The sequence below is a fragment of the Alloactinosynnema sp. L-07 genome, from assembly GCF_900070365.1.
In the GTDB taxonomy this organism is placed as follows: domain Bacteria; phylum Actinomycetota; class Actinomycetes; order Mycobacteriales; family Pseudonocardiaceae; genus Actinokineospora.
The window spans coordinates 6,333,345-7,256,090 of the sequence record NZ_LN850107.1 but is presented as its reverse complement, the minus strand read 5'-3'; the positions used below and the strand labels follow the sequence as shown (position 1 = coordinate 7,256,090).

General features: G+C 69.7%; 852 protein-coding genes, 8 tRNA genes, 3 rRNA genes, 2 other RNA genes, 10 pseudogenes and 4 riboswitches (2 of these 879 running past the window's edge). Of the genes and pseudogenes, 349 read left to right on the top strand and 526 right to left on the bottom strand.

Annotation, left to right across the window (positions count from 1 at the left end; genetic code table 11):
- From BN1701_RS33110 to BN1701_RS33080, 8 genes are all read right to left on the bottom strand, one after another.
- Positions 1–659, bottom strand: partial view of an Ig-like domain-containing protein gene (locus BN1701_RS33110; protein ID WP_054055375.1) — the start only. The gene continues 892 nt to the left of window position 1, outside the view; 659 of the gene's 1,551 nt are visible here — the first part of the coding sequence; the start codon lies at positions 657–659; its stop codon lies off the left edge, out of view.
- Between the two features lie 84 nt (positions 660–743).
- The gene (locus BN1701_RS33105) at positions 744–1,727 is read right to left on the bottom strand and encodes a substrate-binding domain-containing protein (protein WP_231949790.1); all 984 of its coding nucleotides are present in this window, start codon (positions 1,725–1,727) and stop codon (positions 744–746) included.
- A gap of 427 nt (positions 1,728–2,154) precedes the next feature.
- Positions 2,155–4,617, bottom strand: coding sequence for a hypothetical protein (locus BN1701_RS33100; protein WP_231949789.1), 2,463 nt, complete (start codon positions 4,615–4,617; stop codon positions 2,155–2,157).
- 49 nt (positions 4,618–4,666) lie between these two features.
- The gene (locus BN1701_RS33095) at positions 4,667–6,310 is read right to left on the bottom strand and encodes a phosphate ABC transporter substrate-binding protein PstS (RefSeq protein WP_067521005.1); all 1,644 of its coding nucleotides are present in this window, start codon (positions 6,308–6,310) and stop codon (positions 4,667–4,669) included.
- Complete coding sequence (locus BN1701_RS33090) at positions 6,307–7,560, bottom strand: PstA family ABC transporter permease (protein ID WP_082860217.1); 1,254 nt, start codon at positions 7,558–7,560, stop codon at positions 6,307–6,309. The genes BN1701_RS33095 and BN1701_RS33090 overlap by 4 nt, the downstream gene beginning before the upstream one ends.
- A complete protein-coding gene (gene pstC, locus BN1701_RS33085; RefSeq protein WP_054055372.1) occupies positions 7,560–8,582 on the bottom strand; it encodes a phosphate ABC transporter permease subunit PstC in 1,023 nt (340 codons plus the stop codon). The genes BN1701_RS33090 and pstC overlap by 1 nt, the downstream gene beginning before the upstream one ends.
- Before the next feature lie 157 nt (positions 8,583–8,739).
- Positions 8,740–9,204: a hypothetical protein gene (locus tag BN1701_RS35070; RefSeq protein WP_231949788.1), complete on the bottom strand. Its 465-nt coding sequence runs from the start codon at positions 9,202–9,204 to the stop codon at positions 8,740–8,742.
- A gap of 122 nt (positions 9,205–9,326) precedes the next feature.
- On the bottom strand, positions 9,327–9,788 hold the full coding sequence (locus BN1701_RS33080; RefSeq protein WP_054055371.1) for a helix-turn-helix domain-containing protein: 462 nt from the start codon (positions 9,786–9,788) through the stop codon (positions 9,327–9,329).
- A 601-nt stretch (positions 9,789–10,389) separates the two neighbouring features.
- Here BN1701_RS33080 and BN1701_RS33075 point away from each other — a divergent pair.
- The gene (locus BN1701_RS33075; RefSeq protein ID WP_054055370.1) at positions 10,390–11,478 is read left to right on the top strand and encodes a S1 family peptidase; all 1,089 of its coding nucleotides are present in this window, start codon (positions 10,390–10,392) and stop codon (positions 11,476–11,478) included.
- Positions 11,479–11,530: 52 nt separating this feature from the next.
- Here the strand turns inward: BN1701_RS33075 and BN1701_RS33070 are convergent, their stop codons facing one another.
- Together BN1701_RS33070 and BN1701_RS33065 are read right to left on the bottom strand one after the other, a co-directional pair.
- Entirely contained in the window at positions 11,531–13,192 is a 1,662-nt protein-coding gene (locus tag BN1701_RS33070) for a hypothetical protein (protein ID WP_054055369.1), read from the bottom strand.
- On the bottom strand, positions 13,189–13,953 hold the full coding sequence (locus BN1701_RS33065; RefSeq protein WP_054055368.1) for a DUF4239 domain-containing protein: 765 nt from the start codon (positions 13,951–13,953) through the stop codon (positions 13,189–13,191). Before BN1701_RS33065 ends, BN1701_RS33070 begins: the two co-directional genes overlap by 4 nt.
- Positions 13,954–14,076: 123 nt before the next feature.
- Here BN1701_RS33065 and BN1701_RS33060 point away from each other — a divergent pair, with 123 nt between their 5' ends.
- Both BN1701_RS33060 and BN1701_RS33055 read left to right on the top strand, forming a co-directional pair.
- Positions 14,077–15,120, top strand: a complete 1,044-nt coding sequence (locus tag BN1701_RS33060; RefSeq protein ID WP_054055367.1) for a hypothetical protein — start codon at positions 14,077–14,079, stop codon at positions 15,118–15,120.
- Positions 15,121–15,489: 369 nt separating this feature from the next.
- Positions 15,490–15,957, top strand: coding sequence for a winged helix-turn-helix domain-containing protein (locus BN1701_RS33055; RefSeq protein WP_054055365.1), 468 nt, complete (start codon positions 15,490–15,492; stop codon positions 15,955–15,957).
- On the opposite strand, the gene BN1701_RS33050 is transcribed toward BN1701_RS33055, so the two are convergent.
- Entirely contained in the window at positions 15,954–16,964 is a 1,011-nt protein-coding gene (locus tag BN1701_RS33050; RefSeq protein WP_054055363.1) for a helix-turn-helix domain-containing protein, read from the bottom strand. The two genes, BN1701_RS33055 and BN1701_RS33050, sit on opposite strands and share 4 nt — an antisense overlap.
- A gap of 70 nt (positions 16,965–17,034) precedes the next feature.
- Between BN1701_RS33050 and BN1701_RS33045 the strand changes: the two genes are divergently transcribed.
- The 3 genes from BN1701_RS33045 to BN1701_RS33035 all read left to right on the top strand — a co-directional run bounded on the left by BN1701_RS33045 (position 17,035) and on the right by BN1701_RS33035 (position 18,696).
- Positions 17,035–17,532, top strand: a complete 498-nt coding sequence (locus BN1701_RS33045) for a rhodanese-like domain-containing protein (protein WP_054055361.1) — start codon at positions 17,035–17,037, stop codon at positions 17,530–17,532.
- 64 nt (positions 17,533–17,596) lie between these two features.
- Positions 17,597–18,142: a hypothetical protein gene (locus BN1701_RS33040; protein ID WP_054055359.1), complete on the top strand. Its 546-nt coding sequence runs from the start codon at positions 17,597–17,599 to the stop codon at positions 18,140–18,142.
- A 53-nt stretch (positions 18,143–18,195) separates the two neighbouring features.
- Entirely contained in the window at positions 18,196–18,696 is a 501-nt protein-coding gene (locus BN1701_RS33035; RefSeq protein WP_054055357.1) for a methylated-DNA--[protein]-cysteine S-methyltransferase, read from the top strand.
- On the opposite strand, the gene BN1701_RS33030 is transcribed toward BN1701_RS33035, so the two are convergent.
- Complete coding sequence (locus BN1701_RS33030) at positions 18,685–19,656, bottom strand: MBL fold metallo-hydrolase (protein WP_231949787.1); 972 nt, start codon at positions 19,654–19,656, stop codon at positions 18,685–18,687. The genes BN1701_RS33035 and BN1701_RS33030 overlap by 12 nt on opposite strands.
- Before the next feature lie 144 nt (positions 19,657–19,800).
- Positions 19,801–20,475 carry a DUF5753 domain-containing protein gene (locus BN1701_RS33025; protein WP_157368351.1) on the bottom strand — a complete coding sequence of 225 codons (675 nt, stop codon included), beginning with the start codon at positions 20,473–20,475 and terminating at the stop codon, positions 19,801–19,803.
- Between the two features lie 245 nt (positions 20,476–20,720).
- Between BN1701_RS33025 and BN1701_RS33020 the strand changes: the two genes are divergently transcribed.
- Complete coding sequence (locus tag BN1701_RS33020) at positions 20,721–22,016, top strand: HNH endonuclease signature motif containing protein (RefSeq protein ID WP_054055352.1); 1,296 nt, start codon at positions 20,721–20,723, stop codon at positions 22,014–22,016.
- On the opposite strand, the gene BN1701_RS35065 is transcribed toward BN1701_RS33020, so the two are convergent.
- On the bottom strand, positions 22,003–22,611 hold the full coding sequence (locus BN1701_RS35065) for a DUF3558 domain-containing protein (protein WP_172803374.1): 609 nt from the start codon (positions 22,609–22,611) through the stop codon (positions 22,003–22,005). The two genes, BN1701_RS33020 and BN1701_RS35065, sit on opposite strands and share 14 nt — an antisense overlap.
- A 14-nt stretch (positions 22,612–22,625) precedes the next feature.
- Positions 22,626–23,048: a hypothetical protein gene (locus BN1701_RS36665; RefSeq protein ID WP_054055350.1), complete on the bottom strand. Its 423-nt coding sequence runs from the start codon at positions 23,046–23,048 to the stop codon at positions 22,626–22,628.
- 222 nt (positions 23,049–23,270) lie between these two features.
- On the opposite strand from BN1701_RS36665, the gene BN1701_RS36235 reads away from it, so the two are divergent.
- The gene (locus BN1701_RS36235; RefSeq protein ID WP_054055347.1) at positions 23,271–24,200 is read left to right on the top strand and encodes a hypothetical protein; all 930 of its coding nucleotides are present in this window, start codon (positions 23,271–23,273) and stop codon (positions 24,198–24,200) included.
- A gap of 238 nt (positions 24,201–24,438) precedes the next feature.
- On the opposite strand, the gene BN1701_RS33005 is transcribed toward BN1701_RS36235, so the two are convergent.
- From BN1701_RS33005 to BN1701_RS32995, 3 genes are read right to left on the bottom strand one after another with little or no spacing between them, the layout of a single operon-like run.
- Positions 24,439–25,743, bottom strand: coding sequence for a hypothetical protein (locus BN1701_RS33005; protein WP_231949786.1), 1,305 nt, complete (start codon positions 25,741–25,743; stop codon positions 24,439–24,441).
- The gene (locus BN1701_RS33000; protein ID WP_054055343.1) at positions 25,740–26,939 is read right to left on the bottom strand and encodes an MFS transporter; all 1,200 of its coding nucleotides are present in this window, start codon (positions 26,937–26,939) and stop codon (positions 25,740–25,742) included. The genes BN1701_RS33005 and BN1701_RS33000 overlap by 4 nt, the downstream gene beginning before the upstream one ends.
- A 1-nt stretch (position 26,940) precedes the next feature.
- A complete protein-coding gene (locus BN1701_RS32995; RefSeq protein ID WP_054055341.1) occupies positions 26,941–29,082 on the bottom strand; it encodes a metallophosphoesterase in 2,142 nt (713 codons plus the stop codon).
- 326 nt (positions 29,083–29,408) lie between these two features.
- Between BN1701_RS32995 and BN1701_RS32990 the strand changes: the two genes are divergently transcribed.
- Positions 29,409–30,905, top strand: coding sequence for a YibE/F family protein (locus BN1701_RS32990; protein WP_054055338.1), 1,497 nt, complete (start codon positions 29,409–29,411; stop codon positions 30,903–30,905).
- Here the strand turns inward: BN1701_RS32990 and BN1701_RS35050 are convergent.
- The 10 genes from BN1701_RS35050 to BN1701_RS32945 all read right to left on the bottom strand — a co-directional run bounded on the left by BN1701_RS35050 (position 30,798) and on the right by BN1701_RS32945 (position 51,649).
- Positions 30,798–31,451: a 4'-phosphopantetheinyl transferase gene (locus BN1701_RS35050; RefSeq protein WP_082860212.1), complete on the bottom strand. Its 654-nt coding sequence runs from the start codon at positions 31,449–31,451 to the stop codon at positions 30,798–30,800. The two genes, BN1701_RS32990 and BN1701_RS35050, sit on opposite strands and share 108 nt — an antisense overlap.
- 351 nt (positions 31,452–31,802) lie before the next feature.
- Complete coding sequence (locus tag BN1701_RS32985) at positions 31,803–32,516, bottom strand: class I SAM-dependent methyltransferase (RefSeq protein WP_054055336.1); 714 nt, start codon at positions 32,514–32,516, stop codon at positions 31,803–31,805.
- Between the two features lie 170 nt (positions 32,517–32,686).
- Complete coding sequence (locus tag BN1701_RS36230; protein WP_157368350.1) at positions 32,687–44,641, bottom strand: SdrD B-like domain-containing protein; 11,955 nt, start codon at positions 44,639–44,641, stop codon at positions 32,687–32,689.
- Between the two features lie 189 nt (positions 44,642–44,830).
- Positions 44,831–45,511, bottom strand: a complete 681-nt coding sequence (locus BN1701_RS32975) for an SDR family NAD(P)-dependent oxidoreductase (protein WP_054055332.1) — start codon at positions 45,509–45,511, stop codon at positions 44,831–44,833.
- Between the two features lie 34 nt (positions 45,512–45,545).
- A complete protein-coding gene (locus BN1701_RS32970) occupies positions 45,546–46,592 on the bottom strand; it encodes a class E sortase (RefSeq protein ID WP_231949785.1) in 1,047 nt (348 codons plus the stop codon).
- A gap of 66 nt (positions 46,593–46,658) precedes the next feature.
- Positions 46,659–47,375 carry a FadR/GntR family transcriptional regulator gene (locus BN1701_RS32965; protein WP_054055330.1) on the bottom strand — a complete coding sequence of 239 codons (717 nt, stop codon included), beginning with the start codon at positions 47,373–47,375 and terminating at the stop codon, positions 46,659–46,661.
- Complete coding sequence (locus BN1701_RS32960) at positions 47,359–48,126, bottom strand: 3-oxoacyl-ACP reductase (RefSeq protein ID WP_054055328.1); 768 nt, start codon at positions 48,124–48,126, stop codon at positions 47,359–47,361. Before BN1701_RS32960 ends, BN1701_RS32965 begins: the two co-directional genes overlap by 17 nt.
- A 2-nt stretch (positions 48,127–48,128) precedes the next feature.
- Complete coding sequence (locus BN1701_RS32955; RefSeq protein ID WP_054055325.1) at positions 48,129–49,490, bottom strand: aldehyde dehydrogenase; 1,362 nt, start codon at positions 49,488–49,490, stop codon at positions 48,129–48,131.
- 85 nt (positions 49,491–49,575) lie between these two features.
- Positions 49,576–50,304: a gamma-glutamyl-gamma-aminobutyrate hydrolase family protein gene (locus tag BN1701_RS32950; protein ID WP_054055324.1), complete on the bottom strand. Its 729-nt coding sequence runs from the start codon at positions 50,302–50,304 to the stop codon at positions 49,576–49,578.
- Positions 50,285–51,649 carry a glutamine synthetase family protein gene (locus BN1701_RS32945; protein ID WP_054055322.1) on the bottom strand — a complete coding sequence of 455 codons (1,365 nt, stop codon included), beginning with the start codon at positions 51,647–51,649 and terminating at the stop codon, positions 50,285–50,287. The genes BN1701_RS32950 and BN1701_RS32945 overlap by 20 nt, the downstream gene beginning before the upstream one ends.
- 192 nt (positions 51,650–51,841) lie before the next feature.
- On the opposite strand from BN1701_RS32945, the gene BN1701_RS32940 reads away from it, so the two are divergent.
- From BN1701_RS32940 to BN1701_RS32925, 4 genes are all read left to right on the top strand, one after another.
- A complete protein-coding gene (locus BN1701_RS32940; protein ID WP_054055319.1) occupies positions 51,842–53,374 on the top strand; it encodes an amino acid permease in 1,533 nt (510 codons plus the stop codon).
- Between the two features lie 145 nt (positions 53,375–53,519).
- Positions 53,520–54,098, top strand: a complete 579-nt coding sequence (gene idi, locus BN1701_RS32935; RefSeq protein WP_054056331.1) for an isopentenyl-diphosphate Delta-isomerase — start codon at positions 53,520–53,522, stop codon at positions 54,096–54,098.
- 101 nt (positions 54,099–54,199) lie between these two features.
- Positions 54,200–54,643 (top strand): PaaI family thioesterase, encoded by a 444-nt coding sequence (locus BN1701_RS32930; RefSeq protein ID WP_054055317.1) that lies wholly within the window; start codon positions 54,200–54,202, stop codon positions 54,641–54,643.
- A gap of 53 nt (positions 54,644–54,696) precedes the next feature.
- On the top strand, positions 54,697–55,836 hold the full coding sequence (locus BN1701_RS32925; protein ID WP_054055315.1) for a glycosyltransferase: 1,140 nt from the start codon (positions 54,697–54,699) through the stop codon (positions 55,834–55,836).
- Positions 55,837–55,932: 96 nt separating this feature from the next.
- On the opposite strand, the gene BN1701_RS32920 is transcribed toward BN1701_RS32925, so the two are convergent.
- A complete protein-coding gene (locus BN1701_RS32920; protein ID WP_054055313.1) occupies positions 55,933–56,736 on the bottom strand; it encodes a class I SAM-dependent methyltransferase in 804 nt (267 codons plus the stop codon).
- Positions 56,737–56,906: 170 nt separating this feature from the next.
- Here BN1701_RS32920 and BN1701_RS32915 point away from each other — a divergent pair, with 170 nt between their 5' ends.
- Positions 56,907–59,117: a S8 family serine peptidase gene (locus tag BN1701_RS32915; RefSeq protein WP_054055311.1), complete on the top strand. Its 2,211-nt coding sequence runs from the start codon at positions 56,907–56,909 to the stop codon at positions 59,115–59,117.
- Positions 59,118–59,188: 71 nt separating this feature from the next.
- Here BN1701_RS32915 and BN1701_RS32910 read toward each other — a convergent pair whose 3' ends face one another.
- The gene (locus BN1701_RS32910; protein ID WP_054055309.1) at positions 59,189–59,938 is read right to left on the bottom strand and encodes an SDR family oxidoreductase; all 750 of its coding nucleotides are present in this window, start codon (positions 59,936–59,938) and stop codon (positions 59,189–59,191) included.
- A 120-nt stretch (positions 59,939–60,058) separates the two neighbouring features.
- On the opposite strand from BN1701_RS32910, the gene BN1701_RS32905 reads away from it, so the two are divergent.
- A complete protein-coding gene (locus tag BN1701_RS32905) occupies positions 60,059–60,904 on the top strand; it encodes a helix-turn-helix transcriptional regulator (RefSeq protein WP_054055307.1) in 846 nt (281 codons plus the stop codon).
- Between the two features lie 54 nt (positions 60,905–60,958).
- On the opposite strand, the gene BN1701_RS32900 is transcribed toward BN1701_RS32905, so the two are convergent.
- The 8 genes from BN1701_RS32900 to BN1701_RS32865 form a co-directional block, all read right to left on the bottom strand.
- Positions 60,959–61,618, bottom strand: coding sequence for a maleylpyruvate isomerase family mycothiol-dependent enzyme (locus BN1701_RS32900; RefSeq protein ID WP_082860210.1), 660 nt, complete (start codon positions 61,616–61,618; stop codon positions 60,959–60,961).
- Between the two features lie 29 nt (positions 61,619–61,647).
- Positions 61,648–61,989, bottom strand: coding sequence for a hypothetical protein (locus BN1701_RS32895; RefSeq protein WP_054055304.1), 342 nt, complete (start codon positions 61,987–61,989; stop codon positions 61,648–61,650).
- A gap of 66 nt (positions 61,990–62,055) precedes the next feature.
- The gene (locus BN1701_RS32890; protein WP_054055302.1) at positions 62,056–62,676 is read right to left on the bottom strand and encodes an L-threonylcarbamoyladenylate synthase; all 621 of its coding nucleotides are present in this window, start codon (positions 62,674–62,676) and stop codon (positions 62,056–62,058) included.
- Complete coding sequence (locus BN1701_RS32885; protein ID WP_054055300.1) at positions 62,597–64,351, bottom strand: CopD family protein; 1,755 nt, start codon at positions 64,349–64,351, stop codon at positions 62,597–62,599. Before BN1701_RS32885 ends, BN1701_RS32890 begins: the two co-directional genes overlap by 80 nt.
- A complete protein-coding gene (locus BN1701_RS36225) occupies positions 64,348–64,530 on the bottom strand; it encodes a hypothetical protein (protein WP_157368349.1) in 183 nt (60 codons plus the stop codon). The genes BN1701_RS32885 and BN1701_RS36225 overlap by 4 nt, the downstream gene beginning before the upstream one ends.
- A gap of 197 nt (positions 64,531–64,727) precedes the next feature.
- Entirely contained in the window at positions 64,728–64,970 is a 243-nt protein-coding gene (locus tag BN1701_RS32875; RefSeq protein WP_157368348.1) for a hypothetical protein, read from the bottom strand.
- Between the two features lie 149 nt (positions 64,971–65,119).
- Positions 65,120–65,533, bottom strand: a complete 414-nt coding sequence (locus tag BN1701_RS32870) for a hypothetical protein (protein ID WP_157368347.1) — start codon at positions 65,531–65,533, stop codon at positions 65,120–65,122.
- 5 nt (positions 65,534–65,538) lie between these two features.
- Positions 65,539–68,889, bottom strand: a complete 3,351-nt coding sequence (locus BN1701_RS32865; protein ID WP_157368346.1) for a galactose oxidase-like domain-containing protein — start codon at positions 68,887–68,889, stop codon at positions 65,539–65,541.
- Positions 68,890–68,977: 88 nt separating this feature from the next.
- Here BN1701_RS32865 and BN1701_RS36660 point away from each other — a divergent pair, with 88 nt between their 5' ends.
- Positions 68,978–69,133, top strand: a complete 156-nt coding sequence (locus tag BN1701_RS36660; RefSeq protein ID WP_172803373.1) for a hypothetical protein — start codon at positions 68,978–68,980, stop codon at positions 69,131–69,133.
- 163 nt (positions 69,134–69,296) lie between these two features.
- Here BN1701_RS36660 and BN1701_RS32860 read toward each other — a convergent pair whose 3' ends face one another.
- Together BN1701_RS32860 and BN1701_RS32855 are read right to left on the bottom strand one after the other, a co-directional pair.
- Positions 69,297–70,475 (bottom strand): winged helix DNA-binding domain-containing protein, encoded by a 1,179-nt coding sequence (locus BN1701_RS32860; protein ID WP_054055291.1) that lies wholly within the window; start codon positions 70,473–70,475, stop codon positions 69,297–69,299.
- Between the two features lie 219 nt (positions 70,476–70,694).
- Positions 70,695–71,156, bottom strand: coding sequence for a hypothetical protein (locus BN1701_RS32855; protein ID WP_231949784.1), 462 nt, complete (start codon positions 71,154–71,156; stop codon positions 70,695–70,697).
- A gap of 61 nt (positions 71,157–71,217) precedes the next feature.
- Between BN1701_RS32855 and BN1701_RS32850 the strand changes: the two genes are divergently transcribed.
- The 4 genes from BN1701_RS32850 to BN1701_RS32835 all read left to right on the top strand — a co-directional run bounded on the left by BN1701_RS32850 (position 71,218) and on the right by BN1701_RS32835 (position 75,513).
- Positions 71,218–72,204 carry a YafY family protein gene (locus BN1701_RS32850; protein ID WP_054055289.1) on the top strand — a complete coding sequence of 329 codons (987 nt, stop codon included), beginning with the start codon at positions 71,218–71,220 and terminating at the stop codon, positions 72,202–72,204.
- A 124-nt stretch (positions 72,205–72,328) separates the two neighbouring features.
- Positions 72,329–73,261, top strand: a complete 933-nt coding sequence (locus BN1701_RS32845; protein ID WP_054055287.1) for a triacylglycerol lipase — start codon at positions 72,329–72,331, stop codon at positions 73,259–73,261.
- Complete coding sequence (locus BN1701_RS32840) at positions 73,258–74,868, top strand: adenylate/guanylate cyclase domain-containing protein (protein WP_082860209.1); 1,611 nt, start codon at positions 73,258–73,260, stop codon at positions 74,866–74,868. The genes BN1701_RS32845 and BN1701_RS32840 overlap by 4 nt, the downstream gene beginning before the upstream one ends.
- A 69-nt stretch (positions 74,869–74,937) precedes the next feature.
- Positions 74,938–75,513 (top strand): dihydrofolate reductase family protein, encoded by a 576-nt coding sequence (locus BN1701_RS32835; protein ID WP_054055286.1) that lies wholly within the window; start codon positions 74,938–74,940, stop codon positions 75,511–75,513.
- 1 nt (position 75,514) lies between these two features.
- Here the strand turns inward: BN1701_RS32835 and BN1701_RS32830 are convergent, their stop codons facing one another.
- The 4 genes from BN1701_RS32830 to BN1701_RS32815 all read right to left on the bottom strand — a co-directional run bounded on the left by BN1701_RS32830 (position 75,515) and on the right by BN1701_RS32815 (position 88,772).
- Positions 75,515–76,945 (bottom strand): NAD(P)/FAD-dependent oxidoreductase, encoded by a 1,431-nt coding sequence (locus BN1701_RS32830; RefSeq protein ID WP_197672164.1) that lies wholly within the window; start codon positions 76,943–76,945, stop codon positions 75,515–75,517.
- Positions 76,946–76,975: 30 nt separating this feature from the next.
- On the bottom strand, positions 76,976–77,251 hold the full coding sequence (locus BN1701_RS32825; RefSeq protein ID WP_054055282.1) for a DUF397 domain-containing protein: 276 nt from the start codon (positions 77,249–77,251) through the stop codon (positions 76,976–76,978).
- A gap of 6 nt (positions 77,252–77,257) precedes the next feature.
- Positions 77,258–78,082, bottom strand: coding sequence for a helix-turn-helix transcriptional regulator (locus BN1701_RS32820; RefSeq protein WP_054055275.1), 825 nt, complete (start codon positions 78,080–78,082; stop codon positions 77,258–77,260).
- 148 nt (positions 78,083–78,230) lie between these two features.
- A complete protein-coding gene (locus BN1701_RS32815) occupies positions 78,231–88,772 on the bottom strand; it encodes a calcium-binding protein (RefSeq protein ID WP_067520996.1) in 10,542 nt (3,513 codons plus the stop codon).
- 205 nt (positions 88,773–88,977) lie between these two features.
- On the opposite strand from BN1701_RS32815, the gene BN1701_RS32810 reads away from it, so the two are divergent.
- Both BN1701_RS32810 and BN1701_RS32805 read left to right on the top strand, forming a co-directional pair.
- On the top strand, positions 88,978–91,092 hold the full coding sequence (locus BN1701_RS32810; RefSeq protein WP_054055272.1) for an MMPL family transporter: 2,115 nt from the start codon (positions 88,978–88,980) through the stop codon (positions 91,090–91,092).
- Between the two features lie 48 nt (positions 91,093–91,140).
- The gene (locus tag BN1701_RS32805; RefSeq protein WP_054055270.1) at positions 91,141–92,175 is read left to right on the top strand and encodes a questin oxidase family protein; all 1,035 of its coding nucleotides are present in this window, start codon (positions 91,141–91,143) and stop codon (positions 92,173–92,175) included.
- Positions 92,176–92,214: 39 nt separating this feature from the next.
- Here the strand turns inward: BN1701_RS32805 and BN1701_RS32800 are convergent, their stop codons facing one another.
- From BN1701_RS32800 to BN1701_RS32770, 7 genes are all read right to left on the bottom strand, one after another.
- Complete coding sequence (locus BN1701_RS32800; protein WP_082860208.1) at positions 92,215–93,420, bottom strand: MFS transporter; 1,206 nt, start codon at positions 93,418–93,420, stop codon at positions 92,215–92,217.
- The gene (locus tag BN1701_RS32795) at positions 93,417–94,724 is read right to left on the bottom strand and encodes an acetyl-CoA carboxylase biotin carboxylase subunit family protein (protein WP_054055268.1); all 1,308 of its coding nucleotides are present in this window, start codon (positions 94,722–94,724) and stop codon (positions 93,417–93,419) included. Before BN1701_RS32795 ends, BN1701_RS32800 begins: the two co-directional genes overlap by 4 nt.
- Positions 94,721–96,631 (bottom strand): FAD/NAD(P)-binding domain-containing protein, encoded by a 1,911-nt coding sequence (locus BN1701_RS32790; protein ID WP_231949783.1) that lies wholly within the window; start codon positions 96,629–96,631, stop codon positions 94,721–94,723. Before BN1701_RS32790 ends, BN1701_RS32795 begins: the two co-directional genes overlap by 4 nt.
- A gap of 81 nt (positions 96,632–96,712) precedes the next feature.
- Entirely contained in the window at positions 96,713–97,693 is a 981-nt protein-coding gene (locus BN1701_RS32785; RefSeq protein ID WP_054055263.1) for a TauD/TfdA family dioxygenase, read from the bottom strand.
- A 76-nt stretch (positions 97,694–97,769) separates the two neighbouring features.
- Entirely contained in the window at positions 97,770–99,341 is a 1,572-nt protein-coding gene (locus tag BN1701_RS32780) for a class I tRNA ligase family protein (protein ID WP_054055261.1), read from the bottom strand.
- Positions 99,342–99,344: 3 nt separating this feature from the next.
- Positions 99,345–99,707, bottom strand: coding sequence for a cupin domain-containing protein (locus tag BN1701_RS32775; protein WP_054055260.1), 363 nt, complete (start codon positions 99,705–99,707; stop codon positions 99,345–99,347).
- A gap of 13 nt (positions 99,708–99,720) precedes the next feature.
- On the bottom strand, positions 99,721–101,052 hold the full coding sequence (locus tag BN1701_RS32770; protein WP_054055258.1) for a lysine N(6)-hydroxylase/L-ornithine N(5)-oxygenase family protein: 1,332 nt from the start codon (positions 101,050–101,052) through the stop codon (positions 99,721–99,723).
- Between the two features lie 182 nt (positions 101,053–101,234).
- Between BN1701_RS32770 and BN1701_RS32765 the strand changes: the two genes are divergently transcribed.
- Complete coding sequence (locus BN1701_RS32765) at positions 101,235–101,828, top strand: DsbA family protein (protein ID WP_054055256.1); 594 nt, start codon at positions 101,235–101,237, stop codon at positions 101,826–101,828.
- A gap of 11 nt (positions 101,829–101,839) precedes the next feature.
- Positions 101,840–102,256: a thioesterase family protein gene (locus BN1701_RS32760; protein ID WP_054055254.1), complete on the top strand. Its 417-nt coding sequence runs from the start codon at positions 101,840–101,842 to the stop codon at positions 102,254–102,256.
- A gap of 68 nt (positions 102,257–102,324) precedes the next feature.
- Here the strand turns inward: BN1701_RS32760 and BN1701_RS32755 are convergent, their stop codons facing one another.
- Positions 102,325–103,701 (bottom strand): LVIVD repeat-containing protein, encoded by a 1,377-nt coding sequence (locus tag BN1701_RS32755; protein WP_054055252.1) that lies wholly within the window; start codon positions 103,699–103,701, stop codon positions 102,325–102,327.
- 206 nt (positions 103,702–103,907) lie between these two features.
- Between BN1701_RS32755 and BN1701_RS32750 the strand changes: the two genes are divergently transcribed.
- A complete protein-coding gene (locus tag BN1701_RS32750; protein ID WP_054055250.1) occupies positions 103,908–104,540 on the top strand; it encodes a peroxiredoxin in 633 nt (210 codons plus the stop codon).
- Between the two features lie 50 nt (positions 104,541–104,590).
- On the opposite strand, the gene BN1701_RS37965 is transcribed toward BN1701_RS32750, so the two are convergent.
- From BN1701_RS37965 to BN1701_RS32730, 5 genes are all read right to left on the bottom strand, one after another.
- Entirely contained in the window at positions 104,591–104,719 is a 129-nt protein-coding gene (locus BN1701_RS37965; RefSeq protein ID WP_255364669.1) for a hypothetical protein, read from the bottom strand.
- Positions 104,720–104,839: 120 nt separating this feature from the next.
- Positions 104,840–105,655 carry an ABC transporter permease gene (locus BN1701_RS32745; RefSeq protein ID WP_054055249.1) on the bottom strand — a complete coding sequence of 272 codons (816 nt, stop codon included), beginning with the start codon at positions 105,653–105,655 and terminating at the stop codon, positions 104,840–104,842.
- Positions 105,652–106,590: an ATP-binding cassette domain-containing protein gene (locus tag BN1701_RS32740; protein ID WP_054055247.1), complete on the bottom strand. Its 939-nt coding sequence runs from the start codon at positions 106,588–106,590 to the stop codon at positions 105,652–105,654. The genes BN1701_RS32745 and BN1701_RS32740 overlap by 4 nt, the downstream gene beginning before the upstream one ends.
- A 20-nt stretch (positions 106,591–106,610) precedes the next feature.
- Entirely contained in the window at positions 106,611–107,456 is an 846-nt protein-coding gene (locus BN1701_RS32735; RefSeq protein ID WP_054055245.1) for a DUF4097 family beta strand repeat-containing protein, read from the bottom strand.
- Between the two features lie 234 nt (positions 107,457–107,690).
- Positions 107,691–108,203, bottom strand: a complete 513-nt coding sequence (locus tag BN1701_RS32730) for a YlcI/YnfO family protein (RefSeq protein WP_054055244.1) — start codon at positions 108,201–108,203, stop codon at positions 107,691–107,693.
- 152 nt (positions 108,204–108,355) lie between these two features.
- Between BN1701_RS32730 and BN1701_RS32725 the strand changes: the two genes are divergently transcribed.
- The 3 genes from BN1701_RS32725 (at position 108,356) to BN1701_RS32715 (ending at position 110,034) form a co-directional block, all read left to right on the top strand.
- Entirely contained in the window at positions 108,356–108,994 is a 639-nt protein-coding gene (locus BN1701_RS32725; RefSeq protein ID WP_054055243.1) for a pyridoxamine 5'-phosphate oxidase family protein, read from the top strand.
- A 45-nt stretch (positions 108,995–109,039) separates the two neighbouring features.
- Positions 109,040–109,624: a TIGR03086 family metal-binding protein gene (locus BN1701_RS32720; protein WP_054055242.1), complete on the top strand. Its 585-nt coding sequence runs from the start codon at positions 109,040–109,042 to the stop codon at positions 109,622–109,624.
- An 83-nt stretch (positions 109,625–109,707) separates the two neighbouring features.
- Positions 109,708–110,034, top strand: coding sequence for a cupin domain-containing protein (locus tag BN1701_RS32715; protein ID WP_054055241.1), 327 nt, complete (start codon positions 109,708–109,710; stop codon positions 110,032–110,034).
- Positions 110,035–110,043: 9 nt separating this feature from the next.
- Here BN1701_RS32715 and BN1701_RS32710 read toward each other — a convergent pair whose 3' ends face one another.
- Positions 110,044–110,550, bottom strand: a complete 507-nt coding sequence (locus BN1701_RS32710; protein WP_172803372.1) for a cupin domain-containing protein — start codon at positions 110,548–110,550, stop codon at positions 110,044–110,046.
- Between the two features lie 113 nt (positions 110,551–110,663).
- On the opposite strand from BN1701_RS32710, the gene BN1701_RS32705 reads away from it, so the two are divergent.
- Complete coding sequence (locus BN1701_RS32705; RefSeq protein WP_172803371.1) at positions 110,664–111,797, top strand: helix-turn-helix transcriptional regulator; 1,134 nt, start codon at positions 110,664–110,666, stop codon at positions 111,795–111,797.
- 160 nt (positions 111,798–111,957) lie between these two features.
- Here the strand turns inward: BN1701_RS32705 and BN1701_RS32700 are convergent, their stop codons facing one another.
- Positions 111,958–112,629, bottom strand: a complete 672-nt coding sequence (locus tag BN1701_RS32700; RefSeq protein ID WP_054055240.1) for an NAD(P)-dependent oxidoreductase — start codon at positions 112,627–112,629, stop codon at positions 111,958–111,960.
- A gap of 79 nt (positions 112,630–112,708) precedes the next feature.
- Here BN1701_RS32700 and BN1701_RS32695 point away from each other — a divergent pair, with 79 nt between their 5' ends.
- Positions 112,709–113,245 (top strand): GNAT family N-acetyltransferase, encoded by a 537-nt coding sequence (locus BN1701_RS32695; RefSeq protein WP_054055239.1) that lies wholly within the window; start codon positions 112,709–112,711, stop codon positions 113,243–113,245.
- Positions 113,246–113,372: 127 nt separating this feature from the next.
- Here the strand turns inward: BN1701_RS32695 and BN1701_RS32690 are convergent, their stop codons facing one another.
- Together BN1701_RS32690 and BN1701_RS32685 are read right to left on the bottom strand one after the other, a co-directional pair.
- Positions 113,373–113,984: a GyrI-like domain-containing protein gene (locus tag BN1701_RS32690; protein ID WP_054055237.1), complete on the bottom strand. Its 612-nt coding sequence runs from the start codon at positions 113,982–113,984 to the stop codon at positions 113,373–113,375.
- A 116-nt stretch (positions 113,985–114,100) separates the two neighbouring features.
- Positions 114,101–115,576 (bottom strand): alpha/beta fold hydrolase, encoded by a 1,476-nt coding sequence (locus tag BN1701_RS32685; RefSeq protein WP_054055235.1) that lies wholly within the window; start codon positions 115,574–115,576, stop codon positions 114,101–114,103.
- Positions 115,577–115,850: 274 nt separating this feature from the next.
- Between BN1701_RS32685 and BN1701_RS32680 the strand changes: the two genes are divergently transcribed.
- From BN1701_RS32680 to BN1701_RS32670, 3 genes are all read left to right on the top strand, one after another.
- Positions 115,851–116,960, top strand: a complete 1,110-nt coding sequence (locus BN1701_RS32680) for a sensor histidine kinase (RefSeq protein ID WP_082860206.1) — start codon at positions 115,851–115,853, stop codon at positions 116,958–116,960.
- On the top strand, positions 116,957–117,610 hold the full coding sequence (locus BN1701_RS32675; protein WP_067520993.1) for a response regulator transcription factor: 654 nt from the start codon (positions 116,957–116,959) through the stop codon (positions 117,608–117,610). Before BN1701_RS32680 ends, BN1701_RS32675 begins: the two co-directional genes overlap by 4 nt.
- Positions 117,611–117,804: 194 nt before the next feature.
- Positions 117,805–118,926 carry a YncE family protein gene (locus tag BN1701_RS32670; protein ID WP_157368345.1) on the top strand — a complete coding sequence of 374 codons (1,122 nt, stop codon included), beginning with the start codon at positions 117,805–117,807 and terminating at the stop codon, positions 118,924–118,926.
- Positions 118,927–118,932: 6 nt separating this feature from the next.
- Here BN1701_RS32670 and BN1701_RS32665 read toward each other — a convergent pair whose 3' ends face one another.
- The 16 genes and pseudogenes from BN1701_RS32665 to BN1701_RS32590 form a co-directional block, all read right to left on the bottom strand.
- Positions 118,933–120,609, bottom strand: coding sequence for a CdaR family transcriptional regulator (locus BN1701_RS32665; RefSeq protein ID WP_054056324.1), 1,677 nt, complete (start codon positions 120,607–120,609; stop codon positions 118,933–118,935).
- 217 nt (positions 120,610–120,826) lie between these two features.
- The gene (menC, locus tag BN1701_RS32660; RefSeq protein WP_054055229.1) at positions 120,827–121,936 is read right to left on the bottom strand and encodes an o-succinylbenzoate synthase; all 1,110 of its coding nucleotides are present in this window, start codon (positions 121,934–121,936) and stop codon (positions 120,827–120,829) included.
- Positions 121,933–122,808 carry a GNAT family N-acetyltransferase gene (locus BN1701_RS32655; RefSeq protein ID WP_054056323.1) on the bottom strand — a complete coding sequence of 292 codons (876 nt, stop codon included), beginning with the start codon at positions 122,806–122,808 and terminating at the stop codon, positions 121,933–121,935. The genes menC and BN1701_RS32655 overlap by 4 nt, the downstream gene beginning before the upstream one ends.
- A gap of 32 nt (positions 122,809–122,840) precedes the next feature.
- Complete coding sequence (locus BN1701_RS32650) at positions 122,841–123,971, bottom strand: M20/M25/M40 family metallo-hydrolase (RefSeq protein ID WP_054055227.1); 1,131 nt, start codon at positions 123,969–123,971, stop codon at positions 122,841–122,843.
- Complete coding sequence (locus tag BN1701_RS32645; RefSeq protein WP_054055225.1) at positions 123,968–127,270, bottom strand: serine hydrolase; 3,303 nt, start codon at positions 127,268–127,270, stop codon at positions 123,968–123,970. Before BN1701_RS32645 ends, BN1701_RS32650 begins: the two co-directional genes overlap by 4 nt.
- A gap of 14 nt (positions 127,271–127,284) precedes the next feature.
- A pseudogene (locus BN1701_RS32640) lies at positions 127,285–128,013 on the bottom strand (ABC transporter ATP-binding protein); the annotation flags it as partial.
- Positions 128,014–128,173: 160 nt separating this feature from the next.
- Positions 128,174–130,093, bottom strand: coding sequence for a dipeptide/oligopeptide/nickel ABC transporter permease/ATP-binding protein (locus BN1701_RS32635; protein WP_054055223.1), 1,920 nt, complete (start codon positions 130,091–130,093; stop codon positions 128,174–128,176).
- Positions 130,094–130,096: 3 nt separating this feature from the next.
- Entirely contained in the window at positions 130,097–131,104 is a 1,008-nt protein-coding gene (locus tag BN1701_RS32630; RefSeq protein ID WP_082860205.1) for an ABC transporter permease, read from the bottom strand.
- Positions 131,105–131,122: 18 nt separating this feature from the next.
- Positions 131,123–132,718, bottom strand: coding sequence for an ABC transporter substrate-binding protein (locus tag BN1701_RS32625; RefSeq protein WP_054055222.1), 1,596 nt, complete (start codon positions 132,716–132,718; stop codon positions 131,123–131,125).
- 45 nt (positions 132,719–132,763) lie between these two features.
- Entirely contained in the window at positions 132,764–134,152 is a 1,389-nt protein-coding gene (locus BN1701_RS32620; RefSeq protein WP_054055221.1) for a serine hydrolase, read from the bottom strand.
- Between the two features lie 95 nt (positions 134,153–134,247).
- Positions 134,248–134,754, bottom strand: coding sequence for a hemerythrin domain-containing protein (locus tag BN1701_RS32615; protein ID WP_054055220.1), 507 nt, complete (start codon positions 134,752–134,754; stop codon positions 134,248–134,250).
- Between the two features lie 23 nt (positions 134,755–134,777).
- On the bottom strand, positions 134,778–135,368 hold the full coding sequence (locus BN1701_RS32610; protein WP_054055219.1) for a DUF3558 domain-containing protein: 591 nt from the start codon (positions 135,366–135,368) through the stop codon (positions 134,778–134,780).
- 17 nt (positions 135,369–135,385) lie between these two features.
- Entirely contained in the window at positions 135,386–136,831 is a 1,446-nt protein-coding gene (locus BN1701_RS32605) for a hypothetical protein (RefSeq protein WP_054055217.1), read from the bottom strand.
- Between the two features lie 28 nt (positions 136,832–136,859).
- Positions 136,860–137,327 (bottom strand): hypothetical protein, encoded by a 468-nt coding sequence (locus tag BN1701_RS32600; RefSeq protein WP_054055216.1) that lies wholly within the window; start codon positions 137,325–137,327, stop codon positions 136,860–136,862.
- A 23-nt stretch (positions 137,328–137,350) separates the two neighbouring features.
- Positions 137,351–138,076 carry an SGNH/GDSL hydrolase family protein gene (locus BN1701_RS32595; RefSeq protein ID WP_082860204.1) on the bottom strand — a complete coding sequence of 242 codons (726 nt, stop codon included), beginning with the start codon at positions 138,074–138,076 and terminating at the stop codon, positions 137,351–137,353.
- A gap of 12 nt (positions 138,077–138,088) precedes the next feature.
- The gene (locus BN1701_RS32590; protein WP_054055210.1) at positions 138,089–138,367 is read right to left on the bottom strand and encodes a hypothetical protein; all 279 of its coding nucleotides are present in this window, start codon (positions 138,365–138,367) and stop codon (positions 138,089–138,091) included.
- Between the two features lie 58 nt (positions 138,368–138,425).
- Here BN1701_RS32590 and BN1701_RS32585 point away from each other — a divergent pair, with 58 nt between their 5' ends.
- The gene (locus BN1701_RS32585) at positions 138,426–141,152 is read left to right on the top strand and encodes a BTAD domain-containing putative transcriptional regulator (protein WP_054055208.1); all 2,727 of its coding nucleotides are present in this window, start codon (positions 138,426–138,428) and stop codon (positions 141,150–141,152) included.
- A 101-nt stretch (positions 141,153–141,253) separates the two neighbouring features.
- Here BN1701_RS32585 and BN1701_RS32580 read toward each other — a convergent pair whose 3' ends face one another.
- From BN1701_RS32580 to BN1701_RS32530, 12 genes are all read right to left on the bottom strand, one after another.
- Positions 141,254–142,813, bottom strand: a complete 1,560-nt coding sequence (locus tag BN1701_RS32580) for a nickel/cobalt transporter (RefSeq protein WP_172803370.1) — start codon at positions 142,811–142,813, stop codon at positions 141,254–141,256.
- A gap of 37 nt (positions 142,814–142,850) precedes the next feature.
- Positions 142,851–144,065 carry a tetratricopeptide repeat protein gene (locus BN1701_RS32575; protein WP_172803369.1) on the bottom strand — a complete coding sequence of 405 codons (1,215 nt, stop codon included), beginning with the start codon at positions 144,063–144,065 and terminating at the stop codon, positions 142,851–142,853.
- An 89-nt stretch (positions 144,066–144,154) separates the two neighbouring features.
- Positions 144,155–144,478 carry a hypothetical protein gene (locus BN1701_RS34960; RefSeq protein ID WP_082860202.1) on the bottom strand — a complete coding sequence of 108 codons (324 nt, stop codon included), beginning with the start codon at positions 144,476–144,478 and terminating at the stop codon, positions 144,155–144,157.
- A gap of 60 nt (positions 144,479–144,538) precedes the next feature.
- Positions 144,539–145,942, bottom strand: a complete 1,404-nt coding sequence (locus BN1701_RS32570) for a DUF4331 domain-containing protein (protein ID WP_082860201.1) — start codon at positions 145,940–145,942, stop codon at positions 144,539–144,541.
- A gap of 129 nt (positions 145,943–146,071) precedes the next feature.
- A complete protein-coding gene (locus tag BN1701_RS32565; protein ID WP_054055204.1) occupies positions 146,072–146,317 on the bottom strand; it encodes an EF-hand domain-containing protein in 246 nt (81 codons plus the stop codon).
- Positions 146,318–146,710: 393 nt separating this feature from the next.
- Positions 146,711–147,748: a polyprenyl synthetase family protein gene (locus BN1701_RS32560; RefSeq protein WP_082860199.1), complete on the bottom strand. Its 1,038-nt coding sequence runs from the start codon at positions 147,746–147,748 to the stop codon at positions 146,711–146,713.
- Positions 147,711–149,708 carry a KedN5 family methylcobalamin-dependent radical SAM C-methyltransferase gene (locus tag BN1701_RS32555; RefSeq protein WP_067520988.1) on the bottom strand — a complete coding sequence of 666 codons (1,998 nt, stop codon included), beginning with the start codon at positions 149,706–149,708 and terminating at the stop codon, positions 147,711–147,713. Before BN1701_RS32555 ends, BN1701_RS32560 begins: the two co-directional genes overlap by 38 nt.
- A gap of 20 nt (positions 149,709–149,728) precedes the next feature.
- On the bottom strand, positions 149,729–150,871 hold the full coding sequence (locus BN1701_RS32550) for a cytochrome P450 (protein ID WP_054055200.1): 1,143 nt from the start codon (positions 150,869–150,871) through the stop codon (positions 149,729–149,731).
- 2 nt (positions 150,872–150,873) lie between these two features.
- Positions 150,874–151,680: an alpha/beta fold hydrolase gene (locus BN1701_RS32545; protein WP_054055198.1), complete on the bottom strand. Its 807-nt coding sequence runs from the start codon at positions 151,678–151,680 to the stop codon at positions 150,874–150,876.
- Positions 151,677–152,744, bottom strand: a complete 1,068-nt coding sequence (locus BN1701_RS32540; protein WP_054055196.1) for an acyl-CoA dehydrogenase family protein — start codon at positions 152,742–152,744, stop codon at positions 151,677–151,679. The genes BN1701_RS32545 and BN1701_RS32540 overlap by 4 nt, the downstream gene beginning before the upstream one ends.
- Positions 152,741–153,490 (bottom strand): methyltransferase, encoded by a 750-nt coding sequence (locus BN1701_RS32535; protein WP_054055194.1) that lies wholly within the window; start codon positions 153,488–153,490, stop codon positions 152,741–152,743. The genes BN1701_RS32540 and BN1701_RS32535 overlap by 4 nt, the downstream gene beginning before the upstream one ends.
- A gap of 72 nt (positions 153,491–153,562) precedes the next feature.
- Complete coding sequence (locus BN1701_RS32530; protein WP_054055192.1) at positions 153,563–154,723, bottom strand: FAD-dependent monooxygenase; 1,161 nt, start codon at positions 154,721–154,723, stop codon at positions 153,563–153,565.
- Positions 154,724–154,817: 94 nt separating this feature from the next.
- On the opposite strand from BN1701_RS32530, the gene BN1701_RS32525 reads away from it, so the two are divergent.
- Positions 154,818–155,783: a UbiA family prenyltransferase gene (locus BN1701_RS32525; protein WP_054055191.1), complete on the top strand. Its 966-nt coding sequence runs from the start codon at positions 154,818–154,820 to the stop codon at positions 155,781–155,783.
- Here the strand turns inward: BN1701_RS32525 and BN1701_RS32520 are convergent.
- The 9 genes from BN1701_RS32520 to BN1701_RS32480 are packed head-to-tail and all read right to left on the bottom strand — an operon-like array spanning position 155,762 to position 166,444.
- Positions 155,762–156,592 (bottom strand): phytanoyl-CoA dioxygenase family protein, encoded by an 831-nt coding sequence (locus BN1701_RS32520; RefSeq protein ID WP_054055189.1) that lies wholly within the window; start codon positions 156,590–156,592, stop codon positions 155,762–155,764. The two genes, BN1701_RS32525 and BN1701_RS32520, sit on opposite strands and share 22 nt — an antisense overlap.
- Positions 156,593–156,603: 11 nt before the next feature.
- The gene (locus tag BN1701_RS32515; protein ID WP_054055187.1) at positions 156,604–157,770 is read right to left on the bottom strand and encodes a cytochrome P450; all 1,167 of its coding nucleotides are present in this window, start codon (positions 157,768–157,770) and stop codon (positions 156,604–156,606) included.
- 11 nt (positions 157,771–157,781) lie between these two features.
- The gene (locus BN1701_RS32510) at positions 157,782–158,942 is read right to left on the bottom strand and encodes a nucleotide disphospho-sugar-binding domain-containing protein (protein ID WP_054055185.1); all 1,161 of its coding nucleotides are present in this window, start codon (positions 158,940–158,942) and stop codon (positions 157,782–157,784) included.
- Positions 158,939–160,147 carry a cytochrome P450 gene (locus BN1701_RS32505; RefSeq protein WP_054055183.1) on the bottom strand — a complete coding sequence of 403 codons (1,209 nt, stop codon included), beginning with the start codon at positions 160,145–160,147 and terminating at the stop codon, positions 158,939–158,941. Before BN1701_RS32505 ends, BN1701_RS32510 begins: the two co-directional genes overlap by 4 nt.
- Entirely contained in the window at positions 160,134–161,318 is a 1,185-nt protein-coding gene (locus tag BN1701_RS32500) for a cytochrome P450 (protein WP_054055181.1), read from the bottom strand. The genes BN1701_RS32505 and BN1701_RS32500 overlap by 14 nt, the downstream gene beginning before the upstream one ends.
- A gap of 3 nt (positions 161,319–161,321) precedes the next feature.
- A complete protein-coding gene (locus BN1701_RS32495) occupies positions 161,322–162,641 on the bottom strand; it encodes a cytochrome P450 (RefSeq protein ID WP_054055180.1) in 1,320 nt (439 codons plus the stop codon).
- On the bottom strand, positions 162,638–164,341 hold the full coding sequence (locus BN1701_RS32490) for a prenyltransferase/squalene oxidase repeat-containing protein (RefSeq protein ID WP_172803368.1): 1,704 nt from the start codon (positions 164,339–164,341) through the stop codon (positions 162,638–162,640). The genes BN1701_RS32495 and BN1701_RS32490 overlap by 4 nt, the downstream gene beginning before the upstream one ends.
- Before the next feature lie 13 nt (positions 164,342–164,354).
- A complete protein-coding gene (locus tag BN1701_RS32485) occupies positions 164,355–165,404 on the bottom strand; it encodes an NAD(P)-dependent oxidoreductase (RefSeq protein ID WP_054055177.1) in 1,050 nt (349 codons plus the stop codon).
- Entirely contained in the window at positions 165,377–166,444 is a 1,068-nt protein-coding gene (locus BN1701_RS32480) for a ParB/RepB/Spo0J family partition protein (protein WP_067520985.1), read from the bottom strand. The genes BN1701_RS32485 and BN1701_RS32480 overlap by 28 nt, the downstream gene beginning before the upstream one ends.
- An 84-nt stretch (positions 166,445–166,528) precedes the next feature.
- Between BN1701_RS32480 and BN1701_RS32475 the strand changes: the two genes are divergently transcribed.
- Positions 166,529–168,325, top strand: a complete 1,797-nt coding sequence (locus BN1701_RS32475; protein ID WP_054055175.1) for an AfsR/SARP family transcriptional regulator — start codon at positions 166,529–166,531, stop codon at positions 168,323–168,325.
- Positions 168,326–168,498: 173 nt separating this feature from the next.
- Entirely contained in the window at positions 168,499–169,692 is a 1,194-nt protein-coding gene (locus tag BN1701_RS32470) for a cytochrome P450 (RefSeq protein WP_054055173.1), read from the top strand.
- Positions 169,693–170,004: 312 nt separating this feature from the next.
- Here the strand turns inward: BN1701_RS32470 and BN1701_RS32465 are convergent, their stop codons facing one another.
- The gene (locus tag BN1701_RS32465; protein ID WP_054055171.1) at positions 170,005–170,538 is read right to left on the bottom strand and encodes an EF-hand domain-containing protein; all 534 of its coding nucleotides are present in this window, start codon (positions 170,536–170,538) and stop codon (positions 170,005–170,007) included.
- A gap of 346 nt (positions 170,539–170,884) precedes the next feature.
- Positions 170,885–171,850, bottom strand: a complete 966-nt coding sequence (locus BN1701_RS32460; RefSeq protein ID WP_054055168.1) for a helix-turn-helix domain-containing protein — start codon at positions 171,848–171,850, stop codon at positions 170,885–170,887.
- 77 nt (positions 171,851–171,927) lie between these two features.
- Here BN1701_RS32460 and BN1701_RS32455 point away from each other — a divergent pair, with 77 nt between their 5' ends.
- Positions 171,928–173,313: a S9 family peptidase gene (locus BN1701_RS32455; RefSeq protein ID WP_054055166.1), complete on the top strand. Its 1,386-nt coding sequence runs from the start codon at positions 171,928–171,930 to the stop codon at positions 173,311–173,313.
- Positions 173,314–173,694: 381 nt separating this feature from the next.
- On the opposite strand, the gene BN1701_RS32450 is transcribed toward BN1701_RS32455, so the two are convergent.
- Positions 173,695–174,273 (bottom strand): TetR/AcrR family transcriptional regulator, encoded by a 579-nt coding sequence (locus tag BN1701_RS32450; RefSeq protein WP_054055163.1) that lies wholly within the window; start codon positions 174,271–174,273, stop codon positions 173,695–173,697.
- Positions 174,274–174,364: 91 nt separating this feature from the next.
- On the opposite strand from BN1701_RS32450, the gene BN1701_RS32445 reads away from it, so the two are divergent.
- On the top strand, positions 174,365–174,811 hold the full coding sequence (locus BN1701_RS32445) for a DUF1772 domain-containing protein (protein WP_054055160.1): 447 nt from the start codon (positions 174,365–174,367) through the stop codon (positions 174,809–174,811).
- A gap of 502 nt (positions 174,812–175,313) precedes the next feature.
- Here the strand turns inward: BN1701_RS32445 and BN1701_RS36220 are convergent.
- The 7 genes from BN1701_RS36220 to BN1701_RS32415 all read right to left on the bottom strand — a co-directional run bounded on the left by BN1701_RS36220 (position 175,314) and on the right by BN1701_RS32415 (position 185,044).
- Positions 175,314–175,397 (bottom strand) — tRNA-Ala (locus BN1701_RS36220).
- Between the two features lie 180 nt (positions 175,398–175,577).
- On the bottom strand, positions 175,578–176,804 hold the full coding sequence (locus BN1701_RS32440) for a DUF6880 family protein (RefSeq protein ID WP_054055159.1): 1,227 nt from the start codon (positions 176,802–176,804) through the stop codon (positions 175,578–175,580).
- An 11-nt stretch (positions 176,805–176,815) separates the two neighbouring features.
- Positions 176,816–178,036 (bottom strand): hypothetical protein, encoded by a 1,221-nt coding sequence (locus tag BN1701_RS32435; protein WP_054055157.1) that lies wholly within the window; start codon positions 178,034–178,036, stop codon positions 176,816–176,818.
- A 159-nt stretch (positions 178,037–178,195) separates the two neighbouring features.
- Complete coding sequence (locus BN1701_RS32430) at positions 178,196–179,359, bottom strand: Wadjet anti-phage system protein JetD domain-containing protein (protein WP_157368341.1); 1,164 nt, start codon at positions 179,357–179,359, stop codon at positions 178,196–178,198.
- Positions 179,356–182,760: an ATP-binding protein gene (locus BN1701_RS32425; protein ID WP_054055154.1), complete on the bottom strand. Its 3,405-nt coding sequence runs from the start codon at positions 182,758–182,760 to the stop codon at positions 179,356–179,358. The genes BN1701_RS32430 and BN1701_RS32425 overlap by 4 nt, the downstream gene beginning before the upstream one ends.
- Positions 182,760–183,542, bottom strand: coding sequence for a DUF4194 domain-containing protein (locus BN1701_RS32420; protein ID WP_054055152.1), 783 nt, complete (start codon positions 183,540–183,542; stop codon positions 182,760–182,762). Before BN1701_RS32420 ends, BN1701_RS32425 begins: the two co-directional genes overlap by 1 nt.
- The gene (locus BN1701_RS32415; protein WP_054055150.1) at positions 183,539–185,044 is read right to left on the bottom strand and encodes a DUF3375 domain-containing protein; all 1,506 of its coding nucleotides are present in this window, start codon (positions 185,042–185,044) and stop codon (positions 183,539–183,541) included. Before BN1701_RS32415 ends, BN1701_RS32420 begins: the two co-directional genes overlap by 4 nt.
- Before the next feature lie 415 nt (positions 185,045–185,459).
- On the opposite strand from BN1701_RS32415, the gene BN1701_RS32410 reads away from it, so the two are divergent.
- On the top strand, positions 185,460–186,878 hold the full coding sequence (locus tag BN1701_RS32410) for a site-specific integrase (protein WP_082860196.1): 1,419 nt from the start codon (positions 185,460–185,462) through the stop codon (positions 186,876–186,878).
- Position 186,879: 1 nt separating this feature from the next.
- On the opposite strand, the gene BN1701_RS32405 is transcribed toward BN1701_RS32410, so the two are convergent.
- Positions 186,880–186,952: transfer RNA gene (locus BN1701_RS32405), tRNA-Ala, on the bottom strand.
- Between the two features lie 120 nt (positions 186,953–187,072).
- On the opposite strand from BN1701_RS32405, the gene BN1701_RS32400 reads away from it, so the two are divergent.
- Positions 187,073–188,395: a phenylacetate--CoA ligase family protein gene (locus tag BN1701_RS32400; protein ID WP_231949782.1), complete on the top strand. Its 1,323-nt coding sequence runs from the start codon at positions 187,073–187,075 to the stop codon at positions 188,393–188,395.
- Between the two features lie 406 nt (positions 188,396–188,801).
- Here BN1701_RS32400 and BN1701_RS32395 read toward each other — a convergent pair whose 3' ends face one another.
- Both BN1701_RS32395 and BN1701_RS32390 read right to left on the bottom strand, forming a co-directional pair.
- Positions 188,802–189,593 (bottom strand): thioredoxin domain-containing protein, encoded by a 792-nt coding sequence (locus BN1701_RS32395; protein ID WP_054055149.1) that lies wholly within the window; start codon positions 189,591–189,593, stop codon positions 188,802–188,804.
- 14 nt (positions 189,594–189,607) lie between these two features.
- Positions 189,608–190,051 (bottom strand): MauE/DoxX family redox-associated membrane protein, encoded by a 444-nt coding sequence (locus tag BN1701_RS32390; RefSeq protein WP_054056318.1) that lies wholly within the window; start codon positions 190,049–190,051, stop codon positions 189,608–189,610.
- Between the two features lie 77 nt (positions 190,052–190,128).
- Between BN1701_RS32390 and BN1701_RS32385 the strand changes: the two genes are divergently transcribed.
- The 5 genes from BN1701_RS32385 (at position 190,129) to BN1701_RS36215 (ending at position 194,334) form a co-directional block, all read left to right on the top strand.
- A complete protein-coding gene (locus tag BN1701_RS32385; RefSeq protein WP_054056317.1) occupies positions 190,129–193,119 on the top strand; it encodes an ATP-dependent RNA helicase in 2,991 nt (996 codons plus the stop codon).
- The gene (locus tag BN1701_RS32380; RefSeq protein ID WP_054055147.1) at positions 193,116–193,490 is read left to right on the top strand and encodes a hypothetical protein; all 375 of its coding nucleotides are present in this window, start codon (positions 193,116–193,118) and stop codon (positions 193,488–193,490) included. Before BN1701_RS32385 ends, BN1701_RS32380 begins: the two co-directional genes overlap by 4 nt.
- A complete protein-coding gene (locus BN1701_RS32375) occupies positions 193,490–193,780 on the top strand; it encodes an N-acetyltransferase (RefSeq protein ID WP_054055145.1) in 291 nt (96 codons plus the stop codon). Before BN1701_RS32380 ends, BN1701_RS32375 begins: the two co-directional genes overlap by 1 nt.
- Before the next feature lie 33 nt (positions 193,781–193,813).
- Complete coding sequence (locus BN1701_RS37960; RefSeq protein ID WP_255364668.1) at positions 193,814–193,948, top strand: hypothetical protein; 135 nt, start codon at positions 193,814–193,816, stop codon at positions 193,946–193,948.
- 212 nt (positions 193,949–194,160) lie between these two features.
- Positions 194,161–194,334, top strand: a complete 174-nt coding sequence (locus tag BN1701_RS36215; RefSeq protein WP_157368340.1) for a hypothetical protein — start codon at positions 194,161–194,163, stop codon at positions 194,332–194,334.
- Positions 194,335–194,366: 32 nt separating this feature from the next.
- Here BN1701_RS36215 and BN1701_RS32370 read toward each other — a convergent pair whose 3' ends face one another.
- The 4 genes from BN1701_RS32370 to BN1701_RS32355 all read right to left on the bottom strand — a co-directional run bounded on the left by BN1701_RS32370 (position 194,367) and on the right by BN1701_RS32355 (position 200,914).
- Positions 194,367–195,320 (bottom strand): sphingomyelin phosphodiesterase, encoded by a 954-nt coding sequence (locus tag BN1701_RS32370; protein ID WP_054055144.1) that lies wholly within the window; start codon positions 195,318–195,320, stop codon positions 194,367–194,369.
- Between the two features lie 13 nt (positions 195,321–195,333).
- On the bottom strand, positions 195,334–197,355 hold the full coding sequence (locus tag BN1701_RS32365; RefSeq protein WP_054055141.1) for a neutral/alkaline ceramidase: 2,022 nt from the start codon (positions 197,353–197,355) through the stop codon (positions 195,334–195,336).
- Between the two features lie 271 nt (positions 197,356–197,626).
- Positions 197,627–198,112, bottom strand: a complete 486-nt coding sequence (locus BN1701_RS34955) for a hypothetical protein (protein ID WP_054055139.1) — start codon at positions 198,110–198,112, stop codon at positions 197,627–197,629.
- A 78-nt stretch (positions 198,113–198,190) separates the two neighbouring features.
- Positions 198,191–200,914 carry an AAA family ATPase gene (locus tag BN1701_RS32355; protein WP_054055137.1) on the bottom strand — a complete coding sequence of 908 codons (2,724 nt, stop codon included), beginning with the start codon at positions 200,912–200,914 and terminating at the stop codon, positions 198,191–198,193.
- A gap of 196 nt (positions 200,915–201,110) precedes the next feature.
- Between BN1701_RS32355 and BN1701_RS32350 the strand changes: the two genes are divergently transcribed.
- Together BN1701_RS32350 and BN1701_RS32345 are read left to right on the top strand one after the other, a co-directional pair.
- Positions 201,111–203,345 carry a hypothetical protein gene (locus tag BN1701_RS32350; protein ID WP_197672163.1) on the top strand — a complete coding sequence of 745 codons (2,235 nt, stop codon included), beginning with the start codon at positions 201,111–201,113 and terminating at the stop codon, positions 203,343–203,345.
- A 145-nt stretch (positions 203,346–203,490) separates the two neighbouring features.
- On the top strand, positions 203,491–203,949 hold the full coding sequence (locus BN1701_RS32345) for a histidine phosphatase family protein (RefSeq protein WP_054055135.1): 459 nt from the start codon (positions 203,491–203,493) through the stop codon (positions 203,947–203,949).
- Between the two features lie 56 nt (positions 203,950–204,005).
- Here the strand turns inward: BN1701_RS32345 and BN1701_RS36210 are convergent, their stop codons facing one another.
- From BN1701_RS36210 to BN1701_RS32325, 5 genes and pseudogenes are all read right to left on the bottom strand, one after another.
- Positions 204,006–204,860, bottom strand: a complete 855-nt coding sequence (locus BN1701_RS36210; protein WP_054048734.1) for an IS3 family transposase — start codon at positions 204,858–204,860, stop codon at positions 204,006–204,008.
- The gene (locus BN1701_RS37715) at positions 204,857–205,228 is read right to left on the bottom strand and encodes a helix-turn-helix domain-containing protein (protein WP_231949588.1); all 372 of its coding nucleotides are present in this window, start codon (positions 205,226–205,228) and stop codon (positions 204,857–204,859) included. The genes BN1701_RS36210 and BN1701_RS37715 overlap by 4 nt, the downstream gene beginning before the upstream one ends.
- Positions 205,229–205,252: 24 nt before the next feature.
- Positions 205,253–205,351: pseudogene (locus BN1701_RS38395) on the bottom strand (hypothetical protein); the annotation flags it as partial.
- Positions 205,352–205,428: 77 nt separating this feature from the next.
- The gene (locus BN1701_RS32330; RefSeq protein ID WP_054055133.1) at positions 205,429–205,917 is read right to left on the bottom strand and encodes an SRPBCC family protein; all 489 of its coding nucleotides are present in this window, start codon (positions 205,915–205,917) and stop codon (positions 205,429–205,431) included.
- Positions 205,914–206,255 (bottom strand): helix-turn-helix transcriptional regulator, encoded by a 342-nt coding sequence (locus BN1701_RS32325; RefSeq protein WP_054055131.1) that lies wholly within the window; start codon positions 206,253–206,255, stop codon positions 205,914–205,916. Before BN1701_RS32325 ends, BN1701_RS32330 begins: the two co-directional genes overlap by 4 nt.
- A gap of 162 nt (positions 206,256–206,417) precedes the next feature.
- On the opposite strand from BN1701_RS32325, the gene BN1701_RS32320 reads away from it, so the two are divergent.
- Positions 206,418–207,431 (top strand): lytic transglycosylase domain-containing protein, encoded by a 1,014-nt coding sequence (locus BN1701_RS32320; protein WP_157368339.1) that lies wholly within the window; start codon positions 206,418–206,420, stop codon positions 207,429–207,431.
- A gap of 332 nt (positions 207,432–207,763) precedes the next feature.
- Positions 207,764–208,054, top strand: a complete 291-nt coding sequence (locus tag BN1701_RS34945) for a hypothetical protein (protein ID WP_197672162.1) — start codon at positions 207,764–207,766, stop codon at positions 208,052–208,054.
- Here the strand turns inward: BN1701_RS34945 and BN1701_RS32310 are convergent.
- On the bottom strand, positions 207,991–208,785 hold the full coding sequence (locus tag BN1701_RS32310) for a MerR family transcriptional regulator (RefSeq protein ID WP_082860474.1): 795 nt from the start codon (positions 208,783–208,785) through the stop codon (positions 207,991–207,993). The genes BN1701_RS34945 and BN1701_RS32310 overlap by 64 nt on opposite strands.
- A gap of 111 nt (positions 208,786–208,896) precedes the next feature.
- Here BN1701_RS32310 and BN1701_RS32305 point away from each other — a divergent pair, with 111 nt between their 5' ends.
- Positions 208,897–210,078 carry an erythromycin esterase family protein gene (locus tag BN1701_RS32305; RefSeq protein ID WP_054055125.1) on the top strand — a complete coding sequence of 394 codons (1,182 nt, stop codon included), beginning with the start codon at positions 208,897–208,899 and terminating at the stop codon, positions 210,076–210,078.
- A gap of 117 nt (positions 210,079–210,195) precedes the next feature.
- Here BN1701_RS32305 and BN1701_RS32300 read toward each other — a convergent pair whose 3' ends face one another.
- Positions 210,196–211,020: a DUF72 domain-containing protein gene (locus tag BN1701_RS32300; protein WP_054055123.1), complete on the bottom strand. Its 825-nt coding sequence runs from the start codon at positions 211,018–211,020 to the stop codon at positions 210,196–210,198.
- 435 nt (positions 211,021–211,455) lie between these two features.
- Between BN1701_RS32300 and BN1701_RS32295 the strand changes: the two genes are divergently transcribed.
- The 3 genes from BN1701_RS32295 to BN1701_RS32285 all read left to right on the top strand — a co-directional run bounded on the left by BN1701_RS32295 (position 211,456) and on the right by BN1701_RS32285 (position 212,857).
- Positions 211,456–211,731: a hypothetical protein gene (locus BN1701_RS32295; protein ID WP_054055121.1), complete on the top strand. Its 276-nt coding sequence runs from the start codon at positions 211,456–211,458 to the stop codon at positions 211,729–211,731.
- Between the two features lie 362 nt (positions 211,732–212,093).
- Complete coding sequence (locus BN1701_RS32290; protein ID WP_054055119.1) at positions 212,094–212,363, top strand: DUF1778 domain-containing protein; 270 nt, start codon at positions 212,094–212,096, stop codon at positions 212,361–212,363.
- Positions 212,360–212,857, top strand: a complete 498-nt coding sequence (locus BN1701_RS32285) for a GNAT family N-acetyltransferase (RefSeq protein ID WP_054055117.1) — start codon at positions 212,360–212,362, stop codon at positions 212,855–212,857. Before BN1701_RS32290 ends, BN1701_RS32285 begins: the two co-directional genes overlap by 4 nt.
- A gap of 134 nt (positions 212,858–212,991) precedes the next feature.
- On the opposite strand, the gene ssrA is transcribed toward BN1701_RS32285, so the two are convergent.
- Positions 212,992–213,367: a transfer-messenger RNA gene (ssrA, locus tag BN1701_RS32280) on the bottom strand.
- A gap of 147 nt (positions 213,368–213,514) precedes the next feature.
- Between ssrA and BN1701_RS32275 the strand changes: the two genes are divergently transcribed.
- The 3 genes from BN1701_RS32275 to BN1701_RS32265 are packed head-to-tail and all read left to right on the top strand — an operon-like array spanning position 213,515 to position 215,942.
- A complete protein-coding gene (locus tag BN1701_RS32275) occupies positions 213,515–214,186 on the top strand; it encodes a sensor domain-containing protein (protein WP_054055116.1) in 672 nt (223 codons plus the stop codon).
- A complete protein-coding gene (locus BN1701_RS32270; RefSeq protein WP_054055114.1) occupies positions 214,183–215,310 on the top strand; it encodes a sensor histidine kinase in 1,128 nt (375 codons plus the stop codon). The genes BN1701_RS32275 and BN1701_RS32270 overlap by 4 nt, the downstream gene beginning before the upstream one ends.
- Complete coding sequence (locus BN1701_RS32265; RefSeq protein WP_054055111.1) at positions 215,298–215,942, top strand: response regulator transcription factor; 645 nt, start codon at positions 215,298–215,300, stop codon at positions 215,940–215,942. Before BN1701_RS32270 ends, BN1701_RS32265 begins: the two co-directional genes overlap by 13 nt.
- On the opposite strand, the gene BN1701_RS36205 is transcribed toward BN1701_RS32265, so the two are convergent.
- The 12 genes from BN1701_RS36205 to BN1701_RS32210 form a co-directional block, all read right to left on the bottom strand.
- Positions 215,943–216,122, bottom strand: a complete 180-nt coding sequence (locus BN1701_RS36205) for a hypothetical protein (RefSeq protein WP_157368337.1) — start codon at positions 216,120–216,122, stop codon at positions 215,943–215,945.
- Between the two features lie 83 nt (positions 216,123–216,205).
- Complete coding sequence (locus BN1701_RS37710) at positions 216,206–218,947, bottom strand: S8 family peptidase (protein ID WP_067520979.1); 2,742 nt, start codon at positions 218,945–218,947, stop codon at positions 216,206–216,208.
- A 257-nt stretch (positions 218,948–219,204) separates the two neighbouring features.
- Positions 219,205–221,565 carry an endopeptidase La gene (lon, locus tag BN1701_RS32255; RefSeq protein ID WP_054055109.1) on the bottom strand — a complete coding sequence of 787 codons (2,361 nt, stop codon included), beginning with the start codon at positions 221,563–221,565 and terminating at the stop codon, positions 219,205–219,207.
- Positions 221,566–221,717: 152 nt separating this feature from the next.
- Complete coding sequence (locus BN1701_RS32250) at positions 221,718–222,599, bottom strand: methyltransferase domain-containing protein (RefSeq protein WP_054055107.1); 882 nt, start codon at positions 222,597–222,599, stop codon at positions 221,718–221,720.
- Positions 222,600–222,730: 131 nt separating this feature from the next.
- On the bottom strand, positions 222,731–223,207 hold the full coding sequence (gene smpB / locus BN1701_RS32245; RefSeq protein ID WP_054055105.1) for an SsrA-binding protein SmpB: 477 nt from the start codon (positions 223,205–223,207) through the stop codon (positions 222,731–222,733).
- A complete protein-coding gene (gene ftsX / locus BN1701_RS32240; RefSeq protein WP_054055103.1) occupies positions 223,207–224,109 on the bottom strand; it encodes a permease-like cell division protein FtsX in 903 nt (300 codons plus the stop codon). Before ftsX ends, smpB begins: the two co-directional genes overlap by 1 nt.
- Before the next feature lie 42 nt (positions 224,110–224,151).
- Positions 224,152–224,841 (bottom strand): cell division ATP-binding protein FtsE, encoded by a 690-nt coding sequence (ftsE, locus tag BN1701_RS32235; RefSeq protein ID WP_054055101.1) that lies wholly within the window; start codon positions 224,839–224,841, stop codon positions 224,152–224,154.
- A 90-nt stretch (positions 224,842–224,931) separates the two neighbouring features.
- Positions 224,932–226,032, bottom strand: coding sequence for a peptide chain release factor 2 (gene prfB / locus BN1701_RS32230; protein ID WP_054055099.1), 1,101 nt, complete (start codon positions 226,030–226,032; stop codon positions 224,932–224,934).
- A 43-nt stretch (positions 226,033–226,075) separates the two neighbouring features.
- Complete coding sequence (locus BN1701_RS32225; RefSeq protein WP_054055097.1) at positions 226,076–226,576, bottom strand: PadR family transcriptional regulator; 501 nt, start codon at positions 226,574–226,576, stop codon at positions 226,076–226,078.
- A 446-nt stretch (positions 226,577–227,022) separates the two neighbouring features.
- Positions 227,023–227,096, bottom strand: a tRNA-Met gene (locus BN1701_RS32220).
- Positions 227,097–227,721: 625 nt separating this feature from the next.
- Positions 227,722–227,795: transfer RNA gene (locus tag BN1701_RS32215), tRNA-Met, on the bottom strand.
- A gap of 68 nt (positions 227,796–227,863) precedes the next feature.
- Positions 227,864–230,863 (bottom strand): UPF0182 family protein, encoded by a 3,000-nt coding sequence (locus BN1701_RS32210; protein ID WP_054055095.1) that lies wholly within the window; start codon positions 230,861–230,863, stop codon positions 227,864–227,866.
- Between the two features lie 161 nt (positions 230,864–231,024).
- Between BN1701_RS32210 and BN1701_RS32205 the strand changes: the two genes are divergently transcribed.
- The gene (locus tag BN1701_RS32205) at positions 231,025–231,552 is read left to right on the top strand and encodes a PPA1309 family protein (RefSeq protein ID WP_054055093.1); all 528 of its coding nucleotides are present in this window, start codon (positions 231,025–231,027) and stop codon (positions 231,550–231,552) included.
- Between the two features lie 15 nt (positions 231,553–231,567).
- On the opposite strand, the gene BN1701_RS32200 is transcribed toward BN1701_RS32205, so the two are convergent.
- The gene (locus BN1701_RS32200) at positions 231,568–232,656 is read right to left on the bottom strand and encodes a PDZ domain-containing protein (protein WP_054055091.1); all 1,089 of its coding nucleotides are present in this window, start codon (positions 232,654–232,656) and stop codon (positions 231,568–231,570) included.
- A 79-nt stretch (positions 232,657–232,735) separates the two neighbouring features.
- On the opposite strand from BN1701_RS32200, the gene BN1701_RS32195 reads away from it, so the two are divergent.
- Positions 232,736–234,007, top strand: a complete 1,272-nt coding sequence (locus BN1701_RS32195) for a zinc-dependent metalloprotease (protein ID WP_054055089.1) — start codon at positions 232,736–232,738, stop codon at positions 234,005–234,007.
- Here the strand turns inward: BN1701_RS32195 and BN1701_RS32190 are convergent, their stop codons facing one another.
- Complete coding sequence (locus BN1701_RS32190; protein WP_054055087.1) at positions 234,008–234,538, bottom strand: M48 family metallopeptidase; 531 nt, start codon at positions 234,536–234,538, stop codon at positions 234,008–234,010.
- 110 nt (positions 234,539–234,648) lie between these two features.
- On the opposite strand from BN1701_RS32190, the gene BN1701_RS32185 reads away from it, so the two are divergent.
- Together BN1701_RS32185 and BN1701_RS32180 are read left to right on the top strand one after the other, a co-directional pair.
- Positions 234,649–235,707 carry a hypothetical protein gene (locus BN1701_RS32185; RefSeq protein WP_197672161.1) on the top strand — a complete coding sequence of 353 codons (1,059 nt, stop codon included), beginning with the start codon at positions 234,649–234,651 and terminating at the stop codon, positions 235,705–235,707.
- Between the two features lie 5 nt (positions 235,708–235,712).
- Entirely contained in the window at positions 235,713–237,017 is a 1,305-nt protein-coding gene (locus BN1701_RS32180; RefSeq protein ID WP_082860471.1) for an AarF/ABC1/UbiB kinase family protein, read from the top strand.
- Positions 237,018–237,494: 477 nt separating this feature from the next.
- Here BN1701_RS32180 and BN1701_RS32175 read toward each other — a convergent pair whose 3' ends face one another.
- From BN1701_RS32175 to BN1701_RS32150, 6 genes are all read right to left on the bottom strand, one after another.
- On the bottom strand, positions 237,495–238,364 hold the full coding sequence (locus tag BN1701_RS32175) for a class I SAM-dependent methyltransferase (protein ID WP_054055081.1): 870 nt from the start codon (positions 238,362–238,364) through the stop codon (positions 237,495–237,497).
- 11 nt (positions 238,365–238,375) lie between these two features.
- Positions 238,376–238,981 (bottom strand): DUF742 domain-containing protein, encoded by a 606-nt coding sequence (locus BN1701_RS32170; protein ID WP_054055079.1) that lies wholly within the window; start codon positions 238,979–238,981, stop codon positions 238,376–238,378.
- A 164-nt stretch (positions 238,982–239,145) separates the two neighbouring features.
- Complete coding sequence (locus BN1701_RS32165) at positions 239,146–239,361, bottom strand: hypothetical protein (RefSeq protein WP_067520977.1); 216 nt, start codon at positions 239,359–239,361, stop codon at positions 239,146–239,148.
- Positions 239,358–239,744: a WhiB family transcriptional regulator gene (locus tag BN1701_RS32160; RefSeq protein ID WP_054055075.1), complete on the bottom strand. Its 387-nt coding sequence runs from the start codon at positions 239,742–239,744 to the stop codon at positions 239,358–239,360. The genes BN1701_RS32165 and BN1701_RS32160 overlap by 4 nt, the downstream gene beginning before the upstream one ends.
- 114 nt (positions 239,745–239,858) lie before the next feature.
- The gene (locus tag BN1701_RS32155; RefSeq protein ID WP_157368336.1) at positions 239,859–240,059 is read right to left on the bottom strand and encodes a hypothetical protein; all 201 of its coding nucleotides are present in this window, start codon (positions 240,057–240,059) and stop codon (positions 239,859–239,861) included.
- 137 nt (positions 240,060–240,196) lie between these two features.
- The gene (locus BN1701_RS32150) at positions 240,197–242,269 is read right to left on the bottom strand and encodes an ATP-dependent DNA helicase UvrD2 (protein ID WP_054055071.1); all 2,073 of its coding nucleotides are present in this window, start codon (positions 242,267–242,269) and stop codon (positions 240,197–240,199) included.
- A gap of 61 nt (positions 242,270–242,330) precedes the next feature.
- Here BN1701_RS32150 and BN1701_RS32145 point away from each other — a divergent pair, with 61 nt between their 5' ends.
- Genes BN1701_RS32145 through BN1701_RS32135 form a run of 3 tightly spaced genes read left to right on the top strand, consistent with a single transcriptional unit; the run spans position 242,331 to position 244,275 of the window.
- Complete coding sequence (locus BN1701_RS32145; protein ID WP_054055070.1) at positions 242,331–243,071, top strand: DUF4191 domain-containing protein; 741 nt, start codon at positions 242,331–242,333, stop codon at positions 243,069–243,071.
- 35 nt (positions 243,072–243,106) lie between these two features.
- Positions 243,107–243,478 (top strand): Uma2 family endonuclease, encoded by a 372-nt coding sequence (locus BN1701_RS32140; protein ID WP_054055068.1) that lies wholly within the window; start codon positions 243,107–243,109, stop codon positions 243,476–243,478.
- A gap of 41 nt (positions 243,479–243,519) precedes the next feature.
- Positions 243,520–244,275, top strand: a complete 756-nt coding sequence (locus tag BN1701_RS32135; RefSeq protein WP_054055066.1) for a GNAT family N-acetyltransferase — start codon at positions 243,520–243,522, stop codon at positions 244,273–244,275.
- 92 nt (positions 244,276–244,367) lie between these two features.
- On the opposite strand, the gene BN1701_RS32130 is transcribed toward BN1701_RS32135, so the two are convergent.
- On the bottom strand, positions 244,368–244,850 hold the full coding sequence (locus tag BN1701_RS32130) for an RDD family protein (protein ID WP_054055064.1): 483 nt from the start codon (positions 244,848–244,850) through the stop codon (positions 244,368–244,370).
- Between the two features lie 238 nt (positions 244,851–245,088).
- Here BN1701_RS32130 and glnA point away from each other — a divergent pair, with 238 nt between their 5' ends.
- The 5 genes and pseudogenes from glnA (at position 245,089) to BN1701_RS32110 (ending at position 249,789) form a co-directional block, all read left to right on the top strand.
- Complete coding sequence (gene glnA, locus BN1701_RS32125; RefSeq protein WP_054055062.1) at positions 245,089–246,513, top strand: type I glutamate--ammonia ligase; 1,425 nt, start codon at positions 245,089–245,091, stop codon at positions 246,511–246,513.
- A 276-nt stretch (positions 246,514–246,789) separates the two neighbouring features.
- Positions 246,790–247,347, top strand: coding sequence for a hypothetical protein (locus tag BN1701_RS32120; protein WP_197672160.1), 558 nt, complete (start codon positions 246,790–246,792; stop codon positions 247,345–247,347).
- A 101-nt stretch (positions 247,348–247,448) separates the two neighbouring features.
- Positions 247,449–247,586 (top strand): annotated as a pseudogene (locus tag BN1701_RS38390) (nucleotidyl transferase AbiEii/AbiGii toxin family protein); the annotation flags it as partial.
- A gap of 152 nt (positions 247,587–247,738) precedes the next feature.
- On the top strand, positions 247,739–248,278 hold the full coding sequence (locus BN1701_RS38385; RefSeq protein WP_369800685.1) for a nucleotidyl transferase AbiEii/AbiGii toxin family protein: 540 nt from the start codon (positions 247,739–247,741) through the stop codon (positions 248,276–248,278).
- Between the two features lie 425 nt (positions 248,279–248,703).
- Entirely contained in the window at positions 248,704–249,789 is a 1,086-nt protein-coding gene (locus BN1701_RS32110; RefSeq protein WP_054055057.1) for a malic enzyme protein, read from the top strand.
- A 51-nt stretch (positions 249,790–249,840) separates the two neighbouring features.
- Here the strand turns inward: BN1701_RS32110 and ileS are convergent, their stop codons facing one another.
- Positions 249,841–252,951, bottom strand: coding sequence for an isoleucine--tRNA ligase (gene ileS, locus BN1701_RS32105; protein WP_157368501.1), 3,111 nt, complete (start codon positions 252,949–252,951; stop codon positions 249,841–249,843).
- Positions 252,952–253,351: 400 nt separating this feature from the next.
- On the opposite strand from ileS, the gene BN1701_RS32100 reads away from it, so the two are divergent.
- Both BN1701_RS32100 and BN1701_RS32095 read left to right on the top strand, forming a co-directional pair.
- Positions 253,352–255,154: a non-ribosomal peptide synthetase gene (locus BN1701_RS32100; protein WP_082860192.1), complete on the top strand. Its 1,803-nt coding sequence runs from the start codon at positions 253,352–253,354 to the stop codon at positions 255,152–255,154.
- Complete coding sequence (locus BN1701_RS32095; protein ID WP_054055052.1) at positions 255,151–256,998, top strand: hypothetical protein; 1,848 nt, start codon at positions 255,151–255,153, stop codon at positions 256,996–256,998. The genes BN1701_RS32100 and BN1701_RS32095 overlap by 4 nt, the downstream gene beginning before the upstream one ends.
- Positions 256,999–257,002: 4 nt before the next feature.
- Here the strand turns inward: BN1701_RS32095 and BN1701_RS32090 are convergent, their stop codons facing one another.
- The 7 genes from BN1701_RS32090 to BN1701_RS32060 all read right to left on the bottom strand — a co-directional run bounded on the left by BN1701_RS32090 (position 257,003) and on the right by BN1701_RS32060 (position 264,489).
- Entirely contained in the window at positions 257,003–258,481 is a 1,479-nt protein-coding gene (locus BN1701_RS32090) for a condensation domain-containing protein (RefSeq protein WP_054055050.1), read from the bottom strand.
- Entirely contained in the window at positions 258,474–259,922 is a 1,449-nt protein-coding gene (locus BN1701_RS32085; RefSeq protein WP_054055048.1) for an AMP-binding protein, read from the bottom strand. The genes BN1701_RS32090 and BN1701_RS32085 overlap by 8 nt, the downstream gene beginning before the upstream one ends.
- Positions 259,919–261,160 (bottom strand): MFS transporter, encoded by a 1,242-nt coding sequence (locus BN1701_RS32080; RefSeq protein ID WP_054055045.1) that lies wholly within the window; start codon positions 261,158–261,160, stop codon positions 259,919–259,921. The genes BN1701_RS32085 and BN1701_RS32080 overlap by 4 nt, the downstream gene beginning before the upstream one ends.
- Positions 261,161–261,162: 2 nt before the next feature.
- Positions 261,163–262,449: an acetyl-CoA carboxylase biotin carboxylase subunit family protein gene (locus tag BN1701_RS32075; RefSeq protein ID WP_054055043.1), complete on the bottom strand. Its 1,287-nt coding sequence runs from the start codon at positions 262,447–262,449 to the stop codon at positions 261,163–261,165.
- Positions 262,450–262,455: 6 nt separating this feature from the next.
- Positions 262,456–262,692 (bottom strand): phosphopantetheine-binding protein, encoded by a 237-nt coding sequence (locus BN1701_RS32070; protein ID WP_054055041.1) that lies wholly within the window; start codon positions 262,690–262,692, stop codon positions 262,456–262,458.
- A 31-nt stretch (positions 262,693–262,723) separates the two neighbouring features.
- Positions 262,724–263,731 (bottom strand): GNAT family N-acetyltransferase, encoded by a 1,008-nt coding sequence (locus BN1701_RS32065; protein ID WP_054055039.1) that lies wholly within the window; start codon positions 263,729–263,731, stop codon positions 262,724–262,726.
- 110 nt (positions 263,732–263,841) lie between these two features.
- Positions 263,842–264,489, bottom strand: a complete 648-nt coding sequence (locus BN1701_RS32060; RefSeq protein WP_067520974.1) for a Type 1 glutamine amidotransferase-like domain-containing protein — start codon at positions 264,487–264,489, stop codon at positions 263,842–263,844.
- Between the two features lie 238 nt (positions 264,490–264,727).
- On the opposite strand from BN1701_RS32060, the gene BN1701_RS32055 reads away from it, so the two are divergent.
- From BN1701_RS32055 to BN1701_RS32035, 5 genes are all read left to right on the top strand, one after another.
- A complete protein-coding gene (locus BN1701_RS32055) occupies positions 264,728–265,573 on the top strand; it encodes a TauD/TfdA family dioxygenase (protein WP_172803366.1) in 846 nt (281 codons plus the stop codon).
- Positions 265,574–265,694: 121 nt separating this feature from the next.
- Positions 265,695–267,257 (top strand): pyridoxal phosphate-dependent aminotransferase, encoded by a 1,563-nt coding sequence (locus tag BN1701_RS32050; protein ID WP_054055036.1) that lies wholly within the window; start codon positions 265,695–265,697, stop codon positions 267,255–267,257.
- Entirely contained in the window at positions 267,254–268,063 is an 810-nt protein-coding gene (locus BN1701_RS32045; protein WP_197672158.1) for a BtpA/SgcQ family protein, read from the top strand. The genes BN1701_RS32050 and BN1701_RS32045 overlap by 4 nt, the downstream gene beginning before the upstream one ends.
- Positions 268,060–269,121 (top strand): SIS domain-containing protein, encoded by a 1,062-nt coding sequence (locus BN1701_RS32040; RefSeq protein WP_054055034.1) that lies wholly within the window; start codon positions 268,060–268,062, stop codon positions 269,119–269,121. The genes BN1701_RS32045 and BN1701_RS32040 overlap by 4 nt, the downstream gene beginning before the upstream one ends.
- A 7-nt stretch (positions 269,122–269,128) precedes the next feature.
- The gene (locus tag BN1701_RS32035) at positions 269,129–270,694 is read left to right on the top strand and encodes a class I adenylate-forming enzyme family protein (RefSeq protein WP_231949779.1); all 1,566 of its coding nucleotides are present in this window, start codon (positions 269,129–269,131) and stop codon (positions 270,692–270,694) included.
- A gap of 7 nt (positions 270,695–270,701) precedes the next feature.
- On the opposite strand, the gene BN1701_RS32030 is transcribed toward BN1701_RS32035, so the two are convergent.
- Both BN1701_RS32030 and BN1701_RS32025 read right to left on the bottom strand, forming a co-directional pair.
- On the bottom strand, positions 270,702–271,208 hold the full coding sequence (locus BN1701_RS32030) for a hypothetical protein (RefSeq protein ID WP_157368335.1): 507 nt from the start codon (positions 271,206–271,208) through the stop codon (positions 270,702–270,704).
- Positions 271,209–271,625, bottom strand: coding sequence for a cupin domain-containing protein (locus BN1701_RS32025; RefSeq protein ID WP_054055032.1), 417 nt, complete (start codon positions 271,623–271,625; stop codon positions 271,209–271,211).
- A 130-nt stretch (positions 271,626–271,755) separates the two neighbouring features.
- Between BN1701_RS32025 and BN1701_RS32020 the strand changes: the two genes are divergently transcribed.
- Complete coding sequence (locus BN1701_RS32020) at positions 271,756–272,703, top strand: LLM class flavin-dependent oxidoreductase (RefSeq protein ID WP_054055030.1); 948 nt, start codon at positions 271,756–271,758, stop codon at positions 272,701–272,703.
- Between the two features lie 8 nt (positions 272,704–272,711).
- Positions 272,712–273,683 carry an aldose epimerase family protein gene (locus tag BN1701_RS32015; RefSeq protein ID WP_231949778.1) on the top strand — a complete coding sequence of 324 codons (972 nt, stop codon included), beginning with the start codon at positions 272,712–272,714 and terminating at the stop codon, positions 273,681–273,683.
- 62 nt (positions 273,684–273,745) lie between these two features.
- On the opposite strand, the gene BN1701_RS32010 is transcribed toward BN1701_RS32015, so the two are convergent.
- On the bottom strand, positions 273,746–275,080 hold the full coding sequence (locus BN1701_RS32010; protein WP_197672155.1) for an aldehyde dehydrogenase family protein: 1,335 nt from the start codon (positions 275,078–275,080) through the stop codon (positions 273,746–273,748).
- Positions 275,081–275,181: 101 nt separating this feature from the next.
- On the opposite strand from BN1701_RS32010, the gene BN1701_RS32005 reads away from it, so the two are divergent.
- From BN1701_RS32005 to BN1701_RS31995, 3 genes are read left to right on the top strand one after another with little or no spacing between them, the layout of a single operon-like run.
- Positions 275,182–276,396: a radical SAM protein gene (locus tag BN1701_RS32005; RefSeq protein ID WP_157368334.1), complete on the top strand. Its 1,215-nt coding sequence runs from the start codon at positions 275,182–275,184 to the stop codon at positions 276,394–276,396.
- 23 nt (positions 276,397–276,419) lie between these two features.
- The gene (locus BN1701_RS32000) at positions 276,420–277,736 is read left to right on the top strand and encodes a nucleotide disphospho-sugar-binding domain-containing protein (protein ID WP_157368333.1); all 1,317 of its coding nucleotides are present in this window, start codon (positions 276,420–276,422) and stop codon (positions 277,734–277,736) included.
- A gap of 11 nt (positions 277,737–277,747) precedes the next feature.
- Positions 277,748–277,987, top strand: a complete 240-nt coding sequence (locus BN1701_RS31995; protein WP_054055021.1) for a phosphopantetheine-binding protein — start codon at positions 277,748–277,750, stop codon at positions 277,985–277,987.
- A 94-nt stretch (positions 277,988–278,081) separates the two neighbouring features.
- Here the strand turns inward: BN1701_RS31995 and BN1701_RS31990 are convergent, their stop codons facing one another.
- The 9 genes from BN1701_RS31990 to BN1701_RS31950 all read right to left on the bottom strand — a co-directional run bounded on the left by BN1701_RS31990 (position 278,082) and on the right by BN1701_RS31950 (position 294,630).
- On the bottom strand, positions 278,082–281,081 hold the full coding sequence (locus BN1701_RS31990; RefSeq protein WP_054055019.1) for a bifunctional [glutamine synthetase] adenylyltransferase/[glutamine synthetase]-adenylyl-L-tyrosine phosphorylase: 3,000 nt from the start codon (positions 281,079–281,081) through the stop codon (positions 278,082–278,084).
- On the bottom strand, positions 281,081–281,827 hold the full coding sequence (locus BN1701_RS31985) for a type 1 glutamine amidotransferase (protein WP_054055018.1): 747 nt from the start codon (positions 281,825–281,827) through the stop codon (positions 281,081–281,083). Before BN1701_RS31985 ends, BN1701_RS31990 begins: the two co-directional genes overlap by 1 nt.
- Complete coding sequence (locus BN1701_RS31980; RefSeq protein WP_054055016.1) at positions 281,824–282,675, bottom strand: GNAT family N-acetyltransferase; 852 nt, start codon at positions 282,673–282,675, stop codon at positions 281,824–281,826. Before BN1701_RS31980 ends, BN1701_RS31985 begins: the two co-directional genes overlap by 4 nt.
- A gap of 121 nt (positions 282,676–282,796) precedes the next feature.
- Positions 282,797–282,913 (bottom strand): 5S ribosomal RNA (rrf, locus tag BN1701_RS31975).
- 105 nt (positions 282,914–283,018) lie between these two features.
- Positions 283,019–286,119 (bottom strand): 23S ribosomal RNA (locus tag BN1701_RS31970).
- A 373-nt stretch (positions 286,120–286,492) separates the two neighbouring features.
- Positions 286,493–288,010 (bottom strand): 16S ribosomal RNA (locus BN1701_RS31965).
- Together the 16S, 23S and 5S rRNA genes form the textbook arrangement of a ribosomal RNA operon.
- 460 nt (positions 288,011–288,470) lie before the next feature.
- On the bottom strand, positions 288,471–291,920 hold the full coding sequence (locus BN1701_RS31960; protein ID WP_157368332.1) for an FkbM family methyltransferase: 3,450 nt from the start codon (positions 291,918–291,920) through the stop codon (positions 288,471–288,473).
- 57 nt (positions 291,921–291,977) lie between these two features.
- Complete coding sequence (locus tag BN1701_RS31955) at positions 291,978–293,321, bottom strand: glutamine synthetase family protein (protein WP_054055012.1); 1,344 nt, start codon at positions 293,319–293,321, stop codon at positions 291,978–291,980.
- Positions 293,322–293,340: 19 nt separating this feature from the next.
- Positions 293,341–294,630, bottom strand: coding sequence for an MFS transporter (locus tag BN1701_RS31950; protein ID WP_054055010.1), 1,290 nt, complete (start codon positions 294,628–294,630; stop codon positions 293,341–293,343).
- A 46-nt stretch (positions 294,631–294,676) separates the two neighbouring features.
- Here BN1701_RS31950 and BN1701_RS31945 point away from each other — a divergent pair, with 46 nt between their 5' ends.
- From BN1701_RS31945 to BN1701_RS31930, 4 genes are all read left to right on the top strand, one after another.
- Positions 294,677–295,633: a GlxA family transcriptional regulator gene (locus BN1701_RS31945; RefSeq protein WP_054055008.1), complete on the top strand. Its 957-nt coding sequence runs from the start codon at positions 294,677–294,679 to the stop codon at positions 295,631–295,633.
- Between the two features lie 36 nt (positions 295,634–295,669).
- A complete protein-coding gene (locus BN1701_RS31940; protein WP_054055006.1) occupies positions 295,670–296,377 on the top strand; it encodes an LppX_LprAFG lipoprotein in 708 nt (235 codons plus the stop codon).
- A gap of 2 nt (positions 296,378–296,379) precedes the next feature.
- Positions 296,380–297,894 (top strand): MFS transporter, encoded by a 1,515-nt coding sequence (locus tag BN1701_RS31935; protein ID WP_054055003.1) that lies wholly within the window; start codon positions 296,380–296,382, stop codon positions 297,892–297,894.
- Between the two features lie 63 nt (positions 297,895–297,957).
- Positions 297,958–298,179, top strand: a complete 222-nt coding sequence (locus tag BN1701_RS31930) for an AbrB/MazE/SpoVT family DNA-binding domain-containing protein (protein ID WP_157368331.1) — start codon at positions 297,958–297,960, stop codon at positions 298,177–298,179.
- Between the two features lie 337 nt (positions 298,180–298,516).
- Here the strand turns inward: BN1701_RS31930 and BN1701_RS31925 are convergent, their stop codons facing one another.
- Positions 298,517–300,142, bottom strand: coding sequence for an alpha/beta hydrolase (locus BN1701_RS31925; RefSeq protein ID WP_172803364.1), 1,626 nt, complete (start codon positions 300,140–300,142; stop codon positions 298,517–298,519).
- Between the two features lie 148 nt (positions 300,143–300,290).
- Here BN1701_RS31925 and BN1701_RS31920 point away from each other — a divergent pair, with 148 nt between their 5' ends.
- Entirely contained in the window at positions 300,291–301,064 is a 774-nt protein-coding gene (locus BN1701_RS31920) for a GNAT family N-acetyltransferase (RefSeq protein WP_054054997.1), read from the top strand.
- 54 nt (positions 301,065–301,118) lie between these two features.
- Here BN1701_RS31920 and BN1701_RS31915 read toward each other — a convergent pair whose 3' ends face one another.
- Positions 301,119–302,588 (bottom strand): alpha/beta hydrolase, encoded by a 1,470-nt coding sequence (locus BN1701_RS31915; protein ID WP_231949777.1) that lies wholly within the window; start codon positions 302,586–302,588, stop codon positions 301,119–301,121.
- A 184-nt stretch (positions 302,589–302,772) separates the two neighbouring features.
- On the opposite strand from BN1701_RS31915, the gene secA2 reads away from it, so the two are divergent.
- The 4 genes from secA2 to pip all read left to right on the top strand — a co-directional run bounded on the left by secA2 (position 302,773) and on the right by pip (position 309,261).
- Positions 302,773–305,118 (top strand): accessory Sec system translocase SecA2, encoded by a 2,346-nt coding sequence (gene secA2 / locus BN1701_RS31910; protein ID WP_054054993.1) that lies wholly within the window; start codon positions 302,773–302,775, stop codon positions 305,116–305,118.
- Positions 305,119–305,174: 56 nt separating this feature from the next.
- The gene (locus BN1701_RS31905) at positions 305,175–306,899 is read left to right on the top strand and encodes an NAD+ synthase (protein WP_054054991.1); all 1,725 of its coding nucleotides are present in this window, start codon (positions 305,175–305,177) and stop codon (positions 306,897–306,899) included.
- A gap of 441 nt (positions 306,900–307,340) precedes the next feature.
- Entirely contained in the window at positions 307,341–308,207 is an 867-nt protein-coding gene (gene panB / locus BN1701_RS31900; protein WP_054054989.1) for a 3-methyl-2-oxobutanoate hydroxymethyltransferase, read from the top strand.
- A gap of 106 nt (positions 308,208–308,313) precedes the next feature.
- Positions 308,314–309,261 carry a prolyl aminopeptidase gene (pip, locus tag BN1701_RS31895; protein WP_054054987.1) on the top strand — a complete coding sequence of 316 codons (948 nt, stop codon included), beginning with the start codon at positions 308,314–308,316 and terminating at the stop codon, positions 309,259–309,261.
- Here pip and BN1701_RS31890 read toward each other — a convergent pair.
- The 14 genes from BN1701_RS31890 to rnpB form a co-directional block, all read right to left on the bottom strand.
- Positions 309,251–309,862 carry a TetR/AcrR family transcriptional regulator gene (locus BN1701_RS31890; RefSeq protein WP_054054985.1) on the bottom strand — a complete coding sequence of 204 codons (612 nt, stop codon included), beginning with the start codon at positions 309,860–309,862 and terminating at the stop codon, positions 309,251–309,253. The genes pip and BN1701_RS31890 overlap by 11 nt on opposite strands.
- The gene (locus tag BN1701_RS31885) at positions 309,859–310,452 is read right to left on the bottom strand and encodes a type 1 glutamine amidotransferase domain-containing protein (RefSeq protein WP_054054983.1); all 594 of its coding nucleotides are present in this window, start codon (positions 310,450–310,452) and stop codon (positions 309,859–309,861) included. The genes BN1701_RS31890 and BN1701_RS31885 overlap by 4 nt, the downstream gene beginning before the upstream one ends.
- Positions 310,453–310,492: 40 nt before the next feature.
- A complete protein-coding gene (locus BN1701_RS31880) occupies positions 310,493–311,248 on the bottom strand; it encodes a helical backbone metal receptor (protein WP_054054981.1) in 756 nt (251 codons plus the stop codon).
- A complete protein-coding gene (npdG, locus tag BN1701_RS31875) occupies positions 311,241–311,909 on the bottom strand; it encodes an NADPH-dependent F420 reductase (protein WP_054054980.1) in 669 nt (222 codons plus the stop codon). Before npdG ends, BN1701_RS31880 begins: the two co-directional genes overlap by 8 nt.
- Positions 311,906–313,318, bottom strand: a complete 1,413-nt coding sequence (locus tag BN1701_RS31870) for an RNB domain-containing ribonuclease (protein ID WP_054054978.1) — start codon at positions 313,316–313,318, stop codon at positions 311,906–311,908. The genes npdG and BN1701_RS31870 overlap by 4 nt, the downstream gene beginning before the upstream one ends.
- A gap of 40 nt (positions 313,319–313,358) precedes the next feature.
- Complete coding sequence (locus tag BN1701_RS31865) at positions 313,359–313,562, bottom strand: hypothetical protein (protein WP_054054976.1); 204 nt, start codon at positions 313,560–313,562, stop codon at positions 313,359–313,361.
- Between the two features lie 9 nt (positions 313,563–313,571).
- Positions 313,572–314,054 carry a hypothetical protein gene (locus BN1701_RS31860; RefSeq protein ID WP_369800660.1) on the bottom strand — a complete coding sequence of 161 codons (483 nt, stop codon included), beginning with the start codon at positions 314,052–314,054 and terminating at the stop codon, positions 313,572–313,574.
- Between the two features lie 12 nt (positions 314,055–314,066).
- A complete protein-coding gene (locus tag BN1701_RS31855; protein ID WP_054054974.1) occupies positions 314,067–315,068 on the bottom strand; it encodes a C40 family peptidase in 1,002 nt (333 codons plus the stop codon).
- Positions 315,069–315,071: 3 nt separating this feature from the next.
- The gene (locus tag BN1701_RS31850; protein WP_054054972.1) at positions 315,072–315,689 is read right to left on the bottom strand and encodes a hypothetical protein; all 618 of its coding nucleotides are present in this window, start codon (positions 315,687–315,689) and stop codon (positions 315,072–315,074) included.
- Between the two features lie 3 nt (positions 315,690–315,692).
- Positions 315,693–317,687 (bottom strand): hypothetical protein, encoded by a 1,995-nt coding sequence (locus BN1701_RS31845; protein WP_067520972.1) that lies wholly within the window; start codon positions 317,685–317,687, stop codon positions 315,693–315,695.
- 73 nt (positions 317,688–317,760) lie between these two features.
- Entirely contained in the window at positions 317,761–320,676 is a 2,916-nt protein-coding gene (locus BN1701_RS31840; protein ID WP_054054969.1) for an ATP-binding protein, read from the bottom strand.
- On the bottom strand, positions 320,660–321,085 hold the full coding sequence (locus BN1701_RS31835; protein WP_054054967.1) for a hypothetical protein: 426 nt from the start codon (positions 321,083–321,085) through the stop codon (positions 320,660–320,662). Before BN1701_RS31835 ends, BN1701_RS31840 begins: the two co-directional genes overlap by 17 nt.
- A 20-nt stretch (positions 321,086–321,105) precedes the next feature.
- The gene (locus BN1701_RS31830; protein WP_054056310.1) at positions 321,106–321,372 is read right to left on the bottom strand and encodes a hypothetical protein; all 267 of its coding nucleotides are present in this window, start codon (positions 321,370–321,372) and stop codon (positions 321,106–321,108) included.
- A 378-nt stretch (positions 321,373–321,750) separates the two neighbouring features.
- Positions 321,751–322,136: RNase P RNA component class A (rnpB, locus tag BN1701_RS31825), an RNA gene on the bottom strand.
- 173 nt (positions 322,137–322,309) lie between these two features.
- Between rnpB and ssuE the strand changes: the two genes are divergently transcribed.
- Positions 322,310–322,855 carry an NADPH-dependent FMN reductase gene (ssuE, locus tag BN1701_RS31820; protein WP_054054965.1) on the top strand — a complete coding sequence of 182 codons (546 nt, stop codon included), beginning with the start codon at positions 322,310–322,312 and terminating at the stop codon, positions 322,853–322,855.
- Positions 322,856–322,951: 96 nt separating this feature from the next.
- Here ssuE and BN1701_RS37695 read toward each other — a convergent pair whose 3' ends face one another.
- Genes BN1701_RS37695 through cobC form a run of 4 tightly spaced genes read right to left on the bottom strand, consistent with a single transcriptional unit; the run spans position 322,952 to position 326,668 of the window.
- Complete coding sequence (locus BN1701_RS37695; RefSeq protein WP_054054962.1) at positions 322,952–324,037, bottom strand: bifunctional RNase H/acid phosphatase; 1,086 nt, start codon at positions 324,035–324,037, stop codon at positions 322,952–322,954.
- Positions 324,034–324,771: a zinc ribbon domain-containing protein gene (locus tag BN1701_RS37690; RefSeq protein WP_054054960.1), complete on the bottom strand. Its 738-nt coding sequence runs from the start codon at positions 324,769–324,771 to the stop codon at positions 324,034–324,036. Before BN1701_RS37690 ends, BN1701_RS37695 begins: the two co-directional genes overlap by 4 nt.
- Positions 324,768–325,604, bottom strand: a complete 837-nt coding sequence (locus tag BN1701_RS31805) for a Nif3-like dinuclear metal center hexameric protein (RefSeq protein WP_054054958.1) — start codon at positions 325,602–325,604, stop codon at positions 324,768–324,770. The genes BN1701_RS37690 and BN1701_RS31805 overlap by 4 nt, the downstream gene beginning before the upstream one ends.
- On the bottom strand, positions 325,601–326,668 hold the full coding sequence (cobC, locus tag BN1701_RS31800; RefSeq protein WP_255364692.1) for an Rv2231c family pyridoxal phosphate-dependent protein CobC: 1,068 nt from the start codon (positions 326,666–326,668) through the stop codon (positions 325,601–325,603). Before cobC ends, BN1701_RS31805 begins: the two co-directional genes overlap by 4 nt.
- 83 nt (positions 326,669–326,751) lie before the next feature.
- On the opposite strand from cobC, the gene BN1701_RS36195 reads away from it, so the two are divergent.
- On the top strand, positions 326,752–327,186 hold the full coding sequence (locus tag BN1701_RS36195; protein ID WP_157368328.1) for a hypothetical protein: 435 nt from the start codon (positions 326,752–326,754) through the stop codon (positions 327,184–327,186).
- 165 nt (positions 327,187–327,351) lie between these two features.
- Here BN1701_RS36195 and BN1701_RS31795 read toward each other — a convergent pair whose 3' ends face one another.
- Positions 327,352–327,570: a hypothetical protein gene (locus BN1701_RS31795; protein WP_054054955.1), complete on the bottom strand. Its 219-nt coding sequence runs from the start codon at positions 327,568–327,570 to the stop codon at positions 327,352–327,354.
- 13 nt (positions 327,571–327,583) lie between these two features.
- Between BN1701_RS31795 and BN1701_RS31790 the strand changes: the two genes are divergently transcribed.
- Positions 327,584–328,033, top strand: a complete 450-nt coding sequence (locus BN1701_RS31790; RefSeq protein WP_054054953.1) for a low molecular weight protein-tyrosine-phosphatase — start codon at positions 327,584–327,586, stop codon at positions 328,031–328,033.
- Positions 328,034–328,068: 35 nt separating this feature from the next.
- Here BN1701_RS31790 and BN1701_RS31785 read toward each other — a convergent pair whose 3' ends face one another.
- Entirely contained in the window at positions 328,069–329,721 is a 1,653-nt protein-coding gene (locus BN1701_RS31785; protein ID WP_231949776.1) for a choice-of-anchor B family protein, read from the bottom strand.
- A 235-nt stretch (positions 329,722–329,956) separates the two neighbouring features.
- On the opposite strand from BN1701_RS31785, the gene BN1701_RS31780 reads away from it, so the two are divergent.
- On the top strand, positions 329,957–330,727 hold the full coding sequence (locus BN1701_RS31780) for an SURF1 family protein (protein ID WP_054054951.1): 771 nt from the start codon (positions 329,957–329,959) through the stop codon (positions 330,725–330,727).
- Between the two features lie 16 nt (positions 330,728–330,743).
- Here BN1701_RS31780 and BN1701_RS31775 read toward each other — a convergent pair whose 3' ends face one another.
- Positions 330,744–330,950, bottom strand: coding sequence for a hypothetical protein (locus tag BN1701_RS31775; protein WP_054054950.1), 207 nt, complete (start codon positions 330,948–330,950; stop codon positions 330,744–330,746).
- A gap of 23 nt (positions 330,951–330,973) precedes the next feature.
- Entirely contained in the window at positions 330,974–331,915 is a 942-nt protein-coding gene (locus BN1701_RS31770) for a cobalamin biosynthesis protein (RefSeq protein WP_054054949.1), read from the bottom strand.
- Between the two features lie 97 nt (positions 331,916–332,012).
- Here BN1701_RS31770 and BN1701_RS31765 point away from each other — a divergent pair, with 97 nt between their 5' ends.
- The 8 genes from BN1701_RS31765 to BN1701_RS31730 all read left to right on the top strand — a co-directional run bounded on the left by BN1701_RS31765 (position 332,013) and on the right by BN1701_RS31730 (position 345,004).
- Positions 332,013–333,569: a DUF2397 domain-containing protein gene (locus BN1701_RS31765; RefSeq protein WP_231949775.1), complete on the top strand. Its 1,557-nt coding sequence runs from the start codon at positions 332,013–332,015 to the stop codon at positions 333,567–333,569.
- Positions 333,559–334,770: a TIGR02678 family protein gene (locus BN1701_RS31760; protein WP_231949774.1), complete on the top strand. Its 1,212-nt coding sequence runs from the start codon at positions 333,559–333,561 to the stop codon at positions 334,768–334,770. Before BN1701_RS31765 ends, BN1701_RS31760 begins: the two co-directional genes overlap by 11 nt.
- On the top strand, positions 334,767–338,861 hold the full coding sequence (locus BN1701_RS31755; protein ID WP_231949773.1) for a TIGR02680 family protein: 4,095 nt from the start codon (positions 334,767–334,769) through the stop codon (positions 338,859–338,861). Before BN1701_RS31760 ends, BN1701_RS31755 begins: the two co-directional genes overlap by 4 nt.
- Positions 338,861–340,024 (top strand): TIGR02679 domain-containing protein, encoded by a 1,164-nt coding sequence (locus BN1701_RS31750; protein WP_054054947.1) that lies wholly within the window; start codon positions 338,861–338,863, stop codon positions 340,022–340,024. Before BN1701_RS31755 ends, BN1701_RS31750 begins: the two co-directional genes overlap by 1 nt.
- Positions 340,025–340,054: 30 nt before the next feature.
- Positions 340,055–340,669 carry a TetR/AcrR family transcriptional regulator gene (locus BN1701_RS36975; RefSeq protein ID WP_231949772.1) on the top strand — a complete coding sequence of 205 codons (615 nt, stop codon included), beginning with the start codon at positions 340,055–340,057 and terminating at the stop codon, positions 340,667–340,669.
- Positions 340,669–342,402 (top strand): ABC transporter ATP-binding protein, encoded by a 1,734-nt coding sequence (locus BN1701_RS31740; RefSeq protein ID WP_054054945.1) that lies wholly within the window; start codon positions 340,669–340,671, stop codon positions 342,400–342,402. The genes BN1701_RS36975 and BN1701_RS31740 overlap by 1 nt, the downstream gene beginning before the upstream one ends.
- Positions 342,403–342,476: 74 nt before the next feature.
- Entirely contained in the window at positions 342,477–344,363 is a 1,887-nt protein-coding gene (locus BN1701_RS31735) for an ABC transporter ATP-binding protein (protein ID WP_197672263.1), read from the top strand.
- 203 nt (positions 344,364–344,566) lie between these two features.
- Complete coding sequence (locus tag BN1701_RS31730; protein ID WP_054054942.1) at positions 344,567–345,004, top strand: VOC family protein; 438 nt, start codon at positions 344,567–344,569, stop codon at positions 345,002–345,004.
- A gap of 138 nt (positions 345,005–345,142) precedes the next feature.
- On the opposite strand, the gene BN1701_RS31725 is transcribed toward BN1701_RS31730, so the two are convergent.
- On the bottom strand, positions 345,143–345,766 hold the full coding sequence (locus tag BN1701_RS31725; protein WP_054054941.1) for a 2'-5' RNA ligase family protein: 624 nt from the start codon (positions 345,764–345,766) through the stop codon (positions 345,143–345,145).
- A 16-nt stretch (positions 345,767–345,782) separates the two neighbouring features.
- On the bottom strand, positions 345,783–347,102 hold the full coding sequence (locus BN1701_RS31720; protein WP_157368327.1) for a hypothetical protein: 1,320 nt from the start codon (positions 347,100–347,102) through the stop codon (positions 345,783–345,785).
- Positions 347,103–347,611: 509 nt separating this feature from the next.
- Between BN1701_RS31720 and BN1701_RS31715 the strand changes: the two genes are divergently transcribed.
- On the top strand, positions 347,612–347,821 hold the full coding sequence (locus tag BN1701_RS31715; RefSeq protein ID WP_054054940.1) for a hypothetical protein: 210 nt from the start codon (positions 347,612–347,614) through the stop codon (positions 347,819–347,821).
- 39 nt (positions 347,822–347,860) lie between these two features.
- Here the strand turns inward: BN1701_RS31715 and BN1701_RS31710 are convergent, their stop codons facing one another.
- From BN1701_RS31710 to BN1701_RS31685, 7 genes are all read right to left on the bottom strand, one after another.
- Entirely contained in the window at positions 347,861–350,611 is a 2,751-nt protein-coding gene (locus BN1701_RS31710; RefSeq protein ID WP_172803361.1) for a LuxR family transcriptional regulator, read from the bottom strand.
- A 74-nt stretch (positions 350,612–350,685) separates the two neighbouring features.
- Positions 350,686–351,657, bottom strand: a complete 972-nt coding sequence (gene nudC, locus BN1701_RS31705) for an NAD(+) diphosphatase (RefSeq protein ID WP_054054937.1) — start codon at positions 351,655–351,657, stop codon at positions 350,686–350,688.
- A gap of 113 nt (positions 351,658–351,770) precedes the next feature.
- Positions 351,771–353,126, bottom strand: coding sequence for a pitrilysin family protein (locus BN1701_RS31700; RefSeq protein ID WP_054054935.1), 1,356 nt, complete (start codon positions 353,124–353,126; stop codon positions 351,771–351,773).
- Positions 353,123–353,245: a hypothetical protein gene (locus BN1701_RS37955; RefSeq protein WP_255364667.1), complete on the bottom strand. Its 123-nt coding sequence runs from the start codon at positions 353,243–353,245 to the stop codon at positions 353,123–353,125. Before BN1701_RS37955 ends, BN1701_RS31700 begins: the two co-directional genes overlap by 4 nt.
- Positions 353,242–354,525, bottom strand: coding sequence for a pitrilysin family protein (locus tag BN1701_RS31695; RefSeq protein ID WP_054054933.1), 1,284 nt, complete (start codon positions 354,523–354,525; stop codon positions 353,242–353,244). Before BN1701_RS31695 ends, BN1701_RS37955 begins: the two co-directional genes overlap by 4 nt.
- Positions 354,526–354,622: 97 nt before the next feature.
- Positions 354,623–356,068 carry an LPXTG cell wall anchor domain-containing protein gene (locus tag BN1701_RS36970; RefSeq protein ID WP_054054931.1) on the bottom strand — a complete coding sequence of 482 codons (1,446 nt, stop codon included), beginning with the start codon at positions 356,066–356,068 and terminating at the stop codon, positions 354,623–354,625.
- Between the two features lie 148 nt (positions 356,069–356,216).
- The gene (locus BN1701_RS31685) at positions 356,217–357,947 is read right to left on the bottom strand and encodes a DUF2207 domain-containing protein (RefSeq protein WP_157368326.1); all 1,731 of its coding nucleotides are present in this window, start codon (positions 357,945–357,947) and stop codon (positions 356,217–356,219) included.
- 68 nt (positions 357,948–358,015) lie between these two features.
- Here BN1701_RS31685 and BN1701_RS31680 point away from each other — a divergent pair, with 68 nt between their 5' ends.
- On the top strand, positions 358,016–359,386 hold the full coding sequence (locus tag BN1701_RS31680; protein ID WP_157368325.1) for a neutral zinc metallopeptidase: 1,371 nt from the start codon (positions 358,016–358,018) through the stop codon (positions 359,384–359,386).
- On the opposite strand, the gene BN1701_RS31675 is transcribed toward BN1701_RS31680, so the two are convergent.
- The 5 genes from BN1701_RS31675 to BN1701_RS31655 all read right to left on the bottom strand — a co-directional run bounded on the left by BN1701_RS31675 (position 359,369) and on the right by BN1701_RS31655 (position 368,007).
- Positions 359,369–359,788 carry a hypothetical protein gene (locus BN1701_RS31675; RefSeq protein ID WP_054054926.1) on the bottom strand — a complete coding sequence of 140 codons (420 nt, stop codon included), beginning with the start codon at positions 359,786–359,788 and terminating at the stop codon, positions 359,369–359,371. The two genes, BN1701_RS31680 and BN1701_RS31675, sit on opposite strands and share 18 nt — an antisense overlap.
- Positions 359,789–359,836: 48 nt before the next feature.
- Entirely contained in the window at positions 359,837–360,898 is a 1,062-nt protein-coding gene (locus tag BN1701_RS31670) for a TrkA family potassium uptake protein (RefSeq protein ID WP_054054924.1), read from the bottom strand.
- A 77-nt stretch (positions 360,899–360,975) separates the two neighbouring features.
- Positions 360,976–364,266 carry an ATP-dependent DNA helicase gene (locus tag BN1701_RS31665; RefSeq protein ID WP_304439925.1) on the bottom strand — a complete coding sequence of 1,097 codons (3,291 nt, stop codon included), beginning with the start codon at positions 364,264–364,266 and terminating at the stop codon, positions 360,976–360,978.
- 13 nt (positions 364,267–364,279) lie between these two features.
- Positions 364,280–364,738: a Uma2 family endonuclease gene (locus BN1701_RS31660; RefSeq protein WP_082860185.1), complete on the bottom strand. Its 459-nt coding sequence runs from the start codon at positions 364,736–364,738 to the stop codon at positions 364,280–364,282.
- Between the two features lie 68 nt (positions 364,739–364,806).
- Positions 364,807–368,007 (bottom strand): ATP-dependent DNA helicase, encoded by a 3,201-nt coding sequence (locus BN1701_RS31655; RefSeq protein ID WP_054056304.1) that lies wholly within the window; start codon positions 368,005–368,007, stop codon positions 364,807–364,809.
- 54 nt (positions 368,008–368,061) lie between these two features.
- On the opposite strand from BN1701_RS31655, the gene BN1701_RS31650 reads away from it, so the two are divergent.
- Together BN1701_RS31650 and BN1701_RS31645 are read left to right on the top strand one after the other, a co-directional pair.
- Entirely contained in the window at positions 368,062–368,826 is a 765-nt protein-coding gene (locus tag BN1701_RS31650) for an alpha/beta fold hydrolase (protein ID WP_082860465.1), read from the top strand.
- Positions 368,823–369,131 carry an MGMT family protein gene (locus tag BN1701_RS31645; protein WP_054054915.1) on the top strand — a complete coding sequence of 103 codons (309 nt, stop codon included), beginning with the start codon at positions 368,823–368,825 and terminating at the stop codon, positions 369,129–369,131. The genes BN1701_RS31650 and BN1701_RS31645 overlap by 4 nt, the downstream gene beginning before the upstream one ends.
- A 2-nt stretch (positions 369,132–369,133) precedes the next feature.
- Here the strand turns inward: BN1701_RS31645 and BN1701_RS31640 are convergent, their stop codons facing one another.
- From BN1701_RS31640 to BN1701_RS31625, 4 genes are all read right to left on the bottom strand, one after another.
- Positions 369,134–369,325 carry a hypothetical protein gene (locus BN1701_RS31640; protein WP_054054912.1) on the bottom strand — a complete coding sequence of 64 codons (192 nt, stop codon included), beginning with the start codon at positions 369,323–369,325 and terminating at the stop codon, positions 369,134–369,136.
- A gap of 242 nt (positions 369,326–369,567) precedes the next feature.
- Positions 369,568–370,353 carry a S9 family peptidase gene (locus BN1701_RS31635; RefSeq protein ID WP_054054911.1) on the bottom strand — a complete coding sequence of 262 codons (786 nt, stop codon included), beginning with the start codon at positions 370,351–370,353 and terminating at the stop codon, positions 369,568–369,570.
- On the bottom strand, positions 370,350–370,571 hold the full coding sequence (locus tag BN1701_RS31630) for a DUF397 domain-containing protein (RefSeq protein ID WP_231949770.1): 222 nt from the start codon (positions 370,569–370,571) through the stop codon (positions 370,350–370,352). The genes BN1701_RS31635 and BN1701_RS31630 overlap by 4 nt, the downstream gene beginning before the upstream one ends.
- A 2-nt stretch (positions 370,572–370,573) precedes the next feature.
- The gene (locus tag BN1701_RS31625) at positions 370,574–371,401 is read right to left on the bottom strand and encodes a Scr1 family TA system antitoxin-like transcriptional regulator (RefSeq protein WP_082860184.1); all 828 of its coding nucleotides are present in this window, start codon (positions 371,399–371,401) and stop codon (positions 370,574–370,576) included.
- 132 nt (positions 371,402–371,533) lie between these two features.
- Here BN1701_RS31625 and BN1701_RS31620 point away from each other — a divergent pair, with 132 nt between their 5' ends.
- The gene (locus tag BN1701_RS31620) at positions 371,534–371,932 is read left to right on the top strand and encodes a hypothetical protein (RefSeq protein WP_157368324.1); all 399 of its coding nucleotides are present in this window, start codon (positions 371,534–371,536) and stop codon (positions 371,930–371,932) included.
- Here the strand turns inward: BN1701_RS31620 and BN1701_RS31615 are convergent.
- From BN1701_RS31615 to BN1701_RS31605, 3 genes are read right to left on the bottom strand one after another with little or no spacing between them, the layout of a single operon-like run.
- Complete coding sequence (locus BN1701_RS31615; protein ID WP_054054903.1) at positions 371,929–372,273, bottom strand: tetratricopeptide repeat protein; 345 nt, start codon at positions 372,271–372,273, stop codon at positions 371,929–371,931. The two genes, BN1701_RS31620 and BN1701_RS31615, sit on opposite strands and share 4 nt — an antisense overlap.
- Complete coding sequence (locus tag BN1701_RS31610) at positions 372,270–373,250, bottom strand: pirin family protein (RefSeq protein ID WP_054054901.1); 981 nt, start codon at positions 373,248–373,250, stop codon at positions 372,270–372,272. The genes BN1701_RS31615 and BN1701_RS31610 overlap by 4 nt, the downstream gene beginning before the upstream one ends.
- Before the next feature lie 49 nt (positions 373,251–373,299).
- Positions 373,300–374,544, bottom strand: a complete 1,245-nt coding sequence (locus BN1701_RS31605; RefSeq protein ID WP_157368323.1) for a BtrH N-terminal domain-containing protein — start codon at positions 374,542–374,544, stop codon at positions 373,300–373,302.
- A gap of 245 nt (positions 374,545–374,789) precedes the next feature.
- Here BN1701_RS31605 and BN1701_RS31600 point away from each other — a divergent pair, with 245 nt between their 5' ends.
- Both BN1701_RS31600 and BN1701_RS31595 read left to right on the top strand, forming a co-directional pair.
- Positions 374,790–375,077 (top strand): hypothetical protein, encoded by a 288-nt coding sequence (locus BN1701_RS31600; protein ID WP_157368322.1) that lies wholly within the window; start codon positions 374,790–374,792, stop codon positions 375,075–375,077.
- Positions 375,078–375,236: 159 nt separating this feature from the next.
- Positions 375,237–376,385 (top strand): esterase-like activity of phytase family protein, encoded by a 1,149-nt coding sequence (locus BN1701_RS31595; protein WP_067520969.1) that lies wholly within the window; start codon positions 375,237–375,239, stop codon positions 376,383–376,385.
- A 5-nt stretch (positions 376,386–376,390) separates the two neighbouring features.
- Here BN1701_RS31595 and BN1701_RS31590 read toward each other — a convergent pair whose 3' ends face one another.
- From BN1701_RS31590 to BN1701_RS31555, 8 genes are all read right to left on the bottom strand, one after another.
- The gene (locus BN1701_RS31590) at positions 376,391–376,903 is read right to left on the bottom strand and encodes a hypothetical protein (protein ID WP_054054894.1); all 513 of its coding nucleotides are present in this window, start codon (positions 376,901–376,903) and stop codon (positions 376,391–376,393) included.
- 31 nt (positions 376,904–376,934) lie between these two features.
- On the bottom strand, positions 376,935–377,618 hold the full coding sequence (locus BN1701_RS31585; RefSeq protein WP_054054892.1) for a sirohydrochlorin chelatase: 684 nt from the start codon (positions 377,616–377,618) through the stop codon (positions 376,935–376,937).
- Positions 377,615–378,772 (bottom strand): uroporphyrinogen-III synthase, encoded by a 1,158-nt coding sequence (locus tag BN1701_RS31580; RefSeq protein WP_231949769.1) that lies wholly within the window; start codon positions 378,770–378,772, stop codon positions 377,615–377,617. Before BN1701_RS31580 ends, BN1701_RS31585 begins: the two co-directional genes overlap by 4 nt.
- On the bottom strand, positions 378,769–379,122 hold the full coding sequence (nirD, locus tag BN1701_RS31575) for a nitrite reductase small subunit NirD (protein ID WP_054054890.1): 354 nt from the start codon (positions 379,120–379,122) through the stop codon (positions 378,769–378,771). Before nirD ends, BN1701_RS31580 begins: the two co-directional genes overlap by 4 nt.
- Complete coding sequence (nirB, locus tag BN1701_RS31570) at positions 379,119–381,650, bottom strand: nitrite reductase large subunit NirB (RefSeq protein ID WP_054054888.1); 2,532 nt, start codon at positions 381,648–381,650, stop codon at positions 379,119–379,121. The genes nirD and nirB overlap by 4 nt, the downstream gene beginning before the upstream one ends.
- Positions 381,651–381,841: 191 nt before the next feature.
- A complete protein-coding gene (locus BN1701_RS31565) occupies positions 381,842–383,389 on the bottom strand; it encodes an MFS transporter (protein ID WP_054054886.1) in 1,548 nt (515 codons plus the stop codon).
- A gap of 129 nt (positions 383,390–383,518) precedes the next feature.
- Positions 383,519–384,958 (bottom strand): FAD-dependent oxidoreductase, encoded by a 1,440-nt coding sequence (locus BN1701_RS31560; protein ID WP_157368498.1) that lies wholly within the window; start codon positions 384,956–384,958, stop codon positions 383,519–383,521.
- A 5-nt stretch (positions 384,959–384,963) separates the two neighbouring features.
- Complete coding sequence (locus BN1701_RS31555) at positions 384,964–387,027, bottom strand: molybdopterin oxidoreductase family protein (RefSeq protein ID WP_054054881.1); 2,064 nt, start codon at positions 387,025–387,027, stop codon at positions 384,964–384,966.
- 221 nt (positions 387,028–387,248) lie between these two features.
- On the opposite strand from BN1701_RS31555, the gene BN1701_RS31550 reads away from it, so the two are divergent.
- Positions 387,249–387,977 carry a triacylglycerol lipase gene (locus tag BN1701_RS31550; protein ID WP_082860183.1) on the top strand — a complete coding sequence of 243 codons (729 nt, stop codon included), beginning with the start codon at positions 387,249–387,251 and terminating at the stop codon, positions 387,975–387,977.
- A 208-nt stretch (positions 387,978–388,185) separates the two neighbouring features.
- Here the strand turns inward: BN1701_RS31550 and BN1701_RS31545 are convergent, their stop codons facing one another.
- The 5 genes from BN1701_RS31545 to BN1701_RS31525 all read right to left on the bottom strand — a co-directional run bounded on the left by BN1701_RS31545 (position 388,186) and on the right by BN1701_RS31525 (position 392,897).
- Positions 388,186–388,974 (bottom strand): TIGR02569 family protein, encoded by a 789-nt coding sequence (locus BN1701_RS31545; RefSeq protein ID WP_054054879.1) that lies wholly within the window; start codon positions 388,972–388,974, stop codon positions 388,186–388,188.
- Between the two features lie 61 nt (positions 388,975–389,035).
- Positions 389,036–390,214 carry an adenylyltransferase/sulfurtransferase MoeZ gene (gene moeZ / locus BN1701_RS31540; protein WP_054054877.1) on the bottom strand — a complete coding sequence of 393 codons (1,179 nt, stop codon included), beginning with the start codon at positions 390,212–390,214 and terminating at the stop codon, positions 389,036–389,038.
- 218 nt (positions 390,215–390,432) lie between these two features.
- A complete protein-coding gene (locus tag BN1701_RS31535) occupies positions 390,433–390,828 on the bottom strand; it encodes a hypothetical protein (RefSeq protein WP_054054875.1) in 396 nt (131 codons plus the stop codon).
- 62 nt (positions 390,829–390,890) lie between these two features.
- Positions 390,891–391,883, bottom strand: a complete 993-nt coding sequence (locus BN1701_RS31530) for a DUF3152 domain-containing protein (RefSeq protein WP_082860182.1) — start codon at positions 391,881–391,883, stop codon at positions 390,891–390,893.
- A 39-nt stretch (positions 391,884–391,922) separates the two neighbouring features.
- Positions 391,923–392,897, bottom strand: a complete 975-nt coding sequence (locus tag BN1701_RS31525; protein WP_054054872.1) for an alpha/beta fold hydrolase — start codon at positions 392,895–392,897, stop codon at positions 391,923–391,925.
- A 183-nt stretch (positions 392,898–393,080) separates the two neighbouring features.
- Here BN1701_RS31525 and BN1701_RS31520 point away from each other — a divergent pair, with 183 nt between their 5' ends.
- Complete coding sequence (locus BN1701_RS31520; protein ID WP_054054871.1) at positions 393,081–393,716, top strand: TetR/AcrR family transcriptional regulator; 636 nt, start codon at positions 393,081–393,083, stop codon at positions 393,714–393,716.
- Positions 393,717–393,719: 3 nt separating this feature from the next.
- Positions 393,720–394,406 (top strand): PP2C family serine/threonine-protein phosphatase, encoded by a 687-nt coding sequence (locus tag BN1701_RS31515; protein WP_054054869.1) that lies wholly within the window; start codon positions 393,720–393,722, stop codon positions 394,404–394,406.
- 176 nt (positions 394,407–394,582) lie between these two features.
- Here the strand turns inward: BN1701_RS31515 and BN1701_RS31510 are convergent, their stop codons facing one another.
- Genes BN1701_RS31510 through BN1701_RS31500 form a run of 3 tightly spaced genes read right to left on the bottom strand, consistent with a single transcriptional unit; the run spans position 394,583 to position 397,398 of the window.
- Positions 394,583–395,599 carry an alpha/beta fold hydrolase gene (locus BN1701_RS31510; protein WP_054054867.1) on the bottom strand — a complete coding sequence of 339 codons (1,017 nt, stop codon included), beginning with the start codon at positions 395,597–395,599 and terminating at the stop codon, positions 394,583–394,585.
- A 12-nt stretch (positions 395,600–395,611) separates the two neighbouring features.
- Entirely contained in the window at positions 395,612–396,487 is an 876-nt protein-coding gene (locus BN1701_RS31505; protein ID WP_067521443.1) for an alpha/beta fold hydrolase, read from the bottom strand.
- Positions 396,484–397,398 carry a diiron oxygenase gene (locus BN1701_RS31500; protein WP_054056300.1) on the bottom strand — a complete coding sequence of 305 codons (915 nt, stop codon included), beginning with the start codon at positions 397,396–397,398 and terminating at the stop codon, positions 396,484–396,486. Before BN1701_RS31500 ends, BN1701_RS31505 begins: the two co-directional genes overlap by 4 nt.
- 64 nt (positions 397,399–397,462) lie before the next feature.
- On the opposite strand from BN1701_RS31500, the gene BN1701_RS31495 reads away from it, so the two are divergent.
- Both BN1701_RS31495 and BN1701_RS31490 read left to right on the top strand, forming a co-directional pair.
- Complete coding sequence (locus BN1701_RS31495; protein WP_054054863.1) at positions 397,463–398,185, top strand: TetR/AcrR family transcriptional regulator; 723 nt, start codon at positions 397,463–397,465, stop codon at positions 398,183–398,185.
- Between the two features lie 10 nt (positions 398,186–398,195).
- Positions 398,196–398,531 (top strand): DUF4873 domain-containing protein, encoded by a 336-nt coding sequence (locus tag BN1701_RS31490; protein ID WP_054054861.1) that lies wholly within the window; start codon positions 398,196–398,198, stop codon positions 398,529–398,531.
- A gap of 64 nt (positions 398,532–398,595) precedes the next feature.
- Here the strand turns inward: BN1701_RS31490 and BN1701_RS31485 are convergent, their stop codons facing one another.
- Together BN1701_RS31485 and BN1701_RS31480 are read right to left on the bottom strand one after the other, a co-directional pair.
- On the bottom strand, positions 398,596–398,820 hold the full coding sequence (locus BN1701_RS31485; RefSeq protein WP_082860181.1) for a DUF3107 domain-containing protein: 225 nt from the start codon (positions 398,818–398,820) through the stop codon (positions 398,596–398,598).
- Positions 398,821–398,927: 107 nt separating this feature from the next.
- Positions 398,928–399,587 carry a ferritin-like fold-containing protein gene (locus tag BN1701_RS31480; protein WP_054054858.1) on the bottom strand — a complete coding sequence of 220 codons (660 nt, stop codon included), beginning with the start codon at positions 399,585–399,587 and terminating at the stop codon, positions 398,928–398,930.
- A gap of 272 nt (positions 399,588–399,859) precedes the next feature.
- On the opposite strand from BN1701_RS31480, the gene BN1701_RS31475 reads away from it, so the two are divergent.
- From BN1701_RS31475 to BN1701_RS31465, 3 genes are read left to right on the top strand one after another with little or no spacing between them, the layout of a single operon-like run.
- The gene (locus BN1701_RS31475) at positions 399,860–401,521 is read left to right on the top strand and encodes a DEAD/DEAH box helicase (RefSeq protein ID WP_369800657.1); all 1,662 of its coding nucleotides are present in this window, start codon (positions 399,860–399,862) and stop codon (positions 401,519–401,521) included.
- Between the two features lie 4 nt (positions 401,522–401,525).
- Positions 401,526–402,839 carry a hypothetical protein gene (locus tag BN1701_RS31470; protein WP_054054856.1) on the top strand — a complete coding sequence of 438 codons (1,314 nt, stop codon included), beginning with the start codon at positions 401,526–401,528 and terminating at the stop codon, positions 402,837–402,839.
- A gap of 33 nt (positions 402,840–402,872) precedes the next feature.
- Positions 402,873–403,730 carry an alpha/beta fold hydrolase gene (locus BN1701_RS31465; RefSeq protein ID WP_054054854.1) on the top strand — a complete coding sequence of 286 codons (858 nt, stop codon included), beginning with the start codon at positions 402,873–402,875 and terminating at the stop codon, positions 403,728–403,730.
- Here the strand turns inward: BN1701_RS31465 and BN1701_RS36180 are convergent.
- Both BN1701_RS36180 and BN1701_RS31450 read right to left on the bottom strand, forming a co-directional pair.
- Complete coding sequence (locus tag BN1701_RS36180) at positions 403,727–404,644, bottom strand: hypothetical protein (protein ID WP_157368321.1); 918 nt, start codon at positions 404,642–404,644, stop codon at positions 403,727–403,729. The two genes, BN1701_RS31465 and BN1701_RS36180, sit on opposite strands and share 4 nt — an antisense overlap.
- The gene (locus tag BN1701_RS31450) at positions 404,641–405,447 is read right to left on the bottom strand and encodes a PD-(D/E)XK nuclease family protein (RefSeq protein WP_054056297.1); all 807 of its coding nucleotides are present in this window, start codon (positions 405,445–405,447) and stop codon (positions 404,641–404,643) included. Before BN1701_RS31450 ends, BN1701_RS36180 begins: the two co-directional genes overlap by 4 nt.
- A gap of 83 nt (positions 405,448–405,530) precedes the next feature.
- Here BN1701_RS31450 and BN1701_RS31445 point away from each other — a divergent pair, with 83 nt between their 5' ends.
- Positions 405,531–405,881, top strand: coding sequence for an ArsC/Spx/MgsR family protein (locus BN1701_RS31445; RefSeq protein ID WP_054054847.1), 351 nt, complete (start codon positions 405,531–405,533; stop codon positions 405,879–405,881).
- Here the strand turns inward: BN1701_RS31445 and BN1701_RS31440 are convergent.
- The 4 genes from BN1701_RS31440 to BN1701_RS36645 are packed head-to-tail and all read right to left on the bottom strand — an operon-like array spanning position 405,862 to position 408,122.
- Positions 405,862–406,485: a MarC family protein gene (locus tag BN1701_RS31440; protein WP_054054845.1), complete on the bottom strand. Its 624-nt coding sequence runs from the start codon at positions 406,483–406,485 to the stop codon at positions 405,862–405,864. The genes BN1701_RS31445 and BN1701_RS31440 overlap by 20 nt on opposite strands.
- The gene (locus BN1701_RS31435) at positions 406,485–407,345 is read right to left on the bottom strand and encodes a PHP domain-containing protein (RefSeq protein WP_054054843.1); all 861 of its coding nucleotides are present in this window, start codon (positions 407,343–407,345) and stop codon (positions 406,485–406,487) included. The genes BN1701_RS31440 and BN1701_RS31435 overlap by 1 nt, the downstream gene beginning before the upstream one ends.
- Positions 407,346–407,372: 27 nt before the next feature.
- Positions 407,373–407,939, bottom strand: coding sequence for a PH domain-containing protein (locus BN1701_RS31430; protein WP_054054841.1), 567 nt, complete (start codon positions 407,937–407,939; stop codon positions 407,373–407,375).
- A gap of 18 nt (positions 407,940–407,957) precedes the next feature.
- Positions 407,958–408,122 carry a hypothetical protein gene (locus BN1701_RS36645; protein ID WP_172803359.1) on the bottom strand — a complete coding sequence of 55 codons (165 nt, stop codon included), beginning with the start codon at positions 408,120–408,122 and terminating at the stop codon, positions 407,958–407,960.
- A 144-nt stretch (positions 408,123–408,266) separates the two neighbouring features.
- On the opposite strand from BN1701_RS36645, the gene BN1701_RS31425 reads away from it, so the two are divergent.
- On the top strand, positions 408,267–408,689 hold the full coding sequence (locus tag BN1701_RS31425; RefSeq protein ID WP_054054839.1) for an NUDIX hydrolase: 423 nt from the start codon (positions 408,267–408,269) through the stop codon (positions 408,687–408,689).
- 6 nt (positions 408,690–408,695) lie between these two features.
- Here the strand turns inward: BN1701_RS31425 and BN1701_RS31420 are convergent, their stop codons facing one another.
- Together BN1701_RS31420 and BN1701_RS31415 are read right to left on the bottom strand one after the other, a co-directional pair.
- Positions 408,696–409,808: a DUF2332 domain-containing protein gene (locus tag BN1701_RS31420; protein ID WP_054054837.1), complete on the bottom strand. Its 1,113-nt coding sequence runs from the start codon at positions 409,806–409,808 to the stop codon at positions 408,696–408,698.
- A gap of 19 nt (positions 409,809–409,827) precedes the next feature.
- Positions 409,828–410,331 carry a MaoC family dehydratase gene (locus BN1701_RS31415; protein ID WP_054054835.1) on the bottom strand — a complete coding sequence of 168 codons (504 nt, stop codon included), beginning with the start codon at positions 410,329–410,331 and terminating at the stop codon, positions 409,828–409,830.
- A gap of 372 nt (positions 410,332–410,703) precedes the next feature.
- On the opposite strand from BN1701_RS31415, the gene corA reads away from it, so the two are divergent.
- On the top strand, positions 410,704–411,780 hold the full coding sequence (corA, locus tag BN1701_RS31410; RefSeq protein ID WP_054054833.1) for a magnesium/cobalt transporter CorA: 1,077 nt from the start codon (positions 410,704–410,706) through the stop codon (positions 411,778–411,780).
- A 175-nt stretch (positions 411,781–411,955) separates the two neighbouring features.
- On the opposite strand, the gene BN1701_RS31405 is transcribed toward corA, so the two are convergent.
- From BN1701_RS31405 to BN1701_RS31380, 6 genes are all read right to left on the bottom strand, one after another.
- Positions 411,956–412,774 carry an ESX secretion-associated protein EspG gene (locus tag BN1701_RS31405; protein ID WP_054054831.1) on the bottom strand — a complete coding sequence of 273 codons (819 nt, stop codon included), beginning with the start codon at positions 412,772–412,774 and terminating at the stop codon, positions 411,956–411,958.
- Positions 412,774–413,133 (bottom strand): hypothetical protein, encoded by a 360-nt coding sequence (locus BN1701_RS31400; protein ID WP_054054828.1) that lies wholly within the window; start codon positions 413,131–413,133, stop codon positions 412,774–412,776. The genes BN1701_RS31405 and BN1701_RS31400 overlap by 1 nt, the downstream gene beginning before the upstream one ends.
- Positions 413,134–413,143: 10 nt before the next feature.
- On the bottom strand, positions 413,144–414,415 hold the full coding sequence (locus BN1701_RS36965) for a WXG100 family type VII secretion target (RefSeq protein ID WP_054054826.1): 1,272 nt from the start codon (positions 414,413–414,415) through the stop codon (positions 413,144–413,146).
- A 79-nt stretch (positions 414,416–414,494) separates the two neighbouring features.
- Complete coding sequence (locus BN1701_RS36635) at positions 414,495–415,295, bottom strand: ESX secretion-associated protein EspG (protein ID WP_172803358.1); 801 nt, start codon at positions 415,293–415,295, stop codon at positions 414,495–414,497.
- A 1-nt stretch (position 415,296) separates the two neighbouring features.
- The gene (locus BN1701_RS36630; RefSeq protein ID WP_172803357.1) at positions 415,297–415,554 is read right to left on the bottom strand and encodes a hypothetical protein; all 258 of its coding nucleotides are present in this window, start codon (positions 415,552–415,554) and stop codon (positions 415,297–415,299) included.
- A gap of 1,047 nt (positions 415,555–416,601) precedes the next feature.
- The gene (locus BN1701_RS31380; protein WP_054054820.1) at positions 416,602–417,726 is read right to left on the bottom strand and encodes a hypothetical protein; all 1,125 of its coding nucleotides are present in this window, start codon (positions 417,724–417,726) and stop codon (positions 416,602–416,604) included.
- Between the two features lie 195 nt (positions 417,727–417,921).
- Here BN1701_RS31380 and BN1701_RS31375 point away from each other — a divergent pair.
- A pseudogene (locus BN1701_RS31375) lies at positions 417,922–418,374 on the top strand (metallophosphoesterase); the annotation flags it as partial.
- A 215-nt stretch (positions 418,375–418,589) separates the two neighbouring features.
- Positions 418,590–419,378 (top strand): chromosome partitioning protein ParB, encoded by a 789-nt coding sequence (locus tag BN1701_RS31370; RefSeq protein ID WP_054056296.1) that lies wholly within the window; start codon positions 418,590–418,592, stop codon positions 419,376–419,378.
- Positions 419,379–419,424: 46 nt separating this feature from the next.
- On the opposite strand, the gene BN1701_RS31365 is transcribed toward BN1701_RS31370, so the two are convergent.
- From BN1701_RS31365 to BN1701_RS31330, 8 genes are all read right to left on the bottom strand, one after another.
- On the bottom strand, positions 419,425–419,790 hold the full coding sequence (locus BN1701_RS31365; RefSeq protein WP_054054817.1) for a peptidase inhibitor family I36 protein: 366 nt from the start codon (positions 419,788–419,790) through the stop codon (positions 419,425–419,427).
- A 149-nt stretch (positions 419,791–419,939) separates the two neighbouring features.
- Positions 419,940–420,461, bottom strand: a complete 522-nt coding sequence (locus BN1701_RS31360) for a general stress protein (RefSeq protein ID WP_054054815.1) — start codon at positions 420,459–420,461, stop codon at positions 419,940–419,942.
- 206 nt (positions 420,462–420,667) lie between these two features.
- Complete coding sequence (locus tag BN1701_RS31355; protein WP_054054813.1) at positions 420,668–421,864, bottom strand: acyl-CoA dehydrogenase family protein; 1,197 nt, start codon at positions 421,862–421,864, stop codon at positions 420,668–420,670.
- Positions 421,865–421,953: 89 nt separating this feature from the next.
- Positions 421,954–422,142 (bottom strand): hypothetical protein, encoded by a 189-nt coding sequence (locus BN1701_RS31350; RefSeq protein WP_054054811.1) that lies wholly within the window; start codon positions 422,140–422,142, stop codon positions 421,954–421,956.
- Between the two features lie 63 nt (positions 422,143–422,205).
- Positions 422,206–423,042 carry a slipin family protein gene (locus BN1701_RS31345; RefSeq protein WP_054054810.1) on the bottom strand — a complete coding sequence of 279 codons (837 nt, stop codon included), beginning with the start codon at positions 423,040–423,042 and terminating at the stop codon, positions 422,206–422,208.
- A gap of 190 nt (positions 423,043–423,232) precedes the next feature.
- Positions 423,233–424,024, bottom strand: coding sequence for a hypothetical protein (locus BN1701_RS31340; RefSeq protein ID WP_054054808.1), 792 nt, complete (start codon positions 424,022–424,024; stop codon positions 423,233–423,235).
- 319 nt (positions 424,025–424,343) lie between these two features.
- Positions 424,344–425,240: a CoA ester lyase gene (locus tag BN1701_RS31335; RefSeq protein ID WP_255364666.1), complete on the bottom strand. Its 897-nt coding sequence runs from the start codon at positions 425,238–425,240 to the stop codon at positions 424,344–424,346.
- The gene (locus BN1701_RS31330; RefSeq protein ID WP_054054806.1) at positions 425,233–426,309 is read right to left on the bottom strand and encodes a CoA ester lyase; all 1,077 of its coding nucleotides are present in this window, start codon (positions 426,307–426,309) and stop codon (positions 425,233–425,235) included. The genes BN1701_RS31335 and BN1701_RS31330 overlap by 8 nt, the downstream gene beginning before the upstream one ends.
- Before the next feature lie 120 nt (positions 426,310–426,429).
- Here BN1701_RS31330 and BN1701_RS31325 point away from each other — a divergent pair, with 120 nt between their 5' ends.
- Positions 426,430–427,260 (top strand): aminoglycoside phosphotransferase family protein, encoded by an 831-nt coding sequence (locus BN1701_RS31325; protein WP_054054804.1) that lies wholly within the window; start codon positions 426,430–426,432, stop codon positions 427,258–427,260.
- 430 nt (positions 427,261–427,690) lie between these two features.
- On the opposite strand, the gene BN1701_RS31320 is transcribed toward BN1701_RS31325, so the two are convergent.
- The gene (locus BN1701_RS31320) at positions 427,691–427,858 is read right to left on the bottom strand and encodes a hypothetical protein (protein WP_157368318.1); all 168 of its coding nucleotides are present in this window, start codon (positions 427,856–427,858) and stop codon (positions 427,691–427,693) included.
- Positions 427,859–427,990: 132 nt separating this feature from the next.
- Between BN1701_RS31320 and BN1701_RS31315 the strand changes: the two genes are divergently transcribed.
- Positions 427,991–429,244, top strand: coding sequence for a magnesium transporter MgtE N-terminal domain-containing protein (locus BN1701_RS31315; RefSeq protein ID WP_369800684.1), 1,254 nt, complete (start codon positions 427,991–427,993; stop codon positions 429,242–429,244).
- Positions 429,237–429,773 (top strand): DUF1003 domain-containing protein, encoded by a 537-nt coding sequence (locus BN1701_RS31310; protein WP_054054797.1) that lies wholly within the window; start codon positions 429,237–429,239, stop codon positions 429,771–429,773. Before BN1701_RS31315 ends, BN1701_RS31310 begins: the two co-directional genes overlap by 8 nt.
- Here BN1701_RS31310 and BN1701_RS31305 read toward each other — a convergent pair.
- The gene (locus tag BN1701_RS31305) at positions 429,770–430,222 is read right to left on the bottom strand and encodes a MarR family winged helix-turn-helix transcriptional regulator (protein ID WP_054056294.1); all 453 of its coding nucleotides are present in this window, start codon (positions 430,220–430,222) and stop codon (positions 429,770–429,772) included. The two genes, BN1701_RS31310 and BN1701_RS31305, sit on opposite strands and share 4 nt — an antisense overlap.
- Before the next feature lie 125 nt (positions 430,223–430,347).
- On the opposite strand from BN1701_RS31305, the gene BN1701_RS31300 reads away from it, so the two are divergent.
- Positions 430,348–431,484: an Mrp/NBP35 family ATP-binding protein gene (locus BN1701_RS31300; RefSeq protein WP_369800656.1), complete on the top strand. Its 1,137-nt coding sequence runs from the start codon at positions 430,348–430,350 to the stop codon at positions 431,482–431,484.
- A gap of 3 nt (positions 431,485–431,487) precedes the next feature.
- On the opposite strand, the gene BN1701_RS31295 is transcribed toward BN1701_RS31300, so the two are convergent.
- Positions 431,488–431,946: a carboxymuconolactone decarboxylase family protein gene (locus BN1701_RS31295; RefSeq protein ID WP_369800655.1), complete on the bottom strand. Its 459-nt coding sequence runs from the start codon at positions 431,944–431,946 to the stop codon at positions 431,488–431,490.
- Between the two features lie 333 nt (positions 431,947–432,279).
- Between BN1701_RS31295 and BN1701_RS31290 the strand changes: the two genes are divergently transcribed.
- Positions 432,280–433,164, top strand: a complete 885-nt coding sequence (locus tag BN1701_RS31290) for a sigma-70 family RNA polymerase sigma factor (protein WP_054056293.1) — start codon at positions 432,280–432,282, stop codon at positions 433,162–433,164.
- A gap of 194 nt (positions 433,165–433,358) precedes the next feature.
- On the opposite strand, the gene tatB is transcribed toward BN1701_RS31290, so the two are convergent.
- The 4 genes from tatB to sigE form a co-directional block, all read right to left on the bottom strand.
- A complete protein-coding gene (gene tatB / locus BN1701_RS31285; RefSeq protein ID WP_054054791.1) occupies positions 433,359–433,742 on the bottom strand; it encodes a Sec-independent protein translocase protein TatB in 384 nt (127 codons plus the stop codon).
- A gap of 45 nt (positions 433,743–433,787) precedes the next feature.
- Positions 433,788–435,365 carry a trypsin-like peptidase domain-containing protein gene (locus BN1701_RS31280; RefSeq protein WP_082860463.1) on the bottom strand — a complete coding sequence of 526 codons (1,578 nt, stop codon included), beginning with the start codon at positions 435,363–435,365 and terminating at the stop codon, positions 433,788–433,790.
- A gap of 804 nt (positions 435,366–436,169) precedes the next feature.
- The gene (locus BN1701_RS31270) at positions 436,170–436,745 is read right to left on the bottom strand and encodes a zf-HC2 domain-containing protein (RefSeq protein ID WP_054054788.1); all 576 of its coding nucleotides are present in this window, start codon (positions 436,743–436,745) and stop codon (positions 436,170–436,172) included.
- 28 nt (positions 436,746–436,773) lie between these two features.
- Entirely contained in the window at positions 436,774–437,352 is a 579-nt protein-coding gene (gene sigE / locus BN1701_RS31265; protein WP_054054786.1) for an RNA polymerase sigma factor SigE, read from the bottom strand.
- A gap of 240 nt (positions 437,353–437,592) precedes the next feature.
- Between sigE and BN1701_RS31260 the strand changes: the two genes are divergently transcribed.
- Positions 437,593–438,222: an O-methyltransferase gene (locus BN1701_RS31260; protein ID WP_054054784.1), complete on the top strand. Its 630-nt coding sequence runs from the start codon at positions 437,593–437,595 to the stop codon at positions 438,220–438,222.
- Positions 438,223–438,571: 349 nt separating this feature from the next.
- Here the strand turns inward: BN1701_RS31260 and BN1701_RS31255 are convergent, their stop codons facing one another.
- The gene (locus tag BN1701_RS31255) at positions 438,572–438,826 is read right to left on the bottom strand and encodes a hypothetical protein (RefSeq protein ID WP_054054782.1); all 255 of its coding nucleotides are present in this window, start codon (positions 438,824–438,826) and stop codon (positions 438,572–438,574) included.
- Positions 438,827–438,851: 25 nt separating this feature from the next.
- On the bottom strand, positions 438,852–440,081 hold the full coding sequence (gene glgC, locus BN1701_RS31250; RefSeq protein ID WP_054054780.1) for a glucose-1-phosphate adenylyltransferase: 1,230 nt from the start codon (positions 440,079–440,081) through the stop codon (positions 438,852–438,854).
- A 155-nt stretch (positions 440,082–440,236) separates the two neighbouring features.
- Between glgC and glgA the strand changes: the two genes are divergently transcribed.
- Positions 440,237–441,409, top strand: coding sequence for a glycogen synthase (gene glgA, locus BN1701_RS31245; RefSeq protein WP_054056291.1), 1,173 nt, complete (start codon positions 440,237–440,239; stop codon positions 441,407–441,409).
- Between the two features lie 17 nt (positions 441,410–441,426).
- Positions 441,427–441,948: a GtrA family protein gene (locus BN1701_RS31240; protein ID WP_054054778.1), complete on the top strand. Its 522-nt coding sequence runs from the start codon at positions 441,427–441,429 to the stop codon at positions 441,946–441,948.
- On the opposite strand, the gene BN1701_RS31235 is transcribed toward BN1701_RS31240, so the two are convergent.
- Both BN1701_RS31235 and BN1701_RS34925 read right to left on the bottom strand, forming a co-directional pair.
- Positions 441,870–443,363, bottom strand: a complete 1,494-nt coding sequence (locus BN1701_RS31235; protein WP_157368317.1) for a leucyl aminopeptidase — start codon at positions 443,361–443,363, stop codon at positions 441,870–441,872. The two genes, BN1701_RS31240 and BN1701_RS31235, sit on opposite strands and share 79 nt — an antisense overlap.
- Before the next feature lie 61 nt (positions 443,364–443,424).
- Positions 443,425–443,592: a DUF3117 domain-containing protein gene (locus tag BN1701_RS34925; RefSeq protein WP_082860177.1), complete on the bottom strand. Its 168-nt coding sequence runs from the start codon at positions 443,590–443,592 to the stop codon at positions 443,425–443,427.
- Between the two features lie 169 nt (positions 443,593–443,761).
- Between BN1701_RS34925 and BN1701_RS31230 the strand changes: the two genes are divergently transcribed.
- Positions 443,762–444,556: a PaaX family transcriptional regulator C-terminal domain-containing protein gene (locus BN1701_RS31230; protein WP_054056289.1), complete on the top strand. Its 795-nt coding sequence runs from the start codon at positions 443,762–443,764 to the stop codon at positions 444,554–444,556.
- Positions 444,557–444,577: 21 nt separating this feature from the next.
- Positions 444,578–445,363 carry an enoyl-CoA hydratase-related protein gene (locus BN1701_RS31225; RefSeq protein WP_054054776.1) on the top strand — a complete coding sequence of 262 codons (786 nt, stop codon included), beginning with the start codon at positions 444,578–444,580 and terminating at the stop codon, positions 445,361–445,363.
- On the opposite strand, the gene BN1701_RS31220 is transcribed toward BN1701_RS31225, so the two are convergent.
- The 4 genes from BN1701_RS31220 to BN1701_RS31205 all read right to left on the bottom strand — a co-directional run bounded on the left by BN1701_RS31220 (position 445,350) and on the right by BN1701_RS31205 (position 447,681).
- The gene (locus BN1701_RS31220) at positions 445,350–445,904 is read right to left on the bottom strand and encodes a DNA-3-methyladenine glycosylase I (protein WP_054056288.1); all 555 of its coding nucleotides are present in this window, start codon (positions 445,902–445,904) and stop codon (positions 445,350–445,352) included. The genes BN1701_RS31225 and BN1701_RS31220 overlap by 14 nt on opposite strands.
- Positions 445,905–445,978: 74 nt before the next feature.
- On the bottom strand, positions 445,979–446,293 hold the full coding sequence (locus BN1701_RS31215; protein ID WP_054054774.1) for a DivIVA domain-containing protein: 315 nt from the start codon (positions 446,291–446,293) through the stop codon (positions 445,979–445,981).
- Positions 446,294–446,374: 81 nt separating this feature from the next.
- Complete coding sequence (locus BN1701_RS31210) at positions 446,375–446,680, bottom strand: DUF1905 domain-containing protein (RefSeq protein WP_054056287.1); 306 nt, start codon at positions 446,678–446,680, stop codon at positions 446,375–446,377.
- An 83-nt stretch (positions 446,681–446,763) separates the two neighbouring features.
- Positions 446,764–447,681, bottom strand: a complete 918-nt coding sequence (locus BN1701_RS31205) for an NBR1-Ig-like domain-containing protein (protein ID WP_157368316.1) — start codon at positions 447,679–447,681, stop codon at positions 446,764–446,766.
- Positions 447,682–447,870: 189 nt separating this feature from the next.
- On the opposite strand from BN1701_RS31205, the gene BN1701_RS31200 reads away from it, so the two are divergent.
- The 3 genes from BN1701_RS31200 (at position 447,871) to BN1701_RS31190 (ending at position 450,517) form a co-directional block, all read left to right on the top strand.
- Positions 447,871–448,746, top strand: coding sequence for a peptidase inhibitor family I36 protein (locus tag BN1701_RS31200; RefSeq protein WP_231949768.1), 876 nt, complete (start codon positions 447,871–447,873; stop codon positions 448,744–448,746).
- A 233-nt stretch (positions 448,747–448,979) separates the two neighbouring features.
- The gene (locus tag BN1701_RS31195) at positions 448,980–449,858 is read left to right on the top strand and encodes a hypothetical protein (RefSeq protein WP_157368315.1); all 879 of its coding nucleotides are present in this window, start codon (positions 448,980–448,982) and stop codon (positions 449,856–449,858) included.
- On the top strand, positions 449,858–450,517 hold the full coding sequence (locus BN1701_RS31190) for a hypothetical protein (RefSeq protein WP_054054766.1): 660 nt from the start codon (positions 449,858–449,860) through the stop codon (positions 450,515–450,517). Before BN1701_RS31195 ends, BN1701_RS31190 begins: the two co-directional genes overlap by 1 nt.
- 100 nt (positions 450,518–450,617) lie before the next feature.
- Here BN1701_RS31190 and BN1701_RS34920 read toward each other — a convergent pair whose 3' ends face one another.
- Both BN1701_RS34920 and BN1701_RS31185 read right to left on the bottom strand, forming a co-directional pair.
- Positions 450,618–450,863, bottom strand: a complete 246-nt coding sequence (locus BN1701_RS34920) for a DUF397 domain-containing protein (protein WP_231949767.1) — start codon at positions 450,861–450,863, stop codon at positions 450,618–450,620.
- Positions 450,860–451,669 carry a helix-turn-helix transcriptional regulator gene (locus tag BN1701_RS31185; protein WP_172803356.1) on the bottom strand — a complete coding sequence of 270 codons (810 nt, stop codon included), beginning with the start codon at positions 451,667–451,669 and terminating at the stop codon, positions 450,860–450,862. The genes BN1701_RS34920 and BN1701_RS31185 overlap by 4 nt, the downstream gene beginning before the upstream one ends.
- 193 nt (positions 451,670–451,862) lie before the next feature.
- Between BN1701_RS31185 and BN1701_RS31180 the strand changes: the two genes are divergently transcribed.
- From BN1701_RS31180 to BN1701_RS38380, 6 genes are all read left to right on the top strand, one after another.
- On the top strand, positions 451,863–452,120 hold the full coding sequence (locus BN1701_RS31180; protein ID WP_054054762.1) for a hypothetical protein: 258 nt from the start codon (positions 451,863–451,865) through the stop codon (positions 452,118–452,120).
- A gap of 202 nt (positions 452,121–452,322) precedes the next feature.
- The gene (locus tag BN1701_RS31175) at positions 452,323–452,562 is read left to right on the top strand and encodes a hypothetical protein (RefSeq protein ID WP_157368314.1); all 240 of its coding nucleotides are present in this window, start codon (positions 452,323–452,325) and stop codon (positions 452,560–452,562) included.
- A complete protein-coding gene (locus BN1701_RS31170) occupies positions 452,559–452,915 on the top strand; it encodes a hypothetical protein (protein ID WP_054054758.1) in 357 nt (118 codons plus the stop codon). Before BN1701_RS31175 ends, BN1701_RS31170 begins: the two co-directional genes overlap by 4 nt.
- A 67-nt stretch (positions 452,916–452,982) precedes the next feature.
- Positions 452,983–453,213, top strand: coding sequence for a hypothetical protein (locus tag BN1701_RS31165; RefSeq protein WP_054054756.1), 231 nt, complete (start codon positions 452,983–452,985; stop codon positions 453,211–453,213).
- Positions 453,214–453,239: 26 nt separating this feature from the next.
- Positions 453,240–453,677 (top strand): hypothetical protein, encoded by a 438-nt coding sequence (locus BN1701_RS36170; protein ID WP_157368313.1) that lies wholly within the window; start codon positions 453,240–453,242, stop codon positions 453,675–453,677.
- A 64-nt stretch (positions 453,678–453,741) separates the two neighbouring features.
- Positions 453,742–453,921: a MerR family DNA-binding protein gene (locus BN1701_RS38380; protein ID WP_082860461.1), complete on the top strand. Its 180-nt coding sequence runs from the start codon at positions 453,742–453,744 to the stop codon at positions 453,919–453,921.
- Positions 453,922–453,925: 4 nt separating this feature from the next.
- Here the strand turns inward: BN1701_RS38380 and BN1701_RS31155 are convergent, their stop codons facing one another.
- A complete protein-coding gene (locus BN1701_RS31155) occupies positions 453,926–454,528 on the bottom strand; it encodes a TetR/AcrR family transcriptional regulator (RefSeq protein WP_054054752.1) in 603 nt (200 codons plus the stop codon).
- Positions 454,529–454,612: 84 nt separating this feature from the next.
- Here BN1701_RS31155 and BN1701_RS31150 point away from each other — a divergent pair, with 84 nt between their 5' ends.
- Entirely contained in the window at positions 454,613–455,416 is an 804-nt protein-coding gene (locus BN1701_RS31150; protein WP_054054750.1) for an SDR family oxidoreductase, read from the top strand.
- 108 nt (positions 455,417–455,524) lie between these two features.
- Here the strand turns inward: BN1701_RS31150 and BN1701_RS31145 are convergent, their stop codons facing one another.
- Positions 455,525–456,430 (bottom strand): glucosyl-3-phosphoglycerate synthase, encoded by a 906-nt coding sequence (locus BN1701_RS31145; protein WP_054054748.1) that lies wholly within the window; start codon positions 456,428–456,430, stop codon positions 455,525–455,527.
- Entirely contained in the window at positions 456,427–457,296 is an 870-nt protein-coding gene (folP, locus tag BN1701_RS31140; protein ID WP_054054746.1) for a dihydropteroate synthase, read from the bottom strand. Before folP ends, BN1701_RS31145 begins: the two co-directional genes overlap by 4 nt.
- A gap of 79 nt (positions 457,297–457,375) precedes the next feature.
- Between folP and BN1701_RS31135 the strand changes: the two genes are divergently transcribed.
- Positions 457,376–458,044, top strand: a complete 669-nt coding sequence (locus tag BN1701_RS31135; protein WP_054054744.1) for a 1-acyl-sn-glycerol-3-phosphate acyltransferase — start codon at positions 457,376–457,378, stop codon at positions 458,042–458,044.
- A 149-nt stretch (positions 458,045–458,193) separates the two neighbouring features.
- Complete coding sequence (locus tag BN1701_RS31130) at positions 458,194–458,661, top strand: hypothetical protein (protein ID WP_054054742.1); 468 nt, start codon at positions 458,194–458,196, stop codon at positions 458,659–458,661.
- 62 nt (positions 458,662–458,723) lie between these two features.
- Here BN1701_RS31130 and BN1701_RS31125 read toward each other — a convergent pair whose 3' ends face one another.
- The 3 genes from BN1701_RS31125 to dapE are packed head-to-tail and all read right to left on the bottom strand — an operon-like array spanning position 458,724 to position 461,127.
- Positions 458,724–459,272: a TIGR00730 family Rossman fold protein gene (locus BN1701_RS31125; protein ID WP_054054739.1), complete on the bottom strand. Its 549-nt coding sequence runs from the start codon at positions 459,270–459,272 to the stop codon at positions 458,724–458,726.
- Positions 459,254–460,033, bottom strand: coding sequence for a TIGR00730 family Rossman fold protein (locus BN1701_RS31120; RefSeq protein ID WP_054056286.1), 780 nt, complete (start codon positions 460,031–460,033; stop codon positions 459,254–459,256). Before BN1701_RS31120 ends, BN1701_RS31125 begins: the two co-directional genes overlap by 19 nt.
- A 26-nt stretch (positions 460,034–460,059) precedes the next feature.
- On the bottom strand, positions 460,060–461,127 hold the full coding sequence (gene dapE / locus BN1701_RS31115; protein ID WP_054056285.1) for a succinyl-diaminopimelate desuccinylase: 1,068 nt from the start codon (positions 461,125–461,127) through the stop codon (positions 460,060–460,062).
- A gap of 39 nt (positions 461,128–461,166) precedes the next feature.
- Between dapE and BN1701_RS31110 the strand changes: the two genes are divergently transcribed.
- The 4 genes from BN1701_RS31110 to BN1701_RS31095 are packed head-to-tail and all read left to right on the top strand — an operon-like array spanning position 461,167 to position 463,792.
- Entirely contained in the window at positions 461,167–461,415 is a 249-nt protein-coding gene (locus BN1701_RS31110) for a DUF6364 family protein (protein WP_157368312.1), read from the top strand.
- On the top strand, positions 461,412–461,849 hold the full coding sequence (locus tag BN1701_RS31105; protein ID WP_054054736.1) for a PIN domain-containing protein: 438 nt from the start codon (positions 461,412–461,414) through the stop codon (positions 461,847–461,849). The genes BN1701_RS31110 and BN1701_RS31105 overlap by 4 nt, the downstream gene beginning before the upstream one ends.
- Positions 461,850–461,859: 10 nt before the next feature.
- Positions 461,860–462,843 (top strand): 2,3,4,5-tetrahydropyridine-2,6-dicarboxylate N-succinyltransferase, encoded by a 984-nt coding sequence (gene dapD, locus BN1701_RS31100; RefSeq protein ID WP_054054734.1) that lies wholly within the window; start codon positions 461,860–461,862, stop codon positions 462,841–462,843.
- A gap of 13 nt (positions 462,844–462,856) precedes the next feature.
- Entirely contained in the window at positions 462,857–463,792 is a 936-nt protein-coding gene (locus BN1701_RS31095; protein ID WP_054054732.1) for a CHAD domain-containing protein, read from the top strand.
- On the opposite strand, the gene dapC is transcribed toward BN1701_RS31095, so the two are convergent.
- Together dapC and fdxA are read right to left on the bottom strand one after the other, a co-directional pair.
- Complete coding sequence (gene dapC / locus BN1701_RS31090; protein WP_054056284.1) at positions 463,789–464,883, bottom strand: succinyldiaminopimelate transaminase; 1,095 nt, start codon at positions 464,881–464,883, stop codon at positions 463,789–463,791. The genes BN1701_RS31095 and dapC overlap by 4 nt on opposite strands.
- Positions 464,880–465,206 (bottom strand): ferredoxin, encoded by a 327-nt coding sequence (fdxA, locus tag BN1701_RS36165; protein WP_054056283.1) that lies wholly within the window; start codon positions 465,204–465,206, stop codon positions 464,880–464,882. The genes dapC and fdxA overlap by 4 nt, the downstream gene beginning before the upstream one ends.
- A gap of 193 nt (positions 465,207–465,399) precedes the next feature.
- On the opposite strand from fdxA, the gene BN1701_RS31080 reads away from it, so the two are divergent.
- Together BN1701_RS31080 and BN1701_RS31075 are read left to right on the top strand one after the other, a co-directional pair.
- A complete protein-coding gene (locus tag BN1701_RS31080; RefSeq protein ID WP_054054730.1) occupies positions 465,400–465,978 on the top strand; it encodes a TIGR03086 family metal-binding protein in 579 nt (192 codons plus the stop codon).
- Entirely contained in the window at positions 465,975–466,673 is a 699-nt protein-coding gene (locus BN1701_RS31075; RefSeq protein WP_231949766.1) for an N-acetyltransferase, read from the top strand. The genes BN1701_RS31080 and BN1701_RS31075 overlap by 4 nt, the downstream gene beginning before the upstream one ends.
- A gap of 14 nt (positions 466,674–466,687) precedes the next feature.
- Here the strand turns inward: BN1701_RS31075 and BN1701_RS31070 are convergent, their stop codons facing one another.
- The 10 genes from BN1701_RS31070 to BN1701_RS31025 all read right to left on the bottom strand — a co-directional run bounded on the left by BN1701_RS31070 (position 466,688) and on the right by BN1701_RS31025 (position 477,196).
- The gene (locus BN1701_RS31070) at positions 466,688–467,005 is read right to left on the bottom strand and encodes a DUF6247 family protein (protein ID WP_157368311.1); all 318 of its coding nucleotides are present in this window, start codon (positions 467,003–467,005) and stop codon (positions 466,688–466,690) included.
- On the bottom strand, positions 467,002–467,826 hold the full coding sequence (locus BN1701_RS31065) for a hypothetical protein (protein ID WP_054054724.1): 825 nt from the start codon (positions 467,824–467,826) through the stop codon (positions 467,002–467,004). Before BN1701_RS31065 ends, BN1701_RS31070 begins: the two co-directional genes overlap by 4 nt.
- The gene (locus tag BN1701_RS31060; RefSeq protein WP_054054722.1) at positions 467,819–468,229 is read right to left on the bottom strand and encodes a hypothetical protein; all 411 of its coding nucleotides are present in this window, start codon (positions 468,227–468,229) and stop codon (positions 467,819–467,821) included. Before BN1701_RS31060 ends, BN1701_RS31065 begins: the two co-directional genes overlap by 8 nt.
- Positions 468,226–469,098: an N-acetyl-1-D-myo-inositol-2-amino-2-deoxy-alpha-D-glucopyranoside deacetylase gene (gene mshB, locus BN1701_RS31055; protein WP_054054720.1), complete on the bottom strand. Its 873-nt coding sequence runs from the start codon at positions 469,096–469,098 to the stop codon at positions 468,226–468,228. Before mshB ends, BN1701_RS31060 begins: the two co-directional genes overlap by 4 nt.
- A 103-nt stretch (positions 469,099–469,201) precedes the next feature.
- The gene (locus BN1701_RS31050) at positions 469,202–470,230 is read right to left on the bottom strand and encodes an ABC transporter ATP-binding protein (RefSeq protein ID WP_054054718.1); all 1,029 of its coding nucleotides are present in this window, start codon (positions 470,228–470,230) and stop codon (positions 469,202–469,204) included.
- A complete protein-coding gene (locus tag BN1701_RS31045; RefSeq protein WP_054054716.1) occupies positions 470,227–471,378 on the bottom strand; it encodes an ABC transporter ATP-binding protein in 1,152 nt (383 codons plus the stop codon). The genes BN1701_RS31050 and BN1701_RS31045 overlap by 4 nt, the downstream gene beginning before the upstream one ends.
- Positions 471,379–471,419: 41 nt before the next feature.
- Positions 471,420–472,328 (bottom strand): ABC transporter permease, encoded by a 909-nt coding sequence (locus BN1701_RS31040; RefSeq protein WP_054054714.1) that lies wholly within the window; start codon positions 472,326–472,328, stop codon positions 471,420–471,422.
- Complete coding sequence (locus BN1701_RS31035; RefSeq protein ID WP_054054712.1) at positions 472,321–473,319, bottom strand: ABC transporter permease; 999 nt, start codon at positions 473,317–473,319, stop codon at positions 472,321–472,323. The genes BN1701_RS31040 and BN1701_RS31035 overlap by 8 nt, the downstream gene beginning before the upstream one ends.
- A 159-nt stretch (positions 473,320–473,478) precedes the next feature.
- On the bottom strand, positions 473,479–475,287 hold the full coding sequence (locus tag BN1701_RS31030) for an ABC transporter family substrate-binding protein (RefSeq protein WP_054054710.1): 1,809 nt from the start codon (positions 475,285–475,287) through the stop codon (positions 473,479–473,481).
- A gap of 235 nt (positions 475,288–475,522) precedes the next feature.
- A complete protein-coding gene (locus BN1701_RS31025) occupies positions 475,523–477,196 on the bottom strand; it encodes an ABC transporter family substrate-binding protein (RefSeq protein WP_369800653.1) in 1,674 nt (557 codons plus the stop codon).
- Between the two features lie 131 nt (positions 477,197–477,327).
- Here BN1701_RS31025 and BN1701_RS36160 point away from each other — a divergent pair, with 131 nt between their 5' ends.
- On the top strand, positions 477,328–477,495 hold the full coding sequence (locus BN1701_RS36160; RefSeq protein ID WP_157368310.1) for a hypothetical protein: 168 nt from the start codon (positions 477,328–477,330) through the stop codon (positions 477,493–477,495).
- Between the two features lie 56 nt (positions 477,496–477,551).
- Here BN1701_RS36160 and typA read toward each other — a convergent pair whose 3' ends face one another.
- Positions 477,552–479,471, bottom strand: coding sequence for a translational GTPase TypA (typA, locus tag BN1701_RS31020; RefSeq protein WP_054054709.1), 1,920 nt, complete (start codon positions 479,469–479,471; stop codon positions 477,552–477,554).
- A 370-nt stretch (positions 479,472–479,841) separates the two neighbouring features.
- Positions 479,842–480,147 (bottom strand): YciI family protein, encoded by a 306-nt coding sequence (locus tag BN1701_RS31015; RefSeq protein ID WP_054054708.1) that lies wholly within the window; start codon positions 480,145–480,147, stop codon positions 479,842–479,844.
- Between the two features lie 190 nt (positions 480,148–480,337).
- On the opposite strand from BN1701_RS31015, the gene trpS reads away from it, so the two are divergent.
- A complete protein-coding gene (gene trpS / locus BN1701_RS31010; RefSeq protein WP_054054706.1) occupies positions 480,338–481,312 on the top strand; it encodes a tryptophan--tRNA ligase in 975 nt (324 codons plus the stop codon).
- 42 nt (positions 481,313–481,354) lie between these two features.
- On the opposite strand, the gene BN1701_RS31005 is transcribed toward trpS, so the two are convergent.
- The 7 genes from BN1701_RS31005 to BN1701_RS30975 all read right to left on the bottom strand — a co-directional run bounded on the left by BN1701_RS31005 (position 481,355) and on the right by BN1701_RS30975 (position 487,356).
- On the bottom strand, positions 481,355–481,969 hold the full coding sequence (locus tag BN1701_RS31005; protein ID WP_157368309.1) for a DUF3558 family protein: 615 nt from the start codon (positions 481,967–481,969) through the stop codon (positions 481,355–481,357).
- Positions 481,970–481,987: 18 nt separating this feature from the next.
- Positions 481,988–482,599, bottom strand: a complete 612-nt coding sequence (locus BN1701_RS36625; protein ID WP_231949765.1) for a DUF3558 family protein — start codon at positions 482,597–482,599, stop codon at positions 481,988–481,990.
- Complete coding sequence (locus BN1701_RS36620; protein WP_172803354.1) at positions 482,592–483,455, bottom strand: hypothetical protein; 864 nt, start codon at positions 483,453–483,455, stop codon at positions 482,592–482,594. Before BN1701_RS36620 ends, BN1701_RS36625 begins: the two co-directional genes overlap by 8 nt.
- Before the next feature lie 144 nt (positions 483,456–483,599).
- Entirely contained in the window at positions 483,600–483,890 is a 291-nt protein-coding gene (locus BN1701_RS30990) for a hypothetical protein (protein ID WP_054054698.1), read from the bottom strand.
- A 90-nt stretch (positions 483,891–483,980) separates the two neighbouring features.
- Positions 483,981–484,991, bottom strand: a complete 1,011-nt coding sequence (locus BN1701_RS30985) for a polyprenyl synthetase family protein (RefSeq protein ID WP_157368308.1) — start codon at positions 484,989–484,991, stop codon at positions 483,981–483,983.
- On the bottom strand, positions 484,988–485,989 hold the full coding sequence (locus BN1701_RS30980; RefSeq protein ID WP_054054696.1) for a hypothetical protein: 1,002 nt from the start codon (positions 485,987–485,989) through the stop codon (positions 484,988–484,990). Before BN1701_RS30980 ends, BN1701_RS30985 begins: the two co-directional genes overlap by 4 nt.
- Positions 485,986–487,356: a cytochrome P450 gene (locus BN1701_RS30975; RefSeq protein ID WP_172803353.1), complete on the bottom strand. Its 1,371-nt coding sequence runs from the start codon at positions 487,354–487,356 to the stop codon at positions 485,986–485,988. Before BN1701_RS30975 ends, BN1701_RS30980 begins: the two co-directional genes overlap by 4 nt.
- Positions 487,357–487,627: 271 nt before the next feature.
- Between BN1701_RS30975 and BN1701_RS30970 the strand changes: the two genes are divergently transcribed.
- The 4 genes from BN1701_RS30970 to BN1701_RS30955 are packed head-to-tail and all read left to right on the top strand — an operon-like array spanning position 487,628 to position 491,958.
- Positions 487,628–488,065, top strand: a complete 438-nt coding sequence (locus BN1701_RS30970) for a nuclear transport factor 2 family protein (protein ID WP_054054693.1) — start codon at positions 487,628–487,630, stop codon at positions 488,063–488,065.
- 26 nt (positions 488,066–488,091) lie between these two features.
- Positions 488,092–488,922, top strand: coding sequence for a cyclopropane-fatty-acyl-phospholipid synthase family protein (locus BN1701_RS30965; protein WP_054054691.1), 831 nt, complete (start codon positions 488,092–488,094; stop codon positions 488,920–488,922).
- A 13-nt stretch (positions 488,923–488,935) separates the two neighbouring features.
- On the top strand, positions 488,936–490,699 hold the full coding sequence (locus BN1701_RS30960) for a 1-deoxy-D-xylulose-5-phosphate synthase (protein ID WP_054054689.1): 1,764 nt from the start codon (positions 488,936–488,938) through the stop codon (positions 490,697–490,699).
- On the top strand, positions 490,696–491,958 hold the full coding sequence (locus BN1701_RS30955; RefSeq protein WP_054054687.1) for a cytochrome P450: 1,263 nt from the start codon (positions 490,696–490,698) through the stop codon (positions 491,956–491,958). Before BN1701_RS30960 ends, BN1701_RS30955 begins: the two co-directional genes overlap by 4 nt.
- Here BN1701_RS30955 and BN1701_RS38375 read toward each other — a convergent pair.
- Genes BN1701_RS38375 through BN1701_RS30940 form a run of 3 tightly spaced genes read right to left on the bottom strand, consistent with a single transcriptional unit; the run spans position 491,951 to position 494,618 of the window.
- Positions 491,951–492,568 carry a (deoxy)nucleoside triphosphate pyrophosphohydrolase gene (locus BN1701_RS38375; RefSeq protein ID WP_082860169.1) on the bottom strand — a complete coding sequence of 206 codons (618 nt, stop codon included), beginning with the start codon at positions 492,566–492,568 and terminating at the stop codon, positions 491,951–491,953. The genes BN1701_RS30955 and BN1701_RS38375 overlap by 8 nt on opposite strands.
- Positions 492,565–493,896 carry a cell wall metabolism sensor histidine kinase WalK gene (locus tag BN1701_RS30945; RefSeq protein WP_231949764.1) on the bottom strand — a complete coding sequence of 444 codons (1,332 nt, stop codon included), beginning with the start codon at positions 493,894–493,896 and terminating at the stop codon, positions 492,565–492,567. The genes BN1701_RS38375 and BN1701_RS30945 overlap by 4 nt, the downstream gene beginning before the upstream one ends.
- Positions 493,893–494,618 (bottom strand): response regulator transcription factor, encoded by a 726-nt coding sequence (locus BN1701_RS30940; RefSeq protein ID WP_172803352.1) that lies wholly within the window; start codon positions 494,616–494,618, stop codon positions 493,893–493,895. Before BN1701_RS30940 ends, BN1701_RS30945 begins: the two co-directional genes overlap by 4 nt.
- 143 nt (positions 494,619–494,761) lie before the next feature.
- Here BN1701_RS30940 and BN1701_RS30935 point away from each other — a divergent pair, with 143 nt between their 5' ends.
- The 3 genes from BN1701_RS30935 to BN1701_RS30925 all read left to right on the top strand — a co-directional run bounded on the left by BN1701_RS30935 (position 494,762) and on the right by BN1701_RS30925 (position 498,073).
- A complete protein-coding gene (locus BN1701_RS30935; protein WP_054054683.1) occupies positions 494,762–495,838 on the top strand; it encodes a sigma-E factor regulatory protein RseB domain-containing protein in 1,077 nt (358 codons plus the stop codon).
- Positions 495,839–495,858: 20 nt separating this feature from the next.
- Positions 495,859–496,860 carry an ABC transporter ATP-binding protein gene (locus BN1701_RS30930; protein WP_054056278.1) on the top strand — a complete coding sequence of 334 codons (1,002 nt, stop codon included), beginning with the start codon at positions 495,859–495,861 and terminating at the stop codon, positions 496,858–496,860.
- Positions 496,861–497,197: 337 nt separating this feature from the next.
- Positions 497,198–498,073 (top strand): ABC transporter permease, encoded by an 876-nt coding sequence (locus tag BN1701_RS30925; RefSeq protein WP_082860168.1) that lies wholly within the window; start codon positions 497,198–497,200, stop codon positions 498,071–498,073.
- On the opposite strand, the gene BN1701_RS30920 is transcribed toward BN1701_RS30925, so the two are convergent.
- From BN1701_RS30920 to BN1701_RS30910, 3 genes are all read right to left on the bottom strand, one after another.
- Positions 498,057–499,064, bottom strand: coding sequence for an ABC transporter ATP-binding protein (locus BN1701_RS30920; RefSeq protein ID WP_054056276.1), 1,008 nt, complete (start codon positions 499,062–499,064; stop codon positions 498,057–498,059). The genes BN1701_RS30925 and BN1701_RS30920 overlap by 17 nt on opposite strands.
- Positions 499,061–500,674: an ABC transporter permease gene (locus BN1701_RS30915; RefSeq protein ID WP_369800683.1), complete on the bottom strand. Its 1,614-nt coding sequence runs from the start codon at positions 500,672–500,674 to the stop codon at positions 499,061–499,063. The genes BN1701_RS30920 and BN1701_RS30915 overlap by 4 nt, the downstream gene beginning before the upstream one ends.
- Positions 500,675–500,742: 68 nt before the next feature.
- Positions 500,743–501,774 (bottom strand): thiamine ABC transporter substrate binding subunit, encoded by a 1,032-nt coding sequence (locus BN1701_RS30910; protein ID WP_054054681.1) that lies wholly within the window; start codon positions 501,772–501,774, stop codon positions 500,743–500,745.
- Positions 501,775–501,797: 23 nt separating this feature from the next.
- Positions 501,798–501,906, bottom strand: a riboswitch (TPP riboswitch).
- 34 nt (positions 501,907–501,940) lie between these two features.
- Between BN1701_RS30910 and BN1701_RS30905 the strand changes: the two genes are divergently transcribed.
- Together BN1701_RS30905 and BN1701_RS30900 are read left to right on the top strand one after the other, a co-directional pair.
- Positions 501,941–502,249 carry a 4a-hydroxytetrahydrobiopterin dehydratase gene (locus tag BN1701_RS30905; protein WP_054054679.1) on the top strand — a complete coding sequence of 103 codons (309 nt, stop codon included), beginning with the start codon at positions 501,941–501,943 and terminating at the stop codon, positions 502,247–502,249.
- A gap of 79 nt (positions 502,250–502,328) precedes the next feature.
- Entirely contained in the window at positions 502,329–502,676 is a 348-nt protein-coding gene (locus BN1701_RS30900; RefSeq protein WP_054054676.1) for a tyrosinase family oxidase copper chaperone, read from the top strand.
- A gap of 49 nt (positions 502,677–502,725) precedes the next feature.
- Here the strand turns inward: BN1701_RS30900 and BN1701_RS30895 are convergent, their stop codons facing one another.
- The 4 genes from BN1701_RS30895 to BN1701_RS36155 form a co-directional block, all read right to left on the bottom strand.
- On the bottom strand, positions 502,726–503,886 hold the full coding sequence (locus BN1701_RS30895; protein WP_054054675.1) for an alkaline phosphatase PhoX: 1,161 nt from the start codon (positions 503,884–503,886) through the stop codon (positions 502,726–502,728).
- A 174-nt stretch (positions 503,887–504,060) separates the two neighbouring features.
- Positions 504,061–504,483, bottom strand: coding sequence for a type II toxin-antitoxin system death-on-curing family toxin (locus tag BN1701_RS30890; RefSeq protein WP_054056274.1), 423 nt, complete (start codon positions 504,481–504,483; stop codon positions 504,061–504,063).
- Complete coding sequence (locus BN1701_RS30885; RefSeq protein ID WP_054054673.1) at positions 504,483–504,686, bottom strand: CopG family transcriptional regulator; 204 nt, start codon at positions 504,684–504,686, stop codon at positions 504,483–504,485. Before BN1701_RS30885 ends, BN1701_RS30890 begins: the two co-directional genes overlap by 1 nt.
- 29 nt (positions 504,687–504,715) lie before the next feature.
- On the bottom strand, positions 504,716–504,853 hold the full coding sequence (locus BN1701_RS36155; protein ID WP_157368306.1) for a hypothetical protein: 138 nt from the start codon (positions 504,851–504,853) through the stop codon (positions 504,716–504,718).
- Between the two features lie 7 nt (positions 504,854–504,860).
- Here BN1701_RS36155 and BN1701_RS30880 point away from each other — a divergent pair, with 7 nt between their 5' ends.
- A complete protein-coding gene (locus BN1701_RS30880; RefSeq protein WP_054056273.1) occupies positions 504,861–505,940 on the top strand; it encodes a hypothetical protein in 1,080 nt (359 codons plus the stop codon).
- A gap of 147 nt (positions 505,941–506,087) precedes the next feature.
- On the top strand, positions 506,088–506,771 hold the full coding sequence (locus tag BN1701_RS30875; RefSeq protein WP_197672154.1) for a hypothetical protein: 684 nt from the start codon (positions 506,088–506,090) through the stop codon (positions 506,769–506,771).
- 20 nt (positions 506,772–506,791) lie between these two features.
- Here the strand turns inward: BN1701_RS30875 and ychF are convergent, their stop codons facing one another.
- Positions 506,792–507,871, bottom strand: a complete 1,080-nt coding sequence (gene ychF / locus BN1701_RS30870) for a redox-regulated ATPase YchF (protein ID WP_054054670.1) — start codon at positions 507,869–507,871, stop codon at positions 506,792–506,794.
- 339 nt (positions 507,872–508,210) lie between these two features.
- Between ychF and BN1701_RS30865 the strand changes: the two genes are divergently transcribed.
- From BN1701_RS30865 to BN1701_RS30855, 3 genes are all read left to right on the top strand, one after another.
- Positions 508,211–511,441, top strand: coding sequence for a S8 family serine peptidase (locus BN1701_RS30865; protein WP_054054667.1), 3,231 nt, complete (start codon positions 508,211–508,213; stop codon positions 511,439–511,441).
- Positions 511,442–511,556: 115 nt separating this feature from the next.
- The gene (locus BN1701_RS30860; RefSeq protein ID WP_054054665.1) at positions 511,557–513,029 is read left to right on the top strand and encodes an AlkA N-terminal domain-containing protein; all 1,473 of its coding nucleotides are present in this window, start codon (positions 511,557–511,559) and stop codon (positions 513,027–513,029) included.
- Positions 513,026–513,520, top strand: coding sequence for a methylated-DNA--[protein]-cysteine S-methyltransferase (locus tag BN1701_RS30855; protein ID WP_054054663.1), 495 nt, complete (start codon positions 513,026–513,028; stop codon positions 513,518–513,520). The genes BN1701_RS30860 and BN1701_RS30855 overlap by 4 nt, the downstream gene beginning before the upstream one ends.
- Here BN1701_RS30855 and BN1701_RS30850 read toward each other — a convergent pair whose 3' ends face one another.
- Positions 513,521–516,454: an AAA family ATPase gene (locus tag BN1701_RS30850; protein ID WP_054054661.1), complete on the bottom strand. Its 2,934-nt coding sequence runs from the start codon at positions 516,452–516,454 to the stop codon at positions 513,521–513,523. It lies immediately after the preceding gene.
- Complete coding sequence (locus BN1701_RS30845) at positions 516,451–517,593, bottom strand: exonuclease SbcCD subunit D (RefSeq protein ID WP_054054660.1); 1,143 nt, start codon at positions 517,591–517,593, stop codon at positions 516,451–516,453. Before BN1701_RS30845 ends, BN1701_RS30850 begins: the two co-directional genes overlap by 4 nt.
- 131 nt (positions 517,594–517,724) lie before the next feature.
- On the opposite strand from BN1701_RS30845, the gene rmuC reads away from it, so the two are divergent.
- Positions 517,725–518,672, top strand: a complete 948-nt coding sequence (gene rmuC, locus BN1701_RS30840) for a DNA recombination protein RmuC (RefSeq protein ID WP_054054658.1) — start codon at positions 517,725–517,727, stop codon at positions 518,670–518,672.
- 147 nt (positions 518,673–518,819) lie between these two features.
- Positions 518,820–519,722: a DUF6542 domain-containing protein gene (locus tag BN1701_RS36150; RefSeq protein ID WP_054054655.1), complete on the top strand. Its 903-nt coding sequence runs from the start codon at positions 518,820–518,822 to the stop codon at positions 519,720–519,722.
- A gap of 561 nt (positions 519,723–520,283) precedes the next feature.
- On the opposite strand, the gene BN1701_RS30830 is transcribed toward BN1701_RS36150, so the two are convergent.
- Entirely contained in the window at positions 520,284–521,246 is a 963-nt protein-coding gene (locus BN1701_RS30830; protein ID WP_054054653.1) for a 4-hydroxy-3-methylbut-2-enyl diphosphate reductase, read from the bottom strand.
- Between the two features lie 90 nt (positions 521,247–521,336).
- On the opposite strand from BN1701_RS30830, the gene BN1701_RS30825 reads away from it, so the two are divergent.
- Genes BN1701_RS30825 through BN1701_RS30810 form a run of 4 tightly spaced genes read left to right on the top strand, consistent with a single transcriptional unit; the run spans position 521,337 to position 523,757 of the window.
- On the top strand, positions 521,337–521,897 hold the full coding sequence (locus BN1701_RS30825) for a lipid droplet-associated protein (RefSeq protein ID WP_054054651.1): 561 nt from the start codon (positions 521,337–521,339) through the stop codon (positions 521,895–521,897).
- Positions 521,894–523,138, top strand: coding sequence for an exodeoxyribonuclease VII large subunit (gene xseA, locus BN1701_RS30820; protein WP_054054649.1), 1,245 nt, complete (start codon positions 521,894–521,896; stop codon positions 523,136–523,138). Before BN1701_RS30825 ends, xseA begins: the two co-directional genes overlap by 4 nt.
- A gap of 2 nt (positions 523,139–523,140) precedes the next feature.
- Positions 523,141–523,557 (top strand): hypothetical protein, encoded by a 417-nt coding sequence (locus BN1701_RS30815; RefSeq protein ID WP_054054646.1) that lies wholly within the window; start codon positions 523,141–523,143, stop codon positions 523,555–523,557.
- Positions 523,554–523,757, top strand: coding sequence for an exodeoxyribonuclease VII small subunit (locus tag BN1701_RS30810; protein WP_082860165.1), 204 nt, complete (start codon positions 523,554–523,556; stop codon positions 523,755–523,757). The genes BN1701_RS30815 and BN1701_RS30810 overlap by 4 nt, the downstream gene beginning before the upstream one ends.
- 231 nt (positions 523,758–523,988) lie before the next feature.
- Here the strand turns inward: BN1701_RS30810 and BN1701_RS34895 are convergent, their stop codons facing one another.
- Positions 523,989–524,615, bottom strand: coding sequence for a L,D-transpeptidase (locus tag BN1701_RS34895; protein ID WP_082860164.1), 627 nt, complete (start codon positions 524,613–524,615; stop codon positions 523,989–523,991).
- 128 nt (positions 524,616–524,743) lie between these two features.
- The gene (gene glpX, locus BN1701_RS30800) at positions 524,744–525,802 is read right to left on the bottom strand and encodes a class II fructose-bisphosphatase (RefSeq protein WP_054054644.1); all 1,059 of its coding nucleotides are present in this window, start codon (positions 525,800–525,802) and stop codon (positions 524,744–524,746) included.
- Positions 525,803–525,918: 116 nt separating this feature from the next.
- Here glpX and BN1701_RS30795 point away from each other — a divergent pair, with 116 nt between their 5' ends.
- The gene (locus tag BN1701_RS30795; RefSeq protein ID WP_157368305.1) at positions 525,919–526,491 is read left to right on the top strand and encodes a DUF4245 domain-containing protein; all 573 of its coding nucleotides are present in this window, start codon (positions 525,919–525,921) and stop codon (positions 526,489–526,491) included.
- Positions 526,492–526,494: 3 nt separating this feature from the next.
- Here the strand turns inward: BN1701_RS30795 and BN1701_RS30790 are convergent, their stop codons facing one another.
- Positions 526,495–527,472 carry an NAD(P)/FAD-dependent oxidoreductase gene (locus BN1701_RS30790; RefSeq protein WP_054054640.1) on the bottom strand — a complete coding sequence of 326 codons (978 nt, stop codon included), beginning with the start codon at positions 527,470–527,472 and terminating at the stop codon, positions 526,495–526,497.
- Positions 527,473–527,537: 65 nt separating this feature from the next.
- Here BN1701_RS30790 and BN1701_RS30785 point away from each other — a divergent pair, with 65 nt between their 5' ends.
- A complete protein-coding gene (locus tag BN1701_RS30785; RefSeq protein ID WP_054054638.1) occupies positions 527,538–528,929 on the top strand; it encodes a class II fumarate hydratase in 1,392 nt (463 codons plus the stop codon).
- On the opposite strand, the gene BN1701_RS30780 is transcribed toward BN1701_RS30785, so the two are convergent.
- Positions 528,926–529,786 carry a DMT family transporter gene (locus BN1701_RS30780; RefSeq protein WP_082860163.1) on the bottom strand — a complete coding sequence of 287 codons (861 nt, stop codon included), beginning with the start codon at positions 529,784–529,786 and terminating at the stop codon, positions 528,926–528,928. The two genes, BN1701_RS30785 and BN1701_RS30780, sit on opposite strands and share 4 nt — an antisense overlap.
- Before the next feature lie 133 nt (positions 529,787–529,919).
- Between BN1701_RS30780 and BN1701_RS30775 the strand changes: the two genes are divergently transcribed.
- The gene (locus tag BN1701_RS30775; RefSeq protein WP_054054636.1) at positions 529,920–531,338 is read left to right on the top strand and encodes a PLP-dependent aminotransferase family protein; all 1,419 of its coding nucleotides are present in this window, start codon (positions 529,920–529,922) and stop codon (positions 531,336–531,338) included.
- Here the strand turns inward: BN1701_RS30775 and BN1701_RS30770 are convergent.
- The gene (locus BN1701_RS30770) at positions 531,301–531,969 is read right to left on the bottom strand and encodes a hypothetical protein (RefSeq protein WP_157368304.1); all 669 of its coding nucleotides are present in this window, start codon (positions 531,967–531,969) and stop codon (positions 531,301–531,303) included. The two genes, BN1701_RS30775 and BN1701_RS30770, sit on opposite strands and share 38 nt — an antisense overlap.
- 107 nt (positions 531,970–532,076) lie before the next feature.
- Here BN1701_RS30770 and BN1701_RS30760 point away from each other — a divergent pair, with 107 nt between their 5' ends.
- Positions 532,077–533,603 (top strand): ATP-dependent DNA ligase, encoded by a 1,527-nt coding sequence (locus tag BN1701_RS30760; RefSeq protein WP_054056269.1) that lies wholly within the window; start codon positions 532,077–532,079, stop codon positions 533,601–533,603.
- Positions 533,604–533,783: 180 nt separating this feature from the next.
- Here BN1701_RS30760 and BN1701_RS30755 read toward each other — a convergent pair whose 3' ends face one another.
- Entirely contained in the window at positions 533,784–534,878 is a 1,095-nt protein-coding gene (locus BN1701_RS30755) for a hypothetical protein (RefSeq protein ID WP_054054630.1), read from the bottom strand.
- 78 nt (positions 534,879–534,956) lie between these two features.
- On the bottom strand, positions 534,957–535,229 hold the full coding sequence (locus BN1701_RS30750; protein WP_157368303.1) for a hypothetical protein: 273 nt from the start codon (positions 535,227–535,229) through the stop codon (positions 534,957–534,959).
- A 195-nt stretch (positions 535,230–535,424) separates the two neighbouring features.
- Here BN1701_RS30750 and BN1701_RS36145 point away from each other — a divergent pair, with 195 nt between their 5' ends.
- On the top strand, positions 535,425–535,583 hold the full coding sequence (locus BN1701_RS36145) for a hypothetical protein (RefSeq protein WP_157368302.1): 159 nt from the start codon (positions 535,425–535,427) through the stop codon (positions 535,581–535,583).
- A 53-nt stretch (positions 535,584–535,636) separates the two neighbouring features.
- On the opposite strand, the gene BN1701_RS30745 is transcribed toward BN1701_RS36145, so the two are convergent.
- Positions 535,637–536,383, bottom strand: coding sequence for a hypothetical protein (locus tag BN1701_RS30745; RefSeq protein WP_054054626.1), 747 nt, complete (start codon positions 536,381–536,383; stop codon positions 535,637–535,639).
- A gap of 5 nt (positions 536,384–536,388) precedes the next feature.
- Positions 536,389–536,958: a papain-like cysteine protease family protein gene (locus tag BN1701_RS30740; RefSeq protein ID WP_054054625.1), complete on the bottom strand. Its 570-nt coding sequence runs from the start codon at positions 536,956–536,958 to the stop codon at positions 536,389–536,391.
- Positions 536,959–537,151: 193 nt separating this feature from the next.
- Between BN1701_RS30740 and BN1701_RS30735 the strand changes: the two genes are divergently transcribed.
- The 3 genes from BN1701_RS30735 to BN1701_RS30725 are packed head-to-tail and all read left to right on the top strand — an operon-like array spanning position 537,152 to position 540,237.
- The gene (locus BN1701_RS30735; protein WP_054054623.1) at positions 537,152–538,069 is read left to right on the top strand and encodes a hypothetical protein; all 918 of its coding nucleotides are present in this window, start codon (positions 537,152–537,154) and stop codon (positions 538,067–538,069) included.
- Positions 538,070–538,079: 10 nt separating this feature from the next.
- Complete coding sequence (locus tag BN1701_RS30730) at positions 538,080–539,516, top strand: GuaB1 family IMP dehydrogenase-related protein (protein ID WP_054054621.1); 1,437 nt, start codon at positions 538,080–538,082, stop codon at positions 539,514–539,516.
- A gap of 28 nt (positions 539,517–539,544) precedes the next feature.
- A complete protein-coding gene (locus BN1701_RS30725) occupies positions 539,545–540,237 on the top strand; it encodes a DUF429 domain-containing protein (protein ID WP_054054620.1) in 693 nt (230 codons plus the stop codon).
- A gap of 45 nt (positions 540,238–540,282) precedes the next feature.
- On the opposite strand, the gene BN1701_RS30720 is transcribed toward BN1701_RS30725, so the two are convergent.
- Positions 540,283–541,671, bottom strand: coding sequence for a PhoH family protein (locus BN1701_RS30720; RefSeq protein ID WP_082860162.1), 1,389 nt, complete (start codon positions 541,669–541,671; stop codon positions 540,283–540,285).
- Positions 541,672–542,242: 571 nt separating this feature from the next.
- Here BN1701_RS30720 and BN1701_RS30715 point away from each other — a divergent pair.
- A complete protein-coding gene (locus tag BN1701_RS30715) occupies positions 542,243–542,485 on the top strand; it encodes a hypothetical protein (RefSeq protein WP_054054618.1) in 243 nt (80 codons plus the stop codon).
- Between the two features lie 54 nt (positions 542,486–542,539).
- Here the strand turns inward: BN1701_RS30715 and BN1701_RS30710 are convergent, their stop codons facing one another.
- Positions 542,540–543,322 carry an isoprenyl transferase gene (locus BN1701_RS30710; protein ID WP_172803351.1) on the bottom strand — a complete coding sequence of 261 codons (783 nt, stop codon included), beginning with the start codon at positions 543,320–543,322 and terminating at the stop codon, positions 542,540–542,542.
- A 43-nt stretch (positions 543,323–543,365) separates the two neighbouring features.
- Between BN1701_RS30710 and BN1701_RS30705 the strand changes: the two genes are divergently transcribed.
- Entirely contained in the window at positions 543,366–543,803 is a 438-nt protein-coding gene (locus BN1701_RS30705) for a CoA-binding protein (RefSeq protein ID WP_082860457.1), read from the top strand.
- Positions 543,804–543,876: 73 nt separating this feature from the next.
- Entirely contained in the window at positions 543,877–544,533 is a 657-nt protein-coding gene (locus BN1701_RS30700) for a hemolysin III family protein (RefSeq protein WP_054054616.1), read from the top strand.
- Here BN1701_RS30700 and BN1701_RS30695 read toward each other — a convergent pair.
- The 3 genes from BN1701_RS30695 to BN1701_RS30685 form a co-directional block, all read right to left on the bottom strand.
- Positions 544,522–545,049 carry a GNAT family N-acetyltransferase gene (locus BN1701_RS30695; RefSeq protein WP_054056265.1) on the bottom strand — a complete coding sequence of 176 codons (528 nt, stop codon included), beginning with the start codon at positions 545,047–545,049 and terminating at the stop codon, positions 544,522–544,524. The two genes, BN1701_RS30700 and BN1701_RS30695, sit on opposite strands and share 12 nt — an antisense overlap.
- 41 nt (positions 545,050–545,090) lie before the next feature.
- Positions 545,091–545,651, bottom strand: coding sequence for a hypothetical protein (locus tag BN1701_RS30690; RefSeq protein WP_054054614.1), 561 nt, complete (start codon positions 545,649–545,651; stop codon positions 545,091–545,093).
- Positions 545,652–545,728: 77 nt separating this feature from the next.
- Positions 545,729–547,729, bottom strand: a complete 2,001-nt coding sequence (locus BN1701_RS30685) for a thioredoxin domain-containing protein (protein ID WP_054054613.1) — start codon at positions 547,727–547,729, stop codon at positions 545,729–545,731.
- A gap of 56 nt (positions 547,730–547,785) precedes the next feature.
- On the opposite strand from BN1701_RS30685, the gene BN1701_RS30680 reads away from it, so the two are divergent.
- From BN1701_RS30680 to BN1701_RS30660, 5 genes are read left to right on the top strand one after another with little or no spacing between them, the layout of a single operon-like run.
- The gene (locus tag BN1701_RS30680; protein ID WP_054054611.1) at positions 547,786–549,174 is read left to right on the top strand and encodes a 3' terminal RNA ribose 2'-O-methyltransferase Hen1; all 1,389 of its coding nucleotides are present in this window, start codon (positions 547,786–547,788) and stop codon (positions 549,172–549,174) included.
- The gene (locus BN1701_RS30675) at positions 549,174–551,693 is read left to right on the top strand and encodes a polynucleotide kinase-phosphatase (RefSeq protein WP_054054609.1); all 2,520 of its coding nucleotides are present in this window, start codon (positions 549,174–549,176) and stop codon (positions 551,691–551,693) included. Before BN1701_RS30680 ends, BN1701_RS30675 begins: the two co-directional genes overlap by 1 nt.
- Entirely contained in the window at positions 551,690–552,343 is a 654-nt protein-coding gene (locus tag BN1701_RS30670) for a DNA polymerase beta superfamily protein (protein WP_197672153.1), read from the top strand. The genes BN1701_RS30675 and BN1701_RS30670 overlap by 4 nt, the downstream gene beginning before the upstream one ends.
- On the top strand, positions 552,324–553,118 hold the full coding sequence (locus BN1701_RS30665; RefSeq protein ID WP_054054608.1) for a DNA polymerase beta superfamily protein: 795 nt from the start codon (positions 552,324–552,326) through the stop codon (positions 553,116–553,118). Before BN1701_RS30670 ends, BN1701_RS30665 begins: the two co-directional genes overlap by 20 nt.
- On the top strand, positions 553,118–553,597 hold the full coding sequence (locus tag BN1701_RS30660) for a VOC family protein (protein ID WP_054054606.1): 480 nt from the start codon (positions 553,118–553,120) through the stop codon (positions 553,595–553,597). The genes BN1701_RS30665 and BN1701_RS30660 overlap by 1 nt, the downstream gene beginning before the upstream one ends.
- A 17-nt stretch (positions 553,598–553,614) precedes the next feature.
- On the opposite strand, the pseudogene BN1701_RS30655 reads toward BN1701_RS30660, so the two are convergent.
- Positions 553,615–553,827 (bottom strand): annotated as a pseudogene (locus BN1701_RS30655) (hypothetical protein); the annotation flags it as partial.
- Positions 553,827–554,708, bottom strand: coding sequence for a mycothiol conjugate amidase Mca (mca, locus tag BN1701_RS30650; RefSeq protein ID WP_054054604.1), 882 nt, complete (start codon positions 554,706–554,708; stop codon positions 553,827–553,829). The gene mca and the pseudogene BN1701_RS30655, both read right to left, overlap by 1 nt.
- Positions 554,709–554,835: 127 nt before the next feature.
- Between mca and BN1701_RS30645 the strand changes: the two genes are divergently transcribed.
- The 4 genes from BN1701_RS30645 (at position 554,836) to BN1701_RS30630 (ending at position 557,199) form a co-directional block, all read left to right on the top strand.
- Entirely contained in the window at positions 554,836–555,276 is a 441-nt protein-coding gene (locus tag BN1701_RS30645) for a DUF4307 domain-containing protein (RefSeq protein ID WP_054054602.1), read from the top strand.
- Positions 555,277–555,451: 175 nt separating this feature from the next.
- The gene (gene greA / locus BN1701_RS30640) at positions 555,452–555,943 is read left to right on the top strand and encodes a transcription elongation factor GreA (RefSeq protein ID WP_054054600.1); all 492 of its coding nucleotides are present in this window, start codon (positions 555,452–555,454) and stop codon (positions 555,941–555,943) included.
- 209 nt (positions 555,944–556,152) lie between these two features.
- On the top strand, positions 556,153–556,515 hold the full coding sequence (locus BN1701_RS30635) for an XRE family transcriptional regulator (RefSeq protein ID WP_054054597.1): 363 nt from the start codon (positions 556,153–556,155) through the stop codon (positions 556,513–556,515).
- A gap of 138 nt (positions 556,516–556,653) precedes the next feature.
- Entirely contained in the window at positions 556,654–557,199 is a 546-nt protein-coding gene (locus BN1701_RS30630; protein WP_054054595.1) for a hypothetical protein, read from the top strand.
- Between the two features lie 39 nt (positions 557,200–557,238).
- Here BN1701_RS30630 and BN1701_RS30625 read toward each other — a convergent pair whose 3' ends face one another.
- Both BN1701_RS30625 and BN1701_RS30620 read right to left on the bottom strand, forming a co-directional pair.
- Positions 557,239–557,643, bottom strand: coding sequence for a hypothetical protein (locus tag BN1701_RS30625; protein WP_054054593.1), 405 nt, complete (start codon positions 557,641–557,643; stop codon positions 557,239–557,241).
- Positions 557,644–557,738: 95 nt separating this feature from the next.
- Positions 557,739–558,221 carry an Lrp/AsnC family transcriptional regulator gene (locus tag BN1701_RS30620; RefSeq protein ID WP_054054590.1) on the bottom strand — a complete coding sequence of 161 codons (483 nt, stop codon included), beginning with the start codon at positions 558,219–558,221 and terminating at the stop codon, positions 557,739–557,741.
- Between the two features lie 151 nt (positions 558,222–558,372).
- Here BN1701_RS30620 and hppD point away from each other — a divergent pair, with 151 nt between their 5' ends.
- The gene (gene hppD, locus BN1701_RS30615; RefSeq protein ID WP_054054589.1) at positions 558,373–559,575 is read left to right on the top strand and encodes a 4-hydroxyphenylpyruvate dioxygenase; all 1,203 of its coding nucleotides are present in this window, start codon (positions 558,373–558,375) and stop codon (positions 559,573–559,575) included.
- 90 nt (positions 559,576–559,665) lie between these two features.
- On the opposite strand, the gene BN1701_RS30610 is transcribed toward hppD, so the two are convergent.
- Genes BN1701_RS30610 through BN1701_RS30600 form a run of 3 tightly spaced genes read right to left on the bottom strand, consistent with a single transcriptional unit; the run spans position 559,666 to position 560,431 of the window.
- The gene (locus tag BN1701_RS30610) at positions 559,666–559,896 is read right to left on the bottom strand and encodes a hypothetical protein (RefSeq protein ID WP_054054587.1); all 231 of its coding nucleotides are present in this window, start codon (positions 559,894–559,896) and stop codon (positions 559,666–559,668) included.
- Positions 559,897–560,151 (bottom strand): hypothetical protein, encoded by a 255-nt coding sequence (locus tag BN1701_RS30605; RefSeq protein WP_054054585.1) that lies wholly within the window; start codon positions 560,149–560,151, stop codon positions 559,897–559,899. It lies immediately after the preceding gene.
- The gene (locus BN1701_RS30600; protein ID WP_054054584.1) at positions 560,144–560,431 is read right to left on the bottom strand and encodes a hypothetical protein; all 288 of its coding nucleotides are present in this window, start codon (positions 560,429–560,431) and stop codon (positions 560,144–560,146) included. The genes BN1701_RS30605 and BN1701_RS30600 overlap by 8 nt, the downstream gene beginning before the upstream one ends.
- 100 nt (positions 560,432–560,531) lie before the next feature.
- Between BN1701_RS30600 and BN1701_RS30595 the strand changes: the two genes are divergently transcribed.
- The 3 genes from BN1701_RS30595 to BN1701_RS34885 all read left to right on the top strand — a co-directional run bounded on the left by BN1701_RS30595 (position 560,532) and on the right by BN1701_RS34885 (position 561,897).
- Positions 560,532–561,422 carry a helix-turn-helix transcriptional regulator gene (locus tag BN1701_RS30595; protein WP_054054582.1) on the top strand — a complete coding sequence of 297 codons (891 nt, stop codon included), beginning with the start codon at positions 560,532–560,534 and terminating at the stop codon, positions 561,420–561,422.
- Positions 561,382–561,576, top strand: coding sequence for a DUF397 domain-containing protein (locus BN1701_RS34890; protein WP_082860160.1), 195 nt, complete (start codon positions 561,382–561,384; stop codon positions 561,574–561,576). Before BN1701_RS30595 ends, BN1701_RS34890 begins: the two co-directional genes overlap by 41 nt.
- 66 nt (positions 561,577–561,642) lie before the next feature.
- Positions 561,643–561,897 carry a hypothetical protein gene (locus BN1701_RS34885; protein ID WP_197672152.1) on the top strand — a complete coding sequence of 85 codons (255 nt, stop codon included), beginning with the start codon at positions 561,643–561,645 and terminating at the stop codon, positions 561,895–561,897.
- Here the strand turns inward: BN1701_RS34885 and BN1701_RS30590 are convergent.
- The 4 genes from BN1701_RS30590 to BN1701_RS30575 form a co-directional block, all read right to left on the bottom strand.
- Positions 561,809–563,008: a glycosyltransferase 87 family protein gene (locus BN1701_RS30590; RefSeq protein ID WP_054054580.1), complete on the bottom strand. Its 1,200-nt coding sequence runs from the start codon at positions 563,006–563,008 to the stop codon at positions 561,809–561,811. The two genes, BN1701_RS34885 and BN1701_RS30590, sit on opposite strands and share 89 nt — an antisense overlap.
- A 21-nt stretch (positions 563,009–563,029) precedes the next feature.
- Positions 563,030–564,181, bottom strand: coding sequence for a cystathionine gamma-synthase (locus BN1701_RS30585; RefSeq protein WP_054054577.1), 1,152 nt, complete (start codon positions 564,179–564,181; stop codon positions 563,030–563,032).
- A gap of 134 nt (positions 564,182–564,315) precedes the next feature.
- Entirely contained in the window at positions 564,316–565,566 is a 1,251-nt protein-coding gene (locus tag BN1701_RS30580; RefSeq protein WP_054054575.1) for a hypothetical protein, read from the bottom strand.
- 106 nt (positions 565,567–565,672) lie between these two features.
- Entirely contained in the window at positions 565,673–567,052 is a 1,380-nt protein-coding gene (locus tag BN1701_RS30575; RefSeq protein WP_054054572.1) for a cystathionine beta-synthase, read from the bottom strand.
- A gap of 152 nt (positions 567,053–567,204) precedes the next feature.
- Here BN1701_RS30575 and BN1701_RS30570 point away from each other — a divergent pair, with 152 nt between their 5' ends.
- Both BN1701_RS30570 and BN1701_RS30565 read left to right on the top strand, forming a co-directional pair.
- Positions 567,205–568,023, top strand: coding sequence for an SGNH/GDSL hydrolase family protein (locus BN1701_RS30570; RefSeq protein ID WP_172803349.1), 819 nt, complete (start codon positions 567,205–567,207; stop codon positions 568,021–568,023).
- 95 nt (positions 568,024–568,118) lie between these two features.
- Positions 568,119–569,339 (top strand): acetyl-CoA C-acetyltransferase, encoded by a 1,221-nt coding sequence (locus BN1701_RS30565; protein WP_054056262.1) that lies wholly within the window; start codon positions 568,119–568,121, stop codon positions 569,337–569,339.
- 699 nt (positions 569,340–570,038) lie between these two features.
- Here the strand turns inward: BN1701_RS30565 and BN1701_RS36140 are convergent.
- From BN1701_RS36140 to BN1701_RS30550, 3 genes are all read right to left on the bottom strand, one after another.
- Positions 570,039–570,782 (bottom strand): hypothetical protein, encoded by a 744-nt coding sequence (locus BN1701_RS36140; protein ID WP_157368300.1) that lies wholly within the window; start codon positions 570,780–570,782, stop codon positions 570,039–570,041.
- Positions 570,783–570,896: 114 nt separating this feature from the next.
- Positions 570,897–571,340, bottom strand: coding sequence for a hypothetical protein (locus BN1701_RS30555; protein WP_054054568.1), 444 nt, complete (start codon positions 571,338–571,340; stop codon positions 570,897–570,899).
- Positions 571,341–571,731: 391 nt separating this feature from the next.
- On the bottom strand, positions 571,732–572,538 hold the full coding sequence (locus tag BN1701_RS30550; RefSeq protein ID WP_054056261.1) for a Bax inhibitor-1/YccA family protein: 807 nt from the start codon (positions 572,536–572,538) through the stop codon (positions 571,732–571,734).
- Between the two features lie 393 nt (positions 572,539–572,931).
- Between BN1701_RS30550 and BN1701_RS30545 the strand changes: the two genes are divergently transcribed.
- The 4 genes from BN1701_RS30545 (at position 572,932) to BN1701_RS30530 (ending at position 578,232) form a co-directional block, all read left to right on the top strand.
- On the top strand, positions 572,932–574,071 hold the full coding sequence (locus tag BN1701_RS30545) for a polysaccharide deacetylase (protein ID WP_054054567.1): 1,140 nt from the start codon (positions 572,932–572,934) through the stop codon (positions 574,069–574,071).
- 92 nt (positions 574,072–574,163) lie between these two features.
- Positions 574,164–575,126, top strand: coding sequence for an ATP-binding protein (locus tag BN1701_RS30540; protein WP_054054565.1), 963 nt, complete (start codon positions 574,164–574,166; stop codon positions 575,124–575,126).
- 113 nt (positions 575,127–575,239) lie between these two features.
- The gene (locus BN1701_RS30535) at positions 575,240–577,231 is read left to right on the top strand and encodes an SDR family oxidoreductase (protein WP_054054563.1); all 1,992 of its coding nucleotides are present in this window, start codon (positions 575,240–575,242) and stop codon (positions 577,229–577,231) included.
- 98 nt (positions 577,232–577,329) lie between these two features.
- Positions 577,330–578,232, top strand: coding sequence for a DivIVA domain-containing protein (locus BN1701_RS30530; RefSeq protein ID WP_054054562.1), 903 nt, complete (start codon positions 577,330–577,332; stop codon positions 578,230–578,232).
- 1 nt (position 578,233) lies between these two features.
- On the opposite strand, the gene BN1701_RS30525 is transcribed toward BN1701_RS30530, so the two are convergent.
- From BN1701_RS30525 to BN1701_RS38370, 14 genes are all read right to left on the bottom strand, one after another.
- On the bottom strand, positions 578,234–578,608 hold the full coding sequence (locus BN1701_RS30525; RefSeq protein WP_157368299.1) for a hypothetical protein: 375 nt from the start codon (positions 578,606–578,608) through the stop codon (positions 578,234–578,236).
- Positions 578,609–578,627: 19 nt separating this feature from the next.
- Positions 578,628–579,431: an alpha/beta fold hydrolase gene (locus tag BN1701_RS30520; RefSeq protein ID WP_054054558.1), complete on the bottom strand. Its 804-nt coding sequence runs from the start codon at positions 579,429–579,431 to the stop codon at positions 578,628–578,630.
- 11 nt (positions 579,432–579,442) lie between these two features.
- Positions 579,443–580,471 carry a PDR/VanB family oxidoreductase gene (locus BN1701_RS30515; protein WP_054054556.1) on the bottom strand — a complete coding sequence of 343 codons (1,029 nt, stop codon included), beginning with the start codon at positions 580,469–580,471 and terminating at the stop codon, positions 579,443–579,445.
- Positions 580,471–581,322, bottom strand: a complete 852-nt coding sequence (locus BN1701_RS30510) for a metal-dependent hydrolase (RefSeq protein ID WP_054054554.1) — start codon at positions 581,320–581,322, stop codon at positions 580,471–580,473. The genes BN1701_RS30515 and BN1701_RS30510 overlap by 1 nt, the downstream gene beginning before the upstream one ends.
- Entirely contained in the window at positions 581,322–583,097 is a 1,776-nt protein-coding gene (locus tag BN1701_RS30505) for an SDR family oxidoreductase (protein ID WP_054054552.1), read from the bottom strand. The genes BN1701_RS30510 and BN1701_RS30505 overlap by 1 nt, the downstream gene beginning before the upstream one ends.
- A 133-nt stretch (positions 583,098–583,230) precedes the next feature.
- On the bottom strand, positions 583,231–583,983 hold the full coding sequence (locus tag BN1701_RS30500) for a MerR family transcriptional regulator (protein WP_054054550.1): 753 nt from the start codon (positions 583,981–583,983) through the stop codon (positions 583,231–583,233).
- Between the two features lie 385 nt (positions 583,984–584,368).
- Positions 584,369–584,445 (bottom strand) — tRNA-Leu (locus BN1701_RS30495).
- A gap of 88 nt (positions 584,446–584,533) precedes the next feature.
- Entirely contained in the window at positions 584,534–585,856 is a 1,323-nt protein-coding gene (locus BN1701_RS30490; RefSeq protein ID WP_054054548.1) for an NAD(P)/FAD-dependent oxidoreductase, read from the bottom strand.
- A 103-nt stretch (positions 585,857–585,959) separates the two neighbouring features.
- Positions 585,960–586,460, bottom strand: a complete 501-nt coding sequence (locus BN1701_RS30485) for a hypothetical protein (RefSeq protein WP_054054546.1) — start codon at positions 586,458–586,460, stop codon at positions 585,960–585,962.
- Positions 586,461–587,029: 569 nt separating this feature from the next.
- Positions 587,030–588,370 (bottom strand): DUF58 domain-containing protein, encoded by a 1,341-nt coding sequence (locus BN1701_RS30480; protein WP_054054544.1) that lies wholly within the window; start codon positions 588,368–588,370, stop codon positions 587,030–587,032.
- A complete protein-coding gene (locus BN1701_RS30475) occupies positions 588,367–589,326 on the bottom strand; it encodes a MoxR family ATPase (protein ID WP_054054542.1) in 960 nt (319 codons plus the stop codon). Before BN1701_RS30475 ends, BN1701_RS30480 begins: the two co-directional genes overlap by 4 nt.
- Positions 589,323–589,784: a hypothetical protein gene (locus tag BN1701_RS30470; RefSeq protein WP_054054540.1), complete on the bottom strand. Its 462-nt coding sequence runs from the start codon at positions 589,782–589,784 to the stop codon at positions 589,323–589,325. Before BN1701_RS30470 ends, BN1701_RS30475 begins: the two co-directional genes overlap by 4 nt.
- Positions 589,781–590,443, bottom strand: a complete 663-nt coding sequence (locus tag BN1701_RS30465; RefSeq protein ID WP_054054537.1) for a DUF4129 domain-containing protein — start codon at positions 590,441–590,443, stop codon at positions 589,781–589,783. Before BN1701_RS30465 ends, BN1701_RS30470 begins: the two co-directional genes overlap by 4 nt.
- Before the next feature lie 76 nt (positions 590,444–590,519).
- A complete protein-coding gene (locus BN1701_RS38370) occupies positions 590,520–590,693 on the bottom strand; it encodes a DUF397 domain-containing protein (protein WP_082860159.1) in 174 nt (57 codons plus the stop codon).
- Positions 590,694–591,014: 321 nt separating this feature from the next.
- Here BN1701_RS38370 and BN1701_RS30460 point away from each other — a divergent pair, with 321 nt between their 5' ends.
- The 3 genes from BN1701_RS30460 (at position 591,015) to BN1701_RS30445 (ending at position 593,636) form a co-directional block, all read left to right on the top strand.
- Positions 591,015–591,899, top strand: a complete 885-nt coding sequence (locus BN1701_RS30460; protein WP_054054534.1) for a helix-turn-helix transcriptional regulator — start codon at positions 591,015–591,017, stop codon at positions 591,897–591,899.
- A 48-nt stretch (positions 591,900–591,947) separates the two neighbouring features.
- Positions 591,948–592,400 (top strand): hypothetical protein, encoded by a 453-nt coding sequence (locus tag BN1701_RS30455; RefSeq protein WP_054054532.1) that lies wholly within the window; start codon positions 591,948–591,950, stop codon positions 592,398–592,400.
- Between the two features lie 552 nt (positions 592,401–592,952).
- Positions 592,953–593,636 (top strand): alpha/beta fold hydrolase, encoded by a 684-nt coding sequence (locus BN1701_RS30445; protein ID WP_054054528.1) that lies wholly within the window; start codon positions 592,953–592,955, stop codon positions 593,634–593,636.
- A gap of 115 nt (positions 593,637–593,751) precedes the next feature.
- On the opposite strand, the gene BN1701_RS30440 is transcribed toward BN1701_RS30445, so the two are convergent.
- Positions 593,752–594,444: a uracil-DNA glycosylase gene (locus BN1701_RS30440; protein ID WP_054054526.1), complete on the bottom strand. Its 693-nt coding sequence runs from the start codon at positions 594,442–594,444 to the stop codon at positions 593,752–593,754.
- 44 nt (positions 594,445–594,488) lie between these two features.
- Between BN1701_RS30440 and BN1701_RS30435 the strand changes: the two genes are divergently transcribed.
- Positions 594,489–595,949, top strand: coding sequence for a S10 family peptidase (locus BN1701_RS30435; protein WP_054054524.1), 1,461 nt, complete (start codon positions 594,489–594,491; stop codon positions 595,947–595,949).
- 42 nt (positions 595,950–595,991) lie between these two features.
- Here the strand turns inward: BN1701_RS30435 and BN1701_RS30430 are convergent, their stop codons facing one another.
- The 8 genes from BN1701_RS30430 to BN1701_RS30395 form a co-directional block, all read right to left on the bottom strand.
- Positions 595,992–596,798, bottom strand: coding sequence for a siderophore-interacting protein (locus BN1701_RS30430; RefSeq protein ID WP_054054522.1), 807 nt, complete (start codon positions 596,796–596,798; stop codon positions 595,992–595,994).
- A gap of 88 nt (positions 596,799–596,886) precedes the next feature.
- Positions 596,887–598,641 carry a S8 family serine peptidase gene (locus tag BN1701_RS30425; RefSeq protein WP_054054519.1) on the bottom strand — a complete coding sequence of 585 codons (1,755 nt, stop codon included), beginning with the start codon at positions 598,639–598,641 and terminating at the stop codon, positions 596,887–596,889.
- A 22-nt stretch (positions 598,642–598,663) separates the two neighbouring features.
- Positions 598,664–599,662, bottom strand: a complete 999-nt coding sequence (locus tag BN1701_RS30420; RefSeq protein WP_054054517.1) for an ABC transporter ATP-binding protein — start codon at positions 599,660–599,662, stop codon at positions 598,664–598,666.
- Positions 599,655–600,689, bottom strand: a complete 1,035-nt coding sequence (locus BN1701_RS30415; protein WP_054054516.1) for an ABC transporter ATP-binding protein — start codon at positions 600,687–600,689, stop codon at positions 599,655–599,657. Before BN1701_RS30415 ends, BN1701_RS30420 begins: the two co-directional genes overlap by 8 nt.
- Before the next feature lie 6 nt (positions 600,690–600,695).
- Complete coding sequence (locus BN1701_RS30410) at positions 600,696–601,640, bottom strand: ABC transporter permease (RefSeq protein WP_054054514.1); 945 nt, start codon at positions 601,638–601,640, stop codon at positions 600,696–600,698.
- On the bottom strand, positions 601,633–602,559 hold the full coding sequence (locus tag BN1701_RS30405; protein ID WP_054054511.1) for an ABC transporter permease: 927 nt from the start codon (positions 602,557–602,559) through the stop codon (positions 601,633–601,635). Before BN1701_RS30405 ends, BN1701_RS30410 begins: the two co-directional genes overlap by 8 nt.
- A gap of 70 nt (positions 602,560–602,629) precedes the next feature.
- Positions 602,630–604,294 carry an ABC transporter substrate-binding protein gene (locus BN1701_RS30400; protein ID WP_157368297.1) on the bottom strand — a complete coding sequence of 555 codons (1,665 nt, stop codon included), beginning with the start codon at positions 604,292–604,294 and terminating at the stop codon, positions 602,630–602,632.
- A 264-nt stretch (positions 604,295–604,558) separates the two neighbouring features.
- Complete coding sequence (locus BN1701_RS30395) at positions 604,559–605,530, bottom strand: Ppx/GppA phosphatase family protein (protein ID WP_054054509.1); 972 nt, start codon at positions 605,528–605,530, stop codon at positions 604,559–604,561.
- Between the two features lie 34 nt (positions 605,531–605,564).
- On the opposite strand from BN1701_RS30395, the gene BN1701_RS30390 reads away from it, so the two are divergent.
- Positions 605,565–606,062: a peptidylprolyl isomerase gene (locus BN1701_RS30390; RefSeq protein WP_054056259.1), complete on the top strand. Its 498-nt coding sequence runs from the start codon at positions 605,565–605,567 to the stop codon at positions 606,060–606,062.
- A gap of 86 nt (positions 606,063–606,148) precedes the next feature.
- On the opposite strand, the gene BN1701_RS30385 is transcribed toward BN1701_RS30390, so the two are convergent.
- The 4 genes from BN1701_RS30385 to eno form a co-directional block, all read right to left on the bottom strand.
- Positions 606,149–607,393 carry a lytic transglycosylase domain-containing protein gene (locus BN1701_RS30385; RefSeq protein WP_067520959.1) on the bottom strand — a complete coding sequence of 415 codons (1,245 nt, stop codon included), beginning with the start codon at positions 607,391–607,393 and terminating at the stop codon, positions 606,149–606,151.
- Positions 607,394–607,662: 269 nt separating this feature from the next.
- Entirely contained in the window at positions 607,663–608,121 is a 459-nt protein-coding gene (locus BN1701_RS30380; protein WP_054056258.1) for a DUF501 domain-containing protein, read from the bottom strand.
- 32 nt (positions 608,122–608,153) lie between these two features.
- Positions 608,154–608,684: a septum formation initiator family protein gene (locus BN1701_RS30375; protein ID WP_054054508.1), complete on the bottom strand. Its 531-nt coding sequence runs from the start codon at positions 608,682–608,684 to the stop codon at positions 608,154–608,156.
- Positions 608,685–608,689: 5 nt separating this feature from the next.
- Entirely contained in the window at positions 608,690–609,976 is a 1,287-nt protein-coding gene (gene eno / locus BN1701_RS30370) for a phosphopyruvate hydratase (protein ID WP_054054506.1), read from the bottom strand.
- A gap of 139 nt (positions 609,977–610,115) precedes the next feature.
- Between eno and BN1701_RS30365 the strand changes: the two genes are divergently transcribed.
- Entirely contained in the window at positions 610,116–610,502 is a 387-nt protein-coding gene (locus tag BN1701_RS30365; RefSeq protein WP_054056257.1) for a tetratricopeptide repeat protein, read from the top strand.
- Between the two features lie 168 nt (positions 610,503–610,670).
- Here BN1701_RS30365 and BN1701_RS30360 read toward each other — a convergent pair whose 3' ends face one another.
- The 8 genes from BN1701_RS30360 to tnpB form a co-directional block, all read right to left on the bottom strand.
- The gene (locus tag BN1701_RS30360; RefSeq protein ID WP_054054504.1) at positions 610,671–611,492 is read right to left on the bottom strand and encodes a murein transglycosylase; all 822 of its coding nucleotides are present in this window, start codon (positions 611,490–611,492) and stop codon (positions 610,671–610,673) included.
- Between the two features lie 53 nt (positions 611,493–611,545).
- Complete coding sequence (locus BN1701_RS30355) at positions 611,546–612,376, bottom strand: bifunctional 2-polyprenyl-6-hydroxyphenol methylase/3-demethylubiquinol 3-O-methyltransferase UbiG (protein ID WP_054054502.1); 831 nt, start codon at positions 612,374–612,376, stop codon at positions 611,546–611,548.
- Between the two features lie 495 nt (positions 612,377–612,871).
- Positions 612,872–614,034, bottom strand: a protein-coding gene (locus tag BN1701_RS30350) for an IS3 family transposase (protein ID WP_157368246.1) whose coding sequence is annotated in 2 segments (ribosomal slippage) — positions 612,872–613,785 and positions 613,785–614,034 — 1,164 coding nt in all. Because the reading frame shifts where the segments join, the coding sequence is not laid out codon by codon here.
- Positions 614,035–614,432: 398 nt separating this feature from the next.
- Positions 614,433–617,630, bottom strand: a complete 3,198-nt coding sequence (locus BN1701_RS30340; RefSeq protein ID WP_054054500.1) for a S41 family peptidase — start codon at positions 617,628–617,630, stop codon at positions 614,433–614,435.
- A 52-nt stretch (positions 617,631–617,682) separates the two neighbouring features.
- Complete coding sequence (locus BN1701_RS30335) at positions 617,683–618,606, bottom strand: MazG family protein (protein ID WP_082860158.1); 924 nt, start codon at positions 618,604–618,606, stop codon at positions 617,683–617,685.
- Positions 618,603–619,607, bottom strand: coding sequence for a SurA N-terminal domain-containing protein (locus BN1701_RS30330; RefSeq protein ID WP_172803348.1), 1,005 nt, complete (start codon positions 619,605–619,607; stop codon positions 618,603–618,605). Before BN1701_RS30330 ends, BN1701_RS30335 begins: the two co-directional genes overlap by 4 nt.
- A 37-nt stretch (positions 619,608–619,644) precedes the next feature.
- Positions 619,645–623,190, bottom strand: a complete 3,546-nt coding sequence (mfd, locus tag BN1701_RS30325) for a transcription-repair coupling factor (RefSeq protein WP_054054496.1) — start codon at positions 623,188–623,190, stop codon at positions 619,645–619,647.
- Between the two features lie 34 nt (positions 623,191–623,224).
- Positions 623,225–624,616, bottom strand: a complete 1,392-nt coding sequence (gene tnpB, locus BN1701_RS30320; RefSeq protein ID WP_054054494.1) for an IS607 family element RNA-guided endonuclease TnpB — start codon at positions 624,614–624,616, stop codon at positions 623,225–623,227.
- 124 nt (positions 624,617–624,740) lie between these two features.
- On the opposite strand from tnpB, the gene BN1701_RS30315 reads away from it, so the two are divergent.
- A complete protein-coding gene (locus BN1701_RS30315; RefSeq protein ID WP_054054492.1) occupies positions 624,741–625,325 on the top strand; it encodes a metal-dependent phosphohydrolase in 585 nt (194 codons plus the stop codon).
- On the opposite strand, the gene BN1701_RS30310 is transcribed toward BN1701_RS30315, so the two are convergent.
- Positions 625,315–626,076 (bottom strand): enoyl-CoA hydratase/isomerase family protein, encoded by a 762-nt coding sequence (locus BN1701_RS30310; RefSeq protein WP_054054491.1) that lies wholly within the window; start codon positions 626,074–626,076, stop codon positions 625,315–625,317. The two genes, BN1701_RS30315 and BN1701_RS30310, sit on opposite strands and share 11 nt — an antisense overlap.
- Before the next feature lie 89 nt (positions 626,077–626,165).
- Between BN1701_RS30310 and BN1701_RS30305 the strand changes: the two genes are divergently transcribed.
- Entirely contained in the window at positions 626,166–627,332 is a 1,167-nt protein-coding gene (locus BN1701_RS30305) for a sorbosone dehydrogenase family protein (protein ID WP_054054489.1), read from the top strand.
- Here the strand turns inward: BN1701_RS30305 and BN1701_RS30300 are convergent.
- From BN1701_RS30300 to BN1701_RS30285, 4 genes are all read right to left on the bottom strand, one after another.
- Positions 627,329–627,637: a hypothetical protein gene (locus tag BN1701_RS30300; protein ID WP_054054487.1), complete on the bottom strand. Its 309-nt coding sequence runs from the start codon at positions 627,635–627,637 to the stop codon at positions 627,329–627,331. The genes BN1701_RS30305 and BN1701_RS30300 overlap by 4 nt on opposite strands.
- 211 nt (positions 627,638–627,848) lie before the next feature.
- Positions 627,849–628,316 (bottom strand): SUKH-3 domain-containing protein, encoded by a 468-nt coding sequence (locus tag BN1701_RS30295; protein WP_054054485.1) that lies wholly within the window; start codon positions 628,314–628,316, stop codon positions 627,849–627,851.
- A 310-nt stretch (positions 628,317–628,626) separates the two neighbouring features.
- On the bottom strand, positions 628,627–629,226 hold the full coding sequence (locus BN1701_RS30290; RefSeq protein WP_172803441.1) for a TetR/AcrR family transcriptional regulator: 600 nt from the start codon (positions 629,224–629,226) through the stop codon (positions 628,627–628,629).
- A 258-nt stretch (positions 629,227–629,484) separates the two neighbouring features.
- Positions 629,485–630,435 carry an acyl-CoA desaturase gene (locus tag BN1701_RS30285; RefSeq protein WP_054054483.1) on the bottom strand — a complete coding sequence of 317 codons (951 nt, stop codon included), beginning with the start codon at positions 630,433–630,435 and terminating at the stop codon, positions 629,485–629,487.
- A 301-nt stretch (positions 630,436–630,736) separates the two neighbouring features.
- On the opposite strand from BN1701_RS30285, the gene BN1701_RS30280 reads away from it, so the two are divergent.
- The 4 genes from BN1701_RS30280 (at position 630,737) to BN1701_RS30265 (ending at position 635,163) form a co-directional block, all read left to right on the top strand.
- Positions 630,737–630,807 (top strand) — tRNA-Gln (locus BN1701_RS30280).
- 64 nt (positions 630,808–630,871) lie between these two features.
- On the top strand, positions 630,872–632,614 hold the full coding sequence (locus BN1701_RS30275; protein ID WP_067520955.1) for a GGDEF domain-containing protein: 1,743 nt from the start codon (positions 630,872–630,874) through the stop codon (positions 632,612–632,614).
- 78 nt (positions 632,615–632,692) lie between these two features.
- On the top strand, positions 632,693–634,186 hold the full coding sequence (gene glmU, locus BN1701_RS30270; protein WP_054054481.1) for a bifunctional UDP-N-acetylglucosamine diphosphorylase/glucosamine-1-phosphate N-acetyltransferase GlmU: 1,494 nt from the start codon (positions 632,693–632,695) through the stop codon (positions 634,184–634,186).
- On the top strand, positions 634,183–635,163 hold the full coding sequence (locus tag BN1701_RS30265) for a ribose-phosphate diphosphokinase (RefSeq protein WP_054054479.1): 981 nt from the start codon (positions 634,183–634,185) through the stop codon (positions 635,161–635,163). Before glmU ends, BN1701_RS30265 begins: the two co-directional genes overlap by 4 nt.
- Positions 635,164–635,183: 20 nt before the next feature.
- Here the strand turns inward: BN1701_RS30265 and BN1701_RS34875 are convergent, their stop codons facing one another.
- Positions 635,184–635,360: a DUF397 domain-containing protein gene (locus BN1701_RS34875; RefSeq protein ID WP_082860156.1), complete on the bottom strand. Its 177-nt coding sequence runs from the start codon at positions 635,358–635,360 to the stop codon at positions 635,184–635,186.
- A 6-nt stretch (positions 635,361–635,366) separates the two neighbouring features.
- The gene (locus BN1701_RS30260) at positions 635,367–636,209 is read right to left on the bottom strand and encodes a helix-turn-helix transcriptional regulator (protein WP_157368294.1); all 843 of its coding nucleotides are present in this window, start codon (positions 636,207–636,209) and stop codon (positions 635,367–635,369) included.
- A 329-nt stretch (positions 636,210–636,538) separates the two neighbouring features.
- Between BN1701_RS30260 and BN1701_RS34870 the strand changes: the two genes are divergently transcribed.
- The 3 genes and pseudogenes from BN1701_RS34870 to BN1701_RS38360 all read left to right on the top strand — a co-directional run bounded on the left by BN1701_RS34870 (position 636,539) and on the right by BN1701_RS38360 (position 638,691).
- The gene (locus BN1701_RS34870; protein WP_082860155.1) at positions 636,539–636,922 is read left to right on the top strand and encodes a DddA-like double-stranded DNA deaminase toxin; all 384 of its coding nucleotides are present in this window, start codon (positions 636,539–636,541) and stop codon (positions 636,920–636,922) included.
- 494 nt (positions 636,923–637,416) lie between these two features.
- Positions 637,417–637,794, top strand: a pseudogene (locus BN1701_RS38365) (AAA family ATPase); the annotation flags it as partial.
- A 264-nt stretch (positions 637,795–638,058) separates the two neighbouring features.
- Positions 638,059–638,691 (top strand): DUF4143 domain-containing protein, encoded by a 633-nt coding sequence (locus BN1701_RS38360; protein WP_231949951.1) that lies wholly within the window; start codon positions 638,059–638,061, stop codon positions 638,689–638,691.
- A 24-nt stretch (positions 638,692–638,715) separates the two neighbouring features.
- Here BN1701_RS38360 and BN1701_RS30245 read toward each other — a convergent pair whose 3' ends face one another.
- Entirely contained in the window at positions 638,716–639,897 is a 1,182-nt protein-coding gene (locus BN1701_RS30245; protein ID WP_054054473.1) for an MFS transporter, read from the bottom strand.
- A gap of 86 nt (positions 639,898–639,983) precedes the next feature.
- Between BN1701_RS30245 and BN1701_RS30240 the strand changes: the two genes are divergently transcribed.
- The 4 genes from BN1701_RS30240 (at position 639,984) to BN1701_RS38050 (ending at position 642,465) form a co-directional block, all read left to right on the top strand.
- Positions 639,984–640,289, top strand: a complete 306-nt coding sequence (locus BN1701_RS30240; RefSeq protein ID WP_054054471.1) for a helix-turn-helix transcriptional regulator — start codon at positions 639,984–639,986, stop codon at positions 640,287–640,289.
- A 209-nt stretch (positions 640,290–640,498) separates the two neighbouring features.
- Positions 640,499–641,113, top strand: coding sequence for a 50S ribosomal protein L25/general stress protein Ctc (locus BN1701_RS30235; protein ID WP_054056253.1), 615 nt, complete (start codon positions 640,499–640,501; stop codon positions 641,111–641,113).
- Positions 641,114–641,189: 76 nt separating this feature from the next.
- Positions 641,190–641,765: an aminoacyl-tRNA hydrolase gene (gene pth / locus BN1701_RS30230; RefSeq protein ID WP_054054469.1), complete on the top strand. Its 576-nt coding sequence runs from the start codon at positions 641,190–641,192 to the stop codon at positions 641,763–641,765.
- Positions 641,766–641,775: 10 nt separating this feature from the next.
- The gene (locus BN1701_RS38050; RefSeq protein WP_067520953.1) at positions 641,776–642,465 is read left to right on the top strand and encodes a DivIVA domain-containing protein; all 690 of its coding nucleotides are present in this window, start codon (positions 641,776–641,778) and stop codon (positions 642,463–642,465) included.
- A 50-nt stretch (positions 642,466–642,515) separates the two neighbouring features.
- Here BN1701_RS38050 and BN1701_RS30220 read toward each other — a convergent pair whose 3' ends face one another.
- Positions 642,516–644,183, bottom strand: coding sequence for a fatty acyl-AMP ligase (locus tag BN1701_RS30220; protein WP_054054466.1), 1,668 nt, complete (start codon positions 644,181–644,183; stop codon positions 642,516–642,518).
- Between the two features lie 19 nt (positions 644,184–644,202).
- Positions 644,203–645,975, bottom strand: coding sequence for an ABC-F family ATP-binding cassette domain-containing protein (locus BN1701_RS30215; RefSeq protein ID WP_054054464.1), 1,773 nt, complete (start codon positions 645,973–645,975; stop codon positions 644,203–644,205).
- Positions 645,976–646,352: 377 nt separating this feature from the next.
- Between BN1701_RS30215 and BN1701_RS30210 the strand changes: the two genes are divergently transcribed.
- From BN1701_RS30210 to BN1701_RS30200, 3 genes are all read left to right on the top strand, one after another.
- Complete coding sequence (locus tag BN1701_RS30210; RefSeq protein WP_231949763.1) at positions 646,353–646,523, top strand: hypothetical protein; 171 nt, start codon at positions 646,353–646,355, stop codon at positions 646,521–646,523.
- A 75-nt stretch (positions 646,524–646,598) separates the two neighbouring features.
- A complete protein-coding gene (locus BN1701_RS30205; RefSeq protein ID WP_054054460.1) occupies positions 646,599–647,087 on the top strand; it encodes a hypothetical protein in 489 nt (162 codons plus the stop codon).
- A gap of 249 nt (positions 647,088–647,336) precedes the next feature.
- Entirely contained in the window at positions 647,337–647,861 is a 525-nt protein-coding gene (locus BN1701_RS30200; RefSeq protein ID WP_054054459.1) for a hypothetical protein, read from the top strand.
- Here BN1701_RS30200 and BN1701_RS30195 read toward each other — a convergent pair.
- From BN1701_RS30195 to metG, 6 genes are all read right to left on the bottom strand, one after another.
- Positions 647,858–648,850 (bottom strand): 4-(cytidine 5'-diphospho)-2-C-methyl-D-erythritol kinase, encoded by a 993-nt coding sequence (locus BN1701_RS30195; RefSeq protein WP_172803347.1) that lies wholly within the window; start codon positions 648,848–648,850, stop codon positions 647,858–647,860. The two genes, BN1701_RS30200 and BN1701_RS30195, sit on opposite strands and share 4 nt — an antisense overlap.
- A gap of 54 nt (positions 648,851–648,904) precedes the next feature.
- Positions 648,905–649,906, bottom strand: coding sequence for a methionine ABC transporter ATP-binding protein (locus BN1701_RS30190; RefSeq protein ID WP_054054455.1), 1,002 nt, complete (start codon positions 649,904–649,906; stop codon positions 648,905–648,907).
- 188 nt (positions 649,907–650,094) lie between these two features.
- Positions 650,095–650,185: riboswitch (SAM riboswitch) on the bottom strand.
- 99 nt (positions 650,186–650,284) lie between these two features.
- Positions 650,285–651,130, bottom strand: a complete 846-nt coding sequence (gene rsmA, locus BN1701_RS30180; RefSeq protein WP_157368292.1) for a 16S rRNA (adenine(1518)-N(6)/adenine(1519)-N(6))-dimethyltransferase RsmA — start codon at positions 651,128–651,130, stop codon at positions 650,285–650,287.
- 408 nt (positions 651,131–651,538) lie between these two features.
- On the bottom strand, positions 651,539–653,017 hold the full coding sequence (locus tag BN1701_RS30175; RefSeq protein ID WP_231949762.1) for a resuscitation-promoting factor: 1,479 nt from the start codon (positions 653,015–653,017) through the stop codon (positions 651,539–651,541).
- Positions 653,018–653,201: 184 nt separating this feature from the next.
- Entirely contained in the window at positions 653,202–654,062 is an 861-nt protein-coding gene (locus BN1701_RS30170; RefSeq protein ID WP_054054453.1) for a TatD family hydrolase, read from the bottom strand.
- Complete coding sequence (gene metG, locus BN1701_RS30165; RefSeq protein ID WP_054054452.1) at positions 654,059–655,849, bottom strand: methionine--tRNA ligase; 1,791 nt, start codon at positions 655,847–655,849, stop codon at positions 654,059–654,061. The genes BN1701_RS30170 and metG overlap by 4 nt, the downstream gene beginning before the upstream one ends.
- A 49-nt stretch (positions 655,850–655,898) precedes the next feature.
- On the opposite strand from metG, the gene BN1701_RS30160 reads away from it, so the two are divergent.
- The 3 genes from BN1701_RS30160 to BN1701_RS30150 are packed head-to-tail and all read left to right on the top strand — an operon-like array spanning position 655,899 to position 658,272.
- Complete coding sequence (locus BN1701_RS30160; protein WP_054054450.1) at positions 655,899–656,474, top strand: PadR family transcriptional regulator; 576 nt, start codon at positions 655,899–655,901, stop codon at positions 656,472–656,474.
- Positions 656,475–656,525: 51 nt separating this feature from the next.
- A complete protein-coding gene (locus tag BN1701_RS30155; protein WP_054054449.1) occupies positions 656,526–657,515 on the top strand; it encodes an ATP-binding cassette domain-containing protein in 990 nt (329 codons plus the stop codon).
- On the top strand, positions 657,505–658,272 hold the full coding sequence (locus tag BN1701_RS30150) for an ABC transporter permease (RefSeq protein ID WP_054054447.1): 768 nt from the start codon (positions 657,505–657,507) through the stop codon (positions 658,270–658,272). Before BN1701_RS30155 ends, BN1701_RS30150 begins: the two co-directional genes overlap by 11 nt.
- On the opposite strand, the gene rsmI is transcribed toward BN1701_RS30150, so the two are convergent.
- Both rsmI and BN1701_RS30140 read right to left on the bottom strand, forming a co-directional pair.
- The gene (gene rsmI, locus BN1701_RS30145) at positions 658,269–659,096 is read right to left on the bottom strand and encodes a 16S rRNA (cytidine(1402)-2'-O)-methyltransferase (protein WP_054054445.1); all 828 of its coding nucleotides are present in this window, start codon (positions 659,094–659,096) and stop codon (positions 658,269–658,271) included. The genes BN1701_RS30150 and rsmI overlap by 4 nt on opposite strands.
- Positions 659,093–659,578 carry a hypothetical protein gene (locus BN1701_RS30140; protein WP_157368291.1) on the bottom strand — a complete coding sequence of 162 codons (486 nt, stop codon included), beginning with the start codon at positions 659,576–659,578 and terminating at the stop codon, positions 659,093–659,095. The genes rsmI and BN1701_RS30140 overlap by 4 nt, the downstream gene beginning before the upstream one ends.
- 104 nt (positions 659,579–659,682) lie before the next feature.
- On the opposite strand from BN1701_RS30140, the gene BN1701_RS30135 reads away from it, so the two are divergent.
- Entirely contained in the window at positions 659,683–661,248 is a 1,566-nt protein-coding gene (locus tag BN1701_RS30135; RefSeq protein WP_054054441.1) for a phospholipid carrier-dependent glycosyltransferase, read from the top strand.
- On the opposite strand, the gene BN1701_RS30130 is transcribed toward BN1701_RS30135, so the two are convergent.
- Positions 661,199–661,429, bottom strand: coding sequence for a hypothetical protein (locus tag BN1701_RS30130; protein ID WP_054054438.1), 231 nt, complete (start codon positions 661,427–661,429; stop codon positions 661,199–661,201). The genes BN1701_RS30135 and BN1701_RS30130 overlap by 50 nt on opposite strands.
- Positions 661,430–661,515: 86 nt before the next feature.
- On the opposite strand from BN1701_RS30130, the gene BN1701_RS30125 reads away from it, so the two are divergent.
- The gene (locus BN1701_RS30125) at positions 661,516–662,472 is read left to right on the top strand and encodes a GlxA family transcriptional regulator (protein WP_054054436.1); all 957 of its coding nucleotides are present in this window, start codon (positions 661,516–661,518) and stop codon (positions 662,470–662,472) included.
- A gap of 3 nt (positions 662,473–662,475) precedes the next feature.
- On the opposite strand, the gene BN1701_RS30120 is transcribed toward BN1701_RS30125, so the two are convergent.
- On the bottom strand, positions 662,476–664,350 hold the full coding sequence (locus tag BN1701_RS30120; protein ID WP_054054434.1) for a serine/threonine-protein kinase: 1,875 nt from the start codon (positions 664,348–664,350) through the stop codon (positions 662,476–662,478).
- 232 nt (positions 664,351–664,582) lie between these two features.
- Here BN1701_RS30120 and BN1701_RS30115 point away from each other — a divergent pair, with 232 nt between their 5' ends.
- The 4 genes from BN1701_RS30115 to BN1701_RS30100 all read left to right on the top strand — a co-directional run bounded on the left by BN1701_RS30115 (position 664,583) and on the right by BN1701_RS30100 (position 668,606).
- The gene (locus BN1701_RS30115) at positions 664,583–664,801 is read left to right on the top strand and encodes a KTSC domain-containing protein (RefSeq protein ID WP_197672151.1); all 219 of its coding nucleotides are present in this window, start codon (positions 664,583–664,585) and stop codon (positions 664,799–664,801) included.
- Between the two features lie 700 nt (positions 664,802–665,501).
- Entirely contained in the window at positions 665,502–666,866 is a 1,365-nt protein-coding gene (locus tag BN1701_RS30110) for an NAD(P)/FAD-dependent oxidoreductase (protein ID WP_054054432.1), read from the top strand.
- Positions 666,867–666,984: 118 nt separating this feature from the next.
- Positions 666,985–667,713, top strand: a complete 729-nt coding sequence (locus BN1701_RS30105; RefSeq protein ID WP_054054430.1) for an LPXTG cell wall anchor domain-containing protein — start codon at positions 666,985–666,987, stop codon at positions 667,711–667,713.
- Between the two features lie 62 nt (positions 667,714–667,775).
- Positions 667,776–668,606 carry a putative RNA methyltransferase gene (locus tag BN1701_RS30100; RefSeq protein ID WP_054054429.1) on the top strand — a complete coding sequence of 277 codons (831 nt, stop codon included), beginning with the start codon at positions 667,776–667,778 and terminating at the stop codon, positions 668,604–668,606.
- Here BN1701_RS30100 and BN1701_RS30095 read toward each other — a convergent pair.
- Positions 668,595–669,155: a TIGR03086 family metal-binding protein gene (locus BN1701_RS30095; protein ID WP_054054426.1), complete on the bottom strand. Its 561-nt coding sequence runs from the start codon at positions 669,153–669,155 to the stop codon at positions 668,595–668,597. The two genes, BN1701_RS30100 and BN1701_RS30095, sit on opposite strands and share 12 nt — an antisense overlap.
- Positions 669,156–669,390: 235 nt before the next feature.
- On the opposite strand from BN1701_RS30095, the gene BN1701_RS30090 reads away from it, so the two are divergent.
- Entirely contained in the window at positions 669,391–669,996 is a 606-nt protein-coding gene (locus BN1701_RS30090) for a TetR/AcrR family transcriptional regulator (RefSeq protein ID WP_054054424.1), read from the top strand.
- Positions 669,997–670,041: 45 nt separating this feature from the next.
- On the top strand, positions 670,042–670,407 hold the full coding sequence (gene trxA, locus BN1701_RS30085) for a thioredoxin (RefSeq protein WP_054054422.1): 366 nt from the start codon (positions 670,042–670,044) through the stop codon (positions 670,405–670,407).
- Between the two features lie 48 nt (positions 670,408–670,455).
- Here the strand turns inward: trxA and BN1701_RS30080 are convergent, their stop codons facing one another.
- The 4 genes from BN1701_RS30080 to BN1701_RS30065 all read right to left on the bottom strand — a co-directional run bounded on the left by BN1701_RS30080 (position 670,456) and on the right by BN1701_RS30065 (position 674,095).
- Positions 670,456–671,877: a multicopper oxidase domain-containing protein gene (locus BN1701_RS30080; protein ID WP_067520947.1), complete on the bottom strand. Its 1,422-nt coding sequence runs from the start codon at positions 671,875–671,877 to the stop codon at positions 670,456–670,458.
- A 10-nt stretch (positions 671,878–671,887) separates the two neighbouring features.
- Complete coding sequence (locus BN1701_RS30075; protein ID WP_054054418.1) at positions 671,888–672,460, bottom strand: hypothetical protein; 573 nt, start codon at positions 672,458–672,460, stop codon at positions 671,888–671,890.
- A gap of 75 nt (positions 672,461–672,535) precedes the next feature.
- A complete protein-coding gene (locus BN1701_RS30070; RefSeq protein WP_054054415.1) occupies positions 672,536–673,414 on the bottom strand; it encodes a hypothetical protein in 879 nt (292 codons plus the stop codon).
- Between the two features lie 36 nt (positions 673,415–673,450).
- Entirely contained in the window at positions 673,451–674,095 is a 645-nt protein-coding gene (locus BN1701_RS30065; RefSeq protein WP_255364691.1) for an N-acyl homoserine lactonase family protein, read from the bottom strand.
- A gap of 243 nt (positions 674,096–674,338) precedes the next feature.
- Between BN1701_RS30065 and BN1701_RS30060 the strand changes: the two genes are divergently transcribed.
- Positions 674,339–675,901, top strand: coding sequence for a multicopper oxidase family protein (locus BN1701_RS30060; RefSeq protein ID WP_054054412.1), 1,563 nt, complete (start codon positions 674,339–674,341; stop codon positions 675,899–675,901).
- Between the two features lie 48 nt (positions 675,902–675,949).
- Here the strand turns inward: BN1701_RS30060 and BN1701_RS30055 are convergent, their stop codons facing one another.
- From BN1701_RS30055 to BN1701_RS30030, 6 genes are all read right to left on the bottom strand, one after another.
- Positions 675,950–677,500 carry an MFS transporter gene (locus tag BN1701_RS30055; protein ID WP_054054410.1) on the bottom strand — a complete coding sequence of 517 codons (1,551 nt, stop codon included), beginning with the start codon at positions 677,498–677,500 and terminating at the stop codon, positions 675,950–675,952.
- A 44-nt stretch (positions 677,501–677,544) separates the two neighbouring features.
- Positions 677,545–679,506, bottom strand: coding sequence for a multicopper oxidase family protein (locus BN1701_RS30050; RefSeq protein WP_172803346.1), 1,962 nt, complete (start codon positions 679,504–679,506; stop codon positions 677,545–677,547).
- A gap of 205 nt (positions 679,507–679,711) precedes the next feature.
- The gene (locus BN1701_RS30045) at positions 679,712–680,506 is read right to left on the bottom strand and encodes a putative hydro-lyase (RefSeq protein WP_067520944.1); all 795 of its coding nucleotides are present in this window, start codon (positions 680,504–680,506) and stop codon (positions 679,712–679,714) included.
- 9 nt (positions 680,507–680,515) lie between these two features.
- Entirely contained in the window at positions 680,516–681,721 is a 1,206-nt protein-coding gene (locus BN1701_RS30040; RefSeq protein WP_054054406.1) for a Xaa-Pro peptidase family protein, read from the bottom strand.
- A 13-nt stretch (positions 681,722–681,734) separates the two neighbouring features.
- Positions 681,735–682,784, bottom strand: a complete 1,050-nt coding sequence (locus BN1701_RS30035) for a PLP-dependent cysteine synthase family protein (RefSeq protein ID WP_054054403.1) — start codon at positions 682,782–682,784, stop codon at positions 681,735–681,737.
- Positions 682,785–682,826: 42 nt separating this feature from the next.
- Positions 682,827–684,656, bottom strand: coding sequence for an asparagine synthetase B (locus BN1701_RS30030; protein WP_054054402.1), 1,830 nt, complete (start codon positions 684,654–684,656; stop codon positions 682,827–682,829).
- A gap of 279 nt (positions 684,657–684,935) precedes the next feature.
- Here BN1701_RS30030 and BN1701_RS30025 point away from each other — a divergent pair, with 279 nt between their 5' ends.
- Positions 684,936–685,199 carry a hypothetical protein gene (locus BN1701_RS30025; RefSeq protein WP_054054400.1) on the top strand — a complete coding sequence of 88 codons (264 nt, stop codon included), beginning with the start codon at positions 684,936–684,938 and terminating at the stop codon, positions 685,197–685,199.
- A gap of 164 nt (positions 685,200–685,363) precedes the next feature.
- On the opposite strand, the gene BN1701_RS30020 is transcribed toward BN1701_RS30025, so the two are convergent.
- Positions 685,364–686,317, bottom strand: coding sequence for a choice-of-anchor P family protein (locus BN1701_RS30020; protein WP_054054398.1), 954 nt, complete (start codon positions 686,315–686,317; stop codon positions 685,364–685,366).
- Positions 686,318–686,547: 230 nt separating this feature from the next.
- On the opposite strand from BN1701_RS30020, the gene BN1701_RS30015 reads away from it, so the two are divergent.
- Complete coding sequence (locus BN1701_RS30015) at positions 686,548–687,855, top strand: lipase family protein (protein ID WP_054054395.1); 1,308 nt, start codon at positions 686,548–686,550, stop codon at positions 687,853–687,855.
- A gap of 12 nt (positions 687,856–687,867) precedes the next feature.
- Here the strand turns inward: BN1701_RS30015 and BN1701_RS30010 are convergent, their stop codons facing one another.
- Positions 687,868–688,713: an SDR family oxidoreductase gene (locus tag BN1701_RS30010; protein ID WP_054054394.1), complete on the bottom strand. Its 846-nt coding sequence runs from the start codon at positions 688,711–688,713 to the stop codon at positions 687,868–687,870.
- Between the two features lie 111 nt (positions 688,714–688,824).
- On the opposite strand from BN1701_RS30010, the gene BN1701_RS30005 reads away from it, so the two are divergent.
- A complete protein-coding gene (locus BN1701_RS30005) occupies positions 688,825–689,457 on the top strand; it encodes a TetR/AcrR family transcriptional regulator (RefSeq protein ID WP_054054392.1) in 633 nt (210 codons plus the stop codon).
- A 162-nt stretch (positions 689,458–689,619) separates the two neighbouring features.
- On the opposite strand, the gene BN1701_RS30000 is transcribed toward BN1701_RS30005, so the two are convergent.
- The 8 genes from BN1701_RS30000 to BN1701_RS29965 all read right to left on the bottom strand — a co-directional run bounded on the left by BN1701_RS30000 (position 689,620) and on the right by BN1701_RS29965 (position 695,977).
- Complete coding sequence (locus BN1701_RS30000) at positions 689,620–690,414, bottom strand: alpha/beta fold hydrolase (protein ID WP_054054391.1); 795 nt, start codon at positions 690,412–690,414, stop codon at positions 689,620–689,622.
- Between the two features lie 350 nt (positions 690,415–690,764).
- Positions 690,765–691,421, bottom strand: coding sequence for a mobile mystery protein B (locus BN1701_RS29995; RefSeq protein WP_054054390.1), 657 nt, complete (start codon positions 691,419–691,421; stop codon positions 690,765–690,767).
- Positions 691,422–691,499: 78 nt separating this feature from the next.
- Positions 691,500–692,030 carry a hypothetical protein gene (locus BN1701_RS29990; RefSeq protein ID WP_157368289.1) on the bottom strand — a complete coding sequence of 177 codons (531 nt, stop codon included), beginning with the start codon at positions 692,028–692,030 and terminating at the stop codon, positions 691,500–691,502.
- 113 nt (positions 692,031–692,143) lie between these two features.
- Positions 692,144–692,216 (bottom strand) — tRNA-Ala (locus BN1701_RS29985).
- Between the two features lie 54 nt (positions 692,217–692,270).
- Positions 692,271–693,014: a gephyrin-like molybdotransferase receptor GlpR gene (gene glpR, locus BN1701_RS29980; RefSeq protein ID WP_054054388.1), complete on the bottom strand. Its 744-nt coding sequence runs from the start codon at positions 693,012–693,014 to the stop codon at positions 692,271–692,273.
- A 169-nt stretch (positions 693,015–693,183) separates the two neighbouring features.
- Complete coding sequence (locus BN1701_RS29975; RefSeq protein ID WP_369800650.1) at positions 693,184–693,831, bottom strand: GNAT family N-acetyltransferase; 648 nt, start codon at positions 693,829–693,831, stop codon at positions 693,184–693,186.
- A complete protein-coding gene (gene glp, locus BN1701_RS29970; RefSeq protein WP_054054384.1) occupies positions 693,824–695,047 on the bottom strand; it encodes a gephyrin-like molybdotransferase Glp in 1,224 nt (407 codons plus the stop codon). Before glp (BN1701_RS29970) ends, BN1701_RS29975 begins: the two co-directional genes overlap by 8 nt.
- Positions 695,048–695,086: 39 nt before the next feature.
- A complete protein-coding gene (locus BN1701_RS29965; RefSeq protein WP_054054382.1) occupies positions 695,087–695,977 on the bottom strand; it encodes a UTP--glucose-1-phosphate uridylyltransferase in 891 nt (296 codons plus the stop codon).
- Positions 695,978–696,001: 24 nt separating this feature from the next.
- Here BN1701_RS29965 and BN1701_RS29960 point away from each other — a divergent pair, with 24 nt between their 5' ends.
- From BN1701_RS29960 to BN1701_RS36615, 5 genes are all read left to right on the top strand, one after another.
- Complete coding sequence (locus BN1701_RS29960; RefSeq protein WP_054054379.1) at positions 696,002–696,610, top strand: 5-formyltetrahydrofolate cyclo-ligase; 609 nt, start codon at positions 696,002–696,004, stop codon at positions 696,608–696,610.
- Between the two features lie 104 nt (positions 696,611–696,714).
- Entirely contained in the window at positions 696,715–697,029 is a 315-nt protein-coding gene (locus tag BN1701_RS29955; RefSeq protein ID WP_054054377.1) for an FmdB family zinc ribbon protein, read from the top strand.
- A 114-nt stretch (positions 697,030–697,143) separates the two neighbouring features.
- Entirely contained in the window at positions 697,144–697,716 is a 573-nt protein-coding gene (locus BN1701_RS29950) for an SAF domain-containing protein (protein ID WP_054054375.1), read from the top strand.
- A gap of 54 nt (positions 697,717–697,770) precedes the next feature.
- On the top strand, positions 697,771–698,172 hold the full coding sequence (mscL, locus tag BN1701_RS29945; RefSeq protein WP_054054372.1) for a large-conductance mechanosensitive channel protein MscL: 402 nt from the start codon (positions 697,771–697,773) through the stop codon (positions 698,170–698,172).
- A gap of 70 nt (positions 698,173–698,242) precedes the next feature.
- Positions 698,243–698,410: a hypothetical protein gene (locus BN1701_RS36615; RefSeq protein ID WP_172803345.1), complete on the top strand. Its 168-nt coding sequence runs from the start codon at positions 698,243–698,245 to the stop codon at positions 698,408–698,410.
- 530 nt (positions 698,411–698,940) lie between these two features.
- Here BN1701_RS36615 and BN1701_RS29940 read toward each other — a convergent pair.
- Positions 698,941–699,441 carry a molybdenum cofactor biosynthesis protein B gene (locus tag BN1701_RS29940; RefSeq protein ID WP_054054370.1) on the bottom strand — a complete coding sequence of 167 codons (501 nt, stop codon included), beginning with the start codon at positions 699,439–699,441 and terminating at the stop codon, positions 698,941–698,943.
- A 135-nt stretch (positions 699,442–699,576) separates the two neighbouring features.
- Here BN1701_RS29940 and BN1701_RS29935 point away from each other — a divergent pair, with 135 nt between their 5' ends.
- A complete protein-coding gene (locus tag BN1701_RS29935; protein ID WP_054054368.1) occupies positions 699,577–700,626 on the top strand; it encodes an NAD(P)-dependent oxidoreductase in 1,050 nt (349 codons plus the stop codon).
- Between the two features lie 14 nt (positions 700,627–700,640).
- Here BN1701_RS29935 and BN1701_RS29930 read toward each other — a convergent pair whose 3' ends face one another.
- The 3 genes from BN1701_RS29930 to BN1701_RS29920 are packed head-to-tail and all read right to left on the bottom strand — an operon-like array spanning position 700,641 to position 703,708.
- A complete protein-coding gene (locus BN1701_RS29930) occupies positions 700,641–701,681 on the bottom strand; it encodes a sensor histidine kinase KdpD (protein ID WP_054054365.1) in 1,041 nt (346 codons plus the stop codon).
- On the bottom strand, positions 701,681–702,373 hold the full coding sequence (locus BN1701_RS29925; RefSeq protein ID WP_054054363.1) for a response regulator transcription factor: 693 nt from the start codon (positions 702,371–702,373) through the stop codon (positions 701,681–701,683). The genes BN1701_RS29930 and BN1701_RS29925 overlap by 1 nt, the downstream gene beginning before the upstream one ends.
- Positions 702,374–702,385: 12 nt before the next feature.
- Positions 702,386–703,708 (bottom strand): hypothetical protein, encoded by a 1,323-nt coding sequence (locus BN1701_RS29920; RefSeq protein WP_054054361.1) that lies wholly within the window; start codon positions 703,706–703,708, stop codon positions 702,386–702,388.
- Positions 703,709–703,850: 142 nt separating this feature from the next.
- Here BN1701_RS29920 and BN1701_RS29915 point away from each other — a divergent pair, with 142 nt between their 5' ends.
- The 3 genes from BN1701_RS29915 to BN1701_RS29905 are packed head-to-tail and all read left to right on the top strand — an operon-like array spanning position 703,851 to position 705,747.
- A complete protein-coding gene (locus BN1701_RS29915) occupies positions 703,851–704,498 on the top strand; it encodes a glycosyltransferase family 2 protein (RefSeq protein WP_054054359.1) in 648 nt (215 codons plus the stop codon).
- On the top strand, positions 704,495–705,160 hold the full coding sequence (locus BN1701_RS29910; RefSeq protein ID WP_054054357.1) for a DUF2064 domain-containing protein: 666 nt from the start codon (positions 704,495–704,497) through the stop codon (positions 705,158–705,160). Before BN1701_RS29915 ends, BN1701_RS29910 begins: the two co-directional genes overlap by 4 nt.
- On the top strand, positions 705,157–705,747 hold the full coding sequence (locus tag BN1701_RS29905; RefSeq protein WP_054054355.1) for a class I SAM-dependent methyltransferase: 591 nt from the start codon (positions 705,157–705,159) through the stop codon (positions 705,745–705,747). Before BN1701_RS29910 ends, BN1701_RS29905 begins: the two co-directional genes overlap by 4 nt.
- Positions 705,748–706,134: 387 nt before the next feature.
- Here the strand turns inward: BN1701_RS29905 and BN1701_RS29900 are convergent, their stop codons facing one another.
- The gene (locus BN1701_RS29900; protein WP_054054353.1) at positions 706,135–707,079 is read right to left on the bottom strand and encodes a LysR family transcriptional regulator; all 945 of its coding nucleotides are present in this window, start codon (positions 707,077–707,079) and stop codon (positions 706,135–706,137) included.
- Positions 707,080–707,150: 71 nt separating this feature from the next.
- Here BN1701_RS29900 and BN1701_RS29895 point away from each other — a divergent pair, with 71 nt between their 5' ends.
- Positions 707,151–707,885 (top strand): SDR family oxidoreductase, encoded by a 735-nt coding sequence (locus BN1701_RS29895; protein WP_172803344.1) that lies wholly within the window; start codon positions 707,151–707,153, stop codon positions 707,883–707,885.
- Positions 707,886–708,117: 232 nt separating this feature from the next.
- Here BN1701_RS29895 and BN1701_RS38355 read toward each other — a convergent pair.
- The 11 genes and pseudogenes from BN1701_RS38355 to BN1701_RS29840 all read right to left on the bottom strand — a co-directional run.
- A pseudogene (locus tag BN1701_RS38355) lies at positions 708,118–708,531 on the bottom strand (recombinase family protein); the annotation flags it as partial.
- Positions 708,532–708,544: 13 nt separating this feature from the next.
- Positions 708,545–710,455, bottom strand: coding sequence for a trypsin-like peptidase domain-containing protein (locus tag BN1701_RS29885; protein ID WP_369800649.1), 1,911 nt, complete (start codon positions 710,453–710,455; stop codon positions 708,545–708,547).
- A gap of 20 nt (positions 710,456–710,475) precedes the next feature.
- A complete protein-coding gene (gene galT, locus BN1701_RS29880; RefSeq protein WP_054054349.1) occupies positions 710,476–711,579 on the bottom strand; it encodes a galactose-1-phosphate uridylyltransferase in 1,104 nt (367 codons plus the stop codon).
- Positions 711,576–712,379 carry a DeoR/GlpR family DNA-binding transcription regulator gene (locus tag BN1701_RS29875; protein WP_054054347.1) on the bottom strand — a complete coding sequence of 268 codons (804 nt, stop codon included), beginning with the start codon at positions 712,377–712,379 and terminating at the stop codon, positions 711,576–711,578. Before BN1701_RS29875 ends, galT begins: the two co-directional genes overlap by 4 nt.
- A 52-nt stretch (positions 712,380–712,431) precedes the next feature.
- Positions 712,432–713,835: a HAMP domain-containing sensor histidine kinase gene (locus BN1701_RS29870; protein WP_054054345.1), complete on the bottom strand. Its 1,404-nt coding sequence runs from the start codon at positions 713,833–713,835 to the stop codon at positions 712,432–712,434.
- Positions 713,835–714,542, bottom strand: a complete 708-nt coding sequence (locus BN1701_RS29865) for a response regulator transcription factor (RefSeq protein ID WP_054054344.1) — start codon at positions 714,540–714,542, stop codon at positions 713,835–713,837. Before BN1701_RS29865 ends, BN1701_RS29870 begins: the two co-directional genes overlap by 1 nt.
- Before the next feature lie 4 nt (positions 714,543–714,546).
- Positions 714,547–715,194 carry a trimeric intracellular cation channel family protein gene (locus BN1701_RS29860; RefSeq protein ID WP_054054342.1) on the bottom strand — a complete coding sequence of 216 codons (648 nt, stop codon included), beginning with the start codon at positions 715,192–715,194 and terminating at the stop codon, positions 714,547–714,549.
- A 59-nt stretch (positions 715,195–715,253) separates the two neighbouring features.
- Entirely contained in the window at positions 715,254–716,066 is an 813-nt protein-coding gene (locus BN1701_RS29855; protein WP_054054340.1) for a MerR family transcriptional regulator, read from the bottom strand.
- A gap of 33 nt (positions 716,067–716,099) precedes the next feature.
- The gene (eis, locus tag BN1701_RS29850) at positions 716,100–717,248 is read right to left on the bottom strand and encodes an enhanced intracellular survival protein Eis (RefSeq protein ID WP_054054339.1); all 1,149 of its coding nucleotides are present in this window, start codon (positions 717,246–717,248) and stop codon (positions 716,100–716,102) included.
- Positions 717,242–718,117, bottom strand: a complete 876-nt coding sequence (locus BN1701_RS29845) for a 3-hydroxyacyl-CoA dehydrogenase family protein (RefSeq protein ID WP_255364665.1) — start codon at positions 718,115–718,117, stop codon at positions 717,242–717,244. The genes eis and BN1701_RS29845 overlap by 7 nt, the downstream gene beginning before the upstream one ends.
- A complete protein-coding gene (locus tag BN1701_RS29840; protein WP_054054337.1) occupies positions 718,114–718,452 on the bottom strand; it encodes an EthD family reductase in 339 nt (112 codons plus the stop codon). The genes BN1701_RS29845 and BN1701_RS29840 overlap by 4 nt, the downstream gene beginning before the upstream one ends.
- 58 nt (positions 718,453–718,510) lie before the next feature.
- On the opposite strand from BN1701_RS29840, the gene BN1701_RS29835 reads away from it, so the two are divergent.
- Entirely contained in the window at positions 718,511–719,155 is a 645-nt protein-coding gene (locus BN1701_RS29835) for a histidine phosphatase family protein (RefSeq protein ID WP_054054334.1), read from the top strand.
- On the opposite strand, the gene BN1701_RS29830 is transcribed toward BN1701_RS29835, so the two are convergent.
- Positions 719,109–719,864 (bottom strand): GTP-binding protein, encoded by a 756-nt coding sequence (locus BN1701_RS29830; protein ID WP_054054333.1) that lies wholly within the window; start codon positions 719,862–719,864, stop codon positions 719,109–719,111. The two genes, BN1701_RS29835 and BN1701_RS29830, sit on opposite strands and share 47 nt — an antisense overlap.
- Positions 719,865–720,095: 231 nt before the next feature.
- Between BN1701_RS29830 and BN1701_RS29825 the strand changes: the two genes are divergently transcribed.
- Complete coding sequence (locus BN1701_RS29825; RefSeq protein ID WP_231949760.1) at positions 720,096–721,598, top strand: diguanylate cyclase; 1,503 nt, start codon at positions 720,096–720,098, stop codon at positions 721,596–721,598.
- Positions 721,599–721,636: 38 nt separating this feature from the next.
- Here the strand turns inward: BN1701_RS29825 and BN1701_RS29820 are convergent, their stop codons facing one another.
- The 3 genes from BN1701_RS29820 to BN1701_RS29810 are packed head-to-tail and all read right to left on the bottom strand — an operon-like array spanning position 721,637 to position 724,478.
- On the bottom strand, positions 721,637–722,284 hold the full coding sequence (locus BN1701_RS29820) for a response regulator transcription factor (protein ID WP_054054331.1): 648 nt from the start codon (positions 722,282–722,284) through the stop codon (positions 721,637–721,639).
- A gap of 59 nt (positions 722,285–722,343) precedes the next feature.
- Positions 722,344–723,543 (bottom strand): ABC transporter permease, encoded by a 1,200-nt coding sequence (locus tag BN1701_RS29815; protein WP_082860150.1) that lies wholly within the window; start codon positions 723,541–723,543, stop codon positions 722,344–722,346.
- On the bottom strand, positions 723,540–724,478 hold the full coding sequence (locus BN1701_RS29810) for an ATP-binding cassette domain-containing protein (protein WP_054054327.1): 939 nt from the start codon (positions 724,476–724,478) through the stop codon (positions 723,540–723,542). Before BN1701_RS29810 ends, BN1701_RS29815 begins: the two co-directional genes overlap by 4 nt.
- Positions 724,479–724,568: 90 nt before the next feature.
- Here BN1701_RS29810 and BN1701_RS29805 point away from each other — a divergent pair.
- A tRNA-Arg gene (locus tag BN1701_RS29805) sits at positions 724,569–724,644 on the top strand.
- A 435-nt stretch (positions 724,645–725,079) separates the two neighbouring features.
- Here the strand turns inward: BN1701_RS29805 and BN1701_RS29800 are convergent.
- Positions 725,080–728,358, bottom strand: coding sequence for a S8 family serine peptidase (locus BN1701_RS29800; protein ID WP_082860149.1), 3,279 nt, complete (start codon positions 728,356–728,358; stop codon positions 725,080–725,082).
- Between the two features lie 650 nt (positions 728,359–729,008).
- Positions 729,009–729,449, bottom strand: coding sequence for a winged helix-turn-helix transcriptional regulator (locus BN1701_RS29795; protein ID WP_369800646.1), 441 nt, complete (start codon positions 729,447–729,449; stop codon positions 729,009–729,011).
- Positions 729,450–729,537: 88 nt separating this feature from the next.
- Here BN1701_RS29795 and BN1701_RS29790 point away from each other — a divergent pair, with 88 nt between their 5' ends.
- Complete coding sequence (locus BN1701_RS29790) at positions 729,538–730,575, top strand: 4Fe-4S binding protein (RefSeq protein ID WP_231949758.1); 1,038 nt, start codon at positions 729,538–729,540, stop codon at positions 730,573–730,575.
- Here BN1701_RS29790 and BN1701_RS29785 read toward each other — a convergent pair.
- The 6 genes from BN1701_RS29785 to BN1701_RS29770 form a co-directional block, all read right to left on the bottom strand.
- Complete coding sequence (locus tag BN1701_RS29785; RefSeq protein WP_231949757.1) at positions 730,551–731,000, bottom strand: nuclear transport factor 2 family protein; 450 nt, start codon at positions 730,998–731,000, stop codon at positions 730,551–730,553. The genes BN1701_RS29790 and BN1701_RS29785 overlap by 25 nt on opposite strands.
- Positions 731,001–731,038: 38 nt before the next feature.
- Positions 731,039–731,257, bottom strand: coding sequence for a LuxR C-terminal-related transcriptional regulator (locus tag BN1701_RS37945; protein WP_082860148.1), 219 nt, complete (start codon positions 731,255–731,257; stop codon positions 731,039–731,041).
- A gap of 54 nt (positions 731,258–731,311) precedes the next feature.
- Positions 731,312–731,446, bottom strand: coding sequence for a hypothetical protein (locus BN1701_RS37940; protein WP_255364664.1), 135 nt, complete (start codon positions 731,444–731,446; stop codon positions 731,312–731,314).
- A gap of 62 nt (positions 731,447–731,508) precedes the next feature.
- Positions 731,509–733,518 (bottom strand): NADPH-dependent 2,4-dienoyl-CoA reductase, encoded by a 2,010-nt coding sequence (locus BN1701_RS29780; RefSeq protein WP_054054320.1) that lies wholly within the window; start codon positions 733,516–733,518, stop codon positions 731,509–731,511.
- Positions 733,518–734,066: a PadR family transcriptional regulator gene (locus tag BN1701_RS29775; RefSeq protein ID WP_054054318.1), complete on the bottom strand. Its 549-nt coding sequence runs from the start codon at positions 734,064–734,066 to the stop codon at positions 733,518–733,520. The genes BN1701_RS29780 and BN1701_RS29775 overlap by 1 nt, the downstream gene beginning before the upstream one ends.
- A gap of 50 nt (positions 734,067–734,116) precedes the next feature.
- Positions 734,117–734,335, bottom strand: coding sequence for a hypothetical protein (locus tag BN1701_RS29770; protein WP_054054316.1), 219 nt, complete (start codon positions 734,333–734,335; stop codon positions 734,117–734,119).
- Positions 734,336–734,709: 374 nt separating this feature from the next.
- Between BN1701_RS29770 and BN1701_RS29765 the strand changes: the two genes are divergently transcribed.
- Positions 734,710–735,957, top strand: a complete 1,248-nt coding sequence (locus BN1701_RS29765) for a hypothetical protein (protein ID WP_157368287.1) — start codon at positions 734,710–734,712, stop codon at positions 735,955–735,957.
- Positions 735,950–736,489, top strand: a complete 540-nt coding sequence (locus tag BN1701_RS29760) for an NUDIX domain-containing protein (protein WP_054054310.1) — start codon at positions 735,950–735,952, stop codon at positions 736,487–736,489. Before BN1701_RS29765 ends, BN1701_RS29760 begins: the two co-directional genes overlap by 8 nt.
- Before the next feature lie 30 nt (positions 736,490–736,519).
- Here the strand turns inward: BN1701_RS29760 and BN1701_RS29755 are convergent, their stop codons facing one another.
- The gene (locus BN1701_RS29755) at positions 736,520–737,539 is read right to left on the bottom strand and encodes a DNA cytosine methyltransferase (protein ID WP_082860147.1); all 1,020 of its coding nucleotides are present in this window, start codon (positions 737,537–737,539) and stop codon (positions 736,520–736,522) included.
- Between the two features lie 5 nt (positions 737,540–737,544).
- The gene (locus BN1701_RS29750; RefSeq protein WP_054056241.1) at positions 737,545–737,961 is read right to left on the bottom strand and encodes a DNA mismatch endonuclease Vsr; all 417 of its coding nucleotides are present in this window, start codon (positions 737,959–737,961) and stop codon (positions 737,545–737,547) included.
- Between the two features lie 184 nt (positions 737,962–738,145).
- On the opposite strand from BN1701_RS29750, the gene BN1701_RS29745 reads away from it, so the two are divergent.
- Both BN1701_RS29745 and BN1701_RS29740 read left to right on the top strand, forming a co-directional pair.
- Positions 738,146–740,632 (top strand): trypsin-like serine protease, encoded by a 2,487-nt coding sequence (locus BN1701_RS29745; RefSeq protein ID WP_231949756.1) that lies wholly within the window; start codon positions 738,146–738,148, stop codon positions 740,630–740,632.
- A gap of 150 nt (positions 740,633–740,782) precedes the next feature.
- Entirely contained in the window at positions 740,783–741,649 is an 867-nt protein-coding gene (locus BN1701_RS29740; RefSeq protein ID WP_054054308.1) for a hypothetical protein, read from the top strand.
- 77 nt (positions 741,650–741,726) lie between these two features.
- Here BN1701_RS29740 and BN1701_RS29735 read toward each other — a convergent pair whose 3' ends face one another.
- Positions 741,727–743,322, bottom strand: coding sequence for a S8 family peptidase (locus BN1701_RS29735; protein ID WP_054054306.1), 1,596 nt, complete (start codon positions 743,320–743,322; stop codon positions 741,727–741,729).
- Between the two features lie 303 nt (positions 743,323–743,625).
- Between BN1701_RS29735 and BN1701_RS29730 the strand changes: the two genes are divergently transcribed.
- Positions 743,626–746,520, top strand: coding sequence for an AAA family ATPase (locus BN1701_RS29730; protein ID WP_054054304.1), 2,895 nt, complete (start codon positions 743,626–743,628; stop codon positions 746,518–746,520).
- A 53-nt stretch (positions 746,521–746,573) separates the two neighbouring features.
- Here the strand turns inward: BN1701_RS29730 and BN1701_RS29725 are convergent, their stop codons facing one another.
- The gene (locus tag BN1701_RS29725) at positions 746,574–748,316 is read right to left on the bottom strand and encodes a S8 family serine peptidase (protein ID WP_231949755.1); all 1,743 of its coding nucleotides are present in this window, start codon (positions 748,314–748,316) and stop codon (positions 746,574–746,576) included.
- A gap of 751 nt (positions 748,317–749,067) precedes the next feature.
- On the opposite strand from BN1701_RS29725, the gene BN1701_RS29720 reads away from it, so the two are divergent.
- The 7 genes and pseudogenes from BN1701_RS29720 to BN1701_RS29700 all read left to right on the top strand — a co-directional run bounded on the left by BN1701_RS29720 (position 749,068) and on the right by BN1701_RS29700 (position 755,922).
- Positions 749,068–750,705: a M14 family metallopeptidase gene (locus BN1701_RS29720; protein ID WP_054054302.1), complete on the top strand. Its 1,638-nt coding sequence runs from the start codon at positions 749,068–749,070 to the stop codon at positions 750,703–750,705.
- 309 nt (positions 750,706–751,014) lie between these two features.
- Positions 751,015–752,229, top strand: a pseudogene (locus BN1701_RS29715) (M14 family metallopeptidase); the annotation flags it as partial.
- Positions 752,206–752,634 carry a proprotein convertase P-domain-containing protein gene (locus BN1701_RS37660; protein ID WP_231949945.1) on the top strand — a complete coding sequence of 143 codons (429 nt, stop codon included), beginning with the start codon at positions 752,206–752,208 and terminating at the stop codon, positions 752,632–752,634. The pseudogene BN1701_RS29715 and the gene BN1701_RS37660, both read left to right, overlap by 24 nt.
- Positions 752,635–752,821: 187 nt before the next feature.
- On the top strand, positions 752,822–754,003 hold the full coding sequence (locus BN1701_RS29710) for a trypsin-like serine protease (protein ID WP_054054299.1): 1,182 nt from the start codon (positions 752,822–752,824) through the stop codon (positions 754,001–754,003).
- A gap of 147 nt (positions 754,004–754,150) precedes the next feature.
- Positions 754,151–754,966, top strand: a pseudogene (locus BN1701_RS38045) (trypsin-like serine protease); the annotation flags it as partial.
- A complete protein-coding gene (locus BN1701_RS38350) occupies positions 754,943–755,347 on the top strand; it encodes a proprotein convertase P-domain-containing protein (protein ID WP_255364690.1) in 405 nt (134 codons plus the stop codon). The pseudogene BN1701_RS38045 and the gene BN1701_RS38350, both read left to right, overlap by 24 nt.
- Positions 755,348–755,724: 377 nt before the next feature.
- On the top strand, positions 755,725–755,922 hold the full coding sequence (locus BN1701_RS29700) for a DUF397 domain-containing protein (RefSeq protein ID WP_054056237.1): 198 nt from the start codon (positions 755,725–755,727) through the stop codon (positions 755,920–755,922).
- Between the two features lie 18 nt (positions 755,923–755,940).
- Here BN1701_RS29700 and BN1701_RS29695 read toward each other — a convergent pair whose 3' ends face one another.
- On the bottom strand, positions 755,941–756,318 hold the full coding sequence (locus BN1701_RS29695; RefSeq protein ID WP_054054298.1) for a DUF6578 domain-containing protein: 378 nt from the start codon (positions 756,316–756,318) through the stop codon (positions 755,941–755,943).
- 169 nt (positions 756,319–756,487) lie between these two features.
- Between BN1701_RS29695 and BN1701_RS29690 the strand changes: the two genes are divergently transcribed.
- Genes BN1701_RS29690 through BN1701_RS29680 form a run of 3 tightly spaced genes read left to right on the top strand, consistent with a single transcriptional unit; the run spans position 756,488 to position 761,929 of the window.
- Positions 756,488–758,287, top strand: a complete 1,800-nt coding sequence (locus BN1701_RS29690; RefSeq protein ID WP_054054296.1) for a long-chain fatty acid--CoA ligase — start codon at positions 756,488–756,490, stop codon at positions 758,285–758,287.
- A gap of 60 nt (positions 758,288–758,347) precedes the next feature.
- Entirely contained in the window at positions 758,348–760,045 is a 1,698-nt protein-coding gene (locus BN1701_RS29685; RefSeq protein WP_054054294.1) for a substrate-binding domain-containing protein, read from the top strand.
- A 57-nt stretch (positions 760,046–760,102) separates the two neighbouring features.
- Positions 760,103–761,929 carry a hypothetical protein gene (locus BN1701_RS29680; RefSeq protein WP_054054291.1) on the top strand — a complete coding sequence of 609 codons (1,827 nt, stop codon included), beginning with the start codon at positions 760,103–760,105 and terminating at the stop codon, positions 761,927–761,929.
- A gap of 99 nt (positions 761,930–762,028) precedes the next feature.
- Here BN1701_RS29680 and BN1701_RS29675 read toward each other — a convergent pair whose 3' ends face one another.
- Positions 762,029–762,670, bottom strand: a complete 642-nt coding sequence (locus BN1701_RS29675) for a hypothetical protein (RefSeq protein WP_054054289.1) — start codon at positions 762,668–762,670, stop codon at positions 762,029–762,031.
- A gap of 216 nt (positions 762,671–762,886) precedes the next feature.
- Here BN1701_RS29675 and BN1701_RS29670 point away from each other — a divergent pair, with 216 nt between their 5' ends.
- Genes BN1701_RS29670 through BN1701_RS29660 form a run of 3 tightly spaced genes read left to right on the top strand, consistent with a single transcriptional unit; the run spans position 762,887 to position 769,514 of the window.
- Positions 762,887–764,575: a substrate-binding and VWA domain-containing protein gene (locus BN1701_RS29670; protein WP_067520934.1), complete on the top strand. Its 1,689-nt coding sequence runs from the start codon at positions 762,887–762,889 to the stop codon at positions 764,573–764,575.
- Positions 764,576–764,586: 11 nt separating this feature from the next.
- Complete coding sequence (locus BN1701_RS29665) at positions 764,587–765,330, top strand: class I SAM-dependent methyltransferase (protein ID WP_082860144.1); 744 nt, start codon at positions 764,587–764,589, stop codon at positions 765,328–765,330.
- A 47-nt stretch (positions 765,331–765,377) separates the two neighbouring features.
- The gene (locus BN1701_RS29660) at positions 765,378–769,514 is read left to right on the top strand and encodes an alpha-(1->3)-arabinofuranosyltransferase (protein WP_082860143.1); all 4,137 of its coding nucleotides are present in this window, start codon (positions 765,378–765,380) and stop codon (positions 769,512–769,514) included.
- Here the strand turns inward: BN1701_RS29660 and BN1701_RS37650 are convergent.
- Positions 769,468–769,617 (bottom strand): hypothetical protein, encoded by a 150-nt coding sequence (locus tag BN1701_RS37650; RefSeq protein WP_231949754.1) that lies wholly within the window; start codon positions 769,615–769,617, stop codon positions 769,468–769,470. The two genes, BN1701_RS29660 and BN1701_RS37650, sit on opposite strands and share 47 nt — an antisense overlap.
- Positions 769,618–769,657: 40 nt before the next feature.
- Positions 769,658–770,833, bottom strand: a complete 1,176-nt coding sequence (locus BN1701_RS29655; RefSeq protein WP_054054284.1) for a polysaccharide biosynthesis protein — start codon at positions 770,831–770,833, stop codon at positions 769,658–769,660.
- Between the two features lie 113 nt (positions 770,834–770,946).
- On the opposite strand from BN1701_RS29655, the gene BN1701_RS29650 reads away from it, so the two are divergent.
- From BN1701_RS29650 to BN1701_RS29635, 4 genes are all read left to right on the top strand, one after another.
- Entirely contained in the window at positions 770,947–772,629 is a 1,683-nt protein-coding gene (locus tag BN1701_RS29650) for a hypothetical protein (protein WP_054054282.1), read from the top strand.
- Positions 772,630–772,633: 4 nt separating this feature from the next.
- Positions 772,634–772,813: a DUF2613 family protein gene (locus BN1701_RS29645; RefSeq protein ID WP_054054280.1), complete on the top strand. Its 180-nt coding sequence runs from the start codon at positions 772,634–772,636 to the stop codon at positions 772,811–772,813.
- A gap of 9 nt (positions 772,814–772,822) precedes the next feature.
- Positions 772,823–773,878, top strand: coding sequence for a hypothetical protein (locus tag BN1701_RS36135; protein ID WP_054054278.1), 1,056 nt, complete (start codon positions 772,823–772,825; stop codon positions 773,876–773,878).
- A gap of 82 nt (positions 773,879–773,960) precedes the next feature.
- Positions 773,961–774,701, top strand: a complete 741-nt coding sequence (locus BN1701_RS29635) for a bifunctional 2-polyprenyl-6-hydroxyphenol methylase/3-demethylubiquinol 3-O-methyltransferase UbiG (RefSeq protein WP_054054276.1) — start codon at positions 773,961–773,963, stop codon at positions 774,699–774,701.
- Positions 774,702–774,746: 45 nt separating this feature from the next.
- Here the strand turns inward: BN1701_RS29635 and BN1701_RS29630 are convergent, their stop codons facing one another.
- The 6 genes from BN1701_RS29630 to mihF all read right to left on the bottom strand — a co-directional run bounded on the left by BN1701_RS29630 (position 774,747) and on the right by mihF (position 781,270).
- Positions 774,747–775,781, bottom strand: coding sequence for a DUF3068 domain-containing protein (locus BN1701_RS29630; RefSeq protein WP_054054275.1), 1,035 nt, complete (start codon positions 775,779–775,781; stop codon positions 774,747–774,749).
- Between the two features lie 129 nt (positions 775,782–775,910).
- Positions 775,911–777,281 carry a glycosyltransferase family 4 protein gene (locus BN1701_RS29625; protein WP_067520928.1) on the bottom strand — a complete coding sequence of 457 codons (1,371 nt, stop codon included), beginning with the start codon at positions 777,279–777,281 and terminating at the stop codon, positions 775,911–775,913.
- The gene (locus BN1701_RS29620; protein ID WP_054054273.1) at positions 777,282–778,043 is read right to left on the bottom strand and encodes a glycosyltransferase; all 762 of its coding nucleotides are present in this window, start codon (positions 778,041–778,043) and stop codon (positions 777,282–777,284) included.
- A 318-nt stretch (positions 778,044–778,361) separates the two neighbouring features.
- Entirely contained in the window at positions 778,362–779,570 is a 1,209-nt protein-coding gene (locus BN1701_RS29615; protein WP_054054271.1) for a CdaR family transcriptional regulator, read from the bottom strand.
- Between the two features lie 124 nt (positions 779,571–779,694).
- The gene (locus tag BN1701_RS29610; protein WP_054054268.1) at positions 779,695–780,834 is read right to left on the bottom strand and encodes an isochorismate synthase; all 1,140 of its coding nucleotides are present in this window, start codon (positions 780,832–780,834) and stop codon (positions 779,695–779,697) included.
- A gap of 124 nt (positions 780,835–780,958) precedes the next feature.
- Positions 780,959–781,270 carry an integration host factor, actinobacterial type gene (gene mihF, locus BN1701_RS29605; RefSeq protein WP_172803343.1) on the bottom strand — a complete coding sequence of 104 codons (312 nt, stop codon included), beginning with the start codon at positions 781,268–781,270 and terminating at the stop codon, positions 780,959–780,961.
- A 358-nt stretch (positions 781,271–781,628) separates the two neighbouring features.
- On the opposite strand from mihF, the gene BN1701_RS29600 reads away from it, so the two are divergent.
- The 4 genes from BN1701_RS29600 (at position 781,629) to BN1701_RS29585 (ending at position 785,398) form a co-directional block, all read left to right on the top strand.
- Positions 781,629–783,266: a long-chain fatty acid--CoA ligase gene (locus tag BN1701_RS29600; RefSeq protein WP_054054265.1), complete on the top strand. Its 1,638-nt coding sequence runs from the start codon at positions 781,629–781,631 to the stop codon at positions 783,264–783,266.
- A gap of 174 nt (positions 783,267–783,440) precedes the next feature.
- Entirely contained in the window at positions 783,441–783,938 is a 498-nt protein-coding gene (locus tag BN1701_RS29595; RefSeq protein ID WP_067521405.1) for a helix-turn-helix transcriptional regulator, read from the top strand.
- Between the two features lie 10 nt (positions 783,939–783,948).
- Positions 783,949–784,956, top strand: coding sequence for a gamma-glutamylcyclotransferase (locus tag BN1701_RS29590; RefSeq protein ID WP_054054261.1), 1,008 nt, complete (start codon positions 783,949–783,951; stop codon positions 784,954–784,956).
- A 64-nt stretch (positions 784,957–785,020) separates the two neighbouring features.
- Entirely contained in the window at positions 785,021–785,398 is a 378-nt protein-coding gene (locus tag BN1701_RS29585) for a PRC-barrel domain-containing protein (RefSeq protein WP_157368286.1), read from the top strand.
- Positions 785,399–785,553: 155 nt separating this feature from the next.
- On the opposite strand, the gene BN1701_RS29580 is transcribed toward BN1701_RS29585, so the two are convergent.
- Positions 785,554–786,420: a transposase gene (locus BN1701_RS29580; RefSeq protein ID WP_054054256.1), complete on the bottom strand. Its 867-nt coding sequence runs from the start codon at positions 786,418–786,420 to the stop codon at positions 785,554–785,556.
- 251 nt (positions 786,421–786,671) lie between these two features.
- On the opposite strand from BN1701_RS29580, the gene BN1701_RS29575 reads away from it, so the two are divergent.
- The 3 genes from BN1701_RS29575 to BN1701_RS29565 all read left to right on the top strand — a co-directional run bounded on the left by BN1701_RS29575 (position 786,672) and on the right by BN1701_RS29565 (position 789,387).
- Positions 786,672–787,025 carry a hypothetical protein gene (locus BN1701_RS29575; protein ID WP_054054253.1) on the top strand — a complete coding sequence of 118 codons (354 nt, stop codon included), beginning with the start codon at positions 786,672–786,674 and terminating at the stop codon, positions 787,023–787,025.
- Between the two features lie 47 nt (positions 787,026–787,072).
- Positions 787,073–787,687, top strand: coding sequence for a TetR/AcrR family transcriptional regulator (locus BN1701_RS29570; RefSeq protein WP_054054251.1), 615 nt, complete (start codon positions 787,073–787,075; stop codon positions 787,685–787,687).
- Between the two features lie 143 nt (positions 787,688–787,830).
- Positions 787,831–789,387: a glycerol-3-phosphate dehydrogenase/oxidase gene (locus tag BN1701_RS29565; RefSeq protein ID WP_054054249.1), complete on the top strand. Its 1,557-nt coding sequence runs from the start codon at positions 787,831–787,833 to the stop codon at positions 789,385–789,387.
- Between the two features lie 375 nt (positions 789,388–789,762).
- Here BN1701_RS29565 and BN1701_RS29560 read toward each other — a convergent pair whose 3' ends face one another.
- From BN1701_RS29560 to BN1701_RS29550, 3 genes are read right to left on the bottom strand one after another with little or no spacing between them, the layout of a single operon-like run.
- Positions 789,763–791,304: a transglycosylase SLT domain-containing protein gene (locus BN1701_RS29560; RefSeq protein WP_054054247.1), complete on the bottom strand. Its 1,542-nt coding sequence runs from the start codon at positions 791,302–791,304 to the stop codon at positions 789,763–789,765.
- A 4-nt stretch (positions 791,305–791,308) separates the two neighbouring features.
- Positions 791,309–791,611 carry a type VII secretion target gene (locus BN1701_RS29555; protein ID WP_054054245.1) on the bottom strand — a complete coding sequence of 101 codons (303 nt, stop codon included), beginning with the start codon at positions 791,609–791,611 and terminating at the stop codon, positions 791,309–791,311.
- A 13-nt stretch (positions 791,612–791,624) separates the two neighbouring features.
- Positions 791,625–792,062, bottom strand: coding sequence for a YbaB/EbfC family nucleoid-associated protein (locus tag BN1701_RS29550; RefSeq protein WP_054054243.1), 438 nt, complete (start codon positions 792,060–792,062; stop codon positions 791,625–791,627).
- A 191-nt stretch (positions 792,063–792,253) separates the two neighbouring features.
- Here BN1701_RS29550 and BN1701_RS29545 point away from each other — a divergent pair, with 191 nt between their 5' ends.
- Both BN1701_RS29545 and BN1701_RS29540 read left to right on the top strand, forming a co-directional pair.
- Positions 792,254–793,147, top strand: a complete 894-nt coding sequence (locus tag BN1701_RS29545) for an ABC transporter ATP-binding protein (protein ID WP_054054241.1) — start codon at positions 792,254–792,256, stop codon at positions 793,145–793,147.
- Positions 793,144–794,382 (top strand): ABC transporter permease, encoded by a 1,239-nt coding sequence (locus tag BN1701_RS29540; RefSeq protein ID WP_231949753.1) that lies wholly within the window; start codon positions 793,144–793,146, stop codon positions 794,380–794,382. Before BN1701_RS29545 ends, BN1701_RS29540 begins: the two co-directional genes overlap by 4 nt.
- 211 nt (positions 794,383–794,593) lie before the next feature.
- On the opposite strand, the gene BN1701_RS29535 is transcribed toward BN1701_RS29540, so the two are convergent.
- Together BN1701_RS29535 and BN1701_RS29530 are read right to left on the bottom strand one after the other, a co-directional pair.
- A complete protein-coding gene (locus BN1701_RS29535; protein WP_054054240.1) occupies positions 794,594–795,910 on the bottom strand; it encodes a citrate synthase in 1,317 nt (438 codons plus the stop codon).
- A gap of 197 nt (positions 795,911–796,107) precedes the next feature.
- Positions 796,108–796,701 carry a TetR/AcrR family transcriptional regulator gene (locus BN1701_RS29530; RefSeq protein ID WP_054054238.1) on the bottom strand — a complete coding sequence of 198 codons (594 nt, stop codon included), beginning with the start codon at positions 796,699–796,701 and terminating at the stop codon, positions 796,108–796,110.
- A gap of 110 nt (positions 796,702–796,811) precedes the next feature.
- Between BN1701_RS29530 and BN1701_RS29525 the strand changes: the two genes are divergently transcribed.
- Complete coding sequence (locus BN1701_RS29525; protein ID WP_054054236.1) at positions 796,812–797,957, top strand: acyl-CoA dehydrogenase family protein; 1,146 nt, start codon at positions 796,812–796,814, stop codon at positions 797,955–797,957.
- Positions 797,958–798,054: 97 nt separating this feature from the next.
- Positions 798,055–798,660 carry a hypothetical protein gene (locus tag BN1701_RS29520; RefSeq protein WP_157368284.1) on the top strand — a complete coding sequence of 202 codons (606 nt, stop codon included), beginning with the start codon at positions 798,055–798,057 and terminating at the stop codon, positions 798,658–798,660.
- Here BN1701_RS29520 and BN1701_RS29515 read toward each other — a convergent pair.
- Complete coding sequence (locus tag BN1701_RS29515) at positions 798,657–799,874, bottom strand: amidohydrolase (protein WP_054054232.1); 1,218 nt, start codon at positions 799,872–799,874, stop codon at positions 798,657–798,659. The two genes, BN1701_RS29520 and BN1701_RS29515, sit on opposite strands and share 4 nt — an antisense overlap.
- Positions 799,871–800,755 carry an aldose 1-epimerase family protein gene (locus BN1701_RS29510; protein WP_054056233.1) on the bottom strand — a complete coding sequence of 295 codons (885 nt, stop codon included), beginning with the start codon at positions 800,753–800,755 and terminating at the stop codon, positions 799,871–799,873. The genes BN1701_RS29515 and BN1701_RS29510 overlap by 4 nt, the downstream gene beginning before the upstream one ends.
- Before the next feature lie 50 nt (positions 800,756–800,805).
- On the opposite strand from BN1701_RS29510, the gene BN1701_RS29505 reads away from it, so the two are divergent.
- Both BN1701_RS29505 and BN1701_RS29500 read left to right on the top strand, forming a co-directional pair.
- On the top strand, positions 800,806–801,363 hold the full coding sequence (locus BN1701_RS29505; RefSeq protein ID WP_054054230.1) for a TetR/AcrR family transcriptional regulator: 558 nt from the start codon (positions 800,806–800,808) through the stop codon (positions 801,361–801,363).
- 1 nt (position 801,364) lies between these two features.
- Positions 801,365–802,201: an MBL fold metallo-hydrolase gene (locus BN1701_RS29500; protein WP_054054228.1), complete on the top strand. Its 837-nt coding sequence runs from the start codon at positions 801,365–801,367 to the stop codon at positions 802,199–802,201.
- Between the two features lie 60 nt (positions 802,202–802,261).
- Here BN1701_RS29500 and BN1701_RS29495 read toward each other — a convergent pair whose 3' ends face one another.
- On the bottom strand, positions 802,262–803,410 hold the full coding sequence (locus BN1701_RS29495) for a citrate synthase 2 (RefSeq protein WP_054054226.1): 1,149 nt from the start codon (positions 803,408–803,410) through the stop codon (positions 802,262–802,264).
- 318 nt (positions 803,411–803,728) lie between these two features.
- On the opposite strand from BN1701_RS29495, the gene pdxH reads away from it, so the two are divergent.
- The 9 genes from pdxH to sepH all read left to right on the top strand — a co-directional run bounded on the left by pdxH (position 803,729) and on the right by sepH (position 813,581).
- On the top strand, positions 803,729–804,391 hold the full coding sequence (gene pdxH, locus BN1701_RS29490; protein WP_054054225.1) for a pyridoxamine 5'-phosphate oxidase: 663 nt from the start codon (positions 803,729–803,731) through the stop codon (positions 804,389–804,391).
- Between the two features lie 46 nt (positions 804,392–804,437).
- Entirely contained in the window at positions 804,438–805,730 is a 1,293-nt protein-coding gene (locus BN1701_RS29485) for an MFS transporter (protein ID WP_054054223.1), read from the top strand.
- Between the two features lie 175 nt (positions 805,731–805,905).
- Positions 805,906–806,736 (top strand): ABC transporter ATP-binding protein, encoded by an 831-nt coding sequence (locus tag BN1701_RS29480; protein ID WP_157368283.1) that lies wholly within the window; start codon positions 805,906–805,908, stop codon positions 806,734–806,736.
- A complete protein-coding gene (locus BN1701_RS29475; protein WP_054054222.1) occupies positions 806,733–807,545 on the top strand; it encodes an ABC transporter permease in 813 nt (270 codons plus the stop codon). Before BN1701_RS29480 ends, BN1701_RS29475 begins: the two co-directional genes overlap by 4 nt.
- Positions 807,509–808,699, top strand: coding sequence for a sensor histidine kinase (locus tag BN1701_RS29470; protein WP_172803342.1), 1,191 nt, complete (start codon positions 807,509–807,511; stop codon positions 808,697–808,699). The genes BN1701_RS29475 and BN1701_RS29470 overlap by 37 nt, the downstream gene beginning before the upstream one ends.
- Complete coding sequence (locus BN1701_RS29465; RefSeq protein ID WP_054054217.1) at positions 808,696–809,313, top strand: response regulator transcription factor; 618 nt, start codon at positions 808,696–808,698, stop codon at positions 809,311–809,313. Before BN1701_RS29470 ends, BN1701_RS29465 begins: the two co-directional genes overlap by 4 nt.
- Before the next feature lie 22 nt (positions 809,314–809,335).
- Complete coding sequence (locus BN1701_RS29460) at positions 809,336–810,697, top strand: serine hydrolase (RefSeq protein ID WP_054054215.1); 1,362 nt, start codon at positions 809,336–809,338, stop codon at positions 810,695–810,697.
- 531 nt (positions 810,698–811,228) lie between these two features.
- Positions 811,229–812,365 (top strand): phosphoserine transaminase, encoded by a 1,137-nt coding sequence (gene serC, locus BN1701_RS29455; protein ID WP_054054213.1) that lies wholly within the window; start codon positions 811,229–811,231, stop codon positions 812,363–812,365.
- 172 nt (positions 812,366–812,537) lie between these two features.
- Complete coding sequence (sepH, locus tag BN1701_RS29450; RefSeq protein WP_054054210.1) at positions 812,538–813,581, top strand: septation protein SepH; 1,044 nt, start codon at positions 812,538–812,540, stop codon at positions 813,579–813,581.
- A 50-nt stretch (positions 813,582–813,631) separates the two neighbouring features.
- Here sepH and BN1701_RS29445 read toward each other — a convergent pair whose 3' ends face one another.
- Entirely contained in the window at positions 813,632–813,874 is a 243-nt protein-coding gene (locus BN1701_RS29445; protein ID WP_231949752.1) for a hypothetical protein, read from the bottom strand.
- A 248-nt stretch (positions 813,875–814,122) separates the two neighbouring features.
- Here BN1701_RS29445 and BN1701_RS29440 point away from each other — a divergent pair, with 248 nt between their 5' ends.
- Together BN1701_RS29440 and BN1701_RS29435 are read left to right on the top strand one after the other, a co-directional pair.
- On the top strand, positions 814,123–815,886 hold the full coding sequence (locus BN1701_RS29440) for an ABC transporter ATP-binding protein (protein ID WP_082860138.1): 1,764 nt from the start codon (positions 814,123–814,125) through the stop codon (positions 815,884–815,886).
- A complete protein-coding gene (locus BN1701_RS29435) occupies positions 815,883–817,760 on the top strand; it encodes an ABC transporter ATP-binding protein (RefSeq protein ID WP_054054207.1) in 1,878 nt (625 codons plus the stop codon). The genes BN1701_RS29440 and BN1701_RS29435 overlap by 4 nt, the downstream gene beginning before the upstream one ends.
- Positions 817,761–817,990: 230 nt before the next feature.
- Here BN1701_RS29435 and BN1701_RS29430 read toward each other — a convergent pair whose 3' ends face one another.
- From BN1701_RS29430 to BN1701_RS29415, 4 genes are read right to left on the bottom strand one after another with little or no spacing between them, the layout of a single operon-like run.
- Positions 817,991–818,812: a class I SAM-dependent methyltransferase gene (locus BN1701_RS29430; protein ID WP_054054205.1), complete on the bottom strand. Its 822-nt coding sequence runs from the start codon at positions 818,810–818,812 to the stop codon at positions 817,991–817,993.
- Entirely contained in the window at positions 818,812–819,225 is a 414-nt protein-coding gene (locus BN1701_RS29425; protein WP_054054203.1) for a glyoxalase superfamily protein, read from the bottom strand. The genes BN1701_RS29430 and BN1701_RS29425 overlap by 1 nt, the downstream gene beginning before the upstream one ends.
- Before the next feature lie 9 nt (positions 819,226–819,234).
- A complete protein-coding gene (locus BN1701_RS29420) occupies positions 819,235–819,828 on the bottom strand; it encodes a DUF2537 domain-containing protein (RefSeq protein WP_054054201.1) in 594 nt (197 codons plus the stop codon).
- Positions 819,806–820,636 carry an RNA methyltransferase gene (locus tag BN1701_RS29415; protein ID WP_054056229.1) on the bottom strand — a complete coding sequence of 277 codons (831 nt, stop codon included), beginning with the start codon at positions 820,634–820,636 and terminating at the stop codon, positions 819,806–819,808. The genes BN1701_RS29420 and BN1701_RS29415 overlap by 23 nt, the downstream gene beginning before the upstream one ends.
- A 177-nt stretch (positions 820,637–820,813) precedes the next feature.
- Between BN1701_RS29415 and BN1701_RS29410 the strand changes: the two genes are divergently transcribed.
- Positions 820,814–822,310: a glutamate--cysteine ligase gene (locus BN1701_RS29410; RefSeq protein ID WP_054054199.1), complete on the top strand. Its 1,497-nt coding sequence runs from the start codon at positions 820,814–820,816 to the stop codon at positions 822,308–822,310.
- 89 nt (positions 822,311–822,399) lie between these two features.
- Complete coding sequence (locus BN1701_RS29405) at positions 822,400–823,029, top strand: superoxide dismutase (RefSeq protein WP_054054197.1); 630 nt, start codon at positions 822,400–822,402, stop codon at positions 823,027–823,029.
- A 148-nt stretch (positions 823,030–823,177) separates the two neighbouring features.
- Here BN1701_RS29405 and BN1701_RS29400 read toward each other — a convergent pair whose 3' ends face one another.
- Together BN1701_RS29400 and BN1701_RS29395 are read right to left on the bottom strand one after the other, a co-directional pair.
- Positions 823,178–824,449, bottom strand: coding sequence for an MFS transporter (locus tag BN1701_RS29400; RefSeq protein WP_054054195.1), 1,272 nt, complete (start codon positions 824,447–824,449; stop codon positions 823,178–823,180).
- Positions 824,450–824,568: 119 nt separating this feature from the next.
- Positions 824,569–825,015 carry a MarR family winged helix-turn-helix transcriptional regulator gene (locus BN1701_RS29395; protein WP_054054193.1) on the bottom strand — a complete coding sequence of 149 codons (447 nt, stop codon included), beginning with the start codon at positions 825,013–825,015 and terminating at the stop codon, positions 824,569–824,571.
- A gap of 110 nt (positions 825,016–825,125) precedes the next feature.
- Between BN1701_RS29395 and BN1701_RS29390 the strand changes: the two genes are divergently transcribed.
- The 3 genes from BN1701_RS29390 to BN1701_RS29380 are packed head-to-tail and all read left to right on the top strand — an operon-like array spanning position 825,126 to position 827,860.
- Positions 825,126–825,383, top strand: a complete 258-nt coding sequence (locus BN1701_RS29390) for a DUF2530 domain-containing protein (protein ID WP_231949751.1) — start codon at positions 825,126–825,128, stop codon at positions 825,381–825,383.
- Positions 825,384–825,439: 56 nt separating this feature from the next.
- Entirely contained in the window at positions 825,440–827,116 is a 1,677-nt protein-coding gene (locus BN1701_RS29385; protein ID WP_054054190.1) for an N-6 DNA methylase, read from the top strand.
- Positions 827,117–827,134: 18 nt separating this feature from the next.
- Positions 827,135–827,860: a PaeR7I family type II restriction endonuclease gene (locus BN1701_RS29380; protein WP_054054189.1), complete on the top strand. Its 726-nt coding sequence runs from the start codon at positions 827,135–827,137 to the stop codon at positions 827,858–827,860.
- Positions 827,861–827,879: 19 nt separating this feature from the next.
- Here the strand turns inward: BN1701_RS29380 and BN1701_RS29375 are convergent, their stop codons facing one another.
- Together BN1701_RS29375 and BN1701_RS29370 are read right to left on the bottom strand one after the other, a co-directional pair.
- A complete protein-coding gene (locus tag BN1701_RS29375) occupies positions 827,880–830,777 on the bottom strand; it encodes a sacsin N-terminal ATP-binding-like domain-containing protein (RefSeq protein ID WP_054054187.1) in 2,898 nt (965 codons plus the stop codon).
- Complete coding sequence (locus BN1701_RS29370) at positions 830,774–831,718, bottom strand: DUF3027 domain-containing protein (protein ID WP_054054185.1); 945 nt, start codon at positions 831,716–831,718, stop codon at positions 830,774–830,776. The genes BN1701_RS29375 and BN1701_RS29370 overlap by 4 nt, the downstream gene beginning before the upstream one ends.
- A gap of 58 nt (positions 831,719–831,776) precedes the next feature.
- Here BN1701_RS29370 and BN1701_RS29365 point away from each other — a divergent pair, with 58 nt between their 5' ends.
- The 3 genes from BN1701_RS29365 to BN1701_RS29355 are packed head-to-tail and all read left to right on the top strand — an operon-like array spanning position 831,777 to position 834,916.
- Positions 831,777–832,589, top strand: a complete 813-nt coding sequence (locus tag BN1701_RS29365; protein ID WP_231949750.1) for a glutaminyl-peptide cyclotransferase — start codon at positions 831,777–831,779, stop codon at positions 832,587–832,589.
- A 58-nt stretch (positions 832,590–832,647) separates the two neighbouring features.
- Complete coding sequence (locus tag BN1701_RS29360; RefSeq protein ID WP_082860137.1) at positions 832,648–834,450, top strand: MFS transporter; 1,803 nt, start codon at positions 832,648–832,650, stop codon at positions 834,448–834,450.
- Between the two features lie 10 nt (positions 834,451–834,460).
- Positions 834,461–834,916, top strand: a complete 456-nt coding sequence (locus BN1701_RS29355) for a DUF2771 family protein (protein WP_054054182.1) — start codon at positions 834,461–834,463, stop codon at positions 834,914–834,916.
- Between the two features lie 18 nt (positions 834,917–834,934).
- Here BN1701_RS29355 and BN1701_RS29350 read toward each other — a convergent pair whose 3' ends face one another.
- Positions 834,935–835,321, bottom strand: coding sequence for a cold-shock protein (locus tag BN1701_RS29350; RefSeq protein WP_054054180.1), 387 nt, complete (start codon positions 835,319–835,321; stop codon positions 834,935–834,937).
- A gap of 194 nt (positions 835,322–835,515) precedes the next feature.
- On the opposite strand from BN1701_RS29350, the gene BN1701_RS29345 reads away from it, so the two are divergent.
- The gene (locus BN1701_RS29345) at positions 835,516–835,713 is read left to right on the top strand and encodes a hypothetical protein (protein WP_054054178.1); all 198 of its coding nucleotides are present in this window, start codon (positions 835,516–835,518) and stop codon (positions 835,711–835,713) included.
- Here BN1701_RS29345 and BN1701_RS29340 read toward each other — a convergent pair.
- Positions 835,710–836,309, bottom strand: coding sequence for a TetR/AcrR family transcriptional regulator (locus tag BN1701_RS29340; protein ID WP_054054176.1), 600 nt, complete (start codon positions 836,307–836,309; stop codon positions 835,710–835,712). The genes BN1701_RS29345 and BN1701_RS29340 overlap by 4 nt on opposite strands.
- 147 nt (positions 836,310–836,456) lie before the next feature.
- Here BN1701_RS29340 and BN1701_RS29335 point away from each other — a divergent pair, with 147 nt between their 5' ends.
- On the top strand, positions 836,457–837,674 hold the full coding sequence (locus tag BN1701_RS29335; RefSeq protein WP_231949749.1) for an Nramp family divalent metal transporter: 1,218 nt from the start codon (positions 836,457–836,459) through the stop codon (positions 837,672–837,674).
- Here the strand turns inward: BN1701_RS29335 and BN1701_RS29330 are convergent.
- Positions 837,667–839,292, bottom strand: coding sequence for an AMP-binding protein (locus BN1701_RS29330; protein WP_054054170.1), 1,626 nt, complete (start codon positions 839,290–839,292; stop codon positions 837,667–837,669). The genes BN1701_RS29335 and BN1701_RS29330 overlap by 8 nt on opposite strands.
- Positions 839,293–839,375: 83 nt before the next feature.
- Between BN1701_RS29330 and BN1701_RS29325 the strand changes: the two genes are divergently transcribed.
- The 7 genes from BN1701_RS29325 (at position 839,376) to BN1701_RS29310 (ending at position 842,500) form a co-directional block, all read left to right on the top strand.
- Positions 839,376–839,750: a YccF domain-containing protein gene (locus BN1701_RS29325; protein WP_054056226.1), complete on the top strand. Its 375-nt coding sequence runs from the start codon at positions 839,376–839,378 to the stop codon at positions 839,748–839,750.
- Between the two features lie 93 nt (positions 839,751–839,843).
- Positions 839,844–840,743: a helix-turn-helix transcriptional regulator gene (locus BN1701_RS29320; protein ID WP_054054168.1), complete on the top strand. Its 900-nt coding sequence runs from the start codon at positions 839,844–839,846 to the stop codon at positions 840,741–840,743.
- Positions 840,640–840,897 (top strand): DUF397 domain-containing protein, encoded by a 258-nt coding sequence (locus BN1701_RS34845; protein ID WP_369800644.1) that lies wholly within the window; start codon positions 840,640–840,642, stop codon positions 840,895–840,897. The genes BN1701_RS29320 and BN1701_RS34845 overlap by 104 nt, the downstream gene beginning before the upstream one ends.
- Complete coding sequence (locus BN1701_RS34840; protein ID WP_082860134.1) at positions 840,894–841,073, top strand: DUF397 domain-containing protein; 180 nt, start codon at positions 840,894–840,896, stop codon at positions 841,071–841,073. The genes BN1701_RS34845 and BN1701_RS34840 overlap by 4 nt, the downstream gene beginning before the upstream one ends.
- Before the next feature lie 209 nt (positions 841,074–841,282).
- Positions 841,283–841,480: an Imm1 family immunity protein gene (locus BN1701_RS37930; protein ID WP_054054166.1), complete on the top strand. Its 198-nt coding sequence runs from the start codon at positions 841,283–841,285 to the stop codon at positions 841,478–841,480.
- Positions 841,477–841,683, top strand: a complete 207-nt coding sequence (locus BN1701_RS37925) for an Imm1 family immunity protein (protein ID WP_255364663.1) — start codon at positions 841,477–841,479, stop codon at positions 841,681–841,683. The genes BN1701_RS37930 and BN1701_RS37925 overlap by 4 nt, the downstream gene beginning before the upstream one ends.
- A 160-nt stretch (positions 841,684–841,843) precedes the next feature.
- Positions 841,844–842,500, top strand: coding sequence for an NADPH-dependent FMN reductase (locus BN1701_RS29310; protein ID WP_054056225.1), 657 nt, complete (start codon positions 841,844–841,846; stop codon positions 842,498–842,500).
- A 132-nt stretch (positions 842,501–842,632) separates the two neighbouring features.
- On the opposite strand, the gene BN1701_RS29305 is transcribed toward BN1701_RS29310, so the two are convergent.
- Positions 842,633–843,019, bottom strand: coding sequence for an Imm1 family immunity protein (locus BN1701_RS29305; RefSeq protein ID WP_054054164.1), 387 nt, complete (start codon positions 843,017–843,019; stop codon positions 842,633–842,635).
- The gene (locus BN1701_RS29300; RefSeq protein WP_054054161.1) at positions 843,016–843,228 is read right to left on the bottom strand and encodes a hypothetical protein; all 213 of its coding nucleotides are present in this window, start codon (positions 843,226–843,228) and stop codon (positions 843,016–843,018) included. Before BN1701_RS29300 ends, BN1701_RS29305 begins: the two co-directional genes overlap by 4 nt.
- On the opposite strand from BN1701_RS29300, the gene BN1701_RS36130 reads away from it, so the two are divergent.
- Complete coding sequence (locus BN1701_RS36130; protein ID WP_157368281.1) at positions 843,227–843,652, top strand: hypothetical protein; 426 nt, start codon at positions 843,227–843,229, stop codon at positions 843,650–843,652. The two genes, BN1701_RS29300 and BN1701_RS36130, sit on opposite strands and share 2 nt — an antisense overlap.
- 352 nt (positions 843,653–844,004) lie before the next feature.
- Here BN1701_RS36130 and BN1701_RS29290 read toward each other — a convergent pair whose 3' ends face one another.
- Together BN1701_RS29290 and BN1701_RS29285 are read right to left on the bottom strand one after the other, a co-directional pair.
- The gene (locus tag BN1701_RS29290) at positions 844,005–844,817 is read right to left on the bottom strand and encodes a metallophosphoesterase family protein (RefSeq protein ID WP_054056224.1); all 813 of its coding nucleotides are present in this window, start codon (positions 844,815–844,817) and stop codon (positions 844,005–844,007) included.
- 50 nt (positions 844,818–844,867) lie between these two features.
- Positions 844,868–845,650, bottom strand: a complete 783-nt coding sequence (locus tag BN1701_RS29285) for an HAD-IIA family hydrolase (RefSeq protein WP_054054157.1) — start codon at positions 845,648–845,650, stop codon at positions 844,868–844,870.
- 214 nt (positions 845,651–845,864) lie between these two features.
- On the opposite strand from BN1701_RS29285, the gene moaA reads away from it, so the two are divergent.
- The 3 genes from moaA to BN1701_RS29270 all read left to right on the top strand — a co-directional run bounded on the left by moaA (position 845,865) and on the right by BN1701_RS29270 (position 848,290).
- Complete coding sequence (moaA, locus tag BN1701_RS29280; RefSeq protein ID WP_054054155.1) at positions 845,865–846,920, top strand: GTP 3',8-cyclase MoaA; 1,056 nt, start codon at positions 845,865–845,867, stop codon at positions 846,918–846,920.
- Between the two features lie 2 nt (positions 846,921–846,922).
- The gene (locus BN1701_RS29275; RefSeq protein WP_054054153.1) at positions 846,923–847,180 is read left to right on the top strand and encodes a MoaD/ThiS family protein; all 258 of its coding nucleotides are present in this window, start codon (positions 846,923–846,925) and stop codon (positions 847,178–847,180) included.
- 441 nt (positions 847,181–847,621) lie between these two features.
- Complete coding sequence (locus tag BN1701_RS29270) at positions 847,622–848,290, top strand: transglycosylase family protein (RefSeq protein ID WP_054054151.1); 669 nt, start codon at positions 847,622–847,624, stop codon at positions 848,288–848,290.
- Positions 848,291–848,328: 38 nt separating this feature from the next.
- Here the strand turns inward: BN1701_RS29270 and BN1701_RS29265 are convergent, their stop codons facing one another.
- A complete protein-coding gene (locus BN1701_RS29265) occupies positions 848,329–848,760 on the bottom strand; it encodes a helix-turn-helix domain-containing protein (protein WP_054054149.1) in 432 nt (143 codons plus the stop codon).
- Between the two features lie 65 nt (positions 848,761–848,825).
- On the opposite strand from BN1701_RS29265, the gene BN1701_RS29260 reads away from it, so the two are divergent.
- Positions 848,826–849,632: a class I SAM-dependent methyltransferase gene (locus BN1701_RS29260; RefSeq protein ID WP_197672150.1), complete on the top strand. Its 807-nt coding sequence runs from the start codon at positions 848,826–848,828 to the stop codon at positions 849,630–849,632.
- Here the strand turns inward: BN1701_RS29260 and BN1701_RS29255 are convergent.
- The 4 genes from BN1701_RS29255 to BN1701_RS29240 all read right to left on the bottom strand — a co-directional run bounded on the left by BN1701_RS29255 (position 849,619) and on the right by BN1701_RS29240 (position 853,129).
- Entirely contained in the window at positions 849,619–850,530 is a 912-nt protein-coding gene (locus tag BN1701_RS29255; protein WP_054054147.1) for a molybdenum cofactor biosynthesis protein MoaE, read from the bottom strand. The two genes, BN1701_RS29260 and BN1701_RS29255, sit on opposite strands and share 14 nt — an antisense overlap.
- Positions 850,531–850,896: 366 nt before the next feature.
- Positions 850,897–851,379 (bottom strand): cyclic pyranopterin monophosphate synthase MoaC, encoded by a 483-nt coding sequence (moaC, locus tag BN1701_RS29250; RefSeq protein WP_197672149.1) that lies wholly within the window; start codon positions 851,377–851,379, stop codon positions 850,897–850,899.
- Between the two features lie 35 nt (positions 851,380–851,414).
- The gene (locus tag BN1701_RS29245; RefSeq protein WP_054054145.1) at positions 851,415–852,809 is read right to left on the bottom strand and encodes an NAD-dependent malic enzyme; all 1,395 of its coding nucleotides are present in this window, start codon (positions 852,807–852,809) and stop codon (positions 851,415–851,417) included.
- Between the two features lie 131 nt (positions 852,810–852,940).
- On the bottom strand, positions 852,941–853,129 hold the full coding sequence (locus BN1701_RS29240; RefSeq protein ID WP_054054143.1) for a hypothetical protein: 189 nt from the start codon (positions 853,127–853,129) through the stop codon (positions 852,941–852,943).
- 80 nt (positions 853,130–853,209) lie between these two features.
- Here BN1701_RS29240 and BN1701_RS29235 point away from each other — a divergent pair, with 80 nt between their 5' ends.
- Positions 853,210–855,420 (top strand): helicase-associated domain-containing protein, encoded by a 2,211-nt coding sequence (locus BN1701_RS29235; protein ID WP_054056221.1) that lies wholly within the window; start codon positions 853,210–853,212, stop codon positions 855,418–855,420.
- A gap of 283 nt (positions 855,421–855,703) precedes the next feature.
- On the opposite strand, the gene BN1701_RS29230 is transcribed toward BN1701_RS29235, so the two are convergent.
- The 4 genes from BN1701_RS29230 to BN1701_RS29215 are packed head-to-tail and all read right to left on the bottom strand — an operon-like array spanning position 855,704 to position 860,428.
- The gene (locus BN1701_RS29230; RefSeq protein WP_054054141.1) at positions 855,704–856,309 is read right to left on the bottom strand and encodes an ATP/GTP-binding protein; all 606 of its coding nucleotides are present in this window, start codon (positions 856,307–856,309) and stop codon (positions 855,704–855,706) included.
- Positions 856,290–856,994, bottom strand: a complete 705-nt coding sequence (locus BN1701_RS29225) for a DUF742 domain-containing protein (protein ID WP_054054138.1) — start codon at positions 856,992–856,994, stop codon at positions 856,290–856,292. The genes BN1701_RS29230 and BN1701_RS29225 overlap by 20 nt, the downstream gene beginning before the upstream one ends.
- A 24-nt stretch (positions 856,995–857,018) precedes the next feature.
- Positions 857,019–857,444, bottom strand: a complete 426-nt coding sequence (locus tag BN1701_RS29220) for a roadblock/LC7 domain-containing protein (RefSeq protein ID WP_054054137.1) — start codon at positions 857,442–857,444, stop codon at positions 857,019–857,021.
- Positions 857,441–860,428 (bottom strand): nitrate- and nitrite sensing domain-containing protein, encoded by a 2,988-nt coding sequence (locus BN1701_RS29215; RefSeq protein ID WP_054054135.1) that lies wholly within the window; start codon positions 860,426–860,428, stop codon positions 857,441–857,443. Before BN1701_RS29215 ends, BN1701_RS29220 begins: the two co-directional genes overlap by 4 nt.
- 582 nt (positions 860,429–861,010) lie before the next feature.
- On the opposite strand from BN1701_RS29215, the gene BN1701_RS29210 reads away from it, so the two are divergent.
- Genes BN1701_RS29210 through BN1701_RS29195 form a run of 4 tightly spaced genes read left to right on the top strand, consistent with a single transcriptional unit; the run spans position 861,011 to position 864,423 of the window.
- The gene (locus BN1701_RS29210; protein WP_231949748.1) at positions 861,011–862,027 is read left to right on the top strand and encodes an ABC transporter substrate-binding protein; all 1,017 of its coding nucleotides are present in this window, start codon (positions 861,011–861,013) and stop codon (positions 862,025–862,027) included.
- A 52-nt stretch (positions 862,028–862,079) separates the two neighbouring features.
- A complete protein-coding gene (locus tag BN1701_RS29205; RefSeq protein ID WP_231949747.1) occupies positions 862,080–862,856 on the top strand; it encodes an ABC transporter permease in 777 nt (258 codons plus the stop codon).
- Positions 862,853–863,635 carry an ABC transporter permease gene (locus tag BN1701_RS29200; protein WP_054054131.1) on the top strand — a complete coding sequence of 261 codons (783 nt, stop codon included), beginning with the start codon at positions 862,853–862,855 and terminating at the stop codon, positions 863,633–863,635. Before BN1701_RS29205 ends, BN1701_RS29200 begins: the two co-directional genes overlap by 4 nt.
- A gap of 5 nt (positions 863,636–863,640) precedes the next feature.
- Positions 863,641–864,423 (top strand): ABC transporter ATP-binding protein, encoded by a 783-nt coding sequence (locus BN1701_RS29195; protein ID WP_082860130.1) that lies wholly within the window; start codon positions 863,641–863,643, stop codon positions 864,421–864,423.
- On the opposite strand, the gene BN1701_RS29190 is transcribed toward BN1701_RS29195, so the two are convergent.
- The 3 genes from BN1701_RS29190 to BN1701_RS29180 form a co-directional block, all read right to left on the bottom strand.
- Entirely contained in the window at positions 864,401–864,913 is a 513-nt protein-coding gene (locus BN1701_RS29190) for a hypothetical protein (RefSeq protein WP_054054128.1), read from the bottom strand. The genes BN1701_RS29195 and BN1701_RS29190 overlap by 23 nt on opposite strands.
- A gap of 2 nt (positions 864,914–864,915) precedes the next feature.
- Entirely contained in the window at positions 864,916–865,740 is an 825-nt protein-coding gene (locus BN1701_RS29185; protein WP_054054126.1) for a hypothetical protein, read from the bottom strand.
- 153 nt (positions 865,741–865,893) lie between these two features.
- Positions 865,894–866,424, bottom strand: a complete 531-nt coding sequence (locus BN1701_RS29180; RefSeq protein ID WP_054054124.1) for a hypothetical protein — start codon at positions 866,422–866,424, stop codon at positions 865,894–865,896.
- A 120-nt stretch (positions 866,425–866,544) separates the two neighbouring features.
- Here BN1701_RS29180 and BN1701_RS29175 point away from each other — a divergent pair, with 120 nt between their 5' ends.
- Positions 866,545–868,206, top strand: a complete 1,662-nt coding sequence (locus BN1701_RS29175; RefSeq protein ID WP_054054122.1) for a DNA repair helicase XPB — start codon at positions 866,545–866,547, stop codon at positions 868,204–868,206.
- A 436-nt stretch (positions 868,207–868,642) separates the two neighbouring features.
- Here the strand turns inward: BN1701_RS29175 and BN1701_RS29170 are convergent, their stop codons facing one another.
- The 5 genes from BN1701_RS29170 to ligD all read right to left on the bottom strand — a co-directional run bounded on the left by BN1701_RS29170 (position 868,643) and on the right by ligD (position 872,075).
- The gene (locus tag BN1701_RS29170; protein WP_054056219.1) at positions 868,643–869,443 is read right to left on the bottom strand and encodes a serine hydrolase; all 801 of its coding nucleotides are present in this window, start codon (positions 869,441–869,443) and stop codon (positions 868,643–868,645) included.
- Between the two features lie 10 nt (positions 869,444–869,453).
- Complete coding sequence (locus BN1701_RS29165; RefSeq protein WP_054056218.1) at positions 869,454–870,152, bottom strand: DsbA family oxidoreductase; 699 nt, start codon at positions 870,150–870,152, stop codon at positions 869,454–869,456.
- 52 nt (positions 870,153–870,204) lie between these two features.
- Positions 870,205–870,633: a PPOX class F420-dependent oxidoreductase gene (locus tag BN1701_RS29160; protein WP_054054120.1), complete on the bottom strand. Its 429-nt coding sequence runs from the start codon at positions 870,631–870,633 to the stop codon at positions 870,205–870,207.
- 15 nt (positions 870,634–870,648) lie between these two features.
- Positions 870,649–871,026 (bottom strand): NADAR domain-containing protein, encoded by a 378-nt coding sequence (locus BN1701_RS34825; protein WP_231949746.1) that lies wholly within the window; start codon positions 871,024–871,026, stop codon positions 870,649–870,651.
- An 86-nt stretch (positions 871,027–871,112) separates the two neighbouring features.
- Positions 871,113–872,075 (bottom strand): non-homologous end-joining DNA ligase, encoded by a 963-nt coding sequence (ligD, locus tag BN1701_RS29155; protein ID WP_054054118.1) that lies wholly within the window; start codon positions 872,073–872,075, stop codon positions 871,113–871,115.
- Here ligD and BN1701_RS29150 point away from each other — a divergent pair.
- The gene (locus BN1701_RS29150; protein ID WP_054054116.1) at positions 872,074–873,045 is read left to right on the top strand and encodes an o-succinylbenzoate synthase; all 972 of its coding nucleotides are present in this window, start codon (positions 872,074–872,076) and stop codon (positions 873,043–873,045) included. The two genes, ligD and BN1701_RS29150, sit on opposite strands and share 2 nt — an antisense overlap.
- On the opposite strand, the gene BN1701_RS29145 is transcribed toward BN1701_RS29150, so the two are convergent.
- The 4 genes and pseudogenes from BN1701_RS29145 to BN1701_RS29130 form a co-directional block, all read right to left on the bottom strand.
- Positions 873,017–873,592: a Uma2 family endonuclease gene (locus BN1701_RS29145; protein ID WP_172803339.1), complete on the bottom strand. Its 576-nt coding sequence runs from the start codon at positions 873,590–873,592 to the stop codon at positions 873,017–873,019. The two genes, BN1701_RS29150 and BN1701_RS29145, sit on opposite strands and share 29 nt — an antisense overlap.
- 102 nt (positions 873,593–873,694) lie before the next feature.
- Complete coding sequence (gene groL, locus BN1701_RS29140) at positions 873,695–875,317, bottom strand: chaperonin GroEL (RefSeq protein WP_054054112.1); 1,623 nt, start codon at positions 875,315–875,317, stop codon at positions 873,695–873,697.
- A gap of 169 nt (positions 875,318–875,486) precedes the next feature.
- Positions 875,487–876,733: pseudogene (locus tag BN1701_RS29135) on the bottom strand (serine/threonine-protein kinase).
- Positions 876,734–876,787: 54 nt separating this feature from the next.
- Positions 876,788–877,417, bottom strand: coding sequence for an AIM24 family protein (locus BN1701_RS29130; protein WP_054054110.1), 630 nt, complete (start codon positions 877,415–877,417; stop codon positions 876,788–876,790).
- Between the two features lie 62 nt (positions 877,418–877,479).
- Here BN1701_RS29130 and glp (BN1701_RS29125) point away from each other — a divergent pair, with 62 nt between their 5' ends.
- From glp (BN1701_RS29125) to BN1701_RS29110, 4 genes are all read left to right on the top strand, one after another.
- Complete coding sequence (gene glp, locus BN1701_RS29125) at positions 877,480–878,709, top strand: gephyrin-like molybdotransferase Glp (protein ID WP_054054108.1); 1,230 nt, start codon at positions 877,480–877,482, stop codon at positions 878,707–878,709.
- Between the two features lie 284 nt (positions 878,710–878,993).
- Positions 878,994–879,713 carry a phosphatidylserine decarboxylase gene (locus BN1701_RS29120; RefSeq protein ID WP_054054106.1) on the top strand — a complete coding sequence of 240 codons (720 nt, stop codon included), beginning with the start codon at positions 878,994–878,996 and terminating at the stop codon, positions 879,711–879,713.
- Positions 879,713–880,684, top strand: coding sequence for a CDP-diacylglycerol--serine O-phosphatidyltransferase (gene pssA, locus BN1701_RS29115; RefSeq protein ID WP_054054104.1), 972 nt, complete (start codon positions 879,713–879,715; stop codon positions 880,682–880,684). The genes BN1701_RS29120 and pssA overlap by 1 nt, the downstream gene beginning before the upstream one ends.
- A gap of 179 nt (positions 880,685–880,863) precedes the next feature.
- Positions 880,864–883,134, top strand: coding sequence for an AAA family ATPase (locus tag BN1701_RS29110; RefSeq protein WP_054054103.1), 2,271 nt, complete (start codon positions 880,864–880,866; stop codon positions 883,132–883,134).
- 46 nt (positions 883,135–883,180) lie between these two features.
- Here BN1701_RS29110 and BN1701_RS29105 read toward each other — a convergent pair whose 3' ends face one another.
- From BN1701_RS29105 to BN1701_RS29095, 3 genes are all read right to left on the bottom strand, one after another.
- Entirely contained in the window at positions 883,181–883,570 is a 390-nt protein-coding gene (locus tag BN1701_RS29105) for an SSI family serine proteinase inhibitor (RefSeq protein WP_067520926.1), read from the bottom strand.
- Between the two features lie 318 nt (positions 883,571–883,888).
- Positions 883,889–884,503, bottom strand: a complete 615-nt coding sequence (locus BN1701_RS29100; protein ID WP_054054099.1) for a LytR C-terminal domain-containing protein — start codon at positions 884,501–884,503, stop codon at positions 883,889–883,891.
- A complete protein-coding gene (locus BN1701_RS29095) occupies positions 884,500–884,814 on the bottom strand; it encodes a DUF3263 domain-containing protein (protein ID WP_054054098.1) in 315 nt (104 codons plus the stop codon). Before BN1701_RS29095 ends, BN1701_RS29100 begins: the two co-directional genes overlap by 4 nt.
- A 155-nt stretch (positions 884,815–884,969) precedes the next feature.
- On the opposite strand from BN1701_RS29095, the gene BN1701_RS29090 reads away from it, so the two are divergent.
- Together BN1701_RS29090 and BN1701_RS29085 are read left to right on the top strand one after the other, a co-directional pair.
- A complete protein-coding gene (locus BN1701_RS29090) occupies positions 884,970–885,545 on the top strand; it encodes a peptide deformylase (protein WP_054054095.1) in 576 nt (191 codons plus the stop codon).
- Positions 885,546–885,763: 218 nt separating this feature from the next.
- Complete coding sequence (locus BN1701_RS29085) at positions 885,764–886,366, top strand: LysE family translocator (RefSeq protein WP_231949745.1); 603 nt, start codon at positions 885,764–885,766, stop codon at positions 886,364–886,366.
- Here BN1701_RS29085 and BN1701_RS29080 read toward each other — a convergent pair.
- Positions 886,363–887,004: a hypothetical protein gene (locus BN1701_RS29080; RefSeq protein ID WP_054054092.1), complete on the bottom strand. Its 642-nt coding sequence runs from the start codon at positions 887,002–887,004 to the stop codon at positions 886,363–886,365. The genes BN1701_RS29085 and BN1701_RS29080 overlap by 4 nt on opposite strands.
- 65 nt (positions 887,005–887,069) lie before the next feature.
- Positions 887,070–887,199: riboswitch (TPP riboswitch) on the top strand.
- Between BN1701_RS29080 and thiC the strand changes: the two genes are divergently transcribed.
- Positions 887,191–888,846, top strand: a complete 1,656-nt coding sequence (gene thiC / locus BN1701_RS29075; RefSeq protein WP_054054090.1) for a phosphomethylpyrimidine synthase ThiC — start codon at positions 887,191–887,193, stop codon at positions 888,844–888,846. Its footprint overlaps the riboswitch before it by 9 nt.
- Before the next feature lie 13 nt (positions 888,847–888,859).
- Positions 888,860–889,690 carry a bifunctional hydroxymethylpyrimidine kinase/phosphomethylpyrimidine kinase gene (thiD, locus tag BN1701_RS29070; protein ID WP_054054088.1) on the top strand — a complete coding sequence of 277 codons (831 nt, stop codon included), beginning with the start codon at positions 888,860–888,862 and terminating at the stop codon, positions 889,688–889,690.
- Positions 889,691–889,715: 25 nt separating this feature from the next.
- On the opposite strand, the gene BN1701_RS29065 is transcribed toward thiD, so the two are convergent.
- The 4 genes from BN1701_RS29065 to thiO all read right to left on the bottom strand — a co-directional run bounded on the left by BN1701_RS29065 (position 889,716) and on the right by thiO (position 892,425).
- Positions 889,716–890,165: a MarR family winged helix-turn-helix transcriptional regulator gene (locus BN1701_RS29065; protein WP_054054086.1), complete on the bottom strand. Its 450-nt coding sequence runs from the start codon at positions 890,163–890,165 to the stop codon at positions 889,716–889,718.
- Positions 890,166–890,194: 29 nt separating this feature from the next.
- Entirely contained in the window at positions 890,195–890,950 is a 756-nt protein-coding gene (locus BN1701_RS29060; protein ID WP_054054084.1) for a thiazole synthase, read from the bottom strand.
- A 1-nt stretch (position 890,951) separates the two neighbouring features.
- Positions 890,952–891,152 carry a sulfur carrier protein ThiS gene (thiS, locus tag BN1701_RS29055; protein ID WP_054054082.1) on the bottom strand — a complete coding sequence of 67 codons (201 nt, stop codon included), beginning with the start codon at positions 891,150–891,152 and terminating at the stop codon, positions 890,952–890,954.
- A gap of 175 nt (positions 891,153–891,327) precedes the next feature.
- Positions 891,328–892,425, bottom strand: coding sequence for a glycine oxidase ThiO (gene thiO / locus BN1701_RS29050; RefSeq protein WP_231949744.1), 1,098 nt, complete (start codon positions 892,423–892,425; stop codon positions 891,328–891,330).
- Positions 892,418–892,526, bottom strand: a riboswitch (TPP riboswitch). Its footprint overlaps the gene before it by 8 nt.
- Before the next feature lie 29 nt (positions 892,527–892,555).
- On the opposite strand from thiO, the gene thiE reads away from it, so the two are divergent.
- The 3 genes from thiE to BN1701_RS29040 all read left to right on the top strand — a co-directional run bounded on the left by thiE (position 892,556) and on the right by BN1701_RS29040 (position 895,402).
- Positions 892,556–893,194, top strand: a complete 639-nt coding sequence (thiE, locus tag BN1701_RS29045; protein WP_054054080.1) for a thiamine phosphate synthase — start codon at positions 892,556–892,558, stop codon at positions 893,192–893,194.
- Positions 893,195–893,676: 482 nt separating this feature from the next.
- Positions 893,677–894,066 (top strand): hypothetical protein, encoded by a 390-nt coding sequence (locus tag BN1701_RS36125; protein WP_157368279.1) that lies wholly within the window; start codon positions 893,677–893,679, stop codon positions 894,064–894,066.
- Between the two features lie 382 nt (positions 894,067–894,448).
- Complete coding sequence (locus BN1701_RS29040; RefSeq protein ID WP_054054078.1) at positions 894,449–895,402, top strand: threonine/serine dehydratase; 954 nt, start codon at positions 894,449–894,451, stop codon at positions 895,400–895,402.
- On the opposite strand, the gene BN1701_RS29035 is transcribed toward BN1701_RS29040, so the two are convergent.
- Entirely contained in the window at positions 895,392–896,795 is a 1,404-nt protein-coding gene (locus BN1701_RS29035) for an MFS transporter (protein ID WP_082860444.1), read from the bottom strand. The two genes, BN1701_RS29040 and BN1701_RS29035, sit on opposite strands and share 11 nt — an antisense overlap.
- A 68-nt stretch (positions 896,796–896,863) precedes the next feature.
- A complete protein-coding gene (locus tag BN1701_RS29030) occupies positions 896,864–897,616 on the bottom strand; it encodes a GntR family transcriptional regulator (RefSeq protein WP_054054077.1) in 753 nt (250 codons plus the stop codon).
- Between the two features lie 134 nt (positions 897,617–897,750).
- Here BN1701_RS29030 and BN1701_RS29025 point away from each other — a divergent pair, with 134 nt between their 5' ends.
- Entirely contained in the window at positions 897,751–898,782 is a 1,032-nt protein-coding gene (locus BN1701_RS29025; RefSeq protein WP_054054075.1) for an SIS domain-containing protein, read from the top strand.
- A 133-nt stretch (positions 898,783–898,915) separates the two neighbouring features.
- Entirely contained in the window at positions 898,916–899,830 is a 915-nt protein-coding gene (locus BN1701_RS29020; RefSeq protein WP_054054072.1) for an N-acetylglucosamine kinase, read from the top strand.
- Here BN1701_RS29020 and BN1701_RS29015 read toward each other — a convergent pair.
- Positions 899,810–900,442, bottom strand: coding sequence for a DUF3159 domain-containing protein (locus BN1701_RS29015; protein WP_054054070.1), 633 nt, complete (start codon positions 900,440–900,442; stop codon positions 899,810–899,812). The two genes, BN1701_RS29020 and BN1701_RS29015, sit on opposite strands and share 21 nt — an antisense overlap.
- A gap of 192 nt (positions 900,443–900,634) precedes the next feature.
- On the opposite strand from BN1701_RS29015, the gene BN1701_RS29010 reads away from it, so the two are divergent.
- Entirely contained in the window at positions 900,635–901,420 is a 786-nt protein-coding gene (locus tag BN1701_RS29010; RefSeq protein WP_082860126.1) for an SGNH/GDSL hydrolase family protein, read from the top strand.
- Between the two features lie 360 nt (positions 901,421–901,780).
- Here BN1701_RS29010 and BN1701_RS29005 read toward each other — a convergent pair whose 3' ends face one another.
- The 7 genes from BN1701_RS29005 to BN1701_RS28975 form a co-directional block, all read right to left on the bottom strand.
- On the bottom strand, positions 901,781–904,543 hold the full coding sequence (locus tag BN1701_RS29005; RefSeq protein ID WP_054054066.1) for an AfsR/SARP family transcriptional regulator: 2,763 nt from the start codon (positions 904,541–904,543) through the stop codon (positions 901,781–901,783).
- A 229-nt stretch (positions 904,544–904,772) separates the two neighbouring features.
- Entirely contained in the window at positions 904,773–906,050 is a 1,278-nt protein-coding gene (gene ectB / locus BN1701_RS29000) for a diaminobutyrate--2-oxoglutarate transaminase (RefSeq protein ID WP_054054064.1), read from the bottom strand.
- A 286-nt stretch (positions 906,051–906,336) separates the two neighbouring features.
- The gene (mgrA, locus tag BN1701_RS28995; protein WP_054054062.1) at positions 906,337–907,365 is read right to left on the bottom strand and encodes an L-glyceraldehyde 3-phosphate reductase; all 1,029 of its coding nucleotides are present in this window, start codon (positions 907,363–907,365) and stop codon (positions 906,337–906,339) included.
- A gap of 16 nt (positions 907,366–907,381) precedes the next feature.
- Entirely contained in the window at positions 907,382–908,617 is a 1,236-nt protein-coding gene (locus BN1701_RS28990; RefSeq protein ID WP_054054060.1) for a hypothetical protein, read from the bottom strand.
- Positions 908,614–909,375, bottom strand: a complete 762-nt coding sequence (locus BN1701_RS28985) for an Abi-alpha family protein (RefSeq protein WP_054054059.1) — start codon at positions 909,373–909,375, stop codon at positions 908,614–908,616. Before BN1701_RS28985 ends, BN1701_RS28990 begins: the two co-directional genes overlap by 4 nt.
- A 65-nt stretch (positions 909,376–909,440) precedes the next feature.
- Positions 909,441–910,229, bottom strand: a complete 789-nt coding sequence (locus tag BN1701_RS28980; protein WP_054054056.1) for a PIG-L family deacetylase — start codon at positions 910,227–910,229, stop codon at positions 909,441–909,443.
- Between the two features lie 187 nt (positions 910,230–910,416).
- The gene (locus BN1701_RS28975; protein WP_054054054.1) at positions 910,417–911,991 is read right to left on the bottom strand and encodes a TROVE domain-containing protein; all 1,575 of its coding nucleotides are present in this window, start codon (positions 911,989–911,991) and stop codon (positions 910,417–910,419) included.
- A gap of 386 nt (positions 911,992–912,377) precedes the next feature.
- Here BN1701_RS28975 and BN1701_RS36120 point away from each other — a divergent pair, with 386 nt between their 5' ends.
- Both BN1701_RS36120 and BN1701_RS28970 read left to right on the top strand, forming a co-directional pair.
- Complete coding sequence (locus tag BN1701_RS36120; RefSeq protein WP_157368278.1) at positions 912,378–912,572, top strand: hypothetical protein; 195 nt, start codon at positions 912,378–912,380, stop codon at positions 912,570–912,572.
- 42 nt (positions 912,573–912,614) lie between these two features.
- Entirely contained in the window at positions 912,615–912,803 is a 189-nt protein-coding gene (locus BN1701_RS28970; RefSeq protein WP_054054051.1) for a hypothetical protein, read from the top strand.
- Positions 912,804–912,856: 53 nt separating this feature from the next.
- On the opposite strand, the gene BN1701_RS28965 is transcribed toward BN1701_RS28970, so the two are convergent.
- From BN1701_RS28965 to BN1701_RS28950, 4 genes are all read right to left on the bottom strand, one after another.
- Entirely contained in the window at positions 912,857–914,311 is a 1,455-nt protein-coding gene (locus tag BN1701_RS28965; protein WP_054054049.1) for a M1 family metallopeptidase, read from the bottom strand.
- A 121-nt stretch (positions 914,312–914,432) separates the two neighbouring features.
- A complete protein-coding gene (locus BN1701_RS28960) occupies positions 914,433–914,813 on the bottom strand; it encodes a hypothetical protein (RefSeq protein ID WP_054054046.1) in 381 nt (126 codons plus the stop codon).
- Positions 914,810–917,242: an AAA family ATPase gene (locus tag BN1701_RS28955; protein ID WP_054054044.1), complete on the bottom strand. Its 2,433-nt coding sequence runs from the start codon at positions 917,240–917,242 to the stop codon at positions 914,810–914,812. Before BN1701_RS28955 ends, BN1701_RS28960 begins: the two co-directional genes overlap by 4 nt.
- A 3-nt stretch (positions 917,243–917,245) precedes the next feature.
- Positions 917,246–917,860, bottom strand: coding sequence for a DUF4190 domain-containing protein (locus BN1701_RS28950; protein ID WP_054054042.1), 615 nt, complete (start codon positions 917,858–917,860; stop codon positions 917,246–917,248).
- Between the two features lie 315 nt (positions 917,861–918,175).
- On the opposite strand from BN1701_RS28950, the gene BN1701_RS34820 reads away from it, so the two are divergent.
- Together BN1701_RS34820 and BN1701_RS28945 are read left to right on the top strand one after the other, a co-directional pair.
- On the top strand, positions 918,176–918,859 hold the full coding sequence (locus tag BN1701_RS34820) for a DddA-like double-stranded DNA deaminase toxin (RefSeq protein ID WP_082860123.1): 684 nt from the start codon (positions 918,176–918,178) through the stop codon (positions 918,857–918,859).
- 39 nt (positions 918,860–918,898) lie between these two features.
- On the top strand, positions 918,899–919,300 hold the full coding sequence (locus BN1701_RS28945) for an Imm1 family immunity protein (RefSeq protein ID WP_172803338.1): 402 nt from the start codon (positions 918,899–918,901) through the stop codon (positions 919,298–919,300).
- Between the two features lie 75 nt (positions 919,301–919,375).
- Here the strand turns inward: BN1701_RS28945 and BN1701_RS34815 are convergent, their stop codons facing one another.
- The 4 genes from BN1701_RS34815 to BN1701_RS28930 all read right to left on the bottom strand — a co-directional run bounded on the left by BN1701_RS34815 (position 919,376) and on the right by BN1701_RS28930 (position 921,648).
- The gene (locus BN1701_RS34815) at positions 919,376–919,789 is read right to left on the bottom strand and encodes an Imm1 family immunity protein (protein WP_172803337.1); all 414 of its coding nucleotides are present in this window, start codon (positions 919,787–919,789) and stop codon (positions 919,376–919,378) included.
- A gap of 68 nt (positions 919,790–919,857) precedes the next feature.
- On the bottom strand, positions 919,858–920,139 hold the full coding sequence (locus BN1701_RS28935) for a DddA-like double-stranded DNA deaminase toxin (RefSeq protein ID WP_157368277.1): 282 nt from the start codon (positions 920,137–920,139) through the stop codon (positions 919,858–919,860).
- Positions 920,140–920,617: 478 nt separating this feature from the next.
- Complete coding sequence (locus BN1701_RS34810; protein WP_082860121.1) at positions 920,618–920,797, bottom strand: DUF397 domain-containing protein; 180 nt, start codon at positions 920,795–920,797, stop codon at positions 920,618–920,620.
- Positions 920,794–921,648 carry a helix-turn-helix transcriptional regulator gene (locus tag BN1701_RS28930; RefSeq protein ID WP_082860120.1) on the bottom strand — a complete coding sequence of 285 codons (855 nt, stop codon included), beginning with the start codon at positions 921,646–921,648 and terminating at the stop codon, positions 920,794–920,796. The genes BN1701_RS34810 and BN1701_RS28930 overlap by 4 nt, the downstream gene beginning before the upstream one ends.
- A gap of 218 nt (positions 921,649–921,866) precedes the next feature.
- Between BN1701_RS28930 and BN1701_RS28925 the strand changes: the two genes are divergently transcribed.
- The 3 genes from BN1701_RS28925 to BN1701_RS28915 are packed head-to-tail and all read left to right on the top strand — an operon-like array spanning position 921,867 to position 922,572.
- Positions 921,867–922,136 (top strand): hypothetical protein, encoded by a 270-nt coding sequence (locus BN1701_RS28925; protein ID WP_054054034.1) that lies wholly within the window; start codon positions 921,867–921,869, stop codon positions 922,134–922,136.
- Entirely contained in the window at positions 922,121–922,336 is a 216-nt protein-coding gene (locus tag BN1701_RS28920; protein ID WP_054054032.1) for a hypothetical protein, read from the top strand. Before BN1701_RS28925 ends, BN1701_RS28920 begins: the two co-directional genes overlap by 16 nt.
- Entirely contained in the window at positions 922,333–922,572 is a 240-nt protein-coding gene (locus BN1701_RS28915; protein ID WP_054054031.1) for a hypothetical protein, read from the top strand. The genes BN1701_RS28920 and BN1701_RS28915 overlap by 4 nt, the downstream gene beginning before the upstream one ends.
- Before the next feature lie 12 nt (positions 922,573–922,584).
- Here the strand turns inward: BN1701_RS28915 and BN1701_RS28910 are convergent, their stop codons facing one another.
- Positions 922,585–922,746 carry the end of a type I restriction endonuclease subunit R gene (locus tag BN1701_RS28910; RefSeq protein ID WP_231949743.1) on the bottom strand. Its footprint extends 3,000 nt past the window's final position, so the window shows 162 of its 3,162 coding nt (coding positions 3,001–3,162); the start codon falls outside the window, past its right edge; its stop codon occupies positions 922,585–922,587.

Below are 922,746 nucleotides of genomic sequence, written 5' to 3'. Positions count from 1 at the left end.
CCCACGGCCAGAGCCGAGGTGGTGAGGGTGGCGACACCGTTGTTCACGGCGACCGGGGCGCCGAGGGCGTTGGCGCCGTCACGGAACTGGACCTGGCCGGTGGTCGACGGGGAGACCGTCGCGGTCAGGGTCACCGCGGAGCCCGCGGTCACCGGGGCGGCCGGGGCGGCCGACAGGGCGGTGGTGGTGTTGACCTTGTTCGCGACGACGGTCCACGCGGTGGCGGTGGTGAAGTTGAGGTCGACGGTGAACGACCCCTTCTCCGCGGCCGCGAGCTGGTCGAGGCAGTTGACCGCGACGGTGTAGAGACCCGGCACGATGGTGGTGCTGTTGTCGACCGCGACGTCCTTGAACGACAGCGTCTGCACCACGGAGAACGCGCTGGTGGTGGAGAAGTTGACGTCGGTCACGGTGGTGGCGACGAGCCCGGGGGTGAAGGCGCCGGGACCGTAGATACGGACCTCGTAGCCGTCGGAGTCGGTCGGGCAGCCGCCGCTGGTGGTGTAGCCGGGGGCTTCGATGTCGGAGCCCGACGCCTTGCTGGCGGTCAGGTTGCCGATCTTGACGGCGGGGGCGGCGGCAGCGATGCCCGCGGCGCCGATGGTGGCGGCGGCAGCGGCGGCGAACGCGACCGCGAAGCCGACAGCCCGGCGGGCCATGGTGTTTCCTCGCACGGTTGTGCAGACCTTTCGTGAAGGTGTGGAAGAGCTACTGGACGAGCTGCTCAAGCGAGCGGGGAAGAACTACGGGACGAGCGGCTGGCCACAGTTGGCGGCGACACCGAAGCCGTAGCGGGTGATGACGTCCTGACGGGCGCAGATGAGCGAGTTCGAGCCGACGAAGACGCTCGCGTACGGCTCTTCGGCGATCTTGTCGGCCGGGATCACGTTGTAGACGTCACGCTTCATCGTCGACGAGGTGTTCAGGTTGCTCGGCTGGATGTTGTCGAGCACGCCCAGCACGGCCTTGCCCTGCGCGGCAGGCGCCTGGCCGTAGATCTGCGAGTTGTAGACCGCGATCGAGTAGGGCAGCAGGTGCTTGACGTCGGTCAGGTAGGTGCCGACGTGCTCCTGGATGCCCTCGTTCGCGGCGTCCTTGTCGGTGACACACGGGTAGGTGCCGCCGGGGCCGAACAGCGTGGCCGAGTCGACGGTGCCCGCGGGCATGACCTGGCGGACGAAGAACTGACGCGTGCCAGAGCCGAACTGCGGGGCCAGCGGCTTGAAGGTGGTGCTCGCACAGGTGTAGATCGAGGTCAGCTGCGCCTTGGTCAGCTTCTTCGGCACCGTGCTGTCGCCGCGGACCGCGTAGGTCAGCGCGTCGACCGAGAACGGGATGTAGCGCAGGGTCGGGTTGGCCGTCGCGTTGTTCGACGACGAACGGGCGAACTGCACACAGCCGTCGCCCGAGGCCATGTTGGCCTTGAGCAGGTTGACACCGGGGGTCGAGCCCTCGGGGCGCGCCACGGTGCAGTTCGGGTTGGTCGCGGCGTCCTTGGTGGTGATCTGCACCGAACCACGGGCGTCGTACGAACCAAGAACCTTGACGCCGTTGATGGTGATGGCGTCGGCCAGGCCGTTCATGACGGTCTGGGTGGTGTCGGAGCCGGTGCCGACGAGCTCACGGTAGGTCGGGGCGCCGGTCGGGTCGGCCTGGGCCGAGCCAGACGCGAGAGCCAGCGCCGCGAGAGCGGCCGAAGCCGCGACGAGCATACGCTTCTTGCTCACTGCATGTATCCTTTTCTACGCAGTATGTGCTCTGGACTGTTGTCCGGGCACGTGTCCGATGTGGCGAGAGCAAGGTCCACACCGTGATGCGAATGACCTGGCTGGTTCGCGGCCGGAGCGGCAACTCCGTTCGCGGGCCAGTCGGGCGCATCACCCCCTCATCTGCGGTGTCCGTCCGAAGCTTCTGGTTCAGCGAAGAAATTTCGGCCGTACATTGAGAAGTATCGTTGCGAAGATTTCGTGATCGACAATGCGAAGTGACCAACCGGCGAACAGCCCGTTCGCAACGAACTGTCTAATTCAGACGGAGTCATTCGTGTACTGATTGTGGTGATGACGCCTGAATCTCGATGCCGCCGCAGATAGGCGGCGATGGAATAGGTCATCAGGTTGCCGTTGTCGGACGGCAGGTTCTTCGCGGGATGGATCAACGCCCGGACTCCGTTGCCCTGGCGCCCAAGCGCATCAGCAGCGGGCCGCCACCGGTCGCCAGGCCGCCCATGACGAGCAGAGCGGCGAGCAGGTAGCGCACCTGCCAGCTCACGGCCAACGACGGCGTGTCACGCGCGGCGGCGGCGGGCCTGGCCTCCACGGCGGCGGGGGCCGCCACCGCGGGCGGAGCGGGCGCGGGAACCGGGGCGCCGCCGGGCGCCGGAGCCTGGCCGCCGGGAGTGCCCGAGTTGCCCGAGCCGCCGGTGTTCCCGCCGTTGGAGGACGACTCGCCGGACTGCTCCGCGGGCGGCGTGGTGGTGGTCACGATCTTCTTGCCCGCGTCCCGCTCGATGGTCGCCGCCGCGTCGGTGGCCTGCGTGGTCATCGCCGGGGTGAGCGGCAGGTAGCCGATCGGGAGGGCGCCGATGCCGTCGCCGGGGGTCTGGCCGGGGCCGGTGGCGTAGCGCAGGAACGTCGCGTAGTCCTTGCCCGCCGCGGTGTCCATTGTGGCCGGTGCGGCGGCCGCGTAGGTCACCAGGGGCAGCGGGTAGGCGTTGGGCGTCTTGACCGCCGGGTTGGTCAGCAGGACGCCGTCCACCGCGGACTTGGTCATGCCGTCCACGCCCGCCTGCACGGCGCCCGCGTCCTTCGGGGACACGAAGTTTCCCGCCGCGTTGCGCAGCTTGGCGACCGGCAGGCCATAGCGGTCGGCCGTGGCGCTGTCGACGATCGCGATCAGCGCCCTGGCGCCGTTTCGGGTGCGCTCGTTCTTCTTGTAGAGCGGCTTGGTCGGGTCGAGCGGGTCGGGCTCTGCCTGTGGCTCCTTCTGCAGGCTGTCACCTCGACTGGCGGCGCGTCCGGCCTGGTGCAGGTCGGCGGCCATGCCCCGCGAGTTCAGCGTGCACTTGGGAACCTTGCGGCCGAGCAGGTCGAGGATGATGCACGAGGTGTCGGCGCGCGGGAAGTGGTCGACCGGCAACGCCAGGCCGCGGTAGTTCTTGTTGACCACCATGTTGTCCGGGTCGGGGGAGCCGTCGAGGAAGGCCCGCGCCTCCGCGTCCTGGTTGATCCACGCCCACATCGACTCGGTGGCGTCGGAGTCGACCGAGGTCAGCAGCGGCTCCACGGTGTGCATGGAGAACCCGTAGTCCTTGAACACCGGGTTCAGCGCGAGGAATTCCTTGTCCTCGACCAGCCTGCGCGGGTTCTTGCTCAGATAGTCCTCTTTGGTGTAAACCGCGCCGCCGTAGGACTGGGTGAGCAGTTTCGCCATGAGACGCGGAGTCAGGTTCAGCTCCGTGATGATCTGGCCGTTCTGCTTGAGGATGTCCGGCGGTGCCGAGATCGAGGCCTGGCGTTCCATGATGAACGCGACGGTGTAACTCGACACCGCGACCGGCGCGTAGACCATCTTGCGGTCGGCGGGCACCTGGGCCGGGTCCAGTGGCTTCGACGTGAACACCATGCCCGGCTCCGGCGAGACCATCTGGTCGCGCACAAGGCGGTCAGCCACCTGGGCGAAGCCGAACACCGGGCCGTTGCCCGCGCACAGCGCGGGCTGCCACCGGATGACGGCGTCGCTGATCAGCTCGTTGCCCGACAGCGCGCGCTCGGCCGAGCCGATCGGGCAGGAGTCGCCGACCGCGAGGAACTTCAGCGGCACGACAAGGGCCTCTTTGAAGTTCCTCTTGCTCAGCGGCGACGAGTCAAGGTAGTTGTGGATGTGCCCGCCGGGCACCCCGACCTGCTTGCCGGTCACCTCGATGTCGTCGCGCGGCACGATGACCAGCCAGCACGACCTCGGCTTGCCCGCCTCCGGTCCCTCGGTGCGCAGCTTTCCGCAGCCGAGTCCATGTGCCTCCAGCCCGGTCAGCACCTCGAAGTCGATCGACCCGCTGCCGTCCTCCTGGGTGGCGGCGACCGAGACCTCGTTGGTGTTCTGCGAGTCGAAGAACTGTTCGTAGTCAGGGACGGTGCTGCTGGTGATCTTGCCCGTCACCGACCGGAACGGCACGACCCCGAACGTCGCGCCGTTGGGCACGGTCTCATCGGGGTCCTTCACCTCCGGGTAGTAGGACAGCGTGCGGCTCTCGATCTGCTCGCCCGCGAAGTCGATGACCGGCGCGCCGTACTGGCACTGCTCCCGATCCGGGCCGCGGGCGTCGTCGCCCCAGCACTGCATGATCTGCAGGAAGTTCTTGCCGGGCGGGTTGTCGGTCGGCTTGCCGCCCTTCCATCTGATGTGGACGGTCTGGTTGATCAGATCCCTGGTCTGGTCGACCGACACCTCAAGGTCGGAGAATCGGTTCTTGCCCTTGACCGTCATCGCCGACGAGTCGGCCTTGGGCGTCGGCTCCGCCGTCGCCGTGGTCGACGTGGGCAACATGGTCAAGCCGACTCCGGTGACGACCATCAGCCCCGCGACTGTCAACCGTGCCAGCGAACGCACCCGTGTCATGCCCGACCCCCTAGCCGATTCAGCAACCGTGCCAGCGAACGCACCCGACTCATACCTGGCCCCCTCGCCGATTCAGCAGCCGCGCCACGAGCGGCGGGCCGACCACCAACGCCAGCAGCAACACGACCGCCACGACGATGAGCAGGAAGTTGTCGTCGGCGGGCAGGTCGACCGAGACCGGCACGGCGGACGCGCTCTGCCCAGCCCGGTTGACCACGTTGCCGTTCTCGTCCACGGTCTCCTCGGCGGCTGGACCGCCCTCGGCCGCGGGCCCCGCCGCGGCCCCTGGGGCCGCCGCCCCGGGTTGGGCCGCTCCCGCGCCCGCGTTGTTCGCCCCCGCGCCGGTGTTCGTACCCGCCTTGGCGCCACCGCCGGTGTTCTTGGTCGGCGTGGTCGCGCCACCGGTCGCGTCCTCACACTGGCCTGGCCCGCCCTTGCGGTCGCACTCCTTGGGCATGGGCGCGTTCTTGGCCAGCGTGTTGGTGCCGTCGGTGGAGAACGTCGGGTTGTTGCACTTCTTGATGTCGAGGTTGTTCACCTGCGCGCCGGGGATGCGGCGGACCTGTTCGAGTCCGGCCTGCACCAGGTTGATCGGCAGCGGCGAGAAACCGAGCCTGCCCGCCTGCTGCTGTCCCTCGCACAGGAAGTAGTACGAGAACGCGCCGAGCGTCTTGCCCTTTTCGGTGGTGAAACGCTGGTTGGTCTGCGTCGGCAGGATCATGTAGCTGTAGCTGGACAGCGGGTAGGTGCGCTTGTCGCCGTCGACGTAGACCTGGCCGAGTTCCTGGGTCAGGTCCTGGCGGATCTGCGCTTTGAGCAGGGCCACCGCGACCGCTTCCGGGGTGGGCGCGACGTAGTAGCCCGCCTCGTTGAGCAGCTTCGCCACCGGGAAGCCCGCGCCCTTGGCGTAGGAGTACTCGACGTAGGTGATGGCGCCCTCGGCCTGGTCCTGGCGAACGTAATTGGACACGCCGTAGGACTTGTCCTGCGGGATGACCGGGTCGACCACGGGGAAGTTCGAGGTGAAGCCACACGGGGTGGAGCGGCCCGCCTTGCGGCAGTAGTTGTCCCAGATGCCCGTGTGCCTGCTGGCCAGCCAGTTGGTGAACTGCGCGGTGGAGCCGGAGCCGTCGCCGCGGACCACCGGGATGACCTTGCGCGCGGGCAGGTTCAGGCCGGGGTTCTCGGCCTTGATGGCCGGGTCGCTCCAGTTGGTGATCACGCCGGTGAACAGCTTGGCCACCAGGTCGCCGGACAGCCGCAGGTTCGTGACGCGCTGGCCACCGATCTTGAGGTTGTACATCAGCGACGTGCCACCGGCCACGATCGGCATGTACGCGTACGAGCCCGCGGGCGGGCCGTAGTCGGTGACGCCCGCGTCGGTGAGACCGTAGGGGATCTCCGACACGGCGAAGTCGACCTGGCTGACCTTGAACTGGTTTCGGCCGGTGGTCGACCCGGTGTCCGAATAGGTCACCCGCATCCCGTACTGCAGGACGTTCTTGCGCCACTGGTCGATCGCGTTGAAACTCCACGACGAGCCGGAGCCGGTGATCGGCACATAGTCCTCGGCCGCCGTCGCCGTCGGCGCGAAGCCGACGACCACGGTGAACAGCACGGTCAGCACCGCCATCAACCCGGCCGCGCGGCCGGACCCGCGCCTGCGGTCGTTCAGATGGTCGCGGACGGTCATGACACTCCTCGTTGCGGTTCCGACCAAACGTTTTCGCGGTGCTTCGCCCGCGCGCGCGAACGATCCTTGAAGCGCTGACTGTCCCGTTCGGACGCTTTGGCCCGCCTGCGCAGCTGGCCCGCGGACAGGTTGCCCGCCTCGCGGCCACCGATGATCCTGGCGAGGGTGAACAGGACGACCACCAACGCGATGAGCACGACCGCCGCGCCGAAACCGCGCTGCTTCATCTCCGACTCGGGAGAGGTCACCATGCTGTAGGTGGCCAGCGGCAGCGACACCTGCGGACCGCTGAACGGGTCGAAGTTGAAGAACGGCGTCAGACCGGCGGTGATCAGCACCGGGGAGGTCTCGCCGACCCCGCGCGCGGTCGCGAGCAGGACGCTCGTGGTCAGACCGGAGCGCGCGGTGGGCAGCGTGACGAACAACGCCGTCCGCAGCTGACCAGAGCCCATCGCGTAGGCGGCTTCCTTCAGCGAACTCGGCACGAGCCGGACGACCACGTCCGCCGCCCGGATCATGATCGGCAGCATCATCACGCTGATCGCGCAGCCCGCGGCGAACCCGGACCGCTCGACGCCGACGACAAGGATCAGCGACGCGTAGATGAACAGGCCCGCGACGATGGACGGCAGCGCGGTCATCGCCTCGACGACGGTGCGCACGGTCCTGGTGAACACCCCGCGCGTCTCGTTGAGGAACACCGCGCAGGCCAGGCCGAGCGGCACCGTGATCAGCAGGGCGATGGTGATCTGGGTAAGCGTGCCCACCACCGCGTGCAGGACGCCGCCGAGTTCCAGCGGGTCGAGCGGACCGGCGTTGGCCATGTCCTCGGTGTAGAAGTTGCTCATGCCCAACACGTGCCACGCACTGAACACCGGATAGAAGATGATGCCCGCCAGGGCGCAGAGCACCAAGATCGCGACGCTCCACATCACCGCGGACGCGAGTTTGTCCCGGACCGCGAGCGAGTTGTTCTCCAGGGACACAAGCAGCGCGTAGAGCCCAAGGAAGAGCGGATAGGCGATGCAGATGAACCCGATGGCGCCGGAGAACGGGGCGATCTGGTCGAACAGCAGCGCGGTCATCGCGATCGACGACGCGGCGGCACCGATCCCCGACGCGATGTCGGTCCGGCCGATGGACCGGGTGTCGCGCCGCCGCTCCGGCCGCTCTGGTTTCGTGTCGGAGATCAGGACAGCAGAGTTCTCTCGCTGATCTCCGAGATCGTTGTCGATTTCCACAGTGGACATCAGTCGCTCCCCTGACCCGACCGGCTGCGCGCGATGATCGCGGACGCGCCGAAGTTGACCACCAGGGTCAGTGCGAACAGGGTCAGCCCGGCGGCCATGAGCGCCGAGAGACCGAACGGGCTCGCCGCGCCCCATTTCTGCGCGATCAGGGCGGAGACCGAGGAGCCGCCCTTCTCCAGGATGTGCGGCTGGATGCGGAAGATCACCGGGATGATCATCGCGACGGCGATCGTCTCGCCGAGCGCGCGGCCGAGGCCGAGCATGGTGCCGCCGATCGCGCCGCTGCGGCCGAACGGCAGCACGACGCTGCGGATCATGCCCCACTTCGTCGCGCCGAGGGCGAAGGCACCTTCGCGCTCGCCCGCGGGCGCCTGGGAGAACGCCTCCCGCATGACCGAGCAGATGAAGGGCATGACCATGAACCCGACGACCAGTCCCGCCCAGAAGGTCGACGTGGCGTAGACCGAGTCACTGGCCAGCGGGTTGTCCGGGTCGGCGCCGTCGACGCTGAGGAACGGGATCCAGCCGAACTGGATGGACAGCCACTTCGGGATATCCGCGCCCTCCCACTGCAGATAGTTGGCGCCGACCAGACCGAAGACCACGCTGGGCACCGCGGCCATACCGTCGATCATCGTCGTGGCGAACGCCTTGACCTTGCCCTTGGCGTACTCGGAGATGAACAGCGCCGTCGCCAGGGCCAGCGGGAACGCGACCGCGAGCGCGACCGCGGCGATCAGCAGCGTGCCGATGAGCACCGCGGCGATGCCGAAGTTGATCGAGTCCGGCTCCCACGCCTGGGTGGTGAAGAAGCTCCAGCCGCCCTTGGCGAACGCGTCGGCGCCGTTGGTGGCGAGGAACAGGCCCACCGTCGCCATGATCAGCAGAACCGACCCGCCCGCCAGGCGCAGCCCGATCCGGAATACCCGGTCGGCGCCGCCGGAGGGGCGAACCCGGCGGCGCGGTCCATCGCCGTGCGGCGGCACGCCGACGGCGTCTGGCGCGACGATCACTTGTGACATGCGGGGTTTCTCCACAAAGGTGGGCAAAGATGTGTCCGTAGCCAATCGCGCCGAGTTGACCGGATCCGGTGCCCTTCATGAACAACGAACGAACGGGCCAGATCGGGCGGACGCCGATAGGCCGAATGGATGCACCGGGAATACCCGGAATCGACCATCAGAAATGCACCAGACGTGGCAGTTCCGAGTTCGGCGCCTCGGCGACGAGTTCGAGGAAACTGCGGCAGGCATAACTGGCCTGAACGCGCCGGTGGTATCGCCTACTGGAAACCGCAAGATCCTGGTCGGCGATACGGATGCGCCATGCCCACAACTGTTTGGGGCCCTCTCGATTGATGATCACCGACGCCGAGCTGAGCCGTTCGCAGAGGTCACGAAGCGCTACGGCACAACTACTTGCGTCGTCGAACGTGTCCGCGGCCTGACCGATGCTGCGGTTGTTAGCGGAAAGAAATCGCCACGTGACCCCGGTGGAGGCCGATCTGTAGATCTGAAACCGGGCGACGGCCATATTGGGTTTCTCCCATCGTCTGGCGCACCCCGACCGTGCCCGCAAATACTCTTGTTCACGGGTGAACGGCAGCGAAATTGAAGACGTTCGGGAGGTTGCGATCACGCTCACACCGGACGACCTGCCGAGTAATTCTCACGCTGCGCGGGCGCCCGGATACGATTAGCATAGGAAACTAACGATCGAATTCATGGCGGAAAATAACCAGCCATCGACAGGACCGGGAGACCCGGTCACGCCACGGGTGCGACCTCGCGCAGCATCCGTATCAACTCGACAGTCGGCAGGCCGCACAGCGCCGCCAGCGATTCCAGGGCGGAGAGGTCGAGTTCACGGGCGGGCGCGGCGTGTCTGGCCACCTCGGCGTGCGCCCAGCCACGCGCGGGTGCCAACTGCGGACGGTCGACCTCGGCGAGCCGGATCAGGTCGACGCGCAGGGTGGCCGGGTAGAGGGTCTGGGCCACCTGGTCGTGCACCCGCTCCAGCAAGTCGTGCGGGGAGGCGTCCAGTGCGGCGCACAGTTCGACGAACCGCACCACGGTGCAGGACCGCGTGCCGGTCTCATACGAGGCGAGCGCCTGCGCGGAGAGCTCCCCGGGCAGCCGCTGCACCAGTTGCGCCCTGGTCCACTTGCGCCGGACCCGCAGCTGCTGCAGTTCGCGCCCGAGGACGCGTTGGTATGCGGCCCCGTCCATCTGTCTATGCCCCATCCGGCTGCCCGTGCCGTCCCCGACAGCAACTCCCGACCCGACGTTCGCGGATGGTGAAACGCTACGCACTATTCCGCCCCGGCAACCGGTCGCGCGCGGACTGCAAGCCGATCGAGTGAGGGGCGTCCATCCCGGACGCACGCTGCGTAGGCGCGTGATTCCCTCGTGATTCCCTCGTGATTACCGTCCAGTAATACTGGACCGAGCCAGGCCCGCGGCTCATACTCGCTGGGCACCAGGCTCGCGAACCGCATCGAGGCCCGCTGTCACCCCCGGCGGGGCGGATCTGTCGAGAGTGCGCGCCCCGGAGCACGGTCGTGCCGGACCAGCTCCGGGGCGCTCTCCCGCCCCTACACCACTCCGCGCTTGGTGAACACCAGCCGTACGCACGGTTGCGACACCGGTGGCGTCACCCGGTTGGAAAGTCACCCAATCGCATGAATCGGCGACGGATGGTTACTGATTGCGGGCCCTTCCTGCGCACGGATAGCCGGTACCGATCGTCGGGTGTCGGGCGTAGCGTCCTTCGACAGGTGTGCACCGTTCACAAGGCCGGCCCAGTCAACCCTGCCGATGGAGGCCGTTCGTGAGTCGACGTTCCCTGAGCACAACCCTGTCCCTGGCCTGCGCCGCGGTGAGTATCGCCGCGCTGGCCACCCCCGCCGCCGCCGCTCCGTCCGCACTGGACGCCGCCGCGGACCCGGCCAGGCTCGCCACCGCCGAGCAAACCCTGCGCGAGCAGCTCGGCGGCGCTTACGCAAACTCCTGGTTGGACGCCACGACGGGCAAGTTCGTCGTGGCGGTCACCGACGCCAACCGCGCGGGTGAGGTCCGCGCGGCGGGTGCGGTGGCCAAGGTCGTCCGGCACAGCGCCGCCACGCTGTCGGCGGTGCAGTCCACTCTGGACGCCCGAACCGCCTCGGTGCCCGACTCGGTCACCGGCTGGTACGTCGACGCCCCGACCAACCAGGTCGTGGTGTCGGTCCTGCGCGGCGACCCGGCCGGTCTGGCCTGGGCCAACGCGTCGGGCAACAAAGCAGTGCGGGTCGAGGCGGTGACCGACGCGCCGCGTCCGCTGTGGAACATCATCGGCGGCCAGGCGATCTACTTCGGCAGCGGCCGCTGCTCGGTTGGCTTCAACGCCCGCAACGCGTCGGGCACCCGGTACGTGATCACCGCGGGCCACTGCACCAACCTGGGCGGCACCGTGTCGGGCACGGGCGGGACGATCGGCCCGGTCGCGGGCTCCTCGTTCCCGACCAACGACTACGGGATCATCCGGGTCACCAGCTCGGCCGCGGTGTCCACCCCGCTCGTCGACCGCTACTCCAGCGGCTCGGACGTGACGGTCGCGGGCTCCACGGTCACCCCGGTCGGCGGCGCCGTCTGCCGGTCCGGCTCGACCACCGGCTGGCGCTGCGGCACCGTGCAGGCGTTCAACCAGACGGTGAACTACGGCGGCGGCCAGATCGTCGGCGGGCTCACCAGGACCAGCGCGTGCGCCCAGCCCGGTGACTCCGGCGGGTCGTTCGTCAGCGCCGTGGTCAGCGGCCGGGTCCAGGCCCAGGGCATGACCTCGGGCGGTTCCGGCAACTGCACCTCAGGCGGGACGACGTTCTTCCAGCCCGTCCGGGAGGCGATGTCCGCCTACGGCTTGACCCTCTACACCGGCTGATCACCACCCCGGGGCCGCGCTCCTCGCACGCGCGGCCCCGGGTCCCGTCCGGTCAGCGGTGCCGGTGGGCGGCCATCGCGGCACCCGCGCCGAGCACGAGCACCAGTACGGCCACGCTCCAGCGGCGTTTCTTGGCCGTCTTGTCGTCCGTGTCGTCGTCCAGCTGCGGTACCGCTTTCGGCGGCGGACCGAAGGGTTTGCGGGCCGCGGGTACCTGCGGCTGCGCCTGGACCGCCGGGTTCGTCGGATTCGTCGGATTCGTCGGACTAGTCGAACTCGTCGGGGCGGTGGCCGAGGTCGCGCGGACCGGACTCACCGGGGGCCGCTGCTGAGTCGCCGACCCACTCGGCGGCGCCTGCGCCGGGGGCGGCGGCCGGACGTGCGTGGCCGAGCCACCTACGGGCGGCTGCGGCGGCACGGCCACCGTCACCGACCCGCTGCCCCCCGGAAGCGGCGGAACCGGTGGCACGACCACGGCCAGCTCACCCCCCGCGGACAGCGGTGGCGGCGGAACCTGCGTCGCCGACCCGTGCACGGGCGGCGGCGGTGGCGGCTGGACCTGAGTGGCCGACCCGCTCGCCGGCGGGGCTGGCGGCACCGTCTGCGCCGCTGATCCACTCCCCGGAAGCAGCGGCACGGCCTGCGCGGCTGACCCACTGCCGAACAGTGGCGGCACAGTCTGCGCCACTGATCCACTGCCCGGCGGACCAGGTGGCTTGGTCTGTGTCACCGATCCACTGCCCGACGGTCCAGGTGGCCTGGTCTGCGTCGCCGACCCGTTGCCCAGCGACGGCGGTAACGGGTTCGGCCCGCTCGTCGCCGGTGTCGATCCTGGTGGTGTCGAACCTGGTGGTGTCGTCCCTGGTGGCGGCGTCGATCCCGTGACGCAGCCCGTGGCGTCCGCCGAGTCGACCGCGGGCCACACCGCGACCGGCTGAACCCGCGCATCCTCCCGCAGTTCCACCCGGAACAGCCTGCTGCGCCCCCACGTCCGATTCCCCGCCGCGTACAGCGCGCCGTCCGGGCCGATCAGGGCCGCGCCGTAGGCCCGGCCACCCGGCAGCCTCGGCCCCGGCACCCACGACACCGAGCCGGTCGTCGGGTCGATCTTCACCACCCGCCCGTGGAACGACACGTGTGTGGTCACGCCGTAGAGCATCCCGTCGCGGACACCGAAGTCGTCGACCGTGCGCGCCAGTTCGGCCGGTCGCAACTCCACTGTCCTAACGACATGAAGGAATGTCGGATTGCGCGGGTCGATGTCGATCGAATGCAGGCGCCGGGAGTCGCGCACGACCAGCGTGCCGCCGACGATCGCGCCCGCCTTCGCGTCGAGGAGCCGGTCCCACGGGACGGCGCCGCGGACCGGCCCGAGATCGCGCACAGCCCCGTTGGCGTCGAACGCGACCACGTGCGCGCCGTCGCGGAACCCGCCGACCAGCCCGCGCGACGCGAGCCCGTAGGACACCGAGGATCCGGGAACGTGCCCGATGGCGTCGATCCGGTAGCCCAAGGCGCCGACCCGGTCGATCATCCCGTCGGACAGCCGGACCCTGGTCAGCACTGAGAGCCCAGTGTCACCGACGTTGTGCACGCGCAGGAACTGACAGCCGCCAGGCCGCGGCGACGCCTCTCCCGGTCCACCCAGCATCGCCGCCGCCCCCACGACGCACAGCGCGCCGAGACTGATCGCGGACGCCAGCCTGCGTCTCACTGCAGCCGTGCCATCACGGACTCGAACGCCGCGGGCTCGATCTTGGCGCCGCCGCTGTACGGGTTCTGCAGCTGGTGGGTGGCGAACAGCAGCAGCGACAGCGTGCCCGCGAGGATGGACACGATCAGGATGTGGGTGCGCGGGCGCGGCCCGCCGAACAGCAGCGGCAGGGCGATCGACATGACGCTGCCCCCCACCAGCGCGAACCACACCACCGAGCTGACGCCGTCGCTGCCCGCGGCGTTGAGCCGTTCCTGCCGGGCCTGGTAAACCTCCCACAGCTTGGCCGCGGCCTCGGTCTTCTGGTCGTTCTGCCACTCGTCCTCGGCCGTCGCGGCGCTGACGGCGGTGCGCAGCTGGTCGAGCTGGCGCCAGCCGTCGTCGCCGGGATCGCCGTTGCCCTGGACCATCAGCGGCCATTCCTGGTCGGCGACCGTGCCCGCGTAGGAGATCGACAGGTCGCGGACCTCGCTGCGGGTCGGCTCGGCCAGCGCGTCGGCGGCCCAGGACGCGGCGACGAGGCTGTCGGCCTCGCGGTAGGAGCCTTCCTCGGCGGCGCTCACCGAGTCGAACAGGGAGATCAGCACGAAGGCCAACAGCACGGCGTGCAGCCCGCCGACGATGGTGAACACCTGCCCCGCGGCCTCGTTGTTCTCCACGATGCCGTCGGTCTCACCGATCCGACGGACGAGGTAGGCGACCACAGCGGCGACGGCGGCGGCGCCGAGGACCCAAAGGATGCCCGCGACGTAGATGTTCATCGGATCAAGGGTGCCGACCGATCCGGCCGCCCGCGCGCCCGAAATGATCTATGCACACGATTGGATGACATCCGGGACGCGCCCTGACGCCCACGCCCGCCCTGTCGCTCCTACACTCCACCCGTGGAATACCAGCTCACCGCCGACCTGTCCCCCGAGGCGGGCACCGCCGACCTCGACCCGCTGCAGCGCCACGGCGTGGCCGCCCTGCTCGACGAGCAACTCGATCTCCTGGCCGGGATCGAGGGCCCGGACGGGATCGAGGTCGAGCCGCTCGACCACCGCATCGCCGTGCACCCGACCGGCGCGGTGATCACCTGGCTGGTCGACTCCCCCGCGCTGGCCTTCGCCGAGGAAGCCGCCCGGCACGTGCTGACCGAGCTGATCGCGCAGACCGAGTTGCTCGAGGGTTGGACCGTCGGGCGCTGCGAGGTCATCGCCACCGACGACGACCTCGAGGCCGCGCTGGGCACCAAGCCCGCCGAGCCGGACGACGAGGACGAGGACGCCGAGCTGACGGAGGAGGAGATCGCCGCCCTGCGCGACGAGCTGCTGACCTCCGCGGCCACCCTGCGCGCCTTCGACGCCGCCGCCTTCGGCCACGACCCCGACGACCCGGACTGCCCGATCTCCGCCGAGGCCGCCCAACTCGTCGCGGGCGCGCTGGTGCAGGGCATGGAGATCCTCACCGACGAGCTCTTCGCCGACATCCAGGAACTCGACGACGCCGAGTCCGCCGCCGATGACGTCGAGGCGCTGAGCGTGATCAACCAGCTGCCCCTGCGCTACGCCGACCACTACAGCGCGCTGTTCGCCAAGCAGTTCCTGGTCACCGCGTCGATCCTGGGCTACCGCCTGGCCCAGCCCGACTGGACCGCGCCGCTGTGCACGGCCGAGGCCCTGGCGCTGCACGTGCTCAAGGGCGAGGCGGCCGTGCAGCTCGACCTCGCGGGCCTGCTCGACGAACTGCCGGTCAAGGAGATCTTCGCCGCCTTCGACGAGCACGCCTTCGCGGGCCTCGACCACGAGCGCCTGTTCGACCTGGAGGCGGGCGAGGACGACATCGACCTGCTCGGCACCCCCGGCCTGGACTTCGACGAGTGGTTCGTGCCCCGCACCGAGGGCCCGCTGCACCCGTACCTGGCGATCGAGCACTTCCCGGAGTAGGTCGGTGCAACGGCCCGATGGTGAAGATCCCAAGCTCCTCGGGCCGTCGGCAGAGTTCCCGTGACGGAGTTCTCTCGACAGCAGAGTTCCCGTGACGGAGTTCTCTCGACAGCAGAGTTCCCGTGACGGAGTTCTCTCGACAGCAGAGTTCCCGCGACAGAGTTCTCTCGACAGCAGAGTTCCCGCGACGGAGTTCTCTCGACAGCAGAGTTCCCGCGACTTGACGCCGTCCCAGGCTCCGGGACGGCGTTGACGGTGTGTGCTTGTTTTGGTCGACTCAGGGTGTGCGTCCCGTGACTCCCGCCGTGCGATGTCGACCATGACCGCAGCTCCCGCCACCTGTCACCGCACTCACCTTTGGGGACCTCCATGGCAACGCCACTGCTGCGCGCGCCCGAACCGACCACCCTCTCGCTGACCGTCCACCTCACCGCCACGCCCGACCGGATGCCGCAGCTCACCGCGGAACTGGTCGACGCCCTGAGCGCCCTCGGCACCGTCGAGGCGACTCCGGGCGTCGTGGTGCCTCTGCTCCGCGCCGCGCCGCTGCGCGTGGTCGCCCCGTCCCGCCAGGTGTTCTGGCGGGGTCGGGAGATCGCGCTCACCCGGCTGGAGTTCGACCTGCTGCTGTTCCTGGCCACCCGGACCGCGCGGGTGCACCGACGCCGCACCCTGATGAGCGAGGTCTGGCACACGACCTACGTCAGCGAGCGGACGGTCGACGTCCATGTGCGCAGGCTGCGCAGCAAGATCGACTCGGACGAGGCGCTGATCAGGACCGTGCGCGGGGTCGGGTACCAGTTCGCCGATCCGACCCTGGTTCACGTAGAGGACTAGCCGCGGAACGCCTTTCGATACGCCGACGGCGATGTCCGCAGCGATCTTGTGAAGTGATGCCGGTAGGTGACCGGGCTGTCGAAGCCGACCGCCGCGGCGATCTCGGCGACCGCGAGGTCCGAGGTCTCCAGCAGCGGCAGGCTCGCCTGCACGCGCTGCGCGATCAGCCAGCGGATCGGGCTGGTGCCGCTGCTGTCCTTGAATCGCCGCAGGTAGGACCGGGTGGACAGGTGTGCCCGGCTGGCCAGGCCCGCCACGGTGATCGGCTCGGTCAGGTTGGCCATGGCCCAGGCCATGCTGGCGGTCACGGCGTCGTCCTCCGGGGCGGCGACCGGTGACTCGATGAACTGCGCCTGCCCGCCCTCCCGGTGCGGCGGTACGACGAGCCTGCGCGCGATCGCGTTGGCCACGGCGGCGCCGAAGTCGCGGCGGACGATGTGGACGCACAGGTCCAGGCCCGCGGCGCTGCCCGCGCTGGTCAGGACTCGACCGACGACGGGACGCTCGCCAAGATCGCTGAAGGATTCCTGTCCAACCCGGTTGTCGAGGACTTCGTCGTCCTCATCGACGTAGAGCACGTCCGCGTCGACCATCACCTCGGGGAACCGGGCGGCCAGCAGCTCGGCGTAGCGCCAGTGCGTCGCGGCGCGGCGGCCGTCCAGCAGACCGGCCTCGGCCAGGGCGAACGCGCCGGAGCAGATCGACACGAGCCGAGCGCCGCGCTTGTGCGCCTGGCGAAGGGCGTCCAGCAGGCCGGGCGAGCAGTGGCCGCGGACGTCGGCGACGCCGGGAATGATCACGGTGTCGGCGGCGGCGAGGTCGTCCAGCCCGAAGGCCGAGTTCAGCACCGCGCCGCCGATCACCGGGACCGCGCCGCGCTCGGCGCAGACGGTCAGGCGGTACCAGTCGACGTCGAGTTCGGGCCTGGGCAGGCCGAAGACCTCGGTCACGATGCCGAGTTCGAACACGGACATGCCCGGGTAGGCCAGGACGCTCACGGTGGGCATGGCGAGATCTTAGCGAACAGCGGCGTTCACGCCACTCCCGTTCGCTCGGCGCAGGTCAGAGGATTGCCCCATGACAACCGAAGCCATCGCCCACTTCCGCGCCCGCCTCGCCTTCGAGACCGACGTCAGCGACGTGCACGCCGCGCTGACCGCTTCGGACGACTTTGCCGCGGGCAAGGTCGACAACGACAAACTCGCCGGCGCGCAGGTGCGTGTCAATCCGGATGCCATTGACTTTGTGCTGATCGACTCCCGCTCGACGGTCTCCTGGGACCAGGGCCACATCCCCGGCGCGCTGCACCTGCCGACCGCCGAGATCGCCACGCGGGCCCGTGACCTCGTCCCGGCGGGAACCCGCGTCGTCACCTACTGCTGGGGTCCAGGCTGCAACGGCGCGACCCGGGCCGCGCTCGCGTTCGCCGAACTGGGCTACCCGGTGCGGGAGATGCTCGGCGGTTTCGAGTACTGGGCCCGCGAGGGTTTCGCGGTCGAGACGGCGTCGGGCCGCACCCGCGGCGAGGTCGATCCGCTGACCGCGCCCGCGCACGCGGTGGCCTGCGGCTGCTGACCGGGGGTTTCGGACGCGTTCGGGCGGGTATCCGAACGCATCCGACCCTTCGGAAGGAGCACCAATGTCCACCGGCGCGATCATCGCCATCGTCGCCGCGATCATCGTGATCGTGGCAGGACTGTTGTTCTTGGCCAACGCCCGCCGCAAACGCGGCCACCTGCGCGAGCGGTTCGGCCCCGAGTACGACCGCGCGGTCAGCGAACAGCCGCGCCGCGAGGCCGAACGCGAACTGGGCGAACGCGAGCGCCGGGTCGACGGACTCGACATCCACCAGCTGTCGCCCGTCTCCCGCGAGCGCTACGCCCAGCAGTGGATCCTGGTCCAGGAGCACTTCGTCGACCGGCCCGGTACCGCCGTCGAGGAGGCCGACCACCTGGTCAACGCCCTGATGTCCGAGCGCGGCTACCCGACGGAGAGCTTCGAACAGCAGGCCGCGGACCTGTCGGTCGCCCACGCGTCGACCCTGGAGCACTACCGGGCCGCCCACGACATCCAGACCCAGAACGCCCGCACCCAGGTCTCGACCGAACGCCTACGGGAGGCCATGATCCGCTACCGCGCCCTGTTCGACGACCTGCTCGGGCCGGGTCCGCAACCGAGTCACTGAGTGTGTCGCCCCACGGCACCAGTTCTGTCGGTGCCGTGGGGCACACTGCGGGTATGACGGAATCTGGGTACGCCCAGTTCGACACGGAACTCGGCCAGTGCGGTGTCACGTGGGGACCGACCGGGATCACCGGCGTGCGGCTGCCGCCCGCCACGGGCACGCCCACCGGCACGCCACCGCCCGCGGTGTCGGCCGCCATCGACCGCATGACAGCGCTGATGAACGGCGATGCCGACGACCTGACCGATGTCGAACTCGACTTGTCCGGCCTGCCCGAGTTCAACCTCAAGGTCTACGCCGTGGCCCGCGCCATCCCACCGGGCCAGACGATGACCTACGGCGAAGTCGCCCGCGCCATCGGCTTACCCGGCTCGGCCCAGGCCGTCGGCCAGGCGCTGGGCCGCAACCCGTGCCCGATCATCGTGCCCTGCCACCGGGTTCTTGGTGCCGACGGCAAGATGGGCGGCTTCTCCGCGCCAGGAGGCTCGGTCACCAAACTGAAGATGCTCGCCATCGAGGGCGCCGCCCCTGGCGGCCAGCCGTCACTGTTCTAACGGGAGGTACTCCACCACACCGTCCACAGTGGACGACTTGAGTTCGCCCCGCACCACCAGGACATCCAGATGCGCGGCGGTCTCCCCGACGGCCAGGGTCCGGTTGAAGGTGTCAAGCTCGTCGAACCTGCGCCCCCGACTGGTCCAAGACAATTTGTGCGCGGCATCCCAGGCGGTCACCGCCCCATCGCGGACGGCTTCCAGCGTCGCCGCGAGCCGAACGTCATGGTGGACAAGCAACTCGTCGACGCGCGTGTGGACACTGTCGCTGACCGGCCCGTGCGCGGGCATCATGCGCATGTCCGGCATCGCCCGGACCAGCCGCAACGAGTCCAGGTAGTCGCCCAGCGGCAACTCGGCCCGCGCGGGCTCAAACCCAATGGACGGCGTGATGTGCGGCAACACGTGGTCGCCCGAGAACAGCAGCCCGGCTTCCGGGTCGGCGAAGACAAGGTGCCCCCGCGTATGCCCGGGCGTGGGGATGGCCCGCAACACTCGGTCGCCGATGACAATGTCCTGGGCTCCGGGAATCCACTCGTCGGGCAGTTCGTAGACCCGCTTGACCGCGTCATGGTCGGTCTTGGCGAACACCGGCCGCAACTTCTCGGCCAACTCGACCGCGCCCCAACTGATCATGTCGGCGAACTGCGCCTCGACCTGCCCTTCGATGATCGCCTCGAAGTTCGCCTGCTCCCCGATCCCCACCGCGATCCGCGTCCCGAACAACCGCCGAACCTCGACGGCGAGGGTGTAGTGGTCCCGATGGGAGTGGGTGATGAGGAAGCGGGTGATGTCCTCGAACCCGAAACCGATGCCGCCGAGGGCGGATTCGAGCAGGTCACGGGCCTCGGCCAACGCCCACCCGGAGTCGATCAGCACCAGACCTTCGGAGGTCGCGATGGCGTAGACGTTGACCGCGTGGAGGCCGTCGTTGGGCAGCGGCAACGGAATCCGATGCACACCGGGCGCCACCTCATAGGCGCCCGCATCACCCCAGCCCGCCACTTAGCCGCTCACCAAACGCTCAGGCACCCACGCGCCAGCGACCTCAACGCACTGGGCCTTCCCAGCATCGCGGAAGATCGACTTTCGCCCCACGCTGTTTCAGCCCCGCTCGTAGTCGGCCGCCATCCTGGTCATGAAGTTCACCGAATCGGCGGATCCCAGTGCGAACCTCATCAGCCTAGCAGCCGCATCTTGGAACAAGTCCGTGTCCGCGGACGCGTCCAGGAAGCCTGACAGTCCGCCGTGTTCCCAAAAGACAAGCGGCGGCATATCGGCGAACCCCAGCATCGAGAACGGCCCAGGACAGGCGTAACCACCGTGCCGGAAGGGAATCACGTGGATGCTGATGTTGGGCTGCTGCGCTCGACCAATCAGCCAGTCGATCTGCTGCACCATCACCTCCGCTCCGCCATAGCCCCGCCGAAAGACAGCCTCATCGATGATGGCGACGTACTGCGGACAAGCCACCTTGGTGAGCACGGTTTGCCGATCCATCCGCGTCTCAACCATCTCGTCCTGCTGTTCACCCGTGACACCGGCGACGGAATGCAACGCCCGTGCGTAAGCGGGCGTCTGGAGCAGCCCTGGCACAACACCGGCCGAGAAGTTGAGCAACGATCGGGCCCGCCCCTCGAAGGCCATCAACGCAGACCTCAGGCGTAGCACGTCCTCGTGCGGCTCCACCCAAGCCCGCGCGTCCAGGTTCTCCGCCATCTCAAGCAGGCGCTTGCGGTCTGCCCCTGTCACGCCGTAGAGCGCCAACAGCCCCGCCACATCCGCCACCTGCCATCGCCGTTTGGCGTTCTCAAAGCGACTGATGCCCGCCAGCGACGCCCCGACCCCCGGCCGCCGCCTCCCGACTGGTCTTCCCAGTCCGAGCCCGCGCAGCCGCCAACTCATTCCACACCCTGAAACACACAGCACCCCTCGCCACCTTCCTCCGCAGTCCGACTAACACGATCGAGTGGAAGGCTGTTTGCGCAGGTCATACGGCGCGACAAACCGGTAGAGTCGAACACATGTTCACCACCGATCTCGCCGAGTCCGACATCGCCACGATGGGCGACGTCGAGGTGCTCGATCTGCTCCGGCAGGTCGAGCGGCAGCGGGCGGCGTTGGACCCGGTGGCGGTCCGGGCACTGGCCAGGATGGCCGAACTGCGCCCGGACCGGGACGCAGGCGGACACCGCTTCGCAGGCGCCGAGGTCGGCGCGGCCCTGATGTGGACACCCGCCCAGGCCGCGACTCGGGTCGCGGTGGCGGCGCGGCTGGTGACGCGGTTCCCCGACACCGTGCGCGCGTTGGCTGCCGGCCGCATCGACCTGCCGAAAGCCGCCTTCCTGTCCGAGGTGACAGCCACTTTGGACGATCAGCAAGCCACCACCGTCGAGCAGTGGATCCTCGACCGCACCGAACACAAAACCATCGAACGCTGGCGACAGGCGCTACGAGCCAAGAAGGATCGGGTCGACCCCGACGGCGCCGACCGCCGCCGTGAGCAACGCCGAGCCGAGCGCAGGGTCGACTTCCACCCCGCCGACGACGGCATGGCCCACCTCGACATCTACGACACCGGCGAACGACTCCGCGCGATATTCCTGCTCACCGACCGGATGGCACGCACCGCACGAGCCCAAGGCGCCGCCCAACCGCTCAGCGCGCTACGCGCCGACGCCCTGTTCGACTTGGTGTTCGGCGTGGGGACTCAGAATCAGATCACCGTCGAGCTACAGGTCGCGGTCCCCTACTCGGTCCTACTGGGCGCCAACATCGGCGGCGTCCTGGACGGCTACGGGCCGGTGCCCAACATCGCCATCAAGGAACTGATCACCGACCACGGCGCAAGCTGGCGAAGGATCATCACCGACCCGGCAGGCAAAGTCCTCGAGGTCAGCAACCGCCGCCACCCCGGCACCGACCTGGCCCGCCATGTCCGCTTGCGCGACCGCACCTGCCGCTTCACCGGCTGCCACCGCCCCGCCGCGTCCTGCGAACTCGACCACACCATCCAACACAGCCATGGCGGCACCACCGACCACAACAACCTGGCCTGTCTCTGCCCCCTGCACCACAAACTCAAAGACCAACCCGGCTGGTCCCTCCACCAACCAAGCCCCGGACGACTCGTATGGACCACACCCACCGGCTGGCAACACACCGTCACCCAAGACCCACTAATCGACTTCGACGGTCCCCCACGACAGTCGAGAACACGAGCCGCGCCAGCAGCGCTCGACCCGCACCCTTCTGACCGCCACGCCATGAACCTTCAGCGTCGACCCGTTTCAGCCCGTGAAACGCCTAACCCGCCTTGATAGTCGTCAACGCCATCCCAGCCACCCGCGCCGTCACTTGACACGGATCCCCAGTCCCCACCTTGTCGGGTGACTGCTGGACGGTCATCGAGAAGACCAACTTGTCCGACATACCGACCAGAAGCACGCACGCACCCTTGGTACGCGCGTCATCGGGGCTCGCGAATACAGCGGGTTGTCCGCCGACCTCGGTGGGCTCGAAGTACTTGAGACGCCCGTCCTTGTTGGCAGCGTAGGTGCCGCTCAGCCCGTGCGGGTTGCCTTCCAGGAAGCTGAGGTGGGCACTGCCACCGCCATTGCTCCGCCAGTTGCACTCCTCGCCAAGGGGTGCTCGGCGCTGCTCGCCATCGGCAAGCCCGAGTTCTTTCCGCTGGGCTTCGGTGAACGCGAGGCAGGGCTTCTTGAGGAATCCGCCAGGATCGACCGAGGTGTCGACCTTTGGCGCACCGTTGGCAGGCAGATCTCCCGACGGCTTGGTGGTCGGCGCCGATGTCGAGGTTGGGGCATCCGTCGAAGTGGCAGGTGCGGTGGTCGGGGTTCCCGGCGCCTCCGAGGTGCAAGAGGCAAGAACCAACACAACGGCGACGAGCGGCAAACGCGTACGCAAGATCAGATCTCTCCAGATGTGGAGGGGGCGGAGTCCCCGGCGGTGGTGATGCGACGAACGCTGGACCTGTCCACACCTTTGTAGTCGCTGAGCGCATCCTGGAACTTCTGGGCCTGGGTGTAGCAGTACTCGGCCTTCTCAACCAGCGAATCAAAGTAGGCCTGTCCTGAGATTCGCGCGGTCGACGCGTGCGTCTGACTCGCGATCTCGTTGCCCGGGGCGCCTGTATTGATCATGCTCCGCGAGTCTCGCTGGGAGGTCTCATAGCCCGCAGCGAGTTCCAGCCAGTCCTTGACGATGGCCTCGATCTCAGCAGGCCGGAACGTGAACTTGCCGCCGCCGCCCTGGGCGGGCGGCGGAGCGCCCATCGGGCCGCTGGCGACGATGTCGCCGAGCGAGTGGCCGATGCTCCGGAACGCGTCCACCGATTTCCCCTTGTGGTCTGGCTGTCTCTCCCGGTGGGGACCTTACCGAACGTCACGGTCGGGTGGGTTTGTTTCGGGTATCTCGCGATCGCGGGGAGCAACCACCACCCGAAACGGGTGATCTGGCTGGCAGTGCCCACCTGGTGGGCGGGTGACCCGTTTCGGGTGGTGAAACCCCGGATCGTGCCCCTATCCTCCCCGCGAACGGCCGGAAGGACCGACATGCGCTCCCACCACCCCGAAGGCGACCGGCTGGCCGAGGCGCTGGCCAGTGGGCCGTTCAGCCTGGCGTTGCGGCTGGCGCTGAAGTCGAGTGGGTTGAGCCTGGACCGGATCCAGGTGCGGCTGCGCGAGCGCGACGCGGCGGTGAGCAAGACGGCGCTCAGTAACTGGCAGAGTGGGCGGACTCAGCCGGAGCGTGCCGACTCGCTGCGGGCACTGGCCGTTCTTGAGGACATAGTCGGGGTGCCGGACGGGGCCCTGTCCGCGCTGCTCGGGCCGCCCAGGCCGCGGGGGCGATGGCTGGCCCAGGCACCAGGGGACATGCGGGCCGACCAGGCATGGGCGCGGCCGGACGGACTGGCCAGGGCATTGCAGCGGATGGGCGCGAGCATCGACTCGGTGAGCAAGATGGCCAAGGTCGCCATCCACATCGTCGGCGTCGTCGACCACGATCAGCGCCTGCGCAGCCTCACCCACCACTTGACCCTGCGCGCCGAGTGCGACGGAGTCGACCGGCACACCATCGCCCACCGCAGTGACCTGCCCCGATCGGTGGACGTCACCGACACGGTGGGCTGCCGCCTCGGCAGGAAGCGAACCGACATGGAGACCGGGTTCACTACCTGCGAACTCCTCCTCGACCGCCCCCTGCGCGCGGGCGAACTGATGTCCGTCGCCTACACGATCCGCACCGACGCCAAGGAGCCCTACCACTCCCAACGCGTCGGGCGGGCCACCCGAGTGCTCGCGGTGCAGGTTCGGTTCACAGCGGGAACGCTGCCAGTCCGGGTCTACCGCACCTACCTACCCTCGATCGGCGACCCAAACGGCGAGCAGGTCGAAGTCCCCCTAGGCGCGAGCTACACCGCACAAGTCACCACCGCCGACCCAATCCCCGGCATCTACCGCCTGTGCTGGGACTGGGACTAGCCCAAAGACAAGGACAACACGCCAGGTCCTTGTTTGTGCAGTGGGGACCGAAGGTCCCTGCATTTCCCCCTGCACCCTCGTCCCGGCAATCCCTTGTCCGGAAACAGCGCTGTCAAGGGGCAGCTTGCTGCTCGCGCAGCGACGCCGCAGGCGCCCTTGACAGCGCTGTTTCCGGACAAGACGCTAAAAAACGAGGGAGCCGACCCCCGCCCGAAGTACGAACGAGCCCACAACACCCCTACAACGGCACAGGAGAACTCCCCCCAGCCTGCACCAAACGCGGCACCCCAGTCCCGTCCGCGGGCACCGCGAAGATCGCAGGCGACTCCCCCGGCTTCGGCGGCCGCGAGTAAGCCACCGTCCGATCGTCCAACCAAGCAGCCTGATCATCAAGATGACCAGGCTCGGCCAACGGGGTCTCCATCCCCGTCGCCAGGTCCAGCACAGCCAAGTTCCAGTGCTCTCCCGTCCGCTTCTTGTAGGCGACGCGCGTGCCGTCCGGAGACAGGGACGGACACTCGGCATTCCCCCGCACCGACACCAGAGTCCGCGTCACCAAATCGCCCTTCATCAGCCAGGTAAGACCCCCAGAAGCAAGCGTCGCATAGAAAGTCCGGTCGTCCGAGGCGAACGTGATGCCCCAGAAGTTGCGGTCCTTCGCCGGATGCTCCACCCCGTCCACAATGGACGTAAAATCCTCCATCGACCCATAAAGCGCCCCACTACGCTTGTCATAGATCCCAGCCGTCGTGGAGAAATGCCCCACAGGCAGATACGAGTCCCCCGACCGAAACACCGTCCACCCGACCAAGTTCCCCGAAGGCGACACCCGAGCCCGACTAGGCGTGCCGTCAAGCTTGATGGAGTGGTACTCAGCGAGGTCCGGCCCCAGCAGCACCGCCTCGAAACTGGGCGGCACCGCCACCGACCGCAGACACACCGTCGTCCCACCCGCCGAATACACCCTGGCACACGCACGGTCGCTCACGATCACCTCCGACCCCCTGACCTGCGCCAACCGCCCCTCAGACACATACAGCAGCGAATCCCGCGCGGACAGGTCCAGCGCGCCACTGGGGGTGGGCCTGGCGGCGGCCACGACATACACCGCGCCCGCCAGGATCACCGCCGCGATCGCCGCGACACCGATAATCGTGCGTTTCACCGGGACCTCCGACTCACCACCAGCAACACCCCGCACAACACCAACAACAACAGTGCGTTTCACCGGAACCTCCGACTCACCACCAGCAACACCCCGCACAACACCAACAACAACAGTGCGTTTCACCGGAACCTCCGACTCACCACCAGCAACACCCCGCACAACACCAACAACAACAGTGCGTTTCACCGGAACCTCCGACTCACCACCAGCAACACCCCGCACAACACCAACAACAACAGTGCGTTTCACCGGGACCTCCGACTCACCACCAGCAACACCCCGCACAACACCAACAACAACAGTGCGTTTCACCGGGACCCCCGACTCACCACCAGCAACACCCCGCACAACACCAACAACACCAGTGCGTTTCACTGGGACCTCCGACTCACGACAACCGCAACCAACAACACCCCGCCGAACACCAGGAACGACGGTCCGAGCCCCCATCCAGCCGCCGCGACGCCGAACAGCACCGCCGCCACCGTCCGCGCAAGCGCTTGCCCCGTCTGCAGGACCGCCAGGCCGGACGCCTTCACCTCGTCCGGCAGCAGCGGGCCCGCGCAGGCCATCAGCACGCCATCGGTCGCCGCGTAGAACAAGCCGTGCAGTCCTAAAGCGACAATCAGCAGCGGCCAGCCGTCGACACCGACGGCCAGCAGCGCGTACACCGCGAGCAGCAACCCGTGTCCGGCCAGGAAGACCCGCCACCGCCCGAACCGGTCGGCCAGCCGCCCCACCGGGATCGCCGCGCTCAGGAAGGTCAGCGCGATGCCCAGTGGCAGCAGCGGCAGCCAGCCCGGCGCGATCCCGGTCCGCTGCTGCACCGCCAAGAGAATGAACGCGTCGGACACGGTGGCGAAGCCCAGAAGTACCGCGTAGCAACAGATCCGGCGGAACCCGGGCTGGGTCAGCAGCCGCAGACCGTCGCGCACCCGCACCTTCCTGCGCGGCAGCGCGCCCACCGGCTCCCGCACCCACACCAGCAGGATGACCAGTCCGATCATGGCGAAGCAGAAGCTCACCACGAACACCGTGTCGGGCGCCGTCCACGCAACCAGCGCGAACGCCACGACCGGGCCCAGCAGCGCCCCGACCGTGTCCATCATCCGGTGCACGCCGAACGCCCGGCCCAGCGACGACGCCGGGCTGCTCAACGCGATCATCGCGTCCCGTGGGCCGGTGCGGATCCCCTTGCCCGCGCGGTCCACCGCGAGCAGTCCGCCGATGGCGCCGAGCGACCCGCCCGCGAGCGGGAAGCCCAGCTTGGTGACCGCCGACAGCCCGTATCCGGCCGCCGCCACGGCCTTCGGCCTGCCCGTCCGGTCGGCCGCATGCCCGCCGACCAGCCGCAGCAGCGCCGTGGCGCCGGTGTAGACGCCGTCGACGATGCCCAGCTGCAGATACCCCGCACCCAGCCCGTAGACCAAGTACATCGGCAGGAACGCGGTGACCATCTCGGCGGAGATGTCGGTGACCAGGCTGACCATGCCGAGCGCGAGCACGGTCGGCGGCACCTTCGCCGCCGACCGTGCCGCACCGCGCCGCAATGGCTCGGTGGAGATGTACACGTCAGGCCTTGGTGATCTTCACGTCGTCCACCTGGGCCTCGATCAGGCTTGAGGTGGACTCGTCAGCGGCCTTGACCAGGATCCGGACCGTCTGACCGGCGAACGCCGACAGGTCCGCGGTCAAGGTCCGCCAGGAGCCGTTGATGTGCGCCCCGGTGCCGCGCTGATCGAGCACGACCTTCGAGGTGGAGCCGACCACCGTGATCGTGAAGTAGTCGTCGCCGGTCGCGTTCGCGCCGAAGCCGACACTCCACCGCAGTGACAGGCTCAGCGGGCCCGCGGGCAGGCTGATGCCCGGCGAGACCATCGACGTGTACCCGCTGTCGACGTCATAGGAGCCCGCGCCGGACCCGGCCGAGCGGCCGGTCACCAGGTTGTTCACCCCGCTGGTCGTGGTGCCCAACTGCTTGGCGCCACTCTCGGTGGTGGACGACGGATCGCCCCGTTCCCAGAAGCCGGTGGTCGCGGTGTCGGCGCCGTCGGGATCGCTGACCCAGCCCTTGCTCGTCTCGAAGTCGTCGACGAACACGGTGCTCGGCGGCGTCGTCGTGCCGACGGTCAGGCTGAACGTGGCCGTCTTGCTCAGCGAGCCCGACGTGCCGGTGACCGTCACGGTGCTGGTCCCGGTCGCCGCGCTGCCCGACGCGGACACGGTGACCGTGGCCGACGCGGAGCCGTTGGCGGCCGGGGTCACCGAGGACGGCGACACCGACGCCGTGACGCCCGATGGCAGCCCGGACACCGTCAGGTTCGTCGCGGCACTGAAGCCGCCCGTGCTGGTCACCGTCGCCGTGGTGGTGGCGGAACCGCCCGGTGCGACCGACACCGAGGCCGGGTTGGCGGCCAGGGTGAAGCTCGGCGTGGGGGTGGTGCCCTTGGCCTTGCAGGTGCCGGAGAACCGGTCGGTGAACGTGCGGCCCGCTACCGGCACGAAGTCGGCGTTGTAGCCGGTCGACGAGAGCGCCAGCTTCAGCACGCCGTAGGTGTCGTCGTTGGCAGCCTCGATGTTGGGCCGGGTGGACGCGAAGTCGTAGAACGCCCGGCCGCCGGTGCCGACGACGAGCTGGCGGATGCCGTTGGTCGGGTCCGCGCCCGCGTTGGTGTTCTGCGGGGCGAACCGCTGGTAGTTGTGGTCGTGGCCGTTGACGATCAGGTCGGCTTTGTGGTCGATGAGCGCCTGCCACAACGGGTTGGTGTTGGTGTTGTTGCCGTGGCTGCCCTGGTTGTACCGGGGGTGGTGCCAGTAGGCGGCGGTGCATGGCTTGGTACTGGCGCGCAGGTCGTTGCGCAACCAGGTCTCCTGGGGATTGCCCGCGGACATGCTGATGTTGCTGTTCAGCGCGACGAAGTGCCAGTCGCCGATGTCCCAGCTGTAGTAGCCCTTGCCGCGTTCGCCTGCGGGGCCGTTGCTGACGCCGACCCCGTTGAAATAGTCGAAGTAACCGGAAGCGCCGCTGGTCTGGTACTCGTGGTTGCCTGCGGACGGGTGGGTGATGCTCTTGAACTTGCCCCACGCCGGGTCGTAGCGGGTGCGGTAGTCGTTGAGCGAGCCGTTCTCGTAGGCGTTGTCGCCCGCGAGGAACACCGCGGCCGGGTTGATGGCCGCGACAAGGTCGGCGGTCTGCGTGCAGTTGCTGCCGCAGATGTCGCCCGCGCCCGCGACGATGACGTCCGCCGCCGCGGTGCCGGACTGCAAGGAGTCCATCGCCACCTTGCTGTCCTTTGAGGACAGATTGGCGTCGATGGTGACGCAGGAGCCGGGGAACGACCGCGTGGACAGGGCGCGGTTGTCGCCGTGGTCGGCGGTCAGGGTCTGGCTGTCACCACCGGATCCGCGGACGGTGACGGTGTCGGCGCCCTTGAGGGTGAGGGCGGCGAAATGCGGACGAACCCAGGCGGCCCTGTCCTGGCAGAACTGGCGGGACTGGGTGCCAGGCCCCTCAACCAAGTGGCGCAGCGGCTGGTCGACCGTGTCCGCGACACCTATCTGCGGCACGGAGTTGGCCGCGACCGCGAGGGGCTGATGCTGCGCCAGGGGCGCGACGGGTTGAGCTAGGGCGATCGCGGTGGTGGCGCCTAGCAGGGTGGCGCCACCGATGGCGACACCGGCGATGCGCCAGTGTCGACCTCGTTTATCGTTCACCGTTTCCGGCCTTCCTCACTGGGTGGATGCGCAGGGGACTTCCGAGACAGCAACGTATTCAGCAATTCGCGCGGGACAATGGGCCTGGGTCACCCGGGGTATATTCCGTGAATGAACCCGATGCTGCGGCGCAGGTCACGCGCCTGATCCGGTTGTACAGAGCCGGTTTCGACGGACTGTTCCGAGTTTTCCGACTTGGGCGTTTGCCAAGATGGGCGCCGCTTGGCGTGTTATTGGTGTGGTCTCATTCGCGGCATGAGCGAGCTTGCGAGCGAATCATCGACACAGTGCTCGGGTGAACGCCACCGAGCGTGCGAGGTGGTCAAGTGAGCGCGCATGGCCACGGACATGGCGACACTTCCGCCCTCGATTCCGACGACTTGGTCGCCCGCCGCGTCCGGCGCGTGGTGGCCGGTGTCCTGCTGCCCTTGCTGACCGCGGCGACGATCGTGATGATCAGCCTGTGGCCGGGGGAAGGCCTGGTGCTGCAGTCGATCCAGCAGGTCCGCGCGTCCGGCACGGTGGTCGACCTGATCCAGTGCCCCATGGCGCCGACGGACTGCGACATCGCCACGGTCGCGGTCGACGAAGGCCCTGGCGCGGGAACCTCGGTGCCCGCACTGGTGTCGAAAGCGAGCGGAGTTCGGGTTTCCGTCGGCGATCCGGTGATGATGGTCCACCGACCGCAACGGGCCGTGGTCTACGAGCGTTACGACGTGGTCGACCGCGATCGCACCCTGCCGCTGCTTCTGCTCGGCGGCCTCTTCGCGGCGGCCGTCGTCGCGCTCTCCCGCTGGCGGGGCCTGGCCGCCCTCGGGGCGCTGGCGGTGTGCCTGGCGGGCCTGACGGAATTCGTCCTCCCCGCGATCATGCAAGGCTCGCCACCGCTGCTGGTCGCGGTGAGCGGCGGGACGATGATCATGGTGGTGGCACTGTTCCTGACCCACGGAATCAACGCCCGAACCGCGGTGTCGGTCGTCGGAACGGTCGCGAGCCTGGCCCTGACCGGGTTGATCGGGTGGGCTTCGCTGAATCTGGCCGGGCTGACCGGGCTGGGCAGCGACAACGTCGGCTTCCTGAGCGGGTATCTACAGGGCGTGGACCTGCAGGGCCTGCTACTGGCCGGCCTGGTCATCGGCGCCCTCGGCGTCCTGGACGACGTGACGGTCACCCAGGCCGCGGTGGTCTGGGAACTCTCGGCCGCGGACCCGACCGCCTCCCGCGGACGCCTGTTCGCCGCGGGCCTGCGCGTCGGCCGTGCGCACGTGGCGTCGACGGTGAACACACTGCTCCTGGCGTACGCGGGAGCGGCGCTGCCCCTGCTGATGCTGTTCGCGGCCAGGGGCGTCCCGACAGACCACGTAGTGTCGGCGACGCCGGTGGCCGAGGAGATCATCCGGGCCCTGGCGGGGAGCCTGGGAATCATCGCGGCGGTGCCGCTGACGACAGCCCTGGCCGCGATGGCGGTCGGCTCCCGCCGGTCAGACCAGGATCGTGATGGCGGTGACAGCGAGTCTGCGACAACAGCCCTGACCGCCATGGCGGCCAACTCCCGCCCGTCAGACCAGGACCGTGATGGCGGTGACAGCGAGTCTGCGACAACAGCCCTGACCGCCATGGCGGCCAACTCCCGCCCGTCAGACCAGGACCGTGATGGCGGTGACAGCGAGTCTGCGACAACAGCCCTGACCGCCATGGCGGCCAACTCCCGCCCGTCAGACCAGGACCGTGATGGCAGTGACAGCGAGCCCGCTGTCCACGAGCCACCGCCCGGAGAACCCACCTACCTCCGCGTCGCCGATGACCGGCCCGGGCACCAGTAGCTCGGCCTCGAAGGTCCCCGAGGGATCGAAGGTGATCCGCGCGTCCTCGAACCCCAGCCACTTGCGCATCAGCGGAAACCACGCCTTGTAGACGGATTCCTTGGCGGCGAACAAGAGTTTGTCCCAATGCACATCACCGTGACTCTCGGCGAGAGCGGCAAGATGCACCCGCTCATCGGCGGAGGTGGTCGCGTTCAGCACGCCATCGGGCAACGGAACATGCGGCTCCGCGTCAATACCGACCGTGACCACCTCGGCGACCCGCCCCACCACGGCGGCCCGGTAACCCTTGCAGTGCGTCATACTGCCGACCACCCCATCCGGCCAGCCCGGGGCGCCTTTGTCACCAGGCAGGATAGGCACGGGCGGAAACCCGAGCTTGCCCAACGCCTGCCGGGCGCAGTAGCGGACCGTGGTGAACTCCCGACGGCGTTTGTCCACAGCCTTGGCGATGACGGGTTCCTCCTCCGGGAGCAGGACCGCCTCCGGAGGATCATCGAAAGCCTCGGCCGCAACCACGGCGGCAGGCAGAATGCGCTCAATCATCACCCCCGACCCTATCGGCCACGAACCGAAAGAGCCCCGTCACGTGGCCTGGATCATGAGGTCTTACAAGGCCTAGACCCGTTGAAGGCGACAGGCCCAGCAGAACGGCCTGTTTGGGTGGTTCGCCTTGATTCGGGGTAAATGGGCCTAAACTCGCGGTGCGGGTGAGGCTCCTTGACCTCGCCTTTTGACCCGCACAGGCCCATTTTCGGGGTCCCCGAATCAAGGCGAACCACCCAAACAGGCGCCCACCGGCCAAGCGAGCCCACCGACCATGCGGGCACCCACCGGCCAAGCGGGCCCACCGACCAAGCTGGCACCCACCGGCCAAACAGGCACCCCAAGGCCAGGTCAGCGGTTACGAGCGACCACGTACGCCATGGGCAGATCCAAGACATCCCCACTAGGCAACGTATCCGTAGCGTGCAACGTGATCATCCCCGAATCCAGGATGTCGATCCCAGCACCATCAAGCAGGGACTCCAGCTTCCCCTCCTCCCAAGCCGCAGGCGTAAGCCCATGCCGGAAAACCCGCTGAAGCTTGGGAACAGAATCCGGCCCCTGCCCCAAAGCCGCCTTCATCGTCTGCGAAGCAGAAGCATGCAACTCGACCGCGAACAAGTGCCCACCCCCACCGAGCAGCGCCCGCAGCGAAGCCACCGCCCCCGCCCGAAGCTCGTCAGGCATCTGATGAAGAACCCCGCGCATGTAGATGTTGCAGTCGTCCAAGTAGGTATGCAGGTCAGCAGCGGCATCGGTATCGGACAGATCGAACTCGCGGAACTCCGCCCGGCTGTCGGCTTGGAGAGCCTGGGCGTGCTCGATCGCGGCCGGGGCGAAGTCCAGCCCGATCACGCGGGGGAAGTGGGCTGCCAGGGCAGCGGTCTGGGTCCCGTTGCCGCAGCCGATGTCGAGGACCGGCAGGCCCTCGGCGAAGTGCGACTCGAAGAGGGGCAACTGCGCGGTCGCGGTGACGGTGCCCGAGCTGTCCCAGATGGGCAGCCCCGGTTCTTGCGGAAGGTCACTCCAGTAGCTCTGCCAGTTGGTTCGCACCGACTGTTCCATGTGTCCTCCGTAACCCGGTGAGGTGTTTGGTTTACGGCTCAACCGGGTTCGGTGACAAGAGGTAGATCGACATTTGGGCTTTTCAGGTGAACTTGCGTAACGCCCACCTCGAATGGGCGCATAAACAGAGCGGGCCCCGAAGGACCCGCTCTGTCACTTGCGGACGGTGATCAGCGCCGCCTGCGTCGTTGTCCTGCCAACAGGAAGCCCGCGCCGACCAGCAACAGGGCCAGCGCGCCCACCAGCAGCGGTGCCACATCGGCGCCGGTCACAGCCAGTGGCGGGCGGGGGCCCGGCTGCGGCGGCACAGGTGTCGGCTGCGGCGGCCCTGGTGTCGGCTGGGGCGGCACGGGTGTCGCGGTCACGGCAACCGGGGTGGCGGCTCGGTCGTTGGCCGGGTTCCCGTCGGCGGTTCCGTCCATTTTGGACACCGTGGCGACCGAGTCGGTGGCGGGCATCGGCGTGGCCGCCTTCGTCACCACCGTGATCGGCGGCGCCGACTCTCCGGGCAACAGGACCCGGTCGGTGGTGCAGGTGACCGTGTTGCCCGACGTCGCGCAGGTCCAGCCGCTGCCGCTCACCGACTCGACGACCAGCCCCGGCGGGATCGTGATGACGGTCTTCGCGCCGGTGACCGGGATTGTGCCGATGTTGGTCACGGTGTCGGTGAAGACCACCTTGTCCCCCACCGCCGCCGTCGGCTTGTCCGTGGTGAGCGTGACCCCGAGGTCCAGCACGCTGGGCACCAGGCCCGCGTCCACATCGGTCCGCTGGGTGATCTCACCGTCGGTCACCGCGATCACGATCGGCCCGCTGCGGCCGGTGATCCAGTCGAGGTCGGAGTCGACGTCCTCGCCCGACTGGTTCGGCCGGGTCAGGACCTGGCCCGCGGGCGGTTCGACCGTCACCACGTACGTGCCTTCCGGCAGGTCGGTGAACCGGTAGGACCCGTCGGGACCGCTGGTGGTCCGGGTGACCTCGACCCCGTCGCCGTCCAACAGGATCACCACGACGTCCGGCACACCGGGTTCGCCTGCGTCCTGCACACCGTCTCGGTCGGTGTCCGACCAGACCCGGTCGCCGATCGAGCCCAGCCGCTCACCGAAGTCGACCACGGCGCCGCCGCCCGCGGGCACGGTGACCGGGACCGAGTTCGGCGTGGTCGAGCCGTAGCCCTTGGGCTGCTCCTCCTCGACGGTGTAGTCGCCCTGCGGCACGTTCGGGAACTCGTAGCTCCCGTCCGGCGCCGTCGTGGTCCGGGCGATCTCCGTCCCCGCCGAGTCGCGCAGGATGACGGTGACGCCGCCGAGCCTGCCGGTCTCGTCCACGTCGATCACGCCGTCGCCGTCGCGGTCGACGTAGACGGTGCCGGTGATGGCGCCGCCGCGTTCGCCGAACAGGTAGTCGGTGGCCACTTCCCCGCCGCCGAGGCTGATGGCGGCGATGGTGTCGGGCGGGGTGGCACTGCCACCCGCCGAGCCCGGCGTGTCGGTGCCGTCGGCATACCCGGCGGGCTGTGTCTCGGTGAGGATGTAGTCGCCGCCGACGAGCCCGGTGAACAGATACGCGCCGTCAGCACCGGTCTGGACGGTGGTTGTCGCGCCGCCGGGTCCGGTCAGGGTGACCGTGGCGCCGGGGATGCCCGGCTCGCCCGCGTCCCGCACCCCGTTGTCGTTGGCGTCGACGTAGACCACGCCTGCCAGCGAACCGCGCTGCTCGGCGAAGACGTAGTCGGTCGCGGCGGTGCCCGGGGTGAGCACGATGCCGCTGATCACGTCGTTCCCGGCGGTGCCGCCCGCGCTGCCCGCGGTGTCGGGGCCGTCACCGTAGGCGGTGGGCTGGGTCTCGGTCACGGTGTAAGTGCCGGGACGCAGGTTCGGGAAGGTGTAGGTCCCGTCGGCCCCGGTCTGGACGGCCGTGGTCGATCCGTCGGGGTTGGTCAGGGTGATGGTGACGCCCGCGATCGGGTTGCCGCCGTCGTCAACGACCTTCCCCGAAATCGACGCCGCGGGCAGCTCGCCGAACAGATAGTCCGTCGCGTCGACCCCACCCCCGAGCTCGATCGCGGTGATCGAGTCCGGCGGCGTCACGGTGCCGCCCGCGCTACCCGCCGCGTCCAGTCCGTCGAGGAACGCGGGCTGGGTCTCGTTGAGCGTGTAGGTGCCGCCCACGAGCCCCTCGAACAAATAGCCGCCGTCACCGCCGGTGGTGACCGTGACGTCGACCGCGTTGCCTTGCGCGTCGGTTCCGGTCAGCTGGACCGACACACCGCCGATGCCGGGCTCACCGGGGTCCTTGACGCCGTTGTCGTTGAGGTCTTGGTAGACGAACCCAGCGAGCGACCCACGATCCTCGGCGAAGTCGTAGCCGGTCGCGGCTGTCCCGGAGCCGAGCACAATTCCGGAGACCGCGTCATTGGTCGGCGTACCGCCCGCCGAGCCGAGCGTGTCCGGGCCGTCCGCGTAACCGTCAGGCTGGGTCTCGGCGATCGAGTACGTGCCCGGCTGCAGGTCGGTGAACGAATAAGTGCCATCTGGTCCGGTTTGGACAGTCGCGGTCGAGCCGTCCGGCTTGGTCAGTGTCATGGTGACATTCGGGATGGGGTTGCCTGAGTCGTCTACGACCTTGCCTGAGATCGAGGTCGTCTTGAACTCGCCGAACAGGTAACCCGTGGCGTCCGCGCCCGCCGTCAGTTCGATCGCGGTGATCGAGTCCGGTGGGCTGACGGTGCCACCGGAACTGCCCTCGGTGTCGATGCCGTCGGCATAGCCCGCGGGCTGGGTCTCGCTCACCTCGTACGTCCCGCCGAGCACGCCGTCGAACACGTAGGCGCCGTTGGTGTCGGTGGTGATGACCCGGTTGACCGGTGCTCCGACAGCGTCGGTGCCGGTCAACGTCACGATGGCACCGGGGATACCAGGCTCACCCGCATCCTGGATGCCGTTGTTGTTGACGTCCTCATAAACCACACCCGCCAACGACCCGCGATCCTCCGCGAAGTCATAACCGGTCGCGGCTGTCCCGGAGCCAAGCACGATCTCGGAGACCGTGTCATTGGTGGCTGTGCCGCCCGCCGAGCCGAGCGTGTCCGGGCCGTCCGCGTAACCGGCAGGCTGGGTCTCGGCGATCGAATACGTACCCGGCGGCAGATCATTGAACGCGTACGTTCCGTCCGGTCCAGTTTGGACAAGCGCGATCGAACCGTCCGGCCTGGTCAGCGTCATGGTGACATTCGGGATCGGGTTACCCGCGTCGTCCACGACCCTGCCCGAGATCGACGCCGTCTTGAACTCGCCAAACAGGTAACCGGTTGCGTCCGCGCCTGCCGGGAGCGCAACGGCGCTGATGGTGTCCGGCTGGCCCAAGGTGCCACCCGCCGTGCCCACCCGATCAGTACCGTCGGCGTAACCGTCAGGCTGAGTTTCAGTCACCGTGTACGTGCCGCCCAACAGATCCGCGAACACATACGCACCACTGCCGTCAGTGGTCGCCGTCCGGTCCACCGATGCTCCAGAAGCGTCCGTTCCGGTCAACGTGACTGTGGCACCTGGAATGCCAGGCTCGCCGGCGTCCTGGATGCCGTTGTTGTTGACATCCTCATAAACCACACCCGCCAACGACGCACGGTCCTCCGCGAAGTCATAGCCAGTCGCGGCCGTGCCGGAACCGAGCACAATGCCCGACACCGCGTCATTGGTCGGCGTACCGCCCGCAGAGCCGACCGTGTCCGGACCATCGGCGTAACCGGCGGGCTGCGTCTCAGCGATCGAGTATGTGCCCGGCAGCAGATCGGTGAACGAATAGGTACCGTCTGGTCCTGTTTGGACAGTTGCGGTGGAGCCATCCGGCTTGGTCAGTGTCATGGTGACGTTCGGGATCGGGTTACCCGCGTCGTCGACGACCTTGCCTGCGATCGACGCCGTCGTGAACTCGCCGAACAAGTAGCCCGTCGCGTCCACGCCCGCCGCCAGGTCGATCGCGGTGATCGAATCCGGCGGTGTCACGGTGCCCGCCGCAGTGCCCGGGGTGTCGATGCCGTCGGCATAGCCGTCGGGCTGCGTCTCGGTCACCGAGTACGTCCCGCCAAGCACACCGTCGAACACGTAGGCGCCGTTGGCATCGGTGGTCGCGGTCCGGTCCACCGGGGCACCCGTGGCGTCCGTACCAGTCAACGTCACCGTGGCACCTGGGATACCAGGCTCACCCGCATCCTGGATGCCGTTGTTGTTGACATCCTCATAGACCACACCCGCCAGCGACGCACGGTCCTCGGCGAAGTCATAGCCAGTCGCCGCTGTGCCGGAACCGAGCACGATCTCCGACACCATGTCATTGGTCGGTGTACCGCCCGCAGATCCGACCGTGTCCGGGCCGTCCGCGTAACCGGCAGGCTGCGTCTCGGCGATCGAATACGTACCCGGCGGCAGATCCGTGAACGAATACGTCCCGTCCGGTCCGGTCTGGACAATCGCCGTCGACCCATCCGGCCTGGTCAACGTTACCGTCACGTTCGGGATCGGGTTACCCGCGTCGTCCACGACCCTGCCCGAGATCGACGCCGTCTTGAACTCGCCGAACAGGTAACCAGTGGCGTCCACGCCCGCCGTCAGATCGATCGCGGTGATCGAATCCGGCGGGCTGAGGGTGCCACCCGAGCTGCCCTCAGTATCGATGCCATCGGCGTAGCCGTCGGGCTGCGTCTCGGTCACCGTGTACGTGCCGCCGAGCACGCCGTCGAACACGTAGGCGCCGTTGGCATCGGTGGTCGCGGTCCGGTCCACCGGGGCACCCGTGGCGTCCGTACCAGTCAACGTCACCGTGGCACCTGGGATACCAGGCTCACCCGCATCCTGGATGCCGTTGTTGTTGACATCCTCATAGACCACACCCGCCAGCGACGCACGGTCCTCGGCGAAGTCATAGCCAGTCGCCGCTGTGCCGGAACCGAGCACGATCTCCGACACCATGTCATTGGTCGGTGTACCGCCCGCAGATCCAAGCGTGTCCGGGCCGTCCGCGTAACCAACGGGCTGCGTCTCAGCGATCGAATACGTACCAGGCGGCAGATCATTGAACGCGTACGTTCCGTCCGGTCCGGTTTGGACCGTCGCCGTCGAACCGTCCGGCCTGGTCAACGTCATCGTTACGTTCGGGATCGGGTTACCCGCGTCGTCCACGACCCTGCCCGAGATCGACGCCGTCTTGAACTCGCCGAACAGGTAGCCCGTGGCGTCCACGCCCGCCGCCAGGTCAATCGCGGTGATCGAATCCGGCGGACTGACGGTGCCACCCGAGCTGCCCTCAGTATCGATGCCATCGGCGTAGCCGTCGGGCTGCGTCTCGGACACCGAGTACGTCCCGCCGAGCACGCCGTCGAACAGGTAAGCGCCGTTGGCGTCGGTGGTCGCGGTCCGGTCCACCGGGGCACCCGTGGCGTCCGTACCAGTCAACGTCACCGTGGCACCGGGGATACCAGGCTCACCCGCATCTTGGATGCCGTTGTTGTTGACATCCTCATAAACCACACCCGCCAACGACCCGCGATCCTCCGCGAAGTCATAGCCAGTCGCCGCTGTCCCGGAACCGAGCACAATCCCGGAGACCGCGTCATTGGTCTGCGTACCGCCCGCAGAGCCGACCGTGTCCGGACCATCGGCGTAACCGGCAGGCTGCGTCTCGACGATCGAATACGTACCCGGCGGCAGATCCGTGAACGAATACGTCCCGTCCGGTCCGGTCTGGACAATCGCCGTCGACCCATCCGGCCTGGTCAACGTTACCGTCACGTTCGGAATCGGGTTACCCGCGTCATCCACGACCCTGCCCGAGATCGACGCCGTCTTGAACTCGCCGAACAAGTAGCCCGTCGCGTCCGCGCCTGCCGGGAGCGCAACTGCGTTGATGGTGTCCGGCTGGCCCAAGGTGCCGCCCGCCGTGCCCACCCGATCAGTGCCATCGGTGTAACCGTCAGGCTGGGTTTCAGTCACCGTGTAGGTGCCGCCCAACAGACCCGGGAACACATACGCACCGTTGCCGTCGGAGGTGACAACCCGATTGACCGGCGCCCCGGTCGCGTCAGTGCCGGTCAATGTGACCGTGGTACCTGGAATGCCAGGCTCGCCGGCGTCTTGGATGCCGTTGTTGTTGACATCCTCATAGACCACACCCGCCAGCGACGCACGGTCCTCAGCGAAGTCGTAACCGGACGCCGTTGTCCCGGAGCCGAGCACAATGCCCGACACCGCGTCATTGGTCGGCGTACCGCCCGCAGAGCCGAGCGTGTCCGGACCATCGGCGTACCCGGCAGGCTGCGTCTCGACGATCGAATACGTACCCGGCGGCAGGTCGCTGAACGAGTAGGTGCCATCCGGTCCGGTCTGGACAGTCGCGGTAGAGCCGTCCGGCCTCGTCAGTGTCATCGTCACGTTCGGCATCGGGTTACCCGCGTCATCCACGACCCTGCCCGAGATCGACGCCGTCTTGAACTCGCCAAACAGATAGCCCGTCGCGTCCGCGCCTGCCGGGAGCGCAACGGCGCTGATGGTGTCCGGCTGCGCCAACGTGCCACCCGCCGTACCCACACGATCAGTACCGTCGGCGTAACCGTCAGGCTGAGTTTCAGTCACCGTGTACGTGCCGCCCAACAGATCCGCGAACACATACGCACCACTGCCATCGGTGGTGGCAACCAGGTCGACCGGTGCTCCGGCAGCGTCCGTTCCGGTCAACGTCACCGTGGCACCTGGAATGCCAGGCTCACCCGCGTCCTGGATGCCGTTGTTGTTGACATCCTCATAAACCACACCCGCCAACGACCCACGATCCTCCGCGAAGTCATAGCCGGTCGCGGCTGTCCCGGAACCGAGCACGATCGCGCTGATCACGTCGTTGGCCGAGTTCACTCCGCCCGCCGAGCCGGGAGTGTCGACGCCGTCGCCGTAGCCGTTGGGCTGGGTCTCGGCGACCGAGTACGTTCCCGGCAGCAGATCGGTGAACGAGTACGTTCCGTCTGGTCCGGTTTGGACCGTCGCGGTGGAGCCGTCCGGGTTGGTCAGCGTCATGGTGACGTTCGGGATCGGGTTGCCCGCGTCGTCCACGACCCTGCCCGAGATCGACGCCGCCTTGAACTCGCCGAACAGATATCCCGTCGCGTCCGCGCCCGCCGGGAGCGCAACGGCGCTGATGGTGTCCGGCTGGCCCAAGGTGCCACCCGCCGTGCCCACACGATCAATGCCGTCGGCGTAACCGTCAGGCTGGGTCTCGGTCACCGTGTAGGTGCCACCCAGCAGATCCGCGAACACGTACGCACCATTGCCGTCCGTAGTCGCCGTCCGACTCACTGGAGCACCTGTGGCATCCGTACCAGTCAACGTCACCGTGGCACCGGGGATGCCCGGCTCACCCGCATCCTGGATGCCGTTGTTGTTGACATCCTCGTAGACCACACCCGCCAGCGACGCACGGTCCTCCGCGAAGTCATAGCCGGTCGCCGCTGTGCCGGAACCGAGCACAATCCCCGACACCGCGTCATTGGTCGCCGTGCCACCCGCCGAGCCGAGCGTGTCCGGGCCGTCGGCGTAACCGGCAGGCTGCGTCTCGACGATCGAATACGTACCCGGCGGCAGATCATTGAACGCGTACGTTCCGTCCGGTCCAGTTTGGACAAGCGCGATCGAACCGTCCGGCCTGGTCAGCGTCATGGTGACATTCGGGATCGGGTTACCCGCGTCGTCCACGACCCTGCCCGAGATCGACGCCGCCTTGAACTCGCCAAACAGGTAACCGGTTGCGTCCGCGCCTGCCGGGAGCGCAACGGCGCTGATTGTGTCCGGCTGCGCCAACGTGCCACCCGCCGTACCCACACGATCAGTACCGTCGGCGTAACCGTCAGGCTGAGTCTCAGTCACCGTGTACGTGCCGCCCAACAGATCCGCGAACACATACGCACCACTGCCGTCGGTGGTGGCAACCCTGTCGACCGGTGCTCCGGCAGCGTCCGTTCCGGTCAATGTCACCGTGGCACCGGGAATGCCAGGCTCACCCGCGTCTTGGATGCCGTTGTTGTTGACATCCTCATAAACCACACCCGCCAACGACCCACGATCCTCGGCGAAGTCATAGCCGGTCGCGGCGATCCCGGAACCGAGCACAATGCCCGACACCGCGTCATTGGTCGGCGTGCCACCCGCAGAACCGAGCGTATCCGGGCCATCCGCATAGCCGGCGGGCTGCGTCTCAGCGATCGAGTACGTACCCGGCAGGAGATCCGTGAATGAATATGTCCCGTCCGGTCCAGTTTGGACAAGCGCGATCGAACCGTCCGGCCTGGTCAGCGTCATGGTGACGTTCGGGATCGGGTTACCCGCGTCGTCCACCACCTTGCCCGAGATCGACGCCGTCTTGAACTCGCCGAACAAGTAGCCCGTGGCGTCCACGCCCGCCGCCAGGTCGATCGCGGTGATCGAATCCGGCGGACTGACGGTGCCACCTGAACTGCCCTCAGTATCGATGCCATCGGCGTAGCCGTCGGGCTGTGTCTCGGTCACCGAGTACGTCCCGCCGAGCACGCCGTCGAACACGTAGGCGCCGTTGGCGTCGGTGGTGACGACCCGGTTGACCGGTGCTCCAGCAGCGTCGGTGCCGGTCAACGTCACCGTGGCACCTGGGATGCCAGGCTCACCCGCATCCTGGATGCCGTTGTTATTGACATCCTCATAAACCACACCCGCCAACGACCCGCGATCCTCCGCGAAGTCATAGCCGGTCGCGGCGATCCCGGAACCGAGCACAATCCCCGACACCGCATCATTGGCCGCCGTGCCACCCGCAGAACCAAGCGTGTCCGGACCATCGCCATAGCCGGCAGGCTGCGTCTCAGCGATCGAATAGGTGCCCGGCGGCAGACCATTGAACGAGTAGGTGCCGTCCGGTCCGGTTTGGACCGTCGCCGTCGAACCGTCCGGCCTGGTCAACGTCATCGTTACGTTCGGGATCGGGTTACCCGCGTCGTCCACGACCTTGCCCGAGATCGACGCCATCTTGAACTCGCCGAACAGGTAACCCGTCGCGTCCGCACCCGCCGTCAGGTCGATCGCGGTGATCGAATCCGGCTGGGCCAAGGTGCCGCCCGCCGTGCCCACCCGATCAGTGCCATCGGCGTAACCGTCAGGCTGTGTCTCGGTCACCGAGTACGTCCCGCCGAGCACGCCGTCGAACACATAGGCGCCGTTGCCGTCGGTGGTGAGAACCCGGTTGACCGGTGCTCCGGCAATGTCGGTGCCGGTCAACGTCACCGTGGCACCTGGGATACCAGGCTCACCCGCATCCTGGACACCGTTGTTATTGACATCCTCATAAACCACACCCGCCAACGACCCACGATCCTCCGCGAAGTCATAGCCAGTCGCGGCGATCCCGGACCCGAGCACAATCCCCGACACCGCATCATTGGCCGCCGTGCCACCCGCAGAACCAAGCGTGTCCGGACCATCGCCATAGCCGGCAGGCTGCGTCTCGACGATCGAATACGTGCCCGGCGGCAGATCATTGAACGCGTACGTTCCGTCCGGTCCGGTCTGGACCGTCGCCGTCGACCCATCCGGCCTGGTCAACGTCATCGTCACGTTCGGGATCGGGTTACCCGCGTCGTCCACGACCTTGCCCGAGATCGACGCCATCTTGAACTCGCCGAACAGATAGCCCGTCGCGTTCGTGCGGGCGGGCAAGGCGATCGCGGTGATCGAGTCGGGCGGGGTCACGGTGCCCGCCGCGGTGCCCGGGGTGTCGATGCCGTCGACGTAGGCCGCTGGCTGGGTCTCGGCGACCGCGTAAGTGCCCGCGCGCAGGGCGGGGAATGAGTACGTGCCGTCGGCGGCGGTTGTGGCGGTTCGGGAGACCGCGTTGCCCGCGTCGTCGGTGCCGGTCAGGGTGACCGTGGTGCCGCCGATGCCCGCCTCGCCTGCGTCGCGCAGGCCGTTGTTGTTGACGTCCTCGTAGACCGCGCCTGCGAGGCTCGACGTCGGCCGTTCGGCGAAGTTGTTGCCCGCGCTGACCTGCCCGGACGTCAGCACGACCGCGAACGCGTCGTTGCCCGCCGGGGTGGCCAGGGTGCCGGGGGTGTCGATGCCGTCGTCGAAGGCCGCGGGCTGGGTCTCGGTCAGGGTGTAGGAGCCGCCGGGCACGCCCGTGAAGCTGTATGTGCCGTCGGCGGCCGTGGTGGTGGTCGCGGTGAACGGCTGGCCCGCCGCGGTGGTGCCGGTGAGGGTGACCGTGACGCCGCCGATGCCGGTGTCCGTGCCGTTGAGCAGGCCGTCGTTGTCGCCGTCGCTGAACACCGTGCCCGAGACCGAGCCGACGGTCGGCGCGGGCGCGACGGCGGTGTCGGTGACGGGTCCGCCGAGCGGGTCGGTGCCGGTCACCGTGACGGTGTTCGAGTCGCCCTGGATGGGGGCGGTGGCGGTGCAGGTGTAGGTGAAGGAGTCGCCGACGCCAAGCAGTGGCCGGGTCGTGGCGCAGCTGGGCACGGTCGGGTCGGACACCACGAGATTGGTCAGGGCCGCGTCGCCGCTGTTGTGGACGACGATGGTGAAGGTGATCGTCTCGCCGGCGAGGTAGCTGGGCTTGTCGGCCTGCTTGGTGATGTCGACGTTCGGGTTGATCACCACGACTGGCACCGTCGCGGTGTCGGTCAGCGGGTCGCCGAACGGGTCGGTCGCGGTGACCGTGGCGGAGTTGACGTAGTCGTCGGCCTGGGCCGGGCCGGTGCACTGGTAGGTGACCGGGACGTTGGGCGCGAGGATGCCCAGGTTGCGCGCGCAGCCGGGCGCGATGGCGTCGGTCACCACGGCGTTGGTGACCCCGCTGGGCGAGACCACGGTGATCGAGTAGGTCACCACCTGACCTGGCCGGAAGGGGCCGGGGTTGACCAGTGACTTGGTGATCTCCACCGACGGGATCGGCACGGAGAACACCAGGTTCTGCGCGAGATAGGTGTCGCCGCTGGTGCTGAACGTCAGGTTCGCCGAGGTGGCGCCAACCGGGAGCAGCGCGGTGTTGAACTCCTTGGCGTCGGTGCTCATGTTGTTCGGCGGCGCCGGGTTGAGGTCGCGCACGGCGTTCGACACGAAGAAGTTGTTCGTCGTCGCGGGCGCCAGCGGCTCGCCGACGGGGGTTCCGTTGATGCTGAACTGGTCGCCCACGATGTTGAAGTCGCCCTCGTGTGCGGTCACGCCGACCCGCACCCCGGCCGCGCCGACCCGGAATCCGGAGATCGGGGTGGTGGTCGCCGGGTCCGTCGCGGACTGTCGCACGTGGCCGTCCCACATGAACACCTCGCGCTTGAACGGGGCGGCCGGGTTGGGCCCGTCGAAGGCGTAGACCAGCACGATCGACCAGCCCGCGACACAGCCGAAGCCCGTCGGCGTCCAGACGTTGCCGACCGTCACCGTCTGCGCGACCCCGGTGGGTGCGGCGGCGAACTGGGCGGTGACGTCGGCGTAGGCGGCGTAGAACTGGGGCTGGCTGGTGGGCACCGAGGCGAGCGAGTCGCGCGAGATCACCGCGGGTGCGACGGCGGCCGTGGCGCCCGCGCCGACGGTGAGCCTTACGGAGGTGGTCTCCGGGGTGCCCGCGGGCAGGATCGAGGTGCCCGCGCCCGCGAGGAACTGGCGCGTGTTGCAGCCGGGGAGCGTGGCGATGGTGCCGTTGTCGGCGCGGATGACGCCGGTGTCGCCCGCCCAGTTCAGTCGGGCGAACTCGACCCGCGCGCCCGCCGGGACGGTGACCGACCCGGTCGAGGAGTTGAAGGTGAGCGCGCTGGCGTCGACATCGGCGTGGCGCATGTAGAAGCTGTCGTTGATGTCGTTGCTTGTGGTCAGCGTCCTGGCCTGGGATTGGGCGCAGCGAGCGATCGGGTGGCCGAAGGGGTCGACCGGGTCCCCAGCGGTCGGGCACCGCATGTTGCCGTTGCCCATCATGATGAAGTCGCCGTAGATCTCGGCGTTGTAGTTGAGGGCGAACGGCCGGATCACCGCCGCCTGCGCCGCCGGGGTGAGCACGACTGTCGCCGCGCCCACCGCCACGAAAGACAACGCCGATGCCAGCATCTTGCGCATACCGAACGACATGCCCACTCCCGCGTCGGCGGAGAACAGCCCAACATACGGACTCTGACCGCACGGAAGTCGAACTGCTGGCCGGTCGAACAATGTTCACCGGGACGTGTGACAGCCGGTGACGAGAGTCGTCACCGAACGCGAATGGGAATCAGCCGGGGCGGTGCCGTACTTATTGCGCCTGTCGATCGGCCTGCACGATCAGCCGGTTCCCGCGACGGGAATGGCCGCGCCCGTGATCGGGGTCTGTCCACAGAGGAACAGGATGGCCTCGGCGATCTCCTGTGGACGCACCCAGCCCGAGCGGTCGGCGTCGGGATCGTCGGCGCGGTTACCCGGTGTATCGATGATCCCGGGCAGGACTGCGTTGACCCGCACCCCGTCGCGTCCGTACTCGGCGGCCATGGCCTTGACCAGCCCGACCACGGCGGTCTTAGCGGTCAGATACGCCGACGCGCCGGGGAAGGGCCGCTCGGTCGCCTTGGCCGACACGCAGACCACGGCGCCGCCGCCCGCCGCGATCAGCTTGGGCAGCGCGGCCTGGCAGACCAGGTACGTTGGCCGCAGGTTGAGGCGCAGCAGGCGGTCGAACTCGTCGATCGGGGTCTCGTGCAGCCGCGGCCCCATCGCGAAGCCGCCGACCAGGTTGACCACCGCGCCGAGCGGGGCGTCGGCGGTGGCGGCCCGCTCGACGCACGCGCCGACCTCGGCCGGGTCGAACAGGTCGGCCTTGACCAGGTCGAGCGCCGCGTGCTCGGGCAGGCGCCCCAGTTCCGACTCGGCGACCCACGGGACGACGACCCGCCAGCCCGCGTCGAGGAACGCCGTGGTGACGGCGGCACCCAGGCCGCCGGTGCCGCCGGTGATGAGTGCTGTGCGCATCTTTGGGGTCCTAACGTGACTCGGGTGCTGAGTCCTAATTCGACTCGGTCAGTTCGGGCGGGAGGGCGGTGGGGTTCGCGGGGTCCTTCGGCTGGGCCCTGACCAGGGTGCCGTGCAGGATCATCCGCTGCTTGTTGGAGAACTTGGGGTGGCACGTGGTGAGCGTGATCAGCTTGCGGCGCTGGTCGGCGGGGGTCTTGGCGGCCGGGTTGCCGGGCACCGGGGCCACCACACCCGAGTCGCGGGGGGTCACGATGTGCCGACCGACCGCCTTGGCGTATTCGCCGGTCATGGGCTCGACCTTGGTCGATCCCTGCCCGCCCGCACAGCGGGGGTCGCCCGCGCGGGCGGCCCAGTTCTTGGCGTCGGCGGTGGTGGGCAGCAGCCGGTAGACATACCAGTTGGCCCTGGTCTCCACGATGATCGCGTCGCAGGACTCCAGCAGGTCGAGGTCGTTGAACGGGGCGCCCTTGCCGACCCGGTGGCCCGCCACGGCGAAGTTGCCCGGCGCCCCGGGGGCGGCGGACTGCTTGTAGTGACCGGGGCCGACCTCGAGGTTGGCCTCCGAGGTGCCCTCCACGATCGTGAACTTGTAGTCCGATCCCAGGGCGGGCACGTAGAGCTTGGCGATGCCCTCGCCGTCGGCGAAGCTGAAGTGCTCGGTGCGCTCCGGGTCGGGCGCGGCCGGGTCCTTCCACTCGTCCTCAAGGGCGGTGGTGACGTCGGCCTGCTTCTCCGCCGAGAGAATGTCGGTGATCCACACCTCGTAGACCACGAACAGCAGCACGACCAGACCGGCGGTGATCAGCAGTTCGCCGACGGACCGGACGACGATCAGGCCAGGGCTGCTCCGTCGCCGCTTGGGCGGATCGCGGTAGTCCTGGTCGTAACCACCGTCGAAGTCGTCGTGCGGGTTGTAGTGGTCGTCATCGTCATAGCCGTCGTAGGCGTCGTCGCCGCGGTAGACCGGGATGAACTCGGTGGGCGGGTCCGGCGGCCGGACGGGGCGGATGATCTCGGTGGGCGCCTCGGCGGGATAGGGCCGCCGCGGTGGTGGCGGCTGCCGCCGGTCTCCGTACACGTGGTCCGCCTCCATCTCCCGGTTCCCCGACGGACACTAAGTCACGCCCCGTCGGGGTGGCGTGAATCAGGATAGGAAACCCCGCAGCAGCGACGCCGTGCCGTCCAGGTGTTGGGCCATCGACTCGCGTGCGCCCGCCGGGTCGCCGTGCAGGATCGCGTCGACGATGTCGTGGTGCTGGCGGTCGGAGTGGCCGATGTTGGCGGGGATCAGCGGGATGGCGTCGAGCAGGGCGTTGACGCGGGTCCGCACGTCGGCCACGGCCGAGGTGAGCGACGGCGCGGCGGTCGTCTCGGCGATGGCCAGGTGCAGCCGGGAGTCCCGGCGCCGGTACTCGGCGGGCCCGACGTCGGTGCATTCGTCCAGGTGGGCGCGCAGTCGGCGCCGGTCCTGCGGGGTCAGCGCCCGGCTCGCGGCGGCCTCGGCGGCACCGGTCTCCAGGACGTGCCGCAGCGTCAGGATGTCCTCAAGGTCGGCGGCGTGCGGCGGGTCGACCGGGCCGCGGGCGGGCAGCACGGCGCGGACGAACGTGCCGCCGTAGCGACCGCGGCGGCACTCGACGTAGCCTGCCTCCTGCAGTGCCCGCAGCGCCTCCCGCAGGGTGACGCGACTCACGCCCAGTCGGGCCGACAGGTCCCGCTCCGGCGGCAGCCGCCCGCCGGGCAGTACCACCCCGAGCCGGATCGCCTGCAACATCCGCTCCATCGTCTCCTCGAAGGCGTTGCCCGTGCGCACCGGCCGGAACAACGCCTCCGCGACGAGGTCCTCAGAGGGGAGTGACATACGCGCCGGAGATCCCGCCGTCGATCAGGAACTGCGCGGCGGTCATGAACGACGAGTCGTCGCTGGCCAGGAACGCCACCGCGGCGGCGATCTCCTCCGGCTCGGCGAAGCGGCCGAGCGGGATGTGCACCAGCCTGCGCGCGGCCCGCTCCGGGTCCTTGGCGAACAGCTCCCGCAGCAGCGGGGTGTTGACCGGTCCGGGGCACAGCGCGTTGACCCGGATGCCCTCGCGGGCGAACTGCACACCCAGTTCGCGGCTCATCGACAGCACGCCGCCCTTGGATGCGGTGTAGGAGATCTGCGAGGTCGCCGCGCCCATGACCGCCACGAACGACGCGGTGTTGATGATCGAGCCCTTGCCGCGAGCCTGCATGTGCGGGATGGCGTACTTGCAGCACAGGTAGACCGAGGTCAGGTTGACGTCCTGGACGCGCTTCCAGGCGTCGAGGCCGGTGGTGAGGATCGAGTCGTCGTCGGGCGGGGAGATGCCCGCGTTGTTGAACGCGATGTCGAGGCCGCCGTAGGTGTCGACGGCGGCCTGGAACATCGCCTTGACGTCGTCCTCGCTGGTCACGTCGGCCCGCACGAACAGCCCGTCCACCTCGTCGGCGGCGGCTTTGCCGGTGTCGGGGTCGACGTCGGCGACCACGACGTGGGCGCCTTCCGCGGCCAGCCGTCGGACGGAGGCCAAGCCGATGCCGCTCGCCCCGCCGGTGACGACCGCGACCCGGCCGTCCAGACGCATGCTCATAGTCATTCCTCTGTGCTCAGGAAAACGTTCTTGACCTCGGTGAAGGAAGCGAGCGCGTCCGGCCCGAGCTCCCGGCCGAAGCCGGACTGCTTGAACCCGCCGAACGGCGTCCAGTAGCGCACCGACGAGTGCGAGTTGACCGACAGGTTGCCCGCGTCGACCCCGCGCGCCACGCGCAGCGCCCGGCCGACGTCGCGGGTCCAGATCGAGCCGGACAGACCGTATTCGGTCTCGTTGGCCAGACTCAGGGCATCACTCTCGTCGTCGAACGGCAGGACCGCGACGACCGGGCCGAAAACCTCGTCGGTGACCGCGCGGTGGTCGGCGTCGATCGGGGCCAGCACGGTCGGCGGGTACCAGAACCCGGCGCCATCGGGCGCGGCGCCGCGGAAGGCCACCGGCGCATCATCCACATAGGACGCTACACGGTCGCGGTGGGCCGCCGAGATCAGCGGGCCCATCTCGGTGGCGGGGTCGTTCGGGTCGCCGACGACGACCCCGGCGACGGCCTTCTCGAACAGCTCCATGAACTTGTCGTAGACCGAGCGCTGCACCAGGATCCGCGAGCGCGCGCAGCAGTCTTGCCCCGCGTTGTCGAACACCGCGTAGGGCGCGGTCGCCGCCGCCTTGGCCAGATCGGCGTCGGCGAAGACGATGTTGGCGTTATTGCCGCCCAATTCCAGCGTCAGCCGCTTCACCTGATCGGCGCAGCCCGCCATGATCTGCTTGCCGACCTCGGTCGAGCCGGTGAACACGACCTTGCGCACCAGTGGATGAGTGACGAACCGGTGCCCGACAACCGATCCCTTGCCCGGCAGCACCTGGAACACGTCGGCCGGAATTCCGGCTTCCAAAGCCAGTTCGGCCAGCCGCAGCGCGGTCAGCGGGGTGAGTTCGGCGGGCTTGAGGACCACCGTGTTGCCCGCCGCGAGCGCCGGGGCGAATCCCCAACTGGCGATGGGCATCGGGAAGTTCCACGGCACGATCACGCCGACCACGCCCAGCGGCTCGGCGAAGGTGATGTCGAGCCCGCCCGCCACCGGGATCTGCCTGCCGAAAAGGCGTTCCGGCGCGGCGGAGTAGTAGTCGAGCACGTCGCGGACGTTGCCCGCCTCCCAGCGCGCGTTGCCAATGGTGTGCCCGGCGTTGGTCACCTCCAACTGGGCCAGGTTCTCCAGGTCGGCGTCGACGGCGGCGGCGAACCGGCGCAGCAGCCTGGCCCGGTCGCCGGGCGCCACGGCCCGCCACCCGGCGAAGGCGGCGTGCGCCCGGGCGATCGCGGCGTCGGCCTCGTCGACCGAGACTAGGGCGACGGTCGCCACCACGTCCTCCGTCGCGGGGTTGAGCACCTCGAAAGTCGTCACTGGTGTCCTCTCCTCTGACTAGCCGCGGCCACGAGCGCGGCGAACAGGCGGATGTCGACGACCGAGGCCGATCGGAAAGCCACCATCACCGGTCTCCTCTTCTCTGGCTGGCCGCGGCCACGAGCGCGGCGAACAGGCGGGTGTCGTCGGCGTTCTGCTCGGGGTGCGACTGCACGCCGAGGGCGAAGGGATGGCCTGCCAGCTCGACGGCCTCGACGGTGCCGTCCGACGCGGTGGCCACGACCGCGAGCCCGTCGCCGACGCGGTCGAGCGACTGGTGGTGGTGGCACTGGGCCATGACCGACTCGCCGAGGATCGCGGCCAGCGCGGTGCCCGGCCGGATGGCCAGCTCCGTCTTGCCGAACATCGCGACCTCGGGCTGGTGGTCGGTGGTGCCGACCTGCTCCGGGGTGTGCTGGTGCAGGGTGCCGCCGCGGGCGACGTTGAGGACCTGCATGCCTCGGCAGACCGCCAGGAACGGCAACTCCAGTTCACACGCGGCTTGCACCAGGGCGAACTCGGCGTCGTCGCGGGCGGGTTGCGGGGTGCCGGTGGTCGGGTGCGGGACCTGGCCGTAGCGCGCGGGATCGATGTCGGCGCCGCCGGAGAGGACCAAGCCGTCGAGCCAGTCGATGGTCTCCGCGCGCCAGTCGCCCAGCGGGGGCAACAGCACCGCGTTGCCGCCTGCGGCGCGCACGGACTCGACGTAGGCGCGGTGCAGGACGACGGCCTCGGTCTCCCAGATGCCGAACGCGGAGTGTTCGAGATAGGTGGTGATCCCGATGACCGGGGGTCTAGAGGCGTTCGAAGCCACGGACTCGTTCCCAGTCGGTCACGGCGGCGTCGTACGCGGCCTGTTCGACGTGCGCGGCGTTGAGGTAGTGCTCGACGACGTCGTGGCCGAAGGCCTGGCGGGCCACCGCGCTGTCGTCGAGCAGGTCCGCCGCCTCCCGAAGTGTCGCGGGGACCCGCGGTTTGCTTGAGGCGTAAGCGTTTCCGGTGGACGCCGGTTCCAGCGTCAGCTCGTTGTCGATGCCGTGCAGCCCGGCGGCGATCAGCGCGGCCACCGCGAGATACGGGTTGACGTCGCCGCCGGGGACCCGGTTCTCCATCCGCAGCGACTCGCCGTGGCCGACCGTCCGCAGCGCGCAGGTGCGGTTGTCGATGCCCCAGGCGACCGCGGTCGGGGCGAACGAGCCCGCGGCGAAGCGCTTGTAGGAGTTGATGTTCGGGGCGTAGAAGTAGGTGAGTTCGCGCAGGCAGGCGAGCTGACCGGCGATGAAGTGTTCCATCAGCGGGGAGAACCCGCCGGGCCGGTCGCCCGCCATGACCAGCTCGCCGTCGGCGGCGCGCAGGCTGATGTGCACGTGGCAGGAGTTGCCCTCGCGCTCGTTGTACTTGGCCATGAACGTCAGGCTCTTGCCGTGCCGCGCGGCGATCTCCTTGGCCCCGGTCTTGTAGATGCCGTGGTTGTCGCACGTCGTCAGCGCGTCGGCGTAGCGGAAGGCGATCTCGTGCTGGCCGGGGTTGCACTCGCCCTTGGCCGACTCGACGTACATGCCCGCGCCGGACATGCCGACGCGGATCTCGCGCAGCAGCGGCTCGATCCGGCCGGTGCCCAGCAGCGAGTAGTCGACGTTGTACTGGTTGGCGGGGGTCAGGCCGCGGTAGCCGCGGTCCCAGGCCTGTTCGTAGGTGTCGTCGAAGACCATGAACTCCAGCTCGGTGCCGACGAACGCGCCCAGCCCGAGGTCGGCCAGCCGGTCGAGCTGGCGGCGCAGGACCTGCCGGGGCGAGACGGTGACCGGCCCGCCTTCGACGAGCTCGATGTCGGCGAGCACCAGCGCGGTGCCGGGGTGCCATGGCAGCAGCCGCAGGGTGGCCATGTCGGGGCGCAGGACGAAGTCGCCGTAGCCGCGGTCCCAGGAGGAGAGCTGGTAGCCGCCGACGGTGTTCATCTCGACGTCGACCGCGAGCAGGTAGTTGCACGCCTCGGTCGCGTGGTCGAGGACTTCACTGAGGAAGTACCGCGCCGAGCAGCGCTTGCCCTGCAGCCTGCCCTGCATGTCGGTCATGGCGACCAGGACGGTGTCGACCTGGTCGCTCTCGACCAGTTCCCGCAGCCGGGCCACGGAAAGCAGCCCGTCGGTGTCACGCATCGCCCAGGTCCTCCACTCAATGGCATAGCTCAAGCCCATTGAAACTGCCGACTTCTGCATGCTGTCAGCGCTGGCCGGCGTCCGCAACCGCCGACCGGGCACGTTAAGCCAAACGGACCTTGACCCATTTTGTGAGCTACAACACACTTGATCGCCTGCAAAGGATCGGAATCAACCCTTTGAGGAGCGGCCATGGCTACCGAGAGCGATCAGGGAACGCGGGGTACGGGCGGGGACGAGGCCAGACTGCACGCGCTCGGGTACGCCCAGGAACTGCGGCGGTCGATGTCGGGGTTCAGCAACTTCGCGGTGTCGTTCACGATCATCTCGATCCTGTCCGGCTGCCTGACGCTCTACGGCTTCGGCATGAACACCGGCGGGCCGGTCGCGATGATCTGGGGCTGGCCGCTGGTCGGCTTCTTCGTGGTCATGGTCGGCCTTGGCATGGCCGAGGTGTGCTCCAGCTACCCGACCGCGGGCGGCCTGTACTACTGGGCGGCCAAGCTCGCCCCGCGCAACGGGCCCGCGTGGTCGTGGTTCACCGGGTGGTTCAACCTGATCGGCCAGGTCGCCGTCACGGCGGGGATCGACTTCGGCGCCGCGCTGTTCCTCAACGCGTTCCTCGACCTGCAGTTCGGCTTCGCCGCCACGGCAGGGAACACGATCATGCTGCTGGGGATCATCCTGGTGGTCCACGCCACGCTGAACACCTTCGGCGTGCGGGTGGTCGCGCTGCTCAACGACATCAGCGTGTGGTGGCACCTGGTCGGCGTCGCGGTGATCGTCGGCGTGCTGGTCATCGTCCCGGACCGCCACCAGGACGCGTCATTCGTCTTCGGCGAGTTCGTGAACAACACGGGCTGGTCGTCGCCGGTCTACGTGTTCCTGCTCGGCCTGCTGCTCGCCCAGTACACGCTGACCGGCTACGACGCCTCCGCGCACATGACCGAGGAGACCCGCGACGCCGCCGTCGCAGGCCCGCGCGGGATCGTCAACTCGATCCTGGTCTCGCTGGTCGCGGGCTGGGTGCTGCTCATCGGGCTCACCTTCGCCATCCAGGACTACGCGGGCGCGCTCGCCTCGGAGACCGGCGTGCCGCCCGCCCAGATCTTCATCGACGCGGTGGGCGTGACCACCGGCAAGTTCCTGCTGCTGATCTGCATCGGCGCGCAGCTGTTCTGCGGGATGGCGGCGGTGACCGGCAACTCACGGATGATCTACGCCTTCTCCCGTGACGGCGCCATCCCCGGCTCCCGGATCTGGCACAAGATCAATAAGCGCACCCGGACGCCCACGAACTCGGTCTGGCTGGCCGCGGTCGGCGCGTTCGTGCTCGCCGTGCCCTACCTGTGGAGCGCCACCGCCTACGCCGCGGTCACCTCGATCGCCGTCGTAGGGCTGTATGTCGCCTACGTGATCCCGGTGTTCCTCCGCGTCCGCCGCGGCGACGACTTCGAGCCCGGCCCCTGGCACCTGGGCCGCTGGGGCAAGCCGGTGGGGATCGTGGCCACGGTGTGGGTCGGGTTCATCTTCGTGCTGTTCATGCTGCCGCAGACCTACCCGGTGACCTGGGACAAGCTCAACTACACCCCGATCGCGTTCCTCGTGGTCCTCGGCGGCGCGGCCCTGTGGTGGGTGCTGTCGGCGCGCAAGTGGTTCACCGGACCGAAGGTTCAGGGCACGCCGGAGGAACTCGCGGCGGTGGAACGCGACCTGGAGATCTGATCCGAGCGCGACCTGAAGATCAACCCATCCGACCCGAGCACCCCAGAAGAACCCGGTGGTGGACCTGACCCAGTGCAGCACCGCGCTAGAGATCAAACCCATCCGGCGACTTGCCACCGGGCACCGGGTCGGCGATGTTTGGCGGGTGACTGAGGAACAGGTACTGCTGGTGGACGACGCGGGCCACGGCATCGGCACGGCGGCCAAGGCCGACGTGCACACCGACGCCACCCCGCTGCACCTGGCGTTCTCCAGCTACGTCTTCGACACCGAAGGCCGCTTCCTCGTCACCCGCCGGGCATTGACCAAGAAGACGTGGCCCGGCGTCTGGACGAACTCCTGCTGCGGCCACCCCGCGCCGGGGGAGCCCGTCGAGGACGCCGTCCGGCGCAGGCTGGCCGCCGAACTCGGCCTGGTCGCGGCGGAGTTGACCCTGGTACTCCCGGAGTTCCGCTATCGCGCGGTGATGCCGGACGGGATCGTCGAGAACGAACTGTGTCCGGTCTTCCGCGTCCGGGCCGATGTCGCGCCGGAGCCGAATCCCGCGGAGGTGGACTCGGTCGAGTGGGTCGAATGGGGTCCGTTCGTGGCCGACGTGCTGGCGGGGCGGCGGGAGATCTCGCCGTGGGCGGTGCTGCAGTTCGAGGAGCTGGACAAACTGGGCCCGGACCCGCTGACATGGCAGGCAGGCGACCCCGCGAGACTGCCCGCCGCCATAAGATGAATCGGTACTGCAGTTCGAGGAGCTGGACAAACTGGGCCCGGACCCGCTGACATGGCAGGCAGGCGACCCCGCGAGACTGCCCGCCGCCATAAGGTGAATCGGTGTCGCACACAGAGTTGTTCAACCAGGCCCTTGCCACGTTGATCCCGCAGGCCCACAGCATGGGCATCACCGCCGACGTCTTGGAGCCAGGTCGCGCCGAGTGCGTGGTGCCGATCGATGGCAACGGCAACCACCTCGGCACCATGTACGCCGGAGCGCTGTTCACCGTGGCCGAGGTGCTCGGCGGGGCGATCTGCCTGCCCAGTTTCGACCTCACCCGGTTCTACCCGGTGGTCAAGGACGTCAAGATCGACTTCCGCAAGCCCGCGCGCACCGACATCCGCTCGGTGGCCACCCTCGACCCCGACACCATCGCCCGGGTCGCCGCCGAGGCCGCGGCGCACGGCAAGTCGACCTTCGTCCTGGAGGCCGAACTCACCGACACCGACGGCGTGGTCGTCGCGACCACGACCGGCACCTACCAGCTGAGAGCGCAGGCGTAGCTCGTTACTGAGACACGAGCAATCGACGAGATCGGGCAAGTATTGTCGGATACGTGCATGTCCTGATCACCAGCCTCGCCAGCCACGGCCACACGTACCCGATCCTGCCGCTCGCCACCGCGACGCGGAGGGCGGGCCACCAGGTCACCTACGCGACCCATTCGTCCTTCCACCCGGTGCTGACCGGGCTCGGCTTCGCCGTCGAGGACGTCGGCATGACCATCTCCGAGGCGTTCGCCGAGGTGACCGCCGGTCAGCCGATAGACTTCGCCAACCGGGAGAAGATGGAAGGCCTGGTGGGCAAGGTCTTCGCCTCGGCGCTGCCCCGGCGGGTCGCCCGCGACCTTGGCCCGGTGCTGGAGCGGGTCAAACCCGATCTGGTGATCTACGAGGCCGCGACCATCGGCGCCGGGTTCGCCGCGCGGGCGGCCGGGATCCCGGTGCTGTGCCACGCGTTCGGCCGGGGCAACGTCCGCGAGCCGTTCAGCGATATGAAGCGCCTGCTCGCCGAGGTCGCCGCCGAGTTCGGGGTGCCGTTCGATCCGACGTCGGCCTCGCCCGACCCGTATCTCGACATCTTCCCGGAGTCCTTGCAGGACACGGAGTTCCTCGCCGTCGCCGCCGACCGCATCCCGATCCGACCGGTCCCGTTCGCCGAGCCGGGTGAGCTGCCCGCGTGGGTCGCCGAACACCGCGAGCCGCTGACCTATCTGACGCTGGGCACCGCGTTCGGCCAAGCGCACGTGCTGCGCACAGCCATCGACGGCCTCGCCGGGCTGCCCGGCCGGGTGCTGGTCGCGGCGGGGCCGACGGTCGACGTCGGCACGATCGGCGCGGTGCCCGACAACGTCACCGTCCTGCCGTGGGTGCCGCAGGCCGACCTGCTCCCCCACGTCGACCTGGTCGTCCACCACGGCGGCAGCGGCACCACCCTGGGCGCGCTGGCCGCCGGGATCCCGCAACTGTTCCTACCACAGGGCGCCGACCAGTTCGTCAACGCCGACGCGATAGCCGCGTCCGGTGCGGGCGCCCAACTCGTCGGCGACGAATTCACCGCTGAGGCGGTCACGGCCAAGAGCCGCGACCTGCTGGCCGACGAATCGGTGACCGCGCGGGCCCGCGAGGTCGCCGCCGAGATCGCCGCGATGCCCGCGCCGGAGGACATCGCCGCGCGCCTACCGGAATTCGCCTAACGGACGGTGACTCCGCGAATAGTGACTCCCGAGCCCGCCAGACCGAACACCCACCGGGATCCGACCGACCGACGGTAACCGCGCGAGTCCGAGCACCTACCGGGATGCGGCTGACGGGACCGTCGCCGAGATCAGGTAGTAGTCGATGAGCCCATCGCGGTAGCAGGTGAGCCAGCGGCGGGGCCACTCGTCGTCGGGGACGCCGAGTTGGACCAGCCACCGGTCCAGCCCGGCCCAGACGTGCTCGCCGATCGCGGTCACGTCGACCCCGGCGAACCCGGCCGCGGTCAGCGCGCTCACAACAGCAGGCACCGCGTGGTCCCGGTCGACCCCGGCGGCGAAGGTTTCCAGCCGGCGGGCGAGTTCGCCGGGGTGGTCGGCGTCGGGGGCGAAGAACGTGCACACGGCGAACCGGCCGCCGGGCCGCAGGACCCGCGACGCCTCGGCGGCGAAGCCCGCGATGTCGTCCATGTGCTGGGCCGCTTCCAGCGACAACGCCACGTCGAAGCCGTCGTCGGGGAACGGGATCGCCGTGGCGGCACCCTGGTGAAAGGCGAGCCGGTCGGTGGCGTGCGCGCTCGCCCGGCGCACCTGGTCGGGGCTCAGGTCGACCCCGTGCCACTCGCGCGGCCCGACCTCGGCGACCGCCCAGGCCGCGCCGACCCCGGTGCCGGAACCGATCTCCACCACGGCGTCCGCCGGTCCGACGCCGAGCTTGTCCATGACCAGCCGGTACAGGGCGAGCTGGCTGTCGACGCGCTGGTCGACGGTGATCTCGCCGTCGATCGGGATGTCGCGCCAATAGCCGAAGTTAATGAATCCTCCCGCGAACACGGGCAGTGAGCTGAGGTCGTCCTCGCCGTACATCTTGGCCCGCAAGGCCACCGCGTCATCGCTCATGTTTCACAGTTAACAGCAAGAGCGGAATCCCGTACTGAGAACCGATTCCTCTTCTCAAGAGGACATTTGCGTGGCAGTATGCCTGCCGCGACCAGTGTCCTGCCAGGACTCGAGAAGCCGACTCGGGCCCTTACTGCTCGCCTCCCCTGCAGAGTTAGGAATCGGCCTTGATGAAGCGCACCCTCTTGCGGAGCAAGGCGTCGCGAATCACCATTCTCGCGATCGCCGCCACAGCCGGAATCGCCGCTGTGTCAATCCCGGCCTACTCGGCCGAGACCGCGGATGTCTCGATCCAGAACGCCAACGCGCCGGGCACGGTGCCCGGCCGCTACATCGTCAAGTTCAAGGACGCCCAAGGCGTCGCCGCGGTCGGCACCGCCGCCGCGGACATGACCCGCAGGCACGGCGGCAAGCTGCGCCACCGGCTCGACGTGATCAACGGCTACTCGGCGACCATGTCCGAGGAAGAGGCCAAGGACGTCGCCAGGGACGCGAGCGTGGCCTCGGTCGAGCAGGCGCACTACATGGTCGCCCTCGACACCCAGCCCAACCCGCCGAACTGGGGTGACGACCGGATCGACCAGCGCGACTTGCCGCTGAACCAGTCGTACACCTACCCGGCGAACGCGGGCCAGGGCGCGCACGTCTACGTGCTCGACACCGGCATCAACGCCAGTCACCAGGACTTCACCGGCCGCATCGCCGCGGGCTACGACTTCGTCGACAACGACAGCACCCCGCAGGACTGCCAGGGCCACGGCACGCACGTCGCGGGCACGGCGGCGGGCACCAGCTACGGCGTGGCGAAGAAGGCGACGATCCACGCCGTGCGCGTGCTCAACTGCCAGGGCTCCGGCACGAACGACGACATCATGGCCGGCATCAACTGGGTCAAGAACAACGGCGTCAAGCCCGCCGTCATCAACTACAGCATCGGCTGCCAGCAGCGCTGCTCCAGCACCACGATGGACAACACGGTGAAGTCGCTGATCGCCAGCGGCATCCAGTTCGTCCAGGCGGCGGGCAACTCCAACGACGACGCCTGCTTCTACAGCCCGCAGCTCGTCCCCGAGGCCGTCACCGTCGGCAACAGCACCAGCTCCGACGCCAAGGCCAGCTCCAGCAGCCACGGCTCGTGCCTGGACATCTGGGCGCCCGGTTCGAGCATCGTCTCCGCGTCGCACAGCAGCAACACCGGCAGCGCGACGATGACCGGCACCTCGATGGCGTCCCCGCACGTCGCGGGCGCGGCGGCGCTCTACCTGGGCCAGAACCCGTCGGCCACCCCGGCGCAGGTCCGCGACGCGCTGGTCACCAACGCCTCGACCGGCAAGCTCAGCGGCATGACGACCGGGTCGCCGAACCGCCTGCTCTACACCGCGTTCATGAACGGCGGCGGCAGCACCACGGTGACCGTGGCCAACCCGGGCAACCAGACCACCACGGTCAACACCGCCGCGTCGCTGCCCAACAGCGCGTCGGGCGGCACCTCGCCGTACAGCTGGTCGGCCACCGGCCTGCCCGCAGGCCTGTCGATCAGCGCGTCGAACGGAACGATCTCCGGCACGCCGACGGCGACCGGCACGTCGAACGTCACCGTGACCGCGACCGACAGCTCCAGCCCCGCCAAGACCGGCTCGGCGTCGTTCACCTGGACGGTCAACCCGGCCGGGACCTGCTCGGTGGTCAGCAACGGCACCGACTTCTCGATCACCGACAACGCCACGGTCGAGTCGCCGGTCACCGTCTCCGGCTGCTCGGGCGCGGCGTCGGCGACGGCGAAGGTCGACGTCAACATCGTGCACACCTACATCGGTGACCTGACGGTGTCGCTGGTCGCGCCGGACGGCAGCGCGTACGTGCTGCACAACAAGACCGGCGCGGGCACCGACAACCTGGTGACGACCTACACGGTCAACCTGTCGTCGGAGACCGCCAACGGCACCTGGAAGCTGCGGGTCAACGACTCCGGCCCCGGTGACACCGGCAAGATCGACACGTGGTCGTTCAACCCGAGCGCCACCGGCGGCGGCACCTCCTGCGCCCCGGCCAGCAACGGCACGAACGTCAACATCGTCGACAACGCCACGGTGGAGAGCTCCATCGCGCTCTCGTGCACCGGCAACGCCTCGGCGACCAGCACGGTCGCGGTGGCCATCGTGCACACCTGGCGCGGTGACCTGGTGATCGACGTGGTCGCGCCCGACGGCACGGCCTACCGGCTGAAGAACGCCTCGGCGAACGACTCGGCCGACAACGTCAACGCGACGTACACGGTCAACCTGTCCAGCGAGGCGCGCAACGGCACGTGGAAGCTGCGGGTGCAGGACGTCGAGACCAACGACACCGGCTACATCGACAACTGGACCCTCACCACCTGATAGCGACAACCTGATAGGCAGCACTGAAGCGGGGCCCGGCGCGTGAACTCGCGCCGGGCCCCGCTGTTTGATCAGACCTGGTGAATCGGCAGCACGACGAGCTGCCGCAGGTTCACCTGCTTCGGCCTGCTGGTGGCGAAGCCGACCACGTCGCCGATGTCGGCCGGGTTCAGCGGCGGCACCTGCTCCCGCCACGCCTTCAGGTGCGCGTCGACCTCCGGGTTGTCCATGTGGTCGGCGAGTTCGCTGGTGACCAGGCCGGGCTCGATGTTGGTCACCCGTACGCCCAGTGGGCCGAGCTCGGTGCGCAGATTCGCCGACAGGTGCGTGACGGCGGCCTTGGTCGCGGTGTAGACGCCGTAGTTGGCGAAGGTCATGTGGGCGCCGACCGACGAGATGTTCACCAGGTCTGCCGTGCCGTCCGCACCCGCCTCGACCAGGTCTTTCGTGAACGCCTTAGTCACGTTGAGCAGGCCCTTGAGGTTGGTGTCGATCATCCGGTGCCACTCGTCGTCGCGGCCCTCGGTGACGGGGTTGGCGAGCATCACGCCCGCGTTGTTCACCACCAGGTCGACTCGCCCGAAGGCGGTGTGGACGGACTCCACGGCCTCGGCGAGGTCACCGGTCACGTCGGCGGCCACCGCGAGCGCCCGCCCGCCCTCAGCGGCGATCTTGTCGGCCAGTTCGGCGAGCCGGTCCGTGCGGCGGGCCAGCAGCGCGACGTTCGCCCCCGACCGGGCGAGGACGAGCGCGATCTCGGCGCCGATGCCGCTCGCGGCACCGGTGACAACGGCAGTGCGGTTGTTCAGGTCGTAGGTCATGGCAAGAACACTGGACCTGGTCATGGCGGGAACCAGAGGCCCTGCGCGACCTGTGGGGAGCTGTTCCCTAGGTCTCGCGGTACCCAGGTTGCGCGGGCCTCAGCCACCCATACTGGACAGGTGAACCACGACCTCGGCGAATTCCTCCGCAGCCGTCGGGCTCGCGTGCGCCCGGACGACGTGGGCCTGCCCGGTGGTGGCCGCCGCCGCGTGCCGGGCCTGCGCCGCGAGGAGTTGGCACTGCTGGCCGGCGTGAGCGTGGACTACTACATGCGCCTCGAACAGGGCCGGACTCCCGCGATCTCCGACTCCGTCCTCAACGCCGTCGCCCGCGTACTCCGCCTGGACGAGACCGAACGCGCCCACCTGCGCAACCTCGTCCGCCCGACCCCAGTGAAACGCCCCGCGCCGCAACGCGTCCGGCCGGGCTTGCTGCGGCTGCTCGCCATGGCCGACAACGTGCCCGCGTTCGTGATGGGCCGCCGAGCCGACATCCTGGCGTGGAACCCACTGGCCGACGCCCTCTACGGCTTCAGCGGCCAGGAACCGCAGGACCGCAACGCCGCCAGGCACACGTTCCTGCGCCCGGAAGGCCGCACGTTCTACCGCGACTGGCCCGCCGTCGCCGAGGACATGGTGGCGTTCCTCAGGCTGGACGCGGGCCGATACCCGGACGACGCCAGGCTCGCCGCACTGGTGGGGGAGCTGTCGGTGAAGGACGAGACGTTCCGCGGCCTGTGGGCGCAGCACAAGGTTCTGGAGAAGACCCACGGCACCAAGCTCATCCACCACCCGGTGGTGGGCGACCTGGACCTGGACTACGAGACCCTGCGACCCACCGGCGACCCGGACGTCGTCCTGGCCATGTACACCGCCCGCGCAGGCTCGCCGACCGAGGAACGCCTCAAGCTGCTGGCGAGCTGGACCGCGGAGCCTTCAGGAACGCACTCAGAGCAGCAGGCGTGAACGCGGTGAAGACGGGTCCGGCGCGTGAACTCGTGCCGGACCCCCTCTCTGGCTTCAGGAGAACATCCGCAGTTCCCGCACGGTGACCCCGGTCAGCTCGGCCACAGCCAGCTCCGGCCGCCGGTTCGCCACGATCCGGAAGAGCCCCTCGACGTCGGTCACCAACTCAGCGGCGTGCATCGCATCCGGGTCACCCAGCCTCAGCGAGCGCGTACCGGCCGACGACCCGTCGGGCGACGTTTCGCCGACGCCGGTCAGCCGGACGTCGGTCGGCGGGGCCTCCCGCCGAACGCTGCGCTCGACCAGGATGTCCAACGCGTCGTCGACCCCGTCCGACGCGTAGGCCCCCGGCTCGCCCAAGGCCTCGCGGATGTCGCCGCCGTGGATCCATTCGCCCAGCGCCACGCGATAGATCTCGGGGCTGGCCGCGCCGAGGTCGTAGGCCTTCTCCAGCTCCGCGAGCAATTCCGACACCGACAGCCCCCGCTTGGCCTCCACATCGGCCTGGTTGTCCTCGGGCGTGAACCCGTGGAGATTCCCCGTCGCCACCCGCGTCAGCGCGGCGACACAGTGCGCGATCACGTCGCGCACCGACCACAGGTCGCACACGGTGGGCAGGTCGAACGCCGCCTCCGGCGTCCGGCGCAGGATCGGCAGCAGGGCGTCCCGCTCGGTCAGCAGCAGCTTGCCGTACACCTCAGGCGCAAGAGTCATACCCGCGAGTTTGTCAGGTATGCCGGGCCTCACGGCTCGCGGTAGCGGCGCATGAACGCCATCCGCTCGACCACCTCCAATCCGCCCTGGCCGTGGACGAGAAAGTCCGACGGCGACACCTCACAGGTCTGCCCACCGGCCATCAGCACCCCGACCGGCAGCACGCCCGCGCCCAGCACCCCCGCAGGCACTGTGTTCGGCTCCCCTGGCACCTCGGTCGCGGCCCGTCGGACCGCGAACCGCACATCCGCGTCCACCAGGCCGCGCTCCCGTAACGCGTGGACCCATGCCTGCATCTCGGCGGGCGCGGCCGGTTCCGAGTAACACAGCGCCCGCACCGGGACCGGCCATGGGTGATAGACCTTGATCATCGTCAGCGCTCCCCCGCATCTGTTCCCCACCACAGATACTACCACGCCATTCGAACGCGTGTTCGATTACTCGAACCGGCTGACATCCCCCGCGCCGCGTCGGATGATCTCTGGTTCGCCCTCGGAGAAGTCGATGACCGAGGTCGGCACGGTGCCGCACTCGCCGGAGTCGATCACCGCGTCGACGACGTGGTCGAGTCGTTCCTTGATCTCCCAGCCCTGGGTCATCGGTTCGGGCTGGTCGGGCAGCAGCAGGGTGCTCGACAGCAGCGGCTCGCCCAGTTCGGCGAGGATGGCCTGGGTGACCACGTGGTCGGGGATGCGCGCGCCGACCGTCTTCTTCTTCGCGTGCAGCAGCCTGCGCGGGACTTCCTTGGTGGCCGGGAGGATGAACGTGTAGCTGCCCGGCGTCGACGCCTTGATCGCGCGGAACACCGTGTTGTCCACGTGCACGAACTGGCCCAGCTGCGAGAAGTCCTGACACACCAACGTGAAATGGTGCCGGTCGTCGAGTTGCCGGATCTCACGGATCCGATCGATGCCGTCCTTGTTCCCCAGCCTGCACCCGAGCGCGTAGCACGAGTCGGTCGGATAGGCGATCAGTCCGTCACCGCGCAACAGGTCGACGACCTGGAGGATCGATCGGCGCTGCGGGTTGTCCGGATGCACGTCGAAGTACTTCGCCACGGACTGAGCCTAGCGGTGATCGCCACTCGAACAGGGCCAACGCGACCGCCGCGCCGATCGCGACCCAGCCCGCGAGGCGCTGGTCTGCGATCAGGTCGCGGGTCCAGTCGACGTCCAATTTGCCGTAGAAGCCGCGCCCGAGCGCGGTTTCCCGCAGCAGCAAGACCCCGCCGGTCACCGCCCACGCGCCCGCCACGGCGTACACCGCACGACCCCGACAGCACAGCAGAGCGAACCCGGCGACCAGCGACCACGCGAGCGTGACCAGCCGCGCCCAGTGCTGCCCGGCGACCTCGTCGAAGGCGCCGACGACGTAGAGCAGGACCGGCAGACCGCCCGCGGCGAGCGCCGCGGGCACCGGGTTCGCGAGCGCGAGGGGGTAGCCGATGGCGAGCAGGGCCGGGACGACCAGGCCGACGATCACCTGGAGGCTCACGTGCGAGCTGAAGACGGCGGGCTCGAACTCGCCGAGGCCGGTGCAGGTGGCCAGGAGCAGCAGAGCGCACCCGGCCAGCCAGGACACCGTGCGTCCAGTCCCGGAGCGAACGCGCAGCAGATACCAGGCGGCGGCGACCACGGCGACGGTGGCGAAGACCAAGTCGAATCGCCAGCCGATCAGGCTGGGCGGGTCGGGCAGGTCGTAGCCGATCAGCACCTCGGTGGTCGACAGCCGCCGCCGCTCGCCGACCGGGCCCGCGGTGCGGCCGAGGCCGACGGCCAGGCCGACGGTCAGCAGCATGAGCAGCAGTTCCACCGCGCCGAGTCGAAGGAGCGACGCCGGTGCGCCCGCGTCGAGCCGGGCGAGAGTACGTCGCCGATGCGCGTAGCCGAACGCGCCGAGGACGAGTACCGCGGCGACCTTGGCGACCAGGAGCCAGCCGTAGCGGGTCGCCACGAGGTCTACAATGGACACACGAAGCAGGGCGTTGACGACACCGGTGACCACGATCGCCACCCAGCAACCCAGCGCGACAGCGGAGAACCGCCTCGCCAGCACCGGCCCCTCGGGACGTCGGGCCAACACCAGGAGCGCGGCGAGTCCGCCGACCCAGACCGACATCGCGAGCACGTGCAGCATCAGGCTGTCACTGGCAATGTCGTGGTCGCCACCCGCCGACGAGTGCCCGGTCAGCGCGACCGGGGCGACGCCGACGAGCGCGGCGGTCAACAGGGCGGCGGGTGGCAGGGTCAGCCGGACACCCAGCCAGACCAGCCCGGCCAGATGCGCCACCACCAGCCACGCGACGGCCACCGGCAGCCGTCCGATGGAGGGCACGAGGACGTCGAAAACCCCGCCGAGCGGCTGCCCGAGCGAGTCGGCCACCGTCAGGACGACCATCACCAACGCGAGCAGCCCCCACACCGCCGCGACCCGCCCGGCGATCCGCGCAGCGCCCGTGTCGGGCCGCAGGACGACGGCCGCCAGCAGCGCTCCGACAACGAGAACAGCGGCGATCTCGGTGACTGTCCGGACGACGGGAAGGCCTGCGCGCACCACCGCGCCGGGGTCGGGCAATCCCGGCACCGGCACCTTTCCCGGCGCCAGCGCCACGGCGAGCGCCCCCGCCGCGACAACTCCGACGCCGATCAGCGGCCGCAGCGGCCGAACGCCCGCGAGGATTCCCGGACTGGCCTCACCGTGGCCACCGTGGCCGTGGCCACCAACAAGGTTCACCGGATCAGCCGGACTGGCCCCATCGAGTTCACCCGAGCGGACCGCGCCTTGACCCCGGCGATCATCGTGGCCAGCCGCCAAACCGACCCCATCAGCGGGCCACGCCCCATCCGGGGCACCCGAACGGGCCACCACTCGACCGCGATGCTCATCGTCGCCAGCCACCAAACCAACCTCATTCGCCGAACTGACCCGATCGAAGTCACCCGAGCGGACCGCGCCTTGACCCCGGCGATCATGGTGACCGGCTGCCAAACCGACCTCAGCAGCGGAACTAACCCCATCCGGGATGCCCGAACGGGGCGCCACTCGACCCCGACGATCATCGTCGCCAGCCACCAAACCAACCTCATTCACCGGACTGTCCCGATCGAGGTCACCCGAGCGGGCCACCCCTTGACCCGGCGATCATCGTGGCCTGCTGCCGAACCAGCCTCAGCAGCGGAACTAGCTCCATCCGGGATGCCCGAACGGGGCGCCACTCGACCCCGACGATCATCGCGGCCAGCGGCCAGACCAGCCTGATCAGCCCCTTCCGCAGCGCCTGACCGCGGCGCCCCTCGACCCAGGCGTTCATGGTCGCCGGCGACCAGGCCGAACTCAGCAGCGGGAGACGCATCATCCGCACCCGAGCGGGCCTGTGCCTGCCCCCGAGGCTCCCGGCCACCTGCGGCCAAGCTCACGTCATCTCCAGCTACCGGGCCGGGCGTCACCTGGCCCTGGTCAGCCCCGGGACAGCCAGCCCCGGGACCAGCCGGGCGCTGGCGGTCAGCGCTGGCCATGGCCGCGGTCGGAGGAGACCACCTCGAACGACGCGATCTTCCACGCGCCCTCCACCGATACCAGGGTCACCGCGTCCACCAAGGTCAGGTTCGGGCGGACGAGGGTGACGAACACCTTCGCCCCCTCGTCCGTCAGCTCCGTGTCCCCGACCTGGAACGACACCATCGTGTCCGCCCGCGCGCGATCGCACAGCCGCTCAACACTGCCGTAACTCCCCCGGATCGGGTCGGCGAGCAGGTCGAACGCCTTCGGACAGTCCTCGTCGATCGCGGCCTGGAAGTAGCCGGTGACCGCGTCGGCGGGCTCGTCGCCCGCTCCGCTCAGGACGAAGACCTCGACGCCGATGGCGGCGGCGACCGCGAGTCCGATCGCCACCTTCGGCCAGGTTCGGGTCAGCACGGCGGTCATCCGTGTTTGAACACGACGGTCGCCATCAGCCACGGCGTGTTCGCCGCGGTGCCGACGGTGGCGTTCGGGGTGGCGCCGAGGCCCACGATCTGGTCCTCGACCACGAACTCCATGTCACCGGCGGGTGAGACGTTGACCCGCTGGGTGAACCCGGTTCCCGCCACCAGCGTGCGCCCGAAGCCGGAGTCGAGGTAGAACCCGACCGCCAGCTGGGTGCCGTCCGTGGTCGGCGCCGTCGGCCCGGAGCTGGCCGCCGCGGTGTTGCTGGCCCGCTTGACCGACTGGTCGACCGATCCCGCGCCCGGGGCCAGCGACAACCCGGAGTACTCGACCGCGGCGACGCCGATGTCAGCGGTACCCGACACCGTCGCCGTAATGGTCAGCGGCGTGCCGCCACCCGCGGTGATCGGGGCCGTCCAGACGCTCTGTTCGGTGTCGTCGGGGCCGACGTTGCTCAGCAGCTTGGTGTAGATGTTGCCCGCCGAGTCGGTCACCGCGGTCGCCCGCGCGTTCTCCGTGTTCCAGGTGCCGACCTGCACGACCATCCGGTCGCCGACCGCCACCGCCGCCGGGGTCACCACCTGTCTGGTCGTGCCGTGGCCGCGCCCGCCGACCTGCTGAACGAAGCCCGGCTGCGGGGTCGCCGACGGAGTGACCACATTGGACGGAGCCGACTGTGGGCTGGTGCCGATCCCGTTGGTGGCGGTCACCTTGAAGGTGTAGGCCGTGCCGTTGGTCAGGCCGGTGACCTGCACCGACGTGCCCGTGGCCGAGACCGGAGCCTGCGCCGTCGAACCGATGTACGGGGTGACCGTGTAGCTGGTGATCGGGCTGCCACCGTCGCCGGGAGCCGACCAGTTCACCGTCGCCACGCCGTTGCCCGCCACCGCGGTGACCGCCGACGGAGCCGACGGCGCGGTGATCGTCGGCAGGACGCGCACGATCTTGGCCACCGACGGCACGCCGTTACCGTTGACCACGAACAGCATGTAGTCACCGGGCGGCGCCATCGCCGCGGACGCCGGGATCTGCACGTTCAGCGAACCCGCGCCCGCGGTGAAGTTCAGCGGGACGAACCGCTGGTCCATGTCGCTCTGGTGGGTGTTCGCGCCCATCGACACCAGGTTGACCGCGCTGATCGAGCCCGCGTCCGGCGTGGCCACCGAGATGGTGTTGCCGTAGGCGGTCGACGCGGGCGCCGAGGTGATGGTCGGGCGGGCGCCGTTGAACAGGTACGGCGGCGAGTAGATCTCCGCCGACTCCTGACCGGGCACGGTCGCGCTGTTGTAGTGCCCGCCGCCCGCGACGAGCACGCGGCCGTCTGCCATCAGCAGTGCGGTGTGGTGGTACTGGCGCGGCACCGACATCGAGCCGACCGTCGTCCACACCTCGGTGGCCGGGTCCCACATTTCCGCGGCCAGGATGTTGGTGTTGAGCAGGCTCTGGTCGCTGGTCGGGGCGCCGCCCACGGCGAGCACCTTGCCGTCGGCCAGCGTCGTGAGGGTATGGAAGTCGCGCGCCTTGTTCATCGGCGCGGTCTGCCGCCAGGTCGGGGACGGCGCGGTCAGGTCGATCACGGCCGTGGTGGCCTGGGCGGGCGTGCCCTGCGAGATCGTGGCCGAACCGCCGCTGTAGAGGACCTTGCCCGGCAGGTACATAGTGGACGATCCGTTGACCACCCCGCTGGCACCCAGCGGCTGCAGCGTCTGGTTGGCCACGTCCATGAAGTAGTGCACGTCCTCCGACGGGCCCATGGTGAACACCTTGCCGTTGGGCGCGACGTAGGCGAACGGGTACTCCTCCTCGTGGATGGTGGAGGTGTTGATGCCGTTCAGCACGGTCCAGGTGTTGTTCGCCGGGTCGTACACCTCGGGGTGCTCGGCCCAGGTGTAGGCGTCGGAGGTGTTGCCGCTGATGGTGAGGTAGCGGCCGTCTGGCAGCTCGGTGAGGCTCGGGTACCAACGCGGGTAGTGCATGTCGGCCATGCGGGTCCACGTGTTGTTGGCCGGGTCGAAGATCGCGGTGTCCTTGATGCCCAGCTCGCCGGTCGACACCACGCCGTAGCCGCCGACGGTCAGCACGCGGCCGTCGGGCAGGTGGGCGTTGCCCGCGCAGAAGATGCTGTCGGGCGCCATGACCGTGGTGAAGGTGTTGGCGACCGGGTCCCACACGTAGGTCGGCTCTGGCTGGTGCCAGCCGTCGAACAGCAGGTACTTGCCGTTGTTGAGGGCGATCATGTGCACCGCGACGAACGGCCAGTTCATCGTCTGGCCCCACTGCCCCTGCGGCGAGCTGGTCGGAGTGACCGAAGTGGACGGTGCGGAGGCGGCGCCGGCGCCGATGAGGTTGGTCGCGGTGACCCTGAAGGTGTAGGCGGTGCCGTTGGTGAGGCCGTTGATCTGCGCGGTGGTCGTGGGGGGCGACCCGCTGATCACGGTGGTCTGCTGCGCGGCCGCGCCGATGTACGGCGTCACGGTGTAGGAGGTCACGGGGCTGCCGCCGTCGAACGGCGCGGTCCAGTTGACCGTGGCCGACGAGTTGCCCGCCTGGGCCGCCACACCGGTCGGCGCGTTGGGTGCGGTCGGGCCGCCGCCACCGCCCGAGGCGGCGCGGAAGACGACGGTCGCCATGAGCCACGGCACGTTCGCCCCGGTCCCGACCCCGGCGTTGGGCTGCTCGCCGACGCCGACGAGCTTGTCCTCCATGACGAATTCCATGGTCGAGTTCGGCGAAACGTTAGCCCGCGCGGTGAATCCGTTCGCCGCCGTCAGCGTCTTGCCGAACCCGGAGTCCACATAGAACCCAACAGCCAGACCCGCGGCCGTGGTGGCGGGCGTCGGGCCGGAGTTGACCACGCCGACACCCGAGGACATGCCGGTGGCCTGCGCCTGCGCGTCGACCGCGGCCAGGCCCGCCGCGGTGGACAGCCCGGAGTACTCGGCCACGGCGATACCGATGTCGGCCGCGCTGGTCGCGGTGACGGTGATCGCGGGCTTCGTGCCCCCGCCCTTGGTGATGGGCGCGGTCCAGACACTCATCTCGGTGTGCTCGGAGGCGGTGAACGCGAGGACCTTGGTGTAGGTGTTGCCCGCCGCGTCCTTGACCTGGGCGGCCGTGGACTGGGCCCCGCTCCACATCCCGACCTGCACGACGATGCGGTTGCCCGCGGTGATCGGCGTGGGCAACGTCACCGCCTTGCTGGTGGCGTACACGCGGGCGGTGATCTTCTGCACGAACGCGGGCCCACCGGGCTGAGCGTGCACGGGCAAGCCGAAGGTCACCACGACCAGCGACAGGATGGCGGCAAGCGACGCCAAAATCGCCCGGCGGGCGCGAAGCACTCTCATGACCGTCCTCGGGATCTCACGATGCAGGCGCCGTCCGCGATGGTGGCGTGCCGGTTAGATCGCGATCAGGCGACCAACGTTTCGCGTTGTGACCAAGGAGAATTCGTTGATTCAGAAACAAAGGACGGCGCTGGGCGGTGACTTTCCGCCCGCCTATTCGCCCTGTTCGGCCAACCGGGCCAACGCTTTGGGCGCAACGAGGGAGTACGAAGTGCGGCGGGATTTCGAGCGCACCCAGCCGTGACGACCCAAGCCGTAGCTCCGCTTTGGACAGTTTGACCGTCAGGCGCTGGGCCAAATGGTCGGCGAAGATGAAGTTCTTCCCCCGCACGTGGATCGTCGATGACCCGCATACGTGACGGGCCGAACCCACGTCCGGTTTGATGTGCCGCACCCGCAGTCGGCGGTCAGTGTGCAGCCAGGAGATCCTTCTCCAACGGCGTCGCGAAGCGGGACTTCACCCGGACATCGCCGATCAGGCCCGCCAGTCGTTCGGCCTCCGTCGCGACCTCCCGGGTGGCCTCGCCGCCGATGTCCTCCAGCAGGCGCACCGCTATCTCGCCTGACGGAAGGTGCGCCCAGCCGCCCACGATCCGGCCGCCCCAGAACACGGTCGGACCGATGTTCCCGGACCGGTCGAACAGCGCGACCCCATGATCGCCAAGGAACCACCCCCGACCAGTCCACCCCATCGGCGTCGGATCGAGCGCGGGCAGCAGCACCGCTCGCGGCGGCGCGGCGGACACGGGTTCCAGATCGTCGGCCAGGATCACCCCAGGCCCGCTGTCCAGGTCGACCCCGACCGCACCGACCTCGGCCAACGCCTTGCGGGTGTCGCCGAGGGTCCATCCGGCCCACCATTTGAGGTCCGCCACCGTCGCGGGCCCGAACACCGCCAGCCACCGCCGCGCCAGCGCGGCCCGCGCCTCGGCGGCGTCGAGGATCGGCAGTCCGTCGGGGAACCACGACGTCATCGGCGACCAGCGGTACTGCGTCGACGCCCACGAGCCCAGCGGCCTGCCCCGCACGATCTTGCCGTCGGCGGCGAGCAGGCCAAGGACCCGTGAGGTGATGTTCTGTTTGGCCGCGTACGGCTTCCCGGAAGATACGACCAGCGCGGTCCGCAGCCGCGGCTCGTCGGTGGCCAGTTCGGCCGCGGTCGCCTCGCCCCGCGCGACCAGCGCCGCGAAGGCGGACGCCTCGACATCGGCCAGCCACGGGCCTGGATTGGTGACCGGGGTGAGTTCGGCGAGGTGCTGGATGAGCCGACGCCGCTCGACCGCCGCGACCGCGACCGTGCAGGCGGCCTGCACGATCGGCGCGACCTCCCGCCCGACCACGAACACCGTGCGCCGCATCCCGAGAAGCCGCACGACAGACCGATCGTCGTACAGCGACGCGCTCACCGTCGCCGGTTCGACGGGCATCCGCGCGAGCACGGACAAGTACACCGTGCACGGATCGGTGGCGTGCAACGCGAGCATCGCGTCCGCGACGGCCGCCGGATCCCCAGACGGCAAAGACGCGGCCAGACCGTGTCGCAGGCTCAGCCGCGCCCGTCGCTCAGCATCAGTCACATGGCGCATGGCGCCGACTGTATGCCGCAAGTCCGACACCCAAGGGACCGTGAGGGCACGCGACCACGGTCGCCCACCATCCGCACCTTTACGACACCGGTGACCAAGCCCAGAAATTCGGGGAGGCGGTACAGTCCCCGGTGGTCGGGGGGCGTGCCACCGGGGACTGTCGCTAGCCCTATCGGCCTAACTCACTGCGACGTTAGCAGGAATCGGAAACTTTTTCGATCAGTTGTCGACCCGGGTGAACTCCATGATCCAGTTGGTCTCCCAGGTGCGTTCTCCGTCCACCGAGAACGCCTGCTCCCAGCGAGCGGTGTTCGAGGTGATCTCCGACCACTGGTAGCGCACGCGCACCGGATCGCCGTCGTGCTGGTCGTCGCCGTACATGGAGCCGACGCCGTCGGTGAAGACGCCGGAGACCGGGGGCTGGAGGTGGCCGGTGCGGCTGTTCACCCAGTAGATGAACCACTCCCCCGCCTCGTGGTCGAAGCTGCGCAGCGCGCTTCCCGAGAAGCCCTTGGTCGGGAAGTGGATCTCGTCGAAGCTGCCCGCGCCGTCGAAGAAGGTCCGCGCGGTGCAGGTGGCCGGGAACTCGTCCCATTCGTCGCCGCCCGTGAGGGGCTTGGTCAGCCGCCGGTTCACCACGGTCCAGGAGCCGACGAGGAAGTCGAAGTCGTTGATGGTCATGGCGGCAGCCTCGCCGGTATCACTGCCACCTTGTGTCAGTGATACGCGCTAGTTTTCCGCCATGCGCGCGAGCCGACTGCTGTCGATCCTCCTGCTCCTGCAAACCAGGGGCAGGCTGACCGCGCGCGAGCTGGCGCAGCGCCTTGAGGTATCCGTGCGCACTGTCTACCGCGACATCGACGCGCTGACCGCCGCCGGGGTGCCGCTCTACGCCGAGAGCGGCCCGGCAGGCGGCTATCAGATCCTCGACGGCTACCGGACCAAGCTCACCGGCCTCACCGCGACCGAGGCCGAGTCGCTGTTCCTGGCGGGCATCCCCGGCCCGGCCGCCGAGCTGGGCCTGGGCGCCGCGCTGGCCGCCACCGAACTCAAGCTGATGGCCGCCCTGCCCGCTGAGCTGCGGGAACGGGCCGCGCGCATCCGCGAACGCGTGCACGTCGACGTCCCCGGCTGGTTCAGCGACCCCGAGGACACCCCGCACCTGGCCGAGGTCGCCAAGGCCCTGTGGGACCAGCGCGAACTCGACGTCAGCTACCGCCGCTGGATGCCCACCCCGAAGGAGGTCCGGCGCACGCTGCGGCCGCTGGGCCTGGTGGTCAAGGCGGGCACCTGGTACCTCGTGGCCGACACCGACAACGGGAGGCGAACCTACCGGGTGGCCAGCATCCGCGCCGTCGAGTCGGTGGGCGAGCGGTTCGACCGCCCGGCCGACTTCGACCTGGCCGCGTCCTGGGCGGAGTCGTCGCGTCAATACGAGTCCACTGTGTACCAAGGCGAGGCTTTGATCCGTTTGTCCCCCAAGGGTTTCCAGATGCTCGGCGACGTCCTGGGTCCGGCCGCCACGCGCGCGGCCGACGAGACCGCCACCCCGCCCGACGCCGAGGGCTGGCGGACCGCCACGATCCCGATCGAGACCCTCGACCACGCGGTCGGCCAATTACTGCGGCTACGCGCCGAGGTCGAGGTGCTCGGGCCCGCCGACCTGCGGACCCGGATGGCCGACACCGCCGCCGCGATCGGGGCGCTTTACTCACAAACGCACAACTGAGCCCGTCCGATCCGTCCCCCGGTGCACGCTTTCCCGGCCTCGTTTTGTCTCCGCTCGACGGTGCTGACCTGCGTCGATACGCTCGCCCACTACCTCAGGCAGCAAGGTCAAGCGGAGGCCAACGATGTCCATCCCACGCCGACTCCTCCTGGGCGCGGCCGCCGTCGTCGCGCTCCTGCTGACGACAACCACGACGGCGGGCGCGGCCCAGGGCCCCGAGTTGCCCGGCTTCGCGGCGGCGCTGCTCTACTCGCAGGGCAACCCGGACGTCGACCCTCCGGGCGCCAACGACTGGACGTGCAAGCCTGCCGCGGCGCACCCGCGCGCCGTCGTGCTCGTCCACGGCACCTGGGAGAACCGCTACAACAACTTCGCGAAGATGTCGCCCGCCCTCAAGCGCGCCGGGTACTGCGTGTTCGCCCTCGACTACGGCGACACCGAGCTCAACGGCTTCGGTCTGCACCCCGCGGTCAAGGGCACCGGCGACATCCGCACGTCGGCCAAGGAGTTCAAGCGGTTCGTGGACAAGGTGCTGACCGCGACCGGAACGTCCCAAGTGGACGTCGTCGGGCACTCGCAGGGCGGCATGATGCCGCGCCAGTACCTCAAGTTCGAGGGCGGCGCGGGCAAGATCGGCAACCTGGTCACCCTCGGCGCCACCCACCACGGCACCACGCTGAGCGGCATCGCGACCCTGGCCGAGGCGCTGCGCCTGCTCGGGGCGAGCGGCCCGCTCATCGGGACCGCGGGCGTGCAGCAGGCCAAGGGCTCGGAGTTCCTGGCCGCGCTCAACGCGGGCGGCGACACCGTCCCCGGCGTCGCCTACACGGTGATCGCCACCAAGTTCGACGAGGTCACCACGCCGTACCAGTCGACGTTCCTCACCGCGGGCCCCGGCGCGACGGTCAAGAACATCACGCTGCAGGACACCTGCCTGCTCGACCTGTCCGACCACCTCGCGCTCCCCTACTCGGACCGGGTGATCGCCATCGTGAAGAACACCTTGGGCGGCACCACGAACCCGGTGCCGTGCGTGCCGGTCCTGCCGGTCGTGTGACCCGCTCCCGGACTGGAAGCACCGATACGCAAGATGATCGAGAGGCGAATCGGGCGTCGGGGGGCAGGAACCGCTCCCCGTTCGGGTCGTCGCTGCTGGGCCGGGCCGACCAGGACCAGCGGTCGCTGCGGATCCGGGTGCAGGGCCTGCTGACGGTCAGCCTCGTGCTGGCCAACGTCATCGGCGCGGCCGTGGTGGTCGTGCTGCAGACGGTGGTGATCCCCGGCCTCGGCTACGACGACCGCACGCGGGTCGTGGCCGCGGTCGGGATGCCCGCCTACGTCGTGGCGGCGGTGCTGGTCGGCTGGATCTGGGGCACCCGGCGCTCGCTGCGGGTGCTGCGGTGGTCGATCGACCGGCGCCCGCCCACCGCGGCGGACCGGCGGGCGACGATGCGCGTTGCGCTGCGGCTGACCTGGGTGCAGGCGTCGCTGTGGGGTCTGGCGACGGTGCTGTTCAGCGCGGTGTTCGCCGTCTTACAGCCCGCGCAGGTGGTGACGGTCGCCTTCACCGTCGGACTCGCCGGGATCGTGGTGTGCGCCATCGCCTACCTGCTCAGCGAGTTCTCCCTGCGCCCGGTGACTGCGCGCGCGATGGCCGACGAGCCGATCGAGCGGGTCCACGGCGCGGGTGTGCTCGGGCGGATGCTGCTGTTCTGGTCGCTGGGCACCGGGGTGCCGGTCGTGGGGGTGGTGACCGCCGCGGTGGTCGCGCTGGTGCGCAACAACGTTTCGACCAGCCAGCTGGCGGTGACGGTGATCGTGCTCGGCGGGATCGCGCTGGTCGTCGGCCTGCTCGTGATGGTGTTCAACGCCCGCGCCACCGTCGCCCCGATCCGCTCGGTCCGCGACGGCCTGTCCCGCGTCCGGCGCGGCAGGCTGGACGTGGAGATCCCGGTGTACGACGGCACCGAGCTGGGACTGCTGCAGGCGGGCTTCAACCGGATGGCCGCGGGCCTGCGTGAACGCGAACGCATCCGCGACCTCTTCGGCCGCCACGTCGGCCACGCCGTCGCCGACGACGCCGTTGTCCGCGGCGCCGACTTCGACGGAGAACTCCGCGACGTCGCGGTGATCTTCGTCGACCTGGTCGGGTCCACCACCCTGGCGGCCACCCGCCCGCCCGCCGAGGTGGTGGACTTGCTCAATCGCTTTTTCGCGGTCGTCGTGGACGAGATAGACGCCCACGGCGGCTTGGTCAACAAGTTCGTCGGGGACGCGGCATTGGCCGTCTTCGGTGCGCCGGTCCCCTTGTCGGACCACGCCGGCCGCGCCCTGGCCGCCGCGAGAGCCATCGCCACCCGCCTGCCGCTGGAGGTCCCAGAATGCGTGGCAGGCATAGGCGTAGCCGCGGGCCCTGCTGTGGCGGGCAATATCGGCGACCAACGACGCTTCGAGTACACGGTGATCGGTGATCCGGTGAACGAGGCGGCGAGGCTGACGGAGCTGGCGAAGTCGGTCCCCGGCCACCTTGTCGCATCAGCCCGCGCGGTCGATGCGGCCGACGCGGAGGAATCGGCGCGGTGGCGGGCGACTGAGTCGGTGGTGCTACGGGGTCGCACGGAGGCCACGACAGTGCTCGTCCCGGCCGGTCCCGGCCTGCCGTAGATCCACGCTGTCGATTCCGTTGGGAGCCGTTCGTCGTGTTGATACGACACCCCCTGCGGAAGGACTCCCATGCGGAAGCTCGCGCTCACGACTTTCCTCACCCTCGACGGCGTCATGCAAGCCCCGGGCAGCTCGGCAGAGGACCTGACCGGCGGTTTCGCCCACGGCGGCTGGTCCATGCCGTTCTGGGACGAGGGCATGGGCGAGATCATGGCCAAGGCCCTCGCCGCCCCCTTCGACCTCCTCCTCGGCCGCAAGACCTACCAGGCCTTCGCGGGCCACTGGCCCAACGCCGCCGGCCAACCGTGTGCCGACGAACTCAACGCGGCGCGCAAGTACGTTGCCTCGCGGACGTTGACGCGGGTCGACTGGAACAACTCCGTGCTGGTCAGCGGAGACGTCGCAGGCAAGATCACTGATCTGAAGCGGCAGCCGGGGCCGGAGATCCAGGTGCACGGCAGCGGCGACCTCGCGCAGACGCTGCTCCGCCGGGACCTGGTCGACGAGATCAGCGCGTGGATCTTTCCCATCGTGCTCGGCAAGGGCAAGCGGCTGTTCGGCGCCGGGACTATGCCGACCACGTTCACGTTGCGCGACGTGGTGCCGAGTTCGACGGGAGTGCTGATCGCCACCTACACACGGTGAATCACGGCAGCGGGTGCAGGGTCCGGGCGAGGTCGGTGCGCAGGGTGGTGGCGGCGTCGATGAAGTAGTTCTGGCGGACCCGCCATGGCGCGTGGTCGCCCTGGCGGGGGAACTCGCCGATGGAGCGCCGCACGTAGCCGGAGGCCAGGTCCAGCAGCGGACGCGGGCTCAGCGGGCGCTCGGGGCGAGGGACTACGGCGGTGTGGCCGTCGCGGTCCATCCAGGTCAGGACCTTGCAGACCAGCCGGGACGTCAGATCCGCGCGCAGGGTCCAGGAGGCGTTGGTGTAGCCGATGCAGACGGCGAAGTTCGGCAGGCCGGTGATCATCGCGCCGCGCCAGACGAACTGGTGGTGCAGTGGCACGGTCACGCCGTCGACGCTGGGGGCGATTCCGCCGAAGGGCAGCAGGCGCAGGCCGGTGGCGGTGACCACGACGTCGGCGGGCAGCACGGTCCCGCTCGCCAACCGGATGCCCTCGGGGACGAAGGTGTCGATGTGGTCGGTGACGACGCTCGCCTTGCCGCTGGTCAGGGCGCCGAACAGGTCGGCGTCGGGGACCGCGCAGAGGCGCTGGTCCCACGGGTCGTAGGTCGGGGTGAAGTGCTCGGCGACCAGCCGCTCGTCCTTCAGGGTGCGCTTGGCCAGGCCCGTGAGCAGCTTGCGCGCGAGCGCCGGGCGTCGCCTGCACAGCTGGTAGAAGCCGAGGGTGAAGGCGACGTTCTTGAGTCGCACGGCCCGGTGGGCGATCCCGGCGGGCAGGTACCGGCGGACCGTGTCGGCGATCTTGTCCCGGCTGGGGACAGGGCTGATCCAGGTCGGCGACCGCTGGAGCATGGTGACGTGGGCGGCGGTCTCGGCCATCGACGGGACCAAGGTGACGGCGGTGGCGCCGCTGCCGATGACCACCACGCGCTTGCCCGCGTAGTCGAGGTCCTCCGGCCAGAACTGCGGATGGACGACCTGGCCCGCGAAGCCGTCGACTCCGGTGAAGCCGGGGTCGTGGCCATGGTCGTAGTCGTAGTAGCCCGTGCAGCTGTAGAGGAATCCGCAGGTGATGGTGCTGCCGTTGTCGAGGGTCAGCGTCCACCTGGCGTCCTCGGTGGACCAGTCGGCGCTGACGACCTTGGTGTCGTAGCGGATGGCGCGGTCGATGCCGAACTCGGCGGCGGTCTCCTGGAGGTAGCTCAGGATCGATGGCCCGTCGGCGATGGCCTTGGGCGCGCGCCATGGCTTGAAAGGGTAGCCGAGGGTGAACATGTCCGAGTCGGAGCGCACGCCGGGGTAGCGAAACAGGTCCCACGTGCCGCCCAGCGCGGCGCGGGCCTCCAGGATCGCGTAGGACTTGCCGGGGCACTCGGTCCGCAGCCGGTACGCGGCCCCGATCCCGGAGAGCCCGGCGCCGACGATCACGACGTCCAGGTGCTCGGTCACACCCACCTGTCTACCCTACGAACCGGAGCCTCACCCAGTAGTCAGCAGGTCCACGAAGGGCCGCCAGGACGAGTGGGCCAAGGATATGACACCCCCGGCAGGGTGCTTGGAGTCGCGCACTCCCACCCTGCCGCGTGCGTGGGCGACCTCGACGCAGCCGTCCTGACCGCTACGGCTGGACTTGTGCCACGCAACCTCGACGCAGCCCTCCTGACCACTCCGGCTGGACTTGCGCCAAGCAACCTCGACGCAGCCGTCCTGGCTGCTCCGGCTGGACTTGCGCCACTCTCCGTAACCAAGATCCATAGCGTTTCACTCCCGGCCGATTTTGTCCTCAAGACGCCGCAGGAACTTCACCGATTCGGCTGAACTGAGCGCCGCCCTCCTCAGCATAGTCGTGACTTCCTGGAAGATCGCGACTTCTTGGTCGCCGTGGACAAACAACGACGACTGGGGATGTTCCAGGAAGACGACCGGGTTGGCGACATGGGATCCCAGGATCACGTAGCTGCCCGCCAGCCCCACATACTGGCCTGCCTCGAAAGGCACCACGCGAACGTCGATGTGTGGGAGATCCGCGAGGTCGCAGATCTGTTTGATCTGGGCAACCATCAACGCCGGACTCCCCGTCGGCCGCGCGAACACTGCCTCGTCGATGACGGCCAAGAAGTGAGGCGCCTTGACCTTGCGGTGAAGAACCTCCTGCCGAGCGAGTCGAAACTCAACGAGCATCTGCACAGTGTCGGCGGGAACCCCGTCCCGCAACAGGATCGTGCGGGTGTAGTCAGAGGTCTGAAGCAGCCCGGGGACGCGCAGCATGGCCGACTCAACGATCCAGTTGGCACCGGCTTCGCAGTCCTTGAGCGTGATCGCGTGCTGGTTGAAGTAGTCCGCTGGGGCTTCCCACCAGCAGGGCTGGCCGAGGTTGCGCACCAACTCCAGCACCCGCTCCCTTGCAGGGCCCTTGACTCCGTAGACGCCGAGGAGGATCGCGGCGTCCTCCACCGTGATGTCTCTGATGGCGTTCTCTATGCGGCTTATCTTCGCCATGGAGAACCCTGACAGTTGCTCAGCTTCACGAATCGTGAGGTTCACTTCGTCGCGGAAGTCCTTGAGTTGGGTTCCGATGCTGCGCATCCGCGTTGAATTCCTGTGCATGTCAAGAGTTTCCGGCCGGTACCCGGACTCGGCAACCGCATGATCGGCGTACGTGTTCCCGCCCCGGCAAGTCCACAAACGCAGAGCGGGCCCCCGGCGTCGCCGGGGGCCCGCACCACTTCGGGGATCAGTCCGAACAGGACACTGGGTCGTCGAAGTGGCCCGGTGTGGTCGGGTACGCCTTCCCCGTCCCGTGATCCTTGTTGTCACTCGGGTACACCAGCGCCAGTTCCCGGAACGCCGACGTGCCCGCCGTGGACGCGTCCGACACCGTTTGCCCCGCACCCGATCCCCAGGCGAAGCGCTGGAGGAAGGTCTGCATGCCGGGGCTGTGCTGGCGGATGTCGTTGAAGCCGCCGTAGGCCGCGTTGCAGTGGGTGTAGAGGTTGTAGGCGCCGTTCCAGTCGATCATCCGGTCGCCCGGGTTCGGACCGTTGGCCGCCACGTCGCCCTGCAGGACGTCGCGGTCCCAGCCGCCGTAGTGCCAGTCGGTTCCCTGGTGGTGCTGGTTGTCCGACTCATCGGCCGTGGTCTTCTCGGTCATCTCGAACCAGCGGCACGGGTCGATGGCGCCGGAGCCGAGCGTCTGCGGCCACGGGCCCGCCGCGCAGTTGCCCGGGTAGGTGCCCCGCGGGTTGAAGTCGATGACGTCGGAGCCCAGCGCGCCCTGCGTCGACGCGGCCGAGGTACCGCCGACGCCGCCGAAGACGTAGTCGACGAACCGGTCGTTCGTGCCCCGGGAGTCGGGGTTGAACGCGCCGCTGGTCAGGCAGTCCGGGGTGGCCGCGTTCACCACGGGGTCGCAGCCCTTGCCGCCCCACAGCACGTCCGCGCCGTCGCCGCCGAAGACCTTGTCGCCGCCGCTGTCGCCGTTGGCCAGGTCGTCGCCGAAGCCCGCGTGGATGTTGTCGTCACCCAAGCCACCCTTGATCCGGTCGTCGCCGCCTTCCGCGATGCCGTTGTGCGGCATGGTGGGAGCGCTCGGACCGCCGAGGAACTGGTCGCCGTCGACGTCGTGGAGCAGGTCGACACGCCGGTCGTAGGCCCCGGCCCGGAAGCCGGTGTAGGTCTCCTGCGGCACCGAGTTCAGCGTCGTGGTGAACCCGTCGGCGGCCACGTCGTCGGCGTTGAGGAACTCGTTGACCACGCCGCCGCGATCGCCGAGCATCGCGTCCTCGCCGTCGTTGCCGAACATCGTGTCGTCGCCGAGTTCGCCGTACATGTCGTCGTCGTCGTTGCCGCCGGTCATGGTGTCGTTGCCGTCCTGACCCCACATCCCGTCGTCGCCGTCATCGCCGAACATGACGTCGTTGCCGAAGGCGCCCACGACCTCACACGTGGCTTGCGCCGTAGTGCAGAAGCGGGTCGACGGACCCGGCAGGTCGGGGTCGTGCGTGCGCGACACCGTCGCACTCGCCGGGACCTGGCCGGTGGCGTACCGCTCGGCGTAGACCTTCTCCGACATCGCGCCGGGCTGGCCCTGCAGGGTCCGCACGAGCGAGCCGTTGTCGCCGAGTTGGACGTCGTCGGCGCCGTTGCCCTCGAAGGCGTCGCCGCCGTCGCGGAACCCGGCCGCCGAGCTGCCGCCGATCATGTCGTCCTGACCGGCTGACGGGTCGGTGCCCTCCAGCTCGGCCGGGCCACTGGCCGCACCGGGCCAGCCCGGGTCGGCGAGCGGGACCACGGTGGTCTCGCTGGACGGCTCGCCCAGCCCGAGGTCGCCGCGCAGCACGTCCGCGCCGCCGTTGCCCTCGATGTAGTCGGCCTGGCCGCCGCCGGAGACGAAGTCGCCGCCGTCCTGGCCCCACAGCACGTCCACCCCGGAGCCACCGGACATCCGGTCGTCGCCGAACCGGTCGGCGGGCGGGGCGTTGAGAATCCCGCCGTTGTCCAGGTCGTACTTCTGGACGATCCGGCCGGTGATGGGGTTGCCGCCAGACGTCGCGAGCCGCTGGGTGGCCCTGGTCGGGGTCTCCCCCGCGCCGGGCCGCAGCACGACGCCGTTGTCGCCGACGCCGATGTCGTCGCCCGGCCCGCCGAACATGGCGTCCGCGCCGTCCTGCTGACCCGAGGTCTGTGCGCCCGAGCCGGACAGCGGGGTGCTGCTGCCGCCGACGAGGTCGTCGTTGCCCGAGTCGCCCTCGATCCAGTCGACGCCCTGGTTGCCCTCGACGTAGTCGTCGTGGGCGTTGCCCTGCAAGCGGTCCGGTCCGCCTTGGCCGAGGAGCACGTCGGCCGCGTCGTCACCGAACACCTCGTCGCCACCGGAGGAGTCGGCGTGCGGGGTGAGTCCGAGGTCGAGCAGCACGATCGCCCGCCCGGTCATCCCGCGTTCCTGGGTCAGCCTGCTCGGCGGCCCGAAGCGAACCAGCGAGCCATTGTCACCCAAGACCAAGTCCTGTTCCGCGTTGCCGTGGATCAGGTCGCCGACATCCGGCTGACCCACTCCGGGCGCTTCCTCGGTCGAGCTGCCGCCGACCAGGTCGTCCTGGCCGCCGTTGCCCGAGATGGTGTCGCGCGCCGGTCCGCCTTCGGCGTAGTCGTCGGCGTCATCGCCCGCGATGGCGTCTTCGCCGCCCTGCCCGGAGATGACGTCCTGGTCGCCGCCGCCGCTGATCACGTCGCCGCCCGAGGTGCCCGCCGTCGGCGTGTAGCCGAGGTCGAGCAGCTCGATCTTGTGCGCCTTGGCGAAGCCGCGCCCGAGGGTGATCGGGGACGCCTGCGCGCCGTCCACAAGGGACAGAATCGCGTTGTCGCCCGTGATCAGGTCGGAACCCGCGTCACCGAACAGCTTGTCGCCGACGTCCGGCCTGCCCACCTTGTGGTTGTCCACAGTGGACGCCACTTCGGCGCTGCCGCCGACCACCCGGTCCTCGCCGCCGTCGCCGTGCACGACGTCGTCGGCGTTGTTGCCTTCCAGGTAGTCGTCGTTCGCCCCGCCGGACAGCTCGTCGTGCGCCAGGCCGCCGAAGCCCCGGTCGTCGGCGTCGCCGCCGAAGATGAAGTCCGGACCACCTGCGGTCAGGGTCAAGCCGTCGAGGTCGAACGGCCCGCCGGTGCCCGCGACCGCGTCGCCGCTGCCGTTGTCCCCGATGAGCAGGTCGCGGTCGGCGTCGCCGTAGAGGAAGTCGCCGCCGCTGTCGGGCTCGCCCGCCTTGCGCGTGCCGCCGACGACGACATCGGAGCCGCCGTTGCCGAAGGCGTGGTCGGCGCCGTTGTTGCCCTCGATGACGTCGTTCTCGCTGCCCCCGTAGAGGGTGTCGTCAGCGTCGTTGCCGTAGACGGAGTCCACGCCCGCGTCGCCGTAGGCGAGGTCCTTGCCGCCGCCGCCGTAGATGGTGTCGTTGTCGTTGCCGCCCGCGATCACGTCGTCGCCGAGTTGGCCACAGGCGCGGTCGTTGTTGGACCTGGTGTCGATGTTGTCCGCCGCGCCACCGGCCGCGACGATCTCGACGCCGGTTCCGCCGCTGATCAGGTCCCGCCCGTCCTGGGCGTCCAGCGGCTCGGCCGGGGGCTTGGACGCCGGGTCGGTGCTCGGCGGCACGCACGGGTTGGCGTGCTTGTCACCGAAGATGTCCGCCCCGCCGTCGCCGCCGATGACGTGGTCGTTGCCGTAGCCGCCGACGAGCAGCTTGGGCTGCGGCGCGGTGTTGGCGGGCAGCGTGCGGTTGCTGACCGCCCGCTCCGGGCCGAACACGCCGTTCGACGTCACGCCGCCGACATCCGACGGCTCCGCGATCACGTAGTCGTCGCCGGGACCGCCGTAGACCTTGTCCTTGCCGTATCCGCCGGTCAGGACGTCCTTGTTGCCGCCGCCGCGCAGGTCGTCGACCTGGCTCAGCGTCGAGTGCCCGGTGACGTTGTCCACGCCCTGGCTGCCGTACACGGTGTCGGAGCCTGTACCTGTGTCGACTGTGTTGGTCGCGTCCACGATGTTCCCGTCGACCGTGGTCTTGTCCGGGTTGCCCGGGTCGTCCACGCCGGTCTCGTCGTCCGGTCCGCCGAAGCGCGGGCCGGTGTAGATGACGTCGCCGCCCGAGCCACCGGAGATCCGGTCGCTGCCCTGGCCGCCGGTGATCGTGTTCTTCTGGGCCACGTACTCCGACTTGCCCGGGTTGCTCGCGGCCAGCGGGCTGTCGGAGGCGACACCGATGTTGTCGTCGCCATCGCCGCCGTCGACGGTGTTCTCACCAAGGCCCACCGCGATGCGGTCGTTGCCGCCGCCGCCGTTGACCGTGTCGCCCGCGCCGCCGACGGTGATCGAGTCGTCGTCTCCGTCGCCGTTGACCGTCGCCTTGCCCTTGCCGCCGAACGCGGAGTGCAGGTCGCCGGTGGTCAGCTGGTCCTTGCCGGGACCGCCGCTGACCTTGGCCGGGCCGATGCCGGTCTTGATCGAGTCGTCGCCCGACCCGCCAGTGATCTCGACCTCCTTGTCGAACGGCTTGGCCTCGGCCTTGGCGTCGTTCGCCGCGCCGCTCTTGTCGCCGTCACCCTGGAAGACGAACACCCGCTTGCCGGTGTCGCCCGCCGCGTTGCCGAACACCTTGGTCAGGTTGGCGTTGCGGTGCTCCTCACGGAACCCGAGCGCGCTCACGGCGAACCCGTCGAATCCGCCGCCCGGCTTGACCAGCTGGGTGATCGTCCACTTCTCCTCGTTGGCGCGCTCCGTCCACGCCGAGTGGCCGCGGCCGGGGGTGTCGTTGCCGACGTTGAGGATCAGCGTCCCGCCGCTCTCCTTCGCCAGGACCGGTGGTGGCGGTTCACAGTTCGGTTTGACGGAGAAGTCGAGCAGGGTGATGTCGGCCAGGGTGAAGTCGAACGACACGCTGAAGATCGAGAACCCGAGGGTGATGTAGACCTTGAGGAACAGGCTCAGCCGTCCGTCCATATTGAACAGACACATCGGGTTTTGCAGCGCGATCTTGGTGAACTCGAAGAACCGGAACTTGCCGTCGTTGTTCGGGTCGGCCCAGCTCAGGTTGATCGTCAGGGCGACGCCGCCCTTGATGCCCACCTCGATGAGCACGACGCTCACCGCCGCGCCCGCCGCCAGCTCGCCGCGGAAGGTCACCACCGGCAGCGGCTTGCCCGCGTCGTCGGTCGTCTCCAGGTAGATGGAGTCAAGGATTTCCGCGGCCTGCTTGGTCTCGATCGCCTTGCGGATGCCGAAGGTGTCGAAGCCGGCGCGGAACCGCGCCTCCACCGAAGCGCTGCCGGAGATGTTCACCAGCACCGGCGGCGGGGCGTAGACCGGGCCGAAGGACTGGCTGTAGGAGAACGCCAGGCGCAGCGGGCCGGAGTCGAACTTGATCAGGTCGACGTCCTGGCCCATGATCAGGCCGAACAGCTTGGCCGGGTCCTTGAGGATCGGGAAGCTGAAGCCCGCCGAGTTGCCCGCCTTGCCCTCGCCGACGAGTTCCTTGCCCGACTTCGAGTCCATTTCGGACCGGAGGTCGGGGTGGGTGAGGCTGGGGCTGGTAATGAGCGACTGGGCGTTGTCCGGCGAGTTCGTCGTCGTCTTCGCCAGCGGGCCGGACACCTGGAAGGAGCCGACGTCGATGGCGCCGCCGTTGTTCACGATCTGGCTGACCAGCTGGATCGTCTTGAGGATCTTGTCGACGAACTCCAGGTCCGGCCCACCCGCCAGCGTGCTGAATTCCTTGGCGATGGTGACCAGGTTGACGTCACCGCCGCCGACCGCCCGCGACAGGTCCGACAGCACCGGGATCGGCGCGTAGAGCTGGTCGAGGATCGGCTGGATCGGCTTGGTGAACAGCGCGACCTTCTCCACGATCGGTTTGAGCACCGAGCCGAGGAACTCGCCCGCGTTGAGCTGGATGTTGTTGAACGCGATCTCGGGATCGCCGTCGCCGGGCTTCTGCCCCAGCTCCCAGGCCCACTTGAGGTGGAACCAGCCCGAGATTCCTGGCAACGGGCCCGCGCTGACGTTGAAGTCCCAGTCGATCCCGACGGCCGCCTTGAGCGAGACGTCGGCGACCTGCCCGATGTCGGCGAGGTCGGCCAGCGAGATGCGCGCGTCGACGTCGACCGAGCAGTTCTGGAAGCAGGCGGCCTGGCCCTTCTTGTGCAGGTCGACGTAGAACGTGCCCGCGAACAGGTCGGTGGCGCCGCCCGCGTGCTGCTTGAGGTCGACTTCGAGGAAGGCCAGCTGTGCCTTCATGGCCGCGGGCAGCGTGAAGCCGAGCTTGAGACCCAGCTCCGGGACGGCCTTGTCCTGGGTGGCGATGAAGAAGCCGCTGCTCTTGTCCACACCCACCTTGACGTGGACGCGATAGGACAGCCCGGCGGTCACACCGGTGCGTTTGGCCGGGTCGGCGGCCTCCCGCAGCGAGAGGCCGGGGATGCCGATGTCGAGCGGCCGGTTGAGGCTCAGCGTGTCCTTCGCGCACGTGTCGCTCGGGTCGACCTTGCCGCTGCACAGGTCGAAGCTGAACGTGGCGCCGGTGATGTCCTGCAGCGCCGCGCCGTCCGGGCAGTCCGACAGCTTCGGGTTGGTCGTGGCCGGGACGTAGTCCGCGCCGAGCGGCGAGCCGATGTCGTCGGCCGTCGTGGCGTCCTTGCCCAGGTTGTCGACCACGACCTTCCAGGCGTTCCCGTTCGGGTCGACCTTGCGGATGATCTTGTACCCGGTCGCGTACTGCGACTTGGTCCAGGTCAGGTGGATCTTGTCGGTGCCGGACAGGGTCGCGTTGCCGTCGGTCACCTCGACCAGCGCGGGCGGTGCGTCCTTGCCTTGCGCGGTCGCCACGACGCCGTAGACGTACTTGGTCGTGCCCTTGGTGCCCTCCTGCGCCGCGGTCGGCGACGTGGCCGGTTGCAGCGTCGCGTCACAGGTGAAGCCGATGGTCACGGCCTCGCCCACCGCGGGCTTGAGGTGGCTGTTGACCCAGGTGGTCAGCTCGGTGGTGTTGCTGACGCGCCCGCCGCCCGGCAGGTGTGACATGGCCTCCTGGATCTTGGCGCGCAGCTTGCCGAACTCGTCGGCGCCCTGCTGCAGGTCGTCGCCGACCAGCGGCAGCTTGCCGTCGAACGCGGCCAGCTTCAGCGCCCGCTCGATCATCGCCAGGTACTTCTCCAGACCGTCGCCGAACTGGGAGAAGTCGAGCAGCGCGTCGAGGATCTTCTGGCCGATGTCGGTGGGCATCTCGAATCTCTTGACGCCGCCGGGCAGGTCCGGGGTGAACGCGAACGCGTCGGCCAGGTTGCCCGTGCGCGGCAGGCGCACGATGAACGAGTCGCCGGGACTGGCCAGCTTGTTCCAGCTGACGTTGTCGGCGCTGACGTAGACCGGCATGACCGCGCACAGCGCGAGGTCGGTGCCCGCCGCCGGGTCGCCCGCACAGGTCACGGGCTGGTTGTCGCCGTTGAGGGTCAGCGAGACGTTCTTGATGAAGTCCGACAGCGGGACCGGCGCGGTGCCGCCGGGACCGTAGCCGAGGTGGGCGTTGTAGTGCGCGTTCGCCACGGCCTTCTCCGGACCGGCCGGGTTGCCCAGCGCGATCGACAGTGGGCCGACCGACGCCTTGACCACACCGGAGACGCCGCCGTGCGCAGTCAAGTCCACTGTGGAATCAGGCAGGACCGACAGCGCGGTCGCGTCGGCCGGGCCGGAGCCCGCCGCGAGAGGCAGCACGAAGCCCAGCTTGGTCGACCCGGTCAGCGCCAGGTTGGCCGTGGCCTCGCCCTCGGCCCCGACCAGGGTGCGGCCGGTGCCCAGACTGTCGGTGAACGAGAAGCGGACCGGCTGCGAGGTCGCGACCTTGCGCTTCATGTCGACGGTCAACACGATCGACGGGGTGTTGTTGACCTCCTTGTAGGCGAACGCGATCCCGCTGCCCGCGGGCAGCGCCTTGTTGAGGACGCCGACGAGGTCCTGCAGGTAGTCCGGCGGCGCGGCGGTCAGCTTGTCGACCGCGTCCTCCAGCGGGCTGCGGAAGGCGTACGCGGTTCCCTTGGCGGGCGGGGTCGCCCAGGGCTGGGCCAGCAGCACCCGGTTGTTGGCGGGGTCGGCCTTGGCCACTACGGCGACGTTGGTGCCGACCAGGACGGCGCGGGCCTCGTGGTCACCGCTGAACGCGGTCTGGCCGGTGCGGGCGGAGTCCTTGATGAAGCCGGTGCTCACGCCGTTGATGTCGACGTTGCCGTACTCGACGGTCGGGCCGGCGCCGACGTCGGCGCTGCCCATCAGCTCCGACAGCGACTTGCCCACGACCGGCAGCGGCGTGGTCAGCGCGGTCTTGACCGCGCCGTCGCCGTCGACGGCCTTGAGCGAGCTGTTGAGGATCTGCAGGGCCTTGATGATCTGGCCGAACATCGCCCGCGGGTTGTTCGGGTCGAAGTCGAACGCCTTGGCCTTGTCCAGCGCGTCGAGCCCGGTGAACTGGACGTTCGTCGGGTCTGTGATGTCGGGCATGGTCACCCCGACGCTGACCGGGCCGCCGAAGAAGTCGGTGATGCCAGGGACGTCGAGGGAGACGTTCGCCGTGGCCTTGCCGCCGACCGCGATGGTGAGCAGGTTCTCCGGCTCCTTCGCGGGCGTGGTCAGGTCGTCGACGAGCTTGGGGAACAGCTGCGACAGCGGCAGGTCGCCGTCGGCGTCGCCGACCTTCTTCAGCGCGACGGTCAGCAGGTGCGTCGAGCCGTCCTTCTTGGCCAGGCTCAGCTGGCCGGACATGTGCACCTTGAGGTAGCCGACGCTGCCGTTGACGTCGACGGCGGTGTCGACCGGCGCGTCGGCGGTCAGCAGGTCGACGCCCGTGCGCAACAGGAAGCGGTCCGGCGTGCGGGGCAGGCTGGTGACCAGGGTCGTGGTGCCGTCGGGGTTCTTGTCGGCGAAGGGGCAGCCGGTGGCGGCGGCGTCCGGGTCGAGCGGCTTGCAGGCGTCACCCTTGATGGGCGTGCGCAGGTCGAGGACCAGGGTGGCCTTGGCCTCGTAGCTCGGCTTGACGGTCGCGGTCGCGGTGAGCGCGTTCGCGTCCCGCAGGCCCTTGGTCGCGAAGGTGTCGCCGAAGGTGACCTGGCCGGTCATCGGGTCCGGCGAGGTCACCTTGTAGGTGGCGCCGGGAGCGGGCTTGCCGCCGGTCCACGGGGATTCCAGGGTGATCGTGTCGGCGGAGTTCTCCTTCACCACGCCCTGCGAGGTGCCCGCCGAGACGATGCGGCCCTTGAAGCCGTCGACGATCCACGGTTTGGTCTTGTTGGCGTGCTTGAGCGTGGTGTCGGTGTAGGTGACGTCCGCGCCGGTCCCGGAGGTCTCGGTGGCGATGCGGTCGAGCGCCTGCGGGCTCGCCGGCGGGTCCTGCTTCATGGTCAGGGTGAACTCGAGCTTCTTGCTGGTGTCGTTGAAGTTCACCCCGGACACGGCGATGCTGCCGCCGGTCAGCGGGGTCGCGCCGTTGAGCTTGGTGAACAGGTCCTGGATGGAGGTGAACTTGGGCAGGCCCGCCTTGGCCTTGTCCTCGGTGTCCTTGAAGACGTTGTCATCGATGAACTTGGCGAGCACGGCACCGACCTTGACCGCGTCGGCCAGGCTGCCGCGCATGAACGGCAGGTTCACGTTGCCGATGGGCTTGGCCGCGTCACCCCACTGGGCACGCTGGATGGCCTCGACGGAGTTGACCAGGTGGCTCAGGCCCTCGACCAGGTCGCGCGGGCTCAGCGTGGTGAACCGGGTCAGCTGTTCGAGGTCGGGCCCGGTGACACCGACGACCGGCGAGCCGCTGGCGATGTCGGGCCACTGCACGGTGACGGTGCCGGTGAGGCCCGCGACGGACGCGCCCGCGAGGGGCTTCGCGGTGAACTTGAGGGCGGCGTCGACCTTGCCCGCCGGGGCGGCGAGTCCGATGTGGAACAGACCGGCCGCGGCGCCCGCGGTGGCCAGTTCGGTGGTGCCGGTGCCGGTGGCGGGCGGGGAGAGGGCGAGCTTGCCGTCCCCGTCGGGGTCGTCGGCGGTGGCGGAGATGTTGGCGTCGACGATGACGTGCGAGTTCGCCTTGTCGAGGTCGACGCCGAGGATGCCGAACCCGGCGGTGGGCACCACGCCAGGGTCGAGCTCGCCGTGTGCGCCGACGGTGAACTTGGGCGACGCGGCGTCCTTGACCAGGTAGAACCAGTCGCGGGCGGTGTCGTAGGCGAAGTGCAGGGTGGCGTCGAGGGTGAAGGTGACGTCGACCGCGCCGGACGTGGTGAACCCGACTTCGGGGTCGGCGCTGGCCACGGTGACCGGCTGCTGGTCGGCGACGGTGGTCAGGTGCAGGGTCGCGTCGACCCGCTTGACCCCGGCGGCCTCGCTGGTGGCGATGGTCAGGGTGCCGGGTCTGCCCCCGCCGAGCGGGTAGGTGCCCGCCAGCTCGGCGAAGGTGTTCTTCGCCTGGAGCGGCTCGCGGACGGTCTTGTCGATGAGGTCGTTGAAGCCGAGCGCCGCGCCGGGACTCACCCCGAGCACGGGCAGGGCCTCGCCGAGCTTGCCGACGGTGGCCAGCGCCTTGCTGAAGTCACCGAACGCGCCGATCCCCGCGAGGATCTTCTGCACGTCCTGGTCCTGTGCGGTGGCGGGCTGGGCTGTGGCGAACAACCCGAGCGCGGCCAGCGCCAAACTGGTCAGGGCAGCGGTGAACCGCCGCGCGCCTCGACGAGCCGATGTGGACATGCCAAGCCCCTCGCCCGACTCAAGGCCCCGACACCCCAGCCGTGTGTAGTCCGGTGTGGCGCAGCGCACAGCCACCATGGGGTAGTCGGCGGAGGTGAAATCTCCGTTACGGGAGAATCGGACAGTCAGGCGCTGTCACACAGAAGAGTGAATTGAGCGTGGTGTGATGGTTACCGTTCGCGACTGATCTGAGGGGGTCTCGACTGTGAGTGCCACGACCGACCCAACCCGCCCGAGCACGGCCCGCCGACGCTGGCTCCTGCCCGCGCTGCTGATCCTCGGCTGGCTGGTGGTCGGCGCGGTCGGCGGACCGTTCGCCGGGAAGCTCAGCGCGGTCGCCGAGCAGGACAGCGCCACGTTCCTGCCCCGGTCGGCGGAGGCCACCCAGGTCAACGAACTGCAGGCGAGGTTCGCCGACGGCAAGGTGCTGCCCGCCGTGGTGGTCGCGGAGCGGCTGAGCGGGGTCACGCCCGCGGACGACCGGTTCCTGGCCGATCGGCTGGCCAAGCTCGACACCATCGACGGTGTGGTCGCGGCGATCCGCACGACCGGCCAGCCCCCGGCCGCGGCGCGTCAGGCCGTGATCGCGGTCGACGGCGACCTCGATCCGGCCGAGGTGGTCACCGCCGTCCGGGCCGTGCTGGCCGAGGGCAGGCCCGACGGGCTCACGGTGCTGGTGACCGGGCCCGCCGCGCAGCTCGCGGACCTCAAGGAGGCGTTCGCGGGCATCGATGGCCTGCTGCTGCTGGTGGCCGGTGCGGTGGTGGTCGCGATCCTGATCGTCGTCTACCGCAGCCCGCTGCTGCCGCTGGTGGTGCTGCTGTCGGCGGTGTTCGCGCTCGGGCTGGCCAGCCTGACGGTGTATCTGCTGGCCGAGCGCGACATTCTCGACCTCAACGGCCAGAGCCAGGGCATCCTGTTCATCCTGGTCTTCGGCGCGGCCACCGACTACGCGCTGCTGCTCGTCTCGCGGTTCCGCGAGGAACTGCGCGACACCGACGACCGCTACCAAGCACTGCGCACGTCCTGGCTGGCCACCATCGAACCGATCGCCGCGTCGGCGGGCACGGTCGTGCTCGGTGTGCTGTGCCTGCTGTTCAGCGATCTCAACTCCAACCGCGGCCTGGGCCCGGTCGCGGCCATCGGCATCGCGGCGGCGCTGCTGGCGACCACCACGTTCCTGCCCGCCGTGCTCGCGCTGTTCGGCCGGGCCGTGTTCTGGCCGCTGCGTCCCACCCTGGGCTCGCCGCACCCGGAGACCAGCGGCGCCTGGCACCGGGTGGCGAGCTGGATCGGCCGCGCGCCCCGCGCGATCTGGATCGGCACGACGCTGGTGCTGCTGGTCGGTGTCGCGTTCCTGCCGCAGCTGAAGGCAGGCGGCACCGCTCAGTCCGAGGTGTTCCTGACCGAGGTCGACTCCGTGGCCGGACAGCAGGTCGTCTCCCGCCACTTCCCCGGCGGCACCGGGGCCCCGACCATCGTGATCGCCAAGGCCGAGCGGGCAACCGAGGTGCTCACCGCCACCCGCGTCGACGGCGTGTCCACCGCGACGGTGACCGCGGGCCGCGACGGCGCTCCCCGCGTCGTGGACGGCCTGGTGAAGATCGACGTCGTGCTGGCCGACGCCGCGGACTCGGCGCCCGCCGTCGACACGGTGAAGCGCATCCGGGAACGGGTCCACCAGATCCCCGGCGCCGAAGCGATGGTCGGCGGGCCCACCGCGATCCAGCTCGACACCCAGGAGACCTCGAAGCGCGACCGGACGGTGATCATCCCGATCGTCCTGCTGGTGATCTTCCTCGTGCTCGCGCTGCTGCTGCGCTCACTGCTGGCACCCGCGCTGCTCATCGGGACCGTCGTCCTGTCCTTCGCCGCGACCATGGGCGTGGCCGCGCTGGTGTTCAACCACATCCTCGGGTTCCCGGGCGCGGACCCGGTCGTGCCGCTGTTCGGCTTCGTGTTCCTGGTGGCGCTCGGGATCGACTACAACATCTTCCTGATGACCCGGGTCCGCGAGGAGTCCAAGACCCTCGGCACCAGGGCGGGCACCCTGCGGGGCCTGACCCTGACCGGCGGCGTGATCACCTCGGCGGGCGTCGTGCTCGCCGCGACCTTCGCCGCGCTGGCCGTCATCCCGATCCTGTTCCTCGCCCAGATCGCCTTCATCGTCGCCTTCGGTGTCCTGCTCGACACCCTGCTCGTGCGCTCCCTGCTGGTCCCCGCCCTGGCCGTCGACATCGGCCGCGCGATCTGGTGGCCCTCCCGGCTCGACCTCCCCCGCGCGCCCGACCGCGGGCGCCCTGTCGGCGGCGACCTGTAGCGTGCGGTGACAGAGGGGACCGCTGAAACGACAAGGAGAACCGGGATCGTGAACGAGATCCTGGACGAGGCCTACACCCGGCTGCACGACTCAGGCCCGGAGTGGGGCGACGAGCTCTCCAACCACGGCCCGATGGCCGCCGAGGTCCTGGTCCGGCGCGGTCACGGGGACCTGGTGCCGCGCTGGATCGACGCCTACCTGCGCAGACTCGACGACCTGCCCGCCCCGTCAGAGCGAATCACCGACACCACCTGGCACACCGCTTTGAGCGACTTCGGCCGCATCGCGGACTGGGTCGCCTATTTCACCGAGGAACTCCACACCCATCCGTGGCGTGACGTTCTTGCCGTGTGGTGGCCTCGGTTGCTGCCCGGCATCGCAGCGGGCGCGACCCACGGTGTCATCCGGGTCAGCCATGCGTTGCGAACACTGCTTGCGGGTGATGAGAGTGAGCCCGCGGTGGTGGAGTTGGCGCACGGGCTGGCTTGGTGGGCGGCCCGGTCCGTCGGTGTTCCCTTCGCGGTCCCGGCAGGCGGCTTGGACTCGGCCGCCGCGTTGGAGTCCGTGCCACGAATCCCCATCCAGCAAGGACTTCTCGCCACCCGCCTGGGCAGGCTCGGCACCGAGTTCACCACTGCCTTGGCCACCCTGCGGCCTGCCACGGATCCGGACGACGCTCAGCAGCGACTGACGGACCTGGTCGACGCGGCCACCCGGAAGTACCTGACCCACGGCCACGCCAGCCCGGTCCTGCTCGTCCACATCGCTACGGCGCCGAACGCCGTCCTGCACGCTTTGCCCGCCCTCCCAAGGGATCTCTGGGCACCCAGCCTCACCAGTGCCTGGGCGGCAAGCGCCGCACTGATCGCCATGTACGCACCCACAGAAGGCGCCCCCCGCGACACCCTGCCGAACGCCCCCACCGCAAACGACCCCATCGCCGAAGTCCTCGAACGCGCAGCGGAGAACGGTGACGAACACGTCATCAAGTTCACCGACACGGCGGTCGAGGTCTACGGCAGAAGAGAAGACCCGGATGTCCTGGCGGCAGCGGTCCGCATCCGGGGGTTGCTGGGCGGGTAGCTTTGTGTGTGCCTGTTTGGCCCGTGGCGTTTCTCCTTCTCAGACTGCTACCAATTCTGCTGTTCGTTGGCGGATCGCTGGGGCGATGGCCAACTGGACCACCGATGCCGCGATCGCCAGGACCGCCAGTGTCGACCAGAGGACCGCCGGGCCCAGGCTGAGCAGTCCGGTGCCGATGCCTGGTGACAGTAGGTTGCTCAGGGAGAAAGCGAATCCGTATACGCCCATGTACCTGCCCCGTAGGTGTGCTGGGGCCAGGTTCGTCGCGATCGCCGCGCTTACGCCGGTGACAACGATCTCGCCAAGAGACCAGACGACAACTGTTGCCGCGTAGCCGATCGTTGACGACACCAGCATGGTGAGCCCGAATCCGAGGCCCACCAAGGTCATCCCCACCGCAGCCACCCGACTGTGATCATGCTTTCCCAGCCAGTTCACCACCAACGGCTGGATCAACACCACCACCACACCATTCACCGCCAACGCGATGCCATACGCCGCAGGGGAAAGGCCGTCCCCCTTCATCGCCAACGGCAGAGTGATCATCGACTGGTGGTAGACCACCGCATAGGCCAGCGTGATCAGGGTGAAGATCACCATCACCCGGTCGTTCAGCACCTGCCGGAACGACCCCGTCCCCGACGTGTCGCGAGGCGCCTCCTGAGAGGCCGGGACCAGGAACCACACCAGCAAGCCGAACACCACGCACGAGACGGCGTCGATCCAGAACAGCCAGAGGATCGCCCCCTCAGCCAGCGCTCCACCGGTCAGGACGCCGCCGGTGAAGCCCAGGTTCACCGCCCAGAACAGCAGCGCGAACGCCCTGGTCCGGTCCTTCACCGGGATGATGTCGCCCACCAGCGCGCTCGACGCCGGGCGGTAGACCTCCATCGCGACGCCGAGGAGGAACATGCAGGCGATGATGACGGCCAGGTTCTGACTGTAGGCCAGCGTCAGCATGATCGCGGCGGTGGCGAGCATGCCGCCGGTGAGGGTGACCCGGCGGCCGTAGCGGTCGGCGAGCGCGCCGGAGAGCAGCTGGGAGAAGAAGGCGCCCGCGCCGAAGACTGTGAGCACCGCGCCGACGGCGGCGACGGACAGGCCTCGGCTTCCGGTCAGGTAGAAGGCGAAGAACGGCTGGACCATGGTGCCGAGCCGGTTGACGAAGGTGCCGCCCCACAGCACCCAGTACGACCGGGGCAGCCCGCCGAACCGGTCGTGCAGGGCGGCCTGGAGGCGACTCACGCCGCGCTCCGGGCGGCTTCGTCGACCTCGATGGTGACGGTCGCGGCGTACTTCTCCACCAGGGGCGCGGTCTCCTCACCCAGGGGCACGTCGAAGATCACCGACACCGAGCGGGCCTCCGAGTCCGTCTGCGGGCCCAGGACGTCACCGGCCACCATCGTCACCAGGACCGCGTGGTCCTGGGCGGGCGCCTGCGCGTCCTGCGGGGTGAAGGCGGGCCAGCTGTCGTCGCGGGTCACCCACGACACAGGGGTGCCCGTGCTGGTGACGTCGCGCAGTTCGCCGAACGGGTGCTCCAGGTAGACCTGGCAGGCGCGGCGGCGCGGGGCCGGGTACGAGGTGGGCACGCCCAGGGCGAGGTCGAGCATCACCGGCTCCAGCGGCTGCCCCGTGGCCAGTTCCCACAGGAAGGTGATCCCGTCGCCGGGCAGGCGGGTCGCGATCTCCATCATGACCGGGCCGCCCGCCGACAGGCGGAACTCGGCGTGGCTGATCCCGTCACGGAAGCCGAGGCGGCGCAGCACCTCCGTGTTCGCGTCGACCAGGGCCTGACGGTCCACATCGGACAGTTCGGCTGGCGACGTGTGGCCCATCTCGGTGAAGAAGATCCCGGTCGACTCGTTGGTGCGCTTGCCGGTCACCTCGGCCCACAGCACCTTCCCGTGCTGGGTCAGCGCCTCCACCGAGAACTCCGGGCCCACGACCCGGCTCTCCACCAGCACCGTCTCGTCCTCCGGGTAGGTGGCGAGGACGTCGGCGAGTTCGTCGGGCCGGTGCACCTGCCGCACACCGAGGCTGGAGAACCGGCCGACCGGCTTGACCACGACCGGGAACGTGACGTCGGCGGCGATGGGTCCGCCGCGCTCTGAGGGGGTGACGACCTGGAACGTCGGCGAGAGGTCCGGCAGCGCGGTGCGCTGGAGCATCTTGTTGCGGCTCATCCGGCTCGACGCCGACCCCGCGCCGGGCACACCGAGGCAGTCGGCCACGACACCGACCGGCTCGACGAAGAAGTCGCCGATGCACAGCACGGCCTTGACGTCGTAGCGGCGCAGCAGCGGCTGGATGCCGGGGACGACGAAGTCGACCTTGGCGTCCTCCACCTCGACCACGTCGGCCAGCTTCGACAGCGGGTGCTCCGGGTCGGCGCGCAGTTCGGCGAGCCGAGCGGGGTCGGTGTAGGGGGTCACGACGAGCAGCGGCGCGTAGCCCCGGTTGTGCGCCTCGGTGATGAGCCTGGTCTGCCGGGCGACGATCACCAGGTCGCCCATGAAGAGCACGGCGGGCTTGCGGGTGGTGTTCATGTGTCCGATCCTTTGACGCTAGATGGGTTCTCTGAGCCGGGGAGTCCGGCACCGATGACGCGCAGCGCGCCGCGGGCAAGGGCGTCGTTCTGCCGGAACGACACCGCGTTGGACCGGGGCGTGGCGAACGTGGCGAAGTGCCGGACATTGGTGAACGGGCCGATCGCGTACCGCCGCGGATGCGGGTTCCCGTCGCGGTCCAGCACCTTGAAGTCCGTTGTGGACACCAGCAGCAGCCCGGAGCTGTGCTCGAATCCGTCCTCATCGGACAGCACGTGGTCGGTGGCCTCGCCGCGGTCGTAGAGCGCGCGCAGCAGCGGATCGGTGGTGCGGCTCAGGTCGGCCCGCGGCAGCCGGGCCTCGACCAGGGCGGTCGCCTCGACGCTGTCCGCGGTGCTGGCGCTGCCCGCGACGAACACGCCGAGGTCGTCGTCGGTGGCCACCCACATGTTTGCGCCGAGGAACCGCAGCACGCCCGCCTCGGACAGGGCGAGCAGCTGCCTGCTGCGCTGGGCGGGCGGGCCGCTGGTGTAGTACTCGAAGAACCCCTGCCACCAGCCGTGCACGTCCTCCACCATCGACCGGGCGGAGAGCTTGTCGGCGGCACGCAGCTGCCGCAGCTGCCGGTTGACCGACAGCATCGCGTAGTAGGCGCCGAGGTCGGCGCTGTGGATGAACTCGTCGCGCCGCCGCAGGTCGGCCGCCACGTGCTTGCGCACATGGAGCTGCACGTCGGCCAGGCTGGTGAACCACAGCCCGTCCAGCGGCCGGTCGAGCGCGGGCAGGTCGAACCGGTCGGCGGGCTCGGGCACCGCGGCCTCCACCAGCTCCCGCAGTTCGGCGCTGTCGAACGCGCAGGCGGCGTAGGCGGCGGCGAACTCGGGCCAGTCGGACATGACGCGGTGCGGGTGGGCGGTGAACAACTCGTGGTAGTAGCCCCAGCCGATCTCCTTGGCCATCAGCGGCCACAGGTCGCTGTGGAAGTCGACCCGCTCGCGCCCGGCGAGCACCTCGTCGAGCGCCGCGGCCTCGAAGAACCGCGGCAGCGGCGCGGGCTGCCCGCACAGCCGGTAGGCGATCTTGGCGCGCTGCGGGACGCCGCGGCGGGACCCGACCCACAGCACCGGCTCCTGCCCGCACGGCACGTACCGCAGCCTGCCCTCCTCCACCACGTACTCGCCGCCGCGCCCCTGCGTCAGCAGGGCCATGACGTCGACGAACGCGGCGCCGAAGCCGCGCAGCACGACGTTCTCCCCCGGCTTGAACCCGGAGAGGTCGGCGTCGGCGGTGTACGCGCTGGACAGGTGGCGCAGGCCGTGGCGGGCGGCGAACCCGGCCACCCGCAGGTCCTCCTCGGTCGGCTCGGCCTCCTGGTGGCCCAGCGCGAGCACCACGGCGTCGGCGACCAGCGGCTCGTCGCGGCCCGCCAGCCACACCGTCTGCCGCTCGCCGTGCCCGCCGTCCAGCCGCGTCGCGGTGGTCTCGTGCACGGTGACGGTGACGCCGTCGGGCGTGTCGGCGACGATCCGGTCGAACACCCAGCTCAGGTACCGGCTCTGCACCTGTCTGCTGGCGAAGCTCATGCCCAGCACATCCCAGTGGGTGCCGTCGGCCGCCGCCCACTCGCTCAGCGACGGCCCCGGCCGGATCGGCCCGCCACACCGCACGGTCTCGTCGGTGAACATGGTGACGTTGCCCGCCATCGCGTTCATCCACATCAGCGACGACTGTTCCTCGCGCCACACCCGCCCGCCGCCGGGCGGGTACGGGTCGACCAGCTCGACGCGCAGCGGCCTGGGCAGCTCGGCCACGCCCGCGTTGGCCAGCAGGCGTTCGAGTATCCCGGTCCCCCGGGGCCCGGCCCCGATGATGACCACGACAAGCGGGTCGACTCCCGGTTCGTTCACCCGGCTCACCCGCCGCCCCGGCATAGCCCACGGCCCACGTCCGCGCGACTCGTCACGTACCTGTTCACGTCACACCCCTCGCTACCGGTCGAGCACTTGGCCGTCGTGCGGCCGGTGGTCGCGCGAGCGGCGCAGGTCGGTGGCGACGAACGTGCGCTGCAGCCAGCGGTCGGCCCCGTCGTAGCGGGGCCGGAACGCGGTGCGGCCGTGCGCGGCCACCCGGTTGTCCACAATGGCCAGATCGCCCGCGTCGAGCCGCACGGCGGTGGCCGCGCCGTCGAACACCTGGGCCAGCTCGGCCAGCGCCGCGCCCGCGCGCGGGGTCAGCGGGGTCGTCGCGGCCAGGTCGACGCGCATGTCCGGGTCCTCCGGCGAACCGTGGAACACCGCGTGCGGTGCCGTGCCGCCCCCGCCCGCGCCGAACGACGGCGGCGGGTCGGTGACGAACTCGGCGCTGAACAGCGTCTGCCTGGCCGCCGCGCTCAGCCGCGGCAGGGCCTCGCGGACGCAGACCGTGCGCAGGCCCGCCACCCGGTCGTGGTCCGGCCGCAGGCACAGCAGCATGACGAAGTCCGGGCGGTGCCGGTGGAAGGCGTTCTCGTTGTGGAACGACAGCAGCACCGACCCCGCGTTGCCCTGGAAGGTCTCCTTCCCCGGGACCGGCACGACATCTTGCACCAGCGCGCCGGACTTCTCCGCGCGGAACGCCGCCGGTTCGCCCAGTTCGCAGGCCGTCATCATCAGCACCGCCGCCGGGACGGTGACCAGCCGCTGCACCGAGCCGTCCACCGCCGGGGTCGGCGGCAGCACGTCGCCGTCGACCGGCAGGCCGCGTACCAGCAGCGTGCCGGTGGGGCCGGAGTGGCGCTTGAACCGGCGCAGCGCCTGCCGCAACGCCACCGGCAGCCCGGCCGACGCCTCGCGCACCGCGGTCACCCAGGCCGGGTCGTCGACCTGCTCGTCACCCCAGGAGCACAGGTCAAGGGCGATCCGGTTCACCTCGGCGGCGTCCGCGGCGTCGAGCGTCGCGGCGTGCGCTGACGTGATCGTGGGAATCGACATCACCGCACCGCCACATCTCGCGTCACGGCGTGCGCCGACGTGATCGTGGACATTGTGGACATTGTGGGAATCGACATCACCGCACCGCCGCGTCGAAGGCGGGGAGCGCGAAGGGCGTCACCGTAGCGGTGTCTTCGATCTCGAAGCGGTTCGCGCAGCCACACGCCCGCGCGAGGTCGATCAGGATCGGCGCGGCGCCGGTGAGCAGGGCCCGCACCTCGAAGAGCAGGTCGCCGAGGCGGTCGTCGGCGGCGATCCCCGCCGTGGCGGTCAGCCTGCTGAGCTGGTCGACGATCAGCGCCGCGGCCCTGGTCAGGCTGTAGGCGTCGAGTTCGTAGCAGGTGCGGAACCGGTCGAGCACCGCTCGCGCCCGCTGCCGCGCCGCAGCCGACACCGCGAGCGGCACCCCGTCGGCCCCGGCGTCCGCGACGGCCTTGGCCAGCAGCCCCGCCAGCTTGTTCCACGGCTCGACCAGCCGCTCGCCGGTGATCTTGGTCAGCGCGTCGCGGCCGAAGTTGGTCGTCTGGTGCTCCGGGGCGCTCAGCGCCAGATAGAACCGGATCAGGTCTCGCGGCAGCTCGGCGAGCAGGTCCTTGGTGTGCAGGACATGGCCGAGACTGGTGGAGAACTTCTCGTTCTCCAGCTCGTAGAACTCGTTGGAGATGATCGAGTCCGGCAGCACGTACCGGCCATCGTGGGCCATCAGCAGCGCCACGTGGGTCAGGCCCCAGAAGTAGACGTTGTCGAAGCCGATGAAGTAGATGACCTCGGCGTCACGCTCGCTGCGCCAGTGCTCGTCGTCGGTCGCGGCGCCCTCGCCGAGCTGCTCGGCGGCGAAGGCCGTGCAATACATGACCGCCGGGATGCCCTCGACCCACGCGTTGATCACCTGTCCGGGCGTCTCCTCGAACGGCGCCGGGATGCCCCACGAGACCGGGTAGGTGACCGGGAAGTCCGGTAGCGGCTTGGCGAGCACCTCGCGGAACAGCTGCACGGTGTGCGGGCGCATCCGCGACTCGCGGGCCAGGTAGAACTCGGTGAGCTGGTCGCGGTAGCGCTCCATGGGCAGCACCAGGATCTCCGCGGCCCGGTGCGTCACCTCGTCCTCGGCATCCATTGTGGACTGTGGCTCGACCAGCTCGTCGAAGTTGTTGGGGTGCCCGCAGCTCTCACACAGCCCACCCCGGCTGCGCACCAGGCAGATCGGGCAGTACCCGCAGACCAGTCCCTCGACCAGGAACTCGCCGGTCCGCTCGTTGTAGGGCAACTGGACCGTGCGGAGTTCGAACTTGCCCGCGGCGTACAGGTCGCCGACGAAGTCGAGCACGGAGGCGCGGTAGCGGTCGTCGTAGGGCGCGAAGCCGTCGAGCGAGATACCCATGTCGGCCAGGGTCTGGCGAATCGCGTGCCAGGACCGGCCGCTGAGCTCCTGCGGGGTGATCCCCTTGCGGCGGGCGCTGGCGAGCACATAGGTCTGGCTGTCGTCGGTGCCGGAAGAGAACACGACCTCGCGACCGGTGGAGCGCAGGTAGCGGGCGTGCACGTCGGCGGCGAGGAACGGGCCCGCGAGGTGCCCGACGTGCAGGTCGCCATTGGACGTCGGCGGGGTGTCGATGACCAGGGCGGGTCGGCTTAAGTGTTCCCCCATGGCTCAGCCCTCGCCTTCGTGGCGGGCGGCGAAGGACTTGGTCATCTCCACGTCCCACCACACGGTGTACATCTCGAAGTCCTCGGCGCCCTCGTTGATGACCTGGTGGTCGGTGAACGGCGGGAAGTGGACGACGTCGCCCGCGGTGAAGGTCGTGCGCTCCCCCTCGGACTCCAGCGCCGCGGTACCGGTCACCGCGATGAAGATCTCGTACTCGTGGTGGGCGTGGCGCTGCGACGACGCGCCGGGCTTGATCAGGCACCACGCGCCCTCGAACGGGGCGTTCAGCGCCGACCAGGGCAGCAGGCGCTGCGAGTGGTTGTTGTCGGGCCCCAGTCGGTCCCGGTCCAGGCTGCGGATCTCCACAGAAGTCTCCTTGTCAACTGGCGGGAACAACGGCGGGCACCAGGACTGGTCGTGGTCGAGCGGGCGCGGGTCCCAGCTCTCCGGCTTCGGCGCGGCGGGCCAGGATGTCGCCCGCGATGTCCGCGCCGCGCACGGCGAGCACGCTCAACAGCGAGTCGCTGATGCCGTGGGTCGCCTCGTTGACGCCCTGCAGGTAGCAGGCGCCGGTGGCGGGCGTGCCCAGGCGCAGCCGGTAGTCGCGGGTCACCTCGACCCGGCTCAGTCCCAGCGACTTGGCCAGGCCCCGCACCAGCGCGGGCTGCTGGCGGACGAAGCCGGTGCCCAGCAGGACCAGATCGCACCGCAACTCGTCCACGGCGCCGGTCCTGCGGTCGGTCAGTTCGAGCACGACGTCGTCGCCGTCCTCGAAGGCGGCGGTCACCTCGGTCATGGTGACGACGCGGAGCCTGCCCGCGCCGCTCATCCGGTCGAGGTAGAGGCCGCGGTACAGCTTCTCCAACAGGTCCGGCGCGAGTCCGGAGTAGTTGGTGATGTGCATCTCCCGCATGATCTGTTCGCGGGCGGGCGGGCGGGCGGTGAAGAAGTCGTCCACCGCGCCCGGGTAGTACAGCTCGTTGGTGAACTTGCTGTTCTCATAGGTCTTCAGCCCGACCGACCGCATCACCAGCGTCGGCGTGCAGTCGGGCAGGTCGGTCTGGACCGCGTCGAACATCTCCGCGGCGCTCTGCGCCCCGCCGATCACCACGACGCGCTGGGCGCCGTCCTTGGGCAGCCGGGCGATCCGGGGCAGATAGTCGGTGCTGTGGATGACGCGCTCGGCGGGCAGCGTCGCGAATTCGGTCGGGACAAAGGGATCGCGGCCCGCGCCGACGACCAGGTACCGGCTGCGGATGGTCGAGCCGTCGGCCAGCCGGGTCAGCCAGCCGGTGACGGTGCCCGACTCGTCGCGGCACGGTTCGATCCCCGCGCAGCGCCGCCGGTATTCCACCCGGACCTTGGCCAGTGAGTCGGCGGCCCAGCGGAAGTAGTCGGAGATCTCCTGCCGGTATGGCCAGAAGTCGCCAAGGTTGATGAAGTCGCTGAGTCTGCCGATGGAGTGCAGATAGTTGACGAACGAGAACCGGCTGCGCGGGTCGCGCAGGGTCACCAGGTCCTTGAGGAACGAGACCTGGCTCTGCGCGCCGTGCAGCAGCATCCCCCGCTGCCACGACACGGTGTCGGCTTGTTCGATCACCAGCGAGTTCGCCGCCAGGTCGTCGGGCGCGAGCTCGTCGAGGGCCACGGCCAGGGCCAGGTTCGCCGGTCCCGCGCCGATGGCGAGCAGTTCCACGTCGCGATGCGCCATATGCCACTCCCCCAACTACTTCTGAACTGCGGTCTGTGGCCATCCTGGTTGGACTGATCAACGAGTCGCATCTTCACCCGTGCTGTCCGATTCGAGTCCAGAAGTGCGCACTTTCGGATAATCCATAGTGGATCAAGCGCAGGTAGGGTCGCGATGAATTCAGGACTCGGAGGGAGGCGCAGATGAGTATCACCTTGTGGTTCGATCCCAGCTGCCCGTTCACCTGGCGCACGTCACGGTGGATCAAGGACGTCGCCGGACGTCGCGACGAGAAGGTCAGCTGGCGGTTCCTGAGCCTGGCGATCCTCAATGAGGGCAAGGAGATCCCGGAGAACTACCGCGCCGCCCACCTGCGCGCCCGCGCGGCCCTGCGCGTCCTCGCGGCCACCGACGAGCGGTACGGCCAGGACGCCGTCGACCGGCTCTACACCGCGATCGGCGAACGCGTGCACGGTCCCGCCGACCGTCAGCTCACCCTCGACGTGATCGTCGAGGCGCTGGCCGAGGCCGAGCTGCCCGCCGAGCTGATCGACGCCACCGAGGACGAGTCGCTCGACTCGATCGTCCGGGAGAGCCACGAGACCGGCCAGGCCAGAGTGGGCACCGAGACCGGCAGCCCGGTGACCGCCTTCGACGACGCCCCCGGATTCTTCGGCCCCGTCGTGTCCGCCGTCCCGGCCCCCGAGGACGGGGACCGCCTGCTCGACGGGCTGCGCCTGCTGTCCCCGGTGCGCGTCTTCAGTGAGATGAAGCGCGCCCGCGACCCGTTATCGTGACTGGGGATTCCATGGGGTACTACGAGTACAAGCACACCGTCGAGACCGGGGAGACCACACTGGTCGGCAATGTGCACTTCGTGGCGTATCTGCGCTGGCAGGGCCGCTGCAAGGAGAACTTCCTCAAGGAGCAGGCCCCGGCGCTGGTGGCCGACGGCCTGCGGCTGCACACCGTCAAAGCCGAGTGCGAGTACTTCTCCGAGATCCTCGCCGCCGACGAGCTGTCGGTCCGCATGCGCCTGGAGGAGCTGACCCGCACCCAGCTGCAGTTCACCTTCGACTACGTCCGCTTCCGCGCGGGCAGCGAGAAGCTGGCCGCGCGGGGCAGGCAACGGGTGGCGTGTGTGGTCGGTGCCGAGCCCAAGGTGTCGGAGGTCCCTGGCGGACTGCGCGACGCGCTGCTGCCCTACGCCGAGTCGCCCTGCTGAGAGAACTCTGCCGAACAGCGAAGTGCCCCCTCCGACCAGTCGGTCAGAGGGGGCACTTCTGGAGAGCGTTAGAAGGTGCCTTGGGTCTGGACGTTCAGCTCGGTGAACGTCACCGACTTCGCCGGGTCGGTGCGTGGGTCGGTGATGTCGACGACGTCGAGGCCCTTGACCAGGTCGGAGGAGTAGATCCGGCCGTTGTACCAGTACGCCGACCACGACCCGCCCGAGCCGTTGTTCGGCAGCGGCCCGCGCTCGAAGAAGCCGATCTCGACCGGGCGCGCGGAGTCGGTGAAGTCCCACACCTGCACGCCGCCCTGGTACCAGGCCTGCACCATGATGTCGCGGCCCGCGATCGGCAGCAGCGAACCGTTGTGCGCCACGCAGTTCTCACTGCTGGACTGGTACCGAGAGATCTTGAAGTAGCTACGGAACACCAGCGTGCGCGCGTCCCCGGTGCCGGTGATGTCGTAGACACCGTCCGCGCCGCGGTTCGGGCCGGTCTTCCTGTTGCAGGTCGCCGCGCCGCCGCCGCCGAGTTCGTCGGTGAAGACGACCTTCGTGCCCGCGTTGTTGAACGTCGCCGAGTGCCAGAACGCGAAGTTCGTGTTGTCCTGCACCTGGTGGATCACCCGGGGCGCCTCGCGGTCGGCGATGTCGAGCAGGACACCGTCACCCATGCACGCGCCCGCCGCGAGGTCCTTCGACGGGTACGCGGTGATGTCGTGGCAGCCGGTGGTCGCGGCGACCTTGCTGGAGCCGGGGTTGCCGCCGCCGGGGAACAGCACCGGGGTGGCGACGACCGAGGCCGAGGTCGGGCTGGCCAGCGGCACCTTCACGATCGAGATCTTGTCGTGCGGCGGCTGGCACTTCGACAGCGTTGACGACGGCGAGTACGACGAGACATAGAGGTAGACGGCCGCGCCGGTCTTGTCCGGAACCAGCGTGTGCGTGTGCGAGCCGCACGCGGTCTCCACGCTCTTGAGGTAGCGCGGGTTCCGCTTGTCGCTGATGTCGAAGATCTTGATGCCCTCCCAGTACTGCGTCCCGCTGCTGGTGGAGGTCGACGTGCACGAGTCGTTGGTGCGGCGGGAGTCGGTGGACAGGAACAGCAGGTTCCCGCTCACCGACAAGTCGTTCTGCGAACCGGGGCAGAGCACCTGGCTAGCGACGACGGGCCGGTCCTTGTCGGTGATGTCGTAGATCGTGAAGCCGTCGTAGTCACCCGCGATCGCGTAGTCGCCGGTGAACGCTAGGTCGGTACCCGTGTGGCCGGGACCGTTCAGCGGCGCGGTCGCCGGCACGTTCGCGACATGGCGGACATTGGCGCTGGTGACGACCTCGTCGACGGCGGGGAACCCGGGCGCCGCGTCGGCGGCGGGGGCAACCAGGACGGCGGCGGGGACGAGCAGGGCGGCGGACAGCAGACGTAACCGGGTGGCGGACATGCAAGATCCTTCCCCAGGCAAGCCGGGATATTTTCTCTTTCCGGGCAGTATCAACCGCCAGAGTTCCTGTTCCCAGAGTTCCCATTGAAGAACTTTCACCAGATTCCCAGTAGGCACCCGTTTCACCCTGCGGGACGGTCGACCGGTCCCGGCGGTTCTCCCTACACTGGCCGCGAAATGTCCGGACAATAGAAGGGGGCCAGCTCGTGGGCCTGCAACTCGGTGACATCGCACCCGACTTCACCGCCGACACGACCGCCGGTGAGATCGGGTTCCGGGAGTGGAAGAGCGGTTCCTGGGCGGTCCTGTTCAGCCACCCGGCCGACTTCACCCCCGTGTGCACCACCGAACTCGGCCGCGTGGCCCAGCTCAAGGCGGAATGGGCCGCACGCGGCGCCAAGCCGATCGCCCTGTCGGTCGACTCCGTCGCCGACCACAACAACTGGATCCCGGACATCGACGCGGTCAACGAGACCACCGTCGACTACCCGATCATCGCCGACCCGGACAAGAAGGTCGCCGAGCTCTACGGGATGATCCATCCCAACGAGGGCGACACCTCCTCGGTCCGGTCGGTCTTCATCATCGACCCGGCCGACAAGGTCCGTCTGACCCTCACCTACCCCAAGAGCGTCGGCCGCAACTTCGACGAGATCCTGCGCGCCCTCGACGCCCTGCAGCTCACCGACCGCGCCGCGGTCTCCACCCCGGTGGACTGGCGCAAGGGCGACCGCGTGATCGTCCCGCCCACGGTGTCCACCGAGGACGCCAAGGCCAAGTTCGGCGACGTCGACGAGGTCAAGCCCTACCTGCGCTTCGTGGCCGCGCCCGAAGCCTGATCCGGCAGGCGGTGGCCCCCTGATCACCCTGGGGGCCACCCCGCCCGGCCCTACGGCGTCTGCGCCGCGCAGATCAGCACGTACGCGACTTCCACCATGATCAGACTGGGCTGCGGCTCGCTGTCGATGTCGGCACGCCACGCCGCCAGAAGGCTCAGGACCTCATCGTCGCTGGTCACACGCACCTCCCGGGTCACAAGATGTCGCCGGAGGGCGAGCGTCCGTTACACCGGCAGAACAGAACGCGCCGCAGGCGGGCAGGCTTGTCGCCGACCCGCCTGCGTTTCGAGGGACGAGACCTACCGCGCGGATTCGCGGTTGAACAGCTTCTTCGACCAGAGGTAGCCGCCGAGGGCGATGACGACGCACCAGCCCACCGCGATCGCGGCGTTGTTCCCGATCGGAGTGCCCATCAGCAGACCGCGCAGGGTCTCGATGAGCGGGGTGAACGGCTGGTACTCGGCGAACCAGCGCAGCACCGTCGGCATCGAGTCGGTCGGGACGAACCCGCTGCCCAGGAACGGAAGCAGGACCAGCGGCATACCGACGTTGCTCGACGCCTCGACGCTCTTGCTGGCCAGGCCGAGCGCGACCGACAGCCAGACGAAGGCGAAGGTCATCATCACCAGGACACCGACGGTGGCGAACCAATCGCCGACGCTCGCCGACGGGCTGAAGCCGATGAGCAGCGCGACACCGAGGACGGCGGCGATGCTCATCATCGTCTGGATGACGCTGCCGACGACGTGTCCGGTGAGGACGGACACGCGGGCGATGGACATGGTTTTGAACCGGTCGACGATGCCCTCGGTCATGTCCATGGCGACCGAGATGGCGGTGCCCTGGACCGCCGAGGAGATCGTCATCAGGATGATCGCCGGGGTGACGTAGTTGACATATACGTCGCGCCCGCCGCCCGCGCCGCCGATCCCGGCGCCGAGCGTGCCGCCGAAGACGTAGACGAACAGCAGAAGGAAGACGATCGGCATCCCGATGAGCAACACCGTCATCGACGGGTAGCGCACCATGCGCCTGAGGTTGCGGCGAAGCATGGTCGCCGAGTCGGTCAGTGCGAGGGTCATCGGCTTCTTCGCCGGGCTCATCGTGTTGCTCATCGCGCAGCCACCTTCTGGGTTCCGGTGAGGGCAAGGAAGACGTCGTCGAGGTCGGGGGTGTGCACGCTGAGCGACTCGACCTCGACGGCGCTGCCGTCGACCCGGTCGAGCAGCGCCTTGAGGGATTTGAGGCTGCCGTCGTGCGCCACGCGCAGGGTGAGCGTGTCGTTGTCGCGGGACGACTCGCCCACGGCGCGCGCCGCGGTCTCGAGGTCGCGGGGGTCGGCGAAGCGCAGCTCGACGTGGCCGCCGGGGATGCGCCGCTTGAGTTCGTCCGGGGTGCCCTGGGCGACGATCTTCCCGTGGTCGAGCACCGCGATCCGGTCGGCGAGCTCGTCGGCCTCCTCCAGGTACTGCGTGGTGAGGAAGATGGTGACGCCGCCCGAGACCAGGTCCCGCACGATCTGCCACATGCCGCGTCGGCTGCGCGGGTCGAGGCCGGTGGTGGGCTCGTCGAGGAAGATCACCCGCGGCGACCCGACGAGGGTCATCGCGAGGTCGAGCCTGCGCCGCATCCCGCCGGAGTAGGTCGACACCGGCTTGCGGGCCGCCTCGACCAGGTCGAACTGGTCGAGCAGTTCGGCGGCCCTGCGCCTGCCCGCGGCCCGGCCCAGGTGGTGCAGGTCCGCCATCAGGATCAGGTTCTCGTGGCCGGTCAGCAGGTTGTCGACCGCGGAGAACTGGCCGGTGACACCGATCGCCGCGCGCACGGCGTCGGGCTCGGCGGCGACGTCGTGGCCCGCGACCGTCGCGGTGCCGCCGTCGCCCCTGATCAGTGTGGAGAGGATCTTCACGGTGGTGGTCTTGCCCGCGCCGTTGGCGCCGAGCAGCGAGAAGACGCTGCCCTTGGGGACATCGATGTCGATGCCGTCGAGTACGACGTGGTCGCCGAACGACTTGCGCAGTCCGGTCACCGTGATGGCCGAGATGGTCATGGGGATCCCTTTCAAGAGGTTCAGGAGCGGTGGATGTGGATGTCGCCGTAGCCGGTGTGCGCGCGGACCTCGACGGTCTCCTCCGACTTGTCCGGGCCCTGGCCCGCGTCGGCCAGCGCGTTGGTCACTCGCCCGTGCCCGGTGCTCAGGTCGAGCCAGGCGGCGGTGCCGTCGGCGATCCCGATCTCGAGGTCGCCCGCCGCGGTGTTCAGTGCCACCGAGCCGCGCGAGACCGCGCCGACGCGGATGCTTCCGTTGGCGGTCTTGGCCTCCACCTTGGCGTCGGCCCGGTCGACGGTGATGTCGCCGTTGGCCGAGCGCACCCGCAGCTCGCCGGTGACCGTGCCGATGTCGGTGCTGCCGTTGGAGTTCTTGACGACGGCGGTGCCGTCGACCTCGCCGATCCGCACCCGGCCGCTGCCGGTGGCGACCTGGGCGTCGCCAGCGACCCGCTCGATGGTGATGTGGCCCGTGGTGTCGGCGCGCAGCGGCCCGGTCTGGTCGATGCGGAAGTGCCCGACCGCGGTCTTGAACCGGCACTCCCCCAGCACGCCGGTGGTGCGGACCTCCGCGACCGACAGATCGGTGTGCACCCGCGAGCCGGTGGGGAGTTCGATCACCACGTCAACGGACCTCGTCTTCTTGGAGAAGTCGAGCACCCGGGACTTGGGCCCGCGGACGGTCAGCGCGCCGTCGGCGTACTCGACGCGGGTGCGCTGCGCGGCCTCCACATCGGACTCGTCGGCCGCGTCGCTCGGCCGCACCTCGACGAGGGTGTCGGTCCGGTCGCTCGCGACGAGCTGGACGTCGCCGACGGCGAGTTCGATGGTGACGGAGATCGGTTCTGGTGTGGCGAAAACAGGCATGGCTGTCCCCTCAAAAGGTGTTGGAAGAACATCCCCGCAGGTCCGGGGCTTGGGAGTGTGTGCGGCTGGGGTAGGGCGTGTCCTGTGGATCATGGTGGGCGGGATCGGTGATCCGCTTGGTTCCTGGGCGTGCCGCGGGGACGGTCGCGTACTGGTTGTCCGTGGCCGTTCCCGCGGTGCGCCCAGGGGCCAAGCGGGCGCCGATAGCGCCCGCCATGATCCGCAGGACACGCCCTAGCGCGCCCAGCCGGTGTAGCGCTGCGCGGCGGGCTTGCCGCGACGCTCGGTGCCATGGTGGTCGCGGTCCCCGGCCTGCAGCGCCGTCGAGGCCGCCCGGACCAGCCACGCGTTGAGCGACCGGCCTTCCTTGGCGGCGGCCTCCTCGGCCGCGGCCTTGAGCTGTTCGGGGAGCCGGACGTTGATCCGCACCGCGGGACCGCTGTCCTCCAGGCCGACCGCGGCGTCCTGGACCGGCTCCGGGGTCGTCTCCGGCGCGGGCTCGACCGGCCGGGACGTCACCACGAAGTTCGGGTCGCGACCGCGCAGGCGCACCTGGACCGAACCGGGCGCGAGGTCGCGGGTGATCTCGTCGGCGGCGGCGGAGAGGGCTTCGAGCAGCGTGAGCCGGATCGCCGACTCCATCGACACCGTCAGCCGCTCGATCAACGCACCAGGGTCGCCACCACCGGTCTCGGCGACGGTCAGCAGCTCGCGACCGAGGGAATCAACGTAAGGCGTCAGGTCCATGGCACCACTATGGCACGGCGTGGCACCACACGCAAGCCACATTGGCTCTTTTTGGCTCACGCTGGCATCAGCCTGGCTCAATCCTGCGCGACGGAGTGGCGGCGGAGCTATCGTCTCGTCAGGAGACCGCAATGCCGTCCGGGAGCGGGCCGATGGAAACCAATGGAACGACCGGGATCGATTACCACCCTGGCCAGCGGGAACTGCAAGATCAGTTCGACACCCGCCGCATCGCCGACCGGATCAGCCAACGCCTCGTCCACCATGTGATCACCGAGAACGACCGGGAGTTCGTCGAAGCGCGGGACATGGTCTTCCTGGCCACCGTAGGCCCAGACGGCCAGCCGACCTGCTCCTACAAGGGCGGCGATCCCGGCTTCGTCCGGGTCGTCGACGAGCACACGCTCGCGATGCCGAGCTACGACGGCAACGGCATGTTCCTCTCGCTCGGCAATATCGCCGCGGGCTCGCCGGTGGGCCTGCTCTTCATCGACTTCGAGAACGGCGGTCGCACTCGGGTCCAGGGCACAGCCACCATCGCCGCCGACGACAGCCTGCTCGAAACCTGGCCCGGCGCGCTGTTGGTCATGCGTGTCCAGGTCACCCACGTGTTCCCCAACTGCGGCCGCTACGTCCACCACTACGCGCTGGTCGAGCGATCCACGTTCGTGCCCCGACGCAGGCAGGTGACCCCGGTGCCGTCATGGAAACGCGCCGACTGGGCATGCGACGCGCTGCCCGCGAACGATCCGGCCAACGATCCCGGCGACCTGCCGGTGCGCTGGCGCTGACACTCCCGTGGCCGCCCTCGTGGCTGCACCGTCAAGGAGGAACACATGGATCTCGCCGAACTGCACCGGCGTGCCTGCGAACGCTTCGGCGACCACGTGCGAGCGGTCCGCCAAGACCAATGGGACGCCGCGACACCGTGCGCCGACTGGGATGTGCGCACACTGGTCAACCACGTCGTGTCTGAGGATCTCTGGACCGCCCCACTGATGGCGGGTGCCACGATCGCGGAGGTCGGCGACAAGTTCGACGGCGACGTCGTCGGCTCCGACCCGGCCGCGGCCTACGCCGGTGCCGCTGAGACGGCGGTCGCGGCCATCAGCGCGGACGGCGCGCTGGATCGCACCGTGCACCTGTCCTTTGGGGACGTGCCCGGCGAGGAATACGCGTGGCAGCTGTTCGCCGACCACCTCATCCACGGATGGGACCTGGCCCGCGCGATCGGCGCCGACGACCGTCTCGACCCCGACCTCGTCGCGGCCTGCGCGGTGTGGTTCGCCAAGAACGAGGACATCTACCGATCAGCGGGCGCCGTGGCGCCGCGGCCGGACCTGCCCGCTGACGCCGATCAGCAGACAGTCCTGCTGGCCGCTTTCGGGAGGCAGCAGCCACCGCGCCAGGCGGCGACGTAGAGGTGGCCCACCCAGCCGTAGTCGATCAGCCGCGTTGTGGTTGCCGTGCCTCCACTGTTCGTCAGGCTGGTTAACCTGGATCCATGCAGATCATCAAGGGGGCGGGAACCGCTGTCGCGCCCGGCTCGGTGCCCGGCGAGTACGTCGAGCACATTCGCAGCGATCAGCTGTCCGCGGGCACGTACTTGATCCCCGCGGGCGGTGTCGACGACCAGACACCCCACCGCGAGGACGAGATCTATCTGGTCACGGCGGGCAGGGCCCGGGTGATCACCGGCTCCGGCGAGGCCGACGTCGAGCCAGGGGACCTCATCTTCGTGCCCGCCCGCGAGCCGCACCGCTTCGTCGACGTCACCGAGGATCTGGCGCTCCTGGTGTTCTTCGCGCCCGCCTTCACCGGGCGTACCTGAGCTGGGAGGCTAGAACGCGAGCCCGTGCCGCTCCACCAGCGGCATGGTGGCGTCGAAGTCGAGGTCGCAGCCGTAGCGGCCCGCCAGCTCGAAGAGGTCCTCCGGGGACATGTCGCCCACGCGCGGGCCGAGTTCACGGAAGAGGTCCTCCAGGCCCGCGGGTGTGATGATCTCCAGGATTCGGGCCGGTTCGTCGCCCGCGTTCCAGAAGGTGTGCCACTGCCCGCGCGGCTTGAAGATCAGGTCACCTGGGCGGCCGATGATCTCCTGCCCACCCAGAATCGCGCCGACCTCACCTGCCAGCACGTAGCTGTACTCATCCTCGCGGCTGTGCCGGTGCATGGGCGCGGCCAGCGCTCGCGGCGCCAGGCCGTGCTCGACCAAGGCGAGGCGGCCGTCAGTCGCGCTGCCGTTGATCATGAACCGGTCGGTGACAGCGGCCGGGTCGCCGACGATCTCGCCCTCCCCCGGGCCGAGTACGTGGTGGACGGTGGTAAGCCTGCTGTCGGTTGTCATGGCGGCTCCTTCATCGATGAGTCTTTCCGCCGACGCTAGGAGCGATCGGACGCGTGGCCTATCCCAGATTTGTTGGATTTGACCCGTTCCGACCGGGTCGTACGCTGAGTCCCATGGGCGCCGACACCCTGCGCCTAGCGCAGGCCAAGATCGCACGGCTCGCGGGTCAGCAGCAGGACCTCGTGTCGTTCTGGCGGGGCGTGACCGCCGTCCTCGGTGGGGCGGTGCCGCACTTCCGGGCGCCGTGCTTCTTCACCATGGACCCGGCGTCGCTGCTGATCACCAGCCACTTCCAGGAAGGCCTGCCGGAGTTCCCGGCGAACTGGCTGACCCACGAGTACCTTGGCGACGACGTGCACCAGTTGGCCGACGTCGGCCGTTCGGATCGCGGGATCTCGACCCTGCACGAGGTGACCGGCGGCGACCCGGCAAGCAGCCCACGCTGGCACGCCAACATGGCCTACGGCGGCGACCAGGAGATGATCGCCGCCCTGCGCACCCGCACCGGCGACATCTGGGGCGCGCTGAGCCTTTACCGCGAACCGGGGCGGCCGCTGTTCGAACCCGTCGAACTGGCCTTCATCCAGGCGATCGCGCCCGCGCTGGCCGAGGGTGTGCGGCGCGCGCTGCTGTTCGGCGAGGCCACCGATCCGGACTTTCCGGACGCCCCCGGTCTGCTGATCCTGACCGGCTCGGGTGACGTGGAGTCGGTGACACCCGGCACCGAGCGCTGGCTGGCCGACCTGCCCGACGGTGACTGGGCGACGGGCAGGCTGCCGTCGTCAGTGCTGGCCGTCGCGGGCCAGGCGCTGCGGTCGGTGCAGCACCCCGGTGTGCCCGGCATGGTCGCGATGTCCCGGGTGCTGTCCCGGACCGGCACCTGGGTGGTGCTGCACGGCGCCTGCCTGGCCACGACCGGCCAGGAGCGGGTCGCGGTCATCGTCGAGCCCGCGCACCCGGGCCGCATCTCGCCGCTGCTGATGTCGGCCTACGGGCTGACCGAGCGCGAGCAGGAGCTGACCCGCCTGGTGCTGCAGGGCAACTCCACCGCCGAGATCGCCACCAAGCTGGTCCTGTCCGCGCACACCGTGCAGCAGCACCTGCAGAACGTCTTCGACAAGACCGGCGTTCGCAGCAGGCGTGACCTCGTCGGCAAGATCTTCTTCGCCCACTACGAGCCCCGCCTGCGCGACAACGAACAGCGCGCCCAACACGACAGGCCACTGCGCGGCGGGCCCTACCGCTAGTGCGCTGACCACGAACCTTCACCGGGTCTCGACCTGCCCACGACGCGCCTGGCTGCGTTGTCGGAAAGCCCAAGTACAACCCGGTACTACGGTCTTCCCTCCGCCTTGCCAGCCACGCCGTGGACAGGCCGATACCCGGCGAACGTTCGTGGTCAACGCACTAGCGCCGCGTCAGGTCAGGATCCGCGTGGGACTTCTGGGCTGTGCGCGGCGTGTGGAGCATGGGTGCTTCGTGGATCGACGCCCGCTCTTGGGCCAGCCGGTAGAGGTGGTCGGCGACGTCGCCGACGCGCACGGAGCTGATGGGACCGAGGCGGAAGGTACCGGCGGCGGCCCGCCCCGACGGCGGTCCATCGACCATGCGTGGGATGCGGACGAGCGTCCAGTCCAGGTCGCCGGTGCCACGCAGCAGCTCACCGAGCGCGGCGCCGCGCCCGAGCAGCGGTCGGCACCGGACCGCGAGGAACGCTTCGACCAGGTGTTTGCCCGGGTTGTTCGGGTCGCCGGGGAAGCCGATGTGGAAGCCCTGGAGGACCACGAGCCGACGGGGACCGGTCCGCCGCATGGCCCCGATGATGTTCATGGTGCCCTTGTCGATGCTGTCGGGCCCCCGGTATCCACCCAGCGTCGAGATGACGACGTCGGAGCCCGCCACGGTGGCGGCCACCGCCGCCGGATCGAGGGCGTCCCCGCGGACGATCTCCGCCCGGTCCAGCACGCCCGGCGGCTTGGTCGACCGAACGAGCGCGCGGACCTGATCGCCGCGATCGAGCGCGAGCTGGGCCACCGCGGCTCCGGCCAGTCCCGCGGCTCCGAATATCGCCAGCTTCATCGCTGCCTCCCGTTGTCGTCGCCCACGGTAGGTCGCCACGATCGCGGTGGTTATCCCAGAAATGTGTCATGTTGACCGTATGCGCGACATGGTCGAGCTCCGAGACGCGACACCGGCCGACGCCCACGCCATCGCCACCGTGCTGGTGCGGTCCTGGCGCGTCGCCTACCGCGGTCTGATCCCTGACGACGTTCTGGCGGGCCTGTCCATCCCCGACCGGGAACGGTTCTGGTCGGACGGCCTCACCGCCCGACCGCCGGGGACCAGCGCGGTTGTCGCATCGATCGAGGGCGCCATCGTCGGCTTCGCCGCGACCGGCCCGCCGCTCGTCCCCGCGGACAGCGCCGACCCCACCCTCGGCGACCTCTATGCCCTGTACCTAGCCCCCGAGGTCTGGCGCCGCGGCATCGGCACCCAGCTCCACACCGCTGCCCTGGACCGGCTCCGATCCTGCGGCTTCACCCACGCTGGCCTGTGGATTCTCGACACCAACGAACGCGCCCTGCGCTTCTACATTCGCCAAGGCTGGACCGACACCGGACGTTCCCAACTCGACGAGGGCCCCGGCGGCAACGAACTGCGCGAACGACGACTCCACCACGACCTGAGCGACTGAGCCAACGCCCGGCGGGTGTCCCCCACCCACCCTGGGGGGCTGCCCTGCTCCAGTCTATCGGCGCTGCAAGATCAAACGGGGTTGGTGACGGCGGGCTGTGAATAGCTCGGCCTATGTGGATAGCTCGCTACCCGGGTTTGACTGGCTGCCTCAGGATTGTCTTGAGCTTGGCGGGTGCGGTTCGACGTGCGTCGCTGAGATAGATCTCGTGATGGTCACCGTTGAAGTTAAGACCGTTCTCGGGCAGGTAGTGGTTGTGGAGGCGATCCAGGGTAGGGGTTTCGTCGTCGTAGGAGCCGATGTGCAGGATCTGGACGCAGGTCCCCTCGATGAGGGTGAGCAGCCGGACGTCGGCGAGAGCTGGGTTTGCCTTCTTCTTCGCGACGTTGTCGATGGCGGCTCGGACCATGTCCTCGGTGATCCAGTCCGGCTGGCTGATCATCATGGTCCACGCCCAAGCCTCCTTGCGCCGGGCGACGAACGCGGCGGGGTCGTCGGCTCGCCACAGTCCTTCCAGCGGGCCGACCACGAAGTCTCGGGTCGCCTTGCTCGCGAACTTCAGTGCGTACGCCACCCCGTACAAGGCTTCGACCGCGTTCGTGTACGCGGGGGCCGTGTTCGGGTCACCGCTGCCATCGACCGCGATATACCGGAACTCGGGCACGGTGACGACGGTGAAATCCTTCGACGGTGGGGAGTAGAGATCACGGTGGGCCTTCTTGACGTCGTACTTGTCCACCGCAGTCTCCTGTGTACGTGCGCTCAGCGCGGTTTCGGTCCAGTCGATGTCCACGTATGAGCATGCCCCGCCCGCCGAGCCGGAAGGTAACCGGCTGGCGGGCGGGGTCGGTCGAGTCAGTTCGTGCAGGTGGTGCCCGGGGCGGGCAGGGCGAGTTCGGTCAGGTAGCGGTTGGTGGCGTCCCGGACGCACTGCGAGAGCATGAACATGCTGTAGTCGTCGCCTTCACGGCTGAGGACCACGCTGCCGGGAAGCTGGCGGGCCATGGCGTCGCCCGCGGAATGCGGCGCGTAGGCCTGGTGGGTGGACTGCACGACCAGCGACGGCGGCGCACCCCACACCGGGGCACCAGCGTGCACCGGGTTGGGCCGGGTCGGCCAACCGATGCAACCGGCCAGCGCGGTGGCGGATGACACCGCGCCACCGAGGTGCGGTGACTTCTCGGCGAGCTGGCGCTGCACCCGGGAGAGCTGCTGGAACGAGTGGATCCGCCGGGGGGTGTCCGCACATGCCTGCGCCCGCTCCTGCACCGGATCGAGTGTCGTCCGGTCGCCCGCGGTGGCGAAGATGGTGGCGTCACCGGACTGGGCCTGGACGATCGCCTTGGCGAGTTTCGGCCAGCTGATCACGGCGATGGGCAGCAGGTATTGGGTGGCTTCCTGAATGTCGACTCCGGTCATCAGGCGGCCGTCGGCCGCCGGGATGGGCTCCCGGTTCGCGCGGGCGATGAGGGCGTCGTACTCGGCCGCCACGTCATGTCCTTTGAGGACACACCGGTCGGCGGTCGCGCACCAGGCGGTGAACCGGTTGAAGGATTCCTCCGCGGCCCCCGCCTCCTGCAGTGACCAGGCCACTGGCGACACCGTGTCGTCAATAGCGGTGTCGAGGACCATGGTGCGCAGCCTGCCGGGGAACAGCTGGGCGTACGTGCGGCCGAGCAGATCGCTGTACTGGATCCCGTACCAGTTGAGCTGCCGCTCGCCGAGTGCGGCGCGCACCGCGTCGAAGTCGCGGGCGGTGCTGGCCATGTCCATGTTCGCCACGAGGGAACCGTTGCGGCGCAAGCAGTCTTCCCCGAGCGTTCGGTTGTGGGCGACCAGCCGGTCATAGGCGGCGCGGTCCTTGGGGAAGTAGGTGACCCCGGCGGGCTTCAGTGGTTCCTCGCAGTGGACGGGGGTGCTGTGGCCGACGCCGCGGGGGTCGACGGCGATGAGGTCGAAGCGCTGGGGCATGGCTCCGCCGATGTGCGTCAGCCCCTTCAGCGCGAGGCGGAACTGCTCGATGGCCGAGCGGCCGATCCCGTTGTTGACCACCAGTGCGCCGATCCGGTTGGCCTGGTCGAGTGCGGGCTGGCGGACCATCGACAGCGTGAGCTTCGCCTCACGCGGACGTGACCAGTCCACCGGGACCTGCATCGTGCCGCACTGCAGCCCGGTGAAGACCGGATCGGTGCACGGCTGCCACGCGATCCGCGACGCCGGATCCGGCTGGGCGGCGGGTGCCCCGGTCGCGATCGCGGGCATGGTCACCGCCATGACCGCGCCCACCATCGTCGCGAGCGTCCATCGCAGCCGTGCGGAATGTCGTCTCATTTCACTTCTCCATCGGGACATGGTCAGCCAGGCGACAAATTCGCGCTTGAGGCGGACCTTGCTATTGGCCAGGAAATTCGCGTCATATCGGATCCGGTCGGCCGGACCCCGTGCCAATAAAGTTAGACATCGCCTGCGCTGATGTCCTCGGAGCCGAGTACCGCGAGTGGTGTTCCCTGGGCCGAGAAATCCGGCGGGCCCTCCTCCCACGGGAGGAGGCGCCCAAGTACCGCGGCAGGAACCGGCGGTGCCGGTGCGAACTTATAGTCGTGCTATGCCTTCTTTGCTCCGTGACCGCGACGAGTTCGTCATCGGGGCTGCCGTTCTTGGCAGCGCCTTGGGGGTGCTCAACCTCGCCTACGCGGTGGACTGGGGCTGGATCCTGGCGCTGCTGATGTTCCCCGCGCTGATCGTGCGGGTGTTCTGGCGGTCGATGCCGGGCTGGCTGTTGCTCTCCTGGGTCATGATTCCGACATTCATCGGCGATGCGGCGGTCGTCACCCAGAGCGCCTACCTCGTGGTTACTACCGCGCTGGCGGTGGTGGCGGCCAGCCGGTCGCACTGGCTCGACACCGCCGTGATGGCGCTGTGCCTGGCGTCGCCGTTCGTCATCCGGATACTGGGGAACAGCGAGTGGTACCGAGGGATCGGCGCCTGGCTCTGGTCCGGCGGGCTGCTGATCGGCTGGGCCTTCGGTCACGTGGTCGGCCAGCAGTGGGCGCTGATCGACGAGCTGGAACGGACCCGGATCAAGCTGGCCGAGATCGCCGTGACCGAGGACCGCCAGCGCATCGCGCGGGACCTGCACGACCTGGTGGGGCACAGCTTCAGCGTCGTCCTGCTCCACCTCTCCGGGGCGCGGATGATCCTCACCTCCTCGCCCGCGGAGGCCACCGAGGCGCTTCGGCAAGCCGAGGACGAGGGTCGGCGGGGCATGGAGGAACTGCGCCAAGCCCTGCGGCTCATGCACCGGGGCTCCCAGTCGCTCACCCCGTTCGAACCCGGCGCGCTCGACCGTCTGCTGGCCAGTTACCGCGACGCCGGTATGCGCATCGACCTCCACATCGCGGGTGACCTCGACGACTTGTCGGCGGCACCGCGTATCGTCCTGCACGACGTGCTGCGAGAGGCTCTCACCAACGTGGTCAAACACGCCCGCTCACCGGAGGCGACAATCCGCATCGCGGTCGACCGCGGCGGGGTCACCGTGCGGGTCCAGAGCGCGCTCGGCTCGACCACCCAGCAACCGGGCACCGGGATGGGACTGACCGGACTGGAGCACCGAGTGGCCGCCATCGACGGAACATTCCAAGCGTGGCCCGACCATGAGCACTGGGTGGTTCAGGCCCGTCTGCCCCGCCGCCTGGCCGGAGCGTCGGCGTGATCAGGGTGCTCCTGGTCGACGACCAGCCCATGGTGCGCGCCGGGCTCGGCCTGGTCCTGCGCAGCCAACCGGACATCCAGGTCGTGGGGGAACGCGACAACGGCGACGACATCGTGGCCGCGGTGTCCCAGTGCGCACCCGACATGGTGTGCATGGACGTGCGCATGCCCGGCACCGATGGAATCGAGGCGACCCGCCTGCTGCGGGACGCCGACGGACCACCGGTGTGCGTCCTCACCACGTTCGGCGACGAGGAAGTGCTCTGGTCCGCGGTCGACGCGGGCGCGGCGGGATTCGAACTCAAGTCGGCCACCCCGGAGAACCTCATCGAAGCGGTGCGCACGGTCGCCGCGGGCGGCACCTGGATCGACGGCACCCTGCTCGGCCCGATCCTCGACTCCTACCGGCAGTCGGCGCGGCCGCCGACCCGCCACGACATCCGACTCGACGCGCTGACCGACCGCGAGCTCGACGTCCTGCGCCTCATGGCCCGCGGCGCCTCCAACCGGGAGATCGCCAACCAGCTGTTCCTCGCCGAGACCACGATCAAGACCCACGTGGGCACCCTCTTCACCAAACTCGGCGCCCGCGACCGAGCCGCGGCGATCGTCTTCGCCTACGACGCGGGTCTCGTTCAGCCACGACGTTGAAGGAACGCGCACAACAGCAAGAAAGAAGGGTGCGGTCCGGCCTGCCGCATCCGCGTAGCGACTCGAAGTCCTGATGCCGCACAACGAAACCCGCCGAGGAATTCGGTCCGGCCTTCAACATCACGATCATTGTCGACGTATCCCTCTGTGGGTGTCCACGACGGGTGGGCACCACGGACAAGGAGACAGTCCACGTGACTCTCACCAAGCCGACCCGCCGGACGGCACTCGGCATGGCCGCCATCGCGGCGCTGGCCTTCACCGGCTCAGTGGCTTTCGCCGACCAGCAGTCGCCCGCGACCGCGACCCAGGAAGTCCCTCAGACGGTGCCCTACGGAGTAGGCGCCTACAACGGCTACCTGAACAACATTCCCGCGCCGTTCGCGTCGGGCATCAGCAACAACAGCATGGCCGTCAGCCCCGATCAGACCATCGCCGTGGTCACCAATTCCGAGACCCAGTACCTGCGGGTGCTCCGCCTGTCGGATGGCTTCGAGCTCCACAAGATCGGGGGCTACACCAGCCCGCGCAACATCCTGTTCCACCCCGACGGCCACAGCATCACCGTGACCGACGACACCCTCGGTGTCCTGGACGAGATCTCGATGAGCACATACAAGGTCATCAAGCGGCTGCCACTGGGCGCGGGCGTGATGGGCACCGCGCAGTCCCAGTCCGCTGACGGCATTACCTTGTGGGCCACCAACCACGCCGCGGGCACCGTCACCGTGATCGACCCCGTCTTGCAAAGGCCAACCGCCGTCATCACCGGATTCACCCAGCCACGCCAGGGGATCGCGGTCGCGCCCAAGCAAAACCAGGTGTATGTCACCGACATCGGGGCCAATCACATCACGCGTGTGGACATGGCGACCAACACGAAGGTTGACGACATCGGCAGCTTCGTCGCGGTGCGCGGGTTGTCCTTCAACAACGAAGGCACCAAGGCGTTCGTCGCCGACAGCGGCAAGGATGGGGTCGGCGACAGCGTCTCGATCATCGACACCACAACGACCCCGCCCACCCAGAAGAAGATCGAGCTCCAGGGCAAGCGGCCCTACGGCGCCGTGCTGTCCCATGATCAGAAGACCTTGCTCACCGGCAACCACGGCGACAACTCGCTGACCACGCTCGACCCCGAAACCGGCGCCGTGCTGGGCAACGTGGGCAACGACGATCGCCTCGTGGGTCCCCGCCAGGCGATCGTCTTCAGCGATGACGCACCATTGGCGTGGGTGCTCAACGCAGACCTGACCATCGCCGTGATCGACCTGAGCGACCCGAAGAACCCCAAGATCGTCAACCGTCTCGGCTAGCCGCCTTCAGGCGTCGGGTGCGGCGGCGATCGGGGACTCGGCGTGGAGAACCCGCATCTGCACCATGACGGCGAATCGCTGACCGGGGTCGCCGAGATCGCACCGCCCGATCTCGGCGACCCGCCGCAGCCGGTAGCGGAAGGTGTTCTGGTGGACCCTGACCGATTCCGCGGCGACCGCGACGTCGCCGAAGGCGTCCAGCCACGCTCGGAGTGTCTCGACCAGGTTGCCGCGGTGCAGGCGGTCGTAGTCGATCAGCCTCGCCAGCGTTCCCGTCGGTTTCTCACCGCGGGCCGCGGCGATGTCACGCATCTCCACGATCAACGCCGCGCCTTGCAACTCGTCGAAGCGTCCGATCCGCCGAGGGCCGGGCAGCTCGCGCAGCACCCGCAGCACTCTGTCCACACAGGACCTACTGTGGGCCACATCGGACAATTCGAACGCCACCGGACCCGCCGCGGTGAGCGGGGTCAGCCGCTCACCGATCCGGTCGACGAAGTCCTGGAGTATCCGGACCGCCCGGGTCTCGGCCTTGTCCGCGGACCCGGTCATCGGCAGCAACCCGTAGGTGACCGCGCCGATCGCCGCGGCCGTCGCCCGTGGGTGCGCGGCGGACAGGTGTAGCGCGAACGCGTCGGCGAGCCGCTGCCGATCATGGATGACGGCGGCGCTGGTGGAGTCGTCGCGACGCGGATCGCGTTCGTCCAGGGTGACGCCGAGAACCAGCAGCGGCTGGTGGGACAGACCCAGCCGGTCGAGCGCGTCGCCCGCGCCGACGCCGCCTTCCAGCGCGGCGCTCAGCAGATCGGCCCGGACCCGGTGTTGGACGTCGGCGTCGGCACGGATCCTGAGCAGGTGCAGGGCGACCAGCTTGGCCGACTCGCCCAGCGCTTCGAGGCGCTCGTCGCTGAGCCTGCCCGGCACCGCGGCCCAGATCGAGCCCAGCACCTCGTCGCCCGCGCGCACGGCGATGGCCACACGCGGCAGCGAGGAGCCGCCCAGCTGGTCGGGGATGGGGTCGATGTGGACCGGTGAGTCGCTGCGAAAGAGGTCACGGAAGACCCCGCGCTCGTTCAGGACTCGCGCGACCCGCTCCGGCACCTGCCTGCCCAGGATCGTTTCGACCCGCGACGGGTCGGCCTCGTCCTGGCGGCCCGAGAAGGCGAGCACCCGGGAGTTGCGGTCCTCGATGGTGACCGGGGCGTCGAGCAGTGCCGCTATCGCGTTGGCGACGGCGAACAGGTCACCGGCGGGCAGGCCGCCGAGCGACTCCGGGTCGCTGACCCCGGCCCCGCCCCCGGCGAACAGGGCGCGGAGCATCTCGCTGAGGTGGCCCCACGGGGCGCCGCGGTTGAGCCCGAGCACGGCCACCGCCGCCGCGTCGGCGGCGGCCCGCACCTCGTCGGTGAGCGGCACCGGCGCTCGGAGCACCAGTGCCGCGGCGCGCTGACGCCCCAGCGTGCGCAGCAGCGCCGCGACTTCGTCGGGAGTCTCCACACCGACGCCGAGCACCAGCGCGTGCGGCGGCAGCACCGGCTGATCGAGCGGGTCGTGGAAGACGACGCCGCCGATCTCCCCGGGTCGGTCGGCGTCGCCGTGCGCGAGGTCGAGCAGCGTTGCGCCCAGGTCGTCGAGGACCCGCCCCAGGCTTGCCTGGGGACGGGGGGCGCCTGGGTGCCGCACGCCTTTACGATAGCCGCGCGGCACCGCCGCCACCCGGCGCGATCCACCCGGATCGGCGTTCACCGTCGCATCCGGACAGTCACCAGTCGCGCGAAGGCCGGGTCGGCGGCCAGTGATCCGGCCGTTGCCGTCGAGAGGGTCACCGACTGGATACCCGACAAGGGTGGCGACCAGTGTGACAACACCGGCCTTTCGCGCGACGAATTCAACAGCCGAGTCACCCGGCGAGCCACTCGCTAGCGGTGGTGACCTCGGTGAGCCGATCCGGCACGGGTGCCACGCCGAGCCCGGGTCCGTCCGGCACGTCGAGATAGCCGTCCTTCAGCACGAAAGGCTCGGTGATGTCCGCGGCGTAGTACCGCCCCGACGCCGAGGTGTCGCCGGGCATCGTGAACCCGGGCAGGGCGGCGAGCGCCACGTTGGCGGCCCGGCCGAGCCCGGTTTCCAGCATTCCGCCACACCACACCGGCACCCCGTTCGCCACGCACACGTCGTGGGTCCGGCGCGCTTCGAGGTACCCGCCGAGCCGACCGGGCTTGATGTTCACCACCTGGCAGGCGCCCAGCCGGATCGCGGCCGCGGCGGCGCGGGCCGAGGTGATGGACTCGTCCAGGCAGATCGGCGTCTTGATCTGCCTGGCCAGGTCGGCGTGGCCCAGCACGTCCTCCTCGTCGAGGGGCTGCTCGATCAGCAGCAGGTCGAACGGGTCCAGCCGCGCCAGGTGCCGCGCGTCGGCCAGGGTGTAGGCCGTGTTCGCGTCCACCTGGAGCACCACGTCGTCGCCGAACCGCTCGCGGACCGCGCGCACGGGCTCGACGTCCCAGCCGGGCTCGATCTTGAGCTTGATGCGGACATAGCCCTCGTCCAGAAAGCCGCCGACCGCGTCGAGAAGTTCGGGGACGCTGTCCATGATGCCGACCGAGACACCGCACGGAACCTTCTCCCGCACCGCGCCGAGTTCATGGCCGAACGAACGGAGTTCGGAGCGAAGTTCAGCATCCAGGACCGCCATTTCCAGGGCGGCCTTGGCCATGCGGTGGCCCTGGAACGGTGCCAGGAGCCCGGCGACCGCGTGGGCCCGGACCGGCCCGGCGGCCAGCAGCGCGGGGACTAGGTACCGGCGCAGCACGTCCGCGGCGGCGTCGACGTACTCCGAGGAGTAGCGCGGGGCGGCCATCGCCACGCACTCGCCCCAGCCCTCGGTGCCGTCGTCGGTGACCACGCGGACAAGCAGGATCTCGCGGGACGTCGCGGTGCCGAACGAGGTCCGGAAGGGCGAGACCAGTGGCATCGCGATGCGACGCAGTTCAACCCCGTCGGCCATCATGACTCCCTCCGCACGACATACCAGCCTGCCCGGTCGAACCCGTCGATCCGGCCGCCACGGGCGGTCAGGCCCGTGAGCACCTCACGCACGGCGATCCGCCAGCGCCGCGCCGAAGCCGGGTCGGTCATCCTCAACTCCTCGATGTCACGCGGCACGGCGACCAGCGACACCGCGCCGTCGAGCGGGCCGGGGACCGGGCCGCCAGCGTCGGCGACGCCCAGCGCCACGACCGCGCCCTTGGCGATCTCATCCTCGGCCACCGCGCCGGTGCTTCCCCCGGAGCCCGCGGCGGCCACACAGCTGTCCCGAAGCGCCCACCGCACCAGGAGCCGGTCGGAGTCCTCGTCGCCGTTGATGGCGTCGGACAGCGGGCCGTAGAAGTTCGGCAGGTACTCGACCGGCCGAGCGGCCAGCTTCACGAGGTTGAAGTAGGCGTTGCGCGTGACGAGCGGGTCGAAGGTCCAGGCGATCTCCGAGACACCGCGCCCCAACGCCCAGGCCCGCTGGTGCAGCTTCAACGCGAAACCGACGCTGCGGCCCATCGCCGCCGGGGAGACACCGGCGATGTGGCTGTGCAGCGCGTCGCCCGCGGGCTCGTGGAAGAAGCCCACGCACCCGCCGACCATGCGGTCCCCGTCGAAGGCGCCGACGACGTAGTTGCCCGCTTTGGTGAAGGCGCGCAGCAGTTCGACGGTCACCGGCGGGTTCCCGGCGCGACCCCACACAGTGGCGAACAGGTCGACGACGCCCGCGAGCTCGGGGATCTCGGTGAGTTCGCGCACCGCGACGCCCGCCGCATTGGCCGCGGCCGCCGCGGCCCGCGTCGCGTGGTCCAGCACCGGCTCCACGGCCGTTGCTCTGATGTCGGTCACGAAGTTCCTGCTCCTCAGTTCGTCGGGGGTGGTCATGGCCGGGCGGCCGCACGGGTCGCTAACGGGTGCGGCGCGTCCGCGAGCAACTGTTCGACCACGGCGCGCAGCAGCGCGGTCCGCCCGGGAATCTCCTCGACCAGCACGTGCTCGGTGGCGGCGTGCGCACCGCCGCCGACCGCGCCGAGTCCGTCGAGGGTCGGCGTGCCGACGCCCGCGGTGAAGTTGCCATCGGACGCGCCGCCGACCGCCGCCCGAGTGGGCTCGGGCAGTCCCAGGTCCGCCGCGATCCGGCGGGTGAGCGCGAAGAGCCGGTCCGAGGCCGCCGCTTCGAGCGGCGGGCGGTTGGGCCCGCCGCTCACCACGACCCGTGCGCCGGGCACCGCGGGCCGCAGGTTCCGCATCGCCTCGTCGACCCGCTCCTGTTCGGCCACGGTCCGCGCGCGCACATCGACCGAGAACACACCGTCAGCGGGGACGGTGTTGGTCGTGGTGCCCGCGCGGGCGGTGGTCGCCGTGACGGTGGTGCCGACCCGCTGGTCGGCGAACGCGCTGACGGCCAGTACCTGGTGGGCGAGCTCCACGGTGGCGTTCACGCCGCGCTCTGGCTCCAGTCCGGCGTGAGCGGCCCGCCCGACCACCCGCACCTCGTACAGCGAGGCGCCTTTGCGTTCGGTCTTCAGTGCGCCGCCGTCGGCGGACGCCTCCAGGACCAGGGCGGCCACGGCCCCTCTCGCCTCCTGCTCGATCAGTTCCCGGGACGTGGGCGAGCCCAGTTCCTCGTCGCCGGTGACAAGCAGGGTGACGCCTTCGAGACCTGCGGCCGCGTGCAACGCCATGACCAGGCCCGCTTTCATGTCGAAGCAGCCAGGTCCGCGCAGGACGCGGTCCTCGACGGTGCACGGGTGCTCGGCCAGCGAGCCCAGCGGCCAGACCGTGTCGTGGTGGCCGACCAGCAGCACCCGGGACGGCCCCCGGCCCAGCCGCCAACGCAGGTGGGTCCGGCCGTCCAGCACGATCCGCTCTGGCTCGACACCGAGGCGGGCGGTGCCCACCCTGGCGACCACCTCGGCCGAGCGCGCGACGGCGGCCAGGTCGGTGGAGGGCGACTCGCACTCGATGAGGGTCCGCGCGTCGGCGAGCATGTCGCGAAGGTTGGTCCTCATCGGTCCGCCCGGGGGGTCGCGCGCGCTCCGAAGTGGACGAATCGGTCACCGGTCGGCAGTTCGTAGAAGGTGACCGGTGTCCACGTCCGCACCCCGGGCGGTCTGACCGCGAACAAAGCGGGAGCGACCGGGACCAACACGTGCTCCTCGACCGGCTCGGGCGTCAACTCGGCGAGCGGCCCGGTGACGGTGGTGCGCAGCAGCGGACCGTCCGGACCGTTCTCGACCTCCATCCGCACCCCCTCGCGTTCGTAGACGCCGACGTGGGGCTCGATGTCGACGGTCGTGGCTTCGGCGGGCGGCGCGAACGGCCGGGGCATGGTCACGCCCGCGACCTCGGCGAAGATCTCCCGGTACAGGTGGCCGTAGAGATCGCGGCCGTGGCCGCCGTTGGTGAGCAGCACGACGGCGAGCCCCTGCTCGGGCAGGACGCGCAGGTAGGCCGCTTGGCCGAACGTGCTGCCGTCGTGCCCGAACAGGCGGTGCCCGTCCCAGTCGAACCGGATCCAGCCCAGCCCCCAGGAATCGCCGAGGACGTACTTGTCCGGCAGGTCGGCCTGGTGCGCGGTCATCGCGGCGGCGCTGTCCGCGCTCAGCACCCGGGTGCCGTCGGCGGCGACCCCGCCGGTCAGGTGCAGCCGGGCGAAGGCCAGGACGTCGGCGACCGTCGAGGTGACCGCCCCGGCCGGACCCGCCGACCGCGGTATCGACCAGGCCGCGGCGGGAACGTGTTGTCCGCCTTGGGTTTCGTGCCCCATGGCGGCGGCGAACAGCAGTGCCTCCTCGGGCAGCGTGACCGAGTGCGCCAGCCCGAGCGGGTCAAGCAGCCGGTCGCGCAGCGCCTGGTCCCACGTCTGTCCGGTGACCTTCTCGATCACGCGGCCCAGCAGCGAGTACCCCGAGTTGCAGTAGGAGAACGTGGCGCCCAACGGGTGGATCTGCGCGGCTTCGCCGAGCACCTCGACGTAGGTCTCCAGGCAGGCGTCGCCACGGCCGGTGTCGGTGAACACGTCGCCGTCGATGCCGCTGGTGTGGTTGAGCAGGTGCCGCGGCGTGACCGACTTCGTGGCGTGGGGATCGTCGAGCCAGAGATCGGGCAGCACGTCGGCGATCGGGGCGTCGAGGTCCAGCAGTCCCTCGTCGACCAGTGACATGGCCACCGTCGCCGTCCAGACCTTGGTGATGGAGCCGATCTGGAACAGGGAGTCCGTGGTGACCGGGGTGCCGGTGCGGACGTTCAGCACACCGTGTGCGGCCCTCGCCACCTCGTCGGGCGATCCGCCCGCGCCCAGGCGCAGGATGCCGAGCTGCGCGCCGGGCACGTTGTACCGCTCGGCGAGCCGGGTCAGCCGCCGCTGCCAGTGGGCACCGTCGATCCGGGGCCGCCCGGCCCGGACCGTGTGCTGCTCGATCCAGTCCAGCACGCGGTGGTTGTAGTCGAGCCGCTGCGACGGCGGGCCGAGGAGGACGAACGCGTGGGAGGCATCCGGGTAGACGACCAGCCTGGTCGGCACGCCTTGCTCGCGCAGCGCCGTGTGCCACTGCTGGGCTTGGCCGAGCGGACAGGTCAGGTCGGCCGCGCCGTGGAGCAGCAGGGTCGGTGTGCGGACGTTGGCAACGTTGGTCAGCGGTGACATGGCGGCGTACTCGGCCGGCTTCTGCCAGGGGGCGCCGCCCAGTTCGTAGGCGCTGAGGAAGTGGCTGTCGTCGCTGGAGCCGCCGATGCTCACCATGTCGCTGACGGTGCCGCCCGCGACCGCCACCGCGAACCGGTCGTCGTGGCCGGTCAGCCAGCAGGTCATGAAGCCGCCGTAGCTGTAGCCCGTCACGGCCAGCCGCTCCGGGTCGGCGACGCCCTCGGCGACGAGCTGGTCGAGCGGTTCGAGGAAGTCGGCCGCGTCCGCGACGCCCCAACGGCCGCGGACGCCGTCGTAGAACGCCGACCCGTACCCGTCGCTGCCGCGCGGGTTGACCAGCAGCACCGCCCAGCCGCGACTGACCAGTTCTTGGTGGTAGAGATGGATCTCGTCGGCGGCGGCGTTCCAGGCGTTGTGCGGGCCGCCGTGCACGTCGAGCAACACGGGCAGCGGCCCGACACTGGCCGGATCGCGCATCAGCCACGCCTGCACCTCGGTGCCGTCGCCGATGGTGAACCACCGCTCCTCGCGGGTATACAGGTCCACAGTGGACAGAGTCGCGCCGTGGTCGGTGAGCACGGTCTCGGCGCCACTTTCCAGGTCCACGACCACGATCTCACCGAACGACGTCGGCGTGGCGAGCGCGACCGCGGCCCGGCCACCGGCGACCGACAGCGCCGAGACGACCCGACCGGCGCCCGCCACGACCGGGCGGGCACCGCTTCCGTCCGCCGCCGCGGACCACAGGTGGGTGCAGCCGAGGTCACGCAGGCAGAACCACACCCGGCCCGCGTGCTCGTGCGGCAGGCCGCCGGGATAGCCGGGCGCACCGGGCATCACGTTGCGGTCCAGTGCGTCCGACAGCTCGGTGACCTCGCCGCTCTCGGCTCCGACGCGGTAGAGGCGGGCATGGCCCACCGGGTCACCGGACCAGCCCACCACCAGCAGCGCGGCCCCGTCCGCGGCCCACCGCACGGCGGTGGCCACCCCGTCGGCGAAGGCGACCACGCGCGGGTCGGCGTGCGGCGCGTCGGTCTCCAGGATGTGAACCGGGGTGCGGTGGCACAGGTCGCTGTCGGCACCGGCCCGGCGAGTGAAGGCGAGGGCGGTTCCGTCCGGTGACCAGTCCGGGGTGCCCGCGCTGTGCGGTCCGTCGGTGAGCTGCCGAACCTCCCGGCTCTCCAGATCCACGACGTGCACCTGGCCGCGGACTGAGCCGTGCATGCCCAGACCGTCGGTCTGGTAGTCGAGCCCATCGGAGACCATCGGACCGCGAGCGCCACCGGTCGGGTCCACCATCGCGGTGAAGGCGATCCTGCGGCCGTCCGGGCTCCAGCGCGGGGCCCCGGCGCCGAGCGGCAGGTCGGTCACCCGCTCCAGCTCTCCCCCGGCGGCGTCGAGCACCATGACCTGGCCGTCGCGCAGGAACGCGAGCCGGTCGCCGTCCGGGGACCAGGCGGGCGCGGTGTCGTCCGGGCCCGCGGTGAGCCGACGCGGCACGCCGCCCTCGGTGGGCACGAGCCACAGCTGGTCGACGGCGCGGTCGCGCCTGGCGTCCAGGGTCCGGAGCACGTACGCGATCCGGCTGCCATCGGCTGACAGCGCCGGTTGCGACGGGACCGCCAGGTCGACCAGGTCGTCGATCCGCAGATGTCTGCTCATGGGTTGCTCCTTCGGGTCGATCGCCCGGGTACGGCGGCGAGCAGCTCGCGGGTGTACTCGTGGCCGGGGTCGGTGAGCACCTGCGCGGTCGGGCCCTGCTCCACGAGCTCGCCGCGCCGCATGACCGCGACGTGCGAGGCCACGAAGCGGACCACCGCGAGGTTGTGGGAGATGAACAGCATCGACAGGCCCAACTCGCGCTGGAGTTCACGGACGAGGTTGAGCACGGCTCCCTGGACCGAGACGTCCAGGGCGGAGGTGATCTCGTCCGCGACGATCACCCGCGGGCGGGCGGCCAGCGCCCGCGCGAGCGCGACCCGCTGGCGCTGTCCTCCGGAAAGCAGGGATGGAACGGTTTCGGCGTGCCGCTGGTCGAGGTGCACCAGCGCCAGGAGCCGCTCGACCTCGGCACGTCGTTCGGCCCGCGAGCTTCCCGGCGGCATCGCCTCGGCCACGCTCTCGCCGACGGTCATCCTGGGATCGAGCGAGGAATACGGGTCCTGGAACACCATCTGCACCGGACGTGTCCGCCCCCGGTGGGGCACCGGGGTGCCGTCGAGGGTGATCGCGCCGCCTGCCAGTGGGACGAGGCCGACCGCGGCTCGGGCGAGCGTGGACTTCCCCGATCCGGATTCACCGACAAGTCCGACCACCTCGCCGTCCGGCACGGCCAGGCTGACCCCGTCCACGACGAGCGTCCTGCCGAGCCGAACCGAGACATTCTCGAAAAACAGCCCAGTCATGACTGGTCCGCCTCCCCGGAATTAACCGTGGTAGTCACGTTCAGCCGGCACGATCCGGTTGGCGAGGTGTCGGTGGCTGAGCCGCGTCTCGTTCCCCTTGGGTGCGGCTGGCAGCCACGTGGCACTGCCCGGCGAGCGGAGGAGGTTGGCATTAGGGGTGTCATGTCGACTCCACCAGTTCGTCGGTGCTCTGATCCGCCCGCATCGGTTCGCTTGGGTGCCAGCACGCGACCCGATGGTCGCTCGGGTGCTCCGGGTCGGTCGCCAACGGCGGGTCCTCCACCCGGCACCGGGCGTCGGCCAGCGCGCAGCGGTCGGCGTAGGCGCACCCCGCCGGAACGTCGGCCGGGGCGACCGGGCGGCCCGGGATCGTCGCGAGCGGCCGCGCGAGATCGGTGGCCATGTCGGGGACGGCCTCGACCAGGGCTCGCGTGTAGGGATGCCGTGCGGCGGTGGCCAGGTGCCCGGCGGGCAGGTCCTCGACGATCCGGCCCGCGTACATCACCAGTACCCGGTCGCAGACTTCCCCGACCACGGTGATGTCGTGGCTGATGAGCAGCAGCGCGACGTCGTCGGCCGCGCGGATCGCGCCGAGCAGGTCGAGCACCTGCCGCTGGATCACGACGTCGAGCGCGGTGGTCGGCTCGTCGGCGACGATCAACGCGGGCGAACCCATGAGCCCCATGCCGATCATCGCGCGCTGACGCATCCCGCCGGAGAACTCGTGCGGGTGCTGCCGCACGCGCGTGTCCGCGTCGGCGATACCGACCGCGGTCAGCCGGTCGACGGCGCGGCCCATCGCCTCGCGGCGGCCCATGCCCTGGTGGTGGACGGCCACCTCGGCCAACTGGCCACCGATCCGGCGGGCCGGGTTCAACGCGGTGATCGGGTCCTGGAAGACCACCGACACCTCGGTGCCGAGCCGTCGCCGTCGCACCGCGGTGTCGGCGGACAGCAGGTCGTGGCCGAGCAACTCCAGCCGGGCGGCGTCGACCCGGCCGTGGTCGGCGACCAGCCGCGTGACGGCCAGCGCGGTCATGGACTTGCCGGAACCCGACTCCCCCACGATGCCGACGCCCTCGCCGCGGCGCACCTGGAAGGACACGGCACGAACCGGCCGCACCGGACCGGACTCGCCGGGGAAGGTGACCTCGAGATCGCGTACGTCCAGCACGACATCGGACGAGCTTGCCCGGGAGTCGTTGACCGGCGCCGCCTGCTTGGCGCGTGGCGTGTTCCGCACGCGCGGGCCGACACCGACGGACACACCGAGTGCCTTGGCGACCGACTCGCCGAACAGGTTGAACGCCAGGCCCGCCAGGACCACCGCGACCCCCGGGACCAACGCCGCCGCCGGATTGACGTAGATGGCGGCGGTGCCGTCATAGAGCAAACGGCCCCAGTCGTAAGCGGGCGACTGCACGCCGAGCCCGAGGAACGACAGCCCCGCGAACGACAGCAGTGCGTTGCCGGTGCCGATGGAGGCGTTGACGACCAGTGGTTCGGCGATGTTCGGCAGCACATGGCGCACCAGGACGCGCGCTTTGCCGATCCCCGCGGTCCGGGCGGCCGCGACGTAGTCCCGCGCCGCGACGCCCGCCACCAGCGTCGAGGTCAGCCGGGCGAACGCCGGGGCACCCGCGAGCCCGATGGCCAGGACCGCGCCGGTCGCGCCGACACCGAACACCACGGCGAAGAAAAGCGCGAGCAGTATCCCGGGAAAGGCGACGGCGATGTTGACCGCCGCCGTCACCAGCCGACCGGAAGTCCGGCCGAGCAGGAACGGCGCCGCCCCGAGCAGGACACCGACCGTCAGAGCGATCAGGCCTGCCAGCAGGGCGAGCACGATCGAAAGCCGGGAGGCGACCAGAACGCGGAGGAAGAGGTCGCGGCCGAGGTTGTCGGTCCCGGCCCAGTGCTCGCCAGACGGCGGGGCCAACATGTCGGCGGTGTCGACCGCCTCGGCGCCCTCGGCCCACAGGATCGGCCCGAGGAAGGCCAGCGCCAGGACCACACCCACGAGCACGGTCGCGGTGAGGCCGAGCGGAGTACGGACGACCCGTGACCAGTGTCGCTGCATTCGTCAGTCCTCCCTGATCTTCGAACGCGGGTCGAGCAGGGCGAGGGCGACGTCGACGACGAGGTTGGCGATCAGCACGCCAACGCCGTAGACGAGGACGATCGCCTGGACCACCGGATAGTCCTTGACGAGGATGGACCCGACGATCGTGCTGCCCAGGCCCGGCCAGGCGAAGACGTTCTCCACCAGGACGGTGCCCGCGACCAGCGCGCTGAGCAGGAGCCCGCCCACGGTCATGGCCGCGGTGAGGGCGTTCGGGAGCGCATGTCCGAAGTAGACGGTCCGGGCGGGCAGCCGCTTGGCCCGGGCGGTGCGGACGAAGTCCGCTTCGAGCACGCCGACCATCTCGACGCGGACGATGCGCGCGAGAATCGCCGCGGGACCGATCGCCAAGGAGATCACGGGCAGCAGGTAGGCGGCCGCGGTGTCGTTGCCCGCGACCGGGAGCCAGCCCAGCCGGATCCCGAAGACGTAGACGAGCGCGACCCCGATCAGGAAGTCCGGGATGGTCGCCACCACGACGCCGGTCGTGGTGAAGGCCAACTCGGTGCGCCGCCCGCGCCCCCTGCGGGTCAGCACGCCCATAACGGCGCCCAGCGGGATCGCCACCACCACGGCGGCCAGGAAGGCGAACACGGCCAGCGCCAGCGTGGCGGGCAGCCGCTGCGCGACGATGTCGGAGACGGGGAGCTGCGAGGCCAGCGATGTGCCGAGATCGCCGGTGAACAGCCCTTCCAGGTAGCGCGCGTACTGGGTGGTGATCGGATCATCCAGTCCCAGCAGCTGCCTTCGGGCCTCGACCAGTTCGGCCGGGGCCGTGGGGCCCATCGCCCCACGGACCGGATCGCCGGGAATCAGGTGGATCATGGCGAAGGACGCGGTCACCAGGACCCAGAGCGAGACCAGCAGCCTGCCCAGGCGCCGCAGGGCGAACCGCGCCCACGGACGGCGCCGGAACAGCGCCCGGACCGAGTCCGCCGCCGAACCAGCGGCGGTCGATGTCACCGACATGTCAGCTTCAGTCTTCCGCTACTTGGAAAGCATGCGAATGCTCGTCGGGACGAGCTGGCCCGGTGTCTGGAACTCCGCCGACCGGCCGAACATCCGCACGACCTTGCCCGCGAACGGCACGATGGTCGCGTTGGCGATCAGGCCGGACTCGGCGGCCAGCCAGTCGCGGCACCCGGCCACGCCTTGGCTCGCCATCGCGGTGGCCACCGCCTTGTCGTACTCGGGATCCGAGATCGCGGCGAAGTTGTTGCCATCGGGAGCCGCGGGTCCGGACAGGAACGGCACGAGCTGGTCCGGCGAGCTGAGGTTGAGCGAGACCCAAGCGACATCCCAGTCGCCCGCGCCGAACAGGGTGCTGGTCATCGACGTCTCGTTCTGGCTGCTCGCGGTGGCGTCCACGCCGACCGCCTTCCATTGCCGCACAGCGAGTTCGGCCGCCGCGTCGCCGCCACTGCCGTGGTTGTTCTGGTAGAGGAAGGTCAACGCCAACGGCTTGCCGTCCTTGCCGCGCTTGCCATCCGCGCCTGCCTTCCAACCCGCTTCGTCAAGCAAAGCGGCCGCGGCCTTGGGATCGGCGGCGGGCAGCGCGCTGGAGACGGAGTCACCGGGGCAGGCGACCGGCTGGTTGGCCGCCAGCGTCGTCACCTTGGTGCTCTGGCCGGAGGTGAGCACCTTCTGCAGCTGGCCGAGATCAAGCGCCTGGGTCAGCGCCTTGCGGACCTTCGGGTCGCCGGTCACCCGGCCCGCGCGGTGGTTGTACCACTGCTCTCCCACGATCGCCGGTGTCTGGGCGGCGAACAGCCCGGCCTTGTCGAGCCGGTCCGCGTCGGGGCCCGCGACCTGGGCGGCGTTCAGGCCGCCGGAGAGCAGCAGGTTCGCCGCGGTCGACTCGTTCTGGACCACCTTGACCACGACCGTCTTCGGGAGTCCCTTGGTGGCGGTCGTCGCGCCTGCGGGCCCCCAGGTGTAGCCCTCCCGGATCGAATAGGTGTAGTGGTCGCCCGGTGCGGCCTCGACGAGCTTGTACGGGCCGGTGCCCGCGGTCGCGGTCCGCAGCGTGCCGCGGTCGGCGAGACCGCTGGGACAGACGATCGGCAGACTGCTCAGTCCATTGAGGACGAACGGCGCCTGCTGGGCCAGGGTGATCGTCACCGTGCCCGCGGTGTTGTCACCCACCGAGGTCGCACCGACCGGGAGGAAGGTGCCAAGGAAGGGGCTCTGGTTCTTCGGGTCGGCGACGAAGTTGAGATTGTCGGCGACGATTGTAGGAGTCAGCTTGGCACCGTCGGAGCAGGTGATGTCGGGCGCCAGCGTGAGCGACACCGTGGTGCCCCGCACGTCCCAGCTCTTGGCCAGCCCGGACTTGATCTCGCCCGACGTTCCGTCGACGCTGACCAGCGCGTCGTAGGCGAACTGGGTGACGGTGAACAACCCGCTGCCCGCGCCCATCTGCGGATCGAGGTTGCCGGGATCGGAGGACAGGCCGAGGGTGAAGGTTCCGCCGTCGACGACCTGGGCCTTCCCGCTGCTGTTGGAGGCATCCGCGCAGCCGGTGAGCGCGACGGCGGCCAGACAGGTGCACAGGCCGTAGCGGCCCAAGGTGGTCAACTTCATGGCGGTTCCATTCCGAGCGTTCTGGGGAGTTTGTGGTGGGGGCGCTCAGGCGCCTGCGCGGCGCACGGCGCGCCCAAGGTGCAAGTAGAGAGCGCGCCCGGTGCCGTCATCGCCCAGGAACGCGTGCGGCATGTACATGCCCCGATCGGCCTCGACCGGGATCAGCATGTCCGGCCGGTAGGAGACGAGCTCGGACCGCGCGGCCTGCGCGCCCATCTCCACCATGGCGCCCTTGGGGACCTGCTCGATCCAGATCCGCTGGTCGTCGTCCTGGCTGACGGTGAGGTCGAAGACGCTGGCCGAGTAGGTGCCGACGTACCGCTCGGCATCGATCGGCTGGGGGTTCGCGGGCGGTGCGGGCAGGGCGGGCATGGCAACGCCGGTGAGCGCTTCGAGCACCGTGCCCATGACCTCGCGGTACAGCGAAACCACGTCGCCGCCATTGGTCAGCAGCGCGACGGCCAACCCGGCCTCGGGAATCATCCGCAGAAATGCGCCCTGCCCGATGGTGCTGCCATCGTGGCCGATGATCGCCCCGTCCGGGGTGTCGAACCGTTCGAAGCCGAGTCCCCACGACGTTCCCATGAGCCCGAGTTCGGGCAGGTCGACCTCGCGGGCGTGCATCATGGCGGCGGTCCCGGGAGCAAGCACCTGGCTGCCGTCGGCCGCCGCGCCGTCCTGGAAGTGCATCCGCGCGAAGGTGACCAGGTCCCGCGGCCGCATCGCGAGCATCGAGCCCGCCGGGGCGTTGGACCGCGCCATGGCCCAGATCGGAGCAGGCACGTAGCCGGTCCCCGGCTCCATCTCGATGTGCCCCATCGCGGCACGGAACTGGATCGCTTCGTAGGGGTCCGTCGCCGCGTGGGTGAGCCCCAACGGCGTGATCAGGTGCTCACGCAGACACCTGTCGTACGACTGCCCGCGAAGCACCTCGACGAGCCTGCCGAGAACGCAGTAGCCCGCGTTGTTGTACGAGAACTGGTCGCCGGGCGGGAACAGCTGCGGCACATCGTGCAGGGTCGCCACGTACTTCTCGATGCAGTCGTCACCCACCCCGGTGTCGGTGAAGATGTCACCCTCGAAGCCCGCGGTGTGGTTGAGCAACTGGCGCACGGTGATCTGCGCGGCCGCGGCCTCGTCCCCGATGCCGAACTCGGCCAGGTAGGTCCGGACCGGCTCGTCGAGGTCGATCTTGCCCTCGTCCACCAGCTGCATCACCAGCGTGCTGGTCCAGAGCTTGGTGATCGACCCGATCTGGAACACCGAGTCCGCCGTCGCGGTGACCCCGGTGGCCCTGTTGAGCACACCGGCCGCTCCGTCGATGATCCGGTCGCCCTGGAGCACGGCCCATGCCGCACCTGGTACGTCGTACTTCTCGAGCAACGAGGGGAGCCGTTCGGTAAGCCACTCGTTGGTGTCTTGGAGGTTGCCCATGCGTGAAAATGCTAGGAATCCGGCGAGCCGCTTAGTTCGTCGTAACCGACAATTCGAGGCCCAGGATTCAGTCGAACCCGACGAGTCGCCGAGGCTCAGTCGATCTGCAGGAAGGCAGGCGGACTCTCCCGCCACTGCGGCACATCCATCGAGTTGAGCACGGAGATCAGCTTCTTCTCCTCATAGATGAAGTGCGTTCGCATGACCGACGACACCGCCACCACCTCCTCGCGGACCTGGGCCCTGGTGGCGGGGTCCGGCTGCTCCGGCAGCGCGTCCAGCAGTTTCCGCAGGTTCCCCAGCAGCCAGTCCAACTGGTTGTGGTCCGAGCGAAGGTCGGAGAGCACCTTGCGCAGCTCGGGGAACTCCGCCGCGATCGCCGGAAAGGCGCCCTTGTCCTCACCGGTGTGGTGCTTGGTCAGCGCGGTGCAGAACGAGAGGCAGTGGGCACGCAGGTCCTTCGAGGGCAGACCCTTGCCGTCGAAGTAGTCCTCGATGCTGTCCTCAAGGTCCTCCAGCATCTCGCGCAGCCAGATGTGGACCTCCAGCAACTGCGTGCCGAAGGCGGTGAGGCGGTCACCCGCCCCGGAACGTGCGTTCACGCGCTTCCTTTGCTCCCAGACCGTCACTTCAGTTCCGTGCGTGGATAGACGAGCCGGAGAAGAGTGAGGTTGACGTCCATGTCGGCCTGACTGGAGACCTGGTGCACACGATAGTTGAAGGAGATCGCGGCGTCGCCGGAGATGATGTTGATGTAAGAGCCGTCGGTCGTCGCCACATCGCCGAAGCCCTCGACGTTCTCGCGTTCGCCGTTCTTGACGAGCGTGCGGAAATAGTCCGCCTGTGCTTGCGCGCTCGGGTCGCTGTCGTCCCAGACGATCGAGAAACTCGGTGCGCCATAGTCGACCGGGGTGAGGCGCCAAACGCAGGTCAGATCGCCGCGGTAGCCGGGGTTCAGCCCGTCGACCTGCCAGACCTTGTAACCCGTGAGTCGCTCGACCTCGGCGACGGTCGCGAGCAGGCAGACCTTGTTGCTCGCCGCGTTTCCGTGCTGCTCCGCAGGTTCCGCTGTGCTAGACGGCGGGGACGTCTCGACAGCCACGTCGGCAGGGACGGCGGTCTGCGCCGCACTTGGTACGCCTGCCGTGCCATTCGAGCATGCGGTCAGCGCCGCGAGGACGGCGACGGCGACGATGGACGTACTTGTCGTGCGCATGACTCTCCTCGTGTCGCCTATGGGATCCGGCATTGGGCTTGGTCCGGGTAGTAGCCCGTGAGCGCGGGCAGGTCCTTCATGATTTCGGAGGCGCGTTCGAATTTGATGTCACTTCCGATCACCTGTCTCAGGTAGCTCTCCGCCCCAGGCGTGACTTGGTAGCTCGCACCGCCGCCGACGACCAGCTTGAGGGTGCCCTGGGCGCAGACACCCCAGGGCGCTGTCGTGTCCGAACCCCGCAGGATCGACAGCGAGACGACGAACTTGGCGTACGGTCCACCGAACGCCGCTGGCACGCCCAGCCCGACCATCACGCGCAGCTCCCAAGCCAGGACCATCGCGCTGATGCCGACGGAGACACCGTCGATGTTCTTCACGAGGCCGGTCCCGGTCTGCTGTAGCGCCGGGGCGACGGCAGTGCCGTCCTTCAGGCCCAGCGGCCCGATCAGGTCGTATTCCGCATTGGTCGTCAAGGTCGAGTTCTTGGCGCTGAACGCCAGCTGGACAATGGTCTTCCACTTGATCTGCACCACCATGGGCGGCACACCGGGCTCGGGCGGCAGTGGCACGTTCAGCTCGACAGGCAGCTCGACCCGGTAACGTTGGGTGTCGTTGACGCCCGTGCCCAAGCCCAATCCGATGTCGACGGTCATGCCCGTGATGCCTTCGACAGCCGCCGTGAGGTTGCCGCCTGCTCGTCCGGAGACGATGTCGTAATCCGTGACCAGGCGCAGATTCTTCGTCTTGAACGCGATGTCGAAGCCGCCCTTGATTCCTGCCGAACGGTTCCCCGACTTCTCCGACTGGAACTTGTACAACGCGGTGATACCCAACGTGTTGTCGGTGACGTACGGCTCCCACTCCCAGTTGCCGACGGTCACTTTGAAGCTGTTCTTGCGTGCCGGAGGCAGCTCCGGCTGGGCGGCGACGAACGCCGCGGGCTTGACCATTGACTGCGGTATCAGCGGTTCCTCGTCGACATCGAGCCGCCCGGCGAGTTCGGGAACAGGTTGGAACACCAGGTCGCCTGGATCGATGGCCCGAGTGCCATGCAGGTGCAGCGTGCGGAAGACCTCCGTCAGCTGGACGGGTGCGAGCGCGACCTCGACTCCCGCGTCCGTCTCAGTGCGCCGGGCGACGCGGCCGACGGCGCGGCTGGTGACGAAGGCGACCTTCCCCTTGGTCAACTGGTCGACACCGGGCGCGGCCGGGTCGAGGGTCCAGATCAGGCCGTCCGCGCTCGCAGACCGGATCGCCTCCGGGCCCCCGCCCACCCGTACGACATCGGGCTGGTACTCGACCGCCGGGTCGTCCGTCGGGCCATAGCCGTAGGTCAACGACCGCTCGCTCGGCTCCCGCCCGTCCGGGTTGGACTGTTCGGCCTGCGAACAAGCGCATGCGACCACCGCGATCAAGGCGACCCAGATGGATGTGAACCGCGCTGTTTGCCGAATCCTCGCCATGTCCCCTCCAGTTGAGTTCCGCGAACCGCTAGCCCAGCCGCTCGACGGCGGCCCGGAGCAGCGCGGTCGCCATGTCCTCGGTCGCCCACTCCCCCGGGATGATCGCGGCGATCGCCCGATCGTCCAGCAGCGCCTCGGCCCGGTAGCCGTTGCCGAACGTGCCCTTCGCGACGTAGGCCTTCGCCCCGATCGAGGCCAGCTCGCGGTACCCGCCCGAGTCGGTGTGCGGCGACCATTCGCCCGGCGGGAAGAGCCGGACCCGAACCGCCTGCGGGGCTTTCCATTCGCACGCGCCGACTTCACCTTTGCCGTCCGACACCTTTCGCCCCGTGATCGAGGCGACGGTGTCGACGGGCACCGCGTCGCACACCGTGTTCGGGGTCAGCGCGGACACATCGACCGCGCTCCCCCGCTTCTCGCCAGGCGCCGTCGCCTGCACGCCCGGTTCCGCACCGCACGCCGCGAGCGGCCCGAGTGCGGCGAACAGGACCACCAACAGGGCACCGCGGCACGATCTCGTTACTTCTCGCATGGGTCAGCCACCGCCTTTACCAGCGCCGCGGCCCACTCGTCGTACGCCGCGGCGGTCGGGTGCAACTCGTCATCGAGCCACATCTGCTTCTCCGCCTGTTCCTCGAAGACCTGCCGGAGGTCGACATGCGTCGCACCCACGGCTCGCCCCTCCGCTATCAGGACGGCGTCGAACTCGGTCCGCTTCGCCGTGAGCTCCTCGCGGGTCCCGTAGCCCTCACCGACCGGTGTCCGGTCCCAGAACTGTTGACTGATGGTCACGACGGTTGCCCCCGCGTCGGTCAGCCCGCGCAAGATCGTGCGGACGTTGCCGCGGTACTCCTCGACTCCGACGCCGTTGGCGACGTCGTTCCCGCCGACCATGAGCGTGGCCAGCGTCGGCTTGAACGTCGCGGCCGCGGGCAGTTCATCGCTGACCACGTCGGCGCTCTTGTAGCCGGTGACGGCCACGTTGCTCAGCTCGACATCGCACCCGCTGTCCCGCCAGAGCGCGGCGAGTCGATGTGGGTAGCTTTGGTCGGCGAGCACACCCTCGCCGGACGTCACGGAGTCACCCAGCGCCAGGTAGCGCACGGAACCCGAGGCGTTCGGAGCGGCTGATGGACCCCTGGGTTTCGCCGACGGGCCGCCGATCTCCAGCGGCGTTGATGAGCAACCGACCAATAGCGCGGTGAGGACTACACCCACCGCGAGCGCTACGCGGAAATTTGCCACGTCCTCGTCACCTCACTCTTCATCCACGGAGTGCGAGCCGAACCGCCCCAGCACGGCGAACGGGGCGTCGAACTCGCGGATCGTGGCATTGGTGGTGTGCTCGTACCCAGAGTCGGCCGCCCCCAGTGCGCGGTCGGCCAGGGATGTCCAGACCTCGACCATCCGGACGCCTTCATCGGTCGGCCCGGCGGCGAAGATGATCAGCCCGGCAGGCGCGGACTCCGTCAGCGCGCGCGGCGGGACGTAGTCGGCCCAGGTGGCCGCTATGTCGATGATCCGCACGTATGTCATGGCGTGACACTGACCCGGGCCGGTATAGCCTTGGTAAACCGCCACGCCGGGAGCTGGCATGACCGTGGAGTTCCGCGTCCTCGGCCCGCTCGACGTGCTCGACTCGGGCGGGAGCCTTCACCTGTCCGCCCGCAAGCCTCGGACAGTGCTGCTCCGGTTGCTGGTCGAAGCGGGAAGCCCGGTGCCCGCCGACGCGCTCGCCGACGCCCTCTGGGGCGATCTGCCGCCTGCCAACGCCGCGAAGCTGGTGCAGATCTACGTCTCGCAGCTGCGCAAGGTGCTCGGGGCGGAGACGATCCGCACCGTGTCGGTCGGATACCTGCTCGACATCACGCCGGAGCAGCTGGACACGCACCGCTTCGCCCACCTGCTGGCCGACGGACGGCGGGTGGCGGCGGGGAACGCGACTCTGGCCGCGTCCCTGTTCCGGCAGGCGCTGGATCTTTGGCGGGGTGGCGCGTACGCCGATGTCGATGGCGAGTCGTTCGCGACGGCGGAGATCGGGCGGCTGGAGGAGCTGCGCGCGGAGTGCTTCGAGGAGAAAATCGCCGCCGAACTCGCCGCCGGGCAGGGCGCGGATGTGCCCAGCGAGGTGGCCGCGCTGATCAACCGCTATCCATTGCGGGAGACGCTGCGCGCCATCCAGATCCGGGCGCTGCTCCAAGCCGGGCGCCGCGCCGACGCGCTGGACGCCTACCAGGAGGCACGGCGGGTGTTGCGCGACGAGCTCGGCCTCGACCCGGGGTCACAGTTGCGCGCGGCGCACCAGCTCGCGCTGCGGACCGGCCCGGACGTCGCGTCCACCGCTCCGCCTGCGGCGATCCGGCGACTGCCAGAGCCACCGACACCGCTCGTCGGCCGGGAGCGTGAACTCGCCGAACTCCAGCGGCTGCTGTCCCGTCCGGACGTCCGGCTGCTGACGCTCACCGGAGCGGGCGGCAGCGGGAAGACCCGGCTCGCGCTCGCGCTCGCCCGGCTGGCCGGGCACCGCTATGCCAACGGGATCGCCCTCGTCGAACTCGCCCCGCTCAGGGATGCCGCGCTGGTGCCCTCGGCGATCGCGGAGGCGCTGGGCGTGCAGCAGTCGGCGGGCGGCGACTCCCTCATCGAGTGGCTCGCCGAGCGGGAGCTGCTACTCGTGATCGACAACGTGGAACACCTGCCCGAGGCGTTTCCCCGGCTCGCCGCACTGGTGGCGCGCGCTCCACGGCTCACGGTGGTGGTGACCGGCCGTCGGGTCATGCACGTGTCCGGCGAGCACGTGTACCCGGTCGCGCCGCTCGCCGACGACGCGGCGGCCGACCTCTTCGTCCAGCGGGCCCGAGCCGCCCATGCCGCGTTCGCGGCCGATCGCGGCGACTCGGACGTGGCGGCCATCTGCCGAAGGCTGGACGGGCTGCCGCTGGCCATCGAGCTGGCCGCCGCGCGAGTGGCGACCCTGCCGACCAAGGCCTTGTTGGAGCGGCTGAGCAGCAGGCTGACGGTGCTGACCGTGGGCCCACATGATCTCCCCGCGCGGCAGCAGACCTTGCGACAAACGCTGGAGTGGAGTGCGAACCTGCTCACGCCGACACAGCGAACGGTCCTCGCGCGACTGTCGGTCTTCCCGGCCGGGTGCACGCTCGAGTGCGCCGAACGGTTCGTCGGAGCCGATCTCGACACGCTTGGCGCGCTCGTCGACGACAACCTCCTGCGCACGGTCGACACCGGGTCCGGAGCGCGGTTCGTCATGCTCGAAACGATCCGCGAGTACGCCGACACCCAGCTCGGCCCCGACCGGGCCGCCGCGGAACAGGCGCTCGTTTCCTACTGCGTCGACCTGGTGTCACGCGTGCGTGAGCGAGGCCCGGAGCAGCCGCGCTGGCTCGCGCTCTTGGACGCCGAGCACGACAACATCCGGGTGGCACTGACCCTGGCGACCGACGCCGATGCCCGGCTGGCGATGGTCGGCGGAATGTGGCGCTACTGGTGGGTCCGGGGCCACCTGCACGAAGGCAAGACACACGTCCTCGCGGCCCTGGCCGGAGCCGACGGTTCCCACCAGGCCGACGGCCAGCTGCGCGCCAAAGCCTTGTACGGCGCCGCAGGCCTGTCCTGGGCGGCCGGTTCGCTGGGAGAAGCGCGCCGATTCGCCACCGCCGCCTCGGAGCGGGCGCGGGACTCCGGGAACACGTTCGTGCTGATGGCCGCCAACACCTGCCTCGGCGAGATAGCGATGAAGGAACGAGACTGGACAACGGCCCGGCGGCATCATGAGGAGGCGCTGACCATCGCGCGCGCGAACGAGTGGACGATCGACATCGCCACCAGCGAGCTGAACCTGGCCGCGGCGATCATGGAGACCGGCGATCTGGAGACAGCCTGGCGCATGCTCACCAAGGTGCTGACCTACCACCGCGACAACGGCATCGCCGAGGGCATCGGATTCGCGTCCCTCGCCCTGGGGGAGGTCGCGTACCGGATGGCGGACCATCCGGCGATGGCAGCGTCGTTCGCCGACGCCCTCGACGCCTTCGCCTCTATCGGCTTCGAGGCCAACGCGGCGTACGCCATGCAGGGTCTGGCCGCCGCGACCGTGCACACCGCCGATCCGGCCGAGGCAGCCCACCTGCTTGGCACCGCCGCCGCGATCGTCGAGCGAACGGGCGACCCGAACGGTGCCTTCGCACCGATCGCCGCGCACGCCGAGTCGGCCGCCCGTGCCGCACTCGGCGAGCGCCGCTTCCGCGAAGCGTTCGACGCGGGCAGAGACGGGCGCGTCCGCACGGCCCGACCTCGTCACTGACCGCCTACGCCAACGCCGACGTGGGTGGAAGACGGCGACGACTCCGCCGAGCCCGGACAAAAGCAGCGTAAGTCACGGCCGTGCCCAGGATCGGGTCCCGGCTATAGCCCGCCAGGGAAGGCTCGCAGGGTGAGGCCGAGGCCGACCACGACGACCAGCGTCGATGTGGCCACGGGGCCGATCCGCGAGAGTCGTTTCCACAGTGCCGCGTAGGCGGGGCGGGTGGTCGTTTCGATTCGGTCGCGCATCCTGATCAGGAAGAGACCAGCCAGGGTGAGGGTGGCCGCCATGCCCAGGCCGTAGCCGATGATCAAAAGTACGCCGAAGGCGGTGCGGCCCAGTGCGACGGCGCCGAGCAGGACCACCAACGCGGATGGGCTGGGCACGAGACCACCGGCGATACCCATCCCGATCAGTGTTCCGCGGGTCGTGGACGCAGGCTCGGCTTCAGAAGTGTGCGAAGCCGCGTGGTTGTGCGTCGTGGCGAGGCCGGCCGCGGTGTCGTGCCGGTCATGGCTGTGGCTGTGGCTGTGGGAATGGGTGCCGTCACGGTGGTGATGGTGGTCATGCGGATGGCGGTGGTGGTGGTGACGATGAATGGGGCGATTGAGCAGGGCGGCGTGCAGCAGCCGTAGGCCGATGACCGTGACCAGGAATCCGCTGGCCAGGCCTAGCCAGGTCAGGATGGCGTCGCCCGCGAAGGTAGTGACGATGGGCAGGACAAGCCCGAGGACGAGAACGCCCGCGGTATGGGTGAGGGTGACGGTCGCGCCGACAGTGAGCGCGTCGCGGGGTGTGCCGCGCTGTCCGGCGAGGTATGCGGCGATGATGGTCTTGCCGTGCCCTGGCATCGCGGCATGGGAAGCGCCCAGCGCTATAGCGAGCAGCAGGGCGAGGAGTCCGATAGGGACGGTGATCTCGCGTGCTCCGACGAGGCTGGTGAACGTGGCTGAGATCTTGTCGAGGATGGCGGCGATGAAGTTTGTGCTCGGAGGGCCGGCAGGCGCAAGCGTTTGTGCGCTGCTTTGGCCTGCTTGCACGCGCAGTGTGGCGGATCGCTGGTCGAGCGGCGCGGCGAGTGGGTCCTGCGGATAGTGGCGCAGTTCGTCGGTCGCGGATGTGGTGGCCACGGTGGAACTGGTGAGAGCGACCCCCTGTCCGCGCGCGGTGATCTCACGCCAGCCGATGCGTTGACTGTCGTAGGAGGTGCGCGCGGTGATGTCGGCGGGGAGTCTGAGGTTCACGTCGGCGGTGAGTGCGCAGTGCAGTCTGCTGGTGGTCATGCCCCCTTCGCCGGGGTGGTAGGTGAAGCTGACGGTGGAGATGGTCCAGCGGGTGCTGCTTGCCTCGGTGTCCACATGCAGGTTGTCCGCCAGCGAGGTGCAGCCCGCGTGGGCGTGGGCCGAGCGCTCGGCTTCGTCGGCGACGCCGTTGTCGTCCCGGTCGACGAGCGGGCGCTCTTGGGCGGTGGAGATCTCCGCACGGTCGACGATGGCGACGGCGTCGATGCGATGGGGGTGCACGGTCAGGCCGGTGTAGTGGTTGACCGTGAAATTGCCCAACGGATGCGCCCCAGCTGTCGGCGACATGCTGAACACCGTGGCGGACAGGGCCGCGGTGAGGGCGCTCAAGGTCAGGGCTCGGCGGAGGGTGCGGTTCATCGTTCTCCCTCGACTCGCCGCGGTGGGTGCGCCACGGTCATCCGATCGTGTTGAGGGCAGCCTTGGCCTGTGGGGCGTGCAGCGGGGAGAAGTGCGGATTGAGGCGCAGTGCCTGGCTGAGGTGTTCGCGGGCGGGTTCGGTCAGGTCCAGTGCCCGTTCGATTTCGCCGCGGTGGTACGCGTATTCAGCCCGGTGGCTGTCCCATTCGGACGCCTGCCGGGCGTAAGGCAGGGCTTGGGTGTGCTGCCCTGCCCGGTGCATCGCCCAGCCGAGCGCGTCGGCGGTCTCCGCGGTCTGGGCTTTGTCCCACTCAGCGCTCAGGAGGCGTACAGCGGTCGCCGGATCGCCGTGATCGCTTTCGTAGCGCCCGGACAGCAGGCCGTCGGACACCCCACCGGCGCGGAACAGTTTCTGCACTTCTTCGAAGAGGGCGAACTGCTGCTCGGCATGCTGTGTCCGGCCTAGCGACAGGGACAGCTCGCCAAGTTCGAGGAGTACGGCCGGATGCGGGGCACGTTCCACCGAGGCGGTGTAATCGCGCAGAGCCTCCTCGGACTGTCCGAGGGCGGCTCTGGCCCGGCCGCGGCCCGCCTGGGCCGCGGCATAGCGGGGATCCGCGGCCAGCGCCCGTTCGTAGGCGGCCAGTGCCAAGGACGGTTGGCCGGTGTGCCAGAGCAACTCGCCCATGCGCTCGTGGCAGAAGGCGAGCTCGTCGGGTGCGGCGGCCGAGACGGCAAGGTCCAGTGCCTCCGCGGCACGTTTCGGGTTGCCGGTGACGCTGAGGTAGTGCGCGGCTCGGGTGTAGGAGGCCACGCCTGGGCGCAAGTCCATCATCGTTTGCAGGGCTTCCTCCGCCGACGGGCGATCGCCGAGCAAGAGCCGGGCATCGGTCAGGACGCCGTAGATCATCCAGTGGCCGGGGTCGAGGCGCCGCGCCTGCTCGGCCCATCGCTCCGCTTCGCCGAACTCGTGCCGGGCGTTGGCGAGCGTGCCCATACCCGTCTGTGCGCGGGCTTGGTCCTCAGGTGCTTCGGGGCGCAGATCGAGCGCCTTGCGCAGCGCGCCTTCCGCTTTGGTGTAGTACGTGGGGTCAGCGGTGATCCGCGCCTGTTCGACGTAGGCGATGCCGAGTTCCGCCCAGACCCGGGCATCGTCCGGCTCGCGTTTCAACCGCGCACGGGCGAACTCGATCACGGCGGACGGGCCTTGCGGATAAGTCGACGAGTGCCTGCCTGCAAGCTCCCCGCTCACGTCCCCATCCGGGTGCTCTTGATCTGGGCCATAAACGATGAGTGCTCCGGCGCCGAGTACCGCCGCCAGGATCAGCCCCAGGGCTCGCCTCATCGAGATCCGCTCTGCGTGGTGGGACCGCTCTCGACGTGCTGGCGAATGGCGTCCGAGATCGTCTTCAACCCTGCCACCCCGGCGCTGGGGAAGAGTCCGACGTTCGGGAACGGCAGGGAGGGGACGCCTTTCCACGCGATGTCGGTGTCGAATAGGTGCATGCCGCTCTTGAACTGGGTCTCCCCCTTCTTGAGGCAACCCTTGGCCACGGAGTGCTGCTGCGGTTCCTGCCGCGTCACCGACCCGGCAAGCGCGGGCTGACCGGACCGGACGACCGCGGCGCAGATCCCCGCGACGGTGAGAACGGTGGCCGGGCGCATCGTGACATCTCCTGTTGGGTTTGGGGTCGAGCGTTGGTCCGCGGCGATACCGGTGGGCCGCTAGAAGTGCAGCGGAATGGCGAGGTACGGGAAGGTCTTGGTGTTCGGCTTGGTCGGCTTGCCGCCCATGACGTCCGGACCGATGCCGGGCATGCCCGGTGTGGTCAGCGCCCCCATCAGGATGCTCAGGACCGACGCGCTGATATCGTCGTCGAGCCGTCGGCCGTTGGGGAAGCCCTGCGGGTCGCCCGCGATGTACCCGAGGCGGTGCGCTCGTGGGGAGATCGGCGTGCTCATGTTGAGGCGCAACTCTTCGGCAGGCACCATCCCGGCGGCGTCGGCGTCCTGGTTCGTTCGGTGGGAGTTGAGCCCGTCACTGAGCCCATACAGCCAGGCGGACTCGAGATCACCGCGCGGCTCGGCGGGCGCCTTGAGGCCGGTGAGCGACTCGATCAGCTTCGCTTTGCTGGGACGCAGCACGCCCTCGTAGGTGTCGGCGGTGGCACGGTCATCGGCTGGTTTCGTCGCGTTGAAACGGTCATTCGCGGTGCATGGCACGACTGACGGGCAGCGTACGAACACCTCATTGAACGTCGGGTTTCCCACGCGGGAGACCTGGCGGTACGTGGCCGGTCCGCCGGACAGGTTCACGGCCTTGCGCGCCGCGGTGGCCCAAATCCCGACCACCGGGTTGCGTCCGGCGTCCCCGCGCAGCGCGACCTCCGATTTGGGCACCTGGAGCACCATCGCGCTGAGGTTCAGCGGGACGGGCGTCTCGACCGGCGGGGTCAGCGTGCCGAACCTGATCAGCGAGGTCGCCTTGAGGTTCGTGTAGAAGGGGTCCGCGGCCTGCCCGGCAAAGGTCTGCCCGCCACCGGGCAACTTCACGATCGCCTCACGGCGCAGCCTGTCGTAGTCCGGCATGAGCAGTTGGCCGAAATGGGTGGGAGCGGCGACGCCGTCCCGCAAGAGCGTCTGCGGAGGGCTGCCTGGACGCAGCCTCTCGAGGGTGTAGCGCTGCCCGATAGCGCTCCCGGCCAGGGAGTCCACCACCCCCGTGACCGACGCTCGCGACCCGCCCGTGTCGCGGAATGTCCACCGATAGGTGACTTCCGGCTCCCCGTCGCCCGTGCTATCGAAATTGATGTCGTAGTACGTGTTCGTCGCAAAGCGATAAGGCACCACCGCTCCAGGCGCCTGGAACGGGTAGTAGTTGACGACGACAGTAATCGTCTCAGGCGCTTCCGGGCTGGTGAACGCGTACAGGTCCGTCGCATCGATCTGCGGATCCAGGACCACCAGGGGAGCGTCCCAATGGCTTGAGGCCCGGGATGCCCCCATGCCTGGTCCGAATGCGATTCCCCCCGCGAGAACGGAGGCCGCCACACAAACGGCCGCCACCAGTGATCGCCGAGATCGTCTCTCGTTCATGCGTATCCCTCTCCAGACAATCAAAGGGGCCATCCGCCAAACTGAAGCCGCTCTCGATCGTAAGCACGATCACGGAACCGTTGCAGGACGGCGTATCAACGCCCACCCGAACGAGTGCGCGGGCCACCAGTGGCACGTCGAACCTATCGACCACGGCGGACATCACAAGCCGGCGAACACCCGTGCTCCTGTGGAATTCGGGTTGTCGCTGAGCAGGTAGCTCTCCCATGCGGCGACGTACTCTTCGCGGGAGACACGACCGTCTTGGTCGCGGTCGAGAGCGTCGAAGGCGGCGTCGATCTCGCCTCTCGGTCTGCCCAGCGCCGACTGCAGGCGGGCGAACTCGGTGCGGGTGATCACGCCGCCGTCGGCAGCGAACTCGACGGCGCACACACCGGTCCGTGCCATTTGCTCGAAGTCCTGCTTCGTAACGTGGCAGGCGTTTTCCGCGCCGCTCGAATCTGCTGCCATAGTCGCTCACTCCCTCGTCGTCGAACAATCCTTGATCCAAGTGGACCCGCGACTGGCGGGGACACGGGCGTGCTCTCTCGCTCCTATCAAGAAGCGCGGCACGACAGAAACAGAAGTCACCTGGTCGGGTGGCGGTTCGTAGTCCTCAGTGGTCGGCCGCTCCCAGGACGACTCCGCGAAGTCCTCGGATACCGGGTGAGCCAGATGGAGGAAGAATCGATGACCGCCGACGCGTCGGGGATGCGGGCCGCCATCTGGGCGCGCGGATTCGTCGAACGGCCGGTCGGGATCGGCCCGCGCGACCCACGGAGTTCCGAGCGTGTGGCGGCGTCAGTGGTTCCGGTCGACGGCGGCCTTCGCGTAACCGCGTAGCCGTTCGAGGCTCGCGGTGATCGGAAGCGGTTGCAGGGCAGTGAGTGCGAGCCGCAGGTAGCGGCGTGCCCAGCGGGTCGTCGCGGTGATGGCGCCGGTTCTGTGCAGCACGTCGAGCAGGTCGGCGCGTGCCGTGGCCGGGTCGTCGGTGCCGGACAGCGCAGCCTCGATCGCCGCGCGGTCGGCCGGGCTGCCTGCCTGGTGGGCGATGATCACCGGCAGGGTGAGCCTGCCGTTGCGCACGTCGCTGGTGTCCGGCTTGCCAGCCGAGCCCGTGTAGGGCAGCAGGTCGTCGCGGATCTGGAAGGCTACGCCGAGGTGCTGGGCGTAGTGGCCGAGGGCGAGGACGTGGCGGGGTTCGCCGCCACCGAGCAGCGCGCCGCCCTCGCAGGCCGCGCGGAACAGCGCGGCCGTCTTCAGCCGCACCATGTGCAGGTAGGTGTCGTGGTCGAACCGGCCGCTCGCGCAGAACTCGGCCTCAAGGCTCTGGCCCCGGCACAGGTCGATGCCGCAGCGCGACACGACCGCGAGCGCGGCGACGACCCGGTCGGCCGGTGCGCCCGCGGCATGGCACTCGGCGAGCCCGGCGAACAGGTCGAAGATCAGTGCGTCGCCCGCCACGATCGCGTCGCCGACGCCGAACGCGGCGTGCACGGCGGGCCTGCCGCGGCGGATGTCGTCGTCGTCGATGATGTCGTCGTGTACCAGGCTCGCGACATGGCCGGACTCCGCGCCCGCCGCGGCGGGCAGCACCCAGCGCGGATCGCCGCCGACCGCGAGCGCCGACTCCAGCAGCAGGATCGGCCGGAACAGCTTGCCTGCCGGGGTGAGCGCGTGCGTGCAGGTTCTGGCCAGCAGCGACTGGTCACCGTCCCAGCGCCCGGCGATCCGGGACCGCACCTCCCCAACGAGCGCGGTGAGTTCCTGGCTGTGCGCGAGCAGGCCGGCGAGCCGGGCCTCATCCGACGGGGCTCCCTCGGTCACCTGAACGGACATCGCTTCGGCTCCTCGCGTTGGGTATGGGACGGTCGGGCAGTTGACGGACCTGCTCGGGTTTGCCCATGTAGTAGACGACTTCCTCGTGGTTGGTCGACGGCAGGAAGCGGTCGGCGCCTGCCTTGTAGTAAAGGGTGGTGGTCACCGGCCGCACGGCGGGTTCATGCGGCTCGCCCCTGCGCAGTGCGCGCAGCACGGCAGGCACGTCGCACGCGAGCCGCACGTCGCGCAGCACGTGGTGCGGTTCGCCGTCGACGTCGACGAGGGGCAGGTGCTCGCCCGCGTACCGGCTCGACGGTGCGCGGCCGGGCGCGGTGTAGGCGGGCAGGGTGAGCAGGTCGTAGTCGACGGTCGCGTCGAGCACACCGCGGTGGCGGGGCGGGACGAGCGGCCGCAGCACGGTGCGCCACCACCGGCGCAGCAGGTCCTTGGCCTCGTCGGTGCCATAGATGTGGACGAGCACTGGGGCCAGCACGTCGGAGTCGGTGAACGAGTTGACCATGCCGGTGCGGAACGGTTCGCACGCCGGGTCGTCGTCCTGGGCGAACCAGTCCATGAGCGAGCGGATCGCGGCGGACTGGGTGATGCCGCCGAGCACCCGCAGTGGGGCCCATAGGTGCCGGAACACCGGGTTCTCCGCCACCAGTCGGGACACGAAGATGAACCGGTGCATGTAGCGGTTGTCGTCCGACGACATCGTTTCGTGCGAGATCAGGTACTCGAAGTCGTCGGTGTTGCCGCGCACCGTCACCAGGCCGAACCGCTTCCTGTCCTGGTGGTAGGTGGTGTTGGGCAGGATCAGCATCGGGTAGACGGCGATCCGGGAGACGTGCTGGGCGAGCCGGTCGTAGCCGTTCATGAACGACTCGACGGTCTCGCCGGGCGCACCCCAAATCAGCTCCGCGTAGCAGTCCATGCCCTCGAAACTGATCCAGGCGGCCAGTTCCTCCCAGTCGTTGACCTTCATGTTGCGCCTGCTCATGAGGTCGAGGGTGTGGTCGTCGAGGGTTTGCAGAGCCAGGGTGAACGAGCTGTGCAGCCCGACTTCCTTCATGGTCCGCACGATGTCGAAGAACACGGTGGACTTGTTCTTCGCCCAGGACGCCTCGATGCTGCGCGGGAAGCCGTACCGCTCGCGGATGGCGACGACGTCCGCGACGAAGTCCCGATCGGCGGGCAGCATCCCGAAGTTGGCGTCGCACAGCACGAGCGTGTGCACCCGGTGTCGGGCGAACAGCTCGACCTCCGCGCGCAGCCGCTCACGGGAGAACGAGCGGACCTTTTGTCCGACGGCGCCGCCCCAGTAGCAGAACGAGCACTTGTAGGGGCAGCCGCGGTTGGTCTCCATCAGCGCGACGTCGTAGGGGAAGCCGCCGTGCGCGTCGGTCATGGGGATGGCGCCGGTGAGGAACGGCGACGGGATCTCGTCGAGGTTCTCGACCCGTGGTCTATCCACTGTGGACACGATCTCGCCGGACCCACCGCGGAAGGCGATGCCTGCGATGTCGTGCAGCTCGCGCGGGTCCGCACCGGCGAGCCGGGCGCGCAGCAGCTCGCGGAAGGTGAACTCGCCCTCGCCGTTCACCACGACGTCGACACACGGGTTGGCGGTGAGTACCCGGTCGCCTTGGTCGGAGACGTGGTTCCCGCCGAACACCGCCCACCCGGCCGGGTTGAGCTGTTTGAACGTCTCGGCCAGGGCGGTGAACTCGCGGTAGTTCCAGCCGAGCACCGAGAACGCCAGCACATCGGGAGCGCCGTCGTGGAACAGCGCGTTGGCCATGCCGAACAGGGTGGCACCGCCGTCGAAGTTGTGGATGACGATCTCGGTGTCGGCCGCGACCACGGGGTCCGCTAGCGCGGCCGCCTTGAGGTATCCGGAGGCGAGGGGCATGGACTCCAACGACATCGCCCAGATTCCCTGCTGCACCAGCCAGACCCGCAGCGGCTGTCGGCCCATCACGTCTCCTCCGCTTCCGGTCACCACGTCACCGGCAACGCGACGGGGCCGTCGTCGAGCGGGGCGCCGGTCCATCGAACGTCCTCCGGTGCGCAGGCGAGAGCGAGGCCGGGTAGCCGGGTGGCGAGCGCGGTGATCACCGCGACGAGCTGCGTCCGGGCGATCGCGGCCCCGACGCAGTGGTGCGGGCCGTAGCCGAAGCGCAGGTGCCGGTTGGGAGTGCGGGTTCGGTCGAACCGGTCGGGGTCGGCGAAGCGGGCCGTGTCGCGGTTGGCCGCCTCAAGCCGGACGATCACCATGTCACCCGCGGTGATCCGATGCCCAGCGATGTCCACATCGGACAGTGCCCAGCGGGGGTAGGGTTCCCCGCTCACCCCTGCCTGGTGGCGCAGGATCTCTTCGACGACGGTGCAGGCGGCGGACTCGTCGGCCAGACCGCGCAGCCCGCCGGTGGTGAGCAGCTTGACGACACCGATGGACAGGGCGTTGGCGCTGGTGAGCTGGCCTCCGGCGAGCAGCGCGGCCCCGGCGAGCACGAGCTGCCGCTCGGTGAGCCCCTCCGCGGCGAGCGCGCTGAGCAGGTCGGGCCCGGGTGCGGCGCGGCGGGCGGCGACGAGCCCGCCGAGGAAGGCGAGCAAGTCGGTCCAGCCGTCGACCGCGGTGCCGTCGGGCTCGGCGACGACCGTGGAAATGGCCTGCGCCCAGGCGGCGAACCGGTCCCGGTCGGCGACATCGACGCTGAGCAGGTCGGCGATCACCGCGCGGGCCAACGGCAGGGCGAGCAGTGCCACCAGATCCGCGGGCGGCCCGGCGGCGGCGAGGTCGGCCACGTGCGCGTCGGCGAGTTCGCGGATGCGCGGCCGCAGCCGGTCGATGGCCCGCGCTCCGAATCCCCGGGAGATCAGCCCGCGCAGCCTGTCGTGCGCCGCGCCGTCGCACAGTAGCGAGTCGGTGTCGGCGTTCCCGCCCGGCTCGACGATCGCGAACCGGGCGTCGGTGAGCAGACGCTGGGCGAGGTCGGCGCCGAGGACCAGCCACACCGGGCGGCCCACCCCGTCGACGGTGCGGACCAGCGGGCACTGCTCGCGTAGGTCGGCGAACGCGGGCGGCGGGTGGTAGGGCGACGGCCGCTCGAAGGGCAGCGAGAACGAGTGGAGGTCCACGGCTACCCGACCCGCGCGGTGTCGAGGAAGCCCAGCACGGCCGCGGTGAAGATGTCCGGCCGTTCGAGGTTGAGCATGTGGCCCGCCCCCGGCACGCGGCGCGACTCGGCGTGCGGCACGGCGGCGACGACCCGCTCCGCCATCTCGTGGACGTCCGGGCAGTCCAGCTCGGCGGTGAGCAGCAGGAGCGGGACGGTGAGGCCGGGCAGCCGTTGCCACGAGTCGGCGGCGCGGCCGGGCAGGACGGGGTCGGGCCGGGAATGCCGGGCGGCGGTGGACATGGCCATGATCCGGCAGGACTCCCTGACCCCGGCGGGCACCTCGTCCGGCCGCCTTGTCGGCCCGTCGACCCACATGCGCAGGAACAGTTCGACGTACTCGACGGTGTCACGGCGCCGCGCCGCCTCGAACTGGCGGCGCAGCAGGTCGACGAGGAACGCGCCGCGCCAGTACTGCTGCGAGGTGCCGCAGCCACTGGCCACCACCCCGGTGACCCGGTCCGGGTGGTCGAGGGCGGTGTCCAGCGCGGTGGTGCCGCCCATCGATTGCCCGATGAGGAACGCGGCGGGCAGATCGAGATGATCGAGCAGGGCGATCACGTCGTCGGCCCGCTGGTAGGGCTGGGTCGGGGTGGCGGACTCGCCGTGCCCGCGCGCGTCGAGGACGAGCAGCCGGTAGCCGGGGAAGGCGGTGAGCTGCGGTCTCCACACTCGGCGGTCCAGGGTTCCGTCGTGCAGCAGCACCACCGGCGAGCCGCTGCCCAGGTCGTCGTAGGCGAGGTGCCCGTCGGCGATCTCGACCCGGTTCATCGCCTGCCGCCGACGGCTGCGAGGGCTGGAACACGCCCTAGGTCGGCCGGTCCGGCGAGTAGGTCGAGCAGCCTGGACCGCACTGCGGGGCGGCTCGCGACGACGAGCGTGAACAGCGCTTCCCTGGCCAGGCGCTGGGCTGGGTGGCCCGCGGACAGGGCCGCGCCGCCGCCCGCGACGACGAGGGCGGTGCAGGCGCGCTGGGTGAGTTCGGAGCAGGCGGCTCGCAGGGCGGGCAGCCGGTCCGGCTCGCCGAGGGCGGTGTCGAAGCGGTCGCGCAGGTCGTCCCGCTCGCTACGCAGCGCGTCGGCCGCCTTCGGCTCCGCTTCGGCCAGCAGGCGCACAGCCCGGTCGGTGAGGCCGAGGGCGAGCGCGCTGTCGACCCGCAGCCCGATGGCGAGGCCTGCCAGGAACGCGGCCCGGTCGGTGCGGGTGGTGACCTGCTCGTCGGGCAACACCAGGTCCCGCAGTTCCAGCGAGACGGTGTTGGTGCCCTGTCCGGCCACCAGCGTCAGCGGCTCGACGGCGGCGATCCCTGGGCCGGGGCAGGCGTTGACGAGGCCGCTCACCACCTCGCCGGTGGTCTCGTCGTGGGCGGAGACGTGCAGCAGGTCGACGATGCCCCAGCCGCTGACGAACGGTACCCGGCCGCTGACCGACCAGCCTCCGGGTCGGCGAACGGCGCGCACCCTGGGCGGGGTGTGCACGACCCCGGAGAACGCGCCGCCGCCGCGCACCTCGCCGCGCACGGCGGGGGCGAGCAACCGGGCCCGCAGTTCCGTGTTAGGCGTCATCAGCAGGGCCATCACGATCCCGTGGTGCTGTAGCCACACGAACGTGGTGGCAAGGCAGCCGCCCGCCAGGGTCTCGACGACCCGCAGCGCTTCGGTGAACGCCAATCCCGGCCCGCCCGCCTCGCGCGGGGCGAACAGCCCGTAGAAGCCCTCGGCGGCCAGCAACGCGAAGTGGCTGTCCGGGACGAGGCCGGTTCGGTCGACCTCGGCGGCGGCCGGGTACAGCACCTTGTCGGCGGCCGCGGCGGCCGCGGCGAGCATTCCGGTCATGCGGTGCTCCCGAGTTCCAGCAGGTGAAGGTGCCATTGCGCGTGCCGGTCGCCTCTGATGGCCTCGGCGGGCAGCGCGCGGGCGATGGCGGGGGGCACCTCGGCCATCGTCGTGCGGTGCAGCCCGCGCACGGCGAGGCCCGCCGAGGCGGCGAGGTCGTCGATCAGGGTCGGACTGCCCAGCGCCTCGCCGAACCACAGGTAGATCCGCCCGGTCGGGGTGAGCAGGCCCGCGCCATCGACGAGGAAGCGGCGCAGCTTGGCGAAGCCGGGGTCGAACATCGTCTCGTGCCACAGCGAGCCGTCGAGGTGCTCGGCGGGCGCGTCGAAGAACGGCGGGTTCCAGTAGATCCCGTCGAACCGCTCGCCCGCCGCGACGGCGGCGTAGAGGTCGCTCACCCTGGCCTCGACCCGGTCGGCGACGCCGTGCCTGCGGGCGTTGCGAAGGGTGTTGTCGACGGCGGCGGGGTTGAGGTCGAGCGCCAGGACCCGACGGCAGCCCGCCAGCGCGGCGAGCACGGACATGACCCCCGCGCCGCTGCCCATCTCGAGGAACGCGGCCATCGTGCCGAACGGGATCAGGTCGGCGTGCAGCTCGCCGCCGGGTGAGTAGGTGGGCGGCCACACGTCGTCGAGCAGATCCCACTGGCGGCCGAGCAGGTCGAACACGGCGGGGCGGTCGGTGTCGCCGCGGTAGCCATCGATGATCGTCTGACCTATGCGCAGCTCGAATTCCCTGATGTCCATTGGCGTCCCGTGGCATTGATCTGTCCGGTGTGGCTGGACCCTCAGCAAACGCCGCCGCCCGTCGCCTGGCAATCAGCCGGGTCGAACACCGGCCGGTTCGGGCGGTGACCAGCCGACCAGGGTGTCCAGCGACCGACGGGACACCACCTCGGGCAGCAGCCCGCCGAGCCACGTGCCCGCGTTGCGGGCGGCGACCGCGACCGGGTGCGAGCTCTCGACGACGCGGCCGGTCCAGCGGGAGATCCGGGCCAGCCGGTCGACGCGTGGGCGGCGCACCCGGTCGTAGTCGGCCAGTGCCGCACGCAGCGCCGCGAAGTCGGCGGTGTCGCCGATGCGGTGCGCCAGCTCGACGGCGTCCTCCAGGGCGACGTTGGCCAGGCCCACGTTGGGGGTCATGGGATGCGCCGCGTCGCCGACCAGCACGACCCGGCCCAGGTCGAGCGCGGGCAGCGGAGCGGCCAGCTCCTCGATGCGGTCCAAGTGCACCTCGGCCTCGGCGGCACGGGCCAGCAGGGTCGGGATGGGGTCGTGCCAGCGGCCGAACAGGGTGCCGAGGTCCGCGTTGGCGCGGGCGGCATCGGTTGCCAGCGCGGAGAAGTGGGCGCGGCCCGCGGGCAGGGGCAGGATTGACAGCCTCAGGCCCGCGCCCCAGGTCTCGGCGGGCGCCAGGGTGACGCCGTCCGCGGGCACGACGGCCCGCCAGCTCGCCGAGCCGCAGTCGCGCAGGCCCGGATGGTCCGGATACAGGGCACCGCGCAGCGCGGAACGTATCCCGTCCGCCGCGACGACCAGGTCACTCGGCACGACGTCGTCGCCCACGCGCAGCAGCGCGGGACCGTCCATGCCGCCGGGTGCGACCAGCGCCGCGGTGAGTCCGTAGTGGACGGTTCCGGGTGGGAGGGCCGCGGCCAGGACAGTGGTGAGGTCGCGGCGCAGCAGGGCCCGCACGTGCTCGCCGTAGCGGCGGGGCACGAACGCGAGATCGCTCCGGGCGAGCCAGCGGCCGCCCGGGGTGCGCACTCCGCCCTCGGTCTGCACCACCGAGCGCGCGCACACCTCCGGGCCGACGCCGAGGCGGTGCAGGGCGTGCATCCCGTTGGGGGTCAGACCGATTCCGCCGCCGTGCGCGCGCGGCGCCGAAGCCCGCTCGACGACCCGCACCGGCAAGCCCGCCGCGCGCAGCGCGAGCGCGCTCGCGAGCCCGGCGATCCCCGCGCCGACGACGTGGATCACGAAGGTTCACTGTGGACATACGACATGGTGCGATAATGCCTTGCCCGCAGCCGAACAGCGAGCCTGCAACCCGCGTCGGCCTACGGTGACGCACATGTCGAGATTGTGGACACGCATCCAGGCGCACGCCGAGGCGTGCCGACCGGACACCCTCTTCTACGCGGGCACCGTCGGGCTGTCCGGGGCCGTGCTGACCGATGTGGACGCCCCACCCCGGCTGCTCCTGTTGGCTTGGCTGGTGCCCACGCTCGCCTGGATCGCCTCGATCTACGGCGGTGACTACTTCGACCGCGACCTGGACCGGCTCACCAAGCCGCACCGGCCGATCCCGTCCGGCCGCGTCAGGGCCGAAACCGCCCGCGCGGTCATGGTCGGGGGCATCGGGGCGGGCGGACTGATCGCCGTGCTGGTCAACCCGTTGACCGCGGGACTGGCCGGGGTCGCGTGCGCCTTCGGCATCGCCTACGCCAGTGTCCTCAAAGGACGCGGACTGTGGGGCAACGTCGTGCGCGGGCTGCCGACGGCGCTGACCCTGCTGTGGGGCTCGATGGTCGTGCAGCCGCTCCCGGAGCCGCGGCTGCTGCCGCTCGCCGTGGTCTTCTGGCTGCACGACTCGGGTTCCAATCTTCTCGGCGCGCTCGGCGACCGGGACGGCGACCGGCGCGGCGGCTGCCGCACCTACCCGGTGCGGCAGGGCGACCAGGCCACCGTCCGCGGCCTGGTCAACTTCCTGGTGTCCTGGGTGGCGCTGGGCGCGCTGTGGCCGCTGGTGCTCGGCGGCGGGATCTCATTGCCGGTCTACTACGCGGGTCTGGCCGTCGTGGCGCTCGCGAACTGGATGTCGGTGGCGCTCGTGGCCCGGGCGCCGCGACCGATCCCCCGCGCGGTCTGCCTGCGGGCGCACGAGATCGTCGTCGCCGCGCGGATCGTGCTCGGCACGTTCCTGCTCGCCGCCGCGGGCAGGCCGGACGTCGCGCTGCTGGTCGGCGGCACCTCGCTCGTGGTGACCCTGGTCGCCCGCGCTCTGATGCGGCGGCGCTACGAGCCGGTGAGGGCGTGACGAGGGTGACCGCCCTTGTAGAGGCCGAGGACCAGTTCGTGTGAGTAGCCGAGGAGTTCGAGCAGCTCGGGATCGAGGCCCGCGGCTCGGCTGGGTGGCACGCTGAGCGTCCCGTTCTCCACCTGACGGAGCCAGGCGACCTGGAAGCCCATCGAGAAGATGTGCCGGGTGGTGTCGCTGGTGGCGTTGGCCCCGCCCGCGTGGAACGTGTCGGCCCGGAACAGCAGGGCATCGCCGCGGTCCAGCTCGACCTGCCCGGCCGTCGACCAGTCCGGCGCGGGTTCGTCGGCCGGTCCGCCGTGGCTGTCCGGCACGACCCAGGTCGCGCCGTTGGCCGCGGTGAACTCCGACATCGCGGCCATGACGGTGAGCGCGATCGGGTGCCTGCCGCCGGGGACGTGCCGCCAGGAGAACGTGTCGCGGTGCAGCTCCTGGCGGGGTGCGCCGGGCAGGCGGGCCATGTACTCGGCGACGGTGAGCAGGACCGTGTCCGACAGCGGACGCAGGACCCGCCGGGCGCAGGCCACGATGTCGCGCTGCATCACCAGTTCCGGCGCGCAGTCGACGACGCCGACGAGGGCGTGCAGGGTCGTGGTGGTGGCCCCCTGGAAGCCGCCGAGCACAGACTGGACGGCGTACTCGGACTCCTCGGGATGCGTCCGCAGGTAGTCGGCGACCTGGGCGAGGAACGTCGAGCACAGGTCGGGCGGATAGGCGCGGGCCAGGACGACGGCCCCGCGGTCGCGGACGGCGGCGTCCAGCTCATCGGGGTCGTAGGGCTGTTCGAGTCGCGGCACGGTCGGTCCCATGGGCATTCCTCTCACCAGGCCACGGGCAGGGTCTCGATGGCGACGTCCATGCCCTGCGCGCTCCACCGCACCTCGTCGAGCGGGACAGCAAGGTGCAGGCCGGGTAGCCCAGTGAGCAGCGTGTCGAGCGCGACGGCGAGTTCCATGCGGGCGAGGGCGGCGCCGAGGCAGTGGTGGATGCCGTGGCCGAACCCGAGGTGCGGCACGCGGTCCGCCGCCGGATCGAACTGGTCCGGCGCGTGGTAGATGGACGGGTCACGGTTCGCGCCGGACCGGGAGGCGATCACCGTCTCCCCGGCTTCGATCCGCACCCCGCACAGGTCCAGATCGGACCGAGCGACCCGGTTGACGCCGATCTCCTCGTCCTGCAGCCGCAGCAGCTCCTCGACGGCGCGTCCGGTGTGGACGGTGCCCGCACGCAGCGCGGCGAGAGCGCTGGGCGTGGTGAGCAGGCGCAGCATCCCGTGCGCGATGGCCGATGCCGTGGTTACGTAGCCAGCCATCAGGAGGCCGAGTGCCATTGCGGCGATTTCCAGCCGGTTCAGGCCGTCTGGCTCGCGGATCAAGTCGCTGAGCAGGTCGGGCCCGTCCGGTTTGGCGTCGACCAGGTCCACGATGAAGTGCTGCAGGTCGGTGAAGGCTGCGGCGCAGTCGCCTGCCGCGTCGGCCGGGCGCAGCACGATGTCGGCCCAGCCGCGGAACCGGGCCCGGTCCGGCTCCGGGATGCCGAGCAGCTCTGCGGTAATCGCGATCGGCAGCGGAAACGCGAACTCCGCCTGCAGGTCGAGCACCGGACCGTGCTCGCGCATCGTCGCGACCAGGTCGGCGGCGATCACCCTGGCCCGCTCCCCCAGTTCGGCGACCCGGCGGGCGGTGAACGCGCGGGCGACGCTGCGCCGCAGCCGGGTGTGCTCCGGCGGGTTGTGCAGGAACATGAAGCCGGTGGTGAGATCGTCCGCGCCCGTCGGCAACGCGCCGGGGTACCCGGTGCCGAACGCGGGAGAGGACAGCAGTTCGCGCACCTCGGTGTGCCGGGTCACCAGCCACGCCGCACCGGCCGCGGTGCGCACCCGGTGGATCGGCCCGGCTGCCCGCAGCCGCGCGAGTTCGGGCGACGGGTCCAGTGCGGACGTCCTTGCGAACGGGTAGGCCAGCAGCGTTTCCTGGTAAGTCGTCATCGCGCGCTCCTTCAGGCCAATGCGTGTTCGACGGCGTCGGCGAACTCCGCGCCGGGGCGACCGCCGGTGATCCGGGCCCGCAGCCCGGCGACCCGGTCGGCCAGCAGCGGGTCGGCCGCGACGGTCCGCAGCTGCTCCGCGACGGTCGCCGGGGTGAACGGTTCCCGCAGCCGCACGCCGACGCCGAGGGCCTCGACCTGGTCGGCCACGGCGCGCTGCTCGCCGATCTGCGGCGCGATGACCACCGGCACCCCGTGGGCCAGCGCTTCGACGGTGCTGGTCAGCCCGCCGTGGGAGACCAGCACCGCGGCGTTGCGCAGGGTGTCGATCATCGGCAGCCGCCCGCGCAGCATGACCTTGTCGGACACCGGCCCGATGTCCGACCGAGACAGGGTCGGCCCGACGGCGACCGCGGCACGCCAGCCGAGCTGGTCGACGCCTGCGACACAGGTGCGGAAGAACGCGGTGTTGCCGGTGAAGACGGTCCCCAGTGACACGGCGGCCAGCGGGCCGTCGCCCCGCAGCCAGGGCAGGTCGGCCGACTCCTCCGGCGGCCGGATGCACGGCCGGACGAAGGTGAACCGCTCGTCGAAGGTGTCCCCGCGCGGCTGAAGTTCGCGCGGATAGAGGGCGATGTTGTGGTCGGCCTCGTTGCTGAAGAACCGCTCCGGCGACACCGACGGCCGTGCCGACAGGCCGACATCGGCGATGAAGTCGGCGACGTCGGACAGGAACCCGGCGGTCGACTCGGCATCGTCGGTGCGCGACGCGTAGTCGGTGTGCAGGGAGAACTCGCTGTTGGACGCGAACACCGGCCACACCCGCACGAGCGGCAGCCCGGTGGCCTCGGCGAGCAGCCAGCCTGCCATCGACAGCACGTCCGCGACGATGACGTCGGGCCGCCGCACAGCGGCCAGCGCCGCATACGCGGCCCGCGCCTCGGCGAGCAGCAGCGGCAGAACCCGGCCCATGTCGGCAAGGTCGACGGGGTCGTCGGGCATGTCCATCGGCGAGTCGTATCCGACCGGTTCGGCGCAGCGGGCTATCTCCGCGGCGAAGCTCGCCGAGGCGAGCATTTGGACCCGGTGGCCACGCCCGCCCAGTTCGGCGAGCCCGGGCAGCACCGGGTAGGTGTGCCCCCACGCCGGGATCGACGCGTACAGCACGTTCATCCGGAGCCTCCTTCGATCGCGATGAGCAGCCGCTCGGGGAACCGGTCGCCGAGCATGTTCACCCGCCACGGCACGTCGTCCCAGTCCTCGATCATGCGGGCGCGCAGCCCCGATTCGACGATCGCGGCGACGGCGCAGCGCAGCTCCATCCGGGCGAGGTTGGCGCCGAGGCACCGGTGGATGCCGAACCCGAACGCGAGGTGCCTGCCGAGCCCGGTGCGGTACGGATCGAACGTGTCGGCGTCGGCGAACAGCTCCTCATCCCGGTTCGCCGCGACCAGGGGCGCCACCACCCGGTCGCCCTTGCCGATGACTGTCCCGCCGACCCGCACCTCGCACGTGGCGAAGCGGGGCATCGACTCGCCATTGTCGCCGGACTGGACCCGCAGCACCTCCTCGACGAACCGGTTCGCCAGCTCGGTGTCACCGGCGCGCAGGCGCGCGAGCCAGCCTTCTTCGAGCAGGTGCCGGAAAGCGACCGCGATGGCGTTGGCGGTACTGACGTACCCGGCGACCGGCAGCCCGAGCACCATCGTGACCAACTCGACGTCGGTGATCGATGAGTCGGCGGCCTGGGCGCGGATGAGGTGGGCGACGAGATCGTCCTCGGGCCCCGGCCGGGCACGCCGCGCGGCGACCAGCGCCAGCACGTAGTCGTTGAACCGGCGCCACCCGGCGCGTGCCACCGCGCCCTGCGCCTCGGACAGCGGCACGAGCAGCTGGTCGGACAGCTGTTGCGCCATCGGCCGGTCCGGTTCGGGGATGCCGACGATACCGGCGATCACGTTCATGGTGAGCGGCTTGGCGAACCCGGACATGACGTCCACCGGCTCGGTCGCCCGCATCATCGTGGCGAGCAAGCCGTCCGCCTTGGCGCGGATGGCAGGCGCGTACCTGCCGACCTGGCTGACGGCGAACGGCGCGGCGACGAGACCACGCAGCCGGGTGTGCTCGGGCGGGTCCTGGAAGATGGACTCGTTCGCCTCGGCCGTGCCGTGGCCGCGTTCGACGTCGAGGGGCGACACGCTGAACGCCGGGTTCGCCAGGACCGCTCGGACGTCGTCGTAGCGGGTCACGAGCCAGGTGCCGCCGCCATCCGGGGTCGCGGTCCGCGACACCGGGCAGCCAGCGCGCAGCGCGTGCCAGTCGCGGTCGAGGTCGGCAGGCCGGAACCGTTCGACCGGAGGTGGTTCACGTGACGTCACAGCGCCTCCCGGCTTCCAGTGGCAGGGTCACCGGACCCCGCACGAGCATCCCGGTCTTCCACCGCGGCTCCGGCGGGCCGAGCCGCATCTCGGGCAGGGCGGCGACGAGCACACCGAGGGCGACGCGCAGCTCCAGCCGGGCCAGCGGCGCACCGAGGCAGAAATGCGCACCGAAGCCGAACCCGAGGTGCGGGTTGGGGTCGCGGGCCAGGTCGAGCGCTTGCGGGTCGGCGAACACCCGGGGATCCCGGTTGGCCGCGACCGTCGCCGCGACCACCGCCGCGCCCGCCGGGATGCGGGTTCCGCTGAGCACGACGTCGACCTTGGTGTAGCGCGGCGACGCGCCGTTGGCCTCCAGCGGCGCGAACCGCAGCAGCTCCTCGACGGCGGTGTCGACCAGTTCCGGCTTGGCGACGAGTTCCTCCCACCGGTCCCGCCGGGACAGCAGCAGGTAGAGAAAGTTCGGCAGCTGCGTCGAGGTGGTCTCGTATCCCGCGACGAGCGCGGCCATCACGATGACCACGAGTTCCTCGTCCCGCACTCCGCGCTCGTCGGCGGCGAGCATGGCCGAGATCAGGTCGGCCGCGGGCTCCACTCGACGGCGTGCGATGAGGTCGGCGATGTACTCCCACATCCGCCCGGTCGCGTCGAGGCGCTCCGCCTCGGTGATGGCGGTCGTGGCGAGGCCTGCCTCCGCCCAGCCGCGGAACCGGTCGCTGTCGGCGTAGGGGACACCGAGCAGCTCGCAGATCATCCGCAGCGTATACGGGACCGCGAGGTCGGCGACGGCGTCGAAGGTCCCGCTCGCCGCCGCGGCGTCGACCAGCTCGACCGCGAGTGCGGTGGCGCGCTCGCGCAGCTGGGCGACCGTGCGGGCGGTGAACGCGTGCAGGCAGGTCGCGCGCAGCCGGGTGTGCTCGGGCGGGTCCATCGCGACGATGCCGCCCGCGAAGTTGACCTCGGTGACCCGGGGGACGTCGCGGCGCAGCGACTCGGCCCGGGAGAATCGCGGGTCGGCGAGGACGGTCCGCGCGTCGGCGTGCCGGGTGACGAGCCAGGCCGGTTCGCCGTAGGGGAACCGCACCAGGCAGACCGGCTCGTCGCGTTGCAGCCGGAGGTACTCCGGTTCGAGGTCCAGGCGCGGTGCCTGCGGGAACGGGAACGTGTGCACGGCTCAGCCACCCCCGTCGAGCAGGTGGTTCGCCACGACCCTGGCGGCCGCTCCGCGGTGCGGCAGCAGCATGGGGCCTTTGAGCCGGACCCGCTCCGCCGTGCGCCGGTCCGGAGCCAGTCGCACCGAGCGCAGCACGGCCGCGACCACGGTACGCATCTCGACCAGCGCGAGCGACGCGCCGAGACAGTGGTGCGCGCCCGCGCCGAACGGCAGGAAGTCGGGGCCGGGCACCGGTCGTCGGTCGAGGTCGTAGCGGTCCGGTTCGGGATGGACCCGCGGCGAGCGGTGCAGGAGCCCGATGGAGACGGCGAACAGCGTGCCCGCGGGCACCGTGTAGCCGTCGGCGTGCCACGGCCGCACCGCGACCCGGCCCACGTCCAATGTGGTCGGTCGCACGCGGACGGCCTCGTGCACGGCGGCGTCGAGCACGACCCGGTCGCCCCGGTGGGTTGCCTCGGTGACCGCGCCCAGCGCGTCCGGGCAGCGCAGCACCCGCTCGAAGAACCAGGCGAGCTGGGTGGCGGTGGTCTCCTGGCCGACGGCGAGCAGCGTGACGAGGTGGTCGCGGATCTCGGCGTCGGTCACCGGTTGGTCGCCTGCCAGCAGCGCCGACACGACGTCGGGACCGGGCCGGGGCGAAGCCCTGCGCTCGGCCAGTTCCGCGCGGATGATCCCGTCCACCTCGGTGATCAGCGCCTGTAGCCGCGACCACGGGCCGTGCCCACCGAATCGCCTGCGAGCGGCGGGCACGAGGAGCACCAGCGGGTTGATGTCGAGCAGCCGGGGCACGAGCACCCGCAGCCGGTCGAGCCTGCTGGAGTCGGTGATGCCGAAGACGGCCCGCATCATCACCTCCAGGGTGATCCGCTGGAAGCAGTCGAGCAGCCGCACAGTCGAGCCGACCCGCCAGCCGCGGACTTCGCGCGCCACGATCGACTCCATGAGTGCCACGTAGTGCGCCACGTTCGCGCCGTGCAACGGTCCCTTAAGGACCTTTCGGCGCGCGGTGTGTGTCGCACCGGTAGACAGCAGCAGCGAGTGCCTGCCGACGATGAATCCGATGGCGTCGTTGGCGCCTGCCGCGTCGAAGCGGTCCGCCTCGGTCCGCAGCACCCTGCGGACCGTGTCCGGTGCGCAGACGTGCACGACCGGCCCGAATCCGACGATGCGCGCGGTGAACAGCGGCCCGTACCGGCGCAGGCAGAACTGTCCGAACGCGACCGGCGCGAGCGCCCACAGGAGCGTTTGGACAGCGGCGGGCCACGGCGGACCCGGTGGCATGGTGCCTGAGTGCTCGTCGCGCAGCGGTGCCCGGGTCATCGGGCGCCGCTGCGGTCGGTGACCCGCAGGAAGCGGCCGAGGGCACGCAGGGCGAACGTGTGCGCGATGAGGTCGTCGGTGTAGCAGAGGTCGTCGAAATACAGGCCGACGTTGCTGGGCCGCCAGGTGCCGAGGTCGTCCTGCCGGTCGACCAGCCAGTCGACCGCGCGCAGGACGGCGGGGTCGGCGGGGTCGTGCCCGGCGTGCAGCAGGGCGAACAGAGCCCACGCGGTCTCCTCGGCCGTCGTGCCCTCCGGCGGCAGTTCGTGGTGGCGCGGCCAGCCGCCGTCGTCGGCCTGCTCGGCGACCAACCGGCGGTGGGCGGCGCGGGCGGCGGGGGAAGCGCCGTGCCGGGTGGCGGTGAACGCCTCAAGCAGCCGGGAGGTGCCGTGGGTGCTGTCCCTGAACCACACCGACGCGATCGAACCGTCTGCCTGCCGGTGGTTGTCCAGATAGGACAGTCCCCGGGCGATCGCGGAACCCGGTGCCCGGGACACCCCGAAGCGGTGCAGGGCGAGGATGGCGTGCGCGGTGACCCCGGCACACGGCCGGTCGTTCATGATCGCGCTGTTGCGCACCCACTCCGACCACGAGCCGTCCCGGTTCTGCATACGCAGCAGCCACCGGATGCCGAGTTCGACGGCTGGGTGGCCGCGCGGTACGCCGAGATCGGCGAGCACTCCAAGCACGACGGCGGTGTCCTCGGTCTCCGGCCAGCCCGACGGGTTCGCCCACGCCCAGCCGCCCGCGGGCAGGCCGAGCGGGGTGAACGGCCGGTTCCACTGGGCGTCCAGCAGCCAGTCGCGGGTACGGTGCAGCTGCGGTTCGGCGGCGACGTCACTGAACTCGGTGAGGGCCATGACCGCGTAGGCCGTCACCGAGATCTCCAGATCGCGGTCGATGGCCCACGACCCGTCGGTCCGCTGGGTGCTGAGCAGGTAGCGCGACGACGCCAGTTGCAGGTCGCGTCCGACGCCCGCGGCGTGCAGGCCCAGGTAGACGAACCCGGCGATCATCGGGCACTCCTCGATGCCGCCATTGGCGCCGGACACCTCGCGCAGCCAGTCCAGCGCCTTCGGTCGCGCGATCCGGCTGGTCAGCCTGCGCAACGGGCCACGCGGCAGCGTGCGGGCCTGCATGACGCCCAGGGCGAGGATCACCGGCAGCGCGATGGACACCTTGTTGCGCAGCCGGGACGGCAGCAGCACCGCCTCGACCGGCTGGTCGGGCTGTTCGCGCGGGTCTCGCAGTCCGACCAGACCCCAGATCGTGGGCAGCGCGGCGGGCCATGTCTTGGGTGCTTGGCCGCGCAGGCCGGGGATGACGTTCTCGGCGTCGTTGGCGTCGAGGAACGCCCAGCCGCGCTCCAGCGCGCCACGAGAGGCGTCCGGGTCGATCTCGTGCAGGGCGGCGATGGCGAACGCGCTCATGCCGGGGCTGCTCGGGGGCTCCGCGTCGGCCATGCTCCAGCCGCCGTCGGCCCGCTGGTTGGCGTTCAGCCATCCGACGGCGGCGGCGATCCGGTCACGGTGCCCGGCCGGGTCGGCGCGGTGCAGCGACAACGCGCCGAGCGCGGTGGCGACGGTCGAGGAGGACAGCCGGTCCACCCAGGACCCGTTCTCTCGCTGCCGGTCCCACAGGTGGGCGAGCCCCCGGCTTGCCGCCTTCTCAGCCCGGCTCCGCACTGCGATGAGATCCACGCATGCCTCCCGTTCAGGTGTGGACGGCCCGACCGTAGCCACGGGCCGCGCCGTTCGACGGTGCCGCGGCCAAGCCCCTGGCGAGCATCACCGCGGCGATCGTGCGGTCGAGCCCGACGCCGAGCGGGACGGCAGGCCGGAAGCCGAGCCGGGTGCGCAACAGGCCTGCGTCGCAGTGCTGCCGGTCCAGCGCCCTGGCAGGCGGGCCCGCGACGACGGTGTAGCCGTTGGCGGCGATCGCCGCCGCGCGGTCCGGGTCAGCGGGCAGGCAGGCCGCGCTGCTGCGCGCGACGATCTCCTCGACCAGCGCGCGGGTGGTGCGGTGCGCCGTCGCGGCCATGTTGAACACCTCGCCGTCGGCGCGGGCGTCGAACCCGACGGCGACCAGCGCGCGCACCACGTCATCGATGAACACGTAGTCGCGGCCGTGGCCGAGCGACCCCGCGTAGAGCAGCGGCGGCAGCGGCCCGCGGGGATCGAAGATCCGGTCGAGCGACCGGGGCACCACCCGGCTCGCCGTGTGCGGGTCACCGGGGCCGAAGACGTTGCACAGCCGCAGGATCGCCACCGGGAGGCCGAGTTCGGTGCGGTAGAGCTGGGTGATCGTGTCAGCCGACTGCTTGCCGACGTCGTAGACGCCGCGCGCGGCGAGGGGTGAGCTCTCGGTGTAGGCGTCGGTGCGCAGTTCGCCGTAGACCTTGTCGGTCGACGCGAGCACGAACCTGGCCCCGCCGCCCACCGACCGGGTCGCCTCCAACATGGCGACGGTGCCGCAGACGTTGGTGCGCAACGAGCCCAGCGGGTCGGCGAACGCGGCGTCGATCGTGGCCGCCGCGGCGAGGTGGTAGACGACGGCGGGCCGCACCGACCGCACGAGGTCGCGGCAGCCGTCGGCGTCGGTGACGTCCAGCGGCACCGCGCGCACCCTCGGACCGGCGCTGGTCCAGCCGACCCGGTCGGCGACGACCACCGGCAGCCCGCGCGCGGCGAGGTGGCCCGCGAGGTGTGTGCCGATGAACCCGCTGCCGCCGGTGATCAGGACCGGGTCGCCGCGCCGGGGCACGGCGTCTCCCCGACTGTGCCGACATCTCCGCCCGCGTCCGGGTGGGCGCGCGGCCTGGGCACCACCGGATCACCGGCCAGCCCGGCGAGCCGGTCGCCGAAGCGGCCCCAGAACTCCGCGTTGTGCCGGGCCAGGGCCGCGACAGTGCCCGCGCAGTGCGGCGGGAGGCCGCCGAGGACGGCGTTCGCGGCGCCCGCGTCCATGACGTGTGCGCCGAGCCAGCGCAGCAGGGCGCGGCCGCTCTCGGTGAACCGCAGCGCCGGGTCGTTGCGCAGCACGCCGAGTACCGCGACCGGGTCGATATCGCGCTCCGACGCACGGTCGGCGTCCGGCCGCCGCGTCGTCGTACGGCCTGCAGGCAACGGGTCGGAGCCCGCACGCAGCCGGTTGCGGACGTCGAGCGCGGTCGACGGGGAGATCCCGGCGGCGCCCGCGATCTCCCGCAGCGACCGGCCGGGGTCCGCGCGCATGATCTCGGCGGCGAGCAGTCGCCCGCCCGCGCTGTCGACCGGTCTGCTCCTGCCGTCCCTGCCGACCCTCCTGTTCGACTGTCCATGCTGGATGGTCGAACACCGGCGGATCTCGCCGACAGTGGTCGCGGCGAGCCCGGTGACGCCTGCGATCCAGCGGTCCGAACGGGTGTGGTGGGTGGTGAGGATGCGGGCCACCGCCGCCTTGCGGTCCGCTGTGGACAGCGGCAGGCCCGCGGCCGTGTTCGCGTCGACGGCCAGCACGAACGCGTCGTCGGGGTGGCCGTCGAACCAGCGCACCTCGACGTGGGTGCGGGCCAGCAGCGCCTGGGCCCGCAGCCGGTGCATGCCGTCGATCACTCGCATGGTCTGCCGGTGCACCACGATCGGGGGCAACGGCAGCTCGGACGCCGCCAGTGCGCGGACGTGGTCGAGGTTCTCGCCTGCCAACCGCGGTGACTCGCCCGCCCGCAGCGCGGTGGTCGGGACCAGCTCGACTGTGCCGGTGGCGTGCCGGAGTGGCGGCTCGCGGTAACTGTTGGGCCCGCGCGGCTCGTCGGTGAGCGACATGGTGCTCCTCGGTAGTCGTGTCCCGAGCAGTCTCACCGGAGCGGTGCATATGGAGACGCACACGCTCCGCATATAGTCGGTTACATGAAGCCACAGGTGGTGGAGTTCCGGGTGCTCGGACCGGTCGAGATGCGGGTGGCCGACAAGCCGGTGCCGTTGGGCGGCCCTCGCCAGCGCGCCGTGCTCGGCGCGCTGCTGCTGCACGCCAACGCCGCGGTGGGCGTCCGGACGCTGCTGCGTCTGGTGTGGACGGAAACCCCGAGCTCGGCCAGCTCGAACCTCCGCACCTACCTGGCCCGGCTGCGGCGTGCGTTGCACCTGCCAGGCGAACCGGAGTCCCGGCTGCGCACCGGCGCCGACGGCTACGCGTTGACCGTGCGGCCGGGCGAACTCGACCTCGCCGACTTCACCGCGCACGCGGCGGCGGGCGAGCGCGCCGACGATGCCGAGGTGGCAGGCACCCACCTCGCCCGCGCGCTCGCGGTGTGGCGTGGGCCCGCGCTCGCCGACGTCGCCATCGGCCCGCTGCTCGACGCCGAGGTCACCCGGCTCGAAGCGCGCCGGGAGTACGTCCGCGAGCGGCTACTGCGGGCTCGGCTCGAGCTCGGCGAGCACACCGAGCTGGTGCCCGAACTGCGGGCGCTGCTCGTGCACGACCCGCTCGCCGAGGACCGGGCGGCCCTGCTCATGCTCGCCCTGCACCGGTGCGGCAGGCGGGCCGAGGCACTGGAGGTCTATCGGAGCACGCGGGCCGCGCTGGTCGCCACGACCGGCATCGAGCCCGGCCCCGAGCTGCGTGAGCTGCACGTGCGGCTGCTGGCCGACGACCGGGTGGCCGCGACCGCGCCCGCCCCGCCGCCCGCCCAGCTGCCCGCCGACCCGGATCTGTTCGTCGGGCGGGCGACCGAACTCTCCGATCTCGCCGCGGATCACCGGGTCGTCGTGGTCGACGGCATGGCAGGGGTCGGCAAGACCACGCTGGTGGTGCGCGCGGCGCACCGGCTCGCGCCGGACCACCCGGACGGCCTGCTGTACCTCGACCTGCGCGGCTCGACCCCGGATACGCCCCCGCTGACGGCGGCCGACGCGCTGGCCCGGCTGCTGCGCTCACTCGACGTGCCCGCGGCGGCGATCCCGACGGACACTGAGTCGCGCGCCGCGCTATGGCGGTCGACGGTGGCGGGCAAGCGGGTGCTCGTCGTGCTCGACGACGCACACCGCGCCGACCAAGTCGAGCCGCTGCTGCCCGGGGTGGGCGCGAGCCGCGTGCTGATCACCTGCAGGCGCAGGCTTCCCCTGCTCGGGCACGCGTATCCGCTGTCGGTCGACGTGCCGCCCCGCCACGACGCCGCGACCCTCTTCGCCGCGGTGAGCGGGCGGCACGCCGAGCCTGACGCGCAGGTGGCCGCTGTCGTCGAGCTGTGCGGCAGGCTGCCGCTCGCGGTGCGGGCAGCGGCCGATCGGCTGCGCGACCGTCCCACCTGGCCGATCGGGTACCTGGTGGGCAGGCTCGCCGACGAGCGCAGGCTGATCGCCGAGCTGGACTCGTGTGCGCCGACGCTGGCCACCGCGCTGACGACGTCCCGGGCGGCGCTGCGCGACGATCAGCGCCGAATGCTCGACCTGCTGGGCCTGTACCTGGGCACCGACGTGCGGCCGCCTGCCGTGGCGGCGCTCGCCGAGACGAGCGTCCGGACGGCCGACCGGCTGCTTGAGGATCTCGTCGACGCCCGGCTGCTGCACCAGACCGCGCCGGGGCACTACCAGCTGCACGCCCTGGTCCGGGCCTACGTCAGAGGCAGGGCCCGCAGCCTGGACCGCGCGTCGCTGCGCCGTGCTCTGCACCGCCTGCTCGACCACTACCTCGCGCAGGCGGGCTGACCGCCCGCGTCGGCGCGAACCGTTCTCTTCGCCGAATCGGTCAGGCCCAAGATCAGCGGGATGGGCGCGCGCGGTCCCGGTCGCGACGTTATGGTCCAAAGCGGACCTTCATGGAAGCCTGCCGTAACGAGGAGTCGACTCAGCGTGAGCGGAATCGACGTCAGGAGTTACTCATGAGCGATGGCACGCCCGCCTACCCATTCCGCCTTCCTGATGCGCTCAGCCCGCCCTCGGAATGGGCGGATCTGCGGGCCAAGGAACCCGTGGCGCCGGTGCGGTTGCCCAGCGGGGACAGGGCGCTGCTGCTCACCCGGTACGACGACGTCCGGCGGGTGCTCTCCGACCCCCGGTTCACCCGGCACTCCGACGCCGACGACGCCGCGCGGGTCACCGCGAACGAGGCGGGCGGGGTCTTCGGCGAGAAGCTGACGGAGGACGCCCTGCACCAGCGCTGGCGGCAGGTCATCAGCAGGGCGTTCACGGCGAAACGTGTGCAGGCCATGCAGCCGCGCATCGAGGAGATGGCGGAGTCGCTGGTCACCGCGATGATCGAGCGTGGAGCACCGGCGGACCTGATGGCGGAACTGGGGTTTCCGTTGCCGAGATCAGTGATCTGCGACCAGCTCGGGGTGCCTGACCCCGACCGGGATCGGTTCGGGCACTGGTCGGACACCCTGCTCAGCATGACGCGGTTCACTCAGGCGGAGATCGATGCCGCGCAGGCGGAGTTCGGTGCCTACTTCGCCGCGCACATCGCCGCCAAACGTGCCAACCCGGGCGACGACCTGATCAGCGAGTTCATCCGGTTCACCGACGAGTTCGACGGGCAACTCTCCGAAGCGATCATCATCGGCACCAGCCAGGGCCTGCTGGTCGCCGGGTACGAGACGACGGCGAGCATGATCGGCAAGATGGTCGCGCTGCTGCTCGCCGAGCCGGACCGGTGGGCGCAGTTGCGTGCCGATCCCGGGCTGGTGCGCACCGCCGTCGAGGAGGTGCTGCGCTTCGACGCCAACCCGGGCTTCGGGATGCCACGCTACCTCTCCGCCGAGGTCGAGGTCGCCGATCGCGCGCTGCCCAGTGGCACGACAGTCGTGTGCAGCCTGGCCGCGGCCAACCGGGACGACCGCACGTTCGCCGACGGCGACCGCATGGACCTGGGCCGCACCCCGAATCCGCACCTTGCGTTCGGCGTCGGACCCCACGCTTGTGTCGGCCAGGCTCTCGCCCGCATAGAGCTTCAGACCGTGTTGCAGGTGCTGCTCCGCAGGCTTCCGACGCTCGAACTCGCCGAGCCGCCTGCGGCCTTGGCGACCCGGGACGGCCTGGTCGTCGGGGGGCTTGCGCGGGTGCTCGTGCGGTGGTGACGGCTACGGATTCGCGTAAATGGGACGGGGTGGCGTACCCAGTGCGGTCGACCACGTCGCGCGGCGCCCTTGGGTAGGTACATGGCCCAGACGTCGACACGTACGTCTCCCGTGGACGGGATGATTGGTGACGGAGACGTAGGTGTCGACGCGGGCGAAATGGTCTGGGCAGGCTCCACAATGGGTTGAATCAAGGTCGCCGACATATCCCTGAAATGGGCAGTACCCGCCACGCCGGCGTATTTCACCGGCACCTCGAACGTCCTTACCCAACCCTCCGAGCACCCACCCCAGACCTGCGCGTCACTCCGGCTAGCGGCGGGCAGCCGTCCGGCGCGACGTCTCGAGGTGTTCATTGATGCCACTGACGAATTCGCTCCTCGAAATCACCTGGTCCCCGTCGCGGTCGAGCACTTCAAGGCTGTAAGCCGCGTCGGACGGGTCGATTTGCCAGACGCCCCGGAGGTAGTTCGCCAGTTCGTCCTTGCTGATCTCGCCGTCACCGTTGGTGTCGATAAGGTCGAAGATCACGTGGCCGCCGACCTCAGCGACGTTGAGCCTGCTGCTATCGGTGGTGGCGAGACGGGTCGCGGCGACGAACTGGTTCCTCGACAGGCGATCCCCCTCGACGCCCGCGTATCGCAGCAGCTCCAGCCAGTGCAACTGGTAGAACGCCCGGAGTGCCCTGGCCCGACGGTCGTTCTCGCTGACGCGTGCCGTCTGCAGGTAGCGGCCGATGAGGGTCTCGTAGTCCGACCAGTCGAGGTGGTCGTCGTGGTTGAGGTCCAGTTTTTCGAACTCCGATTCGATCTTCCTGTCGACGGGATCCGCCGTTTTGCCAGCCATTTTCATAACCTCCGTGGGGTCGTCGCCGATAGATCGGCAAATAACAGGTTTACAAGTCTCCGAGAATTGGCACAATAGGAGTCATTCGTCAGCACACGACGTTCACTCGATGGTGTTCGCCTCTCGAAGCGCGTGGAGAGGCCCGCCAAAACAGTGGTTGGACGTGCTGTCACCGCATCTGGCTGGCGTGGTCGTCGAGGGGATCGAGCGGGCAGACTCGCGTTGGTCGGGCAAGCCATGACACGGGGCGACCACCGCGTCGTGATCTTTCATTCTGTTGATCACGGAAAAGTGGTTGGAACGACTCACCCATCCGAATCTGGACCAGTCCCCGTTGCCTGACGAGTCACTCGATCATCTGGACGGCGCCGCCTGCCAGTGTGTTGTGCCCAAGTGGCGTCAGCGTGTGCCGGACCGCGCGGCCCTGCCGCGACGTTGTGATCAGCCGGGCCCGGCGCAGCACCGACGCGTGCTCCGACGCCGAGGCCAGGCTGATGGCGAGCCGCTCGGACAGCTCGCTGGTCGTGGCTCCCCCGTTGATCGCGCGCAACGCCGCCGCCCGGGTTCGGCCCAGCAGGTCGGCCAGCGGATCACCGCACGCAGGCTCCGCCGAGCCGAGGCGAAGCGCGCCGCGCGCCGGGTAGGTGATGAAGCACGGCCCGTCCGGCTCGATCAGCACGTACGGCCGCCGCCACATGAACACCGACGGAACCAGCCGGACCTGACGGCCGCCGGGCGACGCCTCGCGGTCCGGTCCTCCGTCGATCTCCAGGACCGGGCTGCGCCAGCGCATCGCCGGATGCAGCGACTCCAGCAGGCCGCCGATGCCCTGCGCGGCCAGCACCGACGCGCGATAGGCCAGGTCGTCGGAGATCACCGCGCGCACCAACGGCAGCTCATCGGCGAACGCGTGGTGGTAGCGCCGCAGCGCGTCGCCGACCGTGGCCCGCGCCTCCCGGTCGCCGGAGGCCAGCAGCCGAGTGAACCGGGACGGGCGGACGCCCGCCTCGATCAGGTCGAAGGCGATCTCGGCGGCGGACAGCGCGGAAAGGTGCTCGACCACGTCGGCCGGATCGTCGGTGCGGACGGTCAGGAAGTCTGGCGCCGGGGAGGCGGGGGGCACCAGGTCGAGCAACGGCCGCATCCGGTCGTCCACCCGTGTCCGGAACCGGCGGCGCCACCCGTCGAACGCGAGCGGCGGGCGGGTGGTCAGCAGCGCGCCACTGCAGACGGCCTCGATCGTGGCCGCGACACCGGACGTCGAGAGCGTCGTGCGGGCCAGCTCGTCGAGGTCGAACCGCAGCCGGAGCATTGCGCGAGATCCTCGCAGGTTTCGCCAGTGCCCGAAAGGATGGCGGCGGTGCCGGGCAGCGCTCCAGACTCGCCGCCATGCGCCGGATCTTCCTGCTACTCGCCACCCTTCTCCTCGCCGTGGCCGGACTCGCCGGTCCCGCCTCCGCCGCCTCCTCCCGAAGGATCGAGGGCACGATCGGGACCACGCCGTTCGTGATCGAGGTGCCGTCGAGGTGGAACGGCACGGTGCTGCTCTGGAGCCACGGCTACCTCGCCACGCCCGGCGCCCCGAAACCCGCGCCGGAGGTCGACAACGACCACCCGGCATTACGGGCGTGGCTCCTCGACCGGGGGTACGCGATGGCAGGCACGCAGTTCGCCATGACGCCGTACACCAGCTCCACGATCGTGCGCGACCAGCTCGCGGTCCTGGACCGGTTCACGGCGGAAGTGGCGCGCCCGCGCCGTGTCATCGCGTGGGGCAAGTCGCTCGGCGGGCAGGTCACCACCGTGCTCGCCGAGCGGCACCCCTCCCGCATCTCCGGTGCGCTGCCGATGTGCGCGCCGATCGCCGGGTCGGTCTCGCACCACAATGGATTGCTCGACGTGGCGTTCGCGTTGAAGACCCTGCTCTGGGCCGACCAGCCGGTGAAGATCACCGGTAGCACCGACCCGGTGGCCAACCAGGACCTGGCGAACCCGCTGATCCGGGCGACCCTGAACACCCCGGCGAGCCAGGCCCGGCTCGCGCTGGCCGCGTCGTTCGGCGACCTCCCGGCATGGGTCGACTCGCTCGGGCCGCGGCCCGCGGGCGGCGCAGAATCCGCGACCCACCTCTACCTGCTCATGCGCTACCAGATCGGGGCCGCGATGTTCGGCCACGGCCGGACGCAGCTGGAGCACGAACTCGGCGGCAACCCGAGCTGGAACACCGGCGTCGATTACCGCGCCCAGCTCGCGAAGTCCAGCCAGCGCGCGCTGGTGGAGGAGCTGTACACCGCCGCCGGGCTGGACCTGGCCGCCGACCTGGCGACGCTGAACGCCGCGCCGAGGATCGCCGCCGACCCTCGCGCCGTGGCGAAGCTGACCGCCGAGTCGGCGACCACCGGGTTGGTGGCCGTCCCGACGCTGACCCTGCACTCCACTGGCGACGGCACCGACGTCGTCGAGGCGCAGCGGTGGTACGCCGACAACGCGGCCCGGTTCGGCCGGTCCGCGAACCTGCGCCAGGCCTACGTCGAGCGCGCCAACCACTGCTTCTTCACCGCCGCCGAGGAAATCGCCGCGCTCCTCGCGCTGGAACACCGGCTCGACACCGGCGTGTGGGGCGATACCAACGCCGCCCGGCTGACCGCCGTCGCGAACGGCTACGGCGACGAGTACCGCACCATGTGGAGCTACTACGCCGAAGGCACCGCCACCGTGCCCGCCGCGTTCGTCGACCTCCGCCCGGCGAAGCTGCCGCGCCCGTTCCCCTGGTGAAGTCGGTAGCGCGTCGACCATGCCGTCGCTCATCACCGGCGCGACCGCGGGCACCGGCCATGGCCCACGCCCGCGAACTCGCCGCCGAGAGGGTACGACCTGGTCATCGTCGTCGGCACCACGGAGCGGCTGAAGGAGGTCACATCGGAGCCAAACGCCGCGCGGCCAGGTCGTTCGCGACGATGTTGTGGAGACGCAGGATCAATACGACACGCTCCGGACGACCTCCTCGGCGATCGCGGCGACGCAGAGTCATCGCCACGACCCGTCATGCCCAGATCCGAGACCGACTTCATGGCGAAGTGAGCGGCGTCGCGCGATATCACCGGATCGAGCTGTCCCCCTGTGAATTCACCCGAGAACAGCGGCTCGGACGGTGTGTCAGACCACGGCGAGCCGGTCCACCAGCAGCTCCACCCTCCGCTCGGCGTCCCCCGGCGGCAGCCGTCCCGCTCGGGTCAGCGTGGCCAGCCCGTGCAGGGACGCCCAGAACACCTCGGTGAACAGTCCAGGGTGTACGCCGTCCCCAGCGACCTCGCCGAGGCTTTCCAGCAGGGCCGCGAAGGCGTCCTTCAGTGGCTCCGGGGTGTCCTCGTTCGCGAACGTCAGGCCGCCGTCGAGTTGGAACATGGCGTCGTAGACCGCCGGGTTGCGCTCGGCGAAGTCGAGGTAGGTGCGGGCGAGGGCAGTGACCCGGGTGTAAGGGCCGCCCATGGCTGAGGTCGCGGCCCGCAGCGCCGCGGCCATCTCGGCAGCACCCTCGATGGCGACGGCACCGATGATCTCGCGCTTGCCGCGGAAATGGCTGTAGAGGACGGGCTGGCTGTATTCGATGCGCTCGGCGAGCCTGCGGGTGGTGACCGCGTCCCAGCCCTGCTGCTCGGCGAGTTCGCGGGCCGTCGCCACAATGAGGCGCTCGCGATCCGCCTGTTCGCGCTGCTTGCGTTCTTGTACCGACACGACTCGAAGTCTAGCACCGCTAGACAAGCGAGCGGCAGTAGTACTAGCGTTGCCTTATCGGCTAGCAACACTAGATTCCGGGAAGGTCCTCATGCTCAGCGCACTCCAGGTCTGCACCATCGTGGTCGTCGGCCTGATGGTGGGGGTGGAATTCTCCGTCGCCTTCGTCATCAACCCGATCCTCAACGGACTTCCCGACGACAGCGGCCAGCGCGGCCGCGCCCATGGGGGCCGGATGCTCGGCGCCGTCATGCCGTTCTGGTACATCGGCTCGCTCGTCCTGAGCGCGGTCTGGGCCACCGCCGGATGGCATCACCCTGGCACCGGCCTCGTCGTCATCGCCGCCGCGCTGCTGATCGTGAGCGTGATCATGTCGCTCCTACTCCTCGTTCCGATCAACAACCGGGGCAAGACGTGGACCGCCGAGAACCGGCCCGAGGACTGGAAGGAGCAGATGAACCGCTGGGACCGCTACCACTACGTCCGCGTCTTCGTCATCATCGCCGCGTTCGCCCTGTTGGCCGCCGCCCTCGCCTGAGCCCGCGGGCCGAGACCGGGCAGGTGGTGCCACCGCGCAGTCCCTGCTCGACACTCAAGCTCCAGGAAGCGTCCAGCAACGGTGTTTCCGGCGTTGTTGATCAGTAGGTTTCGGCTCCCGGCCAGCGGTCACCGAACGTGATGGCGAACGCGTCCAGGACTGGCTTCCAGCGCATCGTCCATCGGGCGCGGCCTGTCCCTTTCGGGTCCAGGCCCATCCCCGACGCCTCGGTGTCCGCCCGCCGGTCAGGTCACCCGCTTACACAGAAGAAGATCAGGCTCTGGCGCAGAGTCGACCCGTATCGGAACCACCTCCGCGTCCGCCACACCCAGATGGTGTACGAATCCTGGAGCAAAGCACTGACCCTATTTTCGCGAAGATGATCACCGTGCTCCAGATTTGCTCCAGTTGCGCACTCACGGTCCACATAGGACAGAAATGCAAATCGCCCGCCGTGCCTGTTTCAGCAGGTCGGCGGGCGAAATTGAAAGCGATTCACTTGTGGAGCTGAGGGGACTCGAACCCCTGACCCTCACACTGCCAGTGTGACCCCGGCACGCCTCTCACCTGCGGCGATTAAGGATCCGCAGGTCATAGCGGTTCCGTTCACCGTCGTTGAGAGCAGTATAAACCCGTTCAGCCCATATGGACTCTCCAGATTTTCTCCAGCCAAACCGGTGTGAGAACCCGACTCCGGCCGGTCAAGAAATCCCGACCGGAGGTCCCCAAGGTCGACTCCGCGGGAAGAAGCGAAGCGACGGTGGCGTCACAGGTTGGCGCGATCGAGCTTGACGATGAACGAGGTCTTGCGCTTGTGCTGGTCTCGCAGACGGTCAAGGTACGCTCCGAAACCGATCTCATCACCTGCGGCTCGGTAGGCGTCACGGAGGTGCCTCAGCAGCTTGATGGCCTTGCCGTACCGGTACTTGTCGGTGCTGGCGTCCAGTCGCCGCTGGATGAGCCGTTGCCATGGGTCCAGCACGTCCCGCGGGTGGATGGGTTGGCGCAGCTCGATAAGCTGATGCCAACGTGAATCGAGCAGGTCATCGGTATGATCGACCGCCGCCTGCCATGCTTCGTCCAGTTCGCCCTCGCCGAGCAACACGCCGATGAGATGGTCGGCGAAGGCGGCCTGCCCAGTGGTGGCGTCGCGTAGCCGCCCGATCGCATTGTCCCGCAGCCCGGGCCAGGTCCCGGTGCGTTCGGCGGTGCGGCGCAGGTCGTTGCAGTGGGTCTGGGTGGGGTACTGGTCGAACAGCTGCCACCGCATCGCGAGCGCCTCGTCGGCGGCACCGCGTTCGAGCAGCAAGTCCACGTAGACATCACGAAGCCTGCCTTTGTCGATCGGATTGCCGATCCCCAGCCCGCGTTGCGCCCAGCGTTCGGCATCAGCCGCGCGGCCGACGTTCCGCAGCGCGTCGACGATCTTGAGATACTGGGACGCGGCGTGGAGATCTTCACCCAGCACAGCGATGTAGTGGTCGACGTCGCCGGAGATCTCGGCAAGCTGCTCGCGCAGCACGCGAATCCCAAATGGTGTCCTGCCGTGCAGGTCCGGCTCAGCTGTCTTGGCACGATCTTCCACTACCCGGGCCAGTTCGGCACGGCCCTTGTCCCCCAGTGCATCCGCATAGTCGCTCAGTTGGAAGTCCGGCCAGCCCGGCCCATCGAGCCGCAGCTTCACCAGCCACCCCGCCAGCCGCTTCGGATCGGAGGGCGCTGCGACACAGGCACGTGCGTGCACGGCCATCAGAGCTTGCACGATGCCGGACGGGCCATCCATGTACATCAGCGCCGTGGTCACGAGGTCGACCGCGCGTCGCGCGAGGGCCGGGGCAGCCGCAGGCTCACTCTCGATCAGCTCCTCACATGCGGCACCGACGTCGCTCGCCAGCTGGTAATACTCCGGTCGCCCGTGACGCGGGTGCGTCCGACGGTCGCGGTGCAGCCCGTCGATCAACCGACGTACCCGCTCCACTTCGACGCTCGCCATGAGCGCTCCACCTATCGCGTGGTGCGGAGAAGCTCGGCAAGGCGTTCGCCGATGATCGAGACACTGGGCATCGGTTCGCGGTCGAAGAAGGACTTCTTGTGGCGTTGAAGCAGTTTCTCGCCGTCGCGCGGACAGGAGAAGCCGGGTTTGCGCAGAAGCGTGCGGAAGACCGAGTCAGCACCGTCAGGGTGTCGCTGTACCAGGCGGCGGATCGCCAGCGGCGAGACCGAGTCGTCGTCGAGGTACTCGCGCAGTTGGGCAAGACGAGTACGGTCACGGGCCAGTGCGGGGTCGGCGAAGAGCGCGTCGAGGTGGTCGAGGTCGCGGTAGAAGCAGAGTCCTTCGACCTCGTCGTAGATCAGCGCGACGCTGTCGGCATCCAGCAGTTCGTCGGGCAACAGGCTCAGATCCTCGGGTGCCGGACTGGCGGTCGCGGCACGCTTGGCTGCCTTGCGGTCGAGACGTGCGACCGTGTTCTCCCGCAGGCGCCGGTAGTGCTCACACAACGTCTCCTGCGCCTCGTGCGGAGGCAGCACCACGAGATCGGAACCGACCTGAGCGATGAAGTCCGCACGATGCTCGGCCTGCACCTCCCAACCCCGCTGGAGCATGGCTGGGTTGCGGCGCAACAGTTCCGGGTGAGCGGTTACCTGCTGGGCAACTGTCTGGGCGATCTCGCGCCGCGCGGATTTCGGGAACGTGGCGAAATGCCCGCTGACCAGCCAGGCATCCGTTTCCGGATGGACCGGCACAATCCGGCCCATGACGAACATCCCCTCGCGGAGCGCGGCGAACACGCTGCGCCCCATGTTCGAGTAGACGCGGTAGACGAGATCATCAACGAGGTTGTGGAGTTCCACGGCATCACCATCGAAGCGACGAACCTCGAAACACCCCTCGACGACGCCGCGCCAGCCGAGCACCATCGCCCGCTCGTCATCCGACAACCGCGGCTGCCGCTGCGAGACGAACCGCTCAACGACCGTGCGCCCGCCGGAAAGACGGTATTGCAACGCGAAGTGGTCAACGGTGAGTACAGCCGTGGCCTCGTCCAGATGGCCGCGGCGATCGGCGGCATCGAACAGCAGCGCGTCCAGCCGCCTCGCGAATTGAGCGCTCTGGGCGAACGCCACCAGTTCGCCCTTGAGGTCTGCGGCGCGGACGATCAGATCCTCGACCGTGGTGTCGCCAAGTGCGGTGGGCTCGACGGCTGAAGTGGTATGCGTGGTCATCGCGGCAACCGTACCGGCCGCTCGACCTGACGAGACACGCCCCGTCCCTACGGTGTTGCGTGGCTGACGTAGACCGTTCGCCTGCCGCTACAACACCTCGCGAACGGCTGACACAATTGCTCGGCGACGCGGAGTCGACACTCAGCCACGTTGCGCGGTTCATTGCTGCGTGGACACATCGCGATTCACCTGTGCGAGCGCCTCGCTCAGCGGTATCCGCTCTTGCTCGATGCGACGATGGCGGGTCCAGTTCGGCGAGATGATCTGGTGATACAGGGCGCGCTCAGTCTCGGTCAAGTGCGGAACCGGTCGCGCCGTGCGTGGCCCGAGTGGCTTGCCGTGCCGGTCGAGGCTTGTGCCGAACTGTTCCCAGGATTCGTAGGTGTTCTGATCCATCAAGATCGACCTTGCGGGTACTCCAGCAGCCCGGAACCCGTCAAGAATCTCGAGTCCGTCGGCGTCCATGTCGCCCCAATAGAAGACGCGCGGAGCGCCAGTGATCCAGTCGAAGGCCGCAGCCGTTCCGCCACCGCGACCGACACCCTCGACCGATAGACCGCCAGCCAGTTCCGGGAAGTGGATGGCGGTGTCCTTGTTCTCGGAGATGATCACAATCTCTGGCTGATACGACAACGGGACGCGATCGCCGACCGTCGCAGAGTCGTATCTTCGACCGCCTGCGGACCGGTGGGCCGGATCAAGGTAGGTGAAATGGATGCGGGCGGGATGGGCTGGCGCCAGCCGCAGGTTCTCGACCCCGGCGAGGTCCATCACCAACGCCTGACGAGTGTTGAGCCACTTCGCGTGCATGCCTGCGATCGGCACTTGGCGGGGTGTCAATCCGGTTGCGTCGTTGACGGCGAACCAGTCCGCAGCTCGACACAGAAGGTCGAAGTCGACGTCGGACAGCCCGTCGACAGCGACCAGGACACGTGCGGGCTGAGTCAGGTGTGGATAGCGCCGAGCCAAAAGGGCAGCCCGCTGCCGACCCCGGGCGATGCGTGCTGGCCAGTCGGCGGCGCAGATGCGGGCTGCGGTCTCCAGATCGGGGACGTGGAGGTGAGTAGGCAACTCCTGGTCGGTGCCGGAGACACGGCGGGCGCGGAACTGAAGCGTGAGACCATGTCCCGCCGCCCATTCCCGCCAGGTAGCCACTAGCCGCGTGACTGCCAGGAACTGAACGGCGAGCTCGGTGGAACTCGGCTGTCCGATGGGCATCGCCAAGGGCCAGGCTGGCGCGCCGGGTCCGCCGATCAGGGTCGCGGACCACGTGTTCTTCATTCGTCGGGCGAGATCAACGACAATGTCCTCGGGAGTCTTCACGTACGCCCCAGATAGCCGTCGGGATCCTTGATGTGCGCAACGAACGAGTAGCCGGTCTCGGTGTCCTTTGTGATGGCGAGTAGCTCGTCCATGTGCGGCTCCAACGCGGTGACTTTGTCCAGGGGAGCACCGACGATCAGCTGGAACCCCAGACCCTTCCACACCTGCACAGCGCGGCCAGCGAACTCGGAGTCGGACTTGACGAAGCCTTCATCGAGGAACACCGGCGCGAATCGCGGGCGGGTCCGCAGCTCGTCGCCGAGGCGGAACCGCAACGCTGCCCCCACAATGAAGGCCACCAGCTCCTGGCTCTCGCCACCACTTTTGCCACCGAGTGCGGAGTGCACGCTGAGCAGGATGCCGCCGGGGCTGTACCGCTCGGCTGTGATCTCCACGTGGCGACGCACATCCAGCAGTCGGTCGCGGTCGGTGAGCTCCGCGTCGGCACGTGGGTCATCCCGGCGCCGAAGCTGGGCCATGAAACCCTGCAGCTCGGCGAACCGGCGCTGCATCTGGTTCTCTTCGAGTTCCTTCGTCGCTGTCGACGACAGCGCCCGCAATTCGCGGCGAAACTGTGTCACGTGGTCCGGGGTGAGTCGGCGCAGCTTGATCCGCAGCCGATCGCGGCCTGCGCCGAAGGGCAGTGCGGCGAGGATGTCGTTGATCGGCGCCAACCGGTCTTCGATGTCCCCGATGGCAGCATCCATCGCCCCTGAGAGCGGTACCAGGTCCTGGCCGCTCCACCGGGTTAGCCTGCGACGCCACTCGTCGCGTCGTTCGTGCAGACCGGTTGTGATGATGTTGTCGAGGATCCTGGCGTAGTCCGGATAGGACGCCTCACTGACGCCGAGATTGGGATCTTCCCAGAGCCGTTGGTATGCCTGGAATATCCGCTCGAGGTCGGTTTCGGTGCGTTCCACGTCAGCTCGCGCCCCCGCGACGGCACTGTTGAGCCGCTTGCGTAGCTGCCCCAAATTGGTGAAGAACTGGTCAAGGTCCTCCGGGTCACCAGGAGCCGCGGCCTCGGCGAACTCCTTGTCCAACCGGTTGGTCTGCTCGTTGTCGAGTATGACCTTCTGCTCGTTTTCGATTCTATTGAGCTCGCTGCTCACCTTGTCTTGTCGCTCGACCAGACTCTGATGACATTTGTCGAGCGCTTTACCGCGATCTTGCAAACCGAACCTGCGCTCGCGCGCCGCCTCCAGGCGGCTATTCACGTGCTTGATGTGTTCCTCGAGCGCGCGGAGGCTGTCGTTGGCATTGAGGATCGTGCTTCGGCGATCTTCCAGTTCGCTGATTCGCCGTTCAACGCTCGCGACGTCGATGTCACCCCAGGCAACCCGCTGCACCTCGTCGTAGGCCCGACTGGTCTGCACAAGCGCCGCCCGCTCTTCTTCAATTTCTATCCGTCGTGTGTCGAGCGCCTCGATCTCTACCTCGAGCCCCGCGAGTTGCTGGTCGATGTCGGCGATCGCCTCTGCGCTGGAGAATCCGATGACGTTGGATCTGTCGTTTCGGCCGTGGCTTCCGGCGGAGCCTCGCCGGGTCTGCCCGGCAAGGGTGACCCGGTAGCCGTCGCCGACCAGATCGTCCGCTCTCTCCACACAGAGTGCGTTCCGGACCGAGTTGGTCACGTGTCTAATCACCCACGCGCTGAACTGGTGATCCTTGAACAGCAGCTTGCCTGCAACGGTGCGCGGGTCGCACGCGACCTCGCGGTGCTCAGCGGATGGGACACCTTCGAATGTGAGTCGTCCCCGTAGATGCAACGGATCGATCTTGCGGGAGAAGTCGTCCAGCCGTTCCTGCGGCACGAGGAGGAGGCGGGCGCTGCCACCGAGAACGGTTTCGATCGCGTTACGCCAGCGCCCGTGCTCAGGACCGACGTCAATCAGTTCGCCGAGAAAGGGCAGATCCTCGGGCTCCATGCCCGCTGCGGCGGCGGCCTGCAGTCGCATGTCATCAAGAGCCTTCGGTACTCGCCCCGCCCGACCATCGAACGATGCGCGTTCGTCTTTCAGCTGCCGCTTGCGGTCCAGAACGGGAACCTGCTTCCGGAGCAGCCCGTCGCGCACCTGGCCCAGCTCGGCGTCAATTTCGTCGTAGGCGGCGAGGAACGCATCAGCGGCAGAGCGAAGCTTGTCGAAGTCGTCGCGGTTGTCCAAAGGTGCTTGCAGGACAATGGTGCGCTCCGCAAGGGCGCTGCGACGACCCAGCCTTTGATCGCGGAGGCGCTGTTCGGTCTCGATCGACGCCGCGAGATGCTCAAGATCGGCACCGCCATTGTTGCGATGCTCCTGTTGCGCTACCTGAAGATCGCGGGTCAACTCGCCCTCGTCAGCATGTGCCCGTGTCAGGTCCTCTGTGTTCGTGACAAGCGCATCCCGGTTGGTGTCGACGGCGCCAGCCAGCAGATCCGTCTCGGTGTGCATGGTCCAGAGGCTGATAGGGGTGTCTCCGTCGTGGGTGAGGCCAAGGGTGTCGATCGTCTCCACTTCGGCGCGAGCGGTGAGCAGCCGCGTGTGCAGATTGGTGATCGGTGCGAGCAAATCTGCCTTTTCCTGCTCGGTCTGCATCGCCCGGTAGGCGGCCTCGAGGTCGTCGAAGTGCTCGATGGCGCGGTCCGCGGCGGCAAAGGTGACTGGCCGCTCCAGGACCATCTCCTTGTACAGCTCGTCAACGGTGCGGATCTGGTGACCGGACTGGATGCGCACGAGCAGGCGCAGTGCCTTCGCACCGTCGCCGTTGGCACCGATGCCCAGCCGCGTGTGGAGAATGTTGGCGAAGGCGGCGTAGCTGTCCCACGTCTTCAGCCCCGGGAACGCGGCTTTGAGTGCCTTCGGAGCAAAGATCTGGTCGGTGTGTCCGGCCAGTTCGGCGAGGTCTAGAACGCCGTCGAAGGTAGCCATTCGCATCGTGAAGTCGCCGCTACGCCGGGCACGGGCGGGCACATAGTAGACTCGGAAGGCCGTGAAACGTCGTTTGCGGTCGTCGATGAATGTCATGCCGACCGCGCCCCACGTGGCGGTCCGATCACCGCGGAGCACCTTCGGCTTCTCCCTGCCGTCAGCGTCGGCGGTGGTGTCGGTCTGACCGCGCAGGTAGCTGAGCAAGTTGCGCTGCTCGGCGCTGCGGGCACGGCCACCGACCGCGTCGTTGGACGCTCCGTTGAACGACGTGTCCGACGGCATCATCAAAGCAATGTAAGCGTCGAGCAACGTGCTCTTGCCGGTTCCCGAAGCGCCGGAGATCAACGTCGAGCCCGGATGGAAGTCGAATCGGACTCTCCCCTCGAACCCGCCCCAGTTCACCAGTTGGAACGTCTCGGCCTTCCACTGTGAGGTCCCTTCCGTGGCCCCGTCGATGTGGAAGAGGGCATCGTGCTGGTCGCTCGTGGTCATCAATCAACCCTCGTTTCCGTCGACACCGGGAATACCGGAGTCTTCGTCGGTTCGGGGCCTTCCTCGGCGTTGTTCTGGCGGCGCAGCCAAGCAAGCAGTTCGGTCAGCTTCTCCATCGGCAGCAGCACCTCGATCGCGTTGCTGACCTCGAAGCGCTCAGCGGTGCTGGGACCGATAAGCAAACCGGCCTTGTACAGCGCCTCAATGGCTTTGAGAGAGCGCTTGGCGTCACCTGTCCGGTCGGTGGCATGCTCGGGCCGGTGCTGCTCGACGAACTCGAGCATGTCGTCACGGTCGACGAACACCCGGTCGGCGCCTGCGGCCTGCTCGCTGCGGAACCGGCTTCGCAGGAAGACGAGCACGATCGTGTCTTCGCGTCCCCATGGCACGTCGTAGAGGAGCGTAGGGAACGGCCTGCCGCCGCCTTCGGGTGTGACCTGCCGTTTGAAGGCCACTTCCCGTGCCACGTCCAGATGCAGCTGAAGAAACAAGTCGTTGAGGCGAGCACGGATGGGGCGCGGGTTACGGGTGAGTGCCCGCCACTCCTTCGGATGCGTCCGCCCGCTGATGAAACGCTGTTTGAGTAACGCGACGAGTGCCCGGCGCTGGTCGAGTTCCAGGCCGCCGTCGTCCCCTTCGAAAAGGGCAACCGACGAGGAGGTCTCCCGCTCAGGGTCGTCGGTTTGGAAGTCGTCAACCACCTCTGGCGGCTCCCACTCGGCTGGAACATTATCGGGGACGAAGTCGTCCGAATTGCCGCCGATCGGCTCAGGCGCAGTCATTCTTCCTCACCACTGGCGGTCGAGGTGCGGGCACCGGAGCTCCCGTGTGGCGACACGCGCGGCACGGTCAGCCCACGGGTGGATCCATCGGCGCGGATGGCGCGGTAGGGCTCGGTGTCGTCGTGTTGGTCCAACCCCGGCACATTGGTCGCCAAGTGCAGCAGTCCGAAGATCTCCACGGGGCGGCGCAGCGCCGGTTCGAGGCTGTCGAACAGCGCGCCCAGTGAACTCAGCGGCTCGGGGCCGGTCAGTGCCAGGTCCAGTTCGCGGCGCAACGAGTCTAGGGACGGACCACCTTGAGCGAGCAGACCGGCCAGCGACACCACGTCGGGACGGTGCCCACTTACGTCATTCAACGGTGGAGGGCCAGAGTCGACTTCGGTGTTGTGGAAGCGCTCTCGCAGGTGGGTGACTTCGATGCGGGGCGGGAGCAATTCGAGCGGCACTGCTGCGCGGGGCCCTGCGATCCGCATCCAGGTGGCCAGCTCGGCCTCGAGCGCGCGGAGGGCAGTGTCGAGCGCACGGTCACGGGTGATGTTGTGGCTCACGATGTACTCGCGCAGGGTCGCGGTGACGCGACTGCGCCGCGCCAGCACCCGCTCCGTACCGCTGCGAATCAGACCGACGGTGCCACGCAGCTCACGGCGGTCGACGTCGAGCAGGATCTCGTCGGCTAACGGATGCGCCAACAGATCGGAGAGATCTTGCCGCAACTGCAGCAGCAATTCGTCGTCACTGAGTAGAGTGAATGCGCCCTCAAACGCACGCCCTTCCGCAGTCGCAGTCATCAGCGAATCGGCGCGGGCGAGATAATCGTCGATCACCTCGCCCGCGGCACGCTGCTCGGCTCGGAAAGAAGCCAGGATGCCACCGCGCAGTCCGGTGAACGCCTCCTCCACTCGGGCGAAGTCGCTCGGGAGTGCCGCGACGAGCTGGATTAGTTCACCGAACCCTTCGAGCATGTAGTCGGCTGTCACCTGCGGCAGCTCTCCGCCGCTGAGAAGACGGTCGCGTTCAGCCGTCAAGCGCGTGATCTCGCTTTCGAGGATATCGACGCGGGCGGCACGATCGGGGTTGACCTCGGTGTTGAACCGACGAACAGCGCTGACGATTGTGGCGATACGGTGCTCGGAGAGGCTCGCGCGCTCCCTGGTGAGGCTGGTGACCAGCGCGAGGGCGTCCTGGGCGTGCGAGGTCAGGGAGTAGACCTCGGTGCCGTCTTCCTCGGTGCTACGCACGAGCCACCGGCCGCGCATCCACTTCATGCACAGGTCGCGTCCTGACCCGACCGGTAGGTCAGCGACGCCTGCGAGGCGTAGCTCATCGAGGTAGGTGTCAACCTGATCGTGCAGACGCGGTGCTGGGATACTCAGCACGTCGCGGCCAAACGAACTGCGGAAGACGGCGAGGATCACCGGCGCGAGCCGCTGGTGCAACAAGGTCAATGTGGGCTGCTCGTATGCACCGCGAACGCGGGCGAGCTCGCCGGAAATGTTGCTCACTGTCCTCCCCTCGCGCGGGTCAGGGTTGCCCCACGGATCCTCGAGGCGCATCCAGTCTCGGACTCCAGAGGCATCCAAGGTGGCACCGGCATTCGAAGCAGCTGGGTCCGCAAGCGAGTCGCACCGGCTGAGAAATGCATCTCGGTTCGCCAGCCAGGTCAAAGACGGCGGTCAAACTCTGTCACCCCCCAGCCCGTCGGAGTACCGGCCACGCACGTTAGTTGAGCCCCCCGACAGTTTGGGCAATTTCGACTGCATCCTGAAGGTATCTATCGAACCGATCGACCCAGACGTTACTCAGAGTGATAGGTCGCGCACCTGGACTGCGTCGAAATCCTGCTGATGTCTCGATCGCTGGTCACAAGGCCGCACCGGGCGGATAAAGGACATCTATCACTCACGGTGGGAGGTTGTGATGGCCTGGGTCGAGCAAACCGGAGCAGGAAAATGGCGGGTGCGCTACCGCGCCACCAGCGGCGGCAGCTACCGATCAGTGTCGGGATTCAGGACCCGCAAAGCCGCGAAGGCCTACGCCGAGGACATGGCCACCGACAAACGGCGAGGCACCTGGTTGGACCCAGCCGGGTGCGCCACGTCGGTCGAAGCGTGGGTGAAATGCTGGGTCGACACCCTGGATGTGGAGACTCGCACCGAGGAGAACTACCGCGGCGTGCTGCGCAACCACATCCTGCCCCACTGGGGCCAAACCGCCCTCAGCGACATCTCCACCCTCGCGGTCACCGCCTGGCTCAAACACCTCCGCAAGGACTACGCCGCCTCCACCGTGGCAACCATCCGCACCGTGTTCTCCATGCTGCTCGACGACGCCGTCGACGAACGGCTAATCCCCGCCAACCCCGTACGACGGCGCCGCCGACGCGGCCGACGCCGCGACCACGGACCCAACACGCGCGAACGCGTCTGGGCCATGCCCGACCACGTCGTACGCATCGCCGCCCAAGCCACCATGCTCGGCGGGCCATCCGCCGGGCTGCTGATCATCACCGCCGCCTGGACCGGATGCCGATGGGGCGAACTGACCGGACTGCAACGCGACCACGTCGACCTCGACCAAGGCACCATCACCATCGACCCCGACACCGGCACACTCCACGAATCAATCCACCAGCTCTACCTCGGCCCACCCAAGACACCAGCCTCCGCCCGCACCATCACCCTGCCCCGATTCCTCGTACACCTGCTCCGCGAGCACCTGGCCCACACCAGCGGGGCGTTCGTGTTCACCACCCGACGGGGCTGCCTCCTGCGGCGCAGCACCTTCGACCGCCGCGTGCTACGTCCCGCCGCCGACGGAGACCCACGCCGCGGTATCGACCCCATCCGGCCCGGGCTGACCTTCCACGGACTGCGCCACAGCCACAAAACCTGGCTCATCGCCGACCACGTCCCCGAAATCGCCCAAGCCAAACGGCTCGGCCACCACCTTCGCAACCGACTCGTCGAGGTCTACAGCCACGTCGCACCCGAAGTCGAAACTCACCTCCTACGCGCACTCGAACGCCGCTGGCAACGCACCGCCGCACTCCGACGCCCCACAGACACCCGACCGCACAACCGGGTCGGCCTGCGCGCACCCCACACGCATCCCGCGCGGTACACACCCCCACCATCCCGACGCCGACGGCCAACACCCCAGGTCAAAGACCTACCAGCACATCTCGGCATGGGACCAAGGCGAAAGATCAATGCGCCGGACAAGCGCCAAACAGGTGCATACCCACCCCAGCACCATCCACAATGGATGGACAAACAAGATCGGCCCCCGAGCCTGTTCACGCAGGTCGAAGGCCGTTCAAGCGATATTCAACAATGAGTGGAGCTGAGGGGACTCGAACCCCTGACCCTCACACTGCCAGTGTGATGCGCTACCAGCTGCGCCACAGCCCCGGGTCGGTCACGTTCGGGAGGGGGCTCCCTGGCGTGCTGCGCATACGTTACCCCACCGGTTTCCCCGGGTTGAAATCGGGGGTCTTCACAGGATGCCCGCGGACTGTTAGACCGGTGATCGTGACCGTACTGGACAGCGTCGTCCCGTTGGTGGACGTACAGGCCGAGGGCATGGATCCCGGGCAGCGTCGTGAGGTGCAGCAGCGCAGGCTGCGGGAGCTGGTCCAGCGGCTGTTGGCGGCAGGTGGGGTGCAGGCTCAACGGCTGCGGGACTGCGGCGTGCGAACACAGGCCGACGTGGGGCTGGACGATCTGCCCCGGCTGCCGACGGTGCGCAAGTACGACCTGTGGGAGCACTATCCGCACGGGCTGCGGGCCGCCGACGCTGAGGACATTGTTTGTGTGCATGGGTCGTCGGGGACCGGTGGGCGTCCGACGTTGGTGCCCTATACGGCCGCCGACCTGGACATCTGGGCCCAGGTGATGGCGCGGGCGCTGGGTGGGGCAGGGGCGACCAAGCACAGCGTGGTGCACAACGCCTATGGGTATGGGTTGTTCACCGGGGGGATCGGGGTGCACCACGGCGGGATCCGGCTGGGTGCGACGGTGGTGCCGATGTCCGGCGGGATGACCGAACGGCAGATCCGGCTGATCCAGGACCTGCGGCCCGACGTGCTCACCTGCACTCCCTCCTACGCCATCTACCTGGGCGAGGCGATGGCGGCGGCCGGGGTGGAGCCGACGAGCCTCAAAGTCGGGCTGCACGGCGCCGAGTCGTGGACACAGGAGATGCGGGGGCAGATCGAGCGGCTGCTCGGTATCCGCGCGCTCGACATCTATGGGTTGTCGGAGATCATCGGGCCTGGGGTGGCGTGTGAGTCGCTGGACTCCGGCGGGATGCTCAACGTCGCTGAAGACCACTTCTTCGTCGAGTGCCTGGACGACGAGGGCAACCAGGTGCCCGACGGCACGCCCGGCGAATTGGTGTTCACGACGCTGACCAAGACCGGCATGCCGCTGCTGCGCTACCGCTCTGGCGACGTGGCCACGCTGGCGGGCCCGGTGCCGGGCTCAGCCCGCACGCTGCGGCGCATGTCGAAGCTGCTCGGCCGGACCGACGACATGCTGGTCGTGCGCGGGGTGAACGTGTTCCCGACCGAGGTCGAGGCCGTGCTCCTGGCCGACGACCGGGTCAGCCCGCACTACCTGATCATCGAGGACCGCCGCGACGCCGCGCGGCCGGAGTTGCGGGTGGTGGTCGAGGCCGCGGGCGACCCGGCGCGGGTGACCGCGGAGCTCGGCGGGAGGCTGCGGGAACGGCTGGGCATTGGGTGTGACGTGCGGGTCGTGGCCGCGGGGACGGTGCCGCGCACGGAGGTCGGCAAGGCACGCCGCCTGGTCCGGTGGGCCGGGGGTGACGCGCCGCTGCCCGGGCTGGAGTAACCGGTCGGAGCCTTGCTTGGGGAGACCGGCACTGCCCGGGCTGGAGAGAGAGGCTGCCGCCTGGAGCAGTGCGGGCTGGCTGGACAGAGCCGTGCGGGCTGGGCTGGGCCGGCCGGGCTGATGATCTTTGGGCGAGATCCCCGCCGGTCCACTCAAATGCATCGACTCAGCGCACTGGAGTACCTGCGATTGTCGGATTGTTCAACAAGAGGAAGGTTGAACAATCCGACAATCAGCTGGTCCAGCCCAGATCGGGCCGATTTCGCTAGAACGGCAGGGTCGGCCGGGCCAGGCGTGCCAGGCACAAGCTGGCCAAGTCGGTCGGGCCAGGCACGTGGCTAGGTCAGCCGGATCAGCCGGATCAGCCGGATCGGCCAGGTCAACCAGGCAAGCCCGGTCCGCCGGGTCAGCCCGTCAGCTTGTCCAGCCAGTTCGGGTCGGACGTGTCGATCGCCTTGCCGCCGGTGGCCAGGGTCGGGGTGCCGAAGCCCTTCTGCCCGCCCCCGAAGTCCTGCTGCAGCCCCTCATCCGACCGAGCCTTCTGATACTCCTCACTCACCAGCGAGTCGTACTTGCCCGACCGAACCCCGTCCACGAACGCCGACGACGTCACTCCGGTGGCCTTGCCCAGCTCGATCAGCTGGTCCTTGGTCCACCCGCGCGCGCCCTCGGCAGGCTGGTCCTCGAAGAGGCTCTTGTGGAAGGACAAGAACTTGCCCTCGTCGGCTGCCAGCAGCGCGGCGTTGGCCGAGTCGGTGGAGTAGCCCGCCGGGTCCGACTTGTTGTTGAGCAGGTTGACCAGGTGGAACCGCACCTTCAGGGTACCGTCGGCGATCTTGCCCTCCAGCGCCGACGCGACCTGTCCCTCGAAGACCGCGCACGCCGGGCACAGGAAGTCCTCGTACACGTCCAGCGTCACCTTGGCCGTGTCCTTGCCGACCTCGACCACCCCGCCGTCGCGCTTGACCGGGGCGTCGACCGAGACGGTGACGACCTTGATGGCCTGGCCTTGGGTGGCGTTCTTCTGGCTGTTCGTATAGATCACGCCGCCGATGACCGCCGCGGCGATGAGCACGACCGCGACCACGCCAAGAATGATCTTCGACCGGTCCGGGCCGACCGCCCGAGCCGCGGCCACCGCCGACTTGGCCGGCGTGGTCTGCTTCCGCTTGCGAGCGCTGCGCTCCGCTCCACCCACCTGACTTACCCTTCCTAACTCGCGTTCAGGAACCGGCCGTCGACCGACAGCCAGGTTCGGGGCCGCAGTGTCAGCCACACCGCCATCACCAGGAAACCGATGTCGCGGGCCAACTCCTGCGGGTACTTCGTCTGTCCCTCGGTGACCGGGCCGCCGCCGCCGAAGCAGCCGCAGTCGATGCTCAGGCCGCGCGCCCATGACTGGGCCACGCCCGCGATGAACGCCAGCAGGACCAGGCCCGACACCACCGCGACCAGTCTGGTGCCCAGGCCCAGCAGCAGCAGCAGCCCGAGCGCGAGCTCGAGGAACGGCAGGCCCGCCGCCACCACGCTGACCAGCGGTCCGGGTAACACGTCGAAGGCCTGCACCGCGATGAAGGTCTGGTTGGGATCACTCACCTTGATCCACCCGGAGACCAGCCAGACGGCCGCGAGCCCGAGTCGGAGCAGGGTGCCGATGCCGTCCAGGACGGACGCCTTGGTCACAGCGCGGACGCTACCGGCTCACGCTGAGTGCAGCCTGAGAAGCTGTGAACATGGCAACCCTGCCCGACCTCCCGGTGCGCGCCGCGCTGGCCGAGATCGCCCGGACGGTGATCGACCACGGCACGGCGGTGCTCGTGGCGCCGCCGGGCACCGGCAAGACGACGCTGGTGCCGCCTGCGCTGGCGGAGTTCGGCAAAGTCGTGGTCGCCGAGCCGCGCAGGCTGGCCGCCCGCGCCGCCGCCGCGCGGATGGCCGCGCTGCTGGGTGAGCCTGTCGGCAAGACCGTCGGCTACGCGGTGCGCGGCGACCGGAAAGTGTCGAAGGACACCCGGATCGAGGTGGTCACCTCTGGGCTCCTGGTGCGCCGCCTGCAATCGGACCCCGAGCTGTCCGGTGTGGACACCGTGCTGCTCGACGAGTGCCACGAGCGCCACCTCGACGCCGACCTGCTGCTGGCCATGCTCCTCGACGCCCGCGACGGGCTGCGGCCGGACCTGCGGCTGCTGGCCACCTCCGCCACCGTCGCCGAGGCCCGGCTCGCCGCCCTGCTCGGTGACGCGCCGGTGATCCGGGTCGACGCACGCACCTTCCCGGTCGACACCCGTTATCTGCCGCCGCTGCGCGGGGAGCGGATCGAGGCGTGCGCGGCGCGGGCGACCAGGGCCGCACTGTCCGAAGGGGACGGTGACGTGCTGGTGTTCCTGCCCGGCGCGGCCGAGATCCGCCGGGTCGCGGCCGCGCTGTCCGACCTCGACGCCGACGTGCTTCCGTTGCACGGCAGGCTGGCCAACGCCGAGCAGGACGCCGCCCTGACCCCGGGCCCGCGCAGGCGGGTGGTGCTGTCCACGGCCGTCGCCGAGTCGAGCCTGACCGTGCCGGGCGTGCGCGCCGTGGTCGACGCCGGCCAGTCCCGAGTGTCGCGTGTGGACCATCGACGCGGGTTGGCAGGCCTGGTCACCGTCCGGGTGTCGGCGGCGGTGGCCGACCAGCGCGCGGGCCGCGCGGGGCGGGAGGCGCCGGGTCGGGTCTACCGCTGCTGGCCCGAGCACGAGCACGCCACCCTCCCCCGCTACCCCGAGCCGGAGATCCGCACCGCCGACCTGACCCGCCTGGCGCTGGAGCTGGCCTGCTGGGGCACCCCGGACGGCGGCGCCCTGCGCTGGTGGGACGCGCCGCCCGCGGGCCCGCTCGCCGCGGGCCAGCAGACCCTGCGCGCCCTCGGCGCCCTCGACGGCGACACAGTGACCGAGCGCGGCACCGCCATCGCCCGCCTCGGCCTGCACCCGCGCATCGCCCGCGCCCTGCTCGACGGCGCCGCCAAGGTGGGTCCGCGGGCCGCCGCCGAGGTCGTCGCGGTGCTGGACGACGACACGCTGGTCGACACCGCGGACCTGGACAGCGGCCTGCGGGCGCTGCGGTCTGGCACGCCGAAGTCCGCGCGGTGGCGCAGGGAGGTCGGCAGACTCGCCCGGCTGGTCGAGCCGACGACCCAGGCAGGCCGACGGCCGGACGCACCGAGCGCACGGCCTCCAGGACCCGAGGGACGAACGCGGGTGCAGGTTTCCGCGCTGAAGGACAAGGGCGGCGAACCGCGGGCGCGCACCGCCTCAGCACAGACCACAGCCTCCGCCGAACAAGACATGGCAGACAGCGACCATGGGGCACGCACCTCCTCCACACAAGCCGCCGCCGAGCAAGGCAAGGCAGACGGCGACCAGCAGACACGCACCACCGCCATACAAACCACAGCCACCGCCGAATACGGCCGAGCAGACGACGAACAGCAGGCACGCACCACGGCCACACAAACCACAGCCACCGCCGAATACGGCCGAGCAGACGACGAACAGCAGGCGCGCACCACCGCCACACAAACCACAGCCACCGCCGAATACGGCCGAGCAGACGACGAACAGCAGGCACGCACCACGGCCACACAAACCACAGCCACAGCCACCGCCAAACAAGTCCAGGGAGACAGCGAACAGCGGGCACGCACCGCGTCCCCCCAACCCGCCGCCTCCGTCGAACAAGAGCGGGCGGTCGGCGAATCGTCGGGCACCCAGAACTGGGGTCGGGCCGACCCTGCCCTGATCACCGCGCTGGCCCATCCAGAACGCCTCGCCCGCAGACGCGGCAAGGGCTCGCGGATCTACCTGCTCGCGGGCGGCACCGCCGTCGAGCTGCCGCCCGGCAGCGGCCTGGGCGATCCCGAGTGGCTGGCCGTCGCGGTCGCCGACCGGGCCCCGGGTCACGCCCACGGGCGGGTCCGGCTGGCCGCGCGCGCCGATGAGGAGTTGGCCGTCGCGGCGGCTCCGGCGTTGGTCAGCACGGTCGACGAGGTGGTGTGGGCCGATGGTGACGTGCGGGCCCGCCGGGTCCGCAGGCTGGGAGCGATCGGCCTGCACGAGCGTCCGCTGGCGAACCCGCCCGCCGACGCCGTCCGGCAGGCCCTGCGCGACGGCCTGCGCAAACACGGCCTGACCCTGGTCACCTTCAGCGACGGCGCCCGGTCGCTGCGGGCCCGTCTGGACCTGCTGCACCGCGTCCTGGGCGACCCGTGGCCCGCGGTGGACGACGACGCCCTCCTGGCCGCCGCCGACACCTGGCTCGGCACCGCCCGCTCCCGCGCCGACCTCGGCCGCCTCAACCTGACCGACGCGCTGCGCGCGCTGCTGCCGTGGCCCGCCGCGGCGCGGTTGGACGAGTTGGTCCCCGAGCGGATCGAAGTACCGTCCGGTTCACGCGTTCGGGTGGATTACACGGGCGACAGTCCCGCGCTGCCGGTGAAGGTGCAGGAGGTGTTCGGCTGGACCGAGAGCCCGACCGTCGTCGACGGCCGCGTGCCCGTTGTGCTGCACCTGCTGTCCCCCGCCGGGCGGCCGACCGCGGTCACCGGCGACCTCAAGAGCTTCTGGACCACCGGCTATCCCCAGGTCCGCGCCGACCTGCGCGGCCGCTACCCCCGGCACCGCTGGCCGGAGGACCCCACGACCGCCCTGCCCACCCGGCACACCATCCAGCGGAAGGACTCCCGATGATCCGTCCGGGCACCCCGGCCGACGCCGACACCTTGCTCGCCTTCTTCGACGACGCCGTCGCCTGGATGGTCACCCGCGGGCAGTCCGGCCAGTGGGGCAGCGAACCGTTGTCGACCGTGCCCGCGAAGGTCGACCGGGTGCGCGGGATGGCCGAGAGCCCCGGCCTGTGGATCAGCGAGGTGGACGGCCAGGGCGTGTCCTGTGGATCATGGTGGGTGGTATCCGTGATCCGCTTGGTTCCTGGGCGCGCCGCGGGGACGGTCGCGTACTGGTTGTCCGTGGCCGTTCCCGCGGCGCGGCCAGGGGCCAAGCGGGCGCGGATAGCGCCCGCCATGATCCGCAGGACATGCCCTAGCCTGCGGGCGCCTTGATGATCAGCCCGGCGCCGGAGTGGATCCCGCCGGTCGATGAGCAAGAGAACTACGTCCGCTTGCTCATCACGTCACGGACGTTCACCGGCCGCGGCGTCGGCGCGGCCCTGCTGGACTTCGCCAGGGAGCGGACCAGGGCCGCGGGCATCGGCCTGCTGCGGGTCGACTGCTGGGCGGGCGCCGAGGGCGAACTCGTCGCCTACTACGTCCGCAACGGCTTCACCCCGACCGACACCTTCGTGGTCGACGGCACCTGGCACGGACAGGTATTGGAACAACGCCTCACCTGATCGAATGTCTCGATCGGAGGCATGCCGGCAGGTGTGACGCGAACGCTGTTCCGCCTCGCGGTGCTGGTCAAGGCCCTCGATGGCGGCCTGCAGGTGCTGGGCGCGCCAGCGGCAGCGCGCGGCAACCCGTCCAGGTTCCTTAGGCCCGGCTTCGTTGTCGGTGAGTGACCGTCCCGGTACGATCTGCTGCACGTGCAAATGCACGTGCATCCACGGCTGACCGGCCTGGACCACAAAGGGCGGCCTCCTGCTGGAACAGGAGACCGCCTCGGGCGCGGAGCCGCACGACAGGTGGATACCAAGGAAGTGAGGTCGTCCGCAGACATGACGATAGAAGATTCCGTCGCGTCGCGTGCGCCACGGATCACCAGGGGATCGCGATGACGCCCGATCCCGACAGCTGGCCGGGCCTGGCCTGGCGCCTCCTCATGGGCGCGTGGCGCCCGCTGGTCAAGGCGCTTGTCGTCCTCGCGGTGCTGGCGCTGATCGGCGTCGCGGTCATCGTGGTGGTCGACGGCAAGCTCGTGCTCGGCCCGATCGAACTGGAGCGCTGAGAGGTCGGGCCGGACCCCGGCCCGACCTCGGCTCAGTACGCGACCGTCGCGAGGACCGGATAGTGGTCGGACGGCTCACCTTGGCCGAAGCCCAGCGTGCGGACCGCGCCGACCGACGCCAGGGGCCTGCCCTTCGACGCCGTCGCACCGATGTAGTCCAGGACGTCGCGGTAGATCGCGCCGCCGTTGGCGCGGGCGATCGAGTTGGTGACGCCGTCGTAGGTGTGGGCTTGCACCGGGCTGCCCACGATCGGCCCGCCCACCGCGGCGGCGGCCTGCTGGACCTGATCGCGGCCCGAACCGTCCAGCCGCGACCGCCCGGCCCAGTACTCGACGTTGAGGTCGCCGCCGACGATCACCGGTTCGCTCGCGGGCGCGTACTTGTCCACCAGCACCCGGAGTTCGCCAAGCTGACCCATCCGCACCTCGTGCGACCTGGCGATGGAGAACGGCGACTGGTCGGCCTGCAGGTGTGTGCCCGCGACCCACACCGCGCGGCCGTTCTTGACCACGCGGACCAAGGCGGCGCCCTTATTGGAGTAGTAGTCGGCGGTCGGCCAGAACGAGTTGCGGTAAACCAACTGGTGCTTGGCCGTGACCGCGTACTTGCTTAGTACCGTCACCCCGCCGTTGACGACGGCCACGCTGTTCGAGCAGTTGCCGTTGACCGTCGTCCAGCCGGGTGATGTCGAGCAGTGCTGCCCGACCAGCGGGGTCTGCGCGGGCCAGCGGTCGGCCAGCCTGCCGCGCAGCGACTCGGCCTCCGCGCTGAACGCCTCGGACAGGATCACCACGTCGGCGTCGGCCGCGCGGATGGCCGCCTCGGCGTCCCTGGCGCGCTTCTCCTTGGCCGCGACGTCGCCGTCGGCGACGCGCGGCAGCTGGTAGATGTTGAACGCCAGCACCGAAACCGTCGTCGCGGGAGCGGCGTGAGCAGGCGTCGCGGCGGCAAGCAGGGCCGCCGCGACAAGCAGAATTCGTTTCACGTTCGCTATCTCATCAGCCCACGGTGAACGTGTTGGAGGTTCCGGTGAACGGTGAGATGGCGCCGGTCCAACCACTCTTCCAGTCGCCGTGGTGGACGACCCGGTAGCTGCCGGGCGGCGTGTCCGCCGGGATGGCCCAGGTGATCGTGGCCTCGGAGTTGGCGACGCCGACCCGCTCCCACCGGTAGCGGGTGGACCAGTCGCCGTCGTCGGCGACGCGGACCCACTGGCCCGCGACCTGGCGGTAGATCTCCAGGAACGTGCCGTTGCGGCGCAGGTTGTTCTTCGGGTGCCCGGTGACGAACTTGACGGTCACGGTCTGGCCGCGCTGGTAGGCCGCCGAGGGCTGGGTGAGCACCTGACCGAACTTCTGGGTCAGCGCCTTGTCGTCGAACACCACCCCGGTCTGCAGATTCAGGTCGGTGAACGGCGGCTTGCCCGGCGTCGGTCCCGCCGCGAGCGGAGTGCCCGTGCGCAGCGACTGGGCGAGCTTGGCGAACTCCTGCTGGTAGGCCGGGAGCGTGTTGCGGCCGAAGAGCGTGGAGCCGCCCTCGTACTGCTGCTTGTCGTACTCCTCCGGCGTGGTCACGTACTGGCTGTAGTCGTTGGCGTAGGCCTGGATCAGCACGTTCTCGATCGGCACACCAAGCTCGGCGGCGACGGTCCGGCGGACCCGCAGACCCGAGACGATGGTGACCTCGGCGGGCATCGCGACCAGGTGCAACTGCCCGAGCTTGACGATCTGCAGCGGCAGGACGTCCGGCGTGGCCTGGATGAGCCCGGTCGGCACCAGCGACGCCTTCGGGTACTGGCAGTCCTTGACCCACTGCGGCACCTCGACGTCGAGCGGCTCAAGCAGCTTCGCGATCGGCGAGGTCATGCCCTCGGTGAAGCCGGGGAGGGCCGGACCGTCCTCGACGCTGCCCGCCATGGTCGAGGCGCCGACGACGCCGGGACAGGTGCGCTTCGCGGTGCCGTCGGTGGTGTAGCGGCCCTCGACGTCCACAGTGGACATGTCGACGAACCGCATCCGATAGTCGACACCGCCGGTGATCGGGGTCTGCGGTCCATTGTAGACCTGCTGCGCCTTGGCGTTCTGCCGCTCGCCGACGATCCGGGTGTTCTCGAACTCGTCCTCGGTCGGACCGGAACCGGGCCGCAGGTTGAGGTTGGGCGACATGTCGCCCGCGTTGGTGTTCGGGAACGCCGCGACGAAGCCGTTCGGGTTGCTGTCCAGGTAGCGCACGCCCTTGTGGTCGTGCTCCCACTGATAGGCCGCGTATCCCTTGTTGTCCGGGCTGATGAGCGTGTTCTTGTTGGTCACCGACGTGTTGTGGGTGGCGAACCACGAGATCGAGCCGACGTCGGCCGCCCCCTGCCTGAAGCGCAGCACGGTCATGGCCGGGTCGATCGCGTTGGGGAAGTGCGCCTTGTCCGCGGCCGGGTTGGCCTCGAAGCCGACCCTGGACCGGTTGACGCTGGCGTCGGTCAGTTCGCCACGCCCCAACGTGATCGTGCCCGGCTTGAGGTTGACGTGGGCCTTTTCGACGGACTCGACGATGCCGTCGACGATGGCGTTGAAGGTCTGCTCCTGAAAGCCCAGAATCGCCAGGTTGTAGGCCAGGTTGTGCGAGTAGCCGCCGGGGCCGGAGTGCGTGTGCGTGGCCGAGAGCAGCACGTTCTCCTTGGTGTAGAGGGCGCCGTAGCGGGACTTCAGCTTAGCCAGCACGCTTTCCTGGACCGCCCGGAAGATCATCGCGAGATCGGCGTTGACGTAGGCGACCCGCTTGCCGTTGGCCTGGTCCACGACGATGAACGCGCGGGAGCGCAGGCGCTGGTGGATGCCGCTCGTCTTCTGGTCGAAGGCCGAGTAGCCCATCATCCCGTTCTCCGCCGCGGGCCCCGTGACATCGGAGATCCCCCGGCCCACGAGGTAGGTCGTCTGCGCGGCATGGGCGGTGGGCAGGAAGGCGACGAACGCCCCCGCCAGCCCGGCCACCAGGGTGGCGACGATCGCACGGCGAGTGGCCCGCATCAGCTACTCCAGGGTACGTGAATGGATTTCGCTTTTCTGGAACATACGTGACGCGGGCCACCCTTGGGAAGACCTAGTGCAGCACCGCGTTGATCCTTCGGGGTATCGGCGGATCCAGGTTTCCGCTGGGCGTGCGGCCGGAAGGCGACTTGTACTGGGTGGCCGTGCGTCCAGCGGGAAGCTGGGCCGTCGAGACCCCGAAGGATTAGCGCGGTGCTGCACTAGTGCTGAGACCACCGCCGACGGAACGTCGCCCACACGATGAACAGGGTCATGACGCCACCGTCCGGAAGATCTCGATCCGGTCCGGCCCCGGCAGCAGCGCCGGGTCCTCGCCCGGCAGCAGCTCCATCGAGCCGATCTTGCGCTGCCCCTCCTCCAGCGACTCGACCGACTCGGCCATGGTCAGCACGACCGCGCTGCGGCGCTGGGGCTGCCAGAGCACGAGCACCCGCGCGAAGCCGGGGTGGTCGTGCATCGCGGGCGCGATGCGGTCCCGGTTGGCCCGGTCCGCCGCGGCCTTGACCTCGGCGCTGAGCGGGCCGTCGAAGTGCAGGAAGGCGGCCACGCCCGCGGTGGGGGCCGCGCCGGTGTCGTCGGACTCGACCTCGTACCACTCGGCGGTCGGGTCCGACGCGGCCGCGGCCTGGGTGTCGAACAACGACAGCGTCAGCTCGTCGTCGCCCGCCAGCCTGCGATAGGTGTGGGTCTCGATGGCGCCTTCTGGCGCCTTGGCTGTGTGGATTCGCGCGTACATCGCGCTCACCTCCTCCGGGTCGCCACCGACTCTCGCCTCGCGCGGGGCGACGGGGATCCGGGGAAGTACGGAGTTCGACTACGTGAACCCGTTCTCCGCGGCCCACGCGGCGGCCTGGGCGCGGTTGGCCACGCCGAGTTTGCCGAGCACGTTGCTCACGTGCGTCTCGACGGTCCGCTCCGAGAGCACCAGGTTCTCGGCGATGGCGCGGTTGGGCGCGCCGACCGCGAGCAGCCTGAGCACCTCGCGCTCGCGGACGGTCAGCGGGACGGCGTCGTGCCGGGCCTGCCGGACCCGCCGCAGCACCGCGTCGGCCGCGGCCACCGTCGGCGCCATGCCGAGCCTGCGGGCGGTGACCGCGGCCTGGCCCGCGAGTTTGGCCGCGCGGGCGACCTCCGGTGCGCGGCCGTCGACGAGCACCTCGGCCAGCGCGACCTCGGCCTTGGCCCGAAACGGCAGCGCGCCGATGCGGGTGTCCATGCTGACCGCGTCCTCGAAGTGCCGGATCGCGGCGTCCCGGTCGCCGAGGGACACCGCCACGCGGCCGAGTTGGCGCGAGATCGACCCGACGCAGACCACGGTGCCCGCGCCCGCGGCCAGGTAGTACCCGGCCATCGGCAGCAGCTCCGCGTAGAGAGCGGCGGCGGTCTCGGCGTCGTCAAAGGCGCCCGCGAGGATCGCCGACGCGGCGACCGTCGGCAGCCATCGGCCGTCGCGCGGCAGCGTGGGCAGGATCGGCCGCAGTCGCTCGAACATCGCTCGGGCGTTGTCGATGTCACCGACATCGAGGAGGAAACGGCCCACGGTGGCGGCCACGACCGGCATCGCGGCGTGCTTGCTCAGCTGGAACACCCGGTCCGCGAATTCCGGACCTCGGCCCTGAAGCCTGCGCAGCTCCGACCGGAACGCCACGTCAAGCAGGATGGCGCCGAAGTCGCCGAGTTGTTCGGCCACCGCCAGCGCGTGGTCGGCCTCCGCCTCGGCCAGGTCGAACGCGCCGAGCAGCACGGCGCGCACGCCCGACAGGCGGTGGTGGTGCCAGTGCGCGATGAGCCAGCCGAGCCGGTCGGCGTAGAGCCTGAGGTGGGCGAGTTCGTCGTCGAGCACCGCGATCGTGCCCAACTGCAGGGCCGCGTCGATCCGCCAGACCCTGGCCCACAGCTCACTGTCCGGCGGCGCGGCCGACCCCAGGTCGAGCAGGCGCCGCGCCAGGTCCAGCCGCTCGGCCACCCACCACGGCCCACCCAGGACCTGTTGGCGGGCGCGCAGCGCGTCGGCGATGGCCAGTGGATCCCCGGTCCGCTCAGCCAAGGCGAGCGCGGCGCGGCTGGGCTCCTCGGCCTGATCCGAGTGCACGACCTGGATCAGCGCCAGCGCGCGCTGGGCGAGCACCCTGGCCCGACCCGCGTCGTCCTCGACGACCGCCAAAGCCTTGTCGCACAACGGGATCAACCGATCGCTGACGGCATCGATCCCGCGTACGGTCAGCGCGGCCCGCACGAGTTGATCCGGCGACGGGTCGAGCGAGGCGGCCAACTCGCACCGCCGCAGCGCCTGCTCGGCCCGCCCGGCGCGGTAGTGCAGGTCGGCCGCCTCCAGCAGCAAGTCGACATCCGGCTCGCGCAGCACGCCATGGGCGGCGTCGATCACCTCGGCGGCGCGGTCGTAAGCCAAGCGGGACACCGCCTTCGCCGCCGCCGTCCGGCACGCGCGCACCGCGGCGGCCCGGCTCGCGCCGTCGGTGACCGACCGCAGGCGGTGGGTCACCGACTCGCCCGCCAGCACACCGGACTCGATCGCCTCGGCCAGTTCGCGGTGCAGGCGCACGCGGTCGGCGGCGGATACCCCGTCGTAGACCGCGTCGCGGACCAGCGCGTGCCCGAAGGTGACGCGGTCGCCGCAGCGCAGCAGGCCCGGCGCGGCCTCCGCCCGCCGCAGCACCGACTCCACCGGTGCGTCGACCAGGACCGCGACCTCGTCGGGCGCGCTGTCGACGCCGATCACGGAGCACGCCGTGACGAGCTCGCGCACCTCTGGCGGCAGGACGTCGAGTTGGGCGGCGACGATGCCGCGCAGGTGCTCGGGTACCCCGTGCGGCCACTCGCCGGACGCGGGCGCCGGGCTGGTGCCGTCGGCGGCGAGCAGAGCGGCCAGCAACTCGCCGACGAACAGCGGGATCCCGCCGGACACCCGGTGCAGGACCGGCACCCACGACGCGTCGACCCGCCCGGCCACGAACGCGGCGACCTCGGCGGGCGTCCACGGCCCCGGTGCGAGCACCTCGGTCGCCGGGTCGCGTCGCAGGTGGGCCACCGCGGTGCGCAGCGCCTGGGGCTGCTCGTCGTCGCGGTAGGTCGCGACCACCAGCAAGCCCGGCCTGCCGACGGCGAGCCGCAGCAGGGTCAGCGTCGACTCGTCGGCCCAGTGCAGGTCCTCCAGCACCACCGTGCCCGACAGCTCACGCAGCAGCAGGTCGTAAGCCCGCAGCCGGTGAGCCGCCGACAGCTGCGGGCTCACGTCGTCGGCGCCGTCAAGGTCCAGCCGCGCGGCCAGAGCGGGCCGGTCGCCCAGCGCCTGCCACCACGGCCACAGCGCGGGGGCACCCTCGTCGGGCACGCAGTTTCCCCGAGCCACCCGTAACCCGCACTCGGCCGACCGGGCGACCACGTGCTCGACCAAACGGGTCTTCCCGATCCCGGCTCGGCCCACGATGAGCAGCACCGCGCCACGCCCGGACGCGGCCGCGTCGACCGCCGCGTTCAGCCTGGTCAGCTCACCGTCGCGACCGATCAGCACCGACATGCCCGTGATTGTGGTCCTCACTTTCGGTCGCGCGAAAGGGCGGTGACGCTCCGGTGTGTCACCGAGGCAAAGACCTACCCAATCGGACGGTAACGGGTTAATTACCGTTGGCGACCCTTTAGGTGGGTCGACCCACCCACCTATCGGTGCGAAAGGAAGGGATTCGGTCACCATGCGTCATCGAAGACCCCATCGGGTGCTAGCCGCTCTCGCGAGTGCGGCGGTGGTCATCCCGCTCGTCGCGGTTCCCGCGGTCGCCGCCCCTGTCGCGGGCCTGAACGTCCTCTACACCACCGACGCCGACTTCGACCAGGGCGCGCTGCAGGACGTCAACCACGACGCCCCGAACAACAACCAGCTCCAGCTCAACCGGACCAGCACGTTCTTCCCGTACGTCAACGTCGCCGCCTCCGCGCGCGGCACGATGATCCGGATCGACGTCAACACCGGCCAGATCGTCGGCGAGTGGCTCTCCGCTCCCGACGGCCGCGGCCGCAACCCGTCGCGGACCACTGTGGACAAACTCGGCAACACCTGGTTCTCCAACCGCAACGAGTCCCAGGGCGGCAAGGGCTCGGTCACCCGGGTCGGCGTGATCGTCGGCGGCAGCCGGGTCGACGGCGCGGGCAACCCCGACGCGGGCGGCGACTACCTCGTCGGCCCGTTCGCCTACAACACCTGCCAGGACCGCGACAACGACGGCAGGTTCGCCACCACCCGCGGCCTCGGCGACATCCGGGCGTGGACCAACGCGGGCGGCGCGGACAACAACGGCGGCGTCACCACCGCCGCCGACGAATGCGTGATCAACTACACCCGCGTCACCGGGACCAACACCCGCACCGTCGCCGTCGACGCGATGAACAACCTGTGGACCGGCGGCGCCGACAACGACCACGAGAAGGTCGACGGCGGCACCGGCCAGCCCGTGGCGGGCACGCAGATCAACTTCGGCTGCGGCGGCTACGGCGGCCTCATCGACAAGGCTGGCACGCTCTGGTCGGCCCGGTACGGCGCCAACCTGCTGCGCTATGTGCCGTCGACCAACTCCGGCGCGTGCCTCAACACCAGCCACGGCGACTACGGCCTAGGCATGGACCCGGTGACCGGCGAGATCTGGCACACCCACGTCAGCGGCAACCGGGTGGTCAAGCTCGCGCCGGACGGCACCGTGCTCGGCTCGTTCCCGCACGGCAACGCCAACGCCCAGGGCGTCGCGGTCGACGCCGGCGGCAACGTGTGGGTCGCGCACGCGCTGTTCGGTGCCACCACGATCGGGCACCTGCGCACCGACGGCACCTACGTCGGCAACGTGACGCTGCCCGGCGGCAACGGCCCGACCGGCGTGGCCATCGACACCAACGGCAAGGTCTGGGTCGCCAACATCAACTCCAACAATGTCCAGCGGATCGACCCGGCCGCGGGCGGCATCGGCGGCGGCGGCTACCCGATCGGCGCGGTCGACCTGACCGTCGACCTCGGCGCGGGCGCCGGGCCGTACAACTACAGCGACATGACCGGGTCCGTGCTCGGCGAGATCACCGCGCCGGTCGGCACGTGGTCGGTCGTGCAGGACGGCGGCGTCCCGGGCCAGACGTGGGGCAAGGTCACCTGGAACACCGAGGCCCAGGGCTCGGTGCCCGCGGGGACCTCGATCACCGTCGAGGCCAGGACCTCCGACACCGAGGCGGGGCTGGCGGGCGAGGTGTTCGTCCCGGTCGGCAACGCCAGTACGTTCGCGCTGACCGGCCGCTACATCGAGGTCCGGGCGACCCTGCGGGCCAACGCGGCGGGCGACAGTCCGGTGCTGTCGGACCTGCGGATCCAGACCTCGCAGCGGACCGGCGTGTTCTCCTGCCGGGCGCGGGCGCTCGACGTCGCCGGGATCATCGTCGCCGAGGCCAACCCGCCGGACGTGCCGTGCGTCGACGACAGCGAGACCGTGGCCAACGTCAACCTGAACGCGGGCATCCTCAACGTCCGGGCCACCGCGGTGCACGGCAGCACCAACCTGACGCCGGACAACCAGCTCCAACCGCCGATGGTGAACGACACCGCGGCCGCCCACGCCAAGGTGGACTCGACGAAGATCGGCAGCCTGCTGGTCTCCATCGAGCTCGGCGTGATCACCTCCGACGCGGCGGTGACCTGCGTGGCCGGACCGTCCGGGCTCTATCCGCAGTTCAGCGGCTCGTCGCACATCGCCAGCCTGAAGATCAACGGGGTGTCGGTCACGGTGGGCAGCGCCCCGCTGACGATCCCGCTGGTGATCGGCTCGCTGAAGCTGAACAGCACGGTGGTCAGCGGCAACACGGTGACCCAGCGCGCGGTTGTGCTCGACACGGCCCTCGCCGACGTGGTCATCGCCGAGTCGAAGGCCAACTTCGAGGGCAAGCCGGAGAGTCCTGGCGGGAACCCCTGCCAGGTCTGAGGCCCTGAAAAGCCCTGACAGGAACCCCTGCCAGGTATGACCGAACGCCGATGGGCGCCCGCTTGACCAGCGGGCGCCCGTCGGACCACGCGTGGTTTGTCGCCGGACCTGGTTCGATGGGGTCCACCCGACAAGGAGGCCACCGATGCCGCGCCTGGTGATCCTGCGACACGCGAAGTCCGCCTGGCCGGATGGGGTGCCCGACTACCGTCGGCCGCTGGCCGATCGCGGACGCGGCGAGGCACCCGCGGTGGGCCGGTGGCTGGCCAAGCACGTGCCCGACATCGACGTCGCCCTGGTCTCCCCCGCCACCCGGACCCGGCAGACCTGGGAACTGGTAGCCGCCGAACTGCACCGAGCGCCGAAGGCACGGTTCGAGGAACAGCTCTACGGCGAGGGCGCCGACGCGATCCTGGCCCTGCTGCGGTCGCTGGACGCGGCGGAGACGGTGCTGGTCGTCGGGCACAACCCCGACCTCGAACTGCTCATCGCCGCCCTGACCGGCGAGCAGCCGATCCTCAAGACCTCGACCCTGTCGGTGCTCGACTGCGCCGCCGGGTTCAAGTCCGGGAAAGTCGTGCGGACGGAGAAGATCCGGCCATGAGAAAGGGCACCCCGCGGGTGAACCGCTCCCCGGAAGTTGGACTGCGTAAGTAAAGGTTAGGGCGCGAGGGCCTGGGCTCGGTATTCGACCGGGCTCAGGCCCTTCAGCGTGGTGGAGATGCGGGTGTTGTTGTACCAGTCGAGGTACTCGTCCAGGGCTGTGGTGAACTCCTCGACGGTGCCGAACGTGTCATGGTTGAACATTTCCTCCTTGAGGTGGCCGAAGAAGTTCTCGGCGAGTGAGTTGTCCAGGCAGTTGGCTCGCCGGGACATCGACTGCGGCAGACCCGCGTCGGCCAGCAGCGCGCGCCAGGAGGCGTGTTGGTACTGGAAGCCCTGGTCGGAGTGCACCAGCGGTGTGGCCCCGGCGTTCAGGGTGGCGATGGCCTCGCGCAGCGAGGAGTTCGTCAGTTCCAGCGACGGGGACGGGCCGTGGGTGTAGGCGATGACGGATCGGTCGAACAGGTCGATCACCGGTGACAGGTAGATCTTGCGGTCCGCGATGCGGAACTCGGTGACGTCGGTGACCCACTTCGTGTCGGGGGCCTGGGCGCTGAACTGGCGGTTCAGCACGTTCTCGGCGACCGTGCCTGCCTGCCCGAGCCAGGACCGATACCGCCGCGGCCGCCGCACCTTGCAGACCAGGCCCAGGGTGTTCATCAGCTTGAGCACGGTCTTCTTGGCCACCCGCCGGCCCTGGCGGGCCAGCACGAGGTGAATCCGCCGATGCCCGTATCGGCCACGAGCCTGCTCGAACGCCTCGGTGATCGCGGCCTTGAGACCCGCGTGCGGATCGGGGCGCGACAGCCGGGCCTGCTGGTAGAAGAACGTCGACCGGGCCACACCGGCGACCTCCAGCAGCACCGGCAGCGGATAGTCGGCCTTGAGAGTGGCGATGACCTGGGTTTTCACCCTCGCCCCTGCTCCCTCAAGGCCCGCAATTTTTTTAGGTAGGCCACCTCCGCGGACAGCCGCAGGTTCTCCCGCCGCAACCGCTCCAGCTCGCTTGGCGCCGGCGCGGGCGATCGCGTGTCACCGGCGGGCGGCCGCCCTTTCGGCTTGGGCCGCAACGCTTCGGCGCCCTCACGCCGATACAGCCGCACCCAGTTCTCGACCAGCTTGGGCGAGGACAGGTCATGCTCGCGCGCGAGCTCGATCGCGGTCGCCTCACCGCTGACGAACCGCCGCACCACATCGAGCTTGAACTCGAACGTGAACGACCGCTTGCCCGGCACCATCACCAGCGCCCCCGCGCCTCGCAGCCTCCAACGATCATGCAAGCGTCCCACCGCGTCCGGGGACACACCCAGCCGGGTCGCGACCGCGCCTCTGCCATACCCGGCCTCGAACAACGCGACAGCAGCCTCCCGCTGCCGCTCCGACAACGAACTACCTGGATACACCAAACCGCTCCCCGGAAGACGGAACTGGATTACCAGTCCAACTTCCGGGGAGCAGTTCAGGGTGCCCTTTTCCCAGCTCAGCTCTTGGCCAGCAGCGCGTCGAGCTTCTCGTAGCCCTCGTTGACGCCCACGTCCATGCCGCTGGCCAGCATGGCCTCGCGGGCCTCCATGGTGTCCACGACCGCCAGGGACGTGACGCGGGTGCGGCCGTCGCCGAGGTCGGTGAAGGTGATGGTCTCCAGGCTGACACCGTCGGGGAAGCCGACGTAGGTGAAGGTCTGCACGATCCGCTCGTTCTCCCGGGCCTCGTGGAACGACCCGTAGAAGGCGGCGACCTCCTCGCCGTCGCGCCACGCGGTGTAGCGGTAGCTGCCGCCGGTGCGGGCGTCCCACTCCTCGATCCGCACCTCGATGCTCTTCGGGCCGAGCCACTGGGTGACCAGCTCGGGGTCGGTGAAGGCTCGGTAGACCGGGTCGCGCGGGGCGTCGAACTCGCGGGTGATGGTGATCGTCGGCAGGTTCGGGTCGGCTTCGATGCGGGTCTCGTTCTTCGTGGTCGCGCTCATGATGCTGCTCCTTCGTCGTTCTCCATGGCCGCCAGCAGGGCGTCGAGGCGCTCGTAGCGCTCCTGCGCCTGGCGGCGGTAGCGGTCCACCCAAGAGGTCATCAGGTCGAACACCTCGGCTTCGAGGTGGCACGGCCTGCGCTGCGCGTCGCGGCTGCGGCTGACCAGCCCGGCGTCCTCCAGCACCTTGATGTGCTTGGACACCGCCTGCACCGACACCGCATACGGCTCGGCGAGCTGGCCGACGGTCGCGTCGCCGAGCGAGAGACGGGCCACGATGTCCCGGCGCGTCGGGTCCGCGAGGGCCGCGAACACCCGGGAGAGCCGGTCGTCGTCCACTTCTCACTCCTTCTTCAACCACTTGGTTGATAAAGACGCTACGCCCGGCCCCGAGCGTTGTCAACCATCTGGTTGAAGAAGCCTGGGTTTGTCACGCGGCAACAGGAACCGCGGCGGTTCGGCTCTGGATCAGCGGATTTTGGCCTCCCGCACAAGGGCCTGATGATTTTCTTTCCGCGATCAGGCACTGTCGTGCTGCCCAGCACGCACAGCGAGGTGATCATGGCCAGGCACCGCAAGCCCGTGCCGCCGAAACGGCGGCGTCCGCACCGGATCTCCGGCATCGCGACCGCGGCCACGCCGCTGGCCATCCTGCTCGCCATGGTCACCAGCGACGGCACCGGCAACCCCGGCGTCGGCCCATCCGGCGCGCTGACGCCCACCGGACCGTTCCCCGCCGACAACGAGATCGCCGTCAACGGCGCGCTCCCCGGTCCTCCGCTCACGGCGCCGGTCACACCGGTCGACCCGATCGCGGCCCTGCCGGCGGGCGGCGCGGGCATCCCGGAAATGGTGCTACGGGCCTACATCCGCGCCGAGACGCTGCTCGCGGGCACGCAGCCGGACTGCCACGTGACCTGGTCGCTGCTGGCGGGCATCGGACGTATCGAATCCGGCCACGCCCGCGACGGCGCGCTGCGCGAAGACGGCACCACGGTGTCGAGAATCATTGGGCCCGCACTGAACGGCGACGGTTTCGCGTCCATTAAGGACACTGACAACGGCAGGTACGACGGGGACACCACCTGGGACCGCGCCGTCGGCCCGATGCAGTTCATCCCCGCCACCTGGACCCGCTACGGCGCCGACGCAACCGACGACGGCACCGCGGACCCCCACAACATCTACGACGCCACCGCGTCGGCGGCCCGCTACCTGTGCGCGGGCGGCGGAGACCTACGGAATCCGCAGGACGCCGCTAGCGCGGTCTTCCGCTACAACCACTCGCAGAAGTACGTCTCCGATGTCCTCACCTGGGCCGCCACCTACGCCACGGGCGTCACCGCGATCCCGGTGGACCCGGCGAAGGTCGTGCCGGACTCGCCGGGGTCCGAGGTGCTCGCCCTGCCCGCGCCGGTCGCCCACACCCCGAACGCCGTGGCCCCGAACTCAGAGCACGCAGCCCCCACCCATCCCCGGGGGACGGCCCTTGGCCAGTCTATCCGGCCCCGGTGACAGATGATCTTGGTTTGGAGGTGCCTGTGGATAACTCTGGATACGAACCGCCGCTCCCGCAGCAGCCCGCTCCGGTGCCAGCGCCCGCGCCCGCTCCGGCCCCTGCTCCTGCTCCTGCTCCTGCTCCTGCTCCGCCGAAGCCGACCCCCACACCTTCACCCTCGCCTGCCCCTTCGCCCCCCTCTCCCGCTCCCGCGCCCGCGCCCGCGCCCGCGCCCGCACCCGCACCCGCTCCCGCACCGTTGCCCGGAACCGGTTGGTACGACTGGAGTGTGTGGCTTCCCCGTCGTCCATAAAGCGCGTCTCATGTGGGGAGTTTGAAGGCGACCGGGGTGGCCGCGAGCGTCCGCGACGTACTGCAGGGCCGCGAGGTCTGCGCGAAGTCGAGCAAGCAGGTCACCGCGACCCAGCCCGCGTCGGCGGCCACCAGCGAGTGGGCGCGGTGGATCGACAGCCAGTCGACCCAGGGTGCTGTCCAGGAGTCCATGCACCCCAACCACTTCGGCCAGCGCGCGCTCGGCCGCTGCCTGACCTTGATGTACGCCAAGGCATCCGGCGACTACACCTGCCGCAACACGCCGGGCGCGGGCACGACCGGGATGTACCTGACCGCGGTTCCCTGACCGCCCGCGGCAGGCGCGTGCTCCGAGTCGCGGCGGTGCGGGACGTTGTCGAGCATGGCGAGGTAGGTGTCGAGCCGCGCCGCGCCGGCGAGGAGGTTGCGACTGCGGCTGGTCAGCCGGTCCTGCCACGAGTCGAGAAAAGCGCTCAGTGCCTCCGCCCCGCCCGCCGCGCGCAGCGACTCGATGAATCGCGCGACCTGGGACAGCTGGTAGCCGCCCCGGCGCAGCTGCCGTGCGATCTCGGCGTCGCGCACGGAGTCCGGTCCGTATTCGCGATAACCCGTTGCCCGGTCACGTTCGGGCCGCAGGATGCCCTGGGTCTCCCAGGTGCGCAGCGTCGCCGGGTGCACGCCGAGCCTGCGCGCGAGATCGCCGACGGTCAACGGTGGACCGTCGACCGGGGCGGGGGTCGTGGACAGGCTGCCGAGGGCCGACGCGGACTCGGCGCGGGTGTCGCGTTCGGCGAGCAGCGCGGCGTGCGCGGCGTCGATGAGCCGGTAGGCGGAGTCGACGTCGCCCCGGTTGATCGCGCGCATGATCTCGACCGCTTGCTGGTGCCCGTGGCCGCCCCGCAACGCGAGGAACGTGCGCAGAGCCTGCGCGTGCAGCGGCGTGTAGCGCCGGTAGCCGGTGTCGCTGCGCTCAGTCGCCGGGAGGACTCCCGCGTCGTCGTAGTTGCGGACCGCCTGTGCCGACAATCCGTGTTCCCGGGCGAGATCGATCGGTCGCACCTTCACCTCCGATTGAGACTTTACTCTGTCGTACTCAGGTAGAAGCCGCAGAAGTCTCAATGGAATCTTCAACGATAGTGTCGAAGGCAGGTCAATCTGGAAGAGGTTCCCATGTCACTGCGTGCCATCGGCCGCCCGCTCGACGACCCGACGAACTTGGGCCGCGCCATCGACGAACTGCTGGCCGAACGGCCCGACCCGCCCACCCTGCTGGCCCTGGGCGAGCCGACGCACGGGATCGCGGCGTTCCCGTTGCTGCGTAACGAACTCCTCAGCCATCTCATCGAGCGCGGGTACCGATCGATCGCGCTGGAGACCGATCTCTTCGCCGCTTCCGTTGTCGACGACTACGTGACCGGGGCGGCCATGGAGATCGACACGGTCCTCGCGACCGGGTTCAGCCACGGATTCGGCGCCGTGCCAGGCAACCGCGAGCTGGTCGAATGGCTCCGCGCCCACAACGCCGCCCGCGCGCCGCGCGACCAGGTCCGCTTCCACGGCTTCGACGCGCCAGTGGAGTACTCCGGTGCACCCAGCCCGCGACGCGCACTGTCCTGGGCAGGCGACTACCTGCCCGCGGCGCTGCGGCCCGAGTCGCTCCGCGACCTCGACGCGCTGCTCGGCGACGAAGCCGACTGGACGAACCCGGCGGCCATGCGCGACCCGGCGGCGTCCATCGGCGCCTCCGACCGCGCCCGCGCCCTGCGCGTGGCCGCCGACGACCTCGCAAGCACCCTGCGGCGCGCGGCGCCCGGCCTTCGCCCCGCCGACCCGACCGGCTACGCCCACGCCGTCGCGCACGCGCGCACCGCCCAGGGCCTGCTGCGCTATCACGCGGCCATGGCGGGCCCCGCACCCGACCGCATCGCGACCCTGCTCAGCGTGCGTGCCGAGATGATGGCCGAGAACCTGCTCGCGATCGTCGCCCAGGAACAGCGACGAGGCCCAAGCCTGGTGTTCGCCCACAACGCGCACCTGCACCGCACGGCAGGCACGACATGGGGAAGCGCGGGCGCACTCGTCGCGCTCACCCTCGGCGAGCGCTATGTGTTCCTGGCAGCCGACGCCAACCCCCACAGCGCCCCAGACACCCTCCAGGGCGCGTTGGCCGAGGCGACCACCCGCCGCTCCCTGTTCCCAACTCGCCCACTGCGCGCCGCGCTCGCCCCGACGATCGGTGCGGGCGAACCGATCGTGCCCGGCCACCTTCCGCTGAACCCGTCAGAGCTGGACGGCGCCGACGCGGTCATCTTCATCGCCGACACTGACGGACAGAGGCATCAGTACTGGTAGCGATCAGGACCCGGCGATGAACTCACCGTCAGAGCAGACCCGTGGTGTTCGCGGGCGGCGTACGGTCCGATGGTGCCGGGCGGGTCCAGCGGTCACGATGTCTGGTGTCGGTATCGCTCAGAACAGGGTCGCGGGCTCGATGGGCTCGGGTTCGGGCAGTACATCGAGGTCTGGGACGAGTGTTCGCACGTCGTCGTGGAACCGGCGGGCGAGGGCGGGCGCGTCGTCGTTGTCGGGGGTGTGCAGGAACACCGTCGGCGATCGGCCCTCGCGCAGCCAGTCGGCGACCACCGCGGTCCACGGCCGCCACCCCTCGACCGTTTCCTCGACCGAGTCCCGGCCCAGGTAGCGGATGATCGGCCGGTCGGTCAGCGCCCGCGTCCGCCGCGGCAGCCGTGGTTTTCTAGCCCACGCTTCCTGTGCGGCCTCGCTGGTCGGGGGGCTCTGGAAGAAGACTGTGGTGTCGAACGGCACCCACTCGGCGTCCGCGTCGGCGAGTGCCCGCTCCAGCAGCGACATCGAGCCGGGGTCGGTGAAGAATTCAGGGTGACGCACTTCCACGGCGCGCTCGCGGTCGACGGGAAGCCTGCGCAGGAAGCGCCCGAGGGCGTCGACGTCCGAAGGGCCGAACGAGCCTGGCAGCTGGGTCCACAGCACCGCCCGTTCGCCGAGGGGCTCGACCGCGTCCAGGAACGCCCGCATGTCGGCCTCGACACCGGCCAACCGGCGCTCGTGCGTGACGACCTTGGGCAGCTTCACCAGGAACCGGAAACCGGGACCGGTCTGCCGCGCCCACGTCGCGACGGTGTCCCGCGCGGGGGTCGCGTAGAAGGTGGTGTTCCCCTCGACCGCGTTGCACCAACCGGCGTAGGCCCGCAGACGCTCCCCCGCCGCCAGTGAGCGCGGCACGAACCGCCCCGGCCAAGCCTTATGAGTCCACATCGCGCAACCGACATGAAGAGACGCCATCCCACCAGCTCCATTGATCGCGAGTGAACACAGCCCGCCGCCGACCCATCGGGACAGCGGCAGCCAACATCACAACCGGACCCACAACTTCCGGACCACGCTGGGTCGGAAGATCACGCACCACCCGCTACGGACACCGGGCACGGCTGATTCGTGAGGGTACGCACCGTGGCGGTCTGGGGGTCTCCCCCCTACAAGGCCGGAACGGCCCGGTCTGCGCTTTCCGCGGACACAGGCCGTCCACCGTGGACCTAATGTCCATCCATCCGAACGTCCTGCCACTGCCCCTTGCCGCAAACATCCGCTCCTGCCGGTGAGCGGACGAGTCGCTGCTGGTCGACCATGCTCCCGCACCAGAGCTAACACCGGTCTCCGGTGGTGCGACTCACACTGCGGAGGTGGTTGCTCGTGATCGCACGTATCGCGGTATGGGAGCCGATGCCCGATGACGACCGGCAGTGGGTGATTGACGCGGCGAAGACCGTTCCCGGGGTCCTCGACGCCTATCACCTGCTTGACCCGGCCACTGGCAACGGTCTGTCAATAGCCTTCTTCGAGGATGAGTCGGATCCGGCGGTGGTGAAGGCCGCAATCGCGCAACGAGCCGAGGAAATCGGCTGGAACAACGTGCCGCGTCCCGCGCCGAAGTCCGAGACGATCTATCGGGTGGTCCGCAAGGGCTAACCCAGGGCCACCACCGCCGACGTCCGCATCGGCCGCTGATCGGGCCGTGCGCGGTGGCGATGGCGACAAGCCCCGGCCGCTGGGGTGCGGTCGGGGCTTGTCGCGGTTCGAACGGATTCACATTCCGATCATGAACCCGCAGGTCAGAGACCTAGTGGACCTAACGTCAATCCATACGAACCGCCAGGTTCGGGCGACCGGCGCTGAGATCATCGTCCACCCAGTCACCCACCGCGCTAGGCGTGAACGCAGCTCCACAGCCAGCTGACCTGCGGATCCATGGTCAACGCTGTTCAGATCCGTACAAACACCGTACAGTGAAAGCAGACACCGCATCAACGAGAGACGGGGGAGGTAGTGACATGTCAACCAAGGAAGCACGCCTAGACTTCAGGCTGGACCCGGAGGTCAAGGCCCGCATCGAGCGAGCCGCCAAGCTGACCCGCGAGTCCGTTAGCACGTTCATCGTACAAGCGGCCGCCACGGCAGCCGACAACATCTTGGCGCGCGCCGACGTCACTGTCATGCCAGCCGAGCAGTTTGACATGCTGCTGGCGGCACTCGACACCGCCGACTCTTCGCCCGCCTTGACACGGCTCGGTCAGCGTGACCGGAGGTACATGCGCAAGTGACCGCGTGGACATCTGCATCACTGGACGAACAGCACGATCTCCACGAGTTCGACTGCGGCGTACCCGTGCTGAACGAGTGGCTGACGGGCCACGCCTTGAACGCTTTTAAGAGTGGGACAGCTCGAACCTATGTGTGGACTGATATCGAAAGTGATCGCGTGGTGGCCTACTACGCGATCACCCCCCACACGGTTAGGCGAGACGAGGTGTCCAGCAGTCTTGCGTCTGGCCTCACCGTCATACCTGGTTACTTGCTGGCCAAGCTCGCCCTAGATCAGACCCTGCATGGTCAGGGCCTAGGCGGCGACCTGCTCCACGATGCTCTGAGCAGGCTGATCGAGGCGGCCGAAGTTGCGTCTGGCCGTCTGATCGTGGTTGATGCGATCGATGACACGGCCGCGAAGTTCTACCAGAAGTACGACTTCCAGCCCGTGAAGGACAATCCGCGCAGGCTGGTGATCAAAGTCGCAACAGTGCGAGACGCGCTCGGTTAGAGAACACCGAGGTTCTCCCTCGGACCGTGGACCACGCTGGGTCGAGACGTGCGGCACCGTGGGCCTGGGGGCACCCCCAGGAGATAACGACGGCCGACGTGGCCTGCGCTTTCCGCAGACCACGTCGGCCGAGGTTGTGGAGGTGCCGGGAATCGAACCCGGGTCCTCTGTCGCCTCATCAGGGCTTCTCCGTGCGCAGTTCGCCTTGTCTCTACTTGGCCCCAACCGGTCACGCGAACAAGCCGGTGTGACGGGCCCAGTCACTGTTTGCTTCCCAACCGGCCCCCGTGACCGAGACCGGCGGTAGTCCTCCTAGCTGATGCCGGGACCCAGGGCGGAGGCATCCCTGAACCGACAGACCCGACCCGCTACTTAGGCAGCGAGTGCGAAGTCAGCGCGAACGTTAGTTTCGGCGCTTATTGGTTTGCGAGCGACGCTTACGGTGGCCATCTCGCCTGCACCGGCACGCTTCCCCTGAATCAACGTCCAGAGTCGAAACCGTTCACCCCCTGGTTGTGGGTTGTTACCCACCTAGCTTAGCCCGTCCGTCGAGTGAGTTTGGTGGGGCTAGCCCTACCCCGCACCCGGTGGTGGTCCCCATGGCTCCACAACGCCCCTACGAGCAGGCTGGTTCCATCAGCTCAGGAGGGGGAAGACATGACAACCACGATCCACGTCGACGGGACCCGGCCGCGGCCGCCGGTGGTCGGTTCGCTGGTGTATCTGGTGATGAACCTTGCGGTGGGGATCGGCGCGTTCGTCACTTTCGCGGTGCTGTTCAGCGTGGGGGTCGGGACGGCGATCGTGTGGGTGGGGCTGCCGCTGCTGGCGCTCGCGGTGATCCTTTGCCGCGTTGGCGGGCAGGTCGAGCGGGCCAGGGTCTATGCGCTGCTCGACACCTATATCGCGGTGCCGCATGAGCCGCTGCCCGAGACCAAGCGCTGGCAGGCCAGGGTGAAGGACCCGGCGACGTGGAAGTCGCTGACTTATTTCGTGCTGCTCCTGCCGATCGGGATCGCCGAGTTCTCGATCATGGTGGCGGCCTGGTCGACATCACTCGGGCTTTTCGCGCTGCCGGTCTATTTCCGGTTCCTGCCCGAGGGCGAGTACCGGATGTGGGACTGGAACCAACCGTGGATCGTCGTGGACTCCACTTTCGAGGCGCTGCCGTTCTCGCTGCTCGGGCTGGCACTGCTGGCCGGGACGCTGGTGTTGACCAGGGGTATGGGCGCGGCGCACGCTCGGTTCGCCCGGGCGCTGCTCGGCCCATCGCCGCGGTCGGTGGACGGGGTGCGGACTGGGACACTGGTGGCAGGGGGTGTGATGTGAGCGATCGGCAGTATCCGCATCCGGCGGCGGCGGTGGCCTACCTGCTGGGCGCGTTCCCGCTGAGCCTGGTCACCTTCATCACCACCGTCACCTTCATGTGCGTCGGCGTCGGCACCGTGGTGATCTGGGTCGGCGTGGCGCTGCTCGTCGCCGCGGCCGCGTTGACCAGGGTGTTCGGCAACGCCCATCGCTTCTGGGCGCGGACGCTGACCGGGGCCGACCTGCCGCCCAGGCCGGTGCTCTCCAACCCCGACGAGCCCGTGCTGCGGCAGTGGAAGACCCTGCTCACCGACCGGCGGACCTGGCGCGACTTCACGTACCTGATGCTGGAGTTCCCGCTGTCGATCATCGGCTTCGCCCTGGGCGTGGCCAGCATCCCGCTGGTCCCGCTGGCCCTGTGGGTGGCCCCCCGCTACGCCTGGCTGCACTCGCAGCTCGCCATCGCGATGCTCGGGCCGGACCGCACCGCCGACTTGACCGCCAAGGCCGAGCGCCTCCAAGCGTCCCGGGCCCGTGGGGTCGACGCGGCGGAGGCCGAGCGGCGGCGGATCGAGCGCGACCTGCACGACGGCGCGCAGCAGCGGCTGGTCGCGGTGGCGATGGGGCTGGGCCGGGCCAAGGGCAAGCTCGACGCCGACCCCGAGCTGGCGCGGACGCTGATCGACGAGGCGCACGCCGACGCGAAGCTGGCTGTGGCCGAGCTGCGTGACCTGGCCCGCGGCATCTACCCGGCCGTCCTGGGCGATCGCGGGCTCGACGCGGCGCTGTCTTCCCTCGCCGCGAAGTGCCCAGTGCCGGTCGAGGTGACCGTCACGGTCGAGCCCCGGCCGCCCGCGGCGGTGGAGAGCACGGCGTATTTCATCGTCGGCGAGTGCCTGACCAACATCGCGAAACACGCGCAGGCCGAATACGCCTCGGTGCGGGTCTGGCGGGAAACGCGGTCGATGGGCGACGAGGTCGTCGTGGAGATCACCGACAACGGCATCGGTGGGGCAGACGTGCGCCCCGGGGGTGGGCTGTCCGGCCTGGCCGACCGCGCTGCCACGATTGACGGTGTGATGACCGTGGTGAGCCCGCTCGGCGGGCCGACAGTGATCAGGGCCGATCTGCCGTGCGTGTGGTGATCGCCGAGGACTCCGTGCTTTTGCGGGTGGGTGTGACCCGCCTGCTCGCCGATGAGGGGATCGAGACCGTGGCGGCGGTCGAGGACGGCGACAGCCTCCTCACCGCCGTCACCGAGCACCGCCCGGACCTGGCGATCGTCGATGTGCGGATGCCGCCGAGCTTCACCGACGAGGGCCTGCGCGCGGCGTTGCGGGCGCGGGCCGAGCTGCCGGGACTGCCGGTGCTGGTGCTCTCGCAGTACGTCGAGGAGCGCTACGCGGTGGAGCTGCTGGCGGGCGGCGCGGGCGGGGTCGGCTACCTGCTCAAGGAGCGGGTGGCCGACGTCGCGGAGTTCGTCGACGCGGTGCGCCGGGTCGCCGGGGGCGGCACGTGCATCGACCAGGAGGTGATCGCTCAGCTCATGGCACGAGGGCGACGCAACCCCATCGACCTGCTGACGCCGCGCGAGCGCGAGGTGCTCGGCCTGATGGCCCAGGGACTGTCCAATGTGGCCATCGCCAAGTCGCTGACCGTCTCCGACGGCGCGGTGGAGAAGCACGTCGGCAACATCTTCTCCAAGCTGGGCCTGGAACCCAGCAGCGAGGAACACCGCCGCGTCCGCGCGGTGCTGACCTTCCTCGAACGGGCCTGACTAGGGCGTGTCCTGTGGATCATGGTGGGTGGGATCCGTGATCCGCTTGGTTCCTGGGCGTGCTGCGGGGACGGTCGCGTACTGGTTGTCCGTGGCCGTTCCCGCGGTGCGGTCAGGGGCCAAGCGGGCGCGGATAGCGCCCGCCATGATCCGCAGGACATGCCCGAGTGCGCTGACCACGAACCTTCACCGGGTCTCGACCTGGCGAACGTTCGTGGTCAACGCACTCGGGCGGCGGGCCGAAGACCCGCCGCCCCAAGCACTCAGCTGACGTCGAGCGTCACGTCGTCGACCACGAACGAGGTCTGCAGGTTGCTGTCCTCGTTGCTGGCGAACCGAAGCGACACCGACTTGCCCGCGAACTGCGCCAGGTCATAGGTGACCTGGCGGTATCCGCCCTTGTCGATGTTGGAGAAGGTGCCCAGCGTCGTGCCGCCCGCGGTGACGGTCAGCTTGTCGTAGGCGACATTCTCGTACTCGGCGGTGTCGATGCGCAGCCAGAACGAGAGCTTGTAGTTCGCGCAGCCGGTCGGAACCGCGACGGTCTGGCTCACGTACTCGTTGCTGACCCGACCCCAGCCACCCAGCCAGGCGCTGTAGGTCCCGCCGTGCGAGGGCTTGCCCGCGCTCGCGTGCTGGCCGATGACGTTCACCGAGGACGACCAGCCGGTCGCGCCGGACTCGAAGCCCGGGTTGGTCAGCTTCTGCCCCGGCGTGCAGGTGCCGCCGGTGATCGTCCAGGCGAAGCCGATCTTGGCCGCCTTGCCCGCCGAGTCGGTCACGGTGACGCTGGTCTGGAACGTTCCCGCCGCCGACGGCTTTCCGGAGATCAGGCCGTCGTTGCTGATCGACAGGCCGGTGGGCAGGGCGCCCGCCGACCAGGTGTACGGCGCGCTTCCGCCGCTCACCTCGAGCTGGAGTGCGACGTCGACGCCGACCTTGCCGGTCTGGTCACCCGGGTTGGTGATGGTCGGGTCACCGCCGCCGCCGCCCTCAATCGTCCAGGTGAACTTCACCGAACCGGTGGCGCCCTTGCTGTCCTTGACCGTCACGGTGACCTCGTTGGCCCCCGCCGCGGTCGGCGTGCCGGAGATCACCACGACGTCGGAGTCGCTTGGCTGCGCCGAGACACCCGCGGGCAGCCCGGTCGCCGACCACGTGTACGGCGCGGTGCCACCGGAGACCACGAGCTTCACACCGGTCTCGATGCCGACGTCGCCGGTCTGGTCACCGGGGTTGGGCAGGGTCAGGTCACCGCCACCGCCGCCCTCGATGGTCCAGGTGAACGTGGTGGATCCGGTCGCGCCCGCGCTGTCCTGGACGGTCACGGTGACCGAGTGGGAACCGCCTGCCGTCGGGACGCCCCCGATCAGAGCCACATCGGTGGTGCCAGGCTCCAGAGCGATGCCCGCGGGCAGCCCGGTCGCCGACCACGTGTACGGCGCGGTGCCACCGGAGACCACGAGCTTCAGACCGGTGTCGGTGCCCACGGTGCCGGTCTGGTCACCGGGGTTCGGCAGGGTCAGGTCGCCGCCCGCACCCTCGATCGTCCACTTGAAGGTGGCCGTCGCCGAGGTGCCCGCGCTGTCCTTGACCGTCACCGAGACCGACGCCGCGCCCGCGGTGGTCGGAGTGCCTTCCGCGACAACGGCGTTGGCCGTGCTCGACCCGAGCGTGATGCCCGCGGGCAGCCCGGACGCGGTCCAGGTGTACGGGCCGGTGCCGCCGGTCGCGGAGAGCTTGACGCTCGTCCCCACGCCGACCGTGCCGGTCTGGTCACCGGGGCTGGGCAGCTCGACCGGGGTCGTCTGGGTGCCCGGGTCGATGTAGAGCAGCCGGTTGGGCGAGCCCGTGCCGGGGTTGGTGACCTTGCTGGGCGTCGCCGCGGCGATCAGGCCAGCCTGGACCTGCGCCGGGGTGTCGCCGGGCTTGTTGGCCAGCCAGACCGCCGCCGCGCCCGCGACGTGCGGGGCGGCCATCGAGGTGCCGCTGATCGACTTCGTCGAGGTGTCGTCGGTCATCCAGGCCGACATGATCCCCACGCCGGGGGCGAAGATGTCGGTGCAGGTTCCCCAGTTGGAGAAGGTTGCCCTGGCGTCCTTGTTGTCCGACGCGTTGACCGTGATGCCCTCGGCGACCCGGGCGGGCGAGTAGTTGCAGCCGTCCTTGTTGTCGTTGGCCGACGCCAGTGAGTACGTGATGCCCTTGGCGATCGAATTGCGGACCGCGGTGTCGAGCGTGGTGGACGCGCCGCCGCCGAGGCTCATGTTGGCGACAGCGGGCTTGACCGCGTTCGCGCTGACCCAGTCGATGCCGCTGATCACGCCCGACGTGGTGCCGGAACCCTGGCAGTTCAGCACCTTGACGCCGACGATCTTGACGCCCTTGGCGATGCCGTATTCCTTGCCGCCGACCGTGCCCGCGACGTGCGTGCCGTGGCCGTTGCAGTCGGTGTTGTTGGTGTCGACCGTGTTGGTGCCCCAGGTCGCGCGGCCCTCGAACGTGGTGTGCGAGACGCGGACCCCGGTGTCGATGACGTACGCGGTCACGTTCGACGCGCGCGTGCCGAAGCTGTACTTGTTGTCCAGCGGCAGGTTGCGCTGGTCGACTCGGTCCAGGCCCCACGAGGGCGGGTTGAGCTGGTCCTCGGTCATCTTGACCTGGGCGTCCTGCTCGACGTAGGCGACCGCGGGGTCGGCGGCGAGCTTGCGTGCCTGGGCCGGGCTCATCCGGGCGGCGAACCCGTTGACCGAGTTCTGCCACGCGGTGGTCACGGTGCCGCCGTACTTGGCGGTCAGGGTCGAGGCGGTGCGCGCGGAGGCCGATCTCGGCGCCGCGCTGTCCTTGACCACCACGATGTAGCTGTCGGTCACCGCGTCGGCGCGGTCAGCGCCGAGCACGATGCCCTCCGCAGCGGTGGCGGGTATGGCTGTGACGCCCACCGCCACCGCTGTCGCTGCGAACAAGCCGAGCAGTGCCGCCCGGCTCGCGCGTAGTTGTGCCATCGAAGGTTCTCCCTCAGTGCAGGGGTCTCCGCCGGCCACGCAGGTGGGCGACCGGCAGAGATGCAGGGGTATTCGACGTTCGCGCGAACGTGTTTCGAAGAATAGTCACGGATACGTCGAATACCGCTACAGCTACCGGTGAGAAACGACCGTTCAGGCGATTTCAATAGACCGGCGGAACCACGACCACACGCTACCTTCCCATGGCATTGCCATATTAAGTATAAGCATAGCCTCTACCCATAGCTGCAGGTAGTTCACGCGACAAGCGTTTGTGCGGCGACCGGCTCCAATGCCAGGTCCAGCGCTTCCCTGACATCGCCGACCAAATGCACGGTGAGGGCCTCGCGCACCGATTCCGGCACGTCGTCGAGATCGGGTTCATTGCGCTTGGGCAGCACGACGGTAGTGATTCCGGCTCGGTGGGCGGCCAGCAGTTTCTGCTTGACTCCACCGATCGGCAGCACCCGCCCGGTCAGCGACACCTCGCCGGTCATCGCCACGTCCGCCCGCACCGGCCTGCCCGACAGCAGCGAGGCCAGGGCCGTGGTCATGGTGACACCCGCGCTCGGCCCGTCCTTGGGCACCGCGCCCGCGGGCACGTGCACGTGCACCCCGCGCTCGGCCAGTTCGGCGACCGGCAGACCCAGTTCGGGGCCGTGGGACCGCAGGTAGGACAGCGCGATCTGCGCCGACTCCTTCATCACGTCACCCAACTGCCCGGTAAGTGTGACCCCGGCCGACCCGGTGTCCTTGTCGGCCAGCGACGCCTCCACGAACAGCACGTCACCGCCCGCCCCGGTCACCGCGAGGCCGGTCGACACCCCGGGCACCGCTGTGCGCTCGGCCGACTCCGGCGTGTGCTTCGGGCTGCCCAGGTAGCCGCGCAGGTCCGCGGCGCCGACGCTGAGGGGAAGCACGGACTCGCCCAGCGCCAGCTTGGCGGTGACCTTGCGCAGGATGCGCGCGATCGATCGCTCGAGCTGCCGCACGCCCGCCTCACGGGTGTACTCCCCCGCCAGCGACCGCAGCGCCGACTCGTCGACCGCCACTTCCTCGGCGGTCAGCCCCGCCCGCTCCAACTGCCGTGGCAACAGGTGGTCGGCGGCGATGACGACCTTCTCGTCCTCGGTGTACCCGTCGAGCCGGACCAGCTCCATCCGGTCGAGCAGCGGCGCCGGGATGGACTCGATGACGTTCGCCGTCGCCAGGAAGACCACATCGGACAGATCGAGCTCGACCTCCAGGTAGTGGTCACGGAACGTGTGGTTCTGCGCCGGGTCGAGCACCTCCAGCAGCGCGGCCGTCGGGTCGCCCCGGTAGTCCGACCCGACCTTGTCGATCTCGTCGAGCAGCACGACCGGGTTCATCGACCCGGCCTCAGTGATCGCCCGAACGATCCGTCCCGGCAGCGCGCCGACGTAGGTCCGGCGGTGCCCGCGGATCTCCGCCTCGTCCCGGACACCACCGAGCGCGACCCGCACGAACTCGCGCCCCATGGCCCGCGCCACGGACTCGCCGAGCGAGGTCTTGCCCACCCCGGGCGGCCCCGCCAGCGCGAGCACGGCCCCACTGCGCCGCCCGCCGACGATGCCGAGCCCACGCTCGTCGCGCCGCTTGCGCACGGCAAGGTACTCGATGATCCGGTCCTTCACGTCGTCGAGCCCGGCGTGGTCGGCGTCGAGGATCGCCCGCGCCCCGGGGATGTCGTAGGCGTCCTCGGTCCGGCTGTTCCACGGCAGTTCCAGGACGGTGTCGAGCCACGTCCGGATCCAGCCCACCTCAGGGGACTGCTCGGACGTCCGCTCCAACTTGTCCACTTCGGACAGGGCGGCGGCGCGCACCTTCTCCGGCAGGTCGGCCTGCTCCACCCTGGCCCGGTAGTCCTGCTCCTCGGACGCGGGCTTGCCGTCGAGTTCGGCCAGTTCCTTGCGGATGGCGGACAACTGCTGCCGAAGCAGGAACTCCCGTTGCTGCTTCTCCATCCCCTCCTTGACGTCCTTGCGAATCGTCTCGGCGACGTCGAGTTCGGCCAGGTGTTCTTTGCCCCACGCCAAGAGCTTCGCGAGCCGGGCGGCCACGTCGGTGGTCTCCAGCAGCCAGACCTTGCGCTCGTCGGTCAGGTAGGGGGCGTATCCCGCCATGTCGGCCAGGATGGAGGGGTCGTCGATCTGGTTGACCGTGTCCACGACCTGCCACGCGCCGCGCTGCTGCAGGATGGTGGTGACCAGGCCCTTGTACTCACGGGCGAGTTCCCGCGCTTCATCGGTGACGGTCTCGTCGGCGGTCTCGACGTGCACCCAGAGCGCCGCGCCGGGCCCGGTTGTGCCCGCCCCGATGCGGACGCGGCCGGTGCCCCGGACCACAGCGGCGAGGTCCCCGCCGGGCAGCCTGCCGACCTGCTCCACGACGGCCAGGGTGCCGACCGAGGCATACTTGCCGTCGAGGCGAGGGACGAGAACGACCCGAGCGGGCTCGGTACCGGCCTGTGCGGCCTCGATGGCGGCCCGCGCCTCGGCGGCGTTGTCGGAGCCGGTCAGGTGGATGGGGACGACCATGCCGGGCAGCAGGACCGTGTCGTCCAGTGGCAGCACCGGCAGCGTCAGGGCCTCGGACATTTCCGATCACACTCCCAAAGTTGAGTCTGACTAGCTCAACCTCTTTGAGCGTGCCTTTGTTTCCGCGACGCGTTCGCCCTGAGCAAACCCCTGAAACGGCATCGGAGCCGTCCGACCGTGCGGTCGTACGGCTCCGATGACTCGCCAGGTCGTTAGGCGGGCTTGCGCAGCAGGAAGAGGTATGAGCCCAGGTGCTCGCGGAAGAACGAGCGCACCAGCGGGATCACGTAGTCCATCTCGGCGACGGCCTCGGCACCGTAGAGGTCGACGATCTCGGCACGCCGGTCGCCGTAGAGCAGGCCCATCAGCTCGCCGGTGAAGGCGGTGTTCTGGGTCATGTTCTCGACCTGGATCAGCTCGAAGCCCGCCGTGGCGGCCATCTCCATGATCTTCGCGGGCGTGATCGGGGGCATGCAGTGCCAGGTCTGCAGGTACGCGGTCAGCTGCTCCTCGGTGGGCTCGCCGCGCAGGGTGAAGTCGCTCACCAGGAAGTAGCCACCGGGCTTGAGCACCCGGGCCGCCTCGTGGAACGCCTTCTGCCGGTCGGACAGGTGGGCGAACACCTCGATCGAGAGCGCGGAGTCGAACGTCTCGTCCGGGAACTCAAGGGCCATCGCGTCGCCGTACTGGAAGTCGACGCGGTCGGTGACGCCCTCGGCCTCGGCGGTCTTGACGGCCTCGGCGAGCTGGCCGCGGCTGACGTTGATGCCGGTGGCCCGCACGCCGCTCGCCTTGACGAACTCGATCGCGGGCAGGCCCGCGCCGCAGCCGATGTCCAGCAGGTGCTCGCCCGCGTTCATCGCCAGGGTCTTGATGTGGTGCTCGGTCTGCTTGTCCTGCGTCCGGTTGGACAGGTCGAGCAGCGTGCGGGCGGGCTTGCGCTCACCGATCGGCGACCACGCCCCGATGTGCAGGCTGAACTCCGCGGCGATCAGCTTGTGGAGCCCCAAGTACTCGTCGTAGCCGACGCCGACTTCCTCGGGGGTCGGCGCGGTGAACTCGCCGACAGTTTCCTCGTTCACTGTTGCTGTCATTGCCCTGCAACCCCTTCCAGCGCGAATCCCTCTATTCGCGCCTCAGGCTAATGCTCGGCAGGGTGCGCGAACCGGTCCGCACTTTGGTGTCCAAGTGCGGACTCTCGCAGGTCGGAGGCCTGACGCGGCGGCTAGTGGCGGCCCTTCAGCGCGCGCCCCAGCTCCTTGGTCATCTCCCGGTTCGCGTCCCGTTTGGCGAGATCCTGGCGCTTGTCGTAGGACTTCTTGCCCTTCGCCAGCGCCAGTTCGACCTTGACCTTGCCGTCCTTGAAGTACATCGACAGCGGCACCAGGCTCAGGCCGCTCTCCTTGATCTTGCCGATGAGCCGCAGGATCTCGCCCTTGTGCAGCAGCAGTTTCCGGGTCCTGCGGGGTTCGTGGTTCGTCCACGTTCCCTGCGTGTACTCGGGAATGTGCAGGTTGCGCAGCCAGACCTCACCGTCGTCGACCGTGGCGAACGCGTCCACCAGCGACGCGCGGCCCTCACGGAGGCTCTTGACCTCGGTGCCGAGCAGGACCATGCCCGCCTCGTAGGTGTCCACGATCGCGTAGTCGTGCCGTGCCTTGCGGTTGGACACGATCACCTTGTGGCCGCGTTCCTTCGCCATTACGTCCGCACGTACAGGCGCAGGGTGACGTAGCCGGTGATGGCCGAGATCACGATGGCGATCAGCATCAGGATCGGGGACACGAACGCGATGTCGGCCGCGCCGATCGAGCTGACGACCCCGGCCTCGATCGGGTCGCGCAGGACGTCGTCGGCGAAGGAGACCTTGCCGACGATCAGCAGTCCGATCGCGACGACGGCGCCGACCAGGCCGGTGACCACCGCCTCCAGGAGGAACGGGAGCTGGGTGTACCACCGGGTCGCGCCGACCAGGCGCATGATGCCGACCTCGGTCTTGCGGGTGAAGGCCGACAGCTGCACGGTGTTGGAGATCAGCAGCAGGGCCGCGACCGCCATGATGCCCGCCACGAAGAACACACCGGTCCGCACGCCGTTGAGCGCGCTGAAGAAGCGTTCGAGGAACTCGTTCTGGTCGGCGATGGTGTCGATGCCCGCGCGGCCGCCGTAGGCCTGGGTGATCACCTCGGGGCGGTCGGGGTCCTTGAGCTTGACCCGGAACGACGCGGGCAGGGCCTCCGGCCGGGCCAGCTTCACCAGCTCCGGCTGCGCCTCGAAGATGCGCTTGAAGCGCTCGAAGGCCTCCTCGCGGTTCTCGAACTGCACCGACTCGACCGCGGGGTCGTTCTCCAGTGCCGTCCGCAGGCCCTTGCACGGGTCGGCCGCGCAGGCCTTGTCGGTCGCGGACACGTCGTTGGTCAGGTAGACGCTGACCTCGACCTTGTCCTGGTAGAGCTCCTGGGTGTTATCGATCATCCGCACGATCAGCAGGCCGCCGCCGAGCAGGAACAGCGAGATGGCGGTCGTGATGATCATGGCGATGGTCATCGTGATATTCCGGCGAAGACCGGTGAGGACCTCGCTGAACACGAAGCTGGCACGCATCGGGGGTGGTGTTCCTCGTCGTTGGGGGCAGGTGGCTCGGGATCAGCGGCCGACGCCGTAGACGCCGCGGGCGTCGTCGCGCAGGACGCGGCCGAGGTCGAGTTCGACGACGCGGCGGCGCATCGAGTCCACGATGGAGTGGTCGTGCGTGGCCATGAGGACCGTGGTGCCGGTGCGGTTGATGCGCTCCAGCAGAAGCATGATGTCCTGGCTCGTGTCCGGGTCCAGGTTTCCGGTCGGCTCGTCGGCCAGCAGCATCAACGGCCGGTTGACGAACGCCCGCGCGATCGCGACCCGCTGCTGCTCACCGCCGGACAGCTCCGAGGGCATGCGCTCGGCCTTGCCCTCCAGGCCGACCAGCTCCAATACCTCGGGCACGACCTTCTTGATGGTGTGCCGCGGCTTGCCGATGACCTCCAGCGCGAACGCGACGTTCTCCGCGACGGTCTTGTTCTGCAGCAGCCGGAAGTCCTGGAAGACACAGCCGATGGACTGCCGCAGCCGCGGCACCCGGCGCCGCGCCATCCGCGCGACGTCGAAGTTGGCGACGTAGACCCGGCCCTTGCTGGGCACCTCCTCGCGCAGCAACAGGCGCAGGAACGTCGACTTCCCCGACCCCGAGGGACCGATGAGGAAGACGAACTCGCCCTTGTCGATCTCGACCGACACGTTCTCCAGGGCGGGGCGCGTGGAGGTCTTGTAGACCTTGGAAACCTGTTCGAGGCGGATCACGGTGGGCGAGTCTACCCGCGCTTGTTATGCACCCGTTGTTTCGGCTCGCGTTAATGTTTTCCCAGGTGACCGTGCGTGCGCGAGCAGTTACTACTGGGTACGGCGCCAGCGGATCCCGGCCTCCAGGAAGCCGTCGATGTCGCCGTCGAGCACCCCGGACGGGTTGCCGACCTCGAACTCCGTGCGCAGGTCCTTGACCATCTGGTACGGGTGCAGCACATAGGACCGCATCTGGTTGCCCCACGACCCGCTGGAGGAGTCCTTGAGGGCGTCCATCTTGGCCTGGTCCTCCTGCCTGCGGCGTTCGAGCAGCTTGGCCTGCAGGACGACCATCGCCGAGGCCTTGTTCTGCAGCTGCGAGCGCTCGTTCTGGCAGGACACCACGATGCCGGTGGGGATGTGGGTCAGCCGGACCGCCGAGTCGGTGGTGTTGACGCCCTGTCCACCCGGACCGGACGCGCGGTACACGTCGACGCGCAGGTCCTTCTCCTCGATGTCGACGTGGTCGGTCGTCTCCACCTGGGGCACGACCTCGACCGCGGCGAACGAGGTCTGCCTGCGGCCCTGGTTGTCGAACGGCGAGATGCGCACCAGCCGGTGCGTGCCCTGCTCGACCGACAGCGTGCCGTAGGCGTAGGGCGCGGTGACCTTGAACGTCGTGGACTTGATGCCCGCCTCTTCGGCGTAGGACGTGTCGTAGACGTCGGTCGGGTAGCCGTGGCGCTCGGCCCAGCGCAGGTACATGCGCATCAGCATCTCGGCGAAGTCGGCGGCGTCGACGCCGCCTGCCTCGGACCGGATGGTGATGAGCGCGTCACGCTCGTCGTACTCACCGGACAGCAGCGTCCGGACCTCAAGGGACGAGATGTCCCCGCGCAGGCGGTCCCGCTCGGCGTCGGCCTCCGCGGTCGCGTCGGCGTCGCCGCCATCCTCTTCGGCCAGCTCGTACATGACGGGCAGGTCGTCGAGGCGGGAGCGCAGCTCCTCCACCTTGCGCAGTTCGGACTGCCGGTGGGAGAGCTGGCTGGTGACCTTCTGGGCGGACTCCGGGTCGTCCCAGAGGTCCGGTCGCGCGGCCTGTTCTTCCAGCTCAGCGATCTGCGCGCGCAGGCCGTCGAGGTCCATCACCGCCTCGACGCTGGTGAGCGTGGCGGAGAGGTCCTTCAGGTCAGCGGCGACGTCCAGGTTCACGTCGAAAGAGATTACGCGGACGCGAACGCCGCCGCTGCGCCGGTCAGGCCTTCGGGATCGAGTCCAGCAGCTTCAGCACAGCCTTGGCCCGCGCCACGCCGAACTCGGCGATCGCCTTCTCATACGGGTCCTCGGCCGTCTTGACGACCAGCTTGAGCGACTCGTGCTCGCCGTTGTAGACGACCTTGGCCGAGTCGATCAGCGCGACCCGTTGCTTGGCGGTGAGCGTGCTGGCGTGCACCAGGCGCAGGATCAGCGGACTGCGCAGGTGATCGGGACCGGGCTCACCACCCAGCCACCCCTTGAACGCCTTCTTGCCCGCGGCGGTGATCACGTACTGCTGGCTCGAGCGCGGCCCTTGCTTGCCAAGGCGGACAAGACCGCCGTCGGCGAGCGCTGGCAGCTCCCGATAGACCTGGCTGCGCGTGACACTGAAAAACGAGCCGAAGCGTTCGCGGGCGGCGGACACGAGCTGGCCACCGGTCTGCGGACCTTCGTGCAGCAGACCCAAGAGGGCAGCGGCGGTTGCATTCAATTCAGACACCCCACCACGGTCCCACGCCGACGGCCCGCTGTCCACAGTGGCCTGGTGGGTGAGTCCACAATGGCTGATCATTAAACTAAATCGCTGTCCACCATCGGACGCGACCGAACAGCCCAAGTCAGCGGCCCCGTCCGGCCCAAGCGGCGACAGTCTCAACAGGACTGACTCGATCCGCTCACCCAAATGAGTGGCAACGTTGTTAACGCGAATACCCATTCGGCGCAGCATCAGAACACAGCTGTAATCGGGGTTGTGCGACTAACTCGTCGCAAATGTGCCACAGATCACGTTTTGATGTCCTCAATACTGGGAAATTCGCCGCGTTCCGTTATCGAATTCCCTACGTAGGTAGGTATCGCGGGCGGGCGCGCTACCGGGATCATGCTGCGCGGTCCATTGTGGAGGATAAGCGAAGGGCCGGTCCCGTGGGACCGGCCCTTGCGTTGTAGCGGGGACAGGATTTGAACCTGCGACCTCTGGGTTATGAGCCCAGCGAGCTACCGAGCTGCTCCACCCCGCGTCGTTGTAATTGGAACTCTACACACCCTCTGGGACTGGGTTTCACTGGGGGTCCTCTGGGGTCTGCGGGGGCCTCAGGCTGCTTCGATGGGAGTGGGGTCGTTCGGGCTTCGACGGCTGGGTCGGCTCCCTCGTCAATCAGCGTCTTGTCCGGAAACAGCGCTGTCAAGGGCACCTGCGGCGTCGCTGCGCGATCAGCGAGCTGACCCTTGACAGCGCTGTTTCCGGACAAGGGATTGCCAGGACGAGGGTGCAGGGGGAAGTGCAGGGACCTTCGGTCCCCACAAGAACAAGGACCTCGCACGTGTCTCCTTGCAGGACTGGCGCCGACCCCCGACAGCACCAGACACGAGCCGCCAGCGACCAGCCACGAAACGCGAAGCACGACGGCGCGAAAGCGGCGAGGTTCTCGACTACGGATGCCGGGCACGGCTGGATCGTGAGAGTACGCACCGTGGGCGACTCGGCTATTGGTTACACACCCCGCCCACCACCAGCTACGGACAACGGGCACGGCTGGTTCGCGAGAGTACGCACCGTGGGGGTGTGGGGGGTCGCCCCCCACAAGCAACGCGAAAGAGGCCCTGCGAGCAAGCGAAGCTTGCGAGCAGGGCCTCTCGACTCTGTAGCGGGGACAGGATTTGAACCTGCGACCTCTGGGTTATGAGCCCAGCGAGCTACCGAGCTGCTCCACCCCGCGTCGGTAATTGGAACTCTACGCGGGGGCTACGAGCAGGTGCAAATCGGGTGGCTCTTAGGTGACTGGGCTCACCCGCCGCCGGTGGGCGGTGGGGTCGGGGACGGGGATGCGCCCGGGGTGGACGGGTTGCTGGTGGGTTGGCCTGCCTTGGCTTTCGCCTCGTCGTACTTCTTCGCGGCGGCGTCGAGTTCGGCGAGGGCCTTGCCCTGTTCGGTGAAGTCGCCGGACCGCTGGGCTTCGCGGAGGTGGGTGATGGCGGCGTTGAGGGCTTGGACCGCCTGGTCCATCTCCGGGGTGTTCGAGCCGCCGCCCGTCGTGGGCGCGGGTGCCGACGTAGTGGGCGCTGAGGTCGACGTGGGCGGGTTGGTGCCGTTCTCCCCTGGCTTGGTCGCCGTGTCGCCGGTGCCGGCGCCGAAGACCTCGTTGAGGGCCTCGTCGATGGTGGGGGCGAAGCCGACCTTGTTGCCGAAGGAGACCAGCACGCGGGCCAGCTGTGGGAAGGCGTTGGCGTCCTTGCGCTGGATGTAGATCGGTTCGACGAACAGCAGTCCGTCCGCTACGGGCAGTGTCAGCAGGTTGCCGAATCTGACGTTGACGGTCGGGTTCTGGATGAGTGTCCGGTTCTCGGCGACTTCCGGTGTTGTCAGGAACCGGTTCTGCACCTGGCCGGGGCCGTCGATCTGCACGCTGCCGGTTGTGGGCAACCGCAGGACTCTGATCTTCCCGTAGTCCTGCGGGTCGGACGAGACCGAAACCCACGACGCCAGGAACGCGCGGTTGAGCAGCGTAAGCGCGCTGGTGATCTGGAATGTCGCCTTGGTCTGTCCGGGTGCCTGCGCCAGCACGTAGTACGGCGGCTGGTTGGCGCCGTTGCCGGTGGTGTTGGAGCCGCCGTCCTCGGTGGGGTCGGCAGGCACGTTCCAGAATGTCTTCTGCGAGAAGAACTCGCCCGCGTCGGACACGTGGTACTTCGACAGCAGCTCACGCTGGACCTTGAACAGGTCCTCCGGGTAGCGGAAGTGTTCGCTGAGGCCCGAGGGGATCTCCGACTTGGCCTTCACCGTGCCGGGGAACACCTTCTGCCACGCCTTGAGTACCGGGTCCTGCTCGTCGATCGCGTACAGCGACACCGATCCGTCGTAGGCGTCCACTGTGGCCTTCACGGAGTTGCGGATGTAGCTGATCGTGCGGTTCTCCTGCCGCACGACGCCGCCGAGGGAGTCGGTGGTGGCCTCGCCGAGCGGGGTGCGCTGGGCGTAGGGGTAGTTCTCCAGGGTGGTGTAGCCGTCGACGATCCAGAGGATCTTGCCGTTGACCACGGCCGGGTACGGGTCGCCGTCGAGGGTCAGCCACGGCGCTACCTTGCTGACCCGGTCGCGCGGGTTGCGGTTGTACATGATCTTCGAGCCCTCGCCGATCTGCGACGAGAACAGGATGTTGCGCTCGGCGTGGTGCAGCGTGAAGAGGAGCTTGTTGAACACGTTGTCGATCGCCACGCCGCCGGTGCCCTGGTAGGACACGGTGCTGGCGGGGGTGTCGTACTCCATCGGCTTGTCGCCGTTCTTGCCGCCGACGATCGCGTAGTCGGTGGCCAGCTCGCCGTAGTAGATGCGCGGCTGGTCGACCTTGATCGGCCCCTGGGTGGCCAGGTCGCTGACCTTGAAGATCGGGAAGCCACCCTGGTCGCTTGAGTCCTGCAGCGCCGAGTTGACCGTGTTCGCGGGCGCGGCGACGAAGCCGTTGCCGTGGGTGAACACCATGTGCCGGTTGATCCAGCCGCCCTGGGTCTCGGTGAGCCCGGTCGTCTTGATCTCGCGCGCGGCGACGATGTAGTCCTGGGTCTTGCCGTCGATGGTGTAGCGGTCGATGTCGAGCTTCTCCGGGAAGCCGTAGAAGTTCTCGCGGCCCTCCCGCTGGGTGAACGTCGGCGCCAGGATGTTCGGGTCGAGGAGCCGGACGTTGGACAGCGTGTTGGTGCTGCTCTGGTCGGCGCGGATGGCGGCGCCGGTGGCGTCGGTGCGGCCGGGATAGTCCTGGATGGTGACCTTGTCGGTACTCACCCCGAACGCGGCGCGGGTGGCGTCGATGTTGCGCTGGATGGACAGCGCTTCCTTGGCGTTCTCGTTCGGGCGGACCGAGAACTGCTGGATGATCGCGGGCCAGCCGACGCCGACGAGCAGGCCGGACAGGATCAGCAGCGCGGTGGCGATGGCGGGCAGCTGCAGGTTGCGCAGGAACGCGCCCGCGAAAAAGGCGACCGCGCAGAACGCCGCGATGAACATCAGGATGAGCTTGGCGGGCAGCACCGCGTTGAGGTCGGTGTAGGTGGCGCCGCTGAACAGCGCGTTGCGCGTCGAGAACAGCAGCTCGTAGCGCTCGAAGAAGTAGTCGACGGCGTAGATCAGCACGAAGACGCCCGCGATGATCGACAGCTGCATGCGCGCGGGCGCGGCCAGCTGGCCGCCCTTCCCGGCCAGCCGGATGCCGCCGAAGATGTAGTGGATGATCAGCGCGCCGAAGAAGGCGAGGGCGACCGCGACGAACAGCCAGCTGATGAGCCAGGTGATGAACGGCAGCTGGAAGGCGTAGAACCCGAGGTCGATGTTGAACTGCGGGTCGGTGATGCCGAAGTCGGTGCCGTTGAACATCAACTGGACGATCTGCCAGTCGTTCTGCGCCGCCGAACCCGCGATCAGGCCGACGAGCACCGGGACGCCGATGCCGAACAGCCGCACCCGCTGCACGATGGTCGACCGGTAGCGGGCCAGCGGGTCGTCGGCACTGGACACGGGAACGAACACCGGCCGCGACCGGTAGGCGATCCAGAGGCTCAACGCCAGCAGGCCGCCCACCAGGGCGCCGACCCCGAAGAACAGGCTGATTCTGGTCCACAGGACAGTACTGAACACCGACCGGAAGCCGACCTCACCGAACCACAGCCAGTTCACATAGGTGCTGAGCAGCCGCGACCCGACGAGCATCAGCCCAAGGAAGATCGCGGCGAGAATGAGCAGGAACCGGCTTCGGCGAGACAGCTTCGGCAGGCCGATCGGGGGCCGAGTGGCCACTGGGCACGCTCCAGAGTCGCTTGCTGAGAACTTGCGGACGGACGACAGGGCCCGTCCTGATTGTTCAACTCTATTAGGGGCGCCTCAGGTTCCCGTGAAGGTGTCCGAATTGCGTGAATGCCACGCGGTGGGGTGCCGGATCGGGTGAACGGGATGCGACCATGTGCGGCGTGAGCACCCCCGCACCCGCCATCCTGTCCGCCATCACGCGCGAGGTCGAGGACTTCGTCGCCGCGGGCGGCTGGGACCAGCCGCCGCAGCTGTTCGCCCTGGTCCCGACGGCTCACCTGCTGCGCGAACAGCCCGACCTGGTCGGCCAGATCGACCCGGACGCGGCCCTCACGCCGATCGCTCAGGAAGCCCTCACCGAGTCCGACCTCGGCGTCGCGTTGGCCGGAATCATGTGGCCGGAAGCCGTGCACGGGTGTGCCCTGGCCCAGGAGATCGTCATGCTCCCGCCGGAGGCCGAGGCGGACCTGCCCTCCGACGACGTCGACCCGCTGGGCCGCATCGCCGCGTCCCACCCCCAGGCCCGTGAGGCCCGCCTGGTGGCCGCCGCCCTCCGCGACGGGACCGTCTCCTGCGTGATGCGCGTGCGCAGCGCGGACGGCCAGACCGACGAGATCATCGAGCACCCGGAGTTGGCCCCGAACCTGACCACGGCCCTGTTGGAGACCCTGCGCGACTGACAGTGTGGGGCGCGGTCAGCAGGTGGGCAGGTCCCGGTTGTCCTTGAGTCCTTCGAGCGCCTTGACCGCGCCCGCCAGGTTCTCCACCTTGATCAGCCGCAACCCGTCCGGGGCGTTCTCCTTGGCCTCGGCGCAGTTGTCGACGGGGACCAGGAACGTGGTCGCGCCCGCCTCCTTGGCCGACACCATCTTGAACGGGATTCCCCCGATCGGGTCGACCTCACCCTGCGCGGTGATCTCGCCCGTGCCCGCGACGATCTCCCCGCCGCCGAGGTCGCCGGGGGTCAGCCGGTCGATGATCGCCAGCGCGAACATCAGGCCCGCCGACGGCCCGCCGACGTCGGCCAGGCTGATGGTCGTCTTGAACGGCACGTCGGGGCGCTCGGCCGACTCCAGGCCCATGAAGCCCTCCGGCCGGTCCTCGGCCCCGAAGTCGGTGGCCTTGCCCAGCACGATCGTCCCGGACTTGTCCACGCCCTCCCGCTTGAACGTGATCGGGATCGACGCGCCCGGCGCGGTCCCGGCCAGCGCGGCCCGCACGTCCTCGGCGTTGGCGATCTTCTTGCCGTTCACCTCGACCAGCCGGTCGCCGGGCACCAGCACCTTGTCCGCGGGCGCGCCGGAGGTGATCCGCTGGGCGATGACCTTGACCGGGTACTTGAGTTCGCGCAGCGCGGCGATCTCGGCGTTGGTCTGGGAGTCCTGGAACAGCTTCGAGTTCTGCTCCTCGACCTCTTCCTCGGTGACCCCCGGCCGGAAGTACTCCTCGCGCGGTGCCAGCGCGTAGCGGCCGCTCACCCAGAGCGCGACCGCCTCGAACATGCTCACGTCGTCCTTGACCGAGACCGTGGTCATGCGCAGCTGGCCGGTGGTCGGATAGGTCTGGGCGCCCTCGATATGGATGATCGGGGTGTCGTCGACCGCGCCGAGGGTGTCGTAGGTCGGCCCCGGCCCGAGCGAGACATAGGGCACCGGGACGAAGAGCCCGATGACCATCAGAGCCGTGACCAGCAACGAACTGATCAGCACGGTCCACCCGCGCCTGCTCAGCTCCCACGGCGGGGCGGGCGACGGGGCGACGGGGGCGTCCGGTGACGTGCTCACGAAGCGACAGGGTACGTGCGTTCACCCAGGGCGGATCACTGGACGTCACACGGACGGCCTATCCGCGTACCGTAGACCCATGAGTGATTTCAAATTCGGGTTTGGCATGCCGGACCCGGATGACCGGGACAAGAAGAACGACTCCGAGGCCCAGGGCGGCCAGGAGAACCCGTTCGACCAGCTCGGTCAGATGCTCAGCCAACTCGGCGCGATGCTGAGTCAGACCGGTTCGTCGACCGGCCCGGTCAACTACGACCTGGCCAAGCAGATCGCCGTGCAGAAGCTCGGCGGCCAGGTCGGCTTCGGCGCGTCGGAGCCGTCGACCGCCGTCGACGACGCGGTCCACCTCGCCGAGATGTGGCTCGACCCGGCCACCACGCTGCCCGCGGGCGCGACGGTGACCAGGGCCTGGAGCACCCGCGAGTGGGTCGAGCACACCCTGCCCACCTGGCAGCGCCTGTGCGACCCGGTGGCCCGCCGGATGTCCGGCGCCTGGGTCGACGCCCTGCCAGAGGAAGCGCGGCAGCAGGCCGGGCCGCTGCTGGCCATGGTCGGCCAGATGGGCGGCATGGCCTTCGGTTCGCAGCTCGGCAACGCCTTGGCGCAGCTGGCCGCGGAGGTGTTGACCTCCACCGACATCGGCCTGCCGCTGGGCCCGCCGAGCACCGCGGCACTGGTGCCCGCCAACATCGACGAGTTCACCAAGGGCCTGGAGCGGCCCGCCAGCGAGGTCATGGTGTTCCTGGCCGCGCGCGAGGCCGCCCACCAGCGCCTGTTCTCGCACGTGCCGTGGCTGCGCCAGCGGCTGCTGGGCACGGTCGAGGAGTTCGCCAACGGCATCAAGGTCGACACCGCCGCGCTGCAGGAACTGGCCTCCCAGGTCGACCCGGCCAACCCGGAGTCCATCGAGAAGGCCATGCAGTCCGGCATGCTCGAACCGCAGGCCACCCCCGAGCAGAAGGCCGCGCTGAACCGCCTGGAGACCCTCCTTGCCCTGGTCGAGGGCTGGGTCGACGTCGTGGTCGGCGACGCGGTGGCCGAGCGCCTGCCCGGCGCCGAGGCCCTGCGCGAGACCCTGCGCAGGCGCCGCGCGTCCGGCGGACCGGCCGAGCAGACGTTCGCGACCCTCGTCGGCCTGGAACTGCGCCCGCGCAAACTCCGCGCCGCCGCTGCCCTCTGGCGCCTGGTCACCGACAAGCACGGCATCGACGTCCGCGACGGCCTGTGGGGTCACCCCGACCTGATGCCGACCGCCGAAGACCTCGACGACCCGATGGATTTCGCCGACCGCCTCGGCCGCAAGTCCGAGGTCGACGAGGCCATCGCCAAACTGGAGAACGACGCGGAGTAGTCAGTCCGCTGTGCTGATTCCCCAACCCGCCGCGGCGGACATGCCCTCCAGGAAGCCGATCGCGCGGTCGGTCTTGGGGTAGGCGCGGACCAGGTCCCAGAACTCGGGCCCGTGGTCGGCCTCAAGCAGGTGGGCCAGCTCGTGCACCAGTACGTAGTCCAAGACCCACGCGGGCACCTCACGCAGCCGCTCACTGACCCGGATCGTCCGGTCGACGGGGGTGCACGAGGCCCACCGGGTGCGCATGGGCGGCACCCACCGCACGCTCGCGGGTTCGCACCGCCCGTCGAAGTACAGGTCGGACAGTTCGCCGCACCGCTCCAGCAGCGCGGCGTCGGAACCGCGGGCTGGTGAGCGCCTGCGGGTCTCACTGCGCAACAGCCTGCGCTGCATCTCCGCCACCCAGTGCGCCTCCTCCTTCTTGGAGAGGCGGGCAGGGATCTGCACGATCAGCGTGTCACCTTCGCGGTACGCGGTGACGGTGCGGGTTCGACGTTTGCTCCGGCGCACCTCGACACGGGGTTCGGCCACGGCACCACCGTAATCGGCGGGACCGACATCTCGGGAGGACCAGGCGGGTGTGACGTTTCGCCTGTGGACAAACGGATCCACCATTCGGCGCAATCGGGCACCCTGGTCCCATGACCGATATGATCACCCGCCGCCGACCCGCCAAGACAGCGCCGCCGATCCCGCGGCGGCCCCGCCTGCGGCCCGGTGTGGTCGCCTTGCGCCGCCGCCCAGGGGAGATCCAATTCGGCCTCGAACCGGGTCGGGCGATCGTGGCCACCGACCTGCCCGAGCCACTCGCCGACATCGCCACGGGCCTCACCGGCGACCACACCGCGGCCGAGCTCCTCGACCGGGTCGGACCGGACCACCACACCGCCCTGCGGGCCCTGCTCCAACGCCTCGCCGACGGCGGCCTCCTCGACGACGCCACTGCCCCACCTCGGGCCGACCCGTCCGACCTGGCCCGCTCGATGGTCCAGGTCCGCGGCAACGGCCGCATCGCCGTGGCGGTGGCGCTGTTGCTCGCCGGAGCGGGCGTCGGCCACCTGCGGGTCGAGACCAGCGGCCTGGTCACCGCCGACGACCTCGGCACTGGCCTGACCCACCACGACCTGTTCGAACCTCGTCAGACCGCCATCCACCAAGCCCTGCGCCGCGCGAGCGAGTCCGTCCACCTCGCGCGCTTCACCCGCCGCGGACCCGACCTGGTGCTGCTCACCGACGCCCTGGTCCCCGATCCCGCGGTCGTCGGCCCGCTCATGGACGCCCGCGTGCCCCACCTCACGGTGCGCGTCCGCGCCGGTGTCGGACTGGTCGGTCCCCTGGTCGTCCCCGGCGCCACAGCCTGCCTGACCTGCGGCGACCACCACCGCGCCGACCGCGACCCCTGTTGGCCCGGCGTCGCCGCGCAACTGGTCGGCAGGCCACAGGCCGCCGACCTGTTCGCCGTCCAGACCACGGCCGCCCTCGCCGCGGCCCAAACAGTGGCCGCGCTGGCCTGGCTGCGGCGGCCAGGGCCGATCCTTCCGCCCACGTGGAACCGCACTTTGGAGATCGACCCGGCGGCGGGCACCCTCAACCACCGCCCCTGGTCACCCCACCCCTGGTGCGGCTGCGCCGCGAGTGGCAGGCCGCATACCGCAATCGGCTGCGCCGCGGCAGTGAGGCAAGGGAGAATCGTGACGTGACCGAGATGCCACGCAAGACCGTCGCGCGCACAGCACGACTGGCCAGCATTCCCCTGGGAGCGGCCGGACGAGCTGTCGGCGGCTGGGGGAAACGACTGGCGGGCCAGAGCGCCGACGAGGTCAGCGCCGAGTTGTCGGCCCGCACCGCCGAACAGGTCTTCGCGGTACTCGGCCAGCTCAAGGGCGGAGCCATGAAGTTCGGCCAGGCGCTCTCGGTGTTCGAGGCCGCCGTACCAGACGAACTAGCCGAGCCCTACCGCGAAGCCCTGACCAAACTCCAATCCGCGGCGCCGCCGATGACCACCCAGGCCATGCACCGCCAACTGGCCCTGCAACTGGGCCGCGGCTGGACGAGCCGGTTCACCGACTTCGACGACACCCCCGCCGCCGCCGCGAGCATCGGCCAGGTCCACAAAGCCATCTGGCACGACGGCCGCACCGTCGCGGTCAAGATCCAATACCCCGGCGCCGACGAGGCCCTGCTGTCCGACCTGCGCCAACTCCAGCGGTTCAGCAGGCTGTTCCAGCCGTTCGTCCCCGGCCTCGAAATCAAGCCGCTGCTGCGCGAACTGTCCGACCGAATGACCGAGGAACTCGACTACCGCGCCGAAGCCGACAACCAACGCGCCTTCGCCAAAGCCTTCCTCGACGACGCCCAGGTCCTGGTCCCCAAGGTCATCGCCAGCGCCCCCAAGGTCACCGTCACCGAATGGATCGACGGCATCCCCCTTGCCAAGATCATCCGAGCGGGCGAGAAACCCGAACGCGACCACGCCGGGCGGTTACTGTCGGAGTTCCACTTCTCCTCCCCCGCCCGGGCGGGCCTGCTGCACTCCGACCCCCACCCCGGCAACTTCATGATCACCCCAGACGACCGCCTAGGCGTAATAGACTTCGGCGCCGTGGCCCGCCTCCCCGAAGGCCTCCCCCGCCCCCTAGGGCAGATGACCCGCCTCTCCATAGACGGCCGCTCCGACGAACTCCTCCAACTCATGCGCGACGACGGTTTCGTCCGCCCCGGAATGAAGATCGAAGCCGAGGACGTCCTGGCCTACCTGGCCCCCTTCGCCGAACCCGCCGCCGTAGAGAAATTCCACTTCACCCGCAAATGGATGCAAAAGCAGGCGGAACGAGTCGGCGACCTACGCGGCCAAGACTTCAAAACCGGCCGCTCCCTCAACCTCCCACCCCAATACCTACTGATCCAACGAGTAACCGCGGGCGCCACCGGCATCCTCTGCCAACTAGACGCCGTAGTAGGCATGCGCGAGATCATCTCCCACTGGCAACCAGGCTTCGCCGACGCCTGACACAGCCACTACCAGCAGATACAGGGGTTACGCGCGTCCGGGCGCTCGAATGGTGACGCCTGAACCCTGACGCCCCGAAATGGTGACGGGCCGAGCTGAACGGCCTGTTTGGGTGGTTCGCCTTGATTTGGGGGAAATGGGCCTAAAATCGCGGTGCGGGTGAGGTTCCTTGAGCTCGCCTTTTGACCCGCACAGGCCCATTTCTAGGGGTCCCCAAATCAAGGCGAACCACCCAAACAGGCGCCCACCAGCTAACCAGGCTACCGGCTATGCAGGCACTAACCGGCTCACCGGCCAAAGACCGTCACCAATACTCAGCAGGCAACTTCCCCTCAATATCCCGAACATGCCGCCGAGCGCACTCATCACACAACCACCGACTCCCCCGCTCATCATTCTCAACCACCCAGGCTAACGCCGACAAAGCCGCCACCCCAGCACGAGAACGACCGCAGATCGAACAGGTCGGCTCCTCACTCATACCGCGACGCTACGCCGCCCAAGATGCACCGTCGTCGCACTCAGCAGGAACACGTCATCGCGGAGACCCACAAAGTCCGACCCCACCGGATCCAACAACCGCGACACAGCCTCCCGATCAAGCTCCGAAAGCTCCCCACGAGCCATCCAAGCCAACCAATCAGCCACCGAAGAACGCACAGCCTCAGAAGCAGGCGCAGGCAGATCAAGCAGGAAGCTAAACGCCCCCACCTCCAACAACCCCGCCTCAGTCAACGCAAGATTCCACCCATAAGGCATCCGAACCGACCCCTCAATCCCCGCCCGCATCCCCGCATACCAAGCCGTTTGCGCCGCCACGAGCCGATCCTGCAACCCCGGCTCCCCCACCCCGACATCCCACGGCAAACACCGAGTGCTCAACCCACCCTCAGCCAACGCCAACCAACCGCCAGGCCTCAACATCCGCACCAGACCCGAAACGCCAAGCCGCTCATCAGGCAGGTGATGCAACACCCGCGACGCCCAAACAAGATCCGCGGCGGGCACCAGGTCCGACAGCCCGGGGGAAGCGGCATCGGCCAAGACCGCGACCACCTCAACGTTGTCCCCCACCGCGTCACCCACCGCAGACCGAGCCGCGGAAAGCAGCTCCGGCACCGCGTCGACCAGCACGATCCGGCCACCACCGCGCACGCTCAGCGCCGTAGCGAAGGCCGCGCTCATGCCACCCGACCCGGAACCGACGTCGATGATCGTCGCGCCGTCCGGCAACGGGTCGACCAGCCGGTCGGCCACCCAGGAGTTGACCTCAGCCTCGACCGCGTCGGCGCGCCGCATCGGGGCGAGTCTGCTGGTCCAGTCGATTCCGTCGTGCGTGTGCGCCATAGCGCTCGACCCTAAAGCCTTTGTAAGCCGGCCAGCACGCGGTTGAGCATCATCAAGTCCGGCGCGACGCCGACGGTGCGGTCGACCACCAGCACGCCCTGCTGTGCCAAGTCACTGATCAGCACCCGCGCCACCCCGAGCGGCAGCGAAAGCAGCGCGGCGACCTCGGCGACCGACCGCGGCGACGCGCAGAGTTCGGCCAGCGGACGGTGCTCCCAGGCAGGTGCCAGCCCGGTGGACCGCACCAGCGCCTCGATCGCCAGCGGGGTCGCGGCCCTGGTCCGCCCACCAGTCCAGGCGTACGGCCGGACCATCGCGTGCGACTCGGGCCGCCGCGCCCACTCGGCCAGCTCGCGCTCATCGGGTTGGGGCGCCGGGAGCTGTGGCGGGAGCGGCGCGATCTCGTACTCGGCGTCGTCCTCCGGCCGGGCGTAGGCGCCACCGAAGCGCGCCCCGGTCACGCCGATCGCGGAGTTCTCGTCGGGTGCCTCGAACACCGGGTCGACCTCGACCGGGTCCGACTCGTCGCGCCACGCGCCCGAGGGCCCGAACCGGGCACCGGTCCGGCCGACCTCGGCGCGTCGTCGGCGCCGTCCTGCGGAAGTGTGCTGTGCCACGTCAGCCCCAAAGTCCCTCGCGAACAGGGAACTCGGAATCTAACCGCGCGCGGGTGCCATCCCGTGACCTTCATGTTTCCGCCGCGTTTCGGCGTAAACGGCGGATGCCCGCCACCGCGGTGCGGTGGCGGGCATCCCGTCCTTGGTTCGGTCGGTTGGTTCGGTCAGAGACAGGCGTTGGCGCGGTCGGCACGCCTGGTCGCCCATTTCGCGACCCGCTCCCATCGCTTGGCGGTGTGGAGCAGGCGGACCAGGCGATGCGCGTGCGCGACCTGTTCCGCCTCCCGCGTTCGAGAACGCGCGAGGTTTTCATAGATCAACATTTGCGTGGGGCCTTCCGGCTTGAAGGTGTACATAGGGTCTTTGAGCTGGGCGTTCATGCGGCGACCTCATCCCTGGCGTGGGCAGCGCGCTCGGCTGCCTCTCGTGCGACGTCCTCCTTGCGCGGGCGGCCGCGGGGCCGCTTGCGCGCGATGACGACACCGCGCTCGAAGATCTCCCCACCCCAGACGCCCCACGGCTCGTGGCGCGCTAGCGCGGAGGCCAGGCACGCCGCGCGAACCGGGCAGTCGCCGCAGAGGACCTTGGCGCGCTCGAGCTCGTTCGGGGTGTCGGCGAACCACAGGTCGGGGTTGGCCGCGGATCGGCAAGGAAGGTCCAGACCAGCGGAAGGAGCCGCGTCGAGCAGCTCGCTCACACCGGAACCGGGAGGTCCGAGTAGGTCGAATGCTCCGCCCGCGAGCGGAACAGTGGCGGTAGACATGGTGTGAAATCTCCTAGATTCGATCTTGTTCATCGTCATGAGGCAAACAAAAAGGCCGCGGATTCCGGTATCGGAGTCCGCGGCCTCGGGAGCCTGGAGTTACTTGACGTGGCGTCAAGTTATCCAGCCCGAGGGTGCGGACGGATTGGTCGGAACGTCGACATCGAGGGTGCGGGCGTGAGCCGTCCCCGCGCCGGTGGCGCCTGCGATACGCTCACGCTGCTCACGGACGGCCGCGGTGCAGCCGGCGATGGACATGGGAGTGCCCCAGGACAGCAGGTAGCCCGGGGTCGGGTTGCTCTTGACGATCACCATCGGGTCCACCTCCCTCATCGCTGTCGTGGGTGTAATTCTCGGGGCACTTCGTGCCCCGCCATTGCAGGTTATTGCGGTTGACGGAGCCCGTGCAACCGATTTTCCAGAAGTTCGTGTGACGGCGGTCACAGTTCGCTCTACTGGGTGGCTCCAGCCACCAGGGACAGCACCTCTTGGCCGTATCTGTCCAGCTTGGCGCCCCCGATGCCGGAGATTGCCACGAGCGCGGCCCGATCGGCCGGACGCTGTTCGGCGATCGCCAGCAGGGTCGCATCGGTGAAGATCACGTACGCGGGCACTTTGAGTGCCTTGGACCGCTCCTGGCGCCACTCGCGCAGCCGATCCAGCAGGCCCTCGTCGAGATCGGCAGGACACGTCTCGCAACGGCCCAGCTTGAACGCCATCGTCCCGGCCAACTCGTCGCCGCAGACGCGGCAGTGCCGGATGACCGCCATCGGCCGATGGTCGCTTCGGCGCGCGGCGCTCACCCTGGCGGCCGGGTGGTTGTCGGGGATCAGCCCATAGAGGAACCGGCTGCGCCTGCGGTAGCGCTTGCCGCCCTCGGCCCTGGCCAGCGCCCACGACAGCGACAGGTGCACCCGCGCGCGCGTCACCCCCACATAGAGCAGCCTGCGTTCTTCCTCGACGGCGGCGTCGTTGCCATCGGCGTGCTGGATGGGCAGGGTCCCGTCGACCATGCCGACCAGGAACACCGCGTCCCACTCCAGCCCCTTCGCCGCGTGCAGCGTCGCCAGGGTCACACCCTCGACCGTGGGCGGGTGCTGGGCCTGCAGCCGCAGGTCGAGCTCGTGCACGTAGCGGGGCAGGTCGGCGTCGGCGACGGTGGCGGTCAGTTCCTCGGCCAGCTCCACCAGCGCGAGCAGCGACTCCCAGCGCTCGCGCGCCGAGCCGCCCGCCGGGGGCTCGGCGGTCAGGCCGAGCGGGCCGAGCAGGGCCCGGACCAGCTCGGGCAACTCGCCCCGCGGGGCCTGGACCGCGGCCGTGCGCAGCGTCGCCATGGCCTGGCGCACCTCTTGGCGGGCGAAGAACCGCTCGCCGCCGCGCACCAGGTACGGGATGTCGAGCCCGGCCAGCGCCGCCTCGTAGACCTCCGACTGCGCGTTTATCCGGAACAGCACCGCGATCTCGCTGAGCGGCACCCCGGCGTCGATGAGGTCCTTGATCCGACCCGCGACGGCGGCGGCCTCGGCGGGCTCGTCGTCGAACTCGACGAACCGCGGCTCCGGGCCGGTCGGACGCTGGCCGATCAGCCGCAGCCGCGAGCCCGCAGGCCGGTCGCGCGCCGCCGAGATGACCCGGTTGGCCAGCGACACCACCTGCGGGGTCGACCGGTAGTCGCGTTCGAGCCGCACCACAGTGGCCTCGGGGAAGCGCCTGGTGAAGTCGAGCAGCGGGCGCGGCGAGGCGCCCGCGAACGAATAGATGGTCTGGTTGGCGTCGCCGACGACGGTGAGGTCGTCACGCCTGCCGAGCCAGGCGTCGAGGACGCGCTGCTGCAGCGGGGTGACGTCCTGGTACTCGTCGACGACGAAGCAGCGGTAGCGGTCGCGGAACTCCTCGGCCACCGCGGAGTGTTCCTCCAGCGCGGCGGCGGTGTGCAGCAGGAGATCGTCGAAGTCGAGCTGCTGGGCCCGGTTCTTCAGTTCCTCATAGCCCGCGTAGACCTTGGCTATCTGCTCGGCGGGCGCGGGCGTCTCACGGTGGGCGCGCGCGGCGGCGGCCGGGTAGTCCTCCGGCCCGACCAGCGACGCCTTGGCCCACTCGATCTCACCGGCCAGGTCGCGCAGGGTCTCGCGTTCGCTGCCCAGGCCGAGCCGGTGTGACGCATGGCCGACGAGGCGCAGCTTGCCGTCGAGCAGCTGCCACTGCTCGCCGCCGACCACCCGCGGCCAGAAGTACCGCAGCTGCCGCAGCGCCGCGGCGTGGAACGTGCGCGCCTGGGCGCCGTGGATGTCGAGAGCGCGCAACCGCGTCCGCATCTCCCCCGCCGCGCGCGCGGTGAACGTGACGGCCAGGACCTGGCTCGCGCTGATATGGCCCGCGTGGATGAGGTTGCCGATGCGGCTGACGATCGTCCTGGTCTTGCCCGTGCCCGCGCCCGCGAGGACGCAGACCGGGCCGCGTGGGGCCGTCACCGCGGCGAGCTGTTCCGGGTCCAGCCCGGCGAGCGGATCGTGTGCGCCGGCCATGCCGACATCTTGACAGAGCGCGCCCGCCTGCCGTGGGACCCGGCCCCGTATCCTGGTGGGTATGGCTGAGAAGCAGGACAAGGCGGCCGCCAAGGAAGCCAAGAAGGACGCCAAGAAGGCACGCAAGGCGGCCTCGAAGGCGAAGCGCGGGCAGCTCTTCCAGGCGTTCAACATGCAGCGCAAGGAAGACAAGGCACTCATCCCGTGGATGGTCGGCGCCCTGCTGGTGGTGACCGGCGTGGTGTTCGGCATCGGCTGGCTGATCGGCATCGAGTGGTTCGTCCTGCCGGTGGGCATCGCGCTGGGCCTGCTCGCCGCCGTGATCATCTTCGGCAGGCGGGTACAGAAGAACGTCTACTCCAAGGCCGACGGCCAGCCCGGCGCGGCGGCATGGGCCCTGGAGAACCTGCGCGGCCGCTGGCGCGTCACCCCGACCGTCGCGGGCACCACCCAGCTCGACGCGGTGCACCGGGTGATCGGCCGCCCCGGCATCATCCTCGTCGCCGAGGGCGCCCCGCACCGGGTGAAGACCCTGCTCGGCCAGGAGAAGAAGCGCATCGCCCGCATCGTCGGCGAGACCCCGATCTATGACGTCATCGTCGGCAACGAAGAGGGCCAGGTCCCCCTGCGCGGCCTGCAGAAGCACCTGATGAAGCTGCCCAACAACCTGCGCCCAGCCGACATCGACACCGTCGAGAAGCGCCTGGCCGCCATCGCAGGCCGCGGCGCCGCCCTCCCCAAGGGCCCCATGCCCCCCGGCGCCAAGATGCGCAGCGTCCAGCGCACGATCCGTCGGCGTTAGGCCATTTGTCGTACCCCTCTGGCACGGTGGCCCGCATGCTGCTGACGATCTCGGAGTATCTGACGCTCGGCGAAACCGAACTCGGGTACACGGAACTGCAAGATGGCCGCTTGCTGATGTGGCCGAACCCCGGTCGGCGGCACATGGACGCCACCGGGGAGCTTTGTTTTCAGCTGTCCAGCCAGCTGCCAGACGATCTCGGAGTCGTGCACTGCCTCGACATCGACCTTGAGCTCAACGGGCCCGACGAACCCGGGTACAGCAGACGCCCGGACTTGATCGTAGTGTCGCTGCGGTCTTGCGAGCTGACCAAGGGCGCTTCCTACCGCGATCGGGACGAGGTGACCGGGAAGTTCGTCACCGAGCTGCCGTTCCCGTTCATGATCGATCTCGACACGCTCGACTAATTCGGAGGCGATCCCAGACGCCCGCGGGCTACGGTCCGCGGGTGTCTCTCGCCGCGCGGATCGCGCTTGGGCAGCTCACCGGGCTGTCGAGGTCCAAGAAGGTTGTCCCCGCGGGCCCCTTCACCGGCCTGCTGACCGACGGCGGGCATCCGATGATGTCCTACGCCGTCGCCGCCAAGCCAGGGGAGCCGGTCACCGACCTGGGCGACAGCCTCGACGTCCTCCGCGCCGCCTTCCCGCCAGGGGCGCTCAGGTTCGAGCTGGTCGAGCAGGCGTGCCCCGGTGCCGCGCGGCTGCTCGAAGCCGCGGGCCTCAAAGTCACCGCCAGGATCCCGCTCATGGTCGTGGACCCCGCCACTGTCACCCTCCCCGCACCGCCCGAGGGCGTCGAGGTGGCCGCGGCCGTCACGGCGAACGACCAAGCCGCGGGCAACGCCGTCGCCCATCACGCGTTCGGGATGCCCGGTGAGCCGGGGCCCGCGGGAGAGCCCGGTCCGGCCGAGGACGGCGGCTCAGTCGTCGCGTGGGTCCAGGGACAAGCCGTCGCCATCGCGTCCTGGACGCAGGTCGCCGACGGGGTCACCGAGATCGCCGGGATCGCCACCGCCGCCGAACACCGGCGCAAGGGCCTCGCCACGCTCGTCACCGCGCACGCCGTCAAAGCCGCCGAGGCCGCCGGGGCGACCCTCACCTGGCTCACCCCCGGCGATGACGGCGCCGAGCAGGTCTATGCAAACGTCGGCTTCACCAAGGTCGCCGACGCCATCCACTTCGCCGAAGCCAGCACCGGCACCTAAGTAAGGGGACCGTGACGGCGGCCGACCACGGTTGCCCACACTCCGCACCCGTCACGACAAACGTGACCACACCTAGAATTCCGGGGAGGCGGCTACCGTGTGCGCAACACGATCGTGCCGAGCAGCCGGTCGTGCAGGCCGCGGCCGTTCTTGTCATTGACCGCCGCGGGCAGGATCACACCGGTCAGCAGCGTCCGCGGGATCCCGCGCAGCGGCCCCACCAGCGCCGTCCCGTCCATCCGCACCACCCGCATGCCCAGCAGGGCCTTGCCCACCGTGAACCCGGCCAGCGAGATCCCCACCGCCGTGATCGCGAACCACACGCCGACTGCGATCAAGTTGTACGTGCTCATCGACGCCGGGTCGGCGAAGTCCGGGCGCCGGAACAGCGACGTGACCAGCGAGGCGAGCACCAGGTCGATCAGGAAGCCCGCGAACCGCAGGCCGGGCGAGGCCACCGAGCCCGGCCCGCTCTCGGGCAGGCCCAGCCGCTCACCTCGGTAACGCGCGGGGCCGTCCATCGCCTCGATCGCCGCGCCGGGGCCGGACAACCACGAACCAGTCCATCTGCTCACCCCACCAGCGTAGGACGAAGTGCCATCCGTGCCCGCTGGTGGCATCCTTCAAGGCGAAATAGGCCGTCGTTAACACTGGCGAAACATCGGGGTGACGGTCGGGCAACACCACCCTCTTAGCGTCATCACGCAGAGCGGGCACGGCGCTGCGGCCGTGATCGCCGGCAGATTCGGCTGCCCGCTCGCGCGGTGTTTAGCCGGTCCAGAGCCGGCGGAGTAGACGAAGGAGTCAACGAGCGTGTTCAACTCTCCCGACGAGGTCCTGCGCTTCATCGCAGATGAAGACGTGAAGTTCGTCGATGTCCGGTTCTGCGATCTGCCGGGCGTCATGCAGCACTTCACCGTCCCGGCCGCGGCGTTCGACGAGGATGCCTTCACCGAGGGGCTGGCCTTCGACGGCTCGTCCGTGCGCGGCTTCCAGTCGATCCACGAGTCGGACATGCTCCTGCTGCCCGACCCCTACACCGCCCGCCTGGACCCGTTCCGCACCGAGAAGACGCTCATCCTGAACTTCTTCGTGCACGACCCGTTCACCAAGGAGGCGTACTCCCGCGACCCGCGCAACATCGCGCGCAAGGCGGAGCAGTACATCAGCGAGTCCGGCTTCGCCGACACCGCGTTCTTCGGTGCCGAGGCCGAGTTCTACATCTTCGACTCGATCCGCTTCGACTACACCGAGAACGGCTCGTTCCACGAGATCGACTCGGTCGAGGGCTGGTGGAACAGCGGCGCGGAAGAGGGCGGCAACAACAAGGGCTACAAGACCCGCTTCAAGGGCGGCTACTTCCCCGTGCCGCCGGTCGACCACTTCGCCGACCTGCGCGACAAGATGGTCCTGAACATGCAGGCCGGTGGCTTCACCGTCGAGCGCGCGCACCACGAGGTGGGCACCGCGGGCCAGTCCGAGATCAACTACCGGTTCAACACGCTGCTGCACGCCGCGGATGACCTGCAGTTGTTCAAGTACCTCATCAAGAACACCGCGTGGGAGGCCGACAAGTCGGCCACCTTCATGCCCAAGCCCCTCTTCGGCGACAACGGCTCGGGTATGCACACCCACCAGTCGCTGTGGAAGGACGGCGAGCCGCTGTTCCACGACGAGTCCGGCTACGCGGGCCTGTCCGACACCGCCCGCCACTACATCGGCGGCCTGCTCGCGCACGCCCCGTCGCTGCTGGCGTTCACCAACCCGACGGTGAACTCCTACCACCGCCTGGTGCCCGGCTACGAGGCCCCGGTCAGCCTGGTGTACTCGCAGCGCAACCGCTCGGCGTGCGTCCGCATCCCGATCACGGGCAACAACCCGAAGGCCAAGCGCGTCGAGTTCCGCTGCCCCGACTCCTCCGGCAACCCGTACCTGGCCTTCGCGGCGATGGTCATGGCAGGCCTGGACGGTGTGAAGAACAAGATCGAGCCCCCGGCCCCGATCGACAAGGACCTCTACGAGCTTCCCCCCGAGGAGGCCAAGCAGGTCCAGCAGGTGCCCGCGTCGCTCGACCAGGTGCTCGACGCCCTCGAGGCCGACCACGACTACCTGCTCGAAGGCGGCGTGTTCACCCCGGACGTGATCGAGACCTGGATCGCGTTCAAGCGCGAGCACGAGATCGACCCGCTGCGGCTGCGCCCGCACCCGTACGAGTTCGGCATGTACTACGACGTGTGATCCTGGGAACCATTGCAGTGTCCTGACCAGCGGAAACACTGTTCAGGCCACTCTCCTGGGCCGTCTACAGGCCGTCTGAGCGCAAGATCATGGCCCGCCAGCCTTCCACTGGCGGGCCATGATCGTTTTCTGGCAACTCTTGTCCCCGTAACTTCAGCAACCGCCAATACTCAACAATAACTTGATTTCCATCGACCACTCGCGTCCTGAAATACAGTTCTACTGTAGAATGGTCAGGTGCCCACTGACCGACGCGACCTTCGGCGGCGACTCTTCGTGCTCGCCACCGAACAGGGTGGTTACTTCACGGCCGCGCAGGTGAAGTCGCTCGGCTACTCCTACCAGGCGCAGGCCCATCACGTTGGAGCAGGCAACTGGTGGCGCGTTGATCGCGGCCTGTTCCGCCTCGTTGAATGGGTTCCGGGCACACACGATGAGCTCGCTCGCTGGACCCTGTGGTCACGAGGACGAGCGGTCGTGTCACACGAGTCGGCCATGGCTGTGCACGGCATCGGCGAGTTCGAATCAAGGCATGTCCAGCTGACCGTTCCACCCAGGTTCACCATGCGCAACGAGGCGGTGGCGCTCCACTACGCCGAGCTTCCCGCTGATGACATCTCCGAACGCTCCGGGTACCGCGTGACGACCCCGCTGCGAACGCTCATCGATATCGCCGCCAACGCTGCCGATGAGGACCAACTCGCCCGCGCCATCGACGACGCGCGCCGCGCCGGTCTCGTCACCATTCGCCGCCTCCGTTCCCGCGCCGAAACCCTTGATCCCCGCGCCGCGCTCTACATCGAACGCGCAATCCAACAAGCGGAGACACCGTGACCTACCACTCGGCACAGGCACTACGCACCGCATTGGAGCACCGGCTGCTGGCACGATCCGCCGAGACCGGAGTCAGCCTGGACCGGCTACGCAGGCGGGTGATGTTTGAACGCGTCATCGCCCGCATCCAAGCGGCCGAGCCGGGGCAGTGGGTCCTCAAAGGCGGCATGGCACTCGAGGTTCGGCTACGCGACGATGCCCGCCTGACCAAGGACGTCGACCTCGGCCTGCGTGATGACGTCAACAGCGCGCCAGACCTCCACGAGCGACTGATCGACATCCTCACCGTCGACCTCGACCATGACTACTTCAGCTTCACCGCAGGCCCGCCGGAACGGCACGCGATGAAAACGGCGGATTCCCCACCTGGCGCGCCAAAGTCGGCGCACAACTGGCTGACAAGCCTTTCGGACGCATCCAACTCGACGTGTCCCCCAGGACACATGAACTCCATGCCACCGACAAGCTCGCTATACCCAGCTCCTTGGCCTTCGCGGGCATCCCAGCCGTTGAAGTCGAAGCAGTCGACATCCACCGGCATGCGGCGGAGAAGTTCCACGGCATGCTCCGTGACTTCGGGGAACGTGAGAACTCGCGGGTCCGCGATCTCGTCGACCTCACCATCCTGCTCGAACATGGCCTGCTCGTACCAGAGCAAACGGCAGCCGCAGTCCGAATCCGTATGGCTGGAACGCAACGACACCGAGCCGCCAGACGACCTCCCGCAGCTTCCCGAGTCGTGGCCCGACCGCTACCAGCGACTTGCCGCCGGCCACAGCACAGAGATCCCGCCGTACCTCGAAGCCGTCGCCCACGTGACTCAGCTATGGCTCAACATGTTCCCCAGCAAGTAGTCAGAACGGCCTTCTTGATCCAAGAAGACCTGGACATCACGATGAGTAGCCGAGCCGCGGTGACAACGCGGCGCTGATCCAGGCCGTCCACAGGCCGTCACACGTCGAAGAATGACCACCGACAACGACCGGCAACAACCACAAACCACCTGGTCAAATGGGGTGGCGCACACAGGCCCAGGTAGCGACACGCCGGAGCAATCTACGACGTGTGACGCGTCCCTGAGCACGGGGCGGTGGTCGCGGGGAAATCCCCGGCCGCCGCCCCGTTTTCTTGTCCCCAGAGCCCCGCGTGCGGGGCTCTGGGACACGCTCTGTCCACCACCCGTTCGGGTGGAAGATTCTCGTTGAGCTGGGATGTCGTCCCGGTCACAGGAGTGTTTCCCCAATCGAGATCTAGTGCGGGATTCCCTTGCGCTCGGCCTAGGCCTTACGCTGCCGCGCAATAACGTCCGTTCGGCTCTCGACCGGGCGCACTCCACGCTATCGACGAGGAATCGCCATGTTCGCTCCCCTTGATCCCGCCCGCGTCGACCGCCTGAAGGCGGCCTACTCGGTGCGAAATCTCGATCGCGACGCGCCGCTTACCCTCGTCCATCACAGCGATCACCAGCCGAATCATGGTGATCTCGTGATAGCCGAGGTCACCAAGCTGGGTTACCACCAGTTGCTTGAGATGACCGATGGCCGCAAGGCACGGCTCTACGTCGGCGACGAGATCCTCGTCGCCTACGGAGCCCGCTACGCGCCCGATCACTTCGAAGCCGAACTCCCCGACGACCTGGGCGCCTGCGACCTGGTCGCGGCGGGCGGCGTGCTGGGCAAGGTCCGCAGCCGCAACGCCGCGGTGAGCGCGCCGACGACAGTTCGCCCCCTCGGCCTGGTCGCCGACGCCACCGGCCGCGTGCTGAATGTCTCCGACCTGGGCCTGGGCGCGCCACCGCTGACCGCGCTGCGCAAGCCGCCGACCTTCATCGTCGTGGGAACCTCGATGAACTCCGGCAAAACGACCACCGTCGCCTCCCTGGTGCACGGTTTGACCCGTTCGGGCCTGCGCGTGGGCGCCGCCAAGGTCACCGGCACCGCCGCGGGCGGCGACCCCTGGCTCTTCCGCGACTCGGGCGCCGTCGTGGCCCTGGACTTCACCGACGCGGGTATGGCCACCACGTTCCGCATCCCGATGGAACGCCTCGTGGCCAGTTCGCTGCTGCTCCACGGCCACCTGATGGCCCGCGGCGTGGACGCGATCGTCCTGGAGATCGCCGACGGCCTGCTCCAGCCCGAGACCGCGCAGCTGCTCGACCGCCCCGAGATCCGCCGCATCACCGACGGTGTCCTCTTCGCCGCCGCCGACTCCTCGGGTGCCCTCTACGGCGTCCAGCGCCTGCGCGCGGCCAACCACCCGGTGCTCGCCGTGAGCGGTCTGCTCACGATCTCGCCGCTGGCGGTCCGCGAAGCGCAGGCAGGCCTCGACGTCCCGGTCTACGGCTCCGACGACCTGCAGTCCCCCGCCCTGGCTGGCGAACTGCTCCGCCGGTCGGCGGCCGAGGCCGCGGTGGAACACGAGGTCGGCGAGGTAATGGCCTAGGACCAGCAACGGCAGCGGCCCACGGGATCTCCCGGGGGCCGCTGCCGTCTGCTACTTGGCGACGATCCGGATCACCTTGACCCGCAGGCCCAGGTTCTCGTCGTGGTACTCGTGGTACGAGTCGGAACTGGTGCCCTGCCCCAGCGACGTCGCCAGCACCGCGTCCTTGATCAGCTGCTCGTGCTCGCCGATCGCCTCGGCGATCTCCGCCTCGGCTTCCCAGATGACCTGAATGCGGTCGACGACGTCCAGGCCCGAGTTCTTCCGCGAGTCCTGGATGAACCGGATGACCTCGCGAGCCAGGCCCGCGCGGCGCAGTTCCGGGGTGATCTCGGTGTCGAGCGCGATGGTGACGTCGCCGTCGGACTGCACGACCCATCCGGTGCGCGGGACCTCGCTGACCAGGACCTCGTCCGCGGTGACGTCGATCAGCTCGCCTTCGAAGTCGACCTTGGCGGCACCGTCCTCGCGGATGCCGCGGACAAGCGTGTCCGGGTCGGCGGCGTTGATCGCGTCGGCGACCCGCTGGGTCTGCTTGCCGAACCGCTTGCCCAGCGCCCGGAAGTTGGGCTTGACGGTGACGTCGACGACCTCGCCCGCCGCGCCGAGCGACTCGAACGCGCGGATGTTGAGCTCGTCGGCGACCTCGGCGAGCAGGTCGTCGCCGAGGCCGATGGGCAGCCCGACGAGGGCGCGGCCCAGGGGCTGGCGGATGCGGATGTCGCTGGCCTTGCGGGCGGCGCGCCCGGCCTCGGTGAGGTGGCGGGCCACCTCCATCCGCTCGATCAAGTCGGTGTCGATCAGCGCCTGGTCGGCCTCCGGCCAGGTCGCCAGGTGCACCGACTCGGGGGCGTCGGCGCGGCCGCGCGCGATGACGTCGCCCCACACCTGCTCGGTGACGAACGGCGTGAACGGCGCCATGAGCCGGGTCACGATGTCGAGGCACTCGTGCAGCGTGACCAGCGCGTCGGTGTCGCCGTCCCAGAACCGGGCGCGGGAGCGGCGGACGTACCAGTTGGACAGGTCGTCGATGAAACCGGCGATGGCCCGGCCCGCGCCCGCGGTGTCGACGTTCTCCATCGCGGTGTCCACGGTGGCCGCGACCTGGTGGGCGCGCGCGAGCGCCCACCGGTCCATGACGGGGCGCTCGGCGGCGGGCTTGGCGTTCTCCGGCGTCCAGTCGGCGATGCTGGCGTACACGGTGAAGAAGGAGACCGTGTTCCAGTAGGTCAGCAGGACCTTCCGGATGATCTCTTCGAGCGGGGTGTCGCCGATCCGCCGCGGGGACCACGGCGAGCCCGAGCACAGCATGAACCAGCGCACGGCGTCGGCGCCGTGTTTGTCCATGAGCGGGATCGGCTGAAGGATGTTTCCAAGGTGCTTGCTCATCTTGCGGCCGTCTTCGGCCATGATGTGCCCGAGGCAGACGACGTTCTCGTATGAGGACTTGTCGAACACCAGGGTGCCCACGGCCATGAGCGTGTAGAACCAGCCGCGGGTCTGGTCGATGGCCTCGGCGATGTATTGCGCCGGGTAGCCGCGCTCGAACTCCTCGACGCTGCCCGGCAGGTGCGGGTAGCCGAGCTGGGCGAATGGCATCGACCCGGAGTCGAACCAGGCGTCGATGACCTCCGGGACGCGGGTCGCGGTCTCCCCGGTCTCCTGGTCGGTGAAGGTGATGTCATCGATGAACGGGCGGTGCGGGTCCATCTCGGACAGGTCGCGGCCGCACAGCTCACCGAGTTCCTTGCGGGAGCCGACCGCGATGATCTTTCCGCTCGGGGTGCGCCACAGCGGCAGCGGTGTGCCCCAGTACCGGGAGCGGGACAGCGCCCAGTCGATGTTGTTGTTGAGCCAGTCGCCATAGCGGCCGTGCTTGATGTGCTCGGGGTACCAGTTGGTGTTCTCGTTCTCCCGCAGCAGCGCGTCCCTGATCACGGTGGTGCGGATGTACCAGGACAGCTGCGCGTAGTACATCAGCGGCGTGTGGCAGCGCCAGCAGTGCGGGTACGGGTGCTCGTACTTGGCGTACTTGAACAGCAGCCCGCGCGCCTTGAGGTCGTCGACGAGGGCTTGGTCGGCGTCCTTGAAGAACACCCCGCCGACCATCGGCACCTCGTCGAGGAAGCGCCCGTTCGGGGCGACCGGGTTGACCACGGGCAGCCCGTTGGCCTTGCACACCGCGAGGTCGTCGGCACCGAACGCCGGGGCCTGGTGGACCAGGCCGGTGCCGTCGGTGGTGGTGACGTAGTCGCCGAGCACGACGAAGTGCGCGTCGGGGATGTCGACCAGGTCGAACGGACGCTGGTAGCGCACACCCGCCAGGTCCTTGCCCAGCAGGTCGGCGAGCACCTCGGAGTCCTCGCCGAGCACCGCGTGCCGCAGCGCGGCGGCGATGACGAACACGCCCTGCTCGCCGCGCACCACCTGGTAGTCGACGTCGGGATGGACGGCGACGGCGGTGTTGGACACCAGCGTCCACGGCGTCGTGGTCCAGATCAGCAGCTCGACGCCGCTGTGTCCGGCGACGTCACCGATGACCGGGAACCGGACGAACACCGACGGGTCGGACACGGTCTCGTAGCCCTGGGCGACCTCGTGGTCGGACAGGCCGGTGCCGCAGCGCGGGCAGTACGGGGCGACCCGGTAGTCCTCGGACAGCAGGTCCTTGTCGAAGATCGTCTTCAGCGCCCACCAGACGCTGTCGATGTACTCCGGGGTCATCGTCCGGTACGGGTGGGACATGTCCACCCAGTAGCCCATGCGCTCGGTCATCGCCTCGAACTCGCCGACATAGCGCTGCACGGACTCGCGGCAGCGGGCGTTGAACTCCGCGATGCCGATTTTCTCGATGTCGGGCTTGCCGCTGATGCCCAGTTCCTTCTCGACCGCGAGTTCGACCGGCAGGCCGTGGCAGTCCCAGCCCGCGCGCCGCAGTACCGAATAGCCCTTCATCGTCCGGTACCGGGGCAGCACGTCCTTGAACGCCCTGGCCTCGATGTGGTGGGTGCCCGGCGTGCCGTTAGCGGTCGGCGGCCCCTCGTAAAACGTCCAGCGCGGCCCGTCGGCGGTCTGGGCGAGGCTTCGGCCGAACATGTCCTTTTCGCGCCACCACTCGATAATCCGACGTTCCATCGCTGGAAGATCAACCTTCGCTGACACGACGTGGAACGGCGTCTTAGGGGACAACGTCTACTCCTACAGTGCGGTGGCCGTGCTCGATTGGCACATGGGGCCCGGCCGCGGACCCCGCGAACCACCAGGATATCTGGTGGCCCGTGGTGGCCCGCCGTCAGCCGGGACGGGCGACGGGCGGTCAGCCCACGGAGGAGGAAGGCGCAAGATACGCGAATTGGGTCCGCGGCGGCGGGCGGAGTAGTAAAATGCCATTCTTCGACTCCTTTCGGGAGTGCGAAAGGGTTGGGACGCGGGCTCCTTGACAGCACTCGGGAACCGCGGGTTCAATCGAGTTGTCGGGTATGGGGGAATTATCGAGGCTGCCGCTCATGCTGTAGCGGCGCGTGCCGCCCAATCATGGAGCGGTTGAGGGGAACAGGGTTTCATGTCGTCAATGATGTCGCGATCATTGCTGTCATCTTTTAGGTCAATCGTGGATCGGGCTCCCGATTCACCGGCGATGTGCCATCCCGCCGCCGATGTGACACTCACCTATGGCGAGGTCGCGGAGCGGGCACGCGCGCTTTCGGGCGCGCTGGCCGCGCGGGGGGCGGGCCGGGGGGCCATGGTGGGGGTGTGCCTGCCGCCGGGCGTGGACCGCGTCGTTGCGTTCCTCGCGGTCCTGTGGACGGGTGCGGCGTACGTCCCGCTCGACCCGCGTCACCCGGTGCGCAGGCGGCGTCTGCTGGTGGCCGAGGCGGGCGCGGAGACGGTGGTGACCGACCGGGCCATGGCCAACGACTTCCCCGGGGTCGACGCCGTGTTCCCCGACGCGGTCGGCGACGCCGAACCGGGTGAGCCGCCGCGCGCGGAGGACCCGGCGATCGTGTACTTCACATCGGGAACGACGGGCACCCCGAAAGGCGTGCTCGTGCCGCACCGGTCGATCCTGGCGATGCTCGATTCGATCGGCCACCTGTGCCCCGGCCCGGGGGACCGGATCGCCGCGGGCAGTTCGCCCGCGTTCGACGCCGCCACCTACGAGATCTGGGGTGCGCTCACCGGCGGGGCCTGCCTCGTCGTCGTGGAGTGGGACACCCTGATCGACCCAGCGGCCCTCGCCGCGACGCTGACCGGCCACGGCGTGACCCAGCTGTTCGTGACCACGGCCGTCTTCCACCAGACCGCCGCGTACGACCCGACGGTCTACAAGGGACTGCGCACGGTGTTGTTCGGGGGCGACGTCGCCGACCCGCGGCGCGTCCGCGAGGTACTGGCCGCCCCGCCGAAGCACCTGGTCCACCTCTACGGACCGACCGAGACGACCACGTTCGCCACCTCGCACGAGATCACCGCCCTGGCCGAGGACGCGACGAGCGTGCCGATCGGGCGGGGCCTGGCGGGTTCCCGGCTCCACGTGGTCGACGAGGACCTTGCTCCGGTGGCACCCGGTGAGGTCGGCGAGCTGTGCGTGGGCGGCCCCACCGTCACCCTCGGGTATCTGCGGCGGCCGGAGCTGACCGAGTCCCGGTTCGTGCCGGAGCCCGGCGTGCCGGGGTCTCGGATGTACCGCACCGGCGACCGGGTCCACGATCTCGGCGGCGGCGTCCTCGACTTCGTCGGCCGGGTCGACTCCCAGGTCAAGATCCGCGGTGTGCGCATCGAACTGGGCGAGGTCGACGCCGCGTTGGCCGCGCACCCCGACATCGCCGAGGCGGTCACGGTCGTGGTCGGCGACACCGCCGAGGACCGGACGCTGGCCGGGTTCGTCGTGGCGGCGGCGGACGCGGAGACCGAGGACCTCGCCGAGCGGGTACTGGCCTACGCGCGCAGGCAGCTGCCCGACGCCATGGTCCCCGGCAGGCTCACGCTGCTGGAGCGGATCCCGCTGGCCGCCAACGGCAAGATCGATCGTGCTGCCCTGACCACGGATGGTGTGGCGATCGAGCCCAGCGCGGCCGCCGCGGCCGACCAGCCACTGCTGGCACTGGTGTGCGCGCTGTGGGCCCAGCTGATCGATGTTCCGTCGGTCCGGCCGGACGACGATTTCTTCGCGGTGGGCGGGCATTCGCTGCTGCTGGGCAGGCTCAGCGCCCGCTACCAGGCGGTGCTCGGGGTGCGGATGCCACTGCGGGACATGCTCGGCGACAACACGCCCGCCTTCCACGAGAAATGGCTCGCCGACCACGAGCCTGCCCCCGGCCACTTCGCCGAAGCCATCGCCCGGCGCGAGGACGCGGCGTCATGACCGTCCAGCAGACCTCTCCGCTGCGTCCGTTCCAGTCCGAGGCGGACTACGTCGCCGCCGCCCACCAGTGGCACCTCGGACTGCCGTTCCCGGTGCTGCCGGGGGCCGAGCTCGACCGCTACCGCGCGCTGTTCGACGACGGCGAGCTGCCCGCGCCAACGGGCGAGCCCAGGCAGGGCAGGGTGGTGACGACGACCTCGGCGTTCAGCGCCGCCGCTGGTCGGCTGCTCGCGGCGGCCACCGGCAGGCCGTGCACCCACGTGCCCGCGGCGAACCTGCTCGCCGAGCTGCGCGGAATGGCGGGCGAGTTGGTCGCGGTGGTCGGGCTCGTCGAGGAGTTCGACGCCGCGGGCGGCTGGCCCGGCGAGTCGGGGGCGAAGGTCGGCGTGGTCACCGCCCGGTCCGCCGCCGCGCTGGCCTGCCTGGTCTACCGCTCGATCACGACCGCGCCGGACAGCGGCCGGATGTTCGTCGCCGCGCACGCCAGACTGCCGGACGCGGCCGCCGCGGACACGATCGACATCGGCGGCCTGACCGAGGAGGTCCGCGGCGCGCGGCACACCGTCATGATGCTGCGCGGGCTCGGGAAGGAGTGCTGCCTCGGGCTCGCCGACGGCATCGTGTGCGGCCGATCCGACGCGCTGGACAGTCCGCTGCCGATCTTCCCGGTGGAGCAGCGGCTCATGCCGTGCCTGCGCGGTGAGGGCTGCTTCCGCGAAGACGTCACCGAGGCCGAGCGCCTGCCGGGGCACGCGGTGAACGCGGCGCTGGTGGTCACCCACGGCTGCTCCAACGTGGCCGTGGGCACCAACGTCTACCCGCACCACATCGGACTGGGCCTCGGCCTGCTCGAAGGCACAGCGGTGGCGGTCATCGGGTCGATGGGCGTGCACATCATGCAGGCCAGCGCCCAGGAGAACCTGGTGGAGGCCCTGGCGGAGGGTGTGCCGGTGGGCGAGGTGACCCACCGGATGGCCGAACGCGCCCACCCGATCGACGGCTGGTTCAACCGGTTCGGCCTGCTCGGCGATCCCGGCCTAGTCCTGCGGCCCAAGGCGCTCCCCGCGCCCGTGCGCAGGCCACGGCCGGACGAGACGGTCATCGCCGACCTGTCGCACCTGGCCAGTGTGGTGCTGCCCCGGCTGGAACGGCTGCGCTGGATGGAGCTGCGACTCGACGCCGCCGACCTGCGGGCCCTGCGCAGGCAGCTCGACGCGGCGGTGAGCAGGCTCGACGACCCCGGTCTCGGCGAGGTGCGCGACTTCCTGTGCGAGGAGGTGGCCGACCTGCAGCTGCGGGCGGTGGAGGATCTCGTCGACCGGATCTACAGCACCGGGTGGGACTTCGGGGGTCCGGCGCTGGACGGGATGCGGCAGGTCGACCAGCGCACCGAGCGCTGCACCAACTGCCACCGCGAGTCCGCGGCGCTGGTCACCCTGCGCCACGCCATCGAGCAGGACCTGGTGATCCAGACACTGCAGTGCCGACGCTGCGGCGACCTGTGGTGGAGCACCGAGGCGGGCAGGCCCACGATCAGCATGGCGGGTCCGCTCGACGTCGACGCGGCTCGGGCGCACCCCACGATGCTCACCAGGACCGTGCGCAACGACGGCCCACACCCGGCGACGGGCGGCGCGGGCTTCGCGTTCAACCTGCGCAAGGCGTTCGGGCTGCCACCCGCGACCAGTTCGCCGTGCGCGGTGCCCGCGCACGGCACCGCCGAGTTCGCCGCGCACCTGGACCTGGTGCGCTACCAGCCGAAGCCCGATGTCCACACCGGAGTGTTCGTCGCGCTGGTGTCCGGGATCTACGTCGCGTCGGTGACGATGATGCGACTGTCCTGACGGCTCAGCCGCCGATGTCCACGATGGACTGGGCGACCGTGTCGGTGATCGCTGTCATCGCCGCGTCGCCCAGTCCGTCGGCCCGGCCGTACGTGTCGATCCGCCATCCGCCGTCCGGCTGGGGCGCGGCCTCGATGACGAGGTCCATGGCCGTGCGCGGCGGGTCGACGAGCACGGCCTCGATCCGCACGTCCGCGCCGAAGCTGTCGGACACCGGCGGGTCCTGCAGCGTCACGAACACCTGGACGAGCGCGGGGGCGCCGGGCCGCAACAGCCGCGTCACCTCGTCGAATGGTGTGCGCGCGTGCCGAAGGCTGCGCGTGACGTCCCGGCTCACCACCCGCAGCCAGTCGGCGCTGTCGCCGTCCGGCGCGGCCATGGAGATCATCAGCGGGTTGACGAAGCAGCCGACGACCCGGTCGAAGACCCGTTCGAACCGGCCGGAGGACATGGTGCCAACGACGATCCGGTCCGTGGAGAACTCCTGGGCGAGCGCGCGGGCCGCGCCGTGCAGCAGACCCGTCAAGGGGGCCGCGCCCGCGCCACGCACCGCCTTGGTGAACGCGGCGACGCGCTCGGCGGGCACTGTCCGCTCGCACCCGCGACGGGGCGCTTGGTCCAGGTCGGCAGGGGGCAGCAGGGGCGGCGGCGCGGCGGCCAGCACGTCGCGCCAGTACGGCAGATCCCGGTCGAGCCACGCCTGGCCCTGGGACCGCTCCCACCACACGAAGTCGCGGTAGGAGGCTGTCGGGGCCCAGTCGGGGGCGCGGCAGGCAACGCGGGCGGCGTACGCGGCGCCGAGGTCGGCGACGAACACCGACTCGGACCGGCCGTCGAAGGCGATGTGGTGCACGCGAACGCACAGCAGGTGCGTCGCCGCCGTCATCGGCACCAGCCGCGCGGCCAGCGGCGGTGCGGTCTCCAGATCGACGGGACTGTCCCACCAGTCGACGCAGGCCGCCACTGCGACCTCGGCCGGGCCTCCCTCGGTGGGCTCGACTACCTCCAGGCCGGGCCAGGCGACCGGGCGCTGCACCGGGCCGAGCTCGTCGTCCCAGGTGAACGTCGAGCGCAGCACGGCGTGCCGAGCGACCACGTCGTCCAGCGCCCGCCGCAGCGCGGCCGTGTCCAAGGGGCCGGTGAGCAGAAACGCGAGGACGACGTTGTTGTCGTCGAGCCCCGGGGTGAACTGCTCGGACAGCAGGAACCGGGCCTGGGTGTGCGACAGCGGTGTCGCCGCCCCCGGCCCGCGCCCGTGCTCGTCGGGCGCGGCGGCCACGCGCAGGGCGAAGTCGATCAGGCCCGCCACCGAGCCCGCCCGCGCGAGGTCGTCCACCCGCAGGTCGGTGCCGGTGCGGGCGCCGATGGTGACGGCGAGGTTGAGCGCGTCGGCGGCCGGGAACCCCGCGGGCGCGTCGTCCAGCCCCCCGAGCCGACGCCGGGCCAGCACCGCGCCGATGTCGCGGGCCAACGCCTCACGCATGGCAGGCCACCAGTGCCGCGTGGTCGAGTTTCCCGGTGGCCGTGCGGGGCAGGGAGTCCACTTTGGACCACCGGACTGGCACGGCGTAGTCGGGCAGCCGTGCACCCACGACGTCCTTGACCTCCGCCGCGGTGGCATCCCCGGTGTAGTGGGCGTGCAGCTGGGAGTCCACGACCGTCACGGCGGCCTCCAACACGGCGGGGTGCGCGCGCACCGCGGCCTCCACCTCGTCCAGCTCGACCCGGTAGCCGCGCAGCTTCACCTGCCGGTCGATCCTGCCCAGGTGCACCAGCACCCCGTGCTCCCGCCCGACCAGGTCGCCCGTGCGGTACCAGTCCGGCGCCTCGGGAACGCCGTCGACCAGCGTGAACGGGCCGTCTGACGCGCCGCGGAAGAAGCGTCGCGCGTTGTCGGCGGGGTCGACATACCCGTCGAAGCGCTGGACGCCGCGCACGCACAGTTCCCCACGGTCGGCGGGCAGACCGTCCTCGGCGACCAGCACCGCCTCCACCGTCGGATAGGCCGCGCCGATCGGGACCGTGCCGTTGCTCGTCTCGACCCAGTCCGCCGGGTCGGCGGGCAGCCAGTGGTCGGCGCACACGCCCGCAAGCTCAGACGGGCCGTAGTTGTTGGTGACGACGCTGTCCGGCGCGGCCGTCCGCCACGCCTCGGCGTCGGCGTAGGTGAGCCGTTCCCCGCTGAACATGCTCCACCGAAGGTCGGGCAGGCAGCCCGGGGTCAGCGCGCGGGTGCGCCGGGAGATGGTGATGACCGACGGCACCGTGTCCAGGTGCGTGATGCCCGCGTCGCGCAGGAACCGCGTCGGGGTGCGCCAAGCCCGGCCGACCGCGGGCACGAGGACCGCGCCCGCCGTCCAGGCGCCGAGGATCTCGAACACCGACGCGTCGAAGGTGAAGTCGGCGGCCTGCGCGACGCGGCTGCCGGGGCCGATCTCGTAGCGGTCCACGACATGGCTCAGGTACGCCGCGGTCGCCCGGTGGCTGTTGGGCACCCCCTTGGGGCGCCCGGTGGAGCCCGAGGTGAAGATGACGTACGCGTCCACACCCGGCACTACGTCCACTGTGGACGCTTCGGCGTCCGGGATGTCGTCCGGCACCTCGGCGGCGTCGGCGAGGACAAGGTCCACCCCGGCCCCGGCGACTACCGCGCCGACGCGCGCGTTGGGCCACCGCTCCCCCAGCGGCAGCACCGCGCAGCCCGCCCGCAGGACACCGAGGTAGTCGACGTACGCGCGCAGGCTCTTCGCGCGGCGCAGACCGACCCGTCCGGTGGCGCCACGGGCCAGCAAGGCCCGCGCGGTGCGACCGGCCGCGTCCCACAACCGCGCGTAGGTGAGCGTCTCGTCGGGCATCGCGACCGCGACCGCGTCCGGTCGTGCTCGCACCGATTTCTCGACCAGCGCGAGAACGTCCCCGGTCATGCGTTCTCCAGTTCTGCCTGTTCGACGGGCTCCGGCGGAAGCGCCGACATGGCGCGCACACTGGTGAACGACAGGCTGAGGATCCTTGTCAGCAGCACGAGAACCGCGCCCGCGATGAGGATCCCGGCCCCCGCGAACGCCGCCCCGACCGCGTAGCCCGCGGGGCGCAGGACGACCGAGCCGAACCAGTCGTATGAGGAGACCTTCGACAGCGACTCGTCGGGCACCCGCTGCTGCAGCGCGGTGTACCAAAGGGTGTCGGCCAGCGCCATGCCGACGCCCGCCACCGCGACCGCGGCGACTTGGACCAGCCCCGGCCAGCCCAGCGCGACCGCGAGCAGCGCGGGCACGAACAGCAGCTCGGCGCAGCGCGCGGCCACCAGCGGCCGCGCGGGCTTGAGCCGCAGCGCGATCACGTCGCCGACCAGCTCGCCCACGCTCATCGCCGCGATCAACGCCGCCCAGCCCAGCGCGTCGACCGCGCCGCCGTCGGCGACGATCAGCGGACCCGCGACGAGGAACGCCGCCAGGGCGACGTGCGTGGTGGCGAAACCGACGATGCTCGTCCAGATCCACGGCGTGCCGCGAACCACCTTGAACCCGTCGGCGAGGTCGCGCAGCACCCCGGAGCCGGGTCCGGGCCGAGACGGCTGGTCGAGCCGGATTCGCGACACCAGCCACGAGCTGAGCAGGAAGGACACGCCGTCGAACACGACACCCCAGCCGCCGCCGACGGTCGCGGTGAGCGTCCCCGCGATCAGCGGCCCCAGCACGCCGGACAGGCTGCGCACCCCGGACAGCAAAGCGTTGGCCTGCTGCAGGTCGGCCTTCGGCACGGTGGACGAGGTCAGCCCGGACGCCGCGGGCAAGTGGAACGCCTGCGCGGTGCCGTACACGACCTGGAGAACGATGAGAACCGCGAGGTTGATCTCGCCCGACAGCATCATCGCACCGACGCCGAGCTGGGTCAGGCCGCGCAGCGCGTCAGCGGCGACCATCACCCGGTCGCGGCGCATCCGGTCGGCGAGGACACCGCCGAAGAGCAGCAGCACCGCCAGCGGCACCGTGGACGCCGTCAGCGCGATACCCGCCACCGCCGCGTCGCCGGTGACCTGCAGCAGGCCCAGCGTCAGCGCGACCGGGGCGACCATGCTGCCGGTGACCGAGATCGCGAACCCGGCGAACTGGTACCGGAACGCCCGGTGGCGCAGCACGGCGCCCGCTTCCCGCATCCGCATCGCTACGCCCTTTCCGCCAGGACAGCGGCGAACAACCGCTCGACCGTCACGCCGTCCGCGGCGAACATCGCCGCGATCGCGCGCAGGACCCCGTCGATGCCCGCGTCGACGGCGGCGCGGTCCGCGCCCGCGACGGTGAGGTTCGCCAGCCGGTGGTCGCTGGCCGCGCGCGCGGCGCCCATGACCGCGAGGTCGTCGACGGCCGCGACCCCCGGCAGCGAACGCAGTGCGCGCCTGCTCGTGGCCGAGAGCACCGGCCCAGACCTCGTGGGGAACGCGGGGAACAACCCCGCCGCCGCGCCCGTGAGCGACACCGGCCCGGCGGGTGGCTGACCCAGCGCGGCGCGCAGCGCCAGCGCCACCAGGTCGGGGCCGCCAGCCAACCGGAACAGCCGCGCCGTGTGCCCGGCCAGCCGCCCGTTGACCTCCAGCACCTCTAGGCCGTCCGGTGTGATGCGCAGTTCGGTGTGGGTGATCCTGGACCCGACGCCGAGCGCGTCCAACGCCCGGTCGGTCAACGCGATCGCCCCGCGCAAGTCGTCATCGGGAAGCTTGCTGGGCAGGATGTCTCCCTGCACGCTCACCGAGTCCGTGCCGTGCGGTCCGTCGCCGCGCGCCACCGCGACCGGCAGCTTGTCGAGCACTCCCAGGTGGGTGCGCTCGCCGCCGACGGTGACCGTCTCCACGGAGAGCAGGTCGCCCAGCCACGGGTCACCGCTGGGGTGGCGGTGCGGGGCGATCGCGGTCTCCAGCAGCAGGCCCGACCACTTGGTGCGCCGCGCGAGCTGGGCCGCGACGTCGCTGTCGTCGTCGAGGAACGCGATCCCGTCGCCACCCGCGGCGCGGCGCGGCTTGAGCACGCACGGCCCATCCAGGTGGGCGAACCCGGCGAGCAGGTCGTCGGGCAAGTCGACCGCCACGGCGCGCACCCGGCCGATTCCCGCCGCGGCGAGCACCCGCCGCTGCACGAGCTTGTCCCACGGGTTGGCTGGCGCGGGCGCCCCGCGAACCACGGCGTCGAGCGCGTCGGCGACGTCGAGTTCCTCGTCGTGGAACGTGGTCACACCCTGCAAGTCCAGTGTGGACAGTGCGGCGGGGTCCGGCGCGTCCGCCACCTCGTGACACTCGAACAGCTTGCCCGCCAGCCCGACCAGGTCCGGGTGGCGCCGCGCGACGGACTCGCGCACGAGCAGCACGACCTCGCACACGTCGCGGGCGGCGACGTACAGCTCACGCAGGTTCGCCGCCGCGCCAGGGGCGTGGCAGACGCCGATCCGCGGTACGGCCACGGTCGGTCAGGCCGCCTTGGCCGCGCGCGCGCAGGCCACCAGCGCACCCAGCGTGCCGTCGGCGAAGAATTCATCGATGGGCAGCTCGACGTCGAGCCGCGACTCGATCCGCTCCAGCAGCGACACCGCGAGCAGCGAGTTGCCGCCCACCTCGAAGAAGTCGTCCGCCGCGGCGGGCTCGTCGATGTCGAGCACCTCGCTCCACTCGGCGACCACGATGTCGTCTACTTCGGTGGCTCCCATGGTGTTTCCCCGTCCCTCAGTCTTGTCCCGTTCAGGCCACTGCCCATACCGGGGCGACGGCGGCCCCGCGCCGGGTCTTCGGCGTCTCGGCGTCCAGGCCGAGGTCGATCTCGGTGAGCCCGGCGGCCAGCGCGTATCGCAGCGGCGCCTGCACAAGGCTCTCGATATACGCCTCGTGCTTGTGCTGCCCGACGTCGGCCATGCCCGTCTCGTAGATCTCCAGCCTGCCGCCGAGCGCGCAGGCGAAGGTCACCGCGAGCGGCTCGCCGTCGGCTTCGACGGCGAACGCGACCCGCTCGCCATCCGGTCTGCCCGCCCACTCGCCCAGCCGCATCTTGGCCAGGCGCGGGTGTTCGGTGACCCCGTGCCGCCGCTTGACGTCCATGATCAGCTCGACGGCCGCCGCGGCCGCCCCCCGGTCGGCCATCAGCTCGGCGGCGGGCGTGGTCGTGACCCGCAGGCCAAGCGCGGCGGTGTGCGCGCGGTCCTTGAGAACTGTGCGCCGCTGGTTGGAACTCAGCCCGGCCAGGAATTCCTCGTCGGTGCCGGGGACCGCGATGACGGACACGCCCGCCACCCGCGCGGCCGGACGCCGCCCGGCGGTGAACGCGGCGATCTCGGCGTCGCGCACGTACAGCGAGACCGGCGTCAGCCCGCTCTCCTCGGCGACCTGGCGCGCGCGAGCCACCAGCGCCGTCCGCACGGCATCGCGCTCAGCCGGGTCGAGGTCCACCGCGGTGGCGGTGCCCGCGACCAGGTCGATCACACCGCCCACGTAAAGGAAGTCAGCGGAATCCGGGAACAAGTCGGGCGCGACCAGCGTGGGGTCGACGATCTCCGCGACCGTGCCGCCGCGCGAGCGGTGCAGCATCGTCATGCCGACCACGTCGTCGCCGAGCCGCGCGAGCACCGCGCGGACGTGCCACGCCGCTGCCGCCTTCGCCGCCGAGCGCGGCAGCAGGGCCTCGGCCACCGTGTCCCACCGCGCGGTCAGCACCGCTGACGGTATGTCGGCGACGTCGACCACATCCGTGGTCACGGCGCGGACATCCCCACCACTGTCCCCCGTACGCACTATCCCCCCAGAAAACGCCGTGCCCTCCCCTTGCTCGTCACCCTACCACCCCAGTTGGGCACTCAGGGTGACACTCACTCAACCACTCGGGTGGATGAACCGTCCACAACGATCACCTGTCCATCGCGCAGCGCGATAAATGGCTGGTGATTCTCGACGTAGTACTCCACCGTTCGGCTGATTTCCTCGGTTTCCGGGTGATCAGACTTGTAGTGCGGCGCGATGCAGTACGGCAGCACCCCGAGGCAGTCCCAGATCGTCTCCACCGGCGGATATCCGTCCGGCACGAAGTCGGGCAGGTCGATGCGCCCATCGATGCCGAGCAGGGTCGGTCCGAGCACACACGGACCGGCGCTGTACCCGCCGTAGACCACCGCGTCCTTGGCCAGCAGCTCTGGGATCACCACGTCGGCGCCGCTGTGCGCGAACGCGCGGCGCAGCACGAAACCGCTGCCGCCGCGCACGTAGATCAGGTCGACGCCGGAGAGAACCTCACGCAGCCGCTCGGTCTGGCCGAAGAACTCGCGCAGGTCCACCTCGAACGGGTCGAGACCCGCCGACCGCAGCTCGGCGAACTCGCGTTCACCGGAAACCGCCCTGTCCTCGGCGCTCTTGTAGTCGTCGGCGTTGAGGATGAGCGCGGTGCGCTTTCCCCCGCGCAGCAGCTTGAGCAACTCGTCCGGCCGGTTCCCGATGCGGAATGAGGACAGGTACAGCCGCACGTGATCTCCCAGCGCAGTGGGGCGGTGGGCGACGAATTCGCCGACCTCGACGGCGCGGAGTCTACGACATCACGCGCACCGCCGCGGCCGAACGCGCTTTTCTCAGGTGGCACAAGGGAAAGCGCGAATAGCCTTCCAGAGCCGACCGATGCGATCTATAGTCACGACCGACTCGACCGCCGAGCGCAAGGGGTCGTGAGTCGGAAATGGGGGATTTTCCGTGCGCCGAGGTACTTTCGTGGAAGACGACGCCGATAGCCATGTCCTGGCACGGGCTTCGTTGTTGAATGGCGAAACAGTCTGGCCCGCGCCCGCGCACCCGGCCCGGTCCTGCCAGGCGGCCGATCTTCCCGACGGGATCGCCGAGACAGTGCTCGCCGACCTGGCCCGCGACGGCCTCGCGGTGCTCAGCCTCGACGAACCCGCGCCGGTGGACCGGTTCCGGGCGCTGGGCGAGCTGCTCGGCACGCCCATGCCCGAACTCGCGCCCGCGGTGCTGCCGTACGTGGAACAGGGCGTTGTGCTCAACCTGCTGGCCGACCAGGGGCACACGCCGGACGCCGACCTGGCGCCGTTCGCCAAGAACTTCCTTTCCCTGCACAGCGAGGGCAGCGGCCGCGCGGTGGGGCAGCAGCCCCGCCACATCGTGCTCATGTGCGTCGACCCCGGCGACGGCGCCGCCCAGGCGCAGACCGTTCTGGTGCCGATGGCGGCGGTCGCGCGGCGGCTGACCGCCGCCGAGATCGACCTGCTCACCCACACGTCCTACCGCCACCTCGCCGAGACCGGGCCGACCATCGCCAGACACGTCGACGGCAGAGTCGTGTTCTCCTTCCGGGACTTCATGGACGACAAGCTGGACTGGACGTGCTCGGCTCCCGGTCCGGACGACGGCGCCGACGTCACCGCGGCCCTGCGCTCGCTGCTCGCGGCGATGTACACCGCGGCGGACATGGCGGGCGTGCACTGGACCCGGGGCCAGATCGTCGTCATCGAGAACACTTTTTTCTTCCACGGCCGCACCGCGGGCTCGACCGCGACCGGCGAGCGCAACCGGCACCTGCGGCGCGTCCGCGTCGTCTGACCACCGGCACCTCTTGCTCGCCCGCCCGCTGACGGCGGCCGGGTCCGCGCGAACCGATCACCCTTCCGCACCGCAGACAGGCGGCCCACCCGGCTCGCCCTGACACCGAGGGAAACGCACCGTGCTCTCGCTCTTCGCCGACGAACCACAGCCGCGCGACCTGTCCCTGCCCGACGCCGCCATCGCCGCCGCGGGTCGGCCCCGCCGGGCCGGGGGCGTCCGTGACGTCTTCGAGTCGACGGTGGACGCCAGGATGCTGGAGGTCTACGACCGAGCGGCCGATCCCGCCGACCCGTTCGAGCTGCGCGACCTGTGGCTGGGCCGGGTCGAACACCAGTTGGGTCAGCACGGCGGCAGGCCGTGGCTGGCGGAGAAGTGGACGTCGAGCACGGTCCGCCGGTCGACCACCGCGCAGGAGGTGCTCTCCTCCCGTGCCACTGTGCGGTTCGTCAAAGAGCTGTTCAACTGGTACTTCCGCGACGACCTCTACGGCGAACTGCGTCCGACCGCCAAACACATCCTTTCCGGCGGGGCCGTCGACGAGGAGGCGTGGGGCCTGCCCGCCGCGCTGAAGCAGTGCGTCTCGTTCGCGCTCGGCCGCGACTGGTACGGCTACTCCGACTCGCGCGGACGGTGGCCTGCCCGAGCCGCCGTCGCCGAATACGAGAACAACCGGATCAACGGCGCCAAGTACGCGCCGGAGAACGTCGCACTGACCATGGGCGGCACGCTGGCCGTCAGCGCGCTGAGCGACTTCATCCTGCATGGCCGCCCCGCGGGCGGCAGCCCGGCGCTCTGCGCGGTGCCGAACTACCCGCCGCTGGTCGAAGCCGTCGCCCGGCGCGGCGAGGTGCGGTTGGTACCGCTGCCATCGGCGAACGGTGTCACGTCGCTGGAGCCGCTCATCGCCGCACTGCGTCCGGACACGCCGATGGTCATGATGCAGACCGCGGGCAACCCGACCGGCGCGCTGGTACGCGAGGAGGAACTGTCCCGGCTGATCACCGCGGCGGGGCCGAACACCACGATCCTGCTCGACGAGTGCCACGAGTGGCTCGGCCCGGTCACACCGGCCTCGCCGGAGCGGGCCGCGGCCAAGGTGGTGCGGGTGTCCAGCCTGTCGAAGAACTGGTCGGCACCTGGCCTGAAGGTCGGCTGGATGCTGGCCGACGAGCGGTTCGTCGCCGAGTACTACGAGTACGCCTCAACCAGCTTCGGCGGGCCGCCGTCGTTCTTCTACACCTTGGTTGAGGTCCTGGCGCGCATGGAGCGCTGGGTGATCACCGACGTGGTCGAGTTGGACGCCGCGCACCTGGCGGAGTTCGAGTCCACCTACGGCGTCACCCTCGGCGGGCTGCAGGCCGCGTACTCCAGCTACCGGCAGGAGCGGATGGCCCGCGACCGCGGCCTGACGCTGCTGCGCGACGCCACGACGGCACGCTTCTCCGAGTTGCCCGCCCTGGTGCTGCCGCCCCGGTTCTCGGTGAACATGGCCGTGGACTTCCCGGAGTGGGACGACTCCTACCTCTGCTTCCGTGACATGCTGCGCGAAACGGGCGTGTCGATGCTGCCGGGCATCCTCACGTTCTGCATGTCCGGGGCGGTCATGCGCGTGACGTCGGCGCAGAAGTGGGCCAACCTGGAGGCGGCGATGACCGGGATCGGCGAGCGGGTGGCGCGGTGATCGGGCTGGCGGCGGGCGGTGCCCGCAAGCTGGTGTTGGGCATGGTGCACCTGCCTCCGCTGCCGGGCACGCCGTTCCACGACGATGGCACCCTCGGCGAGATCGTCGACACCGCGGTCGCCTCGGCCGCGGCGCTGCGCGACGGCGGCGCGGACGGGTGCCTGGTGCAGACCGTCGACCGGGTGTACTCGGTCGACGACGACGCCGACCCGGCCAGGGTCGCGGCGATGAGCCTGGTCGTGCGCGCTGTCGCCGACGCGACCGGCGAAGGCTTCGCGGTGGGTGCGCACATGCTGCGCAACGCGGTGCGCGCGTCCCTCGCGGTGGCGAAGGTCGCGGGCGGCTCGTTCGTCCGCGTGGGGGCGATCATCGGGCAGACGATGACCGCGCAAGGTCTCGTCGCGCCCGACCCTATGCGGATCATGGCCTACCGCAACCAGATCGGCGCCCGCGACATCCGCGTGATCGCCGACATCGACTCGATGCACTTCCGCTGGCACGGCGCCGACCGTCCGGTCGGAGACATCGCGCGCAACGCCGTTGCCGTCGGCGCGGACGCGGTGTGCCTTGGCCACCCGGACGAGCGCCGCACCCTGGACACGATCGAGGCGGTCCGCGCGGCGACGCCCGCCACCCCGGTGATCCTGGCGGGCCACACCACGCACGAGAACGTCGCGCGGCTGCTGCCCCACGCCGACGGGGCCTTCGTCGGCTCCTGCCTGGAGAGCGGCGGCTGGGGTGGGCGGATCGACGGCGAGAAGGTGAAGCGGTTCGTCGACGCGGTGCGCGCGGTGGAGTCGCGGTGACCGCGCCGATCCGCCCCGAAGTGCTCGTCGGGCAGGCCGACGCGCTCGCGGGCGACCTGCGCGAGCTGACGCCCGGCTACCGGTCCGCGGTCGACGCCCTGCCCGACGCGGTCTGGCACGGGGTCCAGCGCGTGGTGCTCACCGGGTCCGGCGACTCGCACCACGCCGCGTGCGGTGCCGAACTGGCCTTCGAGGCCATCGCCGACGTCGACTGCGATCCCGCGCCGTCGCTGCGGTTCCTGGAGTACGGCGCCGAAAGTGTTCGCCGCCGCCGCACGCTGGTTGTCGCGGTGTCCGCGTCCGGCGGCACTGAGCAGGTCCTGCGGTCGGTGCGCAGGGCGACCGAACTCGGCGCGTCGACCATCGCGGTGACGGGGAGCGCGGACAGCCCGCTGGCCGAGGCGGCCGACCACGCCGTGATCGTCGGCCTGCCGCACCGCGAACCCTCACCGGGCATCCGCACCCACCAGGCCAGCCTGCTCGGGCTGCTGCTGATCGCCTTGCGCCTCGCCGAGTGCCGCGGTGCCGCCGTCGAGACCGCCCACGCCGAGCTGCTCGCCGCCGCGGACGCTGTCGCCGCGGCGGCGGAGGCAGCGCGTGGGTGCGACGACTTGGCCGACGCGGTCGAGGGCGTACCTGCCCTGGTGGTCGCGGGCAGCGGCCCGGCGTGGGGCGCCGCCCAGTACGCCGCGGCGAAACTGGTCGAGGGCGCGGGGATTCCCGCGTTCGGCCAGGACGTCGAGGAGTGGTGCCACGTCGAGCGGTTCACTCGCCCGGCGGACGCGCCGGTCATCGTGCTCGCCCCGGCGGGCCGCGCGCACTGGCGGGCGGTCGGGATGGCCGAGAAGGCAAAATCCATGGGCAGGACGGTGATCGCGGTCGCCGATCCGACCGACACCGAGATGAAAGCCCACGCTGACCTGCTGATCCCCCTGCCCACCGCGGTCCGGGAGGACTACGCCGCGCTGACCTGCGCGGCGTTCGCCCCATATCTGGCCGCCCGGCTCGCCACACGCCTTGGCCGCGCGCCGTTCCTGCGTACTCCTGAGAGCTCGTGAGGTGACCGTGTCCGACTACGCCGCCGCCCACACCTACCAGGGCGTCCCCTACGGCGAACCCATGACGCCCACCCGCACGGTGATCGAGTCACTGGCCCAACAGGTTCGCGTGCGCGGCGACCAGCCCGTGATCACCACCGCGTCGGCCGCGGGCGAGCAGCGCACCATGACTTTCGCCGACCTCGACCGGCTCAGCGCGCGGACGCTGGGCTGGCTGCGCGAGCGCGCGGGGGTCGAGCCGGGCGCGGTGGTCGCCATCGCACCGGCCAACGACGCCACGTCGGTGCTGACCGTCCTGGCGTTGCTGCGCGGGGGAAACCCGACGCTGCTGCTCAACCCGACCGACCCCGACGACCGCGTGCGCCGCCAGGTCGCCGCCGTCGGCGCGACAGCGGTGCTCCGATCGGCGGCGACGACCTTCAGCGACGGTGTCGACCTGGTCGACCCGGACGCCATCACCGACACCGCGGGCGCGGACGCGGCGCCGGACCCGCTCGGGGACGCGCTCTACATCGGCACGTCCGGGTCGACCGCCGCGTCGAAGATCGTCGCCCAGTCGTACTACAACGCCGCGGCGAACGCGGCGGGCCTGATCTCCCACCACGCGCTGCGCCCCGGCGACCGGGTGCTCGGCTGCCTGCCCATCCACCACGTTAACGGCCTGCACTTCACCGTGTTCGGAGCGATCATCGCCGGAGCGCACGTGCTGCTAGCCGACGCTTTCCGCCCGTTCGGCTACCCGCGGCTGCTCGACGCGTTCCGGCCGCGGATCGCCAGTGTGGTGCCGAGCATCCTGGAGGCGCTGCACCAGACCTGGCGCTCGCCAACGCCGCCGCCGGGCCTGGAGTACTTCGTCTCCGCCGCCGCACCGCTCACCTCCGGCACCGCGCGCGCCGTGCTCGACCGCGTCGGAGTTCCCGTGCTGCAGGGATATGGGCTCACCGAGACGACGAACTTCTCCGCGACCATGCCGCGCGGGCTCACCCCGGAGCGGTACCGCGCACTCATGGTCGACACCGACATCCCCTCGATCGGGGTGGCGTTCCCCGGCAACGAGGTCGCCGTGCTGGGGCCCGACGGGCACCCCGTGCCGTTCGGCGAGGTCGGGGAGCTGTGCATGCGCGGGCACAACGTCATGAACGGCTACCTGCACAACCCGGACGCCACCAGGGAAGCGTTCGCGCACGGCTGGTTCCACTCGCAGGACCTGGGCTACCAGGTGCGCGACGAGCACACCGGGCAGGTGTTCCACCGGATCACCGGACGCAGCAAGAACATCGCCAAGGTCGGCGGAACCGCGGTGTCGCTCGACGAGATGGACCGGTTCCTGCGCGACCGCGCGGGTATCCGGGACGCGGCCTGCGTGAGCGTGCCGCACCCCATGCTCGGCGAGGAGGTCGTCGTCGCCGTCGTGCTCGACCACGACACCGCGATCGGCGCCGTGCGGGACCTGCTGGGCACCGCGTTCGCCGCGGAAGTGCTGCCCACCAGGGTGGTCCCGCTCGCCGCGATCCCGCGCACCCCCACCGGGAAGGTACTGCGACCTCAACTGGCGGAGCTGCTGGCGACCTGAGTGGGCGTCAGGACAGGGGGCGATGCAGGTGGATCCAGCGCCTGCCGCCGCCGTCGTCATGTACGGGTCCACTGTGGACGAACCCGCTCGCCAGCAACACGGTCACGCTGCCCACGAGGTCGGGGTTGGCCTCGCAGCGCAGCACGTCCGCGCCCCGCTCGGTGGCCACCGTGACCGCCCTGCGCACGCACCGCACCCCCACCAAGCTGCCCTGCGCCAACAGGTCCGGCGCCACCACGAGACGCTGCAGGTACAGCGGAGCGTGGGCGGGCGGCAGCGCCGCCTCGGCGAGGTCGAAGGGCGCGAAGTCGGTGAGGGTGAACATCCCGGCGATCCGGTCGGCCGACCACGCCACCTGCACGTTGCCCGCGCGCACGTGGCGCTCGGTGCTTTCCGGACGCCTGGTGGGAACCGGGGTTCCGGTCGCCTCGGCGTGGAACTCGTCGCTCGCGCGGAGCAAGTCGTGCACCGCGCGGGAATCCGAGGCGACCTCCCACCGCCAGTCGTGGCCCATTCAGACCAGCGTCATGCGCTCGGTGGACTCCAGCGGCATGTGCGGCACGCCGAAAGCCAGGAACTCCAACGTCTCGTCGCTGTCGTCGATGGTGCGCACGCCGTGGGCGAAGTTCGCGGGCACGTACACCGTGTCGCCCTCGACCATCTCGTAGTTCACGCCATCGATGTGGATGTGGCCGCGCGACTTGAGCACGAAAAGGATGTGCGCGCCGGGGTGGGTGTGCAGCTCGAACCGGGCGCCCGGCTTCATCGTGATCCGGTCGGCGCCGACCTCCATGCCCGACTCCAGCCGCTCCACCGCGCCCACGACCCCAGAGATGCCGGGCAGCATGTTGCCGTTGTTGTCGAAGATGTCGACGGCGGCACCGGAGTAGATGTTCTGGATGTGCTTCGCCGGATCGAACGCGAGCGTCATGAAACTCCCCCAAGGACGTCTGGTCGTTGTCGCCGGACGGTCGCCGGATCCGGCGCCGACGGCTGCGGGCTAGCGTAGCGTGGCAGAACCCGCTCGTTGCAAGGATTCATTCGATTGCAGGAGAACGAACGTGCCCAACGGACCAGTCAGGTTCGGCTTGCATTCCGGCCAGCAGTACGCGTCCTTCGATGAGCTGCGGGAACTCTGGCGCCGCGCGGAGGAGCTCGGCTTCGACTGGGTCTCGCTGTTCGACCACTTCCGGCCGCCGCTGAGCGGGAAAACCGGGCCCTGCCTGGAAGGCACCACGGCGCTGAGCGCGTTGAGCGCGCTCACCAGCCGGGTCCGCTGCGCCATGCTGGTCTCCTCGGTGACCTGGCGCCACCCCGCTCAGCTCGCGCTGATCGCGGCCACGATCGACCACGTCAGCGGCGGTAGACTGGAACTCGGCCTCGGCGCGGGCGGGCCGGATCTGGCATACGCCGAATACGGCATCGACTTCCCCTCCGCGGCCGAGCGCGTTGAGCTGCTCGACGAGGCGTGTCACGTCCTGCGGTCGCTGTGGTCGAACACGTCGACGACGTTCGACGGCAAACACCTGCGGCTCTCCGACGCGCGGCTGGAACCCAAGCCGGTGCAGGCCAGGCTTCCGCTGGTGATCGGCGGCGCGGGACCGCGCCTGCTGCGCGTGGTCGCCGAGCACGCCGACACCTGGAACAGCCTGGCGGGCGACCTGCCCCGTTACCTGTCCACTGTGGACACACTGCGGGAGCGCTGCGCCGACATCGGCCGCGACCCCGCCGAGATCCGCCAGTCCGTCACGTTCCGCGTCGTACTGGGCGCCGACGACGCCGAGGTCGACAAGCGAGTGCGGGAGCGGATGGCCGTGCTGCCGGACGCCGACCTCAGCGAGTACGTCACGTTCGGCACCCCGGAGCAGTGCGTCGCCGACCTGCTGCCCTATGCCGAGGCGGGCGTGCGCGACTTCCTGCTCGGCGCCCGGCCGCCGGTGGACTGGCGCACCATCGAGTTGTTCAGCACCCAGGTCGCCCCGGTGCTGCGACACCACCTGGACGGCTGACCATGCGCGTGACAAAGCGAGCCGTGGCCGAGGCACACGCGCGACCGGTCGAGTGCTACCGGCTGGACAACGGGCGGGGCCTCGCCGTCGAGGTTCTCACCTATGGCGCGACCCTGGTCGCCGTGGAGGTCCCGGATCGCGACGGGGCTGTCGACAACGTGGTGCTGCGACTGCCGAACGCGGCGGACTACCAGGACCGGGCGAAGAACCCCTATGTCGGCTCCACCGTCGGCCGCTACTGCCGCTGCGTGGCGGGCGGAGCCTTCACCATCGACGGCGTCGAGCACCACCTCACCCGCAACGCGGGACTCCACCAGATCCACGGCGGCCCGGAGGGTTTCGACCGTGCACTGTGGACAGCCGAGACCGAGACGACGGCCGACTCGGTGGCGGTGCGACTGAGCCTGACCAGCCAGGACGGCGACCAAGGCTACCCCGGCACGCTCACCGCCGAGACGACTTATCGCCTCACCGCCGACGACTGCCTGGTCATGGCGTACCGCGCCACCACCACGGCGCCGACGGTCGTCGGCTTCACCAACCACGCGTTCTGGAACCTCGGCGGCGCGGGCACCATCGACGGGCACACCCTGGCGCTCAATGCCGCGCACTGGGTCGACGCCGACGAGGACTTCATCCCGCTGCCCGGCCCGCCGCGGCCGGTCGACGGCACGGACATGGACTACCGGGCCGCGACCCCGCTCGACGGGCGCGCGATCGACGCGTTCTTCGTGTTCGCGGACGACGAATGGGCCGCCGACCTGCGCGACCCCCGAACCGGCAGGCGCATGGTGGTCACCACGGACAGCCCGGGATTGGGCGTGTACACCGGCGATTTCCACCCGCGGCCGCGAACAGGCCTGTGCCTGGAGACCGGCGCGTTCCCGGACGCGCCGAACCGCCCGGACTTCCCCAGCACCCGCCTGAACCCGGGCGAGGTGTACGCGACACGCACCGTCCACCGGTTCGACATCGCCTGACCAGTGCTAACTGTGCGACACAGAACGTTGGCGGGTATCGGCCAACGTTCTGTGTCGTGCCGTTAGCTGATGTTGACCGTGATCGTCTTCGGCCGCTGGTACTCGGCGATCGCCAGCACGCTGAGGTCGGTGCCGGTGCCGGACTGCCGCCTGCCGCCATGGGGCAGTTCCGCGGTCTGTTCGAGGTGGCAGTTCACCCACACCTCACCGACGTCGATCCGCGCGGCCAGGCCGAGCACCGCCGAGGTGGCCGTGCCCCACACGCTCGCGGCCAGGGCGTGCGGCACGCCGTTCGCCATCGCCACGGCGGCGTCGACGTCGTCGACGGCTTGGACGGTGAGCACGGGCCCGAAGACCTCCTCGGCCACCGCGGGGTCGTCGGCGGCGACACCGGCGAGCACCATGCCCGGCCGCCAGTGCCCCTTCACCTCGTCCTCGGCCGTGGCGATCTCACCGACCTCCCGCACAGCCGCCCGGCTGCCGCCGACGATCGCGTCGAACCGGGCCGCCTGGTCCGCGCTGTTGAGCGGCCCGAAGTCCACGCCCGCGCGCCGTTCCCGCATCGCCGCGCCGAGTCGCCGCACGGTCTCCTCGTAGTTCTCCCGCAGTGCGATCACCCGCGCGGGCGCCGCGCAGCTCTGGCCCGCGTTGTACGTGCTGGCCAGCACCAAGCGCTCGTAGGTGAAGTCCGGGGCGTCGGGCAGCACGACGGCCGGGCAGTTGCCACCCAGTTCGAGGCTCACCTTGCGCAGCCCCGCGTTGGCCACCACGTCGAGCCCACCCGCCTGGCTGCCGGTGAACGCGATGGCGTCCACGTCGGCGCGCACCAGCAGCCTGCCGGTGTCCCGGTCACCCGGAAGGGCCACCAGCACCCCGGCACCGAGGGTCTCCGCCGCGTCCCTGGCCAGCAGCAGCGCCGACTCCGGCGTGGTGAACGCGGGCTTGAGCACCACCGAGTTGCCCGCGGCCAGCGCGGGGCCGAACCGCCAGGCCGCCATCATCGTCGGGTAGTTCCACGGAACGATCGCCGCGACCACTCCCAGGGGCTCCCAGCGCACCCAGCTTTCCCGTCCAGGCAAGCGGTGGCCGCCCGCGGGCGTGAGGTCGGTGCGCGCCGCCCCGGCGTAGAACCGCACGAGGTCGACGCACTGCTCCAACTCGCCGCGCGCCTCCGCCTCGGGCTTGCCGGTCCCCGCGCGTTCGGCGGCGACATACTCGTCGAGCGCGTCTTCGATCGCCTGGGCGAGGCGCAGCATCCGCCGGGCGCGTTCCCCCGTGGTCAATGCCGACCACACCGCCGCGCCCGCGCGAGCGGTGGCCACGGCGCGCGCGACGTCCTGCGGCCCTGCCGGGAGCGGAGCGGTTCGGGAGTGACCGGTGCGTGGATCAGTCAGCATGGCCATGATCCTAGGTGGCCGCGCTGCCCTGGACGCTCAAACGAAATAAGCTGTAGTGTCGGCTTCCAGTCATACTGTCGTGATGTAGGGGGAACATCGACATGACAGCACCAGATTCTGCCGCGCTCATCTCGCGGGTCAAGGCAACCGGCGCGCCCGTGGTGCTGTTCGGCGCGGGGGACGTCGGCAAGATCGCGTGGTGGGCGCTGACCAGCCAAGGCGTCGAGGTCACCTGCTTCAGCGACGGCCGGGCCGAGAAGCACGGGACATCGTGGTCCGGCGTCGAGATCCGGTCACCGGAACAGCTGGCCGCCCTCAGCCGCGACGCGCACGTGTTCATCTGCGCCAACTACCTGTTCTCCATGCCGAAGACGTTGGGGGACATGGGGTTCACCAACATCCACCACGCGGCGGACCTGCTCGATGGCGTGGACTTCACCGGCGCGGACATCGGCATGGACCCGGTGTTCATCGAGCGCAAGGTCGCGCTGCACGTGCGCGAGACCCACAAGGCACGGGAGGAGCGCGAGAACTCCCTGGTGCTGAAGTACCTCGACGTGGTGGTCACCGAGGCGTGCTCGATGAAGTGCCAGGACTGCTCGAACCTCATGCAGTACTACACCAAGCCCCGGCACAGCGACCTGGACCTGCTCGGCGACGCGGTCGACCGGATCGTCGACAGCATCGACCGGATCTACGAGTTCCGCGTCCTGGGCGGCGAGCCGTTCGTCAACCCCAAGGCGCACCGCGTGATCAACCAGCTCACCGCTTACCCGACGGTGGAGAAGGTCGTGATCTACACCAACGCGACGATCGTGCCCAAGGGGGAGATGCTCGAAGCGCTGCGGAACCCGAAGATCGTCGTCGACATCACCAATTACGGGCAGCACTCGCGCAAGCTGGAGCCGCTGCGGGAAGTGCTCACCGACAACGGCATCGACCACCTGGTGAAGATTCCTGAGTGGACGGACTCGGGCCGGATCAACTTCGTCGAGCGCGACGCGGCGGTGCTCGACGACATGTTCGCCAACTGCTGTGTCAACGACATCCTGACGCTGCTCAACGGCAAGCTGTACCGCTGCCCGTTCTCCGCCAACGGCACGAACCTCGGCGCCATGCCGATCACCGACGCCGAGGTCGTCGACCTGACCGGCCCGCTGAGCGGACTGGAACTGCGGGAACGCATCCGTGCCCTCTACAGCAGGCGCACGCACCTGACGGCCTGCGAGTACTGCAACGGCCGCGACTACCGCACCCCGAAGATCGATCCCGCGATCCAGACCCGCCGCCCGCTGCCCCTGGTCTCGGTGACCTGAGGCCGCTGGTGGAGCCCATCAGGGTGGCGGTGTTCCCGATCGACGCCGTCGGCCACGTCAACCCCATGCTCGCCGTGCTCGGCGAGTTGACCAGCACGGCGCGGGTGCGCACCTTCGGCTCGCCCGACCTGGCCTCAGTGTTCCACGCCGCGGGCGCCGAACACGTGGGCATCGACAGTGCCGACGGCACCCCGGACATCGACCTGACTCCCGACCCGCCGCCCGACTTGTCGGTGAAGACCCTCATCCGTCCACTCGCGACGATGCCGGAACTGGTCGCCCGAGCCGCCGAGTTCCAACCGGATGTGGTGCTGTACGACGTCTTCGGCGTCGCGGGCGCCGTGGTGGCCAACCACCTGGGACTGCCGTCGGCCTCGCTGGTGGCCTTGCCGGGCTACGGCGCGCTCACCGACGACTTCGTCGACCGGTATCGGGCGCCGCACCCGGCGCTCGCCGCCGCGGGCGAGCGCTACCGCGAGCGGTTCGGCTGGAACCCGCTCGGCAGCGGGCTTCCGGTCCTGTTCCCGTCCCCCGACCTGTCCTTGATCACCGCGGTCGAGGCGATGTCCCGGCCGGTCGACCCGGACACCATGCCGCGCCTGCACGCGCTACTCGGCGACACCACGCCCACCGCGCACCACGTCGGCCCCTGCTTCGGCGGGCTGTCGTACACGCCGGACACCGCCACGTCCGCCGAGTCCGCGGCCGCACACGACCGCGGTGCCGGGTTCCCGTTCGCCGTGCTCGACCGGGCCAAGGCGGCGGGCGACCGGGTCATCCTGTTCTCGCTCGGCACGGTCCTGGCTGATTTCCGATACCTGACCCCGGTGGGCGGCGCGGAGACCGGCCGCGACTACCTGTTGCGCCTGCTCGACCAGCTCATCGCCGCGTTCGGCGACCGCGACGGCTACACCGTGGTGGCGGGCGTCGGCGCCCGGCTGCCGTCGGCGGACGAACCGCGCTGGCCCGCCAACTTCGTCGTCCGCGACTACCTGCCGCAGGTGCGGCTGCTCGACGACTACGCCGACGTGTTCATCACCCACCACGGCATGAACTCGACGGTGGAGAGCATCCTCGCCGGGGTGCCGATGGTGTCGGTGCCGGGCGCGGGCGACCAGCTCACGAACGCCGCGCTGGCCGTGGCGCACGGTGCGGCGGTAGCCAGATGGCACCTCCACAACCCCTACGGCACTTGCACAGCGGCCACTCTCGATGACGCGGTGCACGCCGCGCTGGAGGACCCCCAGGCGCGAACGGCCTGCCACCGGCTGCGCGCGGCGATGACGGCCGCGGGCGGCGCCGCCGAGGCGGCCGACCTCGTGCGCGGCCTGGTCCGCTAAATTCGCCGACCATGGAGAAGCTGCTGAACCAGGTCGTCGAGATCGCGGGCCGCCACGTCACCGACCGCGACACCGTGACCGGCCCCGACGTGGAACTCCCCGAGCTGGGCATGGGCTCGCTGCGGATGGTCCAGTTCATGGTGGACCTGGAGTCCGCGTTCGGCGTGAGCTTCCCCGAGCCGCTGATCACCCCGGAAACCTTCCGCACGCCGCGAACCGCTGCCGAGGCGATCAGCCCGCTGGTGCAGTAGGTGCGCAGCGCCTCCTGACTCCCATACCCGCCCAACAGCCACATAGCCGACAGACCCAGCCCGTCAAGCTGCTAACTCAACCCCCCGGACTGGGTCAGTCATAGAAGACATGCTCCACCACAGCACGGGCCCGCCGGGTGGTCCGGCGGTACCCGTCGAGGAACTCGCCAGGGTCGTCGTCAATAGGGGTTCCCAGAGCACCCGCTACGGCGGCCAGTTCCCGGCCCATGGTCGGCACCTGGTCGGTCTGCTTGCCGCGCACCAGAGTCGCGGCGTTGCGGACCCGAGTGGCCAGCAGCCAGGCCTCGCGCAGCGCGGCGGCGTCGCCGGGGACGATCAGACCTGCCGCTGTCGCCGCCGCCAGTCCGTCCATTGTGGACGTCGTGCGCAGAGCCGGATGTTCGTACGCGTACCGCAGCTGCAACAGCTGCAGTGTCCACTCGACGTCGGCCAAGCCGCCGCGGCCCAGTTTCGTGTGGGTGGCGGGATCGGCACCGCGGGGTAGGCGTTCGGTGTCGACTCGGGCTTTGATGCGGCGGATTTCCCTGATCTGGGCGGTGTCCAATCCGCCCGCGGGATAGCGGATGGGGTCGATCATCTCGATGAAGCGGGCGCCCAGGTCCTCATCGCCCGCGACCGGGCGAGCGCGCAGGAGAGCCTGGGCTTCCCAGATTTCGCTCCACTGCGCGTAATACGCGCGGTAGGACTCCAGGGTGCGCACAATCGGCCCCTGCCTGCCCTCGGGACGCAGGTCGACGTCAACCTGCAGCGGGGGGTCCTGACTTGGGGAGCCCAGGAGTTTGCGCACGCTCTGCGCGACCCGGCTCGCGTACTTCACCGCGTCGCCATCGGGCACGCCCGGTGCGGGCTCGCAGACGAACATGACATCGGCGTCGGACCCGTAGCCGAGTTCGGCGCCGCCGAGGCGGCCCATGCCGATGACGGCGATGGTGGCCAGGTGGCCGCCCGCGGCGGCGGCCTCGGAGCGGTCGACGGCGGCCAACGTGGCTTGCAGGACCGCGCTCCACACGCTGGACAGGGCCTCGCAGACCGACAGCACGTCCATGAAGCCCAGCAAGTCCGCGCACGCGACGCGGAGGACTTCGTGACGACGGAGGGACCGGGCCGCGGTGACGGCGTTGCCCAGGTAGCTGTGTCGGTTGACGGCGTTGCGCAGCGACGTGGCGACCTCGGCCGGGTCGCGACCGCTGAGCGCCTTCGGGTCCGACAGCAGGCGCAGGACCTCGGGGGCGCGCACGATCAGGTCGGGGACCAGCTTGGACGTGCCCAACAGGTGGGCCAATCGCTCGGCGACCGCGCCCTCGTCGCGGAGGACGCGGAGGTACCACGGGGTGGCCGCGAGCGCCTCGGAAACCTTGCGGTAGGCCAGCAAACCGCCATCGGGGTCGGCGGTCGCGCCGAGCAGGTCGAGCAGTACCGGCAGCAGCGCGGTCTGGATCGCCGCGCGTCGGGACACGCCCGCGGTAAGGGTCCTGATGTGTTGCAGGGCGCCTTCCGGCGAGGTGTAGCCGAGCGCGGCGAGGCGGGCCTGGGCCTGCTTCTCGTTGAGCCGCAACGCGTCGGTCGGCACGCGGGACACCGCATCAAGCAGCGGGCGGTAGAACAGCTTCTCGTGCAAGCGGCGGATCTTGTTGGCCTGCCCGCGGAACTCGGCGACCAGCACCTTCGCCGCGGACCGGCCGCGGTCGGGTCCGATGCCCGCGGCACGAGCCAGCCAGCGCAGCTCGACGGTATCGGTGTCGGCCGGGAACAGATGGGTCCGGCGCAGCCGCTGCAACTGCAGCCGGTGCTCCAAAGTCCGCAGGAACCTATACGAGTCACCAAGTTCCATCGCGTCGGACCGGCCGACGTAGCCGCCCGCGCCCAGCGCCGCCAAAGCGTCCACAGTGGATCCGAGGCGAAGTTTCTCGTCGGTGCGCCCGTGCACCAGCTGCAGCAGCTGCACGGCGAACTCGACATCGCGCAGGCCGCCGCGGCCGAGTTTGAGTTCGCGCTCAGCCAGCTGCGACGGGACGTGGTCCTCGACGCGCCGTCGCATGGCCTGCACGTCGGCGACGAAGTTGTCGCGGTCGGCCGCGGTCCACACCATCGGCCCGACCACGTCGAGGTAGGCGCGGCCCAGGTCGGCGTCGCCCGCGATGGGCCGGGCCTTGAGCAGCGCCTGGAACTCCCAGGTGCGCGCCCAGCGCTTGTAGTACGACTCGTGGCCGTCGAGGGTCCGGACCAGCGCGCCCGCCTTGCCCTCGGGCCGCAGCGCCGCGTCGACCTCGAAGCACGCCTCGGTCGCGACCCGCGTCATCGCGCTGGCCACCTTGGTCGCCAGCGCGACGTCGTCCTCACCGACGAAGACGACGTCGACATCGCTGACGTAGTTCAGCTCGTGGCCGCCGCACTTGCCCATCGCGATCACCGCCAGCCGAGCCGACGCCCGCGCGTCCGTCCCGCCGTTCTGCGCCCACCCGACCGCGAGCGCGGCTCGCAGCGCGGCCTCAGCCAAGTCACTCAACCGGCCCGCGACGTCCTCGAACGACGGTTCGGCCAACCCCGGCTCGACCAGGTGCCCCAGGTCGTCGGCGGCGAGGTCGAGGATGAGACCCCGATAAGCGAACTTGAGCGCCCGCACCGCCTCCGAACCGGTCAGCGTCGCGATGGGCCCCTGCGGGTGGCCTGACTCCTGCGCCCCGACAGCCGCCAGCAGCGTGGCGGTGTAGCCGTCGGCGGCGGTGCCCGCGGCCCGCAAGCGCGACCACTCCCCCGGCCGCACGGCCAGGAAGTCCGACAGCGCGGTCGACGAGCCGAGGACCGCGAGCAGCCGACCGCGCAGCCGCCGGTCCTCGACCAGTGCCGACCGCAGATCCGGCCACCCGCGCGGGTCGTGCGTGCGCATCCGGTCCAGGCCGCGCAGCGCGAGATCCGGGTCGGGGCTGCGCGACAGCGCCGTGAGGATCACCTCGTGCTCGGTGACCGGACCGGCGTCGGTCCACAGCCCGGCCGCGCGCAGGTCTTCCTCCGCCCGGCTCTCGGTCAGGCCGAAGCGGGCCGCGGACGAGATCGACCTGGCGGGATCGGCCATCAGATCATCGGGAGCTGTGGGCGGGCGGGGTCGACCGGCGCCAGCTCGCCGCGCACCAGCCGGACGAACCGCTCGGTGAACGGCCGCCAGACCTCCTCGACGTCGGCGTGCAGCTCGTCGAGCCGCTCCCTGGTCAGCTCCCCCGGCCGGGCGTGCGCGGCACCATCGGTGTCGGACGCGGCCCAGGCGAACACGGTGTCGGTGGTGGTCTCGATGTGGAACTGCAGGCCGTAGCCGGTGCGGCCGACCCGGAACGCCTGGTTCGGGTAGCGGGTCGATGAGGCCAGCAGGTCCGCGCCGACCGGAAGCCGGACCACGGCGTCGTGGTGGAACTGGACGACGTCGGGCATCAGCGGGAGTCCGGCGAACAGTGGGTCGGTCCAGCCGACATCCCGCTTGGCGATCAGGCCAGGGCCGACTTCCGGCCCGGCGGCGCCGACCTCGACCTGCCCGCCGAGCGCGACCGCGAGCAGCTGCGCGCCGAGGCAGACGGCCAGCAGCGGGACCTGCTTGGTCACACAGGTCGCCAGGAGCTGCCGGACGTCGACCAGCCACGGATGCTCGATCACGTCGTTGGCGCCCATCGGGCCGCCGAGGCACACCACGCCCGCGTACCCGTCGACGCCGTCGATCGGGTCGCGGTACGGGTGGGCGATGTGCAGGTCGGCGCCCGCGTCGGTCAGCCATTCGGCCAGCCGTGCGGGCGGATCCATCTCGGCGAGCTGCAGGACGAGGATGCGCGTCACGGTTCGAGAGTATTCCGTTCCACGAACGTGTATTCCACGGCATCGGTCACCACGTGGAACCCGATTCCTTGGTAGACCGCGTTCGACACCGGGTTGTCGGTGTCGGCGAACAACAGCACGTGCTCGGCGCCCTTGTCCCTGGCGTGCTGTGCGACGTGCGCGGTGGCGGCTTTCGCGTAGCCGCGGCCGCGAGCCGCGGGCGGGGTGTAGACCGGCCCGATCCTCGACATCCCAGCGATGGCGGGCGACGCGACCGCCATCGCGACCGGTTCGTCGTTGTCGAACCAGAGCCCGATGGCGCGGTCGAAGTCGAGTGCCCGGCGGGCGTTCTCCTCGCCGCTGCCGCCGACCTCGAAGTGGTCGAGCTCGGCGGCGAACTCGTCCCACCAGCGGGCGGCGACGGGAAGGTCCTCGGTGGTGCCCAACCGGAAATAGCCGCTGACCTGGGGAAGGGTCAGCCCGCCGAGTTCGTAGAGGCGAGTCGGCACGGTGGCCGCGATCAGCTGGCGGGTCTTCCCAAGCAGCGCTTCGGTGAAGGCATCAGCGAGGTCCCTTGGTCCAGTCACTCCGGCGATCTCGCCGAGGACGTCGATCACCTGGTGATGGGTTTCCCTCGGCAAGGCCGCGACGATGAGCGGCCTGGGTGGGGTCTGGATCGCCGCTCCGACGAGAACGTCGTTGTCGTGGACGGTAAGCAGCAGCGGCGGTTCGTCACCGGCCGCGGGCCCGAGTTCGAGGAGCTGGCGAAGAACGGTGATCGCGATGGTGTTGCGGACCGGGTCCTGTTCGAGCCAGTCCCCCGCGGTCCGCCAGAAGTCGGCTGGGTCGTCGTACCGGATGACGGTCATACGTCATGGTGGCTCGGACCGGCCAGCCGTGCGACCGATTATCTCGACCGCGACCTACTCCGGAAATGCGAAATGCCCCCTCTGTCTTCCGAAGAAGACAGAGGGGGCATTCGCAGTTTTAGTCCGGCGGCGTCCTACTCTCCCACACCCTCACGAGTGCAGTACCATCGGCGCTGGCAGGCTTAGCTTCCGGGTTCGGGATGGGACCGGGCGTTTCCCTGCCGCTATGACCGCCGTAACACTATGAAACAGTAACCAGCAACCCCACGCTCAACCCGACAATATCGGGGTGTGTGGGGGTGGTTGGTGTCTCAGACACCGCACAGTGGATGCGTAGCATGTTTGTAGCAAGCCCTCGGCCTATTAGTACCGGTCAACTCCACCCATTACTGGGCTTCCATTTCCGGCCTATCAACCCAGTGGTCTGCTGGGGGCCTTAACCCCTCAAAGGGGGTGGGAGACCTCATCTTGGAACGAGCTTCCCGCTTAGATGCCTTCAGCGGTTATCCCTTCCGAACGTAGCCAACCAGCCGTGCCCCTGGCGGGACAACTGGCACACCAGAGGTTCGTCCGTCCCGGTCCTCTCGTACTAGGGACAGCCTTCCTCAAGTCTCCTGCGCGCGCGGCGGATAGGGACCGAACTGTCTCACGACGTTCTAAACCCAGCTCGCGTACCGCTTTAATGGGCGAACAGCCCAACCCTTGGGACCTACTCCAGCCCCAGGATGCGACGAGCCGACATCGAGGTGCCAAACCATGCCGTCGATATGGACTCTTGGGCAAGATCAGCCTGTTATCCCCGGGGTACCTTTTATCCGTTGAGCGACGCCGCTTCCACCAGCCAGCGCCGGATCACTAGTCCCGACTTTCGTCCCTGCTCGACATGTCTGTCTCACAGTCAAGCTCCCTTGTGCACTTGCACTCGACACCTGATTGCCAACCAGGCTGAGGGAACCTTTGGGCGCCTCCGTTACCCTTTGGGAGGCAACCGCCCCAGTTAAACTACCCACCAGGCACTGTCCCTGAACCGGATCACGGTCCGAAGTTAGACACTCAGTACGATCAGAGTGGTATTTCAAGATTGACTCCACCCACACTGGCGTGCGGACTTCACAGTCTCCCACCTATCCTACACAAACCGAACCAAGCACCAATACCAAGCTATAGTAAAGGTCCCGGGGTCTTTCCGTCCTGCCGCGCGTAACGAGCATCTTTACTCGTAGTGCAATTTCGCCGGGCCTATGGTTGAGACAGTCGAGAAGTCGTTACGCCATTCGTGCAGGTCGGAACTTACCCGACAAGGAATTTCGCTACCTTAGGATGGTTATAGTTACCACCGCCGTTTACTGGCGCTTAAATTCTCAGCTTCGCCCTTGCGGACTAACCGGTCCTCTTAACGTTCCAGCACCGGGCAGGCGTCAGTCCGTATACATCGTCTTGCGACTTCGCACGGACCTGTGTTTTTAGTAAACAGTCGCTTCTCGCTGGTCTCTGCGGCCACCTGACCCTAGCCCGCGAAGGGCTTCAAGTCCTGTGGCCCCCCTTCTCCCGAAGTTACGGGGGCATTTTGCCGAGTTCCTTAACCATAGTTCACCCGATCGCCTTGGTATTCTCTACCTGACCACCTGTGTCGGTTTGGGGTACGGGCCGCGTGGAAACTCACTAGAGGCTTTTCTCGGCAGCATGGGATCACTCTACTTCGCCTCATTCGGCTATGCATCACGTCTCAGCCTATGTGGTTGACGGATTTGCCTGTCAACCGGCCTACACGCTTACACCACACACCAACTGGTGGCGGAGCTACCCTCCTGCGTCACCCCATCGTTTGGCTACTACCGGATCAGGTCCCGCGCTCCACACTCCGCCCCCGAAGGGACTCATGCTTTGGGCGGTTAGTATCACCGAGCTCACCAGGGACGCGTCCACACGGGTACGGGAATATCAACCCGTTGTCCATCGACTACGCCTGTCGGCCTCGCCTTAGGTCCCGACTTACCCTGGGCGGATTAGCCTGGCCCAGGAACCCTTGGTCATCCGGCGGAAGAGTTTCTCACTCTTCTTTCGCTACTCATGCCTGCATTCTCACTCGCGCAGCCTCCACGACTGGATCACTCCGCCGCTTCGATGGCTGCACGACGCTCCCCTACCCATCCACACCACTGCCCACCCAAAAGGGCGGGGATGTATTGTGTGAATGACACAGCTTCGGCGGTGCGCTTAAGCCCCGCTACATTGTCGGCGCAGGACCACTTGACCAGTGAGCTATTACGCACTCTTTCAAGGGTGGCTGCTTCTAAGCCAACCTCCTGGTTGTCTGGGCGACCCCACATCCTTTCCCACTTAGCGCACACTTAGGGGCCTTAGCTGGTGTTCTGGGCTGTTTCCCTCTCGACTACGAACCTTATCGCCCGCAGTCTCACTGCCGCACTCTCACACACCGGTATTCGGAGTTTGGTTGATTTCGGTAAGCTTGTAGGCCCCCTAGACCATCCAGTGCTCTACCCCCGGCGTGAAACATGCGACGCTGCACCTAAATGCATTTCGGGGAGAACCAGCTATCACGGAGTTTGATTGGCCTTTCACCCCTACCCACAGCTCATCCCCCAGGTTTTCAACCCTGGTGGGTTCGGGCCTCCACGACGTCTTACCGTCGCTTCACCCTGGCCATGGGTAGATCACTCCGCTTCGGGTCTAGACCACGCGACTCAAGCGCCCTATTCAGACTCGCTTTCGCTACGGCTACCCCACACGGGTTAACCTCGCCACGCAGCACTAACTCGCAGGCTCATTCTTCAAAAGGCACGCCATCACCCCGAAAGGCTCTGACGGCTTGTAGGCACACGGTTTCAGGTACTCTTTCACTCCCCTCCCGGGGTACTTTTCATCTTTCCCTCACGGTACTAGTCCGCTATCGGTCACCAGGAAGTATTTAGGCTTAGCGGGTGGTCCCGCCAGATTCACAGCAAATTCCACGAGCTCGCTGCTACTTGGGAACACCATCGGGAGACACTGAGTTTTCGCGTACGGGACTCTCACCCACTACGGTCACGCTTTCCAGACATGTTCCGCTAACACAGTGTTTTCTCACTCCCCGACCAGCCGGCAGACTGACCAGATAGGTCCCACGACCCCGCATACGCAACCCCTGCCGGGTATCACACGTACACGGTTTAGCCTCATCCGCTTTCGCTCGCCACTACTCACGGAATCACGGTTGTTTTCTCTTCCTGCGGGTACTGAGATGTTTCACTTCCCCGCGTTCCCTCCACACACCCTATAGATTCAGGTGCGGGTGACACCACATGACTGATGCCGGGTTTCCCCATTCGGACATCCTCGGATCTCAGCTCGGTTGACAGCTCCCCGAGGCTTATCGCAGCCTCCTACGTCCTTCATCGGCTCCTGATGCCTAGACATCCACCGTATGCCCTTAATATCTTGCTACAAAGATGCTCGCATCCACTGTGCAGTTCTCAAACACCAACCAGAGGCACAACCGCATCCCTGAAAACACCAGCCCGAGTTCCACTCGGCGGTCTGTCTTCGCGGCCGGCCCTGAAGAGTGCAACACCCCAACGGGTGTTGTCTCAGGACCCAACAGTGTGCCGACACACATCCACTCCACAACCCCAATCACTGACGTTCCACGCTCGGGTCCGAAGACCGTCGCAGTACTTGCCGCATGACCGGCGCCGCGAGTCTCAGCTCGTCCAGTAGTTCCACAGCACATGAGCAACCACCCACCGGGCATTCGCCGGCGGCCTGGCCCTCCCACACAGTCCCTACAAGTAGGGGCTGCGGGTCAGATGCTCCTTAGAAAGGAGGTGATCCAGCCGCACCTTCCGGTACGGCTACCTTGTTACGACTTCGTCCCAATCGCCAGTCCCACCTTCGACCACTCCCTCCCTTACGGGTTGGGCCATGGGCTTCGGGTGTTACCGACTTTCGTGACGTGACGGGCGGTGTGTACAAGGCCCGGGAACGTATTCACCGCAGCGTTGCTGATCTGCGATTACTAGCGACTCCGACTTCACGGGGTCGAGTTGCAGACCCCGATCCGAACTGAGACCGGCTTTAAGGGATTCGCTCCACCTCACGGTCTCGCAGCCCTCTGTACCGGCCATTGTAGCATGTGTGAAGCCCTAGACATAAGGGGCATGATGACTTGACGTCATCCCCACCTTCCTCCGAGTTGACCCCGGCAGTCTCCTATGAGTCCCCGCCATCACGCGCTGGCAACATAGAACGAGGGTTGCGCTCGTTGCGGGACTTAACCCAACATCTCACGACACGAGCTGACGACAGCCATGCACCACCTGTGAACCAGCCACAAGGGGGCCTACATCTCTGCAGGTTTCCAGTCCATGTCAAGCCTAGGTAAGGTTCTTCGCGTTGCATCGAATTAATCCACATGCTCCGCCGCTTGTGCGGGCCCCCGTCAATTCCTTTGAGTTTTAGCCTTGCGGCCGTACTCCCCAGGCGGGGTGCTTAATGCGTTAGCTACGGCACGGAGAACGTGGAATGTTCCCCACACCTAGCACCCACCGTTTACGGCGTGGACTACCAGGGTATCTAATCCTGTTCGCTCCCCACGCTTTCGCTCCTCAGCGTCAGTATCGGCCCAGAGACCCGCCTTCGCCACCGGTGTTCCTCCTGATATCTGCGCATTTCACCGCTACACCAGGAATTCCAGTCTCCCCTACCGAACTCAAGTCTGCCCGTATCGATCGCAGGCCCAGGGTTAAGCCCCAGGTTTTCACGACCGACGCAACAAACCGCCTACGAGCTCTTTACGCCCAATAATTCCGGACAACGCTCGCACCCTACGTATTACCGCGGCTGCTGGCACGTAGTTAGCCGGTGCTTCTTCTGCAGGTACCGTCACTTGCGCTTCGTCCCTGCTGAAAGAGGTTTACAACCCGAAGGCCGTCATCCCTCACGCGGCGTCGCTGCATCAGGCTTTCGCCCATTGTGCAATATTCCCCACTGCTGCCTCCCGTAGGAGTCTGGGCCGTGTCTCAGTCCCAGTGTGGCCGGTCGCCCTCTCAGGCCGGCTACCCGTCGTCGCCTTGGTAGGCCACTACCCCACCAACAAGCTGATAGGCCGCGGGTTCATCCTGCACCGCCGGAACTTTCCACCACAACACATGCGTGAAGTGGTCATATCCGGTATTAGACCCAGTTTCCCGGGCTTATCCCAGAGTGCAGGGCAGATTACCCACGTGTTACTCACCCGTTCGCCGCTCATCCACCCCGAAGGGCTTCAGCGCTCGACTTGCATGTGTTAAGCACGCCGCCAGCGTTCGTCCTGAGCCAGGATCAAACTCTCCAATAATGTTTCAGAGTGTTCTCTGCCTGACAAAAAGACACCAAAACTGGCATCAATTCATCTCAAAGGAACCCACAAAGGGGTTCAATCATTTAAGCTCTACTGGCTTAAATCGGCACACTGTTGAGTTCTCAAACAACACACGCACATCCGAGTTAACCGCCTGATTGAGGCGACAGCGTCAGAGGCTGGTATTGCCTTACAAGTTTGTTGTGCTTGATCGGATCCGTGCGGGATCAGATGATCCTTGCTGGGATTCCGGTTCAGGCAACGCCGCAGAACTTTACCCGGTTCGATTCGCGGTGTCAACCCGCTCGACCCGGTGGAGGTCCGACCCCTGAAACCTTACCAGAGGTTTTGTCTCCCTGCTCCGTCCCCGCCAGGCTCTTGCGTCCTGTTCCGTCCGGCGCTCTGTGCGACATGGAGAAAGTTACTGGGGTGCGAATCCCAAAGTCAAATCGGCTGGTCAGCGGCTTGTGGAGGGTCGCAGCCACAGTGTGCGCACCCCTCCGGTGAGCACTTCGTCGACCACGTCGTCGACCGAGACGGCCTTCTCCTCGCCCAGGCGCACCAGGTCGTAGCCCCACGTGCGGAACTCCCGCAGGACGACACCGGGATCGTCGCCATAGTCCCTGGTCAGCGGCCCATCGATGGCGAAGATGACGTGCGGCCGATCCTTGCGCAGACGCCGTACGAGCCCGCCCAAAGCGCGGTGACCGCGGCCCGGAACGTCCACTTTCACCACCGACAGACGCTGCTCGCGGGTGTCCGCGAGCGCGTCCAGCTCCTTGTCCAGCCGGACGCCGGGAACCGCCACTTCACCCGATGTGGTGGTGATCACTTTCTGTGGATCATGGGCGGTGACCGACAGCCCACCCCCACCCGCGGGGGTGCCGACCATCGCGATCGGACTGTCCCACGCGGCGGCCTCCAGCACGACGAGCCGCTCGGCCACGGCCGCGCTGACGTTCTCGGATACGTTGTGGCGCAACAGTTTCGCGGCTTCGGCACCGGGTTCCACAACGGCGACCGTGCCACTGGTACCGAGCCTGCCGAGCACCCGGATCGCGTGGTAGCCGACGTACGCGCCGACGTCGAGGAAGACGCTGTCCGGCTCGATGAGCGAGTCGACAAGCTCGGCCACGTCGGGCTCCCACACCCCGTTGCTCGACAGCACGGCCGACATCACCGCGTCCTGCGCGGGCAGCCGCAGCAGGCCCGCGTCGCACAGGACCAAGGCGCTCGGCACATCGGCGAGATCGCCCGGAATCACTCGTTCGTGTTGACGCACCACGACTCGGCGCAGCGCGTCGGTCGCGCGCAGGGCCTGGTCGGCCGACCAGGTGCTGAGCGCGACCTTGCTGTCGCGTTCGGACAGGCGGCTGGTCAGCTTGGCTTCGAGGGCATCGATGCGGGCCTGGCTCGCCGCGAGCGCCTCGGTGACCGTGCGCAGCTGGTCGGACTCCACCGGCTCCGGCACCACGACGGGTCGGGCGGCCAGTTCCTTCACCGCGCGGCTCCCCGAGACGACCTCCCCGCGTAGCCGGAGCACTTCCTCGCCGGTCGACGAGACCTGTTTGGCCAGGTGCGAGCCGCGTTCCACGACCAGGTCGAGGTCGGCGCGCAGCAGGTCCAGGTCGTGGCCCGCGCCTGCCGTGGCCAGCTTCTCCTGCCGTTCGACCAGGTCGGCGGCCGTGCGTTCGATGCCGTCGATGAGCGAGTTGAGCACCGACGTCAGGTGCGAGTCGTAGTGGTTGAGCACGCGCAGCACCGCGCGGCGCAGTTGCGGGGCCATGGGGATGCGGTGGCCGACGTCGGCGTCCGGCCTGCGCAGCAGCGCGTGTCTGGCGGCCCGCAGCGCCCGCAGCGGATCGTCCTCGGTCGCCCCGGCCAGCGCTCGGCCCGCCCGCCAGCCGCGGTAGGCCAGCTCGACCCGTCTGCGCACCGCGGCGCCGGTGGTGGCGGGCGCCAGGCTCTCCAGCACGGACGTCCTGGCCGCCGAGCCGACCTTGTCGGCGGTCGCCCGGTCGTCGGCCAGGTCGCGGATCGCGCCCGCCACCATGGTGTCGGCGGCGAACTCGTCGGTGGGCAGCGCCACGCAGCCGTCGGTGCCGAGCAGGTCGGCGCCGATCCCGGACAGAACGGTGATCAGCGGGACGCCGCGCAAGGCGGCCCCGATGAGCCAGGCGTTGACCCTGGCGGTGTCCGCGCAGCCCGGCTCGTGCAGCGAGATCGCCCAGTCGGTGGCGTCGAGGGCGCGGTCGAAGTCGGTGTCGACCAGCCGAATCCGCTTGTCCGCCGCCGCGGCGGACCGCAGCCGTTCGACCGCCTCGGTGCGCGCGGTGTCGTCGGGGACGAGCAGCAGCAGTCGGACGTCCTCGCGCGCGGGGAAGGCGGCGGCGAAGGCGGCGATCAGGTCATCGGCCCGGTCGGCCATGGCCAGGAACACCGGCGCGGGGTCGAGGCCGAGGCGGGTGCGGGCGTCCTCGCGGGTGCCGTCGTCGCGGGGGCCAGGGTCGACGACCGGCAGCGGGACGGTGTGGGTGGCGACGCCGTCGGGGCCGGGCGCGGTCGCCGGCCACACCAGCCACCGCTCGTCGGCCGGGGGAACCGGGCCGAACTCCTCGCGGACGAAGATCACGTGCCGCTGTCTGGGCGGCGGCGCGCCGTCGCAGACCAGGACTACGGGATACACCGGCTGGTCGGAGGTGGGCAGGCCGGACGCGCCCGCGGCGAGGCGGACCCGGTCGGCCAGCGGGCCCTCGCCGAGGACCGACACGCCGATCTGGTCGATCAGGGCGACGTCGCTGTCGTGGTGGCCGGGCACCGCGCGGGGGTGGATCCGGGCCGCGAGGACGGCGTCGGTCGCGCACCAGTCGCGGTAGGCAGCGGCGTCGGAGCCGAAGGGGTCGGGGAAGCGTTCGCGCAGTTCAGGGTCGTCCTGCCAGAGCGCGGTCGCCCAGCGTTCTGGGGCGCAGGCCCAGCGCAGGAAGCCCGCCGGGTCGCTGCCCGCGGCGGGCGGGCGGTCCTTGGCGGTGCGGTAGGCCGCGCGCAGGGACGGCGGGAAGACGGTGCCGTCGGTGAGCTGTCCGAATCGGACGGTCGGGGCGGGCGGGTCGGCGAGTTCGCCTGCGTAGTCGGCACACAGGCGGTTGAGCAGCGGGTGTTCGGACAGCAGGATCCGCTGGTCGTCGGCGATGTCGGCGCTGAGCAGCCACGGGCGGGCCGGGTCGAAGCCCGCGAAGTCGACCGTGCGCAGTGGCGCGCCGCCGGAGGTGACCGAGCCGTCCGCGGCGCGGGCGAGCGGGCGTTGCGCGGCGTTCCACCGCGACAGTCCCAGGCCGGAGTCGCGGCGCACCCGGTGGTCCACCAGGGCGGGGGCGCCGTCGAGGAAGGCGCCCGCGGCCTGTGGGTCGCGGGTGGACACCTCGGCCCAGGAGTGCAGGAAGTGCTCGGCGCCGTGCGCGGCGGCGACGAAGCCGTCGTCGTAGACACCGGCGGCGCGCAGTTCGGCCGCGGTCGGCCGCAGGCCGTCGGCGGGCAGCGGGCGCAGCACCTTGGGGACCAGCAGCAGCGCGGCGTCGCCGAGGTCCAGGTCGAGCGAGGCGTAGACCTTGACCCACGGGTCGAGGTAGAGCACCACGCTCTCGTGGCGGCCGAGCAGCCACTCCATCAGCCGGGGCCGCAGCGCGGTCGCCGCCTCCCGGGCGCTGTGGCCGGTGGCGAGGGCAGCGAGTTCGTCGGCGCCGACGCCCAGGTCGGCGGGGACGATCACGTCCTCGGCGCGGTCACCGTCGACGAGGAGGATGACGAACTCGGCGCCGGGATGGTGGCGTCGGAACGATTCCGCGGTGAGCCGGGCGGCGGGAAGGTCCGCGCACCCGGCCACCGTGCAGCCGATCACTGGGGGAAGCACCGAGCCAACCTAACGGCTCACGCCCGGTGCGCGGACCACCCGGTAGAGCGAACTCGATCAGAGGACCGGTAGGAGGGTTCGCAACTCGTACGGCGTGACGCTGCGGCGGTAGGCGTCCCACTCGTTGCGCTTGTTGCGCAGGAAGAAGTCGAAGACGTGCTCGCCGAGGGTCTCGGCCAGCAGTTCGGAGTTCTCCATCTCGGTGAGGGCTTCGCCCAGGTTCTGCGGCAGGTTCGCGTAGCCCGCGGCCCGGCGTTCGGCGTCGGAGAGCGACCAGACGTCGTCCTCGGCGGCCGGTGGCAGCTCGTAGCCCTCGGCGACGCCCTTGAGGCCCGCGGCCAGGATCACCGAGTACGCCAGGTACGGGTTGCAGGCCGAGTCGAGCGAGCGGATCTCCACCCGACGGGATGACGCCTTGCTGGGTGAGTACATGGGCACACGCACGAGCGCGGAGCGGTTCGCGTGGCCCCAGCAGACCGCTGTCGGGGCCTCGCCGCCGACGATGAGGCGCTTGTAGGAGTTCACCCACTGGTTGGTGACCGCCGAGATCTCCCGCGCGTGCTTGAGCAGGCCCGCGACGAACGCCTTGCCGGTGCCGGAGAGCTGGTACGGGTCCTCGTTGTCGTAGAAGGCGTTGCGGTCGCCCTCGAACAGGCTGACGTGGGTGTGCATGCCGGAGCCGGGCTGGTCGGAGAACGGCTTGGGCATGAACGAGGCGAACACGCCCTGGGTGAGCGCGACCTCCTTGACCACGTACCGGAAGGTCATGACGTTGTCGGCCATGGTGAGCGCGTCGGCGTAGCGCAGGTCGATCTCCTGCTGGCCGGGGGCGCCCTCGTGGTGGCTGAACTCCACCGAGATGCCCATGGCCTCCAGGGTCTCGATCGCGTGCCGCCGGAAGTGGGTGGCGGTGGCGTGGCTGGCCTGGTCGAAGTAGCCGCCGTTGTCGGCGGGGACCGGCTCGCTGCCGTCCACGGGCAGGTTGTTGAGCAGGAAGAACTCGATCTCCGGGTGCACGTAGCAGGTGAACCCGGCCTCGCTGGCCTTCGACAGGGTGCGGCGCAGCACGTGGCGCGGGTCGGCCCAGGACGGCGAACCGTCTGGCATGGCGATGTCGCAGAACATGCGCGCCGAGTACGGCTCGCCGCCGGGGGTCTCCCACGGCAGGACCTGGAAGGTGGCCGGGTCGGGGCGGGCGACCATGTCCGACTCGTAGACCCGGGAGAAGCCCTCGATCGCCGAGCCGTCGAATCCGATGCCCTCGGCGAACGCGCCTTCCAATTCGGCGGGCGCCACGGCCACCGACTTCAGGAAGCCGAGGACGTCGGTGAACCACAGCCGGACGAACCGGATGTCGCGCTCCTCAAGGGTGCGCAGGACGAATTCTTGCTGGCGATCCATAGGCGCAGCGTAGAGGGGATCACCGTGCATCGGGCGAGTCGAGTCGGATACGGAGCGACATCACAGCCGCGACCGCGCACAGGCCGCCCGCGACGTACCAGGCCAGGTCGTAGCTGCCGTGGTGGTCGCGGGTCAGCCCGGCGCCGACGGCGGCGACGGCGGCGCCGATCTGGTGGGAGGCGAAGACCCAGCCGAAGACGATCGGGCCGTCCGCGCCGAAGGCACGCCTGCACAGGGCGACGGTCGGCGGGACGGTGGCGACCCAGTCCAGGCCGTAGAAGATGATGAACGCCCACATCGGCGGTTCGGTGGTGGCGGCGAACAGGTGCGGGAGCACGAGCAGGGACGCGCCGCGCAGGCTGTAGTAGACGCCGAGCAGGACTTTGGGGTCGACCTTGTCGGTCAGCCAGCCGGACACGATGGTGCCCGCGACGTCGAAGAGGCCGACCAGGGCGAGCAGGCCCGCGGCCGTGGTGGACGGCATGCCGTGGTCGTGCGCGGCGGGCACGAAATGGGTGCCGATCAGGCCGTTGGTGGAGGCGCCACAGATGGCGAACCCGGCGGCGAGCAGCCAGAACGTGCGGTCGTGGGCGGCCTGTTTGAGGACGGTGACGGCGCGCAGCGCGGTTCGGCCGCTGGTCGCCGAGACCGGCGGCGGGGCGTCGGGGTCGGCGCCGTAGGCCGTGGTGCCGACGTCGGCGGGGTTGTCGCGAAGGAGGAAGGCGACGAGCGGGACCACGGCGAGGGCGGCCAGGGAGACGACCAGGCTCGCGGTGCGCCAGCCGTGGTCGGCGGCGAGGTGGGCGATGAGTGGCAGGAAGACGAGCTGTCCGGCGGCGCTCGCGGCGGTGAGCACGCCGCTGACGAGGCCTTGGCGCTTGACGAACCAGCGGGAGGTGACGGTGGCGACGAACGTGAGTGCCATCGAGCCAGCGCCGACCCCGACGAAGACACCCCAGAGCAGGACCAGCTGCCAGCTCGCGGTCATGAACACCGTCAGGCCGCTGCCCAGCGAGATGAGCAGCAGGGCCCAGGTCACCACGCGGCGCATGCCGAGGCGCTCCATGAGTGCCGCGGCGAACGGCGAGATCAAGCCGAACAGGAGCAGGTTGACCGAGACCGCGGCCGAGATCGTCGCGGTCGACCAGCCGAACTCCTGGTGCAGCGGGTCGATCAGGACGCTGGGCGCGGCGCGGAAGCCCGCGGCGCCGACCAGGGCGACGAAGGCGACGGCGGCGACGATCCAGGCCCAGTGCAGGCGGGGGCGGGTGTCCACAAGAGTCACATGGGGAGCCTGGAGGTTCGGCATCGATCGAACAAGTGGCCAGACTGCCACTATGTGAAAGAATCTGGCCATGACTCATGTGGTGGCGGTGCTGGCCGTCGAACAGGCCGTCGGCTACGACATGTGCATCCCGCCCGGGGTGTTCGGCGCGGCGCTGGACGGCGACGGCCAACCGCTGTACGAGGTGTTGATCTGCGGGGTCGACGCGAAGCCGGTGCGGATGACGGCCGGGTTCGCCGCGGTGCTCGACCACGGCCCGGAGGCGCTCGCCCGCGCGGACACCGTGATCGTGCCCGGCACCCGGTCGGAGGGACCCCGCTACCTCGGCACCCTGTCCGACGACCTCGCCGCCGCGTTGTCGCTGATCAGGCCGGGCACGCGGGTGATGTCGATCTGCACGGGCGCGTTCGTCCTGGGCGCGGCGGGCTTGCTGGACGGGCGGCCCGCGACGACGCACTGGAAGTTCGCCGACGAGTTCCGCGCGCTGTATCCGGCGGTCGAGTTGGACCCGGACGTGCTGTTCGTCGATGACGGCGATGTGCTCACCTCGGCCGGGCTGAGTGCGGGTGTCGATCTCTGTCTGCACGTCGTGCGGTCCGACCACGGCAGCGAAGTGGCGAACCGGGCGGCTCGGTACTGCGTGGTGCCGCCGTGGCGCGACGGCGGGCAGTCGCAGTTCATCGACCGGCCGCTGCCGGTGGGCACGGGCGGGGTGTCGGCGACCCGCGCGTGGGCGCTGGACCGGCTGCACGAGCCGCTGGAGCTGGCGGCGCTGGCCGGGCACGCGCGGATGAGCGTGCGGACGTTCTCCCGGCACTTCCGCGCCGAGACCGGGATGTCGCCGGGGACGTGGCTGATCCAGCAGCGGGTCCGGCACGCGCTGCGGCTGCTGGAGACGACCGAGCTGCCGGTGGACCAGGTGGCCGACCGGTCCGGGTTGGGCAGCGCGGCGTCACTTCGCCAGCATGTGCGCGCGTCGATCGGAGTGTCCCCACTGGCCTACCGCAAGACCTTCCGCGCGGGTTGACCGACGGTCTCAGCTTGTTGGCCCTATCCTGCGCACATGGTCACGCGCCGGATCCTCCTCGGGGCCCTCGCCCTCGCCGCGGCACTCACGGCTGGTTGCACGTCGGACGACTCGGGCGGTGGCACCGGCGGGCTGCCCGACGGCGCCGCGCTGATGAAGGACGCCGCCGCGGCTACTCGCGACATTCGCAGCGCGCACTTCTCCCTCAAGGTCAACGGGTCGGTCTCGGCGATCCCGGTGCAGAACGCCGAGGGCGATCTGACCCGTGAGGGCGGCCCGTCGGGCGCGGCGAAGGGCACGGTCAAGCTGACCTTGCTCGGCCAGCTCATCGAGGGCGAGTTCGTGCTGGTCGATGACTCCCTCTACATCAAGGGCCCGACCGGCGGGTTCCAGAAGTACCCGGCGGCGCTGACGTCGAACCTGTACGACCCGTCGGCGATCCTCAACCCGGACAAGGGCATCGCGAACGTCCTGGCCAAGATCAAGGAGCCGCGGACCGAGGGCACGGAGGACATCGACGGCGTGGCGACCTACCGCGTCAAGGGCCTGGGCGAGAAGGACGTCGTCGCGGCGATCGTGCCGGGCGTCGGCTCCGATGTGGACGTGACGTTCTGGTTGCGCCAGGACAACAAGCAGCCGGTCAAGGCGTCGGTGACGCTGCCGAGCAGCGAGGGCAAGACCGCCTCGGTCGACCTGACGCTGACCGACCCTGGCAAGCAGGTCACGATCACCGCGCCCGTCTAGCGATGGTCACGACAGGAAGCCCGCGCCGCGGCCGCTCGGTCGCCATCGGCGCGGGCGGGCTCGCGGTGCTGCTCGGCGCGCTCGACACCTACGTGGTGGTCAGCGTCATCCGGCAGATCATCGATGACCTGCAGATCCCGGTGAACCGGCTGGAGCGGGTCACCCCGATCGTCACCGGCTACCTGCTCGGCTACATCGCGGCGATGCCGCTGCTCGGGCAGGCGTCGGACCGGTTCGGGCGCAAGCGGCTGCTTCAGCTGTGCCTGTTCGGGTTCCTGGCGGGCTCGGTGGTGACCGCGCTGTCCGGGGACCTGGAGACACTGGTGACCGGACGGGTCATCCAGGGCGTCGCCAGCGGGGCCCTGCTCCCGGTGACCATGGCACTGGCCGCCGACCTGTGGGACGAACGCCGCCGCTCCACCATCCTCGGCGCGGTCGGCGCGGCGCAGGAACTCGGCAGTGTGCTGGGCCCGCTGTATGGCGTGGCGCTGGCGAGCCTGCCACTGTGGGCCGACGTGTCGGGCTGGCGCGCGGTGTTCTGGGTGAACGTGCCGCTCGCGGTGATCGCGATGGTGGCCATCCAAATGACTGTGCCTGCCCACGAGAGGCCGACGACCCCGGTGCGGGTCGACGTCGTCGGCGGGTCGCTGCTGGCGGTGACGCTTGGCCTGGCCGTGATCGGCCTCTACAACCCGACGCCACGCGAGTCGGTGCTGCCGTCCTGGGGCCCGCCGCTGCTGGTCGGCGCGGTGGTGGCGCTGGTGTTGTTCCTACTGTGGGAACGCCGCGCCCGAACGAAGCTGATCGACCCGGCGGGCGTCGCGATGCGCCCCTTCCTCGCCGCCCTCGGCGTCTCCGCCGCCGCCGGGGCCGCACTGATGGTGACGCTGGTGAACGTCGACCTCTTCGCCCAGTCCCTACTCGGCGACGACGACCGGGGCGCCGTGTTCGTCCTGCTCCGCTTTCTGATCGCCCTGCCCATCGGCGCCCTGATCGGCGGCTACGCGGCGGCCCGCTACGGCGACCGCGTGGTGTCGATCATCGGCATGCTGATCGCGGCGGCCGGGTATTGGCTGATGTCGGGGTGGGCGGTCGACGTGCTCTCGATGACACACCCACTCGGCTTGCCACGACTGGACACCGACCTGGCAGTGGCGGGCTTCGGCCTCGGGCTGGTGATCGCCCCCCTCTCCGCGGCGGCACTGCGCGTCGTCCCATCCGAACGACACGGCGTCGCGTCGGCCGGGGTCGTGGTGGCCAGGATGACCGGAATGCTGGTGGGCGTGGCAGGTCTGTCGGCGTGGGGCCTGCACCGCTTCCACAGCCTGACCGCGAACCTGAACCCACCACTGCCGTTCGGGATGGACGAGGCCACGTTCCAACGGGAGATGGCGGCCTACTTGGTGAAGTTCAAGGAAGCCCTGGTCACCCAATACACCGACATCTTCCTGATCACCGCAATCGTCTGCGCCGCAGGCGCAGCACTGGCGGTCTTGATCAACGTCAGACAGCGCTGATTGGCATTGCGCATGTCCTCCTAGGTAGAGCGACAGGATGGTGAGCCGGTGTGGACGACAATGGTGAACAGTAAGAACCAGATCACGCTTCCGCTCGCCGCATTGGCCACCGCCAATGTCCGACCGGGCGACGTACTGCGTGTCGAAGTCAACGAGAACGGGGCGCTTCGCCTCATCCGCCATCGAGACGCATTCCTTGACGCCTTGGGCGAGTTGGCGGGTTCGGCCCCGGGACTCGCGGCGGCCACGGATCTGGAAGAGCTGAGGACCGAGTCGGAGCAGTAGCTGTCGGCGAGGCCAGGAGAACGGCGGCATCATCGACCGCTGATTGACACAGGTGAACCGCTTCCTCGGCACCCACCCAAGTCGCACCCGCCGCCCAAGCAGCATCGGGTGAAGGTGGGCGATCACGCTTTGTCCGGGGGGACGACGGCCCCTAAGCTGCCTGGCGTGTGGGGTGCCTTATCCGCCACCGCTTTTTCCCCACAGGGGCCGTCGTAGGGGCCCCGGGCAAAGCGTGATCGCCCACCTTCACCCGATGGTGCGGACCCCACCCGCGCACACCGAGCCCAAGGCACGGCGCCAGGCTGAGGTGGGGCCAGATCGACCCCACCTCAACCGCTCAGCTCGCGAGCGGGAACAACGGCGCATCCGGCTTGCAGACCGCCCCCTGAGCGGGCAACTTGCGATCAACGAGATACGTCTCATAAGACTTCGTGATGCAAGCGCTTTCGCCCAGGGCACCGTGACCCCAGCCATCCAGCGTGAGAAGGCGGGAATTGGTCATCAGGCCGTTGAGCGCCCGAGCACCGCTGATCGGAGTCGCCGGGTCATGCATGTTGCCGACAACCAACAGCGGAGTCGACGTACGCGCCGTCCACGGACCACGGAAGGCCGACTTAGATGACCCAGGCCAGTTGACACACGCCGACGTAGCCCAAGACCAGAGCTCACCGAACCCAGGCCCATTGGCCTCCGCATGGGCCGCGGAACGGACCGCCGCGTCGCGGTCGGTCGGATTGACACTGTCGGCACAGGCGACACCGTGGAACGTCGGGCTGACGACCTCCTCACCCGACGGACCCGTGGAGCCCCACGGACCGACCGAGTACGGATGGGCGGGCCGGTCGACGGCGCGCAAGGCGGTCCAAGCGTCTCCCGCGCGGTCAGCGGACGCGGTCCGCGCGGTGCCGAAGATCAGCTGGTGGACTGCCTCGACGAACTCCATGATCGCCGGGTAGTAGGTCGAGCCGTAGAGGGCGCCGAGGAGAGTGCCCATGGCCTCCTGGTAGTTCAGCTTGCCGGACGGGGTGTCGACGTCGCCCTGCTTGAGGCGTTCGCTGACCGCGTAGAACTTTCCGGCGGCCTTGCCCGCGGCGGGGCAGCGGCTGGGGCCGACGCGGTCGCACTCGGCGAAGGCGCTGTGGAGGGATTCCCAGGCGCCGAAGTCGCTGCCGAGGCGGGCGGACAGGAGGTACTGGCTGTCGGTGCCGCGGCCGTGGCTCCACGCGACCGGGTCGAGGACCGCGTCGACGATCAGGGCGCGGACCTTGTTCGGATACATCGCGGCGTAGGTGGCGCCGAGGATGGTGCCGTAGGAGACGCCGTAGTACGTGAGTTTGCGGTCGCCGACGGCTTGGCGCATGAGGTCCATGTCGCGGGCGGTGTCGGCGGTCGACATGTGGTCGAGGATCTCGTTGCCGCGCTGGTCGCACAGGCGGCGGAAGAAGTCGTCGAACTCCAGTTGGGTGGTCACCTCCGCCGCGGAACGCGGGAAGAACGCCGACGGGAACGGCGGGCCGGGCGGATCCTGCGGCGCGGCGGCGCAGACGACCGGTGCGCTGCCGCAGTCCTCGGTCAGGCAGTTGCGGTGGCCCGCGATGCCGCGCGGGTCGATGCCGACGATGTCGAAGCGCTCGCGGGTGCCGACGCCGAGCAGGTCGCCGATCCCGGGAACGAAGTCGGCGGCCGAGCCGCCCGGGCCGCCGTTGTTGATGAACACGGTGCCGAGCTTGCGGTTGGGTTTGTCCGCGACCCGCTTGACCAGCCGCAAGCTGATCTTCTTGCCCATCGGGTCGGCGTAGTCCAGCGGCACCGGAACCATGGCGCACTGGAGGTGTTTGTCGTCCGGACATTGCTGCCACTGGATTCTCGGCACCTTGGCGGTGTCCGCGTACGCGGCGGGCGCGACGGTCGCCGTCAGCGCGATCGCCACCCCCACCACGAGAATTCCTTTGCCACGCGGCATTTTCTTCCCCCTCCATGACGAATTCTTCGTCGTGACACCACTTTGGCGCGGGCGGGGTGTGGCCTGCCTCCTACTTTGGTCTGGTCTTGCTCGGGCCGGAGGTGGACTTTGGTCGTAAGACCTGGGGCTCTTGCGCGATGATGAACCGGTGGACATCATCGCGGCGCGGCGCCGGATCGCCGAGTTCGAGGGCCGGTTCGCCCGGGCCCAGGCCACCGAAGTGGTCGAACTGGGCTGGGGGCACGCACTCTTGCAGCGCGACTATCCGGCTTCTTGGCACCACAACCGGATCGTCGTGACCGACGACGTGGACCCGTCGGCCGTGGCTGAGGCGGCCGACCAGGTCCTCGGCGGCCACGGCCACGCCCACCGGCTCGTCCACTTCACCGACGACGGCCAGGGCGCCGCGGCGGAGGAAACGTTCGCGGCGGCGGGATACGGCGTGCACGAGCGGATCGTGACGATGATCCACTCCGGCGACCTGCCGCCCCGCGTGGACGGCGCCGAGGAGATCCCGTTCGACGTGTGGCGGCCGTCGCTGATCCACGATTGGCGCACGGAGTTCCCTAACGACAGCGAGGACGCCGTCGCCCAGCTCGCCGACCGGACCAAGCTCTACCCGCTCGGCGCCGATGTCACGCTGCTGGGCGTCAAAGACGGGGCGGACGTCGTGGCGCGCGGGGAGCTTTACACGCGCGACGGGGTGGCCCAGTTCGAGAACATCGTGACGCGGCTGGAACACCGGGGTAAGGGCTATGCGCGAGCGTTGGTGGCCGAGGCGCTGCATCGCTCCCACGCCGCGGGCTGCGATCTGTGGTTCCTGATCGCGGAGGCCACCGACTGGCCGCGCGGCTGGTACCACCGGATGGGCTACCGCGAGGTGGCCGAAGCGCACATCTACCAGCGAACCCCCGACCAGTAGGCCCGCCTCACCGCGGCAGCCGAGATGATCAACTCGGCTGAGCCTACCCGCGGCTCATCCCTTGCAGCGCAACCCATCCGCGGGAAGTTCGAGGTCGACGAGGTAGCGCGTGCCGAGCTTGTCGACGCAGGCGTCGCCCTGCATGAACACCGTGTGCTGGGTGGCCTCGTAGGTCAGCAGCCTGCCGCCCAACGCCTTGGCCAGGTTGACCCCGGCCTGGTACGGCGTGGCCGGGTCGCCGGTCGTGGAGATCACCAGGACCGGCGGGACCCCGGCGACCTCGGGCTGGTGCGGGCGGCTGGTGTTCGGGACCGGCCAGAACGCGCACGGGTCCAGCGCTGCCAGCGGCGGGTCGGTGGAGGCCATGAAGGAGTCCTTGGTGCCCTCGACGATCTTGCGGGTGGCCTCCTCCAACTGCGCGCGGTCGGTGATGCGGGGCTCGTCGACACAGCGGACAGCCACCAGCGCGGACATGGTGCCCGAGTACTTGCCGTCCTCGCTGCGGCCCAGATAGAGGTCGGCCAGCAGCATGAGCTGTTCGCCGTCGCCCTTGGCCAAGTCGTTCAGCGCGCCGGACAGGAAGGTCCACGTCTCGTCGCTGTAGAGGGCGGCGGCGACGCCCGTGGTGGCGTCGGAGGCGGAGAGTTGGCGCCCGCCGACGTCGATGGGCCGCTTCTCCAAGCCCTCCAGCAGGCCGCGGAGCGTGTTCTTGTCCTTGACCGTGCACGACCGCTTGTCCGCACACCACGCGAGGAAGTCGTCCAGCGCCTTGTCGAAGCCCTTGACCTGCTCGATCGACTGGCTGACCGGGTCCTCGTTCGGGTCGACCGCGCCGTCGAGGACCAGCGCGCGCACATTGGCCGGGAACGCCTCGGCGTAGGCGGTGCCGATCCGGGTGCCGTAGGAGTAGCCGACGTAGTTGAGCTTCTCGTCGCCAAGCACCGACCGCATGATGTCCATGTCGCGAACCACGTCCCGGGTGCCGACGTTGGCCAGCACGTCCGCGCCGCCGCTGCGCTCGGCGCATTTGGCGGCGAAGTCCTTGTTCTCCGCCTCCTCCTCGGCGACGGTGGTGTTCTCCGGCTCGATCCGCTCGGCGTCCATCTCCGGGTCGGTCAGGCAGGCGATCTTGGGCTCGCTGACGCCGATGCCGCGCGGGTCGAAGCCGACGAGGTCGAACTTCTCGGCCAGCTCGGTGCCCTTGATCTTGCCCGCGATCGACGCCGCCGCGCTCATCCCGGACACGCCGGGGCCGCCGGGGTTGATCAGCAGCGAGCCGACCTTGATGCCGGTGGCCTGCCTGCGCAGCAGCCCGATCGACGCGGTCTTGCCGGTGGGGTTGGCGTAGTCGAGCGGCACGGTGATCGTCGTGCAGCGCACGTCGCGGGTGCCGAAGGCCATGCGGCTCTCGTCGTCGTGGGCCAGCGCGCGGCAGTCGCGCCAGGTCAGGGCCTGGCCGTAGAACCGCTCCAGCCCGGCGGGCACGGTGCCCTTGGGGCCGAGGGTCTCGGTCTGCCCCGTCACCGGGGTTCCGCTGATTTGAACAGTGCAGCCGCTCACGACGGCCGCGAGAACAACGAACACCAACCAAGGACGAGGCACCCGACCAGTGTGTCAGCCGGGAACTCATCCGCCACACTCCGCCGTTAGGTGGCAGGGTCGACAATGCTGTCAACCGCGAGGACAGAACGAGAGGTGGCCGACGAGCGTGGCTGCGTTCCTGACACGGGTCAAGGGCCGGTTCCAGCGACTGCTGGAGCGGCCCTCGACGGTCGACCTCAAGAAGTACGCCGAAGTGCTGACCTCGATCGAGTGGCGCGAGGAGCGGGTCAAGAAGCTGACCGACGCCGAGCTCACCGAGGCGGCGGGCGAGTTGCGGGAGAAGGCGCTTGGCGGGCTCGACGCCCACGGCATGGTGGAACTGTGCGCGCTGGGCCGTGAAGCCGCCCGCCGCGGCCTGGACCAGCGGCCCTATGACATGCAGCTGGTCGGCGCCATGGAGCTGCTGCACGGCCGGGTAGTGGAGATGGGCACCGGTGAGGGCAAGACGCTCGCGGGCGCGCTCGCCGCGGCCGGGTACGCGCTGCAGGGCCGGTCGGTGCACGTCATGTCGGTCAACGACTACCTGGCCCGCCGCGACGCCGAGTGGATGGCACCGGTCTACGAGCTGCTGGGCGTGTCGGTCGGCTGGGTCGACCAGGAGGCCACCCCCGACCAGCGCCGTACAGCGTACGGGAAAGACGTCACCTATGGCGCGGTCAGCGAGATCGGCTTCGACGTGCTGCGCGACCGGCTGTGCACCGACGTCGACGACCTGGTCCACCGCGACCCGGACGTGGCGCTGATCGACGAGGCCGACTCGGTGCTGGTCGACGAGGCGCGGGTGCCGCTGGTCATGGCGGGCTCGACCGACGACGCGCAGGGCGACCCCGAGGTCGCCGCGGTCGTGCGCGCGCTGCGCCCCGGCCGCGACTACGAGCGCGACGAGGACAACCGAAACGCCTGGCTGACCGCGCGCGGCGCCAAGGCCGTGGAGAAGGCGCTCGGCGACATCGACCTGTACTCCGGCGACCACAGCGACCGCCTCGCCGCGGTCAACGCCGCCCTGCACGCCCACGCGCTGCTGCAGCGCGACGTCGACTACATCGTGCGCGACGGCAAGGTCCACCTGATCAACACCTCGCGCGGCCGGATCGCACTGCTGCAACGCTGGCCCGACGGCCTGCAGGCGGCGGTCGAGGCCAAGGAGCGGCTCGACCCGACCGAGAGCGGCGAGGTGCTCGACTCGGTCTCCGTGCAGGGCCTCATCGGCCGCTACCAGCGGGTTTGCGGGATGACCGGCACCGCGACGGCGGTCGCCGAGCAGCTGCGCGAGTTCTACGACCTCAAGGTGTCGGTGATCCCGCCGAACAAGCCGTGTGTGCGGGTCGACGAGTCCGACCGGATCTACGACAGCATCGACCGCAAGGAAGCCGCGCTGGTCGCCGAGATCGTCACACTGCACGAGACGGGCCGCCCGATCCTGGTCGGCACGCTCGACGTGGCCGAGTCGGAGCGGATCGCGGAGAAGCTGACCAAGGCGGGCGTGTCGTCGGTCGTGCTCAACGCCAAGAACGACGCCGAGGAGGCCGCCATCGTCGCCGACGCGGGCGCGCACGCGGCGGTCACGGTGTCCACGCAGATGGCGGGCCGCGGCACCGACATCAAGCTCGGCGGCGCGGGCGGCGACGATGACGACCACGACAAGGTCGCCGACCTTGGCGGACTGTATGTGATCGCCACCGGCCACTACGCCAGCAGCAGGCTCGACAACCAGCTGCGCGGGCGGTCGGGTCGGCAGGGCGACCCCGGCGCCTCGGTCGTGTACGCGAGCCTTGAGGACGAGCTGGTCACGCAGTACGCGCCGGACGCGGGCGCCAGTTCCGACCCCGACGACGACGGCAGGCTCGACGACGTCACCGCCCAGCGGTTCCTCGACCACGCCCAGCGCGTCGCCGAGGGCGTGCACCTCGACATCCACCGCAACACCTGGCGCTACACCCGCCTCATCGAGCACCAGCGCGGCCTCGTCCTGGCCTACCGCGACGACGTCCTGCGTACGGATCTGGCCTCTGAGCAGCTCAAAGAGCGGTGCGCGGACCGGTGGGAGAAGCTGGCCGAGGGCATCGATGAGGACGTGCTGAACACGGTCGCGCGGCAGGTCCTGCTGTTCCACCTCGACCGCCGCTGGGCCCACCACCTGGCGTTCCTGTCCGACGTGCGCGAGACGATCCACCTGCGCGCGCTGGCCAGGGAGACCCCGATCGACGAGTTCCACCGCGCCGCGATCGGCGAGTTCAAGGGCATCCTCAAGAAGATCGGCGACCTCGCGGGCGAGACGTTCGAGGAAGCCGAGATCACCGCCGACGGGATCGACCTGGCAGCGGCCGGGCTGCGCCGTCCGACATCGACGTGGACGTACCTCGTGCACGACAATCCGTTCGACTCCGACGCGGAGCAGGCGTTGCAGCGAGTCCGGGCGGCCTTCAAGAAAGTGAAGGTCGCGAAGGGCTAGTCTGACTCCCGTCACATTTTCGCCTCAGGGGCGAAAACATGGTGGAGGATGACGGTATGCCGCAGCTACGGATCGCATCAGCACAGGTCAACCCCACTGTGGGCGACCTGGCGGGCAACTCGGCCCTGGTCGTGGAGTGGACGCGCAAGGCCGTCGAGGCCGGGGCGCACCTGGTGGTGTTCCCCGAGATGGTCGTCACCGGCTACCCGGTCGAGGACCTGGCCATGCGCGAGTCGTTCGGCCACGCGTCGCGGGACGCGCTGGACGCGCTGGCCGTCGCGCTCGCGGAGGCAGGCTGCGGGGACGTGCCGGTGTGGGCGGGCTACCTGGACCGCGACGACGTGGGTCCGCGAAACGCGGCGGCCGTGCTGCACGGCGGCGCGGTCGTGGCCCGGCAGTTCAAGCACCACCTGCCCAACTACGGCGTGTTCGACGAGCGCCGGTACTTCAAGGCGGGGCACACGCTCGACATCGTCCGTGTGCGCGGGCTCGAGGTCGGCATGGTCATCTGCGAGGACATCTGGCAGGAGCGCGGCCCGATCGCCGGACTCGGCCGGGCCGGGGTCGACCTGGTCGTGTCCCCCAACGCATCGCCGTACGAGCGCAAGAAGGACGACGCGCGGCTGCCGCTGGTCGCCCGCCGGGCCCGCGAGGCCGGGGCGCCGCTGGTGTACGTCAACCAGGTCGGCGGCCAGGACGACCTGGTCTTCGACGGCGACTCGATGATCGTCGGGGTCGACGGGACCCTGCTGGCGCGGGCGCCCCAGTTCGTCGAACACCTGATGGTCGTCGACCTCGACCTGCCGGGCGGGGCCTCGCGCACCGACGTGACCGTCGCCGAAGACTTCACCGTCCGCCGCGTCACGGTGTCGGCCGACCCGGTGCCCGCCTACGAGCCGCAGCACTCCCCCGGCATCGCCGAGCCGCTGCCCGAGGAGGCCGAGGTGTGGTCGGCGCTGGTCACGGGCCTGCGGGACTACGCGCAGAAGAACGGCTTCCGCTCGGTGATCATGGGCCTGTCCGGCGGGATCGACTCGGCGGTCTGCGCGGCCCTGTCGGTCGACGCCCTCGGCGCCGACGCGGTCTACGGGGTGTCGATGCCGTCGGTGTACTCCTCGGACCACTCCAAGTCCGACGCCGCCGACATGGCCGAGCGGGTCGGGCTGCACTACTCGGAGCAGCCCATCGCGGGCATGGTCGCCCAGTTCGTCGACCAGCTCGGGCTCACCGGCCTGGCTGAGGAGAACGTCCAGGCCCGCTGCCGCGGCGTGACCCTGATGGGCCTGTCGAACCAACACGGCCACCTGGTCCTCGCCACCGGCAACAAGACCGAACTGGCGGTCGGCTACTCCACCATCTACGGCGACGCCGTCGGCGGCTTCGCCCCGATCAAGGACGTGCCGAAGACCCTGGTCTGGGACCTGGCGAAGTGGCGCAACGCCGAGGCGGAGAAGCTCGGCGAGGTCCCCCCGATCCCGGAGAACTCGATCGTCAAGCCCCCATCCGCCGAACTGCGCCCAGGCCAGATGGACAGCGACTCCCTCCCGGACTACGAGTTGCTCGACGATGTACTGGACGACTATGTCGAGGGCGACCGCGGCTACGACGACCTGATCGCGGCAGGCTTCGACCCAGAGTTGATCGACCGAGTCCTGCGCATGGTCGACCGCGCCGAATACAAGCGCCGCCAGTACCCACCGGGCACGAAGATCAGCTTCAAGGCCTTCGGCCGCGACCGCCGCCTCCCCATCACCAGCTCCTGGCGAGAAGGCGCCCGCTAAAGAACCCACGGGCACACGCCGGGCAACCATCGACAGAACGCACCGGGCCGAACCCAACGGCCTGATTGGGTGGTTCGCCTTGATTCGGGGTAAATGGGCCTAAACTCGCGGTGCGGGTGAGGCTCCTTGACCTCGCCTTTTGACCCGCACAGGCCCATTTTCGGGGTCCCCGAATCAAGGCGAACCACCCAATCAGGCGCCCACCGCACCAGCCAGGGCCACCCCAGCAGGCGCCCACCGCACCAGCCAGGCCACCCCAGCAGACGCCCACCGCACCAGCCAGGCCACCCCTGGCCAAGCGAGTCATGTCCATCTCATGTGAGGCACGTCGCATCGGGTCGCCGGGTGATCCGGCGGGTGTCACGCTTTGCGGGTAAGCCATCCGCACATACCCGGGGACCTGCGACGAAGCGGGCCTCGAGGGAAGGACGGTCGACAGCGATGTCCGACAACGCCGAAGTGTCTGCCCCCTACGGGACGGGTGCCACCGCACGGCAAGGCGGAAAGCCTGCCAAGCGGGTCCGGATCCACCACCTGCGGGAGATGAAGGAGCGCGGCGAGCCATGGCCGATGCTCACCGCGTACGACATGTACACCGCCGAACTGTTCGACGAGGCGGGGATTCCCGTTCTGCTCGTCGGTGACTCCGCTTCCAACAACGTCTACGGCTACGAGACCTCGCTGCCGGTGACGGTCGACCAGCTCATTCCGCTGGTCTCCGCGGTCACCCGGGCCGCCAAGCGCGCGCTCGTGGTGGCGGACCTGCCGTTCGGGTCCTACCAGCTCTCGCCCGAGCAGGCGCTGGCCACGTCCGTGCGCTTCATGAAGGAAGGGCTTGCGCACGCGGTGAAGCTGGAGGGCGGGCGGGCGTTCGCGCCGCACGTCCAGGCGATCACCAACGCGGGGATCCCGGTGATGGGCCACATCGGCTTCACCCCGCAGAGCGAGCACAACCTGGGCGGCTACCGGGTCCAGGGCCGCGGCGACGCCGGCGACGGGCTCGTCGCCGACGCGTTGGCGCTGCAGGAGGCCGGGGCGTTCGCGGTGGTCATGGAGATGGTGCCCGCCGAGGTAGCCAAGAAGATCACCCACGAGCTGCACGTCCCGACCGTCGGCATCGGCGCCGGGCCGGACTGCGACGCGCAGGTGTTGGTGTGGCAGGACATGGCGGGCATGCGGCGGGCGAAGGCGCCGCGGTTCGTCAAGCGGTACGCCGATGTTGCGGGTGTGCTGCTCACCGCGGCGGAGCAGTTCGCCGCCGACGTGCGCGGCCGGGACTTCCCCGGCGCGGAGCACGTCTTCCATTAGCCCGCAGACGGCGGCAGGCCACGGAGACCAGCTTTCCGCGGCCTGCCGCCAGACCGGAATCGAACTTTGATTCCGGGTAGGCGGACGAGTAGGGCAGCATGGGCGCATGGATGTCCTCTATCCCATGATCGAGCCGCACGACTCCGGCATGCTCGACGTCGGCGACGGGCATCTGGTTTATTGGGAAGTCAGCGGGAACCCGTCGGGCAAGCCCGCGGTGGTGGTGCACGGCGGGCCAGGCGCGGGCTGCAACGCGGTGCAGCGCAGGCACTTCGACCCGGCCGCCTACCGGATCGTGCTGTTCGACCAGCGTGGATCGGGCCGCAGCACGCCGCACGTCAGCGACCCGGCGACGGACCTGGCCACCAACACCACCTGGCATCTCGTGGCCGATATGGAACGGCTGCGCGAGCACCTCGAAATCGACCGCTGGCAACTGTTCGGCGGCTCCTGGGGCGCGACGCTGGCCGTGGCCTACGCGCAGACCCACCCGGAGCGGGTCTCGGAGGTCATCCTGCGCGGGGTGTTCCTGTTGCGGCCCAGCGAACTCGACTGGCTCTACCGGGGCGGCGCGGGCGCGCTGTTCCCGGAGGCGTGGGCCGATTTCACCGCACTGGTCCCCCGCGGCGCCGACCCGCTGGCCGCCTACCAGACCATGATCACCGACGCGGACCCCGCGGTGCGCGCGGAGGCGGCGCTGGCGTGGAGCAACTGGGAAGGCGCGGCGGTCTCGCTGGTGCCGAACCCGGCACTGGTGGCCCAGTACGCCTCACCCGGGTTCGCCGTGCCGTTCGCGCGGATAGCGCTGCACTACTTCACCAACGCGGGCTGGCTCGAGGACGACCAGTTGGTGCGCGACGCGGGCAAGCTGGCGGGCATCCCGGGGCGCATCATCCAGGGCCGCTACGACATCGTCTGCCCCCCGGTGACGGCGTGGGAGCTGCGCCAGGCCTGGCCGGACGCGCTGATCACGCTGCCGACCGCGGGCCACGCGGTGACCGACCCGGGAATCCTTGAGGCCCTGCGGGACGCGACCGACGAGTTCAGACCGTGAGCACCCGGTCGACATGCTCGCGGTACGCGTCGGCGAGTTCGTCCAAGCGGCCCTCCCCCAACGCCAACGGCACGCCGTAGAAGCCGGTGAGCAACGCGGTCACGGCCGCGGGCACGTCCAGCCCTGGCACCTGAGCCAGGTGGTTGGCGAAGAGATCGGCCTGCGGGGTGATCTCGACGTCGAGCGCGGCCGGATCGTCGAAGACCATGAGCCGTTCGGCGGCGCTGACCTCCTGCACCGCACACAGGCCGCCGCCACGGGCGATCTCTGCGGTGATCTCGAACCACAGCCGCGGTCCGTCCAGAATGGACTGTGCGGTGGCGGCGAAGAACCGCCGGACGAAGTCGCCGCCGGTGCCCGGCGACGCCAGCACACAGCCGATGCGCCACAAGCAGATGTGGTAGCCGAGCAAGTCGTTCTTGCTCGGGAAGTGAGTGAAGAACGTCGGCTCGGACACTTCGACGGCGGCGGCGAGTTCCTTGACCGAGATCTCGGCGAACGGGACCCGCTCGACCCGATCCCGCAGGTGCCGCCACAGGCCCACCCGCACGCGGGCGCGTTTGCGCTCACGCAGCGGGAGGGCCGCCAGCAGGTCGGTCATCGCAACTCCTTCACCACCAGGTCGGCCAATTCCGCCGAGGACTGCGGGTTCTGCCCGGTGAACAGCTTGCCGTCCCGGCGCACGGTCGAGGTGAACGGGTCACCAACCTCCACGATCGCGCCGAGTTGGGCCAGCCGCCGCTCCAGCGAGAACGGGATGATCGCGTCCGCGCCGACGATGGTCTCCTCGGCGTCGCTGAACGCGGTCAAGGTCCGGCCGCGGACCAGTCCGGGCACGTTGAGCAGTGCGGCGGAACCGTGGCACACGGCGGCGACGAGCGATACCTCGGTGAGGAGCCGGGCGAGGGCGGGGTTGTCCGGAAAGTCGGCCATGGTGCCGTGGCCGCCGACGAGGAACACCGCGTCGTACCCGGACGGGTCGACGTCGGCGACCGCAACGGTGTCAGTCGGGCCCGCCGAGCCGCTGGCGGGGTCGATCGGCGGGGTCCCACCGAGGATGGACGCGACGTCGACGGTGAAGCCCGCCTCGCCGAACACCTGGGCGGGGATGGCGAACTCCTCCAGCCAGGCACCGGTGGGGCGGCCGCCGAGGGACGCGGTGGAGGTCAACACAAGAAGCACGTTGGTCATAACCAAAGCGTACAAAGAAATTTAAGTAGACACAAGTTTCTTACCCAATCAACGCCTCGGTCAGCGACGCGCGCGCCTCGACCAGCGACGGCCCGTACCAGGTCAGGTACCGGCCGATGACCAGCACGGATCGCTTGCCCGGGAACGCTTCCGGACCATCGGTCGCGGTGAACTCGTAGGGCTCGTCCGGCAGCACGACCAGCTCAGCCGCCGTCGCGTTCAACTCGGCCAACGTGGGCCGGGGATACCGCTCAGCATGGTCTGCGTACACGTTCGCCACACCGAGCCGCCGCAGGACGTCGCCCGCGAACGTGTCGCGGCCGATCACCACCCACGGCTTGCGCCACACCGGGATGACCGCCGTCGCCCACACCGGCTCGACGTGGTGCCAGGCGGCCTCGGCGGCGGGCAGCCAGTCCGGTTCGCCCAGTCCCAAGCCCTGCGTCAGCAGCCGACGAGTCGAGGCCAAGCCCGCGGGCACGCTCTCCGGCGCCCTGGTCACCCAGACCGGGATCCCGTTGGCCCGCAGCCGTTCGACGTCCTCTGGCCGGTTCTCCTCGGAGTTGGCGATCACCAGGTCCGGCGCCAGCTCCAGCACCGAGTCGACCGTCGGGTACTTCGAGCCGCCCACCCGCGTGACGTCGAGGTCGGCGGGGTGGGTGCAGTAGTCCGTCGCGCCGACCAGCAGGCCGGGCGCGGTGGCCGCGACCGCCTCGGTCAGCGACGGCACCAGGCTCACCACCCGCCGGGGCGGTCCGGTCAGCGCGACGGGCTCGCCTAGATCGTCCTCATACATCGGTGACGCGGATGCCCGCGTGCGCCTTGTACCGCTTGTTGATCGCGATCAGGTTGGCGGTGAACGCCTCGACCTGGTGGGCGTTGCGCAGCCTGCCGCCATAGATGCCCCGGGTGCCGGGGATCGCGTCGGCCAGCGCGCGGACCACGTCGGTGGCCTCGCGGTCGTCGCCGAGCACCAGCACGTCGATGTCCATTTCGGACACTCCGAGGTCGGCGAGCAGCACCGCCGAGACGTGGTGGAACGCCGCGGTCACCCGTGACTCGGGCAGCACCCGCTCGGCCTGCTGGGCCGCGCTGCCCTCCTCGACCGGCAGGGCGAACGGGCCCTGCTTGTCGAAGCCCAGCGGGTTCACGCAGTCGATGACGATCTTGCCGGTCAGCTCGGCGCGCAGGGACTCCAGCAGCTCGCGGTGGCCGTCCCACGGCACGGCGACGAGCACGACGTCGGCCGCCCCGGCACAGCCCGCGTTGTCCAGCCCGATGATGGCCTCGACGCCCGCCAGCTCACGCAGTTCGGCGGCGGCGGTCTCGGCGCGGTCGGCGGCGCGGGAGCCGATGATCACCGTCAGCCCCGCCTTCGCCCAGCGCAGCGCCAGGCCGCGGCCCTGCGGACCGGTCCCGCCAAGCACACCGATCTTGAGCCCGCTGATGTCCGTCACGCCGTCTCCTCCACCCGCTCGAACTCCACCCGACGCTCGGTCGCGTCAGCGGCGGTCAACCGCACCCGGATCGTCTCGCCCTCGGGCAGGCCCTCGCCCGCGCACCGGCCCAGGACCGGCGGCTCGGCGATGAAGATCTCCGCCGACCCGCCCTCGGCGCGCAGCACCACCGCGTCGAACTCGTGGCCGACGCGGTCGGCGAGCACCCATGCCTCGACCTGGTCCAGGCACGCGCGGTCGACCTTGCTCGCCAGGCTGTCGGAGCCCTCCATCAGGTCCGGCAGCAGCGGCAGCGCCGCGCGCACCCACTCGGGCACCTCTTCGCCCGCGCACAGGGCAAGGCAGATCTCGGTGCCGAACCGGTCGACCAGCCTGCGCAGCGGGGCGGTGACATGGGCGTAGGAGGCCGCGATGCCCGCGTGCGTGCTCAGTTCCGGGGCACTGCCGTCGAAGACGGTGTAGCCCGCGCCGCGCAGCAGCCTGGTCGCGTCCATGAACAGGGCCAGCGCCTCCGGCCGCGACGCGTCGAGCCCGGCGAGCAGCTCGGCGACGGTGGCGTCCTTGGGCCACTCGATGCCCAGGACCTTGGCCGAGCGGCGCAGCCACGCCAGTGCGCCGTCGTCGGGATCGGGCAGCGTGCGCAGGACGCCGATGCCCGCGTCGAGCATGATCTTGGCCGCGGACATGCCGGTGAGCAGCGAGATCTCGGCGTTCCACGCGTCGACCTTGGTGCGCGGGCGCAGCACGAGCCGCCAGCCCTCGTCCGCGTCGGGCTCGACCTCCTGCTCGGGCAGCTGCAGCTCGACCGCGCCGCGCCGGATGGCGTGCTCGCGGCGCAGGTCGCCCAGTGCGGGCAGGGCGGCGATGGAGGGGTGCTGGCGGCCTTCGTCGACCGCGGCCTGCACGGTCTCGTAGTCGAACTGGGCGATCGAGCGGACCCACGCGCGGCGGACGGTGGCCGAGGTCGGCTCGCCGTCGGCGTCGAGGTCGATCGTCCACAGCGCCGCCGGGCTGGTCTGGTCGGGCAGCAGGCTGGCGATGCCCTCCGACAGCACGGTCGGGTGCAGCGGGACGTTGCCGTCGGGCAGGTAGATCGTCTGGCCGCGGCGGCGGACCTCGGTGTCGAGCGCGCCGTCCGGCACGACGAAGGCACCAAGGTCGGCGATGGCGTAGTGCACGCGGAAGCCGTCGCCGACGCGTTCGATGAACATCGCCTGGTCGAGATCTTTGGCGCCGGGCGGGTCGATGGTGATCAGGGGCAGGTCGGTGGCGTCGACGCGGTCGCCTTTGGGCCCCTCCGACACCGCTTTCTCGGCCTCGGCCAGCGCCGCGGCCGGAAACTGCTTGGACAGGCTGAAGTCCTCGCGCACCCGGCCGAAGTCGACTTCGGCCCCATCGGTCCCGATCACCCGTGAAGTCACGACCGAACCCTACCCAAGAGGGGGCGGATCAGTCGTCGTCGTCGCCAGACCAAGCCTTGTCGGCCTTGTCGGCGGCCTCGGTGCGTTCGCGGGCGATCTCGAGGGCGCGTTCGGCGGTCTCGCGGTCGGGGTAGGGACCTAGGCGGTCGATGGCGCGGCCGATCTCGCCGTGTTCGACCTGTCCGGTTCGGGTGTTGAAGTACCAGCCGGGATCAGGATTCGGATCACTCATGACATCCACCTAACCCCAGTGCGGAGCGTGCTGCACTGGGAAACCGCGCGGCGGGGTGTCCTGGTTGGCGTTGAGGTGCTGGCTGGGGATCGGGTCGAGGCAGGACACCAGGACCTCGTGCCGCTCCGGGTCCTCGATGCGCTTGCCGTTGCGCTCCCGGTAGACCAGTTCGCCGTCGATGTCGATCTCCACGATGCAGCCGACCTCGGCGAGCTGATCCTCGTCGAGGTCGACCAGCCGCTCGCGGCGCGAGGGCACGACGCGGTACTCCGGCCAGTTCAGGTGGGCGTAGACCTGGTGGAACTCGTGCAGCAGGTGGGCCATGGCCTGCTGCCACGGCAGCGGCATGCCCTCGGCGAGGCCGCGCGGCAGCACCGCGTAGCCCTCGCTGACGCCGGGTCGGGGACCGGCGCTGAGGAAGTCGCGGATGGGGGTGCTCGACGTGGGCGGGCCCACGTGCCGGGGCAACGGCTCCTGGGGGTACATGGACATGGGTGCTTCTCCTCAGACGCCCGGCCGGACGGCCTGGTTGACCAGTTCGCCTTCGGTCCACGACACCGACCTGATGTGGACCGGCACACCGCTCTGCTGTGCCTCGACGATCTTGCCGTCCCCGAGGTACATCGCGACATGGTGGATCGTGCGGGGATCGCGCTCGTCGTAGGCCCAGAACAGCAGGTCGCCCGGCTGGGCCTGCTCGACGGGCAGCAGCGCGCCCGCCCGGTACTGCTCGCGCGAGGTGCGCGGCAGGGTGACCCCGGCGCTGCGGTAGGCCTGCAACATCAGGCTGGAGCAGTCGTAGGAGTTCTGGTGCGTGGTCGGGGCGCCCCAGACGTAGGGCTTGCCCTGCTGGCCCAGCGCGAACTGGATGGCCGACCCCGCCATCGCGGACGGCGGCAGCAGCACGCCCATGCCCTGACCGCAGCCGGTGGCGTTGGTGACCTGGCCCAGCTCACCGATGAGATGGCTGGCCATGGCCTCCCAGCGGTGATAGCGGTCGGGGAAGGCCGACCGCTCGACGTCCTGGGCCGACTCGCCGGGCCGCTGGTTCTCCCAGTCGGGCACCTTGAGCAGCACGTCGTAGAACTTGTTGACCGCGTAGGTCGGGTTGGTGACCTCGGCGGGCGAGCCCCAGCCCATCGACGGCCGCATCTGGAAGATGCCCAGCGAGTCGCGGTCGCCGTAGTTGAGGCTCCGCAGCCCGGACTCGGTCATGCCCGCCTGGATCGCCACCTGCCAGGCGCGCGGCGCGAGGTCGCGCTGCTTGCCGATGGAGATGATCAGCGCGACCGTGCCGCGCTGCTCGTCGGTGAGCCTGCCCGCGTCACCCGCGCCGGAGCCCGCGGGCCCGGTCGTGGCCGGGCCCAGGGAGGCGTTGCACGACAGCGAGCGCGTCTGCAGCGCGTCCGCCGCCTGATCGCTGCTCACCACGGTGAGCACCCCGGTGCTGATCACCGTGACCAGACCGGCTGCCGCCAGGACGCCGATCACCACCGCCCCGCGCATGGATCAGTCCCCCCGCTCGTAGTTCGCGACCCGCCAGCCCTGGTCGGTGCGGATGACCGTGATCCGCAGGACTCCCCCGTCGGTCGGCACCTCCGCCTCGACCGATTTCTCGAACGACAGTTTGGCCACCGGCGGCCCCGTGACCTTGGTCGCGGGCACGTTCGCCGGGTCGACCTTGGCCATCACCGCCAGGTATTCCTCAGTGGTGTGCGGACGCAGCCGGTTGAGCCACTGCTCGACGCTGGTGCCCTCGGGGTGGTCGACCCACGCGTGCGCCCAGCGGGTCGCGGTGTCCAGCGCCTGCGGGGCGGCGGGCGCCGACGACGGCGGCGGGGGCGGCGAGGTCAGCCGGGTGGGCAGCGACGTCGGCGCCGCGGTGGGCGCGGGCGCCGCGCCCGGCGTGCTCAGCCTGGTCACCGGGGTGGGGCGGACATTGGACCTGGTCGACTCGGCGGCGGCCCGGTCGGCTTTGCCGGTCAGCTTGGGGATGACGATGCCCGCGGCGGTGATGAAGATCAGGGCGACGCACGCGCTGATGATCAGGTGCCGGGGCGAGCGCATGGGCCAGCCCCAGAGCTTTCGGTAGACCGCGGCGCGTCCGCGGTTGGTCCGGATCGGCACGGCTTACCTCACCACCGTGTCGGTCCCGCGCGGACCGTCGTTGAGCGGCATCCGGCGCGGGCTCTCGGCGACCTCGAGTCCCCGCGACGGCCGGTAGACCACGTGCACCGCCCGGCCCGCGACCATCTCGACGTCGGCGGGCCGGATCGCCGCGGCCTCGGGTTCGGCGGGGGTGTGGAACTGGGTGGGCACGCGCGACGGGATGACCACGGCGTCCTCGCCGCGGTCCCAGCTTCGGTCGGACACCGAGACCGCCTCGACCACCCGGCTGCCTGCCCGCACGATCGTGGCCGGTCCGCCGCGGTTGGGCGGCCGGGAACCGGGGATCACGACCTCGGGGTCCAGGCCGGGGCCGATGGCCGTCGATCCGCTGCCGATGGCCGCCCGAGGGGAGCCGATGGCCGCGCGCTGGGTGTCCATGCGCTGCGCGGTCGCGGTGACCGGGTTGCTGGCCTCGGGCCGGGGCCTGCGGCCGCCGCCCGCGCGCACGAGCGCGGTGCCGTCCTCGGACTCGCCTTCGCGGACGGTGTCCCAGAAGTTGTCCTGCGGGGTCGGGCCGTCGTGCTTGTTGCGCCGGAAGCGGGAGAAGATCCCCGCGCCCGCCGCGGGCATGCTCGCGCCCGCCGCGCCCATCGACATCTCCAGCATCTGCCACATCCGCCGCATCGGCCGCCCCACCAGGAAGAACACCAGGGTGACGATGGCCGCGAGCAGCATCTGGGTCAGCAGCGAGAGCTTGGCCTCCGGGGAGAAGATCAGTTCGAGGAACTTGAAGTGGATACCCGCGAGCATGGCCAGCACCAGCACGTTGAGCACCACGGCGCCGACCGCGCGGCCGACCTTGCGCAGGATGTCGTGGTGGACCAGGGCCACCAGGCCGATCACCGGGGCGGTCAGGGTCAGCAGGCGCAGCAGCAGTTGGGCCAGCAGGACCGACAGCTTGGCGAAGAGCTGGAACAGCGAGTAGACGATCGACTGGAACAGCGCGAGCAGGCCGGAGCCGGTGCGGCTGCCGTCGGTGCCCTTGAAGTAGCCGGTGGCAGGGCCGAGCTCGGTGGCGAGCTTCTGGTAATCCCGCTTCTTCTCCTGCTCGAGGTTGTTGTCCGCGTCGCTGCCGTCGATCAGGTTCTGGCGGGTCCAGGCCTGGTCGTTGAGCAGCCTGCGGGCGAACTCCTTGGCCTGGGGGGAGTCCGGGCTGCCGAACTCGCCGCGCTGCCAGTTCTCCCACACGACCTTGTTGTGCAGCTGCGTGGGCAGGATGTGCCGCACGACCCGGTCTTCCTCCGGGTCGACGAAGCCGCCTTGGATGCCGCTGGTGGTGCGCACGATCAGGTCGTCGACGCGGTCGTAGTTGGTGACCAGCACCAGCGACGAGGCCGCCAGCCACATGCCCGCGAAGGCGAACAGGGCGCGTTTGCTGACCGTGGCCAGGTCGCCCTTCCAGATCTGGCGGAACATCAGGATGGCCAGCACCAGCATGAAGACGCTGAACAGCTGGGTGTAGAGGTTGTTGAAGACCGAGTCGGCCGCCTTGCCGATCTGCTCGTTCAGCCCGCCGAGCACGCCGCCGTTGAGCAGCGTGTAGTGCAGCGAGTTGGTGGCCCCGACGATGTTCTTGGCCATGTTGAACAGCTCGTTGCCCGCCCACGTGTCGATCGTGGAGCCGGGGTCGCTGACACCGTTGGGCACCAGCCCGCCGCACGATTCGTCGTAGACGTGCCAGACCATGCCCGCGTAGCCGTAGATCTGGTACGGGCTGTCGGCCTCACCGTTGCCCTGCGGCGGGTCGAGCGCGCCGACCATGCCCGCGCCGGGGCGCTCGGGGTTGGGCACACAGCTGGTGTCCTGGGCCATGGCGGGACTGCCGATGACCGCTTGCAGGCCGATGATGCCGATGACGGCCAGCATGGTCAGTCGCTTGCGTGTCAGAGGTGATCTTTTCCGCCGCCGCGCCGCGATGAGCAGCGTGGCGGCGACCACCACCAGGAACGTGATCATGTGACGTCCACCAACCTCGCTGAGCTCGGGCTACCGGGCACTCGCTTGATCAACTTAGCCAACCTCGCGGCTTTCATGCCGCGTCCTCACGACCGCGTTTCTTGTCTTTCGGTTCCGGGTCCGGGCTGGGCTCGCCGAGGTAGTCGTCCTCGGTCAGGCCCAACTCGAACTCGGCGGCGCGTTCGAACTCCTCGTCGCTGGGCAGGGTCGAGCCGTCGACCGGCTCTGGTTCGGGCAGTCCCGGCTCGGGGGCGGCCACGTGGGCGGGCGGCAGCGCGGCCTGGCGGGCCTTGTCGCGCATGGCGTCCGGGGTGGTGTCCATGACCCCGCGCAGGTGGTCGAGGTGGGCGCCGGACAGGTCGATCCGGATGCGCTCCACGCCGCCCGCGCCGTCGCCGAAGATGAACTGGCGGGGCGCGGTGTCGCGCTCGACCAGGCCGCGCTGCACGCCGGGGCGGCGGCCGAGGCTGGCCACGACCTGCTCGTAGCCCGCGCCGACCGGCACCTTGAGCAGGCGCAAAGCGTCGGACTGGGCCTGGTCGTCGTCCAGGCGGCCGATGAAGACCGAGTCCAGCAAGGCCACGAAGCCTTGGATCTTGAGGAAGTCGGCCGGGATCTGCGAGGACAGCAGGACCCGGACGTTCCACTTTCGCGAGTCACGCGCGAAGCGGTTCATCAGCACGCGGCCGGTCGGGACCTCGGAGAGGAAGAACGCCTCGTCGATCCAGACGCCCTTGCGCATGTCCTTGGGCTTCTCGTAGATCGAGCGCTGGGTGAGCCAGGCGGCCAGGTTGAGCATCTCCACGCCAAGGGCCTCGGCGTCGGTCCAGTGCTCGCGGCCGACACCGTCCTTGGGCAGGGTCAGGCCCGCCATGGTCAGCACGGTCAGCCGGTCGTCGCGCTGCTCGTCGTACGGGTCGGCGCCGCGCTCGGGGATGAGCAGCGACATGCGCTCCTTCATCTCGTCGAGGAAGTCGGCGACCACGACGGCGTGCTCGTGGTGCTCGCTGGCGTCGCGGCGCAGCGCGTCGAACACCAGGCTCGGGTCGGCGTCGCCCCGGCCACCGACGGTGCGCACGGCCCGCAGCAGCACGATGCGGCTCTGCGGGAGGCGCGCGACCTCGTAGGGCAGCAGGCCCGACAGCACATCGAGCACGAGACGGCGGCGGGTCGCGGCGGCCAGCGCCTTTTCCCGGCGCCAGGCGCGTTCCGGGTCGTCCTCGTCCAGGAAATGTTCCAGTCGAGGCTCGGCGACCACGCGGTAAGGGTTGAGGATGCCCGCCTGGGCGTTGAGCAGGTTGATCGGCCGGGCGTAGGGCCGCAGTTCGGGCAGGTCGCAGAGCCGGGCCAGCGGGCCCGACGGGTCGAGGATCGTCCAGTGCGCGCCCGCGCGCAGCGTCTTGTAGACGATGCCGCCGCCGAGGAAGGACTTGCCGCCACCGAGCCCGGCGACCATGGCGGTCAGTCCGGACGAGTCGCGGATTTCCTGGGCCATCCACGGGTCCCACGCCACCGGGCGCCGGGTCGCGGTGCAGGTCTCGCCGAGCAGGATGCCGCGCCGGTCGCCGACCTCTGCCGTGGCGGTCGGCACGGCCGAGGCCGCCCAGACGACCGAGCCGCGGCGCAGGTAGGCCGCCGAGGCCAGCGGCTCGCCGGGGATGAACTCCCGCGCCATCGCGTACTGCGCCTCGGGGTGCTCGATGGCCACCTTCGGCTTGTAGAGGTCGAGCAACTGTTGGGCCAGGCGCAGCGCGTCGCGCTCGGTCGGGCCGGACACCGCCAGCCGCCACCAGGACCGGACCCGGGTGGCCAGGGCGGTGAAGCCCGAGGTCATCTCGTCGTCGATCTCCAGCACCCGGCTCGCCTGCCGGGCCAGCGACTGCGGCGGCTCCAGCTCGTGCTCGTCGGTGTAGTGCTTGACCTGCGAGCGGACCTTGTTCATCTGCCGCTGCAACTCGCCCTGGACCTCTTCTGGCCGACGCACGTAGATGCGCGCGGACCATTCCACCGAGGCGGGCAGCCGGTCGGCGCGCTGGACCCACGGGTCGTCGATCTCGGGGATCTGCAGGCCGTGCATCATGCCGACCGTCAGCACGGTGACGTGTCGGGAGACGCCCGCGTTGGAGCCGGTGCGGCCACGGACGGTGACCGTCGGCGAGTACGGGTCCTGGTGGAAGTCGGCGGCGTCGGTGAAGCTGGCCAGGTCCTCTGGCTCCCAGGCCGCGCCGGGCACCGCGGGCATGTTGCGCGGGGCGGGAAGGCCCAGCGAGCACGACCGATGCATCAGCCAGGAGATCTCCTCGGCGGTGACCGGGCGGCCCTCCAGGCCCGCGGAGCCGATCACCTGGTCGAGGTGCTCGACCTCGGACTCGATGGCCAGCAGTTCGGCGTCCACGGCGTCGGGGAAGACCTTGCGCAACAGCGGGGCGGCCCGCTCGACGGCGCGGTCCATGACGTTTCGGGTCTGCACCTGGACACCCAGGTAGACCTCTTTCTCCGCCATCGAGCGGCCCATCAGCTGCTGCTGCTCGCCGACGAGGTAGTCGTCGAAGGACAGCGCGCCGGGCACGTCGGGCAGCCGGTTGACCGCGTTGTGCACGTGCGCCTCGGCCCACATGCGGATCGGGTACGGCCGGGTGGTGACCCGCAGGTGCATCCAGCGGCCCGAGAGCTCGGCGTACTGACCCGCGATGGCGGCGATGAGGTCCTGGCGCTGCGAGTCGGAGCGGAACGACCAGCGCTGCGGGGTGAGCCGGTACCAGGCGTAGACGTCGGAGCCGGTGCGCAGCAGGTGGCCGTCGATGCTGCGGGCGGCGATCTCCGGGGTGTACGCGGGCAGGCTCTGCTCGCCCGGCAGACGCTTGCCGCGCTTGCGGGCGGCGGCCTGCTCGTACTTGGCGTGTTTGCCGTGGGCCCCGGCTCGGTCGTGCGGGTGTCCCGCCGGGTACGACGCGAGCGCTTCCGGCTCACGCTTACCGCGTCCGAACACCGGTGACCTCCCTGTATGTGGTCCTGTAGGAACTGGCACGCTGGCGGCGTCGGGGCAGTTCGGCGCGCACCCGCACCGTCGCGGCGCTGGCCGCGCCGCCGCGGCCGTCGATGATCTCGCGGGGGGCGGTGACCTCGCGGACCCACATGTTCAGCACCGCGCCCAGTGGGCGTTCGTGGCTGATGCGGGAGCAGATGAGCATGGTCAGGCCGATTGTGCCGACCATTCCCCACGCGAAGGACCAGAACAGTCCGATGCCCAGGTTGCGCAGCAGGGTGAGCACGAGCAGGAAGATCACGGTGCCGACGCCCCACGCCACATAGCGCGCGCGCCAGGGGAAGGTCGCCTTCGGCGGGCCGAGCCACACGGCGTCGACCCGGTACACCTCGTCGTCGGTGCGTATCCGCACGTCAGTTCACCCGGCCCAGGTCAGCCGGTGAACAGGCTGGCGATCCAACGCCCGATGCCCTCGCCCGCGTTGGTGACCGCCAGGCCGATGATGGCCAGTGCCACGATGACCCCGCCGAGCCTGCGCATGACGCCCGCGTTGTCACCCTTGCCGCCGCCGAGCCACAGCAGCAGCAGGGCGACCACGAGCAGGAGCAGCGGGATGACGTTGTCGAGGATCCAGTTCTGCACCCCGCCGGTGCCGACGTTGGTCGGTCCGGGTTGCGGCTGCTGCTGGGCGAGTTCCATGAGTGCGGACAGGGTCGGGGTGATCATTTCCTTCTCCCAAGTGCGCCGAGCTGGCCGGGGCGGCGCGGCAGGTCTGTGCGGGTGCCCCGAGGAGCATCGCATGGAGAGCACATGATTGTCATTACGAAGGGTAGCTGGCGTGCTGCGTTCCGTAGATCCACTCGGTCCACGTCCTCCGCCGTGGGTGTCTGCCGGGCACACCCATCATCGGGGGAAATGGGCTGGTCACACTCGATGACCACCCGAATTTCCTAGTCCTTGCCAAGTTTCACCCCCGTGTGCCCCAACCCTTCACTAAGGGTGTGACATTTCACAGGTGGATCCCTGGCGTGTCCCGGGCGAAGTTACTCCGATCGGTGTATGGAACGCGTTCAGGGGCGGGCGAGCCGGCCGTAAGCCGGATCCTGTCCCCGGGGCCCTGGGGCACCGGGTGGCGACCATCCATCTAGACCTGCCGTCGCCGGCAGGTTCGTGCGGCCTACCCGCAGACTCGGGCGGGCAGCCCTCGGACGTCTGCGCAGGAGCCCGGGGGCTCCCTCTTGGCCTTGCTCCGGGTGGGGTTTACCTAGCCGCCCCGGTCACCCGGGGCGCTGGTGGTCTCTTACACCACCGTTTCACCCTTACCTGGCGTGAACCAGGCGGTCTGTTCTCTGTGGCACTGTCCCGCGGGTCACCCCGGGTTGCCGTTAACAACCACCCTGCCCTGCGGAGTCCGGACTTTCCTCGGAGGTGGGTCGCACCCCCGCGGCCGCCCTGCCGACTCGCCCGCCCGTCAAGGATACGGAGCGGGGCGACCCGCGCCCCGCGCGCCCGCCGATCTTGCGCACACCGCGGCGGCCGGGCGCGTCCTCTGCCTTGGCGCTCCCAGGTAGTGGACGGTGTTTGAGCAGGTCGCGGGTCCCTGATCTACTCGGAAGGGAGATCGAGGAGGTGCGCGGTGGCGTCGGTAGTGATCATTTCCGGCAGCCCGTCGGCGGACGCGCGGGCGGGAATCCTGGTGCGGCACGTGTCCGAGGGGCTGCGCGGGGTCGGGCACGCGGTGCACACGATCTCGGTGCGGGACCTGCCGACGGTCGCGCTGCTGTCCGAGGATGTCGAACACCTGGCTATCCGGTCGGCGATCGAGGCGATCGGGCGGGCTGACGGGGTCGTGGTCGCGAGTCCGGTCTATCGGGCGGCCTACAGCGGGCTGGTGAAGTGTCTGCTCGATCTGCTGCCGAAGGGGCTGCTGGCCGGCCGGGTGGTGCTGCCGATCGCGACTGGTGGGACGCAGGGGCATGTGGTGGCGATCGACTTCGCGCTGCGGCCGTTGCTGGCCGCGATTGGTGCGACGGATGTGTTGCCGGGGCACTTTGTGCTTGATCGGTTGATCGCTGGGGTGGAGGAGGGCGGGTATTTGCGGGCGCTGGCTGCTGCTTCGTTGCAGGAGGCGTTGGGTGGGTTTACGCGCGCTCTGTCTTCGCCTATCGCTCTGACGGGCTGACGCTGGCTGGCGCTTGCTGACCTGGCCGGCTTGGGCTGGGGCGCCTGTTTGGCTTGGCCCGTAGCGTTTGTGCAGGTGGCGGGCCTTTTCTTGTCTTTAGTCGGCCAGGTGTGATGTGTCGTTGACCAGCCGTACTGAGGCGTTGCCGTCGGGGTAGAACTCGACGATCGACAGTGATGCCAGGTCGAGGTGCAAGCGGAACAGTAGTGAGGGGCCTACGTCCAGGCCCATGCGCAGCAGGGACTTGATCGGGGTTACGTGGCTGACAACCACGATCGTCTTGCCGCCGTGGCGGGCTATGAGGTCGTCGCGGGTTTTGCGGACCCTTCGGTGGACCTCGTCCATGCTCTCGCCGCCCGGGGCGGGGATCGAGGTGTCGGAGAGCCAGCGGGAGTGGAGCTGCGGGTCTTTGGCCGACGCCTCGGGGAAGGTCAGGCCCTCCCAGGTGCCGAAGTCGGTTTCGATGAGGCCCTGGTGGACGGTGACCTCGCCGCCGGTGGCGGCGGCTACGGCCTCGGCGGTGCGGAGGGTGCGGGTCAGGGGGCTCGCGACGATCGGGGTCTGTGGGTCTACCAGCTTGGCCAGGCGGGTGGCCGCTGCCTCGGCTTGGAGTTCGCCCGCGTCGGTGAGGGGGACGTCGCCCCGGCCGGAGTAGCGGCGGTCCACGGACATGGCGGTCTGGCCGTGGCGGAGCAGCAGCAGGCGGGTCGGCTCGCCCTGCGCGCCGGTCCAGGCGGGGACGACCTCCGGCGCCTTGGTCGCCGTCTTGGGTTCGATGCCCGCTTGGCGGTCCATGGCCGCGTTGGCCAGGCGGTCGGCGTGCTTGTTGCGGTCGCGCGGGATCCAGGTGAAGTCGACGTCGCGGAAGTCGCGGACCAATTCCTTCGCGCGGGCGGCCAGTGGCTGCATCGCCGGGTGTTTGACCTGCCAACGGCCCATCATCTGTTCGACGACGAGTTTGGAGTCCATGAGCACCTGGACCGAGGTGGCGCCGAGTTCCGCCGCCGCCTCCAGGCCCGCGATCAGGCCTCTGTATTCCGCGACGTTGTTGGTCGCGACGCCGATGCCTTCGCCGCGTTCGGCCAGCACGGCCCGGGTGTCGGCGTCGAAGACGACCGCGCCGTAGCCCGCCGGGCCCGGGTTGCCCCGGGACCCGCCGTCGGCCTCGACGATGACCTTCACAGGCCGGACTCCGGGGTACGGACCAGGATCGCCCCGCACTCCTCGCACTCGATGACGTCGTCGGCCGGGGCCTCCCTGATCCGGGAGATCTCCCGCGAGTCGAGCTCGATGCGGCACGCCCCGCAGCGGCGGGCGCGCAGCAGGGCGGCGCCGATGCCCTTCTGGGTGCGCCTGCGCTCGTAGACGGCGAGCAGGTCGGCGGGCATTCCGGACAGGACCTTGGTGCGGTCCTCGGCGCGGCGGGCCTCGATGGTGCCGATGTCGGTGAGGTTCTCGTCGCGGCGGCGGACCCCGTCGGCGAGCTTCTCCTCGGCCCTGGCGAGTTCGACGCCCGCGTGCTTGCCGTCCATCTCGACGGCCTCGCGGCGTTCCATCAGCTCCAGCAGGTCGTCCTCGAGGACGCCCTGCCGCCGCTCCAGGGTGGCCAGCTCGTGCTCCAGATCGGTGAGCTGCTTGGCGCCGACGGTGCCGCCCGCCAGCAGGGCGCGGTCGCGCTCCTCGCGGGCGCGTACGGCGTCGATCTCCTTCTCCTGCCTGGCCACCTCGCGGTCGAGGTCGTCGAGCTGGGTCTGGATCGCGACCTGGGCGTCGCGCCTGGTCTGGACGGCCTTCTCCGCTTCGGTGATCTCGGCCAGCTCCGGCATGGTCCGCCTGCGGTGCTGCGCGCGCGAGAGTTCGGCGTCCACCTCCGCGAGGTCGAGTAGACGGCGTTGGACAGCGGGATCGGCTTTCACCCGGTGAACCTCCCGGTTCGGGTCGGCGCGCCTGCGGCCTGGGCGGTCCAGGGATCGGTGCGGAGAACGGAGACTGTGACGTCGACATTAGCGCCGAGGGCGGCCCGCAGGACCCCCGCGGCCTGCTCGCACCACGGCCACTCGCTTGCCCAGTGCGCGAGGTCGACCAGTGCGGGTCCGCCCGCGGCCAGATGCTCGCTGGCGGGGTGGTGGCGCAGGTCGGCGGTGACGTAGGCGTCGACGCCCGCGGCCGTCGCCGCGGCCAGGTAGGAGTCGCCCGCGCCGCCGGAGACCGCGACGGTCTCGACCCGGCGGTTCGGGTCGCCCGCGGCCCGGACCCCGCCCGCGGTGGCGGGCAGCGCGCGGGCCACCCGCTCGACGAACACGGCGAAGGGCTCGGGCCGATCGAGGGTGCCGACGCGGCCGATGCCGGTGGTGCCGTCGGGATTGGGGTTGAGCGGGCCGGTGACCTTGACGCCGATGGCCTCGGCGAGCGCGTCGGACACCCCTGGGTCGGCGGCGTCGGCGTTGGTATGGGCGCAGAACAGGGCCACGCCCGCGCGGACCATGCGGTGCACCAGCGAGCCCTTGGGGGTGTCGGTGCCCACACCGTGGACGCCGCGCAGCAGCAGCGGGTGGTGGGCGACGATCAGCTGCGCGCCAGCGACGATCGCCTCGTCCACAGTGGACTCAACAGGGTCGACGCAGATGAGGACCTTGGTGAGCTCGTCGGCCGGGTCGCCGCAGACCAGGCCGACGGCGTCCCAGGACTCGGCGAGGGCGGGCGGATAGGCGGCGTCCAGCGCGGCGATCGCGGCGGCGACGGTGGTCACCTGGTCACCTCCACGGCGAGTTCGGCGGTCAGGGCGGCGAGGAGTTCGGCGGTGCGCTCGCGGACCGCGATCCGGAGGTGGTCGGGGCTCAGGCCGGGGAACGTGTCGCCCCGGCGGACGGCGATCCCCCGCGCGCGCAGCCCTTCGCGCACCCGCTCGCCGTCAGGCACGCGGACCAGCAGGAACGGCGCCGCCGCGGGCTCGTTCACCTCGACCCCCAGCGCCTTGAGCGCCGAGGTCAGTTCCAGCCGCTGCTCGGCGATCTCCAGTGCGTCACTCTCGGCATGGAGCACGGCGCGCGGTTCGGAGCAGGCCAGGACGGCTTCCAGCACGAGCGTGCCGACCGGCCACTGTGGACGGTCCGCGCCGAGTTTCGTGAGGAGTTCGGGCGCGGCGAGCGCGTATCCCGCGCGCAGGCCGGGGACGGCCCAGGTCTTGGTGAGGCTGCGGAAGACCAGCAGCCCAGGGCTGTCGGTGTCGTCGGCGAGCGACTCGGGCTCCCCGGGGAGGGCGTCCATGAACGCCTCGTCGACCAACAGGACCCGACCCGGCCGGGCCAGCGCCCGGATGACAGCACGCGGGTGCAGGGTCGAGGTGGGGTTGGTCGGGTTGCCCAGGACGACGAGGTCGGCCTCGTCGGGAACTCGCTCGGGATGCAGGGCATAGCCGTCGGCCGCGTCGAGCTGGACTCGGTCGATCGGCACCCCGGCGCCGCGCAGCGCGACCTCGGGCTCGGTGAACGACGGGTGCACCAGCGCGGCGAGCCGCGGCCGCAGGCGCGGCAGCAAGGCGAAGCCCTCGGCGGAACCGTTGAGGATCATGACCTGGTCGGGCGCCCGACCGTGCCTGCGGGCGACGGCTTCACGCGCGGCGAGGTCGTCGGCGGCGGAGGGATAGGTGCCGAGCCGGTCGACGGCGGCGACGAGCCGGTCGCGCAGCCAGTCCGGCGGACGGCTGCCGCGCACGTTGACCGCGAAGTCGAGAAGCCCCGGCTCGGCGTCCACGTCGCCGTGGTGCCGCAGGAGGGCGTACTCGTCGGATCCGCTGCTGGTCATCGCGGCGATCCTAGTCGGACAGCGGACTCAGTCAGCCAGGGCGCACAACCCAAGGCCGCCTCAGGAACCGCGTACCAGACCAGTCCGCCGACATGGCGGCCGGTTCATGTCTTGTCAAACGCCTGATTGAGGAGTTCTTCGGCCTGAGCCGCCAACCGGACGTCACCATGCAGGCGCAAACGGGAAACCGCCAACTCATAACACTCTTGATCGGTCCGCTTGGCGGTCACCCACACGACAACGACGGCATTGTCAGACCCACCCGATATCGTGCGAAATTCTCTGTCGCCGACAACAGCTTGCGGATGGTTATCAAATTGCCCGATTGGCGGACACCAAAGGGGCTCTCCACGCTTCTCGCGCTCGTCCTCGAGCTTGATCGCCTTCAGGACGACCTTACGCGAGGAGCCAACAAGGTCCCACAATCCTCAGGCGCATCAGAGGTCAGCCTGACCTCGGCCAAACCCGATCACTCCTCGTCGTCAAGGTCCACGCCGAATTCCGCGGCGATGTCTTCCAGGCTGTAGCGCTCCGCCGACCTCTTTGATCAGCTTGGAGATTCCTTGCGTGTTGGCCTCTGTCACGCTGATGACGTCGTTAGTGTCGATCTTCATAACGGCACTCCAGGTTGATCCGATCTAGCTTCACTGTCCAGGATTCCGCAGCCGATTCTGACTAGAATGCCGGCCAGATTACGGGCACTGTGTCACCGGGGCCGGTCCGTCGACCAGCGCGGCCAGCCCATTGGCCCGCAACCACCGCGCGGCCCGAAGCCGGGTCAGTTCGTCGGGAGCGGTACGCAGGGCGACGTGATGCTGGACGGCCTCGGCGATCTTGGTCATGGTGTGTTCGCGTTCCGGGGGCGGCAGGGTGGCCAGCCGCTCCGGGGACCACCATGGCTTGTCGTCCACTTACGCTCCCGTCGTGCACATTTGCTTTGTCTGTACCGGCAACATCTGCCGCTCCCCCATGGCCGCCATGGTCTTCGGCGAACAGCTGCGGCGGGCCGGGCTGGCCGACCGGGTGCGGGTGACCAGCGCGGGAACCGGGGCGTGGCACGTCGGTGAACCCGCCCATCCCCGCACTGTCCGGGTGCTGGCCCGCAACGGCTACCCGACCGCCCATCGCGCGGCCCAGGTCGACCATAGCCATCTCGACGCCGATTTGTTGATAGCGCTCGATGAAGGACACGCGAAAGCACTAAGACGGCTTGGCGCGACGGACGTGCGGCTGCTGCGCGAGTTCGACCCGGCCGCGGGCGACGATCTGGACGTGCCGGATCCCTACTACGGCACGCAAGAGGACTACGAGCAGGTCTACGCGATGGTGGAGGCCGCCTGCGCTGGTCTGCTCGACTGGGTCCGGACACACTGAAGGGCCCCTCCGGGGAGGGGCCCATCAGCGTCGAATCACACGAACGACAGCTTGAAGTTGTCGATGTAGCCGGTGTCGTAGCGGGCCACGTCCTGCACCTTGAGCTTCCACAGGCCGTCGGCTACCTCGGTGGAGGCGTTGACCGTATAGGTCGCGATCACGTTGTCCGCCGAGTCGTTGCCGCTGGAGTTCTTGAGCCGGTACGCCGACCCGTCGGGCGCGATCAGGTCGATGACCAGGTCACCCCGCCAGGTGTGCTTGATGTCGACGTCGACCTTCAGCGTCGACGGCGCGTTGCCCGGCACCCCGGAGACGGCGATGTTGCTGGTGACCGCGGCACCCGCGTCCGGGATGTTGACGTTGTTCGGGTTCTCGAAGACGCGCGGCGGGACCTCGGGGGTGAGGTTGGGCCGCACCACGAACAGGCCCTGCTCGATGCCGTTGACGATCACGTTGCCGCTCTTGAAGAACGGGTAGTTCGCCCACGTGCCGTTGAACCCGACACCATCGGACTGCTCGTAGATGTCGAAGAACGCGACCTCGGACAGCTGCGCGTTGGCGACGTTCTTCACGTCGAGGATGCGCAGGCCCGAGCGGTAGTTCGACTGGTAGGCGAAGTCGCCGACGATGAACATCTGGTGGTCGGTCGCCTCGACGGCAGAGTTGTAGATGCCGGTCATCCGGGGCGCGGTCAGGCTCGACATGTCCCAGATGTAGGTCTTGGCCCGCTTGTCGGTGCTGTTCTGCTCGTCCAGTTCGTCGTCGAGCAGGAAGTGGCGCTTGTCCTTGGTGAACCAGCCCTGGTGGACGTACTTGGCGCCGGTGTAGGTGGTGCGCGAGAGCTGGACCGGGCTGGACTTGGTGGTCACGTCAACGATCGTGAGGAAGTCCTCGTTGGAGTTGACGCAGATCTCGCGGCCCGAGTACCGGGTGTCCGGGCCGTCGTAGGTCACGCAGTGGTTGTCGTGGACGTAGCCGTCCTCGGACACGCAACCGGCGTTGACCGGGTTCTTCGGCGTGCGCACGTCGATCATGTGCGAGCCGCCGCTGCAGGTGTTGGAGCCGTTGGCGTAGACGTAGCCGGTCCGCGGGTTCGCGGTGATCGTGTGCGCGGGACCGAAACCGGTGTAGAGCTTGTCCGCGGTGAACGTCTGCGGCGAGGTCACGGTGCGCAGGCGGGTCAGGTCGAAGACCTGCATGCCGTGGCCGGTGACGAAGTCGGCGACGATGAAGGCGTGGTCGGCGTAGACGTCGATGTCGCGCCAGCTGCTCGTGCCGCCGTTGGAGGGCAGGTTGCCAAGGTAGACCGGGGCCGACGCGTTGGTCACGTCGACGAACGACGTGCCGTTGCTGCGCCCGACCAGCGCGTACTCCTTGTTGTTGGTCGGGTCGGTCCAACCCCAGATGTCGTTGCCGCTGCCGCCGCCGATGGTCGACATCGGCAGGTAGCTCATCAGGTCGACGTTCTTGCAGGGGTACTTGTCGGCCTTGCCGTTGACGCAGGCCACCCCGGCGGCCTGGCCGGTGATCGGCGCGCGCCGGTCCGGCGGCTGGATGTCGGCCATGAACTCGCTGATCGCGGCCTGGCCCTCCGGGGTGTTCGGATCGTGCGCGGCGGCGGGCGCGTTCGCCACGGCGAACACGGCCATGGCGGCGACCGCTATGAGTCCTATATCTCGAAAACGCACGGGTGCTCCTTCTGGAGTAACCGGGGCTCAGGGCCCGGGTGCAGGGATCCAGATTGTGGAAAACGTCGAATCGACGAGTGTTTTCCGGGCGGAACGGTAGTCAGCGGCATAAGTGCCGGTAACCCGCCGAAAGCGGGTTGGTTCCCGGCAGTCTTTCCCAAATAGCGCTTTCGAGATCTGTGAACCAGGTGGGGCCGCGCCCACCCGGCCGGGGCCGCCGGCTTACCGTGGTGGGGTGAAGGTGCTGCTGCGGCCGGGCTGGCTGGTGCTGGCGTTCGTCGTGGTCGGGTTCGCCACGACGTGCTTCCTGCTGCTCGCCCCCTGGCAGTTCACCCGCCACGACGAGCGTTCGGCCACCAACGCCGCCATCCAGTCGTCGTTCGAGGCCGCCCCGGTCCCGATCGAGTCGGCCACCGGCGAGTGGCGGAAGGTCACGCTGACGGGCTCGTACCTGCCGGAGGCCGAGGCCGTGGCCCGGCTGCGCACCGTCCAGGGCGCGGCCGCGTTCGAGGTGCTGACCCCGTTCCGGCTGAACAGCGGTGCGGTGGTGCTCGTAAACCGGGGGTTCGTGCGTCCGGTCGAGGGCGTGCGCGTGCCGTCGTTCGCGGCGGCCCCGTCGGGTGAGGTGTCGCTGGTCGCCCGGCTGCGGGTCGACGAACGCGACCCGCAGGGCAGGCCGACGTTCACCGAGGACGGACGCAAACACGTGTACGCGGTCGACTCCCGCGCGGTCGCGGCGGTGGCCGGAATCACCATCCAGCCGGGATACGCGCAGTTGGAGGAAGGGTCCCCGGGCGTTTTGGGCGCATTGCCGCTACCACAACTGGACGCGGGCCCGTACTTCTCCTACGCCCTGCAATGGATCGCATTCGGCGCGATGGCCCTACTCGGACTCATCTACTTCACCTGGCGCGAAATCAAACCCGGCGGCGCTTTGCGAACCGAGACCCCCCGACGCCGCACGGTCGCCCAAATCCTGGCCGACGACGAGGCCCACGCTCAGTAGGCTGGATCGTGGCCGCTTAGTGACTTCCTCGAAGATCATCGAGCCAGTCCAGGATCGATCGGCCGGTCGAGTTGGGCACAGGCTCCGGAAGCTCGGCCATATCGAACGAACGAGCCGCCGCCCGGATCACCCCTGCGGCGACGAGTCGGTCGTAGCGAGCGTTCGTGGCGGGGGCGATTCCGGTGATGGGCTTCCCTGGATCGGGGTCCGCTGCGGTCGTCATGCTCCACACGTTACGAGTGCAGGTCAGGCCCCTGACCGAGACTTCCGGCGCATGCCGAGAGCGAAGGCGATCACGGCGGCCACCGCCGCCGTCAGCGCGCCCACCACGCGTGAGAGTTCCACTGCCCGCGTCACGTGGCCTGCGTCCGGCATGCGGCCCGTGCCCAGGACGGGCCGGTCCTCCACCCCGTACGGATAAACCGTTCGCCCACCCAGCCGGACTTCCAGCGCCCCCGCGAACGCCGCCTCCACCCGCCCCGCGTTCGGGCTCGGGTGTGCCGAGGCATCCCGTTGCCAGGCGGTCCAGGCGCCTCGGCGGTCGCCGCCTACCACTGGGGCGGCGGCGACGGTGAGGGCGGCGGCGAGGCGGGCCGGGACGAGGTTGACCAGGTCGTCCAGTCTGGCCGACGCCCAGCCGAAGCGGTGGTAGCGCGGGGAGCGGTGGCCGACCATGGCGTCCATGGTGTTGATCGCGCGGTAGCCGAGCAGGCCGGGGACGCCCGCGACCGCGCCCCAGAACAGGGGGGCGACGACCGCGTCGGAGGTGTTCTCCGCCACGGATTCCACGGTGGCCCGGGCCATGGCGGGGCCGTCCAGGGTGCTCGGGTCGCGGCCGCACAGGTGCGGGATCCGGGTGCGGGCGTCCTCCAGCGCGCCTTCGTCAAGGTGACGTCCGATGAGCGCGCCCTCGGTGGCCAGGGAGCGGCCGCCCAGGACCGCCCAGGTCGCCAGGGCCGTCCCGAGGATCGGGCTGCGCCGCTCGACGGCCATGCCCAACGCCACGGCGCCGCCCGCGAGGACCGCCGTGTAGACAGCTCCGGGGACGCGGTGGTCGCGGTAGACGGCCTTCTCCAGCCGACCGGCCAGGGTGCCGAAGCCCGCGACCGGGTGGAAACGGCGCGGGTCGCCCACGATCGCGTCGGCGGCCACGCCCAGCAGCAGCCCGATAGCCCGGCCCGAGCCCACGCGACCTCCTCGACAATTCCCCCTGGAGAGGGAACGGTATCGCCCCGGCGTGGCCAGGCTGCGCGGGTGTCGGCCGCTTTGGCTATCGTGGCCCGCCGTGGACAACGGAACCGACGCTGAGACATCAGGTCTGCGCAGGCTCCAGCTCTACGCCTACCTACAGCCGCGCGAGCATCACCGCACGTATCTGGCGATCATGCGCCTGTTCACCTCGACGCTGTTGGCCGACCTGTCGGCGGGCGAGGTGTCCTCGGCGCTGGCCGCGGCCGAGCGCGACGGGCGCATCGACATCGGCGAGTCGCACATCGACGTGGTGATCCCCCGGCTGCGACAGCTGGTCGACTGGGGCAACCTGGTGCACGGCCGCCGGGAGACGATCGCGGCGAGCATCGCGGAGTTCCAGCAGGGCAGCATGCGCTATCAGGTCAGCAAGCTGGCCGTGCGCGTGCAGCGCGACGTCGACGAACTCCTCCGCGTCCCCGAAGGCGCCCGCGAGGTCTCCCGCGAGCTGCTGCCCGCCATCGAACGCGGCCTGATCCACCTCGGCGAGACCCTGGCCACCGCCTCCGCCAGGACCCAGCAGGACCCGGGCTCCCTGGCCGCCCGCCGCGCGCGGGTGTTGCTGGCCGAGCGGGTCACGACGCTGTTCCTGCAGCACGCGGAGCTGGCCGCCACGGTCCGTGACTTCTACGCCTACCTCGGCCAGATCCTCACCCGTCATCACCTGGCCCCCGAGGAGATCTCCGGGTTCCGCAACCTGCTGGTCGAGTACATCCAGGTCGTGGTCGAGGACGTGCTGCGGCACACCCCGACCATCGCGGCGACACTCGCCACCCTGACCGGCGCCCGCCGCGAGCTGGTCGAGCTGCTGCGGCCCGCCGAGCAGCTGGGCGCGGCCGTCGAGCGCACCCGGGGCCGCCGGGAGGCCGACTGGCAGGAGCTGACCGACTGGTTCGCCGACCGCCCCGGCAACCCCAGCCAGGTCACCGCCCTGCGCGAGGCCACCACCCGGGCCATCGGCGCGCTGCTGGCCACGGTCCGCCGCGCGACCACCGGCGGCGGCCTGCTGCCCAGCCGCCGCGCCGAGCTGATCCAGCTCGCGGGCTGGTTCGACGCGGCGACCGCCGACGAAGCGCACATGATCTACGCCGCCGCCTTCGGCCTGCATTCGGCCCGCAATCTGTTTCCGTCGCCGGAACACGACGGCGACGACGAGCACACCCGCTGGTCCGACGGCCCGGCGATCGACGTGTCGGTCAGCGTGCGCGGGCGCGGCGACCGTGGGGCACGCGGCCGGACGTCGCGGATCATGGACGACCCGATCACCGAGCAGGGGCTGCTCGCCCAGGCCCGCGCCGCCGACGAGCGCCGCGAGGCCGCCTCCGCCGAACTGGCCGCCGCGTCGGGCAACCTGGAGAACGTGACCCTGTCCGGCGCGGCCCTCGGCGCCCTGTGCGAGCTGCTCACCCTGGCCATGGCCCAGCGCGAGGGAGCCGCCGACCCTGGCGCGGCGACCGACCAGGTGCGCGGCTTGACCCTGACGCTGACCCCGGAAACCGGCCACACCACCCAGATCCGCAGCTCGGCGGGCACGCTGACGCTGCGTGACACGGTCCTGGGCATCGAGCGGGCGCAGGTGCGCGGTGCGCGCTGACACCCGCGACCCGCTGGCCGGGCTCTCCGACATCGACGCGGCCAACGTGGCCCGCTGCGCCAAGGTCCTGCTGCGCCACCCGCTGCTGCGCCCGGGTGGACCCGACGCCGATCTCCTCCCCCTGGTCTATCGCCACCGCACCGCGCTGCAGGAGATGTTCGCCGCCCTGCTCGGCTACCGGCTGGTGGTCGAGCGCCGCTTCGCCCGGCTCTACAAGTCCGGCCCCGGCGCCGACCCGACCCGCGGCGAGCCCGGCCTCACGCCCCGCGCGTACGCCTACATCTGCCTGACGATGGCCGCGCTGACCGGCGTCGGCAGGCAGGTCCTGCTCTCCCGCCTGGTCGCCGACGTCCGGGGCGCGGCGAGCGAGGCGGGCATCGGCGTGGTCGACGACATCGCCGACCGCCGCGCGCTGACCGCGGCATTGCGACACCTGATCGGCCTCGGCGTGATCACCGAGACCGACGGCTCGGTGGCCGGGCTGATCGGCGAGGCCCCGGCCGAGGCGCTCATCACCATCCACACCGACCTGCTGGGCCAGCTGCTCGCGGGCCCGCTCACCGAGTCCACCTCGGCGGACGATCTAGTCGCCCGTGCCGCTTCCCCCGGCAGGCTCGGCGTCGAGCACGCGGTGCGGCGCAGGCTGGTCGAGAACCCCGTGACCCTGCACGCCGACCTGCCGCCCGACGAGGCCGACTGGCTCTTGCGCAGGCAGCGCCGCGAGTCGGTGGTGCTGGAACGCTGCTTCGGCCTGATCACCGAGACCCGCGCCGAGGGCGTCGCGGTCACCGACCCCGAGGAGTACCTGACCGACCTGGTCTTCCCGGCCACCGGCACGGTCGCCCGCATCGGCCTGCTCGCCCTGCCCGAGCTGCTTGATCCCGACACGGAACGCGCGGACGGCCGCAGCCGGGTCTCGGCCGAACGCCTGCGGGAGGTGTGTGCGAACCTGGTCGAGGACTACCCGGCCGCGTGGTCGCGCCAAGCCACCGAGGACGTCGGCACGCTGGTGCGCGCGGTGGCCGATCTGCTGGTGCGGCTCAGCCTCGCGACCGCCGACGGCGACGGCTGGCTGATCAGCCCCGCCGCGCACCGCTGGCTGCCGCGGCCCGACGACACACCGGCCAGAGGCCAGGCCGAGCCCGTCACCACCGCCCCCGAGCCGGGGTGGTCGCTGTTCGACGAGGAAGGGGAACCGTGAGCGCGCCGGATGATCCACAGGTGGGCCGCTGGCGGCTGCACCGGGGCGGCATCGTCAACATCTGGCAGTACCGCGAGCAGACCTTCGACTTCTCCGGCGGGCGCGCGATCTTCCAGGGCACCAACGGCTCTGGCAAGTCCCGCACGCTGGAGCTGCTGCTGCCGCTGTGCCTCGACGGCGACCTGCGCTACCTCGGCTCCAAGGGCGCGGGCACGGTCTCGATCCGCCGCCTCATGCTCGACGACTACGACGGCGGCCCCAACCGCATCGGCTACGCGTGGATCGAGCTGCACCGGACAACCGACGCCAAAGACGAATACCTGACGTGCGGCATCGGCGTGAAGGCGTCGGCGACGTCGCAGCAGATCAGCGACTCGTGGCGGTTCGTGACGCCCTCGCGCGTCGGCACCCACTTCCAGCTCGCGTCCGCGGACCGGGTCCCACTCGGCCCGGCCGCGCTGCGCGACGTGCTCGGCGCCGACCGGATGTACGACGAGGCCGCGTTCCGCGCGAAGGTCGCCGAGACGGTCTACGGCGTCCCCGGCGGCCGCTACGGCGACCTGCTGCACCTGCAGCGCACCCTGCGCAACCCCGACATCGGCCTCAAGGTCCAGGACGGCCAGCTCGAACAGATCCTGTCCGACGCGCTGCCGCCGCTGGATGTCGGCGTGGTCGAGCAGCTGGCCACCTCGTTCGAGGACCTGGAGTCGATCCGGGAGAACATCGGCAGGCTCAGCGCCGCCGACGAGGCCATGTCGGCGTTCCTGTCCGGCTACTCGGGTTACGCGCTCAACGCCCTGCACGCCGCGGGCGGCCGAGCGGCGGGCGCCGGGTCCACTTTGGACAAGGCGCACGCGGAGATCCGCACGCTGCAAGGACGTCTGACCGCCGACGGCACCCGGCACGCCGAGGCCGAGGAGAAGGTGCGAACCCTGGAGGAGCGCGACGCCGAGCTGGAGAACAGCATCGACTCGCTCAAGTCGCTGCCCGCCTACCAGGGCCTGCGCGACCTGCAGGACCGCGAGCGGCTCGTCGAGCGCACCCGCGAGGCCGCCTCGACCGCGCTCGACAACGCCGCCACCCAGCGCAACACCGCCGACCGCGCCGTCGAGACCGTGCTGACCGTCCTGCGCAGGCTCGGCGGCGACCTGGAGGACGCGGGCGAACTCGCCCAGTCCACTGTGGACGGATTAGCCGCCGCGGGCCTGGACCCGGCGCTGTGCCCGGCGATCCCGGCCGCGCCCAAGCCGGTCCCCCGCACCATGGCCGACAAGGTCCGCGCCAAGCCGGACCCGGAGGCCGAGCCGCTGGAGATCCAGCGCCGGACGCCGCCCGAGATCGCCCCAGACGAACTGGAGTCCGCGCTCACCGCCGCCGCCGAGCGGATCACCGACATCGGTTCCGTGCTGGCGCAGCGCGGCGCGCTCGCGATGGCGCTGCACGAGCGCTCCCGCAAGCTCGACACCGACCGCGCCGACCTCGACCGGCTGCGCGCCTTGGCCCGCGAGGCGCAGATCGAGGCCACCGAGGCGGCCGGGCGCCGCAACGAGGCCAAGCAGCGCTTCGGCGTCGCGGCCGAGATCTGGTGTGAGCAAACGCTTGCGTGGACGCTGGCCGGGCCGTTCGCCGAGGACCACGCGCCCCGCCCGCCCGCGATCCCCGGCGCGATGGACGTCCAGCAGGCACTGGACGCGACCCGCCAGGCCCGCGACGCGGCCCGGCGGTGGGCGGCACCGCACCTGGCCGGGCTGCGCCAGCAGGTCGTCGGCGCGCGGCAGGCCGTGGACGACCTGGTGGACCGGATCAAGGACACCGAGACCCGGCTGATCGGCCTGCGCAAGGGCGTCGACGCCGCTCCCCCGTACGCGGGCGTCGAGCGCGATCCGGCTACCGGGGCGCCGTTCTACCGGCTCGTGGACTTCGTGGCGGGCAAGCCCGATGCGGGCCTGGAAGCGGCGTTGCAGGCGTGCGGGCTGCTCGACGCGTGGGTGGCCGCCGACGGCTCGGTCGATTCGGCGCTCGCCGAGGTCCTGGCCACCGGCGACGGCACGGCCGAGCGTCCGCTGTCGACCGTGCTCAAGCCCGCCGTCGAGGACAGCCCGGTGCCCGCGTCGGTCGTGGCCGACCTGCTGGCGGCGGTGTCCTACGAGGGCGACCACCCCGGGCTGACCGTGTGGTCGTCGGGCCGGTGGCGCGCGGGCGTGCTGCACGGCGCGATGTCCAAAGTGGACGCCGAGTATGTCGGCGCGGGCGCGCGGGAGGCGGCGCGGAAGCGGTCGATCGCCGAACTCGCCGCCACACTGGAGACCATGCACGCGCAGCTGGCCGACGCGGAAGTCGAGCTGCGGCAGCGGACCCAGGCCGTGCAGGTGTGGGACAGCCACCTCGACGCCTTCCCCGACGACCGCGAGCTGATCGCGACCAGGGTCAGCGCGACCGAGTCCGAACGCCAGGCCGCCGAGAGCGCCGCGAAGGCCGACACCCGCCGCGCCGAGCACCACGCCGCCGACGGCAGGCTCAAGGCGATGGCCACCGAACTCGCGCAGGACGCGGGCGCGGCAGGCCTGAGCCCCGACACCGAGGTCCTGCGGCAGGCCCAGCGCGCGGCCAACCAGGCCCACGCCACGGTGGCCGCCCTGCGCGACGCGCTGGCCAAGCGCGGTGTCGGCACGGTCCGCGACCTGGTCGAGGCGCTGCACGACCACAACGCCGCCGTCGACGACCGGACCACCGCCGAGGCCGTGGCCGACGAGAAGTGCGTGGCGTTCCACCGCGACGCCGCCGCGCTGGCCGAGCTGACCTCGGCGATCGGCGGCGAGGCCGAGGGCGTGGCCCGCCAGCTGACGGAGTTGGAGCGGCAGCGCAAGGCCGCGCGGGAGGAACTGCCCGCCGCGCGCCGGACCACGACCGAGCTGTCGAACCAGGTCGTCAAGACGCAGACGCTGCTGGACACCCGCGAGTCCGAGCTCGACGGCAAGCGCGCCGCCGCTACCTCGGCGGCCAACGCGTTCTCGGAGGCGCTGGCCGCGCCCGGTGTGTGGCCCGCCGCGATCGACGCCGACCGGCCCGGCGGTGACGACGAGGCGTACGCGCTGCTGGAAGCCGCGGTGGCGCAGGCCAAGCGGCTGCCCAGCGAGGAGAACGTCCTCACCAAGCTCCAGTCGCTTCAGGCATCCCTCGCGGGCACCCACAACGTGCTGCCCGAGCGGCACGCGGGAATCCTGACCGTGGTGGTGTCGGCGGAGGAGGGTCCGGCGCCGGTCGCGGTCGCGGCCCGCGATGTCGCCACCAGGCTCGCTGAGCGGCGCGGTTTCCTCACCGAGCAGTACCAGGGGATCTTCGCGCTGCACCTGGTGCGTGAGCTGGCCGAGCGGCTGTCGACCCAGATCGCGGTGGCCGAGGACCTGACCCGGCGGATGAACGAGGTGCTCGACTCGGCCCGCTCCAGCCAGGGCGTGCACGTCCAGCTCGACTGGGAGCCCGCCGCCTGGCTCGACGAGTCCACTGTGGAGGCTCTCAAGCTGCTGCGGCTGCCGTTCGCCCAGCGCACCGAGGAGCAGGACACCCGGCTCCAGCAGGTGTTCACCGAGCGCATCGAGTCCGAGCGCGACACCGCGTCCGGCGGCTACACCGAGATCCTGGCCCGCGCGCTGGACTACCGCTCGTGGTTCGCCTTCACGGTGCGGGTGCGCGACAACGGTCCGGACGGCAAGCCGCGCTCGCGCAGGCTGCGCCAGCTGTCCTCCGGCGAGACCCGCCTCATCTCCTACGTGACGCTCTTCGCCGCGGCGGCGGCGTTCTACGGCGCGATCAGCGCGGGCGTGGCGGCGGCCTCGCGGATGGCGCCGCTGCGGCTGGTGCTGCTCGACGAGGCGTTCGAGCGGCTCGACGACCCGACGATCGCCCGGATGCTGGGGCTGCTGGTCGACCTGGACATGGACTGGGTGATCACCTGGCCCAGCGGCTGGGGCGTGTCCGACAAGATCCCGCGCATGCACATCTACGACGTGCTGCGGCCCAAGTCCGGCCACGGCGTCGCGTGCACGCACACCACGTGGGACGGCGCAGGCCTGGACCGGGACGACCCGTGATGCGCGAGGTGTACGGCAGACCGGAGTTCGAGGTGCTCTGGCGGCAGGCGCGCACGGCCGTGGCGCGCGGGCAGGTCAAACTCGGCTACAAGGCACCGGACCTGGCCGCCGCGGCTGCGGTGTCGGCGCTGATCGGCCGCCCGATGACCGCGGGCGTTGGCACCACGATCGCGGTCGCCGACCTCGACGCGGCGCTGCGGGCCGGGGAGTTCCACTGCGGGCTCGACGAGGTGCTGGCCGCGGTGCACGGCGAACCCGCCGAGTTCAGCGAGGTCCAGTCGTCGGTTGACGCCTCCCGTCGCGAGTGGGTCACCGAGATCCTGACCGACGCGCTGTCCTCGGCGGGCCTGGCCGACCGGCCGTGGGCGTCGCTGTGGATCGACCACGTGCGCCGGTACGCCAAGATCCCGCCCGAGCGGCTGCAACGGCCCGCCCACCAGGCCGCCGCCATCCTGGCCACCCTCACCCTCGACCCCCGCACACCGCCCGCCGAGTGGGTCTCGCGCAGCACGCTGGCGGCCCGCCATGGCGCCGGGCGCCGGGGGCTCGACCGGGGTCAGAAGCTCGCGGGACTGGTCCTGCGCGCCGCCGCGCTGGCCCACGGACTCGACTATCCGCGCGGCGCGCACGAGGAACGGACGCTGTGGGAGCGGTGCGGCGTCGCGCCCGACAGTGTGTCGACCACCGTGCTGTGCCTGAACCTCCCCGAGGGCTTGCGGCACGTCACGCTCCGGGATCTGCCGCTAGATCGGGTGTCGGTGGTCTGGGTGTGCGAAAGCCCTCGGGTGATCGAAGCGGCGTTCGAGGCCGGGGTGCGTCAGCCGATGGTGTGCCTGTCGGGCTACCTGAACACCGTGGCCCGCCAACTGCTCGCGCACCTCGGTTCGGCTGTGCGAGTGCACGCCGACTTCGACCGGACGGGGCTGCTGCTCACCCGGCAGGTGCTGGAGCTGACCGGCGGGACGCCGTGGCGGATGTCCGGCGACGACTACCGATCCGCCCTGGAACAAGCGCGGGCGGAGGACATCGATCTGCCGCCGCTTGGCCCTGATCCGGGACCGGCGCCGTGGGACCCGTCGCTGGTCGACGCACTGCGCGCGGGCTGGGCGGTTGATGAGGAAATGACCCTTCCATCCCTTTTGGGCGACTTAATCCGGTTGTGAGTGAGTGCTCACTCACTTAGACTCGACCGGGTGACCCCCCAGCCGGGTCGGCGCCGCGCGGCGCCGATGAGTGCCGACGACCGCCGCAAGGCGATCGTCGGCGCGGTCGTGCCGCTGCTCATCGAGCACGGCGCGGCGGTCACCACCAAGCAGATCGCCGAGGCGGCGGGGATCGCCGAGGGCACGATCTTCCGCGTCTTCCCCGACAAGTGCGCCCTCATGATGGCCGTCGCGGCCGAGACCATCGACCCGGAGGACCGGGCGCGGTCCTTCGACGCGGCCATCGACGGCGTGGACGACCTGCCAGAGAAGGTCCGGCGGATCACCGCGCACCTGCTCGACCGGATCGAGCGGACCATGGCGGTCATGATCGCCGTCCGCGGCTTCCTCATGACCCAACCACGCGACGCGCCGCCCACCGACGGTCGGCCGCCGTTCATCCACGACGCGTACAAAGCGCTCGACGGGGCGCTCACCAGGATGTTCGACGCACACCGGGACGAACTGTCGGTGCCACCGGCCACCGCCGCCATCTCCTTGCGGTGTCTGGTCTTCGGGGCCCGCCATCCCGTCCTCGACGTCGCCGAGCTGTCGGCCGACGAGATCGCGGGTGTGCTGCTCAGGGGGATCTCTCAGGAGGGGTAATGCTCTTACGAGTGCTCAAGGAGTACCTGGCCCGCTACCGGGTGTGGCTCTGGTACGTCGTGGCGCTGCAACTGGTGGGGACCATGGCGTCGCTGTACCTGCCCAGCCTCAACGCCGACATCATCGACATCGGCGTCGCCCGCGGCGACACCGGCTTCATCGTGCGCACCGGCGGCTGGATGCTGCTGGTGTCGCTGATCCAGATCGCCTGCGCGGTCGTGGCGGTGTTCTTCGGCGCGAAGACCGCGATGGGCTTCGGCCGCGACCTGCGCGCCGGGGTGTTCCACCGGGTCGGGTCGTTCTCGTCGCGGGAGGTCTCGCGCTTCGGGGCGCCGTCGCTGATCACCCGGGTCACCAACGACGTGCAGCAGATCCAGCTGCTGGTGATGATGACGACCACGATGATGGTCGCCGCGCCGATCATGATGGTCGGCGGCGTGATCATGGCGCTGCGCGAGGACGTGGCGCTGTCGTGGCTGCTCGTGGTGTCCGTGCCGATCCTGTTCGTCGGACTCGGGTTCATCATCCGGCGGATGGTGCCGGGCTTCCAGCTGCTCCAGACCCGCATCGATGACGTCAACCGGGTGCTGCGCGAGCAGATCACCGGCATCCGGGTGGTCCGCGCGTTCGTCCGCGAGCCGTTCGAGACCGACCGGTTCGGCAAAGCCAACGCCGAACTGACCGAGGTTTCGACGCGGACCGGGCGCTATATGGCCGCGATGTTCCCGTTCATCCTGTTCGTGATGAACCTGTCGGTGATCGGCGTGCTGTGGTTCGGCGGGCACCGGGTGGACGACGGCCTGATGGAGGTCGGCGCGCTCACCGCGTACATGAACTACGTCATGCAGATCCTGATGGCGGTCATGATGGCCACCTTCATGCTGATGATGATCCCCCGCGCGGCGGTCTCGGCCGAGCGGATCCGGGAGGTGCTCGACACCGAGTCGTCCGTGGCGCCGCCGACCGACCCGGTGACGTCGGTGAGCGCGCGCGGCGAGGTGGACTTCGACAGAGTGTCCTTCGCCTACCCGGGCGCGGACGACCCGGTGCTGTGCGACGTGTCGTTCTCGGCGCGGCCGGGGCAGACCACGGCGATCATCGGGTCGACCGGCTCTGGCAAGACGACGCTGCTCAACCTGGTCCCCCGGCTGTTCGACGCCACCGGCGGCGCGGTCCGCGTGGACGGGGTGGACGTGCGGCGGCTCGACCAGGACCTGCTGTGGAGCAAGATCGGGATCGTGCCGCAGAAGACGTACCTGTTCACCGGCACCATCGCCTCGAACCTGCGCTACGGCAAGCCGGACGCCACCGACGAGGAACTGTGGGCCGCGCTGACCATCGCCCAGGCGCGGGACTTCGTCTCGGCGCTGGCCGACGGCCTGGACGCGCCGATCGCGCAGGGCGGGAGCAACCTGTCCGGCGGGCAGCGGCAGCGCATCGCCATCGCCCGCGCGCTGGTGCGCGAACCGGAGATCTACCTGTTCGACGACTCGTTCTCGGCGCTGGACGTGGCCACCGACGCCCGGCTGCGGGCGGCGCTGCGGCCGACCACCCGGGACGCGACCGTGATCATCGTGGCCCAGCGGGTGTCGACGGTGCTCGACGCCGACCAGGTCGTGGTGCTGGAGGACGGCCGGATCGTCGGCTTGGGCACCCACGCGGAGCTGTTGGAGACCTGCCCGACCTACCAGGAGATCGTCGCGTCCCAGCTGAGCGCGGAGGAGGCGGCGTGACCAGCACGATGAAGGTGACCGAGCGGGTCCAGGGTCAGGGTTTCGGCTCGGGCCGCGGCCCGTTCGGCGGTGGGATGGTCGGCCAGAAGTCGATGACCTTCGGGCCGTCGGCCAAGCGCCTGTTCGCCCGACTGCGACCGGAGCGCGGCAAGGTGTGGGCGGTGCTCGCCCTGGCCGTGGCCAGCGTCGCGCTGATGTCGGTCGCGCCGAAGATCCTCGGTGACGCCACCAACCTGATCTTCGAGGGCCTGTTCGGCAAGAACCTCTCCGGTGACGTCACCAAGGCCCAGGCCGTCGAAGAACTGCGCGCCGCGGGCAACCACCAGCTCGCCGACATGCTCACCGCGATGAACGTCATCCCCGGCCAGGGCGTCGACTTCGGCGCGGTCGGCACGGTGCTGCTGTGGGTGATGGGCCTCTATGTCGGCTCGGCGGTGCTCGGCCTGCTGCAGGGCCTGCTGCTCAACGGGGTCGTGCAGCGGACCATGCAGCGGATGCGCGCGGAGGTCGAGGACAAGATCCACCGCCTGCCGCTGTCCTACTTCGACCGCCAGCCGCGCGGCGAGCTGCTGAGCCGGGTCACCAACGACATCGACAACGTCGCCCAGGTGCTCCAGCAGACCATGAGCCAGCTGCTGTCGTCGCTGCTGACGGTGATCTTCGTCGTGGGCATGATGTTCTGGATCAGCCCGACCCTGGCGCTGATCGCGATCATCAGCATCCCGCTGACCATCATGGTCACCGGCGCGATCATGAAGCGCTCGCAGAAGCAGTTCATCGCCCAGTGGCGCGCGACGGGAACGTTGAACGCCCACGTCGAGGAGTCCTTCACCGGGCACGCGCTGACCAAGGTCTTCGGCCGTCAGCGCGAGGTCGAGAAGGCCTTCGAAACGCAGAACGAGGCCCTGTTCAAGGCGGGGTTCGGCGCGCAGTTCGCCAGCGGTCTGATCATGCCGACGATGATGTTCCTGGGAAACCTGACCTACGTCGTCATCGCCGTCCTCGGCGGCCTGCGCGTCGCCTCCGGCACCATGACCTTGGGCGACGTGCAGGCGTTCATCCAGTACTCCCGCCAGTTCACCCAGCCGCTGACCCAGGTCGCCTCGATGATGAACCTGCTCCAGAGCGGCGTGGCCTCGGCCGAACGCGTCTTCGAGCTGCTCGACGCGCCGGAGGAACCCGCCGAGGAGTCGACCGCCGCCGCCCCGGTGACCAGGGGCCGGGTCGAGTTCGCGGATGTGAGCTTCCGATACGAGCCGGACGTCCCGCTGATCACCGACCTGTCCCTGGTCGCCGAACCGGGCCAGACGGTGGCGATCGTGGGCCCGACCGGCGCGGGGAAGACGACGCTGGTCAACTTGGTCATGCGCTTCTACGACCTGGACGGCGGCCGGATCACGCTGGACGGGGTGGATGTCGCGTCGATGCCCCGGCACGCGCTGCGCGACCAGATCGGGATGGTCCTGCAGGACACGTGGCTGTTCCACGGAACCATCCGGGACAATATCGCCTACGGCCGCCCGACCGCGTCCTCGGAGGAAATCCTGGAGGCGGCGCGCGCGACGTTCGTGGACCGGTTCGTGCACTCGCTGCCGGACGGCTACGACACGGTCATCGACGAAGAGGGCTCCAACATCAGCGCGGGCGAGAAGCAGCTGATCACGATCGCCCGAGCTTTCCTGTCGGACCCGGCCCTGCTGATCCTGGACGAGGCGACGTCCTCTGTGGACACCCGGACGGAGCTGCTGGTCCAGCACGCCATGGCGGCCCTGCGCTCGGACCGCACGTCGTTCGTGATCGCGCACCGGCTCTCGACCATCCGCGACGCCGACCTGATCCTGGTGATGGACGCGGGCCGGATCGTGGAACAGGGCACGCACGCGGGGCTCCTGGCAGCGGGCGGTGCGTACGCGACGCTGTACCAGGCGCAGTTCGCGGGCGCGGTCGAGCCCGTGGCCTGACGGGTCGATCCCCCAATCCATCGGGATTGGGGGATTCACCCGACGCGACCGGCGCGGGCCCGGCGTGACCCTCGACGCATGACGAACACTCGCTGGTCACGCATCCTGAACGCGCTCGCCACCCCTGGGCCGGTCGCCCTGGCACTGTGGGCGCCTTTCCACCCGTGGCCGTGGTACATCCTTCGCAGCCGAGCGCAGCGGCGATGACTCCCCTCATCCTCGGGCTGTCGCATGTGTCGCTCAGCGTCGCCGACCGCCCGGCCGCACGACGTTTCTGGGGTGAGGTCATGGGTTTCGAGTGCCTCCACGAGGCGGCCTCGTACTGCTTCATGATCGAGCGCGGCGCCCGGATCGCGGTCATCCTGTCCGACCACGGCGGCACCGTGCGCGGACCGTTCGACGAACGACAGACCGGACTCGATCACCTGGCGCTCGCCGTGGCCGACCCAGCGGACCTGCTCACCTGGGACCAACGGCTGGCGGCACTCGGGGTGGAGCACTCGCCGATCGCGGAGACCGACGGCGGCTACCACCTCAACCTGCGCGCGCCCGACAACCTGGCCATCGAGTTGTTCGTGATGAAGCCGGAGTTCGCCGCCCAACTCGGGCTGATCGACGGCGCGGTCGCGGCCACCCACTAGATGCCCGTTGCGGGCGCCCCATATCGCCGCTCCTGCCTGACGCTGGCTACCACAGAGCTATGAACTGCGGCTCCTGCTGCGACTCAAACGGGTTCCACTCATGACCGCCGACTCCTGAATGCTCATTGCTCGCTCGATTTAGCCGAGTTCCACGGATTCCACGTCCGTCCACTCGTATGATTTGCGATCTCGGTTCAAGTCGATCAGAGAGACAGCGGACACGGTGACGTCGGCTTTCCGATCGCCGTACGCTGCCAGGGCAACCGCGATGGGGTCTGCGGGTCCGGCCGCGTTCGAGTACGCCAGGGTGACGTGCGCACGGAAACTGTCGGCCGCCTCGGGCACCTGGTCCGCGCCCCACACGTCGGCGATGGCGTCACGGATCGCGGCACGCACTCGAACCAGCGGTTCAGCCGGGCGGACCGGCATCTGGACCGTCTCGGGGTCGACGTGAGCAGGGCCGAGGGTGACGGTGAACGGCTCTAGCCGCGCGCAGCGTTCCCGCGTGGCCTCGATCATCCGGTCGAGGTCACCGCGGCCGACCTCGTCGGTGAAGCCGATGCCTTGCGTGGTGAGGTGCAGCCAGCGCAACGGCACAGCGTCGAGCATGGGCAGCTTCTCGAAAATGTGCGCGTAGTCGGCGACGAGTCGCTCGGCGGCGGGCTGATCGGCGAACGTGAAGTGCCACGTGAAGAACGACCGACTCGGCCGCCAGCCTGGCCGCCACCACCAGTGATCCCGCATCGGCTCCAGCTCGGTCACGCGATCTCCCTCTCGGTCAGGCGGTCAACTCGGCGACAACGGGATGGCGGATGAACTCGGCGACCTCGGACCCGATCCGCTGAGCAATGCGTTCTCCAGGGAACGCAGCGGAGGCAGCGCCGACCTCGGCGAGTCGGGCCATCAGCGGACGCACACGGTGCTCCGGCGCGGTCGCCATGACGGGGGCAAGAGCGTCGGCGGCACCGTCCAGCTCGCCGAGTGCAAGTCGGGCCTTCACCTGCTGTAGGCGGATCATGCGCTCGGAGCCAGGATTGCGGGCCTCGGCTGGCAGGGTGTGGAGCCTCGCCACCGCCGCGTCTGCGTGTTCAGCAGTGATCTCGGGCTGGCCGAGGGACAGGGCGACGTCGGACCAGAACCCGGCCGCGCGTTCGGCACGGCAGGTGAATGGCCCGGCCAGGTCGTCGCGTGTGGGGTCGCTCGCGTCTGCGGCCCGTTGGGCCACGACCAGCGCCTCTCGCGCATCGGCGGTTCGGCCGAGGCGGGCCGTGTCGAGCGCGTAGGCGCTGGCCAGGAACGTGCGGGCGCTGCCGGTGGCGTAGGCGAGGCCGTCGGCGGCATACCGCGCGGCCCGCTGGTGATCGTTCTGCCAGAACGCGGCTGTGTGTTGGGTGGCGCGGACCCAGGCGCGGAGCCCGTCGTGATCGGCGTTCTCGGCGCACGCCCATGCGGTGCGGCAGTGGGCTTCGGCGATGTCGGGGCGTCCCAAGTCTGTGGTCATCCACGCGAGCAGGGTCAGCGACCATCCGGCGGCGGCGTACAGGTCGCGGGTCTGGTCTGGCCTTTGGCGTCCGTCAAGGAGGCTAAACGCCCGATCGCGCACAGCGCGGGTGCGGGCGAACAGCGGCAATGTGTCGACCTGGAGGTAGCTCGCGGCGGTACGCCGCACATCGGAATGCAACTGCTCAACTGTCAGGTCGCCGACGTTGGTGGCCTCGGCACGGGCGAGAAGGTCGCTCGACTCGTCGGCGGTGGCCATGAGAATCCCTCCCAGGTCCGTGGAGGTCCGCAGGTCGGAGCCAACGGCAATCGCCGCTGTCCGCGTCGGACTCGGGCAGCGGAACCCAAGCGCCGCGTCGTCGGCCGCACCGAGCACGTGCCGCAAAGCCGCCCGGTAGTGCGCCCCAGGCCAGCGGACCGCGCCGCGCTCCCAGCGTGCGACGGCGCGCGCGTCGAGATCGAAGCGTTTGCCGGTGGTGTTCCACAGCCTGGCATTGACCGCCTCGGCCAGCTCCGCCCGCCCCATTGCCTCGCCGGGCACGCGCCGCGACGGCAGGCGTTCGCGGGCGGCGCGCAATGACTCGTTGGCCTCGGGCACCCGCTTAGGGTAGTCGAGCGAGCTCGGAGCGTCAGCGACGTGATCTGCCCCGCGATGCCCCCGAATGCCCCGTGGTCTGCGCTCCCGCGCACCGCCCCGCGCGCTGACGCTGATCATCGTGACCGTACTCGCGATCCTCGGTGCCGCCGCTGTCCTCGCCATCGCCGGAGTTGTGGCCGAAGCAGCCCGTGCCGCCCCATCCGACCGGGCACGTCCGCGACGGCCCCACCGGCATGCCGCCGTGCCCCTACCACGCGGACCACGGACCTCGGCCGGTGCGGCTGCCCCGCCGCGCCGGTCGAGCACCAGCACAACCGCAGCGGACTGGCGTTGAGCCGCCCGGATCTGGCCCGCCGGTGGGCGCGCACCCCGCCGCCACCTCCCGTCCCGGACCCGGTGCGGGCGCACGTGCTGTGCCCTGCGTGCCGCGCGATCTGCCTCGGTGTCAGCCCAGCCGACGCGGCGAATATCCTTGCTCGGCACCGGGTTTCGGTCCACGGCGGTCCGCAGTGATCGGGCTGGAGGAAACCGACGTGGCCAAGGTGCTCGCCGCACTCGGAGCGAAACTGCCGCACGTGGCGGCGGCCATAGTGCGCGAAGACCTGGACGTCGAACAGGTCGATGCGCTGCTCGTGATCCTGGACGGCACCACCCATCACGTGCGCGAGCTGCGATTCAGGTGGTTCGGCACGGTGGTTGGCGAGGATGACCAGACGTAGGTTGTAGATCAACCCAGGAACACGATTCGTGTGGATGACCTAGCCATCGGTGCTGGCTACGACGGTCACCCAGTCATCGGCGGCAACGGCATGCGCCAGCTCGGTGCGGGAGCGCAGGCCGCGCTTACGCAGGACCGCGCCCAGGTGGTGCTCGACTGTCTTGGGGCTGAGGAACAGCGCGGCGGCCACCTCACGGTTCGTCAGTCCCCGGGCCACCAGCAGCGCGACCCTGGTCTCCTGCGAGGACAGTGGCTGCCCGGTGCCGTCGCGGGCCTGGGTGCGCTCCCCGGTGCCCGCCAACTCGTGGGACGCCCGCTCGGCCCACAGCGCCAGGTCCATCTCGGCGAACGCCCGGCGCGCGGCTTCGAGCTGTGCGCGGGCGTCGATCCGCCTGCCGCCCCGCCGCAGTCGCATGCCGTACAGCAGGTGGGTGCGCGCCAGTTCGAGCCGGTCAGGCTGGTGCGCGTGCAGCGCGAGGGCTCGCTCGAACGCCGACGCCGCGTCGTCCAGGTTCGCCGCCACGAGGCCTTCGCATCGGCTGACCATCGCGGCCACGTGCCCGTTGGGTGCCTGCTGGGCGGCGGCGAATCTGCCTGCGAGGTCGCGGGCGTCGTCGTCGCGGCCGAGACCCAGATAGGCCTCGACCAGTTCCGGGGCCACGCCGAGCGGCTCCAGATTTGAGCCGACGCCGTTGAACCGGGCTATCTGGTCCTCCAGCACAGTGACGACCTCGGCCAGGTCCCCTCGGCACAGGGCACAGAAGGCGACCGTCCATGCCAGGTGTGGCGGCATCGGGTCGAACCCGTTGACCACGACGTTGCGGCGGGCCCGGTCGAGCAGCAGCCGGGCCTCGTCGTGCGTTCCACGGGCGGCGCACTCGGTCGCCGCCACCTCGCAGGCGCCACCCGGGTCCGCCGTGTAGCCGAGGGTGTCGAGCAGTTCGACCGCCTCACCCGCGTGCGCGTGGGCCCGGACGTGGTCGCCCATCCAAGCCAGGCCGCTGGAGTAGATGGACAAGCCCATCGCCAGGACGCCGAGTGCCCCTGCCTCGCGGGCACGGTTGACCCGCCGTTCCGCGTAGCCCAGCGCGACGGTCGGGTCCATCAGCCAGCGGGCGCACAGCAGTGAGACGAGCAGGTGCCGCGGATCGTCGCGAAGGACGGGATCGGACTCGAGCACTGCGATGGCCTCGTGGATCAGCGGCGCCCCGAGGTCCGGCCTGCCCTCCACGACCCGGGCCGCGCCCGCCAGGTACGCCGCCAGCATCGCCTGTTCCGGATCCGACCGGTCGGCGACGGCCTCGGCGCGGGCCGCTGTCGTGCTCATGCCGAGCACGTCGTCGAGGACGTGGCAGATGGTGCTGAGCTGGTTCAGTGTGCGGATCAGCAGCCGTCCAGTGGCCAGGTTCGCCGCCTGTTCAAAGAAGTCGCGAGCGCGGGCGAACGTGCCAAAACACTGTTCGAGCGTGCCCAGTGCGACCAGGACCCGGGCCCGCGGCTCCGCCTCCGCGGCGGAGTCGAGCACCTCGGCCGCCAGCCGCCGGACCCGGTCGGTGTCCCCCGCGACATGCGCGTCGTCCGTCGCCGTGGCGAGCCGGTCAGCGCGGAGGACGGGGTCAGAGGTGAGCCGGGCCGCCCGCTCCATGGCCGCCGAGGCCGCCGCGAACCCGCGGCGGGACCGATCCACCTCGGCGACGGCCGCGAGTTCGCCCGCCAGCGCCTCATCGTGACCCGGCGTCGCCTCGGCGCGGTGCCAGGCTCGCGCGGCCCGGTCCGACACCACGCCCGCGAGCGAACGGTGTGCTGTCGCGCGCTCGGGCGCGGCGGCCCGATCCCAGGTGGCCGACCGCAGCAGCGGGTGCCGGAACCCGAGGAGCCCACCGTGGGCGACCAGCACCTCGCCCGCCTCAGCCAGGCAGGTGGCCGGATCAAGTCCCTCGGTAGTCAAGGCTGCGAGCACCGGCGCCGCGTCCGACCCACTGGCCGCCGCGCACAGCACGGCCGCGCGCCACGCGCCTGCGGACAACCCGCCGAGTTCGTCGGCGTACAGGTCCCGCAGGCGCTCGGGAACGGGCAGCGCCCGCGGCAGTGGCGCGGCGCCCGCCCGCTGCGCCCGGCTCAGCGAACGTCGACATTCCGTCAGGGCAAGGGGATTGCCGCCCGTGTCGGCCACCAGCTTCGCCACGACATCGGCCGAGAAGCCAGGCCCGAGCAGCGCCCGCGCGGCGTCCGGTGGGAGGCCTTCAAGGGTGAGGACCTCGAAACCGTCCAACGGCACGGGAAGCGGCAGGCCTGCCCGATGCGTCACCACGACCGCGACCCGATCATGCCCAAGCCTGCGAGCGGCGAACGCCAACGCCTGCGCCGACTCGACATCGACCCACTGCACGTCGTCCACGGCGACCAGCATCGGCGCGCGTGACGCCGCCGTCGCGAGAAGGGACAGTGTCGCCGCCCCAACCAGAAACCGGTCGCCGGAACCGGTCGCGCGCTCCCACCCGATAGCGGCGGCGAGGGCCTCCGCCTGTGCGGTGGGAAGTGACTCCAGGTCTCCGCGCAACGGCCTGAGCGTGGTCAGAAGACCCGCGCCGGACAACGCCGCCTCGGACCCAATGCCCCGGACGGCCAGACAGGTCCACCCATCCGACCGAGCCTTCTCAGCCAACACCTCAAGGACGACTGTCTTGCCGCACCCCGCTTCGCCACGAATGACGGCGGTCGCGGGCATACCGGTCCCGGCACGGGCCAATACCCGCCCAAGCCACTCGACCTCTGTCTCGCGCCCAACCACCAGTCCGCCTCCGGATTCCAAGGCTGGTCTCCTCGGAGGTTAGGCGGTGATCGGTCAATGCGCGCTGCGCGCGGCTATGACTGGGACCAGGCTAAGAGCATGTGGTGGGCGATGCTCGTGGCGCCGGGGAGGATGAGGTCGGCGGAGTCGCCGGTGAAGGACTTTTGGACCTCGGCGCGGGTGAACCAGCGGGCGTCCTCGATTTCGCCCTCGGCGAGTTTGACGTCGGCGTCGCGGTCGGCTTGGGCGGCGAAGGCGATCATGATGGATCGGGGGAAGGGCCAGGGCTGGCTGCCGAGGTAGCGGATGTTGGTGACCTTGGCGCCGACTTCCTCGGCCATCTCGCGTTCGACGCAGGCCTCCAGGGACTCGCCTGCCTCGACGAACCCGGCGAGGACCGAGTAGCGGTCGGCGGGCCAGATGGGCTGGCGGGCCAGCAGGACGTACTCGTCCTCGGTGTCGTGGATGAGGCAGATGACCGCCGGGTCGGTGCGGGGGTACTCCTCGCGGCCGCAGCCCGTACAGGTGGTGGCCCAACCCGCGGCGGTGCGGGTGACCGGGGCGGCGCACTTGGCGCAGAAGCGGGCGCGGGCGTGCCAGTTGGCGAGGGCGACCGCGGCGGTGAGCAGGCCCGCGTCGGTGTCGTCGAGGAGGGCGCCGACGCCGCGCAGGTCGTGCCAGAGTTCGCCGGACTCCGAGAGCGCGCCGTGCCAGAGGCCCCAGGCGTTCGGGGGCAGGATCGGGTCGGGGCGCAGAGTCTCGTCGGCCGGGAGCGACCAGTAGGCGACGCCGTCCTGTTCGCCGAGGAGGGCGGCTTCGGGTGGGCGGGTATCGGCGATCGCGGACGCGTCGCGCAGGCGCAGGGCCCTGGCGTCGTCGCTGACCGGGGTGCGGCCGGTGCGGTCGAGAAGCACGACTTTGCCCTGCGGCCACAGCGCGTCGAGGCGGGCCGCGTCCTTGCGGACGGGCTCATCGCGGACCGTGGCGTAGCGGGAGAGGGCGGGTAAGCCTGCCAGTTGGAAAGGGGGGCGGAACTCGGTGTTCATGTCTGTTTCCTAAGTCATGTCTGACAAATCGCGTCGGCGAGAGTCGTGACACGACCTGAGTCGGGGTGCTTGCGGACCGGCGAGCCGTGAGTGGCCCGCCGGTCCGGACGCGATCAAGGGAGGTGAACTCCGCCGAGTGCGCTCAACGTGGACAGGGTGGCCGCGTCGCCGACGATGACGCCGGTGAAGCGGGTGGGGGCGAAGAACTCCAGGGCGGCTTCGGCCACCTGCTCGACGGTGACCGCTTTGAGGCGGTCGGGGTGACCGGTGAGCCAGTCGAGGCCGAGACCGAGGATGGCCAGCGCCGCCAGCTGCGAGGCCAGGCCGCCCTGCGAGGACGTCGAGGTGAGCAGCGAGCCGACGGCGTACTGCCTGACAGTGTCCACTTCGGACTCGGTGGGCGGGATCGCGGCCAGCTTGCCCAGTTCGTAGCGGATCTCCAGCAGGGCGCCCGCGGTGACGTCGCTGGCCACATCGGTCTCGACCAGCAGGGTGGCACCGCCGGGGGTGAACTCCAGCGACGACCGGGCGTTGTACGTGTAGCCCTTGTCCTCGCGGATGTTCTCCACCAGCCGCGACGAGAAGAACCCGCCGAAGGCCAGGTTCGCCAGTTGCAGCGCGGCGTAGCGGGGATCGGTGCGGGTGATGGCCTGCGCCGAGAACCGGAACTGGGACTGGACGGCGCCCGCGCGATCGACCACGAGCAGGTCCTGCGGGGTGATCTCCGGCAGCGGCGGCAGCACCGAGGCGGACTCATCAGACTGCCAACCCTCGAACGCGGCGGCGACGGCGGCGACCGCGCGGGCCGGGTCGACGTCGCCGACCAGCACCAACACCGAGCCGCGCGGCAGCACGTGGGCGCGGTGCAGGGCGCGCACCTCGTCGGGGACGACGGTGGCGACGTCGTCGGCCTCGGGCATCTCGCGGGTGAACGGGTGGTCGCCGTAGCGGTGCTTCTGCAGCGCCTGGCGGGCGATCACGCTGGGCTGCGAGCGGGCCACCGTGATCCGCTCGATGAGCCTGCCGCGCTCGCCCTCGACCTCCTCGTCGGGGTACGTCGCGCCGGTCAGGGCATCGGCGAGCACGTCGAGCAGGGTGTCGAAGCCTGCGGCCAGCGCGTTGCCGCCGATGGAGAGCATCTCCGGGTCGACCACGGCCGACAGCTCGCCGCCGACCAGGGCCAGGTCGGTGTCGACTGCGACGCGGTCGCGCTTCTCGGTGCCGGTGAGGATGGTCGCGGCGAGCACCTCGACCCGCGCGGCGTGCATCGGGTCTTCCCCGGCGAAGGGGATTCGCAGGCGCAGCTCCACCATCGGCACCGTCGGTTGGGCCACGGCGATGACCCGCAGCCCGTTGTCGATCACCTTGTCCACAGCGGACAGGCCGGTGGCCGCGCGCTGGTCGCCCAACGGGGGCAGCGGGCGCGGGCCACGCTCGGTACGGCCGATCTCCTCGGCGCTGCGGCTCACTGGACTCCTCCTGCGAAAACGATGGTGGCGGCGGCCCCGCCGAGCGGCACTGTGACGTCGGCGCGTGGGGACTCGGCCCGGCGGCCCAGCGGGCCGGGTCGGACGGCGGCGGTGATCATTCGGCGGCTCCGGCCGGGGACACCGTCAGCACGGCGCGCGAGTCCGGCCGCAGCGCCTTGGCGGCGGCGGAGACGGCGTCGGGGGTGATGGCGGCGATGCGGTCGGGCAGCGAGTAGACCAGCGACGGGTCGCCGTAGAGCAGTTCGAAGGCGCCCAGGGCCAGGGTGCGGCTGACCAGGCGGTCGTGTTCCTTGTGCAGGCTCGCGACCCAGCGGGCGGTGACCTTGGCCAGCTCGGCGGCGTCCGGCGGGGTGCTCGCCAGCTTGTCGATCTCCTCATCGATCGCCTTGAGGATCGTGTCGACCTCGACCTCCGGCGAGTGCATCGCGGTGATCGTGAACGTGTCCGGGTCGCGGGCCTCGAACGGGCCGAACAGCCCGCAGCCCGCGCCGACATCGGTGACCAGCTGGTCGCCGTAGACCAGGCGCTGCTGCAGGCGCGAGCCGTCGCCGTCGGCGAGCACGCCCGCCAGCACCAGGAACGAGATGTAGGCGTCGAGCTCGTTGATCGGGTCGGGGATCCGGTAGCCCAGCGCGACGGCGGGCAGCGGGGCCAGCCGGTCGGCGTGGTCGGACCGGACCTCGCCCGACGGCGGCGGCTCGGCGAAGGAGGGACGCTCGGGCCGGGGCCGCGCGGGCACGTCGCCGAAGTGCTTCTCGATCAGCTCGCGGGCGCCGTCGATGGTGAAGTCGCCCGCGACCGTCAGCACGGCGTTCGACGGGGCGTAGTAGGTGTCGAAGAACGCCGCGCAGTCGGCGACCGTGGCCTGCTCAAGATCCTCGAAGCCGCCGTAGCCGTTGTGCGCGTTGGGGAAGGTCTGGAACAGCACCGGCGGCAGCAGGATCCACGGGAACCCGCCGTACGGCCGGTTGAGCACGTTGAGCCGGATCTCCTCCTTCACCACATCGATCTGGTTGCGGAGGTTCTCCTCGGTGAGCTTCGGCGCGCGCATCCGGTCGGCTTCGAGGAACAGCGCCCGCTCCAGGGCCGCCGACGGCAGCACCTCGAAGTAGTCGGTGTAGTCCGGGTGCGTGGAGCCGTTGAAGGTGCCGCCCGAGGATTGCACGTGCCGGAAGTGGGCCAGCTTCTCCAGGCTCTCGCTGCCCTGGAACATCAGGTGCTCGAAGAGGTGCGCGAAGCCGGTCCGGCCCTCGGGCTCGGACCGGAATCCCACGTCGTAGTGCACGCTCACCCCGACGACCGGCGAGGTCGTGTCGGGGGCGAGCACCACGCGCAGGCCGTTGGACAGGGTGTACCTGTGCAGCTCGGAAACGGTCACCTGGCCGAGCCTACGGGAGCGGGCCGGGGTCGCGTCAGGGTCCGGCGTTCGCCTGTGGACAACTGGGGCCGGGCCTGCTCGGCCCGGCCCCAGTGACTCACTTGGCGGTGCGCCTGCGGCGAACGAGGACGAGCAGCCCGCCGCCCAGCGCGAGGGCAGCGGCACCCACGGCGACCATGGTGCCGACGGCCGCGCCGGTCACCGGAAGGTCCTCGGCGGGACCGGGGCTCGCCTGCGGCGGGACCGTGGTGGTCGTCGGCGCGGGCGGGGCCGTGGTGGTGGTCGTCGTCGGCGTTTCTGAGCAATTGAGGGTGAACTTCTCGACGGTGTTCAGACCCGCGCCGACCAACCGGGCGGTGTAGGTGCCGTCATCGAAGAAGCCGTTCCAGCGCTCCCACAGGTACCGCTCCTCGGTGAACTCGATCTCGTTGTCGTAGCGGCTGTTCCCGTCGACCTTGAATGACCGCTTACCCTGTCCAGCGGTGGGGAAGTACCGGAAGGTGACCTCAGATTTACCGTCGAGGCAGCGGGTGTAGATCTGCAGGCCGTCTTCGTCGATCTTGACCGTGGCGCAGTTGTCGACGCTGACGCCGGTACTGACGATCGTGCCATCGGACCCGTACACCCTAATGATGTGGTCGCCTACTCCGGTCGTGTCGAGTTCCACCATTCCTGTCGAGCCCCCGCCGACGGACAGGGTCTGGCTGGTGTTCACGACAATGGCCGGGATCGTGTATTTGACTGTCGAGCGGTTCGGGTTCTCGATCTCTACGACGATCGGGGCAGCGGTGTTGATGTCGTCCTTGCCGTCGCAATGCGCCGACGCCTTTACCTTGGGCGCGTTCTCCGCGGCGCACGCGACCGTGAACTCCTTGCGGATCGGCTCCTTGAGCTGCTCGCCGCTGAGGATCGCGGCGTAGTCGCCGTCGTCGAAGCCGTTCTCGGTGATGCGCAGGAACATGCCGTCGCCGAGTTCGATCTCGTACTGGGTGGCCAGGTCGCTGGTGGTCAGCGTGTACTGCTTGGTCTCGCCGCCGTCCGGGTTCGCCACGATGAAGGTCACGATCCCCCAGCCCGCCTTGCACTCGACCTCGACGTCGAGCTGGCCCTTCTCGGGCTCAATGTCCTTGCAGGGCTTGACGACGACGTCGATGCCGCCTGCGGCCTCGTCGCCCTCACCAGGCACGACCCGGTACTGCCCCGGCGGCACGTCGGCGAAGGTGGCCAGGTGGTCGAGGCTGTCGGTGAGCTTGGTGTCCTGGTGGCGGATGAACGGCGACCCGGCGCCGAGCAGCGTGACCCGGTACGGCTCGTCGCGGTCGTCCAGGACGTGCACGTCGACGGAAGAGACCGTGTCGGCGCAGACGGCGACGGCCGACAGCAGCGGTCGCGGCTGCTCGACCTCGCTGGGCTGCGCGGGCTGGTCGCCGACGGGCGGCTTGACCTGCTCCTGGGCCAGCGCGGGCGAAGCGGACAGTGCCAGCATGATGCCGACCGCGGCCGCCGTGACGACGCGGGCCGCGCGGGCGACGGTGGTGTGCAACGAGCCTCCCCAGACATTCCATTCGAGTGAATGGAAGAACCTCCAAAGTGGGCGAACCGTACCCCGCGTGGTCGATCTAGCGCCACCCACACCCGTCCGAGTTTTACCTGTTCAGAACGGCTAACGCTGGAGTGATCAGGTTCGATACTCAGTGCTTCGTGAAGATCCCGGTCAACGCATCCACGAGAGCGTGGAACCGCTCGGCGAACCGGGGCTGGTCGTAGGTCTCGTCCTGGGTCCCGTACCAATACAGTCCGGGCGTTCCGTCGGCGGCGACGTCGAGAGCCGCGAAGCGGGTCAGCCAGGCGTCGGACTCGCCGAGGGCGACCGCGTAGGGCAGCGAGCGGGAGAACACCAGCTCCCGGTCGGCCACGGGGATCGAGTCGGGGGCGACCGCGCGCAGGTAGCCCGACAGGCCGCGGACCTGCTGGACCAGCGCGGCGCCCCGCTGGGTGCGCACCGGCAGGAACCGGGCGCCCAGGAACACCGCGACACCGGCGATGGCCAGCGCCACCCCGGCGAGCGCGTGTCCGGCGGTGAGGGCGAGCACGACGGTCGTGGCGAGGCCGAGCACGGTGAGCAGCAGGCCGATCAGGCCCCACCGGCCCAGGCCGCCAGGGGCTCGCGACAGCCAGCCCCGGTCTACCGCGTCGGCGTAGGCGGCGGCACGGGCGGCGCTGACATCCGGCGCGGCGGCGCGCAGCGCGGACACCGTGACCGAGTCGGTGCCGTCGGGCAGGACCGCCGCGTAGACCGCGCGTTCGTAGGCGGTCAGCGCGTCGTCGGCGGGGTTGCGGCGGACGAGCTGCCAGTCGTCGGCGGCGACCTCGGTGATCCACAGGTAGTTGCGAACCGCGAGGTCGAGCACGGTCGCGGCCAGGTCGCGGCCGTCGACGACCTCGTCGACCACCGTCCCGGCCTGTCCGGGCAGCACGCCGTCCGGGGAGGCGAACACGACCCGGCCGTCCTCGGTGGCCAGCACGTCGACCGGCTCCACCGGCGCCGACACCGCCGTGGCCTCGCGACCGCGCGCCAGCCACAGGGCACCGAAGCCGCCGAGCAGGAGCAGGGCGAGGCCGCCGAGCGCGACGCCGCTGACCGGGGTCAAGGCGAACGGGCCCGCCTTGGCCTCCTCGAAGCGGGCGGTGGTTGGCACGAGTCCGGCGGGCAGGTTGAGGCTGAGGTCGATCCGGTGGCCCGCGTCCAGATCGGACTGGATGATCCGCAGGATGCCGCTGACGTCGATCAGCGCGGAGTCGCACTGGTCCTCGGAGCCCGACGCGCCCGCCAGGCAGACCGGGTCGTCACCGGGCTCCGGGGTCAGCAGCGAGGCGCGCAGGAAGACGATCGTGGTGCTCCAGCCGTTGGCGACCTGCCAGCGGACCTGCTGGTGGTCGCCGAGATCGGCCACCGCACCATCCACTGTGTACTGGACGGTGGACACGCCCTCGTTGAGCCTGATCACGAACTTCTCGCCGACCACGTCGGCGGTCCCGCTGCCGTCGACCTTGGCGTCGCGCACCGAGAACACCCGGTCGCCGATGCGCAGCGGGACCTCGCGGGTCATCGTGTCCTTGGCCTGCACGATCACCTGCTCGGTGACCGTCAGCCTGCCGTCGCGCTCGACCTTGAGCTGGATGTTGACGCTGCGCGGCAGCGGCGGATGCTCCACGGCGGGCCGTCCCGGCCTGCTCGCCGTGGGCGGCGACGGGTCGATCGACGGCACCGGAGCACCGGATCCCGGGACGGGACCGGGCAAGGGCGCCGGGAACGAGATCGTCGGCGCGTCCGTCGGTGGCGACGGAAACGTCGGCTGAGCGGCGAACAACGACATGCCTGCCACCGTGATCGCGGCGGCGGCCCCCCAATTCTTCAACACGCCCGCGAACGATAGCCGAGCGCCAATATGCTCACCCGCGATCTTGTGAATCTCGCTACGGGGGAATGATGACTCAGCCGCCCACGGGGCCTTGGCGTCCACAACGGCCGTACCCGCCGCCCAGGCCGGTGTCGCCGCCGCCGTTCGCCCGGCCGCTGCCTCCACAGCGGACCCAGCCGTACCCCCAGCAGCAGTACCCGCGGCAACAGCCACCGCAGCGCCCGCCGCAAATTCCACCCCACCCCGGCCCACCGCAGGGCGGCAGGCCCGGCAACCAGTTCGGCGCCCAGCCGCCACCGTTCGCCCAGACAAGGCCGCCTCAGTTCGGTCCCCCGCAGGCCGGTCCGCCTCAGTTCGGCCACCCGCCGCGGTTCGCGCCGCAGGCGCAGTGGCCGATGTATCCGCCGCCGAGGAAGAAGTCGAACGCGGGCCCGATCCTGGCGGTGGCCATGGTGGCCCTGCTGGTCGGCGCGGCCGTCGTCTTCGGGGTCGTCCAGCAGCGCAAGAACAACTCGCCCGCGCTCGGCGACTCCGATCCCGGCTACTCCGCGCCCGACTCGTCCACCCCGACGACCACCACGTCGCGGCGCACGTCCACCCGGTCCCAGACCTCGACGACGACCGTCACCACCACCGAGGCCACGACCACCACTGAGACGGCCGACAGCAGGCCGCCGCGGACCACGACCACGGCCCGCCCGGCCACCACGACCAACGCGCAGCCGCCGGAGCCGCAGCCGGTCTACCGGCTCGGCGACAACCCGATCTTCAGCACCGACAACGGCGTCAACGTCGTGACCTGCAACCTGCCCGCGTGGCGCAGCGACCCGCAGGCCGCGCAGGCGTACTTCACCGCCGCGCTGCCCTGCCTCGAACAGGGCTGGACGCCCGCGCTGAGCCGGGCGAACCTGCCCTACCAGCGCCCCGGCCTCAAGTTCCCGGCTGGCACGAGCTGGTCGAGCCCGTGCGGCTCGGTCAGTGGCGCGGACGCGGCGGCCTTCTACTGCTCGCGCGACAACACGCTGTACATGCCGTTCGCGGGCCTGCACACCGACCGGGTCGGCAACAAGCCCGGCAGCTACCTGTCGGTGTTCGCCCACGAGTTCGCCCACCACATCCAGGCGATGACCGGCATCATGCAGACCTACGGCCAGGCCCGCTACGAGGCGGGCGACCAGTCCCCCGCGGGCCTGGAACTGTCGCGCAGGCTGGAGCTGGAGGCCCAGTGCTTCAGCGGCATGTGGTTCGCCGGTGCCCAGCACGGCGGCGGCTCGATCACCGACTCGACGATCCGCGAGATGATCGCCGACGGCTACGCCCGCTCCTCGCCGTCGCACGGCACCGCCCAGCACTTCGGCGCGTGGCAGGAGCAGGGGTTCACCAAGAACCGGACCTACCAGTGCAACACGTGGGTGATCGCCTCAGAGCACGTCGCCTGACCGCCGCCACAGCTCGGCGAACCCGGCGCCCGCGATCCCCGCGAACACGCACAGGATGACGCCGATCGGCCGGGCGTCGGTCTGCGCGCCCGCCGTGGCCCGCGCGACGCTGACGGTGTCGCCCACGGCGATCTCGATCGTCTCGCCGCGCAGGTGGCCGCAGGCGTCGAGCCGGGCGCGCTCCTCGCGGCCGTCACGCTGATAGGTGACTTCCTCGGTCTGGCCGGGATCGCCGCACGGCACGCTGGTGACCACGATCGCCTGGGTGCGCCAGGTGTCGGCCGAGGTCGACCAGAGCCCGAGCGCGCCGGTCAGGGAGATCAAGACGGCCACGACGATGCTGAACAGCGCCGCTCCGGCCGCTTGGGCGGCGGGCAGTCGCAGTTCAGCGGGCAGACGCACCCACGGATAGTTGCAGACTAAGCGGCCTCCCCGGAATGACCGGTTAGGTCACTCGTCGGCGGGGGTGACTTTTCGGATGTAGAGGAGTCGGTCGCCCGCTTCGATGGCGTCGGCCTCTGAGGAGTCGACCCGGTAGAGCTTTCCGCCGCGGACCAGGCCCAGCACGATGTCGGGCAGGTGGCGCGGGGAGCCGCCGATCTCGGACTGCTCGATCTCGCGCTCGGAGATGGCCAGGCCCGCGTCCGGGGTGATCAGGTCCTCGACCATGTCGACCACGGTCGGGGTGTGGGTGGCCATGCCGAGCAGGCGGCCCGCGGTCTCGCTGGACACGACGACCTGGTTGGCGCCGGACTGGCGCAGCAGGTGGACGTTCTCGGTCTCCCGGACGGCGGCCACGATCTGCGCGTTGGGCGCCATCTCGCGCGCGGTCAGGGTGATCAGGACGGCCGAGTCGTCGCGGCTGGCGGCCACGACGACCGACTTGCACCGCGGCACCCCGGCCACGCGCAACACGTCCGAGCGGGTGCCGGAACCGTGCACCGTCACCAGCCCGAGCAGCGACGCGGCTTCGAGCATGGCCTGGTCGGTGTCGACCACGACGATGCGGCTCGGCTCGACCCCGTCGGAGAGCACCGCGCTGACCGCCGAGCGGCCCTTGGTGCCATAGCCGACGACCACCACGTGATCGCGCACCTTGGACCTCCACCTTTGGATCTTGAACGCCTGACGGGACCGCTCGGTCAGCACGGCCAGTGTCGTGCCGACCAGGACGATAAGGAACAGGATGCGCAGCGGGGTGATCACCAGGATGTTGATGAGCCGCGCGGAGTCGCTGGCGGGCGTGATGTCGCCGTAGCCGGTTGTCGAGAGAGAGACCGTCGCGTAGTAGACCGCGTCGAGGAACGAGATGCCGTCGTCGTTGACGTCGCGGTAGCCGTCACGGTCGATGTAGACGATCAGGACGGCGGCGAGCAGAGCGAGCAGCGCACCGACGATTCGGCGGACGATCGAAGCGACCGGGCTGACGCCGTTCTCCGGCATCCGCAGAATGCCGACGAGCTCGTACTCCTCGCGGTCGCTGAGCCCGGTGGCCCTGCGCTTGCTCTTCATTGGGTGCCGGACCCCCGCTTGTGACTCACGCGCCGAAGGTTAGCCGTCACACGGCAGCGCCGACTTGGTGGGCTGGATCACTCGGCCGTGGGGACCGAGCGCAGCAGGGAGCGCAGGCCGTCGGCGTCCAGCAGGTCCGCCGGGCGCAGGGTGGTGTCCGGGCGGACGTAGTGGAAGGCGGCGCGGACCTTGTCCAGCGGCGTGTGGGACAGGGCTGACCAGGCCAAACGATAGGCCGCGAGCTGGATGGTGAGCGCGGGCAGGCGGTCGTCGTCCGGCAGGTGGCCGGTCTTCCAGTCGACTACGGTCCAGCCGCCGTCGGCGTCGAGGAAGACCGCGTCCATCCGGCCGCGGATGGCCACGCCGTCGATCTCGGTGGAGAACGGCACCTCCACCTCGTGCGGCACCCGGTCGGCCCACGCGCTGCCGAGGAACGCCTCGCGCAGGGCCTCCAGGTCGTCGTCGGGGGCGGCGGTGTCGTCGGCCGCGCCGGGGAGTTCGTCGAGGTCCAGCAGCGCGCGCGAGCCGAACCGCTTCTCCAGCCAGGCGTGGAAGGCGGTACCGCGCCGCGCCACCGGATTGGGCGGGAACGGCAGCGGGCGGCGCAGCCTGCGGGCCAGCGCCTCGGGGTCGGCGGCGAGTTCAACCAGCTGACTCACCGACAGCTGGTCGGGCAGTGTGACCTGTTCGCGGCGGGCCGACGCGGCGGCGCGCTCGGCCAGCAGCACGTCGGTGTCTCGGACCCAGCCGTCGGCGTCGTCGGCCGGGTCGTCGAACACCTCGCCCTCGCGCAGCGCGGTGAGTTCGGCGCGGACGAGCGCGGCGCCGGTGCTGACGTCGGGGCGGCGGTCCCGCAGCGGGTCGGCGGGCCACTGGGCTGTCTTGACCGCGGTGGCCAGCGGGTTCTCCGCGCCTTCCTCGGGGGCCTGGGCCCAGACGTCGAGGATCTCGGCGGGCCAGTCCTGCTTGGTGACGTGGTCGGCCAGGTCGGTCAGGAACTCCGACGGGCCGCGCGGCTTGGCGCCCGTGCGGCCCCACCAGTGGCCCGACACCAGCAGCGACCGTTCCGACCTGGTCAGCGCGACGTAGAACAGCCGTCGTTCCTCGACCAGGCCGCGGTCGGCGAAGTCCTCTTTGTGGGCCTTGAGGGCCTGTTCGACCTCTTTGCGGTTCTCCGCGCTCTCCAGGTTCAGCTTCGGCAGGTCGACGGCGTCACCGCGCAGGTCGGCGGGCAACTCGGTGACCGTGCTGAGCCAGCTTCCGCCGCGCCTGCCGCTGGGGAAGACGTCGCGGACCAGGTGCGGCACGGCGACGACCTCCCACTCCAGGCCCTTGGCCGAGTGGACCGTGAGGATCTGCACGCGGTCCTCGGCGACCTCGACCTCACCGGGTTCGAGGCCGTCCTCGGCGGCCTCGGCGATGGCCAGGTAGTCGAGCAACGCGGCCAGGCTCGCCGACGGGCTGGCCCTGGCGTAGTCGGCCACGACGTCGGCGAACGCGTCGAGGTGGGCCCGGCCCGCGCCGCCGCGCCGGGCGGTGGCCTCGATGTCGAGCTGCATGGTGCGCTCGACGTCGGCGACCAACTCGGGCAGCGGCTGGTCGAGCCTGCGGCGCAGCATGGTCAGCTCCGAGCCGAGGGCGCGGACGCGCTGGTAGCCGAGTTCGGAGTAGGCCTCGCGGGGGCCGGGGTCGTCGATCGCGTCGACCAGGCCAGCCTGCTCGACGCCCTCCCCCGGGATCACGTCGCCGGGGCTCGCGTCGGCGGCGGGGCCGCCTGCGAACGTGTCGGCCAGCTTGCGCGCGCGCCCCCACAAAGCGGCCAGGTCGGTCGCGCCGATGCGCCAGCGGGAGCCGGTGAGCAGGCGCGCGGCGGCGGTGCCCGCGAGCGGGTCGATCAGCACGCGCAGGGCGCTGACCAGGTCGCGGATCTCGGGTTCGTCGAGCAGGCCGCCGAGGCCGACCACCTCGACCGGCAGCCCGCGTTCGCGCAGCGCGGTGGCGAGGTCGGCCATGTCGGCGCGGCGGCGGACCAGGACGGCGGCCGTGGGCGGTTTCTCGCGTTCCTCGACGGCGGCGTGCCAGCGGTCGGCGACCTGGTTGGCCACCCACTGCACCTCGGTGTCCACATCGGACAGCAGGGCGAACCGGATATCGCCGGACGGAGCCCCGTCACGGGCCCGCAGTTCGTCAACCTCCAAGCCGAGGGCGCGCAGTGGCGCGGACACCGCGTTCGCCAGGTCGAGGACCTCGGGTGGGTTGCGGAAGCTGGTCAGCAGGCCATAGCGGGTCGCCGGGGCGAGCTTTTCGTTGTGCGCACGGGGAAAGTCGGTGGTGAAGCGGGGCAGGTTGGCCGCGCTGGCGCCGCGCCAGCCGTAGATGGCCTGCGCCGGGTCGCCGACCGAGGTGACCGGCATCGGCGCGGAGTTCGGGTGTTCGATCGAGCTGCCGAACAGCGACCGCAGCAGCACCCGCTGGGAATGGCCGGTGTCCTGGTACTCGTCGAGCAGGACCGCGCCGAACCGCTCGCGCTCGCCGCGCACCACCTCGATGTGCAGGGCCGCGAGTCGCGCGGCCAGCGACATCTGGTCGCCGAAGTCGACCGCGCCCTCGCGCCGCTTGCGATCGGAGTACGCGGCCACCAGCGGGAGCAGCCCGACCCGGAAGCGTTGTGTGACAAGGACTTTCTGCAAGTCCTGCGACAGGTCGGCGCGCTGCCCCTTGGCCCGGGGCGCCGACTCGATGAGCGAGCACACGCGCTCGGCGTGCTGGTCGAGCACCGATGGGTCGACCAGGTGTTCCGACAGCTCCCCGGCCAGCGCCAGGAGATACTTGGTGATCGTCGCGGGCACCAGATCGGTTTCCAGGTCCTGCGCCCACGTCGCGACGACCCGGTGCGCGAGCTGCCAGGACGCCGTCTCGGTGAGCAGCCGCGCGCCCGGTTCGACGGGCAGCCGCAGCCCGTGTTCGGCGACGATCCGGCCCGCGTAGGCGTGGTACGTCAGGATTGTCGGCTCGCCGGCGAACACGGCGGCCCGGCGTTCACCGGACGGGTCGAGCTTGTCGAGCAGCTTCGCCCCGGCGAGCCTGCGCAGCCGCGACCGGACGCGGTCGGCGAGTTGGCGGGCGGCCTTGCGGGTGAACGTGAGGCCGAGGACGCGTTCTGGCGTCACCAAACCGTTGGCCACCAACCAGACCACGCGGCCCGCCATGGTCTCGGTCTTGCCCGCGCCCGCGCCCGCCACGACCAGCGCGGGCTCGGGCGGGGCGGCGATGACCTCGCACTGTTCGGGGGTGGGGGCGGGCAGGCCGAGTTCGTGGGCCAGCTCCCGGGGACTGACCAGCGCGAGCCCCGGCAGCGGCAGGCTCACCGTGGACTCTTCGTCATCGCGCCAGCGCTGCCAAGTCGATCCGCAGCGGAACCGGCTCCGACACGACGAAGATCCCCTCTCCGCGCTGGGATTCCTCGTAGTCGGTGTCCGCCAACGAGTACGCGGTGACGGTGACGGGCGGCACCGGGTCGACCAGCCAGAAGTACGGGATCCGGGCGTCGGCGTATTCGTACGGCTTGACGTCGGTGTCGACGCTCGCCGATTCCGGCGAGATGATCTCGATGGCCAGGGCGACGCGGGCCGCCTCGACCGACGGCGCCTCCCGATCGATGTCCGCGGCCACGATCACGAGGTCTGGAGTGCGCACCGTGGCGCCGTCGGTGATCACGCCGATTTTCGGGAACACCTGCCACGCGGGGGAAAGCTGCGCATCGATCTGCGCGAACAGCCGACCCAGCGCACACATGTGCATGGGTGGGTCATACTCGCGAATGGGCCGGATCGAGCTCATGCGGACCAATCTACCCCGCCGAACGGCGGAATCCACTTCGCGACACCTCGATCACCTGTTCGAGTGTGCTACTCGGTCACTTGCCTGCCGCTGGGATGCAGCGGACAGGTGAAACGCACCGGACACCGGGGACAGTCGGGGTTCTCGAAGGCGCTGTACTCCGGGCCGACCATCGACCCGGCCGCGTCCCGCACGATCGTCATCCAGTGGTCGATCATCTCGCCCTGCAACGGTTGCTGATCGCGTTCGGTCGCCTTCCCGCGACTCTTCTTCGCCACATAGAGCAGCCGCGCGCCACCCGGCTCGCGACCGAGGCCGTCCTCGGCGAACGCGCCATACGCTGTCGCCAACTGATAAACGGCCAGCTGCGGGTGGGCGTTCGCGTCGTCAACGCTGATCGGTTGCTTGCCGGTCTTGATGTCCACGATCACCGGGCGGCCCTCGTTGTCGGCCTCCAGCCGGTCGACCCGGCCGCGCACGGTGACACCGTCGGGCAAATCGACCGACACATCACGCTCGACGGCGACCTGGGTCAGTTCGCCGCGGGTGTCGCGGACCCAGGTCAGGAACGTGTCGACCATCGCGCGCACACGCTGCTGTTCCCGCCGAGAGAACCACGGCGCACCCGCGTCGACCTGGGACCACGCCTTGTCCAACTCGGACATCAGCTCCTCGCGCGTGGCGCCGGACGCGGCGGCTTGGGCCAAGGCGTGTACCAGGGTCCCGGTGACGGCGGCGAGTTCGACCGGGTCCTGTCCGCCGTGCCGCTCGACCACCCACCGCAGCGGGCACTTGGCCAGAATCTCCACTGTGGACGGTGACACCCGCACCGGCTCACCTTTGCCGCGCAACGGCATCAGGCTCGACAGCTCGGGCAGCCCGTACCAGTTGTCCGGGTTCGCGCCGGGCACGTTCGCCTCGGCGAGCCGGGCGAGCTGGCGCGCGGCCAGCGCCCGGCGTGCGCGGTCGGCGCCGTTGTCGCAGACGACCTGGCGCAGCTCGCCCACCAGGTCGGCCAGCACGAGCGCGCGTTCCTGCTCGGCGACCGGGATGAGCGACTCGGCCTCCGGGTCGGTGGCCTCGACGCCGGACAGCTCGGCGAGGAACCGCGACGGCTGTTCCTCCTCGCCGCGAACGGCGCTGACCATGAGCTTTCCGCGCGCGCGGGACGCGGCGACGAGCAGCAGCCTGCGTTCCTCCGCGAGCAAAGGGGCTGTCGCGGACAGGGTCTCGGAGTGGTCGACCCCGGCCAGCAGGTCGACCAGCCGTTCAACGCCGAGCAGTGAGCCGCGCAGGCGCAGGTCGGGCCAGGCACCCTCCTGGACACCGGGAACCGCCACGACTGTCCACTCGCGACCGGCCGCGGCGTGCGCGGTGAGCACCGACACGGCCTCGCCGTGCGGCGCCGAAGCGGCGAGCGTGTCGCCCGCGATGCGGTGGCCGATCAGGTGGTCGGCGAAGTTGGCGACACCGGAGCCGGGCAGCCGGTCGGCGTAGCGCTCGGCGGTGTGGAACAGCGCGACGATCGCGTCGAGGTCGCGGTCGGCCTGCGCGCCGACCGGCCCGCCGCGCGCCGCCGTGGCCACCCAGCGCGTCTCCAAGCCGCTGCCCTGCCACACGTCCCACAGAATCTGTTCGAGGCCGACGCCCTCGGCGATTCCCTTGCGGGCGGCGGAAAGCAGGGTCGACACCCGCCGCACCGGGCCGACCTCGGCGGGCTCCAGCGCGGTGAGCCGGTCGTCGTCGGTGAGGACCTCGACCAGCAGCTCGTCGCTGGACTTGTCGCCGCCCGCGGCCTGTTCGAGCCGACGCAGGCCGCGCCGCAGCCGCCGCAGGGCCAGCGGGTCGGCCCCGCCGAGCTGCGACGACAGCAGCATCGCCGCCATCGCCGGGTCGAGCAGCGCGGGAACGGCGGCGCAGCGCAGCAACGCGAGGAACGGCCGCACGGCGGGTTGCTGGGCCAGCGGAAGTTCGTCGCCCGGAGCCGCCACCGGCACTCCGGCCGCCGCCAGCGCGCGGTGCAGCACCGGCACCGAACGCGTCGCGGACCGGACCAGCACCGCCATCTCCGACCACGGGATCCCGTCGAGCAGGTGCGCGCGGCGCAGCTGGTCGGCGACCCAGCCCGCCTCCGCCGCCGAGGACGCGTGCAGCCGGACCAGGACGGTCCCGCCCTTGTCGCGGGACTTGTCGACCCGGCGCTGACCCGCGCCGGGGAGTCGGGCCGCGAGCTGGGAGACCGCGCGGCGGACGGCCGGGGCCATCCGGCGACCGGGGGTGAGCACGATCGTGCCGCCCTGGGGCTCGGCGTCGCGCAGCAGCCCGGGATCGGCGCCGCGGAAGGAGAAGATCGACTGGTCGGGGTCGCCCGCGACGACGAACTCCTTGGCCGCGCTGCCCAGCCGATGCAGCAGGCGGTATTGCAGCGGGTCGAGGTGTTGGGCGTCGTCGACCAGCAGATAACGCACGCGGGCGCGTTCGGCGGCGAGAAGCTCGTCGTCGGTCTCGAAGGCGAGCAGCGCGGAGGCGACGAGTTCGGCGGCGTCGAGCGCGGGGGCGGTGGTGTGCGCGATGGCGCTGTCGGAGGCGCCGTGCAGCAGCGTGACTTCCTCGTACTGGCGCCCGAACCGACCAGCGGCGACCCACTCGTCGCGGTCCTCGCGTTTGCCCAGGGTGATCAGGTCTTCCGGGCCGAGTCCGCGTTCGGCGGCGCGCAGCAGCAGGTCGCGCAGCTCCTCGGCGAACCCCGCGACGCCCAGCGCGGGCCGCAGCCGCTCCGGCCAGTACTTGCCGCCGAACTCGACGTCGCCTTCGAGCAGCTCGCGGATCACCGTGTCCTGTTCGGGCCCGGTGAGCAGGCGGGGGCCGGGTTCGTCGTGCAGCATCGCCTGGATGCGCAGCACGGCGAAGGCGTAGGAGTGCACGGTGCGGACCAGCGGCTCGCGGACCGTGCGGGACACCCCGCCGTCGGGGTCGGTGAGCAGTGCGGTGATCCGGGAGCGCAGGTCGGTCGCGGCGCGGCGGCTGCCCGTGAGCACGAGGAGCTGTTCCGGGTCGACCCCGCCGCGGAGAACTCGGTCGGCGGCGACCTCGGCCAGCAGGGTGGTCTTGCCGGTGCCGGGACCACCGAGAACGCGGACGAACCCGTCGGCGCCCGCGAGCACCCGCTGGGCATCCTCACCCCACTGCGCGGCCTGCCGCGCGGCGGCCGGTCGGCGGACCAGTCGCGGCGCTAGCGGAGTCTTCCCTGCGGCCACACCCGATTGCATCACGTCGGGGTGACAGCCTTCGACGCGGCACGCCCGGATGGCATGATCCGGCTCATGTCGGACGCTTTACACGTGCACTCGTACGGACCAGTCGACTCGCCCCCGCTGCTGATGCTGCACGGCGTCTGCGGGCACGGCGCGCGGTTCCGCAGGCTGGCCGAAACGCTGCTGCGCGGCTACCACGTGATCGCCCCTGACCTGCGCGGACACGGCCTGTCGGACCGGCTGCCGCCGTGGACGCTGGAACAGCACGCCGCGGATCTGCTGCGGGTGCTGGACTCGCGCGGCCTCGACAAGACCACCGTGGTGGGGCATTCCTACGGTGGGTTGGTGGCACTGCACCTGGCGCACCTGGCGCCGCGGCGGGTCGGCAGGCTGGTGCTGCTGGACCCGGCGGTGAACGTCAAGCCTGAACAGGCGCTGGAGTACGCGCAGACCGCGGAGGTCATCCGCGCCGACCGCGGCGAGGCGCTGGCGACCCAGCGGCACGACTGGCCGGGTGAGCCAGAGGAGCACATCGAGGAAGAGGTGGCCGCGAACTGGGTCGAGGTCGACGGGACCTGGCGGCCCCGCTACAGCCCGGCCGCGGTGATCACCGCGTGGAGCGAGATGTGCCGCGCGCCGGTCCTGCCGCTGCCCGGCCTGCCGACCCTGCTGGTGGAGGCGACACGGGAGGCGTTCGTGGGACCTGATTTCGTCAAGGCGTGCAAGTTCGCCCTGGGTGACGAGTTCCGGCACGTGGGGCTGGACCTCGGACACATGCTGTACCTGGAGGACCCGGCGGCCACGGCGGAACTGATCGACGGGTTCGCGCGATGACCGTTGACGAGGCCATGCACGAGCGCGTGCGCGAGGCGGTGCGATCGATCCCCGCAGGCCGCGTGGCCACCTACGGAGATATAGCCGACATCGCGCGGGCGCCATCACCGCGGCTGATCGGGCGGATCTTGTCCGAGGACGGGCACGACCTGCCCTGGCACCGGGTGTTGCGGGCCAACGGGACCCCGGCCCCGCACCTCGCCCGCGAGCAGTTGGAGCTGCTGCGCGGGGAGGGCGTCTTGGCCAACGGGGAGAAGGTCGATCTGAAGGAGTACCGCTGGGGGGCGGAATCCGGGTTGTTCTAGTGCTAGAACCCCTTCACGGTGGCGGGATCCAGGCCGAGCATTTCCAGCAGGCGCAGGCAGTCGGTGGCGTCGGCGGCGTGGTCGGCGACGGTGCGAGCGGCGCGGTGGCACTGCTCAGCGTTGTGCATCGACTCGATCTCGCGCGCGGCGGCGATCCGTCCCACCGTGGGGGCGGCCTCGTGGGCAAGCGTCATGAAGGCAACCTTCCTAAAGGCGGCCGCCGTTCGGAAGAGCATCGAGGTTGCTCACAGGGAATCCCACAGCGTGCCGGCCGGGAATAGCTCCCCTCACTCTTTCAGCCCAATCGGGCGGCGCGCAACCCCCCAGAAGAAGGCGACCCGGACTGTTACCAACTGGTCACAGCGGGTTTTCGCTGGTCAGTGCCGATCTTTACCGCGCAGAGCCCGACCCGGTCAAGTAGACCAATGCCGATCTTCTAGTCGATCTCGGGAGTGAACGACTCCGGCAGATAGGGATCGGCCCAGGCGGCGATCAGCTGCGCGACCCGCTTGGCCTGCACGGGCGAGGTGAGCAGGTGATCGGCCCCGTCGAGCGAGATGAACGACTTCGGATGACGCGCGGCGCCGTAGATCGCGGCGGCGTTGCCGATGTCGACGATCTCGTCGTCAGGAGAGTGCAGGACGAGCAAAGGCCGGTCCAGCCTGGCGATCCGTTCGGCTTGGCGCTGTTCACGGAGGTCTTCGAGGAACTCCCGGCGGATGCGGAACCAGCGGCCCGCGAGCTCGACCTCGGCCTCCCCGGTGGCCTCGATGTCGCCGACGGCGTGCTCGAAAAGATGGGAGACATGCGCCGGGTCACTGGGCGCCCCGATGGTCGCCACGGCTTTGATTTCGGGGATGTCGGCGGTCGCGGCGAGAACGGCGGCGCCACCGAGTGAGTGCCCGATGATCAGGTCAGGCGCGGCGAAGTGTTCGCGCAGGTGATCAGCGGCGCGGACGATGTCGGCGACGTTGGAGGTGAAGGTGGCGTGGGCGAAATCACCCCCGGAGTCGCCGATGCCGGTGAAGTCGAACCGGAGAACGGCGAGACCACGGTCGGTGAGCGCGCGAGAGACGCGGCGGGTGGCTTGGTAGTCCTTGCCACCGGTGAAGCAGTGGGCGAAGAGGGCGTAGGCCTCGGGCGCCTTGGGCGGGAGGTCGAGGACGCCGGAGAGGGTTTCGCCGCCGCTGCCGGTGAAGGTGACGGCCTGGTGGCGGCTCACAGGGTGGAAAGGAAGGAGCGCCACTCTGCGGTGGGGACGGAGAGCTGACCGCCATCGGGGTTCTTGGAGTCGCGCACGGCGGTGCCCGGAGGGATGGAAGCAACCTCGACACAGTTGTCGTTGTTGCCATTGCCGCTGCGGCTGCTCTTACGCCAGGCCACTTCGACACAGTTGCTGTTGCTGCCATTGCCGCTACGGCTGCTCTTACGCCAGATCACCGCTATCGCCTCGCTAGCTCGCTGATCAGCTCGATGGACTCAGCAGGCCCAAGCGCCTGGGCGCGAAGCTGGTCGAACACGAGTCTAGCCTTCCGCAGCTCATCAGCGTTCTCGATATGCAGCGAGCCGGTGATGTACTCGATGAACAGGAGTTGCGGATCATCGGACTGCGGGAATTCGAGCAGGGCGAAGCTCCCGTTCATCGCATCGTGAGGGCCGCTGTCAAGCGGCAACACCTGCAAGGTCACCGATGGAAGCTCTGCCACCAAAACCATGTGATCCAACTGGTCTCGCATGATCTTCGCTCCACCGATCTTTCGATGGAGCGCGGCTTCATCCACCACCACGCGCAGTCCCAGCGGGTCATCGTCGCTGGTAAGGCGCTTCTGCCGAATCCGGCGAACTGCGACGTCGTTGTCCAGTTCCTTGAGGGTTCGGCGGCGGCCAGTCTTGAGCAACGCACGCATGTACGGCTCTGTCTGCAGTAACCCGGGCAGATTCAAGCCAGCGAACTCGCACACGACGCTCGCCTCTGTCTCGACGTCCACATACCCGTGGTCCTCTACGCCGTAGGCGCGGAACCATCTCGGCTTCATCGCCTCCCGGACCTGCTCCAACAGATCGTCGTTCCAATCGTCGTACAGGTCCATGATCGACCGAGCCAGGTGGATGTCCACCCGACTCTCCCCACTCTCGATCCGGGACACCGCCGTCCGAGTCTTCTCCAGCCGAGCGGCAGCCTCCTCCATGGTCAGACCAGCGCGTTCCCGCATAGTCGCCAGCCTCCGCCCGAGGCGTCGCCGTAGAAACGGCGGCTTCTTCCGCGTCACCGGCCGATGATCGCACCGCACACCGACAACTCGCACAGTGCGCACTCGCACCGTGCGCGCACGTCGGCCCGGAAACGGAAACGGGTCGGCGACTCTGACTCCCGGAAACCGCTGGTCCACAAGGGAGTCCGTATGCACAAGTTCGCCAGTCGCTGGTGTGTCAAAGGAATGACGCCGGCCTACGGTCCTTGCACGACCGTGTTCGACCTTCTGGTCGACCTGGAGACCATCGCCGTCTATCCCGGTGCGACAGACGCTCACGCCGTGCTGCTCAACGCCGACAAGATCACCCGATTGAATGACCACCTGTCTGACGACATCGCGGTCGAGGTGAACGGATTGTCAGTGGGATCAACCCAACCACGGCTGGGGCTTCGGCCCGTGCAGCTGCCAACGGCACCGCGCGGGCCGATCGAGCTCTACGCCAAGCGTCCGCTCTCCAGCATTCAGGTGATCTACCACAAGAATTCCCTCGTGGCGCTGCGCGAGACCATCGCCGAACTGGCCCGCGTGCTCGCCCCGATCTGCTAGCGGCGACTTTCCGCCGCCGCCAGCAGGTCCGCCGAGTCCGGCGTGCCCAGCATCGCCTCGGCGAGTCGCAGGTACGGGACCGCCTCGGCGTGCTTGCTCTGCCTGGCCAGGGCGCGGCCGAGCAGGGTCAACGCGAAGGCGTCCGACGGGTCCAGGTCGACCAGGCGCCGGGCCGTCGCCTCGGCCTTGCCCAGCGACGCGGACTGGAAGTAGGCCAGGGCCAGTTCCGTGAGCACCGAGCGGGACTCCGGCTCCTGCTCCGCCGCCTCGGCGAGGTAGCGGGCGGCGACCGAGGGGTTGCCACTCTCGCGGTAAAGACGACCTTGCTCCAGCAGGGTCATGTCAGCTCCTCGTCCGAACTCGTGCGGTGGATGGCCGGGATGGTCCCGAGCCTGCCCGCCTGGTAGTCGTCGAACGCGTCCAGGATCTCCTGGCGCGTGTTCATCACGAACGGGCCGTAGCGCGCGACCGGCTCGTTGATCGGCTTGCCGCCCAGGACCAGGATCTCCCAACTCGGCGAGTTGCCCGGCTGGGTGTCGGCGGCCCGCATGGTCAGCGCCTCGCCGCGGCCGAAGACGGCCAGGTGGCCCTCCTCCAGCGGACGCCGCTCGGCGCCGACGGTGCCGCGGCCGGACAGCACGTAGACCATCGCGGTGAAGTCCGCGGGCCACGGCATCGCCAGCCGCGCGCCCGCGGTGAGCGTGGCGTGCAGGTACGTGATCGGCGTGTAGGTCGACCCCGGGCCCTTGTGCCCGTCAAGCTCGCCCGCGATGACGCGGACCAGCGCGCCGCCGTCGTCGCTGGAGAGCAGCTTGGCGTCGCGGGCCTCGATGTCCTGGTAGCGCGGCTGCGTCATCTTCATCGAGCGCGGCAGGTTGACCCACAGTTGCACGCCGTGGAACAGCCCGCCCTTGGCGATGAGTTCCGGCGGGGGCATCTCGTTGTGCAGGATGCCCGCGCCCGCCGTCATCCATTGGGTGGAGCCGTCGGTGATCAGCCCGCCGCCGCCGATGGAGTCGGTGTGCTGCATGGCGCCGTCGATCATGTAGGTGACGGTCTCGAACCCGCGGTGGGGATGCCACGGCGCCCCCTTGGCCTCGCCCGGCCCGTACTCGACCGCACCCATCTGGTCGAGCAGCAGGAACGGGTCGGCGTCGGGAAGGTCGACACCCGGGAACGGCCGACGGACCTGGAAGCCCTCGCCCTCGAAGAACTTCTGGCCCTTGACGACCTTGCCGACCCCGCGCCAGTCGGTGGCCGACTCGGGCAGTTCGGGCAGCCGCGGCAAGGTCAAGGTGTCGGCGGTGATCGCAGGCATCTCGGCCTCCTCTCACTCCTCGGCCGCCCGGGCGACGACCTACTGAACCCTACAACTTAGTTGCGCTCTCAAGTATTCCGACGGCCATCGTCTCGGCGGCGTGGATGTCGGCCAGCGCGCGTCCCATGTCCGCGAAAATGGCCTCCGCCTCGGTGAACGGCTCGTCTTGGCGCAGGTCCCACAGCTCTTGGGCTGCCGCGCGGCACTCGTCGCGGCCCGCGTCACCGTCGATGACAGCTGTAGACACTGTCGCAGTCAGCTCACGGATGCGGGCGACGGCGGGGATGTCGGCGGGGAAGGCGGCCTCGGCCAGCACGTGCCACTTCCCGGCGATCTCGCGCCACCGCTCGGCCTCGTCGCGCAGCGCAGGACGGTCAAGGATGCCCGCGGCCTGATCCAGGAAGTCGGCGAACAGGCCGCGCTGGTTGCCGCCGCACATCCCGACGGGCTCGATTCCCTCCCAGACCGACGCGAGCGCGCGCAGCAGCCCGGTGCCGTCGGCGAAGACCTGCGGCCATCCCTTCTTGTTGCGCTTGTCGGTCATCATCCGCGACCACTTGCGCCACGTCGGCAGGGAGAACGAGTCCGACGACTGGGTGAGCCGGGTGACGACGTCCTCGATGCCTTCCTGGACCGCCGAGCGGATGCGCGCGGGATCGACCTTCGGCTCAGGGATGGTCAGGGAGAGGTTTTTCCACGAGGTGACCCGCGCGCGGGCGCGTTCGACGTCTTCGATGGGGACGGTGAGCGTGGCGAGGGTGCGGTCGTCGAGGTGAACCTTCCCGTCGTCGATCGCGTAGGCGAGGACGACGTCGCCACCGTGCCCGTCGAGCAGGGCGGGCACGTTCCAGTAGCCGATGTGGAACCGGTCCGGCCAGATCATCACCGGACGGCCCGCGTCCAGGTTCTCCCGCAAAACGCGCGTGGCGGTCTTGGCGCCGCCGGTGTGCTCGACCACCTCGACCCCGAGGCTGCGCCCGGCCGCCCGGGTCGGCTCGGCGATGCGGTGCCACTGGCTGGTGAAGCCGATCGTGACCACGGGGCCGTGGCTGAACTCCCAGAGGATGTACCCGGCGCCGATCCCGCCGCTGATGCCGAAGACGAGGGCTTCGTCGAGGCCGAGCAGACCCGCCAGCGCGGCCGACTCGGGGTTGGCGCCGCCCCGCAGGGTCCAGCCGTGGTCGATCTTGGGACCGGTGTCGCCGAGGATGTGGGCGCGGGCGGTCGAGTACCGCTCGCCGGTCTTGGCCATGCGCGCCCGGATCCGGGCCTTGAGCTGCTTCTTGTCCGTCATCGCCACACCACTCCAGACCGCTGCACGGGCGCGACGAACTGCCCACGCTTCTCGTCTCGCCCCGCGGCCTTGGGTTCCCAGGCGGTTGCGGAGTACGTCCCGAGGCGCTTGTGTCCCCTTTGCCTCCGCGAAAAGCCCGACGGCGTGGGAGCCGGGTCAGGAGGTTCGGCGCGGAACTCGCCGAACCCAAGGATAGACCTCAACCGACACGGGGCACACCTTCGAGCGAACGTGCCAAGCCGCGCTTGGCATCGGAACATGCCAAGGATAGACAGGGCGCTGAAGCGGATCGGGCCGACGCGGAAGATCATCAGGGGGTCGTGGCGGGCATGAAGGCGTATCGCGTCGAGGTGTCTCGCGACGGCAGGTTCTGGCTCATCCGCGTTCCCGAGATCGACAGATCCACACAAGCACGCCGTTACGGGGACGTGCGCCCGATGGCGGCTGAACTCATCGAGATCATGACGGGAACCACCGATTTCGAGATGCAGGTGTCCGTCGCCCTGCCAAGCGCGGTCGAGGACCATCTTTAGTTCCCAAGGGTCAACCAGTTGGTCAACTCCTCAGCATCTGCCGCAACGGGCACCATCCACTCACAGTGGGTCAACCCCGAAAGATGATCACTCGGACGCGAGTCAGGACGACGCTGACGGCCTACTGTGCACGGCGCGTCCGCTGGACAGGGTTGGGACATGCGATCTTTCCTGTGCCGCACAGCGTCCGCCGTCGTGCTGGCCGCACTCCTGCCGACCGTTCTCACGTCCACGCCCGCCGTCGCGGAGGCGTCAGGCGGTGTGCGCCTGCTCGGCGAAACCATTGTCCCGCACAAGTTGGCCTACGCGGGGACCACGGTCGGCGGCCTGTCCGGGATCGACCGGGACCCGTGTTCCGGTGAGTACGTGCTGATCAGCGACGACCGTTCCTACCTCCAGCCCGCCCGCTTCTACACCGCCAAGATCCGCGTCGACGTCGCTGGCGTGCACGGTGTCGACTTCACCGGCACGCACGCCTTCCAGCAGCCCGACGGCTCCGCCTACCCCATCCCGACGCTCAACGACGGCAAGGCGGTCGACCCGGAGGAGATTCGGGTCGACCCGTGGACCTGCGAGTACCGGTGGGCGCAGGAGGGCAACCGGCCCAAGAGCGCGACCGCACCGGACCCGGTGATCCAGCCGTCCATCCAGACCGCGTCCCGCACCGGTGTCTACCGGGGCCAGCTGCCGCTGCCTGCCAACTACGCGATCACCATGGCCGAGCAGGGGCCGCGCCGGAACCAGTCGCTGGAGGCGATCACCTTCGGCGCGTTCGGGGGCGTGATCACCAGCGCGGTGGAGGGGCCGCTGATCCAGGACGGGCCGGTCCCGACGACCGAGCGCGGCGCGCTCATCCGGGTCACCCAGCAGAACCGCCGGGGGACCGTGCTCGGCCAGTACGCCTACCCGCTGGAGCCGATCTTCGCCGAGCCGACGCCGGGCAGCCCGTGGGAGCCCGACACCGGCGTGCCCGCGATCCTCGCCTACCCCGAGGACCCGTCCCGCTACCTGATCCTGGAACGCACCTACGTCGACGGATCCGGGTTCAAGGTGCGCCTGTTCGACACCACCACGCGCGGCGCGGCCGATGTGCGTGGGGTCCAGTCGCTGGCGACCACCCAGACCCAGCCGATGCGCAAGCGGCTCGTCGCCGACTTCGACGACATCGGGCTGTCCACCGTGGACAACGTGGAAGGCATGACCTGGGGTCCGCGGCTGCCCACCGGTGAGCGCACGCTGGTCCTGGTCAGCGACGACAACTTCCACCCGCTGGAGGTCACCCAGGTGTTCGCGCTCGCGCTGCGCTGAGGGCGTCAGCCGCCCTGGGGCCACATCGAGTAGATCAGCGAGTCGCCGTCCGTGCACACGACCTGCGGCAGCGCCGGTTCGGCGACCTGGCCGCAGGTGAAGCCCGCGACGTCAAGAGGCGGCAGGGCGGGGTCGGGAGTGGACCGCTCGGCGTAGTAGTCGAACAGGATGGCGCCCGCCTGGTCGCAGTTGACCCGGCCGGACGGCGTCTCCACCACCACCGCGTGCATGTCCTTGCCGAGGGCACCCTTGAAGCGCTGGTCGCAGTACTGGGCGGGGGCGCTCTCATCGATCGCCGGAATCCCGCGGGTGGTGGTCGCGGGCTTGGTCGCGGTCGCCTCGGTGGTGGTCTTGGGCGTGGTGGTCTTCGGCGTGGCCGTCTTGACGGGAGGCGGCTTGACGGTCGTGGTGGTCGGTTCCACCGTGGTCGTCTTGTCCGAACTGGACGCGGTACCGGTGACCGGGGTGGCGCAGCCCGCGGTGAGCAGGAGCAGCAGGCAGGCGGCGACGAGTTTCATGCTCACCGTCTCGGCGTTGACCCCGTCCGCGTTACGCCGCCGCCCGGTAGAAGAGACCTTCGGCATACCGGCGGACCACCAGGTCAGCGACCTTGGGGTGGTCCCCCAGCGGCTCGGCGACAACATCGGCAGGACATCCGGCGACCGCGCGCTGAAACAGACCTGGGGCCAGCAGCCAGGACGCCACCGCGACCCGGTCGGCCGACTGGCGGACCTCGGCCACGACCTCGGCGATGCCCGGCGCCGCCGTCGCGGCGTAGCCGATGCGGACCACGCTGCCCGTGCGCGCGCCCAGCAGCATCGCGGCGCGGCGGACGTCGGCCAGGGCGCGGGGATCAGACGAGCCCGCGGCGGCCATGACGACGGCGTCGCCCGGACGCCAGCCCGCCTCGGACAAACGCTCGTGCATGGCCGCGACCAGGCTCGGGGCCGGGCCGAGGGCTTGGGTGACCACGACGTCGCGTGGGCCCGCCGCCTCGACCTGGGCGGGAACGTCGACCCGCACGTGATAGCCCGAGGCGAGGAACGCCGGGACGACCACTGCGGGGCCGCGCACCGAGCGCAGGACCGTGGTGACGTCCGGGGCGCGCACGTCGGCGAAGGCGACCTTGACCGGGGTCTCGGGCAGCAGGTGCCGGACCTCGTCGGCCAGGGCGTGGGTGGTCCGCGCACCGGATGCCGCTCGGGTCCCGTGCGCTACGAGGATGAGTGTCACGTCAGCGCGACCGCCAGTCGGTAGCCGCGCTTCACCACGGTCTGGACCAGCGACGGCTCACCGAGCGCCGCGCGCAGCCTGCCGACCGCCGTCTCCACCGCGTGTTCGTCGACCCCGGTCTCGCGGCCGGAGTGCTTGCGCAACACACCGGCCAAGGCGGGCCGGGACAGGACTCGGCCGGGCGTCGCGGCCAGCGCCCGGAGCAGGGCCATCGGCGCGGGCGGGATGGGCCGCAGCTCCCCGTTGAACACCACGGCCTGGCCGCGCAGTTCCAGTTCGCGGCCCTCGATCGGCAGCCGGACGGCCCGCTCGGGCAGGGCGACAGCCAGTTCGCGGACCAGCGCGCCGATGCGGGCCCGGTCCGGGCACACCACCGGCACACCGGCCTGGATCAGCGGACCCGCGGTGATCGTGCCGACGCCCACCACCAGCACCCGGGTGCGCAGGGCTTCGAGCAGGGCGTCGAGCCTGCCCTGGCGATCGGCGGTATCCAGGACGCTGGCCGCCGCCGGGGCGCTGGTGAAGGTCAGCGCGTCGACCTGGCCCGCGAGGACCGCGTCGATCAGGCGTTCCAGCGGGGCGACGTCGGCTGGGCCGGTCCAGCGGTAGACCGGGATCTCGACGACCTCGGCGCCCGCCGAACGCAGCGCCTCGACGAACTCGCGCAGAGGTTCACCGTGCAGCTGGACGGCGATGCGCTTGCCCTCGACGCCCTCGGCCAGCAGGTAGTCGAGCAGTTCGGCGCTGGCCTCCGACTCCGGCGACCAGGTCTCGACCAGGCCCGCCGCGCGCACGGCGCCCTTGGCCTTGGGCCCGCGCGCGAGCACGGCCGACGTCTTGAGCACCGCGAGCAGCTGCGGACCGAGGCCCCAGCCGTCGGCGGCCTCGATCCAGCCGCGGAAGCCGATGCCGGTGGTGGCCACCGCCACGTCGACCGGGCCGTCGAGCAGGCTGGTGGTGGCGGCGAGCAGGTCGCTGTCGTCGGCCAGCGGGATGATCCGGATGGCGGCGCCGTGCAGCACGGTGGCGCCGCGTCGCTCCATCAGGGCGCCCAACTCGTCCGCGCGGCGCGCGGCGGTGACACCGATGGTGTAGCCCGCGAGCGGGGCTATCGGGGTGTCGATCACCTCGGGCACCTCCAGGAGCATGGTCATAGCCGCCCCAACAGGATGGTGGCATCCAGGACGCACACCGGGTATGTGGGGACTGACACGTCGGCGTCTTCCAGGCAGGCCCCGCTGCGCAGGTCGAAATGCTGCTTGTGCATCGGGGACGCCACGACGGGCACGCCGCCGAGGTCACCGACGATACCGCGCGAGAGCACCGCCGCGCCGCTGAACGGGTCCACGTTGGAGACCGCGTACAGCGCGTCGTCGTGGGTGCGGAACACCGCGACCTGGGTGCCGTCGGGCAGCAGGACCGCCACCCCCTGTTCGCGGCCGAGCACGTCGACGGCGCAGACCTCGACCCACGCCTCGGTGGTCAACACAGCTTCCGCGGTCATCGGACACTCACCTCCGGGATACCGAGTAGAACAGGGACCTTCTCGCCGGGAACCTTCTGACCACGTTCCTCGCGGAAGGTGATCGTCGGGTCCGGCGTGCCGGGCGCGTTGACGAACGAGCTGAACCGGGCCAGCTTCTCCGGGTCGGCGAGCACGCCCGCCCACTCGTCGGCGTATCCCTTGACGTGCTGGGCCATCTGCGCCTCCAGTTCGGCGCACAGCCCCAAGCTGTCGTCGACGACGACGTCGCGCAGGTGGTCGAGCCCGCCTTCGAGCCCGTCGAGCCAGGTGGAGGTGCGCTGCAGGCGGTCGGCCGTGCGGATGTAGAACATCAGGAACCGGTCAATGACCTTGAGTAGGGTCTCTTTGTCCACTTCGGACACCAGTAGGTCCGCGTGCCGGGGCATCATCCCGCCGTTGCCGCCGACGTAGAGGTTCCAGCCGTTCTCGGTGGCGATGACGCCGAAGTCCTTGCTCCGGGCCTCGGCGCACTCGCGGGCGCAGCCGGACACCGCGGACTTGAGCTTGTGCGGGGCGCGCAGCCCGCGGTAGCGCAGCTCCAGTTCGATGGCCAGGCCAACGGAGTCCTGCACGCCGTAGCGGCACCACGTGGAGCCCACACAGGACTTCACCGTGCGCAGCGCCTTTCCGTAGGCGTGGCCGGACTCGAACCCGGCGTCCACCAGCCGCTTCCAGATCTCCGGGAGCTGGTCGACGGTGGCGCCGAACAGGTCGATGCGCTGCCCGCCGGTGATCTTGGTGTAGAGCCCGTAGTCCTGGGCGACCTGGGCGATCACCATCAGCTTCTCCGGGGTGATCTCGCCGCCGGGGATGCGCGGCACCACCGAGTACGTGCCGTTGCGCTGCATGTTGGCCAGGTACTTGTCATTGGTGTCCTGCAACGTGACCTGCTCGCCCGCCAGGATGTGCGTGCTGCCCAGCGATGCCAGGATCGACGCGACGGCGGGCTTGCAGATGTCGCAGCCGCGGCCTGCGCCGTGCTTGGCGACCAGGTCGCTGAACGTGGCGATCCCGGTGATCCGGACGATCTCGAACAGCTCGGCCCGCGACTGGGCGAAGTGCTCACACAGCGCCTTGGACTGCTCGACACCGCAGGAGCCCAGCAGCTGCTTGAGCATCGGCACGCACGAGCCGCAGGACGTGCCCGCCTTGGTGCACGACTTGATCGACGGCACGTCCTGGCAGCCGCCCGCGAGGATGGCGTGCTTGATGTCGCCCTTGCTGACCGCGTTGCAGGAACACACCTGCGCCTCGTCGGGCAGCGCGTCGATACCCACGCCCCCACCGCCGCCCGAGGGCGCCAGGATCGAACCGGGGTCGCCGGGCAGAGCGCGGCCGACCATCGGCCGCAGCATGGCGTAGTCGCCCGCGTCGCCGACCAGGACGCCGCCGAGCAGGGTCTTCGCGTCGTCGGAGATGACAAGCTTCTTGTAGGAGCCCTTGACCGCGTCGTTGAACACGACCTCAAGAGCGCCTTCGGTGGCCGCGTGCGCGTCGCCGAAGCTCGCCACATCGACGCCCATGAGCTTGAGCTTGGTCGACATGTCGGCGCCAGGGAAGCTCGCCGTGCCACCAAGAATTCGATCGGCGACGATCTCGGCCATCGAGTATCCGGGGGCGACGAGGCCGTAGACCATGCCGTCGAGGTTGGCGCACTCGCCGATGGCGTAGATGTCAGGATCGGTGGTGCGGCACCCCGCGTCGACCATGATGCCGCCGCGCTCGCCGACCGCCAGGCCGGACTCGCGGGCGAGCTGGTCGCGCGGGCGGATACCGGCGGAGAACACGACGAGGTCGAGGTCCAGCTCGACTCCGTTGGACAGCTTGGCGAGCAGCCTGCCGCGGTCCTCCTCGATCGAGGAGGTCGACGCGCCCGCGTGCACGGTGACGTCCAGGCCCTCGATGAGCCGCTTGAGCAGCGCGCCGCCGCCCTCGTCGACCTGCAGCGGCATCAGGCGCGGGCCGAGTTCGACCACGTGCGGCGACAACCCCATGTCGCGCAGCGCCTTCGCGGCCTCCAGACCGAGCAGGCCGCCGCCGACGACCATCGCGGCGCCGCGGCCGATGCCCTTGCCCGCGCGCTCGGCGGAGGCCTTGATCGCGTCGAGGTCGTCGATGGTCCGGTAGACGTGGCAGCCGGGCAGGTCGCGGCCGGGAACGGGAGGGACGAACGGGGCCGAACCGGTCGCCAGGACCAGGGCGTCGTAGCCCTGGACGCGGCCGGAGGCGGTCGTCACCTTGCGGGCCGCGCGGTCGATGGTCAACACGGCGTCGCCCAGCACCAGTTCGACCGCGTCGTCGTCGGCGAACTCGGCGCCGTCGAGCTGCAGCGCCATCGGGTCCCAGCTGTCCACATAGGACGTCAGGGCGACCCGGTCGTAGGCCGGGCGGGCCTCCTCGGCCAGGACCACGACCCGCCAGCCGTTGTCCACGTCACGGTCGCGCAGCGCCTGGACCAGGCGGTGCCCCACCATTCCGTTGCCGACGACGACGAGTGTCCGCGCCATACTGGTGCCTCCCGTGGATTTGATGCTTCCGTAAGCGTGCGTTCTCACCGTGTCGACCCGACTTCTCCCTTGTTTCGCCCTGGTTACGTATCCCTCCCGCCGCAGGTCAGAACCAGGTGCGAGTGAGCACCGCCACAACGAAAAGGGGTGGCCCGCACGTTGTGCGGACCACCCCGAGGTGAGTGGGCTTACTAGACGCCCGCGTAAGCGAAGCTCGGGACGCGCGCGGCCTCAGTGGTCTTGCGCAGGTAGAAGAACCAGGTCATCACCGCGAACACCACGTAGGCACCGATGAAGATGCCCAGCGCCGAGGTCGACCAGTCGGCGTTGGCAGCGGCGGCGGCGGCCTTGGCCTCCACCGTCTTCGCACTGGTCACAGCGGCGCTCACCGGGACGCTGGCCAGCCGGAAGATCTGCTGGATCAGGAACCCGCCGAAGGCGCCGATGGCGCCCGCGATGCCGATGACGGCCGCGGCCTGGCGCTTGAAGCTCAGCAACGTCGCGGCCGAGTCCCCACCCTTCTCCGCGACCTCCTTGCGGCCAAGGGCGCCGAAGATGACCGGGATCATCCGGTAGGTGGAGCCGTTGCCCGCGCCGGAAAGGGCGAAGATCACCATGTAGGAGCCGAAGAACAGCGGGAAGCTGCGCTGGTTGACCCCGTACACGGCCAGCATCGTGAAGCCCGCCATGGCGATGAACACCCACAGGGTCACCCTCGCCCCGCCCATGCGGTCGGACAGCCAGCCGCCGAACGGGCGGGTGACCGAGCCGATCAGCGCGCCGAGAAAGCCGAGACCGGCCAGGTAGGTGCCGATGAAGGGGTTCTGGGCCAGGAACTCGGGGAAGGTGAGCTTGATGACCAGCGGCAGGGCGAACGAGAAGCCGATGAACGAGCCGAACGTGCCGATGTAGAGGATCGACATGACCCAGGTCTGGGACTGCTTGAGGCAGGTGGCGTAGGACTTGGTGTCGGCTTTGGCCATGCTCAGGCTGTCCATGAAGAACCACGCGCACACGACAGCGGCGATGATGAACGGCATCCACATCAGACCCGCGTAGGCCAGGTGCACCGGGTGGACCGGGTTCTTGGCGATGGCGAACGGGACACCGACGATGACGACCAGCGGGGTGAGCAGCTGCACGACCGCGACACCGAGGTTGCCGCCCGCGGCGTTGAGGCCCAGGGCGAGGCCCTTGCGCTTCTCCGGGTAGAAGAACGAGATGTTCGCCATCGACGAGGAGAAGTTGCCGCCGCCGACGCCCGCGAGCGCGGCGACGATCAGCATGATCGTGAACTGCGTGTCGTGCGACTGGTTGCGGACGAAGTCGAAGTGGACCATCGCGGCCAGCGCCGTGGTGGGGATCAGCAGCAGCGCCGCGCTGATGGCCGTCCACACGCGACCGCCGAACTTCGGCACGGCGAAGGTGTAAGGGATGCGCAGCGTGGCGCCGACGAGGTTGGGCAGGGCGGTCAGCCAGAACAGCTCACTCGGCGCGAACGGGGTGCCGCCGCCGAAGCCCGCGTTCGACAGGTTGAGCACGACAACCGACCACAGCACCCAGACCGAGAAGCCGAGGTGCTCGGCGAAGATGGAGAAAGTCAGGTTCCGGCGGGCGATCGGCTTGCCCGTCTTCTCCCAGAACTCCTCGTTCTCGGGCTCCCAGTCGTCGATCCAGCGGCCCTTGCGCGGCGCGGACTTCGACTCGGTCGTGGGCGGGGACTCGGCTGCCAGCGTCATGGGTTGTCCTCCTCGTACTGCTGTTGCGCAGACGCTACGAATCGGGGATTTCAGGCGCGTGCCCCGCGATGACACGGAAAGCACTTTGTCCGCACGCGAACGCGGACGAGGTTGTGAGGTGCTCAGGTCTCAGGCGCGGGCCAGCCAGTCGACGATGCCGCACACCGCGTCGGTGCAGCCGCCGCAGCCGGTGGTCGCCCTGGTCACAGCGGCCAGCTCCGGAACGGTCGCGGCCCCGGCCCGCCAGGCTTTCACCAACTGTCCCTTTGTGACTGTGTTGCACCGGCAAACCACGGACGCGGCCGGAAGATCAGCGGGCGAGTGCGCCACGGCGCCGCCCGACGACAGCGCGCGGCCCAGCAGCAAGCCGAGCCGGTCGGTCGGCGCGGGGGTCTTCGCGTCGTAGAGCTGGGTGATGGTGGCCGCCGCGTCGGGGGCGCCGAGCACGATGGCGCCGGTCACCCGGTCGTCGCGGATCACGAGCTTGGCGTATCGGCCGCGCACGGGGTCCTGCAGGCAGAGGACCTCCGCGTCGCCGTCGATGTCGGCGTGCACGTCGCCCAGCGCGGCGAGGTCGACGCCCTTGGCCTTGAGCCGGGTCACGACCGGGGTGCCCTTGTAGCGGGCGGCCGGGTCGACGCCGGTCAGCAGGTCGGCTAACACCTCGGCCTGCTCCCACGCGGGCTGCACGAGCCCGGACACGGTGCCGGGATGCGCGGCGCAGTCACCGATCGCGTGGATGCGGTGGTCGCTGGTGCGCAAAGAATCATCTACCACCACGCCCCGGTCGACGGTCAGGCCGATCGACTCGGCCAGCGCGGTGTCCGCGCGCACACCCGCGGAGACGACCACGAGGTCAGCGGGCACGTGGCTGCCATCGTCGAGCTTGAGGCCGTCACCGGGGACGTAGCGGGCGGCGAAGCGGCCGAGCCGGAACTCGATACCCAGCGCGCCAAGGGTCTTGGCGAGCACGCCGCCGCCCGCCGGGTCGAGCTGGCGTTCCATCAGGTGCCCGACCGGGTGCACGACGGTGACCAGGCTGCCGCGTCCGGCCAGGCCGCGCGCGGCCTCCAGCCCGAGCAGGCCGCCGCCGAGGACGACCACCGGGGCGCCGGGACGGGCGTGGCCGAGGATCGCGGCACAGTCGTCGAGGTCGCGGAAAGTGGCGACACCGGGTGCGAGGGAGCCGTCTTCCAGTTGCAGGCCTTCGGCCGGGGGGACCCAGGCCTTGCTGCCGGTGGCCAGCACCAGCGCGTCGTAGTCCACAGTGGACCCGTCGCTGAGGCTGATCGTCCGCGCCGCGCGGTCGATCGCGGTGACCGTGACGCCCAGCCGCAGGTCGATGCCGTTCTGACTCGCCCAGTCGGCGTCGTGCAGGCGAACCGACTCCGGCGTCATCGTCCCGGCGACCACCGCCGAGAGCAGGACCCGGTTGTAGGCGGGGTGCGGCTCGGCGCCGATGACGGTGACCGAGGCCCGCTCACCGGCGCGGTCGCGGCGCCGGATCTCCTCGGCCAGTCGCGAACCGGCCATTCCGTATCCGACGATCACGACTCGTCGCGCGGGCAGCTCGGTCATGAGACCTCCAGTCGAACGGCGCACACCTTGAACTCAGGCATTCGGCTAGTGGGATCGAGTGCGGGATTGGTGAGCAGGTTCGCGCGCTGATCGCCCGCGAAGTGGAACGGCAGGAACACCGTGTCCGTACGCATGGACGAGACGTGCCGCACGCGCGCGGTCATCTCCCCGCGCCGCGACACGACCCGGGCCATGCCGCCGTCGGTGAGGCCGGCGCGGTCCGCGGTGTCGGGGTGGACCTCCACGAACACCTCCGGCACGGCGGTCAGGAGCTCCTCGACCAGCCGGGTCTGCGCGCCGGACTGGTAGTGCTGCAGGACACGGCCGGTGGTGGCCAGCAGCGGGAAGTCGTCGTCGAGCGACTCGGCGGGCCCGGTGTGGTCGACCGCGGCGAAGCGGGCCCGGCCGTCAGGGTGGGCGAAGCGGTCGAGAAACACCCTGGGCGTGCCGGGGTGGTCCTCGGCGGGAACCGGCCAGTGCAGGGCCTCCCCCGCGCGAAGGCGGTCGTAGGTGACACCCGCGTAGTCGGCCACGCCACCCTTGGACGCCTGCCGCAGCTCGGTGAACACCGTCTCCGGGTCGACCGGGAAGCGGCCGTCCGGCTGCCCCAGCCGGACGGCCAGCCCGTGGAGGACCTCCAGGTCGCTGCGCACCCCGTCGGGCGCGTCGAGCGCCTTGGTGCGCAGCAAGACCCGGCCCTCGAGGTTGGTCATGGTGCCGTCTTCCTCGGCCCACTGGGTGACCGGGAGGACGACATCGGCCTGCGCGGCGGTCTCCGAGAGAACGAAGTCGGCGACCACCAGGAAGTCCAAATCGGACAGTCGCTCGGCGACCCGGCCCGCGCGCGGCGCGGAGACGATCACGTTGCTGCCGAACACCATCAGCGCGCGCGGACCGTTCTCGGTGCCGAGCGCGTCGAGCAGTTCATAGGCCGACCGGCCGGGACCTGGCAGCGAGTCCGGGTCGACACCCCACACGCCCGCGACGTACTCGCGCGCGGCCGGGTCGTCGATCTTGCGGTAGCCGGGGAGTTGGTCGGCCTTCTGACCGTGCTCGCGACCGCCCTGACCGTTGCCCTGGCCGGTGAGACAGCCGTAGCCGGAACCGGACTTGCCTGGCAGGCCGAGAGCCAACGCCAGGTTGATCCACGCGCCCACCATGTCGGTACCGCGCGCGTGCTGCTCGGTGCCGCGCGCGGTGAGGATGTAGGCCTTGTCGGCGGCCGCCAGAACGGCCGCTGCCTTACGCTGGTCGGCCGCGGCGACGCCGGTCACCCGCTCGACCCGCTCCGGCCACCACGCCGCGGCGATCCGCCACGCGGCGTCGAACCCGGTGGTGCGCGCGTTGATGTAGTCGGTGCGGGCGAGCCCGTCGGCCACCACGGCGTGCAGGATTCCCAGCGCCAAGGCCAGGTCGGTGCCGGGCCGGGGCTGCAGGTGCAGCGTGGCCTGCTCGGCGGTCGGCGTCCGGCGCGGGTCGACCACGATCAACCCGCCGGAGCGGCCCGCGTTGGTCAGGTGCTGCACGAACGGCGGCATGGTCTCGGCCGGGTTGGCCCCGATGAGCAGCACCGCGTCAGCGCTGGTCAGGTCGCTGACCGGGAACGGCATCCCCCGGTCCAGCCCGAACGCCCGGATCCCCGCGGCGGCGGCCGACGACATGCAGAACCGGCCGTTGTAGTCGATCTGCGAGGTGCCCAGGGCGACCCTGGCGAACTTGCCGAGCAGGTAGGACTTCTCGTTGGTCAGCCCGCCGCCGCCGAAGATCGCCACCGAGTCGGCCCCGTGCGACTTCCGCAGCGCGGTGAGCTTGGCGGCGATCAGGTCGAGCGCGACATCCCAGGGGGCGGGGCGCAGCTCACCATCGACGCGGACGAGCGGGGTGGTCAGGCGCGCGGGTGAGGTCAGCAGCGACCCGGCCGTCCAGCCCTTCTGACACAGGCCGCCCCGGTTGGTCGGGAACTCCCGAGGCTCGACGCGCACCCCGGTCAGCCGCATGCCGCACTGCAGGGCGCAGTACGGACAGTGCGTGTCGACGGCGGGCGCGGCGACCTGCGTCATCGGGTCCTCCGGATCGGCTTGGGGGCTCGACCCGACGGTAAGGACGCGGTGTTACCCGAAGACTCGCGAATGTTTCCGGCATGACAACTTGCCTGCGCACAAGCCCCATTTGGGGCGTGAGCAGCCTGATCACTTCGCTCTGTACGCGACCTTGACGCTTCAGTAATGTGAGCTGGGTTACACATCTACCGACGAGTAGTTCACTGGGCAAGGAGGCCTTTGTGATCCGTCGACTGTTGGCCGTGACCGCCGCCACCGTCCTGGCCGCCACCATCACCCCCACCGCGACCGCCGCCACCCCAAGCCCGGTCGTGATCGTCGCGGGCACCTTCGGGCCCGCCTTCTTCTACGAACCCCTCGCCGCCCGCTTGCGCGCCGATGGCAGGCAGGTCGCGATCTTCCAACTCACCAACCTCGGCCGCGCCGACATCCGAGTCTCGGCCCGCGACCTGAACACCTTCGCCGACGCGTTCCGCTCGCGAACGGGCGCGGCCAAGGTCGACATGGTCACCCACTCCCAAGGCGGCCTCGTCGCCCGCCGCTACATCAAGAACGAGGGCGGCGCCACCGAGGTCGGCAGCCTGGTGAACCTAGGCACACCCAACTACGGCACCGCGATCGCGAACCTGACTTCGTTCTTCACCGACGGCATCTGCGGCGTTTCGTGTTCACAGATGGAAGTCGGGTCGTCGTTCATCAACGACCTCAACGCGGGCGACGACACGGTGGGCGCCGTCCGCTACACCAACCTCTACACATTCCTGGACGAACTGGTGCGCCCGGTCGGGAACGCGGCGATGAAGGACGGCGCCACCAACGTCCTGATCCAGAGCCAATGCCCCTTCCGCGTCGTCGGCCACATCACGCTGGCCACCGACGGAACCGTCTACGACGGCGTCCGGGACGCGCTCAACCTGCAGACCGTCCGCCTGAACTGCTTCGCCCTCTAGCCGACCCCACCGATCCGGTGCGCGGCCCGTGCCAAGCCGCGCACCGATCGGGGAGTCGACGTCGCATGCAGGGACGTGCACCGCCAACCCGCAACAACGACGCGTGCAACAGCGCCCGGGGCCATTCGAGCAAGTGAGACACCGCCTGGCTGGCGTCGCCGACAGCCGAACACCTCCAGCGAGCGTCCACCACAAGAGGCATGACGAGCTAGACGATCTCGCCGATCTGGTGCGCGGCCCGCTCCAAACCGCGCATCGATCGAGGAGTCGACTTCGGATGCAGGGCGTGCACTGCCAACCGGAACAACAACGCGTGCAGCAGCGCCTGCGGCCATTCGGGCAGGTGGGCCCAACGCTTGGCGATGGCGTCGTCGGCGCCGCCCCAGGCCATCGCGTCGACGACGACCACAGCGGCGGCCCACTCGGCCGGGCGGTGGAAGGCGGTGAAGTCGATGATGCCGGGGGCGGCGTCGCCGACGAACAGGACGTTGCCGAAGAGGTCGCCGTGGACGACCTGCGATTTCAGGTCGACCTTGGCGCGGCGCGAGGCGAACTCGTCGAACAGCTTGCCGCCGAGATCGATGTCGAGCGGTGCCTTCTCCTCACCCCACGCGGCTCGGTCGGCCAGGGCGAAGACGTCGGCGCGCAAATTCAGAAAGCGTGGGCGAGGCAGGTCGACCGTGGCCTGGTGCAGGCGCAGCGACGCGGAGACGACCTCGTCGTACCTTGGCTCCGCGCGGCCCTCGATGAAACGGAAGCCGACCCAGCCGCCGACCACATAGCGGCCGTCGCTGGAGCGGACCGGGCGGGCGATGCGCAGGTCGGGAACGTGCAGGTCACCAAGGGTCTGAGCCACCCACGCCGCCTCGGCCGGGCTGCTCGCCGGGCGCAGCGCGACCTCGTCGCACCGCCACACGGGCCCGCGCTCGATCAGCACGGGCTCCGCGTTCTTGGCCCCGAAGGCGGCTCGGACGTGCTGGGGAGGCGGAGTGCTCACGGGCGGGCACGCTACCCGGACTCCGCCTCCCAAGCGCTGATCGACACTTGCGATTCAGAATTCAGTAGGTCGGCAGGCTCTTGTCGATTTCCCGCGCCCAGCCCAGCACCCCGCCGCCGACGTGGACCGCGTCGGCGAAGCCCGCCTTGTGCAGCGCGGCCAGCGCCTCCGCCGAGCGGACACCCGACTTGCAGTGCAGCACGATCGGCTTGTCCTGCGGCAGCTCGGCCAGCGCCTCGCCGGACAGGATGCGGTCCTTCGGGATGAGCACCGAGCCCTCGATCTTGACGATCTCGTACTCGTGCGGCTCGCGGACGTCGATCAGGACGAAGTCGTCGCCCCGGTCGAACTTGTCCTTCAGCTCGCGCGGGGTGATCGTGTTGCCCGCCGCGGCGCTCTGCGCGTCGTCGGAGACCACGCCGCAGAACGCCTCGTAGTCGATGAGGCCCTCGATCGGCTTGGTCTCGGGGTCCTTGCGGATCTTGATGGTCCGGTAGGACATCTCCAGCGCGTCGTAGACCATCAGGCGGCCCAGCAGCGGCTCGCCGATGCCGGTCAGCAGCTTGATCGCCTCGGTGACCATGATCGACCCGATGGACGCGCAGAGCACGCCCAGCACGCCGCCCTCGGCGCACGACGGGACCATGCCCGGCGGCGGCGGCTCGGGATAGAGGTCGCGGTAGTTGAGGCCCTGCCCGTTGGGCGCGTCCTCCCAGAACACGCTGACCTGGCCCTCGAACCGGAAGATCGAGCCCCACACGTACGGCTTGCCCAGCAGCACTGCGGCGTCGTTCACCAGGTAGCGGGTGGCGAAGTTGTCGGTGCCGTCGAGGATGAGGTCGTAGTCGGCGAAGATGTCCAGCGCGTTGGTGGAGTTCAGGTGCTCCTGGTGCAGGACCACGTTGATCAGCGGGTTGATCTCCGCGATCGACTCCTTGGCCGACTGCGCCTTGGGCTTGCCCACGTCCGACACACCGTGGATGACCTGGCGCTGCAGGTTGGACTCGTCGACGACGTCGAAGTCGACGATGCCGAGCGTGCCGACGCCGGCCGCGGCCAGGTACAGCAGCGCCGGGCTGCCCAGACCGCCCGCGCCGACCACCAGGACCTTGGCGTTCTTCAGGCGCTTCTGCCCGTCCACCCCGACATCCGGGATGATGAGGTGGCGGCTGTACCGCTCAACCTCTTCCTTGGTCAGCTCCTGCGCCGGCTCGACGAGCGGCGGCAAACTGCCTGGCATCGGCTCCTCCTAGTTGCGATCCTGACGGCCCCCGCGCCTGGCGCCGGGTCCACCCCCGATTGTCACCTCGTACAACGCCGGAATCCCACTCCACCCTTCCCCACTCCCACCATCCGGGATACTTGTCCGCCTCCCCGGATTTTCTCTCCGATTGGTCACCAATGCGGCAACAGGTGCCGACCGGCGGTAACCGTGGTCGGCCGCCGTCCCGGTACCCCTTAGGCGCCGGTCGGTCGTCGTGGCCGGGATGCACGTAGGCGCACGGCCAGGCCCGCGGCGAACAGCACGGCCAGCGCGCTGAGGAACGCCGGGTCACTGGGCCTGCCCCCGAGGTCGCGGTCGAGGATGTGCGACACCGCGTGCACGACCGCGCCCGCCGTCACGCCCGCGAGCGCCACGGACAGTGCGTCGCGCCACACCAGTGCGGCCAGCAAGGCGGCCCCGATGCCGATCTGGAACGCGCCCGCGTCGTGGAACAGGTGCAGGTTGTAGGGCGGGTAGGTGGCCACGACGTCGTAGAACGACCGCGGCGCCGCGAACGCCCAGACCCCCAAAGCCAGGAACACCGCCGCGCCGAACGCGGTGATCACCTTGACCAACCGTGTGCCGTCCATCAATCCCCTTCCGTCGGACTTTCACCGACTAGACGCAATGGGGACCCGGTTTGTGACAGCGACTATTTGGCCTGTGGATTGGGCCAGGCGTTCGGCTTGCAGGTCAAGCCGTCCTCCTTGACCGCGTCACGCTGGCCGACCGCGCGGTTGAGCTGGGCGACGTAGTTGTTGGCGACGCCGAAGCTCTGCTGCATCATCACCGGCGCGAGTGCGCCCTCCTGCGCGCAGCCGACGTGGCCTGCGCGGAAGGCGTGGCCGATCTCGTGGTTGATCGCGTACTGCCGATAGGTGATCATGTCGCCGCTGAAGGCCACCGCGCCGCGCACCCAGCGGGCCAGGTTGATCATCAGCCGCTTCTCGGTGCCCAGCCAGCAGGACGACTCGTACTTGATCGCGAAGCCGCACTTGTCCCCCCGGTGGGCGGTATCCGGGCTGGTCAGGCTGATCCGGATCGTCGGGTTCGGGAAGTCCGGCCGGACCCGCTGCACCGAGATCTGCCCGCCGCTGGTCCACCCGCGCGGGTCGGCCAGGGTCTGGTCGATCAGCTTGGCGAACGTCTCGTCGCCGCCGAAGGCCGACGCGTCGATCCCGTCCTCGACCTCGACGGTATAGGTGTAGAACTTCGCGCCGGTGCCGACCTTGGGGCCCTCGCCGGGCACACCGTGCCAGGTTCCGGCGCCGGTCTGGGTGTACGGGCCGCCGTTGGGCAGCTCCGCGGACGGGATGTTCACGTCGATCGGGGCCTGCGGTACCTCGCTGACGTCGGGGGGAACGGACGTGTCCGGAACGGTCTGGGTCGGGTTGTCCAGCCGGACACCGGAGGCGGCGTCGGCGGGCGGGGCGGGTGCCTCGCCCGCGGTCTGGACCACGACGAGCGCCGTCACCACCGTCAGCACGGGCAGCGCGTAGACCCGCCAGCCGTAGGTCGCCAACACTCCCCGCCAGCCCTTGCGCCTGGCCGGACGCTTGCCCGGCTCGGGCCGCCAAGACGCGGCGAGTGGTTCGGCGGGTGGGCGGCGACGGTCGGTGCGCTCCCGGTGCGTCGTCTCGCTCACGGGCCCAAGAGTGCCATATCGCCGGCGGAGGCATGGCGGTTACCAGTCATCGCCAGCTTCCCAGAGGCCGAGAACCGCGCGTGCCACCGTCGTGGGCCGCTCCATCTGCGCGACGTGGCCGACCCTGGGCAGCACCAGCAGCCGCCCGCGCGGGAGCAGCCGGGTCGTCCTGGGTGCCTTGCGCACGGTGACCAGCCGGTCCTCGGTGCCCCACACCACCAGCGTCGGCGTGCTCACCCGCGGCGCGATAGCCCACAGGCCGCGGGTCCGCGGCACCATCCACGCCCGGATCAGCCCGATCGTGCTGCGCGCCAGCGCAGGGGTCGCCCAGGCCAGCTTGGTGCGCTCGGCGAACTCCGCCGCGGCCTCGGCCATGCGCTCCTCGGTGACCTGCGACGGGTCGGCGAAGCACAGGTCGATGAGCTGCTGGGCGCGCTCACGCGCGGTCAGCCGGGCCAGCTGCCTGCGCACCGGCTTGCCGACGACCGGCAGGAACGCCAGCGCCATCCGCGGGTCGGACATGCGGTTCACGCTGGGCCGCAGGTCGGGCATGGCGGGCGAGACCAGCGTCAGCGTGCGCAGCAGTTCAGGGTGGCGGGCGGCCACGAGCATGGAGATCGCCCCGCCCATCGAGTTGCCCAGCAGGTGCACTTTGCCCGCGTCGAGCCCGCGCAGCCACGCGGCGAGCGTGTCGGCGTGCTCTTCGAGGGTGTAGGTGTAGTCGTCGCGCGGGATCGTGCGGCCGAAGCCCGGCAGGTCGACGGCCAGGCCCGCGGCGTGGCCGCTGAGCTGACCCGCCAGGTCGGTCCAGTTCATCGCCGAGCCGCCCAGTCCGTGCACGTAGACGGCGGTGACATCACCTTGGCCCGGGGTGCGCCGGACGTGCAGGGTCTGGCCGCCCGCCATGAGCTCCTCGCCCGGCCAGGCCGGGCTGGTCAGGTCGATCGGCGGCAGCTCGGCTCCCGACAGCGGCACTCTGGTGAGCGGCGCCCGGAATGTCGTGGCGAGGGACACCTGACCAGTGTGCCTGCTGACCAGCGACCTCGCTGGGGTGAGACGCAGGTCACAACCGATACTGGACGAGGCGTCTTTTGGTCTGGACACTGAACCCGAATGGGGTTACCGAGTAGTACGGTCGAACCACCCGTGGCGGGTTGGCGATCCCGACCTGACAAGCGCACAACGAGGGTGGAGACAATGTCTGAGACGATTCAGCAGAACGGGATCGGTCGGGGGGCCAGACTGCCGCGCACCGCGCGTCGGGCCCAGCTGTTGGCGGCCGCGCAAGACGTGTTCGCGGCCAACGGCTACCACGCGGCCGGGATGGACGAGATCGCCGAGCGGGCCGGGGTCAGCAAGCCGGTGCTCTACCAGCACTTCCCCGGCAAGCTGGAGCTCTACATGGCGCTGCTGGAGAAGCACGTCGACGAGCTGATCCGCCGGGTGCAGACCGCGATGGAGTCCACAACGGACAACAAGCTCCGCGTGCGCAACGCGGTCGGCGCGTACTTCGACTTCGTCGACGGCGAGAGCCAGGCCTTCCGCCTGGTCTTCGAGTCCGACCTGCGCGGCGAGCCCCTGGTCAAGGACGCCGTCGAGCGCGCCACCACGGCCAGCGTCGACGCCATCACCGCCACCATCACCGCCGACGCGGGCCTCGACGAGCACCGCGCCCGGCTGCTGGCCGTCGGCCTGGTCGGCGTCAGCCAGGTCTCGGCCCGCGCGTGGCTGGAGGACAGCCGCGCGATGCCGAAGGACGAGGCCATCGCCCTGATCTCCAACCTGGCGTGGCGCGGCATCGGCGGTGGCTTCCCGCTGCAGCCGCACGACTGAGCGATGCGCTTCCTCGCAGCGGGCTTGACCCACATCGGCGGCCGGGCGGGCAACGAGGACGCCTTCCACGCGGGCGGCCGCCTGATCGCCGTGGCCGACGGCGTCGGGGGCGCCCCCGCGGGTGAGGTCGCCTCCCGCCTGGCGGTGGACACGATCGCGTCCCTGATCGACGCCGACCCCTTGGACGCCGTCCGTCAGGCCAACGCGGCCGTCCGGAGCCACCCCGACCCGGACACGGCGGGCATGGCCAGCACCCTGGCGTTCGCCGCGCTGTGGCCGGGCCCCTCCGGCTGGGTCGTGCGCGGCGCCCACGTCGGCGACAGCATCACATTCGTCAACGGGGTCCGGACGACCCAGGGCCACACCCTGGCCGCCGAACTCGTCGCCGCGGGCCACCTGACCCCGGAGGAGGCCACCCGCCACCCCCACCGCGCCGCCCTGGTCCGCGCGGTCGGCCTGGACGGCGAGATCGAACCGGACCTGTGGACCCGCCCGGCCACCATCGGCGACCGCTACGTCCTCTCCAGCGACGGCCTCACCGACGCGCTGGGGGACACCGTGGAAGACCGCTTGGCCGAACTAGCGGCAGTGTCCCCCAAGGACTGCGCCGCCGCCCTGGTCCGCCTGGCCCTGGCTGCCGATGCCCGCGACAACGTGACCGTGGTGGTAGCGGACGTGATCGCGAACTGACGGCAAGAACACGCAACCGAACTTCGGCCCGCCCGGCACACGATTAGGCCCGCCCGACAAGCAATTGGGCGCGCGGCCCGCACGCGATGTCGCCGCCTCTGCGACCGTGATCTTCGCCGCCGCCGTACACAATGGACGGCCCCCACCCATCCTCGGGGGCACTGCCCTGGGCCAGTCTATCGGCGGGTGGGGCGGGCGGGGGTGGTTTCGTCGGGGATGTGGATGGGTTCGGGTGACTGTGGATAACTCGTGGGGGCCGACTTGACAGTCGCCGCCGCTCGCGTGATGTGAGCCGCGAGTTCGCGGACCCGCTCGTACGGCAGCATGTGCCCAGCGCCCGGGAACAGGACGAACTCCGCGTGTGGGGCCGCCTCGGCGATCGCGCGCGCGTGGGACAGCGGGGTCAGTCGGTCCAACTCCCCCACCAGTACCCGCACATCCGCGTGCTCGAAATTCGCCAGCGCGGTCGCCCGGTCGTGTTCGCCGATGTCCCGACCCAGCGCCGCCGCCGTCTTGGGGTGGACGGCCGCGGCGTGATCGGCGGTCGCACGAACGTCGACCATGCGGAAGCGGGTGCCGAACACGAGCCAACGGACCACCGCGAGGGATCCCACCCGGCGGACCGGAGGCGGCAGCTTGACCCGGACGCGCCGCTTGCGGCCGCCGGTCCGCACCGAACCGCCACCCGACGCCGCCGACGCACCCGATGCCGCCGACCCACCCGACGAGGAGCGCACAGAGCGGCGGGTGGCGAAGCGGACCAGTGGCCTGGGCAGGCCGAAGGTGACCTCCCGCATCCGGCCCGATGACGTCGACACGAACACCACAGCCGACGCCCGCTTGGCCACCTCAGGATGCCCCTCGGCCAACGCCATGAGGGTCATGCCGCCCATCGAGTGTCCGACCAGGACCAGTCCACCGGTCGGCACCCGCGCGGCGATCACCTCCGCCGCGTCCGCTGCCAGGCGGGCCAGGGTGGCCCCGCCCGCGGGGGCGGGCTCGGACGAGCCGTGGCCGCGGTGGTCGAAGCGCAGCGTGCGGACCCGTGGGCCGAGTGCCGCCACGACGTGGTCCCAGACGTCGAGGGCGCTGGTCCAGCCGTGCAGGAACAGCACGGTCACCGGGGCGTCGGCGGGTCCGGACTCGACCAGCCGCAGCCCGACGCCGTCCGATGTGCGGAACACGTCAGCCATCGCTCTAACCTACTAGCCAGTAGCCTTGAGGTCCAAGCCGACCATCAGACCCGAGAGATGGGCCACGACGTCGGCGGTGCGCTCGTAGGTCAACATGTGCCCGGCGCCGGGGAAGACCTCCAGCACCGCGTTGGGCAGTTCCGCGGCGATGGCCTCGGACTGCGGCACGGTGCACAGGCGGTCCCGGTCGCCCGCGAGCACGATGGCCGGGATGTCCCGGTACACGCACAGCGCGTGCAGGCGTTCGTGCCGCTTCAGCTCGCCCCGGAAGGCGACCAGGGCGGCCGGGTGACAGCTGCCGACCTGCGCCGACACCCGCGCGACGTGCCCGCGTGCCGGCTTGCGGCCGAACGCGAGGAACCGGACCAGCGGGATCGCCACCGGGCTGAGCCTGCCGAGCAGCCTGCGAACCGGCAGCCGGGCGATGATCGGGTTGGCCAGCGACTCGACGAACAGGATCAGCGCGGCCAGCCAGCGCGGCAGGCCGAAGGTCAGCTTCGACAGCCCGCCCGAGGTGGTGGCGACGAACGCGACCCCGGCGACGCGGTCGGCGACCAGTGCCGGGTGCCGGTCCGCCAGAGCCATGAGGGCCATCGCGCCCAGTGAGTGCGCGCCGAGCACGACGCGGCCCGCGATCCGGGTGTCGATCAGCTCGGCGATGTCGTCGGCGAGCCGGTCGATCGTGGCGGTGCCCGCCGGGGCCGGGTCGGACCCGCCGTGGCCGCGGAAGTCCATCCGCACCACCCGCACCCCGGGCAGCCCGGCGACCACCGCGTCCCACGAGCGGTGGTCCATCACCCAGCCGTGCAGCAGGACCAGCGTCAGCTCCGAGTCGCCGTCGCGCTCGACGACGTTGAGCCGCACGCCGTCCGACGTCTGGAAGATCATCGCTTCGGCAGCAGCATCGCCGCGCGCCACAGGACCTTCCCGGGGCCACCGATCAGGCCGACCTCGTCGAGGAAGCCCATGATCCGCTCGCCCCAGTAGGCCATGGTGGCCTGGAAGTGCGGGTTCGCCTTGGCCGCCTTGCGCGCGGCCCGCGGGTCGAGACCGACAGCCTTGTAGACCTCCGGGTTGACCATCGAGAGCGCCACGAAGTACGACACGACGGCGGTGACCAGCTGGTGGTATCGCCGGGCCAGCCTGCCCGCCTCGGCCATGCCCTGCGCGACCTCCTGGCGGGCGAAGGTGACGTGCCGCGCCTCCTCCAGCACGTGGATCCGGTTGACCATGCGCACCAGCGGCTGCAGCGTGTGGTCCGCGGTGGTCTCGCGCTGCATCCGGTCGAGCACCTCCTCGGCGACGAGGATCGCGGCATAGGCCGAGGGTCCGCGGCCGATCATCGGCAGGACCTTGGCCAACTGCTTGACCCACGGGCGCGGCCCGTAGGCGGGCACGTCGAAGCGCTTGCACGCCTTGCCGAACATCGTCGAGTGGCGGCACTCGTCGGCGATCTCGGTCAGCAGGTAGTGCACGTGGTCGGTCGTCGGGTCGTGGCGGTAGACCTGCTTGAGCAGTATCTGCATCAGCAGGACCTCGAAGAAGATGCCCGTGCTCGCGATGCTGGCGATCTCGTGTTTGCCCAGCTCGATGCGCTGTTCCGGGGTCATCCGCGCCCACAGGTCCGTGCCGTAGAGCGAGATCCGGTGCTCCGGGTGGAAGTGCAGTCCGGGCGGGATCGGGGCGTCCCAGTCGATGTCGACGTCCGGGTCGTAGAACTTGTCGGCGGAAGACTTGAGCAAACGGCCCGCGGTCTTCTCGCGGTCGGCTACCTTGGCGACGCGTAGAGCGCGGCTCATCATCGAGCTCCTCTTAAGTATGCGTGACTGCGGGTAACAGTTACTTCTGGTAGCATGCAGTCCCATGACGGATCGTGTCAAGGGACACAGGACAACGGATTCCGGCGACGCCCGGCGAGACCGGTGGAAGTCCCATCGAGCCGCGCGGCGGGAGGAGTTCGTCGAGGCCGCGCTGCGCGCGCTGGCCACCCACGGTCCGGACCTCGCGATGGAGCACGTCGCGCATGAGGCCGGGGTGACCAAGCCGGTGCTCTACCGGCACTTCACCGACAAGGCCGACCTGGTCGTGGCGCTGGGCCACCGCGGCACCGAGATCCTCTTCGAGCGACTCATCCCCGCGATGAACAGCGAGGAAGCCCCGGTCCCACGCATTCGCAAGAGCCTGCAGGCGTTCTTCTCGATCATCGAGGAGTACCCCAACCTCTACCGACTGCTGGTGCGCACGACCTTCGCCGACCGCGGTCTCGACGCCGACATAGTCGCCGAGGACAAGGAGGTCATCGCGAACGCGCTGGCGGGCCTGCTCGGCGACTACATGCGCGCGTTCGAGATCGATCCCGGCGGCGCGGAGGTCTGGGGCCACGGGATCGTCGGCATGGTGCAGAACGTGGGCGAATGGTGGCTCGAACGCCGCACCATGAGCCGCGACCAGGTCGTCGAGTACCTGACCCAGACGATCTGGGCGGCCATCGACGGAACCCTGCGCGGCTGGGGCGTCACCATCGACCCCGACCAGCCGCTGGAACTGAACAAGATCGTCAAACTGTCCCTCGGCGACGCGGGCTAGGAGCACAACAATGGACAAGCACCCCGAGGACGACGGCTACACCGGCCCGGCGACGCTGATCGTCGGCGAGCGCGAGTTCCACGTGCGGGTCGAGCTGCGCGGGCACTTCCAGCCAATCGACGGCTACTACCGCTGGTACGGCCGCGTCGACGCCGACCCAGCGGTGTCGGAGGCGGCGGGCGGACGCAAGACCAAGGCGACCCTGCGCACCCCGGGCGCCGAGGCCGACGGCGAGCTGTCCGACCCCGACCCGTGGGACCGCTACCGGATCATGGGCACCAGCAGGCCGCCGTTCGTCGTGCAGACCACTTTGGACATCGGCGGGACCGCGCGCGCCGACGTGTGACCAGCTCCAGAGACGCCGATGGCCACCTCCCGCGGGAGGTGGCCATCGGCGTTCAACGATCGAATCAGGGGGCGAAACCGACCTTGCGGGCGTCGGCGCCGCCGATCTCGACGTAGGCGATCCGCGCCGACGGGATGACGAAGCGCTTGCCCTTGTCGTCGAGCAGGACCAGCGTGCCGGTGCTGTCCTTGAGAGCGGCGGCGACCTGGGCCTCGACCTCATCCGGGGACTGGGCGCTCATCAGCACCAGCTCCCGCACGGTGTCCGCGACACCGACCTTGACCTCCACGCCAAACCTCCTGCGCCGGGAAAGACTTCTCACCGTAAGGCTAGTGGAGAGCAGGGCCCCGGACCCCCCAGGGGCGCCCGCGTTCACCACACGCGTAATCAACCGAGTCAGCCAAGCCCGAGGGTGGTCATCCGCTTGCCGTGCTGCTGCTGCAGCTTGCGGAACAGCGCGGCGATGCCCGCCAGGTCGCCGGTGCCGCCGACGATCAGCTCGGCCAGCCCGTCGCGTTCGGCCACCACGTACTGGGCCTGGGTCAGCGCCTCGCCGAGCAGTCGCCTGCCCCACAGCGCCAGCCGGTCGCGCACGGTGCGGTCGCGTTCGATGGCGGCCTGCACCTCGCGCTCGGCGAAGGCCGAGTGGCCGGTGTCGGCGAGCACCTCCAGCACCAGGACCTTGGTCTCCTCGTCGAGCCAGTTGGCCATCTCGCGGTAGAGGTCGGCGGCCAGACCGTCGCCGACATAGGCCTTGACCAGCGACTCCAGCCACGAACGGGGCGCGGTGGAGGCGTGCCAGGTGTCGATGTGGCCGATGAACGGCCGGATCGCGTCCTCGATGGCCACGCCGTGCCCGGCGAGGAACTTCTCGATCTTGGCGTAGTGCCCCATCTCGGCGGCGGCCATCTCCGAGAGGGCCGCGCGCCCCGCGACCGTCGGCGCCGACCGCGCGTCCTCCGACATGCGGTCGAAAGCCGACAGCTCGCCGTAGGCCAGCACGCCGAGCAGGTCCACGACTCCGGCCGACAGGTGCCCTGGGGCAGCGTTCTCCATGGTTGGAGCGTATCCGGACACCGTCGCGGGTAGACTCGGCAGGACGCCCGCGCCTCGCCGCCCCCATCGGGGCTGGTGACGACGGGCTCGGAGGACCTCGGGACACTCGTGGCGAAGCACGCCGCGGACCGAGTGAGAGGGTGCGCGCACACCTCGCCGGCCTCCCGCGCTCGGGTCTGGGAACCCCGGCGGCGCGGTCGAGAGCCGAGTCCAGGGCACGCGCGCTGGTACTAGAGAGGCTGATCACCCTGACGCACGACAACACCGACTCCGTGACGGAGCTGGACCCGGTAACCCTGGACCACAGCGTCGCGGGCGTCCCGGACACCGACACGTCCCATCCCCTGACCGCGGGCGCCCCGGTGCTGCCCGAGTCGCCCACCTTCGCCGAGCTGGGCGTGCATGAGGAGATCGTGCGCGCGCTGCGCGAAGCGGGCATCGAGCGCACGTTCGCCATCCAGGAACTCACCCTGCCGCTCGCGCTGGCGGGCGACGACCTGATCGGCCAGGCCCGCACGGGCACCGGCAAGACCCTCGGCTTCGGCGTGCCGCTGCTGCAGCGGGTCATCACCCCCGGCGACGGGACCCCGCAGGCCCTCGTCGTGGTGCCCACGCGCGAGCTGTGCCTGCAGGTCACCCACGACCTCAAGGACGCGGGCAAGCACCTTGGCGTGCGCGTGCTCGCCATCTACGGCGGCCGCCCGTACGAGCCCCAGATCGCCGCCCTGCGCAAGGGCGTCGACATCGTCGTGGGCACCCCCGGCCGCCTGCTCGACCTGGCCGAGCAGCAGCACTTGGTGCTGGGCAAGGTCCGCGGCCTGGTGCTCGACGAGGCCGACGAGATGCTCGACCTCGGCTTCCTGCCCGACATCGAGCGGATCCTGCGCATGGTCCCCGACGAGCGGCAGACCATGCTGTTCTCGGCGACGATGCCCGGCCCGATCATCACCCTGGCCCGCACGTTCCTGCGTCAGCCCACGCACATCCGGGCCGAGGAGAACGACGCGGGCGCCACCCACGAGCGCACCGAGCAGTTCGCCTACCGCGCGCACTCACTGGACAAGATCGAGGTCGTCGCCCGCTCCCTGCAGGCCGAGGGCCGAGGCCTGACGATGATCTTCACCAGGACCAAGCGCACCGCGCAGAAGGTCGCCGACGAACTGGTCGAGCGCGGGTTCGCCGCGGGCGCCGTGCACGGCGACCTCGGCCAGGGCGCGCGCGAGCAGGCGCTGCGGGCGTTCCGATCCGGCAAGGTCGACGTGCTGGTCTGCACCGACGTCGCCGCCCGCGGCATCGACGTGACCGATGTCACGCACGTGATCAACTACCAGTGCCCCGAGGACGAGAAGACCTACGTCCACCGCATCGGCCGCACCGGCCGCGCGGGCAAGACCGGCGTGGCGATCACCCTGGTCGACTGGGACGAGGAGCCCCGCTGGAAGTCGATCAGCGACGCGCTCGGCCTGGGCAAGCCCGAGCCGGTCGAGACCTACTCGACCTCCGACCACCTGTTCTCCGACCTGGGCATCCCCGCGGGCTCCACCGGCAGGCTCCCCATGGCCAAGCGCACCCGCGCGGGCCTGGACGCCGAGCCGGAGGAGGACTTCGGCGGCCGGAGCAAGCGCGGCCGCGGCGGCGCCGAGCGCACCACCCGGGTCCGCTCGCGTGGCGCGGGCGCCGGGACGGGATCGGCGGCCAAGTCCGGCGACGAGCCCGCGGAGAAGTCCGACCGGCCCCGGCGCAGGCGTCGGCGTGGCGGCGTGGACGCGCCCAACGGCGACGCTCCGGCCGAGTCGACCACCGAATCTGTCACTCCCAGCACAGACTCGGCCGACAAACCCGCACGGACGCGCAGGCGGCGCAGGCGCTCAGGGGCCGATGTCGGCTCGGACGTGGGGTCGAACGCCAACGAAACATCGGGGTCGGCAGACTGACCCCGTGACTTCGGCCGACAGCGTGGGCACCGAGGACGTCCTCCATGGGGACGTCCCACCGCCGCCCGCTCCACGCACCAGGTTCACCCGCAAGCGTGACTACGCGGTCCTCGGGCTCATCGTGGTCACCCTCGCGGTGACCGCGGTGGTCGTGTGGCGGACCAGCGAGTTCCGCTCGACGGCGTCGACCACCACCGACAAGCACTACGACGAGCCCGCCGAGCCGGAGTTCTTCCCGCCGTCGCTTGGCGAGGCGTGGCGGGCGGAGAGCCCGGCCACGGCCGAACCGGCGGTGGCGGGGCCCGCCGTGGTGACCGGCGAGGGCGGCGTGGTCAGCGGCCGCGACCCGCGGACCGGCGAGGTCCGCTGGACCTATCAGCGCGACCTGCCGCTGTGCACGGTCAGCACCGAGTGGAAGCTCGCGGTCGCGCTCTACAAGACCACCGAGAACATGCTGCACGAGAGCGACCCGCGCCACGTCGGCGGCTGCAGCGAGATGACCTCGCTCAAGCCGATGACCGGCGAACGCGACCGCCAGCGCAACAGCGACGCCGAACTCGGCACCCGGCTGGTCGGTGACGGCACCTACCTCACCGCCACCGGCGAGCGGCTGCTCAGCACGATCCGGTCGGACCTGGTGAAGACCAACGAGTACGGTGCGCTTCCGGCGCTGGTCAACCCGGCCAAGCAGCCGCGCACCGGCTGCGCCTACAAGTCGGTCAACACCACGACGCCGGGCCGCATCGGCGTCATCGAGCGGTGCCCAGACGACGCCGCTGCCCGGCTGACCGTCATCAAGTCCGCGCCCAAGGAGTCCGACAAACCCGAGGTCATCACCAGTGTCGTGGTGGGCAGCGAGTCGGCCCAGATCGTCGCGATGAACGACAAGTTCACCGCCGTGGCGATGCCCGAGCCGAACCGGCTGGTGGTCTACCAGGAGGACGGCTCCCAGGTCGCCAACTACGACCTCGACCTCGGCGCGAACGACCTGCGCGCCGATCCACCCGGACGGGCGACCCAGGTGACGGCGGCGACGGGGGCGTTCTACTGGTTCAGCGGGTCGCGCACGATCGTCGTGTCCTCGACCGACCTTCGTCCACTGTGGACTTTCCAGGACACGCTCGGGCCAGGCACGATCTTCGCAGGCCGCGCGTTGCTGCCGGTCAAGGGCGCGATCGCGGTGCACAGCCAGGCCGATGGCGAGCAGGTCGGCACCATCCCGGTCGACCGCGGCGGCTACGCGGGCCCGGTCGCGATGGACGTCAGCGGGCCGATGGTGTTCGAGCAGCGCGGCCCGACTCTGGTCGCTTTGCACTGACCGTCGCGCGCGGTGCTGAGGCACACTCAAGCCATGCACTCGCAGCTGAGCCCGCACCGGGCGCACCGTGTCGACCTGACCGGCCCGTACGGCCCGATCGCCGCCCTGCGCATCGCCGGTGCGGGCCCGATCGCGTTGCTGGTGCCCGGCTACACGGGTTCCAAGGAGGATTTCGCGCCGATCCTCGACCCGATCGCCGACGCCGGGTTCGAGGTCGTGTCCATCGATCTGCCCGGCCAGATGGACTCCCCCGGCCCGCCGGACGAGGCGTCCTACCTGCCCGCGCCAATGGGCCTGGTGGTCGCCGAACTGGCCGGGAAACTCGCAGCCGACGGCAGGCCTGTGGTCCTGCTAGGCCACTCCTACGGCGGCCTGATCTCGCGTCGAGCCGTGCTCGCCGGGGCGCCGGTCGTCGGGTTGACCTTGCTGGACTCCGGCCCGGGTGAACTGCCCATCGGCGGCAGGCGGACCGTGCTCGACCTCGCCGAACCGGTGCTGCACGGGCACGGCGTGCAGGCCGCCCACGACGCCCTAGAACAGCTGAACGCCAACAACCCGCGCTACCAGGTGATGTCGGCCGGGCAGCGCGAGTTCCTTCGTAGGCGGTTCCTGTGCAACACGGTGAGTTCGCTGGTCGGGATGGGCAACGGCCTGCGCACCGAACCCGACCTGGTCGGCGACCTGGCCCGCTACCTGCGCACCCACCGCATCGGCTGCCTGGTCACCTGCGGCGCCGACGACGACGCGTGGACCCCGTCGGCCCAACGCGACATGGCCGACCGCCTCGAAGCCGACTTCAGCATGATCAGCGGCGCGGGCCACTCCCCGGCGATGGAGAACCCCGCCGACTTGCTGGCGACGCTGCTGCCGACGTGGAAGAGCTGGCTCTAAGCCAGCCAGAACGTCCAGACCGACGCGGCCGTGAGCGCGATGACGAGGAACACGGGCGCCAGACCACGCCTGCCCGCCCGGCGGTCCGCGATCCGTTGGAGCAACACGGCTGACACGGCGGCGGTGACGTGGCCGAGCACGATCAGGACGCCCGGACCGGGCATGCCCTTGGTCCAGGCCAGGATCTGTATGCCGATGACCACGAGGGCAAGAACGCACATCCCGAGCGACAGCGCCCCGGACACCTCTCGCCAGAACCCCGCACGTCCAGGCGGCACCTCCGCGGCGGCCGGGTTGGATGGCAAAGCCATCGGCGCCGTCGCCTGACGGCCACCGCCTAGCCCGCCACCCCGCACAAACGCCTGATCCGAACCACCGGCCACGCCTTGATCGCCACCCCGCACCGCCGCTGCCCGCCGGCCAGGGCCGTCAATCGCGCCGAGATCGCCGCGCACGGGCGCCGCCGCAGTCCGCTCGCCAGCACCATCCGCCCTACCGAGATCACCGCGCACGGGCACCGCCGCAGTCAGCTGGCCTGCACCATCAGCCCCACCCAGGCCGCCGCGCCCAGGCACCGCCGCAGTCGGCAGGCCAGCACCATCAGCCCCACCCAGATCGCCGCGCACAGGCATCGCCGCGGTCACCTGGCTGGACCTGTCAGCCGCGCCGGGGCCCGGCGCGGGTAGCGGCGTGGCGGGGTGGCCTGCCAGGTCGGTCGGGCGGCCAGAGCCGTCGGTCGCGCCGAGATCGCCGCGTACGGGCATCGCCGCGGTCGCCTGGCTGGAGTTGTCAGCGGCGCCGGGGCTCGGCGCGGGTGGCGGCGTTGCGGGCTGGCCTGCCGGGTCGGCTGGCGGCCTGGTGGTGTGGGCCTCCGAGGAGCCCGCGTCGGGGAAGCGTTCGGTGGGACCAGTCACGGGGCCAGCATCGCCCACGGTTCCAGCTGCGGGCCTGCGGCCTTGCCCTCGTCGCAGTTGCGGCGGAAGTCGCACCACGAGCACTGCCTGCCCGGCGCCGGTGGGAACAGCACCTCCGGGTCGCCGCCCGCCTTCATGGTGTCGATGGCGAGTTGGAACTCGTCGGCGGACTCCTCGGCGCGTTTCAGGTGGCGGGCCAGGGACTCGTCGGTGTGCTCCCAGGACGACACCGTGCCAGAAGGCAGGTGGTGCAGTTCGACCTTCGTGCACGGCCTGCGCAGGGTGCGGCGGGCGGCCAGCACGTACAGGGCAAGTGCCTGCGAGCCGCGAGCGTCATCGGTGGTCAGCGCGTGGCGGCCGGTCTTGTAGTCGACGATCACCAGTTCGCCGTCGCGCTGGTCGATCCGGTCGACCCGGCCCTCGGCGACGATCGTGCCGACCGGCGCGGACACCCAGCGCTCCAGGCCGACGGGTTCGTGGTCGACGGCGAGTTCGGCGACGTAGTCGTGGACCCAGCCCGCGGCCCGCTCGCGGAACGTGGCCGCCTGCTCGGCGCCCGCGAAGCCGTCGTCCTTCCAGTGCGTGTCGACCAGCGACGCCGCGACGTCGGGGGTGCGCTTGGCGGCCGGGAGGTCGAACAGCGCCTTGAGCGCGTTGTGGACCACGGCGCCGAGGGTGCTGTGCGCCCACGGCCCGCCGCGCGGCGGGGTGGGGCGGTCGAGGTAGGCCATGCGGAACCGGCGTGGGCAGTCCGCCCACACCGAGAGCCGCGACGGGGTCACCTTGATGAGCTTCCGCGGCATGCTGTCGAAACCAAGCTGTGCCTGCACGGTGCCCACCGTACGCAGTGGCACCGACACTCCCGGCGCCGGGCACAATCAGTGGCATGGAGATCTGGCACAACCCGCGCTGCACCAAGTCCAGGGCCGCACTCGAGGTGCTCGACGGTTCGGTCACCGTCCGCCGCTACCTCGACGAGCCGCCCACCGCGGCCGAACTGGAGCAGGTGCTGGTCAAGCTCGACCTGCAGCCCTGGGACATCACCCGGCTCAAGGAGCCGCTGGCCAAGGAACTCGGCCTGGCCGACCTGCCACGCGAGCGCACGAAGTGGATCGACGTGCTGGCCGCCAACCCCTCGCTCATCGAGCGACCCATCGTCATCCACGACGACGGCCACGCCGCGATCGTGCGCAGCCAGGAAGCCTTGGACGCGCTGATCAGCCAGAACCGGAAATGAAGCCCCGCACCGAGTCCGCGATGAGCTGCACCGCGATCGCCGCGAGCAGCAGGCCAGCGATCTTGGCCAGCAGCGTGATCCCACTGTCCTTGATCACCCGGATCACCACGCCCGAGTAGCGCAGGCACAGCCACAGGAACAGGTGCACCGCCAGGATCGCCGCGCCCAGCGCGATGTAGGACCCGGCGTGCCCGTCGGCCTGGCGCACGAAGACGATCGTGGCGGCGATGGCACCGGGCCCGGCCAGCAGCGGGGTGCCCAGCGGCACCAGCGCGACGTTGACGTCCTCGACCGCCTCCGGCTCGGCGTGCCCGCGCCCGGTCAGCAGGTCGAGCGCGATCAGCAGCAGCAGCAAGCCGCCCGCGCCCTGCAGCGCGGGGATGCCGATGTGCAGGTACGACAGGATCGCCTCGCCGCCGATGGCGAACAGGCTGATCACGCCGAGCGACACCAGCACCGCCTGCCGCGCCGCCCGCGAGCGCGCCGCCTTGGACTTGCGGCCGGTGAGGCTGAGGAACACCGGGATCGTGCCCGGCGGGTCCATGATCACGACGAGCGTGATCATCGCGGCCATGAAGATCCGAACGTCGAACAGGTCGGCCATCACGCTTCCAGGATCTCGGCGCCGGTGGCGCGCTCGGCGATGGCGTCGAGCATCTCCGGAGACGTGGTCTCCGCACCGAGGGCGATGGTCTTGTTGGTGCCGTGGTAGTCGCTGGACCCGGTCACCAGCAGGTCCAGCCGCCGCGCCAGCGCGCGCAGGTCGGACCGCGCGGCCTCGTCGTGGTCCGGATGGTCGATCTCCACCCCGTCGAGCCCGCACGCGGCCAGGTCCTCGATCACCTTGCCGTTGATCGTCGGACCCCGCTGGTGGGCGAAGCCGTGCGCCAGGACCGTGACCCCACCCGCCGCCTTGATCATCGAGATCGCGTCCCGAACCAGGGTCTTCTTGCTGGGCACGTAGTAGTTGTTGCGGCCGTGGAGCAGTTCGGTGAACGCCTCGGTGACCGAGCCGACCACGCCCGCGCGCATCAGCGCCTGCGCCAGGTGCGGCCTGCCCGCCGGGACGTCGTCGGGGATGCCCGCCAGCAGCGTCTCGGCGTCGACCGGGTAGCCGTCGGCTGCCATCCGGCCCGCCATGATCCGCAGCCGGTTGCGCCGCTCGGCCCGGGTGTTGGCGTACTCGGCGGCGACCGCGTCCGATTCGGGATCGAACAGGTAGGCCAGCAGGTGGACGGTGCAGTGCCCGCCGCGCCCGTCCTCGGACACCGTCGTCAGCTCCGCGCCGCGCACCAGGCGCAGCCCGGGTGGCAGGGCGGCGGCGGCCGCGGCCCAGCCGCCGGTGGTGTCGTGGTCGGTGATCGCGACGACGTCGAGCCCAGCTCGCCGTGCGTTCAGCACCAGCTCAGCGGGGCTGTCCGTGCCGTCGGAGGCAGTGGAATGGCAGTGAAGGTCGATCCGCACCTTGTTCAGTGTGGACGATGACCCGCATCACCCTTTAACGGCCTTGCGCTTGCCCTGTGCCATCCGCTGCGCCTTGATCATCGAGAAGCGCTCGGCCGCGGCCTTCTTGTCGCCGAACACCAGCTCGGAGATCGCGTCGTTGACCTGGTCCGGGTGCGGCAGAAAGTCGATCTTGTTCAGGGCCTGGATCTGGCCCGCCGACTCCACGATCAGTGTGCCGTAGCCGAGCATTCGGCCCATCGCCGTGCGCTTGAACGTCAGGTCGGTGACCTTGCCGATCGGCATCATCAGCACCTTGATGGTGATCACGCCCGTGGTCATCATGAACCGCTTGTCGGTCACCACGATGCGCTCCACCCACCAGTCGATGACCTGGTAGGTGAACCGCAGGACCACCGCCAAGGCGACGTACCACAGCAGGTTCTGCATGAGCCACTGCCCGGGGGGCAGCAGGTAGGAGACCATCACGCAGACCGCTAGGAGCGCGACTGCCTCGAAGACCTCCCAGGCCAGGGACGCCCAGTGCCTGCGCACCCGGATGACCCGGCGTTCGGAGTCCAGCAAGTACTCGTCTGGGTCTCTGGGCGCGAACATAGCTTGACGCTACTCGCCTCAGCCCTTGAAAACAGTCGACACGAAGGTGATGACCGCTTCGGCACCCTCGCGCAGCGTCGTGATGATCGAGTTCACGATGCCCGCCGACTGCACGGGTTGCGTCACCAGGAAGAAGACGAGCAACGCTGCCCCAGTCAAGATCAAGACCTTCTTGACGTCCACTGCGATCTACCCCGTTCCCATCCCGCACCCGGTGTGGCGCTGTTGAAAACCGTTGTACCGCACCGGCCAACCCATGGGGAGGGGAGTACCGCGCTTGGGTCAACGCGCAGCGTTACCGAAGAACTACGACTACGCTGGGTAGCTATGAGCACTGGGCCGAACGGGAGAATCCGGTGTGTCGGCGGGGTCGTCCGTGACAGCTTCGGGCGCCTGCTGCTGATCCGGCGGGCCAACGAGCCCGGCCGCGGACTGTGGTCCCTACCTGGCGGGAAGGTCGAACCTGGGGAGTCGGACGAGGTCGCGCTGATACGTGAACTCCAGGAGGAGACCGGGTTGACGGTCGATGTCGGGGACCTGATCGGCGTAGTCGAGCGCGTTGCACCCAAGGGGGTCTACGTGATCTATGACTACGCCTGCACGGTTACCGACGGTGATATTCGAGCCGGTGACGACGCACTGGACGCGCGGTTTGTGGATCATGCGACGTTCGCCACATTGGAAGCCGGTAACAACCTCGCCGACCTGCTTGCGCCAACCTTGAGCGAATGGGGCGTGCTCCCCCGTTGACGCAGGTCAGGCTAGCCAAAGCAAACGTTCACCATGGGCGCTGGCACGGGCCAGCGCGAAGGCCTGCGGGGTGCCCGCGACCCAGGTCGCCAGCCCGAGAACATGGATGTCGGATTCACTCTGCGCGGTGACGAGGTCATCGCGGCCGGGCAGCACGTGGGCCAGTCCGGCGGCGTAGGACTCGATGCTCACCCACCACAGCGGGCGGGTCTCGGCGAGCGCGCCCATGGCGTCGATGAAGGCCCGCTGGGCCTCCTCGGGCAGGTAGCACAGGACGCGGCTGGTGATGACCACGAGCGGCACGTCGACGGGCACCTTGGCCGCCGCGCCGGGCAGGTCGGCCACGGCGTCGCCCGCGACCAGCTCCGGCGGGTTCTTCTGCTGCATCGCCGCCGCCGTGCTGAACAGCCGCTGCCGCTCGGGCTGGTCGGCCCAGATGCACGCCTCCAGCCACGCCGCGGCGTCCTCGTCGGCCAGATCCACCGGCGCCCGGTCGAGACCGACCTTGGCCGCCACGGCGAGCTTCTTGGGGATCGCGGGCAGGCTCGCGCCGGGGGCCAGCTCCAACGCGCAGTGCAGGCCCAGCGCGGTCTTCGCCGGGCCCGCGACGACCTGGCCCGCCTGCTCGGTCTGGTAGCGGTAGCCGTAGCGGTCGAGGTCGAGCAGCAGGCCCGCGCTGCAGCCGACCTCCAGCAGGCCGACCGGCCCCTTGACCTGCTTGGCGACCGACGCGACGGCCGGGTAGAGCTGCGCGGCGCGGCGGACCTCGTTGGTCTGGGTGGTGTGGGACGCGACCAGGGCGCGGATCTTGTCGGCTCGGTCCAGCACGAAGGACCGGAACAGCGGCCACGTGCCCGCGTCAACGCCGTAGGTCCCGCCCATCGATGGGTAGTAGTTCACCAGTTCGTGGAACGGGTCGGACTGCAGCGCCCGGTGCACCGCGGCCAGCAGCAGCGTCGGGTGGCCGAAGCCGGGCTGCGCCGCGGCAAGCAGCCCGGCGACGTCGTCGTCCTCGGCGACGCGGGTGGCCAGGTGCGCGTAGAGCGGCGACACCCCCGCGGCCTCGATCTCGGCGAACCGCCGCAACCGCTGCCTGATCTCGTCCAGGGGCACGGTCACGACGCTTCCTCCGTCTGTACTAGGCCTTAGGTTCGGGGCGACCCGGCTGCTCGCCGCCGCGCGCCTCACCATAGGACTGCTTGGGGACCATCACCTTGCGACGGAAGACGCAAACGATCGTCCCGTCCTGCTTGTAGCCACGGGTCTCCACGTAGACCACGCCCCGGTCATCCTTGGACTTCGACGGCGTCTTGTCGAGCACTTCGGTCTCGCCGTAGATCGTGTCACCGTGGAAGGTGGGCTTCACGTGGCGCAGCGACTCGACCTCCAGGTTGGCGATCGCCTTGCCGGACACGTCCGGCACCGACATGCCGAGCAGCAGCGAGTAGATGTAGTTGCCCACCACGACGTTCTTGCCGAAATCGGTGGTGTTCTCGGCGTAGTTGACGTCCATGTGCAGCGGGTGGTGGTTCATCGTGATCAGGCAGAACAGGTGGTCGTCGTACTCGGTCACCGTCTTGCCAGGCCAGTGCTTGTAGACCGCGCCGACCTCGAACTCCTCGTAGTAGCGACCGAACTGCACTGTTCCTCCAAGTAAGTGACCGGCGGGTAGGAGATCTGTGTACGGCCCCAGGGCGGCCCGTGCAACCGATGTGTGAGGGAGTGCACCGCGCGCCCGAGGACGGGGTAACCGCCGTCGAGGAGTACGCTGTCCCCCTGGTGAGCGCGGGCATGGGCCCGGCCGCCACGGCCAGAGGAGGTGAGGACGCACATGGGCGACCCGCATGGTCATAACACCGCGACAGGTTGCAGTAGTACCCGCGTCCCCTCCGGAGGAATCCGCCGCTAGCCGTCAGCGGGTTCCGCGGGTCCGGCAGGGACGCTCCGTTCGCCGGCTCGGCCGCTTCGAGGTCGTCCGGTCCGTCGCGCAGCGACGGGAGCACCTGGAGACCCGATGCCCGCCATTCCCTCGCTCGGTGGCCGGAAGAACCGCCCGCCCGCAAGAACGCTGCCGCCGATCCCGGTTCCGCTGTCGGCCTATGTAGTCGACTGCGCCGTGTACATCGATGGCAAGCGGCTGCCCGGACGCTGGTCGCACACCGACGCCGTCGCCGAGGTGCGCGAGCGGGACGAGGGCTTCGTCTGGATCGGCTTGCACGAGCCCGACGCCGAGCAGATCCAGGGCGTCGCCGAGACCTTCGGGCTGCACGAGCTGGCCGTCGAGGACGCCGTGCACGCCCACCAGCGGCCCAAGCTGGACCGGTACGAGGACAACCTGTTCGTCGTGCTCAAGACGGTCCGCTACGTCGAGCACGAGTCCCCCACGACCGCCAACGAGATCGTCGAGACCGGCGAGATCATGGCGTTCCTTGGCAAGGACTACATCGTGACCGTCCGCCACGGCAAGCATTCCGGCCTGCACGAGCTGCGCGAGCGGCTGGAGTTGGCACCGGAACGGCTCAGCGCGGGCCCCGCCGCGGTGCTGCACGGCATCGCCGACCTGATCGTCGACAGCTACCTCGCGGTGAGTGAGGCCTTCGAGACCGACATCGACCTGATCGAGAAGGCCGTGTTCGCCCCGCGCAGCCCGATCAGCGCCGAACAGATGTATCTGGTGAAACGGGAGATCCTCGAATTGCGGCGCGCGGTCATGCCGCTGGCCAACCCGCTGCGGCGGCTGGCCGAGGGCTGCTCGCCGCTGATCCCCGACGAGGTGCGGTCCTACTTCCGCGACGTCGACGACCACCTGACCACGGTGTCCGAGCGCGTCTCCGCATTCGACGAGTTGCTCACGACGCTGCTGGACGCCACGCTGGCGAAGATCACACTCCAGCAGAACTCCGACATGCGCAAGATCACGTCATGGGCGGCGATCATCGCCGTCCCGACCATGGTCGTCGGCGTCTACGGCATGAACTTCGACTATATGCCGGAACTGAAGTGGAAGTTCGGCTATCCGCTGGTCATGATCGTGATCTTCGTTGCGTGTCTGATGCTGTATCGAATCTTCCGCAAGAACCGATGGCTTTAGCTGGAGGCCTTTCCCCGGCGTCCAGCGAAGAACACAGGTCCCCCCGTTCGTGCCCCGCAAGGGAGGTTCCCCCATGACCCGGCTGTTGACCAATCTCAAGTTCTGGCTCCTCGCAACGGTTCTCACCTGGATCGCGGTGGTGACCGTGCTTATAGCGGAGACCCCCACCTGACGGTCAGCGCCGGACGTGGCCCGCGAGGACGCGCACGGCTGAGCGGAGTTCCTCCGACCCCAAGGGGTTGACGCTCATCCAGTCCGCGTCCTCGCCCGTGCCGCCCGCCAAGCGGAACCGGCCGCGCGGGGTGTCGATCCAGCGGATCTCGTCGCCGACGCGGTGCCACTGGTCCTCGGTGTCATCCCGCCGGGCGGTGCCGATCTGGCCGCTGCCCTCCACCGGCTGCAGGTACGAGATCATGCGGCGGGCGGCCCGGTCGTCGATGCCGTGGGAGCGCAGCAGCTCGTCGATCTCGTTCTGTGACAACGGGTTCGGCTCGGCGCCGTTCTCGGGCATGCGGGAAAGCATTGCGTCGAAAGCGTTCTCGAGCGCCCGCTTGGGCAAACTGAACGGCGTCGACATCGTCGCGTCAACGCGCGGCACCAAGCGGTCGAGCCTGCCGAGGGCATCATCGAGGGTGGCGGCCTGGACCCGCACCATGCCGTTGGGGTCGGCGCTGTCCTGGATGACCAGCAGGGCCTCGTCCTGGGCGGTCAGCACAGCCACCCCGAGTGTGCTGTCCGCCTTGCGCAGCACCAGATCGATGACCCCGGTGCAGGCGCGCAGCAGGTAGACGAACTCCTCGGCGACGTCGAGCGGGCCGCGTTCGTCGGCGAGTCCGCGGTCGCGGAGCTGTTGGGCCGCACCGCTGAACAGCACGCCGCGCTCGATGTCGGTCTGGCCCGCCGACGGGATCTCGATCGGGAACGGAACCTCGACCTCGGCGAAGGTGCACAGCAGGTCGACCTCGACCGGGTGCAGCGCGGTGCGGGTGTCCATCAGGCGTTGGGGAAGCGCTGGGCCGCGTTGTCGTCGCTCTCCTGGTAGCCGGCCGCGGTGCGCTCGGCACTGGCGACGAACTCCTCCATCCGCTTGAGCGCCTCGTCGAGCTGCCCGCGCAGGCCGTCCTCGGAGGTGAGGCGGTCGGTGAACTTCTGCGACAGCTCCTGGCCGACCGGGCTGGTGCCCAGCATCGGCTGGAACGCGGGCGAGGACAGGTCGGCGACCTCGGCGATGATCGCGTCGAGGTCGGCGCGGACCTCCTCGACGGCGGCGGCGAACTCGCGCACCTGCTCCGGGTCCACCTCCCAGCCGCTGGTGCCGGTGAAGTTGCCGGGGTTCGGCTCGTCGACGTACATGTGTTTCCCCCTAGAGGCCGATGACCGGCGGTGCGGACTTCAGGTCGGTGATGGCGAACGGGTCTTCCTCGATCGGCACGCGGCGGTGGTGTTCGCCGTCGTCCTCGCCGCGCTTGCCCGCGCCAGCGCCCGTGCCGTAGCCGCCCGCGCCGCGTCCGTGGGCGTCGCCGAATCCGTTGGCCCGGCCGAACCGACCCGCGCCGCCTCGGCTCCCGCCGCCGCGACCAGCGCCCGAGCCCGCCGCGCCGCCGCGGGCTCCCGCACCGGCTCCAGCGCCGAGTCCGGCCCGCCCCGCGCCGAGTCCGCCGGTGCCGAGGCCACCGAACGCGCCCGTGCCGAGCCCGCCCAGGCCACCCGCGCCGGGAGCACCTTGGCCGGAGCCCGCGCCGAAGCCGGTGAGGCCCTGCCAGCGGCCCTCCCAGCCGGTGTTGAAGCTCGGGGCGAACGAGGGCGTGGTGCCGACGTTGACGCCGCCGCCGTTGGTGGGCGGCGGGCCGCCGGTCCAGCCGGGGTGGCCCGGTCCGCCGGGAACGTGCACGCCGGGGCCGGGGACGCCGGTGCTCGGCGGCCTGCCGTGGTTGGGGCCGGTGCCGGGGTTGACCCCGTTCGCCGGTCCGCCGAAGCGCGGGGTGCTGCCGTCGATGCCCAGGGCCGCGGCCTCGAAGCGCTGCATGGTCTGCACGGCCTTGCGCTTGAGCTTCTTCTTGTTGCTGCCGAAGCCGAACGCGCTGGCGATGCCGCCCAGCGCGGCGCCGAACGCGGCGCCCACCGGGCCGCCGATGGCGAAGCCAGCCGCCGCGCCGCCGCCCGCCGAGGCGTACCACGCGCTGCTCGGCTTGCCCGGCATCGTGTCCTGCGCCGAACGCAGCGCGCCGCCCGCGTCCTGGATGGGGTCGGCCATCTGCTTGGCGGTGCCCGCCATCTCCGCGACCCACGCGGCGTTGGAGACCACGGTCCGCGCAGCGCCCTCGGAAGCGGCGCCGGTCCAGAAGTTCATCAGCCGGTTCAGCGAGCGCGACAGGTCGCGCGCGGCCCGCTCGATCCGCTCGCCGTGCTTGGCCCACTCGTCGGCGAGCATGTCGAGCTGGTTGGGGTTGGCCTGGTCGCCGACCATCCGCTGCAGCGATTCGAGGCTGTAGCCGTTCCAGTTGACGCCGCCGTTGACGTAGGAGTCGTCGACCTCCCGCCTGCGCCTGCGCTCCTGGGCGGCCGCGTCGCGCGCGGCGGCGGCCTGCTCGGCCTGCTCCGTGACCCGGCGCACCAGTTGTTCGAGGTCGATCATCCCCACCCCTTCGGATCATCGCTTCCGACCGTCACGGTAGCGGAAGCACTCGCCGCTTCTCCACGAACCGCGTGGACGATCAGTACCAAAGTTCCCCCGCCAGCGTCCGCAGTTCCGACCGCAGTTCATCCCGGGTGAACGGGTTGACGCTCATCCAGTCGGTCAGCGTCCCGCCCGCCAGCCGAAACCGCCCGCGAGTGGTGTCGAGCCAGCGCAGTTCCTCCCCGGACCGGGTCCACTCGTCGGCATACCCCCGCCGCACCGCGACGCCCGCCTGCCCATTGCCCAACACGGGCTGCAGATGCGTTGCCATCTTCCGCGCGGTCTGCTCGTCGAGCCCGTTGCGCTGCATGATCCGGTCGAGGTCGTCGGCACTGAGCCGGTCGCGAGCGCCGAGAATCTCGCGGTGCACCTGCTCGACCGCCCGCCTGGGCACACTGAACGGCGCCGCCATCGCGGCCTCGTGCTCGGGAACAAGCCGCTGCAACTGGTCGACGGCGTCATGCAAGGACAGGGCCCGCAGGTGAACCGGCCCCTCGGCCCCGTTCTGATTGACCAGAAGCGCTTCCTCGCGACGGGCCAGGACCAACACGCGGGCGGCTGATCCTTTCCGCGCGACCAACATGTCGAGCGCGCCTGCCCCTTCGCGCAACAGATGCACGAAGTCGGCGGCCACCCCCCGCGGCCCCCGGTGATCGGCCAGCCCACGCTCGGCCAACCGCGACCGCGCGGTCCGGAAGACGTCGCGCTGATCCTCCATCGACGCGCCCAGCGAACGCACCCGGAGCGGATAGGGCGGGGCCACCTCGCCGAAGGTGCACAGGAGATCGATCTCGGCGGGATGCAGCCACCCGCCCGCCTCAGTGCGAAGATCGACCACGTCAGCCACCCTGCGGCCGGTCGGCACGCTTGATCGAGTCCTGAGCCAGGTCCTCGCTCTCGCGGTACGAGTCGCGGACCTTCTCGGCACTCTCGATGAACTGGTCCATCCGCCGCATCGCCTCGGCCAGCAGCCCACGCAGCCCTTCGTCCCCGTTGAGGCGGTCGTCGAACTTCTTGGCCAGCTGCTGCCCGACGGGGCTGGTGCCGAGTTTGGGGGTGTAGTCGTCGCCCTGCATCCGCTCGACCCGCGTCTGCACGGCCGCGAGCCCGAACCTGGCGGAGGTGACGGCGAGGGCGAAGCCGTTGACCTTGTCTGGGTCGACGTCCCAGAAGCCGGGCGACTGAGCGGGACCGCCGTTCGTGGGCCCGTCGGCTCCCCCACCCGCGCCGGGACCGGCTGGGTCGCCCGCACCCGGGCCAGGCCCGCCCGCGGTGGGCTCTGTCGACCCTCCACCAGCACCGGGACCACCAGCACCAGGACCACCAGCGCCAGGCCCACCGGATCCAGGGCCACCTGCCCCAGGACCACCAGTGCCGGGACCGCCCGCCTCGGGCCCACCCGGACCACCAGCGCCAGGCCCACCGGCTCCTGGCCCACCAGTCCCAGGGCCACCAGTCCCAGGCCCACCGGCCCCCGGATCACCGGCACCGGGACCACCAGTTCCCGGCCCGCCAGAACCAGGCCCACCAACTCCAGGCCCACCAGCACCGGGACCACCAGTCCCAGGGCCACCAGTCCCAGGCCCACCGGCCCCCGGATCACCGGCACCGGGACCACCAGTTCCCGGCCCGCCAGAACCAGGCCCACCCGGGCCGGGACCACCGGTTCCCGGGCCGCCGGAGCCAGGGCCACCTGAGCCAGGGCCACCGGTGCCTGGTTCGGGGTGTCCCGGGGTGTCGGGCGGCAACGTGCCTTTGCTGGGCGGGTACGGAAGGTCCTTGGGGACCTGGTTCGACGGATCCGGCGCCGGGACTGGCGCGGGTGCGGGCGGGGCAGGCGGCGGAACCGGTGCGGGGGCGGGGGCGGGGGCGGGGGCGGGGGCGGGTGTGACCGGAGCCGGGGCAGGCGCCGGTGGTGCCGGGACGGGCGGGACCGGCATCGGTGCCGGTGCCGGCGCTGGCGCTGGGAATGGTTCTGGGGTGGGGGTGGGCGGAACCGGCGTCGGCAATGGTGGGGGTGGGGGCTGCGGGGTGGGCATCGGCGGCGGTGTGTCGAACTCTGAGGCGTGTGGCTCGGCTTCGCGGAGTCGCTCCTCGATCAGGGACTCGCGCAGGAACTCTTCTCGCATGCTCTTGTGCTCCCCTTACAGCCCGATCACGGGCGGCGATGCCTTCTGGTCCAACGCGAACGGGTCTTCGGCGTCGAACGGGTAGCGCCTGCGGTGTTCGCCCTGGTCGCCCGCGCCCGCACCGCCCGCGCCCATGCCTCCCATCGGCATGCCGCCCATGCCCATGCCCCCGTGGCCCGCCGAGGCGGCGGCCGCGCCCGCGCCCGCGCCGGGCACGCCCGCGGGTTTGGCGCCCGAGCTGAGGGCCTCCGTGAGGCCGGTGGCCATGCCGGGTTGCAGCGGTCGGCCGGAGGCCGCGCCCGCGCTGCCTCCGCTGAGACCGCCACCTCCGCCGCCGAAGCCGCCGCCTGCGAAACCGCCACCCGATCCGGCGCCGCCCGTGCCGCGGGAGTCGGTGGGGCTGTCGTAGCCCTGGGCGCTGGTGGTGGGCTCGCCGCCGGTCAGGGAGGTCCAGCGGAGTACTACGTCGGTGACGTAGGAGACGTCGTTCCAGGTGGGCGGCCGGGTGACCGGTGGGGTGGTGGTCGGCGGGGGGAGCTGGGTGTCGGGGCCCTCGAAGCGGGGTGTCGCGGCGTCGATGCCGAGGGCGGCGCCCTCGAAGCGCTTCATGGCCTCGACGGCGACGGCTTTGAGTTTGGTCTGTTCCTGTTCGGCGGCGAAGGCGCTGTCGGCGCCCGCGGCCGTGCCGTTGATGGCGGCGGCGAGGGGACCACCCGCCGCGAGACCCCGCTCGGCGTTGTCGACGGCCAGGGCCCGGTCGACCGGCAGCGGCGGTGGAATCTGGGGCATGGCGTCCTGCGCGGCCTTGAGCGCGCCCGCGGCCTCCTGCACCGGATCGCCGATCTGGCGGGCGGTCTCCCCCAAGTCGCCCACCCAGCGCGCGTTGAGCGCGACGTCCTGCCGCGCCTGTTCGGCCGCGGCACCGGACCAGTAATGCATCAGGTCCTCAAGCGCGCCCGCCAGCACACTCGACGCGTCGGTGACCTCGGACCCGGCGGCCCGCCAGTCGTCGGCCAGCCGTTCCAGCTGGGGGGCACTCGCGTTCTCGGCGACCATCGCCACGAGCGCCTCCAGCGAGTAGGAGTCCCAGTTCACGCCACCCGTGACGTACCGGTCTCCCGCCTGCTGCCCACTGTCCATCGCACGAACTCCCCTCGGTGGCAAGGCGTTCTCCACCGCTCGTGACTGTGACCGCCCGAAGACGATCGCATCCGACGATCACGTTAGCCGTTCCGACGCACGGCGCGGTACAACAGTTCCCTCCCCCCGCCACATCTCGTTTCCCACCATCACATCGATACCTGAACGGACGTACGCTCGGGCGATGCCGAAGGTGCGCTCGACCGTCCGTGCGTGTTCGTACCAGGCAACCACGATGTCGACCTCTCGGGCTACACCTCCTCCCGCGGCCTGTGGACAACCGCCGGCGTCCCCACCGACTGGCCTGGGCCAACCGGCGCGGTGAACGTCGACTGCCGCGTCGCCGACGTCGACGGCCTGCGCATAGCGGGCCTGGGCGGCTCGATCCACTACAACGGCGGCCCCAACCAGTGGGCCGAACGCCAGATGGCCCGCCGCGCCACCTCGGCGACCGGGAGGACCCGCCGCACCGAGGCTTCGCCTGCCTGCACACGACTTTTGCGCGAGCTGCGGCCGACCGTGATGCCGCACGGCCACATCCATCCGCACGGGGAACCCGTTCCGGACCGGGTGGTGGGCGATACACGAGTGATCAACACGGTCGGCTACCGGATCCTCGACATCCCCGCCCCCACCGACAAGCCATGAACGCACCCGCGCGTTCGGACGAGACACTCGTGATCGAACCCCGGCAGCCGAACAGCCGCGGCAGTAGCCGGCCAGCGAGTCCCATCATCGAAACCCATGGGCGTCGCGGTCCGTTCGGTGTGGGTGGCCGTACCGACGATCATCACCGAGTGGAGGTAGCCGTGGCGCGTGATACCGGGTTTCCCCATGCCGACGCGGAGAACGACTTCCTGCGGATGCGCAGGCGCCAGGTGCTCTCCCGGCTTGGGGCGTGGCTGCGTCGGGAGCCGGATGACGTCAACATCATGTTGCCGTTCGACGAGGTCGTGGGCGCGTTGGGGCGTACCGGGGAGAAGCGGCTCGGGCTGCGGGTGATCCCGCTCGACTCGATCGTCGGGAGCGTGGATCGGACCCGGGACTTCGACCGCCGCTTCCGGCCTACCTCAGGGCGGGCCCGCGAGCGCTGGGAACGGCTGGCTCTCGCGCAGCGTCGGGGGGAGGCGATTCCGCCTATCGAGGTCTATCGCGTGGGGGACCTCCATTTCGTCTCGGACGGGCACCATCGGGTCTCGGTGGCGCACGCGCTGGACTTGAAGACGATCGACGCGTACGTCACCGAGATCGTCACTCGGGTGTCGGCGGCCGGGATCCGGTATCGGGGTGACCTGATCGTCAAGGACTACCGGCGGATCTTCCTCGACCGCGTTCCCCTACGGGGCGAGGCGCGGGCGGCGATCAACCTGACCGCGCCGTGGGACTACGCGGAACTGTCGGAGGCGGTGGAGGCGTGGGGCTTCCGGCTCATGCAGGACGAGCGGGCGTTCCTCGACCGGCAAACCGTCGCCGCGCGGTGGTACGCCGAGGAGTTCGTGCCCGTGACCACGATGCTCCGGCAGGCCGGGATGATCGACACCCAGACCGAGGCCGAGGCATACCTGTGGGTGATCGCCGAGCGCTACCGGCTCATCCGGACCCACCGCTGGGACGACGAGGTGATCACCGCCCTCCGCGACCGTCGCCACTGAGCGACAGCGATCTCGTTGACGTACGCGGGTCCGCGGCAGGCTGTCATCACAGTGTCCAGATCTGTACCGCCCGGACGGTGAACGGCGCCGACGGGACGAATGTGCCGCTGCCTGGATATGTGTCGAACTCGCCATCGGTCGAGCATTCCTGATCCTGATAGACCGTCGTCGGCATGCTCAGCCGGTTGATGAACGACCGCACGCCGATGTCCTCCGACAACGGCACGCACTCCTCCACTCCCGTATCCGACAGCGTCAGGACTATCAGTTCCCCACCGAAGTTCGGCTCGGACCACAGGCACAGCTCGCCCGCGTCACACGGGAGTGGATCCGCCGTGGCGGCGGCGCCGAGACCGAGCACTGTGGACAGTGCGAGCAGGACGGCGAGCGCGGCGCGAAAGATGGTGCGCATAAGGACATTCCCCTGTTCCCTCAGGCGCCTCGCCAGTCGAGGCGCCTGGTGTCCAGGGTGGAGAAAGATCGGCAAGCGGGCAAACAGTTGTCCACAGGCCCGCGTAGGTCAGGTTGTCGCGGGGTCTGCCGAGCAGGCCGCGATTCGGGCTAGCTCAGCCCGCCGGGGCCCATGGCGAGCTTGGCCAGCAGGTCGCGGGCCTTCTCGGCGTTGCGCGGCTGGGCGAGGACGTCGTAGCGGCCCGCGACCAGCTGGGTGGCCGAGGCGATCTCCCGGCCGCGGCCGCGCGTGCTCGCGTAGCCGACGGCGGCGAAGACCAGGCCGAACACCACGCCCGCGGACAGGCCGACGAGGATCGGCGCGAACGAGGCCTGCTGCTGGCTGAACAGCCCAAGCAGCAGGCCGACGAACAGGCCGAACCAGGCACCTGACAGCGCGCCGGTGCCGAGCACCTTCGGCCAGCTCAGCTTGCCGATGACGCGCTCCACCAGCATCAGGTCGACCCCGACGATGGTCACTTCCTCGACCGGGAACTCATTGCCCGCCAGGTGCTCCACCGCGCGGTGGGCCTCCTGGTAGGTGCCGTAGGACCCGATCGGCCAGCCGCTGGGCGGTGTCGGCACCTTGGGCAGACCCTGATTGGCTCGCGAGGAGCCCGAGAACGCGGTCATCCCTCCATCTTGCCAGGTAGTGCGCGTCCTCGGAATTTCAAGCCAGTGGTGTGTCCACGATCGTTGCCAGGCTCTCGACGGCCCAGCTTCCCGCAGGCCGCACCGCCGAAACGCCCAAGTACACCCCAGTACGAGCGGCATTCCGGCGGCACGCCCAGCGGAAACCTGGATCCGCCGATAGCCCGACAACGCTCATGGACACACCACTAGCCGCGTGACTTGTACTCCCGGAGCAGGCCGCGCGAGATGATGGTCTTCTGGATCTCGCTGGTGCCCTCGCCGATGAGCAGGAACGGGGCCTCGCGCATGAGGCGCTCGATCTCGTACTCCTTGGAGTAGCCGTAGCCGCCGTGGATGCGGAAGGACTCCTGGGTGACCTCGGCGCAGTACTCCGAGGCGATGAGCTTGGCCATGCCCGCCTCGACGTCGTTGCGCTCGCCCGAGTCCTTCAGGCGCGCGGCGTTGACCATCATCAGGTGGGCGGCCTCGACCTTGGTGGCCATCTCGGCGAGCTTGAAGGCGATGGCCTGGTGCTCGGCGATGGCCTTGCCGAAGGTCCTGCGCTGCTGGGCGTACTCTACTGCCAGCTCGAACGCGCGGATCGCGATGCCGCAGGCGCGGGCGGCGACGTTCACGCGGCCGACCTCGACGCCGTCCATCATGTACGAGAAGCCCTTGCCGGGCGCCTCGCCGAGGACCTTGTCGGCGCCGATGCGGAAGCCGTCGAACACGGCCTCGGTGGTGTCGACGCCCTTGTAGCCCATCTTGTCGATCTTGCCGGGGATGGTGAGCCCGGGAACGACCTCACCGAACCCGGACGGCTTGTCCACGAGGAACGTGGTGAGGTTCTGGTAGGGCTTGTCGGCGCCCTCGTCGGTCTTGGCGAGCAGGGCGATCAGGTTCGACGAGCCGCCGTTGGTCAGCCACATCTTGGCGCCGTTGATGACGTAGTCGTCGCCATCGCGCTTGGCGCGGGTCTTGATCGCGGCGACGTCGGAGCCCAGGTCCGGCTCGGACATGGAGAACGAGCCGCGGACCTCGCCGGTCGCCATCTTCGGCAGGTAGTGCGCCTTCTGCGCGTCCGTGCCGTGCTGCTTGACCATGTGGGCGACGATGAAGTGGGTGTTGATGACACCCGACACGCTCATCCAGCCGCGGGCGATCTGCTCGACGACCAGCGCGTAGGTGAGCAGCGACTCGCCGAGACCGCCGTACTCCTCCGGGATGGTGAGCCCGAACAGGCCCATCTCCTTCATGCCCTCGACGATGTCGGTCGGGTACTCGTCCGCGTGCTCCAAGGCCTGCGCGTGCGGGATGATCTCCTTGTCCACGAAGTCCTTGACCGTGGACAGGATCTCCCGCTGGACGTCAGTCAGTCCGGCGGTCTGGGCGAGGCGGGCCATGCGAGCTCCCTAGGCGAGACGGCACTTGAGTTACCCAGGAGTATCTACTGGTTAACGCCCGTTCGCGGCACAGAAGTGCGCAGGACCACTCAGCCCGCGCGCAGCACCAGCCGGTCGCCGCAGCCGCGGCACTCCTCGGCGAGGATGTACACGTCGGCCCCACAGCCGTCGCAGGAGCGGAAGCTGCGGTCGAAGAGGTCGTCGGCCTGGCGGCGGCGTCCGCCGAACAGGCTCAGAAGACTTCGGCCCTCCGATGAGGTGTCGCGGTGTCTACCCATGCCCCTAGCGTCGCCTGCCGGGTGGGGGTCAAAGCAAGCTCCGGCCGTGATCTGTGCGTTATGTCACGACAACCTTTCACGTCCCGTGACGTCGTTGACCTGCTCCGTGACCTTTCCGTGTCCTCCGGGATCGGTAACGAACCGATTACTGGACGCGGCCTCCAGGAACCGGAGCAGCTCGACCGGGAAGGGCAGCACCAGCGTCGAGTTCTTCTCCGCGGCGACCTCCACCACCGTCTCCAGCAGGCGCAGCTGCAGCGCGGCGGGGGTGTCGGCCATGGTCCTGGCGGCCTCGGCGAGCTTGTGCGAGGCCTGGAGTTCGCCATCGGCGGAGATGACCCTGGCGCGGCGCTCGCGTTCGGCCTCGGCCTGGCGGGACATGGACCGCTTCATCGACTCCGGCAGCGCGACGTCCTTGATCTCGACGCGGTCGATGTGGATCCCCCACTCCAGGGCGGGGCTGTCGATCATCATCTCCAGGCCCTGGTTGAGCCGTTCGCGGTTGGACAGCAGGTCGTCGAGGTCGCTCTTGCCGATGATCGACCGCAGCGAGGTCTGCGCGGTCTGGCCCACCGCGTACTGATAGTCCTGCACGGACACCACGGCCAGGACTGGATCGATGACTTTGAAGTAGACGACCGCGTCGACCCGGACCGTCACGTTGTCGCGGGTGATGCCGTCCTGGGCTGGCACCGGCATCGTCACGATCTGCATGTTGACCTTCTGCAGCCGATCGGCGGCCGGGAGCAGCACCGCGAGGCCGGGTTGGCGCACGTGGGGGCGCACGCGGCCGAAGCGGAAGACGATGCCGCGCTCGTACTGGCGCACGATCCTGGTGCACGTGCTCAGGATCACCGCGGCGGTGAACAGGGCCGAGGCCAATACATAGAGGAGAACCATGGTGGGCTCCCTTTTCCCACTCTCGATGTTACTCCCCGCCCGCGTTAGTCCAGGTGAGTGAACTCGCCGGGAAAGTCCCCTGGTCAGCGTGGGACTGGATAGGTTCGCGCGACGGGAACGGCCCGATGCCGTGGGCACCGGGCCGTCCGCGAGGCGGTGTGATCAGCGCTTTGGTCGGCTGGTGATCACATCACCGACGGGGGAGAGAATCGATACGGGCGTTGAGGTCGGCGATGAACACCCGCCGGAGGTAGTCGTCGCTGACACCGGGATGCACCAGACGCAGATAGTGCTGGGCGAGTTCGGCCAGGGCGTCGCCGCGGCGGTGCGCCTCGCCGACCTCGCGGCGCAGTTGGTGTTCGCGGCGCTGGAACTCCGACCGCTGGTCCCGCAGACGTGCGTGAAGCACGGCCTGGACTGCCGACTCGCGCGCGCTGGGCGGGTCGATCTCGCGCGGCCGGGAGACGGTGACCGCGCCGACCGAGTCGTGGATCTGCCCGCGCGACACCTCCGGGTCGTCGATCCAGGACGGCAGCCTGATCACCCCGGTGTACCCGCTGCCGGGACTGCGCAGCGTCGCCGCGCGACAGTACAGTCCCGCGGCCATCGCGGTGATCACCGGCCGGTTTCCGTCGGACACCGCGACCGCCAGCACGTCGCGGATCTCCTCCCACCGCGGCCTTCTGCGGGCGCCGCGCCCGAGGAACTTGGAGCACTTCTTCTGCAGGTCGCCCAGATCACTGCCGTAGGCCCAGTGGCCAGGCAGGTGGCCGTATTCCTCGGCCACGGCCCGATAGGACTCACTCAGGGAGTCGTTCTCGTCGACCAGCACGACAAGCAGGAACAGGACGAGCTTGCGGTCGTCGGGACTGAGCTTGTCGTTGGTGAAGTCGGCGGTGGTCCGCAGCCTGCTGAGCGCGGGCCTGCCGCGTCTGCCCGCCGCGCGCGACGGCGCGGGCGTTTCCTCCTGCTCATCGAGCACTCGAATCGTTCCTCTTCTCCGTGTCGATTAGTCCCAAAACAACTCGCCATGACGGGAAAGGCGGAGTGATCACTCGCCGGAGTGGCGACAATTCAGTACCCCTCGGGCCGCGGTGCAAGTGCCCGAACGGGTGAACATCGGCCGTACCATAGCGCGTTTCCACGACTCTTCGTCACCTCCAACCGCCCGGTTCCGCACGCGGATATGCGCCCGGATTCGGGGCAACCTTTCGTCGGCGACGGAGGTCAGAGAATGCGCGGAAACGCGGACCGCCCGCGCCGGGGAAAGGCGCGGGCGGTCCGGCGGAGCACTGTGCGGATCAGCCCAGATCGTCGATCGCGGCGGCGACGGCGAGGATCCGGCGGGCGTTGTCGACGTGCAGGTTCTCGATCATTCGGCCGTCCACGGTGACCACGCCGCGCCCCTCGGCGGCGGCCGCCTCGAACGCCTCGATGATCTTGCGCGACTGGGCGACCTCGGCCTCGGACGGAGCGAAGGCCTGGTTGCACGGCTCGATCTGGCCGGGGTGGATCAGCGTCTTGCCGTCGAAGCCGAACTGCCTGCCCTGCAGGCATTCCGCGGCGAAGCCGTCGAGGTCCTTCACGTCGTTGTAGACGCCGTCGAGGATGACCTTGCCGGTCGCCCTGGCCGCCAGCAGCGCCAGCGACAGCCCGCCCAGCAGCGGCGCGCGGCCGGGCACGTGCTCGGCGTGCAGTTCCTTGGCCAGGTCGTTGGTGCCCATGACGAACACCGTCAGCCGCTCGGACGCCGCGGCGATGTCATGGGCGCGCAGCATGGCGATGGGCGTCTCGACCATCGCCCAGATCGCGGTGTGGTCGGGGGCGCCCGCGGCCTCCAGCGCGCGCTCGATGGCGTGCACCTCGGTGGCGCTGTTGACCTTCGGGACCACGACGGCGGCGGGCCCGGCCTTGGCGGCGGCCCGCAGGTCGTCGGCGTGCCACTGGGTGCCAAGGCCGTTGATCCGGATGGTCAGCTCGCGGTTGCCGTAGCCGCCGTTCGCGACGGCCGCGCAGACCCGCTCGCGCCCCTCGGCCTTGGCGTCGGGGGCCACGGAGTCCTCCAGATCGAGGATCAGCGCGTCGGCGGGCAGGGTCTTGGCCTTCTCCAGCGCGCGCTCGTTGGCGCCCGGCATGTAGAGGACCGACCGGCGGGGGCGCGGTGCCGAACCGGTGTCAGGCAGCGTCGACTCACTCACTGGCCAGCGCCTCCTTGGTGGCGGTGTCGTAGGCGGAGGCCAACTCGGGGTCGCGCGCGGCGAGGGCGTCGGCGAGTTCGGCCACGACGCGGCACTGCTTCACCGTGGCGTCGTCCTGCATCTTGCCGTCGATCATGACCGCGCCCGTGCCGTCACCCATCGCCGCGATGACCCGCCGCGCCCACGCGACGTCCTCCGGGGCCGGGGAGAAGACCTTCTTGGCGATGGCGATCTGCTTGGGGTGCAGGCTCCACGCGCCGACGCAGCCGAGCAGGAAGGCGTTGCGGAACTGGTCCTCGCAGGCCACGACGTCGGCGATGTCGCCGAACGGGCCGTAGTACGGCAGGATCCCCGCGCCCGCGCAGGCGTCGACCATGCGCGCGACGGTGTAGTGCCACAGGTCCTGCTGGTATGTGGTGCGGCCCTCGGTCAGATCGTCGCCGACGGGGTCGGTGCGCACGAGGTAGCCGGGGTGGCCGCCGCCGACCCTGGTGGTCTTCATCCGGCGGCTCGCGGCGAGGTCGGCCGGGCCCAGCGAGATGCCCTGCATGCGCGGGCTCGCGGTGGCGATCTCCTCGACATTGGCCACGCCGCTGGCGGTCTCCAGGATGGCGTGCACCAGCAGCGGCCGCTCCAGGCCCGCACGGGCCTCGAGCTGGGCCAGCAGCCGGTCGACGTAGTGGATGTCGTGGGCGCCCTCGACCTTCGGGACCATGATCACGTCGAGCTTGTCGCCGACCTCGGTGACCAGGGTGACCAGGTCGTCGAGGACCCACGGCGAGTCGAGGCTGTTGACCCTGGTCCACAGCTGGGTGTCGCCGAAGTCGGTGGCCCTGGCGATCTTCACCAGACCCTCGCGCGCGGCCTCCTTGCGGTCGGCGCGCACGGCGTCTTCCAGGTTGCCGAGGACGACGTCGGCCTGCGCGGCCATGTCCGGCACCTTCGCGGCCATCTTCTCGTTGCTCGGGTCGAAGAAGTGGATCATGCGCGACGGCCGGAACGGGATCTCCCGCACCGGCTCGGGCGCACCTACCGCGAGCGGGCGGAAGAAGTCCTTCGGTGAACGCATCGAGCCTCCGTTCGGAACGGGGTTAACCGGCCGGTAACCACTGGAGAGTTGTAGTCGACCACGCCTGGATCTGGACCGCCATTGTGGCCACCGCGACATCGGTGTGGCCACACTGACACTGTGCTCACCGTGCCCGCCGACTTCGCCGACGGCTTCACCGAACCCGACGAACTCCGCTGGATCGCCGACCTGCCCGACCTCGCCACCCGCTGCGCCCGCCGCTGGGACCTGACGCCGGACGGCGAGCCGAACTACGGATACGTCGCCCTCGTCGTCCCGGTCCGGCGCGCGGACGGCTCCCCCGCGGTCCTGAAACTTCCCTGGCCGCACGAGGAAGCCGAACACGAGGCGCTCACACTGTCCCTTTGGGACGGAGACGGCGCGGTCCGGCTGCTCGCCCACGAGCCGTCGGACTGGTCGATGCTGCTCGAACGGCTCGACCCCGACACCTCCCTGCTCGACGTCCCGATCACCGAGGCGATCGAGGTCGTGGCGGGCCTGGCGCGCAGGCTCGACCGCCCCTCGCCCGCCGTCGTGCGCCACGTCCGGACCACCGCCGAACAATGGGCGGACGAACTCGCCGCCAGCGACTGCGCGGTGCCCCGCGAACTAGTCGAACAGGCCGTCGCGTACTGCCGCGAACTGGCGCCGAGAGCGGGAAACCGGCTGGTCAACGAGGACCTGCACTACGAGAACGTGCTGCGCGGCGAGCGGGAACCGTGGCTGGTGATCGACCCGAAGCCGATCGCGGGCGACCCGGAGTTCGGCGTGCTCGCCCTGCTGTGGAACCGCATAGACGACCCACGCGCCCGCCTCGACGCCGTGGTCGCCGCGATGGACCTCGACCACGACCTCGCCCGCCGATGGTCGTTCGTCCGGGCGGTCGAGACCTGGGTCGACGAAGAGGACAGCCCCGGAGCCAGGGCCGTCGCACTCGCACTCGCCGAGTAGCCCAATTCCGGGGATAGGCCCGCCTGGTCGCCCACTTCGACGCGGCGACGCCGGCGGCGGTGCGGCTGTCGCCGTCGCCCGCGCGACGAGTTCGTGCTGATCCCACCAAGGGCCGCGCGGGCCGCGCCGTCGTCCACCGCCGCACCGACCGCGGCACGGCCCTCGCCGACCGATGAACAAGCACAGCCGGGGCGCTGGGCCCCGGCCGTACCCCCTGGCCACAAGCTCACCGCACCACCACCACCCTTGCCAAACGATTCGACACGACTCGAATCGTTGGCCGATGGGTGGACCGGAACACGCCGCGGTAGTGGCCGCTCCCCTCGGACCCGTGATCGTGGCCACCTTCGACGCCGCCACGTGGCCGGTGTTCGACTGTCGCCGTCACCCGCAGTCGAGAGCCGCCGGAGCTGGTCGCCCGTCAGCTGGGCTACGCCGGGGTCACCGCCCGCGACGCGCTGGCCGCCGCCGACGCGGGCACGTTCGGCAAGCGGGCCGCGCGTGGCCTGGAGCGGTTCTGGGCATACGCGATCGAGGACGGCTGGCCCGGTCTGCGCGACCGGATCGACGCGGACCTCTCGTACCGGGTGCGGTTCATGGCCACCGAGGGCGTCTGGTCGCCAAGACCCGCCACCGCCGGTCGGTCCTCTATCGACGGACCGAGCGCGGCGACGCCCTGCGCTGAGCGGTGAGGCGGGCGATTCGCGGATAGCCTGACGGCGTGGCAGGCATCAGCAAGATCTTCGTCGCGCAGCTCCTTGGCCTGCCGGTGTTCGGCCCAGACGGCGAGTCCATCGGCAAGATCCGCGACCTGGTGGCCGGGCTGCGCGTCGACGGGCAGCCGCCCAGGGTGCTGGGCATGGTGGTGGAGCTGGCGACCCGCAGGCGGATCTTCGTACCGATGCTGCGGGTCACCTCGATCGACCCGAACGCCATCACCCTGGCGACCGGCTCGGTCAACATGCGCCACTTCCACCAGCGACCCAACGAGGTCCTCGTCGTCGGCCAGCTCCTCGACGCCCGGGTCGACATCGTGGCGACCGGGACCACCGCGGTCGTGGTCGACATCGCGATGGAGCCGACCCGCACCCGCGACTGGGTGCTGGGCCGGGTCGCCATCCGCGAGCGCACCGGCAGGCTGGGGCGGCGCGGGCCGATCCAGGTGCTGCCGTGGTCGGAGATCCGCTCCCCCGGCGTCACCGAACTCAGCGGGCAGCCGCAGGACGCCCACCAGCTCGTCGCCGTGTTCGACACCATGCGCGCCGCCGACGTGGCGACCGCGCTGCAGGACCTGCCGTCCAAGCGCCGCTACGAGGTGGCCGACGCGCTCGACGACGAACGGCTCGCCGACGTCATCGAGGAACTGCCCGAGGACGACCAGAAGGACATCCTGACCCACCTCGACGAGGAACGCGCCGCCGACATCCTGGAGGCGATGGACCCCGACGACGCCGCCGACCTGCTGGCCGAGCTGTCCGAACCGGACAAGAACCGCTTCCTGGAACTGATGGAGCCCGAGGAGTCCGCACCCGTGCGCAGGCTGCTGGAGTACTCGTTCGACACCGCGGGCGGCCTGATGACCCCGGAGCCGATCGTGCTCACCCCGGACGCGCCGATCGCCGAGGCGCTGGCCAGGGTGCGCAACCCCGACCTCACCCCGGCGCTGGCCAGCATGGTGTTCGTGTGCAGGCCGCCGTCGGCCACCCCGACCGGCCGCTACCTTGGCTGCGTGCACATCCAGCGGCTGCTGCGCGAGCCGCCGTTCGACCTGGTCGCGGGGGCCATCGACAAGAAGCTGACGAGCCTGCGGCCGACCGACTCACTGGTCGAGGTCACGCGGTTCTTCGCCACCTACAACCTGGTGTGCGCGCCGGTCGTGGACGCCGAGGACCACCTGCTCGGCGCGGTCACCGTCGACGACGTGCTCGACCACCTGCTGCCCGACGGCTGGCGCGAGCGGGGCGCGGAGCCCGTCGATGCCTGAGCCCACTTTCCGCCGTCGCCTCGACCAGCCGCGGCGGCCGCGCACGCTGCGCTTCGAGTTCGACCCCGAGGCGTTCGGCCGGTTCTCCGAGCGGCTGGCCAGGTTCCTCGGCACGGGGAAGTTCCTGTTCTGGCAGACGATGCTGGTGATCGGCTGGATCACGCTGAACCTGGTGGCCGTGTCCTACCAATGGGACCCGTACCCGTTCATCCTGCTCAACCTGGCCTTCTCGACCCAGGCCGCGTACGCCGCGCCGCTGATCCTGCTCGCGCAGAACCGGCAGGACGACCGCGACCGGGTGTCGCTTGAGGAGGACCGGGCGCGGGCCGCGCAGACCAAGGCCGACACCGAGTACCTCGCCCGCGAACTGGCCGCGCTGCGCCTGGCCATCGGCGAGGTCGCCACCCGCGACTACCTGCGCGGCGAACTCGACAAGCTGCGCGGCGACCTCAAGGGCACCAAGAAGTCCAAGGCCAAGGCGACGGCGGCCCAGTCCATCGTCGACGACCCGCGCTGGGACGATGGCTAGTCGACCAGTTTCGCGCAGAGGTCGCCCATGTCCTGAAGTTCGTCGGGTTCGAAGCGGGCGACGAAGTGGCGAACGACACCGTCGAGGTGGGTGCGCGACGCGGTGCGCAGCGTGTTCAGGCCGCCCTCGGTGAGCGTCGCCACAACACCGCGCCCGTCGCCCGCGACCCGCTCGCGCGAGACCAGGCCGACGCGTTCGAGCCGGTCGACCAGCCGGGTCACCCCGGACCGGGACAGCAGCACGGCGTCGGCCAGTTCGGCCATCCGCAGTTTGCGGCCGGGCGCTTCCGCGAGCTGGACCAGCACGTCGTAGCCGCCGAGCGACAACTTCTGCTCGGTGACCAGCTCGGCCTCCAGCGCACGGGTGATGCGGGCGTGGGCGCGCAGGAAGGTGCGCCAAGCGTGGAGCTCTTCACGGGTGGGCCGGGCGGACTGGTCCGGCACGGTCAAGGGGTCCTCCTGGTAGCCAAGCGGCTTCACAATGTTACGGAACACGTTCTACCCGCCGCGCGCTGGCCTGTGGCGCCCGCCATCCGCACGTCGACACGCCGCTACCCGCCCGTAGCATGGGGCATGTGACAACTCTTCCCACCGTCGACACCGTGCGCGCCGCCCTGGCCAAGGTCGAGGACCCGGAGATCCACAAGCCGATCACCGACCTGGGCATGGTCAAGGACGTGACCGTGCACGAGGACGGCCGCGTGGACGTCGCGATCTTCCTGACCGTCGCGGGCTGCCCGCTGCGCGACAAGATCACCCGGGACGTGACGGCCGCGGTCATCGGGCTGCCCGGCGTGACCGACGTGCGCGTCGAACTCGACGTGATGAACGACGCGCAGCGCACCGCCCTGCGCAAGTCGCTGCGCGGCGACAGTGAGGAACCGCGCATCCCGTTCGCCGAACCGGGCTCGCTGACCAGGGTCTACTGCGTCGCGTCCGGCAAGGGCGGGGTGGGCAAGTCCAGTGTCACGGTGAACCTGGCGGTCGCGATGGCCGCGCGCGGGGTGAAGGTCGGCATCGTCGACGCCGACATCTACGGCCACTCGATCCCGCGCATGGTCGGCACCAACGAGAAGCCGACCAAGGTCGAGAAGATGATCCTGCCGCCAGAGGCCAACGGCGTGAAGGTCATCTCCATCGGCATGTTCACCCCGGGCAACACCCCGGTCGTCTGGCGCGGCCCGATGCTGCACCGCGCCCTGCAGCAGTTCCTCGCCGACGTGTTCTGGGGCGACCTGGACGTGCTGCTGCTCGACCTGCCGCCCGGCACCGGCGACATCGCCATCTCGGTGGCCCAGCTGATCCCCAACGCCGAGATCCTCGTGGTGACGACCCCGCAAATGGCCGCCGCCGAGGTCGCCGAGCGCGCGGGCGCGATCGCCCTGCAGACCCGGCAGCGGGTGGCGGGCGTGATCGAGAACATGTCCTGGCTGGAGATGGCGGACGGCACCCGGATGGACGTCTTCGGCTCCGGCGGCGGCCAGACCGTCGCCGACTCCCTGTCGCGCGCCGTCGGCTCGGATGTGCCCCTGCTCGGCCAGGTCCCGCTCGACCCGCGCCTGCGCGAAGGCGGCGACGCGGGCCAACCGCTGGTCAAGTCCACACCGGACGCCCCCGCGGCGCGCGTGTTGAACGAGATCGCCGGGAAGCTGTCCATGCGGGCCCGCGGGCTGTCCGGGCGGATGCTGTCGGTGTCGCCCGCGGGCCGGTAGGTGTCAGCCGACGATCTGCCTGCTGGCCGCGTTGAGCCGGTTCCACAGGTTGACCGTCGCGATCCCCATGATCAGAGTCGCCAGCGCCTGCTCATCGAAGTGCCTGGCGGCCTCGTCGTAGATGTCGTCGGGAACGGGCCCGTCGGTGAGCTTCGTGGTCGCGTCGGTGAGCGCCAACGCGGCCCGCTCAGCTTCGGTGAACCGAGTCGTCTCGCGCCACGCGCCCACCGCCCAGATGCGTTCGTCACTCGCCCCGGCCTTCTTGGCATCCCGCGCGTGCATGTCGACGCACACACTGCACCCGTTGATCTGACTGGCGCGCAGGTAAACCAGGTGCAGGGTCTGCGCGGGAACGCCCCCCTTGTTGATCGCCTTACCCAACCCCAGCAGCGCCTGCATCGCGTCTGGAACGATCATCGCCGGGTTGGCCATCCGTGCCTGCATGTCGATCTCCCTTGTCACAATTGCTCTTCGCCGTCCGTCAAAGCGCTGACGGATCTCGACGGAGGAATGTGACCGATGGACGACAAGAATTTCCCGGCAGACTTTTTCGCTCCGCTGCCCGACGGCAGCGGTGTCCTGGCCGACTTGCCTGCTGACCCTGGCGACGTTGACCCCAGCCGATCATCGGCGCGTGACGCCGACCCCCGCCGGTTACCCGCGAACCCCAGCCACACCAACGAAAGCCCGCCTGCCGCTCCTGACACCAGTCGCCAGCAGACCAACTCGCGTGACTCCGACCCCAGCCGGTTGCCTGCCAACCCCAGCCACGCCAACGAAAGCCCGCCAGCCAATCTGAGCGACGTCGACCGGAGCCGCTTGCTGGCAGACCGCTTCGAGGCCGACCGCGGCCACCTTCGCGCCGTGGCCTATCGGATGCTGGGCTCCCTCACCGAGGCCGAGGATGCCGTGCAGGAGGCCTGGCTGCGCCTGAACCGCTCGGACACCACCGCCGTCGACAACCTCGGCGGCTGGCTGACCACCGTCGTCGGACGCGTGTGCCTGGACATGCTCCGCACCCGCAAATCCCGCCGCGAGGCCCCTCTCGACACGTCGCTGCCCGAGCCGATCGTGGGCCAGGTGGACACCATCGACCCCGAGCACCAAGCCGTCCTGGCCGACTCGGTCGGACTCGCGCTCCTCGTCGTCCTGGAGACCCTGGGCCCAGCCGAGCGACTGGCTTTCGTGCTGCACGACATGTTCGGGGTGTCCTTCGACGAGATCGCCCCCATCGTCGGCCGCACCCCCGCCGCGGCCCGCCAACTCGCGAGCCGCGCCCGGCGGCGGGTCCAGGGCACACCCGCGCCCGAGGCCGACCTGGGCAGGCAGCGGGCGGTGGTGGAGGCATTCATGGCCGCGTCCCGCGGCGGGGACTTCGACGCGCTCGTCGCGGTGCTCGATCCCGACGTCGTCCTGCGTGTCGACGGTGGGCTGCTTGCGCCGTCCAAGGTCGTCACCGGCGCGGCGAACGTGGCGGGGAACGCGCTCATGTTCTCCCACTACGCGCCGTTCGCGCGGCTGGCGATGGTCAACGGGGCCTTTGGCACCGTGACCGTGCGCGACGGTCAGCCGATCTCGGTGATGGGGTTCACCGTCGTGGGCGCGCGGATCGTGGAGATCGACATCTTGTCGGATCCCGAACGCCTCGGGCTGCTGGACCTGACCGCGTTCTCGGGCTAGACGCCGCGTTCTCGGCCTAGACGCTGCCATGTCGCGGGCTAGACGCTGCCATGTCGGGCTTGAACGCTGTCTCCCTTGGCTACGCGCTGGCCGGAGTGCGTAGGCCGGGCGTTTCCGGGCGACACTTTTTATTCAACGGAGCAGTTTGATCATGAAATCAGGACACATTCCGGGTAACAGCTTGATAACGGCGATCAGGTCGCGTCCGGATCGAACGCGGGCTTCTCGGCGGGCTTGGGGGGATCGGCGGGGGCGGGCGCCGGGGGGAGCGCGGGTTGGGGGGCGTAGCCGTTGGGCTTGACGCCGTTCTCGCCGTCGCCGAAGAGGTGGTTGGCGACCATCTGTTTGGGGTCGAGGCTGCGCAGTTGACGTAAGTCGTTCAGGGGTTTGCGCAGGTCGTCGTACTCGGGGCCGAGTTCGGTCTTGAGCTGGTCGCGGGCGCCGGTGGCGTATTCGCGGACCTTGCGCATCGTCTTGCCCACCCACGCGGCGGCGTCGGGAAGGCGTTCGGGGCCGAGGATGAACAAGCCGGCGACGCCGAGTACCAGGATCTCGGCCCAGCCAATGCTCTCGAACACCCTGCTTACCTCCGATTCAAACTGCTGCGATGCCAGGTTAGCCGGTCAATCTGACTGGAGGGTTACCTGAATGGTGAGCTCCTGCCCCTGCCGGGCCAACACCACCGGAACCGTCTGCCCCGGCTGGTGGGTGCGCACCGCCACGGTCAGTTCGGCGGCGTTGCGGACGTGGCGGTCGCCGACCTTGCGGATGACGTCACCCTCGGCGATTCCGGCGCGGGCGGCGGCGCCGCCTTCGTTGACGTTGACGACTTGCGCACCCTCGGCGGTCTCGGCCGACACCGACCGGACGTTGGCACCTAGGTCGGCGTGCTTGACCGATCCGTCGCGGATGAGGGCCTCGGCGATGCGTTTGGCGTCGTTCGACGGGATGGCGAAGCCGAGGCCCACGCTGCCGGTGTTGCCCTGGCCGCTGCTGCGGATCGCCGAGTTGATGCCGACGAGCGCGCCGGTCGAGTCGACCAAGGGGCCGCCGGAGTTGCCCTGGTTGATCGAGGCGTCGGTCTGGATGGCGTCGTAGGTGATCGGGGACTGGCCGTTGTCGCCGCCCGCGACCACCGGCCGGTGCAGCGCGCTGACGATGCCCTCGGTGACGGTGTCGGTGAGCCCGAGCGGGGAACCGACCGCGATGACCGAGTCGCCGACCTTGAGTTCGTCGGAGTTGCCGAACTGCAGGACCGTCGGGTTGTTGACATCGACTTTGATCACGGCGAGGTCGGTCTTCGGGTCGGTGCCGACCAGCTTGGCCTCGGCCCTGGTGCCGTCGGTGAAGACGGTGGTGATCTTGGCTTTCTCGTCGGCGCGGCCTTCGAGGGTCACGACGTGCCAGTTGGTGACGATGTAGCCCGCGCCGTCGATCAGCACGCCGGAGCCGGTGCCGCCGCCCTGTTCGATTTTGACCTCGATGGAGACCACGGCGGGCCGCACCCTGGCGGCGATGTCGGAGACCGAACCCACGGGCCGTTCCTTGCCTGCTTCGGCCTGCGCGAGGGTGACGTCGCTGGTCAGCGCGTCGCCGCCGCGGGCGACAAACCAGCCGACCAGTCCACCCGCCGCGCCGATGAGCAGCGCGACCACACCGAGGACGCCGAGCGCGACGGGCTTGACCCGCCTGCCGAACAGCACCTCGGAGACGCTGAGGAGAGCGCCCGGTGCGCGCCGGGCGGGTTTGGCGTCGGAGTCGTCGTCGCGGTCGAGTGCGGGCGGGCCGATGACCGCGCCCGCCGCCGGGTCGCGCCAGGGGTCGAAGCTGTCCTCGGCCCAGAGCGGCTCGTCCTGGCTCGCCGTGGAGCGGGAGGAGCCGGGCGGGCGTTGGAGGATCACGTCGCGCTGGCCCAGGGGCCTGCCGAACGCGCTGACCAGGGCTTCGGGCGTGGGCGGAACGGAGTTGAGGGCGCCGAGCGGGGCGGGGGCGGCGGCTTTGGGCGAGAACGCGCCGTCGACGCCCACGGGCCTGCCGAAGACGGCGGCGTTGGACGGGTCGACCGGCGGACGCTCCAGCGGACGCGGGCCGACGCGCTGGTGAGCGGGCACAACGCCGGCGGCGGGCGCCGGGTCGGCGGCGGGCGCGGCCGCGCCGGTGAGTACCGCGCTGCCGGTGGGCACCGCATCGCCAGTGGGCATCGCATCGCCAGTGGGCATCGCATTGCCTGCGAACACGGCGGCGGGCGCGGCCCCGGTGGTCGGCATCGCCCTGCCTGCGGCCACAACATCGCCGGGCACGGCGGCGGTAGCGGACGCGCTGCCGGCAGGCGCCGCACCACGGGCGGGAGCGGCGTGCGCCCCATCGCCGGTGGACACGGCGTGCGCGGTGGGAGCGGCGGGCGCGGCGGGCGCGGCGTTTCGGGGAGGCACGACGCCTGCGCCAAGCGCGTCATAGCCGGTAGGCACGGCATCGCCAGCGGGAGCGCCATCGCCAGCGGGAGCGGCGTACGCGGCGGACGCGGCGTTTCCGGGAGACGTGACGCCAGCGCCAAGCGCGTCATAGCCGGTGGACACGGCATCGCCGGCAGGAGCGGCGGACGCGGTCGGCACAGCGCTTCCCGGAGACGCGACGGCCGCGGTCGGCGCGGCGCCGGCGGTGGGTGCGAAGCCAGTCGGCGCGGTGCCGGCGGCGGGCACCGCACTACCGATCGGAGCGGCTGCGGTCGGCGCGGCGCTGGTGAGGTGGGTGCCTGCGGGTTGCGGGGTCGGGATGCTCGCGGTGTGGTTCGGCGAGGAAGACGGGGTACTACTCGACGTGTCCTGCGACAGCGGCGACAGGGTGGCGTCAGGGCCGGCTATCGAGGTTGGGCCGTCCCACTGCGGCCCCGGACCAGGGGGCTGCGGGATGGAGACCGTGGGCTCGGCCGAGTGGTCCGCGGCGTCGGGCGTCGGGTTGTCGTTCATCGCTGTTCAGCATGCCTGGGCGACGGTTAAGTGGGCGTACTAGCGCGCCGACGCGGTGCCGAAGGTGGCGATGAGGGACTGGATCGGCTCGGAGCCGACGAAGCCGACTGGCTCAACGTCGGCGCCGGTCGCCGGTTCGGTTGGGTCCGAGCCGGTGTTGACGAACGCGAGCGCGCCGAGTACCAGGCCGGAGACGACCACGCCCGCGCCCTGGGCGGCGCGGCGGACTGGGTGGCGGCCCAGGACTGTGCGGCCTTCGCCGAGTTTCGGGGAGGAGCCCAGGGGGACGCTGGTGCCGAAGGCGGCGCGGTCGGTGCGTTGGACGGCGACAAGTTGGCCGTCGGCGCTGACGGCGAGGCCGTCTGGGGTGGCTGGGAGCTCGACTTCCTGCGGGATGGCGCGCAGGGACGCGAGCAGGCCCGCGGGCATCGACGGGGTGTCGGCGGCGCGGACGGCGGCCCTGGCCTGGCGTTGGGCGCTGATGTCTGCGGCGCACCACGGACAGCGGGCGAGGTGCGCGGTGACCCGGTCCACGACCGTGCGGGGCAGCTCACCGTCGACGAACGCGACGACCGCGTCGGGGAGCAGGTGCTGTTCGGGCAGCCCGAAGCTCATCGTGTCGACTCCACGAGCAGAGAGACGGTCATGACAGCCCTTCCTGGGCACGCTCGCGGCGGCGCTCCAGCGACGCGCGCAGGGCCTGGCGGCCCCGGTGGATCCTGCTGCGCACAGTACCCAGCTTCACCCCGAGGGTGGCGCCGATCTCCTCGTAGGAAAGGCCCTCCACGTCACACAGGACGACCGCGGCCCGGAACTCGGGCGGCAACTCGTCGAGCGCGGCCTGCAGGTCGGGGTCGAGATGGGTGTCGGAGTAGACCTGTTCGGGGCTCGGGTCGTCGCCCGCGAGCCGGTCGGTGTCCTCCGGCAGTCCCTCCATGCGCAGCCGCGAGCGGCGGCGGGCCATGTCGAGGAACAGGTTGGTGGTGATGCGGTGCAGCCAGCCCTCGAACGTTCCGGGCTTGTAGGACGCCAGCGACCGGAACACCCGGATGAAGGTCTCCTGGGTGAGGTCCTCGGCGTCGTGCGCGTTGCCGGTGAGGCGGTAGGCGAGGCGGTAGACCCGGTCGCCGTGTTCGCGCACGATCTCGTCCCAGGACGGCGGCGTCCATCCGGTGTCGAGCCCGACAGGCGCCTCGACCGGTGCCATGGCTTGCGTCTGCATCGTGGGGATACGCACCTCCTGAAGGCTGTGTTGCCCACTGACTGACCCAACGCGTGTGCCGCCCACGTTGTTCCCCCTTCGCGACAGGTTCCCCGACTAGTCACGAGAATGGAGTACGCCCATGTGGCGACCGTGAGAGTCGGCTGAGACTCAGCTGAGAAAAACTGGCGGAAAACCAGTTGCGTGGTCCTCGGCAAGGTTCACCCGATTTTGGGACTTCCGTCGCTAGTCTGCGTTCCTGTGGGACCGGATACCGTCGCCGACCTGAGCGAGTACGTCGAGGGATTCCTCGCCGAGGACGACTCGCTGACTTCGGCACGAGCGCGTGGGGTCAAGCTCGGCTGCGCACCGGTCAGCCCCGCCACCGGCGCGGCGCTGCGGTTCCTGGCCACGGTGCTGCAGGCCAAGGCCGTGGTGGAGGTCGGGACCGGCACCGGGGTGAGCGGCCTGTCGCTGCTGCGCGGCATGGCCCCCGACGGCGTGCTGACCTCGATCGACGTCGACCCGGAGAACCAGGCGTACGCCAAGCGCACGTTCAGCGACGCGGGTGTCGCCCCCGGCCGGACCCGGTTGATCATGGGCCGCGCGCTCGACGTGCTCCCCCGGCTGACCGACGGCGGCTACGACCTGCTGTTCGCCGACGCCGCGAAGCTCGAATACCCGGCCTACGCCGAGCAGGGCGTGCGGCTGCTGCGCCCCGGCGGCGTGCTGGCGTTCGACAACGTGGGCGGGCTGGCCGACCCGAACCGCAAGGACCCGGAGGCCGCGGCGCTGCGTGAGGTGGCGCGGGCCGTGCGGGAGGACGACCAACTGGTACCGCTGCTGCTGCCGCTGGGCGGCTGCCTCCTGGTCGCCGCGAAAACCGCCTGAGCTCTGCCCTTGGCGCCCGGGGGCGCGCGCTCGGCCGCCTCAAGGTGACGTATTGGGTGCGTGAACACGCCAGACTTCGTCGGCGCGTTCACGCACCCGATACGTCACCGCGGCCGAGCGGTGGTTGTTGCGTAGCAACATCAAGGCTCTAGAGAAAATGAGGCTCTAGCAAATGAGGAAACCTCGTTGACGTCCGGTTGCCGCGGACGATCTCGAGGCCCGCGGCGCCGAGGGTGAGGCGCAGCCCCCACCCAACCCAGGGGGGCGTCCCCTGGCCCAGTCTATCGGTGGTGGGGTTTGGGGATAAGGGAATGGCGCTGGCTGTGGATGGTCGCCGGGATGTGGATAACTAGAGGTTGTCGCTGCCCGTGCCGATGAAGAAACCGACGCCGCCTGCCGCGAGCAAGCCGAACAGCGTCACGATCAGGCCCCACTCGACCGACGAGCCGAAGATGAACCAGGCCAGGACCGCGAACTGGAAGAAGACGACCAAGCCGGACAGCACGCCCGCCACCGGGTGCCACGGCCGCCCGCTGCCCCTGGCTTCGCCGACCGGGGTCATCTGCCAGACCTCGCGGTACGGGTCGCGCGGGCTCTCGTCCATTCCCACAAGGTAGACGAGCGGGCCGTCAGCGCGTGGGGGTTTCCGCGCGGACGCCCTTGCCGAGGACGACCACGTCACCGGCGCTGACCGTGTACTGCTCCCGGTCGGCGGCCAGGTCGACCCCGATCCGGGCGCCGTCGGCGACGATCACGTTCTTGTCCAGGATCGCGCGGCGGACCGTGGCGCCCTTTCCGACGCGCACACCGGGCAGCAGGACGCTGCCCTCGACCACCGCGCCGGGCTCGATCATCACGTCGGCGCTGATCACGGAGTCGATCACCGAGGCGCCGGAGATGATGGAGCCGGGGCCGACGATCGACTCGACCGCCGAGCCCGCGTTGACGAACTTGGCGGGCGGCAGCGGCGGCGTGGCGGTCCTGATGGGCCACTGCTGGTTGTAGAGGTTGAACACGGGGTGCACCGACACCAGGTCCTGGTGCGCCTCGTAGTAGGCGTCGAGCGTCCCGACATCGCGCCAGTAGCCGCGGTCGCGTTCGGTGGCGCCGGGGACCTCGTTGTCGTCGAAGTCGTACACATGGGCCGTGCCCGCGTCGACGAGCATCGGGATGATGTCGCCGCCCATGTCGTGCAGGGAGTCGGGGTTGGCCGCGTCGGCGCGCAGCGCGTCGAGCAGGGTCGGGGTGGAGAACAGGTAGTTGCCCATCGACGCGAAGGTCACGTCGGGGTCGTCGGGCACCGACGGCGGCTCGGCGGGCTTCTCCAGAAATCGGGTGATCTTCCCGTCGGCGGAGGAGTCGATGCATCCGAACGCGCGGGCCTCCGCGCGCGGCACGCGGATCCCGGCGACGGTGACCCCGGCGCCGGAGTCGACGTGCTGCTCGACCATCTGCCACGGGTCCATCCGGTAGACGTGGTCGGCGCCGAAGACGGCGATGTAGTCGGGGCGTTCGTCGTAGACCAGGTTGAGCGACTGGTAGATCGCGTCGGCGCTGCCGGTGTACCAGCGGGGGCCGAGCCGCTGCTGGGCCGGGACCGGGGTGATGTACTGCCCGAGCACACTGGACAGTCGCCAGGTGGTCGAGATGTGCTTGTCCAGCGAGTGCGACTTGTACTGGGTGAGCACGCAGAGCTGGTGGAAGCCCCCGTTGACCAGGTTCGACAGTACGAAGTCGACAAGCCGGTAGTTGCCCCCGAAGGGGACTGCGGGCTTAGCGCGGTCGGCCGTCAGCGGCCACAGCCGCTTCCCTTCACCGCCCGCCAGCACAATGCCCAGTACGCGTGGCTGGCCCTTCACGAAACGACCCTAACCGCCGGTAGGTGGCAACGGCCAGTGAAGACGCGGCGACCCGCCCGCGGTTGCCGACACGTTCACCCGTGCGCCGCAGCGTGTTCGCGCGGCGCTCGCCTTGGCGTGCACAGGACAGCGGCGGATGTCCTACGGTGGCCGGTGTGCACATCGGACTGCTGACGCGCGAGTACCCGCCGGAGGTCTACGGCGGCGCGGGGGTGCACGTGGGGGCGCTGGTCCCCCGGCTGCGCGAGCTGGTCGATGTCGACGTGCACCGGATCGGCGGCCCGGTTGAGGGCGCCACCGCCCACGAGCCGCCGCCGGGCCTGGCCGGGGTGAACGCCGCGCTGGGCATGATCGGCGCCGATCTCTCGATCGCCGCGGGCGTCGGCGGGCTCGACGTGGTCCACTCGCACACCTGGTACGCCAACCTCGCGGGCCACGTGGCGGGGCTGCTGCACGGCGTCCCGCACGTGATCACCGCCCACTCGCTGGAGCCGCGCAGGCCGTGGAAGGCCGAGCAGCTCGGCGGCGGCTACCGGCTGTCGTGCTGGATCGAGCGCACCGCCTACGAGTCCGCCGACGCGATCATCGCGGTCAGCGACGGGATGCGCGCCGACGTCCTGGACTGCTACCCGGAGCTGGCCCCTGAGCGCGTCCACGTGGTCCGCAACGGCATCGACACCGCCGAGTACCACCCGGTCGCCGAGTCCGACGCGCTGGAGCGGGAGGGCATCGACCCGGCGCGGCCGATCGTGGTTTTCGTGGGTCGCGTCACCCGCCAGAAGGGCCTCGGGCACCTGGTCGCCGCGGCCCACCGGATCGACCCCGCCGCCCAGGTCGTGCTGTGCGCGGGCGCGCCGGACACCCCGGAGATCGCCGCGGAGACCGAGGCCGCGGTGGCTGAACTCGCGGATGTGCGCGGCGGGGTGTTCTGGATCCAGCGGATGCTGCCGCGCACGGACGTGCGGCAGCTGCTCAGCCACGCCACCGTGTTCGTCTGTCCCTCGGTCTACGAGCCGCTGGGCATAGTGAACCTGGAGGCGATGGCGTGCGGGACCGCGATCGTGGCCTCCGACGTCGGCGGCATCCCCGAGGTCGTCGCCGACGGGCACAACGGGCTGCTCGTCCACTACGACGAGGCCGACGCCGCTTCCTACCGGACGGGACTGGCCGACGCGGTGAACCGGCTGCTCGCCGACCCGGCGCGGGCGGCGGCCATGGGCGCGGCCGGGCGGGTCAGGGCCGAGCGCGAATTCTCCTGGGCGACGGTGGCCGAGCGGACTGTGGACGTCTACGAACGCGTACTCGCTGAGAGTCCGATCAGGGACTGACCCGTACTCTGTGCGGTGTGGAGGGTCGTGGGCGTCTGGTTCGCTGGGTCGCCAAGAGCCGGGCGAGGTTCACCAGGTACACGGTGGCCTCGCTGGTGGCGACCGGTCTCAGCCAACTAGTGCTCTACGGGCTGTACTCCTCGGCCATGATGGGCGCCGCGGCGGCCAGCGCGGTCGCGTTCGCCGCGGGCGCGGTCCCGCACTTCGTGATGATCCGCTGGTGGGCGTGGGGCCAGCGCGGCATGCCCCGGCTGAGCAGGCAGGTCGTCGGCTACCTCGTGGTGACGGCGCTCGGCGGCCTGGTCTCGGTGGCGCTGACGACGGTCGCCGACTGGGCGTTCCAGCCGTGGGTCGTCGACCGCGCCTCGCGCACGCTCGTGCTCAACCTCACCTACGTGCTCGGCGGGCTGCCCGTGTTCGTGGCCAAGTTCGCGTTCCTGGACCGGGTGTTCGCCCCCGGCTACGACGAGTACGTGGCGACGAACTCGACCAGGGTGCGCGCGGCGAACCCGGTGGCGCCGGGCACCACGTCGTCGTAGGGCTTGTCGGCGCGGGCCGGGCCCGCGATGTCCAGGTGCGCCCAGGGGATCTCCGCGGTGAACTCGCGCAGGAACAGCGCGGCGGTGACGCCGCCGGGTCCCGGCGGGCACTGCCGGACGTCGGCGACGTCGCTGCTCACCTTGTCGGCGTACTCCTCCAGCAGCGGCATCCGCCAGAACGCCTCGCCGACCCGGGCGCCCGCGGCCACGACCCGCTCGGCCAGCGCGTCGTCGTCGGCGAACAGGCCGCCGATGCGGGTGCCCAGGCTGACCTTCATCGCCCCGGTGAGGGTGGCGACGTCGACCAGCACGTCGGGGGCCAGGGTGTCCACGGCGTAGGCCAGCGCGTCGGCCAGGACCATGCGGCCCTCGGCGTCGGTGTTGGTGACCTCGGTGGTCTTGCCGCCGTAGTGGCGGACGATGTCGGCCGGGCGGTAGGCCGAGCCGGAGACGTGGTTCTCCGCGCACGGGACCAGGCCGGTGACGCGCACCGGCAGGCCGAGCTTGCCGATGGCGATCATCGCCGCGATCACGGCGCCGCCGCCCGCCATGTCGGTGCGCATGAGGTGCATGCCCTCGGCGGGCTTGATCGAGATGCCGCCGGTGTCGAACGTGATGCCTTTGCCGACAAGCACGACATGCGGGCCGTCGACGCCGTCTGGCGCCCAGCTCAGTTCCAGCAGGCGCGGCGGCCGGTCGGAACCGCCGCCGACGGCGAGCACGCCGCCGAAGCCGTGCTTGGCCAGCCACTTCTCGTCGCGGATCTCCGCTTTGAGCCCGCTGACCTTGCCCGCGGCCTTCGCGGCCGTACGGGCCAGCCAGGCCGGGTCCTTGACGTTGGACGGCGAGTTCGCCAGGTCGCGGGCGAACGACGTGGCCGCGGCCAGCACGGTGGCGCGGTCGGCCGCGGCGTCGAACTCGGCCTTGCGGTCCTTGGGCACGATCAGCCGGATCTCCCGCACCCGCGGCTTGGGCTCATCGGCGGTGACCTTGAACCGGTAGCCGCCGAGCAGGGCGCCGCGGACGAACTCGGCGACCTCGTCGCCGCCCGCGTCGGCGGGCAGTTCCACTTGGAGGCCGCGCTGGGCGGCCGGGGTGTCGGCGTCGAGCGCGTTCTCGGCGGCCTTGACGAGCGCGGTGCCCGCCGAACGCCACTGCGCCGACTCGCCGTCGCCGAGGCCCACGACCCAGCGCACCCCTGAGTCCACCGGGCCGGGTTGGGTCTCGCCCGCCGAGCCGGTGAGCCGCACCGAGTCGATCCAGGCTTCGGTCAGGCCGTCCCCGCCGGGGCCGAACACCGGCGGGCCCTCGGCCGCGCCGCGGCTGAGCACGACGAGCGGGACGTCCTTGCGCCTGCTCGCGGTCACCTCCACGTCGGGCATCGGGGTCGGCAGGGTCGGCACCGGCGTGGACAAGCGATCCTCCGAGTAAATCAACAGGGCCCTGGTGGGCCGGGGGTCGTGCGGCGGGGAAAGATCAGCTCACGACGACCTTGAGCGCGTCGCCGAGTTCGCTGGCTTCCTCGGGCGTCATCTCGACCACGAGGCGTCCACCGCCCTCCAGCGGGACGCGCATCACGATGCCCCGACCCTCCTTAGTCACCTCGAGGGGACCGTCTCCGGTCCGGGGCTTCATGGCCGCCATAGCGTGCTCCCTCCGTCATAGCCTGCCGGCCCGGCCAGATGAATCGACCGAGTCGGTGACATTCTCCCCCATCCGGTCGCGGCGGTGAAATCGAACCGATCATCGCGTGTCGTATGACCGGCCACGATAGGTGGCGCGTGGCCCGTTCGGACTGACACACTCCGACGTCGTGCGCGCCCGTTCGGCCCTATTCGACGTCTATGGCGGCTACTTGCGTGGGCGAGGCGGCGCCGCGGCGATCGCGGCGCTGGTCCGCTTGCTGGAGCCGCTGGACTTCGGCGCGCCCGCGATCCGCACCGCCGTGTCCCGCATGGTCCGCCAGGGCTGGCTCACTCCCGTGCGCCTGCCGGAGGGTCCCGGCTACGCGCTGACACCCCGCGCCGAGCGCAGGCTCGACGAGGCCGGTGCCCGGATCTACCGGACCGGTCCCTCCACATGGGACGGCCGCTGGCACGTCGTGGTGGTGGAGGAACTGCCTGGTCGGGGCGATCGCGACCGGCTGGCCTCGTCGCTGCGGCTGCTGGGCTACGGCCCGCTGGGCAGCTCGACCTGGGTGGCGCCGCGGCCGTCGGCCGAGCTGTCCGAGGTGCTGGCCGACGTGCGGGCGCGGATGTTCCACGGCGCCCACGACGGCCCCGACGCCGAACTGGCCGCGCAGGCGTGGGACCTCGACGAACTGGGCGCGGACTACACCGCGTTCGTGGCGCAGTGGACGCCGCTGATGGTCGCGGTCGACGGCTCCGACCCGGCTGAGGCGTTCGCTTCGTCACAGCGGCTGCTGCACGCGTGGCGCAAGTTCCTCTTCCGCGACCCCGGCCTGCCCGTGGAGCTGCTGCCCGACAGCTGGCCGGGCCTGGCCGCCGCCGAGTTCTTCGACCAGCACACCGCCCGGCTGGCGCCCGCTGTGACACGGTTCCTGGACGCGTGTCTCAGCGGAGGTGGTAAGCAGAGGTCGACCGCTTAGTCGTTGGAAAGGTAGGCGCTCGTGTCGACGCTGTTGATCGAGGACCGTGCAGGTGTCCGGACGCTGACGTTGAACCGGCCCGACGCGTTCAACTCGTTGACCGTGGAGCTCAAGGAGGCCCTGCTCGCGGCCCTCGACGCGGCGGCAAGCGACGACGCGGTGCGGGCGATCGTGCTGACCGGCGCGGGCAAGGCGTTCTGCGCGGGGCAGGACCTCAAGGAGCACATGGCGCTGCTGGCGGCGAACGACCCGGCCCCGCTGGCGACAGTGGACAAGCACTACAACCCGATCGTGACGGCGATCACGTCGATGCCCAAGCCGGTCATCGCCGCGGTGAACGGGATGGCGGCGGGCGCGGGCGCGTCCTTCGCCTACGCCTGCGACCTGCGGATCGTGTCGTCGGCGGCGAAGTTTCTGATGGCCTTCGCCAACGTCGGCCTGACCGCGGACTCTGGTGCGGCGTGGACGCTGCCGCGGCTGATCGGCTACGGCCGGGCCATGGAGATGATGCTGCTGGCCAAGCCGGTGGGCGCCGAGGAGGCGCTGCGGATCGGCATGGTCAGCCAGGTCGTGGCGCCCGAGGAGGTCCTGTCGACCGCGCAGGCCCTCGCGTCGACCATGGCCGCGGGTCCGACGACCGCCTACGCCAAGATCAAGGAGGCCATGCTGGCCTCGGCGGCCGGTTCGCTGGCCGAGGGTCTCGCGGTCGAGGGGCGCACCCAGGCCGAGGCCGGGCACACCGCCGACCACAAGGAGGCCGTGGACGCGTTCGTGGCCAAGCGGCCGCCGAACTTCAGCGGGAAGTAGCGCGCCAGCAGGCCGCGATGTGGTCGTCGACCATGCCGGTGGCCTGCATCAGCGCGTAGCAGGTGGTCGGGCCGACGAAGGCGAACCCGCGCTTCTTGAGCTCCTTGGCCATCGCCTTCGACTCGTCGGTCACGGCGGGCACGTCGGCGAGGGTCACGGGGCGGAGGCGCGGGCCGCTCGGCGCGAACGACCACAGCAGGTCGTCGAGCGGGCGGTCGAGGTCGAGGATCGCCCGCGCGTTGCCGATCGTGGCGTCGATCTTGGCCCGGTTGCGCACGATCCCGGCGTCGGCCATCAGCCGGGCGACGTCGGCGTCGGTGAACCCGGCGACGACCTCCGGCACGAACCCGGCGAACGCGCGGCGGAAACCCTCGCGCTTGCGCAGGATGGTGATCCAGGACAGTCCGGACTGAAACGCCTCCAGGCTGACCCGCTCGAACATCGCGTCGCGCCCGCGCAGCGGCACGCCCCACTCTTCGTCGTGATACGCGGCGTAGTCCGGTGTGGAGTCTCCCCACGGGCAGCGGGGACGGTCGGTCATGCCCGGTTCCACACGGTGGTGTCCATGGTGTCAGTGAACCCGAGGAGACCGACACCGGTGAAAGCCGAGGTCGATCACGTGTTCTCGGAGTCGACCCGGTTCTTGGCGGCCTCGAGCTCGGCTACCCGCGCGCGCAGGTCGTCGAGTTCGTCGCCGGCGCGGCGCAGGACCCAGTCGACCTCGGTCATCTTGTAGCCGCGGAAGACGAGTTGGAAGCGCACCGCCCGCAGGTCGTCGCCGGTGACGTCGGTGGCGGGCAGCCGGGTCGGCGACGCGCCGGGTGGCAGGGCGGGCAGTTCCTCGCCCCGGCCGAACACGACGGACGCGAGCAGGAAAACCACGGCCGCGACAAGGATCATCACGACCAGGTAGAGAAGGGCTGTGGTCACGGTGCGATCGTGTCACGGCTCACCCGCCCGGCAAACCCTCAGGTCGCCTTGGTCCTGGTCGTAGCTCAGGCCGCGCTCTCTTCAGAGGTCGATGAGTTCGACGGTCACAGACGCGGTGTCTCCCGGGTCGAGTGCCTCGGCTTTCCGAACGGCGCGCTTTACGGGCAGCACGTACCGGCCGCGTGCCGCGTCGGGGAAGATCGAGGTCGTCCAGGTGCTGGCGCCGATCCCGACCCGGACGCGCACGGAGCCGAATCCCCGACGCGGGCTGACGTCCGCGATGTCCCGAATCTCGTCCGACACATCCACGGGCAGGCTCACGAACACCCAGCTGTCGGCACGCCGGGCGTCCCACTCCCACAGTTCGGCGTCGAAAACCACCATCATCGTCACAGCGTCACACAGGGGTCCGACAGTCTGCGAGCGCCTGCTGGGCCGGAAACGATGACACCACGACCGGGCGCTGCGCCCTACGACAAGCTCGGCGTCACCCTGACCGGCCGCGACGACGCCCAGCGCAACGACCCGGCGTCGTGGGAGTCGGGAATCGCGCCGGTGCTCGTGGGCTGAGTGGACGGCGGCACTATGCCGCCCTTCGAGTCGACGACCTCTACCAGCAGGAAGATCGGGCGGGAACCTGGAAGCGTCATGTTGCCCTGCGCGTCGACCATCTTGTAGTCGATCTTGCAAATGCTCGGTTCCGACGCCGCGATCACGATCGCGGTGATCTTCACCCGGTCGCCTGGGGGCGTGGTGCCGATCGGGACCAGTTCAGGGGCGATGCAGCCGCCGACCGAGAACACCCGGCGCAACTGACGGCCCTGCCACTCGACAGCGCCGTCGTTCTCGATCTCCCAAACCTTGGTGATGATCTGGTTCACCGCGACCTCGGTGCCGTCGCGGAAGGTCAGGTCGTCGATGAAGCGGCTGGAGTCCCCCGGATGGAGAGGGTCGTAGGGCGACTTCTGGAATTGAATGGCAATCACGCCTGCCACGGCGGCGGATGCGGTGACCGCTGCGGCGAGCACTTTCCGGCGAGTCCACCAGCGACGCTTGATTGTTGTCGGTTCAACGACATTCACGACTTCCACGCGCAGCGGAATGATCTGATCGTTCGGCGACAGCTCGTCTTTCACCGCCATCCATCGGGCGCGCCAATCCCGCTCATCGCCGCCGCAAACCTTGACGAACTCGCGAGTCGTCTCCCACGACGGAAACCTGTTCCCGCTTGCGGCCTCGTGCAATGTCGTGTGCGAGATAACACCAGAAACACCGGCCATCCGGCGGAAGGACGGAGTGCCGACAGCCTCCCGCAGCTCGCGCAGCCCACCGGCGAACCCGGAAATCAACTCCCGGCGAATGTCATCGTCAGCATCCTGTCTCTGCACGGCGCCTGTCCCCTCGTCAGATCCGTTGTCAGGGCTTGTCAGAGGCTGTCAGCGGGTACCGGACAGCCTTAGCGGCGGTCATCGTAGAGCCATGCCCCGAGGACGCCACGGCGACCCGGGCTACTACCTCACCGGAGTCACGGTTGGTGCCTCCCCTATCGAATTTGTCTAAACCAAGAAAGGCATGCGGTGTTCAAGAAAATCACTCTTGCGGCGTTGATGGGCACGTTGATCGGCGTTTCCCTCGGTGCGACCCCCGCCTCCGCCGCCGCGGCAGCGGCGCGTGACGGGGTCTGTCAGACAGGCGAGTTCTGCTACTACTTCAACAGCGACCACCAGGGCTCGGTGTCCGATTTCACGACATCGATTCCCGACTACGGCACCACCGCGGAGACCTGCTACGAGTTCAAGGGCGCTGGCAATGGCCAAAGCCAATGTGTGAAGAACAACGCCGCGTCGGCGTGGAACCGCTCCACCCAGCCGGTCACGGTGTTCTACAACAGCGGATACGACGGCTCCGTCAACAGCCAGACGATCCAGGCAGGCGCCAAGGTCAACCTCAAGGATGGCATCAAGAACCAGAACGCCTCCCACCGTTTCGGTGGCGGAGGCGGCGGCACCCCCGGTACGGGTTCTTACGCGACGCCGCCGACCAACCCGCACCCCGCGTCGGTCAGCCGGGCGCCGAATGCCACCGCTCGCACCAAGTTCGTCGACGACCAGATCCGCCTGCTGACCGGTGAGGCCGACTGCTGGGTGGGCGACTACCGCACGTACGAGTCGTCGACAAGCAACCACAACACCGGCAACGCCCTCGACTGCACGATCTCGAGCCGGATCGGGGTCCACCCCAGCGCGGCGCAGAAGGAACAGGGTTGGAAGCTGGCCAACTGGCTGAAGACGCACGCCAGCAGGCTGGACGTCCGGTACGTGATCTGGCAGGGCAAGATCTGGAGCGTCGCCCGCTCCTCCGAGGGATGGCGCAACTACACCGTCGCGACCGATGTGACCGGCGGTCACTACGACCACGTCCACGTCTCGATTCAGAACCCTCACGGCGACTGACCGATTGGGGCGGACCGCGCAGGCGATCCGGGTGATCTAGATCCGAGGGGTAGGGCCCTGCCGGTCAGCTGAACGGCAGGGCCCTTTCGGCGTAATGAGTTGGTCCAGATTGCTCGGAACGGGCGTATCCGAAGTGGATCGTCGCGCCCTAGACTCGCTCCCGTTGTGTCAATTCTCCACCAAGTATGACTGCTTGTCGTACGTACTTTTCCCTTATCTGCGAAGGGTTAGCCGTGCACAGAACAGTTGACAAGGGACCAGACCAACCAGACCGGATCAGCCGCCGGGTGTTCGTCGTCGGCGCGGCGGGCCTCGCCGCCGTGGCCGCCGTCGGCCCGGACGCCGGACTCGCCGCGGCGGCGGCGTCCGAAATCGACATCTGCGCGGGCGTCGCCGTCGTGGGCGTCAACCCGCAGGTCCTCTGCCGACAGGGCGCTCGCTGGGTGCTCGTCGGTGAGGACGGGGTGGCCATGGCGACCACCGGCCTCGACTTCGCCACCGTCCTCGACGTGGCCACCGACCAGCGCGGGGCCCTGGCCGCGGGCTCGGTCGACGGCCGGGCGACCCTTTGGCGCTCACCGGACGGCCTGGCGTGGCACGAGGTGTTCCGCGTGTCCGCCCACTCGATGTTCACCGCCGTCGACTCGTCGGCGAGGGACGCACTCGCTCTGGGCTCCTACCTCTCCGGCGAGGACGTGCCCACCGCCACCCTCTCGGCCCGGCGCCGGGGCGGGACCTGGGCGGTGCAGCCGGTCAACGGCCTGCCCGCCTACACCGCGATCACCACCCTGTCGGTCAGTCGCGGCGGCTGGCTCGCCTCGGCCGTCGGCTCGGTCGGCAGCGTCGTGCACTCCTCGGCGAACGGCACCGACTGGTCCGAACTGGCCAGCCTCGATGACGCCGCTCTCCAGGGCGTGCTGGACAACGGCAGCGAGATCCGCTGGGTCGGCAACGCCTTCGGCGGCTCGGCCGCCCTGGTCGGCACCATCGGCGGCGGCCGCGGCCCGGCCGACGTCTCGGAGTTCGCCCACGCGGTCGGCCTGGTCCGCACCGTGCGCGGTCGGGTCTCGTATTGGCTGGTCGACGGCGCACTCAAGGCGGTGACGGTCTGATGATCACTTTCCAGCGGATCGACGGCACCCCGGTCTACTACTGGCGGTCCAACCGCGGCAACACGACACTGCGGAACTGGCAGGCCACCCAAGGGTTCTACGACAGTCTCGTGCTCTGGGTCCGAGACCTGCGCTCCTTATCCTCGGCCTACGGGAGCATCACCTACCTGGTGTCCGCGGGCTTCTACGTCAACAAACCTGGCCAGCACGGCGCCGGGACGGCCATGGACCTCGACTACGTGCGCTGGAGCGGCGGGCAGGTCAGCAGCCCCCTCGACGGCCACCACGCGTCGGGCACGGCTTCGCTGCGCAAGCGCTACCTGGCAGTGGAAGCGGTGTGCCGCCGCCGGTTCAGGTACGTGCTGGACGGCTGGTACGACGGGGCCCACGCCGACCACATCCACTCGGATTTCGGCGGCCTGCCGGTGCTGTGCGTGAAGTCCTCGGAGAGCGACACCAAGTTCGTCCAGGCCATGTGCAACAACTTCCGCGGGTCGGGGCTGACCGTGGACGGAGCTTGGGGCCCGCTGACGCAGAGCGCGTTCACGGGGGCCAAGTCGGCGCTCGGGGTCACGGGTGACCCGCACGCGAGCACGGCGGCGTGGCAGTCGATGTTGTCGAAGATCGCCACCAAGGGCTTCGCCAACCAGAACTTCTGACCTAACTGATTTGGGCGAGCGGGACGGCCAGTGCCAGCCGTCCCGCTCGCCGGGATCGGGGCGTAAGGCTGGTGGGACGCGAGCCCCACCAGCCAACAGGTCAGGAACGCTTGGTGTGGCCGATCAAGCTTGCGAACGCGGTAGGCGGCACAGTCAATGATCCAACTTCGGGAGCCTTCGAGTCACGAATGCCCGCATCCGAGCCGCGCCAGGCCATTTCGACACAGTTGCTGTCATTTGCGCTAAAGCTACTCTTGATCCACGCCACCTCAACGCAGTTGGCGTCATTGGCACTGAACGTGCTCTTGCGCCAACCGCTGTATGCCATGTTAGCCACGCCGATCATCCTCCATCCATGTCCCGGGAGATGGAACGCAGCAGCTTCACCGAACCTGCCTTGTCCAACGCCACGGCCGCCAGCTTCTCCAAACTCAGCTTATAGAGGGAAACCTCGTCGTCAGCATCACGGAACAAGCCCGTGGTCCGAGCTTCGAGGAACACAACGTCGGAGTGCCCGCTGAACTCCAACAATGCGAACGGCCCCGCCATGCCAGGGTGCGCCGGCAGGGTCATGGGGATGAGGCGGAGGCTGACGTTGTCGCGGTCGGCGAGATCGACCAGGCTGCGGACCTGTCGGGCCATGACCTTGGGGCCGCCGATGGGCTGCCGTAGCCCCAACTCGGTCAAGATCATGTTGAACCGGGGTGCCTTCTTTCGGGTGATTATCGCCTGCCGTGCCATGCGCCGGGCGACCCGCGCTTCGATGTCGGCGTCGTCCTCATCCACCTGAATGGCGGATATGACGGCCCTGGCGTACTCCGCCGTCTGCGCAAGTCCCGGAACGAGCAAGGGCTCAAAGTTCGTGATCACCGTGGCCCGGGTCTCGAATCCGAGATAGGTCCGGCTCTGGCTGGTCGGGTTGCTGTACTCGACCATGCCCGACGACCCGAGGCCGCCGCGCGCCAAGTCGATCAGCCGGTCCCGTTCGCCGCCGTGCACACCGAGGATCGCCAGGATAGCCGCGACTTCCTCGCTGGTCGGCTCTCGCTTGCCGTTCTCCAGCCTGCTGACCGTGCTGGTCGACACGCCCAGCGCGCCCGCCACATCCTCCAGCGTCTTGCCCGATTTCCTGCGATGCGCCAACAACTCCATCCCAATCCCACGGGTCCCGACCCCCTGTCGCTGTGCCATCGGATTCCTCTCACACTCAGCAAGATCGACCCTTCGGACGGTAGCCCTGCGCGACATGCACAGCCAGTTCTGTCACTCGATCGGGAGAGTTGCAAGTTTTACATCCACCTCCATCCTTGGTCGTATGACTTGCATTCCCCAGGGGCGGACGGCGGTGGCGTTGGACACCGACGTCCGGCGGCATCTCGCCATGGTGCTCACCGGCACCCAATGCGGCAGCGACGATCAAGTCGCCGCGCTCGCACGGATGGAGACCCATCGCCTCATCGGCGCGGTGATCGCCGGTCTGCGCAACCACCATCTGACCCAGGACGGTGCCTGTTCCGTCTGTTGTGGACAGTTCTGCACGCTTCGCAGCGAGATCAGCAATTGCCTGCTGCCCATCCGAGACCTTCCCCCTAGCGGCGGCTGAGTTCCCGCCGCCCACGGGGCGGCGCGGGCACGCTTCTCCTCCTCCAGCCCGCGCCGCCCCACCTTTGGCAGGCGTCCGCGCTCGCCGTGCCCCCGACCATCGGGCGCGGACGCCTTCACCCGACGGAGAGACACATGCAGGCCACAACGAAGCGCGCAGTCGACACAGCACCCCAGCCACACCTGATCAGCGGGTGGTCGCGGTGACTGGACACAGCCAGCACAAGACTCGGGTGCCGTGTCGGGACGGGTTCCGGCGCGTGCGGCACGTCGGGCTGTGGACGGCCCCGACGAGCGGGTTTGTCGTGCTGGTCGCGGCCCCCGCCGAAGCCCTCCTGCTGACACCAAAGGAGGCGCGCGTCCTGCGCGACCGGCTCGACGAGTTGGCAACGGCCGTCGAACACCACCACTCCAACCCCGCTACCGGCCAGGCCGGCCCGTGACCACCGCGCATATCTCCGAAGGCGACGCGCTCGCCCGCTTCCCCGAACTCGCCGAACTGGTGATCCTGCGTCGACGCGGCTGGACATTCCACCCGCTCGGCCAACACGACGACCTCATCGGCATCGCCGCAACCCTCAGCCGCAGGCAGTACACCGACGCGCTGTTCGTCTTCGATCGCCGCCACATCGTCGCCAGTCGCATCGTGAACGACGACCACGGCGGCGGGATCGTCTGGGTCAAAGACGGCAGCGACCTCACCGAACTCACCCGCGATCTGCTCGCCCTCCCGCCCCCAGACGCACCAGGCGCTCCCTCGCTGCTCATCCGCACCAAATCGCTCTGGACGCCATGAAACCGCCCGACGCCACGAGATCACGTCAAGCAGATAGACACGAACCCATTCACACGACGGAGCGATCATGCCCGCAGCACCGCTGCTCACTCACGACTACACGCCCACCGCCCGATGCGCGGCCTGCACCGCTGGCGACCACACGTGGACCAACCCCGACGACGAACCCTTCGACGACACCCTCGTCCTGCGCCGCTGGTACTGCACCTGCCAAACCTGCCCACACTGTCGGGGGCAGATCGTCGAAGTGTTCACCCCATACCGCTGGCACGCCCAGCACCGCCTGACCGGACCATGACCACCCGCGCCGAAGCGGTGGCATCCTTGGCCCGTCGCCACTTGGACCCGCCGTGCGCCCGTCAACAGGTGCTCGCCGAACTCGCCACGGCCAGCCCAGTGATCCGCCACTGGCACCGCTGGACCCGACTTTTCGCGGCCTTCTTCCCCGTCGGCACAACGTGCCAGTACGCAGGCCTGCTCACCCTGGCCCTCAACGGCCCACTCGCCCTCGCGGGCGTCCTCCTGATCACCGGCATGACCGCCGTTTCCGTCATGGCGATCCACCTCGCGCGCACCACCGAGGATGCCCTCACCATCGCCGCCAACCTCGCCACGACAGAGCAGCCACACCCCATCGACCTATCTCCCTCCAAACGGGTGCTCTTTCGTCAACGACATTCACTACGCCGATCGTCCTTCTACGCTGGAGCAAGCGAATCTGACGGGGATCGGTGTCGGTCGAGAAGATCGCAGCGGATCTGACCCGAGTGCTTCGGCTACTCGACGTGCAGCCCGTCATTGAGATCGAGAATGCCAAGGTTGCTGTCTGCGACTTCGCGCAAATACCGGTGAGGCGTCACCGGAACTGCTCACCCGACTCAGGGAGCACCGCGACGGCATCGATCGGCGGATCGCCGATCTGCGGTCCACTCGGGACAGACTCGACACCGTCATCACCAGTGCCACCAACGCGTGGGAGACGGGGCGTCCGTGCAGGCCGCGATGAGATGTCAGCTGGTGCGGACCGCAGCGAGCGCTCGGTCGCAGAGTCGTTGGAGCTCCTCGATCCCACCGTCGCCGCCGCCTGCGACCCAGATGGTGGTGGCCGCATCGAGGCAGGCCAGGGCGGTGGCGACGATCGCCTGGCCGCGTAGGCCGGGCGGGTCGGTGGCGGGGCCGATGCGGCGTTCGACCTCGGGGGCGAGGTGTTCCTGCCAGCGCAGGTGCTTGTCCAGGTGGGCGGCCCGCAGCGCCGGGCTGGCCGCGACCAGCCTCGCGATGGCGAGCCCGCGTTCCGGCGTGATGCGGGCACTGAGCGCGGTGAACGCGTGTTGTAGGGCGTCCCAGATCGGTTCGTCGTCCGGGCGGGCGCGCAGCGCGTCGAGGATCACCGGTCCCTGTTCGGCGAGGTCGCCGAAGACGATGTCCTCCTTCGTGCCGAAGTAGCGGAAGAAGGAGCGCCGGGAGATTCCGGCCGTGGCGACCACCTGGTCGACCGTCGTCTCCTCGAATCCGTGGTCGACGAACAACGCGAGGGCGGCGTCGACGACCTCTTCGCGGACACGCATGCGGGTGCGGTCCCACAGTCTGCCCGCCGGGTTCACGTCGTCCATTGCACCATGATGCCACATCGACCCACGCCGCCCATGTGGCATCAAGTGCTATGGTGGCATCAAGTGCCAACGGAGGAGTTGCTGATGACTTTTGATCACCGCGGTGGATTGACCCTGGTCACCGGCGCCAGTGCCGGGATCGGCGCGGAGTTCGCCCGCAGGCTCGCCGGGCGAGGATCCGACCTGGTCATCGTCGCTCGCCGGGAGGACCGGCTGAAGGTGCTCGCCGCCGAGATCGAGGCCGCGCACGGCGTCGCGGTCACGGTGCTGCCGTGCGACCTGGCCGACCCCGGCGCCGCCGCGTACCTGGCAGGCGAGTTGCGTGGTCGCGGGCTGCGACTGACCGGCCTGGTGAACAACGCGGGCTTCGCAACCTCCGGTCCGTTCGTCGGCGAGGACGCGGCGCGGTTGCGCGCCGAGATCGCCGTGGACGTGGTAGCGATGGTCGAGCTGACCAGTGCGTTCATCAACGACCTCGACGCGTCCGGGCGCGGTGTGCTGGTCAACGTCGCGAGCATGGCCGCCTACACCCCGGTGCCGCGGATGGCCGTCTACGGCGCGGCGAAGGCGTTCGTGCTCAGCTTCACCGAGGCGCTGTGGCAGGAACACCGCGGCACCGGCCTGCGGGTGCTCGCCCTGTCGCCGGGGGCGACCCGCACCGAGTTCTTCGACATCGCCGGACCCCAGGCCGCGACGGGCGGGCGACTGCACACCCCCGATCGGGTAGTCGAGACCGCGCTGCGGACGCTCGACCGGCGCGACCCACCGCCGAGCATCGCCGTCGGCCGGACGAACCGGCTGATGGCGACGCTGGGCAGGCTGGCCAGCCGCAGGCGCTCGGTCATGCTGATGGGCGCACTGACAGCCCGATCAGCCAACTCCGGGTGAGCGCGGTCTCCACGCCTGTCACCCGGCTGGTCGGCGGCCGTCGAGCCTGAAATCGGCCAGCGTCCATCCACCAACCGGCGGGCAAAGCCAGTTACGTGCGAGGGCCGCTCAGCTCACCTTGACATCGCGCAGTGGGGGCCGGTCGGCCACCAGGACGTCGATCGTATCCGGGAGCCATTCGCCGCCGACCTGGACGAACTGGGTGAGGGCCGACGAGTCGGCCTCGATGCCGCAGCGGCTCAGGGCGGTGCCCAGGATCTGGCGGGCCATCACGCCCAGTTGCAGCAGGGAGCGGTTGCGGTGTTTGCGCACACCCAGGTTGACCTGCGCCAACCCGTCCAGCCCGTACCGCGTGTGCGCGTCGAGCAGCAGGCCGATCTCCACGCCGTAGCCGGCCGCGAACGGGACCGACTCCAGGAACTCCCTGGTCGCGGCGTACTCGCCGCCGAGGGGCTGGATGACGCCGGACAGTTCTGGGCGCAGGGCGGACAGGACTGGGCGGGCGAGCAGTTCGGTGACGCGGCCGCCGCCGGTGCCCGCCTCCTCGGTCTCCAGCCGCAGCGGACGGCGGTAGAAGCCCTTGACCAGGTGCACGCCCGAGGCGGTCAGCAGGGGGCCCAGCAGGGACGGGACGAACGCTGGGTCCGGGTCGATCAGGTCGGAGTCGAGGAAGACCAGCAGGTCGCCGGTCGTGGCGGCAAGCGAACGCCAGAGGACCTCGCCCTTGCCCGGCCACGGGGCCAGGTCGGTGAGCACGTCGGTCCGGTCGACCACGCGGGCGCCCGCGGCGGCGGCCATCGCGACGGTGCGGTCCGACGACCCGGAGTCGATGACGACCAGATCGTCGACCAGGGTGCCGAGCAGCGGGCGGACCGAGTCGACGACATGGGCGACGGTGTCCTCTTCGTCCAAGGCGGGCAGCACGACGCTGACCGTGCGGGCCCCCTTGGCGACGACGAGCTGCGAGACCGTCCACTCCGGACTCTGCCAGGTCTGGTCGAGCATCTTCCTCATGCCAGCGCCCGCACGACTCTGGCGGGCGGGCGGGTCCCCGCGATACCGGCCACCATCTCCACCACCTGTCTGGTCTGGCGCACCTGATGGGCGCGGAACACGCGCGCGCCGGTCCACGCCGACACCGCCGTCGCGGCGAGTGTGCCATCAACCCGGTCCCGAAGTCCCACACCTAGCGTTTCCCCGACGAAATCCTTGTTCGACAGGGCCATCAGCACCGGCCATCCGGTGGCCACCAGCTCGTCCAGTCGCCGCAGCAGCTCCAGGCCGTGCCAGGTGTTCTTGCCGAAGTCATGGGTCGGGTCGATGAGCACGCCCGCGCGGGGCACGCCCAGCTCGACCATCCGCTCCGCGCGGGCGACCAGTTCGGCCGCGACCGACGCCACGACGTCGGTGTAGCGCACCCGGTGCGGGTCGGTGCGCGGCGCGGCGCCGCCGGTGTGGGAGCAGACAATGCCGACGCCGAACTCGGCGGCCACCTCGGCCAGCTTCGGGTCGGCGCCCGCCCAGGTGTCGTTGATCAGGTCCGCCCCCGCCGCGCACACCGCGCGGCCCACCTCGTGGCGCCAGGTGTCGACGCTGATCACGATGTCCGGGTACCGCTCGCGCACGGCCGTGACGAACGGCACAACCCGGCGGGCCTCCTCGGCGGTGTCGACCGGCTCGCCGTGTGAGCCCGCGCGCACCCCGCCGATGTCGACGATGTCGGCGCCGTCGGCCACCGCCTGGTCGACCGCGGCCAGCGCGGCGTCCTCGGCGAAGGTCGCGCCCTGGTCATAGAAGGAATCGCGGGTGCGGTTGACGATCGCCATCACCAGCGCCCGGTCCTGGGGGACCGCGCGTGAGCCGAACCGCAGAGGTGTCACGGCTATGGATCGTGCCACGGACAAGCGGTGAACGGACGCGACCGTGGTTACAGTAGACAGCAACCAAGGAGGCCCCGCCGTGTTTTACCGCGCGCTTCGTGTCGTGCTGTCCTTTCTCGCCAGGCTGTTCCTGAGGCCGGTGGTGGAAGGCGCGGACAGGGTGCCGGACAAGGGCCCGGTCATCCTGGCCATCAACCACCTCGCGGTCATCGACAGCTTCGTGGTGCCGATGATGCTCAAGCGCAAGGTCGCCTTCCTCGCCAAGGCCGAGTACTTCCAGGCCAAGTCGGTCAAGGGCAAGCTGGTCGGCACCCTGTTCCGCGCCTTGGGCGCCATCCCCGTGCAACGCGACAACAGCCGCGCCGCCCTGGCCTCCCTGGACGACGCGGGCGCGGTCCTCGACACCGGCGGCGCCTTCGCCATCCACCCGGAGGGCACCCGCTCGCTCGACGGCAGGCTGTACCGCGGCCGCACCGGGGTCGCCCAACTCGCCCTGGAGCACCACGCGGTGGTCGTGCCGGTGGCGCTCATCGGCACCGACAAGGTGCAGCCCAAGGGCAAGAGGTTCCCGCGCCCGCACCGCATCACGGTGCGCTTCGGCGCCCCCCTCGACTTCACCCGCTACGACGGCATGGGCAACTCCCTGCCCATCCGCCGCGCGGTGACCGACGAGGTCATGTACGCGATCCTGGAGCTGTCCGGCCAGGAGTACGTCGACTCGTACCACAAGCGCCCCAACGCGGCCTGACCTGCCCCGACCCGCCGACAGTGGCCCTGCGGTCGGCGGCGTCGCCCGGTGCCCACGGCGCCGATCACCGAACAACCATCCTCGCTCGGCGACTGTGTCCGCCAGCCCTACCGGCTGCGCCGAGTTCTGAAAAAGTTCAGAATTGAGGTATGTCGACTGAGGTGCAGTGGAGCGAGTTACAGCGCGACCCGAAGAGCGTGGCCGCGCTCGCCGACCGCGGGGACGTCCATGTGCGCCGCCGCGACGGCGCCGCACTGCTGCTGACCAGGGTCGACCGCGCGGCCGCCACCGCGAGCGGCGCCGTCCACGCCGCGCGCGCACTGCGCAGCCTGTTGGCCCATCTTCCGAGCGAGACGCGCGCCGCCGCCGCGCAGTCCTTGGCCGACGAGTTCCCGTGGGTCGATCTGCTCCCCGCCGAGGACCGGAGCAGATTCGTCGCGGACTTCGCCCGCGCGTTCCAAGGATCAGCCGAGCTGGGGCACTGGGGAATGCTCGACCAAACGATCAGGGAGTGGCAGGCCACCGCTGCCGTCCACAGCGACACCGCCTTGGCCGCGAGCCTGGCCAAGGCGATCGATGACGATCTCGGCCCCGTGCCACCACCCAAGAAGGACTGACCGCGAGATCGTATGGATCGTGCGTCCCAAGGTCACGGACTGAACCGGTGATTGCCGCCCACTCAGGTCCGGCAGGCGTCCAGGGCGGCGTCGACCGTGCGGGTGACCACCAGGGCGTCGACGGCGGCGTCGGAGATGAAGCCGCGGGAGCGCAGGTCGCGGACCCAGCGGAGCAGGCCGTCCCAGTGGTCGTCCGGGTCGAGGATCACCACCGGCTTGGCGTGCATCCCGAGGTACCGCGAGGTCCACACCTCGAACAGTTCCTCACACGTCCCCAGCCCGCCGGGCAACGCCAGGAACGCGTCGGCGCGGTCGTCCATCTGGGCTTTGCGCTGGCGCATGTCGTCGACCACGATCAGCTCATCGGCCTGTGGGTCCGCTCGCTCCAGCTCGACCAGCCCGCGCGGGATGACGCCGGTGGTGCGGGCGCCGCCGCGGCGGGCGGAGCGGGCCACCGCGCCCATCATGGCCGCCGCTGAGCCGCCCCAGACGAGGTTCCAGCCGCGGGCGGCCAAGCCCGCGCCGACCTCGTCGGCGAGGTCGAGGTAACCACGGGGGACGGCGTCATTGGATCCACAGTAGACACAGAGGTTCAATGCGCGTCGCTCCACGCCTGGTAGGCCTCCTCGACCACGCGGACGGCGTCATCGATGTCGTCGGTGACGTGGAGCAGAGCGAGGTCCTTGTCGCCGATCTTGCCGTGCTTCATGACCGAGTCGCGCAGCCAGTCGTAGAGGCCGCCCCAGTACTCGGTGCCGAAGAGGACTACCGGGAACTTGGTGACCTTCTTCGTCTGCACCAGGGTCAGCGCCTCGAACAGCTCGTCGAGGGTGCCGAAGCCGCCGGGCAGGCAGATGAAGGCCTGCGAGTACTTGATGAACATGGTCTTGCGGGCGAAGAAGTAGCGGAAGTTGACGCCGAGGTCGACCCACGGGTTGAGCCCCTGCTCGAACGGCAACTCGATGCCCAGCCCGATCGACAGCCCGCCCGCCTCGGAGCAGCCGCGGTTGACCGCCTCCATCGTGCCGGGGCCGCCGCCGGTGATCGTGGCGAATCCGGCCCTGGCCAGCGCGCCGCCGATGTCGCGGCCGAGCTGGTATTCGCGGTCCTCGCGCTTGGTGCGCGCCGAGCCGAAGACCGTCACCGCGCGCGGGACCTCGGCCAGGGCGCCGAAGCCCTCGACGAACTCGGCCTGGATGCGCAGCACCCGCCACGGGTCGGTGTGGACCCAGTCGCTGGGGCCGCGCGAGTCGAGCAGCCGCTGGTCGGTGGTCGTGGTCTCGTCGCTGCGCTCGCGGCGCAGCGTCACCGGGCCGCGCTGGCGTTCCCGCGGGTGCTCGTCGTCGGCCGGGACTGGCTGGGGTGCGTCGATCGTCACCCCGCCGAGTCTAGAGAGAACTAACCGGTGATGAAGTCGCGTAGGACGGTGGCGCACCGGGTGATGTGTTCGATTGGGACGTTCTCGTGCCTGGTGTGGGCCAGCAGCGGGTCGCCGGGGCCGTAGTTGACCGCCGGGATGCCCAGGGCGGCGAACCGGGCGACGTCGGTCCAGCCGAGCTTGGCCACCGGCTGCCCGCCCGCGGCCGCGATCAGGGACTTGGCGGCAGGCGCGGCCAAGCCTGGCAGCGCGCCCGCGGCGGCGTCGACGACCTCCAGGTCGAGTCCGGGGAACACCTCCCGAAGGTGGGCCTCGGCCTGCTCGATCGAGCGGTCCGGGGCGAACCGGAAGTTGACCCGCAGCACCGCAGCGTCGGGCACGACGTTGCCGGACACCCCGCCGCCGATGTGGACGGCCTGCAATCCCTCGCGGTAGGTGCACCCGTCGATGTCGACCACCCTGGCCGCATAGGACGCCAGGATCCGCAGCGCCTCCCCGAGCGCGTGGATCGCGTTGACGCCCATCCAACCGCGCGCGGTGTGCGCGCGGACACCGGAGGTCCGCAGCTCGACGCGCATCGTGCCCTGGCAGCCCGCCTCGACCACCCCGTTGGACGGCTCGCACACGACCGCGAGGTCGCCCGCCATCCAGTCGGGCAGTTCCCGCTCGACCCGGCCGAGCCCGTTGCGCACGGCCTCGACCTCCTCGCAGTCGTAGAACAGGAACGTCAGGTCGTGGGTCGGCTCGGCGACGGTGGCGGCCAGGTGCAGCATCACCGCGTCGCCGCCCTTCATGTCGACGGTGCCGAGCCCGTGCAGCACCCCGTCCGCGCGGCGGACGGGTAGGTTGTCGTTGACCGGCACGGTGTCCAGGTGACCGGCGAAAACCACCCGCGTCGGCCTGCCCAGGTTGGTCCTGGCCAGCACGTTGTTGCCCAGCCGCACGATCTCCAACCACGGGGCCTGCGCCCGCAACGCGCTCTCCACGGCGTCGGCGATGGCTTGCTCGTCCCCCGACACGCTGGGGATGTCCACCAGGGCGGCGGTCAGGTCGACGGGGTCAGCGGTGAGATCCAGCGCAACGGTCACGGTCAGCAACCCTATTCCACGCGGAATACTGTGGACCACGTGATAACCTGTGGCGTGGTCAAGCGGAACATCACGATCCAGCTCGATGAGAACGTCATCCGTGACGCGAAGGTCCTCGCCGCGCAGCGAGGGACGTCGGTCAGTGCGCTCTTAGCCCAGCAGGTGGCCGAGATGACGGCCGAGGCCTCGCGCTATGAGGAGGCGAAGCGCCGAGCGCTGGAGGCTTTGGACAACAAGATCGACCGAGGTGGTCGGTCGTGGCGACGTGAGGACCTGTACGACCAATGACCACGAGCGGTCCCACGACCTTCGTCGACACGAACGTCCTCGTGTACGCGCACGACAAAGGGCAAGGCGAGCGATCCGACATCGCCGAATCGATCCTGCGGTCGCTATGGGAGTCCGACACCGGCATCGTGAGCACCCAGGTGCTCCAGGAGTTCTACGCGGAGGTCACAAAGAAGCTGAACCCGCCGATGCCCCCAGCCGAAGCCCGTGACCTGGTGATCCAGTACGGCCCGTGGTGCACCCAGGACACCGACCTGCAGTTGCTGGTGTCGGCGAGCAGGCTGCACCAGGACCATCAGGTGTCCTGGCGGGACGCGCTGATCATCGAGGCCGCGCTGCGCTCCGGTGCGAGCACGCTGCTCACCGAGGACCTGCACCACGGGCGGATCTTCGGCACCTTGACTGTGCGCGACCCGTTCCGGCCGGCGCGCTAACGTATCGGGCGTGAGCAGCGCAGACATCAGCGAGACCAAGGGTGCCCACGGCGTCGGGCTGGCGACGGTCACCGCGGACGGGACCGTGCTCGACACCTGGTTCCCGCATCCCAAGCTTGGGGCGGGCACGACCTCGGGCACCCACCGCCTGACCGACGCCGAGGCCGCCGAGGAGTTCGGCGCCGGGTCGGTCGGGCTGCTGGGGCACGACTCGGCCCGTGGGGTCGATGTGGTCGCGGTGCGGACCAGCATCGACGACCTCGAAGCCCCGCCCGCCGACGCCTACGACGCGTATCTGCGGCTGCACCTGCTGTCGGCGCGGCTGGTTCGGCCGCACGGGCAGAACCTCGACGGCCTCTTCGGACTGCTCACCAACGTCGTGTGGACCAACCACGGGCCCTGCGCGGTCGAGGGCTTCGAGGCCACCCGGCTGCGGCTGCGCTCCCGCGGCCAGGTCACGGTGTACGGCGTCGACAAGTTCCCCCGCATGGTCGACTACGTGGTGCCGACCGGTGTGCGCATCGCCGAGGCCGACCGGGTCCGGCTCGGCGCGCACCTGGCGACCGGGACGACCGTCATGCACGAGGGGTTCGTCAACTTCAACGCGGGCACGCTCGGCGCGTCCATGGTGGAGGGGCGGATCTCGGCTGGGGTGACCGTCGGCGACGGGTCCGATGTGGGCGGTGGCGCGTCGATCATGGGCACGCTTTCGGGTGGCGGCAAGGAAACCATCAGCCTCGGGGAGCGGTGCCTGCTCGGCGCCAACGCGGGCATCGGGATCTCGCTCGGCGACGACTGCGTGGTCGAGGCGGGCCTCTACGTCACCGCGGGCACGAAGGTCACCCTGCCCGACGGGAAGCTGGTCAAGGCGCGCGAGCTGTCCGGGGAGTCCGGCCTGCTGTTCCGCCGGAATTCATCCACCGGCACTGTCGAGGTCGTCAACCGGTCGGGTAGCGGAGTCGAGCTCAATACGGCACTGCACGCGAACGACTGACTACAGTGTCGGAATGACGACGGCTGCGCTGAGCCCGGTTGACCTGGGTCTTCCCGAGGAACCACTCACCGCAGGCGGCAAGGACGGGGCCGCGGCGCACGTGCGCGCCCGGCTCGACGAGCAGGCCAGGACGCTGCTCGACAACACCGCGGGCGCCAGGGTGGGCACCGACATCGAGCACGTCCACCAGCTCCGGGTGGCCGTGCGGCGGTCGCGGGCCGCGCTCAAGGCCGACCCGGACAGCATCCCCGGCGCCGAGGCGCTGAACGCGGAACTGAAGTGGCTGGGCAACTCGCTGGGCGCCGTGCGCGACCTCGACGTACAGCTCGAGCACATGCACGCGCAGACGGAGTCGTTCGACGAGGCCGAGAAGGCCGCCGTGGAACAACTGCTGGCTGGTCTGCTCGCCGACCGCCGGGCGGCACGTCGGTCGATGCTGGCGACCCTGCGCAGCAAGCGCTACCAGGCGGTCATGCACGCCTTGGCGAGCGCGGTCCTGTCGACGCCGCTGCCCGGTGATGGCGACGAGGAACCCGAGGACGTCCCGCTGGTCGACGTCATCCGAAAGCCGCACAAGAAGCTGATGAAGGACGCCGAGGCGCTCGGCGAGGACCCGCCGGACGACGACCTGCACGCGCTGCGCGTGCGCGGCAAGCGCCTGCGCTACGCCGCGGAGATGGCCGAGTCGAGCTCGAAGAAGAAGATCAGGACGCTGGTCAAGGCGACCAAGGAGTTCCAGGACATCCTCGGCGACCACCAGGACGCGGTGATCGCCGAGGAGACGGTCCGGCGCCTGCTGGCCGACCTCGGCGACGGGATCGAGGTCGACGTGGTGTTCGTGGCGGGCAGGCTCGTCGAGCGGGAACGCGCCCGCAAGGCCGACCGCCGCGCCCGCTGGCGCGACGCCCTCGCCGAAGTGGACGACGCCGCGAAAGCGGTGCTGGGCTAAAGACTCAAGCGCGCGGCCGCGGCTTCGATGCGCTCATCGGTCGCGGTGAGCGCTATCCGCACGTGCTTGTCCCCCGCGGGACCGTAGAACGTGCCAGGCGCGACCAGGATGCCGCGCTCGGCCAGCCACGACACCGTGTCCCACGCCGACTCACCGCGCGTGGACCACAGGTACAGGCCCGCCTCGGAGTGCTCGATGGTGAACCCGGCCGACTCCAGTGCCGCCCGCAGGACCGTGCGGCGCCTGCCGAAGCGGGCCTTCTGCTCGGCCACGTGCGCGTCGTCGGACAGGGCGGCCAGCATCGCGTGCTGCACCGGGAGCGGCACGATCATCCCGGCGTGCTTGCGGGCCTCCAGCAGGCCCGCGACCAGCGTGGGATCGCCGGTGACGAACCCGGCGCGGTACCCGGCCAGGCTCGACGACTTCGACAGCGAATGCACGGCGAGCAGCCCGGTCACGTCACCACCGGATACGTCTGGATGCAGGACCGACACCGGCTCGGTGTCCCAGCCCAGGGCCAGGTAGCACTCGTCGGAGACCACGATCGTGCCGCGCTCGCGGGCCCAGTCGACCACCTTGCGCAGGTGCGCCACCGGGAGGACGCGACCCGTCGGGTTGGACGGCGAGTTCAGCCACACCATCGCGGGCGTCTCGGGCCCGAGCGCCGTCAGCCCGTCGGACCGGAGGAACGACGCCCCCGCGAGCCGCGCGCCGACCTCGTAGGTCGGGTACGCCAGCTCGGGGATGACGACCGTGCGGCCGCGGGCGCCCAGCAGCGTCGGCAGCCACGCGACCAGTTCCTTCGAGCCGATCGTGGGCAGCACGGCGACCGGGTCGAGCCCGCTGACCCCGTGTCTGCGCGCGAGTGCGGCGACGGCGGCGTCACGCAGCGCGGGGATGCCGTGGGTGGTGGGGTAGCCCGACACCTCGGCGACCGAGCCGAGAGCGGCCTGGATCAGTGGCGGAACCGGGTCGACCGGGGTGCCGACGGACAGGTCGACCACACCGCCCGGGTGCGTCCTTGCCAGGGCGGTGTGGTCGGCCAGGGAGTCCCAGGGGAAGTCCGGAAGCTCCGGGAAGACGGCGGTCAGTGGCCCTCGCCCTGCGGGGGGAGCGCCTTGATCCAGTCCGGGTCGGCGCTGACCTTGCCGGTCTTCGACGCGCCGCCGGGCGAGCCGAGGTCGTCGAAGAAGTCGACGTTGGCCTTGGTGTAGGCCGACCACTGGTCGGGCACGTCGTCCTCGTAGTAGATGGCCTCGACGGGGCAGACCGGCTCGCACGCGCCGCAGTCCACGCACTCGTCGGGGTGGATGTAGAGCATCCGGTCGCCCTCGTAGATGCAGTCGACAGGGCATTCCTCGATGCATGCCTTGTCGAACACGTCGACGCAGGGCTCGGCGATCACGTAAGTCACTGCGGTCTCCTGCTCCTTCATGGTGTTCGGCGCGCGTCGGGAAACTGCGCGACGACCGCCAGTATCTCTCGCCGGGCACCGGTTCACGCACCCGGTGCCATCTTGCTCACACAGCGGGATCGGCGTCCCGTCTGATCATGCTGACCAACGCGAACCGCTGTCCCGCCGTGCCCGGTCACGGCAGACTGGGCCAATGACCATGGGACCCGACCTCCAGCTGGCCGCCGATCGCGTGGCCGATCTCCTCCCGAACATCGATGAGTCCCTCCTCGACGACCCGACGCCGTGCCCGGACTACCGCGTCCGGGAGATCCTCGGCCACCTCGACGGGCTCACCCAGGCCTTCCGCGCAGCCGCCGACAAGGAATTCGGGCCGCTGACCGACACCGACCCGGGCGCCGCCCTGCCCACCCTGACCGATGGCTGGCGCGACCGGCTCCCCAAGCAGCTCGACGCCCTGGTCCTGGCCTGGCGCGCGGAGTCCGCGTGGGCGGGCATGACGCGGGCCGGGGCGGTCGACCTGCCGGGTGAGATCGCAGGCATCGTCGCGCTGAACGAGCTGAGCCTGCACGGTTGGGACCTCGCGGTGGCGACGCGGCAGCCGTACGCGGTGGACGAGAAGACGGCCCGGGCGTGTTTGTCGTTCGTCCAGATGTTCACCCCGGAGGACCGCTCGCCCGCGTTCGGTCCCGAGCTGCCGGTAAGTGCCGACGCGCCGGTGTTCGACCAGGTCCTCGCCATCAGCGGACGGGACCCCAATTGGACCCCGTGACCCTGGAGTCGCGCTGCGCCGACGCCTGGCCCGCCCAGGTCGACAAACCCCTCGGCGCCTGGCGTCTGCGCGCCAACGGCGGCTACACCGGCCGCGCCAACAGCACCCTCACCCTCCGCGACCCCGGCGTGCCGATCCCGTCGGCCCTGCGCGTGGTCGAGGCGTTCGCCGAGGCCGAGGGCATCCGGCCGTGCGCGCATGTGGTGGTCGGCTCGCCCGCGGAACCCGCGATCGCGGCGGCGGGCTGGCGGGTGAACCTGGACCACCCGAAGGGCGCCGAGTCGTCGGTCCTGGTGAGCTCGGAGCCGATGGTGGGGCCTGCCGCGGCGGTATCGGACGTGCCACCGGAAGGGTGGTTCGACCTGGTCGTGGGCGGCGCTCCGACCCCGGCCCAGCGGCACATCCTGACCTCCGGCCCCCGCGTCGCCTACGCCTCAGCCATGAGCGACGGCGTTCTCGCAGGGGCGGCGCGGGGGTGTTTGGTCGAGTCTGTGCTGCATGTGTCGGTGGTCGAGGTGGTGCCCCGTTTCCGCAGGCAGGGAATAGCGCGAACCTTGCTGTCCGCCCTCGACGCGTGGGCGAAACCGAAGATCCGGGTGCTCCAAGTCGCTGTCCACAACGAACCGGCCATGGCCTTGTACGACAGCCTCGGCTACCGCGAGTCGCACCGATACCGCTACTGGATCCCGGGGTGAGTCGACGGGCTTGATCACCCGCACCGCCGAGCGCGAAGCAACGCTTCGACTTCCTCGGCGGTCGCACTGCCCTCCGGCGCCTGGCTGGTCGCCAATGCGTGAGTCGCCGTCGCCATCGCCTGGTCATAGACACCAGGATCCTTGAGTTCGGCGAAGGCGATGTGCCGCCACTTCGCCAGCAGGTCGTGCACAGGCCGCAGGTCCTGTGACTGCTTGGCCTGATCCAGCACGAACTCCCATTCGCCATCGAAGGCACGAGCCAACTCGGCCGTCAGGCAAGCGCGGATGGACTTCGGGTCCGGCGGTGGCGGGCCGCCAAGCACGTGGTTCATGCGGGCTGGTGGGTGGCCAGCCATTTGCGGCCCTTCTTGGCCGCCCGCTTCAGTGCCGACCGTTCCCCGAAGTAGTCCGCCGCCATGCCCACGACCGGAAGCAGCCCGATCGCCTTGTGGTAGATGCGGCCCTGGGGGCGTTTGTCGATCTCGTCGCCCAGGGCGAGCAAGGTGCGGCCGAAGCGCCAGAGGGCGCTGCCCGCGGCCTTCATGGTGATCTTTCCGTGTTTGGCCTCGCTGGCCGTCAGATCTTCGGTCAGCGCGGCGGTGGCGGCATCCTCTTCCTCGTCGGTGAGAAGGTCGCCGTGGCCCGCGGCCAGGTGGGGGTCGATGTCGCGTTGGAAGAGCACCGCCGCGATCAGGCGGACGCGGTCGGCCTGGGAGTCGAAGCCGTGCTCAGAGGCGATCGCGGACAGCAGCAGGCCCTGACCCGCCGTGGCCAGGGTGTCCTGGATGGGCAGGCGGTCGGCCAGCGCGCCGCCGAGGCCGGGGACGGAGGCCAGCAGCACGGTGAAGCGGCCGACCCGGTTGACCCACCAGTCAGTCCGGTCCTCGGCCGACATCCGGTCCCACGCCTCGGTGCCGGGGACCTTGACCGACTCCAGGCCGTCGAGCAGCTTGTCGCGCAGGCCGCGGTCGACCTTGGCCAGCTGTTCGGCGTTCTCGGCGTCCGCGGGTGACAAGTTCGCCTGGCGGGGCAGCACCCTACGAACCAAGCCCAGCGGGTCGGACTCGCGCAGGGCCTCCAGCAGCGGAGTGGTCGCACGCACGAAGGGCCGCAGGACCGACACCACGTGCTTGTCGGTGATCGCCTCACCCATGGGGCTTGCCCTTCTGCGCCGCCAGCGTCGCCTTCGCCAGCACGTCGCCGATCTTGACCGCGGCCGGGAGGGCGCCCGCGGCGAGCAGCAGGAGCGTGCGCCAGTCGGCCAGGATGATCCAGTCGCCGCCCGGGGTGACGAGCAGACCGGCCAGCAGCACGGCCAGCCACGCGAACACCGGACCCGCCGCCACCGCGGTGCGCAGGGACAGCCTGGAGGCCGCGCCGACGAGCTTCGGCAGGGTCAGCGCGGCGAGGACGACGGTGATCGGGAACGGCAGCGCGCCGAGGTTCGGCAGCACCCGGCCGTCGAGCCGCAGCGGCAGGAAGAGCAGTTCGACGACCGCGAGCAGGGCGCTGAGCAGCAGCAGGCCCACGTAGAACAGGCGGTCGTCGCGGCTCACCGGTCGGCCCCCACGTGCTCGACCGGGGCCAGCCCGCCGAACAGGTCCGCATCGGCCTCGGCGTCCGCGCCGCCCGCCAGCACGAAGAACTCCGCGTCGACCACGGGTTGGGCGATGCCGTTGGACAGCGCGTAGCTGTGTTCGCCGTCTTGGCCCTGCCAAACGCTGACCTGCGTCGCGTGGGCCCGCAGGGCGCGCAGTTTGGCGGGCAGGTGGTCGCCGATCGACACCGCTGTGGTGATCTCCGTGTCGTCGACCACCGGCAGCTCACCCGGCTCGGGCAGCTGGAACGGCAGGTCCCCGACGCCTTCGAGCGCGGCGAGGCCCTCTTCCGTGGCCCGCTGGGACGCCACCGTGTAGTACAGCCGCAGCACGTCCGGCACCCCGGCGACGGCCGCGACGGTGATCTCGTGCGCGCGGACGTGGTCGGGGTGGCCGTAGCCGCCGTCGGGGCCGTAGGTGATCACGACCTGGGGCCGCACATCGGCCAGGATGGCGGCGAGGGCGGCGGTCTGCTCCTCGACGTCGCCCGCGACGAACGCGCGCGGGTGCTTGTTGGCGGCGGTGCCGACCATGCCGGAGTCACGCCAGCGGCCCATCCCGCCCAGGTAGCGGTGGTCGGACACGCCGAGCGCGGCGCACGCGGCGCGCAGCTCGCCGACCCGGTAGCCGCCGAGCTGGTCGGCGTGGTCGGCCGCGAGCCCGCCCAGCGACTCGGGGATGATCTCGCCCTCCTCGCCGAGGGTGCAGGTCACCAGGGTCACCTGGACCCCGGCCGCGGCGTAGCGGGCGATGGTCCCGCCGGTGCACAGGCTCTCGTCGTCCGGGTGGGCGTGGACGAGCAGCAGTCGTGGTGGGGCTGTCAGCATCGATTTCAGCCTATGCGCAAAGTAGGGCGATGCCGGTGCGGGTCTGGCCACGCACCGGCATCGGGACGACCAACGGGGGAAGAGGTCCCCCGACCGCCACACCCTACGGCAGGACGCTGCGCTCCTCGGCGAAGTGGCACGCGGAGAACGTCGCGCCGTGGCGCACCAGCGGCGGCTCTTCCACCGCGCAGATCTCCTGGGCCTTCCAGCAGCGCGTCCGGAACCGGCAGCCCGACGGCGGGTTGACCGGACTGGGCACGTCGCCGGTGAGCACGATGCGCTTGCGCTGCCGCTCCCGCTTGGGGTCGGGCACGGGCACCGCGGACAGCAGGGCCTGGGTGTACGGGTGCGTCGGCCGCTCGTAGATGGACCTCCGGTCGCCGATCTCGACGATCTTGCCCAGGTACATCACCGCTACCCGGTGCGAGATGTGCCGGACCACCGACAGGTCGTGGGCGACGAACAGGTAGGTCAGCCCGAGGCGCTGCTGGAGTTCCTCCAGCAGGTTCACCACGCCCGCCTGCACCGAGACATCGAGCGCGGACACCGGCTCGTCGAGCACGATCAGCTTCGGGTCAAGGGCCAGCGCCCTGGCGATGCCGATGCGCTGGCGCTGGCCGCCGGAGAACTCGTGCGGGTACCGGTTGCGGTGCTCGGGGTTGAGCCCGACCAGTTCGAGCAGCTCGTCGACCCGCCGCTGCACGTTCTCGCCGCGGCCGTGCAGCCGCAGCGGCTCCGCGACGACGTCGTTGACCTGCCAGCGCGGGTCCAGGGAGGCGTACGGGTCCTGGAAGACGATCTGCATGTCCCGGCGGATGGGTCGCATCTGCTTGGCGCTGAGCTTGGTCAGCTCCGTGCCCTCGAACCGCACCGAGCCCGAGGTCGGCTTGTGCAGCTGCAGGATGGCCCGGCCGGTGGTCGACTTGCCGCAGCCGGACTCGCCGACCAGGCCGAGCGTCTCCCCCTGGTGCAGCGTGAAGCTGACCCCGGAGACGGCCTGCACATGCCCGACGACCCGCGGGATGATGCCGCCCCCGCGCACCGGGAACGACTTGACCAGGTCCCGGACTTCCAGCAGCGGCGCGGTGCCCGCTGCCGCCTGGGTCCGGGCGGCCATGGCGGGGTTGGTCATGAGTTCGGCCTTTCCTGGTACCGGCGCTCCTCCACGACGGCCAGGTCTTCGGCGACCGGCATGTCGTGGTCCATGGCGGTCAGCGCGGCGGGGTTCTCCACCGTGCCGATCTCCTCGTGTTCGAACAGCGCCTGCGGGCGCGGCAGGGAGGCCAGGTGCTGCCAGCGGTGGCAGCGGGTGAAATGCGAGCGCCCGTCGGCGGGCATCAGCCGCGGCTCGGTCTCCCGGCACGCGTCGATGACCAGCGGGCAGCGCGGGGAGAACGCGCAGCCGGTCGGCAGGTTGATCAGCGACGGCGGCGTGCCCTTGATCGGGGTGAGCCGCTTGCCCAGGGTCGCGGGGTTGGGCAGCGAGCCGAGCAGGCCCACGGTGTAGGGCATCCGCGGGTGCTCGAACAGGCCGTCGACCGGCGCGGCCTCCACGACCGTGCCGCCGTACATGACCTGGACGCGGTCGACCATGCCCGCCACGACCCCGAGGTCGTGGGTGATCATCACGATGGCCGCGCTCGTCTCGTCCCGGATCCGCAGCAGCGTCTCCAGGATCTGGGCCTGCACGGTCACGTCGAGCGCGGTGGTCGGCTCGTCGGCGATGATCACGTCCGGATCGTTGATGATCGCCATCGCGATCACCACGCGCTGGCGCATGCCGCCGGAGAACTCGTGCGGGTACTGCGCCGCGCGCCGGTCGGGCTGCGGGATGCCGACCAGTTCCAGTGCCTCGACGGCCTTGGCCCACGCGGCCTTCTTCGACACCGAGTGGTGGGCCCGGTAGGCCTCAGCGAGCTGCCAGCCGATGGTGAACACCGGGTTCAGCGAGGTCATCGGGTCCTGGAAGATCATCGCGACGCCGTTGTTGCGCACGCTCTGCAGCTGCTTGTATGACTGGCCGACAAGTTCGCGGTCGCGGTAGCGGATCGAGCCGGTGACCTTGGCGTTGTCCGGCAGCAGGCCCATGATCGCCATGGACGAGACGGACTTGCCGGAGCCGGACTCGCCGACGATGCCGAGCACCTCGCGCGGGCGCAGGGTGTAGGACACGTCGCGGACCGCGCGGACGTTCCCGTCGTCGGTGGGGAAGGTGACGGACAGGTTCTCGACCGCGAGGACGGTGTCGGTCATGGTGCTGTTAATTGACACAGTGGACATCAGGCACGCACCTTCCGCTGCCAACAGGAGACTCTCGACATCTATGCACGCACCTTCGTCTGCCTCGGGTCGAACGCGTCGCGCAGGCCGTCGCCGATGAAGTTCACCGCGAGGGAGAGCAGCACGATGATCACGAACGGACCCCAGAACAACCAGGGCCGCAGGGTGATCTGCGAGTAGTTCTCGCTGATGATCAGGCCGAGCGAGGTGTCCGGGGACCGCACGCCGAGCCCGATGAACGACAGCGCCGCCTCCGCCAGGACAGCGGTCGCGACGGCGAGCGTGGCGTTGACCGTGATGCTGCCGATCATGTTCGGGATCAGATGCCGGAAGATCACCCACCGGGTGCCCGCGCCCGACGCGCGCGCCGCCTCGATGAACTCCCGCTGCGACAGCGACAGCGTCTCGCCGCGGGTGATCCGGGCGACCGACATCCAGCCGAACGCGGCGAGGATCAGTGCCACGGTGTACCAGCTGCCGTTGAGTCCGCGGACCAGGATCGCGGCGACCGCGATCTGCGGCAGGATCAACATAAGGTCGGTGAACCGCCCGATGACGTTGTCGGTGAAACCGCGCAGGTAGCCGCCCAGCGCGCCGAGGACGACCCCGACGAACGTCGAGCCGAACGCCACGACCAGCGCGATCTGCACCGACAGCCGGGTGCCGCGGATGAGCTGGGCGAGCATGTCCTTGCCGGTCTGGATGGTGCCGAGCGGGTGGTCGGCGCTGGGCGGCAGGTAGCCGCGGCTGCTGGTGTCGTCGACCGAGATCGTCCAGAACAGCGGACCGAGGAACCCGAAGGCGACGATCAGCACGAACATGACCAGGCTGCCGACGGCGAGCCGGTGCCGGAAGAACCGGCCGAGGATCAGCGTGCTCTGCTTGCGCGCCTTCGTGGCGTCGAAGTCGCTGGTCCGGCCTGCCGCTGGGGTGGGAAGTGGATTAACCAAGGCGAATCCTCGGGTCGAGGAAGCCGTACATCACGTCGGCGACCAGGTTGAACACGACGACCAGGGTGGCGGTGACCATCAGCCAGCCCATCAGCATCGGGGTGTCGAACGAGCGGACGCTCTGCACGAGCAGCGCGCCCATGCCTTTCCAGCCGAACACCGTCTCGGTGACGATCGCGCCCGCGAGCAGCGCGGCGGCGTTGAGCGAGAACAGCGTGGTCACCGGGATCATCGCGTTGCGGAACGCGTGCCGGAAGATCACCCGGCGCTGGGAGATGCCCTTGGCCTTGGCGGTGCGCACGTAGTCCGAGTGCAGCGTCTCCAGCATCGATGCGCGCTGGAACCGGCTGTAGGCGGCGAAGCTGATCAGCATGAGACTCAGGGTCGGCAGCAGATAGGTGCCGGTGTACTGGAACACCTGGTCGCCGAACGATCCTTGGAAGCCGCCCGCCGCCGGGCTGACCGTGCTCAGCCAGCGGTCCATGCCCAGGCTCTCAAGCACGTTGTTGAACTTGATGCCGTAGTTCTTGAGGATCACCGCCACGCAGAAGATCGGCATCGAGAACATCAGGAACGCCGTCGAGGTCGCGAGGTAGTCGAAGATCGAATACTGCTTGACCGCGGCGAGGACGCCGACGCTGACACCGAGGACGATCGCGAGCAGTTCGGCGCCGATGACCAGGCGGGCGGTGACCCACAGGGCACGCGAGACCTCCGGGAAGACCTCGGCGCGCGCCGCGCCCAGCGCGACGCTGGTGCCCCAGTCGCCCTGCACGAAGTCGACGATCCAGTCCCAGTAGCGAAGCAGGATCGGCTTGTTCAAGCCGAGTTCGGCCTCCAGCGCGCGGATCGTCGCCTCGCTCACGCCAGGCTTGGCGCGCAACTCGGCGACCGGGTTTCCCGACGCGGAGACCATGAGGAAGGTGAGGAAGCTGCCGACCGCCAGTAGCGGTACGGAGATCAGCAGCCGTCGGATGATGTAACGGAACACGGGGTACTCCTAGGTGGGGCCCAGGCGGCTGGGTGAGCCGGCTCGATCCCTGACCAGGCAAGTGTGCGTCCTGCCAGGTCAGATGCCCAAGCGGAGGGGCCGGACGTGGTCCGGCCCCTCCGTGTCGACCAGATCAGCCGCGCTGGTGCGGCGGATCGGCTACGAGGTCTTGACCCACTCGTTGGCGTTCCACAGCGCGCCGTTGTACGACTGGAAATAGACCTTGTCGATCCCCTTGAACGCCCACATGTTCGGCAGCTGGTACAGCGGCAGGGAGTAGTTGTCCTCGGCGATCATCTTGTCCGCCTCGGCCAGGGACTTGCGCCCCGCGGCCACGTCCAGGTTGCTGTTGGCGTCCTTGAACGCGGCGTCGACCTTGGTGTTGGTGTAGGCCGACCAGTTCTGTCCACCCTTGGTCTCGTAGATCGACTTCAGGCTGGACTTGAACGGCGCCGACGACCACGCGAACAGCGCGATGTCGTAGTCGCCCTTGCTGACCCGGTCGGCGAGGAACTTGGGGTCGGTGTCGTCGACGATCTCCAGGCCCGCGGCCTTGCACTGGGACTGGACCAGCTCGACGGTCTGCTTGCGGCGCGGGATGTCGGTGTGGCTGATCTTCAGCGAGACCTTCTCGCCGCCCTTGGTGGCGACACCGTCGCCACCGAAGGTGTAGCCGGCGCCTTCGAGGGTCTTCTTGGCCTCAGCCGCGTCGCCCTTGTACTGCGCGTAGTTGTCGACGTAGCCGTCCTCGCCCTGGAAGAACGCGAGGCTGCCCAGCGGCTTGGCGTTCTCCAGCACCGGGCGGATCAGCTTGTTGGCCAGCTCCTCGCGGTTGACGCACTGCATGAACGCCTTGCGCACGGCCTGGTCGGCCAGCCACTTGTTCTTGAAGTTGAGGTCGAAGTGCTCGAACGCCAGGCCGTTGGCCGCGCCGAAGATCACGCCCTGGGACTTGAGTCCGCGCAGCCGCTCGGCGGCGTTGGCGTCGGGCTGGGCCATCGAGTTGACCTGGACCTCGCCGTTCTCCAGCGCCTGGGCCTGGGCCACCTGGTCGGAGATGCCGCGCAGCACGATCTTGGCCGGGCCACCGGGCTTGGCATTCCACTTCGGGTTGCGCTCGAGGGTGATCGAGTTGTTCTCCTCGAAGGCGGTGATCGTGTACTGGGCCGACCCCGGCATGAGCGCGGCGTCGAAACCGTTCCACTTCGTCTTCCAGAAGTCGGCCACCTTGGCCAACGCGGCGGCGTCGCCACCGGTCGGGGTCAGCTTGGTGACGTCCGCGACGCCGGTCGCCTTCTCCAGCACGTGCGCGGGGAGGATGTCAGTGGAGATGCCGAACAGGCTCTTGTAGTCCGGGAACGGCGAGTCGAAGGTGGTGACCACCTCGGTCGGCTTCGGGCACTCGACCTTGCCGATCTGCTCGTAGCCCGTGGTGCCCGCCGCGGTGAAGATGTCGTTGTCCTCGGCGTCCTTGGCCTTGCCGGTCTGCGACAGCCACGCGAGGTAGAAGTCGTCACAGTCCCAGGCCTCGCCGTCGGACCAGGTGATGCCTTCCTTGATCTTCCACGTCACGACCTGGCTCGGCGAGGTGGCGGTGACCTCGACGGACTCCATCACGTCTTTGTTGAGCAGCACCTTGTTGTTGCCGTCGAGCAGGTAAGCCCCAGAGAGCACCTTGATCAGCGCGAAGGTGTTGTACGAGTTGTTGGCGTCGGCCGCGGCGTTGTTGTACGCGGTGAACGGGTTGTCACTCGAGACGACGAATGTCGCGTCCGACTGGGCCACCTCGGGGGAGGTGTAGGTGTCGCCCGACTCGCCCTTGGCGATGGCCATGGCCGCGATGTCGCCGGTCGGCTCGGTCGCCCCGCCGCCGCCACCACCATCGGTGGTCCCGCCACAGGCGCTCAGCACGAGCGACGTACCGACTACTGCCGCGAACGCGGACAGAGTGGATTTCCTAATAGACACGTGCCCTCCTAGCGCGAGGCCTGACGCAGTCGGTCCGACTGGCCACGGCCTACCCATCACGCCCCCAACGACCGTTGGGCGGCGTACTAAGGGGGGACGCTAGGAACGCCGACGCGCTGGGTCATCTCCAGACCGTCGATCGTGACCAAAGGGTGACCGCCAGGCGACTACACGCAACGTGACCGTTACCAGCCGGTACACAGAGCATAAACTCTGTAACTCTGAGTGACTCAGGTCACTTGGCCACGCGGCGCCACGCGGCGGCCCCGAGGAACGGGCTCGCCAGCGGCGCACCGGGGGTCACGCCGGACATGTCGGTGCGCACGACAAGATCATCGACTTCCTGGTACAGCGGGAGAGTCAAGTTCCGCCCCCACAGCAGAGGCTCCAACTGGGCCAGCGCGTCGGCCAGCGGCACGGTGCCGGTCATGGCGGCGTCGATGGTGGGCTGCACGGCGGGATCGCAGAAGCCGATCGGGTTGGCGGGGACCGGCGCGGGCGACTCGTCCGGGCCGGGACGGCAGCCGAAGCGGGTGGCCAGCGCGGTCGCCGGGTCGCCGCCCGCGGGCAGTGGCGCGACGATGAGGTCGACCTGGTCGGTCGCGGACGCGACGGCGGGCAGGGTGGTGAACAGCTCGGCGGCGTCGGGCGTGACCACCCGCGAGGACACTCCGGCCGCGGTCATTTGCCGCTGCAGTTCCTTGGCCATCTCGACGTAGGCGGGATGGTCCGCGGGCGCGGCGATGACCAGGTTCAGCGGCGCGACGGGCGAGGTCCAGATCCCGGCGATGCGGGTGAACCCGGCCTCGGCGAACAGGCTCTCCGCGCGCGCGGGGTCCGGCCCTGGGCCGGGACCGGTGGCCACGTAGCCGGGCACGCTCGGCGCGAGGACCTGCGCGTTGGCCTGCATGGTCGACGCGGCGCCACCGCCGGTGCCGACCTTGACCAGCGCGGCCCGGTCGACGACGGCGGCCACCGCCGCCCGGATCCGGGAGTCGGCCATGGCCGGGCTGATGGGCCGCAGCAGCACCGTCGCGACAACCGGGCGGGCCACGGTCTGCCGGGCGACGGCGGACTCCAGCGTCCCGACGGCCCCGATGCCCGCGGCGTCGAGAGCGGTGAGCGCGAGTTGGCTGTGCCCGGCCTTGAGCGCCCCGGCGATGCTCGTGCCGTCCCCCTTGCGCAGCACGATCCGGTCGAGCGCGGCGGGCGGGCCCCAGTAGCGGTCGTTGCGTTCGAGGATCATCTCACCGCGGTCGCGGTCGATCGACTTGATCGCCAACGGCCCCCCGGTGACCGGGAAGTTGTCGCGCAGCACGTTCGCCCAGCCGCCGGGGACGTCCTTGACCAGGTGCGCGGGCAGCAGCGAGGAGAACAGCGATCGCCAGCCGGGGTAGGGCTTGGCGAAGGTCACCTCGACCACCCGCCCCGCCTCCCGCGCGGAGATGTTGGAGATCAGCCGGTACCCGACCCCGTCCACCACACCGGGCGCGTCCCGCAGCTGCTCCCACAGGTAGACGAAGTCCTCCGCGGCGATGGGCGCCCCGTCCGACCAGGCCGCCTCGGGCCGCAGCCGGTAGGTGACGGTGTACGGCTCGGCCTGCGTGACCTGCGCCGACACCATCAGCGTGGTGTCGAGCTGCGGCGTGCCGTCGGGTGCGGCACGGAACACCGACGGCAGCATGACGGCGGCCAGCGCGCTGCTGATGGTCGACTGGTCGGACAGCTTGTGCGGGTTGTAGCCACCCGCCACGCTGTCGACCCCGACGACGGCTTCCTTGAGGTTGACCGGCCTGGTCACCTCGGTTCGCGGGACCTCACTGGTCACCAGCGGCGGCGGCGGCGCGTTGGTGCAGGCGGTGAGGCACACCGTGGCCATCGCCGCCAGTACCCAGCTCTTACCGCGCACCCGTGCTCCTCCCCTGGGCCGGTCGGCCATGATCCCACGGCCGTTGTCCGGTCACCGGATCGGCCTAGCCGCTTCGGTTCAGCCAACAGGATGACGCAGGGGCGCCGCCGGGAGTTCCCCATGGTGCCCATATGCCCTGCGTCACAGCCCAGCCATATCGAAGGACCGGTCTCGCCGAGGTCATCTGGTTCCCCACCGACGTCGACCTGGCCGCCATCGGCGAGCGCGTCGACGGAGAGGTGATCGCCCACGCCGACCACAACCACCAAGTTCGGATCAAGCCGTTCCCGGCCTCGTGAACCACAATGGGGCGCCGCCGGGTGGTCCCGGTGGCGCCCCATGTGAGCTTCACGACCTACTTCGCGTCGCGGGCCTTCTCGCGGGAGCGGGTGCGGCCGCGGGTGGTGGCGTCGAGGATGGTCTTGCGCACCCGGACGTGCTCCGGGGTGACCTCGACACACTCGTCGTTGGCGCAGAACTCCAGGGCCTCTTCCAGGCTCAGCTTGCGCGGCCGGGCCAGGGTCTCCATCACGTCGGCCGACGAGGACCGCATGTTGGTGAGCTTCTTCTCCTTGGTGACGTTGACATCGAGGTCCTCGGCGCGCGGGTTCTCGCCGACGACCATGCCCTCGTAGACGTCGGCGCCCGGCTCGACGAAGAACGTGCCGCGGTCGGCCAGCTGCAGCATCGCGTACGCGGTGACCGGGCCCTGGCGGTCGGCGACCAACGAACCGGAGTGGCGGCTGCGGATCTCGCCCGCCCACGGGTGGTAGCCCTCGAACAGGGCGTTCGCGATGCCGGTGCCGCGGGTCTCGGTCAGGAAGTCGGTGCGGAAGCCGATCAGGCCGCGCGACGGCACGACGTATTCGACCTTGATCCGGCCGCTGCCGTGGCCGCCCATGTGCTCCAGGCGGCCCTTGCGGTTGGCCAGCAGCTGGGTGATGGCGCCGAGGAACTCCTCGGGCGCGTCCACGGTCAGCTTCTCGAACGGCTCGCACAGCTTGCCGTCGATCGTGCGGGTGACGACCTCGGGCTTGCCGACGGTCAGCTCGAAGCCCTCGCGGCGCATCTGCTCGACCAGGATGGCCAGGGCCAGCTCGCCGCGGCCCTGCACCTCCCAGGTGTCGGGACGCTCGGTGTTGAGCACGCGGATGCTGACGTTGCCGACCAGCTCACTGTCGAGGCGGGCCTTGAGCATGCGGGCGGTGAGCTTGCTGCCGCCGCTACGACCCTGCAGGGGCGAGGAGTTGCAACCGATGGTCATCGAGATGGCGGGCTGGTCGACGGTGAGCCGGGGCAGCGCCACCGGGTTGTCGATGTCGGCCAGCGTGTCGCCGATGGTGATGTCCGGGATACCGGCGATGGCCACGAGCTCGCCCGCGCTGGCCTCTTCGGCCGGGACGCGGTCCAGGGCCTCGGTGACCAGCAGTTCGGTGATGCGCACGTTGGAGACCGAGCCGTCCTCACGCATCCACGCCACGGTCTGGCCCTTGCGGATCTTGCCCGCGTGGATACGGCAGAGCGCGATCCGGCCGAGGAAGCTCGACGCGTCGAGGTTGGTGACCAGCGCGCGCAGCGGGGCGTCGGCGTCGGCCAGCGGCGCGGGGATCTTGTCCATCAGCAGGTCGAACAGCGGGTCGAGGTTCTCGCTGTCTGGCAGGCCGCCGTCCGCGGGCTGGGTCAGGCTGGCCCGACCGGCGCGCGCGGAGGCGTAGACGACGGGCAGGTCGAGCACGGACTCGTCGAGGTCGTCGAGCTCGGAGGCCAGGTCGAGCAGCAGGTCGTGGGTCTCCTCGACGACCTCGGCGATGCGCGCGTCGGGCCGGTCGACCTTGTTGACCAGCAGCACGACGGGCAGGTTCGCGGCCAGCGCCTTGCGCAGCACGAAGCGGGTCTGCGGCAGCGGACCCTCGGAGGCGTCGACCAGCAGGACGACACCGTCGACCATGGACAGGCCGCGCTCGACCTCGCCGCCGAAGTCGGCGTGGCCGGGGGTGTCGACGACGTTGATGACGATGGGGCCGTCGGGGGTCTGCCGCCGGACGGCGGTGTTCTTCGCGAGAATGGTGATGCCCTTCTCGCGCTCGAGTTCCCCGGAGTCCATGACCCGGTCGACCAGCTCGGCGCGGGCCTCGAAGGCACCGGACTGGCGGAGCATGGCGTCGACCAGGGTCGTCTTGCCGTGGTCGACGTGCGCGACGATGGCGATGTTGCGCAGGTCGTGGCGGCGCAGGCCGGGGGTGGTCTGCTCGGCGGTGGCGGTCGCTGTGGGCACGCGCGTGCTCCTGGTTCCTTCTCGGGCGTCGAAGGGCAGCCCGCAACCGTCGGTCAACACTGATGGGGGCGCCCGGTGCAGCCGACAGAGCTGCTAATGGCTGTCCCAGGATACCTCGTCCATCCGTGTGACCAGCACCACGCGGCGATCAAGAAAGGTTAACCTAACCTAAGTGCCGTATTCAGCGCGCGGACGAAGGGTCGACACATGGGCGGCGGCAAAGCGAGGACACCTGCGGATTTAGTCAAGCGGATGATGAAGAAGGGCAAGGTGAAGAAGAAGTGCTGCCGGTCGAAGTCGGCATGCAAGAAGTGCCCGATCCTCGCGCTCAAGCGCGCGAAGATCAAGCTGGCCAAGGCCGCCTGACCCGCTAAAGGTGCTCCATGATCGCCTCGTTGAAGTGCGCGAGCTCACGTGCCGTCCGCGTCGCGGTGAACGCGATCACGTCGTAGTGCGCCAGCTTGCGCAGTGCGAACGGGTCGGTCGCCAGCAACGCGTTGAGTTTGTCCCGGTTCATCGGGCGGGTGATGATCACCCCGCCGGTGCGCGGGTCCCGACGCCCCGAGGCCAGGAAGTACCCGGCCTCGTACTGCTTGCCGATCCACGCGGAGTGGTCGGCCAGCACATAGTCGATCTCTTCCAGCGGAGCCGTGTAAGTGATCAGTACGACGTACATGTGTCCACGGTAAGCCTTTGCCGGGCCGCGCGCCGCGCGCTACCGTTGATCCGATGCGAACTCTCAACGTGAACCTGTGGTGGACCGCCGACCGGCGGCCCTGACCCGTGCGTTGATTCAACGACGAGGCCGCCCGATCGGGCGGCCTTTTTCGGTCATCCGGTCGGGTGCGCACCCCGAGGAGACCTGGATGACCCGCCTGTCCGCCATCACCCCGTCCGGCCACGCCCACCTGGGCAACCACCTGGGCGCCATCCGCCGCTGGGCGAACCAGGGCCGCCCCGGCGACCTGTACTTCGTCAGCGACCTGCACGCGATGACGGTGTCCTACAACCCGGCCCGCCTGCGGGTGCTGTCACGCGAACTCCTCGCGGTCCTCGTCGCCGCCGGGATCGAGCCCGACCAGGTCTTCGTGCAGTCCGACCTGGTCCGCGAACTGGGCGCGCTGAGCTGGATCCTGGAGTGCGCTTGCTCCTACGGCGAGGCCGCCAGGATGACCCAGTTCAAACAGAAGTCGGGCACGGGCGAACCGGTCGGCACCGTCCGCCTCGGCCTGCTGACCTACCCGGTCCTGATGGCCGCCGACATCCTCCTCCAGGGCGCCGCCGAGGTCCCCGTCGGCGACGACCAGTCCCAACACGTCGAACTCGCCCGAACCCTGGCCCGCCGCTTCAACCAGACCTACGGCGAGGTCTTCACCGTCCCGACCGCGGTGATGCCGCCCACCGCGGCCCGCGTCCGCGACCTGGTCGACCCCAGCCGCAAGATGTCGAAGTCCACACAGGACTCAGTGGGCGTCGTGTTCATCCTCGACACCGCGGACCTGATCCACCGCAAGATCAAGCGAGCCGTCACCGACAGTGTGGAGAGGATGGAGTACCGGCCGACCGAACAGCCCGGCCTGGCCAACCTGCTGGAGATCCTGTCCGCCTGCACGGACGTCGCACCCGCCGACTTGGCGACCCAGTACCCGACCTATGGAGCCCTGAAGTCGGCGACGGCGGAGGCGGTGGTCGAGGAGTTGCGTCCGATCCGAGAGGGTGCCCAGTCGTTGCTCGCGGATCCGGCCGAACTCGACCGAATCCGCAAGGCAGGCGCCCACCGAGCCACCGAACGCGGCGCCCACCGGCTGTCATCGGCGCTGCGGTTGGCCGGGGTGGCCTGAGGCAAAGGTGGGCGGACGCGGGGTCCGCCCACCTTTTGTCGCCTACGACGTCGGATAGGCGCCCGGATGCCTGATCACGCTTTCGATCTCGAAGGCCGCCTGGCCCGGATGCTCGCAGCGTTCCTTGGGACCTTCGTGTGTGTAGGGCCGCTGCTGAGTGCGAGTCACTTTCACGCCCTGGGTGTTCGAGAACGCGATGACGTACGTGCAACTGGTGTCGTTCTCCACAAGATAAGCGGCAGGAAAGTGGCGAGTACCGGTCGGCTCGAACATGACCGCGCGCTTGGACGCGTTCTCGTAGGTGTCGCGGAGGATGTCGAAGTCCGGGTACGCGACGACTTCGAAACCGGTGGTCTCGTCACCCTGTCCTGGGGCCGACCATGCGCACCCGTGCCCGGGTCCGCTCTGGAACGGCTTCCCCTTGATTTCCTGGTCGATGCCGAAGTCCTCGAGCGCCCACACCGGAATCAGGAAGCACGGGCGTTTCCACAGATCACCAAGACTGATCGGCTTCTCGACTGTGGGAACCACCAACGATGTAGATGTAGTCGTGGGCGCGGTCGATGCCGGCACCGAAGGCCGCTCAGACGGTTCCTTCACACAGCCCGCAGTGACACCGAGCGCCAATACGAGACACACCGTCAATGCCCTAGACATCACGTCCACCACGTTCCCCTACGCGGGCGGTGGAACGGCGTCCGGGCTGCGGATGACGCCGACAGCGGCCAGCATCGCCGAGTGGCCCACCGCGCACCGAGTCCGCGGCCCGTCGCCCTCCAGCGGGCGAGATCGGGTGAGCGTCACCTTGATCCCCTGACTCTCCGACAGTCCGACGACGAACGAACACGCTCCTGCCCGTGGCTCGAAGTACGCCACCGGCAGATTGGCGTCCACCCGCCCCACGGGCTGGAATCCAGGAAGGCTCGCGCCATAGGCGGCCACCAGCGGGCTCCGATCGGCGTACGTGACGACCTCAAGGCTGACCGTGCCCTTGTCCGCGGACGATTCAGCCGTCCAACCGCAGGCAGGCGCTCCATCAGCCTGCAGTGGCTTGCCCTTGGTGTCCCACCCGAATCCCTGGTCGGCCAAGGCCCAGTCCCTGATCAACCCGCACGGATCCTTCCACCAGGTGCCCAGGCTAACCGCCTCCCGAACCGTGGGCGGGGCCTGTGGTGCGGTCACCGCCGCCGATGGCGTGGTGGGGACCGGCGTTGGAGAGTCGATGGGATCGCCTGAGCAACCACTCACCACGACGGCGGCCAGAGCCACCAGTGCTCGCCTACGCATCTTCAACCTCATCCCGGCCGTTGAGTGCCAACGCGATCGGCCCATCGGACCGAAAGCCTGACTTACCCTTCTCAGCCACGTACTTGGTCCGTTCGGCGGCGACATCGCGGGAGAACCCGTCCTCCCGATCCTGGTGAAAGAATCGCTCATACCGAAAGTCGGGGCTGTCCACGTCGGTCGAGGAAGGCAGTGGTTCATACATAGGCACGGATTCGGCCGTGATCTCGTCGCACTGGGCCTGAACAAACTTCCTGATTGTCTCGATCTCACCCAAGTTGGATTCAGCGAGCCGCTGATAGGCGCGTTCATACGACTGCCAGACGTCCGAACCGGTGTCACCACCGAGATCAGCGGTGATCTCCTCGGCGGCCGCACCGGTCAACGCCCCCATCGCCCCGATACCCGCTGCGAGGACAGTCCCGCCGGTGGCCGCCCCCGCGACCGCGGCGAGGATCCCCGCGGCGACCTTCATCCGCACGGCGCGCCGCCGTTCGTCGTCGTCCAGTCGGTACTGCCGGGAAACCTCGATCCATTCCTCGACCAAGGACTTCCAGCTTTCCCGCGCCAGGACCGCGAGTTTGTACGCCGACGCGTAGCCGATCAGCAGTTGGTCCAGGTGACGGCGCTGACCGTCGAGGAATCCTCTGATGTTCGAGAGGTGCACACCGAAAGCCTCCGCGGCCGGACCATCCCACTCCGACAGCGATGCCCCGATCTCGCCGAGAAGTCCTTCGATCGTCGTATTGTGGTGCTCGCCCCCGGCGACCACAAAGCTGTTGAACGCGTCCCAGATCTTGGGTGGGGACAACACCAGATAGTCGGTGATCTCGATCCACACCTTGGTGTCGATGTCCATCGGCGAACCCGGGAAACCGGACAGATCACAATCCGGATCCATCATCTCGTGGGTGAGCAGCGCGGCGTACTCGGACCGCAGGCGATAGATCAGGTCGGCGATCAGGTTGTCGTCCGGCCACTGACTTTGCTCAGTCATCCGCGGTCACTGCCCGTCGGCGCGCTTGTAGAGATTCGCGATGTCGTGAACGGCCTCACCGGTCGCCTCGATCACCGTGCACGCCCGCTTCAGCCGCTCCTTCAGCACGTCGTTGAGCCCGTAGAACGCGGCCTCGACACCGGGGAAGTGACTCGGCGGGGTCACGCCGTCGAACTTGTTGTGCGCGGCGAGCTGGAGTTGGATCTGGTCGCCGAGAGCGGGCAGGGTCCGATCAGCCACGCCCGCGAGTTGGTCCAGGTCGGTGCGGAAGTTCCGGTCGAGCCGGTCGTCTGGCATGTCTCCCCCAAGGTTGGTGAACCCGTCGAGGAGTATGACGCAGCCGAATACGCTTCGGAGCCGGTTGGTCACGCAAACGCGTAGAACTACCTAGTGGTCTCGGATCGCCAGGGCGGTGGTGAGGGTGCGCAGGTCGCGGCGGGCGGACGGGTCCAGGTCGAGGCCGGCCAGTTCCGCCCACGCCAACTCGGTTCGGCGGTCGATCTCCGCCCGTACCCACTCGCGGGCGCCCGTCCGCTCGATCAGCCCGGTGACCCGCGCGACCTCCCGCGCGTCCCAGTCGCCGGGGCGGGCGTAGAGCTGGGCCAGTCCCATGTCAGCCGCCAGCGCCGCGACCACAGGCGCGCTCTTCTTGCGCGAAAGCAGGTCCGCGCCGACAGGTTTGCCGGTCACCGCCGGATCGCCCCAGATGCCCAGGAGGTCGTCCACCAGCTGAAACGCGACCCCGAGGTGAGTTCCCCACCGATCGAACCGTTCGACCCACTCGGCCGGGGCACCCGCGGAAGCGGCACCAAGCGCGCAGGCGCAACCCAGCAGCACTCCCGTCTTTCCGGTCAGCATCGCCAAGCACTCCGATGGGCTCACCGACCGCCGGGTCTCGAAGTCGAGGTCGCTGTCCTGGCCCAGTGCCAACAGACGCAGCGTCCGGGCCAAAGGAGTGACCGACGAACCCGTCTCGGCGAGAACCTCGAACCCCAGGGCGATGAGCGCGTCCCCGGCCAGGATCGCCAGGGGGACGCCGTAGTGGGCCCAGACGGTCGGGCGGCCGCGGCGGGTGCGGTCGCCGTCCATGATGTCGTCGTGCACCAGGGAGGCGTTGTGCAGCAGTTCGATCGCGACGGCGGCCGGGACCGCGGCGCGGGGGGCGCCGCCCGCGGCGACGGCGCTCAGGAGTGTGAACGCGGGCCGCAGGAGCTTGCCGCCGACGGTCGCCGTGTGCCTGCCGTGTTCGTCGCGGATACCCAGTTGGTAGCCACAGACCTCGGTGAGCCTGCCGCCGAGTCGGTCGATCGCGGCGACCAGCGCGGGTGTGGTCAGGTGCCGGGCCATCGCGACGCCGGGGTGGGTGCCGAGCGCGGGTGCGGCGGCTGGGACGGTCATCGGGTCTCCCCCGTCCCGATCGACTCGACCAGCCCGCGCTCCAGGTAGTCGGTGGCGGCGTCGCGGTAGCGGCGGGTGGTGGCCGACCAGTCGAGGTTGCCGCGCATCCAGGACCGCATTCCGTCGAGGTACGCGCGCACGTCGGCCGTCGGCCAAGCCCGCTCGGCGAGCCGCTCCAGGCGAAGGAACTCCAGGACCCGGTCGCTGGTGCGCTCGGTCGCGACCGCCGCCGCCTCAGCCATGTCCAGGCCGCGTTCGTGGGCGGTCACCGAGACGAGGTTGTGGTACTCCCCCATCGAGGTCTCCTTGTCCAGCGAGTACAGGTCGTTGACCCAGCCCACGACATCGCACGCGGCGCGCAGTGCCGCCGCGAACGGTTCGCTGTCGTAGACCTCGGCGGGTATGTCGATCCGTTCGGCCAGCTCGATCAGGTCCATGCAGACATAGACCGCCCCGGTGTGCGGCCGCTTGTCCACATAGGACTCGACCGCCGGAACGACTCCTCCGCAACGGTTATCCGATTCCCACCGCGCCGCCAGGCCGCCCGCGATGACATGGTCCACGAACCTGCGCCGCCAAGTGTCCGACGCGCTTTCCGCGCTGCGGCGCCAAAGGTCGGCGAGCGCGGTGATGATCGTCGGGGCACCGGGAGTGGGTGGAAGGCCGTTGAGCACACCGAACATCTCGCCCATGAACTCGGCCGTGCGCTCCGGGTCACGGCCCAGCAGCCCGTCGTCGAGCTGGTCGTCGAGCAGGAACAGCCAGGCGAACCAGTCGGCGACCAGTGCCAGGGTGTCGGCGTCGGCGGTCGGGTAGGTCACCGCGGCGAACCAGCCGAAGTCCGCCTGCGCGAAGCGCTCCCGTGCCCGGGGGCGCACCACCAGCCCCTGCTCGGCCACCCACCGGTCGAGCTGGGCGATCGCCGTGGCGGCGTGCGGGTTGACCCGCGGCGCGATCGCCTCGAACACCGACCACAGCCGGGCCTGCTCCCGGGTCACCGCCGGTCCATCCGCAGGTGCACGCCGCCCTTGGGGTGCAGCGTGATCAGCGGCTCGACCTGGACGTCGCGCAGCCGCTCCGGGATCACGACCCGGTAGGCCTGGGTGATCATGGCCAGGATGATGACCAGCTCGGTCAGCGCGAAGTGCTTGCCGATGCAGTTGCGGGGACCGCTGGCGAACGGGATGTAGGCGTGCCGCGGCCGTTTGGCGACCTCGGCGGGCAGGAACCGGTCCGGGTCGAAGGTGTCCGGGTCGGTCCAGTAGTCGCGGTGGCGGTGCAGGGTGAACATGTTGAGGTACAGGTCGGCCTTGGCCGGGATGCGGTAGCCGCGGATCTCGTCCTCCTCGACCGAGGACCGCATCGTCTGCCACGCGGGGGTGTAGAGCCGCAGCGTCTCGTCGACGACCTGGCGGGTGTAGGTCAGCTTCAGCACGTCGTCGAACCCGGGCACCCGGCCGCCGAGCACCGAGTCGACCTCGGCGTGCAGCTTCGCCTGTACCTCCGGGTGCTGGCCGACCATGTACATCAGCCACGACACGGTGTTGCTGGTTGTCTCGTACCCGCCGATGATCAGGTTGAGGACCTCGCGGTGCAACTGCAACGGGGACATCCCGGTGCCGTCGTGGTCGACGGCGTTGAGCAGCGCGTTGAGCAGGTCGTGGTGCTGCTCGTCGCTGTCGACGCGGCTGTCGATGACGTCGGTGACATAGCCGTCCATCGTCCTGATGATCTTCTTCAGCCGCAGGTGTCCCGGAGTGGGCCAGTTGATCGGCGGGAACGGGAAGCGGAAGAAGCCGCCGACGATCTGGTTGGCCTCCAGGAACATGTCCTCAATGGACTTGCCGCGGTCGCCGATGTCGGCGCCGAACAGCGAGCGGAACACGATCCGCATCGCCAGCTGTCCGAGTTCGGTGCTGACGTTGACCACGTCGCCCGGCTGGTACTTGGTGTCCCACTGCCGCAGCATGCGGGAGGTCTCCTCGGTCATGTTCTCGGCGAAGCCCGCGACCTGCGGCCGGTGGAACGAGGGCTGCATGATCCGCCGCTGCCGCCGCCACGGCTCGCCGCCGACGTTGCCGATGAGCCCGCCGCGCAGGATCGGCTCCACCGCGCGGAAGAGGAAGGTGTTCTTGGTGTAGTTCTCGTGGTTGCGCACGAGGATGTGCTCGAAGAAGTCGGGATGGTTGACCATCGCCATCTTGATGCCCAGCACCCGCACCCAGGCGATGTCGCCGTACTCCTGGATCACCTTGTAGAGAAAGCCGACCTGGTCCTTGCGGATCGAGTGCACGCCGACGATCTGGTCCACCACACTGAGGTTCGGGATCCGGCGCGGTCTGCGGATGGTGGGCACGCCACTCACCACTCGACGCTGGGGGTTCTGGCTACTGTGGACGGTGCCGCTCGTCATGGTTCGACCAGCCTTCCTGTCATGTGGCCGCTATCGAGCGTGACCGTGCAAGTTGCGGGCAAGCATCTCCATTCGTGCTACCTCCGCAGGTCCAGAACCGAATATGCGTTCCGCATGATGCGGAAGGACATCCTCACTGTCCGCGCATGCCCGGTTCCGTTGTCCACGGCCACCCGACGGTGGGACGGTGATCGCCACGAGCCGACACCACACGGGAGCCGTGATGACGACGAACACTTCCGTTGCCCACGAACGACTTCTCTACCGTCTGTTCGACACCTTCAACAGCTACGACGTCGAGGCGTTCGCCGCGTGCTATGCCGAGGACGCCGTCATGCACGACGTCGCGATCGGCAAAACGTTCACCGGCCGCGCTGAGATCGCGGAGTTCCTGCGGGTCTGGCTGGCCGCCAGCCCGGACTCGCACATCGAGATCGGCGAGCCGATCGTCGCGGGCGACCGGGCGTCGGTGACCTGGACCGGCACCGGCACGCTGACCGGCGACTTCGCCCATATCCCCGGCGCCATCCACGGGAGCACGGTCAATCAGCGCGCGGTCAGCGTCATGCGCTTCGACGCCCACGGCCTGATCACCGAGCACTTCGACTACTACGACATGTTCGGCCTGCTGCGCCAGATGGGGATCATCCCGGCCGAGTGAGTCCCGCCCACGATCGAGGAGCCTTCATGCAGACCGAACTGACCACCGCGGATGTCGGCCGCTTCTTCGATGAGAAGGGCGACATGCTCGCCGAGCTGATGGGCGGCAACATCCACTTCGCCTACTGGACCGGCGATGACGACGACAGCGGCTTCGCCGAGGCGACCGACCGGCTCACCGACCACATGATCGAGCTGCTCGACGCCCGCCCCGGCGAGCGGGTACTCGACCTGGGCTGCGGCCGGGGACGGCCCGCGGTCCGGCTGGCACGGGCGGTGCCGGATCTGCGGATCGTCGGGATCTCGGTCAGTACCAAGGACATCGCCGCCGCGACCGAGCTGGCGGCCGCGGCGGGCGTGGCCGACCGGGTCCGGTTCGAGTTCGCCGACGCGATGGCGCTGCCGTTCGCCGCTGGCTCGTTCGACGCGGTGTGGGCGGTGGAGTCGCTGCTGCACATGCCTGACCGGCGGACGGTCCTGCGCGGGATCGCCGACGTGCTGCGTCCGGGCGGGCGGCTGGCGCTGTGCGATGTCTCAGCCACCGAACCGGACACCGAGGCGGGCCGGGCGGCGCTGGCCGAGACACTCAAGGGCTGGATGGTCCACTCGCTGACCGACCTCGACGGCTACCGGGAGCTGATCGCCGACGCGGGCCTGCGGGTCACCGGGGCGATCGACGTCAGCCACCGCACCCGCTACTCCAAGGCCAAGGTCACCGAGCTGCTGGCCAGGTCCGTGGCCGACTCCGGGCTCAGCTTCGCCGAGATCGACCTGCCGCCCGAGGTGTGGGACCAGGCGTTCGCGGTGTTCGAGCAGATGGGCTACCTGATCGTCACCGCTGAGCGACCCGCGGTCTGAGGGCGGTGACACGGTGCCCGACAACGGGATTCTCGATCGGATCGGCTCCCCGGCCGACCTGCGCGCGCTGCCCGCCGCCGAGCTGCCGGAGCTGGCCGCGCGGATCCGGCGGGTCCTGGTCGACCGGGTTCACCGCACCGGCGGGCACCTCGGCTCCAACCTCGGCGTGGTCGAGCTGACCATCGCCCTGCACCGCGTGTTCGACTCGCCGCGCGACGCGCTGGTCTTCGACACCGGGCATCAGTCCTATGTGCACAAGATGCTCACCGGCAGGCTCGCCGGGTTCGACACCTTGCGCAAGGCGGGTGGGCTCGCGGGGTACCCGGCCCGCGCGGAGTCGCCGCACGACCTGGTGGAGAACTCGCACGCGTCCACCGCTCTGTCCTATGCGGACGGTCTGGCCCGCGCGGGCCGGGCCGGGCGCGTGGTCGCGGTGGTCGGCGACGGCGCGCTCACCGGGGGCATGTCCTGGGAGGCGCTGAACAACCTGGGCACGGCGGGCAGGCCGGTCGTCGTGGTGCTCAACGACAACGGCCGCTCCTACGCGCCGACCGTGGGCGGGGTGGCGGCACATCTGTCGGCGCTGCGCGGCGGTGACAGCGCCGACAACGTGTTCCGCGCGCTGGGCCTGGACTATCTGGGCCCCGTCGACGGACACGACCTCGCCGCCACCGAACGTGCGCTGCGGGTGGCGGGTGAGTCGGACCGGCCAGTCGTGGTGCACGTGGTGACCGCCAAGGGCCGCGGCTACCCGCCCGCCGAGGCCCACGACGATGACCACTTCCACGCCGTCGGCACCTTCGACCCGGCCACCGGGAAGGCCGCCGCCGTTGGCCAGACCTGGACGTCGGTGTTCGCCGACGAGATCACCGAGATCGGCGCGCGGCGCCCGGACGTGGTGTGCCTGACCGCGGCGATGCTCCGCCCGACCGGCCTGCACCGGTTCGCCGAGCGGTTCCCCGACCGCGTCTTCGATGTGGGGATCGCCGAGCAGCACGCGGTCACCTGCGCGGCCGGGCTGGCCATGGGCGGGCGGCACCCGGTGGTCGCGGTGTACGCCACGTTCCTCAACCGCGCCTTCGACCAACTGCTCATGGACGTCGCGCTGCACCGGCTGCCGGTGACGTTCGTGCTGGACCGGGCCGGGATCACCGGGCCGGACGGGCCCAGCCACCACGGCATGTGGGACGCGTCGGTGCTCCCGGTGGTGCCCGGCCTGCGGCTGGCCGCGCCGCGCGACCCGAAGCGGCTGCGGGAACTGCTGAACGAGGCCATCTCGATCGACGACGGTCCCACGGTCGTGCGCTATCCGAAGTCGGCGACGGGACCCGACATCCCAGCGGAGCGCAGGATCGGCGGCGCGGACGTGCTGCGGGACGGGGCCGACGTGCTGCTCGTCGCGGTGGGGCCGATGGCGCTGGCGTGCCTGTCGGCCGCGGTCGTCCTCGACCGGCACGGCGTGTCGGCCACCGTGGTCGACCCGCGCTGGACGGTGCCGCTTTCCGACGACCTCGTGGCGCTGGCGGGCGGACACCAAGTGGTGGTGGTCGTCGAGGACACCGTCGCCACCGGCTCGCTGGGGTGCAGGCTCGCCGCGGCGCTGGCGGGCACGGACACGCGCGTCGCGACCGTCGCCCTGCCGTCGCGGTTCCTGCCCCACGCCGAACGCGGCGAACTGCTGCGCGCCGCGGGCCTGACCGCGGACGGGATCGCGGCGAGAGTTCTGGACCTGTGCGCCCGGTACCGCCGGGCCGACCTGACGGAGGTGACCGGATGACCACTGTTGACGAGACCACCGGCGACGCGGGCGCGGTATGTCCCATGTCCGGACGGATCGACCTCGACGCGCTCGGCGCGGGCTTCCGGCACAACCCGCACCCTCTGCTGGCCGACGTGCGCGAGAGCGAGTCCGTGCGGCGCGTGGTGTTCCATGGCATGAACGCGTGGATCGTTACCCGATACGAGGACGTGAAGGCCGCCCAGGTCGACCCGCGGTTCTCGGCCGACCTGAACAACGCCCCGGCCGAGGTGCGGGCGCTGCCGTGGGTGGCGGGCCCGGAGGCCCTGGGCATCGCGGCGAGCCTGGCCAACCTCGACCCACCCGACCACACCCGCCTGCGCCGCATGGTCAACGGCGCCTTCACGACCCGCCGCATCGACGCCCTGCGTCCCCACGCGAGGGCGGTCGCCGAAAGCGTCATCGCCGACCTGCTGCCCCGCGGCCGGGTCGACATCATGGCCGACTTCGCGGTGCCGTTCGCCAGCCAGGTGATCATGGCCCTGATCGGCGTCACCCACCGCGACAGCGCCGAGTTCCACCACCAGGCCTCCGCCCTGGTCTCCACCGACCCGGCCGACGCCGCCCGCCTCCCGCAAGCGCTTGCGTGGCTGCAGGCCTATATCGTCGAACTCCTCGCCGCCAAGCGCGCCAACCCCGAGGACGACCTGATCGGCGGACTCCTGCGGGCCGACGAGGACGGCGACCACCTCGCCGATGGCGAACTCCGGGCGCTGACCCTGCTGCTGCTCCTCGCGGGCTTCGAGGCCACGTCGAGCCTCATCGGCAGCGGCCTGCTCGCCCTGCTCACCAACCCCGACCAACTGGCCGCCCTGCGCGCCGACCCAACCCTGATGCCGGGCGCGGTGGAGGAGATGCTGCGCTTCGACGGCCCGTCGCTGATGTCGCTGATGAAGTTCGCCATGGCGGACATCGAGGTCGACGGCGTCACGATCAGCCGCGGCGACCCGGTCTTCCTGTCCCTGTCGACCGCCAACCGCGACCCCCGCCGCTTCACCGCCCCGGAGTCGTTCGACGTCACCCGCGCTGAGGGCTCCCACATGGGCTTCGGCCACGGCATCCACCGCTGCCTTGGCGCCCCACTGGCCCGAATGGCGACCCAGTCGGCTTTTACTGTCCTCTTGGAACGGTGTGCGGACATCCGGCTCGCGGTGCCCGCGGCGGACCTCGTCTACCGGACTTCACCTGCACTGCGCGGGCTTCAACACCTGCCGGTCATCCTCACCGCGACTACCTAGTCCGGAGAAAGGTCCGCACCGCCGCGAGCAGCACACGATCAGCGGGCAGCCACTCGACCGTGTGCAGCGTGCCCTCGGTCAGCCAAGCCAGGGCCTGGTGATCGTGTGGATGCGGCTCCCCCGAGTCCAGCGTCGCCCCGTAGACCCGAAGTACCAGGTCGTCGCGCAGGACGACGTCCGGGCCGATCACGTCCAGCGGAGTCACCTCCACGCCCAGTTCCTCCAAGCATTCCCGGCGCACAGCGTCCACATCGGACTCGTCGGGTTCGACTCGGCCGCCGGGCAGCTCCCACAGTCCCGCTGTGGCGGCCGGATACGCCCGCTGTTGGGCCAGCAGCCTGCCATCCCGAACGATGGCGGCGCCCACGACGACCTTCGCCTCGGCCAACTCGGCGGCGCGGGCGACGGCACGGTCCAGGGCGTTTGTCCAAGCCCGCTGGGAAAGTGACGGGCCGCCGATGTGGGCGAGCCGCACGCCGTCGACGCCGAGGGCGGTGATTCGTTGGCGGGAGCGGCCTACCCGGATCTCGTCGCCGACCCCGACCAGGCCGGGCCGCGACGGGTCGAGCACGCGCTCGTCCCCCAGTGCCGCCGACAGCGCGCGGCTCATCGGGCGACCCGCCAGACCACCTGGAACCGGGCCCCGCCCTCCGGCGAATCGCTCACCCGCACCGCGCCGCCTCGGCGTCGGACGACCTCGGCGACCAGTGCCAGGCCCAGTCCCGTTCCCCCGCTGCTGCGCGCCCGGTCGTCCTGGATTCGGTAGAACCGGTCGAACACGCGCGCACGGTGTTCCTCGGCTATGCCATGGCCGTCGTCGTCCACTACCAAGCGAACTGTCTTGCTCGACGCCATGACCGTGACCGTCACCCGGGCTCGGGCGTGGCGGACGGCGTTGCGGAGCAGGTTGTCCAGCACCAAGTCCACTTCGGACGGTGCGGCGAAGGCCCAGCACGGCGCGGGGGGCAGGTGGACCTGGATGGTCGGGCCGCTGTCCTGGCAGCGGCCGACCGCGTCCTTCGTGGCGATCACCAGGTCGATGGCCTCGGCGGCGGGCACCTCGCCCGCGTCCGCGCGGGCCAGCGCCAGCAGGCCGTCGACCAGCGCGGACAGCCGTTCGGACTCGCGCACGACGTCGGCGAGGACCTCCTGGGACAGGTCCGGGTCCGGGTGGGTCACCGCGACCTCGGCCTGCACGCGGATCGAGGCGACCGGCGACCGCAGTTCGTGGGCGGCGTCGCCGGTGAAGCGGCGCAGGCGGTCAGTGGCCTCGTCGCGGCGGGCGAGCAGGGCGTTGAGGGCGCCTGCCAGCGAGCGGAGTTCGTCGTGCGCCTCCGGCAGCGGCAGCCTGCGCCCGGTGGTGAGCCGTCCCGCGGCGACCCGCATCCGCTCGACCGGCCGCAGCGACGACCGCACGGCCAGCCAGGTCGAGCCCGCCACGGCCACCGCGACCAGCAGCGCGGCGATCACCAGCCAGTTCAGCGCCTCCCCGTGGGCGGCGGCGTAGCCGACGATGCCGGTGCCGGTCACCACCAGCCGCTGCGTCCCGTCCGGCGCGCTGACCACGGTGCCCAACCAGCGCGCGGGCGGCGCGTCCTGCGCGCGCAGGACCGGCGTGCCCGCCTTGAGCACGCGGATGTCCTGCGGCCCGAGGTCGATCGCCCCGCCACCGTCGACCGGCTCGCCCGCCGTGTCGAGCACCCGGACCTGGATGTTCGGCGACGGCGCGAAGGGCGCCAGCCCGGCCCGGACCCGCTCGGTGGCCGCGTCCAGCGACGCGGACAGCTCGGCGTCGGCCGAGCGGACCAGCAGCGGCCCGATCATCCCGCTGCTGACGACGGCCATGCCGATCAGCACCGCCAGCGTCACGACCGTGGTGACCGTGGTGACCCGGAACCGCATGGTGCGCCGCAGCCACAGCGCGCGCAGCCTTCTCACCGCGGCCGGGTGCCCGCGGGGTCGAGCACCTCGTCGATCTCGGTCGTGGACGCCAGGTAGCCGTGGCCGCGGACCGTGCGCACGATGCCGTCGGCGCCCGCGGCGTCGAGTTTGCGGCGCAGGTATCCGACGTAGACCTCGACGGCGTTGCGGGTGGCGGCCTGTTCGTCGCCCCAGACCGCGCGCAGCAGGTCGTCCTTGGTGACCACCGCGCCCGCCCGGCCCGCCAGCACGTCCAGCACCGCGAACTCGCGCGGGCTCAGCGACACCAACTCGCCCCGGAACCGGACCTCGCGCATCCCCCGGTCGACCACGAGGTCGCCCAACCGCACCTTGTTGCGGCCCGACCCCTCCTCGGCGGTCCGCCGCAGCACGGCCCGGACCTGGGCGACCAGCACCACGAAGGAGAACGGCTTGACCAGGTAGCCGTCGGCGCCGAGGTCGAGCCCGTCGGCCTGGTCGACCTCGCCGTCCTTGGCCGAGACCAGCAGGACCGGCGTACTGACACCCTCTTTGCGCAGGTGTTCCAGCACCCGGTAGCCGGAGAGGCCGGGCAGCATGATGTCGAGCAGGATGACGTCGAAAGTCCCGGTCAGCGCGATCCGCAGGGCGCTGGGGCCGTCGGCGGCCACCACCACGTCCATGCCTTCCGCGGTGAGCCCGCGCTGCAGCGCCCGGCGCACACCGAGTTCGTCGTCGACCACCAGCACGCGAGGTTTCACCCTGCCATCATGGCCGCCCGAGCCCGATTCGCGCGGTCACTCTCAGCGCGTTCTCAGCGTGGGTCGCGCTCTCAGCGCCATCTCAGCTCGGCGGGTGCACTCTCAGTGGTGCGGGAACGTGAACCCGAACAGGGGAGTAGAGCATGAACAGGAAACGGACGGCACTGACCGTCGCGGCGGCTGGAACGGCCACCGGCGTGGTCGGGCTGGTCCTGCTGGCGACGCCCGCGGGGGCGGGCACGGCGCCGCCCGCGCTGCCCGACATCACCGCGGAGGCGCTGGTCCAGTCGGTCCTGACCAGCCAGATCCCGGCGATGTCCGGCGCGGTCGAGTTCAGCAGCGACCTCGGCATCCCGATCCCGGGCCTGCCGACGACCGGCGCGAGCGGCGAAGCCGCCCACGTCTACACCGACGGCCAGGGCCGGGCGCGGCTGTCGATCGACAACGGCGACGCCGAGCGCACCGTGGTCCGCGACGGCAGCACGACCTGGATCTGGAACTCGGCCGACCGCACCGTGACCAAGCTCGCCGACGGTGAGCACGAGAAGAAGGGCGCCGAGACGCTGGCCGACCCGGCCACCGCCGCGCGCGAGTTCGTCGGCCTGATGGGCAAGGACAGCACGGTCACCGTCGACGGCACCGCCCGTGTCGCCGACCGGCCGGTCTACCAGCTGGTCCTCACCCCGAAGCCGACCGAGCGCACGCTGCTGCGCGAGGTCCGCATCGCGGTCGACTCCGAAACGCGGCTCCCGCTGCGGCTCGAAGTGCTGGCCAACGGCCAGGCCACGCCCGCGGTGAAGATCGGCTTCACCGAGTTCAGCACCGGCGCGCAGGACCCGGGCCTCTTCCAGTACGCCCCGCCCGCCGGGGTGAAGGTCGTGGAGGAGAAGGCGGGCGACCACAAGCCGTCGAAGGCCGAGCAGGACGACATGTTCGCCCAGTTCGACCCGAAGACCGTCGGCGAGGGCTGGGACACCGTGCTCGTAGGCAAGATCCCGGCCGAGGCGCTGCAGTCGAAGGCGCCGAACCCGCGCGGCGGCGGCGGCGAAATGGACGCCACGACCTTCCTCAAGCAGATCGGCAAGGAGGTCTCGGGTCCGTTTGGCACCGGGTACGTCATCTCCACCAAGGTCGGCACCGCGCTGGTGACGACGGACGGCCGCGCCGCACTTGGCGCCGTGCCGCAGCAGGTGCTCATCGACGCGCTGGGACAGAAGTGACCGGCGGTTCCGAGCTTGGGATGGTCGCGGCCGACGCCGCGGCCATCCCGCTCGCCGCCCGGACGCGCGGATTGCGCAAGGTCTACCGCGGCACGGTCGCGGTAGACAATGTCGATCTGGACGTCCCGATGGGCGCGGTGTTGGGGATGCTCGGCCCCAACGGCTCCGGCAAGACCACCACCATCCGGATGCTGCTCGGCCTGGTCATGCCCACCGCGGGCGAGGTCGAACTGCTCGGCCACACCCTCCCCGACGGCGCGGCGCTCGCGCTGCCCGAGGTTGGCGCGCTGGTCGAGAGCCCCGGCTTCCACTCGTTCCTCTCCGGCCGCGAGAACCTGCTGCGCATGGCCGCTGTGGAACCGCACCTGGGCACCAACCGCATCGCCACGGCGGTCTCCGAGTCACTGGAGCGCGTCGGCCTGGCAGGTGCCGCCAACCGCCGTTACCGGGGCTACTCGCTCGGCATGAAGCAGCGCCTCGGCCTGGCCGCCGCCCTGCTGGTCCCCCGCCGCTTCGTCATCCTCGACGAACCGACGAACGGTCTCGACCCGGCAGGCACCCGCGAGGTCCGCGCCGTGATCGCCGACCTGCACGCCGCCGGGACCACCGTCCTGGTCTCCTCCCACCTACTCTCCGAGGTCGAGGCGACCTGCACCCACGTAGCGGTGCTCAACCAGGGCACCGTCGTGGCCCAGGGCGAACTCGCCGACCTGCTCGACTCGGGCAACGCGGGCCTGCTCGTCACCACCCCGGACATCACCCGAGCCGTGGACGCCCTACGCGACAACCGAATCCCAGCCCGCGCCGTCCCCGACGGCGTCCGCGCCGACCTCACCGCCACGACACCACCAGTGGTCGTCGAGACGCTGGTCCAGGCCGGAGTCCCGATCTACGAAGTCCGCAGGGACCGCACCGGCCTGGAAGACCTCTTCGCCCGCCTGACCGAAAACGGCGCAGGATCCCAAGACCCCGACAACGACCTCGCCGAATTCGAGTTCCCCATCGCAGAGGAAGCCCGATGACGGCAACCCTCACCCACAGGGCGCAGATCAGGCCCCACACCCACCCGGCGTGGCCAAACTCCCCCACAGCAAAGCCGCACCCCGCACCAGAGCAGCATCGGGTGAAGCTCGGCGATCCCGCTGTGTCTGGGGGGACGACGGCCCCTAAGCTGCCTGGCGTGTGGGGTGCCTTTCCGCCCACGCTTTTTCCCCACAGGGGCCGTCGTAGGGGCCCCAGGCACAGCGTGATCGCCCAGCTTCACCCGATGGTGCGCACGCTCCCCAAGCACTACCAAAGCGCGGCTCCACTCAACCAAGCCCACAGCGCAAGCGAGTCGCAGACCACGGAGGCCACCTCATGACCGCCATCACCGCCGACCTGGGCACCGGCGAGATCCAGCGGCCCCAAGCCCGCAAGGCCCCCCTGATCCGCCTGCTCCGCTCCGAACTACGCATGATCCTGCGCCGACCCCGCACCCTGATCATGATCGGCCTACTGGCCCTAGTCCCCGTCATCGCAGGCATCGGCATAGCCATCGCCGCAGACGGAGAAAGCGGCGACCCAGTAGGCGACGGCATCGCCGCGCTCGTCGACGGCAACGGCCTACTGCTCCCCGTCTTCGCCCTCATCCTCGCCCTCAACATGCTCCTCCCCCTGACCGGCGCCATGCTCGCCGCCGACGCCCTCGCAGGCGAAACGGCCAGCGGGACACTCCGATCACTACTGCTCGCCCCGGTAAGCAGGACGCGCGTACTCGCCGTCAAGGCGTTCGGCGTGGCCACCGTCTCGCTCCTGGTAGTCCTGCTGATGGCGGTCACAGGCACGATCGCGGGCGTGATCCTGCTCGGCGGCGACGGCATGCTGACCATGTCGGGCACTTCCCTGCCCGTCATCGACGCCCTCGGCCGGATCCTGCTGACCGTGCTGCTGGTGACGGTGCAGGTCTGGGCGCTGGCCGCGATCGCGCTGGCCGTGTCGGCGTGGACCGAGCACCCGCTGATCGTCGTCGTGGTGTCCCTCGGCGTGGTCATCCTGTCGGGTGTGCTCAGCGCGATCCCGGCGCTGGACTGGCTCGACCCGGTCCTGATGACCACGAGCTGGGAGAGCATCCCGGAGGTCATCCGCGACCCGCTGCCCACCGGCACCCTGTTGGAGGGCGTGCTGCGGGCGGGCTGCTATATCGTGATCGGCTACTCCCTGGCGCTGTCGCGGATGCTCAGCCGCGACGGCTGAGCACGGCGATCCCGTCGGGGTCGAGGACAAGCCGGACCGTGTCCCCCACGTCCGGCGCGTCCGCGATTCCGGCGACGGCGTTCACCTGGCGGGCCGGGGTATCGACCAGGAGGCGCACATGGTCGCGGCGGTGCACGCGGGCCGCGACGGTGCCCTCGGTCGGCCCCTCCCCCACCCGCAGCGCCGAGGGCCGCAGCCCGACGCGGGCGGGCCCCTCGGGTGCCCACGGCACGGCCGCGATGCCGAACCCGCAGGTCAGGACCCCCGCGTCGACCTCGCCATCGACGACCAGCTCGCAGCCGAGGAACCTCGCGGTCTCCTCGTCGGCGGGCTCACGCCACACCTGATCCGGCCGTCCTGTTTGGACGATCCGGCCCGCGCGCATGACCGCGACCCGGTCGGCGAGGGTGAACGCCTCGTCGTGGTCGTGGGTGACGACGATCGCGGTACTCCCCTCGATCCGCAGCACTCGGGCCAGATCCATGGCCAATTGCTCGCGCAGTACGCGGTCCAGCGCCGACAGCGGCTCATCGAGCAGCAGCAGCCGGGGCCGCGGGGCCAGCGCCCTGGCCAGCGCGACCCGCTGCTGCTCGCCGCCGGACAACTCGGTCACCCGCCGCCGTTCGCAGCCTGCCAGGCCGACCAGTTCCAGCAGCTCGGCGACTCGGCCCGGCTCGTGATCACCCCGCATGCGCAGGCCGAAGGCGACGTTGGCGGCCACGTCGCGGTGCGGGAACAGCTGGCCGTCCTGGAAGACCAGGCCGAAGCCGCGCCGGTGCACCGGGACGCCTGCCAGGTCCGCGTCGTCCCAGGTGACCTTGCCGAACGACATCGGCTCCAGCCCGGCGATGGCCCGCAGCAACGTGGACTTGCCGCAGCCTGAGGGCCCCAACAGCGCGACCACTTCACCGTCGTCCACCTCGATGTCCACATCGGACACCGCGAGCAGTGCTCCATAGTGGACGTCCACACCCTCGACCCGCAGCATCAGAATTCCCCCACCGACTGGACCCGCAGGCGTTCGACCAGCAGCACCGCCGCGACGGTCACCACCATCAGCAGCGTGCACGCCGCGTAGGCCATCTGGTTGTTCAACTCCCCTGGACGCGAGATCAGGCGCCCGATCACCACCGGCAGTGTCGCGGTGTCGGGGCGGGCCAGGAAACTCGTCGCGCCGAACTCGCCAAGGGCGACCACGAAGCCGAACGCCGCCGCCGCGAGCAGGGACCGGCCCGCGAGCGGGATGTCGATCTCACGCCAGACCCGCCACGGGCTCGCGCCGAGCGACGCGGCGGCCTGCCGCAGCCGCTGGTCGATCGAGCGCAGCACCGGGAGCAGCATGCGGATCACCAGCGGTGTCACCACAAGCGCCTGGGCCAGCGGCACCAGCGCGGATGACGTGCGCAGATCGCCGGGCAGGGCGTCAAGGGTGATCAGGTAGCCGAACCCGACGGTCACCGCCGACACGCCCAGCGGCACCATCAGCGCGGTGTCGAGCGTGTCGACCACCGCGGGCCGCGCCCGGCCGCGGCTCAGCGACACGAGCACGACCGCCGCGGTGACGCCAAGTCCCAGCGCCAGCAGTGTGGCGTCGAACGCGGCGCTCAGCGAATTCACAGCGGCATCGATGCCGGAGACCTGCAGAGAACCGCGGAACCCGGTGCCGGACAACGCGCGGTATCCGTCCAAGCCCCAACCATCCTCAGTGGACACTGAGCGCAGGACCAACGCGAGAATGGGAACCAGCAGGGCCGCCACCACCGCGTAGGCGCCCGCGACCACCCCCCACTCACGGCCCCGTGGCCGACGGGCGGTCTCGGTTCGCGGGCGTAGCGTCATCGCCGTCTCCCGGCGCCGCCGCGCCACGGCCGCGAGGACCAGCACCGCGACCACGGCGGTCACCTGGATCAGCGACAGCGCCGCCGCACCGGACAGATCGAGCAATTCGACCGTGCGCAGGTAGATCTCGGTCTCCAGCGTTCGGTAGCGGGCCCCACCCAGCAGCAGGACGACACCGAAACTGGTGGCACAGAAGAGAAAGACCACCGCCGCCGACGAGCCGATCGCAGGCCGCAGCGCGGGCAGGGTCACCGAGACGAACGCCCGCAGCGGCGAGGCGCCCAGCGACCGGGCCGCGTCCTCGGCCCGGCGGTCGAGGTGCGCCCAAAGGCCCGACACGGTGCGGGCGACGACGGCGACGTTGAAGAAGGCGTTCGCCAGCACGATCGCGAGCACGCCGCCGTCTGGCAGCAGCGACCGGAAAGCCAATCCCACCACCACTGTCGGCAGCACGAACGGCACCAGGATCACCGCGCGGACCACCGCCATCCCCGGCAGCGCGCAGCGGGCAAGCAGGAATGCCACCGGCAGCGCGGCGATGACCGCGACCAGCGTCGACGCCGCGGCCTGGGCCAGGGTGAACAGCACCAGCGACCAGGTGTCGGCCGCGGCCAGAACCCGGCCGACACCGCCGGAGGACAGACCCCGCTGGACGATCGCGGCCACCGGCCACAGGAAGAAGACCGCCAGGAACCCCAACGGCACCAACGCCGCGAGCAGCGCTCCCGTGCCCTGGGGTGGACGGCGGGCGGCCGCGCCGATGCCGCGGGGTCCGGTCGCCTCCCGCGACTGGCGGCGGGCTGGTGCCCGCCGCCGGGTCGACCGCGGACTCAGCCCCGGACGGCCGTGCGCCACTGCTCGATCCACCGCTCCCGGTTCGCCTGGATGTCGGCGGCGGCCATCGTCGCCGGGCTCTGCGGCGCGGGCGCGGCCGCCCACGCCGCGGGCAGCGCCACGCCGTCGCGGGCCGGGTAGACATACATCTTCTCGGGCACCTTGGCCTGGAAGGACTCCGAGAGCAGCAGGTCGAGCACCTTGCGCGCGCCGTCGGTGTTCTTCGCCCCGGCCAGCACGCCCGCGTACTCGACCTGGCGGAAGCAGGTGTCCAGCAGCGCCGCCGTGCGCGGTTTGCCCGCCTCGTCGACCTCAGCCGACGGCGACGACGCGTACGAGACCACCAGCGGCCGCGGGCCCTTGCCGGACGAGCCGGAGAACTCCTGGGTGTAGGCCTCCTCCCAGCCCGCCACGACCTTCACGCCGTTGGCCTTGAGCCGGTTCCAGTAGCCGACCCAGTCCTTCTGGCCGTACTGCGCCACGGTGGCCAGCAGGAACGCCAGCCCCGGCGAACTGGTCGCCGGATCCTCCACGACCAGCAGGTCCTTGAACTTGGGGTCGGCAAGGTCCTCGAACGTGGCGGGCGCGGTAAGCCCGCGCGCGGTGAGCCCGGCCGGGTCGACGTTGACGCACACGTCGCCGGTGTCGACCGCGGTCAGCCTGCCGGTGTCGTCGATGGCGAACCGCTGCGGACCCTTGTCGGCCTCGGGGCTGCGGTACTCGGCGAAGACACCCTCGGTGAGCGCGCGGGAGGCGAAGGTGTTGTCCACCCCGAAGGCGATGTCGCCGAGCGGGCTGGACTTGGTGAGCACCAGCTGGTTGGTCAGCGCGCCGGCGTCGCCGCTCTTGCGCACCTCGATGGTGATGCCGGTGTCGGTCTTGAACTTGTCGAACACGGCCTGGTCGAACTCGAACGAGTCGTGGGTGACCAGGACGACCTTGCCGTCACCGCCCGACTCCTCAGAGCCGAACAACGAACAGCTCGCGGTCATGAGAACCGCGGCCGCGATGGCGACGAACTTGCGCATGGATCGTTCCTCCTCGGGGCGTGGACGCACCACGAGGACCTTCCTGCGCCGGCATGACCCGGATCAGGTGCGGACGGTCGAGGGCACGCCCCTCCTCTCAGCCCGCCTAGGCGGACTCCCGTGGCGTGACGAGCGTACGCCTGGCCGAGCGGCCAGTATTGGGGTCATGCCTGAACTGCTCAGTGACAAGGACATCGGCGTCGCGCTCGGCACGCTGCCGGACTGGAAGCTCAAGGACGGCGCCCTGGTGCGGGTCGTCGAGTTCGACGGGTTCCCGCAGGCCATCCAGGTCGTCAACCGGATCGCCGAGATCGCGGAGAACGACAACCACCACCCCGACATCGACATCCGGTGGCGCACCCTGACCTTCCGGTGCAGCACCCACTCCGCGGGCGGCGTCACCGCCTTGGACGTGACCATGGCCGAGGAGATCGACGGCGTGGTCGACACGGTGCGGGGGCCGGACGGACGCTGACGCGGGCGCGGGCGCCGACCGTCTGGTACATATGGAATCAGGTGATCACCTTCCCTGCGACTCACCTGAAAGGCACACCATGCGCACTCTCCTCGCGGGTGCCGCGCTGGCCGTTGCGGCTTGCGCGCTCACCCCGGCGGCCGCCATGGCCGCACCCCAGACGGCCACCTGCACGCCGTCGTTCTTCGCCGAGCGGTACGAGGGCAAGACGATCCACATCATCGACCGCTGCCAGTCCGAGCCGGGCTGGGTCCGCTACACCGTCTTCATCAACGGGCGCGAGCTCGGCGTCGACAAGCTCGAAGGCGACATGGGCTACCTCAGTGTCATCAACGCCTACGACGTCACGCCCACCCTGAAGGACACCGCGCGGAACGCGGTGGACACGCTGGGACCGGACGGCGAACTGGCGCCGTTCAGGCCGTAATCCGAGTCAGGCGCGGCGCCCGTCCGGACGGGCGCCGCGCCTGGTTCACTCAGCTCCGGAACGGACCGGTGACCTCATAGGTGATGCCGCCGCTGCTGCTGCCCGACGTGCCACGCTGCGACGAGAAGTACAGGCGCTGACCGTTCGGGGTGAACGCCGGGCCGGTGATCTCCGAGCTGGACTGCCCGGTCACCCGCAGGAACACCGCGACGATGTCGTCCGGCGTGATGAGGCAGATCTCCAGGTTGCCGCCGTCCTCGGCGACGTACAGGTCACCGCTGCCCGCCCGGGTGATGTTGTCGACACCGGTCAGCGGAGCGCCGCCGCCGACCACGAGCGAGTCGTCGTAGGCCAGTTCGATGGTCGAGGTGTTCGCGTCGTACGCCCACACCCGGTTGTCGCCCTTGGTGGTGAACCAGCAGGTCCCAGCCGCGTACACGCAGCCCTCGCCGCCGTTGAACCGCTTGGCGCCGGAGACCTGGTTGCGGGTGGCGGTGGGGCTGCCGTCGGGGTCAGGCACGACGCCCCAGGTGACCGAGCCGCTGGTCTGGGAGTTGGTGCCCTTCATGACCTCCAGGGTGCCGCTGGTCAGGTTGCCCCAGGTGGTCGGCCGGAACCGGTAGAAACAGCCGTCGCTGGTGTCCTCGGTCATGTAGATGTAGCCGTGGTCGGCGTCGGCCGCGCAGGCCTCGTGCTTGAACCGACCCATGGCCGGGCGCGACACGGCCGGGTTGACACCCCACGGGTCGGTCTCGTAGACCCGCCCGAGCGACACCTCCTCACACGACAGCCACGTGTTCCACGGCGTCGCGCCGCCCGCGCAGTTGACGTTGGTGTTCGACAGCGTGCGGTAGGCGCCGGTGATCGTGCCGCTGGAGTTGAACTTGACCGCGCCGACACCGCCGGTGCTGGACACCTCGCTGTTGGACACATAGATCCAGCCGGTGCCGTCGGCGAACACCGCGCCGCCGTCCGGAGCCGGGTGCCACGGGTAGCTGGTGCCCGTGACCAGCTGTCCCGATCGGGCGATCACCCGACTGGTGAATCCGGAGGGGAGCATGATCCCGTTGGCGTCCGCGGCCTGCAGCGGTCCATACGGGCCAGGGCCGGGCTGAGCCGGGGCGGCGAAGGCGGGGGCCCAGGCGGCGCCACCGAAAGCGGTGGCAGCTCCGCCGATCACAGCGGCCCGGAGGAAGTTACGACGTTCCACGGTCTGACTCCGATCGTGTCACAGTTCGTGTTCACACGGTGTCCGTGCGTGTCGCACCGTACGGGGGTCGGGTGAAAGTCAGACAAACGAACGGCGTAGGACGCACGAACGCCCGGCAAGCCGCAGCTCACCGGACGCCCATCACGAAAATGATTCACCTGACGAATGGGTTGACTATTCGACCGTCCCGTCGAGACGGAATTCGCCCGAACCCCTCGGCGCCGCGACCTCGGGCCGAGCCCACCCGCCCAGCACGCCCGCGGCCGTCCGATAGTCGACAGTCCCCGTGGACACGCCGATGACGAGGTCGTAGGCATCGTCTTCCGGCGCATCCAGATCGACGCCATTCAGGCCGTAGCAAACAAACGTCGCCATCCAGGCCAGACGCTTGTTCCCGTCGATCAGCGGATGGTTGCGCGCGATGGACTCCAGCAGCACCGCCGCCTTCTCGTCCAGTGTGGGGTAGGCGTCCTGACCCATCAAAGAGGACTGTGGGCGATGCGCGGCCGAGTCAAGAAGACCGAGATCACGAACGTTGGGGACTCCAAGATCCACTGTCAGCGTCAGCAGATCATCGAGGGTCAGATATTCGACGATCACTGGGCAAGTCGATCGAGGAGCGACGCGTAGCGCTCGCGTCCCTCCCGCGACAACGCACACACCCGCTTGTCACGAACTCTACGAGCGGCGGACTCGGTGATCGCGCGGACAGCGGCTTCGTGCTTGCTGACGCCTTGAGCCTCCGCGAGCAGCGCCAACGCACGCTCCTGCTCCTCGGTCAACCGCAGTGTCATCGCCATACAGCGATGCTACCAAAGTGGTAGCAAGATCACTGGCCCGCGTGGGCGCCGAGCAGGTCGGCGACCTTCAACGCGATGTCGAGACGCTCGGAGGCTTGAAGGCGACGCCAACCCGTACCGGTCAGCCCAACGAGTGACTGGACGATGGCCGTTTCGAGAACTAGCATGTTTCACATGCGACGAAACGGGCACCTTTACGAAACGAGTATCCTCGGGCCTGCATTGGCGACCCTGCGTGCGAACCTCCCCGACCGCTGGTACGCAACCCTCATCATGCCGAAGCCCGATACGCCCAGCGACGCAGCCGTCAGGATTGGCAACGACTCTGGCGTCGAAGTCACATTCATGATCGAGGCCGGGTCAACTCGGATGTCCTCCACGCAAACCGCCACACATCTGAGCGCTTTGGCCGCAGCTAGTCCACACCGCCTGTTATTCGTCACCGACTATATTAACGCACCCCTCCGGTTGGCCTGCGAAGCCCGGGGGATCAACTACTTGGACGCCACCGGGTGGACATATATCGTTAGTAACGAACCGCCGATCCTTATCCGGCTCACCGGAGCTGAAAAACCGCCACACCAACGCGAGAACAAATCAACCGCCCGACTGAACGGACCCGCGGCTGGGCGTATCATCCGCCGTCTTCTCGATAGCGACCCACCGGTCGGCATAAGGCAGCTTGCAGCCCTTTCATTCAGCAGTCCTGCGGCGGTTTCCAAACTCATGCCTGCCCTCATCGCGGCCGGAGCGATCGACCGTGACGCAGACGGAACTATCGTCCGGGTCAGGCGCCGAGCACTGCTCAATCGCTGGACAAAAGACTACAGCTTCCTGAACTCCAATGGCGTGACCTTAGACTACGTCGCCCCACGAGGCTTACAACGACTAATCGAACATGTCCGCGATCGAGACGATATTTGCATGACTGGCTCGGCCGCCGCGCGCACCTACTTGCCAAGTACATCAATCTCGGTGATCCCGCTGACCCTCCTCGCCATGTACGCCCAAGATCCTCGCACCCTCGCCAAAGAGCTAGGCCTCGTCCGTGTCGGCCGAGAATCAAGCAACGTCATCATCGCCCCCCTTCGCGAACCCTCCCTCCTCGACCAATCACGTCTCTCGGAACAGGGCCTCGTTGCCCCGCTAGGGCAGGTACTCGCCGATCTACTGACTCTGCCAGGACGCATGGCACAAGAGGCCGAACAACTCATGGATTTTCTGTCCGAAACCGATCTCGCCTGGAGAGAGTAGATGACCCATTCCCCTGAGTATGTTGCCGCCCGCACAGTCCTACTCAACGCCCTAGAAGCTCTCTCTAAGCATCTAGAAAATATCGTACTCGTTGGCGCTCAAGCCGTATACATGCATGCGGGAGAAGGCCAACTCGCGCAGCCTCCGATGACGACGGACGCCGACCTTGCCCTGGATACATCGGGATTGGCCGACAGCCCCGAGATCTCCGCGACAATGAGGGCGGCTGGCTTCAAGGCCGGGAGGAATCCCGGCTCCTGGCTCGCCGACGGCGATATTGCCGTCGACATCATGGTTGTTCCGCATCAAGCAGGAACAACCAGCAAGACCGCCCGCGCAGGCCGGATCCCGAATCATGACAGGGAAACATCTCGCATCACAAGCGGCCTCGAACCAGCTTTGGTCGACAAATCTTGGCACATGATCGGCGCCATGGATGAGAAAGACAGCAGGAAGATCAGCGTCCAGGTCGCCGGACCCGCGGCTTTGCTCATCGCGAAAGCCATAAAGATCGAGGAACGACTCGCGGACGCGGCGAACGGAAGGGAAGCCCGCCTGAAGGAAAAAGACGCACTCGATATGTTTCGGCTACTCCAAGCTGTGGAGACCGAAGATCTAGTCGACGGGATTCATCGACACGTCGCTGACGACCACGCGCGGCCGGTCACCGAACGCGGCTTGAGAGTCATCCGGGATCATGGGACCGATCCGAGGTTCGATCTCCCCAAGCTCGCGTCCCTGGCGGCCGCGGGAGACGCCACCGTGGCACCCAGCTTCGCTGCCCTAGCGAGCGATCTCATCCGGACTCTGGGGCTTAACTGGCACCACTGAGGTCGGATCGGACTGTTCGGTCAGACGTTGAAGCGGAACTCGACCACGTCGCCATCGGCCATGACGTAGTCCTTGCCCTCGATCCGGACCTTCCCCGCCGCCTTCGCCGCGGTCATCGAGCCCGTCTCCACCAGGTCCGCGAACGACACGACCTCGGCCTTGATGAAACCGCGCTCGAAGTCCGAGTGGATCACGCCTGCGGCCTGCGGCGCCGTGGCCCCCTGCGGGATCGTCCACGCGCGAGCCTCCTTCGGCCCAGCCGTCAGATACGTCTGCAGCCCCAGCGTGTGGAAACCGGCCCTGGCCAGCGCGTTGAGGCCCGGTTCGGCCTGGCCGACCGACTCCAGCAGTTCCAAAGTGGACTCGTCGTCCAGCTCCAGCAGTTCGGCCTCGACCTTGGCGTCCAGGAACACCGCGTCGGCGGGGGCGACCAGTTTGGTCAGCTCCTCGCGGCGGGCGTCGTCGAGCAGGACGCCCTCGTCGGCGTTGAACACGTACAGGAACGGCTTGGTCGTGAGCAGGCTCAGTTCGCGCAGCAGGGAGGTGTCGACCTCTTTCTGCGCGGCGAACAGGGTCCGACCAGCGTCGAGGATGTCCTTGGCCTGCTGGGCGGCCTCGGCGGCGGGGCGCGCCTCCTTGCGGGTGCGGGCCTCCTTCTCCAGCCGGACGATGGCCTTGTCCAACGTCTGCAGGTCGGCCAGGATGAGCTCGGTGTTGATCGTCTCGATGTCGGACATCGGGTCGACCCGCCCGTCGACGTGGACCACGTCGGGGTCGTCGAACACGCGGATGACCTGGCAGATCGCGTTGGCCTCGCGGATGTTGGCGAGGAACTTGTTGCCAAGGCCCGCGCCCTCCGACGCGCCCTTGACGATGCCCGCGATGTCCACGAAGGACACCACGGCGGGCACGACGCGCTCGCTGCCGAAGATCTCGGCGAGCTTCGCCAGCCGGGCGTCGGGCAGCGGGACGATGCCGACGTTGGGCTCGATGGTGGCGAACGGGTAGTTCGCCGCGAGCACGTCGTTGTTCGTCAGGGCGTTGAACAGGGTGGACTTGCCGACGTTGGGCAGGCCGACGATCCCGAGGGTCAAACTCACGAAGAGGGAGTCTACGGACCCCCTAGGACCCGGTCCCCCGCGCCCGCCGCGCGCCAAACCGTTACCAACGGTTTCATCCGACTTCAATTACTCAGTGGTGCGCGTCGTAGTGCGGACATACGCACCATTGAGGCCGTTTGACCGGTAACGATCCCCTATCCAGTGACGATGCATGCACAATGCGCTCACAAAGGCCACATGGTCGGGTGACGATTAGCCCAGATGGACGCTAGTCAATTAGGCACCCCTAAACAACACTCCGTGAGCGCCCTGATGACCTCCGCATACGGAGTGCCAGGCGTCACCACAGCTCACCCTGCTGAGGAAGAAGGAAGAGGGATGATTCAACCCGAATGGCGCCGGCGCAGCCGGATCGCCCTAGGCATGGTGGCGGCCACCGCGGTCGTCGGCACCATGATGGCCGTCGTACCGAGCGCGGGGGCCGCTCCGACGCCACAGGCACCCGCCCAGGCAGAACAGGGCTCCGTCGGCCTCGACAAGCACGACCAGGAGCTGCTCGCCAAGGCCGAGAGCGCTGGCAAGAAGACCGTCCGCGTCATGATCGCCACCACCGAGGGTGACAGCGCGCGCAAGGCCGACGAGCTCGCCGCCGCGGGCGCCAAGATCGAGTACCGGGCCGACAAGATCGGCTACGTCCGCGCCGAGGTCCCCATCGACAAGGCCGCGACGATCGCCAAGCTGGCCAACGTCGCGGGCTTCGAACTCGAAGAGTCCCTCAAGCTGGACGACCCGCGGCCGCAGGGCATCGAGGACCCGACGCCGCAGGACCCGCCCGGTTCGCACACGCAGCGCGTCAACCCTTACATGCCGACGACCGACACCAACGCGGCTGAGTTCGTCAACGAGCACCCGACCTGGGACGGCCGCGGCACCACTGTGGCGATCGTCGACAGCGGCGTCGACCTCGACCACCCGGCGCTGAACACCACCAGCACCGGCGAGCGCAAGATCACCGACTGGGTCACCTCGACCGACCCGAGGGTCGACAACGACCCGACCTGGCTGCACATGACCAACAAGGTCACCGGCGCCAGCGTGGGTCTCCCGGCCGAGGCCGAGGTTCGCTTCACCGAGTTCAACGAGCGCGACGCGCGCCTGGGCGGCGAGGTCGGCAACGACGTCAACCGCGACGGCAACCCCGCGGGCAGCAAGGGCAAGTTCGGTGTGGCGTGGAACCCGGCCACCGCCACCGTCTGGGTCGACACCGACCAGGACGGCTCGTTCGCCAACAACAAGGCGATGACCGACTACAAGGTCAAGTACGACATCGGCGTCTTCGGCACCGACAACCCGGCCACCCCGGTCAAGGAGTCGATGACGTTCGTCGTGCAGACCAACGTCGCCAAGGACGCCGTCAACATCGGCATCGTCTCCGGCGCGCACGGCTCGCACGTCGCGGGCATCGTGGCCGGTAACAGCCTCTTCGGCGGCCCGATGAGCGGTGCCGCCCCCGGCGCCAAGCTCGTCTCGCTGCGCGTGTGCCAGTTCGTCGCCGGCTGCACCAACTTCGCGTTGATGGAGGCGATGGTCTACGCCGTCGAGGTCGCCAAGGTCGACGTCATCAACATGTCCGTCGGCGGTCTCCCCGCGCTGAACGACGGCAACGACTCCCCAGGCAACGACCGCGCGATCCTCTACAACCGCCTCATCGACACCTACAACGTGCAGATGTTCATCTCGGCGGGCAACAGCGGCGCGGGCGTGAACACCGTGGGCGACCCGTCGGTGGTGACCAAGGTCATGTCGGTCGGCTCCTACATCACCCGCTACACCTGGCAGAGCAACTACGGCTCGGACATGGCCCGCTTCGAGGCGCTGCACGGCTTCTCCTCGCGCGGCCCGCGTGAGGACGGCGGTTTCAAGCCGAACATCATCGCGCCCGGCTCGGCCATCTCCACCGTCCCGACCTGGCAGAACGGCCAGCCCGTCGCGGGCACCTACGTGCTGCCCCCTGGCTTCGCGCAGTTCAACGGCACCTCGATGGCCTCCCCGCAGGCCGCCGGTTCCGCCGCGCTGCTCGTGAGCGCGGCCAAGGCCAAGAACGTGTCGCACACCGCCGCGCAGCTGCGCACGGCGTTCCAGTCCTCCGCCCGTTTCGTCACCGCCCTCGGCGCGTACGAGCAGGGCGCGGGCCTGATCGACACCAAGAAGGCGTGGAACGTCCTCAAGGCGAACCCGAGCACCACCGAGATCACCGCCGCGGTGCCGGTCAACACCCTGCTGTCCGCGTTCCTCAAGAACCCGGGCATCGGCACCGGCATCCACGACCGCGAGGGCGTCAAGCAGGGCCAGAAGTACACCCGCGAGTACACCTTCACCCGCACCACCGGCCCTGACTCCCCAGTCACCTACAAGGCCAAGTGGGTCGGCAACGACGGCACGTTCTCCTCGGCGGGCTCGGTCACGCTGCCGAAGAACAGCGCGGTCAAGTTCAAGGTCGAGATCAACCCGGCCACCACCGGTATGCACTCGGCGCTGCTGAACCTCGACAGCCCGACCACCACCGGGGTCGAGCTGCAGACCATGAACTCCGTCATCGTCGCGGACCAGTTCACCGCGTCGAACAACTACACGGTGGTCAAGGGCGGCGAGCTCGACCGCAACGAGACCGCGTCGCACTTCTTCAACATCCCGGCGGGTACCCCGGCCCTCAAGGTCGACCTGCAGGGCGGCGGCTCGGCCGCGGGCGCGGGCCAGATCCGCTTCCTGCGCTTCCACCCGTACGGCGTGGGCATCGACTCGGGCAGCTCGCTGAACTGCTACAACCCGCCGGTTCCCGGCAGCGGCTGTGCCAGCGGCAGCCCGACCACCCGCTCGCTGAGCAACCCGCAGCCGGGCGTGTGGGAGATCGTGGTCGAGGCGCGTCGGACCTCCGACTCCGCCCAGGCCCCGTACACGCTGACCACCTCGGTGCTCGGCGCGTCGGTCTCGCCCAACCCGGACGTGATCCCCTCGGCGACCATCGGTACCCCGGTCGACCGTGAGTACACGCTGAAGAACACGCTTGGCGCGTTCAACGGTCGGGCCACGGGCACCACGCTGGGCAGCGCCAAGCAGGCCATGCCGAGCATCGCCCACCAGCAGGAGCAGATCTACCCGATCACCGTGACGCCGGGCTCGACCCAGCTGCGGGTGACGATCGGCGGCACCTCCGACCTGGGCGCCGACCTCGACCTGGATGTCTACCACTGCGTCAACGGCAACTGTGTTCTCAGGGGCCAGTCGGCTGACGGTGACTCCGAGGAGTCGGTCACGATCGCCAACCCGACCGCGGGCCAGTGGGAGGCGCGGGTCCAGGGCTTCGATGTGCCCGCGGGCTCCACGACGTTCAACTACGTGGACGTGTTCACCAACGCCGCGTTCGGCTCGGTCGCGGTGACCGACGCCAACGCCGCCCGCGCCGCGGGCACGCAGTGGACCGTCCCTGGCAAGGTGACCGCGAACGCGGCGCCCGCCGCGGGCCGGGTGCTGCTGGGCACCGTCGAGGTGCGGACCGACGCGAACATCCTCGTCGGTACCGGTGACGTGGTGGTTCAGGCCGTCTCGTAACACCTGACCGGCACGAAAACGGGGGTCCACCTGCGGGTGGGCCCCCGTTTTCGTTCGGACCGAGATGTCTGATTTCTGCCAGACGGGTTCAGTGCGGCGCCGGCAGCATGGGTAGGTGCTCAAAGACCCGGAACAGCGGTACCGCGCCGTGGCCGCCCGTGACTCGCGGTTCGACGGGCAGTTCATCCTGGCCGTGCGCACGACCGGCATCTACTGCAGGCCGTCCTGTCCCGCGTCCACGCCCAAGCGCCGCAACGTCGAGTTCTTCGCCACCGCGGCCGCGGCGCAGATCGCGGGATACCGGGCGTGCCGCCGGTGCCTGCCCGACGCCGTGCCGGGGTCGCCGGAGTGGAACCTGCGGGCCGACCTGGCGGGCCGGGCGATGCGGCTGATCTCCGACGGCGTGGTCGAGCGCGACGGCGTCACGGGGCTGGCCCGCAGGCTCGGCTACTCCGAACGACACCTGACCAGGGTGCTCACCACCGAGCTCGGCGCCGGTCCGCTGGCGCTGGCCAGGGCGCACCGGGCGCACTCGGCGCGGCTGCTCATCGAAACCACCTCGCTTTCCGTCGCCGACATCGCCTTCGCCGCCGGGTTCGCCAGCGTCCGCCAGTTCAACGACACGATCCGCGCGGTGTTCGCCACCACGCCCACCCAGCTGCGCATCGCCGCCAAGCGGTCGCCGCGCGTCCCGGTGCCCGCGCCGGGGCGGGTCACACTGCGCCTGGCGGTTCGCGAGCCGTTCGACGCCGATGGCGTGCTTGCCTTCCTCGCGGCACGGTCGGTGTCGGGTGTCGAAGTGGCCGAACAAGGTTGCTACGCAAGGACATTGCGGCTGGCCAACGGACCCGCGACCGCGTCGGTCCGGCCCGCGACCGGGCATCTGGAGTGCACGCTGCGGCTCACCGACATGCGCGACCTTGGCAGCGCGGTGTCCCGCCTGCGGCGCCTGCTCGACCTCGACGCCGACCCGGCCGCGATCGACGAGGTCCTCGGCGCCGACCCCGACCTGGCCCCGTCGGTCGCCATGACCCCGGGCATCCGGGTGCCGGGCAGCGTCGACGGCGCCGAGACCGTCGTGCGCGCGCTGCTGGGCCAGCAGGTCACCGTCGCCGCCGCGCGCACCGCCGCCCGGCGTCTGGCCGACGCGCTCGGCGAGCGGCTCGGCAATCCTGACGGCGACCTGACCACCCTGTTCCCCACCGCGGCGGCCATCGCCGACCACGGCCACGAGGTGCTGACCGGACCGGCGCGGCGGATCGAGACGATCCGCACGGTGTGCGCCGCCATCGCCGACGGCGACCTCGACCTGCACGTCGGCGCCGACGCCGAGACGCTGCGGACCAAGCTGACCTCATTCACGGGCATCGGCCCGTGGACCGCCGGGTACGTCACCATGCGCCTGCTGGGCGACCCGGACGTGCTGCTGCTGCAAGACATCGCCCTGCGCACCGGCGCGGGCCGACTCGGCCTGCCGTCTACAGTGGACGCCCTGAGCGAGCGGGGCCGCGCGTGGCGCCCCTGGCGCTCCTACGCGGGCATGCACCTGTGGCGTGCCGCCGCCAAACCGATCGAGAGGACCCCATGACCGCATACTCGTCCACAGTGGACACCCAGCTCGGCCCGTTCACCGCCGTCACGACGGCGTCCGGCGCCGTCCTCGCCTCCGGGTGGACCGCCCGGATCGACGACCTGCTCCCGGTGATCCACAAGTCGCTGCGCCCGTCGGCGGTCGCCCCGCGCGCCGACCTCGGCGACGTCACCAAGGCGATCGTGGCCTACCACGAAGGCGACCTCACCGCGATCGACGCCATCGAGGTCCACCAGACCGGGGGCGAGTTCCTGCTGCACGCGTGGGACATCCTGCGCACGGTGCCCGCCGGGAAACCCACCACGTACATGGACTACGCCGCGCTCTCCGGCCGTCCCGCCGCCATCCGCGCCGCCGCGATGGCCTGCGCCCGCAACGCCGCGGCTCTGTTCGTCCCCTGCCACCGCATCACCCGCACCGGCGGCGGCATGGGCGGCTTTCGCTGGGGCATCGAGATCAAGCGGCAGTTGCTTGCCCACGAGAGCTGATCACGCGGTCATCTCCAGCGTCGACCCGGTGCGCGACTTGCGGACCCGCAGCCGCACCGGGATCCGCTGCCGCAGTTCCTCGACGTGGGACACCAGCCCCACCACCCGGCCGCCGGTGCGCAGCTCGTCCAGGATCCCCATCACGTCGTCGAGCGTGGGCGCGTCGAGCATGCCGAAGCCCTCGTCGACGAACAGCGTGTCCAGCACGGCGCCACCGGTCTCGGCGGCGACGACATCGGCCAGTCCCAGGGCCAGCGACAGAGAGGCCACAAAGGACTCCCCACCCGACAGTGTCTTCGTGGACCGCGTCTGGCCGGAGAAGTCGTCGAGCACGTCCAGACCCAAGCCACCCCGCGTTCCCCGCGCCCCGGCCTCTCCACTGTGGACGAATGAGAAGCGGCCCTGCGTCATCCGCCGCAGCCGCTCGCTGGCCGCCACCGCCACCTCCGCCAGGCGCGCGGCCAGGACGTAGGACCGCAGTGACATCCGACTGGCGTTCTGGCCCCGCCCGTTCACCACGTCGGTCAGCGCGTCGAGTTCGGCGAAGTCGGCCTCGACCGGCGCCAAGTCGGCCCACGCGGCGGCGAGCCGCACCCCCAAGCCCTCGACCGTGCGCACCCGGTCTTCGGCGACCCGTGCGGCGGCCACCGCCGCGTCCGCGGCCTCTTGCGCGTGCCGGGCGGCGTCGACCAGCGGCACGAGGTCCACCTCCGCGTCCGGCTCGACGTCGGGGAACTCGGCGAGCACCGCCCGGCTGCGCGCGGTGCGCAGGTCCGCGCTCGCCAGCTGACTCTCCAGCTTGTTGATCACCGTCTCGGCCCGGGCCGCGCCTTCGGCCTCGGCCAGGTCGGCGAAGGCCGCCGCCTCGACCGCCGAGGCCAGGACCGCCCCCTGTTCGGCCACCCGCGCTGTCGCCGTCGCCAGCACCGACCGGGATTCGACCACCTTGTCCACGGCCGTCACCAGGTCGATCACGTGCGCGCGCCGCGCCCGCACCTCAGAGAAGCCCGCCCTGGCGACGTCGAGGCGAAGTCCGCGCTCGGTGACGGCCGTCGTCAGCGTGGTCCGCTCGGCTTCGAGCACCGCCGTCGAGCGGTCCAGGGCGGCACGGCGCCCGGTGCTGCGGGCTGCCTCGCCGTCGACCGACGCGAGTTCGGCCACCAGTCCGCCATGCTGGTCCGCAAGCGTTTGCGCCAACGTCACCGCAGCGGTCGCCGCCGCGTGCAGCCGCTCGGGGTCGACCCAGCCGACCAGCCGTTCCCGCAGCCGCGCGACCTCCCGCTGGGCACCGGCCAGCGCCTTCGCGGCGTCGTCGCGGACCCGCAGCAGCCGCTGTTCGGCCGCCACCGCGCCGCGCTCGTCCGCCGCGGTCACCCGGTCGGCGACCAAGCGCGCCGACGCCGGATGGTCGGCCGACCCGCACACCGGGCAGGACTCCCCCGCGACGAGCCCGGCGGCCAGCTCCGCCGCCATCCCGTCCAGCCGCCGCTGACGGAGGTCCTGCACGGACTCGCGCGCGTTCTGATGCGCGTCGACCGCGTCCTGATGGCCGTCCGTGGCTGTTCGCAGCTCCCGCTCGGCGCCGGGCAGGGCCGACGCCGCGCCGACCACGGCCGCGACTTCCCGCTCCCTGGCACGCAATCCGTCGAGCGACGCGCGCGCGTCGGCCGCGTTGGCCACCTGCTGACGCAGGTCGGCGATCCGATCCGGCACACCTCGCGCGCGTTCGGCGAGCTCGTCCGACTCGGCGACCGCGTCGGCCAGGAGATCGTCGATATCGACCAGCCGGGCCGTGTCGGCCTCCTGCCGCGCCTCTTCCTCGACCAGCCCCGCGAGGGCGCCCGCCTCCTCACGCAGGCGGTTCACGTCGTCGGCCAGAACGCCTTCTGTGTAACCGAGGTCGCCTGCCACGGCCATCGCCGCGCCCGCCCGGCGATCCGCGTCCCTGGCCGCCCGCTCGGCCCGGCGCAGCCCGTCGGCGACCGTCACCACCGGCACCGCCCGCCGCGCCGCGGCCAGTTCGTCACGCCACGACTCGCGGTCGCCCGCCTGACGGTCCAATTCGGACAGATCGTCCCTGGCCTGCCGCACCTGGCGGATCCGGTCGAGCGCGGCGCGGCCCGCGAGCAGCTCGGCCTCCGCCGCGGCCCGCGTGTCGGCGGTCCCGACCCGAAGCCGTGTCGCGCTCTCGGCCGCACCGGTGAGGCCCTCGACCAACTCCCGCAGCCAAGCCTCGTCGGCTTCCTCCGGCGGTTCCTGATCAGCGGCCTGCGCGACCCGGGCGACCAGTTCGCCCACGGTCTGGCGGCAGGCGTCCACCTCGCGCCTGCGCTCGGTGCGCTGCTCGCGGAACCAGCCCTCGACGCGCTGGAAGTGCTCGGTGCCGAACAGCTTCTCCAGCAACTTCTCCCGCTCGGCGGTGTCGGCGCGCAGGAAGCTGGCGAAGTCGTTCTGCGGCAGGAGAACGACCTGGAAGAACTGGTCCTTGGTCATGCCCAGCAGTCGCTGCACCGTCCGCGCGACCTCGTCGATCCGCGCCACGCCTTCGGCCGGATACCCGCTGGGCGAGGCGTGCACCCAGGTCAGCACGGCCTTGGCCTGCTGCTTGGTGACCCCGCCGCCGCGCCGCTTCTGGCGCAGGTACTCGGGGCTGCGCACGATCCGCAGCCGGTGGTGCTGGATCGTCAGCTCAAGGGCGACCTCGGTGTGGACATCGGGCGACGCGCTGTCGCAGCGGAGCCGTTTCGCCTGGTCCCGCACGCCGGGCACGCCGCCGAACAAGGCGAACGCGACCGCGTCGAGCAAGGTGGTCTTGCCCGCGCCGGTGTCGCCGTGCAGCAGGAACAGGCCGTCGGCGCCGAGCGCGTCGAAGTCGACCACCTCGTGACCCGGGTACGGGCCGAAGGCGGCGAGTTCGAGGCGGTGCAGTCTCATTCCGGCTCCTTCCCGGCGACCGCGGCCAGGGCCTCCCGCAGCAGGCCGCGCTCGGTCTCACTCGGCGGCGCGCCCCGCGTGTCGGCGACGAAGCAGCACGCCACCTCAGCGTCGTCGCGGTGCCGCGGCAGCTCGAACAGCTCGGCCCGCGGCTGGCCACCCGCGGGCCGCCACTCCAGGTGGACGGCGTGCGGGAAGCGGGTCTGGAGCCTGCGCATGGCGTCGAGCGGGCGGACCTGGTCGGTCAGCTCGACGGAGAGGAACTTGTCGACCAGACCATCATGCGTGCGCTCGGTGAGGATCTCGTCGAGATCGCCGCGCACGGTGGCCAGCCCGCGCGGCACCGGCAGTTCACGTCGTTCGACGCCCGCCAGGCCCTGCGCGTCGAGGTCGACCAGCCAGACGGACTTGCGGTGGCGGGCCTCGGAGAAGGAGTAGGCCATCGGGCTGCCCGAGTAGCGCAGGTGGTCGGCCAGGGTCTGTGGGCCGTGGAGGTGGCCGAGCGCGGCGTAGTCGACGCCCGCGAACGCCGCGCTGGGCACGTGCGGGACGCCGCCGATGGCGATGGTGCGCTCGGAGTCGCTGGCCTGCCCGCCGATGACGAAGGCGTGGGCGAGCACGACCGACCTGGTTCCCGGCCGGGCGGCCAGGTCGGCCCGGATCCTGGTCATGGCCTCGCCGAGCACGTGGGCGTGGGTGCGCAGCTCAGGCATGCCCAGGCCCTGGCGGGCGATCTCGGGCTCCAGGTAGGGGATGCCGTAGAAGGCGACCGGGCCGTGGGCGTCGGCCAGCAGGACGGGCCGGGCCACGTCGGTGACCGAGGTGCGCAGGTGCAGCCCGCCCGCCGCGGCGAACTCACCGAACGCGCCGAGGCGGGGGGCGGAATCGTGGTTGCCCGGGGTGAGCACGATCTGGGCGCCTGCCTTGGATACGCGGCCGAGCACCCGGGCGCAGACACCGACCGCCTCGGCCGAGGGGACGGCGCGGTCGTAGAGGTCACCGGACATGACCACGACGTCGATCTTCTCGTCGGCGACCAGGTCGGCGAGCCCGGCCAGCACGGACTCCTGCTCGGCGAGCAGATCACGGCCGTGGAAGGTGCGGCCCAGGTGCCAGTCGGAGGTATGCAGGACCCGCATCCCGCCAAGCTACGGCGAAGATCCCCCCGATCGGGGGAGCCACGCCGGTCGAACGCGCGTTCGAGCTGGTTCTGTCGGTGGAATGCGGTAAAGATCGTCGTACACACCGATCCGATGGAGGAGGTCGTCCCGTGACCGCCGTGCTCGGCACCGTCGCCGCCGTGCTCGTGCTGCTGCTCGCCGCCGCCGCGGCACTGTTCTGGCGGCTCTACACCGACAGCGTTCGGCGAGCCGACGCCGCGCGCGCCGAAGTCGAGGCCGAACGCCGCCGCTCCGACGCCCACCAGGTCGCCTTGCGCCGCTACGAGGTCGCCTTCGCCTCGATCAGCGGGCGCGGCGAACTGGGCGAACAGGTGCTGGTGGAGACCGCGCGGGCCTTGGGCCTGCGGGAGGGGCTGCACTTCAGCGTGCAGACCGACGTCGCGGGCGGCGGTGCCGTCCGGCCGGACCTGCTCTTACTCGTCGGCGCCGACCGCCGGGTCCCGGTCGACGCCAAGATGAGCCTGGCCTGCTGGGCCGAGGCCGTGGAGACCGACGACGCCGAGGAACGCCTCGACGCGTTGCGGGTCCACGTGCGCAACATCCGCTCGCGCGCGGCCGAGTTGGCGGGCAAGGGCTACCAGCGCTGGGCGGACGCGATCTACGGCACGATCATGTTCGTCCCGTCGGACGCGGCGGTCGTGGCCGCGCTCGACACCGACCCGGACCTGATGCGCTGGCTGCTGGACCGCCGCGTCTTCATCTGCGGCCCCACCGGCTTCGCCGTCATCGCTTCCGCGGCCCTGTTCGCCGCGACCGAGCGGACCATCGCCGACGACGTCACCGCGGTCCGCTCCCGTGCGGCCTCCGCCCACCGGGCCGCGGGCATGGCGGTCGACGCCGTCAACCTGTCCAGCACCCACCTCCAGCGCTTCCTGTCGGCCCGCCGCCGCGAACTCGACGCGCTGGAACTGTTCCGGACCACCGTCACCCCGCTGTCCGACGCCGCCGCCAGCCCGACGCCCCTGCCGGGAGTGCGGCGGGTGGAGGAAACGGTGATCAACGGCCACGACCTCCAGGAGGAGATGCCCATCGACTGAGCGGTTGGGTTAGACCGATCGGCGTATGCGCGGGCTCACACAAATGACTGGTTAGCCGCAGGATGACAGCGACCCAACACCGACGGACTAACGTGTACCGACGTGACCGCGACTCGCGATCGCCACAGCGATCTTGATGATGACCACGTGGAACCCACGTGGGACGAGCGTCCGATCTTCGGCAGGTCGCGTGGCCTGCCATGGTGGGGCGCGGTGTTGCTGGCGTTCGGGCTCACGCTCGTGGCCGCCGTGATCGACATCCAACGGCAGGACACCCTGGGCAAGATCTATCAGGGCGCCTACATCCTGGGCTGCGTCGCGGCGGTGTGCCTGGTGCGCAGGCGCAACCTGTTCGGCCCGATCGTGCAGCCGCCGCTGGTGTTCGCGTTGACCGCTGTTGGCACGGTGCTGGCGTTGGCGCCCGCGTCCCCAGGTGGCGGGCTCAAGACCCTGCTCTTCCAGGTCGCACTGCCGCTGACCAGCAACTTCCCGACGATGGGCATCACCACGGCCGTGGTGGTCGCCATCGGCCTGGGACGCCTGTTCCTCCAGCGCGATCCTGATCCCGATGGATCCGAGGACGCCAAGCCACGCGCCGCGGTCAGCCCCCGGCCCGACGTCGCCGACGACCCGTTCGACGAGGTCCCCGCCCGCAGGCCGCGTCCCTCCGAGGACGAGCGCCGCCGAGTCCCGCGTCCCGGCGGCCGTTCCCGCCCCGCCGACGACCCAGCGAGGCGAGCCGCCCGCACCGACGACCGACCCGGCCGCTCAGCCGACGACCGCGCCCCCCGCCCCGCTCGCGACGACGACCGCTCCGCCCGCCGAGGCGACCCCCGCCCCGCCCGCGAAGAGCGCCCCCGCCGCGACGACGACCGACCCCGCCCCGCCCGCGAGGACCGCCAACCCCGCACCAGCGACCGCCACCGCGACGGCGACCGTCCCCGCCCACCCCGCGACCGCGCCGCCGACCCCCGCCCCCGCGACGACCGCGCGGCCCGCCCGGCACCCAAACGCCAGCCCCCGAGGCGGCCCCGGCCGGAAGACCGCTGACCAACCGCGAGTCGCTCATCCGGCCGTTCCCCACCGGCGCGTGAAGCCCGGACTCCTCGCCGTCCGCGACAAGACCCTGTTTCGGCGATCGGGGGATCAGACTTGACGCGCCAACCGCCCGGTTGTCCACATCCGTCGATTCATCCACAGGGGAACGACGAACCCCCAACCAGCAGCCCTACCCCGATAGACTGGAACAGGGCCGACCCCCCAGGGACAGGGCGGGGGCTGCCTGCGGGCGGTTCGAGTTCTTAAGCGGTCAGTCGCGGGTGGGCTTGAGGTCCTCGTGAAGCGGCAGGGCGAAGCCGAACGCGCGGGCAAGGCGGAACCGGGCGAAGCCGGATGTGCGAGCGGGTAACGCGCGAGCTGGGCGGAACTGGCGGGCCGAACGCGCGGACGGGCGTTGCCTGGTGCCTGGTGCCTGGTGCCTGGTGCGACACCAACGACCAGCCCTCGACTGTGCCAGCGGCGGGTCGCGGGATCTGCGCCAAGGCTGCTTTAGACACAGCCCGCGACGTGTACCAGTACGACGTCGCGGGCGAGACGAGCAGGCGCGGTGGGTCAGTCGCGGGTGGGCTTGAGGTCCTTGCGGAGTTCCGGCGGCAGGGCGAAGGCGATCTTCTCGTTGGCCGTCGTCACCTCGTCGACCTGCCCATACCCGCGCGCGGCCAGCCAGGCCAGCAGGTCCATCACCAGATTGTCCGGCACCGACGCGCCGCTGGTGACGCCGACTGTGGTGACGCCGTCCAGCCAGGACTCATCCACCTCGTGGGCGTAGTCGATCAGGTAGGACGCCTTGGCCCCGGCCAGCAGCGCGACCTCGACCAGGCGCTTGGAGTTCGAGGAGTTGGTCGAGCCGACGACCAGGACCAGATCGCATTCCGGTGCCATGGCCTTGACCGCGACCTGGCGGTTCTGGGTGGCGTAGCAGATGTCGTCGCTGGGCGGGTTCTGCAAATCGGGGAAGCGTTCGCGGAGCTGGTCGACCCGCTCCATCGTCTCGTCGACCGACAAGGTCGTCTGGGACAGCCAGATCACCTTGGACGGGTCGCGCACCACGACCTTGTCGACGTCCTCGGGGCCGTCCACCAGCTGCACGTGCTCCGGCGCCTCACCCGCGGTGCCCTCGACTTCCTCGTGGCCCTCGTGGCCGATCAGCAGGATGTCGTAGTCCTCGCGCGCGAAGCGCTTGGCCTCGAAGTGGACTTTGGTGACCAGGGGGCAGGTCGCGTCGATCGTGCGCAGGTTGCGCTCGGCGGCCTGTTCGTGGACCGCGGGCGAGACGCCGTGGGCGGAGAACACCACGAGGGCGCCCTCGGGCACCTCGTCGGCCTCGTCGACGAAGATCGCGCCGCGGTCGCGGAGGGTCTCCACGACGTGGCGGTTGTGGACGATCTCCTTGCGCACGTAGACCGGCGGGCCGTAGGTCTCCAGCGCCTTCTCGACGGTGATGACCGCCCGGTCGACGCCTGCGCAGTAGCCGCGCGGCTTGGCGAGCAACACACGCTTGGTCGCGGAAGTCATGCCACCCAGGGTACGGGGCCCACCGATGTGGCCCGTGTCTCCGGCCGTGTTCGCTGTGCAGAACGGCTGGACTCGGGCAGGCTAGAGGCCATGAAGTCTCTCCCCCTGCCGTTGCGCCTCGCGGCCGGTCTCGCGGCCACCGCGGTCGAGCAGGCCCGCGACCTGCCCACCAAGCTCGCCGGGTTGCCGGTGACGGTGGCCAGCCAGGCGCTGCAGGTGTCGATGCGGGTCCAGCAGCACGTCACCGAGCTCGCGATCAAGGGCGACGAGGCGCTCGCCGCGCTGCGGCCGGTCGAAGAGGACCCGGACTGGGCGACCTTCGATGAGGACATCGACGACTACGACCTGAGCCGCCCCGCCTTCGACCGGGTCACCGACGACGAACCGGAAGGCGAACCCGCCGAGGACGAGCCCGCCGCGACCGACGACCCGTGGGCGCAGGAGGAGCAGGCGATCACCGTCGCCGTCACCGCGCCGTCGGCCGTGCCGAACTATGACGAGTTGTCCCTGCCGCAGCTGCGGGCCCGCCTGCGCCAGCTCTCTGTCGCCGATCTCGAGGAAGCCCTGGCCCACGAGCGCGCGGGCGAGAACCGCCCCGAGTTCGTCGGCATGCTCACCCGCCGCATCGCGACGGTGCGCGACCAGACGTGACAGGTCCGACCGCAGAAGAGCCGTGGCCGGTCCGCACGGTCGCCCGCAAGATCGCCGAGTGGATCAACCGGCTCGGCACCGTCTGGGTCGAGGGCCAGCTCACCCAGATCTCCGCGCGGCCCGGCACCGGAACCGCGTTCCTGACCCTGCGCGACCCGGCCGCCGACGTGTCGATGACCGTCACCTGCCCGACCGGGATGCTGCGCCAGCACGAACCGCCGCTGATCGACGGCACCCGCGTCGTCGTCCACGCCAAGCCGACGTACTTCCTCAACCGGGGCACCATCAGCCTGCGCGCCGACGAGATCCGCGCCGTCGGCATCGGTGAGCTGCTCGCACGCATCGAGCGCCTGCGCCGCCTGCTCACCGCCGAGGGCCTGTTCGACCCGCGCCGCAAGCGCAGGCCGCCGTTCCTGCCGAAGAAGGTCGGGCTGATCACCGGCCGCGCGTCGGCCGCCGAGCGTGACGTGCTCGTCAACGCCAAGGCGCGCTGGCCCGCGGTGGATTTCCGGGTGGAGAACGTCGCCGTGCAGGGCGCGCTGGCAGTCCCCCAGATCATCGACGCGCTGTCCGTGCTGGACAAGGACCCGGCCGTCGAGGTGATCGTGATCGCCCGCGGCGGCGGCAGCGTCGAGGACCTGCTGCCGTTCTCCGACGAGGCGCTGTGCCGGGCGGTGTCGGGCTGCCGCACGCCGGTGGTCAGCGCGATCGGCCACGAACCGGACACCCCACTGCTCGACCATGTGGCCGACGTGCGGTGCTCGACGCCGACCGACGCGGGCAAACGAGTGGTCCCCGATGTCGCCGAGGAGTCGCAGCGGGTACGCCAACTGCGTGATCGCGCCCGCCGCGCCCTGCACGGCTGGGTCGACCGCGAACGCAGGCTGCTCGACTCGCTGCGCAGCCGCCCGGTGCTCGCCGACCCGGTGACTCCGCTGGTGAGGCGCGCGGAGCAGATCGACGCGCTTGCCGAACGCGCCCGCCGCGCGCTGCTGGGCAGGCTCACCGCGGAGCAAACGGCGCTGCACGCCACGCGCGCCCGCTTGACGACCCTGGGACCAGCCGCCACGCTTGCTCGCGGGTATGCGGTCGTTCAGCACACCGACACCGACGGGACTCCCCGGGTTCTCCGCTCGATCGAGGACGCTCCGGAGGGCACCCGTCTGCGAATCCGGGTCGCCGACGGCGCGCTGCACGCTGTCGTCACCGGCGACGGGGACGAAGTCGTCGAAGGGAGGTAGCCGTGACCGCTCCACGGCCCGCGGTGTCCTATCGGGAGCCGTCGTTCCTGCCGCTGACGGTCTCGACCGCCTCCACCGTCGCGCCAAGGACCCCGGTGCACGCCATGGCAACCAGGGTGGACATCGCCGCCGCCGAATGCTGGACGGCCCTGCTGGCAGGCTGCGACGCCGCGGGCCGCACCCGGCTGCCCGGCCGCCTCCGCGAACTGGCCGAGGCAACGTCACTTTATGCGGGCATCACCTGGTGGAACGGCGACGGCGCGTGCCACCGTGGCCGCATCGACCGGGCCAGGGCCCGCATCGAGGAAGCCGTCGCCGACCGCGACGGCGCGGACTTCGCCGAAGCGTTCGTCGGCTACGACCAAGCAGTGGCCACCGCCCTGGTGCGCGTGCACAACCGATTGAGGAGCCCCCGTTGACCGACCCCGGCTACGAACAGGCCCGCGACGAGCTGGCCGAGGTCGTCGCCAAGCTGGAAGCGGGCGGTCTGCCCCTTGAGGACTCCCTAGCCCTATGGGAACGCGGCGAGGCCCTGGCCAAGGTCTGCGACCGCCACCTGGCAGGCGCCCGTGAACGCATCGAAACCGCCCTAGCCGCAGTCGAGGCAGAGCCCGACTAGCCCCTTTTGCCTTGCTTATCTTTTCTTTGTTTTGCTTTAGGGACCGAAAGGTCCCTGCATTTCCCCCTGCACCCTCGTCCTGGCAATCCCTTGTCCGGAAACAGCGCTGTCAAGGGGCAGCTCGCTGCTCGCGCAGCGACGCCGCAGGCGCCCTTGACAGCGCTGTTTCCGGACAAGACGCTAAAAAACGAGGGAGCGCCCCACCCGACGAAGCACGAACGAGTGAGCGATCTACGCCACGACCTGCACCACAGCACCCACAGCCAACGAGTTGTAATACTTCTGCGCCGCCGCGTTCGACAGGTGGATGCAGCCATGGGACGGAACCTTCAGGCTGCCCGCGTGAAACGCGATACCACCATTGAAGAACACCGAATACGGCATCGGCGCGTTGTTGAACTGGCTGGACTTGTGGTCGATGTCCTTCCAGCCCACCCGGAACGTACCCACCGGCGTCCGGTAACCAGGCTTGCCATGCGTGATCGGGACCGGCCCGTAGATGACCTTGCCATCCTTAAGCAACCACGACTGATTCGCCGACAAGTCGATACACGCCGCGGCAGTCGCCTTGCACGGCGTGCCCTCCGACGGCTGAGCAGGCGGCTTCGTCGTAGTAGTCGGCTTAGGCTTCGGCTTAGTCGTGGTCGTAACCGGCGGCTTCGTGGTCGTCGTAGGAGGAGCCACAGTCGTCGTCGGCTCAACGGTGGTAGTCGTCGTCACCGGCGGAGCCACAGTCGTAGTCGGCTTCACCGTGGAGGTGTCACCGACCGCCGCGACCGGCTGTTCCGTCGTCCCGCACGCGGACAGCAGAGCCATCCCGACGACCATTGCCCCCAACATCGCCTTGCTGACCCGCATGTCGGCTCCTCACCGGCTCAACGTTCATGGTCCCTCGACCACAAGACGCCCACCGACCGCGAAACGTTGCCCTCGACGACCAATCCGTTATCGGCCCGCCCCGGACAACGGGACGGGCCGGGCGGCGGTTACGGCAGCGGGGGCAGTTCCTCGTCGGCGTCGGCGCCGCGGTCGAAATCGACCGAGGAGTACTCGCGGAGCTTGGTCAGCCGGTGGAAGCCGTCGATCATGCGCACGGTGCCCGACTTGGACCGCATGACGATCGACTGGGTGGTGCAGCCGCCCGCGCGGTAGTGCACGCCGCGCAGGAGGTCGCCGTCGGTGATGCCGGTTGCGCAGAAGAACACGTTGTCGCCGCGCACCAGGTCGTCGGTCAGGTAGACCCGGTCGAGGTCGTGACCCGCGTCGATGGCCTTGGCCCGCTCCTCGGCGTCCTTGGGCCACAGCTTGCCCTGGATCGCCCCGCCCATGCACTTGAGCGCGGCCGCGGCGATGATGCCCTCGGGGGTGCCGCCGATGCCGAGCAGCAGGTCGACGCCGGTGTTGGGGCGCGCGGCGGAGATGGCGCCCGCGACGTCGCCGTCGGAGATGAAGTGGATGCGCGCGCCCGCCTCGCGGACCTCGTGGATCAGGTTCTCGTGGCGTGGGCGGTCGAGGATGCACACGGTGACGTCGGAGACGTCGGAGTGCTTGGCCTTGGCGACCCGGCGGATGTTCTCGGCGACCGGGGCGGTGATGTCGACCACGTCGGCGGCCTCCGGGCCCACGGCGAGCTTCTCCATGTAGAAGACCGCCGACGGGTCGAACATCGCCCCGCGCTCGGCGACCGCGAGCACCGCGATGGCGTTGGGCATGCCCTTGGCCATCAGGGTGGTGCCGTCGATCGGGTCGACCGCGACGTCGCAGTCGGGCCCGTCGCCGTTGCCGACCTCCTCGCCGTTGAAGAGCATGGGCGCTTCGTCCTTCTCGCCCTCGCCGATCACGACGACGCCGCGCATCGAGACGGTGTGCACGAGCTTGCGCATGGCGTCCACCGCGGCCTGGTCGCCGCCGATCTTGTCGCCGCGGCCGACCCAGCGGCCCGCAGCCATCGCCGCGGCCTCGGTGACCCGGACCAGCTCCAGCGCCAGGTTCCGATCGGGTGCCTCCCGGCGGCGCGTGGCGGGGCTGGTGGTCGAGGTGTTCATTCTGCCTCCCGGATCGGGTTTCCAGACCACTGCGCATCTTCCCAGATCAGGCGCCCGGAAGCGGCATCCGCGGCCCCGTGCCCCTCGTCACGGCCCGGGCCTGCGACGATGGCCGGGTGGCAGAGAAGCGCGACCGGTCCCAGCACGGCCTCCGTGACATGGTCATGTCCCTGACCGCCCTGCTGCTGATCATCGGCGCGCTGCTGTTCTTCAACCGCGGCTGTTCGTTCAGCCCGGGCACCCCGGAGACGGACTCGGCCATCGCGCCCACCGTCGACGCGCGCGCCGACCTGACCCGCTACGCCTCGTCGGTCGACTTCCCGATCCGAGTGCCGTCACTGCCCGCGCCGTGGCGGGCCAACTCGTCGAGCTCCGGCCCGGTGGCCCCGGCCTCGGTGGTGGTCCGGGTCGGCTGGCTCACCCCAGGCCGGTTCGTGCAACTGAGCCAGTCGGGGGCGCCCGCGGCGGACGTCGTGTCCGTGGAGACCGGGCAGAAGGACTCGAAGCCGACGGGCTCGGTCGAGGCGGGTGGCCGCTCCTGGCAGGTCTTCCCTGGCCGCCGCGACGAGAAGGCGTGGGCGACCGAGGTCGACGGGGCGACGCTGGTGATCACGGGCAGCGGCTCGGAGGACGACTTCCGCACGATGGCGACCGCCGTGCTGGCCGCCACCCCGGTCACGCGTCCGTAGGCGCTACTCCGCGTTGCTGGAGTGGCCGGGGAACAGGTGGGCCTCGGGGTTCAGCGCCACCGCGATGTTGTTGACCGCGGTCGCAGCCTCCCCGAAACCGGTGGCGATCAGCTTGACCTTGCCTGCGTACGCGGCGACGTCGCCCGCCGCGTAGACGCGGTCGCGCGCCGTTCGCATGGTGGAGTCCACGGCGATGGAGCGGTGGGCGATCTCCAGGCCCCAGGCCTCGATCGGGCCGAGGTCGGCGGTGAAGCCGAGCGCGGCGACGACGGTCTGGGCGGGCAGCGCCTCGGTCTCCCCCGCCACCTTCACATCCACCTCGCGCAGCCCGGACTCGTCGCCGCGCAGGGCGGTGACCTCGGCGTCGGTGATGATCCGCACGCCGAGGTTCTCCACCTGGCGGACCGTGGCGGGCATGGCGCGGAACTTGGCGCGGCGGTGGACGAGGGTGACGCTGCGCGCGATGGGGTGCAGGGCCAGGGCCCAGTCGAAGGCCGAGTCGCCGCCGCCGACGATCACGACGTCCTGGCCGCGGTGCACCTCGAAGGACGGCACGAAGTGGACCATGCCGCGGTCGAGCCAGCCGTCGCCCGCGGGCAGCGGGCGGGGGGTGAACTCGCCGATGCCCGCGGTGATCAGGATGGCGCCCGCGCGCACGACGGTGCCGCCGTCGAGGCCGATCTCGAACTTTCCGTCCACTTCGGACAGCTCGTGCGCCCGCCTGCCGAGCAGGTAGGTGGGCTTCCACTGGTCGGCCTGGTCGACCAGTGCGTTGATCAGGTCCCGGCCGCGCACGGCGGGGAATCCCGCCACATCGAAGATCATCTTCTCCGGGTACATCGCGGTCACCTGGCCGCCCGGCTCGGGCAGGGAGTCGACCACGACGGTGCTCAGTTCGCGGAACCCGGCGTAGTACGCGGCGAACAGGCCGGTGGGGCCCGCGCCGACGATGAGGAGGTCGACATCGATCGGAGCCGTCATGACCAACACCCTATGTGCCGAAGGTGACCATGCCCAGCTTCCAAAACGGGGTGAGACTGGACGGTATGGCCGACTACCGCATCGAGCACGACACCATGGGTGAGGTCCGCGTCCCCGCCGACGCGCTGTGGCGGGCGCAGACCCAGCGCGCCGTCGAGAACTTCCCGATTTCTGGGCGCGGTCTCGAACGCGCCCAGATCCGCGCGCTCGGGCTGCTCAAGGCGGCCGCTGCCAGGGTGAACGCCAAGCTGGACGTGCTCGACGCCGACGTCGCCGAGGCCATCGCCGCGGCGGCGACCGAGGTGGCCGACGGCGCGCACGACGCGCAGTTCCCGATCGACGTGTTCCAGACCGGGTCGGGCACGTCGTCGAACATGAACGCCAACGAGGTCATCGCGACCCTGGCGACCCGCGCGCTGGGCCGCGAGGTTCACCCGAACGATCACGTGAACGCGTCCCAGTCGTCCAACGACACCTTCCCCACCACGATCCACGTCGCCGCCACCGAGGCGCTGGTCGAGGACGTCATCCCGGCGTTGTCGCTGCTGGCCAAGGCCATCGAGGACCGGGCGGCGGGGTGGGCGGACGTGGTCAAGTCCGGCCGGACGCACCTGATGGACGCCGTCCCGGTGACCCTGGGCCAAGAGGCGGGCGCGTGGGCCGCACAGGTGCGCTACGGCGTCGAGCGGCTCGAATCGGTCCTGCCCCGGCTCGGTGAGCTGCCCATCGGCGGCACGGCGGTCGGCAGCGGCCTCAACGCGCCCGAGGGCTTCGGCGCCGCGGTGGCCGCCGAACTCGCGGGGATCACCGGCCTGCCGCTGACCGAGGCCCGCGACCACTTCGAGGCCCAGGCGACCCAGGATTCCGTGGTCGAGGCCTCCGGTCAGCTGCGCACGGTCGCGGTGTCGCTGTTCAAGATCGCCAACGACCTGCGGTGGCTGGGGTCGGGCCCGCGCACCGGCCTGGCCGAGCTGGCGCTGCCGGATCTGCAGCCAGGTTCGTCGATCATGCCTGGCAAGGTCAACCCGGTGATCCCGGAGGCGACGATGATGGTCGTGGCCCAGGTGATCGGCAACGACGCCGCGGTGGCGTTCGCGGGCACCCAGGGCAACTTCCAGCTCAACGTGATGCTGCCGGTGATCGCCCGCAACGTGCTCGAGTCGGCGCGGCTGATCGGCGCGGTGGCCCGGCTGCTGGCCGAGAAGGTGATCGCGGGCGTCGAGCCGAACGTCGAGCGGCTGCGCGAGCAGGCCGAGTCGTCGCCGTCGATCGTGACGCCGCTGAACTCCTACCTCGGCTACGAGGAGGCCGCGTCCATCGCCAAGCAGTCGCTGGCCGAGCGGCGCACGATCCGCGAGGTCGTCATCGAACGCGGCCACGTCGAGGCGGGCAAGCTCACCGAGGCCCAACTGGACGAGGCGCTCGACGTGCTTCGGATGGCCCGCGGCGGACGCTAGGCCTTCAGGCCGAACACGCAGCCCATCGCGACGACGACCGCCCCGAGCACGGCCGCGGCGGTCAGCGGCTGGGCGCCCAGAGCCACCGACACCGCCAACCCCGAGACCGGCATCGCGCCGATCAGCACCGCCGCCCGGCCCGCGCCGAGCAACTCCACACACCGGTACCAGAGACAGAAGGCGACCACGGTCAACACGGCTACCGCGCCGATGGCGGCGGACTCGGTGGCGGTCGGCGCCCGCAGGACACCGTCGAGCGAGACCGCGAGCGCCGCTCCGCACACCACCGCGATCGCGTGGCACCAGAGCGCGACGGAGAAGCCGCCGAGCCGCTGGACCGGGCCGACCGCGAAGAGGGTGAATGAGGCCTCGCCCAGCATCGTGAGGATGGCCAGGAACAAGCCGGGGCCGTGCCAGGAGCCGCCGCCGGACAGGATCACCACCCCGACGACGGCAAGGCCCGCGCCCGCGAGCGCGCGCACGGCGGGCCTCGACCTGGTGAGCATCGGCGCGATCATGGCGATGACCAGCGGACTCCCGCCGAGGACCGCGGCGACCAGCCCAGGGTCGGCCGACCGCTGGGCGGCCAGCAGGCAGGCGTTGAAGCCGAGCATCCCGATGGCGACGACCGCCAGCAGCGCGGGCATGTCCCGCCAGGCGGGCGGCCGGATCCGCACCCGCAGGGCGGCCGCCCAGGCGACCAGGAGCAGGCCGCCGAGGGCATAGCGGACGGCCTGGCCCGCGAACAGCGGGTAGTCCACCAGCAGGCCCGACACCGGAACACTCGCCCCGACGAAGGCGCACGCCAGGGCCCCGGACCCGATTCCGAGACGGGCTGGGGCGGCGGTGATCGTCATATGGTGAGAGTCGCGGACCAGTGGCCTAGTCAGAAGAACCACCCGAGCCCAGGAATATTGGTCCACTTGACCAACTGGACCAGGCTCACGGTTGGACGCCCAGCCCAAGTGGTCCGGACATAGGCTCGATCCTGTGACAGTTCAATGGTCCACTTTTCGGGAACTCCTGCTGCCGAACGTCCCCGAGACCCCCAAAGGACATCGCGGCCGGACACTGGAGGCGGCCCTGCGGGCGGCCATCCGCGACGGCCGCCTCCCGCTCGGCACCCGCCTGCCGTCGACCCGCGACCTGGCGGGCCAGCTCGGCGTGGCGCGCGGCACCGTCACCGCCGCCTACGCGCAGCTCGTCGCCGAGGGGTTCCTGGTGACCAAGCACGGGTCCGGAACCGCCGTGGCCTGCACTCTCGTCCCGCCCGACCCGCGTAGGCCGGACCCCGCGCCCGTCGAGTCATGGCGCTACGACCTTCGGCCCGGCCTGCCCGCCTTGGGCGCCTTCCCGCGCGGGTCGTGGCAGGCCGCGGCGCGGGCGGGGCTGGCCGCGCTCAGCGACGACGAACTGGGCTATCCCGATCCCGCCGGGCTGCCCAGCCTGCGCGCCGAGCTGGTCGGGTACCTGGGCCGGGTCCGCGCGGTCGACGCGGGCGACGTCCTGATCACCCACGGCGTCGCGGAGTCGCTGGCCCTGCTCGCCCAGGTGCTTCGCCAGGACGGGCACCGCGAGATCGCCGTCGAGGACCCGACCCATCCCGGGTCCGCCGAGGTGTTCACTGCCCATGGGCTACGCCCGATCGGCGTGCCGGTCGACGACGAGGGGCTACGGGTCGATCTGCTCGCGCGGAGCGGCTGCCGGGCCGTCCTGGTAACCGCCGCGCACCAGTTCCCGCTGGGTGTCGTGCTGAGCGCGCGGCGCAGGCGTGAGCTGCTGGCCTGGGCCCGCGATACCGACGGGCTCGTCATCGAGGACGACTACGACGCCGAACACCGCTACGACCGGCCCGCCGTGTCCGCCACCCAGGCGCTCGACGCCGAGCGGGTGGTCTATGTCGGCAGTGTCAGCAAGGTCCTCGCGCCCGCGGTCCGGCTCGGCTGGCTCGTCGCGCCACCCGAGCTGAGTCGGCGGCTGGTGACCCGCAAGCGGCTGTCCGACCTCGGCTGTTCGCCGCTCACCCAGGCCACCTTCGCCCAGCTGCTCGGCACCGGCCGCTACGACCGCCACCTGCGCCGCACCCGCCAGCTCTACCGCGGGCGCCGCGACGCCCTGCTCGACGCCGTCGCCCAAGCCCTCCCCGACTGGCGGGCCCACGGCGTCGCGGCGGGTCTGCACCTGGTCCTGCGGCTGCCGGACGGCACCGATGACCGCGCGCTGAGCGAGCAGCTCGCGGCCATCGGGATCAACGCCCCGCCCCTGTCCCACTACCTGCTCGACCGAGCGGCCCCGTTCCCCGGTCTCGTCGTCGGGTACGCTGCGACGACCCCCGACCGGTTGCGCGCCGCCGTCGGCGAGATCGCCGCCGTCACACGCTACAAACGTCCACACTGGACTCAAGGATGATCTTGACCAGCACGGCGGATGCGTTGAACTGCATGCGGTACAACGCTTTCGGGTTGCCCGGCACCCGCACCGTGGGGCCGTGCGCGTAGTCGAAGCGCGCCGGGTCGAAGTCGGGATAGGTGGCGTGCACCTGCGCCGCGGTCCAGCCGACGTGCATGCCCTCGGGCGTGTGGATCCAGGCCTCCGCCTTGGGGTGGATGGCGAACACGCCGTGCTCCTCGCTCACCACGGCCCGGTCGAGCGCGGTGATCGGCAGCGCGGGCCATGGCGCGCACAGCTCCCCGCCGCCCTCCGAGGTGCGGTCGAGCATGCCGAGCGCGTCGGCCGCGTCGGCGGACATGCCCAGTTTCAGCGTCTGCCAGCCGAACGGCCCGATCACGTCGTTGCCGCCCGGGACCGGCTTGGTCACCTTCGTCGGCTTGGTCGCCGATGTCGGCTTGGGCGCGGCGGTAGGCGCCTTCGACGGGCCCCCCATGGTCTCCACTTCGGACGGACGCGGCACCGGCGTCGTCGCCGGAATGGCTACCACAGGTGAGGACTCCGGCGCCGCGGCGGGCGTCGGCGCCGCACAGCCCGCCGTGACCGCGGCGACCGCGCACACCCCGACCGCGACCCGCGTGATGACTCCCATGGAAACCCCTTAAGTGGTCTCGTCGTGCTCCCAACGCCAAAGACGGCTATCCCCCGCCGAGGTTGCGGGATGTCCGAATCGCCCGATCGGGGCAAGATGACCTCATGGTGCGACTCACGGATGTGGTGTCGGTGTCGACCGCGGTCGGCGCGACTCGGTCCCGGCTCGCCAAAGTGGCGGCCATCGCCGGGGCGTTGGGTGAGGCGGACGGCGCCGATGAGGTCCGAGCCGTCGTGGCGTTCCTGGCGGGCGCCATCCGGCAGGGCCGCATCGGCGCGGGCTGGCGGTCCCTGGCCGACCTGCCCGATCCCGCGCCGGAACCCCGGCTGACCGTGACCGAGGTGGACGCGGCCTTCACCGAGATCGGCGCGGCCCGCGGCACCGGATCGGCCGCCACCCGGGCCGCGGCGGTGACCTCGCTGTTCGGCGCCGCCACCGCCGACGAACAGCGGTTCCTGCGCGCGCTCGTCACCGGGGAACTGCGCCAGGGCGCGCTGGAGGGGGTGATGCTCGACGCGGTCGCCAAGGCCGCCGCCGTGCCCGCCGACGCGGTGCGCCGGGCGTTCATGCTCTCCGGCAGGCTCCCCGAGACCGCCGCGACGGCGCTGGCGGGCGGTGTCGAGGCGCTCAACGCCGTGCGGCTCGAACTGGGCAGGCCGGTGCGGCCGATGCTGGCCTCCCCCGGTTCGTCGGTCGCCGAGGCGGTGGCCGACCTGAGCCCGTGCGTCATCGAGTACAAACTGGACGGTGCGCGCATCCAGGTGCACAAGGTGGCCGACGAGGTCCACATCTACACGCGCACGCTGCGCGAGATCACCGACAGCGTCCCCGAACTGGTCGACCTGGTGCGCAAGCTGCCGTGCCGCTCGGTCGTGCTGGACGGCGAGACCCTGGCGCTGACCGACGAGGGTCGCCCGCGCCCGTTCCAGCAGACGCAGAGCCGCTTCGGCAGCACCACCGAGGAGCAGGTCCGCGCGCTGCTGCTGAGCCCGTACTTCTTCGACTGCCTGCACCTCGACGGCGAGGACCTGATCGACGAGCCACTGTCCAAACGGAACGTGGCGCTGCGGCGAGCGGTCGGCGACCACACCATCCCCGGCGCGGTCGACCCGCCGCCGATCGAGGCCGAGGCGTTCGGCGCGTCGGCGCTGGCCGCGGGCCACGAGGGCGTGATGGTCAAGAGCCTGGACTCGACCTACCAGGCCGGGCGGCGCGGGAAGGCGTGGCTGAAGGTCAAGCCCGTGCACACCCTCGACCTGGTCGTCATCGGCGCCGAGTGGGGCCACGGCCGCCGCACCGGCCTGCTGTCGAACCTGCACCTCGGCGCGCGCGACCCCGACGGCGGTCCGCCGGTCATGGTCGGCAAGACGTTCAAGGGCCTGACCGACGAGCTGCTGCGCTGGCAGACCGAGGAGTTCCCCAAGTACCAACGCGAAGCCGACGAGTGGACTGTCTACTTGCGACCGGAACTCGTCGTGGAGATCGCGCTGGACGGCGTGCAGGCCAGCACCCGCTACCCCGGCGGCGTCGCGCTGCGCTTCGCCCGCGTCGTGCGCTACCGCCCGGACAAGCAAGCCGCGGACGCCGACACGATCGTCGACGTCCGCGGACTGCTTCCGGCGGCACTGGGCTGAGCCTCTGGGCCGTATGGCGGCTGGCCGCCATACGTGCGATGGCGGCCTCGTCACCGTCCGCGGCACGACACCGATCTCATCACCTTCGCCCCGATGGAATGGCTCCTGCCGCCCTGACCGATCAGGGTCGGTCCGCCAGTTCCCGCACGGCCCTTGGGAGGCCGTGCGGGATGCCCCCGCTCAGGTGAAGGTGGGGGCGGTTACGGGGCGGACGCCGAGCGCGGTTTCGACGTCGGAGATGTGGTTGTGCACGGTGATCTGCGCGGATCCGGCGTACAGCAAGCCGACGGCCTCGAGTTCGCGGCTCATCAGCAGGCTGCCGGAGTCGCCGCCCGCGGACATGGCGGTGGTGAGGATCTGGTGGCGGAACACCGCTTGCCCGGGAGGGCCGTAGTTGACCGCGACGGTGGCGTTGATGGCGGTGACGGTGCCAGCGGTGACCTGGGTGGTGCGCCCGGCCTTGATCACCCCCTGTCCGATCGCGGCCTGCCCGATGCCGCGCGGGATGACCTGGCCGATGATCGCCGCGGTGACGTTGCGGCTGTGCGATGGCCGGGCGACCGCGGCGTCGACGAGGTTGTAGCCGGCGGCACCGAACACGATCGGCTCGAACCGGTCCAGGGTGGCGACGGCGTCGGACGGGAACAGGCCGCCATCGACCGGGCCTGGCTGAAGGATCAGGTCCCCGGCCTTGCCCGCGTTGGTGGCAGCCAGGACGTGGTTGTTGGACAAGATCAGATAGGCCCCGCCACCGTCGCCGCCCTCGGGCGGACAGCAACCGCAACCGCAGCCGTGCCCGTGGTGACCGTGCCGGTGGCGCAGGTCGCGGACCAGCGCGCCAAAGGTGCCCGCGGTGATGTTGGGGTGGCCGATACTGAAGCCGGGCAGCGCCGGGCGGACCCGGGAGTTGAACACCAACGCCACGATCGGGCCGGTCTCGACCACATCGGTGACCGCCCCGTCGAGTTCCGCGGGCACCCGGGACGCGGCGGGCACCGACTTGACCGGTTTCTTGCTGTCCACCAGCACCGTCAGCGACGGCGTCAGCGTGGGGGTGCCGCCGGTGACCTTGACGCTGGCCGCGACTCCGACCACGTTGGCGTAGCGCATCAGCTCGGTCTCGTGCCGCTCCTGGGCCTCGATCACGTGGCCCATCGCCTCCAGGGCCGCGGCACCCTCTGGCAGGCCCTCGCCGCCCGCGAAGTCTCGCCAGGCCGCCGCGGTCTGCTCGCCGGACTCCCGCTCGGCCTTGCTCCAACCCGTCAGCTCGCTCATGTTCGGCTCCCTCGATCGTCATTCAGCGGCATCTGCGCGCGTTCCGAGACGGAGAAGAGTGTTCGGTTGAACCCGGGTCTACAGGGCGTGGATCGGGCCGGACTCCCGCACGTCCACCGGGACCCCGTCGAGCTCGGCGGGCAGCACATCCGACGCGGCCAACTCCGTGCGCGGCACCTTCCGGGCGACGTAGACCACCAGGCACACCTGCCCTGTGTCCACGCCGCCGCGGACACGCGATCCCTCGGACACGGCGACCACGTTCGCCCGGCCCATCAGATCCGCCTCGTGGCGCGCACGCACCGCGGCTACCCGCGCCGAATCACTGTCGAAACCCACACCCTCGCCCATGACCACCTGATCCTCTCGGCCGTGCCCCAGCGCCACGGCGCGCGTCCGACCGGCCCACCTCGACCGGCAGGGTGGCCAGGTCAGGCCCCGCCGAATCCACAATCGTCACCGGATTGGCTCAGGCCGCCAAGCCACCCAGTAATCGTGCGCCCCCGCTGAGTGTGAGCGCCCGGCGAGATCCACCGGACCAGCCGGATGGAGCAGCCGCGTCCCGACGCGGCAGGCCCGGGTCCACCCGCGCTACGACAGGTCTTGCGCTTCGCAGGCGTGGTGCGCTTCCGCCCGGACACGCACGCCGCGGACGCCGACACGATCGTCGACGTCCGCGGCGTGCATCCGGCGGCACAGGGCTGAGCCTCCGGGTTCGATGGTGGTGGTCCGGCAGAGGTTCCGGACCACCACCGCGGTCAGCTCCGGCGGGCCGCCGCGGTGAACGCGACGAGTCCGATGCCGACCACCAGTGTCCCGAGCACGATCCAGGGAGCCGTGGATCCTTGGGTGCCCCGATCCGGGGCCACCTGGGCGCTCGGGAGCGCGTAGCCATACCCGCCCGCCGTGCCCGCCTTGTCGTAGGCGGAGCCGGGCAGCTTGTCGCCATAGCGGGCGCTGACCTGGCGCTGGTAGTCCGCCACGGTCATCGCCTTGCCGCCCGCCAGCGGGTGCACGCTGTTGCCCACCACGGCGTACCAGGTGTTGTTCTGCGGCTCGCGGAGCAGGACACCACCCTGGGGCAGCTTGCGGGCGTGCTGGAACTCGATGTCACCGGAGGCGATGTTGGCGACCACCCACGCGCCGCCGCCGTCGCGCACCGTCCACACCGACGCGGTGCCGCCGTCGGCGCCCGTCGCGGGCACGGCCAGGTAGCTCAGCCTGCCCACCTTGCCCGAGCGGCCCGCGACGAACTCGGCCGACAGCTCGTACACCGCGACCGGCGCCCCGCCCACCGAGGCCTTGGCCGAGGACACACCCTGGCCGCGGGCGAGGAACTTCCCGACCGTGGCCGACACCGCGGGCGCCCCGGCCGCGCGCTGGGCCGCCGCGGTGTCGGCGGCCGTGGCCACCCCGTCGACCGGAGCCGGGTCGGCGCTCGCGTTCCCGCCGAACCCCGCGACCGCCAGCGCGGTCAGCGTCGCGATGAACACACCTCTGAACATGGCCCTCACCACCAGATCCCGGTCAGCGTGTGCGTCCACGCGAAGCTGGAGTTGTTGACGTAGTAGTTGTAGGTGGCCCAGTTGTAGCGGTAGCTGTCCGGCCACGGGTCACCCCAGTACACCCAGCCCTGGGCGGTGTCGTAGCCGTAGAGCACATGCATGTGGCCACCGCCGGACTTCCAGCCGATCCGGGTCTCGATCGGCTGTTCGGCGTTGAGCTGGGACTGGACCGCCGAGTAGGTCAGGTAGTTGTAGATGTAGGTGCCGGGGCTGCGGAACCCGAGCTTGGAGAAGCCGTTGCGCACCTGTGCCAGGTCGGCTTGGTCGTTGGGGCAGGCGTAGTTGGTGTTCAGGTTCTTGGCCAACGCGCAGAACGTGTTCTGGCTGACCGAGTAGCCGTGGTGGCCGGCGATGGACACGCCCGAGGCGGCCCAGCACCAGTTGGACTTCTGCTGCGCTTGCATGGTGAAGGAGAACGAGGCGGTGGCGGCCACCGCCGGCGTCTGACCAACCAGCCAGGCGAGCAGGGCCACGAAAGTGGCCGCGAGCGCCGAGCGGGTAGCAGGTCTGGTCATCAGGCCTCCTGAGAGCGCCGATAAGGAAGTGCGCCCAAGGTGCGGCCGGATGGCCAAGGGAAACAAGAGGGCGATTCAGGTAAACGGAGCGTTCCGATGCGCCCGCGCACCTTCACCCACCCGTCGACCACCATTAGTGTGAACATTCACAGCAGTTCACGAAACCGGTCCGCGTCCCCGAGAGTGAGGCTTGGTGACCCCGGAAGAACTGGCCGACGCGCTGCGTCGCGGGCCTTTCCACCTGGCACTTCGGCGCGCGATCGAACACCGGGGACTGTCGCTGGCCCGACTGCGTTCACACCTGTCCCGCATCGACATCCACGTCGCCGAGTCGACGTTGAGTTACTGGCAGCGCGGACTGCGCCATCCGGACGCACAGCACGCGCTCACCGCCGTGCGCGGGCTGGAGACCGTGCTAGGGCTGCCCCCGGATTCGCTGGTCGTGCTCGTCGGGCCGCGGCAGCGCGGCGGCCGGGGAAGGCGGCACTCGGCGTCGTTCTCGGAGCTGGTGGTCGAGGGCCCGGTGACCCGCGAGCTGTTCACCGAGGTCGGTATCGACGACGACCGGGCCAACGCCGACATCGAGCTGCTGTTCGTCCACGAGCGCGTCACCATCGCCCACGACCGCTCGCAGGGCCGGATCCAGACCCGGATCGTCGGCTTCGCCCACCGTGAGGGCATCGACCGGTATGTGGCGGTCTACCACGGCGAGAGCGGCATCGACATCGACGCCGTCGTGGTCACCGCCACCGAGGGGTGCAGGCTCGGCCGGGTCCGGCGCAAGGAGGGCTGGGTCATGTTCGAGCTGATGTTCGACCGCAGGCTCAGCGATGGCGAGACCTTCGTGCTCACCTACTCGGTCACCGACGACTCGGGCATCGAGTGCCCCGGCTACTTCCGGTTGTACCGCGAGCCGTCCGGGCCGTTCCTGCTCCAGTTGGAGCTGCCGCAGGACAATCTGCCCGCGCGGATCGTGCAGATGGTGCGCACCAACGACTCACTGCCGCCGACGATGGCCGACGAGCTGTTCTGCGACCGCGGGTACATGGTCAACGCGTATTTCCCAGCGGTGACGCCTGGAATCGCGGGTATCGGGCTCGATTGGCGCTAGTGTCGATCACGTGCGCTTTTACCACCGCCAGCCCGACCATGACCTGACCTATGACGACGTGTTCCTCGTGCCCGGCCGGTCGGCGGTCGAGAGCCGGGTGTCGGTCGACCTGTCCACATCGGACGGGACGGGCGCCACCATCCCGATCGTGGTGGCCAACATGACCGCCGTCGCAGGACGTCGGATGGCCGAGACCGTGGCCCGCCGGGGTGGGCTGGTGGTGCTCCCCCAGGACGTCGACGCGCGCGTCGTCGGCGACATCGTCGCGTGGGTCAAGTCGCGCCACACCGTGTGGGACACCCCGCTCGTGCTGACCGCGGGCGACTCGGTCGCCGACGCCCTCAACCTCCTGCCCAAACGCGCCCACGGCGCCGTCGTCGTGGTCGACGGCGACGGCAGGCCCCTGGGCGTGGTGGACGAGGCCGCGTGCCTTGGCGTCGACCGGTTCACCAGGGTGATCGAGGTCGCCGACCCCGACGTGGTCACCCTGCCGCTGGCCAGCGCACCGCGCGAGGTGTTCGACCACCTGCACGGCCGCGCCGCCCGAGTCGCGCTCGCGGTCGACGACAATGGGGTCCTCGCGGGCGTACTGACCGAACTGGGCGCCCTGCGGGCAGAGCTCTACACACCCGCGGTCGACGCCTCCGGCAACCTGCGGGTGGCGGCGGCGGTAGGCGTCAACGGGGATGTCGCGGCCAAGGCGGCGGCCCTGCTGGAGTCCGGTGTGGACACCCTGGTGGTGGACACCGCGCACGGACACCAGGAGAAGATGCTCGCGGCGCTGAAGGCCGTGCGGTCGGTCGGACCTCTCGTGCCGATCGTCGCGGGCAACGTGGTCACCCCGGAAGGCGTGCGCGACCTGATCGCCGCGGGCGCCGACGTCGTGAAAGTCGGCGTCGGCCCCGGCGCCATGTGCACCACCCGAATGATGACCGGCGTCGGCCGCCCCCAGTTCTCCGCGGTCGCCGAGTGCGCGTCGGCCGCCCGCGAACTGGGCAAACACGTGTGGGCGGACGGCGGCGTGCGCCACCCCCGGGACGTGGCTTTGGCACTGGCGGCGGGCGCGGCGAGCGTGATGGTCGGCTCGTGGTTCGCGGGCACATACGAATCGCCAGGAGATCTGCAGCGCGACGAACAGGGACGGCTGTACAAGGAGTCGTTCGGCATGGCCTCGAAGCGGGCGGTGTCGGCGCGGACCCGGTCGGACAGCGGGTTCGACCGCGCCCGCAAGGCCCTGTTCGAGGAAGGCATCTCGACCTCCCGAATGCGCCTGGACCCCGCGGCGCCGAGTGTGGAGGACCTGCTGGACTCGATCTGCTCGGGCGTGCGGTCGGCTTGCACTTATGCGGGGGCTTTGACGTTGGAGGAGTTCTACGACCGGGCCGTCATCGGCGTCCAATCCGCGGCGGGCTTCGCCGAGGGCCGCCCCCTACCTGGCGGTTGGTAGACACCGCCGAACGGCGGACACTGCCAGGATGCCGAATGAACGGGTTCTGGGCGTGGACGCGTGCAAGGCGGGCTGGGTCGGCGTGACCTTGACCGGCAGGGTCACGAACGCGTACTTCGCTCCCAAGATCAGCGAGCTGGTCGAACTCGTGGAGTCCGACGGCGCCGTGGCCGTGATCGCGGTCGACATGCCAATCGGGCTCCCCGACAGGGAGCACCGCAAGGCAGACGAGCTCGCGTACCGCGAGATCGGAGTCTTGCGGTCCTCGGTGTTCATGACACCGACCCGCGAGGCGCTCGAACGCACCAATCACGCCGCGGCCAGCGCCCGAAACCGGGAGTTGACCGGCACGGGCATCTCCGTCCAGGCGTTCGGGCTCAGAACGAAGCTGCGAGAAGTGGACGAGTGGGTCCAACAAGGTGGCCGCCAGATCATCGAGGTTCACCCTGAGGTCAGTTTCGCGGTACTGGCGGGCGAACCTCTCACCGCGAGCAAGAAGACCTGGGCGGGCGCCGAGCGCCGGCGGCGGCTTCTCGCCGATCACGGGATCGTCCTCGACGGAGACCTTGGTGAAGCAGGCCGCCGAGCGGCGGTCGACGATGTCCTGGACGCTGCGGTCGCCGCGTGGACCGCTTCGCGTCACCACCGCGGCAAGGCCCGCCCGCTACCGGATCCGCCGGAGAGGTTCAGCGATGGTCTGCTCAGTGCGATCTGGAGCTGAGGCCTGCTCTGATCCGGTGTACCGGATCAGAGCAGGCGTCAGGGCTTACGGGGTGTGGTCCTCCAACATCTCCGTCACCAAAGCCGCGATCGGCGACCGTTCCGACCGCGTCAGCGTCACGTGCGCGAACAGCGGGTGGCCCTTCAACTTCTCGATCACCGCCGCGACCCCGTCATACCGGCCGACCCTCAAGTTGTCCCGCTGAGCCACGTCGTGGGTCAGCACGACTCGGGAGCCCGCGCCCAGGCGGGAGAGGACCGTCAGCAGGACGTTGCGTTCGAGGGACTGGGCTTCGTCCACGATGACGAAGGAGTCGTGGAGGGAGCGGCCGCGGATGTGGGTCAGCGGCAGGACCTCCAGCATCCCGCGGTCGAGCACTTCCTCGATCACCTGCCTGCTGACCAGGGCCTCCAGCGTGTCGAAGACCGCCTGGGCCCACGGCTGCATCTTCTCGCTCTCGGAGCCGGGCAGGTAGCCCAGGTCCTGGCCGCCCACGGCGTACATCGGGCGGAAGACCACGACCCGCTTGTGCAGGCCGCGTTCCATGACCGCTTCGAGGCCCGCGCACAGGGCCAGCGCGGACTTGCCGGTGCCCGCGCGGCCGCCCAGCGACACGATCCCGATGTCGGGGTCGAGGAGCAGGTCCAAGGCGATGCGCTGCTCGGCGGAGCGGCCGTGCAGGCCGAAGGCCTCGCGGTCGCCGCGCACGAGCCGGACCCGCTTGTCGGCGGTGACCCGGCCCAGGGCGCTGCTGGTGCCCGCCAGCAGCCGCAGGCCGGTGTTGACCGGATGCTCGGTATCCGACAGACCGCATTCGACCAGGTCGACGGTGTTGTCGTCGGCCGAGAACAGCGCGTCGACGATCTCCTGGCCGACTTCGACGTCGGCGATGCCGGTCCAGCCAGACGGGGTGACCTCGCCTGCCCGATATTCATCCGCGTCGAGGCCGACCGCGCCCGCCTTGACCCGCAGCGGGATGTCCTTGGTGACCAGGGTGACCGCCGCTTCCTCGGCGGCCAGGTTGAGCGCGCACGCGAGGATGCGCGCGTCGTTGGAGTCGGTGCGGAATCCCGCGGGGAGCACCGAGGGGTCGGAGTGGTTGAGCTCTACGTGGAGTGAGCCGCCCGCGTCACCCACCGGGATGGGCTTGTCGAGCCTGCCGTGGCGCAGCCTGAGGTCGTCGAGCAGTCGCAAGGTCTCCCTGGCGAACCAGCCCAGTTCCGGATGGTGCCGCTTGCCCTCCAACTCGCTGATCACGACCAGCGGGATGACAACCGAGTGCTCGGCGAACCTGGTCAGCGCCCAGGGGTCGGAGAGCAGGACCGAGGTGTCGAGGACATAGGTGCGGCGGGCTGGGTCGGCCTCCTGGGAAGACGTGCGAGAAGAGCCTGAGGAAAGGCTGGCAGTGCGCCTGGACGAACGCGAAGCAGTCACGGCAACTCCCTCACGGACACGGCACCGCGTCCGCTCCTCGGTGGGCCGGGCACTGACCCTGGCTGGCGGTCTGGCATGATCGTCGGGGTTCTCCGACGATCACCCAGTCCGTCCACAAGGGCCGGGTGCCGGCCCCCTCGCGATCGTCATGTTCACGACCAGGGCCTCCCGGGCCGGATCGCCATGGGCACGACCCGACACATCGGAAGTTACCTGCGCGGACCGACACTTTGCACACAGCCACACAGGTGATTCTCGATTTCGTCATCGAGCCGACACGAACACGTCATGTGACCGCTCGACACACGGTGACCGTCCAAACACAACGCGCTGTGACCAGCGGGTCCGCCGAACCCGGCTCGATCGGTGGGTTACTCCCCGGTAGATGCCGCTCACACCGACACAGCGAATTCGGATACCTGCCGCATCGAGTGAATCCTGCCTTTACTGGGTAACCCAATGGGGTATCGGCACTGCCAATTCAATTCGGCGCGAGTACGTTGAACGCGAAGTGACGCGGCCCGCAATTTTCATAGCGAGCCGCCACACCAGCGAGAAAGGTAGAAAAACCGTGCTGAAGAAGACTGGATTCATCACCGCCGCACTGGTCGGCCTCTCCCTCGCGGCCGCTCCACTCGCCTCGGCCGATACGCAGGACTTTCCGGATCACCCCAGCTACGGCGACGCCGTCGAGCTGTTCACCGACGGCGGCGGCGCCGTCGGCTGGGGTGCCGCCGCGCTGATCGCGGGCGCCTACACCGGTATCGCGCTGACCCCGTCGATGGTCGCGCACTCGTTCTGCGACGCCTGCTGACAAACGGTGGAATTCGGGTGCCCCGCGTAGTCGCGGGGCACCCGTTCGCCTTTCCTAAGATCCGAACCGGCGGTGCCGAATACCGTAGGCGCGCAGTGCGCGCAGAAAATCGGTGCGCCTGAAGTCGGGCCAGTACGCCTCGCAGAAATGAAACTCGGAATGGGCCGACTGCCACAGCAGGAAGCCCGAGAGCCGTTGTTCACCAGATGTTCTGATGACCAGGTCCGGATCGGGCTGCCCCGAGGTGTAGAGGTGCTCGGCGATGTGGTCGACATCGAGCACTTCCGCGAGCTCCTCGATGGTCCCCCCGGCCTCGGCGTGCTGCTGCAGCAGCTTGCGCACCGCGTCGGCGATCTCGCGGCGGCCGCCATAGCCGACGGCGATGTTCACCTCCATGCCCGTGCTCCCCTCGGAGCGCCGGGCGGCGGCGGCGAGCCGGTTGGCGGTCTCGGTCGGCAGGATGTCGAGGGCGCCGATGATGCGCAGCCGCCACGGCCGGTCCGGCTCGGCCAGCTCGTCGACCACGTCGCCGATGATCTCCAGCAGCGGCGCCAGCTCGGACTCGGGCCGGTTGAGGTTGTCGGTCGACAGCAGCCACAGGGTGACCACCTCGACGCCCGCCTCGTTGCACCAGCCCAGCAGGTCGGCGATGCGCTGCGCGCCGACCCGGTGGCCGTCGTTGACGTCGGTGAACCCGGCCTCGCGGGCCCAGCGCCGGTTGCCGTCGAGCATCACCCCGACGTGGCGCGGGATCCGGCCGCCCGCCTGTTGCAGTAGCCGCTTCTCGTAGAGGCCGTACACGACGTCGGCCACTCGCCTGCGAAGACTCACGGCCATGCAGAGTACGCCGCACTGGGCCGTGAGCGGGCACACTGGGCAGGTGCACCGCGCGGAGATCGATCCGATATGGCAGGACCTCACGGTCATCGAGCGACTCATGCACGAGTCGCGGACTGTGGCGGTGGTCGGTCTGAGTCCGACGCCGACGCGGCCGAGTCACATCGTGGCGACGTATCTGGTGAACAGCGGCCTGCGGGTCTTCCCGGTGAACCCCAACATCGCGACCTGGGAGGGGCTGCCCGCCTACACCTCGCTGCGCGACATCGGCGAGCCGGTCGACATCGTCGACGTGTTCCGCAGGCCCGAGTTCGTGCCCGACATAGCCGAGGAGGCCGTCGAGATCGGCGCGGGCGCGCTGTGGCTGCAGATGGGTGTGATCAGCGACGCGGGCGCGCGGATCGCCGCCGACGGCGGGCTGGACGTGGTGATGGACCGGTGTCTGCGGGTCGAGCACCGGGAGGTCGCGGGATGGTCGTGATGTGGATCCGGCCACAGCGTTCCACGTCCGTAACCTACGGTGCCGTAACCTCGAAGACGTGACAGCGGCGACCATGCCCCCGGCGGGCTTCAGCAAGCCGCGGCTGCGCGGCGTCATCCACTTCTGGTCGTTCATCGTCTCGGTGGCGACGGGCGCGACGCTGATCGCGCTGGCCGCCTCCACGGTGTCCGGCACGGCCGCACTGGCCACCTCGGTCTACGGCGCCACCGTGCTGGGCCTGTTCGGCGTGAGCGCGCTCTACCACCGGCGCTGGTGGGTCACCGAGACCGCGCGCACGTGGATGAAGCGGCTCGACCACTCGATGATCTTCGTCTTCATCGCGGGCACGTACACGCCGTTCAGCCTGCTGGCGATGAGCAAGCCGACCGGCTACATCGTGCTCGGCGTGGTGTGGGGCGGGGCGATCGGCGGCGTGGCGCTGAAGATGCTGTGGCCGCACGCGCCGCGCTGGCTGGGCACGCCGATCTATATCGCGCTGGGCTGGGTGGCGGTGTTCGTGCTGCCGGAGCTGCTGGCCCACGCGGGCGTCGCGGCGCTGGTCCTGCTGCTGGCGGGCGGCCTGTTCTACACGGTCGGCGCGGTCTTCTACGCGACGAAGTGGCCCAACCCGTGGCCGACGACGTTCGGCCACCACGAGTTCTTCCACGCGGCCACGGTCATCGCCGCGATCTGCCACTACGTGGCCGTGTGGTTCGCGCTATACCCGTAGTTCGCCTTCGAGCAGCGTCATGATGATCACGTCATGCCACTGCCCGTCGTGCCGGGCGGCATCGCGCAAGCGGCCGTCCTCACTGAACCCGATCTTGCGGTAGAGCGCGCGGGCGCGTTCGTTCTCGGCGACCACGGACAGCTCGATGGCGTGCAGCCGCATCTTGGCGAAGCCGAACCCGCAGATCAGCCGCATCGCCTCGGCGCCGATCCCCTTGCCCCACACGTCCTGCTCGCCGAGGTAGATGTCGAGTTCGGCGCGGCCGAGGTGGTGGCGGGTGTCGCGGAGCTGGACGATCCCGACGAACCGCTGGTCGCCGCGGGTCTCGATGGCCAGGGCGAGCCGGTCCCAGGAGTCGCGGGCGCGGTTGGCGAAGCGCTCCCGGAACTGGAACAGCGACTCCGGGAAGTCGGTATCGAACCACCGCATGATCTCGGGGTCCTCGTTCCACCGCCAAAGTGTGTCGGCGTCGTCCAACTCGAGGGGCCGCAGCCGCACCAGGTCTCCCGTCAGCACGCCGACAGGGTGGCCGAGTGCGGCCGCGGCCGCCACCGGATTTAGAGCTCCGGGCCCTTGCTGCGCAGCTCGTCGACCTTGCTCATGGCCTCGCGCAGTTCGCCGAGCCACTCCTCGGCGTGCTTGCCGAGCAGGCGCACGGCCCAGGCCAGGGCCTCGGACCGGGACCGGGCGACCCCGGCGTCGACCAGGGTGTCGAGGATCAGGCGTTCCGGCTGGCGCAGGCGCGTCATGACCGGGACCGACAGGGTGGTGAACAGCTCCTCGGTGCCGCCCTGGCGGGCACCCCAGGCGACCTTGCGGGCGTAGCGGTGCTCGGCCTGGCGGGCGATCTCGATGCGCTCGTCGCGGGTGTCCTCGCGCCAGCGGGAGATCCGCCCGGACTCCGCCGCGGCCCGGGCCGCGTCGTCGGCGTAGTCGCCGTCGAGGTCGGGCAGGGTGCCCACGATCAGGATCTCTTCACGGTCGACGGTGACGGTCGGGTCACCGGTGAACCAGCCGTCGGGCAGCCTGCCGGAGAACCAGGCCGCGGCGTCGTCGGCTGAGGGAAGTTCGGTCTGCTGCCAGCCGCCGCGGGGGCGGCCACTCCAGTTCCCACGCATGTCCGGCTCCTTTGATTACATGATTACTTCCCCACTAACGTTACGCCGATACACGAGTATGTCGCGTTGTTTCGCTGTCAGCGGAGCGCTGTCGCCAGGTCGTTCGGGTCGGTGCGAGGGCGATCGCAGAGATAGCCGCGGCACATATAGGCCGCGGGCAGGCCGTCGACCAGAGGGCGCTGGTCGAGCAAAGGCGCGCTGTCGGGCTCGCCCGCGAGGATGACCGCCCCGCCCGGCGCGTGCCGCAGCGCGGTCGCCACGAGTTCGGCGCGCGCGGCCTCGGGGCCGACGATCGCGACCTGCAACGGACCGTGCGCCAGCGCCTCGGCCACCGTCAGCCAGTGGCCCGCGAACCTGGGCGCGCGGGCGGCCAGGATGCCCGCGCGGGCCACCGCGTCCTCGGCGGCGGTGCGGTACGCGTCGGCACGGTCCGCGCCCGCCAGAGCCGAGCCCTGCACCAGTGCGCCCGCGAGCGCGGAGGCGCCCGACGGCGAGGCGTTGTCGCCGGGGTCGGCGGGCCGCCAGACCAACGCGTCAGCGTCGTCGGCGGTGTCGTGATAGGCGCCGGGGACGGCGGGGTCGGCGAAGTGGGCCAACGCCGTGTCGAGCAGGCCGCACGCGGCGTCGAGCCAGCGCACCGCGCCGGTGGCCTGGTGCAGGGCGAGCAGACCGTCGGCCAGGCAGCCGTAGTCCTCCAGGACGCCCGCCGCCGTGCCGACGGCCCCGGCCCGCGAGGTCCGACGCAGCCTGCCGTCAACAAGGTGCAGGCCGAGCACCAGTTCCGCGGCCCGTTCAGCCGCGGCGATCCAGCCAGGCTCGCCCAGCGCGGCGCCCGCCTCGGCCAGGGCGCTGATCGCCAGGCCGTTCCACGCCGTGACGACCTTGTCGTCACGCCCCGGCTGCGGCCTGGTGTCACGAGCGGCCAGCAGCGCCGCCTTGATCCGGGTCCAGCGCTCCCGGTCGTCGACCTCGCGCTGGAACCGCAGCGTGGACGCGCCGTGCTCGAACGTCCCCGCCGCCGTCACACCCAGCAGTTCCGCCGCCCAGGCCCCGTCGTCTTCTCCCAGCACCGTGGCCAGTTCGGTGGGCGTCCACACGTAGGTGAGCCCCTCGACCCCGTCGGTGTCGGCGTCCAGCGACGAAGCGAACCCGCCTTCGGCGGTCCCCAGGTCCCGCACCAGGAACCCAGCCGTCTCCGCGGCCACCTCCCGGTACCGGTCAACGCCGGTCCGGCGGGCCAGGTGGGCGACGTGCCGCAGCAGCAGAGCGTTGTCGTACAGCATCTTCTCGAAGTGCGGCACCACCCAGCCCGCGTCCACGCTGTAGCGGGCGAAGCCGCCCGCGAGCTGATCGTTGAGCCCGCCGTCCGCCATCGCCCGGACCGAACCCTCCACAATGGACAACGCTTCGACCGACCCGGTCCGCTCGTGGTGGCGCAGCAGGAACTCCAGCACCATCGTCGGCGGGAACTTGGGCGCCGTACCGAAGCCGCCGTTCACCCGGTCGTAGTCCCCCAGCAGCGAGGCCGCCGCCCCGGCCAGCACCGATTCATCCACAGTGGACACAGCAAGCGGCGCGGCCTGCTTGCCCAGTTCCGCGACGATCCGCGACGCCGCCTCCCGCACCTCGGTGTCATCGGACGCCCACGCCTGGTGCACCGCGGTGAGCAGCTGGCGGAACGATGGCATCCCGTGCCGGGGCGTCGGCGGGAAGTAGGTGCCGCAGTGGAACGGCTCACCCTCCGGGGTCAGGAAGCAGGTCATCGGCCAGCCGCCGTGCCCGGTCATCGCCTGGGTGGCGGTCATGTAGACGGCGTCGACGTCCGGGCGCTCCTCCCGGTCGACCTTGACGTTGACGAAGTACTCGTTCATCAGCGCGGCCGTCTCGGCGTCCTCGAAAGACTCGTGGGCCATCACGTGACACCAGTGGCAGGCCGCGTAGCCGACCGACAGCAGGATCGGCACGTCCCGGCGCGCGGCCTCGGCGAAGGCCTCCTGGCCCCACTCCCACCAGTCGACCGGGTTGTCGGCGTGCTGCAGCAGGTACGGGCTGGTGGAGTGGTGGAGCCGGTTCGCCATGCCGCAACCCTCTCAAATGACGTGAGCCGACGCGTCGGATAGGCGACACTTCCACGGTGCTGATGACCCTGACGACCACTATGACCCCCGCGACCGACCTCGGGTACCTGCTGTTCAAGCATCCCGACAAGGCGCAAGCGTTCAGCGTGTCGTCCGGCACCGCCCATGTCTTCTACCCGCGCGCCGACGAGGACGAGTGCACCGCGGCGCTGCTGCTCGACGTCGACCCGATCGCGCTGGTGCGTGGCCGCAAGAACGACGCGTTCACCCTGGGCCAGTACGTCAACGACCGTCCGTACGCGGCCGGGTCGCTGCTCGCGGTCGCGCTGTCGAGTGTCTTCAAGACCGCGATGAACGGCCGCTGCGACCCGCGGCCGGAGTTGGTCGAGCGGGCCATCCCGCTGCACGTCCGGATCCCGGCCGCGCCATGTTCTGGGGGCCCGGCGCTGGCGGAGCGGCTGTTCGCGCCGCTGGGCTGGCGGGTCGACGCGCGAGCGGTCCCGCTCGACCCGGAGTTCCCCGACTGGGGCGACTCGCGCTACCTCGACCTGCGGATCGATAGCGAGTTGCGGCTGGCCGACGCGCTGCGTCACCTGTATGTGCTGCTGCCGGTGATGGACGGCGCCAAGCACTACTGGGTGGCCGAGGACGAGATCGAGAAGCTGCTGCGCGCGGGCGACGGCTGGCTGGCCACCCACCCCGAGCGGGAGCTGATCAGCCAGCGCTATCTCGCGCACCGGAGGTCCCTGGTCCGCACGGCCATGGCCCAGCTCGCCGAGTTGGACGGCGCCGAGGCAGAAGCGCTCGACAACGCCCTCGCCGAGCCGACCCTCACCGAGCCGCTGGCCGCCGTCCGCCGCCGCGCGGTGGTCGAGGCGCTGCACCGGGTCCGGGCGCACCGCGTGCTCGACCTGGGCTGCGGCGGCGGCGCGCTGCTGCGCGACCTGCTGGCCGATCCGACGTTCACCGAGATCGTCGGCTGTGACGTCTCCGCCGCCGCCCTCGACGCCGCCGAGCGCAGGCTGAACCTTGACCGCCTCTCCGACCGGGTGCGCGACCGCATCGAGTTGCGCCAGTCCTCGGTCACCTACACCGACCCGGCGCTGGCGGGCTACGACGCGGCCGTGCTGATGGAGGTCGTCGAGCACGTCGACCCGAGCAGGCTGCCCGCGCTGGAGCAGGCCGTGTTCGGCACCGCGAAGCCGCGCCACGTCATCGTCACCACGCCGAACGTGGAGTACAACGTCCTCTACCCGACCCTGCCCGAAGGCAAATTCCGCCATCCGGACCACCGCTTCGAGTGGACCCGCGCGCAGTTCCAGGACTGGGCCGACGGCGTGGCGGCCCGACGCGGCTACACCGTCCGATACGTCCCGGTCGGCTCGCTCGACGAGACGCACGGCTCCCCCACCCAGCTCGCCCTGTTCTCCCGGAAGGAGGCCTGATGGACCTCGCGATCCCCGACATGGCGCTCGTAGTGCTTATCGGTGCCTCTGGCTCCGGCAAGTCGACCTTCGCGCGCACGCACTTCAAGCCGACGCAGGTGCTCTCCAGCGACTTCTTCCGCGGCCTGGTCAGCGACGACGAGAACGACCAGTCGGTCTCGGCCGAGGCCTTCGACACGCTGCACTACGTAGCGGGCAAACGCTTGCGCGCCGGTCTGGTGACCGTCATCGACGCGACGAACGTGCAGCACGAGCCGCGGGCGGCGCTGGTGAAGCTGGCGCGGGAGCACAACGTGCTGCCGGTGGCGATCGTGCTGGACCTGCCGGAGGCGGTGTGCGTGCGCCGCAACGCCGAGCGGCCCGACCGCGACTTCGGCGCGCACGTGGTCAAGCGCCACCGCGCCGACCTGCGCCGCTCGCTGGGATTCCTGCAGAAGGAGGGTTTCCGCAAGGTACACGTGCTGCGCGGCGAGTCCGAAGTGGACGCCGCGCGGATAGTGCCGGAGCGGCTGAACAACGACCTGCGCGACCAGACCGGCCCGTTCGACGTCATCGGCGACGTGCACGGCTGCCGAGCCGAGCTGGAGGACCTACTCGGCGAGCTTGGCTACGCCGTCACCCGCGACGACCAGGGCCGCGCGGTCGGCGCGAGCCACCCCGAGGGCCGCCGGGTGGTCTACGTCGGCGACCTGGTCGACCGCGGCCCGGACACCCCTGGCGTGCTGCGGCTGGCCATGGGCATGGTGGAGGCCGGGACCGCGCTCGCGGTGTGCGGCAACCACGAGCAGAAGCTGACCCGCGCGCTGCGGGGCCGCAAAGTCACGGTGGCGCATGGGCTGGCGGAGTCGCTGGCGCAACTGGGCGAGGAGTCCGACGAGTTCCGCGCGCGCGTCGAGCGGTTCTGCGACGGCCTGATCTCGCACTATCGGCTCGACGGCGAGAACCTCGTCGTGGCCCACGCCGGTCTGCCGCGCGAGTACCACGGACGCGCGTCGGGCCGGGTGCGCAGCTTCGCGCTCTACGGGGACACGACCGGCGAGACCGACGAGTTCGGCCTGCCGGTGCGCTACCCGTGGGCCGAGGACTACCGCGGCCGCACGATGGTCCTTTATGGACACACGCCGGTGGTGGAACCCGAGTGGGTCAACGGAACCATGTGCCTGGACACAGGTGTGGTGTTCGGCGGCAAGCTCACAGCGCTTCGGTATCCCGAGCGCGAAGTCGTGTCGGTCAAGGCGCACCAGGTCTGGTACGAGCCGATCCGGCCGCTGGCCCCGCCGGATCCCTTCGGCGGGCGGGAGCCGAGCGTGCTCGCGCTGTCGGACGTCATCGGCAAGCGCGTGATCGAGACGGGCGCGCTGGGCCAGGTGACGGTTCGCGGCGAGCAGGCCGCGGCGGCGCTGGAGGTGATGAGCCGCTTCGCCGTCGACCCGCGCTGGCTGCTGTACCTGCCGCCGACGATGGCGCCGACATCCACCCACACCAGCGGCGACCTGCTGGAACACCCGTCGGAGGCGTTCGCGGACTACGCGAGCCGCGGCGTCGGCGAGGTCCTGTGCGAGGAGAAGCACATGGGCTCGCGCGCGGTTGTCCTGGTGACCCGCGACGGCGCCTTCGACCGCTTCGGCATCGATGGCGACGGCGTCGTGCACACCCGCACGGGCCGCCCGTTCTTCGACGACGCGTTGACCCTCGAGTTGTTGACGCGGGTCCGCGCGGCCGTCACCGAAGCCGAGCTGTGGGCCGAGTTGGGCACGGACTGGCTGCTGCTCGACGCCGAACTGCTGCCGTGGAGCGCCAAGGCGTCGGGCCTGATCCTCAACCAGTACGCCGCCGTGGGCGCCGCCGCCGAGGCCGCCCTGCCCGCCGCCGTCGACGCGCTGTCGTCGGCGGCCGGGCGCGGGGTCGACCTGGGTGACCTGCTGTCGAGGCAGCGGGCGCGCTCGGCGAACGCGACGGACTACCGGGCGGCCTACCGGCGCTACTGCTGGCCGACCGACGGCCTGACCGGCGTCCGCCTGGCCCCGTTCCAACTGCTGGCCGCAGAGGGCGCGATGTTCCAGGACCGCCCGCACGCCTGGCACCTGGACCTCGCGGCCCGCCTGCACGCGGCGGACCCGTCGCTGTTCACCCTGACCCGCACCATCGCCGTCGACACGACCGACCCGACGTCGGTGGCGGCGGGAATCGACTGGTGGACGGAGCTGACGGCGGCGGGCGGCGAGGGCATGGTGGTCAAGCCCGCCGCGAACCACGTGCCGAAGGCGCTGCCGGGGGTGAAGGTGCGCGGGCGGGAGTACCTGCGGATCATCTACGGCCCGGACTACACCGAACCGTCGAACCTGTCGCGGCTGCGCGACCGCAAGCTCAACCACAAGCGCTCCCTGGCGATGCGCGAGTACGCGCTGGGCCTGGAAGGCTTGGCACGGCTGACCCGCGGCGAGCCGCTGTGGCGGGTGCACGAGTGCGTGTTCGCGGTGCTCGCGCTGGAATCGGAACCGGTGGACCCACGACTGTGAACCTGGTCTTGTCCGCGGTCATGGGCTCCCACGCCTACGGCCTGGCCACGGCGTCCTCCGACGAGGACCGCCGCGGCGTCTTCGTCGCACCCACGGAGTCCTTCTGGCGACTGGAGAAACCTCCGTCCAGTGTGGACGGACCGGCCGCGGAACAGGTGAGCTGGGAGGTCGAACACTTCTGCCTGCTCGGCCTGCGCGGGAACCCGACGGCGTTGGAACTGCTGGTGAGCGAGTTGGTGGAGGTGTGCACGCCGATCGGGACCGAGCTGCGGGACCTGCTGCCCGCGTTCCTGTCCCAGCGGGTCAGCACGAGCTACGAGCGCGCCACGGCCCAGCAGTTCGCGCGGGCGACCCGGGCGACGGACCCGAACTGGAAGCAGGTCATGCACGCCCTGCGCCTGCTGCTGGTCTGCCGAACCCTGCTCACCACCGGCGAACTGCGCATCGACATGCGCCCGGAACGGGATCGACTGCTGTCGGTGCGGGCCGGGGAGGTGCCGTTGGCGGAGTGTTTGCGCTGGTCGGAAGCTTTGCGCGCGGACATCGCCCGCGCGGAGGGCCCGCTGCCGGTCGAGCCGGACACGCGCCGGGTCGAGGACTGGCTGGTCTCGGTACGAAGGAGGTCGCTGCATGCCGATCACGGTTCCTGACCTGAGCGAGGTGGTCGCCGCCGCGACCCCGCCACTGCTGTTCGCGACCGTCTCCGGCGCCCACCTCTACGGCTTCCCCTCCACCGACTCCGACGTCGACCTGCGCGGCGTGCACCTGCTCTCGGTCGAGGAGGTCGTGGGCTTGCGGGTGGGCCCGGACACCGTCGACCGCACGTGGACCCGCGACGGCGTGGAGATCGACCTGGTCACCCACGACCTGATCAAGTTCGCCCGCCTGCTGCTGAAGCCCAACGGCTACGTGCTCGAACAACTGCTGTCGCCGCTGGTCGTGCACTCCAGCGAGACGCATCGGGAACTGGTCAACCTGGCACCCGGGCTGCTGACCAGCAGGCATGCCCACCACTACCAGGGTTTCGCGCGCAGCCAGTGGGCGCTGTTCGAGAGCGTCGGCGAGATCAAACCCCTGCTCTGCACCTTCCGCGCGCTTCTCACCGGCCTGCACCTGATGCGCACCGGCACCGTCGATGCCTGCCTGCCCAACCTCGGCGGTCCCGCCTATCTGCCGGACCTGATCGCCGCCAAACGCGAAGGCGAGCACCTCGCCCTGCCCGCCGCTGCTCCCCCGCGAGCGCGGATCGAGGTCGATCTCGCTGGCCTGCACGCGGAACTGGAAGCCGCGCGATCGGCGACCGTCCTTCCCGAACAGCCGACGGTCGCCGAACGCGTTCACGATCTCGTTGTCCGCGTCCGACTTGGTCATGCGGGGGCGCGGCCGGTCGACCAGAGTGGAGGGGCTGACGAAAGGAGCGTGTGATGGCGTCGACGACGAACATCACCCCGTGCCTCTGGTTCAACATGACGGGCCAGGAGGCCGCCGAGTTCTACTGCTCGGTCTTCCCCAACTCCAAGATCACCGAGACCACCTACTACGGACCGGACATGCCCGTCGCCGAAGGTGAGGTCCTGACGGTCGCCTTCGAGCTCGACGGCGTCGCGTTCACCGCCCTGAACGCAGGCCCGGAGTTCACCTTCTCCGAGGCGGTGTCGTTCCAGGTCACCTGCCAGGACCAGGCCGAGGTCGACCACTACTGGACCGCGCTGTCCGCGGGCGGCGAGGAAGGGCCGTGCGGCTGGTTGAAGGACAGGTTCGGCCTGTCCTGGCAGGTCGTGCCGACCCGGCTCCTCGAACTCACCAGCGACCCGGACCCGGCCCGCGCCGCCCGCGCCACCCAGGCGATGATGCAGATGAAGAAGATCGACATAGCCGAACTGGAACGCGCCGCCGACGGCTGAACCAAGTACTAGTCGGTCTTCTCTTCCGGCGGGTCGAAGCTCTCCGGCACCCGCTTCAAATGCTTCGTCATCGAGCGGATCAGGAACGCCACCGCGACGAAGAACAGGATCAGGATCAGGAAGCCCAGCGGCGAGGACTTGCCGAAGTCCTCGCCCTGCCCGCCCGGGTCGGCGGGCGTCGGCGGCGCTGTCTGGGTCAGGGCGACTGTCTCGAAAACCGGGATGGGAATCACAGGGACACCTTCTCCGCGACGCCCGCGAACAGGTCGTCCTCGGGCAGGGTGCTGTCCACCAGGGAGCGGACCAGCTCGTAGTCCTCATGCGGCCACACCGACCGCTGGATCTCCAGCGGCACGGCGAACCAGCGGCTGTCCGGGTCGATCTGGGTCGCGTGCGCCAGCAGCGCGGCGTCGCGGACCTCGAAGTACTCGGCGCATTCGATCTTGGTGGTGATGCGGTCGGAGATGTCGCCGTTCTCGGGCTTCCAGTTGTCGATCCACTCGCCGTAGGGCGATTCGAGACCGGCGGCCAGCAGCGCGTCGTGCATCACGACCAGGCGGGCGCGGGAGAAGCCGTGCATGTAGTACAGCTTCAGCGGCGACCACGGCTCACCGGCCGACGGGTACAACTCGGGGTCACCTGCGGCGTCGAAGGCCGCGACGGAGACCTCGTGGCACCGGATGTGGTCCGGGTGCGGGTAGCCGCCGTTCTCGTCGTAGGTGAGGATCACGTGCGGCTTGAAGTCGCGGATCGCCTCGACCAGCGGCGGGACGGACTCCGCCAGCGGCACCAGCGCGAAGCAGCCGTCGGGCAGCGGCGGCAGCGGGTCGCCCTCGGGCAGGCCGGAGTCGACAAAGCCGAGCCAGCGGTGCTGGACCCCGAGGATCTCGGCCGCCTTGGCCATCTCCGCGCGGCGCACCGACGGGATGTCGGCGTGCACCTCCGGCCGGTCCATCGCCGGGTTGAGGATGTCGCCGCGCTCGCCACCCGTGCAGGTGACGACCATGACCTCGTGACCTTCGGCCACGTATTTCGCCATCGTGGCGGCGCCCTTGCTCGACTCGTCGTCGGGATGGGCGTGCACTGCCATCAGGCGCATCTTCTCGGCCATGACCTCTCTCTGCCCCCTCGCGTCGGGTGTCCCGCGCCTAGCGGATACTTCGACCCGGATAGCTGAACGCGTCGCGGTGGGTCCATTGTTCCCGCCGGTCGGAGAACCGTGCACAGGAGGTCCCCGGATGACCGTGGCCGGTCGCGCGCTACCAGAGGGCCGCTACGGGAAACCACCGGCCCGCAGGTCCCGGCGTGCCACGACGCTGATGATCGCCGCGGGCCTCGCCGTGGGTGGCGTGGTCGCGTACCTGGCTTACCAGAACCTCGGCACGGCGCCGATCGAGGCCGAGCGGACGTCGTTCAGCAACCTGCCCGGCAACCAGATGCAGCTGGTGTTCGACGTGACCCGCGAGACCCCAGACCGGGCCGCGGTGTGCATCGTGCGTACCCGCTCGCTCGACGGCGGCGAAGGCGGGCGCAAAGAGGTCTACATCGCCCCCGGTCCCGACCGCGTCCGGGTGACGACGGTCATCGTGAGTTCCACCGAACCGGTGACGGCCGACATCTTCGGATGCTCCTACCAGGTGCCGGAATACCTGTCCACCACACAGCCGCCAACGGGGTGAACTGCGTCCTTATCATCTTAAAATCGGACAAAACGGTCAGGTTAGCACGCCTGTTCGTGGTAAGCTCGTCTACCTGCACGGCCCCTAGGCGGGCCGTGTTTTTCCATTCCGGGCGCGCTCGCCAGCCCGGAGCTGCCGGCCCGTAACCACGGGCCCGGAGTACGACGAGGAGTTGGTGACCGTGAGCGACACCCAGGTGACCTGGTTGACCCAGGAGGCCTACAACCGGCTCAAGCACGAGCTCGACGAGCTGATTGAGAACCGCCCGGTCATCGCGCAGAAGATCAACACCAGCCGCGAGGAAGGTGACCTCAAGGAGAACGGGGGTTACCACGCCGCCCGCGAGGAGCAGGGCCAGCAGGAGGCTCGGATCCGCCACCTGCAGGAACTGCTACGCGGCGCCAAGGTCGGCGAGGCGCCGACCGTCGACGGCGTCGCCCAGCCGGGCATGGTGTTGACGGTCCGCTATGGGGACGACGATGAGGAGCAGTTCCTGCTCGCCACTCGGGAAGAGGGCGGCGAGGGCGGGCTGGAGGTCTACTCGCCGGAGTCCCCGCTGGGTCGCGCCTTGCTAGGTGCCAAGGAAGGCGAGACCCGGGAGTACGCCCTGCCCAACGGCAAGACCCAGAAGGTCACGCTGACGAAGGCGGTTCCGTACAGCGGCTGATCTGACGCCCTGACGAGTCGAGGCCGCCGGTGGGAACTCCCACCGGCGGCCTAGTCGTTGGCGGCCGTCTCGACTGATCTGGGTCTGGATTGGCGGACGGCATAAGAGTAGCCTTATATTCGTCAAATGTCCGCATGGGAGATCCAGCTGCACGCAGAGGTCGAGAGGTACACGCAGCATCTGCGGAGTATGGAAGGAGGGCTTGACCGATGACCAGGTCATGGAAGGACGCGAAAGCCGCCAAGGCCGAACATGACGGGTCGAGCGGTCGCGACGTGGAGACCGCGCGGGCCGTGGCGCGCACCCGAACGCAGGCATACGTCCTCGGCTTCCGGCTCGCCCAGCTCCGCAAGGAGGTCGGTATCTCGCAAGCCGAGATCGCCGAGCGCATGGGAGTAAGCCAGCCACGGGTCAGCCAGCTCGAGAATGGTGAGGTCGGCCAGATGGAGGTCGACACCCTGAGCCGGTATGTCACCGCCTTGGGCGGGAAGTTGAAGCTCGTGGCCGACTTCGAAGACCACGGCATCACCGTCACCGCGCCGGAGATCGATCGCGAGCGGCTCGCCATTTGACCCGTCGCGCCTCGGGACAGAACGCAAGGCGGACGCGCGACGCTCCGGTGGCCGGATCGCTCCTGAGTCTGGTTCAAGATCCGAACCTGACTCCTTTCGATCTTTACGGCGTCACCCACCAGTGACATCGTGACAGTCGTGTCCGACCATCAGCAGTCCATCGCCCCCATCGCGGTCCCCCAGAACGTCACCAAACGGGCCGACGCCCTCGGCCTGGGGCCGTTCGCCATCCGGTTTCAGCACCCGAATCGCCGAATGCACGCGATCTTCTGGTGGTTCGGCGCGGTGATGTTCTTCGGGATGGTCGCGCCTGCCCCGTTCGTCTCGACGACGACCTGGGACCTGACGACGATCATCCTCATCCTGGTCTTCGGCGGCGTGGCCGCCCTGTGCGGGTACATGGCCATCGGCGCCTACAGGAAGCAGGCGTTCTACTTCTCCGAGCAGGGCATGGTGCTGACCCGCTCGTCCGGCGCCATCAGGTTCGCGTCGACCTGGCGGGACATCGACGGCGTGTACCTGGAGCTCTACCAGTTCCAGCTGGTCATCCTGTTCTGGGCGCTCCCCCGCCGCTACAACGCCAGCATCGTCACCCGCGGCCGACGCAGGCTGAAGTACGTCGAGGTCGACGGCAAGGTCGCGGTGACCCCGGTCGCCCAGTTGCTCCACGAAGCCGCGCGGTGACGACCGGCCGCCGGTGCGCCACCGGCGGCCGTCCGCGCGTCACAGCAGGTCGTAGCACTTCCAGGTGATGCTGCTGCTCTGGGTGCTGTGGTAGACCCGCAGCCGCTTCACCCGCGGCCGGTAGTTGGGCTCGCCCCGGGAGTACTCCACCGAGCTGCCGCACTTCCAGAACCAGTAGCCGTCGCCGTTGATCGCGACGTCGACGGTGGTCCACACGCCCCGGGTGATCGGCACATACGTGCCGTACTTGTTCTTGACCTTGAGCGAGCCCGAGCACGCGTCGTACTCGTAGCCGAGGAAGACCTGCTGGACCGCCGCGGTCTGGGTGCTCGCCGGTGCGGCCGGGGCCGCGGTGGCGGGCACCGCGCTCAGCATGGTCAGGCCGACCATCAGCCCGGCCGCCGCGATCATCGACCGGCCCAGCCCGGTCGTCTGCTTGGTCATGACGTTCCTCCCTGTCCCGGCCACTCGGCCGTCACCGGAGAGGTTTGTCCGCCACTGTTGCGATCCTGTTGTGGATCAGCTGTGGCGCCGACAACTCAGCCGACGATCCGCTCCAGCAGCGGCCGCACCCTGGTCGGCACCGGCGTCGACAGCGCGATCGAGGTCGAGGTCCGGCCCACCCACTCGACGTTGACCACCCCGTCGATCACCCGCTGCAGGTCGGCGTTGTCGCGCGCCACCATCCGCACGAGCAGGTCGCCCTGCCCGGTGGTGGCGTGGACCTCGCACACCTCGGGGATGGCGCTGAGCCGGTCGGCGACCTCCGTGCGCTTGCCCTGGGCGATCTCCAGGACCGCGAACGCGGTGAGCCCGTAGCCCATCGCGGCCAGGTCGAGTTCGGGCGGGAACCCGCCGAGGATCCCGCGCCGCTCCAGCCGGTCCATCCGCGCCTGCACGGTGCCGCGCGCCACGCCGAGTCTGCGTGAGCATTCGAGCACGCCCAGCCGGGGCTCGTCGGTGAGCAGCAGGAGCAGTCGCGCATCGAGTACGTCCAGTTCCTCTCCGTGATCATCAGACACGGGTTCACCTCCTAGTCACAGTGTCCACTTTGCCAGTGGTTCAGCCCCAAACACTAGTCAAGTTGTCCTGTGAAACAACTAACTGTTGCACAGCCTGCCTCATCGACAGATGCTCACGTTTACCGCAAGAAAGAAGACGCAGGAGGACGCGATGACGGGGACACTCGGCCGCAGCGAACTGGGGATGGACGAGGTCAGCTACGACCAGCTGCGCCAGCTCGTCGGCCTTGTCGACTACGACGAGAGCCGGGACCCGTTCCCGGTGAACGCCATGGACGCGGTGGTCTTCGTCGTGGGCAACGCCACGCAGACCGCGCTGTTCTACCAGGCCGCCTTCGGGATGACCCTGGTCGCCTACTCGGGCCCGGAGACCGGCAACTTCGACCACAAGTCGTTCGTGCTGAAGTCCGGCTCGGCGCGCTTCGTCATCAAGGGCGGTGTGCGCCCGGACAGCCCGCTGCTCGACCACCACCGCGAGCACGGCGACGGCGTCGTCGACCTGGCCCTGGAGGTGCCCGACGTCGACAAGTGCGTCGAGCACGCCCGCGCCACCGGCGCCACCATCCTCGAGGAGCCGCACGACGTCTCCGACGAGAACGGCACCGTGCGCACCGCCGCCATCGCCACCTACGGCGTCACCCGCCACACGCTGATCGACCGGTCCCGCTACAGCGGGCCGTACCTGCCGGGATACGTGGCCAAGAACGGCTCCCTGGAGCGTCCGACCGACGCCCCGAAGCGCCTGTTCCAGGCCGTCGACCACTGCGTCGGCAACGTCGAGCTCGGCAAGATGGACTTCTGGGTCGACTGGTACAACCGCGTCATGGGCTTCGTGAACATGGCGGAGTTCGTCGGCGACGACATCGCCACCGAGTACTCCGCGCTGATGAGCAAGGTCGTGTCCAACGGCAACCACCGGGTCAAGTTCCCGCTCAACGAGCCCGCGATCGCGAAGAAGAAGTCCCAGATCGACGAGTACCTGGAGTTCTACGGCGGCCCCGGGTGCCAGCACATCGCCCTGGCCACCAACGACATCATCAAGACCGTCACCGCCATGCGCGCGGCGGGCGTGGAGTTCCTCGACATCCCCGACAGCTACTACGACGACCCGGAGCTGCGCGCCCGGATCGGCGAGGTGCGGGTGCCGATCGAACTGCTGAAGGACAACAAGATCCTGGTCGACCGCGACGAGGACGGGTACCTGCTGCAGATCTTCACCAAGCCGATCGGCGACCGCCCCACGGTGTTCTACGAGATGATCGAGCGCCACGGCTCGCTCGGCTTCGGCAAGGGCAACTTCAAGGCCCTGTTCGAGGCCATCGAGCGCGAGCAGGAGCGTCGCGGCAACCTCTGACCAAGAGGCACGCGAGGCAGCGTGGCCCCCCAGCCGGCACGACCGGGCGGGGGGCCACTTCCGTTGCGCCGGAAGCCAAGTGGCCAGGTCTCAGGAGTCCTTGAACTTGGTCTCGATCAGCTTCGCGCCGGGCCTGTTGCTCTCGTTGGACTTGACCACCCGGATCGTGCGATCGGGCCGCGGATCGATCAGGAAGCGGACGCGACCGTCGTCGAACAGCGTCAAGAAGCAGCCATCAGCCACTTCATATCGGTAGGAACCGGTCCGACGGGCGTCGCCCTCTTGGCGGACACCGTCGACGCGCAGCACATCATCGGCCATTCAAGCCTCCAGATCATGATCGGTCGCTGATGGCATCGGCGGTGTGGCACCAAATGTTCCGGCCTGTCGCGGGTTCAGCAGGACCTCCCGACGGCACAGGGTCGCCGTCGTGTCGAGGATCAGGGCCAAATCGGCCCACGGGCAGCGGGACGGGCCTTCGGTGGTCGCGCGGACCACGAGTTCGCTGATCTTGTTGCGCAGCAGGACGAGCGCGGTGACGAGGTCGTGCTGGTCGAGGGTCAGGTGCTCAGCCACGCTTCTTGGCCCAGGCGTCGGCGAAGTGACGCAGAAGGTCGTCGTCGGACCAGTGACCACCGTTGACTGGGATGGCGTCGGCGAGGGGTTGCGGTCCTTCGAGGACCGGACGCGGCAGGGTGTCTTTGATGATGAAGTACCGCCGTTGCTCGACACAGGTTCCGCGCAGGACGGCGATGTAGCGGTCGCCTTTGGCCCAGCGGAAGGTATGCCCGTAGGCATACAGGCGGGAGCAGGCGGTGGCTCCCGTGTACGGGTGGGTCAGACCCTTGATCTCCATAGGACACAACGATCGCGGGCCAGAACCGATGTCGGAAGCAGAAACGACGCTGACGATCACGCGGTGGCCGATTACCGCACACGATGATGGAATGCCTGCTATGAACGAGAACGGCACGGCCCGGATGCGCGGTCTAGCGGCAGAACTCAAGGCACTGCGCAAGGAGTCTGAGTTGACGACTCTGCAAGTCGCGCAACGCAGCGGTTTCTCGGGACCTGTGCTCAACAGGATGGAGAATGCGCTCCGTGAGGTCACCTCGGAGGAAGTCGCCACCCTCCTGGCGATCTACGGGATAAAGGGCAAGGAGCGCGAACGGCTTCTCGATCTCGCGCGCAGATCACGAGAGCCATGGGTGGAGGTCACCGTCCCGCGCGCATCCCGCCGCGTAGAGACCCTGGCCAACTTCGAGGCCGAGGCCACCCACATCGCCCATGGCTCCATGCTGCGCGTTCCCGGCCTGCTCCAGACCGCCGACTACATGCGAACCATCGCGATGATTAGCGGCGCAGCCCCTGCTCGGGTTGAGGATGTAGTCAAAGGCCGTCTGGCCCGCCAGCGGGTGCTCGTGAAGCGAAGCGCTCCGTCGTACCTCGCCATCATCGATGAGATGGCGTTGCGCCGCAGAGCAGGCAGCGACGAACTGATGGCCGACCAGATCCAACACATCCTCAACGTCAACGAGCTGCCCAACGTCGATGTCCGAGTGATCCCGTTCGACCACGGAGTTCACCCTGGTCTGACTGGCCCCTACATCATGATGGACTTCGCCAAGGGCGACGCCGTGATGCGCTTCGATCACCTCCACTCGTGGATGTTTCTCGACAACACAGCCTTGATCTCGAAGTACCGTGAGATGTCGGATACGCTGCTTCGGGTTGCCTTTCCTTCAGCCGAAACGGTGAAGTTCCTGAGGCGGCTTGAGGCGGAATTCCGAGTGAAGGCGAAACGAAATGGATCTTGGTCACACGGAGTGGCGGAAGTCCAGCCTTAGCGGCGGCGGCGGCGAGCTTGACGACGAGGAGTGCGTCGAGATCGCGTTCGCTCCCGGGCGCGTGGGTGTGCGGGATTCGAAGAATGTGGCGGGCGGGGCGCTGGTTGTCACCGAGGGTGCGTGGCGGTCGGCGCTGCGCTCGCTCCTCAGCTAGTCCTCAGGTACGGCTCCCGCAGGCCAGGTACTCTCGTTGGCGGAAACTGCGTGGGGAGAGTTCGGCATGGCTTTCGGATCTCGGCGGACGGGCATCGCCTCGCTCGTGGCGGGCTTTGGCGTCGCCGCGGCGTTGGCGGGGGTGGCGGTGTTGACCGTCAACAATGCCGCCTGCGCCGACCCGGGCCACTATGTCTCCCATGGCACCGAGATCGAGTTGGTCGGCGGGTGCGTCAACCCCGCGGACCTGGTGCCCGCCCCGACCGAGGACGCTCCTGCCCGCTCGGGCGACGCGGTCGACCCGTTCCGTCAGGTGCCCTGACCAGCCAAAACAGCAGGGCGAGCGCGAGCCACACGTAGGCGTTGCCCGCCACCTGTTCGACGGCGTTCCACTCCAGTTCCCGACCATCGCGGCGCGGTAGGAACCACTGCGGTCCGACGACGAACGCCGCCGCCGCGAGTCCGGTGGCGATCCACCAGCGTCGATAGACCAAATAGACGAGCGCGGGCGCGATCCACACCCAGTGGTGCGACCACGACACCGGCGACACCAGCAGCCCCGCCGCTGCCAGGCCGACCAATGCCCCCACGTCGTCCCCCACGCCCCGCAGTCGGGCAACCAGGACACAGGCGCCAACCACCAGCACGATGGCCACCAGCGGCCATAGGGCGGTCTCCAGTCCCAACCGGTGCAGGACGCCAGATACCGACTGGTTGGCCGCCATCTCCGGCTGACCGATCCGGCCGGTGTCGAGCAGCGCGGCCGTCCAGTAGCGCACCGAGTCTCCCGGCGACAGCGCGAAGCCCAGCGCCGTGACCGCCGCCGCCGTCCCGGCCGCCACGATCGCGGGCCGCCATTCGCGGCGGGCCAGGAAGAACAGGACGAAGAACGCGGGGGTCAGTTTGATCGCGGCGGCGATCCCGATGAGCAAGCCGCGTGGCCACGGGGTGCGCGGCAGCAGGCAGTCGAGGGCGACGAGGGCCATCAGGATCAGGTTGATCTGGCCGAAGGTGAGCGTGTCGCGGACCGGCTCGGCGACCGTCCCGACCAGCAGCCCCACCGCGCAGGCGACCAGCGCGGGCCCGGACTTGTCCCCCAGGCGCCGCGCGGCGAGCCAGACCGTCGTCGCCAGTGCCGCCAGTCCGGCGACGCTGAACGCGCCGATGGCCAGCCAGCGCGGGACCACCGCCAACGCCGAGAACAAGACCGCCGAGATCGGCGGGTACGTGAACCCGAGCGGCTTGGGCGACACGGTCTCGCCGAATTCGGGGCCGTACAAGGACAATCCGTCCAGCCAGGCCTGTCCGCCCGCCCGGTAGACGTCGATGTCCTCGAAGTGCCGATCGGTCAGGAAGGCCGCGACGATCGCCGCGGCCCACGCCAGGAACACCACGACCACACGGCCATCGCGGTGGCAACGGTCGATGGTCATGTGATCGTGGGTGTCCGGTGTTTACAGGGCGGAGACCAGGTCTTGGATGAGGTCGGCGCTGTCCTCGATGCCGACCGACAGCCGCACCAGGTCGGCCGGGACCTGCAGCGGCGAACCCGCGGTGCTGGCGTGGGTCATCCGACCCGGGTGCTCGATCAGCGACTCGATGCCGCCGAGGGACTCGGCCAGGGTGAACAGCTTGGTGCGCGCGACGAGGTCGAGCGCGGCCTGCTCACCGGCCGCGACGCTGAACGACACCATCCCGCCGAAGCGGCGCATCTGCTTGGCTGCGATCTCGTGGCCGGGGTGCTCGCTCAGGCCCGGGTAGTAGACCTTGCTGATCTTGTCGCTGCGCAGCAGGGTCTCGACGATCCGCTCGGCGTTGTCGCTGTGCTTCTCCATCCGCAGCGCCAGCGTCTTGGCCCCGCGCAGGGTCAGCCAGGAGTCGAACGGGCCGGGCACCCCGCCCGCCGAGTTGCGCAGGAACGCGAACGCCTCGTTGAGCGCACTGTCCGACGTCACCAGCGCGCCGCCGACCACATCGGAGTGGCCGCCTAGGTACTTCGTCGTCGAGTGCAGGACGACATCGGCGCCGAGGGCCAGCGGGGTTTGCAGGTATGGGGTGGCGAAGGTGTTGTCGATGACCAGTTTCGCCCCGGCCTCAGCCGCGATCGATGCGAGCGCGGCGATGTCGGCGATGCCGAGCAGCGGGTTGGTCGGTGTCTCAGACCAGATCACCTTCGTGTTCGGCCGGACCGCGGCGCGGGTGGCGTCGAGGTCGTGCAGATCGGCGGCGGTGTACTCGACGCCCCAGAGCGTCAACACCTTGTCGATGAGCCGGAAGGTGCCGCCGTAGGCGTCGCTGCCGAGGACGATGTGGTCCCCCGGCTTGGTCATGCTGCGCAGCGCCGTGTCGGTGGCCGCCATCCCCGAGGCGAACGCGAGCGCGTGGGCCCCACCCTCCAGGGCCGCGAGGGCGCCTTCGAGGGCCGTCCTGGTCGGGTTGGCGGTGCGGGAGTACTCATACCCCTCACGCAGCCCGCCGACGCCGTCCTGGGCGAAGGTGGAGGTCTGGTAGATCGGCACGATCACCGCGCCGGTCCGCGAATCAGGTTCCTGCCCCGCGTGGATGGCCCGGGTCTCGAAGCCCAAGCGGGTGAAGTCGTCAGCCATGGCACAAGGCTACGGCTCCAGCACCCACCCGCGCGTGCCGCACCCAGCGGCTGTGGACAACTCCGAAGATGTGGACAGCCAAACGACAGTGGGCCCCAGCCGACTCGGCTGGGGCCCACTGTGGACGAACTAGATCACCACTGCTGCGGCGGCTGCTGACCACCCGGAGGCGGCGGCTGCTGACCGTAGCCCTGCGGGGGCTGCTGGCCGTAGCCCTGCTGCTGCGGCGGCTGGCCGAACCCGGGCGGCGGGGTCTGCGGCTGGCCGAAGCCCTGCTGCGGGGGCTGCTGCCCGAAACCCTGCTGCTGCGGCGGCTGACCAAAGCCCTGCTGCGGCTGCCCGAAACCCTGCTGCTGCGGCGGCTGCTGCCCGAACCCGGGCGGCGGCGGCGAGAAGCCGGTCGAGCCCAGTGCGGGCGCCGAGAACAGGAAGTCCCTGGTCTGCGGGAAGAACGCCATCGCGCCTGCCGCGGTGATGATCAGACCGAACAGCAGCGAGGTGGTGATGCTGCCGCGGAAGGTGACCGTCGCACCGTTCAGGATCGCCACGATGAGCACGACCGCACCGCCACCGGCGATCAGCATGTGCGCGAAGTTGGTCTTCTTCATGAAGAGGAGGACCGCACCCGCGACAGCGGCCGCACCGCCGACGATCTGCAGGAGCGAGAAGAACACGTTGATGCCGTAGCTGGGCACCGTGTCCTCACACTGCTGCCGGAACTGGCCCGCCGGAATGCTGTCACAGGCGCCGCTGACGCTGGAGAAGTCCGACATCAGCGAGATGCCCATGATGGCGCTGATCAAGCCGAGCACCGCCACGACGCCGAGGACGATCATCGAGATCATGCCTGTGTTGGCGCCCTGGCCGCCGAAGTTCGGGGCCGCGCCGAGGCCGCCCTGCTGGGCGAAGCCGCCGGGGGGCGGGTAGCCGCCGGGCTGCTGGCCGAAGCCACCCTGCGGCGGACCGCCGAAACCGCCCGGCTGCTGCTGCTGCTGGAAGCCAGGCTGGCCGTAGGGCTGCTGCGGCTGACCGAAGCCGCCGGGAGGCGACTGCGGCGCACCCGGAGGCGCGTACGGCGGGTTCTGCGGCACCGAGCCGGGCGGCACCATCTGAGTCGCCTCGGCCGGGCCGGGGGCGCCGGGCGGCGGCGTCTGGCCGGGGCGCACGACCTGCGTGCGGTCGTTGCCGTCATCCTCGGCGCCCGGGAGGGGCTGGCCGGGGCGGATGGCCTGGGTCCGTTCGACGCCGTCGGCGCCGGTGTTGTCGCCTGCGGCGGTGTAAGGCTGCTCTGGTGCCGGGTAGCCAGGCTGGCCCTGGTCCTGGCCGGGCCACTGCTGGGGCGGACCGCCCTGCCAAGGCTCGTTCGGCGGCTGGGGAGCACTCATCGGGTATCCCACCCCTTTTGACCTGGAATGTCAGCTTGCATCGCGGGTAACGCTATCGGATCAGTGACACCACCGTGGGGTTCGGCCGCCATCCACGCCGGAGGCATCACCGGCCAGCCAGGAATCCGAGGAGGTCCTGCCTGGTCACGACCCCTGCGGGCTTCCCGTCAATGAGCACCAGCGCGCCGTCGGCGGCCGAAAGCGCGTGCATGGCGACGCTGACCTGCTCACCCGCGCCGATGGTCGGCAGCGGCGGGGACATGTGCTGGTCGACGCGGTCGGCCAGGGCGGCCTTGCCCGCGAACAGGGCGTCGAGCAGGTCGCGCTCGTTGACCGCGCCGACGACCTCGGCGGCCATGACCGGCGGCTCGGCGTTGACGACGGGCATCTGGCTGACGCCGAACTCGCGCAGCACGGCGACCGCGTCGGCGACGGTCTCGCCCGGGTGGGCGTGGATGAAGTCCGGCACGGTGGTGCCCGACGCGCTCTTGCGGCGCAGCACGTCACCGACGGTGGCGCCGGAGTGCTCGGGCGGGAGGAAACCGTACTGGGCCATCCACGAGTCGTTGAAGACCTTCGACAGGTAACCGCGGCCGCCGTCGGGCAGCAGCACGACGACCACGTCGTCGGGGCCGAGGCGCGAGGCCAGGCGCAGCGCCGCGGCCGCCGCCATTCCGCACGAGCCGCCGACCAGCAGGCCTTCCTCACGGGCGAGCCTGCGGGTGACGTCGAAGGACTCGGCGTCGGAGACGGCGATGATCTCGTCGGCGACCTCGCGGTCGTAGGTCGTCGGCCAGAAGTCCTCGCCGACGCCCTCGACCAGGTACGGGCGGCCGGAGCCGCCGGAGTAGACCGAGCCCTCCGGGTCGGCGCCGATGACCTGCACGCGGCCGTCGGAGACCTCCTTGAGGTACCGGCCGGTGCCGGAGATGGTGCCGCCGGTGCCGACGCCCGCCACAAAGTGGGTGATCTTGCCCTCGGTCTGGCGCCACAACTCGGGGCCGGTCGAGTAGTAGTGGCTCAGCGGGTTCTCGGGGTTGGAGTACTGGTCGGGCTTCCAGGCGCCCTCGATCTCGCGGACCAGCCGGTCGGAGACGTTGTAGTACGAGTCCGGGTGCTCGGGCGCGACGGCGGTCGGGCAGACCACGACCTCGGCGCCGTAGGCCTTGAGGACGTTGCGCTTGTCCTCGCTGACCTTGTCGGGGCAGACGAACACGCACTTGTAGCCCTTGCGCTGGGCCACCAAGGCCAGGCCGACGCCGGTGTTGCCGGACGTGGGCTCCACGATCGTGCCGCCGGGCTGCAGCGCGCCGGACTTCTCGGCCGCCTCGACCATGCGCAGGGCGATGCGGTCCTTCACGCTGCCGCCGGGGTTGAAGTACTCGACCTTCGCCAGCACCGTCGGGGCCAGTCCGTGCGCGAGCGAGTTCAGCTTGACCAGCGGCGTGTCACCGACGAGATCGATGATGTGGTCGACGTACTGCACCGGGGCTCCTTCGATGGGTCACATTCACAGAACCTTCCGGGTCAGCCTATCCGTCGGCACGTATCCGAACGGGACATTGCTGTCTCCTGATGCGTAAGGAACCAATGGGTTAAGCGATACGTCTTGTATGCACTGTGGAGGGGAGGCACACGATGGTCGGGATTCGCGCTTTGCGCATGGCCGCGGTGGCGGCCGGATCGGTGGGCGGGCTGTCCGGCGCCGCGTACACCCTGCTCAACACCCAGTCACGCCAGGCGCGGTCGATCATCGGCGTCCCGCGTGACCTGCCGTTCAACGCCGACGGCGTCTACCGGCCGGACGGGACGGGCCCGTTGGCCCTGTCGACCACCGACGTGGTGACCTTCGCCATGTTCGGCGACTCCAGCGCCGCGGGCCTTGGCGCCGAGTCGGCCGACCGGCTGCCTGGGGTCGTGCTGGCCAAGGCCCTGGCCCAGGCGTCTGGCAGGCCGGTGCGGCTGGTCACCCACGCGGTGAGCGGGTCGCGCACGGCCGACCTGGTCGGCCAGGTCGACGCGGCGCTGAAGCTTCCGCCCACGGTCGCGCTGATCATGATCGGCGGCAACGACGTGACTGCCAAGATGCGGATCGGCACGTCGGCGGCGCTGCTGGCCGCCCAGGTGCGTCGGCTGACCGAGGCAGGCTCGGGCGTCGTCGTCGGGACCTGCCCGGACCTGGGCGCGATCCGGCCGATCCCGCAGCCGCTGCGCACCGTCGCCCAGCGCTGGAGCCTGGCCCTGGCCAGGGCGCAGACCAGGGAACTAGGCCGCACGCAGGCCACGGCGGTGCCACTGGCGGCGCTGCTGAGCCCGGCGTTCTACGAGCGGCCGGAGGAACTGTTCAGCCCGGACCGCTTCCACCCCAACGGCGACGGCTACGCCTTGGCCGCCGGTGTGACGCTCGCCCCGCTGTGCGCGGCGGCAGGTGTGTGGGAAGGTGCGGAGAGCGGCTGAGCAACGACGCTCACATCGCGGCTCAGCTGCGGCGCCGTGGGTTACTCAGGAGTAACCTTCGGCCTGTACCTGCGACATCGCGAATGGAGTCCGCCATGCCAGAGGCTGTCATCGTCTCCGCTGTCCGATCCCCCATCGGGCGGGCCGGGAAGGGGTCGCTGGTCGACATCCGCCCGGACGACCTCACCGCGCAGATGGTGCGCGCCGCCCTGGACAAGGTGCCCGCGCTCGACCCCACCGAGATCGACGACCTGATGCTCGGCTGCGGCCTGCCCGGCGGCGAACAGGGCAACAACCTGGGCCGGATCGTGTCGGTCCTGCTCGGCTACGACCACCTGCCAGGGTGCACCGTGACCCGGTACTGCGCTTCCTCGCTGCAGACCACCCGCATGGCCCTGCACGCCATCAAGGCGGGCGAGGGCGACGTGTTCATCTCCGCCGGCGTGGAGACGGTGTCCCGGTTCGTCAAGGGCAGCTCGGACTCGTGGCCCGACACCCACAACCCGATCTTCGAAGAGGCCGAGACCCGGACGAAGTCGGTCGCCGAGACCGGCGCGGGCGAGTGGGCGGACCCGCGCTCGACCGGGATCGTGCCGGACGCGTACATCTCGATGGGCCAGACCGCGGAGAACCTCGCCCTGCTCAAGGGCGTCACCCGCGAGGACATGGACCACTTCGGCGTCCGGTCGCAGAACCTGGCCGAGCAGGCCATCAAGGACGGCTTCTGGGCCCGCGAGATCACCCCGGTCACGCTGCCCGACGGCCGCGTGGTCGACACCGATGACGGCCCCCGCCCGGGCATCACCTACGAGAAGACCGCGACCCTCAAGCCGGTGTTCCGCCCCGACGGCCGCGTCACCGCGGGCAACTGCTGCCCCCTCAACGACGGCGCGGCGGCCCTGGTGATCATGTCGGACACCAAGGCCAAGCAACTCGGCCTGACCCCGCTGGCCCGCATCGTGTCCACCGGCGTCTCCGGCCTGTCCCCGGAGGTCATGGGGCTTGGCCCGGTCGAGGCCTCGAAGCAGGCCCTGTCCCGCGCGGGCCTGACCATCGGCGACATTGACCTAGTCGAGATCAACGAGGCCTTCGCCGCACAGGTCCTGCCCTCGGCCCGCGACCTGGGCGTCGACGAGGACAAACTGAACATCAATGGCGGCGCCATCGCCATCGGCCACCCCTTCGGCATGACCGGCGCGCGGATCGCGACCACGCTGATCAACTCACTGCAGTGGCACGACAAGCAGTTCGGCCTGGAAACCATGTGCGTCGGCGGCGGCCAGGGCATGGCCATGGTCCTGGAACGCCTCAGCTAGAAACACAAAAGCATGACTGAAGGGCGCCCAGTCAACTGACTGGGCGCCCTTCAGTCATGTCCAGGCACACGAAATGTCGCCGCGACTAGCAGCACGTACCCTCCAGCGCACGGGATGCCGTCCCCTGTTAGGCGATTTTCGATCGCCCGGTCAACGATGTCGCCCGCGTACTTGTCGAAGGTCCGCCGGACGACTTCGCTGAGGCTTGCTCGAGGTTCGACACCCTCCGACTGCCGCCCGAGGGTTCGAATGTAGTCCCCCATCTGACTGCCGTATCCCAGGTGTAACCAGCGGTAACGCTGAGGCTTATTCAGGACGGGCGTACTGGTTGACATACCCGCAGGTCACCGTGCTAGCCAAGATCACGCCATGCCGATGCTCAATAAGTCTGACTACTGGCCGCCACGAAAGGGGCCGAAAGACCATTGACAGCCAGGCCAGACCGCGACAGAGGCCCCGTTTTTGATGGTCGCCCGAAGGTCGCAGATCGGCGGTTGTGAGGTAAAATCGGCGCATGGACGCTTGCCAAGGTAAGACTGCAACGACGTGCGAGCCGGACGTCACGGTCGATGACGACGAAAACGACGAGCCGCTTTGGCAGGAATGGGCGGCTACTTCCGACGGTGACATTAAGGCCGACACCTTCCACCTACATAAGGGGCATCTGCTGCGGGAATAACAAACTCTGCCGTGGTGCGGCTATACTCCCTCGCCAATTCCCCCAGACATCATCTTCACCGTGTGTTGAACTACCCACTGTGCCACGTCTCGCCTGACCATCAACGCCTGCACCCGACCACCACATACCGGCATGGCACCCTGCTGATTGACGACTCCATCGGTAAAGCGGTCCATGTCAATAGCCATACGCACGACAAAGCTGGCGTAATCTAGAGCGTCCTGCAGCGTGATTATTCGCTGCATCCTCATGCTGGCAGATTCCTCGAAGTATCCTTGGAAGGAGCTCACCTCCCTTTCGGACAGGCCCAACCAACGTGTGAGCTTTTCATTTGCTATTTCGCGGTCCCAACCGTCCAACATCCGCCGAATGTACCTTGTCTGCCCCCGAAAGATCGCGCCTGGTTTCAACGTGCTGATGCCGTGATCAAGTTCAGCTGGCCGCGAAGCGCTTCGTGGAAGTAACACCTCAAGAACTCGGCCGATGCCTTTTGCGTCGTATCCAGCCACCAGAAAGCCTAGAATTCCAGGGCGCGGCTGGCGGTCGGCCCTCGCGGACGCACTTTCAATCTTTTGCGTAAAGAATTCCTCTATCAGGGACCCCAGGTCCTGCGGAGAGGGCCGGGCTGCTGGCCTCAATTGCTTGGCCACAAACTCTTCTACGAGGCCGAGAATCGTCTGATCACCGATAGTAGCCGTGCCATAGTGCGCGATACCGACCCCGTCATACGGAGAGAAAAGCTTCTGCGCGTAGTCTGTGCCCACGCGATACCGAAGCGGCCCCCCACGCATGAGGGTAGTCCGGCTGTCACTTGCCAGAACGATTCCATCTGGGGCTACGACAGCAACTGCGATCGTCATGGCTTCACCACTTGTGATCTATGTGGCAGGTTGTGCGGCGGCGTCGTCGCTTCTTGTCGCCGCGTCGACAATCTTCTGGACGGCGGCCTTGGTAGCGTTGATACCAAGTTCGAGGAATCCAGAGATCATGCGCTCTAGCGAGTCTTTGGGCTCATCCTTCGCCTCGATCTGAACCTTTCCGTCCTTCGTGACGACGACGAACATGCCGAACGGGATGTCTCGATCGTTCTCCACGAGTATCGGCTGAGTCACCAGATTGACGATCGTGCCACCACGGAACTCCTTCCACACCCGAAGGATCAGTTTGGCACCAGCAATCACTGCGGTGATGATGATCGCAGCCTCAACGACGGCGTTCTCGTAGCCCTCCTTGTAACGGACGTGTGGATCTGCCGATACGGCGTCGTCTAGGACGTTGAGGTCCAACTCGCTAAGGCTGATCTGGAGTTCAATCTCGGACATCGGAGCTCCCAACACCTGTAGATGGAACACGTGGAGGCACTTCGGCCATACGCACTACATCGCTCGCGCCGGGGAAATCGCTACTCTCCGCTCTCGGAGAGAGTCCAGCGGTGATGGCCACACAGGCGATAGATCGCAACGATACGTGGAGCCTTTGGCGTTCGGGGTCGCGACAGTGAACCCGAGATCCATCCTGCGGCTGTTCGGGACACGGCAGACGACGAAGTGGGTGGTTGGTGCGCAAGTCCTCCCACGCTTGCCCCCACTTGCCCCATCAGGCTCCCCAGATCAAGCAGCAGCCCGCGTGTCGATCCCAACCCGTTCGTGGCGGCCGACGACAGCAAAAGGGCGCCCGGTCCGAAGACCGGGCGCCCCTTGTTCGTGCTTCAGATCAGTCGGAGTTCAGCGCGTACAGCAGGCGCAGCATCTCCAGGTACAGCCAGACCAGCGTGGTCATCAGGCCGAACGCCACGTACCAGGCCCACTTCGACGGGGTGCCCGACCGGATCATCTGGTCGGCCATGTCGAAGTCGAGCAGGAAGTTGAACGCCGCGATACCGATGAACAGCAGGCTGATGCCGATCGCCAGCGGGCCGTTGCCGCGGATGCCCATGTCGACGCCGAACAGCCCCAGCATGAGGTTGATCAGCATCAGACCGGCGGCGGCGCAGGTCGCGCCGATGATCCACTTGGTGAGCTTCGGGGTGACCTTCACGGCGCCGGTCTTGTAGACCACCAGCATCGTGATGAACACCAGCGCGGTGCCGAGGATGGCCTGGACGGCGATGCCGGGGACCAGGTACTCGAACACGCCGGTGATGGCTCCGAGGAACACACCTTCGGCGGCCGAGTAGGCCAGGACCAGGGCGGGGTTCGGGGTCTTCTTGAAGATGACGACCAGCGACAGGATCAGTCCGACGATCATGCCGCCGATGACCAGCGGCCACGGGCTGACCGTGCCGCTGAGGACGGCGATGGCCGTGATGATGCCGACGACCAGGGCGGTGCCCAGGGTCATCGCGGTCTTGGTCACCACGTCGTCGACCGTCATCGGACGGTCGCCGGTCACGGGCGGCGCTTCGTAGCCGCCGTAGCCCGGCTGGCCCGGGTAGCCCTGGGCCTGGGGCTGGAAGCCCGCGTTCGGGCCGTACCCGCCGACCGGCAGGTTGCGGAACGCGGGGTTGCTCGTAGAACGCACCTTGATCCTCCTGGGCCTGAATGGCGCCTTCACGGGGTTCAACGATCGACCTGGCCGACCGGTTCCCGGCTGGGTAAAACCTACTTTACCCAGAGCGGCCCGCTGGCGGGGGCAAACCCGCCGGGCCAGCCCAGGGTAGTCGGCGCACCCCCGCCCGGGGAGCGGATTCGCGCGACCGGGGGTCACCCTCCTCCGATTCGACACTCTCTGGTCATCAAACCGACGAACGCCGTCGCTCGACCGAAGGATTGCGACCCGCTCAAAGTCCAACCAGGCTCCGTGTCGCTGGCCGAAATAGCCGCACCGGGTATTTACCGTGGGGGCAACCGCGATGGCGGGTGCACGTCTGTCACTTCGGGAGGAACAAGCCGCGTCGACAGGGTGGGAGTCGCAATGAGCAAGCGCAGACGCTGGGAAATGCTGGCACTCGGCGTCGCGCTGATGGTCACCTTCGTCATCCTCGTCGTGATCGGCACCCAGCGCCCGGGGGGCGCGTCGAACACGCTGGTCGGGAAGCCGTCGCCGCAAGGCTCGTCGAACACCGACGTCGCGCCGCGACCGTGGATGCGCAAGCTCAACGCGGGCGAGAAGCCGCCGCAATTCGTCGTCTTCTCGTTCGACGGGGCCGGTTCCCACGAGCACTGGCAGAAGATGATGAAGCTCGCCGACGGGGTCGACGCGCGTTTCTCCGGGTTCCTTTCCGGAATTTACCTGCTCGACGACAGCCGCCGCACCGAATACACCGGGCCGGGCCACAAACCGGGTAAAGCGTCGATCGGTTTCGGCGGCTCCCCCACCGACGTCACCAACCTCATCGGCGACCTGAACCAGGCCGTCGAGCAGGGCCACGAGATCGGCACCCACTACAACGGCCACTTCTGCAAGGGCTCCGAGCCCAGCGTCGGCCGGTGGGACGCCGCGCAGTGGAACAGCGAGCTCGACCAGTTCTTCAAGTTCATGGACGACGCCCGCGCCAAGGGTCTCAAGGTCGACCCGCGCACCGTCAAGGGCGGCCGGACCCCGTGCCTGGAGGGCCAGTTCGACATCGTCATGCCGACCCTGGCCGCCCGCGAGATGACCTACGACTCCAGCCAGGTCACCGACGGCCTGGCCTGGCCGACCCAGCAGAGCGGCGTCTGGGAGTTCGCGATGCCGACGGTGCGGGTGCCGGGCGCGAACTACCGCAAGACGATCCTGATGGACTACAACTTCTGGTTCCTGCTGAACAAGGCCAAGGACGAGCCCGCCCGCGCGCCCGAGTTCGCCAAGATCACCCTCGACACCTACGAGGGCCTCTACCAGGCCGCCTTCAACGGCAACCGGGCCCCGATGGTCGTGGGCAACCACTTCAACAACTGGTCCGGCGGGGGATTCATGACCGCGGTGGAGCAGTTCATGGGCTCGGTGTGCACCAGGCCGGACACCGCGTGCGCCACCTACACCGAGGTCATCGACTGGATGAAGCTCCAGGACCCGGCCGTGCTCGATTCCTACCGCAAGCTGCCCAACGCGCAGATCGAGGCGCCCGCCTGACCTCGATCCGGTGACGGCGACCACCAGGAGTTGCCACAGATAATGAAAACCGATATCACTAGTACGGTCATCACCAAGCCAGGAGACCTCTAGTGAAGATCGCATTCGTCGGCAAGGGCGGCAGCGGCAAGACCACGCTGGCCGCGCTGTTCCTCCGCCACCTCGCCGCCGAGCGTCCCGCGCCCGCGCTGCTCGCCCTCGACGCCGACATCAACCAGCACCTCGCGGTGGCCCTCGGCGCGACCGACGCGCAAGCCGCCGCCCTGCCGACACTCGGCGAGCACCTGCCGCGGATCAAGGACTACCTGCGCGGGGACAACCCGCGGATCCTCTCCGCCGACGACATGGTCAAGACGACCCCGCCCGGCCGCGGTTCGCGGCTGCTGCGGATCGACGAGGACAGCCCGCTGCACCGGGACTTCGTCCGGCCGGTCGACGGCGTCCCGCTGGCCGTGGCGGGCGCGTTCGCCGCCGACGACCTGGGCGTGGCCTGCTACCACTCCAAGGTCGGCGCGGTCGAGCTGATGCTCAACCACATGGTCGACGGCGGCGACGAGTACGCCGTGGTCGATATGACCGCTGGCGCCGACGCGTTCGCCTCCGGCCTGTTCACCCGCTTCGACGTCACGTTCCTGGTGTGCGAGCCGACCGTGCGCAGCGTCGGGGTCTACCGCCAGTACCTCGGCTACGCGCGCGACTTCGGCGTGCGGGTCGCGGTCGTCGGCAACAAGGTCTCCGACGGCGAGGACCTGGACTTCCTGCGCGACGAGGTCGGCGACGACCTGCTGACCTGGGTCGGCCGCTCCGCGCACGTGCGGGCCGCCGAGCGCGGCGAGGTCCGGCCGATCGAGCTGCTGGAGCCGGAGAACCGCGCCGCCCTGCGCGCGATGCGTGCGCTGGTCGACGGCGTCGAGAAGGACTGGCCGACCTACCAGCGGCAGGCCGTGGAGTTCCACGTCCGCAACGCCCGCGCGTGGGCCCACCGGTCCGGCCGCGACTTGACCGAGCAGGTCGACCCCGAATTCGTCCCGGGACCGGTCGCGATGTCACGATAAGACTGTCCACACAGTGGGCCGATCCGTGACCGGGTCGGCCCACTGTCGTTTTCCAACAACGACGGACAGTGAGATGCTCATGGACTGATGACGCACACGGAGAGGACAGCTCCATGGCGACTTACTTGGTGACTGGCGCGACCGGGCTCATCGGCAGGCACTTCGTGCGCGAGGTGCTCGAACGCGACGACGTCGACCGTGTGTGGCTGTTGGTCCGTGAGCAGTCGCGCGAGCGGCTCGACCGGGCCGCGCGCGGCTGGCCGTCGGCCGACCGGGTGCGCACTGTCGTCGGCGATGTCTCCCAGCCGGGCCTGGGCATCGCCGCGGACCAGCTCGTCGAGCTGACCGGCGTCGACCACGTGGTCCACCTCGCCGCCCTCTACGACGTCACCGCCGACGACGAGACCAGCGTGACCGCCAACGTCGACGGCACCCGGCACGTGATCGACCTCGCGGGCGAGCTGGGCGCCGGGTGTCTGCACCACGTGTCGTCGGTCGCGGTCGCTGGCGACTACCGCGGCAAGTTCACCGAGGACATGTTCGACGCGGGCCAGCGGCTCGTGACCGCCTACCACCGCACCAAGTTCGAGTCCGAGCGGCTGGTCCGCACCCAGACCAAGGTGCCGTGGCGGGTCTACCGGCCCGCGATCGTCGTCGGGCACTCCGGCACCGGTGAGATGGACAAGATCGACGGCCCGTACTACTTCTTTTCCGCGCTGTCGCGATTGGACGGCGTGCCGAACGTGCCGCTGGTGGTGCCCGACATCGGCGACACCAACATCGTCCCGGTCGACTACGTCGCCAAGGCCATGGTCCACCTGGTCAACCAGCCTGGGCTCGACGGCCGCGCGTTCCACCTGGTCAATCCGACGCCGCAGTCGGCCAAGGAGGTCTACAACGCCTTCGCCAAGGCCGCGGGCGCCCCGGTGGCGGCGGGCGCGCTGCCGCGCAGGCTGAGCAACCCGCTGGTCGGGTTGATCAAGTTCGCGGAGAACGTGCCAGGGGTGTCGATCGCGCGCGACGCCGTGCTCGACCGGCTGGGCATCCCGCCGGTGCTGCTGACCACGCTCACCTTCGAGCCGCGCTTCGACTCGACCGCCACCCGCGCGGCGCTGGCGGGCAGCGGACTCGAAGTGCCTCGGCTGGGCGACTACGCCGACGTGCTGTGGCGCTACTGGCGCGAGCACCTCGACCCGTTCCGCGCCCGCCGCGAGGGCCGTCGCGGCGGCCTCGACGGACGCCGGGTCGTGATCACCGGCGCGTCGTCGGGCATCGGCCGGGCGACCGCGCTCAAGATCGCCGCGGGCGGTGGCGTGCCGCTGCTGGTGGCCCGGCGCGAGGCCGAACTGGAGGAGGTGCGCGCGGAGATCGCCGCGGCGGGCGGGCACGCGTTCGTGTACCCGTGCGACCTGACCGACGACGAGTCGGTGGCCAAGACGGTGTCGCGGATGCTGGCCGAGCAGCCGAGTGTGGACATGCTGGTCAACAACGCGGGCCGGTCGATCCGGCGGGCGGTGCGGCTGTCGTATGACCGGATGCACGACTACGAGCGCGCGATGGCGATCAACTACTTCGGCGCGGTGCGGCTGATCCTGGCGCTGCTGCCGCACATGACCGAGCGGAAGTTCGGCCATGTCGTCAACGTGTCGTCGATCGGCGTGCAGGGCATCGCGCCGCGGTTCTCGGCGTACGTGGCGTCGAAGGCGGCGCTGGACTACTTCTCCAGGATCGTCGCCACCGAGACCCACGGCGCGGGGATCACGTTCACCACCATCCACATGCCACTGGTGCGCACCGCGATGATCCGCCCGACCAAGATCTACGACGCGTTCCCGACGAAGTCGCCGGAACAGGCCGCCGACATGGTGATGGACGCGTTGGTCAACCGGCCCAAGCACATCGGCACGCCGAGCGGGCAGCTGATCTCCACGGCGTACTCGCTGGCGCCGGGACTCGTTGACGCCGTTGCCTACCAGGGTTACCGGATCTTCCCCGACTCGACCGCCGCGGGCGGCAAGGACGGGATCAAGGTCGGCAAGGGCGAACGCAACCTGACCGCCGCCGCGGGCGCGCTGATCCGCCTCACCAGGGGCTTCCACTGGTGATCACCGGCACGACCGTGCATGACCTGCCTGGGTGACGATTCACCTGTTCGGCTGCCCGTGGTGTTGCCGTTTGGGTGAGCACCGGTAGCGTGCGCGGCATGGCTGCACAGCACGATCGCTTCGCCGTGGCGCGGCACGGGTACGACCGCACCCAGGTCCGGGAGTTCGTCGCGCGGACCGAAGCCGACTCGCTGCGCCTGGCCGCCGAACGCGACGAGGCCCGCGCGGCCGCCGCCGACCTGTCCGGCAGGCTGGAGCAGGCCCGGCGCGAGATCGCCACGCTGAGCGGCCGCCTCGACAAGATCGGTACCGCCGCCGCGGCCGCGTCTGCCCCCAACGCCCAGGAACGCGCGACCCGCGCGGTCGAGATGGCGAAGGTCCAGGCCACGGAGATCACCACCCGCGCCCAGGCCGCCGCCGACTCGGCGTGGTCGGCGGCCGAGGAGGCCTCAACGGCCCTGCGCGAGCGGTACACGAAGCTGCTCGCCGATCTCGACCGCCAGCACGACGAGATCCACACCAAGCACCAGACGATCATGACCGACGCCCAGGCCAAGGTCGAGGCCATGACCACCGCCGCCGAGGCGCAGCAGAAGCAGATCGACGAGCAGACCGAACGCGAACGCCAGCGCGTCGAGCAGCAGTTCCAGGAAGACATGTCCGGCAAGCGCGCCGAACTCCACCGCGAGATCGAGACCGCGCGCACCGCCAGCTCCGAGGAAGCCCGCCGCCGGGTCCAGGAGGCGACGGACGAAGCCGACAAGCGCATCGCCGTGGCCACCAGCCACGTCGAGCGATTGACGGCGCTGCGGGAACAGTTGGCCGGGCGCCTGCGCGGGACCTACGACCTGTTGACGCAGAGCACAGCGCTGCTGGAGCCGCTGGAGGCCGAGGCGGAACTGACGCCCGACACTCCCGCGGCACTATCCGACAGGGGTGACACAACGGCGCCGCTGCGGCGCCCGACCCCGCAGCAGCGCAACACCTCGCCCGCGCAGTAACTCAGCGCAGGGCGCTTGCCACCAGCAACAACAGGCTGCCGAAGGCGACGTTCCAGACGCCGGACTGAAGGTCGGCGATGTCGACGGCCTGGCGGGCCTGGAGCACCCACACCACGGTGACCAGCGCCAACAGGCCCGCGCCCACCCGCAGCAGCACGCCCGACCGCAGCAGGCCCAGGACGGCCAGGATCACCGCGATCCCGATCGGCACGACCATCGACGTCAACAGCGACGCCGAGTCCCGTTCGACGCCGCCGAACAGGTCCGCCAGCGGGAGGCTGGTGCCTATCCGGTCCTCAAACCAGGGGCGGGTCACCCCATAGCCCGCCGCCGCCGCGCCGACCAGACCCAACACCCACGCCACCAGTGTTCGCACGGGGCGCAGTATTCAAGACTCAGGCGGCCTTTTCCAGCGCACCTTCGGCGCAGGTCTCCAGGATCAGCCTGGCCACCGCGGCCGGGTCGTCGCCCATCGGGACGTGGCCGCAGCCGGGCAGCCGCACGTGCCGGGCCGCCGGGAGCAGTTCGGCGGCCCGGCGGGCCTGGCGGGGCCAGAGGACCCGGTCGCGGGAGCCCCACGCCACGGTGACCGGGACGGTGGGCGTGCCCGCCGCGTAGACGTAGCTGTCGGCGCCCGCCGCGACGATGGCGTCGAAGCCGGGGGCGGCGACCATGGATTCCAGGTCTCCCAGCATGTCCTGGGCGCCGATGTGCGACGGGTGTCCAAAAAGGATGCTTCCGCCGATCATCCGCAGCGGCTTGCGCGCGGCCAGCGCGGAACGCATCAGCGGGGTGCGGCCGGAGGCGCGGACCATCCGCAGGATGTTGATCGCCCACGCGCGGTCGCGGGCGGTCCAGAAGCCTGCCGGGGCCAGCGCGGTGACCGACCGGGCCCCGCCGCGGGCGGCGATCTCCAGCGACAGCATGGCGCCCAGCGAGTTGCCCGCCAGGTGCGGCCGCGGCGTGCCCAGGTCGTCGAAGACCTCCATCAGCGCGTCGACGGCGCTGGGGACGTCGTAGCGACATTCGGGCGGCAGCATCGGGGACGCGCCGAAGCCCGGGAGGTCGATGGCGATCACGTCGTGGTGCTCGGCGAGGCGGTCGAGAACGGGCGTCCACGCCTGCCAGCGGTGGCCGATGCCGTGGATCAGCACCAAGGGGTCGCCCGCGCCGCGGCGCTCGTAGTTGATCTCGATCATGTCGATTCCTCTCACACGTCCAGGACGATGCGCTCGTCCGCCGCCCGCGAGACACACACGAGCATCGAGCCGTCGGGGACCGCAGCCCCCTGGTGGTCGACCGCACCGGCGAGCACGCCGACCCGACACGTTCCACAAAACCCTTGCCTGCACGAGTAAGCCGCGCCCGGACGCGCCCGGCGCAGCGCTTCCAGCGCCGACTCGTCGGGCGCGACCGGCAGCACCGGACCGTCCACACCCAACTGCAGCTCGAACGGCTTTCCGTCGACCACCGGCGGCGGGGAGAACCGCTCGAAGTGCAGCGGTCCAGTCCACTCGCGCCGGACGGCGTCGATCATCGGGCTGGGCCCGCAGCAGTACAGCGACGCCCCGGACGGCGCGTCCGCCAGCAGGTCGGCGACCTCGGGCACCGATTCCGAGGCCAGCACGCGCACCCGGTCGGTCGTCGGCAGCGCGGCCAGCTCGTCAAGGAACGGCATCGACTCGTGCGACCGTCCTGTGTAGACAAGCCGCCAGTCGGTGCCGCGCCGGGCCGCCATCCGCACCATGGGCAGGATCGGCGTGATGCCGATGCCGCCCGCCACGAACAGGTACGGGCCGCGGTCCACGAACGGGAATGCGTTGCGTGGGCCGCGCACGGTGAGCGTGCCGCCCGCGGTCACGGTGTGCATCTCCCCCGAGCCACCCGCCTCGGACACCAGCCGCACCGCGATCCGGTACGACATCCGGTCGAGCGGGTCCCCGCACAGCGAGTACTGCCTGCGCCGACCCGACGCCAGGATCACGTCGAGGTGACCACCGGACCGCCAGCGCGGCAGCGGACGCCCCTGTGGGTCGGCCAGCCGCAGCGCCACGACATCCTCGGCGACGCGATCGACCCCGCGCACCTCCAGCACCAGATCCCGGTCGACCGGAGCGACCTCGGGCTGGCGGCGCGCGCTGAGCTTGCTGAGCCGCTGGTAGCCCGCGACGACCGGCACCAGCGCGCGCAGGAGCCGGTCGGCGTGCGGGCGTCCGTAGAGATCGGTGGGCGCGCGCATCAGCTCGCCGCCTTCGCCGCCGGGGACTGCGCCAGGTAGGCCACGGCCTGGTCGGTGTCGCCCTCGTCGCGTGGGTGGTAGCCGCGCGGCAGGTAGCGCCAGAGCGCGGGGATCAGCTGGCTCAGCCGCGGCAGCAGACCCCGCCGCGACGCGCGGAGGAAGTCCCGCCAGCGGGCCGGGCCCGGCTTGAGCGGGTCGTTGGCCATGAGCCAGCGCGCGGAGCGGACGAAGAACCAGCCCAGCACCGGGCCGACCACCAGCATCGTGCGGATACGGCGGAGGTAGCGGCCGTCGAGGTGGGTGTAGAGGTCGAAGGCGACCGCGCGGTGCTCGACCTCCTCGGCGCCGTGCCAGCGCAGCAGGTCCAGCATCACCGGGTCCGCGCCCGCCTCGTCCAGCGGGCTCGTGTTGAGCACCCACTGGCCGAGGACCGCGGTGAAGTGCTCGATCGCGGCGATCACCGACAGCCGCTCCAACAGCCACTGGTGCTTGGCCACGCCGGTCAGGTCGCGGTCGCCGAGCAGCTTCTGGAACAGCCACTCGACCTGCGCGACGAACGGCCTGGGGTCCAGGCCCTGGGCGGCGAGGTGGTCGGCGGCGCCCTGGTGGGCCTCGGCGTGCATGGCCTCCTGGCCGATGAAGCCCGCGACGTCCTCGCGCAGCACCTCGTCGGTGATCAGCGGCAGCGCCTGGCGGAACACCTCGACGAACCAGCGCTCGCCCTCGGGCAGCACCAGGTGCAGCGTGTTGATCGTGTGCGTGGTCAGCGGCTCGCCGGGCACCCAGTGCAGCGGGACCGACGACCAGTCGAACCGGACGTTGCGCGGGTGCAGAACCAGGTTCTCGTCCATCAGCGCACCACGTCCATCCGCGCCGCGGCCCGCATGAGGCCGGGGGCGAACCGGGCGCCGAGGCGGGCGATCTTGGCCTCCGCCGTCACCGGGACGACCGCGGTGCCCCGCTCGACCGCGCGGACGATGTCGGCGGCGACCCGCTCGGGGCCGAAGCCGCGCCGGGCGTAGGACTTGGTGGCCTTCTGCCGCAGCCGCTGCTGCTCGACGTCGTCGGTGCCCGCGAACCGGGTGGTGTTGGTGATGTCGGTGGCCACGATGCCGGGGCAGATCGCGCTGACAGTGATCCCGTGGTCGGCCAGTTCCGCGCGGACACAGTCGGAAAGCATCAGCACCGCGGCCTTGCTCGCCGCGTAGGCCGACATGGCGCGGTGCGGGGTGTAGGCGGCGGCCGAGGCCAGGTTGACGATGGCGCCGCCCTCGCCGTGCTCGGCCATCAGCGCGCCGAAGACCTTGCAGCCGTGCACCACGCCGAGGAGGTTGACGTCGAGCACCCGGCGCCACTCGTCGGCCGTGGTGTCCAGGAACGCCCCGGCCATCCCGATGCCCGCGTTGTTCACGACCACGTCCGGCACGCCATGTTCTTCGGTCACGGCCTCGGCGAAGGCTTGCATGGCGGCTTCGTCGGCGACGTCGACCTGGTAGGGGTACGCGGCGGGGCCGATGGACGCGGCGGTCTCCTTGGCGGCGGCGAGGTCGAGGTCGGCCACGACCACCTCGGCGCCGCGGGCGGCGAAGGCGCGCGCGGTGGCCTGTCCGATGCCCCGGCCCGCGCCGGTGATGACGACGAGGCTGTGGGTGAAGTCATCGGCTCCGGTGGCCCGTTGCAGGCCACGGGTCATGGGCCTGCCGTCGATGTGGTCGACGAACTCGTCGACCATCCGCGCGACGGCGTCGGGGTGCGACGCGGGCGCCCAGTGCCCGGCCACGAGCCTGCGCCGCCATACCCGGCCGACCCAGCGCTCGACGCCGTCGGACAGGTCGGGCGAGACGAACTTGTCGCGGGTCGGGATGATGATCTGCACCGGCACGTCGGTCCGCCGCTCGGTGGGCTTGCGCAGCCTGGGCAGCATGTTGGCGGTGTAGAGCTGCACGCCGCGGGCCGCGTCGGCGGGCATGGTGGGCGCCGGGTGGCCGGGTTCTGGCTTGATCCCCTCGACCCGCCGCAGCAGCGTCGCCCAGTTCGGCCCGATGACCGTGCGCCACGCCAGGGCGGGCAGCACGGGCAGGTGGTGCAGGTAGATGTACCAAGAGCTGACGGCCTGGCGCACGACCTTGGCCAGGTTGGCGGGCGTCGGCTTCGAGAGCTTGCTCCGCAGCCAGAAGGCGGCGTGGTCGAGGCTGGGCCCGGAGATCGAGGTGAACGAGGCGATCCGACCGGCGGCGCGGGGGTCGGTGACCGGCTCCCAGGCCTGGATCGAGCCCCAGTCATGCGCGACCAAGTGCAGCGGGCCGTCGGGGCTGACGGCGTCGGCCACGGCGAACAGGTCCTCGGCGAGCTTGTCGATGGCGTAGCCGGAACGCCCGCGCGGGGCGGTCGACTCGCCCGCGCCGCGCACGTCGTAGCGCACGACGTGGTAGGTCTCGGCCAGCCGGTCGGCCACCCCGTCCCACAGCCGATGGGTGTCAGGGAAGCCGTGGACCAGCAGGATCGTCTGGTCGGTCGGGTCGCCCTGTTCGAACACCGCGAGGTCCACCCCGTCGGCGCGGACGGTCCGGCGGCGGACCACCAGACGTGAGGCGGTCTCCGGGAACCGGAGCGGAACGCTGGCCATGGCGACTCCCCATCGAGGTCACACCATCCGACGGCCAAGCCTCGGGCTGGTTTCACGGGCGTTACGTGACAACGACGAACGTTACAACCGCCATTGACAGGCTTGCAAGAGCTAGCAGCCCGATCGGTTGCGCCTAGCGGGCTCGTTGGGCCCGGATACGCTCCGCGAGCGCGATGATCCGATCGCCCATGACCTGCGGAATCATCCGCCTGGCTGACCTGTCGACGGCCGCGGACATCGCCGTCATAACCAGTGGGTGGAGTCGGCTGACCACATCAGCGAAGCGTGGCAGCTCATCACCGCTCGGTAGCCAATCCGGGCCTTTGGGGTCGAGGATGTACCTGCGGACCATCCCGACGAGCATCGCCGTGATCCGGTCGGTCTCGCCCTGGATCTCGTTGGCCAGGGCCAGCGCCTCGGCCAGCGGCACGCCGAGGGCGACCAGCTCACGACCGGTCTCCAGAAGCTTGGGGCTCGGCGCGACGAAGTGCACGCCGTGCCGTTCGAGGACGCCCAACTCCAGCGCCTTGGCGATGTTGGACGGGGTGAGCTGGGTGCCGAACATGCGCACCAGGTCGGTCATCGGGATGACCGCGGGCTGCTCGTGCGACCACGCCGCGCCGGTCGCCTCCTCCAGCCCGAGCACGTCGGCGAGGCTGTGCCCGGACTGCCAGGCGTCGAGCATCTCCTTGATCTGGGCGAAGGCGTAGCCGCGGTCGAGCATGTTGAGGATCAGCCGCAGCCGCGACAGGTGCGCGTCGCCGTAGATGGCCGTCCTGCCGCGGCGCACGGGCGGCGCCAACAGCTCCCGGTCCTGGTAGACGCGCACGTTGCGCACGGAGGTGCCCGCCGCGCGCGCAAGATCGTCGATCCGATACTCCGCCACCCGGCGAGCTTAGCCGGCCACGGCCGGTGCACTGTGGACGCCGGTGTGCGGATACCGGCCAGTCGTGTTCACGCGGTCCACAAGAGACAGTCACCCCGACGCCCACCGTGGGCGCCGGGCGACCGAACGTATACCGCGCCCCGACCCGGCGTCGCATGTCTTCAAGTGGATGTGCCATCACAGCGAATGTGTGCAGCTGACCTGGACAGGAAGACGTGAACCACGAACGTATCAACCGGACGTTGCGACCCGACCCCAAGCAGTAGCCAACCGGGTCGGCACGTATTCGGCACAGACCCCGGATCGTGCGGATTCCGCCGGGAACGACAGATCGGCCCCTCACCACGTTTTCACTGGTGAGGGGCCGATCTCGGGTGGTCGTGCTTGGTGCCCCCGACCGGATTCGAACCGGCACTACATCCCTTTTAAGGGGACTGCCTCTGCCTGTTGGGCTACGGGGGCAGCCGCAGCCTAAGGCGCGATAGAGCAGCTCGGGACCGGTTTCTCCGCTTTCAGGCCGGCTGGCCCAGTCTCTTTGGGCCGTTTGCCGTCAGCCCCGCGAAACCCTGGCGAACTCCGCCTTCGGATCGTTGATTTGCCCCATTGAGATGACCTCGCGCCGGAACAGTCCGCCGGTTAACCAGTCCAAAGTGATCCGAACCTTGCGGTTGAACGTCGGCATGGCTTTCACGTGGTAGGCGCGGTGCATTCCCCAGGCGATGAGGCCCTTTGCCCTGACTCCGAACACATCGCCGACGCCCTTGTGCAGGCCGAGGCTGGCCACCGAGCCGAGGTTCTTGTGGAAGTAGTCCTTCGGCTCGCCGCCGCGCATCCCCTTGATGATGTTCTTGGCGAGCAGGCGGGCCTGGCGGACCGCGTGCTGGGCATTCGGCGGGCAGATCGCGGTCGGGTCTTCCTCCGTGCGCGAAAGGTCAGGCACGGCGGCGTTGTCGCCCGCGGTCCACGCGTCGGACAGGCCCTCGACCCGCATCGCCGCGGTGGCGCGCAGCCTGCCCTGCTTGGTCAGCGGGAGATCCGAGGACGCCAGGACCGGGTTGGACTTGACGCCCGCGGTCCAGACGATGGTGTCGCTGTCGAACTCGGTGCCGTCGGACAGCACGACCCGGCCGCCCTCGAAGGACTTGGCCAGCGTCGACAGGTAGACCTCGATGCCGCGCTTCTCCAGCTGCATCACGGTGTAGACGCCGAGGCTCTCGCGCACCTCGGGCAGCACCCGGCCCGCGGCCTCGACGAGCACGAACCGCAGGTCCTCCGGCTCGATGTTCTTGTAGTACTTGGTGGCGAAGCGGGCCATGTCCTCGAGCTCGCCGAGCGCCTCGATGCCCGCGAAGCCGCCGCCGACGAAGGTGAACGTCAGCAGCCGCTTGCGCAGCTCGGGGTCGAGCGTGCTGTCGGCCTCGTCCAGCTTGGTCATGACGTGGTTGCGCAGGTAGATGGCCTCGCCGATGGTCTTGAACGAGATGCCGTTCTCCACCAGCCCGGGGATCGGCAGCAGCCGGGCCACCGAGCCGAGCGCGACGACGAGCACGTCGTAGCCCAGTTCCTCGATGTGGCCGTCGGCGGCCTCGATCGTCACGGCCTTGCGCGCGTGCTCGATCTTGGTGGCCCGCGCGGTGATCACGTGGCAGCGCTTGAGCGCCCGGCGCAGCGGCACCACGACGTGACGGGGCTCGATGGCGCCCGCGGCCGCCTCGGGGAGGAACGGCTGGTAGGTCATGTGCGGCTGGGGATCGATGACCGTCACCGAAGCCTCACCCGACCGCAGCTTCCGCTGCAGGCCGAGCGCGGTGTAGAGGCCCACATATCCGCCACCGAGGATGAGGATTCGGGTCGGCTCTTTTCCGTTCGCCATGGCTCAATAGTCGCACTGGAAACACGCGCACGCGAGGCGCCCCTGGGCTGATGTGACCGGGGTCGCTGCCCTGTTTCCGCAGGATGTGACCCATATCGCGCGATCAGCGGGCCCGGTCGAGAACGATGACGACGACCGCTATCCCGGCGATCGAAAGCAGTCCGGCCAGTTCCAAGATCATCGGTGTGCGCCCCACCGGGACAAGCGCGCCGACCAGCACCATCAGCCAGACAACGGCCTGAGTGACCGCCGCCCGCCGAAGCGGACCGCGCAGGGCGGCGAGGGCGATCCGGGCACGGCGCGGCAACAACGCGGCGATCGCGCACGACAGGTGCAGCAGGTGGACCAGCGGCAGCAGGACCAACACGCCAGGGGCGAACGGGCTGTCCACGGTCGCGGTGAGCGCGGCGGCGGCGACGCAGATCAACAGCAGCGGCGCGGGCGAGGCCGGGATGAACACACACGCCACGGCAAGCGTGACCGCGAAGCCGAACGGGAGCGGTCCCACGCCGTGGCGGGCGATGTCGACGAGAATGCCACCGCACACCAGGGCGATCACGACCCGCAGCCAGTTCGCGGAGACACCGGAACCGACGTCGAACATCGCCCGATCAGGGGACTTGGTTATCCCCAATCCGCCTGCGTGCCGACCAGAATCAAGATCCACTGTCAGCACCTCCCGATAGACTGGCCAAGGGCCGTTCCCCCTGGGCAGGGTGGGGGCTGCGCTGCCGACGGACATGCTTGCGGGGTGTCATCGGCACCACCCACTTACTCCCGGGTGTCATCGGCGTCTCCGGAGGCGGCGGAGGGTGGCGGCCACGGTGGCGCCGTCGGACCACGACAGGACGGGAACGCCCTGGCCGCGGATCGCGGCGAGTCTGGCTCGGTGCTCGCCCGCGACGACCTCGCCCCACGCCGAAGGCTGCACCCGTTCCGAAGCTGGAAGCCGTCGCCGGAAGTGGTGGACCAGGCGCACAAAGCGCGCACCAAGGCCGGGGTCGACACGGTCGCCACCGAGGGGACCGAGCGCAGGGTGGGGGCTGCGCTGCCGACGGACGTGCTTTCGGGGTGTCATCTCCGACTTACTCCCGGGCCACTTACTCGCGGGTGTCATCGGCACCACCCATTTACTCCCGGATGCCACTGGCACCACCCACTTACTCCCGGGTGTCATCGGCGTCTCCGGAGGCGGCGGAGGGTGGCGGCCACGGTGGCGCCGTCGGACCACGACAGGACGGGAACGCCCTGGCCGCGGATCGCGGCGAGTCTGGCTCGGTGCTCGCCCGCGACGATCTGCCGGACGACCTCCCCCCACGCCGAAGCCGTGTCCGGGACTAAGCGCGGAAGCATGTCCACCGCCATGACCCGTTGGCCGCGCCGGGCCGCGTGCAGGACGCAGTCGGCGATCGCGTCGTCGAGGAACGGTGAGAGCACCAACACCACCGCGCCGGACGGAACCTGGCGCAGCACCGGTTTGGGCGCCCACCCCGCCGACCGGGAACAGGCGACGAGCTGGTGCCGGATCCGCAGCAGGTGCCGGTGACCGACGCCCGGCGCGAGCCCGAGCTGCGGCCTGCCGAGGTCGACCAAGCCCACCCGGTCCCCCTGCCGCAGGAACCCGGCCGCCAGCGCGGCCACGGCCCGCACGGACGCGTCCAGCGTGCCGCCGGGGCGTACCGCGGCGTCGCCGTCGCCGGAGGACCACTTGGCGATCTCGGGGACGACGTCGGTCCGCGAGTCGATCGCGAGCACAAGTTCGGCGTCGGCCTCGGCGTGCCGCTCCCGTACGTGCAGGGTGCCCGGGCCGAGTAACTGGCCGGTCGCCGCCCCCGCGCGCAGGGTGACCCGCCAGTCGACCCGGCGGACCCGGTCGCCGGGCTGGAACGGCCGGATGGCGCGCAGTTCGGTGCCGTCACCCGGCCGGGCCGACCGGTGCACGCCCACCAGCCCTGCGATCCGCGACGGCAGCGGCCCCGGCGGCAGCGCCGTGACCGGGGGAAGCACGGTCCGTCGGCTCTCCGACCCGGTCACCGGCCCGGAGATCAGCAGCGCGTCACGGCCCGCGGCGAGGTGGTCGGGACGGACATCGACCCCCTCGCCCCAGGCGTTCCACCGCAGCCGGGCCCGCACCGCGTGGACCTGGCCGGGCAGCAGTTGGACGGGCCCGACCGCCGGGTTGTCCGGGGTGGGCAGCCGCACGGCGAGGAACTCCACCCCGGGTCCGGCGTCGACCCGGATCGTCAGCCGCGCGTCGTCGCCCGCCTCGACCGTCCGGGGCAGCCGCTCGGCCTTGGGCACAGGCGCCTCGCCGACCGGGACCGCCAGCGCGAGAACCGTGCTGACCAGCAGCGGGGCGCCGATCAGCAGCAGCTCGAACCGGTGCAGCACGACCCCGAGCGCGACCAACCCGAGCCCGCCGACCGCGCCGCGGACCAAGGCGTCGGTGCCCCGCCACCCCGCCGTTCCCGCCGCCCGCCGGGCCCGTGCCCAGGCGAGCACCCGGCCGCTCATCGGCCCGCGCTGCTCGGCGGGCCGGGGACCGAGGCGAGCAGCTCGGTCACCACGGCCGCCCCGCTGACCCCGCTGCTCCAGGTCTCCGCCCGCAGCGTCAGCCGGTGGGCCAACGCCGCGACCGCGCACTCCTTGACGTCCTCGGGCAGCACGAAGTCCCGTCCGGCGATCACCGCGAGGGCCCTGGCCACCAGCAACAACGCCTGCGACCCGCGTGGCGAGGCGCCCACCTCGACGGCCGGATGGGCGCGGGTGGCCCTGGCCAGATCGACGCAGTAGCGCAGCACGTCCTCGTCGACGTCGACCAACTCGACCGCGGCCTGCAGGTCGAGCACCGCCGCGGCGTCGACGACCTGGCTGACCTCGGCGTCCTCGGTGCGGCGCGACAGCCTGCGGCGCAGGATCTCGACCTCTTCCTCGGCGGGCGGATAGCCGACATCCAGGCGCAGCAGGAAGCGGTCGAGCTGGGCCTCGGGCAGCGGGTAGGTGCCCTCGTACTCGATCGGGTTGGCCGTGGCCACGACGTGGAACGGGCGGGCCAGCGGGAACGTGCGGCCCTCGACGGTGACCTGCCGCTCCTGCATGGCCTCCAGCAGCGCCGACTGGGTCTTCGGCGGGGTCCGGTTGATCTCGTCGGCCAGCAGCAGTCCGGTGAACACCGGTCCGGACCGGAAGGTGAACTCGCGCGTCGCGGGATCGAACAGGAATGACCCGGTGACGTCGGCGGGCTGCAAGTCGGGGGTGCACTGCAGGCGGGCGAAGTCCAAGCCGAGCGCGCGGGCGATGCCGCGGGCCAGCAGGGTCTTGCCCAGCCCTGGCACGTCCTCGATGAGCACGTGCCCGCCCGCGAGCACCGCGGCCAGCGCCAGCCGGACGGTGCGCTCGCGGCCGACGACGACCTCGGCCAGCGCCTTGGTCACCGCGGCGGCGGCCTCCTCCACAGTGGATGGTGTCACGGGCGCTCCAGTCGGTCGAGCATGGCGGCCAGCCGATCGGGCGGCGGGAGGTTCGCTCTGGGCGAGGTGAGTACGGAGTGCAATTCGGCTCCCAGGAACGCTTTCGCGGCTTCTGAGTCCATATCGGACAGTCCACGTTCCCGCAGGGCGGCGGTGGCGAGCCGGTGCAATCGCGGCTGGATCCGAGTAACGAACCGGGGCTGGTCGTCGGCGGCCTCGGCGAGCCTGCCGGCCAGATTGGCCGCCTGGAGTTCGGTCGCGGGCCCCGCGCCGTCGGGCACGGCGCTCCACAATGGATCGAGCGGTCCCGCGTACCGCGCGCCGAGAAGGGTGACCGCGGCGACCGGGACGCCGATCCCGACCGCCCAGAACACCGGGATGTTGCCCGGCCACACCGCCAGCGCGGCCACGACCGCTCCCGCGAGCAACGCGATGAACCAGCTCCGACCGGCAGTCATCGGCGCGCTCCGGTGAGGGTTTCCTCCACCCGCGACAACGCCTGGTCGGCCGCCGCCACGTCCAGCGCCGTGACCGTCGCTCCGAACCGCGCGCGGTGGTACAGATCCCGCAACTCGACGGCGTCGACCCGATGCGCGGCCAGGATTCGCGCGACGAACTCCGTGGGCGTCTCATGCGCTGCCCGTCGCGTGCCCGCCGCGGCGGCGGCGTCCTCCAAGACCAGCCAAGCCGCCACGATCGCGTCGGCGGGCGGACCGCCCGCGCGCCTGCTCAACACGACCCTGGCCGACTTCGCCGCGGCCGCCAGCTCCAGCACCGACATGCCCGGCTCAGCGCTCTCCGCCTCGACGAACTCGACGGCCTGCCGCAGCCGCGGCAGCCGCTTGCGCCGCGTGAGACCCGCCAGGATCGCCGCGGCCCCGATCAGCAGCATGGCCGCGACCAACAGCAGCAGCGCGCCGGTGGTGACGCCCGCGATCAGGTCGAGGAGGAAGTCGCGCTCCGGCCGGTCGTCCGGCGGGGTCACCGAACTGTCCGGCGGATCCGACACCGTCCCCAGCGGCGCACCCCGCGGGATCCCCGACTCCCCCCGCGCCACGGCGACCGCGAGCACCAGCATCGCGGCCACCACCAGCAGCGCGGGCAGTCGTGACCTCATGCGCCGAGCATGCACCACCCCGGCGACAGAAGCGATCAGATCCTGTTCCCGGCCGAGCCGAAAGCGCGTACCGGCGTCACAGCCGGACAAACGCGATCAGCCGTGTGACCGAATACCGCGAAATCCCCAGCGTCCGCCCCGGACTCTTCGAGTCACGAATGGTGTCGCAATTCGGCCAGGCGATTTCCACACACGCGTGATTGGCGCTGCGACTGCTCTTGCGCCAAGCCGGACCATTCGGTGCCGACATCGTCCCCTCCTCCGCACGTCCCCACCATGGAGACGGCGATCACGATTATCCCGTTCCGATCGGCCCCGATGAATCCGCTGCGTTGACCAATTCCGGTAGCCCGGACGCGCCGCGCCGGTTACGTTCTGTAGCCATTAGGCCGCCAAAGGTGTCCAACTTATGCCGCGTCCGAGGTGTGCCAACCCGGTGTCGTCGCTCCGCGCGTGCTAAATTCCCACGATAGAGTGGTAGCCAGGTGTCAGATGGCCACGTGGCGACCCTCTGACGAGGTCCCCCGTGTGAGTGACCGGGAGTAATAGTTGGCCGACGAGAGGAAGGACCATGACCCGACCTTATGACCCCGATCTGCTCGACAGCCTTGTGCGCCGAAAGCTGCGGGGCTACCGCGAGAAAGCGGGCATGACGCAGCTCCAGGCCGCGCTGGCGATGGACTGGTCGGTGTCGAAGATGATCAGGATCGAGCAGGCGACGGTGGGCCTCACCACCGCCGACCTCAAGGCCACACTCGCCGCCTACGGCGTCACCGACGCCGCCGAATTGGCGAAGATGATCGCGATGGCGAAACAGAGCCGCGCGCAGCCGTGGCACGCGCCCTACGCCGAGGTCATCGGCCAGCCGTTCCGGCGGATGCTCGCCTACGAGAGCGCGGCCACCCACATCCGCGAGTTCGATCCGCTGTTCATCCCGGGCCTGTTCCAGACCGAGGACTACGCGCGGGCCACCGTCGAGACCGTCCACCAGGACAGGGCCAAGGTCGAGCTCGCCGTCTCGGCCCGGCTCCAACGGCAGCGCGAGGTACTCGGCGATGGCAAGCCGAAGATCACCACGATTCTCGACGAGGCCGCGATCCGGCGCGTCGTCGGCGGCCCGGCCGCGATGGCGCGGCAGCTCGGCCACCTGATCGACACGGCCGCGGATCCCGACGTGACCCTGCTGGTCGTGCCGTTCGCCAAGGGCGCGCACATCGGTATGGCGGGCCCGTTCATGCTGCTCGACCTCGAACCGGAGATCGGGATCGAGACGGTCCTGTTCGTGGAGAACCTCGGCCGCGACTACGTGACCAACGACGACTCGCAGACCGTTTCGGAGTACTGGGACCGCTTTTTCGCCATCGAGAAGCTCACGCTGTCCGAGTCGGACTCGCTGGGCCTGCTCAAGCTCGTGTACGACGACATCGCCCGTCAGGGCCGGACAGCCGGGCGGTGACCGGCGCTTCGATCTTGGTGCGCACCGGCCCGACTTGTGGAGCAGAGCATGACGCAGGCGCGTCCCCCCGAGTTCTCCGACCCCATAGGTGCCGCTCAGTGGCGGCCACCCGACACCCGAACAGGAGCGGTCCCCACGGTCAGGTCGCAGCCGCCCGCCGACTCGGCGGACGAGGAGCCAAGCGCCGCGCTCACGCAGCGGCCACCCCAGGAGCAGCCGGTCACCGCGCCGCCGAAGACCACCAGCCGAGGCAGCGGCATACTCGCCCAACTGATCCTCTGGCACCAGTTGATGTCGGAGGACAACGCGGGCTGGGTCCGGAAGACGGCGGCGCTGACGGCGCTGCTGATCGCCGTGGTCTTCGCGCTGGGCATCCTGGCGCTAGTAGGAGTGTCCGTGTTCATGATCGTGGCCCGGAACAGCATGGGCGCCTGGGTCGCGGTCCCGGTGGCGGTGTGCACCTTCGGAGGCACGGTTCTCGCCATGAAGAGGCGGAAGTAGCGCGGGACCGTCCTTTTCCCGGATGGCGAGTGTGAATTTCGACCATCCCACTCCCGCCGCGACCGACAAACCGATCGCGACCGCGAAAAGGACGGCCAACCAAGCTGTCCCGGACAGGTGGAACAGATCCGCGAGCGCGATCCCGCCTGCGACGGACACAAAACCGACCGCCACACTGAAGGCGGCGGGCGCCATCACCCTTCGGACGCGTTGCGCGTTCATCTTCCCAATTCCTGACCTCGACGCCGTCGAATACCGCTGATCGAGAGCAGATCGTCTCGACCACCTTACTGTCCGACGCTATCGGTGTTAGTCCCTCAAACGGATCTAGTTCGACCAGATTTCACCAGGGTTCGATCACATCAGGTGATCCGTCCAAGCCCAACCCGCCCTAAGTTGATCTTGCACCATGCCGCCCCGGCCCCAACGACCAGGTCCGACACCACCACCGTCGCCGGTCCCGCGACCCGTGTTACTCCATTCGAGAGTGGTCATCCGATCGGCGTAGCCCGATCAGCGCGACCCCCGATGGCGACCTCCACAGTGAGCACTATGGATCTGGGTAGTGTCGATCGTGTGCTGCTTCCCAACGGCGTCCGCCTGAACTGCGCCCGCTCCGGCTCCGGCGCGCCCGCTGTCCTGCTCCACGGCCTCGGCCACGACACGACGACCTGGGACCCGGTGCCGCTGCCGGTACACCGACACGCGTTCGACCTGCGGGGGCACGGCCGGTCCGACCGGACGCCGACGTACTCGCTGGAACTGATGGCCGACGACGTGATCCACGCGCTGACGCTGCTCGGACTGGACCGGCCGCTGGTGATCGGCCACTCGATGGGCGCGGTAGTCGCTTCCCTCGTGGCCGCCGAACGGCCGGACCTGGTGGGTGATCTGGTGCTGGAGGAACCCCGGCCCCCGGTGCCCGCCGACCCGCCCGCCGCCTCAATGCCGAACCCGGAGGACGAGACCCTGCCCTACGACTGGCGGGTCGTGCGCGACATTCGCGTGCAGATCGACAACCCCGCACCGAACCGGCGGGAGGCGCTGTCGGCGATCACGGCCCGCACGCTGGTGATCGCGGGCGGCCCGACCAGCCAGATTCCTCAGGACGCGCTGGCCGAGTACGCGGGAATGATCAAGGACAGCACTCTTGTCACGATCGACGCGGGCCACACACCGCACCGAGACGCGTCCGACGAGTTCTTGGCCGTCGTAACCGAGTGGCTCAGCAGTTAGTGGCTCTCCGTTCCACGTTTTACACCGTTCCGCGACACATGGAACTGCTGTTTTCGCGGAACAGGTCGGCGACAACGCCTGCGTCCCGCGTCGGGGTGTAGGCAGCCTGCCGACGTCAGATCAAGCCCGCCGCTACGGCCGCGCGAACGAGTACGTCCCGCAGCATCGGCTGCGTCAGCTTTCCGGTGAAGGTGTTCTGCTGGCTCACGTGGTAGCTCCCCAACAGCAACAACCCGGGTCCCCCATCCACCGCCGCCACCGAGTACCCCACCCCGTGCCCGAACCGAGGCCGCCCCACCTCCCAGAACCGACCCAACACCGGCAGTGCCGCCTGCCAGCCGAAAGCCCCGAGGACGACCACCGCCCGCAAAGTCGGCCGGAGCAACTCAAGTTCCTGCGACAGCCACGGCCTGCACGTGTCCCGTTCCAGCGGCGTCGGCTTGTTGGCCGGGGGCGCGCACTTCACCGGGGCCGTGATCCGCACCCCGTACAGCTCCAGCCCGTCGTCCGCCGACACCGAGGTGGGCTGGGAGGCCAGGCCGACCGCGTGCAGTGCGGCGTAAAGGAAGTCGCCGGAGCGGTCGCCGGTGAACATGCGGCCGGTGCGGTTGGCGCCGTGGGCGGCGGGGGCCAGGCCGATGATGGCGACCCTCGCGGTGGGTGGGCCGAAGCCGGGAACCGGTCTGCCCCAGTATTCCTCGTCGCGGAAGGCCGCGCGTTTGACTCTGGCGACCTCCTCACGCCAGGCGACGAGGCGGGGGCAGGCTCGACATTCACTTACCGCGCGATCGAGTTCGTCTATTGTCATCGGTTTCCGCCAAGTGCCGCGGGGGCAGGCCGTAGGGTCGGCGCATGGACGCAACCGCCGACGGGCCCACGACCCCTGAGCCCACCGACGACCTGGTCACCACGTCGCACACGCTGACAGTACGCAAGCGGAAGCTGGCCTACACCGCCACGACGGGCAGGCTCGTGCTGCGCAAGGAGGTGGTCACCGACGGCACCTTCGACGGGCACGTCCCCAAAGCGGAGGTCTTCGTCACCGCCTACACCCTCGACGGCGCCGACCCGGCCACCCGCCCGGTCACCTTCGCCTTCAACGGCGGGCCGGGGTCGTCGAGCATCTGGCTGCACCTTGGGGTATTCGGTCCCCGCCGGGTAGTGAGTGGCGACGCGGGCGCGCTGACGCCGCCGCCCTATGGGCTGGCGGACAACCAGGAGACCCTGCTGACCCACAGCGACCTGGTCTTCATCGACCCGGTGTCGACCGGGTTCTCCCGCGCGGTGAAGGGCGAGAAGCCCGGCGACCACCACGGCTTCCAGGCCGACCTCGAGTCCGTCGGCGAGGTCATCCGGCTGTGGACCACGCGCAACGGCCGGTGGGTGTCGCCGAAGTTCCTGGCGGGCGAGTCCTACGGCACCACCCGGGCGGGCGGCCTGGCCGAGCACCTGCAGTCCAGGCACGGGATGTACCTCAACGGGCTGATCCTGATCTCGTCGGTGCTCGACTTCTCCACACTCATCTTCGCCGAGGGCAACGACCTGCCCTACGCGCTCTACCTGCCGACCTACGCCGCGATCGCCCACCACCACGGCCTGCACGGCGACCGTCCGCTCGACGAGGTCCTGGCCGAGGCCGAGGAGTTCGCCACCCGCGACTACCCGTGGGCGCTGCACCAGGGCTCCCGACTGTCCACTGAGGACCGTGCGGCAGCGGTGGCCAAGGTGGCCGCGCTGTCGGGGCTGTCCGAGGAGTACGTCGACCGGGTCGACCTGCGCATCGAGCACACCCGGTTCTTCGTCGAGCTGCTGCGCCACCGCAAGCAGACCGTGGGCAGGCTCGACGGCCGCTTCACCGGCTGGGACGCCGACTACGGCCACGAGCAGCTGCGCGAGGACCCGTCGATGTCGGCGATCATGGGCGCGTACACGGCCGGGATCAACCACTATCTGCACACCGAACTGGCCTACCGCAAGGACTTGCCGTACGAGGTGCTGAGCCTGTCGGTGAACAAGGACTGGTCGTTCAAGGAGTTCGAGAACTCCCACGTGACCGTCGCCGACAAGCTCGCCGGGGTGATGCGGGCCAACCCGCACCTGAAGATCCACGTCGCCTCCGGCTACACCGACGGCGCCACCCCGTACTTCGCCACCGAGCACACCCTGGCCCATCTGGCGGTGCCCGCCGAGCTGCGAGCGAACATCGAGGTCGTCTACTACCCGGCCGGGCACATGATGTACGTCCATGAACCGTCGCGGGTACAGCAGTCCAAGGACATCGCCGAGTTCGTCAAGCGCGCGTCGAACCGCTGACGACGTGGGGCGGGCCACCACTTGGGAAGCCCGCCCGCGAAGTCAGCTCGACGCGGCGCGGCCGACCTTCCAGTAGCCGGTGAAGGTCACGTCCGCCTTGGGGACGTCCCGGTCGTTCACCAGGTGCCTGCGCAAGCCGGTCGCCAACTGCGATTCCCCAGCGACGAAGGCATAGCAGGGCCCGATCGGCAACGTCGCCTCCCGCACCGCGCGCAGCGCCAGCTTCCCCGGTCGCGCCTGGTGGTCGTGCCGGACGAGCCAGTGGATCTTGGCGCCATCCGGGGCGTCGACCAGCTGGGCGTCGTCGGCGTGCGGGATCTCGATGAACGCCTCGACCCTCGCGTCGCGGGGCAGCGAGCGCAGGATGCCCAGCACCGCTGGCAGCGCACTCTCGTCGCCCGCCAGCAAGTGCCAGCGCGATCCCGCCCGCGGGTGGTAGCTCGGACCTTCATCGAGCAGCCCGACCCGCGTGCCCACGGTCGCCGAGGTCGCCCACGCGCAAGCAGGCGCGTCGTCGCCGTGGCAGGCGAAGTCGATGTCGATCTCCGGGTCGTCACCGTGGCGGCCGTCGCCCGCGGCGCGGTAGTCGCGCACCGTGTAGTTGCGGGCCAGCGGCCGGATCTCCTTGGCCATCAAGAGGTATTGCGCGTACCAGAGGGCGCTCCCGCGGGTCGGCAACCGCAGCTCGTCCTGCCCTTGCCTGGGCATGAACAGGCGAAACCACTGATCGAACCCACGGGGCGCGAAGTGTTCGAGGTCGGGTCCGCCGATCGTCACCCGCATGAACGTCGGGCTCACCCGGCTGCTGCCGAGCACGCTCGCGGTGAGGATCTGCCGCTCGTCGGTCATGGGAGTTAGGTTAGCATCACCTAACTCCACGGTGTCCAGAGACAGCAGCGGCCCCTTCCGGAGAAGGGGCCGCCGTCGCGAAAGGGACTTACTTGAGGAACTTCTTGCCGTTGGTGACCGCCGCGTACGCGTCGACCACGCCGTGACCGTAGAAGTTGTTGAACGCGGCGCTGCCCTCACAGGTGGCGTTGAACTCCGCCGGGCGACCGACGAGGGTGTAGTCCACCGTGCGCGGCGACGGGCAGGACTTGTCGAACGCGGTTCCCTCAAGCACCCGCTCCACCTTGTCCGGGGCCAGCGACACCGATCCGTGCGAGTACTTGCCGTACTGCGACACGATCAGCGCGGCGACACCGCTGGCGTGCGGGGACGCCATCGAGGTGCCCTGCAGGAACTGGTAGTAGCCGCAGATGCCGTCGGACTTGCACGCCTTCTGCACGCCCAGCGCCACGCCGTCCGGAGTGACGTTGCCCGCCTCGTCGATCGCGCCTTCGGTCAGCGCGACGTTCTTGGGGTACGACGACAGGATCAGGTTGCCGTTGGTGCGGTAGGTCGGAGTGCCGAGACCGTCGCGGAACCACCCACCGGGAGCCGAGACCGAGATCCGCTCGAAGCCGTAGTTCGAGTAGTCGGCCTTGCCCAGCGACGGGCCGAGCGCGCTGACGCCGAGGGCGTGCGGGCCCTCGATCGGCATCGAGAGGCAGTCGGCGTTGTCGATGGTGCGGGTGTGCTCGGTGCCCGCCGGGAAGTCCGGGCTGGTGGCGTCGGGCAGCGGCTTGCCCAGGTCCTGGTGCTGGTTGCCCAGCGACACGATCTGGGTGACGCCCTTGCGGTAGGCGTAGTTCATCGCCCGGGTGATCGCCTTGATGATCACCTTCTGCTCGGCCTGCTGCTCGGGGGTGTCCGCCGCGTTGCTCTTGCAGTTGTAGAGCCACGGGTCGACGTAGAACGACATGTTGACCACGTCGAGGCCCGCGTCGCCGGAGTAGGTCATGGCGTCGACGACCGGCTGGAGGAAGAAGTAGCCGGAGTCCTGGCCGCCGCGGATGTTGACGATGGAGACGCCAGGGGCGACACCGGAGATGCCGAAGCCGTCGGCCGCGGCGGCGATGGTGCCCGCCACGTGCGTGCCGTGGCCGCCGTTGTCCACGTCGGCCGGGTCGACACAGCCCGCGTACTCACACGGGCCGTCGACGACCTGGCCGAGGTCGTCGTTGACGATGTCGTGGGTGAAATTGCGCGACAGGACGTGGTCGAAGTTCGGCGCGATGTCCGGGTGGCTGCCGTCGACGCCGGTGTCGAGGACACCGACCTTGACCCGGCGGTCACCGGCCTGCGTGGTGCGGGCCATGTGTGAACGGACGGCGGTCAGGCCCCACAGCTGGCTGTCGAGCGGGTCCATGCCCGCGGCGGTGTTGCCGTGCTTGCCGTTGCCGTTGTTACCGGCCTTGTTCTCCTTCTCGACGTCCTTGACCTTCTCCTTGGTCGCCTTCGCGTCCGGGGACTGGCCGATGGACTTCACCCGCGCCGCGCCGTCGACGGACTTGTCGCCCGACAGCCGGGCGGTGAACCCGTTCTCCGGCGCCGTGGCCGTGACGAGGCCGACCGCCTTGTTGCTGGTCACCACGGTGCCACCGGCCGAGCGGACGGCGGCCTCGACGGCCTCCGTGCTCGCGCCGTCAGCGGCGAGGACATTGAACTCGACGGTCTTCCCGGACAGCTCCTGGGCAGCGGTCGCCGACGGGACGGCGACCCAGGCCAGGGATACGACCAGGGGTGCCGCGAGCGCTGCCACGAGCGTCTTGCGTCGCTTCACGCGTTCTCCTTCTCGACTTTTCGACATTTCCCTGAGGTCGGCCGCGACATCAGGGAACGACCGACTTCTCCTCGGCGAAGTGACAGGCGCTGGGGTGCGCCGCCACCCTGGTCTTGAGTTCCGGAACCTCCTCGGCGCAGATCTCCTGCGCCTTCCAGCAGCGGGTGCGGAACCGGCAGCCCGATGGCGGGTCCACCGGGCTCGGCACGTCACCCTCAAGCCGGATCACCTGGCGCTGTCCCCGCAGTTCGGGGTCCGGCACCGGCACCGCGGAGAGCAGCGCCTGGGTGTACGGGTGCGTCGGGTGCTCGTAGATCTCCTGCTCGGAGCCGATCTCGACGACCTTGCCCAGGTACATCACCGCGACCCGGTTCGACAGGTGGCGGACCACCGACAGGTCGTGGGCGATGAACAGGTAGGACAGTCCGAACTCGGTCTGCAGGTCGCCGAGCAGGTTCATCACCTGCGCCTGGATCGAGACGTCCAAAGCGGACACCGGCTCGTCGCAGACGATCACCTTCGGCCGCAGCGCGAGCGCGCGGGCGATGCCGATGCGCTGGCGCTGGCCGCCGGAGAACTGGTGCGGGTAGCGGTTGATGTGCTCGGGGTTGAGCCCGACCACGTCGAGCAGCTCCCGCACCTTCTTGGCCCGCGACCCCTTCGGCGCCACGTCGGTGTGGATCTCGAAAGGCTCACCGACGATGTCGCCGACGGTCATGCGCGGGTTGAGCGAGGTGTACGGGTCCTGCAGCACGATCTGGATGTCGCGCCGCAGCTTGCGCAGCTCCGGGCCCTTCATCTTGAACATGTCCCGGCCCTCGAACGTGGCCGTGCCCGAAGTCGGCGGCTCCAGGCGCATCAGCACCTGGGCCAGGGTCGACTTGCCGCAGCCGGACTCGCCCACGACGCCGAGGGTCTCGCCGCGCTTGAGGTCGAACGAAACGCCGTCGACCGCGCGGACGTGGCCGACCGTGCGCTTGAAGAGCACGCCGACCTTCACCGGGAAGTGCTTGACCAGGTCACGCACCTCGATAATTGACTCAGTCACCGGCGATCAGCTCCTCGGCGAAGTGGCAGGCGCTCATCCGGCCGGGCACGAGCCGGTGCTGCTCGGGCACGTCGGTCTTGCAGACGTCCTGGACCATGGGACAGCGCGGGTGGAACGGGCAGCCGCTGGGGATGCGCAGCAGGCTCGGCGGCAGACCCTTGATGGTGGCCAGTTCCTGACCGCGCTGGTCGAGCCGGGGCAGCGATTCGAGCAGGCCCTTGGTGTAGGGATGCCCCGGCCTGCGGTAGAGCGCAGGCGCGTCGGACTGCTCGACGATGCGGCCCGCGTACATCACCGCGATCCGGTCGGCGACCTCGGCGACCACGCCGAGGTCGTGGGTGATCAGGATCAGGCCCATGTTCCGCTCGACCTGGATCTCCTTGAGCAGGTCCATGATCTGGGCCTGCACGGTGACGTCCAGTGCGGTGGTGGGCTCGTCGGCGATGAGCATCTCCGGGTCCAGCGCCAGCGACATCGCGATCATCGCGCGCTGCCGCATGCCGCCGGAGAACTCGTGCGGGTACTGCCGCACGCGCCCCTTGGCGTTGGGGATCTTCACCTGGTCGAGCAGTTCGATGGCCCGCTTGCGAGCGTCCTTCTTGGACATCCCGCGGCGCAGGCGCAGCTGCTCCTCGATCTGGAAGCCGACGGTGAAAACCGGGTTGAGCGCGGACAGGGCGTCCTGGAAGATCATGGCGATGCCCGACGCCCGCACCTCCCGCCGCCGCTTGGGTGTGGCGGTCAGCAGCTCCTCGCCGTGGAACTTGACCGAGCCGCCGGTGATGAAGCCGGGCGGCATGTCGAGGATGCCCATGATGGTCTGCGCGGTGACGCTCTTGCCGGAGCCGGACTCGCCGAGCACGGCGAGGGTCTCGCCAGCCTCGACGTGGTAGCTCACGCCGTTGAGCACCTTGGCGACGCCGTCGCGGGTGCGGAACTCGACGTAGAGGTCCTCCACCTGCAGCAGCGGGGCACTCGGATCGACCTCGTGGGCGTCCTGAGTGGACTCTGTTGTGTTCGCGGACATTCCGCCTTACCTCATCTTCGGGTCCAGCGCTTCGCGCACGGCGTCGCCGAGCATCACGAAGGCCAGCACGGTCGCGGTCAGGAATGCCGCCGGGAACAGCAGGATGTGCGGCGAGACCCGGATCCAGTCGCGGGCGTCGGCGATCATGACGCCCCACGACACGACCGGGGAACGCAGGCCCAGTCCCAGGAACGACAGCGTCGCCTCGGCGCCGATGAACGCGCCGAGCGCGATCGTGGCGTAGACGAGGACGGGCGCGATCGCGTTGGGCAGCATGTGTCGCAGGATGATCCGCGACGAGCTGGCGCCGAGCGCCCTCGCGGCCTTGACGTAGTCCTGGTTCTTGGCGGTGATCGCGGCCGACCGCATGATGCGCATGCAGACCGGCCAGGACAGCACCGAGATCGACAGGATCACCAGGAACATGATCTGCGCGACGTTCTGCGTGCCCGTGGTGCTCAGGCTCGACAGGATCACGATGGCGCCGAGCACGAACGGCAGGCCGAAGAACACGTCGGCGATACGGGACATGAGCCCGTCCAGCCAGCCGCCGTAGAAGCCGGCGAGCAGCCCGAGCGTGCCACCGATCAGCACCGTCGCCATCGTCGCGCACACCCCGACGATGATCGATGCCCGCGCGCCGTAGATGACCCGCGCGAAGATGTCCGATCCCTGGGTGTCATAGCCGAACCAGGCCTGCGCCGACGGTGGCTGGCGGCTGTTCTGCAGGTCGGCCGCCGTCGGGTCCACCGAGGTGAACAGGCTCGGCCACGCGGCCATGAGCAGGATGAAAAGAATCAGCGCACCCGAGACCAGGAACAGCGGCCGCCTGCGCAGGTCGTGCCAGGCGTCCGAGGCGAGGCTGCGGGGCTTGTTCGACTCGACGTGTTCCGCGGCGGTGACGAAGTCCTCCGCCGGGGCCACCGTCGAGGCAGCACTCGGGTCAGTCATAGCGAATCCTTGGGTCGAGAACGGCGTAGAGCATGTCCACCAGAAGGTTCGACAGCAGGTAGACGACGACCAGCAGCGCGACCACACCGGTCACGATGACGCCGTCCTTGGCGATGATTCCCCGGTAGACGAGGTTGCCGATGCCCTTGATGTCGAAGATGCCTTCGGTGACGATCGCGCCGCCCATGAGGGAGCCGAGGTCGGTGCCGAGGAAGGTGAGGACGGGGATCGCGGAGTTGCGCAGCAGGTGCACGCCGACCACCCGGCTCTGCGGCAGGCCCTTGGCCACCGCGGTCCGCACGAAGTCGGCGCGCTTGTTCTCGGCGATCGATGTCCGGGTCAACCGGGTCACGTACGCCATCGACAGGCTGCCGAGCACGAAACCAGGCGCGATCAGCTCGATCCACGGCGCCTTGGCCGACACCGTCGGCTTGATCCAGCCGAGTTCGAGACCGAAGCTGATCTGGATGACGAAGCCGGTGACGAACACGGGCAGCGAGATCAGGAACAGGGTCGACACCAGGGTCAGGTTGTCGAGGAAGCCCCGACCGCGCAGACCGGTGAGGATGCCCGCGGTGAGGCCGATGATGGCCTCGATGATCAGCGCGACCACGGCGAGCTTGATCGTGTTCGGGTAGGCGTTGCCGATCAGGGTGCCGACATCCTGCAGGCGGAAGTTCTGGCCGAAGTCACCCTGGATCAGGTTGAGCATGTACTTGCCGTACTGCACGACCAGCGGGTCGTTGAGGTTGAACTTGTCCTGCATCATCGCCACGTAGGCGTCGGGGCAGGGGCGGTCGCCGCACTTACCGGCGAACGGGTCGCCGGGCAGGCTCCAGACCAGCCAGTAGATGAGGAATGTGGTCCCGATGAACACCGGGATGAGTTGAAGTAGCCGGCGCAGGACATAACGTCCCATGAGAGTTCTCCTAACCTGACTCCGGGCCGGGGTGCGGGATCGCCGCACCCCGGCCCGGAGTGATCACTGGCTACTTCTTGACCGTCACCGTGGTGAGGTCGAGTTCACGCAGCGAGCTCAGGCGCGCGTTGTCGATCCGCTCCGACCAGCCGTACTGGGCGGTCTGGTTCCACAGCGGGATCGCGGGCATGTCCTCAGCGAGGATGCGCTCGCCCTCCTGGTACAGCTTGTTCGCCTCTTCCACGGTGGGAGCGGCGTCGGCGCGAACCAGGATCTCGTCCAGCGTCTTGTTGGAGTAGTCGCCGTCGTTGGACGACGCACCGGTGCGGTAGAGCTGGTTCATGAAGTTCTCGATCGACGGGTAGTCCGCGATCCAGCCCGCACGGTAGATGGCGGAGACCTGCTTGCCGTTGATCTTCTGGCGGGTCTCGGCGAACGTCGCGATCGGGGTGTAGGTGCACTCCAGACCCAGGGCGTTCTTGATGCTGTTGCAGGTGGCGGTCATCCACTCCTTGTGACCGCCATCGGCGTTGGTGGTCAAGTCGATCGTGCCCTTGAAGCCGGACTTGGCCAGGTGCTCCTTGGCCTTCTCCGGGTTGTAGGTGCACAGATCGCCACACTGGCCCTTGATGTAGCCGGGGACCGCCGGGTTGACCCAGCCGTCGGCCGGGATGCGGGTGCCTTCGAAGATCTTGTCGGTGATCGACTTGCGGTCGATCGCCAGCGAGACGGCCTTGCGCAGGTCGACGTTCTGCCACTGCGGCTGGTAGAGCGGGAAGGCCAGGACCTGGTTGCCCATGTACGGCGTGGAGCCGTTGCGGTCCTTGAGGTCGGCCTTGTACTTGCCACCCGCGATGCCGGAGGCCGGGACGGTGTCGAGGAAGTCAAGCTCACCGGCGACGGTCGCGGTGTAGGCGGCCTCGTTGGTCTCGAAGATCTTGAAGACCAGGTCCTTGAACTTCGGCTTGCCCTCGCCCTTGAACTCGTCGTACCGGGTCAGGGTGATGTCGGCGTTCGGCGTCCGGGAGACGAACTTGAACGGGCCGTTGCCGATCGGCTTGGCCTCGAACGCCTTCTGGTCGGTGAAGAAGGAGTTCGGCAGCGGGTAGAACGGGTTGTAGCCGAACTTCAGCGGGAACACCGAGAAGGACGCGGCCAGGGTGATCTCGAAGGTCGAGTCATCGATGACCTTCAGGCCCTTCATGGTCTTGCTGGCGGGCTCAGGAGCCGCCTGCGGGCCGGACGCGCCGTCCGGGTCCGAGGTGTGGACGTCCTTGTAGCCGTCGACCTGCTCGAAGAAGCTCGCGCCCTGCTGCCCGTTGGGGCTGTAGGCGGTGTAGTTCCAGGCGTCGACGTAGCTCTTGGCCGTGACGTCGGTGCCGTCGTGGAACTTCCAGCCCGACTTGAGCTTGACCGTGAAGACCTTGGAGTCCTTGGTCTCGATCTTCTCGGCGTGGGCGTTCTTAGACTCGCCCGTGACCGCGTCGTACTCGGTCAGACCGGTCCACAGGGCGCGGACAACCTTGCTGCCGCCTGCTTCGGTCGTGTTGCCGGGGATCAGGGGGTTCTCGGGCTCAGTGCCGAACGCGCTCAGCTTGCCGTTCGGGTCGCCTGCGTCACCGCTGCCACCCGGGGTACCGCTGTTCGAGTTGTCACCGCCGCCAGCACAGCCCGCGATCGTGAGCGCGAGTGCAAGGGGCATCACCGACGCTGCTATCCAGCGTGGTTTGCGCATGGGTCTCCTCCCAGGCTCGGGTTCGACGTGCTTTGGGGCTGTCCGCCATTCGGCTCCGTCGTCACGAAGCGGTACCGCCCGCTCCGAAAGTGAGTGGAAGTTAACCGGAGGGGCGAATCGACCGGCGCTCTTAGACGTCACAAACGAGTCACAATCGACCCATGTTCATCCATTTGGGGGATATCTGCGGCGTCAAGTGCCCGGTAGGCGAACGGTGGCTGTGTCCAATTTGAGCCAGGGCAGTGTTGGGACGTACTTGATCCGTCACGCACGGTCAGGGCTCTCGGTCGTCGACAACGCGATCCCATCCAAGATGTCGTGCTCGCTCACGAGCAACTCTGTGATTCCCGTCTCACAAACTAGCCGCTCAGCGATACATTGCACGATCAAAGCGCCGCCGCAGATGACATCCACCCGACCGGGGTGCATCACCGGCAGCGCGGCCCGCTCATCGTGACTGGCGGTGAGCAGGCGACTTGCCGTGTCACGGATGTCGGGCAGTCCCAATCGGGACAGGTGGATGAGCTCGGGGTCGTAGGCGGGCAGATCCTGGATCAGGCCCGACAGGGTCGTCACCGTGCCCGCCACCCCCACCCAGGTCCGTGCCCGGCCGACCGGCACCGCGGCGAAGGCCTCGGCGAGCACGTCGTCGGCGATCGCCCGCGCGGCGGCGATCTCGTCGGCGGTGGGCGGGTCCGACCGCAGCGCCCGCTCGGTGAGCCGGACACAACCGATGTCGACCGAGCGCGCGGCCTCGACGGTGGCCTTGACCCCGTCCCAGGTGCCCACGACGAACTCCGTGGACCCGCCGCCGATGTCGGTGACCAGGAACGGACCGTCCCCCGGCTCAAGATCGCTGACGGCGCCCGCGAAGGACAGCCTGGCCTCCTCGTCACCGCTGATGACCTCGGCCTCGACCCCGAGCACATCGAGGGTCATACCGAAGAACTCGTCTCGGTTGCCCGCGTCGCGGGTGGCGGAGGTGGCCACCATGCGCACCCGCTCCGCGCCCTTGCGGCGGACCACGGCGGTGTAGTCGGCCAGCGCGGCGCGCGTGCGGGCCAGCGCGGCGTCCGACAGCCGCCCGGTCGCGTCCACCCCTTCGCCGAGCCGCACGATCCGCATCTCCCGATGCACGTCGCGCAACCAGCACGATCCGTCATCGCGGTATGTCACATCGGCGACGAGAAGGCGGATGGAGTTCGTCCCACAGTCGATCGCGGCAACCCTGCTCATGCACAGCAGCCTAGGAGTGGGCAGGATTCAGGGCATGACCAACGTCAAGCTGCACACCACCCACGGCGAGATCGTCCTCCAGCTCGATGCCGAGAAGGCTCCGAAGACGGTCGAGAACTTCATCGAGTACGTGAAGAACGGCCACTACGACGGCACGGTCTTCCACCGCGTCATCCCGAACTTCATGATCCAGGGCGGCGGCTTCGAGCCGGGCATGTCCCAGAAGCCGACCCAGGCGCCGGTCGAGAACGAGGCGTCCAACGGACTGAAGAATCTGCATTACACAGTCGCGATGGCACGGACGTCGGCGCCGCATTCGGCCACGGCGCAGTTCTTCATCAACACCTCGAACAACGACTTCCTCAACCACTCCGCGCCGACCCCACAGGGCTGGGGCTACACGGTGTTCGGCAAGGTGATCGAGGGCCAGGCCACTGTGGACAGCATCGGGGCCGTGCGCACGGGCTCCAAGGGCGGCCACGGGGACGTGCCGGTCGAGGACGTCGTGATCACCAAGGCCGAGATCCTCTAACTCTTTCCCCAACGACTCCGGCCGCTGTGCCTGCCCTTACGTGGGCGGGCACAGCGGCCGGAGTCTTCAGTGTTAATAGAGTGCGATCACGGGGACGTGGGGATGCCCGAACCGACCGCTCCCGACGACGTCGTGGTCGGGGTCGTCGTCGTGGTGGTCGGGGTCGGGGTCGGCTCGCACGGGTCCGGGGTCTGCGAAGTTGTCGTCGTCGGCGCCGTGGTCGTGGTGGTCGTTGTGGTCGGCGTCGGGGTCGGCCCGCAGGTCGGGGTCGTGGTGGTCGTCGTGGTGGGCTCCGACGTCGTCGTGGTCGTCGGGTCCACGGTGGTCGTGGTGGTCTGCGACGGGGTCGACGAGCTCGTCGATGAGGACGTCGGCGCCGTGGTGGTCGTTCCCGGCGGCGTGGTGGTCGCGGGCGGGGTGATCACGCCCTGGGCGGGCGGGTTGGGGCCCGGCGACGGGGCGGCCAGCTGCTGAATCTGCGCGACCGGCGTGGTCGGCACCGGGGTGACGCCCTTGGCGTAGGAGTCCGCCCACTGCAGCACGGTCTTGACGTAGCTGTCGGAGTGGTTGTAGCGGAACACCGCGGCGTAGCGGTTGGCCGGGTTGGCCATGTCCATCCCGCCGCTGCACAGGTACTTCCCGGCGCCGACGGTGGCGTCGAAGATGTTGTTCGGGTTGGTCTCGCCGTCGCCGTTGCCGTCGGAGGCGTAGCCCTTCCAGGTCGACGGGATGAACTGCATCGGGCCGACCGCGCGGTCCCAGCGGTTGTCGCCGTCGTACTTGCCGCCGTCGGTGTCGCTGATGGCGGCGAACCCGCCGCCGTTGAGCACCGGGCCCAGGATCGGGGTGGCGGTGGTGCCGGTGGCGTCCACCCGGCCGCCGCGGGCGTGGTTGGACTCGATGCGGCCGATGCTGGCCAGCAGTGACCACTCCAGATGGCAGCCGGGTGTCGTGGTGTTCAAGGTCTGCGCCGCGCGCATGTAGGCGTCGAGCATGGTGCCCGGGATGCCGAGCGGGCCGCTGGGCACCGTGCCCGGGCCGAACGCCAGCACCCCAGGATTGCCCGCGGCCGCCAACACGCCCGTGCCCACCGCGGCGGACTCCGGCAGCGAACCGTCGGCGCTCACCTCGGACGGGTCGGTCAATCCGACCAGACCGCCACCCGCACTACGGGCCAACGCCACGTTGGTGGGGTCTTCAGCTGAGACATACACCGGTTCGCCCGCGGCCACCGCCGGGACGATCAACAGTGCGCCCGCCGCCGCGGCGGCGCTACGACGCTTACCAGTGCGCTTACCCCTGCCGGACCTGTCTCCGGTCTTCGCACTCACTACAGATTCCCCTCGCAGTTGACTGTCCGCCGGCCAATAGCCGACCTGGGTGACGCTCCTCCGACTGTCTACCCTGCCTCATACATAGCCATGAGTCACCGTTCTCGTTACAAGACGAGGCGAAATAGGGCCGGAAGTCGGTTTGCCGCTGCCCTTCCGGACACCCTTTGTTCACCCCTGACAACTCTCGCGCACCACCCATGGACGAGCGGTGGACGCGTTCGGGTTGCAGGCCGTCGCGGACTACCCACCGGTAACGGCGGGGTGGATCACTCGGGGCGGGCGCAGTCCCCGGTCGGCCAGTTCGTGGCGAGCAGTGCAAGCGCCTCGTCCCCGAACGGGTTGACGCCGGGGCCCTTGGCCAGCGCGTGCGCGACGTGCACGTGCAGGCACTTCACCCGGCCGGGCATGCCGCCCGCGCTGACGTCGGTGCCCAGCGAGTCGATGGCGTCGCGTTCGGCGAGGTAGTCGCGGTGCGCGGCCAGGTACTGGGCGGCCAGCTCCGCGTCCTCGCCGAGGCGGTCGGTCATCTCTTTCATCAGGCCGCTCGTCTCCAGCGTGCTGATCAGCGACGCGAGCTTCGAGCAGGTCAGGTAATACAGCGTGGGGAACGGCGTGCCGTCCTCCAGCCGCGGGCTGGTCTGGATGACCGACGGGTGCCCGCTCGGGCAGCGCGCGGCCACCGCGCGGATGGCCCTGGGCACCCGGCCGAGCTGCTGGGCGACCATGTCGATGTCGGCGTCGGTGACGGGTTCGAGGGTCACCGGCCCGCTCCGTGGACCGAGTCCCACAGCGCCTGGTACCAGGCCTGCTGCGAGATGGGCTTGCTCGGCTGCTGACCGGCGCCGGGACCACCCGCGTCGGCGGGCAGCTCGACCATGTAGGGGGTCTCCCCTGGCATCACGTACCGCAATCTCTTCCTGGCCTCGGCCTGCACCTGCGCCGGGTCGGCCAACTGGGCCTTGCGCTGCTCCAGCTGCTCGACCTGGGCCCGTAACTCGGCCTGGCGCCGCTGCTGGATCTCCACATCGGACCGCTGGGACAGGTAGGTCCGCAGCGGCACCGCCACACTCAGGGCCAACGCGCACACGACTGTGGCGAGGATGGCCGCACGGCGCGTCGTCGACAGGCCCAGCGGGCCGCCGCGCACCCGCCGCTTGGCGGGCTGGCGGACGGTGTGTTCCCGCGCGGGCGCCGCCGCGGCCGGGCGCGTGCGACGGACACTGCCGGGCCTGCGCGCCGCGGATGTCCCGCCGCGTCGCCCGCCCCGTTCCGTCCCACGCCCGGCCATCGGGGTCAGGACTCCGGCGTGAAGCGCGGGAACGCGAGGTCGCCCGCGTACCGCGCGGCGTCGCCGAGGGTCTCCTCGATGCGCAGCAGCTGGTTGTACTTCGCGGTGCGCTCGCCGCGGGCGGGCGCACCGGTCTTGATCTGGCCGACGCCGGTCGCGACGGCGAGGTCGGCGATCGTGGTGTCCTCGGTCTCGCCAGAGCGGTGGCTCATCATGCTGCGGTAGCCGTAGGAGGTGGCCAGGGTGACCGCGTCCAGCGTCTCCGACAGGGTGCCGATCTGGTTGACCTTCACCAGCAGCGCGTTGCCCGCGCGGCGGGCGATGCCCTCTTCGAGCCGCTCGGGGTTGGTGACGAACAGGTCGTCGCCAACGAGCTGCACGCGCTCGCCGATCTCGGCGGTCAGGCGCACCCAGCCGTCCCAGTCGTCCTCCGACAGCGGGTCCTCGATGGAGACCATCGGGTAGTCGTTGATCAGCTGCGTGTAGTACGCGGTGAGCTGCTCGGCGCTCTTCTTGGCGCCCTCGAAGCTGTAGGCGCCGTCGGAGTAGAACTCGGTGGCCGCCACGTCCAGGGCCAGCGCGATGTCGCGGCCCGCGGTGTAGCCCGCCTTCTCGATGGCGACCAGGATCAGGTCGAGCGCCTCGCGGTTGTTGCCCAGGCTCGGGGCGAAGCCGCCCTCGTCGCCAAGGCCGGTGGCCAGGCCCTTGCTCTTGAGGACCGCCTTGAGCGAGTGGTAGACCTCCACGCCCCAGCGCAGACCCTCCCGGAAGCTGTCCGCGCCGATCGGCGCGATCATGAACTCCTGGATGTCGACGTCGGTGTCGGCGTGCGCGCCGCCGTTGAGGATGTTGAGCATCGGCACGGGGAGCACGTGGGCGTTGGGGCCGCCCAGGTAGCGGAACAGCTCCAGGCCGCTGGACTCGGCAGCGGCCTTGGCCACCGCGAGCGAGACACCGAGGATGGCGTTGGCGCCGAGGCGGGACTTGTCCGGCGTGCCGTCGAGGTCGACCAGCTTCTGGTCGACGATGCGCTGGTCGACCGCGTCGAGGCCGGTCAGCTCCGGGCCGATCTCGTCGAGCACCGCGGTGACGGCCTTCTCCACGCCCTTGCCCAGGTACCGCTTGACGTCGCCGTCGCGCAGCTCGACCGCCTCGTGCTCGCCGGTCGAGGCACCGGAGGGCACCGCGGCGCGGGCCAGCGTCCCGTCGTCGAGCGCCACCTCCACCTCGATGGTCGGGTTGCCTCGGGAATCCAGGATCTCGCGTGCGCCGACCTGCTCGATCACTGCCACGTGGTGCTCCTCACAAAGCGTCCTACTACTCCGACACGAGCCTAGCGGGGCCGGTCGGGCCGCCGCGGCAGGCACGTCGGGCGAACCCCCGTACGGAGGGTCGATCAACGGCCGCCGCACCCGTAATGTGATGCGGACCATGACCGAGGACAGCAGCAGCACCTTCGACGCGTTCCGCCAGGCGGAGGCCCTGGTCGCCCAGCGCAGGCCGCTGGACGCCCTGCAGGTCCTGGCGCCGGTGCTGGAGGCCGAGCCGAACGCGCCGTCGGTCCAGTTGCTGGCGGGGCGGGCGTACCTGGGATCGGCGCAGCTGCGCCGGGCCGAGGCGGCGTTCCGGCGGGTGCTGGAACTCGACCCGACCGATCACTACGCGATGTTCGCGCTGGGCAAGACCCTGCAACGGCAGAGCAGACTGCCCGAGGCGCAGACCCAGCTGCGGCTGGCGGTGGCGATGAGCCCGTCACCGGAGTACCAGGAAGCCCTCGGCGAGATCAACGCGCGGATCGCGGTCGAGCGCAGCAAGTAAGAGCGCGTCTGAGGACTGGCGTGCGTGAGAGTCGTGATCGAGATGGCTCCTGGTGGTGCGGCCGGATCGTCCGCATACCGGAGTTGTCCGTGGGCGTATCCGGCCGTGCCGCCAGGAGCCATCTCGGCGCGGCTATCGCGTGCGCCAGTCCTCAACGTGCTCTAAGGGTCAGCCGAGTTCGGCGACCTTGCGGGCGTAGGCGTCGGCGCCGCTGTAGACGTCGCGGCCGTATTTGACGGAGTTGTTGTAGGTCAGGACGGCCTTCCACCAGCCTTCGCCGGTCGACAGGTCGCCGCCGCTGGCGCACAGGTAGCGGGCGGCGGTGAGGGCGGCGTCGTCGATGTCCTGGGGGTCGGCCGGGGTGCCGTCGCCGCCCGCGCGGGCGGCCCACCGCGACCAGGTGCTCGGCAGGAACTGCATCGCCCCGACGGCGCGGTCCCACTGGGTGTCGCCGTCGAGCTTGCCGCCATCGGTGTCGCGGATGGCCCGCACGCCCGGCGATCCGTCGAGCGGGATGCCGATGATCGGCTTGGTGAGCCTGCCGTCCTCCCCCACCCTGGCGCCCCGGAAGTGGCCGTGGTGGGACTCGACGCGGCCGACGCCCGCGAGTGTCGCCCAGGTGATCTTGCAGCCGGGATCGCGCCGCTGAGTGGCCAGATCGGCGTTGACGTAGGCGACGAGCGTGCGCGCCGGGATGTCGGTCACCTCGGCGGCGCGCTTGGCCCAAGCCACCACGTCCGGCTCGGCGGGCAGTGGCCTGCCCTGCGCGAGCGCGGTACCGGGCAGCACGTCGAGCGCCGGGATGTCGATGCCGTCGGGCCTGGCGTCGGTCTGCGCGGGTTCACTGGCCTTGACCACCAGGTACGCCGCCCCCGCCGCCACCGCGAGCAGCACGACGACGAGCAGCAAACGGCCCCACGGTCCCCGCCGCGGCCGCACTGGTGGTGCGGGCGGCCGGGCTGGGGTCGCGGAGGTCGGGGTGGCGGTCACTCATCCAGGCTACGTGGCCGGGGCCGGTGCTTTGTCCGGATCGTCTGAAACGATCATGACTTCGTCGCCCTGATCGCGTAGAGAAGAGGTGTTCGCGGCGCCTCCCGCGGCAGCCGGTGCCATACGCCGCGGGTGTTCTCCATCGACGCCCATCGCTGCCAGGGAATCTCCTCGGACTCGCGCAGCAGGTCGATCCTCAGTCCGGCCCCGATCAGCGCGGTGACGACCTCGCCGATGCCGTGGCACCACTCGAAGTACTCCGGGCTCGACGGGACGGTCGGCCCGTCGGTGTAGGTGTAGGTGCCGTCTTCCCGCGCGGGTCCGCGACCCGCGAGGTAGTCGTGCTTGAGAATCAGCGACGTCTCGGCGTCGGGCACTCGTCCCAGCGAGTGCAGGAGCGGGTGGAACTCGACCAGGTAGAGGAAACCGCCCGGCTTGAGCAGCGCGGCGACCTGGTCGGCCCACGGGGTCAGGTCGGGGAGGAAGCAGATCGAACCTTTGCCGGTGTAGACGACATCGAAACGGTTGTGCCCCAAGGCATCTACTGCTGTGTACACATCGGACTGGACGTAGTCGATGTCGAGGTTCCTTGCGGCTGCGATGGCCTTGGCGGCTTCGATCGATGCGCCGGAGAGGTCCAAGCCGGTGACCCGAGCTCCTCGGTGGGCGAATGCGAGGGTCTCGGAGCCTATGTGGCATTGGAGGTGGGCGAGGTCACGGTTGTGTAGGTCGCCGAGGTCGGTCCATTCGTAGTCGGCGAACCAGTCGGCGGGGTCTCGGGTGGTGACGGAGTAGAAGTCACTGGCGACGTGGATGGGGGTGCGGGCGTTCCAGTTGGCTTCGTTGGCCTGGATCATGCGGGCGGTGTGGAGATCGAATCCCATGCCCTGATGATCCATCACGAGTGGGCGGACATCGACGAGCTGGCGGGCGACTTGGTGCGGTCTTGCCGCCGACTTGGCGGGCGGGCCTACTTGCCGGGTGGGCCTACTTGCCGGGCGGGCCTACTTGGCGGGCGGGCGGGCCTACTTGCCGGGCGGGCGGGCCTACTTGCCGGGCGGGCGGGCCTACTTGCCGGGCGGGCGGGGTTGGCGAGCGGGCGGGCCTACTTGGCGGGCGGGCGGGGTTGGCGAGCGGGCTTCGCGTGGTCTTGGCGGGGGCGGGGTTGGCGGGGGCGGGGTTGGCGGGGTTGGCGGGCGGCTGCCTGTTTGGGTGGTTCGCCTTGATTTGGGGAGCCCTAGAAATGGGCCTGTGCGGGTCAAAAGGCGAGCTCAAGGAACCTCACCCGCACCGCGATTTTAGGCCCATTTCCCCCAAATCAAGGCGAACCACCCAAACTGATCTGCCATGGGTTTTCCGGACGGTGGTTTAGGGGGGTTTCAGGCCGCTGGTTGTGTTGCGAGGTAGCGGTTGTGTGCTTCGTTGGGGGTGATGTATCCGAGGGTGGAGTGCAGGCGTGTGTGGTTGTAGAAGAGTTCGATGTAGGCGCTGATTGCTTGGTGGGCGTGGTGTCGGGTGGGGAAGTCGGCGTGGTGGACGAGTTCGTTTTTGAGTGCGGCGAAGAATGATTCGGCGAGTGCGTTGTCCCAGCAGACTCCGGTGCGGCCCATCGACGGTGTGATTCGGTGGCGGCGGAGGTGGGTGTGGAATTCGGTGGAAGTGTACTGGGTTCCGCGGTCGGAATGGAAGACGGCGGTGTCGGCGAGGCGGATATTGCGGGCCGCGGCGGTGATGGCGTCGCAGGCCAACGATGCCCTCAGGTGGTCGGCGGTGGCCCAACCGACCACTTTCCGTGTCGCGACATCGATGACGGTGGCCAGATAAAGCCATCCTTCACGGGTCGGGACATAGGTGATGTCACCGACCAGTTTGTAGCCAGGCGCGTCGGCGGTGAAGTCACGGTTGATCAGGTCGGGGACCTCGGCGGCGTTGCGGTCGGCGGCGATCCTGGGGCGTGGCCTGGGCCGGCGCGGCACCAGACCCAGCTCGCGCATCAGGGCACGGACCAGTTCGGCGCCCGCCGCGACACCCTGGCGGGCCAGGGCGGCGTGCACTCGACGGTAGCCGTAGGTTCGGCGTGACTCGGCGAAGATCCGGGTGATCCGCTCCTTGAGGGTCTCGCGGCGCTCGACGGTGGCGGACACGGGTTTGTTCCGCCATTCGTAGAACCCCGACCTCGATACTTCCATCCAGTCGCACATCGCGGTGACCGGGTAGTTGCCTTTTTCGCCGTCGATGAACTCGTAGGTCTCGGTCACCGATAGTCGCGGGCGAAGAAGGCGGCGGCTTTTCCCAGGAACTCGTTCTTCATCCGCAGTTCGGCGACTTCGCGTTCCAACTCCCGCAGCCGCACCCGCTCACAGTCGGTCAACGAGTCGACCGGCCGCGGATGGGCCTCATTGTGCTTCTCGACCCAATTCCGCAGGGTCTGCTCCACCAAATCCAACTGGCGGGCCGCCGCCGCGACCGAAACACCGCCCTCCACGACCATCCTGACAGCCTCGGCCTTGAACTCAGGCGAGAAACGACGACGTGGACTCATAAGAATTCTCCGTTCCGTCAAGCCCCAATTCTACTGGGGCCGGTGTCCGGAAAATCCATGGCACATCAAACAGGCCGTTCTGTTGTGCCCCTTGCGTTTGGTGGGTCGCCGGTCTGCTTGTTCTGGTCACCTCGCCCAGTCGCCCCGCTCACCTCGCCTTGCTCACTCGCCTCGCCCCGCCCAGTCGCCCTGCCCCGCTCGCCCTGCCCCGCTCGCCCGCCTCACCCACCTCGCCTTGCTCGCCCCTCACCCCGCCCAGTCGCCCCGCCCCGCTCGCCCGCCTCACCCACCTCGCCTTGCTCGCCACTCACCCTGCCCCGCTTGCCTGCCTGTCTGCTCCGTCCTGCCCACCCCTGCCGTCATGGTCATCGCCCGGCTTGGTGTGGGTGCGGAGGTGGCTACGGGCGTGCCTCCGGTTCTGGTAAGGCCGGCGGGGTGGCGGCGGGGGTCTCGGTCAGGGCTTCGAGGGCCATGCGGATGGCTGTGTCCAACTGTGGGTCGCGGGCGGCGGCGTGATCTTGTGGGGTGACTACGACCTCGACGTCCGGGTCCACGCCGTGGTTTTCCATGCCCCAGCCGGGGCCCTGCATCCAGGTGGCGTAGCGGGGCTGGGTGACCAGGGTGCCGTCGATGAGGTGGTAGCGGTTGTCGATCCCGATCACACCGCCCCAGGTCCGGGTGCCCACCACCGGGCCGATACCTAACGCTCGGATGGCGGCGTTGACGATGTCGCCGTCGGAGCCGGAGAACTCGTCGGCGACGGCGACCACTGGGCCTCGGGGAGCGTCGAGGGGGTAGGTCTCGTCGTAGTAGCCGTCGCGGGCTCGGCTCCAGCCGACGATCTTGCGGCCCAGTTTCTCGATCACCAGTTGGGACAGGTGGCCGCCGCGGTTCTCGCGGAGGTCCACTACTACAGCTTCCCTGCGCATCTCAAGGCGTAGGTCTCGGTGGAGTTGGGCCCAGCCGTTGGCGACCATGTCGGGGATGTGCAGGTAGCCGACTCGGCCGTTGGTCGCGGTGTGGACGTGTTCGCGACGGCCCGCGACCCAGGCCTGGTAGCGCAGGGGCATGTCGTCGAGCAGGGGGACGACCACGACGCGGCGGGGTTCGCCGCCGCCCTTGGGGGCGATGGTGAGTTCTACGGGGTGGTCGGCCGTTCCTACGAGCAGGGGGGCCGGGCCGCGGTGGGGGTCGACCGGGCGGCCGTCGACGGCGACGATCGCGTCGCCGGGGCGGGCGGCTACGCCGGGGGCGCGCAGGGGGGAGCGGGCTCGGGGGTCGGAGCTCTCGCCTGGGAGCACCGTCTTGATCCGCCAGCGGCCTTCATGGTCAGCGGCGATGTCGGCGCCGAGGAGGCCGATTCGGCGTTTCTGGTCGACGCCGCCGCGTGGGGGTGCGACGTAGGCGTGGGACGTGCCCAATTCGCCTTGGACCTCCCAGAGCAGGTCGACCAGTTCGTCGTGGGAGCCGAGGGAATCGACCAGGGGGCGGTAGCGGGCGAGCACGCCCGCCCAGTCGACGCCGCCCATGTCGGCGCGCCAGAAGTGGTCGCGCATCAGTCTGCCCGCTTCGTCGAAGGACTGGCGCCACTCGGCGGCGGGGTCGATCTCGACTCGGATCCTGGCCAGGTCGACGGTGATGTTGTCCTCGGAGCCGTCGTCCGAGTCGCCCTTGCGGTCGGCGGGCAGCACGCGCAGCGTGCGGCCGTCGCGGACGACGACGCGCTGGCCGTCGCCGCTGGTCCAGAACTCGTCGAGACCGTCGACCAGGGTGTCGGTCTTGAGTTTGGCGAAGTCGTAGCGCTCCAGGTCGGCCCGTGGGGCGTCCTCGCCGAGGTCATACAGATCATCGCCGAGTGAGCCGAGGAGCGGGTCGCGCATCCAGAGCACGCCGCCCTTGACCGCGCGCAGCCCCGAGTACCGGCCCGCCGCGACCGGGAAGGCGACCACGCGGTCGGCGATGCCGTCGATGTCGACCGCGGTGCGCGGCGCGTCGGTTTCGGACTTGTCGCCGTCGGACTTGTCGTCGCCGTCGCCGAACGGCCTGCCCTCCCGCAGCGGCGCGAAGGGCGAGGCGGTGGTCGCCGCGAGCGGGACCAGGTAGGGCCTGCTGCCGTTGGCGAAGGACATGTCGAACACATGCACGTCGTAGATCGGGTCGAAGCTGCGCGCCGACAGGAACGCGATGTGCTTGCCGTCGACGGTGAACGCCGGGTCGGAGTCGACGAAGCGCAGCGGCGTCACGTCCACTATGGACAGGTCAGTGGTGTTGACCATCCGGATGTGCCGCAGCGGCTCCGGCCCGGGGTGCGACCAGGCGAGCCAGCCCGAGTCCGGCGAGAAGGCCAGGCCGCTCGGGTCCATCTCGCGGGCCTTGACCACCTCGCGGATCTCCCCGCTGTCGGTGTCGACCAGCGACAGCCTACCGTCGTGGCTGACCACGCCGACGCGCCTGCCGTCGGGCGAGGCGGCCAGTTCCAGCACCCGCCCGAGCGCCGCCGTGCCGACCCGCCGCGGGCTGACGCCGTCGGCTCTGCCCTCGACCGGCGCGAACTCCAGCGCGTCCTCACCGTCTGCGTCGGTGACCCACACGACCTGTCCGGTGTCGCCGAGCACCAGCGGAAGCCGCGCCCGCACGCCGGGCTCGTCGCTCAGCGCGCGGACCGGGCCGTCGCGGTGGGTCAGCCAGTGGACCGTGCCGCGCACCTCGACCGCGCTCGCCCGGCCGGTGTGGTCGGGCCCGAGTTGACCGAGCGAGGACGAAGGCGACAACCGGTACGGCTGGCGCGACCCGCGCGGGCCGCCCAGCCGCACGTCGAGCCTGCGCGGTTCGCTGTCGAGGCCGTCGAGCAGCCAGACCGCGCCCGCGCAGTGGTAGATCACGCGCCTGCCGTCCGTCGTCGGATTCCGGGCGTAGAACTCGTGCGAGCTGTGCGCGCGGACGTCCCCGCCGTCCGCCGTGCACGAATAGATGTTGCCGACGCCCTCGTGGTCGGACAGGAACACGATCCGATCGCCCACCCACATCGGCGACACGATGTGTCCATCCACATCGGACAGGATGCGGCGGAAGCCGTCCTCGCCGTCGACCCATACCTTGCCCGCCGTACCGCCGCGGTAGCGCTTCCACCACGCGGGCTCCACCGAGATCACCGACCCGAGCACGACCCGGCCGCCCGCCATCGACACCGAGTCGACCGGCCCGTACGGCAGCAGCTCGGGCTGTCCGCCGTCGAGCGGCACCGCGTGCGCCCAGCGGTGCCGAGTCGACGACCGGCCGGTGGTGGTGTTCGCGATCACCGCGCCGTCCGGTGTCCAGCCGAGGACCCGGGTCGTCACATCGCCCCAGTAGGTCAGGCGGGTGCTCGGCCCGCCGTCGACCGGCGCGACATGAACCTCGGGCTCCACATCGCGGGTGCTGGACCAGGCCAGCGTGCGTCCGTCGGGGGCGAAGCGCGGGTTTCGCACCGGAACCTGGTCCGCGGAGATCCGCCAGGCGCGGCCACCATCGACCGGGGCCAGCCACACGTCGTCCTCGGCGACGAAGGTGATCAGGTCCTGGTGCAGGTGCGGGAAGCGAAGGTAGGCGTCGGTCACTCTGCCAAGTTAGCGATTCCGGCCAGATCGCGGAGGAAGTTGTCCACAGGCATCACTGCCAATACTTGCGCCACGTCTCGTGCGACTTGGCTTCCTCGCCGGCTTCCTTGGCCGCTTTCTCCGCCGCGCGCACCTGGGCGGCGAACCGCCGCGCGGCGGCGCGAAGCTCGGCTTCTGGGTCCTGACCAGCGAGTTTGGCCAACGCGGCGAGGTCGAACAGGCGCGCGCCGAGATCGTCGTGCTTGGGCAGCAGGTCGCCGGGCAGGCCCGCGCGGGCGGTGCGCTGGGCCAGCTTGGCCGCCAGCGCGAGCGCGGGCTGACCCATCGCCACACCGTCCACACTGGACTCGCGGCGCTTCTCTTGCTGCTTGAGCTCCTCCCAGCGCTGCTGCTGGGTCGTGGCGTCGCGCACCGCGGGGTCACCGCCCGCGAACACGTGCGGGTGCCTGCTGACCAGCTTGGCCACCAGCTCCCCCGCCACGTCGTCGATGGTGAACGGGTCGTCGGCGTCCTCTTCGGCGACGCGCGCGTGGAACAGCACCTGCAGCAGCACGTCGCCGAGTTCCTCGCGCAGCGCGGCCCGGTCGCCCTCCTCAATCGCTTCGAGCAGCTCGAAGCACTCCTCGACCAGGTACTGGCGCAGCGAGTCGTGGGTCTGCTCGGCGTCCCACGGGCACCCGCCCGGCGACCGCAGCCGGTCCATCACCCGGGCGGCGGCGACCAGGCCGGACCCGGGCGCGGCCAGCACGGGCGCACCCGCCGCGACCAGCGGCGAGTCCAGGTCCGAGGTCAGCAGCACCACCGCCGCCGCGCGCGCCTCGTCCACCAGCGTCGACGGCGCGGGCGCGTCACCCAGCGAGGGGTCGACGTCGCCCGCCACATACACCCGCGCGGCCGAACGGAGCTTGGCCACCGCGGCCGCGGGAACGGTGTCCCCGCGGACAAGCACGACGAAAGTGCCCGCGTGCAACGTCACGGAGTGGCGTTCTTGATCGGGACGATCAGTCCCTTGGTCTCGCCCTCGCTCGGCGCGGGCGCCATGTCGGCGGCGTCCCACACGCCGTAGCGCGGGCTCAGTTCGATGCCGACCTCGTCGGCGGTGGCCTGCAGCATGCGCGGGCCGAGCGAGGTCGCCAGCCGCACGTCCACCTCGGGGGCCTTGGGGTCCGGCGTGGCGGCCGTGTCGCGCTTGCGGATCACCGCGACGACCCAGCCCGCCTGCTCCTGGCTCGGCTGGAAGGCGATCACGCTGTTCACCGGAGCGCCGAACAGGACGCTTCCCGCGAGGTCAGGGGCCAGCGCCGGGGAGAAGGTGCGACCCTTCTCGGCGGACTGGCTGTCCTGCGCGAGGTCGGCGTCGATGACCTTGGCGGCCTCGTCGAGGCTGGTGGCCATCTGCCTGGCCTTGGCGAACGCCTTGTCCCGCAGCGAGCCTACGTTGCCCGCGGCGCCCTCCGCGGGGTCCGCGGCGACGAAGGAGTAGTCGATCGTGACCGCGAGGCCCGCCGCCTGCTTGAATCCGATCTCGGCCAGCAGCAGGTAGTCCCGCGCCAGCTCGGTCGTGTCCATCACCCGGTTGACCGCCTGGCCGACGATCATCTGGTCGGTGGCCGAACCGTCGGTCGGCAGCGGGCTCGGCGCGGCGAGCTGCTTGGCCAGCTCGGTGACCTGAGCCGGTTCGGCGGTGAGGTTCTCCTTCGCCGCGTAGGCCGCGATCAGCTCGTGCAGCACGAGCTGGCGCAGGACCGCGCGCGAGACCAGGTCGAGCTTGCGGTTGTCGGCCAGGGTCTGGACGGCGGGCTCGGCCTTGACGGCCTTGTCCACCAGCTCCTGGACCCGGTCGACACTGATGGTCTTGCCGTTCACGACGGCGGCGGCGTTGGCCGGCCCCTGGCCCGTGGCACACGCGCTGACCAGCAGAGCGAGTCCGGCGAGGAGCGCGACGAGCGGGCGTCGGCGACGAATGACGGTGGTCACAGTGCCGTAGCCTCTCACAGCGCCCCGCACGATCGGGTTACACCCCCGCGGCCGCCGGGGTGACGGTCAGCGAGTCGAGGAACTTGGCGCACCAGTCGAGCAGCTCCCGGTCGCGCAGCACCGGCGCCCCGATCCGGCCGCCCGCGGCGCCCTCGGTCGGCCGGGGCACCGTGATGGTGTCGGTGACCGCCTTGTGCACCGCCTTCGGGTACAGCCGCTTGAGCCGCACGAGCTGCGAGTCGCGCAGCGGCACCGGGGCGAAGCGCAGGTTGCTGCCCTGCGCGATCACCTCGGTCACCCCGTGCGCCCGCGCGGTCTGGCGGAAAGCGGCCACGGCCAGCAGGTTGACCACCGGGGTCGGCGGCTCGCCGTAGCGGTCGACCAGTTCGGCCCTGACCGCGTCGAGCCCGGCGGCGTCCGGGGCGGCGGCGAGCTTGCGGTAGGCCTCCAGGCGCAGCCGCTCCCCCGGCACGTAGTCGTGCGGGATGTGCGCGTCGACGGGAAGGTCGACGCGGACATCGGCCAATTCCTCCTCGTCCTCGGTGCCCGGCGCGCCCGCGTGCTTGCGGAACGCCTCGACAGCCTCGCCGACCAGCCGGATATAGAGGTCGAAGCCGACGCCCGCGATGTGGCCGGACTGCTCGGCGCCGAGGATGTTGCCCGCGCCGCGGATCTCCAGGTCCTTCATCGCCACCGCCATACCGGCGCCCAGCTCGGTGTTCTGCGCGATGGTGGCGAGCCGGTCGTGCGCGGTCTCGGTGAGCGGGGAGTCCTGCGGGTAGAGGAAGTAGGCGTAGCCGCGCTCGCGGCCGCGGCCGACCCTGCCGCGCAGCTGGTGCAGCTGGGCCAGGCCGAGCATGTCGCCGCGCTCGACGATCAGGGTGTTGGCGTTGGAGATGTCCAGGCCGGTCTCGATGATCGTGGTGCAGACGAGCACGTCGTACTCGCGCTCCCAGAAGCCCTGGATCAGGTGCTCCAGGCGGTCCTCGTTCATCTGGCCGTGCCCGGTGACCACGCGGGCCTCAGGCACCAGCTCGCGCAGTCTGCGGGCGGCCTTCTCGATCGACGAGACACGGTTGTGCACGTAGAAGACCTGGCCGTCGCGCAGCAGCTCACGCCGGATCGCGGCGGCGACCTGCTTGTCGTCGTAGCCGCCGACGTAGGTCAGGATCGGGTGCCGGTCCTCGGGCGGGGTCAGGATGGTCGACATCTCACGGATGCCCGCCAACGACATCTCCAGGGTTCGCGGGATGGGCGTCGCGGACATGGTGAGCACGTCGACGTGGGTCCGCAGGGACTTGATGTGTTCCTTGTGCTCGACGCCGAAGCGCTGCTCCTCGTCGACGATCACGAGGCCGAGGTCCTTGTAGCGGATGCCGGTCTGCAGCAGGCGGTGCGTGCCGATGACGATGTCGACGCTGCCGTCGGCGAGCCCCGCGAGGGTCTGCTCGGTGTCGGTGCCGTGGGTGAACCGCGACAGGCCCTTGACCGTGACCGGGAACGAGTGCATCCGGCCCGCGAACGTGTTCAGGTGCTGCTGGGCGAGCAGGGTGGTGGGCACCAGGACGGCGACCTGCTTGCCGTCCTGCACCGCCTTGAACGCCGCGCGCACCGCGATCTCGGTCTTGCCGTAGCCGACGTCGCCGCAGATCACCCGGTCCATCGGGACGCCGCGCATCATGTCGGCCTTGACCTCGTCGATGGCGGCGAGCTGGTCGATGGTCTCGGTGAACGGGAAGGCGTCCTCCAGCTCGCGCTGCCACGGGGTGTCCGGGCCGAAGGCGTGGCCGGGGGCGGCCTGGCGGGCGGCGTAGAGCTGGACCAGCTCCGCGGCGATCTGCTTGACCGCCTTCTTCGCCTTGGCCTTGGTGTTCTTCCAGTCGGAGCCGCCGAGCTTGTTGAGCGTGGGCAGCTCGCCGCCGACGTAGCGGGAGACCTCGTCGAGCTGGTCGGTCGGGACGAACAGCCGGTCGCCGGGCTGGCCGCGCTTGGAGCTGGCGTACTCGAGGACCAGGTACTCGCGGGTCGCGTTGGCGATCGTGCGCTGGACCATCTCGATGTAGCGGCCGATGCCGTGCTGCTCGTGGACCACGTAGTCGCCGGTCCGCAGCGCGAGCGGGTCGACGGCGTTGCGGCGCCGGGACGGCATCTTCGCCGACATGTCCTTTGTGGACGTCCCGGCGCGGGCGCCGGTCAGGTCGGACTCGGTGAGCACGACCAGGTCGCCGACGATGAAGCCGTCCTCGATGGCGCCCTTGACAACCGTGACGACACCCGGAGCTGGGACATCCAGGAGGTGCTCGACGAAGGTGGCGGCGACCTCGGCCTCGGCGAGCTGCTCGACGGCGCGCTTGGCCGTACCGGTGCCGGGGACGACCAGGACGGCCCGGCCACCCGTCGCGGTGTGGGCCCGCAGGTCGGCGAAGGCGCGGTCGATATCGCCGCGGTAGGAGTCGACGGCCCGGATGTCGACTACCACGGCGTCGGCGTCGGTCAGCTGGGAGAGGGTCCACCACGGGTGGTCGCCGTCGCGGGCGTGCGCGGCGACGTCGCCGAGGTCGCGGTAGGCCGACGCGCCGAGGTCGATCGGGGCCTTGCCGCCGCCCGCCGCGGCCATCCAGGAGGCCTCCAGGAACTCCTGGCCGGTGCGGACGAGGTCGTGGGCGCGGGTGCGGATCTTCTCCGGGTCGTTGAGCAGCACGTGGGTGCCCGCCGGGACGACGTCGGTGAGCAGCTGCATCTCGCCACGGCACAGCGCCGGGATCAGCGCCTCCATGCCCTCCGACGGGATGCCGTTGGCCAGCTTGTCGAGCATCTCGTGCAGGTGCGCGTCGGCCTGGTGGATCTCGGCCAGGGCGGCGGCACGGGCGCGGACGTCGTCGGTGAGCAGCAGCTCGCGGCACGGCGGGGCGGAGATCTCGGCGAGTTCACCGGGCAGCGACCGCTGGTCGGCCACGGCGAACGAGCGGATCTCGCTGACCTCGTCGCCCCAGAACTCGACCCGGACGGGGTGCTCGGCGGTCGGCGGGAACAGGTCGACGATCCCGCCGCGCACAGCGAACTCGCCGCGCTTCTCCACCATGTCGACGCGGGCGTAGGCCAAGTCGGCCAGCCGGGCGACGACCTGCTCGAAGTCGTGCTCGGCGCCGACCTTGAGGTAGACGGGGGCCAGTTCGCCCAGGCCGGGGGCCATCGGCTGGATCAGGCTGCGGACGGTGGCCACGACGACCTTGAGCGGGCCGCTCTCCGCGGGATGGGCCAGCCTGCGCAGGATCGCGAGCCGCCCGCCGACGGTGTCCGCACGCGGCGAGAGGCGCTCGTGGGGCAGCGTCTCCCAGGACGGGAAGTTCGCCACGACGTCACGGCCGAGCAGGTCACCGAGCACGGCGACGAGTTCGTCGGCCTCGCGGCCGGTGGCGGTGATGGCGAGGACCGGACTCTTGGCGCCCTCGGCCAGCGCGGCCACGACGAGCGGGCGGGCGGCCACGGGGCCCGCGAGGTCGAGCGCCGGGGCACCGGCGGCGTCGGTGATGGCGGCGACGTGCGGGAGGAGGACTTCGAGGAGCGGGTGCAGCGGAGCCATCGAGATCCTTTGCGGGGCAGAACGGACAGACCGTTCACGATACGTGCGAAAGTGTGTCGTGAGCCGCCACCTTGCGGTGCGGCGTTGGCCCGGCCTGGTGGCCGGGTCTTCCCGTGGCGATACCCGTTGCCCGCCTTGTGCGGGTCTGACATGGGTTTCCATCGGGCTCGTTTCGTGTCGCCCCGCAACTCGGGGAGGACATGCCACCAGCGATCTCGGCCACGAGCTGGGCGAGGTTGCGGGCGGCGTTGAGATCGCGATCCAGCGTGTGTCCGCACTGGTCGCAGTTGTAGGTGCGTACGGATAGGCGCGGTTTGGCTTTTACCGCGCCACAGTCCGAACAGGTCTTGGAGCTGGGATACCAGCGGTCCGCCAGGTGCACACGCCCACCGGCCCAGCCGGTCTTGTACTCGATCTGACGGCGTAGCTCGCCCATGGCTGCCCCGGCGATGTGCCGGGCCAGGCGACGGTTGCGCAGCATGCCTGCCACGTTGAGGTCTTCGACCACGATCACGCTGTGGGTGCGGACCAGGTGCGTGGACAGCTTGTGCAGCCCGTCGCGGCGGGCGTCGGCCACCGCTGTGTGCACGCGGGCGATCCGGGCCTGGGTCTTGCGCCACCGCACCGACGGAGCCCGCAGGGTGCGCCGATCCGGGCCGGTCCGACGCGCTGCCTGTCGCTGCGACCGCCGAAGTCGCCGCAACGCCACGTCGAGGTGCCGGGGGTTGGGGATGACCTCGCCGGTCGAGAGCACCGCCAACGACGTGACCCCGAGATCCACCCCCACGACGAAGTTCGATCGGGCGGGGGCCGGGTCGTGGCGGTCGATCTCGACGGAGAACGAGCAGAACCACCGCCCGCCTTGATGGGTCACAGTGGCCGAGCGGATCCGGGCGGTCCCGCGGGAGACGTGACGGGCCAGTTTCCTGGTCGATTCGAGGGTGCGGATGACGCCGACGCGGGGCAGCTTCACATGCCTGCGGTCACCGTCGACCAAGCCGAACGCGCCGGTGGTGAACCGGCACGACAACCCCGCGCGTTTGCCTTTGAACCTGGGGAACCGGACCTTCGGGCCCTTGCGGGCGCCCTTCTTCGAAGCGTTCCAGTTGCCCAACGCGGCAGCCAGGTTCGCCAACCCCGAGGAGTACGCCTCCTTCGAGTTCTCCGCCCACCACGGTGCGACCACGCCCTTGGCCTGGTTCCAGCGCTTCCGCAGGCCGTAGGCAGACCACGTCACCGACTGCGTCGGTTCGGCGTCCGCCACCCCATACGACATCTCGGCCCGGCGCTGGTCCAGAGCGGCCTTAATCAGGGCAAGACCCCAGTTGTAGGCATAACGCTGCGCACCACAATGCGACCGAAACACAGCCACCTGGGCCGCTGTCGGGTCCAACGCGAACCGGTACGCCTGCACCACGATGCTCATCACCGCGAACCGTACCGACCACCACCGACACAATCTGTCACCGCACCGGGATCCCGACTTGCACCAACCCGACCTCTAACCTAAGGCCTGGCACCGACAACGTCGCACGAATACGGTCGAGGCCATGGATCTGTTCGCCCGGCTCGGGCTTGCTTCGTCGCTGCGGTCGGATCTGATGGCCCGCTGGTCGGAGCCGCATCGGACGTATCACGGGGTAGCGCACCTGGACGCGGTCCTGCGGCACATAGATGAGCTGGCCGACCACGCTGATTCGGCGGACCTGGTCCGTCTGGCCGCCTGGTTCCACGACGCGGTGCACTTCGGCCTGCCGACCGATGAGGAACACAGCGCTGGGCTGGCCGAGGTTCGGCTGGGCGGGGTGTTGGATCCCGCGTCGGTGGCGGAAGTGGCGCGGCTGGTCCGGTTGACAGCGGGTCACGTGACTTCGCCCGGAGACCGGAACGGGGAGGTGCTGTGCGACGCGGACCTCGCGATCCTGGCGTCGCCGGATTACGACCTGTACGTGGCGTCGGTGCGGGAGGAGTACGCGGCGGTGCCGGACAAGCTGTTCCGAGCCGGTCGGGCGACGGTGTTGCGGTCACTGCTGGAACTGCCCGCGCTGTACCGGACTGCGCAAGCGCTTGCGCAGTGGGAGGCGGCGGCGCGGGCGAACCTGGAGACCGAGTTGGAGAGCCTGCTCAGAAACTAGGCGTGCGCTTGTCCAGGAACGCGCGGACGCCCTCCGCGTAGTCCGCGCTTTCCGCGGAGTCCGCGTAGAGGGCGTGGACGGCGTCGTCTTCCTCGAAGTTCCCTGCCGTGATCCGGCCGATGATCTCCTTCGCCCCGCGGATGGTGACCTGGGAGCGAGTCGCCATGGTGTGGGCCAGTTCGGTGGCGCGCTTGACCACGTCACCGGCCGGGTGGAGTTCGTTGACCAGGCCGACGCGCAGCGCGGTGGCGGCGTCGATGATGTCGGCGGTGAAGAGGATCTGCTTGGCCCAGGCCGGGCCGACGGCGTCGACCAACTGCTTGGTCGACGGCAGCATGTAGACGATGCCCAGCTTGGCCGGGGTGATCCCGAATTTGGCGTCGTCGGCGGCCACGCGCAAGTCGCAGGCCAGGGCGATCTCGCAGCCGCCGCCGATGCAGAAGCCGTTGATGGCCGCGATGGTCGGCTTGGCCATGCCGGTGAGCGCGTCGGTCGCGGCGTGGATGGCCTCGGCGTAGCGGCGCGCACCCGCGGCGTCGGCGCGGAGTTCGGCGAACTCGCTGATGTCGGCGCCCGCGGAGAAGTGCTCGTCCCCGCGCAGGAGCAGCACCCGCACGCTGTCGTCCGCGGCGACCTTGGCGACCAGCGACGGGATGGCGGCCCACATGTCATAGCTGAGCGCGTTGCGCTTGGCCGGGCGGTCGATGACCAGCGTCGCGACCGCGTCGGCGATGTCCAGCCTCAGATTCACCGGTCAACCCTAACCGCCGGTCGGTCCGATCCGCCCGAGACGAGAGTCACCACACGGCGGCCAGACAGCGGGACGGGCATCCTTGGCACATGCGCGCTGTGCTGCTCGCCACAGTCCTTGTCGCCGGCTGCACGACGTCCGCGGGCACGGGCGAAGTGCCATCGTCCTCCACCGTCGTCGTCCCCAGCAGCGCGACCGCGCCCGGGTTGAAGATCGAGACGGTCGCGGCCGGACTCACCCACGGGTGGGACATCGGCTTCCTGCCGGACGGCAAAGTCCTCGTCACCCAGCGAACGGGCGACATAGCCCTGCTGTCATCAGCCAAGCCCGGCGCGACCGTGACAACACTCAAGGCGGACACGTCGACGGTCATGGTCCGCGGCGAGGGCGGCCTGATGGGCATGGTCGTGCACCCCGACTTCGCGTCAAGCCGCGAGTTCACCACCTGCCAGACCCATTGGGAGAACGGCGAACCCCGCGACGTCCGCCTCGTCACCTGGCGCCTCACCGAGGACGAGAAGGTCGCGACCAGGGTCAAGGAACTGCTCACCGGACTCCCGGTGGCCGCGAGCGGCCGACACTCCGGCTGCCGCCCGACCCTGGCCGCGGACGGCGCGCTCCTGGTCGGCACCGGTGACACGGCGCGGGCGTCGATCTCCCAGGACAAGAACTCGCTGGGCGGGAAGGTCTTGCGGATCGACCTGAAGACGGGGGAAGCGCTGCCTGACAACCCGACCCCCGGCTCGCGGATCTACACCCACGGCCACCGCAACGTGCAGGGAGTCGCCCTGCGCGCCAACGGCCAGGTCCTCGTCGCCGAACACGGCCCGAACAAGAACGACGAGATCAACCTCCTGCGTCCTGGCGCCAACTACGGCTGGGACCCGTCCCGCGGTGGCACGGTTCAGCGCTACGACGAAGACGTCCCGATGACCGACCTCCAGCGCTTCCCGAATGCGGTGCCCGCGAAGTGGCAGTCGGGCGAGACAACGGAAGCCATCTGCGCCGCGACGTTCCTGACCGGCGCCCAGTGGGGCCCGCTGGACGGTGCGCTTGTGGTGACAGCGCTCAAGGGCGCCAAGCTGATGGTGTTCACAATGGACGCTGAGGCCAACGTCCAGTCCGTCGCCATCCCACCGGAGTTCGCCGACCAGTTCGGCCGCCTCCGCGCCGCCCGAACCGCCCCAGACGGCGCTCTCTACGTCACCACCTCAAACGGAGACGACGACAAACTCCTTCGGGTAACACCACGCTAGACATCTGATGCGTCGACCCCGACACAGGCGACAACGAGATCGAACAGCTCGTAGCTCGCGTCAAGTATCTCCTGGCGAAGGGGACCCTCATACGCGTCGGCGGCCGCCTGCACTGACACCACCAGTTCGACTAGGACATTGGCAGCCAACCTTGGGATGCAGTCTCGTCCCGCCCATTCGACAGCGCAATCCTCTAGTGCGGATACCAGGCGTTCGAAGAGGTCCCGCCGGAATCCCTCGTTCGAGCGCAACGCGACGACAAAATCAGCCGACGTACGCGCGAGCCACTCTGCGGCATCCTTCATTTCCGGCCACCCTATCCATCGCTATTGCGGACGAAGATCCCAAGGAGGTCGATCGGCTGGCGCGATCAACCGCGCCGATCGACGAGCTTGAGAAGATCTCCCCGTAAACACAAACCGAACACGCAGCCGCTCGACACTCCTCCGCCACGTCGCGCCCTTCGAATTTGGGAAGGTCGACCTGCCAGTTGCCGCCGACCAGCGAAAGAACACCCTAACTGCGCTGAATACCAACCTGAACTATCGGCCGATGACTCCTGACAAGCACTTCAAGCGCCGATTCGAAAGTGGTTCCCAGCTCCAAGATCGGACCGTATCCCGCCGCGATCACCCGGCCGCGAGTCTCGACGAACACTGTGCTGTGACTAAGCCATGACCCGAGTGGAAAGTACGAGCCGCCCAACTGCTCCTCTACGTCCTCTGCCACGCTCCGACACCCCCACCCCTCTGCGGGATCAAAGACGAGCGGGTCATCATTGACGAAGTTGGGACCGTCCTGACGAACGGGCACGATCGTCAGACCATCGAGTCGCTCCAGAATCTCCCTTGCCAACGCATGATACGTGTAGCCGCCGTCTTCCAAACTCGCCCAACGCGCAGCATCGGTGTGGCGCTCCGGATACCAGCCTGCTTCTCGGAGAGCCCCGCTCACGTCGGGGTGCAGTGCCGTGAGATCGATCATTCGATGCACGCCCTAACTGTCCGAACTAAGATCGTCCTCAATGAGGTGACGAATTGAGATCTTCCGAATCCCGGTGCACGGCTGGCGTGGTGACTATAGGACAGCCACTCGTTCTCGGGGTCCGACCGGAACCGCCCGACCCAGTAGTCCGTTACCGCGCAAACGACGCCAGCGAAAGGTGCAGCAGGTCACTACCTGGCCAGGATCGCGTGGAGGCTGCACCAATACGTGTCCGGCAAATCTCCCGCTGGGAACACCCTTCAACGCCTCCTGCTGGCTGACGCAAGTGATCTTACGGGTCGCCCTGGTCTTAGGGGCGCTCGCGCAGCGTGGGTTTTCCCTCCAAATTGGACAACCCGTTCCAAGCCAGATTGACCAGGTGCGCCGCCACCTCGTTCTTCTTCGGCTTGCGCACCTCCAGCCACCACTGCCCCGTGAACGCCACCATCCCCACCAGTGCCTGCGCGTACAGCGCCGCCAGTTTCGACTCGTAGCCGCGTTTGGCGAACTGGACGCCCAGGATGTGTTCTACCTGGGAGGCGATGTCGTTCAGCAGGCTGGAGAAGGTGCCCGTGGCGGTGGCGACCGGGGAGTCGCGGACCAGGATGCGGAAGCCGTCGGTGGAGCCCTCGACGTAGTTCAGCAGGGCTCCCGCCGCCCTTTCCAGCAGCAGCCGCGGGTGGGCGTCCTCGGACAGTGCCTCGGTCATCCCCGACATCAGCGCGTGCATCTCGCGGTCCACGACCACCGCGTAGATGCCTTCCTTGCCGCCGAAGTGCTCGTAGACCACGGGTTTGCTGACGTTCGCCCGGTGGGCGATCTCCTCGATGGACGCGCCGTCGAAGCCCTTCTCGGCGAACAGCGCGCGGGCGATGTCGAGCAGTTGCTGCCTGCGCTCCTTGCCGGTCATGCGCACGCGGGCCACCGCGGGTTCCTCAGTCTTCGATACACGCCTCGCCACGGATCAACACTAGATGATTGATCCTGACTATCGCCTGGTATCGGCTGGTCCACGGCGTCGCTGCCAAGGCGCGGGGACAGCGCGCGTACCGGGTGTACGTGGCTGTTCCTGCAACGCGGGCAGCGGCGTCGTGGGCCAGTCGAGACCTGGTGATAGTCAGGGTCAATCATCTAGATGTCTGGGGCGGGGGCGCGAGCCGAGATCGGACTACTTGGCGGTGATCTTCGCCAGGCGTTGGGGCGTCGGCCACCGGACGTCGGTGACCCAGCCGAGCTTCTCGAAGATCCAGATCAGCCGGGCGGACGTGTCGATCTGGCCACGCCGCACGCCGTGGCGGGCGCAGGTCGGGTCGGCGTGGTGCAGGTTGTGCCATGACTCGCCGAAGCTGAGGATGGCCAGGGGCCAGAAGTTGGACGCCTTGTCGCGGCTGGTGAACGGGCGGTCGCCGATCATGTGGCAGATCGAGTTGGTCGACCACGTCACGTGGTGCAGCACCGCGATGCGCACCAGGCCCGCCCAGAAGAACGCGGTCAGCGCGCCCCACCACGACCAGGTGATCAGCCCACCGAGGACCGCGGGCAGGACCAGGGTCAGACCGGTGAGCACGATGAACAGGCGATTCACCCGAACGATGTCTTTGTCAGCCATCAGGTCGGGGGCGAAGCGCTCCTTGTTGGTCACGTCGTGGTCGAAGATCCAGCCCATGTGCGCGTGCCAGAACCCTCGGGCCAGCGCCATCGGGGACGTGCCGAACAGCCACGGCGAGTGCGGGTCGCCCTCGCGGTCGGAGAAGGCGTGGTGGCGGCGGTGGTCGGCGACCCAGGTGATGGGTGGGCTCTGCACCGCCATGCTGCCCATCACCGCGAGGGTGATCTTCAGGCCGCGGTTGGCCTTGAACGAGCCGTGGGTGAACAGCCGGTGGTAGCCGACGGTGACACCCAGGCCGGACAGATAGAAGAAGAACACCGCGAGGACGACGTCGACCCACGTCAGCCCCCAGCCCCACGCGAAGGGCACCGCGGCGACGAGCGCGGCGAACGGCAGCAGGATGAAGATGTAGACCGCGATCCGCGTGGCCAGGTTCCGCCTGCCCTCGATGATCGGTTTGGGCCCGCCTGCCGTGCCCGCGCCGCTGGACGCGTCGACCGTGGTCGTCATGTCTTCCCCTCTCCATACCCGGGCTGTCCTACGGCGCCGTAACTTACGCAAGCGTAAGGATTCGCGGCCCGTACACGCCAGCGCCCTCCGCTGTTATTCGGGGTATGCCGGGCCACGGATGCCGATGATGTTGAAGGACGCACCAACGCTGCGCATCCGCCCGATCACTGGAATACCCACCTTGTGACTCCGATAACACCCGATCGGACGCGAGCGTGAACCAATCCGCCGGGTACTGCTGCCTGCCAGGCGACACCCATGCCACGATGTCCCCATCGAGCGGTGGTGGGATCGCTCGCGATCCGCCGTGGTGTAAAGGCAGCACCTTGGATTTTGGTTCCAATGGTTCAGGTTCGAATCCTGGCGGCGGAGCACAGCCGAGAACTTTGGATGGGTGGCGAAATACCGGACCTCGAAAAGGGGTGCACCAACCTACGTGGACGACGAGCAGCGGGGCGACGGTGACCTGCCCGCGTTGGAGGAGCGCTCCGACGCCTGGCTGGTAGGTCGTGCCCGGGAGTTGCTCGCGGTGATCCAGACCAGCCCGGTCCAGGAGCGCCTGCGGCACACCGACGAGGTCGACCGACTGCTCGCCGAGGCCCAACACCGGGGCGAGCCCAGGATGGTCGCCCAACTGTTGCGCTCCGCGGTCGCGGTCCGGGTGGTCAACAACGAGTTGGCCGACTCCGCGGAACCCCTGCTCGACGAACTCCTCGCGCACACCCGCAGGCACGGCCTGCTCGTGCTCCAGGCCGACGCGCACGCCCTGCGCGGACGCAGGCTGCTGCTGGCGGGCGCCGAGGACGCCGCGCTCACCGAGGCCGCCGTCGCCCTGGCCATGCTGGACGAGGACATCACCCCGGACGTCATGTTCGGTGGGCGCACCTGGGACATGATCATGGCGTCCACCCTGATGGACATCGGCACCGTGCTCACCCAACTCGGCGTCTACGAGGTCGCCGACCAGGTGATGAGCCGGGCGCACAAGTGCATCCGGGCCAGCGCGGGCCCGCACCTGATCGCCGTGCACCTGATGAACCGCGTCCGCCTGCTGCTGGGCTGGGGCCTGCGGCTGGAGCGCATCGGCGAGGACGAGCGCGCGGGCGAGCGGTTCGCCACCGCCGCGGCCATCGCCGTGGCGGTCGAGGCGCCGTTCCGGGAGTCGCTGTTCCCACGCGACCCGACCCGCTCGGCCGCCGACCAGAACCCGATCGTCGGCGCGGCCCTGGCGCTGGCCCAGCCCGCGGCCGCGCACATCAACCGGCTGCGCTACCTGCTCGACTCGCAGAGCTACCCGCGCGAGCTGGTCATCGTCGCCATCGCCCTGGCCCGCTGCCTGGAGCACGAGGGCCACGAGGAAGAGGCCGTCGAGGTGCTGGCCGACGCGCGGTCACGGATGTATCGGGAAGCGGCCGAGCCGACGCTGCGGCTGTGCCTGATCCGCGAGTACGCCCGGCTCTCCGGCCCCGAGGGCGGCTCCCGCACGACCGGCGCCCTGGAGCACTACGCGACCGAGCTGGAGGGCCAGCTCTGGGACATGCGCGAGTCGCGCATCGCCACGCTGAACACCCGCCGCGAGCACGAGCGGCTGTCCCGAATGCACGGCGCCATCGCCCGGCAGGCGCTGCAGGACCCGCTCACCGGCCTGCCCAACCGGCGCGCGCTCGACGAGCGGCTCGAACAGCTGTCGACCTCGCCGACCAACCACCCGCTGGCCATCGCCCTGGTCGACCTCGACGGGTTCAAGGGCGTCAACGACCGCATGTCCCACGCCGAGGGCGACGACGTGCTGCGGGTGGTCGCCAGCACCCTGCGCGACGCGCTGCGCGGCAGCGACATGGTGGCCCGCTACGGCGGCGACGAGTTCATCGTCCTGCTTCCCGGAGCGCCGCTCTACGCCGCCGAGGCCGCCCTGCGGCGCGCGGTCACCTCGGTCGCGGGACTGCCCAACGACCTGTCACACGGAGTGACGCTGTCGATCGGCGTGGTGTCGCTGCGCCCGCAGGAGACCGCCGTGCGCGCGCTCGCGCGCGCCGACGCGGCCATGTATCAGGCCAAGCGCGGCGGCGGAAACGACATCGTCGCGATCACCGCGGGCGAGGCCGACGCGGAGGACTCTGGCACGCGGCTGGTCGCGTCTGTGGATGACCGTTCGTGGGTGCTGCCGGAGACAACGTAGGATCGACTCCCGGCCGGAGTCGTCCCGTTCGCCGGAGCCGACCCGCGCATGACCGCTGTTACGACGCGAGGGAGAGCGATGTCCGCGAGCACGGCCGAGGGCACTGCGCCAGGCCAGGTCAGCACGGTGATCCTGGCCGCGGGTGAGGGCACTCGGATGCGCTCGGCGACCCCGAAGGTGCTGCATCGGGTCGCGGGTCGCCCGCTGGTCGAGCACGCCGTGCGGGCCGCCGACGGTCTCAAGCCCGAACACCTGGTGGTCGTCATCGGCCACGGCCGCGACGCCGTGGGCGCCCATCTGGAGTCCTTGGCCCACGTGTTGGGCCGCGAGGTCACCGTCGCGGTCCAGGAGACGCAGGACGGCACGGGCCACGCGGTCGCGTGCGGCCTGGCCCCGCTCCCCGAGCTGACCGGCACCGTCCTGGTCACCTACGGTGATGTTCCCCTGCTCGACACGGCCACGCTCAATGGTCTGCTCGACGCGCACACGGCAGGCGGCAACGCGGTGACGGTGCTCACCGCCAACGTCCCCGACCCGACCGGCTACGGCCGCATCGTGCGCGACGCCGACGGCGCGGTCACCGCGATCGTCGAGCAGAAGGACGCCACGGCCGAGCAGCGGTCCATCACCGAAATCAACTCCGGCGTCTACGCCTTCGCCGCCGAGGTCCTCACCGACGGTCTGTCCCGGCTGTCCACCGACAACGCCCAGGGCGAGCTGTACCTCACCGATGTCCTGGGCATCGCCCGCGGCGACGGCCGCCGCGTCGGTGCCCTGGTGTGCGACGACCCGTGGCTGGTCGAGGGCGTCAACGACCGGGTGCAGCTGGCCAGGATCGGCGCCGAGCTGAACCGCCGCGTCGTCGAGGGCTGGATGCGCGCGGGGGTGACGATCGTCGACCCGGCCACGACGTGGATCGAGGCCGAAGTCGAACTCGCCCGCGACGTGCTCATCGAGCCGAACGTGCAGCTGCGCGGCGGCACCACGATCGGCGAGGGCGCCACCATCGGCCCCGACACCACACTGACCGATGTCATCGTCGGCGCGGGTGCCTCGGTCGTGCGGACCCACGGGTCGAGCGCCGAGATCGGTGACTCCGCGACCGTCGGCCCGTACGCGTTCCTGCGGCCCGGCACGAAGCTGGGCGCCGACGGCAAGATCGGCACGTTCGTCGAGGTCAAGAACTCCGAGATCGGCGCGGGCTCGAAGGTCCCCCATCTGTCCTATGTGGGCGACGCGACCATCGGCGAGCACAGCAACATCGGCGCGGCCAGCGTGTTCGTGAACTACGACGGGGTCAACAAGCACCGCACCGTCGTCGGCTCGCACGTGCGCACCGGGTCGGACAACATGTTCGTGGCACCGGTGACGGTGGGCGACGGCGCCTACAGCGGCGCCGGAACCGTCATCCGGCGCAATGTGCCGCCGGGCGCCCTGGCGATCTCGGGCGGCCTGCAGCGCAACATCGACGACTGGGTGGTCCACCGCCGCCCGGGTACCGCGGCGGCCGAGGCCGCGGAACGGGCCAAGGCCCGCAAGCTTGACGAGAAGAACAGCGAGGGCAGTTCATGAGTATCAAGGCCGGGGTCCCCAAGAAGAACCTGATGCTCTTCTCCGGCCGAGCTCACCCTGAGCTGGCCGAGGAAGTCGCGAAGCACCTCAACGTGAGCATCACGCCGCAGTCGGCATACGACTTCGCCAACGGCGAGATCTTCGTCCGGTTCGAGGAGTCGGTCCGCGGCTGCGACGCGTTCGTCATGCAAAGCGCGTGCGCCCCGATCAACCAGTGGATCATGGAACAGCTGATCATGGTCGACGCCCTCAAGCGGGCGAGCGCCAAGCGGATCACCGTGATCATGCCGTTCTACCCGTACGCGCGGCAGGACAAGAAGCACAAGGGCCGCGAGCCCATCTCCGCGCGCCTGATCGCCGACCTGTTCAAGACCGCGGGCGCCGACCGGATCATGACGGTGGACCTGCACACCGCCCAGATCCAGGGCTTCTTCGACGGCCCGGTCGACCATCTCTTCGGCCAGACCCTGCTGTCGCGCTACATCAAGGACAACTACCCTGCCTCCAACATCACGGTCGTCTCCCCGGACGCGGGCCGCACCAAGCTGGCCGAGAAGTGGGCCGACGACCTCGGTGGCACCCCCATCGCCTTCATCCACAAGACGCGGGACCCGTTGCGCCCCAACGAGGTCGTGGCGAACCGGGTCGTCGGTGAGGTCAAGGGCAGGCTGTGCGTGGTGATCGACGACATGGTCGACACCGGCGGCACCATCGCCAAGGCCGTCCACCAGTTGCTGGACGAAGGCGCCACGGATGTCGTCATGGCGGCCACCCACGGCGTGCTGTCCGGGCCCGCTCGGGAACGGCTGTCGGAGTCCGGGGCGAAGGAAGTCATCTTCACCAACACCCTGCCGATCCCCGACGACAAGCGCTTCCCGCAGATGACAGTCCTGTCGATCGCCCCGCTCCTGGCGCGGGCGATCCAGCAGGTGTTCGAGGACGGCTCGGTGACCTCGCTCTTCGACGGCGACGCCTGATTTCGCGGACCTGGGACGGGCTAGCGCTCGTCCCAGGTCACCGCGTCGATCAGGGGCGACCAGGCGTCGTCCGGGAACCGGAGCATGCCGCCGTCGGGGTTCTTGGAGTCCCGGACACGGACTGTGGCGGTGTAGGCGACCTCCACGCAGTTCACCTCGGAGCCGCTGAAGCTCGACTTCCGCCACTCTCCGTGCATCCCGTTTCAGCCCCGTTCGTAGTCTGCCGCCAACATGGTCAGAAACTTCACCGTATCGGCTGAGTCCAGCGCGAACCTCATCAGCTTAGCAGCGGCGTTATGGAACAACTGAGTGTGATCAGGAGCGTCCAGGAAGCCCGCGACCGCCAGGTTCTCGAAGAACACGATAGGCGGGTCCTGCCGGAACCCCATCGTGATGAATGAGCCCGGATTCGGATATCCCCACCGCCGGAACGGGATCACGTGGATATCGATGTTCGGCTGCCACGCCCGATCTATCAGCCACTTTACTTGCCGAACCATCGACTCCGATCCGCCTTGAGTCCGCCGCAAAGCGGCTTCCTCGATGACGGCCGTATACCTCGGCGCGGTACGTGCGACGAGGACCTTCTGGCGCTCCAACCGCGCCTTGACTCGCGCGTCCTGATCCGCTCCTGTGACGCCTTGGGTGGAGTGGACGGCTCGCGCGTACTCCTCGATCTGCAAGAGTCCGGGGACGTAGTCGAAAGATACGTCCATCAGCGAGGTCGCGCGCGCCTCGAAGGTAGCGAAGGGTCGGAGCAGGCGTGGCAGACGGTCACCCGCTTCCAGCCATTCCGGCGCGTCCAACCTGTCGGCGAGTTCCATGATGCGCTTCCGCTCGTCCCCAGTGACCTCGTAGAGCGCCAAGAGCCCCGCGATGTCGGTGATCGGAGAAAGCCGTTTGGCGTTCTCCGAGCGATTCAAGGTCGGCGCGGAAAGGCCGATCCCGAACGCGGCCTCCTTTGTCGTCTTCCCGGTCCGCTCACGAGCGGCCGCCAGTTCCATTCCCAAAGCCCGCATCCGAGCGGGCAACCGGTTGCTGATCACCCACACATGAGACCACCTGGCCCATAATCCGCAACGCGCACAATCGGCTGAACCATTTCACCAACCGAAACACCCGAGCGTCCATCCATGCTTGATCACGTGGCCGTCGATCAGGTGGCAGCACGGCTCAGGGTTGTCCTCGCCTCGATCGATCAGGCCAGACGCGGCATCGCCACGGCGACCACGCTGCTCGGCGACGCGTCGAGCGCGCTCGGCGGCGCCATAGCCACGACCGCGGCGCCTGATGCCACGAACGATGGGCATCCGGAATCGGCACGGCGACCATTACCCCGCGGCCGCCGCTGTACAGCGACGACCTGCCGCCACGGGTGCTCCGCGGCAGGCGCAACGCGCCGATGACCGGTCATATCGAGGTCGACGGCCGCGACTACGGCACGCTCAGCGCGACCCATCAGGACACGTGGACAACAGAGGTAGCCCAGCGAATACGGGCGCTGGGCATGCCTGCGGACGCGCTCAACGTCAAGAATCATGTCGAGATGAAAGCCGTGGTCGCGACGGTGAGGTCGGGGGCACGAAATGCCCGAGTGATCATCAACCACGCGCCTTGTGGTTCAGAACCACGCGCGCCGATAGGGTGCGAGCAGTACCTCCCCGTGTTCATTCCAAAGGGTTGCAGCGTCACAGTCCTGGGAACAGACGCGCAAGGCAACCTGTTCCAGCAGACCTACCTAGGCAGGGCGCCAGCGTGATCCCCGACATCCTCGAAGCGTCGTCCATTCACGCCGACGACATCCCGGCCGCGACGGATCTGCCCGGGTTGATGCGCGACCTCAATTCCACAGGTGTCGACATCCCATGGGCGTGGTCGGTGTCGACCGGCCCAACCGACCCCTTGTCACACGAGCGGAAGACACTCACCGTCGGAATCAACAACACCGTCGGCGTCCTCGTCTGGGCAGCCGGGTCCACCCGCCGCGTGCCGACCATTGGAACGGGCGAAGAATGGCAGACCTACTGCCTCGCCGGGATGTACGACATACCTGTCCCCCCGCACGCCGAGGTAACACTGGACACCGTCTTCACGTCGCCGAATTCCTCGACACCCGGAACCTGCCGACCTCGGTCACCTGGCAACCGGTCATCGAGTAGCGACACCTCACAGGGAGTCCGATAATCTGCTAACGGTAGCCTAGAACCTAGGCTAGAAGTAGCGTAGATGAGCTGCTATCGGTAGCATAGTGCTGTGAGTAGCTACTTGTCACGGACTGTCGACACCGAGCTCGACGACCTGGTTCCCGGCCTGTCGGCAATTGCCCTTGAGGGGCCCAAGGGTGTGGGCAAAACCGCGACCGCCGAACGGCGATCGCGAACCGTCTTCGCCCTGGACGATCCCGCGAAACGGGAGTTGCTCGAGGCCGATCCACAACGGCTGGACCGTGCCGAACCTCCGGTTCTGGTGGACGAGTGGCAGCGGCACCCCGCCGTGTGGGATTGGGTGCGCCGGAGTGTGGATCGCGATCCGAGTCCCGGGCGATTCCTGTTGACCGGCAGCGCGACGCCGGTCAACTCGCCGACCCACTCTGGGGCAGGGCGAATCGTGCGAGTGCGAATGCGCCCGATGAGCCTGGCTGAGCGGGGCTCCCAGACGCCATCGGTAAGTCTCTCGGACCTGCTCCGAGGAACGCGCCACACCGTCGACGGTGAGACGAGCGCAAGTCTGCCGTGGTACACCGACGAGATACTCCGTTCGGGCTTCCCCGCCATACACGGGCTGCCGGAACGCGCTCGGCGTGCGCAACTCGACGGATATCTCCAACGAATCGTTGAACACGACTTCCCCGAGCAAGGCCACCGGGTTCGGCGGCCCGCTACCCTGCACGCTTGGTTGACGGCCTATGCCGCGGCGACGTCCACCACGACGTCGTACAACGCGATCTTGGACGCGGCGACAGCCGGGGAGAGCGACAAGCCTGCCAAGACGACGACCATCGTCTACCGGGACGTCCTCTCGCAGCTATGGCTGCTGGATCCCGTGCCGGGGTGGCTGCCGAGCTTCAACCACTTCACCCGCCTTGCCCAGGCGCCCAAGCATCACCTCGCTGATCCCGCGCTCACCGCCCGCCTTCTCGGTGCCACCCAGACCTCACTGCTCACCGGTGTGGCCACCGGGCCGCTGGCGCCTCGGGACGGCGTGCTGCTCGGCGCGTTGTTCGAGTCGCTGATCGCCTTGAACCTCCGCGTCTACGCGCAGGCCAACGAGGCGAGCGTCCATCACCTGCGCACGCGCAACGGTGACCATGAAGTCGACTTCATCATCCAGCGGGCTGACCACAAGGTTGTCGCGATCGAGGTCAAACTCAGCCAAACCGTCGATGATTCGGATGTCGCGCACCTTCGGTGGCTGGGTGATCGGCTGGGACCGGATCTTTTGGACGCGGCGATCATCACGACCGGTTCGCACGCCTACCGCCGGGCGGACGGCGTCGCCGTGATTCCCGCGGCACTCCTCGGGCCATAGCGGTGCGGCGCTACGGGCTCGCCGTCACCGAGGACTAGCCACGAGTTCAGCCGGGACCACATTGGCGCGGTGGCGTCGAGCCGCCAGCACCGCCATGAGGATCGACGCCACCGCGAGGATGCCCGCGAAAGGCGGCAGAGCCATCACGCCCGCGTTGTCGATCACTATTCCGCCGAATACGCCCGACAGGCCCGCGCCCAAATAGATCGCCGAGGCGTTCAGGGAGAGCAATAGGCCGCTGTTCACCGGGGCCAGTTCGATCAGCCAGTTCTGGATCGGCGGGTTCACCGACCACGTCGACATTCCCCAAAGGAACATCGCCACCCCCGCCCCCGCGACCGTCGTCGCCGTCACCGGCAAGGTCAGCAGGATGGTGATGATGATTCCGAAGGTCACCATCAGCGGCTTGATGCTCCCGAACCGGTCGGTCAGCCGCCCGCCCAGCGCGTTCCCGATCGCCCCGCCGACGCCATAGGCGAACAGGAGCAGGCTCACCGTCAGCCCATAAGCCCCGGCCGACGAAGCCAAGAACGGGGCGATATACGTGTAGACGCTGAACGCCGACAGCACCCCCAGCACGCTCATCGCCAGGACCAATAGGACCGTCGGGTTGGCGGCGACCGCGAACCGCTCGCGCATCCCGACGACCGGGGGCGGAGCGACCTGGGGCACGTACACCAGGACGCCGACGGCCGCGAGCACGGAGGCGGCCGCGACCAGGGCGAAGACCTCGCGGAAGCCCATGACGTCACCCAGCAGGCTGCCTGCGGGGACACCCAGGATCAGGGCGAAGGTCAGGCCGCTGAACACCGTGGCGACCGCCTGACCGCGCTTCTCCGGCGGGTTCAGCTCGGTCGCCACGAGCGTCGCGGCTGGGGTGAACACGGCCGCGCCGAGCGCGCTGATCACGCGGGCCACCAGGAGGAGCGAGTAGGTGGGCGCTACCGCGGACAGCGCGTTGCCTAACGCACTCACCCCTAAAGCTGTGACCAGCAGTTTTCTTCTGTCCCAGCGGCCGGTGAGCGCGGCGAGCAAGGGTGCGCTGACGGCGTAGGAGAGCGCGAAAGCCGTGATGAGCTGGCCCGCGGTCGTCTGCGAGACGTGCATCTCGGCGCTCACCGCGGGTAGGACGCCCGTGGCGATGTATCCGCTGGTTCCGACCGCGAAAGCGCCTCCGGCCAGCAGGTAGGTCCGTGCGGACGACATGGGACTCCCGGAGGCTCGGCGGCAGTTCGATGTTGAACGTACTACGAAACTTGGCGATAGTTCGATGAACTTCGTACCATCAGGACATGACAGAGCTGCCCCACCCCGACCGCGACGAGATCCGGATCGCGGCGGTCCTGCACGCCCTGGCCGACCCGATGCGCCTGCACATGGTGCGTGAGCTGGCCAAACTCGGCGAGGGCGTGGCCTGCGGCACGATCGAGCTGCCCATCGGCAAGTCGACCAGGACCCACCACCTGCGGATCCTTCGCGAAGCGGGCGTCACTTGGACAGTCCCGGCGGGCACCTCGCGGATCACCTCGCTGCGCCGCGACGATCTCGACGCGCTCTTTCCCGGGCTGCTCACCGGGATCCTGGCGGCCCGGAAATAACGGCCCGACGACCCCGGTTCGACCGGGCCGTGGGCTTTGCGTAAACTATCCGGGTTGCCTCGGCGAGGCGGGCATCGCGCCTGGCGTGATCGACGTGGCGGTTTCGACCGTACGTTTATTCATGCTCTCCGCGCCCCACGCCGCAGGCTGCCGCCCCGACTGAGAAGTCGCGCCCCCGCCGCATCATGATCAGCAAGGAGAGCACCACCGTGTCCGAGGTACGTCTGGCCGCCGAGCAGCGCACGGAGTTCGGCAAGGGCGCAGCGCGCCGCACCCGTCGCGCAGGCAAGATTCCCGCCGTGCTCTACGGACACGGTTCCGACCCCAAGCACCTGTCGCTCCCCGCGCTGGAGTTCGCCCGCGCGGTGCGCGAGCACGGCAGCAACGCCGTCCTGACGCTGAACTTCGGCGACGGCGCGGAGCTGGCGCTGACCAAGACCATCACCACCCACCCGCTCAAGAACTACATCGAGCACGTGGACCTGCTGCTGGTGAAGCGCGGCGAGAAGGTGACCGTCGACGTCCCGCTGACCATCACCGGCGAGGCCGCGTCCGGCACCCTGCTCACCCACGACCTGTCTGCCCTGCAGATCGAGGTCGAGGCGCTGCACATCCCCGACGGCATCGAGTTCTCCATCGCGGGCGCCGAGGCCGGTACCCAGATCCTGGCGGGCGCCATCGCCCTGCCCGCGGGCGCGACCCTGGTCACCGACCCGGAGGCCCTGGTCGTCGCGGTGAACGCGGCGCCGACCGCGGAGCAGATGGACGCCGACGGTAGCGAGGCTCCGGCCGCGGCCGCCGAGCCCGAGGGCAACGAGGGCTGAGAAACCCTCCGCTGATCATCCCGGTGCCCCGGTCCAGTCATCCTGGGCCGGGGCACCGGCGGTTTTGGGAGCTGAGATGACCGACGCGCCGATGATCGTCGTGGGCCTGGGCAACCCCGGCCCGCAGTACGATGGCAACCGGCACAACATCGGATTCCTGGTCGCCGACGAACTCGCGGCCAGGGTGGGCGGCAAATTCAAGGGCCACAAGGCGGGCGCGGACGTGCTGGAAGGCAGGCTCGCGAACACCCGGGTCGTGCTGGTCAAGCCGCGCACCTACATGAACCTCTCCGGCGGCCCGGTCGTGGGTACCGCCAGGTTCTTCAAGGCACCGCAGGAGAACCTGGTCGTGATCCACGACGAACTGGACCTGCCCTTCGGCGCGGTCCGGCTCAAGCTCGGCGGCGGCGAGAACGGCCACAACGGCTTGCGCTCGATCACCAAGTCGCTGGGCAGCAAGGAGTACCACCGCGTCCGCTTCGGCATCGGCAGGCCCCCCGGCAGAATGGACCCGGCAGACTACGTCCTGCGAGACTTCGCCCCGGCCGAACGCAAGGAACTCGCGTTCGAGATCGACCGCTGTGCCGACGCGGTGGAGGCCCTGGTCAGCCAGGGCCTGGAAGCCGCCCAGAACGCGTTCCACGCATCCTGAGGGAGTCGACATGACGCTGAGCCCCGAGTCCGTGCGCGCGGTCACCTTCGACAAGGCACCGTTCGGCAAGCGCGGCTACAACGAAGGCCAGGTGGACGACTTCCTCGACCGGATCGAGGCCGCCCTGACGGGTTCGGACGCCCTCACCGCCGACGATGTGCGGTCCGTGGTCTTCGACCCCGCTCCCCTGGTGAAGCGCGGGTACCACGAGGACCAGGTCGACGCGTTCCTCGACCAGGTTGTGGCCACGCTGTCGGTCCGGTCGGACCAGGACCCGAACACCGAGGAGATCCCCCCGGTCGTACCGCCGGAGGCAGTCGAGACGACGGCCCCGGTGTCCGAGCCGCCCCGCCGCCACCAGGCACCGGATCCCGCACCGGAACGGCGTCCCGCCAGGGTGGAGCAGCGGCCTGTCCCCAATGAGCCTTTGGACGAACGGGTGACGCCGGGCGGGGATGTGTTGTTCCTGCCACTGCCACCCGCCCCGCCTGGCGTTCGGGGCTACCGACCGGGCGATGTCGAACGCCTTGCGCGGGCACTGTTCCATGCGGCGACCAGCTACGACGGCAGACCGTCAGCGGCGGAGATCGCGAACTTCCGCCTCACCCAAACGTTCTTCGCAGGCCAGGGCTACCACCCGGCAGCGGTCGACGCCATGATCGACGTCTGGGTCAAGGAACTACGCCACCGCGAAAGCTAGAAACCTGCACGCACGAAACGCACGGGCCAAACAAACCGGCACCCACAGCCCTAATCCGCCGCCCCGGCGATCTGGGCAGCCAGTTGCTCACCAGCAGCCGCCCGACGCAGCTTCCCCGAGGGCGTCTTCGGCAAGGTCCCCGGCGCCAAAACCACCACGGAGACCGGTCGGGCGTTGACAGACTCAAACACCCGCGCCCCAACCTCCTTCTTCAACCGCTTCTCAGCATCAGCATCGCCCGCGAACTTAGACTCCACAACGACAGCGAACCGCTCACGCCGAGAACCAGCGTCGATTCGCACCGCCACAGCGTTGCCCGCGCGCACACCGTCCACAGTGGTCGCCGCCCGCTCGATATCGGTCGGATAGATGTTGCGGCCTGCCAAAATGATGACATCCTTGCGCCGCCCGCAGATCACGATCTGCCCGTCGACCAGGTACCCAAGGTCCCCAGTGGACAGCCAGCCCTCGTCATCCTGCGTCGCAAGTGGACCATCAACAGTCAGATACCCCGGCGTCACGGCCTCGCCGCGCAGGCGGATCTCACCCACCTCACGCTCGCCGAGAACAATACCCTTGTCGTCAACAATCGTCGCTTCGATGCCGCGCAAAGGCATACCCAGCACCGCGAACGACCGCACGCCCGGCCCCGGCGGGACCGACACCGCGTGGTTCTCGGCTTCCAGCTGGTCCGCGTCGATATAGTCGAGGGTCAGCCCGGTGAACAGCGGCGCGAACGACACCGCCAGCGTCGCCTCGGCCATGCCGTACGCCGGGAACACGCACTCCGGGCGCAGCCCGAACCGAGCGCCCTCATCGGTGAACGACAGCACCGCCTTCTCGTCGATCGGCTCGGCTCCGTTGAGCGCCAAGCGAAGCGACGACAGGTCGTACTTGCCCTCTTCGTCCACACCGGACAGTCGGCGGCCGAGCAGCGCGTAGGCGAAGTTCGGTGCGGCGGTGATGGTGCCGCGGTGGCGGGAGATCAGGTCGGCCCACAGCAGCGGGCCGGTGAGGAAGTCGACCGGGGTGACCTTGACCAGTTCCAGGCCCACGGTCATCGGCACGGTCAGGAAGCCGACCATCCCCATGTCGTGGAACAGCGGCAGCCACGACACCATGATGTCGTTGTCGACATCCAGCTCGGACGCCTCGGCCATCGCGGTCAGGTTCGCGAACAGGTTGCCGTGGGTGATCCGCACGGCCTTCGGGTCGGCCGTCGAGCCGCTGGTGAGCTGCAGCAGCGCGGGCGCGTCCTCATCGACCTCGACCACGCTGTCCACCGGCGTGCCCTCGGCCAGGTCGGAAAGCCGCAGGTAGCCAATGCCGTGCTGGTCGAGCACCGGGGCCACGGCGTCGAACGGGGAGCCGAGCAGGACCAGCTTGGAGCCGATCATGCCCAGCACCCGGACGGTGTCCTCGGCCCACTCGGCGAGGTCGGTGCGCGGGGTCGGCTGGTGCAGCATCGTGACGCTGCCGCCCGCCAGCCAGACCGCCTGGACCGCGGGGGCGATCGTCACCGGCTCGGCCGCGAGGACCGCAACGGCGCCGTGCTTGGCCAGGCCGCCCTCGATGAGCGCGCCCGCCATCTTGCGGGCCTGCTCGTGCACCTGCGCCCAGGTGTGGCGGACCGGAGCCTTGGGTTCCCCGGTGGTGATCCCCCGCGCGGCGCCGCGGGTCGTCGCGGTGGCCACCATCATGTCTACGAACCGACTCATGGGAGCAGCCTAGATGGTGTTATTCGGCCAGATCGGCGACTTCCATCCATCGTGACTCGATCTCATCTTTGTCCGCGACGACCTTGCGCAGCTCCGCGTCGAGTTCGAGCAGTTTGGTCGGGTCGGTGGCCGCGGCGGCCAGGGCGGCGTGGAGTTTGGTCTCCTTGTCGCCCAGCTGGGTCATCTGCCGCTCCAGCTTCGCCAGCTCCTTCTGGGCGGCCCGGCGCTCGGCGGCGCTGACGGACTTCGCGGTCGGCTCGGCGGACTTGCGCGCGACCGGCTCGGCAGCCATGGCGACGAGCCTGCGCTCCAGGTATTCCTCGATCCCGCCGATCAGCGGGGTCACCTTGCCGTCGCCGAACAGCGCGACCACCGTGTCGCAGACGCGTTCGACCAGGTACCGGTCGTGAGAGACCACGACGATGGTGCCCGGCCACGAGTCGAGCAAGTCCTCCAGTTGCTGCAGGGTGTCGATGTCCAGGTCGTTCGTCGGCTCGTCGAGCAGCAGCACGTTCGGCTCGGCCATCAGCAGCCGCGCCAGCTGCAGCCTGCGCCGCTCGCCGCCGGACAGGTCACTGATCGGGGTCCACTGCTTGTTCGCCGGGAACCCGAACCGCTCGGCCAGCTGCGACGCCGACAGCTCCAGCTTGCCCAGCGTCACCCGGCGCGCGATCTCTTCGACCGCTTCCAGCACCCGTTGCTGCGGTGGAAGCTCGCGCAGCTCCTGGGTCAGGTGGGCGATGCGCACCGTCTGGCCTTGGATCCGTTTGCCGGTGCTCGGCTCGGTGTCGCCCGCCAGCAGCTTGAGCAGCGTGGTCTTGCCGGAGCCGTTGATACCGACCAGACCGACCCGGTCGCCGGGACCGATCCGGTAGGTCTCGTGGTCGAGGATCGGCTTGGGACCGGCCGAGATCGACACGTCCTCCAACTCCAGCACCGTGCGGCCAAGCCTGCGCTTGGCGAAGGCCAGCAGCTCGACACCGTCACGCGGCGGCGGGACGTCGGAGATCAGCGCCTCGGCGGCCTCGATGCGGTATTTCGGCTTGGACGTGCGGGCCGGGGCGCCGCGGCGCAGCCAGGCCAATTCCTTCTTGGCCAGGTTGCGCCGCTTCTCCTCCAGCGTGTCGGCCAGCCGCCCGCGCTCGGCGCGCGCGTAGATCCAGTCCGCGTAGCCGCCGTCGTACTGCTCGACCTTGCCGCCGACGACCTCCCACGTGCGGGTGCAAACGGTGTCGAGGAACCAGCGGTCGTGGGTCACGACCACCAGCGCGGTCCCCCTGGTCAGCAGGTGGTCGGCCAGCCAGCGCACACCCTCGACGTCGAGGTGGTTGGTCGGCTCGTCGAGGACGATCAGGTCCAGCTCCTGCACCAGCGCGGCGGCCAGGGCGACCCGGCGCCGCTCACCGCCGGACATGGTGTCGACCGGGCTGTCCAGCCCGAGCGTGGTGATCTCCAGGCCCTCCAGGATCGACCGAGCCCGCGGGTCGGCGGCCCACTGGTGCTCCTCGGTGATCCCCAGCGGCTCCAGCACGGCGTGACGGACCGTGGAGTCCTTCGCCAACTCGGTGCGCTGGGTGACCACGGCCATCCGCAGGTCACGAACCCGGCTGACCCGCCCGTCGTCGGCCGGTTCGAGCCCGGCGAGCACCTCCAGCAGCGTGGTCTTGCCCCCACCGTTGAGCCCGACGACGCCGATCCGGTCCCCCCGGCCGACACCGAGTGACACCGAGTCGAGCAGCGGGCGCACCCCGAAGCTCTTGTTGACGTTCTCCAGGTTGACCAGATTGGCCATTACCAACACTTTCGCCGATGACGTAGGACGGATGTGGGGCAGAGCCCTTCCTTGAACCGGAGATCAAGGAGACGACATGCCTCGCCGTATCACCACCATCATCCCAACCACCTTCCAATCACCCGTCCACCCGGGTCAGTCACACCCACCCTCAGGGCGTCGCCCGCCAACGAGGCGCACAAGATTGACTACGCTCGGTAGCGCCTCTATCCAGATGCTCGGCGAGCTTCACACTTCCGGTCAGCTTTCAGCCACCTGCGTAACAATCGAACTCGCTAGCGGTATCTAGTGTCAGTCCGCACAGGCATAGTGGAGTTATGAGACGTGAGGAGGAAGCCATGCGCGAGTCAGTGACGTGCGCCACTGAGGTGGGGGTGATGAGCGATGACGACTCCGCCGCGATGCTCGATCGGGTCGCCCGCCGGTATATGAACATGTCCGGCGAAGAGTTCATCGCACGGTGGACGGCTGGGGAGTGGGCCGACACCGACCTCGACTCTGTGCCCGGCCTCGTTGACGTGTGGGCGTACGTCCCTGCCGTGAGGTAGCTGATTCCTGTGCCGGGCCACACCGAACATGAAGCCGTAGAGGGCTTCCTGGACCCGCTTTGTGACGCTGTAGCCGTGCTGGACGGGTATACGAAGCTGTTCGTCCAGCCACGCAACGGTTTCCGCAAGGAGCAGATCTACAGCTGGCATCTGAACCAAGACCGGGGTGTACCGCTCGGCAAGATCGGCACCTTCTACGCGAGTATGAAGTTCGAGGTCATCGACGCCGATCAAAGCAAGTATGACAAGCCGTTCCGGGTTACCACGCGCGAGTACAACTACAAGCTCGAGGGACCGGATGGCAGCGACCAGTGGCGCATGCACTGGCACCCGGACAGCAGAGTCAGCCCAGAACGATATCCACACATGCATCTGCCGCCCGACCTTAAGATCCACCGTCGCACAAGCCGAATGACATTTGAGGCAGCGATTACCTGGTGTATCGCGCTCGGGGCGCCGCTGTCGGTTGAAACAGCAGAAGCGCTACAGATCGTCACGCTCACCGAAGCCCGCCATGTGCTTTGGAGAGGATGGAGCAACCATCCGGACGAGGTTCTGACCTAGATCGCGGTCGGAGCTCGACCTGTCGTCTCGCCTCCTGCCGCGCTGAGCGACAAGCCCCTGTCCGCCGGACTACCGATGATGCGGACGGAGTCGGCCTCCGTTGATTCAGAACCTCGCATAGCGCCGAGAAAGCACAAGGGGGCTGACCGGACAGCCACGAGCGACCGGTCGACCACGCTGCGTGCAACTGGTTTGACCAGGGAACGCAACCCCTATATTTACGACTTAACCGAACGACCGGGAGGTGAAATGTCGCTAGCTCGCTCTGGCATCCGGATCTTCGCCGTCATCGCGGCACTGGTCCTGAGTGTCACCGCTTGTTCCAAAGAACAAGCCGTGACCGATGCCACCCAGGCCGCCGACATCGGCAAGCAGATCGTCATCCGCTCCAATGGCAGCCCCACGCTCGCCACGCTCTGGCTTGACAGCGTCAAGCCGGTCCAGTGCACGGAGCCCGGCAGCCTGAAGCCCAACAACGGGCACTACCTCGCAGCGACGATCGTGCTGCAGACAACCCAGGACTATCAGCCCAACCAGGGCTGGTGGATGTCGGCGGTCGACTTCGCCACCAAGGATGGCGAAGGCAAGGTCACCGGGCGCGGCATCTTCACCTCCTGCCTGCCCACCCACCGCTACCTGCCCGACGACTTCTACCTGTCGGACTCGGGCTACTACGGCGTCGTCCTGATCGACTCCAGCAGCGAACACGGAACGTTGGAGTACCGGCCGCACAACATGCCCGACGACGTGCCCGGCTGGCACTGGACGTACTAAGCGTGCACTTGTGGGGGCGTCGGTCGAGGCGCCTCTTCACCGCCGATGATTCTCGCCCCGGGCACCGGTCCGTGGGCGACGCGGACCGTTCGGCACACCCCCGCGCCTGCCAGTTCGGCGGCGACGCGTAGCGCTGACTCGCCGTCGGCGCAGAGGAAAGCGCAGGTCGGGCCGGAGCCGGACACCGTGCCCGCCAGCGCGCCCGCGCTGACACCCGCGCGCAGGGTCCGGCGCAGGCCGGGACGCAGGGACACCGACGCTGCCTGGAGGTCGTTGCCCAGCAGCAAGGCCAGCTGACGTGGGTCGCCGGTGGCCAAGGCTTCGAGCACCGGCTCGACGGCGCCGATGCGTGGTGGGTCGCCCTCTTCCCGCAGGCGGTCCAGTTCGGCGAACACCTTCGGCGTGGACAGGCCGCGCCGGTCGAAGGCCAGCACCCAGTGATAGGTGTGCCGGGACAGGACCGGGACCAACTGTTCGCCGCGTCCGGTGCCCAGCGCGGTGCCGCCGTAGAGGGTGAAGGGGACGTCGCTGCCCAGGCGGGCCGAGATCGTCGCCAGCTCGTCGCGGGTGATCTCCAGGCGCCACAGGGCGGCCAGGCCGACGAGGGTGGCGGCCGCGTCGGCGCTGCCACCGGCCATGCCGCCCGAGACCGGGATGCCCTTGCGGATCACCACGCGGATCTTGGGCTCGTCCGGGTCGCGGCCGACGTACTGGGCCAGTTCCTGCACCGCCCGCCAGGCCAGGTTGCTGGCTCCGGTGGGCACCGCGTCGGCACCCTCGCCGTGTACCTCGACGCCCGGCTCGTCGGCGATGGCCACGGTGACCTCGTCGGTGAGCGAGAGCGCTTGGAAGATCGTGGCCAGTTCGTGGTAGCCGTCAGGGCGGACATCGCCGACCGCAAGGTGGAGGTTCACCTTGGATGGCACACGGACCGTGACCGGAGGGGGAACGACGGCGAGCACGGGTCCAAGCCTACGGTGAGCTGCCATGAGCCAGTGCCCGCGGTGGGGGCCGGTTGATCCCGGCCCCCAACCCGGCGACGATCAGGCGGCCTGGAGCTGGGGTGCGACGGTGGTCTGGCGGACCAGGGCGCCGCGCTCGGCGATCCAGCCCAGCGCGCTGTCGGCCCGCGGGCCGTCCACGCCGACCAGGAACCGCGCGACCGGGGTCTCGCCGATGCGGGTCAGCCCGCCGCCGACGACCGCGATCGGGGTGCCGAAGCGGGCCGTGGCCTCGGGCAGCAGGGCACCGACAGTGGCATAGCCGACGAGGATGACCTCGGCCTGCCGGTCATGCCGCGGACCGACCGGGATCTCGATCTCGGGCAGCAGCGTCTGCGCGATGCGGCTCGCCGGGTCCTGGATCAGCGAGAGCAGTTGGCCGCTCTCCTGCACCTTGCCCGCCTCCAGCAGCGCCACGTCGTCGGCGATGCGGCGGACCACGGCGGTGTCGCTGGTGGCGATGAGGACGGTGGAGCCCAGCTCGGCGCGGGCCCGGTCGAGCACCGCGAGCACGCCGGCGGTCGCGTCGGCGTCGAGGCCCTTGGTGGGGTCGTCGGCCAGCAGCAGGCCCGGCTCGCCGACGAGGGCCTTCGCCACGGACACCCGCGCGCGCTGGCCGTCGGTGAGAGCGTCGGGGTAAGCGGCGGCCTTGTCGGTCAGGCCAATCAGGTCGAGCAGCTTGCCGACCCGCTCGCGGCGCTGCGGGCCGTCGACCCCGGCCTGCTCCAGCGGGATGGCGATGTTGCCCGCGGCGGTGCGCTGCGGCAGCAGGTCACCGTGCTGGATGACCCCGATGCGGCGGCGCGCGGCGCGCAGCCTGCGCGGGTCGAGCGCGGCGGTGTTGTAGCCCTCGACCCGGATGACGCCGCTGTCCGGGCGCTCCTGCAGCGAGATCAGCCGCGCGAGGGTGGACTTGCCGGAACCGGCGGGGCCGACCACGCCGGTGATGGTGCCCGCGGGCACCTCAAGGGTGACGTTCTCGAGTGCGACGACCGGGCCGGTGTCGCCCCAGAAGGACTTGGTGAGGTTCTCAACGGTGATCATGATCTACTCCAACGAGGCGTGACGGCAGCCCGCTGGAAGGTCCGTGAAGGACCTTGCCGGGGCTGGGTGCAGGAAGAGGACGAAGTACGCGCAGATCAGCTGGATACGCGCATTCGGCGACACGCCATCGCCGTTCGCCTGCAGTGGTCTATGACCCGCCTGCTCGTCAGAATGCCCATCGGTGTATTCCTCCATCGCTCCTGGCGGTAGCACCTGCCCAACGATGGGTGGTTGCTGCGGCGTCGCAGAGCCAGATCTCTCGGCCGCTCGGGATGGATGCATAACGAGTAGACCCGATCGGGTGGGCTGTACGCAAGCCGCCAACCGCAGGTAGATGGGCCCACGTTCCCAACGTCACACTCTCGGAGTGCTCTGGATTCAGCGTTGTTGGGCTATCCGGACGAACGCGTCGACGGTGAGCTGCTCACCGCGCAGGCCGGGATCGACTCCGGCCTTGATCAGGATCTCCTCCGCCCGCGCCGCCGACCCCGCCCAGCCCGCCAGCGCGGCCCGCAGCGTCTTGCGCCGCTGGGCGAAGGCGGCGTCGACGACGGCGAAGACGGCCTGCCGGTCGGCGTCCGGGGATTCGCGGCGGGTCATGAGGACCAGGGCGGAGTCGACGTTGGGCACCGGCCAGAAGACCGCGCGGGGCACGGTGGCCACCCGCTTGGCCTCGGAGTACCAAGCGACCTTGACGCTGGGCACGCCGTAGACCTTCGAGCCCGGCCCCGCGGCCATCCGGTCGGCGACCTCGGCCTGGACCATGACGAGGACGGTCCGCAGGCTCGGCAGCTCGGCCAGCAGGTGCAGGACGACGGGGACGGCGACGTTGTAGGGCAGGTTCGCGACCAGCGCGGTCGGCGCGGCGGCGAGTTGGTCGGCTTTGACGCGCATGGCGTCGGCTTCCAGGACGTGCAGCCGGTCGGCCAATTCGGGGGCGCGCTCGCCGACTGTGACCGGGAGTCGCTTGGCCAGGACGGGGTCGATCTCGACGGCCAGCAGCTGCCTGCAGGCTGGGAGCAGCGCCAAGGTGAGCGAGCCGAGACCGGGCCCCACCTCCAGCACGATGTCGTCATCCCCTAGGTGGGCGGCGGTGACGATGCGGCGGACGGTGTTGGGGTCGTGGACGAAGTTCTGGCCGAGCTTCTTGGTCGGGCGGACGTCGAGGTCGCCTGCGAGCTTGCGGACGTCAGCGGGGCCGAGCAGGGCAGGACCAGTCACCAACGGAGCCTATCCCTAGGGGTCGGTAGTCCTACGGGATGACTCGCTGCGGTCCCAGGACCCGACTGCGGACCGATGCCCGCGTGCCCCGCCCGAAGGCAGGCTCGATGGCATGAGGGCGCTGAAGGGAAGGTCATGAAGAAGGTTCTGGGGGACGTTCTGTCAGGTGTCGCGGCCGTGGCGCTGGTGCTCGGCGGCGGGGCGACGATGCTGCTCGTGGGAAACCCGCACAGCCAAGCCGCGCCCGCCGTGACCACAATCGATGCGAAACGGCCACCCCCGCAGGGGTGGCCGACTTCGTCAAATCCGCAGCCTTAGGGGACCGTGACGCAACCGGACCACGGTGCCCGCACGACGCGAGCTAACCCGATCACGCGACCAACAGTCAAAAATGCGGGGAGGCGGGCTAGCTCAGGTGGGCAGGCCGAGCTTGCGGGCGCAGCCGGGCCAGGCGCTGTAGCCGCCGCGGGCGTCGCGGACCTTGGTGGCGATGGCGATCTGCTGCTCGCGGCTGGCCTGGTGTGGGTAGGCCGCGTACTGGCCGCCGCCGTTGGAGTCCCAGGTGCTCTTGTTGAACTGCAGGCCGCCGTAGTAGCCGTTGCCGGTGTTGATGGCCCAGTTGCCGGTGGCCTCGCAGTGCGCGAGCCGGTCCCAGACCTCGCCGTCGGGGATGACGGGCACCGGGGGCTTCTTGGTGCCGATCTTCACGATCTTCGGCTTGGGCTCCAGGGTCACCTTCGCGCCGATTTCCTCGCGCTTGACCTCTTTGCCGTTCTTCTGGGTGATGCGGTAGGTCGCGATGCGCTCGCCGGGGGCACCCGGGTCGACGACCGTTTCCTTGCCCTTGTCCATCTCCGGGTCTTCGATCTTCTGCACCGGAGGGGCGACCGGCTCGGTCTGGTTGACGACCGTGACGCCGGTGCGCGAGATGCGGACCTCGGCGCCGTTGGTGATCTTGAGGTCGCCGCCGGGGGTGATCGTGTCCTGCGGGCCGACGGTCAGCTTGAGCTGGTCGAGCAGTTCCTGCACCGTCACCGCGTTGGTGGTGATCGGGGCGGGGGCGTTGCCGCCGTCGAACAGGGTGATCTGCTTGGCGGTCTTGATCTCGACCGAAAGGCCCTCAAGGGGCACGTTCGCGTCGCCGCCCATCGACATCCAGGAACCCTGCACGGGGGCGTTGGCCTGTCGCAACGCCTCGCTGAGGTTGGTCGAGCGGACCCACGCGTCGCGCTTCTCGCCGTCGACGGTCATGTGCAGTTCGCGGCCGCGCTGCAGGACGATGTGGCCGTCGTCGCCGATCTCGGCGGCCGGGGAGGGGCTCACGGCGTCGTGCGCGCCGACGGTGATGCCTTCCTCCTGCAGGACCTCGCCGACAGTGTCGGCGTAGGTGCTGACCTTGCGGGCCTGGCCGTCGATGTCGACGGTGACCGAGTTGTTCATCGCGATCGCCGCGGCGCCGCCGCCGATGAGGCTGACGAGCACGGCTGCGATGGTGGCCTTGAGGAACGAGGACTTCCAGCGGCGGACCGCGGCCACGAGGCCGGGCGCGGGCTCGTCGGCGGCGACCTTGAGCGGCTGCGGGTCGGACGAGATCTCGTCCGGGATGACCGGCAGGACGGTGGTCTCGGCGTTGATGAGCCTGATCAGCTCGTCGACGTCGACGCCAGCGTGCTCCATGATCTCGTCGGCCTGCGGGCCGAGCGCGTGGCGCACGTCTTGGTCGGTGATGCTCAGCGACGACGAGTATCCGGAGTCAGTCCCGCTGTCCCAGTCGTATGCCGGGAACTCCGACCGCCACGCCCTGAAGTCTTCGTCAAGGGTGCCGGCGCCGACGGTGACGGGCGTGAACCAGTCGGTGTCGGCGAAGCCGTCTGCCTGTTTGCCACTCACGAGAGCTGTTCCTCCAGGAGGCGGGAGCCATGTTCCCCACGCTTCGAGGCTCCGGGTAGCCGAGACGGGTGCGCCTCAGCTCGATCGGTCACGGGACAGTAACGAGAGCGGGAGGGTTGCGCAAACACATCCGGCAATGTCGTGAACCCTGTCACACCACCGGTGGAGCAATTCACTCCCCCGTTCATACCAACCCCTCACCGTTCGGAAGGTCCGATGTCACGGCGGGCAACGAAAAGACGCGCTGAGCGGTTGCGGACACGGCGTTTGCGAGCTCGGCCACATCGACCCCGCGCAGGGCCGCGAGATCCCGGACGGTGTACGCGACGGCGTACGACTCGTTCGGGCGACCGCGGAACGGGTGAGGTGTGAGGAAAGGCGCGTCGGTCTCGACCAGCAGCTGGTCGGCGGGCACGAAAGCGGCGGCTTCTCGCAGGTCTTTCGCGTTGCGGAAGGTCACCGGACCGGCGAAGGACAGCACGTAGCCGCGTTCGACACAGCGCCGAGCGAAGTCGAGATCACCCGAGAAACAGTGGAAGACCACCTTTTCCGGTGATCCTTCCTCGGTGAGCACCCGCAGGATGTCCTCGTGGGCGTCGCGGTCATGGATCATCAGCGCCTTGCCGACCCGCTTGGCGAGGTCGATGTGCCAGCGGAACGCCGCGTCCTGCTCCTGCGGCGTCGAGTAGTCCCAGTAGTAGTCGAGGCCGGTCTCGCCGACCGCGACGACGCGCGGCCGCCGGGCCAGGTCCTCCAGCACCGCCTTGTCGGCGTCGCCGAACCCGGACGTGCGGGTCGGGTGGACGGCGACGGCGGCAAACAGTCGATCGTCCCAAGTGGACGCCTCAGCCGCCCACACGGCGGAGTCGAGGTCGTCGCCGACGGTGATCACGCGGGTCACACCCACCGACGACGCGCGGTCGAGGATCTCGATGACCGACGCGGAATCCTTGGCACCACAGGCATCGAGGTGGGTGTGAGCGTCGACCACCGCTGCCGGAAGAGGTTCCGGCAGCGGTGGTGACTCGCCTTTGCGTGGGGTCACTTAACGATCGGTGCCCACTCCGGCCCGGTCTCGCCGAGCTCGGGGTCGAGCTTGGGGAACAGCGGGGTCGGCTTCTCCAGCGGCCTGCCGACCTCGATGTCCACCGACTCCCACTTCGCCTGGTCACTGGCGTAGTCGCCGGTCAGCACCGGGTACTGGATGCTCGGGTCGTCGAGGTCGGTGACCTCGCGCAGGTCGGGCTGCGAGGCCCAGACACCCTTGCCGCCCAGCGCCTCGTGCACCTTCTGCGCCGAGTGCGGCAGGAACGGCGTGAGCAGCGTGTTCGCGTCGGCGACGACCTGCAGCGCGGTGTGCAGGATGGTGTCCCGGCGGGCCGGGTCGTCCTTGCGCTTCCAGGGCTCCTCGTCGGACAGGTACTTGTTCGCCGCGCCGACCACCCGCATCGCCTCCGACGCCGCCGCCTTGAACCGCGAGCGGCGCAGGTTGTCCCCGACGGTGTCGAACGCCTTGCGGACCAACGCCTTCAGCTCGGCGTCGGCCGCGGTCGGCGCGGTCGGCGCCGGGATGGCACCGACGTTCTTGTGCGCCATCGAGATCGACCGGTTGACCAGGTTGCCCCACTCGTTGGCCAGCTCGAAGTTGCTCCGCCGGACGAACTCGTCCCAGGTGAAGTCGGTGTCCTGGTTCTCCGGGCCCGCCACCGAGATGAAGTAGCGCAGCGTGTCCGGACCGAACTCCTTGAGGAAGTCCCGCACGTAGATGACCGTGCCGCGCGAGGTCGAGAACTTCGACCCGCTCATCGTCAGAAACTCGCTGGAGACGACCTCGGTTGGCAGGTTGAGGGTGCCGAACGCGCCCGCTTCGCCGCCCTTGTCGCCCGCGCCGTTCTGGCCCAGCAGCAGCGAGGGCCAGATCAGCGAGTGGAAGACGATGTTGTCCTTGCCCATGAAGTAGTAGCCCTGGGCCGGGTCGGTCCAGAACTCCTTCCAGGCGTCGGCGTCGCCGGTGCGGCGGGCCCACTCGACGCTGGCCGACAGGTAGCCGATCACCGCGTCGAACCAGACGTAGAACTTCTTCATCGGCGCGTCGCGCCACCCGTCGAGCGGGACCGGGACACCCCAGTCGATGTCGCGGGTGATCGCGCGCGGGCGCATGTCCTTGAGCAGGTTCTCGCTGAACTTGAGCACGTTGGGCCGCCACTCCTTGCGGGTGGACAGCCACGAGCCCAGCGCCTCGGAGAACGCGGGCAGGTCGAGGAACAGGTGCTCGGTCTCGACGAACTTCGGGGTCTCGCCGTTGATCTTCGAGCGCGGGTTCTTCAGGTCGATCGGGTCGAGCTGGTTGCCGCAGTTGTCGCACTGGTCGCCGCGGGCGCCGTCGTAGCCGCAGATCGGACAGGTGCCCTCGATGTAGCGGTCGGGCAGGGTGCGGCCGGTCGACGGGCTGATCGCGCCCATCTGGGTCTTGGCCTGCACGTACCCGTTGCGCCAGAGCGCGAGGAACAGCTCCTGCACGACCTGGTAGTGGTTGCCGGTGGTGGTGCGGGTGAACAGGTCGTAGGACAGGCCGAGACCTTGCAGGTCCTCGGCGATGACCCGGTTGTACTTGTCCGCCAGCTCGCGGGTGGTCAGGTTCTCTTTGTCGGCCTGGACCGAGATCGGGGTCCCGTGCTCGTCGGTCCCGCTGACCATGAGCACCCGGTGACCGGACATTCGCATGTAGCGGGAGAAGACGTCCGAAGGGACACCGAATCCGGAGACGTGACCGATATGGCGGGGGCCGTTGGCGTAGGGCCAGGCCACCGCGGTCAACACGGGGGCGCTCATGACGGCTTAGCCTACGGAGGTCGGTTGGAGCGGGTGCACGGAGGACACGATGTCGGCCACACGGATGCTCGTACTGGGCGTCATCCTGCTGGCGGGCGGCGCCCACGGATACCAGGTCAGGACCAAGCTGGTGAGCTGGCGGGCCGATGAGTGGGCGCGGATCAAGCCCGGCTCGATCTACCACGCGATCCGCAAGGCGGCCGCCGACAAGCTGATCGACGAGCTGCACGCCGAGCCGGGTGCGGCCGGTCCGGAACGTACGGTGTACCGGATCACCGAGGCGGGCATGGTCGAGCTGAAGCGGCTGGTCCGCGAGGGCCTGCGACACACCCGCGACCCGTGGATGCTCAACGCCGCGATCACGATGCTTCCGGTGCTCAGCCACGCGGAGGCCGCGGCGATGATCCGCGAGCGAATCCTGCGGCTGGAGGCCGACCTGGTCAACCTGCGGCAGTGGCGCGCGGAACCGGGCCCGGACACCCCGCTGCACGTGATCGACCAGGCCAACCTGTGGCTGGGGCAGGTGGCAGCCGATGCGGCGTGGGCGGCCGAGCTGCTGTCGAAGATCGAGTCCGGTGCGTACGAGCTGGGCCAGTATTCAACTTTGACTAGTGCCTGCGACTAGGGCATCCTTCCGAACGAGGCAAGGTAATCAAACTTGACTAGTGGGGGCACCATGATCGAGGCACGCGGCCTCGCCCGGACCTTCCGGACGCGCGGCCGAACCGTCGAAGCGGTGCGGGGGGTGGATCTCGACGTCGCGGCCGGGGAGCTGGTCGGCTTCCTCGGCCCGAACGGCGCCGGGAAGACGACGACCCTGCGGATGCTGACAACGCTGCTCAAGCCCACAGCGGGCACGGCGACCGTCGCGGGCAGCGACCTGACCAGCGACCCGGTGGGGGTCCGGCGCAAGATCGGCTACGTCGCCCAGGCCACCGGCGGCACGCCGGACTCGAAGGTCATCGAGGAGATGGAACTGCAGGGCAGGCTCTACGGGCTGTCCAAGGCCGACGCGCGCGCACGTTCGGCCGTACTCGCCGAGCGGCTGGACCTGGCCGGACTCGACCAGCGGCTGGTCAAAACCCTGTCCGGCGGCCAGCGGCGCAGGCTCGACGTGGCGCTGGGCCTGGTGCACGACCCGAAGCTCGTCTTCCTCGACGAGCCGACGGCCGCGCTGGACCCGCAGAGCCGGGCCAACCTGTGGCAGCACATCCACTCCCTGCGCGCCGACCACGGCACGACGGTCTTCCTGACCACGCACTATCTGGAGGAAGCGGACGCGCTGTGCGACCGCATCCTGGTGATCGACAACGGCTCGATCGTCGCCGAGGGCACCCCGGCCGCGCTCAAGGCCAAGGTGTCCGGCGACCTGGTCACCGTGGGCGTCGAGGCCGTCGAGGTCGCCAAGACCACGGCCATCGCCGAGAACATCACCGGCGCGTCCGAGGTGCGCGGCCGCGACGCGGCGGTCGAGTTCCGCGTGCCGCGCGGCGACCTGGCGCTACCCGAGCTGCTGCGCGCGCTGGACGCGGCGGGCATCGCCACCACGTCGCTGCAGGTGCTCCAGCCGACCCTGGACGACGTCTTCCTCACCCTGACCGGCCGCAGCCTGCGCGACGCCGAGTTGGGCACCGACGAGCAGAAGGAGCCCACCGATGTTGCGTGACATCTGGCTGATCTTCCGCCGCGACATGGTCCTGGCCCTGCGCAACCCGGCGTGGATCATGATCGGGCTGATGCAGCCCGTGCTGTACCTCTTCTTCTTCGGCCCGCTGCTGGAGTCGATCACCGAGAACACGCCAGGGTTCCCGCCTGGCACGGCGTGGCAGATCCTGACCCCGGCGCTGATCGTCCAGATCGCCCTGTTCGGCAGCTCTTTCGTCGGCTTCAACCTGCTGGCGGAGCTGCGCACGGGCGTGGTCGAGCGACTGCGGGTGACCCCGGTCAGCCGGACGGCCCTGCTGCTGGGCCGGGTGCTGCGCGACGCGCTGCAGACCGTGGTCCAGGCGATCATGATCATTATCCTGGCGTACCTGATCTTCGACCTGAAAGCGTCGTTCGGCGCGATCGTGTTGACCCTGGTGATCGTCGGGCTGATGTCGGTGACGCTGTCGTCCTGCTCCTACGCGCTGGCGCTGCGGATCAAGGACGAGAACGCGTTCCCAGCGATCCTGAACACGGTGCTGATGCCGATCCTGCTGCTGTCGGGAATCTTCATCCCGATCACCCAGGGCCTGGCGCCGGAGTGGCTCTACAACGTCTCCCGCTGGAACCCGTTCACCCACGTCGTCGACGCCGAACGCGCGTCGTTCCGCGGCGACTTCACCACCGACGCGCTGCTCACCGGCTCACTCGTGCTGTTCGCGATGACCGTGCTCGGCGTGTTCTGGGGCGTGCGCACGTTCCAGCGCGAGAACGCTTAGGCGCTCACCACGGCGTCGTAGAGGGCTTTCTTGCTCACCCCGGCCTGGGCCGCGACCTCGGCGGCCGCCGCCTTGAGCCGCTCCCCCGCCGCGACCCTGGCCTGGACCCGCTCGACCAGCGTGTCCAGGTCGGGGGCGGCGGCGGGCTCGGCGCCTTCGAGTACCACCGTGATCTCGCCGCGCACGCCTTCCTCGGCCCACGCGGCCAACTCGGCCAGCCCGCCCCGGCGGACTTCCTCATAGGTCTTGGTCAGCTCCCGGCACACCGCCGCCCGCCTGGTCCCGCCCAACACCTCAGCCGCGTCGGCCAACAGACTCGCGATCCGGTGCGGGGACTCGAAGAAGACAGCGGTCCGCGGCTCCTCGGCGAGCGCGGAGAGCCACTTGCGCCGCTCCCCCGGCTTGCGCGGGGCGAAACCCTCGAAGCAGAAGCGGTCGCAGGGCAGCCCGGAGAGCGCCAGCGCGGTGGTGACGGCGGACGGCCCGGGCAGGCAGGTGATCGCGAGATCGGCCTCGACACAGGCCGCGACCAGCCGGTATCCGGGGTCGGACACACTGGGCATACCCGCGTCGGTGACGAGAAGGACGGTTTGTCCCTGCTCGATGGCGTCGACCAGCCCGGCGATCCGACTGGTCTCGACGGCGTCGTAGAAGCTGACGATTCGGCCGGTCGGCGTGACCCCGAGCGCACTGATCAGATTCCGCGTCCGCCGCGTGTCCTCAGCGGCGATGACCTCAGCGCTCCCAAACGCCTCGACCAACCGAGGCGACGCGTCCCGCGCGTCCCCCAACGGTGTGGCCGCCAACACCAGCCTGCCCGTCATGACTGCCCGCGGACGGCGACGGCGCCAAGCGGGCCCGTACGCCAGTCGGCAAAGAACATCGCAGGCTCGAATGAACGGTCGACACCTGCCTTGCGGAGCTTGGCCTCGACACCGGGGCCGAACCCCCGATATGGGTCCGCCGCGACCAGCAACCCCGGTTTGAAGACCAACGACTCCCTGGTCCACAGACCCCAGCGCCGGGCGTGGACCTGCTCCATCTCAGCCCAATAGAGCGTGACGACAGCCCCGTCGCGGTGGAGGATGGGGCCCTCGGCGGTGAGCGTCAACGTGTACTTGCGCAGACGCATGACGCGATAGGCGAACACGCCGCCCCAGACGACGAGAAGCACGATCGTCGTGGCCGTGAAGTCGGTGTTCCCCAGCAGCAGCTGACCCACCAGCCAGGCCGCCACGATCACTGCGGCGGCCAGCGCGGCCTCGATGAGGATGAACGCCCATCGGGCCCGGTGGAGTGTCGACACCACGGCAGCCTACCCATCGTGGTTTTCCGACATCCGTGACAAGTACCGACCAACCTGGGCATCCCGACACCGATCGCACACCCGGCGCCCTACCATCTCCCCTCGTGAGCCTCCTTGTAGCCGATGACGAGGCCGACCGGGTGATCCCGGACCCGGCGCCGCGGCAGGTCGATGACGCCGAGTTGGCCCGGGAGCGGCTGATCGGCACGCCGATGCCCGCCGACCGGCTGCGTGGGTGGATCGTGACCGCGGTCCTTGGGCTGCTGGGCGGGTTCATCCGGTTCCAGAACCTCGGCAACCCGACCGACGACGGCACCCCGGTCTTCGACGAGAAGCACTACGTGCCGCAGGCGTGGCAGATGCTGCGCAACGGCGGCTTCGAGGACAACCCCGGCTACGCGCTGACCGTCCACCCGCCGCTGGGCAAGACGATGATCGCCATCGGCGAGTGGCTCTTCGGCTACAACGGTTGGGGCTGGCGGTTCACCGCGGCGCTGTGTGGCGCGCTGATGATCGTCATGATCATCCGGATCGCGCGGCGGCTGACCAGGTCGACGCTGCTCGGCGCCATCGCGGGCGTGCTGCTGATGGCCGACGGCGTGTCCCACCTGCAGTCCCGCATGGGCATGCTCGACATCTTCCTGGCGTTCTTCGTCCTCGCCGCGTTCGGCGCGGTGCTGGTCGACCGGGACCAGGTGCGGTCGCGGCTGGCGGTCGCGGTGTCCGAGGGCTGGATCAACGCCTCCCCCTATGGGCCGCGGGTCGGCGTGCGCTGGTTCCGGATCCTTGCCGCGGTCATGCTCGGCCTGGCCTGCGGCGTCAAGTGGTCCGGGCTGTACTACATCGCCGCGTTCGGGCTGCTCACGGTCCTGTTCGACGTGACCGCCCGACGCGCGGCCGGGGTGCGGCACCCGTGGATCGGCACCCTGCTGCGCGACCTGTTCCCGGCGCTGTGGGCGTTCCTCGCGGTGGCGACCCTGGCCTACCTGTCGACCTGGTGGGGCTGGTTCGGCAGCGAGACCGGCATCGACCGGCACCTCGCCGAGACCACCGGAGGCGGCTTCGGCGACGCGGTCGTGGGGGCGCTGGGTTCGCTTTGGCAGTACTCCGACCACGTGCTCAACTTCCACAGCAACCTGGTGACCGACCCGGCGAAACAGCATCCGTGGGAGTCCAAGCCGTGGACGTGGCCGATGGGTCTGCGGCCGATGCTCTACTACTACGAGGGCAACACGCTGGGCTGCGGCGAGTCCAAGTGCGTCGCCGCGACGATGCTGATCGGCACGCCCGCGCTGTGGTGGCTGGCCCTGCCGATGTTGGTCTGGGGCCTGTGGCGGATGGTCGGCCGCCTCGACTGGCGGTACGCGGCCGTGATCACCGCCTACCTGGCCGGTCTGCTGCCGTGGTTCATCAACCTCGACAGGCAGATGTACTTCTTCTACGTCACGCCCATGGCGGCGTTCCTGGTGCTCGGGCTGGTCCTGCCGCTGGGCCACCTGCTGGGCCGGGCCCGCGACGGAGCGGAGCGCCGCGGGACCGGTCTGCTGGTCGTGGCCATGTACGTGGGCCTGGTGGTGGCGAACTTCGTCTGGCTCTGGCCGATCCTCAACGGTGACTCGATCACCGAGAGCCGATGGCAAGCCGAACTCTGGCTCCCGTCCTGGCGGTAGTCCGCTGGGCGTCCTGGCGCTCGCGGGTCTCGGTCTCGGCGACGGTCCGAGCCAGGTCCCGGTCCTCGACATCGGTGTGTCCGGCCAGCCGCGGGCGCGGCCCGTTGTTGCGGTGGTGGTTGCGGTCCAGGCCGTAGACCAGCAGGAACGCTAGGGCGATGAGAACAAGTTCAGCAGTCATGGCACTAAGTTTGCGCTGAGACATTTCCTGCCACCAGTGGCAGGAGTGCCCTTGTGCATCAAAATCCTGCCAGTTACGCTGCCGCCATGCTCAAGTCGGTCGCGGTGGTCCTCATCGACGGTTTCGCGCCGTTCGAGTTCGGCGTCCTGTGCGAGGTGTTCGGCATCGATCGCACCGACGAGGGCGTGCCGCCGATCGAGTTCCGGGTGTGCGGGGAGGTCGCCGGACAGGCCCTGCCGTCGAGCATCGGCGTGCGGATGATCCCGGAGCGCGACCTGTCGGCCTTGGACGGCGCCGACCTGGTCGCCCTGCCCGCGTGCACCATCCGCGACGACTACCCGCCCGCCGTCCTCGACGCAATCCGCGCGGCCCACGCCCGCGGCGCCACGGTGCTGTCGGTGTGCAGCGGCGCGTTCCTGCTCGGGGCCACCGGCCTGCTCGACGGCCGCGCGTGCACCACCCACTGGCGCCACGCCCGCGATCTGGCCGACCGCTTCCCGGCCGCGAAGATCGACCCGGACGTCCTGTTCGTCGACGACGGCGACATCATCACCAGCGCGGGCACCGCCGCGGGTATCGACGCCTGCCTGCACCTGGTCCGCCGCGAACTCGGCTCGGCCGCGGCCACCGCCATCGCCCGCCGCATGGTCGTCCCACCCCAGCGCGACGGCGGGCAGCGCCAGTTCGTCGAGCTGCCGGTCCCCCTGTGCGAGGGCGACAGCCTGTCGCCGGTGCTGACCTGGATGCTGGAGAACCTCGCCCAGGACCAGTCGGTCGCCGACCTGGCGGTCCGGGCGCGGATGTCGGAGCGCACATTCGCCCGCCGCTTCGTCGCCGAGACCGGCACGACACCGCTCAAGTGGCTCTCGCTGCAGCGCGTCCTGCACGCCCGCACCCTGCTGGAGGAGACCACGGCCAGCGTGGACGACGTCGCGCAGCGCTGCGGTTTCGGGACCGCGGCGCTGCTGCGACACCACTTCCAGAAGATCGTCGGGGTGTCCCCGAAGGACTACCGACGGACGTTCGCCCACTCGGCGCCGTAGTTCTCAGCGCATGTGGCGGGTGCGGTCGAGACCCTCGATGTCCTCGCGGCGCACGATTTGGGTGACCGGGCCGGTCTCGGTGTGGCCCTCCCTGCCCAGCCAGTCGCTGAGTTCCCTGGCCACGGCCCGCAACGTCGGACGCCGCGCGGGCTCGGTGTCGAGCGAGGCCATCAGCAGGCGCCGGTGCGCGCTGTGCAGGGGCAGTTCGGTCATGGGTTCGCCCTTGGCCGCCGCCATGAGGGCGGCCATCGCGTTGTCCCTGGTGCCGCGCGGGGGCTTGCCGGTCAGCGCGAAGTTGACCGTGGCGGCCAGCTGCCAGGCGTCGGAGGCCGGGGTGGCGTTGGCGCCCGCGGCGGTCTCGGAGGCCAGGAAGTCGGGGGTGCCGACCATCATGCCGGTCGCGGTCAGCGTGGAGTCGCCTTTGGACCGGGCGATGCCGAAGTCGATCAGGTGGGCGTTGCCGTCCGGGTCGATGATCACATTGGACGGCTTGACGTCGCGGTGCAGCACACCCTTGGCGTGGGCGGCCGACAGCGCGCCCGACATGGTGATCCACAGGCGGGCGACGGCGACGTCGTCGAGCGGGCCGCCGGTGGCCACCCGGTCGGCCAGGGGCTGGCCCTCGATGTACTCCATCACCAGGCCGAGGCCTTCTGGCTCGGCGACGATGTCGTAGACGCGCACGCAGTTCGGATGGTGCACCGCGGCGAGCGCGCGGGCCTCCCGCAGCATCCGCTCCTCGGTCTCGGCGTCGGGGGCGTGCGCCATCTTCACCGCGACGGTCCGGTCGAGCTGGGTGTCGACGGCCAGCCACACCGTGCCGAACCCGCCCTGGCCGAGCGCGCGCACCTTGCGGAACCGGCTCCCCGACGGCCGAACCGGCGGGGGCGGCGGCGTCGCCGAGCGCGGGGTGAACGGCAGCGGACCCGGGTCGGCGGCCAACTTGGACAGCGCCTTGCCCTCGGGATCCGGGTCACGCAGCGTCGGATTCGGCGCGGGCGGCACATACGGCGGCGGTTTTCGCACCGGCGGCGGCTGCTGCTGCACGGGCGGCGGCGGCTGGTAGGCCGGGATCGGCTTGACCGGCGCCGCGGGCTGGTAGGCGGGCACCTGGTGCGGCTGGTACGGCGGCGGAGTCGGCTTCTGGTTCGGCTGCTGGGCCACCGGGGCCACCTCCGGTTTCTGGTAGTTGCGTTCGATGGTCGACCAACTCGGCGCGCCGACGACGTAGACGGGCACTAGGCCGAGGATGGCGATCGGGAGGAACCCGAGCCACAGGTGGGCGGCGGTGTTCGCCTCGACCGGCAGGCTCAGGATGGCCATCAGGGCGAACGGGACCCAGATCAGCCTGCCCGGCCAGGTCGGCCCGCGCCGCATCGCGGCCCTGGCCTGCAGGATCACGAAGAGCAGGCAGACTGTGGGCACGATCACCAGCGTGGCGATGCGCAGCAGGTAGACCGGGGTGCTCTCGAACTTGTGGAACAGCACCTCGTAGACGTTGGCGCGGCCGCCGAGGTAGTCGGCCTGCTCGCCGACCCAGCCGCAGTAGTCCCGCTTTATCGAGGAGGACCCGGCCAGCGAGACCGCGCCGTCGCCCGCGAAGACGCTGCGGAAGACCCCGCTGATGCCGTTGAAGAGGACGAGGGGCACGAGGAAGGCGAAGAACCCGCCCACGACCGCGACGGTCGAGATCATCGCGGAGTTGTACGTGTTCCCGGTCGCCTTGCGAACCACGGCGATGATGACCGAGGCCAGCATCGGAAGCAGCGCGATCACCGCGCCCGCTGTGCTAGTCGCCCACACCCAGTCGCCGGGGCACAGCCCCGGCCCGAAGAGGCTGTGCGCGAACGACAGCAAGGAAGCCGCGAGATCCAGCACTGCGACAACAGCTCCTCTCAGGTTTGCGGACGGGTGTGCCGGAACCAGCGTATGTCGAACTTCGCCACTGGCGGGCCGTCTATCCACAGGACGCCGGGAGGTCCTTGAGGTTGTCCGGGGTTATCCACAGGCAGCGATCACGCGGGTGACGGCGGGGCGGTTCGGTGGCAACGTAGCGGGTAGGCCCTCCCGACCGGCGGCGGGCGGGCCTATTGAGATCGCAGGAGGGGGCGTGCTCGTGCGCAGGCAGGCCGTCTCGTCGACCAGCATCGCGTCGGTGGGCTACGACGCCGGGAGTTCGACTTTGGAGGTGGAATTCAGGAACGGACATGTTTATCAGTACTTGGAGGTCGCGAAGCGGGTGTACTGGGAACTGATGTCCTCGGAGAGTGTGGGCGCCTACCTCAACCGGGAGATCCGCGACCAGCACGAGTTCCGTCGGGTCCGGTAGGGGGCGGACGTCCTGGGTCCGCCCCACCGGCAGGACGGTTCGACTAGCCCGCGCATCGCGACGCTCGCCACAGGCACAGGCACAGGCACACGTTCCACGCCCAGTGACCCACAGCCCACCACACACGGCCACGGGCCCACCGCGCACGGCCCACCGCCCGCGCACGGCACACGGACGCGCGAGAGTCGTGGCGGGGCAGGCACCGCGCCGCATCGTGGGCCCACCTGCGGGCACGCGGCGGACAGCGCCGCCGCACCGACGTCGGCTCCAGCGCAGCCGACGTCGGGCCAAGTCGGCGGGTCGGCAGGCGTCGGTCGGCGGGCCAAGCCGGTCGGCGGGTCAGCGGGCCGAGCCGATCGGCTGGTCGGTTGGCGGGTCGACGGGTCGGCAGGCGGTCGGTCGGCAGGCCAATCCGGTCGGCGGGTCGGTCCGCGGACCAAGCTGGCCGGCGGGGTCAGCCGGTCGGCGGGGTCAGCCGGTCGGCGGGGTCAGCCGGTCGGCGGGGTCAGCGGGTGGGCCGGTCGGTCGGCGGGTTCTGTCATCGGGTCGACGGTGAGGGTCCCGTCGGGCCAAGCCGCGTCCGGTCGGCGGGTCGACGGCAGGGGTGATCATGGGCACTCCGTGATCACCGGCCTCGTGCTGGGCTGCGAGCCCGGTCGGGGCGTGCTGGAGTGGGTATCGGCCACGAGGAGTTGAGGACATGACCCGCACAGTCGACATCGCCGTTGTCGGTTTGGGGCCCGGTGGTGAGTCCGCCGCGGCCAAGTTGGCCAAGGCTGGGCTGGATGTGCTCGGGATCGACGCCCGCCTGGTCGGGGGTGAGTGCCCGTACTACGCCTGTGTGCCAACCAAGATGATGATCCGGGCCGCCGACGCGCTGGCGGAGGCCAGGCGGGTGGAGATCTTGGCCGGGTCGGCCGTGGTGCGGCCCGACTGGCGGCCGGTCGCCGCTCGCATCCGGGCCGACGCGACCGGCGACTGGGATGACGGGGTGGCGGTTGATCGGCTGACCAAGGCGGGTGCGGCGTTCCTGCGGGGGCGGGCGCGGATCGTCGGGGCCAACCGGCTCGTGGTGTCCACTTCGGACGGCGAAGAGACGGTCGAGACCCGTCGGGGGATCGTGCTCAACCCCGGTACCGACCCGGCCGTCCCACCCGTTCCCGGCCTGGCCGACGTGCCGCACTGGACCAACCGCGACGCGGTCGCCGTGACCTCGGTGCCCGAGTCGCTGATCGTCCTCGGTGGTGGGCCGGTGGGGTGCGAGTTCGCCCAGGTCTTCGCCCGGTTCGGGGCCAAGGTCACGATCGTGGAGGCCCAGGACCGACTGTTGCCCCTCGACGAGCCGGAGTCGGGCGCGCTGATCGCCGAGCGGTTCGCCGCCGAGGGGATCACCGTCAAGACGGGCGCCAAGATCACCGGCGCGAGCCACGACGGCCGCCGGGTCACCCTGACCTTCGACGGGGCCGACCCGGTCACCGCCGCGCACGTGCTCGTCGCCGCTGGGCGGCGGACCGATCTGGCCGCGCTTGGCGTCGGGGCCGTCGGGCTAGACGAGTCCGCCAGGGGCATCGAGGTCGACGGGCACATGCGCGCCGCCGACGGGGTGTGGGCCATCGGCGACGTCACCGGCAAGGGGGCGTTCACCCACATGTCGCTGTATCAGGCCGAGATCGCCGTCGCCGACATCCTCGGCGAGCCGCGCGAAGCCGACTACCGAGCGGTCCCGCGGGTGACGTTCACCGACCCCGAGATCGGCTCGGTCGGCCTGTCCGAGTCCGCCGCGCGGGCCGCGGGCCTGGCCGTGCGCACCGGCGGCGCCAAGATCGCCGAGTCCTCGCGCGGCTGGATCCACAAGGTGGGCAACGAGGGCTTCGTCAAGCTGGTCATGGACGCCGACCGCGACATCCTCGTCGGCGCGACCGCGGCCGGACCGGCGGGTGGCGAGGTGCTCGGCGCCCTCGCGGTCGCCGTCCACGGCGAGGTCCCGGTCAGCGTGCTCCAGCGGATGATCTTCGCCTACCCGACCTTCCACCGCGCGATCGGCGACGCCCTGAAAGATCTCTAACCGGCAACGAGCGGGACACAAAACCACCGAGAGGCGTCCCCGTGTAATGGCGTGCGCCGTTTGGGTGTACAAAGTCACCCAACATCGGCCCGTTGCGGTCACCACTTGGAGTAACTACATGCGTAGGTCCCTCGCTTCGCTCGCCTTCGCCACCTTCACCATGGTCGGGATGCTGGCCATGTCGGGCACCGTGGGGGCCGCGCAGAACGACCCGCCGCCCTCGGGCGACCCGAATCGCGCCACCTCACACTCGGGCAACGTGGTGGCCGCTGACTGCGGTGAGCTCTGGCCGGGCACCACCGCGGTGACGGTGACCTCCTCCGTGGACGACACCAACACCTACATCGACATCACCGCCATCCCCGCGGGCACCACCGTCTCCGGTGTGATCGTCAAGGGCAGCGACGGGTACAACCGGTACGAGGTGGGCAAGCTCGGCAACCTGCCGTGGCTGGATCTGCACTCCCCGATCGCGGGCGGCAGTGGGAAGCCCGCGCAGATCAGCCACTGGTTCGTCTGCGGCAAGAAGGACACGGCTACCACCACGCCGACGACCACCAAGACCACTACCACCACCAAGACCACGTCGGGGACCACCACCACGACCACGTCTGGCACCACGACCACCAGCACCGCGTCCACGACCACGGACGCGACCTCGGTGACGACCACCCGCCCGGCCACCACGACCACGACGGTCGCGCCCGTGCCGGTCGACAACGACGACCTGCCCGACACCGGCTCCAACGTCGGCTGGATGATCCTGCTCGGCGCCGCGCTGCTGCTCAGCGGCGGCGCGCTGATGGCCGTTCCGAGGATTCGCACCGCGGTGCTGCGCCGCTTCTGATCCACACGACAGAGGCTCCGGGCGACACGGTCGTCCGGAGCCTCTGTCGTAGGGTCGGCACCATGCTCGCCGATGTCGTATCGCTGCTGGTCTGCCCGCACTGCGGCGCGGACCTGGCCGAGTCGCCGGGCGTGCTGCGGTGCCCGCGCGGACACAGCTTCGACGTGGCCAGGCAGGGCTACGTCAGTTTGCTGTGCGGCACGGCCACCTTCACCGGCGACACCGCCGACATGGTCGACGCCCGGGTCCGTTTCCTCGGCGCGGGGCACTACGCGCCCATCACCGACGTCATCGCCGAGGCCGCGCGGCCGGGGCCCGGCGCGGTGATCGACGTCGGCGCGGGCACCGGCCACTACCTCGCCGCCGCCCTCACCGCGTTCGGCGACCGGGTCGGCATCGCAGTCGACGTGTCCAAACCCGCCCTGCGCCGGGCCGCTCGCGCCCACCCCCTGATCGGCGCGATCGTCTGCGACGCGTGGCAGCCGCTGCCGGTGCGCGACGCCGCCGCCGGGCTCACGCTCAGCGTGTTCGCCCCGCGCAACCCCGCCGAACTGCACCGGGTCCTGCATCCCGAGGGCACCGCCGTCGTCGTGGCCCCGACCGCGCGCCACCTCGCCGAGCTGGTGTCCACTTTGGACCTCCTGGCGGTCGAGGAGGACAAGCAGAGCCGCATCGACGACCGGATGGCGTCCCACTTCACCGTGGTCGACCAGCGCGACCAGGAGTTCCCCATGTCGCTCCCCCACGACATGGTCTCCGTCCTGGTCGGCATGGGCCCCAACGCCTTCCACGCCGCGGGCCGCGGCTTCGCCAGGCAGATCGCCGGGCTGCCCGACCCGCTCACGGTGACCGGCTCGGTCACCGTGAGCGTGTATGAGCCGTCAGGCCGCTGACGGGACCCTGCGGCCGGTCAGCGCGAGCAGCTTCTCCTGCGCGGACGCGTCGTCGGCGACCGGCAGCTTCTCGATGAACGCCGACCCCGGGCCCCACGCGTCCTCCGGGAACCGGCTGACGACACCGAGCGCGGCCTGCGCCAGGTCGTCTTCGAACCGGATGTCGATCCCCACCGCGGTGCCGATGTCCCAGGTGTGCACGAGGACGTCGGCGAAGTGCACGAACAGCATCGTGCCCCCGGTGTACTGCTGCCCGCGCAGCTCCCACGGCCCGTCGAACACCTCCGGCCTGCTGAGCGCCGCCGACGCGTCGGCCCGCGTCTGGCGGAACGTCGCGCGCGGGTCGACGCCGAGGTCGACCTCGGCGGGCGCCTCGGTGCCGCCGACCCGCGCCAGCACGCCAAGGCTGTTGCCCACCATGTGCCGGATGACCTCGCGGACCGTCCAGCCCTCGCACGGCGTCGGCACGTCGAACTGCTCGTCGGTCAACCCATCGATGACGCCCCCGATCAGTTCCAGCACCCGACGGTCGAGCTCCCTGATGTCCATATCCCCTCCGAATGTGTACGAACGATCGGTCAGATAGTTCCACATGATCGAACGGTCGTCTAGATGATCGGTTCCTGACTATCGCCTGGTATCGACTGGTCCACGGCGTCGCTGCCAAGGCGCAGGGACAGCACGCGTACCGGGTGTACGTGGCTGTCCCTGCAACGCGGGCAGCGGCGTCGTGGGCCGGTCGAGACCTGGTGATAGTCAGGAACCGATCATCTAGATTGTTCGGGTGGACGCACGACTGGCGAAGGGCGCCGAGACCCGCCGAGCGACCCTGCGCCGCGCGGTGGAGATCGCGTCGGTCGAGGGTCTGGAAGGGCTGACCATCGGCAGGCTGGCCGCCGAGCTGGAGTTGAGCAAGAGCGGGATCTTCGCCCACTTCGGCTCCAAGGAGGAGCTGCAGCTGGCCGCGATCGCCTTCGCCAGGGACATCTTCGTCGAGACCGTCGTCGAGTCCGCGCTGGCCGCCGACCCTGGCCTGCCCCGGCTCACCAAGCTGGTCGACAACTGGCTGGCCCACTCCCGGAACCGGGTGTTCCCCGGCGGGTGCTTCTTCGCGGGCGCGGCCGCCGAGTTCGACGCCCGCCAGGGCCGCGTGCACGACGCGGTCGAGCGCTCCTTCGGCAGCTGGATGGAGCTGCTCGCCCAGTTCGCGGCGGCCGCGGTCGAGCGGGGCCACCTCGCTTCCGACACCGACATCGACCAACTGGCCTTCGAGATCGACGCGCTGTGCCGGGCCGCCAACGCGGTGGCCGTGCTGACCGGCGACGATGACGCCTACGCGCGGGCCCACCGGGGCATCGAGGCACGGTTGCGGAATTCTGGCGGCCGGTAGTTCGTTGAACCCCTGAGATTGCCCGCCCGAACCTGAGGAGGATCTGTGGCGACGGTCGAACTGACCAGCGAGAACTTCGACGAGGTGGTCGGCGGTGGCGGCACTGTCCTGGTCGACTTCTGGGCGGCGTGGTGCGGCCCGTGCCGCCAGTTCGCGCCGACCTTCGAGTCCGCGTCGGACAAGCACGACGACATCGTGTTCGCCAAGGTCGACACCGAGGCCCAGCAGCAGCTCGCGCAGGCGTTCGACATCAGGTCGATTCCCACGCTGATGGCCGTGCGCGAGGGCGTCGTGCTCTACGCGCAGCCCGGCGCGCTCCCGCCCGCCGCGCTTGAGGACCTGATCACCCAGGTCAAGGCCGTCGACATGGCCGAGGTCCACGCGAAAGTAGCCGCGGAGCAGAGCAAGTAAGACCCAGAGCCGGTGGCCCGGTCCGCGCGGACCGGGCCACCGTCACGCTCAGGGGATCACTTCGATCTGGGCCATCATGGCGTTGGACGAGTGGTCCAGCAGGTGGCAGTGGAACACGTACTTGCCGGTGAACCCGGTGAAGGTCGTGTTGACCAGCACCGTCTCCCCCGCGCGCACGGTCACCGTGTCCTTCCAGCCCGCCTCGATCGGCGCGACCGGCACCCCGTTGCGCGACACCACCCGGAACTGCACCAGATGTATGTGCATGCTGTGGGTGATGCCGAACTGGGTGTCGTTGTTGGTGATCCGCCACAGCTCCGGCTTGTCCTTGCGGACGGTGAACTCGACCCGGTTCGGGTCGAACGGCTTGCCGTTGATCAGGAACCGCCGGTTGGGCAGGTCGAAGTTCAGCGTGATGTCCCTGGTCACCGTCGGCGTCGGGATCGCGGGCAGCTGCGGGAGCTGGCCGTTGTCCGGGATCCGGGTGAAGTCGGACTCCACCCGGTCGACGTCGAAGCGCATGACGTCCTGGGTCTCGGCGGCCTCGCCGAACTCGTTGCGCAGCGTGATCCGCGTGCCCACCGGCAGCCCGCCGAAGTCCACGATCACGTCGAGCCGCTCGGCCGGGAACAGCTCGATCGTGCTCAGCGGGATGTTGTTGGGCAGGTACCCGCCGTCGGAGCCGATCACGTAGAACTTCGCGCCGTTGCTCAGTGAGAACTTGAAGCCGCGGTCGTTGGAGCCGTTGAGCAGCCGCAGCCGGTACTTGCGGGTCGCGACCTTGAAATATGGCTGCGGCCTGCCGTTGACCAGGATCGTGCCCCGGCCCCGGAAGTCGCCGGGGAAGTACACGAGCTGGTTGCTGTCATCGATGCGGATGTCGCGGAACAGCAGCGGCACGTCCTGGGCGCCGGACGGCAGGTTCAGCCACGGGTCGCCCGGGTCGTTGATCACGTAGAAGCCCGCCAGGCCCCGGTAGACCTGCTCGGCTTCCTTGTGGTGGGTGTGGGAGTGGTACCAGAGCGTGGTGGCGCGCTGCTGGTTCGGGTAGCGGTAGTCCCGCGAGCCGCCCGGCGGGATCAGGTGCGTCGGGTAGCCGTCGTGCTCGGGCGCGACGAACGCGCCGTGCAGGTGCACGTTGACGTCCTCGCCCAGTTCGTTGATCTGCTTCACCACGACCGGCCTGCCCTGGGTCACCGCCAGGGTCGGGCCGGGGAACGAACCGTTGAAGGTCAGCACCCGGGTGGTGGTCCCGGGGATGATCTCCACATCGGCGGGCTTGATCTTCATCTCGTAGTAGTCGGTGTCCGGCGTGCTGGTCTTGGGCCGCAGGACCGGCGGCACCAGCAGCGGCACCGAGAACGCGGCCAGACCCGCCGTCGCGGCCGCACTGGCGACAAGTCTCTCCAGCGGCAGGACGAGTCCCGCACCTACCACGGCACCGGCCTTCAACAGGTTCCGACGTTTCATCAAGAGCTCCTCACTCGCTTGCTTCCCCCGAGGGCCCGGCGACACTGCCGGGAACCCCGAACAACAACGCGATCGCGAGCGCGGCGACGAAGCCGTACCTGGCCGCTTCCAGACCGCCCGCGAGCACCTGCTCGGCGGTGACGGCGTCCTGGTAGATCACTTGGGCGGTGACCATGGCGGCGATGCCGACGGCGAGCGCGGACAGCCCCGCGAACACCAGCCCGGTGAACCAGGTGCCGCCCCGCGCGTTGAGCCTGCGGGCCAGCGGCACCGCGAGGACCAGCAAGACCACGAGCACATGGAAGGCTAGGAACGCGCTGCCGAAGAAGCTGGGCAGCGGCTCGGTGCTGACCGGGCTCGGCGGGACCAGCTCACCCGGGGCGGAGCCGTGGTGGCCCGACCCGGTGTGGCGCGACCCCATGGCCACCGGCAGCACTTCGCCGTCGCGGATCAGCGACGGCGGCGCGAACTGGTGGATCACCCAGGTCGCGATCACGGCGAGCCCGACGACGAAGAGGGCCTCGAAGTACGACGGCGACCGTCGCGTCCGAGGCCCTCTCCGGGTCACGATGTCCAGGCTCACGATCTTGAGAATGGGAGCCGGGACTGGAGGAACCGTCCAGTATCACTGGAAGAGTTCCAGATTAGTCGGTACGTGCTAGATGACGTCGATCAGCTTGTACATCCCGCGAGCGGCACCGGGGATGCCGGTCTCACGGTCGCCGACGAAGGACAGCAGAACGTAGCGGCCCGGTGCCAGGTCGGCCTGGTAGTGCACCGCGTAGCGGCTGCTCGTGGGCAGCGCGCCCTGCGGCTGGCCGATGAACGGCGGCGCGGCCTGGCCACTGAAGAACTTGACGATGTCCTCGTCGGTGGTGCCCGGCTGAACCGGCAGGAACACCGAGTCGGCCATCTGGTCGGTCAGGTTGACGATGAGGAGCTTGGCGCCCGCCTTGAGGGTGGCCGGTGCGCGGAAGCGCGGCTGGCCCTCGTTGTCCTGGTACTGCAGGACAAGGTGGTCGGTGCTCGGCCAGTAGGAGTTGAAGCCCCGGCCGACGGTGATCTTCTGGTAGTGGTTGGTCGCCGCCGGGTTGGCCAGCGACCGGTAGTCGACCAGGTAGTAGGTGCCCTGGAAGAGCATCTGGCTGAAGACCTGCGGCGCGCGCGGGGTCACGATGGCGCCACCGAGCAGCACCGAGTCGCGGTAGACCACGGCGCCCGCGGCCTTCTTGGCCACCAGGTCGTCGTTGTGCAGGACGGTGGCGAGGTTGGCCAGCAGGTTCTCGAGCTGGACGCCCGGCTTGAGCTGGATCAGCCCGACCTCGCGGCCGCCGTAGTCGGGGGTGGACACCTGGAACGTGGTGACACCGGCGCGCAGCGTGGCCGCGGCGGGGGCGACCAGGCGGTCGGTCTGGGCGGTCACCGAGACGGTCTGCGGGGCCTGCTTGGCCGCCGCGCTCGCCGGAGTCACCGCCCCCACGGTGGCCGCGGCCACGACGGTGGCGACAACGAGTCGCCGAAGGACGGTCGTGCTCACGAAATGCCTCCTCATAGAGTGTTGGACTGCTTTGACTCAGGCGTAGAACTCAGGCGCCCGCTTGAGGGTTTCCCACTGGGTGCCGTCATGGCCGCGCACGATGAGCGCGCCTTCCTTGGCGGCGAGGTCGACGAGCTTGCGGGTGCTGGACCGGACCAGCTCGGGCTCGAGGTCGTAGTTGGTCATCGGCCGGGTGTCCGGGTCGAGCGCCTTCTCCATGGTGATGGCGTCGATGGCCAGCAGGATCGGGCCGGACTCGGGCAGGCGCACCAGCACCGACTGGTGGCCCAGGATGTGGCCGCTGGACTCGATCAGCTCGATGCCCGGCAGCAGCTCGACGTCACCGTCGATCTGCCGGTAATTCAGGTTCTCCTGATCCCAGTGCTTGCGTGCCATTCGCAGGCGCGGAACGGTGTCCGACATGGCCAATTCGTAGTGGCTGCGCTGGATCACGAACTCGGCCCGCGGGAACAGATCATGGTTACCGGCGTGATCGGGATCGAGGTGGCTGCAGATCACATGTGTGACGTCATCCGGATTAACTCCGATTTGGGAAAGTTGAGTAATCAACTCTTGTTCCGGGGTCACCTGAATAGCCCCGGGCGGGGCGTCCGGCGGGAATCCGGTGTCGACCAGCACAGTCGCGTCCGCCGTCCGGATCAGGTAGGCGCACACCGGCATTCGGCCGCCCGCAGCCCAGTCGTGGCCGATGTGGCCCAGCTCAAGCAGGTACAGTCGCATACGTTCGTCGCCTCCGTCTGGGCGGGTTTTGGCCGCGCCACTTCGCGCTGGGCACAGCTTGTCGCGGCTCGCTCGAGAACCGCTCCACTCCGGGTCATAGGGGGGGTCGTAAGCGAGCAAACTCCGGGTATGCTCCGATACTGGGTGATTCCACGGGATTTGCATAAAGGGGGTTCGAACACAATGTCTTTGTCACGACGGGGGTTTATCGGCGCGGCCGGAACAGCGGGCATCGTGCTGCCGCTGGCCAGTGCCTGCGGCGGAACGCCGACCGATGCCAATGGCGGCGCGCAGCACAAAGAGCAGAGCGTCCAGAAGAGCGCGCTGGCCGCGCCGCGGCCGTTCACGCAGCCGCTGACGATCCCGCCGGTGATCCGGCCGGTCCGGTCCGACGCGACCACCGACTACTTCGAGGTGACCGCCAAGGTCGCCAACCTGAGCATCCTGCCGGGCCTGCAGACCCAGGCGTTCACGTACAACGGCACGTTCCCCGGCCCGACGTTCGACACCAAGGCCAACCGCAAGATCGTCGTGAAGACCCGCAACGAGCTGCCGGTCCCGACGGTCACCCACCTGCACGGCGGCAAGACCCCGCCGGAGCACGACGGCTACCCGATCGACCTGATCATGCCGGTCGGCGGGTGGAACGGGCACGTGCACCCCGGCGGCAACGTCAGCCAGGGCGAGCGTGAGTACCACTACCCGCTGCAGCAGCGCGCGGCCACGCTCTGGTACCACGACCACCGGATGGACTTCACCGGCCCGCAGGTCTACCGCGGCCTGGCGGGCATGCACATCCTGCGCGACGACGAGGACAACGCGCTGCCGCTGCCCAAGGGCGCCCGCGAGATCCCGCTGATCATCACCGACCGGTCGTTCAAAGCGGACGGTTCGTTCAACTACCCGTCCCTCGACCCCAACCTCAACCACCCCCCGGGCGTCACCGGCGCCTTCCACGGCGGCGTCCTCGGCGACGTCACCCTGGTCAACGGCGTCCCGTGGCCGTTCCTGGAGGTCGACGCGGTCAAGTACCGCTTCCGCATCCTCAACGCGTCGAACTCACGGCACTACAAGCTCGAACTCGACCCCAAGCCCAACGCCGCCCAGTCCTTCATCCAGGTCGGCAGCGACGGCGGCCTGCTCGACGCCCCGCGCGGACACACGATGATTCCGGTCGCGCCCGCTGAGCGGTTCGACGTGGTGATCGACTTCAGCAAGTACGCCGTGGGCACGATGGTCACGCTCAAGCACACGGGCGCCACCGGGAACTCCGGCTTGGTCATGCAGTTCCGCGTGGCCCGTACCGCCACGGACGACTCGACGGTGCCGACGAAGCTGTCGACGATCGAGAAGCTGCCGTGGACCGGAGGCAACACGCCGACCCGTCAGTTCGCGTTCCTGCAGGGACCGGAGAACGGCAAGATGGTGTGGCGCATCAACTCCAAGAGCTTCGACCCCAACTACAACCACGCCGAGATCCAGCGCGGCAAGGTCGAGATGTGGCAGCTCGTGACCGACGCTCAGCATCCGGTCCATGTGCACTTGTCGTCGTTCCAGATCCACGCTCGGATCGCGGAGCAGTTGGCGCCGACCGATGGCGGGTGGAAGGACACGGTGCGGTTGGAGCCAAACAAGGTCGTGCGGATCCTGGTTCGGTTCGACGGGTATCCGGGGAAGTACGTGTTCCACTGCCACAACCTTGAGCACGAGGACATGGCGATGATGGCGAACATGAAGATTCTCTAGACAGGACAACGGAAACGGCCCCGGGGGTTCCCGGGGCCGTTTCGCGTGTCACGCCTGCTTTGTCTTGCCCGGCAGGAAACGCGCGAGAATCCAGGCCACCAGCAGGTAGCAGACCGCCTGCGCCGCGACTGTCGCCGCGGTGGCTGAGGTGAAGGCTTCCTGGGCGGGAATCGTCGCCTGTGGCCCGCACGTGCCGACGACGGCGTCCGTTCCCTCCGTCAGCGGGGTCTTGTCGGCGCAATCGCCCAGCCGGTCGTCGAAGCGATTCAGCAGACCGAAGAACGCCGCGCCCAGGACGGCTACCCCCATCGCGTTGCCCACCTGGGCCAAGGTGCCGAAGACGCCCGATGCCGAGCCGACGTCTTCGGCGGGAACGCCGGTGAGGGTCAGGTTGTAGAGGGGTGGGCTGAGCATGCCCATGCCGATGCCGACGATCGCGAGGCAGGCCGCGACCAGACCGGAGCTCAACTCGGGGCCCTGCGCCAGCAGTACCGCGCACAGTGCGCTCATGCCGACGGCCATCAGTACTCCGCCCGCGACCACCAAGGGCTTGCCGATCTTGGCTGCCAGCGGCACCGACGCGCCCGAGGCCACGCCTGCGGCGACGGCGAAGGAGGCCACTGTCAAGCCGATGTCTGATGGGCTGAAGCCCAGGCCGGACTGCAGGTGCAGGACGAAGACCAGGAAGAACGCCGCCACGCCGCCCATCACCAGGAAGTTGGCGACGCTGCCCGCGACGAACGCGCGGACGCGGAACAGGGACAGCGCGATCAGTGGGAACTCGCCCGTCTTCTGGCGCTGGATCTGCCTGCGTACCAACAGATACAGCACCGGCACCGACAGCGCCAGCGGGGCGAAGATCCACAGTGGCCAGTCCAAGTCACTGCCCTGGACCAGGGGGAAGATGAGCAGGAGCAGGCCGCCGCTGGCCAGGGCGATGCTGCCGATGTCCAGTCGAGCGCGGGCGCCCTTGGTGAGCACGTCGTTGGCGGGCAGCCAGATCCAGCCCGCGAGGATGGTGAACAGGCCGACCGGGATGTTCAGCAGGAAGATCACTCGCCAGCCCAGGTCGGCGATGTCGGCCTGGACCAGCAACCCACCGAGTACCGGGCCGCTGACCGTGGCCACCGCGATCACGCCCGCCTGCGCGCCGAGGGCGGCCACGCGCTTGCCTGCGGGGAAAAGCAGCATGATGATCGGGAGGACCTGGGGCGACATGGCCGCGGCCGAGGCGCCTTGCAGGACTCGGCCCGCGATCAGGGTGGCCGGGTCGGTGGCGACCGCGCACAGCACCGACGCCGCGGTGAAGCCGATCGAGCCGATCAGGACCATCTTGCGTCGGCCGATCGTGTCGCCCAAGCGGCCGGAAGTGACCAGTAGCAACGCGAACGGGAGGGCGTAGCCCGCGAGGAGCCATTGCGCCGACGACGCCGACGCGTCGAGGTCGGTGCGGATCGACGGGGTCGCGACGGTGACGACCATCAGGTCGAACAGGTGCAGGAAACTGCCCGCCAAAACGGCCGCGAGGGCCAGCCACGGCCGCCGGGTGGCGACTGTTGGCTGGTCCTCGCGGATTGGCTCTTCAACGCGGGGGGTCACGGGTCCTCCTCAGAACCAAGGGCGTGACGCCGACGCGCCGCGCCTTACTCGGGCTGGTTCTTCGTCGCCGATCCAGCCTCGAAGGGCGTCGAGTAGCCCTCGTAGGCCAGATGCAAGACCATGCCGATCTTGGCGTGGTCGAGGTTGTGGCAGTGATCCATCCAGAGGCCGGGGTTGTCGGCCTTGAACGCGACCTCCCAGGTCTCGCCGGGCGCGACGGTGACCGTGTCGAGCCAAATGGGGCTGCCGGTCGCCTTCTTTCCGTTGCGTGCCAGCACAAGAGCGTGGTGGCCGTGCAGGTGCATCGGGTGGTCGAGGTGGCTGCGGTTGATGAACTTGACCTTCACCAGGTCGCCTTCGCGCACCGTCAGCGTCGGCACGTCCGGGAAGACGTGGCCGTTGACCGACCACAGCAGGTTGAAGCCGCCGTCGAAGAACCCGGCCTGGTTGTCCAGGTAGCGGTCCTCGGACACCGCGAACTTGCTGTCGGCGTTGAACTCGGTCGGCATCGGGCTGCCGTACTGGGTGACGTCGAACTCGGGGACGGTGAAGTCCGCCTTCAGCTCGCCGGAACCGTTGGGGCTGAACAGGATGCCCTCTTCCGGCCGCTGCTTCTCCGCCAGCCGCACCGGGCCGCTGGGCATGGTGAACTCGACGTCGTAGCGACCGCCGCCGCCCAGGGTGAGCAGGGTGTCCTTGAGGTCGGTCGGCTTGTTGATGTCCTGGCCGTCGACCGCGGTCACCTTGTAGGTCACGCCCACCAGCGCGAAGCGCTTGATCAGGCTGTCGGTGTTGGTCAGCCGCAGGCGGACCTTGGTGCCTGCCTCGATCGTCTGCTTCTCCAGCTTGTCCGAGTCGCCGTTGGTGTAGGCGACCTTGTTCTCCGTGGTGGTGAAGGCGTGCTGGAGAACCTGGATGTCCTTGACGTCGGACTCGGCCGGACCGTCCTTCGGCTCGACGATGAAACCACCGTAGAGACCCTTGCGAACCTGCTCGGACGACTGCTGGTGCGAGTGGTACCAGTACGAGCCGACGTCCGGCGCGCGGAAGCGGTAGACGTGCTTGCCGCCGGGCATGACCGCGTCCTGGGTCAGGCCGGGGACGCCGTCCTCGGCGTTGGGCACGTCGACGCCGTGCCAGTGCGCGGAGACACCGGTCGGGACGTCCTTGTTGGTCAGCGTGACCTCGACCAGCTCGCCCTGCTTGACCTTGATCTGCGGGCCGGGGATGGTGCCGTTGAACGTCCACGCGTCGAGCTTCGCGCCGCTGGGCAGCGAGATGGTGGCCTTCTCCGCGTTCAGGGTGATGCGCTGGTCGGGCTCGCCGTCCTTGGGGCCGGTCAGGTCGGCGACGGACTTGCCGCCTTGGCCGTGGCCGCCCGCGGCGTGGTTGCCAGAGCCGCTGTGCTCGCCCATGTTGTAGCGCTCGTCGAGGCCGCTGGTCGACTGCCACACGAAGATGGCGCCCGCCACGAGCGCGAGGACCACACCCACGTGCGCGAACGAGCGGCCGACGCGCTTGCCGAAGCTCGGCACGACGGCGCCCGCGGCGACCTTGCCCTGCTCGTAGCGCTGCTTGAGCACCAGCAGACCGGCGGCGACCAGCAGGATCAGGCCGTAGAAGACGATCTCGTCACCGAACGGCGGCACCGGCGGCACCACGAAAGAGGCGTACCAGGCCAGGATTCCGCCGATCGCGGTCAGCCGCGGCGGCAGCGCCGACTTCAGCGTGGCCAGGCCCTGCCGGGTCTCCACCGGCACGGTCGCGCCCTCGGTGCCCCGCAGCGACTTCGCGGTCTTCGCGATCCTCAGCAGCACCGGGATCGTCAGCACGTAGGCGGCGATGGCCGGGACCAGGTAGAAGAACGGGACCAGAACAACCCGGTCGGAGGCGAATTCCCACCCGGTCTGCAGCATCAGCACACCGATGGCGAATTTCCACAGAACGAAGATCGTGGCGACGCCGAGCCAGATGAGCGTTCCCCGCGAAGCCTTCAGGGATTTCACCGGATCGGAGTAACGCGCGACTCTGCCGAGTCGCCTGGACGACACCGCCCAGGTGATGAAGAGGAGGGCACTAATGCCCACGTCCATTCCCAATAGTGTCTCGTACATCCGGTGTCCCTCTTAGGTTTGCTTGCCTGTTTGTGAGCAGTACGCCCGAGCCCCTGGGATAGCCTGCCAGAGCCAAACTGAGAAATATGCCCTTAACTCACAGCGCGTACGTGGCGTCCGGCACATCGGTGATGAACATGTACCCGGGCGAGTGCGTGATGGCGAATTCCAGCTTGGACGCGATAACGGCGGCTTGCGTGGTGACGCCGCACGCCCAGAAAACGGGGATATCGTCACCGACCGGAACGGGATCGCCGAAGTCGGGTTTCTGCAGGTCCGTGATGCCCAGCGCGGCCGGATCACCAATGTGGACGGGTGCGCCGTGGACGGAGGGGTAACGCGCGGTGACCTGAACCGCGGTGGCCACGAGGTGCGCCGGGATCGGTCGCATGCCGACCACGAGCGGCCCGGAGAGCCTCCCAGCGGGCCTGCACTCGATGTTGACCGCCCACATCGGATCGGTGACGCCCAACTCGTGGTGACGCAGCGGGACACCGGCGTCGAGAAGGCCGCGCTCGAAGGTGTAGCTGCAGCCGATGACGAAGGTGACCAGGTCGTCGCGCCAGTGGTCCGTCGCGTCGGTGACCTCCTCGACCATCACGCCGTCGCGCCAGATGTAGTACGCGGGCAGGTCGGTGCGCAGGTCAGCGCCCTCGGCCAGCACCGTCGTGGGCGAGCCAGGATCGGTCACATCCAGGACAGGGCACGCCTTCGGGTTGCGCTGGGCGAACAGCAGCAGGTCGTAAGCGACGTCCTTGGGCACCGAGATCAGGTTGGTCTGCGCGTAGCGGCTGGCCCAGTCGACGGTCGGCACCCGTAAGCCCGCACGGAAGTGCGCGCGGGCCTCGGCGCCGGTCATCGCCTCGGTCTGTTCCCTGGTCAAGGTGTCCATGTAGCGCTCCTAGTCGATGACCGTCAGGTTTCGGTCCAAAGTGGTCAGCAGCTCGTTGCCGTTCTCGCGCACCACATACGGGTCCTCGATCATGGCCGCGCCGAAACCGAACTCGTAGTACGGGGTCTCGAAGTTGACGACGGTGCCGACCTCGATCGCCTCGTCGTTGTCCGGCGTGATCAGCACCCGGTCGTAGACCTCCACGCCGATGCCGTGGCCGACGTGGTTGCGCCGGTAGTGCGGAATCCCGTTCTGCCGCACGGCTTCCACCGCGGTGTCGAACAGTTCCTTGCCGGTCATGCCGGGCCGGGTCTTGGCCAGCGCGGCTTCCTCGCCCGCGAGCACGCCCTCGCAGTAGCGCGCGAGTTTGTCGGTGGGCTGGCCGATACTGAACATGCGGCTCAGGTCCGACCAGTAGCCGTCGAGGATCAGGCCGACGTCGAACCACACGGCCTCGCCGCGGCGCAGCGGGTCGGCGGTGGGCCGCGACTGCCCGTAGGCGGCGCGGTCGCCGAATTTGATCAGGGTGAACTTGGGCCGTCCGCCCGAGCTGACCGCGGTCCGCTCGAACTCGCGCACCAGGTCGATCTCGGTCGCGCCGGGCTTGGCGATCGCCATGGCGGCGAGGATGCACTGCTCGGTGAGCGCGGCGGCGGCGCGCAGCCGCTCGATCTCCGGCTCGGTCTTGACCTTGCGCACCCAGCGGAACAGCTCCGCGCCGGGCCGCAGGTCCGCACCGCGCAGTTCCTCGCGCAGGACGTCGAAAGCGTTTGCGGGCAGGCTCTCCTCGTCGATGGCGATCCGAGCCTCGCCGAGACCGGCCTCCCGCAGGACCCGCGCGAGCACGCCCAGCGCGGGAACGCCGTTGGGCTGCTCGTTCATCAGCCTGTGGAGGAGCTGTCCGTGCTCGCCCAGCACGGACAGCTCCGTCTCGTCGGCCAGTTCCCGGTGGAACGTGCCGAAGCCCGCCGCCCCGTCCAACTCGACCCGCGCGTCCCGGATCTGGTCCAGGTCGCACCGCGAGGAGATGAGCCTCGGGTGCGCAAGACGGTCCCGGGTGACGACGGCGAAACACTGCCCGCTGTGCGGGAAGATCTCGTGGGACACGCTCGCCACACCGGTGAGGTAGTACACGTTCTCCGCGGTGGTCGCGACGATGCCGTCGATTCCGAGTTCGTCCATCCGCCGGGCGAGCCGGTCGAGGTTGGCGAGCATGGGGAGGGTCCTCTCAGACCAGTTGGGGCTGAACGCGGTCGAGCTGGATGAAGTCGTTGCGCGGGCTGCGCGCACCGGCGAGCAGGCCGTCGAGCGAGTCGAGACCCTGGGCCTCGATGCCCTGCAGCACACCGCGTTCGGTGAGCCAGATGTCGTCGAAGGACTCGCCGAGGTAGTTCGCACCCGAGTCCGGGCTCACCGCGACGATCGTGCTGCCCGGGTGCGCGTTGGCGTAGGCCAGCGCGCTGAACACCGCGGCACCGGTGGACTCGCCGACCAGCAGGCCCTCCTGGCGGGCCAGCAGCCGGGTGGTGGCGAAGCCCTCCGGGTCGGTGATCGGGTGGACCAGGTCGACCAGGTGCTGGTGCAGGTTGCCCGGGGTCCACGCGATGCCGAGGCCGCGCATCTCCCAGCCCTTGTAGGGGAAGCCGAACGCGGCCGAGCCGACCACGTCCGCGCCGACGACGGTGATGTCCGGCAGCTTGTGCTTGAGCGTGGCCGCCAGCCCCGAGATGTGGCCGCCGGTGCCGACCGCGCACACCAGCGCGTCGAACGCGGGCAGCTCGTCGAGCAGCTCATAGGCGGTCTGCTCGGCGTGGATGCCCGGGTTGCCCGGGTTGTTGTACTGGTCGGGCCAGAACGCGCCGGGGTTCTGCTCCAGCAATTCGGCGACCTTGGCCAGGCGCGGCCGCTGGTAGCCCAGTTCGTCGGGCGTGCGCACGACATGGACCTCGGTGCCGAACGCGGCGACGAAGTCCAGCATCGAGCCCGCTGCCTTCGGGTCGGTGACCAGGATGACCCGGTAGCCCTTGGCCGCGCCGATGAACGCCAGCGCCTTGCCCAGGTTGCCCGAGGTCGACTCGATGATCGTGCCGCCTGGCTTGAGCTGCCCGGACCGCTCGGCCGCGGTGATCATGGACAGGGCCGCGCGGTCCTTGACACTGCCGCCGGGGTTGGCCCCCTCCAGCTTCACGAGGACCTCGGAGCCGTTGCCCATGCTCAGCCTGCCGAGGCGGACCAGCGGCGTGCGCCCGACGGTGTCGAGGATGTTGTCGCAAATCATGCTGCCCCCTAAGGCACTGGTGAACAACGGCGTCGGAATTGATCAGAGGGTCAGACGGACCTTGTAGAGGTCGAGCCAGGTGTCGAGCTGAAGGGTCAGCTCCACGTCGGCCCGGGCAAGTCGGTCTTCGGCCATCCGAGCGCCGTTGCTCGCGAGTTCGTTGGCCTTGTCCATGTCGATCAGGGAGTGCACCCGCGAGTGCGGGTCCGCCAGCGTGGCCTTGAACTCCTGCTGCAGCCGCGCGGCGTAGTTCGGATCCTTGCTGACCGGTGTGGCGCTCTGCTTGCGCTGGAGCACCTGTTCGGGCAGCAGGTCGGCGACCGCGGCCCGCAGCAGGCCCTTCTCGATGCCGCCGTGGGCGTGCATCTCGTTGGGGATGTTGTAGGCGTACTCGATCAGCGGGAAGTAGTTCAGCGGCGAGGACGAGTGCAGCCCGGCCGAGGAGAACACGCCCGCGTCGAGGCGGAAGAGCATCAGCACGAGGTAGGCGACCCGGCGGACCTGGCGGTCCCAGTCGTTCTCCTCGGGTAGGTACTCGACCTGGGCGATCGAGTCGGCATAGAGGTCGGCGTAGTAGGTCGGGAAGTCCAGCGTGGCCAGGGTGTCCTGGTTGAGCAGGCCGGTGCCGAAGCCGTTGGTGGCGCCGAACCGCTGCGCCATCGCGATCCATGGGAAGGTGCCCGAAGCGATCAGGCCCTTGTCGTTGGACCACCGCGCGCCGCGGAAGATCTGGTCACCCGCGCCGCCGCCGAAGACGACCTTGCCGCCCTTGGCCGCGAGGTGCTGGATGAACAGGTGCTGCGAGGCTTCCATGTCGTAGATGCGCGTCGGGTAGTCCTTGGCGCGCAGCATTCCCTGGCGCACCACCGGGTCGAGCAGGTCGGTGGCGTTGATGCTGATCAGGTTGTAGTCGGCGTCGATGTGGTCGGCCACGATCTCGGCGAACGGCGCGTCCTTCGTGTCACGCATGACGTCGGACTCGAAGTCGCTGTTGACGAAGTCGACGGTGTAGGTCCGCAGCTTGCCCTGGTCGCGCTTGCGCAGCTCAGCGGCGGCCAGCCCAGCGACGGCGCTGGAGTCCATGCCGCCGGAGAGCGTGGCGAACAGGACCGACGGGTCGGTCGGCAGGGCCTGCGCGACGCTGTCCTCCAGCATCGAGCGGATCTTGGCGATCGTGGTGTCGAGGTCGTCGGTGTGCGGCTTGGTCTCCAGCTTCCAGTAGGTCTGCCGGGACCAGCCCTGACGGCTGAACCGCGCGATCTCCGACGGCTGGATGGCGTTGAAGCCCACGAACAGCGGACCGGGCATCAGCGCGTGGGAGATGACCTCACGCAGCCCGGCCGCGTCGAGTTCGGCCTTGACCTCGGGGTGGGCCAGCAGCGTCTTGCGCTCGGAGGCGAAGACGATGCCGGTCGGCGTCTGGGTGTAGAACAGCGGCGAGCCGCCAAGCCGGTCGCGGGCGAAGAACACCTCTTCGGTGCGCCCGTCCCAGATGGCGATCGCGAAGGAGCCGGTCAGCCACGGCACGAACTCCCCGCGCCACTGCAGGTAGGCCCGGTTGACCACCTCGGCGACCGAGGCGGCCGGGTCGACCGCGCGCCCCTCGGCGGCGAGCTTCGCCCGCAGCTCGGCCAGGTTGCCGGGGATCCCGGTCACGCTGGTCACCACCGGCTCGCCACCGGCCACGCTGACGAACGGCTTGGCCGCCCCCTGCGTGTCCAGGGCGCGGTAGCCGATCGCGGCCCGCTGCGAGACCCAGACCGTCTCCCCGTCGGGTCCGCGCTGCGCCAGCGTCCCGGCCAAACTCCTCAGGATCGGCTGTGCGACCGACAGATCCCTGGAGAAGTCGATCCAGCCCACGATGCCTGACATCGAGCACCCTCCCACGTCGTCCCTTGCGTCGGGAGAAGCGTCGGGGGGCGGGCTCAAGGTTCTGTCTAGAGCGACTGAAGGGCCGATCGACCAGGCTTACCCGGGCGGGTTGCGATCTTCCACTGGGCTACCCATGCCCCATCCGAGTGAACGTTCATCATTCAATTGACTTTGCGTAACGAAAGGAATACCCAAATCCGACACTCCGGATGACGCGTCAGTTCTGCCTAGCTCACCCGAGAAGGGCCTACTTCCCCAGCCCTGGCAAGGAACCGACCCATGGCGACCCACCCCCGCCGGACGGTGATGGCACCGTTCCGCCTGCCCGCGCACCTACTACCGACGGCGACCATCGTCACCGCCACGGGCGTGCCCGCCCTGCTGATCCACACGCCCGTCGCCGCGTGGGCAGGCGCGGCCACCTGCGCCACCGCGCTCCTGGCCGCGCACGTGATCAAGTCGCTGCGCGACGCCGCTCGGCGGGTGGACCGCATCCTGGCCGAGGAGCTGGCGGCCGATCACGACAGCCAGCTCATCGGCTAGTGGTGTGTCCATGAACGTTGTCGGGCTGTCGGCGGATCCAGGTTTCCGGTGGGCGTGCCGCCGGAATGCCGCTCGTACTGGGTGTACTTGGGCGTTTCGGCGGTGCGGCCAGCGGGAAGCTGGGCCGTCGAGAGCCTGGCAACGTTCGTGGACACACCACTAGTTCAGGCCGAACGCGCGCGCCGCACCCACCACAGGGCGAAGGCCCCCGCCGACATCAGGGCGCCGCCCGCCAGCGACAGCGGCAGCACCGCGCTCACGCCGGTCTCGGCCAGATCGCCGCCGTCGCTCGACCCAACGGGGACACCCGTGCTCGTGGTCGTCGCGGCCGACGTGGTGGTCGCGGGCGGGCGAACCGAGGACGACGGCGAACCCGGAGTCGTGACCCCGCCATCGGGCACTGTCGTCGGCGTCGCGGGGGTCGTGCCCGAACCGCCACCGGGGGCTTTGGCACTGGGTCCCGCGCACCTGGCCTGCGCCAGGATCACGTCGGCCTTGCTCACGTTGGCGATCGCACCCCCGACACTGACCCGCAGCGCGTTCACCGTCAGCGTGTCGCCGGTGCGGACCTTCTCGTTGACCCACACCGTGACCAGGTCGGAGACGGCGATCTTCCCCGTCACGGCCACATCGATCCGCTTGCCCGCGACCCACACGTCGGCCAGGTGCGACTCGCCGGTGACGGTCTTGCCGTCGGACACACAGGTCGCCGTGACGATCTTCGCCTTGACCAGCCCCAGCAGATCCACATCGGCGATGCTTGCCGCACTGGTCAACACACCGCCCTTCACCTCGGACGAGGCATTGAGCAGCTTGGCGTGGCCGGGGAGGTTCGTCGGAAGATCAATCTTCACCACCGATTTGTCCTGCCCGGCCGGATAAGTCGCCTTGGGCAACGCGGGGACGTCGACTCCCACGGCGTTGAGCACCGTGGCCTGAACGGACACGGCGAACGCGCTGCCGGTCTGCGGACCCGCGGCGGCGGCGGGCGACACACTCAACGCGGCGACCGCGACGGCTCCGGCGAGACCGGAGGTGGTGGCGAACAAACTAGGACGGCGCACGGACGACTCCAGGTTCGGAAAGCGATACGGGGAGAGCGCCAGGATCCCGATCACGCACCCCCAGCGCAATAGCGCGAAACACGTTATCCAGTAACGGTTCCCACATCACCGTGTCCGTTTCACCACCCATGACAGTCCACACGCGACATTTTCGTCAATGCACACGAAAGACGCCGGGAGACACCCGGGGGTGCGTCCATGAACAAGTCTGTACACCGATGGTTACTTGCTGGTAACTTGCCCCCGATGAGCCCGTGACCCACCTCACGATCCCTTGGGGAGCCATGTACAGAACCGGCATTCGCGCCCTAGCCGCCGTGGTCGTCGCCGCGTCGGTCCTCGCCACCGCGCCCGCCGCCCAGGCCACCGCGGCCGACTCGTTCTACGCCTACACCGGCAGCAAACCGCTGTCGTCGTTCGCCCCTGGGACCGTGCTGAAGACGCGGAAACTCACCTACCACTTCGTCGGCCTCCCCACGCCGGTGCGGGCGATCCAGTTGCTCTATCGCACAACCGACGCGCAGGGCCGCCCGTCCGCCAACGTCACCTCGGTGGTGCGCAGCCTGACCGGGGACAGCGGCAAGGCGCTGTCCTACCAGTCGTTCTACGACTCGCTCAATCCCGAGCACGGCCCCTCCCGCGCGATCGCGGGCGACGTCAGCCTGGGCGGCCTCGCCGCGAACGCCGAGTCGCTGTTCCTGGTACCGGCCCTGTTGCAGGGTTACAACCTGGTCATCCCGGACACCGAGGGCCAGACCGCGAACTTCGGCGCCGGGCCCGAGTACGGCACCAACACCCTGGACTCGATCCGGGCCGCGACCCGGTCACCGGAAACGGGCATGAACTCCGCCACCAAGGTCGGCCTCTTCGGCTACTCCGGCGGCGCCATCGCGACCGGCTGGGCGGCCTCGCTCGCGCCGAGTTACGCGCCGGACGTCAACAAGAACCTCGTCGGGTTCGCCGAGGGCGGCATGCTTGTCAAGCCCTCGCACAACCTCAAGTACGTCGCCGGCAGCCTCGTGTGGTCCGGCGTCATCCCGATGGCGCTCATCGGGGTCAGCCGGTCGTACGACATCGACCTCAAGCCGTACGCGAGCGCCTACGGCCTGGAAGTGCTGGAGAAGCTCAAGCACGCCTCGATCGTCGACGTGCTGGGTCGCTATCCCGGGCTGACCTGGCAGAAGCTCGTGAAGCCGGAGTACGCCAACCCGAACTCGGTGCTGCCGTTCGTCGAAGCGGTGAACAAGGTCAACATCGGCTCGGCGCCCACACCAACCGTCCCGGCCTTCATAGCCCAAGGCAACTTCGGCGTCCTGGAGGGCACGTTCGGCAGCCCCCGAGGCATCGGAACCGGCGACGGCGTAATGGTCGCGGGCGACGTGCGGGCATTGGCCAGGCAGTACTGTGCCACCGGCAACAACTCGATCAAGTATCACCAGTACGACGCGCTCAGCCACTTCGGCGCGACCGTCCCGTGGTACCCGGTCGCGCTGGCCTGGCTCAACGACCGGTTCGCGGGCAAGGCGGCTCCGTCCAGCTGCGGGCGGATCCCGGCGGGCAACTCGCTGGCTCCGGAGCAGCCCGCGTCCTGAACTTCGGCTGTATCAGTTCGGGGCTGGGACCGCCTTCTCCGCGGCGCGGCTCACGTCTTCCCACTCGGCCCAGGTGTCCATGCGCCGCCGGGAGACGTCGAAGGCGAGGTCGTAGACCATGCTGCCCAGCAGGAGCCGGGGCGGAGGGTTGTCGCTGTTGGCCAGCGCCATGACCGCTTCGGCGGCCAGACGCGGCTCGCTGTCGATCGAGCCCTCCGCCCACTGCTTCTCCAGTTCCGCGCGCAGCTCGTCGTAGTCGGGGTTCGGGGTGGTCGCCGTGGTGCTGGTATAGAGGTCGGTCCAGTAGCCGCCCGGCTGGACGATCGTGACCTTGACACCGAACCCGGCGGCCTCGGCGGCCAGCGCCTCGCTCATGCCCTCCAACGCGAACTTGCTCGCGCTGTACAGCCCCGTGCTGGGGAATCCACCGAGCGCCGCGATGCTCGAGATCTGCACGATGTGCCCGCCGCCCTGGGCCCGCAACCGCGGCAGGACGGCTTGGCTGATCCACAGCGCGCCGAAGAAGTTGACGTCCAGCTGCGCGCGGGCCTCGGCTTCGGTGAACTCCTCCACCATCCCGGCGAACAGCGCCCCGGCGTTGTTCACAACGATGTCGAGCCTGTCGAAACGCGCGACCGCCTGCTCGACCGCGTCGAACACCGCCGAACGGTCGGTGACGTCCAGCGGCAGCGTCAGGAGACGACCCGGGTGCCGGGCAGCGACGTCGTCAAGGGGCGAGACATCGCGGGCGGCACCGACAACCCGATCACCAGCGGCCAGCGCGGCCTCGGTGAAGGCGCGGCCCAGCCCACGGCTGGCGCCGGTGACGAACCAGACTCGACTGCCTGAGGTTTCCATATAGTTCCCTTCAGATAACGAGACGGACCGTCTCGTCTTGTTGGCATGAGTTTGCCGCAATCGACGTCAGCTGTCAAGACGGATCGTCTCGTCTCTTGCTAAAGTGGACTCGTGCCCCAGAAAGTCGCCCCCGACGCCAGCCGTCGCAGCGAGACGTCACGACGGGCGATCCTCGCCGCAGCGCTCGACCTAGTCGGCGAGGTGGGCTACGCGAAGCTCAGCATCGAGGGCATCGCCGCCGCCGCGGGCGTCGGGAAGCAGACGATCTACCGCTGGTGGCCGTCAAAGGGCGCCCTACTCTTCGACGCCTTCCTCACCCTCGCAGGCGAGGGCGAGGCCGCGGCCCTTCCCGACACCGGCGACCTGGCCGCCGATCTGACGCTCGTCCTGCGGGCCACGATCGCCGAACTGAACCAACCGCGCTACGACCTGCCCATGCGCGCCCTGCTGACCGAGATAGTCCACGACCGCGCTTTGGCCGCCGACTACTTGGACCGGCTGGACAAACCTATGCGGGAGCTGAAGAAACAGCGCCTTCGCGCTGCCCAGCGGGTGGGGCAACTGGCCGAGGACATCGACCTGGACGTGGCTGTCGACCTGCTGTTCGGCCCCGTCCTCAACCGGTGGCTGCAACGCACCGGGCCCCTTACTCCCGAGTACGCCGACCAGGTGGTCGAAACGGCACTACGCGGTCTCCAGCCGCGCCAGGGCCATGCCTCCTCCGGCCCGGGCCGGATCTCGTAGTCACACAGCCGTTCGATGCCGTGCGTTCATGCCACTCGACGACCGCTTCACTCGTCCGTGGGGAGCACCGTTGAGGTATCAAACAGCTCGCCGCCCTGACGTGAGGTCTTCTTCTGCCGCTGTCAACGTCATCCAATGCCGCTGCGGAGCAACGCGGTGAACCTAGTGGCGTGACACTGAGCGCAGAAAACGGCGCAGTTCGCGGGATACATCGTCCGGGGCCTCCACCGCGCTGACGTGGCCGGGCCCGGTGAGTACAACGAATTCCGACGCGGGCACCAGCCGATGCATCGCCTCGCCAATTGAGGCGGGCGCTCTGACATCGTGGTCGGCATAAAGCAGAAGCGTCGGTACGTCCACCTCCGCCAGCACATGCCACTGATCCTCGTAGCTCGCGCGCGCCATCGCCCGAAAGCCGCACGGGCGGAAATCCCGGACACTGTCAAGGAAGCCCGCCACGAGGTCACCACCGGCCGCGGCCGAGAACATCGACGGCGCCATCGCGGCGACAAACTCATCAGGTCCGATCCGCGATGCCGCCAACGACCGCGCCAGCCGCTGATCCGCCTCGTCCACGCCAAGTGAGCCCACCCAGCCCGCGTACCCGCTCACAAGCGTGAGCGACGACGCAAGGCCAGGGTGCCGGTGGAAGGCGGCAAGCACCAAAGCTCCGCCAAAGGAGAGCCCAACAAGGTGGGCCTGCTCGACTCCTATGGCCCGAAGGAACCCCGCGAAGCAGTCGGCATACCCGTCCATGCCGAAGTCGTCCGGGGGATCCGCCGACCCCCCGGCTCCGGGCGCCTCCCACGCGATCACAGTGAACTCGTCGGCCAAAGCCTCGATCTGCGCGCCCCAAGTCGAGCGGGCATCGCCGACAAACCCGTGAGCGAGCGCCACGATCGGCCCACTACCCGCACGTTCGTAGGCGATGCTCAGCCCACCGACATCGATGTGCATCCCCCGAGCGTAGATCCCACACGCCGCGCCGGGTGCCGAGACGATCGCTTGCTCATCTCCAAATGGCAAACGAACCGGGCCAAATGGGCCACCTGGGTCGAGACATGACGCGCCGTGGGGCCTGGGGCTCGGCCCCAGAAGAAACGCGGAACGACCCGGTTCGCGCTTTCCGCGAACACGGGTCGTCCAGAGTGGACCTTGCTACCGCTTACTCCAACCGGGCACGGCTGGGTCAAGCGACACCGCACCGTGGGGGTCTGGGGGGGGCGGCGCCCCCAGAAATGACGACGGGCGACTGCTCGGCCCATGGCGATGTGATGTTGCTGCCGACATGCGGACAGCGTTCTGGTTCAGTCACTCCACTCGTCGACGACGATCGGATCAATGGCGAACTCGATGAGCGACCTGGTGTCGTCACGGTTCTCATCCATCCTGCGCAGGGCGGACAGGTACTCGCGCCGCATGTCACCGGTGTTCGCATCAAGCTGACGTCCCCAGGAGAACGCGTCGGGCCCGAGCCCGAGCGAATCCGCGAGTTCGTCGGCGATGAGCCGCGCATGCCTGCCGTTGCCGTTGACGAACGGGTGGATCTGCACAGTGCGGTGATGCGCCCGCAGAACTGTCTCCGCCGGGCTCCACGTACGATTCTCCACGTGCCACTTGGTGTCATCGAGGATCATCTTCCACTGCTCCTGGATCTGGTCCGGTGCGATTCCAATGGTCATTTCCCGAGCCCGAATCGCACCCGCCCAGGTCCACACATCGCCAAACATGCGACGGTGCACGTCTCGCAGCGTGTATTGATCAAGCAGATCGGCCGTGGAAGGCGACTCCAGGCGCAGCCATAGCAATCCCCGAGCAATGTTCGCGGCTTCCAGCGCGTTCAACTCAGCGAGCGTCTCGATGCCGTGGTGCACCGACCGAAGTTGCTCACGCGACTCTTCGTCGACCGGTGTCGCGCCATACGGCTGGTTGAGCGGGTCGAACAGATCTGGTTTCGGTGTCATTGGAACTCGGACCCAGGGGCCGACAGCCCGACGGCTCGCGCTCGCGTCCTTGTGTCGCCCTGCAATGAGTCCCGTAGCTCACCCAAGATCCGCAACCAGCTTGGCCGTCGTCTCTCGAACCATCTCGTCAACAGCCGACTGCGGAACGTGCTGGGCCTCCAGATCCATCGAGTGCGTCACGCGAGCCACGATCTTGCGGGCAGCGTCTTCGGCGACGACCTCTACCTCTGCTTTCGACAACAGGCCCCGGTGTAGGGCACCTCGCAGGTTCATCCACTCTGAGTCAGGCTTCTTGACGTAGCCGATCTTCAGTGTGCGCAACTCTTGAACCATCTTCGACCGGGTGATCTCTTTGACCGTGGCACGGTTGACGATCTCTTTCACCGACGGCCGCGTAACCCTTGGATCTTGGGCGATCCGCTTGACGATCCTCGAGATTGTGGCCTGGGACGCGCCGATGACTTCGGCGATGTCGTCCTGCGAGAGTCCGTGAGCCACGGCCTCCATGACGAACCGCATCTCCTCGACCTCATCGAGTTCGCGGCGGGCACGAAGCGCAGCCGCGCGCTGCGCCAACACTGGCGGGACAGGCGTCTTCACACGAGGCATGACCACTCCGTTCTCATTCAACGTGAATGATAACAGACCCGGAGTGGCGTTCACTGCGGCGAACAAACCAGACGGCCTGTGTTCGCGCTTCCGCGAACACAGGCCGTCTGCCGTGGAGCTGCGGGGAATCGAACCCCGGACCTTCTCGATGCGAACGAGACGCGCTACCAACTGCGCTACAGCCCCGTAATGGTGCGCGCAGAGCGTATCAGGCGCTGCGGACCACCTTGGACAAGGGGGTCACTCCCCGACCGCCCGACGGTACGGCAAGTCGTCGGGGTGGCCGAGGTGGTCGAACCACGGGTCCTCGTCGTCGATGTCGATGACGACCGCGCCGGGGTGGGTGACGCGGGCGTACTGGCGGAAGGGCGGTTCCTCGTCGTACTCGTCCTCGTACTCGTCCTCGATCGGGCGCGCGTGGGAGCGGTGGACCGCCGTCATCCGGGCGTACCGGCGCTGGCGGATCTCCTCCTCGATGCGCACCTGGCGGCGCAGGTAGGTCAGGTAGCCGACGAGGGCGACGTCGATTGCGCCGTGGGCCCACCACATCGTGGCGGTGACGGCCAGCGCGGTGACGGCGCTGATGATCGCCAGGACGATCATCAGCAGCACGACGCGCTGGCGGAAGCCGTACTTCGCGCGGGCGGAGCGGGCGGCGGCCTCGGGGTCGTAGCCGCCGCGGCCGGGGCGGTAGCGGCGCGCGGGCTGGGGGGCGTCGAGTTCGTCGGCGTCGAGCTCGTCGAGCTCGGTGTCCACCTCGTCGGCGTCGCTCATCGCGAAGTCCTCTCGGGTGTCCTCGGCCTCATCGTGGTCGTGGGCTTCGTCGGAGTCGTCGAGGTCGTGGCTCACGCCGCTGCGCACGACCCTGGCCGCGAGCGCGGAGTCCGCCGTGCGGGCGATCTCCTGCCGCTTGCGCACGACCATCGGGACGAGGACGACGAGCCATGCCACTACGAGCGCGACCACGATCAACGAGCTCGGCATGTCCCGGCACCTCCCCCTTGCTCACTCCGACACTTCGCCACGTTAGTCACAACAGTCACACCCATGACGGAGGCGCGCCGACTATGTTCACCCGTTTGGCTACTTCGCTTGTGGACCTTCCCCCGTAACGGGGATGATCAAACTAATTCGGCGTGAACGTCGCACGCTCTTACGGCGAAGTCGCCGAACCGCGCGCGATCAGGCCCGCCACCAGGCCGTTCGGAATGTCCTCTGTGGTCAGTGCGAAGACCAGGTGATCACGCCAGTCGCCCGCGACGTCGAGGTAGCGGCGGAACAGCCCCTCCTCGCGGAAGCCGAGTTTGGCCAGCACGCGCAGGCTCGCGGCGTTCTCCGGGCGCACCGTGGCCTCGATCCGGTGCAGCCCGGCCGAAGCGAAGCAGTGATCGACGACGAGGGCCACCGCGGCGGTCGCGACACCGCCGCCGACGGCGTGGCTGGCCACCCAGTAGCCGACCCACGCCGAACACAGCGACCCGCGGATCACATTGCCCACGGTGATCTGCCCGGCGAGCCTGCCGTCGACGGTGATCACGAACGGCAGCGCCATCCCGCGCCGGGCCAGCGCGCGCAGGGCCGACCACTGGCCGGGCCAGGCCAGGCCCGCGTTGCGGTCGGCCCAGGTGCCCGGCACCGACGGTTCCCAGTTCTCCAGGTGGCGCTGGTCGCGGCGGCGGATCTGGCTCCACGCCGAGCCGTCCCACAGCCGCGGCCCACGGACCTCGACCACGCCCGCGGGGACCCGCAGCGGGCCGAGTCGGGCGGGCCAGCCGGGGTGGCGGCCCAGGGGCTCAGCCACGCTGGGCGAGGAAGCTGACCTGCACCTGCTCGCCCACCGCCACCTCGGTGACATCCTCGGCCACCAGGACCAGACAGTTGGCCTCGGCCAACGAGGCCAGCAGGTGCGACCCGGACAGCCCCAGCGGCTGCACCAGGTACTCCCCGTTCGCCTCGTCGCGCAGCAGCTGGCCGCGCAGGAAGCCGCGCCGGTCCTTGGTCGAGGTGATCGGCGAGAGCAAGCGCGCGGTGACCACGCGGCGGTGCGGGTTGCGCTTGCCCTGGGCGGCGCGGATGAGCGGGCGGACCATCACCTCGAACACGACCAGGGCGCTCATCGGGTTGCCGGGCAGCAGGAACGTGGGCACGGCGTCCGGCCCGAGCCTGCCGAACCCCTGCACGGACCCGGGATGCATGGCGACCCTGGTCAGGTCGACATCGCCCAACTCGCTGATGGCGGAGCGGACCTCGGCGGCCAACTCGCCGCCGACGCCGCCCGCGATCACCACGATCTCGGAGAGCAGCAGCCTGCTCTCCACCACCTCGCGCAGCCGCTTGGCGTCGCTCTCGACGATCCCGACCCGGTTGACCTCGGCACCCGCGTCCCGCGCCGCCGCGGCCAGGGCGTAGGAGTTGACGTCGTAGACCTGGCCCTGGCCGGGCGTGCGGTCGATGTCGACCAGTTCGTCGCCGACGGAGATGATCGAGACGCGCGGACGCGGGTAGACCAGCACCTTCGACCGGCCCACCGCGGCCAGCAGGCCGACCTGGGCCGGGCCGATGACCGCGCCGCGGCGCACCGCGACGTCACCGGTCTGGACGTCCTCGCCGGTGCGGCGGACGTACGCGGCCGAAGGGACCGGCTGATGCACGGTGACCCTGGCGTGGTGGCCGTCGGTGAAGCCGGTGGGCAGCACGGCGTCGGCCAGGGTGGGCAGCGGGGCTCCGGTGGCGATGCGCACGGCCTGGCCGGGCTGGAGTCTGCGCGGCTGCCGTGAGCCCGCCGGGATCTCCCCGACGACGGGCAGTTGGACCGGTTCGTCGCCCGCCGTCTGGGTGTCGACACTGCGCACCGCGTAGCCGTCGACCGCGGCCTGGTCGAATCCGGGCAGCGCCCGCTCGGCCACGACCTCCTCGGCGCAGAGCAGGCCCTGCGCCTCGGAGATGGCGACCCGCACGGGGGCGGGCCGGACCGCGGCCGCCAGCGCCCTGGCGAGTTGCTCGTCGACTGACCTCATCCGGTAACCCTGTCACCTATCGCCGTGATTCTGCGGCAACTACACGCCGCCGACCCGATCCCGCAGCCATTCCCGCAGGTCCGGCCCATACTCCGGGTGCTCGAGGGCAAAGTCCACGGCGGCACGCAGGAAACCCCCAGGATTGCCCAGGTCGTGCCTTCCGCCGCGGTGCACGACCACGTGCACGGGGTGGTCCTCGGCGATGAGCAGCGCGATCGCGTCGGTCAGCTGCAGTTCGCCGCCCGCGCCGGGGGTGATCCGCTTGAGCGCGTCGAAGATCGCCCGGTCGAGCAAATATCGGCCTGCCGCCGCGAAGGTCGACGGGGCCTCGTCGGCCGGGGGCTTCTCCACCATGCCGTGGACCTGCTTGACGTCCGGGTCCTCGGTGTCGGCCACATCGAACACGCCGTAGGCGGAGATCTGCTCACGCGGGATGTCGAACGCGCATAGCACCGACCCGCCGAACTGGGCGCGCACGGCGGCCATCCTGGTCAGCACGCCGGTCGGCAGAACCAGGTCGTCGGGCAGCAGCACGGCCACCGCCTCGTCGTCGCCGCGCAGGTTGCCCTCCGCGCAGCCGACGGCGTGGCCGAGGCCCAGCGCCTGGTCCTGGATGGCGGTCTCCACCTCCAGCAAGCCGGGCGCGCGCCGGACCTTCTCCAGCAGTGCGCTCTTGCCGCGCTCCTCGAGGGTCTTCTCCAACTCGGGCTGCGGGCGGAAGTACTCCGCGACCGCGTCCTTGCCCGGTGAGGTGACGATGATCAGACGGGTGGCCCCGGCCTCGGCGGCCTCGGCGGCCACGTACTCGATGCCTGGGGTGTCCACCACAGGAAGCAATTCCTTGGGGACGGCTTTGGTGGTGGGCAGGAACCTGGTGCCCAGGCCCGCGGCGGGGACGATGGCGGTGGTGAATGCGGTCGACGCGCTCATGGACAGTCAGCCTAACCTCGTGGTGTGGCCGGGCCTGGGAGTGATCTCGATGCGACTCACGAGTGGACCAAGGACCAGTGGCGCGCGGCGCTGCTGCAGCGGCGGCGGCGGGTGCCCGCCAGTGTGCGCTTCGCCGAGGCGATGCAGCTGACAGCCCTGCTGACCAGCGGGAACGTGCTTCGCAGAGGCCAGACCCTGTGCGCGTATGTGCCCATCGGGTCCGAGCCGGGGTCGGTGCAGATGCTCGACGACGTCGCCGATCACGGGGTGCGCATCCTGCTGCCGATCGTGATGGGCCCCGGTCCGCTCGACTGGGCCTGGTACTACGGGCGGGACTCGCTGCGGCCGGGGCCGTACGGGCTGCAGCAACCGATCGGCGAGCTGCTTGGCCAGGCGGCGCTGCGCATCGCCGACGCGGTCCTGGTGCCCGCGCTGGGGGTCGACCGCGGCGGGGTGCGGCTGGGGCGCGGCGCCGGGTTCTACGACCGGTCGCTGTCGATCGCCGCGCCGGACACGCCGTTGATCGCCGTGGTGCGCGACCAGGAGATCGTCGACCGGCTGCCTGCCGAATCGCATGACGTCCGGATGACCGCGGCGCTTACCCCTGGTCGCGGGCTCGTGGCTCTTCGGTGATGTGAGATCGGACCAGGGTGTTTGCGCTCCGCACGCGCCGTGTCGCAGAATTGGGGTTAGCACTCCGGCGGTCCGAGTGCCAGTTGTGTCGAGAGGGAGCCACCGTGCCCACGTACCAGTACGCCTGTACGGCATGCGAGCACCGCTTCGAGGCGGTTCAGGCGTTCACCGACGCCGCGATGTCCGAGTGCCCGGAGTGCGACGGTCGCCTGCGCAAGCTGTACGGCTCGGTCGGCGTGGTGTTCAAGGGCAGCGGCTTCTACCGCAACGACAGCCGCTCTGGCACCAAGGACACGGCGAGCACCCCGGCGAAGACCGAGTCGGCGCCCGCCGCCAAGACCGAGACGTCGTCATCGTCGACCACCACCACGACTTCTACCACGACGTCGACGGCCACCCCCGCCGCGAAGGCCTCCTGAGCCCGAGTTGTCCACATGCCGTCAGCCATCCACAGCTGACGCGCACCGGGTGCCCAGGCGACGGCTCCGCTCCTAACGTCGAGATCGACACCGATCCCGACCCCTGGAGCCGACATGCGGAACCTGCTCACCCTGCGACGGATCGCCGCCGCCGTCCTCGTCCTGCTCTCGACGGCCCTGCTGCTCAGGCCGCGAGCCGAGGACTCGGTCCCGATGCTCGTCGCCGCCCGAGCCCTGACCGCGGGCGCCGACCTGTCCGCCGCCGACGTCCGGGTGGTCCGGGCGCCGCCCGAATTGCGGCCCGAATCCGCATTCACCGATCCCGCGTCGGCGGCAGGCCGAATATTGGCGCTGGCCGCCGCCGAAGGTGAGCCGATAACCGAGGCGCGACTTGTCGGGCCCGCCGCGATCGATGCGTCCCAAGCCGTCGTGGCCGTCCGGTTAACAGATCCCGACCTGGTGGGTGCGATCCGCCCCGGCGCCAGGGTCGACGTCGTTTCCGCAGCTCAGGAAGGCTCTGGCGGCTCGGTCTTAGCCCACGACGCGACCGTGGTGACAGTTCGGGCCAACGGGCGGGTGTATGGAAGGGAACGAGGAACTTCAGTTCTTATCGCCCTCCCGAGGGATTCCGCGACACGGGTAGCTTCCATCTCACTCGAAAGGCCGGTGACGGTTACGCTCCGATAGTCGCAACCGCTCCGACGGCTCCCCCTGCCGTCCCGCCGAGATTGGAGTGCCCACGTGTTGAAGGGCTTCAAGGACTTCCTGATGCGCGGGAACGTCATCGACCTGGCGGTCGCCGTCATCATCGGCGTCGCGTTCACCGCAATTGTCACGGCCTTCACCGATGGCCTGATCAAGCCGCTCATCAACGCACTCGGCGGGTCGGATGCGGGCCAGGGCCTTGGGTTCGAGATCCTCGGCGGGAACCAGTCGACGTTCATGAACTTCGGGTTGGTCATCAACGCGGCGATCAACTTCCTCATCGTGGCCGCCATCGTCTACTTCGTGATCGTCCTGCCGGTCAAGCACGTCCAGGAACGCCGCAAGCGCGGCGAGGAAGCAGGGCCTGCCGAACCGACCGACGTCGAGCTGCTGGCCGAGATCCGCGACCTGCTGCGCGCCCAGCAGCAGAACCGCTGATCTCGTCCCGTGGGTTCGGGGGGCCACCTTGGGTGGTCTCCCCGGACCGTGGATCAGGGATGATGGGGGGATGAGCGAGCCGACCGACGACGAACGCACCCGCCGACGCGACCTAGATCGCATCTTCGGCGACGTGCTTCCGGACACGACGTCGGACGAACGAGACCCAGGCCGAGCCGAGGATCCCGACCGGGACGAGTGGTACCGGCAGAACCGGCCGCCGCACCACGGGGGCTGAGGCTCTCAAGGCCACCGACAGCAACACACGCTCAACCCGGCTGTTTGGTTTTGAGGTCGCTAGACCTTCCCCGTCCCTTCGCCCATGCCATCCCTAACTCGAGTCCGACGGGGTCAAGGGTCGGCTTGCCGATCGCGCAGCGACGCCGCAGGCGCCCTTGAGGCCGTCGGACTCGAGTTAGACCCTTGATGGCGGAGGGGCCCCGCCGTTACCCGCGTTCCGGTCCACGGCGCGGGGTCAACTCCATGAGTACAAGGACGGGTCGCTCCCCTAGCCCGAGCGTTTAACATCCGGCCGACGGCCTCAAGGGCGCCTGCGGCGTCGCTGCGCGATCGGCAAGCCGACCCTGGACACCGCCGTCCGGATGTTAAAGATGGCCAGGACGGGGTGCTAGGGGGCACTGCGAAGGACCAAGAACCCCTGCCTCGCTGCGCATCGGCGGGGTGGCCACTGCGCGACCACCGGCTTGGACCGTTCGGGCGCCTAGTCCCGTCAACCAGTTGTGGGCGGCTTCGGGGGCTTGGGTGGTGTTAGTTGCCGTCCAGGCCCGAGAGTTCGCCGATGACGTAGGGCACCAGGGCGGACAGGGTCGCCATGCCGTCGCGGACGGCGCTGCGGGAGCCAGCGAGGTTCACCACGAGGGTGCTACCGGAGACGCCCACCAGGCCGCGGGAGACGCCCGCGTCCACGGCGCCCGCGGCGAGGCCGGAAGAGCGCAGGGCCTCAGCGATGCCGGGGATCGGGCGGTCGAGCACGCCCTGGGTGGCGTCGGGGGTGACGTCGCGAGGGGAGACCCCGGTGCCGCCTACGGTGACCACGAGGTCGGCGCCACCGATGACCGCGGTGTTGAGCGCGTTGCGGATGGCGACGGTCTCGCCCTCGACGGGGACGATGCCGTCGACGATGAAGCCTGCCTCTTCGAGGAGCTCGGTCACCAGCGGTCCGACCGTGTCCTCGTGCTCCTTGTGGGCCACGCGGTCATCCACGATCACGACGAGGGCCCGGCCGAGCCGTTGTGCGCTGCGTTCCATGGCTCCAACCGTAGTCGTCCCGTCGAGACCAGGCCGCCGAAGGTGACGCGTGTCGTGCCCTGCCAGTTCTGACGATTCTGTGACGGCGGGCCGCCAACAGCGCCAGGGCGGGCGGGAGGCCCTAACGTCGAGCCCATGCGAGTGTTGATCACCGGCGGTGCCGGTTTCGTCGGCTCCCATGTCGCCGACCGGGTGGGCGCGCGCGGGCACGAGGTCGTCCTGCTCGACAATCTGCTGCCCCAGGCCCACGGCACCGGCTACCAGCCCACCGACCACCGCCTGGTCCGCGGCGACGTGCGGGACGAGACCGTCGTCGCCGAGGTTTTGCGTGGTGTCGACGTGGTGTGCCACCAGGCCGCGGTCGTCGGCCATGGCGTCGATCCGGCGGACGCGCCCGAGTACGCGTCGCACAACGACTTCGGGACGGCGGTGCTGTTGGCTCAGATGTATCGCGCTGGGGTGTCGCGGCTGGTCCTGGCCTCCTCGATGGTCATCTACGGCGAAGGCCGCTACACCTGCGCCGACCACGGCACAGTCCGTCCGCCCCGGCGCCGGATGAGCGACATCGACGCGGGCCGCTTCGAGCCCGTTTGTCCGGTCTGTGCGGCACCGCTGCGGTCGGCGCTGGTTCCGGAAGACGCCCCCATGGACCCGCGCAGCACTTACGCCGCGACGAAGGCCGCGCAGGAGTACCTGGCCTCGGCCTGGGCCCGGCAGACCGACGGCGATGTGTGGGCCTTGCGCTACCACAACATCTACGGCGCCCGGATGCCTCGCGACACCCCGTACGCGGGAGTCGCCTCCCTGTTCCGATCCGCCCTGGAACGCGGTGACGCTCCAACGGTCCTCGAAGACGGCGCCCAGCGCCGGGACTTCGTGCACGTCACCGACGTGGCCATCGCCAACGCCATGGCCATCGAGACCCCCGGCGACCCGGGCACGCTCACCCCGCTCAACATCTGTTCCGGCGAACCCCACTCGGTTGGCGACCTGGCCCGCGAACTGGCCCGCGCGTACGGCGGCCCGGTCCCCCGCGTCGTGGGCGGCGCCCGGCCTGCCGACGTCCGCCACATCGTCGCCGACCCCGCCGAGGCCAAGTCCCGCCTGGGTTTTCACGCCATGGTCGCGTTCGCCGACGGTGTCAAGGCGTTCGCCTCCGACCCCCTGCGCGCTCCCGTCTCCTGACCCACGGCGCCCGCCTACGTGGCCAGGGGCAAGCGGACCTCGAATCGGCAGCCCGGCCCGTGGTTGCGGGCGTCGATCCGCCCGTGGTGGGCCTCCACCAGCCCCTTGGCGATGGCCAGGCCGAGGCCGCCGCCGACATGCTCCGTGCTCGGTGTCCGGGCCGCGCTCCCGCGGAACGCGACGTCGAAGACCCTGGTCAGTTCCGAGTCCGGGATGCCACCACACGCGTCGTCCACCAGCAGGACCGCGTCGGGGCCCTCGACGGCGATCTGCACGGCGACCGTGCCGTCCGGCGGTGTGTGCCGGATCGCGTTGGACACCAGGTTGACCACCACCCTGGCCAGTTCCGGATCGCTGCCGAGCACCACCGGCCAGGCCTTGGCCTCGGCGAGTACCCGAACGTGCTTGCGTTCGGCCACCGGTAGCTGCGCCGACAGTGCGTCGCTCACGATGTCCTGGAGTGGGACCGCCGACATCGTCAGCCGCAGCGCGCCCGCGGTGATGCGGGACAGTTCGAACAGGTCGTCCACCATCGAGGACAGCCGCCGGGTCTCGCCGCCGATGCGGTTCGCGTAGCCGGACACCTCGGACGGGGAGCTGACCACGCCGTCGGCGAGGGCCTCGGCCATCGCGCGGATGCCCGCCAGCGGGGTGCGCAGGTCGTGGCTGATCCACGCCACCAGCTCCCGCCGGGACGCCTCGGCCGCACGCTCGCGCTCGCGCGCCTCCCGCTCCCACACGCTCCGGCGGGCGATGCGGCGGCCGAGGAACACCGCGACCGGGACCACGACCAGGCTGACCAGCAGGCACACGAGCAGCATCGTGGTCAGGGTCGTGGTGAACATGAACCCGCTGATCCCCAGCACCCCGACCAGCAGCGCGGCGACGGGGATGAGCACCAGCACGGTCATCGTGGTCGCCAGCGACCCGTTGCGCAGCAGGTGCAGCAGCAGCGCGCCGACCAGCACGACGGGCAGCACCGTCAGCAGCGCGTACGGCAGGATGTGCCACAGGTGCAGCAGCATCTGGTCGAGCGCCTCGCCGGAATCGACCATCACGCGCTCCCGTCGAACCGGTAGCCAACGCCCCACACGGTGACGATCCTGGTCGGCTTCGCGGGCACGCTCTCGATCTTCTCCCGCAACCGTCGCACGTGGACGGTCACCGTCGACTGGTCACCGAAGTTCCATCCCCACACCCGGTCGAGGAGCTGCTCACGGGTGAACGCCTCACCCTTGTGCCCCAACAGGAACTCCAGCAGGTCGAACTCGCGCGTCGTCAGCGCCAGTTCGGCACCGTCCACTGTGGCCTTTCGGGCGGTCGCGTCGAGGATGAGGTCGCCGTCGACGAGGTCGGCCGCGCGGGGGGTGGGTGTGGCGCGGGACCGGCGCAGCACCGAGGTCACGCGCAGCGCGAGTTCCTTGGGGCTGAACGGCTTGGTCACGTAGTCGTCGGCGCCGAGTTGGAGCCCGGCGATGCGGTTCTCCTCCTCGCCGAGCGCGGTCAGCATGACTACCGGGATCGCGCTGCGCTGCCGCAGCCTGCGGCACACCTCCAGCCCGTCGATGCCGGGCAGCATGAGGTCGAGCACCACCAGGTCGGGCTCGTTCTCGGCGATCCACCGCAGCGCGTCCTCGCCGTTGTCGGCCAGCGAGACCTGGTGCCCGTCGCGCTCGAGGTAGCGGCGCACGACGTCGGAGACGGTGTGGTCGTCGTCGACGACGAGCACCCGGCCGGTCTCGTCCATGGGGTCCGCCTCTCACCAGTTGGTCAGGAGTACATGGTTCACCAGCAGCGCGGTCGCGGCCTGCCCGGCGAGCCACCAGCGGTGCGACCGCGCGGGCAGCAGCGCCGCGGCGGCCACCAGCCACACCGCGAACGGCAGCCAGATCCGCTCGACCTCGGACTTCGACAGGCCGGACACCGTCGCCATGAGCACCGCCAGCACCGCGGCACGGACCGCCGGCGGCACCTCGCGGAACCGGCGCAGGCCCGCCACCGCCGCGGGCCCGATGACCACGACCAGACAGGCCAGGTTCGCCCACACCCAGTACGCGTACGGCCGGTCACCGGCGATGCCCTGGTAATACCGTTCCACGACGAGACCGTAGCCGTCGAACCACCAGAAGCCGGACAGCGCGAAGGCCGCCGTCACCGCCAGCGCGCCGACGACCCCGAGCCCCAGCGTCCGCCAACTCCGGGCCGCGAACGCGACAGCCAGGGCGATCGAGCCCATCAACACCAAGCCGTAGGACAGGAACACACCGAACCCCAGCAGGACCCCGCCCGCGACCGCCGCGGCGGGCCGACGGGCACCCAGCGCCAGCAGCGCCACCCCGACCGCCGTGACACCGGCGAACAGCCCGTCCGCCGAGACACCCAGCCACACCGCGCCGGGGAACAAGGCCACGAACGGCAGCGCCGCGCGGGCCATGGCCGGGTCGCCGAGCACCCGCAGTGTCACCGGGACCGCAACGGCCACCAGGGCGCCGACCAGCACGCACACGATCGCTGACCACGTCCCGCCGAGGCCGACACGGTCGAGCCAGACGAACACCAGGGTCGCGCCCGGCGGGTGGCCCGCGACGTGGGTGATCCAAGAGTCGGGTTGGAAGTCGAGGATCCGATCGGTGAAAGTGCGCAGCATCGCGGGGATGTCGGTGATCCCTGGCACCGCGCTCAGGTACTCGTCGCGGGTGGTGAGCCTGCCCGCGACGCCGTGGTCCCAGCCGTCGACCGCGGCCAGGGCGAACGTCCACGCGACAGAGAACGCGTACGCCGAGCCCAACGCGGCCCGCCACCGCAGCCGGGCGGCCAGTTCCGGACCCCAAACAACCGCACCGAAGGCCAGTAGGACGGCGAAGGGCGTGCCGGGACCGACGTGCGGCTTGACCTCACCGAGGATCGGCCACTCGCCGAAGGCCGCGGGTGCGCCGGGAAAGTGGGCGTCGCCCGCGAGCCTCAGGTCGAACGCCCAGCCGACACCCAGCGCGAACGCGAAGAGCAGCGCCCCGGCCGCCGCGGCGAGAAGGTCCGATCGGTGCGGGGACAGGCGGGGGCGTGGCGGCGAGAGCACAGGCACGGATCAACCGTAGGACACCGGCGGGCCGCCCATCGGCCGCGGACGCGATCCGTCAGCAGTCTGTAAGGTCTGGCCAGGTGTCATGATTTGGTAAGCACCACAACGGTTTCCGACTGTCCAACGCGGACCTAATGTGCTTGGCATGGACCCAGTCGATGTCGTGTTGCCTTGCCTCGACGAAGCCGCCGCACTTCCCGCCGTGCTCGCCGCGCTGCCGGCAGGATACCGCGCGATCGTGGTTGACAACGGATCTTCCGACGGGTCGCCCGAGGTCGCCGCCCGGCTCGGCGCGACCGTCGTCCACGAGCCGCGCAAGGGCTACGGCGCGGCCGTGCACACCGGCCTGGAACACGCCACCGCCGACATCGTCTGCTTCCTTGACGCTGACGGCTCGCTCGACCCGGGCGACCTGCCGAGACTCGTCGCGGCCCTCGACGGCGCCCGACTGGCTGTCGGCAAACGGATCCCCACGGGCCGCGGCGTCTGGCCATGGCATGCCCGCGCGGGCAACGCGGTCCTGGCCGCCCTGATGCGTGGACGCGGGCTGCCGGTGTCCGACATCGCGCCCGCGCGCGCGGTCCGCCGGGCTGACCTGCTGGCGCTGGGCGTGCGCGACCGGGCGTTCGGCTACCCGCTGGAACTGCTGATCCGGGCCGCCGACGCGCGCTGGCCGGTCATCGAACTCGACGTGGCCTACCGTGCGCGGGCCGCCGGGACGAAGTCGAAGGTGTCCGGCTCGGTGCGGGGCACTCTGCGCGCCGTGCGCGACATGACGCGGGTGCTGCGATGAGCCGCGTGCTCGTGGTCGCCAAGGCCCCGGTGCCGGGCCAGGCCAAGACCCGGCTGAGCCCGGCCGCCAGCCCCGCGCAGGCCGCCGACATCGCGGCCGCCGCCCTGCTCGACACTCTCGACGCGGCGCTCGCCTGCGCGTGCGCGGGGGTGGTGGTGGCGTTCACCGGCTCGTTGACGGAAGCCGCACGCGGCCGGGAGCTGGCCGCGTCACTGCGGCGGTGCACGGTGATCCCGCAGCAAGGAGCGAACTTCCCCGAGCGACTCGCCGCCGCCCACGCCGACACCGCGGCGCGGTTCCCCGGCGAGGCCGTGGCGCAGATCGGTACGGACACCCCGCAGGTGACGCCCGGCGATCTCGCCGACGCGTTCGACCGGCTGGCCGACGCCGACGCCGCGCTCGGCTTCGCCAGCGACGGTGGCTGGTGGGCGCTGGCCCTGCGCGACCCCCGCGCCGCCGAAGTCCTGCGGCACGTGCCCACCTCACGGGCGGACACGGGCCAACGGACCTGGGAAGCGTTGCGAGACCTCGGATCACGGATCGCGCTCTTACCCGTCCTGTCCGATGTAGACACCATGGTGGACGCGGTGGCTGTGGCGGCCAAGGCACCGGGAGGCCGCTTCGCCCAAGCCGTGGCCAGGGTGGAGCTGGTCCGGCCATGAGCGGGTTCACCGCGGGCCTGCTCGGCGTGGCCTGCTGTATTGAACTGGCCTCCGGCGAACGGATCGAGCTGCCGGTCGACCGGTGGCACGCCGACGCGGACCGGTCCGACGCGCTACTGCTCGACCGGTGCGCCGGCCCGACCCTGGACGTCGGGTGCGGGCCCGGCAGGCTCACCGCGGCACTGGGAATCGGCCTCGGCGTGGACGTCTCCCCGGTCGCCGTGGCGCTGACCAGGGCCAGGGGCGCGGCGGCGCTGCGCCGCGACGTCTACGAGCGGCTGCCCGCCGAGGGCCGGTGGCGGCACGCGCTGCTGGCCGACGGCAACATCGGCATCGGCGGCGACCCCGTGCGCCTGCTGCGGCGGGTCTCCGCGCTGCTGGCCCGCGGCGGGAGCGTGCTGGTGGAGGCCGACCGGCCGGGCACCGGACTGCGCCCGACCCTGGCCAGGGTGGACGGCGGCGCCTGGTTCGACTGGGCACTGGTCGGCGCGGACTCGGTGCCGCCCGCCGCGGCCGAGGCGGGGTACGACGTGCGTTGGATGAGCGAGCACAGGGGCCGCTGGTTCGCCGAGTTGGTACGCCCTTGACGCGCGCCCCGCTGTTCCGCTTCCCCGCCTGACGAGCGGGCGATCGCCCGGAGCGGCTCTACCGCGTCACCCAGGAGGCCAGCCGGGATATGAGCGAAACCGGCAATGAGCTTCCAAAGTTGCTGGTCGGGGCAGATGCACTCCGGCCTCGGGGATCAATGGAACCGTGATTGGCGCTGAGATTGATCATGGTCTCGGCTCCGATATCCCGGAAGGGATCTTCCGCGCAGGGGTTCGAGTGAAGCCAAACTGATCCGGCGTCAGCCCGGCTACCCTCCGGCCCGTGCCGGTTGAGCTCTTACTGATGAGCAGGAGGCGTACTGACGGTTCGTATCGGGGCGAGGAAAGAAGCGCGTGGTCGGCGCGATCAGGGATTGAGTATGCCGGTCAGGCCAGTGCGGTCATGTGGTCAGGGTGGTGGGTGGCGACGTCGTGGGCGGCTTGGACGAAGGTGGCGACGGCTGTGGATCGCGAGGTCTCCGGCCAGGCGACCATGACCGCGCTGGGGCTGAGGCCGGTGACCGGCCGGTATGCGATGTCCGGGCGCTGGTGCCGCTCGGTGGTGGAGCGTGACAGGAACGCCACCGCCTGCCCGAGCGCGACCACCTCCAGGAGTTGCTCGACGCTGGACACGAGCGGCCCCTCAGGAGTGTCAGCCGGCGCCAAGCCTGTGTGGCCATCGCCGGCTTCTGCGCCGTCGTATCCGGTGTGGTAGGCGGTACTGGAGGGGGCGGCCCCCTTCCAGCGCGGGATCGGTTCGCCGTTGAGGTCGGTCAGCCGCAGTCGCCTGCGTCCGGCCAGGCGGTGCGCGGCGGGGAGGACGGCCAGTCGCGGCTCGACCACAAGTGTCTGGAAATCCAGCCCTTGACCGTCGAACGGGCTGCGCAGCAGCGCTACGTCGGCACGGCCGTCCCGCAGCATGGCGATCGGCTCTCCGCTGCCGCCGACGACGACTTCAGGCGGCGGCAGGTGCGGACTCGTTCCCCGGTAGGCGGCGAGGATCTCCCGCAGCAGCCCGGCATCGCCTCCCGGTTTGACCGCCACGACGAGCTGGGGTGTCGGCTGACCGGCCCGGCGTGCTCGCCGGGCCGCCGCGTGCACCGCGTCGACCGCGACCCGGGCCTGGTCGAGCAGCACCCGACCGGCGTTGGTCAGCTTCACCTGCCGGGTGGTGCGCTCCAGCAGGCGTACCCCGAGCCGGGACTCCATCTGAGCGATCGCCTTCGACAGCGGGGGCTGTGCCATCCCCAGGCGTTGCGCGGCCCGGCTGAAGTTCAGTTCCTCGGCGACCGCGATGAAGTACCTCAGCTCCCGCACCTCTAGCTCACTCATATCTGTGGACTATAGATCCAGAGTCTTCTGGTCTTTCCCTGCCGCCCGTGGGTAAGGGGAGGCTGGGCGCCATGACGACTTCGCAGAAGCTTGCTCTGATCACCGGCGCGAACAAGGGCATCGGCAAGGAAACGGCGCGCAGGCTCGCAGCCCTCGGCATCACCGTCCTGATCGGCGCCCGCAACGCCGAGCGTGGCGAGGCGGCGACCGAGGAGCTTCGCGCGGGCGGCGCCGACGTACGGTTCGTTCCGCTGGACGTCACCGACGAGACCTCGGTACAGGCCGCCGCCCAGCACATCGACGCCACGTTCGGCCGCCTCGACATCCTCATCAACAACGCCGCGATCGCCGCCGAACCGCAAAAGCCGAGTGAAACCCCAGCCGCTACCGTTCGGCAGGTCTACGAGACCAACGTGTTCGGCGTCATAGCGGTGACCCACGCCATGCTCCCCCTGCTCCGCCGCTCCGCCGCCGCACGCATCGTCAACATGTCCAGCGAACTCGGCTCCCTCACCCACCTGGCCGACCCGAGCAGCCCGTGGTCCGCCTACTCCTCGATCCTCCTCCCTTACTGCACCTCGAAGAGCGCGCTGAACTCGATCACCGCGCTCTACGCCAATGAACTGCGCGCCGAAGGGATCCTGGTCAACGCGGTGAGTCCCGGCTACTGCGCGACCGACCTCAACCGCCACACCGGGATACGCACGGCGGAGGAGGGCGCGGCCGTGGCGGTTGACCTGGCGACGGCGGGCGAGGACGGCCCGGCGGGCGCCTTTTTGGCCGAGGACGGGCCGATTCCCTGGTGAGACCATGCCGCGCCGTCTCCGCCCAAGCCTGCCGGGTGTCTTCAACCCCCGCCGTGACGATCACTCGGATGACGGTGGCGGGTGAGGGGTGCTGGCCCTTCTTCGCGCCGGTGGTGATGACGAGGCGTTTGGCGACGTCGCGCAGGCTTATCTCCTGCTCGCGCAGGTGGAGTGCGATGGACAGCATCGACTCGTCGGTGACGCCCGGGCCACCTTTCGTCTTGCCACGCTTGCGGGCGGACTCGTGGCCCTCCAAGGTGCGGTCGTGGATGTACTCGCGCTCCATGCCCGACATCGCGGCCAGCACCGTGAACACAATCCCGGACGGGTCGTGCGAGCCCTTGAGTGCGCCTGTGAGGAACTCCAGCCCGATATCGCTCGCCTGCGACTCTGCGGCGAGCATGGCGAGTTCGATGCCTCGGCCGAGTCGCTTGTGCTCGTGGACGACGGCGACGTCGGAGGAACGGATCTCCCCGGCGTGCATGACGGCGGCCTCCAACTCGGGGCGCCGGGTGGCGCGTGGGACCTTCTCCGAGAATGCGACGTGACAAGGAGCCGCAGCGGGCGGGCGAGGGTTGCTATCCGTCCGCTTGCGACTCCTGTGCCCGGCTCCCCTGCGAGGAGCCCCAGTCCGGTTCGGGGGCAGCGAACCGGAGTGTCTATTTGGGCTCGACGGCCTGTCCCGCGAGCGTTGCTTCGACTGTACGCGCCCCGTCGCCGATTACCAGCTTGACTTTGTCGCCAGGGGCCTTCGAGCGGACGGCGGCGACCAGGGCGTCGGATGTCTCGATCCGGCGCTCGTCGAGCATGGTGATCACGTCGCCGGATTTCAGGCCCGCGCGCTCGCCCGCGCCGCCGGAGACGACCTCGGAGATCAGGGCGCCGCCGTCGGGACTGTCGCGGACGCTGACGCCGAGGACGGTCTGGGTGGCCTTGCCGGTCTTGACGATCTCGTCGGCGGTGCGGCGGGCCTGGTCGATCGGAATGGCGAAGCCGATGCCGACCGAGCCACCCGCGCCCGAGCCGGATCGCGGGCTGTAGATGGCGGAGTTGATACCGACGACCTGGCCCTGCATGTCGACCAGCGGACCGCCCGAGTTGCCGGGGTTGATGGCGGCGTCGGTCTGGATGGCGTCCATGACGGTGGCCTGGCTGCCGTTCTCGCCGCCCGCGCGCGTCGGCCTGCGCAATGAGCTGACGATTCCGGACGTCACCGTGCCCGAGAGTTCGAACGGCGAGCCGATCGCGACGACGCTCTGGCCGACTTTCAGGTCGTCGGAGCGGCCGAGTTCGACCACCGTGAGCCCCGATACGCCCTCGGCCCGCACGACGGCGAGGTCGGACGACGGGTCGCGGCCGACGATCTCGGCCTTGGCCTTGCGGCCGTCCTGGAAGACGGCCACGATCTCCCCGCCGTCGGCGGCGGCTTCGACGACGTGGTTGTTCGTGACGATCAGGCCGTCGCCGCTGATGACGAAGCCGGACCCCTCCCCCGCGGAGGACCGACCCCGGACCTGGAGTTGCACGACGCTGGGCAGCACCTTCTGCGCCACGGCCTCCACCGACCCGGCGGGCGCCGGGGTCGAGGCCTGCTTCGCGGGCTTGGGCGCGTCGAGCGCGGTCGCCGACGAGCCGGGTGACCGGGAGTCGGCGACGAGGTATCCCCCGGCGGCCCCCGCCGCGCCGCCGACGATCAGCGCGAGGACGGTCATCCCCGCCACCAGCCCACCGGCCCGCCTACGCGGCTCATCGGCGGGCCGCTGCGGCGGGAAGTGCTGAGGCGGCCGGTAGGTCGGCGCGGCCTGGGTGACGTGGGGCGGGGCGTACGGATTGGCCACGGGCTGCCCCGCATAGCTGTGGTGGCCGGTGAACGCGGTGCCGAACAACACCTGTTCGGAGCCCGTCGCGGTGCCGGCGGTGAACGACGCGGGCGCCGCATCGGCACCCGAACCCGCAGGCGCCGACCGCTCGGCGGCGATTAGCGAAGGCGCGGCCTCCGCTGGATGCGGCTGGGCCCCCGGCTGGTCGGCGGCGAACAGCGCAGGCGCCGCCTCCGCCGGATGCGATTCGGCGCCCGAGGGCTCGGCGGCGAACAGCGAAGCAGCCTCCGCCGGATGCGGCTCAGCGCCGGGCTGGTATGCGGCGGACGGCGCGGGCGCGGCTTGCGCGGGATCCGGTTCGGCGGGCGCGTCGTCTGGCTGAGATTCGACGACGGAGGAACCCGGCGCACCGATTTCTCGATCAGGCGTGTCGTTGGGCCATTCCGGCCCTCCACTACCAGTGGAAGCGACCGGGGCTGATGCCCCGGCGGAGTCCGGGTGGTCGGGGCCCTGCACCCCGACCACCCGTCCACCGGTTTCCGGAGCGGCGAGGCCCTGCACCTCACCGACACCGTGGTCCGGCCCCGGTCGCGTGGGGCCCTGCTCCCCGTGCGACCGAGGGTCGAACGCCTGGTGATCTGGGCCCTGCACCCGTCCCACCAAGTTCCCCGACTCCCAGGCGGCCTGAGCCGACCATGGGCTGACTGGAGTGGCCTCCTGGCCGAGTTCGCCAGGCCTGTCGTCCGTCATGTTCCCTACCTTGCGCCACTCTACTGAGAGGCGCCTGAGACCGTCCTGTGTGAAGGCCGAGAACTGGTCAACCTCACAGCGAGGTCCTCCGGCGTCACATCGTTGATCCACACGCCCATCGCGGACTCTGAACCGGCAAGATACTTCACTTTGTCCGCCGTTCGCAGCACCGAGAACACCTCCAAATGGAGCCAAGCCAGGTCTCGGTCGCGGTGGACCGGGGCTTGGTGCCACGCGGCGATGTAGGGAAGCTCACGCTCGTAAAGGCCGTCCAACATGCCCAACACAGTTCGGTAAACCTCGGCGAAGTCGTCCCGCTCGGCGGGCGTCAGCGCGGGCAGGTCCGGGACCTGGCGGTGCGGCACCAGGTGCACCTCGACCGGCCACCGCGCCGCCGCGGGGACGAACGCCGTCCAGTGCGCGGAGTCCACCAGTACCCGGGTGCCCTCGGACCGTTCCGCGGTCAGGACGTCGGCCATGACGTGCCTGCCGTGCTCGGCGCGGTGGTCGGCGGCCACGCGCAGCATCCGGTCGGTGCGCGGAGTGACGAAGGGGTAGCCGTAGATCTGGCCGTGCGGGTGGCTCAGCGTCACGCCGATCTCGTCGCCGCGGTTCTCGAACGGGAAGACCTGTTCGACACCGGGCAGCGCGCCCAGCGCGGTGGTGCGGTCGGCCCAGACGTCGACCACGGTGCGGATCCGGCTGACCGGCAGGTCCCCGAAGGACATCGAGTGGTCGTCGGTGAAGCAGACGACCTCGCAGCGGCCGATCCCCGGGGCCGCGGGCACCAGCCCCGACGCGGACGACGCCGCCGCGTTCTGCGCGAAAGAGGGGAACCGGTTCTCAAAAACCACCACGTCGTAGCCCGGCTCGGGGATCTCCGTCGGCGTGCCCGGAGTGGACGGACACAAGGGACACAGCCCGGCGGGCGGCTTGTAGGTGCGGGTCTGCCGGTGCGCGGCGATGGCCACCCACTCGCCGGTCAGCGGGTCGCGGCGAATCTGGGAGCGGTTCACCGCGGTCGGGAGGTCGCGCGAGTCGACCGCGGTGCGCTCGACGACCGATGTGTCATCGAAGTACCAGATCTTCCGACCGTCGGCGAGCCCGCGTTCGGTCCGCCTCACCCCTCACCACCGGCGGCGGCCGGGCTCGGCACGCTCGCGATGACCAGTTCGCCGACCTGCTCGGCCAGCACCTGATGTGCCTCCGGCGCGATGCCATCGTCGGTGACCAGGACGTCGGCCTCGGCGAGGTCGGCGATCGTGGAGATGCCGATGACGCCCCACTTGGTGTGGTCGGCCAGCACGACCAGCCGCCCGCCCGCCTCGACCAGGGCGCGGTCGGTCTCGCATTCGTCCAGGTTGGGTGTGGTGAACCCCGCGCGTTCGGACATGCCGTGGACGCCGAGGAACACCACGTCCAGGTGTAGCGACCGCAGCGCCTGCACCGCGACCGGGCCGACAAGGGCGTCCGACGGGGTGCGCACACCGCCGGTCAGCACGACGGTCCGGTCGGGCCTCCCGTCCTGGCGCAGCACGTCGGCGACCGGGATGGAGTTGGTGACCACGGTCAGGTCGGGCACGTCGGCGAGGAAGCGGGCGAAGGTCCAGGTGGTGGTGCCCGCCGAGATCCCGATGGCGGTCCCTGGCCGGATCAGCCCGGCCGCGCGCGCGGACACGGCTTCCTTCTCCGGCAGCGCGCGGACGGACTTGGCCTCGAAGCCCGGCTCGTCGGTGCTGCGGCCGACCACCGAGGTGGCGCCGCCGTGCACCTTCTCCAGCAGGCCGCGCTTGGCGAGCACGTCGAGATCCCGCCGGACGGTCATGTCGGACACGCCCAGCCGCGTGACCAGGGCGTGCACCTGAACCGCCCCGGTGCGGCGGATCTCGTCGAGGATCAGCTCCTGGCGCTGACGTGCGAGCACAACAGAATTCTACAAGGTCCAACGCTTGATTTTGTTAGAGGGCGTCTGAGAACTACTCGGAGCTGCCCGGCAGGCGCATCGCCATCAGCGCGCCGCCATCGGCCGAGCGGCTGGCGAACACCGACCCGCCGTGCCGTTCGGCGGCCTGCTTGACGATCGCCAGGCCCAGCCCGGAGCCGGGCAGCGTGCGCGCCTCCTGCGAGCGGTAGAACCGGTCGAAAACGTGCGGCAGGTCGGCGTCGCTGATGCCGGGCCCCGCGTCGGCGACCTGCAGGAACGCGTAGCCGTCGCCGGTGGGCCGCAGGTCGACCCGGACCGTGCCGCTGGGCGGGCTGAACTTCACCGCGTTGTCGAGCAGGTTGAGCACGGCCCGCTCCAGCGAGGCGGCGTGGCCGACCAGGTGCCAGGGGTGCAGCCGGACGTCGAAGACGATGTCGCCCGCGCGCCTGCGGGCCCGGTCGAGCGCGGCTTCCACGACCTCGACCAGTTCGACGTGGTCCTGCACCAGCGGCGCGGCGTCCTCGCGGGCGAGTTCGACCAGGTCGCCGATGAGCTGGGTCAACTCGTCGAGCTGGGCGCGCAGGTCGTCGTGGATCTCCACCCGGTCGCGCGCGGACAGCGTTGGCGCGCCGGGGGCCTCGGAGGCCAGCATGAGTTCGAGGTTGGTGCGCAGCGAGGTCAGCGGGGTGCGCAACTCGTGACCCGCGTCCGCGACGAGTCTTCGCTGTCGCTCCTGAGACTCGGCGACGGCGCCGAGCATGGCGTTGAAGCTCTGCGTGAGGCGGGACAGCTCGTCGTCGCCCGCGACCGGGATCGGCCGAAGATCACCCGTGTAGGTGACCCGCTCGGCCGCGGCGGTGAGCCGCTGGACCGGTCTGAGACTGCCCCGCGCGACCGCCGTCCCGGCGATGGCGGCCACGATGATCCCGGAGCCGCCGATCACGATGAGCACGACGGCGAGCTTGGCCAGCGTGCTCTTGGTCGACTCCAGCGGCTGGGCCAGCACCAGCGCGGTCGGCTTGCTGAAGAACGGGTACTTCACCGCGAGGACGCGGGTGTCGCTGGCCTCGTCGGTGCGGAAGGAGGTGGTCCGCGCGCCCGAGGCGACCTTGAGCTCGTCGTCGCCGATCGGGGGCCGCTCGACCGGGCGGTCGAACGCCGAGGCGCCGCTGTCGTCAATGACGTCGAACTTGATGTCCGAGAGCTCCAGGAAGAAGCTCGGGATCTCGGTGCGACCCTGGCTGACGACCTGGGTGTTGTCGACCAGCGCGTCCGCACGCGCGAGCAGGCTGTCGTCGACCTGCTGGTAGAGCCCGCGATAGACCGTGATGTACGCGCCGAGGGAGACGAGCGCCACCGCTCCGCCGACACACATCGCCGCCAGCAAGGTGATTCGGGTGCGCAAAGAGACGCGCTGGGGTGTCGCCTGCGGTTCGGCCGTGGTGCCGTAGGTCATCAGGGAGGCGTCTCCCGCATGACGTAGCCGACCCCGCGCACGGTGTGGATCAGCCGGGTCTCACCCTCGGCCTCGGTCTTGCGCCGCAGGTAGCCGACGTAGACCTCCAGCGCGTTGCCCGAGGTCGGGAAGTCGTAGCCCCAGACCTCTTCGAGGATGCGGCCGCGGGTGAGCACCTGCTTGGGGTGCGACAGCAGCAGCTCCAGCAGGGCGAACTCGGTGCGGGTGAGGCTGATCGCGCGCTCGCCCCGGCGCACGTCGCGGGTGCCGAGGTCCATCTCCAGGTCGGCGAAGCGCAGCGCGGCGACGTCGCCCGCGCCGGGGACCTCCGGGGTGGCGCGGCGCAGCAGCGCGCGCAGCCTGGCCAGCAGCTCCTCCAGCGCGAACGGCTTGGGCAGGTAGTCGTCGGCGCCCGCGTCGAGCCCGGCGACCCGGTCGGAGACCAGGTCGCGCGCGGTGAGCACGAGGATCGGCAGGTCGTCGCCGACGCCGCGCAGGCGCCTGCACACCTCCAGGCCGTCGAGCCTGGGCATCATGACGTCCAAGACCATCGCGTCCGGGCGGGCGCCGCCACTCTCGGTGCCGAGCACCGACTCCAGTGCCTGCTGGCCGTCGCTGGCGAGGTCTACCTGGTAGCCGTTGAACTGCAGCGACCGCCGGAGGGACTCGCGCACGGCCCGATCGTCGTCGACTACGAGAATGCGCATGTCGTCAGTGTTCCCTGCCCTGCTGAGATCCGCCTGAGAGTTCGTCGGACACGCCGCGGGCGACCGGCGCGTTCCACCGCCGCCACAGCGCCAGCACCCGGATCGTCACCACAAGCGTTGCCCCCACCGCGGTGACCAGCACCGACGGCAGGTCCAGCCGGGTGCCCACGACCACGACCACCCCGCCGGACAGCGCGGCGATGGCGTAGATCTCCCGGCGCAGCACCAGCGGGATCTCCCGCAGCAGCAAGTCGCGCAGGGCGCCGCCGCCGATGCCCGCGGTCATCCCGATCAGGCACGCGGTGTAGGCGGGCACGCCGGTGGCGAGCGCGGTCGCCGTGCCGGAGACGGTGAACAGGCCCAGCCCCACCGCGTCGGCGAGCAGCACGGCCTTGCGCAGCCGCGCGACCTGCGGGTGGAAACCGAACACCGCCAGCGCGGTGGCGATCGGGACCACCAGGTACGGCCAGTCGCGCAGGGTCGTGGGCGGGGTGATGCCCAGCAGCACGTCGCGGATGATGCCGCCGCCGAGCGCGGTGGTCATGCCGAGCACGACCACCCCGAACACGTCGAGCCGCGCCCGGACGGCGGCCAGCGCGCCGGAGGCGGCGAACACCGCCAAGCCCATCAGCTCCAACACGACGATCAGCACGAGTGTGCAGGTTACGCGGGCCGCGTCGCGCCTGCCGCTGGTCGGCTACCCCCTTCCGCTCAGCAGGGGAAGGCGATGTCCGCGGCCGGGTCCTGGTCGCCGATGGCAGCCCAGTCGGCGAAGTAGACCTCGCGCGGGGAGCCGGACGGGGTCAGCGACCGGGTGCCCAGCCAGGCCTCGACGGCGGCGTACACCTCGATGATCTTCGGGTACACCACCTGTCCCTTGGTGATCGTCACGTACGCCTCCCGGTGAGCCGGTTCCTCCCGGACCACCAGGTCGCCGACCGGCGCCACGTCGCCGGTGAACGGGACGGCGACCTCCATCGGGCCGTCGGAGTCCATCGACACCTCGCCGTGGTAGATCGCCAGCGGGGGCCCGGAGACGGTCGCGCCGGACTCATCAAGGTGAGCGAACAGGCGGTTCATGCCATCCTGGATGTGGCCGGGCAACGCGTCGGCCAGGGTGTCGCGGGTGACCGCGAGCACGCGCTGCGCGGGCACCTCACGGGTCTTGACCTCGTACATGTCGGACTCTCCTCCGGTCAGTGTGGTCAGCAACAACCGCACGAGACCGCGCCGACTGTCGTGTTCGGCTTCGCTCCTGGCCCAGTCCGCCTCGACCTCGGCGGCGGCGTCGGCCGCGTTGAGGTCGAGCACGTCGCGGATGCGGGCCAGCGACATCCCGATCCCCCGCATCATCACGATGCGGCGGGCCCGGCCGAACTGGTCGGGCCGGTAGTAGCGGTAGCCGGTGAACGGGTCGACGTCGCTGGGACTGAGCAGGCCCATCGAGTCGTACAGCCGCAGCGCCTTGGGTGAGAGCCGCGACCGCCGGGCGAAGTCGCCGATCATCATGCGGTCTTCGTGCATACCCTCACCGTGTCGCCTGCCCTTGGGGAAAGGTCAATACGAGTCCGCGATGGACAGCCGCCGGGGCGCCCGGCTCGCGAGGTCGAGCAGCGGGGCGTCGCCGTCGAGCAGGCCCGCGCGACGCAGGTCGCCGACCGTGACCGCGCCCGCGTACCAGGCCGCCAGGCCGCGCGCGGTCACCCGCACGGCACCACTGCCGCCGGGTTCGACGTGGGCCTTGCCCGACTCGAACACCAGCCGGTGCCGCCCCGCGTTCCACGGCGCGTGCTCGTCGGTGACGTCGAGGTCGACGGCGAAGTCGGGCAACCCGACCGGCCAGCCGCGCGCGGCGACCGCGGCGGCGAGGTCGACGATCCGCAGCATGATCGGCTCGACGGTGGTCGTGTGGTGGCCGGGCAGGCTCAGCAACAGATCCCACACCAGCGGGTCGCACCGGCGCAGCTGGATCCGGTCGACCTGCCCGGACCAGCTCGCCAGGGCGGCCAGCATGGCCCGGCCCGCGTCGGCGTCGCGGGCGACGAGGTCGTGGACGTCGAGCGTGTCGGTGCGCGGACGCCTGTTGGTCGAGTAGAAGCCGCGCGGACCGCCGTCGCCGTCGACCACGTTGACGGTGTCGAGGGTGAGCAGCTTGGCGGTGTCGAACAGCGGGCCGGTGCGGTCGAGCATCCCGTCCACTGTGGACGCGATGTCGAGGTAGAGCTGGTGGATGCCGGTCAGGTCGGCTGCCCCGGCGTGCCGCAGCGGTGTCGGCTCGGCGGGCTTGGCGACCCAGCCGAACGCGGCGGGCGGCAGGGTCACGTGCTCCAGCGCGCCGACCCGCTCCCAGCCGTAGGCCCGGTAGAGCGGCGGGGTGGCGGCGAAGAGCGTCGAGACGACCTGGCCTTCCTCCCGCATCCGCGCCAGCGACGTGACCAGCAGCGCGCCGCCCACGCCCCGGCCGCGCGCGTGCGGGTCGACCGTCACGCTGGCCACGCCCGCCATCGGCACGGCGACGCCGCCGAAGAACTGGTGGTAGTCCCAGGCCCGCAGCGATCCACACAGCCCGGCGTCGTCCTCGGCGACCACGCCCCACCAGGTCGCCGACTGGACGCCCCAGTCCGGGCTCTCGTTGCCGAAGGCGACCTTGCGCATCCGGACGATCTCGGCTTCGTCCTCGGGGTGGAACGGGCGGACGGTCACCACGTGAAGAAACCCCGCCCGGTTTTGCGGCCCAGTTCACCCCTGGCGACCATGTCGCGCATCAGCTGCGGCGGGGTGAAGCGGTCGCCGAGTTCGCGGGCCAGGTGCTCGGCGATGGACAGGCGCACGTCGAGTCCGACCAGGTCGGTCAGCCGCAGCGGACCCATCGGCCAGCCGTAGCCCAGTCGCATCCCGGTGTCGATGTCCTCCGGGGAGGCGACACCCTCCTCGACCATCCGGATCGCCTCCAGTCCCACCGCGACCCCGAGCCGCGAGGTGGCGAACCCGGGGGCGTCGCGGACCTCGATCACCGTCTTGCCCAGCGCCTCGGCCCACGCCCGCACCCGCGCGGCCACGTCGGTGGACACGCCCGCGTGGTGGACCAGCTCGACCAGGGCCTGGACGGGGACGGGGTTGAAGAAGTGCATCCCGATCACCCGGTCGCCGGGCAGCCCGGCGGCCAACTCGGTGATCGACAGCGACGAGGTGTTCGACGCGAGGACGGCCTCGGGGCAGGTGTCGGCGATCTGGCCGAGCACGGCCCGCTTGAGGTCCAGGTTCTCCGGCACCGCCTCCACGGCCAGCGCGGTGTCCGGCGGCAGGTCGGTCAACTTGTCCACAGTGGACAGGTTGGCCAGCAGCGCGTCGGCGGACTGGGCCAGTTTGCCGCGCTCCTCGGCCTTGCGCAGCGACGCCTCGACATTGCGCACGCCCGTCGCGGCCCGCTCGGCGTCGGCCTCGGCGAGTACGACCCGACTGCCCGCGTTGAGGAAGATGTGCACGATGCCCGCGCCCATCGTGCCGCCCCCGACGACGGCGACAATCCTCGGGACGGCGGGCTGCGTCGATGGTTCGCTCGCGAGCTCGCTCACGCTGTCTCCTCGATCCCGGTCTCCTCGATCTCGGCGGAGAACATCGCCACCAGGTCCATCCCGCCGATCTCGCCCAGGTTGGCCCCCGACGCCTGCCATTCGGGTGATTTGAAGGCCGCCTTCATGGCCGCCTCGGACTCGAAGTACAGCTCGGCCACCAGGTACGGCTCGGTGTCGCCGAGGAAGCCCGGCACGTAGACCCGTTTGACCTTGGCGATCTCCTGCCGCACCAGTCCAGGGGTTTTGTCGACCAGCGGCAGGTGGCTGCCGAAGTACTTGTCATCGAAATCCGCCGCGTCGTCGGGCTGCCGATAGACGGCGATGTACTTGATCACTTGTGACACTCCAGTCGAGTAGGCCCTCGCACTGTATTGGGTCGGGCACCATAGGCGCGTGCGGATCATCCTGCTGCGGCACGCCGAGAGCCTCGGCAACATCGACGAGTTGGCCTATTGCCGCATCCCCGACCACGCCCTCCCTTTGACCCCACGCGGCGAGGAGCAGGCCAGAGCCGAGGGCACCCGGCTGCGCGCTCTGCTCACCGAGCCGGTGGCGGCCTACGTGAGCCCGTACGTGCGGACTTCTCGAACGTTCCAGCTGCTCGGGCTGGACGGGGTCGTCGAGCGGCACGTGCCGGAGCCCCGCCTGCGGGAGCAGGACTGGGGGAACCTGCAGGACCCGGTCGACCAGGAGATCCAGAAACAGAAGCGCCACGAGTTCGGCCACTTCTTCTACCGCCTGGCCCACGGCGAGTCCGGCGCGGACGTCGACGACAGGGTGGCGAGCTTCCTCAACGAACTGGAACAGCGCGTCGAGAACGACCCGACCCACCCGGACACGGCCCTGGTGGTCACCCATGGCCTGACCATGCGGCTGCTGTGCAGGCGAATGTTCTCGTGGAGCATCGACCTCTTCGAGTCACTGTCAAACCCCGAGCACTGCGCCCACCGAATCCTCACTTACAACGGAAAGTGGTCGCTCGACCGCCCCTTCACCCAATGGCGAGACTCCCCGGACAAAACAACACAGGCCCCCTGACCGCGAACGGTGGGATCAGCGCGGTCGGATTCATCTGACCGCGTCGGGCGTTGTCCGGGATCGCGGCGAGCAGGGGCAGCGGCTCCACGCCGCCAAGCACGACCCGCGCCGCGCCTGGGGCGAGGCGGTCGAGGACGGCGTTCACCTGGGCGGCAGGCCACGTCTCGGCCGCCGTGGTCAGCACGACCGCGTCGGCGAACCCGACCTGGCCGACCACGACCTGCGCCAGCGTCGGGCCGTCGCCCATCACGCCGTACCCGCACTCGCTGATCGGCACGTCGCTGGTGGCGTCCTCCAGCCACGTGGCCGGGTCCACCGCGGCGATCACGGCCTCGATGTCGGCGACGTCCAGGATCGTGGCCGCGCCGACCAGCACGTTCCCCAGCGCCCAGCACACCGGCGCCGGCTCCACGATCGGGTCGAGGTGCAGCACGATCCGCTCTACCCGCGGGTCGGCGCACAGCGCGCGCAGCAACGGAAGCAGGTCCTCGCGGAGGGCGCGGGCCACGCAGCCGTGGGCGAGTTCGATGGTCGTCGTGGTGTCCGCGCGGCCGAGCCGCAACCGCCTGCGGACCACGCCGTCGGCGACGCGGCGCAGGTCGTGGTGGACGACGACGGTAGCGGGCAGGCCGGTCATCAGCTGGGTGGAGAGCATCCGGGTGGACTCGTGGCGCGGCCCGCAGACAAGCACCAGCCGAGTGGTCGACACAGGACCTCCTATCGACAACGGTTTCCACCTTGACCCGGCCGAGGCTACCCTGGCGAGCACCGTAATGAAAACGGATCCCATTGCAAGTCCGCGATCAGGCGGGCCACCTGGGCTGCCCCCAGAAACGACCGTCCAAGCCTGACCAATACTCCGAACGGGTCACCCCGGCCGGGCCTTGTAGCCTGCGGCGGCAGTGTCGTGGGCCATGATCAAGGACGATCCGGGAACGGTGTGGACGGCGTAGAGCTGGATGGGGTCGGGGCGACCGAGGCGCTCAGCGCGGACCGCGAGGTGCGGCTGCTGCTCGACGCGGGCCGCAACGACGAGGCGAACACGCTGTTCGACCAACTGCTGTCCAAGGTCCCGCCGGGTCTGGACCCGTGGACGCGCGCGGCCATCCTGACCCGGCGGGCGGTGGCCGCGTGGCGGCTGCGGCGCATCCCGCTGGCACTGGAGCTGGCCGCCGAGGGCTGGAGCGACATCGACGCCGAGCAGCCACGCGGGTCCTTCGCCGCCGACACCCTGGGCAGGCTCGGCTACCTGCTCGAAGGGATCGGCCACCGGCGCGCGTCGCTGGAGATCAGCCGGATCGCGGTCGAGGTCGCCCGGACGGGTGACGACGTGGAGATCCTGGCCCACTGTCTGCAAGGGCTCGCGGGCACGCTCAACTTCCGCGCGTGCGAACAGCCACCCGCCCAGGCCGAGGCGACCTTCCGCTCGGCGATCCCGCTGCTCGAGGAAGGCCTCGCCCTGGTCAAGGAGGGCCGCATCCACCTCGCTCTCCTGTCCGCCTACGGCGCGTCGCTGGCGGGCATCGGCGAACTGGAGCGCGCCGAGGCGACCGCGCGCACCGCCCTCGCGGTCGCCGAGCCGATGGGCAACCGCTGGGTGAACTCGGTGGGCAACTGGGTGATCGCGCTTGTCCGGCGCAAACAGCACCAGCTCGACGACGCCACCCACCACGCGCGGATCGCGGTCAAGGAAGCGGAGTGGATCAACGACATCGCGCTGCTCCAGCGCTACTCCCAGGACCTCGCCGACATCTGTCGCGACAACGGTGACGCGCAGGGTGAGGCCGAGGCCCTGCGGCGCAACATCACCGCCCGCCAGACCGCGCTGGAGACCGTCCAGGAGGGCCTTGGCCAGGCGTTGGAGCAGCGCAGGCTCGCCGTGCGCGCCCGCCACCAGGCGCTGGCCGCCCGCGAGGCCGCCGAACGCGACCCGCTGACCGGACTGGCCAACCGCCTCGGTCTGGAGCGCATCGCCCCGGAGACCCTCGACCGCGCCGCCGCCAATGGCCGGGTGCCCTGGCTCGTGCTGATCGACGTCGACTGGTTCAAGGGCGTCAACGACGCCGCGGGCCACGCCGCGGGCGACGCGGCCCTGCGCGAGATCGCCCAACTCCTGCGCGCCGAGTGCCGTGTCGGCGACGTGGTGGCGCGCTGGGCGGGCGACGAGTTCGTCGTGCTGTTGACCGAGGCGCCGCTGGACCACTCCACGGGGATGACCTCACCGGTCGGCGTCGCGGTGGCCGAGCGCATCCGCATCTCGGTCGACCGACACGACTGGTCGGCGGTGCTCGGCAACACCCGCCGCCCGACGGTCAGCGTGGGGGTGGCGTCGGGCTCCGACACGCTGGAGAAGCTGTTCGCCCACGCCGACGTGGCGCTCTACCGGGCGAAGCGGCACGGCCGCAACCGGGTCGAAGTGCACGCCCCCGGACCCGGCGCATAGCCGGCGGTCCTCACCGGGTCAGTATTCGAACTAGTGCACTAGCCGATGAGGCCACCGCGATAGGCGACCAGTGCCGCCTGGACCCGGTTGCTGGCGCCGATCTTGCCCAGCACCGCCGACACGTAGCCCTTCACCGTCGCCTCCGACAGGTGCAGCGTCGCGCCGATCTCGGCGTTGGACATGCCCTTGCCGATCAGGGTGACGACCTCGATCTCACGCGCGGACAGCGCCGCGAGCAGCTTGCGCGCGGGCTCGGCGGCGCGCTGCCCGTCGGCCAGGGCCGCGATGACCCTGGCGGCGACGTTGGGGTCGAGCACGGCGCCGCCGCGCGCCAGGTCGCGCACGGCGGCCACCAGCTGCGTGGGCTCGGTGTCCTTGAGCAGGAAGCCGTTGGCGCCGATCCGCAGCGCCTCCCGCACGTACTCGTCGACGTCGAAGGTGGTCAGCATCGCCACGGCGGGCGGGTCGGGCAGCTGGATCACCCGGCGCAGCGCCTCGATGCCGGTGGTCTGGTGCATGCGGACGTCGAGCAGCACGACGTGCGGGCGGTGCAGGCGGACCAGGTCGACGACGTACCCGCCGTCGTCGCACTCGGCGACCACCTCGATGTCGCCCGCGCTGGCCAGGATCGCCCGCAGACCCGAACGGACGAGATCCTCGTCGTCCGCGACCAGTACCTTGATCACAATGCCTCCCCGATTCGGCATCGCGTGACTCTACCGGGTGACGTGCGCACCCTCGGTGCTCACGACCGCAGAGCCTCCCTCAGCTTCACCTTCCCGCCGCTGCGCATCACCGCGTTGCGGTAGACCCGGCCCGACAGCCAGACCAGCGCCGGGATCAGCGCCACCACGAGCGCGACCGACAACGCCGCCTCCCACGCGGGAACACCGCCCATGGCCAGGCGCATCGGCATCAGCGTCGGGGCGAACAGCGGGGTGATCGACAGGATCTCGATCAGCTTGTTGCCCGGGTCGTATGGCAGCACCGAGATGCCCATCACATAGCCAAGGATGACGAACATCAGCGGCGGCGTGATGACCCCGGCGACGTCCTCCTGCCGCGACACCAGCGCCGCGAGCGCGGCGAAGACCAGCGAGTACGCGATGAAGCCGAGCAGGAACCACACCACCAGCCACACGACCGTGCCGACGGCGGCGCCGACGGAGATCGTCAGCACGCCCAACGCGAGCGCCGCGGCGACGCCGACCCCGCCGATGGCGATCATCTGGATCAGGCCGACCACACCGATGCCGAGCACCTTGCCCGCCATGAGCTGCCACGGCCGGATGGTCGCGAGCAGCAGTTCGACGACCCGGCTGGACTTCTCCTCCACGACGCCCTGGGCCACGGACTGCCCGTTGATCAACAGCGACATGTAGATCAGCACGCCCGCGATCATGCCGATCACGAGCTGCTGGCCGTTGTAGTCGAACGGCGGCTCCATCGGCCGCACCTCGGCCTTGGCCGCCGCGACGGTCTCGGCCACCCTGGCCGGGTCGCCGCCGAGGTCCACGATCTGCTGGTTGAGGGCCAACTGGCCGGCCAGCACGTTGACCACGTTGCGCAGCGAATCGTCGATGTCCTTCTTGACCACCACGACGATCTTCGACCCGTCCCCGACAATCAGCGCGTCGAGCGACTGGTCCTCGACCTGCTTGCGCGCCGCCGCCTCGTCGGGCACGGACCTGGTGTCGATGTTCTGCCCGATGCTCTCCGCGGTCGCCTTGAGCGGCGCCTCCAGCTGGGTGGCGCCCCCGGTGAACCCGACCGTGGCGTCCGCGCCACCGCCCACCAGCTTCATGACCAGCGCGAACCCCACGAGTAGGACCAGCGTGGCCACCGTCGTGATGATGAACGCCTTGGACCGCAGCCGGGTGCGGACCTCCCGCTCGGCGACCAGCCCCACCGCGGCCCAGTTGCCAAGGTGCACGTCCTCGGTCACGCCGCCACCCCCTCGGACACGACACTGCGGAACAGCTCGGCCAACGACGGCCGCCGCCTGCTGAACTCAGCCACCGGCCCCGTGGCCAACGCGGCCCGCAACACGGCCTGATCGTCGGCGCCATCGGCGAGTTCGAGGACGGTCTTGGTCCCCGCCCGTTCCTTGACCGTCACCCCGGCGAGCCCATCGGCCCACCCATTGCGCGCCTGCGGCACGTCGACCACCAGGCGAACAGCCCCGGTGTCGCGCAACGCGTCGACCCGGTCGCACGCCACCATCTGTCCACTGCGGACGATCCCGACCCGGTCGCACAACCGCTCGACCAGGTCGAGCTGGTGGCTGGAGAACACCACCGGCACCCCGTCGGAAGCCTTGTCCTTCAACACCTTGCTCATGACGTCCACCGCCACCGGGTCAAGCCCGGAGAACGGCTCGTCGAGCACCAGAATGGTCGGGTTGTGCACAAGGGCGGCGGCCAGCTGGACCCGCTGCTGGTTGCCAAGGCTCAGCTTCTGCACCTCATCCCCCACCCGCCCACCCACCCCAAGGCGCTCGGTCCACTCCCCCATCGCCCGCTCGGCGGCCACGGCCGACAGCCCGTGCAGCCGAGCCAGGTAGATCAGCTGCTCGCCCACCTTCATCTTCGGATAGAGCCCCCGCTCCTCCGGCATGTACCCGATATGCCGCCGCGTCCGCAGGGTCACCGGCCGCCCATCCCACCGAACCTCCCCCGCGTCCGCCGCCAAAACCCCCAGCGCGATCCGCATAGTGGTCGTCTTGCCCGCGCCGTTGCTCCCGACGAACCCGAACAACTCCCCCGCCCGCACGTCGAACGTCATCTCCCGCAGCGCCACGACGTCCCCATACCGCTTGGAGATGCGGTCGATCTCCAGCCTCCGGTCAGCCACTGACCTCTCCCCTCCGTCTGGCGCCATCCTGCCGCCCAGCCTTGATCGGGACATCCGGGACCACCCCTAGGTGGCGGAGAGGACGGTGAGCGGCACCGGGTATCGTGTCCGGCGCACGCCCTCGTAGCTCAGGGGATAGAGCATCGGTTTCCTAAACCGTGTGTCGCAGGTTCGAATCCTGCCGGGGGCACCACCTTTCGCCGGGTGAAATCAAGCCCTGACCAGCGTAAAGCCGGTCAGGGCTTGATCTTGTCTTGTCCGGCTGCGTCCGGCCATGTCGGGCCGTCTACGGGTGTTCGTGGCGAATACGTGGTGACGTCGCGCGCGGCGTTCTCCCTGCCGTGCAAGGACTTCGCGTAAACCTGACGCAGCACCTCAAGTGAGTGTCCGGCCCACTTCGCCACCTGGGCCGGGTCCACTCCCCGGCTAGCCACGTCGACACAGCGGCGTGCCGCAGTGAGTACGGCGTGGCCGTCAACGGCGTCTTGCGCACCTCCTCGGTGAACGACGAGGCACCAGCTTCGCGACCGACGTGGCCAGGAGGCGCTGCCAAACGTCGGCTACTGACTTTCAGCGGGAGTGGGGCCCGGCGAACTCACCGCCGGGCCCCGCGCTCCCACCGGTTCTCCTACTCGATCGCCACCACGCTGGTCACCACGGTGGTGCCGGGCAGACCCGCCCCGGTCATCTCGGTGGTCACCCTCCCGGCACCGGGCTCGGTGCCCACGACGGTCACCGTGTAGGACACCGACGCCCCCGGAACCGGCACGGTGCTGGTCACCCGCAGGTCGTCGGTGGGCAGCACCGCGGCGATGTCGCCGCCGCCGAACTCGTTCTCGGCGCCGACCAGGAACGGCTGGCCCGGGTCGGCGGGCAGGGCGGCCGGGTTGTAGGCGAACGTGATGTCCTGCGTGCCGTTCACGCCGATCCACACCTGGAACGTCCGCCCGGACGTGGTGCCGAAGACGTTCACCCGGTACTCGAACACCAGCCAGCTGTTCACCCCGTCGGTGAGCACGGCCGCATAGACGCCGGGGGCGCCCGTGCCGTCGAGGTCGGTCCAGAACGGCGCGAGGATGTTGTTCGGCCGCGCGGGGCTCGGACCCGTGGGCAGCGAGCAGCAGTTGTTGTCGTCGGCCGTCCCACCGCCCACGACGAGGTACCCGTTGGAGTCGACGCCGACCCGGCTGTAGGTCACCCCGTTGTAGACGAACGCCGGAACGTTGAAGTTGATGATCTCCTCGTCGCCGATCGGGACCGGTGTGACGCCGAAGGCGGTCAGCGGGATGTAGCCGAACAGCTCACCCGCGTCGACCGACGGGACACCCGGCAAGGCGCCCGCGACCGTCACCCCGGTCTTGTGCACCGTGCGCTTGTCGACCACCGTGGCGTTGCTGGCGCTCACGACCTTGAGCTGGTTGGACAGCCTCGTCGTCAGGTCAACGGTCGTGTCGGTGAACGAGGTGTTCGTCGCGGTCACCGTGCACGTGCTTGTCGCGTTGACCGCGATCTGCGTGGGAGCGCACTCGCTGGCCAGCGTCACGTGGGACTGGCCGGTCTTGAACGCCACCGGCAGGTGCAGCGCTGGGAACTGCGGGCTATCCGGCACCAGCCGGATCTGCCCGAAGAACTGCGCGGCGGGCGCCTGTGACTCGATGGTGATCGACAACTGCGCCGACTGGCCCGGGTCGAGGCTGAACTTCTTCGGCAGCACCGTGATCTTCGCTCCCGCCGGGGCGGTGGTCGAGACGGTGTATTTCTGCTTGAGCCCGCTGACGTTCTTCGCCGTGCGGACTGTGGTCAGCCTGCCCGGCATGACGTTCGTGTTGACCGACGGCACGTTCAGGTGCACTGCGTTGACCGGGTCATTGGCCAGCAGCGCCATGTTGGCCGCGGTCTCGTCGAAGGTGATACCGGGCGCCCACGCCTGCCGCAGGTCGATACGGCCCGAACCCATGTCGAACGGGTCGGCTGGGGTCGACCGGTCCTCCTTGACCACCGCTGTGGTCGCCGTGGACATCAGGCCCGACTTGATCTGCCCCGGGGTCCAGCCGGGGTTGATCGCCTTGAGCAGGATCGCCGCGCCCGCGGTGTGCGGGCTGGACATCGACGTGCCTGCAATGGCCTGGAAGAGCTCACCGCCCGGGCCGCTGGCAACCGATTCCACGATCGGGGTGTCGCCCGCGAGGATCTGCACGCCGGGCGCGGTCACGTCGGGCTTGATGAAGTTCCCGCCGGGGCCGCGCGAGGAGAAGGCGGCCATGACGTCGCCCTGGCCCGAGCGCGACTGGCCCGCGGTGAACCGGGCGGTCTCGCCCGTGTGCGAGCCGAGGAACGCCAGCATCGAGGTGCCGTCGGGGAGGTGCACCGCAGGCAGCCAGTGCGTGTCGGTCAGGGCATCGGCCCGGCTCGGGTTGAAGAGGACCATGCCTGCCGCGCCGCCCTGCAGGACGTTGAAGCCCTTGGCCACCCGGCCGGGGCCGCGCTGGCACGCGACGATCTTGCCCGTGAAGAGGCCCGCGGGCGCGGGCGTGGTGCACAGAGCGTTGGAGTACGGCGCCGCGGAGGCGAGCACGATCTGGGCCGGGCCCGCACCGGGGGTGATGCTCGCGCCGTCGGCGGTGAAGGTGTCGCCGTTGTCCGCGGTGATGGTCAGCGTGCTCGCGAACTCGCGCCGCTGGGTCGACGCCGCGACCGTGGTCACCCACGGCGACAGGTGGTTGGACGTGCCCGCGGCGGGTCCGGAGTTGCCCGCCGACGCGGCGACGAACAGGCCCGCGGCGTAGGCGTCGAGGAAGGCCAGTTCGGTGGGGTCGGTGAACGGGTCCTCGCCGCCGGAGATCGAGTAGTTGATCACGTCGACGCCGTCCAAGATGGCCTGGCCGACCGCGGCGGTGGTGTCGGACGGGAAGCAGCCCTGGGGGCCGCAGACCTTGTACTCCATCACCCACGCGCCGGGCGCGATACCGTGGATCGGGGCTTGCGCCCGCCCGAGGACGGACACATTGTTGACGATGTTGCCCGCCGACGTCGACGCGGTGTGCGTGCCGTGGCCGTTGCTGTCGCGGGCGGTGCCCGCGAACACGTCGTCGCCCAGGACCAGGTCGTAGGTCTGGGTGAAGGCGGCGCCGCCGACCAGCTTGCGCTGGCAAGCGAACGGGTCGTTGGCCGGGGTCAACGGGTTGTCGCCGTAGTCGCACACCCGCGCGGGCCCCGGCGGCGCGGCGAGATTGCCCAGGTCGGCGAAGGACGGGTGTTCGGGCCAGACGCCCGAGTCCAGATTGCCGTAGAGGACGCCCGTGCCCGCACCCGCCGTCGTACCAAGCCGGTTGTAGCTGGAGGGGGCGCCGATGAAGTCCGGGCTGGAGTCGGTGAGGAGGTGGTTGGGGTCGTCGGCTTGCACGGCGACGACGTTCGGGATCGCGAGGATGTCGCTGATCTTGTTCGCGGGCACCCGGGCGGACACGCCGCCGTACACCACCCGCAGCGAGGTCCCGACCGCGGCCTGCGGCGCCCGCGTGGCCAGTTCGGCCTTGAACGCCTGCTCCTGGCCCGCGGCGAACGCCTCGTACTTCTGCTGCGCCGCGGTCTTGTCCTTCAGCTTCTTGCCGGTCACCGAGGGGCTGGTGGCCTCGAGGCCGCGGCGCCCACCCGCGTAGGTTGCCAGCGAGTCGTAGTCGAGTTTGATGACTACGGGGATGAGCATGGCATCGGTCCGCCCGAGCAGCGAGGCGTCGGTCTTGGCGAGCCTGCTGGTCGGGGATTTGTCCGCTGTCACCCGGTCCGCCGGGGTCAGCGGTTCGGCCCCCAAGGTGGGCGCGGCGACCGCCTCACCACCGGAGGTGACCAGCGAGATGGGTAGGACCATCGCCAGGACCGCGGCCCTGGCACACCGGCTACGCCTCATGGGACTGCCTCCTGCTTGGTGCGGGGACATCTGAGTCCGTCGCCCAGCGGAGGACATTGTTACTACTTTCGTGTGGAAGTACCCCCGGATTGGGTGTTATCCGGCTACGGCAAACGCGAGGGAGTCATCCAGTCCAGCGTCCTGGTGGATGGGACTGCTGCACGAACGGGTGACAGGTCAGGCCGCCTGTGTGGCGGGTGTGGTCAAGGTGGTCAGTCCCGACGTGGGAACGGCGACGGTCGGGGCACCCCCGGAAGGTCACGGTCGAGGCGACCGGGACGCTGCCCACGACCTTCGGCGCCGCGTCGATCTCTGGCAACGACGCGGCGGCGTTCGAGATCACGGGGAACACCTGCTCGGGCCAGACGCTGCCCCCACTGCCAGACGTGCGACCTCACAATCCGGCCGAGGGCCACGGCGAGCAGCTCGCATCGCTGAACCTTGTCGATGACTCCTTCGCGGGCCGGGTCACCCGCCAACGCCGTGCAGACGTCAGCGCATTCGGCGGACGACGCGCGCGAACTGGTGCCCCCGAAGGTCCGTCTCAACCGCAGCCGACGCACTACGCCGGAGAACGCCGCGTACGCAGCACGTGTATGCGGGGTTCTCGCGTTACAGCCGTTGATCCACGTCGTCGGGCCCCTGCTTGGTCACTCGTCCGTGCCGAGCCCGTCGGCGCGGACGAGGGTCAGGTCAGGCGCGTGGACCTCGTCGCCGCAGGACGCGCAGACGGTTCGTGGAGTCAGCTCTGCACCGCAGGAGTGGCGCCAGACCGTGGGTGGTTCGCCTTGGGTGACATGGTGATCGCCCCATGACATGAGGGTCAGCAGGACCGTGTGCAGGGCCATGCCCACGTCGGTGAGGACGTACTCATACCGGGGCGGATGGGCGTTGTACCGCTGCTTCTCCAGCAGACCCGCCTCGACCAGGGTGCGCAGGCGGGTGGCGAGGATGTCGCGGCTGGCGCCGGTGTTGGTGGCGATCTGGTCGAAGCGGCGGACGCCGAAGAAGATCTCGCGTAGGGCGAGCAGGCTCCAGCGTTCGCCGATGACCTGCAGGGCATTGGCGATCGAGCAGGCTCTTGGTGGCACAACCGACATCCTACCTGCTGGGTCTTGATTTCCAACCTACTCCGCTGACACGATGAGTTGGAGAATCCAACTGACTGCTGGAGGAGCCGTGGCTTTGCCGGACAAGGTGTCGCGCCACCCGAGCGTGCGGGCCGTGCTGGACCGCCCGCGCGTCGAACCACCTGGCCCGATCGACGCAGCGTGGTTGCGTGAGCTGTGCCTCGCGGCTGGGGCCGACGATGTGGCCGCGGTCAGCCTCGACCACCCCGACCTCGCGGGCGAGCGTCCGCATGTCCTGGCCGCGCTCCCCAGCACGAAGACGCTGGTCTCGCTGGTCGTGCGAATGAACCGCGAGAACGTCCGCACGCCCGCGCGCAGTGTGGCGAATCAGGAGTTCCATCGCAGCGGGGAGATCGCCAACGAGATCGGGCACGACGTGGTGCGCGGGCTCCAGGACGCGGGGTATCGCGCGCTGAATCCGTCCGCCACGTTTCCGATGGAGATGGACAACTACCCGGGCCGGATCTGGGTGGTGGCGCACAAGACCGTCGCCGTCGCCGCCGGGCTGGGCGCGATGGGCGTGCACCGCAACGTGATCCACCCGCGCTTCGGCAACTTCGTCCTGCTGGCGACGCTGCTGGTCGACGCCGAGGTGACCGAGTATGGGGCGCCGCTGGACTACAACCCCTGCTTCGAGTGCAAGCTGTGCGTGGCGGCGTGCCCGGTCGGCGCGATCAAGAAGACCGGCGAGTTCGACTTCCTCGCCTGCTCGACGCACAACTATCGGGAGTTCATGAGCGGGTTCACCGACTGGGCGCAGACCGTGGCCGACAGCACCGACGCCGACGACTTCCGCGACCGGGTGACCGACGCGGAGAACGCGTCGATGTGGCAGAGCCTGGCGTTCAAGCCGAATTACAAGGCGGCGTACTGCATGGCCGTCTGCCCGGCGGGCGAGGACGTGCTCGGCCCCTATCTGGACGATCGCAAGGCGTTCATGGACACGGTGCTGAAACCCTTGCAGGACAAGGTGGAACCGGTTTACGTGATGCCCGGCACCCCTGCCAAGGACTACGTCGAGCGCCGGTTCCCACACAAGCGCGTGCGCGAGGTCGACGGCGGCTACGGGTTCACCCGGGGCTCCTGATCCTCCGGGACCGGGTCCCCGTGTCGGTGCACGATCCGCCACTCACCGTCCTCGCGGCGGTAGACGTGGGTCGCGCGCAGCGTGTAGGTCGTCATCTCGCCGTTGACGCGGACGGTGTTGTGTTCGAACCCGATCGTGTAGGCCAGATCGCCGCTGGCCCCGGCCGCCACGACCTCGAACCGGTAGTCGACCGACTCGGAGAAGCGGGAGGCGACCCAGTGGAAGGTCCGGCTCACCTCCGGCCAGCCGGACCGCACGGGAACCGCCGCCCCGAACAGCGTCACCGGGTCGTTCCGGGACCAGATCGCCAGGCGCGGCTCGACATCGCCTTCGTGGATCGCGCGCTCCGCCGCGACCTGCTTGGACAGCATCTCGTCGAGGAAGTCGTCGACTTCGGACATGGCGGGCTCCGGTTCGGTCGGCATGGACCCTCAGGATGTGGGGTCTTTCGCGAACCGGCAACTCACCGGTGCGACCCGCGCAGGAACGCCTGCGCGGCCAGGACCCGCACGTTCACGCCGCGCCGCTGGGGCGGGTCGATCGAGGAGGGGCCGAGCTTCGACGTGATCGCGCTCAGGTGCTTCTCCACGGTTCCCACCTGGCACGTCATCTGTTCGGCGATGCCCAGGTTGAACCGTCCCTCGGCGACCAGGGCCAGGATCCTGCGCTCGTGCGGGCTCAGCGCGTCGAGCGGGTGGTCGGTGCGGCATCAGGGCGCTGATCAGGTGCGGATCGATCACCACTTCGCCCGCCGCCACCGGCGCAGGGAACCGACCAGTTCGTCGAGGTTGCCGACGCGTTCCTTGAGCAGATAGCCGACCGCGTGGGCCGGGTCCTGCAGGCCGACTCCCGGGTGACGCGCCCGGGTCATGGATGTGTTGTGCGGCACTGGAGGGGGCAGTTCGGCGGTCGCCGACTGTTACACCGAGACACTCACAGGGTCATCGCCAGCCGGGTTCCCTGATCGATGGCGCGCTTGGCGTCGAGTTCGGCCGCGACGTCGGCGCCGCCGATGAGGTGGATCGGGACGCCCGCCGCGCGCAGGTCGTCGGCCAGGTCGCGGACGGGTTCCTGGCCCGCGCAGATGACGACGTTGTCCACGTCGAGCACCCGGGCGCGCTCGCGGTTCTTGCCGAAGGTGATGTGCAGGCCAGCGTCGTCGATGCGCTCGTAGTTCACGCCGGGGATCTGCTCCACCCGCTTGGACTTCAGGGCCGCGCGGTGGACCCAGCCGGTCGTCTTGCCCAGGCCTGCGCCGATGCGGCCTTCCTTGCGCTGCAAGAGGAAGACCTGTCGAGGCGACGCCTCCGGCTGGGGCTTGGTCAGCCCGTTCTCCGCGTCGACGCCCCACTCCGCTCGCCAGGCGGTGAGGTCGAGGGCGGGCGACTCGGTGTGGGTCAGGAACTCGCTGACGTCGACGCCGATACCGCCCGCGCCGATGACCGCCACCTTCGCACCCACCGGCTTGCCGTGCCGCACGACGTCCACATAGGACAAAACCTTCGCGTGGTCGATACCCGGGATCGACGGCAGGCGCGGCGCGACCCCGGTGGCGAGCACGACCTCGTCATACCCGGACAGCTCGGCGGCGCCGACCCGTGCTCCCAAGTGGACAGTCACACCGGTTACCGCGAGCTGCCGCGAGTAGTAGCGGATCGTCTCGTCGAACTCCTCCTTGCCCGGGATCCTCCTGGCGATGTCGAACTGCCCGCCGATCTCGGAACGCGCCTCGAACAACTCGACGGCGTGCCCGCGCTGGGCCAGCGTCACCGCCGCGGACAGGCCTGCCGGACCGGCACCGACCACCGCGACCCGCTTGGCCTTGCGGGTCGGCAGCAGCACCAGTTCGGTCTCCCGCGCCGCCCGCGGGTTGACCATGCACGAGGCCTTGCGGTTCTGGAACACGTGGTCCAGGCACGCCTGGTTGCAGGCGATGCACGTGTTGATCTCGTCGGCCCGGCCCTGCTCGGCCTTGACCACCCAGTCCGGGTCGGCCAGCATCGGCCGGGCCATCGACACCAGGTCCGCGTCGCCGCGGCTGAGGACCTCCTCGGCCACCTGCGGCATGTTGATCCGGTTCGACGTCACCACCGGGATCGACACATGCGGCCTGAACCGCGCGGTGACCGAGGTGAACGCCGCGCGCGGCACGGAGGTGACGATGGTGGGCACCCGGGCCTCGTGCCAGCCGATGCCGGTGTTGATGATCGTGGCGCCCGCCGCCTCGATCTCCTTGCCCAGGGTGACGATCTCGTCCCAGGTCTGGCCGTCCTCGACGAACTCGGCCATCGACAGCCGGTAGACGATGATGAAGTCGGTCCCGACCGCCTCCCGCGTGCGCCGCACGATCTCGACCGCGAGCCTGCGCCGGTTCTCCCGCGACCCACCCCACTGGTCAGTGCGCTTGTTCGTGCGCGGCGCGAGGAACTGGTTGATGAAGTACCCCTCGGACCCCATGATCTCGACACCGTCATAGCCCGCCGCCTTGGCCAGCACCGCACACCGCACGAAGGCACTGATCTGCGCGCGCACCCCGCGGTCGGACAGCGCCCGCGGCCGAAACGGGTTGATCGGCGCCTTGATGGCCGACGCGGACGCGCTGAACGGGTGATATGCATAGCGTCCGGCGTGCAGGATCTGCAACGCGATCTTGCCCCCGGCGGCGTGCACGGCGTCGGTGACCTCGCGGTGCGCGCGCGCCTCAGCGTCGGTGGTCAGCTTGGAGGCGAACGGCTTGAGCCACCCGGTCCGGTTGGGCGCGTAGCCGCCGGTGATGATCAGGCCGACCCCACCCCGCGCCCGCTCGGCGAAGTACTCGGCCAGCTTGGGGATGTCGGCGGCCCGGTCCTCAAGGCCGGTGTGCATCGAGCCCATCACGACCCGGTTGCGCAGCGTGGTGAACCCGAGGTCCAGCGGGGACAACAAGGTGGGGTACTCGCTCATCAGGAATCGCCTTTCTCTCGCCGCAGGGCCGCCGAGACCTCGTCGCACCACGCGACGAACCCCCGCTCGGCACTCACGCCGCCACGCAGGACAAGGAACTGGTGCAGGGCAGGGCCGGTCAGCACGTCCGGGTCGGGAAAGTCGCGTCTCTCCAACGCCTCATACAGCGCGAGCCGCTCGGCGTGGTGGTCCCGATGCCGCTCAACCTCGGCGATCATCGCCCCAAGGTCCCCGTGCGCCGCCGCCCGCAGCTTGACCGCGAGCTCATCGCGCAGTTCCAGGGGCGCGCTCGGCTCGGCGACCCAGCGCTCGATCTCGGCGGCACCCTCTTCGGTGACGGTGTAGACCTTCTTGTCGGGCTTGCCGTCCTGTGGGACGTGCTCGACATGGACCCACCCGGCCTCATCCATCCGCTTGAGGACGCGGTAGATCTGCTGATGGGTGGCCCGCCAGAAGAACCCGATCGACTTGTCGAACCGCCGGGTCAGCTCATAGCCGGACCCGGCCCGCTCAGTCAGCGAGACCAGGATCGCGTGCTCCAACGCCATGCCGACCACTCTAGATATGCACCTAGTTGCATTGCAACGCGACGCATATCTCAGGACAGGTCTTCAGCATTGCCTGGTTCGACCAGCACACCGAACCAGCGGAACCTCAGCTCGCGCATGTGGTGGCGGGTATGGGTGAGGATGGCAAGCAACGCATCGACTTGTTCGACGGTGAGGTCTTCGCGCACGATCGCCGCCGAGACCTGCGGCGCCTTGGCGGCGAGCATGGCCAGCGCCGTGGCGACGTCGGTGTCTTCAAGGCCGATCACGTGTCGCCGCCGTGGAGTGAATATCGGTGCCGCTCAAGAATGCTCGACGCGGCAGCAGCGCTCACACCGAAACAGAACGCGCCGCACGTCGGGCAGCTCACGTGCGCCCGCACTGGGTCGGGCACGGGATGGGGAGGCGGGGTGCACGCCCATCGCTTGGTCATGTCGCGGTGGCTCAACGGCCCGCCGCCGCTTCGGCCACAACGGCGGCGACGGCGATTAGGACGGTGGCACCCAGGATCGCGAGCACGGTCATGCAGTTGAGCGTCGGTGCGCGGGGCGGTGCACGGGAGCGCGGACCACGGGGCATCCGGGGGCATTGCGGAGCAGATCGGCGCGCTGACGCTCCGAGCTTGCCCGGCTACTCTTGGCAGGTGCCCGAGGCCAACGAGCAACTGCGCGCCGCACGAGAACGCACCCCGTCGCGGCGCGTGCCCGGCGCGCATATGGGGCGGGCTGAACTAGCCGAGGCAGTCAACGCACTGCTGTGGGACACCACCGGCCAGCGGTTCGAGCTCGACGCCCGCGCGGTCGCGCGGTGGGAGCGTGGCGCGGTGCGGTGGCCTGGAGCGCATTACCGATCGGCGCTGCGGCACGTGCTCGGCGCCGCAGGCGACGCGGCACTCGGATTCCGGCCCACCAGCACACCGGCCGCACCGCAGGCGATCGCCGCATACGCCGAGCCCAGTCCGCAGCCGTGGGCACTCGCGGCCACGCTCGCCCGGTCCAGCGCTGACGTCGTCGCCCTCGACCACCTAGAGAACGCCGTCCACGGGCTCGCCGAGGGTTATCCACACACCGCGCCCGCTCATATGTGGCCGTCCGTGAGCGCGCTGATCAGCCACGTCAATGCCCTGCTGGCCGATCCAATGCCTCTACGGCTACGTCGTCGGGCGACCGTCGTCATGGGTGTGCTCACGGGCCTGGCAGGTTCGCTGTGGACCGATCTCGACCGACCTCACGACGCGGCCAGTTACTTCGACGTCGCCGAGTTGGCCGCACGCGAAGCGGACACCCCTGACCTGGCCGCCTGGGCGCTGGCGACCCGGTCGATAGCCACCCACCACACGGGCGACCACGGCCAGACACGGACACTGCTGGCGCGGGCCGGACAGCGCGCCGCGGCCGAGTCCAGTCCACGGCGCCAAGCCTGGATCGCCGCGCTCACAGCTCGCGCGGCAGCGGCGACCGGTGACGCACAGCAGGCTCATCGTGCCCTCGACGTGGCACACCGCTGCCTCGGCCTGGCCACCGAACCCGGCGTGGGGACGGACTTCTTCGATGCCGCACGGCTGAACGGCTTGGTGGGCAGCGTCTACCTGGCGCTGCGCGACACCACCCGCCCGGCTCCCGCCATACGAGACGCACTCACCCGGCGTGCTCCCCACGATGCCAAGGGACGTGCCCTGCTCTCGCTCGACATGGCGACGTGCCTGGTGCACGACGGCGAGGCCAGGGAGGCGACCCGTGTCGCGGTCGGCGCCCTTGAGTCGGCCCGCGGCGCGACGGTGGCACCGATCGTTGCCCGCGCCCGCGCGCTGCGCGCCGACCTGGTCCGGTTGTCCGGCCCGTCAGGGGCACGGGAACTGGACGCCTGTCTGAGGGAGGTCGTCGGTGGCTGACGACCCTGCACAGTGGACAGTGCACGGCACCCGCCGCGTCTTCGCGTCCGAGTGGGTCACCATCGACCTCGACGACGTGGAGATCCCCGGCGGCCCCCGTTTCGAGCACCACGTGATCAGATTTCCCCGGGCCTCGGTCGGGGCTGTCGTGGTGGACGGCGACCGTGTGTTGCTGCTGTGGCGGCACCGGTTCACGACCGACCGTTGGGGCTGGGAGATCCCGGCGGGCTGGGCCGACGACGGGGAAGACCCGGCCGCGGCCGCGCGTCGCGAGGTGCTGGAGGAGACCGGATACCGCGTCGAAACGATCACGCCGCTGGTTGTCTACAGCCCGATGACCGGGATCAGTGACCAGCTCTACCGGACGTTCCTCGCCACCAAGGTGCACTTGGAAGCCGACCACGACGACGCCGAGGCCAGCCGGGTCGAATGGGTGCCCGTCGCTGACCTTCCTGCGCTCATCGCGGGTGGCCAGGTCACTGATGGGCCGTCGCTGACGGCCCTGGCGAGCTACCTGACCCTGCGCGGGTAGATGCACGCGACGGGTGAGCCAGAGTCAGGTCTACAAGTAGTCGCGCACGTGTGTCGCGAGCGCGTGTGCCAGCCGCACCGGCACCGCGTTCCCGATCTGGCGGGCTATCTCGATCTTGCTGCCGCACCATTCGAACGTGTCCGGGAACGTCTGCAGCCGGGCCGCCTCCAAATGCGTGATCGGCCGGTCCCAGCGCGGATGCAGGTACTGCCCCTTCTCCGGCTTGTAGAACTCCGTCCGAATGGTCAGCGACGGCTGGTCCCAGCGCATCCGGCCCATCACGTCCGTCGTCCCCGTCTTCTTCTCCCGCCAACACCGCGGCAGCAGGTGGTCCGGCAGGTCGAACCGCCCGCCCCCCGGCGGAATGTGCCGATACCGCTCCAGCGACAGAGCCGTCGGGTTGCGCCCAAGGTGCAGGTCCAGGCTCTTGAAGCGCCCAGGCACCCGCGTGCCGAAGACCTCTACCGTCGACAGCGGCAGGCGAGTCGTCGGGGGACGTTCCGGCAGGTCGCCGAAAGCGTCTCCGACGCCAACCCAGGGCACCGACCCGACCGGCAGCGGGATCGGGCCGATCCGAGAGCCGATGACGAACGCGCGCTTGCGCCGTTGGGGTACGCCGAAGTCGGCGGCCAGGAGGGTTCCGCTGCTCAACGTGTAACCCAGTCGGTCCGCTTCCGCGACCAGTAGCGCGAACTCAGACGAGGCCAGGAACCGGTCGACGTTCTCGACCACGAACACCGCTGGCCGCGCGGCGCACACGACCCGCAGATACTGCTTCCACAATTGATTCCGCGGGTCGTCGACGTCGCGGGAGCCCAGGTTCGAGAAGCCCTGACACGGCGGTCCGCCGATGACCACGTCGGCAGACGGGACGTCGGACACAGTCGCGATGTCCGCGCACACCGTGTGGCTCAAGCCGAAGTTCGCGGCGTAGGTGGCCGCGGCGTGGAGGTTGTGCTCGACGGCGAGGACCGGGCGGAAGCCCGCGGCGGTGAAACCGGCCGTCATGCCCCCGCAGCCCGAGAACAGGTCGATCACGGTGTGCGCCACGCCGGTCAGGTTAGCCGGCCCAGCCGCCCGGCCACCGTGTCCGACACGCGGGTGGCCGCGGTGGTCGGATCCTCGTGTTCCCAGACCCGCACCACCGCCCAGCCCGCGGCGGCGAACACGAAGTCGGTGTCACGGTCGCGCGAACGGTTGTTCTCGATCTTCGTCCGCCAGAACTCGGCGTTGCGGGCGGGCCAGGTGGCGTGGTCCGGGCAGCCGTGCCAGAAGCAGCCGTCGATGAACACCGCGACCCTGGCGCGGACGAAGACCACGTCGACCTCGCGGCGGACGCCGGGCAGGGGCCTGCGGTGGACCCGATAACGCAGGCCGAGCGCGTGCAATGCCCGCCGCAGCGCCAATTCGGTGTCCGTGTCGCGGGAGCGCTGCCTGCTCATCCGGGCACTGGTCGCGGGCGTGGTGTCCATCGGTCCGGCCACGCCGACAGCATAGTTATCCGTCGCCGTCGCGGGCTGGATCATAAAGTCCAGTACCCCTACGGATACCGACCCTGATTGTTCCTCACCGGGCGTCACTCGAAAGTGGCGAAGAGCGAATGGCCGTCATCCCTGCCCTGAGACGAGCGTTCGCCAGATCCGGAAAGGAACCATCGTGAAACGAACAGCACGGTCCTGGGGTGTGGCCGCACTGGCCGCGGCCGCGGTGCTGGTGCCGCTGGGCACCACCATCGCGTCCGCGGCCGAGACGGGTGCCGCGGCAAACCTGCCGTCGGCGAATTTCGAGGGCGCAACAGTTCCGACCGACCTGCCGGACGCGAGCACACAGCACTATGGCGGCACCCCGGCCAAGGTCACCGAGTTCCCGGGCATCATCCCCGGCATCCGCGCGGGTGGCCCCCGTCCCGAGGGCCAGACCTGCACCGGCACCCTGGTCGCCCCCACAAAGGTCCTGATCGCCGCCCACTGCGCCGACGCGGCGGGCGAGAAGACCTTCGTCTACGGGCTCGACGACCTCAAGCTGTACAACGGCGGCAACGGCTCGGGCTTCCAGGCCTCCAAGGTCGTCACCTATAAGAAGCACCCGAAGTACGTCAACTTCGACCAGGGCTACGACGTCGCCGTCGTCACCCTGGAGAAGGCGATCACCCTGGTCGGCGGCGCGGCGTTCCCGACCTACGCCACCTCGGCCGACGCGAGCGACGTCCTCATCGGCAAGACCGGCCTGAGCTTCGGCTACGGCAAGAAGGACTTCAACGACACCACCAAGGACGTCACGCTCACCAAGGCGAACATGCCGATCGTGGACGGCGACAGCGTGTGCCAGGGCGTCGGCGCGGGCTTCAAGTCGGCCACGATGATCTGCGCGGGTGACCCCAACGGCAACCCGACCATCCTGCCCGGCGACAGCGGCGGCCCGCTGATCGTCAACAACAAGATCTACGGCGTCGCGTCGTGGAGCCGCGCGGACTTCAAGTGGTACGGGGTCTGGGGTCGGCTCAACAACGACATGGGCGACTGGGTGAAGCAGGAGGTCGGCACCACGGTCCCCGCCGACCACACAGTCTCCGTCAGCCCGGCCAGTGGTTCGGTCAAGGCGGGCAACTACGTCTCCTCGACCATCACCACGGTCGCGGGCAGCGGCGGCGCGGAGAACCTGAAGCTCACCGCGTCCGGGCTGCCCTCTGGTGTGCAGGCGGTGTTCCAGCCGACCGACGTCGCCGCGGGCTCCACTGCGAAGGTCACCTTCGACGCGTCGACCAGCGCCGCCAACGGCACGCACAACATCACGCTCACCGCGACCAACGCGGCGGGCAAGGCGGCGAACACGCAGTACAGCCTGACCGTCACCGACGGCGGGCAGCCGGGGCCGGACTTCAAGGTCACCATCGACCCGTCCAGCCTGACCGTCGACGCGGGCACGTCCGACCGGGTCGCGCTGAGCACGGTCGCGGGCAGCGGTGGCGCCGAGCAGGTCACCCTGACCGCCTCCGGCGCGCCGAGCGGTGTGACCGTCACCTTCCTTCCCGCGACCGTCAACACGGGCGAGGGCTCGAAGGTGATCGTCGAGACGGCTGCGTCGACCACCTCCGGCACGTACTCGATCGACCTGAACGCCACGAACTCCGGCGGCAAGGTCGCCAAGGCCACGCTGACGCTGACCGTCAAGGGCGTCACCAACCCCGGTGACCACAAGGTGTCGGTGAACCCGTCCAGCCTGACGGTCAACCAGGGCGCGGGCGCGTCCGCGGGCGTCACCACCACCGCGGGCAGCGGCGGCGCCGAGGAGCTGACCCTGTCGGCGACCGGCCTGCCGTCCGGTGCCACCGCGACGTTCCAGCCGACCAAGGTTCCGGCAGGCGAGGGCGCCAAGGTAACCATCCAGACGGCGTCGTCGACCCCGGCAGGCACCTACAACGTCGAGGTCGTCGCCACCAACGCGGCGGGCAAGACGGCGAGCGGCACCGTGTCCCTGACGGTCAACGGCCAGAACCAGACGCCGTTCGCCCTGGGGTCGGCGCCGAGCTCGGTGACGGTCAAGCAGGGCGCCAGTGGCAGCTCGACGATCAGCAGCAAGCAGGGCTCGAACGGGGCCGAGCAGATCAGCCTGACCACCTCGGGCGCGCCCAGCGGCGTGACCGCGTCGGTCTCGCCGTCGTCGATCCAGACCGGGGCGTCGGCCACGCTGAACCTGTCGGTGTCCGGCTCCGCCGCGGCGGGCACGTACACGATCACGGTCACCGGCACCAACAGCGCGGGCAAGACCGCCACGACCACCGTGTCGCTGACGGTCGAGACCGTCACCCCGCCCAGCGGCGTCACGGTGACCCTGTCGCCGAGCTCCGGCACCGTGCAGCAGGGCCAGCTCGCGCAGTTCAGCGCGCGCGCGATCGGCGGCACCGGCCAGCTCACGCTGAGCTCGTCGGGTGCCCCGGCCGGGGCGTTCGTCTCGTTCAACCCGCCTTGGCTGAGCCAGGGTGGCACCAGCAACGTCTGGATCCAGCCGAACTTCTCCACGCCGCCGGGCACCTACCCGGTGACCATCAAGGCCACCTCGGCCGACGGCAAGACAGGCACGGCGACCTACACCCTCACCGTCACCGCGTGGGGCTACGCGTTTGGCAGCGCCGGGCGTCACTGATCCAGTTCATCACCATTGAGTGAAGGGCGGCGGGTCCGGGGAATCCCCGGGCCTGCCGCTCTTTCGTTTCCGGAAGCGAGAAGGCCATTGCACCCACTGCAAGCGCACCGTGACCCGGTCGCCTCCCCAGGCGTCCGGGAGTCCTTCCCGATGGCGCTGTCGCGCGCCATCGACCGCAGCGGGATGAGTCTGGAACTGCTGCAGCGGCGGCTGTCCGCGCACGACGTGCGGGTCAGCCTGTCGACCCTGAGCTACTGGCGCCGCGGGCGGACCAGGCCGGAGCGGCCGGAGTCGCTGCGCGCGGTCTCGATCATCGAGCAGGTGCTCGGGATGCCCAACGGCTACCTGATCTCGCTGCTCGGCCCGCGCAAGCCGCGCGGCAGGTGGGCGTCGCGCTCGTCGGCGAAGCCCCACGAGCTCCTGTGGGACGGTGCTTCGGCGCTCGCCCCGCTGCTGGCCGAACTCGATCAGCCCGCCCCCGGTGACCTGACCTTCCTGAGCGTGCGCGAACAGCACTTCGTCGACCGCGACGGCTTGGACGAGCGCACCCTCGTGCACGTCGTCGTCCGCTCCGAGGTGGACTGGCGGCGTACCTGCGTCGTACTCCACCGCGCCGAGCCGAACGACGCGGCCCTGCCGAGGATCACCGCGGCCAACGGGTGCGCGATGGGCAAGGCGCGGGTCCACCAGCCGGGCGGGTTCGTGCTGTCGGAGATCCTGCTCGACCGGGTGCTGCGCGTCGGCGACACCGCCGCGTTCTCCTATGAGGTCAAGTGGTTCGGCACCGAACGCTCGTCCAACTTCACCAGGGCGATGCGCCAGTGCGCCAGGGAGTACCTGCTGGAGGTGGTGTTTCACCCCGACGCGGTGCCCTCGGCGTGCCACCAGTTCCGCCGCGAGTCCGTCCGCCAGCCCGAGATCGACCATGGCGAGTTGCGGCTGGGCGCCTTCCACAGCGTGCACCTGCTGACCCACGACGAGAAGTCCGCCATCGTCGGCATCCGCTGGACCTGGTGACGAACGCGCGCCGACGGGAGGTGTCCGATGTGGACACCTCCCGGCGGCGGAACTATTCGGTTGTCACACCAGGACTCTTAGAAGGTCAGGGTCCAGGTGTCGATGTTGCCCGCGTCGTAGCGGTAGACGTCGGTCACCCGCAGCTTCCATGAGCCGTTCTTGGCCGTCTCCGAGCCGGTGTTCACCGTGTAGGTGGTGTGGATGCCGTCCGCGGAGCTGGCCCCACCGGGCTGCTTGAGGACGAACGCCGCGCCGCTCGGGCCGACCAGCTCGACCTTGAGGTCACCGGTGTAGGTGTGGTTGATGTCGACCTTGACCGAGGTGGCCGTGGTGCCGCCACCGGAGCAGCCCGTGACCGTCACCGACGAGGTGACCGCGGTGTTGTTGTCCGGAATGGACACGTCGTCGCCGTTGGTCGCCGCCGAGCACGGCGGGTCGATCGGTCCGTTGAGGAACCCGCTGTACAGCAGCACGTTCGGCGACCCGGTGTTGATGCCGGTCAGCTTGTCCTTGGTGCCGTTGGTGACCAGCGCGTCGCGCACCTGCTGCGGGGTGGCCGAGGTGTTCTGGCCGAGGTAGACCGCCGCCACGCCCGCGACGTGCGGGGAGGCCATGGACGTGCCAGTCATCGTGGCGGTGCCGGAGTTGCTGGAGTGCGACGCGGAGATGACACCGGTGCCGGGCGCCCAGATGTCCAGGCAGGAGCCGTAGCTGCTCGACCCGGTGCCGGTGTAGCGGGCGTCCTGCTGGTTGCTGTTGCCGACGGTGACGGCCGCGGGCAGCCTCTGCGGGCTGTAGTAGCAGGCGTCGTCGTTGGCGTTGCCCGCCGCCTGCACCCACTGCACGCCGCTGTCGATCACCGCCTTGACGCCGTCGTCCCAGCTCTGCACGGTGCAGCGCTGCCCGCAGCCGACGCTGAAGTTCACCACCGCGGGCTTGATCGCGTTGTTCTTGACCCAGTTCATGCCGCCGAGGATCGCGTCGCTGCTGCCGTTGCCCGAGCAGTCGAGCACGCGCACCGCGTGCAGCGTCGCCTTCTTGGCCACGCCATAGGTGGTACCGACGGCCGTGCCCGCGACGTGCGTGCCGTGGCCGTGGCAGTCCTGCGGGGTGGCGTCGTTCTCGACGAGGTCGCGGCCCGCCGCGACGCGGCCGGTGAAGTCCTGGTGGGCGGCGTTGAGGCCGGAGTCGACCACGTAGACGTGCACGCCCTGGCCGGGGTTGGCCGGGTAGTTGAACGTCTGGTTCAGCGGCAGGTCACGCTGGTCGATTCGGTCCAGGCCCCAGGTCGGGTTCTGCTGGGTGTCGGCGACCGTGGCGTACACCGCCTGCTCGACGTACTTCACCATCGGGTTCTTCGCCAGCGCGAGCGCCTGGCTCTCCTTCATGGACACGGAGAAGCCGCGCAGGATGGAGTCGTAGGTGTACTTGACGTCGCCGCCGTGCTTGCGGGCCAAGTCCTTGGCGTTCCCGTTCACCGAGGCGGCGCTCATGCCCGCGTCCTTGAACACGACGATGTAGCGGTCCGGCACGGTGCCCGCGGCGCCCGCGTTCAGGATCGCGGCGGTGGGCTGCGCGGACTCGGCGGCGAACGCGGGGACCGCGAGCGCGACGAGGCCGCCCACGGCGGAACCCACGAGCAGCGCTTTCAGTGGGGTCTTGAGTTTCTTCATCGCTTGGCTGTCCTTACTCTGCAGGGTTCGAGCGCGGTGAGACACCGCGACAGCGACAAGTCATGGCTGTCGAACAGGGCAGGTAGCCGACAGCCACACTCGGATCACCTTCAGCCGGACACGCGCGGCGATCAATCCGGGTATCTGTACGTAGGGATACCCGTCTTTCACGACGGGCCCCCGTGAAGATCAATCTCGCGTCGGGGCGGGCAAGTGAGTTCCGGATCACTCCCGCACGGCCTAGGCTCCGAGGTCCGCCGGTTTCCTTAGGACCGGGTGACCCCTAGATCCAGGAGGATGTGGATGGCGCCGAACGCGAGGCAGTCCACGGCGAGCCTGGTGCGCACCACGTCCCCGGTCCTCGTCGGCCGCGGCGACGAACTCGACGCCCTGCGGGAGACCGTGGCCAGGCAGCCCGCCGTGGTGATGGTCGACGGCGAGGCCGGGGTGGGCAAGAGCAGGCTGGTCCGGGAGTTGCTCAGGACCGCCGATCTGGGCCCCCTGCGGGTGCTTCTTGGTCACTGTCAGCCGCTGCGCGAGCCTTTCCCCTACGGCGCGGTGCTGGAGGCTCTGCGGGGCTGTGGGGACCGCCTGGCGCACCGCCCCGCGCTGAACCGGGTGACCGGCGCGCTCGCCCCGCTGCTGCCGGAACTGGCCGACCTGCTGCCCGAGCCCCCGGCCCCGTCCGGTGACCCGCGGTCGGACCGCCACCGCCTGTTCCGGGCCGTCCGCGAGCTGCTCGCCGCCACCGGCCCGGTGCTGATGGTCGTGGAGGACCTGCACTGGGCCGACGACGGCTCGCGGCAGCTGCTGCGATTCCTCATGGCCGACCCGCCGCCCACGCTGTCCATCCTGGTCACCTACCGGCGCGAGGACGTGCCCGGCGGGATGCCGCTGGGCACCGCCTACCGCCCGCCCGCGGGCATCACCAGCCTGCTGATGCGGCTGGCCCCGCTCGACGCCGACGGCGTGCGGTCGCTGGCCTCGGCGATCCTCGACGAGGACAGCGTGTCCGCCGAGTTCGCCGCCAAGCTGCACGAGCGCACCGCAGGCATCCCGTTCGTGGTCGAGGAGACCCTGCGGGCGCTGCGCAACCCGGCGGGCGCGGTGCACGCCGACGGCGCCACCGCGCGGCGGCTGCTGGAGAACGCCGAGGTCCCGGTGCTGCTGCGCGACGCCATGGCCGAGCGGCTGGCCGGGCTGCCGATCGCGGCCACCCGACTCGCCCAGGCCGCCGCCGTTCTGGGTGTCGCGGCGCCCGCCGAGGTGCTCGGCGAGGTCGCGGGCATCGGCGAGCAGCGGGTCCGCGCCGCGCTGGGCCACGCGCTGGCCGCGCACGTGCTGCATGAGACCGACAGCGGGCGCTACACCTTCCGGCACCAGATGGCCCAGGACGCCGTCTACGACACGCTCAGCGGCCCCGACCGCCAGCAGCTGCATCTGCGCGCAATCGCCGCGCTCGACCGGACCAGCCCGCGCCCGCTGCTGCAGCTGGCCGAGCACAGCAGGCGGGCCGACCGCCTCGCCGACTGGCTGCGCTATGGCGAGGCCGCCGCCGACCGGGCCACCGAGGTGGGCGACGCGGCCACCGCGACGTCACTGCTGCAGCGGCTGCTCACCGAGCCGTCACTGTCCTCCGAGGACGTCGACCGGCTGGCGATCAAGCTGGGCCAGGTCGCGCACACCGGCCTCGATCAGATCAACCCGACGATGACCCTGCGCAGGCTGCTGAACGACCGCAGGCTGTCGACGTCGGCGCGCGGCGAGGTCCGGCTGTTCCTGGGCATGCTGTTGATCCGTCAGGCGGGCGAGTTGGAGGTCGCGCGCACGGAGATCGCGCTGGCCATCGGCGATCTCGGCGAGCGGCCCGACCTGGCCGCGCGCGGCACCGCCATACTGGGCCAGCCGTTCATCGGCGATACCCCGCGCGGGGAGTTCGAGCCGTGGCTGCGCCGGACCGACCGGCTGATCGAGACCACCGACGACCTCGAACTGCGGGTCGCGCTGCTGGCCAACAATCTCGGCTCGCGCATGCACATCGGCGACGCCGAGCTGGCCGCCGACCTGGAGCGGGTGCCCAGCACCGCGCAGACGCACACCGCCCTGCGCCAACTCGCGCGGACGAACTGCAACATCGCCGACGCGTGTGTCTGCGTCGGCCACTTCGGCAGAGCCGAGGACTACCTGCGCACCGGGCTGCGGCTGGCCGACGACTGCGGCGCTCCGTTCGTGGTGAGCACCGCGCGGGCGACCAAGGTCCGGCTCGACTGGTTCACCGGCGAGTGGGCCGGGCTGGCCGAGCGAGCGGGCAGGCTGCTGGAGGAGTACCGCGACCTGCTGCCGGTGGCCACCGAGCTGTGCCTGGTGCTCGGCGGCCTGGCCGCGGCACGCGGGGAGTGGGCCGAGGCGCTGAGCTACTTCACCGAGACCGGCGCGTACGCCCCGCAGGAGTCGATCGCCCAGATCGCCCTCGGCGGCTGCGCGGGCTTGGCCCGCACGTGGCTGGCGCAGGACGAGCTTGTCAAGGCGGGCGCGGACGTCGACCGCGGGATGGCGCTGCTGCGCCGCAAGGACGTGTGGACGTGGGCCGGTGAGCTCGTCCCGGTGGCGGTGTCGGTGTACCTGCGGCTGGGCCGCGACGACGACGCGGCCAGGGTGGTCGCGGAGACCGCGGCGGGGGTGTCGGGAATGGACGCGCCGATGGGCGCCGCGGCGGTGGACGCGTGCCGGGGTGAGCTGGCCGAGGCCGCGGGCGACCGCACCGCCGCGATCGATTATTACCAGCTGGCCCAAGCGAACTACGAGAAGCTCAACGCGCCGTACTACGCGGCGATGGTGGCCGAGCGGCAGGCGTTGTGCCTGCTGCCCGCCGACGGTGCGACCGCGGCCGCTCAACTGTCCACTTTGATCGATGCCTACGACAAGCTGGGCGCGACCAGGGACGCGGCGCGGTGCAGACACCTGCTGCGCGGGGTCGGCGGGGTCAAGCCGTCGCGGCGCGGCAGACGCGGGTACGGCAACGAGTTGTCCCCGCGCGAGCATGAGGTGGCCCGGATGCTCGCGAGCGGGCACACCAACCGCGAGATCGCCGACGTGCTGTTCCTGTCGCCGCGCACGGTCGAGCAGCACGCGGCCAGGGTGCTGCGCAAGCTCGGCGTCACGTCGCGGGCCGAGTTGCAGGCCGAGGACTTCGGCTGACGCCCCTGCCCTCCCGTCGAGAATCCGACGGGAGGGCAGGGATTCAGGGGTCGTCAGGCGATGTTCAGGTTCCACGAGTTGATGTAGCCCGAGTCGAACGAGTACGCGTCGCGCACGCGCAGCTTGTACTCACCCGAGCTGGTCTCCGGGGACAGGTTGACCGTGTAGGTCTCGTTGACGTTGGCCGCGGCGTCGTTGGCCTTGGCCGCCTTGAGCGGGTACACGGTGCCGTCCGGCGCCACCAGCTCGATCACCAGGTCGCCCCGGTAGGTGTGGACGATGTTGACGGTGACCTTGGAGGTCGCCGACGGGGTCACGGTGCCGTTGGCGCTCACCGACGAGGTGACCGCGACGTTGTTGTCGGTGATCTGCACGTCGTTGTCGTTGGTCCACGAGGTGCCGCCGGACGGGGCGCCCTCGACACACTTGGTCGCGTCGGGCAGACCGGCGCCGTAGTACTTCGGGTCGGTGTAGGTGCCCGAGCACTCCTTCATCTTCTTCTCGATGTCCTTGCCCTTGAGGCTCGGGAACGCCGACTTGATCAGCGCCGCGATGCCCGCCGCGTGCGGGGAGGCCATCGAGGTGCCGGTCATCTGCTGGTAGCCGCCGCTGACCGAGGTCGAGTTGACGTTCACCCCGGCCGCGGTCACGTCGAGCGTGCCGTTGGTGTCCCAGTTGGACTGGTTGTAGCGCGAGCCCTGCTGGTCGATGCCGCCGACGACGGTCGAGCCCTCGGCCTCCTGCGGCATCAGCGGGCAGCCGGTGTTGACGTTGCGGTTCTTCGGCGTCGAGTCGTTGGGGCTCAGGCTCGACGATCCCTTGGCCGAGTAGTCCTTGTTCTCGTTGCCCGCGGCGACCAGGTTGATGAGGCCCTGGTTGCTCGCGTAGTTCACCGCGCGGCGGACGCCGACCTCGATGGCCTTGAGGTCGCCGTCGTTCTCGTTGGCGCACAGGCCGTACCACGGGTCGGTCCAGTAGCTGTTGTTCGTGACGTCCACGCCGACCTCGACGGCGTACATGAACGCGCACACCGTGTTCTCCGGGAAGAACAGCTCGGCGGCGGGCTCGGCGACGCGGATCGAGGAGATCTTGGCCCCGGGCGCGACACCGACGATGCCGCCGTTGTCCTTCGCCGCGGCGACCGAACCGGCGACGTGGGTGCCGTGGCCGCTGGAGCCGACACTGCGCCAGGCGCCGGTTCGCTTGTCCACCTTGCCGTACGCGCAGGACGCGGACTTCGAGGCGTCGAAGTTCGGCGCGAGGTCCTTGTGCTGGTCGTTGACACCGGTGTCGAGGATGGCCACGGTCACGCCGCTGCCGTTGGCCTTGGCCCAGGCCTGGTCGGCCTTGAGCTGCTTGATGTCCCAGCCAACGGCCTCGGTGCCCAGGTTCTGGCCCGCGCTGTTGCTCGGGATCGGCGGGTTGTCGGCGTTGGTCGGGACGTCGGTGGTGCGGGTGGCGCCGACGTACTGCACGCCGGACACCCCGCGCACCTTGGACTTGAAGTCCGCGGCCGTCGAGTGGGCGACGATGACACCGATCGCGTCCCACGAGTTCCACACGGTGCCGCCGTTGGTGGTGACGGCTGTCTTGCCCGCCTGGATGTTGGCGGGGTCGGTGATGACGAAGTACGCGCGGGTGCCGGTCGGGATGGCCGCCCCCGACGCGGTGGCGCCGGGGACCGTCGCGGTCGCGGGGCTCGCCAGCGCCAGACCCGCGGGCGTCACCACCAGTCCGCACGCGATGGCCGCGGCCGCGGCGGATCGCCGCAGTCGGCTCTTGGAGCGCAGGAACACGGATTCCTCCGAACAACTCGGGGGGCTTCCGCGCCGGACGGCGCGGTACAGGGCAGCCCCAGGTGCACTTCCGATAATGCGCATTCCCGGCCGCCGAAACCATGCCTTGACAGCAGGTAGCGGGCAAATTACGCCGACCGGTCCATAAATACTGAAATACGGCTGTCCAGCCATTGTGTTTGTGAAACGAAAAAAAACGGGGAGGCCGCCCCCTGCGAGGTAGCGGCCTCCCCGTTGTAACAATCGCGGCGGCACTGACCCATCCCCCGCATCCGGGCAGGTCAGCGCAGTCCGGTGCCGTATCGGACACTTCGCCGCGATGGAATGCCGCCAGCATGAGGACCGGGCGGCAAGGTTTTTCCAGTGGTGCTTGAATAGTGCCCCAGCGGGGAGAGAGACGAGGGCGTGGGCGTCTCTCTCCCCGCTCTACTGACGGAATCAGCGATTGATCACCGCCGACGCCGCCACACCTTTCACATCCGAATTGACTTCGGACGGGCGGTTCGCGTTTGGCAGGGTGTGCGATCCGCTGGGGCAACCATGCTGCGCGCGGACACCGGGAACAACCCAGGGTGCACTACGTAGCCCTACCTATCTTTTGCGACAGCCTTGTTCCCACCCGATCACCCATGGATATTCGTCTCGCACCACCCGGACGAAGCGCAGGTCGTGAGGGCGCCCAGCAAGGGTTCGACCGCCGCCCGGGCACCTCCAGTGCCGGAAGTACCGGCACTCCTTGCAGGAGGCACGCGTGAATCGCAGAATCATGTCCATGACGACGGCGGCCGTGGCCGCGGTCGCCTTGGTCGTCACGATGAGCGGGAATCCCGCGACGGGCGACTTCGCCGCCCAGAGCGCCCGCGCGTCCGCGGAATATCTGGTCAGCGGGGCCAGGACGGCCCAGGATCGCAGCGCGATCGCGGGCACCGGCGCCGCGATCAACGGTCCCGACGACAGCAGGCTACAGGTCAGCGCGACCCCGAATGAGGTCGCCAAGATCCGCGCGCTGGGCTTCCGCGTCGACCCCGCCGCCGCACCGGCACGAACCCAGGGCGCCATGGCCCCGGCCGACTTCCCGAGCCAGGACTCCAACTACCACAACTACTCGGAGATGGTCGCCGAGATCGACAAGGCGGTGGCGGACCACCCCGGCATCATCTCCAAGCAGGTCTACGGCAAGTCCCACCTGAACCGCGACCTCATCGCTATCAAGATCTCGGACAACGTCGCCACCGACGAGAACGAGCCAGAGGCGATGTTCAACGCCCACCAGCACGCCCGTGAGCACCTCACGGTCGAGATGGCGCTCTACCTGATCAGCATGCTCACCGACGGGTACAGCGGCGACAGCCGGATCAAGGGCATCGTGGACTCGCGCGAGATCTGGATCCTGCCCAACGTCAACCCCGACGGCGGCGAGTTCGACATCTCCACCGGCTCGTACCAGATGTGGCGCAAGAACCGGCAGCCGAACGCGGGCAGCTCCAACGTCGGCACCGACCTCAATCGCAACTGGTCCTACAAGTGGGGCTGCTGCGGGGGTTCCTCCGGCGACACCAGCTCGGAGACCTACCGCGGCCCGGCCGCGGAGTCGGCCCCCGAGGTCAAGGCCATGGTCAACTTCATCAACGGCCGCGTGGTCGGCGGCGTGCAGCAGATCACCGTCGGCATCGACTTCCACACCTACGGCGAGCTGATCCTCTGGCCGTACGGCTACACCTACAACGACACCGACCCCGGTCTCAGCGTGGACGATCAGAAGATCTTCTCCACGATCGGCAGCGCGATGGGGCAAAAGAACAACTACCGGCCGCAGCAGTCGTCGGACCTCTACATCACCGATGGCTCGATCCTCGACTGGCTGTGGAGCAAGCACCGGATCTACGCCTACACCTTCGAGATGTACGGCAACGGCTCGTTCTACCCCGGCGACGAGATCATCCCGGCGCAGACCTCGCGCAACAAGGAGGCCGTGCTCCACCTGCTCGACTACGCCGACTGTCCCAAGCGCTCCATCGGGCTGACCTGCACGGAAGTTCCCGGCAAGGTCTTCGAGAACACCAACAACGTCAACATCCCCGACGCGGGCGCGGGCGTCACGAGCGACGTCGCGGTGAGCGGGCTGACCGGCAACGCCGGGTCGCTCAAGGTCGACGTCGACATCAAGCACACCTGGCGCGGCGACCTCGTCATCGACCTGGTGGCGCCGGACGGCTCCACCTACCGGCTGAAGAACGCCGCGGGGAACGACTCCGCCGACAACGTGATCGCCACGTACACGGTGGACGCCTCCAGCGAGGCGACCGGCGGGACCTGGAAGCTGCGGGTCCAGGACGTCGCCCGGCTCGACACCGGCTATATCGACAATTTCAAACTCACCTTCCCGTAACCACCGGCGAGCACTGGACGTCCCGAGTCGACACCTGTCGACCCGGGACGTCCGGTGTTAGGTAAGTGTGAAATAAACGGTAATGAAGCCCGTCATTCGACGCCTTGTGACGACCGTCTCCGCCAGTGGATATTCGACAGAAGCCAGAACCGGACAGACGGTCGTGAGGGCACCTCAGTTGGGGGTTCGACCGCCTGCCGGACAAGTCAACACACCCTCCAGTGCCGGACCCACCGGCACCCCTTGCAGGAGGTACGCGTGAATCGCAAACGCCTGTCCGTCACGGTGGGGGCGCTAGCCGCCTTCGCCATGGTCATCTCGATGAACGGCGGTTCGGCCGCTGGAGACAAGGCCGCACAGACCGCCAGGGCATCGGCCGAATACCACGTCACCGGGGTCAAGACCGTCCAGCAGCGCAGCGCCATCGCGGCGACCGGCGCGGCGATCAACGGCACCGAGGACTCCCGACTGCTCATCACGGCCACGCCTGGTGAGGTCGCCAAGATCCGGGCCCAGGGCTTCACCGTCGAGGCCGAGGCCGCGCCCGCGGTCACCCAGGGCACTCAGGGTGCCAACGGGGTCAACGACTTCCCCAGCGCCGACGCCGGATACCACAACTACGCGGAGATGAACTCCGTGCTCAACACCGCGGTGGCGAACTACCCGAGCATCATCTCCAAGCAGGTGATCGGCAAGTCCTACGAGAACCGCGACATCCTCGCGTTCAAGATCTCGGACAACGTCGCCACCGACGAGAACGAGCCCGAGGTGCTGTTCACCCACCACCAGCACGCCCGTGAGCACCTGACCGTCGAGATGGCGCTGTACCTGGTCAAGACCTTCACCCAGGGCTACGCCACCGACGCCCGGATCAAGGGCCTGGTCGACTCCCGCGAGATCTGGATCCTGCCCGACGTCAACCCCGACGGCGGCGAGTTCGACATCGCCACCGGCTCCTACCGCAGCTGGCGCAAGAACCGCCAGCCCAACGCGGGTTCCTCCAACGTCGGCACCGACATGAACCGCAACTGGGACTACAAGTGGGGCTGCTGCAACGGCTCCTCGGGCAGCACCGGCTCGGAGACCTACCGCGGCACGGCTCCCGAGTCGGCCAAGGAGGTCAAGGTCCTCTCCGACTTCGTGCGCAGCCGCGTCGTCGGCGGCACCCAGCAGATCAGCGTCGCGATCGACTTCCACACCTACAGCGAGTTGGTGCTCTGGCCGTTCGGCTGGACCTACAACGACACCGCCCCCGGCCTCAACGCCGAGGAGCACAACATCTTCTCGACCATGGGCCGCGCGATGGCGCAGACCAACGGCTACACCCCGGAGCAGGCATCGGACCTGTACATCACCGACGGGACGATCGACGACTACCTGTGGGGCGTGCACCGGATCTGGGGCTACACCTTCGAGATGTTCCCCAGCGGCGCGGGCGGCGGCGGCTTCTACCCCGGTGACGAGATCATCGACCGCGAGACCGCGCGCAACAAGGCGGCCGTGCTCTACCTGCTCGACTACGCCGACTGCCCCAAGCGCTCCATCGGCCTGACCTGCGACGGCACCCCGCCGCCCCCCGGCAAGGTCTTCGAGAACGCCAACAACGTCAACATCCCCGACTCCCCCGCCGCCGCGGTCTTCAGCGACGTCGTGGTCTCGGGTGTCACGGGCAACGCCCCGGCGACGCTGAAGGTGGACGTGGACATCAAGCACACCTGGCGCGGTGACCTGGTCATCGACCTGGTGGCCCCGGACGGCTCGCTCTACCGGCTGAAGAACTCCAGCGGCAACGACTCGGCGGACAACGTGATCGCGACCTACACGGTCAACGCGTCCACCGAGGTCGCCAACGGCACCTGGCGCCTGAAGGTCCAGGACGTCGCCCGCTACGACACCGGATACATCGACAACTTCAAGCTCACCTTCTGATCGAACGGACAGTCCCCGCAGCACCGTGACGTGCCCCGGGTCGATGCACCACTTCGGCCCGGGGCACCTCCATACCGGGACTCCGTTCCCCATTGACGACCACCAGTCCCAGGTGGTTGGCAAGTAAACAACAAACGCGGCCCGTCCACCCCTGCGTCCTTTGTGGACGGGCCACGGAAGGAACATCGTGCGAAAGATCCTCACCACGGCGAGCCTCTTGGCAGCGGGCCTCGCCACCGCTCTGGCGGCAACGGCGGGCCACGCGTCCGCCGCACCGCCCCCGTCGCAGCCCGGCGACCTGTCCCCGCAGGTCGTCGGCGGCACCCTGGCCGCCAAGGGCGACTTCCCCTGGCTGGTCCACCTGTCCATGGGCTGCGGCGGCGCCATGTACACCGAGCAGCTCGTGCTCACCGCCGCGCACTGCCTCGACGGCACCGGCCCGGACACCAGCATCGGCGTGATCTACGGCGTCGTCGACCGCCAGGACCCGGCCAAGGTCACCCGCACCTCGACCTACGTGCACTCCGCGCCCGGCTTCACCGGCGTGACCACCGGCAAGGACTGGGCGCTGGTCAAGCTGAACAGCCCGATCGTCGGGGCCGCGACCCTGCCGATCGCCACGACGGCGGCCTACAACACCGGCACGTTCGACATCATGGGCTGGGGCGGCACGTCCGAGGGCGGCAACTCCATGAACCGCTACGCCAGCAAGGCGAAGGTGCCGTTCGTCGATGACGTGACCTGCGGTGCGCAGGGCTCGTACCCGAACCTGGTCAAGTCCGACAGCGTCTGCGCGGGCTACCAGGACGGCGGCGTCGACACCTGCCAGGGCGACTCCGGCGGCCCGATGGTCCGCCGCGACGCCAACGACAACTGGATCCAGGTCGGCATCGTCTCCTGGGGCGACGGCTGCGCCCGGCCGAACAAGTACGGCATCTACACCGAGGTCAGCACCTTCGCCGCGGCCATCGCGGCGGCGGCGGCCGACCTCGGCGGCGGCACCCCGCCGCCGCCAGGCGGCAAGGTCTTCGAGAACGCCGACAACGTCACCATCGCCGACTCCCCCGGCGCCGCGGTCACCAGCGGCATCGCAGTCACCGGCGTGACCGGCAACGCGCCCTCGACCCTCAAGGTCGATGTCGACATCAAGCACAGCTGGCGCGGTGACCTCGTCATCGACCTGCTGGCCCCCGACGGCACCGCCTACCGGCTGAAGGGATCGAGCAGCAACGACTCGGCCGACAACGTGATCGCCACCTACACGGTGAACGCGTCGACCGAGGTCGCCAACGGCACCTGGAAGCTCAAGGTCCAGGACGTCGCCCGCTACGACACCGGACACATCGACAGCTGGAAGCTGACCTTCTGAGCGTCCCGCTGAGTCACCGACGTGTCTGATCCGCCCCCGGGGCGGGGCCGCATCCCCGCCCCGGGGCGCCACGAACGAACCGGGCCCCCTGACGACCCGGTTTGGCACCACAACCCGCACCAAGTGGTCGTGTGAAAGGACTCCACCGTGATCGAGCGCAACTGGGTGAGGAAGTTACGCAAGACACTGCTGGTCGCCGTCGGCACGGCGGCCATGATCGGCGCCGCCACCGGACAGGCACTGGCGACCCCGCCGCCGTCGCAGCCGGGCGACGTCAGCCCGCAGGTCGTCGGCGGCACCCCCGCCGCGCAAGGCCAGTACCCGTGGATGGTCCGCCTCTCCATGGGCTGCGGCGGCGCGATGTACTCCGAACAGCTCGTGCTGACCGCCGCGCACTGCGTCAGCGGCACCGGCAACAACACCTCGATCACCGCCACCTACGGTGTGGTCGACCTGCAGAGCCCGAGCCGGGTCACCCGGACGTCGTCCTACGTCTACAAGAACCCGGGCTACTCGACCTCCGCGGGCGGCGACTGGGCGCTGATCAAGCTGTCCAGCCCGATCACCGGCGCGGCCACCCTGCCGATCGCCACCACCGCCGCCTACGACAACGGCACCTTCGACATCATGGGCTGGGGCTCGGCCACCGAGGGCGGCGCGCAGCAGCGCTACCTGCTCCGGGCCGAGGTCCCGTTCGTCTCCGACGCCACCTGCCGGGCCTCCGGCGGCAGCTACGCCAACCTGATCGACGCCGTCGAGATCTGCGCGGGCCTGCCCCAGGGCGGCATCGACACCTGCCAGGGCGACTCCGGCGGCCCGATGGTCCGCCGCGACGCCAACAACAACTGGATCCAGGTCGGCATCGTCTCCTGGGGTGAAGGCTGCGCCCGCCCGAACAAGTACGGCGTGTACGCCCAGGTCAGCGCCCTGTCCGCGGCGATCAAGGCCAAGGCGGACGAACTCGGCGGCACCCCGCCGCCGCCCCCGCCGCCGGGCAAGTACTTCGAGAACCTGAACAACGTCAACATCCCCGACTCCCCCGGCGCCGCGGTCTTCAGCAACCTGGCCGTCACCGGCGTCACCGGCAACGCACCCGCGACGCTGAAGGTCGGCGTCGACATCAAGCACACCTGGCGCGGTGACCTGGTCATCGACCTGGTGGCCCCGGACGGCTCGACCTACCGGCTGAAGAACTCCAGCGGCAACGACTCGGCCGACAACGTGATCGCCACCTACACGGTGAACGCATCGACCGAGGTCGCGAACGGCACGTGGAAGCTGCAGGTCCGCGACGTCGCCCGGTACGACACCGGCTATATCGACGCCTTCAACCTGACCTTCTGATCCACACCCAGACCCTGCTCCACGCGTGACCCGAAGGCCCCGTTCCCCCGGACGGGGCCTTCGGCCTGCCTAACGGGACGCCCGCACTAGGCGCGCATCAGCCCATTGCTTTGCGGCGTAAGCCATCCGCTGTTTCCACGGTTGAGGGTCGGCGTCGGCGATGTCAGCCCACATGTCGACATTCGCGCGAGCGAAAACGTCCAGCGCTGGTCGCGTGCCGCTCGCCCACGCGCGGACTCGGCCTTCTACGATCGTCCGCCTCACACCGAGGTCTATACACTTGCGTTTAACCGAGCACAGCGAGCGGCCCTGAAGCCGACCGACTCCGCGACGATGCTCGATCGCATCTCGGATGACATTCAGAACCTGGAGTGACCATGATCCGTGCCTCGGAACTGCGCGCCACGTGGCGCAAGAGCAGCCGCAGCCAGAACGGGTCAGCGAACTGCGTTGAGATCGCCGACCTTCACAGGCTGCGGGCCGTGCGCGACTCGAAGAACGCAACCGGTCCCACGCTCATTTTCGATGTCGCCGTGTTCGGGAGCTTCCTCGAAGGCATCCGCGACGACCGCTGAGTCCGCCAACGACGGCGTTCACGTCGGGAACGGGTCGAGGTCGACCAGGTAGCCCTCGAACTCGCCGTCTCCCGGCTCGTGGCCGTTGGCGTAGCGGACGGGGATGAGCCTGCCGGTTCCGGGGACCCGTTCAGCCCATCGGGTCTTCGGGTCGGTGGTGTGCTCGCAGACCAGCAGATGGATCCCGATCACCCGCGCCCTCGTGGCCGCGACACCATCGCCATCCCCGTGGTGTTCCTCCGTCCACCGCGGTTCCTCGACCTCGGCACCGACGAGTTCGCGCAGATTGAACGGCAGATCAGGGGCGACAATCGTCCAGGAGACCTCGTCGCCCACCTGGAACGGGTCTCCGCAGCACTCCATCTGCCACGCCTCGTAGTACACCCTGATCGTCACAGCGCGAGTATCGTCGCGACGTGAGGCGGGACATACCGATTTGTCATCATCCTCTAGCCGTCGGAAGGTGTGACAGGCAAGATACCGACAAAGTTACCGATAGGTAGCCGTCCCGGTCGGAACCGGTGGCCAGGACGTGCCCCTCGGTGTGTGCCCGGAGGAGTAGCTCATGCGCGAGTTCGCCGTCCCTGCTGTCGCTTGGCGAGAAGAGGCGGGCGGCCTGGCCGACCTGATCTACACCAACGCCAAGGAGGCCCCCAACGGCGTCGCGTTCCGGCGCAAGGTCGGCGGGCAGTGGCGTGATGTGACCTGGACCACCTTCGTCGCCGAGGTCGATGAGGTGGCAAAGGGGCTGGTCGGGGCTGGTATCGGCGCGGGTGACCGGGTCGCGATCCTGGCCGCGACCCGCTACGAATGGACGCTGCTCGACTTCGCCGTCTGGGCCGCGGGTGCGGTGTCGGTGCCGATCTACGTGACGTCGTCGGCCGAGCAGATCCAGTGGATCCTGTCCGACTCGGGCGCCGTCGCCGCGATCGTGGAGACCGACGAGCACCTGGGCCGCTTGGAGAGCGTGCGCGCGAACCTGCCCGCCCTGAAGAACGTGTGGCAGATCGAGAAGGGCGCGATCGACACGATCGTCGCCGCGGGCGCCGAGACCGACGTCGCCGCGATCGGGGCCCGCCGGGCCGCGGTCCAGAAGGCCGACGTCGCCACGATCATCTACACCTCGGGGACCACCGGCCAGCCCAAGGGCTGCGTGCTGACCCACGAGAACTTCTTCACCGAGTGCGCGGGCGCCACCGACGTGCTGGGCCCGCTGTTCCACGGACACGGCAGCACCGAGGACGCCACTACGCTGCTGTTCCTGCCGATCGCGCACGTGTTCGGCCGCATGGTCGAGGTCGGCTGCGTGTACGCGCGCGCCACCATGGGCCACGGGCCCGACGTCAAGAAGCTGCTCGAGGACCTCGGGACCTTCCAGCCGACGTTCATCCTGTCGGTGCCCTACGTCCTGGAGAAGGTCTACAACGGCGCCCGGCAGAAGGCGCACGCCGCGGGCAAGGGCAAGATCTTCGACGCCGCCGCGGCCACCGCGATCGCCTACAGCGAGGCCGAGGGCAAGGCCGGGCTGGGTCTGAAGATCAAGCACGCGGTGTTCGACAAGCTGGTCTACAGCAAGCTGCGCGCCGCGATGGGCGGCAAGGCGAAGTACGCCATCTCCGGCGGCGCCGCGCTGGGGCTGCGGCTCACGCACTTCTTCCGCGGCATCGGCCTGGTGGTGCTGGAGGGCTACGGCCTGACCGAGACCACCGCGGCCTCCACGGTGAACGCGCCGACGAACTTCAAGGCGGGCACCGTCGGGCTGCCGCTGCCGGGCACCACGGTCAAGATCGCCGAGGACGGCGAGATCCTGGTCAAGGGCGGGGTGGTGTTCCACGGCTACTGGAACAACGACGCCGCGACCAGGGACGCGGTGTCCGATGACGGCTGGTTCGCCACCGGCGACCTCGGCTCGATCGACGCCGACGGCTTCCTGTCGATCACCGGCCGCAAGAAGGAGATCCTGGTGACCAGCGGCGGCAAGAACGTCGCCCCCGCCGTCATCGAGGACCGGATCGCCTCGCACCCGCTGGTCGGGCAGGCCATGGTGGTCGGGGACGGGCAGAAGTACATCGCCGCGCTGATCACCGTCGACCCGGACTACTTCACCTACTGGAAGACGACGGTCAACAAGCCCGCCAGCGCCACCGTCGCCGACCTCATCGACGACCCGGAGCTGGTCGCGGAGGTGCAGAAGGCGGTCGACGAGGGCAACGCCGCGGTGTCGACGGCCGAGTCGGTGCGCAAGTTCCGCATCCTGGCCGCCGAGTTCTCCCCCGAGACCGGCCACCTCACCCCGTCGCTCAAGCTCAAGCGCCGGGTGATCATGAAGGACTTCGGCGCAGAGGTGGACAGCCTGTACTCGTAGGTCACCCGTTCGGCCTAGGCTCAGAGGGACTGACCAGCACCGACGGGAAGGCGCATCGCCATGGGACGGCATTCGTCATCGGCGAAGGCCAGATTGGGCCTGCGCTCTCCCGTCGTGCTGCTGGCGGGCCTGCTCGTGCTCGCCCTGCTCGGCTGGTTCGGCTTCGGGTTCGTCAAGGACAGGCTCGGCGGCACCGACTGCGCCCAGACGACCGTCCTGCAGGTAACCGCCGCCCCGGACGTGGCGGGCATCGTCGACTCGGCGGCCAAGCGCACGGCCGAGTCGGACGCGGCGGAGTGCTTCCGGGTCGCGGTGACCAACCGCGACTCGGCGGCCACCGCCGAGTCCCTCGTCCTGTCCGACGGCACCGAACTGCCCGACGTCTGGGTGCCGGAGTCGACCCTGTGGTTGCAGCGCGCCCAGGACAAGGGCGCGTGGAACACCCCGGTGCAGGGCACGTCGATCGCGTCGTCGCCGGTCGTGCTCGCGCTGACCGATGACACGGCCTCCGCGCTGGGCTGGCCGGGCAGGCAGCCGACGTGGGCAAACGTGCTGGGCCCGGACGCGAGCAAGGTGCAGATCGGCCTGCCCGACCCGGCCCGCGACCCGGTCGGGGTGTCGCTGCTCTACGGCGTGCGCGCGCTGACCGCGACCGCCGCCGACCAGGCCGCCGCGCTGACGGGCCTGCTGCGCAGGCTCTCGGCCAACACCCTGCCCGCCGCGGCCGACCTGTTCACCCGGCTGCCCGGCGGCACCAGCCCGGCCGAGCCGCTCGGGGCCTTCCCGACCTCGGAGAACACGCTGCTGCGGCACAACGTCAAGGGCTCCGAGGCGCCGCTGGTCGCCGCCTACGCCGATCCCTCGGTGCCATCGCTGGACTACCCGTACACGGTGCTGCCGAAAGCGACCGACGCCAAGCGGGGCATCGCCCAGAAGTTCCTCGGCAGGCTGCTGGAGTCGGCCTCGGTCGCCTCCTTCGCCGACGCGGGCTTCCGCGCCCCGGACGGCAAGGCGCTGCGCGACCGCTCACAGGACAAGCGCACCAGCGCCGCCCCGGTCGACCAGATCGCCCTGCCCGCGGCCGCCGAGATCGACCAGCTGCTCAACCAGTGGGCCGGGGTCAACCTGAACTCGCGCATGCAGGTGCTGCTCGACGTGTCCGGCTCGATGAACCAGCCGGTTCCCGGCACCGGCCTGAACCGGATGGCGGTCACCCTCAAGGCCGCCGAGCTGGGCATCGGCCTGTTCCGGCCGACGTCGAAGTTCGGCATGTGGCTGTTCTCCACCAACCTCGACGGCGACAAGGACTACACCGAGCTGATGCCCGTCGCCACGGTCACCGACCAGCTCGCGGGCGGCGCCCTGGACAAGCTGCGCGGCGTGAAGGCGATCCCGGGCGGCGCGACCGGCCTCTACGACAGCGTGCTCGCCGCCTACCAGAACGCCAGGGCGAACTGGGAGCCCGGCCGGATCAACCTGGTCATCGTGCTGACCGACGGCAAGAACGAGGACCCCAACGGCATCAGCCGGGAACAGCTGCTCGCCGAGCTGGCCAAGCTGCAGGACCCGCGCAGGCCGCTGGCCGTCGTCGGCATCGGCATCGGCCCCGACATCGACGTCGCCGAGCTGGACGCGATCTCCAAGGCCACCGGCGGACAGGCGTTCACCACCCCGGACCCGACCAAGATCGGCGACATCTTCTACGCCGCGCTGAGCAAGCTGCTGTGCCAGCCGCCGGGGTGCAAGCCCGGTTCGTGACCTCGGCGGGTGATACTTGCCCGCACAAGTCGGGGGGCGAAAGAACTGGGGGTTCCCTTGACCGTTGTCGACCGGCCGTCCGGCAGGCACAAGAACACCGCGCAGCGGGCGGTGACGATCCGGCTGCCGTCGCGGCTGGGGTGGACCGCGCTGGTGCTCGGGGCGATCCCGTTCGGGTTCCACCTGTGGTTCCTGGCAGGCGGGTACTTCGCCCACGACGACTTCCTGATGACCTACCTGGCCGACCGCGCGAGCCCGCTGGACCCCGGCTACCTGTTCCAGAACTACAACGGCCACATCGTGCCCGGCCTGTTCGTGCTGGTCTGGGTGGTCACCGCGCTCGCCCCGCTGAACTTCGCGGTGGCGATGGTCCCGCTGGTGCTGGTGCACATCGCCGCGCTGGTGGTGTTCTGGCGGCTGCTCGTGCGCTGCTTCGGTCCGCGCCGGGCGCTGCTGCTGCCGTTCGGCGTGGTGGCGGCCTCGCCGCTGATCCTTTCCTCCACCCTCTGGTGGGCCTACGCCGCGCAGCTGCTGCCGCTGCTGCTGGCGATGTTCGCCGCGCTGTACCACCAGGTCGGCCACCTGCGCACCGGACGGCGCCGCGACGCGGTGCTCACCCTGGTGTGGACCGCGGTGGGCTTGGCGTTCTTCGAGAAGGCCGCACTGTTCGTCGGGCTCCTCTTCGGACTGACCGTGCTGCTGTCCGCCGAATCGGGGATGCGCGCGCTGGCCGCGGCCTGGCGGGAGCACGTCAAGCTCTGGGCCGCCCACTTCGCGCTGCTGACCGGCTACGCGATCCTCTACTTCGGACTCGCCAGTCCGCCGGTGCACGAGACCGAGATCAGCGGCGACAGCGTGCTCACCCTGGCCAGGCTGATGGTCGTGGACACCCTGTTCACCCCGATGCTGGGCTTCCCGGTGGTCGCCTCCGGGGGCGACGGCTCCCCCGCGCTGAACGAGCCGGTGACCGCCGTGCGGATCCTGGGCTCGCTGCTCACCGTGGCCGTGGTCGTCGGCGGCCTCCTGATCGGCCGGTCGCGCGCGGGCTGGGCGTGGACGCTGCTGGCCGGGTACCTCACGGTAGTCGTCACGCTGGTGGCGCTGGCCCGGATGCCGCTGATCGGCCCGCTCGTCGGCCTCGATATCCGCTACATCGCCGACGCGGTCCCGGTACTGGCCCTGTGCGCGGCGTTCGCGTACCTGACCCCGGTCACCGCCGACGGCGTGCGGCCACCTCCCCTGCCGAGCAGGCCGCTGCGGCTGGGCCTGGTCGCGCTGACCGCGGTGATGTTGGCGGGCGGGACCGTCAGCGCCGCCCGGATCTCGCCGAACCTGCAGTTCAAGGGCGCCAAAGCCTACGTGGCCACCGCCGAGGCCGCGCTGCGCCGCGATCCGGACATGGTCGTCTACGACTCGATCGTGCCCAGCAACGTGATGGTCTACTGGTTCGGCGACCAGGGGCGGGTGTCCAGGGTGATCGGGCTGCTGCCGGGGCCGCCGAGGTTCGACGAGCCCACCGCCAAGATCTACATGCTCGACGGCAAGGGCACCCCGCGCGAGGTGACCGGGGTGGTCAACACCGTGACCGGCAAGCCGGGACCGGTGCCGGGCTGCGGGTTCCCGGTGACCGACCAGACCACGTTGATCCCGCTTTCGGGGCCGGTGAAGGGCAAGCGGCTGATCCGGCTGGAGTACTACACAAACGCCGCCGGGCCGGTCACGATCAACGCGGGCAACCGCTCGTTCACCCTTCCGCTACAGGAGGGTGTGCACTTGTTGCAATTGGTCACCGACACCGAATTTGACCGAATCGACATGAAACGCGCACCGGGAGCGACGGCGGCCTGCTTCGTCGGCATCGTCATCGGCGAACCACTCGTATAAATGCGTTGTCGCAGCGAACAGTGACGATTGTTCGCCCCGACAAAGGCTCGGCCGGTCCATCGAATTCGCCGGACCGGCCGAGCCTGTGAACGGGGGAGCCTACGGCGCGTTCTGACCCGCCGGGATGGCCGCCACGGTGGCCGCGCCGGGGGTGAAGGTCAGGTCCATCTTGTTGCCGGGACCGGACATCATCGACGTGATCATCGGGGTCAGCAGGCCGCACTTGGCGAAGGCGGGGATGGTGAACTCGCCCGCGAGGCCCATCGGCTTGAACAGGTCGATCGGGGTGGTGTTGGTCAGCGTGACGACCGAGTCCTCCGAGGTCGTGCAGCCCGCGGGCACCAGGTTCAGGTTCGGCAGGAAGTCGACGCTCAGCTTGACGATCTGCATCCGGAAGTAGCGGTTGACCTGCACCTTCCCGTCCACGATGCCACCGTCGAGCGGCTTGGTCGCCACCTGGCGGACGATGGCGGTGTAGGGCACGGCATTGAGCAGCTTGCCCTTGGAGACCAGGTCGGGGATGGTCGTCTCGCCGGTCAGCTTCCAGTCCGCGAGGTCGATCTGGCCGACGAACTTGGCCCCCGGCGGGATGGGCACGCTGAGCCCGGACTTGGCGACCGTGGTGGTCCCGGTGATCGACCAGGTGAGCGGGATGATCGGGTCGGCGGAGGCTGCGGGGGCGAGCGCCACACCGACGGCCGCGGCCAGTGGCAGCGCGAGGGAACGGATCAGTGCACGCATGCGGGATGACCTCATTCAGGGTTCGTGACAGGGATCCGGCCACCGGATTTCCGGTGTACCTACTTGCCGGTAGTCAACGACATTACCGACGGGTCACATAAAGTCAACAATAGATTTCACAACCCTCGCGAGGATTACTACGTATGGCCTACGCTCTCGATTACGCGGCTACGAGCGGGTATCTTTCGACAAAGCCGTGACGATGGAGGAGCAAGGATGGGGCGACACTCGCCCACCGATGGGCGGGCCGCGCACCGCTCGCCGGTGCTGATCTTGAGCCTGCTCCTCGTCGTGGCGCTCGTCGGCTGGCTGAGCTTCGACCTGCTGCGCGACAAGCTCGGCGCGTCCGACTGCGACTCGGTCACCTCCCTGTCCGTCGCCGCCGCCCCCGACATCGCCCCGGTGCTCACCCAGGTCGGCAAGGACGCCTTGGAGAGCGGCGAAGAGTGCTATGACGTGCGCGTCATCGCCCGCGAGTCGGCCGCGGTGGCCGAGTCGGTCGCGGTGTCCGACGGCACCGACCCGCCGGACGTGTGGGTGCCCGAGTCGGCGATGTGGCTGCAGCGGGCCCAGTCCAACGGCGCGTGGCAGACCCCGGTGAAGGGCACGCCGATCGCGTCGTCCCCGGTCGTCATGGCCGTCACCGATGACGTGGCGGGCCAGTTCGGCTGGCCCGCGGCACGGCCGTCGTGGACCCAGCTGTTCGAGACCCCGGCGGTCACGGAGGCGATGGGCTTCCCGGACCCGGCCCGCGACCCGGTCGGCACTGCGACCCTGTTCGCGATCACCGAGTCCGCGGGCACCGACTCCGTCGCGCTGACCGCCACCATGCGCAAGCTCTCGGCCAACACCGTCACCGAGGCCGCCGAGCTGTTCCTGCGACTGCCCGGCTCGACCAGCAGCCTGCCGCCACTGTCGGCGTTCCCGGCCACGGAGACCGCGGTGCTGCGGCACAACGTCAAGCAGAGCCCGACCAAACTGGTCGCCGTCTACGCCGACACCGCGCCGCCGTCGCTGGACTACCCGTTCGTCGTGCTGCCCGGCACCGCCGACGCCAAGCGCGCGGTCGCCGAGCGCTTCCTGACCAGGCTGCTCAGCTCTAGCGCGGCCGAACTGCTCGGCGCGGCCGGATTCCGCGGCGCGAACGGGGCCATGCTGCGCGACCGCTCCCAGGACAAACGGGTCATCGGCGAGACGCTGCCCCCGGTGCCGCTGCCCGACAGCGGCGAGGTCGACAAGGTGCTCAATGAGTGGGCCGGGGTCAACCTCAGCGCCCGCATCCAGGTGCTGCTCGACGTGTCCGGGTCGATGGCCGAGCGGGTCCCTGGCACCGACAAGACCAGGATGAGCGTCACCCTCGACGCCGCCGAACTGGGCATCCGGCTGTTCAAGCCGAGCACCAAGATCGGCCTGTGGATCTTCTCCACGAACCTCGCGGGCGACCAGGACTACCGGGAGTTGCTGCCGGTCCGGCCGGTCGCCGAGCATCTGGCCAACAACGGCATCGCCACGGTGCGCAGCATCGAGAAGCAGACCAAGGGCGCCACCGGGCTCTACGACAGCACCCTGGCGGCCTACCGCTCCGCGCGGCAGAATTGGGAACCCGGTCGGATCAATCTCGTGCTCGTCATGACCGACGGCAAGAACGAGGACCCCAAGGGCATCAGCCGCGACCAGCTGCTGGCCGACCTGGCCGGGCTCGTCGACGCCAAGCGGCCGATCCCGATCATCGGCATCGGCGTCGGCCCCGACATCGACGTCGCCGAGCTCAAGGCGATCACCGACGCCACCGGCGGCGAGACGTTCTCCACGCCCGATCCGACCAAGATCATCGACATCTTCTACCGCGCGTTGAGCAAACTCCTCTGCCAGCCACCGGCATGCAAGCCCGCCCCCGGAAATTGATAGGACCGCATATGAGTTTCGAGCAGGTCAAGCGGGACTGGACCGAGTTGGGCGCCCAGGATCCGCTGTGGGCGGTGCACGTGGCCACCGACAAGCGTGGCGGCCGCTGGGATGTCGACGACTTCCTCGACCTGGGCGCGCGCGACGTGGCCAAGGCCCGCAAGTGGCTGGCCGACCTCGGCCTGCCGACCGAGTGGGCGCGCGTGCTCGACTTCGGCTGCGGCGCGGGCAGGCTCTCTCAGGCGCTGGCCGAGCACGCCGACGAGGTCGTCGGCGTCGACGTGTCCGAGCCGATGCTGGAGACCGCGCGGGCCCTGGACCGCACCGACGGGCGGTGCGAGTTCGTCCTCAACGAGGTGCCCGACCTGCACGTGTTCACCAGCAACAGCTTCGACCTGGTCTATTCGGAGCTGGTGTTGCAGCACCTGCCCGCCAAGGCCATCAAGGGCTATCTCGCCGAGTTCGTCCGGGTACTGCGCCCGGGCGGGGTCGCGGTGCTGCAGTGCACCACCCGGCCGCTGTGGACGCTCAAAGGGACGATCTGGCGCGTGGCGCCCTACCGGCTGGTGCGCCTGGGCCAGAAACACGTGCTCGGCTACCCCGCGCCGATGCGCATGACCGCGCTGTCGCCCGCCAGGGTGCGGTCGGTCGTGGGCGCGCACGGCGCCGAGGTCGTCGCCGCGGTCAGCACCGACGAGCCCGAGACGCACTGGCAGTCGACCAGATACGTCATTCGCAAGGGCGGGGCGGCCTGAACCCGAGCCCAACGGGGGTCTCACGGCCCCCCACTAGTATTCAGTCGATGGTGAGCACAAAGGATCCGGCGTCCACGCGCGCCCTGGGCCGGGTCCGCGCGTGGCTGGCAGGCCTGCCGCGCAACCTCACCGCGTGGGTGATGGCCGGGCTGATGGTGCTGTCGTTCCTGCAGCGGCCGGGCCGGACCACCTTCGACACCAAGCTGGACCTCGCGGTCGACCCGATCGCCTTCCTCGGCCGCGCGCTGCACCTGTGGAACCCGGCGGCGACCGGCGGCGAGCTGCAGAACCAGGCCTACGGGTACCTGTTCCCGATGGGGCCGTACTTCGGCATGTGCCAGCTGCTGGGCCTGCCGCCGTGGGTGGCGCAGCGACTGTGGTGCGGGCTGCTGCTGTGCCTGGCCTTCGGCGGTGTGCTCGCCGTGGCCCGCGCGCTGCGGATCGGCACCGAACCCGCGCGCTACGCCGCCGCGCTCGCCTACGCGCTGGCGCCGCGGATGCTCACCGAGATCGGTCCCCTGTCCGCGGAGATGCTGGCCGCGGTCATGCTGCCGTGGGTGCTGCTGCCGTTGATCCGGGCCGACCGGATCGGCTCGCCGCGCCGGGCCGCGGCGCTGTCGGCGCTCGCGATCGTCTGCATGGGCGGGGTCAACGGCGCCGTGGTCGTCCTGGCCCTGGTGCTGCCCGGACTGTGGCTGCTGACGCGGCGGTGGACGCGCGCGCACGTCCGGCTGGTGCTGTGGTGGTTCGGCGGCGCGCTGATGGCGGTGCTGTGGTGGTTCCTGCCGCTGGCCCTGCTTGGCGAGTACAGCCTGCCGTTCGTGGACTATGTCGAGTCGGCGACCAACACGACCACGCCGACGTCGCTGTTCCAGGTGCTGCGCGGCACCAACCAGTGGGTCGCCTATGTCGTGCAGGGCACGCCGTGGTGGCCGTCGGGCTTCATGCTGATCGACAACCCGACGCTGATGCTGGCCACCGGCCTGCTCGCCGCGATCGGGCTGGTCGGGCTGGTGCGGTCGCGGCTGCCCGAGCGGCTGTTCCTGACGCTCGGCGTGGTCGCCGGGGTCGCCTTCCTGACCATCGGCTACGTCGGCACCCTCGACAGCCCGTTCTCCGAGACGGTCCGCGCGCTGCTCGACGGGCCGCTGGCGCCGCTGCGCAACGTACACAAGTTCGAGCCGGGGCTACGGCTTCCGCTGGTGCTCGCCTTCGCCCACGCGATCTCCGGGCGGCTGCCCGGCCTGGCCCGCAAGGCGTCGGGGCTGTGGGCCACCCGGGCCCGGCTGGCGGTGGGGTTCCTGCTGGTCGTGGTCACCGCGGCGCCCGCGTGGCTGTTCACCCTGCGGCCCGGCCCCGGATGGGACGAGGTGCCCGACTACTGGCGCTCGGCGATGACCTGGGTGGCCGACGCCGACGCCGACGCGCGCACCCTGCTCATCCCCGGTACCGGCTTCGGCGAGTACACCTGGGGCAAGACGATCGACGAGCCCGCGCAGTCGCTGGCCCGGTCGCCGTGGGCGCTGCGCAGCCAGATCCCGCTTGGCTCGGAGGGCAACACCCGCCTGATGGACGCCGTCGAGGACGCCCTGGCCGACGGCCGCGGCGCCCCGGGACTGGCGGACTTCCTGGCCCGCTCCGGCCACCGCTTCCTGCTGCTGCGCAACGACATCGACCGCGCGACCACCGGCGCCCCGCCGCTGACCATGCTGCGCGCGGCGCTGGCCCGGTCGCCGGGGATCGAGCCGGTGGCCGGGTTCGGCCCGGAGATCGACGCAGGCGACTCCGGCATCGATGAGCACGCCCCGAAGGCGCGCGCGGTCGAGATCTACGAGGTGAAGCGGCCGGTCTCGCGGGCGATCGCCGTGCCCAGCGCCGACGTGGCCACGGTCAGCGGCGGCCCCGAGTCATTGCTGCCGCTGCTCGACTCCGGCCTGCTCGACCCCGCCCGCCCGACGATCATGGCGGGCGACGGCGGTGCGACCGACGCGCGGGACTGGCTGGTCACCGATGGCCTGCGCTACCGCGAGCGCAACGTGGGCCGGGTCCGCGACAACCTGAGCCAGACGCTGACCGCGGAGGAGAAGGCCAGGCAGAACCGGCCTGCGATCGACGTGGTGCCGTTCGAGGGCATCGAGCACCGGACCCTGGCCACCTACCGCGGCATCCGCGCGGTCACCGCGTCCTCGGCGGCCAGCTTCGCCGACGCGATCCGCGGCTCCGACCCGTCCACGATGCCCTTCGCCGCCATCGACGGCGACCCGTACACCGCCTGGCAGTCCTCCAGCCTGCGCGGACCGTCCGGCCAGTGGATCGAGGTCGAACTCGACACCCCGCGGATGGTCGACCAGGTCTCGATGCGCGTCGTCGACGACTCCCGTCTGGGCTGGCCGGTGACCCGCGTGCGGATCACCACGGACAAGGGCTCGGTCGACCGCGACATCGAACGCGGCCAAGACGCGCAGCTGTTCACCGTGCCACCCGGCCTCACCAGCACCGTCCGCGTGACCTTCCTCAGCGTCGCCGCCGATCGCGACACCGGCAACGTCGGACTCGCCGAACTCGCCATCCCCGGCGTCGACGCCCAACGGGCACTGCGCGTCCCGGCCGACGTCAAACCCGCGGGCGACCAGCGCACGTCGTTCGCCTTCACCCGGGGGGCGCTGCCCAGCTACTCGTGTGTGCGGGAGGACGACCTGACCCGCTGCGACTCCGGCCTCACCCGCTTCGGCGAGGAACCCGACGGCGTCCACCGCCTGTTCCGTACGTCCGCTGACCAGAACTACACGGTCGCGGGCACGGTCCTGCCGGTGGCGGGTGCCCGCGCCCCGATCCAGGTCCCCGGCCTGGAGGTCTCCTCCTCGTCCCAACTCGCGGGCGACCCGGCGGCGGGTCCGCTGGCCGCCATCGACGCCGACCCGGGCACCACCTGGATCGCCGACTACACCGACCAGCGGCCGGTCCTCAAACTGCGCTGGGGCAAGCCGTCGGACATCACGGGCCTGAAACTGCTGACCGACAAGAACTCCGGCGCGGGCGAGCCCGCCGAGGTGGAGATCGAGTCGTTCGCGGGAAAGGTCCGGCTGCCGGTGTTCACCGACGGCACGGTCGACTACCACGGCACCACCGACTGGATGAACATCACCATCGCCCGCACCCGCGTGGTCGATGGTGAACCGGTCCTGTCCCCAGGCATCAGCGCGGTGACCCTGGTCGGCGCGCCCGACGCCCTGCCCCGCGTCGACGGATCGACCCGCTTCACCGTGCCTTGCGGCTCCGGCCCGAACGTGCGCGTCGACCAGTTCGACTACGCCACCACCGTCACCGGCACCCTCGACGACCTCAACAACCACCGCGCGCTGCCGCTGGGCACCTGCCCAGACCTGGCCGAGGGCCTCGACCTGCCATCGGGCGACCACGAGATCCGCACGGACCGGTCGGACAGCTTCCTGGTCCAGGACCTGTGGCTGCGGCCGTCGGACAGCAGTGTCCTGCGGCCCGGATCCCGCGCGGTCGAGGTCCGCGACTGGGACGTCTCGTCCCGCGAACTGACCGTCGCCGCGGGTCCTCGCGCGATCCTGTCGGTGCCGGAGAACGCCAACGACGGCTGGGTGGCCACTGTGGAGGGTCAGGCCCTGGAGCGGACCAGGGTCGACGGCTGGCAGCAGGCCTGGGTGCTGCCCGCGGGCGGCGAGCTCAGGGTGTCGCTGGAGTTCGTCCCGGACTCGTCCTACCGATTCCGGCTGTTGATCGGCCTGGTCGCGGTCCTCGGCTTGGTGGCACTGGCCTTCGCCCCCGCCCGCCGGGTCGAGATCTCGACCGAGCCGGGCGCGCAGAAGTGGGTCCCGATCGCCCTGATCGTCCTGCTCGGGGCCATGGGCGGGATGCTCGCCCTGGTCCTGCTCATCGCCTGCCTGCTCGTCCGCAGCGCGCTGCCCCGCTACCGGCGAGCGATCTCGATGACGTTGGCGGCGCTGGGAATGACGGTCGCGACCGCGACGGCGGTGATCGGGCGCGTGCTCGACCACGGCCAGGACTGGGCCTACGGCGCGACGGCGCAGTGCGCGATCATCATCGCCCTGGCCGCGGTCGTGGCGGCCCGGATCCCTTGGTTCGACAAGGATCCGGACACCGAGCTCACCGCGCCAGCCGCTCCAACACCTCCCGCACGGCCGCCACGATGAGGTCGACCTTGTAGCCGGTCTCCGGAAGCGGGCTCGCGCCTTCGGCACAGGCTCGGCTGACCCGGTCGATCGTGGCCTCGTCCAGCCGCGCGCCGCGCAGCAAGTCCTCGGCGGCGCGCGGGCGCAGCGGGACGGTGGCGACGCTAGTCTGCGACCGGCAGGGGCTTGCGGTGATCGCGGATCTCGATCGCCGCACCCGCCATCGCCAGCAAGCCGGTGGCGATCACCGCGGCCATCACCACGGTCGTCAAGGATCCACTCAGGACGGTCAGGACCAGGACGATCTCGATGGCCACCGCGATCCAGGTGAGGATGGTCGACCTGCGGTCGGCGCTGGCGATCCGGGAGAACAGCAGGATCTGGACCAGCGACAGCAACGACCCGACCAGGGCGAACGGCCACAGCGGGATCACGCTGTCGCCGTACTTCGCGCCGCCGATGAGGCCGACGCCGAGTTCGCCGAACAGGGCCGCCCCCAGGACGACCAAGCCGTCCAGCGCCGCGCACAGTCCCAACGCCAGCGGCATGACCTTGCGTCTGCCCGCGTCGCTGGACATCCTCGGCAGCACGACGATGGCGATGGCGTAGGGCAGCCAGTAGGCCATCTTGGTGACGACCGCCCCGACGGCGTACTCGCCCGCGGTGGCCTCGGGGAGAGTGTGGCGGGCCAGGACCAGGTCCAGGTTCACCAGCAGCACCAGCGCGAGCAGCGCCTGGGCCGCGTGCAGGACGTCGCGGACGTGGGCCAGGTCGAGGCGGGCCGGGCGGGGTCGGCCGCAGATGAACCAGCCCGCGGTGGCGACCAGGGTGGCGCCGATCGCGGTCCCCGCGAGGGCGCCGGTGGGCGTGCCGGTGACCACCAGGCCGATCAGCGTGCCGCCGATGCGGCCGACGCCCTCGGTGACCAGCAGTTTCGACATCGTGCCGAAGCGCTCGCCGCCCTGGAGGGTGCCGTAGAACAGGCCGTTGAGGGTGATCGGGCCCAGCGCCCACGCCAGGAACAGGATCGCGCCAGGGCCGTCGAGGTGCAGCAGCCAGACGAACAGCGGAGTGCTGAGCAGGGCGACGACCGTGATCGTCAGGGCGGTGCCGAAGCCGAGGGCGACCAGCGGGCCAGGGGGCCGGTTCGTCGAGTGGTCCTCTTTGGCCACCCGCAGCGCCACGACGGTTTGCAGGCCGAGCGCGGGCACGGCGCCGATGACCAGGACCGCCAGCAGCGAGCCCAGTTCGCCGAACGCCGCGGGCACGAGAAGCCTGGCCGCGACAAGGATGAGCAGGTAGGCGGCGATGTTGTTGACCGCGAGCGCGCCCGCGACCATGACAGCGCCTAACCCGCCACGCCGAGTAGCCTCTTCGGAACCGCTGACAGTCAAGGGCGCCCCTCTGGTTACCTGCCGGTAACTGTAGCGGCGAGACCATTCGGAGAACAGGTTTGAGCGAAAGGCTCTCCGCCGCACGCCGGGCGGCCCTGCCCGCGGTGAGCGCGCTGGTGGCGCTGGCGGTGACCGCGTCCCTGCTCGGCCGCGGGTTCGTCCTCTCCTACGACATGGTCTTCGCCCCGACCCAGCCGCTGGTGCCCGACAGCCTCGGCCTGGGGTCGGCGCCCGCGCGCTCGGTCCCCGCCGACGCGGTCATCGCGCTGCTGACACACGTGCTGCCCGGCGACATCGTGCAGAAGCTGGTCCTCCTCCTCGCGTTCTTCCTCGGGCCGCTGGGCGCGGGCAGGCTGGTGCCGACCGGGTCGACGGCGGTGCGGCTGGTCGCGGCGGTCGGCTACGGCTGGACGCCCTACCTGGCGGAGCGGCTGTTCATGGGCCACTGGCCGTACCTGCTCGCCTACGCGTGCCTGCCCTGGATCGCCGCGGCGGGCCTGGCCCTGCGCGACGGGGAGCCGAAGGCGTGGGCCCGGCTCGTGCTCTGGTCGGCCCCCGCCGTGCTCACCCCGACCGGCGGGCTCCTGGCGGCCGGTACCGCGCTGGCGGCGGCCGGGTGGCGGCGGTCCGTGCCGACGCTGGGGATCGCGCTGGCCCTCAACGCGCCATGGCTGGTGCCGTCGATCCTGCTGCCCGGCGGGGCGCTGTCGGCGCCGGGCGCGGTCGACCAGTTCGGCGCGCACGGGGAGAACTGGGGCGGCGCGCTGACCGCCGTGCTGGGCCTTGGGGGCTACTGGAACAGCGAAGTGGTCCCGGACAGCCGCGCGCTCCCCCTGGTCCCGGTCATCACCCTCGCCGTGACCGCCGCGGCGCTGGTCGGCTGCCGCGACCTCGTCCGCCGCTGGGGTCCCGCGCTGCCTGCGCTCGGCGGACTCGGCGTTGTCCTCGCACTGCTGACCACGGTCCCCTGGGGAGCGGACCTGCTCCGCTGGGCCGTGACGACCGTGCCCGGCGCGGGACTGCTGCGCGACAGCCAGAAGTGGGTGGCCTGGTGGGCGCTGCCGCTGGCGCTGGGCTTCGCGCTGGCCGTCGAGCGCGCGGTGCGCCATCTGGACCGGGGCAGGCTCGCCGCGCTGGGCGCTGCCGCGCTGCTGCCCGTGCTGACCATGCCGGACCTGGCACTCGGCGGCTTCGGCAGGCTCGCCCCCGTGGACTACCCGGCAGACTGGACCGCCGTCCGCGCCACGCTCCTTGCCGACGACCGGCCGGGCGACGTGCTCACCCTGCCCCTGTCGACGTTCCGCCGCTTCGCCTGGAACGACGAGCGCACCCAACTGGACCCGGCGCCTCGAATCCTGCCGCGCACCACCGTCATCGACGACACGGTCTACGTCAACGGCCGCCCGATCCCCGGCGAGGACCCCCGCGTCCCCGGCGTCCGCGACACCCTGGCCGCCCGCGGCGGCCTCGGCGCGCTCGGATTCGGCTGGGTGCTGGTGGAACACGGCACGCCGGGAGCGGTCGACCCGGCCGTCCTAGCCCCGCTCACCGAGACCTTCCGCGGCCCCTGGCTGACGCTTTACCGCGTGCCAGGGGCCATCGCCGCCCCACCCGCGCTCGGCCCACCGCGCGCGCCGGTACTGGTCGCCGACTCCATCGCGTTGCTGATCGTGACTTTAGGGTTGTTGTGGCTGGCGTTACCGGCCGGTAGATTGAGCGAAATCAGTCGGCGCGAGGAGTAATCAGGTGGGCAAGATCGTTGCGGCTCTGGTGGCCGTCCTGGCCGGTCTCGGCCTCGCCACGGGAGTCACCTTCGGTGTCACCAGCGCCGCCAGCCCGGACAGCGAGTCCAAGCTGGACTTGACCGAGCGCCCCGCGGGCAACGGCGCCAACGGAGTCGTCAACTACGGCGTCACCGCGCCCTGACCCGGCACCGTGGCCGCGTCCGGCTTCGGGGATCCGACTGTCAGCTGGAGCATCCTGCTGCGGGCTGACCTGCGCACGGCACCTGACGCCGTCGCGGTCGGCCGTGGCCTGGCGGACGCCTGCGCGCGCTATCCGCACTTAGGCCCACCACCCGATGTCGAGCGCGCCGACGAGTTGTCCGACCCGCGCGCCCGCTTCGCCGAACTCCCCTACGCCGACCGTGCCCCGCGCGTGCGCGTCGCGGTCGGCACGGACCCCCCGGCCCTGCTGATCGCCGCCCACCACGGCGCCTGCGACGGACTCGGCCTGCTCGCCCTGCTCAGCGCCGCCCTCGGCGTTCCGGTGACCTCCGCCGCGGTCGGCGTGGGTGACCGCCCATCGGGCGAGTCGTTCGTCCGGTCGGCCGCCCGCCGGGTCAACGAGGCGCTGTTCCACCCGCCCGCCCGCGTCGAGCCCACCGCGACCGAACCCGCCGCGGGCGAACTGCTGCTCACCCACCAGGAACCCCGGGCCCGCTGGGGAACCGGCGCCCTGACCGCCGCGGCGGCCGCGACCGTCGCCACCTGGAACCGCCGCCACCACGGCCACCCGACCCCCCTCGTGGCCGCCGTCGGTGTCTCCCGCCGCGGCGGCGACGACATCGCCCCCCGCGACGACAGCGCCTTCCTGCGCCTGCCCATCCCCCGCGACGCGAGTCCCTCCGACATCCGCGCCCGGCTCGCCGAACAGGCGCCGGAACCTCAGTTCCCCAGCTCACCTGGGCCATTGACGACGCTGGGAACCCGACTGCTGGCGGGCCGCCTTGGATCGAGTTTCCTGGTGTCCAACCTCGGCCCGGTGTCCACATCGGACGAAGTGCGCGCGCTGGCGTTCCACCCGGCGGCGTCCGGCCGGTCCGCGGTCGCCTTCGGCGCTGTCACCGTCGCCGACACGACCACTCTGACCCTGCGTGTCCGCGCCCGCGACTTCACCTACGAGAGCGCGGCGGAACTCTTGTCGAGCCTCGTCACCGAACTGCGCGAACCCGATTCCGGCGCTGCGGGATCGGCGTCCATTTCACCCTGACCGGCTATTGATCATAGCCTTTCCGACTACCGGCCGGTAATATCGGACCATGAATTTCCGGACCCGGGGGTAGCTGATTTCGATGTCGACCGCAGAAACGCCGTTCGCCGCGACCCTGGACCGGTCGGTACGCCTGTTCAAGGCTTTCCGGAACGAGCAGACCGATCGCGACACCTTCTACCAGACGCTCGCCGAGGACTCGGCCCGGCAGGTCAACGCCTATGCCCCGCTCGACGGCAAGATCATTCTCGACGTCGGCGGCGGCCCCGGCTATTTCTCCGACGCCTTTCGCGCGGCGGGGGCCCACTATCTCGGCCTGGACCCCGACGTCGGCGAACTCTCCGCGCGCGGAGAGCACGGCGAGAACATGATCCGGGCCAGTGGCACCGAACTTCCCGTGCGCACCGGCAGTGTCGACATCTGCTATTCGTCGAATGTTCTCGAACACGTGCCGACCCCGCACGTCATGCTCGACGAAATGGTCCGCGTGACGAAGTCCGGCGGCACCGTCTTCATGTCGTTCACCCCGTGGTATTCACCGTGGGGCGGCCACGAGACCTCGCCGTGGCATTTCCTCGGCGGGCACTACGCGCGCCGCCGGTTCACCGAGAAGACCGGGGCCGAGCCGAAGAACAAGTTCGGCGAGAGCCTGTTCGCCTTCTCCATCGGCGCGGCGATCAAGTGGGCCAAGCAGTGCGAGGAAGCGACGCTGGTCCGGGCCTTCCCGCGCTACCACCCGGGCTGGGCGACGTGGATCGTGCGGGTTCCCGGCCTGCGCGAGGTCGCCTCCTGGAACCTGGTCCTGGTACTGCGCAAGAAGTGACGAAAGGGGGGACGCCGCGAACGGCGTCCCCCTCTTCGTCGAGCCTCAGACTCCGGCGCCGACACCCTGCCGCCGCGGCGGCGAGCGTCGGGCGGGACGCTGGTCCCCGCCACCGAAGACCAGCAGTGCGACGGCGATCAGGATGATCACTCCGCCCGCGCTCCACAGGATGATCGGGAGCGTGGTGATGGCGAACAGCTTGGAGATGTTCTTCTTCGCCTCTTCGGAGTTCTTGCTGACCGTCTCGTCGTTCAGCTGGAGCGTCCCGTTGAAGACGTAGGTACCCTCACCCGCGGCCTGACTGGGCTCGCGCAGCTCCTGCTTGCCGTCCTGACGGCCCGCGAGGATCGCGCCGGTGGTGGGCTCGACCCACAGCGTCCGGGTGACCTCGTAGTACAGGTCCGCCTTGATCGTCGGCACGTCCGGCTTGCCGATCAGCTTGCCGGGCACGTCCCGCGTGTCGATCTTGGTCGGCGGGATGGTGATCACGTAGCGGTTGGTGTCGATGCCCTTGACCTGCTCCTCGCCGTCGAAGCGCGCGTCGACGGCCTGCTTGATCTCGGTGTCGAACCACTTGTAGGTGCGCTGCTCGGCGCCGAACGGGAACTTGAAGTTCAACCCGGGCTGGAGCAGCTGGTTGCGGCTGGCCCGCTTGCGGTCGCCCTTGTTGTCCTCATAGAACTGGCCTTCACAGGGCACCACGGCCTCGCCGGTGTGCCGGTCCATGCACAGCCCGCGCAGGCCCGCGGTGACGACCAGGTCGTCCTCGTCGTCCTTCACGATCGACGCCTCGGTCCACGCGGTCACATCGCTGTCGCGGTCGACCTCCGGCTGGCTGAGGTCGCCGGTGACGTGCGTGGTCGAGGTCAGACTCAGGTTCTCCCGGATCTCCGGGCTCGACGACGACCCGTTGGGCACGTAGACCAGCGCGGTGATCCCGCTGCCCTGGGCCACCGACTTGGTGTCGATGTTGTGCGGGACCTTGGCGAGCCGGGGGTAGGCGTAAAGCTGCAGCAACAAGCCGGTGGCCACCGCGAACACCCCCAACCCGAGCAGGACGAAGGTGATGACGCGACGCAAGGGTCCTCCTGTGACTCAAAGACCGTTGGGACGGTCGACAACGGATGCTTACTCGACGGTAATACCAGCGAAAGATACGTCCGATATAGGGCTGGGCAACACTGCTGAACGGCTGATTAAGTCAATCCGTTACGTTCCGCGCGGAGTTCGTAAGGATCCACCCAACAATCGCTCCGCATCGGTGGCGGCTCGCACCGCGTCGGCGGGCTGACCTGCGTTTTCCACCGCCGCCTTGAGCCGCCCCACCGAACATTGCTCAACCAGGACCCACTGCCCGATTCCGTCGGTCCCCGACCGCGATCCGACCAGGGCCGGACGGTCGGTAACACCTGAAAGGTTGAATTCGGCGATGATCGCCTCCGGCATTCGGGGCAACCACTCACCCATTTCCAGACCGGCTCGAAGATCGGCGACGAGCGCGGTGAACCGCTCGCCCGTGACCGTCCAGTCGAACCGGCTCGCCCAGTCCTGACACGCCTTGGCGACCGCCTCGGCCCTGGCCGGGTCGCGCAGGTCGGTCAGCACGTGGTCGATCATCGCGGTGACGTCGCCGTCGACGAGCCAGCCGGTGTCGCCGTGGCGGACCGAGTCGCGCAGGCCGTCGACGTCGCGGCACAGCGTCGGCACGCCGTGCGCGGCGGCCTCGACCACCGCCAGGCCCCAGCCCTCGCCGTCGGAGAGCGTGACGTTGACCCAGGATCGGGCCAGCAGCGCGGACTTCGTCTCGTCGTCGACGTAGCCGTGCACCTCGACGCCCTCGCCCGCCATGTCCCGCAGCGCCGATTCCTCCGGGCCGCCGCCGACCACGTGCAGCCGCAGCGTCGGCCAGCGCTCGCGCAGCGTGTGGACTGTCTCGATGAGACGGTCGACGCGCTTGTGCGCCACCAGCCTGCCCAGGCACACCAGCGTCGGCTCGGGGTCGCGGGCCACCCGCTCGCCCGAGGGCTGGTCCATCCCGTTGGGAACGACGTAGACCGGCCCGGTCCAGTTCAACCGGGCCCGCATCGCGTGAACCGTCGACGGTGAGACAGAGACCGTGACCGCGTGCCGGTACGCCAGCCGCGCCACCGGACCCTCCAGCCATCGGCCGACCGCGGCCAGCCACGGCGGGAAGTGGACGGCGAACTGGGCGTCGTGCACGTGGTGCATGAGCAGGACGACCTTGGTCCGGCGCCGCAGCACCAGCGGGCTGAAGAACGGGATGCCGTTCTGGCAGTCGACGACCACGTCGACCTGGCCGCGGTTGCGCAGCAGCCAGAACAGCGCCCAGAGGTAGACCGTCCACCGGCCACCGCGGCGCACGTACGTCAGGGTCGCGGTCTCGCCCGGGGACTGGCCTTCATCGCGCGCGGTCAGGAACGTGACCCTGGCCCCGGCGTGCGCCATCGCCTCGCCGACGCGCACGGCGTACTCCTCCGCGCCGCCCGCGAGCCGGTGGCCCCGGTCCCGCCAGTTGACGATGACGACCCGGGCGCCGCGCAAGGGCTTGGGCCCACCCACCTACGCGACCTCCGCGATCACCGTGTCGGAGCTGAGAACCGGCGCGGACACCGTCTCCCGGTCGAGCAGCTCCCTGATCTCCCGCAGCGCGGCGAAGCTGCGGAAGCCGTCGCGCATCGGGCTGAACGTGGAACCGGGCACGTCGGTCCAGCGGACCGGCAGCTCGGCGATGACCGCGCCGTTCTGCTGCGCCCTGGCCAGCAGTTCGACGTCGAAGGCGAACCCGGTCGTGCGCAGCGGGGTGAACACCGCCGTCGCGGTCGCGCGGTCGAAGAACTTGAAGCCGCACTGGGTGTCGGCCACCCCGGGCACCAGCGACCCCACCGCGCGCCGGAACGCCCACGCACCCGCCTGGCGCAGCACGCTGTGCCGCGCGCGGACATCGGACATCGGGTGCGCCCGCGAACCGATGACGACGTTGACGCCGTCGAAGAGGTGGGCGAGCGTGGGCGTGAGAGCGTCCATGTTGGTCGCGAGGTCGGCGTCGCAGAACCCGACGAAGGCACTGTCGGTGTCCAGCACACCCGCGCGCACCGCCGCGCCCTTGCCCCGCTCGGCGCACTCGATCATCCGGATCGGCACCGGGCCTGCCCGGTGCGCCCGCACGACCTCGGCGCTGCGGTCGGTGCTGCCGTTGTCCACCACGACGATCTCGGTCCGGCGGGACACCCCACGAAGCGCGTAGGCGAGCCCGACCAGGGTCGCGGGCAGGCGGCGCTCCTCGTTGAGGACAGGCACGACTACCGACAGCAGCGTCCTCAATGGGTCCTCCTAGAGTGAGACCGGGGTCACATTCACCGCGAAGTTACCCAACGGTAGTACCGAGGCCGCGCGGCTCCGAATGTGACGGACACCACACTGGTACATGAACTTCGATTCAGGTTAGTTGAGAGAGGCCGTTCGGCCTAGTTTCTTTACGCCGAATAGTCCAGCACGCCAACCAAGACTGTTTCCCGGCACAAAATCGGGTATCGCCGCTGGTCCGGATTCGTTGACCCGCACACGGGACAACCGGCCGTCATGGCTGGAGAACAGCGACAGCGCGAAACCAAATGGTCGCGCTAGGTCACCGCGCCAGGATCAGGCCTCGGTGGTCGCGCCGAGGCTTGGGTCCAGGCGGGCGGTCTCCACGGCGGCGAACAGTTCCGCGACGTTGCGAGGGTCGGCCAGGTCGCGTTTGGTCAGGTCCTGGATCCGCCGAATGCGGTAGCGGACCGTGTTCGGGTGGACGAACAGCCGCGCCGCCGTCGCCTTGGCCGAGCCGCCCTCGGCATACCAGGCGTGCAGGGTGCGCAGCAGGACCTCCTGCTCGGCCTTGGGCAGTTCCAGCACCCCGGACAGCACGTCGCGGGCCAGCTCCCTGGCCAGCTCCAGACTGCCCGCCACCAGCGTGGTCAGCGGCTGGTCGCCGAAGCCCGCCACCCCGGTCTCGCCGGGGGCCAGGCAGCGCCGCGCGATGCGGGCGCGGCGCAGGGCGGCCGGGACGCGGCGCAGCCCCGAGACCGGGGGGCTCATGCCGATGCCGTGCCCGGCGGTGTCGAGGGCCTCGCGCAGCAGGCGCAGATCGGTCGCGCGCTCCACGGCCACGATGCCGACCTCGGCGTTGGGCAGGCTGCGCCAGACCAGCCGCCAGCGGCGGGAGTCCACGACCGCGCCCATGGGCATCCGGTCGGTGGGGCGGTCGGCGTAGAGCACCACGAACGGGCCGGCGGGGGGCAGCCGCAGCGCCTTGGCCGCGTCGTCCAACTCGGCCTGCTTGGTGAACCGGCCGTCGAGGAGCCCGTCGATGAGCGCGATCCGGGCCTTCTCGTCGTAGCGGGCCGAGTCGGCCTCGAACTCGGTGTAGGCCGTGGCGATGACATTGGAATAGTTGTCGATGATGCGCCAGACGGTGTTGCTGATCGGCAGCATCTGCTCGGCGGTGAGGATCCCGCTCGGGATGGCCCGCTCCATGAGCACCTCGTAGGTGTAGGTGCCCGCCATCCGGAAGGCACGCAGCACCGCCGAGAGCGGAATACCCGCCTTGGCCTGGGCCAGCGCGGTCTTGTGCGCCGACTCGACGCTGACGTCGCGGCCCTCGATGAACGCGCTGAAGGCGTTGCGCAGGTTGACCTCGCACACCTTGCGCAGTTCCTCCGGCGCGGTGAGGTTCACGCGCCGGTAGAACTCTTCGTTGTCGCTGAGGAGCTTCGCCAGTTCCGAGGCGAACTCCGGCAGCCTCTCCAGGAGCTGACGAACAAGGTCGGCCAACTCGGGAGGCAGCGGCGACGCCAACGTCGGGGCTCCCACGGCACGACTGTAACCCCTCGTTCGCGTTCCTTGATAGCGAATGGGGTTCGTATTTGTGATGTTCGGCTAACCGCGGTTCAGTCTGTCACCAGATCCAACGACCCGCGCCACCTGCGGTGACGCCTCAGTTGAGCCGCATGCCGAGGGCCGCGAGGAGGGTGTGGAATTTCGCCGTGGTCTCGGCGAGCTCCGATTCCGGGACCGAGTCGGGCATGATCCCGGCGCCCGCGAACAGCCGCATCCGCCGGTCGTCGACCTCCGCGCAGCGGATCGCCACGATCCACTCGCCGTCGCCCGCCGCGTCGCACCAGCCAACCACGCCGCTGTAGAAGCCGCGGTCGAACGGCTCGTGGTGGGCGATGGCCGCGCGGGCCGCCGCCGCGGGCGTGCCGCACACCGCGGGCGTCGGGTGCAGCGCGGCGGCCAGGCGCAGCGCGGAGACGTCCGGGTCGATCAGCTCGCCGGTGATCCGGGTCGACAGGTGCCACACCGACGGGGTCTCGACCAGCGAGGGCGTCGGCGGCACGGTCAGGTTCCGGCAGAACGGCCGCAGCGTCTCGACCACGGCCTCCACCACGACCCGGTGCTCGCCCTGGTCCTTGGCCGAGGCCAGCAGCGCCTCGCCGACGGCGCGGTCGGCGGCCGGGTCGGCCACGCGCGGCACCGAGCCCGCCAGCGGGTTGGACAGCACCGTGGTCCCGGTCCGCCGCAGCAGCAGCTCGGGGCTGGCCCCCAGCAGGGTCCGGCCCGCGTCGAGGTCGGCGGCGTAGGTGTAGCCGAGCGGGTTGGCCTCGATCAGGCCGGGAAGCAGGGCGGCGATGTCGACCGGGTCGGCGAAGCCGAGGTCCACCGCCCGCGCGAGCACCACTTTGCGCAGGTCAGGGTCGGTGCGCAGGTCGGCGACGGTGGCGGCGACCGCGCGGGCGTAGGCGGCGGGTTCGGGCACCGGGGTCACGCTGGCGGCGACGGTGTGCGGCACGGCGGCCGGGACCAGCCCGTGCGCGGGACCGGCGGACAGCACCTCCGCCGGGATCACCAGCCGGGGGTCGAGGGTGTCGTCGAACGGCAGCACGCCCACGGCGACGGGCACCCCGGAGTCAAGGATCAGCTTGCCGACGCGGGCGGCGAGTTCCTCGGCGTGGGATTCGGTGACGACGGCCTGGCACCCGGTGGCGAGCAGCGTGGACGCGGGCCCGGCGAGCAGGAAATCACCCGGTCGATACCGCTCGACCAGTGTTCGCGGTCCCGCATCGTCACCTGCCACACCACCATCATGCCCAGCGGCGCGCACGCCCGCGTTATGGCCTTGCTTACCCGGGCGGCGGAAAAAAGACGGCCGGGGGTAGGCGACGGTGTCCGTCGCCTACCCCCGGCCGGGGTTCACCGGGTCAGTTGAGCGCGTCGATCAGCGCGGAGCGCTGCCGGTCGCCCAGGCCCGCGGCCCGACGATCCGGGTCGATGCCTGCCTGCTCGAGCAGGGCGGCGACCTTCACCGCACCCAGCCCGGGCACGGCCTTGAGCAGGGCAGCGACCTTCGTCTTGCCGATGGTCTTGTCGTCCTTGGCCTTGCCGAGCACCGACGCGATGGTCCGCTCACCGGACTTGATCGACGCCAGCAGCTCGGAACGCGCCTTGCGCGCCTCGGCGGCCTTGGCGAGCGCGTCAGCGCGCTGCTCGGGAGTCAACGTGGGCAGAGCCAACGTGGTAGTCCTTTCCTTCTTCACCCACCGCGGCAGCGGAGGGTCAGACAAAAGTTGTCTGGCGATCAATTGGCTACCGACGGTCACCAGAGCGCTAGCGGTATCCCGCCCTCGACCCACGGTGCGACCACCGTCGCCAGTTGCCTTTCGCCAGTAAACGACACCTCGACCGGCAACATACCCCCGACACGCGCAAACCTCCTGCTGAGCGTGCCCAACCGAGTGTCGCGACACAGCGTGACAGCATGATCAACAAGGCCGCGTGGCCGATTTCCACCATGTCGCGGACGCGTTTCGCGCACTATCGTCTCTGGTTACCAGTCGGTAGTCGGGGTGACCCCAGGGAGCTTGATCGACGATGTTGAGCACCATGCAGGACGGCCAGCTGTCCATCGCCACGCTGCTGCGCCACGGCTCGGCCGTGCACGCGGGCAGCGAGGTCGTGACCTGGACCGGAACCGAGGGCCGGATCACCACGTTCGCCCAGGTCGGGACCCAGTCGGCCCAGCTGGCCAACGCGCTGCGCGGACTCGGTGTCACCGGCGACCAGCGGGTCGCGACGTTCATGTGGAACAACGCCGAGCACCTCACCGCCTACCTCGCGGTGCCCGCGATGGGGGCGGTGCTGCACACGCTCAACATCAGGCTGTTCCCTGAGCAGCTGACCTACATCGCCAACCACGCCGAGGACCACGTCGTCATCGTCGACGGCACCCTGGTCCCGCTGCTGGCCCAGCACCTGCCCACGTTCAAGACGGTCAAGCACGTCATCGTGGCCAATGGCGACGCCGCGGCCCTCCAGGCGCCCGAGGGCGTCCAGGTGCACGCCTACGCCGACCTGCTCGCCGCCCAGTCCACCGAGTTCGACTGGCCCGAGATCGACGAACGCGCCGCGGCGGCGATGTGCTACACCTCGGGCACCACCGGCAACCCCAAGGGCGTGGTCTACTCCCACCGCTCGATCTGGCTGCACTCGATGCAGATCTGCATGGCCGACGGCATGGGCCTGTCCTCAGCGGACCGCTCGCTGGTGATCGTCCCGCAGTTCCACGCGATGTCGTGGGGCCTGCCATACGCGGCGTTCATGTCCGGCGCGTCGCTGATCATGCCCGACCGGTTCCTGCAGCCGGAGCCGCTGGTCAAGCTCATCGAGGCGACCAGGCCGACCCAGTCGGCCGCGGTGCCGACCATCTGGCAGGGCGTGCTGGCCCACCTCGACGCGCACCCGGCCGACCTGAGTTCGCTGCGCGAGGTCGTCGTCGGCGGCTCGGCTTGCCCGCCGTCGATGATGCACACCTTCGCCGAGAAGTACGGCGTCCACATCGTCCACGCCTGGGGCATGACCGAGACCTCGCCGCTGGGCACCCTGTGCCGCCCGCCCGCCGGGCTGTCGGAGAAGCAGACCTGGGCCTACCGCTACACCCAGGGCCGCCTGCCCGCGGGCGTCAGCGCGCGTCTGGTCGGCGACGGCGGCGAGGAACTGCCGTGGGATGGCGAGAGCGTCGGTGAGCTGGAGGTCCGCGGCCCGTGGATCACGGGTTCCTACTACCGGTTGGATGAAGACGGGGAGGGCACGGAGAAGTTCGACGGCGGCTGGCTGCGCACCGGCGACGTCGGCACGCTCACCCCGGACGGCTTCCTGACCCTGACCGACCGCTCCAAGGACATCATCAAGTCCGGCGGCGAGTGGATCTCCTCGGTCGAGCTGGAGAACGCCGTCATGGCCCACCCGGCGGTCGCCGAGGCCGCGGTCATCGGCATCCCCGACCCGAAGTGGGACGAGCGCCCGCTGGTCACGGTGGTCCTGCGCGAGGGCGTCGAGGCCCAGCCGGAGGAGCTGCGCGGCTTCCTGACCGACAAGGTCGCCAAGTGGCAGCTGCCCGAGAACTGGGCGTTCATCGCCGAGGTGCCCAAGACCAGCGTCGGCAAGTTCGACAAGAAGGTTCTGCGCGCCCAGCACGCCGAGGGCAAGCTCGACGTGCGACACCTGGACTGACACCGTCGGTGGGGGCGGCCGCCCGGCCGCCCCCACGGGTACCGCTGAACGGGCGCGGCTGTTCAACCGACTAGGTAGGGTCATGCAGTCCCATCTGCCAGGAGGTGACCCGCCCTGCCCGCATCGACCCCGCGCGACCGCAAGCTGAACGCGACGTCGTACGTAGTGCTCGGGATGCTCGCCCACGGCCCGGCCACCAGCTACGACCTCAAACAGCGCGTCGGCTACACGATCGGCAACTTCTGGGCCTTCGCCCACTCTCAGCTCTACGACGAGCCCGCGCGGTTGGCCGAGGACGGACTGGTGACCGCCGCGGTCGAGGAGAGCGGCAGACGCCGCCGCACGTACTCGATCACCGACGAGGGCCGCGCGGCGCTGGCGGTGTGGCTCGCGTCGCCCACCCCGGAGCAGACCGAGGTGCGCGACCTCGGGCTGCTCAAGCTGTTCTTCGCCACCTTCGGCGACGAGTCCACCCTGCTCGACCTGGCCCGCGCCCGCCACGCCTCGCACAAGGCCCGCGGCGACGGGTACATCGCCCAGCGCGAACAGATCATCGACTTCGCCGACCGCTGGCAGGTCAAGGCACTGGAGCTGGGCATCCGCTTCGAACGCACCGTCGAGGAGTTCTGGGCCGAGTTCATGGCCGAACTTGAGGCCGAGGGCGACAGGTAGCCGCCGCCCGATGTTCGCCGACGCCGACTATCCCGCGCTCCCCTACCCCGGCACCTGCCCGGCGTTCTCCTACGTCCACGACGACGGGACGGGGTGGCCGCTGGCCGACGGCCGGGTCGACGGCGTCGAACTGGACGCGTGGCTGCGCGGCCGGGGTGCGCCGGTCACCGCCGAGCGGGTGCCGGTGCTGGCCTACGGCTCCAACGCGTGCCCGTCGAAGCTGACCTGGCTGCGCACCGAGCTGGGGATGTCCGGCCCGGTCGTGGTCCTGCGTGCCCGCTGCGACGGCCTGGCCGCGGTCTGGGCGGCGGGCCAGCGCGTGGTGGACGACGCGCGCCCGGTGGTCCTGGCCGCGCTGCCGGGTACCGAGGAGCACGCCGTGCTGATGGTGACCCCCGCTCAGGTCCGCGCCCTCGACGCCTGCGAGGGCCGCGGCACGCGCCACCACCTGGCCCACGTCCACACCGGACGGGTGACACTGGTCGACGGCGGACGGCTCGACGGGGTGCTGGCCTACGTCGGCGCGAGCGAGTCCCGCCGCCCCCTGCTGGTCGACGGCGCCATGGTGCGGCGCACCGACCCGGCGGGCGCGGGCGTTCCTGGCACGACCGACGGGCTCGACTACAACGTCCTGACGGGTGATCCCGTCCCCGACGCCTACCCACGGTCCCTCTTCGTCTACGGCACCCTCCAGCCCGGCGCCTCGGCCTGGCACATCCTCGCCCCGGGCACCGTCGGCGCCCCCCGCCGCGCGCGGGTCGCGGGCACCCTGTTCGACACCGGCCGCGGCTACCCCGCGCTCACCATCGGCGCAGGTCCCGGCGTCGACGGCTGGGTGGTCGACCTGGCCGGACCCGACGTCCTCGCCGCCGCCGACGCCTACGAGGGCAGCCAGTACAACCGGATTCGAGTGGTCCTCGACGACGGCGCGCTGTGTTGGACCTATGTCTGGACCGGACCGCGCGCCAGCCTCGTGCCGATGCCCGCGGCCTGGCCGTCCCAGTCCCCGATGGGGTGAACCACGGGTGAGGCCGGGCCGTTCGCGGTTGCGGGTGGAGCCGGACGGAGTGACCGTGGTCTGCATGAGACCGCAGGACCTGATCGGCCATGACGTGTACGACCCGGACGGCCGCAAGATCGGCCGAGTCGGCACGGTGTACCTCGATGGGGCGACCCGCGAACCCGGATGGGTGACGGTGCGCACCGGGCTGTTCGGTCACCGGGAGAGCTTCGTCCCGCTGGCCGGCGCCCACCCCGGCGCCGAAGGCGTCCAAGTGGAGGTCGCCTTGGACGTCGTCAAGGACGCCCCCCAAGCCGAGGGGGCGCTGTCCGCCGAGACCGCCACGGAGCTCTACCGCTACTACGGCCTCCCGGACGCGCCCCCGCCCATCCCCCTCCAACGGATCCCCAAACCGTCGGACATGCCCCGCAAGGCCCCCACCTCCCCCGCCACCCCCTAGATCCCCGGTGGGCGGCGCCGCGACCCGACGCCGCCCACCGGACTCCCCCGCCTCCCCGGAATTTTTACGTTGGGTCGCCTGCCGACGAAATCGTGCGGTTTGGCGGTCACCGTGGTCAGCCGCCGTCTCGGTCCCCTTAGGCGCGTTCTGTGGGTTCAGTTTGTCGGTAGGGCGATCCGGGCGATGCTGTGGGCTGCGATGGTGGCGGCGGTGCGGGTGAGCAGGCCGTGGAAGGTGTGAGCGCCGTGTCGGGCGAGTTCCATGGTGTCGGTGAGTTCTCTGAAGGTGGTTTCCACGCGGTTGCGCCACTCGGCGATGATCTTCTGCAGGGTGGCTGGCATGGTCGCGCGGTCGGCCTTGGTTGGCGGCACCAGGTTTGTGATCCCTTGTGCGGCAAGGGATTTGGTGAAGGCTCGGCCGTTGAAGCCTTTATCGTTGAGCAGGCCGACGAGTTGCTCGGCGCCGGCGATCAGGTCGGGGACCAGTGCGCGTTCGCTCACTGTCGCGGGCACGATCGCCCAGGCTCGGACCAGCCGCGAACCCAGGTCGGTGCGCACAGCGAGGCGGAAACCGTAGAACCACTCGCCGTGTGCGGCGTCGCGGCCGAAACGGGCGCACAGCTCGTTGGGCCCGGTCCAGGAGTCCGGGCCGCGGACCCGGCTGGGGTGTTTGACCGGCAGCGCGGAGGTGTCGATCTGACCCCAGGTGTCGGCAGGGACCGTGGCGAGCACGGCCTGGCGGATCTGTTCGTAGGCGCCATAGAGCCAGCGGGCGCGGCGGTTCACCTCGCTGATGTGAGGCAGCGACGGGAACAGTCGTGGCCACTCGCGGCGGATCTCGGCGACGAATCCGGACTCGCTGCGCCGACCCATCAGGTGTCTGACCAGCCCAATCGTGATGATCTCGGCGTCAGTGCAGGCCGGTGCCGGACCAGGACGCGGCGGGATGACCACCACTCCATCCTTGATCAGGTCATCGACGAGGACGTAGCAGTGGACGAACAGATCCTCAGCAGGCAACATGACAGTGCCCCTCGCAGGTCGGCGATCTTCAGCAATCACCAGCCTGCGCAGGGGCACCCTCATATCCAGCACCAACACGCCGACCAACCCACAAAACGCGCCTTAGGTGACGGTCTGGTGACCCGCTAGTCCTTTATAGACATTTGTGGCCGCGGCCTTGCCGCCCGAAGCCGCCGTCGCGGGTGGGCGTCGCGGGTCGGGCTGTGGATAGATTCCGGCATCGGGCCGCGAACTTTGCCAGGATCTATGTCATGAGTACCGAACCCGAAGACCCGCTGGACCGCGTCACCCTCAGCCCGGCCCGCTTCGCCGCCACCCTGGCCGTGATCGCACTGCTGCTCGGGCTGATCCTCGCGCTGATACCGGTCCGGGTGGCGAGTCCGAACGCGGCCGCCCCGGGCAAGGTGTCCTGCGGCAACACGATCGGCGGGGTGGAGACGCGGTCGGTCGTCGAGGGTTTGGGCGCCAACGACCGGCCGGTCACCGTGGCCTACATCGACATGTGCGAGCGAGCCATCAGCGGGCGGACAACAGTGTCGTGGCTGCTGTTCTTCGCGGGCTTAGTCGGCGGGATCGGATTGGGGGTGGTGCGCAAGCGGCGATAGCGACAGGCGAGTGGTCAGCGGGCGACCCGACCGCTAGAGTGTGACATATGACGTCAAAACGTCACACCTCTCCGACCCGCGTCGACGACGACGTGCTGCTCGACGCCGCCCGCGCCTGCGTCCTGGACCAAGGCGTCGGCCGAACCACCCTGACCGACGTGGCCCGCCGCGCCGAGGTCAGCCGGATGACGCTGTACCGCCGCTTCCCGGACGTGCGATCGCTGCTGGCCGCCCTGATGACCAGGGAGTTCTCCGCGATTCTCACCGACGTCGGGTCCATGGCGGTCGACCATCCGACTGCCAGAGACCGCCTGGTCGTCGGCGCGGTCGCCGCCGTCCGCGCGCTGACGGCCGACCCCCTCATGCGCACGATCCTCGACCGCGACGGCGCCCTCGTGCTGCCGTACATCGTGGAACGGCTGGGGACCACACAGCACCTCGCCGAAGGCTTCCTGCGCGCGCAGATCGCCCTGGGCCACGAGGACGGCTCGGTCCGCCGGGCGGACGCGGCCGCACAGGCCAGGGCGACCCTGCTCGTCGTGCAGTCCTTCGCCCTGTCGTTCACCCCCGCTACGGCGACGCTAGACCCCGAGCGGCTGTTCGCCGAACTCACGCACGTCCTCGACGCGAGCCTGCGCCCGACCACCCCGACACGCCCATGACCACCGCACGCGGGCCGCACCACCAGCCAAACACCGCCCACGGCGCGCGACACCCACGGATCCTCGCACTTGATGCTCAACCCTGCCGCTGACACCACCCGCCACCCGCAGTTCGTTCGCCCGCACACCACTTCGGAGCTCCCATGACCGCCACTCATCTCAACGCCGAGCGGCGTGCCGCCGAGCTCGCCGACCTGGCCGCCGGTGAGGTGGTCGACCTGCTCGTCGTCGGTGGTGGGGTGACCGGTGCCGGAGTCGCGCTCGACGCCGCGTCGCGAGGGCTGTCGGTGGCGTTGGTGGAGGCCGAGGACCTGGCCTTCGGTACGTCGCGGTGGTCGAGCAAGCTGGTCCACGGCGGCCTGCGCTACCTGGCCAAGGGCGACGTCGGCCTGGCCCACGAGTCCGCCGTGGAGCGCGGCATCCTGATGACCCGCACCGCCCCGCACCTCACCCGCGCCCTGCCGCAGCTCATCCCCCTCCACCCCGGCGTGTCCACAGTGGACGCGACGGTAACCTTCACTGGGCTCGCCGCGGGGGACGTGCTGCGCCGGGTCGCCCGCACCCCGTCGCGCCTGCTTCCCCGGCCGCGCAGGGTTTCCGAGCCGGAGGCGCTCGCCCTGGCGCCGGGGCTGCGGCGCCCTGGCCTGCGTGGCGGCCTGCTTTCCTTCGACGGCCAGCTGATCGATGACGCCCGGCTCGTCGTGGCGCTGGCCCGCACGGCGGCGGGGTTCGGGGCCCGGGTGCTCACCAAGGCCCGCGTGACCACCCTGACCGGCTCCGGCGCCGACGTCGTCGACGGACTCACCGGCGACACCGTGCAGATCCAGGCCCGCGCGACCGTCAACGCCACCGGCGTCTGGGCGGGCACGCTGGTCGACTCGGTGACGCTGCGCCCCTCGCGCGGGTCGCACCTGGTCCTCGACGGCGCGGCCATGGGCATCCGGAACGCCGCGCTCACCATCCCCGTCCCCGGTCACTTCGGCCGCTATGCGCTGCTGCTGCCGCAGGCCGACGGCAGGCTCTACCTCGGCCTGACCGACGAGCCGGTGGACGGCCCGATCCCGGACGTGCCCGCCGTGCCGGAGTCCGATGTGGACTTCCTGCTCGACATCGCGGGCACCGTCCTGGCCACCCCGCCGACCCGCGCCCACATCCTCGGCCGCTTCGCGGGCCTGCGCCCGCTGCTCGACCTGCCCGGCCGCGGCACCAGCGGTCGCAGCGCCGACCTGTCCCGCCACCACGCGGTGCTCACCGCGCCCGACGGCGTGATCACCGTCGTGGGCGGCAAGCTCACCACCTACCGCAAGATGGCCGCCGACACCGTCGACCGCGCGGTGGAGTCCGCGGGCTTGGCCGCGGGCCCCAGCCGCACCAAGGCACTGCCCCTGGTCGGCGCCGCACCGCGCGCCCAACTCTCCACTGTGGACGCACCGGAGCCGCTGATCCGGCGCTACGGCACCGATGCCGCGAAGATCCACGCGATCGGCCTGCTCGACCCCGCCCTCGCCGAACCCGTCGCGCCGGGCGTCACCGCCGCCGAGGTCGTCTGGGCCGTCCGCCACGAGGGCGCCCTCGACGCCGAGGACGTGCTGCACCGGCGCACCCGGATCGGCCTGGTCGAAGCCGAGGCGCTGGCTGCCAGGCCCGCCGTCACCGACCTGGTCGCCCGCGCCCTGCGAGGCCTCGGCCAGCGGGCTTGACCGCCGCCAACGAGCACATCGCCGATCGGCTTGGTCACGCCGTCCCGGACCTAGTGCTTTGTCCATGGACGTTGTCGGGCTATCGGCGGATCCAGGTTTCCGCTGGGTGTGCCGCCGGAATGCCGCTCGTACTGGGTGTACTTGGGCGTTTGGCGGTACGGCCGGCGGGAAGCTGGGCCGTCGAGAGCCCGGCAACGTCCATGGACACAGCACTAGCGGTCTCGGCCGACGTGGGCACAGCGCTTCCCTGCTACGCGGCGGGTGGGAGCACTGGCCACCGCGGGCGGCGTTGACGGTGGTGGTGGTGGTCGGATTCGTTCCGACACAAGCGAAAGCGGCCCCGCTCCAGGAGAGCGAGGCCGCTTTCGGCGAAAACTACCGCTGCGGGCCGAAATCCGGTGCCGTGGCGGTGAAGGCGTCCAGCAGGGTGTCCCACTGGGCCAGGAAGTACATGACCCCGGCCAGCATGTTGTCCACCGGAGCCCAGATGTTGCCGTAGCCCTGGACCTGGTGCTGCTGGAACATCTGGTCGGTGATCTGCATCATGCCCTTGGGCGGGTAGCCCTCCGAGACGCTCGGCGCCTGCAGGTTCATCGCGTGCGGGTTGCCGCCGGAGTTGCGGTCGACGATCTGGGCGATCTGCTCGGCGTTGATCCGCGACGGGTCGACCCCGTGGTTGATCAGGATCTCCACCGCCGAGCCGATCCAGCGGGCCCGGTCGACCCGGGAGGCCGGGGCACCCGCGTCCGGCGGGGGACCGCTGGGGCCATAGCCCGCGGGCGGCTCGACGCGTGAGATCTGGCCAGGGCCGCCGGTGGCCGGGTAACCCGGCATCGTCGTCCCCGGACCGCCGGTCGGCGGACGGTAGGTCGACGGCGCCGGGACCGCGCCGTGCGAGTAGTCCGGCCTGCCCCCGCCCCCGCCGCCGGTCGGCTGCTCGTAGGTGCGCGGCCTGGACTGCGTGCCCTGCGTGTAGTTCGGCAGGGTCGCGCCCGTGCCCGGCTGGTACTGGTCGTAGCGGTAGTCCTGGTGCGTCGGCCTGCGGTAGTCGGCGCCGGAAGGGTCCCCGTCGCGGCTGTACCGGGCGTTGGCCGCGGTGTCGATGCCTCTGGTGTCGATCGGCGCGGTCTGCCGGGTCGAGGGACCCTGCGAGCCGCCCGCCCGCCCGCCGATGGTCTCCAGCAACTGCTTGACGGCCTTGGCGAGCTGCACGATCTTCTGGATCGTCTGCATGATCTTCTGCAGCGACGAGACGAACTTCTGGATCTTGCCGACGACCTTCTGCGCGGTCTGCACCGCCTCGGCCACCGACTGCACGATGCCCTTGGCGATGCTGGCACCGAAGCTCGCCCACGCCTCGGCCAGCGCCTGGATGATGATCTGGATGACCTTCTGGACGCACTTGTTGATGAAGTCCAGCACGGTCTTGCGCACCTCGGCGAGCAGCTGCCCCGCCTGCTGGATCGCCTGGCCGATGCCCTGGCTGACCTGGGCTAGCGCGTCGAGGCCCTGGGCCTGGGTGGCGCTGGCGCGGCGGTAGCCGTCGGCGGCGGCGCCGTGCCAGTTGCAGGTCTCGGTGCGCGCGGCCTCGCGGTAGCGCTCGGCGGTGGCGGTGATCTGCTCGCCGGTCTTCATCCAGCCGTTGGCGCTGCCCGTGATCGAGTTGGCGTCGCCGAGCAGCGCGTCGAACGGCTCTCGCAGGAACGAGATGTGCTCGATGATCCAGCCGAACCCGGCGCCCGCCGCGGCGCCGAGCGGGTCGCCCGCGATGCCGATGACGTCCATCGCCACGTTGGTGATCGACAGGCCCGCGTCGAGCCAGTCGCCGCGCTCGATGGCGTCCTTGGCGCTGCGCACGTCGTTGGTCAGGTTCGCCGCACCCTGTTCCGCGGTGGTCGTGGTGGTCGTGGTGGCCATTGCCCTATGCCCTCCGGCCGCTGAGCGTGGACGCGTTGGCGTTGTCGATGTTCTCGTAGTCCGCGGCGACCGCTTCCAGTCCTTGGCGGACCTCCTCGATCGAGCCCGCGACCTTGGCGATGCCCTGCACGACGTCGCCGCACGCGCTCAGGATCGCCGAGGCGAAGAACTGGCCGATGACGCCGTAGGCGCCGTCGGTCACCGATTGCGCGGAGCCGGTGGCCGACTGGACCTGGGTGGAGCAGGTCTGCACGGTCCGGGTGTGCACCCGGACCTCGGCCACGTTGACGTTGAAACCGCTGCCCATGTTCGCCTGCTCCCTAGTTCACGACTTCGGGTGGGTTGTCGAAGTAGTCGTCGTCGGCTCTGGTGTCGCGCCGCAGCTCCAGGTTCGCCGGGTCTTCCTCGCCGTCGCCCGCGTAGCCCTCCGGCAGGTGCTCCTTGACCACGTCGAGCGCGGGCCCGTCGCCCATGAACTCCTGCATGGTGGCCACCACCTGGGCGCTGGCCTCGCGCTGCGCCTGCCGGGTCAGGTCCATGATCTGCCGGGCGAGTTGCTCGGGCTCCAGGTCGCGCACCCCCGGGCGCAGCACCAGCCCGGTCGTGGCGCCACTGGCGCTGACCCGGACGGTGATCTCCCCGTCCTGCGACGTCGCCGTTCCGCCGACCTCCCGCAGGGCCTTGTCCGCCTTCTGCGCACTGGCCGCGGCCTGCTTCAGTTTCTCGTCGTACTGCGCGAGCCACTGCTCAGGGTTCATCCTCGCCCCTCCAATGGTCCTACCAGGATCATTCGCCTCTTTGACGGAGCATCCTCCGATCGGTTCCGTCGCAGACCCGAAACGGTCAACTCGTTTGCAGCCGCACCCGACCGGGCGGCCACGCGCGACCCGGACACGGAATACTGGCGGTGACCGGAACCGGGGAAGGGGTCAGCGTGCCTGCTGCGGCGATGCTGGAGATCGACAAGGTCTCCAAGCGCTACGGCGAGGTCTTGGCGTGCGACCACCTCAGCTTCCAGGTCCGCGCGGGCGAGCTGTTCGGCTTCGTCGGCGGCAACGGCGCGGGCAAGACCACCACCATGCGGATCATCCTCGGCGTCGTGCGGCCCGACGGCGGCCAGGCCCGCTGGGCGGGTGCCCCGATCGACCACGACGCCCGCCGCGCCTTCGGCTACCTGCCGGAGGAGCGCGGGCTGTACCCGCGGATGAAGGTGCTCGACCAGTTGGTCTATCTGGCCGAACTGCACGGTTTCGGCGTCAACGAGGCCCACCGCAACGCCGAGTCCTGGATCGCCCGCCTCGGCCTACGCGAGCACCGCGGCGACGAGGTGCAGAAGCTGAGCCTGGGCAACCAGCAGCGAGTGCAGCTGGCCGCGGCGCTGGTGCACGACCCCGAGGTGCTGGTGTTGGACGAGCCGTTCTCCGGCCTCGACCCGATCGCCGTCGACGTGCTCGCGGGGGTGCTGCGCGAACAGGCCGACACCGGGGTGCCGGTGCTGTTCTCCAGCCACCAGCTCGACCTCGTCGAGCGGCTGTGCGACCGGGTCGGGATCATCCGAAGTGGACACATGGTGGCCTGCGGCACGGTCGACGAACTACGCGAAGGCAGCGGGACGACGCTGATGGTGCACGCGCCCGGCGCCGCTCCCGGGTGGGCCGACGGCGTCCCGGGTGCCACGGTCCTCGACGCCGGAAACGGCCACACCCGCCTGCGCCTGGCCGAGGGCGCCGACGACCAACCCGTCCTGGCCGCCGCGCTGGCCACCGGCCCGGTACACGAGTTCAGCAGGCACCGCCCCTCGCTGACCGAGCTGTTCCGCGACGTTGTCGGAGCCGACCGGTGACCGCGTTCGCCGCCGCGCCACTGGACCCAGCGCGGGCGCGCCGCAAGCCGGTGAGCCTGCGGCGGACGGTGTGGCTGATCGCCCGGCGGGAACTCAACGCCCGGCTGCGCACCAAGTCGTTCCTCATCGGCACGGCGGTGTCCCTGGCCGTCCTCACCGCGTTCGTCCTCATGCAGAGCGCCCTGTTCGCCGGGGAGCCCACCAGCCGGGTCGGGCTGTCCGGCCAGGCCACCGCGATCACGGGCCAGTTGCAGGACCAGGCCAACTCCCGCGGCGTCGCGGTGCGCACCGTCTTGATCGACGACCTCGGCGCGGGCGAGACCATGGTGGCCGACGGCGAACTCGATGTGCTGGTCAGCGGCGCCCCCGCGGCGCTTCGGGTGCTGGTCCGCGAGACGCTCGACGAGGACCTGCGCAAGGCGCTCAACGCCATCGTCCAGGAACAGGTCCTGCGCGCCCAGCTCGCCGCGGTGGAGGACCTCGACCCCGACCAGGTCCTCGACACCGTGGCCGACGCCACCGCCGACGTGCACGCGCTCGGCCCGCCCGATCCCAGCCACGACCAGCGGCTCGCGGTGGCGCTGGTGATCGTCGCGATGCTCTATATGGCGTTGCTGCTCTACGGCACGATGGTCGCCCACGGCGTCGTGGAGGAGAAGTCCAGCCGGGTCGTGGAGGTCCTGCTGGCCACGGTCCGCCCGTGGCAGCTGCTGCTGGGCAAGGTCGTCGGCCTCGGCCTGGTCGGCCTGGCCCAGTTCACCGTGATCGGCGCGGTCGGCCTGATCCTGGCCACCGCCACCGACGTCCTCACCATCACCGGCGCCGCGACGAGCACGCTGGTCTGGGGAATCGTGTGGTACCTGCTCGGATACCTGTTCTACGCCACGGTCTTCGCCTCGGCGGGCTCGCTGGTGTCGCGGCAGGAGGAGACCCAGTCGGTCCTGCTGCCGATCACGATGGTGCTGGTCCTGGCCTTCGTCCTGGGTTTCGGCCTGCTCTCCCGCGCCCCGTCGGGCACGGCGACGACCGTGTTGTCACTGATCCCGCCGTTCTCCCCCATCCTGATCCCCGGCCGCATCGCACTCGACGCGGTCCAAGGCTGGGAGATCGCCCTGGCGGCCGTGCTCACCCTGCTGTCGGTGGCCGGACTGGCCTGGCTGGGCGGCCGGGTCTACGCGGGCGCCGCGCTGCGCACCGGCGCCCGCCTCAAGCTCCGGGAAGCCCTCCAGAGTTAGCGCACTATCCACTTCAGACAGAACACGGGCCATCCCCGAACCTGCCCCGGCAAGCAAACGGGGCCGCCCGACTTGAGACGGCCCCGCGCGAAGAATCTGTCGCCCCAACAGACCGCACCCAAGGGGCACCGTGACGGCAGCCGACCACGGTGACCGCCTACCGGCACGTTTCCAGCACTGGCAACCAAACGTAGAAATTCCGGGGAGGCGGCTACCGTTCGCTGACGGGCTTGTAGTCGCGCTCGGTTGGTCCGATGTAGACCTGGCGCGGGCGGCCGATCTTGGTGGCCGGGTCGTTCATCATCTCGCGCCAGTGGGCGATCCAGCCGGGCAGGCGGCCAAGGGCGAACAGCACGGTGAAGAACTTCGTCGGGAAGCCCATGGCCCGGTAGATCAGGCCGGTGTAGAAGTCGACGTTCGGGTAGAGCTTGCGCTCGACGAAATAGTCGTCGTTGAGCGCGTGCTCCTCCAGCCGCTGGGCGATCTCCAGCAGCGAGTCGTCGCCGCCGAGCTTGCCGAGGATCTCGTCGGCGGTCTTCTTGATGATCGCCGCGCGCGGGTCGTAGTTCTTGTAGACCCGGTGGCCGAAGCCCATGAGCTTGACGCCGTCTTGCTTGTTCTTCACCTTGTTGATGAAGGTCTCGACGCTGTCGCCGCCGTCGCGGATGCCTTCCAGCATCTCCAGCACCGCGCTGTTCGCGCCGCCGTGCAGCGGGCCGAACAGGGCGTTGATGCCCGCGGACACGCTGGCGAAGAGGTTGGCCTCCGACGAGCCGACCAGGCGCACCGTGGAGGTCGAGCAGTTCTGCTCGTGGTCGGCGTGCAGCACGAACAGCAGGTCGAGCGCGCGAACCAGGTCCGGGTCGACCTCGTAGTTCTCCGCGGGCAGCCCGAAGGTCATGCGCAGGAAGTTCTGCACCAGGCCAAGGGAGTTGTCCGGGTAGAGGAACGGCTGGCCGACGGACTTCTTGTAGGCGTAGGCCGCGATCGTCGGCAGCTTGGCGAGCAGTCGGATCGTGGAGATCTCGACGTGCCTGGGGTCGAACGGGTTGAGGCTGTCCTGGTAGAAGGTCGACAGCGCCGACACCGCCGAGGACAGCACCGGCATCGGGTGCGCGTCGCGCGGGAAGCCGTCGAAGAAGCGCTTGAGGTCCTCGTGCAGCAGGGTGTGCCTGCTGATCTTGTGGGTGAACTCCTCCAGCTCGGCGGCCCCCGGCAGCTCACCGAAGATCAGCAGGTAGCTGACCTCCAGGAAGGTCGACTTCTCGGCCAGCTGCTCGATCGGATAGCCGCGATAGCGCAGGATCCCCGCGTCGCCGTCGATGTAGGTGATCGCCGACGAGCACGCCGCTGTGTTGACGAAACCGGGGTCCAGGGTGACCAGCCCGGTCTTGGCCAGCAACTTGCCTAGGTCGACACCGGATGTGCCCTCGGTGGCGGGCACGACCGCCATCTCATGCGCGCCGCCCGGGTAGGCGATGGTGGCGGTCTGCTCGGTGCCGGTGGGCGCTACGGTCCCGTCGGGCATGGACTTACCTCTCACACTCGGTCGCGAGGCGGCGGTCCGAGCCGAGCCGGTGTGGCCCGTGGTCGGGTGCGAGGCGCGGCTGGGTGACCGCCGCGGCACAGCACCGCCCCGTTGGGGTCCTGAACCCCCTACGCTAGTGGTCCGAGCGCATATCGGACAGCCGTACGCCGGCCGGATGGGTTGCGTTGGGACACGTATCACACACCCGATCGTCCTGGGTCCAGGCCGCGCAGCAGTAGATCCGCCAGCCCGGCGAACGCCTCGGCGTCGGATACCTCGGCCCTGGCGCCGAGCACGCCGGTCTGGATGCCCTCGATGATCCAGCCGACCATCTCCCCGACCAGCCGGGCGTGCACGTCCCGGAACAGCCCGTCGGCGACGCCCTCCTGGATGAAGGCGCGGATGCGGGCGGCGGCGGCCAGCGCGTTGCGCTCGTAGACCCGCCTGGTCGAGGGGAACGCGGCGACGTCGGCGACGAACGCGGCGGTGGCCCGGCTCATCTCCTCGCCCGCGCCCGCCAGGTAGCGCACGATCCGGTCCCTGGCGTCGCGCGCGGCGGCGACGTCCTTCTCGATCCGCTCGGTCGCGCCGCGGAAGAAGTGGCCGACGACCTTGCGGGCCAACTGTTCCTTGCTCGGCGCCAGCGCGTAGAGCGTGGACTTGGAGCAGTGCAGGCGGGCGGCGAAGTCGTCCAGCGTCGACTCGGCGAACCCGTCGCGCAGGAACAGCGCGAGCAGCTCCTCCAGCAGGGCCGCCTGACGGGCCGTCGGGGCGCGGCGGGCGGTGGTCATGCGGACCAGCGTATCGACAACCGCGCGGCGAAAACAGTACGCTGAGGCGTCCCTCAGTACTGTTTCTCGTACACTCGCCCGTACCGCTTCCCGTATCCCGGAGGACGACCATGCCCGCCGAGCGCCTGCTGCCGACCACCGAGGCGGAGGACCTGCTCAAGCTCACCCGCGAGATCGCGCGCGACGAACTCGCGCCGCTCGCCGCGGCGTACGAGGAGCAGGAGCGCTTCCCACGCGAGCAGTTCAAGCTGCTCGGCCGCAGCGGCCTGCTCGGCCTGCCCTACGCGGAGAAGTGGGGCGGCTCGGCCCTGTCGTACGAGGTCTACCTGCAGGTCCTCGAAGAGATCGCCGCGGCGTGGATGTCGGTCGGCGTCGGCCTGTCGGTGCACACCATGTCCTGCTTCGCGCTCTCCGAGCACGGCACCGACGAGCAGCGCGACCGGTTCCTGCCCGACATGCTCGGCGGCGAACTGCTCGGCGCGTACGCGCTTTCGGAGACCCACGCGGGCTCGGACGCGGCGGCGCTGTCGACCAGGGCGACCCGCGACGGCGACCAGTATGTAGTGAACGGCACCAAGGCGTGGATCACCCACGCGGGGCACGCGGACTTCTACACCACCATGGTCCGCACGTCAGATAACGGCGGCAAGGGCATCAGCTGCCTGCTCGTCGATGGGGAAACTCCGGGTCTCTCGGCCGCGGCACCCGAGCGCAAGATGGGCCTCACCGGCTCCACCACCGCCCAGATGATCTTCGACAACGCCAGGGTCGACGCCGACCGGCTCCTCGGCGTCGAAGGCCAGGGGCTCAAGATCGCCCTGGTGGCGCTGAACTCCGGCAGGCTCGGCATCGCCGCGTGCGCGGTCGGCCTGGCGCAGGCCGCGCTCGACGAGGCGGTCGCCTACGCCAAGCAGCGCACCCAGTTCGGCTCGGCCATCATCGAGTTCCAAGGTGTCGAGTTCCTGCTCGCCGACATGGCCGCCGCGGTCGAGTCGGCCCGCGCGACCTACCTGGAGGCCGCCCGCAGGCGCGACCGCGGACTGCCGTTCGTGCGCCAGGCGTCCATCGCGAAACTGGTGGCCACCGACGCCGCCATGAAGGTCACCACCGACGCGGTGCAGGTGCTCGGCGGCGCCGGTTACACCCGCGATTTCCCGGTCGAGCGGTACATGCGAGAGGCGAAGGTCCCTCAGATATTTGAGGGTACGAACCAGATCCAGCGTATGGTGATCGCCCGTCAGCTCCGCAACGGGTGATCGGCGGCAATTAGACACCGCCCCCGACTTACGTTGCCGGGCTTCCCGACGATCAACCCGGTACACCGAAGTCTGTCCCGAGACTGTGGGGGTTCCCTTGAGTTTCCCGACGCTGGCCGAGCACGTGGTCGAGGTCCTCGCCCAACTGGTGGCGAGGACGATCACGGGCCAGCGGCAACGCGCCGCGGACACGCTCTACGACGCGGTGATCGGCAGGCTTCGCCGCACGGGCACCGCGGGCACGTTCGACCTGTTCGCCGCCGACCCGGCCGCGCCCGCCCGGCGCAGGCCGCTGGTCGACGCGCTCAACCGGCAGTTCAAGGACGATCCGGGATTCCGCGACCTGATCGCCGGAATGGTGCGGGCGACCGACATCGGCGCACCCGAGCCCGTCGATGTCGCCGCCCGGTTCCCGGCCCGCAAGGTCGCCATCGCCGTGGTGGGAACGCTGGCCGCGGTGGGACTGGCGATCGGCGGCCGCGCGGTGTACCTGAACCTCACCGACGTGCCACTGCCCGACGGCACCACCAGCTGCCGCACGTTCTTCGCCATGTCCACCGCCGACCAGCGGTCGCTGCTGGAGCGGATCTACCGCGCCCGCAACGAACCGCTCCGTGAACAAGACCCGTACATCGTCTCCGCGGTCCTCTACGGCTGCGGCCAGAACCCCGAGCGGACCGTCGACGACGTGATCAGCTCTTAGTTTCCCTCGCGGTAGAACGGGTTCTCGGTGACGCCGACGCCGGTGGTCTCGTCGAAGCGGTAGACCTCGCGGCCGTCGATGAACACCCGCATCGCGCGGCTCATCACGTCCAGCGGATCGCCGGACCAGATGACGAGGTCGGCGTCGAGGCCGGGCTTGAGGGCGCCGACCCGGTCGTCCAGGTCGAGCATCTCGGCCGGGTTGACCGTGATCGAGCGCAGCGCGGTCTCGGCGTCCAGGCCTTCCTTGACCGCGAAAGTGGCCTGGTGGACCAAAAAGTTGATCGGCACGACCGGCGCGTCGGTGGTGATCGCGATGCGCACGCCCGCGCGCGCCAGGATGCCCGGGTTGCGGAAGTCGCGGCGGCGGACCTCGACCTTGGAGCGGCTGACGATCAGCGGGCCGATGACCACCGGGATGTCGCGCTCGGCGATCAGGTCGGCCAGCAGGTGCGCCTCGGTGCCGTGATTGATCACCAGCCGGTAGCCGAACTCGTCGGCCAGCCGGATGGCGGTGGCGATGTCGTCGGCGCGGTGGGCGTGCTGGCACCATGGCAGGTCGCCGTCGAGCACCGCGACCAGCGCCTCGTTGGTCAGGTCGCGGTCGAACGGCTTGCCCTCCTCGGCCGCGTTCTCCTTGCGCGCCTTGTAGTCCTGGGCCTTGGTCAGCGCCTCGCGGATGACCGCGGCGACGCCGAGACGGGTCGACGGCATGGTCTTCTTCTCGCCGTAGACGCGCTTGGGGTTCTCGCCGAGGGCGCTCTTCATGCTGACCGGGTCGCGCAGCAGCATCTCGTCCACGGTCCGGCCCCACGCCTTCACCGCGACGGTGTGCCCGCCGATCACGTTGCCCGAGCCGGGTTTGACCACCACAGTGGTGACCCCGCCCGCGAGCGCGTCGCGGAAGCCCTCGTCGTCGGGGTTGATGCCGTCGATGGCGCGGACCTTCGCGGTGACCGGGTCGGTCATCTCGTTGGTGTCCTGCCCGGCCCAGCCCTCGCCCTCCTCGTTCACGCCGACGTGCGCGTGCGCCTCGACGAACCCGGGCAGCACCCACGACCCGGACGCGTCGATGATCTCCGCGTCGTCGGGCACCTCGACGTCGGCCGCCGCGCCGACCGCGACGATCTTGCCGTCCGCGATCAGCACTGTCCCGTCCTCGATGGGCGTGCCGTGTATGGGAACTACGTATCCGCCAGTCACCGCGATAGTCACAACGCCAACCCTAGCGGCGTGATGCCCCAGGATGCGGACCATGATCCGCCGGGGGCGACCCGCAGCAGGTCCGTGCCGGAGTTGAGCGCGTCGGGCGGGCAGGTCATCGGCTCGATCGCGACCGCCCGGCCCGGCCTGCCGGGGAACTCGGCCGGGGTGAACACCTGGACCCACCGGAACACCGGGTCCGCCCACACCTCGACGCCGCCGTCCGGTCCGGCCAGGGTGTGCCGGACCAGGCCGTCCTGACCTGGGGCGCAGTCGCCGAAGGCGTCGTCGAGGACGAGGTCGCGCAAAGGTTTGCGGTGCAGCTTCGCCGGGGCGGCGGGACCGGCCGGGGTCATCTTGTCGGGGTCGAGCGGGAGGTGGCTGGTGGCGGCCAGGGTCAGCTCGCAGGTCTCCAGGTCCGCGCGGCCGGGGCGGGGATACGGGTGGGCTCCGACGCCGAAGGGCATGGTCCGCTCGCCCAGGTTCTCGACGCCGTGGGTGACCACGAGGCCGCGGTGGTCCAGCGCGTAGGTGATCGTCGCGCGGAAGCGGAAGGGCCAGCCGGGCTCGTCGATGATCTCGACGGCCAGCGCGACCGTCGCCTCGGCGACCTCGACCGGCGCCCACGCCGCGTGCCGGACCAGCCCGTGACTGGCGTTGCCCCGGGCGGGCTCGGTGACCTCAAGGCGCTGCTTCTCGCCGTGGAAGTCCCACTGGGCACCCGCTGTCCGGTTCGGCCAGGGCAGCAGGACCGCGCCGGAGCCCAGCGGCGCCCGGGCGCCCGCGGCGAAGGTCTCCAGGTAGGGCACGCCGTCGACCTCGAAGGCCCGCAGCGTCGCGCCGGTCCCCGCGATCGACGCGCGGGCGCCGCCGTATTGGATCTCGTAGTCCATGTCCGACAACCCTACTGGACGGAAATAGACCGGTCTGTATAGTACGTCCCATGGGCCGTCGAAACGACACACGGGAACGAACGCTGCGGACCGCGGCGACGCTGTTCCGCACCCAGGGCTACCACGGCACGGGCCTCAACCAGGTCCTCGCCGAAGGCGGGCTCCCCAAGGGCTCGCTGTACTTCCACTTCCCCGGCGGCAAGGAGCAGCTCGCCGCCGAGGCCGTCACGATGGCCGCGGCCGAGCTGTGCGACTGGGTGCGCACGACCCTCGCCGCCGCGCCCGACCCGGCCGCCGGACTCGACGCGGTGGTCGACGGGCTGGCCGAACACCTCGCCGCGTCGAACTTCCAGCGTGGCTGTCCTATTGGAACGGTCGCTCCGGACGGCGGTGACGTCGTGCGCGCCGCGTGCGTCACGGCGTTCGCCTCCTGGCACACCGTCACCCGCGATTTCCTTGTCCAGCACGGCGTCCCCCACCCCGACGCGCTGGCCACGACCGTGCTGGCCGCGCTGGAAGGCGCTCAACTGCTGGCCAGAACCAACCGAGACACCGCGCCGCTGTACGACGTCGGCGCGACACTGCGAACCCTGGTGAGAGGACTCTGACGTGCGTGTGCACCACCTGAACTGCGGCTCGATGCACCCTATGGGCGCCAAGCTGCTCGACGGCGAGCCCGGCTACTTCCGCTTCGCCCACATGGTCTGCCATGTGCTTCTCGTGGAGACCGCCGAGGGGCTGGTGCTGATCGACACCGGCTTCGGTGAGGCCGACCTGGCGTCGCTGCCCGGTACCCTGCCGCGCGAGTTCGTCCACTTGGTGCGGCCGGTCGCCGACCCGTCGATGTCGGCCATCCGACAGGTGGAGGCATTGGGACACAAGGCTTCCGACGTCCGGCACATCCTGCTGACGCACATGGACCTCGACCACGCGGGCGGCCTGCGCGACTTCCCGGACGCGACGGTGCACGTCTACGGCCCGGAACACCAGGTCGCGACCGCCCAGGCGACCTACCGTGACCGCCAGCGCTTCCGCGCCGCGCAGTGGGCGCACGAGCCCAAGTGGGAGATCTACCCCGACGCCGACGGCGAACCCTGGTTCGGCTTCGAGTCCGTGCGCGGGCTGGTCGGGCTGTCCGACGACTTCCTGCTGGTGCCGCTGACGGGCCACACCCGCGGGCACGTCGGCATCGCGGTCAACGCCCCCGACGGCTGGCTCCTGCACGCGGGCGACGCCTTCTTCCACCGCGGTGAGGTCGACCCGGCCGAGTTGCCGGTGCCGCCGCTGCTATCGATGTTCGAGACGATCATGCAGGCGGACAAGAAGTCTCGACTGGCCAACCAGGCCCGGCTGCGGGAGCTGGTCCGCGACCACGGCGCCGAGGTGACGGCCTTCTCCGCTCACGACGCGGTGTCCCTGCGCCGGATGACCAAGACACCGGCCTGACCCACAGACGACGAAGCGCCCGGCCGGTTGCGACGGTCGGGCGCTTCGTCTCGCGAAGACTCAGAGGTGGGCGATCTCGTTCCAGCCCTCGACCTCTTCCGGCCCACGCGGGGCCGGGCCGATGTACTTGGCGGCCGGTCGGACCAGTCTGCCGGTGCGCTTCTGCTCCATGATGTGCGCGCACCAGCCCGCCGTCCTGGCGCAGGTGAACATCGCGGGCATCATGTGCGGCGGGACCTCGGCGAAGTCGAGGATCACCGCGGCCCAGAACTCGACGTTGGTCTCGATCGCGCGGTCCGGGCGGCGCTCGCGCAGCTCGGCCAGTGCGGCCTGCTCCAGCGCGACCGCGACGTCGTAGCGCTCGGCACCGAGTTCCTGGCAGGTGCGGCGCAGCACGCGGGCGCGCGGGTCCTCGGCGCGGTAGACGCGGTGGCCGAAGCCCATCAGGCGCTCGCCGCGGTCGAGGATGCCCTTGACGAAGCCGCGGGCGTCGCCGGACTTCTCCACGGCCTCGATCATCGGCAGCACGCGGGCGGGGGCGCCGCCGTGCAGCGGGCCGGACATCGCGCCGATGGCGCCCGACAGCGAGGCCGCCACGTCGGCGCCGGTGGAGGCGATGACGCGGGCGGTGAAGGTGGAGGCGTTGAGGCCGTGCTCGGCGCCGGAGACCCAGTAGGCGTCGACCGCCTGGACGTGCTTGGGGTCGGGCTCGCCGCGCCAGCGGGTCATGAAGCGCTCGGTGATCGAGGTGCACTCGTCGATGCGCTTCTGCGGCACGGCGGGCTGGTGGATGCCGCGCGCGGACTGGGCGACGTAGGACAGCGCCATGACCGACGCGCGGGCCAGCTGGTCGCGGGCCTCGTCGTCGCTGATGTCGAGCAGGGGCTGGTAGCCCCAGATCGGGGCGAGCATCGCCAGGCCCGCCTGGACGTCGACCCGGACGTCACCGGAGTGCACCGGCAGCGGGAACGGCTCGGCGGGCGGCAGGCCGGGGCCGAAACGGCCGTCGACCAGCAGCGCCCAGACGTTGCCGAAGGTCACCTTGCCGACGAGGTCCTCGATGTCCACGCCGCGGTAGCGCAGCGCGCCGCCGTCGCGATCGGGCTCGGCGATCTCGGTGCGGAAAGCGACGACGCCTTCCAGACCGGGGCGGAACCCGTCATCCGGTTGGTCCGGTACCTGCTCTTTTTCCTGCACCGCGTTGTGCATTTGCCTCGCCTTTCGCGCCATGTCCCCGACGGATTCGCGCAGCGGCAGCGGGAGGCCGAGATGTGCAGGCCACCGACGCCGGGCACCACTGCACGGCTGGCCAAACCATGCTCCTCGCGAGCGCGGTTAGCAATCGTTCACGGCGGTGTCTTCGGTCACGATCCAGTGGATCGATTCAGTTTGTCGATCAGCACTAACTCGTAACCCGCCGGCCGCCGCTCGTTCCACGTTCGTGGTCGCTGTCACCGCACGGGCGGTTTCCGTTCATCTGGATACCCCGTAACGTCGGTTGTCGAAACCTTCACGGAGGAGCGGCGGATGGCGGACGGCGACATCACCCTGGAACTGCCCACCATGCGGGTCTCCTACGACCAGGGCGAACTCACCGAGGCCGAGCTGGCGGCGACCTGGCACGAGCAGCTCCAGTCCTGGCTCGACGCGGCCAGGCAGGCCGGGGTGGCCGAGCCCAACGCGATGGTGCTGGCCACCGCCGACTCCGACGGCAGGCCGTCCTCGCGCACCGTGCTGGCCAAGGGTCTCGACGAGCGCGGGCTGGTGTTCTTCACCAACTACACCTCCGCCAAGAGCCACGACCTGCTCGCCACCCGCTACGCCTCGGCGACCTTCCCCTGGTACGCGATGCACCGGCAGGCCACCGTGCGCGGCACCGTGGAGAAGGTGTCGGCCGCCGAGACCGCCGAGTACTGGGCCAAGCGCCCGCGCGGCTCGCAGCTGGGCGCGTGGGCGTCGCCGCAGTCGATCGTGGTGAGCGGCCGGGCGACCCTGGAGGCCGCGCTGGCCAACGTCGAGCGCCGCTTCGCCGACTCCGAGACCGTGCCGGTGCCGCCACACTGGGGCGGCTGGCGGATCCAGCCGGAGGTCGTCGAGTTCTGGCAGGGCAGGCAGGACCGGATGCACGACCGCCTGCGCTTCCAGCAGAACCGCGACGGCGTGTGGCGAGTACAGCGGCTCGGCCCGTGAGGAAATCACAGGAAGTCCGTTAGTTAGCTGAGCTAAGCTCATCGGCGTGACCCTTGAAGCCGAGCCGAAGACCGCAAAACGTGGACGGCTCAGCCGGGTCCTCATCGACGTTCGCCCGCTCCGGGTGCGCGACTACCGCAGACTGTGGATGTCGACGGCGGTCACCGCCGTCGGCAGCCAGCTCACCGCCGTTGCCGTGCCCAAGCAGGTCTACGACCTGACCGGCTCGTCGGGCTGGGTCGGCGTGACCGGCGCGGTCGGCCTGCTCCCCCTGCTCGTCTTCGGGCTGTGGGGCGGCGCGATCGCCGACGCGCACGACCGCCGCAAGGTCATGATCGTCAGCAACATCGGCGTCGCGGTGACGTCCGGGCTGCTCTGGCTGCAAGCGTTCGTGTCGCTGGGTTCGGTGTCGACGGTCCTGGTGCTGCTCGGCCTGCAACAGGCGTTCGTCGCGGTCAACATGCCCACGCGCAGCGCGGCGGTGGCCCGGCTGGTGCCCGCCGAACTGCTGCCGCAGGCCAACGCCCTGAACTTCACCACGTCGACCTTCGGCATGGTCTTCGGCCCGTTGGCGGCGGGCGCGCTGATCCCGGCGCTCGGACTGTCCACTTTGTACCTGATCGACACGGTCGCGCTGACGCTGTGCCTGTGGCTGGTGTTCCGCCTGCCGCCGATCCCGCCGGGCGCGGGCTCCTCGCGCAAGGCAGGCCTTGGCGACATCGCGGCCGGGTTCAGCTACCTGCGGGGCCGCAACATCCTGCTGGTCTCGTTCCTGGTCGACATCATCGCCATGGTCGCGGGCATGCCCCGCGCGCTGTTCCCGGAGATGGCCGAGCGGACCTTCGGCGACCCGCCCGGCGGCGGCATCGCGCTGGGCTGGCTCTACGCGGCGATCCCGATCGGCTCGGCGCTGTTCGGCGTGTTCTCCGGCTGGTTCTCCCGCATGACCAGGCAGGGCGCGGTGGTCACCGTGTCGGTGGTCGTCTGGGGCGTGGCGATGGTCGGCTTCGGCCTGTCGAACGCGCTGTGGCTGGCCGTCATATTCCTCGCCATCGGCGGCGGCGCCGACCTGGTCAGCGCCGTACACCGTAGTTCGATGCTGCAGACCGAGGCCACCGACGAAATGCGCGGCCGCATGCAGGGCGTGTTCATCGTGGTCGTCGCGGGCGGCCCCAGAATCGCCGACCTGGCCCACGGCTGGGGCGGCGCCGCCCTGGGAACGGCGGCAGCGGCCACCCTCGGCGGGATCGCCGTGGTCGCGCTGACCGTCGTCACGGTCGTGGCGGTGCCGTCCTTCTGGCGCTACCGCTTCCACTCAGACCCGAACAGCCAAGGCTGATCACGATGCCGATGACGGCCGGCGCGGCGAGGAAGCCCGCCAGCCGCCAGGCCTGCGCCTGGATCGTGATCTTGGCACGCCGGACGACGGACCTGGAGTGTCAACCGATCGGATGACACGCGAGTCGATGACTCAGGCGTCCCTTGGCACCCGGGTTCCGAGAAACCATGAATCCATGAACGCGATCGAAGTGCGCGGATTGCGCAAGAGGTACGGCGACACCCACGCCGTACAAGGAATCGACCTGACCGTCGAGCGTGGCGAGGTCTTCGCCCTCCTCGGCCCCAACGGCGCGGGCAAGACGACAACCGTCGAGATCCTTGAGGGTCACCGGGACCGCGACGAGGGCTTCGTGAAGGTCCTCGGCACCGACCCTGGGGAAGCGGGCCGCGCCTGGCGGGCTCGTATCGGCATCGTCCTGCAGACCGCGACCGACGCGGCCGAGTTGACCGTCCGGGAGACCGTCAGGCACTTCGCGGGCTACTACCCGCGGCCCCGCCGGGTCGACGACGTGATCGAGGTCTGCGGGCTCGCCGAGAAGGCAGACGCCCGGATCCGGTCGCTGTCGGGCGGCCAGCGCAGGCGGGTCGACGTGGCGCTGGGCATCGTCGGCGATCCCGAACTGCTCTTCCTGGACGAACCGACCACCGGCTTCGACCCGCAGGCCCGCCGCCAGTTCTGGGCGCTGGTCCAGACGCTGGCCGCCGAGGGCACGACCATCGTGCTCACCACCCACTACCTCGACGAGGCCGAGGCGCTGGCCGACCGGCTGGCGGTGATCGCGGGCGGGCGGATCGTCGCCGAGGGGACGCCCGCGACGCTCGGCGGGCGGGCGACCGCGGCGGCCACGGTGAGCTGGACCGACGCGGACGGCCATCACGAGATCAGCACCGACGACCCGGCAGGCGTGGTCGCGCGCCTGGCCGGTCAGGCGGTCAGCGGGCTCAAGGTGCACCAGCCCAGCCTCGAGGACGTGTACCTGGACCTGATCGGAGCCACGCGGTGACCACTCTTTCCACCAGCCTGCCCAGCAGCGCGGCGATCGGCCTGTCGAGGGGGCAGGCCGAGCTCCGCATGTTCTTCCGGGCCAAGGACGCGGTGATCTTCACCTTCTCGTTCCCCGCGTTCCTGCTGATCCTGCTCGGCTCGATCTTCACCGGCACCGATCCCGGCAACACCGTGCCGATGAGCCAGGTCTTCGCGGCGAGCATGATCGCCTACGGGATCCTGTCGACGGCGTTCCTCACCACCGGGATCGGCATCGCGGTCGACCGGGAGGACGGCACGCTCAAGCGGCTGCGCGGCACGCCGGTCAGCGCGGTGGCGTACTTCATCGGCAAGATCGTGCTGGTGGCGGTGGCCACGGTCGCCGAGGTGGTCCTGCTGCTCGCCGTCGGCGTGCTGGCCTTCGACCTGCCGCTGCCCAGCGACCCCGGCCGCTGGCTGACGCTGGCCTGGGTGCTCGCGCTGTCGGTGCTGGCCTGCACACTGCTGGGCATCGCGGCGAGTTCGCTGGCGAAGTCGGCCAAGAGCGCGCCCGCGGTGCTGAACCTGCCGGTGATCGCGCTGCAGTTCCTGTCTGGCATCTTCGTGCACATCTCGGTGCTGCCGAACTCGATGGTGACCGTGGCGTCGTTCTTCCCGGTCAAGTGGATGGGCCAGGGCTTCCGTTCGGTGTTCCTGCCGGACAGCATGAAGGCCGCGGAGGTGGCTGGGTCATGGGAGCACGGGATGACGGCGCTGGTGCTGGGGGCGTGGTGCGTGATCGGTCTGGTGCTGTGCCTGGCGACGTTCCGCTGGAGCGAGAAGCGGTGACCACGGCGGGCCGACGGGATCCGATCTGGATGTGGGACGTCTACTTCGCCGTCGGCCTCGCCGGGGTCCTGGTCTTCGTCATGGTCGCCAAGGCCCCGCCCGCCGAGCGGATCGCGGCCATGGCCGCGTTGGTCGCCCTCGGTGCGTGGCACGTGCTCTACGGCAGGCCCATGGCGATCGTCACCGGCGACCGCCGCCGGGGGAACATCTTCATCGTCGGCCTGCTGGTCCTGTTCTTCACCGCCGTCGGCTTCGTCCAGATGAGCACCTACGCGCTGTTCATCGTCTGCCCGATGGTCTTCATGAGCACGAGCTTCGCCATGGCCGCGCCGATCGTGGGCGCCCTCAACATCATCCCGCCGTTCCTCGGGGCGTGGCGGTCGGGGGCGATGGGCGAGATCCACGGCCTGCTCCCCGCGTCCTTCCTCGGCCTGGCGTTCTCCATCCTGATCGGCTTCTACATCAACCGAATCACCGACGAGAGCGACGAGCGGGCCGCGCTCATCACCGAGCTGGAGCGCAGCCGGGCCGAGGTGGCCCGGCTGTCCCACGAGGCCGGGGTCAGCGCCGAGCGCACGCGGCTGGCGGGCGAGATCCACGACACCCTGGCCCAGGGCTTCACCAGCATCGTCACCCTGGTCCAGGCCGCCGAGTCCGCCGTGGACCGCGACAGCGGCCAGGTCCGGCGCAACCTGGACCTGGCCGCCCGCACGGCCAGGGAGAATCTGGCCGAGGCCCGCGCCCTGGTCGCCGCGCTCGCTCCGACCGCGCTGGCCGATGGCACCCTGGCCGACGCGCTGCGCAGGCAGGTCGACCGGCTGGCCGAAACCGGGGTGCGTGCGGCGTTCCAAGTGGACGGTGCGGGCGAGATCCCCACCGGGGTCGAGGTGCTGCTGCTGCGCGCGGCACAGGAGGCCATCGCCAACGTCCGCAAGCACGCGCGCGCGGACTCGGTCACGGTCCACCTGGGCCACACCGACGAAGGAGTCACCTTGCGGATCAGCGACAACGGCGTCGGCTTCGACCCGGGCGCGGCCACCGACGGCTACGGCCTGCGCGGCATGCGCGCCAGGGCCGCGCAGTTCTCCGCCGTGGCCGAGGTCGTGAGCGCGCCGGGCGCGGGCACCACGGTCACCCTGGCGGTGCCCCGATGATCACCGTGCTGTTGGTGGACGACCATCCCGTCGTCCGCGCGGGCCTGCGCGGGATGCTGGAGGCCGAACCGGACCTGACCGTCGTCGGCGAGGCGGGGAATGGCGACGAGGCGGTCACCGTGGCCCGCGCGCTGCGCCCACAGGTCATCCTGATGGACCTGCGAATGCCCGGATTGGACGGTGTCGGCGCCACCGAGCGCATTGTCGCCGAGTCGATCTCCGCCGTGGTGGTGCTGACCACATACGAGACCGACTCGGATATCTTGCGGGCGGTCGAGGCGGGCGCATCTGGTTATATGTTGAAAGATGCCTCAAGGTCCGAATTGGCCGGTGCCGTGCGCGCGGCCAGCCGGGGTGAGACGGTGCTGGCGCCGTCGGTGGCGGGCAAGCTCATGCGCAGCGTCCGCACCCCCGCCAAGCTGGGACTTTCCGCTCGCGAGACCGACGTGCTGCGGCTGGTGGCCCAAGGCAGGACTAACGCCGAGATCGGCCGGGCGTTACACATCAGTGAGGCGACTGTAAAGACCCATTTGGTCCGTTCTTTCGATAAGCTCGGAGTGTCCGATCGGACCGCGGCGGTCACGACGGCCATGGCCAAAGGGTTATTGGGTTGATTTATGACCCACAATTCATTTCATGCTGCAGACCACCGAGTTCGCACTGCTCCGCCGGATCGCGGCGGTGCAGGCCGACAGCCGCGCCCCATCCCTGGTCGCGGCCGTCGTCCGCGACGGAGCCATCGCCTGGACCGGCGCCCGGGGCAAGGTCGATGGCCTGCCCCCGACGACCGACATCCAGTACCGGATCGGCTCGATCACCAAGACGTTCATCGCGGTGCTGGTCATGCGGCTGCGCGACGAGGGCAGACTCGACCTCAACGACCCGCTGGACATGCACGTGCCGGGCACGTCCTTCGGCGAGGTCACCGTCGCCCAGCTGCTCTCCCACACCGGCGGCCTGACCTCGGAGTCCCCCGGCGCGTGGTGGGAGCGCGCCGAGGGTGACGACTGGACGGCCCTGGAGTGCAGCCTGACCACCGACGCCGTGCGCCACCGCCCCGGCGCCCGCTTCCACTACACCAACGTCGGCTACGGCGTCCTCGGCGAACTCGTCGCCCGCACCCGCGGCGCGAGCTGGCTCGACGTGCTCACCTCCGAGATCCTCAAACCGCTGGAGATGACCCGCACCACCCCCGCCCCGCAGGCCCCGGCCGCGCTGGGCTGGGCGGTCCACCCGTTCGCCGACGTCCTGCTCAACGAACCCACCCCCGACTCCGGCGCGATGGCGCCGGCGGGTCAGCTGTGGTCCACGGTCGCCGACCTGGCCCGCTGGGCCCGCTTCATCCTCGGCGACACCGGCGACGTCCTGCACCCAGACACCGTCGCGGAGATGCGCACCCCGATCCACGTCGACGACAACGACGCCTGGACCATGGGCTACGGCCTCGGCTTCGAGGCGATCCGCCTCGGCGGGCGGCGGCTGTCCGGCCACAGCGGCTCGATGCCCGGCTTCCTGGCCAGCGTCCTGGTCGACTGGCGAACCGGAACCGGCGCCCTGGCCATGGCCAACACCACCTCAGGCGTCCCGATCGTGACGATGGCCAGCGAGCTGATCAACATCGTCGAGGAACACGAACCCACCCTGCCCGCCGAGTGGGAGCCGATGACCGAGGCCGACCCGGCGCTGCTGGCGCTGACCGGCCTGTGGCACTGGGGACCGACCCCGTACCTCCTGCGGCTGATGCCCGAAGGCTGGTTGCGGCTGACACCGGTCAACGGGATGGGCAGGCAGTCCCGATTCCGCCCCGCAGGAAAGGACAGCTGGACCGGCCTAGACGGCTACTACGCAGGCGAGACGCTGACGCTGCGCAGGCACCCCGACGGCTCCCCCAGCCACCTGGACCTGGCCACCTTCGTATTCACCCGCGAGCCGTACGGCACCCCAGAGGCAATCCCAGGTGGCGTAGACGAGCACGGCTGGCGCACCCGCGACAAGTGATTCGGCTGATCGCTGATCGGTTGATCGCTGATCGCTGGATTGTCCGATCGTAGAATTGTCGGATTGTCCGATCGTTCAATAATCCCTAGACAGCAACAGGACAGCGGCACCAAAGCCCCACCCGACCGCTTTCCACCAGCACCCCGTCCTGGCCATCTTTAACATCCGGACGGCGGTGTCCAGGGTCGGCTTGCCGATCGCGCAGCGACGCCGCAGGCGCCCTGGACACCGTCGTCCGGATGTTAAACGCTCGGGCTAGGGGAGCGACCCCGTCGTACGCACGACGAGTCCACTCATTCGTTGCACAAGGGCCGGAGCACAACGGCTGGCGACGACCAAACCCCCGATCCCCAAACTGTTGAACATTAGGATTGTTGAACGAGCCAGCGTGACGGCAGTGGTGGACGGGTCGAGCCGCGGTGACGACCGAGGTCAGCGCGTTTGTCGCCCCCATCACCCCTCGTGGGAGACTGGGCGCGCCCGTCAGTGTCGCCGGGGCCCCAGTCTCGTACCCCGCGAAAGGCGCCGAGCATGACCCAGACCGCCGACCCGAGCACCCTCGTGCTGCCCGCCGACCTGCAGCCCTCCGACGGCCGCTTCGGCTGCGGACCGTCCAAGGTCCGTCCGGAGCAGGTCGCGGCGCTCGCGTCCGAGGGGGCCAAGCTGCTGGGCACCTCCCACCGCCAGAAGCCGGTCAAGTCGCTCGTCGGCCGGGTCCGCACCGGCCTGCGCGACCTGTTCTCCATCCCCGACGACTACGAGGTCGTGCTGGGCAACGGCGGCGCGACCGCGTTCTGGGACATCGCCGCGTTCGGGCTGGTCCGAGAGCGGTCGCAGCACTTCACCAACGGCGAGTTCTCCGCCAAGTTCGCCGCCGCCACCAAGGGCGCGCCGTTCCTGGCCGACCCGATCGTGGTCAAGGCCGAGCCGGGCACCGCGCCCGAGATCGTCTACGCCGAGGGCGCCGACCTGGTCGGCTGGGCGCAGAACGAGACGTCCACCGGCGTGCAGATGCCGGTCGCGCGGCCCGCCGGTTCCGGCGACGCGCTGATCGCCGTCGACGCGACCTCCGGCGCGGGTGGCCTGCCGGTCAACGCCGCCGACGCCGACGTGTACTACTTCGGCCCGCAGAAGTGCTTCGCCGCCGACGGCGGGCTCTGGCTGGCGCTGATGAGCCCGGCGGCGCTGGCCCGCGCGGCCGAGATCGGCGCGTCGGACCGCTGGATCCCCGAGTTCCTGTCGCTCACCACCGCGATCGACAACTCGGCCAAGGACCAGACCTACAACACCCCGGCGATCTCGACGCTGTTCCTGCTGGCCGAGCAGATCGACTGGATGCTGGCCAACGGCGGCCTCGACTGGACCGTCGCGCGCACCAAGGACTCGTCGAGCAGGCTCTACTCGTGGGCCGAGGAGCGCGACTTCACCTCCCCGTACGTCGCCGAGCCCGCGCACCGCTCGCAGGTCGTCGGCACGATCGACTTCGCCGACTCGATCGACGCCGCCACGGTGGCCAAGGTGTTGCGCGCCAACGGGATCGTCGACGTCGAGCCGTACCGCAAGCTGGGCCGCAACCAGCTGCGAGTGGCGATGTTCCCGGCCATCGAGCCCGATGACATCACCACGCTGACCGGCGCGATCGATTGGGTCGTCGAGCAGCTCGGCTGAGCAACTGAACGGGTGAACGCGCCGAACCCGCGTGCGGATCTCCTTCCGGATACGGCAAGATCACGAGGGATATCCCCCGTGGGTCCGGCGCGCCTCGCTCGTCAAGGCGACTCGCCGATCTACCGTGGGACGCTGGCGAGTGAAGTCTGCTCAGATCGTATGGAGGTGCACGATGCGCGCGCTGCGGGTCGTCGGGCTCGGGGATGACGGCAAGACCGTCATCTGCGAGGACCTGGCGCGTGGCGAGCGTTTCACCCTTCCCGCGGACGAACGGCTGCGTGCGGCCGCTCGAGGAGACGTCACCCGACTCGGCCAGATCGAAATCGAGCTGGAGAGCCAGATGCGTCCTCGTGAGATCCAGACCCGTATCCGCGCCGGAGAGTCCGTGGAGCAAGTCGCCGAGGCGGCGGGCATCCCGGCCCACAAGGTCGAGCGCTTCGCCTACCCCGTGTTACTGGAGCGCTCCCGCACCGCCGATCTCGCCCAGCGCGCTCACCCGCTGCGCGAGGACGGGCCGGACCTGCAGACCCTCGGCGAGGTGGTCGCCCACGCCTTCGGCCTGCGCGGCCAGGACTACGCCGCCGCCAACTGGGATTCCTGGCGCGGCGAGGACGGCAAGTGGGTGGTCGAGCTGGCCTGGACCGCGGGCCGCTCGCTGAACCGCGCCCACTGGTCGTTCCACCCCGGCGCCCACGGCGGCACCGTCGGCGCGCTGGACGATCACGCCCGCGATCTCCTGGACCCCCAGCCCAACCGCCCCCTGCGCACGGTGCGCCCGGTGACGGAGCTGGCCCAGGCGGCGCTCAACCTGGACACCACCGCGATCGAGGCGATCGAGGTGGTGGACACCGTCGAGCCCGCGATCACGCCCCCTCCGGCTCCGGCCACGCCCGCACCTCCGGTCGTCCCGGCGGCACAGGCGGCCGCACCGGCGCCGGACCGGGACTTCGTGGAGGACTTCGAGCTCGCGCCGGAGCCCACCGCCCCGGCCGAGGCGGTGGCCGATGTCATCGACGAGCCCGAGCAGCCCGCCGCGGTCGTCGAGTTCCCCGACGAGGAACCCGACCCACGCGAACGGGACGAACCGGACGCGCTGATCGACGAACCGGCTCGCAAGGCCGAACCGCCTCGACGCCCGAAGCCAAGCAAGAAGGGCAGGCCGATCGTCCCGTCGTGGGAAGACGTCCTCCTGGGCACCCGGTCAAACCGGGGATAACGCACACGGAACCTCCCGGCGGCGCTGACGAGCGCTGACCGGGAGGTTTTCTAGCGGGTGGTGGTCGGGACCTGGTCGAGCAGGTGCAGGTCCCAGCCCTCCCGCTCACACCAGTCCTCCGCCGCCTCCCGGCTCAGCCACACCGCCGAGGACGGCCGCTCCCGCCCCAGCCGGGTCCACCCGTCCGGCGCCAGCACGTGCACGACGCCGTCGCGCAGCGCCAGCAGGCGGCCCTCGGTGAACGCCATGCTCGCCTCCGTGCGAAGGAAGCGGACCGGTTCCGGTCGAGTCATGCGCCCATCAAAGCACCCGTCGGGAAATTCGGATGACCGAGTCACCCGCCCTGGCTACCGTCGACAAGTGGGTACGACCGGAAGTTCGTCGGGGGTATCGGCGGATCCAGGTTTCCGCTGGGCGTGCGGACGGAAGGTCCTCGTACTGGTTGTCCGTGGGCCTTTCGGCCGTGCGGCCAGCGGGAAGCTGGGCCGTCGAGACCCTCGGCGAACTTCCGGCCGTGCCCACCAGACGACAGGGGGCGAGCATGGACGACGCACCGGGCACCCGGATCACAATCCTGCGCAGGCTCGCCCCATACCTCAAGCCGGTCCGCGCGCGGATAATCGGCTCCGGCTCGGCCGTGCTCGGCTCGATGGCGTGCGGCCTGGCCATCCCGCTGATCATCCAGCAGATCCTCGACGGCCCGGTCGCCGCGAAGGACACCGGCCCGCTGCCCTGGCTGGTCCTGGCCATCGCCGCGCTCGGCGCCACCGAGGCGATCTTGTTCTACGTGCGGCGCAGGCTCATCTCGCGGCCCAGCACCCAGGTCGAGGCGGCCATGCGCGCCGACCTGTACCAGCATCTGCAGCGGCTGCCGATCGCCTTCCACGACCGGTGGCAGTCCGGTCAGCTGCTCTCCCGCGCGGTGTCGGACCTGTCGACGCTGCGGCGGTTCATCGCCTTCGCCGGGATCTTCCTGATCGTCAACACCCTGACGCTCGTCGGCGGGCTCGTCGTGCTGTTCATCCTCTCGCCGACACTGGGTCTGATCACCTTGATCTGCACCGCTCCGTTGGTGCTGATCTCGACGCTCTACGAATCGAAGTACTCAGGGCTCTCGCGGCGGTCACAGGACCAGGCGGGCGACCTGGCGACCAGGGTCGAGGAGTCCGTGCTCGGCATCCGCGTGCTCAAGGCCTTCGGGCGCGGTCCGCACCTGGCCAAGCGGTTCGCCGCCGAGGCCGCCGAGCTGCGCACCACCGAGCTGCGCAAGATCCGCGTGCTGGCGCTGCTGTGGGGCGCGATCATCCTGCTGCCCGAGCTGGGCATCGCCGCGCAGCTGCTGTTCGGCGCACGCGGCCTGGTCGACGGATCGATGACCGTCGGCACGCTCGTCGCCGGGATCACCGTGGCCACCTACCTGCGCTGGCCGACGGACTCGATCGGCTGGCTGCTCGCCGAGACCAACCACGCCGCGACCGCGTGCGAGCGCTACTGGGAGGTCCGCGACGCCGAGGTCACCATCACCGACCCGCCGGACCCGCGCCCGCTGCCCGCCGACGGCGTCGGCAGGCTGCGGTTCGACGGCGTGCACTTCCGCTACCCCGGCGCCGACCACGCGGTGCTGCGCGGGGTCGACCTCGACGTGGCGCCGGGTGAGACGGTGGCGCTGGTCGGCCCGACCGGCTCGGGCAAGACCACGCTGACCGCGCTGGTCCCCCGGCTGGCCGACGTCACCGAGGGCCGGGTGACCGTCGACGGCGTCGACGTGCGGGAGGTCGCGCTGGCCGAGCTGCGGACCGTGGTGGCGATGGCGTTCGAGGAGCCGGTGCTGTTCTCCGCCAGCGTTCGGGAGAACGTGGCGCTGGGCGCCGACGACGTCACCGACGAGGACGTCCGGGTGGCGCTGCGGATCGCGCAGGCCGAGGACTTCGTCGACAAGCTCCCGTGGGGCCTCGACACCCGCATCGGCGAGCAGGGCCTGTCGCTGTCCGGCGGCCAGCGACAGCGGCTCGCGCTGGCCCGCGCGGTCGTGGGCAGGCCGCAGGTTCTGGTGCTCGACGACCCGCTGTCCGCGCTCGACGTGCACACCGAGGCCGAGGTCGAACACGCGCTGCGCAGCGTCCTGTCCGGGGTGACCGCGCTGGTCGTGGCCCACCGGCCGAGCACCGTGCAGCTCGCCGACCGGGTCGCGCTGCTCGACGGCGGCCGGATCGTCGCGGTCGGCACGCACACCGAGCTGTTGGCCACCAACCCCGACTACCGCGCTTTGCTGTCCACAATGGACCGCGAGGAGGTGAGAACGTGAGTACCGTCCAGGACGCTTCCGACCATTCGAAGGACCGCGTGGAGAACCCGCGCGAGGCCGAGGCGTGGCGCGGGGTGGCCGCCGAGGACACCGAGGAGGTCGCGCACGCGGTCGGACTCAAACTCAAAGCGCGCTCCCGCAAGCTGCTCGGCTCGCTGATCCGCCCGCACTTGTGGCCCGCGCTGCTCGCGCTGCTGTTCGTGGTGGCCGACAACGCCGCCACGCTGGCGGGCCCGCTGATCATCGCCATCGCGATCGACTCGGGCATCCCGGCCGCGATCGCAGGCGACGCGTCGATCATCACCTGGTGCGTCACGGGCTACATCGGCACGGCGGTCGGCTCGTCGGGGCTGCGGTACCTGTTCCTGCGCCTGTCCGGCCGGATCGGCCAGGACGTGCTGCTCGACCTGCGGCTGCGGATCTTCCGGCACGCGCAGAAGCTGTCGCTGGGCTTCCACGAGTCGTACACCTCCGGCAAGGTCATCTCCCGGATGACCAGCGACGTCGACTCGCTCGACGACCTGCTGGAGGACGGCCTGGACAACCTGCTGTCTGCGGTGCTGTCGGTCACCGGGATCGCGGTCCTGCTGCTCGTGCTCGACCTGCCGATGGCACTGTTCGTGCTGGTCGGGTTCGTGCCGCTGCTGCTGGTGACGAGGTGGTTCTACCGGACGTCCGGCCAGGCCTACCGCAACACCCGCGGCGCCATCGCCAAGATCATCGTCCAGTTCATCGAGTCGATGAACGGCATCCGCGCGGTCCAGACCTTCCGCCGCGAGACCCGCAACGAGTCCATTATGGACGAACTGAACGACAGCTTCCGCGAGGCCAACCGCCAGGCCCTCAACGTCGTCGCCCGCTTCACCATGACCGTCCGCCTGGTCGGCAACCTGTCCCTGGCCGTCATCCTCTTCATCGGCGCGTGGCGGGTGGCTGACGGCGGGTTGGAACTGGGCGTGCTGACCGCGTTCACGTTGTACCTGCGCCGCTTCTATGACCCTCTCGATGATCTCGCGATGGTGGCCAACTCGTACACGTCGGCGACGGCCGCGTTGGAGAAGATTTCCGGCCTGCTGGAAGAGGAACCGGACGTCGTCGACCCTACCCAGCCCCGCCCGCTGCCCCCGCACGTCGCAGGCCGCGCCATCGACTTCACCGGCGTCGAGTTCCGGTACTCGGCCGACGGACCGGTCGTGCTGCCCGCGTTCGACCTGTCCATCCCGGCGGGTCAGACGGTCGCCCTGGTCGGCGCGACCGGCGCGGGCAAGTCCACGATCGCCAAACTCGTCGCCCGGTTCTACGATCCGAGCGCGGGAGCAGTGACACTGGACGGCGTCGACATTCGCTCGGTGTCCGATGTGGACTTGCGGCGGTCGGTGGTGATGGTGACCCAGGAGAACTTCCTGTTCGCGGGGTCGGTCGCCGACAACATCGCACTCGGGCGCCCGGACGCTTCTCGCGCTGAGGTCGAGGCCGCTGCGACTGCCGTCGGGGCGAATTCGTTCATTACGGCGCTGCCGGAGGGGTATGACACGGACGTCCGTAAGCGGGGCGGTCGACTGTCCGCCGGGCAACGGCAGTTGGTCGCTTTCGCGCGGGCGTTTCTGGCGGATCCGGCGGTGTTGGTGTTGGACGAGGCGACGTCGAGTTTGGACGTGCCGACGGAGCGTGCTGTTCAGTCGGCGCTGGTTTCGGTGTTGGCCGATCGGACTGCGTTGATCATCGCGCATCGGCTGTCGACTGTGTTGATCGCTGATCGGGTTTTGGTGGTTGATGATGGGTGCGTCGTTGAGGATGGGACGCCTGTGGAGTTGATCGCGGGTTCTGGTCGGTTTGCGGACCTTCATACTGCTTGGCGGGACTCGTTGGCCTGATGGGCCTTCTTGGTTGGTGGGTGCCTGTTTGGGTGGTTCGCCTTGATTTGGGGACCCCTAGAAATGGGCCTGTGCGGGTCAAAAGGCGAGCTCAAGGAACCTCACCCGCACCGCGATTTTAGGCCCATTTCCCCCAAATCAAGGCGAACCACCCAAACAGGCCGCTGCGTTCTTGACGTCCGGTTGCATAGGAGGGCTGCTGAGTCCCGCCCGTCCCGCCCCTGCCCTTGTCAGGTTCGGTGGGCGTCGATCAGCCAGGCGGCGGAGTCGAAGTAGACGCCGTCTGGTGTCTCGTGGTTGGTCATCGCGGCCTGGAGGTTCTCGTGTGCTTGGGCGCGGGTTTCTTCGTCGAGTTTGTTCAGGTGCCAGGCGAATTGGCCGGAGATGAAGTCGAAGGCGTCCTTGGCGTCTTCGCCGAAGTACATCGGTTTGGTCAGGGCGGCTATGTGCACGTTGGTGAAACCGGCCGACGTCAACAATGTGCGCACCTGGTCCGGGTCCTTCAGCGAGCCAGGCGTCGCGGGTGTGGGCTTGGGTAGGGAGCCGAAGACCGCCTTGACGAACGTGCTGCTCCACTCGTTGCGTTCGAGGGCCTGCCAGGACAGCATGACCAGCCTGCCGCCGGGGCGCAGTGCGCGGGCGATGTTGGCGAACGCGGCGTCGGGGTCGCCGAAGAACATGGTGCCGTGGCGGCTGATGGCGGTGTCGAAGTGGGCTTCCGGGAAGGGGTGGACCTGGGCGTCGGCCTGCTGGAAGGTCGCGTTCGGGACGTCGGTCGACAAAGCGCGGGCGTGGGCGAGCATGGCCGAGGACAGATCCACGCCTAGGGCCGAGCCTGCTGAGGCGCGGTGGGCGGCGGCGCGGGTGGTTTGGCCCGAGCCGCAGCCGATGTCGAGGACGGTGTCGGTCGGGGTGATCGCGGCGGCGTCGAGGAAGTGGGGCTGGTAGGCGGCGACGCCGTCGTCGAAGCGGTCGGAGCGGGCGGTCCAGAACGCACCTTGGTCGCCGTCCCAGGCGTCGAGTTGGGCGGCGTTGGCCGGGTCGACCAGCATCAGGAGCGGGCCGTGATCTGCTGGACCGCCCAGCTGTTGCCGTCTGGGTCGTCGAAGAAGCAAAAGCCCTGGTTGTTGAGCTCGTCGTCCTCGGTGGCGAGGCGGAAGCCCTCAGGGCCCGCGACCTTGATCTCGCTCACCTCGACGCCGCGCGAGACCAGCTGCGCGTGGCCCGCGCGCAGGTCGCGCACCACCAGTTGGAGGCCCTTGATCGAACCGGGGGCCATGTCCCCCACGCCCTTGCCGATCACGATCGAGCAGCCCGACCCTGGCGGGGTGAGCTGCACGATGCGCATCTCCTCGCCGAAGCGGGAGTCGTGGTCGACGTCGAAACCGAGGCCGTCGACGTAGAACTGTTTGGCCCGGTCGACATCGGTGACCGGGACGACGACCACTTCCAGAGTCCAGTCCATCGACGTTCCTTACGCGAAGAGGATGAAGGGCAGGCTCACCCATCCAACCGCAATGCCCGCAGCGGTGCCGTACGCGAGCCAGCGCAGGGTCGGGGTGCCCCTGGCCAGCCACACCGACGGCAGCAGACCGGCGGTGATGACCACGTTCGACGCCACCCCCAGCAGCGGGCTCGTCTCCATCAGGGTCGCGGCCAGCGCGTTGATCGCCACCACGACGAAGACGAAGACAAACGCCGAGACGGCCAGCCCGGTGGACCAAGGCGTCGGCTCGGCGCGCTTGGGCGGCGGGGGTGGGGCCGGGCGTTCGATCTCGGGCGGCTCGATCAGCGAGACCTCGCCGGAGAGCGGGTCGATGTAGTTGATCGGCTGACCCATCGCGTCGGCGACGCGGGTCGCGAGCTGTCTGCCGCGCTGGGAGACCACGATCCCGGCCGACTCGTCCGCGGTGTCGCTGCGGCGCACGGCGCCCACGACCTTGGCCCACTCGTGCAGTGCGTCGGACAGGTCGGCGCCCAGCGCGAGGCTGTGCGGGTCGACCTCCCGCTCCGCGGCGCCGTCGTGCCCCACGAGCACCGCGCGCTCATCCCTGGCGTGCAGTTCCACCGGTGTCCCCTTCGCCTAATGCGTAAAAGGCGACCGCCCCCGCGGTGGCCACGTTGAGCGAGTCGACCCCGCCCGCCATCGGGATGCGCACCGCCGCGTCCGCCGCCGCGATGGCCTCCTCGGTCAGTCCCGGGCCCTCCGAGCCCAGCAGCACCGCCACCCGTTCGCCGGGTCGGACGGCCTCGGACAGCGGTACCGATCCGGGCGCCGGAGTGAGTGCGATGACCCGAAAACCACTGTCGCGCAACCATTTCAGCCCGTCCGGCCACGGTTCGATCGGCGCGAACGGCACCGCGAGCACGTGCCCCATCGACACCCGGACACTGCGCCGGTAGAGCGGATCGCTGCACCCCGGACCGAGCAGCACACCGCCGACGCCGAGCGCGGCCGCGTTGCGGAAAAGCGCACCCAGGTTCTCGTGGTCGCCGACGCCCTCCAGGACCGCCAGGGTCCGCGCGTTCGCGGTCAGTTCGGCGAGATCCGGCGGGGCCGCGCGGTCGGCGACGGCGAGCACGCCGCGGTTGAGGTGGAAGCCCACCGCCTCGGCCATGACCTCTGCGGTTGCGACGTAGGCGGGCGCGTCGAGCCCGTCGAGTTCGGGCCCAAGCGACTCGATCCGACGACGCACCCCGAGCAGCGCGCGCACCGGGTAGCGGGAGGCGAGCAGGCGCCGCACCACGACCACGCCCTCGGCGATCACCAGCCCGCGTCCGCCGGGCCGGTCCGGGCGGCGGTCGGCGGTCGTCAGGTCGCGGAAATCGTCGAGCCGGGGGTCCGACGGATCCGTCACCTCAATCACCTGCGCCACACCGCGCAGTTTCGCACGCTGCGGCGGCGCGTGAGCACCGACCGACACTGTTCGCTCAGCGTTACCTTGACATAACTCACGGCACCAATTTGGCCGCTAGCAAGGGAGTCGACGCTGTGAAACCGTTGTCCTCCCGCACGGTTGCCGGACGCCGATCCGGCCGGACGGGAGGGCGGCATGGGGCACAACGTGACTAGCGAGGCATTCAGCCGCGAGGACCGACAGCGATATCGCCAGAAGGTGCAGCGCTGCCTCGACGCACTGGAGCGCATGCTCACCGAGGGCGGTTTCGCGAAGTCCCCGCCGTGGATGGGCCTGGAGATCGAATTATGCCTGGTCGACGACAAGCTGCAGCCCGCGATGCTCAACGACACGGTGCTGGAGAAGATCGATGACCCCTGCTACACCACCGAACTTGGTCAGCAGAACCTGGAGCTAAACGTGCGTCCCCGGCCCCTGCGCGGCCGCCAGTCGGCCGACCTGGAGACCGAACTGCGCGAGTCGCTGACCGCGGCCGGGCACGCCGCCCAGGCCGCGGGGGCCACCCTGGTCATGATCGGCACCCTGCCGACGCTGCGCACGGAGCACTTCGAGTCGAGATGGCTCACGCACAACCCACGCTACCGCAAGCTCAACGACCAGATCTTCGCCGCGCGCGGCGAGGAGATGCTGCTCAACATGGAGGGCGCCCCCTTGCCGGGCCAGCGCCCGGAACGCCTGCGCAGCCTGCAGGACTCGATCCTCTCGGAGTCGGCGGGCACGTCGGCGCAACTGCACTTGCAGGTCCCCCCGGAGAACTTCGCCGCCAATTGGAACGCGGCACAGTGCCTGGCGGGCGTGCAGGTCGCGCTCGCGGCGAACTCGCCGTTCCTGCTGCGCAAGGCGTTGTGGCACGAGACCCGGATCCCCTTGTTCGAGCAGTCGACGGACACGAGGCCGCAGGAGCTGAAGAACCAGGGCGTGCGCCCAAGGGTGTGGTTCGGCGAGCGGTGGATCACGTCGATCTTCGACTTGTTCGAGGAGAATGTGCGCTACTTCCCCGGCCTGCTACCAGAAGTGGACGACGAGGACCCGTTCGAGGCCCTGGACTCCGGCCGGGCGCCGAAACTGGCCGAACTGCGGCTGCACAACGGCACGATCTGGCGCTGGAACCGCCCGGTCTACGACATCATGGACGATATTCCCCATCTGCGGGTGGAGAACCGGGTGCTCCCCACTGGTCCGACGATCATCGACCTGATGGCCAACGCGGCGTTCTTCTATGGCGCACAACGGGCCCTCACCAAGGAAGACCGTCCCGTGTGGACACAGATGTCGTTCCAGGCGGCGGAGGAGAACCTGTACTCGGGCGCCAGGCACGCTTTCGACGCACAGCTGTACTGGCCGGGCATCGGCTGGGTGCCGCCGGACGAGCTCGTCCTGCGCAGGCTGCTGCCCATGGCCCACGAGGGCCTGATCGACTGCGGCGTCTCCGACCAGTCCCGCGAGAAGTACCTCGGCGTGATCGAGCAGCGATGCCTGGCAAAGCGCACCGGCTCCACGTGGCAGCGGGCGACCGTGGCCCGACTGGAGGCCCGCGGCGTGGACCGCGACGCGGCCCTGGTGGCGATGCTGCGGGGCTATATAGAGCTGAGTGAGGCCGGGGAGCCGGTCCACACCTGGCCTGATTACTGAGACGTGGCCCGATTGGTGGGATGCCCGCGCGCCCTCGCACTGTTGCCAGTAAGTTGCAGTTAGAACTGACTGGCAACAAGCGAGGAGCCATGGCGCCCTACACCCTCCCCGATCTGGACTACGACTACGCCCAGCTGGAACCAGTGATCAGCGGCGAGATCAACGAGCTGCACCACAGCAAGCACCACGCCGCCTACGTCAAAGGCACCAACGACACCCTCGACAAGATCGCCGACGCCCGCGCCAAAGGCGACTTCGGCTTCATCGCGGGCCTGGAAGCCGCACTGGCGTTCAACCTGGCGGGCCACGCCCTGCACACCCAGTGGTGGAAGAACCTGAGCCCCGACGGTGGCGACAAACCGATCGGCGAGCTCGCCGCGGCCGTCGATGAGCACTTCGGGTCCTTCGACGGCCTGCGGGCCCAGCTCAACGCCGCGTCGGCGACCATCCAGGGCTCCGGCTGGGGCGTGCTGGCGTGGGACCCGCTGGGCGAGCGGCTGATCACCCAGCAGCTCAAGGACCATCACTCGAACCTGTCGATCTCCACCACGCCGCTGCTGGTGATCGACGTCTGGGAGCACGCGTACTACCTGCAGTACCGCAACCTGAAGACCGACTACATCGAGCGGCTGTGGGACATCGTGAACTGGGCTGACGTCAGCGCCCGGTTCGACGCCGCCCGCGCGGGTGTCAACGGCCTGCGCGCGCCCATGGCGTAACCCCCCAGGACTCGGCGGGGGCGCTCCGACAAGCTCGTCCGCCGAAAACAGCGAGGCCCCGCTCCGGACGCTTGGAGCGGGGCCTCGCCTGTTCCCGAACTGACTGCCACTCCCACCACGAAGCGACGTGACTTAGGTTAGCCTAACTTCACTTCACCGGCAAGCCTCGTCGGTCTCGACGCAGGATGTGTGACCGGCCCCACTTCGTGACCGGCAGTTTCACCCCGCCGCGCCGGATCAGGACCACTCCGCAGACCACCGCCGTCAGCGCGGCGACCGCCCCGCCGACATAGATCGGCGACCTCGGCCCCCACTCGGCCGCCATCCAGCCGACCATCGGCGCCCCGATCGGGTTTCCGCCAAGGAAGACCAGCATGTAGAGGCCCATCACCCGGCCGCGCATCTCCGGCGCGACGGCCAGCTGCACGGTCGAGTTCGCGGTGGTCATGAAGGTCATCAGGGCCACACCGACCGGCACCAGCGCGATGGCGAACGCGGTGTACGTCGGCATCAGCCCCACGGTGATCTCCAGCACGCCGAACGAGAAGGCCGCGCCGAGCAGCACCCGCGTTCGCGGCCTGCCGTTGCGGCTGCGCCGGGCCGCGAGGAGCGCGCCGCCCAGGGTCCCGATGGCCAGCGCGGTCGAGAGCAGCCCGTACCCGTCGGCGTCGCGCCCGAAGACCTTGGACGCGACCACCGCCAGCGTGACGAAGAACGTCATCCCGAACGTGCTGACGAAGAACACCAGGACCAGCACGACGATGATGTCGGGCCGTTTGCGCACGTAGCGAAGGCCCTCGACGAGCTGCCCCTTGCGCCGGGGGATCTTCGGCGACGGGTGCAGCTCGCCCGCCCGCATCAGCAGCAGCCCGACGACCACGGCCAGGGTCATCACCCCGTTGGCGATGAACAGCCAGCCCGTGCCGATCAGCACGATCATGATGCCCGCGACGGCGGGCCCGATCACCCGCGCCAGGTTGAAGCCGGTGGCGTTGAGCGCGACGGCGTTGGTGACCTGCGACCGACCGACGATCTCGGCGACGAACGACTGCCGGACCGGTACCTCGACGGCGAAGAACACCCCGACCGCGACACACAGCACATACACATGCCACAACTCGACCTGGCCGGTGATGTCGAGCACGCCCAGCGCCAGCGCGCACGACGCGAGGCCGATCTGCACGGCGATCAAGAGCTTGCGCTTGTCGAGCCGGTCGGCGAGCACCCCAGCCCACAGCGACAGCAGGATCGTCGGCGCGAACTGCAGAGCGGCGGCGATGCCCAGGGCGACGGGGTTGTGGTCGGTGAGGACCAGCACCAGCCAGTCCTGGGCGATGCGCTGCATCCACGTGCCCAGGTTGGACACCAGGTTGCCCGCCGCGTACGTCCGGTAGTTGCGCACACGCAGGGACGAGAACATGCCACCCTGGACCGGAGTGTCCGAAGTGGACTCACGGGACGGGGCGTGGTCAGGCCGCGAAGGCGGCGCGGGTAGTCGGTCGGACCGGTGTTCTCGGGTGCCACCCGCTTGCGCCTGCACTAGTTCGCGTTCCCTGCCATTCTGTCGATGATCTCGACGGCGCGAGCGAGGATCTCCCGCTCACGGTCGTCCAGTTCGGCCAGCCGCCGGTCCAGCCATGCCTCGCGGGCGGTGATGTCGGCGTCGATGTAAGTCCGACCGGCATCGGTGAGCGCCACGATCGCCTGCCTGCCGTCGCTGGGGTGCGGGCTACGGCTGAGGTAACCCAGCTCTTCCAGCGCGGCGATCACCCGCGTCATCGAGGGTGGCTGCACACCTTCCCTGGCGGCGAGCTCTCCGGGGGACAGCGGGCCGCTCTTGTAGAGACACGACAGTGCCGATAGCTGCGTCAACGTGATCGACGCGTTCGAACGCTGCGCGCGCAGCCTGCGGTTCAGCCGCACCACAGCCAGCCGCAACCGGCTGGTCAGCGCCCGTTCGGTCGATTCCGAACCCTCCGACGACACATTGTTAGCATACCTCACTAATCATCTTCACGCAGCTGTGATCTTGCGTCCCTGAACTAGTGGCGGTCTCGAAGCCCGCTCCACTCCGGCCGACGAGTAACCTCCGGACCGTGCCCGTACCCGACCAGCCCCTGCGTCCCCCGCCGCCGCTTCCCGCGCGGCTGCTGGCGCTGGCGCCCATCGTCTACGTCGGCACCGGGGTGTGGGTCCTGGCCGGAGTCGTCCTGCTGGTGGCGGACACGATTCCCCGGGTCTGGCTCTGGACGTCGGTGTCGGGAGCCACGCTGGGCATCCTCGGCATCCTGCTCATCCTCTGGCAACGCCGAGCCGCGCGGCGCGGGTCCAAGGGCGCCCAGAAGGTCAGCTAGGCGACACGGGGCCGACCTGAAGGCGCACAGGCGTTCGAACGCCGTAAGGTGTCAAGGTGCCGCAGATCCAAGCTCAGCAGTCGCCCCGGGTCACCCACGGTGAGGTATTCACTCGACGCTGGATCGTGGAAGCGATCTTGGATCTGGTCGGGTACACCCCTGACCGCGACCTGTCGTCACTCAGGCTGATTGAGCCGTCCTGCGGAACTGGCGCATTCATCACACCCGTCGTGGACAGATTGATAGAGAGCTGGTCGGCACGGCATTCGGACGTCGGCGTGCTCACACACGCCATATCCGCGTATGACCTGCTCGAACACAACGTCAAGCACACTCGCGATCTTGTCGTCACTCGACTTATCGATGCGGGTATCGAGCCAGAGTCATCACATCGACTCGCGACCACATGGATCCAGCGAGGCGACTACCTCCTTGACGGGCCACGCGCCACCCTATTCGATCACGCCGATCAGGATCCAAGCGCAGACTTCATCGTCGGCAATCCTCCATATATTCGTCTCGAAGACATGCCAACAAAACTGTCGGCCGCGTATCGCGAGCGGTGGCCGACAATGTCAGGGCGAGCCGACGTCTATATAGGATTCTATGAGCGCGCCTTGCGATCACTGGCCCCAGAAGGTCGGCTCGCATTCATCTGTGCCGACAGGTGGATGCGCAATCAGTACGGCGGCGCTTTGAGGTCGCTCGTCGCGGCAGAGTTCAGCGTCGATGCCGTGTGGACGATGCACGACGTCGATGCATTTGAAACCACCGTATCGGCTTATCCAGCGATTACCATGATAAGCAGGCGACGCCAGGGCTGCGCAATCGTGGCCGACGCAGACTCCACATTTAATGCCAAGTCCGCAAGCCAGTTGACGAGGTGGATATTCGACGAAGATGTCGAATCCACCACAGGGCCGGGATTCCAAGCCCACCGACTCCCGCATTGGTTTGCCGGAGACGAGATGTGGCCTGCCGGATCACCCGAGCGAATCGCTTTGGTCGAGTATCTGAATGACAACTTCGAACCGCTCCACGATCCACGGCTGGGCACAAGGGTCAGCATCGGGATCGCCACCGGAGCCGACTCGGTCTACGTGACCGACGACCCCGAGATTGTCGAGAGGGACCGGCTGCTTCCGATAGCAATGGCCGGCGACACCAAATCTGGCCGGTTTACCTGGGGTGAGAACTATCTGGTAAACCCTTGGGAGGAAGACGGCACACTCGTTGACCTCAGCCGATACCCCAAGCTTCGCTCGTACTTTTTGCTCCATCGGGAAAAGCTGACCAGCAGGCACATCGCGAAGAAGAACCCACGTTCCTGGCACAAGACGATCGACAAAGTCAACCACGCACTGACCGCACGGCCGAAAATTCTCATCCAGGACATGCGAAACTCGATTAATCCCGTCCTGGATCTCGGCGGACACTATCCGCATCACAATCTCTATTACGTGGTGTCAGACGAGTGGGACATCGAAGTGCTCGGCGGGCTTCTTCTTTCGCGGGTAGCTCAGGCCTTCATCGAGGCCTACAGCGTCAGAATGCGCGGGAACACCCTGAGATTCCAGGCACAATACCTAAAGAAGATTCGCGTTCCGCACCCTGACTCCATCTCGCCTGAGACGAAAGACGCGCTCAGGTGTGCTTTCCTGGACCGCGATGCGGAGGCGGCCACCCAAGCAGCTCGGGTGGCGTATAAGATCGACTCAAGCGTACGACTGTGACGACTTGCGGGGGTACCGTTGTCCGTTACTCGGGCCGAGTTTGAGACGGCCATCGAGGCCTACTGGGGCGCCAAAGGTGCCCAACTCGAAATATCGAGAATCAAAGCCGCCGTCGGGGCCGGAACGGCAGGCTCGGTACGCGGCGGGAAACACTTCGACCCGATTGCCCTGCTGCTCGCCAAGTTTTTCCTCGATGCCGGCTATCCGACAGAGTCGATCAGGATCGAGGCAGGCCACGGACTTGAGCTCCCTGGATATTTTCGACCATCCAAAAGGTGGGATCTGGTCGTTGCCCATAAGGGAACCCTGGTCGCGGCGTTCGAGCTCAAAGCACTGGGCGGACCATCTTTTGGGAACAACTACAACAACCGGATGGAAGAGGCGCTCGGCACCGCGACTGACGCGCGTCACGCGATCATGGCGGATCTTTTCCCAGGCGAGGTTCCATGGCTTGGCTTCTTCCTCATCGTCGAGGACGACTTCCGCTCACGCCGACCGGTGAGTCTTGCAACCAAGGGCGCATTTCCCATGGATCCAGCGTGGGTTGGCCTTTCATACATGGAGCGCTCAGCATTGTCGTGCGATAGATTCGTCCGCGAGAAACTCTATGACGCGGTCTGCTGCATCGCCTCCTCGCCGGACGAGCCGATACCCGTGGAGTTCGATCAACGTCACAACTGGCTTCGGTTCCAGTCCGCGATCGAGGCTCGGATTACATACCTGAGCAAGCTTGGTCTGCCGTAGCCAGGACTGATCTCACTAGTTAGATCAGGTGGTTGGCCGGGTCCTCGATGAGTTCGGCCAGCGTGTGCCGGTCTTCCCAGCGGTCGGTCGTCCACGCCAGCGCACGCGCCATGGCCTGCGGGGTGTCCTCACAGTGCGCCACGTCGGCCTGGACCCACCACGGGGCCGGGCGGTCGCCGTCGGCGCAGCGGATGATCAGTTTGTCGTGGACCATCGGCCCGCCGTCTGGCACCGCGACGCCGAGTAGTTCGCAGGCCGCCGCGACCGCGCCGAGGTCGGACCACGGGACGAACTCGCCTGCCGAGGAGGGCTCGCCTGCCACTTCCTCCGACGCCAGCGGCAGGTCGAGCAGGTCGGCCAGAGACTCGGCCAGCGCGAAGTCCGGTCCGGCCGACACCACCGCGTCCTCGGCGACCACGGCCAGCAGCCACGGCGCGTCGAGGACTGAGCAGTCGTGGGCGACGGTGTCCGCCAGCGTGCGCACCCCGGCGGGCGGGCGGACGTCGGACGGGTCGAACACCTCGTCGATGACGGCCTCGGCCAAGGCGGCGTGGGCGCGCAGGACCGCGCCGGTGCCGATGCCGCGGTCGAGGTCGCCGAGGCGGCCGAGCAGTTCCTCGGCGTCGTCGGGGGTGTCGAGCACGAGCGCGGCGCGCACGCCAATGGCGGTGAGGACGCGCGGATCCAAGCCCAGGTCGGGCACGACGTCGTAGAGCCCGGCCAGTTCCGACGCGTCGGGCATCCGCCACTCGGTGGGCGCGGCGCCGCCGATGACGCCGTGCCGGGCGATCCACCAGCCGGTGTAGCCGCGGGGCTCCTGCAGCGCGCGCCAGGTCTCGGGCTCGGCGGCGAGCAGCCGCAGCGCGCGCGGCCAGGCGTCGGGGGTGACCAGGTCGAGGTCGCGCACGGCGAGCAGCCGGTGCGGCGGCTCGGGCGCCTCGTCCCACCACCGCGTCTCGTCGGCGAGATCGTGGTCGGGCCCGGTCGGCGCGTCGTCCACGACCAGCGCGAACGCGTCCAGGACGCCCAAGGAGATGAGCACCGACTCCGGCCAATCGATGGTCGAGGAGAGCACGCCGATGGGCGAGTCCTCATCGAGCACGTCGAGCAGCGGCGAGCCGGGCAGCGCCAGTTCGTCGGCCCGGCGCCAGTCGCCGACGGAGTCCGGCAGCGCGAGCGCGCCCAGCCACGGCCGCTCCCCCACCCGCACCCCGGCGTCGCGTACGAGCCGCAGCACGACCTGCACCAGATTGTCGATGTCCACACCGGACTCGACGTCGTCCAGGCTGCGTTCGACCGCCTCCTGGAGCCCGTCGAGCACGTCGAGCGCCCCGCCGGGCTGGGCGCCGAGACGTTCCAGCATCGGGTGCGCGGCCTCGGGGTGCACCACCCGTAGCGAGCCGACCTCGGTGTGCGCCAACAGGTCCAGCAGGTCGGCGTCGCCGTCCATCAGCACGGTGCCGCGCGGGCCGGGCAGGGTGCGCCCGTCGGCCAGCGGCACCGGGAGGCCGCCCAGCTCGGTGCGGGCGGTCGGGTCGGTGTCGACGGCCGGGGCGAGCGCGGCGTACAGCTCGCGCCACCACGACGGCGGCCGGGTGATGCCGGTGATCGACTCGACCACGTCGGCCAGCCCGATCCGCTCGACGTCGAGCGCGGCCAGGGCGGCGGCGTGGCGCTGGTCGGACAGGTCGGCGAGGTCGGGCAGGACCTGGGAGAGCAGCCCGGCCAGACCGTCGGCGTCGAGGACCCTGGCGCGGGCCGGGGCGATCAGCTTGGCCGAACCCGCCTGCGGCAGCCACTTCGCCTGCCGCAATTCGGCGAGGACGAGTTCGCGCAGCCGGTCGTCCACTTCGGACAGTGGGAAACCCGCCTTGGGCACCAGCAGCGTCCGATGCTCGACCGCGATCTCGGTCAGCAGCACCGGATAGGCCCGCGCGGCCTCGGCCAGCACGGCGTCGGCCGCGGGGCCGGGACGCAGGCGCCGCCGGGACGGCTCGATCGGCAGACTCGCGATCAGTCGCGCGGGCAGCGAGAGCCGGTCGTCGGTCGGGGTCGGCGCGTGCAGCACATCCGGGCCGAGTGGCTGGGGGATGTTGTGCCCGTCCACCGGCAGCGCCCAGCAGACCGTCCACTGTGGCCGCGCCTCGACGCCGAGGGTGTCGGCCACTTCCTGGGCGAACTCGCCGGAGGTGCGGTGGACCAGCCAGGTGGACACGCCGTCCGGGCCCTGAACCCGGACGCGGTCGCCGTCGGTGCGCTCCCAGACCTGGTCGGCGATCTCGATCCGGCGCAGGCCGGGCAGCGCGAGCAGCAGGTCGACGGCCTGGGCGGCGAAGTTCTCCAGCAGCCGCGCACCGTCCACATCGGACCGCAAGGGCAGCCGGACCTCGGTGGCGAACCCGGCGGGCGGCGCTTCCCCGGCAGGCCAGGCCAGTCGGAGCACCGGCACCCGGCCCGCCCGCTCGGCCACGCGCGCACTGAGATCCGGGTGTCCGGCGACCGCCGCCCGGGTGTCCTCCGCCGAGAAGCGAACGCCACCGTTGGCCGACAGGACAACGGGATCGTCGGTCACCGCTAGCACGGCGGCGAACCCGATACCGAACTGGCCGACCCCGCCGCCGCGCTTGGCCGAGGCACGCAGCGACGTCAGCGCCGCGACCCCGGCCGCGTCGAGCGGGTGGCCGGTGTTGGCCGCCCGGAGTTCGTTGTCCACAAGGGACACTCGGAGCGTGCCTGGCTCGTCGGCGGCGTCAGCGGCGTTCTGGGCGAGTTCGACGAGAAGCCGGTCGCGATAGCCGCCGAGGTAGAGGTCCTCCTCGGCGTTGGCGTCCTCACGGAACCGCGTGGGCGAGGATTCCCACGCCCCCACGATCGCCGCCCGCAGCGCGGCGGTGTCGAACGGATCGGTCGCGCTCACCCGTCGCTACCGGCCACGGGGCCGGCTAACGGGCGATCCGCATGATCCACCGGATCAGTGCTCTCACCAGCGTCAGCGCCGCCAGCCAGAGCGCCACCGTCCGCCACCTCGTCAACATCGGCCGAAGATTGACCTACCGGCAGATCATCGACGGGTGCCTCCGCTTCGTCCGGGACCTCGGCCTTGGCGGGCCGGGGCTCGTAGTCCAGCGTGGCGTCGTCATAGATGAGGTCGGCGACCAGCACCGGGGAGATCTGCTCGACCTCGGCCTCCGAGTGCGCGCCGCAGCCGTACTCGACGTGCACGACCCGACCGTCGGCGGGCGCGAGCTCGTTGGCGCACACCCCGAAGGCGGCGCCGAACGATCCCGCGACCTTGGCATAGAAACCGCAGGTGCCGCAGTGCGCGGGCGCGCTGCGCGCCATGTCCGCGCCGGGGCCGAAGTCGCCTGCGAACCAGCGGTCGGCGGCCTCCAGGCGGCCGACGCGCGAGAGCACCCGGAGCCTGCCGAGGCCCAGCTCCAGCGCCGCTTCCTCGATGTCCGGGTCGTCACTGCCCAGGTATCCGGGGACCAGCCGGTCGTCGTCCGGGGCGGTCGGCAGCAGATCGCCGACGCCAAGGTCGCCCGCCTGCACGCGCCGCTCCCACGGCACCCAGGCCGGGGCGGTGAGCGCGTCGGGGCCAGGCAGCAGCACGACCTCGCTGACCGTCACCGGCGTGTCGGGGCCCGCGTGGGACACCGTCACCGCCCAGCGCCAGCCGCGGTAGCCGGGTTTGTCGGCGTCGAAGAGGTGGGTGACGGCCGCGGCGTCCTCCGGCTGGGCCGCTACGTGCCTGCCGACCTCGGCCCCCGCCTGGGTCTCGGCGGCGGCGCGCGCGAAGTCGACCGCCGACAGCAGGTCGGGGTCGGTGGCGGCTTCTGGTGCGGGCGTCGGGCTCATCACCGCAGATTGTGCCCCACGCCGATCAGAGGTCCGACAGCCGTGCCACGCTTGCCGGGTGTTACTCCGCCGCACCGCCGCCGCGGCCGCGCTGGCCTGCCTGGCCACCGCCTGCTCCGGCCCCGCCCAGCCCGCCCCCACCAGCCCGTCGAGCGCCGCGCCCGCCGTGGTCACCGAGCTGACCGCCAAGGTGCTCGAGGAGCGCCCGCACGACCGCGCCGCCTTCACCCAGGGCCTGGAGCTTGTCGACGGTGTCCTCTATGAAGGCACCGGCCTGGTCGGCCAGTCGGAGATCCGGGCGACTGACCCCACCACCGGCGCGGTCAGTCAGCGCACCCCCCTGTCGGGTGACCTCTTCGGTGAGGGCATCACCGTCGTGGGTGACCGCATCTGGCAGATCACCTGGCAGGACGGCGTGGCCATCGAGCGGGACAAGGCCACCCTCACCGAGCGCCGCCGGGTCGAGTACCAGGGCGAGGGCTGGGGCCTGTGCCACGACACGAAGAACCGCAGGCTGGTGATGAGCGACGGCTCCGACGTGCTCACCTTCCGCGACCCCGACACCTTCGAGCCGACCGGCAAGGTCACGGTCAACGCCGACACCGGGCCCGTGACCAGGCTCAACGAGCTCGAATGCGTCGACGGGACGGTCTACGCGAACGTCTGGCAGACCGACCTGATCATGCGGATCGACGGGTCGTCCGGAACGGTCACCGGCCGCGCCGACCTGGCCGGGCTGCTCCAGCCGCAGGAGCGCGCCGGGGTCGACGTGCTCAACGGCATCGCCAGCGTGCCCGGAACGGATGAGTTCCTGGTGACCGGCAAGCTCTGGCCGAAGCTGTTCCGGATTCGGTTCGAGGGCCATCCCTGAGCGACCTCGCACGTCTTGATACTTGGAAGTACCTCAGTACGGCAGGATGGAACATGTGATGCGCTCCGGGTCCGACCAGCCACCGTCCGGCCGCCGCCGCGACGGCGGGGGCCGCAAGCGCTGGGGCTATCAGGCCGATCCGAACCGCGGCGCCGCCGAGCCACCCCGTCAGCCGATGGACCCGCACCGCCAGCCCGCCGACCCGCGGCGCAGGCACGTGGACCCGAGGCCGCAGTCGTCATCGAGGTCCGAGCCGCCCCCGTGGCGCCGCGACTCCGAGCCGCCGCCGTGGCGCCGGGAGGAACCGCCGACCGACGCGATCCCGGCCGCGCGCCCGCCCGCGCCGCACCGCCCGCCGACGCGCAGGCTGGAGCCCGGCGCCTACGAGACCTACGGCGACGTCGGCGACTACCCGCCGCCCCGCGACGACCGGCCGCGGCCGCCCCACGACCAGCCGACGCACTACCCCAAGAAGCTGACCGTCACCCGGGTCGCCGCGCTGCGCAGCAGACAGCTCACCCAGCAGGCGGTGACGGCGTTCAAGCGCGCGGCCAACGCCGACGGCGCCGACAAGTCCGGCCTGTCCTCGCTCACCTACGCCACGATGCTCAACTACGCGGGCGACGCGGCGCTGGCCGTGGCGCTGGCGAACACCCTGTTCTTCTCGGCGGCCAGCGGCGAGAGCAAAGGCAAGGTCGCCCTCTACCTGCTGATCACAGTGGCCCCGTTCGCCATCCTCGCGCCGGTCATCGGCCCCCTGCTCGACCGCCTGCAGCGGGGCCGCCGGTTCGCGATGTGCGCGGCGTCGGCGGGCCAGGCGCTCATGTGCGTGATCATGGCGATGCACTTCGACGACTGGGGCCTGTACCCGGCCGCGCTCGGCAAGATGGTGCTGTCCAAATCGTTCACCGTGCTCAAGGCCGCGATCACGCCGAGAGTGCTGCCACCTGAGATAACCCTGGCCAAGACCAACGCCCGCCTGACGGTGTTCGGGCTGGCCGCGGGCGGTGTCTTCGGCGCGATAGCCGCGCTGTTCGCGCATATCTTCGGCTCCCCCGGCGCCCTGTGGTTCACCGTGGTGATCTGCCTGGCCGGTGCCGTTCAGGCCCTGCGGATCCCGGCCTGGGTCGAGGTCACCGAGGGCGAGGTGCCCGCGTCGATCAGCGCCAAGCTGCCAACGCAGGCCAAACGGCAGCCGATGGGCAGGCACGTGCTGGTCTCGCTGTGGGGCAACGGCACGATCCGGGTGCTCACCGGCTTCCTGATGATGTTCGCCGCCTTCGCCGTGCGCGCCCAGAACGAGACCGACCCGGTCCAGCAGCTGCTGCTGCTCGGCCTGATCGCGGGCGCGGCCGGGCTGGGCAGCTTCGCGGGCAACGCCGTCGGCGCGCGCATCCACGTCGGCCACCCCGAGCAGGTGGTGATCGGCTGCGTCATCGGCGCGCTGACGGCCACGATCGTGGCATCGTTCGCCGCGGGCATCGTCACCGCGGCCATGGTCGGCCTGGTCGGCGCGGTGGCCAGCGCGCTGGCGAAGAACAGCCTCGACGCGGTCATCCAGGACGACCTGCCGGAGGAGTCGCGCGCGTCGGCGTTCGGCCGGTCCGAGACGGTCCTGCAGCTCGGCTGGGTCTTCGGCGGCGCGATCGGGGTGCTGCTGCCGCCGATCTGGTGGCTCGGCTTCCTGATCGTGTCGGTGCTGCTGGCCGCCGGTCTGGCGCAGACGCTGCTGACCAAGCGCGGCCAGTCCCTCATCCCGGGTTTCGGCGGCGACCGGCCGCTGCGCTTCAGCATGCCGGGACTGCGGCCCGCGTCACTGCACGAGGGCCCGCCGCCGCCGGCGGGCCCCGCCGGGCCGTAGGGTCTGGCCTGTGCGTCGTCTTCTGATCGCTGTCGCGGCCGGTGCCCTGCTGGCCGGGTGCTCGGCCACCCCGCCGCGGCCGGACGTGACCTTCTACTCCGACGGCGAGAGCGTGCGGGCCACCCCGTTCGTGCTGTTCGACATCGAGACCAGCACCCAGGAGCAGGACCGCGACGCGATCGTGCGGCTCGACATGCGGCCGGGTCAGCCGGTGCAGGTGTCGGTGTCCAACGAGATCGCCGAACAGCCCTGGGGCGTGGCCTTCTCGTACATCAACCGCGACGGGCAGCGGGTGGACGCCAGCAGCAAGGTGTTCCTGCCCAAGGACAAGCAGCACGCGTGGACCCTGGAACTGCCGAACCCGGACGACCGCCTGGTGCTCGCCGCCGTGCAGCGCATGGCCATCGTCAACGGCGACAGGCTGGTGCAGACCGGGTATTGGGTGCTGGCGGCCCAGGACTCCTGAGCCGCCAGCGCGTTCCGGTTAGGGATCGAGCTCCCGCGCCACCGCGCGCATGACCTCGGCGATGCGTTTGGACAGCTTCTTCTCCGGGTAGCGGCTGCGCGCCAAGTCGGGTTGGACGGCCGATTCCAGCATCTTGATCATGTCCTCGACCAGGCCGTGCAGCTCCTCAGCGGGCCTGCGCCGCGCCTCCACCACCGATGGCGGCGCGTCGACGAGGCGGACCGACAGCGCTTGCGGCCCGCGGCGGCCGTCGGCCACCCCGAACTCGATGCGCTGGCCCGCCTTGAGCCCCTCCACGCCCGCAGGCAGCGCGGAAGCGCGGACGTAGACGTCCTCGCCACCGTCCTGCGTGACGAACCCGAAGCCCTTCTCCGAGTCGTACCACTTGACCTTGCCGGTCGGCACTGATCTCACCGTTCCCTTGTCGATTGTTTCGCCCGCGCGCACGGACCCCGGTCGCACGCAAGACGAACGCGCCCTGGGCGTGCCCGGGGCGCGTCCCACCAGAGTAGGCCACCCCGGGACGCTCGGGTTAGTTCGTATCCACCCCCGCCCGGTGTTACGGGTGGGCTTCGCTGACGGCGAACTATCCTTGCCGCATGACCGAACCCGCCCGCGGCGACCGAATGCTCACCGCCGCGTTCGCCCTGTTCGCCCTTGGTCTGCTGGCGGTGATCGCGATTTTCGTGCTCGCGGCGACTGACCGGCACGCGCCGTGGCTGTGGATTCTGACCATGGGGCTGCCGTTGGGGCTGCTGCTGGGTGTCGGGCATGTGGTGCGGGGGCGGCGTTCCTAGTGCTGGATCAGGCCCTCCACGTGCGGGCCGAAGATGTCTGCCACGGCGTCCGCCGTCTCAATCACTGCCTTCGCCGGTGAGGCCGCGTAGCTGACTGCTAGTCGGACCAGCAGTTCCGCGACTGTGCGCAGTGCGTCGGGGTTCGCGGCAGGCCAGGTCTCGGCCAGGAACGCCGAGAGTCGCTCGGTGGCCATCGCGAGTACTGGGCCCGCGTGGTTGGTGACCAACTCCAGTAGGCCGTCGCTGTCGTCGCCCGCGACGATGGCCTTGATCAGGGGTTCCTCGGCGGCGGCGGTGAGGAAGACCTGGAAGGCGGCGGCGATGGCCGCGCGCGGGTTTTCGACGTTTGTGGTGATCGCGGCCTCTACGTCGCGCAGGAAGTGGTCGGTCTCGCGCAGGATGTACACCTGTGCGAAGCCTTGGCGGGAGCCGAACTCCTTGTAGAGGGTCTGTCGGCTGACGCCCGCGGCCTTGGCGACGTCGGCCATCGTCAATTCCGGCCAGGGGCGCTCGCGCAGGAGGTCGCCCGCCGCGGTCAGCAAGGTGTCCCGCAGCAGCGCTTTGGCCGCCTCGGCGTACGGCACGCGCACGGTCATTTCCACCACATTACCCCTGGTGGCGTCCACAAAGTGGACACCAACCAGCTGCCCGCATCCGACTCGGGTTTTCACAGTTAACTTGGCAAGATGGTTGACACGTTAACCATTTGTGTCAAGCTCGACCGACGAGCGGAAGGGAGTCGCGTGGCCATCAGCGTTCCCCGCGCGCGCAGCGGTGTCCCGCTGCTGGGCCCGGGATTCGTCGCGGCCATCGCCTACGTCGACCCCGGCAACGTGGCGACCAGCACGGCGGCTGGTGCGCGGTACGGCTCCACGCTGCTGTGGGTGGTCATCGCCACGACCGGGATGGCCGGGCTGGTGCAGTACCTGGCCGCCAAGCTGGGCCTGGTCACCGGCAAGTCGCTCACCGAGGTCATGCGCGACCGGCTGAGCACGCGCGCCCGGCTCGCGTACTGGGCGCAGGCCGAGGTCGTGGCGATCACCACCGGCCTGGCCGAGGTGCTCGGCGGCGCGATCGCGCTCAACCTGCTGTTCGGGCTGCCGGTGATGGTGGGCGGGCTGATCACCGGGGTCGTGTCCACGGTCTTGCTGATCCTGCGCGACCAGGCGGGCCAGCGGATCTTCGAGCACGTCGTGATCGCCCTGCTGGTCATCATCGGCGTCGGCTTCGTCGCGGGCCTGGTCGCCGCGCCGCCGACCGACGCCGACATCCTGTCCGGGGTCACCCCGGGCTTCGCGGGCGCCGACAGCCTGTGGCTGGTCGTGGGCATGTTCGGCGCCACGGTCATGCCGCACGCGGTCTACCTGCACTCGTCGCTGGCCAAGGACCGCGGGCCGCGCACCAGCCCAGACGGACTGGCCAGGATGCTGCGGACGACCCGGGCCGACGTCACCATCGCGATGACGATCGCGGGCGCGGTCAACATCGCCCTGCTGCTGCTCGCGGCCGGAGCCCTGTCCGGTTCATCCGATCTGGACTCGCTGGGCGGGACCCACGACGCCATCGCGGGCCGACTCGGCGACGACTTCGCCCTGCTGTTCGCCATCGGCCTGCTCGCCTCCGGCCTGGCCGCGACCGCCGTCGGCACCCACGCGGGCGCCGAGGTGATGGCGAGCCTGCTGGTCCGCACGGTCCCGATGGCCGCGCGCAGGCTGATCACGCTGGTGCCCGCGATCGCCTTGCTGTCACTGGCGGGCGACCCGACGCGGACGCTGGTGGGCAGCCAGGTGGTGTTGGCCTTCGGTCTGCCGTTCGCCCTGATCCCCCTGATCCTGCTGACCTCCCGCCGCGACGTGATGGGCGCGCGCGTCAACCACCGGGCGACCACGGCGGCGGCCTGGGGCGTGGCCGCCGTGGCACTCGGCCTCGACGCGGTACTGCTGTGGACGACGCTTAGCTAGCCGTGTTTGTCCCGGGGTTCAGGCCCAGCAGGCGGACCGCCTCGGCGCGCATCTCGACCTTGCGGATCTTGCCGGTGACGGTCATGGGGAACTCGGTGACGACGTGGACGTAGCGGGGGATCTTGTAGTGGGCAAGTTTGCCCGCGCAGAACTCGCGCACGGACTCCGCGGTGAGGGGATCCTGGCCTTCCTTCATGCGGATCCACGCCATCAGCTCCTCCCCGTACTTGTCGTCGGGGACGCCGATGACCTGGGCGTCGAGCACGGCCGGATGCGTGTAGAGGAATTCCTCGATCTCACGCGGATAGATGTTCTCGCCGCCGCGGATGACCATGTCCTTGATCCGGCCGGTGATGCTGAGGTAGCCCTCGTCGTCCATCACCGCCAGGTCGCCGGTGTGCATCCAGCGGGCGGCGTCGATGGACTCGGCGGTTTTGTCCGGTTGTTCCCAGTAGCCGAGCATCACCGAGTAGCCGCGGGTGCAGAACTCCCCCGGCTCGCCGCGGGGCACGGTGTGGCCGGTGACCGGGTCGACGATCTTGACTTCCAGGTGCGGGTGGACCCGGCCCACGGTCGACACCCGTCGGTCGACCGAGTCGTCGGCGCGGGTCTGGGTGGAGACCGGTGAGGTCTCGGTCATGCCGTAGCAGATGGTCACCTCGGCCATCCCCATCCGCTCGATGACCTGCTTCATCACCTCGACCGGACACGGTGACCCGGCCATGATCCCGGTCCGCAGCGCACTCAGGTCGACATCGTCGACGTCGGGTTCGGCGAGGACGGCGATGAACATGGTGGGCACGCCGTAGAGCGAGGTGCACTTCTCCTCGGCGACCGCGGCGAGGGTCGCCTTCGGGTCGAAGGCGGGCGCGGGGATGACCACGCACGCGCCGTGGGTGGTGGCGGCGAGGTTGCCCATGACCATGCCGAAGCAGTGATAGAACGGGACGGGGACGCAGATCCGGTCCTGTTCGGTGTAGCCGCAGAGCTCCCCGACGAAGAATCCGTTGTTGAGGATGTTGTGGTGCGACAGGGTCGCGCCCTTGGGGAAACCCGTGGTGCCCGAGGTGTACTGGATGTTGATCGGATCGTCGGCCGACAGCTCGATCCCGTCGAGGTCCTGCCCGGCGCCGCCTTCGACCAGTTCGTCCCAAGATTCCTGGCCGATCAGCACCACGTCGACCAGGCCCGCGCACTTCGGCTTGACCTCCTCGATCATCGCCGAGTAGTCCGAGGTCTTGAACGCGGGCGCGGCGATCAGGGTGCGCACGCCCGCCTGGTTGAGCACGTACTCCAGTTCGTGCACCCGGTAGGCCGGGTTGATGTTGACCAGGATCGCGCCGAGTTTCGCGGTGGCGTACTGGACGAACACCCACTCCGCGCAGTTCGGCGACCAGATCCCCACCCGGTCCCCCTTGCCGACGCCCTTCGCTTTCAGGCCGCGCGCGACTTTGTCGACCTCCTCGGCGAGCTGCCCGTAGGTCCAGCGGCGGTTCGTGGCCCGGTCGACCAGGGCCTCGCGGTCGCCGTGGGCGGCGACGGTGCGGTCGAGGTTCCCGCCGATGGTGTCGCCCAGCAGGGGGACGGTGGACGTGCCGGAGGTGTAGCTGGGCAGCATGGACGACTCCTTTGCTCGCTCCCATCCTGCTCGGGACCAGCCGTTGTGGCGAGTCTCAGGGTGACGTGGGAACAATGGGACAGGTGCGACTGCTGCTGAACCTCATCTGGCTCGTGCTCTGTGGCTTCTGGATGGCCGTCGGCTACATCCTGGCCGGGATCATCTGCTGCGTCCTGATCATCACGATCCCCTTCGGCCTCGCGTCGTTCCGGATCGCCAACTACGCCTTCTGGCCCTTCGGCCGCACCATCGAGCCACGCGGCGACGCGGGCGTGCCGTCGCTGATCGGCAACATCATCTGGATCATCGTCGCAGGCTGGTGGCTGGCGATCGGCCACCTCGTCAGCGGTGTCCTGTTGTGCGTGACGATCATCGGAATCCCGTTGGGAATCGCGAATTTCAAGATGATCCCGGTGTCTTTGGTGCCGCTGGGCGCACGGATCGTTCCGGTGCGGTAGACCGGTTTCACTGTTCGAAACGACTCGCGCGATGGGGTGGATTCGGGGCTCATGGCACGCGGCCGGGCACCGGATCTCCCTACCGTGTGGGGAATGGGAGCAACGAACAGCGCGGGCGGGCGCGAACTGGGTGACCTGCTCAAGGCCCACCGGGTCGCGGCGGGTCTGACCCTGATCCAACTCAGCGAACGGGTCGGCCAGTCACCGCCGACCCTCAACCGCCTGGAACTTGGGAAGCGCGGGGCGACATCCGAGATCGAGGTCGTCCACTTCCTGGCCGCTTGTGGGGCGAGCTATCAGGACGTGCAACGCGTGACGGCCTTCTGCCGCGAGGTGAACACCGACCGGGGACATTGGCTGTGCCCCAGCGGCCAATGGATGTCGGACTCCATGCGCTCCCTGATCTTCCACGAGGCGTCGGCGACCCGGATCGCGAACTACCAGCCAGAGGTGATCCCCGGCCTGCTGCAAACCGAGCCGTACATCCAGGCCCTGTTCACCCGCAAGGACCTCACCGACGACTTCCGCGCGGCACGTGTCGAAGCTCGGCTCCAGCGGCAGAAGATCCTTTTCCGCAACCGTCCCGCCAGGTTCACCTTCTTCATCCATGAACGTGCGCTGCGGCTGGAGGTCGGCGACTACCGGGTCATGGCCGAGCAGTTGCTCGCGATGCTCTTCTTTGCCGATCGGTGGAACATCGGGATCCGAATCGTGCCGTCGGCCGCCCGCCACGAAAGCTTGTTTGGCGGCTCATTCCTGTATTTCGGCTACGAGCGACACCGCCCACTGGTCTTCCTCGACGGCGCCGTCACCGGGGTGTTCTTGGAGGATCCCGAGTATGTGGAGCTCCACCGCTCACTCATCCGCCAGATAGCCGGCGTCGCGCTGGATGCGGAAGAATCCCGGGTACTCATCGCCACTTTGGCGGACGAGTACGACCGGTCGGAAGGCAAGTGGGATGACGCGTGGCGGGTGGCGCAAGAGCAGCTTTAGCTCCGGCACGGACAACGACTGTGTCGAAGTGGCCCTCACCCCAGACCACGCAGGCATCCGAGACTCCAAGAACACCCACGGCCCATCCCTGGCCATCGCGCCACTTGCATGGTCGACCTTCATCAGCAAGGTCGCAGGACAGCAAGCCGCATGACGCGCGGCGGGTGGCGCAAGAGCAGCTTTAGCTCCGGCCTGGAGAACAACTGCGTCGAAGTCGCCCTCACCCCGGACCACGCGGGCATCCGAGACTCCAAGAACACCCACGGCCCGTCCCTGGCCGTCACACCCACCACATGGTCAATGTTCGTAAGGTCGGTGACCAGCGCCTAACCAGGAGGCCCGTGTCAGCGCGTCGACCGTGACCTACAGCTACGCGGACAACGCGAGCGAGATCGCGGGCCCCACAGAGATCCCGCATCACCCGGCACGCCCACCGGCCTAGTCCGCCGACCAGGGTAGTTCGACAACCAGAGACTTCTCCGTCGGCGGATCGTTCACGGCCCGAACTACCGCAAGACGTTCACCGGAGGACAGGCTCGATGGTCACGCTAGAAATTTGGTACGACCAAGCCGACGGCGAAGCGACCATCGTGCGCACCAGCGCCGAGTTGGACGCTCTTGTCGAGCGGGTGCGCCGAGAAACCGACCTCCCCGAAGGCGGCGCGGCCATCCAGGTCGCCATCGATGGTGACGAAGACTCCCCAGTACTCGAAGTGGGCCTCGGCCGATCCAAGTGATTCATCGCCTATCACGCCGAGGACGGTGGGCGAACAAAGGCGACGGCGCCCCGGACTGGATCGTGGAATACGTCTATATGGGCCACGTAACAGACATGACCGCTGACGCCGAGATCCCCATCGAAGCGGTGATCGACGGCCTACGGGAGTTCATGGAGACCGGCGGCAAGCCGAGCATCATCCCGGCACGCCCATCGGCCTAGATACGCCTGCGGGAGTTCATCCGGACCGGAAGCAAACCCAGCATCATCTCGCAGGGCTGTGGCGGCCCTTCCCGCACCACCGGTGCGCGGGGTCGAGATAGAGGTCGACGTGCGCCCGTCCTGACGCACCCGCATCATGGGTCGGAGCGAGGGAGAGATCATGGAGCGCGCCGAGGTCCGAGTTCTGGTTTTCAGTGGGTCGCTGCGGGCCGGGTCGTTGAACACCCGGCTGGCCGACTTGGCGGCGAAGATTCTTCGGGACAACGGCGCCCACGTCGACGTCGCGACCATGGGGGACTTCGCGGCACCCAGCTACGACGGCGATCTCGAAAAGGTGCAGGGGATTCCCGAGGAAGCCGCTGAACTGCGCAGGCGACTGGAAGCCAGTGACGCGTTCGTGATCGCCTCGCCGGAGTACAACGCGTCGATGTCCGGGGTGCTCAAGAACGCGATCGACTGGACGTCGCGGTTTCGGCCGCAGCCGTGGGCCGGGCGCAACGGGCTGCTGATGTCGGCGTCACCCTCGATGGTCGGGGGCAATCGGGGGCTCTGGGCATTGCGGGTGCCGCTGGAACACCTTGGCGCGAGCATCCACCCCGACATGTTCAGCCTCGCACAGGCCCACACGGCTTTCACCGAGGAAGGCGGTCTGGCCGACGCGACGCTGGCCGAGCGGCTGACCGGAACCCTGGTCGCCTTCCTCGACATCGCCGAGGCGGGCAAGCACTACTTCTGCGCCCGCCGGGCCTGGGTGGAGTTCCTCGGCGAACGGGCCGACCCGACGATCGACCGCGTCGAACGCGTGCAGGCGCCCTAACGTGGCGGGTCACATCGGGCTTCGGGAGTTCAGGCGGACTGGCCGCGAACCCACCGTCATCTCGGCCGATTCATCGGCCTAGTCCGCCGACCATGGCGGTTCGGCCCCGAACACGGCGTCCGCTCCCACCGACTAATAAGGGTCGACCTGCCAGGCAACGCAGGTCGGCCGCGCACCAGTCCGCAGATATTCCTCTAGTGCCCGTTCGATTTTGTCAGTCGGCAGTTCGCTGTGGTCAGGGAAGTCGACTTCGGCGTAGACGGGACCCTCGTCGTCGGGGGTTGGTCCTTCGGTGTACCAAGAACCGGTCTCATCGGTGAAGTAGATCGCCCCAAGGTCGCCGCGGATCCCCACGATGAGTTCGTTGACGAACTCAGCCCCGACAGGTCGCATTGCGACCCCGAAAGGCGCTGCGGCAAGCACTTCGACCAGCCGGTCGACACCATCCGCGGCGAGGTGGAGGACTTCCTCGCCTACCTGGCCACCATCGAGAGTGCGATAGCGGGCCTCGATCGTCATGCGTCCTCAGTTCCCCGGTAGGTGTAGCGGTTGCCGTCCCGGTCGATCACGGTCAGTTTGGCACCCGGTGGCAGCCAATCATCGAGGGTGGCATCGCAGGTCCACTCGCCCGGCGCGGCGACACCGCAAGGCGGCCGATCTATCACGATCGTCTCGTCGATCGGCGAATCGTCTGGTTGACGCTCAGCGTGACGAGCGCGCAGACGCATGGCGAACTTGACCTCTACATGTCTGGCCAAGGACCGCACTGCCTTTCACCCAGCCGCGCTCGCGCGCGTAGGCAGCGGCCGCAGCGAACCATTCGTCCCGATTGCCGCTGACCAGGTCGTGCTCATCGCCTGCCGCGTCGATCCACTTCCCATTGGTTCGGGCGCCTGGCGCCGGTGGCGCCAACCGGGCCCGGACATCCGCGTATCGATCCTCGCGAGCCCGCTCGGCCTGCCTCGGCGCGACCGCCGTGATGGGTCCACCCGTGAGTTCGACACGATAGGACTCAAGTCTGTTCGTTGCCGCATCGATCAGCAGCAACGCCCTGTCGATCGCCTCGCGCGCCACACCAAGGCAACGACCGCTCGCGTGAGTTCGGGACGAGCAGATTCCAGCGCGAGCCTGTGCAGCGGTGGCGCGGCTTGATCATCGATCCAGGTACCCAGGTGTCGAAGTTCCTCCACCGGTAACAAGGCACATCTGCTGATGGCGACGACAAGGCGTTCGACCGACACCTCGCTAACTTCCCGTCGCCCAGGCTCGACACAACTGCGCCGCGGTGTCGAGTGCGACCCCCGCCTCACGAACCAGATCCGCGGCCAACGCGAGTTCCGCGACCGCGGTCCGCGCATCCTGGCTGGTCGAAGTCTGCAAGAGGTTGTCGAGCGACGAGACATTCGCTCGAATCTCGTCGGCCACCGTCGCCGCACGAGCGATCGGCGCCGAGTCTGCGATCGAGCCGACCAACGCCCGAACCGCGCCCGCTGACATCCGGGGTCTAGTCCGCCGACCAGGGCAGTTCGACCACCAGGCACGGCCCGCCGACGAACACCCCAGCGTCCACCCCCAACGCCTTCCCGCCCGCATACAGATGAGGCCCGTCGATCTCCACCGGCAGCCGCCCGACCTGGTCCGCGATCACCGAGTGGCCATGGACGACCTGAGAACCGCCCAAAGCGGACAGAACATCGTCGGCGACCTCTTCCCCCTGTGGCCCCCGAAACGCGTACCGCGTCGTCATCCGCCGCCAGACTTCCCACCATTCGACGATGTCGTCGGAGCGCAGGATCTTGCTGACCGACTCGTTGATCGTGGCGATGTCGGCGCCCCAGTGCAGGTATTCCAAGGTGTCGGAGTGCATCAGCAGGTGGTCGCCGACCAACGCGAGGACGGGGCGCTCGATCAGCCAGTCCAGGTGGTCCTCGGTCAGCGCCTCCTGGTCGCTGACCATGCCGCCGTTCATCTCCCAGCTGCGGGCGAAGCTGCGGGGGCCGAAGTCCGACGGGACCTCCGTGTCCCCGAACTTGTGCATACCCAGCAGAAGCACCTCATGGTTGCCCAGCAGCGTCTCCACGTGCCCACCCGCGTCGGCGGCGGAGTCGGCCAGGGCACGCACCAGGTCGATCACGCCGATGCCGTCGGGGCCGCGGTCGACGAAGTCGCCGAGGAACCACACGTGGGCGTCGTCGCCGGACCAGGTTCCGTCCGGGTCGACGAGGCCCGCGCGGTGCAGGGCGTCGACGAGTTCGTCGCGGTGGCCGTGGACGTCGCCGACCACGAAGGTGCGCGTCACGGCTCTGTCTTCCTCCACGGATCCGACGATAGGCGAGCGCACCCCCAGTCGCGCAGTGATCGGGGCGATCATTCCGGAAACGGATTCCCAGTGTGTCCCACGAGGTCGGCGATGGAGTCGATCACGCGGGTCGGGCGGTAGGGGAACAGCTCGGCGGTGTCGCGGCCGGAGATCCCGGTGAGCACCAGGATCGTGCGCAGCCCGGCCTCCAGGCCGCTGCGGACGTCGGTGTCCATCCGGTCGCCGATCATCAGGGTGTTCTCCGAGTGCGCGCCGAGCGAGCGCAGACCCGAGCGCATCATCAGCGGGTTCGGCTTGCCCACGTAGTACGGCGCGCGGCCGGTCGCGCGCTCGATCAGGGCGGCCACCGAGCCGGTCGCGGGTAGCGAGCCCTCGCGGCTGGGGCCGGTGGCGTCGGGGTTGGTGGCGATGAACCGCGCGCCCTGCTCGACCAGGCGGATCGCGCGGGTGATCGCGGTGAAGCTGTAGGTGCGGGTCTCGCCGAGGACGACGTAGTCCGGGTCGCGGTCGGTCAGCACGTAGCCGATCTCGTGCAGCGCGGTGGTCAGCCCGGCCTCGCCGATGACGTAGGCCGAGCCGCCGGGGCGCTGGGTGTCGAGGAACCGGGCGGTGGCCAGCGCGGAGGTCCAGATGGCTTTCTCCGGCACGTCGAGGCCGGTGCGCAGCAGGCGGGCCCGCAGGTCGCGCGGGGTGTAGATCGAGTTGTTGGTCAGCACCAGGAAAGGTGTGTCCGCCGACGTTAGTTCGGCGATCACCGCGTCCGCGCCCGGGATCAGGTGCTCCTCATGCACCAGCACCCCGTCCATGTCCATCAGGTACGTCCACCGCATGGCCCGGAGGCTACCCAGTGACCTCGGCGGAGCCGCCACGGAGCAAGCCTCTTTCGCCCATCCGGAAGTACGGCGCACGGTGGCCGCTCTCGCCGCATCCACGTTCCTGTCATCCTGAAACGGACGCAGCCACGGAGATCCGTCGACTCCGCTGATGTGCTGACGTGCGCCGCGCGTAAGCCCAATCGAAGAAAACACGACTACGCTTGATCGGGTGACAGCGGTTGATCTCGGACTCCCCGCGGTGCCCAGGGCCTCCTCGGGCACTCGGCCGGACACGCCCGCGCTCATCGACACCTTCGGCCGGGTGGCCGCCGACCTGCGGGTTTCCCTCACCGACCGCTGCAACCTGCGCTGCACCTACTGCATGCCCGCCGAGGGCCTGGACTGGATGCCCGGCGGCCAGATGCTCAGCGCGGACGAACTCGTCCGGCTGATCCGGATCGCGGTCGAGTCGCTGGGCGTGACCAACGTCCGCTTCACTGGCGGTGAGCCCACGCTGCGACGCGAACTCGAAGGCATCATCGCCGCGACCGCCGCCCTCGACCCGCGGCCGCGGATCTCGATGACCACCAACGGCATCGGCCTGGTGCGCCGCGCCCGCGCGCTTGTGGAGGCCGGGCTCGACCGGATCAACGTCTCCCTCGACACGCTGCGGCCGGAGCGGTTCGCCGAGATCACCCGGCGCGACCGGCTCGGCGACGTGCTCGACGGCTTGGCCGCGGCCCGCGCCGCCGGGCTCAGTCCGGTGAAGGTCAACGCGGTGCTGCTGCCCGGGGTCAACGACGACGAAGCGCCCGACCTGCTGCGCTACTGCGTCGACAACGGCTACCACCTCCGGTTCATCGAGCAGATGCCGCTGGACCCCCAGCACGGCTGGAACCGCGCGGAAATGCTTACCGCGGAACGGATCCTGGAACTGCTGGGCGCCGAGTTCGAGCTGACCCCCAGCGCGAGCCCGCGCGGCGCGGCGCCCGCGGAGCGGTGGCTGGTCGACGGCGGACCCGCCGACGTCGGCGTGATCGCCTCGGTCACCAGGCCCTTCTGCGGCGACTGCGACCGCACCCGGCTCACCGCCGACGGCGCGCTGCGCTCATGCCTGTTCAGCCAGACCGAGACCGACCTGCGCGCCCCCCTGCGCGCGGGCGCGGGCGACGACGAGATCGCCGAGCTGTGGCGGGCCACCATGTGGGCCAAACTGGCCGGACACCAGATCAACGAGGCCGGGTTCGCCCAGCCGCTGCGGCCGATGAGCGCGATCGGGGGCTGAGCATGGCACTCGCCGTCACAGTGCGGTATTTCGCCGGAGCACGCGTCGCCGCGGGCGTCCAGGAGGAGAGCATCTCCCTGCCCGCGGACGCGACGGTGGCCGACGCGCTCACGGCGCTCGTGGACCGCCACGGCGACGCGCTGTCGCGGGTGCTGCGGGCGTCGAGCTTCCTGCTCGACGGCGTCGCGGTGCGCGATCGGTCGCTGCCGCTGGGCGACCGCGCCGGGCTGGACGTGCTGCCGCCGTTCGCGGGCGGCTGAGCCTTCCGCCAACTCTCAGGCGGCCCAGTGGACGTGAGTCATGCCTCACCGAGCGTTAATTATCTCGACACGGACACGGAATCATAACAGCGAAACACAACTCGCTGACCTGCGGAAATACGGTGATCGCGAGCCGTTCGCTCACCGTTACTGTGACGACGGTCACTATCGGATAGATTTCCGATTCCCCTCCCGGTTACGTACCGTCGCTATTCGGCTGGCCCCGACCAGCCGCGCACGACCCGGGAGTCCGTAGTGCCGAACCCTGTCCGGCGGGCCTCCGGGAACCAACCCCGAGCGAAAGCGAACTTCCGGGCAGGGACGAGGGACCACGACGAGCGCGCAGCGACGCGTCAGGCGTGGCAGCCGGGTGAGAGCCCCGGCCGGGCCGTTCGGTCCGCCCGCAGCGACGAGCTCGCAGGCACGGGAGGAGAGACCCCAATGTCGTACCGAGGCAAGCACCGCAAGCCGTCCGCCGCCAAGCGCACCATCGCCCGCGTCGTCGTCGCGGGTGTCGCGGTCGGAGCCCCGATGGCGTTCGCCGCCGCCCCCGCGTCGGCGGACACCGTCAACTGGGACGCCATCGCCCAGTGCGAGAGTGGTGGCAACTGGAGCATCAACACCGGAAACGGCTACTACGGCGGTCTGCAGTTCAGCCCGAGCACCTGGCGTGCGTACGGCGGCACGGGCAGCGCCCACACCGCCTCCAAGGCCGAGCAGATCCGCGTCGCGGAGAACACCCTGCGCGGCCAGGGCATCGGCGCCTGGCCGGTCTGTGGCAAGCGCGCCGGTTCGGCCACGCCCGCCAAGGCGAAGGCCGCCGCCCCCAAGGCGACCACCAAGAAGGCCACCGCGCCCAAGGCCGCCGCGCCCAAGCCGGTCGTGAGCCCGGTCGTGAAGAAGGCCGCCCCGGCCGCTCCGGCCGCGCCCACCGGCGTGACCAAGTCGAACCCGGCGGGCAACTACACCGTTGTCGCGGGTGACACGCTGTCTGGCATCGCCCAGCAGCTCAACGTCGAGGGCGGCTGGAAGGCCCTGCACGCGCTGAACAAGGACTACATCTCGAACGCTGACCTGATCCTCGTGGGCCAGAAGATCGCGACCAAGTAGTTCGACGTCCCGTTACCGGGATCCCAACTCCGATCCCCTCACCGCGTACCCCCGGCGGTGAGGGGATCGGCCCCATTTCCGGCCAGGGCGTCGCCGAGGATGCGGCGGAACGTCGGACACTCCAGATGACTGGGCGCCGGGCAGGCCGCGGCGTGCCGCAGGCCCTCGCGCATGACCTCCAGCTCGCGGATCCTCCGGTCCAACTCGTCAGCCTTGGCGGTGAGCAGGTCGCGGTCGATGCGCGGCCGCCCGTCGGGCGCGAACATGAGCGCGATCTCATCGAGCGCGAAGCCCGCCGAGCGGCCCAGCGCGATCAGGGCGAGCCGCTCCAGCACACCGGGGTCGAACTGGCGCCGCAGGCCCCTGCGGCCGGTCGAGGCGATCAGGCCCTTCTCCTCATAGAACCGCAGCGTCGACGCGGTCAGACCCGCAGCCCGCGCCACCTCGGCGATGTCCACTGCCTCACCCACTTGACTTCAAGTCGACTTGAAGTAGGACAGTGGCAGCTCCGGTTCGTGGAGGCAAGGAGACGATCGTGACCGACGAAGACCAGACGGCGCGCTGGAACGGCCGCGCGGGCAACGCCTGGGTCGATTCGCAAGAGCTGCTCGACAAGCTGTTGAAGCCCGTGGAAGACGTCCTTGTCGACGCCGTCGCCGGACCCGCCGTGCTCGACGTCGGCTGCGGCACGGGCGGCACGACGGTGGCCGTGGCGCGCAAGGTCGGTACGTGCGTCGGCGTCGACATCTCCGGCTCGATGATCGCCGCCGCCGAGAAGCGCGCCGAACTGGCGGGTGTGCGGGCCACCTTCATCCGCGCCGACGCGCAAGATCACGACTTCGAGCCGGGCACGTTCGACACGGTGATCTCCCGCTTCGGGGTCATGTTCTTCGCGGACCCCGTCCGGGCCTTCACCAACCTGCGCCGCGCCACGCGGGGCGGGCTTTGCGTGGTCGTGTGGCGAGGGATGGACGAGAACCCATTCATGACGACCGCCGAACGCGCCGCGGCCCCGCTGCTGACCCTCCCCGTCCGCCTACCGGACACCCCAGGTCAGTTCGGCATGGCGAGCCCGGACCTGGTCCGCGGGATCCTGACCGAAAGCGGCTGGGCCGACGTCGACCTAGAGCCGCTCGACGTGGACTTCGCCCTACCGGAGTCGGAGCTGGTCGGCTACTTCACCCGGCTCGGCCCGCTCGGCCTGGCCCTGCCCGAGGTGGACGAGACGACCCGCGAGCGAGTCGTGGAGACTGTCCGGCCCGCGTTCGACCCTTACGTGCACGGCGCGGAAGTCCGATTCAACGGTGCGTGCTGGATCGTCCGCGCTACTAAGGGCAGTTGACCCACTCGTCGGTGCCGTCGGTGAACTTCTGGTGCTTCCAGATCGGCAGCCGCGCCTTCACCTCGTCCACCAAGTCCGCACATGCCGTGAAGGCTTCCCTGCGGTGCTCGGCGGCCACCGCGCAGGCCAGGGCGACGTCCCCGACGGCCAGATCGCCGATCCGGTGGGTCACCGCCAGGGCACGCACGCCCCGGTGGCGGGCGGCGACCTCGGTGGCGACCTCGGCGACGATGTCCTTGGCGGTCGGGTGGCCCTCGTAGGTCAGCGCCGTGACGCCGCGCCCGTGGTCGTGGTCGCGGACGACACCCGCGAAGGTGACCACCGCGCCCGCCGCGTCGTCCTCGACCAGGGCGGCGTGCTCCTCGACGGTGATCGGGGACTCGCTGACGTCGGCGCGCAGGACCCGGGCCCGGGTGGGCTTGGCGGCGGGGTGGTCGCCGCCTTTGAGCTGGTCGACGGCGTGGGCGAGCACTGGCTCCAGCACCGCGAGTCCGTCGCGGACGCCGCCGGAGGACCCCGGCAGGTTCACCACCAGGGTCCGGCCCGCCACGCCCGCCAGGCCGCGCGACAGCACGGCGGTGGGGACCTTGGGCAGGCCCGCGGCGCGGATAGCGTCGGCCAGGCCGGGGATTTCGTAATCCAGCACGGCCCGCGTCGCCTCGGGGGTGCCGTCGGTCGGGGTGATGCCGGTGCCGCCCGTGGTGACCACGACGTCGACCTTGTCGGCCACCGCGGCCCGCAACGCCGCCTCGACCGGGGCGCCGTCGCGCACGACCACCGGGTCGGGCGTGGCGCAGCCCTGGGCCCGCAGCCAGGCCACGACGACCGGGCCGGTCTTGTCCTCGTAGACGCCGTCCGCGGCGCGGTTCGACGCCGTGATGACTCGCGCGGTGGTCACAGGTGGCTCCCCTCGGCCTGGCCGGCACTCGACCCGGACAAACGCCGTGATACTGCGCCCGATTCGGTGGTCACAGGTGGCTCCCCTCGGCCTGCCCGCCACTCGACCCGGACAAACGCCGTGATACTGCGCCCGATTCGGTGGTCACAGGTGGCTCCCCTCGGCCTGCCCGCCACTCGACCCGGACAAACGCCGTGATACTGCGCCCGATTCGGTGGTCACAGGTGGCTCCCCTCGGCCTGCCCGCCACTCGACCCGGACAAACGCCGTGATACTGCGCCCGATTCGGTGGTCACAGGTGCCTCCCCTCGGCCTGCCCGCCACTCGACCCGGACAAACGCCGTGATACCGCACCCGATTCAGTCGTCACAGGTGGTCCTTCCGGGTCCACGTGCCGCTCTTGCCGCCGTCCTTGCGTTCCACCTGGACGGCGTCGAGCACGGCGGCCGGGTCGACGGCCTTGATCATGTCGTGCAGGGTCAGGCCGCAGACCGCCACCGCGGTGAGCGCCTCCATCTCCACGCCCGTGCGGTCGTTGGTGCGCACGGTCGCGGTGATCCGCACCTCGGAGCCGTCGAGATCAAGGTCGAGCCGCACGCCCGAGATCGAGATCGGGTGGCACAGCGGGACCAACTCGGGGGTCTTCTTGGCGGCCATGATCCCGGCGATGCGGGCGGTGGCGAGCGCGTCACCTTTGGGCAGGCCGTCGCGGCTCAGTAAGCCGATGACCTCTCTGGTCGTGCGGACGATCCCAGTCGCCACAGCCGTTCTGGCCGTGACCTCCTTCTCGGAGACATCGACCATCCTGGCCGCGCCATTGGCGTCCACATGACTCAGTTCGCCGTCCACGCCACCGATGCTATTCCTATCGCGCCAGTCGGCCGCTACCCGGAGTGCGAGGTCCCCGCCGCCTTGCGCACGGCGTCCGCGACCGCGTGCGACACGGCCGGGTCGAACACGCTCGGGACGATGAAGGAGGCGTTGAGCTTGTCGCCGTCGACCACGTCGGCGATGGCGTCGGCGGCGGCCAGCAGCATCTTGTCGGTGATGCCGCGAGCCTGGGCGTCGAGCAGGCCACGGAAGACGCCGGGGAAGGCCAGCACGTTGTTGATCTGGTTCGGATAGTCCGACCGGCCGGTCGCGACGACCGCGGCGTGCTTCTGCGCCTCCAGCGGGTCGATCTCCGGATCAGGGTTGGCCAGCGCGAACACCACCGCGTCCTTGGCCATGGTGGCGACCTGGTCGGCGCCGAACAGGTTGGGCGCCGAGACTCCGATGAACACGTCGGCGTCGACCAGCGCGTCGTGCAGCCTGCCGCTCACCCCGTGGCGGTTGGTGTTCTCCGCGACCCAGCGCAGGTTCGCGTCGCCGTCGCCGCGGCCCTCGTGGACGATGCCGTCGACATCCACGGCGATGATGTCGCCGGGGCCGCGGTGCAGCAGCAGGCGGATGATCGCCGACCCGGCCGCGCCGACGCCGCAGACCACGATCTTGCAGTCGGCGATGTCTTTGCCGACCACCCGAAGCGCGTTGCGCAGCGCGGCGACCACGCAGATGGCGGTGCCGTGCTGGTCGTCGTGGAACACCGGGATGTCGAGCAGGTCACGCAGCCGGGCCTCGATCTCGAAGCAGCGGGGCGCGGCGATGTCCTCCAGGTTGATGCCGCCGTAGACCGGCGCGATCAGCTGGACAGTACGGATGATCTCCTCGGTGTCCTGAGTGTCCAAACACACCGGCCACGCGTCGACGCCCGCGAACTTCTTGAACAGCGCGGCCTTGCCCTCCATCACCGGCAGCGCCGCGGCCGGGCCGAGGTTGCCAAGGCCGAGCACGGCCGAGCCGTCGGTCACCACGGCCACGGTGTTGCGCTTGATCGTCAGGCGGCGCGCGTCGTCGGGGTTCTCCGCGATCGCCTGGCAGATCCGGGCCACACCAGGGGTGTAGGCGCGGGAGAGGTCGTCGCGGTTGCGCAGCGCGACCTTGGCGTTGACCTCGATCTTGCCGCCGAGGTGCATGAGGAACGTCCGGTCGGACACCTTGCGCACCACGACCCCGGGCAGCAGGTCGAGCACGTCGGTGATGTCGCGGGCGTGGTTGACCGACACCGCGTTGCAGGTGATGTCGACGACGACCCGGTCGGTGTGCGACTCGACCACGTCGAAGGCGGTGATGACCCCGCCGACCCGCCCGATCGCCCCGGCGAGATCCCCCGCCGCGCTCGCCGACGGCGGCGCCTCGACGCGGATGGTGATCGAGTAACCGGGACCGGGAACTGGCATGCGGGGCTCCTGGGACAGCGCTGTCTACTCTGGAATACGCCGAGCCTAGCTGGAATCAAACGATCACAGCGCGTATACCGATCGGTAGCAATCGGCGTCCCATGAGGCGCTCAACACACGCCAAGTCCGGGCTATCGGGTTTTGTTGATCTCCGTGACCGGGTGGATGTACGGCACGCCCTCCAGCGGGAAGGTGACGTCGCCGTACGGCGAGAGCGCGCCCTGGCGGTCCGAGGTCAGCTCGGAGACCGGGTGCGAACCATGGTCGTCGTCACCCGCCCAGGTGGGGTCGACACGGTGGCTCTTGGCGGCCTTCGCCACGGGTCCTCCTCGGGTCAGGCGCGAACGGCTTTCGCGAGTACGGAGATTACCGGAACAGGTGGCCGTATACCGTGGTCAGGGTGTCCAGCACCACGCTCACCGATTGGCTGCGCGCCCGGGACGACGAGGCGCTGGTCGCGATGCTGCGGGCCCGGCCGGACCTGGCCACGCCCCGGCCATCGGACACCGCCGTGCTCGCCACCAGGGCCGCGACCAGGGCGTCGGTCGCGCGGGCGGCCGAGGGGCTCGACACCTTCACCCTGGCCGTCCTCGACGCGCTGCTGACCGCCGGGGCCGACCGCGCCCCCGTGCCGCTGGGCGTGGTGGATCTCGACGGGCGCGTGGACCAGGCCGTCGACACGCTGCGCGGGCTGCTGCTGGCCTGGGGCGACGACGACGCGATCAGCCTGGTGCCCGCCGCCCGGGAGGCAGGCGGGCTGTTCCCGGCGGGGCTGGGCCGGTCCGCGCCCGGCCTGGTCGACGCCGACGTGCCCGCCCTGCTCGCCGAGATCGGCGACGACGAGCGCAAGGTGCTGACCACCCTGGCCCACGGCCAGCCGGTCGGCCGGACCAAGGACGCCGCGCAGGTGCTGCCGCTGGAGCAGGCCCGCACCCCGGTCCAGCGCCTGCTCGCGCGCGGCCTGCTGCTGCGGGTCGACGCGGACACCGTCGAGTTGCCGCGCGAGATCGGCCTGGCCCTGCGGCCCGGCCTGGTCGAGCCGTCCATGCGCACGACCGTCCACAAAGTGTCTACTGTGGACGCGACGGCGGCGGGCGAGACGCTGGAAGTGCTGCGGCACATGGAGACCCTGCTGCGCCTGTGGTCCGACGACCCGCCGCCGACGCTGAAGTCCGGCGGCTTGGGCGTGCGTGACCTGCGCAAGATCGCCAAGGCCGCCGACATCACCGACCGCCAGGCCACCGTGCTCGTCGAACTGGCTTTCGGCGCGAGTCTGGTCGCCGAGAGCGACGCGGGCGAGTGGGTGCCGACCAACCACGCCGACGTCTGGTTGTCGGCGTCCCCGGCCAACCGCTGGGCCACCCTGGCCGCGGCCTGGCTCGACCTGCCCCGGCTGCCCGGTCTCGCGGGCCTGCGCGACGCCAAGGACAAGCTGCTCGCCCCGCTGTCGGACGACCTGCGCCGCCCGGTCGCGCCGCTGGAGCGGGCCAGGGTCCTCGCGGTGCCTGCCGACCTCAAGCCAGGGACCGCGGTCGCCTCGGCCGACGAACTGGCCGCCCTGCTGGCCTGGCGGGCGCCCCGCCGCGGCGGGCGGCTGCGCGACGAGATCGTCCGCTGGGCCATGGCGGAGGCGACGTCGCTGGGCATCCTCGCCCTCGGCGCGCTCAGCGGACCGGGCCGGGCCCTGCTGGACGAGGGGGCCGCCGCGGCCGCCAAGCGGATGGCCGAGGCGATGCCCGACCCGGTCGACCACGTGCTGGTCCAGGCCGACCTGACGGTGGTCGCGCCGGGCCCGCTGGAGCCGCACCTTGCCGGTCAGATCGCCGAGGTCGCCGACGTGGAGTCCGCGGGCAGCGCGACGGTCTACCGGGTGTCGGAGACCTCGATCCGCCGCGCCCTCGACGTCGGACGCACCGCCGGTGACCTGCACGAACTGTTCCGCGTGCGGTCCCGCACGCCGATCCCCCAGTCCCTCACGTACCTGATCGACGACGTCGCCCGCCGCCACGGCAGGCTCCGCGGCGGGTCGACCACCTCGTTCCTGCGCTGCGACGATCCCGCGCTGATCGCCGAGGTGGCCGCGCACCCGGCCGCCGCGTCACTGCGCCTGCGCAAGATCGCCCCGACGGTGCTGATCAGCCCGCTGCCGCTGCTGGAAGTGCTGGACGAACTCCGCGCGGCGGGCTTCGCCCCGGCGGCGGAGGGAACCGACGGCCAGGTGGTCGACCTGCGCCCGTCCGGCCGTCGCGTCGAGACCCCGACGCGGGCCGCTCGCAGGCCGATCGGCGTGCGGGCCGCCGATCCGGATCAACTCGCCGACATCGTCCACACCATGCGCGCGGGCGACCGCGCCGCCGAGTCGCGCCGGTCCCGACCGGTCTCACCGACCGGGGCGAACCTGGCCGAGGTGATGGACCTGCTCAAGGAGGCCATCGAGACGGGCCGGTCGGTGTGGGTGGGCCTGGTGGACGCGCACGGCGTCGCCACTCAGCGAGTGCTCAAGCCGCTGCGGATGGGCGGCGGCGTCGTGGAGGGCCACGACCCGACGGGCACCGACCTGCACCGCCTCCCGATCCACCGCATCAACACCGCGGCATTGGTCGAGGATTAGGGCCTGAAACAGGCCCAAGGTCGGTGACACCGAGTGCGTCGCGCACAGCGGCGCTGACCCACTCGGTGTGCTCCACCGTGTTCGCTCAGGAGCAGCCAGAACAACAGCCGCAGCCGCTTCCGGTGCACTTCGAGCAGCACCCGCAAGCCATCGCGCGCAACTTCCGCAGCACCCTCAACATGGTTCCGCCTCCATTTCGTGTGCTGAGCACTCAATGTTGGCAGGTAGTCGCGCTGTGTGCTGACCCCCAAAGGGGTGACAACAGAACTAACGCCGCCAAGCGTCAGACGGCCCGGGACATCCGCTGCTGCATGGCGTGCTGCACCAGTGTGATCAGCGTCTCCTTGGTGGAGTCGCGATCGCGCGCGTCGGTGGTCACGATCGGCACCGACGGCTCGACCGTCAGCGCGTCGCGAACGTCGTCGATGCGGTGGTGGAGCACCCGGTCGAAGCAGTTCAGCGCGATGACATACGGCAGGCCGCGGTCCTCGAAGAAGTCGATCGAGGCGAACGCGTCGGCCAGCCTGCGGGTGTCGACCAGCACGATCGCGCCGATGGCGCCGCGGACCAGGTCGTCCCACATGAACCAGAAACGGTGCTGACCCGGCGTGCCGAACAGGTACAGGATCAGGTCGGAGTCCAGGGACACGCGGCCGAAGTCCATGGCCACGGTCGTGGTGGTCTTGTTGGGGGTCGCCGAGACGTCGTCGACGTCGACGCTGGCCTCGGTCATGACGGCCTCGGTGGTCAGCGGCACGATCTCCGAGACCGAGCCGACCAGGGTCGTCTTACCCACCCCGAAGCCGCCCGCGACCACGATCTTGGCCGAGGTGGTCGGCTGCGGAGCCGCGCCACGCGCGCTGAGAGGACTAGAGCCTGCGGAGCCCACTGAGCACCCTTTCCATGAATTCGATCGACGGCCGGTCGCCCACGACCATGCCGCTCTGGTGGATCGAGACCAGGCCCATTCCTGCCATGTCACCGATCAGGACCCTGGCGACGCCCAGCGGCAGCCGCAAGTGCGCGGCCACCTCGGCCACGGAGCGGGTGTCGAGGCACAGGCCGCAGATGGACCGGTGCTCCGGCCGCACAGCGGCGTCGGGGACCCGACCGCGGTCGCTGGTCGAGACCAGGGCCTCGATCGCTAGATCGTAGTCGGAGCGGGTGCGGCCGCCTGTCTTGGTGTACGGGCGGACCAGCGACCCGGTCTCCTGGACCGGTTCCGGCTCCGGCTCTGGGTCGAATTCCGGGACGGCGGGGATCTCCTTGCTGTCCCAGTCGGACTGGGCCGGGATCCCCGAGTCGCCGTAGAGCGTCGCGCTCGGCCCACCGAACAGCCGGGCCCGGAACCCATCGATGTCGAACCGGTTCGGCGCGTCGCCGATGGCGTGCTCGGGAAGATCCTCCCAACCGCGCTCAGACATCTCCGTCCGCCTCCGCTCGGGCTTGTCCACTGATTGTTCGTGGGGCTCGTCGAGACCAGGCTCGCCGAAGGAGGCGTCCGAGTCGAACAAATCCCGATAGGAGAAGTCGTCCTCGGTTCGCCTGCCCGTGGCTCGACGACCTGTGCTCATCTCGCGCTCACCCCGCCGTCTCGACTACCTGCGTTGAGTGCCCTGAAGCTGCGCGCGCAGCTCGGGCGTCATCTGCTGGCCGACTCGCTCGACCAGGAGGGTCATCTCGTAGGCGACGAGACCGATGTCACAGTTCGGGGCGGCCAGGACCGCCAGGCACGAGCCGTCCGAGATCGACATCAGGAACAGGTAGCCCCGGTCCATCTCGACCACGGTCTGGTTGACCGTGCCCGCCTCGAAGCACCGGGCGGCACCCGCGGTGAGACTGACGAGGCCGGAGGCCACGGCAGAGAGCTGCTCGGCGCGGTCGCGGGGAAGCCCCTGCGACCCGGCGAGCAGCAGCCCGTCGGCGGAGACCACCACGGCGTGGGCGACGCCGGGGACCTGGCGGACGAAATCGGTGATGAGCCACCCGAAGCTGCCGGGCTGCTGTACTGACGCGGTCGTCACTCCTGCTCCTCGTCTTGGCGGCTCTGGTCTGAACCGGTCTGGTCACCAGGGTAGGCGTCAACCAAGGCATGTCTGCCCCGGCGGACCCCTTGCTGGAAGCTGGACATGCGGCCGCGGATCGCGTCCGCCGTGCGGGGAGGCAGCGGAGGCACCGCGGGCTGCTCGCCCGTGGTCTCCTCCCTGGGGGCCGCCGAACCGGGGACCAGGTGGGCCTTGGGGACCCGCTTGGGCAGTCCGGCGGTGGTCATCGTGTCAGCCGTGTGATCAAGCAGTGCACGCGCCCGCTGCCACCCGTCGTCACCCGGGGAGACCCAGGGGTCGGCCACGGGCTGTGGCTCGGGCTCGACGGCCGCTGGCGGCTCGTCGGCCTCGGCTGACTCCTCGTGAACCTCCTGTGGTTCAGGAAGGTCCACTTCGGCACCGTTGACGGTGCCGTTAGCCGCCGGTGTGGAGCCGGTGTCGCCAGCCTCGAACCACTGGGAGAGCACCGCCTCGTAGATCGGCAGCCGTTCGGTGGGGGCGTCGCCGCCGGAGGTCCGCTCGGCCGCGGTGGGCGGCGAGACCTGGCTGGCGCCGTTGTTGTAGTCGTGGGTGTATTCCTCGTACGACCGCTCCGGCAGCGGGGCGCCGAACAGCGCGACGGTCTCGTCGCTGAGGTGCCCGTTGAGCGCGGAGTCGATCTCCTCCCGGGAGGCGGGGGGACCCCAGCCGCCGGTGTCGTCGATCTCCGCGTGGGCCTGGAACGCCGGGTAGCCGCTGACCTGCTCGGCCGAGCGCTCCACCGGCGACTCCGACACCACGCCGCCGTCGGTGCGCAGCCGCGGCATGCTGCCGGTGAAGGCGCCCGCGATGCCGCTGGCCTTGGCCGCGGTGTCGCCGACGGCGGGACCGAGGCCTAGGGACGGGGTGCTGTTGATCGGCGTGAGGATGTTGTTGGTCTGCGCGGGCGCTCCCGAGCCGTGGACCAGCCCGGCGGGGACGGTGATCCGGGCGATGAGGCCGCCCTCGATGTCCTCGTTGTCGCGCAGCCGCACGATGATGTCGTGCCGCTTGGCCAGCCGGGCGACCACGTACAGACCCATTCGCCTGGTCACCGCGACGTCGAGGTCCGGCGGGTCGGCGAGGCGGGCGTTGGCGCTCTCGATCTCGTCCTCGTTCATACCGACACCGGCGTCGGTGATCTGGATCGCCAGTTCCTTCTTCCTGGTCACGGCCATGCGGACGTAGACCTTCTTCTCCGGCTCGGAGAACGAGGTCGCGTTGTCCAGCAGTTCCGCGATCAGGTGGACCAGGTCGGAGACCGCCCGGCCCTGCACGGCGATGTCGGGCGCGGAGAGCACCTCGATGCGCGCGTACTGCTCGACCTCGGACACCGCGGCGCCGACGACCTCGGCGGCGGGCACCGGGCGGCTGAGCTGGCGGCTCAGGCCGGAGCCGGAGAGCACCAGCAGCGACTCGGAGTTGCGCCGCATCCGGGTGGCGAGGTGGTCGAGCTCGAAGAGGCTGGCGAGCTGGTCGGGGTCCTGCTCGTCCTGCTCCAGCCGGTCGATCAGCGACAGCTGGCGCTCGACCAGGGTCTGGGACCGGCGGGAGAGGTTGACGAAGATCGAGTTGATGTTGTCGCGCAGCAGCGCCTGCTCGGTGGCCATCCGGACCGCCTGGTCGTGCACCGCGTCGAAGGAGCGGGCCAGCTGGCCGGTCTCCTCGCGGGTGAACACGGGCACCGGCTCCACGGCGTTCTTCGACGCCTCGACCGGGTCCGGGTCGGCGAGGATGCGCTGGACGGTCTCCGGCAGGCGCCGGTTGGCCACGTCGAGAGCGTCGCGGCGCAGCACGCGCAGCGGGACCAGCAGCGACCGGGCCACGACCAGGGTGATGACCAGGGCCAGCAGGACCGCGGCCAGGATGATCGCCGCGTCGCGCCAGGCGTCCTTCTTGGCCGCGTCGGCCGCGGCGAGTGCCTTGGACCGCAGCTTGTTCAGCAGCGAGGTCTCGACCTTGCGCAGCGCCTCGGAGGTCGCTCGGGCGTCCTCCCGCAGCGCGTCGATCGAGATGCCAAGCGGGGCACCGGTCATGGCGTGGAAGAACGCGAGCTGCTTGATGCTCTCGCGGTGGTCGACCTCGGCACCGGAGAAGGTGTCGGAGTAGAACTGCGCCTCGCTGGGCTGGGCGTTGGCGCGGAAGTTCGCCACGGTCGACAGGTAGGCGGCCTCGGCACCGCGCGCCTGCTCCAGCATCCCGGACGGGAAGTTGCCCCTGGTCGCGGCGATCATCAGGATCGCGTTCTGGCGGCCGAGGAACTCCTTGCCCTCCACGACGCTGAGCGTGGCGCTGGCCAGGCGGTTGATCTCCGGGTCGCCGAGGGTGGCGGTGAACTCGGCGCCCGCGCCGAGCACGGCCTCCAGCAGCGAGGTGTAGGCGCCGTAGACACCGACGTCGGGGTACTCCGAGCTCATCGCCGCGGTGCGGATCGCCTCCACCGCGGCGAGGCGGTTGGCCAGCGGGGCGAGCAGGTCTGCGTCGGGGTCGCCGACCTCGACGGCCTTGACCGCCTGGGAGAGCCGGGTCAGGCCCGCGTTGGTCTTCTGGAACTGGCCCTGGATGGCGCTCACGGCGTTCGAGTCGGAGCGCTTGCTCGCGACGTAGGACACGACCAGGTTGCGCTCGTTCTGCAGCTCGTGGACCAGCGCGACCACGTCGAGGGTGGCGCTGACGTCGTTGGCGGCCTCGTCGAACCCGTTGGCGCGGTCGAGTTCGTTCTGCGCGCGCAGGGCGCCGAGGGCGACGGCGGTGATGACGGGGACGGTGAGGACGGCGATCAGCTTGGTGCGCAGGCGCCAGTTGCGCAGGCGCCAGCGGGATCCGCCCTCGACGATCTTACGGCTGGTCTGACGGGAGGCGAATGGCCGCGCCGAGTCGCGCCCGGACACGGCGCCACCGACTTTCCCGGGATCGAGGTCGACCCCCGCGGTGTGATCGGGCACTGCCTGCACACTCCTTGCATCTGAGCCAGTAGCCCGTTACTCGGCTAGCTCGAACGGACAACTACCCCAGTGAAGGACGTCCCGGAAGCAGCCGCGCTTGCCGCAAGATGTCGGACCCACCGGGTCCGGCGTTACTCACGAACACATCACGCCTGCCTTCGTCGCCGCTCGGATGAGCGTACGCCTCACTGTTGGACACAGAAGGTAGCGAACTCTCAGTCCCGACGTAACCCTTCCAGGGCATCATCACATGCCATACCAGGTACTTAGCAAGCGCAACAGTCCGTCAGCGTGATGATGTGGTGCATTTTCCTACCCCTCTCTTCACCCTTGTGGGGGAAATAGGGGCTAATCAACGCGGCGCTGGCTACAGACCGTTAACCCCTGGTCAGGGGGTGTGGGCAATTCGTCCACTTGGGTCAACAGCTTCACGCCATTCAGTGAGAGAGTTCACCCCGCGACATCTGGCGCGCACTCATTGTGACCCGCTCGATCGGTCTCTAGAGTGCCCTGGTGTCCGAGGGGGGCAACACCTCGACCAAATCCGACCTCCTACGAGGAGAGGCTCCAATGCTCCGAAGCGTGACCACCAGGCGGATCGCCCGCCTGCGGCCCGCCGCCGCCGCCATCGCGGTGGCGCTGCTCGCCAGCTCTTGCTCCCTGCTGGGTGGCGACGAGGGATCCAACTCCGCAGGCGGTTCCGGCACCGGCGGGGTGGAGAAGGCCAAGATCAAGGTCGGCGTGCTCCCCGTCGTCGACGTCGCGCCGTTCTACCGCGCCATCGAGCAGGGCTACTTCAAGGAGCAGGGCCTCGACGTCGAGGCGGTCGTCATGGCCTCCGGCCCGGCCAGCATCAACGGCGTCATCAACGGCGACGTCGACATCGCCTTCGCCTCCTACCCGGCCCCGCTGCTGGCCCAGAGCAAGAAGGTCGCCGAGTTCAAGATCGTCGCCGACGCGCTGTCGGCCAAGCCGGGTCACCTCGTGGTCGTGGCGCCGAAGGGCTCCACCAAGTTCACCAAGCCCTCTGACGCGCCCGGCAAGAAGATCGCCATCACCGCGCGCAACAGCTTCACCGACCTCGCGCCGATGTCGGTGATGAAGAACCAGGGCGTCGACTACTCCCAGGTCCAGTGGGTCGAGATGCCCTTCCCGGACATGATGGGCGCCCTGGAGCGCGGTGACGTCGACGGCGCGGTGATGGTCGAGCCGTGGGTCACCAACTCGATGAAGAAGCTGGGCGCGGTCCCGGTCTTCGACGGCGCCTCCGGCCCGACCGCCGAGATCCCGATGTCGGGCTACGTCGCCATCGGCGGCAACGGCAAGTTCGCCACCACCAGCCCGAACACCATCGCCGCCTTCCAGCGCGCGCTGGCCAAGGCGCACTCCGAGGCCGCGGACCGCTCCAAGATGGAGCCGATGTTCGTCAAGTACGCCAAGATCGACCAGCAGACCGCCCAGCTGGTCACCATCTCCACGTACTCGACCTCGCTGGAGCCCAACCGCATCCAGCGGGTGGCGAACCTGATGGAGGAGTTCGGGGTCATCAAGGGACACCTGGACGTCAAGACGATGATCCCCAACGGGGCAGCCAAATAGCTGGTAGGGGGTGGGTGTCCGGTCCGCTCCGACGGGCCGGGCACCGAAAGCAGTGAGCGGAACTCCACGAGTTCCCGCGGGCCTCATCGGTCTGGCAGGCTTCTTCGCCGTCTGGGAAGTGGCCAGCCAGACCGGTGTCGTTCCGGGGATATATCTCCGTCCGCCGAGTGTCGTGCTGCCCACCCTGGTGGGTCTCCTCGGCGATGAGACCTTTCTCCGCGCGGTCGTCGCGACCGTGCTGACCACCGTCATCGCGCTGGTGATCGCCATCGCCGTCGCCGTACCCGCCGGCCTGCTGCTGGGCAGCATCCCGCTGGTCCGCCGGGCCTTCATGGCCTTGATCGAGTTCCTGCGGCCGATCCCGGCGGTGGCGCTGATCCCGCTGGCGCTGCTGATCACCGGCACCAGCCCGGAGACCAAGATCTGGCTGGGCGTGTTCGGCGCGCTGTGGCCGATCCTGTTCAACACCATGTACGCGCTCGACGAGCTGGACCCGCTGCACGTGGAGACCGCCCGCGCCTTCGGCGTCGGCCGCGTGGGCGTGCTGACCAGGGTGGCGCTGCCCAGCGCGGCGCCGTTCGTGCTCACCGGGATCCGGCTCTCGTTCGCCATCGCCTTGGCCGTGGTGGTCAGCACCGAGCTGTTCGCGGGCGCCACCAAGGGCCTCGGGCAGTTCATCTCGGACGCGGCCAGCGGCGGGGCGTACATGGACCAGGTGCTCGCGGGCACGATCATGGCCGGGATCGTCGGCTACGCGGCCAACTCCGGGCTGGAGCGGCTGCACGCGCGGCTGTTCACCTGGACCGCGCCGCGGGGCGGGGCCGAATGAGGACGCTGAGCACGTTCCTCCAGCGCTGGATCGTCTTCGTCATCGCCGTCGGGATCTGGGAAGCGGTGACGCGCGCGAAGGCCGACCCGTTCTTCCCCCCGCCGTCCGTGATCACGAAGACAGCCTGGGACGTCTGGTTCTCCCCGGCCTTCGGCGACCACATCGTGCCCGGCGTCGGCCGGATGCTGGTGGGCTGGGCGCTCGCCGGGGTGATCGGCGTCGCGCTCGGCCTGCTGCTGGGCCGCTCACGCACCGCGATGGGCTACCTCGGCCCGCTGTTCAACTTCCTACGCTCGATCCCGCCGCCGCTGCTGGTGCCGTTCTTCATCGCCACCTTCGGCGTGATGAGCATGCAGCTGCCCACGATCGTCTTCGGCGCGATCTGGCCCGTGCTGCTCAACACCGTCGACGGCGCCCGGAGCGTGGACGCGACCAAGGTCGAGACCGCGCGCGCGTTCCGGCTGTCGAAGGCGCAATGGATCTTGGGTGTGGTGCTGCCGTCGGCCGCCCCGAAAGTGTTCGCTGGCCTGCGGCTGAGCCTGTCGATCTCGCTGATCCTGATGGTCATCTCCGAGTTGGTCGGGTCGATCAACGGCATCGGCAACCAGCTCGTCCGCGCCCAGCGCGACTACGACCTGCCGCAGATGTGGTCGTGGATCGTGCTGCTCGGCGTGCTCGGCTACCTGTTCAACACCCTGCTGCTGATGGTCGAGCGCCGGGCCCTGGCCTGGCAGCCCCGGCACTCGGCGCAGGCCAAGTCGCTGGCGACCGGAGGATGAGTCCCGTGACAACGATGCTGTCAGTCAGTGATTTGGGTCACACGTATCAGGCGAAGGACGGCGCGCACGACGCCATCGACGCGCTGTCGTTCACCGTCGACGCGGGCGAGTTGGTGTGCGTGGTCGGGCCGTCGGGCTGCGGCAAGTCGACCCTGCTGCGGTCCATCGCGGGCCTCATCCGGCCCACCAGGGGCGCGGTCAGCCTGCACGGCACCCCGGTCGACGGGGTGCCCGCCGACCTCGCGGTGGTCTTCCAGGACTACAGCCGCTCGCTGTTCCCGTGGCTGTCCGTGCAGCGCAACATCGAGTTCCCGCTGCGCGCGCTGTCGAAGTCGGAGCGGGTTTCCCGCGCGGCCGAGGCCCTGGTGGCGGTCGGCTTGGCGAACGCGGGCCGCAAGTATCCGTGGCAGCTCTCCGGCGGCATGCAGCAGCGGGTCGCCATCGCGCGCGCCCTGGCCTACCGGCCCGCGCTGCTGCTGATGGACGAGCCGTTCGCCTCGGTCGACGCGCAGACCCGGTTCGAGCTGGAGGACCTGCTGCTGAAGATCCGACGCGAGCAGGACACCACGGTCCTGCTGGTCACCCACGACATCGACGAGAGCGTCTACCTGGCCGACCGGGTGCTGGTGCTGTCCAAGTCCCCCGCGACGGTCGTGGCGGCACTCGACGTCCCGCTGGGGACCGAGCGCGACCAGATCGCGACCAGGTCGTCGGACGAGTTCGTGGAACTACGGGCCAAAGTCGCGGGTCTGCTGCACGTCGCGCCTAGCTCCGCTTCCCACAGATGACGGTGGGCGGCTCGGTGTAGAGATAGCCGTCGACCACGCCGCCGAAGGGCGGGCACAGGGACATGTCGGTGGCGCCGTCGAGGACCTGGAGCACCTCGAAGTCGGCCTGCCCGCACGGCACCCGGCGGGCCAGGTCGATCAGGTCCAGGCCCGCGAAACAGTCGCCGACGCGGCCGTTGAGCATCAGGCAGAGCGAATAGCCGTCGCCGCCCGCGGACCACTCGTACTCGGCGTAGTCGCTGGACGAGCCGCAGTCGTCCTGGATCGAGTCGAGCCGCTTGGCGACCTTGAACACCGCGTCCGGGTCGGCGCAGTCGGCGGCGTTGACCGCCGTGCCGCGCTCGACCACGGTGAACCTCACGCAGTCGCCCGCGTCGGCGGCGGCCGGGCTGCGCTTGATCGAGTAGAACAGGCTGAGCCCGACGGCGACGAGGAGGACAAGGCCGAACGCGACCTTGAACTTCCTGGTGTTGCCGCCGGGCGACAGCACGGCTATCCCTTGGTCTTCCCGCAGATCACCATCTTGGGCTCGTTGTAGATGAAGCCGTCGTCGACACCCTCGGCGGTGCACGCCTCCGGCTCGCTCTTGCCCTCGACGATCTCCAGCACCTCGAACTTGGCGCTCGCGTCGCCGCAGGCGACCTTCTTGGCCTTGTCGGCGTCCTTGAGGTCGGTGAAGCACTCGCCCTTCTTGGCGTTGACCATCAGGCACAGCGAGAAGCCGGACTTCGAGCCGCGCCCGGAGGACTGCTCGTACTCCAGGTAGTCGCTGTCGCTCGGGCAGGTGGCACTGCTGCTGTCGAGCTTCTTGGCGACCTTGAAGACGGCCTCCGGCTTGCCACAGTCGATCTTCTCGACGTCGGCGCTCTTCGCGCTGTCGTCCTTGACCTTGATGCAGTCACCGACGTTCGCCGAGGCGGCCGAGGTGTTGTAGAAGTAGAACGCGACGCCACCGATCACCAGCAGGATGACGATACCCGCGATGATCTTGATCAGCTTGCCCTTGCCGCTCTTGGGCGGCACCGGGGCGCCGGGCGCCGGGGGAAAGCCCGGCTGCTGCGGCTGCTGACCGAACGGCGGGGGCTGCTGGCCGGGGAACGGCTGACCCTGCGGCGGCTGCTGGCCCGGGAACGGCTGACCCTGCGGCGGCTGCTGGCCCGGGTACGGCTGGCCCGGCGGGGGCTGCTGGCCGAACGGCTGGCCCTGCGGGGGCTGCTGGCCGAACGGCGGCGGCTGCTGACCCCCGGGCGGCGTGCCAGGGCCCTGGTTGAAGGGCTGCTGCGGGTCGCCGCCGTGGGGTGGCTGCGGGTTCGACATCGTGCACCTCGTGGAGTTCCAACAACGGAGTCTGCGAAACCGCGAGTGCTTGACCCAGCGGCGCGCCAATCTAACGCGTAGCGGCGGCACCCGTTACGGGAACCAGACAAACGCCGCGACAATTCACGGAACGTGACTGTCCGGACGCGACAGTCAGGACGCGCCGGGGGTGTCGATACAGAAGGCGATCGGCGGCTCCGGGTAGCCGATGCCGTTGCCGCCGGGGCACTGCTCGGGCTCGTCGGAGCCCTCGATGACCTTGCCGATCTTGATCGTCTCCGGGTCATCGCAGGCCGCGACTCGGAACGCCTGGTTCTTGTCGTCGGCGGCGTAGCACTTGCCCTCGACGAAGTTGGGCATCAGACACAGCAGGTTCTTGGCGTCGCGCAGCTCGCGGTAGGCGCCGTCGGGGCAGCCACTCTCGCTGAGCTCCTTCTTGGAGGCGATCTTGAAGGTGGCGGTGTCGCCGCCGCAGCCGACCACGGAGAGCTTGGACGCGTCGTCGGCGCCCTCGACGGCGGCGCACTCGCCCGCCGCGGCGGTGCCCTTGGCGAATAGCAGCTGGTAGCCGCCGAAGCCCGCGCCCGCCAGGACCACGGCGACGACCAGGACGATCACCCACATCGGCGGGCGCTTGCGCCCGGTCGGCACGGGGGTCGGCTCCAGGTCAACGGACTCGCTCATGATCGCCTCTGTTACTGGGGGTGGGCGGGGCAGCGTGGACGGTAGTGGTGGGGACCCCGGCGAGGGCAACCGCGGTTACCGAACTGTGGCCTGCCCGCCGGAGTTTGCGACACTGGTCTGGTGACCGACGGCCCGCTGATCGTGCAGTCCGACAAGACCCTGCTCCTGGAGATCGACCACCCCAGCTCGCAGGCCGCCAGGATGGCCATCGCGCCGTTCGCCGAACTCGAGCGCGCGCCCGAACACATCCACACCTACCGGGTCACCCCGCTGGCACTGTGGAACGCCCGCGCGGCGGGCCACGACGCCGAGCAGGTCGTCGATGCCTTGTCGACCTACTCGCGCTATCCCGTGCCGCAGCCGCTGCTGATCGACATCGTCGACACCATGGGCCGGTTCGGCAGGCTCACGCTGCAGAACAGCCCCGTGCACGGGCTGGTGATGACCTCCATCGACCGCGCCGTGCTCGAAGAGGTGCTGCGCAACAAGAAGATCGCCCCGATGCTCGGCGCGCGCATCGACACCGACACGGTGGTCGTGCACCCCAGCGAGCGCGGCAGGCTCAAGCAGCTGCTGCTCAAGGTCGGCTGGCCCGCCGAGGACGAAGCGGGCTACGTCGACGGCGAGGCGCACCCGATCGACCTGGTCGAGGACGGCTGGCACCTACGCGACTACCAGCGGATGGCGGCCGAGGCGTTCTGGGCGGGCGGCTCCGGCGTGGTCGTGCTCCCCTGCGGCGCGGGCAAGACCCTGGTCGGCGCGGCCGCGATGGCCCACGCGCAGGCCACGACCCTGATCCTGGTGACGAACACGGTGGCCGGACGGCAGTGGAAGCGTGAGCTGATCGCCCGCACGACGCTGACCGAGGAGGAGATCGGCGAGTACTCCGGCGAACGCAAGGAGATCCGCCCGGTCACCATCGCCACCTACCAGGTCATCACCCGCAAGTCCAAGGGCGAGTACCGCCACCTGGAACTCTTCGACTCCCGCGACTGGGGCCTGGTCGTCTACGACGAGGTGCACCTGCTGCCCGCGCCGGTCTTCCGGATGACCGCCGACCTGCAGTCCCGGCGCAGGCTCGGCCTGACCGCGACCCTGGTCCGCGAGGACGGCCAGGAAGGCGACGTGTTCTCCCTCATCGGCCCCAAGCGCTATGACGTGCCGTGGAAGGACATCGAGGAGCAGGGCTGGATCGCGCCCGCCGAGTGCACCGAGGTCCGGGTGACCCTGACGGAGACCGAGCGGCTGGAGTACGCCACCGCCGAACCGGACACCCGCTACAAGCTGTGCTCGACGGCTCGCACGAAGCTGCCGGTGGTGAAGTCCATTTTGGAGCGTCACCCCGACGAACCCGCCCTGGTGATCGGCGCGTACCTCGACCAGCTGGAAGAACTGGGCGAGGCGCTGAACGCCCCGATCATCCAAGGCTCCACGAAGAACAAGGAACGCGAAGTCCTCTTCGACGCCTTCCGCCGCGGTGAACTGCCGACACTCGTGGTGTCGAAGGTCGCCAACTTCTCCATCGACCTCCCGGAGGCGTCGGTCGCGGTGCAGGTGTCAGGCACCTTCGGCTCCCGCCAGGAAGAAGCCCAACGCCTCGGAAGACTGCTGCGCCCCAAGGCCGACGGCCGCCAAGCCCACTTCTACTCGGTCGTCGCCCGCGACACCCTCGACACCGACTACGCCGCCCACCGCCAGCGCTTCCTCGCCGAACAGGGCTACGCCTACCGAATCTGCGACGCTGACGACCTACTGGGTCCCCCGATCCCAGAGATCGGCTGACACCACCCCTGCCGCACCGACAGATCGCACGCACAGCACCTCAGGCGCAGCCGCAGGAACAGCCGCCGGGCCAGCACCTTCTGGTCATCGTCGAGACGGTCGAAGACGGCGTCGGCGGACTTGGCGATGGCCCCGCGTCGTGCGCGCCGCCCTGACCCGCAGGGCGAGCTCGGACTCGACCAACCGCACCGGGCCAGGTTCGAGGTCCAGGCCCGCGGGTTCGGCGATCACCGCCGCAGCCCGGCGGCGTCGAGGCACCAGGCACCCAGGCACGCAACTGGCAGAACCCAACCGCCTGTTTGGGTGGTTCGCCTTGATTTGGGGGAAATGGGCCTAAACTCGCGGTGCGGGTGAGTCTTCTGACCTCGCCTTTCGACCCGCACAGGCCCATTTCTAGGGGTCCCCAAATCAAGGCGAACCACCCAAACAGGCGCCATCAACCCAACTCGGCCAACACCGCATCCGTAAACGGCGTCCACGCGTCAATCGCCCACGGCCCAAAGTCCCGATCCGTCAACACGACGCACGCGACCCCGACGGCAGGATCGACCCACAAGAACGTCCCCGACTGCCCAAAATGCCCAAACGTCCGACCAGAACTCCCCAACCCAGTCCAATGTGGACTCTTACCGCCCCGAATCTCGAACCCAAGACCCCAGTCGTTCGGCTTCTGCATCCCATACCCCGGCAGCACCCCGTTCAGCCCGGGAAACGCCACCGAAGTCGCCTCCGCCAACGAAGACACCAAAGTGGGCGCCTGGAGTTCGGCCGCGAAACGGGCCAGGTCGGCCGCCGACGACACCGCGCCTGCCCCCGCCGAACCCTCCAGCCTCGTCGAAGTCATACCCAGCGGCGCGAACACACCTTCCGCCAGGTAATCAGCGAACGGAATCCCGGTGGCGGTATGAACAAACTCCGCCAACACCTCGAACCCGGCATTCGAATAGATCCGCCGCACACCAGGCTCAGCCTGCACAACAGCGGAATCGAACGCGAGCCCCGACGTGTGCGCGATCAGGTGCCGAACCGTCGCGGGACCAGCCGCCTGGTCCCACTCGATCGCCCCCTCCTCGACCGCGACAAGCACGCCATAGGCCGAAAGCAGCTTGGTCACCGACGCCAGCCGGAACACCCGCTCCTGGTCGCCGTGAGTGGCCAGCACCCGCCCATCGGCGGCGACGACCGCCACCGCGACGTTGTCCACCGGCCACCGCTCGACCAACCGCACGCTCTCCATGCGCATAACCCTAGGACGGCACCGCGCACCCGTCCGGACCGCATGCCTCACCCTGAGCCAGCAGCGAGATCGGATTCGACTCCGACCACGCGCGCTCCAGCAGCTGCGTGAAGACCTCGGCGGGCTGAGCCCCCGAGACCCCGAACTTCCGGTCCACCACGAAGAACGGCACCCCGGTCGCCCCGAACGCACGCGCCTGGTCGATGTCCTCCCGAACCGCGCCCGCGTACTCGTCGCCCGCCAAGACCTCGTCGACCCGGCCCTGGTCGAGTCCCGCCGAGACCGCGGCCTTGCGCAGCACGTCGTGGTCGCCCATGGACTCGCCGCGGGTGAAGTACGCGGCTAGGAGGGCTTCCTTGAGCTCGTGCTGCCTGCCCTCCTCCAGAGCCAGGTGCAGCAGCCGGTGCGCGTCGACCGTCTTGGTGTGGGTCGCCTCGTCGTAGGCGAATGTCAGGCCGTCGGCCGTGGCGACCTCGGCGACCCGCGCCATCATCTGGCGGCCCGCGGCGGCCCCGCCGCCGTACTTGCGGCCCAACGCCTCGGCGATCGACTCGTGGCCGACCTGAGGTGCCGACGGGTCGAGCTCGAACGACCGGTAGACGATCTCCACCTGGTCGCGGTGCGGGAACTCGGCCAACGCGGTCTCCAGCCTGCGCTTGCCGATATAGCACCAGGGACAGACGACGTCGGACCAGATCTCGATACGCATACTCAGCACAACAGCGCAGCCGCCGGACGGCTTCCGGGGTGTGACCAAGACGTCAGTCGGCGATGTCCGCGAGGGCGATGACCTTGGTGATCGTGCCGAAGACCAGCAGCTCCCCCGGCACCGCGTTGCGCCTGCCGAACGCCTCCGCCTTGTCCTCACCCATGTATCGCGCGCCGAGGCGGGTGGCCCAGTGCAGGCTCAGGTCGAGGTCCTCGGAGATCTCCGCCTCGGCCTGGAACTGCACATACGAGTACGGCGGCTCGGCCAGGTCGACACACAGCGCGAACCGGGGATCACGGCGCAGCGCCTTGCCTTTTACCGTGTTCGCGCCGGTGTTGAACACGATCCGGTCGCGCTCATCGATCAGAAACCAGACCGGCGCGACGTGGGCCATGCCGTCGGCGCGGACGGTGGCGAGCTTGCCGGTGCGGGTGCCCGCCAGCGCGAAGGCCAGCCACTCGTCTCGATCCATCTTTCGCATGCCGCCGAGGGTTCCCTACCGAAGCCGGGCGCGCACCTCCATCAGGGCCTCCCCCAGCAGGTTCAACCCCGGCCACCGCGCGGGTGCTTCGGCTGGCCGTACCCCTAGCGCACAGCCCCCACCCAACCCAGGGGGGCGTCCCCTGGTCCAGTCTATCGGTGGTGGGGTTTGGGGCTTAGGAAATGGCGCTGCCTGTGGATGGTTGCCGGGATGTGGATACCCCTGCGCGATCCGCTTGGCGTCGTCGGAGCCACGCACCTCGCGGCCCAGGTCCTTGGCGGCGCGCGGGCTCTCGGCGCCGATGATCCGCTCGGCGGTGGCGTGGTCGCCGAACAGGCGGGCCTTGCCCGCCATCATGAAATGCTCGGCTGTGGCGTAGCGGATCCCGTCCACCACGAACTCCGCGGGCCACCACTGGCTCAGGCGGCTTGCCGATCTCGCCGTCGGGGAGCGGTCGATGGCCCCAGAACAGCAAGTACTCAGGCATCCGGTTCACCGGGGTCGGCGGCGCCGTCGCGGTCGTCGCGGTCGGCCCACTCGATGAGCTGGTCGATCTCGAAGACCGCCGCATCGATGCCTTCGTGCAGGTCGCCCAGCTCGGCGAAGCGGGCGGGCATGGTGGCGATGGTGAAGTCGTCCGGCCGCGCGTCGTCGATCTCCGACCACCGCAGCGGCGCCGACACCCGCCCCTCGGGCACGCCCCGCACCGAATACGCGGAGGCGATGGTGTGGTCGCGGGCGTTCTGGTTGTAGTCCACGAACAGCTGGGCCGGGTCACGGTCCTTGCGCCACCAGGTGGTCGTCACGTCGTCCGGCGCGCGCCGCTCGACCTCGCGGGCGAAGGCCAGGGCGGCGCGGCGGACGTCCTGGAAGCCCCAGCGGGGTTCGATTCGGACGTAGATGTGCAGGCCGGAGCCACCCGACGTCTTCGGCCAGCCGACCGCGCCGAGGTCGTCGAGGACCTCGTGGGCGACATGGGCGACCCGCTGGACCGTGGCGAAGTCGCAGGCCGGGCCGGGGTCGAGGTCGATGCGCCACTCGTCGGGCTTCTCGGTGTCGGCGCGGCGGGAGTTCCACGGGTGGAACTCGACGGTCGACATCTGCACCGCCCAGATCACACTCGCCAACTCGGTGACACACAGCTCGTAGGCGTGCCTGCCATAGCGCGGGAAGTCGACCCGGACCGTCTCCAGCCACGGCGGCGCACCATGCGGCACGCGCTTCTGGTGGACCTTCTCCCCCGCCACGCCCTCGGGGAACCGGTGCAGCATGCAGGGCCGCTCCCGCAGGGCGCGGACGATGCCGTCGCCGACCGACAGGTAGTAGTTGGCCAGGTCGAGCTTGGTCTCCCCGCGCGCGGGGAAGTACACCCGGTCGGGGTTGCTGATCCGGACCGTACGGTGGCCGACGTCGATCTCGACCGCGGGCGGCTTGGCTGCCATGTCTGCCAAGGTAGTGCCCGTGGCTGACGTTCGCGTGTACTCGATCCCGATGCGCACCCGCTTCCGCGGCATCACCGTCCGCGAGGGCATCCTCCTGCGCGGCGACGCAGGCTGGGGCGAGTTCTGCCCGTTCTGGGACTACGACGACGCCGAGTCCGCCCCTTGGCTGGCCAGCGCGCGCGAGGCCGCCGACCTGGGCTGGCCCTCGCCGGTGCGCGATCGAATCCCGGTGAACTGCACCGTTCCGGTGGTCTCGCCGGAACTCGCGTTCGAGATCGTCAAGGCGTCGGGGTGCGGCACCGCGAAGGTGAAGGTGGCCGAGTCGACCTTGACGGAGGACTGCGAACGGGTCGCCGCCGTCCGCGATGCCTTGGGCCAAGGCGCCATCCGCGTCGACGCGAACGGCGCCTGGGACATCGACACCGCCATCACCTCGATCCGCGAACTCGACCGCGCGGCGGACGGGTTGGAGTACGTCGAGCAGCCTTGCCGCACGATCGAGGAACTGGCCGCGGTCCGAAAGCGGGTCGACGTCCCCATCGCCGCCGACGAGTCCATCCGCCGCGCCGAGGACCCGCTCCGGGTGGCGCTGGCGGGAGCGGCGGACATCGCGGTACTCAAGGTCGCCCCACTTGGCGGCGTGCGCCGCGCGTTGGCGGTGGCGGAGGCGTGCGGCCTGCCGATCGTGGTCTCATCGGCCTTGGAAACCAGCGTCGGCCTAGCCGCTGGAATAGCCCTGGCCGCCGCGCTGCCCGAACTGAATCACGCGTGCGGCCTGGCCACGCTGTCGTTGCTGCTCGGAGACGTGACGTCGGCACCGTTGCGCCCGACGGACGGCTGGCTCCCCGTCCCTGCGAGTGCGCCCGAACCCAACGCCCACATCGCCGCCGATCCCGAGACCAACGCCCGCTGGCTCGCCCGTTTGGACGCCGTGGCCGGAATCAGGAGAGGTCGGCCAGGTCCAGCTTGACCGGGACCGGCGCGGCCGTGATCGTCCCGACCGGCTTGACGACGTTCTCTTCGATGTACTGGCCCTTGTCCCACCGGTATGCGGTCAGTACCGGACAACGAAACTCATCGCCCAGATCAAGCGTCCACAAGAACGGCACCTCGGCCGCCGCGTACGCGGCGAACTTGGTCTCGCGCTCCACGCGCCGGTTGGCGGGCGACCAGATCTCGACCACGAGCGCCACCTCGTCAGCACCGAAGCTGACTCCGATCGGCTTCTTGGTCAACACGACCACGTCGGGAATCAACGCGGTTCGCCATGCGGTAGAGATCCGCACAGCGACCGCCGGAACCACGCACAGGCCATGCCTGCCAGGAGCAGCTAGCGCATCGTCGACCATGCGCGCGATCCTGTAGGCGGCGGTCTGATGTTCGCCAGACCGAGCCGGGGTCACATGCAGATGCCCCACGATCAACTCAAGACGCGACCCGTCAATCGGCGGATCCGCCGCCAACCAGTCGTCAACGGTGAGCGGACCGATAGTCGCGTGTTTGCCCGCAGATGTCACGAACCCATTATCCATTACCGCACGCGCCCACGCGATCACGCTATGAACAGCCGAAAGGCCCGGTTCCGAGGAACCGGGCCTTTCGAGTACACCAGGCGTGGACTAGAAGTCCATGCCACCGGTCGGGTCGCCCGCGGGGGCGGATCCGGCCTTCTCCGGCTTGTCGGCGACGACAGCCTCGGTGGTGAGGAACAGCGCGGCGATCGACGCGGCGTTCTGCAGTGCCGAGCGGGTCACCTTGGTCGGGTCCGGCACGCCGGCGGCGAGCAGGTCCTCGTAGACGCCGGTCGCGGCGTTGAGGCCGTGGCCCTGCGGGAGGCCCTTGACCTTCTCCACGACGACGCCACCCTCGAGACCGGCGTTGATCGCGATCTGCTTGAGCGGGGCCTCGACGGCCACGCGGACGATGTTGGCGCCAGTGGCCTCGTCGCCCTCAAGCTTCAGACCGGCGAACGCGGCCTCAGCGGCCTGCAGCAGAGCCACGCCACCACCGGGGACGATGCCCTCCTCGACAGCGGCCTTGGCGTTGCGGACCGCGTCCTCGATGCGGTGCTTGCGCTCCTTGAGCTCGACCTCGGTGGCGGCACCGGCCTTGATGACCGCGACACCACCCGCGAGCTTGGCCAGACGCTCCTGGAGCTTCTCGCGGTCGTAGTCCGAGTCCGACTTCTCGATCTCGGCGCGGATCTGGTTGACGCGGCCCTGGATCTGCTCGGCGTCACCCGCACCCTCGACGACGGTGGTCTCGTCCTTGGTGACGACGACCTTGCGGGCCTTGCCCAGCAGCGCGATGTCGGCGTTCTCCAGCTTGAGGCCCACGTCCTCGGAGATGACCTGGCCACCGGTCAGGATCGCGATGTCCTGCAGGATCGCCTTGCGGCGGTCGCCGAAGCCCGGGGCCTTGACGGCGACGGACTTGAAGGTGCCGCGGATCTTGTTGACGACCAGCGTGGCAAGGGCCTCGCCCTCGACGTCCTCGGAGATGATCAGCAGCGGCTTGCCGGACTGCATGACCTTCTCCAGCAGCGGGAGCAGGTCCTTGACCGAGGAGATCTTGGAGCCGAACAGCAGGATGTACGGGTCCTCGAGGACCGCTTCCTGACGCTCGGGGTCGGTCACGAAGTAACCGGAGATGTAGCCCTTGTCGAAGCGCATACCCTCGGTGAGCTCAAGCTCCATACCGAGAGCGTTGCTCTCCTCGACGGTGATGACGCCTTCCTTGCCGACCTTGTCGAGCGCCTCGGCGATCAGCTCGCCGATGGTGGTGTCGCCCGCGGAGATGGACGCCGTGGCGGCGATCTGCTCCTTGGTCTCGACCTCCTTGGCGTTCTTGTGCAGCTGCTCGATGACCGCCTCGACGGCGATCTCGATGCCACGCTTCAGCGACAGCGGGTCAGCGCCTGCGGCGACGTTGCGCAGACCCTCGCGCACAAGCGCCTGGGCGAGCACGGTGGCGGTCGTGGTGCCGTCACCCGCGACGTCGTCGGTCTTCTTGGCGACCTCTTTGACGAGCTCGGCCCCGATCTTCTCCCACGGGTCTTCGAGCTCGATCTCCTTGGCGATCGACACACCATCGTTGGTGATGGTGGGCGCGCCCCACTTCTTCTCGAGCACGACGTTGCGACCCCTGGGGCCCAGCGTCACCTTGACGGTGTCGGCGAGGATGTTCAGGCCGCGCTCGAGGCCGCGGCGCGCGTCCTCGTCAAACGCGATCAACTTGGCCATTGCGGTGTGGTCCTCCGTTGGTGGAAGCACGTAGCTTGGCCAGGCTCGGTGCCCGCGACGGACGACCGGCTTCATTCGCCGGCCTCACCGTCCCGACCTTTGGCACTCGGAGAGGCCGAGTGCTAACTCGGTTTTAGCACTCTGGGCCGTCGAGTGCAAGAAATGCCGCCTAGTTGGAGGGCGGCGCCACAAGCGAGATGGACGGCAGCGTCTTGCGGGTGCTGGGCTTCCCCTCCGACGACGGCTCGCCGCCGGTGCCCGGCCCGACCGGGATCGAGGGCCCAGTGGTCTGCGGGTTCTGCGGGGTCTGGCCGTCGTCGGGCTCGGACAGGAAGAAGATCGCCCCGACGATCAGGCCGACCGCCACCAGACCGACCAGCACGGGCGCCAGCCAGCGGTTTCCGCCGCGCTCCTTGCCGAACGCCGTGCTGCCCGCGGGCACCGGTGGGCGCAGGCGGACCGGGTCGCCGTGCGCGGGCTGCGGGACCGGCCGGGGCGCGACCCGGGTGGCGGGCGGCGCCTGCTGCTGGGGGACGGGAACTGCTGGAACGTCTGCTGCGGCCGCGGCGGCGCGACCGGCCGCGGCGGGGCGGTCAGCGCCTGGCGGGCCGCGGCGATCAGCTCGCGGCAGCTGGCGTAGCGCTGGCCGGGCTGCTTGGACATGCCGCGCCGGATCACGTCGTCGATGGCGGGCGGCAGGGACACGAACTCGGTCAGCGCGGGTGGCTCCCGGTTCAGGTGGCCCTGGATGACCTCGGGCACCTGACCCTGGAACGGCGGGCGGCCGGACAGGCAGGCGAACAGCACGCAGGCCAGCGAGTACGCGTCGGTGCGGCCGTCGACCGGCTCGCCGCGCAGGTGCTCGGGGGCGGCGTAGGTGGGCGAGCCGAGGAAGTCGCCGCCGCGGGTGCGGTGGCCGGTGGCACCGCGCCGGGTCAGGCCGAAGTCGGCGACGTAGATGTGCTCGGTGGCCGACTCGCGCGAGGTGACCAGCACGTTGGCGGGCTTGACGTCGAGGTGGACCAGCCCGCGCTCGTGCAAGTTGTCCAGCGCCTCGGCCACCTGGCTGAGCAGGCTGATCGCCCGCTGCGGGGCCAGCGGCTCGCCCTTGATCAGCGAGGCCATGTCAGAGCCCTCGACCAGCCGCATGGCGATGTAGAGCAGCCCGTCGACCTCGCCGAAGTCGTAGAGCGGCACGACGTTGGCGTGGTCGATGGCGGAGGTGTTGCGGGCCTCGTCGACGAAGCGCTCGCGGAACTCGGGGTCCTCGGTGAGGTGTTCGGCGATCACCTTCAGCGCGACCTTGCGGCCGAGTCTGATGTCGGTCGCCCGGTACATCACACTCATTCCGCCCTTACCGAGCACTCCGTCGATGCGGTAATGCCCTAGGCGACGCCCGGTGAGGTCCTCCGACACGCCTGGAGCCTAACGCCCTGGATATGACGCTCGCGTTCGGTTCCGCGAGATCACTCAGCGGGCTAGCCACGCGGCCATCGCTCGGGGGGTGCGGGTTTGGGTGAGCAGGCGGCCGGGGCCGGCGAAATCGAGCATCAGACCCTCCCCGGTGCGCACCGACTGCGGCGCGGACTGGCTCACCGCGCGGAGCCTGCACTGGGTGCCGTCGGTGAACGCGAGCAGGCTCGCCGGGTCGACGGTGATCGCCTCGCCGGGCTCCAGCACGACCACATCGAGCGCGCCACAGCAGGCCAGTACCACGGTGCCGACGCCGCTGACGTGCTCCAGGAATCCGTGCTCGGCGCCGAACAGCGCGTGGAAGCCGGGCCAACCCGGGTCGACGCGCAGGGTGCTGGTGACCGCGAGACAGCCGCCGCGGGCCACGCACCAGCCCGCCGTGCCGTCCAGCTCCAGTGAGTAGACCTCGCCGGGGAGCCCGGGCGCGACGTCGACCCAGCCGCCCTCGGCTGGAGCGGTGAACACCGTGGGCCGAACCTTGGACCGACCGCCACCGCCGCGCGGGTCGACGTGCACGCCGTAGCTGGTGGCCAGCAGCGCGGTGTAGTCGGCTTGGACGGCCTCGCCCGGCGCGAGCAGCAGTCGCGCCACGCCGAACGCAGGCGTGTGCCGAGTGCGGACCTGCAAGGGTCCCCCTCTCCCGCGAGACGACGCGCCCCGCCGCGGCCGTCCGGTAGCGGCAGTCTGGCATGCGCGGGCGGCGGACACGGCAGGATGGCCTAGTGCCCAAACGCGTTTACACCGCTGAGGAATACCGCGCCGAGGTCGCCGCGCTCCTGCCGCCGCTGCCCGTGACCGCGCTGCCGCTGTCCGACTGCCTCGGGCTCGTGCTGGCCGAGGACGTGGTCGCCGGGGTCTCCCTGCCGCCGTTCGACAACTCCGCGATGGACGGCTACGCCGTGCGCGCCGCCGACGTGGCCGCCGTGCCGGTGACGCTGCCGGTGGCCGACGACATCCCGGCCGGCCGCGTCGACGTGCGGCCGATGGCGGCGGGCACCGTGCACCGGATCATGACCGGGGCGCCGATGCCACCGGGCGCCGACGCGGTCGTCCAGGTCGAGCTGACCGACGCCGGGACCGAGAACGTGCTGGTCAACGCGGCCGTGCCCGCGGGCAGGCACGTGCGGCGGGCGGGTGAGGACGTGGTCGCGGGCGACACCGTGCTGCGCGCGGGGACCGTGCTCGGGCCGCCGCAGCTGGGGCTGGCCGCCGCGGTCGGGCTGGGCACGCTGCCGGTGCGCAGGCCGCCGCGGGTGCTGGTGCTGTCGACCGGCTCGGAGCTGGTCGCGGCGGGCGAGCCGCTGCCGCCGGGACACATCTACGAGTCCAACAGCGTGCTGATCGCCGCCGCCGTCCGGGAGATCGGCGGCGTGGCGACGGTGCTGCGGTTCGTGCCGGACGACGTCGAGAAGTTCCGGGCGGTCATCGCCGAGCACGCCGCGGGCGCGGACCTGCTGGTGACCTCGGGCGGGGTGAGCGCGGGGGCGTACGAGGTGGTCAAGGACGCGCTGAGCGGGAATGGGGTGGAGTTCGTCAGGGTGGCGATCCAGCCGGGCGGGCCGCAGGGCTTCGGCGTGGTCGACGGACTGCCGGTGCTCACCCTGCCCGGCAACCCGGTGAGCGCGGCGCTGTCGTTCGAGCTGTTCGTCCGGCCCGCGCTGCTGGGCGCGCTCGGCCACCGGGTCGTGGACCGGCCGCGGGCCAAGGCGCGCAGCACGGCGGCGATGTCCTCGCCGGAGGGCCGCACGCAGTACCGGCGGGGCCGCCACGACGACGGGATGGTCGAGGTGGTGCCGGTCGGCGGGCCGGGGTCGCACCTGCTGTCGTCGTTCGCCGCGTCCAACTGCCTGATCGAGATCCCGGTCGGGGTCGCCGAGGTGGCCCTGGGCGCCGAGGTCGACCTGATCCTGCTCGACTGAAATCGTTGAAATGTAGGAATGTTGAACAGTTCTACAAGCCTACGATCGACATCCGCTGTATTCGAGAACGGTGGGTAACCGACCACTCACCGACCTCGTTGATCGGATGGGACGCGAGCGAGTAGTATCGAGGTGCTCCACAACGGGGCATCCGACCGGCCTGTGCGCCGTCGGGGGGCGTACAGACTGGTCGGATGCCCCGTGTTCACGCTCATGGTCAGGCCGGTTCGCGACTGGCGTAGCGTGTGGGCAAATCCGGCCCACTCGCGAGGACCAGCCACCTGATGAGCGACCCGTCGCAGCCTTCCTCTTCCCCCGTGCAGCACGCGATCGAGCTGACGAAGAGCATCGTCCCGCCGATCCACCCCGGCGGCCGCCCGTTCGTCTTCGGCGCGGTCGGCGCGACGCTGGTCGTGCGCCTGCTCTCGCGTCGCGCGGGCGTGCTCGTCGCGGTGTTCACCGCCTGGCTGGCGTGGTTCTTCCGCGAGCCCAAGCGGGTCACCCCGCAGCGCCCCGGCATCGCCGTGGCCCCGGCCGACGGCACGGTGTCGCACGTCATCGAGGCCGTCCCGCCAGCCGAGCTGGGCCTTGGCGACACCCCGATGCTGCGGATCAGCACGTTCCTGTCGGTCTTCGACGTGCACGTCCAGCGCGCCCCCGCCACCGGCCAGATCGTGCGCGCCCTGCACAAGGAAGGCGAGTTCCTTTCCGCCGACCTCGACAAGGCCAGCGAGGTCAACGAGCGCAACAGCCTGCACCTGCGCACCGCCGACGGCCACGACCTCGCCGTCGTGCAGATCGCGGGCCTGGTGGCGCGCCGGATCATCTGCCAGGTCGCCGACGGCGACAAGGTCACCGCGGGTGCGACGTACGGCCTGATCCGCTTCGGCTCCCGGGTCGACCTGTACGTGCCCGCGGGCAGCCGCGTGCTGGTCGAGGCCGGTCAGCGCACAATCGGCGGCGAGACCGTGCTGGCCGAGCTCGCCTCATCCTCGGAGAACTGATGGCACCCGCGTCACCCGGCGTCCGCCTGCTCCCGAACGCGCTGACCGTCCTGGCGATGTGCGCCGGACTCTCGGCGGTCCAGTTCGCGCTGCGCGGACAACTGGCGGCGACCATCGCCGCCATCGGCGTCGCGGCGATCCTCGACAGCCTCGACGGCCGCATCGCCCGCCTGCTCGACGCCACCTCCAAGATGGGCGCCGAGCTGGACTCGCTGGCCGACGCGATCTCCTTCGGCGTGGCGCCCGCGCTGGTCCTCTATGTGTGGAAGTTCCCGAACAACCGCTTCGGCTGGATCATCGCGCTGATCTTCGCGGTGTGCATGATCCTGCGCCTGGCCCGCTTCAACACCCTGCTCGACGACACCGAGCAGCCGCCGTACGCCAAGGAGTTCTTCGTCGGCGTGCCCGCCCCCGCCGGTGGCCTGCTCGCGCTGCTGCCGCTGATCCTCACCATCGAGTACGGCGACCACGGTGCTTGGTGGCAGTCCCGTTGGGCTGTCGCTATCTGGGCCGTAGCCGTCGCTGCGCTGCTGATCAGCCGGATCCCGACACTGTCGGTGAAGTCGGTCCGGGTCCCCCCGCGCGCCATCGCCCCGCTGCTGGTCGGCGTCGGCCTGCTGGCCGCGGCGGTGATCACGTATCCGATGATCGCTCTGGCGACCGCGCTGGTCATCTATCTGCTCCACATCCCGTATGCGGCGCGGCGCAAGCACTGGCTGGCCAACCACCCGGAAGCCTGGGACATCCCGCCGAGCGAACGCCGGGCGATCAAGCGCGAACACGGGTCCCGTCGCCTCGGCCTGCGTCCGGTCCCGCTCTACAAGGTCGCGGGCGCGGCCCGTCGCGCGGTGCGTCTCCCCAACCGCAACGGCGACCGCGACCACCCGGTGACGCCTGAGCCGCGGGTCGCCGGACCCGTCCGGCGACGATCGTGGCGCCGGACCGGACTTCGCCGCGAGAACCGGCCCTAGTGGTGTGTCCATGAGCGTTGTCGGGCTATCGGCGGATCCAGGTTTCCGGTGGGCGTGCCGCCGGAATGCCGCTCGTACTGGGTGTACTTGGGCGTTTCGGCGGTGCGGCCAGCGGGAAGCTGGGCCGTCGAGAGCCCGGCAACGCTCATGGACACACCACTAGCCCATAAGGTGTCAGCGTGGGATCACAGATCACGTTGACTGCCCGATTGACGCCCTCCGCGCTGGACACTCGTCGGGGGGTTGTTCGGTTGCATCGGGAGGTGCTCGATGCTCTTGGGCTGCGGCAGTGGGACGCTGTCCAGCTCACTGGGGCGCGGGTCAGTGCGGCGCTCGCGGCTGAGGCCGGTGGGCCGACCGGGGTGATCCTTCTTGATGACGTCACCATGTCCAATATCGGTGTCACCGAGGGCTCTGAGGTTGTGGTGTCCCCTGTGGAGGTCGCGCCCGCCCGCTCGGTGACCGTCGCGGGGTCCCGGCTGGCCACCACCTCCCTTACCCCCGAGACCGTCCGGCTGGCCCTGGTCGGCAAGGTCCTGACCGTGGGCGACGCGGTCTCGCTGTTGCCGCAGGATCTCTCCCCGCCGCCCGGATCCGACGTTTCGGCTGTGCGCGGCAAGTTGTCTCGCGCGATCGGGACGACATGGACCAACGAACTTCTCACGGTGACCGCCACCGATCCCGCAGGCGCGGCCACCGTCCACCCGTCCACTGTGGTCGGTTGGCGCGACGGGCCGCGCACTGGTGATAGGCCCGTCCGCGCGACCGGGCAGGCCGCCCAGGCCGCCCCATCGGGTCAGGGCGTCCAGGTCACGGCCCAGTCGACGCGGGCGGGCGTGGAGTCGGTGGGCGTGGCGGAGCCCGAGCAGGCGCCGGTTCCGATCGCGGATCTCGTCGGTGCTGGTGAGGTCGCGCGCACGCTGGGCGAATGGTTCGAGCTGGCGTTCACCCGGCCGGAGCTGCTGGCCAAGCTCGGTGCCGCGCCCCGGCTCGGGGTGTTGGTGACCGGGCCGGAAGGTGTCGGCAAGTCCACGCTGGTCCGTGCGGTGGCCCACACGCAGAAGGCCGCCGTGGTCGAACTCGTCGGCCCCACGGTCGCGGTCCTGGAAGCCAACACGACGGCGGCCAGGGTCGAGGAGGCCATCGCGGCGGTTCGTGCGCATGCCGACGCGGGGACCCCGGTGGTCCTGCTGATCGCCGACCTCGACGCACTGCTCCCCGCGACCGCGCCGCCGCCGGTGGCGACCGTGGTGCTCGACTCGCTGCGTGCGGCGGTCAAGATTCCCCGCGTCGCCCTGGTCGCGACCACCGCGCACCCGGAGGCGGTCGACCCGCGGGTGCGCGGTGTCGAGTTGATCGACCGGGAACTCAGCCTGCCCCTGCCCGACGGCAAGACCCGCACCGAGTTGCTGCGGGTGCTGTTCCGCGACGTACCCGTGGTGTCCGATGTGGACTTCGGTGCGGTGGCGGAGCGCACTCCCGGCTTCGTCGCCGCCGACCTCATCGCGCTGCGCCGTGAGTCGGCCATCCGTGCGGCGCTGCGGCACCAGGATGGCGACCCGCGCATCGAGTCCGAGGACCTGTTCGGCGCCTTGGACACGGTGCGGCCGACGTCGATGTCGACTTCGGACACCCTGCGGACCGGCGGCATCAGCCTCGATGATGTCGGCGACATGGCCGAGACCAAGCAGGCGCTCACCGAGGCGGTCCTGTGGCCGCTGCGCTACCCGGACTCCTTCGCCCGCCTCGGCGTCGCCCCGCCGCGCGGCGTGCTGCTGTACGGCCCGCCCGGCGGCGGCAAGACGTTCCTGGTCCGCGCGATGGCGGGCACCGGCCAGCTCAACGTGCTGTCGGTCAAGGGCGCCGAACTGATGGACAAGTGGGTCGGCGAGTCCGAACGCGCCGTGCGCGACCTGTTCCGCCGCGCCGCCGAGGCAGCCCCCGCCTTGATCTTCCTCGACGAGATCGACGCGCTCGCACCCCGCCGCGGCCAGTCGTCGGACTCCGGCGTCTCCGACCGCGTCGTCGCCGCCCTGCTCACCGAGTTGGACGGCGTGGAACCACTGCGCGACGTGGTGGTGATCGGCGCGACGAACCGCCCGGAACTGGTCGACCCGGCCCTGCTGCGCCCCGGCAGGCTGGAGCGGCTGATCTACGTCCCACCACCGGACGCCGATGCCCGCGCCGCCATCCTCAAGGCCACCGCCCGCAACACCCCGCTGGCCCCGGACGTGGACCTGGACGAGTACGCCAAGGAACTCGACGGCTACTCCGCGGCCGACTGCACTGCCCTGATCCGCGAAGCGGCCCTCACCGCCATGCGCGAGAGCATGGACGCGGCCGAGGTGACCGCGGCGCACCTGGCCGCGGCCCGGGCGGCGGTCGGTCCCTCACTCGACCCGGCGCAGGTCGCCGCGTTGGCGGCCTACGCCGAGACACGAGGATCCTGAACCGGGCGGAGGGCCGGGGTCTCCGGCCCTCCGCCGTGGTACTAGCTCAGATCGCGAACACCGAGCCAGTCGTGTTGGCGAACACGCACGGGTTGCCGTAGGTCCGGCTGAAGGACTTGTAGCGACCGTTCCAGTAGCCGCGCGCGGTCACCGTCACCGGGTCGTACTGCATGCTGCACATGCGGTCGGGGTTGACGTTGAGCGCGGCGAAGTCGCCGCCGACCGCCGAAAGCTGGCCGCACGCGGTGGCCGCGCTGCGGTGGTCACCCGTGGCGGGGTTGCACTTCAGGGTGCCGTAGTCGGTCGCCTGGCCGTTGTACTGGACGGTCATCCGGAACGAGGCGGTGTCAGCGGTGGTCGCCGCCGACGCCGCGGGGGCCGTCGCGGCCATTGCCGCACCCGCGACAAACACGCCAACGAGAATCTTGCGCAACATGGTAAAGCCTTTCTTCGCCCTTTCGGCCGTGATCGACGGCCGATATTTCGAAGGCTAGAACATGCCGCATGCGCGGGAATTCGCGGGTTTACCACTTCTTTTAACACATAACAATTGTCGGGTCGCCGTGGGCCGAATGGATCAACAGTAGAAACGGCGGGCGAACGGCGCTGAACTGCGAAGACCGCTGATCGACCGCGCTTCCTTTAGGCGTGGCAAGGCGTATCGCGACAGCACTGAAAGGAAGTGCTGTTCTTTGCCCAACTGACCCGTCGGCCTTTATAACGAATCAGAATCAGACTTGGCCGAGCCGCTGACCTATTTGTCGACCGACGGCGAGCGGTAGTCCCTGGTGACGATGAGGATCAGCCCGGGACTGGCGTCCTTGAGCCCTTCAAACCGCTCCTCGGCGCGGATTCCGAACACCTTGGCCAGTTCCTTCGCCGCGGCTTCCTCTTCGGTGCCGGGCCGGTAGTAGACCGTCGTGGTCGGGATCTTGCCCTGCGGATAGTTCGACGCCTCGGCGACCTGCCAGCCGTGCGCGGCCAAGTCCTCGGCGGCCTTGGCCGCGAGCCCGGTCTCGAGGCTGTTGTTGTAGACCCGCACCGGCTGGTCCCGAGTGGACGGACGCGTCTCGGGCGGCGCGGCCGTCGCCGTGGTCGCGACGGGCGCGGTGGTCGTGGTGGTGGCCGTCGTCGGCGCGGCGCTCGTGGCGGACGTGGGCGCCGAGGTCTCCGAGGACCCCGCGGTCCCGGTTGCCGGGGCGACGGTGGTCGTCACCGGCGGGGCCGACGACGGGTTCTGGTTCGCCGCGCTGTCGCCGTTGCCGCCGAGCAGCGTGATGACGCCGATCACCGTCGCGACCGCGGCCACGCCGATCAGGGCGAGACCCGCGACCTTGCCTGGGCGGACGGCGGAAGGATCTGTGGTCATCGCTGTTCCATTCCCAACCTGCTCCTGGAGCGGGCATTCAGCCGAGTGCCCCGCATCCGGCGCAGTCGCTTCACCAGCATCGGTTCCACGGCCAGCGCTTCCGGCTTCTCGATCAGCTCGTTGAGGATCTGGTAGTACCGGGTGCTCGACAGGTCGAAGATCTCGCGGATCGCCTGCTCCTTGGAGCCCGCCGCCTTCCACCACTGCTTCTCGAAGGCGAGCATCGTGTGATCCCGCTCACTGAGTCCGCCCGAGGGCTTCGGTTGCGTCGGCTGCGCGTCGGGCAGCTTGGGCATCTCAGCGGCGTTCATCTGGCTCCTTCGCCTCGTCTTGGCTGGCGAATCCGTGCTCCCGCACCGGAATCACACAGGTGTGATCCTCAAGCGCCATTACACCACGTCACCACCGGATGTGATCGTCATGTCCACGGCGCGTCCGACAACCCGCGTATAACTACCCTGCCCATATGACAGTTCACCCGATCCGGATCGTCGGCGACCCGGTCCTGCACAACCCGACCACGCCGGTCGACCGCTTCGACGGCGAACTCAAGACCCTGGTCGAAGACATGTTCGACACGATGGCCGCGGCCAACGGCGTTGGTCTCGCCGCCAACCAGATCGGCGTGGCCCTGCGGGTCTTCGTCTACGACTGCCCCGACGACGAAGGCGTGCGCCACCGCGGCACCGTCGTCAACCCGGTCCTGGAGACCTCCGGCATCCCCGAGGGCATGCCCGATCCCGACGACGACTTCGAGGGCTGCCTCTCAGTCCCGGGCGAGTCGTTCCCCACCGGCCGCGCCACGTGGGCCAAGGTCACCGGCCAGGACGTCGACGGCGCTCCGATCGAGGTCGATGGCACGGGCTTCTTCGCGCGCTGCCTGCAGCACGAGACCGACCACCTCGACGGCCTGCTCTACCTCAACCGCCTTGTCGGCCGCAACGCCCGCGAGTCCAAGCGGATGCTCAAGGCCAACCAGTGGGGCAAGCCCGGCCTGTCCTGGGACCCGAGCACCACCGAGGACCCCTTCGCCGACGACTAGGGCGTGTCCTGTGGATCATGGTGGGTGGGATTCGTGATCCGCTTGGTTCCTGGGCGTGCCGCGGGGACGGTCGCGTACTGGTTGTCCGTGGCCGTTCCCGCGGTGCGCCCAGGGGCCAAGCGGGCGCGGATACCGCCCGCCATGATCCGCAGGACATGCCCTAATCCTCCCCGGATAACCGGTGGCGATCAGCGTGACCGCTGTCGCACCATTCGGCGGTGACCTGGTCCAGCTTCCTCGCCTTCCTGCTCGCCTCGTTCGTCCTGGCCATGGTGCCGGGCGTGGGTACCGCGATGCTGCTCAAGCAGTCGATCCGCGGCGGCCGCCGGGGCGCGCTGGCGACGGTGGCGGGCATGGAGGTCGGCGTCGCGGTTTGGGCGGTGGCGGCAGGGCTGGGTCTCTCGGTCCTGCTGGTCGCCTCCGAGATCGCCTATCAGGTGCTGCGGATCATCGGGGTCGCCGTGCTGGTCTGGTTCGGGGCCAAGGCTCTGTTCGGCAAGCCCGACCACGCCGTCGACGACGTCCCGACCAGCGGTTCCGGGTTCCGCGCGGGGCTGCTGGTCAACCTGGCCAACCCCAAGCTGGCCGTGTTCGCCATCTCGTTCCTGCCGCAGTTCGTCTCCCCCGGCGCGGCGCGGTGGGTGTTGCTCGCGCTCGCCGGGTTGTGGGTGGTGATCGACACCGTCTGGTACCTGATGGTGGTCGCGCTGCTCGGGCGGGTCATGCGGTGGCTCAAGCGCACCGAGGTCCGCACGCGGCTGGAGCGGTTCTCCGGGGCCGTGCTGATCGCGCTCGGCATCCGGTTGGCGCTGGAGTCCTAAGCCGGCGCGCGCCAAGGTAAGTCGGGGAGCGCGGCCATGTCGGCGAAGGACTGGCTCGTCGACAGCTCCTCGGTCCGCCCGGCCAGCAGGTAGGTCCGCACGCGCTGGGCCTGGGCCTGCGACACGGGTTCGCCGGTCATCAGGAACGGCAGGGACAGCCGCCAGTAGGCCACCTGGTTGTCGCGCCTGCGGTGGGCGGCGCGCAAACCCGCCACGGTGACGCGCAGGGCGTGTTCGTTGTGGGTCATCGAGGTGGGCATCGCCGCGTAGTCCCAGGCCCAGCGGGACTGGTCGGCGCCCGCGCACCGCAGGCAGCCGGTGTCGCCGGTGCCCAGTTCGGCCCGGCAGGTCGGGCACACGGTCAGCCGCATGGCCCAGTCGGTGCAGGTCCACGGGTAGGCGCCCGGTTCGGCGCTGAACACCCGCGCCACCAGGTCACGTTCCTCCGGCTCGCCCGAGACCACGCCCTCGGCGTCGAGCAGGGCGGCCCAGTCGGCCAGCCAGTAGGCGTCGACGCGGTCGGCGCAGGACGTGCACGTCGGGTAGCCCCGGCCGACCAGCTCGGCGCACGCCGGGCAGGGAACGGCCGCGTGGGGACGGCCCAGGCGGCGGGCGCCCGGCGGGTACGGCTGCACCATGGTCAACAGGTTAGTGCTCGGTTGGCTTTGGCGCGTCCGCCGGCTAGGGTGCGAAGGACAACTGCACACCGCACCGCGGGAGCTCGCGCCATGGCGGGCTGAGAGGGCGGCTGGTGTCCATTCCTGGGACCCGGCGCCGCCGACCGATGAACCTGACCGGGTAATGCCGGCGTAGGGAGGATTTTCGTGACCGCTCTTGACGACCGCTCCGTGCGGCCCACCGTGACCACCGGTCCCATCATCGGGTCGCACAAGGTCTACCGCGAGACCGCCGACGGTCTGCGCATCCCCATCCGGCGGGTCGACCTCACCAACGGTGAGCACGTCGACCTGTACGACACCTCGGGCCCGTACACCGACGACACCGCCGCCATCGATGTCCACACTGGACTGCCGAGGCTGCGGGAGAGCTGGATCGCCGAGCGTGAGCCGGTGAACGGCGCGGTGACCCAGCTGGCCTACGCCAAGGCCGGGATCATCACCAAGGAGATGCGGTTCTGCGCCGAGCGTGAGGGCCTGAGCGCGGAGTTCGTGCGCGACGAGGTCGCCATCGGCCGCGCGGTCATCCCGGTCAACCGGTGCCACCCGGAGTCCGAGCCCGCGATCATCGGCAAGAAATTCCTTGTCAAGATCAACGCGAACATCGGCAACTCGGCGGTGTCGTCGTCGATCGAGGACGAGGTCGACAAGATGGTGTGGGCCTCCCGCTGGGGCGCCGACACGATCATGGACCTGTCCACCGGCAAGCGCATCCACGAGACCCGCGAGTGGATCATGCGCAACTCGCCGGTCCCGATCGGCACCGTGCCGATCTACCAGGCGCTGGAGAAGGTCGACGGCGACCCGACGAAGCTGTCGTGGGAGGTCTACCGCGACACCGTGCTCGAACAGTGCGAGCAGGGCGTCGACTACATGACCGTGCACGCGGGCGTGCTGCTGCGCTACGTGCCGCTCACCGCCAAGCGCGTCACCGGCATCGTCTCGCGCGGCGGGTCGATCATGGCAGCGTGGTGCCTGGCCCACCACAAGGAAAGCTTCCTCTACACGCACTTCGAGGAACTCTGCGACATCCTGCGCGCCTACGACGTCACCTTCTCCCTCGGTGACGGCCTGCGGCCGGGCTCGATCGCCGACGCCAACGACGAGGCCCAGTTCGCCGAGCTGCGCACCCTCGGGGAACTGACCCACATCGCCCGCGCCAAGGACGTGCAGGTGATGATCGAGGGCCCCGGCCACGTGCCGATGCACAAGATCGCCGAGAACGTGCGACTCGAAGAGGAACTGTGCGGCGAGGCGCCGTTCTACACCCTCGGTCCACTCGCGACGGACATCGCGCCCGGCTACGACCACATCACCTCGGCCATCGGCGCCGCGCAGATCGGCTGGCTGGGCACCGCGATGCTCTGCTACGTCACCCCCAAGGAACACCTGGGCCTGCCCAACCGCGACGACGTCAAGGTCGGCGTGATCACCTACAAGATCGCCGCGCACTCGGCCGACCTGGCCAAGGGCCACCCCCGGGCCCAGGAACGCGACGACGCGCTGTCCCAGGCGCGCTTCGAGTTCCGCTGGGAGGACCAGTTCAACCTCTCGCTCGACCCGGACACCGCGCGCTCGTTCCACGACGAGACACTGCCCGCGAGCCCAGCCAAGACCGCGCACTTCTGCTCGATGTGCGGGCCGAAGTTCTGCTCGATGAAGATCACCCAGGATGTGCGGAAGTACGCCGAGGAGCACGGCCTGTCCTCTGTGGAGGCTATCGAGGCGGGCATGTCGGAGATGTCGACGGAATTCGTCGAACAGGGCAAGAAGGTCTATCTCCCGGTCGTCGACAAGTCTTGAGAAGGATGCCGCTGTGCTAACTCCAGCAAGGACGCTGACCATCGCCGGATCGGATTCCGGTGGTGGCGCGGGTATCCAGGCCGACCTGCGGACGTTCTTCGCCTGCGGGGTGCATGGGATGACCGCGTTGACGGCGGTGACTGTGCAGAACTCCCTTGGGGTTACGGGGGTGCACACGGTGCCGCCGGAGGTGGTGGCCGCGCAGATCGAGGCGGTCGCGACCGATATCGGCGTTCAGGCGGCCAAGACTGGGATGCTGGCCACCGCGGCGATTATCGCCGCGGTGGCTGGGGCCTGTGACAGGGTCCATATCGGACAGACGATTCCGCTGGTGGTGGATCCGGTGGCGGCTTCGATGCACGGGGATCCGTTGCTGGCCGCCGAAGCTCTCGATGCGATCCGCACTCTGTTGTTTCCGCGGGCGACGTTGGTGACGCCGAATCTTGATGAGGTTCGGTTGATCACTGGTATTGACGTGCGGACGCGTTCTCAGCAGCGTGATGCGGCGAAGGCGCTGTTCGACCTCGGGCCCCTGTGGGTCCTGGTCAAGGGCGGGCATATGCGCGATGACGCGGAGTGCCTGGACTTGCTCTACGACGGCTCCGAATTCATCGAGTTGGTCGGGCCTCGGTATGACGTCACCGATACCCATGGCAGTGGTGACACGCTTGCTTCGAGTATTACGGCGGCGTTGGCTAAGGGGAATGACGTGGTGAGTGCTGTGCGGCTCGGTAAGGACTTCATTACTCGGAGCGTGCGCGCCGCATATCCCCTGGGCTCGGGAGTCGGACCGGTCTCTCCGCTGTGGCGGCTTCCCGATGCGGGGTCGTTCTTTGCGCCCTGAGCCGGGCGGGTGCCTCTTTTTTTACTTAGCTCTTCTGTTCCTCTGCTAGCAGTGCCTCTAGGACCGGGATCGCGTTGATTAGGCGCTTGTGGTCCTCTGCTGAGAGTCGTTCCAATCTGCGTCCTAGTTCGTGCACACGTGTCGAGCGGACGCCGGAAACTACCCGTTCGCCTTCCTCGGTCGCCCGTACCAGCCAGGCTCGGCGGTCGGCGGGGTCGGGTTCGCGCAGGGCCAGGCCGGTCTCTACCAGGCTTGCCACGATGCGTGACATGGTCGGGGCGGCGACGCCCTCCTTGCCTGCCAGGTCACCTAATCGTAGTTCGCCGCAGTTGACCAATGTGGACAGTGCGGAGATCGAGCCGTGGCCGAGGCCGGGGCTGCCGGAGCGGCGTAGCGACCGGGACAGTCTGCCGATCGCCAGGTAGAGGCGGGCCGGGATGTCGCCGGTGGCGGGGTCGCCCTCCGAAGTCGTCATACCTCATTGTGCCGCGCGCCACCAAGGCTTCATCGCGGAGGGCTGGATGCCTGGGCCCAGAACCGCTGCGGTATGCGGCCTGCCTGCCTGGCGAGTCTGCCCGCGACCACCGCCGAGCGCATCGCGGTGGCCATCTTCTCGGGGTCGGCGGCGCGGGTGACGGCGGTGGCCAGCAGCACCGCTGAGCAGCCCAGTTCCATGGCCAGCGCGGCGTCGGAGGCGGTGCCGATGCCCGCGTCGAGGATCACGGGGACGCCCGCGCGGGCGACGATCAGTTCGATGTTGTGCGGGTTGCGGATGCCCAGGCCGGTGCCGATCGGCGAGCCAAGGGGCATGACCGCCGCGCAGCCCGCCTCCTCCAGCCGCAGCGCCAGCACCGGGTCGTCGTTGGTGTAGGGCAACACCACGAAACCGTCGTCGACCAGGGTGGCGGCGGCGTCGAGCAACTCGATCGGGTCGGGGAGCAGGGTCTTGTCGTCGGCGACGACTTCCAGCTTGATCCAGTTCGTGCTGAGCGCCTCCCGAGCGAGCCGCGCCGTCAGTACCGCCTCGGCGGCGGTGCGGCAGCCCGCGGTGTTCGGCAGCGGGTCGATCTTCAGCCGCCGCAGGACTTCCAGCACCCCGGACCCACCGGCCGCGTCGACCCGGCGCAGCGACACCGTGGTCAACTCGGTCCCGGAGGCGACCAGGGCGCGTTCGAGTACGGCCAGGTTGGCGGCGCCGCCGGTGCCGGTGATCAGGCGGGAGGAGTACTCCCGGTCGGCGATGACGAAGGGGTCGTCCATGTCAGCCTCCCTGCACAGCGGTCAGGATCTCGACGGCGGCCCCGTCGGTCACCGTGGTCCGCGCGTGGTCGGCACGGGGCACGACCTCGCCGTCGACGGCGACCGCGATCCCGTTGGCGGGCAGGCCGAGCGCGGCGAGCACGTCGGCGACCGTCGTTCCGTCGGCGACCTCGCGGGGCTCGCCGTTGACCTCGATCCTCATCGCGTCCTTTCCAACTAGTGTTCTGCGCCGGAATCCGGCGTCTATATCGGTGGTCCAGGTTTCCGCTGGGTGTGCGGACGGAAGGTCCTCGTACTGGGTGTCCGTGGGCCTTTCGTCCGTGCGGCCAGCGGGAAGCTGGGCCGCCGAGATAGATGTCGGATTCCGGCGCAGGACACTAGCGGAACCGGGCGGGGTCCGCGGCCGGTTCTGGGGCGGCGCCGTCGCGCAGCATGGCCACGACCGAGGCCGCGGTGCCGGGCGCGAGCAGGAGCCCGTTGCGGTGGTGGCCGGTGGCGGCGAGCACCCCGGGTTCGAGCCAGCCGACCAGCGGCAGGTTGTCCCGGCTGCCCGCCCGCAGCCCGGCGGCGCACTCGGTCAGCGCGTACTCGGCGATGCCCGGCAGCACCTGCTCGGCGTCGGCCAGCAGGTCCCGCACGCCGCCGACGGTGACCTCGGTGTCGTAGCCCGCCTCGTACTGGGTCGCGCCGAGAACGAGTTCGCCGTCGGCCCTGGGCACCAGGTAGACCGGCCGCGACTCGACGTGCGCACGGATCGTCCGCACCGGGACCGGCAGCGCGCCCGGCCGGGCCCGCAGCCGCAGGATCTCCCCCTTGACCGGCCTGGTCACCGACTCCAGCGCGGGGTGCAGCGTCCGGCTCCACGCCCCGGCCGCGATGACCGCCACCTCACAGTCCACAGTGGAGCTGCCGAGGTCGACCGCGCCCGGCCGGACTCCGGTCGCCGCCGCCGGGAAGAACTCCACCCCCGCCGATTCGCAGGCGGACCGGAGCGCGATCAGCAGGCTTCGGTTGTCCACGGCCAGATCCCCCGGCACATTCAGTCCACTTCGGACCCGAGGCCCCAGCGCGGGCTCCAGCGCCCGCAGTTCGCGCCCGGTCAGCCGCTCGACGGCACGCCCCTGGCCGCGCAGATAGTCGGCGAGGACATTCAGCGTGCCGACATCGGCGGAGTCAAGCGCCAGCGCCAGAGTTCCGTGCGTGCTTAGCCCAGGATCGCCACCTCGCTGCCGCAACCGCTCCGCAAACGCGGGCCACAGATCCAGCGACGCGGCCCCCAGCGCGAGCACATCGTCCTCACCCGGCCACGACTCGGTGACCGGGGCGAGCATTCCGCCCGCCACCCACGAAGCACCGTGACCTGGGTCGGGATCGACCAAGACGACGCGGAACCCGGCCTCAGCCAGCGCCCACGCCACGGACAGCCCGATCACGCCACCGCCCACGACGGCGACGCGCTTGACGTCATTCACCACACACCACGCTCCCTGCGCCGGCATGACCCGGATCAGGTTCGACGGTCGGAGCGATCCCAGCTCCCTCTCAGCCCGTTTCTCGGACTCCCGTGCGACCAGGTTCCACCGTAGCGCACTACCGTGCGGTTCCATGCCAGGACTCAACGGTGACCAGATCCGCGCCAAGCTCCATACCGCGCGCCTCTACCTGTGCACGGACATCCGGCCCGACCTCGCCGAGTTCGCCGACGCGGCGCTCGCGGGTGGGGTCGACATCGTGCAGCTGCGGGCCAAGAGCCTGGAGGCAGGCCCCGAACTCAGGGCGTTGGCGACGCTGGCCGAGGTCTGTGCGGCCCGGGGCGCGCTGCTATCCGTCAACGACCGGGCCGACATCGCGCTGGCCGCCGGGGCGGACGTGCTTCACCTAGGGCAGGACGATCTCCCCGTCTCCCAGGCCCGCCGGATTCTGGGCGAGGACATCGTGATCGGCCGCTCCACCCACGACTTCGCCCAAGCCGACGCCGCCGCGCGCGAGCCGGGTGTCGACTACTTCTGCACCGGCCCGTGCTGGCCGACCCCCACCAAGCCCGGCAGGCCCGCCCCCGGACTCGACCTCGTCCGCGCGACCAGGTCGGAACGGCCTTGGTTCGCCATCGGTGGGATCGATCTGGCGCGGGTGCCGGAGGTGCTGGCGGCGGGCGCGACGCGGATCGTCGTCGTGCGGGCGATCACGGAGGCCGCCGACCCGGAGGCCGCGGCGAAGGCGCTGGTCACCGCGCTCGGCCACTGACCGGCGTGGGCGAGCCGCGCAGGGTTACGGCTCGCCCACTGTGCCCTCACGTGTCGCTCGGGGGGCGATAACCCGACGGTATGACGCGACTGCGCACCGTGATAGGCCCATCTGGACGCACGGGCCCGCAAGATATTCACATTCCCGTTCAGGTGGTGTATCGGCAGACTGGGTGCCGTGAACCTCGTGACTCTGGACGACATCCGCGGCCCTTGGCCGCGCTCGACGCATTGCCATTGGCGCAAACACCGGTCATCGCCCGGGCAGGTCGACCGCGACCACAGCCGAATCACCACCCGCACCATCCAGGTCCTGCCCGCACCCACGAACCTGCCATTCCCCCGCTTGCAGCAAATCCGGCTCAAACTCACATGACAATCTTGAACTGGCCATGGGTTGTCGCTACCGTTGGCTGCGCAAAGTAAACTCATCCATGGGGGATCCGAATGAACTTGCGAAGGTCCGTCACACGTGCGGCTGTCATGCTCGCCACTATCGTTTCCTCGGTGGTGATGGCAAACCCGGCGCAGGCGAGCGGCGGGGGGTGCAACGACATCACGCAGAACAATTGGCACATCGGTGTATGCAGTGGGGACGACGGCGTTCATATGTACCCGGACTATTACATCAACGCGGCCGCGCCATACTCCGGCACCTGCGTGTCGAGGAGCAGGGTCGACGTGTACCAGTACCAACGGCTGGTGGAATACACCGGCTGGGCTACTGCTGGATGCGCGAATGGACACTACACCCGACCATCCGTCAAGATCCAGGGTCGATCCTCTTCCCTTGAGTTCAGAACCCGAGTGCAGATCAGCGTCAATGGACGAACTGTCTACAACGCACTCGGCCCGGCCACCAAGTGCTGCTGATACTCAATGGATGAGCGAATGGGGACCTACGGACAGGCCCCCATTCGCCTGGCCTGTGGCATATCGAGGTGGACAGAGCAATCCTGACAGAGCTGTCAAAGCTGTTTCTTGTGTGCACGTCCACATGTGGACGTGCACACAAGCGTTTCGGGTCGGTCAGTTCTGCTCGAGCTCAGCCTTGATGACGGAGGCATTCACCAGGGCGGATCGCAGAATTGCGGCCGCGATCGCCTACGGAGAACTGCGAACGCGTCGCGCTCGAGGTCCTCGGCGAACGGTTCCGAACCCCAGGCGCTGGACGTCCCAGCCGCAGGTCCGGGCGTTGACGGTGCAACTGAGGAACCTCATTCCCGTTCAGGTGGTGTATCGGCAGACTGGTGCCGTGAACCTCGTGACTCTGGACGACATCCGCGCGGCCGCGGGCCGCATCGCCGGTGGTGCCACCCGCACGCCCCTGCTGACCTGCCTCTGGTCCGACCCCGATCGACCGCTGTGGCTCAAGCCCGAGAACTTGCAGCCCGTCGGCGCGTTCAAGATCCGCGGCGCCTACAACGCGCTGTCCCGGCTGACCGACGAGCAGCGCGCTCGTGGCGTCGTGGCCTACTCCAGCGGCAACCACGCCCAGGCCGTCGCGTACGCGGCCAAGGTGTTCGGCACCCCGGCGTGGATCGTGGTCCCCGAGGACACCCCGCAGGTCAAGATCGACGCGACCCGCTCGCACGGCGCCGAGGTCGTGCTCAGCGGGGTCGGGCAACGCGAGATCGTCGCCGACGCCATCGTCGTGGCGAAGGGCGCCACCCTGATCCCGCCGTTCGACCACCTCGACGTGATCGCTGGTCAGGGCACGATCGGCCTGGAGATCATCGAGGACCTCCCCGAGGTCGACCTGGTGCTCGTGCCGGTCAGCGGCGGCGGGCTGATCTCCGGCGTCGCCGCGGCGATCAAGGCACTGCGACCCGGCGCCCAGGTGTGGGCGGTCGAGCCGGAGCTGGCGGCCGACACGGCGGCCAGCCTCAAGGCCGGTGAGCTGGTGTCGTGGTCGGTGGCCGACCGCAACCGGACCATCGCCGACGGCCTGCGCTCGCAGCCCTCGCCGCTGACCTTCGCCCACCAGCAGGCGTTCGTGGACGGGATCGTCACGGTGTCCGAGGACGAGATCCGCGCGACCGTCGCCGATCTCGCGCACAAGTCGAACCTGGTCGCCGAGCCCAGCGGTGCCGTGGCGACCGCGGGCTACCTCTACCGCGCCGACGAACTTCCCCGAGGCCGCACGGTGGCCGTGGTGTCCGGCGGCAACGTCGACCAGACCCTGCTCGCGGAGTTGCTCAAGGCTTGACGTGCGTCGGTGGCGCGTCCACCGAGCAGTGCAGACAGTCGCCGGGGTGCGGGCAGTCCGGGGCGTGGTCCACCACGGCCAGGACATTGCCCCGCACCCCGAGCGCGAGCAGACCCCCGACGACGCACAGGCCCGCGCAGATCAGCAGGGCCGTGCGCCAGCTCGACGTGAGCGCGGTCGGGTCGGTGTAGGCCGCGCCGGTCAGGCCTGCGGCGGCGGGCAGGACCGCGACGGCGAGCAGGCCGCCGGTTCGGGCGACGGCGTTGTTGACCCCGGAGGCCACGCCCGCGTAACGGTCGGGCGCGGCGGCGAGCACGGTCGCGGTGACCGGCGCGACGACCACGGCTAGGCCGAGCCCGAACACGGTGACGGCGGGCAGGACCGAGCCGAGGTAGGTCGACCCAGGGCCGACCCGCATCAGCATCAGCATGGCCGCCGCGACGAGCAGCGGACCGCCGACGAGGAACCAGCGCGGCCCGTACTTCGAGGCCAGTGCGCCGAACCGGCTCGACAACAGCAGCATCACGATGGTGATCGGGACACTGGCGATGCCCGCCGCGGTCGGCGAGTAGCCCAGCGAGATCTGCAGCTGCAACCCCATGAGCATCATCACGCCACCCAGCGCGGCGTAGACCACGAAGGTCAGCGCGTTGGAGATGGCGAATGTCCGATCCCGGAACAGCGCGGGCGGTATCAGCGGGTGATCCCACTTCCACTGCCCCCTGATGAACTCAAGCATGAAGACCAGGCCGCCGATGAACACGGGGAACTCGACCCACTCCGGCGTGCCCGCGGGCAGGCCGATCAGTGCGACCGTGATACCCGCCAGCCCCACCGCGCCAATGGCCGAGCCCAGCCAGTCGACCCGGCCGTTGCCGTCCTCGTCACGGGTCTCCGGAACGAACTTCAGCGCGAGCCACACGCAGGCGACCGCGACCGGCACGTTGATCAGGAACGCCAGCCGCCACGACCACACCTGCACCAGCAGCCCGCCGACCAGTGGCCCGGCCGCCGCCGCGATCCCGCCAAGGGCCGACCACGAGCCGATCGCCCGCGCCCGGTCCTCTTTGTGGAACACCGACTGCAAGATCGACAGCGACCCCGGCGTCAGCAGGGCCCCGCCGATCCCTTGCAGCGCCCGGGCCGCGATCAGCGTTCCCGTGCTGCCCGCGAGTCCACACAAGACAGACGCGGCGCCGAACCAGACGACGCCGATCAGGAACACCTTGCGCCTGCCATAGCGGTCGCCCAAGGCGCCCGCGATCAGGATCAGCGAGGCCAAGGCCAGCAGGTACCCGTTGATGATCCACTGCAAACCCGCGACCGAGGCGCCCAGTTCGGCACCGATGCGCGGGAGGGCGACGTTGACCACCGTCCCGTCGAGCATGGCCATGCTCGACCCCAGAATCGTCGTGGCCAGCACCCCGCGCGCGGCGGTGGTGCCCCACCTGACGTCGGTGATCACGGACGGTTCAGCGTCGTCACGAACTTGTAGCGGTCGCCGCGGTAGAGCGAGCGCACCCACTCCACCGGCTTCTCCTCGGTGTCGAACGAGTGCCGCGACAGCAGCAGCATCGGCATCCCGATGTCGGCGCCGAGCAGGTCGGCCTCGTGCGGGGCGGCCAGCGCGGTCTCGATCGTCTCCTCCGCGTGGCCCATCTCGACGCCGAAGCGGTCGCGCAGCACCTGGTAGAGCGAGCCGCCGTCGGTGACGAAGCGGCGCAGGCCGCGGAAGCGGCCCAGCGGCAGGTGGGTCGACTCCAGCGCCATCGGCTCACCGTCGGCCAGCCGCAGCCGGTGCAGCCGCAGGACCTTGGCCCCCGGCCGCACGCCGAGCAGCCTGGCCAGCTCCACCTCAGCCGGGATCTCGGCGACCTCCAGCAGCTTCGACGACGGCTCGCGGCCCTGGGCGCGCATATCCTCGGTGTAGGAGGACAGCTGCAGCCGCTGGGCGACCTTGGGCTCGGCGGCGAAGGTGCCCTTGCCCTGCACCCGCAGCAGCCTGCCCTCGACGGTCAGCTCGGCGAGCGCCTGGCGGACCGTGGTGCGCGAGACGTCGAAGTCGGTGGCCAGCGACCGCTCGGTCGGGATGGGCGAGCCGGGCGGCAGCGAGCCGAGCAGGTCGAGCAGATGCCGCTTGAGCCCCCAGTACTTGGGTTCGCGTTGCGCCCGAAGCACCGTGTCCGGCCCATCGGCGTCGGACATCTCCAACATGGTGTCCTCCCTGCTCGTACACCTGCATACAGAATGCCTTGTCCGACCCGTCTCCCGCGTCACTACCCACGGGATTGCCCCGAGGAAGCCAGATCTCTACGATTGGTCTAGACCTTAACGGAGAGAGGGACCTGATGCCGCACACCCAGCCAGGCGAGTCCATGCGCGCCGAGATCGACCAGCAGCCCACGGTCCTCGCGAGCATCCTCGACCGCCGGTCCGACCTGGTCGGGGTGGCCGCGACGATCGCCGCCCACCGCCCGAGGTTCGTCCTGTTCGCCGCGCGCGGGTCCAGCGACCACGCCGCCATCTACGCCAAATACCTCACCGAGGTGCTGCTCGGCCTGCCCGCGGGCCTGGTCTCGGCCTCGACGACCACGCTCTACAAGGCCAAGCCCGACCTGACCGACGTCCTCTACATCGCCGTCAGCCAGAGCGGCGGCTCGCCCGACCTGGTCGAGGCCACCGCGGCGGCGCGGGCGCACGGCGCGCTGACCGTCGCGGTCACCAACACCCCCGGCTCGCCGCTGACCGAGTCCGCCGAACTCAACGTCGACATCGGCGCGGGCCCGGAGCTGGCGGTGGCCGCCACGAAGACCTACACCGCGACCCTGCTGACCCTGTACCTCCTGGTCGACGCCGTGCGCGGCGGCGACGCGGCCGCCGCGGCGGGGATCGGCGAGGTCGCGTCGGCCGCGCTGGCCGCCGAGGGTGTCGACGCCGCTGTGGCCCGGCTGCGCTTCGCCGAGCGGGTCGTGTGCACCGGCCGTGGCTACTCCTCGGCCACCGCGGCCGAGACCGCGCTCAAGCTCGCCGAGACCAGCTACCTGTCCGCCCGCGCCTACAGCGGCGCCGACCTGCTGCACGGCCCGATCGCCGCGCTCGACGCCACGACGTCGGTGCTCGCGGTGACCAGCGCGGGAGCGGGTGGCGCGGCGATGGCCGAGGTACTCGATGTCGTGCGGGCGAGCGGCGCGGATATCGTCGCGGTCGGCTCGGCCGCCGCCGCGGACCTGCCGCGGATCGTGCTGCCGACCACGGCCGAGGAGATCGCCCCGGTGCTGGAGATCCTGCCGCTGCAGCGGCTGGCGCTGGAGCTGTCGCTGGCCAGGGGCCGCAACCCCGACCAGCCGCGCGGCCTGTCCAAGCTGACCCGCACCCGCTGAGTGCGATGCTAGGGCTGCGTCCATGAACGGATCAGCCCTAGGAAAAGGGATGCCCGCTCCGTCGAGGGGGTTGAACGGAGCGGGCATTGAGAATGCTACGCCAAACGGAGTAACCGCACCGAAGGAGGGTCCCGTGGGCGAGGTCGCCGTGGGCATCGACGCAGGTGGGACGGCCACCCGCGCGATCGCTGTCACCGCGTCGGGTGACGTCGTCGGCCGGGGCGAGGCGGGCGGGGGCAACCCGAACTCGCACCCGCCCGCGGTCGCGGCGGCCAACATCGGCACCGCGGTCGCCGCGGCGCTGGGCACCCACACGGCACTGACCTGCGTGCTGGGCATGGCGGGCGCGTCGGCCATGAGCGACCCGGCGGTGGCCGAGGTGTTCCGCGCGGCGCTGGCCGACGCGGGCGTCGAGCGGGCCGACGTGATGACCGACGCGGAGGTCGCGTTCGCGGCGGGCACGCCGGAACCGGAGGGAACGGTGCTGATCGCGGGAACCGGTTCGATCGCCATGCGCATCGAGAACCACCGGCACGCCGCCACCGTGGGCGGATTCGGCTGGCTGCTCGGCGACGAGGGCTCGGCGTTCTGGCTGGGCCGCGAAGCCGTGCGCGCCACGGTGCGCGAGATCCAGGCCGCCGGACCGCTGGGCCCGCTCGCGTCGGCGGTGCTCGCACTGGCGGTCGGCCCGACGGACGCGCCGTTCAACCACCTGATCCGCTCGGTCAACGCCGACCCGCCGATCCACCTGGCCCGGTTCGCCCCGCTGGTCAGCGCGCACGCCAACGACCCGGCCGCCGCCGAGATCATCGACCACGCGGCCCGCGTCCTGGCCGACCAGGCCCTCGCGGCGTGGTCGAGCGGCCCGATCGTGTTGGTCGGCACGGTCGCGGGCGGGGACACCCCGGTCGGCGCGCGGCTGCGGGAGATGCTGGCCGACCACGAGGTCCGCACGGCCAAGGACGGCGTCGCGGGCGCGGCCTGGCTGGCCGCGCGCGAGGCGTTCGGCCCGATGGCGCCGCACCCGTCAAACGCGCGGGTGCCGTAGTCCGGGGTGGTCGGCGGGCAGGGAGCGGCGCAGAACGACGGCGCTGGCGGCGACGACGAGCGCCACCAGCGGCCACGACAGGGCGACCTGCGCCACCCCCAGCGCCACCACGTTGCCCGACAGCCAGAGCGCGCCGAAGACGAGCGTGCGGACGGTGTACTGGCCGAACACCCATACCCAGCTGGCCCGGCCGTAGGCCCGCAGCAGGTCGGGATCGCCGCGCCAGCGCGTCTTCTGGCCGAGCAGGGCGCCGACGACGACGCCGAGCAGCGGCCACCGGATCAGGATGCTCAGCGCCCAGGCCAGCCCGCTGGCGATGTTGACCAGCAGCCGAACCAGGAAGAAGTCCTCGGCCCGCCCGGTGTAGATGACGATCAACGCCGCGGCGATCACGGCGGCCAACCCGCCCAGCGCCGCGGTGACCCGAGCGCCGGTCGCCAGCCGGTATCCGCTCACCAAGGCCGCCGCGACGACCGCGGCGGCGGCACCCCAGCCGATCTCCCGCTCCGACACGAGCCACCCGACTAGGAACGCCAGCGGCGGCACCGTAGCGTCGACCGCACCCCGGCGACCGCCCAGCAGGTCGGCGAGGGTGTCGGAGGAAGCGGCCACTCGGACAGCCTGCCGTACCGCGATTCGGTTAGGTAGCCCTAACCTGGGATATCGGACAGGAAATGAGTGGTGACCAGGCGTCACGGTACTTACGATTCGGTCAACCGACGGTGGCGTAAGTCGGGAATGACACGGCATTCTGGGCGGTTAGTTGGGGTGGGCAACGGGTCGGCCATGGGGAGGGAGGCGACTGTGCACGGGTGGGCGAGCTGGGTCGCGATCGGAGACAGCTTCACCGAGGGGATGAGCGACGGAGGTCCGGAAGGCACCTACGTCGGCTGGGCGGACCGCCTGGCCTCGACGATGGCCGACCAGAATCCGGCCTTCCAGTACGCGAACCTGGCGCTGCGCGGGAAGATGCTGCAAGAGATCGTCGACGAACAGGTCGCCGTCGCCGTGGACACGGCCCCCGATCTGGTCAGCCTGTGCGGCGGCGGCAACGACATCATCACCCCCGGCCGGGACGTCGACGACGTGGCCGCGCTGCTGGAGGACGCGGTGGTCGCCCTGCGCTCGGCGGGCTCGGCGGTGTTGATGTTCACCGGACCTGACCCTCAGGTGCAGCCACTGTTGCGCCGGGTACGCGGAAAGGTCGCGATCTACAACGGCCACCTACACGCCATCGCCGAACGCCACGGCGCGATGCTCGTCGACCTGTGGTCCATGACTCCGCTACACGACCGCCGCTCCTGGTGTGACGACCGGCTGCACTTCTCGACTGAGGGGCATCGGCGGATCGCCTTGCGGGCGGCGGAAGCATTGAACGTGCGGACGGACGGGGATTGGCGGCAGTCGTTCCCGCCGGAGGTTCCACAGCCGTGGCTCCGCTCCAGGCAAGCCGACATCGCCTGGACCACAACCCACCTACTCCCCTGGGTCCGCCGCCAGATCATGGGCGAATCGATGGGCGATGGGTTGCATCCGAAGCATCAGGCGCTGCAGCCGTATCGCGGGGACGATCGAGCGGCGAACGTCTAGGCCGGCTTGGGGTGTGGGCGCCTGATTGGGTGGTTCGCCTTGATTTGGGGCCCCTCGAATGGGCCTGCGCGGGTCTAAAAGGTGGGCCAGGTGAAGCCCACCCGCGCCCAAAGTTTAGGCCCATTCACCCCAAATCAAGGCGAACCACCCAATCAGGCCGTTCTGTTGGGCCCCTTGCGTTTCGGAGGCTTGGCTGTACTACGGCCGACCAACCAACCCCGGACATACGTCCGGCCGGCACCCCCTCCCCAAGAGCCGCCGGCCGGACCGCGAGCAGTACCCCCACCACTGCTCGACTGAGCGCGCAAACGCGCCAGCGAGAACCCTGCCACTCACCCACACGGGGCAACTAAACCCCCGCTAAACGCCGGGCGGTAACGAAGCCAGGGCCGCTAGGGCCGCTTCCACCCCAGGAGACTGCGCCATCCGATACCGCGTCACCGCCTCAGTCAGCTCAGCCCGCGCCGCCGTGATGTCTCCGCTGTCACGCAGCACTCTGGCCAGGACTTCCCGTCCAAACGCTTCCGTCAGCGCCAAGCCGTTCACCTCAGCCAACGACACCGCTTCCCGCGCGTGCACCTCAGCGGAGTCGTAGTCCCCAAGCTCGTGTTCGATCTCCGCCAGATTCGCCAGCGCGAGCCCGACGAACCCAAGATCCCCGACCTCCCGGTACAGCGCGACCGCCGCCGTCTGCGGCTCCACCGCCTCATCGACCCGCCCCAAGTTCAGGTACGTCTGCGCGATGTTGTTGAGCAGGTTCGCCTCGCCCAGCCGGTATCCGGCCGACCTGGTGGCCGACAGCGCCCGCTCATAGCCGTCCAGCGCCGCCAAGTACTTCTTCTCCCCGTACCAGGCACTCGCCAGCGTGTTCAGTGCCATCGCCGCGAGTTTCGGGTCGCCGAGTGACGCCGCCAGTTCCACCGCCGCTGAGGCGTCGGCGACCGTCTCGTGTTCGCTGCCGAAGCGGGTCAGCAGGACGCAGCGGCTCAGCAGCAGCAACACCTCTCCCCGCGGATCACCGGCGGCGCGGGCCGAGGTCAGGCCGATGTCGAGGAGCCACTCCCAGTCGTCGCGGCGGGAGCGGACGCGGCGGAAGTCGCCCGCCATCCTGGCCAGGCGCCAGACCTCGGCGTGCAGGCCCGCGTCGGCGCCCGCGGCGGCGACGGCCAGCAGGTTGGGCCACTCACGTTCGAACCAGGTCAGGGCGCCGTCCCGGTCGGTGATCTCCGGGGTGGGCAGGTCCCACGGCGCGTCGAGGTCGTCGTCGACCGGACGCAGGTGGCGGCGGCAGAGGTCGGCGGCGAGCAGGTAGTACCGCAGCACCGCGCGCAGCGGCTCGGTGCCGTCCTCGGCCAGTTCCCTGGCGTAGAGCCGGACCAGGTCGTGCATCCCGTACATGTCCCGATCGAGCTCGGTGACCAGGAACGACCCCGCCAGCGCCCGCAGCCGCGCCCGCGCCGCCGTGAGCCCGATTCCGCACAGGGCCGCCACCGCGTACGGGCTCACCCACTGCCCGGGAAACGCGCCGAGCGCGCGCAAGGTGTCCGCGTGGGCCGGGTCCAGCGCCCGGTGGGTGACGTCGAAGGCCGCGCGCACGCTCGTGTCGGCGTCCTCCAGGTCCAGTGCGCCGAGCCTGGTCCGCTCGTCGGACATCTCCGCGACCAGGTCCCCGACCGACCACTGTGGACTCACCGCCAGCCGGGCCCCCGCGATGCGCAGCGCCAGCGGCAGGTAGCCGCACAGCCGGGCCAGGCGGGACCGGTGCGCGCGGTCGTCGGAATCGATCGGCGGACCGGCGGCGTGCTCGATCAGCCGGACCGCCGCGTCGGCGGCCAGCGTGTGCACGACCCGCAGCCGCGCGCCCTGGGTGACCAGGCCGTCGAGCCGTCGTCGGCTCGTGACCAGCACCAGCGACCGGCCCGCGCCGGGCAGCAGCGGCCGGACCTGGTCGGAGTCGCGGGCGTCGTCGAGGACCACCAGCACCTTCCGGTCGGCCAGCACCGACCGGTACAGCGCGGCCCGGTCGGCGAGGTCGGCCGGGATGTCGTGGGCGGCCACGCCGAGGACGAGCAGGAACCGGGCGAGCACGTCGGCGGGGGTCAGCGGCGGGTGCCGCGGGTCGAATCCGCGCAGCGACACGTAGAGCTGGCCGTGCACGAACTCCCGCGCGACCTGGCTGCCCCACAGCAGCGCCAGCGCGCTCTTGCCGATCCCGGCGGGCCCGGCCAGCACCGCGACACCTTCGCCGCGCACCCCGTCCAGCCAGGCGAGTTCGCCCTCGCGGCCGGTGAATCCCGACGGCGGCGCGGGCAGCTGCGCGGGGGTCAGCACCCCGATGCGCGGGGTCAGCACCGGTTCCGGCCGGGGCCGCAGCAGCGCGGTGTCGTCGCGCAGGACCCGGCTGTGCAGTTCCCGCAGGCCGGGACCTGGATCGAGGCCCAGCTCACCGGCGGCCCGATGGGCGAAGCGCTGGTACATCTCCAGCGCCGCGGCCCGGCGGCCGGAGCGGTACAGCGCGAGCACGAGCTGGCCGACCAGGTGTTCCCGGAACGGATGGGTGTCGACAAGCGCCGCCAGTTCGCCGATGACCTGGTCGTGCCCGCCTAGTTCGAGGTCGGCGTCGATGCGCGCCTCGATCACCGCCAGCCGCAGCTCGGCCAGTTCCGGCGCGCGGACCCGGCCGCCGACGTCGGACAGCTCCGGGCCCCGCCACAGCGCTTGTGCCCTGGTCAGCAGCGCAGCGCGCACCTCCGGCTCCTGGCCGTTCGACTCCGCGCGCAGGGCGCGGGCGATGGCGACGTCGACGCGGCGCTCGTCCACCACCAGCTGATAGCCCGACCCGCTGGTCTCGATCCACGTGCCGCCCGATTCGTCCACTTCGGACAGCCAGCGGCGCAGCCTGGACACGTAACCCTGCACGATCGTGCGGGCGGTGGCGGGCGGCTCGTGGTCCCACAGCAGGTCGACGATGCGCTCGACCGGCACCGCCTGGTTGGGTTCGAGCAGCAGGATCGCGAGCAGTGCGCGCAGTCCGGGTCCGCCCGGCGAGAGTGGTTGGTCGCCGATCACGACCCCGACCGGCCCGAGCACGCAGAAGCGCGGTCCGTCGTCGGCTGAAAGCAAGGCGCCACCCCCCGGTTCACGGTCCCGTCCCCACGGGCCGTCCTTGCGCTGCAAGACAACCTAGGGCCAATTCCGTACCTGGCCGGGGTTTAACCGGTGGTGTCACGCTAATGGCGTATAGATGGCCCCCGCGTCCGCCGATTCCCGAAGTCGGCGGCGCGGGGCCGAAACTCGCCTTGTTGGGTCGACAGCGCACCGGACCACAACCCGTGCGCGGCACGGCGGGCTCTCAACGGCTCGCACGATCCTCCTGCTCTGCTATCAAAGATGCCGTCGCCCGCACCGCGTCGGAGATCACCGCCATGCCCTCTTCCAACTCGGCTTCGGTGACGGTGAGCGGTGGCATGATCTTGGCGACCTCGCCGTCCGGGCCCGCGGTCTCCATCAGCAGCCCACGCTCGAACGCCTCCCGGCAGACCTGCCCGGCCAGCTCACCCGTCGCGAACCGCAGGCCTCTGGCCAAGCCGCGGCCCCTGGCCTGCAGTCCCGGATAGGTCTGAGCCAGCTCCACCAGCGCCCGGCCGACCTGCTCACCCAACGCGAGTGTGGATTTCTCCAGCGTGTCGTCGACCCAATAGGTCCGCAGCGCCTCGGTGGCCGCGACGAACGCCGGATTGACCCCGCGGAACGTGCCGTTGTGCTCACCCGGCTCCCACACGTCCAGTTCCGGCCGCAGCAGCGTCAGCCCCAGCGGCAGGCCGAACCCGCCGATCGACTTCGACAGGCAGACGATGTCGGGCTTGATCCCGGCGACCTCGAAGCTGAAGAACGGCCCGGTGCGCCCGCAGCCCATCTGCACGTCGTCGACGATCAGCAGGATGCCGTGGCGCTGACACAGCTCCGACAGCGCGCGCAGCCACTCGGCGCGGGCCACGTTGATCCCGCCCTCGCCCTGCACGGTCTCCACGATCACCGCGGCGGGCTCGTTGAGGCCGCTGCCGCTGTCCTGGAGCAGCCGCTCGAACAGCAGGAAGTCCGGGGTCCGGCCGTCGAGGTAATTGTCGAACGGAATCGGCGTGGCGTGCACCAGCGGGATGCCCGCGCCGCCGCGTTTGAGGGAGTTGCCGGTGACCGACAGCGCACCCAGCGTCATGCCGTGGAAGGCGTTGGTGAAGTTGATGATCGACTGGCGGCCGGTCACCTTGCGGGCCAGCTTCAGCGCCGCCTCGACGGCGTTGGCGCCCGCAGGGCCGGGGAACATGACCTTGTAGTCCAGCTCGCGCGGGCCAAGCACCACCTCGGCGAAGGTCTCCAGGAAATCGCGCTTGGCCACGGTGTGCATATCCAGCGAGTGGGTCACGCCGTCGCGCATGAGGTAGTCGATCACGGCGGTCTTGAGAACCGGGTTGTTGTGCCCGTAATTCAGCGCGCCCGCGCCCGCGAAGAAGTCGAGGTAGGACCGGCCATCGGTGTCCTCGATACGACTGCCGACCGCGCGGTCGAACACCACCGGCCAACTCCGGCAATAGCTGCGGACCTCGGACTCGATCTTGTCGAAAACGCTCACAGCACTCCATCCTGTGCGGGAAGTCGGTACAGATCCTCGGCGTCGTGCTCGTCGGGAAACTGATCGGCTGGGAACAGTTCGCTGCGCGACAACCGCGCCTGGTGGCGCGCGGCCAACGCGGTGAACGGGCCGATCGACGGGGCATTGCCCGCCGTGATGGTGGTCTCCAGATGCCGAACCCGCTGGTCGGCGTGCCACTCCAGCAGGTGATCAAGAGCCTACCGACGATCCCGGCCCCGCGCGGATAAGCGCAGGACGATTTCAGGTCGAGCGCGGCGGAATCGGGTTAACCCGCGCTGCGGGAGGCTTCCCAGAGGTCGATGCCCGCGTCAACGGCGTACTTGTCGATCTCGGCCAGCTCGTCGTCGGTGAACGGCGGGCCGTCGACGGCGCGCAGCGTGCTCTCCAGCTGCTCGACCGAGCTGGCGCCGACCAGTGCCGAGGTCACCCGCTCGTCGCGCACCACCCACGCCACCGCGAGCTGCGCCAGCGTCTGGCCGCGGCGCCGGGCGATGTCGTTGAGGCCGCGCACCCTGGACAGGTTGGCCTCGGACAGCATGTCCTGGCTCAGCGACGACGACCGGCTGCCGCGCGAGCCCGCCGGCACGCCGTCGAGGTACCGGTCGGTGAGCAGGCCCTGGCCCAGCGGCGAGAACGCGATGCAGCCCACGCCCAGCTCACCGAGGGTGTCGAGCAGTTCGCCCTCGATCCAGCGGTTGAGCAGCGAGTACGACGGCTGGTGGATCAGCAACGGCACCCCCTCGGCGCGCAGCAGCTCCGCGGCCTGGCGGGTCGCGATCGGCGAGTACGACGAGACGCCGACGTAGAGCGCCTTGCCTTGGCGCACGGCGGTGGCCAGCGCGCCGACGGTCTCCTCCAGCGGCGTGTCCGGGTCGAACCGGTGGGAGTAGAAGATGTCGACGTAGTCCAGACCCATCCTGCCCAGCGACTGGTCCAAAGAGGACAGCAGGTACTTGCGCGAGCCCCACTCGCCGTAGGGGCCCGGCCACATGTCGTACCCGGCCTTGGTGGAGATGACGATCTCGTCGCGGTAGGCGCCAAGGTCGCGCTCCAGCGCGCGGCCGAAGTTGCGCTCGGCCGAGCCGTAGGGCGGTCCGTAGTTGTTGGCGAGATCGAAGTGCGTCACACCCAGGTCGAACGCGCGGCGCAGGATGGTCCGGCCGATCTCGTGCGGCTGGTCGTCGCCGAAGTTGTGCCACAGGCCCAGGGAGACGGCGGGCAGTTTGAGCCCACTGCGCCCGCAGCGCCGGTAGGGGATCTGCTCGTAACGGTCTTCCGCGGCGACGTAGGACATGGTCCCGACCGTAGACCTAGTGAGCCAGCGTCTCCACCAGGATGACCTGCAGCTCGCCGACCGCGAAGCCGAGGACGGCGCCGGTGGCGATCAGGATCCACTCGTCCTGCTCGAACGCCGGCCGGATCAGCCCCTCGAACTCGTCCTCGGTCATCTCCTGCATCTTGGTGACCAGGGTGTTGCGGATGTCCATCGCGTCGCCCGCGTAGTCCTCGATGTACGCCATCGTCTCGGGCAGCCGGTCGATGACCTTCGTGGCGATGCTGCGCTTGATCTGCTGGTAGCGGCCGCTGCCCACGGCCAGCACCACCAGCGGCCGGGCCACCCCGGACTGCCGGTCCAGCGCCTCCTGCACCTCGGCGGCCACCAGCGCGAACAGCCGGTCCGACAGCGGGCCGTGCAGCACCGCCTCGATGACGTTCTTCGGGGTGATGATCTCCTTGGCGATCAGCGCGCCGTAGTCGGCGGCGACCTCTTGGCGGCGCTTGAGGAACAGCCCCTGCCACTCGAAGACGCCGAGGTACTTCGTCGGGCGCTTCGGCCGGAAGATCATCTTCAGGGCCAGCCAGTCGCTGAACCAGCCGGTGATCCCGCCGAAGATCGGCATGATCCACGGGTTCTTCAGCGCCGCCCACGCGAACATCTGCACCAGGCCGATGGCGAAGCCGAAGACGATCCCGGAGCGGGCGATGAACCGGAACTCCTTGTGCCCTGACTCGCGGAAAATGCGGTTGAGCAGCGCCTTGTCCTTGACCAGGTTGCTGACGACCATGTCCTTGAGGTCGAACACCGCGTCCACGTCGTGCTTGATCGTCTCCAGCAGCGACCGCACGATCCTGGGCGCCTCGCCCTGCACGTGCCGGATGATCCGCCGCCGGACCGCCTCCGGGGTCGACTCCCACAGCCCCGGCTGGTACTCCATCGCGATCTCGGCGGCGATCTCCTCGACCCCGTCGAACAGCGGCTGCTCGATCTCCTTGACGATGCGTTCCGGGTCGAGCCTGCCCATCACCTCGCCCGCGGAGATCAGCCGGTCGGTCATCGTGTCGCAGGCGATGCTCGCCATCCGCGCCGCGCGGCGCGGCACAATTCCCTGCCAGCCGAAGAAGGGCTTCTTGCCGACGAACTCCAGCGGCTCGAACATCATCTTGATGGCGACGAGCTTGGTGACGTAGCCGATCAGGGCGGCGATGACCGGCATCGAGGCGTAGACGAGCCAGTTGGTCTGGAAGTCCTGGAGGAAAGCGTTCATGGGCGCTCGCCGGGTGCCACGGCGCGCGCGCTCGGGTCGCAGACCGCCCAGAACTGGGCACCCAGTTCCGAGATCCGCAAGGTCAGCCGGATGACCCGGGGTCCGAACCGGCCGCCCGCCTTGATCCGGGTCTCCGCGTCGCGGACCCGGTCGTCGGTCATCGCCATCTCGTAGGCCACGCCTAGCGAGGTGTCCTCCTCGCCGACCTCGGCCAGGCCGAACCGCAGGATCCGACCCACATACACCGGCGTCAGCCCGGGCTGGATGACCCCGGCCGCCTTCCCGACCGTGGAGGCGTTCTCCAGCACCAGCCGCTGCCCGCCGGCCACCGACGTCCGCGCGGCCAGGTGGACCAGCGGGAAGACCGTGCCGTCGGACAGCGCGGAGACGATGCGGGCCTCATCAGGCAGCAGCTGGCGGAGGATGGACTCGAAGTAGTGGTCGCGGGCGGCGTCCTTGCTGTCGGTGACGGAGCGTTCCAACAGTTCGGCCATCGCCAGCCGCATCGGCTCCGCGGCCCGCTTGGGCGTCTCGATCAGCGCCGTCGACGGCTCCGGCGCCTCCAGGTGCTTGCGCACCTCCGTGGCGAAGGCCGCCTCGACCTTCTGCACCTGCCGCTCGGCGAGTTCGCCGCCCGGCAGCCTGCGCGCCACCTGCCACCCGCTGCGGTACAGCCAGCCCAGCGTCCGACCGGCCCGGTCCACGAAGTCGGGTTCCTCACCGTTCCCGGAGGGGAGGGCACGCCGATCGTCGACCATGACGGCCCTCCTGCCTCGCGTGGGATCTCTGGTGTACCACAACGAGCGGCGAAGGCGCAGGTCACTCAGGCTGTTGTCGGCAGCAGGTCGGTCTCGGTGATGCCGGGGCCCTCGCCTTGGCGGATGAACCATTCGGTGCCGAACGCCATGGCGAAGATCTCATCCGGCATCGCCAGGAAGAAGGACTCCTCGGATATCTGGCTCGCGTGCGCCCGCATCGCCGCCCGCTTGTGCGAGAGATACGCGGTCACGTCGACCGCGGCGGTGATCTCGGCCTCGGGCTTGCCGAGCTCCAAGTCCTCCGGCGGCCCGAAGTCGGCCTCGCCGCCCTGGTCGATCGCCTCCTGCTGCTGGCGGCGGATCTGGTCGCGGTTCATCGTCGCCTGATAGACACGCTCCGTGCCCGCCAGCTCGGCGGCCCGCATGCCGACCCGGTGGACCTGGATGTGGTCGGGGTGGCCGTAGCCGCCGTTGTCGTCGTAGATGGTGAGCACGTCGGCCTGCTCGTCGGCCAGGATCTTCGCAAGCCGGTCGGCGGCCTCGTCGACACTCGCGGTCCAGAAGGACCCGGGGGCGTCGTTGGACGGCTCGCCCATCATCCCGGAGTCGACGTAGCCGAGAAACTCGACGCGCGAGACGCCGAGCAGTTCGGCGGCGGCCCTGGTCTCCTCGACCCGCCGCTGCCAGAGGTGTTCACCCTCGTCGAGGAAGCCGTCGGCCACCTCACCCATCTCCCCGCGGGTCGCCACCACCAACACGACCCGGTGCCCGTCGTCCGCGGCCTTGCGCATGACACCCCCGGTCGCGATGCACTCGTCGTCGGGGTGGGCGTGGAACGTCACCAATGTAGCCATGACATCGAAGGTAGACGATCTCACCGTCGGTGCGTCGGGATTTAGTTGACGAGCAGGTCACAAGGTGTCCACACAGGACGTGACAAGATTTCCTGAACCCAAGTGAAACGAACGGCGACGCCTGGCGATTCAGTGGGAGAACGGCCCCGGCGGACCCCCAGCTCCGGGGCCGTTCCCTATTGGTCGGTCAGAACGGCCAGCCCGCGTTCCGCCCCGCCTCCAGCAGCGGGATCAGCCCGAAGGCCGCGTCGCTCAACCCACCGAACGTATGCCGCGCCCCAAGCCCGCTCGGCGCGTGGCCGTGCTCGTACCCGGCCAGGTTCCAGGTGTAGAACGGCAGCTCGGCGGGCACCGCGGCGCCGACGTCACCACGCGACTGCTCGTCGGTGATGATCACGAGCCGATCGTGCCCCCGCAGATGCGCGCGGATCGCGCCGGTGGTGTCGGTGCCCCCGTTGAGGAAGTAGCCACCGCTCTTCCACCGCTCGACCGCCCGCAACAGCGACTCCTTGCGCCGCAGCGGGAACACCTTGGTCGGCGCACCGAAGTACGCGTCGGAGAACGACACCACGTCCGCCCGCTCGCACCGAGTCCCCAGCGCGATGCCGAACACCGCCGCCGCGTCCCACCGGCGCAAGGTTCCGTCCCGCGAGAAGCCGCTGTCCATCGAGCCGGAGGTGTCGACCAGTATCAACGTCCGCCCGGCGAGCCGGGGCACGTTGTCCAGTGACGCGGCCAACGCCAGATCCAGCGCGTGCCCCCACCGCAGCGACGGCGCCGCCCGGTAGGCCGAGAGGAACCGCATGGGCAGTTGCCGCGACCGCGCGACCTGAGCAGGGTCGGACAGCCGCGCGGCCACCTGGGCGGCGACCTCGTCGGACACACCGGCCTCGTCGAAGTTGCGCAGGTTCCGCAGCAAGGCCATGTACCCCATGCTGGGAATCACCGCCTCCCACGCCCCCGCGTCGAGCGGCCCCTGCAGCCAACCCGCGAGCGCCTCCCACGTCATCCCAGCCGCCCGCATCGCGTTCGGGTCGAGCGCCGCCCGCCGCTCCCCGACCGGCATCGCAGTCAGCCGAGCGCGCGCGGTCAGCACGGTCAGCTCCGCCGGAATCGGGTTGTCCCGCTTGTGCCGCCGATCCAACGCGTGCCGGAACAACTCCCCCTGCCAAGGCGCGGACGGAGTCGGGTGCACCAGGTCGATGACGTCACCCATGCGGAACCCGCGGGCGTCGCTGTCCCACTTGAGCAGCGCCCGCTCGTCGTACAGGCGCGTGACCGCGTCGGCGATGCCACGCTTGACGGGCTTGGGCACGTTGCGACCGTGGACGCCGGTCCAGTAGGCGAGCATCTCGCCGGGCTCGTCGGCCCGCTGGAGAACGCTGCCGATCACCGCCCGATTGCTGTGCGTCGCCTCACCCGCGGCACCCAACCGCGCGCGGACGTACTCAGCAGCGCCCACGAGAGCCGCGGTCCGCATGTTGGCCTCGCTACGCAGCCAGACAAGGAACCGGGCAGTCCAGTCGGGATCTTCGACGGCGGTCTCGGCGACCAACTCGGCGTACCGCAGGTCGCGCTTGGCGGCGGACTCGTAGAAGGTGTGCTCGCCGACCATGTTGGTGACAGCCAGCAGGAAGAGTTGGGACTTGGCGTCACGGGCGTACCCGGCACCGCCCTCGTGGGTGGTGCCAGTGGGCACCTTGCCGGTCGTGACCGCCGACCGCACGGCCGCGCGCACGGTGGTGAGGTTGAACTTGCTCATTTCGATTTCCCCAGAGAGGGGGAACCACGAACTTCGGAGGCGCCCGAGATCAAAGTCGGCCACGGTGACGTAGCTGCTCTGCCAGTTGAGCTACCCCGACTTTCGTCGGAGGTGGGACTCGAACCCACAACCTGCCCATTAGGAGTGGAAGTAACCGTTGCCTGCGCACCGGGCACCGCCGAAGTTCGCGACTCCCGAGATCAAGTCGCCCGCGGTTTCAATTTACAGTCGAAGTAACCGCGGGCTGCGCACCAGGAGTGCGGTCGAACCGTAACAACGACCCACCCCTTTGTCAGCCGATTTCCGACGCGGCCAGCCGAGTTATTCAAGTTGTCCAAGAGCGCGCCTGCGGTGTACCCCTGTGCATATGCAGACCCGAAAGGCCAATGCCGCGTAGACGGCCCGGCGCGGTACGCGCTCTTCTTCCCATCGCCGAGCTTCCGAACCGCGGGTTCAGCCACATCGACGGCCTGAGCGCTCGCACTCAGGCGGAACTGATCCGCTGGGAGTCACGGACCCGCAACCCCGGTGAGGTGGCTCGCGCCCTGCGCATCTACCGGGCATTCCTCAGCGACGGCTGACGATGGCTCTACGTCAGCCGGTACGACTACTACGTCGGAGACGTGATCGATGCCCGCGACCTAGTCGAACGCGCGGTCAACGGCACCGCTCGCGGACCTGGCAACGAACTGCGCCGCATGATCGCCTGCCTCGACGAGGACTTCCTGCGCCGAACTCTGCGCGACCCGAACGCACGGCACGTCAGCGCATGGCATTCGCGAGCGCGGTGGAGACAGCGGATCGATCGCTGACCTCGCGCCAATCCGACTCGGCCTCGACGCCGGGTCCGACAGCAGGCGAGCGGTCAACCGCGGAGCGAGCCCGGGTAGAGGAAGTCGTCGGCCGGGATCCGATCGGAGCGGAACCACGCGTCGAAGAACGCCCGCAGGTCCTGGCCGGACACCGAGATCGCCATCTCCTCGAACTCCGGCCAGGACGCGTTCCCGTCCTTGTGCTTCATCACCCACTCCTTGAGCAGCCGATCGAACGCCGGGTCGCCGATCTGGCGCCGAAACGCGTGCACGGCGAGCTGACCCTTGTCGTAGACCGCGCCGAACTCGTTGCCCGCGCCCATGTCGTACAGCGTGCGGCCCCAGAACCGCTCCGCGTCGTCGATGTCCGCGATCTCGGTGCGGTAACGCTCGTCGAGGTCGGCCCCGTCCTTCGCCTCGTCCCAAAGCCACTCCGCGTAGGACGCGAAGCACTCGTTCAGGCAGATGTCCGCCCAGTTCTTGATCGACACCGAGTTGCCGAACCACTGGTGCGCGTATTCGTGCACCACGAGGCCCAACTCAGTCCGCCTCGCGTAGATCGGCCTGCCCTGGGTCTCCAGCGCGAAGCTGTTGTTCTCGTAGAGGTAGATCCCACCGGCCGAGCTGAACGGGTATGGCCCGAGTTTCGCGGACAGGAACTCGATCACCTCGGGCATCCGCGCCTGCATGGCCCGCTTGTCCTCGACGCCGGGCGCGTAGGCGTTCACCACCGGGACGCCACCGGGCAGCGTGGACCGCTCGAACGTCCACTTGTCGATACCGACCGTCGCCAGGTAGCTGGCCATCGGGTTCGACTCCACCCAGTGAAAGGTCGTCCAGCCGTCGGCGGTCACTGATGGTTCCTCGCGGCCGTTGGACACCACGCTCCACCCGTCCGGAACGCGCGCGGCCAGCTTGAAGGTCGCCTTGTCGCGGGGGTGATCGTTGACCGGGAACCAATGCGCGGCGGAGTGCGGCTGACCCGCGGCGAACGCGCCGCCGGACTTCGAGATCTTCCAGCCTTCCGGGCCGAGCGTGTCGTCCCCGTCGGAGGTCGGCTCACCGCCGTAGCGGACCCGGGTGGCGAACGCGGCTCCCTTGACGATCGGCGTCTTCGGGGTGATCACCAGCTCATGGTCGCCTTTGGAGCTGAACTCGGCGGCCTGCCCGTCGACCTCGACGGCCGCCACCTTCAGACCGGCCAGATCGAGGTTGAACGTGGTCAATGCTTCGGTGGCGGTGGCTTTCACGACGGTGTCGCCGTCGAGGTTCTTCGTCTTCGGGTCGTAGCTGATCGACACCTCGTACCCGGAGGCGTCGTAGCCGCCGTTGCCGTCGGTCGGGTAGTACGGGTCACCCATGCCGTCCGCGCCGTGTCCCGCCGGGACGGCACCTCCGCTGGAGGTCGGGGAGGTCGGGATCGGGCTGTCAGCCGGACTAGAGCAGGCAGTGAAGCCGATCGCGGCGATGAGTGCCGCGACGGTGCGCACGGGGGTACCCCAGGACATGATCAGTCAACTCCGTGGATTCAGCGTTGATCCCATCATCCCTGGAATTCGATGACGCGCGCGTGGGGCAACCGAAGTCGAGTCCTCGCCGATGGCCCGGGAACTCGGCGATTGCCCACCGTCAACGCGTGACCCGCGCCGCGGCGTCGTATGCGACGGGGATCAGGGCGGCCACCTGGTCGATGAGATGACCCACCTCGTCGACAGTGGGGGCCAGTTCGTAGGAATGGTGGTGACAAGCGCGACTCAGACCGCGCCACGCGAGCGCCGCGTCGGCGGCGACAACGGCGGTGCGGTCATCGACGCGCAGGCCGATCAGCCGCACCCGCATACTCGCCTCGCGCATCGCTCCAATCCCGACCGCCTCGACGGCTTCTTCCAGCGCCTGCCGCGCCAGAGCCGCCGCCAAGCGGGCCACGTGGCGCGCGGGCACGGCGTGGTCACCGTCGAGTACCGCGCGAGCGTGTCCCAACGCGATGACGGCTGCGGCCACGTCGCTCATCGGACCGCCTTCAAGTCTCGGACCAGTCCCCGCACGCGGCGAACGAGTTCGACAGGGTCGCCGGTCAAGCACTCGTGTGCGGACTTCCCCAAGGCGTGAAACGCCCACTTGTGTCCCCTGTCATCGAGCCAGCGCTCGACGTTGGGTCCATTGAGCGCCAGCTCCATCCGGCCGCGAGTTTTGGGCACCGCGTCCCACCCGGATTCGATCTCGGTGCGAGCGTCGCCCGACCGAAAGCGGCGGCCCATGTACACATCGCGACCAGCGGCCTCCACCGCCATGCGGCAGAGCATCCCGGCGGTCTTGTTCCTGATCTCGTTAGGTACTCGGTCGTCCTTGGCGACCGCGAAAGCGTCGTCCAAGTAGCGCCACGCCAAGTCTTTGCCGTCCTGAACGTCGACCTCCGAGCAGACCCCACGTAAAACATCGACAATCCGCGCGTCGATTCCCAGGTCGCGCACGGCCTGCGGCAGGCGGTCGTCGTGGGTGAAGACGACAACCTGGCGTGTCTTGGCGAGCTCGTGAAGAACCCCGGCAAAGCCGTCCACTTTAGACGGATCCATGGCCTGCACCGGGTCGTCCAGCACAATGAACCGGAACGGGCTGCCCTCAACTGTCGCGCGCGGGAGGAACAGCGCCAGTGTCAGTGCGTGCAGTTCGCCCTGGCTCATCACCCCGAGTGCCTGCGCGTCGGCGCCGTCGACGTCGGCTCGCAATTCGACCCGGCGCCTGGTGGCCTGGCCTTTGAGTTCGACAGCGCCGAGGTCGACGTTGCTTTCCTGGCGCAGGGCGGCCCAGATGGCGCGCGCCTTGTCCCCAAGCGCTCGCATCCGGGTGTCGCGAAGTTCGACGATGCTCGCCTTGAGGAAGTCCGCCGCCGCGGTGACCTCGCTCAGCCGAGCCTGCTCCGCGCGGGCCCGAGTCGCGAGCGAGCACCAACCCGCGAGCCGCACGGCGATCGGAGCCCACGTGTCCTCATACTGGGACAGCGCGGTCTCGGCCTCGGCGCGGAGACCGGCCAATGCGGAGTCAAGCTCGGGTCGAAGGTTCTCCAGGTGGTCGGCGATCGCGGAATCGTCATCGGGAAGTCGCCGCCACCGCGCTGCCGCCGCCAGTGCGGGTGGTGCCGCTGACAGGGAAAACCGTTGTGGGGCAACAGGATCCACGAACGATCTCACGAGACTCCACGAAGCGTCACGCGCCGCGTCCCGATGGTGCACCGCACGGCGATGTCGGGAGGTTCCCTCGTCTTCGTCGGCGAGTTCGCCTGCGACGCGGGTTCGCCAGGTGTCATCGAGTGTGCCGACCCCGCAGACCGGGCACAGGCTGTCGCCGTGGTCCTTGTGGAAGTCCAATGCCTGTCGAAGCAGAGCGGTCCGGCGCACAAGATGTTCGGTTGCCGCAACGCTCGCGGTGACGAGTTCGGCGGTGGCCGCACGCAGGTCGGCAACCGCCTCTGCGACCCGCCGCTCGTCGGGCGCACGCAGCCGCGTGAGTTCGCGCAGCCTCGCGATGTCCGCCATGGGCTGGCTGTCGGTGCCGGTCGCCACGGCACGCACTGCGTCGATGTCCGGGACGCGCTTCTTGAGTTGCCCGAGCGCCACCGTCGCGCGTTCATCAGCCGACTCGGCGAGCACCGCCTTGAGCGAGCGGGCCTCTGCCTTGGCCGCCTTGTCGGTCTCGGCGAGCTGTTTGGCGGCGGCGGCGAGCCGCGCGTGCGCGTCCGTGGCCTGGTCGATGCCGAGGATGGCGTCGAGCTTGTCGAACAGCGCGGCGGGACCGTCGTGCAGCATCCCGCCGAGCTCGTCGTAGGACAGGATCGGTCGGTGCAGGTCGACGGCACGATCCCACCCCAGCGCCGAGATCCCTGACTCCCGTGGCTTGGAATGCCGCTGCACCCACGTGGTGTGCTCATGCACGTCGGTCGCGTCGGCCCAGTCCACTCCGATCCGCGTGGTGCCGACGCCTTCCTCGGCCAGGTCGACCGCGACTGAGCACCGCGCGGATTGGTGGAGGTTGCGCCAGTGCTCCCGCCATATGACGGTCTTCTTGTTGCGCCAACGATAGGTGTCGCCGGTTAGCGCGACTTCGAGCGCATCGGCGAAGGTGGATTTGCCGGACCCGTTGCGGCCGGCGACGATCGTCAACCCAGGTCCAGGCTGGATGTCGAGCTTCGAGGTCGGTCCGATGCCGCGAAAGCCGGTGACTTCGATGCCGGTCAGGTAGGCGCCCACGGGCTCCCGGCTCGCCTCGGTCACTGGCTGCCTGGCCTGAACCACGTAGTCGCCTTCGAGTGCGGCCGCGAGTTCGTCGTCGCCGTCGAGGGCCGCGAACACGAACAGTTTCGCGTCGTCGGAGATCGTGGGGTCCTGGTCGGCCCGATCGGCGAGGGTCGCCACCAGGTCCGCGCTGTGCTCGGAATTCGACATCGCTCAGACTCTTTCCACTGTGGCGGAACACAACACGGCGATGGGGCTGGACTGTTCAGCCACCTTCTCGCCGTCGACGGCGATGGAGCAAGTCACGGGGCTGGTGAAGTCGTCGGAGCCGACCGCGTCCGCGGAGAGAGACAGGTGGTGACCTCCGCCGCCGACAGTGACGGTCTGCGTCCACCCGGGTGTGGGCTCCACGACGGCGGACCGCTGGTCGCCGAGGTCGCCGTAGCGCACGTTGACGGCCTTCCCCGACGAGATGGTGAAGACGACGGTGCGGCGTCCCGCCGCGGGCGGCTCGGACGGAACGGCGAGGGCGATCCCGTCGTTCGCGGCCTCGTTGACCGCGTTGGCGAACGCGACCGCCCAGATCACGCAGACGACCAGACCGATGGCCGAGACCACCACGCCCGCGATGGCCATGCCTCGATTTGTCGCCTGTCTCTTGCCCGCGAGTACGACACCCACGATCGACAGGATGAGCCCAACGATGACCATCGGCCACGCGATCACGCCGACGATCGGCACGAACGCGAACAGCATCCCGATCAGACCGACGACGAACCCGGCGGTGCCAAGACCGTTGCGCGGCGGGGCCACGGGATGGGGATACATGTGCGTCCTTTCGACCGGCGCCACCTGGCGGCGCAGTGATCGAAAGCTACGGTTGGGTTGGCCAATTGCCGCGTTCAACGGCCGATAACCCCGGTTATCAGCGTCGCATCGCCGTCATCGCATGATGTTCGAGCTGGCGAAGACGCGTGCGACGGTCTCGTGCTTCCGCATACCGGCCGGGATCTGGTGGCCTCGCTCTAACGCCCGTGCCACGATGGACTCTCTGACTGGGCGGGCCTGGGGGCACGAGTGGCGGGAGCCGGTGACGTTGCGGCGGCGGTGAGCGTGGCTGTCAGTGGCCTACCGACTGAGCAAGTGACGCTGGCCCGACATCTCCTTGAAGAAGCCCACCTCTACCTGACCCAACTTGCCGCGACCAGTACGCACGCTGAGATGCACCAGGCTGCCGCTGGCCTCCTTGACGCTGTTACGGGACTTGCGGAAGTCGAGGCGGCCCTGTCGTCCACTCGATCGGTCATGCAGCTGTTTGTCGCCACGCTCATCGGCGACGGGAGTAAGAGTGCGTCATTGCTCAGCAGGCGGCCACGAGCCACCGGCGAATCATCCAAGCCAATAGCCGATGTCCCCGCAGCTTCCGAATCCGACAAGCGAGCAGCCAAGTTGCTGGAGCGCTTGCCGGTACGCGGCCCCAAGGAGCGCAAGACGTCAGGCTACTGGGTGGACGACGATGGCGCGGAACATGGTCCGCTGGTGAGCGGCCACCAGGACGGATACCAGGAAGCGGTGGAACTCCTGCGTGCACTCAGCATCGCTCCCGCCCGGGGTGAGCTGTGGGCAGCCGCCCATGTCGAAGTGAAGCTCGCGGCGCGACTGCGGTCTATGACAGCCAAGAACGTCACTCTGGCCATTAATAATCAGCCCTGCGACACCGGGCCGTGGTCATGTGACCAACTCTTGCCCCAAGTTCTCAGACCCGGCCAGCGGGTTACGATCTACTGGCCAAGCGGCAAACAAACCTACCGAGGACGAGAGGCATAAGGCGTGGGGTTCGTACTCGAAGTTTCGTATAAGCACGGAGTGCCGCTGCGCCGGCTTCGCGGCGCCCAAGACATTGACGCGTTTATTGCCGACTTGCTCGAAGCTGGCTGGGAGTACACCTCGGCCGCTGTCTACGCCGTCGAGGACGACTCTACCGGAAACCCTGACCACGAGATGATTGTCGGGGCAGACAAAGAAACTGGCCTCGGGGCTGTGCGCTACTCCGGGGGCGAAGAGATCCCCGGTGACGATGCCACCGAGTGGTTTAGCGTCGGTGACCGGGTGAACCCGGACGGAGTGGAGTTCGCCTACTTCGGGACTGGCCACGACTTCCCGGCCAATTCTGAGGTGTCGCTTGATTTGGTGAAGCAAGCCATGCGGGAATTGCTGGCCAGCGGGGGCAAGCGGCCAAGTGGGGTGGACTGGCAGGCGCGGGGGTAACTTCGGCTGCGAGGTTGACAATGGACACGCGACTCCCGAGGTTGGCGCGGCCGGGCACGCCGCCTCCGTGGAGGTTCACAGGGACGCCGCCTCCTTCCAGGCCACGCAGGTTGGTCGGCTACCAGTCTGGAGGAATTCATTCAGAGCGGCATAGACGGTGGCGACTGGAACTGTGGAGAACGGCGGCATTGGGGTGTCATACATCCCGCCGAGATAGTGAGTCGACCACTCCGGATTGACCCCATCGACGGGAACAAACGTGTGGTGCCCGGTCAGCCATTGCAGCGCTCCATCGCCATTGTGAACACCGAACATGAGAGTAACCTGGTCAAGGGACATCGGGTCCTCCGGACCCGCGGAAAGTCCCCACAGCCAAGGGATCTCCACACCCGCATCGTTGAGTCGGCGTACCTCTCCAACCAGACCGATGCCATCAGGGAGGTCATTCAGATGCTGTATCGACATCTCGAGAACTCGGGGAATCAGCACGACGCCTTCCCTTCGTATATGCGCTGAACGGGTTCCCTCGCGCATCGGTGCCGAGCACGGTCAGGATGCTACATTTCGGGATCACGGCCGCCAAGAACTGTTCGCAACCTATACCGGCGGCCGGTTCGGAAGCCACAAGGCGCGTGGTTGATGATGGTCCTGCCGCTTCGGGCGCCGGATTTGACCATCATCGCGACCACCTTCATCTCGACGTGGTGAGCGAGCAAGACCGCGCGGGCAGGCAGTTGAAGTGCCCTCATCCGTTCGCGCATCTCGGTCGCCCAGATATCCCCGTGGTCGGCCCCAATCGACCCGTAGTCCCGCCCGCCCACCTCCACAAGGCCAGTCATCGGGGAGTTCCGCTGCCCGCGCCTGACTCGCGGCGGCAGGTCATCCGAGTACGGCAACGCGGCGTCGGGGTAGCGATCGTCGTGCCTGTTCTTCGTCCCGCTGAACGATTCGGCGGGTGGCCGAGTTCGAGGCGTTGGGTCGAGCGGCGCGGTTTCCCCGGGGAAGCCCCGATGTCGACGAGGTAGGACGTGACGATCTGGGCGCTCTGGGAAAGGGCTCCAGCCAGCCCGTCGACGTCCTCCCGCGCTCGGGAAAGGTGGAGCACCGATTGGGCCAAATCCGCGTCACCGGAGCCGCGAACAGCGGCGGCGAGAGCGTGGGCCGCGTCACCGAGCAGGTCGCCTGCATTGGCGATGGTCTGACGGGCTTGGTCAAGTTGAGCAAGCACCGCGCGCAGGCGTGCGGCCAGTTGATCGACGGACAACAGCCCTCCAGGCCATCGAGTCGTCGTGAGACGGCACGCCGCGGCGGGTCATGTCAGGCGTGTTTGGTGGTGTGCAGCAAGGCGGACCAGGCTGTGGGGGTGAGGGTGAGGACCGGGCCTGTCGGGTTCTTGCTGTCGCGGATGGCGCTGATGGCCGGGGCTAGATTCAACTCAACGCAGTTGTTGTTGTCTCCGCCCGAGAAGCTGCTCTTACGCCACCTGTCGTGGATCATGGGTTCTCCAGTGCCTTGATGCGTTTGCGGACCAGGTCAGTCGACTTCGCGGGCGATAGCGCCAGCTTGGCGACCTCGTCGAACATGGTGGTGAAGCGCTGTACGTCGTCCTCATTGTCCACCCATGCCCCGCCCGCCGGATACTCGACGTAGACACCTGGCGTCTCATCGAACGGATAGTCGAGGACCACGCACGAACCGGCCATCGAGCCGTAAGCGCCGGCACCGAACGGGATGATCTGCAAGACGATGTTGGGCCGCGCAGCCGCGACCAGCAGAAATGCCAACTGCTCGCGCAGAACATCAACTCCGCCGACCTCACGAACTACGGCCGCCTCATCGAGCAGCACATGCAGCGAGAGTGGGTCAGCCCCGATCAGGCGCTGTTGCCTGGCCAGCCGGTTTGTGATCACGGTGTCGACCTTCAGGTCCGGCAGTTGGATCGAACGGCCCGATGCCATCAACGCCCGAGCGTAGCTCTCGGTTTGTAGCAGGCCGGGAATAATCGACGTCTCGATGTGCCGTGCGGCAGGAGCTTCACGTTCGGCGTTGACGAGGCGGCGGAACGCTTTCGGAGTGCCACCGGGGAGGCGGATCGACGGTGGTTCGTCGTGGGCGCTGTCCCACAGGTCCGACGCGATCTTGCGATCCTTGGCGCTGACCTCGTAGAGGTTCAGCAAGGTCAGCACGGTCGCCCAGACGGGAAGGACATGGCCGGACTCATACCGGCTGATCGTGCCGTCCGACGTCTTCAGCTGTTGCGCCGCCATCACCAGCGTTATGCCGGTGCGGTTGCGCAGCTCCGCCAGGTACTTGCCGAGCCGTACTTTCGCGCGCGTGGGAGTCGCCATGCCCGAAATCTAGCCACACTCTCCGCAACGGCGGAACTACACGATCGGGTACTCGCGACATACAGTTGCACGGGTTACGTTGCACCTGTCGATCAGTGCTGTGGATTGGGAAGCTGAGCGTGGTGGTGAAGCGCCTGGTCACGGGTGGTCGACAAGCGGGTGCGGTGGCCCCCTCCGCCGCACCCGCCCTCCCTACTCTCGCGAAGGCGGTGTCAGCGATGCCCATCTGTCCCGGTCCGGCCCGAGAGCCGTTCCTCCTGCGCGCGCTACGCAAGGTCGAGCGCGGCGAGATCGTCGCCGCGACCCGCACCAGTCCGTTCCGGCACCGGACCGAGGAGCTGCCTGCCCGCCTGTGCAGCGCTCTGTTCATCCTGCGCCGCGACGGCGTGATCGCCCTGGCGCCCGACCGCGACCCGCTCGACGGGTGGCTTTCGGTGGAGCTCACCGAGTTCGGTCGAGCGATGCTGCGGAAGTGGGTGCCGGCGTGATGGGCGGCGACTTCACTTGGGGCATCAGCGAATACCACGTCGGCCGCGCGCACCTGGTCCCGACCGGCATGGCGGGCGGCCTGTGCGGCATCCCGGTCCACGCCCGCTACGCCGACCGTCCCGGGACACCGACCGTCTGCCCGGAGTGCGCCCTCGCGTTCGTGCGGCTCGTGTTTCCCGTGCCAGTGGGGTGGCCATGACCGACGTCGTGGTCACCGCCGAGGTCATCGCCTGCCTCACCCGGCTACGGCAGGCGTGCGTCCTGATCCAGACCGCCGCCGCGACCGAACAGCTCACCGAACAAGCGGTCGCCGGGTTCACCGCGGCCTGCGACACGGCCGCCCGGTCCGTCAGCCAGCTCTACGACCAGCCCGAACCCGCCGTCAACCCGGACTTCATGGCCGCGGCCCAACGAGCCGCGCGCCGCGCGTTCTAGCGGGCAACTCGGTCAGGCCGCATAGCGGGGGGCCATGGCCTCCATCTGCTCGATGACCAGCTTGATCGCGGCAGGCTGCTTGTCCGGCGGGTACCGGTATCTGACCAGCAGCCGCTTGATGGAGGACCGGAGTTTGGCCCGAACGTCGTCGCGGACGGTCCAGTCGGTTTTCAC

Bases quoted from the DNA above. Each gene is read 5' to 3' on its own strand.
- BN1701_RS32545 (WP_054055198.1), bottom strand. From the start codon at position 151,680: ATGAACCGGGTCGAGATCGCCGACGGGCACCTCGCCTACGACGACCTG.
- BN1701_RS32570 (WP_082860201.1), bottom strand. From the start codon at position 145,942: ATGGCCCCTTTGATTGTCTGGAGAGGGATACGCATGAACGAGAGACGA.
- BN1701_RS31565 (WP_054054886.1), bottom strand. From the start codon at position 383,389: ATGACGCTGGCAGCCGAGTCCCCGCCCACGACCGAGTCGAAGTCCGCG.
- BN1701_RS29530 (WP_054054238.1), bottom strand. From the start codon at position 796,701: ATGACCACCGCCCGCCGCGCCCCGACGGCCCGTCAGGCGGCCCTGCTG.
- BN1701_RS30425 (WP_054054519.1), bottom strand. From the start codon at position 598,641: ATGTCGAAAAGTCGAGAAGGAGAACGCGTGAAGCGACGCAAGACGCTC.
- BN1701_RS30590 (WP_054054580.1), bottom strand. From the start codon at position 563,008: ATGACCATCGACCGTTGCCACCGCGATGGCCGTGTGGTCGTGGTGTTC.
- BN1701_RS30710 (WP_172803351.1), bottom strand. From the start codon at position 543,322: ATGGCCGTGAGTCTTCGCAGGCGAGTGGCCGACGTCGTGTACGGCCTC.
- BN1701_RS30625 (WP_054054593.1), bottom strand. From the start codon at position 557,643: ATGACCAAGCAGACGACCGGGCTGGGCCGGTCGATGATCGCGGCGGCC.
- BN1701_RS32525 (WP_054055191.1), top strand. From the start codon at position 154,818: ATGTCGAGATTGTGGACACGCATCCAGGCGCACGCCGAGGCGTGCCGA.
- BN1701_RS31495 (WP_054054863.1), top strand. From the start codon at position 397,463: ATGACGGATCGTGTCAAGGGACACAGGACAACGGATTCCGGCGACGCC.
- BN1701_RS28975 (WP_054054054.1), bottom strand. From the start codon at position 911,991: ATGAGCAAGTTCAACCTCACCACCGTGCGCGCGGCCGTGCGGTCGGCG.
- BN1701_RS30470 (WP_054054540.1), bottom strand. From the start codon at position 589,784: ATGACTGCCGGTCGGAGCTGGTTCATCGCGTTGCTCGCGGGAGCGGTC.
- BN1701_RS31645 (WP_054054915.1), top strand. From the start codon at position 368,823: ATGACCGTTGACGAGGCCATGCACGAGCGCGTGCGCGAGGCGGTGCGA.
- BN1701_RS30985 (WP_157368308.1), bottom strand. From the start codon at position 484,991: ATGACCGTCCCAGCCGCCGCACCCGCGCTCGGCACCCACCCCGGCGTC.
- BN1701_RS31580 (WP_231949769.1), bottom strand. From the start codon at position 378,772: ATGACCATGCTCCTGGAGGTGCCCGAGGTGATCGACACCCCGATAGCC.
- BN1701_RS30065 (WP_255364691.1), bottom strand. From the start codon at position 674,095: ATGCCGGTGTGCGCCTACCTGATCCGGACGGCGGACGCGACTGTGCTG.
- BN1701_RS33040 (WP_054055359.1), top strand. From the start codon at position 17,597: ATGTCCACCGGCGCGATCATCGCCATCGTCGCCGCGATCATCGTGATC.
- BN1701_RS36225 (WP_157368349.1), bottom strand. From the start codon at position 64,530: ATGAGGTTGGTTTGGTGGCTGGCGACGATGAGCATCGCGGTCGAGTGG.
- BN1701_RS30045 (WP_067520944.1), bottom strand. From the start codon at position 680,506: ATGGACACCTTGACCAGGGAACAGACCGAGGCGATGACCGGCGCCGAG.
- pstC (WP_054055372.1), bottom strand. From the start codon at position 8,582: ATGTCACAAGTGATCGTCGCGCCAGACGCCGTCGGCGTGCCGCCGCAC.
- BN1701_RS32580 (WP_172803370.1), bottom strand. From the start codon at position 142,813: ATGAACCGCACCCTCCGCCGAGCCCTGACCTTGAGCGCCCTCACCGCG.
- BN1701_RS30440 (WP_054054526.1), bottom strand. From the start codon at position 594,444: ATGACAATAGACGAACTCGATCGCGCGGTAAGTGAATGTCGAGCCTGC.
- BN1701_RS30845 (WP_054054660.1), bottom strand. From the start codon at position 517,593: ATGCGGGTCCTGCATACCTCCGACTGGCACCTGGGCCGCACCTTCCAC.
- BN1701_RS32365 (WP_054055141.1), bottom strand. From the start codon at position 197,355: ATGCGGGCCACTCGCCGTGCGATCGTCGCCACCCTGGTGGCCGGGCTG.
- BN1701_RS30700 (WP_054054616.1), top strand. From the start codon at position 543,877: ATGCCCCCGGCGGGCTTCAGCAAGCCGCGGCTGCGCGGCGTCATCCAC.
- BN1701_RS32760 (WP_054055254.1), top strand. From the start codon at position 101,840: ATGGGGTACTACGAGTACAAGCACACCGTCGAGACCGGGGAGACCACA.
- BN1701_RS29730 (WP_054054304.1), top strand. From the start codon at position 743,626: ATGGCGCCGAACGCGAGGCAGTCCACGGCGAGCCTGGTGCGCACCACG.
- BN1701_RS29685 (WP_054054294.1), top strand. From the start codon at position 758,348: ATGGGACGGCATTCGTCATCGGCGAAGGCCAGATTGGGCCTGCGCTCT.
- BN1701_RS30390 (WP_054056259.1), top strand. From the start codon at position 605,565: ATGACCAACGTCAAGCTGCACACCACCCACGGCGAGATCGTCCTCCAG.
- BN1701_RS32330 (WP_054055133.1), bottom strand. From the start codon at position 205,917: ATGAGCGCGACCACGAAGAACGAGACCCGCATCGAAGCCGACCCGAAC.
- BN1701_RS36145 (WP_157368302.1), top strand. From the start codon at position 535,425: ATGGAGCAGCCGCGTCCCGACGCGGCAGGCCCGGGTCCACCCGCGCTA.
- BN1701_RS32070 (WP_054055041.1), bottom strand. From the start codon at position 262,692: ATGGGAGCCACCGAAGTAGACGACATCGTGGTCGCCGAGTGGAGCGAG.
- BN1701_RS32755 (WP_054055252.1), bottom strand. From the start codon at position 103,701: ATGTCCGCCACCCGGTTACGTCTGCTGTCCGCCGCCCTGCTCGTCCCC.
- BN1701_RS28925 (WP_054054034.1), top strand. From the start codon at position 921,867: ATGCCCATCTGTCCCGGTCCGGCCCGAGAGCCGTTCCTCCTGCGCGCG.
- BN1701_RS33090 (WP_082860217.1), bottom strand. From the start codon at position 7,560: ATGTCCACTGTGGAAATCGACAACGATCTCGGAGATCAGCGAGAGAAC.
- BN1701_RS30965 (WP_054054691.1), top strand. From the start codon at position 488,092: ATGCAGACCGAACTGACCACCGCGGATGTCGGCCGCTTCTTCGATGAG.
- pssA (WP_054054104.1), top strand. From the start codon at position 879,713: ATGGCACCCGCGTCACCCGGCGTCCGCCTGCTCCCGAACGCGCTGACC.
- BN1701_RS32630 (WP_082860205.1), bottom strand. From the start codon at position 131,104: ATGTCGGTGACATCGACCGCCGCTGGTTCGGCGGCGGACTCGGTCCGG.
- BN1701_RS32520 (WP_054055189.1), bottom strand. From the start codon at position 156,592: ATGGGACCGACCGTGCCGCGACTCGAACAGCCCTACGACCCCGATGAG.
- BN1701_RS31510 (WP_054054867.1), bottom strand. From the start codon at position 395,599: ATGGCTGACGTGTTCCGCACATCGGACGGCGTCGGGCTGCGGCTGGTC.
- BN1701_RS29555 (WP_054054245.1), bottom strand. From the start codon at position 791,611: ATGGGCAGCGGTTTCAACGTCAACGTGGCCGAGGTCCGGGTGCACACC.
- BN1701_RS34890 (WP_082860160.1), top strand. From the start codon at position 561,382: ATGGATCTTGGTCACACGGAGTGGCGGAAGTCCAGCCTTAGCGGCGGC.
- BN1701_RS29060 (WP_054054084.1), bottom strand. From the start codon at position 890,950: ATGGACGACCCCTTCGTCATCGCCGACCGGGAGTACTCCTCCCGCCTG.
- BN1701_RS29870 (WP_054054345.1), bottom strand. From the start codon at position 713,835: ATGACCTACGGCACCACGGCCGAACCGCAGGCGACACCCCAGCGCGTC.
- BN1701_RS29245 (WP_054054145.1), bottom strand. From the start codon at position 852,809: ATGCCAGTTCCCGGTCCCGGTTACTCGATCACCATCCGCGTCGAGGCG.
- BN1701_RS29170 (WP_054056219.1), bottom strand. From the start codon at position 869,443: ATGGAGAGCGTGCGGTTGGTCGAGCGGTGGCCGGTGGACAACGTCGCG.
- BN1701_RS30010 (WP_054054394.1), bottom strand. From the start codon at position 688,713: ATGGAAACCTCAGGCAGTCGAGTCTGGTTCGTCACCGGCGCCAGCCGT.
- ligD (WP_054054118.1), bottom strand. From the start codon at position 872,075: ATGGCAGCCAAGCCGCCCGCGGTCGAGATCGACGTCGGCCACCGTACG.
- BN1701_RS31845 (WP_067520972.1), bottom strand. From the start codon at position 317,687: ATGATCACGTTCCTGGTGGTGGTCGCCGCCACGCTGCTCATCGCGGCG.
- BN1701_RS30875 (WP_197672154.1), top strand. From the start codon at position 506,088: ATGACGACGGACGCCGACCTTGCCCTGGATACATCGGGATTGGCCGAC.
- BN1701_RS28960 (WP_054054046.1), bottom strand. From the start codon at position 914,813: ATGAGCGACGTGGCCGCAGCCGTCATCGCGTTGGGACACGCTCGCGCG.
- BN1701_RS31345 (WP_054054810.1), bottom strand. From the start codon at position 423,042: ATGGTTCTCCTCTATGTATTGGCCTCGGCCCTGTTCACCGCCGCGGTG.
- serC (WP_054054213.1), top strand. From the start codon at position 811,229: ATGACCCAGACCGCCGACCCGAGCACCCTCGTGCTGCCCGCCGACCTG.
- BN1701_RS30240 (WP_054054471.1), top strand. From the start codon at position 639,984: ATGACAGAGCTGCCCCACCCCGACCGCGACGAGATCCGGATCGCGGCG.
- mfd (WP_054054496.1), bottom strand. From the start codon at position 623,190: ATGGCTCCGCTGCACCCGCTCCTCGAAGTCCTCCTCCCGCACGTCGCC.
- BN1701_RS30855 (WP_054054663.1), top strand. From the start codon at position 513,026: ATGACCGCATACTCGTCCACAGTGGACACCCAGCTCGGCCCGTTCACC.
- BN1701_RS29120 (WP_054054106.1), top strand. From the start codon at position 878,994: ATGAGCGACCCGTCGCAGCCTTCCTCTTCCCCCGTGCAGCACGCGATC.
- BN1701_RS30035 (WP_054054403.1), bottom strand. From the start codon at position 682,784: ATGATTTGCGACAACATCCTCGACACCGTCGGGCGCACGCCGCTGGTC.
- BN1701_RS29445 (WP_231949752.1), bottom strand. From the start codon at position 813,874: ATGACTCGACCGGAACCGGTCCGCTTCCTTCGCACGGAGGCGAGCATG.
- BN1701_RS29160 (WP_054054120.1), bottom strand. From the start codon at position 870,633: ATGCGAAAGATGGATCGAGACGAGTGGCTGGCCTTCGCGCTGGCGGGC.
- sigE (WP_054054786.1), bottom strand. From the start codon at position 437,352: ATGCAGACGCAAGCCATGGCACCGGTCGAGGCGCCTGTCGGGCTCGAC.
- BN1701_RS31605 (WP_157368323.1), bottom strand. From the start codon at position 374,544: ATGACGGACAAGAAGCAGCTCAAGGCCCGGATCCGGGCGCGCATGGCC.
- BN1701_RS32960 (WP_054055328.1), bottom strand. From the start codon at position 48,126: ATGAGCATGCGTCTGGACGGCCGGGTCGCGGTCGTCACCGGCGGGGCG.
- BN1701_RS32320 (WP_157368339.1), top strand. From the start codon at position 206,418: ATGATTTTCTTTCCGCGATCAGGCACTGTCGTGCTGCCCAGCACGCAC.
- BN1701_RS30505 (WP_054054552.1), bottom strand. From the start codon at position 583,097: ATGGCCAGCGTTCCGCTCCGGTTCCCGGAGACCGCCTCACGTCTGGTG.
- BN1701_RS30095 (WP_054054426.1), bottom strand. From the start codon at position 669,155: ATGGACATCAGGGAGCTCGACCGTCGGGTGCTGGAACTGATCGGGGGC.
- BN1701_RS31750 (WP_054054947.1), top strand. From the start codon at position 338,861: ATGCGCGAGGTGTACGGCAGACCGGAGTTCGAGGTGCTCTGGCGGCAG.
- BN1701_RS30220 (WP_054054466.1), bottom strand. From the start codon at position 644,183: ATGAGTCGGTTCGTAGACATGATGGTGGCCACCGCGACGACCCGCGGC.
- BN1701_RS32610 (WP_054055219.1), bottom strand. From the start codon at position 135,368: ATGCGCACGACAAGTACGTCCATCGTCGCCGTCGCCGTCCTCGCGGCG.
- BN1701_RS31145 (WP_054054748.1), bottom strand. From the start codon at position 456,430: ATGAGGAAGATGCTCGACCAGACCTGGCAGAGTCCGGAGTGGACGGTC.
- BN1701_RS31150 (WP_054054750.1), top strand. From the start codon at position 454,613: ATGACTTTTGATCACCGCGGTGGATTGACCCTGGTCACCGGCGCCAGT.
- BN1701_RS30160 (WP_054054450.1), top strand. From the start codon at position 655,899: ATGTCGGCCACACGGATGCTCGTACTGGGCGTCATCCTGCTGGCGGGC.
- BN1701_RS29600 (WP_054054265.1), top strand. From the start codon at position 781,629: ATGTTGAGCACCATGCAGGACGGCCAGCTGTCCATCGCCACGCTGCTG.
- BN1701_RS30740 (WP_054054625.1), bottom strand. From the start codon at position 536,958: ATGACCAGACCTGCTACCCGCTCGGCGCTCGCGGCCACTTTCGTGGCC.
- BN1701_RS30825 (WP_054054651.1), top strand. From the start codon at position 521,337: ATGAAGTCTCTCCCCCTGCCGTTGCGCCTCGCGGCCGGTCTCGCGGCC.
- BN1701_RS30580 (WP_054054575.1), bottom strand. From the start codon at position 565,566: ATGAGTGCTCCCCAGCCGCCGAACGAGCCTTGGCAGGGCGGTCCGCCC.
- BN1701_RS32770 (WP_054055258.1), bottom strand. From the start codon at position 101,052: ATGGCGCATCGCGACGTGGAACTGCTCGCCATCGGCGCGGGACCGGCG.
- BN1701_RS30785 (WP_054054638.1), top strand. From the start codon at position 527,538: ATGGCCGACTACCGCATCGAGCACGACACCATGGGTGAGGTCCGCGTC.
- BN1701_RS36155 (WP_157368306.1), bottom strand. From the start codon at position 504,853: ATGCTAGTTCTCGAAACGGCCATCGTCCAGTCACTCGTTGGGCTGACC.
- BN1701_RS28965 (WP_054054049.1), bottom strand. From the start codon at position 914,311: ATGTCCTGGGGTACCCCCGTGCGCACCGTCGCGGCACTCATCGCCGCG.
- BN1701_RS30245 (WP_054054473.1), bottom strand. From the start codon at position 639,897: ATGTCGTCCGCACGGACCTACCTGCTGGCCGGAGGCGCTTTCGCGGTC.
- BN1701_RS30110 (WP_054054432.1), top strand. From the start codon at position 665,502: ATGACCCGCACAGTCGACATCGCCGTTGTCGGTTTGGGGCCCGGTGGT.
- BN1701_RS30375 (WP_054054508.1), bottom strand. From the start codon at position 608,684: ATGGCCGGGCGTGGGACGGAACGGGGCGGGCGACGCGGCGGGACATCC.
- BN1701_RS30445 (WP_054054528.1), top strand. From the start codon at position 592,953: ATGGATCTGGGTAGTGTCGATCGTGTGCTGCTTCCCAACGGCGTCCGC.
- BN1701_RS31535 (WP_054054875.1), bottom strand. From the start codon at position 390,828: ATGGACGGCACACGGTTGGTCAAGGTGATCACCGCGTTCGGCGCGGCG.
- BN1701_RS32715 (WP_054055241.1), top strand. From the start codon at position 109,708: ATGCAGATCATCAAGGGGGCGGGAACCGCTGTCGCGCCCGGCTCGGTG.
- BN1701_RS32895 (WP_054055304.1), bottom strand. From the start codon at position 61,989: ATGATCAAGGTCTATCACCCATGGCCGGTCCCGGTGCGGGCGCTGTGT.
- rsmI (WP_054054445.1), bottom strand. From the start codon at position 659,096: ATGACGGGCAGGCTGGTGTTGGCGGCCACACCGTTGGGGGACGCGCGG.
- BN1701_RS31430 (WP_054054841.1), bottom strand. From the start codon at position 407,939: ATGTTCGCGCCCAGAGACCCAGACGAGTACTTGCTGGACTCCGAACGC.
- menC (WP_054055229.1), bottom strand. From the start codon at position 121,936: ATGATGGCCGACGGGGTTGAACTGCGTCGCATCGCGATGCCACTGGTC.
- BN1701_RS29200 (WP_054054131.1), top strand. From the start codon at position 862,853: ATGAGGACGCTGAGCACGTTCCTCCAGCGCTGGATCGTCTTCGTCATC.
- BN1701_RS30830 (WP_054054653.1), bottom strand. From the start codon at position 521,246: ATGACTTCCGCGACCAAGCGTGTGTTGCTCGCCAAGCCGCGCGGCTAC.
- BN1701_RS32845 (WP_054055287.1), top strand. From the start codon at position 72,329: ATGTCCATCCCACGCCGACTCCTCCTGGGCGCGGCCGCCGTCGTCGCG.
- BN1701_RS32305 (WP_054055125.1), top strand. From the start codon at position 208,897: ATGTCACTGCGTGCCATCGGCCGCCCGCTCGACGACCCGACGAACTTG.
- BN1701_RS30200 (WP_054054459.1), top strand. From the start codon at position 647,337: ATGTCGCTAGCTCGCTCTGGCATCCGGATCTTCGCCGTCATCGCGGCA.
- BN1701_RS29310 (WP_054056225.1), top strand. From the start codon at position 841,844: ATGGAGCGCGCCGAGGTCCGAGTTCTGGTTTTCAGTGGGTCGCTGCGG.
- groL (WP_054054112.1), bottom strand. From the start codon at position 875,317: ATGGCCAAGTTGATCGCGTTTGACGAGGACGCGCGCCGCGGCCTCGAG.
- BN1701_RS29660 (WP_082860143.1), top strand. From the start codon at position 765,378: ATGGTGAGCACAAAGGATCCGGCGTCCACGCGCGCCCTGGGCCGGGTC.
- mgrA (WP_054054062.1), bottom strand. From the start codon at position 907,365: ATGTCCTACGTCGCCGCGGAAGACCGTTACGAGCAGATCCCCTACCGG.
- BN1701_RS31360 (WP_054054815.1), bottom strand. From the start codon at position 420,461: ATGACCGCGTTCTCGGGCTCCTCGCGAGCCAATCAGGGTCTGCCCAAG.
- BN1701_RS30570 (WP_172803349.1), top strand. From the start codon at position 567,205: ATGGTCGGGATTCGCGCTTTGCGCATGGCCGCGGTGGCGGCCGGATCG.
- BN1701_RS29935 (WP_054054368.1), top strand. From the start codon at position 699,577: ATGCGAGTGTTGATCACCGGCGGTGCCGGTTTCGTCGGCTCCCATGTC.
- BN1701_RS31350 (WP_054054811.1), bottom strand. From the start codon at position 422,142: ATGGGTAGACACCGCGACACCTCATCGGAGGGCCGAAGTCTTCTGAGC.
- BN1701_RS32735 (WP_054055245.1), bottom strand. From the start codon at position 107,456: ATGCCTGTTTTCGCCACACCAGAACCGATCTCCGTCACCATCGAACTC.
- BN1701_RS31990 (WP_054055019.1), bottom strand. From the start codon at position 281,081: ATGGCCGATCCCGCCAGGTCGATCTCGTCCGCGGCCCGCTTCGGCCTG.
- BN1701_RS30415 (WP_054054516.1), bottom strand. From the start codon at position 600,689: ATGTCCGCGAACACAACAGAGTCCACTCAGGACGCCCACGAGGTCGAT.
- lon (WP_054055109.1), bottom strand. From the start codon at position 221,565: ATGTCCGAGGCCCTGACGCTGCCGGTGCTGCCACTGGACGACACGGTC.
- BN1701_RS31500 (WP_054056300.1), bottom strand. From the start codon at position 397,398: ATGAGCCGCGCTCTACGCGTCGCCAAGGTAGCCGACCGCGAGAAGACC.
- BN1701_RS30285 (WP_054054483.1), bottom strand. From the start codon at position 630,435: ATGACGACCACGGTCGACGCGTCCAGCGGCGCGGGCACGGCAGGCGGG.
- BN1701_RS31365 (WP_054054817.1), bottom strand. From the start codon at position 419,790: ATGCGCACCATCTTTCGCGCCGCGCTCGCCGTCCTGCTCGCACTGTCC.
- BN1701_RS30315 (WP_054054492.1), top strand. From the start codon at position 624,741: ATGGATCTGTTCGCCCGGCTCGGGCTTGCTTCGTCGCTGCGGTCGGAT.
- mshB (WP_054054720.1), bottom strand. From the start codon at position 469,098: ATGCTGACAGCCCCACCACGACTGCTGCTCGTCCACGCCCACCCGGAC.
- BN1701_RS31015 (WP_054054708.1), bottom strand. From the start codon at position 480,147: ATGTACGTCGTACTGATCACTTACACGGCTCCGCTGGAAGAGATCGAC.
- BN1701_RS29225 (WP_054054138.1), bottom strand. From the start codon at position 856,994: ATGAGCACAGGTCGTCGAGCCACGGGCAGGCGAACCGAGGACGACTTC.
- BN1701_RS29340 (WP_054054176.1), bottom strand. From the start codon at position 836,309: ATGACCGTGCGCGTGCCGTACGCCGAGGCGGCCAAAGCGCTGCTGCGG.
- BN1701_RS29025 (WP_054054075.1), top strand. From the start codon at position 897,751: ATGCCGCACACCCAGCCAGGCGAGTCCATGCGCGCCGAGATCGACCAG.
- BN1701_RS30000 (WP_054054391.1), bottom strand. From the start codon at position 690,414: ATGCACATCGATGTCGGTGGGCTGAGCATCGCCTACGAACGTGCGGGT.
- BN1701_RS32685 (WP_054055235.1), bottom strand. From the start codon at position 115,576: ATGAGACGACATTCCGCACGGCTGCGATGGACGCTCGCGACGATGGTG.
- BN1701_RS29305 (WP_054054164.1), bottom strand. From the start codon at position 843,019: ATGACGATCGAGGCCCGCTATCGCACTCTCGATGGTGGCCAGGTAGGC.
- BN1701_RS31595 (WP_067520969.1), top strand. From the start codon at position 375,237: ATGCGATCTTTCCTGTGCCGCACAGCGTCCGCCGTCGTGCTGGCCGCA.
- BN1701_RS29410 (WP_054054199.1), top strand. From the start codon at position 820,814: ATGGGGCACAACGTGACTAGCGAGGCATTCAGCCGCGAGGACCGACAG.
- BN1701_RS32875 (WP_157368348.1), bottom strand. From the start codon at position 64,970: ATGCGTCTCCCGCTGCTGAGTTCGGCCTGGTCGCCGGCGACCATGAAC.
- BN1701_RS31095 (WP_054054732.1), top strand. From the start codon at position 462,857: ATGACGACGGCTGCGCTGAGCCCGGTTGACCTGGGTCTTCCCGAGGAA.
- BN1701_RS30660 (WP_054054606.1), top strand. From the start codon at position 553,118: ATGGCGTCGACGACGAACATCACCCCGTGCCTCTGGTTCAACATGACG.
- BN1701_RS32915 (WP_054055311.1), top strand. From the start codon at position 56,907: ATGAAGCGCACCCTCTTGCGGAGCAAGGCGTCGCGAATCACCATTCTC.
- corA (WP_054054833.1), top strand. From the start codon at position 410,704: ATGCCCGCCATTCCCTCGCTCGGTGGCCGGAAGAACCGCCCGCCCGCA.
- BN1701_RS30935 (WP_054054683.1), top strand. From the start codon at position 494,762: ATGAACAGGAAACGGACGGCACTGACCGTCGCGGCGGCTGGAACGGCC.
- BN1701_RS31940 (WP_054055006.1), top strand. From the start codon at position 295,670: ATGGTCACGCGCCGGATCCTCCTCGGGGCCCTCGCCCTCGCCGCGGCA.
- BN1701_RS29180 (WP_054054124.1), bottom strand. From the start codon at position 866,424: ATGAGCGAGTCCGTTGACCTGGAGCCGACCCCCGTGCCGACCGGGCGC.
- panB (WP_054054989.1), top strand. From the start codon at position 307,341: ATGTCCGACAACGCCGAAGTGTCTGCCCCCTACGGGACGGGTGCCACC.
- BN1701_RS36160 (WP_157368310.1), top strand. From the start codon at position 477,328: ATGCCCTGCGTCACAGCCCAGCCATATCGAAGGACCGGTCTCGCCGAG.
- BN1701_RS31465 (WP_054054854.1), top strand. From the start codon at position 402,873: ATGCACTCGCAGCTGAGCCCGCACCGGGCGCACCGTGTCGACCTGACC.
- BN1701_RS32725 (WP_054055243.1), top strand. From the start codon at position 108,356: ATGGAAACCAATGGAACGACCGGGATCGATTACCACCCTGGCCAGCGG.
- BN1701_RS32560 (WP_082860199.1), bottom strand. From the start codon at position 147,748: ATGTCCGTTCAGGTGACCGAGGGAGCCCCGTCGGATGAGGCCCGGCTC.
- BN1701_RS34960 (WP_082860202.1), bottom strand. From the start codon at position 144,478: ATGCGCCCGGCCACCGTTCTCACCGTCGCGGGGATCTGCGCCGCGGTC.
- BN1701_RS36215 (WP_157368340.1), top strand. From the start codon at position 194,161: ATGACGCCCGATCCCGACAGCTGGCCGGGCCTGGCCTGGCGCCTCCTC.
- BN1701_RS32355 (WP_054055137.1), bottom strand. From the start codon at position 200,914: ATGTCGGTGCTGATCGGTCGCGACGGTGAGCTGACCAGGCTGAACGCG.
- BN1701_RS29780 (WP_054054320.1), bottom strand. From the start codon at position 733,518: ATGAGCGAGTACCCCACCTTGTTGTCCCCGCTGGACCTCGGGTTCACC.
- BN1701_RS28930 (WP_082860120.1), bottom strand. From the start codon at position 921,648: ATGGCGACTCCCACGCGCGCGAAAGTACGGCTCGGCAAGTACCTGGCG.
- BN1701_RS31445 (WP_054054847.1), top strand. From the start codon at position 405,531: ATGGAGATCTGGCACAACCCGCGCTGCACCAAGTCCAGGGCCGCACTC.
- BN1701_RS29590 (WP_054054261.1), top strand. From the start codon at position 783,949: ATGTTCGCCGACGCCGACTATCCCGCGCTCCCCTACCCCGGCACCTGC.
- BN1701_RS31730 (WP_054054942.1), top strand. From the start codon at position 344,567: ATGACTCCCCTCATCCTCGGGCTGTCGCATGTGTCGCTCAGCGTCGCC.
- BN1701_RS29735 (WP_054054306.1), bottom strand. From the start codon at position 743,322: ATGAAGAAACTCAAGACCCCACTGAAAGCGCTGCTCGTGGGTTCCGCC.
- BN1701_RS29165 (WP_054056218.1), bottom strand. From the start codon at position 870,152: ATGCGTATCGAGATCTGGTCCGACGTCGTCTGTCCCTGGTGCTATATC.
- BN1701_RS29855 (WP_054054340.1), bottom strand. From the start codon at position 716,066: ATGCACGAAGACCGCATGATGATCGGCGACTTCGCCCGGCGGTCGCGG.
- BN1701_RS32195 (WP_054055089.1), top strand. From the start codon at position 232,736: ATGAGTGATTTCAAATTCGGGTTTGGCATGCCGGACCCGGATGACCGG.
- BN1701_RS29570 (WP_054054251.1), top strand. From the start codon at position 787,073: ATGACGTCAAAACGTCACACCTCTCCGACCCGCGTCGACGACGACGTG.
- BN1701_RS32535 (WP_054055194.1), bottom strand. From the start codon at position 153,490: ATGGACATCAGGGAATTCGAGCTGCGCATAGGTCAGACGATCATCGAT.
- BN1701_RS31220 (WP_054056288.1), bottom strand. From the start codon at position 445,904: ATGACCGACCGTCCCCGCTGCCCGTGGGGAGACTCCACACCGGACTAC.
- BN1701_RS30215 (WP_054054464.1), bottom strand. From the start codon at position 645,975: ATGGCCAATCTGGTCAACCTGGAGAACGTCAACAAGAGCTTCGGGGTG.
- BN1701_RS36120 (WP_157368278.1), top strand. From the start codon at position 912,378: ATGCCGCGTAGACGGCCCGGCGCGGTACGCGCTCTTCTTCCCATCGCC.
- BN1701_RS31155 (WP_054054752.1), bottom strand. From the start codon at position 454,528: ATGGACGACGTGAACCCGGCGGGCAGACTGTGGGACCGCACCCGCATG.
- BN1701_RS36230 (WP_157368350.1), bottom strand. From the start codon at position 44,641: ATGTCGTTCGGTATGCGCAAGATGCTGGCATCGGCGTTGTCTTTCGTG.
- BN1701_RS29425 (WP_054054203.1), bottom strand. From the start codon at position 819,225: ATGGACTGGACTCTGGAAGTGGTCGTCGTCCCGGTCACCGATGTCGAC.
- BN1701_RS34925 (WP_082860177.1), bottom strand. From the start codon at position 443,592: ATGGCGGCCATGAAGCCCCGGACCGGAGACGGTCCCCTCGAGGTGACT.
- BN1701_RS30780 (WP_082860163.1), bottom strand. From the start codon at position 529,786: ATGACGATCACCGCCGCCCCAGCCCGTCTCGGAATCGGGTCCGGGGCC.
- BN1701_RS31680 (WP_157368325.1), top strand. From the start codon at position 358,016: ATGACTCAGCCGCCCACGGGGCCTTGGCGTCCACAACGGCCGTACCCG.
- BN1701_RS29990 (WP_157368289.1), bottom strand. From the start codon at position 692,030: ATGCCTCGTGTGAAGACGCCTGTCCCGCCAGTGTTGGCGCAGCGCGCG.
- BN1701_RS32375 (WP_054055145.1), top strand. From the start codon at position 193,490: ATGATCAGCCCGGCGCCGGAGTGGATCCCGCCGGTCGATGAGCAAGAG.
- BN1701_RS32300 (WP_054055123.1), bottom strand. From the start codon at position 211,020: ATGTGGACTCATAAGGCTTGGCCGGGGCGGTTCGTGCCGCGCTCACTG.
- BN1701_RS32620 (WP_054055221.1), bottom strand. From the start codon at position 134,152: ATGGGCAACCTCCAAGACACCAACGAGTGGCTTACCGAACGGCTCCCC.
- BN1701_RS29995 (WP_054054390.1), bottom strand. From the start codon at position 691,421: ATGACACCGAAACCAGATCTGTTCGACCCGCTCAACCAGCCGTATGGC.
- BN1701_RS29750 (WP_054056241.1), bottom strand. From the start codon at position 737,961: ATGGACACCACGCCCGCGACCAGTGCCCGGATGAGCAGGCAGCGCTCC.
- BN1701_RS32165 (WP_067520977.1), bottom strand. From the start codon at position 239,361: ATGAACGCCCAGCTCAAAGACCCTATGTACACCTTCAAGCCGGAAGGC.
- BN1701_RS30690 (WP_054054614.1), bottom strand. From the start codon at position 545,651: ATGCGTGGGAACTGGAGTGGCCGCCCCCGCGGCGGCTGGCAGCAGACC.
- glpR (WP_054054388.1), bottom strand. From the start codon at position 693,014: ATGCCGAGCTCGTTGATCGTGGTCGCGCTCGTAGTGGCATGGCTCGTC.
- BN1701_RS31885 (WP_054054983.1), bottom strand. From the start codon at position 310,452: ATGACCAACGTGCTTCTTGTGTTGACCTCCACCGCGTCCCTCGGCGGC.
- BN1701_RS31950 (WP_054055010.1), bottom strand. From the start codon at position 294,630: ATGCCGAACCTCCAGGCTCCCCATGTGACTCTTGTGGACACCCGCCCC.
- BN1701_RS31945 (WP_054055008.1), top strand. From the start codon at position 294,677: ATGACTCATGTGGTGGCGGTGCTGGCCGTCGAACAGGCCGTCGGCTAC.
- BN1701_RS29550 (WP_054054243.1), bottom strand. From the start codon at position 792,062: ATGAACCCTGAGCAGTGGCTCGCGCAGTACGACGAGAAACTGAAGCAG.
- BN1701_RS30025 (WP_054054400.1), top strand. From the start codon at position 684,936: ATGGCGACCCACCCCCGCCGGACGGTGATGGCACCGTTCCGCCTGCCC.
- BN1701_RS31070 (WP_157368311.1), bottom strand. From the start codon at position 467,005: ATGAACCACGTGCTTGGCGGCCCGCCACCGCCGGACCCGAAGTCCATC.
- BN1701_RS32440 (WP_054055159.1), bottom strand. From the start codon at position 176,804: ATGGCGAGCGTCGAAGTGGAGCGGGTACGTCGGTTGATCGACGGGCTG.
- BN1701_RS32515 (WP_054055187.1), bottom strand. From the start codon at position 157,770: ATGACGACTTACCAGGAAACGCTGCTGGCCTACCCGTTCGCAAGGACG.
- BN1701_RS32275 (WP_054055116.1), top strand. From the start codon at position 213,515: ATGACAACCACGATCCACGTCGACGGGACCCGGCCGCGGCCGCCGGTG.
- BN1701_RS29090 (WP_054054095.1), top strand. From the start codon at position 884,970: ATGACAGTTCACCCGATCCGGATCGTCGGCGACCCGGTCCTGCACAAC.
- BN1701_RS31650 (WP_082860465.1), top strand. From the start codon at position 368,062: ATGTCGGACGCTTTACACGTGCACTCGTACGGACCAGTCGACTCGCCC.
- BN1701_RS30745 (WP_054054626.1), bottom strand. From the start codon at position 536,383: ATGTTCAGAGGTGTGTTCATCGCGACGCTGACCGCGCTGGCGGTCGCG.
- BN1701_RS31185 (WP_172803356.1), bottom strand. From the start codon at position 451,669: ATGGAGTTGTTGGCGCATCGCAGGAAATCGGGCAAGACGCTGGAGGAT.
- BN1701_RS32080 (WP_054055045.1), bottom strand. From the start codon at position 261,160: ATGCGGATGCGGGAAGCGGGCGCCGTGCTGCGCCACCGGGCGTTCCGG.
- BN1701_RS31130 (WP_054054742.1), top strand. From the start codon at position 458,194: ATGTCGACTGAGGTGCAGTGGAGCGAGTTACAGCGCGACCCGAAGAGC.
- BN1701_RS32180 (WP_082860471.1), top strand. From the start codon at position 235,713: ATGCCACGCAAGACCGTCGCGCGCACAGCACGACTGGCCAGCATTCCC.
- BN1701_RS31925 (WP_172803364.1), bottom strand. From the start codon at position 300,142: ATGCCGCGTGGCAAAGGAATTCTCGTGGTGGGGGTGGCGATCGCGCTG.
- BN1701_RS31740 (WP_054054945.1), top strand. From the start codon at position 340,669: ATGCTCTTACGAGTGCTCAAGGAGTACCTGGCCCGCTACCGGGTGTGG.
- BN1701_RS32645 (WP_054055225.1), bottom strand. From the start codon at position 127,270: ATGAGCAGACATCTGCGGATCGACGACCTGGTCGACCTGGCGGTCCCG.
- BN1701_RS32250 (WP_054055107.1), bottom strand. From the start codon at position 222,599: ATGACAGCAACAGTGAACGAGGAAACTGTCGGCGAGTTCACCGCGCCG.
- BN1701_RS32865 (WP_157368346.1), bottom strand. From the start codon at position 68,889: ATGAGAGTGCTTCGCGCCCGCCGGGCGATTTTGGCGTCGCTTGCCGCC.
- BN1701_RS32850 (WP_054055289.1), top strand. From the start codon at position 71,218: ATGCGCGCGAGCCGACTGCTGTCGATCCTCCTGCTCCTGCAAACCAGG.
- BN1701_RS30955 (WP_054054687.1), top strand. From the start codon at position 490,696: ATGACCACTGTTGACGAGACCACCGGCGACGCGGGCGCGGTATGTCCC.
- BN1701_RS30885 (WP_054054673.1), bottom strand. From the start codon at position 504,686: ATGGCGATGACACTGCGGTTGACCGAGGAGCAGGAGCGTGCGTTGGCG.
- BN1701_RS31955 (WP_054055012.1), bottom strand. From the start codon at position 293,321: ATGGATCGCCAGCAAGAATTCGTCCTGCGCACCCTTGAGGAGCGCGAC.
- BN1701_RS30520 (WP_054054558.1), bottom strand. From the start codon at position 579,431: ATGATCGAGATCAACTACGAGCGCCGCGGCGCGGGCGACCCCTTGGTG.
- BN1701_RS28990 (WP_054054060.1), bottom strand. From the start codon at position 908,617: ATGAACGCTTTCCTCCAGGACTTCCAGACCAACTGGCTCGTCTACGCC.
- BN1701_RS34895 (WP_082860164.1), bottom strand. From the start codon at position 524,615: ATGCGGGTCAGCAAGGCGATGTTGGGGGCAATGGTCGTCGGGATGGCT.
- BN1701_RS33055 (WP_054055365.1), top strand. From the start codon at position 15,490: ATGGCAACGCCACTGCTGCGCGCGCCCGAACCGACCACCCTCTCGCTG.
- BN1701_RS30125 (WP_054054436.1), top strand. From the start codon at position 661,516: ATGCTCAAGTCGGTCGCGGTGGTCCTCATCGACGGTTTCGCGCCGTTC.
- BN1701_RS30645 (WP_054054602.1), top strand. From the start codon at position 554,836: ATGACCGTGGCCGGTCGCGCGCTACCAGAGGGCCGCTACGGGAAACCA.
- BN1701_RS31255 (WP_054054782.1), bottom strand. From the start codon at position 438,826: ATGGACGAGAGCCCGCGCGACCCGTACCGCGAGGTCTGGCAGATGACC.
- BN1701_RS31935 (WP_054055003.1), top strand. From the start codon at position 296,380: ATGGTCACGACAGGAAGCCCGCGCCGCGGCCGCTCGGTCGCCATCGGC.
- BN1701_RS31735 (WP_197672263.1), top strand. From the start codon at position 342,477: ATGGTCGGCCAGAAGTCGATGACCTTCGGGCCGTCGGCCAAGCGCCTG.
- BN1701_RS32385 (WP_054056317.1), top strand. From the start codon at position 190,129: ATGGCAACCCTGCCCGACCTCCCGGTGCGCGCCGCGCTGGCCGAGATC.
- BN1701_RS30850 (WP_054054661.1), bottom strand. From the start codon at position 516,454: ATGAGACTGCACCGCCTCGAACTCGCCGCCTTCGGCCCGTACCCGGGT.
- BN1701_RS30970 (WP_054054693.1), top strand. From the start codon at position 487,628: ATGACGACGAACACTTCCGTTGCCCACGAACGACTTCTCTACCGTCTG.
- BN1701_RS29320 (WP_054054168.1), top strand. From the start codon at position 839,844: ATGGGAGCAACGAACAGCGCGGGCGGGCGCGAACTGGGTGACCTGCTC.
- BN1701_RS29925 (WP_054054363.1), bottom strand. From the start codon at position 702,373: ATGGACGAGACCGGCCGGGTGCTCGTCGTCGACGACGACCACACCGTC.
- BN1701_RS32380 (WP_054055147.1), top strand. From the start codon at position 193,116: ATGATCCGTCCGGGCACCCCGGCCGACGCCGACACCTTGCTCGCCTTC.
- BN1701_RS32940 (WP_054055319.1), top strand. From the start codon at position 51,842: ATGGCTACCGAGAGCGATCAGGGAACGCGGGGTACGGGCGGGGACGAG.
- ftsX (WP_054055103.1), bottom strand. From the start codon at position 224,109: ATGCGTGCCAGCTTCGTGTTCAGCGAGGTCCTCACCGGTCTTCGCCGG.
- BN1701_RS29400 (WP_054054195.1), bottom strand. From the start codon at position 824,449: ATGTTCTCGTCCCTGCGTGTGCGCAACTACCGGACGTACGCGGCGGGC.
- BN1701_RS31380 (WP_054054820.1), bottom strand. From the start codon at position 417,726: ATGGACAGTGGGCAGCAGGCGGGAGACCGGTACGTCACGGGTGGCGTG.
- BN1701_RS34955 (WP_054055139.1), bottom strand. From the start codon at position 198,112: ATGTACGCGCGAATCCACACAGCCAAGGCGCCAGAAGGCGCCATCGAG.
- BN1701_RS32780 (WP_054055261.1), bottom strand. From the start codon at position 99,341: ATGGGGGAACACTTAAGCCGACCCGCCCTGGTCATCGACACCCCGCCG.
- BN1701_RS32410 (WP_082860196.1), top strand. From the start codon at position 185,460: ATGGCCTGGGTCGAGCAAACCGGAGCAGGAAAATGGCGGGTGCGCTAC.
- BN1701_RS32160 (WP_054055075.1), bottom strand. From the start codon at position 239,744: ATGTCTACCGCCACTGTTCCGCTCGCGGGCGGAGCATTCGACCTACTC.
- BN1701_RS32480 (WP_067520985.1), bottom strand. From the start codon at position 166,444: ATGTCGCTCACCGACGAGCCGCGCGGGCCCAACAGTTACCGCGAGCCG.
- BN1701_RS32945 (WP_054055322.1), bottom strand. From the start codon at position 51,649: ATGCGTGACACCGACGGGCTGCTTTCCGTGGCCCGGCTGCGGGAACTG.
- BN1701_RS29915 (WP_054054359.1), top strand. From the start codon at position 703,851: ATGGACCCAGTCGATGTCGTGTTGCCTTGCCTCGACGAAGCCGCCGCA.
- BN1701_RS31505 (WP_067521443.1), bottom strand. From the start codon at position 396,487: ATGATCTTCCAGACGTCGGACGGCGTGCGGCTCAACGTCGTCGAGCGC.
- BN1701_RS30105 (WP_054054430.1), top strand. From the start codon at position 666,985: ATGCGTAGGTCCCTCGCTTCGCTCGCCTTCGCCACCTTCACCATGGTC.
- nudC (WP_054054937.1), bottom strand. From the start codon at position 351,657: ATGAACACCGAGTTCCGCCCCCCTTTCCAACTGGCAGGCTTACCCGCC.
- BN1701_RS32145 (WP_054055070.1), top strand. From the start codon at position 242,331: ATGGCTGAGAAGCAGGACAAGGCGGCCGCCAAGGAAGCCAAGAAGGAC.
- BN1701_RS30545 (WP_054054567.1), top strand. From the start codon at position 572,932: ATGAGCAAGCGCAGACGCTGGGAAATGCTGGCACTCGGCGTCGCGCTG.
- BN1701_RS29185 (WP_054054126.1), bottom strand. From the start codon at position 865,740: ATGTCGAACCCGCAGCCACCCCACGGCGGCGACCCGCAGCAGCCCTTC.
- hppD (WP_054054589.1), top strand. From the start codon at position 558,373: ATGACGGGGACACTCGGCCGCAGCGAACTGGGGATGGACGAGGTCAGC.
- BN1701_RS33065 (WP_054055368.1), bottom strand. From the start codon at position 13,953: ATGAACATCTACGTCGCGGGCATCCTTTGGGTCCTCGGCGCCGCCGCC.
- BN1701_RS30190 (WP_054054455.1), bottom strand. From the start codon at position 649,906: ATGATCACCGTTGAGAACCTCACCAAGTCCTTCTGGGGCGACACCGGC.
- BN1701_RS30395 (WP_054054509.1), bottom strand. From the start codon at position 605,530: ATGAGCAGGGTTGCCGCGATCGACTGTGGGACGAACTCCATCCGCCTT.
- BN1701_RS29330 (WP_054054170.1), bottom strand. From the start codon at position 839,292: ATGCTGCCCAGCTACACCTCCGGCACGTCCACCGTCCCCCTGCTGGGC.
- BN1701_RS30725 (WP_054054620.1), top strand. From the start codon at position 539,545: ATGCCGAATGAACGGGTTCTGGGCGTGGACGCGTGCAAGGCGGGCTGG.
- BN1701_RS31165 (WP_054054756.1), top strand. From the start codon at position 452,983: ATGCCCGCAGCACCGCTGCTCACTCACGACTACACGCCCACCGCCCGA.
- BN1701_RS29270 (WP_054054151.1), top strand. From the start codon at position 847,622: ATGTCGTACCGAGGCAAGCACCGCAAGCCGTCCGCCGCCAAGCGCACC.
- pip (WP_054054987.1), top strand. From the start codon at position 308,314: ATGGATGTCCTCTATCCCATGATCGAGCCGCACGACTCCGGCATGCTC.
- BN1701_RS31355 (WP_054054813.1), bottom strand. From the start codon at position 421,864: ATGGCCCGCCTCGCCCAGACCGCCGGACTGACTGACGTCCAGCGGGAG.
- BN1701_RS36125 (WP_157368279.1), top strand. From the start codon at position 893,677: ATGCTCGCCACTATCGTTTCCTCGGTGGTGATGGCAAACCCGGCGCAG.
- BN1701_RS32740 (WP_054055247.1), bottom strand. From the start codon at position 106,590: ATGACCATCTCGGCCATCACGGTGACCGGACTGCGCAAGTCGTTCGGC.
- BN1701_RS33100 (WP_231949789.1), bottom strand. From the start codon at position 4,617: ATGACACGGGTGCGTTCGCTGGCACGGTTGACAGTCGCGGGGCTGATG.
- BN1701_RS32030 (WP_157368335.1), bottom strand. From the start codon at position 271,208: ATGGGCCACGACTGGCGGTGGGAGGTCGCCTCGGATTCCCGCGCGGTG.
- BN1701_RS31860 (WP_369800660.1), bottom strand. From the start codon at position 314,054: ATGTCCATGTACCCCCAGGAGCCGTTGCCCCGGCACGTGGGCCCGCCC.
- BN1701_RS29775 (WP_054054318.1), bottom strand. From the start codon at position 734,066: ATGGCGTTGGAGCACGCGATCCTGGTCTCGCTGACTGAGCGGGCCGGG.
- BN1701_RS30355 (WP_054054502.1), bottom strand. From the start codon at position 612,376: ATGGGATTCGATCTCCACACCGCCCGCATGATCCAGGCCAACGAAGCC.
- BN1701_RS31045 (WP_054054716.1), bottom strand. From the start codon at position 471,378: ATGTCCACTGTGTCAATTAACAGCACCATGACCGACACCGTCCTCGCG.
- BN1701_RS32900 (WP_082860210.1), bottom strand. From the start codon at position 61,618: ATGACTCTTGCGCCTGAGGTGTACGGCAAGCTGCTGCTGACCGAGCGG.
- BN1701_RS37930 (WP_054054166.1), top strand. From the start codon at position 841,283: ATGGTCACGCTAGAAATTTGGTACGACCAAGCCGACGGCGAAGCGACC.
- BN1701_RS29405 (WP_054054197.1), top strand. From the start codon at position 822,400: ATGGCGCCCTACACCCTCCCCGATCTGGACTACGACTACGCCCAGCTG.
- BN1701_RS29635 (WP_054054276.1), top strand. From the start codon at position 773,961: ATGTCGACCGCAGAAACGCCGTTCGCCGCGACCCTGGACCGGTCGGTA.
- BN1701_RS30900 (WP_054054676.1), top strand. From the start codon at position 502,329: ATGCGCACTCTCCTCGCGGGTGCCGCGCTGGCCGTTGCGGCTTGCGCG.
- BN1701_RS31980 (WP_054055016.1), bottom strand. From the start codon at position 282,675: ATGACCGTCATCCGGTACGACGACCCAGCCGACTTCTGGCGGACCGCG.
- BN1701_RS37940 (WP_255364664.1), bottom strand. From the start codon at position 731,446: ATGACCCGGGCGCGTCACCCGGGAGTCGGCCTGCAGGACCCGGCCCAC.
- BN1701_RS30040 (WP_054054406.1), bottom strand. From the start codon at position 681,721: ATGCTCGCCAACCTCGACCGGCTCGCCCGGCGGATGGACGAACTCGGA.
- BN1701_RS29370 (WP_054054185.1), bottom strand. From the start codon at position 831,718: ATGAGCCCGACGCCCGCACCAGAAGCCGCCACCGACCCCGACCTGCTG.
- BN1701_RS29030 (WP_054054077.1), bottom strand. From the start codon at position 897,616: ATGTTGGAGATGTCCGACGCCGATGGGCCGGACACGGTGCTTCGGGCG.
- BN1701_RS29360 (WP_082860137.1), top strand. From the start codon at position 832,648: ATGCGCTCCGGGTCCGACCAGCCACCGTCCGGCCGCCGCCGCGACGGC.
- BN1701_RS30380 (WP_054056258.1), bottom strand. From the start codon at position 608,121: ATGGTCGCCCAGCAGCTCGGCCGGGTGCCCAGGGCCATCCGCGCGGTG.
- BN1701_RS30465 (WP_054054537.1), bottom strand. From the start codon at position 590,443: ATGAGGTCACGACTGCCCGCGCTGCTGGTGGTGGCCGCGATGCTGGTG.
- BN1701_RS33020 (WP_054055352.1), top strand. From the start codon at position 20,721: ATGTTCACCACCGATCTCGCCGAGTCCGACATCGCCACGATGGGCGAC.
- BN1701_RS29275 (WP_054054153.1), top strand. From the start codon at position 846,923: ATGGCACTCGCCGTCACAGTGCGGTATTTCGCCGGAGCACGCGTCGCC.
- BN1701_RS28955 (WP_054054044.1), bottom strand. From the start codon at position 917,242: ATGTCGAATTCCGAGCACAGCGCGGACCTGGTGGCGACCCTCGCCGAT.
- BN1701_RS31615 (WP_054054903.1), bottom strand. From the start codon at position 372,273: ATGACCCTGCTGGAGCAAGGTCGTCTTTACCGCGAGAGTGGCAACCCC.
- BN1701_RS29885 (WP_369800649.1), bottom strand. From the start codon at position 710,455: ATGACGGACGACAGGCCTGGCGAACTCGGCCAGGAGGCCACTCCAGTC.
- BN1701_RS30910 (WP_054054681.1), bottom strand. From the start codon at position 501,774: ATGCGCAAGTTCGTCGCCATCGCGGCCGCGGTTCTCATGACCGCGAGC.
- BN1701_RS37955 (WP_255364667.1), bottom strand. From the start codon at position 353,245: ATGATCACCGCCGCCGTCCGACCCGGCCCGCTGGGCCGCCGGGCCGAG.
- BN1701_RS30990 (WP_054054698.1), bottom strand. From the start codon at position 483,890: ATGCCAGACGACCGGCTCGACCGGAACTTCCGCACCGACCTGGACCAA.
- BN1701_RS32420 (WP_054055152.1), bottom strand. From the start codon at position 183,542: ATGACTGCGCCTGAGCCGATCGGCGGCAATTCGGACGACTTCGTCCCC.
- BN1701_RS29665 (WP_082860144.1), top strand. From the start codon at position 764,587: ATGAGTTTCGAGCAGGTCAAGCGGGACTGGACCGAGTTGGGCGCCCAG.
- BN1701_RS30290 (WP_172803441.1), bottom strand. From the start codon at position 629,226: ATGACCGGCAAGGAGCGCAGGCAGCAACTGCTCGACATCGCCCGCGCG.
- BN1701_RS30595 (WP_054054582.1), top strand. From the start codon at position 560,532: ATGAACGAGAACGGCACGGCCCGGATGCGCGGTCTAGCGGCAGAACTC.
- BN1701_RS33095 (WP_067521005.1), bottom strand. From the start codon at position 6,310: ATGACCGTCCGCGACCATCTGAACGACCGCAGGCGCGGGTCCGGCCGC.
- BN1701_RS34875 (WP_082860156.1), bottom strand. From the start codon at position 635,360: ATGCACGGAGAGTGGCGGAAGTCGAGCTTCAGCGGCTCCGAGGTGAAC.
- glpX (WP_054054644.1), bottom strand. From the start codon at position 525,802: ATGAACACCTCGACCACCAGCCCCGCCACGCGCCGCCGGGAGGCACCC.
- BN1701_RS28915 (WP_054054031.1), top strand. From the start codon at position 922,333: ATGACCGACGTCGTGGTCACCGCCGAGGTCATCGCCTGCCTCACCCGG.
- BN1701_RS30905 (WP_054054679.1), top strand. From the start codon at position 501,941: ATGCCTGAACTGCTCAGTGACAAGGACATCGGCGTCGCGCTCGGCACG.
- BN1701_RS29510 (WP_054056233.1), bottom strand. From the start codon at position 800,755: ATGGACTACGAGATCCAATACGGCGGCGCCCGCGCGTCGATCGCGGGG.
- thiS (WP_054054082.1), bottom strand. From the start codon at position 891,152: ATGAGGATCGAGGTCAACGGCGAGCCCCGCGAGGTCGCCGACGGAACG.
- BN1701_RS30600 (WP_054054584.1), bottom strand. From the start codon at position 560,431: ATGGAGATCAAGGGTCTGACCCACCCGTACACGGGAGCCACCGCCTGC.
- BN1701_RS32975 (WP_054055332.1), bottom strand. From the start codon at position 45,511: ATGCGCACAGCACTCATCACCGGCGGCACCGGCGGCCTGGGTGCCGCC.
- BN1701_RS32470 (WP_054055173.1), top strand. From the start codon at position 168,499: ATGAGCGATGGCACGCCCGCCTACCCATTCCGCCTTCCTGATGCGCTC.
- BN1701_RS31440 (WP_054054845.1), bottom strand. From the start codon at position 406,485: ATGGCCGACCTGTTCGACGTTCGGATCTTCATGGCCGCGATGATCACG.
- BN1701_RS30480 (WP_054054544.1), bottom strand. From the start codon at position 588,370: ATGAGCGGCCGGGTGCTCGCCTGGGCACGGGCCCGGCGGGCGGCGGGA.
- BN1701_RS31995 (WP_054055021.1), top strand. From the start codon at position 277,748: ATGGAGAAGCTGCTGAACCAGGTCGTCGAGATCGCGGGCCGCCACGTC.
- BN1701_RS33035 (WP_054055357.1), top strand. From the start codon at position 18,196: ATGACGGAATCTGGGTACGCCCAGTTCGACACGGAACTCGGCCAGTGC.
- BN1701_RS30030 (WP_054054402.1), bottom strand. From the start codon at position 684,656: ATGTCAGGCATCGTGGGCTGGATCGACTTCTCCAGGGATCTGTCGGTC.
- BN1701_RS28985 (WP_054054059.1), bottom strand. From the start codon at position 909,375: ATGGTCGACGATCGGCGTGCCCTCCCCTCCGGGAACGGTGAGGAACCC.
- BN1701_RS36965 (WP_054054826.1), bottom strand. From the start codon at position 414,415: ATGATCGACCTCGAACAACTGGTGCGCCGGGTCACGGAGCAGGCCGAG.
- BN1701_RS29940 (WP_054054370.1), bottom strand. From the start codon at position 699,441: ATGGAACGCAGCGCACAACGGCTCGGCCGGGCCCTCGTCGTGATCGTG.
- BN1701_RS30300 (WP_054054487.1), bottom strand. From the start codon at position 627,637: ATGAAGGATGCCGCAGAGTGGCTCGCGCGTACGTCGGCTGATTTTGTC.
- BN1701_RS30365 (WP_054056257.1), top strand. From the start codon at position 610,116: ATGACCGAGGACAGCAGCAGCACCTTCGACGCGTTCCGCCAGGCGGAG.
- BN1701_RS30195 (WP_172803347.1), bottom strand. From the start codon at position 648,850: ATGGCAGCTCACCGTAGGCTTGGACCCGTGCTCGCCGTCGTTCCCCCT.
- BN1701_RS32460 (WP_054055168.1), bottom strand. From the start codon at position 171,850: ATGCTCCGGCTGCGGTTCGACCTCGACGAGCTGGCCCGCACGACGCTC.
- BN1701_RS29910 (WP_054054357.1), top strand. From the start codon at position 704,495: ATGAGCCGCGTGCTCGTGGTCGCCAAGGCCCCGGTGCCGGGCCAGGCC.
- BN1701_RS29700 (WP_054056237.1), top strand. From the start codon at position 755,725: ATGATCCGTGCCTCGGAACTGCGCGCCACGTGGCGCAAGAGCAGCCGC.
- BN1701_RS31655 (WP_054056304.1), bottom strand. From the start codon at position 368,007: ATGCAATCGGGTGTGGCCGCAGGGAAGACTCCGCTAGCGCCGCGACTG.
- BN1701_RS32005 (WP_157368334.1), top strand. From the start codon at position 275,182: ATGACAGCACCAGATTCTGCCGCGCTCATCTCGCGGGTCAAGGCAACC.
- BN1701_RS30755 (WP_054054630.1), bottom strand. From the start codon at position 534,878: ATGAGCGAGCTGACGGGTTGGAGCAAGGCCGAGCGGGAGTCCGGCGAG.
- BN1701_RS30535 (WP_054054563.1), top strand. From the start codon at position 575,240: ATGGCGACTTACTTGGTGACTGGCGCGACCGGGCTCATCGGCAGGCAC.
- BN1701_RS30080 (WP_067520947.1), bottom strand. From the start codon at position 671,877: ATGAAACGTCGGAACCTGTTGAAGGCCGGTGCCGTGGTAGGTGCGGGA.
- BN1701_RS30515 (WP_054054556.1), bottom strand. From the start codon at position 580,471: ATGCGCGCGCCCACCGATCTCTACGGACGCCCGCACGCCGACCGGCTC.
- BN1701_RS29895 (WP_172803344.1), top strand. From the start codon at position 707,151: ATGACGACTTCGCAGAAGCTTGCTCTGATCACCGGCGCGAACAAGGGC.
- BN1701_RS29080 (WP_054054092.1), bottom strand. From the start codon at position 887,004: ATGGTGCAGCCGTACCCGCCGGGCGCCCGCCGCCTGGGCCGTCCCCAC.
- BN1701_RS31190 (WP_054054766.1), top strand. From the start codon at position 449,858: ATGATCACTTTCCAGCGGATCGACGGCACCCCGGTCTACTACTGGCGG.
- BN1701_RS30790 (WP_054054640.1), bottom strand. From the start codon at position 527,472: ATGACGGCTCCGATCGATGTCGACCTCCTCATCGTCGGCGCGGGCCCC.
- BN1701_RS32185 (WP_197672161.1), top strand. From the start codon at position 234,649: ATGACCGATATGATCACCCGCCGCCGACCCGCCAAGACAGCGCCGCCG.
- BN1701_RS32910 (WP_054055309.1), bottom strand. From the start codon at position 59,938: ATGACCTACGACCTGAACAACCGCACTGCCGTTGTCACCGGTGCCGCG.
- BN1701_RS29345 (WP_054054178.1), top strand. From the start codon at position 835,516: ATGACCGAACCCGCCCGCGGCGACCGAATGCTCACCGCCGCGTTCGCC.
- BN1701_RS31210 (WP_054056287.1), bottom strand. From the start codon at position 446,680: ATGATGGTGGTTTTCGACGCCGAACTGTGGGAGTGGGACGCCCGGCGT.
- BN1701_RS29465 (WP_054054217.1), top strand. From the start codon at position 808,696: ATGATCACCGTGCTGTTGGTGGACGACCATCCCGTCGTCCGCGCGGGC.
- BN1701_RS31320 (WP_157368318.1), bottom strand. From the start codon at position 427,858: ATGAACCGCACCCGGTACGAGAGGTCCGCGTCGATCCGGTCGCGCAGA.
- BN1701_RS32435 (WP_054055157.1), bottom strand. From the start codon at position 178,036: ATGACCACGCATACCACTTCAGCCGTCGAGCCCACCGCACTTGGCGAC.
- BN1701_RS30490 (WP_054054548.1), bottom strand. From the start codon at position 585,856: ATGGCGAACGGAAAAGAGCCGACCCGAATCCTCATCCTCGGTGGCGGA.
- BN1701_RS32855 (WP_231949784.1), bottom strand. From the start codon at position 71,156: ATGACCATCAACGACTTCGACTTCCTCGTCGGCTCCTGGACCGTGGTG.
- BN1701_RS32635 (WP_054055223.1), bottom strand. From the start codon at position 130,093: ATGCAGCGACACTGGTCACGGGTCGTCCGTACTCCGCTCGGCCTCACC.
- glp (WP_054054108.1), top strand. From the start codon at position 877,480: ATGCGCGGGCGGCGGACACGGCAGGATGGCCTAGTGCCCAAACGCGTT.
- thiE (WP_054054080.1), top strand. From the start codon at position 892,556: ATGCCAGGACTCAACGGTGACCAGATCCGCGCCAAGCTCCATACCGCG.
- BN1701_RS32795 (WP_054055268.1), bottom strand. From the start codon at position 94,724: ATGAACACCACCCGCAAGCCCGCCGTGCTCTTCATGGGCGACCTGGTG.
- BN1701_RS32085 (WP_054055048.1), bottom strand. From the start codon at position 259,922: ATGACCGGGGACGTTCTCGCGCTGGTCGAGAAATCGGTGCGAGCACGA.
- BN1701_RS36615 (WP_172803345.1), top strand. From the start codon at position 698,243: ATGAGCGAGCCGACCGACGACGAACGCACCCGCCGACGCGACCTAGAT.
- BN1701_RS31905 (WP_054054991.1), top strand. From the start codon at position 305,175: ATGCCGCAGCTACGGATCGCATCAGCACAGGTCAACCCCACTGTGGGC.
- BN1701_RS30925 (WP_082860168.1), top strand. From the start codon at position 497,198: ATGACCGCCATCACCGCCGACCTGGGCACCGGCGAGATCCAGCGGCCC.
- BN1701_RS32090 (WP_054055050.1), bottom strand. From the start codon at position 258,481: ATGCGTGAGGCGTTGGCCCGCGACATCGGCGCGGTGCTGGCCCGGCGT.
- BN1701_RS32730 (WP_054055244.1), bottom strand. From the start codon at position 108,203: ATGGACCTGACGCCTTACGTTGATTCCCTCGGTCGCGAGCTGCTGACC.
- BN1701_RS29740 (WP_054054308.1), top strand. From the start codon at position 740,783: ATGGCGCTGTCGCGCGCCATCGACCGCAGCGGGATGAGTCTGGAACTG.
- BN1701_RS31080 (WP_054054730.1), top strand. From the start codon at position 465,400: ATGACCATGGGACCCGACCTCCAGCTGGCCGCCGATCGCGTGGCCGAT.
- BN1701_RS30880 (WP_054056273.1), top strand. From the start codon at position 504,861: ATGCGACGAAACGGGCACCTTTACGAAACGAGTATCCTCGGGCCTGCA.
- BN1701_RS29300 (WP_054054161.1), bottom strand. From the start codon at position 843,228: ATGCGTCTGCGCGCTCGTCACGCTGAGCGTCAACCAGACGATTCGCCG.
- pdxH (WP_054054225.1), top strand. From the start codon at position 803,729: ATGGCGGACGGCGACATCACCCTGGAACTGCCCACCATGCGGGTCTCC.
- BN1701_RS38375 (WP_082860169.1), bottom strand. From the start codon at position 492,568: ATGAGCCGCGCGCTGTCGGCGGCACTGGGGGACGAGCGCGTGCTCGAC.
- BN1701_RS29865 (WP_054054344.1), bottom strand. From the start codon at position 714,542: ATGCGCATTCTCGTAGTCGACGACGATCGGGCCGTGCGCGAGTCCCTC.
- BN1701_RS29505 (WP_054054230.1), top strand. From the start codon at position 800,806: ATGGGCCGTCGAAACGACACACGGGAACGAACGCTGCGGACCGCGGCG.
- BN1701_RS32345 (WP_054055135.1), top strand. From the start codon at position 203,491: ATGCCGCGCCTGGTGATCCTGCGACACGCGAAGTCCGCCTGGCCGGAT.
- BN1701_RS32565 (WP_054055204.1), bottom strand. From the start codon at position 146,317: ATGGCACGGACCGGTGTGTGCGCCGTCGAGTTCGCTGCCGACGGCGGC.
- BN1701_RS28980 (WP_054054056.1), bottom strand. From the start codon at position 910,229: ATGGCTACATTGGTGACGTTCCACGCCCACCCCGACGACGAGTGCATC.
- BN1701_RS30265 (WP_054054479.1), top strand. From the start codon at position 634,183: ATGAGTATCAAGGCCGGGGTCCCCAAGAAGAACCTGATGCTCTTCTCC.
- BN1701_RS29525 (WP_054054236.1), top strand. From the start codon at position 796,812: ATGCCCGCCGAGCGCCTGCTGCCGACCACCGAGGCGGAGGACCTGCTC.
- BN1701_RS30530 (WP_054054562.1), top strand. From the start codon at position 577,330: ATGGCTGCACAGCACGATCGCTTCGCCGTGGCGCGGCACGGGTACGAC.
- trpS (WP_054054706.1), top strand. From the start codon at position 480,338: ATGACCCGCCTGTCCGCCATCACCCCGTCCGGCCACGCCCACCTGGGC.
- BN1701_RS32745 (WP_054055249.1), bottom strand. From the start codon at position 105,655: ATGAGCAACACGATGAGCCCGGCGAAGAAGCCGATGACCCTCGCACTG.
- BN1701_RS32010 (WP_197672155.1), bottom strand. From the start codon at position 275,080: ATGCTGACTGATCCACGCACCGGTCACTCCCGAACCGCTCCGCTCCCG.
- BN1701_RS29950 (WP_054054375.1), top strand. From the start codon at position 697,144: ATGCGGAACCTGCTCACCCTGCGACGGATCGCCGCCGCCGTCCTCGTC.
- BN1701_RS29785 (WP_231949757.1), bottom strand. From the start codon at position 731,000: ATGCCGACCGAACCGGAGCCCGCCATGTCCGAAGTCGACGACTTCCTC.
- BN1701_RS32155 (WP_157368336.1), bottom strand. From the start codon at position 240,059: ATGGTGATCGTCAAGAGCAACCCGACCCCGGGCTACCTGCTGTCCTGG.
- BN1701_RS31480 (WP_054054858.1), bottom strand. From the start codon at position 399,587: ATGGAGAACGCTGCCCCAGGGCACCTGTCGGCCGGAGTCGTGGACCTG.
- BN1701_RS30460 (WP_054054534.1), top strand. From the start codon at position 591,015: ATGACCCGACCTTATGACCCCGATCTGCTCGACAGCCTTGTGCGCCGA.
- BN1701_RS29690 (WP_054054296.1), top strand. From the start codon at position 756,488: ATGCGCGAGTTCGCCGTCCCTGCTGTCGCTTGGCGAGAAGAGGCGGGC.
- BN1701_RS30410 (WP_054054514.1), bottom strand. From the start codon at position 601,640: ATGACTGACCCGAGTGCTGCCTCGACGGTGGCCCCGGCGGAGGACTTC.
- BN1701_RS29565 (WP_054054249.1), top strand. From the start codon at position 787,831: ATGACCGCCACTCATCTCAACGCCGAGCGGCGTGCCGCCGAGCTCGCC.
- BN1701_RS32495 (WP_054055180.1), bottom strand. From the start codon at position 162,641: ATGACCCGGGCACCGCTGCGCGACGAGCACTCAGGCACCATGCCACCG.
- metG (WP_054054452.1), bottom strand. From the start codon at position 655,849: ATGAGCGCCCCCGTGTTGACCGCGGTGGCCTGGCCCTACGCCAACGGC.
- BN1701_RS31855 (WP_054054974.1), bottom strand. From the start codon at position 315,068: ATGCGCGGGGCGGTGGTGATCGGCGTCCTGGCGGCAGCCGGTCTGGTC.
- BN1701_RS29595 (WP_067521405.1), top strand. From the start codon at position 783,441: ATGCTCGCCCACGGCCCGGCCACCAGCTACGACCTCAAACAGCGCGTC.
- BN1701_RS30150 (WP_054054447.1), top strand. From the start codon at position 657,505: ATGTTGCGTGACATCTGGCTGATCTTCCGCCGCGACATGGTCCTGGCC.
- smpB (WP_054055105.1), bottom strand. From the start codon at position 223,207: ATGGCGAAGGAACGCGGCCACAAGGTGATCGTGTCCAACCGCAAGGCA.
- BN1701_RS31880 (WP_054054981.1), bottom strand. From the start codon at position 311,248: ATGTATGAGGACGATCTAGGCGAGCCCGTCGCGCTGACCGGACCGCCC.
- BN1701_RS29965 (WP_054054382.1), bottom strand. From the start codon at position 695,977: ATGAGCGCGTCGACCGCATTCACCACCGCCATCGTCCCCGCCGCGGGC.
- BN1701_RS32475 (WP_054055175.1), top strand. From the start codon at position 166,529: ATGAAGCCACAGGTGGTGGAGTTCCGGGTGCTCGGACCGGTCGAGATG.
- BN1701_RS30405 (WP_054054511.1), bottom strand. From the start codon at position 602,559: ATGGGACGTTATGTCCTGCGCCGGCTACTTCAACTCATCCCGGTGTTC.
- BN1701_RS29440 (WP_082860138.1), top strand. From the start codon at position 814,123: ATGGACGACGCACCGGGCACCCGGATCACAATCCTGCGCAGGCTCGCC.
- BN1701_RS30485 (WP_054054546.1), bottom strand. From the start codon at position 586,460: ATGTTCGACGTCGGTTCCGGTGTCTCCGCGAACTGGCTGCGGGTCGTG.
- BN1701_RS30455 (WP_054054532.1), top strand. From the start codon at position 591,948: ATGACGCAGGCGCGTCCCCCCGAGTTCTCCGACCCCATAGGTGCCGCT.
- BN1701_RS32625 (WP_054055222.1), bottom strand. From the start codon at position 132,718: ATGAAGTTGACCACCTTGGGCCGCTACGGCCTGTGCACCTGTCTGGCC.
- BN1701_RS29560 (WP_054054247.1), bottom strand. From the start codon at position 791,304: ATGGCCACCACGACCACCACGACCACCGCGGAACAGGGTGCGGCGAAC.
- BN1701_RS29495 (WP_054054226.1), bottom strand. From the start codon at position 803,410: ATGCACAACGCGGTGCAGGAAAAAGAGCAGGTACCGGACCAACCGGAT.
- BN1701_RS29035 (WP_082860444.1), bottom strand. From the start codon at position 896,795: ATGGCCATGCTCGACGGGACGGTGGTCAACGTCGCCCTCCCGCGCATC.
- BN1701_RS32985 (WP_054055336.1), bottom strand. From the start codon at position 32,516: ATGGAACAGTCGGTGCGAACCAACTGGCAGAGCTACTGGAGTGACCTT.
- BN1701_RS31610 (WP_054054901.1), bottom strand. From the start codon at position 373,250: ATGCCTGCGATCACCGCCGACACCTTGACCTTGCCGCGGCTGCCCGAA.
- BN1701_RS32585 (WP_054055208.1), top strand. From the start codon at position 138,426: ATGACCGTGGAGTTCCGCGTCCTCGGCCCGCTCGACGTGCTCGACTCG.
- BN1701_RS31050 (WP_054054718.1), bottom strand. From the start codon at position 470,230: ATGACCAACCCCGCCATGGCCGCCCGGACCCAGGCGGCAGCGGGCACC.
- BN1701_RS32835 (WP_054055286.1), top strand. From the start codon at position 74,938: ATGCGGAAGCTCGCGCTCACGACTTTCCTCACCCTCGACGGCGTCATG.
- BN1701_RS30750 (WP_157368303.1), bottom strand. From the start codon at position 535,229: ATGGGCGAGGGTGTGGGTTTCGACAGTGATTCGGCGCGGGTAGCCGCG.
- BN1701_RS31830 (WP_054056310.1), bottom strand. From the start codon at position 321,372: ATGGAACTCGCCCAGCAGCAGCCGCAACCCGGACCGACCAACGTCGGC.
- BN1701_RS29545 (WP_054054241.1), top strand. From the start codon at position 792,254: ATGCTGGAGATCGACAAGGTCTCCAAGCGCTACGGCGAGGTCTTGGCG.
- BN1701_RS31400 (WP_054054828.1), bottom strand. From the start codon at position 413,133: ATGTACGTCGACGAGCCGAACCCCGGCAACTTCACCGGCACCAGCGGC.
- BN1701_RS32920 (WP_054055313.1), bottom strand. From the start codon at position 56,736: ATGAGCGATGACGCGGTGGCCTTGCGGGCCAAGATGTACGGCGAGGAC.
- BN1701_RS38370 (WP_082860159.1), bottom strand. From the start codon at position 590,693: ATGTCGGCACCGAATGGTCCGGCTTGGCGCAAGAGCAGTCGCAGCGCC.
- BN1701_RS31105 (WP_054054736.1), top strand. From the start codon at position 461,412: ATGACCACGAGCGGTCCCACGACCTTCGTCGACACGAACGTCCTCGTG.
- moeZ (WP_054054877.1), bottom strand. From the start codon at position 390,214: ATGCCAGGCAGTTTGCCGCCGCTCGTCGAGCCGGCGCAGGAGCTGACC.
- BN1701_RS32095 (WP_054055052.1), top strand. From the start codon at position 255,151: ATGACCGTCCAGCAGACCTCTCCGCTGCGTCCGTTCCAGTCCGAGGCG.
- BN1701_RS32445 (WP_054055160.1), top strand. From the start codon at position 174,365: ATGCTCAGCGCACTCCAGGTCTGCACCATCGTGGTCGTCGGCCTGATG.
- BN1701_RS33050 (WP_054055363.1), bottom strand. From the start codon at position 16,964: ATGCCCACCGTGAGCGTCCTGGCCTACCCGGGCATGTCCGTGTTCGAA.
- BN1701_RS32100 (WP_082860192.1), top strand. From the start codon at position 253,352: ATGTCGTCAATGATGTCGCGATCATTGCTGTCATCTTTTAGGTCAATC.
- glmU (WP_054054481.1), top strand. From the start codon at position 632,693: ATGTCCGCGAGCACGGCCGAGGGCACTGCGCCAGGCCAGGTCAGCACG.
- BN1701_RS30430 (WP_054054522.1), bottom strand. From the start codon at position 596,798: ATGACCGACGAGCGGCAGATCCTCACCGCGAGCGTGCTCGGCAGCAGC.
- BN1701_RS29905 (WP_054054355.1), top strand. From the start codon at position 705,157: ATGAGCGGGTTCACCGCGGGCCTGCTCGGCGTGGCCTGCTGTATTGAA.
- BN1701_RS30060 (WP_054054412.1), top strand. From the start codon at position 674,339: ATGTCTTTGTCACGACGGGGGTTTATCGGCGCGGCCGGAACAGCGGGC.
- BN1701_RS28950 (WP_054054042.1), bottom strand. From the start codon at position 917,860: ATGTATCCCCATCCCGTGGCCCCGCCGCGCAACGGTCTTGGCACCGCC.
- BN1701_RS36235 (WP_054055347.1), top strand. From the start codon at position 23,271: ATGCGCTCCCACCACCCCGAAGGCGACCGGCTGGCCGAGGCGCTGGCC.
- BN1701_RS37710 (WP_067520979.1), bottom strand. From the start codon at position 218,947: ATGGCACAACTACGCGCGAGCCGGGCGGCACTGCTCGGCTTGTTCGCA.
- BN1701_RS29800 (WP_082860149.1), bottom strand. From the start codon at position 728,358: ATGAGGCGTAGCCGGTGTGCCAGGGCCGCGGTCCTGGCGATGGTCCTA.
- BN1701_RS32785 (WP_054055263.1), bottom strand. From the start codon at position 97,693: ATGTCGATTCCCACGATCACGTCAGCGCACGCCGCGACGCTCGACGCC.
- BN1701_RS32590 (WP_054055210.1), bottom strand. From the start codon at position 138,367: ATGACATACGTGCGGATCATCGACATAGCGGCCACCTGGGCCGACTAC.
- BN1701_RS30585 (WP_054054577.1), bottom strand. From the start codon at position 564,181: ATGGCTGACGACTTCACCCGCTTGGGCTTCGAGACCCGGGCCATCCAC.
- BN1701_RS29480 (WP_157368283.1), top strand. From the start codon at position 805,906: ATGAACGCGATCGAAGTGCGCGGATTGCGCAAGAGGTACGGCGACACC.
- BN1701_RS31590 (WP_054054894.1), bottom strand. From the start codon at position 376,903: ATGAAACTCGTCGCCGCCTGCCTGCTGCTCCTGCTCACCGCGGGCTGC.
- BN1701_RS29430 (WP_054054205.1), bottom strand. From the start codon at position 818,812: ATGCTGGTCGACCCGGCCAACGCCGCCCAACTCGACGCCTGGGACGGC.
- BN1701_RS31865 (WP_054054976.1), bottom strand. From the start codon at position 313,562: ATGAGTGATCCGAATCCTGATCCCGGCTGGTACTTCAACACCCGAACC.
- BN1701_RS30510 (WP_054054554.1), bottom strand. From the start codon at position 581,322: ATGGACGAGAACCTGGTTCTGCACCCGCGCAACGTCCGGTTCGACTGG.
- BN1701_RS31310 (WP_054054797.1), top strand. From the start codon at position 429,237: ATGCCTGAGCCCACTTTCCGCCGTCGCCTCGACCAGCCGCGGCGGCCG.
- mca (WP_054054604.1), bottom strand. From the start codon at position 554,708: ATGGCCGAGAAGATGCGCCTGATGGCAGTGCACGCCCATCCCGACGAC.
- BN1701_RS30435 (WP_054054524.1), top strand. From the start codon at position 594,489: ATGGACGCAACCGCCGACGGGCCCACGACCCCTGAGCCCACCGACGAC.
- BN1701_RS32700 (WP_054055240.1), bottom strand. From the start codon at position 112,629: ATGAAGCTGGCGATATTCGGAGCCGCGGGACTGGCCGGAGCCGCGGTG.
- BN1701_RS31425 (WP_054054839.1), top strand. From the start codon at position 408,267: ATGAGCACTGGGCCGAACGGGAGAATCCGGTGTGTCGGCGGGGTCGTC.
- BN1701_RS32465 (WP_054055171.1), bottom strand. From the start codon at position 170,538: ATGGCTGGCAAAACGGCGGATCCCGTCGACAGGAAGATCGAATCGGAG.
- BN1701_RS31065 (WP_054054724.1), bottom strand. From the start codon at position 467,826: ATGGGTGAGGCGATCACCGACAAGCACGTGGTGTCGGTCCTGCGGCCC.
- BN1701_RS30610 (WP_054054587.1), bottom strand. From the start codon at position 559,896: ATGGCCGATGATGTGCTGCGCGTCGACGGTGTCCGCCAAGAGGGCGAC.
- BN1701_RS31280 (WP_082860463.1), bottom strand. From the start codon at position 435,365: ATGCCCACTGGCGATGCGGTGCCCACCGGCAGCGCGGTACTCACCGGC.
- BN1701_RS29460 (WP_054054215.1), top strand. From the start codon at position 809,336: ATGCTGCAGACCACCGAGTTCGCACTGCTCCGCCGGATCGCGGCGGTG.
- BN1701_RS34840 (WP_082860134.1), top strand. From the start codon at position 840,894: ATGACGCGCGGCGGGTGGCGCAAGAGCAGCTTTAGCTCCGGCCTGGAG.
- BN1701_RS30305 (WP_054054489.1), top strand. From the start codon at position 626,166: ATGCGCGCTGTGCTGCTCGCCACAGTCCTTGTCGCCGGCTGCACGACG.
- BN1701_RS29575 (WP_054054253.1), top strand. From the start codon at position 786,672: ATGAGTACCGAACCCGAAGACCCGCTGGACCGCGTCACCCTCAGCCCG.
- BN1701_RS36130 (WP_157368281.1), top strand. From the start codon at position 843,227: ATGGCGAACTTGACCTCTACATGTCTGGCCAAGGACCGCACTGCCTTT.
- BN1701_RS28935 (WP_157368277.1), bottom strand. From the start codon at position 920,139: ATGACTGGCCTTGTGGAGGTGGGCGGGCGGGACTACGGGTCGATTGGG.
- BN1701_RS31490 (WP_054054861.1), top strand. From the start codon at position 398,196: ATGGACAAGCACCCCGAGGACGACGGCTACACCGGCCCGGCGACGCTG.
- BN1701_RS32720 (WP_054055242.1), top strand. From the start codon at position 109,040: ATGGATCTCGCCGAACTGCACCGGCGTGCCTGCGAACGCTTCGGCGAC.
- BN1701_RS31660 (WP_082860185.1), bottom strand. From the start codon at position 364,738: ATGAGCTCGATCCGGCCCATTCGCGAGTATGACCCACCCATGCACATG.
- BN1701_RS31515 (WP_054054869.1), top strand. From the start codon at position 393,720: ATGCGCTTCCTCGCAGCGGGCTTGACCCACATCGGCGGCCGGGCGGGC.
- BN1701_RS35050 (WP_082860212.1), bottom strand. From the start codon at position 31,451: ATGATTGAGCGCATTCTGCCTGCCGCCGTGGTTGCGGCCGAGGCTTTC.
- BN1701_RS30865 (WP_054054667.1), top strand. From the start codon at position 508,211: ATGATTCAACCCGAATGGCGCCGGCGCAGCCGGATCGCCCTAGGCATG.
- BN1701_RS30015 (WP_054054395.1), top strand. From the start codon at position 686,548: ATGTACAGAACCGGCATTCGCGCCCTAGCCGCCGTGGTCGTCGCCGCG.
- BN1701_RS29100 (WP_054054099.1), bottom strand. From the start codon at position 884,503: ATGACCACAGATCCTTCCGCCGTCCGCCCAGGCAAGGTCGCGGGTCTC.
- BN1701_RS32150 (WP_054055071.1), bottom strand. From the start codon at position 242,269: ATGGCCGGCGCACACGATCCGCTCGCCGGGCTGGACCCGGAACAGCTC.
- BN1701_RS32555 (WP_067520988.1), bottom strand. From the start codon at position 149,708: ATGGGCCGACAGCCGCTGCGGGTCTGGCTGGTGCAGCAGGGAATCTGG.
- BN1701_RS30210 (WP_231949763.1), top strand. From the start codon at position 646,353: ATGAGCGATGACGACTCCGCCGCGATGCTCGATCGGGTCGCCCGCCGG.
- BN1701_RS31450 (WP_054056297.1), bottom strand. From the start codon at position 405,447: ATGCCGCGGAAGCTCATCAAGGTGACCCCGTCGCGGCTCTCGGTGTGG.
- BN1701_RS32680 (WP_082860206.1), top strand. From the start codon at position 115,851: ATGCCTTCTTTGCTCCGTGACCGCGACGAGTTCGTCATCGGGGCTGCC.
- BN1701_RS32425 (WP_054055154.1), bottom strand. From the start codon at position 182,760: ATGACCACGAGCGACCAGCACGATGCCCTCTTCCACATCGACGGGGCC.
- BN1701_RS31775 (WP_054054950.1), bottom strand. From the start codon at position 330,950: ATGACGACCGCAGCGGACCCCGATCCAGGGAAGCCCATCACCGGAATC.
- BN1701_RS38050 (WP_067520953.1), top strand. From the start codon at position 641,776: ATGACGCTGAGCCCCGAGTCCGTGCGCGCGGTCACCTTCGACAAGGCA.
- BN1701_RS31890 (WP_054054985.1), bottom strand. From the start codon at position 309,862: ATGACCGACCTGCTGGCGGCCCTCCCGCTGCGTGAGCGCAAACGCGCC.
- BN1701_RS29150 (WP_054054116.1), top strand. From the start codon at position 872,074: ATGTCTGCCAAGGTAGTGCCCGTGGCTGACGTTCGCGTGTACTCGATC.
- nirB (WP_054054888.1), bottom strand. From the start codon at position 381,650: ATGGCGCGGACACTCGTCGTCGTCGGCAACGGAATGGTGGGGCACCGC.
- BN1701_RS31520 (WP_054054871.1), top strand. From the start codon at position 393,081: ATGTCTGAGACGATTCAGCAGAACGGGATCGGTCGGGGGGCCAGACTG.
- BN1701_RS32765 (WP_054055256.1), top strand. From the start codon at position 101,235: ATGAGTATCACCTTGTGGTTCGATCCCAGCTGCCCGTTCACCTGGCGC.
- BN1701_RS31405 (WP_054054831.1), bottom strand. From the start codon at position 412,774: ATGGACACCCGCACCGCGCTGCACCCGGTCGAGGTCGACCTGCTGTGC.
- BN1701_RS29065 (WP_054054086.1), bottom strand. From the start codon at position 890,165: ATGACGACTTCGGAGGGCGACCCCGCCACCGGCGACATCCCGGCCCGC.
- BN1701_RS30665 (WP_054054608.1), top strand. From the start codon at position 552,324: ATGCCGATCACGGTTCCTGACCTGAGCGAGGTGGTCGCCGCCGCGACC.
- BN1701_RS32815 (WP_067520996.1), bottom strand. From the start codon at position 88,772: ATGTCCACATCGGCTCGTCGAGGCGCGCGGCGGTTCACCGCTGCCCTG.
- BN1701_RS31370 (WP_054056296.1), top strand. From the start codon at position 418,590: ATGCGCAGGCGCCAGGTGCTCTCCCGGCTTGGGGCGTGGCTGCGTCGG.
- BN1701_RS29655 (WP_054054284.1), bottom strand. From the start codon at position 770,833: ATGGTCGCGGGCGCGCTCGCGGTCAACAACATCGCCGCCTACCTGCTC.
- BN1701_RS32860 (WP_054055291.1), bottom strand. From the start codon at position 70,475: ATGCGCCATGTGACTGATGCTGAGCGACGGGCGCGGCTGAGCCTGCGA.
- glp (WP_054054384.1), bottom strand. From the start codon at position 695,047: ATGAGGTCAGTCGACGAGCAACTCGCCAGGGCGCTGGCGGCCGCGGTC.
- BN1701_RS30565 (WP_054056262.1), top strand. From the start codon at position 568,119: ATGCCAGAGGCTGTCATCGTCTCCGCTGTCCGATCCCCCATCGGGCGG.
- BN1701_RS34810 (WP_082860121.1), bottom strand. From the start codon at position 920,797: ATGATCCACGACAGGTGGCGTAAGAGCAGCTTCTCGGGCGGAGACAAC.
- BN1701_RS34920 (WP_231949767.1), bottom strand. From the start codon at position 450,863: ATGATCGGCGTGGCTAACATGGCATACAGCGGTTGGCGCAAGAGCACG.
- BN1701_RS32540 (WP_054055196.1), bottom strand. From the start codon at position 152,744: ATGACCGGAATGCTCGCCGCGGCCGCCGCGGCCGCCGACAAGGTGCTG.
- BN1701_RS31270 (WP_054054788.1), bottom strand. From the start codon at position 436,745: ATGAGCTTCGGGCTGCCCGAACAGCACCTGCTCCCCGACGCGGTCGTC.
- BN1701_RS31640 (WP_054054912.1), bottom strand. From the start codon at position 369,325: ATGACGCTTGCCCACGAGGCCGCCCCCACGGTGGGACGGATCGCCGCC.
- BN1701_RS29930 (WP_054054365.1), bottom strand. From the start codon at position 701,681: ATGGTCGATTCCGGCGAGGCGCTCGACCAGATGCTGCTGCACCTGTGG.
- BN1701_RS34885 (WP_197672152.1), top strand. From the start codon at position 561,643: ATGGCTTTCGGATCTCGGCGGACGGGCATCGCCTCGCTCGTGGCGGGC.
- BN1701_RS30685 (WP_054054613.1), bottom strand. From the start codon at position 547,729: ATGGCGAACCGGCTCCACCACTCCACCAGCCCGTACCTGCTGCAGCAC.
- BN1701_RS32290 (WP_054055119.1), top strand. From the start codon at position 212,094: ATGTCAACCAAGGAAGCACGCCTAGACTTCAGGCTGGACCCGGAGGTC.
- BN1701_RS32175 (WP_054055081.1), bottom strand. From the start codon at position 238,364: ATGGCGCACACGCACGACGGAATCGACTGGACCAGCAGACTCGCCCCG.
- BN1701_RS32710 (WP_172803372.1), bottom strand. From the start codon at position 110,550: ATGACAACCGACAGCAGGCTTACCACCGTCCACCACGTACTCGGCCCG.
- BN1701_RS30770 (WP_157368304.1), bottom strand. From the start codon at position 531,969: ATGGGAGTCATCACGCGGGTCGCGGTCGGGGTGTGCGCGGTCGCCGCG.
- BN1701_RS30100 (WP_054054429.1), top strand. From the start codon at position 667,776: ATGCTCGCCGATGTCGTATCGCTGCTGGTCTGCCCGCACTGCGGCGCG.
- BN1701_RS33045 (WP_054055361.1), top strand. From the start codon at position 17,035: ATGACAACCGAAGCCATCGCCCACTTCCGCGCCCGCCTCGCCTTCGAG.
- BN1701_RS30130 (WP_054054438.1), bottom strand. From the start codon at position 661,429: ATGACTGCTGAACTTGTTCTCATCGCCCTAGCGTTCCTGCTGGTCTAC.
- pth (WP_054054469.1), top strand. From the start codon at position 641,190: ATGACCGACGCGCCGATGATCGTCGTGGGCCTGGGCAACCCCGGCCCG.
- BN1701_RS29105 (WP_067520926.1), bottom strand. From the start codon at position 883,570: ATGTTGCGCAAGATTCTCGTTGGCGTGTTTGTCGCGGGTGCGGCAATG.
- BN1701_RS29675 (WP_054054289.1), bottom strand. From the start codon at position 762,670: ATGCGTGCACTGATCCGTTCCCTCGCGCTGCCACTGGCCGCGGCCGTC.
- BN1701_RS29095 (WP_054054098.1), bottom strand. From the start codon at position 884,814: ATGAACGCCGCTGAGATGCCCAAGCTGCCCGACGCGCAGCCGACGCAA.
- BN1701_RS30930 (WP_054056278.1), top strand. From the start codon at position 495,859: ATGGTCGCGGCCGACGCCGCGGCCATCCCGCTCGCCGCCCGGACGCGC.
- BN1701_RS33080 (WP_054055371.1), bottom strand. From the start codon at position 9,788: ATGGACGGGGCCGCATACCAACGCGTCCTCGGGCGCGAACTGCAGCAG.
- BN1701_RS31005 (WP_157368309.1), bottom strand. From the start codon at position 481,969: ATGTCTAGGGCATTGACGGTGTGTCTCGTATTGGCGCTCGGTGTCACT.
- BN1701_RS30675 (WP_054054609.1), top strand. From the start codon at position 549,174: ATGGACCTCGCGATCCCCGACATGGCGCTCGTAGTGCTTATCGGTGCC.
- BN1701_RS32025 (WP_054055032.1), bottom strand. From the start codon at position 271,625: ATGACGCTCGCGTTCGATCCGGCGAAGCACATCCAGAACATCTACTCC.
- BN1701_RS29580 (WP_054054256.1), bottom strand. From the start codon at position 786,420: ATGTTGCCTGCTGAGGATCTGTTCGTCCACTGCTACGTCCTCGTCGAT.
- BN1701_RS29900 (WP_054054353.1), bottom strand. From the start codon at position 707,079: ATGAGTGAGCTAGAGGTGCGGGAGCTGAGGTACTTCATCGCGGTCGCC.
- BN1701_RS29810 (WP_054054327.1), bottom strand. From the start codon at position 724,478: ATGGCGCCAGACGGAGGGGAGAGGTCAGTGGCTGACCGGAGGCTGGAG.
- BN1701_RS32605 (WP_054055217.1), bottom strand. From the start codon at position 136,831: ATGGCGAGGATTCGGCAAACAGCGCGGTTCACATCCATCTGGGTCGCC.
- BN1701_RS31555 (WP_054054881.1), bottom strand. From the start codon at position 387,027: ATGACGCAGGTCGCCGCGCCCGCCGTCGACACGCACTGTCCGTACTGC.
- BN1701_RS32205 (WP_054055093.1), top strand. From the start codon at position 231,025: ATGTGCGGCGTGAGCACCCCCGCACCCGCCATCCTGTCCGCCATCACG.
- BN1701_RS31620 (WP_157368324.1), top strand. From the start codon at position 371,534: ATGCACAAGTTCGCCAGTCGCTGGTGTGTCAAAGGAATGACGCCGGCC.
- sepH (WP_054054210.1), top strand. From the start codon at position 812,538: ATGCGCGCGCTGCGGGTCGTCGGGCTCGGGGATGACGGCAAGACCGTC.
- BN1701_RS32705 (WP_172803371.1), top strand. From the start codon at position 110,664: ATGGGCGCCGACACCCTGCGCCTAGCGCAGGCCAAGATCGCACGGCTC.
- BN1701_RS36625 (WP_231949765.1), bottom strand. From the start codon at position 482,599: ATGCGTAGGCGAGCACTGGTGGCTCTGGCCGCCGTCGTGGTGAGTGGT.
- BN1701_RS29585 (WP_157368286.1), top strand. From the start codon at position 785,021: ATGAGACCGCAGGACCTGATCGGCCATGACGTGTACGACCCGGACGGC.
- tnpB (WP_054054494.1), bottom strand. From the start codon at position 624,616: ATGAGCATCGTGGTGCAGGCGTACCGGTTCGCGTTGGACCCGACAGCG.
- BN1701_RS32965 (WP_054055330.1), bottom strand. From the start codon at position 47,375: ATGTCACTCCCCTCTGAGGACCTCGTCGCGGAGGCGTTGTTCCGGCCG.
- BN1701_RS31330 (WP_054054806.1), bottom strand. From the start codon at position 426,309: ATGCGTTCACCGAAGGACTTCTTCCGCCCGCTCGCGGTAGGTGCGCCC.
- BN1701_RS32820 (WP_054055275.1), bottom strand. From the start codon at position 78,082: ATGCGCAGCATCGGAACCCAACTCAAGGACTTCCGCGACGAAGTGAAC.
- BN1701_RS32650 (WP_054055227.1), bottom strand. From the start codon at position 123,971: ATGAGGACCAACCTTCGCGACATGCTCGCCGACGCGCGGACCCTCATC.
- BN1701_RS32695 (WP_054055239.1), top strand. From the start codon at position 112,709: ATGCGCGACATGGTCGAGCTCCGAGACGCGACACCGGCCGACGCCCAC.
- BN1701_RS30400 (WP_157368297.1), bottom strand. From the start codon at position 604,294: ATGCGCAAACCACGCTGGATAGCAGCGTCGGTGATGCCCCTTGCACTC.
- BN1701_RS30155 (WP_054054449.1), top strand. From the start codon at position 656,526: ATGATCGAGGCACGCGGCCTCGCCCGGACCTTCCGGACGCGCGGCCGA.
- BN1701_RS29670 (WP_067520934.1), top strand. From the start codon at position 762,887: ATGGGGCGACACTCGCCCACCGATGGGCGGGCCGCGCACCGCTCGCCG.
- BN1701_RS30555 (WP_054054568.1), bottom strand. From the start codon at position 571,340: ATGTCCGAGATTGAACTCCAGATCAGCCTTAGCGAGTTGGACCTCAAC.
- BN1701_RS29285 (WP_054054157.1), bottom strand. From the start codon at position 845,650: ATGCGGTGGACGTACCTGATGGACATGGACGGGGTGCTGGTGCATGAG.
- BN1701_RS30635 (WP_054054597.1), top strand. From the start codon at position 556,153: ATGACCAGGTCATGGAAGGACGCGAAAGCCGCCAAGGCCGAACATGAC.
- BN1701_RS30295 (WP_054054485.1), bottom strand. From the start codon at position 628,316: ATGATCGATCTCACGGCACTGCACCCCGACGTGAGCGGGGCTCTCCGA.
- BN1701_RS32110 (WP_054055057.1), top strand. From the start codon at position 248,704: ATGTTCGCTCCCCTTGATCCCGCCCGCGTCGACCGCCTGAAGGCGGCC.
- BN1701_RS32140 (WP_054055068.1), top strand. From the start codon at position 243,107: ATGCTGCTGACGATCTCGGAGTATCTGACGCTCGGCGAAACCGAACTC.
- BN1701_RS36195 (WP_157368328.1), top strand. From the start codon at position 326,752: ATGGCGGCCGGTTCATGTCTTGTCAAACGCCTGATTGAGGAGTTCTTC.
- BN1701_RS34845 (WP_369800644.1), top strand. From the start codon at position 840,640: ATGCGGAAGAATCCCGGGTACTCATCGCCACTTTGGCGGACGAGTACG.
- BN1701_RS32825 (WP_054055282.1), bottom strand. From the start codon at position 77,251: ATGGATCTTGGTTACGGAGAGTGGCGCAAGTCCAGCCGGAGCAGCCAG.
- nirD (WP_054054890.1), bottom strand. From the start codon at position 379,122: ATGACCGCGGAAGCTGTGTTGACCACCGAGGCGTGGGTCGAGGTCTGC.
- BN1701_RS29535 (WP_054054240.1), bottom strand. From the start codon at position 795,910: ATGCCCGACGGGACCGTAGCGCCCACCGGCACCGAGCAGACCGCCACC.
- BN1701_RS32510 (WP_054055185.1), bottom strand. From the start codon at position 158,942: ATGAACGTGCTGTACGCGTCGATCCCGGCGTGGGGGCACACCTACCCG.
- BN1701_RS36620 (WP_172803354.1), bottom strand. From the start codon at position 483,455: ATGGACATCGACACCAAGGTGTGGATCGAGATCACCGACTATCTGGTG.
- BN1701_RS31670 (WP_054054924.1), bottom strand. From the start codon at position 360,898: ATGAAGAGCAAGCGCAGGGCCACCGGGCTCAGCGACCGCGAGGAGTAC.
- BN1701_RS32455 (WP_054055166.1), top strand. From the start codon at position 171,928: ATGCGCCGGATCTTCCTGCTACTCGCCACCCTTCTCCTCGCCGTGGCC.